General features: G+C 71.9%; 829 protein-coding genes, 6 tRNA genes, 3 rRNA genes, 8 pseudogenes and 4 riboswitches (2 of these 850 cut by a window edge). Of the genes and pseudogenes, 329 read left to right on the top strand and 517 right to left on the bottom strand.

Translation table 11 applies throughout. The features are described from left to right. The 4 genes from NI25_RS13070 to NI25_RS13085 form a co-directional block, all read right to left on the bottom strand. Window positions 1–280: the 5' portion of a glycoside hydrolase family 3 protein gene (locus NI25_RS13070; RefSeq protein WP_061442615.1), read on the bottom strand. It extends 1211 nt beyond the left edge of the window; the window shows 280 of its 1491 coding nt (coding positions 1–280); the start codon lies at window positions 278–280; its stop codon lies beyond the left edge, outside the window. 7 nt (window positions 281–287) lie between these two features. Continuing rightward, window positions 288–1163 (bottom strand): carbohydrate ABC transporter permease, encoded by an 876-nt coding sequence (locus NI25_RS13075; protein WP_061442616.1) that lies wholly within the window; start codon window positions 1161–1163, stop codon window positions 288–290. Continuing rightward, window positions 1160–2152: a carbohydrate ABC transporter permease gene (locus NI25_RS13080; protein ID WP_061442617.1), complete on the bottom strand. Its 993-nt coding sequence runs from the start codon at window positions 2150–2152 to the stop codon at window positions 1160–1162. Before NI25_RS13080 ends, NI25_RS13075 begins: the two co-directional genes overlap by 4 nt. A 139-nt stretch (window positions 2153–2291) precedes the next feature. Then, window positions 2292–3593, bottom strand: coding sequence for a sugar ABC transporter substrate-binding protein (locus NI25_RS13085; protein ID WP_061442618.1), 1302 nt, complete (start codon window positions 3591–3593; stop codon window positions 2292–2294). A 452-nt stretch (window positions 3594–4045) separates the two neighbouring features. Here NI25_RS13085 and NI25_RS13090 point away from each other — a divergent pair, with 452 nt between their 5' ends. The 6 genes from NI25_RS13090 (at window position 4046) to NI25_RS13115 (ending at window position 11195) form a co-directional block, all read left to right on the top strand. After that, window positions 4046–4810, top strand: coding sequence for a GntR family transcriptional regulator (locus tag NI25_RS13090; protein ID WP_003973740.1), 765 nt, complete (start codon window positions 4046–4048; stop codon window positions 4808–4810). A gap of 135 nt (window positions 4811–4945) precedes the next feature. Then, entirely contained in the window at window positions 4946–5233 is a 288-nt protein-coding gene (locus NI25_RS13095; RefSeq protein ID WP_061442619.1) for a DUF3311 domain-containing protein, read from the top strand. After that, window positions 5230–6840, top strand: a complete 1611-nt coding sequence (gene mctP / locus NI25_RS13100) for a monocarboxylate uptake permease MctP (protein ID WP_061442620.1) — start codon at window positions 5230–5232, stop codon at window positions 6838–6840. The genes NI25_RS13095 and mctP overlap by 4 nt, the downstream gene beginning before the upstream one ends. A 73-nt stretch (window positions 6841–6913) precedes the next feature. Continuing rightward, entirely contained in the window at window positions 6914–7420 is a 507-nt protein-coding gene (locus NI25_RS13105; protein WP_061446903.1) for a GNAT family N-acetyltransferase, read from the top strand. A 92-nt stretch (window positions 7421–7512) separates the two neighbouring features. Then, window positions 7513–7610, top strand: a riboswitch (cobalamin riboswitch). A gap of 145 nt (window positions 7611–7755) precedes the next feature. Then, window positions 7756–10164, top strand: a complete 2409-nt coding sequence (locus NI25_RS13110) for a ribonucleoside-diphosphate reductase subunit alpha (RefSeq protein WP_061442621.1) — start codon at window positions 7756–7758, stop codon at window positions 10162–10164. Beyond that, window positions 10164–11195: a ribonucleotide-diphosphate reductase subunit beta gene (locus NI25_RS13115; protein WP_061442622.1), complete on the top strand. Its 1032-nt coding sequence runs from the start codon at window positions 10164–10166 to the stop codon at window positions 11193–11195. The genes NI25_RS13110 and NI25_RS13115 overlap by 1 nt, the downstream gene beginning before the upstream one ends. Here NI25_RS13115 and NI25_RS40165 read toward each other — a convergent pair. Beyond that, window positions 11108–11368: a hypothetical protein gene (locus NI25_RS40165; protein ID WP_078884607.1), complete on the bottom strand. Its 261-nt coding sequence runs from the start codon at window positions 11366–11368 to the stop codon at window positions 11108–11110. The two genes, NI25_RS13115 and NI25_RS40165, sit on opposite strands and share 88 nt — an antisense overlap. 92 nt (window positions 11369–11460) lie before the next feature. Here NI25_RS40165 and NI25_RS13120 point away from each other — a divergent pair, with 92 nt between their 5' ends. Then, on the top strand, window positions 11461–12429 hold the full coding sequence (locus tag NI25_RS13120; RefSeq protein WP_061442623.1) for a GlxA family transcriptional regulator: 969 nt from the start codon (window positions 11461–11463) through the stop codon (window positions 12427–12429). Window positions 12430–12444: 15 nt separating this feature from the next. On the opposite strand, the gene NI25_RS13125 is transcribed toward NI25_RS13120, so the two are convergent. The 10 genes from NI25_RS13125 to NI25_RS13170 all read right to left on the bottom strand — a co-directional run bounded on the left by NI25_RS13125 (window position 12445) and on the right by NI25_RS13170 (window position 23250). Continuing rightward, window positions 12445–13821, bottom strand: a complete 1377-nt coding sequence (locus NI25_RS13125; protein WP_061442624.1) for a cytochrome P450 — start codon at window positions 13819–13821, stop codon at window positions 12445–12447. Continuing rightward, on the bottom strand, window positions 13818–14903 hold the full coding sequence (gene cyc1 / locus NI25_RS13130) for an epi-isozizaene synthase (RefSeq protein WP_061446904.1): 1086 nt from the start codon (window positions 14901–14903) through the stop codon (window positions 13818–13820). The genes NI25_RS13125 and cyc1 overlap by 4 nt, the downstream gene beginning before the upstream one ends. Window positions 14904–15161: 258 nt before the next feature. After that, window positions 15162–15812 (bottom strand): peptide deformylase, encoded by a 651-nt coding sequence (gene def / locus NI25_RS13135; RefSeq protein WP_061442625.1) that lies wholly within the window; start codon window positions 15810–15812, stop codon window positions 15162–15164. Window positions 15813–15892: 80 nt separating this feature from the next. Continuing rightward, window positions 15893–16873, bottom strand: a complete 981-nt coding sequence (locus tag NI25_RS13140) for a tetratricopeptide repeat protein (protein ID WP_061442626.1) — start codon at window positions 16871–16873, stop codon at window positions 15893–15895. Between the two features lie 113 nt (window positions 16874–16986). Continuing rightward, window positions 16987–18207 carry an HD-GYP domain-containing protein gene (locus NI25_RS13145; protein WP_061446905.1) on the bottom strand — a complete coding sequence of 407 codons (1221 nt, stop codon included), beginning with the start codon at window positions 18205–18207 and terminating at the stop codon, window positions 16987–16989. A gap of 838 nt (window positions 18208–19045) precedes the next feature. Beyond that, a complete protein-coding gene (locus NI25_RS13150) occupies window positions 19046–20368 on the bottom strand; it encodes an HD-GYP domain-containing protein (protein ID WP_061442627.1) in 1323 nt (440 codons plus the stop codon). A 138-nt stretch (window positions 20369–20506) separates the two neighbouring features. Next, window positions 20507–20818 carry a mycothiol system anti-sigma-R factor gene (gene rsrA, locus NI25_RS13155; protein ID WP_061442628.1) on the bottom strand — a complete coding sequence of 104 codons (312 nt, stop codon included), beginning with the start codon at window positions 20816–20818 and terminating at the stop codon, window positions 20507–20509. Then, window positions 20815–21498 carry an RNA polymerase sigma factor SigR gene (gene sigR, locus NI25_RS13160; RefSeq protein ID WP_061442629.1) on the bottom strand — a complete coding sequence of 228 codons (684 nt, stop codon included), beginning with the start codon at window positions 21496–21498 and terminating at the stop codon, window positions 20815–20817. The genes rsrA and sigR overlap by 4 nt, the downstream gene beginning before the upstream one ends. 278 nt (window positions 21499–21776) lie before the next feature. After that, window positions 21777–22412, bottom strand: coding sequence for an alpha/beta family hydrolase (locus NI25_RS13165; RefSeq protein ID WP_061442630.1), 636 nt, complete (start codon window positions 22410–22412; stop codon window positions 21777–21779). 22 nt (window positions 22413–22434) lie between these two features. Then, complete coding sequence (locus NI25_RS13170; RefSeq protein WP_061442631.1) at window positions 22435–23250, bottom strand: SOS response-associated peptidase; 816 nt, start codon at window positions 23248–23250, stop codon at window positions 22435–22437. Window positions 23251–23354: 104 nt separating this feature from the next. Between NI25_RS13170 and NI25_RS13175 the strand changes: the two genes are divergently transcribed. The 4 genes from NI25_RS13175 (at window position 23355) to NI25_RS13190 (ending at window position 27096) form a co-directional block, all read left to right on the top strand. Then, window positions 23355–24077 (top strand): M50 family metallopeptidase, encoded by a 723-nt coding sequence (locus NI25_RS13175; RefSeq protein WP_061442632.1) that lies wholly within the window; start codon window positions 23355–23357, stop codon window positions 24075–24077. 142 nt (window positions 24078–24219) lie between these two features. Then, the gene (gene aroA / locus NI25_RS13180; RefSeq protein ID WP_061442633.1) at window positions 24220–25536 is read left to right on the top strand and encodes a 3-phosphoshikimate 1-carboxyvinyltransferase; all 1317 of its coding nucleotides are present in this window, start codon (window positions 24220–24222) and stop codon (window positions 25534–25536) included. Between the two features lie 12 nt (window positions 25537–25548). After that, window positions 25549–26562, top strand: coding sequence for a ribosome small subunit-dependent GTPase A (gene rsgA, locus NI25_RS13185; protein ID WP_061442634.1), 1014 nt, complete (start codon window positions 25549–25551; stop codon window positions 26560–26562). Window positions 26563–26772: 210 nt separating this feature from the next. Then, window positions 26773–27096 carry a DMT family transporter gene (locus tag NI25_RS13190; protein WP_030400671.1) on the top strand — a complete coding sequence of 108 codons (324 nt, stop codon included), beginning with the start codon at window positions 26773–26775 and terminating at the stop codon, window positions 27094–27096. 11 nt (window positions 27097–27107) lie between these two features. On the opposite strand, the gene NI25_RS13195 is transcribed toward NI25_RS13190, so the two are convergent. Then, entirely contained in the window at window positions 27108–27713 is a 606-nt protein-coding gene (locus NI25_RS13195; RefSeq protein ID WP_061442635.1) for a TetR/AcrR family transcriptional regulator, read from the bottom strand. Window positions 27714–27906: 193 nt separating this feature from the next. Here NI25_RS13195 and hisN point away from each other — a divergent pair, with 193 nt between their 5' ends. Both hisN and NI25_RS13205 read left to right on the top strand, forming a co-directional pair. Further along, window positions 27907–28707, top strand: a complete 801-nt coding sequence (hisN, locus tag NI25_RS13200) for a histidinol-phosphatase (RefSeq protein ID WP_061442636.1) — start codon at window positions 27907–27909, stop codon at window positions 28705–28707. A 132-nt stretch (window positions 28708–28839) separates the two neighbouring features. Continuing rightward, entirely contained in the window at window positions 28840–29247 is a 408-nt protein-coding gene (locus tag NI25_RS13205; protein ID WP_061442637.1) for a cyclic nucleotide-binding/CBS domain-containing protein, read from the top strand. 134 nt (window positions 29248–29381) lie between these two features. On the opposite strand, the gene NI25_RS13210 is transcribed toward NI25_RS13205, so the two are convergent. Beyond that, the gene (locus tag NI25_RS13210) at window positions 29382–30833 is read right to left on the bottom strand and encodes a catalase (protein ID WP_061442638.1); all 1452 of its coding nucleotides are present in this window, start codon (window positions 30831–30833) and stop codon (window positions 29382–29384) included. Window positions 30834–30986: 153 nt separating this feature from the next. On the opposite strand from NI25_RS13210, the gene NI25_RS13215 reads away from it, so the two are divergent. Both NI25_RS13215 and NI25_RS13220 read left to right on the top strand, forming a co-directional pair. Next, a complete protein-coding gene (locus tag NI25_RS13215; protein WP_061442639.1) occupies window positions 30987–31403 on the top strand; it encodes a Fur family transcriptional regulator in 417 nt (138 codons plus the stop codon). 50 nt (window positions 31404–31453) lie between these two features. Next, window positions 31454–31527, top strand: a tRNA-Met gene (locus tag NI25_RS13220). A 163-nt stretch (window positions 31528–31690) separates the two neighbouring features. Here NI25_RS13220 and NI25_RS13225 read toward each other — a convergent pair. The 3 genes from NI25_RS13225 to NI25_RS13235 form a co-directional block, all read right to left on the bottom strand. Continuing rightward, on the bottom strand, window positions 31691–33529 hold the full coding sequence (locus NI25_RS13225) for a sel1 repeat family protein (protein ID WP_420710715.1): 1839 nt from the start codon (window positions 33527–33529) through the stop codon (window positions 31691–31693). A 231-nt stretch (window positions 33530–33760) separates the two neighbouring features. Further along, window positions 33761–33834 (bottom strand) — tRNA-Met (locus NI25_RS13230). A gap of 87 nt (window positions 33835–33921) precedes the next feature. Further along, a complete protein-coding gene (locus tag NI25_RS13235) occupies window positions 33922–36927 on the bottom strand; it encodes a UPF0182 family protein (RefSeq protein WP_061442641.1) in 3006 nt (1001 codons plus the stop codon). 164 nt (window positions 36928–37091) lie between these two features. Here NI25_RS13235 and NI25_RS13240 point away from each other — a divergent pair, with 164 nt between their 5' ends. Then, window positions 37092–37634: a PPA1309 family protein gene (locus tag NI25_RS13240; RefSeq protein ID WP_061442642.1), complete on the top strand. Its 543-nt coding sequence runs from the start codon at window positions 37092–37094 to the stop codon at window positions 37632–37634. 42 nt (window positions 37635–37676) lie between these two features. On the opposite strand, the gene NI25_RS13245 is transcribed toward NI25_RS13240, so the two are convergent. From NI25_RS13245 to NI25_RS13255, 4 genes are all read right to left on the bottom strand, one after another. Then, entirely contained in the window at window positions 37677–38771 is a 1095-nt protein-coding gene (locus NI25_RS13245) for a PDZ domain-containing protein (RefSeq protein ID WP_061442643.1), read from the bottom strand. Window positions 38772–38844: 73 nt separating this feature from the next. Then, complete coding sequence (locus NI25_RS39680) at window positions 38845–39009, bottom strand: hypothetical protein (protein WP_007444545.1); 165 nt, start codon at window positions 39007–39009, stop codon at window positions 38845–38847. Window positions 39010–39185: 176 nt separating this feature from the next. Then, window positions 39186–39644, bottom strand: a complete 459-nt coding sequence (locus tag NI25_RS13250) for a molybdenum cofactor biosynthesis protein MoaE (RefSeq protein ID WP_061442644.1) — start codon at window positions 39642–39644, stop codon at window positions 39186–39188. Window positions 39645–39766: 122 nt separating this feature from the next. Next, window positions 39767–40888, bottom strand: coding sequence for an SDR family oxidoreductase (locus NI25_RS13255; RefSeq protein ID WP_061442645.1), 1122 nt, complete (start codon window positions 40886–40888; stop codon window positions 39767–39769). Window positions 40889–41080: 192 nt separating this feature from the next. On the opposite strand from NI25_RS13255, the gene NI25_RS13260 reads away from it, so the two are divergent. Further along, window positions 41081–42538, top strand: coding sequence for a zinc-dependent metalloprotease (locus NI25_RS13260; RefSeq protein WP_061442646.1), 1458 nt, complete (start codon window positions 41081–41083; stop codon window positions 42536–42538). After that, window positions 42535–43050 (top strand): NUDIX hydrolase, encoded by a 516-nt coding sequence (locus NI25_RS13265; RefSeq protein ID WP_061442647.1) that lies wholly within the window; start codon window positions 42535–42537, stop codon window positions 43048–43050. The genes NI25_RS13260 and NI25_RS13265 overlap by 4 nt, the downstream gene beginning before the upstream one ends. Before the next feature lie 60 nt (window positions 43051–43110). On the opposite strand, the gene NI25_RS13270 is transcribed toward NI25_RS13265, so the two are convergent. From NI25_RS13270 to NI25_RS13285, 4 genes are all read right to left on the bottom strand, one after another. Continuing rightward, window positions 43111–43866, bottom strand: coding sequence for an AIM24 family protein (locus NI25_RS13270; protein ID WP_061442648.1), 756 nt, complete (start codon window positions 43864–43866; stop codon window positions 43111–43113). Between the two features lie 17 nt (window positions 43867–43883). Next, entirely contained in the window at window positions 43884–44564 is a 681-nt protein-coding gene (locus NI25_RS13275; protein WP_031044293.1) for an AIM24 family protein, read from the bottom strand. Window positions 44565–44577: 13 nt separating this feature from the next. Continuing rightward, window positions 44578–46326 carry a TerD family protein gene (locus NI25_RS13280; protein WP_061442649.1) on the bottom strand — a complete coding sequence of 583 codons (1749 nt, stop codon included), beginning with the start codon at window positions 46324–46326 and terminating at the stop codon, window positions 44578–44580. A gap of 138 nt (window positions 46327–46464) precedes the next feature. Next, on the bottom strand, window positions 46465–47061 hold the full coding sequence (locus NI25_RS13285) for a M48 family metallopeptidase (RefSeq protein ID WP_061442650.1): 597 nt from the start codon (window positions 47059–47061) through the stop codon (window positions 46465–46467). 230 nt (window positions 47062–47291) lie between these two features. Between NI25_RS13285 and NI25_RS13290 the strand changes: the two genes are divergently transcribed. Beyond that, the gene (locus tag NI25_RS13290; protein WP_061442651.1) at window positions 47292–48506 is read left to right on the top strand and encodes a TOMM precursor leader peptide-binding protein; all 1215 of its coding nucleotides are present in this window, start codon (window positions 47292–47294) and stop codon (window positions 48504–48506) included. After that, the gene (locus NI25_RS13295) at window positions 48499–49914 is read left to right on the top strand and encodes an ABC1 kinase family protein (protein WP_061442652.1); all 1416 of its coding nucleotides are present in this window, start codon (window positions 48499–48501) and stop codon (window positions 49912–49914) included. The genes NI25_RS13290 and NI25_RS13295 overlap by 8 nt, the downstream gene beginning before the upstream one ends. A gap of 126 nt (window positions 49915–50040) precedes the next feature. Here the strand turns inward: NI25_RS13295 and NI25_RS13300 are convergent, their stop codons facing one another. The 4 genes from NI25_RS13300 to NI25_RS13315 all read right to left on the bottom strand — a co-directional run bounded on the left by NI25_RS13300 (window position 50041) and on the right by NI25_RS13315 (window position 53609). Next, window positions 50041–50364 (bottom strand): hypothetical protein, encoded by a 324-nt coding sequence (locus NI25_RS13300; RefSeq protein WP_061442653.1) that lies wholly within the window; start codon window positions 50362–50364, stop codon window positions 50041–50043. Next, a complete protein-coding gene (locus NI25_RS13305; RefSeq protein ID WP_003973786.1) occupies window positions 50361–50729 on the bottom strand; it encodes a WhiB family transcriptional regulator in 369 nt (122 codons plus the stop codon). The genes NI25_RS13300 and NI25_RS13305 overlap by 4 nt, the downstream gene beginning before the upstream one ends. A gap of 175 nt (window positions 50730–50904) precedes the next feature. Next, on the bottom strand, window positions 50905–51237 hold the full coding sequence (locus tag NI25_RS13310) for a hypothetical protein (protein ID WP_061442654.1): 333 nt from the start codon (window positions 51235–51237) through the stop codon (window positions 50905–50907). A gap of 164 nt (window positions 51238–51401) precedes the next feature. Continuing rightward, a complete protein-coding gene (locus NI25_RS13315) occupies window positions 51402–53609 on the bottom strand; it encodes an ATP-dependent DNA helicase UvrD2 (RefSeq protein ID WP_078884609.1) in 2208 nt (735 codons plus the stop codon). A 192-nt stretch (window positions 53610–53801) separates the two neighbouring features. Here NI25_RS13315 and NI25_RS13320 point away from each other — a divergent pair, with 192 nt between their 5' ends. Then, window positions 53802–54044, top strand: a complete 243-nt coding sequence (locus NI25_RS13320) for a mycoredoxin (protein WP_030400692.1) — start codon at window positions 53802–53804, stop codon at window positions 54042–54044. 88 nt (window positions 54045–54132) lie between these two features. Here NI25_RS13320 and nudC read toward each other — a convergent pair whose 3' ends face one another. From nudC to NI25_RS13345, 5 genes are all read right to left on the bottom strand, one after another. Beyond that, on the bottom strand, window positions 54133–55077 hold the full coding sequence (gene nudC, locus NI25_RS13325; protein WP_061442656.1) for an NAD(+) diphosphatase: 945 nt from the start codon (window positions 55075–55077) through the stop codon (window positions 54133–54135). A 159-nt stretch (window positions 55078–55236) separates the two neighbouring features. Beyond that, on the bottom strand, window positions 55237–56649 hold the full coding sequence (locus NI25_RS13330; protein WP_061442657.1) for a dipeptidase: 1413 nt from the start codon (window positions 56647–56649) through the stop codon (window positions 55237–55239). A gap of 10 nt (window positions 56650–56659) precedes the next feature. Next, complete coding sequence (locus tag NI25_RS13335; protein ID WP_061442658.1) at window positions 56660–60175, bottom strand: ATP-dependent DNA helicase; 3516 nt, start codon at window positions 60173–60175, stop codon at window positions 56660–56662. Window positions 60176–60342: 167 nt separating this feature from the next. Continuing rightward, window positions 60343–63942, bottom strand: coding sequence for an ATP-dependent DNA helicase (locus NI25_RS13340; protein ID WP_061442659.1), 3600 nt, complete (start codon window positions 63940–63942; stop codon window positions 60343–60345). Between the two features lie 266 nt (window positions 63943–64208). After that, window positions 64209–64637, bottom strand: coding sequence for an MGMT family protein (locus NI25_RS13345; RefSeq protein WP_061446906.1), 429 nt, complete (start codon window positions 64635–64637; stop codon window positions 64209–64211). A gap of 185 nt (window positions 64638–64822) precedes the next feature. Here NI25_RS13345 and NI25_RS13350 point away from each other — a divergent pair, with 185 nt between their 5' ends. From NI25_RS13350 to NI25_RS13360, 3 genes are all read left to right on the top strand, one after another. Next, entirely contained in the window at window positions 64823–67594 is a 2772-nt protein-coding gene (locus tag NI25_RS13350) for a lysylphosphatidylglycerol synthase transmembrane domain-containing protein (RefSeq protein WP_061442660.1), read from the top strand. A gap of 92 nt (window positions 67595–67686) precedes the next feature. Next, the gene (locus NI25_RS13355; protein WP_061442661.1) at window positions 67687–69237 is read left to right on the top strand and encodes an alpha/beta hydrolase; all 1551 of its coding nucleotides are present in this window, start codon (window positions 67687–67689) and stop codon (window positions 69235–69237) included. A gap of 141 nt (window positions 69238–69378) precedes the next feature. Further along, window positions 69379–70920, top strand: coding sequence for an alpha/beta hydrolase (locus NI25_RS13360; RefSeq protein ID WP_061442662.1), 1542 nt, complete (start codon window positions 69379–69381; stop codon window positions 70918–70920). 71 nt (window positions 70921–70991) lie between these two features. Here NI25_RS13360 and moeZ read toward each other — a convergent pair whose 3' ends face one another. The 7 genes from moeZ to NI25_RS13395 form a co-directional block, all read right to left on the bottom strand. Beyond that, window positions 70992–72170, bottom strand: coding sequence for an adenylyltransferase/sulfurtransferase MoeZ (moeZ, locus tag NI25_RS13365; RefSeq protein ID WP_061442663.1), 1179 nt, complete (start codon window positions 72168–72170; stop codon window positions 70992–70994). A 63-nt stretch (window positions 72171–72233) separates the two neighbouring features. Continuing rightward, window positions 72234–73007 (bottom strand): spherulation-specific family 4 protein, encoded by a 774-nt coding sequence (locus tag NI25_RS13370; protein WP_061442664.1) that lies wholly within the window; start codon window positions 73005–73007, stop codon window positions 72234–72236. After that, window positions 72995–74053 carry an NAD-dependent epimerase/dehydratase family protein gene (locus tag NI25_RS13375; protein WP_061442665.1) on the bottom strand — a complete coding sequence of 353 codons (1059 nt, stop codon included), beginning with the start codon at window positions 74051–74053 and terminating at the stop codon, window positions 72995–72997. The genes NI25_RS13370 and NI25_RS13375 overlap by 13 nt, the downstream gene beginning before the upstream one ends. A gap of 111 nt (window positions 74054–74164) precedes the next feature. Further along, window positions 74165–75229 (bottom strand): hypothetical protein, encoded by a 1065-nt coding sequence (locus tag NI25_RS13380; protein WP_061442666.1) that lies wholly within the window; start codon window positions 75227–75229, stop codon window positions 74165–74167. Between the two features lie 389 nt (window positions 75230–75618). Continuing rightward, window positions 75619–77430, bottom strand: coding sequence for a DUF3492 domain-containing protein (locus tag NI25_RS13385; protein ID WP_061446907.1), 1812 nt, complete (start codon window positions 77428–77430; stop codon window positions 75619–75621). 284 nt (window positions 77431–77714) lie between these two features. Then, window positions 77715–79250: a DUF3152 domain-containing protein gene (locus NI25_RS13390; protein WP_061442667.1), complete on the bottom strand. Its 1536-nt coding sequence runs from the start codon at window positions 79248–79250 to the stop codon at window positions 77715–77717. 8 nt (window positions 79251–79258) lie between these two features. Beyond that, the gene (locus NI25_RS13395; RefSeq protein ID WP_061442668.1) at window positions 79259–80335 is read right to left on the bottom strand and encodes an alpha/beta fold hydrolase; all 1077 of its coding nucleotides are present in this window, start codon (window positions 80333–80335) and stop codon (window positions 79259–79261) included. 271 nt (window positions 80336–80606) lie between these two features. Here NI25_RS13395 and NI25_RS13400 point away from each other — a divergent pair, with 271 nt between their 5' ends. From NI25_RS13400 to NI25_RS13415, 4 genes are all read left to right on the top strand, one after another. After that, window positions 80607–80828, top strand: coding sequence for a hypothetical protein (locus tag NI25_RS13400; protein ID WP_061442669.1), 222 nt, complete (start codon window positions 80607–80609; stop codon window positions 80826–80828). A gap of 198 nt (window positions 80829–81026) precedes the next feature. Next, window positions 81027–81668: a TetR/AcrR family transcriptional regulator gene (locus NI25_RS13405; RefSeq protein ID WP_061446908.1), complete on the top strand. Its 642-nt coding sequence runs from the start codon at window positions 81027–81029 to the stop codon at window positions 81666–81668. Between the two features lie 141 nt (window positions 81669–81809). Continuing rightward, on the top strand, window positions 81810–82037 hold the full coding sequence (locus NI25_RS13410) for a DUF3107 domain-containing protein (protein WP_007444428.1): 228 nt from the start codon (window positions 81810–81812) through the stop codon (window positions 82035–82037). A gap of 205 nt (window positions 82038–82242) precedes the next feature. Then, the gene (locus NI25_RS13415) at window positions 82243–82512 is read left to right on the top strand and encodes a hypothetical protein (protein ID WP_061442670.1); all 270 of its coding nucleotides are present in this window, start codon (window positions 82243–82245) and stop codon (window positions 82510–82512) included. A 43-nt stretch (window positions 82513–82555) separates the two neighbouring features. Here NI25_RS13415 and NI25_RS13420 read toward each other — a convergent pair whose 3' ends face one another. Continuing rightward, window positions 82556–83329 carry a ferritin-like domain-containing protein gene (locus NI25_RS13420; protein WP_061442671.1) on the bottom strand — a complete coding sequence of 258 codons (774 nt, stop codon included), beginning with the start codon at window positions 83327–83329 and terminating at the stop codon, window positions 82556–82558. 299 nt (window positions 83330–83628) lie between these two features. Between NI25_RS13420 and NI25_RS13425 the strand changes: the two genes are divergently transcribed. Both NI25_RS13425 and NI25_RS13430 read left to right on the top strand, forming a co-directional pair. Continuing rightward, a complete protein-coding gene (locus NI25_RS13425; RefSeq protein ID WP_420710717.1) occupies window positions 83629–86430 on the top strand; it encodes a DEAD/DEAH box helicase in 2802 nt (933 codons plus the stop codon). A 121-nt stretch (window positions 86431–86551) separates the two neighbouring features. Beyond that, a complete protein-coding gene (locus NI25_RS13430) occupies window positions 86552–87451 on the top strand; it encodes an alpha/beta fold hydrolase (RefSeq protein WP_061442672.1) in 900 nt (299 codons plus the stop codon). Window positions 87452–87518: 67 nt separating this feature from the next. Here the strand turns inward: NI25_RS13430 and NI25_RS13435 are convergent, their stop codons facing one another. Further along, a complete protein-coding gene (locus tag NI25_RS13435) occupies window positions 87519–88415 on the bottom strand; it encodes an NYN domain-containing protein (RefSeq protein ID WP_061442673.1) in 897 nt (298 codons plus the stop codon). 294 nt (window positions 88416–88709) lie between these two features. Between NI25_RS13435 and NI25_RS38480 the strand changes: the two genes are divergently transcribed. Further along, a complete protein-coding gene (locus NI25_RS38480; protein WP_007444413.1) occupies window positions 88710–88862 on the top strand; it encodes a hypothetical protein in 153 nt (50 codons plus the stop codon). A gap of 68 nt (window positions 88863–88930) precedes the next feature. On the opposite strand, the gene NI25_RS13445 is transcribed toward NI25_RS38480, so the two are convergent. From NI25_RS13445 to NI25_RS13455, 3 genes are all read right to left on the bottom strand, one after another. After that, entirely contained in the window at window positions 88931–89536 is a 606-nt protein-coding gene (locus tag NI25_RS13445; RefSeq protein WP_061442674.1) for a MarC family protein, read from the bottom strand. 87 nt (window positions 89537–89623) lie between these two features. Further along, on the bottom strand, window positions 89624–90481 hold the full coding sequence (locus tag NI25_RS13450; RefSeq protein WP_061442675.1) for a PHP domain-containing protein: 858 nt from the start codon (window positions 90479–90481) through the stop codon (window positions 89624–89626). A gap of 241 nt (window positions 90482–90722) precedes the next feature. Beyond that, window positions 90723–91373: a DUF6758 family protein gene (locus NI25_RS13455; protein WP_061442676.1), complete on the bottom strand. Its 651-nt coding sequence runs from the start codon at window positions 91371–91373 to the stop codon at window positions 90723–90725. Between the two features lie 152 nt (window positions 91374–91525). On the opposite strand from NI25_RS13455, the gene NI25_RS13460 reads away from it, so the two are divergent. Continuing rightward, the gene (locus tag NI25_RS13460) at window positions 91526–92749 is read left to right on the top strand and encodes an MFS transporter (protein WP_061442677.1); all 1224 of its coding nucleotides are present in this window, start codon (window positions 91526–91528) and stop codon (window positions 92747–92749) included. An 89-nt stretch (window positions 92750–92838) separates the two neighbouring features. Here NI25_RS13460 and NI25_RS13465 read toward each other — a convergent pair whose 3' ends face one another. Continuing rightward, window positions 92839–93435: a suppressor of fused domain protein gene (locus tag NI25_RS13465; RefSeq protein WP_061442678.1), complete on the bottom strand. Its 597-nt coding sequence runs from the start codon at window positions 93433–93435 to the stop codon at window positions 92839–92841. A 520-nt stretch (window positions 93436–93955) separates the two neighbouring features. Here NI25_RS13465 and NI25_RS13470 point away from each other — a divergent pair. After that, on the top strand, window positions 93956–95071 hold the full coding sequence (locus NI25_RS13470; protein ID WP_061442679.1) for a magnesium and cobalt transport protein CorA: 1116 nt from the start codon (window positions 93956–93958) through the stop codon (window positions 95069–95071). Window positions 95072–95104: 33 nt separating this feature from the next. Beyond that, window positions 95105–95617 carry a hypothetical protein gene (locus NI25_RS13475; RefSeq protein ID WP_061442680.1) on the top strand — a complete coding sequence of 171 codons (513 nt, stop codon included), beginning with the start codon at window positions 95105–95107 and terminating at the stop codon, window positions 95615–95617. 28 nt (window positions 95618–95645) lie between these two features. On the opposite strand, the gene NI25_RS13480 is transcribed toward NI25_RS13475, so the two are convergent. Next, window positions 95646–96380 carry a hypothetical protein gene (locus tag NI25_RS13480; RefSeq protein ID WP_061442681.1) on the bottom strand — a complete coding sequence of 245 codons (735 nt, stop codon included), beginning with the start codon at window positions 96378–96380 and terminating at the stop codon, window positions 95646–95648. Window positions 96381–96671: 291 nt separating this feature from the next. Between NI25_RS13480 and NI25_RS13485 the strand changes: the two genes are divergently transcribed. The 3 genes from NI25_RS13485 to NI25_RS13495 are packed head-to-tail and all read left to right on the top strand — an operon-like array spanning window position 96672 to window position 99740. Then, complete coding sequence (locus tag NI25_RS13485) at window positions 96672–97973, top strand: magnesium transporter MgtE N-terminal domain-containing protein (RefSeq protein ID WP_061442682.1); 1302 nt, start codon at window positions 96672–96674, stop codon at window positions 97971–97973. After that, window positions 97963–98562 (top strand): DUF1003 domain-containing protein, encoded by a 600-nt coding sequence (locus NI25_RS13490; protein ID WP_061442683.1) that lies wholly within the window; start codon window positions 97963–97965, stop codon window positions 98560–98562. The genes NI25_RS13485 and NI25_RS13490 overlap by 11 nt, the downstream gene beginning before the upstream one ends. Window positions 98563–98606: 44 nt before the next feature. Next, window positions 98607–99740, top strand: coding sequence for an Mrp/NBP35 family ATP-binding protein (locus NI25_RS13495; RefSeq protein WP_061442684.1), 1134 nt, complete (start codon window positions 98607–98609; stop codon window positions 99738–99740). An 84-nt stretch (window positions 99741–99824) separates the two neighbouring features. On the opposite strand, the gene NI25_RS13500 is transcribed toward NI25_RS13495, so the two are convergent. From NI25_RS13500 to sigE, 5 genes are all read right to left on the bottom strand, one after another. Continuing rightward, complete coding sequence (locus NI25_RS13500; RefSeq protein ID WP_061442685.1) at window positions 99825–100496, bottom strand: hypothetical protein; 672 nt, start codon at window positions 100494–100496, stop codon at window positions 99825–99827. A gap of 268 nt (window positions 100497–100764) precedes the next feature. Next, window positions 100765–101226 carry a sec-independent translocase gene (locus NI25_RS13505; protein WP_061442686.1) on the bottom strand — a complete coding sequence of 154 codons (462 nt, stop codon included), beginning with the start codon at window positions 101224–101226 and terminating at the stop codon, window positions 100765–100767. A gap of 147 nt (window positions 101227–101373) precedes the next feature. Then, the gene (locus tag NI25_RS13510; RefSeq protein ID WP_061442687.1) at window positions 101374–103452 is read right to left on the bottom strand and encodes a trypsin-like peptidase domain-containing protein; all 2079 of its coding nucleotides are present in this window, start codon (window positions 103450–103452) and stop codon (window positions 101374–101376) included. 109 nt (window positions 103453–103561) lie between these two features. Further along, a complete protein-coding gene (locus tag NI25_RS13515; RefSeq protein WP_061442688.1) occupies window positions 103562–104554 on the bottom strand; it encodes an anti-sigma factor family protein in 993 nt (330 codons plus the stop codon). Then, complete coding sequence (gene sigE, locus NI25_RS13520; protein WP_199560901.1) at window positions 104551–105261, bottom strand: RNA polymerase sigma factor SigE; 711 nt, start codon at window positions 105259–105261, stop codon at window positions 104551–104553. Before sigE ends, NI25_RS13515 begins: the two co-directional genes overlap by 4 nt. Before the next feature lie 260 nt (window positions 105262–105521). Between sigE and NI25_RS13525 the strand changes: the two genes are divergently transcribed. After that, entirely contained in the window at window positions 105522–106220 is a 699-nt protein-coding gene (locus tag NI25_RS13525) for an O-methyltransferase (RefSeq protein WP_078884611.1), read from the top strand. A 116-nt stretch (window positions 106221–106336) separates the two neighbouring features. Here the strand turns inward: NI25_RS13525 and NI25_RS37585 are convergent, their stop codons facing one another. Further along, window positions 106337–106504: a DUF3117 domain-containing protein gene (locus NI25_RS37585; RefSeq protein ID WP_003966491.1), complete on the bottom strand. Its 168-nt coding sequence runs from the start codon at window positions 106502–106504 to the stop codon at window positions 106337–106339. 371 nt (window positions 106505–106875) lie between these two features. Between NI25_RS37585 and NI25_RS13530 the strand changes: the two genes are divergently transcribed. Further along, window positions 106876–107679, top strand: coding sequence for an enoyl-CoA hydratase/isomerase family protein (locus tag NI25_RS13530; RefSeq protein WP_061442690.1), 804 nt, complete (start codon window positions 106876–106878; stop codon window positions 107677–107679). Window positions 107680–107834: 155 nt separating this feature from the next. Here the strand turns inward: NI25_RS13530 and NI25_RS13535 are convergent, their stop codons facing one another. Then, on the bottom strand, window positions 107835–108419 hold the full coding sequence (locus NI25_RS13535) for a DNA-3-methyladenine glycosylase I (protein WP_061442691.1): 585 nt from the start codon (window positions 108417–108419) through the stop codon (window positions 107835–107837). Next, the gene (locus tag NI25_RS13540; RefSeq protein WP_061442692.1) at window positions 108416–108775 is read right to left on the bottom strand and encodes a DivIVA domain-containing protein; all 360 of its coding nucleotides are present in this window, start codon (window positions 108773–108775) and stop codon (window positions 108416–108418) included. Before NI25_RS13540 ends, NI25_RS13535 begins: the two co-directional genes overlap by 4 nt. A gap of 192 nt (window positions 108776–108967) precedes the next feature. Between NI25_RS13540 and folP (NI25_RS13545) the strand changes: the two genes are divergently transcribed. Continuing rightward, window positions 108968–109840, top strand: coding sequence for a dihydropteroate synthase (gene folP / locus NI25_RS13545; RefSeq protein WP_061446910.1), 873 nt, complete (start codon window positions 108968–108970; stop codon window positions 109838–109840). 243 nt (window positions 109841–110083) lie between these two features. Here folP (NI25_RS13545) and NI25_RS13550 read toward each other — a convergent pair whose 3' ends face one another. Together NI25_RS13550 and dapE are read right to left on the bottom strand one after the other, a co-directional pair. Beyond that, window positions 110084–110842, bottom strand: coding sequence for a TIGR00730 family Rossman fold protein (locus NI25_RS13550; RefSeq protein ID WP_061442693.1), 759 nt, complete (start codon window positions 110840–110842; stop codon window positions 110084–110086). Between the two features lie 117 nt (window positions 110843–110959). Next, complete coding sequence (dapE, locus tag NI25_RS13555) at window positions 110960–112039, bottom strand: succinyl-diaminopimelate desuccinylase (protein ID WP_061442694.1); 1080 nt, start codon at window positions 112037–112039, stop codon at window positions 110960–110962. 83 nt (window positions 112040–112122) lie between these two features. Between dapE and NI25_RS13560 the strand changes: the two genes are divergently transcribed. Together NI25_RS13560 and NI25_RS13565 are read left to right on the top strand one after the other, a co-directional pair. Then, window positions 112123–113103: a heavy metal transporter gene (locus NI25_RS13560; RefSeq protein ID WP_078884612.1), complete on the top strand. Its 981-nt coding sequence runs from the start codon at window positions 112123–112125 to the stop codon at window positions 113101–113103. 330 nt (window positions 113104–113433) lie between these two features. Further along, on the top strand, window positions 113434–113865 hold the full coding sequence (locus NI25_RS13565; protein WP_061442696.1) for a hypothetical protein: 432 nt from the start codon (window positions 113434–113436) through the stop codon (window positions 113863–113865). Between the two features lie 310 nt (window positions 113866–114175). On the opposite strand, the gene NI25_RS13570 is transcribed toward NI25_RS13565, so the two are convergent. After that, window positions 114176–115273, bottom strand: coding sequence for a bifunctional succinyldiaminopimelate transaminase/glutamate-prephenate aminotransferase (locus tag NI25_RS13570; RefSeq protein ID WP_061442697.1), 1098 nt, complete (start codon window positions 115271–115273; stop codon window positions 114176–114178). Window positions 115274–115393: 120 nt separating this feature from the next. Next, window positions 115394–115714: a ferredoxin gene (gene fdxA / locus NI25_RS13575; RefSeq protein ID WP_003973842.1), complete on the bottom strand. Its 321-nt coding sequence runs from the start codon at window positions 115712–115714 to the stop codon at window positions 115394–115396. A gap of 140 nt (window positions 115715–115854) precedes the next feature. Between fdxA and NI25_RS13580 the strand changes: the two genes are divergently transcribed. Then, window positions 115855–116877: a GNAT family N-acetyltransferase gene (locus NI25_RS13580; RefSeq protein WP_061442698.1), complete on the top strand. Its 1023-nt coding sequence runs from the start codon at window positions 115855–115857 to the stop codon at window positions 116875–116877. 66 nt (window positions 116878–116943) lie between these two features. Further along, a complete protein-coding gene (locus tag NI25_RS13585) occupies window positions 116944–117816 on the top strand; it encodes a transglutaminase-like domain-containing protein (RefSeq protein ID WP_061442699.1) in 873 nt (290 codons plus the stop codon). 122 nt (window positions 117817–117938) lie between these two features. Here the strand turns inward: NI25_RS13585 and NI25_RS13590 are convergent, their stop codons facing one another. The 3 genes from NI25_RS13590 to mshB form a co-directional block, all read right to left on the bottom strand. Beyond that, entirely contained in the window at window positions 117939–120215 is a 2277-nt protein-coding gene (locus NI25_RS13590; protein ID WP_107071723.1) for a hypothetical protein, read from the bottom strand. Between the two features lie 155 nt (window positions 120216–120370). Continuing rightward, the gene (locus NI25_RS13595) at window positions 120371–120793 is read right to left on the bottom strand and encodes a DUF6113 family protein (RefSeq protein ID WP_061442701.1); all 423 of its coding nucleotides are present in this window, start codon (window positions 120791–120793) and stop codon (window positions 120371–120373) included. Next, window positions 120790–121677, bottom strand: coding sequence for an N-acetyl-1-D-myo-inositol-2-amino-2-deoxy-alpha-D-glucopyranoside deacetylase (mshB, locus tag NI25_RS13600; protein WP_061442702.1), 888 nt, complete (start codon window positions 121675–121677; stop codon window positions 120790–120792). The genes NI25_RS13595 and mshB overlap by 4 nt, the downstream gene beginning before the upstream one ends. A 150-nt stretch (window positions 121678–121827) precedes the next feature. Between mshB and NI25_RS13605 the strand changes: the two are divergent. Further along, a pseudogene (locus tag NI25_RS13605) lies at window positions 121828–122004 on the top strand (transcriptional regulator); the annotation flags it as partial. Window positions 122005–122047: 43 nt separating this feature from the next. On the opposite strand, the gene NI25_RS13610 reads toward NI25_RS13605, so the two are convergent. Beyond that, on the bottom strand, window positions 122048–122242 hold the full coding sequence (locus tag NI25_RS13610; RefSeq protein ID WP_030145837.1) for a hypothetical protein: 195 nt from the start codon (window positions 122240–122242) through the stop codon (window positions 122048–122050). A 186-nt stretch (window positions 122243–122428) separates the two neighbouring features. Between NI25_RS13610 and NI25_RS13615 the strand changes: the two genes are divergently transcribed. Next, the gene (locus NI25_RS13615; protein WP_061442704.1) at window positions 122429–124552 is read left to right on the top strand and encodes a S9 family peptidase; all 2124 of its coding nucleotides are present in this window, start codon (window positions 122429–122431) and stop codon (window positions 124550–124552) included. A 1-nt stretch (window position 124553) separates the two neighbouring features. Here the strand turns inward: NI25_RS13615 and NI25_RS13620 are convergent, their stop codons facing one another. Genes NI25_RS13620 through NI25_RS13640 form a run of 5 tightly spaced genes read right to left on the bottom strand, consistent with a single transcriptional unit; the run spans window position 124554 to window position 130201 of the window. Continuing rightward, window positions 124554–125672 carry an ABC transporter ATP-binding protein gene (locus NI25_RS13620; RefSeq protein WP_061442705.1) on the bottom strand — a complete coding sequence of 373 codons (1119 nt, stop codon included), beginning with the start codon at window positions 125670–125672 and terminating at the stop codon, window positions 124554–124556. Continuing rightward, a complete protein-coding gene (locus NI25_RS13625) occupies window positions 125665–126648 on the bottom strand; it encodes an ABC transporter ATP-binding protein (RefSeq protein ID WP_061446911.1) in 984 nt (327 codons plus the stop codon). Before NI25_RS13625 ends, NI25_RS13620 begins: the two co-directional genes overlap by 8 nt. Before the next feature lie 8 nt (window positions 126649–126656). Continuing rightward, window positions 126657–127637 (bottom strand): ABC transporter permease, encoded by a 981-nt coding sequence (locus tag NI25_RS13630; RefSeq protein WP_061442706.1) that lies wholly within the window; start codon window positions 127635–127637, stop codon window positions 126657–126659. After that, window positions 127630–128553, bottom strand: coding sequence for an ABC transporter permease (locus NI25_RS13635; RefSeq protein WP_061442707.1), 924 nt, complete (start codon window positions 128551–128553; stop codon window positions 127630–127632). The genes NI25_RS13630 and NI25_RS13635 overlap by 8 nt, the downstream gene beginning before the upstream one ends. Window positions 128554–128566: 13 nt before the next feature. Continuing rightward, complete coding sequence (locus NI25_RS13640) at window positions 128567–130201, bottom strand: peptide ABC transporter substrate-binding protein (protein WP_061442708.1); 1635 nt, start codon at window positions 130199–130201, stop codon at window positions 128567–128569. Between the two features lie 514 nt (window positions 130202–130715). Between NI25_RS13640 and NI25_RS13645 the strand changes: the two genes are divergently transcribed. From NI25_RS13645 to NI25_RS13665, 5 genes are all read left to right on the top strand, one after another. Further along, entirely contained in the window at window positions 130716–131744 is a 1029-nt protein-coding gene (locus NI25_RS13645) for an ABC transporter permease (protein ID WP_206209713.1), read from the top strand. Between the two features lie 78 nt (window positions 131745–131822). Continuing rightward, complete coding sequence (locus NI25_RS13650) at window positions 131823–133586, top strand: ABC transporter substrate-binding protein (RefSeq protein ID WP_061446912.1); 1764 nt, start codon at window positions 131823–131825, stop codon at window positions 133584–133586. Between the two features lie 105 nt (window positions 133587–133691). Beyond that, on the top strand, window positions 133692–134672 hold the full coding sequence (locus NI25_RS13655; RefSeq protein WP_061442710.1) for an ABC transporter permease: 981 nt from the start codon (window positions 133692–133694) through the stop codon (window positions 134670–134672). A gap of 70 nt (window positions 134673–134742) precedes the next feature. Next, a complete protein-coding gene (locus tag NI25_RS13660) occupies window positions 134743–135780 on the top strand; it encodes an ABC transporter ATP-binding protein (protein WP_061442711.1) in 1038 nt (345 codons plus the stop codon). A gap of 26 nt (window positions 135781–135806) precedes the next feature. Next, a complete protein-coding gene (locus NI25_RS13665) occupies window positions 135807–136847 on the top strand; it encodes an ABC transporter ATP-binding protein (RefSeq protein ID WP_061442712.1) in 1041 nt (346 codons plus the stop codon). 141 nt (window positions 136848–136988) lie between these two features. On the opposite strand, the gene NI25_RS13670 is transcribed toward NI25_RS13665, so the two are convergent. The 7 genes from NI25_RS13670 to NI25_RS13700 all read right to left on the bottom strand — a co-directional run bounded on the left by NI25_RS13670 (window position 136989) and on the right by NI25_RS13700 (window position 148192). Next, window positions 136989–138104 carry an ABC transporter ATP-binding protein gene (locus tag NI25_RS13670; protein ID WP_061442713.1) on the bottom strand — a complete coding sequence of 372 codons (1116 nt, stop codon included), beginning with the start codon at window positions 138102–138104 and terminating at the stop codon, window positions 136989–136991. Window positions 138105–138116: 12 nt separating this feature from the next. After that, the gene (locus NI25_RS13675) at window positions 138117–139178 is read right to left on the bottom strand and encodes an ABC transporter ATP-binding protein (protein ID WP_061442714.1); all 1062 of its coding nucleotides are present in this window, start codon (window positions 139176–139178) and stop codon (window positions 138117–138119) included. A 9-nt stretch (window positions 139179–139187) separates the two neighbouring features. Beyond that, complete coding sequence (locus NI25_RS13680; RefSeq protein ID WP_061442715.1) at window positions 139188–140165, bottom strand: ABC transporter permease; 978 nt, start codon at window positions 140163–140165, stop codon at window positions 139188–139190. A 104-nt stretch (window positions 140166–140269) separates the two neighbouring features. After that, entirely contained in the window at window positions 140270–142081 is a 1812-nt protein-coding gene (locus NI25_RS13685) for an ABC transporter substrate-binding protein (protein WP_061442716.1), read from the bottom strand. A gap of 101 nt (window positions 142082–142182) precedes the next feature. Next, window positions 142183–143217 (bottom strand): ABC transporter permease, encoded by a 1035-nt coding sequence (locus NI25_RS13690; RefSeq protein ID WP_061442717.1) that lies wholly within the window; start codon window positions 143215–143217, stop codon window positions 142183–142185. Between the two features lie 691 nt (window positions 143218–143908). Continuing rightward, window positions 143909–145825 carry a translational GTPase TypA gene (gene typA, locus NI25_RS13695; RefSeq protein ID WP_061442718.1) on the bottom strand — a complete coding sequence of 639 codons (1917 nt, stop codon included), beginning with the start codon at window positions 145823–145825 and terminating at the stop codon, window positions 143909–143911. A 132-nt stretch (window positions 145826–145957) separates the two neighbouring features. After that, complete coding sequence (locus NI25_RS13700; protein ID WP_061442719.1) at window positions 145958–148192, bottom strand: ABC transporter family substrate-binding protein; 2235 nt, start codon at window positions 148190–148192, stop codon at window positions 145958–145960. Between the two features lie 326 nt (window positions 148193–148518). Between NI25_RS13700 and NI25_RS13705 the strand changes: the two genes are divergently transcribed. The 4 genes from NI25_RS13705 to NI25_RS13720 are packed head-to-tail and all read left to right on the top strand — an operon-like array spanning window position 148519 to window position 152413. Beyond that, window positions 148519–148809, top strand: coding sequence for a hypothetical protein (locus NI25_RS13705; RefSeq protein ID WP_061442720.1), 291 nt, complete (start codon window positions 148519–148521; stop codon window positions 148807–148809). Window positions 148810–148837: 28 nt separating this feature from the next. Beyond that, window positions 148838–149671: a hypothetical protein gene (locus NI25_RS13710; protein ID WP_061442721.1), complete on the top strand. Its 834-nt coding sequence runs from the start codon at window positions 148838–148840 to the stop codon at window positions 149669–149671. 16 nt (window positions 149672–149687) lie between these two features. Continuing rightward, window positions 149688–151637, top strand: a complete 1950-nt coding sequence (locus NI25_RS13715) for a fumarate reductase/succinate dehydrogenase flavoprotein subunit (RefSeq protein WP_061442722.1) — start codon at window positions 149688–149690, stop codon at window positions 151635–151637. Then, window positions 151634–152413, top strand: coding sequence for a succinate dehydrogenase/fumarate reductase iron-sulfur subunit (locus NI25_RS13720; RefSeq protein ID WP_061442723.1), 780 nt, complete (start codon window positions 151634–151636; stop codon window positions 152411–152413). The genes NI25_RS13715 and NI25_RS13720 overlap by 4 nt, the downstream gene beginning before the upstream one ends. On the opposite strand, the gene NI25_RS13725 is transcribed toward NI25_RS13720, so the two are convergent. The 8 genes from NI25_RS13725 to NI25_RS39080 all read right to left on the bottom strand — a co-directional run bounded on the left by NI25_RS13725 (window position 152410) and on the right by NI25_RS39080 (window position 160702). Next, entirely contained in the window at window positions 152410–153564 is a 1155-nt protein-coding gene (locus NI25_RS13725; RefSeq protein ID WP_061442724.1) for a glycosyl hydrolase family 18 protein, read from the bottom strand. The genes NI25_RS13720 and NI25_RS13725 overlap by 4 nt on opposite strands. Window positions 153565–153806: 242 nt before the next feature. Further along, window positions 153807–156458 (bottom strand): SpoIIE family protein phosphatase, encoded by a 2652-nt coding sequence (locus NI25_RS13730; protein ID WP_061442725.1) that lies wholly within the window; start codon window positions 156456–156458, stop codon window positions 153807–153809. Between the two features lie 298 nt (window positions 156459–156756). Further along, window positions 156757–157167, bottom strand: coding sequence for an ATP-binding protein (locus NI25_RS13735; protein WP_061442726.1), 411 nt, complete (start codon window positions 157165–157167; stop codon window positions 156757–156759). A gap of 60 nt (window positions 157168–157227) precedes the next feature. Then, a complete protein-coding gene (locus tag NI25_RS13740; protein WP_061442727.1) occupies window positions 157228–157662 on the bottom strand; it encodes a (deoxy)nucleoside triphosphate pyrophosphohydrolase in 435 nt (144 codons plus the stop codon). Window positions 157663–157705: 43 nt separating this feature from the next. Further along, complete coding sequence (locus NI25_RS13745; protein WP_061442728.1) at window positions 157706–157897, bottom strand: SPOR domain-containing protein; 192 nt, start codon at window positions 157895–157897, stop codon at window positions 157706–157708. Window positions 157898–158299: 402 nt separating this feature from the next. Then, entirely contained in the window at window positions 158300–159052 is a 753-nt protein-coding gene (locus NI25_RS13750) for a GntR family transcriptional regulator (RefSeq protein WP_007444326.1), read from the bottom strand. A gap of 147 nt (window positions 159053–159199) precedes the next feature. Beyond that, on the bottom strand, window positions 159200–160336 hold the full coding sequence (locus NI25_RS13755; RefSeq protein WP_061442729.1) for a DUF4190 domain-containing protein: 1137 nt from the start codon (window positions 160334–160336) through the stop codon (window positions 159200–159202). A 171-nt stretch (window positions 160337–160507) separates the two neighbouring features. Next, window positions 160508–160702, bottom strand: coding sequence for a hypothetical protein (locus NI25_RS39080; RefSeq protein ID WP_199560906.1), 195 nt, complete (start codon window positions 160700–160702; stop codon window positions 160508–160510). On the opposite strand from NI25_RS39080, the pseudogene NI25_RS40175 reads away from it, so the two are divergent. Further along, a pseudogene (locus tag NI25_RS40175) lies at window positions 160671–160826 on the top strand (LysR family transcriptional regulator); the annotation flags it as partial. The gene NI25_RS39080 and the pseudogene NI25_RS40175 overlap by 32 nt on opposite strands. A gap of 8 nt (window positions 160827–160834) precedes the next feature. Here NI25_RS40175 and NI25_RS13760 read toward each other — a convergent pair. Beyond that, complete coding sequence (locus tag NI25_RS13760; protein WP_061442730.1) at window positions 160835–161422, bottom strand: helix-turn-helix domain-containing protein; 588 nt, start codon at window positions 161420–161422, stop codon at window positions 160835–160837. Between the two features lie 113 nt (window positions 161423–161535). On the opposite strand from NI25_RS13760, the gene NI25_RS13765 reads away from it, so the two are divergent. Continuing rightward, complete coding sequence (locus NI25_RS13765) at window positions 161536–162162, top strand: class I SAM-dependent methyltransferase (RefSeq protein WP_061442731.1); 627 nt, start codon at window positions 161536–161538, stop codon at window positions 162160–162162. 26 nt (window positions 162163–162188) lie between these two features. Then, window positions 162189–162677, top strand: a complete 489-nt coding sequence (locus NI25_RS13770) for a DinB family protein (RefSeq protein ID WP_061442732.1) — start codon at window positions 162189–162191, stop codon at window positions 162675–162677. Between the two features lie 29 nt (window positions 162678–162706). On the opposite strand, the gene NI25_RS13775 is transcribed toward NI25_RS13770, so the two are convergent. Continuing rightward, window positions 162707–163957, bottom strand: coding sequence for a hypothetical protein (locus NI25_RS13775; protein WP_061442733.1), 1251 nt, complete (start codon window positions 163955–163957; stop codon window positions 162707–162709). Next, window positions 163954–165195: a HesA/MoeB/ThiF family protein gene (locus NI25_RS13780; RefSeq protein ID WP_061442734.1), complete on the bottom strand. Its 1242-nt coding sequence runs from the start codon at window positions 165193–165195 to the stop codon at window positions 163954–163956. The genes NI25_RS13775 and NI25_RS13780 overlap by 4 nt, the downstream gene beginning before the upstream one ends. 273 nt (window positions 165196–165468) lie before the next feature. Here NI25_RS13780 and NI25_RS13785 point away from each other — a divergent pair, with 273 nt between their 5' ends. Then, window positions 165469–166857 (top strand): M14 family zinc carboxypeptidase, encoded by a 1389-nt coding sequence (locus tag NI25_RS13785; protein ID WP_078884615.1) that lies wholly within the window; start codon window positions 165469–165471, stop codon window positions 166855–166857. On the opposite strand, the gene NI25_RS13790 is transcribed toward NI25_RS13785, so the two are convergent. The 3 genes from NI25_RS13790 to NI25_RS13800 all read right to left on the bottom strand — a co-directional run bounded on the left by NI25_RS13790 (window position 166766) and on the right by NI25_RS13800 (window position 169985). After that, window positions 166766–167383, bottom strand: coding sequence for a class I SAM-dependent methyltransferase (locus NI25_RS13790; protein WP_228952047.1), 618 nt, complete (start codon window positions 167381–167383; stop codon window positions 166766–166768). The two genes, NI25_RS13785 and NI25_RS13790, sit on opposite strands and share 92 nt — an antisense overlap. Before the next feature lie 77 nt (window positions 167384–167460). Beyond that, window positions 167461–168951 (bottom strand): carboxylesterase/lipase family protein, encoded by a 1491-nt coding sequence (locus NI25_RS13795; protein ID WP_061442736.1) that lies wholly within the window; start codon window positions 168949–168951, stop codon window positions 167461–167463. A gap of 113 nt (window positions 168952–169064) precedes the next feature. Further along, the gene (locus tag NI25_RS13800; protein ID WP_061446913.1) at window positions 169065–169985 is read right to left on the bottom strand and encodes an MBL fold metallo-hydrolase; all 921 of its coding nucleotides are present in this window, start codon (window positions 169983–169985) and stop codon (window positions 169065–169067) included. Window positions 169986–170204: 219 nt separating this feature from the next. Here NI25_RS13800 and NI25_RS13805 point away from each other — a divergent pair, with 219 nt between their 5' ends. Beyond that, window positions 170205–173018, top strand: coding sequence for a helix-turn-helix transcriptional regulator (locus NI25_RS13805; RefSeq protein WP_061442737.1), 2814 nt, complete (start codon window positions 170205–170207; stop codon window positions 173016–173018). 209 nt (window positions 173019–173227) lie between these two features. Here the strand turns inward: NI25_RS13805 and ychF are convergent, their stop codons facing one another. Beyond that, the gene (gene ychF / locus NI25_RS13810) at window positions 173228–174316 is read right to left on the bottom strand and encodes a redox-regulated ATPase YchF (protein ID WP_061442738.1); all 1089 of its coding nucleotides are present in this window, start codon (window positions 174314–174316) and stop codon (window positions 173228–173230) included. Window positions 174317–174511: 195 nt separating this feature from the next. Between ychF and NI25_RS13815 the strand changes: the two genes are divergently transcribed. Then, window positions 174512–175114, top strand: coding sequence for a DUF6542 domain-containing protein (locus tag NI25_RS13815; RefSeq protein WP_061442739.1), 603 nt, complete (start codon window positions 174512–174514; stop codon window positions 175112–175114). A 36-nt stretch (window positions 175115–175150) separates the two neighbouring features. On the opposite strand, the gene ppgK is transcribed toward NI25_RS13815, so the two are convergent. Continuing rightward, a complete protein-coding gene (gene ppgK, locus NI25_RS13820) occupies window positions 175151–175891 on the bottom strand; it encodes a polyphosphate--glucose phosphotransferase (RefSeq protein ID WP_061442740.1) in 741 nt (246 codons plus the stop codon). Between the two features lie 29 nt (window positions 175892–175920). Further along, on the bottom strand, window positions 175921–176937 hold the full coding sequence (locus NI25_RS13825; protein ID WP_107071725.1) for a 4-hydroxy-3-methylbut-2-enyl diphosphate reductase: 1017 nt from the start codon (window positions 176935–176937) through the stop codon (window positions 175921–175923). A 104-nt stretch (window positions 176938–177041) separates the two neighbouring features. Between NI25_RS13825 and NI25_RS13830 the strand changes: the two genes are divergently transcribed. The 3 genes from NI25_RS13830 (at window position 177042) to NI25_RS13840 (ending at window position 179992) form a co-directional block, all read left to right on the top strand. Continuing rightward, entirely contained in the window at window positions 177042–178439 is a 1398-nt protein-coding gene (locus NI25_RS13830; RefSeq protein WP_061442741.1) for an APC family permease, read from the top strand. An 80-nt stretch (window positions 178440–178519) separates the two neighbouring features. Beyond that, on the top strand, window positions 178520–179728 hold the full coding sequence (gene xseA / locus NI25_RS13835) for an exodeoxyribonuclease VII large subunit (RefSeq protein ID WP_061442742.1): 1209 nt from the start codon (window positions 178520–178522) through the stop codon (window positions 179726–179728). Between the two features lie 9 nt (window positions 179729–179737). Continuing rightward, a complete protein-coding gene (locus tag NI25_RS13840; protein WP_061442743.1) occupies window positions 179738–179992 on the top strand; it encodes an exodeoxyribonuclease VII small subunit in 255 nt (84 codons plus the stop codon). A gap of 14 nt (window positions 179993–180006) precedes the next feature. Here the strand turns inward: NI25_RS13840 and NI25_RS13845 are convergent, their stop codons facing one another. Further along, window positions 180007–180228: a DUF4287 domain-containing protein gene (locus NI25_RS13845; protein WP_061442744.1), complete on the bottom strand. Its 222-nt coding sequence runs from the start codon at window positions 180226–180228 to the stop codon at window positions 180007–180009. A gap of 235 nt (window positions 180229–180463) precedes the next feature. Here NI25_RS13845 and NI25_RS13850 point away from each other — a divergent pair, with 235 nt between their 5' ends. Continuing rightward, complete coding sequence (locus NI25_RS13850; RefSeq protein ID WP_061442745.1) at window positions 180464–181054, top strand: malonic semialdehyde reductase; 591 nt, start codon at window positions 180464–180466, stop codon at window positions 181052–181054. 97 nt (window positions 181055–181151) lie between these two features. Here the strand turns inward: NI25_RS13850 and NI25_RS13855 are convergent, their stop codons facing one another. After that, window positions 181152–181688: a DUF4245 domain-containing protein gene (locus NI25_RS13855; protein ID WP_061442746.1), complete on the bottom strand. Its 537-nt coding sequence runs from the start codon at window positions 181686–181688 to the stop codon at window positions 181152–181154. A 126-nt stretch (window positions 181689–181814) separates the two neighbouring features. Between NI25_RS13855 and glpX the strand changes: the two genes are divergently transcribed. After that, window positions 181815–182846 (top strand): class II fructose-bisphosphatase, encoded by a 1032-nt coding sequence (gene glpX / locus NI25_RS13860; protein ID WP_061442747.1) that lies wholly within the window; start codon window positions 181815–181817, stop codon window positions 182844–182846. A 240-nt stretch (window positions 182847–183086) separates the two neighbouring features. On the opposite strand, the gene NI25_RS13865 is transcribed toward glpX, so the two are convergent. Together NI25_RS13865 and NI25_RS13870 are read right to left on the bottom strand one after the other, a co-directional pair. Continuing rightward, entirely contained in the window at window positions 183087–183464 is a 378-nt protein-coding gene (locus NI25_RS13865; RefSeq protein WP_061442748.1) for a WhiB family transcriptional regulator, read from the bottom strand. A gap of 105 nt (window positions 183465–183569) precedes the next feature. After that, a pseudogene (locus tag NI25_RS13870) lies at window positions 183570–184249 on the bottom strand (DUF1707 SHOCT-like domain-containing protein). A gap of 244 nt (window positions 184250–184493) precedes the next feature. On the opposite strand from NI25_RS13870, the gene NI25_RS13875 reads away from it, so the two are divergent. The 5 genes from NI25_RS13875 to NI25_RS13895 all read left to right on the top strand — a co-directional run bounded on the left by NI25_RS13875 (window position 184494) and on the right by NI25_RS13895 (window position 192741). Next, the gene (locus tag NI25_RS13875) at window positions 184494–186161 is read left to right on the top strand and encodes a fumarate hydratase (RefSeq protein WP_061442749.1); all 1668 of its coding nucleotides are present in this window, start codon (window positions 184494–184496) and stop codon (window positions 186159–186161) included. Between the two features lie 261 nt (window positions 186162–186422). Next, on the top strand, window positions 186423–187832 hold the full coding sequence (locus NI25_RS13880) for a M28 family peptidase (RefSeq protein ID WP_061442750.1): 1410 nt from the start codon (window positions 186423–186425) through the stop codon (window positions 187830–187832). 165 nt (window positions 187833–187997) lie between these two features. Further along, window positions 187998–189383 carry a class II fumarate hydratase gene (locus NI25_RS13885; protein ID WP_061442751.1) on the top strand — a complete coding sequence of 462 codons (1386 nt, stop codon included), beginning with the start codon at window positions 187998–188000 and terminating at the stop codon, window positions 189381–189383. Window positions 189384–189471: 88 nt separating this feature from the next. After that, a complete protein-coding gene (locus tag NI25_RS13890) occupies window positions 189472–190185 on the top strand; it encodes a DUF402 domain-containing protein (protein WP_061442752.1) in 714 nt (237 codons plus the stop codon). Window positions 190186–190467: 282 nt separating this feature from the next. Continuing rightward, the gene (locus NI25_RS13895; RefSeq protein WP_061442753.1) at window positions 190468–192741 is read left to right on the top strand and encodes a SpoIIE family protein phosphatase; all 2274 of its coding nucleotides are present in this window, start codon (window positions 190468–190470) and stop codon (window positions 192739–192741) included. Window positions 192742–192826: 85 nt separating this feature from the next. Here NI25_RS13895 and NI25_RS13900 read toward each other — a convergent pair whose 3' ends face one another. Beyond that, window positions 192827–195163, bottom strand: a complete 2337-nt coding sequence (locus NI25_RS13900) for a transglycosylase domain-containing protein (RefSeq protein ID WP_061446915.1) — start codon at window positions 195161–195163, stop codon at window positions 192827–192829. A gap of 259 nt (window positions 195164–195422) precedes the next feature. Between NI25_RS13900 and NI25_RS13905 the strand changes: the two genes are divergently transcribed. The 5 genes from NI25_RS13905 to NI25_RS13925 all read left to right on the top strand — a co-directional run bounded on the left by NI25_RS13905 (window position 195423) and on the right by NI25_RS13925 (window position 200477). After that, complete coding sequence (locus tag NI25_RS13905) at window positions 195423–196361, top strand: SPFH domain-containing protein (protein ID WP_061442754.1); 939 nt, start codon at window positions 195423–195425, stop codon at window positions 196359–196361. Continuing rightward, window positions 196358–196636 carry a hypothetical protein gene (locus tag NI25_RS13910; RefSeq protein ID WP_061442755.1) on the top strand — a complete coding sequence of 93 codons (279 nt, stop codon included), beginning with the start codon at window positions 196358–196360 and terminating at the stop codon, window positions 196634–196636. Before NI25_RS13905 ends, NI25_RS13910 begins: the two co-directional genes overlap by 4 nt. Window positions 196637–196927: 291 nt before the next feature. Then, complete coding sequence (locus NI25_RS13915) at window positions 196928–197452, top strand: PadR family transcriptional regulator (RefSeq protein ID WP_061442756.1); 525 nt, start codon at window positions 196928–196930, stop codon at window positions 197450–197452. Further along, complete coding sequence (locus tag NI25_RS13920; protein WP_061442757.1) at window positions 197449–198138, top strand: ABC transporter ATP-binding protein; 690 nt, start codon at window positions 197449–197451, stop codon at window positions 198136–198138. The genes NI25_RS13915 and NI25_RS13920 overlap by 4 nt, the downstream gene beginning before the upstream one ends. Next, on the top strand, window positions 198135–200477 hold the full coding sequence (locus NI25_RS13925) for an ABC transporter permease (protein WP_061442758.1): 2343 nt from the start codon (window positions 198135–198137) through the stop codon (window positions 200475–200477). Before NI25_RS13920 ends, NI25_RS13925 begins: the two co-directional genes overlap by 4 nt. 215 nt (window positions 200478–200692) lie before the next feature. Here the strand turns inward: NI25_RS13925 and NI25_RS13930 are convergent, their stop codons facing one another. Then, a complete protein-coding gene (locus tag NI25_RS13930) occupies window positions 200693–201631 on the bottom strand; it encodes a LysR substrate-binding domain-containing protein (protein WP_061442759.1) in 939 nt (312 codons plus the stop codon). A 137-nt stretch (window positions 201632–201768) separates the two neighbouring features. Between NI25_RS13930 and NI25_RS13935 the strand changes: the two genes are divergently transcribed. Further along, on the top strand, window positions 201769–202323 hold the full coding sequence (locus NI25_RS13935; RefSeq protein WP_030145756.1) for a peroxiredoxin: 555 nt from the start codon (window positions 201769–201771) through the stop codon (window positions 202321–202323). Between the two features lie 6 nt (window positions 202324–202329). Then, window positions 202330–202866 carry an alkyl hydroperoxide reductase gene (locus NI25_RS13940; protein ID WP_061442760.1) on the top strand — a complete coding sequence of 179 codons (537 nt, stop codon included), beginning with the start codon at window positions 202330–202332 and terminating at the stop codon, window positions 202864–202866. A 92-nt stretch (window positions 202867–202958) separates the two neighbouring features. On the opposite strand, the gene NI25_RS13945 is transcribed toward NI25_RS13940, so the two are convergent. The 5 genes from NI25_RS13945 to NI25_RS13965 all read right to left on the bottom strand — a co-directional run bounded on the left by NI25_RS13945 (window position 202959) and on the right by NI25_RS13965 (window position 209771). Continuing rightward, the gene (locus NI25_RS13945) at window positions 202959–204416 is read right to left on the bottom strand and encodes an AI-2E family transporter (RefSeq protein WP_078884617.1); all 1458 of its coding nucleotides are present in this window, start codon (window positions 204414–204416) and stop codon (window positions 202959–202961) included. A gap of 152 nt (window positions 204417–204568) precedes the next feature. After that, window positions 204569–205267, bottom strand: a complete 699-nt coding sequence (locus NI25_RS13950) for a transglycosylase SLT domain-containing protein (RefSeq protein WP_228952074.1) — start codon at window positions 205265–205267, stop codon at window positions 204569–204571. 447 nt (window positions 205268–205714) lie between these two features. Next, a complete protein-coding gene (locus NI25_RS13955) occupies window positions 205715–207040 on the bottom strand; it encodes a PhoH family protein (protein ID WP_061442763.1) in 1326 nt (441 codons plus the stop codon). 1070 nt (window positions 207041–208110) lie between these two features. Beyond that, window positions 208111–208890, bottom strand: coding sequence for a methyltransferase domain-containing protein (locus NI25_RS13960; RefSeq protein ID WP_061442764.1), 780 nt, complete (start codon window positions 208888–208890; stop codon window positions 208111–208113). 2 nt (window positions 208891–208892) lie between these two features. Beyond that, window positions 208893–209771: an LLM class flavin-dependent oxidoreductase gene (locus tag NI25_RS13965; RefSeq protein ID WP_061442765.1), complete on the bottom strand. Its 879-nt coding sequence runs from the start codon at window positions 209769–209771 to the stop codon at window positions 208893–208895. Window positions 209772–210155: 384 nt separating this feature from the next. On the opposite strand from NI25_RS13965, the gene NI25_RS13970 reads away from it, so the two are divergent. After that, window positions 210156–210560 carry a DUF192 domain-containing protein gene (locus NI25_RS13970; protein WP_061442766.1) on the top strand — a complete coding sequence of 135 codons (405 nt, stop codon included), beginning with the start codon at window positions 210156–210158 and terminating at the stop codon, window positions 210558–210560. 32 nt (window positions 210561–210592) lie between these two features. Here NI25_RS13970 and NI25_RS13975 read toward each other — a convergent pair whose 3' ends face one another. The 13 genes from NI25_RS13975 to NI25_RS14035 all read right to left on the bottom strand — a co-directional run bounded on the left by NI25_RS13975 (window position 210593) and on the right by NI25_RS14035 (window position 220475). Then, window positions 210593–211120 carry a hypothetical protein gene (locus NI25_RS13975; RefSeq protein ID WP_061442767.1) on the bottom strand — a complete coding sequence of 176 codons (528 nt, stop codon included), beginning with the start codon at window positions 211118–211120 and terminating at the stop codon, window positions 210593–210595. A 6-nt stretch (window positions 211121–211126) separates the two neighbouring features. Next, window positions 211127–211747, bottom strand: coding sequence for an OmpA family protein (locus NI25_RS13980; protein WP_061442768.1), 621 nt, complete (start codon window positions 211745–211747; stop codon window positions 211127–211129). An 8-nt stretch (window positions 211748–211755) separates the two neighbouring features. Further along, the gene (locus NI25_RS13985) at window positions 211756–212340 is read right to left on the bottom strand and encodes a hypothetical protein (RefSeq protein WP_061442769.1); all 585 of its coding nucleotides are present in this window, start codon (window positions 212338–212340) and stop codon (window positions 211756–211758) included. Between the two features lie 33 nt (window positions 212341–212373). Then, the gene (locus NI25_RS13990) at window positions 212374–212970 is read right to left on the bottom strand and encodes a pilus assembly protein TadG-related protein (RefSeq protein WP_061442770.1); all 597 of its coding nucleotides are present in this window, start codon (window positions 212968–212970) and stop codon (window positions 212374–212376) included. Then, the gene (locus NI25_RS13995; RefSeq protein WP_061442771.1) at window positions 212970–213170 is read right to left on the bottom strand and encodes a Flp family type IVb pilin; all 201 of its coding nucleotides are present in this window, start codon (window positions 213168–213170) and stop codon (window positions 212970–212972) included. The genes NI25_RS13990 and NI25_RS13995 overlap by 1 nt, the downstream gene beginning before the upstream one ends. 271 nt (window positions 213171–213441) lie before the next feature. Then, window positions 213442–214344 (bottom strand): DUF5936 domain-containing protein, encoded by a 903-nt coding sequence (locus tag NI25_RS14000; protein ID WP_061442772.1) that lies wholly within the window; start codon window positions 214342–214344, stop codon window positions 213442–213444. A gap of 19 nt (window positions 214345–214363) precedes the next feature. After that, window positions 214364–215308 (bottom strand): type II secretion system F family protein, encoded by a 945-nt coding sequence (locus tag NI25_RS14005; protein WP_061442773.1) that lies wholly within the window; start codon window positions 215306–215308, stop codon window positions 214364–214366. A 9-nt stretch (window positions 215309–215317) separates the two neighbouring features. Then, window positions 215318–216655, bottom strand: coding sequence for a CpaF family protein (locus NI25_RS14010; protein WP_061442774.1), 1338 nt, complete (start codon window positions 216653–216655; stop codon window positions 215318–215320). Between the two features lie 18 nt (window positions 216656–216673). Then, a complete protein-coding gene (locus NI25_RS14015) occupies window positions 216674–217036 on the bottom strand; it encodes a TadE/TadG family type IV pilus assembly protein (protein ID WP_061442775.1) in 363 nt (120 codons plus the stop codon). A 1-nt stretch (window position 217037) separates the two neighbouring features. Further along, a complete protein-coding gene (locus NI25_RS14020) occupies window positions 217038–217439 on the bottom strand; it encodes a TadE/TadG family type IV pilus assembly protein (protein ID WP_061442776.1) in 402 nt (133 codons plus the stop codon). Beyond that, complete coding sequence (locus tag NI25_RS14025; protein WP_061442777.1) at window positions 217436–218692, bottom strand: AAA family ATPase; 1257 nt, start codon at window positions 218690–218692, stop codon at window positions 217436–217438. Before NI25_RS14025 ends, NI25_RS14020 begins: the two co-directional genes overlap by 4 nt. 7 nt (window positions 218693–218699) lie before the next feature. Next, the gene (gene cpaB / locus NI25_RS14030) at window positions 218700–219407 is read right to left on the bottom strand and encodes a Flp pilus assembly protein CpaB (RefSeq protein ID WP_061442778.1); all 708 of its coding nucleotides are present in this window, start codon (window positions 219405–219407) and stop codon (window positions 218700–218702) included. Between the two features lie 120 nt (window positions 219408–219527). Continuing rightward, entirely contained in the window at window positions 219528–220475 is a 948-nt protein-coding gene (locus tag NI25_RS14035) for a hypothetical protein (RefSeq protein ID WP_061442779.1), read from the bottom strand. 304 nt (window positions 220476–220779) lie between these two features. Between NI25_RS14035 and NI25_RS14040 the strand changes: the two genes are divergently transcribed. The 3 genes from NI25_RS14040 (at window position 220780) to NI25_RS14050 (ending at window position 224782) form a co-directional block, all read left to right on the top strand. After that, window positions 220780–222495 carry a chitinase gene (locus NI25_RS14040; RefSeq protein ID WP_061442780.1) on the top strand — a complete coding sequence of 572 codons (1716 nt, stop codon included), beginning with the start codon at window positions 220780–220782 and terminating at the stop codon, window positions 222493–222495. Window positions 222496–222841: 346 nt separating this feature from the next. Further along, a complete protein-coding gene (locus tag NI25_RS14045; RefSeq protein ID WP_061442781.1) occupies window positions 222842–223354 on the top strand; it encodes a SigE family RNA polymerase sigma factor in 513 nt (170 codons plus the stop codon). Window positions 223355–223507: 153 nt separating this feature from the next. After that, window positions 223508–224782, top strand: coding sequence for a hypothetical protein (locus NI25_RS14050; protein WP_061442782.1), 1275 nt, complete (start codon window positions 223508–223510; stop codon window positions 224780–224782). A 15-nt stretch (window positions 224783–224797) separates the two neighbouring features. On the opposite strand, the gene NI25_RS14055 is transcribed toward NI25_RS14050, so the two are convergent. The 6 genes from NI25_RS14055 to NI25_RS14080 all read right to left on the bottom strand — a co-directional run bounded on the left by NI25_RS14055 (window position 224798) and on the right by NI25_RS14080 (window position 230822). Beyond that, window positions 224798–226120 carry an Nramp family divalent metal transporter gene (locus NI25_RS14055; RefSeq protein WP_061442783.1) on the bottom strand — a complete coding sequence of 441 codons (1323 nt, stop codon included), beginning with the start codon at window positions 226118–226120 and terminating at the stop codon, window positions 224798–224800. Window positions 226121–226187: 67 nt separating this feature from the next. Continuing rightward, complete coding sequence (locus tag NI25_RS14060) at window positions 226188–226874, bottom strand: hypothetical protein (protein ID WP_061442784.1); 687 nt, start codon at window positions 226872–226874, stop codon at window positions 226188–226190. 121 nt (window positions 226875–226995) lie between these two features. After that, window positions 226996–228477: a GntP family permease gene (locus NI25_RS14065; protein ID WP_061442785.1), complete on the bottom strand. Its 1482-nt coding sequence runs from the start codon at window positions 228475–228477 to the stop codon at window positions 226996–226998. 121 nt (window positions 228478–228598) lie between these two features. Further along, a complete protein-coding gene (locus NI25_RS14070) occupies window positions 228599–229009 on the bottom strand; it encodes a RidA family protein (protein WP_061442786.1) in 411 nt (136 codons plus the stop codon). Beyond that, window positions 229006–229770 (bottom strand): IclR family transcriptional regulator, encoded by a 765-nt coding sequence (locus tag NI25_RS14075; protein ID WP_061442787.1) that lies wholly within the window; start codon window positions 229768–229770, stop codon window positions 229006–229008. The genes NI25_RS14070 and NI25_RS14075 overlap by 4 nt, the downstream gene beginning before the upstream one ends. Next, window positions 229767–230822, bottom strand: coding sequence for a sugar kinase (locus NI25_RS14080; RefSeq protein ID WP_061442788.1), 1056 nt, complete (start codon window positions 230820–230822; stop codon window positions 229767–229769). Before NI25_RS14080 ends, NI25_RS14075 begins: the two co-directional genes overlap by 4 nt. Window positions 230823–230956: 134 nt before the next feature. Between NI25_RS14080 and NI25_RS14085 the strand changes: the two genes are divergently transcribed. From NI25_RS14085 to NI25_RS14100, 4 genes are all read left to right on the top strand, one after another. Further along, window positions 230957–232258 carry an alanine racemase gene (locus NI25_RS14085; RefSeq protein ID WP_061442789.1) on the top strand — a complete coding sequence of 434 codons (1302 nt, stop codon included), beginning with the start codon at window positions 230957–230959 and terminating at the stop codon, window positions 232256–232258. A gap of 37 nt (window positions 232259–232295) precedes the next feature. Further along, window positions 232296–233906, top strand: a complete 1611-nt coding sequence (locus NI25_RS14090; RefSeq protein ID WP_061442790.1) for an N-acyl-D-amino-acid deacylase family protein — start codon at window positions 232296–232298, stop codon at window positions 233904–233906. Window positions 233907–234000: 94 nt separating this feature from the next. Beyond that, complete coding sequence (locus NI25_RS14095; RefSeq protein WP_061442791.1) at window positions 234001–235212, top strand: pyridoxal phosphate-dependent aminotransferase; 1212 nt, start codon at window positions 234001–234003, stop codon at window positions 235210–235212. Between the two features lie 89 nt (window positions 235213–235301). Next, a complete protein-coding gene (locus NI25_RS14100) occupies window positions 235302–235724 on the top strand; it encodes a hypothetical protein (RefSeq protein ID WP_061442792.1) in 423 nt (140 codons plus the stop codon). A gap of 478 nt (window positions 235725–236202) precedes the next feature. On the opposite strand, the gene NI25_RS14105 is transcribed toward NI25_RS14100, so the two are convergent. Next, the gene (locus tag NI25_RS14105) at window positions 236203–238023 is read right to left on the bottom strand and encodes a phosphoenolpyruvate carboxykinase (GTP) (RefSeq protein WP_061442793.1); all 1821 of its coding nucleotides are present in this window, start codon (window positions 238021–238023) and stop codon (window positions 236203–236205) included. A 287-nt stretch (window positions 238024–238310) separates the two neighbouring features. On the opposite strand from NI25_RS14105, the gene trhA reads away from it, so the two are divergent. The 3 genes from trhA to NI25_RS14120 are packed head-to-tail and all read left to right on the top strand — an operon-like array spanning window position 238311 to window position 240205. Continuing rightward, complete coding sequence (gene trhA / locus NI25_RS14110) at window positions 238311–239015, top strand: PAQR family membrane homeostasis protein TrhA (RefSeq protein ID WP_061442794.1); 705 nt, start codon at window positions 238311–238313, stop codon at window positions 239013–239015. Window positions 239016–239073: 58 nt separating this feature from the next. Further along, window positions 239074–239805, top strand: coding sequence for a Mut7-C RNAse domain-containing protein (locus tag NI25_RS14115; RefSeq protein WP_061442795.1), 732 nt, complete (start codon window positions 239074–239076; stop codon window positions 239803–239805). Between the two features lie 49 nt (window positions 239806–239854). Then, the gene (locus NI25_RS14120; RefSeq protein WP_148315125.1) at window positions 239855–240205 is read left to right on the top strand and encodes a hypothetical protein; all 351 of its coding nucleotides are present in this window, start codon (window positions 239855–239857) and stop codon (window positions 240203–240205) included. 17 nt (window positions 240206–240222) lie between these two features. On the opposite strand, the gene NI25_RS14125 is transcribed toward NI25_RS14120, so the two are convergent. The 5 genes from NI25_RS14125 to NI25_RS14145 all read right to left on the bottom strand — a co-directional run bounded on the left by NI25_RS14125 (window position 240223) and on the right by NI25_RS14145 (window position 247767). Next, the gene (locus NI25_RS14125; protein ID WP_061442797.1) at window positions 240223–242253 is read right to left on the bottom strand and encodes a thioredoxin domain-containing protein; all 2031 of its coding nucleotides are present in this window, start codon (window positions 242251–242253) and stop codon (window positions 240223–240225) included. Window positions 242254–242359: 106 nt separating this feature from the next. Continuing rightward, window positions 242360–242863: a nucleoside deaminase gene (locus NI25_RS14130; RefSeq protein ID WP_061442798.1), complete on the bottom strand. Its 504-nt coding sequence runs from the start codon at window positions 242861–242863 to the stop codon at window positions 242360–242362. A gap of 194 nt (window positions 242864–243057) precedes the next feature. Next, complete coding sequence (gene xdhC, locus NI25_RS14135; RefSeq protein ID WP_107071729.1) at window positions 243058–243867, bottom strand: xanthine dehydrogenase accessory protein XdhC; 810 nt, start codon at window positions 243865–243867, stop codon at window positions 243058–243060. A gap of 1 nt (window position 243868) precedes the next feature. Further along, window positions 243869–246286 (bottom strand): xanthine dehydrogenase molybdopterin binding subunit, encoded by a 2418-nt coding sequence (xdhB, locus tag NI25_RS14140; RefSeq protein ID WP_061442800.1) that lies wholly within the window; start codon window positions 246284–246286, stop codon window positions 243869–243871. Next, window positions 246283–247767: a xanthine dehydrogenase small subunit gene (locus tag NI25_RS14145; RefSeq protein ID WP_061442801.1), complete on the bottom strand. Its 1485-nt coding sequence runs from the start codon at window positions 247765–247767 to the stop codon at window positions 246283–246285. The genes xdhB and NI25_RS14145 overlap by 4 nt, the downstream gene beginning before the upstream one ends. Window positions 247768–248370: 603 nt before the next feature. On the opposite strand from NI25_RS14145, the gene NI25_RS14150 reads away from it, so the two are divergent. Continuing rightward, the gene (locus NI25_RS14150; protein ID WP_061442802.1) at window positions 248371–251604 is read left to right on the top strand and encodes a tetratricopeptide repeat protein; all 3234 of its coding nucleotides are present in this window, start codon (window positions 248371–248373) and stop codon (window positions 251602–251604) included. A 36-nt stretch (window positions 251605–251640) separates the two neighbouring features. Here NI25_RS14150 and NI25_RS14155 read toward each other — a convergent pair whose 3' ends face one another. Both NI25_RS14155 and mca read right to left on the bottom strand, forming a co-directional pair. Beyond that, entirely contained in the window at window positions 251641–251877 is a 237-nt protein-coding gene (locus tag NI25_RS14155; RefSeq protein ID WP_061442803.1) for a hypothetical protein, read from the bottom strand. Then, window positions 251870–252730 carry a mycothiol conjugate amidase Mca gene (gene mca, locus NI25_RS14160; protein WP_061442804.1) on the bottom strand — a complete coding sequence of 287 codons (861 nt, stop codon included), beginning with the start codon at window positions 252728–252730 and terminating at the stop codon, window positions 251870–251872. Before mca ends, NI25_RS14155 begins: the two co-directional genes overlap by 8 nt. Window positions 252731–252881: 151 nt before the next feature. Between mca and NI25_RS14165 the strand changes: the two genes are divergently transcribed. Both NI25_RS14165 and greA read left to right on the top strand, forming a co-directional pair. Next, entirely contained in the window at window positions 252882–253280 is a 399-nt protein-coding gene (locus NI25_RS14165; RefSeq protein ID WP_061442805.1) for a DUF4307 domain-containing protein, read from the top strand. 179 nt (window positions 253281–253459) lie between these two features. Beyond that, window positions 253460–253957, top strand: coding sequence for a transcription elongation factor GreA (gene greA / locus NI25_RS14170; RefSeq protein ID WP_061442806.1), 498 nt, complete (start codon window positions 253460–253462; stop codon window positions 253955–253957). A gap of 67 nt (window positions 253958–254024) precedes the next feature. On the opposite strand, the gene NI25_RS14175 is transcribed toward greA, so the two are convergent. The 3 genes from NI25_RS14175 to ilvA form a co-directional block, all read right to left on the bottom strand. After that, entirely contained in the window at window positions 254025–254882 is an 858-nt protein-coding gene (locus tag NI25_RS14175; protein WP_061442807.1) for an ABC transporter permease, read from the bottom strand. Next, complete coding sequence (locus NI25_RS14180; protein WP_061442808.1) at window positions 254879–255886, bottom strand: ATP-binding cassette domain-containing protein; 1008 nt, start codon at window positions 255884–255886, stop codon at window positions 254879–254881. Before NI25_RS14180 ends, NI25_RS14175 begins: the two co-directional genes overlap by 4 nt. 180 nt (window positions 255887–256066) lie before the next feature. Further along, window positions 256067–257296 (bottom strand): threonine ammonia-lyase, encoded by a 1230-nt coding sequence (gene ilvA / locus NI25_RS14185; RefSeq protein ID WP_061442809.1) that lies wholly within the window; start codon window positions 257294–257296, stop codon window positions 256067–256069. A 168-nt stretch (window positions 257297–257464) separates the two neighbouring features. Here ilvA and NI25_RS14190 point away from each other — a divergent pair, with 168 nt between their 5' ends. The 3 genes from NI25_RS14190 to NI25_RS14200 all read left to right on the top strand — a co-directional run bounded on the left by NI25_RS14190 (window position 257465) and on the right by NI25_RS14200 (window position 258969). Beyond that, complete coding sequence (locus NI25_RS14190) at window positions 257465–257965, top strand: MarR family winged helix-turn-helix transcriptional regulator (RefSeq protein ID WP_061446916.1); 501 nt, start codon at window positions 257465–257467, stop codon at window positions 257963–257965. Window positions 257966–258098: 133 nt separating this feature from the next. Continuing rightward, window positions 258099–258605 (top strand): hypothetical protein, encoded by a 507-nt coding sequence (locus NI25_RS14195; RefSeq protein WP_061442810.1) that lies wholly within the window; start codon window positions 258099–258101, stop codon window positions 258603–258605. 106 nt (window positions 258606–258711) lie between these two features. Next, complete coding sequence (locus NI25_RS14200; protein WP_061446917.1) at window positions 258712–258969, top strand: hypothetical protein; 258 nt, start codon at window positions 258712–258714, stop codon at window positions 258967–258969. A 10-nt stretch (window positions 258970–258979) separates the two neighbouring features. On the opposite strand, the gene NI25_RS14205 is transcribed toward NI25_RS14200, so the two are convergent. Next, window positions 258980–260134: a cystathionine gamma-synthase gene (locus tag NI25_RS14205; protein WP_061442811.1), complete on the bottom strand. Its 1155-nt coding sequence runs from the start codon at window positions 260132–260134 to the stop codon at window positions 258980–258982. Window positions 260135–260230: 96 nt separating this feature from the next. Between NI25_RS14205 and NI25_RS14210 the strand changes: the two genes are divergently transcribed. Further along, window positions 260231–261349, top strand: a complete 1119-nt coding sequence (locus NI25_RS14210) for a hypothetical protein (RefSeq protein ID WP_061442812.1) — start codon at window positions 260231–260233, stop codon at window positions 261347–261349. A 64-nt stretch (window positions 261350–261413) separates the two neighbouring features. Here the strand turns inward: NI25_RS14210 and msrA are convergent, their stop codons facing one another. Continuing rightward, window positions 261414–261926 (bottom strand): peptide-methionine (S)-S-oxide reductase MsrA, encoded by a 513-nt coding sequence (msrA, locus tag NI25_RS14215; protein ID WP_061442813.1) that lies wholly within the window; start codon window positions 261924–261926, stop codon window positions 261414–261416. Window positions 261927–262147: 221 nt separating this feature from the next. Here msrA and NI25_RS14220 point away from each other — a divergent pair, with 221 nt between their 5' ends. From NI25_RS14220 to NI25_RS14240, 4 genes are all read left to right on the top strand, one after another. Next, on the top strand, window positions 262148–262501 hold the full coding sequence (locus tag NI25_RS14220; RefSeq protein ID WP_061442814.1) for a DUF6247 family protein: 354 nt from the start codon (window positions 262148–262150) through the stop codon (window positions 262499–262501). Between the two features lie 325 nt (window positions 262502–262826). Next, window positions 262827–263420 (top strand): DUF4291 domain-containing protein, encoded by a 594-nt coding sequence (locus NI25_RS14230; protein WP_061442815.1) that lies wholly within the window; start codon window positions 262827–262829, stop codon window positions 263418–263420. After that, window positions 263417–264010: a DUF3885 domain-containing protein gene (locus tag NI25_RS14235; RefSeq protein ID WP_061442816.1), complete on the top strand. Its 594-nt coding sequence runs from the start codon at window positions 263417–263419 to the stop codon at window positions 264008–264010. Before NI25_RS14230 ends, NI25_RS14235 begins: the two co-directional genes overlap by 4 nt. 10 nt (window positions 264011–264020) lie before the next feature. Then, window positions 264021–264641, top strand: a complete 621-nt coding sequence (locus NI25_RS14240) for a hypothetical protein (RefSeq protein WP_061442817.1) — start codon at window positions 264021–264023, stop codon at window positions 264639–264641. Window positions 264642–264679: 38 nt separating this feature from the next. Here the strand turns inward: NI25_RS14240 and NI25_RS14245 are convergent, their stop codons facing one another. Beyond that, window positions 264680–265276, bottom strand: a complete 597-nt coding sequence (locus tag NI25_RS14245) for a TetR/AcrR family transcriptional regulator (protein ID WP_061442818.1) — start codon at window positions 265274–265276, stop codon at window positions 264680–264682. Window positions 265277–265434: 158 nt separating this feature from the next. Here NI25_RS14245 and NI25_RS14250 point away from each other — a divergent pair, with 158 nt between their 5' ends. Beyond that, a complete protein-coding gene (locus tag NI25_RS14250; RefSeq protein WP_061442819.1) occupies window positions 265435–266472 on the top strand; it encodes an aldo/keto reductase in 1038 nt (345 codons plus the stop codon). 18 nt (window positions 266473–266490) lie between these two features. On the opposite strand, the gene narI is transcribed toward NI25_RS14250, so the two are convergent. The 6 genes from narI to NI25_RS14280 all read right to left on the bottom strand — a co-directional run bounded on the left by narI (window position 266491) and on the right by NI25_RS14280 (window position 275575). After that, window positions 266491–267204 carry a respiratory nitrate reductase subunit gamma gene (gene narI / locus NI25_RS14255; protein ID WP_061442820.1) on the bottom strand — a complete coding sequence of 238 codons (714 nt, stop codon included), beginning with the start codon at window positions 267202–267204 and terminating at the stop codon, window positions 266491–266493. Next, on the bottom strand, window positions 267201–267920 hold the full coding sequence (narJ, locus tag NI25_RS14260; RefSeq protein WP_061442821.1) for a nitrate reductase molybdenum cofactor assembly chaperone: 720 nt from the start codon (window positions 267918–267920) through the stop codon (window positions 267201–267203). Before narJ ends, narI begins: the two co-directional genes overlap by 4 nt. Further along, on the bottom strand, window positions 267917–269605 hold the full coding sequence (gene narH, locus NI25_RS14265; protein WP_061442822.1) for a nitrate reductase subunit beta: 1689 nt from the start codon (window positions 269603–269605) through the stop codon (window positions 267917–267919). The genes narJ and narH overlap by 4 nt, the downstream gene beginning before the upstream one ends. Continuing rightward, complete coding sequence (locus tag NI25_RS14270) at window positions 269605–273348, bottom strand: nitrate reductase subunit alpha (protein ID WP_061442823.1); 3744 nt, start codon at window positions 273346–273348, stop codon at window positions 269605–269607. The genes narH and NI25_RS14270 overlap by 1 nt, the downstream gene beginning before the upstream one ends. A 216-nt stretch (window positions 273349–273564) precedes the next feature. Continuing rightward, window positions 273565–274356, bottom strand: a complete 792-nt coding sequence (locus NI25_RS14275; RefSeq protein ID WP_061442824.1) for an SDR family oxidoreductase — start codon at window positions 274354–274356, stop codon at window positions 273565–273567. 178 nt (window positions 274357–274534) lie between these two features. Further along, window positions 274535–275575, bottom strand: coding sequence for an NAD(P)-dependent alcohol dehydrogenase (locus NI25_RS14280; RefSeq protein ID WP_061442825.1), 1041 nt, complete (start codon window positions 275573–275575; stop codon window positions 274535–274537). Between the two features lie 168 nt (window positions 275576–275743). On the opposite strand from NI25_RS14280, the gene NI25_RS14285 reads away from it, so the two are divergent. Further along, window positions 275744–276622 carry a helix-turn-helix domain-containing protein gene (locus NI25_RS14285; RefSeq protein ID WP_061446918.1) on the top strand — a complete coding sequence of 293 codons (879 nt, stop codon included), beginning with the start codon at window positions 275744–275746 and terminating at the stop codon, window positions 276620–276622. Here NI25_RS14285 and NI25_RS14290 read toward each other — a convergent pair. The 3 genes from NI25_RS14290 to NI25_RS14300 all read right to left on the bottom strand — a co-directional run bounded on the left by NI25_RS14290 (window position 276608) and on the right by NI25_RS14300 (window position 279955). Further along, window positions 276608–277294 carry an ABC transporter ATP-binding protein gene (locus tag NI25_RS14290; protein WP_061442826.1) on the bottom strand — a complete coding sequence of 229 codons (687 nt, stop codon included), beginning with the start codon at window positions 277292–277294 and terminating at the stop codon, window positions 276608–276610. The genes NI25_RS14285 and NI25_RS14290 overlap by 15 nt on opposite strands. Before the next feature lie 33 nt (window positions 277295–277327). After that, window positions 277328–278815 carry an ABC transporter permease gene (locus NI25_RS14295; protein WP_061442827.1) on the bottom strand — a complete coding sequence of 496 codons (1488 nt, stop codon included), beginning with the start codon at window positions 278813–278815 and terminating at the stop codon, window positions 277328–277330. Window positions 278816–278971: 156 nt separating this feature from the next. Continuing rightward, window positions 278972–279955, bottom strand: coding sequence for an SDR family NAD(P)-dependent oxidoreductase (locus NI25_RS14300; RefSeq protein WP_061442828.1), 984 nt, complete (start codon window positions 279953–279955; stop codon window positions 278972–278974). A gap of 63 nt (window positions 279956–280018) precedes the next feature. Here NI25_RS14300 and NI25_RS14305 point away from each other — a divergent pair, with 63 nt between their 5' ends. Next, complete coding sequence (locus tag NI25_RS14305; protein WP_078884620.1) at window positions 280019–280591, top strand: TetR/AcrR family transcriptional regulator; 573 nt, start codon at window positions 280019–280021, stop codon at window positions 280589–280591. Window positions 280592–280651: 60 nt separating this feature from the next. Here the strand turns inward: NI25_RS14305 and NI25_RS14310 are convergent, their stop codons facing one another. The 3 genes from NI25_RS14310 to NI25_RS39685 form a co-directional block, all read right to left on the bottom strand. Next, the gene (locus NI25_RS14310; RefSeq protein WP_061442829.1) at window positions 280652–281530 is read right to left on the bottom strand and encodes a GNAT family N-acetyltransferase; all 879 of its coding nucleotides are present in this window, start codon (window positions 281528–281530) and stop codon (window positions 280652–280654) included. Window positions 281531–281659: 129 nt separating this feature from the next. Beyond that, window positions 281660–282907 carry a L,D-transpeptidase gene (locus tag NI25_RS14315; RefSeq protein ID WP_061446920.1) on the bottom strand — a complete coding sequence of 416 codons (1248 nt, stop codon included), beginning with the start codon at window positions 282905–282907 and terminating at the stop codon, window positions 281660–281662. Between the two features lie 231 nt (window positions 282908–283138). Continuing rightward, the gene (locus NI25_RS39685; protein ID WP_061442830.1) at window positions 283139–283492 is read right to left on the bottom strand and encodes a hypothetical protein; all 354 of its coding nucleotides are present in this window, start codon (window positions 283490–283492) and stop codon (window positions 283139–283141) included. Between the two features lie 109 nt (window positions 283493–283601). Between NI25_RS39685 and NI25_RS39690 the strand changes: the two genes are divergently transcribed. Further along, the gene (locus tag NI25_RS39690) at window positions 283602–283931 is read left to right on the top strand and encodes a hypothetical protein (RefSeq protein WP_199560907.1); all 330 of its coding nucleotides are present in this window, start codon (window positions 283602–283604) and stop codon (window positions 283929–283931) included. A gap of 89 nt (window positions 283932–284020) precedes the next feature. Here NI25_RS39690 and hutH read toward each other — a convergent pair whose 3' ends face one another. The 3 genes from hutH to NI25_RS14340 all read right to left on the bottom strand — a co-directional run bounded on the left by hutH (window position 284021) and on the right by NI25_RS14340 (window position 288007). After that, window positions 284021–285589: a histidine ammonia-lyase gene (gene hutH / locus NI25_RS14330; protein ID WP_061442832.1), complete on the bottom strand. Its 1569-nt coding sequence runs from the start codon at window positions 285587–285589 to the stop codon at window positions 284021–284023. A gap of 127 nt (window positions 285590–285716) precedes the next feature. Beyond that, entirely contained in the window at window positions 285717–286865 is a 1149-nt protein-coding gene (locus NI25_RS14335) for a diguanylate cyclase domain-containing protein (RefSeq protein ID WP_061442833.1), read from the bottom strand. Between the two features lie 341 nt (window positions 286866–287206). Further along, a complete protein-coding gene (locus tag NI25_RS14340) occupies window positions 287207–288007 on the bottom strand; it encodes an enoyl-CoA hydratase/isomerase family protein (RefSeq protein WP_061442834.1) in 801 nt (266 codons plus the stop codon). Between the two features lie 211 nt (window positions 288008–288218). Here NI25_RS14340 and NI25_RS14345 point away from each other — a divergent pair, with 211 nt between their 5' ends. Continuing rightward, window positions 288219–288938 (top strand): hypothetical protein, encoded by a 720-nt coding sequence (locus NI25_RS14345; protein ID WP_061442835.1) that lies wholly within the window; start codon window positions 288219–288221, stop codon window positions 288936–288938. Between the two features lie 25 nt (window positions 288939–288963). On the opposite strand, the gene NI25_RS14350 is transcribed toward NI25_RS14345, so the two are convergent. Together NI25_RS14350 and NI25_RS14355 are read right to left on the bottom strand one after the other, a co-directional pair. Then, entirely contained in the window at window positions 288964–290109 is a 1146-nt protein-coding gene (locus NI25_RS14350; RefSeq protein WP_061442836.1) for an adenylate/guanylate cyclase domain-containing protein, read from the bottom strand. Between the two features lie 156 nt (window positions 290110–290265). Next, on the bottom strand, window positions 290266–291156 hold the full coding sequence (locus NI25_RS14355) for a biotin--[acetyl-CoA-carboxylase] ligase (protein WP_061442837.1): 891 nt from the start codon (window positions 291154–291156) through the stop codon (window positions 290266–290268). Window positions 291157–291266: 110 nt separating this feature from the next. On the opposite strand from NI25_RS14355, the gene NI25_RS14360 reads away from it, so the two are divergent. From NI25_RS14360 to NI25_RS14375, 4 genes are all read left to right on the top strand, one after another. Continuing rightward, the gene (locus NI25_RS14360) at window positions 291267–292859 is read left to right on the top strand and encodes an acyl-CoA carboxylase subunit beta (protein ID WP_061442838.1); all 1593 of its coding nucleotides are present in this window, start codon (window positions 291267–291269) and stop codon (window positions 292857–292859) included. A gap of 9 nt (window positions 292860–292868) precedes the next feature. Continuing rightward, the gene (locus NI25_RS14365) at window positions 292869–293078 is read left to right on the top strand and encodes an acyl-CoA carboxylase subunit epsilon (RefSeq protein WP_061442839.1); all 210 of its coding nucleotides are present in this window, start codon (window positions 292869–292871) and stop codon (window positions 293076–293078) included. Window positions 293079–293217: 139 nt separating this feature from the next. Beyond that, window positions 293218–293346 carry a morphogenic membrane protein MmpB gene (mmpB, locus tag NI25_RS40490; protein WP_061442840.1) on the top strand — a complete coding sequence of 43 codons (129 nt, stop codon included), beginning with the start codon at window positions 293218–293220 and terminating at the stop codon, window positions 293344–293346. Window positions 293347–293378: 32 nt separating this feature from the next. Beyond that, window positions 293379–294002 (top strand): nucleoside triphosphate pyrophosphatase, encoded by a 624-nt coding sequence (locus tag NI25_RS14375; RefSeq protein WP_061442841.1) that lies wholly within the window; start codon window positions 293379–293381, stop codon window positions 294000–294002. On the opposite strand, the gene NI25_RS14380 is transcribed toward NI25_RS14375, so the two are convergent. Next, window positions 293971–294465, bottom strand: coding sequence for a hypothetical protein (locus NI25_RS14380; RefSeq protein ID WP_061442842.1), 495 nt, complete (start codon window positions 294463–294465; stop codon window positions 293971–293973). The two genes, NI25_RS14375 and NI25_RS14380, sit on opposite strands and share 32 nt — an antisense overlap. A 374-nt stretch (window positions 294466–294839) precedes the next feature. On the opposite strand from NI25_RS14380, the gene NI25_RS14385 reads away from it, so the two are divergent. Then, window positions 294840–296612, top strand: coding sequence for an acetyl/propionyl/methylcrotonyl-CoA carboxylase subunit alpha (locus tag NI25_RS14385; protein ID WP_061442843.1), 1773 nt, complete (start codon window positions 294840–294842; stop codon window positions 296610–296612). Between the two features lie 109 nt (window positions 296613–296721). Here the strand turns inward: NI25_RS14385 and NI25_RS14390 are convergent, their stop codons facing one another. Both NI25_RS14390 and NI25_RS14395 read right to left on the bottom strand, forming a co-directional pair. Further along, complete coding sequence (locus tag NI25_RS14390; RefSeq protein ID WP_061442844.1) at window positions 296722–297708, bottom strand: DeoR/GlpR family DNA-binding transcription regulator; 987 nt, start codon at window positions 297706–297708, stop codon at window positions 296722–296724. A 178-nt stretch (window positions 297709–297886) separates the two neighbouring features. Then, entirely contained in the window at window positions 297887–299335 is a 1449-nt protein-coding gene (locus NI25_RS14395) for an NAD(P)H-quinone dehydrogenase (protein WP_061442845.1), read from the bottom strand. Between the two features lie 72 nt (window positions 299336–299407). Between NI25_RS14395 and NI25_RS14400 the strand changes: the two genes are divergently transcribed. The 3 genes from NI25_RS14400 (at window position 299408) to NI25_RS14410 (ending at window position 302934) form a co-directional block, all read left to right on the top strand. Then, window positions 299408–299845: a gamma-glutamylcyclotransferase gene (locus NI25_RS14400; RefSeq protein ID WP_061442846.1), complete on the top strand. Its 438-nt coding sequence runs from the start codon at window positions 299408–299410 to the stop codon at window positions 299843–299845. Window positions 299846–299938: 93 nt separating this feature from the next. Then, the gene (locus tag NI25_RS14405) at window positions 299939–300763 is read left to right on the top strand and encodes a purine-nucleoside phosphorylase (protein ID WP_061446921.1); all 825 of its coding nucleotides are present in this window, start codon (window positions 299939–299941) and stop codon (window positions 300761–300763) included. Window positions 300764–301275: 512 nt separating this feature from the next. Then, on the top strand, window positions 301276–302934 hold the full coding sequence (locus tag NI25_RS14410) for a phospho-sugar mutase (RefSeq protein WP_107071733.1): 1659 nt from the start codon (window positions 301276–301278) through the stop codon (window positions 302932–302934). A 191-nt stretch (window positions 302935–303125) separates the two neighbouring features. On the opposite strand, the gene NI25_RS14415 is transcribed toward NI25_RS14410, so the two are convergent. Continuing rightward, complete coding sequence (locus NI25_RS14415; RefSeq protein ID WP_107071734.1) at window positions 303126–303836, bottom strand: PH domain-containing protein; 711 nt, start codon at window positions 303834–303836, stop codon at window positions 303126–303128. 114 nt (window positions 303837–303950) lie between these two features. Here NI25_RS14415 and deoC point away from each other — a divergent pair, with 114 nt between their 5' ends. The 3 genes from deoC to NI25_RS14430 are packed head-to-tail and all read left to right on the top strand — an operon-like array spanning window position 303951 to window position 307262. After that, window positions 303951–304934 (top strand): deoxyribose-phosphate aldolase, encoded by a 984-nt coding sequence (gene deoC / locus NI25_RS14420; protein WP_061442848.1) that lies wholly within the window; start codon window positions 303951–303953, stop codon window positions 304932–304934. 5 nt (window positions 304935–304939) lie between these two features. Then, entirely contained in the window at window positions 304940–306376 is a 1437-nt protein-coding gene (locus tag NI25_RS14425) for an aldehyde dehydrogenase family protein (protein WP_061442849.1), read from the top strand. After that, entirely contained in the window at window positions 306369–307262 is an 894-nt protein-coding gene (locus NI25_RS14430) for an aldehyde dehydrogenase family protein (RefSeq protein WP_061442850.1), read from the top strand. The genes NI25_RS14425 and NI25_RS14430 overlap by 8 nt, the downstream gene beginning before the upstream one ends. A 61-nt stretch (window positions 307263–307323) precedes the next feature. On the opposite strand, the gene NI25_RS14435 is transcribed toward NI25_RS14430, so the two are convergent. The 7 genes from NI25_RS14435 to NI25_RS14465 all read right to left on the bottom strand — a co-directional run bounded on the left by NI25_RS14435 (window position 307324) and on the right by NI25_RS14465 (window position 322278). Beyond that, window positions 307324–309387 carry a bifunctional serine/threonine-protein kinase/glutamate ABC transporter substrate-binding protein gene (locus NI25_RS14435; RefSeq protein ID WP_061442851.1) on the bottom strand — a complete coding sequence of 688 codons (2064 nt, stop codon included), beginning with the start codon at window positions 309385–309387 and terminating at the stop codon, window positions 307324–307326. A gap of 253 nt (window positions 309388–309640) precedes the next feature. Continuing rightward, window positions 309641–315259, bottom strand: a complete 5619-nt coding sequence (mads8, locus tag NI25_RS40180; protein ID WP_061442852.1) for a methylation-associated defense system ATP-binding protein MAD8 — start codon at window positions 315257–315259, stop codon at window positions 309641–309643. Window positions 315260–315333: 74 nt separating this feature from the next. Continuing rightward, complete coding sequence (mads7, locus tag NI25_RS14445) at window positions 315334–317028, bottom strand: methylation-associated defense system protein MAD7 (protein WP_061442853.1); 1695 nt, start codon at window positions 317026–317028, stop codon at window positions 315334–315336. Then, window positions 317028–321356: a methylation-associated defense system protein kinase MAD6 gene (gene mads6, locus NI25_RS14450; protein ID WP_061442854.1), complete on the bottom strand. Its 4329-nt coding sequence runs from the start codon at window positions 321354–321356 to the stop codon at window positions 317028–317030. The genes mads7 and mads6 overlap by 1 nt, the downstream gene beginning before the upstream one ends. 129 nt (window positions 321357–321485) lie before the next feature. Continuing rightward, the gene (locus tag NI25_RS14455; protein ID WP_233520728.1) at window positions 321486–321764 is read right to left on the bottom strand and encodes a hypothetical protein; all 279 of its coding nucleotides are present in this window, start codon (window positions 321762–321764) and stop codon (window positions 321486–321488) included. Continuing rightward, window positions 321761–321982, bottom strand: a complete 222-nt coding sequence (locus NI25_RS14460) for a hypothetical protein (protein WP_061442855.1) — start codon at window positions 321980–321982, stop codon at window positions 321761–321763. The genes NI25_RS14455 and NI25_RS14460 overlap by 4 nt, the downstream gene beginning before the upstream one ends. Then, entirely contained in the window at window positions 321982–322278 is a 297-nt protein-coding gene (locus tag NI25_RS14465; RefSeq protein WP_061442856.1) for a hypothetical protein, read from the bottom strand. The genes NI25_RS14460 and NI25_RS14465 overlap by 1 nt, the downstream gene beginning before the upstream one ends. A gap of 210 nt (window positions 322279–322488) precedes the next feature. On the opposite strand from NI25_RS14465, the gene NI25_RS14470 reads away from it, so the two are divergent. Together NI25_RS14470 and NI25_RS14475 are read left to right on the top strand one after the other, a co-directional pair. After that, entirely contained in the window at window positions 322489–323337 is an 849-nt protein-coding gene (locus tag NI25_RS14470; protein WP_061442857.1) for a helix-turn-helix domain-containing protein, read from the top strand. After that, window positions 323316–323525, top strand: coding sequence for a DUF397 domain-containing protein (locus NI25_RS14475; RefSeq protein WP_061442858.1), 210 nt, complete (start codon window positions 323316–323318; stop codon window positions 323523–323525). Before NI25_RS14470 ends, NI25_RS14475 begins: the two co-directional genes overlap by 22 nt. Window positions 323526–323595: 70 nt before the next feature. On the opposite strand, the gene mads5 is transcribed toward NI25_RS14475, so the two are convergent. The 3 genes from mads5 to NI25_RS14490 form a co-directional block, all read right to left on the bottom strand. Further along, window positions 323596–325017, bottom strand: coding sequence for a methylation-associated defense system restriction endonuclease subunit S MAD5 (gene mads5, locus NI25_RS14480; protein WP_061446923.1), 1422 nt, complete (start codon window positions 325015–325017; stop codon window positions 323596–323598). After that, the gene (mads2, locus tag NI25_RS14485) at window positions 325014–327302 is read right to left on the bottom strand and encodes a methylation-associated defense system DNA methyltransferase MAD2 (protein WP_061442859.1); all 2289 of its coding nucleotides are present in this window, start codon (window positions 327300–327302) and stop codon (window positions 325014–325016) included. Before mads2 ends, mads5 begins: the two co-directional genes overlap by 4 nt. Window positions 327303–327440: 138 nt before the next feature. Beyond that, the gene (locus tag NI25_RS14490; RefSeq protein ID WP_148315127.1) at window positions 327441–329540 is read right to left on the bottom strand and encodes an AIPR family protein; all 2100 of its coding nucleotides are present in this window, start codon (window positions 329538–329540) and stop codon (window positions 327441–327443) included. A 195-nt stretch (window positions 329541–329735) separates the two neighbouring features. Between NI25_RS14490 and NI25_RS14495 the strand changes: the two genes are divergently transcribed. Then, on the top strand, window positions 329736–329990 hold the full coding sequence (locus NI25_RS14495; protein WP_061442861.1) for a type II toxin-antitoxin system Phd/YefM family antitoxin: 255 nt from the start codon (window positions 329736–329738) through the stop codon (window positions 329988–329990). Then, entirely contained in the window at window positions 329987–330238 is a 252-nt protein-coding gene (locus NI25_RS14500; RefSeq protein WP_061442862.1) for a type II toxin-antitoxin system RelE family toxin, read from the top strand. Before NI25_RS14495 ends, NI25_RS14500 begins: the two co-directional genes overlap by 4 nt. A gap of 19 nt (window positions 330239–330257) precedes the next feature. Here NI25_RS14500 and NI25_RS14505 read toward each other — a convergent pair whose 3' ends face one another. Next, entirely contained in the window at window positions 330258–330668 is a 411-nt protein-coding gene (locus NI25_RS14505; RefSeq protein ID WP_061442863.1) for a hypothetical protein, read from the bottom strand. A gap of 191 nt (window positions 330669–330859) precedes the next feature. Here NI25_RS14505 and NI25_RS14510 point away from each other — a divergent pair, with 191 nt between their 5' ends. Continuing rightward, window positions 330860–331462, top strand: a complete 603-nt coding sequence (locus tag NI25_RS14510) for a hypothetical protein (protein ID WP_061442864.1) — start codon at window positions 330860–330862, stop codon at window positions 331460–331462. Between the two features lie 226 nt (window positions 331463–331688). On the opposite strand, the gene NI25_RS14515 is transcribed toward NI25_RS14510, so the two are convergent. Further along, window positions 331689–332420 (bottom strand): SigE family RNA polymerase sigma factor, encoded by a 732-nt coding sequence (locus tag NI25_RS14515; RefSeq protein WP_061442865.1) that lies wholly within the window; start codon window positions 332418–332420, stop codon window positions 331689–331691. Between the two features lie 208 nt (window positions 332421–332628). Between NI25_RS14515 and afsQ1 the strand changes: the two genes are divergently transcribed. The 5 genes from afsQ1 (at window position 332629) to NI25_RS14540 (ending at window position 336524) form a co-directional block, all read left to right on the top strand. Beyond that, window positions 332629–333306, top strand: a complete 678-nt coding sequence (gene afsQ1 / locus NI25_RS14520) for a two-component system response regulator AfsQ1 (protein WP_003974066.1) — start codon at window positions 332629–332631, stop codon at window positions 333304–333306. Then, on the top strand, window positions 333303–334901 hold the full coding sequence (afsQ2, locus tag NI25_RS14525) for a two-component system sensor histidine kinase AfsQ2 (RefSeq protein ID WP_061442866.1): 1599 nt from the start codon (window positions 333303–333305) through the stop codon (window positions 334899–334901). The genes afsQ1 and afsQ2 overlap by 4 nt, the downstream gene beginning before the upstream one ends. Then, window positions 334901–335512 carry a hypothetical protein gene (locus tag NI25_RS14530; RefSeq protein WP_061442867.1) on the top strand — a complete coding sequence of 204 codons (612 nt, stop codon included), beginning with the start codon at window positions 334901–334903 and terminating at the stop codon, window positions 335510–335512. The genes afsQ2 and NI25_RS14530 overlap by 1 nt, the downstream gene beginning before the upstream one ends. 161 nt (window positions 335513–335673) lie before the next feature. Next, on the top strand, window positions 335674–336225 hold the full coding sequence (locus tag NI25_RS14535; protein ID WP_061442868.1) for a VanZ family protein: 552 nt from the start codon (window positions 335674–335676) through the stop codon (window positions 336223–336225). Between the two features lie 95 nt (window positions 336226–336320). After that, entirely contained in the window at window positions 336321–336524 is a 204-nt protein-coding gene (locus tag NI25_RS14540) for a PspC domain-containing protein (protein WP_061442869.1), read from the top strand. 85 nt (window positions 336525–336609) lie between these two features. Here NI25_RS14540 and NI25_RS14545 read toward each other — a convergent pair whose 3' ends face one another. Beyond that, window positions 336610–336978: a hypothetical protein gene (locus NI25_RS14545; protein WP_061442870.1), complete on the bottom strand. Its 369-nt coding sequence runs from the start codon at window positions 336976–336978 to the stop codon at window positions 336610–336612. Between the two features lie 140 nt (window positions 336979–337118). Then, window positions 337119–338309, bottom strand: coding sequence for an adenosine deaminase (locus NI25_RS14550; protein ID WP_061442871.1), 1191 nt, complete (start codon window positions 338307–338309; stop codon window positions 337119–337121). Window positions 338310–338578: 269 nt separating this feature from the next. Here NI25_RS14550 and NI25_RS14555 point away from each other — a divergent pair, with 269 nt between their 5' ends. Further along, window positions 338579–339340: an alpha/beta hydrolase gene (locus NI25_RS14555; RefSeq protein ID WP_061442872.1), complete on the top strand. Its 762-nt coding sequence runs from the start codon at window positions 338579–338581 to the stop codon at window positions 339338–339340. 26 nt (window positions 339341–339366) lie between these two features. Here the strand turns inward: NI25_RS14555 and NI25_RS14560 are convergent, their stop codons facing one another. Then, window positions 339367–340320 carry a LysR family transcriptional regulator gene (locus NI25_RS14560; RefSeq protein ID WP_061442873.1) on the bottom strand — a complete coding sequence of 318 codons (954 nt, stop codon included), beginning with the start codon at window positions 340318–340320 and terminating at the stop codon, window positions 339367–339369. A gap of 63 nt (window positions 340321–340383) precedes the next feature. Here NI25_RS14560 and NI25_RS14565 point away from each other — a divergent pair, with 63 nt between their 5' ends. Together NI25_RS14565 and NI25_RS14570 are read left to right on the top strand one after the other, a co-directional pair. Next, the gene (locus NI25_RS14565) at window positions 340384–341691 is read left to right on the top strand and encodes an MFS transporter (RefSeq protein ID WP_061442874.1); all 1308 of its coding nucleotides are present in this window, start codon (window positions 340384–340386) and stop codon (window positions 341689–341691) included. Between the two features lie 111 nt (window positions 341692–341802). Then, window positions 341803–342807 carry a sigma-70 family RNA polymerase sigma factor gene (locus tag NI25_RS14570; protein ID WP_061442875.1) on the top strand — a complete coding sequence of 335 codons (1005 nt, stop codon included), beginning with the start codon at window positions 341803–341805 and terminating at the stop codon, window positions 342805–342807. Here the strand turns inward: NI25_RS14570 and NI25_RS37605 are convergent. Next, complete coding sequence (locus NI25_RS37605) at window positions 342700–343086, bottom strand: STAS domain-containing protein (RefSeq protein WP_078884623.1); 387 nt, start codon at window positions 343084–343086, stop codon at window positions 342700–342702. The genes NI25_RS14570 and NI25_RS37605 overlap by 108 nt on opposite strands. Before the next feature lie 134 nt (window positions 343087–343220). Here NI25_RS37605 and NI25_RS14580 point away from each other — a divergent pair, with 134 nt between their 5' ends. After that, entirely contained in the window at window positions 343221–344144 is a 924-nt protein-coding gene (locus NI25_RS14580) for an AEC family transporter (protein ID WP_061442877.1), read from the top strand. 1 nt (window position 344145) lies between these two features. On the opposite strand, the gene NI25_RS14585 is transcribed toward NI25_RS14580, so the two are convergent. The 13 genes from NI25_RS14585 to NI25_RS14645 form a co-directional block, all read right to left on the bottom strand. After that, entirely contained in the window at window positions 344146–344730 is a 585-nt protein-coding gene (locus NI25_RS14585; protein ID WP_061442878.1) for a Uma2 family endonuclease, read from the bottom strand. 96 nt (window positions 344731–344826) lie between these two features. Beyond that, window positions 344827–346104 (bottom strand): thymidine phosphorylase, encoded by a 1278-nt coding sequence (locus tag NI25_RS14590; protein WP_199561101.1) that lies wholly within the window; start codon window positions 346102–346104, stop codon window positions 344827–344829. A 30-nt stretch (window positions 346105–346134) separates the two neighbouring features. Beyond that, window positions 346135–346527, bottom strand: a complete 393-nt coding sequence (locus tag NI25_RS14595; RefSeq protein ID WP_061442880.1) for a cytidine deaminase — start codon at window positions 346525–346527, stop codon at window positions 346135–346137. Then, on the bottom strand, window positions 346524–347798 hold the full coding sequence (locus NI25_RS14600) for an ABC transporter permease (RefSeq protein WP_061442881.1): 1275 nt from the start codon (window positions 347796–347798) through the stop codon (window positions 346524–346526). Before NI25_RS14600 ends, NI25_RS14595 begins: the two co-directional genes overlap by 4 nt. After that, window positions 347795–348919: an ABC transporter permease gene (locus NI25_RS14605; protein ID WP_061442882.1), complete on the bottom strand. Its 1125-nt coding sequence runs from the start codon at window positions 348917–348919 to the stop codon at window positions 347795–347797. Before NI25_RS14605 ends, NI25_RS14600 begins: the two co-directional genes overlap by 4 nt. Then, a complete protein-coding gene (locus NI25_RS14610; protein WP_061442883.1) occupies window positions 348919–350541 on the bottom strand; it encodes an ABC transporter ATP-binding protein in 1623 nt (540 codons plus the stop codon). Before NI25_RS14610 ends, NI25_RS14605 begins: the two co-directional genes overlap by 1 nt. A 245-nt stretch (window positions 350542–350786) precedes the next feature. Further along, a complete protein-coding gene (locus NI25_RS14615; RefSeq protein ID WP_061442884.1) occupies window positions 350787–351833 on the bottom strand; it encodes a BMP family lipoprotein in 1047 nt (348 codons plus the stop codon). 310 nt (window positions 351834–352143) lie between these two features. Beyond that, the gene (locus NI25_RS14620) at window positions 352144–353187 is read right to left on the bottom strand and encodes a BMP family lipoprotein (RefSeq protein ID WP_061442885.1); all 1044 of its coding nucleotides are present in this window, start codon (window positions 353185–353187) and stop codon (window positions 352144–352146) included. Between the two features lie 158 nt (window positions 353188–353345). Next, the gene (locus tag NI25_RS14625; RefSeq protein ID WP_061442886.1) at window positions 353346–354584 is read right to left on the bottom strand and encodes a M20 family metallopeptidase; all 1239 of its coding nucleotides are present in this window, start codon (window positions 354582–354584) and stop codon (window positions 353346–353348) included. A 647-nt stretch (window positions 354585–355231) separates the two neighbouring features. Next, entirely contained in the window at window positions 355232–356302 is a 1071-nt protein-coding gene (locus NI25_RS14630; protein ID WP_061442887.1) for a hypothetical protein, read from the bottom strand. Window positions 356303–356345: 43 nt separating this feature from the next. Next, window positions 356346–357284: an N-acetylneuraminate synthase family protein gene (locus tag NI25_RS14635; protein ID WP_061442888.1), complete on the bottom strand. Its 939-nt coding sequence runs from the start codon at window positions 357282–357284 to the stop codon at window positions 356346–356348. 13 nt (window positions 357285–357297) lie between these two features. Further along, complete coding sequence (locus tag NI25_RS14640; protein ID WP_061442889.1) at window positions 357298–358578, bottom strand: N-acylneuraminate cytidylyltransferase; 1281 nt, start codon at window positions 358576–358578, stop codon at window positions 357298–357300. 50 nt (window positions 358579–358628) lie between these two features. Then, window positions 358629–359954, bottom strand: a complete 1326-nt coding sequence (locus NI25_RS14645; protein WP_061442890.1) for a DUF6716 putative glycosyltransferase — start codon at window positions 359952–359954, stop codon at window positions 358629–358631. 198 nt (window positions 359955–360152) lie between these two features. Here NI25_RS14645 and NI25_RS14650 point away from each other — a divergent pair, with 198 nt between their 5' ends. Both NI25_RS14650 and NI25_RS14655 read left to right on the top strand, forming a co-directional pair. Continuing rightward, the gene (locus NI25_RS14650) at window positions 360153–361133 is read left to right on the top strand and encodes a glycosyltransferase family 2 protein (protein WP_061442891.1); all 981 of its coding nucleotides are present in this window, start codon (window positions 360153–360155) and stop codon (window positions 361131–361133) included. Then, window positions 361130–362464: a polysialyltransferase family glycosyltransferase gene (locus NI25_RS14655; protein ID WP_061442892.1), complete on the top strand. Its 1335-nt coding sequence runs from the start codon at window positions 361130–361132 to the stop codon at window positions 362462–362464. The genes NI25_RS14650 and NI25_RS14655 overlap by 4 nt, the downstream gene beginning before the upstream one ends. An 18-nt stretch (window positions 362465–362482) precedes the next feature. On the opposite strand, the gene NI25_RS14660 is transcribed toward NI25_RS14655, so the two are convergent. Genes NI25_RS14660 through NI25_RS14670 form a run of 3 tightly spaced genes read right to left on the bottom strand, consistent with a single transcriptional unit; the run spans window position 362483 to window position 366802 of the window. Next, window positions 362483–362932, bottom strand: a complete 450-nt coding sequence (locus tag NI25_RS14660) for a GtrA family protein (RefSeq protein WP_061442893.1) — start codon at window positions 362930–362932, stop codon at window positions 362483–362485. Further along, window positions 362932–363897, bottom strand: a complete 966-nt coding sequence (locus NI25_RS14665; protein WP_061442894.1) for a glycosyltransferase family 2 protein — start codon at window positions 363895–363897, stop codon at window positions 362932–362934. The genes NI25_RS14660 and NI25_RS14665 overlap by 1 nt, the downstream gene beginning before the upstream one ends. 19 nt (window positions 363898–363916) lie before the next feature. After that, window positions 363917–366802 (bottom strand): YfhO family protein, encoded by a 2886-nt coding sequence (locus NI25_RS14670; RefSeq protein WP_061442895.1) that lies wholly within the window; start codon window positions 366800–366802, stop codon window positions 363917–363919. Window positions 366803–367174: 372 nt separating this feature from the next. On the opposite strand from NI25_RS14670, the gene NI25_RS14675 reads away from it, so the two are divergent. Both NI25_RS14675 and NI25_RS14680 read left to right on the top strand, forming a co-directional pair. Then, window positions 367175–368122 (top strand): class I SAM-dependent methyltransferase, encoded by a 948-nt coding sequence (locus tag NI25_RS14675; protein WP_061442896.1) that lies wholly within the window; start codon window positions 367175–367177, stop codon window positions 368120–368122. 112 nt (window positions 368123–368234) lie between these two features. Continuing rightward, window positions 368235–369272, top strand: coding sequence for a class I SAM-dependent methyltransferase (locus tag NI25_RS14680; protein WP_061442897.1), 1038 nt, complete (start codon window positions 368235–368237; stop codon window positions 369270–369272). On the opposite strand, the gene NI25_RS14685 is transcribed toward NI25_RS14680, so the two are convergent. Then, window positions 369257–369907 carry a TetR/AcrR family transcriptional regulator gene (locus tag NI25_RS14685; protein WP_061442898.1) on the bottom strand — a complete coding sequence of 217 codons (651 nt, stop codon included), beginning with the start codon at window positions 369905–369907 and terminating at the stop codon, window positions 369257–369259. The two genes, NI25_RS14680 and NI25_RS14685, sit on opposite strands and share 16 nt — an antisense overlap. An 81-nt stretch (window positions 369908–369988) precedes the next feature. On the opposite strand from NI25_RS14685, the gene NI25_RS14690 reads away from it, so the two are divergent. Continuing rightward, window positions 369989–371431, top strand: a complete 1443-nt coding sequence (locus NI25_RS14690; RefSeq protein WP_107071736.1) for an FAD-dependent oxidoreductase — start codon at window positions 369989–369991, stop codon at window positions 371429–371431. A gap of 351 nt (window positions 371432–371782) precedes the next feature. Here the strand turns inward: NI25_RS14690 and NI25_RS14695 are convergent, their stop codons facing one another. Further along, window positions 371783–373363, bottom strand: a complete 1581-nt coding sequence (locus NI25_RS14695; protein WP_061442899.1) for an acyl-CoA mutase large subunit family protein — start codon at window positions 373361–373363, stop codon at window positions 371783–371785. A gap of 277 nt (window positions 373364–373640) precedes the next feature. Between NI25_RS14695 and NI25_RS14700 the strand changes: the two genes are divergently transcribed. Beyond that, a complete protein-coding gene (locus NI25_RS14700; protein ID WP_061442900.1) occupies window positions 373641–374519 on the top strand; it encodes a L,D-transpeptidase family protein in 879 nt (292 codons plus the stop codon). 219 nt (window positions 374520–374738) lie between these two features. On the opposite strand, the gene NI25_RS14705 is transcribed toward NI25_RS14700, so the two are convergent. The 8 genes from NI25_RS14705 to NI25_RS14740 all read right to left on the bottom strand — a co-directional run bounded on the left by NI25_RS14705 (window position 374739) and on the right by NI25_RS14740 (window position 382096). Next, the gene (locus NI25_RS14705; protein WP_061442901.1) at window positions 374739–375896 is read right to left on the bottom strand and encodes a hypothetical protein; all 1158 of its coding nucleotides are present in this window, start codon (window positions 375894–375896) and stop codon (window positions 374739–374741) included. Beyond that, window positions 375896–376558: an RNA polymerase sigma factor gene (locus tag NI25_RS14710; RefSeq protein WP_061442902.1), complete on the bottom strand. Its 663-nt coding sequence runs from the start codon at window positions 376556–376558 to the stop codon at window positions 375896–375898. The genes NI25_RS14705 and NI25_RS14710 overlap by 1 nt, the downstream gene beginning before the upstream one ends. A gap of 359 nt (window positions 376559–376917) precedes the next feature. Beyond that, on the bottom strand, window positions 376918–377829 hold the full coding sequence (locus NI25_RS14715) for a hypothetical protein (protein WP_061442903.1): 912 nt from the start codon (window positions 377827–377829) through the stop codon (window positions 376918–376920). Further along, window positions 377826–378443: an RNA polymerase sigma factor gene (locus NI25_RS14720; RefSeq protein ID WP_061442904.1), complete on the bottom strand. Its 618-nt coding sequence runs from the start codon at window positions 378441–378443 to the stop codon at window positions 377826–377828. Before NI25_RS14720 ends, NI25_RS14715 begins: the two co-directional genes overlap by 4 nt. A 123-nt stretch (window positions 378444–378566) precedes the next feature. Further along, window positions 378567–378977, bottom strand: a complete 411-nt coding sequence (locus NI25_RS14725; protein WP_199560908.1) for a hypothetical protein — start codon at window positions 378975–378977, stop codon at window positions 378567–378569. Window positions 378978–379152: 175 nt separating this feature from the next. Next, entirely contained in the window at window positions 379153–379722 is a 570-nt protein-coding gene (locus NI25_RS14730) for a hypothetical protein (protein ID WP_061442906.1), read from the bottom strand. Between the two features lie 87 nt (window positions 379723–379809). After that, window positions 379810–380409 carry a hypothetical protein gene (locus NI25_RS14735; protein WP_061442907.1) on the bottom strand — a complete coding sequence of 200 codons (600 nt, stop codon included), beginning with the start codon at window positions 380407–380409 and terminating at the stop codon, window positions 379810–379812. Between the two features lie 121 nt (window positions 380410–380530). After that, window positions 380531–382096, bottom strand: coding sequence for a beta-N-acetylhexosaminidase (locus NI25_RS14740; RefSeq protein ID WP_061442908.1), 1566 nt, complete (start codon window positions 382094–382096; stop codon window positions 380531–380533). 281 nt (window positions 382097–382377) lie between these two features. Between NI25_RS14740 and NI25_RS14745 the strand changes: the two genes are divergently transcribed. From NI25_RS14745 to NI25_RS14785, 9 genes are all read left to right on the top strand, one after another. Continuing rightward, on the top strand, window positions 382378–382872 hold the full coding sequence (locus NI25_RS14745) for a 2-oxo-4-hydroxy-4-carboxy-5-ureidoimidazoline decarboxylase (RefSeq protein ID WP_061442909.1): 495 nt from the start codon (window positions 382378–382380) through the stop codon (window positions 382870–382872). Window positions 382873–383132: 260 nt separating this feature from the next. Continuing rightward, a complete protein-coding gene (sdhC, locus tag NI25_RS14750; protein WP_003974113.1) occupies window positions 383133–383513 on the top strand; it encodes a succinate dehydrogenase, cytochrome b556 subunit in 381 nt (126 codons plus the stop codon). 5 nt (window positions 383514–383518) lie between these two features. Beyond that, window positions 383519–384007 carry a succinate dehydrogenase hydrophobic membrane anchor subunit gene (locus tag NI25_RS14755; protein WP_061442910.1) on the top strand — a complete coding sequence of 163 codons (489 nt, stop codon included), beginning with the start codon at window positions 383519–383521 and terminating at the stop codon, window positions 384005–384007. A gap of 19 nt (window positions 384008–384026) precedes the next feature. Further along, window positions 384027–385781 (top strand): succinate dehydrogenase flavoprotein subunit, encoded by a 1755-nt coding sequence (gene sdhA, locus NI25_RS14760; RefSeq protein WP_061442911.1) that lies wholly within the window; start codon window positions 384027–384029, stop codon window positions 385779–385781. After that, on the top strand, window positions 385781–386554 hold the full coding sequence (locus tag NI25_RS14765) for a succinate dehydrogenase iron-sulfur subunit (protein WP_061442912.1): 774 nt from the start codon (window positions 385781–385783) through the stop codon (window positions 386552–386554). Before sdhA ends, NI25_RS14765 begins: the two co-directional genes overlap by 1 nt. 284 nt (window positions 386555–386838) lie before the next feature. Further along, a complete protein-coding gene (locus tag NI25_RS14770; protein WP_061442913.1) occupies window positions 386839–387249 on the top strand; it encodes a VOC family protein in 411 nt (136 codons plus the stop codon). Between the two features lie 97 nt (window positions 387250–387346). Further along, the gene (locus NI25_RS14775; RefSeq protein ID WP_061442914.1) at window positions 387347–387754 is read left to right on the top strand and encodes a hypothetical protein; all 408 of its coding nucleotides are present in this window, start codon (window positions 387347–387349) and stop codon (window positions 387752–387754) included. 4 nt (window positions 387755–387758) lie between these two features. After that, complete coding sequence (locus NI25_RS14780) at window positions 387759–388247, top strand: thiol-disulfide oxidoreductase DCC family protein (protein WP_061442915.1); 489 nt, start codon at window positions 387759–387761, stop codon at window positions 388245–388247. Window positions 388248–388258: 11 nt separating this feature from the next. Beyond that, window positions 388259–389014 (top strand): TetR/AcrR family transcriptional regulator, encoded by a 756-nt coding sequence (locus tag NI25_RS14785; protein ID WP_061442916.1) that lies wholly within the window; start codon window positions 388259–388261, stop codon window positions 389012–389014. On the opposite strand, the gene NI25_RS14790 is transcribed toward NI25_RS14785, so the two are convergent. After that, window positions 389005–390321, bottom strand: a complete 1317-nt coding sequence (locus tag NI25_RS14790; RefSeq protein WP_061442917.1) for a metallophosphoesterase — start codon at window positions 390319–390321, stop codon at window positions 389005–389007. The two genes, NI25_RS14785 and NI25_RS14790, sit on opposite strands and share 10 nt — an antisense overlap. Window positions 390322–390357: 36 nt before the next feature. After that, window positions 390358–390597 (bottom strand): SCO4848 family membrane protein, encoded by a 240-nt coding sequence (locus tag NI25_RS40190; protein WP_003974124.1) that lies wholly within the window; start codon window positions 390595–390597, stop codon window positions 390358–390360. 91 nt (window positions 390598–390688) lie between these two features. Between NI25_RS40190 and NI25_RS14800 the strand changes: the two genes are divergently transcribed. Then, window positions 390689–391975 carry a D-alanyl-D-alanine carboxypeptidase family protein gene (locus tag NI25_RS14800; RefSeq protein ID WP_061442918.1) on the top strand — a complete coding sequence of 429 codons (1287 nt, stop codon included), beginning with the start codon at window positions 390689–390691 and terminating at the stop codon, window positions 391973–391975. Here the strand turns inward: NI25_RS14800 and NI25_RS14805 are convergent. From NI25_RS14805 to NI25_RS14820, 4 genes are read right to left on the bottom strand one after another with little or no spacing between them, the layout of a single operon-like run. Beyond that, complete coding sequence (locus tag NI25_RS14805) at window positions 391923–392879, bottom strand: YihY/virulence factor BrkB family protein (RefSeq protein WP_233520730.1); 957 nt, start codon at window positions 392877–392879, stop codon at window positions 391923–391925. The genes NI25_RS14800 and NI25_RS14805 overlap by 53 nt on opposite strands. Further along, window positions 392867–393340, bottom strand: coding sequence for a GtrA family protein (locus NI25_RS14810; RefSeq protein WP_061442920.1), 474 nt, complete (start codon window positions 393338–393340; stop codon window positions 392867–392869). Before NI25_RS14810 ends, NI25_RS14805 begins: the two co-directional genes overlap by 13 nt. Next, entirely contained in the window at window positions 393334–394299 is a 966-nt protein-coding gene (locus NI25_RS14815) for a decaprenyl-phosphate phosphoribosyltransferase (protein WP_061442921.1), read from the bottom strand. Before NI25_RS14815 ends, NI25_RS14810 begins: the two co-directional genes overlap by 7 nt. Next, window positions 394296–394802, bottom strand: a complete 507-nt coding sequence (locus tag NI25_RS14820; protein WP_061442922.1) for a phosphatase PAP2 family protein — start codon at window positions 394800–394802, stop codon at window positions 394296–394298. Before NI25_RS14820 ends, NI25_RS14815 begins: the two co-directional genes overlap by 4 nt. 142 nt (window positions 394803–394944) lie before the next feature. On the opposite strand from NI25_RS14820, the gene NI25_RS14825 reads away from it, so the two are divergent. Together NI25_RS14825 and NI25_RS14830 are read left to right on the top strand one after the other, a co-directional pair. After that, a complete protein-coding gene (locus NI25_RS14825; protein WP_061442923.1) occupies window positions 394945–396336 on the top strand; it encodes an FAD-binding oxidoreductase in 1392 nt (463 codons plus the stop codon). Window positions 396337–396370: 34 nt separating this feature from the next. Continuing rightward, window positions 396371–397126, top strand: coding sequence for a decaprenylphospho-beta-D-erythro-pentofuranosid-2-ulose 2-reductase (locus tag NI25_RS14830; protein WP_061442924.1), 756 nt, complete (start codon window positions 396371–396373; stop codon window positions 397124–397126). A gap of 92 nt (window positions 397127–397218) precedes the next feature. Here NI25_RS14830 and NI25_RS14835 read toward each other — a convergent pair whose 3' ends face one another. Beyond that, entirely contained in the window at window positions 397219–397797 is a 579-nt protein-coding gene (locus NI25_RS14835; RefSeq protein WP_061442925.1) for a 2'-5' RNA ligase family protein, read from the bottom strand. A 188-nt stretch (window positions 397798–397985) separates the two neighbouring features. Continuing rightward, complete coding sequence (gene trpS, locus NI25_RS14840) at window positions 397986–399005, bottom strand: tryptophan--tRNA ligase (protein WP_107072059.1); 1020 nt, start codon at window positions 399003–399005, stop codon at window positions 397986–397988. A gap of 105 nt (window positions 399006–399110) precedes the next feature. Here trpS (NI25_RS14840) and NI25_RS14845 point away from each other — a divergent pair, with 105 nt between their 5' ends. After that, a complete protein-coding gene (locus NI25_RS14845; RefSeq protein ID WP_061442926.1) occupies window positions 399111–399773 on the top strand; it encodes a hypothetical protein in 663 nt (220 codons plus the stop codon). Between the two features lie 13 nt (window positions 399774–399786). Here NI25_RS14845 and NI25_RS14850 read toward each other — a convergent pair whose 3' ends face one another. The 4 genes from NI25_RS14850 to NI25_RS14865 form a co-directional block, all read right to left on the bottom strand. Beyond that, a complete protein-coding gene (locus NI25_RS14850; protein WP_061446926.1) occupies window positions 399787–401232 on the bottom strand; it encodes a glycine hydroxymethyltransferase in 1446 nt (481 codons plus the stop codon). Window positions 401233–401262: 30 nt separating this feature from the next. Next, window positions 401263–401351: riboswitch (ZMP/ZTP riboswitch) on the bottom strand. Window positions 401352–401412: 61 nt separating this feature from the next. Then, the gene (locus NI25_RS14855; protein ID WP_061442927.1) at window positions 401413–402597 is read right to left on the bottom strand and encodes a glutathionylspermidine synthase family protein; all 1185 of its coding nucleotides are present in this window, start codon (window positions 402595–402597) and stop codon (window positions 401413–401415) included. A gap of 8 nt (window positions 402598–402605) precedes the next feature. Then, window positions 402606–402983, bottom strand: coding sequence for a hypothetical protein (locus tag NI25_RS14860; RefSeq protein ID WP_061442928.1), 378 nt, complete (start codon window positions 402981–402983; stop codon window positions 402606–402608). Window positions 402984–403069: 86 nt separating this feature from the next. Continuing rightward, on the bottom strand, window positions 403070–404455 hold the full coding sequence (locus tag NI25_RS14865; RefSeq protein WP_061442929.1) for a PLP-dependent aminotransferase family protein: 1386 nt from the start codon (window positions 404453–404455) through the stop codon (window positions 403070–403072). 47 nt (window positions 404456–404502) lie between these two features. On the opposite strand from NI25_RS14865, the gene NI25_RS14870 reads away from it, so the two are divergent. From NI25_RS14870 to NI25_RS14880, 3 genes are read left to right on the top strand one after another with little or no spacing between them, the layout of a single operon-like run. Then, a complete protein-coding gene (locus NI25_RS14870; protein WP_061442930.1) occupies window positions 404503–405012 on the top strand; it encodes a carboxymuconolactone decarboxylase family protein in 510 nt (169 codons plus the stop codon). Further along, window positions 405009–405491, top strand: a complete 483-nt coding sequence (locus NI25_RS14875; RefSeq protein WP_061442931.1) for a carboxymuconolactone decarboxylase family protein — start codon at window positions 405009–405011, stop codon at window positions 405489–405491. Before NI25_RS14870 ends, NI25_RS14875 begins: the two co-directional genes overlap by 4 nt. Continuing rightward, on the top strand, window positions 405488–406228 hold the full coding sequence (locus NI25_RS14880; RefSeq protein ID WP_061446927.1) for an isocitrate lyase/PEP mutase family protein: 741 nt from the start codon (window positions 405488–405490) through the stop codon (window positions 406226–406228). The genes NI25_RS14875 and NI25_RS14880 overlap by 4 nt, the downstream gene beginning before the upstream one ends. Window positions 406229–406231: 3 nt before the next feature. On the opposite strand, the gene NI25_RS14885 is transcribed toward NI25_RS14880, so the two are convergent. From NI25_RS14885 to NI25_RS14925, 9 genes are all read right to left on the bottom strand, one after another. After that, window positions 406232–407188, bottom strand: a complete 957-nt coding sequence (locus NI25_RS14885; RefSeq protein ID WP_061442932.1) for an ABC transporter substrate-binding protein — start codon at window positions 407186–407188, stop codon at window positions 406232–406234. A 1-nt stretch (window position 407189) separates the two neighbouring features. Further along, window positions 407190–409139, bottom strand: a complete 1950-nt coding sequence (locus NI25_RS14890; RefSeq protein ID WP_061442933.1) for an ABC transporter permease — start codon at window positions 409137–409139, stop codon at window positions 407190–407192. Beyond that, a complete protein-coding gene (locus NI25_RS14895) occupies window positions 409139–410329 on the bottom strand; it encodes a quaternary amine ABC transporter ATP-binding protein (RefSeq protein WP_061442934.1) in 1191 nt (396 codons plus the stop codon). Before NI25_RS14895 ends, NI25_RS14890 begins: the two co-directional genes overlap by 1 nt. Next, a complete protein-coding gene (locus NI25_RS14900; RefSeq protein ID WP_061442935.1) occupies window positions 410326–411858 on the bottom strand; it encodes a GMC family oxidoreductase in 1533 nt (510 codons plus the stop codon). The genes NI25_RS14895 and NI25_RS14900 overlap by 4 nt, the downstream gene beginning before the upstream one ends. A gap of 60 nt (window positions 411859–411918) precedes the next feature. Beyond that, the gene (locus tag NI25_RS14905) at window positions 411919–413448 is read right to left on the bottom strand and encodes an aldehyde dehydrogenase family protein (RefSeq protein WP_061442936.1); all 1530 of its coding nucleotides are present in this window, start codon (window positions 413446–413448) and stop codon (window positions 411919–411921) included. 230 nt (window positions 413449–413678) lie between these two features. Further along, window positions 413679–414668, bottom strand: a complete 990-nt coding sequence (locus tag NI25_RS14910; protein ID WP_061442937.1) for a malate dehydrogenase — start codon at window positions 414666–414668, stop codon at window positions 413679–413681. Between the two features lie 481 nt (window positions 414669–415149). Continuing rightward, the gene (locus NI25_RS14915; protein WP_061442938.1) at window positions 415150–416463 is read right to left on the bottom strand and encodes a helix-turn-helix domain-containing protein; all 1314 of its coding nucleotides are present in this window, start codon (window positions 416461–416463) and stop codon (window positions 415150–415152) included. A 415-nt stretch (window positions 416464–416878) separates the two neighbouring features. Next, the gene (locus tag NI25_RS14920; protein WP_061442939.1) at window positions 416879–417463 is read right to left on the bottom strand and encodes a DUF3017 domain-containing protein; all 585 of its coding nucleotides are present in this window, start codon (window positions 417461–417463) and stop codon (window positions 416879–416881) included. Further along, window positions 417453–418307 (bottom strand): bifunctional methylenetetrahydrofolate dehydrogenase/methenyltetrahydrofolate cyclohydrolase, encoded by an 855-nt coding sequence (locus NI25_RS14925; protein ID WP_061442940.1) that lies wholly within the window; start codon window positions 418305–418307, stop codon window positions 417453–417455. Before NI25_RS14925 ends, NI25_RS14920 begins: the two co-directional genes overlap by 11 nt. A 294-nt stretch (window positions 418308–418601) precedes the next feature. On the opposite strand from NI25_RS14925, the gene NI25_RS14930 reads away from it, so the two are divergent. The 4 genes from NI25_RS14930 (at window position 418602) to NI25_RS14945 (ending at window position 422161) form a co-directional block, all read left to right on the top strand. Beyond that, the gene (locus NI25_RS14930) at window positions 418602–419150 is read left to right on the top strand and encodes a proline-rich domain-containing protein (RefSeq protein WP_061442941.1); all 549 of its coding nucleotides are present in this window, start codon (window positions 418602–418604) and stop codon (window positions 419148–419150) included. 125 nt (window positions 419151–419275) lie between these two features. Then, complete coding sequence (locus NI25_RS14935; protein ID WP_061442942.1) at window positions 419276–420022, top strand: FHA domain-containing protein; 747 nt, start codon at window positions 419276–419278, stop codon at window positions 420020–420022. After that, the gene (locus NI25_RS14940; protein WP_061442943.1) at window positions 420019–421584 is read left to right on the top strand and encodes a serine/threonine protein kinase; all 1566 of its coding nucleotides are present in this window, start codon (window positions 420019–420021) and stop codon (window positions 421582–421584) included. The genes NI25_RS14935 and NI25_RS14940 overlap by 4 nt, the downstream gene beginning before the upstream one ends. Before the next feature lie 106 nt (window positions 421585–421690). Next, window positions 421691–422161 (top strand): hypothetical protein, encoded by a 471-nt coding sequence (locus tag NI25_RS14945; RefSeq protein ID WP_061442944.1) that lies wholly within the window; start codon window positions 421691–421693, stop codon window positions 422159–422161. Window positions 422162–422541: 380 nt separating this feature from the next. Here NI25_RS14945 and purH read toward each other — a convergent pair whose 3' ends face one another. Further along, on the bottom strand, window positions 422542–424119 hold the full coding sequence (purH, locus tag NI25_RS14950) for a bifunctional phosphoribosylaminoimidazolecarboxamide formyltransferase/IMP cyclohydrolase (RefSeq protein ID WP_061442945.1): 1578 nt from the start codon (window positions 424117–424119) through the stop codon (window positions 422542–422544). Further along, complete coding sequence (gene purN / locus NI25_RS14955; protein ID WP_061442946.1) at window positions 424116–424763, bottom strand: phosphoribosylglycinamide formyltransferase; 648 nt, start codon at window positions 424761–424763, stop codon at window positions 424116–424118. The genes purH and purN overlap by 4 nt, the downstream gene beginning before the upstream one ends. Before the next feature lie 315 nt (window positions 424764–425078). On the opposite strand from purN, the gene NI25_RS14960 reads away from it, so the two are divergent. Then, window positions 425079–425858 (top strand): hypothetical protein, encoded by a 780-nt coding sequence (locus NI25_RS14960; protein WP_061442947.1) that lies wholly within the window; start codon window positions 425079–425081, stop codon window positions 425856–425858. 142 nt (window positions 425859–426000) lie between these two features. Here the strand turns inward: NI25_RS14960 and NI25_RS14965 are convergent, their stop codons facing one another. Beyond that, window positions 426001–427686: a DUF6350 family protein gene (locus tag NI25_RS14965; protein ID WP_061442948.1), complete on the bottom strand. Its 1686-nt coding sequence runs from the start codon at window positions 427684–427686 to the stop codon at window positions 426001–426003. A gap of 96 nt (window positions 427687–427782) precedes the next feature. Here NI25_RS14965 and NI25_RS14970 point away from each other — a divergent pair, with 96 nt between their 5' ends. After that, window positions 427783–429009, top strand: a complete 1227-nt coding sequence (locus NI25_RS14970) for a helix-turn-helix domain-containing protein (RefSeq protein WP_061442949.1) — start codon at window positions 427783–427785, stop codon at window positions 429007–429009. 104 nt (window positions 429010–429113) lie between these two features. On the opposite strand, the gene sucD is transcribed toward NI25_RS14970, so the two are convergent. The 3 genes from sucD to NI25_RS39380 form a co-directional block, all read right to left on the bottom strand. Continuing rightward, the gene (gene sucD / locus NI25_RS14975; protein ID WP_061442950.1) at window positions 429114–429998 is read right to left on the bottom strand and encodes a succinate--CoA ligase subunit alpha; all 885 of its coding nucleotides are present in this window, start codon (window positions 429996–429998) and stop codon (window positions 429114–429116) included. Window positions 429999–430026: 28 nt separating this feature from the next. Then, entirely contained in the window at window positions 430027–431211 is a 1185-nt protein-coding gene (gene sucC / locus NI25_RS14980; protein ID WP_061442951.1) for an ADP-forming succinate--CoA ligase subunit beta, read from the bottom strand. A 688-nt stretch (window positions 431212–431899) separates the two neighbouring features. Further along, on the bottom strand, window positions 431900–432511 hold the full coding sequence (locus NI25_RS39380) for a hypothetical protein (protein WP_158508443.1): 612 nt from the start codon (window positions 432509–432511) through the stop codon (window positions 431900–431902). A 108-nt stretch (window positions 432512–432619) separates the two neighbouring features. Between NI25_RS39380 and NI25_RS39385 the strand changes: the two genes are divergently transcribed. Continuing rightward, window positions 432620–433051, top strand: coding sequence for a hypothetical protein (locus NI25_RS39385; RefSeq protein ID WP_158508444.1), 432 nt, complete (start codon window positions 432620–432622; stop codon window positions 433049–433051). Between the two features lie 179 nt (window positions 433052–433230). Here the strand turns inward: NI25_RS39385 and NI25_RS14990 are convergent, their stop codons facing one another. The 3 genes and pseudogenes from NI25_RS14990 to NI25_RS15000 form a co-directional block, all read right to left on the bottom strand. Continuing rightward, window positions 433231–434466: a vWA domain-containing protein gene (locus tag NI25_RS14990; RefSeq protein ID WP_228952230.1), complete on the bottom strand. Its 1236-nt coding sequence runs from the start codon at window positions 434464–434466 to the stop codon at window positions 433231–433233. A gap of 275 nt (window positions 434467–434741) precedes the next feature. Next, window positions 434742–437150, bottom strand: a pseudogene (locus NI25_RS14995) (DUF5682 family protein); the annotation flags it as partial. Between the two features lie 96 nt (window positions 437151–437246). Next, the gene (locus tag NI25_RS15000) at window positions 437247–438356 is read right to left on the bottom strand and encodes an ATP-binding protein (RefSeq protein WP_061442952.1); all 1110 of its coding nucleotides are present in this window, start codon (window positions 438354–438356) and stop codon (window positions 437247–437249) included. Window positions 438357–438482: 126 nt separating this feature from the next. Here NI25_RS15000 and NI25_RS15005 point away from each other — a divergent pair, with 126 nt between their 5' ends. Both NI25_RS15005 and NI25_RS15010 read left to right on the top strand, forming a co-directional pair. Further along, a complete protein-coding gene (locus tag NI25_RS15005) occupies window positions 438483–439724 on the top strand; it encodes a hypothetical protein (RefSeq protein ID WP_061442953.1) in 1242 nt (413 codons plus the stop codon). Between the two features lie 572 nt (window positions 439725–440296). After that, a complete protein-coding gene (locus NI25_RS15010) occupies window positions 440297–441877 on the top strand; it encodes a DUF5691 domain-containing protein (RefSeq protein WP_061442954.1) in 1581 nt (526 codons plus the stop codon). Between the two features lie 341 nt (window positions 441878–442218). On the opposite strand, the gene NI25_RS15015 is transcribed toward NI25_RS15010, so the two are convergent. After that, window positions 442219–442635, bottom strand: a complete 417-nt coding sequence (locus tag NI25_RS15015; RefSeq protein WP_007444094.1) for a cobalamin B12-binding domain-containing protein — start codon at window positions 442633–442635, stop codon at window positions 442219–442221. 477 nt (window positions 442636–443112) lie between these two features. On the opposite strand from NI25_RS15015, the gene NI25_RS15020 reads away from it, so the two are divergent. Continuing rightward, window positions 443113–444111 (top strand): esterase/lipase family protein, encoded by a 999-nt coding sequence (locus NI25_RS15020; RefSeq protein WP_061442955.1) that lies wholly within the window; start codon window positions 443113–443115, stop codon window positions 444109–444111. A gap of 256 nt (window positions 444112–444367) precedes the next feature. Continuing rightward, window positions 444368–446062, top strand: coding sequence for a peptidoglycan DD-metalloendopeptidase family protein (locus tag NI25_RS15025; protein ID WP_061442956.1), 1695 nt, complete (start codon window positions 444368–444370; stop codon window positions 446060–446062). Between the two features lie 88 nt (window positions 446063–446150). On the opposite strand, the gene pcrA is transcribed toward NI25_RS15025, so the two are convergent. After that, window positions 446151–448640 carry a DNA helicase PcrA gene (gene pcrA, locus NI25_RS15030; protein WP_061442957.1) on the bottom strand — a complete coding sequence of 830 codons (2490 nt, stop codon included), beginning with the start codon at window positions 448638–448640 and terminating at the stop codon, window positions 446151–446153. Window positions 448641–448894: 254 nt separating this feature from the next. Then, window positions 448895–449082: riboswitch (cyclic di-AMP (ydaO/yuaA leader) on the top strand. Window positions 449083–449088: 6 nt separating this feature from the next. On the opposite strand from pcrA, the gene NI25_RS15035 reads away from it, so the two are divergent. Both NI25_RS15035 and NI25_RS15040 read left to right on the top strand, forming a co-directional pair. Beyond that, window positions 449089–450282 carry a C40 family peptidase gene (locus NI25_RS15035; protein ID WP_061442958.1) on the top strand — a complete coding sequence of 398 codons (1194 nt, stop codon included), beginning with the start codon at window positions 449089–449091 and terminating at the stop codon, window positions 450280–450282. Between the two features lie 27 nt (window positions 450283–450309). Then, the gene (locus NI25_RS15040; protein WP_061442959.1) at window positions 450310–451329 is read left to right on the top strand and encodes a tellurite resistance/C4-dicarboxylate transporter family protein; all 1020 of its coding nucleotides are present in this window, start codon (window positions 450310–450312) and stop codon (window positions 451327–451329) included. Here the strand turns inward: NI25_RS15040 and NI25_RS15045 are convergent. Then, window positions 451307–451660, bottom strand: a complete 354-nt coding sequence (locus tag NI25_RS15045; RefSeq protein WP_061442960.1) for a hypothetical protein — start codon at window positions 451658–451660, stop codon at window positions 451307–451309. The two genes, NI25_RS15040 and NI25_RS15045, sit on opposite strands and share 23 nt — an antisense overlap. Window positions 451661–451975: 315 nt before the next feature. Here NI25_RS15045 and NI25_RS15050 point away from each other — a divergent pair, with 315 nt between their 5' ends. Continuing rightward, window positions 451976–453034, top strand: a complete 1059-nt coding sequence (locus tag NI25_RS15050; protein WP_061442961.1) for a C40 family peptidase — start codon at window positions 451976–451978, stop codon at window positions 453032–453034. A 20-nt stretch (window positions 453035–453054) separates the two neighbouring features. On the opposite strand, the gene NI25_RS15055 is transcribed toward NI25_RS15050, so the two are convergent. Together NI25_RS15055 and NI25_RS15060 are read right to left on the bottom strand one after the other, a co-directional pair. After that, entirely contained in the window at window positions 453055–453804 is a 750-nt protein-coding gene (locus NI25_RS15055) for a LuxR C-terminal-related transcriptional regulator (protein WP_061442962.1), read from the bottom strand. Further along, entirely contained in the window at window positions 453801–455093 is a 1293-nt protein-coding gene (locus NI25_RS15060) for an ATP-binding protein (protein WP_061442963.1), read from the bottom strand. The genes NI25_RS15055 and NI25_RS15060 overlap by 4 nt, the downstream gene beginning before the upstream one ends. A gap of 190 nt (window positions 455094–455283) precedes the next feature. Here NI25_RS15060 and NI25_RS15065 point away from each other — a divergent pair, with 190 nt between their 5' ends. Together NI25_RS15065 and NI25_RS15070 are read left to right on the top strand one after the other, a co-directional pair. Continuing rightward, the gene (locus NI25_RS15065; protein ID WP_061442964.1) at window positions 455284–456747 is read left to right on the top strand and encodes a PspC domain-containing protein; all 1464 of its coding nucleotides are present in this window, start codon (window positions 455284–455286) and stop codon (window positions 456745–456747) included. Continuing rightward, window positions 456734–456979 (top strand): hypothetical protein, encoded by a 246-nt coding sequence (locus tag NI25_RS15070; RefSeq protein ID WP_061442965.1) that lies wholly within the window; start codon window positions 456734–456736, stop codon window positions 456977–456979. The genes NI25_RS15065 and NI25_RS15070 overlap by 14 nt, the downstream gene beginning before the upstream one ends. Before the next feature lie 9 nt (window positions 456980–456988). Here the strand turns inward: NI25_RS15070 and NI25_RS15075 are convergent, their stop codons facing one another. Further along, complete coding sequence (locus NI25_RS15075; RefSeq protein WP_199560909.1) at window positions 456989–457525, bottom strand: DoxX family protein; 537 nt, start codon at window positions 457523–457525, stop codon at window positions 456989–456991. Between the two features lie 181 nt (window positions 457526–457706). Then, window positions 457707–459005, bottom strand: a complete 1299-nt coding sequence (locus NI25_RS15080; RefSeq protein WP_061442967.1) for a hypothetical protein — start codon at window positions 459003–459005, stop codon at window positions 457707–457709. 262 nt (window positions 459006–459267) lie between these two features. On the opposite strand from NI25_RS15080, the gene NI25_RS15085 reads away from it, so the two are divergent. Next, window positions 459268–459777, top strand: a complete 510-nt coding sequence (locus tag NI25_RS15085) for a pyridoxamine 5'-phosphate oxidase family protein (RefSeq protein WP_061442968.1) — start codon at window positions 459268–459270, stop codon at window positions 459775–459777. Window positions 459778–459802: 25 nt separating this feature from the next. On the opposite strand, the gene guaA is transcribed toward NI25_RS15085, so the two are convergent. After that, window positions 459803–461383, bottom strand: coding sequence for a glutamine-hydrolyzing GMP synthase (gene guaA / locus NI25_RS15090; RefSeq protein WP_061442969.1), 1581 nt, complete (start codon window positions 461381–461383; stop codon window positions 459803–459805). Between the two features lie 330 nt (window positions 461384–461713). Between guaA and NI25_RS15095 the strand changes: the two genes are divergently transcribed. Together NI25_RS15095 and NI25_RS39700 are read left to right on the top strand one after the other, a co-directional pair. Then, entirely contained in the window at window positions 461714–462022 is a 309-nt protein-coding gene (locus NI25_RS15095; protein ID WP_061442970.1) for a chorismate mutase, read from the top strand. 540 nt (window positions 462023–462562) lie between these two features. Further along, the gene (locus tag NI25_RS39700; protein ID WP_061442971.1) at window positions 462563–463645 is read left to right on the top strand and encodes an LPXTG cell wall anchor domain-containing protein; all 1083 of its coding nucleotides are present in this window, start codon (window positions 462563–462565) and stop codon (window positions 463643–463645) included. An 87-nt stretch (window positions 463646–463732) separates the two neighbouring features. Here the strand turns inward: NI25_RS39700 and NI25_RS15105 are convergent, their stop codons facing one another. From NI25_RS15105 to NI25_RS15140, 8 genes are all read right to left on the bottom strand, one after another. Then, window positions 463733–465568, bottom strand: a complete 1836-nt coding sequence (locus NI25_RS15105; RefSeq protein WP_061442972.1) for a GMC oxidoreductase — start codon at window positions 465566–465568, stop codon at window positions 463733–463735. 38 nt (window positions 465569–465606) lie between these two features. After that, window positions 465607–467220 (bottom strand): succinic semialdehyde dehydrogenase, encoded by a 1614-nt coding sequence (locus tag NI25_RS15110; RefSeq protein WP_061442973.1) that lies wholly within the window; start codon window positions 467218–467220, stop codon window positions 465607–465609. Window positions 467221–467342: 122 nt separating this feature from the next. Next, entirely contained in the window at window positions 467343–469106 is a 1764-nt protein-coding gene (locus tag NI25_RS15115) for a serine/threonine-protein kinase (RefSeq protein WP_078884627.1), read from the bottom strand. A gap of 101 nt (window positions 469107–469207) precedes the next feature. Then, on the bottom strand, window positions 469208–470335 hold the full coding sequence (locus NI25_RS15120; protein WP_061446930.1) for a serine/threonine-protein kinase: 1128 nt from the start codon (window positions 470333–470335) through the stop codon (window positions 469208–469210). A 91-nt stretch (window positions 470336–470426) separates the two neighbouring features. Beyond that, window positions 470427–472217: a serine/threonine-protein kinase gene (locus tag NI25_RS15125; protein WP_061442975.1), complete on the bottom strand. Its 1791-nt coding sequence runs from the start codon at window positions 472215–472217 to the stop codon at window positions 470427–470429. A 145-nt stretch (window positions 472218–472362) separates the two neighbouring features. Beyond that, entirely contained in the window at window positions 472363–475008 is a 2646-nt protein-coding gene (locus tag NI25_RS15130) for a protein kinase (protein WP_061442976.1), read from the bottom strand. 173 nt (window positions 475009–475181) lie between these two features. Then, window positions 475182–477251: a serine/threonine-protein kinase gene (locus NI25_RS15135; protein ID WP_061442977.1), complete on the bottom strand. Its 2070-nt coding sequence runs from the start codon at window positions 477249–477251 to the stop codon at window positions 475182–475184. Window positions 477252–477350: 99 nt separating this feature from the next. Beyond that, window positions 477351–479057 carry a glycerol-3-phosphate dehydrogenase/oxidase gene (locus tag NI25_RS15140; RefSeq protein ID WP_061442978.1) on the bottom strand — a complete coding sequence of 569 codons (1707 nt, stop codon included), beginning with the start codon at window positions 479055–479057 and terminating at the stop codon, window positions 477351–477353. Between the two features lie 302 nt (window positions 479058–479359). On the opposite strand from NI25_RS15140, the gene NI25_RS15145 reads away from it, so the two are divergent. After that, window positions 479360–480577 (top strand): nucleotide sugar dehydrogenase, encoded by a 1218-nt coding sequence (locus NI25_RS15145; protein WP_061442979.1) that lies wholly within the window; start codon window positions 479360–479362, stop codon window positions 480575–480577. A gap of 69 nt (window positions 480578–480646) precedes the next feature. Here NI25_RS15145 and NI25_RS15150 read toward each other — a convergent pair whose 3' ends face one another. From NI25_RS15150 to NI25_RS15165, 4 genes are all read right to left on the bottom strand, one after another. Beyond that, a complete protein-coding gene (locus NI25_RS15150; protein WP_052839813.1) occupies window positions 480647–481771 on the bottom strand; it encodes a GuaB3 family IMP dehydrogenase-related protein in 1125 nt (374 codons plus the stop codon). Between the two features lie 124 nt (window positions 481772–481895). Further along, window positions 481896–483401 carry an IMP dehydrogenase gene (gene guaB, locus NI25_RS15155; protein WP_061442980.1) on the bottom strand — a complete coding sequence of 502 codons (1506 nt, stop codon included), beginning with the start codon at window positions 483399–483401 and terminating at the stop codon, window positions 481896–481898. A gap of 150 nt (window positions 483402–483551) precedes the next feature. Beyond that, window positions 483552–484139, bottom strand: coding sequence for a sigma-70 family RNA polymerase sigma factor (locus tag NI25_RS15160; protein WP_031034860.1), 588 nt, complete (start codon window positions 484137–484139; stop codon window positions 483552–483554). Window positions 484140–484419: 280 nt separating this feature from the next. Next, window positions 484420–485031, bottom strand: a complete 612-nt coding sequence (locus NI25_RS15165) for a response regulator transcription factor (RefSeq protein WP_003948568.1) — start codon at window positions 485029–485031, stop codon at window positions 484420–484422. A gap of 381 nt (window positions 485032–485412) precedes the next feature. Between NI25_RS15165 and NI25_RS15170 the strand changes: the two genes are divergently transcribed. Beyond that, window positions 485413–485751 (top strand): WhiB family transcriptional regulator, encoded by a 339-nt coding sequence (locus NI25_RS15170; RefSeq protein WP_061442981.1) that lies wholly within the window; start codon window positions 485413–485415, stop codon window positions 485749–485751. A gap of 133 nt (window positions 485752–485884) precedes the next feature. On the opposite strand, the gene NI25_RS15175 is transcribed toward NI25_RS15170, so the two are convergent. Next, window positions 485885–486799 carry a LysR family transcriptional regulator gene (locus NI25_RS15175; protein ID WP_061442982.1) on the bottom strand — a complete coding sequence of 305 codons (915 nt, stop codon included), beginning with the start codon at window positions 486797–486799 and terminating at the stop codon, window positions 485885–485887. Window positions 486800–486895: 96 nt separating this feature from the next. Here NI25_RS15175 and NI25_RS15180 point away from each other — a divergent pair, with 96 nt between their 5' ends. Beyond that, complete coding sequence (locus NI25_RS15180) at window positions 486896–487564, top strand: MOSC domain-containing protein (protein WP_199560910.1); 669 nt, start codon at window positions 486896–486898, stop codon at window positions 487562–487564. A gap of 54 nt (window positions 487565–487618) precedes the next feature. After that, window positions 487619–488392 carry an SDR family NAD(P)-dependent oxidoreductase gene (locus NI25_RS15185; RefSeq protein ID WP_061442984.1) on the top strand — a complete coding sequence of 258 codons (774 nt, stop codon included), beginning with the start codon at window positions 487619–487621 and terminating at the stop codon, window positions 488390–488392. A gap of 73 nt (window positions 488393–488465) precedes the next feature. On the opposite strand, the gene NI25_RS15190 is transcribed toward NI25_RS15185, so the two are convergent. Genes NI25_RS15190 through NI25_RS40195 form a run of 3 tightly spaced genes read right to left on the bottom strand, consistent with a single transcriptional unit; the run spans window position 488466 to window position 491262 of the window. Further along, on the bottom strand, window positions 488466–489122 hold the full coding sequence (locus NI25_RS15190) for a contact-dependent growth inhibition system immunity protein (RefSeq protein ID WP_061442985.1): 657 nt from the start codon (window positions 489120–489122) through the stop codon (window positions 488466–488468). 21 nt (window positions 489123–489143) lie between these two features. Beyond that, window positions 489144–490610 (bottom strand): RNase A-like domain-containing protein, encoded by a 1467-nt coding sequence (locus NI25_RS15195; protein WP_233520732.1) that lies wholly within the window; start codon window positions 490608–490610, stop codon window positions 489144–489146. Beyond that, a complete protein-coding gene (locus NI25_RS40195; RefSeq protein WP_324610081.1) occupies window positions 490576–491262 on the bottom strand; it encodes a PrsW family glutamic-type intramembrane protease in 687 nt (228 codons plus the stop codon). The genes NI25_RS15195 and NI25_RS40195 overlap by 35 nt, the downstream gene beginning before the upstream one ends. 748 nt (window positions 491263–492010) lie before the next feature. Here NI25_RS40195 and NI25_RS15200 point away from each other — a divergent pair. Continuing rightward, a complete protein-coding gene (locus NI25_RS15200; RefSeq protein WP_061442987.1) occupies window positions 492011–493300 on the top strand; it encodes a hypothetical protein in 1290 nt (429 codons plus the stop codon). A 156-nt stretch (window positions 493301–493456) separates the two neighbouring features. On the opposite strand, the gene groL is transcribed toward NI25_RS15200, so the two are convergent. From groL to NI25_RS15220, 4 genes are all read right to left on the bottom strand, one after another. Beyond that, complete coding sequence (gene groL, locus NI25_RS15205) at window positions 493457–495082, bottom strand: chaperonin GroEL (RefSeq protein WP_061442988.1); 1626 nt, start codon at window positions 495080–495082, stop codon at window positions 493457–493459. A 130-nt stretch (window positions 495083–495212) separates the two neighbouring features. Beyond that, window positions 495213–495521 carry a co-chaperone GroES gene (groES, locus tag NI25_RS15210; protein WP_010986397.1) on the bottom strand — a complete coding sequence of 103 codons (309 nt, stop codon included), beginning with the start codon at window positions 495519–495521 and terminating at the stop codon, window positions 495213–495215. A 321-nt stretch (window positions 495522–495842) separates the two neighbouring features. After that, window positions 495843–496589, bottom strand: a complete 747-nt coding sequence (locus tag NI25_RS15215) for a polysaccharide deacetylase family protein (protein WP_061442989.1) — start codon at window positions 496587–496589, stop codon at window positions 495843–495845. After that, on the bottom strand, window positions 496586–497566 hold the full coding sequence (locus NI25_RS15220; protein ID WP_233520733.1) for a polysaccharide deacetylase family protein: 981 nt from the start codon (window positions 497564–497566) through the stop codon (window positions 496586–496588). Before NI25_RS15220 ends, NI25_RS15215 begins: the two co-directional genes overlap by 4 nt. A 90-nt stretch (window positions 497567–497656) precedes the next feature. On the opposite strand from NI25_RS15220, the gene NI25_RS15225 reads away from it, so the two are divergent. Further along, on the top strand, window positions 497657–498847 hold the full coding sequence (locus NI25_RS15225; RefSeq protein WP_061442990.1) for a class I SAM-dependent methyltransferase: 1191 nt from the start codon (window positions 497657–497659) through the stop codon (window positions 498845–498847). Here NI25_RS15225 and NI25_RS15230 read toward each other — a convergent pair. From NI25_RS15230 to tsaB, 12 genes are all read right to left on the bottom strand, one after another. Further along, window positions 498844–500100: an RNA polymerase sigma factor gene (locus NI25_RS15230; RefSeq protein WP_061442991.1), complete on the bottom strand. Its 1257-nt coding sequence runs from the start codon at window positions 500098–500100 to the stop codon at window positions 498844–498846. The genes NI25_RS15225 and NI25_RS15230 overlap by 4 nt on opposite strands. 63 nt (window positions 500101–500163) lie before the next feature. Continuing rightward, on the bottom strand, window positions 500164–500520 hold the full coding sequence (locus tag NI25_RS15235) for a YciI family protein (RefSeq protein WP_061442992.1): 357 nt from the start codon (window positions 500518–500520) through the stop codon (window positions 500164–500166). A 113-nt stretch (window positions 500521–500633) separates the two neighbouring features. Next, window positions 500634–501671 (bottom strand): LCP family protein, encoded by a 1038-nt coding sequence (locus tag NI25_RS15240; protein ID WP_061442993.1) that lies wholly within the window; start codon window positions 501669–501671, stop codon window positions 500634–500636. A 169-nt stretch (window positions 501672–501840) separates the two neighbouring features. Beyond that, window positions 501841–502893 (bottom strand): LacI family DNA-binding transcriptional regulator, encoded by a 1053-nt coding sequence (locus NI25_RS15245; protein ID WP_061442994.1) that lies wholly within the window; start codon window positions 502891–502893, stop codon window positions 501841–501843. A gap of 95 nt (window positions 502894–502988) precedes the next feature. Further along, the gene (locus tag NI25_RS15250) at window positions 502989–506333 is read right to left on the bottom strand and encodes an SAV_2336 N-terminal domain-related protein (protein WP_148315128.1); all 3345 of its coding nucleotides are present in this window, start codon (window positions 506331–506333) and stop codon (window positions 502989–502991) included. A gap of 2 nt (window positions 506334–506335) precedes the next feature. Continuing rightward, complete coding sequence (locus tag NI25_RS15255; protein ID WP_061442996.1) at window positions 506336–507286, bottom strand: AAA family ATPase; 951 nt, start codon at window positions 507284–507286, stop codon at window positions 506336–506338. Continuing rightward, on the bottom strand, window positions 507283–509424 hold the full coding sequence (locus NI25_RS15260) for a trypsin-like peptidase domain-containing protein (protein WP_061442997.1): 2142 nt from the start codon (window positions 509422–509424) through the stop codon (window positions 507283–507285). The genes NI25_RS15255 and NI25_RS15260 overlap by 4 nt, the downstream gene beginning before the upstream one ends. 3 nt (window positions 509425–509427) lie before the next feature. Next, window positions 509428–509826: a CU044_2847 family protein gene (locus tag NI25_RS15265; RefSeq protein WP_061442998.1), complete on the bottom strand. Its 399-nt coding sequence runs from the start codon at window positions 509824–509826 to the stop codon at window positions 509428–509430. A 111-nt stretch (window positions 509827–509937) separates the two neighbouring features. Next, window positions 509938–510192 carry a hypothetical protein gene (locus NI25_RS15270; RefSeq protein WP_061442999.1) on the bottom strand — a complete coding sequence of 85 codons (255 nt, stop codon included), beginning with the start codon at window positions 510190–510192 and terminating at the stop codon, window positions 509938–509940. Beyond that, window positions 510189–511307: a tRNA (adenosine(37)-N6)-threonylcarbamoyltransferase complex transferase subunit TsaD gene (gene tsaD, locus NI25_RS15275; protein WP_061443000.1), complete on the bottom strand. Its 1119-nt coding sequence runs from the start codon at window positions 511305–511307 to the stop codon at window positions 510189–510191. The genes NI25_RS15270 and tsaD overlap by 4 nt, the downstream gene beginning before the upstream one ends. Next, the gene (gene rimI, locus NI25_RS15280) at window positions 511300–511785 is read right to left on the bottom strand and encodes a ribosomal protein S18-alanine N-acetyltransferase (RefSeq protein ID WP_061446932.1); all 486 of its coding nucleotides are present in this window, start codon (window positions 511783–511785) and stop codon (window positions 511300–511302) included. Before rimI ends, tsaD begins: the two co-directional genes overlap by 8 nt. Before the next feature lie 44 nt (window positions 511786–511829). Continuing rightward, window positions 511830–512483: a tRNA (adenosine(37)-N6)-threonylcarbamoyltransferase complex dimerization subunit type 1 TsaB gene (tsaB, locus tag NI25_RS15285; protein ID WP_061443001.1), complete on the bottom strand. Its 654-nt coding sequence runs from the start codon at window positions 512481–512483 to the stop codon at window positions 511830–511832. 183 nt (window positions 512484–512666) lie between these two features. Between tsaB and NI25_RS15290 the strand changes: the two genes are divergently transcribed. Continuing rightward, window positions 512667–513221 (top strand): hypothetical protein, encoded by a 555-nt coding sequence (locus NI25_RS15290; RefSeq protein ID WP_061443002.1) that lies wholly within the window; start codon window positions 512667–512669, stop codon window positions 513219–513221. A 126-nt stretch (window positions 513222–513347) separates the two neighbouring features. On the opposite strand, the gene NI25_RS15295 is transcribed toward NI25_RS15290, so the two are convergent. The 4 genes from NI25_RS15295 to alr all read right to left on the bottom strand — a co-directional run bounded on the left by NI25_RS15295 (window position 513348) and on the right by alr (window position 516934). Continuing rightward, window positions 513348–513566, bottom strand: coding sequence for a hypothetical protein (locus tag NI25_RS15295; RefSeq protein ID WP_061443003.1), 219 nt, complete (start codon window positions 513564–513566; stop codon window positions 513348–513350). Between the two features lie 253 nt (window positions 513567–513819). Beyond that, the gene (tsaE, locus tag NI25_RS15300; protein ID WP_061443004.1) at window positions 513820–514362 is read right to left on the bottom strand and encodes a tRNA (adenosine(37)-N6)-threonylcarbamoyltransferase complex ATPase subunit type 1 TsaE; all 543 of its coding nucleotides are present in this window, start codon (window positions 514360–514362) and stop codon (window positions 513820–513822) included. Continuing rightward, entirely contained in the window at window positions 514331–515593 is a 1263-nt protein-coding gene (locus tag NI25_RS15305) for an alpha/beta fold hydrolase (RefSeq protein WP_061443005.1), read from the bottom strand. Before NI25_RS15305 ends, tsaE begins: the two co-directional genes overlap by 32 nt. Window positions 515594–515764: 171 nt before the next feature. Further along, a complete protein-coding gene (gene alr / locus NI25_RS15310) occupies window positions 515765–516934 on the bottom strand; it encodes an alanine racemase (protein ID WP_061443006.1) in 1170 nt (389 codons plus the stop codon). A gap of 72 nt (window positions 516935–517006) precedes the next feature. Between alr and NI25_RS15315 the strand changes: the two genes are divergently transcribed. Then, window positions 517007–517378 (top strand): holo-ACP synthase, encoded by a 372-nt coding sequence (locus NI25_RS15315; protein ID WP_061443007.1) that lies wholly within the window; start codon window positions 517007–517009, stop codon window positions 517376–517378. Window positions 517379–517797: 419 nt separating this feature from the next. Here the strand turns inward: NI25_RS15315 and NI25_RS15320 are convergent, their stop codons facing one another. Continuing rightward, window positions 517798–518406, bottom strand: coding sequence for a helix-turn-helix domain-containing protein (locus tag NI25_RS15320; protein WP_061443008.1), 609 nt, complete (start codon window positions 518404–518406; stop codon window positions 517798–517800). Window positions 518407–518494: 88 nt separating this feature from the next. Between NI25_RS15320 and NI25_RS15325 the strand changes: the two genes are divergently transcribed. Together NI25_RS15325 and NI25_RS15330 are read left to right on the top strand one after the other, a co-directional pair. After that, the gene (locus NI25_RS15325; protein ID WP_061443009.1) at window positions 518495–519964 is read left to right on the top strand and encodes a bifunctional ADP-dependent NAD(P)H-hydrate dehydratase/NAD(P)H-hydrate epimerase; all 1470 of its coding nucleotides are present in this window, start codon (window positions 518495–518497) and stop codon (window positions 519962–519964) included. Window positions 519965–520006: 42 nt separating this feature from the next. Further along, window positions 520007–520474 (top strand): ASCH domain-containing protein, encoded by a 468-nt coding sequence (locus NI25_RS15330; RefSeq protein WP_061443010.1) that lies wholly within the window; start codon window positions 520007–520009, stop codon window positions 520472–520474. Window positions 520475–520488: 14 nt separating this feature from the next. Here the strand turns inward: NI25_RS15330 and glmS are convergent, their stop codons facing one another. After that, complete coding sequence (glmS, locus tag NI25_RS15335; protein ID WP_061443011.1) at window positions 520489–522336, bottom strand: glutamine--fructose-6-phosphate transaminase (isomerizing); 1848 nt, start codon at window positions 522334–522336, stop codon at window positions 520489–520491. A 114-nt stretch (window positions 522337–522450) separates the two neighbouring features. Beyond that, the gene (locus NI25_RS15340) at window positions 522451–523257 is read right to left on the bottom strand and encodes a hypothetical protein (protein ID WP_061443012.1); all 807 of its coding nucleotides are present in this window, start codon (window positions 523255–523257) and stop codon (window positions 522451–522453) included. Window positions 523258–523495: 238 nt separating this feature from the next. Here NI25_RS15340 and coaA point away from each other — a divergent pair, with 238 nt between their 5' ends. Both coaA and NI25_RS15350 read left to right on the top strand, forming a co-directional pair. Then, complete coding sequence (gene coaA, locus NI25_RS15345) at window positions 523496–524485, top strand: type I pantothenate kinase (protein ID WP_061443013.1); 990 nt, start codon at window positions 523496–523498, stop codon at window positions 524483–524485. A gap of 238 nt (window positions 524486–524723) precedes the next feature. Beyond that, on the top strand, window positions 524724–525674 hold the full coding sequence (locus tag NI25_RS15350) for a DUF389 domain-containing protein (protein WP_061443014.1): 951 nt from the start codon (window positions 524724–524726) through the stop codon (window positions 525672–525674). Window positions 525675–525798: 124 nt separating this feature from the next. On the opposite strand, the gene glmM is transcribed toward NI25_RS15350, so the two are convergent. From glmM to NI25_RS15370, 4 genes are all read right to left on the bottom strand, one after another. Continuing rightward, complete coding sequence (gene glmM / locus NI25_RS15355) at window positions 525799–527157, bottom strand: phosphoglucosamine mutase (protein WP_061443015.1); 1359 nt, start codon at window positions 527155–527157, stop codon at window positions 525799–525801. A gap of 236 nt (window positions 527158–527393) precedes the next feature. Next, complete coding sequence (rpsI, locus tag NI25_RS15360; RefSeq protein ID WP_061443016.1) at window positions 527394–527906, bottom strand: 30S ribosomal protein S9; 513 nt, start codon at window positions 527904–527906, stop codon at window positions 527394–527396. 42 nt (window positions 527907–527948) lie between these two features. Further along, complete coding sequence (rplM, locus tag NI25_RS15365) at window positions 527949–528392, bottom strand: 50S ribosomal protein L13 (protein ID WP_019329618.1); 444 nt, start codon at window positions 528390–528392, stop codon at window positions 527949–527951. 207 nt (window positions 528393–528599) lie between these two features. Beyond that, window positions 528600–529805 carry a glycosyltransferase 87 family protein gene (locus NI25_RS15370; protein ID WP_199560917.1) on the bottom strand — a complete coding sequence of 402 codons (1206 nt, stop codon included), beginning with the start codon at window positions 529803–529805 and terminating at the stop codon, window positions 528600–528602. A 74-nt stretch (window positions 529806–529879) separates the two neighbouring features. On the opposite strand from NI25_RS15370, the gene NI25_RS15375 reads away from it, so the two are divergent. Beyond that, window positions 529880–530788 carry a hypothetical protein gene (locus tag NI25_RS15375; RefSeq protein ID WP_061443018.1) on the top strand — a complete coding sequence of 303 codons (909 nt, stop codon included), beginning with the start codon at window positions 529880–529882 and terminating at the stop codon, window positions 530786–530788. A 9-nt stretch (window positions 530789–530797) separates the two neighbouring features. Here the strand turns inward: NI25_RS15375 and truA are convergent, their stop codons facing one another. From truA to NI25_RS15555, 36 genes are all read right to left on the bottom strand, one after another. Then, window positions 530798–531652 carry a tRNA pseudouridine(38-40) synthase TruA gene (gene truA, locus NI25_RS15380; protein ID WP_061443019.1) on the bottom strand — a complete coding sequence of 285 codons (855 nt, stop codon included), beginning with the start codon at window positions 531650–531652 and terminating at the stop codon, window positions 530798–530800. Between the two features lie 145 nt (window positions 531653–531797). Next, window positions 531798–532304 carry a 50S ribosomal protein L17 gene (gene rplQ / locus NI25_RS15385; RefSeq protein WP_061443020.1) on the bottom strand — a complete coding sequence of 169 codons (507 nt, stop codon included), beginning with the start codon at window positions 532302–532304 and terminating at the stop codon, window positions 531798–531800. Window positions 532305–532497: 193 nt separating this feature from the next. Next, window positions 532498–533520 carry a DNA-directed RNA polymerase subunit alpha gene (locus NI25_RS15390; RefSeq protein ID WP_004946635.1) on the bottom strand — a complete coding sequence of 341 codons (1023 nt, stop codon included), beginning with the start codon at window positions 533518–533520 and terminating at the stop codon, window positions 532498–532500. A 123-nt stretch (window positions 533521–533643) separates the two neighbouring features. Then, window positions 533644–534048, bottom strand: coding sequence for a 30S ribosomal protein S11 (gene rpsK, locus NI25_RS15395; RefSeq protein ID WP_007443997.1), 405 nt, complete (start codon window positions 534046–534048; stop codon window positions 533644–533646). Between the two features lie 66 nt (window positions 534049–534114). Continuing rightward, the gene (gene rpsM / locus NI25_RS15400; protein ID WP_004984507.1) at window positions 534115–534495 is read right to left on the bottom strand and encodes a 30S ribosomal protein S13; all 381 of its coding nucleotides are present in this window, start codon (window positions 534493–534495) and stop codon (window positions 534115–534117) included. A gap of 188 nt (window positions 534496–534683) precedes the next feature. Then, on the bottom strand, window positions 534684–534797 hold the full coding sequence (rpmJ, locus tag NI25_RS15405; protein ID WP_003974245.1) for a 50S ribosomal protein L36: 114 nt from the start codon (window positions 534795–534797) through the stop codon (window positions 534684–534686). A gap of 68 nt (window positions 534798–534865) precedes the next feature. Further along, entirely contained in the window at window positions 534866–535087 is a 222-nt protein-coding gene (infA, locus tag NI25_RS15410; protein ID WP_003948620.1) for a translation initiation factor IF-1, read from the bottom strand. Between the two features lie 158 nt (window positions 535088–535245). Next, window positions 535246–536082 (bottom strand): type I methionyl aminopeptidase, encoded by an 837-nt coding sequence (gene map, locus NI25_RS15415; RefSeq protein ID WP_061443021.1) that lies wholly within the window; start codon window positions 536080–536082, stop codon window positions 535246–535248. Window positions 536083–536212: 130 nt separating this feature from the next. Next, window positions 536213–536866, bottom strand: a complete 654-nt coding sequence (locus NI25_RS15420) for an adenylate kinase (protein WP_061443022.1) — start codon at window positions 536864–536866, stop codon at window positions 536213–536215. Next, window positions 536866–538179 (bottom strand): preprotein translocase subunit SecY, encoded by a 1314-nt coding sequence (secY, locus tag NI25_RS15425; RefSeq protein WP_061443023.1) that lies wholly within the window; start codon window positions 538177–538179, stop codon window positions 536866–536868. Before secY ends, NI25_RS15420 begins: the two co-directional genes overlap by 1 nt. 256 nt (window positions 538180–538435) lie before the next feature. Further along, window positions 538436–538891, bottom strand: a complete 456-nt coding sequence (gene rplO, locus NI25_RS15430) for a 50S ribosomal protein L15 (RefSeq protein ID WP_030400229.1) — start codon at window positions 538889–538891, stop codon at window positions 538436–538438. A 2-nt stretch (window positions 538892–538893) separates the two neighbouring features. Continuing rightward, window positions 538894–539076, bottom strand: coding sequence for a 50S ribosomal protein L30 (rpmD, locus tag NI25_RS15435; protein WP_003974250.1), 183 nt, complete (start codon window positions 539074–539076; stop codon window positions 538894–538896). A gap of 2 nt (window positions 539077–539078) precedes the next feature. Continuing rightward, the gene (gene rpsE / locus NI25_RS15440; RefSeq protein ID WP_003974251.1) at window positions 539079–539684 is read right to left on the bottom strand and encodes a 30S ribosomal protein S5; all 606 of its coding nucleotides are present in this window, start codon (window positions 539682–539684) and stop codon (window positions 539079–539081) included. Window positions 539685–539727: 43 nt separating this feature from the next. Next, window positions 539728–540111 (bottom strand): 50S ribosomal protein L18, encoded by a 384-nt coding sequence (rplR, locus tag NI25_RS15445; protein WP_003974252.1) that lies wholly within the window; start codon window positions 540109–540111, stop codon window positions 539728–539730. Between the two features lie 3 nt (window positions 540112–540114). Further along, entirely contained in the window at window positions 540115–540654 is a 540-nt protein-coding gene (gene rplF, locus NI25_RS15450) for a 50S ribosomal protein L6 (protein WP_031034780.1), read from the bottom strand. A 24-nt stretch (window positions 540655–540678) separates the two neighbouring features. Then, a complete protein-coding gene (gene rpsH, locus NI25_RS15455) occupies window positions 540679–541077 on the bottom strand; it encodes a 30S ribosomal protein S8 (RefSeq protein ID WP_026248232.1) in 399 nt (132 codons plus the stop codon). Window positions 541078–541286: 209 nt separating this feature from the next. Beyond that, a complete protein-coding gene (locus NI25_RS15460; protein WP_003948630.1) occupies window positions 541287–541472 on the bottom strand; it encodes a type Z 30S ribosomal protein S14 in 186 nt (61 codons plus the stop codon). 5 nt (window positions 541473–541477) lie between these two features. Next, complete coding sequence (gene rplE / locus NI25_RS15465; protein WP_003974255.1) at window positions 541478–542035, bottom strand: 50S ribosomal protein L5; 558 nt, start codon at window positions 542033–542035, stop codon at window positions 541478–541480. Continuing rightward, window positions 542035–542358 (bottom strand): 50S ribosomal protein L24, encoded by a 324-nt coding sequence (gene rplX / locus NI25_RS15470; RefSeq protein ID WP_003992365.1) that lies wholly within the window; start codon window positions 542356–542358, stop codon window positions 542035–542037. The genes rplE and rplX overlap by 1 nt, the downstream gene beginning before the upstream one ends. A 2-nt stretch (window positions 542359–542360) precedes the next feature. Then, window positions 542361–542729, bottom strand: coding sequence for a 50S ribosomal protein L14 (rplN, locus tag NI25_RS15475; protein ID WP_003974257.1), 369 nt, complete (start codon window positions 542727–542729; stop codon window positions 542361–542363). Between the two features lie 107 nt (window positions 542730–542836). After that, complete coding sequence (gene rpsQ, locus NI25_RS15480) at window positions 542837–543124, bottom strand: 30S ribosomal protein S17 (protein ID WP_019329634.1); 288 nt, start codon at window positions 543122–543124, stop codon at window positions 542837–542839. Continuing rightward, a complete protein-coding gene (rpmC, locus tag NI25_RS15485) occupies window positions 543124–543348 on the bottom strand; it encodes a 50S ribosomal protein L29 (RefSeq protein WP_007494763.1) in 225 nt (74 codons plus the stop codon). The genes rpsQ and rpmC overlap by 1 nt, the downstream gene beginning before the upstream one ends. Next, on the bottom strand, window positions 543348–543767 hold the full coding sequence (gene rplP, locus NI25_RS15490) for a 50S ribosomal protein L16 (RefSeq protein ID WP_003974260.1): 420 nt from the start codon (window positions 543765–543767) through the stop codon (window positions 543348–543350). Before rplP ends, rpmC begins: the two co-directional genes overlap by 1 nt. A gap of 5 nt (window positions 543768–543772) precedes the next feature. Then, entirely contained in the window at window positions 543773–544603 is an 831-nt protein-coding gene (rpsC, locus tag NI25_RS15495; protein ID WP_061443024.1) for a 30S ribosomal protein S3, read from the bottom strand. Beyond that, entirely contained in the window at window positions 544603–544950 is a 348-nt protein-coding gene (rplV, locus tag NI25_RS15500; protein WP_019329637.1) for a 50S ribosomal protein L22, read from the bottom strand. The genes rpsC and rplV overlap by 1 nt, the downstream gene beginning before the upstream one ends. A gap of 42 nt (window positions 544951–544992) precedes the next feature. Next, the gene (gene rpsS, locus NI25_RS15505) at window positions 544993–545274 is read right to left on the bottom strand and encodes a 30S ribosomal protein S19 (protein ID WP_010036728.1); all 282 of its coding nucleotides are present in this window, start codon (window positions 545272–545274) and stop codon (window positions 544993–544995) included. Between the two features lie 12 nt (window positions 545275–545286). Next, a complete protein-coding gene (rplB, locus tag NI25_RS15510) occupies window positions 545287–546123 on the bottom strand; it encodes a 50S ribosomal protein L2 (RefSeq protein WP_030400225.1) in 837 nt (278 codons plus the stop codon). Between the two features lie 40 nt (window positions 546124–546163). Then, window positions 546164–546583 carry a 50S ribosomal protein L23 gene (gene rplW / locus NI25_RS15515; RefSeq protein ID WP_007443985.1) on the bottom strand — a complete coding sequence of 140 codons (420 nt, stop codon included), beginning with the start codon at window positions 546581–546583 and terminating at the stop codon, window positions 546164–546166. Beyond that, entirely contained in the window at window positions 546583–547239 is a 657-nt protein-coding gene (gene rplD, locus NI25_RS15520; protein WP_061443025.1) for a 50S ribosomal protein L4, read from the bottom strand. The genes rplW and rplD overlap by 1 nt, the downstream gene beginning before the upstream one ends. Window positions 547240–547247: 8 nt before the next feature. Next, window positions 547248–547892 carry a 50S ribosomal protein L3 gene (rplC, locus tag NI25_RS15525; RefSeq protein WP_031034776.1) on the bottom strand — a complete coding sequence of 215 codons (645 nt, stop codon included), beginning with the start codon at window positions 547890–547892 and terminating at the stop codon, window positions 547248–547250. 17 nt (window positions 547893–547909) lie between these two features. After that, window positions 547910–548218: a 30S ribosomal protein S10 gene (gene rpsJ, locus NI25_RS15530; protein ID WP_003948644.1), complete on the bottom strand. Its 309-nt coding sequence runs from the start codon at window positions 548216–548218 to the stop codon at window positions 547910–547912. 516 nt (window positions 548219–548734) lie between these two features. Continuing rightward, entirely contained in the window at window positions 548735–549049 is a 315-nt protein-coding gene (locus tag NI25_RS15535) for a hypothetical protein (protein ID WP_061443026.1), read from the bottom strand. Further along, window positions 549046–549477: a contact-dependent growth inhibition system immunity protein gene (locus NI25_RS15540; RefSeq protein WP_061443027.1), complete on the bottom strand. Its 432-nt coding sequence runs from the start codon at window positions 549475–549477 to the stop codon at window positions 549046–549048. The genes NI25_RS15535 and NI25_RS15540 overlap by 4 nt, the downstream gene beginning before the upstream one ends. A gap of 152 nt (window positions 549478–549629) precedes the next feature. Then, window positions 549630–550070 (bottom strand): SMI1/KNR4 family protein, encoded by a 441-nt coding sequence (locus NI25_RS15545; protein WP_061443028.1) that lies wholly within the window; start codon window positions 550068–550070, stop codon window positions 549630–549632. Next, window positions 550067–550399 carry a hypothetical protein gene (locus NI25_RS15550; RefSeq protein WP_061443029.1) on the bottom strand — a complete coding sequence of 111 codons (333 nt, stop codon included), beginning with the start codon at window positions 550397–550399 and terminating at the stop codon, window positions 550067–550069. Before NI25_RS15550 ends, NI25_RS15545 begins: the two co-directional genes overlap by 4 nt. Before the next feature lie 16 nt (window positions 550400–550415). Continuing rightward, window positions 550416–551063 (bottom strand): hypothetical protein, encoded by a 648-nt coding sequence (locus NI25_RS15555; protein ID WP_061443030.1) that lies wholly within the window; start codon window positions 551061–551063, stop codon window positions 550416–550418. Between the two features lie 485 nt (window positions 551064–551548). Here NI25_RS15555 and NI25_RS15560 point away from each other — a divergent pair, with 485 nt between their 5' ends. Together NI25_RS15560 and NI25_RS15565 are read left to right on the top strand one after the other, a co-directional pair. Further along, on the top strand, window positions 551549–551908 hold the full coding sequence (locus tag NI25_RS15560) for a MerR family transcriptional regulator (protein ID WP_061443031.1): 360 nt from the start codon (window positions 551549–551551) through the stop codon (window positions 551906–551908). A 53-nt stretch (window positions 551909–551961) separates the two neighbouring features. Next, window positions 551962–552321: a hypothetical protein gene (locus tag NI25_RS15565; protein WP_061443032.1), complete on the top strand. Its 360-nt coding sequence runs from the start codon at window positions 551962–551964 to the stop codon at window positions 552319–552321. On the opposite strand, the gene NI25_RS15570 is transcribed toward NI25_RS15565, so the two are convergent. The 5 genes from NI25_RS15570 to NI25_RS15590 all read right to left on the bottom strand — a co-directional run bounded on the left by NI25_RS15570 (window position 552302) and on the right by NI25_RS15590 (window position 556169). Beyond that, window positions 552302–552724, bottom strand: a complete 423-nt coding sequence (locus NI25_RS15570; RefSeq protein ID WP_061443033.1) for a CBS domain-containing protein — start codon at window positions 552722–552724, stop codon at window positions 552302–552304. The genes NI25_RS15565 and NI25_RS15570 overlap by 20 nt on opposite strands. A gap of 236 nt (window positions 552725–552960) precedes the next feature. Continuing rightward, a complete protein-coding gene (locus NI25_RS15575) occupies window positions 552961–553164 on the bottom strand; it encodes a cold-shock protein (protein WP_003974279.1) in 204 nt (67 codons plus the stop codon). A gap of 378 nt (window positions 553165–553542) precedes the next feature. Further along, window positions 553543–554901, bottom strand: coding sequence for an NADP-specific glutamate dehydrogenase (gene gdhA / locus NI25_RS15580; RefSeq protein ID WP_061443034.1), 1359 nt, complete (start codon window positions 554899–554901; stop codon window positions 553543–553545). 292 nt (window positions 554902–555193) lie between these two features. Continuing rightward, the gene (locus tag NI25_RS15585) at window positions 555194–555406 is read right to left on the bottom strand and encodes a 4-oxalocrotonate tautomerase family protein (protein WP_061443035.1); all 213 of its coding nucleotides are present in this window, start codon (window positions 555404–555406) and stop codon (window positions 555194–555196) included. A 1-nt stretch (window position 555407) separates the two neighbouring features. After that, window positions 555408–556169 carry an SDR family oxidoreductase gene (locus tag NI25_RS15590; protein ID WP_061443036.1) on the bottom strand — a complete coding sequence of 254 codons (762 nt, stop codon included), beginning with the start codon at window positions 556167–556169 and terminating at the stop codon, window positions 555408–555410. A gap of 95 nt (window positions 556170–556264) precedes the next feature. On the opposite strand from NI25_RS15590, the gene NI25_RS15595 reads away from it, so the two are divergent. Further along, window positions 556265–557164, top strand: coding sequence for a helix-turn-helix transcriptional regulator (locus tag NI25_RS15595; RefSeq protein ID WP_061443037.1), 900 nt, complete (start codon window positions 556265–556267; stop codon window positions 557162–557164). On the opposite strand, the gene NI25_RS15600 is transcribed toward NI25_RS15595, so the two are convergent. After that, window positions 557115–557306, bottom strand: coding sequence for a DUF397 domain-containing protein (locus tag NI25_RS15600; protein ID WP_061443038.1), 192 nt, complete (start codon window positions 557304–557306; stop codon window positions 557115–557117). The two genes, NI25_RS15595 and NI25_RS15600, sit on opposite strands and share 50 nt — an antisense overlap. Continuing rightward, window positions 557303–558151: a helix-turn-helix domain-containing protein gene (locus NI25_RS15605; RefSeq protein WP_061446933.1), complete on the bottom strand. Its 849-nt coding sequence runs from the start codon at window positions 558149–558151 to the stop codon at window positions 557303–557305. Before NI25_RS15605 ends, NI25_RS15600 begins: the two co-directional genes overlap by 4 nt. A 112-nt stretch (window positions 558152–558263) precedes the next feature. On the opposite strand from NI25_RS15605, the gene NI25_RS15610 reads away from it, so the two are divergent. The 4 genes and pseudogenes from NI25_RS15610 to NI25_RS15625 all read left to right on the top strand — a co-directional run bounded on the left by NI25_RS15610 (window position 558264) and on the right by NI25_RS15625 (window position 560551). Next, window positions 558264–558698 (top strand): ATP-binding protein, encoded by a 435-nt coding sequence (locus tag NI25_RS15610; protein WP_061443039.1) that lies wholly within the window; start codon window positions 558264–558266, stop codon window positions 558696–558698. Window positions 558699–558945: 247 nt separating this feature from the next. Further along, window positions 558946–559861, top strand: a pseudogene (locus NI25_RS15615) (helix-turn-helix domain-containing protein). A gap of 88 nt (window positions 559862–559949) precedes the next feature. Beyond that, on the top strand, window positions 559950–560297 hold the full coding sequence (locus tag NI25_RS15620) for a hypothetical protein (protein ID WP_061446934.1): 348 nt from the start codon (window positions 559950–559952) through the stop codon (window positions 560295–560297). Beyond that, window positions 560294–560551: a hypothetical protein gene (locus NI25_RS15625; RefSeq protein WP_061443040.1), complete on the top strand. Its 258-nt coding sequence runs from the start codon at window positions 560294–560296 to the stop codon at window positions 560549–560551. The genes NI25_RS15620 and NI25_RS15625 overlap by 4 nt, the downstream gene beginning before the upstream one ends. A 69-nt stretch (window positions 560552–560620) precedes the next feature. Here the strand turns inward: NI25_RS15625 and NI25_RS15630 are convergent, their stop codons facing one another. After that, window positions 560621–560941: an orotate phosphoribosyltransferase gene (locus NI25_RS15630; RefSeq protein WP_233520734.1), complete on the bottom strand. Its 321-nt coding sequence runs from the start codon at window positions 560939–560941 to the stop codon at window positions 560621–560623. A gap of 16 nt (window positions 560942–560957) precedes the next feature. On the opposite strand from NI25_RS15630, the gene NI25_RS15635 reads away from it, so the two are divergent. Together NI25_RS15635 and NI25_RS15640 are read left to right on the top strand one after the other, a co-directional pair. Beyond that, window positions 560958–561317, top strand: coding sequence for a hypothetical protein (locus NI25_RS15635; RefSeq protein WP_061443041.1), 360 nt, complete (start codon window positions 560958–560960; stop codon window positions 561315–561317). A 644-nt stretch (window positions 561318–561961) separates the two neighbouring features. Further along, on the top strand, window positions 561962–562255 hold the full coding sequence (locus NI25_RS15640) for a hypothetical protein (protein ID WP_148315129.1): 294 nt from the start codon (window positions 561962–561964) through the stop codon (window positions 562253–562255). 18 nt (window positions 562256–562273) lie between these two features. Here the strand turns inward: NI25_RS15640 and NI25_RS15645 are convergent, their stop codons facing one another. Then, entirely contained in the window at window positions 562274–562675 is a 402-nt protein-coding gene (locus NI25_RS15645; RefSeq protein WP_061443043.1) for a VOC family protein, read from the bottom strand. A gap of 74 nt (window positions 562676–562749) precedes the next feature. Here NI25_RS15645 and NI25_RS15650 point away from each other — a divergent pair, with 74 nt between their 5' ends. The 8 genes from NI25_RS15650 (at window position 562750) to NI25_RS15685 (ending at window position 570886) form a co-directional block, all read left to right on the top strand. Next, entirely contained in the window at window positions 562750–563718 is a 969-nt protein-coding gene (locus NI25_RS15650) for a helix-turn-helix transcriptional regulator (RefSeq protein WP_061446935.1), read from the top strand. A gap of 273 nt (window positions 563719–563991) precedes the next feature. After that, window positions 563992–564366: an SseB family protein gene (locus tag NI25_RS40200; protein ID WP_233520735.1), complete on the top strand. Its 375-nt coding sequence runs from the start codon at window positions 563992–563994 to the stop codon at window positions 564364–564366. Continuing rightward, window positions 564363–565025: a hypothetical protein gene (locus NI25_RS15660; RefSeq protein WP_061446937.1), complete on the top strand. Its 663-nt coding sequence runs from the start codon at window positions 564363–564365 to the stop codon at window positions 565023–565025. Before NI25_RS40200 ends, NI25_RS15660 begins: the two co-directional genes overlap by 4 nt. After that, window positions 565025–566767: a putative T7SS-secreted protein gene (locus tag NI25_RS39390; RefSeq protein WP_061443044.1), complete on the top strand. Its 1743-nt coding sequence runs from the start codon at window positions 565025–565027 to the stop codon at window positions 566765–566767. The genes NI25_RS15660 and NI25_RS39390 overlap by 1 nt, the downstream gene beginning before the upstream one ends. After that, window positions 566768–567073 carry a YrhB domain-containing protein gene (locus tag NI25_RS15670; protein ID WP_061443045.1) on the top strand — a complete coding sequence of 102 codons (306 nt, stop codon included), beginning with the start codon at window positions 566768–566770 and terminating at the stop codon, window positions 567071–567073. 1 nt (window position 567074) lies between these two features. Then, window positions 567075–568373: a YrhB domain-containing protein gene (locus NI25_RS37620; protein WP_078884631.1), complete on the top strand. Its 1299-nt coding sequence runs from the start codon at window positions 567075–567077 to the stop codon at window positions 568371–568373. A gap of 69 nt (window positions 568374–568442) precedes the next feature. Next, window positions 568443–569390, top strand: coding sequence for a LysR family transcriptional regulator (locus tag NI25_RS15680; protein ID WP_061443046.1), 948 nt, complete (start codon window positions 568443–568445; stop codon window positions 569388–569390). 116 nt (window positions 569391–569506) lie between these two features. Next, the gene (locus NI25_RS15685) at window positions 569507–570886 is read left to right on the top strand and encodes an alpha-lytic protease prodomain-containing protein (protein WP_061443047.1); all 1380 of its coding nucleotides are present in this window, start codon (window positions 569507–569509) and stop codon (window positions 570884–570886) included. 130 nt (window positions 570887–571016) lie between these two features. On the opposite strand, the gene NI25_RS15690 is transcribed toward NI25_RS15685, so the two are convergent. The 3 genes from NI25_RS15690 to NI25_RS15700 all read right to left on the bottom strand — a co-directional run bounded on the left by NI25_RS15690 (window position 571017) and on the right by NI25_RS15700 (window position 574245). Further along, window positions 571017–572135, bottom strand: a complete 1119-nt coding sequence (locus tag NI25_RS15690; protein ID WP_061443048.1) for a hypothetical protein — start codon at window positions 572133–572135, stop codon at window positions 571017–571019. A 149-nt stretch (window positions 572136–572284) separates the two neighbouring features. Then, window positions 572285–572917 (bottom strand): response regulator, encoded by a 633-nt coding sequence (locus NI25_RS15695; RefSeq protein WP_061443049.1) that lies wholly within the window; start codon window positions 572915–572917, stop codon window positions 572285–572287. After that, on the bottom strand, window positions 572917–574245 hold the full coding sequence (locus tag NI25_RS15700) for a sensor histidine kinase (RefSeq protein ID WP_061443050.1): 1329 nt from the start codon (window positions 574243–574245) through the stop codon (window positions 572917–572919). The genes NI25_RS15695 and NI25_RS15700 overlap by 1 nt, the downstream gene beginning before the upstream one ends. 172 nt (window positions 574246–574417) lie before the next feature. Between NI25_RS15700 and NI25_RS15705 the strand changes: the two genes are divergently transcribed. Together NI25_RS15705 and NI25_RS15710 are read left to right on the top strand one after the other, a co-directional pair. Beyond that, window positions 574418–575161: an ABC transporter ATP-binding protein gene (locus NI25_RS15705; protein ID WP_078884632.1), complete on the top strand. Its 744-nt coding sequence runs from the start codon at window positions 574418–574420 to the stop codon at window positions 575159–575161. Between the two features lie 163 nt (window positions 575162–575324). After that, entirely contained in the window at window positions 575325–577799 is a 2475-nt protein-coding gene (locus NI25_RS15710) for an ABC transporter permease (protein ID WP_061443052.1), read from the top strand. Between the two features lie 332 nt (window positions 577800–578131). Here NI25_RS15710 and tuf read toward each other — a convergent pair whose 3' ends face one another. The 6 genes from tuf to NI25_RS15740 all read right to left on the bottom strand — a co-directional run bounded on the left by tuf (window position 578132) and on the right by NI25_RS15740 (window position 584125). Continuing rightward, complete coding sequence (gene tuf, locus NI25_RS15715) at window positions 578132–579325, bottom strand: elongation factor Tu (protein WP_007443930.1); 1194 nt, start codon at window positions 579323–579325, stop codon at window positions 578132–578134. Between the two features lie 171 nt (window positions 579326–579496). Beyond that, the gene (gene fusA, locus NI25_RS15720; RefSeq protein WP_061443053.1) at window positions 579497–581623 is read right to left on the bottom strand and encodes an elongation factor G; all 2127 of its coding nucleotides are present in this window, start codon (window positions 581621–581623) and stop codon (window positions 579497–579499) included. A gap of 39 nt (window positions 581624–581662) precedes the next feature. Beyond that, window positions 581663–582133, bottom strand: coding sequence for a 30S ribosomal protein S7 (gene rpsG, locus NI25_RS15725; protein WP_003974303.1), 471 nt, complete (start codon window positions 582131–582133; stop codon window positions 581663–581665). 2 nt (window positions 582134–582135) lie between these two features. Further along, window positions 582136–582507, bottom strand: a complete 372-nt coding sequence (rpsL, locus tag NI25_RS15730) for a 30S ribosomal protein S12 (RefSeq protein WP_003948652.1) — start codon at window positions 582505–582507, stop codon at window positions 582136–582138. 290 nt (window positions 582508–582797) lie between these two features. Further along, a complete protein-coding gene (locus NI25_RS15735) occupies window positions 582798–583457 on the bottom strand; it encodes a hypothetical protein (protein WP_061443054.1) in 660 nt (219 codons plus the stop codon). Between the two features lie 224 nt (window positions 583458–583681). After that, window positions 583682–584125: a helix-turn-helix domain-containing protein gene (locus NI25_RS15740; protein ID WP_061443055.1), complete on the bottom strand. Its 444-nt coding sequence runs from the start codon at window positions 584123–584125 to the stop codon at window positions 583682–583684. 238 nt (window positions 584126–584363) lie between these two features. Between NI25_RS15740 and NI25_RS15745 the strand changes: the two genes are divergently transcribed. Together NI25_RS15745 and NI25_RS15750 are read left to right on the top strand one after the other, a co-directional pair. After that, window positions 584364–585116, top strand: a complete 753-nt coding sequence (locus NI25_RS15745) for a hypothetical protein (protein ID WP_061443056.1) — start codon at window positions 584364–584366, stop codon at window positions 585114–585116. Next, window positions 585113–585337 (top strand): hypothetical protein, encoded by a 225-nt coding sequence (locus tag NI25_RS15750; RefSeq protein WP_061443057.1) that lies wholly within the window; start codon window positions 585113–585115, stop codon window positions 585335–585337. The genes NI25_RS15745 and NI25_RS15750 overlap by 4 nt, the downstream gene beginning before the upstream one ends. A gap of 76 nt (window positions 585338–585413) precedes the next feature. On the opposite strand, the gene NI25_RS15755 is transcribed toward NI25_RS15750, so the two are convergent. Continuing rightward, on the bottom strand, window positions 585414–585677 hold the full coding sequence (locus NI25_RS15755) for a hypothetical protein (RefSeq protein WP_061443058.1): 264 nt from the start codon (window positions 585675–585677) through the stop codon (window positions 585414–585416). A gap of 356 nt (window positions 585678–586033) precedes the next feature. On the opposite strand from NI25_RS15755, the gene NI25_RS15760 reads away from it, so the two are divergent. The 4 genes from NI25_RS15760 (at window position 586034) to NI25_RS15775 (ending at window position 587983) form a co-directional block, all read left to right on the top strand. Continuing rightward, the gene (locus NI25_RS15760; RefSeq protein ID WP_061443059.1) at window positions 586034–586444 is read left to right on the top strand and encodes a hypothetical protein; all 411 of its coding nucleotides are present in this window, start codon (window positions 586034–586036) and stop codon (window positions 586442–586444) included. Window positions 586445–586600: 156 nt separating this feature from the next. Then, window positions 586601–587209: a hypothetical protein gene (locus tag NI25_RS15765; protein WP_061443060.1), complete on the top strand. Its 609-nt coding sequence runs from the start codon at window positions 586601–586603 to the stop codon at window positions 587207–587209. 91 nt (window positions 587210–587300) lie between these two features. After that, window positions 587301–587591: a hypothetical protein gene (locus NI25_RS15770; protein ID WP_061443061.1), complete on the top strand. Its 291-nt coding sequence runs from the start codon at window positions 587301–587303 to the stop codon at window positions 587589–587591. 65 nt (window positions 587592–587656) lie between these two features. Then, complete coding sequence (locus tag NI25_RS15775) at window positions 587657–587983, top strand: hypothetical protein (protein WP_061443062.1); 327 nt, start codon at window positions 587657–587659, stop codon at window positions 587981–587983. A gap of 129 nt (window positions 587984–588112) precedes the next feature. Here NI25_RS15775 and NI25_RS15780 read toward each other — a convergent pair whose 3' ends face one another. Beyond that, window positions 588113–588655 carry a hypothetical protein gene (locus NI25_RS15780; RefSeq protein ID WP_061443063.1) on the bottom strand — a complete coding sequence of 181 codons (543 nt, stop codon included), beginning with the start codon at window positions 588653–588655 and terminating at the stop codon, window positions 588113–588115. A gap of 153 nt (window positions 588656–588808) precedes the next feature. Between NI25_RS15780 and NI25_RS15785 the strand changes: the two genes are divergently transcribed. The 11 genes from NI25_RS15785 (at window position 588809) to NI25_RS15835 (ending at window position 599124) form a co-directional block, all read left to right on the top strand. Next, window positions 588809–589450 carry a hypothetical protein gene (locus NI25_RS15785; protein ID WP_061443064.1) on the top strand — a complete coding sequence of 214 codons (642 nt, stop codon included), beginning with the start codon at window positions 588809–588811 and terminating at the stop codon, window positions 589448–589450. A gap of 29 nt (window positions 589451–589479) precedes the next feature. Continuing rightward, the gene (locus tag NI25_RS15790) at window positions 589480–590679 is read left to right on the top strand and encodes a phage tail protein (protein ID WP_061443065.1); all 1200 of its coding nucleotides are present in this window, start codon (window positions 589480–589482) and stop codon (window positions 590677–590679) included. Beyond that, window positions 590676–591959: a hypothetical protein gene (locus tag NI25_RS15795; protein WP_061443066.1), complete on the top strand. Its 1284-nt coding sequence runs from the start codon at window positions 590676–590678 to the stop codon at window positions 591957–591959. The genes NI25_RS15790 and NI25_RS15795 overlap by 4 nt, the downstream gene beginning before the upstream one ends. 42 nt (window positions 591960–592001) lie before the next feature. Then, window positions 592002–592946, top strand: coding sequence for a phage distal tail protein (locus NI25_RS15800; protein WP_061443067.1), 945 nt, complete (start codon window positions 592002–592004; stop codon window positions 592944–592946). 49 nt (window positions 592947–592995) lie between these two features. Continuing rightward, on the top strand, window positions 592996–594195 hold the full coding sequence (locus NI25_RS15805) for a hypothetical protein (protein WP_061443068.1): 1200 nt from the start codon (window positions 592996–592998) through the stop codon (window positions 594193–594195). A 17-nt stretch (window positions 594196–594212) separates the two neighbouring features. Then, window positions 594213–595319 (top strand): hypothetical protein, encoded by a 1107-nt coding sequence (locus NI25_RS15810; RefSeq protein WP_061443069.1) that lies wholly within the window; start codon window positions 594213–594215, stop codon window positions 595317–595319. Between the two features lie 3 nt (window positions 595320–595322). Then, on the top strand, window positions 595323–596039 hold the full coding sequence (locus NI25_RS15815; protein ID WP_061443070.1) for a hypothetical protein: 717 nt from the start codon (window positions 595323–595325) through the stop codon (window positions 596037–596039). 108 nt (window positions 596040–596147) lie between these two features. Then, window positions 596148–597608: a hypothetical protein gene (locus NI25_RS15820; protein WP_061446939.1), complete on the top strand. Its 1461-nt coding sequence runs from the start codon at window positions 596148–596150 to the stop codon at window positions 597606–597608. 74 nt (window positions 597609–597682) lie between these two features. Beyond that, entirely contained in the window at window positions 597683–598615 is a 933-nt protein-coding gene (locus tag NI25_RS15825; RefSeq protein ID WP_061443071.1) for a peptidoglycan-binding protein, read from the top strand. A gap of 10 nt (window positions 598616–598625) precedes the next feature. Next, window positions 598626–598877, top strand: a complete 252-nt coding sequence (locus tag NI25_RS15830) for a hypothetical protein (RefSeq protein WP_061443072.1) — start codon at window positions 598626–598628, stop codon at window positions 598875–598877. Next, window positions 598864–599124, top strand: coding sequence for a hypothetical protein (locus NI25_RS15835; RefSeq protein WP_061443073.1), 261 nt, complete (start codon window positions 598864–598866; stop codon window positions 599122–599124). Before NI25_RS15830 ends, NI25_RS15835 begins: the two co-directional genes overlap by 14 nt. A 58-nt stretch (window positions 599125–599182) precedes the next feature. On the opposite strand, the gene NI25_RS15840 is transcribed toward NI25_RS15835, so the two are convergent. The 11 genes from NI25_RS15840 to NI25_RS15890 form a co-directional block, all read right to left on the bottom strand. Continuing rightward, on the bottom strand, window positions 599183–603082 hold the full coding sequence (locus tag NI25_RS15840; protein WP_061443074.1) for a DNA-directed RNA polymerase subunit beta': 3900 nt from the start codon (window positions 603080–603082) through the stop codon (window positions 599183–599185). A 97-nt stretch (window positions 603083–603179) separates the two neighbouring features. After that, window positions 603180–606665: a DNA-directed RNA polymerase subunit beta gene (rpoB, locus tag NI25_RS15845; RefSeq protein WP_061443075.1), complete on the bottom strand. Its 3486-nt coding sequence runs from the start codon at window positions 606663–606665 to the stop codon at window positions 603180–603182. A 588-nt stretch (window positions 606666–607253) separates the two neighbouring features. After that, complete coding sequence (gene rplL / locus NI25_RS15850) at window positions 607254–607643, bottom strand: 50S ribosomal protein L7/L12 (RefSeq protein ID WP_061443076.1); 390 nt, start codon at window positions 607641–607643, stop codon at window positions 607254–607256. A gap of 117 nt (window positions 607644–607760) precedes the next feature. Beyond that, window positions 607761–608291, bottom strand: a complete 531-nt coding sequence (rplJ, locus tag NI25_RS15855; protein WP_061443077.1) for a 50S ribosomal protein L10 — start codon at window positions 608289–608291, stop codon at window positions 607761–607763. Window positions 608292–608609: 318 nt separating this feature from the next. Next, complete coding sequence (locus NI25_RS15860; RefSeq protein WP_061443078.1) at window positions 608610–609452, bottom strand: hypothetical protein; 843 nt, start codon at window positions 609450–609452, stop codon at window positions 608610–608612. A gap of 151 nt (window positions 609453–609603) precedes the next feature. Next, entirely contained in the window at window positions 609604–610443 is an 840-nt protein-coding gene (locus NI25_RS15865) for a hypothetical protein (protein WP_061443079.1), read from the bottom strand. A gap of 173 nt (window positions 610444–610616) precedes the next feature. Next, window positions 610617–611342 (bottom strand): 50S ribosomal protein L1, encoded by a 726-nt coding sequence (rplA, locus tag NI25_RS15870; RefSeq protein WP_030145437.1) that lies wholly within the window; start codon window positions 611340–611342, stop codon window positions 610617–610619. Between the two features lie 80 nt (window positions 611343–611422). Continuing rightward, a complete protein-coding gene (rplK, locus tag NI25_RS15875; protein WP_003974315.1) occupies window positions 611423–611857 on the bottom strand; it encodes a 50S ribosomal protein L11 in 435 nt (144 codons plus the stop codon). 180 nt (window positions 611858–612037) lie between these two features. Beyond that, window positions 612038–612907 (bottom strand): transcription termination/antitermination protein NusG, encoded by an 870-nt coding sequence (gene nusG, locus NI25_RS15880; protein ID WP_061443080.1) that lies wholly within the window; start codon window positions 612905–612907, stop codon window positions 612038–612040. A gap of 80 nt (window positions 612908–612987) precedes the next feature. Further along, window positions 612988–613275 (bottom strand): preprotein translocase subunit SecE, encoded by a 288-nt coding sequence (gene secE, locus NI25_RS15885; RefSeq protein ID WP_007443916.1) that lies wholly within the window; start codon window positions 613273–613275, stop codon window positions 612988–612990. A gap of 108 nt (window positions 613276–613383) precedes the next feature. Then, window positions 613384–613456, bottom strand: a tRNA-Trp gene (locus NI25_RS15890). A 238-nt stretch (window positions 613457–613694) separates the two neighbouring features. Here NI25_RS15890 and NI25_RS15895 point away from each other — a divergent pair. Further along, the gene (locus NI25_RS15895; RefSeq protein ID WP_061443081.1) at window positions 613695–614921 is read left to right on the top strand and encodes a pyridoxal phosphate-dependent aminotransferase; all 1227 of its coding nucleotides are present in this window, start codon (window positions 613695–613697) and stop codon (window positions 614919–614921) included. 127 nt (window positions 614922–615048) lie between these two features. Next, complete coding sequence (locus NI25_RS15900) at window positions 615049–616080, top strand: adenosine deaminase (RefSeq protein WP_061443082.1); 1032 nt, start codon at window positions 615049–615051, stop codon at window positions 616078–616080. Window positions 616081–616144: 64 nt separating this feature from the next. Here the strand turns inward: NI25_RS15900 and NI25_RS15905 are convergent, their stop codons facing one another. After that, window positions 616145–616741 (bottom strand): TetR/AcrR family transcriptional regulator, encoded by a 597-nt coding sequence (locus NI25_RS15905; RefSeq protein WP_061446940.1) that lies wholly within the window; start codon window positions 616739–616741, stop codon window positions 616145–616147. A gap of 112 nt (window positions 616742–616853) precedes the next feature. Here NI25_RS15905 and NI25_RS15910 point away from each other — a divergent pair, with 112 nt between their 5' ends. After that, entirely contained in the window at window positions 616854–617486 is a 633-nt protein-coding gene (locus tag NI25_RS15910; RefSeq protein ID WP_061443083.1) for an NAD(P)-dependent oxidoreductase, read from the top strand. Window positions 617487–617559: 73 nt separating this feature from the next. On the opposite strand, the gene NI25_RS15915 is transcribed toward NI25_RS15910, so the two are convergent. From NI25_RS15915 to NI25_RS15935, 5 genes are all read right to left on the bottom strand, one after another. Next, a complete protein-coding gene (locus tag NI25_RS15915) occupies window positions 617560–618615 on the bottom strand; it encodes a UDP-N-acetylmuramate dehydrogenase (protein WP_061443084.1) in 1056 nt (351 codons plus the stop codon). A 113-nt stretch (window positions 618616–618728) separates the two neighbouring features. Then, a complete protein-coding gene (locus tag NI25_RS15920; protein WP_061443085.1) occupies window positions 618729–619109 on the bottom strand; it encodes a DUF3291 domain-containing protein in 381 nt (126 codons plus the stop codon). Window positions 619110–619159: 50 nt separating this feature from the next. Beyond that, a complete protein-coding gene (locus NI25_RS15925) occupies window positions 619160–620659 on the bottom strand; it encodes an MFS transporter (protein ID WP_061443086.1) in 1500 nt (499 codons plus the stop codon). A gap of 114 nt (window positions 620660–620773) precedes the next feature. Next, complete coding sequence (locus NI25_RS15930; protein WP_061443087.1) at window positions 620774–621346, bottom strand: TetR/AcrR family transcriptional regulator; 573 nt, start codon at window positions 621344–621346, stop codon at window positions 620774–620776. Between the two features lie 88 nt (window positions 621347–621434). Then, entirely contained in the window at window positions 621435–622037 is a 603-nt protein-coding gene (locus NI25_RS15935; protein ID WP_061443088.1) for a TetR/AcrR family transcriptional regulator, read from the bottom strand. Between the two features lie 98 nt (window positions 622038–622135). Here NI25_RS15935 and NI25_RS15940 point away from each other — a divergent pair, with 98 nt between their 5' ends. Next, window positions 622136–622993 carry a class I SAM-dependent methyltransferase gene (locus NI25_RS15940; RefSeq protein WP_061443089.1) on the top strand — a complete coding sequence of 286 codons (858 nt, stop codon included), beginning with the start codon at window positions 622136–622138 and terminating at the stop codon, window positions 622991–622993. 70 nt (window positions 622994–623063) lie between these two features. On the opposite strand, the gene NI25_RS15945 is transcribed toward NI25_RS15940, so the two are convergent. The 5 genes from NI25_RS15945 to NI25_RS15965 form a co-directional block, all read right to left on the bottom strand. Further along, window positions 623064–623489, bottom strand: coding sequence for a MaoC family dehydratase (locus tag NI25_RS15945; RefSeq protein WP_061443090.1), 426 nt, complete (start codon window positions 623487–623489; stop codon window positions 623064–623066). Between the two features lie 6 nt (window positions 623490–623495). Then, on the bottom strand, window positions 623496–623948 hold the full coding sequence (locus tag NI25_RS15950) for a MaoC family dehydratase N-terminal domain-containing protein (protein WP_061443091.1): 453 nt from the start codon (window positions 623946–623948) through the stop codon (window positions 623496–623498). A gap of 156 nt (window positions 623949–624104) precedes the next feature. Further along, complete coding sequence (gene rpmG, locus NI25_RS15955) at window positions 624105–624269, bottom strand: 50S ribosomal protein L33 (protein ID WP_003948671.1); 165 nt, start codon at window positions 624267–624269, stop codon at window positions 624105–624107. 89 nt (window positions 624270–624358) lie between these two features. Then, window positions 624359–624431 (bottom strand) — tRNA-Met (locus NI25_RS15960). A gap of 46 nt (window positions 624432–624477) precedes the next feature. Continuing rightward, window positions 624478–624550 (bottom strand) — tRNA-Thr (locus NI25_RS15965). 223 nt (window positions 624551–624773) lie between these two features. Between NI25_RS15965 and NI25_RS15970 the strand changes: the two genes are divergently transcribed. Next, a complete protein-coding gene (locus NI25_RS15970; protein WP_061443092.1) occupies window positions 624774–626177 on the top strand; it encodes a hydrolase in 1404 nt (467 codons plus the stop codon). Window positions 626178–626272: 95 nt separating this feature from the next. Next, entirely contained in the window at window positions 626273–626929 is a 657-nt protein-coding gene (locus NI25_RS15975; RefSeq protein WP_061443093.1) for an NAD(P)H-binding protein, read from the top strand. Window positions 626930–626980: 51 nt separating this feature from the next. On the opposite strand, the gene NI25_RS40205 is transcribed toward NI25_RS15975, so the two are convergent. Together NI25_RS40205 and NI25_RS15980 are read right to left on the bottom strand one after the other, a co-directional pair. Then, a complete protein-coding gene (locus NI25_RS40205) occupies window positions 626981–627199 on the bottom strand; it encodes a hypothetical protein (protein WP_031034672.1) in 219 nt (72 codons plus the stop codon). Window positions 627200–627325: 126 nt separating this feature from the next. Next, window positions 627326–627407: transfer RNA gene (locus NI25_RS15980), tRNA-Tyr, on the bottom strand. Window positions 627408–627642: 235 nt separating this feature from the next. Here NI25_RS15980 and NI25_RS15985 point away from each other — a divergent pair. Continuing rightward, complete coding sequence (locus tag NI25_RS15985) at window positions 627643–628131, top strand: YajQ family cyclic di-GMP-binding protein (protein ID WP_061443094.1); 489 nt, start codon at window positions 627643–627645, stop codon at window positions 628129–628131. A 72-nt stretch (window positions 628132–628203) separates the two neighbouring features. Here the strand turns inward: NI25_RS15985 and NI25_RS15990 are convergent, their stop codons facing one another. Further along, the gene (locus NI25_RS15990) at window positions 628204–628470 is read right to left on the bottom strand and encodes a GlsB/YeaQ/YmgE family stress response membrane protein (protein WP_059299985.1); all 267 of its coding nucleotides are present in this window, start codon (window positions 628468–628470) and stop codon (window positions 628204–628206) included. 139 nt (window positions 628471–628609) lie between these two features. On the opposite strand from NI25_RS15990, the gene NI25_RS15995 reads away from it, so the two are divergent. After that, window positions 628610–629854 (top strand): APC family permease, encoded by a 1245-nt coding sequence (locus NI25_RS15995; protein ID WP_061443095.1) that lies wholly within the window; start codon window positions 628610–628612, stop codon window positions 629852–629854. 192 nt (window positions 629855–630046) lie between these two features. Here the strand turns inward: NI25_RS15995 and NI25_RS16000 are convergent, their stop codons facing one another. The 12 genes from NI25_RS16000 to NI25_RS16055 form a co-directional block, all read right to left on the bottom strand. Next, a complete protein-coding gene (locus NI25_RS16000; RefSeq protein ID WP_061443096.1) occupies window positions 630047–630466 on the bottom strand; it encodes a YccF domain-containing protein in 420 nt (139 codons plus the stop codon). Then, window positions 630463–631326, bottom strand: coding sequence for a zinc metalloprotease HtpX (gene htpX / locus NI25_RS16005; protein ID WP_030145418.1), 864 nt, complete (start codon window positions 631324–631326; stop codon window positions 630463–630465). The genes NI25_RS16000 and htpX overlap by 4 nt, the downstream gene beginning before the upstream one ends. 262 nt (window positions 631327–631588) lie before the next feature. Next, the gene (locus NI25_RS16010; RefSeq protein ID WP_061443097.1) at window positions 631589–633151 is read right to left on the bottom strand and encodes an NADH-quinone oxidoreductase subunit N; all 1563 of its coding nucleotides are present in this window, start codon (window positions 633149–633151) and stop codon (window positions 631589–631591) included. After that, window positions 633148–634728 carry an NADH-quinone oxidoreductase subunit M gene (locus NI25_RS16015; protein WP_061443098.1) on the bottom strand — a complete coding sequence of 527 codons (1581 nt, stop codon included), beginning with the start codon at window positions 634726–634728 and terminating at the stop codon, window positions 633148–633150. The genes NI25_RS16010 and NI25_RS16015 overlap by 4 nt, the downstream gene beginning before the upstream one ends. A gap of 6 nt (window positions 634729–634734) precedes the next feature. Continuing rightward, the gene (locus NI25_RS16020; RefSeq protein ID WP_061443099.1) at window positions 634735–636729 is read right to left on the bottom strand and encodes an NADH-quinone oxidoreductase subunit L; all 1995 of its coding nucleotides are present in this window, start codon (window positions 636727–636729) and stop codon (window positions 634735–634737) included. Then, entirely contained in the window at window positions 636726–637118 is a 393-nt protein-coding gene (gene nuoK, locus NI25_RS16025; protein WP_061443100.1) for an NADH-quinone oxidoreductase subunit NuoK, read from the bottom strand. The genes NI25_RS16020 and nuoK (NI25_RS16025) overlap by 4 nt, the downstream gene beginning before the upstream one ends. Continuing rightward, window positions 637118–637741, bottom strand: a complete 624-nt coding sequence (locus NI25_RS16030; protein ID WP_061443101.1) for an NADH-quinone oxidoreductase subunit J — start codon at window positions 637739–637741, stop codon at window positions 637118–637120. Before NI25_RS16030 ends, nuoK (NI25_RS16025) begins: the two co-directional genes overlap by 1 nt. Next, window positions 637738–638313, bottom strand: coding sequence for a NuoI/complex I 23 kDa subunit family protein (locus NI25_RS16035; RefSeq protein ID WP_061443102.1), 576 nt, complete (start codon window positions 638311–638313; stop codon window positions 637738–637740). Before NI25_RS16035 ends, NI25_RS16030 begins: the two co-directional genes overlap by 4 nt. Next, complete coding sequence (locus NI25_RS16040) at window positions 638313–639281, bottom strand: complex I subunit 1/NuoH family protein (RefSeq protein ID WP_061443103.1); 969 nt, start codon at window positions 639279–639281, stop codon at window positions 638313–638315. Before NI25_RS16040 ends, NI25_RS16035 begins: the two co-directional genes overlap by 1 nt. Next, window positions 639278–640789 (bottom strand): NADH-quinone oxidoreductase subunit C, encoded by a 1512-nt coding sequence (locus NI25_RS16045; protein WP_078884634.1) that lies wholly within the window; start codon window positions 640787–640789, stop codon window positions 639278–639280. Before NI25_RS16045 ends, NI25_RS16040 begins: the two co-directional genes overlap by 4 nt. Beyond that, window positions 640786–641433 carry an NADH-quinone oxidoreductase subunit B gene (locus tag NI25_RS16050; protein ID WP_061443104.1) on the bottom strand — a complete coding sequence of 216 codons (648 nt, stop codon included), beginning with the start codon at window positions 641431–641433 and terminating at the stop codon, window positions 640786–640788. The genes NI25_RS16045 and NI25_RS16050 overlap by 4 nt, the downstream gene beginning before the upstream one ends. Next, window positions 641424–641864, bottom strand: coding sequence for an NADH-quinone oxidoreductase subunit A (locus NI25_RS16055; RefSeq protein WP_061443105.1), 441 nt, complete (start codon window positions 641862–641864; stop codon window positions 641424–641426). Before NI25_RS16055 ends, NI25_RS16050 begins: the two co-directional genes overlap by 10 nt. A gap of 231 nt (window positions 641865–642095) precedes the next feature. On the opposite strand from NI25_RS16055, the gene NI25_RS16060 reads away from it, so the two are divergent. From NI25_RS16060 to rarD, 7 genes are all read left to right on the top strand, one after another. Then, window positions 642096–643322: a sensor histidine kinase gene (locus tag NI25_RS16060; protein WP_061443106.1), complete on the top strand. Its 1227-nt coding sequence runs from the start codon at window positions 642096–642098 to the stop codon at window positions 643320–643322. Window positions 643323–643435: 113 nt separating this feature from the next. After that, window positions 643436–644803 carry a sensor histidine kinase gene (locus NI25_RS16065; protein ID WP_061443107.1) on the top strand — a complete coding sequence of 456 codons (1368 nt, stop codon included), beginning with the start codon at window positions 643436–643438 and terminating at the stop codon, window positions 644801–644803. A gap of 511 nt (window positions 644804–645314) precedes the next feature. Continuing rightward, window positions 645315–645974, top strand: a complete 660-nt coding sequence (locus NI25_RS16070) for a response regulator transcription factor (protein WP_007443820.1) — start codon at window positions 645315–645317, stop codon at window positions 645972–645974. Window positions 645975–646242: 268 nt separating this feature from the next. Continuing rightward, on the top strand, window positions 646243–648180 hold the full coding sequence (locus tag NI25_RS16075) for a 2-oxoacid:acceptor oxidoreductase subunit alpha (protein ID WP_061443108.1): 1938 nt from the start codon (window positions 646243–646245) through the stop codon (window positions 648178–648180). Further along, window positions 648173–649231, top strand: a complete 1059-nt coding sequence (locus tag NI25_RS16080; protein ID WP_061443109.1) for a 2-oxoacid:ferredoxin oxidoreductase subunit beta — start codon at window positions 648173–648175, stop codon at window positions 649229–649231. Before NI25_RS16075 ends, NI25_RS16080 begins: the two co-directional genes overlap by 8 nt. A 160-nt stretch (window positions 649232–649391) precedes the next feature. Then, window positions 649392–650246, top strand: coding sequence for an SDR family oxidoreductase (locus NI25_RS16085; protein WP_061443110.1), 855 nt, complete (start codon window positions 649392–649394; stop codon window positions 650244–650246). A 140-nt stretch (window positions 650247–650386) separates the two neighbouring features. Next, window positions 650387–651493, top strand: coding sequence for an EamA family transporter RarD (gene rarD, locus NI25_RS16090; RefSeq protein ID WP_233520736.1), 1107 nt, complete (start codon window positions 650387–650389; stop codon window positions 651491–651493). Between the two features lie 19 nt (window positions 651494–651512). Here the strand turns inward: rarD and NI25_RS16095 are convergent, their stop codons facing one another. Then, entirely contained in the window at window positions 651513–652085 is a 573-nt protein-coding gene (locus tag NI25_RS16095; protein WP_061443112.1) for a CGNR zinc finger domain-containing protein, read from the bottom strand. A 144-nt stretch (window positions 652086–652229) separates the two neighbouring features. On the opposite strand from NI25_RS16095, the gene NI25_RS16100 reads away from it, so the two are divergent. Together NI25_RS16100 and NI25_RS16105 are read left to right on the top strand one after the other, a co-directional pair. After that, entirely contained in the window at window positions 652230–652700 is a 471-nt protein-coding gene (locus tag NI25_RS16100; protein ID WP_061443113.1) for a VOC family protein, read from the top strand. A 162-nt stretch (window positions 652701–652862) separates the two neighbouring features. Continuing rightward, window positions 652863–653816: a M28 family metallopeptidase gene (locus tag NI25_RS16105; RefSeq protein WP_061443114.1), complete on the top strand. Its 954-nt coding sequence runs from the start codon at window positions 652863–652865 to the stop codon at window positions 653814–653816. 26 nt (window positions 653817–653842) lie between these two features. Here NI25_RS16105 and NI25_RS16110 read toward each other — a convergent pair whose 3' ends face one another. The 5 genes from NI25_RS16110 to NI25_RS16130 form a co-directional block, all read right to left on the bottom strand. Next, window positions 653843–655243, bottom strand: a complete 1401-nt coding sequence (locus tag NI25_RS16110; protein ID WP_061443115.1) for a tetratricopeptide repeat protein — start codon at window positions 655241–655243, stop codon at window positions 653843–653845. A 197-nt stretch (window positions 655244–655440) separates the two neighbouring features. Continuing rightward, entirely contained in the window at window positions 655441–655926 is a 486-nt protein-coding gene (locus NI25_RS40495) for a hypothetical protein (protein ID WP_061443116.1), read from the bottom strand. Between the two features lie 175 nt (window positions 655927–656101). Further along, window positions 656102–657364, bottom strand: coding sequence for a hypothetical protein (locus NI25_RS16120; protein ID WP_061443117.1), 1263 nt, complete (start codon window positions 657362–657364; stop codon window positions 656102–656104). 8 nt (window positions 657365–657372) lie between these two features. Beyond that, window positions 657373–658074, bottom strand: coding sequence for a hypothetical protein (locus tag NI25_RS16125; RefSeq protein ID WP_199560927.1), 702 nt, complete (start codon window positions 658072–658074; stop codon window positions 657373–657375). 22 nt (window positions 658075–658096) lie between these two features. Beyond that, window positions 658097–659137, bottom strand: a complete 1041-nt coding sequence (locus NI25_RS16130) for a peptidoglycan DD-metalloendopeptidase family protein (protein ID WP_061443119.1) — start codon at window positions 659135–659137, stop codon at window positions 658097–658099. A 185-nt stretch (window positions 659138–659322) separates the two neighbouring features. Here NI25_RS16130 and NI25_RS16135 point away from each other — a divergent pair, with 185 nt between their 5' ends. The 10 genes from NI25_RS16135 (at window position 659323) to NI25_RS16180 (ending at window position 668627) form a co-directional block, all read left to right on the top strand. Continuing rightward, window positions 659323–659853, top strand: a complete 531-nt coding sequence (locus NI25_RS16135; RefSeq protein WP_061443120.1) for a DUF6668 family protein — start codon at window positions 659323–659325, stop codon at window positions 659851–659853. A gap of 10 nt (window positions 659854–659863) precedes the next feature. Then, entirely contained in the window at window positions 659864–660118 is a 255-nt protein-coding gene (locus NI25_RS16140; RefSeq protein WP_061443121.1) for a hypothetical protein, read from the top strand. Between the two features lie 297 nt (window positions 660119–660415). Continuing rightward, window positions 660416–660715 (top strand): hypothetical protein, encoded by a 300-nt coding sequence (locus NI25_RS16145; RefSeq protein ID WP_061443122.1) that lies wholly within the window; start codon window positions 660416–660418, stop codon window positions 660713–660715. A 34-nt stretch (window positions 660716–660749) separates the two neighbouring features. Further along, on the top strand, window positions 660750–661514 hold the full coding sequence (locus NI25_RS16150) for a hypothetical protein (protein ID WP_061443123.1): 765 nt from the start codon (window positions 660750–660752) through the stop codon (window positions 661512–661514). A 1-nt stretch (window position 661515) separates the two neighbouring features. Next, on the top strand, window positions 661516–662736 hold the full coding sequence (locus tag NI25_RS16155; protein ID WP_061443124.1) for a hypothetical protein: 1221 nt from the start codon (window positions 661516–661518) through the stop codon (window positions 662734–662736). Between the two features lie 156 nt (window positions 662737–662892). After that, window positions 662893–664386: an SCO6880 family protein gene (locus NI25_RS16160; RefSeq protein ID WP_061443125.1), complete on the top strand. Its 1494-nt coding sequence runs from the start codon at window positions 662893–662895 to the stop codon at window positions 664384–664386. A gap of 95 nt (window positions 664387–664481) precedes the next feature. After that, the gene (locus tag NI25_RS16165; RefSeq protein ID WP_061446941.1) at window positions 664482–665879 is read left to right on the top strand and encodes an ATP/GTP-binding protein; all 1398 of its coding nucleotides are present in this window, start codon (window positions 664482–664484) and stop codon (window positions 665877–665879) included. Then, window positions 665876–667633 carry a type IV secretory system conjugative DNA transfer family protein gene (locus NI25_RS16170; protein WP_061443126.1) on the top strand — a complete coding sequence of 586 codons (1758 nt, stop codon included), beginning with the start codon at window positions 665876–665878 and terminating at the stop codon, window positions 667631–667633. Before NI25_RS16165 ends, NI25_RS16170 begins: the two co-directional genes overlap by 4 nt. Window positions 667634–667638: 5 nt before the next feature. Then, the gene (locus NI25_RS16175; RefSeq protein WP_061446942.1) at window positions 667639–668043 is read left to right on the top strand and encodes a DUF4913 domain-containing protein; all 405 of its coding nucleotides are present in this window, start codon (window positions 667639–667641) and stop codon (window positions 668041–668043) included. 44 nt (window positions 668044–668087) lie between these two features. After that, window positions 668088–668627: an NUDIX hydrolase gene (locus NI25_RS16180; protein WP_061443127.1), complete on the top strand. Its 540-nt coding sequence runs from the start codon at window positions 668088–668090 to the stop codon at window positions 668625–668627. Here NI25_RS16180 and NI25_RS16185 read toward each other — a convergent pair. Beyond that, entirely contained in the window at window positions 668608–669162 is a 555-nt protein-coding gene (locus NI25_RS16185) for a hypothetical protein (protein WP_061443128.1), read from the bottom strand. The genes NI25_RS16180 and NI25_RS16185 overlap by 20 nt on opposite strands. A gap of 43 nt (window positions 669163–669205) precedes the next feature. Between NI25_RS16185 and NI25_RS16190 the strand changes: the two genes are divergently transcribed. After that, window positions 669206–671806 carry a hypothetical protein gene (locus NI25_RS16190; RefSeq protein ID WP_061443129.1) on the top strand — a complete coding sequence of 867 codons (2601 nt, stop codon included), beginning with the start codon at window positions 669206–669208 and terminating at the stop codon, window positions 671804–671806. Between the two features lie 74 nt (window positions 671807–671880). Further along, on the top strand, window positions 671881–673206 hold the full coding sequence (locus NI25_RS16195) for a hypothetical protein (RefSeq protein ID WP_061443130.1): 1326 nt from the start codon (window positions 671881–671883) through the stop codon (window positions 673204–673206). Between the two features lie 12 nt (window positions 673207–673218). Here the strand turns inward: NI25_RS16195 and NI25_RS16200 are convergent, their stop codons facing one another. From NI25_RS16200 to NI25_RS16215, 4 genes are all read right to left on the bottom strand, one after another. Beyond that, window positions 673219–674157, bottom strand: a complete 939-nt coding sequence (locus NI25_RS16200) for an ABC transporter permease (protein ID WP_078884636.1) — start codon at window positions 674155–674157, stop codon at window positions 673219–673221. Next, window positions 674144–675142: an ABC transporter ATP-binding protein gene (locus NI25_RS16205; protein ID WP_061443131.1), complete on the bottom strand. Its 999-nt coding sequence runs from the start codon at window positions 675140–675142 to the stop codon at window positions 674144–674146. The genes NI25_RS16200 and NI25_RS16205 overlap by 14 nt, the downstream gene beginning before the upstream one ends. A 62-nt stretch (window positions 675143–675204) precedes the next feature. Further along, window positions 675205–676443, bottom strand: a complete 1239-nt coding sequence (locus NI25_RS16210) for a LolA family protein (protein WP_061443132.1) — start codon at window positions 676441–676443, stop codon at window positions 675205–675207. A 348-nt stretch (window positions 676444–676791) separates the two neighbouring features. Continuing rightward, complete coding sequence (locus NI25_RS16215; RefSeq protein WP_061443133.1) at window positions 676792–677802, bottom strand: polyprenyl synthetase family protein; 1011 nt, start codon at window positions 677800–677802, stop codon at window positions 676792–676794. Window positions 677803–678525: 723 nt separating this feature from the next. Continuing rightward, window positions 678526–678681: riboswitch (cyclic di-AMP (ydaO/yuaA leader) on the top strand. Window positions 678682–678685: 4 nt separating this feature from the next. On the opposite strand from NI25_RS16215, the gene NI25_RS16220 reads away from it, so the two are divergent. Beyond that, window positions 678686–679177, top strand: a complete 492-nt coding sequence (locus tag NI25_RS16220; RefSeq protein WP_061443134.1) for a transglycosylase SLT domain-containing protein — start codon at window positions 678686–678688, stop codon at window positions 679175–679177. A 45-nt stretch (window positions 679178–679222) separates the two neighbouring features. Here the strand turns inward: NI25_RS16220 and NI25_RS16225 are convergent, their stop codons facing one another. Further along, complete coding sequence (locus NI25_RS16225; protein WP_061443135.1) at window positions 679223–680047, bottom strand: HAD family hydrolase; 825 nt, start codon at window positions 680045–680047, stop codon at window positions 679223–679225. 299 nt (window positions 680048–680346) lie between these two features. On the opposite strand from NI25_RS16225, the gene fahA reads away from it, so the two are divergent. The 8 genes from fahA to NI25_RS16265 all read left to right on the top strand — a co-directional run bounded on the left by fahA (window position 680347) and on the right by NI25_RS16265 (window position 689821). Continuing rightward, a complete protein-coding gene (gene fahA, locus NI25_RS16230; protein WP_061443136.1) occupies window positions 680347–681582 on the top strand; it encodes a fumarylacetoacetase in 1236 nt (411 codons plus the stop codon). Window positions 681583–681849: 267 nt separating this feature from the next. Continuing rightward, on the top strand, window positions 681850–682788 hold the full coding sequence (locus tag NI25_RS16235; protein WP_061443137.1) for a M56 family metallopeptidase: 939 nt from the start codon (window positions 681850–681852) through the stop codon (window positions 682786–682788). Window positions 682789–682979: 191 nt separating this feature from the next. Further along, window positions 682980–683768 carry a GntR family transcriptional regulator gene (locus NI25_RS16240; protein WP_061443138.1) on the top strand — a complete coding sequence of 263 codons (789 nt, stop codon included), beginning with the start codon at window positions 682980–682982 and terminating at the stop codon, window positions 683766–683768. A gap of 40 nt (window positions 683769–683808) precedes the next feature. After that, window positions 683809–684036: a 4Fe-4S dicluster domain-containing protein gene (locus tag NI25_RS16245; protein WP_030145386.1), complete on the top strand. Its 228-nt coding sequence runs from the start codon at window positions 683809–683811 to the stop codon at window positions 684034–684036. A 14-nt stretch (window positions 684037–684050) separates the two neighbouring features. After that, the gene (locus tag NI25_RS16250; RefSeq protein ID WP_061443139.1) at window positions 684051–685424 is read left to right on the top strand and encodes an ABC transporter substrate-binding protein; all 1374 of its coding nucleotides are present in this window, start codon (window positions 684051–684053) and stop codon (window positions 685422–685424) included. Beyond that, entirely contained in the window at window positions 685421–686323 is a 903-nt protein-coding gene (locus tag NI25_RS16255; RefSeq protein ID WP_061443140.1) for an ABC transporter permease, read from the top strand. The genes NI25_RS16250 and NI25_RS16255 overlap by 4 nt, the downstream gene beginning before the upstream one ends. Then, complete coding sequence (locus tag NI25_RS16260) at window positions 686301–687089, top strand: ABC transporter ATP-binding protein (protein ID WP_061443141.1); 789 nt, start codon at window positions 686301–686303, stop codon at window positions 687087–687089. The genes NI25_RS16255 and NI25_RS16260 overlap by 23 nt, the downstream gene beginning before the upstream one ends. An 11-nt stretch (window positions 687090–687100) precedes the next feature. After that, window positions 687101–689821 (top strand): fumarate reductase/succinate dehydrogenase flavoprotein subunit, encoded by a 2721-nt coding sequence (locus tag NI25_RS16265; RefSeq protein WP_061443142.1) that lies wholly within the window; start codon window positions 687101–687103, stop codon window positions 689819–689821. A 38-nt stretch (window positions 689822–689859) separates the two neighbouring features. Here NI25_RS16265 and recQ read toward each other — a convergent pair whose 3' ends face one another. Further along, window positions 689860–691884 (bottom strand): DNA helicase RecQ, encoded by a 2025-nt coding sequence (gene recQ, locus NI25_RS16270; RefSeq protein ID WP_061443143.1) that lies wholly within the window; start codon window positions 691882–691884, stop codon window positions 689860–689862. A 126-nt stretch (window positions 691885–692010) separates the two neighbouring features. Here recQ and NI25_RS16275 point away from each other — a divergent pair. After that, a pseudogene (locus NI25_RS16275) lies at window positions 692011–692526 on the top strand (Uma2 family endonuclease); the annotation flags it as partial. Window positions 692527–692575: 49 nt separating this feature from the next. Here the strand turns inward: NI25_RS16275 and nuoN are convergent. From nuoN to NI25_RS16345, 14 genes are read right to left on the bottom strand one after another with little or no spacing between them, the layout of a single operon-like run. Continuing rightward, window positions 692576–694234 (bottom strand): NADH-quinone oxidoreductase subunit NuoN, encoded by a 1659-nt coding sequence (nuoN, locus tag NI25_RS16280; protein WP_061443144.1) that lies wholly within the window; start codon window positions 694232–694234, stop codon window positions 692576–692578. Next, window positions 694231–695802, bottom strand: coding sequence for an NADH-quinone oxidoreductase subunit M (locus tag NI25_RS16285; protein WP_061443145.1), 1572 nt, complete (start codon window positions 695800–695802; stop codon window positions 694231–694233). Before NI25_RS16285 ends, nuoN begins: the two co-directional genes overlap by 4 nt. Before the next feature lie 5 nt (window positions 695803–695807). After that, window positions 695808–697772: an NADH-quinone oxidoreductase subunit L gene (gene nuoL, locus NI25_RS16290; RefSeq protein WP_061443146.1), complete on the bottom strand. Its 1965-nt coding sequence runs from the start codon at window positions 697770–697772 to the stop codon at window positions 695808–695810. Between the two features lie 9 nt (window positions 697773–697781). After that, on the bottom strand, window positions 697782–698081 hold the full coding sequence (gene nuoK / locus NI25_RS16295) for an NADH-quinone oxidoreductase subunit NuoK (RefSeq protein WP_059299944.1): 300 nt from the start codon (window positions 698079–698081) through the stop codon (window positions 697782–697784). Then, window positions 698078–698947, bottom strand: a complete 870-nt coding sequence (locus tag NI25_RS16300) for an NADH-quinone oxidoreductase subunit J (RefSeq protein WP_061443147.1) — start codon at window positions 698945–698947, stop codon at window positions 698078–698080. The genes nuoK (NI25_RS16295) and NI25_RS16300 overlap by 4 nt, the downstream gene beginning before the upstream one ends. Then, window positions 698944–699639, bottom strand: a complete 696-nt coding sequence (nuoI, locus tag NI25_RS16305; protein ID WP_061443148.1) for an NADH-quinone oxidoreductase subunit NuoI — start codon at window positions 699637–699639, stop codon at window positions 698944–698946. Before nuoI ends, NI25_RS16300 begins: the two co-directional genes overlap by 4 nt. Next, the gene (gene nuoH, locus NI25_RS16310) at window positions 699632–701008 is read right to left on the bottom strand and encodes an NADH-quinone oxidoreductase subunit NuoH (protein WP_061443149.1); all 1377 of its coding nucleotides are present in this window, start codon (window positions 701006–701008) and stop codon (window positions 699632–699634) included. The genes nuoI and nuoH overlap by 8 nt, the downstream gene beginning before the upstream one ends. Further along, window positions 701005–703509 carry an NADH-quinone oxidoreductase subunit G gene (locus NI25_RS16315; protein ID WP_061443150.1) on the bottom strand — a complete coding sequence of 835 codons (2505 nt, stop codon included), beginning with the start codon at window positions 703507–703509 and terminating at the stop codon, window positions 701005–701007. Before NI25_RS16315 ends, nuoH begins: the two co-directional genes overlap by 4 nt. Continuing rightward, the gene (nuoF, locus tag NI25_RS16320) at window positions 703506–704855 is read right to left on the bottom strand and encodes an NADH-quinone oxidoreductase subunit NuoF (RefSeq protein ID WP_199560931.1); all 1350 of its coding nucleotides are present in this window, start codon (window positions 704853–704855) and stop codon (window positions 703506–703508) included. Before nuoF ends, NI25_RS16315 begins: the two co-directional genes overlap by 4 nt. Beyond that, window positions 704852–705718: an NADH-quinone oxidoreductase subunit NuoE gene (nuoE, locus tag NI25_RS16325; RefSeq protein WP_061443152.1), complete on the bottom strand. Its 867-nt coding sequence runs from the start codon at window positions 705716–705718 to the stop codon at window positions 704852–704854. The genes nuoF and nuoE overlap by 4 nt, the downstream gene beginning before the upstream one ends. Continuing rightward, window positions 705715–707037, bottom strand: a complete 1323-nt coding sequence (locus NI25_RS16330) for an NADH-quinone oxidoreductase subunit D (protein WP_061443153.1) — start codon at window positions 707035–707037, stop codon at window positions 705715–705717. Before NI25_RS16330 ends, nuoE begins: the two co-directional genes overlap by 4 nt. Next, window positions 707034–707789 carry an NADH-quinone oxidoreductase subunit C gene (locus tag NI25_RS16335; protein WP_061443154.1) on the bottom strand — a complete coding sequence of 252 codons (756 nt, stop codon included), beginning with the start codon at window positions 707787–707789 and terminating at the stop codon, window positions 707034–707036. Before NI25_RS16335 ends, NI25_RS16330 begins: the two co-directional genes overlap by 4 nt. After that, the gene (locus tag NI25_RS16340) at window positions 707786–708340 is read right to left on the bottom strand and encodes a NuoB/complex I 20 kDa subunit family protein (RefSeq protein WP_031035164.1); all 555 of its coding nucleotides are present in this window, start codon (window positions 708338–708340) and stop codon (window positions 707786–707788) included. Before NI25_RS16340 ends, NI25_RS16335 begins: the two co-directional genes overlap by 4 nt. 12 nt (window positions 708341–708352) lie before the next feature. Then, window positions 708353–708712, bottom strand: coding sequence for an NADH-quinone oxidoreductase subunit A (locus NI25_RS16345; protein WP_003974383.1), 360 nt, complete (start codon window positions 708710–708712; stop codon window positions 708353–708355). A 777-nt stretch (window positions 708713–709489) separates the two neighbouring features. Here NI25_RS16345 and NI25_RS16350 point away from each other — a divergent pair. After that, on the top strand, window positions 709490–710326 hold the full coding sequence (locus tag NI25_RS16350; RefSeq protein WP_107071746.1) for a C40 family peptidase: 837 nt from the start codon (window positions 709490–709492) through the stop codon (window positions 710324–710326). A 136-nt stretch (window positions 710327–710462) separates the two neighbouring features. Beyond that, on the top strand, window positions 710463–711095 hold the full coding sequence (def, locus tag NI25_RS16355; protein ID WP_061443155.1) for a peptide deformylase: 633 nt from the start codon (window positions 710463–710465) through the stop codon (window positions 711093–711095). A gap of 68 nt (window positions 711096–711163) precedes the next feature. Here the strand turns inward: def (NI25_RS16355) and NI25_RS16360 are convergent, their stop codons facing one another. Further along, complete coding sequence (locus NI25_RS16360) at window positions 711164–712456, bottom strand: geranylgeranyl reductase family protein (protein WP_061443156.1); 1293 nt, start codon at window positions 712454–712456, stop codon at window positions 711164–711166. Between the two features lie 97 nt (window positions 712457–712553). On the opposite strand from NI25_RS16360, the gene NI25_RS16365 reads away from it, so the two are divergent. Together NI25_RS16365 and NI25_RS16370 are read left to right on the top strand one after the other, a co-directional pair. Then, entirely contained in the window at window positions 712554–713066 is a 513-nt protein-coding gene (locus NI25_RS16365) for a GNAT family N-acetyltransferase (protein WP_061443157.1), read from the top strand. 109 nt (window positions 713067–713175) lie between these two features. Next, a complete protein-coding gene (locus NI25_RS16370; RefSeq protein ID WP_061446945.1) occupies window positions 713176–713523 on the top strand; it encodes a PASTA domain-containing protein in 348 nt (115 codons plus the stop codon). A 21-nt stretch (window positions 713524–713544) separates the two neighbouring features. Here the strand turns inward: NI25_RS16370 and NI25_RS16375 are convergent, their stop codons facing one another. The 4 genes from NI25_RS16375 to NI25_RS16390 are packed head-to-tail and all read right to left on the bottom strand — an operon-like array spanning window position 713545 to window position 718082. Continuing rightward, the gene (locus tag NI25_RS16375; protein ID WP_061443158.1) at window positions 713545–714240 is read right to left on the bottom strand and encodes a demethylmenaquinone methyltransferase; all 696 of its coding nucleotides are present in this window, start codon (window positions 714238–714240) and stop codon (window positions 713545–713547) included. Between the two features lie 43 nt (window positions 714241–714283). After that, entirely contained in the window at window positions 714284–715387 is a 1104-nt protein-coding gene (locus tag NI25_RS16380) for an acyltransferase family protein (RefSeq protein WP_061443159.1), read from the bottom strand. Beyond that, a complete protein-coding gene (locus tag NI25_RS16385) occupies window positions 715387–717642 on the bottom strand; it encodes a bifunctional polysaccharide deacetylase/glycosyltransferase family 2 protein (protein WP_061443160.1) in 2256 nt (751 codons plus the stop codon). Before NI25_RS16385 ends, NI25_RS16380 begins: the two co-directional genes overlap by 1 nt. Beyond that, entirely contained in the window at window positions 717639–718082 is a 444-nt protein-coding gene (locus NI25_RS16390) for a hypothetical protein (protein ID WP_061443161.1), read from the bottom strand. The genes NI25_RS16385 and NI25_RS16390 overlap by 4 nt, the downstream gene beginning before the upstream one ends. 204 nt (window positions 718083–718286) lie before the next feature. Between NI25_RS16390 and NI25_RS16395 the strand changes: the two genes are divergently transcribed. Continuing rightward, entirely contained in the window at window positions 718287–719294 is a 1008-nt protein-coding gene (locus NI25_RS16395) for a chitinase (RefSeq protein ID WP_061443162.1), read from the top strand. Window positions 719295–719325: 31 nt separating this feature from the next. On the opposite strand, the gene NI25_RS16400 is transcribed toward NI25_RS16395, so the two are convergent. The 3 genes from NI25_RS16400 to NI25_RS16410 form a co-directional block, all read right to left on the bottom strand. Next, window positions 719326–719925: a hypothetical protein gene (locus NI25_RS16400; RefSeq protein WP_061443163.1), complete on the bottom strand. Its 600-nt coding sequence runs from the start codon at window positions 719923–719925 to the stop codon at window positions 719326–719328. 7 nt (window positions 719926–719932) lie between these two features. After that, a complete protein-coding gene (gene mqnC, locus NI25_RS16405) occupies window positions 719933–721132 on the bottom strand; it encodes a cyclic dehypoxanthinyl futalosine synthase (protein ID WP_061443164.1) in 1200 nt (399 codons plus the stop codon). Between the two features lie 78 nt (window positions 721133–721210). Then, the gene (locus tag NI25_RS16410) at window positions 721211–721966 is read right to left on the bottom strand and encodes a prepilin peptidase (RefSeq protein WP_061443165.1); all 756 of its coding nucleotides are present in this window, start codon (window positions 721964–721966) and stop codon (window positions 721211–721213) included. Window positions 721967–722549: 583 nt separating this feature from the next. Between NI25_RS16410 and NI25_RS16415 the strand changes: the two genes are divergently transcribed. Then, a complete protein-coding gene (locus tag NI25_RS16415) occupies window positions 722550–723830 on the top strand; it encodes an MFS transporter (protein ID WP_061443166.1) in 1281 nt (426 codons plus the stop codon). 293 nt (window positions 723831–724123) lie between these two features. On the opposite strand, the gene NI25_RS16420 is transcribed toward NI25_RS16415, so the two are convergent. The 3 genes from NI25_RS16420 to NI25_RS16430 all read right to left on the bottom strand — a co-directional run bounded on the left by NI25_RS16420 (window position 724124) and on the right by NI25_RS16430 (window position 729320). After that, on the bottom strand, window positions 724124–726430 hold the full coding sequence (locus NI25_RS16420; protein WP_061443167.1) for a PQQ-binding-like beta-propeller repeat protein: 2307 nt from the start codon (window positions 726428–726430) through the stop codon (window positions 724124–724126). 144 nt (window positions 726431–726574) lie between these two features. Continuing rightward, a complete protein-coding gene (locus tag NI25_RS16425; RefSeq protein WP_061443168.1) occupies window positions 726575–728392 on the bottom strand; it encodes a serine/threonine-protein kinase in 1818 nt (605 codons plus the stop codon). 79 nt (window positions 728393–728471) lie between these two features. Beyond that, window positions 728472–729320, bottom strand: coding sequence for a menaquinone biosynthetic enzyme MqnA/MqnD family protein (locus NI25_RS16430; protein ID WP_061443169.1), 849 nt, complete (start codon window positions 729318–729320; stop codon window positions 728472–728474). 292 nt (window positions 729321–729612) lie between these two features. On the opposite strand from NI25_RS16430, the gene NI25_RS16435 reads away from it, so the two are divergent. Both NI25_RS16435 and NI25_RS16440 read left to right on the top strand, forming a co-directional pair. Further along, window positions 729613–729816, top strand: coding sequence for a cold-shock protein (locus NI25_RS16435; protein ID WP_004984723.1), 204 nt, complete (start codon window positions 729613–729615; stop codon window positions 729814–729816). A 284-nt stretch (window positions 729817–730100) separates the two neighbouring features. Continuing rightward, a complete protein-coding gene (locus NI25_RS16440) occupies window positions 730101–730745 on the top strand; it encodes a class I SAM-dependent DNA methyltransferase (RefSeq protein WP_061443170.1) in 645 nt (214 codons plus the stop codon). On the opposite strand, the gene NI25_RS16445 is transcribed toward NI25_RS16440, so the two are convergent. Beyond that, window positions 730729–732687, bottom strand: coding sequence for an AMP-dependent synthetase/ligase (locus tag NI25_RS16445; RefSeq protein WP_061443171.1), 1959 nt, complete (start codon window positions 732685–732687; stop codon window positions 730729–730731). The two genes, NI25_RS16440 and NI25_RS16445, sit on opposite strands and share 17 nt — an antisense overlap. Window positions 732688–732946: 259 nt before the next feature. Further along, window positions 732947–734233: an acetyl-CoA C-acetyltransferase gene (locus tag NI25_RS16450; protein WP_061443172.1), complete on the bottom strand. Its 1287-nt coding sequence runs from the start codon at window positions 734231–734233 to the stop codon at window positions 732947–732949. Between the two features lie 126 nt (window positions 734234–734359). Between NI25_RS16450 and NI25_RS16455 the strand changes: the two genes are divergently transcribed. Continuing rightward, complete coding sequence (locus tag NI25_RS16455; RefSeq protein WP_061443173.1) at window positions 734360–735652, top strand: 3-oxoacyl-ACP reductase; 1293 nt, start codon at window positions 734360–734362, stop codon at window positions 735650–735652. Next, entirely contained in the window at window positions 735652–736563 is a 912-nt protein-coding gene (locus NI25_RS16460) for a MaoC family dehydratase (RefSeq protein ID WP_061443174.1), read from the top strand. The genes NI25_RS16455 and NI25_RS16460 overlap by 1 nt, the downstream gene beginning before the upstream one ends. Here the strand turns inward: NI25_RS16460 and NI25_RS16465 are convergent. From NI25_RS16465 to NI25_RS16510, 11 genes are all read right to left on the bottom strand, one after another. Beyond that, window positions 736548–737243, bottom strand: a complete 696-nt coding sequence (locus tag NI25_RS16465; RefSeq protein WP_061443175.1) for a TetR/AcrR family transcriptional regulator — start codon at window positions 737241–737243, stop codon at window positions 736548–736550. The genes NI25_RS16460 and NI25_RS16465 overlap by 16 nt on opposite strands. 60 nt (window positions 737244–737303) lie before the next feature. After that, window positions 737304–738626 (bottom strand): dicarboxylate/amino acid:cation symporter, encoded by a 1323-nt coding sequence (locus tag NI25_RS16470; RefSeq protein WP_061443176.1) that lies wholly within the window; start codon window positions 738624–738626, stop codon window positions 737304–737306. Window positions 738627–738699: 73 nt separating this feature from the next. Continuing rightward, window positions 738700–738801: a putative leader peptide gene (locus NI25_RS40765; RefSeq protein WP_315978814.1), complete on the bottom strand. Its 102-nt coding sequence runs from the start codon at window positions 738799–738801 to the stop codon at window positions 738700–738702. 140 nt (window positions 738802–738941) lie between these two features. Then, a complete protein-coding gene (locus NI25_RS16475; RefSeq protein ID WP_061443177.1) occupies window positions 738942–739241 on the bottom strand; it encodes a DUF4229 domain-containing protein in 300 nt (99 codons plus the stop codon). Window positions 739242–739335: 94 nt separating this feature from the next. After that, on the bottom strand, window positions 739336–739860 hold the full coding sequence (locus NI25_RS16480) for a GNAT family N-acetyltransferase (RefSeq protein WP_061443178.1): 525 nt from the start codon (window positions 739858–739860) through the stop codon (window positions 739336–739338). A 16-nt stretch (window positions 739861–739876) separates the two neighbouring features. Next, complete coding sequence (locus tag NI25_RS16485; RefSeq protein WP_061443179.1) at window positions 739877–740515, bottom strand: UdgX family uracil-DNA binding protein; 639 nt, start codon at window positions 740513–740515, stop codon at window positions 739877–739879. Window positions 740516–740699: 184 nt separating this feature from the next. After that, the gene (gene mqnE, locus NI25_RS16490) at window positions 740700–741863 is read right to left on the bottom strand and encodes an aminofutalosine synthase MqnE (RefSeq protein ID WP_061443180.1); all 1164 of its coding nucleotides are present in this window, start codon (window positions 741861–741863) and stop codon (window positions 740700–740702) included. 44 nt (window positions 741864–741907) lie between these two features. Beyond that, window positions 741908–742366: an Lrp/AsnC family transcriptional regulator gene (locus tag NI25_RS16495; protein WP_003974456.1), complete on the bottom strand. Its 459-nt coding sequence runs from the start codon at window positions 742364–742366 to the stop codon at window positions 741908–741910. Window positions 742367–742433: 67 nt separating this feature from the next. Then, the gene (locus NI25_RS16500) at window positions 742434–743084 is read right to left on the bottom strand and encodes a UbiX family flavin prenyltransferase (protein WP_061443181.1); all 651 of its coding nucleotides are present in this window, start codon (window positions 743082–743084) and stop codon (window positions 742434–742436) included. A gap of 55 nt (window positions 743085–743139) precedes the next feature. Beyond that, window positions 743140–744045, bottom strand: a complete 906-nt coding sequence (gene mqnP, locus NI25_RS16505; protein WP_061443182.1) for a menaquinone biosynthesis prenyltransferase MqnP — start codon at window positions 744043–744045, stop codon at window positions 743140–743142. Next, a complete protein-coding gene (locus NI25_RS16510) occupies window positions 744042–745499 on the bottom strand; it encodes a menaquinone biosynthesis decarboxylase (protein WP_061443183.1) in 1458 nt (485 codons plus the stop codon). Before NI25_RS16510 ends, mqnP begins: the two co-directional genes overlap by 4 nt. Window positions 745500–745588: 89 nt before the next feature. Between NI25_RS16510 and NI25_RS16515 the strand changes: the two genes are divergently transcribed. Continuing rightward, window positions 745589–745921 carry a PLD nuclease N-terminal domain-containing protein gene (locus NI25_RS16515; RefSeq protein ID WP_061443184.1) on the top strand — a complete coding sequence of 111 codons (333 nt, stop codon included), beginning with the start codon at window positions 745589–745591 and terminating at the stop codon, window positions 745919–745921. Between the two features lie 12 nt (window positions 745922–745933). Here NI25_RS16515 and NI25_RS16520 read toward each other — a convergent pair whose 3' ends face one another. The 3 genes from NI25_RS16520 to NI25_RS16530 all read right to left on the bottom strand — a co-directional run bounded on the left by NI25_RS16520 (window position 745934) and on the right by NI25_RS16530 (window position 750211). Further along, entirely contained in the window at window positions 745934–747859 is a 1926-nt protein-coding gene (locus NI25_RS16520; RefSeq protein WP_061443185.1) for a serine/threonine protein kinase, read from the bottom strand. A gap of 119 nt (window positions 747860–747978) precedes the next feature. Continuing rightward, complete coding sequence (locus NI25_RS16525) at window positions 747979–749745, bottom strand: protein kinase domain-containing protein (RefSeq protein ID WP_061443186.1); 1767 nt, start codon at window positions 749743–749745, stop codon at window positions 747979–747981. Between the two features lie 58 nt (window positions 749746–749803). Then, window positions 749804–750211, bottom strand: coding sequence for a VOC family protein (locus NI25_RS16530; RefSeq protein WP_061443187.1), 408 nt, complete (start codon window positions 750209–750211; stop codon window positions 749804–749806). Window positions 750212–750301: 90 nt separating this feature from the next. Here NI25_RS16530 and NI25_RS40220 point away from each other — a divergent pair, with 90 nt between their 5' ends. Next, window positions 750302–751585, top strand: coding sequence for a WYL domain-containing protein (locus NI25_RS40220; protein ID WP_228952467.1), 1284 nt, complete (start codon window positions 750302–750304; stop codon window positions 751583–751585). 60 nt (window positions 751586–751645) lie between these two features. Here NI25_RS40220 and NI25_RS39395 read toward each other — a convergent pair whose 3' ends face one another. Next, a complete protein-coding gene (locus NI25_RS39395; protein ID WP_158508445.1) occupies window positions 751646–751819 on the bottom strand; it encodes a hypothetical protein in 174 nt (57 codons plus the stop codon). 214 nt (window positions 751820–752033) lie between these two features. Between NI25_RS39395 and NI25_RS16540 the strand changes: the two genes are divergently transcribed. Further along, window positions 752034–752786, top strand: a complete 753-nt coding sequence (locus NI25_RS16540; RefSeq protein WP_061443188.1) for a MerR family transcriptional regulator — start codon at window positions 752034–752036, stop codon at window positions 752784–752786. A gap of 169 nt (window positions 752787–752955) precedes the next feature. After that, entirely contained in the window at window positions 752956–754359 is a 1404-nt protein-coding gene (locus NI25_RS16545) for a condensation domain-containing protein (protein ID WP_061443189.1), read from the top strand. On the opposite strand, the gene ccsB is transcribed toward NI25_RS16545, so the two are convergent. The 7 genes from ccsB to hemL all read right to left on the bottom strand — a co-directional run bounded on the left by ccsB (window position 754341) and on the right by hemL (window position 762463). After that, complete coding sequence (gene ccsB, locus NI25_RS16550; protein WP_061443190.1) at window positions 754341–755465, bottom strand: c-type cytochrome biogenesis protein CcsB; 1125 nt, start codon at window positions 755463–755465, stop codon at window positions 754341–754343. The genes NI25_RS16545 and ccsB overlap by 19 nt on opposite strands. A 188-nt stretch (window positions 755466–755653) precedes the next feature. Further along, window positions 755654–757405, bottom strand: coding sequence for a cytochrome c biogenesis protein ResB (resB, locus tag NI25_RS16555; protein ID WP_061443191.1), 1752 nt, complete (start codon window positions 757403–757405; stop codon window positions 755654–755656). Between the two features lie 3 nt (window positions 757406–757408). After that, entirely contained in the window at window positions 757409–758182 is a 774-nt protein-coding gene (locus NI25_RS16560; protein WP_061443192.1) for a cytochrome c biogenesis CcdA family protein, read from the bottom strand. Between the two features lies 1 nt (window position 758183). Continuing rightward, window positions 758184–758885 carry a TlpA family protein disulfide reductase gene (locus NI25_RS16565; RefSeq protein ID WP_061443193.1) on the bottom strand — a complete coding sequence of 234 codons (702 nt, stop codon included), beginning with the start codon at window positions 758883–758885 and terminating at the stop codon, window positions 758184–758186. Window positions 758886–758951: 66 nt separating this feature from the next. Beyond that, window positions 758952–760262, bottom strand: a complete 1311-nt coding sequence (locus NI25_RS16570) for a hypothetical protein (protein WP_061443194.1) — start codon at window positions 760260–760262, stop codon at window positions 758952–758954. Between the two features lie 189 nt (window positions 760263–760451). Continuing rightward, window positions 760452–761150, bottom strand: a complete 699-nt coding sequence (locus NI25_RS16575; protein WP_061443195.1) for a histidine phosphatase family protein — start codon at window positions 761148–761150, stop codon at window positions 760452–760454. Further along, window positions 761147–762463 carry a glutamate-1-semialdehyde 2,1-aminomutase gene (gene hemL / locus NI25_RS16580; RefSeq protein WP_061443196.1) on the bottom strand — a complete coding sequence of 439 codons (1317 nt, stop codon included), beginning with the start codon at window positions 762461–762463 and terminating at the stop codon, window positions 761147–761149. Before hemL ends, NI25_RS16575 begins: the two co-directional genes overlap by 4 nt. A gap of 329 nt (window positions 762464–762792) precedes the next feature. On the opposite strand from hemL, the gene NI25_RS16590 reads away from it, so the two are divergent. From NI25_RS16590 to NI25_RS16600, 3 genes are all read left to right on the top strand, one after another. Beyond that, entirely contained in the window at window positions 762793–763419 is a 627-nt protein-coding gene (locus NI25_RS16590; protein ID WP_199560933.1) for a hypothetical protein, read from the top strand. A 307-nt stretch (window positions 763420–763726) separates the two neighbouring features. After that, entirely contained in the window at window positions 763727–764926 is a 1200-nt protein-coding gene (locus tag NI25_RS16595; RefSeq protein WP_061443198.1) for a hypothetical protein, read from the top strand. An 11-nt stretch (window positions 764927–764937) separates the two neighbouring features. Further along, a complete protein-coding gene (locus NI25_RS16600) occupies window positions 764938–765525 on the top strand; it encodes a hemerythrin domain-containing protein (RefSeq protein ID WP_061443199.1) in 588 nt (195 codons plus the stop codon). A 230-nt stretch (window positions 765526–765755) separates the two neighbouring features. Here the strand turns inward: NI25_RS16600 and NI25_RS16605 are convergent, their stop codons facing one another. Beyond that, window positions 765756–766133, bottom strand: coding sequence for an STAS domain-containing protein (locus NI25_RS16605; protein ID WP_078884637.1), 378 nt, complete (start codon window positions 766131–766133; stop codon window positions 765756–765758). Between the two features lie 228 nt (window positions 766134–766361). Between NI25_RS16605 and NI25_RS16610 the strand changes: the two genes are divergently transcribed. After that, window positions 766362–766766: an ATP-binding protein gene (locus NI25_RS16610; protein WP_078884638.1), complete on the top strand. Its 405-nt coding sequence runs from the start codon at window positions 766362–766364 to the stop codon at window positions 766764–766766. 207 nt (window positions 766767–766973) lie between these two features. On the opposite strand, the gene NI25_RS16615 is transcribed toward NI25_RS16610, so the two are convergent. Then, window positions 766974–768359 (bottom strand): NAD(P)-binding domain-containing protein, encoded by a 1386-nt coding sequence (locus tag NI25_RS16615; RefSeq protein WP_061443201.1) that lies wholly within the window; start codon window positions 768357–768359, stop codon window positions 766974–766976. 219 nt (window positions 768360–768578) lie between these two features. On the opposite strand from NI25_RS16615, the gene NI25_RS16620 reads away from it, so the two are divergent. After that, window positions 768579–768944, top strand: coding sequence for an ArsR/SmtB family transcription factor (locus NI25_RS16620; protein ID WP_061443202.1), 366 nt, complete (start codon window positions 768579–768581; stop codon window positions 768942–768944). A 31-nt stretch (window positions 768945–768975) separates the two neighbouring features. Here NI25_RS16620 and arsB read toward each other — a convergent pair whose 3' ends face one another. Further along, window positions 768976–770082: an ACR3 family arsenite efflux transporter gene (gene arsB, locus NI25_RS16625; protein WP_061443203.1), complete on the bottom strand. Its 1107-nt coding sequence runs from the start codon at window positions 770080–770082 to the stop codon at window positions 768976–768978. Continuing rightward, window positions 770079–770387, bottom strand: coding sequence for an ArsR/SmtB family transcription factor (locus tag NI25_RS16630; RefSeq protein ID WP_061443204.1), 309 nt, complete (start codon window positions 770385–770387; stop codon window positions 770079–770081). Before NI25_RS16630 ends, arsB begins: the two co-directional genes overlap by 4 nt. A gap of 95 nt (window positions 770388–770482) precedes the next feature. Between NI25_RS16630 and NI25_RS16635 the strand changes: the two genes are divergently transcribed. The 5 genes from NI25_RS16635 (at window position 770483) to NI25_RS16655 (ending at window position 773704) form a co-directional block, all read left to right on the top strand. Continuing rightward, entirely contained in the window at window positions 770483–770905 is a 423-nt protein-coding gene (locus NI25_RS16635) for an arsenate reductase ArsC (protein WP_061443205.1), read from the top strand. Between the two features lie 124 nt (window positions 770906–771029). Then, window positions 771030–771635, top strand: a complete 606-nt coding sequence (locus NI25_RS16640; protein WP_061443206.1) for a dihydrofolate reductase family protein — start codon at window positions 771030–771032, stop codon at window positions 771633–771635. A 205-nt stretch (window positions 771636–771840) separates the two neighbouring features. Next, window positions 771841–772242 carry a DUF6153 family protein gene (locus NI25_RS16645; RefSeq protein WP_061443207.1) on the top strand — a complete coding sequence of 134 codons (402 nt, stop codon included), beginning with the start codon at window positions 771841–771843 and terminating at the stop codon, window positions 772240–772242. A gap of 127 nt (window positions 772243–772369) precedes the next feature. After that, complete coding sequence (locus NI25_RS16650; RefSeq protein ID WP_061443208.1) at window positions 772370–773023, top strand: DUF305 domain-containing protein; 654 nt, start codon at window positions 772370–772372, stop codon at window positions 773021–773023. A gap of 204 nt (window positions 773024–773227) precedes the next feature. Then, window positions 773228–773704 (top strand): DUF4396 domain-containing protein, encoded by a 477-nt coding sequence (locus NI25_RS16655; protein WP_061443209.1) that lies wholly within the window; start codon window positions 773228–773230, stop codon window positions 773702–773704. 4 nt (window positions 773705–773708) lie between these two features. Here NI25_RS16655 and NI25_RS16660 read toward each other — a convergent pair whose 3' ends face one another. Beyond that, window positions 773709–774059 carry an ANTAR domain-containing protein gene (locus NI25_RS16660; RefSeq protein WP_233520737.1) on the bottom strand — a complete coding sequence of 117 codons (351 nt, stop codon included), beginning with the start codon at window positions 774057–774059 and terminating at the stop codon, window positions 773709–773711. Between the two features lie 99 nt (window positions 774060–774158). On the opposite strand from NI25_RS16660, the gene NI25_RS16665 reads away from it, so the two are divergent. From NI25_RS16665 to NI25_RS16675, 3 genes are all read left to right on the top strand, one after another. Beyond that, the gene (locus NI25_RS16665) at window positions 774159–775052 is read left to right on the top strand and encodes a phosphorothioated DNA-binding restriction endonuclease (RefSeq protein WP_061443210.1); all 894 of its coding nucleotides are present in this window, start codon (window positions 774159–774161) and stop codon (window positions 775050–775052) included. Between the two features lie 59 nt (window positions 775053–775111). Then, on the top strand, window positions 775112–775360 hold the full coding sequence (locus NI25_RS16670) for a hypothetical protein (RefSeq protein ID WP_061443211.1): 249 nt from the start codon (window positions 775112–775114) through the stop codon (window positions 775358–775360). A gap of 64 nt (window positions 775361–775424) precedes the next feature. Next, complete coding sequence (locus NI25_RS16675; RefSeq protein WP_061443212.1) at window positions 775425–776081, top strand: precorrin-8X methylmutase; 657 nt, start codon at window positions 775425–775427, stop codon at window positions 776079–776081. Here the strand turns inward: NI25_RS16675 and NI25_RS16680 are convergent. Beyond that, window positions 776053–776877 carry a cobalt-precorrin-6A reductase gene (locus NI25_RS16680; RefSeq protein WP_078884639.1) on the bottom strand — a complete coding sequence of 275 codons (825 nt, stop codon included), beginning with the start codon at window positions 776875–776877 and terminating at the stop codon, window positions 776053–776055. The two genes, NI25_RS16675 and NI25_RS16680, sit on opposite strands and share 29 nt — an antisense overlap. Window positions 776878–777067: 190 nt before the next feature. Between NI25_RS16680 and NI25_RS40225 the strand changes: the two are divergent. Further along, window positions 777068–777298 (top strand): annotated as a pseudogene (locus tag NI25_RS40225) (PAS domain-containing protein); the annotation flags it as partial. A 97-nt stretch (window positions 777299–777395) separates the two neighbouring features. Beyond that, on the top strand, window positions 777396–779135 hold the full coding sequence (locus tag NI25_RS16685; RefSeq protein WP_233520738.1) for an ATP-binding SpoIIE family protein phosphatase: 1740 nt from the start codon (window positions 777396–777398) through the stop codon (window positions 779133–779135). Window positions 779136–779151: 16 nt separating this feature from the next. Here NI25_RS16685 and NI25_RS16690 read toward each other — a convergent pair whose 3' ends face one another. The 4 genes from NI25_RS16690 to NI25_RS16705 form a co-directional block, all read right to left on the bottom strand. After that, window positions 779152–784107 carry a DNA repair ATPase gene (locus NI25_RS16690; RefSeq protein ID WP_061443213.1) on the bottom strand — a complete coding sequence of 1652 codons (4956 nt, stop codon included), beginning with the start codon at window positions 784105–784107 and terminating at the stop codon, window positions 779152–779154. A 100-nt stretch (window positions 784108–784207) separates the two neighbouring features. After that, window positions 784208–786241, bottom strand: coding sequence for an SPFH domain-containing protein (locus NI25_RS16695; RefSeq protein ID WP_061443214.1), 2034 nt, complete (start codon window positions 786239–786241; stop codon window positions 784208–784210). 541 nt (window positions 786242–786782) lie between these two features. Further along, entirely contained in the window at window positions 786783–787442 is a 660-nt protein-coding gene (locus NI25_RS16700) for an FMN reductase (protein WP_061443215.1), read from the bottom strand. Beyond that, window positions 787439–788557, bottom strand: coding sequence for an LLM class flavin-dependent oxidoreductase (locus NI25_RS16705; RefSeq protein ID WP_061443216.1), 1119 nt, complete (start codon window positions 788555–788557; stop codon window positions 787439–787441). The genes NI25_RS16700 and NI25_RS16705 overlap by 4 nt, the downstream gene beginning before the upstream one ends. A gap of 118 nt (window positions 788558–788675) precedes the next feature. Here NI25_RS16705 and NI25_RS16710 point away from each other — a divergent pair, with 118 nt between their 5' ends. From NI25_RS16710 to NI25_RS16720, 3 genes are all read left to right on the top strand, one after another. After that, on the top strand, window positions 788676–789014 hold the full coding sequence (locus tag NI25_RS16710) for a YnfA family protein (protein ID WP_030145264.1): 339 nt from the start codon (window positions 788676–788678) through the stop codon (window positions 789012–789014). Between the two features lie 73 nt (window positions 789015–789087). Beyond that, window positions 789088–789867 (top strand): SDR family NAD(P)-dependent oxidoreductase, encoded by a 780-nt coding sequence (locus NI25_RS16715; RefSeq protein WP_061443217.1) that lies wholly within the window; start codon window positions 789088–789090, stop codon window positions 789865–789867. A 100-nt stretch (window positions 789868–789967) separates the two neighbouring features. Further along, window positions 789968–790774: an SAM-dependent methyltransferase gene (locus NI25_RS16720; protein ID WP_061443218.1), complete on the top strand. Its 807-nt coding sequence runs from the start codon at window positions 789968–789970 to the stop codon at window positions 790772–790774. Here NI25_RS16720 and NI25_RS16725 read toward each other — a convergent pair. Both NI25_RS16725 and NI25_RS16730 read right to left on the bottom strand, forming a co-directional pair. Continuing rightward, window positions 790771–790995: pseudogene (locus NI25_RS16725) on the bottom strand (integrase core domain-containing protein); the annotation flags it as partial. The gene NI25_RS16720 and the pseudogene NI25_RS16725 overlap by 4 nt on opposite strands. An 11-nt stretch (window positions 790996–791006) precedes the next feature. Further along, window positions 791007–792200: an RtcB family protein gene (locus NI25_RS16730; RefSeq protein ID WP_061443220.1), complete on the bottom strand. Its 1194-nt coding sequence runs from the start codon at window positions 792198–792200 to the stop codon at window positions 791007–791009. Window positions 792201–792415: 215 nt separating this feature from the next. On the opposite strand from NI25_RS16730, the gene NI25_RS16735 reads away from it, so the two are divergent. The 3 genes from NI25_RS16735 (at window position 792416) to NI25_RS16745 (ending at window position 795696) form a co-directional block, all read left to right on the top strand. After that, a complete protein-coding gene (locus NI25_RS16735) occupies window positions 792416–793294 on the top strand; it encodes a hypothetical protein (RefSeq protein WP_061443221.1) in 879 nt (292 codons plus the stop codon). 133 nt (window positions 793295–793427) lie between these two features. Further along, complete coding sequence (locus NI25_RS16740; RefSeq protein ID WP_078884640.1) at window positions 793428–794291, top strand: DUF3558 family protein; 864 nt, start codon at window positions 793428–793430, stop codon at window positions 794289–794291. An 88-nt stretch (window positions 794292–794379) separates the two neighbouring features. Then, window positions 794380–795696, top strand: coding sequence for a DUF2637 domain-containing protein (locus NI25_RS16745; protein WP_061443223.1), 1317 nt, complete (start codon window positions 794380–794382; stop codon window positions 795694–795696). Between the two features lie 89 nt (window positions 795697–795785). Here NI25_RS16745 and lysS read toward each other — a convergent pair whose 3' ends face one another. Next, on the bottom strand, window positions 795786–797534 hold the full coding sequence (lysS, locus tag NI25_RS16750) for a lysine--tRNA ligase (RefSeq protein ID WP_061443224.1): 1749 nt from the start codon (window positions 797532–797534) through the stop codon (window positions 795786–795788). A 175-nt stretch (window positions 797535–797709) separates the two neighbouring features. Here lysS and argS point away from each other — a divergent pair, with 175 nt between their 5' ends. Then, window positions 797710–799470 carry an arginine--tRNA ligase gene (gene argS / locus NI25_RS16755; protein ID WP_061443225.1) on the top strand — a complete coding sequence of 587 codons (1761 nt, stop codon included), beginning with the start codon at window positions 797710–797712 and terminating at the stop codon, window positions 799468–799470. Between the two features lie 33 nt (window positions 799471–799503). Here the strand turns inward: argS and NI25_RS16760 are convergent, their stop codons facing one another. The 4 genes from NI25_RS16760 to NI25_RS16775 form a co-directional block, all read right to left on the bottom strand. Further along, complete coding sequence (locus NI25_RS16760; protein ID WP_061443226.1) at window positions 799504–800346, bottom strand: arylamine N-acetyltransferase family protein; 843 nt, start codon at window positions 800344–800346, stop codon at window positions 799504–799506. Window positions 800347–800394: 48 nt separating this feature from the next. After that, on the bottom strand, window positions 800395–801633 hold the full coding sequence (locus NI25_RS16765; protein WP_061443227.1) for a PLP-dependent aminotransferase family protein: 1239 nt from the start codon (window positions 801631–801633) through the stop codon (window positions 800395–800397). 88 nt (window positions 801634–801721) lie between these two features. Beyond that, on the bottom strand, window positions 801722–802624 hold the full coding sequence (locus NI25_RS16770; protein WP_061443228.1) for an SAM-dependent methyltransferase: 903 nt from the start codon (window positions 802622–802624) through the stop codon (window positions 801722–801724). A gap of 92 nt (window positions 802625–802716) precedes the next feature. After that, on the bottom strand, window positions 802717–804108 hold the full coding sequence (locus tag NI25_RS16775) for a helix-turn-helix domain-containing protein (protein ID WP_061443229.1): 1392 nt from the start codon (window positions 804106–804108) through the stop codon (window positions 802717–802719). Between the two features lie 211 nt (window positions 804109–804319). Here NI25_RS16775 and NI25_RS16780 point away from each other — a divergent pair, with 211 nt between their 5' ends. After that, on the top strand, window positions 804320–805075 hold the full coding sequence (locus NI25_RS16780; RefSeq protein WP_061443230.1) for a DUF4232 domain-containing protein: 756 nt from the start codon (window positions 804320–804322) through the stop codon (window positions 805073–805075). A 49-nt stretch (window positions 805076–805124) separates the two neighbouring features. Here NI25_RS16780 and hemB read toward each other — a convergent pair whose 3' ends face one another. Continuing rightward, complete coding sequence (gene hemB / locus NI25_RS16785) at window positions 805125–806117, bottom strand: porphobilinogen synthase (RefSeq protein ID WP_061443231.1); 993 nt, start codon at window positions 806115–806117, stop codon at window positions 805125–805127. Window positions 806118–806230: 113 nt separating this feature from the next. On the opposite strand from hemB, the gene NI25_RS16790 reads away from it, so the two are divergent. Next, entirely contained in the window at window positions 806231–806692 is a 462-nt protein-coding gene (locus NI25_RS16790) for a MarR family winged helix-turn-helix transcriptional regulator (RefSeq protein ID WP_061443232.1), read from the top strand. Between the two features lie 70 nt (window positions 806693–806762). After that, window positions 806763–807173, top strand: coding sequence for a polyketide cyclase (locus NI25_RS16795; RefSeq protein ID WP_061443233.1), 411 nt, complete (start codon window positions 806763–806765; stop codon window positions 807171–807173). Here the strand turns inward: NI25_RS16795 and NI25_RS16800 are convergent. Together NI25_RS16800 and NI25_RS16805 are read right to left on the bottom strand one after the other, a co-directional pair. After that, window positions 807170–808087: a nitroreductase/quinone reductase family protein gene (locus NI25_RS16800; RefSeq protein WP_061443234.1), complete on the bottom strand. Its 918-nt coding sequence runs from the start codon at window positions 808085–808087 to the stop codon at window positions 807170–807172. The genes NI25_RS16795 and NI25_RS16800 overlap by 4 nt on opposite strands. Window positions 808088–808380: 293 nt before the next feature. Continuing rightward, the gene (locus NI25_RS16805; protein ID WP_078884641.1) at window positions 808381–809340 is read right to left on the bottom strand and encodes an NAD(P)-dependent alcohol dehydrogenase; all 960 of its coding nucleotides are present in this window, start codon (window positions 809338–809340) and stop codon (window positions 808381–808383) included. 116 nt (window positions 809341–809456) lie between these two features. Between NI25_RS16805 and NI25_RS16810 the strand changes: the two genes are divergently transcribed. Next, the gene (locus NI25_RS16810) at window positions 809457–810146 is read left to right on the top strand and encodes a TetR/AcrR family transcriptional regulator (protein WP_061443235.1); all 690 of its coding nucleotides are present in this window, start codon (window positions 809457–809459) and stop codon (window positions 810144–810146) included. 191 nt (window positions 810147–810337) lie between these two features. Here NI25_RS16810 and NI25_RS16815 read toward each other — a convergent pair whose 3' ends face one another. From NI25_RS16815 to NI25_RS16835, 5 genes are all read right to left on the bottom strand, one after another. After that, window positions 810338–812035, bottom strand: coding sequence for a uroporphyrinogen-III synthase (locus NI25_RS16815; protein WP_061443236.1), 1698 nt, complete (start codon window positions 812033–812035; stop codon window positions 810338–810340). Further along, window positions 812032–812991, bottom strand: a complete 960-nt coding sequence (gene hemC / locus NI25_RS16820; protein ID WP_061443237.1) for a hydroxymethylbilane synthase — start codon at window positions 812989–812991, stop codon at window positions 812032–812034. Before hemC ends, NI25_RS16815 begins: the two co-directional genes overlap by 4 nt. Further along, window positions 812988–814724, bottom strand: a complete 1737-nt coding sequence (locus NI25_RS16825; RefSeq protein WP_061443238.1) for a glutamyl-tRNA reductase — start codon at window positions 814722–814724, stop codon at window positions 812988–812990. Before NI25_RS16825 ends, hemC begins: the two co-directional genes overlap by 4 nt. Then, entirely contained in the window at window positions 814721–815500 is a 780-nt protein-coding gene (locus NI25_RS16830; protein WP_061443239.1) for a redox-sensing transcriptional repressor Rex, read from the bottom strand. The genes NI25_RS16825 and NI25_RS16830 overlap by 4 nt, the downstream gene beginning before the upstream one ends. 274 nt (window positions 815501–815774) lie before the next feature. Next, complete coding sequence (locus NI25_RS16835) at window positions 815775–816086, bottom strand: glutaredoxin family protein (RefSeq protein WP_061446949.1); 312 nt, start codon at window positions 816084–816086, stop codon at window positions 815775–815777. Window positions 816087–816227: 141 nt separating this feature from the next. On the opposite strand from NI25_RS16835, the gene NI25_RS16840 reads away from it, so the two are divergent. The 3 genes from NI25_RS16840 to NI25_RS16850 all read left to right on the top strand — a co-directional run bounded on the left by NI25_RS16840 (window position 816228) and on the right by NI25_RS16850 (window position 819802). Next, entirely contained in the window at window positions 816228–817172 is a 945-nt protein-coding gene (locus tag NI25_RS16840; RefSeq protein WP_061446950.1) for an HAD family hydrolase, read from the top strand. A gap of 353 nt (window positions 817173–817525) precedes the next feature. Further along, window positions 817526–818320, top strand: coding sequence for an ECF subfamily RNA polymerase sigma factor, BldN family (locus NI25_RS16845; protein WP_059299812.1), 795 nt, complete (start codon window positions 817526–817528; stop codon window positions 818318–818320). A gap of 234 nt (window positions 818321–818554) precedes the next feature. Next, window positions 818555–819802, top strand: coding sequence for a DUF5667 domain-containing protein (locus NI25_RS16850; protein ID WP_061443240.1), 1248 nt, complete (start codon window positions 818555–818557; stop codon window positions 819800–819802). A 121-nt stretch (window positions 819803–819923) separates the two neighbouring features. Here the strand turns inward: NI25_RS16850 and NI25_RS16855 are convergent, their stop codons facing one another. The 11 genes from NI25_RS16855 to NI25_RS16905 all read right to left on the bottom strand — a co-directional run bounded on the left by NI25_RS16855 (window position 819924) and on the right by NI25_RS16905 (window position 832220). Next, a complete protein-coding gene (locus NI25_RS16855) occupies window positions 819924–820994 on the bottom strand; it encodes a lysophospholipid acyltransferase family protein (protein WP_061443241.1) in 1071 nt (356 codons plus the stop codon). Between the two features lie 14 nt (window positions 820995–821008). Next, a complete protein-coding gene (locus tag NI25_RS16860) occupies window positions 821009–822070 on the bottom strand; it encodes an NAD-dependent epimerase/dehydratase family protein (protein WP_061443242.1) in 1062 nt (353 codons plus the stop codon). Window positions 822071–822254: 184 nt separating this feature from the next. Beyond that, window positions 822255–822353, bottom strand: a complete 99-nt coding sequence (locus tag NI25_RS16865) for a 30S ribosomal protein bS22 (protein WP_003948845.1) — start codon at window positions 822351–822353, stop codon at window positions 822255–822257. 109 nt (window positions 822354–822462) lie between these two features. Further along, window positions 822463–822675: a helix-turn-helix domain-containing protein gene (locus tag NI25_RS16870; protein WP_007443703.1), complete on the bottom strand. Its 213-nt coding sequence runs from the start codon at window positions 822673–822675 to the stop codon at window positions 822463–822465. A gap of 129 nt (window positions 822676–822804) precedes the next feature. After that, window positions 822805–823620, bottom strand: a complete 816-nt coding sequence (locus tag NI25_RS16875) for a phosphatase (protein WP_061443243.1) — start codon at window positions 823618–823620, stop codon at window positions 822805–822807. A 271-nt stretch (window positions 823621–823891) separates the two neighbouring features. Then, window positions 823892–825064 carry an acetoin utilization protein AcuC gene (locus NI25_RS16880; protein ID WP_061446951.1) on the bottom strand — a complete coding sequence of 391 codons (1173 nt, stop codon included), beginning with the start codon at window positions 825062–825064 and terminating at the stop codon, window positions 823892–823894. After that, complete coding sequence (locus tag NI25_RS16885) at window positions 825015–826262, bottom strand: MFS transporter (protein WP_107071750.1); 1248 nt, start codon at window positions 826260–826262, stop codon at window positions 825015–825017. Before NI25_RS16885 ends, NI25_RS16880 begins: the two co-directional genes overlap by 50 nt. 97 nt (window positions 826263–826359) lie before the next feature. Beyond that, complete coding sequence (locus NI25_RS16890; RefSeq protein ID WP_061443245.1) at window positions 826360–827007, bottom strand: HAD family hydrolase; 648 nt, start codon at window positions 827005–827007, stop codon at window positions 826360–826362. A 63-nt stretch (window positions 827008–827070) separates the two neighbouring features. Beyond that, window positions 827071–827187 (bottom strand): 5S ribosomal RNA (gene rrf / locus NI25_RS16895). An 85-nt stretch (window positions 827188–827272) separates the two neighbouring features. Continuing rightward, window positions 827273–830395: ribosomal RNA gene (locus tag NI25_RS16900) — 23S ribosomal RNA — on the bottom strand. A gap of 298 nt (window positions 830396–830693) precedes the next feature. Beyond that, a 16S ribosomal RNA gene (locus NI25_RS16905) occupies window positions 830694–832220 on the bottom strand. Together the 16S, 23S and 5S rRNA genes form the textbook arrangement of a ribosomal RNA operon. A gap of 830 nt (window positions 832221–833050) precedes the next feature. On the opposite strand from NI25_RS16905, the gene trpS (NI25_RS16910) reads away from it, so the two are divergent. Further along, the gene (trpS, locus tag NI25_RS16910) at window positions 833051–834061 is read left to right on the top strand and encodes a tryptophan--tRNA ligase (RefSeq protein WP_061443246.1); all 1011 of its coding nucleotides are present in this window, start codon (window positions 833051–833053) and stop codon (window positions 834059–834061) included. On the opposite strand, the gene NI25_RS16915 is transcribed toward trpS (NI25_RS16910), so the two are convergent. After that, window positions 834016–835056 carry a GlxA family transcriptional regulator gene (locus tag NI25_RS16915; protein ID WP_061443247.1) on the bottom strand — a complete coding sequence of 347 codons (1041 nt, stop codon included), beginning with the start codon at window positions 835054–835056 and terminating at the stop codon, window positions 834016–834018. The genes trpS (NI25_RS16910) and NI25_RS16915 overlap by 46 nt on opposite strands. Window positions 835057–835130: 74 nt before the next feature. On the opposite strand from NI25_RS16915, the gene NI25_RS16920 reads away from it, so the two are divergent. After that, entirely contained in the window at window positions 835131–835715 is a 585-nt protein-coding gene (locus NI25_RS16920) for a cysteine hydrolase family protein (RefSeq protein WP_061443248.1), read from the top strand. 46 nt (window positions 835716–835761) lie between these two features. Here NI25_RS16920 and proC read toward each other — a convergent pair whose 3' ends face one another. From proC to NI25_RS16955, 7 genes are all read right to left on the bottom strand, one after another. Further along, the gene (proC, locus tag NI25_RS16925; protein WP_061446952.1) at window positions 835762–836574 is read right to left on the bottom strand and encodes a pyrroline-5-carboxylate reductase; all 813 of its coding nucleotides are present in this window, start codon (window positions 836572–836574) and stop codon (window positions 835762–835764) included. Between the two features lie 226 nt (window positions 836575–836800). Next, window positions 836801–837601 (bottom strand): ABC transporter permease, encoded by an 801-nt coding sequence (locus tag NI25_RS16930; protein WP_061443249.1) that lies wholly within the window; start codon window positions 837599–837601, stop codon window positions 836801–836803. Then, window positions 837598–838428: an ABC transporter ATP-binding protein gene (locus NI25_RS16935; RefSeq protein WP_061443250.1), complete on the bottom strand. Its 831-nt coding sequence runs from the start codon at window positions 838426–838428 to the stop codon at window positions 837598–837600. The genes NI25_RS16930 and NI25_RS16935 overlap by 4 nt, the downstream gene beginning before the upstream one ends. A gap of 87 nt (window positions 838429–838515) precedes the next feature. Beyond that, complete coding sequence (locus NI25_RS16940; protein WP_061443251.1) at window positions 838516–839334, bottom strand: class I SAM-dependent methyltransferase; 819 nt, start codon at window positions 839332–839334, stop codon at window positions 838516–838518. A 372-nt stretch (window positions 839335–839706) separates the two neighbouring features. Then, on the bottom strand, window positions 839707–840210 hold the full coding sequence (locus NI25_RS16945) for a hypothetical protein (RefSeq protein ID WP_061443252.1): 504 nt from the start codon (window positions 840208–840210) through the stop codon (window positions 839707–839709). A 41-nt stretch (window positions 840211–840251) separates the two neighbouring features. Then, window positions 840252–840911 (bottom strand): DUF4232 domain-containing protein, encoded by a 660-nt coding sequence (locus NI25_RS16950; protein ID WP_061443253.1) that lies wholly within the window; start codon window positions 840909–840911, stop codon window positions 840252–840254. A 164-nt stretch (window positions 840912–841075) separates the two neighbouring features. After that, on the bottom strand, window positions 841076–841408 hold the full coding sequence (locus NI25_RS16955) for an SH3 domain-containing protein (protein WP_061443254.1): 333 nt from the start codon (window positions 841406–841408) through the stop codon (window positions 841076–841078). 183 nt (window positions 841409–841591) lie between these two features. Here NI25_RS16955 and NI25_RS16960 point away from each other — a divergent pair, with 183 nt between their 5' ends. Further along, complete coding sequence (locus NI25_RS16960; protein ID WP_061443255.1) at window positions 841592–843742, top strand: serine/threonine-protein kinase; 2151 nt, start codon at window positions 841592–841594, stop codon at window positions 843740–843742. A 42-nt stretch (window positions 843743–843784) separates the two neighbouring features. Here the strand turns inward: NI25_RS16960 and ilvD are convergent, their stop codons facing one another. The 4 genes from ilvD to NI25_RS16980 all read right to left on the bottom strand — a co-directional run bounded on the left by ilvD (window position 843785) and on the right by NI25_RS16980 (window position 848305). After that, the gene (gene ilvD, locus NI25_RS16965; RefSeq protein WP_061443256.1) at window positions 843785–845638 is read right to left on the bottom strand and encodes a dihydroxy-acid dehydratase; all 1854 of its coding nucleotides are present in this window, start codon (window positions 845636–845638) and stop codon (window positions 843785–843787) included. 122 nt (window positions 845639–845760) lie between these two features. Then, the gene (locus NI25_RS16970) at window positions 845761–846375 is read right to left on the bottom strand and encodes a TetR/AcrR family transcriptional regulator (protein WP_061443257.1); all 615 of its coding nucleotides are present in this window, start codon (window positions 846373–846375) and stop codon (window positions 845761–845763) included. Beyond that, the gene (locus tag NI25_RS16975) at window positions 846372–847229 is read right to left on the bottom strand and encodes a sugar phosphate isomerase/epimerase family protein (RefSeq protein ID WP_199560935.1); all 858 of its coding nucleotides are present in this window, start codon (window positions 847227–847229) and stop codon (window positions 846372–846374) included. Before NI25_RS16975 ends, NI25_RS16970 begins: the two co-directional genes overlap by 4 nt. A gap of 143 nt (window positions 847230–847372) precedes the next feature. Continuing rightward, window positions 847373–848305 (bottom strand): Ppx/GppA phosphatase family protein, encoded by a 933-nt coding sequence (locus tag NI25_RS16980; protein WP_061443259.1) that lies wholly within the window; start codon window positions 848303–848305, stop codon window positions 847373–847375. Between the two features lie 71 nt (window positions 848306–848376). On the opposite strand from NI25_RS16980, the gene NI25_RS16985 reads away from it, so the two are divergent. Continuing rightward, window positions 848377–849189, top strand: a complete 813-nt coding sequence (locus NI25_RS16985) for a hypothetical protein (protein ID WP_061443260.1) — start codon at window positions 848377–848379, stop codon at window positions 849187–849189. A gap of 148 nt (window positions 849190–849337) precedes the next feature. Here NI25_RS16985 and NI25_RS16990 read toward each other — a convergent pair whose 3' ends face one another. After that, window positions 849338–851122 carry a BACON domain-containing protein gene (locus NI25_RS16990; RefSeq protein WP_061443261.1) on the bottom strand — a complete coding sequence of 595 codons (1785 nt, stop codon included), beginning with the start codon at window positions 851120–851122 and terminating at the stop codon, window positions 849338–849340. Between the two features lie 600 nt (window positions 851123–851722). Here NI25_RS16990 and radA point away from each other — a divergent pair. Together radA and disA are read left to right on the top strand one after the other, a co-directional pair. After that, on the top strand, window positions 851723–853132 hold the full coding sequence (gene radA / locus NI25_RS16995; protein ID WP_061443262.1) for a DNA repair protein RadA: 1410 nt from the start codon (window positions 851723–851725) through the stop codon (window positions 853130–853132). Window positions 853133–853213: 81 nt separating this feature from the next. Then, on the top strand, window positions 853214–854338 hold the full coding sequence (disA, locus tag NI25_RS17000; protein WP_030404779.1) for a DNA integrity scanning diadenylate cyclase DisA: 1125 nt from the start codon (window positions 853214–853216) through the stop codon (window positions 854336–854338). Between the two features lie 20 nt (window positions 854339–854358). On the opposite strand, the gene NI25_RS39705 is transcribed toward disA, so the two are convergent. Next, entirely contained in the window at window positions 854359–855201 is an 843-nt protein-coding gene (locus tag NI25_RS39705; protein ID WP_078884643.1) for a hypothetical protein, read from the bottom strand. Window positions 855202–855358: 157 nt separating this feature from the next. Between NI25_RS39705 and NI25_RS17010 the strand changes: the two genes are divergently transcribed. From NI25_RS17010 to cseC, 5 genes are all read left to right on the top strand, one after another. After that, window positions 855359–856285 carry an A/G-specific adenine glycosylase gene (locus tag NI25_RS17010; RefSeq protein WP_061443263.1) on the top strand — a complete coding sequence of 309 codons (927 nt, stop codon included), beginning with the start codon at window positions 855359–855361 and terminating at the stop codon, window positions 856283–856285. 277 nt (window positions 856286–856562) lie between these two features. Continuing rightward, entirely contained in the window at window positions 856563–857096 is a 534-nt protein-coding gene (locus tag NI25_RS17015; RefSeq protein ID WP_003975479.1) for a SigE family RNA polymerase sigma factor, read from the top strand. Next, window positions 857084–857782 carry a hypothetical protein gene (locus NI25_RS17020; protein WP_199560937.1) on the top strand — a complete coding sequence of 233 codons (699 nt, stop codon included), beginning with the start codon at window positions 857084–857086 and terminating at the stop codon, window positions 857780–857782. Before NI25_RS17015 ends, NI25_RS17020 begins: the two co-directional genes overlap by 13 nt. Before the next feature lie 134 nt (window positions 857783–857916). After that, entirely contained in the window at window positions 857917–858618 is a 702-nt protein-coding gene (gene cseB / locus NI25_RS17025; protein ID WP_061443265.1) for a two-component system response regulator CseB, read from the top strand. 16 nt (window positions 858619–858634) lie between these two features. Beyond that, a complete protein-coding gene (gene cseC, locus NI25_RS17030) occupies window positions 858635–860224 on the top strand; it encodes a two-component system sensor histidine kinase CseC (RefSeq protein WP_061443266.1) in 1590 nt (529 codons plus the stop codon). A gap of 15 nt (window positions 860225–860239) precedes the next feature. Here the strand turns inward: cseC and NI25_RS17035 are convergent, their stop codons facing one another. The 4 genes from NI25_RS17035 to NI25_RS17050 all read right to left on the bottom strand — a co-directional run bounded on the left by NI25_RS17035 (window position 860240) and on the right by NI25_RS17050 (window position 862571). Next, on the bottom strand, window positions 860240–861073 hold the full coding sequence (locus NI25_RS17035; RefSeq protein WP_061443267.1) for a phosphotransferase: 834 nt from the start codon (window positions 861071–861073) through the stop codon (window positions 860240–860242). A 71-nt stretch (window positions 861074–861144) separates the two neighbouring features. Beyond that, window positions 861145–861591, bottom strand: coding sequence for a VOC family protein (locus tag NI25_RS17040; protein WP_061443268.1), 447 nt, complete (start codon window positions 861589–861591; stop codon window positions 861145–861147). A gap of 70 nt (window positions 861592–861661) precedes the next feature. Then, on the bottom strand, window positions 861662–862072 hold the full coding sequence (locus tag NI25_RS17045; protein ID WP_061443269.1) for a helix-turn-helix transcriptional regulator: 411 nt from the start codon (window positions 862070–862072) through the stop codon (window positions 861662–861664). A gap of 46 nt (window positions 862073–862118) precedes the next feature. Beyond that, window positions 862119–862571 (bottom strand): Lrp/AsnC family transcriptional regulator, encoded by a 453-nt coding sequence (locus NI25_RS17050; protein ID WP_061443270.1) that lies wholly within the window; start codon window positions 862569–862571, stop codon window positions 862119–862121. 116 nt (window positions 862572–862687) lie between these two features. Here NI25_RS17050 and NI25_RS17055 point away from each other — a divergent pair, with 116 nt between their 5' ends. Beyond that, window positions 862688–863305, top strand: coding sequence for a LysE family translocator (locus NI25_RS17055; protein ID WP_061446954.1), 618 nt, complete (start codon window positions 862688–862690; stop codon window positions 863303–863305). A gap of 270 nt (window positions 863306–863575) precedes the next feature. On the opposite strand, the gene NI25_RS17060 is transcribed toward NI25_RS17055, so the two are convergent. After that, entirely contained in the window at window positions 863576–865177 is a 1602-nt protein-coding gene (locus NI25_RS17060; protein ID WP_061443271.1) for an MDR family MFS transporter, read from the bottom strand. A 147-nt stretch (window positions 865178–865324) separates the two neighbouring features. Here NI25_RS17060 and NI25_RS17065 point away from each other — a divergent pair, with 147 nt between their 5' ends. Beyond that, window positions 865325–865936, top strand: coding sequence for a TetR/AcrR family transcriptional regulator (locus NI25_RS17065; RefSeq protein WP_228951861.1), 612 nt, complete (start codon window positions 865325–865327; stop codon window positions 865934–865936). Here the strand turns inward: NI25_RS17065 and NI25_RS17070 are convergent. Beyond that, entirely contained in the window at window positions 865933–866619 is a 687-nt protein-coding gene (locus NI25_RS17070; protein WP_061443273.1) for a M23 family metallopeptidase, read from the bottom strand. The two genes, NI25_RS17065 and NI25_RS17070, sit on opposite strands and share 4 nt — an antisense overlap. Window positions 866620–867205: 586 nt before the next feature. Here NI25_RS17070 and NI25_RS17075 point away from each other — a divergent pair. Beyond that, window positions 867206–867853: an HAD family acid phosphatase gene (locus NI25_RS17075; RefSeq protein ID WP_061443274.1), complete on the top strand. Its 648-nt coding sequence runs from the start codon at window positions 867206–867208 to the stop codon at window positions 867851–867853. A 60-nt stretch (window positions 867854–867913) separates the two neighbouring features. After that, complete coding sequence (locus NI25_RS17080) at window positions 867914–870976, top strand: NACHT domain-containing protein (protein ID WP_061443275.1); 3063 nt, start codon at window positions 867914–867916, stop codon at window positions 870974–870976. Window positions 870977–871049: 73 nt separating this feature from the next. On the opposite strand, the gene NI25_RS17085 is transcribed toward NI25_RS17080, so the two are convergent. Beyond that, complete coding sequence (locus NI25_RS17085) at window positions 871050–873578, bottom strand: ATP-dependent Clp protease ATP-binding subunit (RefSeq protein WP_061443276.1); 2529 nt, start codon at window positions 873576–873578, stop codon at window positions 871050–871052. A 441-nt stretch (window positions 873579–874019) separates the two neighbouring features. Here NI25_RS17085 and NI25_RS17090 point away from each other — a divergent pair, with 441 nt between their 5' ends. Next, window positions 874020–874781 carry an SCO3374 family protein gene (locus NI25_RS17090; RefSeq protein ID WP_061443277.1) on the top strand — a complete coding sequence of 254 codons (762 nt, stop codon included), beginning with the start codon at window positions 874020–874022 and terminating at the stop codon, window positions 874779–874781. Here the strand turns inward: NI25_RS17090 and NI25_RS17095 are convergent, their stop codons facing one another. The 10 genes from NI25_RS17095 to NI25_RS17140 form a co-directional block, all read right to left on the bottom strand. Continuing rightward, on the bottom strand, window positions 874782–875117 hold the full coding sequence (locus NI25_RS17095) for a histone-like nucleoid-structuring protein Lsr2 (protein WP_030404797.1): 336 nt from the start codon (window positions 875115–875117) through the stop codon (window positions 874782–874784). It abuts the gene before it with no gap. A gap of 252 nt (window positions 875118–875369) precedes the next feature. Further along, window positions 875370–875879, bottom strand: coding sequence for an amino-acid N-acetyltransferase (locus tag NI25_RS17100; protein ID WP_061443278.1), 510 nt, complete (start codon window positions 875877–875879; stop codon window positions 875370–875372). Window positions 875880–875888: 9 nt separating this feature from the next. Then, complete coding sequence (locus NI25_RS17105; protein WP_061443279.1) at window positions 875889–876365, bottom strand: BlaI/MecI/CopY family transcriptional regulator; 477 nt, start codon at window positions 876363–876365, stop codon at window positions 875889–875891. Between the two features lie 159 nt (window positions 876366–876524). Next, on the bottom strand, window positions 876525–876704 hold the full coding sequence (locus tag NI25_RS17110; RefSeq protein WP_061443280.1) for a hypothetical protein: 180 nt from the start codon (window positions 876702–876704) through the stop codon (window positions 876525–876527). Between the two features lie 23 nt (window positions 876705–876727). After that, complete coding sequence (locus NI25_RS17115; RefSeq protein WP_107071754.1) at window positions 876728–877366, bottom strand: hypothetical protein; 639 nt, start codon at window positions 877364–877366, stop codon at window positions 876728–876730. A 659-nt stretch (window positions 877367–878025) separates the two neighbouring features. Next, the gene (locus NI25_RS17120) at window positions 878026–878823 is read right to left on the bottom strand and encodes a type III pantothenate kinase (RefSeq protein ID WP_003975453.1); all 798 of its coding nucleotides are present in this window, start codon (window positions 878821–878823) and stop codon (window positions 878026–878028) included. Between the two features lie 5 nt (window positions 878824–878828). Then, window positions 878829–879818 (bottom strand): carboxylating nicotinate-nucleotide diphosphorylase, encoded by a 990-nt coding sequence (nadC, locus tag NI25_RS17125; protein ID WP_061443282.1) that lies wholly within the window; start codon window positions 879816–879818, stop codon window positions 878829–878831. 2 nt (window positions 879819–879820) lie between these two features. Next, a complete protein-coding gene (locus NI25_RS17130; RefSeq protein WP_061443283.1) occupies window positions 879821–881554 on the bottom strand; it encodes an L-aspartate oxidase in 1734 nt (577 codons plus the stop codon). Continuing rightward, window positions 881551–882561 (bottom strand): pantoate--beta-alanine ligase, encoded by a 1011-nt coding sequence (gene panC, locus NI25_RS17135; RefSeq protein WP_061443284.1) that lies wholly within the window; start codon window positions 882559–882561, stop codon window positions 881551–881553. Before panC ends, NI25_RS17130 begins: the two co-directional genes overlap by 4 nt. Beyond that, complete coding sequence (locus NI25_RS17140; RefSeq protein ID WP_061443285.1) at window positions 882558–883532, bottom strand: Rossmann-like and DUF2520 domain-containing protein; 975 nt, start codon at window positions 883530–883532, stop codon at window positions 882558–882560. Before NI25_RS17140 ends, panC begins: the two co-directional genes overlap by 4 nt. A gap of 201 nt (window positions 883533–883733) precedes the next feature. Between NI25_RS17140 and NI25_RS17145 the strand changes: the two genes are divergently transcribed. Further along, window positions 883734–884918: a threonine aldolase family protein gene (locus NI25_RS17145; RefSeq protein ID WP_061443286.1), complete on the top strand. Its 1185-nt coding sequence runs from the start codon at window positions 883734–883736 to the stop codon at window positions 884916–884918. A gap of 52 nt (window positions 884919–884970) precedes the next feature. On the opposite strand, the gene NI25_RS39710 is transcribed toward NI25_RS17145, so the two are convergent. Next, window positions 884971–885186: a hypothetical protein gene (locus NI25_RS39710; protein ID WP_199560939.1), complete on the bottom strand. Its 216-nt coding sequence runs from the start codon at window positions 885184–885186 to the stop codon at window positions 884971–884973. A gap of 171 nt (window positions 885187–885357) precedes the next feature. On the opposite strand from NI25_RS39710, the gene NI25_RS17155 reads away from it, so the two are divergent. Next, window positions 885358–886464 (top strand): DUF5937 family protein, encoded by a 1107-nt coding sequence (locus NI25_RS17155; RefSeq protein WP_061443287.1) that lies wholly within the window; start codon window positions 885358–885360, stop codon window positions 886462–886464. Window positions 886465–886518: 54 nt separating this feature from the next. On the opposite strand, the gene NI25_RS17160 is transcribed toward NI25_RS17155, so the two are convergent. From NI25_RS17160 to NI25_RS17170, 3 genes are all read right to left on the bottom strand, one after another. Further along, window positions 886519–887151, bottom strand: coding sequence for an AAA family ATPase (locus NI25_RS17160; RefSeq protein ID WP_061443288.1), 633 nt, complete (start codon window positions 887149–887151; stop codon window positions 886519–886521). A gap of 39 nt (window positions 887152–887190) precedes the next feature. Further along, window positions 887191–887865 (bottom strand): response regulator, encoded by a 675-nt coding sequence (locus tag NI25_RS17165; RefSeq protein ID WP_061443289.1) that lies wholly within the window; start codon window positions 887863–887865, stop codon window positions 887191–887193. 109 nt (window positions 887866–887974) lie between these two features. Continuing rightward, the gene (locus NI25_RS17170) at window positions 887975–889180 is read right to left on the bottom strand and encodes a sensor histidine kinase (RefSeq protein WP_061443290.1); all 1206 of its coding nucleotides are present in this window, start codon (window positions 889178–889180) and stop codon (window positions 887975–887977) included. A gap of 118 nt (window positions 889181–889298) precedes the next feature. Between NI25_RS17170 and NI25_RS17175 the strand changes: the two genes are divergently transcribed. Next, the gene (locus NI25_RS17175) at window positions 889299–890387 is read left to right on the top strand and encodes an SAM-dependent methyltransferase (RefSeq protein WP_061443291.1); all 1089 of its coding nucleotides are present in this window, start codon (window positions 889299–889301) and stop codon (window positions 890385–890387) included. Here NI25_RS17175 and NI25_RS17180 read toward each other — a convergent pair. Continuing rightward, window positions 890352–891503 carry an NADH-quinone oxidoreductase subunit D gene (locus tag NI25_RS17180; protein ID WP_061443292.1) on the bottom strand — a complete coding sequence of 384 codons (1152 nt, stop codon included), beginning with the start codon at window positions 891501–891503 and terminating at the stop codon, window positions 890352–890354. The genes NI25_RS17175 and NI25_RS17180 overlap by 36 nt on opposite strands. A 31-nt stretch (window positions 891504–891534) precedes the next feature. Between NI25_RS17180 and NI25_RS17185 the strand changes: the two genes are divergently transcribed. Together NI25_RS17185 and NI25_RS17190 are read left to right on the top strand one after the other, a co-directional pair. Further along, a complete protein-coding gene (locus NI25_RS17185; protein ID WP_061443293.1) occupies window positions 891535–892092 on the top strand; it encodes a PH domain-containing protein in 558 nt (185 codons plus the stop codon). A gap of 233 nt (window positions 892093–892325) precedes the next feature. Further along, on the top strand, window positions 892326–893594 hold the full coding sequence (locus NI25_RS17190; protein ID WP_061446955.1) for a PH domain-containing protein: 1269 nt from the start codon (window positions 892326–892328) through the stop codon (window positions 893592–893594). A 37-nt stretch (window positions 893595–893631) separates the two neighbouring features. Here NI25_RS17190 and NI25_RS17195 read toward each other — a convergent pair whose 3' ends face one another. After that, on the bottom strand, window positions 893632–894900 hold the full coding sequence (locus tag NI25_RS17195; protein WP_061443294.1) for a hypothetical protein: 1269 nt from the start codon (window positions 894898–894900) through the stop codon (window positions 893632–893634). A gap of 136 nt (window positions 894901–895036) precedes the next feature. After that, window positions 895037–896170 carry an alpha/beta hydrolase gene (locus NI25_RS17200; RefSeq protein WP_061443295.1) on the bottom strand — a complete coding sequence of 378 codons (1134 nt, stop codon included), beginning with the start codon at window positions 896168–896170 and terminating at the stop codon, window positions 895037–895039. 189 nt (window positions 896171–896359) lie between these two features. Here NI25_RS17200 and NI25_RS17205 point away from each other — a divergent pair, with 189 nt between their 5' ends. From NI25_RS17205 to NI25_RS17230, 6 genes are all read left to right on the top strand, one after another. Further along, a complete protein-coding gene (locus NI25_RS17205) occupies window positions 896360–898156 on the top strand; it encodes a phosphatidylglycerol lysyltransferase domain-containing protein (RefSeq protein ID WP_061443296.1) in 1797 nt (598 codons plus the stop codon). Window positions 898157–898887: 731 nt separating this feature from the next. Further along, entirely contained in the window at window positions 898888–899751 is an 864-nt protein-coding gene (folP, locus tag NI25_RS17210; protein ID WP_061443297.1) for a dihydropteroate synthase, read from the top strand. Then, the gene (locus NI25_RS17215; RefSeq protein WP_061443298.1) at window positions 899748–900251 is read left to right on the top strand and encodes a nuclear transport factor 2 family protein; all 504 of its coding nucleotides are present in this window, start codon (window positions 899748–899750) and stop codon (window positions 900249–900251) included. The genes folP (NI25_RS17210) and NI25_RS17215 overlap by 4 nt, the downstream gene beginning before the upstream one ends. A 261-nt stretch (window positions 900252–900512) precedes the next feature. Continuing rightward, the gene (folB, locus tag NI25_RS17220) at window positions 900513–900872 is read left to right on the top strand and encodes a dihydroneopterin aldolase (RefSeq protein WP_061443299.1); all 360 of its coding nucleotides are present in this window, start codon (window positions 900513–900515) and stop codon (window positions 900870–900872) included. After that, on the top strand, window positions 900869–901480 hold the full coding sequence (gene folK, locus NI25_RS17225) for a 2-amino-4-hydroxy-6-hydroxymethyldihydropteridine diphosphokinase (protein WP_061443300.1): 612 nt from the start codon (window positions 900869–900871) through the stop codon (window positions 901478–901480). The genes folB and folK overlap by 4 nt, the downstream gene beginning before the upstream one ends. 97 nt (window positions 901481–901577) lie before the next feature. Continuing rightward, entirely contained in the window at window positions 901578–902066 is a 489-nt protein-coding gene (locus NI25_RS17230) for a DUF3180 domain-containing protein (RefSeq protein ID WP_061443301.1), read from the top strand. 872 nt (window positions 902067–902938) lie between these two features. Here the strand turns inward: NI25_RS17230 and folE are convergent. From folE to tilS, 4 genes are all read right to left on the bottom strand, one after another. Continuing rightward, window positions 902939–903544, bottom strand: coding sequence for a GTP cyclohydrolase I FolE (gene folE / locus NI25_RS17240; RefSeq protein WP_061443302.1), 606 nt, complete (start codon window positions 903542–903544; stop codon window positions 902939–902941). Window positions 903545–903675: 131 nt separating this feature from the next. After that, entirely contained in the window at window positions 903676–905715 is a 2040-nt protein-coding gene (ftsH, locus tag NI25_RS17245) for an ATP-dependent zinc metalloprotease FtsH (protein WP_061443303.1), read from the bottom strand. 195 nt (window positions 905716–905910) lie between these two features. Then, window positions 905911–906471: a hypoxanthine phosphoribosyltransferase gene (gene hpt / locus NI25_RS17250; protein WP_007452004.1), complete on the bottom strand. Its 561-nt coding sequence runs from the start codon at window positions 906469–906471 to the stop codon at window positions 905911–905913. A gap of 74 nt (window positions 906472–906545) precedes the next feature. Beyond that, window positions 906546–906761 carry the final stretch of a tRNA lysidine(34) synthetase TilS gene (gene tilS, locus NI25_RS17255; protein WP_061443304.1) on the bottom strand. 843 nt of this gene lie beyond the right edge of the window, so the window shows 216 of its 1059 coding nt (coding positions 844–1059); its start codon lies beyond the right edge, outside the window; its stop codon occupies window positions 906546–906548.

The raw sequence follows: 906761 nt of genomic DNA on the forward strand, positions 1-906761 counted from the left end.
CGGGGAAGGAGGAGCCGGTGCGCACCTCCAGTCGGGTGACGTCACCGCCTTCCTCGTCGATCGCGACCAGCACGTCCTCGCGCTCGGCGCGCAGCTGTGCGGTCAGCGCCGCCACCTGCTCGGGCGAGGTGACGTTCCGCCCGAACAGCGCGACGGACGCCAGGCCCTCGCCGAGCCGGCGCAGCAGCCAGTCGGGGGCGGTGGTCCCGGCGAAGCCGGGCTGGAGGACGGTGAGCGCGTCGCGCGTGAGGGTGTCGGTGGCCCTGGCGAGGGTCGTCATGGGTGGGCTATCCCTTCACGGCGCCGGAGGTGAGGCCGGCGGCCATCTTCTTCTGCACGATCATGAAGAAGGCGACGACGGGTATCGCGATCATCGTCGAGGCGGCCATCAGGGCGCCGTAGTCGGTGCCGTGCGAGGTGGTGAAATTCATGAGCCAGACGTTGAGCGTGTACTTGTCGTTGTCCTGCAGCACGATGTAGGCGAGCAGGTATTCGTTCCAGGCGTTGATCAGGGAGAAGATCGACGCGGCGGCGAGGCCGGGGGCGAGCAGCGGGAAGATCACGCGCCAGAACGCGCCCATCCGGGAGCAGCCGTCGACCATCGCGGCCTCCTCCAGCTCCAGCGGGATGTTCACGACGAAGCCGCGGATCATCCAGGTGGCGAAGGGCAGCGTGCTCACCAGGTAGATGATGATGACGCCCCAGTACTCGTTGATCGCCCCCAGGTCGTTCAGCTGGATGTAGAGGGGGATCAGCATGGCCGTGGGCGGCAGCAGCTGCACCACGAGCAGCACGATCATGAAGACCTTGCGGCCGGCGAACCGGAACCGGCCGATCGCGAAGGCCGCGATCGTGGAGAGCACCATGGCGCCGAGGACGGCGGTCACGCAGATGATGAGGCTGGACTGGATGGCGGTGCCGAAGTTCGGCGCGTCGATCGCCCGGCTGAAGTTGTCGAAGGTGATCGAGTTCGGCCAGAGCTTCTGGTCGTAGGACCGGATCTCGTTGTTGGGGCGCAGAGCGCTGACCACGAGCCAGTAGACCGGGAAGGCCATCACCACGAAGGTGACGAGACCCACGAGGTTGTAGACGTGCCGGCTGCGCTTCTTGCGGTCGGGGCGGAACTCGGGCGCCGTGGCGCCGGGGGCTGTCGTGTCGCTCACTCGACCTCTCCGATCTTGAGCAGCTGGCGCAGGTAGTAGACGGCCACGCCGGAGAGGAGCAGCACGGTGATCAGGGCGATGGCGGCGCCCTGGCTGAAGCTGTTCGACTCGAAGGCCTTCTCGTACGAGTAGAGGCCGAGCAGGTTGTACTCCTCCTCCGGCTTGTTGCCGCGCATCAGGAAGACCTGGCCGAAGACGTTGAAGTCCCAGATCACCGAGAGGGTGGCCACCATCTGGAAGACGGGCTTGATCACCGGCCAGGTCACGTAGCGGAACACGCCGACGCGCCCGGCGCCGTCCAGCTCCGCCGCCTCCTCCAGCTCGCTCGGCACCTGGGTGAGGGCGGCGTACAGGGTGACGGTGACGAACGGCACGGCGCCCCAGACCACCACGGCGCCGATCATGAGGAAGCCCTGCTTCGGGTCGAGCCACCAGTTGTGGCCCTGGAAGTCGAGGCCCAGGTACTCGGTGAGCACCATGTTGGCGACGCCGTAGTCGGAGTCGGCGAACCAGCGGAAGATCGAGGTGGCGACCAGCAGGGGCAGCGACCAGGCCGCGATCAGGGCGCCGGTCAGCAGCAGGCGCACCGCCTTGGTCATGCGCTGCATGGAGTGGGCGAGGAAGAGGCCGATGGCCAGCGTGCTGACGACACACACCACCATGAACAGCACGGTGCGCCAGACGACGTCGTAGAACTCGCTGTCACCGAGGATGTTGGTGAACTGCTCGAAGCCGACCCATTCGGCGGCCTGGCCGGTCCACAGCTCCCGTCGGCCGACGTCCTGGAAGGACATGATCACGGTCTTGATCAGCGGCCAGACGAAGACCGCGGCGAGGGCCACGACAGCCGGCGCGATCAGCAGATAGGGCAGCAACGGCCCGTTCGTCCACCGGCTCCGCCGGGGTGCGGACGGCGCCGGGCCGTCACCGCGAGGCGGCCGCGAGGCGGACACCTCCGGGCCGGCTGTCTTGATGTCGGCGGCACTCACTGTGCTGGCCTTCCGTTCGAAGGGTTCTGCATCGAGTCGGCGGCCGGCACGCCCGCGGCGGCCGGCCGCCCAACCGGCCCTGCCCGGCCGAGCGGCCGGACAAGGCACCGGAGGTCAACGAGGTTTCGAGCGGGGAGGCTCAGGAGGCCTCGTTGATCAGGGAGTTGATCTCCGCGTCGGCGGCCTTCGTGGCTTCGGCGACCGACTTGCCCTTGAGGATGTCGAGGAGCATCGTCTCGAGCGTTTCCTTCTTCTCGATCGCGGACCAGCCCGGCGCGATCGGGGTGAACCAGGCGTCCGGGACCGCGTTGGCGATCGGCGCCGTCTCGGGCTTGGCCTTCAGCGGCTCGAGCTGCTTGGTGTTGTTCGGCAGGATGTTCTTCTCGGCCAGGGCGGCCTGGGACTTCTCGTTGGTGAACAGCGAGATCCATTCCTGGCCCAGGTCCTGCTGGTCGGACTTGGAGATGGTCGCGAGGTCGGAACCGCCGATGAAGGACGGAAGCGCCTTGCCCTCCGGACCGGGCATGCCGGCCGTGGCGATCTTGTCCTTCAGCTTGGGGTTGCCGTTCGTCTTGGAGTCGACGACGCTGCCGGCTTCCCAGGCGTTGCCGTAGAGAAGGGCGGTCTTCTCGTTGGCCATGACGTTGGCGTGGTCCTGCTCGTCCTTCGTCTGGTCACCGTGGTTGTACTTCTTGACCAGGTCGATGAAGTGCTGGATGCCCTTCTGCGCCTCGGGCGTGGACAGGGCGGCCTTCCACTCCTTGCTGCCCTCGTCGTAGGTGGCGATCTCACCGCCGTAGGCGGCCACGTAGGACATGGCGGCGTACCAGTAGCGGCCCGGCAGGTACAGCGCGGAGAACGCGTTGTCCTTCTTGTACTTGTCCTGGACCTTGTCGAGCGCCTTGAGCAGCTCGTCCTCGGTCTTCGGCAGCTGGTCGGAGCCCGTGCCGGCCTTGAACATGTCCTTGTTGTAGATCGCCACGCGGGCACCCGCGTAGTACGGGACGCAGTAGAGCTTGCCCTCGTAGGAGCAGGTGTCCTTGAGGCCCTCGATCCAGGTGTCCGAGTTGTCGTACTTCTTGGCGTCGATCTCGCCGAGGGCGCCGTTGAGGATGTACGTCATGGTCTCGGTGTTGCCGAGTTCGACCACGTCGGGGAAGGAGTCGCCGGAGAGGGCGGCGTCGAGCTTCTTGGTCTTGTCGCCCCACTGCTGGTACTGGACGTTGACCTTGACCCCGGGGTACTTCTTGTTGAACTCGGTGTTCGCCTGCTTGACCAGCTCGGGCCAGCTACTCTGGGCGTCCACCATCAGCCAGACGGTGAGTTCGCCCTTGCGGTCCTTCGGGTCCTGCTTGGACGCGTCGTCGTCCGAGCCTCCGCACGCCGCGATGCTTGCCATCATGCCCGCGATACCGATCGCGGCTATCAGCTTGCGCTTCACGCCACCCTCCTCAGGGATGCCACAAACCCCCCTGCCTCCCTGCGGTTCAAGCGTGAACGCGTACCGCTCCTGGGGCCGGGACCTGGACCAATGGTGTAGACCAGTAGGGGGAGCTTGGCCCAGACCAATAGGCCTGTCAAGGGTGTTCAAACCCAGTCGGTCCGTCCGTGATGCGACCGAGATATGCAGGGACCTTTCATTGCGCAAGCGACAGAACGGGCGCACCGGGACCGGGTGTACCACCCCCCACCGAATGGCGTGCCGACCGGCCCCCGAACGCGCGTACCAGCGACCTCCGGCCCTGCTGTGGACTAGACCAAGGGTGTTCCCACGGGTATACAGAAGGGATCACGGAGCGTGCGGGGCCATCCCCGCACGAAGCCGTGCCACGATGTGAGCCGTGGCCGACAGGGAAGCGGTCGCTTCGGCACCCGGAGCCGGGAAGGCAGAGCATGAGCACCGACGTCAGCAGTGCGGAGAACGAGGGTGGGGCGACCGTCCGTACCGCGCGCGTGCCCAAGTACTACCGTCTGAAGAAGCATCTGCTGGACATGACCCGGACCCAGACGCCGGGCACGCCGGTCCCGCCCGAGCGCACGCTGGCCGCCGAGTTCGACACCTCGCGCACGACGGTGCGCCAGGCCCTGCAGGAGCTGGTCGTCGAGGGCCGCCTGGAGCGCATCCAGGGCAAGGGCACCTTCGTCGCCAAGCCCAAGGTGTCGCAGGCACTGCAACTCACCTCGTACACCGAGGACATGCGGGCCCAGGGCCTCGAACCCACCTCGCAGCTGCTGGACATCGGCTACATCACCGCCGACGACCGGCTCGCCGGGCTGCTGGACATCACCGCCGGCGGCCGGGTGCTGCGCATCGAGCGGCTGCGCATGGCCAACGGCGAGCCGATGGCGATCGAGACCACCCACCTCAGTGCGAAGCGGTTCCCGGCGCTGCGCCGCTCCCTGGTGAAGTACACGTCCCTGTACACCGCGCTCGCCGAGGTCTACGACGTCCACCTCGCCGAGGCCGAGGAGACCATCGAGACCTCCCTGGCCACCCCGCGCGAGGCAGGCCTGCTCGGCACCGACGTCGGCCTGCCGATGCTGATGCTCTCCCGGCACTCGCAGGACCGCACCGGCCAGCCGGTGGAATGGGTGCGCTCGGTCTACCGGGGCGACCGCTACAAGTTCGTGGCCCGCCTCAAGCGGCCCCAGGACTAGACCAGAGCCCGCTCACTCGGGCCCCAGATTGCGGTTGAGGACCGATATACGGACGAGGTCTTCCGCTGTCTTGACGCCGTCACCTACATTTCGTGCGCACTGCACGAGGTGATCAGCGAGGGGACGGAGCCGCGCATGCCGGAAGACACAGAAGTGAGCAGAGAGCCGGTGGTGACGCCGGTGCGCGTCGTCATCGGGCTCTGTCTCGTCGCACCGTTCGTGGCCATGCTCTGGGTCGGTTCGTACGCGAAGACGGACCCGACCTTCATCGGCATCCCGTTCTTCTACTGGTACCAGATGGCCTGGGTGCTGATCTCCACCCTGCTCACGGTCACCGCGTACAAGCTGTGGCAGCGCGACCAGCGCGGACGTGCCGCCGCCCACTCCGCTCCCGCTGCTTCGAAGGGCGGTGAGCCGCGATGAACGACGGCGTGAACGGCGTCGCACTCGGCGTCTTCATCTTCTTCTTCGTCCTCGTCACCGCCATGGGCTTCATGGCCGCCCGCTGGCGCAAGGCGGAGAACGAGCACAGCCTCGACGAGTGGGGCCTGGGCGGCCGCTCGTTCGGCACCTGGGTCACCTGGTTCCTGCTGGGCGGCGACCTGTACACCGCGTACACCTTCGTGGCCGTCCCGGCGGCGATCTACGCGGCGGGCGCGTCCGGCTTCTTCGCGGTGCCGTACACGATCCTGGTCTACCCGCTGATCTTCACCTTCCTGCCCCGCCTGTGGTCGGTCTCCCACAAGCACGGGTACGTGACGACCTCGGACTTCGTGCGCGGCCGGTTCGGCTCCAAGGGCCTGTCGCTGGCGGTGGCCGTCACCGGCATCCTGGCGACCATGCCGTACATCGCGCTCCAGCTGGTCGGCATCCAGGCCGTCCTCGACGTGATGGGCGTCGGCGGCGGCGAGGACACCAACTGGTTCGTCAAGGACCTGCCGCTGCTGATCGCCTTCGGCGTGCTGGCGGCGTACACGTACTCGTCGGGGCTGCGGGCGCCCGCGCTGATCGCGTTCGTGAAGGACACGCTGATCTACATCGTCATCGCGGTGGCGATCATCTACATCCCGATCAAGCTGGGCGGCTTCGACGACATCTTCGCGTCGGCGAGCGACAAGTTCACCGAGTCGGGCAAGGGTGGAGTGGTGCCCGACTCCGGGGGCCAGTGGACGTACGCGACGCTCGCGCTCGGCTCGGCCCTCGCGCTCTTCATGTACCCGCACTCGATCACCGCCACGCTGTCCTCGCGCAGCCGTGAGGTGATCCGCCGCAACACCACGATCCTGCCGCTGTACTCGCTGATGCTGGGCCTGCTGGCGCTGCTCGGGTTCATGGCGATCGCGGCCGGGGTCAAGGTGGAGAACGGCCAGCTGGCGATCCCTCAGCTTTTCGAGAACATGTTCCCGGACTGGTTCGCGGGCGTGGCCTTCGCCGCGATCGGCATCGGCGCCCTGGTCCCGGCGGCGATCATGTCCATCGCGGCCGCGAACCTCTTCACCCGCAACATCTACAAGGACTTCATCAAGCCGGACGCCACGCCGCAGCAGGAGACCAAGGTCTCCAAGCTGGTGTCGCTGCTGGTGAAGGTGGGCGCGCTGATCTTCGTCCTGGGCATGGACAAGACCGTCGCGATCAACTTCCAGCTGCTGGGCGGCATCTGGATCCTGCAGACCTTCCCGGCCCTGGTCGGCGGCCTGTTCACCCGCTGGTTCCACCGCTGGGCACTGCTCGCCGGCTGGGCGGTCGGCATGGTCTACGGCACGGTCGCCGCCTACGGTGTGGCCTCGCCGACGCAGAAGCACTTCGGCGGCTCCTCCGACGAGATCCCCGGCATCGGCGAGATCGGCTACATCGGCCTCACCGCCTTCGTGCTCAACGTCCTGGTCACCGTGGTCCTGACCTTCGTCCTGAGGGCGGTCAAGGCGCCCGACGGCGTCGACGAGACCCGGCCGGGCGACTACACGGCGGACGCCGGCGACCCCGGCGTCCAGGTGGAACTGCCGCCGGCCACGGCGGGCAGCTCGCACTAGCGGCGCTCTCTTCAGCGGGCCGTCGGAGGAATCCGGCGGCCCGTTGTCGTACCCGTGGGGCACACTCGGCGGCATGGACTTCGTGATCCGGCGGGCGACGGCCGAGGAGTACGACACCCTCGGCGAGATCACCGCGCAGGCCTACCTGCGCGACGGGCTCCTCGACTTCGGGGAGAGCGACGCGTACCTGTACGAGCTGCGCGACGTGGCCAAGCGGGCGGCGGCCGCGGAGGTGCTGGTCGCCGCGGCGGACGGCCGGGTGCTCGGCGGCGTGACCTTCGTGCCGTCCGGCGGCCCCATGGCGGACATCGCGCGCCCCGGCGAGGCCGAGATACGCATGCTCGCCGTCGCCCGGGAGGCACGCGGCCGCGGGGCCGGCGAGGCCCTCGTGCGGGCCTGCGTGGACCGCGCCCGGACCGTGCCGGGGTGTACGGGCGTCGTGCTGTCCACGCAGACCGCCATGCGCACCGCGCACCGCCTCTACGAGCGCCTGGGCTTCGTCCGCACGCCCGGCCGCGACTGGAACCCCCTGCCGGAGCTGGACGACATCATGCTGCTCGCCTATGAGCTGACGCTGTGAGCCCCAGCGGTGAACTGACGCGCTGACACAACATCTGGGGGTGCTGGCGAAGCCCGGCACAAGATGTATGCTCATGCTCGCTGTCGCCGCAGGGGAATCCGGTGCGAATCCGGAACTGTCCCGCAACGGTGTACTTGCGTGCATCCGTACGTCTTCGCACGTGCGCGCACGCCTGTCCAGTCCGAGGACCTGCCGACAGTGCGCCCGGCCGCCTTGGCCCGGGTGCCATGACGTCCGGGCCTCGTGGAGTGGGCCGGTGGACGCGACGCCGTGCGCGCTCGTGAGCTGCCCCCTGCCCTCCCCCAGGCCCCGTGCCGAGCGAGGGAGTGCTCCACATGACCATCGCGCCAGCGGACCCGGCTTCAGCGAAACCGGCGACGGCTCCAGCCACCCCGGGATCCACGGACCCCGCCACCGGGGAACCCGACGGCCCCGGTGCCGCCCTGCTGCGGACCCTGACCGAGCTGACCGCCGACCTTCCCGACGCCGACCCCGGCCGGGTGGCCGCCGCCGCGCTGCGCGGCCGGTCCGCGCACGCCGACGAGGCCGAGCTGCGCGAGCTGGCCACCGAGGCGGCCGCCGGTCTGATCTCCGAGGACCCGGTCTACTCCCGGCTGGCCGCCCGGCTGCTGACCATCGGCATCCGCGCCGAGGCCGCCTCCCAGGGCGTCGTGACCTTCACCGACTCGGTCGCCACCGGCCACCGCGAGGGCCTGATCGCCGACCGCACGGCCGCCTTCGTGCGGCAGCACGCGGCCCGCCTGGACGCGCTGATCGACCCGGACGCCGACGACCGCTTCGGCTACTTCGGGCTGCGCACCCTGTACAGCCGCTACCTGCTCCGCCACCCGATCACCCGCAAGGCCGTCGAGACTCCCCAGCACTTCCTGCTCCGGGTCGCCGCCGGACTCGCCGAGGACGACACCGCGCGGTCCGTGGACGAGGTCGCCGCCCTGTACGGTCTGATGAGCCGCCTCGACTACCTCCCCTCCTCCCCCACCCTCTTCAACTCCGGCACCCGGCACGCCCAGATGTCGTCCTGCTACCTCCTGGACTCCCCCAAGGACGAGCTGGACTCCCTCTACGACCGCCTCCACCAGGTCGCCCGCCTCTCCAAGCACGCCGGCGGCATCGGCATCGCCTACTCCCGCGTCCGCGCCCGGGGTTCGCTGATCCGCGGCACCAACGGGCACTCCAACGGCATCGTCCCGTTCCTGAAGACGCTGGACGCCTCGGTGGCCGCCGTGAACCAGGGCGGCCGGCGCAAGGGCGCGGCGGCGGTCTACCTGGAGACCTGGCACGCGGACGTCGAGGAGTTCCTGGAGCTGCGGGACAACACCGGCGAGGACGCCCGCCGCACGCACAACCTGAACCTCGCGCACTGGGTGCCGGACGAGTTCATGCGCCGCGTGGACGCCGACGGGACCTGGTCGCTGTTCTCCCCCGCCGACGTGCCGGAACTGACCGACCTGTGGGGCGAGGAGTTCGACGCCGCCTACCGCAGGGCCGAGGAGGCCGGGCTCGCCCGCAAGACGCTGCCCGCCCGCGAGCTGTACGGCCGCATGATGCGCACCCTCGCGCAGACCGGCAACGGCTGGATGACCTTCAAGGACACCGCCAACCGCACCGCGAACCAGACGGCGACCCCGGGCCACGTCGTCCACTCCTCCAACCTCTGCACGGAGATCCTGGAGGTCACCGACGACGGGGAGACGGCGGTCTGCAACCTGGGCTCGGTCAACCTCGGCGCCTTCGTCGACCCCGCGAGCGGCGACATGGACTGGGAGCGCCTCGACGCCACCGTCCGCACCGCGGTGACCTTCCTGGACCGGGTCGTCGACATCAACTTCTATCCGACCGAGCAGGCCGGTCGCTCCAACGCCCGCTGGCGCCCGGTCGGCCTCGGCGCGATGGGTCTCCAGGACGTCTTCTTCCGGCTGCGCCTGCCCTTCGACTCCGCCGAGGCGAAGGCCCTGTCGACCCGCATCGCCGAGCGGATCATGCTCGCGGCGTACGAGACCTCCGCCGACCTCGCCGAGCGGGGCGGCCCCGCGCCGGCCTGGGAGAAGACCCGTACGGCCCAGGGTGTGCTGCACCCCGACCACTACGACGTGGCGCCCGCCTGGCCGGAGCGCTGGGCCGCGCTGCGCGAGCGCATGGCGAGGACCGGGCTGCGCAACTCCCTGCTCCTGGCCATCGCGCCGACCGCGACCATCGCCTCGATCGCCGGTGTCTACGAGTGCATCGAGCCGCAGGTCTCCAACCTGTTCAAGCGCGAGACGCTGTCGGGCGAGTTCCTCCAGGTCAACTCCTACCTGGTGGACGACCTCAAGCGGCTCGGCGTGTGGGACGCCCGCACTCGTGAGGCGCTGCGCGAGGCGGGCGGCTCGGTGCAGGGCTTCTCCTGGATTCCCGAGGACGTGCGTGCGCTGTACCGCACCGCCTGGGAGATCCCGCAGCGCGGCCTGATCGACATGGCCGCCGCCCGCACCCCGTACCTCGACCAGGCGCAGTCGCTGAACCTGTTCCTGGAGACGCCGACCATCGGGAAGCTCTCCTCGATGTACGCGTACGCATGGAAGCAGGGCCTGAAGACCACGTACTACCTGCGCTCGCGCCCGGCGACCCGGATCGCCCGCGCCGCGGCCCGAGCCACCGCTCCCGTCCCCGTGCAGGCCGGCCCGGACCCCGAAGCGGTCGCCTGCTCCCTGGAAAACCCCGAGTCCTGCGAGGCCTGCCAGTGATGACCACCGAGACCCCCGCCGACCCCGCCACCAAGAACCTGCTCGACCCGGGCTTCGAGCTGACCCTGCGCCCCATGCGCTACCCGGACTTCTACGAGCGCTACCGGGACGCCATCAAGAACACCTGGCACGTGGAGGAGGTCGACCTCCACTCGGACGTCGCCGACCTGGCGAAGCTCAGCCCCGAGGAGCAGCACCTGATCGGCCGGCTGGTGGCCTTCTTCGCCACCGGCGACTCGATCGTCGCGAACAACCTGGTGCTCACCCTCTACAAGCACATCAACTCCCCCGAGGCGCGGCTGTACCTGTCCCGCCAGCTCTTCGAGGAGGCCGTCCACGTCCAGTTCTACCTGACCCTGCTGGACACCTACCTGCCCGACCCGGACGACCGGGCCGCCGCCTTCGCGGCCGTGGAGAACATCCCGTCCATCCGGGAGAAGGCCGAGTTCTGCTTCAAGTGGATGGACTCGGTGGAGTCGATCGACCGCCTGGAGACCAAGGCCGACCGGCGCCGGTTCCTGCTGAACCTGATCTGCTTCGCCGCGTGCATCGAGGGCCTGTTCTTCTACGGCGCCTTCGCCTACGTCTACTGGTTCCGCAGCCGCGGCCTGCTGCACGGTCTGGCCACCGGCACCAACTGGGTGTTCCGGGACGAGACGATGCACATGTCCTTCGCGTTCGACGTCGTCGACACCGTGCGCAAGGAGGAGCCGGAGCTGTTCGACGACGCGCTCCGGCAGGAGGTCACCGACATGCTGAGGGAGGCCGTCGAGGCCGAGCTGCAGTTCGCGCGCGACCTGTGCGGCGACGGCCTCCCGGGGATGAATACCGACTCGATGCGGCAGTACCTGGAGTGCGTGGCCGATCAGCGTCTGACGCGGCTCGGCTTCGCTCCGGTGTACGGCTCCGAGAACCCCTTCTCCTTCATGGAGCTGCAGGGTGTTCAGGAGTTGACCAACTTCTTCGAGCGGCGTCCCTCGGCGTACCAGGTGGCGGTGGAGGGCACCGTCGACCTGGACGAGGACTTCTGAGCCTCCTTCTCCCGGCTCCTCCCCTCCTGGATCCTCCCCTCCCGGGCCTCCCTGATCTGGCGGTCGATGCGCCTGTCGCGCACGATGCCGATCACCGAGGGGAGGACCATGAGGACGAGGAGTCCGAAGGTCGCGAGCATTCCGACAAGGCCTTCTATCTGGTTTCCGGTCATGACACCACTGTCGCGCCGGAGACTCCTTACCGTCAGTGGCAGGACTGCCGTAAGACCTCGATTTCCTGCCATCGACGAGGCACACTGGCGGCATGCTGCAGAACGTGGCCGCCGTCCTGCTGGACGGCGCACACCCCTTCGAACTCGGCGTGATCTGCGAGGTCTTCGGCATCGACCGGAGCGACGAGGGCCTGCCGGGGTACGACTTCGCGGTGGTCTCCGCGGAGGGCCCCACGCTGGGCACCCACGTCGGCGGGCTGACCGTCTCCACGCCGTACGGTCTGGAGCGGCTGGAGGAGGCCGACCTGATCGCGGTGCCGGCGGGCAGCGACTTCGTCCGCCGGGAGTACCCGCCCGAGCTGCTGGACGCCCTGCGCAGGGCGACGGCCCGGGGCACACGCGTGCTGAGCGTGTGCTCCGGCGTCTTCGTACTGGCCGCCGCCGGTCTGCTGGACGGGCGGCGGTGCGCGGTGCACTGGCACCACGCGGCCGAGCTGGCCCGGCAGTACCCGCGGGCCGAGGTCGCGCCGGACGTGCTCTACGTCGACGAGGACCCGGTGATCACCTCCGCCGGAACGGCCGCCGGCATCGACGCCTGCCTGCACATCGTGCGCAAGGAGCAGGGGCCGGAGGTCGCCAACCGCATCGCCCGGCGCATGGTGGTGCCGCCCCACCGGGACGGCGGGCAGGCGCAGTACATCGAACGGCCGCTGCCGCGCTCCTCCTGCGACACCGTCGGCGAGGTGCTGGCCTGGATGGAGCAGCACCTCGACGAGGAGGTCACCGTCGAGCAGTTGGCGGCACGGGCCCACATGTCCCCGCGCACCTTCGCCCGCCGCTTCCAGCAGGAGACGGGAACGACTCCCTACCGCTGGATACTGCGCCAGCGCGTGCTGCTGGCCCAGCGGCTGCTGGAGGCGACGGACGAGACGATGGACTCGATCGCCTGGCGCGCCGGCTTCGGCACGGCGGCGGCCCTGAGGCACCAGTTCGTCCGGACCCTGGGCACCACCCCGCACGCCTACCGGCGCACCTTCCGGGGCCCGGAGGCCGCCGCCTGATCCGTCACGGTCGCGTCATCGCGCCACGGGCCTGACCAGCAGGTCGTGCGGGCGCAGCGTGATGCCGACGCGGACCGCGTCGTTGGAGCCCGCCACCTGCTCGAAGCGGTACTTCGTGGCGAGCGCGGCCGTGATCAGCGTGAGCTGGGCCATCGAGAAGTGGTCACTGGGGCACTTCCGCTTGCCCGCGCTGAAAGGCTTCATGGCGTATTTCGGCACATTCTTCGCGCGTTCCGGGAGCCATCGGTCCGGGTCGAACTCCAGGTTGCGGTCGTACGACTTCGGATCGCGTTGGATTGCGTACGGACTGTAGATGATGTCGGCACCGGCCGGAATGCGATAGCCACCGAGTTCGCTCTCGGCCACCGCGCGCCGCGTCAATACCCATACGGCGGGGCGCAAACGCATGGCCTCCACGATGACATTGCCGGTGTGCGTGAGCTTCCGGACGTCCTCGAATGCCACGGGACGCCCGCCGGTGACCGCTTCGACTTCGTCGCGTATGCGGTCGGCATGTTCCGGATGGTCGGCAAGTGCCTGGAGCAACCACATGATCGTGGACGCGATGGTTTCACTGCCGGGGGTGAGTATCGCGACCACCTGGTCGTGGATCTCCTGTTCCCCGATCGGGTCGCCATTGTCGTCCTTCGCCTCCAGCAATGCCGTGAGCAAATCGTCCGGCTTTTGACCGGATGCGCGGCGCTCGGCGATGATCTCGTCGACCAGCAGATGCAGATCGGCCAATGCGTCGTTGAATCGGCGGTTGGCCGGAATCGGCAGCCGGTACAGGGGCCCGAGCGGGACCACCATGCGCCGGTACATGCCCCTGAAGACGGTGGCGAGCGCGACGCAGAGCCGCTCGGCCCGCTCGTCCATGTACTGCCCGCGCAGCAGGCAGCGGGCCGCGACGCGCACGGCGACCCGGAAGGACTCGGAGGTGGCGTCGATCGTCCGGCCGGCCTGCCAGCGCTCGGTGAGCGCGTGGGCCTCCTCCTCCATGATCGGCCCGTAGGCGGGGATGGCGTCGAGCCGGAAGGCCGGCTGGATGGTGCGCCGCTGGCGGCGGTGGAGCGGGCCGTTGGCGGTGGCCACGCCCTCCTTGCCGAGCAGCCCCTCCAGCGACTCCCACAGCGGGCCGGCTATGTGGTAGTCGGGGTTCAGGGCGAGGGCGCCGGTCAGCTCCGGGTTGGTGACCGCGTAGACGGTCTTGGGGCCGAGCTTGATGCGCACGATGTCGCCGTGGTCGCGCAGCTGGGACATGAAGGCGAGCGGGTCGCGGGCCAGCCGCCAGCCGTGGCCGAGCAGCGGCACGCCGCCGCCCGCGACGGGCGGTTCGCGCAGCTCCGTTGCCTCCGGGGCGCGGGTTTCGGGGTTGACGGACTCGACGGTCATTTCTCACCTGCCGCTTCGTTGTTGACGTACGGGGGCGTGGACCGGTCGTCCCAGCTGTCGACCATGTACCGGCCGGACTCGTGGTGGAACCAGTAGACGGAACTGAACCAGTTCCGCATATTGCCGACGTTGGTCCGCACGGCGCCGCTGAGTTCCTTTCCGCGTACGGTTCCGTCGGCGAGCGAGTCGGCGAACCGTAAAGCGTCCTGCTCCACGGCGAGGAACTCGGTGATGCATTCCTCGACGCGTCGCCGGACTTCTCCGATTGCTTCTTCGAGCGTGAGTGAATGATGGGTGATGAGACTGATTCCGAGATTGTGGACCTCGTCTCCCGCTATTTCCTTCGGCAACGAGCAGAGGTCGTTGTACCAGGCGGCGAATTCCTGACTCAGCAGCGCCGCCCGGCGATATGCCGGGTGTTTCCGTACGGCGTCGGGGAGTTCGCAGCCCGAGCTCGGTTCCAGCAGGTCGGTCCAGATCCAGTGCGCGAAGGTGAGCCGGCGCAGTTCGAGGTACTCCTCGACGCCGGGCACGATTCCGCGGGTGCGGTTGTGGAATTCACGGTCGTACGCCTCGATCACCGCATGGAAGTGCCGGGCGAACCGGGCGTTCCAGGTGGCCGGCAGGAAGGCGTAGAGCCGCCGCACGCTGTCGGCGAACCCGGCCACCAGGGTGTCCTCGTGGTGCAGGTGGTCCCCGGGTGAGTCGAGTGCCGTGTGCAGCCGGGCGCGCAGCCGCCGCCAGGCGCCGGGACGGCCGTGGACGATGTCGCGGTCGTGCCGGTCGTCCCAGACGAAGAACCACGCGCTGTAGTCCGCTATCGCCTGCATGACCTCGTCGGGAGCGCCCAGGTAGTAGCCCGCCATGAGGTCCGTGTAGCACAGACCGTCGGCATATTCCTCGACCTTGTCCGCCGGCATGAGCCGCTTTTCGAGCAGCCAGGCGCGGGTGGTCTCCTGGAGCCTGGGCCAATACGGGTGCAGTTGCCGGGGAAATGCCGCCTCGATCACCGGAAGACGAAGTGATGACGGTACTGCGATCGCGGTCGGTGTCGCTGTGGTGCCGTGTGAGAAAGCATGCACGAACAAACCCCTCTCAGCCGCCGGTGGCGCACCCCTCTCCCTGAGCGGGGCGTGCGCCGTTGCGTATCCCCGCACTTCCCATTCAGCACCACAACTGACCGTTCTGGGAACGGATTTGCTTCATTCACTACCCCCGGTGCCGGAATTCTCCTGTTGTGTGGCGGCTTTCCGTGCGCGCGCACAGACGAACGGCGCCTGCTCGGGGAAGACCCGAACAGACGCCGTACGCAAGGGAGATGTGGGGCGGGTGGAGCGGTGTCAGTCGTTCGCGACCACGGGGTAGCGGGGCTCGTTCTCGGCCATCTGCCGCAGCGCGTCCTTGCGTTCACGCTTGGAGAGCCGGTCGATGTACAGGTACCCGTACAGGTGGTCCGTCTCGTGCTGCAAACACCGGGCGAAGTACCCGGTGCCGCGCACCTTGACGGGGTTGCCCTTCTCGTCCTGCCCGGTCACCTCGGCGTAGTCGGGGCGGGCGAGCGGCGCGTAGGCGGTCGGCACGGACAGGCAGCCCTCGTTGCTGTCGTCCAGGCGGCGGCGGTCGGCGGGCAGTTCGACCAGCTTGGGGTTGCAGACCACGCCGACGTGGCGGACGCCCTCGTCGTCGGGGCAGTCGTAGACGAAGACCTTCTTGGAGACGCCGATCTGGTTGGCTGCCAGGCCCACGCCCTCGGCGGTGCGCTGGCTGGCGAACATGTCGGCCACCAGCTGCTGGAACTCCTCGCCGAAGTCGGTGACGTCCTCGCACTCCTTGTGCAGCACCGGGTTGCCGACCACCGTGATCGGGCGCGAGGTGCCGCGCCCGCGCCAGCCGGCCTCACGCTCCTCGCAGTCCTGGGTGTCGACGACGAACCCCTCGTCGTCCACGGGGAGCACGCCCGGGTGCTGCTGATCGGTGTCCTGCTGGGCCATGACCGACGTATGCCTTCCTCGTACAACCAAGGGTGATGCCGACTACTGCTGGAGTGTCCTGACAAAGACTACGGGGCCGCTCAGCAGACCTCTTCCAGGTCCCGCCAGTCACGCGAGTCCGGGCTGTCCGCCACCCACCCGTCCAGCAACCCCTTCACCAGCCCCGCCGGCGCGGCCACCCCGCACTCCCGCTCCGGCACCCACAGCTGCCCGTCGGTGCGGTGCCCCAGGGGCCCGGGGTGTCCAGGCTCACTGTGGTCGTGCGGGTCGAGGTGCTCGCCCTCGCCCTCGTCGGACGGCATCCGGGACTCCGAGCACATCCGGCACAGCAGCCGGACGGAGGAGGACCAGTCCTCGGCGGCGAACCCGGCGTCGGCGGCCAGCTGCTCGAGGGCGTCGCGGTCGGCCTCGGTGGCGGCCTCCAGGAGGACCACCCAGGTGGGCACGGGCGAGGGCGCCCACAGCTCGATCTCGTCGAAGACGGGGTAGGAGTGCCCGGCGCCGGTCGTCCGCTCCCCGTGCGGTACGCCGTCGTGCAGGACGACCTCGCCCCAGCGCCGCCCCGAGGACGGCAGCGGGATGGACAGCACCTCGACGCGGGCGGGGTCGAGCCGCCGCCCCCACACCACCTCGGCCTCGCCCTCCGGGGACAGCCGTACGGCCGCGCTGCCGAGGTCCATGCCGAGCGGCTCACCGGCGTCCGTGGCGTCCCCCGGGGTGCGCAGCCCGTAGGCCTGCCAGGCCCGGCGGGCCAGCGGCCAGTCCTGCAGGGCGGTGGCGGCGATGCCGACGTTCCACCAGTCGGGGGCGCCGGCGTCCCGGTCGAGCAGCGCGACCGCCCTGAGGCCGGCCGCCCTGGCCTGCTCCCAGTCGTGCCGGAACTTGTGCAGCAGCGCGAGGTTGAACCAGGACTCCGACAGCCAGGGCTCCAGGTCCGCCGCCCGCGTCAGCAGCGCACCCGCGTCGTCGTAGCGACCGTCGCCGATCAGCGTGAACGCCCGGTCGGTGGCCTGCCGCCAGGAGGCGGAGGGCCGGTGCCGTGCCTTGCCGAAGATCCTCACGATTCCCGCCTGCCAGTTCCGTTCAGTGGGCTGGCTGTGCCTTTCGCGCCCCCGGACACCCTCTCCCGGGCATCAAACCACGTACGGCTGCGGAGGCGCTCATTACCCATGGGTTACCCAGCCGCGGGCCCGGTATGGCTGCTCCGGGAAAGGACCCGGGCCAGCGCTTCCACCACTTCGGGAGCGTAGTCACCGGCGGTGGCCAGGCGCAGCTCCTCCAGCGCCGTCAGGGCGCCGCCGGGGCCCGCGTCCCGCGCCTTCTCCTCGTAGGCGTTCACGACCCGCACGATCCGCGCGGCGACCGGCTGCTCCCGGCACGGGTCGGCCTGCCGCTCCACCACCACCGCGACCGCCGCGTCGACGCCGGTCTGGCGGACGACGGCCCCGCCGAGCAGCGCGATCCGCCGCTGCTCGGTGACGGGCAGGTCCGCGGTGGCTCCCGCCGGGACCGGGTCGACCAGGCTGAGCTGGCCGATGTCGTGCATGAGGGCCGCGTACTCCAGCACGGTCAGCTCGGCCCCCGACAGTCCCAGGTCCCGTCCGACGGCCACCCCGAGTCCGGCGACGCGGCGGGCGTGCCCGGCCGGGGTGTACCCGGCGATCTCGGTGGCGCGGGCCAGGGAGGCGATGGTCTGCCGGTAGGTGGCCCGGACGGCCGCGTACCGGCGGTAGGAGAGCTGGGCGAGCAGCAGGGGCACGGAGAAGACGGGGAGCGCCCACAGTCCCGCGACGCTCACCGCGAGCGCCATCACCGCGCCGGTCGCGCACACCGCGGAGGTGATCCCGACCATGCCGCGCAGCTCTTCGCGCAGCAGCGGACCGAAGGGCCAGCCGGTGCGCGCGTGCGCGGGTGCGGCGGCGAGCACGGCGTCGCACAGCGTGGTCAGGGCGAGCAGCGCGATCAGGAGCAGCGCGTAGGCGGGGCCGCTCCAGTAGTCGAAGACGCCCTGGTTGGACAGCGGCCGGAAGCACACCGCGGCGAACGCGACGGTGAGGACGCGCCGCGCCAGGTGGTCGAGGACGGGACCGCTGCCGCGGGCGACGTAGGGCACGCTGCCCAGCAGCGAGGCGGCGAGCACGACGGTGACGGTCTGCGCGACACCGTGGTGCGCGGGCTGCCCGGCGACGTCCCCGAGCAGCGCGTACGCCAGCGCGCCCGCGGCCCCGAGCGGCGCCGCCTCCCTGGCCTCGGCGCCGGTCCGCCGGGTCAGCTCGCCGAGGGCGACGAGGCCCCCGAAGACGAGCGCCACGGGACGCTGCACGGGCCCCGAGACCAGCACGGAGGCCAGACACCCCAGCGCGAGGAGCCCGGCACAGCCGGGTACGAGAAGCAGCGCCGCCGGAGCCGGGGAACGGTGTCTTCCTCCTCTCCCGGGCCCCGGGAGCGCGACCGGGCGCCCCCGCCGCGGCGGTGACGACGGGGCGGAGGAGGTGGCCCGCGGCCGGAAGGACGTCACGGCGCACCCCCGCCCACGGGCTCCCCGCGCTCCGTGCCGCGCCCCGGCGCCGGGAACCGCCGGCCCGTGGGCCCCGTGTGCGCGCGGACGCCCCGCGCCGCTGCACCCACCGGGCCCGGCCCCCGGCCGTGTGCGGCCGGTGCCGCCCTCCGGTCACGGGGCGCCGGGAACCGCCGGCCCGTGGGCCCCGTGCGCGCGCGGACGCCCCGCGCCGCTGCACACACCGGGCCCGGCCCCCGGCCGTGTGCGGCTGGTGCCGCCCTCCGGTCACGCCCCGGGCGCCGGGCGCACCCGAGTAGGCCGACGGCACGCGTACGACGGGCGCGGCCCGGGTGACCGGGCCGGCGAGGACGGCGGCCTTCGGGGCGGCGGGCGCGCCGGAGGCGGTCCGGAGGGCGCCCGAGACCCTCCGCAGGACAGGGACTCAGGACCGGACCGAGACGCCCGACGAGCCGCGGACGCCAGACCCGGCGCGGGCGGCAGACCAGAAGCAGGCGCCAGACCCGACACGGGCGGCAGACCCGGCACGGGCGGCAGCCCAGGCGCAGGCGGCAGACCCCACGCGGACGCCGGGCCCGGCGCAGGCGGCAGGCCCCCCGGAAGTGCCCGGCAGCGCACGGCCGGAGAACCGGGCCAAGGCGCCCGGCAGGCCGCACGCGGCGGACGCGACGCGGGTGGGAGGACCGGCGGAGGCGCGCCGAGAGCCCCTCCTTCGTCATGACGCCCCCCTGCCGACCCGGTCCCGCGCGCTCCGGCCGCCGCCCGGTATCGGGTCGGCAGGGGCCCGTGTGCCGTCCGCCGTCACCGAAGGGCGCCAGCCGTGGCGTCCGAGGGCGTGGACCAGCGCCCGCACCATCCGCGGATCGAACTGCGTCCCGGCGCACCGCTGGAGCTCCTCCAGCGCCACCGCGACGGGCCTGGCCCTGCTGTAGGAGCGCGTGGAGGTCATCGCGTCGAAGGCGTCGGCCACGGCCACCACCCGGGCCGACTCGGGGATCCGGTCGCCGGCCAGCCCGTAGGGGTAGCCGCTGCCGTCCAGCCGTTCGTGGTGGTGGAGGACGGCGGCACGGGCCTCTCCGAGGAAGCGGATGCCGCGCACCATCTCGTGCCCGTACTCGGGGTGCAGTTCGATCACCCGCCGCTCCTCGGGCGTCAGCGGCCCGTCCTTGCGCAACAGCCGGGTGGGGACGCCGAGCTTGCCCACGTCGTGCAGGATCCCGGCGAAGCGGAGGGTCTCGACTCGTTCGTCGTCCATGCCCAGCTCGCGGGCGATCATCATGGAGGCCTGGCCGACGCGTTCACTGTGGCCGCGGGTGTAGCCGTCCTTGATGTCGACGGCCTGCACCAGCGCCCGGATGGTCGCCTGGTGCGCGGCCCGCTCGCGGTGGTACTGGGCGAAGGCCCACCACGCCACGCACATCGGCAGCAGCACGAGCAGCGCGGCCACCGGGCCGTACGGGCTGCGCCACAGGACCGCCATCATCAGCCCGGCGAGCCCGTGCACGGCGATCGGCGCGAGCGACCGGGAGAACAGCCCCCGCCAGGCCCGGCTCGGCGGCACCCGGTCGGCCAGGGTGAGGATCCCGCCGTCCAGGACGGTGAGCACCAGGCAGAACGCGAGGACGGCGGCCCCGGCCGGCACGAGGGCGTACGGGAAGGCGGGCTCCACGACCGCGTCCCGGCCGCCGAGCCGCCAGTGGACGCAGGCGGCGGCCCACACGGCGAGGGTCAGCTGCGCGGCCCGCCACACACGCCGCAGGCCGAACGGCCGCCGGGGCACCTGGGACAGCAGGGCCCCGGGCAGCGCCACGAGCGCGGCGGCGGGCGGCGGCAGCAGGAAGGCGCCGGCGAGCAGGACGGGGTAGCAGGTCCCGACGAAGCGGGACCGCGCGACCAGCTCGGAGCCCGCGTACAGCCCGGCCAGCAGCAGCACCGCCCACCAGGGCGCGTGCACCGACGGCAGGGGCCGCAGACAGAGCAGGGCGACGAGGGCGACGCAAACGACGTACGCACGCGCGCGTGCGGGTACCGCGTCCATGAGCCCCTCCCCGGCCACGCCTGTAAGGCTCGGAGCCTAGGGCGGCGACGGGGAGGCCGCGGGCAGATAACCCGCGGATTAGCACGTACGAGTGACGTATGCGTGACGTACGAAAGACTCGCAGCGGCTGGGGACGGCTCAGGACTCCTGCGGTGCCGAAGGCGTGGCCGTGACGTCGTGTTCGGGCACGGACTGCCCGGACCGGATCAGGTCCAGCCGTCCCATGACCTTGGCACGCAGGTCACCCGGCACGTCGTCCTGGCCGCAGCACCGCTTGACCAGCTTCTTCACGGCCTGCTCCAGCCCGTACTTCTCCAGGCAGGGCGAGCACTCCTCGAAGTGGTGCTCGAACTTCACGCAGTCCGAGTCCGGCATCTCTTTGTCGAGGAACTCGTAGAGATGATCGAGGATTTCGCTGCAATCCGTCTCGTGCGGCTCTCCGCAGCTCATGACCCCGAGCCTTTCGCTTCGTTCGACTCTCCGGCGCCGGCGGGGACCAGTCCGCGCTCGCGCGCGTAGTCCTCCAGCATGCCGCGCAGCTGACGGCGTCCACGGTGCAGCCGGGACATCACCGTACCGATGGGTGTCCCCATGATGTCCGCGATCTCCTTGTAGGCAAAGCCCTCGACGTCCGCCAAATACACGGCGATGCGGAATTCCTCGGGGATCGCCTGGAGCGCCTGCTTCACGTCCGAGTCCGGCAGGTGGTCGAGCGCCTGCGACTCCGCGGAGCGCAGACCCGTCGACATGTGCGACTCGGCACGCGCGAGCTGCCAGTCCTCGATCTCCTCGGCCGCGCTGCGCTGGGGTTCGCGCTGCTTCTTGCGGTACGAGTTGATGAAGGTGTTCGTGAGGATGCGGTACAGCCACGCCTTGAGGTTGGTGCCCTCGCGGAACTGGTGGAAGGACGCGTACGCCTTGGCGTAGGTCTCCTGCACCAGGTCCTCGGCGTCGGCCGGATTACGCGTCATGCGCAGCGCGGCCGAGTACATCTGGTCGAGGAACTCCAGCGCGTCCCGCTCGAAGCGCGCACTGCGCTCGACGGCCGACTCCGCGCCCGTACCCCGGCCCTCGGGCTGCTCCGCCTGGCCGTGTTCGGTCCCTGCGTCGGTCCCAGTGACCGGACCCACCTCCTCCAGTGTCGTCGTGAAACCGAGAGCGGTCTCACTCGAATCGGAGGATAGACGACCTGCGGTCCGGGGCGCTTGCCGATCCGGTCCGCCCGCCGTCCGAATAGGCGCGGTCTTGGCAGCATGCAGCACGGTCCAGTCCAGGTCGGCGCGGCTGCTGCGACTCGGGCAGAAGGCTGAACCCATGCGGCGGACTTCCTCTCCTACGGCGTCGGTGCTGATTCTCAGCAACGTATGCACCGCACAACAGCGGCCGTCCGCCGGTCATTCCCGGGCGTTCAGCCGAGTGAGCCGGTCCACTTCAGGACGCCGTCGGTGATCAGCTCCAGCGCCTCGTCCTGGCCGGTCTCCGCCCGCTTGGGCACGGCGAAGCCGTGGTCGGCGTACGGCACCTCGACCAGGTCGTAGGTTCCTTCGGGCGCCTCGGGGAACTCCGCCGGTCTGCCGAAGGGGTCGTTGCCGCCCTGGACGACGAGGGTGGGCACCCCGGCCCCCAGCAGTTCGTCGGCGCGCGACTTCTCCGGCTTGCCCGGCGGGTGCAGCGGGAAGCTGAGGGCGAGGACGGCACGGGCGCCCAGTTCGGCGGCGGTGCGGCAGGCGACCCGGGCCCCTGCGCTGCGGCCGCCGGAGATCACCGGCAGGCCGGGCGCCGCGAGCGCGGGCCAGACGCCCCGCCATCCGGTGTCCAGCGTCTTCGGCGCGGGCGCCAGCTTCTTGCCGGCCACCCGCCAGGGCTGCTCGACGAGGGCGACGCTCACCCCGTGGGCCGGCAGTGCGGCCGCCAGCGCCTGCAGGTCGCGCGCCTCGATGCCACCGCCGGCGCCGTGGCTCACGGCGAGGACGAGCCGGGGCTTGTTCGCCCGGTGCCAGGTGATGCGGGCGGGACCCGCGTCCGTCTCGACCGCCTCTGTCACAACCTCTGTCGCATCCGTCACGTCAGAAGAGTGTGCCCTCTTCCGGTGCCTCCAGCTCCTTGAGCAGTTCCGGCCCGTTGTTGCGGACGTTGCTCACGGCCGTGGAGACGGGGAACGCCCGCATCAGCCCGGCGGGCGGGGGCGCCAGCAGGGAGGTCAGCTCGTCGGGGTCGGTGCGCTTCGGGTCGAGCCAGTCGTCCCAGCGGTCCGGCGTCAGCATCAGGGGCATCCGCGGGTGGATGTCGGCCAGGGCGTGCGGGCCGTCGGCCGGGGCGACCGCGAGCGGCGTGGTCTCGGCCTCGGTGGTGATCACCGAGCACGTCACCCACCAGGCCTGCGGGTGGTCGTCCGGGAGCGTCCGGTCCCGCCAGAACTCGTAGAGCCCGGCCATCGCGAACACGGAGCCGTCGGCGGGGGTGACGAAGTAGGGCTGCTTGCGGGGCCGCTTCTTGCGCCCTTCGACCTCCAGGTCCCGCTCCTGCTTGCCGGTGACCCACTCGTAGTAGCCGTCGGCGGGCAGGATGCAGCGCCGGGTGCTGAAGGCCCGGCGGTAGGAGGGCTTCTCGTGGACGGTCTCCGCGCGGGCGTTGATCATCCGGGCACCGCCCTCGGGCGTCTTGGACCAGGAGGGGACGAGGCCCCACTTCAGCTTCCGCAGCTGGCGAACCGGCTTCGGGTCCTCGACGTCTTTCAGGGGGCGGTCCAGGACCGCGTAGACCTCCTTGGTGGGGGCCACGTTGTAGTCGGGCTCCAGGCTCTCCTCGGGTTCCCACTTCTCGATCTCGAAGATTCCCGCGAGATCCTCGGGTCGACGACTCGCCGCATACCGTCCGCACATACGTGCCACACTGCCAGGCCCGCCCGTCTCCCGGCCACCACCCCTCGACGAGGCGCTTCGCGCCGCACCCGCTCAACCGTTTCCACGAGGAGCTCTCCCCGAACATGGACCACCTCGCAACGGCCTCGCTCACCTCCCTGTGGGACGAGGTCTCCGGCACGCAGCCCGATCCCGACCTGTGGGTGGTGATCGCGACCCTGGTGGCCGCGCTCGCCGTCGTCGCGACCCGCGGGCCGTGGCGCATGGCCCGCAACGCGATCACCATCGCCCACGAGGGCGGTCACGGACTGGTGGCCCTGCTGACCGGGCGCACCCTGACCGGGATCACCCTGCACTCCGACACCAGCGGCCTGACCGTGAGCCGGGGCAAGCCGCACGGCCTCGGGATGATCCTCACCGCCCTCGCGGGCTACACCGCTCCCCCGCTGCTCGGGCTCGGCGGCGCCGCGCTGCTGGCCGCGGGGCGCATCACGCTGCTGCTGTGGCTGGCGACGGCGCTGCTCGTGGCCCTGCTGGTGATGGTCCGCAACGCGTACGGGGTGCTCACCGTGGTGGTCACCGGGGGCACGTTCGTCCTGGTGTCCTGGCTGGCCGGGCCGCAGGTGCAGGCGGCGTTCGCGTACGCGGTGGTCTGGTTCCTGCTGCTCGGCGGGGTGCGCCCGGCGTTCGAGCTGCAGGCCAAGCGGGCGCGGGGCGGGGCCGGGGATTCGGACGCGGACCAGCTGGCGCGGCTGACACACGCGCCGGCGGGGGTGTGGTTCTTCCTCTTCCACGCGGTGTCCCTGTGCTCGCTGATCGGCGGCGGCCGCTGGCTGCTGGAGCTCTGAGGCGCGCACACCTCACGGCACCCGAGAGGAAACGTCCCGGCGCCCGCATATATGCAGGGCAAGTGCACCGTTGCGGTTCCGGTCGTGTTCGGCCGCTTCTGATCAAGATCTCCGGCCGTCCCCAGCGATTAAAGTGGGGCCCATGACCGTGAACCCCGCGCACACCACCCTCTGGCCCGCCCCGCACGCGAGCGGAGCCGTCGACGCGACCGTCCACGTGCCCGGGTCCAAGTCGGTCACCAACCGCGCCCTGGTACTGGCCGCCCTCGCCTCCGAACCCGGCTGGCTGCGCCGCCCGCTGCGCTCCCGCGACACCGTGCTGATGGCCGGGGCGCTGCGCGCGATGGGCGTCGAGATCGAGGAGGGCGTCGGCCCGGACGGCACGGGCGAGTTCTGGCGGGTCATCCCGGCGGGCCTGCGCGGCCCGGCCACGGTCGACGTCGGCAACGCCGGCACGGTGATGCGCTTCCTGCCGCCGGTCGCCACGCTCGCCGACGGTCCCGTCCGCTTCGACGGCGACCCGCGTTCGTACGAGCGTCCGCTGCACGGCGTGATCGACGCGCTGCGCGTGCTGGGCGCCCGGATCGACGACGACGGACGGGGCTCCCTGCCGCTGACCGTGCAGGGCGGCGGCGCCCTGGAGGGCGGACCGGTCGAGATCGACGCGTCGTCCTCCTCGCAGTTCGTCAGTGCCCTGCTGCTGTCCGGGCCGCGCTTCAACCAGGGCGTCGAAGTGCGCCACACCGGCTCCGCGCTGCCGTCCATGCCGCACATCCGGATGACCGTCGACATGCTGCGCGCGGTCGGCGCCCAGGTCGACACCCCGGAGTCCGGCGGCGAGCCGAACGTCTGGCGGGTCACGCCGGGCGCGCTGCTCGGCCGGGACCTCACCATCGAACCGGACCTGTCGAACGCCCAGCCCTTCCTCGCGGCGGCGCTGGTGACCGGCGGCAAGGTGGTGATCCCCGACTGGCCGTCCCGCACCACGCAGCCCGGTGACCGGCTGCGCGAGATCTTCACCGAGATGGGCGGTTCCTGCGAACTGACGGACTTCGGGCTCGTGTTCACGGGATCGGGAGCGATCCACGGCATCGACGTCGACCTGAGCGAGGTGGGCGAGCTGACCCCGGGGATCGCGGCCGTCGCCGCCCTCGCGGACTCCCCCTCCACCCTGCGGGGCGTGGCCCACCTGCGGCTGCACGAGACGGACCGGCTGGCCGCGCTCACCAAGGAGATCAACGAACTCGGCGGTGACGTCACCGAGACCGCCGACGGCCTGCACATCCGCCCGCGCCGGCTGCACGGCGGCGTGTTCCACACCTACGAGGACCACCGCATGGCCACCGCCGGCGCCGTCATCGGCCTCGCGGTCGAGGGCGTGGAGATCGAGAACGTGGCGACCACCGCCAAGACCCTGCCCGACTTCCCCGACCTGTGGACCGGGATGCTCGGGGCATAGGGACGGTCCGCCATGCGCCGCTACGGCAAGCACACCGACGAGGACGACATCCGCACCCGCCCGAACCGCAAGGGCAACCGGCCGCGCACCCACATCCGGCCCAAGCACGAGGACGCCGCGGCGGGCCTGGTCCTCACGGTGGACCGCGGCCGGCTGACCTGCCTGGTCGAGGACCGGGTCGTCATGGCGATGAAGGCCCGTGAACTGGGCCGCAAGGCCGCGGTGGTCGGCGACCGGGTGGCTCTGGTCGGCGACCTGTCCGGCAAGAAGGACACCCTCGCGCGCATCGTCCGCATCGAGGAGCGCACGTCGGTACTGCGCCGTACGGCGGACGACGACGACCCGTACGAGCGCGTCGTCGTCGCCAACGCCGACCAGCTCGCCATCGTCACCGCTCTCGCCGATCCGGAGCCGCGCCCCCGCCTCATCGACCGCTGCCTGGTCGCGGCGTTCGACGGCGGCCTCACCCCGCTGCTGGTGATGACCAAGTCGGACCTGGCCCCGCCGGACGAACTCCTGGAGCTGTACGGCGCCTTGGACATCCCGTACGTCGTCACCAGCCGCGAGGGCCTGGAGAACGGCGCCGCCGCGGACCTTGTGCGCGAGCACCTGGACGGCAGGATCACCGCCTTCGTCGGCCACTCCGGCGTCGGCAAGACGACCCTCGTCAACACCCTGGTGCCCGAGGACCGCCGCCGGGTGACGGGCCACGTCAACGCGGTGACGGGGCGCGGCCGGCACACCACGACCTCGGCGCTCGCCCTGCCGCTGTCCTCGGCCGAGGGCGGCTGGGTCGTCGACACCCCGGGCGTACGGTCGTTCGGGCTGGCCCACATCGACCCGTCCCGGGTGATCAACGCCTTCCCCGACCTGGTGCCGGGCACCGAGGGCTGCCCGCGCGCGTGCAGTCACGACGAGCCCGACTGCGCGCTGGACGCCTGGGTCGCCGAGGGGCACGCCGACCCGGCGCGGCTGTACTCCCTGCGCCGGCTGTTGTCGACACGGGAACGCAAGGAAGGCGACTGACCACCGCGTTGTTTGCCGTGCGGTGCGGCCGGTAAGTGCATAATCGCACCAAGCCGGAACCAAGCCCGAGCAAAACCCGGCGAAGTCGTCGCCGGGCGAGGTCGCTTGCCGGGCGGGGTCATTGCCGGACGAAGCCACTGACCGACACGGACGCCTGCTCGGCACCGGCCGACGCAGCGGTCACGGTACGGGACTACGGGAGGACGAGACATGGCGTGGCTGCTGGTCATAGTGGCCGGAGTGCTCGAGACCGGCTTCGCCGTCTGTCTGAAGCTGTCGCACGGATTCACCCGGCTCTGGCCCACCATCGCCTTCTGCGCCTTCGCGCTGGGCAGTTTCGGGCTGCTGACCATGTCCCTGAAGAAGCTCGACGTCGGTCCCGCCTACGCGGTGTGGACCGGCATCGGCGCGGCGGGCACCGCCATCTACGGCATGGTCTTCCTCGGCGACCTGGTCTCGACCCTGAAGATCGTCTCGATCAGCCTCGTCATCATCGGTGTGATCGGGCTGCAACTGTCGGGCTCGGCCCACTGACCCGCGCGCCGCTACGCCGTCAGCCGGGAGGGCAGGGCGCTGCGCAGCAGGTCGGCCACTCCTCCCTGGGCCGGCGGTGCCGCGACGCAGGAGAGGGCGAGCCGGACGGCCAGTTCGCAGGAGCGGGCCAGTTCGGCGACGTCCGGCGGCGGGCCCGCTCCGTGGAGCACGGCCACGGCACGGTCGCGGACGAGGCTCACCAGGTCGCCGGGCGAGGGCAGCGGACCGTCGGCCCGCCGCTGGGCCGGCACGGCGGAGGAGGAGGGCACCGCCGTCAGGGCCGGTGAGGGCAGCCGCTCGCTCCAGCAACCGGTGAGCATGGCCCGGACCAGCGCGTTGTCGTGAGCCGCCGACATCATCCACTCGGCGGTCGCGGCGAGCCGCTCGCAGGGGTCGCCGGCCCCGGACAGTGCCCGGTCCACTCCCGCGAGATAGCCGTCGGCCTCGCGCCTCACCAGTGCCCGGGCGAGGCCCTCCTTGCTGCCGAACTCGTTGTAGAGCGTCTGCCGGGACACCCCGGCGGAGGCCGCCACGTCCACCATCCGCACGGCGGACCACGGCCGGCGCGCCAGCGCCGTGTACGCGGCGTCGAGCAGGGACTCCCGGGCTGCAGGCACCCTCGCCTCCCTCGGGCCGAGCGACTCGCTGCCAGTCGTGCCGAGCGACTCGCTGCCAGATTTGACGGGTATGCGGGCACTGTCAAGGGTTCTCGCACCCGCCGGGCGGGGCCTCGCACCGCATTCCCGCGCTCCGCCACGCCCGCCAAACCCCTGGTGGCCCCGGCCCGCCCGGGACAGATAGCGTGACGGCATGCCCGACTACCTCGACGACCTCCGCCTCGCCCACGTGCTCGCCGACGCCGCCGACGCCGCGACGATGGACCGCTTCAAGGCACTCGACCTGAAGGTCGAGACGAAGCCGGACATGACCCCGGTGAGCGAGGCGGACAAGGCCGCCGAGGAACTCATCCGCGGTCACCTCGCCCGCGCCCGCCCCCGTGACTCGGTCCACGGCGAGGAGTTCGGCGTGGCGGGCACCGGCCCGCGCCGCTGGGTGATCGACCCGATCGACGGCACCAAGAACTACGTGCGGGGCGTCCCCGTCTGGGCCACCCTCATCGCGCTGATGGAGGCGAAGGAGGGCGGCTACCAGCCGGTCGTCGGGCTCGTCTCGGCGCCCGCCCTCGGCCGGCGCTGGTGGGCGGTGCAGGACCACGGCGCGTTCACCGGCCGCAGCCTGACCTCCGCCTCCCGGCTCCACGTCTCCCAGGTCTCCACGCTCTCCGACGCCTCATTCGCGTACTCCTCGCTGAGCGGCTGGGAGGAGCAGGGCCGCCTCGACGGCTTCCTCGACCTGACCCGCGAGGTGTGGCGCACGCGCGCGTACGGCGACTTCTGGCCGTACATGATGGTCGCCGAGGGCTCCGTCGACATCTGCGCCGAACCCGAGCTCTCCCTCTGGGACATGGCGGCGAACGCGATCATCGTCACGGAGGCCGGCGGCACCTTCACCGGTCTCGACGGCCGCCCCGGCCCGCACGGCGGCAACGCGGCGGCGTCGAACGGCCGGCTCCACGACGAGTTGCTCGGTTACCTCAACCAGCGCTACTGAGCGCCCGCCGACTCGCCCTCCGCGCCCCCTTGTTGACCCCCGCTTTACCTGCCACTCTGAGAGTTCCCCCACTTGTGAACTTGTGAATCCATGAACTAACTCATGGATCACCGGCAGGAGGTGGCTCCACCCATGCTCGTCCGCGAAGTCATGAGCACGGTCGTCCTCACCATCGGTCCCGCCCACACGCTCCGCCAGGCCGCCGCCCTGATGTCCGCCCGCCGCGTCGGGGCGGCGGTGGTCTACGACCCCGACGCCGACGGCATCGGCATCCTCACCGAACGCGACGTCCTGGTCTCCGTGGGCCGGGGCCAGGACCCGGACGCCGAGCGCGCCCACGGCCACACCACCACCGACGTCGTCTTCGCCGCACCGACCTGGACCGTGGAGGAGGCGGCGGCCGCGATGGCACACGGCGGCTTCCGCCACCTCATCGTCCTGGACGGCGGTGAGCCCGTCGGCATCGTCTCGGTGCGCGACATCATCCGCCGCTGGGCGCCGGCCCGCGCCCCGCATCCCGCACCGGTGGTGACCGCCTGACGGAACGGAGCGACGTACGCACGGCCGACCGGGACGCACAGTGGACCGGGACACACGATTCGTACGACAAACGGGCCGGACCCCCTTCCCGGGGATCCGGCCCGCCGCTACGGCAAGCGGTCCAGTGCTGGATGTCAGCCGCGCAGGGCCTGGACCGCGGCCTCCAGCCGCTTGCCGAAGTCACCGTCGGCCTGACGGAAGTTGTCGATCGCACGCGCGACGATGTCGTCGCGCGAGACACCGGACAGGGCGCCGGCCAGGTTGCCGATCAGCCGTTCCTTCTCCGCCTCGGTCATCAGCCGGTAGAGGTTGCCCGCCTGGACGAAGTCGTCGTCCTCGGCGTGGGAGGGCGCCTCGGTCTCGCCGGTGACGCCGGAGACCGGGACCGGCTGCCACAGGGCCCGGTCCGTCTGGAAGGGGCCGCCGAAGCTGTTCGGCTCGTAGTTCTTCGCGCCCTTGTGGCGGCCGTCGTACAGGTGGCCGTCGCGGGAGTTGGTGCGCGCCACGGTGGCGTGCGGGCGGTTCACCGGCAGCTGGTCGGCGTTGATGCCGACGCGGTAGCGGTGGGCGTCGCCGTACGCGAAGAGGCGGCCCTGGAGCATCTTGTCCGGGGACGGGCCGATGCCGGGCACGAAGTGCGCGGGGGAGAAGATCGACTGCTCGACCTCGGCGAAGATGTTCTCCGGGTTGCGGTTGAGCTCCAGCTTGCCGAACCAGACGATCGGGTAGTCCGCGTGCGGCCACACCTTGGTCAGGTCGAACGGGTTGAAGCGGTACGTCGCCGCCTCGGCCACGGGCATGATCTGCACGCCGACGGTCCAGGACGGGAAGTCGCCGCGCTCGATGGCCTCGCGCAGGTCGCGCTGGTGGGAGTCGGGGTCCTCACCGGCGAGCCTGTCGGCCTCCGCCTGGGTGAGGTTCTTGATGCCCTGGTCGGTCTTGAAGTGGTACTTGACCCAGAAGGCCTCGCCCGCCTCGTTGTTCCACTGGAAGGTGTGGGAGCCGAAGCCGTCCATGTGGCGGTACGACGCCGGAATGCCGCGGTCGCCGAACAGCCAGGTCACCTGGTGCGTCGACTCCGGCGACAGGCTCCAGAAGTCCCAGACGTTGTCCATCTCGGTCGAGCCCGTGTAGGGGTCGCGCTTCTGGGTGTGGATGAAGTCGGGGAACTTGATGGCGTCCTTGATGAAGAACACCGGGGTGTTGTTGCCGACGAGGTCGTAGTTGCCCTCCTCGGTGTAGAACTTCAGCGAGAAACCGCGCGGGTCGCGGACGGCGTCCGCGGCGCCCAGGTTGCCGGCCACCGTGGAGAAGCGGAGGAAGGTCTCCGTCTCCTTGCCGACCTCGGAGAGGAAGGCCGCGCGGGTGTACGGGGTGACGTCGGCGGTGACCGTGAAGGTGCCGTAGGCGCCGGCACCCCGGGCGTGCACGACGCGCTCCGGGATGCGCTCACGGTTGAAGCGGGCCAGCTTCTCCAGAAGGAGCTGGTCCTGGACGAGCACGGGGCCGCCGACGCCCGCCGTCTCACTGTTCTGGTTGTCGGCTACGGGAGCACCTGTCTCCGTAGTGAGCGGTCCCTGAGTCACGAGCTCCTCCTGTGCCAGTCCTGGCAGTACTGCACGTTCTGTTCCTTGGCCAATGCCGGTCTCGATCCTACAATAGACAATGTCTAAGTCAAGCAAGTCTCCAAAGTCACACCTGTTCGGGACCTGGTCCCCCTTGCTGTTAGGCTGGTCGGTATGAGTGACCTTCTGGAACGGCTGCGCGGTCGCGGTTGGCGCATGACCGCACAGCGGCGCGTGGTGGCCGAGGTCCTCGACGGCGAACACGTCCATCTGACGGCCGACGAGGTGCACTCCCGCGCCGTGGACAAGCTCCCCGAGATCTCCCGGGCGACGGTCTACAACACCCTGGGCGAGCTGGTCTCGCTCGGCGAGGTGCTGGAGGTCGCGACGGACAAGCGCGCCAAGCGCTACGACCCGAACGCCCACCGGCCGCACCACCACCTGGTCTGCGCCCAGTGCGGCGCGATCCGCGACGTCCACCCGACCGGAAACCCGCTGGCCGACCTCCCCGACTCCGAGCGCTTCGGCTTCACGGTGTCGGAGGTCGAGGTGACGTACCGCGGCACCTGCCCGAACTGCGCGGCGGCGTGAGCGCGGATTTGCTTCTCGTCTTCGCCTTGACGTAGTGTTCCATTCATCGACGCGGGGTGGAGCAGCTCGGTAGCTCGCTGGGCTCATAACCCAGAGGTCGCAGGTTCAAATCCTGTCCCCGCTACTGAAGCCCTAGGGCCGGAATCCACAAGGATTCCGGCCCTAGGTGTAGCTGCGGGCAGTCGTGCCGCTGGGGCGGCACGGGCGGGCCCGGCAAGACCGGCCCGCTCACCCCAGTCCCCCCAGCGCCACGACACCTTCGAGAGGCGCCCCAGCTCAGCGCAGCATCACGCCGACAGCTCCTGCCGCAGCGCGTCCCGCAACCGCGCCGCCCGCTCCCCCACCTCCGCCGGCCCCAGCGACACCGCGAGGTCCGCCCACCGCTGCCCCTCCGCCAGCTCCCCCCGCCGCGCGAACACCAGCGCCAGCCGCAGCGCCGCCCGCCCGTGCCCGGCATCGGCCGCCCGGCGCCACCACACCACGGCCTCGGGCTCGCTGCCCTCACGGGCCAGCAGCAGCCCCAGGTTGAACGCCCCGTTCCGCGACCCGGCCTCCGCCGCCTCCCGGTACCACCGCGCGGCCTCCACCACGTCGCCCCGCGCCGCGCAGAGCATCCCGACCCGCACCTGGGCCCGCCGGTGCCCCTGGGAGGCCGCCCGCTCGTACCACTCCTCGCACTCGGACTTCTCCTGCGCCGGCTCACCCAGCTCGTGGGCGGGCGCGGGCGGCCGGCGCGCGTCCAGCACCGTCGCCAGCCGGTACGCGGCCTCCGCGCTGCCGCCCCCCGCCGCACAGCGCAGGAACCGCTCCGCCTCGCGCTCGTCCCCGCCGCGCAGCCGGGCCATCCCGACCTGGAGCGCGGCCTCGGTGTGCCCGGCCGCCGCCGCCCGCTCGTACCAGCGCAGCGCCGCCCGCTCCTCGCCCCGCCCGGCGTGCAGGATCCCGAGGTTGAAGGCGGCGTCGACGCTGCCCGCCTCGGCGGCCTTGGAGAACCACGGCTCCGCACCGGCCTCGTCGCCGGCCCGCAGCAGCAGGATGGCCAGCGCGTTGGAGGCCTCCCGGTGTCCGGCGTACGCGGCCCGCCGGTACCACTGCTCGGCCTGCGTGGTGCGCCCCTGCTCGGCACAGAGCAGGCCGAGGTTGTAGGCGCCGTTGTCGTCGCCGGCGTCCATCGCGGCGCGGTACCAGCGCTCGGCGGTCTGGGTCTCGCCGCGCTCGGCGTGCAGCGCGCCGAGGGCGTTGGCGGCGTTGCCGTCGCCGTCCTGGGCGGCACGCAGCCACCACACGGCGGCGCTCTCCGTGTCCCCGGCGTCGCGCAGCAGGAAGCCCAGCGCACAGGCGGCGCGGGCCTCGCCGTCCTTGGCGGACGCGAGGTACCAGCGACCGGCCTCCTTGAGCTCGCCGCGCTTCTCCAGGATCGTGCCCAGGTGCAGTGCGCCCCGCCGGTGCCCGCGCGCGGCGGCCTGCCGGTACCACTGCTCGGCCTCGTCGGCGGCCAGAGCGGCCGCCTCGTCGTCACCGCCATCGCGCCGCCCGGCCCGCCGGTCCAGCGTCCGCGCCAGCCGGTACGCCGCTTCCCGGTGCCCGCGCTCGGCGGCGGCCCGCATCCACCGCTCGGACCCGGTGTCGTCGCCGCGGTGCTCCAGCAGGTCGGCGAGCGCGTAGGCGCCGAGCACATGGCCCTGCTCGGCCGACTGGCACAGCCAGTACTCGGCGGCGGGCTCGTCCCCCCGTTCGCGGAAGTGCCGGCCCAGCGCATGCGCGGCGGCGGCGGATCCGGCGACGGCGGCGATGCGCCACCATCCGGCGGCCTCGTCGGCGTACCCCCGCTGGTGCAGCAGGACGCCCAGGTTGTTGGCGGCGGCCCGGTCGCCGGCCGCGGTGGCGGCACGCAGGTGGGACTCGGCCCCGTCGAAGTCCCCGCGGCGCAGCAGCAGTGCGCCGAGCACGCTCATGGCCTCGACGTCACCGCCCTCGACGGCGAGCCGCAGACGCACTTCCTCGGCGGCCTCGTCGGCTGCTTCCTGAGCCTCGTCCGCGGCTTCCTCCTGATCCGACGGCTGACCGGACGGCTGCGCAAAACGCCCTGTCCCGAACAGATTTGCCATGTCCCCCATAACGTTCATCGTCGCACCACCCGCAACCTCGGTACATCCGGTATACCGCAGTCAGTGAGGTCACTTCAGCGTTTTGTCGACATGCCCACAGGGAGACAAGTCAAACACAGATCTGCCCAACTCCCCTTGGCGGCGCGGCCGTCGTGTCCCCCGGTACATGCGTTCGCACATCACGAAGGCCCGGACTCCTTGTGGGAATCCGGGCCTTCGTGGTCGTTCGCAACCAGCTCACGACGTCAGTAGCGGGGACAGGATTTGAACCTGCGACCTCTGGGTTATGAGCCCAGCGAGCTACCGAGCTGCTCCACCCCGCGCCGTTGTGTGTACAACCCTAGCACGGCGCGGAATGGGCCTTGACCAGCCTGAACGCCTGACGCGAACGCCCGGCGCGAGGCGGGCGGTCAGCCGGTGTCCGACCCTCCGCCGGCGTCACCGGTCGGGGTCGCGTCCGGACTGGCCTTGTCGTCCCCGGCCTTGTCGCCGCCGTTCTTGTCGCCGGTGTTCTTGTCGCCGTTCTTGTCCCCGGCGCTCTGGTCGGCCCTGGCCTGTGCGTCCTCGGCCCGCTGGAGCGCCTCCTCCAGGTCCTTCTGCGCCTCGGCGTACGCGGCCAGGTCCTTCTGCTCGAGGGCCTTCTGCCCCGCGTCGAAGGCCTTCTGCGCATCGCTCAGCGCTTCCCGGACCGTCGGGTTGGTGGACGACGGCGGCGGCTGGGTGGTGTCGTCGTCTCCCTCGTCCGCCGGTGGCTGTTCGTTCTCGGCGGCCTGGGCTCCGAAGACCTTGTTGAGGGCTTCGTCGAGCGTGTTCTCGAAGGCGGTGTTGCCCCCGTAACTCACCAGGACCTTGCGCAGCAAGGGGTACTTGAGGTCACCACCGCGCACGTAGACGGGTTCGACGTACAACAGCCCGCCGTCGAGCGGCACCGTCAGCAGGTTGCCGTACTCCACCTCCGAGTCGCCGCCTCTCAGCAGCCTGATGGACTCGGCGATGTCCTGTTCGGAGTTGAACTGGCTCTGTACCTGTTTGGGCCCGTCGACGGTCGTGCTCGTCGGCAGTTTCAGGATTCTGATCTTGCCGTAGTCACTGGTGCCCGCCTCGGCGTCGACCGCCATGAACGCACTGAGGTTGTCACGCCCGTTGGGTGTGAACGTCGTCGTCAACGAGAAGGCCTGGGCCTTCTGGTCGGGCATCTTCATGCTCAGGTAGTACGGCGGCACGGCGTCGCCCGACTTGTTGGTCGGGTCGTCCGGCACCTGCCACACCTCGCTGCCGCTGAGGAACGTGTTGGCGTCCTTCACGTGGTAGCGGGTGAGCAGCTCGCGCTGGACCTTGAAGAGATCCTGCGGATAGCGCAGGTGCGCCATCAGCTCCTGGGAGATCTCGCTCTTGTCCTGCACGGTGCCCGGGAAGGCCTTCTTCCAGGTCTTCAGGACCGGGTCCTGGGTGTCCCACTCGTAGAGCTTCACGTCACCGCTGTACGCGTCGACGGTCGCCTTCACGGAGTTGCGGATGTAGTTGACCTGGTTCTGCTGGGCCACCACCGCGCGCGAGTTGTTGTTCGCGGTCAGCGAGTCGGCCGTGGTGTCGCCGAGCGTCGTACGGCTGGCGTACGGATAGCCGTTCGTCGTGGTGTACGCGTCGACGATCCACTGGATGCGGCCGTCCACCACCGCCGGGTAGGCGTCGCCGTCGATGGTCAGCCACGGGGCGACCGCCTCGACGCGCTCCTTGGGCGTGCGGTTGTACAGGATCCGCGAACCGTCGCCGATCGCACCGGAGTAGAGGATCTGCGGCTCGCTGAACGCCGCCGCGTACGCCGCCCGGTTGATCGGGTTGGACAGGTCGACACCACCGTCGCCCTTGTAGCTGAACGTCTTCTCCCCGGTGTCGTCGGAGTAGTCGATCTCCTTCTGGGGACCGCCGACGATCGAGTAGGTGGTGGTCTTCTCGCCGTAGTAGATGCGCTGCTCGTACTTACCGAGGTCGCCCTCCGACGGCAGGTTGGACTCGGTGAAGACCGGGCGGCCCTCGGAGTCGACCTGGGTGCCCTTGGCCGCGACCACGCCGTAGCCGTGGGTGTAGCGGAAGTGGTTGTTGATCCAGTTCTTCTTCGGGATGCCCGCCAGGTTCAGCTCGCGCAGACCGATGACCGTGTCCTGGTCCTTGCCGTCCTTGGCGTACCGGTCGACGTCCAGGTTGGTCGGGAACGCGTAGTAGTTGCGCATCTGCTGGAGCTGCTGGAAGGTCGGCGAGATGACGTTCGGGTCCATGATGCGGATGGACGCCGCGGCGTCCACGTCGTCACGGAGCTTCGTCTTGTCCTTGGTCTCGCTCTTGCCCGGGTACTCGGTGACCTGGGTGCCCTGGATGTCGTAGGCCTCGCGCGTGGCCGCGAGGTTCTTCTCGACGTACGGCGCCTCCTTGGCCTGCTCGTTCGGCTGGACCTGGAACTTCTGGACCAGCGCCGGGTACAGGCCGCCGATGAGGATCGCCGAGAGCACCATCAGGCCGAAGCCGATCACGGGCAGCTGCCAGGTGCGCCGCCACAGGGTGGCGAAGAACAGCAGCGCGCAGATGACCGCGATGCAGAACAGGATCGTCTTGGCCGGCAGGTAGGCGTTGGCGTCGACGTACCTGAGGCCCGTCCAGTTGTCGGTCGCCTTGAAGTCGCTGGACTTCACGGCGAGGCCGTACCGGTCGAGCCAGTAGGCGACTGCCTTGAGGGCGACGAAGACGCCGATGAGCACCGACAGGTGGCCGGTGGCGGCGGCCGTGGCGCGCGCACCCGGACTCGTGACGCGGAGCCCGCCGTACAGGTAGTGGGTGAGCGCGGCGGCGATCACGGAGATGATCACGGCTGCGAAGCCGAAGCCGAGCAGGAAGCGGTACCAGGGCAGGTCGAAGGCGTAGAAGGCGACGTCCAGCTTGAACTGGGGGTCCTTCTGGCCGAAGGGCACGCCGTTGACCCACATCAGCCAGGTCCGCCACTGCCCCGAGGCCGAGGCGCCGGCGATCAGGCCGACCAGGGCGGTGATGCCGAGCAGCAGCCACTTCTTGTACGGGGCGATGCCCATCCGGTACCGGTCGAGGTTCTGCTGCTCCATCGACATGGCGCTCAGCGGCGGCCGCAGGCGGTGGGCCAACCAGATGTTGAACCCCACGGCGAGCGCCATCAGCAGGCCGAAGACGAAGAAGAGACCGATCTTGGTCCACAGGGTCGTCGTGAAGACCGACGAGTAGTTGACCGACCGGTACCAGAGCCAGTCCGTCCAGAATCCCGCGAACATGGTGAACGCCATGAGGAGCACGGCGAGGACACCAAGTGTCAGCAGCAGGGTTCGGACACGCCGGGACGGGCGGCCCACTCTGATCCGCGGCCCCGTCGGGGGGCCTCCGCCGCGGTCCGGCATCTGGAAAGCCAAGGTGCGCACCTCGAAGTTCGCTGTTGATCCGTCAGGCCCTCGGGTTCGCGGGCCCCCCGTGCGCCCCCGTGATCGTGGGCCCACACTTATGCAACTTACTCATCGTTTACTCGGTTCCCGATTCCGGCCATGAACGAGGCAGGATTGTGACCATGTCCAACACCCCCATGGCAGCGAGCCCCCTCACCCGGGCCGTACTCGAGATCGACGAGTACGTCTCCGGCCTCGGCTGGGACCAGCCCGCACGCCTCTTCGCACTTGTCGACACCGCACGTCTGAGGGCCGACCAGCCCTCCCTCGCGGACCGGCTCGGTCTGCAGGACGAGGCGGAGTCCTCCGGCCTCACCCCGATCGAGCAGGACGAGATTCCAACGGACCAGGCGCTCGACGAGTTCCTGGGCACCATCGCCTGGCCCGATGCCGTGGTCGGCTGTGCGCTCGCCGTGGAGCGCCTGATGCTGCCGCCCTCGGCCGAGGCCCAGGTGCCCGAGGGCCTGAACGAGAAGAAGCTCGCCCAGTGGGTGGCGGAGCACCCGGACCGTCAGGAAGTCCGCATGACGGTCGCGGTCCTGCGGGACGGCGCCCGCGACTCGGCCCTGCGGCTGCGGGAGAAGGACACCGCGACGGAGGTCCTGACGGGCTCCGACCTGGTGCCGGGACTGGCCGACGCCCTGACGGCGACCTTCGCGGAGTAGGTCCCCCAGTCGCCGGGCTGCCGGAGGCCTGTGCCGGGAGGCCTACCCCTCGGTGCACTTCGGCAGGTCGGCGGTCTTCCCGGAGCGGATGTCCTTCAGTGCGCCGAGGGCGTCGTCGATGGTGTCGACCTTCACGAGGGTGAGCCCGTCGGGGGTGTCCTCGGCCGCCGCCGCGCAGTTGTCCGCGGGGGTCAGGAAGTACTGGGCGCCCTTGTCGTGCGCGCCGATGGTCTTCATGCCGATGCCGCCGATCGGGCCGACCTCGCCGTTGTCGTCGATCGTCCCGGTGCCGGCGACGAACTTGCCGCCGGTGAGGTCGCCCGGGGTGAGCTTGTCGTAGATGCCGAGCGCGAACATGAGGCCGGCGCTCGGACCGCCGACGTCGGCCAGCTTGATGTCGATCTCGAACGGGAAGGTGTGATCGGTCCCGGCGGAGATCCCGACGACGGCACGCTTCTCGCCGGCGTCGTCGGAGGTCTCGGTGGTGATCGTGACCTTCTGCGTCTTGGTCGCCGTCCGGCCCTCCTTCTCCGCGGCGGCCTGCTCCTTGGCGGGCACGATCGTGAAGACGGTGTCCTCGCCCGGCTTGTGCTTGGTCACCAGCTCGGCGACGTCCGCGGGCTTCTTGACGGCCGTGCCGTCCACGGCCTTGATCACGTCCCCGGCGTGCAGCCTGCCCTGCGCCGGTGAGTCCTTGACCACGGTGGAGACGACCACCCAGGACTTCACCGGGATGTCGAGGGCCTTCAGGGCGGCGACCTTCGCGGTCTCCTGGGAGTGGCTGAACTCCTCCGCGTTCTCCTGGGTGGCCTCTTCCTCGGTCTTGCCGTCCGGGTAGAGGGTCTCGTGCGGCACCACGCTGTTGTCGTGCGAGAGCCAGCCGTAGACGGCCTCCACGAGGTTCATCTTGTACTCGGCGCTGGTGACCCGGACGGTGGTCATGTTCAGATGGCCGCTCGCCTCATAGGTCTTGTGACCGGAGATCTGCAGCACCGGCTCGCCGTCGTGGTCCCCGAGCGTGTTCACCGTCGGCCCGGGGGACATCTCCGAGTAGGGCACGGGGATGAAAACACCCGCGCACAGGAGCGCGATCAGCATCAGGGTGGAGGCGAGCATCGTCGCGGTGCGGCGTGGCATGGCACGACAGTACGGGACGTGGCTGTCGGAACACCGTCAGGGCTGCGGTCGTCAGGCGCTCGTCGGACGGGCGTCAGGCACCCGTGCGGGGCTTCTCCATCGCCTCACGGAAGCGGGCGTACCCGTCCAGCTCGGGACCGTCGCTCCGTGCCTTGCGGGTCCGGTTGGCCCAACTGCCCCACAGGCCCGCACCGACAGCGGCCACCAGCGGAATCAGCAACCAGGCAAGCGCCGCCATGCCGACCTCCCAACCCCATGAGCGTCCGCGACTGACTGATCAGAAGATTAACCATTCGCAGTGACAACGCTCACGCCGGGGGGCGGGTTACGCAACCGGATCCGCGCAGGTGACACCCGTGATCAGCAGGCCCCACCCGCCCTCCCGTCGCCCGACCACGACCACCACCGAGGGCGCTACGCGCCCACCCACTCCTCGGTGCCGTCGGAGAACGTCTGGTGCTTCCAGATCGGCACCTCGTGCTTGAGGTCGTCGATCAGCTTCCGGCAGGCGTCGAAGGCCTCGCCCCGGTGCGGACAGGACACGGCGACGACCACCGCGAGGTCCCCGATCTCCAGGTCCCCCACACGGTGCAGCGCAGCGAGCGCCCGTACGGGGTACTCCGCGACCACTTTCTCGGCGATCCGGCGCATCTCGGCCTCGGCGCTCGGGTGGCACGAGTACCCGAGCCGGTCGACGTCGGTGCCGCCGTCGTGGTTGCGCACGGTTCCCACGAACAGCGCGGTACCGCCCGACGCGTCGTCTCCGACCGCGCCGAAGACCTCGTCCACGGACAGGGGCGTCTCACGGATGCCGATCAGCTTGACGGGGTCGGCTGCGGCCCGCTCACCGGGGTGGTCGTTCGTGGTTGCCATGCGTCCATCGTGCCCCACGCCGCGGACGGCGCGGAATAGCGTGATCGCCCGGCACGCGCGCGTGCGGCGTTGGAGCCTCCTACAGCGGCCTCCCGCACGGGGCGCCGACGGGGCGGACCGCCTCAGATACGGCGCCGGGCCTTCCGCGCGCGGCGCACCACCGCGGCGGCACCCAGCAGTGCCACCGTCGCGCCCGCGGCTCCCGCAGCCGTGGCGTCCTTGCGCCCGAGGCGCCGGCCGGCGACCGTGTGCCGCCCCGAGACCTCCTCGAGCAGCTCCGCCAGGACCTCCTCGTTCGTGTGCTTCGGCCGCCAGCCGGCATCGTGGAGGCGGCTGCCGCTCACCACCCAGGGGTACATCGTGTAGGCCAGGTCCCCGGCCGGGGAGGGCGTCAGTCCGATCCGGTGCAGTCGGGCCGCCGCGCCGAGAGCGACCGCCGAGGGCAGCTCCATGCGCCGGATGCCGCTGAGCTCCTCGACCTCCTCCTGCTCCAGCCAGCCGTCGCACCCGACGGCCAGCTCGCCGTCGGCCTTCTCCAGGACGGCGTACTCCAGGGCGCTGCACAGGTCGTCGACGTGGCAGAACTGCCAGGCCGGCCGCGACCCGGCCACGACCAGCAGCCGGGGCGACTCGAAGTACCTGGTCAGCGCGGTGTCCATGCCGCCGACCAGCACGGCGGGCCGGACCACCGTCACGTTGAGGCCGGGATGCGCCCGCGGTGCGCGCCGCGCGAGCCGCTCGATCTCCAGCAGGTCCCCGACGCCCGTGGCCTCGGCCGTGGCGCGCAGCTCGGCGTCCTCGGACAGCGGCAGCTCGTTGTCCAAGAGAGCGCCGTAGACCATCGCGGAGGTGCACAGCACGACCCGGTGCACACCGGCGGCCGCCGCGGCGGTCAGAACGGTCTGGGTCCCCCGGACGTTGTAAGCCGTACGGGCGGCCGCGTCGGTCTCCAGGTCGAGGTCGAGCGCCAGGTGCACCACAACGTCCGCACCTCGGAGTTTCTCGGCGATGGCAGGGTCCCGTACGTCCAGGATCTGCCACTCGGCCGCCTCGCACCCACCGCGTCGTTCGTCTATGGCCACAACCTGTCTGACCTCGTCGGACGCGGCGAGCCGCTCGGTGAGCAGCGCCCCGACCCCGGACGCGGCACCGGTGACCGCTACGACGGGTCCGCGCGCGCCGGGGCGGGCGGAACTGGTTGACTGGTTTCGCGCTGCGCGAACCTGCGGATCTGGGGAACTCACCGGGCGTCTCCAGAGGTTGTCTTCAGTACGAGCGCGAGCGACGCGTGCGTACCAGGTGGCATCCATCCTGCCGCAGGCCGTCAGTCGGCGAAGCACCGAGGCCCGATCGGCTTCGGGTGTCTACGCTGGGTGGTGAAGTCGGGCAGCCGTGCCGCCGGAAAGAACCGGCGGCCCTACCAGCCGAGGAACCCCGTGAGTGACACCCCATTCGGATTCGGCCTTCCGCCGGAGGAGCCGGACGACGGCGACGAGGGCAAGAAGAAGGACCAGCAGAGCGGCGGTGGTCAGGGACCGGCCAACCCGTTCGGTTTCGGGATGTCCGGAGCCGGAGGCCTGGGCGGCCCCGGCGCGGACAACCCGTTCGCTGCCATGTTCGGTTCCATGAACCCCAACGACCTGGGCGCCGCGTTCCAGCAGCTGGGCCAGATGCTCTCCTACGAGGGCGGCCCGGTGAACTGGGACATGGCCAAGCAGATCGCCCGCCAGACGGTCTCCCAGGGCACCCCGGACGGCCGCAAGGACGCCAGCGTCGGTCCCGCCGAGCGCAATGCCGTCCAGGAGGCCGTGCGCCTGGCCGACCTGTGGCTGGACGACGCGACCGCCCTGCCCTCGGGCGCGGGCACCGCCGTGGCGTGGAGCCGCGCGGAGTGGGTCGAGGCGACCCTGCCCGCCTGGCGCGAGCTGGTCGACCCGGTCGCCGAGCGCGTCGGCAACGCCATGGGCGACGTGCTGCCGGAGGAGATGCAGGCCATGGCCGGCCCGCTCATCGGCATGATGCGGTCCATGGGCGGCGCCATGTTCGGCACCCAGATCGGACAGGCCGTCGGCGTGCTCGCCGGCGAGGTCGTCGGCTCGACCGACGTGGGCCTGCCGCTGGGCCCGGCGGGCAAGGCCGCGCTGCTGCCGGCGAACATCGAGTCGTTCGGCAAGGACCTCGGCGTGCCGCAGGAGGAGGTCCGGCTGTATCTCGCCCTGCGCGAGGCGGCCCACCAGCGCCTCTTCGCGCACGTGCCGTGGCTGCGTTCGCACCTGTCCGGCGCCGTCGACGGCTACGCCCGGGGCATCAAGGTGGACACGGCCAAGCTGGAGGACGTGGTCGGCCAGTTCGACCCGCAGAATCCGGAGCAGCTGCAGGAGGCTCTCCAGCAGGGCATGTTCCAGCCCGAGGACACCCCGGAGCAGAAGGCGGCCCTGGCCCGTCTGGAGACGGCCCTGGCGCTGGTCGAGGGCTGGGTGGACGCGGTGGTGCACGCGGCCGCCAAGCCGCGCCTGTCCTCCGCCGACGCGCTGCGCGAGACGCTGCGCCGCCGTCGCGCCTCAGGCGGCCCCGCGGAGCAGACCTTCGCCACGCTGATCGGCCTGGAGCTGCGCCCGCGCCGGCTGCGCGACGCCTCCCGCCTGTGGGCGTCCCTGACGGACGCGCACGGTGTCGACGGCCGGGACGGTCTGTGGGCGCACCCGGACATGCTGCCGACCGCGACCGACCTGGACGACCCGGACGGCTTCGTGCACCGTGAGCAGCTCGACTTCTCCGAGCTGGACAAGATGCTCGGCGAGGCGGCGGGCAAGCCCGACCTGAAGAAGAAGGACGAGGGCGGCGAGGACGGCCGGGGCGAGGCCAAGGGCGACAAGGGCGACAAGGGCGAGTGAGCCTCCACGACGACGCGGTCCTGGTCCTGAAGGGACACGAGGGCCAGGAGGAGCTGCGCCAGGTCTACCTGGACCATCTCGCGACGCACCCGGACGGCATGTGGAAGGCCTGCGCGGACGGGCACATCACCGCGAGCGCCCTGGTGATCGACCCCTCGCGGGGGCGGGTCCTGCTGACCCTGCACAAGAAGCTGCGCATGTGGCTGCAGATGGGCGGTCACTGCGAGCCGATCGACGAGACGCTCGCCCGGGCGGCCCTGCGCGAGGGCACGGAGGAGTCGGGCATCGCCGGCCTGACGCTGCTTCCGGGCGGTCCCGTGCGCCTGGACCGCCACCACACGCCCTGCGCCTGGCATCTGGACGTGCAGTACGCGGCCGTGGCCCCCGAGGGGGCCGTGGAGGCGATCAGTGACGAGTCCCTCGATCTGCGCTGGTTCCCGTACGCCGAGGTCGCGGACGTGGCCGACGAGTCGGTCGTACGTCTGCTGGAGGCGACCCGCGCCCGGCTGTGACCGGTAAGGGGTGACCGCCCTTGCGATCACCCCTTGCGGAACTGCGGCCGTGTCCCGCGTTCAGCTCCAGACGTTGCCCTGGTTCTGGCCGCGGGCGCCCTGCTGGCCCATGCCGTACTGGGCGGCGAGCCCCGAGCCGACCTGCGCGTTCTGCGGCGGCAGCAGCTCGCTGGGCTGGACGAGCGCGAAGCCGCTGCCCATGAAGCTCAGCTCCCAGCCCTCGCCGGTGTTCCCGCGGCGCCGCCAGACACCGGAGGAGTGCGTCTGGGCCTGCATCTGCACGCGCAGACCGGTGGACCAGGCGACGATCGCGTCGGCGTCGCAGTTGACGTACTTGTCGGGCGTCACCTGCAGGAACAGGGGGGAACCGGAGGTCATCAGGGCGACCTTGCCCCGGCCGGTGATGTTGAGCTGGTACTTCCCCGAGCCGGAGATGCCGTAGAGGCTGTCCACCGCGATGACCTCGTGGTGCAGGTTCGAGTCCATCGCGAGCACGTAGCTGCTGTCGACGGTGAGACCGTCCTGGTCGACGTCGACCACGTGGACGCACTGGGCGAGGTTGGAGAAGTAGACCGTGCCCTGCCCGTGGCAGCGCATCAGGTCCAGGCCCTCACCGGTGTGCGCACGCGCGCGTGACTGGCTGTTGCTCTGGTACTCGGCGTCGAACTCGACGAGCCCCTGGTAGGCGACCATCGTGCCCTTGCGGGCGAGCACGTCGTCGTGGCCCGTCAGGGCGACGCGGAGCATGTGCTTGTTCTGCAGGCTCCAGGCTTCCTGGGTCTGCTGGTCGTTGTAGGCGAAAATCGGGCTCTGCATGATGTTCTGGCTCCCCCTCAGCCCCGGACCCGGAGGCGGTCGGTGCTGTCCTCGCTGGGCTGGACGACGACGATGCCCTGACCGGAGAAGGCCATCTGGAAGGCCTCGCCGCTGCCGCGGCCGATCAGCGACTGCGCCTTGAAGCTGCGCTTGCCCTTCACCTTCAGGTTCGGGGACCAGGCGACGAGCGCGTCCGGGTCGACGTAGGTCTCGTCCTCGCCACCGCCGCAGTCGACCACGATCGGCTTGCCCCGGGAGGTGAGCGCGACCCAGCCCTGGCCGGAGATCCTGGTGTTCCACAGGCCCTGCCCGGCGAACTTCGCCAGCCCCTTGACCCGCTCCACACCCCAGGTGAGGTGGGCGTCGAAGGCGAGCAGGTTGGTGGCGTTGACGGAGATCCCGTCGCCGTTGAGGTTGATGACCACGACGTTGGCGCCGTAGTCGGCAAGATAGAGCAGGCCGTCGCCGGAGCACTTCATCAGGGGTGCGCCCTCGCCGGTCATCCAGTCCTTGGCGATCTGGCGGACGGCCGGCGGGTTGGGCTCGTACTGGACGAAGCCCTCGTAGGCGACCATCGAGCCCACGCGCGCGAGGAGGTCGTTTCCGGTCTGCATGGCGACCTTCAGCATGTGGTTGCCGTGGTTCTCCATGCGGGCGGCGACGGGTGCGGGAGCGTAGCCCGCGAGCGGCTGGTTCATGTCAGGCTCTCCCTCAGATCTCGTACGGCTGGACGACGACGAAGCTGCCGGGCGCGGCCCGGAACTGCAGGTTGACGCTCTCGCCGGTGTCGCCCGCGTAGGAGTTGCGACGCATCCGCACCTGGCTGGAGACGACCACCTGTGCGGCGGCGGACCAGGCGACCACGGCGTTGCAGTCGGCGAACGTCGTGGGCGTGACCGGCAGCACCACGGGCACGCCGCGCGTCTTGACGACGATCGTGCCGGTGCCCTGGAACTGCATCGTGAACAGCGCGCCACCCGGGATGCCGTGTCCCTCGATGCGGCGGACCTCGTACTGGAGGCTCTCGTCGAAGGCGAGGACGTTCTCCGCGGAGACGCAGACGGCGTCGCCCTGGAGCTCGATGGGGTGGAGCATCGCGGAGTTGTCCGCGAGGAACACCTGTCCCTTGCCGGTGCAGCGCATCAGCTGCATCTCCTGGCCGGTGGCGTTGCCCACGACCCGGCCGGCGAACCCGGCGCCCTTGTAACTGAAGTCGACCTTGCCCTGGTAGAGGACCATGCTGCCCTGGCGGGCGAGGACGGGCTGGCCCTCGGCGCCCAGGTCGACGCGGACCAGCTTCTTGTTCTGCTGCGTCCAGCGCTGCCCGGTCGCGGTCTCCCGGAACTGCTGGAGCGCCGCGGTCACACCGGCGCCCTGCGGCGCGCCCTGAGGCATGCCCTGCGGTGCGCCCTGGGGCGGCTGCTGGCCGTAGCCGGGCGGTGGCGTCGGCTGGCCGTAGCCCGGGGGCGGGGCGGGCTGCCCGTAACCGCCGGGCGCGGGCGGCTGGCCGTAACCGGGCGGCGGGGCCGGCGCCTGGGGTGCCTGGGGCTGGCCGTATCCGGGGGGCGGCGGCGCGGTCTGGCCGGGAACCTGGCCGTACGGCGGCTGCTGACCGGGCTGGCCCGGCTGGCCGTACGGCGCGGGCGCCGGGGCGGGGGGCGGGACCGGGGCGCCGCCGGGCGGCGTGTTCATGGGCGCGACGACGGTCTGCGCGGCGTGTACGTCCGGCGCGGGCTGCGGCGCGGGCGCCGGTGGCGGCGGGGCGGCGGGCGGCGGCGCGAAGCCCTGCTGGGCGGGCTGCGGCGCGGGGGCCGGTGCGGAGGCGGCGGGTGCGCCGAAGGCCGGGGGCGCCGAGGCCTGGGCGGGCGGGGCGAAGCCCGGGGCGGCGCCGGACTGCGGCTGCTGCGCCTGCTGCGGCGCGGGTGCCTCGTCCTCGGCCACCTCACCGCCGAAGTTCCTCAGCAGCGCGTCGAGACCGCCGTCGAAACCCTGCCCGACGGCGGCGAACCGCCACACGTCCTTCAGATAGAAGTCGCCCAGCATCACGGCGCGCTCGGTGGAGAACTCCGAACCGCTGAACGGATACCGTGCCACCTCCTCGCCGCCCGCGACGATCCGGATGTACCCGGGGCCGACCTGCGACATCTGTCCCGCGCCGTCGATGGTCGCGGTGAAGGAGAGCTTCCGGATCTGCGGCGGGATGCTGTCGAGGGTGACCCGGAAGGACTCCGTGTCACCCGCCTGCGCACCCAGGAGCTGGATGGACTCCTCGGGGGTCTTCGGCTGGTTGAAGAACACGAAGTACCGGTCGTCCGACAACCGCTCGTCGGCGTCGAGACCGAAGCAGCTGATGTCGAAGCTCAGCCCGGGCCCGGAGATCTGCACGCCTACGTACAGATCCGTGCCCGCGGTGAGATCACTGATCCTGGCCTTGTGGCCGCGTTGAAATTCCCTGGCCATGCGTTACGACCGTCCCCCATCCGAATGTGAGTGCGTCGCGACAGGCTAACGGCAAACACCGACACCGGAGGAAGCCGGTACAGACCCGGTACGAAACCCGTGCGGGGCCGTGGCGGACGCCCGCCCCGCTCGCGCGCGCTACTCGCCGCGGGCGCCGGGCACGTGCGGCAGCCGGTCCGCGGCGACCACACCCTCGAGGTAGCCCCGGGCGCGCTCGGTGCGCGGGTAGGCCTCGAGGAGCCGCCAGAACCGGGGTCCGTGCCCGGGGACCAGCAGGTGGGCCAGTTCGTGCAGGAGGACGTAGTCGACGACGTACTCGGGCATCCCCTGAAGGCGGTGCGACAGCCGGATGCTTCCCTCGGACGGGGTGCACGAGCCCCAGCGGGTGTTCTGGTTGGTGACCCAGCGGACCGAGGCGGGCCGGGCCCGGCCGTCGAAGTACTGACCCGACAGGCGTTCCGCGCGCTCGGCCAGCTCGGCGTCGCCGAGGACGCGTTTGCTCTCCTGCGCGGCCAGCTTGTCGAGCATGACGCTCACCCAGCGTTGCTCCTCGGCCTCGGACATACGGGCGGGGATCAGCACGACGGTGCGGTCGCCCTCGCGGTACGCGGAGACCGTCCGGCGTCGCCGGGTGCTCCTGCGCACCTCGATCGGGCTCGTACCCGGGCCGCTCGGCGGCGGATTCGTCGGTGTGCGCGGGGGCGCCCCGGCACGGTGCAGTGGGTCGGCGGACACGCCACGACGTTACCCGCTGCACAGGGGGAAGTCCCGGCTCCGGGACGCTTCGGTGCCGATCCGCCACCCGTCCTGGGAGGTGCGCGGCTGATTCGTACGACGAACACCCACCCCCTGTGGACAACTTTCGACGCCTTTCCGCGCATCCGGGCATGCTGGCACTCGCCGGCGGATTCGCGACCGACCGCGGGACCGCACACGGACACCGGAAGAGGTACGGGGGACCTGGAATGCATCCGATGGTGAAGCCCGCGCTCAAGCGCGGCTGGCGGGACCTGAACACCGTGCAGTTCGGGATGACACCGGCGCACGCGCTGACGCTGGCACCGGTGGACACCGCGACGGGCAGCTTCCTGGAACTGCTCAACGGCACCCGCGGCCCGGCGCTCCTGCGCGAGGAGGGGCACCGCATGGACCTGCCGGACGGGCATGTGGACCGCGTGGTGGAACGGCTGGCGCGGGCCGGTCTCCTCGACGACTCCCGGGGCGGCGGGCCGGCCGCAGACGCCCTGCGGGAGAAGAAGGAGGTCCTCGACCGGCTCCGCCCCGACCTCGCCTCGCTGTCCCTGACCACCTCCGCACCGGGCGACGCCATGAGACACCTGGCCGCCCGACGCGCTCTGCGGGTGGGCGTGCGGGGTGCCGGACGGGTGGGTGCGGTACTGGCGGGCCTGCTGTCGGGCTCGGGTGTTGGGGAGGTCGACGTGCGCGACAGCGGACGCGTCGAGCCCTGGGACGTCGCTCCGGGCGGTCTGCCGCCCGAATCGATCGGCGACCGCCGGGACGAGGCGGCCCGTCGTGTCGTGCGCCGGGCCTCCCCCGACCGGCCACCGCGCCGAAGTCCGACGACTCCGCACGAGGAGGCCGTTCCGGGCTTCTCCCTGGTGATCGTCGCCCCACGCGACGACGTAGCGGTGCACACGCCCGACCCCGCCACCGCGGAGTCCCTCATGGCCTCCGGCACGCCCCATCTGTACGCCGGAGTCGTGGAGGGAACCGGCGTCGTCGGCCCCCTCGTGCTGCCCGGCGAGACGGGCTGTGCCGGCTGCCTGCACGCCGGGCGCACCGACCGCGACCCGGTCTGGCCGCGGCTGGTGGCGCAGTGGCGCTCCGGCCGCCGGCGCCAAGTCCCTCCCTGCGACCTCACGCTCGCGGCGGCCGTCGCCGGGCTCGCGGCGGCTCACGCACTCGCCTTCCTGGACGGCCGGACGCCTGCGAGCACCGGTGCGCGCTGGGAGGTATCGCTCCCCGCGCTGCACTGGCGCGCCCGGCCGGTGCGAGCACACCCGGCGTGCCCCTGCGGGGCGGCCGGAAAAGGTAAGCAGGAACACATCCCCGAGGACGGGGGGTGGCGCGCGACAATGGCTGGGCAAGGGCCGTCAGCGGAAGTACGCCAGGAGGCGGAACCGGCGCGGCCGGCTGGGACTTGGAGGGCGCATGTCTGATCTTCCGCGCAAGGCGGTCACCCGGACCGCCAAGCTCGCCGCGCTGCCGCTCGGCTTCGCCGGGCGGGCCACCTGGGGGCTGGGCAAGCGAATCGTGGGCGAGTCCGCGGAGATCGTCGGCCAGCAGCTGCAGCAGCGCACCGCGGACCAGCTGTTCAAGGTGCTGGGCGAGCTCAAGGGCGGAGCGATGAAGTTCGGGCAGGCCCTGTCCGTCTTCGAGTCGGCTCTGCCCGAGGAGGTCGCGGGCCCCTACCGGGCGGCACTGACCAAGCTGCAGGAGGCGGCACCGCCGATGCCGACGCGCACGGTGCACGCCGTGCTGACCGAGCGGCTCGGAGAGGGCTGGCAGGACCTGTTCCTGGAGTTCGAGGACAAGCCCGCCGCTGCCGCCTCGATCGGCCAGGTGCACCGGGGGGTGTGGCACGACGGCCGCGAGGTGGCGGTCAAGGTGCAGTACCCGGGCGCCGGCGAGGCGCTGCTCTCCGACCTGAACCAGCTCAGCCGCTTCGCCCGTCTGCTCGGCCCGCTGGTCCCCGGCATGGACATCAAGCCGCTGATCACGGAGTTGAAGGACCGGGTCTCGGAGGAGCTCGACTACGACCTGGAGGCCGAGGCCCAGCGGACCCACGCCGAGGTGTTCGCCGACGACCCGGACATCGTGGTGCCGGACGTCGTCCATCAGTGCGAGCAGGTGCTGATCACCGAGTGGATCGACGGCATCCCCCTGTCGGAGATCATCTCGGACGGCACGCAGGAGCAGCGGGACCGGGCCGGCCAGTTGCTGGCCCACTTCCTCTTCTCCGGTCCCGCGCGCACCGGACTGCTGCACGCCGACCCGCACCCCGGCAACTTCCGTCTGCTGCCCGGCGGGCCTCAGGGCGAGGACGACTGGCGCCTGGGGGTGCTGGACTTCGGCACGGTCGACCGCCTCCCGGGCGGCCTGCCCGAGCCCATCGGGGAAGCCCTGCGCATGACGCTGGACGGCGAGGCGGAGGCCGTCTACGAGATGCTCTGCGCGGAGGGGTTCGTCAAGGAGTCGATAGAGCTGGACCCCGACGCCGTTCTCGACTACCTCCTGCCCATCATCGAGCCGGCCCGCGTCGACGCGTTCACCTTCACCCGCGGCTGGATGCGGAGCCAGGCCGCCCGCATCGGTGATCCCCGCTCCCCCGCGTACCGGCTGGCCAAGCAGCTCAACCTGCCGCCGGCCTATCTGCTGATCCATCGCGTGACCCTGAGCACCATCGGGGTGCTGTGCCAGCTGGGGGCGACGGTTCGGCTGCGCGACGAGCTGGAGGAGTGGCTGGTCGGGTTCGTCGCCGAGGACGCGGCAGAAGAAGCGGCCGAGGACGACGCCGGGGAGGCCGAAGCCGTGTACGAGGCGGAGGAGGCCGCCGCGGAGGCCTGAGCCGCGACGACCGAACGTGCCCTGTGGCTGGCGAACGCGCCGTGGGGGCCGGTCCGTTCGGCCGGACCGGCCCCCACGCGCGAAGCCTCGTCTCCCGTCGGAAGACCACCGCTTCAGGTGTGTCGGTTACTGCATGACGGCCATGGCCAGCGCACGCCGGGCACGCATCGAGGCGCGCTCCGCCCGGCGCTGCATCCGGCGAGCGGTCGCCAGGCGCAGCGCCCGGCGTTCCCGCTCGGCCTCATGCAGGCGGTCGCGCATATGCGCACGCGCCAGGGCTTCTGGGATGAGTTGCATTTCACGGGTCCTGTTCTGACGCGAGTCCTTCGCGCCGCTGGTGGTGAAGTCTTCAGGCACGGTGCCTGCGATGTCGTGGGTGAACGGCTTCATCGGGGCCTGCTTCTGGGGGTCGTACGTGAGGGGACGGTCGATCGTTCCTGCGGTGTTCATGCCGAAACCGGGTTCTTGCGCGGGCGGCCGCGGGGCCGCTTCCGGGCGACGACGACACCCTGGACGAACAGCTCGCCACCCCAGACGCCCCAGGGCTCACGCCGCTCCTTGGCGCCGGCGAGGCAGGCCTCGATCAGCGGGCAGGTGCGGCAGAGGGACTTGGCGTACTCGACGTCCGCCGGCGACTCGGCGAAGAAGACCTCCGGGTCGTAGGAGCGGCAGGGGACGGGCACGCCGAGGTTCTCGATGGCGTCGTCGAGCGCGGTGAGCGCGGTCAGCGGGGTCAAGGTGGAGTCCTCCGTGGAACAGGGCTTGGGGATCGTGTCGGAAGGCGGTACGGACGGGGCGTGCGCTTCGAGTTGCACGGGTGGTCTTCCTCGTCTGTTCGTTCCGGCCGGTTGACCGGGTGGCGGCTTGGTACCGGGTTCTTTTCTTGTCCCGAGGCTCCTTCGTGCTGTCGCCCCCGTTCGGGGACAAACAGAAGGGCCGCGGATCCCGGGTGGGGTTCCGCGGCCCTGAAGGCGCCGGCCTGATCGGCGATCAGGCTGGATCACTCCAGGGTTCTGGCCCACGGAAGGCCCACATCAGGTGGTGCTGCGTCGTCTGCTTCCGGAATCCGGCACCGGTCGCCGTAAAGGCATAGGCCTGCGCCTGTGCCGCTACTGCTGCTTCCAGTGCCTTGGTCGGTCGCTCATTGCGCTCGCGGACGGGAAGGCCCGCGGGGGCAACGGAGGCGGCAGCCGGACGCACGGCACGAATGCCGGACAGACCGGTGCCCGAGTGAGAAGCGCCGAGGATGCACAGGGAGACGGCCGAGCGATCGGTCATTTTCGCGGTGGAGCTGGCGACGGAGCTGCTGTTGATGCTGATCACTGGACTCGCCTCCTCTCGGCGTCTCGGGGGACTGGGGTGAACCAGTCCGCGGATATGCAAGTACAACACGGATTCAGGGCCTCCGGGAAGGCCGCTGTTCCCGTGACCAAGAACCTATGGGGATTCCCGGGGCATGCGCAAACTATTTTTTCGACGAGTTCGTATCAGTCGCCCTCGTCAAGCCCCACGCCTTCCTGGCCTGCGCAGATGGCCAGAACGTCGGAGCCGTAGCGGTTGAGCTTGCGCATCCCGACCCCGGGGATCCGGGCCAGCTCCCGCTCGTCCTCCGGGACGGACTCGGCGATCGCCATCAGTGTCTTGTCCGTGAAGACGCAGAACGCGGGCTGTCCGCTGCGTTCCGCCTGCACCGCCCGCCACTCGCGCAGCCGCTCGTAGACCCCCTCGTCCATGTCGGACGGACAGCCCTCGCAGCGCATCAGCTTCATCTCCCCGGCCTCGGTGAGCGTGCGCCCGCAGACCCGGCAGCGGGCCGGTGTCCGCCGGGCCCGTCTCGGTGCGGGGGCCGCGACACCGCCACCGCCGCCCCGGGTCCCGCGCTCCACGCCCCCGGCGCCGGTGGCGGCCCCCCGCCCGCCCGCCGTGCCCGAGCCGGGCCGCAGCCCCTTGAGGAAGCGGCTGGGCCTGCGGTTCGGCCGGCCGCCGGGCGACCGGGCCAGCGCCCAGGACAGGTGCAGGCGTTGCCGCGCACGGGTGACCCCGACGTAGAGGAGGCGCCGTTCCTCCTCGATCTGCTCGTCGGTCTTTGCGTAGGTGATCGGCATCATGCCCTCGGCGACACCGACCAGGAACACGACGTCCCATTCCAGGCCCTTGGCCGAGTGCAGGGAGGCGAGGGTGACGCCCTGCACCGTCGGGGCGTGCTGGGCGCCCGCCCGCTCGTCGAGTTCCACGACGAGGTCGCTCAGCGTGGCTCCCGGTCTGGCGGCGGCGAAGTCCTGGGCCAGGCCGACCAGGGCGGCCAGCGACTCCCAGCGCTCCCGGACGGCCCCCGACCCGGCCGGGGGCTCAGTCGTCCAGCCTTCTCCGGACAGCACCGCGCGTACCTGCGAGGGCAGGTCGACGGCGTCGTCGAGGAGGGAGTCGTTGCCGCCGAAGCGCGCCGCGGCCCGCAGGGCGCTGCCGGCCCTGCGCACCTCGGGCCGGTCGAAGAAGCGCTCCGCGCCCCGCAGCTGGTAGGGAACCCCGGCGTCGGCGAGCGCCTGCTCATAGGTCTCGGACTGGGAATTGGTGCGGAACAGGACCGCGATCTCGGCGGCCGGAACGCCCGAGTCGAGGAGCTCACGGATGCGGCGGGCGGCACCCTCGGCCTCGGCCGGTTCGTCGGCGTACTCGGTGTAGACGGGCTCGGGGCCCGCGGGGCGCTGGGAGACCAGCTCGAGACGGTGATCGGCCGCCCGCCCCCGGGCCTGTGCGAGCAGGCCGTTGGCGAGGTGGACGACCTGGGGGGTGGATCGGTAGTCGCGGACCAGCTTGACGACGGTGGCGCCGGGGTGGCGGACACGGAAGTCGAGCAGATGGTCGGGGGTTGCTCCCGTGAACGAATAGATCGTCTGACTGGCGTCGCCGACCACGCACAGGTCGTCCCGGTCCCCGAGCCACAGCTCCAGCAGCCGCTGCTGGAGGGGGCTGACGTCCTGGTACTCGTCGACGACGAAGTGCTGGTACTGGGCGCGGACCTGCTCGGCGACGTCGTGCCGGTCCTGGAGGACGGCCACGGTCAACAGCAGCACGTCCTCGAAGTCGATGACGGAGCGCGTGCGCTTGAGGTCCTCGTAGGCGGCGTACAGCTGCGCGATCTCCGCCGGGTCGCGAGGAGTCTCGCGGCCTGCCTTGGCCGCCGCCAGGGCGTAGTCGGCGGGGACGGTCTGGGTCACCTTGGACCACTCGATCTCCGCGGTGGCGTCGCGCAGCTCGCCCCGGTCGAGGCGGAGGCGGCAGGCGGCGGCCGCGTCGGCGACGAGCTGGATCTTGCGGTCGACGAGCCGGGGCAGCGAGCCACCGATCGCTTTCGGCCAGAAGTACTGGAGCTGCCGCAGTGCCGCCGAGTGGAAGGTGCGGGCCTGCACACCGGACGCACCGAGCTGGCGCAGCCGGCCGCGCATCTCCCCGGCGGCACGGTTGGTGAAGGTGACGGCGAGCACGCTGGAGGGCTGGAGGATCCCGGCGCGCACCCCGTAGGCGATGCGGTGGGTGATCGCCCGGGTCTTGCCCGTACCGGCTCCCGCCAGCACGCACACCGGACCGCGCAGGGCGGTCGCCACCTCGCGCTGCTCGGGGTCGAGCCCTTCGAGCACCGCGTCGGCCGAGTCCGGTACCTGCGGGAAGAGGGTGGAGTGCGTTGCTGCTGTCACACCGCCATGCTGCCAGGTCTCACGAGACGGCTGAGCCGGTTGTCCACAGGCACGCACCGATAGTCGTACCGATGCGACAGGCGTCACGCGGCATGGGCGAGGCGGGAATGGTGGCGCCGCCGCGGACGTTCTCCTGCTGCGACCTCATCCCGAGCCGCCGCTTCCCCGAGTCGCCGAAGGAGCACGAGAGACATGCCGGGCACTGTGACGATGTACAGCACCACGTGGTGCGGCTACTGCCGTCGGCTGAAGAGCCAGATGGACCGCGAGGGCATCGCGTACACCGAGGTCAACATCGAGCAGGACCCGGAGTCCGCCGCGTTCGTGGAGAAGGCGAATGGCGGAAACCAGACGGTGCCGACCGTGCTCTTCCCCGACGGCTCGACGCTGACGAACCCGTCGCTGGCCCAGGTGAAGCAGAAGATCGGCGCGTAGCCCAGCAGGCCACGGCCCGGTCGGCCACGGCACTCGCAGAGGGGCGGCCCTCCCCGCAACGGGGGGGCCGCCCTTCGTGCTGCCGGGTTCAGAAGGCGCCGCGGGTCGGCAGGGGCTTGCCGTACCAGAGCTCGATGAGGCGGGCCGCGATCGAGATGCCGTAGGGCGGCAGCACCTCGCCGGACTCGAAGGCGGCGCCCAGCTCGTCGCGGGAGAACCAGCGGGCCTCGTGGATCTCGTCGCCGTCGACGTTGATCTCGGTGGAGGTGGCGTGGGCCATGAAGCCCAGCATCAGGCTGGACGGGAAGGGCCACGGCTGGCTCGCGACGTACTCGACCGGGCCGACGGTGACGCCGACCTCCTCCTGGACCTCGCGGCGCACCGACTGTTCGATGGACTCCCCGGGCTCCACGAACCCGGCGAGGGTCGAGAAGCGGCCCTCGGGCCAGTGCACCTGGCGGCCGAGCAGGATGCGGTCCTCGCCGTCCGTTACCGCCATGATCACCGCGGGATCGGTCCGCGGGTAGTGCTCGGCGCCGCAGGCGGGGCAACGGCGGATGTGACCGGCCGCGGCGATGACGGTGCGCTCGCCGCAGCGGGAGCAGAACCGGTGCAGGCGCTGCCAGTTCTCCAGGGCGACCGCGTGGGCCATCAGCCCGGCGTCGCGGTCCGACAGGAGCAGGCCGGCCTCGCGCAGGCCCGCCGGGCGGGCGGACTGGTCCATGCGGCCGGGCAGGGAGTCCTTCTGGAGGGCGAAGTAGCTGGTCCCGTCCTCGTCGATGCCGAGGAAGTACCGGTGCGCCTCGGTGAGCGGGGCCTCGAAGGAGGGGGTCATGACGAGTTCGGTGGCCCCGTCGGGCGTCTCGTCGATGAGGACCTGGCCGCCGGAGACCACGAAACAGCGCGTGGAGGGGTGACTCCACGCCGCCGCGAGCCAGGCCTCGTCGAGGCGGTGGTGGGCGGCGCGGTCGATGCCGCTCGGGGCGGTGAGCGAGATGGGACGGTCGGCGGTGTGGTCGGTCCAGGTGGTCACGAGTGGTTCCAACTCCCCCGGTGAGCGGTTCGGTTCGACAGGCGGTTCAGCGGTTCGTACGGCGGGTGGTGACCGGGTCCGGGAGGGCTCGGCGGCGCGCGGCGGTCTTTCCAGTGTGCCGCGCGCGCTGCCGGTCCGGTCCCGGACCGTGCGCGGTGCTCAGGGCGCGTGACGCCAGTACTCCGCCAGGTCGCCCCAGAGGTGGGCGGAGGTTTCGACGCCCTTGAGGAGCAGGTCCAGTTCCACCTTCTCGTCGGGGGCGTGCCAGCCGTCGGACGGGACGGAGATGCCGAGGAACAGCACCGGGGCGCCGAGGACCTCCTGGAGGTCGGCCGCCGGACCGGAACCGCCCTCGCGGGTGAAGCGGACCGGTGTGCCGAAGGCCCGGCCCATCGCGCGGGCCACGGACTGCAGAGCCGGGTGGTCCAGCGGCGTCAGGCACGGGCGGGTGGCCGAGCCGAAGGTGATCTCGCAGCGGATGCCCGCGGGCACCTGCTCGGCGGCCCAGGCGCGGACGGCCTTCTCCACGTGGTCCGGGTCCTGGCCCGCGACGAGGCGGAAGGAGAGCTTCACCATGGCGGACGACGGAATGATCGTCTTGCTGCCGGGGCCCTGGTAGCCGCCTCCGATGCCGTTGACCTCGGCGGTGGGGCGGGCCCAGACGCGCTCCAGGGTGGTGTGTCCGGCTTCTCCCTGGGCGGCGTACGACTTGGCCGTGCGCAGCCACTGTTGTTCGTCGAAGGGCAGCTCGGCGAAGAGTTCGCGTTCGCGGTCGGTGAGTTCGATCACGCCGTCGTAGAAGCCCGGGATCGCCACGCGCGCGTGCTCGTCGTGCAGGGCGGCCACGAGGCGGGCGACGGCGGTGGCGGGGTTGGGGACCGCGCCGCCGAAGGAGCCCGAGTGGATGTCCTGGTCGGGGCCGTGCAGCCGGATCTCGCACTCGGCGAGGCCCCGCATGCCGGTGCAGACCGTGGGGGTGTCCTCGGACCACATGCCGGTGTCGGAGACGATCACCGCGTCGGCGGTGAGCCGCTCGGCGCGCTCCTCGACGAGCGCGCGGAAGTGCGGGGAACCGGACTCCTCCTCGCCCTCGATCAGCAGCTTGAGGTTGACCGCGGGGGCGGTGCGGCCGGTGACCGCGAGGTGGGCGCGGACTCCGAGTGTGTGGAAGAACACCTGCCCCTTGTCGTCGGCCGCCCCGCGCGCGTAGAGACGGTTCTCGCGGACGACGGGCTCGAAGGGCTCGCTGTGCCAGCCGTCCTCGCGGGCGGCGGGCTGTACGTCGTGGTGGCCGTAGACGAGGACCGTCGGTGCCTGCGGGTCGCCGGAGGGCCACTCGGCGAAGACCGCGGGGGCGCCGGGGGTGGGCCAGACCTCGGCGGTCGGGAAGCCGGTCTCCTTCAGTTTGGCGGCGAGCCAGTCGGCGCTGCGGCGTACATCGGTCGCGTGGTCGGGCTGCGCCGACACGGACGGAATCCGCAGCCAGTCGACGAGGTCGTCGAGGAAGGCGGCGCGGTGCTGTTCGATGTACGTGCGGACAGCGCTGACAGCATTGTCAACGGGGTGGCTCATGCTTACGAGCCTATCGGCCCGCGCGGGCACCCCGGTCGTGCGGTTCGTCACCGACCGGCTCGGCCAGCAGCAGCTTCTCGAGCGCCGTACGGTCCGGCAGCCCCTCGGGCCGTACGACCTCTCCGGTGCGTACGTACAGGAAGGCGGCCGTCACCGAGGTGGGCGGCACGCCCTGCTGCTCGGCCCAGGCGATGCGGTAGAGCGCGAGCTGGAGCGGGTCGGCGGTGGCGGCGCGGTTCGTCTTCCAGTCGACGATCTCGTACGTCGCGGACTCCCCGTCGCCCTCCTTGTAGACGGCGTCGATGCGGCCGCGTACGACCCGGCCGGCCAGCGAGAGCTGGAAGGGCGCCTCGACGCGGAACGGTGTGCGGCGGGCGTACTCGGTGCGTTCGAAGGCGTCCTTCAGGAACTCCAGGTCCTGTTCGTCGGCGATCTCCGCGTCGCCGCCCGGCAGCTCCTCCGGTTCCAGCAGGGGCAGCTTCAGTGCTTCGAACCGGGCCTCCACCCAGGCGTGGAAACGGGTGCCCCGGCGGGCCGCGGGCTGGGGCGGGCGGGGCATGGGCCGGGCCAGCTCCTGGGCGAACCCGTCCGGGTCGGCGGCCAGACTCAGCAGCTGGGAGGCGGTCAGCGAGGCCGGAAGGGGCACCTCGGTGACGCTCTCGCGGGCGCGCAGGAGCTCCCCGGTGAGCGCGTCGAGGTCGCGGTCCCAGGAGGCGACGGTACGGGCCTCCTCCGGGGTGAGGCGCGCGGGGGCGGGAACGGGGGCGCCGCCTTGATGCCGCTCGGCGGGTGTCGCCTGGCGCGGGACGGCGGGGCCGCCCATGCGGTCGGCGGTACGGTCCGCGGCCACGGGTCGATCCGGGTCGGCGGTGGGGCGGCCCGTGGTCCAGGTGTTCCAGTCGGCGGGGTCCCCGGCCCCGTCGGGATCCGCTTCCTCCGGGGGCGCCTCGTCGTCCTCCGGGGGCGGCGGCCAGTCCGGGTCGTCGCAGGTGTCGGGGGCCGCGGAAGGGCCTTCCCGCCTGGTGGCGAGGGCGTCCAGGTGGGCGAGGACCGTCTCCGCGGCGGCCCGGCGCCGGGCGAGTGCCTCGTCGTCCAGGGGCAGGGGCCAGACCTCGTCGGCGGTCGCCCGGTGCAGGGCCGGGTTCTCCTCGTCCTCGGCCGGTTCGTCCGCCCAGGCCTCGATCTCGCCGTGTCCGGCGGCGCAGTGCTCGTACAGGGCCGTGAGGAAGTCGGACGGTCCGCGGGGCTTCTTCTGGCTGGGTCCCCACCAGTGGCCGGAGCCGAGGAGCAGGGAGCGGGGGCGGGTGAAGGTGACGTAGCCGAGGCGGAGCTCCTCGGTGTGCTGGTGGTCCTTCATGGCCTCGTGAAAGGCCTTCAGGCCGCGGGAGTCCCAGGAGGCGACGTCGGGCAGGGTCTCGGCGTCGCCGCGCAGGCCGTGCGGCAGCACCTTGCCCTGGGCGGTCCACTTCTCGCGGCCCTGGCCGCTGGGGAAGGTGCCGGTGACGAGGCCGGGCACGGCGACCACGTCCCACTCGAGGCCCTTGGACTTGTGCGCGGTGAGCACCTTGACGGTGTTCTCCCCGCCGGGCAGCGCGTTGTCCAGCCCCTTCTCGTACTGCGCCGCGGTGCGCAGGAAGCCCAGGAAGGCCAGCAGGGTGGCCTCGTTGTCGCCGGCGGCGAAGGAGGCGGCGACGTCGAGGAAGTTGGACAGGGTCTCGCGGCGGCGGGCGGCCAGGGCGTGCGGGGAGGCCGACAGCTCCACCTCCAGACCGGTGACGGCGAGGACGCGGTGCAGGACGTCCATGAGCGGATCGGACAGGGCCCGGCGCAGCTCGCGCAGCTCGGTGGCCAGCCGCGCGAACCGCACGCGCGCGTCCGGTGAGAAGGGCAGCCCGTCGTCGTCCCCGGTGCCGTCCAGCGGCGTCTCCAGGAAGGTGTCGAGGGCGTCCGCGAGCGATATCACCTCGGACGGGTCGACTCCTTCCACGGCCTCGGCGAGCCTGCGGTCGGGGTCGTCGTCGCCCGCCACGCGCGCGTGGCTCACGAGCAGCCGGGCGCGACGGCCCAGGAGGGCGAGGTCGCGCGGGCCGATGCGCCAGCGCGGGCCGGAGAGCAGCCGGACCAGGGAGGCGTTGGCACCCGGGTCCTGGAGGACCTCGCAGACGGCGACCAGGTCGGCGACCTCGGGCAGGTGCAGCAGCCCGGACAGGCCGACGACCTCGACGGGGACGTCGCGCGCCACCAGCGCGCCCTGGATCTCGGCGAAGTCGGTCGCGGTGCGGCACAGGACGGCGATCTCGCCGGGCGCCGTGCCGGTGCGTACGAGGTGGGCGACGGAGTCGGCGATCCAGTCGATCTCCTCGGCGTGGGTGCGCAGCAGGGCGCAGCGGACCGTGCCGTCGCGTTCGGCGCCCGGGGCGGGCCGCAGGGCCTCCACACCCGCGTGCATGGCGCGCAGGGGCTCGGCGAGGCCGTTGGCCAGCTCGAGGAGGCGGCCGCCGCTGCGGCGGTTCTCGCTGAGCGCCTGACGGGCCGCGGGCCGTCCGTCGGCGTGGGCGAAGTGTTCGGGGAAGTCGTCGAGGTTGGCGACGGAGGCGCCGCGCCAGCCGTAGATCGCCTGGCAGGGGTCGCCCACGGCGGTCACGGGATGGCCGGTGCCGCCGCCGAACAGGCCCGCCAGGAGGATGCGCTGGGCCACCGAGGTGTCCTGGTACTCGTCGAGCAGCACCACCCGGTACTCGTCGCGCAGGATGCGGCCGACCTCGGGGAGCCCGGCGAGCCGTGCGGACAGGGCGATCTGGTCGCCGAAGTCCAGCAGGTCCTGCCGGCGTTTGGCGGCCCGGTAGCGGATCACCAGGTCGGCCAGTGCGCGGCGGGCGGCGGCGGCCTCGGGGACCTTGCGCAGGTCGGCGTTGCTGAGCCGGACGCCCTCCAGGGTGTCCAGGAGGCGGGCGTCCCAGGTGAGCAGGTCCTCGGGGTGTACGAGGTGCTCGGCGAGTTCGGCGTCGAGGGCGAGGAGGTCGCTGACCAGGTCGGCGAAGGACCGGGTGAGCGCGGGGTAGGGGCCGGGAGCCTCGCGCAGGACCCTCGCGGCGAGCTGGTAGCGGGTGGCGTCGGCGAGCAGGCGGGAGGTCGGTTCCAGCCCGAGGCGCAGGCCGTGGTCGGTGAGGAGGCGGCCGGCGAAGGCGTGGTAGGTCGAGATCGCCGGCTCGCCCGGCGGGTGGTCCGGGTCGATCGCGTCCGGATCGGTCACGCCGGCCCGGATCAGGGCCTTGCGGACGCGTTCGGCGAGTTCGCCGGCCGCCTTGTTGGTGAAGGTGAGGCCGAGGACCTGTTCCGGTGCGACCTGGCCGGTGCCGACCAGCCAGACCACGCGTGCCGCCATCACCGTCGTCTTGCCCGATCCGGCTCCGGCCACGATCACCTGCGGGGCGGGCGGCGCGACGATGCAGGCCGTCTGCTCCGGGGTGAAGGGGATGCCGAGGAGCTCCTTGAGCTGCTCGGGATCGGTGAGGTGGGCGGGCACGTCACAGAGGCTAGCGGCGGTCACCGACAGCGGATGCCGGATGTCCTCGGGGAGCGAGAGAAGCGCAGGTCAGCCCGTGTGGTGCGACGTGTCACACCGGCCACTCGGCTCCGCTGCCCGCCCGGGCCCACCGGCGTCGCACGCCGGCTGCTCCCGGTTGCCGGCGCTCACTCCACGACGTGCCGCCCCTCGGGCCGTGCGCTGCACGACGCGCGGAAGGCGCAGTGGGTGCAGTGCTGGCCCGTGGTCGGGGTGAACCGTTCGTCGAGGACCTTGCCGGCGGCCGTGGCCAGCAGGTCGCCGACCCACTCGCCCTCCGGCCCCTCCTGCGACTCCTGTACCTGGACCTTGGGCAGGGTCTCGCCGCCGTCCCGCTTGGGCGCGCCCTGGCGCAGGTGGACGAGTTCGGCGCCGCCCGGCCGGGGGCGTACGCCGCCGAAGGCCTCGTCGACGGCGCCCTCGCGGACGGCGAGCTGGTAGACGGCGAGCTGGGGGTGGCGGGCCACCTCCGCGGACGTAGGCGCCTGTTTGCCGGTCTTGAAGTCGACGACGTAGGCGCGGCCGTCGCCGTCGCTCTCCACGCGGTCCAGCTGGCCGCGGATGCGGACCTCGTAGTCGCCCGCCGCCAGGGTCACGTCGAAGTCGTGCTCGCTCGCCACCGGAGTGCGCCCGGCGCGGTCCATGACGTGCCACTTGAGGAAGCGTTCGAGCGCCACGCGCGCGTTGGCCTTCTCCTGTTCCGACTTCCACGGCGCGTCGAAGGCGAGCGCGTTCCACACGGAGTCGAGTCGCTCCATGAGGACGGCGAGGTCGGCCGGCGTGTGTCCGGAGGCCACCTCGTCGGCGAGTACGTGCACCACGTTGCCGAAGCCCTGGGCGGTGGTCGCCGGCGCGTCGGCCTTCACCTCACGGCCCAGGAACCACTGCAGGGCACAGGTGTTGGCCAGCTGGTCCAGGGCGCTGCCGGAGAGCGTGACGGGCTGATCGCGGTCGCGCAGCGGGACCTTGCTCTCGGTCGGGTCCCACATGCCCCACCAGCGGTAGGGGTGGGCGGACGGCACCAGGGGCCGTCCGTCGTCGTCCGCCAGGGCGGCGAGGCGGGCCAGACGGCGGGCGGCCGCCTCCCTCAAGGGTGCGGAGACACGGGGGTCGACGGTGGTGGCGCGCAACTCGGCGACGAGCGCCGCGACGGCGAGGGGGCGGCGCGGGCGGCCCGTGACGTCGGCGGGTTCGACGCCGAGTTCGGTCAGGAACCGGGAGGGCTGGTCGCCGTCGTCGGCCGGTGCCTTCACCGCGGTGACGACGAGCCGCTCCCGCGCGCGCGTGGCGGCCACGTAGAACAGGCGGCGCTCCTCGGCGAGCAGGGCTCCTGGCGTGAGGGGCTCGGCGAGTCCGTCACGGCCGATCCGGTCGGCCTCGAGCAGCGAGCCGCGGCGGCGCAGATCAGGCCACAGTCCTTCCTGGACACCCGCCACGACGACCAGCCGCCACTCCAGCCCCTTGGCACGGTGCGCGGTCATCAGGCGGACGGCGTCGGGGCGGACGGCGCGCCGTGCGAGGGTGTCGGCCGCGATGTCCTCGGCGTCGATCTGCTCCAGGAAGTTCAGGGCGCCCCGGCCGCCGGTGCGCTCCTCCGCGCGGGCGGCCGTCGCGAACAGCGCGCACACGGCGTCCAGGTCCCGGTCGGCGTTACGTCCGGCCGCACCGCCGCGCCGGGCGGAGCGTTCCAGGCGGCTGGGCCACGGGGTGCCGTTCCACAGGTCCCACAGCGCCTCCTCGGCGCTGCCGCCTCCCGCCAGGCGCTCACGGGCCTTGCGGAGCAGAGCGCCGAGCCGCTGGGCACCGCGCGCGTACGCGGGGTCGTGCACGGCGAGCCGCTCCGGCTCGGCCAGCGCCCGGGCGAGCAGTTCGTCCGAGGGCGGCGGCAGCGGGTTGCCGGCGGCGCGCTGCTCGTCGCGCAGGGCACGGCCGAGGCGGCGCAGGTCAGCGGCGTCCATGCCGGCGAGGGGCGAGGCGAGCAGGGTGAGGGCGGTCTCGGTGGGGAGCCAGCACGGATCGTCCGCGGGGTGTTCGCGTTCACCGCGCGGGGGGTTCGCCTCCGTGCCGGCGTCGGTGTCGGGGGCGGCTTCTGCCTTCGCGACCGTGTCGGGGGTGGCATCGGCGTCCGTCGTGCCCGGCGCGTCGGCGTCCGTCGTGCCCGGCGCGTCGGCGTCCGTCGTGCCCGGCGCGTCGGCGTCCGTCGTGCCCGGCGCGTCGGCGGCATGCTCCGCGGGCACGGCCTCGCCGAGGTCGCGCGTGCCCGTAGCCGGGTCGGGCAGCGCGTCCCGCGCCGGGCCCGCGCCCGCCCCGGGCTGCTCCCCCGGCCCTGCCCCCGTCTCCGCCTCCGCCACGGCTCGCAGCGCCGTCAGCAGGGGTGCCACCGCGGGTTCGTGGCGCAGCGGGAGGTCGTCGCCGTCGATGTCGAGGGGGACGCCGGCCGCGGTGAGGGCGCGGCGGAGCGTGGGGATGGTGCGTGCGCCGGCGCGCACCAGGACGGCCATGTCGCGCCACGGGACGCCGTCCTCCAGGTGCGCCCGGCGCAGGATGTCGGCGATGTTGTCCAGCTCGGTGCCGGACGTCGGGTACGTGTACGCCTCGACGCGCCCGCCGTCCCGTACCGGGGTCAGCTCGCGGTGGGCGCGGACCTTGTCGGCGGGGAGGCGGGTCAGCGGCATGCGCTGCGTCAGGAGCCGGGTGGCGGCCAGCAGGGCGGCCCCGGACCGGCGTGAGGTCCGCAGCACCGCGACCGGCGCCGGGCTGCCGTCCGCGCGCGGGAAGGCGGTCGGGAAGTTCAGGATGCCGTTCACGTCGGCGCCCCGGAAGGCGTAGATCGACTGGTCGGGGTCGCCGAAGGCGACGAGGGTGCGCCCGCCGCCCGCCAGGGCGTGCAGCAGCCTGACCTGGGCCGGGTCGGTGTCCTGGTACTCGTCGACGTACACCGCGTCGTACTGGGCGGTCAGGTGCGCGGCGACCTCGGGGCGGCCGGCGAGGAGCACCGCGCGGTGAACCAGTTCCGCGTAGTCGAGCACGCCCTGGAGGTCGAGCACGTCGAGGTACTCGGCGAGGAAGACGGCGGCGGCGCGCCAGTCGGGGCGGCCGATGCGACGGGCGAAGGCCCCGAGCGCGTCCGGGCCCAGTCCCAGTTCGCGGCTGCGGGCGAGTACCGCGCGGACCTCGTCGGCGAAGCCTCGGGTGGTCAGGCAGGCGCGCAGTTCGTCGGGCCAGCGCACGTGGGCGAGCCCGAGCCGCTCCAGGTCGGCCTGCCCGGCGAGCAGCTCGCGCACCGTCACGTCCTGCTCCGGGCCCGAGAGCAGCCGCAGGGGTTCCACGAACAGGTCGCTGTCCTGGTGGGCGCGGACCAGGGCGTAACCGAAGGAGTGAAAGGTCGTCGCCCGGGGGGCCCGCGCGGCGCCGACGCGCACTGCCATCCGGTCGCGCAGTTCGACGGCCGCCTTGCGGCTGAAGGTCAGCACCAGGATGCGCTCCGGGTCGCCGCCCTTGGCGATCCGGTCGGCCACCGACTCGACCAGGGTGGTGGTCTTGCCGGTGCCCGGCCCCGCCAGGACGAGCAGCGGTCCGGTCCGGTGGTCAACCACGGCACGCTGTGCGGCGTCCAGACGAGGGGGATCCACGCGCGTCGGCGGGGTACGCACCAGTCGGTAAGCGCCACGGCTCCCCCGCCGCACCTGGGGGTGCGGCGGGTGTCCGCTGGAGGAAGAGGAGCTCACGTGGTTCGCCGGTCCTGGTGGGTGTGCTGGTGGGCCGTCCGCGCCGCGGGCGGGGCGGTGGCCGCGGGATGAGGGGGACGCGCGCGGCCGACGCTACGCCGACGGAAGAGGCGGAAGGAGCCCTTCCTCTTCTTCCCTCTCGTCACTCGTGGCACGGACGTCCCCTGCCCCACGAACGTACGTCATGCCACGGACATGCCCGAAGCGCCCGCTTTACCTCGTACGGATCACAGGGCACACACCGGCCGGTCGCATGGCGGAAGCTGTCAGGTGTGACCCTGTGCGCGTCCGCTGCTCCCCGGTGCACGTCCACCGTGCCCCTGGGCGCCCGTGCCGCCGTCCCACCGCGCCCGCTTCAGGTCGAGGCGCGGCAGGTGCCCCTCGGCGGCCCTGCTCGCCTCCTTCAAAGGCGTGCCCTCCTCGCGGTACCGGTCGATCGCCTCCAGTTCGTGCCCCGCGAGCAGGACCCCGTCCGCCCGGACGACTCGCCACCAGGGCACGCCTCCCCCGTAGAGGGACATCACCCGGCCGACCTGGCGGGGTCCCCCCTCCTCGAGGTACTCGGCCACGTCTCCGTAGGTCATGACGCGGCCCGGCGGGATCAGTTCGGTCACGTCGAGGACCCGCTCGGCGTACTCGGGCAGCGCGTCCGCGTTCTCCGGACGGACGCCGTCCGGAAGGCTCTGCTCGCTCATCCGCCCCATGGTGCCGCACTCCGCCGACAGCGCGACGCACTCCCGAGGGCCCGCCTCCCTCGCCCGGAAGCGGCGCTTCGGGCAGACTGTGCGGCCCGCACGGGCACCCTGATGCCTGCCGAGGCCGAAGCGGCATGCCACCATCGTGCGGGCAGTGACCAGTGATACGAGAGCAAGAAGAGGCGATGAAACAGCAGGGTGTGCACCCCGAGGACGCCGAGGGCACCTCTGACTCTTCGTCGCGCCCGGACACCGCGGAGGCGGACGGCGGAAAGATCGGCGAGCGGGCGGCCGAAGGCCCTTCGGCGACGGCCGCCGATCCCGACGACGTGGCCCACATCGACGAGGTCGAAGGCGACGAACCGCTGCTCCCCGCGCGCGTGCACCGCCCCTCCGACCTGGTGCGCCTCCTGGTGGGCGTGCTCGCCGTCGCCGTGCTCCTCGCCATCGCCGCCTTCGCGCACGGCACCACCTCGGGCCTCGAACAGGACATCAACAAGGGCACCGGGCAGGCTCCCGACCTGCTCATCAAGATCGCGGGGCTGGCCTCCAGCATCGCGATCCTCCTGGTGCCCGTCGCGTTCGCGATCGAGCGGCTGATCAAACGGGACGGACTGCGGATCGCCGACGGCGTGCTGGCGGCGGTCCTCGCGCACGGAGTGACCCTCGCCACCGACCTGTGGGTCGCCAGGGCCGCCCCCGGCTCGATCCAGGAGGCGCTCACCCAGCCGTCGCCGGGCGACGTCCACGCGCTGACCGACCCCGTGCACGGCTACCTCGCCCCGGTCATCGCGTACATGACGGCGGTCGGCATGTCCCGCAGACCCCGCTGGCGCGCGGTGCTGTGGATCGTGCTGCTCCTCGACGCCTTCTCGATGCTCGTCACCGGGTACACGACGCCGTTCTCGATCATCCTGACCGTCCTCATCGGCTGGACCGTCGCCTACGGCACCCTGTACGCGGTCGGTTCCCCCAACGTCCGCCCCACCGGCCGGACGCTGATGGCGGGCCTGCGTCACGTCGGCTTCCGGCCGGTGACCGCCGCCCGGCAGGAGGCGCCGTCGGACAGCGTCGAGACCGGTGACCGCGGCCGCCGCTATTTCGTCACCCTGGAGGACGGCCGGCCGCTCGACGTGACGGTGGTGGACCGGGAACAGCAGGCGCAGGGTTTCTTCTACCGGGCGTGGCGCAATCTGACCCTGCGCGGTTTCGCCACCCGCAGCAGCCTTCCCTCCCTGCGGCAGGCCCTGGAGCAGGAGGCGCTGCTCGCCTACGCGGCCATCGCGGCGGGCGCCAACGCCCCCAAGCTGATCGCGACGTCGGAGCTGGGTCCGGACGCCGTGATGCTGGTCTACGAGCACACCGGCGGGCGCTCCCTGGACTCGCTGGCGGACGAGGAGATCACCGACGACCTGCTGCGCGACACCTGGGAGCAGGTACGGGCCCTGCAGTCCCGGCGCATCGCGCACCGCAGGCTGGTGGGCGACGCGATCCTGGTGGATCGTTCCGGCACGGTGATCCTCACCGATCTGCGCATCGGCGAGATCGCCGCCGGCGACCTGCTGCTGCGTATGGACGTCTCCCAGCTCCTGGTGACACTCGGCCTGCGGGTCGGTGCCGAACGGGCGGTCGCGTCGGCGGTGGGTGTGCTCGGTCCCGACACCGTGGCGGACTGCCTGCCCATGCTCCAGCCCATCGCGCTCAGCCGTTCCACGCGCGCGACCCTGCGCAAGCTGGCGCGGGAACGGGCCCAGCGCGAGCGCGAGGCGGTCCTGGAGTCCTCCCGCCAGGCGAAGCTGGCCCGCGCGGAGGCGGCCGACGCCGCAGGCCCCGCGTCCGGGAAAACCGACAGGCCGAATCAGGCCGACAAGCCGGACAAGAAGGCCGTACGCGCCGAGCAGCGGGCCGAGAAGCGGGCCGTGGACGAGGCCATCGAGGAGGCGCGCGAGGAGGATCTGCTCACCCTGATCCGCCACGCGGTGCTGCGCATCAGGCCGCAGGCCCCCGTCGAACCGGCCCGCCTGGAGCGGGTGCGACCGCGCACGCTGATCAGCTTCATCGCCGGCGCGATCGGCGCCTACTTCCTGCTGACGCAGCTCACGCACATCGAGTTCGGCCCGCTGGTCTCGAACGCCCAGTGGGGCTGGGTCGCCGCGGCCGTGCTGTTCTCGGCGGCGAGTTACGTCGCGGCGGCGATGGCACTGCTGGGCTTCGTACCCGAGCGGGTGCCTTTCCTGCGGACCGTGGCGGCGCAGGTCGCCGGGTCGTTCGTGAAGATCGTCGCCCCCGCGGCGGTCGGAGGCGTCGCCCTGAACACCCGCTTCCTGCAGCGCGCGGGCGTGCGCCCCGGGCTCGCGGTGGCCAGCGTCGGCGCGTCCCAGCTGTTCGGGCTCGGCTGCCACATCCTGATGCTGCTGTCCTTCGGCTATCTGACCGGTACCGAGAAGACGCCGTCGCTGTCGCCGTCCCGGACGGTCATCGCGGGCCTGCTGACCGTGGCGGTGCTGGTACTCGTGGTGACCTCCGTGCCGTTCCTGCGCAAATTCGTCGTCACGCGCGTGCGGTCGCTCTTCGCCGGGGTCGTGCCGCGCATGCTGGACGTGCTGCAGCGACCGCAGAAGCTGATCACCGGCATCGGCGGCATGCTGCTGCTCACCGCGTGCTTCGTGATGTGCCTGGACGCCTCGATCCGCGCCTTCGGCGACGACTCCTCGTCGATCAGTCTGGCGAGCGTCGCGGTCGTCTTCCTCGCGGGCAACGCGCTGGGATCCGCCGCGCCGACGCCGGGAGGTGTGGGTGCGGTGGAGGCGACGCTGACGGTCGGTCTGATCGCCGTCGGCCTCCCCAAGGAGGTCGCCGCGCCCGCGGTGCTGCTCTACCGGTTGCTCACCCTGTGGCTGCCGGTACTGCCGGGCTGGCTGTTCTTCAACCACCTCACACGCAAAGAGGCGCTGTAACCGGGCACGGCCGCGCTCGTCCGGCTCGTCGCCCGTCCCTCGTACGGCCCTGGTCCCGAGCGTGTGCTCCCGCGCGACCGCACGATGGACGCATGCCGAATCCCTCCCGGCTGCGCGCCGCCGCCCTGACCGCCACCGCCGTCACGCTCTCCGTCCTGCTGGCGGGCTGCGGCGGAGGAACCCAGGAGGACGACGCTGACCTGACGGGCCAGAAGCTCGACTGGAAGGACTGCCCGGCGCCGTCCGAGGCCGAGGGCGGCGGCGCCGCCCCCTCCCCGCTGCCGGACGGTGACGAGTGGCAGTGCGCCACCATGAAGGCACCGCTCGACTGGGACGATCCCGAGGGCGACACCATCGGCCTCGCGCTGATCCGGGCCGGGGCCAGCGGCGAGGCGGACCGGCGGATCGGCTCGCTCGTCTTCAACTTCGGCGGGCCTGGCGGATCGGGCGTCACCACACTGCCCGCGTTCGGCCAGGATTACGCGAAACTGCGCACCCGCTACGACCTGGTCAGCTTCGATCCGCGCGGCGTCGGCCGCAGCGACCCCGTGGAGTGCCTGGACGACGAACAGCTCGACACCTACTTCCAGCAGGACGCCACCCCCGACGACCGGGCCGAGCGCACCGAGTTCGTGGACAACACGGAGAAGTTCAACGCCGCCTGCGAGAAGAACTCGAAGAAGATCCTTCCGCATGTGCGCACGACCGACGCCGCCCGCGACATGGACCTGATGCGCCAGGTACTGGGCGACGAGAAGCTGTACTACTTCGGCATCTCCTACGGCACCGAACTCGGCGGCGTCTACGCCCACCTGTTCCCGAAGCACGTGGGCCGTGCCGTCTTCGACGCGGTGGTCGACCCGACGCAGACCGCGGAACAGAGTTCGCTGGGCCAGGCGAAGGGATTCCAGCTCGCGCTCGACAACTTCGCCGAGGACTGTGTGTCGAAGGCGGAGAACTGCCCCATCGGGGACACGGCGGACGACGTCAAGGCACGCATCGCGCGGCTGCTGAAGGACCTCGACCGCAAGCCGATCCCGGGCGTCTTCCCCCGCGAACTCACCGAGACCGCCGCGACCGGCGGCATCGCGCAGGCGCTCTACTCGAAGGACTTCTGGGAGTACCTCACCGAGGGTCTGGAGCAGGCGTACGACGGGGACGGGCGGGTGCTCATGGTCCTGTCGGACGCGCTGAACGGGCGCAACGAGGACGGCCAGTACAGCAACATCACCGCGGCCAACGTCGCCGTCAACTGCGCCGACGACAAGCCGCGATACGACACCGCGTACGTGGAACGCAAGCTGCCCGAGTTCCGGGACGCGTCACCGCTGTTCGGCGACTACCTCGCCTGGTCCATGCTCGGCTGCACCGACTGGCCGGTCGCCGGAGCCGCCGACCATCCCGACGTCGGCGCGCCCGGTGCGCCGCCGATCCTGGTGATCGGCAACACCGGCGACCCCGCGACGCCCTACGAGGGCGCGGGCAGGATGGTGGACGCGCTGGGCAAGGGCGTCGGCGTGGAACTGACCTACAGGGGCCAGGGGCACGGAGCCTACGACAGCAAGAACCGGTGCGTGCAGGACGCGGTGCACGGCTATCTGCTCGACGGCAAGGTGCCGGCGGCCGGGACCGTGTGCTCCTGACCGCGGACGGCGTCGGCAGAGTGTCGAATCGGCAGGTCAGAACGTTGTCCACAGGCTTCGGCGGACGCCGTCGGCTCCACCTACCATGGCATCGATGCCGTCCGCCGCACGGTGCGGACGGCTTGCCAGGGGGGAGAGGACATGGCGCGTCTCACGAGGTGGACGGCTCTGACGGCCGCAGCAGCACTGCTGACAGCGGGCTGCAGCGCAGGTTCGTCCGACGAGGACAAGGACGACGGGGGCAGGAGCAGCGCGGGACCCACGGCGGCGGCGCCCTCCGGAGTGCCGAAGGCGCTGGCGTCCCAGACGCTCGACTGGGCTCGCTGCAAGGGCACGGACGACGCGCCGGCACCGGACGGCGACTGGCGGTGCGCCACACTCAAGGCGCCGCTGGACTGGTCCGATCCGGATGGCGAGACCATCGATCTCGCGCTGATCCGGTCCAGGGCGAGCGGCAACGACCGCATCGGCTCCCTGCTGTTCAACTTCGGCGGCCCCGGGGGCTCCGGCATCTCGATGATGCCGTCCTACGCCGACACCGTCTCCTCCCTGCACGAGCGGTACGACCTGGTGAGCTGGGACCCGCGTGGGGTGGCGGCCAGCGAGGGCGTCCGCTGCCGCTCCGACGAGGCGATCGAGGCCGCCGAGTCGGTGGACTCCACGCCGGACACCCCGTCCGAGGAACAGGCGTATCTGAAGGACGCCGCCGACTTCGGCAAGGGCTGCGAGAAGGCCGCCGGCAAGCTCATGAAGCACGTCTCGACCACGGACACCGCCCGCGACATGGACCTGATGCGCTACGTCCTGGGCGACGAGAAGATGCACTACTTCGGCATCTCCTACGGCACCGAACTCGGCGGCGTCTACGCCCACCTGTTCCCGAAGCACGTGGGACGCGTGGTCCTCGACGCCGTGGTGGACCCCAGCGCCGACACGATGGGCCACGCCGAGAACCAGGCCAGGGGCTTCCAGCGCGCGCTGGACGACTACCTGAAGTCGACCGGCCAGGACCCGGAGCAGGGATCGCGAAAGATCGCCGACCTGCTGAAGCGGCTGGACGCAGAGCCGCTGCCCACGTCCTCACCGGGGCGCGAGCTGACCCAGACGCTCGCGCTCACCGGCATCGTGCTGCCGCTGTACAGCGAGAGCGGCTGGCCGGCGCTGACCAGTGCGCTGGAGGCGGCCGAGGAGGGCGACGGCTCCGAACTGCTGGCGCTCGCCGACGGCTACAACGAGCGCGATCCCTCGGGGCGCTACGGCACGACGACCCACTCACAGCGGGTCATATCGTGCCTGGACGACAAGCAGCGGCCGACCGCGGCGGAGACGAAGAGGCTGCTCCCGAGATTCGAGGAGGTCTCGCCGGTCTTCGGCGCCTTCCTCGGCTGGGACACGGCCGGATGGTGCCACGACTGGCCGGTGGCCGGTCAGCACGAGACCCCGGAGGTGAGCGCGCCCGGCGCGGCCCCGATCCTGGTGGTCGGCAACACGGGCGACCCGGCCACGCCCTACGAGGGCGCCCAGCGGATGGCGGACGAGCTGGGCAAGAACGTCGGAGTGGTGCTGACCTGGGAGGGCGAGGGCCACGGCGCGTACGGGAGCGGGAGCGACTGTGTCGACTCGACGGTGGACGCCTACCTGCTGAAGGGGGCGGTGCCGAAGGACGGCAAGGTCTGCTCATGACGGCGGCGGGGGCTTCGGGCACCTGCGGTGCGCGAAACCCCCGCCGTCCGGGAAGCGGATCCGGGAGCCGGTTAGTAGACGGGCTTCTCCGGCTCGATCTGGTTGACCCAGCCGATCACGCCGCCGCCGACGTGGACGGCGTCCGAGAAGCCGGCGGACTTGAGCACCGCGAGGACTTCCGCACTGCGGACACCCGTCTTGCAGTTCAAGACAATCTTCTTGTCCTGCGGAAGGCTCTCGAGGGCGGAGCCCATGAGGAACTCGTTCTTCGGGATCAGGCGGGCGCCCGGGATGGAGACGATCTCGAACTCGTTCGGCTCACGGACGTCGATGAGCTCGATGTTCTCGCCGTCGTCGATCCACTCCTTGAGCTGCTTGGGAGTGATCGTGGAGTCGGCGGCCGCCGCCTGGGCCTCCTCGGACACGACGCCGCAGAAGGCCTCGTAGTCGATGAGTTCGGTGACGGTCGGGTTCTCGCCGCAGACCGCGCAGTTGGGGTCCTTGCGGACCTTGACCTGGCGGTAGGTCATCTCCAGGGCGTCGTAGATCATGAGGCGGCCGACCAGCGGCTCGCCGATGCCCGCCAGGAGCTTGATGGCCTCGTTGGTCTGGATGGACCCGATGGACGCGCACAGCACGCCCAGCACGCCGCCCTCGGCGCAGGAGGGGACCATGCCGGGGGGCGGGGGCTCGGGGTACAGGCAGCGGTAGCAGGGCCCGTGCTCGGACCAGAAGACGGAGGCCTGGCCGTCGAAGCGGTAGATCGAGCCCCAGACGTAGGGCTTGTTCAGCAGCACGCAGGCGTCGTTGACCAGGTAGCGGGTCGCGAAGTTGTCCGTACCGTCGACGATCAGGTCGTACTGGCTGAAGATGTCCATCACGTTGTCGGCCTCGAGCCGCTCCTGGTGAAGGACCACGTCCACCAGCGGGTTGATGCCCTTGATGGTGTCACGGGCGGACTCGGCCTTGGGCCGGCCGATGTCGGCCTGACTGTGGATGACCTGACGCTGCAGGTTCGACTCGTCGACCTCGTCGAACTCGATGATGCCGAGCGTGCCGACACCGGCTGCCGCCAGGTACATCAGGGTCGGCGAGCCGAGGCCGCCCGCGCCCACGGCGAGCACCTTGGCGTTCTTCAGCCGCTTCTGCCCGTCCATCCCCACATCGGGAATGATCAGGTGGCGGGAGTACCTGCGGACCTCGTCTACGGTGAGCTCGGCAGCCGGCTCGACCAGGGGTGGCAGCGACACGGGGACTCCGTTGATCGGTCAGTAATTACGGTTGTTCTGCCAGTAACACTGCCACGGCCTTTTTCATTCCGAGACACCCGTCCCGACTCGCGAGACGATTTCGTCCCAGTAGCCGGGCATCGTCTCCCAGGGGTCCGCGCGGCCGCCGCGATCCGTGCGGTCGGTGAAGTAGATCGTTGCGGCTCCCTGCCAGCGGGCGATGCGCAGCGCTTCCTCCAGGTGCCCGCGCGGCACCCCGTGGACCAAGTGGCAGAAGCGGTCGGGCGGATAGTCCGCGCTCCACTCGGCCGCCTGGGACCAGCGGTAGTCGGCCCAGGAACCGGAGAAGGTGACGAGCTGGTCGGCGTTCTCGGCGTAGCCGGGGTGGGGGTGAGTGCCGTGGCCGAGGACGATGTGGGCATCGTCACGGATCGCCCGGAGGGTGCCGACCGTGCGGCGGACCTCGGGGAGGGCGGCCCGTTCCGACGGGCAGCGGTCGAGGAGGAAGCCGTCGACCTGGTACCAGTCGAGATACCGGCGGGCGTCGGAGACCTGTTCACCGAGGCTGCGGGCTCCGTACACGGCGTCGAGATGGCCGAGGACGCGTACGCCCGCGTTGCGCAGGCGGCCGGCGGCCTCCAGGCAGCGCGGATCGGGGTGGGCGCCGGGACCGCCGGCGACGTTGAGGACGACCCAGTGCAGCGGGGTGCCCGGGCGGGTGAGACCGATCCACTCGTCGGGGGCGACGAGGGGGTGGGCCAGTCCCGGCACACCGAAGCCGGTGCGGAGGCCGGTGTTCGCGACGCCTGTTCTTGTGCTGCCGGTGGTGCTCGTGTTGGTGCTGGTCAGATGCGGCATGCCGCCTCCATCCAGATGTCGGCGAGGGACTCTTCGAGGGCGATCCGGGGCCGCCAGCCGAGCCGGTCGCGTGCGGTGCGCACATCGGCCTGCTGCCAGCTGCCGCAGCCGTCGGGGTACGGGTGGGGTGCCGGGGCCGCGTGCTCGGGGTCGCTGCGCTCGCCGCGGCCCCCGAGGGGGTCCGGGCGGTGGTGGCCGAGGGCCTCGGCCCGGTGGTGGCCGAGGGCGTCGACGCGGTGGGCGACGGACTCGGCGCGGGGGTGGCCGATGGTGGGCCGCAGGGCACCGGGAGGTCCGTCGAGTTCGTGCAGGGCGCCGCCGTAGCCGGCGACCCGGGCGAGGGTGGCGGCGGCGTCGCGCAGGCGGACGGCTCGGCCGGAGCCGATGTTGATGACGCCCTGGGCGGCGGAGAGCGAAGCGGCGTGCACCGCGCGGGCGACGTCTCGGACGTCGATGAAGTCGCGTTGGGCGCCGAGGCCGCCGAGGCGGAGTTCTCCGTCGCCGGACTGCATCGCACGCCGCATGGCCTCGGCGAGGCGGCCGAGTGGGGAGCCGGCGGGCGTGCCGGGCCCCGCGGGCGAGAAGACACGGAGGACGACGGCATCCAGGCCGGAGCCGAGGACGAGTTCGGTCGCGGCGAGTTTGCTGACGCCGTAGGGGCCGCCCGGGCGGGGCACTGCGTCCTCCGCGGTGGAGGAGCCGGGCTGGCTGGGGCCGTACTCCGCGCTGCAGCCGACCTGGACGAGGCGAGCGCCGCAGCCGCTGCGGCGCAGGGCCTCGCACACGGTGGCGACGGCGACGGTGTTGTGCCGGGTGAGTTCGCGGGCTCCGCCGCGGGTGGTGCCCGCGCAGTTGACGACCACCCCGGGATGGACCGCGTCGAGGAACCGGGTGAGGGCGCCGGGGCTGCCGGTGGCGAGGTCGAAGCGGACGTCGGCGTCGTCGCCGCGGCCGAGCGCGGTGAGCTGGACGGCGGGGTCGGCGAGGAGACGGTCGGCGACGAAGCGGCCGATGTAGCCGTTGGCTCCGATCAGCAGGACTCTCATCGGGCGGCTCCCGGTGCCGAGGCGTCGGGTCGGGAGGTGGTCATCTGGGGGCTCCTTCAAGGGGTGATGCGAGGGTTTCGAGGACGTGTGAGTGGCTGTCCGTGCGCGCGCTCACGGCGTTCGCTCCGTCGGCGCGTGGGCCGAAGCCCTGGTCAGCCGACGGGACGCGTGCACCAGCAGGGTCACGGCGCCGATCCCGCAGGCGGCCGTCGGGACACCGGCGGGTCCGCAGACGGCGACCAGCGCCTCCACGGGGGCGCTGAGGAGGCCGAAACCGGGGAGGCGGCCGGCGAAGAGTGTGGCCAGGGCGGCCGCCTCGGCGGTGGCCGTGGCGGCGAGGACGAGCGTGGCGGCGTGGGTGTGACCGTGCACGGTGAGCAGCCGGGCGAGCAGCAGCAGGGCGCCCAGGGTGAGGGCCTGGGGATGGGCGGCAGGCTCGCCGAGCGCGGCGCCGGTCAGCGCGAGCAGCGCCGCGAGGGCCCCCATGTACAGGGCGAACGTGCCGAGCAGCAGGGGCCGTACGGAGGCCGAGAAGTCGGCCAGTCCCCGGCTGGAGGACAGCTTGCGGCGTGCGCCGGCGACGAAGAGGTGGGCGCATCCGACCGCGGGCGCGTAGGACAGCGCAAGGGCCAGGACGGGAACGACGGTGACGGGCCACGGGCCGGCGGCGGAGCCGTCGGGGAGGCCGTCGGGTCCGCCGGTGACGGCGTCGCGGAGGAGTCCGTCGCCGAGGAGGGCGTAGCCGACGAGCCAGCAGGTCCAGGCGCTGGTGCTGCGCGTCGCGGAGCTCAGGGGCCCGCGCCGCAGTGCCGCGCCGAGGGCCAGGATCACCGCGAGGACACCGACGGCGGCGACGATCAGGCGCGGTCGGCCGTCGCTGAGGCGCAGGCCGACCACGGCGGCGGCACACAGCACGCCGGGCAGCACGGCGAGGACGACCCCGGCCGCGCGTGGCCCGCCCGGTCGGGGTGCCGGTGCGTCCTCGGTGCGGGCCGGGGTGTCGCCACCGCGCGGGACACGGGCGTACATCTCTTCGGCGAGAGAGAAGACGTCCCGGTGGCGGAAGCGTGCGGCGGTGCGGTCGGTGAGACCGTGCGCCTCCAGACCCGCCGCGATCTCGAGCGGGTCCACGGCGCGCTCGCACAGGTCGCGGTGCCGGTGCAGCAGCCCCTTCACGGGGTCCGCGGCGGAGCGGCGCCCTGCGGACGGGGACGGCGACCGCCTGCCGTCGCGGATCTCTCCGCCGGCGACGCCCCCTTCGCGGGCCCCGGTACCTTCGCGACCGGCACCGTCACGGCTGCCGCCCGCATGACCGTGACCGTCGCACCCAAGACCGACGCCGTCGCGGCCGGCTCCTGCGCGAGGTCGTCCGCTGCGCTCCGGACGCCGGTCCTCCGCCGGAGGCACGCCCCGTCCACGATCCGTCTCGGCGACGCCGGGGTGCGAGGCATCGCCGTCGGACGACTCGGCCGTGACGGTCCCGTCGCTCGGACAGGTCCGTGAGCGTGGGTCCCAGGCGCCCGGGCTGCGCGGCGTCTCGGGCCGGTCCAGTTCACCGATGCCGCTCATCGGGCCGCTCCCTCGGTCGCCGACACCGGTGCCGTGGCGCGGACCGGACCGTCCGTGGCCCAGCCCGGAGGACCGCTCCGGGGCTCACCGGGACCGCCCCTGGCCGCGACACGGGCCACGGGGTCGCTCCAGCGGCCGGGGACGTGAGCCTCGGCGGGTACGCCGAAGGGAAGGGGTTCACCGGTGTCGTCCAGGAGGACGCGGCGTACCGGGGTCCGCGCGAGGATCTCCAGGTAAATGCCGTGAAATGCCGCGACGTTCTGCTCGACGGTGAACAGTTCCAGTGCGCGGGCACGCGCGGCGGCGCCCAGTCGTTCCCGGCGCTCGGGGTCGCGCAACAGCGCGACACACGCCTCGGCGAGCGCCCGCGGATTGCGCGGGGGCACGACGAGTCCGGTGCCGCCGATGGCCTCCACCACCGCGCCGACGTCCGTCGACACCGTGGCGCGGCCGCAGAGCATGGCCTCGACGAGCCCGGACGGAAACCCTTCGACGACGCTGGAGAGCACCACCAGGGCGCCCGCGGCGTACGCGTCGGCGCGGGACGGCAGTTCGGGTCCGCCGATCTCCTCGAAGGAGACGGGGTTGCGGCCGACGGCGTGCGGGCCGTCGGCCTCGTCGGGGAAGAGCTGCGCGGCCAGCCCCTTGCAGTGGGCGAGGTAGGCGGCGCCTTCCGGCCCGGAGGGGGTGCCGACGATCCTGAGACGCGCCGCGGGCTCCGCCCTGCGGACCTCCGCGAAGGCGTGCAGCAGCGAGACCAGGTCCTTGGCCGGCTCGACGCGTCCGACCCAGACGAGGGTCTGCGGGTCGGCGCAGTCCGGGAACTCCCCCGCCTCCGCGAAGGGGGTCGCGTCCATGCCCGGGTGGACCGTGCGGAGCTTGGCGCGGTCGGCACCACAGCGCTCCTGCCAGCGGCGTGCGTGCGTGTTGCCGGGCGTGATCACTGCCGCGCGGCGGTAGGTCTCGGTGGCCAGCCGGCCGTGGAAGGCGGCGAGCAGGGCCCGTATCGCGGGCGAGGAGTCGGGTTCCGTCAGGTAGTGCGTCCGCAGCCGCACGCCGTACTCGGTCACGAGCAGGGGGACGTCGCAGAAGTGCCGGGCGAGCAGGCCGGGCAGGGCGGCCGTGCCGCCGGAGGTGGCGTGGCACAGGTCCACCGAACCGAGGTCGTCGTCCTCGTACCAGTCCAGCGACAGGGGGCGCAGGGCGCGTTCGAGGCGCGCGGCGACGGTCAGCAGGTCGGGAACGCGCGCCTCGCGTGCCGCGCGGTGGGCGCCGGGCGCGCGACAGGCGCGCTCCAGGGCGCGTACGGCGGTCTCCGAGCGGAGCGCGGCGGGCAGTCCGCCCTCGTCGCGGGCGAGTTCGGCAAGGCCGTACAGCGCACTGGCGAAACGGTCCGCCTCAAGGGCCGACCGACCTTCCGACGCCTCCGCCGACTCCCGCCCCGGACCCTCGCCGGGACCTTCGGCCGGGCCGGCGCCCGGCTCTCCGGCCAGACTTGCGGACGGGTCACCGGGGGCACCGGTGCACAGGGCCATGGCCAGATCGCCGTAGGACTCGGCGAAGCGCCGACGCGCGCGCCGTCCGTGGACGATTCCGTCGTCCACGGTCTCCCACAGCGGAGCGGTGCGTACCCGGCCGACCTGCGACGGCAGCGGAACCCAGCCTTCGGCCTCCTCCCGCTCGGTGCGGCTGAGGGCGTAGACGTCGAACTCGTGCTGCTCCAGCCCGCGCACGAGCCGGTCGCACCAGAGCCCGGCCTCACCGCTCACATACGGATAGCCACCCTCCGTAAGCAGTCCGATGCGCACGCGCGCACCCCCGATCTCCCGTTTGGTGAGCCGCCGTTGGCCCGGCGGCTCGCAGCGGGACGAACGTATGCGGACAAGGAGGTGGCGCGACGGACGGTTGTCCATCGCGCCACCAAAAGGGGTGAACGGTCGTAACTTTCCCGTGCGACACGCGTTCGGTCGCGCTAAGAGATCAGTCAGTCACCAGGTGTGATGCATAGGCCCGACCTGTCCTGTCGCCGGGGCACCTGCCGCCTCTCACCTGTCAGCTGTCAGCTGTCAGCTGTCAGCTGTCAGCTGTCCGGTCACCCGTTCGGGAAGGCCCAGGGGTTCGGGCGGCAGTCGATTCCGTCGTGGTCGATGAATTTCGTCTGCTGCTGCATGACCGGGGCGAGTTCGCCGTCCTTGTCGCAGGTGACATGGTTGAAGCCGATCCGGTGACCGACCTCGTGGTTGATCAGCATCTGGCGGTACGCGTGGATCGCGTCACCGTAGGGCTTGGCGCCCTGCGCCCACCGGTAGGCGTTGATCATCACCCGCTCGGTGGCGGCCGAGTCGCAGGACACGTTGTCCACGGTGGTGTCCAGGCCGGACTTGGCGCACCACTCGGCGGTGGTTCCGGGGCTGGCCAGCGTGATGACGAAGTCGGGCTGCCCCGACTCGATGCGCTCGAAGGTGCGGGCGCCGTTGTGGGACCAGCTCCGGTCGTCGTTGAGCGTCTTGCGCACCGCCTCGGCGAAGAGTTCGCCGTCGAGGCCGAGCCCCTGCTCCACGTCCACGCGATAGGTGTACTTCTGCCCCTTCCCGGTCCCCTTGGCTATGCCCGGGATCGCGTCGAACTTCCCCGAGCCCTTGAGCGTGGCGCCGAGCGGGTACGTCCGGCCCATCTTCTGTTCGTACGTCAGCGGCTTCGCCGACGCGGACGCGGAGGGCGTCGGCCGTTCGTCGTCCCGTGACGCGGGGTCGTGGGCGCCCCGGGCCTGTTCGGCGGCGGAGTGTGAGCGCGCGTCGTCCCCGTCCGACCCGTCGGCCACCTGGCCGGCCACGACGACGGCCAGCACGGTGGTGACGGCGGCCGCCGCGATACCGGTGAAGGTCCGGCCCTTGGCGCCCTTGGCCGGTGCGGGCTCACCCGCGGGCGACGGGTCGTCGGCACCGTCGGGGACACCGCCGCCCCCGCCACCGAGCCCGACGGCGCCCGCGTCGGCAGCGCTCCAGTCGGTGACGGAGGCATACGGGTCGGCGGGCGGCTCGGGGGTACGACGCGCGGGGCGGGCCGCGAAGACGTCGTCGCCCTCGTCGAAGGCGTCGAGGTAGTCCTGCCGGGGCCCTGCCTGGGGCGCCTGCCGCTGCCGCGGGAAGGGAGCCGGCGGTACGGACGGCCCTTGCGGCGACGACGGCGCGAAGGAGCCGGGGGCGGCGGTGTGCGGTCCCGTCCCGGTTCCGGGTCCCGGACCGGTCCGGCCGCCCAACTCGCCCCAGCCTCCCCCCGGTTCACGCTGCTCGGGGTGGCCACCCCGGACCCGAGGCACGCCCTGCGCCGGGGTGCCGTCGGGGTACCTGGGTACGCCGCGGGCGGGCGTACCGTCGGGAAACCTCGCATGCGGTTCCTGCGCCCCGCGGGGCCCGTGGGACGCATACGGCTCTTGGGCCCCGTAAGGCTCGTGCGCCCCATACGGCTCGTGCGCCCCATAAGGCTCCCGCGGCCCGCGCGGTTGCTGCGGAGTCCCGTCCGCCGGGCGCCGCGGGTCAGCTGCCCGCGCGGCCCGGTCCGGGCGTGTTGCGGCGTCGTCCGCGGCGTCGGCCTTGGGGGCGGGCCCGCGACGGCTGTGGCGTCCCACGTCGCGCCTCAGCCTCCTGTGGTCTGGTTGGCGGGCTCGCCGTCGACGGCCCCGTCGGTCCTCTCGTCACCCGTCGGATTCCCGCTGTCCACGGCACCCGGGCCATCCGTGGCGTCCACGGTGGGCGCGGCGGCCTCGGTGTCCGCGAGGAGTTCACGGAACGCCGTGGCCACGGCCTCCGGATACTCCATCATCGCCACGTGTCCCGCGTCCGGCAGGGTCAGCAGCCGGGAGTCGCGGAAGGCGCGGGCAGCCCGCTGGGCCATGCGGTAGCCGACGAGTTGGTCGCGTCCACCGTAGACCAGGAGCGTGGGTGCGAGAACCCGCTCGGCCTGTCGCCACAGTCCTTGCTGGCCGCCGACCGTGTACGCGTTGACGATCCCGCGTGCGGAACGCGCCATCGCGTCCCAGAAGTACGGCAGCCGCAGCCGCCGCTCCATTTCCTCCACGGCGTTGCGGAAGCCTTCCGGCGTCACCCGCCCCGGGTCGCCGTAGCAGAGCGCCGTCACACCGCGGACCCGCTGCTCGGCCGTCCACTCGCGGGTGAGCCGGTTGAACAGCCGCACCACCCCCGGCAGTGCCAGCAGCCCCGTCGGCACGGCGCTGCGCTGCACCCGGATCTCCGGCAGGGCGGGCGAGACGAGCGTCAGCGTCCGCACCAGGTCGGGCCGTGCCGCGGCGACGCGGGTGGCCACGGCGCCGCCGAGCGAGTTCCCGAAGAGGTGCACGGGGCCGCGTCCGGCCGCGTCGAGATGGCGGACGACCGCGCGCGCGTGGCCGGTGATCGAGTAGTCGCCGTCGTCCGGTGGCGGGGAGTCGCCGAATCCGGGCAGGTCGAGGGCCTCGCTGTCGACGACGCCGTCCAGCAGCGGCATGAGCGCGGACCAGTTCTGCGAGGAGCCGCCGAGACCGTGGACGTAGAGGGCCGGCGGCAGCCCTTCCCGAGCGGGCGGTCTCGACCGCACCGTCAGGGTGATCCCGGGAAGGCGGACCGACCTGAGCCGCTCCCCGTCCGCGACCCTGACGGCCGCGACCTTCGGCAGCACGTTGGCGGGCGGCACGGGCGGCGGCTCGGTCGAAGGCATGCGGCAATGTTACGAGACGATCACGCAGTGGCTCATGTGTTCGCCGTCACAGGCGGCACCGCGACGGCGCACAGACCGGGCACGGACGCGGTACGGACCGGGCACGGACGCGGTACGGACGGGTACGGACGGGTACGCACCCCGGGCGACGCACGACGTCCGGACACCGGGCGACGCATGGCGTCCGGATCGGGTGTCTCCTACGCTCGTGAAGTGGGCACCCGCGTGTGGCCCCTGCACCCCAGGGACGTTCATAGGAAGGGAGCCCAGGATGACCGTCGACCCGACCGACCCCGAGACCTTCGACGACGAGGCACCGGAAGCGGAGGAACGCGGCGTGGAGGCACCCGACGCCGACACGGCCGAGCAGCGGGCAGCCGTCGGACACGAGCGCGACGAACCGCTGACGGGCGTCGAGCCTGACCGCGCCAACGAGGCCGACCTGGCCGAGCAGGCCCGGGTCGTCTCGCAGGACGAGGACGACTACCGCTGAGAGGAGCCTCGCCGGACGGTCGTCGGACAGCGAGGGAGGCCGATCTTTGCCCGGCCTGAGCCCTTTTGAAACCTGTTGTGCGGCTTTCGCCACCGTCCGGTCCGTGAAATTCTGCGCTCGCAGCACCCACACCACGGTTACCGAAAAGTACGATGTCGACGCGGCGCACACCGCACGAGGACGACTATGGGAGGCGGCGTGACAGCCATCGAGCAGACAGAGGCGGTACGCCCGCGGGGCACACGCCTTCCCCGCCGAGCCCGACGCAACCAGCTGCTGGGCGCCGCACAGGAAGTGTTCGTCGCCCAGGGTTACCACGCGGCCGCGATGGACGACATCGCCGAGCGCGCAGGCGTCAGCAAGCCGGTGCTCTACCAGCACTTCCCCGGCAAGCTGGACCTCTACCTCGCCCTGCTGGACCAGCACTGCGAGGCGCTGATCCAGTCCGTGCGCGGCGCGCTCGCGTCGACCTCCGACAACAAGCAGCGCGTCCGGGCGACGATGGACGCGTACTTCGCGTACGTCGAGGACGACGGCGGCGCCTTCCGCCTGGTCTTCGAGTCGGACCTGACCAACGAGCCCGCCGTGCGCGAGCGCGTGGACAAGGTCACCAACGAGTGCGCCGAGGCGATCTGCGACGTCATCGCCGAGGACACCGGTCTCTCGCGCGCGGAGTCGATGCTGCTCGCCTCGGGGCTGGGCGGCCTCGCGCAGGTGGTGGCGCGTTCCTGGCTGCACAGCGACCGCAGTGTCCCCCGCGACCAGGCGGTCCAGCTGCTGACCTCGCTGGCCTGGCGGGGCATCGCGGGCTTCCCGCTGCACGGCACCGAGCAGCACTGAGCGCGGGGGACGGGTCCTGTTCCCGTCGGCTGTTCGCTCCTGGCGTTCTCCGGCGCAGCGTGTACGTCCCCTCACCGGGCTAATGTGTGCTGGTACGGCGCGGAAGATCGCGCACTCACTGACCGTCGGAGGGACATAGCCGTGGAGGTCAAGATCGGCGTGCAGCACGCGCCCCGCGAGATCGTTCTGGAGAGCGGTCAGAGCGCCGAGGAGGTCGAGCGCGTGGTGGGCGAGGCGCTGGCCGGCAAGTCGCAGCTGCTGAGCCTGGTGGACGAGCACGGCCGCAAGGTCCTGGTGCCGGCCGACCGTCTCGCCTACGTCGAGATCGGTGAGCCGGCTCCGCGCAAGGTGGGCTTCGGCGCGCTGTAGTCGGCGAGGCGGACGACGAACGCGAACGCGGGCGGGGCCCGGCGGAGATCTCCGCCGGGCCCCGCCCGCGTTCGCGTTCCCGTACCCACTCCGGTTCACGGACCGGGCACAGTTCACCCACAGGGGGAGGATTGTGTTCCGCAGGTCAGGGGTAAGTCGGCTGTGACCGTTTGGGGCAGGCCGGCCATGTGGGAGGGACCCCGACATGCTCTTGGAAGCGCTCAGCGCCGCAATCCTCGGCCTCGCCCTGGCATGGGCCGCCGCGCACCGTCTGCCCCACCGCCTGCCCGCCCGCCTCCTGGTCCTGCCGACCGGCGTCGCCGGGGCCCTCTTCGGGGCGTTCGTGACGCACACCGCCCTGGGCGCCGGAGGCTTCCTGCTGGTCCTCCTGGGTTCGGCGACGCTCTGCGCGGCCTCGCTGTCTTTGCTGCTGCGCCCGGCGGGCAGACTCCGCCGCAGCTCGGCGACCGTCTGACGCAGCCGCCGCGGCGAATCGAGGCCCCCGGCTCGACAGAGGGTCAGGCGGCCAGCCCCAGCGCCGCCATCCGCTTCGTGTGCGCCTCGGTGATCCGGGAGAACATCTTGCCGACCTCCGCCAGGTCGAAGCCGTCCGCGACGCCGCCCACGAGCATCGTCGACAGCGCGTCCCGGTCGGCCACCACCCGCTGGGACTGCGAGAGCGCCTCCCCCATCAGCCGCCGTGCCCACAGCGCGAGCCGCCCGCCCACGCGCGGGTCGGCGTCGATCGCCGCGCGCACCTTCTCCACGGCGAAACCGGCGTGCCCGGTGTCGTCGAGCACGGCGAGGACCAGCTCGCGGGTGTCCGTGTCGAGGCGGGCGGCGACCTCGCGGTAGAAGTCGCTGGCGATGGAGTCGCCGACGTAGGCCTTGACGAGCCCCTCGAGCCAGTCGGAGGGGTCGGTCTGCTTGTGGAAGCCGTCGTAGGCTGCCACGAACGGCTCCATGGCTCCCGTCGGCTCCTCGCCGATCTCGGCCAGCCGGTCGCGCAGCCGCTCGAAGTGGTGGAACTCCGCGGACGCCATCTTCGCCAGCTCCGCCTTGTCCGCCAGCGTGGGCGCCAGCTTGGCGTCCTCCGCGAGCCGCTCGAACGCCGCCAGCTCGCCGTACGCGAGCGCGCCGAGCAGGTCCACGACCGCGGCGCGGTACTGCGGGTCGGCCGCGGCCGACTCCCAGTCGCGGGTGGCGACCGGGGCGGTTCCGGCCGTACCGGCGGTTGCAGCGGTCTCGGTGGGTGCGTCTGCGGCGGTGCCAGGCTTGTCAGAGCTCGTCATGCAGCGCACAATAGCCCGCTCCTCGGCGATGGTAAGGCCCTGGTCAGTCAGTGTGACGACGACTACGTGAGCAAATCGGCCATCGCATGTGCGGGAATCCGGGGTATGGTGGTAATGCGCCTGCCGAGTATGTGACGTACGGGTACGTGACATCGTCGTCGGGCCGCACGCATGAGGATGCCCGGTCGGTGGCCCGATCGGCTCCGACCCGACAGCCCTCCTGCCGTACGACGAACTGCGTACGGAGCCCGGAGGGGGACCCTCAGTGGTACGAGCGCTGGAGCGTCGACAGAGGTCCCGTGTCCTACGGCTCACCCGTAAGGCAGCCGACGTCCCCGACACGGTCCGGCACGACCCGCGCGCTCGCCTCGCACCACGTACACAGAAGAGGCAGCACCCTGACTACGACGTTCCGATCCCTCGGGATCCTCCCCGAGACCGCCGAAGCCCTCGAAGCCGTCGGCATCACCACCCCGTTCCCGATCCAGGAGCTGACGCTCCCCGTGGCCCTGTCGGGCACGGACGTGATCGGCCAGGCCAAGACCGGCACCGGCAAGACGCTGGGCTTCGGCCTTCCGCTCCTCGAGCGCGTCACCGTCCCCGCCGACGTCGAGGCGGGCCGCGCGGCGCCCGAGGCCCTGACCGACTCCCCGCAGGCCCTCGTCGTCGTCCCGACGCGCGAGCTGTGCCAGCAGGTCACCAACGACCTCCTGACCGCCGGCAAGGTGCGCAACGTCCGCGTCACCGCGATCTACGGCGGCCGGGCCTACGAACCGCAGGTGGAGGCCCTGAAGAAGGGCGTCGACGTGATCGTCGGCACCCCGGGCCGCCTGCTGGACCTCGCCGGCCAGAAGAAGCTGAGCCTCAAGCACGTCAAGTGCCTGGTCCTCGACGAGGCCGACGAAATGCTCGACCTGGGCTTCCTGCCCGACGTCGAGAAGATCATCAACATGCTGCCGGCCCGGCGCCAGACCATGCTCTTCTCGGCGACCATGCCGGGCGCGGTCATCGGACTCGCCCGCCGCTACATGTCGCAGCCCACGCACATCCGCGCCACCTCGCCGGACGACGCGGGCGCCACGGTGGCGAACACCAAGCAGTTCGTCTACCGCGCGCACAACATGGACAAGCCCGAGATGGTGGCCCGCATACTGCAGGCCGAGGGCCGCGGTCTGGCCATGGTCTTCTGCCGCACCAAGCGCACCGCCGCCGACCTCGCCGACCAGCTCAAGCAGCGCGGTTTCGCCTCCGGCGCCGTCCACGGCGACCTCGGCCAGGGCGCCCGCGAGCAGGCCCTGCGCGCCTTCCGCAACGGCAAGGTGGACGTGCTCGTCTGCACCGACGTCGCCGCCCGCGGCATCGACGTCGAGGGCGTGACACACGTCATCAACTACCAGTCGCCGGAAGAGGAGAAGACGTACCTGCACCGCATCGGCCGCACCGGCCGCGCGGGCGCGAAGGGTACGGCGATCACGCTGGTCGACTGGGACGACATCCCGCGCTGGCAGCTGATCAACAAGGCGCTGGACCTGGGCTTCAACGACCCGGCGGAGACCTACTCCACCTCCCCGCACCTGTACACCGACCTCGGCATCCCCGAGGGCACCAAGGGCGTCCTGCCGCGCTCCGCGCGCACCCGCGCCGGGCTCGACGCGGAGGAGCTCGAGGACCTGGGCGAGCCGGGCGGACGCGGTGGCCGCGGGCGCGGCGACCGTGGTGGCCGGGGCGGGCGCGACGACGCGCGTTCCAGCGACCGCGAGCGCGACCGTTCGTCCCGTACGCCGCGCCGCCGCCGTCGGATGCGCGGCGGTGCGCCGGTGGACGCGGAGGCCGCCGCGAGCCCCGCGACCGCCGAGGTCGTGACCGGCGGTACGGACGGGGCCGCCGACGCGGGCGCCGACGCCGCCAAGGGTCCCCGCACGCTGCGCCGCCGGCGCCGTACGCGCGGCGGCGAGCCGTCGCGCCACCCGGAGTCGGCCGCGACGACCGACGTGCCCGCGCCGCAGGCCGCCGAGGACAGCGCGCCGGCGCCTGCCGAGGCCGCGGTCGACGTGGTCACGGAGGCGGCCGAGGTCGCGAAGCCGCGCCGCCGCCGCACCCGCAAGGCCGCGGAGGCTCCGGCGGCCACTGAGGCGACGGCCGTGGAGACCCAGGCCGTCGTCGAGGCCCCGGCGGTTGCGGAGGCATCGGTGGTCGTCGAGGCGCCTGCTGCCGAGGCTCCCGCCGCGAAGCCCCGCCGCCGCACCCGCAAGGCCACGACCGCCGAGACGGCGGTCGACACGGCCGAGGGCGCCACCGAGCCCGCGGCGGAGCCGGCCGAGACCAAGCCGAGGACCCGCCGCACCCGCAAGACCGCCGCGGCCGCCGAGGCCGCCGTACCGGCTCCGGAGGCAGAGGCGACGACCGAGGCCGAGGCCAAGCCCCGCCGTACCCGGAAGACCGCCGCCGCCAAGGCCGAAGCCCCCGCGGAAGGCGCCGCCGACACCGCCGAAGGCACCGAGGCCAAGCCCAAGGCACGCCGCACCCGCAAGACCGCTGCGGCCGCCGAGGCCGCCGTGCCGGCTCCGGAGGCAGAGGCAGAGGCAACGGCCGAGGCCAAGCCCCGCCGCACCCGGAAGACCGCCGCCGCCAAGGCCGAAGCCCCCGCGGAAGGCGCCGCCGACACCGCCGAAGGCACCGAGGCCAAGCCCAAGGCACGCCGCACCCGCAAGACCGCTGCGGCCGCCGAGGCCGCCGTGCCGGCTCCGGAGGCAGAGGCAGAGGCAACGGCCGAGGCCAAGCCCCGCCGCACCCGGAAGACCGCCGCCGCCAAGGCCGAAGCCCCCGCGGAAGGCGCCGCCGACACCGCCGAAGGCACCGAGGCCAAGCCCAAGGCACGCCGCACCCGCAAGACCGCCGCCGCGGCCGAGACCGCCGCCGAGATTCCGGCGCAGGCCTCGCAGGAGCCGGAGGCCGCACCGCGGCGTCGGACCCGTAAGGCCGCGGCCGCCGTCGCGGCGCCCGCCGAGGCCGGCGACACGGCGGAGGCGAAGCCGAAGGCCCGCCGCACCCGCAAGGCGGCCACGGCCGTCACGCAGTCCGCGGAGGCCGGCGAGAGCTGATCCACGCCGCTCGTCCCGCGCCGTCGGCCCGGTCCCGCGCTCCACGCGGGGCCGGGCCGACGGCGTCGTCGGGCCGCACCCGTGCCTCCGTCCGCCGGTCTCCGCCCGATAACCTCTGCCCGTGAGCAGGAACGCCTCCTTCAGCCCGCCCCCGGACGCACGCGCGTACCGGCTGCGCACCGCGCGCGGTGAATTCGCCGTCGTCGACTCGCCGGTGGCCGACGGGGTCGCGCCGAAGGGCGTGGTCGTGATGCTGCCCGGTTTCACGGGGAGCAAGGAGGACTTCACGCTGCTGCACCGGCCGCTGGGTGCGCGCGGGTACCGCACGGTCGCCGTGGACGGCCGGGGGCAGTACGAGTCGGCCGGGCCCGAGCACGACGAGGCCGCGTACGCCCGGCCCGAACTGGCCCGGGACGTGCTGGCACAGGTCGCCGCCCTCGGGACGCGCGTGCATCTCGTCGGGCACTCGCTGGGCGGCCAGATCGCGCGGGCCGCCGTCCTGCTCGACCACGCGCCGTTCCTGTCCCTCACGCTGATGTCCTCGGGCCCGGCGCGGATCTCCGAGTCCCAGCGGCAGCGGGTGAAGCTGCTGCGCGACGCGCTGGCCACGATGACGATGGCCGAGGTCTGGGACGTGATGCAGGCCATGGGGCCGCCGGAGGAGGCGGGCGCCCCGGCCCCCGCCCACGGCCCGGAGGACCCGGTACGGCTGCGCGACCGCTGGCTGGGCACCAGGCCGGCGCAACTGCTCGCCACCGGACACCAGTTGTGCACCGAGCCGGACCGTGTCGCCGAACTCGCCGCAGTGCCGCTGCCGATCCACGTGCTGTCGGGCGCCTACGACGACACCTGGCCCGTACCGCTCCTGGACGAGATGGCCGTACGGCTGGACGCGCGCCGGACGGTCGTCGCGGGCGCCGAGCACTCCCCCAACACCGACCAGCCCCTGCCGACCGCCCGCGCCCTCGCCGGCTTCTGGAACGACCACCCCGCGTCAGACCGGCCGACGCACACCCCCTGAGCCGCTTACCGGCCGGGGCCCGTCCGACCGTGGACCGGACCCGCCCGCCCCGCGGCGCCCGGCACGCCTAGTACTGCGCCCGCAGGTGCTCCCAGAAGCCGTCGCGCAGCGCCCGTCGCAGGTCGGCCTGGCCGCGCAGCGAGTACTGGAGCAGCCCCTCGGCCTCCACCAGCAGGTCCTGGTCCACGGAGCCGGGGAGGTAGGGATGACCGGGGAGCAGTTCCAGCAGGGCGTCGCGGCCCCGCGCCGCCAGCCACTTCGCCGCGATCTGCGCGCCCACGAAGCGGACGTCCTCGCGGGCGGGGCGCAGGGCGACCGTCCCCTCGACGGAGTGGGTCGTGCGCCGGGAGACGTACGGCTTGAAGAAGTCGAGGTCGAGGGTGCGCTGGCTGTCGACCTCCCAGAGCAGCGGGTCGGCCTGGTTGCGTCCCTCGGGGGCCTCGATGCCCCACAGGTGGACGCGGGCGCCGTATCCCTGGGCGGCCTCGACCGCCGACACCAGGTCCTCGTCGCCGCCGAGCAGGGCCGCGTCACTGATGGCCCGGTGCCGGGCGAGGGACTCCAGGTCCGAGCGGATGAGGGAGTCGACGCCCTTCTGCTGGTTGTTCGCGTTCAGATTGCCCAGGCGGACCTTGACGTCCGGCAGCTCGGCGATGGACTGCTGCTCCGCGGTGTGGATGCGGCGCCGGGCGCCGTCGTACCAGTACACGCGCAGCAGGCGGCTGTCCGCGAAGACGCTGCGGGCCTTGTCGATGAGCGCCTCGATCAGGGCCTCGGCGTCCAGGTCGAAGGCCCTGCGGTCCTCGGTCCCGGCCACCAGTCGCCCCGCCGCCGCGTACAGGTAGCCGGCGTCGACGAAGATCGCGTGGGTCGAGGGAGTCTTCGCCACCTCGGCGAGCATGCGCTGGAGCAGCTCGTTCGTGCGATCGATGCGAGCGTGGAGGGGCGCGAGGTCGTCGTTCATCGCCACCCATTGTCCCGGCCGTCACGCTACGAACACAACCGGTCCCGGTCAGTCTTGCATCAGACACCTATCGGGCGGGACCGCCCCCTGCCCCGACCCTCATCTCGTACAAGCACCCCTCACCTTGTAACAAGCGACTTACCTGTCAGTAATTAGTCGTGCGAAAAATTTCCTTAGCGTAGGGAATGTTTGCAGAGGGCATCCCGTTGACCACTACGGAAGCCCGGGCACCGACGACCCAGGAGCCACACCAGTAGTTCTCCGCAGGAGGATGACCAGATCAAGGGAGAGGCCATGCGCTTTGAAGTCATGCGACTCGACGACGTCGACGGGACCCCCGTGGACACGACTGTCGTGGACGCCGCCTCCGTGAACCGCATTGTTCAGCAGGCCGCCGCCATCGGGCAGCGCCTGTGGATCCGCCCCGCCGACACCTCGGCCTTGTAGCGCGGACCCTTCGCACATGCGCAGGGCCCCCGTACGGAACGACACCGTGCGGGGGCCCTGCGGTCGTTTCAGGCGCCCTGGATCACCTGCGTGACGCCGTTGATGATCTGCTGCACGGCGATCGCGGAGAGCATCATGCCGGCCAGGCGGGTCACCAGGACCACGCCGCCGTCCTTGATGACCCGGATGATCAGCAGCGAGTAGCGCATCACCAGCCACAGCACCACGTGGATCGCGAGGATCGCCGCCCACACCGAGACCTGCGTGGTCACGCTGTCCGCCTTCTGCACGGCCAGGATGACCGACACGATCGCCCCGGGCCCGGCGAGCAGCGGCATGCCCAGCGGTACGAGGGCGACGTTGACGTCCTTGGTCTGCTTCGGCTCGTCCGTCTTGCCGGTGAGCAGGTCGAGGGCGATCAGCAGAAGCAGCAGTCCCCCCGCGATCATCAGGGCGGGCACGGAGACGTGCAGGTAGTCCAGGATCTGGTGCCCGAGCAGTCCGAACACCGTGATCACGCCACCGGCGACGCAGACGGCCTGGAAGGCCATCCGGCGCTGCACCTTGGCGGGTCGGCCCGCGGTCAGCGCGAGGAAGATCGGGGTGATCCCGGGGGGATCCATGATGACGAAAAGGGTCAGGAAGAGAGAGCCGAAGACGGCGACGTCGAACATGGGTGTGCTACTGGCCTTGCGGAAGAGGGAGAAGAGTGGAAGGAAGCCCGCCCGAGGGAAGGGCGACGCAGGCGCGCGGGGGTGAGGTCAGGCCCCGCCGGCCCCCGGCACGGGGAACGCCCCGAACGCCCGGCGCGTGATCTCCCCGTACACCTCGGGGTCGGTCGTGTACTCGCCGAGCACACAGGTCTTCCGGCTGCCGTGGTAGTCGCTCGAGCCGGTGACCAGGAGCCCCAGCTCCTTCGCCGTGCCGCGCAGCCGGGCCCGGGTCTCGGCGTCGTGGTCCATGTGGTCGACCTCGATGCCGTCGAGCCCGGCGGCCGCAAGGTCGGCGATCGCGGCCTCGGGCACGGTGCGGCCGCGCTTGGCGGCGGCCGGGTGCGCGAACACGGCGACGCCGCCCGCACCCTTGATCAGCCGGAGCGCCTCGAAGGGGTCTGTCTCGTGCTTCTCCACGTGGGCCCGGCCGCCGTCGGCCAGCCAGTCCCGGGTGAAGGCGTCGTTCACGGTCGGGACGACGCCCAGTTCCACCAGGGCGGAGGCCACGTGCGGCCGGCCGACCGAGCCGTCACCGGCGATCCTGGCGACCTGCTCCCAGGTGACGGGCACGCCGAGCTCGTTGAGCTTGGCGACCATGGCCCGGGCCCGGGGCACCCGGTCGTCCCGGACCAGCTCGCGTTCGGCGAGCAGGGCGGGCTCCTCGGGGTCGAAGAGGTAGGCCAGCATGTGCATGCTGACGCCGTCGAGGCGGCAGGAGAGCTCGGCGCCGGTGACGAGGGTGAGCCCCTCGGGCAGCGCGGCGACCGCCTCGGCGTGGCCCCGGGTGGTGTCGTGGTCGGTCAGCGCGACGACGTCGAGGCCGGTCGCGGCGGCCTTGCGCACCAGCTGGGCCGGGGTGTCCGTGCCGTCGGACGCGGTGGAGTGGGTGTGCAGATCGATGCGCACGACGCTGACTCCAAGCGGTGACGGGACGGAAGGGGACGCTCAAGGATAACCGGAACCAGACCCCCCACCGTCACACCCGCAGGACCCCTGCACCCCCTACGCGCCCCGCTCACCCACGACACCGCGACGGCGCCAGGCACCGCGATAGCGCCACGGCACCACGGAATCACGACATCACGGCATCACGGCAGCGCCACGGCATCACGGCATCACCGCAGAGCGCCACGGCATCACGGCAGCGCTACGCCACCGTCGGCTCGATCAGCCGCGGCGACAGCGCCCCGCACGGCACCAGGTCCACCTCGGCGCCCGCGTCCCGCAGGTCGGTCAGCACCAGCTCCTCGTACATCAGCAGCCCCGACCGCTCGGGCCACACGACGGCCCACAGCCACATCCCGAGGGCCTCCCCGGCGAAGACGGCACGGTCGACGGGACCGCCGGAGACGTGCCACAGGGGGGTGGGCCGGCCCGCGGCCAGGACCTTGACCTGGGGCGGCTTCTCGACGTCCAGGTACGGGCCGGGGTCCGGGGCGTCCAGGCCCGCGTACCGCGCGCCGAGGCCGACGCCGATCTCCTCGGCGACCAGGATCAGCTCACCGATGCCACCCAGCGGGCCGGGTCCGGAACAGGCCACGGCGGTCGCCCGCCCCCCGCTGCGGTCGTCGCCCGCACACGCGACGCCGGTGAACAGCCAGCCGACCGGCAGCGGCCAGGGCATCCAGACCGGGACCTGCGTGCGGTGCACCACGACGCCGAGCGCCTCGACGCTGGGCGGGAGTACGGGCTGCACCGGGTGCACCGTGCCGTGCAGGTCGCACTGCCAGGAATCGGCGAAGAGGCCGGGAGCCCTGACCCGGCCACCACACTTCGGGCAACTGGGTTCGCCCCTCATAGAGCCCCACGGTCCTACCCTCACCCGCCCACGTCAAGGACGATCACCCGTCCGCAGAACTAGCTGCATGTTGCATTAATTAGCTCAGCTAACTTACTATGTGTATACGCCAACCATTTGGCACCCATCTCGTCGGCATTGGAGAGCAAGCAATGGATCCCTTCGACGCGGGTGCGGGCGGCATCCTGCGGCAGCCCAAGGCCGTGTGGGCGACCGCGGGAGCGTCGGTCGTGGCCTTCATGGGCATCGGCCTCGTGGACCCGATCCTCCCGTCCATCGCCAAGGGCCTGGACGCGAGCGCCGGGCAGGTCTCGCTCCTGTTCACCTCGTACTTCCTCATCACCGCCCTGGCGATGCTGGTCACCGGCTTCGTCTCCAGCCGCATCGGCGGCCGCAAGACCCTGCTGCTCGGCCTGGCCTTCGTCGTGGTCTTCGCGGGCCTGGCCGGCACCTCCGACACCGTCGGCCAGCTCGTCGGCTACCGGGCCGGCTGGGGACTGGGCAACGCCCTGTTCGTCTCGACGGCCCTGGCGGTGATCGTCGGTGCGGCGGCCGGCGGCAGCGCCGCCGCGATCCTGCTCTACGAGTCCGCCCTGGGCCTCGGCATGGCCTGCGGTCCACTGCTGGGAGCGCTGCTCGGCGACGCCAGCTGGCGCTACCCGTTCTTCGGCACGGCCTTCCTGATGGCGATCGGCTTCCTGTGCATCTCGGTGTTCCTGAAGGAACAGCCGAAGCCGGCCCGCAAGACCTCGCTGCTCGACCCGATCAGGGCCCTGGGCCACGGCGGCCTCGCCTCCGCGGCGGTATCGGCGTTCTTCTACAACTACACGTTCTTCACCGTGCTGGCCTTCACCCCCTTCGTGCTGAACATGACGCCGTACAAGTCCGGCGCCGTGTTCTTCGCCTGGGGTGTGCTGCTCGCCGTCTTCTCGGTGCTGGTGGCCCCGCGCATGCAGAAGCGCTTCGGCTCGCTCAAGGTGCTCGGCGGCTCACTGGTGCTGCTCGCGGCCGACGTGCTCGTCCTCGGATACGGCAACCACACCGCGGCCATCGTCTGCACGATCCTGTCCGGCGCGTTCATCGGCGTGAACAACACCGTCTACACCGAGCTGGCTCTCGGGGTCTCGGACGCGCCGCGCCCGGTGGCCAGCGCGGGCTACAACTTCGTGCGCTGGTTCGCCGCGGCGGCCGCGCCCTACTTCGCGCCGAAGATCGAGGAGTGGACCGACGTCCACATCCCGTTCGTGGTGGCGGCGGTGACCGCCGTGCTCGGCGCGGCCGTGGTCGTCGTACGCCGCCGGGCGCTCACCCACGAGGCGCAGGAGCTGGAGCCCGTGCACGCCACCGAGGACTCGGTCACGGTCTTCGCCGACTGACCGGCTTCGCCGGCCGACCACCTTCGCCGACCACCCGGCGCCGCGCCAACTCACGAGAGGGGACCCGTGAGTTGCGTCACCCGGCCGGATCAGTCCAGGGGAACGGACCTGCGCGACGGATCGCGCAGGTCCGTTCCGTGGCTGAGCCAGCGTTCCTGGAGGGCCGGCGCGCCGTGCACGCGCTTCCAGGCGGCCTCGTTCGGCGTCATGGGCAACAGCGGCAGGAACCGCACGGGGTCCAGCGGGGCGTCCAGCTCCAGGTCCTCCACCAGGCCACCCGGCTCGGCGACCAGGACGGAGGTGAACGGGGCCCCGGGCCACAGCGGCTCACCGACGTCCAGCGAGGCTCCCGGCGCCACGATCACGCCCTCGACCTGCGGGGACGCGGCCAGCACGGCGAGCGGGCGCAGCACCTTGTCGGTGTCGGCCACCCCGGCCCGCACGGAGAGGACCAGCTCGGCGCGGGGGCCCTTGACCGGGTCGGCGAGCACGGCCGTGGGGTCCGCCATGGGCTGAGCCGACATGCCGAGGGTGGCGTAGCGGACGACGTCGCCCTCTTGGCCGGCGGCGGGGAAACGCAGCACCTCGATGCGGTCGGTGCCGAGGAAGGTGACCGCCGCGCGCGCGTCCGGCTCGCCCAGCGCACTGTGCAACCGGGCCTCGACCAGAGGAAGAACATCAGCCATGCGGCGAGCATAGAACTCGTCGCAAAGAGGCAAAGCGGCGCCTTGACACGTCGGGCGACTGGTACTCTGGGCCAGCGGTTCGGGGCAGCACGCAGCGCGTCGCGATCAAGTCCCCGACGCTGTGGAATCTCCCCTACGGGGAACCCCTCTAAACAAGGGGAATGGATCGTCCCTCACGAGGGACCGGCCGGAGGAGGTGGGGCTGGCATGGACCGAAGTCGACCGTGCAGTACCACCCGCTCTTCCGGCCGCTGACGCAGCCTCGCCGGTTTTCTTTCCGTCGCCGCTTTTCGTCCGCGCGCCCCCACGGAAGAGCACTTCGTCTCGTTTTGCCTGACCCGGCCGTCGGTCCGCCGCCGGTCCGGATCAGCCGCTGAATCAGCAGCGAAGCCGGCCACCGCGACGGTGCGGTGCCCCCCGCTTTGTGGACGCGCCGAGCACGCGTGGTCAGGACGTCCTCATTCCGGGCGGTTCCATCCGTCACCGGCCTCCTTCGCTGCCCGCCGCGAAGGAGCCTGCCATGTCGATGATCCGTGACCTGCGCGCCGTGGTCCGCCCGTCCCGCGTCTCCCTGCGCAAGGACGGCGGCGCCTACGACACCACCCGTGACCCGGCGACCGCCTCCGCCGTCGTCGACTGCGCCGTCTACCGCGACGGCACCCGCGTCGAGACCGACGTGCCGCTGACCCCGCACACGGCGATGCGCCAGGTGCGCCGCGACGGCGGCTTCGTGTGGATCGGTCTGCACGAGCCCACCGAGGCCGAGTTCGCCGGTATCGCCCGGGAGTTCGGGCTGCACCCGCTGGCCGTGGAGGACGCCGTCCAGGCCCACCAGCGGCCCAAGCTGGAGCGCTACGACGACTCCCTGTTCACGGTCTTCAAGACCGTCCACTACGTCGACCACGACCAGCTCACCGCCAACAGCGAGGTCGTCGAGACCGGCGAGGTCATGTGCTTCACCGGGCGGGACTTCTTCATCACCGTCCGGCACGGCGGCCAGGGCTCGCTGCGCGCCCTGCGGTGCCGGCTCCAGGAGGACCCCGAGCTGCTGCTCAAGGGCCCCTCGGCGGTGCTGCACGCCATCGCCGACCACGTCGTCGACGGTTACATCGCGGTCGCCGACGCGGTGCAGGACGACATCGACGAGGTCGAGACCGAGGTGTTCTCGCCGGGCCGCAAGGGCACCCCGCGCGGCACGGACGCCGGCCGGATCTACCAACTCAAGCGCGAGGTGCTGGAGTTCAAGCGGGCGGTGGCGCCGCTGCTGCGCCCCATGCAGCTGCTCAGCGAGCGGCCGATGCGGCTGGTCGACCCGGAGATCCAGAAGTACTTCCGGGACGTCGCCGACCACGTGGCGCGGGTCCAGGAGCAGGTCATCGGCTTCGACGAACTGCTGAACTCCATCCTCCAGGCCAACCTCGCCCAGGCGTCCGTCGCGCAGAACGAGGACATGCGCAAGATCACCTCCTGGGCCGCGATCATCGCCGTGCCGACGATGGTGTGCGGGGTCTACGGCATGAACTTCGACTACATGCCGGAGACCCACTGGAAGTTCGGCTACCCGCTGGTCCTGTCGATCACGGTCGGCATCTGTCTGGGCATCCACCGCACGCTCAAGCGCAACGGCTGGCTCTGAGCCCGGCCGCGGGCCGCTGGATAGGCTGACCGCATGACAAGCGAGCTGCTCGACAAGGCCCTCGTCGAGGAGGCCACGAAGAAGTCCGGCCTCATCTGGGTCAAGGGCCCCGGGATGCCCGCACGGGCACTGTGGCACGTCTGGCACGAGGGCGCGGCCTGCGTCGTCGGCGACGGGCCGGGCGAGCAGCCGCTGCCCGGGCTTGCCGACGGAGCCGCGGCCGAGGTCACGGTGCGCAGCAAGGACAAGGGCGGCCGGCTGGTCTCCTGGGCCGCGCGCGTCGTCGAGCTGCCGTCCGGTTCCGAGGCGTGGCAGGCGGCCGTCGGCGACCTCAAGGGCAAGCGGCTGAACGCCCCGGACGGCGAGGCGATGACCGGCCGCTGGGCCCGTGAGTGCCGGGTACTGCGCCTGGAGCCGACGGGGAGCACGGCGCCGCTGCCCGACACCTCGCTGGCCGAGGCACCGCTGCCGAGCCCGGCGACGACCCGGCTGCCGGTGCCGGCGGGGCTGCCCCGGCTGCTGCTGAAGCGACGCAAGCGACGCTGACGGCGCCGGGTCCTTGAAGGGAGGCCCCTCAGGAGGACGGCAGTTGCCTGCCGTAGTCCAGGGTGTCCTCCTTCGCCGGCGGCTCCAGCGCGAAGTCCTTGTTCCAGTCCGAGAAGCCGATCGTGCCCGCGCTGCCCGCCCGCACCAGCCGCAGCGGGTAGGGCTTGCCCTCCAGCGAGACGTCCAGCGAGCCGCCCGCGCCGTCGTCGCCGGTGATCCGGATGGTGCGCACGCCCGCCTGCTCGTGGCGGCCGTCCGTCTTGACCGTGCCGTGCAGGGTCAGCAGACCGTCGAGGAGGACGTCCTTGTCCGTGAAGCCGCTGAACTTCTTGTACACGGGGTCGCTCTGCGGCACCTTCACGTACTTGCCGGCCAGCTTGTCGGCCGCCTTGGCGTCGCCGTCGTCGTGGCTCCAGAACTCGGCGTCGGCCTTGAGGAAGAGCTGCTCGCCGACGCGCAGCAGTCCGAACGTCGTCCCCTCGGCGGCGACCGACCCGGTCCCCCCGTCGGCCTTCAGCCGCATGTCCAGGGTGTACTTGCTGCCGCCGGCGTCCACGGTGCCGTGCAGCCGTACCGTCTCGGCGGCCTCGGCGGCCGTGGTGGCCTTCGCGTGGATCTTGTCCGGCGTGAGCTTCCCGAGGCCGTTGGTGCCCGCGTCGGGGTCCTCGCTGCCGCATCCCGTCAGCCCGGCTCCCGTCACGGCCAGGGCACACACGCCCAGCCAGGCGGCCCTGCTGATTCGGCGCCGGGGAGTCACAGACACAGGTGGAACTGCCTTTCTGACAGGGCTGACACGAGTCCGACGGGCATCGGCGGCGAGCCGACGGAGCCTGGGCCGCAGCGTACCGGGGCGGTGCGGGGCCGACGGAGCCAGTCCGTCCGGACCGGCCACCAGGGCGAGGCCGATCGGGACGGGCTAGCCTGAAGCGCGTCCGAGCGGGCAATTCGGAAAAGAGACACCGTACGAATCAGCTTTCACGCACTCACTCGACTCTCTCGACCTGCACGAACTCTCGCTCGGCTCCACGGAGCGTGCGGAAAGGAGGCCGCGGCCATGGCAGCGGGCGCCCCCCGGATCTTCGTCTCCCACCTCTCCGGCATCGCCGTCTTCGACCCGGCGGGTGACCAGGTGGGACGCGTGCGCGATCTGGTCGTCATGCTCCGCGTCGGCCGCAAACCCCCGCGTGTCCTCGGGCTGGTCGTCGAACTCACCACGCGCCGCCGGATCTTCCTGCCCATGACCCGGGTCACCGGCATCGAGTCCGGCCAGGTCATCACCACCGGCGTCCTGAACGTCCGGCGCTTCGAGCAGCGGCCCACCGAACGCCTCGTCTTCGGCGAGCTGCTCGACCGGCGGGTCACGCTCACCGAGACGGGTGAGGAGGTCACGGTGCTGGACCTGTCGGTGCAGCAGCTGCCCGCCCGCCGGAACTGGGAGATCGACAAGGTCTTCGTCCGCAAGGGCAGGAAGGGCGGTGCCTTCCGGCGCAACAAGGGCGAGACCCTCACCGTCGAGTGGTCCGGCGTGACCGGCTTCTCCGTCGAGGAGCAGGGGCAGGGTGCCGAGAACCTGCTGGCGACCTTCGAGCAGCTGCGCCCCGCGGACCTCGCCAACGTCCTGCACCACCTGTCCGCCAAGCGCCGCGCCGAGGTCGCCGCCGCCCTCGACGACGACCGGTTGGCCGACGTGCTGGAGGAGCTGCCCGAGGACGACCAGATCGAGATCCTCGGCAAGCTCAAGGAGGAGCGCGCCGCGGACGTCCTGGAGGCCATGGACCCCGATGACGCCGCCGACCTTCTCGGCGAGCTGCCCGAGGCGGACAAGGAGCGGCTGCTGAGCCTGATGCAGCCCGGCGACGCGGCCGACATGCGACGCCTGATGGCCTACGAGGAGCACACGGCCGGCGGTCTGATGACGACCGAGCCGATCGTGCTGCGGCCCGACGCGACCGTCGCCGACGCCCTGGCCCGCATCCGCAACCCCGACCTCTCCCCGGCCCACGCCGCCCAGGTCTACGTCTGCCGGCCGCCCGAGGAGACCCCGACCGGCAAGTACCTGGGCACGGTCCATTTCCAGCGCCTGCTGCGGGACCCCCCGTACACGCTGGTCGGCTCGATCCTCGACGACGACCTGCAGCCCCTGGAACCGGACGCCGCGCTGCCCGTGGTCGCCGGGTTCTTCGCGGCGTACGACATGGTCGCGGCGCCCGTGGTCGACGACTCGGGGGCGCTGCTGGGCGCGGTCACCGTGGACGACGTACTGGACCACATGCTGCCCGACGACTGGCGGGAGACCGAGTACCACCTGGGCGACTCGGCCGGGACGACGGGGGAGGTGGGCGCCGGTGGTGCCTGAGCGCGAGACGACGACCCGGGAGCGCGCAGCGTCGGGGGCGACGGCGTCCTCCCGGGCGCGGGCCCGCCTCGACCAGCCCCGCCCGCCGCGCCGCAGGCTGCTGCCCGAGTGGGATCCGGAGGCGTTCGGCAGGCTCTCCGAGCGCATCGCGCGGTTCCTGGGCACCGGGCGGTTCATCGTCTGGATGACGGTCGTCATCATCGTGTGGGTGGTGTGGAACGTGTCCGCGCCGAGCGGGCTGCGCTTCGACGAGTACCCGTTCATCTTCCTGACGCTGATGCTGTCCCTGCAGGCCTCCTACGCGGCCCCCCTCATCCTGCTCGCGCAGAACCGGCAGGACGACCGGGACCGGGTCAACCTCGAGCAGGACCGCAAGCAGAACGAGCGGTCGATCGCCGACACCGAGTACCTGACCCGGGAGATCGCCGCCCTGCGCATCGGGCTCGGCGAGGTCGCCACGCGGGACTGGATCCGCTCGGAGCTGCAGGACCTGGTCAAGGACCTGGAGGAGCGGCAGAACGGCCATCACCCCGACCGCGGGGTATTCCCGGCGGATCGGTCCGCGGGGCGTGACGTACACGACCGCTGACGGGGCTTTCCGCGCCCCGTGGGCAGCGCCGTACCATCGTGTCTATGGCTACGGAAGACGCGGTGCGCGAAGCACTGGCGACGGTGAACGACCCCGAGATCAACCGGCCCATCACCGAGCTGGGGATGGTCAAGTCGGTGGAGATCGGCGCGGACGGAGCGGTCGCGGTCGCCGTGTACCTGACGGTCTCCGGCTGTCCCATGCGGGACACCATCACGCAGCGCGTGAGCGACGCGGTGTCGCGGGTCGAGGGCGTCACGCGCGTCGACGTCGAGCTGGACGTGATGAGCGACGAGCAGCGCAAGGAGCTGGCCGCCGCGCTGCGCGGCGGGCAGACCGAGCGCGAGGTGCCCTTCGCCAAGCCGGGCAGCCTGACCCGGGTGTACGCGGTGGCGTCCGGCAAGGGCGGCGTCGGCAAGTCCTCGGTGACGGTGAACCTGGCGGCCTCGATGGCGGCCGACGGCCTGAAGGTTGGTGTCGTGGACGCCGACATCTACGGCCACTCGGTGCCGCGCATGCTGGGCGCCGACGGGCGTCCCACCCAGGTCGAGAACATGATCATGCCGCCTTCGGCCAACGGCGTGAAGGTCATCTCGATCGGCATGTTCACCCCGGGCAACGCGCCGGTGGTCTGGCGCGGCCCGATGCTGCACCGCGCGCTCCAGCAGTTCCTCGCGGACGTGTACTGGGGCGACCTGGACGTGCTGCTGCTCGACCTGCCGCCCGGCACCGGCGACATCGCGATCTCGGTGGCGCAGCTCGTGCCGAACGCCGAGATCCTGGTCGTGACGACCCCTCAGCAGGCCGCCGCCGAGGTGGCGGAGCGGGCCGGTGCCATCGCGGTGCAGACCCACCAGAAGATCGTCGGCGTCGTGGAGAACATGTCCGGGCTGCCCTGCCCGCACTGCGGCGAGATGGTCGACGTCTTCGGCACCGGCGGCGGGCAGGCGGTCGCCGACGGCCTGACCCGCACGACCGGTGCGTCGGTGCCGGTCCTCGGCGCCATCCCGATCGACGTCCGGCTGCGCGAGGGCGGCGACGAGGGCAAGCCCGTCGTCCTGTCCGACCCGGACTCCCCGGCGGGCGCGGCCCTGCGCTCGATCGCGGGCAAGCTCGGGGGCCGTCAGCGGGGCCTTTCGGGGCTGTCGCTGGGGATCACGCCGAAGAACAAGTTCTGACGTTCCGTACGGGACACGGGAACGGGGCGCTGTCCGCCGGGACGGCGCCCCTCGTCGTACGTACGGCTGTGGGGCGGGCCCCGGTCAGGCGTACGCGGCGATGTCCTTGACGACGGCGAAGGCCAGCCCGTAGGCGCTCATGCCCCGCCCGTACGCGCCGAGGTGGACGCCCTGATCGGTGGAGCCGGCCAGCACCCAGCCGAACTCGGACTCCCGGTAGTGGAAGGGCGTCGGCACGCCGTCCACCGGGAGGGAGAGCGTCGTCCAGGCCTCGCCGTCCAGGTCGTCCGCGAGGACCCACGCGGTCTCGGTCTGCTGCTCCAGCCAGTCGTCGCGCAGGGAGTGGTCCATCTGGCCGGGCCAGGTGAAGGACAGCAGCCCCACTCCGGCGAGCCAGGCCGCCGTGGACACCGAGGTGGCCTCCAGCAGGCCGGTGCCGTCGGCGCTGCGCCGGTCGGGGTTGGCCGCGACGGTCACGACGACCGCGAACTTCTCCTTGGCGTCCTGCTCGTCGCCCGCCACGTGCTCGTTGCGCACCGACGGCTCGTCGCCGTGCCCGATCGAACCGTGTTCCACCGCCCCGTCGGCCGCCGTACCGATCTGCATCAGCCGCCGCGGTCCCGTGAAGGCCTCGTCGAGGCCGTACCAGGGGAAGGGCGCACGCAGGTAGCCGTCGACCGTCTGCCGGCCCGCGGAGGACTGCGGTCCGCCCTCCGCGGCCGGCGTCTGCGCGACTGCCCGACTCGTCGTCTCCATGTGCCCGGACGCCTCCTCGCTCTCGTCGGACCGTGCCCGCCCCCCTTCGGGCGCACTCGTCCGGTCCGCACAACAACTCGGGCAGCATAGCCACACCGCTGGCGGCAACCGGGGAATCGCCCGGCGCGTGGGCCGCGCGGGCGTCGCCTTCAGGTCTTGTGCGCCCCGTCCGGAGTATGAGACACGTCACGTTCGCTGGGTGCGGGCCGGACGCGGAGGCCGGACGCGCGGGCGGCGGGACGCGGAGGAGTGGATCGGGTGGAGTGGATCAGGTGGCGTCCGCGTCGAAGGGCGGGCGGTCGTCGGCGGGCTTGTCGAGCTTCGCGGGAGTCTCGGGCTTCTTCGACATGTCGATACGGCCGCTGCCGGAGCCGGAGGACGACGAACCGGAGGACGAGGCCTCGGTGTCACGGCCGTGGACCGCGTCCGCGACCTCGGCCATCTCCTTCTTCAGGTCGAAGCCGTTGCGGATCTCCTTGAGCCCCAGCTCGTCGTTGTCCAGCTGCTTGCGGATGAACGTCTTGGGGTTCAGGTCCTCGAACTCGAAGTCCTTGAACTCGGGGCCCAGCTCCTGGCGGATGTCCTGCTTGGCGCTGTCCGAGAACTCCCGGATCTTCCGGATGGTGCGCGTCACGTCCTGGATGACCTTGGGGAGCTTGTCCGGACCGAAGACGAGCACGGCGAGGACGACGAGCGTCACCAGCTCTAGTGCGCCTATGTCATTGAACACCTGAAGCTCCTTGGAATGTCCGGGCCGCCACCACGGTACCCGCCGACCCCGTCCGACCGGTACCGTCCCGGGGGCCCCGAGCGGGTGTACGTGACCGCTTTCCGAATTGTTTGCCTTCCTGGCGCCTTGTCGGGACCTGCGCGACGGTCAGTCGCCGTCGGCCGAGCCGAGCACCAGTGAGACCTTCGTCTCCTCGCCCTCGCGTTCCAGGGTCAGCTCCAGACGGTCGCCGGGGCGGTGGGCGCGGGTCTTGACGATGAGTTCCTCGCCGGAGTGCACACGCTGTCCGTCGACCGCGGTGATGACGTCCCCCGGCTCGATGCCGGCCTTGGCGCCGGGGCCGCCCGGGGTGACGGCCGGTCCCCCGTCGCTGCCCTTGGCGCCGACGCGGGCGCCGTCACCGGCGTAGCCCATGTCGAGGGTGATGCCGATGACCGGGTGGGTGGCCCTGCCGGTGTTGATCAGTTCCTCGGCGACGCGCTTGCCCTGGTTGATGGGGATGGCGAAGCCGAGGCCTATGGAACCGGCCTGGCCGCCGTCCGACTCGGCGCTGCCGCTGTCGGCGGAGCGGATGGCGGAGTTGATGCCGATGGCCCGGCCCTGGCCGTCCAGGAGGGGGCCGCCGGAGTTGCCGGGGTTGATGGGCGCGTCGGTCTGGAGCGCGTCGACGTAGGAGACGTCGCTGCCGTCGCCCTCCTCGCCGCCGGCGGTGATGGGCCGTTCCTTCGCGCTGATGATGCCGGAGGTGACCGTGCCGGCCAGGTCGAAGGGGGCGCCGATGGCGACGACGGGGTCGCCGACCCGTACGTTGTCGGAGTTGCCGAGGGGCATCGGAGTGAGGCCGCTGACGCCCTTGACCTTCACCACGGCGAGGTCGTACCCGCTGTCCCGGCCGACGACCGTGGCCTCGGCGGTGTCGCCGCTGTTGAAGGTCACGGTTATCTCGCCGCCGGAGCCGGCGGGCTCCACGACGTGGTTGTTGGTGAGGATGTGGCCGCGGTCGTCGAGGACGAACCCGGTGCCGGTGCCGGCCGCCTCGCTGCCGCTCACGTGCAGGGTCACCACGCTGGGCAGGGCCCGCGCGGCGATGCCCGCGACGCTGTCCGGAGCCCGCTCCGCCGCCTCGGGAGCGGCCTGCGGCAGCTCCACCGTGCCCATGCCGCCGTTGCGTTCCAGGTACGCGCCCACGGCGCCGCCGAGGCCGCCGGAGACCAGGGCGATGAGCAGGGCCCCGCCGACCAGCGTCCTCGTCGCCCGCCGGCCCCTCCGCCTCGGCGGCTGGCCGGCCGCTTCCTGGTGCCGGGCCGCGGAGGCGGCCCAGGGGTCGTAACGCCCCCACGGATCGGCGGAGGGCTCGACCCCGGGTGCCGGGGTCGCCGGACCCGCCCACGGGTCGGGGGCCGACGGCGGGTCCGCGAACGCCGGGTCGGGAGCCACGCCCGGAGGCGCAGACGGCGCCGGTACGGCCGGTGCGGGTACGGCCTGTGCCGGTACGGCCGGGGCGGGCGCCACGCCCGGAGGCGCAGACGGCGCCGGTACGGCCGGTGCGGGTACGACCGGTGCGGGTACGGCCTGTGCCGGTACGGCCTGTGCCGGTACGGCCGGTGCGGGTACGGCCGGTGTGTGCGGGGCGGGTTCGTGCGGAGCCGCCGTGACCGTGCCGTGCGCCGGTGTGGCCGCCGCCGGGTGCTGGACCGGCGGAGCGGGGGCCCAGGGGCCCGGCTCACCGTACGGCGGGGTGCTGTACGGGTCGGGCTCGTGGAGCGGCTTGGGACGCTCGGCGGCCGACGCTCCGTCGACGCCCGGCGCGGGGCCGCTCTCCGCCGGTGCCTGCGAGCCGGTGTCCACCACCGGACCGGCGTCGGCGTCCGCCTGCCGGTGTACGCCCGCGTCCACCGCCTCCGCAGCCGTGCCGGCGACGGCATGGCTGTCGTCGTCGCGGTCGTGGTCGGTGCGCTGACGCGGCCGGGCGTCCGTCGGTTCGTTCCGGTCGGACAGGGGACGGTCCAGCTCGTAGTCCCCCTCGTCGGTCGCGCGGGGCGGCATCGGGCGTTCCGGCTCGAAGTCGCCGGCCTCGGCGTCCCCGTCGTCGGGGACCGCACCCGCGGCCGTTCCCTCGGGGGCGGCCGGGCGGGGGCGTTCCAGTTCGAAGTCGCCGTCGGGTGCGTCTTCGGACGCGCGGGGACGACTCCACCACTTCGCCTTCGTGGGCTTCCCCTCGTTCATGTTCTCCCCCGCAGCTGACCGCAGATCGTCGGCACCCAGGTCCTGTCGGCCCAGGGCTCTGGCGCCACCCCGGATTCAATCAGGTTCGCGGACCGGCGCGCAGATCCCTTCAGCGAACCGGAGGGTAGGACGCGGCGGGGGAAGCCGCCGGGTAGGGGGAGGGCACCGCGTCGGGCGCGGCGAGCAAGCGCGGCGGCCTGACCTCGTCGGCCGCCGCCCAGGAGCTCAGGGAGAGCGGCGGGACCGCCTCCAGCGGGCGTATCAGCGGGGACATGGCGGCGGCGCCGGCCGTCACCGGAGTGGTCAGTGCCCGCACGGCCTGCTGTCGTGCGTCGCCTGCGGCGGGGGCGGGCATCCCGGGCAGCAGCGGTGCGGCGGCCTCGGTGGGGGCTACGGGGGTGTCGCCCAGAGTCCGCTGGCCCTGCCCGAGCAGGGGGCCGCCCGTGCGGCGGCGCTGGCTCTCGGACCCGGTGGCCGCCGCCGAGCCCGGGGTCCGCATCGGCGTCACGTTGCTGCCGCTGCCCGAGCCGCGGGCCTCGGTGGTGGTGTCCGGAGTACCGAGGGTGACGCCGCCGAGTGCGATCGCGGCCAGCGACACCGCCCCGGCGGCGGCGAAGGCGAACCGCAGACCGCGCGAGGCCGAGCGTTCGGACTCCTGCCTGTGCACGTCGTGGATCCGGAAGCCGCCACGTCCCTGGGAGGAGGCCGGCAGAACCGAGGCGTGCGACCCGGCGGGGACGTAGTCGAACTCGAACCGCTCGCCCCGCCGCGTGCCGAAGACGCCGGAGTCCGCGGAGGCCCCGAACCCACCGGGCAGCCCGGCGAACGGCGAGCCGCCGCCGTCCGTGTCACCGCCGCCGGGGAGCCCCTGGAGGCGGGCCAGGAAGCTCTCGGACGGGGCCGGCGGGGCCGCTTCGGCGAAGACGTTCTTCAACCGGCGCTGCGCGTCGACCTCCGCCTTGCACTTCGGGCAGGTCGCCACGTGCGCCAGCACGCGCTCACGCGCGTCATGACCGAGCTCTCCGTCCACCAGGGCGGAGAGTCGGTCTCCCAGATGCTGCTCTGCGAGGTGTCCCTCGGACTGAGGCCGTGATCCACTCACGCGCTCGTGCCCCCTCCTCCCAGTGCGGGAACGCCGACCGCGAACGAGCGACGGTCGGCGCGCGCCTTCGGCGAACGGTGGGCGAGCGCCTTGCGCAGCTGGGAACGGCCGCGGTGGATGCGGGAGCGGACCGTGCCGAGCTTGACGCCGAGGGTCGCGGCGATCTCCTCGTACGACAGGCCCTCGATGTCGCACAGGACGACGGCGGCACGGAACTCGGGCGCGAGGGTGTCCAGGGCCTGCTGGACGTCCGCGTCGAAGTGGGCGTCGTGGAAGAGCTGCTGGGGGGTGGGCTCCCTGCTCGGCAGCCGCTCGGCCGCGTCGTCGCCGAGCGCGTCGAACCGGATGCGCTGCTTGCGGCGGACCATGTCGAGGAAGAGGTTGGTGGTGATGCGGTGCAGCCAGCCCTCGAAGGTGCCCGGCGTGTAGGTCGACAGCGAGCGGAAGACGCGGACGAAGACCTCCTGGGTGAGGTCCTCGGCGTCGTGCTGGTTGCCCGTGAGGCGGTAGGCGAGGCGGTAGACCCGGCCGCTGTGGGTGCTGACGATCTCCTCCCAGGAGGGCGGAGTCCACGCAGGCCCGTCCGCGTCGCCTGCGAAGGTCGCGGTCTGGCCGTGTCCCGTGGGACCGTCGGCGTGGCGGTGGTCAGCAGCGGTGTCGTTCACGGATTTCGGCCTGCCTGCCGATCCGAGGAAGCGCCTCAGCACTCCGCCCCGATCCGCGGGTGCGGCCGCACCTCCCCTGTCGGCTCTGGTGGTGTCCAGTGGAGCCCCTACCATAGCCACCTCGCCCGTTAGCTCCGGATAAGCGGTTTTACGAGAATTTGATCTGGGCCGGTACGGCTCGTCCGCCCGCGTCGCCGCGTGCCCGGCGCTCTGCTCCATCGCCGTCCTCCCCCGTCGCGGCCGCGGCCGCTCGCCCGCCTCTTCGCCCGTCTGCTGCTTCCCCCCTTTAAACGACTGGTCCCATCTGCGGGTTCCCGACGCCAACGGATACAGTCACGCCGAGGCAACGACGGGGACAGGAGAGGGTCATTACCGGCAACCGGCAGACGAGCTGGGCGTTCGCCGACGCCTATGTCGCCGAGGACGACGCGCTGCTCTGGGCACGCGACCGGGCCCGCGAGGCGGGCCTGCGCTCGGTGACCCCGGGCACGGGCTCCGCCCTGGGGTTGCTCGCCGCCGCCGTGGACGCCAAGGCGGTCGCGGAGATCGGCACCGGCTGCGGCGTCTCCGGGATCCATCTGCTGCACGGCATGCGGCCGGACGGCGTACTGACCACGGTCGATCCGGAGCCGGAGCACCAGCAGTTCGCCCGCCAGGCCTTCCGGGCCGCGGGCTTCGCCAGCAACCGGGCCCGGTTCATCCCCGGCCGCGCCCTGGACGTGCTGCCCCGCCTCGCGGACGCCGGGTACGACCTCGTCTTCTGCGACGGCGACCGCCTGGAGTACCTGGACTACCTCGCTGAATCGTTGCGCCTGCTGCGTCCGGGGGGCCTCGTCGCCTTCGAGGGCGTCTTCGGCGCCGGCCGCACGATCGACTCGGGACCGCAGCCCACCGAGGTGCTGAGGGTACGGGAACTGCTGCGTGCGGTGCGGGAGAGCCAGGAACTGGTGCCGTCCCTGCTGCCGGTCGGCGACGGGCTGCTGTGCGCCGTGAAGCGCTGAGGAATTGCGCGGAGCGCCGGGGAATGCCCGGGGCTCCGGAGAATGCCGTCACAAAACAATCACCCCGGCACCAGGTGCGGTACCGGGGCGACTGAACGGGTATGGTCGCTCGCGCGTCAGCCGACGACCTTCTTGAGGGCGTCGCCGAGCGCGTCGGCCTCATCGGGGGTCAGCTCGACGACGAGCCGCCCGCCGCCTTCGAGCGGAACGCGCATGACGATGCCCCGCCCCTCCTTGGTCACCTCGAGCGGGCCGTCGCCCGTCCGCGGCTTCATGGCCGCCATGCTCGTTCCCCTTCCTGATACCAGCTCACCGTCACCGCCGACGGCCCCTGAGGGCACGCGCAATCCGGCTTGGACGCGCGACACCGGCATCGAACACATTGCTTCCCAGCCATTATCCCGCATCCCAGGACCCGATGACCAACATCAGTCGGCATCGCTTGGGCAACGCGCGCGAGCAAAACCACTCAATTCGGCGATGTGACTGCGATACTGCGCGCCCTCGCCCACTTCCGCCGAATGGATACGGACCGGAATTCTTTGACGCAGGTCACATCGCCCGGGCGATCCGTTCCCGGTGATCTCCGTCATGCTGTCTCACGGACACACGCCGGACGCAGACCACTGCATGCCACTACGCGGAGGGGATCTCCATGGCCGACACCGTGCTCTACGAGGTGAGCGACGGGCTCGCGACGATCACGCTGAACCGCCCCGAGGCGATGAACGCGCTGAACATCGAGACCAAGGTCGCGCTCCGGGAGGCGGTGCGCTCCGCGGCGGCGGACGACGCCGTACGGGCGGTGCTGCTGACCGCGGCGGGCGAGCGGGCGTTCTGCGTCGGCCAGGACCTGAAGGAGCACATCGGGCTGCTGGCCGCCGACCGGGAGAGCGGCTCGGGCCGGACGATGAGCACGGTGAGTGAGCACTACAACCCGATCGTGCGGGCGCTCGCCGGGGCCCCGAAGCCGGTGGTCGCGGCCGTGAACGGCGTGGCGGCCGGGGCGGGCCTCGGTTTCGCGCTGGCGGCGGACTACCGGATCGTCGCGGACACGGCGGCGTTCAACACCTCCTTCGCCGGGGTGGCGCTCACCGCGGACTCCGGCATCTCCTGGACGCTGCCGCGCGTCGTCGGTCCCGGGCGCGCCGCCGACCTGCTGCTCTTCCCGCGCAGCATCAAGGCGCGGGAGGCGTACGAACTGGGCATCGCCAGCCGGGTCGTCCCCGCCGCCGACCTGCGCGCCGAGGCCGAGAAGACGGCGCGGACGCTGGCCGAGGGTCCGACGGTGGCGTACGCGGCGATGAAGGAGGCGGTGGGGTACGGGCTGACGCACTCCCTCTCCGAGACGCTCGACAAGGAGGACGAGCTGCAATCGCGGGCGGGGTCCTCCGAGGACCACGCGATCGCGGTGCGGGCGTTCGTGGAGAAGGCGAAGCCGACATACCTGGGCCGGTAGGCCGCCGACGGAGGCGGCCGGCCGTCACGGGCGACCGGGCGGGGAAGGCACGCCGGTGCGGCATACGCCCCCGCGCCTGGCCGGCAGCGGGCGTCCGGGGGCCGGTTTGCGGGCGACCGGCAGCGGCGTACCGCCAAAGGCGGGCGACCGGTGGCTCAGGCGCGGCGGGCCACGCACGTCGCCAGGTGGTCGTCGACCAGTCCGCACGCCTGCATCAGCGCGTACGCCGTCGTCGGGCCGACGAAGCGCAGGCCCCGCTTCTTCAGGGCCTTGGACAGCGCCGTCGATTCCGGTGTGACGGCCGGGACGTCGGCGAGGGTCTTCGGGACCGGCCGGCCGGCCGGGTCCGGGGCGTGCGACCAGATCAGCTCGTCCAGGTCGCCCGCGGCCCAGTCGGCCAGTACGCGCGCGTTGGCGAGGGTCGCGTCGATCTTGGCGCGGTTGCGGATGATGCCGGCGTCGGCGAGCAGGCGCTCGCGGTCGGCGTCGGTGAAGGCGGCGACCCTGGCGATCTCGAAGCCGGCGAAGGCGCTGCGGAAGCCGGGGCGGCGGCGCAGGATGGTGATCCAGGACAGGCCCGACTGGAAGGCCTCCAGGCTGAGCCGCTCGTACAGGGCGTCGTCGCCGTGGACCGGGCGGCCCCACTCCTCGTCGTGGTACGCGACGTAGTCCGCGGTGGACAGCGCCCAGGGGCAGCGCAGCGCGCCGTCGGGGCCCGCGACGGCCTCCCCGGCGCTCACTGCTGGTCCTCCGGGGCCGGCTTGTCCATGACGACGTGGCGCTGGGCGGCCGCGGCCCGGGCACCGGCCAGCGCGGACTCCAGGTCGGCGATCCGGGCGTCGCGCTCGGCCAGCTCGGCGCCGAGGCGGCCGAGGGCGTCGTCGACGTCCGCCATGCGGTAGCCGCGGACGACGAGCGGGAAGCGCAGCCGCTCCACGTCGCCGCGCCCCACCGGGCGGTCCGGGGGCAGCGCGTCCCGTACCCGCTCGGGCGCGGCCTCGGGCAGCGGCCCGCTGTCGCCGCCGCCCACCACGGCGAGCGTCACCGCGGCCACGACGACGGCCAGCGCGATGACGAGGAACAGGAACATGACCATCGCTGGGCCCCCATGGTCGGGTCGGAGTCCGCACCGAGTCGGAGTCGGCCGAGTCGGTGGAATCGGTTGTGTCGGAGTCGGTTGTGTCGGGTCCGATCGTGCCATGCGAGTCTGACAGTCCGGGCCGCGGCCGTCGAAGGACCGCGCACCCGGGGTCGAGAGCGGGACGAGAGAACGGGTATGGACGAGAAGATGTCACAGGGGACGCTCAGGCTGGGCAGGCGTGAGTTCACGGCGCACGAGCCGGTGATCATGGCGATCGTGAACCGGACCCCCGACTCCTTCTACGACCAGGGGGCGACCTTCCGCGACGAGCCCGCACTCGCGCGCGTGGAGCAGGCGGTGGCCGAGGGCGCCGCGATCATCGACATCGGCGGGGTGAAGGCCGGCCCCGGGGACGAGGTGTCGGCCGCGGAGGAGGCGCGGCGGACGGTGGGCTTCGTCGCGGAGGTGCGGCGGCGCTTCCCGGACGTCGTGATCAGCGTGGACACCTGGCGGCACGAGGTCGGCGAGGCCGTGTGCGAGGCCGGGGCGGACCTGCTGAACGACGCGTGGGGCGGCGTCGACCCGAAGCTCGCGGAGGTCGCGGCCCGGTACGGCGTGGGGCTGGTGTGCACGCACGCGGGCGGCGCGGAGCCGCGGACCCGGCCGCACCGGGTGACGTACGACGACGTCGTGGCCGACATCCTGCAGGTGACGCTGGGGCTGGCCGAGCGGGCGGTCGGGCTCGGGGTACCGCGGGAGTCGGTGCTGATCGACCCCGGGCACGACTTCGGGAAGAACACGCGGCACAGCCTGGAGGCGACGCGGCGGCTCGGGGAGATGGTGGAGACGGGGTGGCCGGTGCTGGTGTCCCTGTCGAACAAGGACTTCGTCGGAGAGACGCTGGACCGGCCCGTGAAGGAGCGGGTGATCGGCACGCTGGCGACGACGGCGGTCTCGGCGTGGCTGGGTGCGCGGGTGTACCGGGTCCACGAGGTGGCGGAGACCCGGCAGGTCCTGGACATGGTGGCGACGATCGCCGGGCACCGGGAGCCCGCGGTGGCCCGGCGGGGGCTGGCGTAGGACCTCGCCCCCGCCCGTGACGGGCCTGGGTGTGTCAACCCTGCGGGTCAATACACCTAGGGCCTGTCCGGCGGATCATGCCCCAGACGCGGGGCCCGGCACGCGCGTCCGTGGCGTTGTCGTCGGTCGCCGACGCTCCGCGTCGACGCCCTCCTCCGCCTTGCGGCTGCACGCACCAGACCCCGCTCACCAGCGTCGACGAGCTGCCGTGCCTGTCCTGCGACCTGACCCGCCGGACAGGCCCTAGCGGCCCGCCTCCTTGGAGACCAGGGCCACCGCCTCGTCCACGTCGTCCGTGACGTGGAAGAGGAGGAGGTCCTTCTCGGCGGCCTTGCCCTGGGCGACCAGGGTGCCCCGGAGCCAGTCGACCAGGCCGCCCCAGTACTCGGAGCCGAACAGGACGATGGGGAAGCGGGTCACCTTCTGGGTCTGCACCAGGGTGAGGGCTTCGAACAGTTCGTCCAGGGTCCCCAGGCCGCCGGGCAGGACCACGAAGCCCTGCGCGTACTTCACGAACATCATCTTGCGGACGAAGAAGTAGCGGAAGTTCAGGCCGATGTCGACGTAGGGGTTGAGCCCCTGCTCGAAGGGCAGCTCGATGCCCAGGCCGACCGAGATGCCCTTCGCCTCCAGGGCGCCCTTGTTGGCCGCCTCCATGGCGCCGGGCCCACCGCCGGTGATGACGGCGAAGCCGGCCTCCACCAGGCCGCGGCCCAGCCGCACGCCCGCCTCGTACTCCGGTGAGTCCACCGGCGTGCGCGCGGAGCCGAAGACGCTGATGGCGGGCGGCAGTTCGGCCAGCGTGCCGAAGCCCTCGATGAACTCCGACTGGATGCGCAGCACCCGCCAGGGGTCGGTGTGGACCCAGTCCGTCGGGGCACGCTCGTCCAGCAGGCGCTGGTCCGTGGTGCTCTCCTGCACCTGGTCCCGCCGCCGGAGGACGGGGCCCATGCGCTGCTCCTCCGGTGGCCGCTTCTTGCCCTCGGGGTTGCCGGTAGCCATGCGCGCTCCCTCCAGTTGCAGATTCATCCACCTCAGCGTAGATCTACGCGGGTTACGTGCGAGGGACCTCAGCATGTCCGCCACGCTGCGGCATAAACCCGTCGCCACCGCCGTGGATCATGCCGTCAGCCAGGAGCGCAGGCGCTCCTCGCCCGCGAGGATCTTCGCCACCTCGACCCGCTCGTCGCGCTTGTGCGCCAAGTGCGGGTTGCCGGGGCCGTAGTTGACCGCGGGCACGCCGAGCGCCGAGAAGCGGGAGACGTCCGTCCAGCCGTACTTGGGCTGCGGGGTGCCGCCCACCGCCTCGATGAAGGCCGCCGCGGCCGGGTGGGACAGGCCGGGCAGGGCGGCGCCGCTGTGGTCGTCGACCACGAAGTCCGTCACCCCGCAGTCCGCGAAGACCTCGCGCACGTGGGCGAGGGCGTCCTCCGGGCTGCGGTCGGGGGCGTAGCGGAAGTTGACGGTGACCACGCACTCGTCGGGGATGACGTTGCCCGCCACCCCGCCCGTGATGCCGACCGCGTTGAGTCCCTCGCGGTACTCCAGGCCGTCGATAACCGGATACCGGGGCTTGTACTCCGCCAGGCGCGCGAGGATCGGGGCGGCGGCGTGGATGGCGTTGGAGCCCATCCAGGAACGCGCCGAGTGCGCCCGCTCCCCCGCCGTCTTGAGCAGCACCCGCAGGGTGCCCTGGCAGCCGCCCTCCACCTGGCCGTCGGAGGGTTCGAGGAGCACCGCGAAGTCGCCCTCCAGCCACTCGGGACGGGCCTCGGCGACGTGACCCAGGCCGTTCAGCTCCGCGGCGACCTCCTCGTTGTCGTAGAAGACGAACGTCAGGTCGCGGTTGGGGGCGGGGACGGTGGCCGCGATGCGCAGCTGGACCGCGACGCCCGCCTTCATGTCGCAGGTCCCGCAGCCCCACAGGACCCCGTCCTCGTCCAGCCGGGAGGGGACGTTGCCGGCGATCGGCACGGTGTCGATGTGGCCGGCCAGGATCACGCGCTCCGCGCGGCCCAGTTCCGTACGGGCGACGACGTTGTTGCCGTACCGCTCGACCGACAGGTGGGGCAGGGCCCGCAGGGCGCTCTCGATCGCGTCCGCCAGCGGCTCCTCGGTGCCGCTCTCGGACGGGAAGTCGACGAGCCGCGCGGTAAGCTCCGCGGCGTTCAGCGTGAGGTCAAGCGGGGTATCGGCCATGGCCCCGACCCTAGCGCCCTGCCCTTTCGGGCAGTGTGCGTACCCGGCGGACACCGGACCCTACCCTCCAGTACCTTGTACGCGTGCTTCAGCCGTCCCCATCCCGCAAACGCCGTGGCCGCCTCGCCCGTTCGGGCGCCGCCTCCGTGGCCCTCCTCGCGGTCGCCGGTTACCTGGCAGTGCAGTACGTCACCGGAGGCGCGGGCGCTCCGGGCTGCAAGGTGGCCGCCGGCGAGGACGGCCGTACGACCTACGAGTTCACGCCGGAGCAGGCCGTGAACGCGGCGACGATCACCGCCGTGGGCACCGCGCGGGGGCTGCCGGAGCGGGCCGTGACGATCGCTCTGGCGACCGCGCTGCAGGAGTCGGCGCTGCGCAACCTGGACTACGGCGACAAGGACTCGCTCGGCCTGTTCCAGCAGCGGCCCTCGTGGGGCTGGGGCACGCCGGAGGAGATCATGGACCCCGCGTACGCGGCGGGCGAGTTCTACGACCACCTGGTCAAGGTGCCGGATTATCAGGACCTGCCGTTGACCGTCGCCGCCCAGCGCGTGCAGCGCAGCGGCTTCCCGGACGCGTACGCCAAGCACGAACCGGACGCCGAGCTGCTCGCCGCCGCGCTCACCGGACGGTCCGCGGCGACGCTGACCTGCGACGGGCGCCCCGGCTCGGCCCCTCGGAAGGGGCCGGACGCGGTACGCGCGGCGCTGGTGCGGGAGTTCGGGCACGCCGTGCTCGAACCGGCGGGGGCGGAGGTGTCCGACGACAGCACCGCCGACCCGGGCGCCGCCCGTTCCGCGGGCGCCTCCGACGAGCGGACCGTGACGGTGCCCGTGACCGGCGGCACCGGTGCGGGCGGGCAGCGGGAGACCGAGCGGCGCGGCTGGCAGGTGGCGCACTGGGCGGTGGCCAACGCCTCCTCGCTGCACATCCAGCGGGTCAGCTACGCGGGCCGGGAGTGGACCGCGGGCAACACCGACAGCAAGTGGTCACCGGCGGGCGGCGAAGGCACCAAGGGTGCGGAGCGGGCGGCCGGGCCGGTGCGGATCACGTCCGGCTGGTAGCGCGCCCGTACGAAACCGTCACCTCCGCGAGTGACCCGCGTCGGCACGAGGTCGACGCGGGTCACGGGTTTGCGCACCCTCACCCCCGGATGCGTCAGGGCCCAGGAAAATCAAGGGCCGTAAGGATTCAGCAGACTTTCCGACCGGCGCCCTTTTGCCCGTTTTTCTGTGCACCTGATAATGCGACGCATTACCAACTCTTTACGTTGGGCCGCCGCAACCTTCGTGGCTCTCGAGCGGTAGTCACTGCGTCCGAGCCCGGTCGATCACTCTCCGATCGCTCCCGGGCACGGTCGATTCCCCATCGTTGACTTCCGTCGAAGGAGCATCATGTCCCTCCCCCTGACCCGCCGGATCGCCCGTGCCGCGCTGCTCGTCGCTGCGGGAGCGGCTGCCGGGGTCGGTGCGGCCGGCTCCGCCAGCGCGGCTCCCGAACTGCCGGCCACCCCGAACCTCGGGGGACTGACCGCCCTGGACGGGGCGAACGTCGGCAACACCGCCGCCTCCGCGGCCCAGAACGTCACCGAGACCGCGGGCGACACCGGCGGCAAGGCCGTGAAGAAGGCCGTGCCGGCCGCGGGCAAGACCGGTGGCTCGGCCGTCAAGAAGGCCACGCCGGCCGCGCAGAACGCCGCGGGGGACGCGGCGGGTGCCGCCGGGGACATCGTGGGTGACACGGCTTCGACGGCGACGCAGGGCGGGCTGCCGACGGACGCGCTGGGTAAGGGCGGGCTGCCGGTCCAGGGTCTGCCGGTCGGCTGAGCGCCGGGCTTGAGCGGCGCGGCGCCGGGGTCTGGGGTTCCCAGGCCCCGGCGTTTTGCTTGCCTACGTCGGTGCGGTGGGCGTGTCTTGGCCGTGGCCCGGCGTCGGGGGCTGTGCCCACCCGTTCCGCCCTGCGGAACGACTGCCCACAGCCAGGGCGGAACGACTGCCCACAGCCAGGGCGGAGCGAGTGCCCACAGCCGGGGCGGAACGACTGCCCACAGCCGGGGCGGAGCGAGTGGCCACAGCCAGGGCGGGGCGAGTGGCCACAGCCGGGGCGGGCGGGGCGGAACGACTGCCTACAGCCAGGTCAGGCCTTCAGGCGGTCTGCCGCTGTTCGGATGCGTTCGTCCGTGGCCGTCAGGGCCACGCGGACGAAGTTCTCGCCCGCCGGGCCGTAGAAGTCGCCCGGGGCCACCAGGATGCCTCGGTCGGCCAGGCGGGCGACCGTGGTCCAGCAGGACTCGTCGCGGGTGGCCCAGAGGTAGAGGCTGGCCTCGCTGTGCTCGATGCGGAAGCCGTGGCCGAGCAGGGCCTCGCGCAGGACGGTGCGGCGGGCCGCGTAGCGCTCGCGCTGGACGCGGACGTGCTCGTCGTCGCCGAGAGCCGCCACCACGGCCGCCTGGGTGGGCGCCGAGGTCATCATGCCGCCGTGCTTGCGGATCTCCAGGAGCGGGCCGAGGACGGCCGGATCGCCGGCGAGGAAGGCCGCGCGGTAGCCGGCGAGGTTGGAGCGCTTGGAGAGGGAGTGGACGGCGACCAGGCCGTCGTACGAGCCGCCGTTGACGTCCGGGTGGAGGACCGAGACCGGGTCGGCCTCCCAGCCCAGTTCCAGGTAGCACTCGTCGGAGACGACGAGGACGCCGTGCTCGCGGGCCCAGGCCACGATCCGGGTCAGGTCGGCCTTGGAGAGGACCTTGCCGGTCGGGTTGGACGGGGAGTTGAGCCAGAGGAGCTTCAGGCCCGCCGGGTCCAGCTCGGTGGGGTCCTCGTACGCCTCGTACTCCGCGCGGGCCAGGCGGGCGCCGACCTCGTACGTCGGGTAGGCCAGGCGCGGGAAGGCCACCTTGTCGCCGGGGCCGAGGCCCAACTGGGTCGGGAGCCAGGCGACGAGTTCCTTGGAGCCGACGACGGGGAGTACGTGGCGGTGGGTGACGCCGCGGGCGCCGAGGCGGCGTTCGACCCAGCCGGTGATCGCGTCGCGCAGTGCCGGGGTGCCCCAGACGGTCGGGTAGCCCGGGGAGTCCGCGGCGTCGACCAGGGCCTTTTGGATCAGCTCGGGTACCGGGTCGACCGGGGTGCCGACCGAGAGGTCGACGATGCCACCGGGGTGGGCCGTCGCCGTCTTCTTGTACGGCTCCAGCTTGTCCCAGGGGAAGGTGGGAAGTCGGTCGGAGACTGCGGACACGGTGGGTGGCTCCCTTTGCTCGTCGGCGCGCGGTGCTGCGGCAAACGCCTCGGTCCCGTGCGGCGCCGATCGGGGGGACCGGGCCGTACGGGACCGAGGCGGCGCGTGTGCGGGCCGCTCTTACTGGTTCTGCGGCGGCAGCGCGGCGACGAACGGGTGGTCGCGCTCGATCAGCCCCAGCTTGCTGGCGCCGCCGGGCGAGCCGAGCTCGTCGAAGAACTCGACGTTCGCCTTGTAGTAGTCCTTCCACTCCTCGGGAGTGTCGTCCTCGTAGAAGATCGCCTCGACCGGGCAGACCGGCTCACAGGCACCACAGTCGACGCATTCGTCCGGGTGGATGTACAAGGACCGCTGGCCCTCGTAGATGCAGTCGACCGGGCACTCCTCGATGCACGCCTTGTCCTTCACGTCGACACAAGGCTGCGCGATGACGTAGGTCACGCTGTCGTTCCTCCTCGATAGGGCGCTGGCGGGCCTCCGTAGGCTCCGCCGCCTGGCGCGCGGGAGCGCGGCGTCGTCGATGCCCGCCCCTAGTATCTCCGTTCCTGGGCATGATCCGAACAGGAGGGGTGGACAGACCCGTGGAAATCTCTGCCGCAGGGCGACTTGAGGTCCGTATCACCGCTGCTGACGTGGGCAAACGAGTCTCCGTAAGGCGCTTGAGCGACACTGGTGTCGCAGGTGAGAGGTTCACCGACACGGTCGGTGTTCTCACATCATGGACCGATGGTGTGCTGCTGATCACACGAAAGAGTGGCGAGAGTGTCCGTGTCGCCGAGTCCGACCTGGTCGCCGGGAAGGTCGTGCCGGCCGCGCCCGCCCGCCGGCGCGGGCCCGCCGCGTCCTACGAGGAGCTGGCGCGGGTCGCCGCGCGGGCCTGGCCCCCGGTGGAGAGCGAGCGGCTCGGGGCGTGGGAGCTGCGGGCGGCCGGCGGCTTCACCCGACGGGCCAACTCCGCGCTGCCGCTCGGCGATCCGGGACTGCCGCTGGACGAGGCGCTGACGGCCGTACGACGCTGGTACGGCGAGCGCGGGCTGCCCGCGTACGTGCAGACCGCCACCGGCGCCGCCGGCACGCAGGAGCCGCTGTGCGCGGAACTGGAGCGGCGGGGCTGGGTCCGGGAGGTGACGGCGGAGGTGTGGACCGGCGGGCTCGCACCGGTCGCCGACCTGGCCGAGGGCACCGGTGTGGTCCTGTCCCGGGAGGCGGACGAGGCGTGGCTGGCCCGGTACCAGCGCAAGGGCGTGAGCGACGTGGCCCTGCGGGTGCTGGGCGGGGGGCCGTCGGTGTGGTTCGCCGCCGTGCCCGGCTCGGACGCGGACGGCCCGGGTGTCCCGGCGGCGATCGGGCGGTGTGTCGTGGACGGGCGCTGGGCGTCCTTCGCGGCCGTCGAGGTCGACCCCGCGCAGCGGCGGCGGGGGCTGGCGACCGCCGTGATGGCCGCGCTGGCCCGGCGGGCGCTGGACGAGGGCGCGTCGGCGGCGTGGCTCCAGGTGGAGACGGACAACGCCGGGGCCAGGGCGCTGTACGCCGGAATGGGCTTCGCCGCGCACCACGCCTACCACCACTACCGGGAGCCCGGAGCCACCGGGACGGACCGGTAACCGACTGTCCCTCCCCACCTCGCCCCACCTCGTCTCGACAGCACTGTGAAAGGGCACGAGCCGGCCATGCGTCATCCTCATCCCCTCCAGCCCCCGTCGCCGGAACGTTCGGCCGAAGTGCGGCGTCGGTTCGCCGAGGAGGCGCGGTCCGAGCGGCCCGACCTGGCCACGCTGTGCCTGCTGATGGGCGCGGAGGCGGACGGGGCGCTGGACGAGGCGGGGCTGGACGCCGCGCAGGTGGAGCTGGACCGGCTGGCCGGTGAGCTGCCGTTCCGGCCGGGTACGCCGCGGGCCTGGGCCGAGGCGCTGCGGGACCTGCTCGGCGAGCGGTACGGGTTCCACGGGGTCGCCGCGGACTACCAGCGGCTGGAGTCGTCGTTGCTGCACGAGGTGCTGCGGCGGCGGCGCGGGCTGCCGATCCTGCTGTCGGTGGTGTGGCTGGAGGTGGCCCGGCGGGCGGGGGCACCGGTGTACGGGGTGGCGCTTCCGGGGCACTTCGTGGTCGGGCTCGGGGCGGAGCACGCGGCGGCCGGGGAGCGGGTGCTCGTCGATCCGTTCGACGGAGGGCGGCTGCTCGACGGGAAGGACGCGGAGGTGCTGGTCGCCGGGGCGACGGGGGCGGAGCTGCGGCCTTCGATGCTGGAACCCGCCGCGCCGTTGGAGGTGGTGTCCCGCGTGCTGAACAACGTCCGGGCGTGGGCGGCGGGGCGGCCGGAGCAGTCGGCGGTGGGGCTGTGGGCGATCGACCTGGCGCTGCTGTTGCCGGCGCATGCGGCCCGGTTGCGGTACGAGCGGGCGCGGTTGCTGGTGCAGCGGGGGGAGTTCCTGGCGGGGGCCGGGGAGCTGGAGGCGTACGCGGAGGTGGTGTCGGCGGTGGACGAGGCGGTCGCGGAGGAGCTGCGGGGCGAGGCGCGGGCGGCCCGGGCGATGCTGAACTGACCGTCGGTGGGGGTGCGGGCGGGGGCGGGGGCGCTTGCCCGCGCCGACAGTGCGCCGCACGGCCGTCGTACGACGGCGGGGGCGCCCGGCGGATCGCCGGGCGCCCCCGCCGTGGCGTGACGTCAGCTCGGGTTGGTGTCGATGACCGCCACCCGGTCGGTCTTGCTCTTCAGGGCCTGGCGCATGGCGCCGTAGACGTCCTGCGGGGTGACGGGCGTCTTGTCACCGTTGGCGCGGGTGATGAGCACGCCGTCGAAGGTCTGGCCGTACAGCTCCTTGAGGGCGTTCAGGTCGGGCTTGTCGACCAGCTTGCCGTCGACGGCCGTGACCCTGAGGAACTTCCACAGCGACTTCTCGGGGCTGAGCGGAATCGAGTGGGCCGGGTCCGTCTGCACGGTCACGCGGGCCGACATCGCCGGCTCGGCGAACTCCTTCATCATCCGGTCGACCTCGGCCTTGGAGACCGTGGGCTGCTTGGTGGTCGTCGGCACGTTCACCGCGGTGGCGGTGCCGGTCTCCACCTGGGTGCGGTACGCCGCCTGCACGGCCTCGGTCGACTTGGCGACGTCTATGCCCTTGCCGGCCTTGCCGTACACGGGGACGGCCTTGCCGGACTCGAACTTGATCGTGCCCTCGGTCACCGAACCGGCCCCGCCGGCGGCGTCCTCCAGGGCGGCGTGCAGTTTCTCCTCGTCGACGGGCATGACCGGTTCGACGACCCGCTTCTGGCCGAACAGGGAGCCGATCACGGACATCGGGTTGTAGTCGCTCGTCGCCGCGTCGCTGGCCGTGGCCTGGGTGTCGAGCTGGAGCCCCGCCTGGTCGGGCTTGAGGGAGACGGTGTCGCCGCCCACGGTGAGCTTCAGCGGCTTGGCCGCGCGGGCGCCGAGGGCCTTGTCCAGCTTCTCGACGGCGTCGTCCCGGGTGCCGCCGCCGATGTCGACGCCGAGCACGGTGGTGCCCTTGGGCACGTCGGAACGGTTCATGAGCAGGCCGGCGCCGTAGGTGACACCGGCGACGACGACCAGGCCGCCGACGAGCAGCGGGAGCTTCTTGCGCCCCTTCTTCTTGGCGGGCTTGGCGGAGCTCGCCGGGGGCGCGGAGACCGGCTCGGGCAGCTTGGGCGGTGTGTGCGGGAGCGGTCCGTCCCCGGACGCGGCCCGGAACGGCTCGTTGCGCCCGCCCGGTACGACGGGGATGCCGCTGGTGACGGTGTTGCCGGAGACGTTGTCCGGGTTGCCCATGCCGGGGGGAGCCGGCCGCTGCGGGGTGAGGATCGCGGTGTCGTCGCTGAGCCCGCCGCCGGGGCCGGGGCGGGTGGCGTCGGGACCCACCGGCCTGCCGGGACCGCCCGGACCGCCGGGACCGCCCGGACCGCCGAGGTTCCCGGGGCCGTGCAGGCCGTTCGGGGCGGCCTCTCGCTGCCCGCCCGGAGCTCCGGGGCGGCCGAGGTCGCCGGCCGGGGGCGGCGTCAGCCGGCTGTCGCCGGTGGCCGGGCCGCTCGTCGGACCGGCGGGGCCCTGGGGGCCGGTGCCGTACGGGGACTGCCCGTTCAGGCCGTTGTGCTGCCCGCCGGGGGCGCCGGGCCCCTGGTCGGTGCCGCGCTCCCCCGCGAAGTCCGGCAGGTCGTCGCGGCCCGGTTCGCTCCCGGCGCCGGCGCCCGGCCGGGGACCGTTGCCATTGCCGTTGCCGCCCAGCGGGCCGGCCGCCAGCGCCTCGGTCACGTCGAAGGAACCGGTGCCGCCACCGTGGCCGGGCGCCACGGGCCCGCCGGTCGCACCGGCGCGGGAGCCGCCGGGTGCGCTCATGGAGCCGACGACACCACCGGGACGGCCACTCCCGCCGCCCGGTCGCGCGCCGGCACCGGAAGCACCCGCGCCTCCCGCACCCCGGGTGCCCGGCGCACCCGGAGCCGCGGCGGGCGCCTGCGAACCGCCCGGCAGACCGGCCCCGTTGGTGGAGCCGCCGCCCTGAGTGCCCTTGCCCTGACCCGACTTGCGGGGCGCGAACCAGTCGCTGGTCGGCTTCTCCTCGGCGGACTGAGCGGGCTCGGCGGGAGCCTCGGGGGCGCCGCCCGCGGGCGCGGCGGCGCTCGATGCCGGCGCGGGCCGCTCACCCGTCGTGGTGGCCTCCGCGCCGTCGGCAGCGGCGTCATCGCCGTCCGCGACGGGCTTGCGCACGACGACCGGCGGAATGGGCCGCGACCCGGGGATGTTGATCCGGATCCGGGTCGTCAGCGTCGTCTCGGTCTTGCGCTCCTCCGGTCGCGTGGCCGAACGGCCCGCGTCCGCACCGGTGTCGGAAGCCGTGGGTGTCCCGTAGGGCGGGGTACCCGAGGGGTATGCGGCTCCGCCGCGCCCGTGGGGCCCGGAGGACGAACTGTCAGTTTCACGACTCAAGGCAGGTTCTCCCGATTGGCTCCGCCGCCCGTCACACCATCAGCGGGCGGCTCGGCGGCGCGCACCACCATACTGGCCACTTCTCACGCGTATCCCGGGACCGCCGGGGAAACCCACACGGGACTCGCACGCCCGCGGCACGGCGAAGCGGTACGTCACTTGCGAAGTCGGGCGGAGTCGCCGTCCGGTTGCCGTACCGGCGCGAGGGTGGCGCAGATCACAGCGACGGCGATCCCGCCGAGCAGGAAGAAGTAGGACCCGATGCCGGCGGCGAAGAGGAAGTCGCCCTCCGGCCGGCTGGTGGTGAGCAGCACCGCGGCGAGGGCCCAGCCGAGAGCGGGTGCGACGGCCCCGCCCCGGCGCCCCACGGCACGGCCCGCCCCGAGGCACAGTCCCGCCTCGGCGGCCAGGGCGAGCAGCAGCCCGCCCGGGAACCAGGCCGGCTGCAGCAGCGCGCCCGCGGCACCGATGACGGCACCGAGCACGAAGAGCCCCACGTACAGGAGGGCCCGGCCGGGCGAGGGCGGGCGCAGCGGCTGGGCGAGTGCGGAGCCCGCGGGCTCGTCGCGGCCGCTCACGGGGCCACCCCGCTCTCGGAGGTCGCGGTGATCCCGGCGAACAGGTCGCTCTCGCGTCCGTCGCCGGCGCCCCGTTCACCGCGCACCAGTTCGTAGTACTCGGTGGTGAGAAGGGGCTGGGCCAGGTCGTTGGAGAGGACGAAGTACGGTTCGGCGACCGTGATCTGGGTGGCGTGCGCGCGCATCGCGGCGGCCTTGGCGGCGGCGTACACGGTGCCGTCGCCATGGATCTCCGTGGTGACCAGGGCGTCGTCGACGACGCCCGGTACGTCCTCGATCTCGGCCGCCTTGTCGAACGGCAGTCCGGGCAGCTCGTCCCGGAGCCGGGCGAAGGCGTCCTCGAGGTGGGAGCGCGGCACGCGGTTCCAGTAGACCTTGGCGACGGGGCACCCGGCCCCGGCCGCCAGTTCCACCGCGCGCATGGCGATGCGGTGGGCCTGGATGTGGTCGGGGTGGCCGTAGCCGCCGTTCGGGTCGTAGGTGACGAGCACCTGGGGGCGCACCTCGCGGATGACGTCCACGAGCAGGGCGGCGGCCGCGTCGACGTCGGCCTGCCACAGGCAGCCGGGGTCGTCGTTGTCGGACAGGCCCATCATCCCGGAGTCGGCGAACCGCCCCGGCCCGCCGAGCAGGCGGAAGTCGTCGACGCCGAGCGCGCGCATCGCGTCCGCCAGCTCACCCCTGCGGTGCCCGCCCAGGGCGGCGCCGGACAGATGGGCGAGCTCGGGCGGAATGACCTCGCCCCGCTCACCGAGGGTGCAGGTCACCAGCGTCACGTGCGCGCCCTCGGCCGCGTACCGGGCCATGGTGACGCCGTTGTTGATCGACTCGTCGTCCGGGTGCGCGTGCACCAGCAGCAGACGCCGGCCGGGGAGATCCGTCATGCCCCCACCCTATGAGGCCCGGATCCCGTCCTCACGCCCGCACGGGCCGTACGGAACCGTCCAGGCCTTGTCCGGTGCCGGTCGGCACCGTCGTCGGCGTCGTCCCGGGTGGGGCACGCCGTGCGACGCGGGGGCGAGGAGGGGTGCGCCATGTCGGTGGACGCCGGGACGGGCCAGGTCGACGAGCCGGGCCGGGAGGTGGACCGGGACGACGACTGGGCCCCGGCCGTGATCACCACGGCGGGCCGGCGGCTCCGGCTGCGCCGGGAGGCGGCGGGGATGCGGGCTCCCGGCCTCGCGGCGGCGATCGGGTACGGGAAGGACCTCGCGCCGGCGCCCGAGGCCCGGGTCCGCTTCGTGGCCGGCACGGTCAGAAGTTGATGCTTCCGATCATCCCCGCGATGTTGGTCGTCAGCTCGCTGATCGTGGGTGCGATCGTCGAGGAGGCCAGATAGAAGCCGAGAAGCATGCACACCACCGCATGCCCCGCCTTCAAGCCTGACTTCTTGACGAGCAGGAAGACGATGATCGCCAGCAGCACAACCGCCGAAATCGAGAGTGCCACGGCGGCTCACCTCCAATGGGCCCAGGGTCACGGGGGGTCGGTCGCAGTCGGAGCTCGGGGCAGATAAATCCACGCAGCGGGCACCTGGTTGATACCCACTATGTGCTAGTGATCATAACTATCCGTACGCGCGCATCTCTCGGCGCACGGCCGCACAAGGGGGCGCATGGCCAATATGGTCAAGGCATGACGACCGAGTCCGACTCCTTCCCCAAACGGCACGCCCGCACCCAGCGGTTCACGCTCGGCGCGCCGCGTTCGTTCACCGTGGCACCCGATGGCTCACGGGTCACCTTCCTGCGCTCCGGCACCGGTACGGACCGGGCCAACGCCCTGTGGATCCTCGACGTCGAGAAGGGCGGGGAGCGCGTCGCCGCCGACCCGCGCGCCCTGCTCGGCGGCGCCCGGGAGCGTCTGTCGCCCGAGGAACGGGCCCGGCGTGAGCGCAGCCGCGAGGGCGGCGCCGGGATCGTCGGCTATGCCACCGACGCGGCGGTCGAGCTGGCCTCCTTCGCGCTGTCGGGGCGGCTTTTCGCGGCCGAGCTGCGGGTCGGCACCGCACGCGAACTGCCCGTCCCCGGGCCGGTGATCGACCCCCGCCCCTCCCCCGACGGCCGGCACGTCGCCTACGTCGCCGGGGGCGCCCTGCGCGTCGTGGGCGCCGAGGGGGACGGCGACAGGGCGCTGGCCGAGGCGGACGGCGAGGGCGTCACGTACGGGCTCGCCGAGTTCATCGCGGCCGAGGAGATGTCCCGCAGCCGGGGCTTCTGGTGGAGCCCGGAGTCGGACCGGCTGCTGGTGGCACGCGTGGACGACACGCCGGTGCAACGCTGGTGGATCTCCGACCCGGCCCACCCCGAACGTGATCCACACCACGTGCGGTATCCGGCGGCGGGCACCCCGAACGCGGACGTACGGCTGTTCGTCGTCGGTCTCGACGGGGGGCGCACGGAGGTTCTCTGGGACCGGGCCCGGTATCCGTATCTGGCGCGAGTGCACTGGTCAGCGGCTGGCGCACCGCTGCTTCTCGTACAGGCGCGCGACCAGCGCAGCCAGCTCTACCTGGCGGTGGACACCGAGTCCGGCACGACGCGGATGGTGCACGCCGACGAAGATCCAACTTGGCTGGAACTCTTCCCCGGCGTGCCCTGCTGGAGCCCCTCGGGGCAGCTGGTGCGGATCGCCGACGAGGGCGGGGCGCGGGTGCTGGCCGTCGGTGAACGTCCGCTCACCGGCGCCCAGTTGCATCTGCGGGCGGTGCTGGACGTCGGCGCCGACGACGTGCTGGTCTCCGCCTCGGCGGGCGAGGAGGCGGCCGAGGCGGAGATCGGCGAGGTGCACGTGTACCGGGTGAACGAACTCGGTGTGGAGCGCCTGTCGCAGGAGCCCGGCGTGCACTCGGCGGTACGCGCGGGGGGCGTGACCGTCCTCGTGTCCGCCACCCTCGACCGGCCCGGGGCACGGGTCCAGGTGCTGCGGGACGGGAAGCCGGCGGCGACCGTCGCCTCCTATGCGGAAGACCCCGGTTTGTCCCCGCGCGTGACCCTCACCCATGGGGGCGCACGGCGTGTCCCGTGCGCCGTGCTTATGCCAACGGACTACCACGGTGACACCCCCCTCCCCGTCCTCCTCGACCCCTACGGTGGTCCGCACGGCCAGCGCGTCGTCGCCGCGCACAACGCCCACCTCACCTCCCAGTGGTTCGCCGACCAGGGGTTCGCGGTGGTCGTCGCCGACGGGCGGGGCACTCCGGGGCGCTCGCCCGCCTGGGAGAAGGCCGTCAGGGACGACGTGGCCGCCGTCGTGCTCCAGGACCAGGTGGACGCCCTCCAGGCCCTCGCCGCCGACTTTCCGCTGGACCTGGACCGCGTCGCCATCCGGGGGTGGTCCTTCGGCGGCTATCTGGCCGCGCTCGCGGCGCTGCGACGGCCGGACGTCTTCCACGCCGCCGTGGTGGGCGCCCCGGTCACCGACCTCAGGCTCTACGACACCCACTACGAGGAGCGCTACCTCGGCGACCCCCGCGAGCAGCCGGACGTCTACCGCCGCAACTCGGTGATCGACGACGCCGGACTGGTCGACGCCGCCGAGCCGCACCGGCCCATGATGGTCATCCACGGGCTGGCGGACGACAACGTGGTGGTCGCCCACTCGCTGCGCCTGTCCTCGGCGCTGCTGGCCGCCGGGCGGCCGCACGAGGTGCTGCCGCTGTCCGGTGTCACGCACATGACCCCGCAGGAGTCCGTCGCCGAGAACCTGCTGCTGCTCCAGGTGGACTTCCTCAAGCGGTCGTTGCCCGGACCGGCGTAGGTCACGCGTCCTCGGCGTCCTCCCGGTGCGAACCGCCCGGGCCGCGGCCTCCGGGCGGCCCGGGCGGCCCGGCCGTTCCGGTCTCCTCCGGCGGCACCACCCGCTTCTCCTCCGCGAAGTGGCACGCCGAGTCGTGGGCCGCGGGTCCGGAGACGCCCCGGAACTCGGCGGGCACCGCGAGCGCCGGCACCTCCAGCGCGCACCGCTCCCGCGCCTTCCAGCAGCGGGTGCGGAAGCGGCAGCCGGAGGGGATGTTGGTCGGGGACGGCACGTCGCCGGACAGGATGATCCGCTCCCGGTGTTCCCGGGCCTCCGGGTCGGGCACCGGCACGGCGGACAGCAGCGCCTGGGTGTAGGGGTGGGTCGGGTGGTCGTAGATCTCCGCGTCCCGGCCCGTCTCCACGATGCGGCCCAGGTACATCACGCCGACCCGGTCGGAGATGTGCCGGACGATCGACAGGTCGTGGGCGATGAAGATGTAGGACAGGTCGAACTCGTCCTGGAGGCGGCCCATCAGGTTGATCACCTGGGCCTGCACGGACACGTCGAGGGCCGAGACCGGCTCGTCGGCGACGATGATCTCCGGCCGCAGCGCCAGGCCGCGGGCGATGCCGATGCGCTGGCGCTGGCCGCCGGAGAACTGGTGGGGATAGCGGTTGATGTACTCCGGGTTCAGGCCGACCACGTCCAGCAGGTCCCGGACCCGCTTCCGCCGGTCGCCCTTGGGCGCCACCTCGGGGTGGATGTCGTACGCCTCGCCGATGATGTCGCCCACCGTCATGCGGGGGTTGAGGGAGGTGTACGGGTCCTGGAAGACCATCTGGATGTTCCGGCGTACGGACTTCAGGGCCTTGCCGGACAGGCGGGTGATGTCCTCGCCCTTGTAGCGGATCTCGCCGGCCGTCGGCCGTTCCAGGTTGACCAGCATCTTGGCGACCGTGGACTTGCCGCAGCCGGACTCGCCGACGATGCCGAGGGTCTCGCCGCGGGCCAGCTCGAAGTCCACGCCGTCGACGGCCTTGACCGCGCCGACCTGCTTCTTGAAGAGGATGCCGGAGGTCAGCGGGTAGTGCTTGACCAGGCCGCGGACTTCGAGGATCGGCTCGGTGGTCTCAGCCATGCAGGCACTCCCTCCAGAAGTGGCAGGCGCTGCCCCGCCCGGCGTCGGACTCCGTCACGTCGTACAGGGGCGGTACGTCGGTGCGGCAGACGTCCCGGGCCATCGGGCAGCGGGGGTGGAAGGCGCAGCCGGGCGGGATGCGGGTGAGGTTGGGCGGCAGGCCCTTGATGGCGTAGAGCTCCTGGCCCTTCTGGTCGAGGCGGGGGATGGATTCCAGGAGGCCGCGGGTGTAGGGGTGGGCGGGGGCCTTGTAGATGTCGTGGACCGGGGCCGTCTCCACGATGCGGCCCGCGTACATGACGGCGATCTTGTCGGCGACGTCGGCGACCACGCCGAGGTCGTGGGTGATGAGGATCAGCCCCATGTGCAGCTCGCGCTGGAGTTCCGCGAGCAGGTCCATGACCTGGGCCTGGACGGTGACGTCGAGGGCGGTGGTCGGTTCGTCGGCGATGATGAGCTTGGGTTCCAGGGCCATCGCCATCGCGATCATGATGCGCTGGCGCATGCCGCCGGAGAACTGGTGCGGGTACTGCTTGACCCGCTCCCCGGCGGCCGGGATGCGCACCCGGTCCATCAGCTCGACGGCCTTGGCGTGGGCGTCCTTGCGGGACATGCCGCGGTGCACGGTGAACATCTCGGCGAGCTGGGCGCCGACGGTCAGGACGGGGTTCAGCGAGGACAGCGCGTCCTGGAAGATCATCGCCATTTCGGCGCCGCGGACCTTCCGGCGTTCCTCCTCCTTCAGCTTCAGCAGGTCCCGGCCCTCGAAGAGGATCTCCCCCGCGGTGACCCTGCCCGGCGGGATGTCGAGGATGCCCATGACCGTCTGGGCGGTGACGGACTTGCCGGAGCCGGACTCGCCGAGCACCGCGAGGGTCTCGCCGGCGTCCACGCCGTAGCTGACGCCGTTGACGGCCTTGGCGACGCCGTCGCGGGTGTGGAACTCCACGTGCAGGTCGCGCACTTCGAGCAGCATGCGGTCGCTCACCTCAGCTTCGGGTCGAGGGCGTCGCGCACCGCGTCGCCGAGCATGATGAACGCGAGGACGGTGATGGCGAGGGCTCCGGAGGGCCAGAGCAGGGCGTGCGGGGCGTTGCGCACGTAGGGGGCGGCGGAGGAGATGTCGATGCCCCAGGAGACGCTGGGCGGCTTGAGGCCGACGCCGAGGAAGGACAGGGTCGCCTCCAGGGAGATGTAGGTGCCGAGCGCGATGGTCGCGACGACGATGACGGGGGCGACGGCGTTGGGCGCGATGTGGCGCAGCAGGAGGCGGGAGTTGGAGGCGCCCAGCGCCCGGGCCGCCTGGACGTAGTCGTTCTGCTTGGCGGTGATGACGGAGCCGCGGGCGATGCGGGAGATCTGCGGCCAGCCGAGCAGCACGATGAAGCCGATGACGGGCCAGACGGTGTTGCTGGTGATGACGGAGAGCAGCACGAGACCGCCGAGGACGACCGGGATCGCGAAGAAGATGTCGGTGATGCGGGACAGGACGGCGTCCCCGGCGCCGCCGAAGAATCCGGCGAGGCCGCCGAGGACGCTGCCGAGGACGGCGACGCCGAGGGTGGCGAGGATGCCGACCGCCACCGAGGTGCGGGCGCCGTAGACGGTGCGGGTGTAGACGTCGCAGCCCTGGCCGTTGAAGCCGAACGGGTGGCCGGGCTGGGAGCCCTCCTGGGCCTTGGCCAGGTCGCACTTGAGCGGGCTGCCGGAGGCGATCAGGGACGGCCACAGGGAGATGACGATCAGGAAGAGGATCACCAGGGCCGAGATGATGAAGACGGGGTTGCGGCGCAGGTCGTGCCAGGCGTCGGACCACAGGCTCCGCGGCTTCTCGCGCGGGTCGGCGCCGTCGGGGCCCGGCGGCTGCTCCAGCGTGACCGCCTCGCTGGCGCCGAGGTCCATCGTGCCGCCCATGCCGGTGCCGGCGACGGCGCGTTCGGGCTCGTAGGGTTCCTGATCAGGCATAGCGGATCCTCGGGTCGAGTACGGCGTACAGGAGGTCGACGACGAGGTTGGCGACGAGGAAGACGAGGACCAGGACGGTGACGAAGCCGACCACGGTCTGGGTGTTCTGGCGCAGGATGCCCTGGTAGAGCTGGTAGCCGACGCCGTGGATGTTGAAGATCCGCTCGGTGACGATGGCGCCGCCCATCAGGGCGCCGATGTCGGTGCCGATGAAGGTGACGACGGGGATGAGGGAGTTGCGCAGCAGGTGCCGGGTGATGACCCGGTGCCGGGGCAGGCCCTTGGCGATGGCGGTGCGGACGTAGTCGGAGCGCCGGTTCTCCGCGATGGAGGTGCGGGTCAGCCGGGTGACGTACGCCAGCGAGACCGAGGCGAGGACCAGGCCGGGGACGATCAGCTCGCCGAAGGCCGCCTCGGAGGAGACGGCCGGGTCGATCCAGCCCCACTTGACGCCGAGCAGCAGCTGGAGCAGCAGGCCGGTGACGAAGGTGGGGACGGAGATGACGACGAGGGTGAGGAGGAGTACGCCGGTGTCGACGGGGCGGCCGCGGCGCAGGCCGGTGACGACGCCGAGGACGATCCCCACGATGATCTCGAAGAGGATCGCGACGATGGTCAGCCGGATGGTGACCGGGAACGCCGTGCCCATCAGCTCGGTGACCGGCTGGCCGTTGAAGGCGGTGCCGAAGTCGCCGGTGAAGACGTTGCCCATGTAGGTGGCGTACTGCTGCCACACGGGCTGGTCGAGGCCGAACTCGTGCCGCAGCTGCGCGGCCGTCGCCGGATCGCACTCCCGGTCGCCGCACAGCCCCGCGATGGGGTCGCCCATCACGTTGACCATCAGGAAGATCAGCAGCGTGGCCCCGATGAAGACCGGGATCATCTGGAGCAGCCGCCGGACGACGTAGCGTCCCATGGAGCCCGCCCCCTCAGCCGACCTTGATCTCGTTGTAGACCGGGACGCTGAACGGGTTGAGCTTGACGTTGGAGAGCCGGTCCGAGTAGCCGGCGCTGCCGTTCTGGTACCAGAGCGGGATGGCGGCCATGTTGTCCCGGACGACCTCCTCGGCCTGCTGGAAGGTCTTGACGGCCTCGGCGGTGTCGGTCTGGCCGTTGGCCTTGTCGACCAGGTCGTCGAACTTCTGGTTGGACCACTTGCCGTCGTTGGAGGAGGCGTTGGTGTAGTAGAGCGGCTGGAGGAAGTTCTGGATGAGGGGGTAGTCCATCTGCCAGCCGGCGCGGAAGGGGCCGCTCATCTTCTGGTCGGTGATCTGGTTGCGGAAGTCCGCGAAGGTGCCGACCGGGTTGCCGGCGCAGGCGCGGTCGTTGTCCAGGGCGTTGTTGATGGAGTTGCAGACCGCGTCCACCCACTGCTTGTGGGAGCCGGTGTCCGCGTTGTACGTGATCTTGACCTGGCCGCCGGGGAGTCCGCCGCCCTCCTTGACCAGCTTCTTGGCCTCTTCGGGGTTGTACTCGCAGGCGTCGCCGCACAGGCCCGGCTTGTAGCCGCCGTCCTTGCCGAGGACCGGCGAGGTCCAGTCGGTGGCCGGGGTGCGGGTCTGCTGGAAGATCGTGTCGGTGATCTGTTTGCGGTCGATGGCCATGGACAGGCCCTTGCGGACCTTCTCGGAGCCCGACTTGTTCCAGTCGTCGTCGTAGAACGGGAAGGCGAGGGTCTGGATGATGCCGGCGGGCGTGTTGATGTACCGGTCGCCGAGGTCGTTCTTGACGTTCTTGAGCTGGGAGGCGGGCACGTCGTCGACGAGGTCGAGGTTGCCCGCGATCAGGTCGGTGTAGGCGGTGTTGTTGTCCGTGTAGACCTTGAGGTCCACGCCGCCGTTCTGCGCCTTGTCCGGGCCGGGGTAGTCGTCCCACTTGCGCAGGGACATCTGCGAGCCTCGGGTGTAGTTGTCGACCTGGTACGGGCCGTTGCCGACGGGCTTCTTCAGCCAGGCGTCGTGGTCGTCGAAGAACGCCTTGGGCAGCGGTGCGAAGGCCGGGTAGCCGAGGGTGTCGGGGAACGTGGAGAACTTCTGGCTGAGCTTGATGGTGAAGGTGCGGGGGCCGGTCACCTTCAGCCCGGAGAGCGTGTCGGCGCTCTGCGAGCCGCTCTCGGGGTGCACCTTGTCGTAGCCGTCGATGTAGGCGAAGAAGTAGGCGTTGCGCTGGTTGTTCTTCAGGCTCGCGCCGTAGTTCCAGGCGTCCACGAAGGACTGGGCGGTGACCTTCTCGCCGTTGCTGAAGGTCCAGCCGTCCTTGACGGTGACGGTGAAGTTCTGCGAGTCGGAGGTCTCGATCTTCTCGGCGAGCATGTTCTGGGCCTCGCCGCTCTCGGGGTCGTACTTCTTCAGCCCCCGGAAGATCATGTCGAGGACCTTGCCGCCCTGCACCTCGTTGGTGTTGGCCGGCTCCAGCGGGTTCTGGGGGTCGCCCCAGGAGGAGCTGAGCACTCCGCCGCCGTCCCCGCCGCTGCCGCCGTCCCCGCCCCCGCCGCCGCAGGCCGTCGCCGCGAGGACTACCGCCGCCGCGCAAGCGGCCCATTTGGCGTGCGTGGCTCCGCGCATGGAGTGCCTCCTCGTGCCCTGACTCGTCCGGCTCGTTCGCTGACTCGTCCGCTGATCCATTACCGGTCAGCATCAGGGCAAAAGGTGCACCTCGCACACGCATACCTCCCTTTGGAGGAACCCGACACCCGCGGTGCGGCGGTCGGGGCGCCGACGAAAGCCGGTCCGCTCCGCCGCCGTAAAGGATCTTGAACGGTCGACGCAACGGATCTTCACCTTCCGATACGAAACCGTTGGATTACGAACCTCCGGTGTACGCATTCCGACCACTCCACGTCCGCATAACGAACGCCTTGCCCGATTTGCGAATTTAGCCCGATGTAAAGCACGGATCGATCACGAGGCGCTACACGCGTAACTACGGAATGACCAAGGCAGGGTAAAGAAGGTAAAGAGAAAGTCAACTCGAGTCAGTTTTTATTGACCTTGAACGAATTGCGTTGAAAAAGTCCGGCGTAGCCCGTAGGGGGACGCCCTGCGGAGTCATCAGACCCTCCTCTGGGCCAGGAGCACCATGACCCCCCCAACTCCATCAGCGGCCGCCCCGCTCGAGGTGACCGACGAAACCGTCGACAAGTCACCCACGCCCGCCACCCCCAAGGGCAGCGAGAGCCGTTCGCCGGGCCGACTGGCCTGGAAGCGCTTCAAGCGCGACCGCACGGGCGTCATATCGGCGTGCATCGTGATCTTCTTCTTCGTGATCGCGCTCGCGGCGCCCCTCATCGCCAAGCTGTACGGCAAGGACCCGTACACCACGTACGCCAGCCAGCGACCCGAACTGCTCGACGCCTTCTCCTACCCGGCCGGCCCCAACGGCGGTATGAGCTCGGAGTTCTGGTTCGGCATCGAGCCGCAGCTCGGCCGGGACGTGTTCACCTTCCTGCTCTACGGCATCCGGACCTCGCTGGGTCTCGCGCTGGCCGCCACGGTGGTCACGGCCATCCTCGGCGTCGTCATCGGCACCACGGCGGGCTACCTCGGCGGCAAGACGGACTACTTCGTCGGCCGGGTCATCGACATTCTGCTGTCGTTCCCGTCCACGCTGTTCTTCATCGCGTTCATGCCGGTCATCTACGGCCTGTTCGTCGCACCGGACGAGAACATTCCGACCTCTCTGCGCGCCATCTCCCTCATCATCGTGCTGTCCGGCTTCGGCTGGGCCTCCCTCGCCCGACTGCTGCGCGGTCAGGTACTCGGGCTGCGCGAGCGGGAGTTCGTGGAGGCCGCGAAGGTCACGGGAGCGTCTCCTTGGCGCATCGTCTTCAAGGAACTGCTGCCGAACCTCTGGACTCCGATCATCATCCAGACCACGCTGATGCTGCCGATGTTCGTCACCGCGGAGGCGGGACTGGCATTCCTCGGCGTCGGCATGATCGACCCGACGCCGGACTGGGGCGTCATGATCCAGCGCGGCGCCCAGTTCTACACCGAGGACCTCACCTTCATGCTCTTCCCGGGCCTTTCCATGGTGATCTTCGTCCTCGCCTTCAACCTGCTCGGCGACTCGGTGCGCGACGCGCTCGACCCGAAGACCAAGCGCTGATCCGTTCTGTCCCCGGTCCGTACACAGGAGTCCGGCCGGCCATCTCCGTCCCGTATGACCACCCTTGGTAGGTTCACCATGGCTTTCTCCCGCAGAAACTTCCTCATAGCGACCGGTGTCGTCGCGGCCTCCTCCTCGGTCCTGACCGCCTGTGGCGGCAGTGACAACAAGGGTGGCGGCGGCAAGAGCGAGGCCCCGAAGGTCTCCGGCTCCAAGGCCGTCGAGATCCTGGTCGGCACGAAGGCCGACTCCACCGGTCCGGCGCCCGAGGTCAAGGGCGCGGTGAAGGGCGGGATCGTCCACTCGCTCGACCAGTTCGACATGGACCACATGGACCCGGCGCAGATCTACGTCTCCACCGAGGGCGCCATCACCGTGCCGATCATGCGCGGTCTGACCGGCTACAAGCTCGACGACAAGGGCGGCTGCACCCTGGTCGGCGACGTCGCCACCGACGCCGGCACGGTGAAGGACGGCGGCAAGACCTGGTCGTTCACCATCAAGGACGGCGTGAAGTGGGAGGACGGCTCCGACCTCTCCATGGACGACGTCCGCCACACCTTCGAGCGCCTCTTCGCCGACTTCGTCACCGAGGGCCCGCGCTACGTGCAGCAGTTCCTCGTCGGCGGCGACAAGTACAAGGGCCCGTACGAGGGCAAGCACCTCGACTCCATCGAGATCGACGGCAAGACCATCACCTTCCGCCTCAACGAGCCCCGCGCCGACTTCAACTTCACGCTGGCCATGCGCGGCTTCTCCCTCGTGCCCAAGGCGAAGGACACCAAGCAGAAGTACGACCAGCGCCCGTTCTCCTGCGGTCCCTACAAGATCAAGGAGCGCAGCGTCGGCAAGTCCCTGACCTACGTGCGCAACGAGCACTGGGACCCGAAGACGGACGCGATCCGCAACGCCTACCCGGACGAGTACCGCTTCCGGTTCGGCTACCAGCCGCTGGCCGCCACCGACCGCTTCATCGCCGACTCGGGCGAGGACCAGCAGGCCATGGCGATCTTCAACGAGGTCGCGCCGGAGCGCATCGCCAAGGTGCTCACCGACCCGAACCTGAAGAAGCGCGTCCTCACCGCGGTCGACACGGTCACCTACTACTGGCCGATCAACACCACCCGCATCAAGGACGTCAAGGTCCGTCAGGCCATCAACTGGGCCTGGCCGCACCAGCAGCTGCAGACGATCCGCGGCGGCGCCTCCTCCAGCGAGCTCGCCACCACGATCCTCAGCCCGGTGACCCCCGGCTACCAGGACTTCGACCTGTACGGCGTCGAGAAGAAGCCCGGCGGCGACCCGGAGAAGGCCAAGGCGCTGCTGAAGGAGGCCGGCAAGGTCGGCCAGAAGCTGGTCATCGCGTACCAGACCTCGGACAACGCGCTGAAGCAGGCCGTCGCGATCAAGAACGCCCTGGAGGCGGCGGGCTTCAAGGTCGTCAACAAGCAGCTCGACAAGTCGACCTTCTACACGCAGATCGGCAAGATCGACAACGGCTACGACCTGTTCGCGGCCGGCTGGAGCCCGGACTGGCCGAACGGCTACTCGGTCTTCTACCCGTGCTGGAGCGGCGAGAACATCGGCAACGGCCGCAGCAACTACGCCCAGCTGGACGACCCCAGCGTGAACAAGGCGATCAACGCCGCGTCCAAGATCGAGGACGCGGAGGAGGCCAACAAGGCCTGGGGCGCCATCGACCGCCAGATCATGGAGCTCGCGGCGGTCGTGCCGGACTACCACTCGATCCGCAACTGGATGTACGGATCGAAGATCGGCAACGTCGTGTTCGACTACGGCAACACCTGCATCGCGCTCTGCAAGCTCTACGTCAAGAAGTAAGCGCGCAGACGCACAGGGGGGCGGCCACCACCCTTATGGCCGCCCCCCTGAGGCCCACCCCCCTCTCACCCCGGCGACGGCGCCCCGTCCGGAAAGTCACGCCCCATGTTCCGCTTCCTAGTCCGCCGAGTCTTCGGTGCGTTGGTCATCCTGCTGATCATCAGCGCCATCACCTTCTGGCTCTTCTACGCCGTACCGCGCGACCCCGCCATGATGTCCTGCGGCAAGAACTGCACGCCGGAGAACCTTGAGCAGATCCGGAAGAACCTGGGCATCGACGAGTCGATCGTCATGCAGTACTGGCACTGGCTCTCCGGCATCTTCGCGGGCCGCGACTACGCCGGCTACGGCTACTGCGACGCGCCGTGCCTCGGCTACTCGTTCGCCAACAGCCAGCCCGTCTACGGCACGATCATGGACCGGCTGCCGCTGACCCTCTCGCTCGCCTTCGGTGCGGCCGTCTTCTTCCTGATCATCGGCATCGGCGCCGGCATGCTCGCGGCCTCGAAGCAGGGCAAGTTCCTGGACAAGTTCGCCAGCTCCGTGTCGCTGCTCGGCTCCTCGCTGCAGATCTACTTCGTCGGCTACATCGCGATGTTCTTCCTGGTCGGTGAGCTCGGCATCCTCAGCCAGCCGTCGTACACGCCGCTGACCGACGACCCGGTCGCCTGGGTGTCCGGCCTGCTGCTGCCCTGGCTGGTGCTGTCGATCATCTTCACCGCCAACTACACCCGTATGACGCGCTCCCAGATGGTGGAGCAGCTCAGCGAGGACTACGTGCGCACCGCGCGGGCCAAGGGCCTGTCGAAGCGCAACGTCTTCTTCCGCTTCGCCTGGCGCGGCGCGATGGGCCCGATCGTCACCATCTTCGGCGTCGACCTCGGTGTCCTGATCGGCGGCGCCATCATCACCGAGACGACCTTCAGCCTCCAGGGCATCGGCCGGCTCGCGATCGAGTCCGTGTTCAAGAGCGACCTGCCCATGCTGCTCGGCGTCACCGTGCTGGCGGCCGGCGCCATCGTGATCTTCAACATCATCGTCGACGCGGTCTACGCCCTCATCGACCCGCGGATCCGGCTCGCCTGACCTCCGCCGTAGTCGCCACCTCCCACCGCCCCACCCGGCTACCCCCCGCATCACCTCCTGGAGCGTCCCCGTGACGAGCACCGAACAGCAGCCCTTCCTCTCCGTCAGGGACCTGAAGGTCCACTTCTCCACCGAGGACGGCATCGTCAAGGCCGTCGACGGGCTCTCCTTCGACCTCGCCAAGGGCAAGACGCTCGGCATCGTCGGCGAATCGGGCTCCGGCAAGTCGGTCACCAACCTGACGATCCTGGGCCTGCACGACCGGGACCACACCTCGATCGAGGGCGAGATCCTCCTCGACGACAAGGACCTCCTCACCGCCACCGAGCGGGAGCTGGAGCGGTTGCGCGGCAACAAGATGGCCATGATCTTCCAGGACGCGCTGGCCTCGCTGTCGCCGTACCACACCATCGGCAAGCAGATCGGCGAGACGTACCGCAAGCACACCGGCGCCTCCAAGAAGGAGGCCCGGGCGCGGGCGATCGAGATGCTGCGCCGGGTGGGCATCCCGCAGCCGGAGGTCCGGGTGGACGACTACCCGCACCAGTTCTCCGGCGGTATGCGCCAGCGCGCGATGATCGCCATGGCCCTGGTCTGCGACCCCGAGCTGCTCATCGCGGACGAGCCGACCACGGCCCTCGACGTGACGGTCCAGGCGCAGATCATGGACCTGCTCAAGGACCTCCAGCAGGAGTTCGGCACCGCCATCGTCTTCATCACCCACGACCTCGGCGTCATCGCCGACATCGCGGACGACGTCCTGGTGATGTACGGCGGCCGGTGCGTGGAGCGCGGGACGAAGGAAGAGGTGCTGCGCGACCCGCAGCACCCCTACACACTGGGGCTGATGAGCTCCATGCCGAGCCTGGACGGACCGGTCGACGTGCCGCTGGAGCCGATTCCCGGCTCGCCGCCCTCGCTGCTCAACCCGCCCACCGGTTGCCGGTTCCACCCGCGGTGCGCCTTCGTCGAGAAGGTCGGGGGCGGGCTGTGCTCCTCGGAGCAGCCGGTGCTCGCGGTCCTCGACGGCCGCGGGTCCGCCTGCCACCTGCCCAAGGAGCAGCGCAAGGAGCTGTTCGCCGAATCTGCCGCAATCCGGCACAACTGACGTACAAGAGACAGGACTTCACCATCATGAGCAACGCGGAAACGCTCCTGGACGTCAGCGGCCTGACCAAGCACTTCCCGATCAAGGGCGGCTTCCCGATCTCCCGCACGGTCGGTGCGGTCCGGGCCGTGGACGGCCTCGACTTCACGGTGGGCGCGGGCGAGAGCCTGGGTCTGGTCGGCGAGTCCGGGTGCGGCAAGTCGACAACCGGCCGGCTGATCACGCGCCTGCTGGAGCCCACCGGCGGCAAGGTTCTCTACAAGGGCCAGGACATCACGCACGCGGGGCGCCGGGCGCTCGCGCCGATCCGGTCCGAGATCCAGATGATCTTCCAGGACCCGTACGCGTCCCTCAACCCGCGCCAGACGGTCGGCAAGATCATCTCCGGTCCGATGGAGATCAACAACATCAACCCGGCCGGCGGCCGCGAGAAGCGCGTGCGCGAGCTGCTGGAGATCGTGGGTCTCAACCCCGAGCACTTCAACCGCTTCCCGCACGAGTTCTCCGGCGGCCAGCGCCAGCGCATCGGTGTGGCCCGGGCCCTGGCCCTCGACCCGAAGCTGATCGTGGCCGACGAGCCGGTCTCCGCGCTCGACGTGTCCATCCAGGCCCAGGTCGTCAACCTGCTGCAGAAGGTGCAGCGGGAACTGGGCATCGCGTTCGTCTTCATCGCCCACGACCTCGCGGTCGTACGCCACTTCTCGCAGCGCGTCGCGGTCATGTACCTGGGTAAGATCATGGAGATCGCCGATCGCGACGACCTCTACGACAACCCGCGTCACCCCTACACGCGCGCCCTGCTCTCCGCCGTGCCCGAGGCCACGGTGGAGGACACGCCCCGCGAGCGCATCCGGCTCGTCGGCGACGTGCCCTCGCCGATCAACCCGCCGTCGGGCTGCCGCTTCCGCACCCGCTGCTGGAAGGCGACGGAGAAGTGTGCGTCCGAGGCTCCGCCGCTGGTCCAGGTGGAGGGCAACAAGGCCGGGCACCTGACCGCGTGTCACTACCCCGAGACGGATGACGTACCCTCTCCCCGTCTCACCAAGAGCCCCGGGGCGGCCGCCTGACAACACCCCTTTTCTGTCGGCACCGCCCCCGGAAGGGATCGTCCAAGGCCCATTGACCCGAGCCCGGACCGTCCGCTTCCAGGGAACCGAGGGCCCGCGCCTCCCCGGCGCGGGCCCTCGGTCTGTCCCGCTGCGGCGGTGTCAGTCCTTGCCCGGGTCCTCCAGCGCGGTGAGCGCCGGGTCCAGGACGATGTCCTCGTCGCGGGCCGCGGTCGTCGGCTCCTCCGGGAAGTGGCAGGCGGTCAGGTGGCCCTCGTGGTTGCCTTCGAGGCGGACCAGGGGAGGCACCTCGTTCGCGCACTTGTCCTGCGCCTTCCAGCAGCGGGTGCGGAAGCGGCAGCCGGAGGGCGGCATGATCGGTGAGGGGACGTCGCCGGCGAGGCGGATGCGCTCGCGGTCCTCCGGCTCGTCGACCGTCGACACCTCGGGCACCGCCGACAGCAGGGCGTGGGTGTAGGGGTGCCGGGGCCTGCTGTAGATGGAGACCCGGTCGCCGACCTCGACCACCTTGCCGAGGTACATGACGGCGACGCGCTGCGAGAAGTGCCGTACGACGGCCAGGTCGTGGGCGATGAAGAGGAAGGCGATGCCGAGTTCCTGCTGCACCTTCTGCAGCAGGTTGACGACCTGGGCCTGGATGGACACGTCGAGCGCGGAGACCGGCTCGTCGGCCACGATCAGCTTCGGGTTGAGGGCCAGGGCCCGGGCCACACCGATGCGCTGGCGCTGGCCGCCGGAGAACTCGTGCGGGAAGCGGTTGAAGTGCTCGGGGTTGAGACCGACGAGTTCGAGCAGCTCGCGGACCTTCTTGTCCCGCCCGCCCTTCGGGTCGATCCCGTTGACCTCCATGGGCGACTTGATGATCGTTCCGACGGTCTGCCGGGGGTTCAGCGAGGAGTACGGGTCCTGGAAGATCATCTGGATCTCGGACCGGACGGGCGCCAGCTGCCTGCGCGAGGCGTGGCTGATGTCCCGGCCGGCGTACTCGATCTTCCCGCCGGTCGGTTCCAGGAGCCGGGTGATGAGCCGGCCCGTGGTGGACTTGCCGCAGCCCGACTCGCCCACCAGGCCGACGCTCTCGCCCGCGCCGACGGTCAGGTCGACGTCGTCCACGGCCTGGACGGCGCCGACCTTGCGTTTGATCGGGAAGCCCCCGTAGACCGGGAAGTGCTTGGTCAGACCCTGGACCTTCAGCAGTACCTCGGGCGACGCGGAGGCCGGGCCCTGCTGTGCGGGAAGGGTGAGTTCGTCGCTCATGTCTCGGTCTCCCTAGCGCAGCCGGGGCTGGATCTTGTCGATGAAGATGGTCTGCTTCTGCTGCGCCGTCAGGTGGCAGGCCGCGGCGCGTCCCTCGCCGAGTGGGGGGCGCACCGTGGCGCACCGGTCGCCGCCCACCTCGCCCGAGAACGCGCAGCGCGGGTGGAAGGGGCAGCCGGACGGCGGGGTGAGCATGCTGGGCGGCGATCCCGGGATCGGGCTGAGCGGTTGGTCGAGGCTGCCGCCCAGGCGCGGCATCGAACTCAGCAGGCCCCAGGTGTAGGGGTGCCGCGGGCTGCGCAGCACCTCGGCGGCGCTGCCGCGCTCCACGGCCCGTCCCGCGTACATCACGAGCAGGTCGTCGGCCATGTCGGAGATGACGCCGAGGTCGTGGGTGATGAAGACGATGGCCGAGCCGAACTCCTGTTGCAGGTCCTTGAGCAGGTCCAGGATCTGCGCCTGGACGGTCACGTCCAGGGCGGTGGTCGGCTCGTCGGCGATCAACAGGTCGGGGTCGCAGACCAGGGCCATGGCGATCATGGCGCGCTGGCGCATACCGCCGGAGAACTGGTGCGGGTAGTCGTCCACCCGGGACCGCGGCTGCGGGATGCCGACCTTGGTCAGCATCTCGATCGCCCGTGCCCGCGCTTCCTTCTTGGAGGCGCCGGTGTGCTTCATGTACGGCTCGGCGATCTGCCGGCCCACCGTGTAGTACGGCGACAGCGCGGTCAGGGGGTCCTGGAAGATCATGGCGACCTTGTTGCCGCGGAGCTTCTCCAGCTCCTTCTCGGTCGCCGTGACCAGTTCCTTGCCGTCGAGGACGATCTCGCCGTCGACCGTGGTCGTCTTGGGGTTGTGCAGGCCGAGCACGGTGAGGTTGGTGACGGACTTGCCGGAGCCCGACTCCCCCACGATGCCGAGGGTCCGGCCGCGCTCGACGTCGAAGGACAGGCCGTCGACCGCCTTGACGATGCCGTCCTCGGTGGAGAACCGCACCCGGAGGTCGCGGACCGAGAAGAAGGACTCCGGCCCGGTGGGGGCCGGCGTGCCTTCGGTCCTGGTCGAAGTGGTCACGGATTTCTCCTAGCTGAGCCGCACGCGCGGGTCGATGTAGGCGTAGGCGAGGTCCACGACGATGTTCAGGATCAGGATGAAGAAGGCCCCGAACAGCATGACGCCCATCGTCACCGGCAGGTCCTTGGTCAGCGACGAGTCGACCGCGAGCCGGCCGATGCCGGCGAGGTCGAAGGTGAACTCCGTGACCACCGCCCCGGACAGCAGCGCGCTGAGGTCCACGCCGAGAATGGTGACGATCGGGATCAGCGAACCGCGCCAGGCGTAGCGGAAGAAGACGTAGCGCTGCTTCATTCCCTTGGCCCGTGCGGTGCGGACGTGCTCCTCCTGAAGCTGTTCGATCATGGTCGAGCGCGCCATACGGGTGTACTGGGCGGTGAAGATGGTGGCCATCACGCACCAGGGGATGATCATGCCGACCATCCAGGCGATCGGGTTCTCCGTGAACGGCTCGTACCTCGGGTTGTCCATGATCCCCGACTGGTAGACGAAGATGCCGAGGACGATCGGGCCGAGGAAGTAGATCTGGAACGAGCTGAGGACGATCGAGGCACCGCTGACGGCCTTGTCCACGACGGTGCCGCGCTTCCAGGCGGCCAGCAGACCCGAGCCGAGGCCCAGGAACAGGAAGATGACCAGTCCGCCGAGCGTCAGGGAGAGGGTGAGCGGGAACCGGTCCAGGATCGAGTCCCAGACGAACTCTCCGGTGTCGAAGGACACCCCCAGGCACGGCGCGGAGCAGTGCCCCTGGCTGAAGTCCCGGCCGTTCACGATGCCCGCCATGAACTCCCAGAACTGGGAGGTGATGGGCTTGTCGAGACCGAGGTTCTCGCGGATCACTTCGATGTTCTGCGGGGTGCAGTTTCGGCCGCAGGACAGCTCGGCGAAGTCCTGCGGGATCGTATAGAACAGGAAGAAGGTGAAGGCGCCGATCAGGAAGATGATCACACATGCGCCGATCAACCTGCGAACGAGGAACTGAAGCATGGCAGGTGGATGCTCTCTTCGGGAACGCGACGGCGGACGGAGACGACCCCCGTGGGGGTGCGCCCCGGTCGGCGCGCACCCCCGCGGTCAGCCGGGCCGGCGGGCTACGGCTGCTTCAGGTACAGGTCGTTGATGTCGATGTAGCTCGACTCGTTGCTGTACCGGGCACCGCCGATGTTCGATCCGTAGAGCTGGATCTGCTTGGAGTAGTAGACCGGGGCCGCCGGGTTGATCTCCTCCACGATCCGGTGGTGGGCCTCCTCCCAGGTCTTGGCCGCCTCCTCGGGCTCCTGCGTCAGGGCCTTCTTGATCAGCGCGTTGACCTCGGCGTCGTTGATGTGCGAGTAGTTGGACGCGCCGTCGGCGACCAGTTCACCGTCGTAGACCGGGGTGATGACCGTGGAGGCGCTGGGCCAGTCCTGGCCCCATCCGGTCATGTAGAGGTCGTACGGGTTCTTCAGCTTGCCGACCTGCTCGTAGAAGCTGGCCCGGTCGATCTCCTTGGCCTGGACATCGAAGCCGATCTTCGCCAGGGCGTCCTTGATGATGACCATCTGGGCCTGGCCGCGCGGGGTGTTGGAGTAGGCGTAGGTGAGCTTCGTGCCCTCCTGGACACCCGCCTCCTTCAGCAGCTGCTTGGCCTTCTCCGGGTCGCCGTTGGGCTTCTTGAGCTTGCCGAACGGGTCGTACTTCGGGTCGAAGTTCGGCAGGGTCGGCGCGAGCAGGCCGCCGGCGACCTCGCCGCCGTAACGGCCGCCGTCCGCCTGGACCATGGACTCGTTCGGGATCGCGTAGGTGATCGCGTCGCGGACCTTCTTGTCCTTCAGGCGGTCCAGGTTGAAGGTGAGCTGCCACACGTAGACCTGGTAGCCCTGGATGGTACGTTTCTTCGTCGCCGGGTCGCTGATGACCTTCGACATCTGGGCCGGGTCGACCGAGTCCGTGAACTGGATGGCGTTCTTGGCCTCGCCCTGGTCGGCGATGAGCCGCTTGGTCTGGCTGGCCTGGTCGATGGTGCTGGTGAAGTTGTAACCGTCGACGTACTGGTGCCGCACCGAGTCCGTCTTCGGGTCCCACTGGTCGTTCTTGACCAGTTTCATCGACTTGCCGGGTTTGTACTCGGCGATCTTGTAGGGGCCGAGGGACGCGGGGGCGTCGTCGTACTTCTCCTTCGTGTCCCGCTTCTCGGGCACGATGGCGTAACCGGCCATGGCGAGGGCCTGCGGGAGGTCCGGGCGCGGCTGGTCGAAGTGGAAGACGACCGTCTTGTCGTCCGGCGTCTCCAGCACCGAGTCCGGCAGGTGCTTGCCCTTGTAGGGGCCGTCCGGCAGCGCCTTGCGGTAGTCGTTGCCGGAGAGCCAGGACTGGATGTAGGTCGGACCGTCGAAGATCACCTTCGAGTACAGGCGCTCGATGCTGTGCCGGACGTCCGCCGAGGTGATGGCGTTGCCCTGGTCGTCCTTGATGTTGTCCTTGAGCTTGTACGTCCAGGTCTTGCCGCCGTCGGAGGACTGGCCGGAGTCGGTGGCGAGGTCGCCGACGACCGTCAGGTTGCCCTTCTCGTCCTCCTGGTAGTTCGTCAGGCCGCGGTGGATCAGGTTGGCGAACTGGCCGGCGTCGCTGACGTAGATCTGGCCCGGGTCGAGGTGGGTCAGGTCCGACTGCATGTACACGTTGATGAACCCGCCGGGCTTCGCGCCGGGGACGTCCTCGGCCGGACCGTTGGACGCGGCGGCGTCGCCGTAGGACACGGGGTCCTGCTGCTCGGCGGCGTCCTTCTGGTTCTTGGCGTCGCTCTTGCCCTTGCCGCCGCCGTTGTTGTCGCCGGAGCAGCCGGTCAGCACCAGCGCGCCGGCCACGATGGCCACGGCTATGGCGCGCGTCGTGCGCGTGGTGCGGGTTCTGATGGGCTTCATGATGCCGATCCACCTGCCTGTCGATAGTTGTCCACGAGTGCTGCCTGACGGTCCGGAAGCCCGGCACGGGGGTGGCAGCGCCCCCACCCACCAATGGACGGTTAGCGTCCGGTCTTGGGGTCGAATGCGTCCCGGACGGAGTCGCCGAGAAGGTTGAAGGAGAGGACGAAGACGACCAGCGCCACTCCCGGGAAGAACATGAACATCGGGTCCTGCTCGTACACGTCGGCACCGATGGCGAACATGCGGCCCCAGTCCGGGGTCGGTTCGACGAAGCCCACACCGATGTAGGACAGGAAGGCGATGGACAGGATGGTGCTCGGGAGGATGTAGGTGGCCTGCACCAGGATCGGTGTGACGATGTTCGGCAGGATCTCCTTGCGCACGATGCGCCAGGGAGAGGCCCCGGACACCTTGGCCGCCTCCACGAACTCCCGCTCACGCAGGGTCAGTACCGATCCGCGCACCAGCCGGGCGAGCCCCATCCAGCCGAGGAACCACATCACCAGGGTGATGGCCACGGCTCTGAGGTAGGTGGGGGTCTCGTCCTGCGGGGATACGAACATCGCGGTCACGACGGGCATGAAGGCGATGAAGAACAACTGCTGCGGGAAGGCCAGGAAGAAGTCGGTGACGCGCCCCAGCCAGTAGTCCACCCGGCCGCCGAAGAAGCCGCTGACCATCCCGATGAGCACGCCGGTGACGACGCAGAGCGTGGTGACGAGCACGGCCATGTACAGGGAGGTGCGCATGCCGTACAGCAGCATGGTGAACACGTCGCGGCCCAGCTTGGGTTCGACGCCGAACCAGAAGTCGCCCGACATGCCGCCGAACGAGCCCGAGGGCATGGCGAAGTCGTCCAGGAGGAAGGGGTATTCGGGCTCCCGGGAGTACAGCGTGTAGGGGTTCTTCCCGTACGCCTTCGCGATGAGCGGGGCGAGTGCGGCGACGACGAAGTAGAGGAGCACGACGCAGGCGGAGACCACCCCGGTGCGGTCGCGTTTGAACCGGAGCCACATCAACTGCCCTGGTGACCGGCCTTCGTGACCCTTCTCCTCCCCCGTCTTGGCGGGCTTGGGAGCATCGTCGGCGACGGCTGCGGTTCCGCCGTCCTCAATGTCGATTGGACTTGTCACAATTCGTCCGTTTCACAGGTGTGGGTGTGCCGAACCGGCGACTGGCGCGGGGTGTGCGCCATCGCGGTACGGATCATGAAGAAGCGTCGGGACGTTCCGGAGGACACCGGAAACCCGCAGCCGGACGCGCGTAGCCGGATGCCCGGACTTCAGCGGCCGGCCCGCTCCTCAGAGTCGGTCGCCGTCCGACGGTGCGCAGTTGCGGGCGACGGACCGTGTGACCCACCTGGTGTTCGTGACACCGCGCATGGGACTCCTCCTCATGACTCCACGTGTTCACCGACAGGAGGGGGCGTTCATCCGGCTTCCGACACCCCTGACGGAAGCTCAGCCGACCCCTGGTGCTCGTGAGTCGGGCACTGTCCCCACAGCGCTTGACCCATTGACCCGAGCGTTACGCGGCTAACTATCTGCCATGAGCAGAAGAACCGACCACCGTCTTTAAATCTCAATTCAGTCACAGCTCAGGGGTGGATCTTCCAAAATCTGGACAAACCGTTCGGGACGAGAAGACCGCGAAACGGACGTGTTACATGGGTATCGGGCGTCGCTCTCCGCGTTTCGGACACAAGGCGCCTCCCGGAGGGTCATCGCGGGGCCTCCGGCGCTCGGAAAACCAGTTGAAAAAGCCCGGGCACCCCCACGATGGGGGCACCCGGGCTCCGTTGTGTGCCGCCGTGCGGCAGCCGGATCAGCCGTGCTTGGCGCGGCTCGCGGCGCGGGCGCGCTCGCGGGCGTCCAGGTTCACCTTGCGGATGCGAACGGCCTCCGGGGTCACCTCGACGCACTCGTCGTCGCGGCAGAACTCCAGCGACTGCTCCAGCGAGAGCTTGCGCGGCGGGACGATCGACTCGGTCACGTCGGCCGTGGACGACCGCATGTTGGTGAGCTTCTTCTCCTTGGTGATGTTGACGTCCATGTCGTCGGCGCGGGAGTTCTCGCCGACGATCATGCCCTCGTACACCTCGGTGCCGGGCTCGGTGAAGAGCACGCCGCGCTCCTGGAGGTTCGTCATCGCGAACGCGGTGACGGCGCCGGAGCGGTCGGCGACCAGCGAGCCGTTGTTGCGCGTCGTCAGGGTGCCGAACCAGGGCTCGTGACCCTCGTGGATGGAGTGGGCGATGCCGGTGCCGCGGGTCTGGGTGAGGAACTCCGTCCGGAATCCGATCAGACCGCGCGAGGGCACCACGAACTCCATGCGGACCCAGCCCGAGCCGTGGTTGGACATGTTGTCCATCCGGCCCTTGCGGACGCCCATGAGCTGCGTGACCGCGCCCATGTGCTCCTCGGGCACGTCGATCGTCATGCGCTCGACGGGCTCGTGCACCTTGCCGTCGATCTCGCGCGTGACGACCTGCGGCTTGCCGACGGTCAGCTCGTAGCCCTCGCGGCGCATGGTCTCGACCAGGATGGCCAGCGCCAGCTCACCGCGGCCCTGCACCTCCCAGGCGTCCGGCCGGTCGGTGTCCAGGACGCGGAGCGAGACGTTGCCGATCAGCTCGCGGTCCAGGCGGTCCTTGACCTGGCGGGCGGTGACCTTGCGGTCCTTGACGGCCGCCTTGTTGTCCGCGCCCTTGCCGGTGGCGCCGCGGCCGACCAGCGGGGAGGTGTTGGTGCCGATGGTCATGGAGATCGCGGGCTCGTCCACCGTGATCAGCGGCAGCGGGACCGGGTTCTCCTGGTCGGCCAGGGTCTCGCCGATCATGATGTCGGGGATGCCGGCGACCGCGCAGATGTCACCGGGGCCGGCCTTCTCGGCGGGCTTGCGGGTGAGCGCCTCGGTCATCATCAGCTCGGAGATCCGCACGTTCTGCACGGAGCCGTCGCGCTTCATCCAGGCGACGGTCTGGCCCTTCTTCAGCTCGCCCTGGTGCACGCGCAGCAGCGCGATGCGGCCGAGGAAGTTGTCGGCGTCCAGGTTGGTGACGTGCGCCTGGAGCGGGGCCTCGGCGTCGTAGGTCGGCGCCGGGATGTAGTCCAGGATCGTCGAGAAGAACGGCTCCAGGCTGGTGGAGTCGGCGGGGACCGTGCCGTCCTCGGGCTTGGTGAGGGAGGCGACGCCGTCGCGGCCGCAGGCGTAGACGATCGGGAACTCGATCTGCTCCTCGTCGGCGTCCAGGTCGAGGAAGAGGTCGTAGGTCTCGTTGACGACCTCGTCGATCCGGGCGTCCGGGCGGTCCGTCTTGTTGATGCACAGGATGATCGGCAGCCGCTGGGCGAGCGCCTTGCGCAGCACGAAGCGGGTCTGCGGCAGCGGACCCTCGGAGGCGTCCACGAGCAGCACGACACCGTCGACCATCGACAGACCGCGCTCGACCTCGCCGCCGAAGTCGGCGTGGCCGGGGGTGTCGATGATGTTGATCGTGATCGGGTCCCCGCCGTCCTTCGGGTGGTACTTCACCGCGGTGTTCTTGGCGAGGATCGTGATGCCCTTCTCACGCTCCAGGTCGTTCGAGTCCATCATGCGGTCGTCGACGGAGTCGAGCTGGTGCGCGGCGAAGGCACCGGCCTGCTTGAGCATTCCGTCGACGATCGTGGTCTTGCCGTGGTCGACGTGGGCAACGATGGCGACGTTGCGGATGTCGTGACGCGTGGTGGACGCGGTCATATGAGGCGTACTCCCGGAGGGTGTGATGACGGCCCTCGCGGACGTCCGTGTCACGCGGGCCTGCCGGGCGGTACATGCCACGGCCTCACCCAATGGTACGGGGCTCCGGAGACTGCGGCTTGCCGGGAGGGTTCAGGAGGAGGAGGCGGACGAGGAGGACGACGTGGACGGGGCGGAGGGACGGGAGCCCTGGGCGCCCTTCTTGAGGAAGCCCATGTCCTCGTAGACCGGCGTCTCGAAGCCGAAGGCTCCCGCGTTGGCGAGGTTCTTGCGGGCCACCGTCAGCTCGGGGCGCTGGTAGAGCGGGATGGAGCCGGCCGCGGCCCAGATCCGCGAGTCCGCCTTGCGCAGCAGGTCCCGGGCCTCCTTCTGGTCCAGGGTGGTCATGGCCCGGTCGAAGAGCTGGTCGACCTGGTCGGTGCCGACCCGGGTGTAGTTCTGCGCGACGTTCAGGGAGCCGTCGGCGGCCGGGACGGGCTTGGCGTAGATGGGGCGGGCGTCGGTGGCCGGGAAGGCGGAGGCGGGCCAGGAGTAGAGCGCCAGGTCGTACTCGCCGGCGGCGATGTGGTCCTTGAAGTAGCTCTCGTCCGGCACCTTGGTGATCTCGGTGCCGATGCCGATCTCCTTCAGCATGTCCGTGATGCGGTCGGCCACGGTCCGCAGGGTCTCGGAGCCGGGGCCCGAGGGGAGCACGAAGCGCAGGGTGAGTGCCTTGCCGTCCTTGGCGAGCGGGGCCGCCGCCGAGCCGGCGGGGGCCGCGGTGCCCTTGGGCGCGTAGGCGCCGGGGGCGCCGCCCTGAGCGGTGTTCTTGCCGCTGCTGTGCTTCTCGCCACTTTCCAGGTCGGCGCCGTCGTCGCTCTTGCGCTCCGCGTTCTTGTTGTCCTCGCCGACGATGTACGTGCCGTCGTCGTCGCCCTCGGACTTCTTCTTCTCCTCGTCCTTCTCGTCCTTCTCGGCGCCGGCCGCCTTCTCGCCGTCCTTCTTCACCGGGCCGCCGCGCACCCACCCTGCGTCCGCGAGCAGGGCCCGGGCCTCCTTGGCGTTCTGCTCGCCCAGCGCGCCGCTGCCGTCGGCGTAGGCGGGCTGGCCGGACAGGGCGAGGTGGCTGCCGACGGGCTCGGCGGGCAGGCCGAGCGGCTTCAGCACCGCCTCGGCCAGCTTCTCGCGGTCCAGGGCGCGGGCCACGGCCCTGCGGACGCGTTCGTCGGCGAGGGGGCCGCCGGAGCCGTTGAGGGCGAGCTGGGTGTAGGCGGGTTCCAGGGACTTGCGGACCTCGAAGCCGCTCAGCGCCTTCTGCCGGCGTGCGGCCTTCGCCTCGGCCTCGCGCCGCTCCTCGCGGGCGAGGATCTCCTCCTCGGCGGCCTCCTCGTCGGAGCCGTTGGCGACGGCCCAGGAACGCAGCGCCTCGGCGGCGGACCCGCCCGGGGCGCCCGCGGCCGGGGAGCCCTGCGGACCCATCAGCGGGGCGCCGGTGGCCGGGTCCCGGGGTGCCGCGGCCAGGGTGACCTCGTCGGCGGTCTCCGGGTCGATCTCCGCGAGGTCGAGCTTGCCGGCGACCAGTTCGGAGACGCGCTCGTCGCGGGGTACGGCCCGCAGCACGATCTTGTCCAGCTTCGCCGGCTCGCCCCACCAGCGCGGGTTGCCGGTGAGGACGACCTGGTCGGCCTTGGTGTCGACCTTCTTGACCGTGAAGGGCCCGGCGGTGACCTTGAGCGACCGCCGCGCGCCGTCGTTGAAGGCGTCGGGGGTGCCCGTCACGTCCTTCGGGTACAGCGGCGAGAACAGGGCCTTCCAGTCGGCGTAGGGCCGGCTGAAGGTGACCTTGACCTCGAGGTCGTTCGCGCCGCGCTCGATCTTCTCGATGCGGTCGTAGCCGGCGTTGCGGGCGGTCCAGTAGGCGCTGTCCTTGCCGGACAGGGCGCGCCACTGGGCGGCGAAGTCCGCGGCGCCGATCTCCCGGCCGTCGCTCCAGACGGCCTGCTGGTTCAGCTTGTAGACGACGACCTGCTTGGGCTCGGTGTCGACGACCTCGGCCGACTCCAGGTAGTCGGGGTTGCGCACCGGACTGCCGTTCTCGTCCATCCGGTACATCGAGGGCAGCACGGCCTGGGCGACGCGGGTCGTGGTCGCGTCGGCGTCCGACTGGAAGGTGTTCAGCGTGTCCGGTACGGAGTCCACGGCCCAGCGCAGGGTGCCGCCGTCGGAGACGGAGGCGCGGGTCGCGGCGGCGACGTCCTGTGCGGCGAGCGGCTTGCCGGCCGGGTCCTCGGAGGTGCAGCCGGCCAGCGCGGGGACCGCGAGGACACCCGCGGAGAGGAAGGCGACCGAACGCATGACCGCGCGCGGTCCGACGCCGACGTGGGACATCTCTGCTACCTCCGGAAGGCCGCGTTTGCTGCGTGGTGCCGTATTTGCCGTATGTGCGGTATTCAAGTTGATCATTTGTATCCGGACGGGGATGCGGCCACTGAAGGGGAAACGGTTCGGCCACGCCGGGAGACACGGCGACGACGGTGCGTAAGCTCACCCGTGCGGCTCAACACCACCCGCGCTGCGCCGACACGCCCCGGCCAATCGGTGCACGTCCCTTCCCAGCGACCGGTGTGACGCGCGACACTCTCAGGCGCATGCGCGTCGCCCCCGAGCCCGGCCCGGCGACTGTCTGCCGTGTCCGACGGAAGTGAGGTCACGTCTTGTCCGTGCACGACGATCTGTCATCCGTGCAGCGCAGCCTCGACGAACTGGCCCGGACGGTGACCCGGCTGGAACAGCAGCTGGGCAGCGGCGGCCTGGAAGTCCGCCGGGTCCGCACCGACGCCGACCACCTGCGCGAGAGTCTCGCGCTGCTGCGGGCGGCGGCTGCCGCGCCGGACGCGCCGAAGCGTCCGGACCTCGTACCGATCCCCGACACGCCCTACGACGGCTCGCTGTGGACGGACTCGGACGACGAGGGCCTCGGCGCCCGCGACCGCCGCGCCCCCTGAACCCGACCCGACCGACCGGAGTCGCCCAGTGGCCACTGGTACGGAACCCCCAGCCACCGACCCCCGTACGCGTGGCGGCGTGCACACCCCGACGCGCGCCGCCATCCGCGCCCCGCACCTGCGCACCGACCGCTGGTGGCTGGCACCGGCCGCCACCGCGGCGGGCCTGCTGGCCTTCGTCGTCTACTCGACCTGGCGGGCCTTCGCGGGCGCGGACTACTACGCGGCCCCCTACGTCTCGCCCTTCTACTCCCCCTGCCTGGCGGAGAACTGCGAGCCGATGCGCTCGGGGCCCAACTGGGAACTCTTCGGCACCTGGTGGGGCATCTCCCCCGCGATCGTCATCCTGGTCTTCCCGCTCGGCTTCCGCCTGACCTGCTACTACTACCGCAAGGCCTACTACCGGGGCTTCTGGGCGTCCCCGCCCGCCTGCGCGGTGGCCGAGCCGCACAAGAAGTACACCGGCGAGACCCGCTTCCCGCTGATCCTGCAGAACGTCCACCGGTACTTCTTCTACGCGGCGCTCCTGGTCGCGGGCATCCTCACCTACGACACCGTGCTCGCCTTCCGCGACGAGCACTACGCGTGGGGGCACATGGGGCTCGGCACCCTGGTGTTCCTGGCCAACATCGTGCTGATCTGGGCGTACACCCTCTCCTGCCACTCCTGCCGGCACATCGTCGGCGGCAAGCTGAAGCACTTCTCGCGGCACCCCGTGCGCTACCGGATGTGGCAGCTGGCCGGCCGGCTCAACGCCCGGCACATGCAGCTCGCCTGGGCGTCACTGGTGAGCGTGGCGCTCGCCGACTTCTACGTGTACCTCGTCGCGTCCGGTGTCTTCGACGATCCGCGCTTCTTCTGATGAGTGAGGCCTTCTGATGTCCGTGGTCGACCGGCAGGAATGGGACGTCGTCGTGGTGGGCGCGGGCGGCGCCGGGCTGCGCGCCGCCGTCGAGGCCCGCGAGCGGGGCGCGCGTACGGCCGTGATCTGCAAGTCGCTGTTCGGCAAGGCGCACACCGTGATGGCCGAGGGCGGCATCGCCGCCTCCATGGGCAACGTCAACTCCGGCGACAACTGGCAGGTCCACTTCCGCGACACCATGCGCGGCGGCAAGTTCCTCAACCAGTGGCGGATGGCCGAGCTGCACGCCCAGGAGGCCCCGCAGCGGGTGTGGGAGCTGGAGACCTGGGGCGCGCTGTTCGACCGTACGAAGGACGGCCGGATCTCGCAGCGCAACTTCGGCGGCCACGAGTACCCGCGCCTCGCCCACGTCGGCGACCGCACGGGCCTGGAGCTGATCCGCACCCTCCAGCAGAAGATCGTCTCGCTGCAGCAGGAGGACTTCCGCGAGACCGGGGACCACGAGTCCCGGCTGAAGGTCTTCCAGGAGTGCACGGTCACCCGCGTGCTCAAGGAGGACCGCAGGGTCTCCGGGGTCTTCGGCTACGAGCGCGAGAGCGGCCGCTTCTTCGTCCTCCAGGCACCCTCGGTGGTGATCGCCACGGGCGGCATCGGCAAGTCGTTCAAGGTGACCTCGAACTCGTGGGAGTACACGGGTGACGGCCACGCCCTGGCGCTGCTGGCCGGGGCGCCGCTGCTCAACATGGAGTTCGTGCAGTTCCACCCGACGGGCATGGTCTGGCCGCCCTCGGTCAAGGGCATCCTCGTCACCGAGTCGGTGCGCGGCGACGGCGGGGTGCTGCGCAACTCCGAGGGCAAGCGGTTCATGTTCGACTACATCCCCGACGTCTTCAAGGAGAAGTACGCCGAGTCGGAGGAGGAGGGCGACCGCTGGTACGACGACCCGGACCACAACCGCCGCCCTCCGGAGCTGCTCCCCCGCGACGAGGTCGCCCGCGCGATCAACGCCGAGGTGAAGGAGGGCCGCGGTTCACCGCACGGCGGGGTCTTCCTGGACGTGTCGACCCGGATGTCCGCCGACGTGATCCGGCGCCGGCTGCCGTCGATGTACCACCAGTTCAAGGAGCTGGCGGACGTGGACATCACGGCGGAGGCGATGGAGGTCGGGCCCACCTGCCACTACGTGATGGGCGGGATCGCCGTCGACTCCGACACCGCCGCCGCCCGCGGAGTGCCGGGGCTGTTCGCGGCCGGTGAGGTGGCCGGCGGGATGCACGGCTCCAACCGGCTGGGCGGCAACTCGCTCTCCGACCTGCTGGTGTTCGGCCGCCGGGCGGGCCGGTACGCGGCCGAGTACGCGGCGGGGCAGACGGACGAGGGCACGCGCGCCCGGGTCGACGACGCGCAGGTCGACGCCGCCGCCGCGGAGGCGCTGCGGCCGTTCTCCGCCGAGGCGCACGAGCCCGCCGACGGCCCGCCGGAGAACCCGTACACCCTCCACCAGGAACTCCAGCAGACGATGAACGACCTGGTCGGCATCATCCGCCGCGAGGCGGAGATGAAGCAGGCCCTGGAGAAGCTGGCGGAGCTGCGGACGCGGGCCCGCCGGGCCGGGGTGGAGGGGCACCGGCAGTTCAACCCGGGCTGGCACCTGGCCCTGGACCTGCGCAACATGCTGCTGGTCAGCGAGTGCGTGGCGCGGGCCGCGCTGGAGCGCACCGAGTCGCGCGGCGGGCACACCCGCGAGGACCATCCGTCGATGGACCGGCGCTGGCGCCCGGCCAACCTGGTCTGCTCGCTGGCCGACCCGTCGGGCGGGCTCGCGGCGACGGACCCGGAGCGCGGCCGGATCGCCCTGGAGCGGCAGACCACCGAGCCGATCCGGCCCGACCTGCTCGCCCTCTTCGAGAAGGAGGAGCTGGTGAAGTACCTCGCCGACGAGGAACTGGAGGGCCTGTCCGAATGAGCGGCTACGAGGCCCGCTTCAAGGTGTGGCGCGGTGACGTGGAGGGCGGCGGCCTCGAGGACTTCACGGTCGAGGTGAACGAGGGCGAGGTGGTCCTCGACATCATCCACCGCCTCCAGGCCACCCAGGCCCCCGACCTCGCGGTGCGCTGGAACTGCAAGGCGGGCAAGTGCGGGTCGTGTTCGGCGGAGATCAACGGACGGCCGCGACTGCTGTGCATGACCCGCATGTCCGTCTTCACCCGCGAGGAGACGGTCACCGTCACTCCGCTGCGCGCCTTCCCGGTGATCCGGGACCTGGTGACGGACGTCGGCTTCAACTACACCAAGGCACGCGAGGTCCCGGCCTTCGTGCCGCCCGCCGACCTGGGGCCGGGCGAGTACCGGATGATGCAGGAGGACGTGGACCGCTCGCAGGAGTTCCGCAAGTGCATCGAGTGCTTCCTGTGCCAGGACACCTGCCATGTCGTGCGGGACCACGAGGAGAACAAGCCCGCCTTCGCCGGCCCGCGCTTCCTCATGCGCGTCGCCGAGCTGGACATGCACCCGCTCGACGCCGCCGCCGACACCGGCCTGGACCGGTCGCGCACCGCCCAGGACGACCACGGCCTCGGCTACTGCAACATCACCAAGTGCTGCACGGAGGTCTGTCCCGAGGGGATCAGGATCACGGACAACGCGCTGATCCCCCTGAAGGAGCGGGCCGTCGACCGCAAGTACGACCCGTTGGTGTGGCTGGGGTCGAAGATCGGACGGCGCCGGTCCGACCGGGCTTAGCGCACCCAGCCGTCCCGGTACTCCTTCCAGTTCGCGTCCGTGGCCGCGAAGTCGATGTACGGGGCGACGCCGAAGAGCTCGCGGTCGGCGTCGGTCCGGGACAGTCCGAGGCGGACGCCGCGTACGGCGGCGGCGACGGTCTCGGCGTGGCCCCAGTGGTCGAAGTTGCTCTCGTGGTAGAAGGGCAGGCCCATCAGCAGGTGGGTCGTGGGCGGGGTGACCTCGAGGGCGAGTGAGGTCTGCTGGGCCACGTAACCGCCGTAGGTGCCCTCCAGCGGCTGTGCGGTGTCGTAGGACATCACCGCGATCTGGTCGACGCGCCGGGCGACCTGGCCGAAGAACTCCTGCGACCACCACTTGGGGTGCTTGGTGAACAGCCCGAAGACGGAGTGGAGGGCCGGCAGCGGGTCGATCTGGTGGGCGGCCACGGAGAGTTGCGCGTCGCGGGCACGGGTGACGGCGCGTACGTCGTCCAGGAGGGAGAGGTAGTTCCGGTCGCCCGAGTGCAGCGGCTCCAGGTCCAGGTGGACTCCGTCGTAGCCCACGTCCAGGACCTGGCGGGCGGAGTCGACGACGGCGGCGCGGGTGGCGGCCTTGTCCAGGCGCATGCCGTCGGGGCCCTCGGTGGCCAGGACGTCGCCGAGGAAGGCCTGGACGCGGACGCCGGGCAGCTCGCGGTGCACGCCGTCGATCAGCCAGCGGGCCCTGGGGTAGAGGGACTCGGGCAACGTGCCGTCGTGTTCCATCGGGCCGGTGTGGACGTACAGGTCGCGGATTCCGGTGGTCCTGAGGCTGCGGGCCAGCGCGGTGAGGTCCGCGTCCTTCTTGCGGCCGTCGACCCAGGCGTGGCCGAGCCACATCGCGTCGCGGTCGCGGGTGTGGGTGCCGTCGGCCGGGTCGCCCATGTAGTTGATGCGAAGGGCGGTCTCGGCGGTGAGGAGGGGGAGGAGCAGGACGAGGAGGACGGTGAGGGCCGTCCGGCGGGTCCTGCGGAGCCGCTTCTTCTTCTCTGGTTTCCCGCCCGCACCGCCGGTGCCGCTTTCCTTGTCGCGTGCGGGTGGCCCTTGCGGGGGCTGATCGCCGTCGGCGGCCGTCGCCTCGGTCGTCGGATCGGGCTTCGGTTCGGCGTCTGTGCGGTCCGTGCCCTCCACGGTGTCCCCTCCCTGTGGTCCGGCCCCGGCTCGCACCGGCCGGAAATCGTGCATACGCTGCGAGCGTGTTGCCTGCGGGGACGACTCGAACCGGCGTTCCGGTTGCGGTCAGGGGTGTGCGGGGATGATCTCCGCCGATCTGGTGCCGCCCCTGGTCACGGCCGGGGCGGCCCTGCTGCTGGCCGGGTACGGGCATGTGCGCCGCACCCGGCGGACCCGTACCCGGACGACTCCGGGCCGGGTCAGAACAGGCTCAGCAGGGCCTCCGCCGGGTCGGTGAGCTGGGTGTCGGCGCCCGGCAGGGGCAGCTCGAACCAGACCGTCTTGCCGCGCGGCGTACGGCGTGAGCCCCAGGCCGCGCTGAGCAGGCCGACCAGTTGCAGGCCGCGACCGCCCTCGTCGGTGTCGCGGGCCCGGCGCCGGCGCGGCTGGACCAGGCCGGAGTCCCAGACCTCGCAGACCAGGGTGCGGTCGAGGAGGAGGCGGAGTCTGATCTCGCCCTCGCCGTAGCGGAGCGCGTTGGTGACCAGTTCGCTGACGAGGAGTTCGGTGGTGTCGACCAGGGACTCCATGTCCCAGGCGAGCAGCTGGGCGCGGGCGTACTCACGGGCGCGGCCGACGCTGCGCGGCTCGCGCGGCAGGGTCCAGTCGCCGACGGAGTCGCCGGGCAGGCCCTGGACGCGGGCCATCAGCAGGGCGATGTCGTCCTCGCCGTGGTGGCTGTCGAGGGTGTTGAGGACCTGGTCGCAGACGTCCTCCAAGGGCTGTGCGGGGTCGGTGAGGGCGCCCACGAAGGCTTGGAGCCCCTCGTCCAGGGGGTGGTCGCGGCTCTCGACGAGGCCGTCGGTGTAGAGGGCCAGCAGGGCGCCCTCGGGCAGTTCGACCTCCACCTCCTCGAAGGGCTCTCCGCCGACGCCGAGCGGCAGGCCGGGCGGCACGTCCAGCATCAGCGCGGACTCGCCGGGCTCGACCAGGACCGGCGGCAGGTGGCCGGCGTTGGCGAAGGTGCAGCGCCGGGTCACCGAGTCGTAGACGGCGTACACGCAGGTCGCCAGGTAGACCTCGGACAGGTCGGCCTCGCGGGGGCGGCGGGCGGCGCGGGTGGCCTGCTGGACTCCTCCGGGTGCGCCGAGGCCGCGGGCGATCTCGTCCAGGTGGCCGAGCACCTCGGCCGGTTCGAGGTCGAGCTGGGCCAGGGTGCGTACGGCGGTGCGCAGTTCGCCCATCGCGACGGCGGCGCGCAGGCCGCGGCCCATGACGTCGCCGACGACCAGCGCGGTGCGGTGCCCGGGGAGTTCGATCACGTCGAACCAGTCGCCGCCGACCTCGCTGGCCCGGCCGGTGGCCGCGTTGCCGGGCAGGTAGCGGCAGGCGATGTCGAGTCCGGAGGCCTCGGGATCGCCGGGCGGGAGCAGGGAGCGCTGCAGGATCAGCGCGCGTTCGTGTTCGCGGCGGTAGAGGCGGGCGTTGTCGATGCAGACGGCGGCGCGCGCGGCCAGTTCCACGGCGAGGTTGCGGTCCCGGTCGCCGAACGGCTCGCTGCCCTTGGTGCGGGCGAACTGGACGAGTCCGACGACCGTGTCGTGGGCCACCATCGGCACGGCGAGTGTGGACTGCACGAGGCCGCCGTCCTCGGCGGGGACGGTGCGCGGCCGGGCGGTGCGCAGGGCGTCCGCGCAGGGCGAGTTGAACGGGTAGTGGTGGACGGCGCCGAGTTTGACGCGTTCGCCCGTGCCGAGGAACGGGGCGTCGGACACGGCGCTGGAGAAGGCGACGCGGCGCAGTTCCGCGCTGCCGTCGGCGAGGCCGGGCGGGGTCTCGTCGCCCACCAGCAGGCCCTGGTAGAGGTCGACGGTGGCCAGGTCGCAGAAGCCGGGGACGACGACGTCGAGGAGTTCGCGGGCGGTGGTCTCCAGGTCGAGGGAGTTGCCGATGCGGGCGCCGGCCTCGTTGAGGAGGGCGAGGTTGCGCCGGGCGGCCGCGGCCTCGCGGGCGGCCTGGCGGCGTGCGGTGATGTCGGTGCCGAGCCAGGCGACGCCGATGGGCCGGCCGGAACCGCTGTGCACGCGGTAGAGGTTGACGGACCAGTGGCGGTGTTCCTCCGAGCCCGGCACGAAGCCCGTGACGTGCATGTCCGTGATGGACTCGCCGGTCTCCAGGACCCGGCGCAGGGTCGCGGAGACCCGGTCGGCCTCGGCGCGCGGCAGGTAGTCGTGGACGCCCTTGCCGCGGTGGTCGTCGGGGGTGCCGCCGAAGGTGGAGGCGAACCGCTGGTTGGCGCGGCGCACCCTCAGGTCGGGGTCGATCAGCAGGAACCCGAAGGGAGACTGGCCGAATATGGCCTGCGAGGCGGCGAGGTCGGTCTCGATGCTGCGCAGGACGCGGACGTCGACGACGATGCAGACGGCGGCCTTCTCCCCGTCCTCGGTGCGCGTCGGCATGACGTACACCTCGGCCAGCCCTCGCTGTCCGCGCCGGCCGCCCGCACGCGGCCCGGTCGTCCCCGCCGCGTCGTCCGGCGTCCGGGAACCGCCGGGTGTCCGGATGTCGTCCGGCGTCCGGAAGGGGACCACGCCGGTCCACTCCCGGCCGTCGAGGATCTCGGTCATCTTGCGCTGGCCGCGCTCGCGCAGGTCGGGGTCGATGAAGGTCTCGATCGGGTCGGTGCCCACGGCGTCTTCCGCCCGGATGCCGAGCAGTTGTTCGGCGCGCAGGCTCCACTGGTCGACGAGCCCGTCGGGGCCGATGGAGAAGGAGGCGACCTTGATGTAGTCGTAGATGGAGCCGGGCGGGCTGCTCTGCCACACCGCGTCACCGAGTGGCGCCTGGTACGACGGGCCCTCGGGCTCCGTGGACTCCGTGGGCGTCTCGGCCCTCGCTGGTATCTCGCTCACGCGAACCGTCCCCTCCAGCTCACCGCGTCCGGCACCGGTCACCGGAGGCGGCTGCCCGCAGTATCCAGCACTACGGCGCCGCACGACACGGTGTTCACGATCACAGCACGGTCCCGATGGTTTTCGGTCCGGACCGTGACAACACTTCCAGTCTTCTAACCAGCGGACACGGCATCGAATCACGCAGTTCCAAACTGCCAGTGGCCTGAACCGCTTGACGGTCCGAGCGTTGGGAGGAACGGGGTCATTTCGGACATCGACCGAGACGACGGCCACGGTGTGTCACGAAACCGTGGCGTCAGTGCGGCAGGGCGAGTTCGAACCACACCGTCTTGCCCGCCTCACCGGGGCGGGTGCCCCAGCGCCGCGTGGCGGAGGCCACCAGCTGCAGACCCCGGCCGTCCTCGTCGTCGGGGCGGGCGACGCGCTCGCGGGGCGGGTCGGGCAGCGGGTCGGACACCTCCACCAGCAGGACCCCGGCGGCTCCGGCGGGCCCGCGCACCACGCGGACGCCGATGGGCCCGGTGGCGTGCCGCAGGGCGTTGGTGACCAGCTCGCTGACGAGCAGGGCGGCGACGTCCACGACGCTGTCGAGTTCCCACTCGCGCAGGGTGTGCCGGACCAGGGAGCGGGCGGTCCGCACGGCGTCCGGTGCCGCGGGGAAGACCCACTCGGCGCAGTCACCCTCGTTGTCGCTCACGCCGATCACTTCCCCGGCCGACGACCCCCACCGGTGTCCCTTTTCATGGGGTTAATGGGCACATACCCCTTATCCGGGCCCGGTACCGCGCGTCGCGCCCCTCGTCTGGAGTCGCAGGTGTGCGAGCACCCGCTCGACGGCCGGCACGTCCTGCTCGAGCCACGGCACGTCCCAGACCTGTGCGGGGGTCAGCCAGCGCAGGGCGTCGTGGTCCTCGAGGGGTTCGGGGGCGGCGGATGAGGGGAGCAGGCGGGCGGTCCACACCTGGAGGACGAACGGCGCCCTGAGGGGCCACTGTCCCGGGACGCGCTCACCGGTCTCGGCCGCCACCCCGAGTTCCTCGCGCAGTTCCCGCACGAGCGCCGCCTCGGGCGTCTCACCGGCCTCGACCTTGCCGCCGGGCAGCTCCCACCGTCCGGCCAGTTCGGCGGGTGCGCTGCGGCGTGCGGCGAGCAGGCGCCCGCCGTCGACCAGGGCGGCGCCCACCACGATCCGTTCCGTCATGCGCCGGAGCCTACGGCCTGACCGGCCGACGGGCCCCGGTGGATCAGTCCGCCGTGCCCGTGCCCGCCGCACCGAGCCTTTCGATCCAGTAGAGCTGCTTGTGTCCGCGACCGTCGAGGGTGTCCGCGATCTTCTGGGCCTCGGCCCGGGTCGCGTACCTGCCCACGCGGTAGCGATTGCCGTTGTCGTCCTGCCGGAAGACCAGCCAGGGAAGAGTGACCCCGCTGTCGTTCATGGCGCCCCTCCGCCTCCCGTTCCCGCCGTCCACGGCATCCGCCGCGCCCCGCCCGCCAAGGAAACCGCAATCCGCATATGCCCGAGCCTACGCCCAACCTTCACGGAGCGAATACGACTTTGCACAAAGAGGTACGCAACCAGCCAGAAACGCAGGGGGCGCACGATGCGGAACGCGCCGTCTCCGCACGCCGATGCCTCCGGTCACAGGCATGCCGGGGTCGGGCCGAGCGACCTGCGGGAACGGCCGGATTCCGGCGCCGTGCGGAGGGCACCTGAGAGGCGACGGGCGTGCGAACGGATGTGCGTCCGGAGGAAAGAGGCGCGGGAGGCGCACGACGGGCGTGCGCCATCTCACACAGCGGGGCGGCGAACTCCCCCAGGTGGTGCGCGACTTGATGAACTACCTGACGGGCAGGTGGTAGGCCACCCGGTACCGGTCGGCCGGGACGACCACGTCAGCGGTCTCCACCGCGCGCCCCGAGGCGTAGAACGTGCGCTGGACGACCAGCACCACGTGTCCCGGTACGCCGCCCAGCGCGAGCAGCTCCTCGGCGAGGCCGGGGCGGGCGCCGACCTCCTCGGTGACGTTGTCGACGACGACGTCGATGGCGGCCATCCGCTCCACGACGCCCATGCCGCCGAGCGGCCCCTCCTCGGGCAGCATCACCGGCGTGCGCCCGGTCAGGTCCAGCGGCTCCCAGGAGGTGGAGAGCATGACGGCCTCACCGGCCTCCCGGAAGACGTACCGGGTGCACATCACCCGGTCACCGGGCTTGATGCCGAGCCGCTCGGCCACGGCGCCGCTCGCCTCGGCCTGCTCGCTGCGCGACTCCCAGGTGCCGCGCGCGTCGGCGTCGGCCTGCTCCTGCCTGAAGGGTGTGGCGCCACCGGCGGGCCGGTACCCGGAGCGGGCGACGCGCCTCGGGACGGGCCGCTCGCGCACATAGGTGCCGGAGCCGGAGCGTCCCTCGACGAGGCCCTCGGCCATCAGCACCTTGCGGGCCTCCAGGGCGACGGTGTCCGAGACGCCGTACTCCTCGCGGATCCGCGCCTGCGACGGGAGGCGCGTATGGGGCGGCAGCAGGCCGTCGGCGATCTTCTTGCGGAGATCACCCGCGACACGCAGGTACGCCGGCTGCTCACCGAATGTCACTGGCCGCTCCCATCAGGTTGTACAGACAGCAACAGCGTGGCAACCGTAGGTTCGGCCGGGCAAGCAAAGGCCAGAGAATCACTCGAAGTGATGACTTGTGCTGCCCGGGGGCTTTACGCAGGCACTTTCTCCCCGCTATGGCCGCCGTCACACCTCCTTGCCGGGGCTCTCTCCTCCGCCGTCACCGGGCTCCCCGTACTCCGGCGGCGTGGAGTCGAGGCCGAGGGACTCGCGGGCGGTCACCGTGGTGTCGCCGTCGATGAGCGCGTAGCCCTGGTAGAGGTGCTCGTAGAACGCGTCGGCGTCGGGGGTCACCTCCGCCGCGCCGAACTCCTCGCGTGCCGCCTCCAGGTCGGCGACCAGCTCGGTGACCTGCCGCTCGCTCGCGGACGGCCAGGTGTGCGCGCCCAGCATCCCGATCTCCTCGGTCAGCGCGTTCTCCACCCGGCCCGCCCAGGCCTGCTGCGCGACCGGGTCGTCCTCGAAGTACTCGTTCTCCGGCGTCGACTGCAGGGCCCCGTCCAGGACCCGGGCCGCCTCCAGGTACGCGAGCTGGTGTGCGTCGAGCGTCGTGCCGTCGCTGCGCAGCGAACCCGTCAGGCTCGCCCCCTCGTCCGTGCTGCCGAACAGGCAGGTGACCTCCCGGTCGCCCGACCGCCAGCTGCGCGCGGTCGGCGTCAGGTAGTACACGTCGACGTCGGCGGGCAGGGCCCAGGTGTCCATGGCGTACCCGCCCACCAGGCCGTAGCAGCGCGCGTCGGCCGCCGTGGTGACCGCGTGGTCGCCCGGGTAGGAGCCGCTGCCCGGCATGTCGAACACGGCGAACACCTCGCCGTCGTGCGGGCCTTGACAGGGCACCACGTCGACGTCGTACGTCACCCCCTCGAGGGAGCCGCCCGGCGTGGTGAAGCACTGGCCCTTCTCGAGGGAGTAGGCGGTCCCCTCGCCGCGTGCGGCGTCGCGGAAGCCGTCCCAGAAGTCGGCGGCGGCGCCCGTGGAGAGCGTGAGCACCCACAGGGCCAGCCCGACGGAGGACAGCACACAGCCGGCCACCGCGAATCCCTTGCCCCGTTCGCCGCGCTTGCGGATCCCGGCCAGCGCGATCAGTCCCAGCACGAGCCCGACCGCCGGCACGAAGCACAGGACCCCGAGCACGAACGCGGCGACGGCGAACCCGTTCACGGGGGCCGGCCGGGGGTACGGCCCGAGCGGATGACCCCACTGCGGGACGTACGGGCCCTGGGGGTACGGCCCTTGCGGACCCGGCGGAGGCGGTATCGACACGGGTGCCCTGCTCCTGTTCACGAGGGTGGTGCGGCGGCGGATGCGGCCTCGCGCATCGTAAGCGCGGCCGGAAGGGAGGGCGGGGCACGGACGCGGACTTGCAGGGCGCGGTCGTGCCGGGCGCGGACTTGCAAGGCGCGGTCGTACCGGGCGCGGTCGTGCCGGGCGCCGTCACTGCTTCCACAGCGGTCCGAGCGCCGCGTTGACCAGGTGGACACCTCCGAAGGCCACCGCCCGGCCCGCTCTCCCGGACGCGGCCAGAGCGGCGGCCCCGGCACCGAACCACAGCACCTCCAGGGCGACCCGCCGGCTCCCCCCGCGCCGGGTGTGCCGCAACGCCCCGCCGGTCACCCCGGGCGGCGTCACCACCCGCCCGGTACGCGGCCTGACGCCCAGCCGTTACGCGCTGGCCCGGCGCCGTGAGGACGAGGGCCGGGCACCGGTCCGGGACTACGCCGAAGCCTGCCGCCGGGCGGCGGCCGGGGGCTGAACGGGCCGTCAGTCGCCACGGTCGCGCACGTGTGCGCGCACTCCTTGCAGACCGAACAGCACGAGCAGTTCCACCGCGCCGCCGTCGGCGCTGCCCAGCCAGTGCGGCAGGGACGTGTCGAACTCGGCCGCCTCACCGGGGGTCAGCGTCAGGTCGCGCTCGCCGACCAGCAGCCGCAGCCGGCCGCTGAGCACGTACAGCCACTCGGAGCCCTCGTGGGTCTGCGGGGTCGGTTCGAGCGGTGCGGGACGGCTCGGGATGATCATCTTGAAGGCCTGGGTGCCGCCCGGTCGCCGGGAGAGCGGTACGAAGACCATCCCGAAGCGCTTGACCGGCTTCAGGTGGATGCGCGGGTCGCCCGTGCGCGGGGCGCCGACGAGGTCGTCCAGGGGGACGCCGTAGATCCGGGCGAGCGGCAGCAGCAGTTCCAGGGTCGCCCTGCGCCGTCCGCTCTCCAGCCGGGACAGGGTGCTCTCCGACACCCCGGTCGCCGCCGAGAGGCGGGCGAGGGTGATGCCGCGCTCGCGGCGCAGCGCGCGCAGACGGGGGCCCACGGCGCCGAGTACGTCGTCCACGTCGTCCGTTGCGGCGTCCATCGGGCCACCTTGCCACAACGGCAAGATTCCGTGCCGGACCGTGCGGCCGCTGCCGAGACTGGCCGCATCCGTTGCGCTCGGCCGGCCGGCCGAGCCCGACCGAAGGAGTTCCGATGAGCGCCACCGACGCGGTCACGTTCTGGGACGGCGTGTACGCGGCCCGACCGGCGTCCGACGCCCCGCGGCCGAACGTCCGTCTCGTCGAGACGGTCTCCGACCTGTCTCCAGGCGACGCGCTGGACCTGGGGTCCGGCAGCGGCGGCGACGCGCTGTGGCTCGCCCGGCGGGGCTGGCGGGTCACGGCCGTGGACGTCTCCGGCGTGGCGGCCGGCCGGCTCGCGGGGCACGCCCGCGCCCACGGCCTCGGCGACCGGGTGGACGCCGTACGGCTCGATCTGCGCGCGTCGTTCCCCGAGGGCCGGTTCGACCTGGTCTGCGCGCACTACCTCCACACGCCCTTCGACCTGGACCGGGCGGCGGTGCTGCGTACGGCCGCGCACGCGCTGCGACCGGACGGGCGGCTGCTGGTCGTCGACCACGGCTCGACCGCGCCGTGGTCGTGGGACCAGGACCCCGAGGTCCGGTACCCGGCCCCCGGGGAGGTGGCGGCAGGCCTCGCCCTCGACCCGGCGACGTGGCGGGTCGAACGGGCCGAGGCCGCGCGCCGGACCGCGACCGGCCCGGACGGGCGTACCGCCGAGGTCGTCGACCACGTCCTGCTCGTCCGGCGCGCGAGCTGAGGGCGCACGCCCGCAAGGAGGCCACCATGTCCCCCACCCGCCGTCGGGACACCCCGCCGCCCCGCACCGGAGACAGTGAGGCCGGGACCCTGCGCGGATTCCTCGACTACGTGCGGACCTCGCTCGCCGGCAAGGTCGAGGGTGCCCCGGAGCCACAGGTCCGCACGGCCGCGGTGCCGTCCGGCACCAACCTGCTCGGGCTGCTCAACCACCTGACCCACGTCGAACGAGCCGTCTTCCTCGGGGAGGAGGTGCGGAGCTGGCCGGCGACGTTCCGCGCCGCGCCGCAGGACGGCGTGGCCGAGGTCGTCGCTCGCTACCGCGAGGCCGTCGACGCTGCGAACCGCGTCCTCGACACCTGCACCGACCTCGGCGCACCGCTCCCCGGGCCCCGTCCGGGCCGCCCCGCCCCGAGCGTCCGCTGGGCCCTCACCCACATGATCGAGGAGACCGGTCGCCACGCCGGTCACGCGGACATCCTCCGCGAGCTGATCGACGGCACGACGGGACGCTGACCCGCACGGCCCCGTGCCGTGGCCCTCGTTCAGCCCGCGCTCGCGGACCGGCGTGAGCGGCGGTTGCGCCACCAGGTGACCAGCCAGAGGACGTTGACGCCGCCCAGGACCACCAGCACCGTCACCGCGTCGGCGTTGCCGGCCAGGCCGTGTTCCGGCCCCAGGCCGCGCACGGCGCGGACGAGGAGGGCGAGGTCGACGGGCAGGGTGACCGCGGCCATGAACGTCAGACAGGCCGCCGTGCCGACCACGAGGACGACGCTGTAGATCCGGACGGCCCGCCGCTCGTGCGCGGGCAGCCGGGTACTGGGGTCCTCCCGTGCCGCCTCGGTACGCGGGCCACGCCGCACCGGCCGCACGGCGCGCCGGAACCTGTACCGCGCGTACGCCAGACCGTCCCCGTACAGGTCACGGCAGCCGGTGAGGTCCTGGAGGACGAAGTACAGGTCGGTGCGGGTGAAGACCATGCACTGGAAGGGCAGCGGCAGCAGGGCGAGGAGCAGGGCCGCGGCCAGCAGGCGGTGGGCCGTCGTCCCGGTCTCCGTCGCGGCGAGGACCAGGACGAGGGAGGACGCGACGGACAGGTTGAGGGCGATACCGGCCAGATAGGCCGTCAGCCGGTGGCGGCGGGGCGCGAGTTCGATGCCGCTGATGTCGGTCTGCATGACGAGGAACTGCAGCCGGGTGCCCAGCCGCATCTTCCCCGGCACACCCGCCGCCCGGGCGGTGACCAGGTGTGCCAGTTCGTGGGCCAGCAGCAGCGCCCACCCGGCCGCAGCCCCGCTCAGGAGCACCACGCTGCCGTGGCGGCTCCACAACAGGTCGCGGTAGCCGGGCAGCAGGTCGGGACGGCGCACCAGCACGGCGAGGGCGGCCGCGAGCAGTGCTCCGACGAGCAGCGGAAGCACCGGGTGCAGGGCGAGGCGGACGTGGCGGGGGCGCAGCCACGGCAGGGACGCCCGGGGCGGTTCGGCATCCGGGACCGGGCGGTCGCCGATCCGCGCCACGAAGCCCAGCGCGGCCAGGTCCCCGACGAAGTCCGCGATGTCGAACTCCTCCCCGGTCTCGGCACGCAGCGTCTCTTCGGTGCGTGCCACGCTCCGCCCCGCGCGCAGGAGTTCCACCGCGCGTGCCCCGGCCGCCGGGAGGGCGACGAAGGTCCGGGTGGCCATGCGGCCCACGATCCACTCGTCGCGGTCCGGTCGTACCGCCAGGTCGTGCAGGACGACGCGGGTCGTCGGCCCGATCCGGGGAGGGACGTCGGCGGCGGTGTCCGTCACGACGGGTCCCGGTCGCCGGAGCCGGAACGCGCGGCCGGTACCGGGTCCGGAACCGGGTCCGATACCGGGACGGGCTCCGCCCGGCGGCAGGCCGGGCAGTCGGGGCGCCGCCGTGCGCGCTGCATGACGGGGTCGCCCGGCATCATGAGGTTGAGGCCGAACCGGCATCCGGGTTCGACGGGCGGTACGCCGCACAGGAGCATCAGGGCGGCGTGGGCCAGCAGCCCGCCCGACAGGCCGGCGGTCACGGCGTTGGCCGGGTTCCACGGCATGCGGGGCGAGGCCGCGTCCTCGTCCTGGCCGGGGCCGAGCCGCAGGTCGCGCCGTTCGACCTCGGCGTCGCGCAGGCACTGCCAGCACGCGCCCCGGCCGGGCGTGAAGACGCCGACGCTGACCAGCGGCCCGCGGTAGCCCGCCTCGGCCCACGGCGTGCCCGTGGACAGGCAGACCTGGTTGGCCCACCTGCGGATCGCGGCGGGACGGTCGGCGGCGAGCAGCAGCGCGTCGTAACCGGGCGCGCGAGCGGGGCCGTCGGGGCTTCCGCTGTTGGCGCCGGTCAGCAGGTCTTCGAGGTCCGCCGGGCCGCGCACCTCGCGCCGCTCGCCGGTGACCTCGGTGTCCGGATTCAGCGCGCGCAGGGCGGTGAGCGCCGCGTCGAGCTTCGGCTTGCCGAGGTCGTCCTCGCGGAAGAGCGTCTGCCGGTTGAGGTTGGACAGTTCGACCACGTCCGGTTCGACGCAGTGCAGCCGCCCCACGCCGGACGCCACCAGGTCCCGGGCGGCGGCCGAGCCGGTGCCGCCGACCCCGATCAGCAGGACCCGTGCCCTGCGCAGCAGCAGTTGCGGCTCCCAGGCGCTGCTCCTGGGCCGCAGGTCCATCCAGCGCAGCAGGGTCATGCCCCTGCTGTACCTCTCGCGTTCCCGCTCGGACAGTTCCGCGGGCGGCTCGGCGCCGGCGTCCTCGACGTACCCGGCGTCGGTGAGGTCCGTCATCGCCTGGGCGATGTCCGGCTCCGGCAGCCGCAGTTCCGGATGGCGTCGGGACACCTCCGCGACGACGTCCGTGGCACTCCGCGTCCCGTCCATGGCCTGCACCAGGGACCAGACCCAGCCGTCGGCGTCCCGCACCTCGGCTCCGATGCCGTGGACCACACTGCCGATCCGCACGTGACCGTCCACGGTCCGGTAGGCGCGGTGCTCCGGTTTGATCCGGGGCCGCCGCATCGCGTGCACCGTCATTTTCGCGCCAACCTCGCCATCCCCACCTACGCGCCCCACAACGGACATTGACAACAGTGACCGGGCGAGCGAACGCTGACAAGAGCACAACGTGCCCCTCAGGCCACAGCACGACCGCCCAGCGGCACGACGGCACATCGGCACATCGGTCATCACCAGGGTCACCACCGGAAGGAGACGACATGGCGAACAAGATCGAGATCCGTCCGCTGGACAAGAAGGAGACCACCGGCGACAGCGGCGGCAACGGCGGCTCCTGACCGGACGCGCCCGATGCACCGCTACCCCACGGTCGCGGAAGTCACCGAGGCGGCGCGGCGGCTGGTCTTCCGGTTCCCCGGGGCCTGCCGCCTGCGCCGTATCGGCACGTCCCGGGCGGGACGGCCGATCCCGATGCTGTCGGTGGGGCACGGGCCGCGCCACGTCCTGGTGGTGGCCCGGCCGCACCCGGACGAACCGGTGGGCGGCGCGACGGCGCTGGCACTGGCGGAGCGGGCCGCGGCCGGCGACCGGCACTCCCCGGCGACCGACCCCGACACCGTCACCTGGGACATCGTCCTGTGCCTCGACCCGGACGGCGCCGCGCTCAGCGAGGGCATCGAGGCGGCCACGGCCGGCCCCGACCCCGCCCTGGCCCGCTACTACCGAGCCGCCTTCCGCCCGGTCGCGGCGGAGCAGCCGGAGTGGGCACCGATCGTCGGACGCCGACTGCCCGAGAGCCGCGCCCTGTTCGCGGTGATCGACGAGCTCCGCCCGGTCCTCCAGTGCTCCCTGCACAATGTCGACGCGGGCGGCACCTGGGTCCAGCTGACCGGCGACCTCCCCGGCCTCGCCACCCCCTACGCGACGTCCGCCTCGGCCCTGGACATCCCGGTCCAGCACGGCACGTACGACGCCCTCTACTGGGAGAACCCGGCCCCCGGCGTCCACGTCCTGCCGCCGCCGGACAGCACCGCCCGCCTGGCGGCCGGCTCCGAGAACATCGCCCTGTCCACCTGGTGCGCACCCCAGCGGTACGGCGGCGTCACGGCGATCGTCGAGGTCCCCCTGTGGGCCACCGCCCCGGCCGACGACCGGACCCCGCACCCGGACCCCGCCCGTGCCCTGCGCGACCTGTCCGCGCTGGTACGCGAAGGCGGCCGTCAGGTCACCGCCGTCTTCGACAAGGCCCGCGGCTTCCTGCCCCCGGCCGAGCACAGCCCGCCCAGACGCGTACTGGAGTGGATGGCCGACGACCTGTACGACCTGGTCGCCGACGCCTGGCAACCCCTCGCCGACCAGGCACACTCGGCCCCCGGCTCCCCCGCGCTAACGACGGCCGGAATCAGCGCCCTGGAGGTCGTCGCCCGCCGACAGCCGCTGCGCGCGGCGGGGCTCCTGCTACGCCTCCTGGACGCGGCCGACGACCCGGCGTCCGCCGCCCTCCACCACGAACTCGACGGCCTCTTCACCACCTGGTGCACGGACTTCGAGCAGTCCCTACGCCTGCGCCCGGTCCCCGTGCACGCCCAGGTGGAACTCCAGACCCGTACGGTGCTGGCGGCGGCGGAGTGCGCGCTGGGGCACACCGTCACAGCGGACGTCGCGCCCAGAACAGCGCATGCCCGCCGTTCCCCTCGGGGACGAATTCCTCCTGCTCGACCGTCAGGCCCGACCGGGTGAGCCAGGCTCGGTTGGTGTCGGCATCCGCGTGGCTCCACCACATGGCGACACCGCTGTCCAGCCAGTTCTCGTCCGTGCCGGTCCACTCGTGCTGACCGGTGCTGCAGAGAAACCAGCCACCAGGCCGCAGCCACGACGCAATCCTCTCCAGCAACGGAGGCTGTTCCTCCAGCGGGATATGGATCAGGGCATAGAGGGACACCACGGCATCGAAGGAACCGTCCGGGAAGTCCACCGCCGTGGCGTCTGCCGTGATGAAGTCGGCGTCGGGCACGAGTTCCCGAGCCCGGCGGATCTGCACCTCGCTGATGTCGATGCCGGTGACGTGGTGTCCCGCCCTCACAAGGTCACGCGCGACCGGTACTCCGCTGCCACAGCCCAGGTCCAGCACCCTGCTGCCGTCCACGAGGCGCGCGTTCAGGCTCGCGATCCACGACGGGTACTTCGTATCGGACCGGTACGCCTCGTCGTAACGCAGCGAAAGCGCGTCGTACCCGCGCCGCACCAGATCCTTGGGATTCTCCACAGCCACAGCCAAGAACGCTAGCGCCCTCGTTCTGCGTCCGACGACCCCTTTTTGCCCGGGAAGCAAAACTGCCGCGTTCAGCTCCAGGCCCGCCGTTCCCGGCCGCGGGGGTCGTCGACCCGCGTCCACTCGGCGTCGATGCGCATGGTGGCCCGGCGGTCGGTGTCGTACGGGTCCCAGCCGGGGTCGCCGGTCCGGGCGAACCGGATCCAGGTCTCGTGGACGCGGCCGGCGAGATCCGCGGGGGCCTCGTCGGGGCCGAGCAGGGCGCCCGGGCCGTGGAGTTCCGGCCGGTCCGCGAGGTCGAACACGAAGGGCAGTTCGACCGCGTGGGTGGCGCCCAGTTCTCCGTCCAGGGCGTGGGAGCGCCAGGCGAACTCGTAGGCATAGGTGCCGGACCGCGGGTGGGCGGCGTGGGCGTCGGCCAGCGCGCGGCTGCCCGCGCCGAACAGGGCGTCGGCCATGATGGCGGAGCGCAGTTCCGCGAAGGACGCTCCGGGACGTGCCGCGCGGTAGGTCTCGACGAGCCGCGCGGGATCGGGGTGCGAGCGTGCGGCGGCCTCCTCGACGTCGGCGGCGGTCGAGGAGGCGTACGTGCCCACCGGGACCAGGTAGAGGTTGCCCTCCTCGGCGTTGGTGCCGACGAGCAGGTCGACGTCGGCGGCGCGACCGGCGGCGACGGAAGCGGCGGGCTGGGTGTCCAGGACCAGGCTGAAGGGGCTGAGGCCGATCAGCGGGTCGCCGTGGGTCCCGGTCCGCAGGTCGATGCCCGTCAGCTCGGCGGCCGCCTCGACGAGCCGCTCGTCCGGGATGCCGCCGAAGGCGTCCACGCGGGGCTCGATGCCCAGGACCCCGGCCGCGGCGCGGGTGACACGGGCGGCCTGCTCGGGCGTGAACGCGCCCAGGCCGCTGCCGCTCTGCACGATCGCCCGGCGGAACAGCCCGGCGGCCTCCGGGGTGGCGAGGACGCCGCCGACGATGGTCGCCCCGGCCGACTGGCCGAAGAGGGTGACGTTGCGCGGGTCGCCGCCGAAGGCGGAGATGTTCTCCCGGACCCAGCGCAGCGCGGCGACGACGTCGAGCAGACCGCGGTTGGCGGGCGCTCCGGGAACGTCGAGGAACCCGGCCATCCCGAGCCGGTAGTTGAGGGTGACGAGGACGACACCGTCACGGGCGAACGCGGTGCCGTCGTACAGGGCGGCCCGCGTCGATCCGGCGACGAAACCGCCGCCGTGGACGAACACCATGACCGGCAGGGCGTCGCCTCCGGCGGCGGGCGCGAAGACGTTGACGGTGAGGTAGTCCTCGCCGCGGCTCCAGCCGGTGCCGAAGTAGGGGGTCATGTCGATGTCGCCGAGCCTGCGCGCGGACTGCGGGGCGTTGGGCCCCGGGACGGTGGCGTCCCGTACGCCGTCCCACGGCTCGTGCGGCTGCGGCGGGGCGAACCTGCCCGTGCCGCGGGGCGGGGCGGCGTACGGGATGTTCAGGAAGGTGCGGGTGTCGCCCTGGCGCAGGCCGCGGACGGCGCCCTGCGCGGTGGTGACGACGGGTCCGGGGTGCTGGTTCATGCCGCGTGTCTTTCTCACTGGTCGGTCTCGCGTGTCCGTGTCACTGGTCCGTCTCGCATGTCCGTGTCACTGGTCCGTCTCGCGTGGCTGTCTCGCCATGCCTTCCGTTGGCATCACGCCTGCTCGGCCTCGGTGTACTTGGCGAAGGGCGCCCAGCCCTTGATGGCGAACTTGCTCCCCGCACGGACGACTTCGGCGGCGCCGTGGCCACCGAGGTGGGCGGGGAAGACGAGGGCGTTGGTGTCGACCGCCGTACCCAGGAGCTTGCGACGGGTGGCGCGGGCTTCGGCGGGGTCCTCGCAGAAGCAGCTGTTGGCGTCGGGTTCGTGGATCTGGATCGGGCTGTGCATCAGGTCGCCGACGAACAGGGCCCGGTCGGATCCGGACTCCAGCCGCAGCACCGACGAGCCCGGGGTGTGGCCGGGGGCGAGGTCGAGACGCAGGTGGGAGTCAATCCGGTGGCTGTCCTCCCACAGCAGGGTGAGACCGGCCTCGTGCACGGGGGCGACGCTGTCCTCGAAGACGTTCTGGTTGCCGCGGCCGAGCAGGGTCTTGATCTCGTTGGCCGGGTTCCAGTAGTCGAAGTCCGCCTTGGCCATCAGGTAGGTGGCGTTGGGGAAGGTCGGGACCCAGGTCCGCCCGTCGAGGTAGGTGTTCCAGCCGACGTGGTCGACGTGCAGGTGGGTGTTGATCACGATGTCGACGTCCTCGGGGCGCACCCCGGCGCGGGCGAGATTGCCCAGGAAGTCGGTCTCCAGGCGGCTCCACACCGGTGCGTACGGCCGGTCCTTGTGGTTGCCGACGCCGGTGTCGACCAGGATGGTCCGGCCCTCGCTGCGCAGGACCCAGGTCTGGATCGCGGTGTTGACGATACGGGTCTCGGCGTCCAGGAAGTCCGGCACCAGCCAGGAACGGTGCGCGTCCCACGCCTGAGCCGGGCTGTCCGGGACGAACGCCTCGGGCGTCAGGTCGACGGGACCGTAGTACTCCCGGACCCGGGTCACGGTGACGTCGCCCAGGGTGATGGTGTCCATGGTGCGCTCCAGTTCGATCAGTTCTTCCGCAAGGGTGCGTCGCGGTGCCGGGGCGGCGGTATGCGTCACGTGACTGCACCTGACCGCGGCGGCCCGGCGTGCCGGCCCGGCCCGTGCCGTGTGGAACCGGGGCCGGGCGGAACCGCCGCCCCCGCCCCCGCCCCACGGCCGCGGCACCGTCCCGCTACTGTCGGAGAAATCCCAGTTTCTGGAGCATCTGTGGCGAACGGTGGAAGCGCTCGAGCGGCCCGGTATCCGGCCGAGGACCTCGGTCCGACCGTGGTGGGCCGGGAAACCGAGACCGCGGACCTCATGCAGCGCGTCGCCGCCGACCGGACCCGCAGCGCGGTGCTGGTCGTCGAGGGCGAACCGGGTGTCGGCAAGAGCACCCTGCTCGACCTCGCCGTACGGCGGACGCGCGGTGCCGGCCACCGGGTGCTGCGAGCGGTGGGCAGCGAGTCCGAGCAGCATCTCGCCTTCGCCGGTCTGCACCAGTTGCTCCGCCCGGTCCTCGGCGACCTGGACGCACTGCCCGCACGGCAGCGTTCCTCGCTCCGGGCCGCGCTGGGTCTGGCCGACCGTGCCGCGCCTCCCGACGCACTGCTCGTCGGCCTGGCGGTGCTGACCCTGGTGTCGGATCTCGCGGAACCGGCGCCGCTGCTGGTGGTGGTCGACGACGCCCAGTGGATCGACCGTGCGTCACTGGACGCTCTCTCCTTCGTGGCCCGGCGCATGGACAGCGAACCCGTGACGCTGCTGATGGGCGTGCGCGCCGACGCCGCGCTGCCCGGATTCGACAAGGAGCACGAGCACCTGGTGGTCGGTCCCCTGAGCGGGGAGGCGGCGAACCGACTGCTCGACGAGCAGCCGGGACCGCCCACCGGCCGCATCCGGGCCCGGATCCTCCAGGAGGCGGCGGGCAACCCGCTGGCCCTGGTCGAGCTGGCCCGCGCCGCCGCGAGCGGACAGCCGGGGGACGCCGGGCGGGAGGGCCCGCTGCCCGTCACCGACCGGCTGGAAGGGATCTTCGCGCGGCACCTGCGGCACCTGCCCGACACCACCCGCCGCGCCCTGCTGCTGCTCGCCGCCACCGACGCGGCGGACGCCCCGGCGGCCGCACGAGGCCTGCCCGAGGCGCCCGACACGGTGTGGGTGCCCGCCGAACGGGCCGGTCTCGTACGACGGGACAGCGGCGGGGTCGTCTTCCGCCACCCGCTCGTCCGCTCGGCGGTCTACCACGCCGCGCCCTTCGAGGAGCGCAGACGTGCCCACCTGGCCCTGGCCCGGCTGCTGGGCGAGGAGCCCGACCGGCGCGCCTGGCACCTCGCCGCCGCGACCGTGCGGCCCGACGCGCAGGTGTCGGCGGCCCTCCTGGAAACCGCCGGCCGGGCCCGGCGCCGGGGCGGCCACGCGGCCGCGGCCGCCGCCTTGGAGCGCGCCGCGCGCCTCAGCCCGCGCCGCGCGGACCAGGCGCGGCTGCTGGCCGACGCCGCGGGCACGGCCGTCCTCACCGGCCAGCTCGGCTGGGTGGAGCACCTGGCCGCCGAGGTGCGCAAGCGCACCGACGACCCGGCGCTGCTCAGCCGGGCCGCGCTGGCGACGGGGCAGCTCATGACCGTGGGGGCGCACCACACGGCCGCCTTCGCGCTGTTGTCGCGCATCGCCGGGGAGGCGGCGGACGCCCGGGCGCCCCACCTGCTGGACGCCCTCGCCGCGGCGGCGGTGGTCCGCTACTACTCGGGCGAGGAGTCCCAGCGGCAGCGCATCGAGGCGCTGCTCTCCCAGGTGCCGGACTCCCCCGCGGGTGGTGCGCTGCGCGCCTGGACCCTGGCCGTCTCCGATCCCACCGGCGCGGGAGCGTCCCTGGGACCGGCGCTGCCCCGGCTGATCGCCGCGGCCGGGGACGACGCCGGATCCCTGACCGCCCTCGCCGTCGCGGCCTGGCTCCTCGACCGGACCACGCTGGCCACCAGGACCTTCGACGAGGCGTTCGGCCGCTGGCAGGCCCTCGGTCCGCTGCCGGCCGGTCTGGCCTGCGCCGCGGGCTGGGCCTATCTGGAGCAGGGCCGCTGGGCCGAGGCCCGCACGGTGGCCGCCGAGATCACGGAGGTGGCCTCGCAGGCCGGACTGGTTCACGCCGAGGCGTGCGCACGGGCCCTCGACGCGACCGTGCTGGCGCTGCTCGGTGACCTGGCCGAGGCACGCCGGAACGCCGAACGGGCACTGGCCCTCGTCGATCCCTTGGAGAGCCGCTCCGTCGCGGTCTTCGCCCACCGCGCCCTGGGCCTGGCCGCGGTGGCCGACGGAGACTACGACACCGCGTACGCGCAGTTCCGCTCAACCTTCACCGAGGACGGCGACCCGGTCCACTACCACGTCTCCCACACCGTCCTGGCCGAACTCGCCGCGGCGGCCGTCCGCCGGGACCAACGCGAATCCGCCGCGGTCCTACTGGAGCGATCGGCACGGCGCCTGGGCACCGGTCTGTCGGCACGTGCCTCCGCGCTGGTCGAACGAAGCCGCGCCCTGCTCGCCGAACCGGAGGAGGCCGAACGGCACTTCCGGGCGGCGCTGGCGGGCGAAACGGGCGAGCAGTGGCCCTTCGAACGGGCACAGACCCGGCTGGACTACGGAGAATGGCTGCGCCGCCGACGCCGTATCGCGGAGGCCCGCCCGCTGCTGACCGGGGCCCTCGACACGTTCCGCCGGCTCGGCGCCCGCCCGTGGATCGAACGCGCGAAGGCGGAACTCCGGGCCGCCGGCGTCGAGGCGAACGGCGTCACACCCGGCGCGCTCACCCGACTCACCCCGCAACAGCAACAGATCGTCCGGCTCGCGGCCCGCGGCCTGACGAACCGCGAGATCGGGGAGAAGCTGTTCCTCTCCCCCCGCACGGTCGGCTCCCACCTCTACCGCGTCTTCCCCAAGCTCGGCATCACCGCCCGCTCCCAACTGCGCGACGTGGTCGACAACGCCCTGCCGGACCCCGTACCAGCGCACTCGCAGCAGCACGCGCCGCACCGAGCCACATGACGGAGCCGAGGAAGAGAAGCTGCCCGGCGACGGGAGCACGGTCCGCCCGACGACATCGATCTCGACGTCGCCGGTGCGGGTCCGGCAGCCGCCCACCGCGGCGGCCGCGGGGAGCCGGTCGCCGGTCAGCACACCGTCCAGCGCCTCGCGGACCGGCGCCTCGCGGATGAGCGGCTCCCTGGTTCCCCGGGTCAGCGAAGTGGTGGAGCTCAGACGTTGAAGCGGAACTCCACCACGTCCCCGTCCTGCATCACGTAGTCCTTGCCCTCCATGCGGGCCTTGCCCTTGGCGCGGGCCTCCGTGACCGAGCCCGTGGCGACCAGGTCGTCGAAGGAGATGACCTCGGCCTTGATGAAGCCCTTCTGGAAGTCGGTGTGGATGACACCGGCGGCCTCGGGGGCGGTGGCGCCCTTCTTGATGGTCCAGGCGCGGGATTCCTTGGGGCCGGCCGTCAGGTAGGTCTGGAGGCCCAGGGTGCGGAAGCCGACGTGGGCGAGGGTGGCGAGGCCGGGCTCGTCCTGGCCGACGGACTGGAGGAGTTCGAGGGCCTCGTCCTCGTCCAGTTCGGCGAGGTCGGCCTCCAGCTTGGCGTTGAGGAAGATCGCCTCGGCGGGGGCGACCAGGGCGCGCTGCTCGTTCTTGAACTCGTCGTCGGTGAGCTCGTCCTCGTCGACGTTGAAGACGTAGAGGAAGGGCTTCGTCGTGAGGAGGTGCAGGTCGTGGAGGAGTTCCGCCCGCTCGGTGCCCTGGAGGATGCCCTGGGAGAAGAGGGTGTCGCCCTTCTCCAGGATCTCCTTGGCCTCCTCGACCGCCTTGACCTTGGGAGCCACGTCCTTCTTGATGCGCGACTCCTTCTGGAGGCGCGGGAGGACCTTCTCGATGGTCTGGAGGTCGGCGAGGATCAGCTCGGTGTTGATCGTCTCGATGTCGTCCTTCGGCGAGACCTTGCCGTCGACGTGCACGACGTTCTCGTCCTTGAAGGCACGGATGACCTGGCAGATCGCGTCGGACTCGCGGATGTTGGCCAGGAACTTGTTGCCCAGGCCCTCGCCCTCGCTCGCGCCGCGCACGATGCCCGCGATGTCGACGAAGTCGACCGTGGCCGGGAGGATCTTCTCGGAGGAGAAGATCTCGGCCAGTTTCGCCAGTCGGGGGTCGGGGACGCCCACGACGCCGACGTTCGGCTCGATCGTGGCGAACGGGTAGTTGGCCGCGAGCACGTCGTTCTTGGTCAGGGCGTTGAACAGGGTCGACTTGCCGACATTCGGCAGACCGACGATTCCGATCGTGAGCGACACGTTGCGACTTCCCGTACGTGAGATGCGGAGGGATGGGTGGGATGGGGCCGGGTGGGGCAGGGCAGGCATGGGCCGATCCACCAGTCTACGGGGTGTGCCGTACCGGACCCGCGCGGAGTCGAACGCTTGGCCAAGGCGCGCCCGACGGCGTGTCTGTCGGGCTATTCGGCACATAAACCGACCTAAGTTGGTCCAGTGGAGCAATACAGGACGCGACCTGCGCAGTACGGACCGCGACGAAACCGGTCGCCGCTGCCCGCCCAGGGGCGGGGCGGCGCCGCTGCCGCACAGCCTCCGGCGGGGCGGATCGGGCGGCCGGTGCGCCAGCGACCGGCACCGGTGCGGGCGGATTCCGGGCCGCCCGGTTCGCGGGTGGCCCGGGTGGTGCGTGCCCTGCGCGGGATGCCCAATCCGCGGTTGACGGGGCTGGGCAGCGGTCTGTTCTGCGCGGCCGTGATGACCTTGCTGGGCTTCCTCGACGAGCTGTTGTTCGGGGCGTCCCTGACCGTGTACGGGGTGTTGTTCGTGCCGGTGAGCCTGCTCACCGCGCTCTGGGTGCGCCGGGGCGACCTGCTGACCGCGCCCGTGGTCGTGCCGATCGCCTTCGCCGTGGGGCTGGTCCCCGTGGCCGAGAGCGGGGACGGTCTCGGCGGGCGGCTGATGGGGCTCGTGACCGCCTTGGCCACGGAGGCGGGGTGGCTGTACGGCGGGACGCTGGTCGCCGGGACGGCCGTGATCGTCCGCCGGATCCGGCTGGTGCGGCGACGGGCCGCCGCCCGGAACCGGCCCCCGGCCTGAGCCTCCCCGCGCTCGCGCGCCGACACGGGCTGACGCTCAGCCCGCCGCGCGCATCGCCGCGCCCACGATCCCCGCGTTGTTCTGAAGCTGAGCGGGGACGATCTCCGCCCGGATGCCCTCGATGCGGGGCAGGAACTTGTGGGACTTGCGGCTGACCCCGCCGCCGATGATGAACAGCTCCGGCGAGAAGAGCATCTCGACGTGCGCGAGGTACTTCTGGACACGGCGGGCCCAGTGCTCCCACGACATGTCGTTGTCGTCCTTGACCTTGCTGGAGGCGCGCTTCTCCGCGTCGTGGCCGTCCAGCTCCAGGTGGCCCAGCTCCGTGTTGGGGACGAGGACCCCGTCGGTGAACACCGCGCTGCCGATGCCGGTGCCGAAGGTGAGCAGGACGACCGTGCCCTTGCGGCCGCGGCCGGCCCCGAAGTGCATCTCGGCGACGCCCGCCGCGTCCGCGTCGTTGACCACCGTCACGTCCAGTCCGCCCAGCCGCTCGCTGAACAGGGCGCGGGCGTCGGTGTCGACCCAGCTCTTGTCGACGTTGGCCGCGGTGCGCACCGTCGCGCCGCCCGTCACGACGCCCGGGAAGGTGAGGCCGACCCGCCCGGTCCAGCCGAAGTGCTCGACGACCTGCCGGACCCCCTCGGCCACCCCGTCCGGAGTCGCCGGGTGCGGGGTCAGCACCTTGCAGCGCTCCTGGGCGAGGTCGCCCCTGTCGAGGTCCACAGGGGCGCCCTTGATCCCGGATCCGCCGATGTCCACGCCGAAGATCTGCATGGCCCTACGTTACGACGGACGACTGACAGTCACGCTCCCGCGGTACCCGAACCGCCCCGCTCCGCCACCAGGGACGCCGCCTCCTCGCGCAGGTCGCGGCGCAGCTCCTTGGGCAGCGAGAAGGTGATCGACTCCTCGGCGGCCTTGACGATCTCCACGTCCTCGAAGCCGCGCCGCGAGAGCCACTCCAGGACCTGCTCGACCAGGACGTCGGGGACGGACGCGCCGGAGGTCACGCCGACCGTGGTGACGCCCTCCAGCCAGGCCTCGTCGATCTCGTCGGCGAAGTCCACCAGGTACGCCTCGCGGGAGCCGGCCTGCTTGGCGACCTCGACGAGGCGCTTGGAGTTGGACGAGTTGCGGGAACCGACGACGATCACCAGCTCGGCCTCGGCACCCATCTGCTTGACGGCGAGCTGACGGTTCTGCGTGGCGTAGCAGATGTCGTCGCTCGGCGGGGAGATCAGCTGCGGGAACTTGTCCTTGAGGGCGTCGACGGTCTCCATGGTCTCGTCGACGGAGAGCGTGGTCTGGGAGAGCCAGACGACCTTCGACGGGTCGCGGACCTCGACCTTGGCCACGTCCTCGGGCCCGTCGACGAGCTGGATGTGGTCGGGGGCCTCGCCGGAGGTGCCGATGACCTCCTCGTGGCCCTCGTGGCCGATCAGCAGGATGTCGTAGTCGTCGTTCGCGAAGCGGACGGCTTCCTTGTGGACCTTGGTGACCAGCGGGCAGGTGGCGTCGATGGTGGCGAGCTTCCCGCGCTCGGCCTCCTCGTGGACGACGGGGGCCACGCCGTGCGCGGAGAACATCACGATGTTCCCCGGGGGAACCTCCTCCGTCCGCTCGACGAAGATCGCGCCCTTCTTCTCCAGGGTCTGCACGACGTACTTGTTGTGGACGATCTCGTGCCGGACGTACACCGGAGCCCCGTACTGCTCCAGGGCTTTCTCGACGGCGATCACGGCGCGGTCCACACCCGCGCAGTAGCCACGGGGGGCGGCGAGCAGGACACGGCGGCCAGGCGAAGCAGTCATGGCACCCATCGTAAGGCCGCGTTCGGCGGGTCAAAGATCGCGGCGGCGCGGCGTTGCCGGGGAGACTGGCGGGAACGTGTGGAGACGGAGTCCGAGGCGCCGGCGGAGGAACGATGTCGCAGAGCGGACAGAACGGTACGACGGCCGCCCCGGGGGACGGCGAGGAACACCGGCTGAGGCGCAGTCTGGGCTTCAGGGACCTGGTCGTCTACGGGCTGCTGTTCATCGCGCCCATGGCGCCGGTCGGTGTGTTCGGCACGCTGGACGCCAAGTCGCACGGTGCGGTGGCCCTCGTCTACATCGTCGCCACGATCGCGATGGCGTTCACCGCATTCAGCTACGCGCAGATGGTGCGGGTGGTCCCCCAGGCGGGCTCGGTGTTCGCGTACGCGCGCGCGGGGCTCGGAAACGGGGCCGGGTTCATCGCCGGGTGGATGGCGATGCTGGACTACGTCCTCATCCCGGCGGTGGCGTACCTGTTCTCCGGCATCGCGATGGAGGCCCTGGTCCCCGAGGTGTCGCGGTGGGTGTGGACGGCGATCGCGGTGGTCGTGACGACGCTGCTGAACCTGTGGGGGGTGCGGACGGCGGCCCGGGTGGGCTTCCTGGTGCTCGCCATGGAGATCGTCGTGCTCGTCGTCTTCGTGGTCACCGCGATCGTGGTGCTGGCGCAGGACGGGACCGAGCGCGACTGGCTGTCGCCGCTGTCCGGGGACGGCACGCAGGGGGCGTTCGCGCTGTCGGCCGTGGTCGGGGCGGTGTCGGTGGCGGTGCTGTCGTACCTGGGCTTCGACGCGATCGCCACCTTCGCGGAGGAGGTCACCGGCGGATCGGCGAAGGTCGCGCGGGCGCTGCTGTTCTGTCTGGCGCTGGCCGGTGTGCTGTTCGTGGCGCAGACGTACCTGGTGGCGCTGCTCGAGCCCGTGTCGTCGGCGCAACTGGCGGCGGAGCCGGAGCGGCAGGGGTCGGCGTTCTACGACGCCGTGGACGCGTCGGTGGGCACGTGGCTGCACGACCTGGTGGCGGTGAGCAAGGCGATCGGCGCGGCGTTCGCGGCGCTGGCCGGGCAGGCGGCGGCCGGGCGGCTGCTGTTCGCGATGGGCCGCGACCGGCGGTTGCCGGGAGTGCTGTCGCGGACGGACTCCGGGGTGCCGCGTGTGGCCCTGCTGGTGTCGGCCGTGATCACGATGGCGGCGGCGGTGTGGGCGGCGCGCCGGGACGACGGTCTCGACCACCTGGTCTCGGTGGTCGACGTCGGTGCGCTGACCGCGTTCACGCTGCTGCACGCGAGCGTGGTGGGCTGGTTCGTGGTCCGGCGCCGCGGGGGCGGTGCGGTGAGCTGGTGGCGGCATCTGCTGGTGCCGGTGCTGGGTGCGGCGATCACGATCGCGGTGATCGTGGAGGCGTCCGGGACCGCGCAGGTGGTCGGGGCGATCTGGCTGGCGGTGGGCCTGGTGGTGCTGGCGGCGCAGTGGGGGCGGCGCGGGGACGCGAAGGCGGCGGGGGCGTGACAGGGGAGGGGCCGGGCGACGGACGACGGGGGCGGACGCGAAGGGCGTGATTGTCCGACCCGGCCGTTACGCTCGGGCGCATGGCTGCCAACTCGACTCCCGAAAGCCCGCTGCCCGTGGGCGAGGTGTCCCGGCTGATCGGGGGCTGGATCGACCGGCTCGGCGCGGTGTGGGTCGAGGGGCAGATCACGCAGCTGTCGCGGCGGCCGGGCGCCGGTGTGGTGTTCCTGACGCTGCGCGACCCGTCGTACGACATCTCCGTGAGCGTCACCTGTTACCGGCAGGTGTTCGACGCCGTGGCGGACGTGGTCGGCGAGGGTGCGCGGGTGGTGGTGCACGCCAAGCCGGAGTGGTATGCGCCGCGCGGGCAGTTGTCCCTGCGGGCGGCCGAGATCAAGCCGGTGGGCGTCGGGGAGCTGCTGGCGCGGCTGGAGCAGCTGAAGAAGGCACTCGCGCGTGAGGGACTGTTCGCGGCCGAGCGGAAGAAGCCGCTGCCGTTCCTGCCGCAGTTGATCGGCCTGGTGTGCGGGCGGGCGTCGGCGGCGGAGCGGGACGTCCTGGAGAACGCCAGGCACCGCTGGCCCGCCGTCCGCTTCGAGGTGCGCAACGTCCCGGTGCAGGGCGTCCACGCGGTGCCGCAGGTGGTGCAGGCGGTGAAGGAGCTGGACGCGCTGGACGACGTGGACGTGATCGTCGTCGCGCGGGGCGGCGGCAGCGTGGAGGACCTGCTGCCGTTCTCCGACGAGCAGCTGGTACGGGCGGTCGCCGCCTGCCGTACGCCGGTCGTCTCGGCGATCGGCCACGAGCCGGACAGTCCGCTGCTCGATCTGGTCGCCGACCTGCGTGCCTCGACCCCGACCGACGCCGCGAAGAAGGTCGTGCCGGACGTCGGCGAGGAGTACGAGCGGGTACGGCTGCTGCGGGACCGCGCCCGGCGGTGCGTGGCGGCGTTCGTCGACCGCGAGGAGCGGGGGCTGGCGCACGCGCTGGCCCGACCGTCGATACAGGATCCGCACCGGATGATCGAGGAGCGGGCCGAGCAGGTGACGGCTCTGCTGGAGCGGGGCCGCCGTGCCCTGCGGCACCACCTCGACCGGGCCGACTCCGAGCTGACGCACACGCACGCGCGCGTGGTGGCCCTCTCCCCCGCCGCGACCCTCAAGCGCGGGTACGCCGTACTCCAGCGGGCCGACGGCCACGCGGTGCGCGATCCCGGTGAGGTGGAGCCGGGCGAGACGCTGCGCGCCCGGGTGTCCGAGGGCGATTTCTCCGTACGAGTCGACGCATAGGGTGGGTGGATGACCAGCGAGGTGGAGCAGCCGACGGCCATGTCCGAGGCGCTCGGGTACGAGCAGGCGCGGGACGAGCTGATCGAGGTCGTCAGGCGGCTGGAGGCCGGCGGTACGACGCTTGAGGAGTCCCTCGCCCTGTGGGAGCGGGGCGAGGAGCTGGCGAAGGTCTGCCGGCGCCGGCTGGACGGCGCCCGGGCCCGCCTGGACGCGGCCCTGGCCGAGGAGGAGGCGGACCCGGAGGACGAGGGCGCGGCCTCCTAGCCGCCCCTCCTCCGTCAGCCCTCCTTCGCCGTGTCCTCGGCCAGCGTGTGGGCGACGAGCGCGTTGGCGTGCCCGTGGCCCAGGCCGTGTTCGGTCTTGAGCCAGGTGACCAGTTCCATGTGCTTGGTGAGCGGCGAGGAGCGGATGAGGTCCTTCCACTCCGCGATCGGGCGGCCGTACTTCTTCTCGATGGACGGGAAGTAGGAAGCGGGGCCCTTCACTGTGCTGCTGCTCATGTCGGTGATCTCCCTGGGTCGGCGAGGGTGCACTGCCGTGTAGGACCGTCGGCGGCCCGGAAAGCGATCGCCCGGCGATGGTGATCCACATCACCATGAAGATGATCATGTGAAGCGGATCACCGCGGTCCCGTTTTGATTGAAGGTTGAACTTCTTTGCCGTAGTGTCGTCGTCGTCAACGGCTCCGGCCCCCACGTCACGCGGAGCCGACGCACCCCGCAAGGAAGATCACGTATGTCTCTCGTTCTTGACCCCGCCGCCCAGGACCTGCTGTTCCGCGAGGCCCGCACCGCGAACACCTTCACCGACGAGCCGGTGACCGACGAGCAGGTGCAGGCGATCTACGACCTGGTCAAGTACGGCCCGACCGCCTTCAACCAGTCGCCGCTGCGCATCACGCTGGTCCGCTCCCCCGAGGCCCGCGAGCGCCTGGTGAAGCACATGGCCGAGGGCAACCAGCCCAAGACGGCGGCCGCCCCGCTGGTCGCGATCCTGTCGGCGGACAACGAGTTCCACGAGGAGCTGCCGCAGCTCTTCCCGCACTTCCCGCAGGCCAAGGACGCGTTCTTCAGCGAGCGCCCGGTGCGTGAGGGCGCCGCCGCTCTGAACGCCGCCATGCAGGCCGCGTACTTCATCGTCGGCGTCCGCGCCGCCGGGCTGGCCGCCGGCCCGATGACGGGCCTCGACTTCGAGGGCGTCCGCAAGGAGTTCCTGGACGACGACCACACCCCGCTGATGGTCGTCAACATCGGCCGTCCGGGCCCGGACGCCTGGTTCCCGCGCTCCCCGCGCCTGGCCTACGACCAGGTCGTCACCACGGTCTGAGACCGACGAGCGTCACGAAGCCCCCGGTGCACTCCACCGGGGGCTTCGTCGTGTGCGCGGGGGCTCGCGCGAGGAGCCGTGCGGGTACGGCGCCGGGTCAGGCCAGCTTCAGCGCCGCCGCCATCTTGCCCAGCTGCTCGAACGACCCGGTGCCGGCCACGACCGTCGTCGCGCCCTTGACGCCGCCGGTGTCCTGCAGCACCAGGGCCTCGTACCGGCCGCCCGTGTAACGGGTCCACGTCCGGCCGCCGATCTCCTCGGTGGTCCCGGTCTTCCGCCCGCCCTGGCTGGCCTCCTCGATGAACTCGGCCGGCTTGCCCGTCGACTGCTCGACCGCCACGTACTCCCCGTCGGGGGCGTGGTAGCCCAGGTGCCAGGCGTTGTCCTCGGCGCCGCGGTAGCGGACGGAGGTCGGCTTCCACTCCTTGGCCAGCCCCTCGGGCGCCGCCACCGGATACGGTGCGGCGCGGCGCGCGGTGGTCAGCTCGACCGTGTAGTCCACCCGCTTGATGTCCGGCCCGTCGCCGTCGTCGTGCGGGATGAAGAGCCACATGACCAGTCCCGCGAGAAGGATGACCCCCAGGGACAGCACCATGTCCCGGGCTGTCTTCTGCTTGCCTTTCGTACCTGCCACGCGTCCTATCGTCGCAGGTCCCCCATGTGCTCATACGTGGGGTCCCCTGCTCATTTTGTCGGACTGACGATAGAGTCGTGGCCACACCCTCATCCGGCCGTCGTCGTATCAGAAAGGTGCGTTCCGATGACCGAGCATCATCTGCCCTCCGAGCTGGACGTCCCCTCGGAGGCCCCCGACCGCAACCTCGCCATGGAACTCGTGCGGGTCACCGAGGCCGCGGCGATGGCCGCCGGCCGCTGGGTAGGGCGCGGTGACAAGAACGGCGCCGACGGTGCCGCGGTGCGCGCCATGCGCACCCTCGTCCACACCGTCTCGATGAACGGCGTCGTCGTCATCGGCGAGGGCGAGAAGGACGAGGCGCCGATGCTCTTCAACGGGGAGCGGGTCGGCGACGGCACCGGGGCGGAGGTCGACATCGCCGTCGACCCGATCGACGGCACCACGCTGACCGCCAACGGCATGACCAACGCGATCGCCGTGCTGGCCGCCGCCGAGCGCGGGTCCATGTTCGACCCGTCCGCGGTCTTCTACATGGACAAGCTGGTCACCGGTCCCGAGGCCGCCGACTTCGTCGACATCAACGCGCCCGTGTCGGTGAACATCCGCCGGATCGCCAAGGCCAAGCGCCGCACGCCCGAGGACGTCACCGTCGTGATCCTCGACCGGCCCCGGCATCAGGGCCTCATCAAGGAGGTCCGGGAGACGGGCGCCCGGATCAAGCTGATCTCCGACGGCGACGTGGCGGGCTCCATCCTGGCCCTGCGCGAGGGCACCGGCATCGACCTGCTGCTCGGCATCGGGGGCACGCCGGAGGGCATCATCTCGGCCTGCGCCGTGAAGTGCCTGGGCGGCACCATCCAGGGCAAGCTGTGGCCCAAGGACGACGAGGAGCGGCAGCGGGCCGTGGACGCCGGGCACGACCTGGACCGGGTGCTGACCACCGACGACCTGGTCTCCGGGGACAACGTCTTCTTCGTCGCCACCGGCATCACCGACGGGGAGCTGCTGCGCGGGGTGCGGTACCGGTCGGAGACGGCCACGACCGACTCGATCGTGATGCGGTCCAAGTCGGGGACGGTGCGGCGGATCGACTCCGAGCACCGGCTGAGCAAGCTGCGGGCGTACAGCGCGATTGACTTCGACCGGGCGAAGTGACTCCGTCGGTTTCGCGGGGCGCCCACTGAGTCGGGCGTGCCTGTCGGGTGGCGGGTGCGGCGCCGTCGTGGCTGGTCGCGCAGTTCCCCGCGCCCCTGGGGCCTGTCCCGCCCGACGCCGGAAAGGTGACCGCCGGTCGCGCTCCGGGGCGGGAAGTGCCGTAGGCCTGGCGTGAAGCGTTTTTCGTGTTGAAAGGGCACCCTCTGTGCGGAGAGGGTGCCCTTTCGTTCGTCTGGGTCTTCAGCCGGCCGCGGGTATGCGGCCCGTGGTGCGGGCGGCGTTCTTGAGTTCCACGTCGCGGCGGCGGCGCCGGGCCAGGACGACGCGGCGTTCGGCGGCGGTGAGGCCGCCCCAGACGCCGTAGGGCTCGGGTTGCAGGAGGGCGTGCTCGCGGCATTCGACCATGACCGGGCAGCGCGCGCACACGCGCTTGGCGGCCTCTTCCCGGGAGAGCCGGGCGGCGGTCGGTTCCTTGGAGGGGGCGAAGAACAGTCCGGCCTCGTCGCGCCGGCACACCGCCTCGGTGTGCCAGGGAGCGTCTTGGTCCCTGTCCCGCACGGGCACCCGCTGGGCCGGAACGGCAGCTACCTGCAGGGACGAATGCGGCGGTTGCAGCACGGGTCTACTCCTGACGACGGCTTCGCTAGCGAGAGACGATGCGTCAAGGCTTACCCGTTGTACGCGTGCCTATGCACTGGGTTCCCAACCGCTGCCGGGGCCGCGCTACAGGTGCTTGCGCAAGCCCTTCTCGACCCGGCGGTGCACCCGGTCCAGGATGTCCGCGACGATCTTGCCGCGCTTGGGCCGCACCTCGACGCTGCCGAGCACGGACCAGCCGTCCACGTAGATCACGGGCGCCTCGGCCTCGTCGGAGTCGTGGGTGTGGACCTCGAAGCTGCCGAGCACGCTGCCGCCCGCGCCGCGCACCGAGACGTTCTCCGGGACGCGCACGTCGACGCTGCCGAAGACCGAGAACGCCTTGATGACGACCTGCTGGTACTCGAAGACCGCCTCGCTGAGGTCTATCTCGACGCTGCCGAAGACCGCGTAGGCGTGGACGCGGCGATTGGCCCGCCAGCGGCCCTTGCGGACGGCGCTGCTGAACACCGCCACCACGTTCTCGTCGGGCTCCGCCGGGATGGCGCCGGCGGTGGGGCGGTGGGGGCCGGGGCGGCGGTGTCCCGGCCGCGGTGGGCGGCGGGCAGGTCCCGCACGAAGACGTCCAGCTCGCCGACGGTCTTGGCGGCCAGCACGCCCTCGACGCGCTCGGCGTGCTCGTCGGCGGTGAGCCGCCCCTCGGCGAGGGCTTCGCGCAGCATGTCGGCCACGCGGTCGCGGTCGGCGTCCGAGGCGCGCAGCTCGGAGGTACGCGGTGCGGCGGGGGCGTGCTTCTGAAGGTCCACGGCCGTAGCGTACCGAAACGCGATAGATCGCGACCAGCCCTGTGGACAACCTTGTCCACCCCGCCGCCACCGCCGGAAGCGACCGACTGAGCCTTACCTCACAGGCTCGGCGTCTCGGGCAGGTTCTACGCTGGTTGACGCTGCCAATGGAGGCCAGCCGTCGTTGCTGGGAGAAGCGCCGAGGGATCCGCCGGAGATCCAGCGAAGCCCAGTCGCGCGTGATGTCTAGTGAGGAATGGGCGAGATGCCTGAGTTCGCGTACACCGATCTGCTCCCCCAGGGTGAGGACACCACTCCGTACCGGCTGGTGACCGCCGAGGGCGTGTCCACCTTCGAGGCCGACGGGCGGACGTTCCTCAAGGTGGAGCCGGAGGCGCTGCGCAAGCTGGCCGAGGAGGCCATTCACGACATCCAGCACTACCTGCGCCCGGCGCACCTGGCGCAGCTGCGCCGCATCATCGACGACCCGGAGGCGTCCGGCAACGACAAGTTCGTCGCCCTGGACCTGCTCAAGAACGCGAACATCGCGGCGGCCGGCGTGCTGCCCATGTGCCAGGACACCGGCACGGCGATCGTCATGGGCAAGCGCGGCCAGAACGTGCTGACCGCGGGCGGCGACGAGGAGGCCCTGAGCCGGGGCATCTACGACGCCTACAAGAACCTGAACCTGCGCTACTCCCAGATGGCTCCGCTCACCATGTGGGAGGAGAAGAACACCGGCTCCAACCTCCCGGCCCAGATCGAGCTGTACGCGACCGACGGCGGCGCCTACAAGTTCCTGTTCATGGCGAAGGGCGGCGGCTCCGCCAACAAGTCCTTCCTCTACCAGGAGACGAAGGCGGTCCTTAACGAGTCCTCCATGATGAAGTTCCTGGAGGAGAAGATCCGCTCGCTGGGCACGGCCGCCTGCCCGCCGTACCACCTGGCGATCGTCGTCGGCGGCACGTCCGCCGAGTACGCGCTGAAGACCGCCAAGTACGCCTCCGCGCACTACCTGGACGAGATTCCGGCCGAGGGCTCCGAGCTCGGGCACGGCTTCCGGGACAAGGAGCTGGAGGAGAAGGTCTTCGAGCTGACCCAGAAGATCGGCATCGGCGCGCAGTTCGGCGGCAAGTACTTCTGCCACGACGTGCGCGTGGTGCGCCTGCCGAGGCACGGGGCGTCCTGCCCGGTCGCCATCGCCGTGTCCTGCTCCGCCGACCGGCAGGCCGTCGCGAAGATCACCGCGGAGGGCGTCTTCCTGGAGCAGCTGGAGACCGACCCGGCGCGGTTCCTGCCGGAGACCACGGACGAGCACCTCGACGCCGACGGTGACGTCGTCAAGGTGGACCTCAACCAGCCCATGGACGACATCCTGGCCGAGCTGACGAAGCACCCGGTCAAGACCCGGCTGTCGCTGACCGGCCCGCTGGTCGTGGCCCGCGACATCGCGCACGCCAAGATCAAGGAGCGGCTGGACGCGGGCGAGGAGATGCCGCAGTACCTGAAGGACCACCCGGTGTACTACGCGGGCCCGGCCAAGACGCCCGAGGGGTACGCCTCCGGGTCCTTCGGTCCGACCACCGCCGGGCGCATGGACTCCTACGTGGAGCAGTTCCAGGCGGCGGGCGGCTCGAAGGTGATGCTGGCCAAGGGCAACCGGAGCAAGCAGGTCACCGACGCGTGCGACACGCACGGCGGCTTCTACCTGGGCTCGATCGGCGGTCCGGCGGCGCGGCTCGCCCAGGACTGCATCAAGAAGGTCGAGGTCGTCGAGTACGAGGAGCTCGGCATGGAGGCGGTCTGGAAGATCGAGGTCGAGGACTTCCCGGCGTTCATCGTGGTGGACGACAAGGGCAACGACTTCTTCCAGGACCCGGCGCCCGCGCCGACCTTCACGACGATCCCCGTGCGGGGGCCGGGGCTCGCGTAACCCGCGTCACGCGTCACGCGTCACGGCAGCAGGCCGGTCCGGATCCGTCCGGGCCGGCCTTTCGCGTGCCCTCCGCCCTCCGTGGGCCGCTCCGGTCCCCGCCCGCCGTCCGGAGAGCGAACGGCGCGTTCTGTTTTCGGACAACCTGCCCTCCCGGGCGTCCGTTCCATTGACTGTCCGTCCTCCCGCTGTGAGTCTTTCGCCGCTCCTGCATGGACATGCCATGCGTGGCCACCCCTCAGCCACTTCCGGAGGACCAAGGTGAAACGAAGATTCGCCGTGGCGAGCCTGTCCCTCGCCGTCGTGCTGGGCCTCGGCACACTCCCCGCCGTCGCCGCCGACTCCGCGCCCGCCGCCGTCCAGTCGCCCGACATCGACGTGACGAAGGTGAAGGCGCACCTGACCGAGCTGAACTCCATAGCCGGACGCAACGGCGGCACCCGCCGCTCGACCGGCCAGGGATACCGCGACTCCGTCGCCTACGTGAAGGGCAAGCTGCAGGCGGCCGGATACACCGTCACCGAGCAGCCGTGCACCTCCGGCTGCACCAGCGGCGCCGGGCCCAACCTGATCGCCGAGTGGCCGCACGGCGACGCGGGCAACGTGTCCATGTTCGGCGCCCACCTCGACAGCGTCTCGGCGGGCCCCGGCATGAACGACAACGGCTCGGGCTCGGCCGCCCTCCTGGAGAACGCCCTGACCCTGGCGCAGCAGAACCCGACGATGAAGGGCCGGGTCCGCTTCGCCTGGTGGACCGACGAGGAACAGGGACTCAACGGCTCCGACTTCTACGTCCGCTCGCTCTCCTCGGCGCAGCGGTCCGCCATCACGGCGTACTACAACTTCGACATGGTCGCCTCCACCAACGGCGGCTATTTCATCAACCACGTCACCTCGGCCGCCGCCGCGCCGATGAAGGCGTACTGGGACTCGCTGGGCCTGCAGCCCGAGGAGAACACCGAGGGCGCCGGGCGCAGCGACGACTACTCCTTCGAGCAGTACGGCATCCCGACCTCCGGCTACGCGATGGGCGCCGGTGCCCGCAAGACCTCCGCGCAGGCGGCCAAGTGGGGCGGCACCGCCGGGGCTTCGTACGACCCGTGCTACCACCGGTCGTGCGACAACCTCGACAACATCAACACCACCGGCCTGAACCGCGCGTCGGACGGGATCGCGTACACCATCTGGCAGCGCGCCGTGGACACCGGCGGCGGCGACGGCGGTGGCTGCGACACCGACCCCGTCGTCAACGGCGGTTTCGAGAGCGGCACTTCGCCGTGGTCCGGGGACACCGGCACGATCGGAGCCCACTCCGGCCAGGCGGCGCACTCCGGAACGCGCTTCTCGTGGCTCGCCGGTTACGGTTCCACGCACACCGAGTCGGTCGGCCAGACGGTGACCGTGCCGACCGGGTGCACCCGGCTGACGTACTGGCTGCACATCGACACCGACGAGTCGGGGTCGACGGCGTACGACACCTTCAGGGTGAAGGCCGACGGCACCACGCTCGCCACGCTGTCCAACGCCGACGCCCGCAGCGGCTATGTGCAGCGCACGGTCGATCTCGGCGCGTACGCCGGCCGGCAGGTGGCCCTCAGCTTCACCGGCAGCGAGGACGGCAGTCTGCAGACCAGCTTCGTCCTGGACGACGTGAGCCTGCGGGAAGGCTGACCCGCGTCCAGGAAGGCCGACCCGTGACGGCCGGCCCATCCGTGGGCCGGCCGTCTCCGAGCCGCGTTCCGGCCCGCTCCGATCCGTCTCCCGGCCGCGCCGCGGACCGGCACCCGTTCGGCCCGGTCCAGGAACATCCGTCCCGCCCCGCACGCTGTACCCGTTATGAGCGACTACCGCATCGAGCACGACTCCATGGGCGAGGTCCGCGTCCCCGCCCACGCCAAGTGGCGCGCGCAGACCCAGCGTGCCGTCGAGAACTTCCCCGTCTCCGGGCAGCGCATCGAGCGCGCGCACATCGAGGCGCTCGCGCGGATCAAGGGCGCGGCGGCGAAGGTCAACGCCGAGCTGGGCGTGCTCGACGAGGACGTCGCGGGCGCGATCCAGGAGGCGGCCGCCGAGGTCGCCGAGGGGAAGTGGGACGAGCACTTCCCCGTGGACGTGTTCCAGACGGGTTCCGGCACCTCGTCCAACATGAACACCAACGAGGTCCTCGCCACGCTGGCCACCGAGCGGCTCGGCCGCGACGTGCACCCCAACGACCACGTCAACGCCTCCCAGTCCTCCAACGACGTCTTCCCGTCCTCGATCCACATCGCCGCCACCGCCGCCGTCACCCGTGACCTGATCCCGGCCCTCGACCACCTCGCCGGCGCCCTGGAGCGCAAGGCGGAGGAGTTCGCCGACGTGGTGAAGTCCGGGCGTACGCACCTCATGGACGCCACGCCCGTCACGCTGGGCCAGGAGTTCGGCGGGTACGCGGCGCAGGTGCGGTACGGCGTCGAGCGGCTCCAGGCGTCGCTCCCCCGGCTCGCCGAGCTGCCGCTGGGCGGCACCGCCGTCGGCACCGGTATCAACACGCCGCCCGGCTTCTCCGCCGCCGTCATCGCCGAGGTGGCCCGCGTCACGGGGCTGCCGCTGACCGAGGCGCGCGACCACTTCGAGGCACAGGGCGCGCGGGACGGCATCGTCGAGACGAGCGGGCAGCTGCGGACCATCGGCGTCGGACTGACGAAGATCGCCAACGACCTGCGGTGGATGGCGTCCGGGCCGCGCACCGGGCTCGCCGAGATCGCGCTCCCCGACCTCCAGCCGGGCTCGTCCATCATGCCCGGCAAGGTCAACCCGGTGATCCCCGAGGCGGTCCTCATGGTCGCCGCCCAGGTCACCGGCAACGACGCGACGGTCGCCGCCGCCGGAGCGGCCGGCAACTTCGAGCTGAACGTGATGCTGCCGGTCATCGCCAAGAACGTGCTGGAGTCGGTGCGGCTGCTGGCCAACGTCTCCCGGCTGCTCGCCGACCGGACCGTGGACGGGATCGTCGCGCACCGGGAGCGGGCCCGCGAGTACGCCGAGTCGTCCCCCTCCGTCGTCACGCCGCTCAACAAGTACATCGGGTACGAGGAGGCCGCCAAGGTCGCCAAGAAGGCGCTGGCGGAGCGGAAGACGATCCGCCAGGTGGTGCTGGAGGGCGGGTACGTCGAACGCGGCGACCTGACCGGGGAGCAGCTGGACGAGGCGCTCGACGTGCTGCGGATGACCCGTCCGTGAGAGGTGCCGGAGATCCCGGGGGCGCACGCCGGCGTGCGCTCGCGCGATCTTCGGCGCGTCGATTGGCCACGGCACCTAATATCTGTCCATGGCAGACGGTGAAGCGGTGAGCGCGGCGACGACGGGGCCGGGAACGGACGGCCCGGCGGGCCCGGCGGACTACTGGGCGCCCGGCAGTCACATCCTGTGGCGGTACCGGGAGAACGGCGGTCCGCACGTGCACATCGCGCGCCCCGTCACCGTCGTACGGGACGACGCCGAGCTGCTCGCCGTGTGGCTGGCGCCCGGCACCGAGTGTGTGAAGCCGGTCCTCGCGGACGGTACGCCCGTGCACCTGGAACCGCTGTCCTCGCGCTACACCAAGCCGCGCACGGTGCAGCGCGACCGGTGGTTCGGCACGGGGGTGCTGAAGCTGGCGCGGCCGGGCGAGGCCTGGTCGGTGTGGCTGTTCTGGGACCCGGGCTGGCGGTTCAAGAACTGGTACGTGAACCTGGAGGAGCCGCTGACCCGTTGGGAGGGCGGGGTCGACTCCGAGGACCACTTTCTGGACATCTCCGTCCACCCGGACCGCACCTGGCACTGGCGGGACGAGGACGAGTTCGCGCAGGCCCAGCGGGACCGGCTGATGGACCCGGCACAGGCCGAACGGGTGCGCCGGGCCGGCCGGGCCGCGGTCGCGGAGATCCGTGCCTGGGGGTCCCCGTTCACCGACGGCTGGGAGGACTGGCGGCCCGATCCGGCGTGGCCGGTACCCGCCCTGCCGGGGAACTGGGATCGCACGCCCGCGCACGTGTCCTCATGAGACCCTTGATGTGCCCCCCGGCAGCAAACGTAGGATCGTCCTCCGCAAAGACCGCGGCAGCGGCAACCGGCACAGTGTGCACTGGGCCTGACCGATCGTCACCGAGGGGCGGCAGGACGTGAGCGAGGGGTACGAGGGCAACACGCCGACGGGCCGCAGACGGTCCGCCGGTGGCACAGGAACTGCCTCTGACCACGCGGGAATCCCGTTCCTTGGGCCCGGTTTGCGGGTATCGGGATTTCTGCGGGACGAACTGCACGCGCCGCGCGCAGTCCCGGACGGATGGATTCGACACGCGTGACGGAGCACCCGACATCCTGCGACCGCCCCTCGACGGGCGCCGACCCCACGGATCCCCGCGGGGCGCTCCTGCGTACCCCCGTGCCACCGGGGCCCTCCGGGTCGGCGTTACCGGCCCAGGGGTGCGCCGGTCAGACGCCGCCCGACGCGGGCGCGGGCTCCCCGGGGACGTCCGAGCACTCCCAGCCGGGCGCCGAGCAGGCCGCCGGGGCCGACGGACACCGTCCGCGGCCCGGGTCCGAGGGCGTCCCGGTCCAGCCGGACGGCGCGCGGTCGGCGACCGGCGTGCGGTCGGGCGACCTGCCGTCGGCGTGCGCCGCGGCCTCGGGTGAGGCGGCCGCGGGAGCTATGGACTCGGGTGACCTGGCCCCAGGTGACACGGCCCCAGGTGACACGGGCCCGGGTGAGGCGGCCTCGGACGGCGGGCGGCAGGCCGGCCCGGTGCGGCCGGCGTCCGGGGTGCCGGCCGACACCGGGGGCCGGCACGGCGGGACTTTGGGGCCGGACCGGCGAACCGGTCAGCCCACCGCGCCCGGGCAGCCCACGCCCATGCGGCGGGACGGGGACCGGCTGCGGTTCGTCGGGGCCGCGACCCGGCGGATCGCCCGGGGCATGGACCTCGACGAGATCGTGATGGGGCTGTGCCGGGCCACCGTGCCGACGTTCGCGGACGCCATCCTCGTCTATCTGCGCGAGCCGCTGCCGGTCGGCGACGAGCGCCCCACCGGTCCCCTGGTGCTGCGACTGCGGCGCTCCGACCGCATACCGGCCGAGCGGGACACCGAGGGCGGCTTCGCGCCGGCGGCCCAGCCGGAGCCCTCGGAGCTGGAGACGGTCGGCGCCGAACTGTGCGAGGTGCGGCCGGGCAGCGCGCTGGCCGAGGTGCTGCGCGGGGTGCGTCCGGTCTTCACGGACACCCCGTCCGCCTGTGCCGCGCTGCCCGAACTGCTCGGGGAGGAGCGCGACTTCGCCCTGCCCGAGGGACGCCGGGCGATCCTGGCGCCGTTGCGGGGCCGCCGCCGGGTGATCGGCGCGGCGCTGTTCCTGCGCGGCCCGGAGCGCGTCGCCTTCGAGGCCGACGACCTGCTGGTGGCCGCGCAGCTCGCCACGCACAGCGCGCTGGGCATCGACAAGGCGGTGCTGTACGGGCGCGAGGCGTACATCGCCGACGAGCTGCAGCGCACGATGCTCCCGGAGAACCTGCCGCGCTGCACGGGCGTCCGGCTGGCCTCCCGCTACCTGCCGGCGGCCGAGACCGCGCGGGTGGGCGGCGACTGGTACGACGCCATCCCGCTGCCCGGCAGCCGGGTCGCGCTGGTCGTCGGGGACGTGATGGGCCACTCCATGACGTCGGCGGCCATCATGGGCCAGCTTCGGACCACCGCGCAGACCCTGGCCGGGCTCGACCTGCCGCCGCAGGAGGTGCTGCACCACCTGGACGAGCAGGCCCAGCGCCTGGGCACCGACCGCATGGCGACCTGCCTGTACGCCGTGTACGACCCGGTCGCGCACCGCATCACCGTCGCCAACGCCGGCCACCCGCCGCCCGTCCTGCTGCACCTGGGCGGCGAGGCCGAGGTGCTGCGGGTGCCGGCGGGCGCCCCGATCGGCGTGGGCGGCGTGGACTTCGAGGCCGTGGAGCTGGACGCCCCGGCCGGCGCGACCCTGCTCCTGTACACGGACGGGCTGGTCGAGTCCCGGCTGCGGGACGTGTGGACCGGCATAGAGCAGTTGCGGGAGCGGCTGGCCGCGACGGCCCAGCTGACCGGCCCCGACCATCCGCCGCCCCTGGAAGCCCTGTGCGACGAGGTGCTGGACATGCTCGGCCCGGGCGACCGGGACGACGACATCGCGCTGCTCGCCGCCCGCTTCGACGGCATCGCGCCCAGCGACGTGTCGTACTGGTTCCTGGACCCGGAGGACGCGGCCCCCGGCAAGGCCCGCCGCCTGGCCCGGCGGGCGCTGGCCCGCTGGGGGATGGAGGACCTGACGGACGCCGTGGAGCTGCTCGTCAGCGAGGTCGTGACCAACGCGGTGCGGTACGCCTCGAAGCCGGTCACCCTGCGGCTGTTGCGCACGGACGTGCTGCGCTGCGAGGTCGGCGACGACGTGCCGCAGTTGCCCCGGCTGCGGCAGGCGCGGGCGACCGACGAGGGCGGGCGCGGGCTGTACCTGGTGAACCGGCTGGCCCGCCGCTGGGGCGCGACGCGGCTGAGCACCGGCAAGGTGGTGTGGTTCGAGCTGAACCGCGGCTGACCTACGGCTGAGAGGGCACAGCGCGCGAAGGGGCGCCCGGTGAGCACCGGGCGCCCCTTCGCGCGTCTTGGCGACTTCGGCCGGTCTACGGCAGCCGGTCCCCGTCGGGGAAGTCCGGCTTCCCCGACTCGGTGGACCCACCGCCGTCCGGCGGTGGTTCCGTGGACGGGCTGTTCGACGGCGACTGCGTCGGCGACTCGGGCGGTTCCTCGGTCGTCGGGTCGTTCGACGGGGGTGCCTCGCTCGTCGGGTCGTCGGACGGGGGCGGTGCCTCGCTCGTCTCCTCCCGGGACGGCGACTGGCTCGGCGACTCGGAGGTGGTCACCGACTTGCTGGGCTTCACCGCGGCGCCCTGCTTGGTCTCCAGGTCGAACTTGGTGACCTTCTCCATGACGCCGAAGGTGTACGCGGCCCAGATCTCCGCCGGGGGGCCACCGCCGTTGACGCGGTAGTCGACGCCGGCTGCCTTGTACATCGGGACCTGCGGGTGCGGCGGCTTGTCGTCCTCGCCGAACAGGCCGACCGAGGTGACCAGGTTGGGGGTGAAGCCGGTGAACCAGGCCGACTTGTTGTTGTCGGACGTACCGGTCTTGCCGGCCACCTGCTGGCCGTCCCGCAGCGGGTTCTCCCGTACGGACGTCTTGGCCGTACCGTCGTCGACCACGCCGGTCAGCACGGAGGTCACCGTGTCGGCGGCCTCCCGGCTGATGACCCGCTCGCCGATGGGGTCGGGCATCTCGATGTTGCGGTCCTTGTGCTCGACCGACTTCACGATCGCCGGGGTGACCTTCTTGCCGTGGTTGTCGAAGGTGGCGTAGACGCCGGCCATCTCCAGGGGGCTGGCGCCCATACTGCCCAGGGTCTGCGCGGGCACGGCCTGCTCGCCCTCGGTGTCCATGCCGAGTTCGCCCGCGACCTTCATGACCTCGGTCATCCCGACGTCGACGCCCATCTGCGCGAAGACGGAGTTGACCGACTTGTTCATCGCCTCCTGGACGTCGATCTCGCCGTAGTCCCTGTCGTCCTCGTTGGGCGGCGCGAAGCCGACCTCCTGGTCGCCGTCCATCACGGGGCGCTCGCTGTCGCCGTCGTACATGGTGTTGGCCGTGATCGGCACGCCGTCCTGGGTCTCGGCGTCCTGGTCCACGGCGGCGGCGAGGATCACGGGCTTGAAGGTGGAGGCGGGCTGGTAGTCGTCGCGGGTGGCGTTGTTGGTGAAGTGCTTCAGGTAGTTCACCCCGCCGTACATCGCCACGACGGAACCCGTCTTCGGGTCGACGGAGACGGCGCCGGCCTGCACGTCGGCGTCGACCTTGCGCTTGTCCGGGTCCAGCTTGCTGGTGAGCTTCTCCTTGACCGCATCCTCCAGCGCGGCCTGCTTCTTCTTGTCGATGTTGAGGGTGACGGTGTACCCGCCGAGGTCCACCAGGGCCTTGGCCTGCTCCATGTCCTCGGCGGCGCCCTGGGCGACGAGCTGCTTCTTGAGCGCGAAGTTGGCCGCGTCCACCAGGTATCCGGTCTGGCCGTCCATCCCGGCGGCGGCCTTGGGCTCCTTGGGCGTCGGGAACTTCATGCCCTGCCGGTCGCCCGCGTTCAGCCACTTCTGCTCGACCATGTTGTCCAGGACGTAGTTCCAGCGCTCCTGGACGAGCTTCTTGCCGGTCTCGCTCGCGATCGCCCAGTCGTACTGGTTCGGCGCCTGGAGCAGGGCCGCGAGGTACGCGCCCTGTTCGACCGTCAGGTCCTCGGCGTCGACGCGGTAGTAGGCCTGGGCGGCGGCCTGGATGCCGTAGGCGCCGCGGCCGTAGTAGCTGGTGTTGATGTAGCCGGCGAGGATGTAGTCCTTGGACTTCTCCCGGTCCAGCTTCAGAGAGATGACCAGTTCCTTCAGCTTGCGCGAGACCGTCTGTTCCTGGGACAGGTAGTAGTTCTTGACGTACTGCTGGGTGATCGTCGAACCGCCCTGCGCGCCCTTGCCGGAGAGGGTGTTGAGCACACCGCGCGCGGTGCCCTTCAGGTCGACGCCCGCGTCCTTGTAGAAGGTCTTGTTCTCGGCGGCGACGAAGGTGCGCTGGACGTCCTTGGGGATCTTGGCGAGGTCGACGATCTCCCGGTTGCGCTCGCCGGTGCGGGCCATGATGCTGCCGTCGCTGTACTTGTAGACGTTGCTCTGCAGCTCGGCCTCGGGGTTGCCCTCGGGGATGTCGATCATCATGTACAGCACGATGAAGGCGCCCATGCCGAGCAGGCAGAGGCCGAAGAAGGTGCCCAGGATCTTCTTCCAGGTGAACAGCCGGCGTATGCGGCTCTTGCCGCCCGCGGCACCGCCCGCAGCCCTGGCCGCGCCCGACGAACGGCGGCGTTTCGGCGCCGCGCGGCGTCCACCGCGCTGTCGCGCTCTTCTCTCTTCCGCTCGCCCCATGGGTTCGATCCGCTCCGCTTCGGTCATCTGTGGGCACGTCTCGCTCACGTGTCACACAGGTTCGTCGCTCAGGTCAGCTCAGAAAGCTAACACCGGGAGATATGACAAAGGGCAACCGATCCAGCCTTGTACGGACGTGAGAATCAGCACCCGCTCCACAGGAACCGACGTACGAGAGGGGTTCAGGGTTGTGATGGGCGGGTAAAGTGATATCACTTAGTGAGCAGAGTGAGTGCAACGAAAGAACGGGGGACCACCCATGTCCACGCACGATGCCCCGCAGGTCACCGCCGATGTGCCCGAGATGCCGGCACCGCGTGTCCGCGAGAACCAGGCCCACAGCATCGGCGGCGGGTTCGCGCTGCTGCTCGGGCTGGTCGGACTGCTCGTCGGCGCCGGTCTGATCGCGACCGCCACGGCGGTCGACGCGACCGGTGCGAAGGCCGCGCTGATCATCGGGGGCGTTCTGATCGCCCTGGCGGCCTTCCTCGCGATGTGCGGACTGAACATGGTGGCGCCGGGCGAGGCCCGTGTGGTCCAGCTCTTCGGGCGGTACCGGGGGACGATCCGGCAGGACGGTCTGCGCTGGGTCAACCCCTTCACCTCCCGCACCAAGATCTCGACGCGCGTGCGCAACCACGAGACGGCCGTCCTGAAGGTCAACGACGCCTACGGCAACCCGATCGAGCTGGCGGCGGTCGTGGTGTGGCGGGTGGAGGACACCGCGCAGGCCACCTTCGAGGTGGACGACTACGTCGAGTTCGTCTCCACCCAGACCGAGGCGGCCGTGCGGCACATCGCCATCGAGTACCCGTACGACGCCCACGACGAGGACGGCCTCTCCCTGCGCGGCAACGCCGAGGAGATCACCGAGAAGCTCGCCGTCGAGCTGCACGCGCGCGTGGAGGCGGCCGGCGTGCAGATCATCGAGTCCCGCTTCACGCACCTCGCGTACGCGCCGGAGATCGCCTCGGCGATGCTCCAGCGGCAGCAGGCCGGTGCGGTGGTCGCGGCGCGGCGGCAGATCGTGGACGGCGCGGTCGGCATGGTCGAGGCGGCGCTCGCCCGGATCAGCGAGCAGGACATCGTGGAGCTGGACGACGAACGCAAGGCGGCGATGGTCTCCAACCTGATGGTCGTGCTCTGCGGGGACCGCGCCGCCCAGCCGGTCCTGAACACGGGGACCCTCTACCAGTGACGACCCCGTCCGAGGATTCCGAGGCGCCCCGGGGCACGGCTCCGAAGCGCCGGCCGCAGCAGCGCAAGCAGGTGCTGCTGCGGCTGGACCCGCAGGTGTACGAGGCGCTGGCCCGCTGGGCGGGCGACGAACTGCGCTCGGCCAACGCCCAGATCGAGTTCCTGCTCCGCAGGGCGCTGGCGGAGGCCGGCCGGCTGCCCGGCGACACCGGACCGCTGCCGCGCCGGGGCCGCCCGCCGAAGGGCGGCGGCCCGGGGGCCGCGGCACCTTCCTGACCGTACGGCACGGGGCCGGCATCGGTCGTGGCGGAACACCGTCGGCGCCGGACGCGGCCTCCGTCGCAGCCGAACACCGTCGGGGGCCCCGCCTCCGTCGCAGCCGAACACCCTGCGGCGCCGGGCGCCGTCGCAGCCGAACACCCTGCGGCGCCGGGCGCCGCCCGCGCCGTAGCGGAACCGTGACAATCGGCCCCGACCTGGGCTCCCGCACCCCGCCCGCACCCGCCGCCACGACCTCTGCACCGTGCGTATACATAGGGCGTATACACCGTGTGTAGAGTGCTCCGCATGTCCATCGGTCACACCCTCCTGGGACTCCTGGAGTCCGGGCCGCGCCACGGTTACGACCTCAAGCGCGCCTTCGACGAGAAGTTCGGTCACGACCGGCCGCTGCACTACGGTCAGGTCTACTCGACGATGTCCCGCCTGCTGAAGAACGGCCTCGTCGTGGTCGACGGCATCGAGGCGGGCGGCGGTCCCGAGCGCAAGCGGTACGCGATCACCGACGACGGGATCACCGACGTACAGCGGTGGCTCGCCACGCCGGAGAAGCCCGAGCCGTATCTCCAGTCGACGCTGTACACCAAGGTCGTCCTCGCGCTGCTCACCCACCGGGACGCCGCCGACATCCTCGACACCCAGCGCTCGGAGCACCTGCGCAGCATGCGCATCCTGACGGACCGCAAGCGCAAGGGCGACCTCGCGGACCAGCTCATCTGCGACCACGCCCTCTTCCACCTCGAGGCCGACCTGCGCTGGCTGGAACTGACCGCCGCGCGCCTCGACAAGCTCCGTGAGGCGGTAACCCGATGACTCCCCCCGCAGGCTCCCTGCTCTCGGCGGACCAGCTCCGCAAGGCCTACGGCCCCACCCTCGCCCTCGACGGCGCCGAGTTCTCCATCCACCCCGGCGAGGTCGTCGCCGTCATGGGCCCCTCCGGGTCCGGCAAGTCGACGCTGCTGCACTGCCTCGCCGGCATCGTGACGCCCGACTCGGGGACGATCACGTACAACGGGCGCGAGCTGTCCGCCATGTCCGACGCCCAGCGCAGTGCGCTGCGCCGCTCGGACTTCGGGTTCGTCTTCCAGTTCGGCCAGCTGGTGCCGGAGCTGACGTGCGTCGAGAACGTCGCCCTGCCGCTGCGGCTGAACGGCACGTCCCGCAAGGAGGCCGAGCGGGCCGCGCTGACCTGGATGGAGCGGCTGGAGGTCGATGACCTCAGAAAGAAGCGGCCCGGCGAGGTCTCCGGCGGCCAGGGACAGCGGGTCGCGGTGGCGCGGTCGCTGGTCACCAACCCGCGGGTCCTCTTCGCGGACGAGCCGACCGGCGCGCTGGACTCCCTGAACGGGGAGCGCGTGATGGAGCTGCTCACGGACGCCGCCCGTTCCACCAACGCCGCGGTCGTCCTGGTCACGCACGAGGCACGGGTGGCCGCCTACTCCGACCGCGAGATCGTCGTACGGGACGGCAAGTCCCGGGACATGGAGCGGGTCGTATGAGCGTGCGTCAGTGGGCCGCGGACCTGATGCTGGGCGTCCGCTTCGCCTTCACCGGTGGCCGGGAGGGCTGGACGCGGGCCGTGCTGACGGCCGTCGGCGTCGGGCTCGGCGTGGCGCTGCTGCTGCTGACGACGGCGATCCCGAACGCGCTCACCGTCCGGCACGAGCGGGAGGCGGCGCGCTCCGACATCACGTTCGCCCTCGAGCCGATGCCGAAGGCGAACGACACGCTGGTGATCGCCGACACCGACAACAGCTTCCGCGACCAGGACGTCCGGGGCCGCGCCCTGGAGCCGGAGGGTCCGCGGGCGCCGCTGCCGCCCGGGGTGGAGAAGTTCCCGGCGGTGGGCGAGATGGTGGTCTCCCCCGCCCTGAAGGAGCTGCTGGAGTCGGACTCCGGCGCGCTGCTGCGCGAGCGCCTGCCGGACCGGATCGTCGGCACCATCGCGGAGGAGGGGCTGATCGGCTCGGCCGAACTCGCCTACTACCGGGGCGCGGAAGGGCTCGCCGAGCAGATCACTTCGGGCCGGATCGAGCGCATCGACCGGTTCGGCGACCCGGAGCCCGGGGAGGAGAAGTCCGACCCGGTGCTGCTCCTGCTGATCCTCGTCGTCTTCGTGGTGCTGCTGATGCCGGTCGCGGTGTTCATCGCCGCCGCCGTGCGGTTCGGCGGCGAGCGGCGGGACCGGCGGCTCGCGGCGCTGCGTCTGGTGGGCTCCGACAGCCGCATGACCCGGCGCATCGCCGCCGGCGAGGCCATGGCCGGCGCGTTCCTCGGGCTGCTCTTCGGCGCCGGGTTCTTCATGGTCGGACGGCAACTCGCGGGCAGTGCCGAGGTGTTCCGCATCAGCGTGTTCCCCAGCTATCTCAACCCCTCGCCGCTGCTGGCTCTGCTGGTCGCGGTGGCGGTGCCGGCCGCGGCGGTGCTGGTGACGCTGTTCGCGCTGCGCGGGGTGGTCATCGAGCCGCTCGGCGTGGTGCGTGCCGGGCGCCCGGCCCGGCGCCGGCTGTGGTGGCGGCTGCTGCTGCCGCTGGCCGGACTGGCGATGCTCTACCCGATGATCGGCAACGGCCGGGACAACGGCGACTTCAACCAGTACCTGGTGACCGGCGGTGTCGTCCTGCTCCTGGTGGGCGTGACCGCACTGCTGCCGTGGATCGTCGAGAGCGTCGTCGCCCGGCTCGGCTCCGGCGGCGTCGCCTGGCAACTGGCCGTGCGCAGGCTGCAGCTGAGCAGCGGCACGGCGGCCCGCATGGTCAACGGCATCGCGGTGGCCGTGGCCGGGGCGATCGCGCTGCAGATGCTGTTCGCCGGCGTGGACGACGACTACACCAAGTCGACCGGGCAGGACGTCTCGCGGGCGCAGATGGAGGCGATCCTCCCGAGCGGGGTCCCCATGGACCAGGCGGCCGAGAAGTTCCGCGACACGAAGGGTGTGAAGGGGGTCTTCACCTTCTCCGAGGGCTGGCTGGGCGACCGCCGCCAGGACCCGGATCACGGTACGACGGTGACCGTGGGCGACTGCGCGTCGCTCCGGGAGATCGCCGGCCTGCCCTCGTGCGCCGACGGGGACGTGTTCGCCGTGCACGGCGCCCAGTGGGACGCCGGGGAGGACGTCGCGAAGCTGGTCACGCCGGGCCGGAAGCTCTACCTGGACCCGTCCTACGAGGGCGGCCCGAAGAGCCACGAGATCCCCTGGACGGTGCCGGAGGGCGTCAAGGCGGCGAAGCCGCGGACCGGTCTGCTGGCCGGGACCGACCGGGGCGGCGTCCTGATCACGCCGAAGGCGCTGCCGGACGCGCTCGCGCCGGCGCTGGACGGGCACGCCTACCTGCGGCTGGACGAGTCGGTGCCGGACGTGCACGACCTGGTACGGAACACCACGGCGGCCATCGACCCGCTGGCGAACGCCATGACCTGGGCGGCAACGGAGCGCACCGACCGGTTCGACGCCATCCGCACCGGCCTGTTCGTGGGCGCGGCGTGTGTGCTGGCGCTGATCGGCGCCAGTCTGCTGGTCTCGCAGTTGGAGCAGTTGCGCGAGCGGAAGAAGCTGCTGTCGGCCCTGGTCGCCTTCGGCACCCGGCGCCGCACGCTCAGCCTCTCGGTGCTGTGGCAGACGGCGATTCCGATCGTGCTCGGGCTGCTGCTCTCCATGATCGTGGGCCTGACGCTCGGCACGGTGCTGCTGAAGATGACGGGCACCCCGGTCCGCGTCGACTGGGCCGGCGTTCTGTCCATGACCGGCATCGGCGCGGCGGTCGTCCTGGTGGTGACGCTGTGCAGCCTGCCGCCGCTGCTGCGGCTGATGCGGCCGGAGGGGCTGCGCACGGAGTAGCCACGCCGGTACGCCGCGACGGACCGAGCGACGGAGCGGCCGCCCCGCCGGGCGGCCGCTCCGTCGTGCATGTCAGCCGTGCACCTCAGCCGTGCACCTCAGCCGTGGGCCTCGGGCGTGCACCTCAGCCGTGCGCCTCAGCCGTGCGCCTCAGCCGTGCGCCTCAGCCGTGCGCCTCGGGCGTGCACCTCCGTCGGGCCGCTGAGTCACGCGCCTCAGCCGTGCACCGTCCGCACCGGCAGGTCGGCCATCGCCTCCCGCAGGGCCGCCGCCAGTTCCTCGTACTCCGCCGAGCGGGCCGCGCCCGTGCGCATGGCGAGGGCGACGCGGCGGGTGGGGGCCGGGTCGGCGAAGGAGGCGGTGAGGAGCTGGCTGGAACGGGAGGTCTCCACGCGGACGGCGGTGCGCGGCAGCAGCGTCACCCCGAGGCCGCCCGCCACCAGCTGCACCAGCGTCGACAGACCGGCGGCCGTGGTCGTGGCCGGGACGCCCGCGCGGCCCGCCTCCCGGCAGATGTCGAGCGCCTGGTCGCGCAGGCAGTGCCCCTCGTCGAGCAGCAGCAGCTTCAGCTCGCGCAGCACCGAGCGATCGAGGCCCTCCCGGCCGCCGAGCCGGTGGTCGAGCGGCGTGACCAGGACGAAGTCCTCGTCGAAGAGCGGGAGTTCGGTGACGCCGGGGACGCCGAGCGGCACCGCGAGCAGCAGCAGGTCGAGCCGCCCGGTCGTCAGGCCCTCCAGGAGGCTCGCCGTCTGCTCCTCGTGGACCTGGAGGTCGAGGTCGGGGTAGCGCTCGTGGACCAGGCGCAGCACCGTGGGCAGCAGATACGGCGCCACGGTCGGGATGACGCCGAGCCGCAGCGCGCCGGTGAAGGGCGCCCGCACCGCCTCCGCCTCCTCCAACAGCGCGCCGACCTCCGCCAGTACCGCCTTGGTCCGCACCGCGAGCCGTTCACCGGCGGGCGAGAGCAGCACCTTGCGCGTCGTACGCTCCAGCAGAGTGACACCCAGTGCCTCCTCCAGGGCGGAGACGGCTCCGGAGAGCGCCGGCTGGCTCATGCCGATCGCGGCGGCGGCGTCGCGGAAATGCAGGTGCTCGGCGACCGCGTCGAAAGCCCGCAGCTGGGCGAGGCTGGGCTGCCTCTTCTTCCCGGACACTAATAGCCACCTCCGATCAACCCGACCGAGTGTAGCTATTTCCCTAATCAATGCACCCTGTGCCAACATCAACACCGTCCAACCCATGGGAAACACTCGCAAAACGGGTGTTTCTTCGCTGCACTATTGGAGAGCGCGTGCTCACTGTCGGTGACAAGTTCCCCGAGTTCGATCTGACCGCCTGCGTCTCGCTGGAGAAGGGCAAGGAGTTCCAGCAGATCAACCACAAGACCTACGAGGGTCAGTGGAAGGTCGTCTTCGCGTGGCCCAAGGACTTCACCTTCGTGTGCCCGACCGAGATCGCCGCCTTCGGCAAGCTGAACGACGAGTTCGCCGACCGTGACGCCCAGATCCTCGGCTTCTCCGGCGACTCCGAGTTCGTGCACCACGCCTGGCGCAAGGACCACCCGGACCTGACCGACCTGCCGTTCCCGATGATGGCCGACTCGAAGCACGAGCTCATGCGTGACCTCGGCATCGAGGGCGAGGACGGCTTCGCGCAGCGCGCGGTCTTCATCGTGGACCAGAACAACGAGATCCAGTTCACGATGGTCACCGCCGGCTCCGTCGGCCGTAACCCCAAGGAGGTCCTGCGGGTCCTCGACGCCCTGCAGACCGACGAGCTCTGCCCGTGCAACTGGAGCAAGGGCGACGAGACCCTCGACCCGGTCGCGCTGCTGTCGGGGGAGTGAGCTGACGTGTCCCTCGACTCCCTGAAGTCCGCCATACCGGACTACGCCAAGGACCTGAAGCTCAACCTGGGTTCGGTCATCGGCAACTCCGACCTCCCGGCGCAGCAGCTGTGGGGCACCGTGCTGGCAACCGCCATCGCCTCGCGCTCCCCCATCGTCCTGCGCGAGCTGGAGCCGGAGGCGAAGGCCAACCTCACGCCCGAGGCGTACTCGGCCGCCAAGTCGGCCGCCGCCATCATGGCGATGAACAACGTCTTCTACCGCACCCGGCACCTGCTGTCGGACCACGAGTACGGCACCCTGCGCGCCGGGCTGCGGATGAACGTCATCGGCAACCCGGGCGTCGACAAGGTCGACTTCGAGCTGTGGTCCTTCGCGGTGTCCGCCATCAACGGCTGCGGCATGTGCCTGGACTCGCACGAGCAGGTGCTCCGCAAGGCCGGTGTGGACCGCGAGACGATCCAGGAGGCGTTCAAGATCGCCGCCGTGGTCGAGGCCGTCGGCGCCACGCTGGACGCCGAGGCGGTCCTGGCCGACCAGTAGTCGCCCCGCACGACCCGCACGGCACGGGCCCCGCTCACCGGGAGGTGGGCGGGGCCCGTTCGCGTGCCGTTGCCGCCCGAGGGCTTCGCGCGCTACGCCGGGGAGGTGTCCGACGGCGGACCGCTCTCCGAGGGGTCCTGAGAGCCCTGCGAGCCCTGAGCCCCCTGGGGCCCCTGGGGCCCCTGGGGCCCTTGGGGCTCCGCCGCACCCGGCGTCCGGCCGATCGCCGGGGCGGCGTCGCTCGACGTGGCACCGTGCGGCTTCGGTTTCTGCCGCAGGGCGGCCTCACGGGAGTACGCCCGCAGATAGCCCACGACGGTGTTGGTCACCGCCACCAGGGGTACGGCGACCACGGCGCCTCCGATGCCGGCCACCATGCCGCCGGCGGCCACCGACAGCACCACCGCCAGCGGATGGACCCGCACCGCGCGCCCGAGGATGAACGGCTGCAGGATGTGCCCCTCGATCTGCTGCACCGCCAGTACCACGACGAGGGTCATGACCGCCGCGAACACGCCCTGCGTCACCAGCGCCACGACGACCGCGAGCGCGCCCGACACCACGGCGCCGACGAGCGGGATGAAGGCGAACAGGAAGATGAACACGGCCAGCGGGACGGCCATCGGCACGTCCAGGAAGTAGATGCCGAGACCGATGAAGATGGCGTCGATCAGCGCGACGATCACCGTGCCGCGCACATAGGCGGTCAGCGTCCGCCAGGCGCGCGGACCCGCCCCGGCCACGCCCGGCCGGGCGGCGGCGGGCACCAGCTTCAGCGACCACTGCCAGATGCGCTTGCCGTCGTAGAGCAGGAAGAGCGTCGAGAAGGCGGCCAGCAGGATGCCGGTGAGCGCCTCGACGACGACCGTGACACCCTCGAGTCCCGCCGACGTTATCTGGTCGGTGTTGGCGCCGACCGCTTCCCGCAGGTTCTTGGCGATCTCGTTGATCTGCTTGTCGGTGACGTGGAAGGGGCTGTTCAGCAGCCAGTTGCGCAGCTCGTCGATGCCGTCCTGGACCTGGTCGGAGAGGTTGTCGATGTTCTCCATGACCTGCCAGGTGACGAACCAGCCGATCAGTCCCATCACCACGAAGCCCAGGACCGCCGTCAGGGCGGTGGCCGGCCCCCGGGGAACCCCGTGCCGGCGCAGCCAGGCCACGGCCGGCTGCAGCAGCGCGGTGATCAGCAGCGCGGCGACGAACGCCAGCACCACCAACTGCACGGCGCTGATGATGCGCATCAGCACCCACAGCGTGCCCGCGAGCACCAGGAGCCGCCATCCGGCCTCCGCGGCCACCCGTACTCCCCAGGGCACGGCCTGCGCCGGGTCGGGGCGGTCGGCGACGGCGACCGTACGGTGCGCGGCGAGGTGTTCAGCGGCCGCGTCCTCGGCCGAGTGCTCCGCGGTGTGCGGCACGTGGTCGGAGGCCGGCCCCGGTCCGTCGTCGGCGTCGTGCCGACGCGCCTCTTCCCGGCGCTGCTCCAACCGCTCGCTCATCTGGGTCAGTCCGGCGCCGAGCCGACCGAGCCACCCTGGCACTCGTGACATGATCCGTCCTCTTCCCCCGTCCTTCCCCACCACTCCCCCCTGGAGTCGTTCCGGTCCGACCGTACATGGCGGGAGCGCGAAAGCCCCTCACCATAGGACGGTGAGGGGCTCCGCGAGGTTGAGCGCGGGCCGACAGGCCCGGTCGCCGGGGCTCAGTACCAGTGGTTGGCCTGCCAGAAGGCCCAGGCCTCGCACGGGCTGCCGTAGCGGTTGTCCATGTAGCTGAGGCCCCACTTGATCTGGGTGGCCGGGTTGGTGCGCCAGTCGGCGCCCGCCGAGGCGTACTTGCCGGCCGGCAGTGCCTGGAAGAGGCCGTAGGCGCCGGAGGAGGCGTTGACGGCCTGGTAGTTCCAGCTGGACTCGTGGTCCACGATGTTGCTGAAGCACTGGAACTGGCCGCTGGGCACCATCTGCCGGGCCATCGCCTGGATCTGGCTGGTGCTGTAGGAGCTCTGGACGGCGAAGCTGGTGGCGTCGCGCTTGGCGTCGCGGCTGGCCGCTTCCTGCTTCGCCTGGCGCTCCTTGGCATCCTCGGCCGCCTGCCTGGCCTTCTCCTGCTTGGCCACGGCGGTCTTGGCGGCCGCCTTGCGGGCCGCCTCCTCGGCGTCCTTCTTGGCGCTCGCGTCCGCGGCGATGGCCTGCACGTCGGCCTGATGCGTCAGGGACGCGGTCTGCACCTGCGCCTGCTCACCCATGGGGATGTCGGCGAGCAGCGTCGTGCCTGCTGCCGTCGCCTCCGCGTCGTCGTTGTTCTGCGCGACGCTGCCCGAGGCAACTCCGACGACGCTTCCGACGGCGGTGACCGCCGTGGCCGAGGCCACTGCGAATCCCCGGACCGAGATCCGGCTCACACGGTTTCCTTCCAGCATCGCCCGCTTCGGTGACCCTCGCGGACGCAATCGTGCCCCTGGCACTGGCCTCCCCAACTACGGGTCACGGGAGGCACGGGCCCGGTGGACAACTCCCCTGCGGGGAGCGCCGCGTGGTGCTCGGGCGGCATACGACTCGACTATGGAGTTGGACCTGGTGCTTCTGGGGCGCCGTACCGCTGGGGGTACGGCTGTGTCGTATGCGGGGCCTGACAGGAATGAGACTCTGCCGTAACCCGGCGGGGTGAGGCAATTCTGTGTTGCGTGTGAAAGCTCACATCCCGTTTGGCCCAGGGGATTCACGGAAATCCGCACATGCCGAGGCGCCGCCCGGCTAGGCTCTGGGCCTTTCCGGACGGCGCCGAACTGACGGGTAACCGGCTCTCCTGCGGGCAATCGACCCTTCACGGGTCGGACTTCACGGAAGCGTCAGATGTGACCGTCCTCCAGCATTTCGGTCACGAGCGCCGCGATCTGGGACCTCTCGGAGCGCGTCAGGGTGACGTGCGCGAAGAGCGGATGCCCCTTCAGCTTCTCGACGACGGCGACGACCCCGTCGTACCGGCCGACCCGCAGATTGTCCCGTTGGGCCACGTCATGGGTGAGTACGACCCGTGAGTTGGCCCCGATCCGGGACAGCACGGTCAGCAGGACGTTGCGCTCGAGGGACTGCGCCTCGTCCACGATCACGAAGGCGTCGTGCAGCGAGCGCCCCCGGATGTGGGTGAGCGGCAGCACCTCCAGCATCCCGCGCGCGGTCACCTCTTCGATGACCTCCCGGCTGGTGACGGCCGACAGCGTGTCGAAGACGGCCTGCGCCCAGGGGCTCATCTTCTCGGCCTCGGAGCCGGGCAGATAGCCGAGCTCCTGCCCGCCCACCGCGTACAGCGGACGGAAGACCATCACCTTCTGGTGCTGCCGGCGCTCCAGGACCGCCTCCAGCCCCGCGCACAGCGCGAGCGCCGACTTGCCGGTGCCGGCCCGGCCGCCCATCGACACGATCCCGACGTCCGGGTCGAGGAGCAGATCGAGCGCGATCCGCTGCTCGGCGCTGCGGCCCTTGATGCCGAACGCCTCACGGTCGCCGCGCACGAGGCGGACGCCGCCGTCGGGCGTGACCCGCCCGAGGGCCTTGCCGCGCTCGGACTGGATGGTCAGCCCGGTGTGCACGGGCAGCTCGGCGGCCTCGGGGACGTGGACCCGGCCCTCCTCGAAGAGCACGTCCACCTGCTCGCCCGGCAGGGTGAGTTCGGACATTCCGGTCCAGCCGGAGGCGTCCGTGATGGCCAGCTCCGCGCGGTACTCCTCGGCGAGGAGGCCCACGGACGACGCCTTGATCCTGAGCGGGAGGTCCTTCGAGACGACGGTGACGTCGAACCCCTCCGCCTGCAGATTTCGGGCGACCGCGAGGATGCGGGAGTCGTTGTCCCCCAGGCGGTAGCCGGTGGGCAGCACGCTGGGGTCCGAGTGGTTGAGCTCGACGCGGACGGTGCCGCCGAGGTCCCCGATCGGGATGGGGGCGTCGAGGCGACCGTGCCGTACCCGGAACTCGTCGAGCAGGCGCAGGGCCTGCCGGGCGAAGTAGCCGAGTTCGGGATGGTGCCGTTTGGCCTCCAACTCCGTCACCACGACGATGGGGAGCACGACCTCGTGCTCGTCGAAGCGGTTCAGGGCGTTCGGGTCGGCCAGCAGGACGCTGGTGTCGAGAACGTAGGTGCGCCGGTCGGGCTTGTGGCGCTTTGTGCTGGTCACCACGGAAGGACGTACCCCCTCGGAAGAGGTCGGGGAGCGACGGAGTGGAGCTGGACCGGGAGGGCTGGAACGAGCCGGCCGGTCCGGCCGAGCCGGCCGGTCCGGGGCCTGTCGTGCAGACCCTTGGGGCCGCCCTGCACTGGCGCGGGCCGCGGACCGGCCCTCCGCCGCGTCTTCCGTGCCGTGACCGCACGGTGGGGCTGGTGCAAAGGGCCTCCCGGGCGGACGGCCCCGTGCCGCCCGCTGAGATCCGACACCCGTGGATCGGGCGTCGACCTGCTTGGGTTATGCCCTCGAACAAGCACCGCCATGCCACGACACAGGACGGCGCACCGGTGAACTCCTCGTTACGGCTGCACCGCGGACCGAGGACAGAAAAACGGGCCGGTCCGTGGGGGGGGAGACGGACCGGCCCGAGGGGGGGGTTTCCACCATAACCCTTCGTAAGTGATGCTGCGTGCATCGGCGTGCCACAACTACTCTCCGAAGTCGCCCGGCAACGCCCGGATGCCACGGAAGCCCTCATTCCGGCCCGAATCATGGCCAAATCACGGTGAACCCCCGACCGGGCGTCCGATTCACGCGTGAGTCGAGTGAGTGAAGTGACGAAAGATGCGGGCCGGCCCTCCGAGTCCGCCGGCGCCGGGGCACACCGGAACGGGGCCCCGTGTCCCCCATTCGGGCGACGCCACCGACGCACCCGGACTTGACCCGGCACCGCGCAGCCCCCTCCACTGCGCGGTGCCACGCGCGTAGCTTTGCTCACGCGAATTACCTGGTCCGAACCTACGCGACCGAGCGGCTCGGATTCGACCCGAGGAGGACACCGGTGAATAACGATGTGGAAACCCTGTGAGGATCGGTGACTGATTTGGCACCCTGCGGTCGTGGACGCGGATATTTGCGATGGCGTGAGGCTTGCGCCCGGAACTTCCACGATGCGCGGCTCTTTCCCTGACACGGACTCATGCCGAGAACGCGGGGCATCACTTGGCCGGTGGCGAGTACCGGGCACTTCGAACGACAGTTCCCGGTCATCTTCGCCCGAACGGGCAGGCGTACCGGCCGTCGGCCTACGGCTTGCGCACGTCGAAGAGCTGACGGGAGCTGTGAGCAACGAAGGGGCCGTCGGCCTGGATGCGCGCGTGCAGGTCGCGCAGCCGGTCGCGGTACGCCTCGACGGTGAACCCGGGGACCATCCACACCACCTTGCGCAGGAAGTGGACGACGGCACCGATGTCGAAGAACTCCATCCGCAGCCGCTCCGCCCGCAGCTCCACGACCTCGAGCCCGGCCGCCTCGGCGGCGGCACGCTCGTGCTCGGGATGACGGTGCCGACGCGTCTCCTCCGGCAGCGGCCCGAGGAAGTACTCCACGAGCTCGAAGACACTGGCGGGCCCGACGTGCTGGGCGTAGTAGGCGCCGCCGGACGCCAGCACACGGGCGACCTCGTCCCAGTGCGGCTCGACGGGGTGGCGGCTCACGACCAGGTCGAAGGCGCCGTCCGCGAACGGCAGGGGCGCGTCGTCGGCCGAAGCGACCACCGGGACACCGCGCGGGCGCAGCAGCCGGGTGGCCTCGGCGACGTTGGGTGCCCAGCCCTCGGTGGCGACGACGAGCGGGGCCCGGTCGGGCCCGGCGGCCTGGAGGGCGAAGTCCAGCACCTCCCCTCCCCCGGTCTGCACATCCAGTACGGCGGTCGCGCCGGCCAGCCGCCCCGCCATGGACCGCGCGTAACCCCACGACGGCCGCGCCTCGGTGGCCCGCCCCTCGAACCAGGAGAAGTTCCACCCTTCGGTGGGAACGGAGGCGCCTTCGGCCACGAGTGCGTCGAAGGAGCGCACGTCGGCCACCGCTAGACCACCACCAGGGGCCGGACCTGCTCGGCGGCGAACCGCACGAATCCCTCCGGGTCGGGCTCGTCACCGGTCGGCTGCAGGATGACGGTGTCGGCCCCCGCCTCGGCCAACCGCAGTACGGCGTCGGCAACGGCCTGCGCGTCCCCCGCGACGCCGAGGCCGGGCACGTCCGCGACGCCTTCGGCGACGAGTTCGGCACGGAGCCGTTCCCGGGCGCCGGCTCCGGTGGCGGTGAGGAGATACACGACGACCCTGTGCGCGTCGTCGTCCCGTCCGGCCGCCGCGCGCCCCTCGTCGACGAGCCGCCGGGCACGGCGTACCCCGTCGGGTGCGGTGTTCGCGGTGAGCACGGTCCCGTCGGCGGCCTCACCGGCCAGCCGCAGCGAACGGGGCCCGGTGGCACCGGCGAACACCTCGACGGCCTGCTGCGGGGGCCAGTCGAGCGCGACGCCGTCGAGCTGGACGTAGCGCCCTTTCACGGTCACCCTGTCTCCCCTCAGTAGGGAGCGCAGCGCGAGAAGATGCTCCCGCAGCAGGGTGACGGGCGACTCGGCCCGCGCCCCGACCTGCCCCATCCAGTCCTGCACCCCGTGCCCCACGCCGAGGACGGCGCGTCCAGGGAACATCCGGTGCAGCGTGGCGGCCTCCATCGCGGTGAGGGCCACGTTCCGCAACGGCACGGGCAGCAGCCCGACGCCGACCCGCACCCGCTCGGTCCACGCGAGGGCAGCGGCGGCCGTGGAGATCCCGCCTTCACGGAAGCAGTCCTCCCACAGCCACAGCTCATCGAGCCCCACCTCGTCGGCCACCCGCACCACGGCACGCAGCCGCTCGGGGGCCAGCTGAGGACGGAATACGGCACCGAATCCAGTCATGGTGCCTTCCTACCTCCGGCGTCGACCACTGGACAACACCATTACGAGCCCGGCCCCGGCGGGGTCCTCATCGGTGTGGTGGACCGGTGGAAGGGGATGGGCACGGATGAGCTGGACTCGGCGTGCGAGGCATTCAAGGAGGACTGGAGTGCGGCTCCGCAGGAAGATTTAGAAGAACGACGACGCCCTTCCACGTGACCGTGGCCCGCAGCCAGAGCGATCTCGGCGAAGGCGTTGACGTGGGAGTCGGAAGCAGTCACGAGCCGTAGACCTTACCGGCGCAGGCGAGCCGTACGGCGGTCGTGCCACCGCGATGTTCCCCGATGCCGCGTCGGATACCTTCGGCGGGAAGGCGGGGCCGACGGGCTGAGGTGAGGGGATCGTGTGAGGCGGCGGCGCTGGCGGGACGGAGCGGGGGTTTTGGCCGTGGTGGGGCAGGACGGTGGCCGTGTTCGCGTTCCGCTGGAGATCGCGGGCTCCTACCGCGCCCGTACCAGGGGGCTGCTGGGGCGCAGTTCGGTCGAGGGGGCGATGCTGCTGAGCCCCGCCAACAGCGTGCACACCTTCCGGATGCGGATGGCCATCGACGTGGCCTACCTCGACCGGCGGCTCACCGTCATCGCCGTGCGCACCATGCTGCCGGGCAGGCTGGGGCTGCCCAGGCCGCGGGCTCGGCACGTACTGGAGGCGGAGGCCGGGGCGATGGGTGAGTGGGGGGTGCGGGCGGGGACGCGGGTGGAGATCGTGGAGGGCCCGGCAGAGCCGGCCGGCGGTGTCGTTCCTCCGTGACGTCCACGGTGTGGTCGCCGGTGGGCCGTCTCTCAGGGCGAGACGATGTGCAGGAGCGGCGTGCCGTGCGTGCTCGTCGTCGCCTGGATCACCACGGTGTGGGCCCGCGGGCTGGGGCGGGTGTTGTCCAGGGTGCCGCAGGAGTTGCCGCTGCCGTGTGCGCGGAGGTACGTCCGGCAGCCCCGGCCCGGGCCGGTCGCGGCGCCCTGGGAGCTGTTGTCGCCCGACTTCACCTCGTACTCGATCTTGTTCGGGCCGACCTCGGTCACCGACAACGTTGCCCGGCCGCTGCCGCCCGGTGCCGGGAAGTGGAGGGTCACGGGCTTGGTCACCGTGATCTCGCAGTCGCCGTCGGTGCAGGCGTTGGCGTCGGTGCCGTCTGCTGCGGACGGCGGGGGCGGCTCGGGTGTGGCGTGGTGGGAAGTTGTCGGCCTGGTCCGGGGTGCGGAAGGCGCCTCGTCGGTTCCGTGTGTGTTGGTGCTGCTGCACGCGGCCGTGGTGAGCGCCGTCAGTGCCGCCAGGGTCGTCAGTGCGGCGCGGGCTCGGGTGCGCTTGCTCATGGGTGGTCAGGACTCCGTACGAGGGAAGGAGACCTCCACCCTGCGGTTCTTCTTGCGGCCGGCTTCCGTCGCGTTGTCCGCGATGGGGTACTGCTCGCCGTAGCCGCGGACCTCGTAGGTGATGTCGGCGTCGTTGAGGGACTGAGACAGGACGTCGTGTACGGCGTTGGCGCGGCGCTTGGAGAGTACGTCGCCGTGGGCGGAGGAGCCGAGGTTGTCGGTGAACCCGAAGACGCGGACCCTCGTGGCGTTCTGGGTCCTGATCTCGTCGGCGATGCCCCTGATGCGGGCCTTCGCCTCCGCGCCGAGCTTCGAGCTGTCCTTGCCGAACAGCACCTCGGCCTGGAGCGCGAGTGTCACGCTCGTGTTGGTGTCCTCCCGGCGTTCGTCGCCGCTCTGTTCCTCGACCACCGACTTGATGTCCAACACCTTCGCCAGCGCGAGCGTGGCGCCGTCCGGGAGTTTCAGGTCGGGGTCGTTGGCATCGACCTCTACGGGGGCGGAGGCGGACGGTTCCGTGCCAGGGGGGTCGTTGGGGTCGTCGTCGGCATGGGCCGTGGTGGTGCCGTAGACGGTGGTGGCGAGCATGAGGGTGACTGCGGCCAGCAGGCGCGGGGGTGAGGTCATGGCCGGCCTCACCCGGAGATCTCGATCGTGCCGGTCGTGAACATCGGCAGCTGGAGGGTCACCTCGGCCGTGTCGGCGGGGGGCGCGGGGAACTGCATGAAGACCGGGAGGGATTCACCTGCCTTCAGAGCAGGGAAGTTCGTGGTCGTGAGCGGGCGCCCGTCTGTGTCACGCAGTACGTAATAACGCTTCTTGCCCTTGGGATCCACCAGAGTCGCACCACCGAGAGAGCTACCGTTCCGGATGATCTCGGTCTCGTTCCCGCTCAGCTGAGCGGGAACGTTGACGGTCTTGTCACCGTCGTTCTTCAAGTCGCCACTGATCGTGACGAATCCCCCCGCGTCCCGCTCCGACTCGGTGATCTTGAGAAAGAGACCACTGGGCCCTTTCAGCTCGGCCAGCGTCTCTGCCGAGTCTCCCTCCTGGGCGTCCGGCCTGGACTCGCTGCTCTTGGAAGCAGCCGTCGACGCCCCGGGCTTGTCCTCATCGTTTCCGCCTCCACCGCTGCAAGCCACCAGGCCGAAGGCCAGCACGATCGCAACTGGCCATGCGGACAGTCTCCCGCGGGCCCTCGTTGTGAACCGAATGCTCATGACTCAGCTTCCTTCGTCCTCATCGTTCGCTTGTCAGCTGTCGGCCAGATGGACATCGAACAGGTCCTCGGGCTTGGGTAGGTTCGAAAGGTCGTCCGGTTTCAAGTCCCAGTCCTCACCGCCTTTGCAGGTGAGGCTCGGCAGTGTGTCCTCGTCCGCCCCCTCGGCGGGCGGCTTCGGCGAGCAGCGAGCTTCGATGACTGCGGTCGCGTTCTCCGTTGCCTTCTGTTCCTCCGTGCCCGGCACGATCGTGTCCCCGACGGTGTCATTGGTTTCGGCGGAGACTCTGTAGACCATGCGCCCGTCCGGTTCGCACTCCACGCTCGCGTCGTTTCTCGCCGCCAACTCGGTGGCTCGCCAACACGCGTCGGGGACGAACACCTTTCCTTCGAAGATGTGCTGCCATGCTTCCGGCTCCAGAACCTTGTCGACCCACAGGTCCGCGAGGCGGTCCCGGGTTTCCAGAGCCGCCGCGAGTGCCGCGGCGTCCGCTGCCGTCTGCGCCTCGCTGCGAGTCGCAGCGGCCTGACCTACCGCGAAGTACGCGAGCGCCAGAAGAAGGAGGCCTCCCACCACCGTGATGTAGATGGGGAATGCCTGCCCTGCGTCTCTGTACGCACGAGAGGGCATCAACCGCCGGTCACCTCGGTGATCTTGTCCTTGATCGCGTTGTAGATCGTCTGCCCGATATCCGTCCCCGTGATGGCCAGCACGATCGCCACCACCACCGCGATGATCCCCAGGTACTCCACCGCCGTCTGGCCCTTGTCCTTGCGGTTGGCGGTGTGGGTGTGCAGGTATGCGGCGGCGGTGTGGAGCCAGTTGGTCATGGTGTTCCCCTCCAGGGTGGGCGAAGTCGCGTTCCTCGTGCGGAACGTGTGGGTGGGCGGCGGTGATCGGCTGGCTGGTCGTGCCGGACGTCATGGTGTCCACGATCTCCACCTCCCTTGCGCTCGGTTGGGACCTCGACCTGTCGGGAGTACCAGGCAACGACTGTCCCACAGGTGATTGCAAGTGCGAAAGGTGTTCCGGTGAAGTGGGGCGAATGAGTTACTGGAGCCCGCTAGTTGATGTTCTCTGGTCATGTGCGATCGCACTCTCCTACTCGCCCGTGATCGTGCCGAAGTCCGTCCCCGAGCCCAGGATCAGGCCCGCGCCGAGGAGGATCATCGTCGCCGGGACCATGAACGTCGTGATCATCAGCGTGGCCTTGGGGACCGCGCGGGCGGCCTTGCGGCGGGCGTTCTGGGCGTCGGTGCGGCGCATGTCCTTGGCCAGGGAGACCAGGGTCTCGACGATGGGGGCGCCCAGTTCCTCGCCCTGCTGGAGTGCCGTCACGAACATCGCCACCTGTTCCGAGTCGTTGCGCCGGCGCAGCTCCGTGAAGGCCTCCCGGCGGCTCATGCCGAGGTCCATCTGGCGGAGGGTGATGCGCAGTTCGTCGGCCCAGGGGCCCTCGTACCGCGTGGACACCCGGTCCAGGGCCTGGCGGAAGCCGAGGCCCGCGCTGACCACCACCGCCAGGACGTCCAGGAAGTCGGGGAGCGTGCGCTCGATGACGTCCCTGCGGATGCGGATCGCCGACCAGATGCCCACCTCCGTCCAGAACGCGCCGAAGGCGAGGAGGAGGAGGGCCACCAGGTACTGGCCGCGCAGGAGGAAGACGAGGAAGCCGAGGGCGCCCAGGAAGCCGTAGACCGCGCGGCGGGCGGCGTAGCGGTCGATGGTGAGGCCGCCGGGGTTGCCGGCCAGGTCGATCCTGCGGCGGTACCGGGCGACCAGGGCCGGGCCCATCAGCCGCAGTACGGCGGGGGCGTAGCGCATGCCCATGCGGTCGATGAGGGAGTGCGCCGCGCCGGTGCGGGTGGCGCCGACCTCCAGGGCGAGGGCGAGGTCGTCGGGGAGCTTGGCCTCCGCCCGGTACATGCGGATCCCGGCGAAGACGCCCCAGACGCCCAGGGCCATGAGGAGGGCGAGGAGTATTCCGGGGAGTGCGAGGCCCATGTCCTTGTCTTCCCTCCTCTCAGACGTCGATGCGGGACAGGCGGCGGATGAGGACGAAGCCGACGGCGTACAGCGCGAAGGCGGTGATCACCGCGACCTGGCCGGCCGGGGAGCCCGTCATGCGTTCCAGGGCGCCGTCCTTCACCCCGTTCATGAGGAGCAACGAGCCGATGCCCAGGACGGGGACGGCGTACGACGTCATCGTGACCTGGGAGAGCTGGGTGCGGACCTCGCGCCGGGTCTCCTTGCGTTCCTCCAGGGTCTCCGTCAGGTTGCGCAGTGCGCTGACGACCTGGCCGCCCGCGCGGTTGGACAGGACGAGGGTGGTGACCAGGACGACCAGTTCGCGGGAGGGCAGGCGGCCGGCGAGTTCGCCGAGGGCGTCGTCCATGGAGGCGCCGATGGCGAGTTGGTCGGCGACCTTGCCGAGTTCCTCGCCGGCCGGGGCCTCCAGTTCCTCCGCCGCCATGCCGATGGCGGTGCGCAGGGCGAGGCCGGCCTGGGTGGCGTTGGCGAGGATGCGGGCGAGTTCGGGGAGTTGGTTGATGAACTTCTCGATGCGTTTCTGGCGCTGCCAGTTGAGGAACTGGATCGCCACGCCGATGCCGAGGAGGCCGGCCAGGGGGCCGAAGAAGGGGGCCAGGGCCGCCTGGCCGATCAGCCACAGGCCCGCGACGGTCGCCAGCATGTAGGCGAAGAACTCCCCCGGGGTCACGTCCAGGCCGGTCGCCGACAGGCGGCGTTCCAGGTTCCGGCCGAGCTTGGTGCGGCGCAGGCGGCGGTCCAGGGTCGGGAAGCGGCGTCGGCGCCCGGCCGCCGGTGCCTGGCCGGTCGCGGTGAGGCGGTCGACCAGGGCCGCGCGCTGGGCCTTGCCGGCGGCGTAGGAGTGCAGGCCGATGACCGCCAGGACGCAGGTCAGCAACGCGATGCCGGTGGTGAGCGTGACGAGCGTGTCGAGTTCCATCGGGCGGTCCTACCTGGCTTCTCGGGTGGTGAGCTGGTCCGGTGTGTGGGCCACGCCGAAGGCCTGCGGGATGGGCTGGCCCGCCATGTAGAGGCGCTCGGCGGTGCGGTGCGGGAGCGGGTGGTACTCGTACGCGCCGGCGACGCGGCCGTCGGCGGTCATCGGGCGGGCGTTGAAGCGGGCGACCGTGGCCAGGCGGTACGGCTCCCCGCCGTGGCTGGCCAGCAGGGCGATCTCGGTGATGCGGCGGGCGCCGTCGGCGAAGCGGGTGAGCTGGATGATGACGTCGACGGAGCTGTTGATCTGGTCGTGCAGGGCGACGAAGGGGATCTCCACGTCCGACATCGAGGCCAGGGTCTGCAGGCGCATCAGGGCGTCCTCGGCGCTGTTGGCGTGGACGGTGGCCAGCGAGCCGTCGTGGCCCGTGGACATGGCCTGGAGCATGTCCAGGGACTCGCCGCCGCGCACCTCGCCGACGACGATGCGGTCGGGGCGCATGCGCAGCGAGTTGCGGACCAGGTCGCGGATCGTCACCCGGCCCTGGCCCTCGACGTTGGGCGGGCGGGACTCCAGGCGGATGACGTGCGCCTGCTGGAGCTGGAGTTCGGCCGAGTCCTCGATGGTGATGATGCGGTCGGACTCGGGGATCAGGCCGGAGAGGGCGTTGAGGAGGGTGGTCTTCCCGGTGCCCGTGGCGCCCGAGACGATGATGTTGAAGCGGGCCTGCACCAGGCCTGCCAGCAGGTAGAGCATGTTCTCGTCGAGCGAGCCGAGGCCGATCAGCTCGTGGAGGGTGAAGGAGCGCGGGAAGCGGCGGATGGTGAGGGTCGCACCGGTGAGGGAGAGCGGGGGGATGATGACGTTCACGCGTTCGCCGGAGGGCAGGCGTGCGTCGACCATCGGGTTGGACTCGTCCACGCGGCGGTTGACCGTCGAGACGATGCGCTCGATGGTCTGCATCAGCTGGTCGTGGGAGGCGAAGCGGAGCGGCAGTTGTTCGACTCGGCCGGCGCGTTCGACGAAGATCGCGTCGGGGCCGTTGACCATGATCTCCGTGATCGAGGCGTCCTCGAGGAGCGGTTCCAGGATGCCCAGGCCGAGGGCCTCGTCGACGACCCGGCGGATCAGCTGGGAGCGTTCGACCGTCGACAGGACCGGGCCCTCGCGGCTGATGATGTGCCCGAGGACCCGCTCCAGGCGGGCCCGGCGCTCGGCCGTCGCGAGCGCGCTCATCTCGGCGAGGTCGATCTCCTCCAGGAGTTTGGCCCGGTAGGAGGCGACCAGGTGTCCGTCCTCGCCCCGGCTGCCGTGCTCCTCGGGGGAGTGGATGCGTGCGCGCAGGCTCATGCGTCCTTCGCTCCTCGGTCAGTGGTCCAGCGGCATGGTGGCGGTCTTGCGGGCCGGGTCGAAGTCCCAGCCGGGGACGATCGACGGGATGTCGACGGTGGCGGTGACCGTCACCTCGTCGCCGCTGTACGAGGGCGAGCACCGCGTCCCGTCCGCCAGCCGGCCGCTGACGGCCGCCGCGCACGCCGCGCCCGCGCTCTCCCCCAGTGAGGCACTGCGCGCTCCGGCCCTGGCCGCCGTACCGGCCTGCTGGGCGGTGTACGCGATCAGGCCGAGCTGTACGACGGCCATGCCGACGACGACCAGGATCGGCAGGAAGCCGAGGTACTCGATGGCCACCTGGCCCCGGTCCCTCGCCCGTCCCTCGCGGGAGTACGGCATCTCAGTCGTCCTCCTCTTCCACGGCCCCCGCGTGCCCGTGCACGGTGAACGGAACGCTGAGGGTGCCCGGGAAGAGGAGGGGGACCTCGAGGCGCACGTCGGCGGTGACGTAACCGCCCCCGGTGTCGCAGCCCACCTCGGCGCCTCCCTCCCAGGAGCCCGGCAGTTTGTCCAGGCCCGCCTCCCGGCACGCGCCGTCCCGCGCCCCGCGCTCGGCCGCCGTGGCCGCCCGAACCGCCTCGTCCGCAGCATTCCCCGCGAGCGTGTACGTGTATCCCACGAGGACGAGCTGCCACAGCACCACCAGCGTCGCGACGATCACCGGGGTCATGCCGAGGAACTCGATGGTGACCTGGCCGCGTTCCCCGTCCCGGGCCGGTCTCCGGCCGCGTAACCAGTTCACCCCGCACCGTCCTTCCGCCGCCGGAAGCCGGTGGCGCCCCGGTCTCCCCGCAGGCGTCCGTGGCCTTTCCGGCCGCCCTCGGGTGCGCCGGCCAGGCCCAGTTCGCCCGCGAGCGTCCACAGGGCCTGTTTCACGGTGCTCCTGCCGTCCAGTTCGTGCACGCGGCCCGCGTCCACGGCGCCCTGGAGCTCCTTGAAGTTCGCGGGGACGGTCGTGGCGGCGATCGCCGTGCCGGTGATCCGCTGGATCAGCGGGGGCTGGATCTCCGTACCCCGCGTGTGCCGGTTGACGACGACGGTCGTCTCCTCCGCCTTGCGGATCTGCAGCCGGTCCCACATCCGCACCGCCCGCTTGGCGCCCCGCACGGCGACCACGTCCGGGGTGGTGACCAGCAGCGCGGTGTCGGCCGTCTCCACGGCGGCGGCGCCGGCGCCGCCGAGCTGGGCGCCGCAGTCGATGACGACGACCTCGTACCGGGAGCGCAGGGCGCCGACGATCTGGCGGGCGGCGCGGTCGGTGACCTCCTCGCCGCGTTCGCCGTCGCCGGGGGCGAGCAGCAGGGCGAGCCCGCTGTCGTGGCGGAAGACGGCGTCGGCCAGGACCCGCGGGGAGAGGTCGGTGATGGCGGCGAGGTCGGCCACGGAGCGGCGGAACTGGACGTCCAGGTAGGAGGCGACGTCGCCGGTCTGGAGGTCCATGTCGAGCAGTGCGGTGGACCGGCCCGACGCCTGGGCGGCCAGGGCCAGTTGGATGGCGGTGAGCGTGGCGCCCACCCCGCCCTTGGCGCCGCTGACGGTGACGACGGTGCCGCCGGTACCGGTGAACACGTCGACGGCGCCGCCGAGGTGCCGGCGTACGCCCACCGACCACTGGGCGACCGCCTGGACGCGGCTGGCGAGTTCCTCGTAGCCGAGCGGGAGGGCGACCAGGCCGCGGGCGCCGCAGTCCATGGCGGCCTGGAAGAGGCCGGGGCCCGGGTCGGAGGTGACGAGGATGACGCCGACGGCCGGGAAACGCAGGGCGACCTCGCGGATCAGCTCCAGGGCCGGGACCGGGCCGATGCGCTCGTGGACGATCACGACCTCGGGCAGTTCGTCCACCGACTCGGCGGCGAGGCGGGCGAGGGTGTCGACGAGCTGGGTGGAGTCGGTGACCGGGGCTACCGGTTCGGCGTCCGGGAGCTGGCTGAGCAGCGACGTGAGGGACCGTACGGCGTCCGGGTCGCCGACTGCCGGGAGGATCCTCGTGGCCATACGGCTCTCACTTGTCCTTCGCGAGTTCGTACGTCCGGTCCTTGTCGGGGACCGTGGTGTCGCCGCCGGGGGCCACCAGCGCGAGCCGGACGCGCCGCGCGAACGACTCGGCGTAGGTGATGCGCTGGGCGTCGATGGTGGACAGGGCGAAGGTGATGGGGACGGCGTCGGTGGGTTCGCGGTCGCGGCTGTCCTCGTCGGGCTCCAGCGAGGTGAGTTCGCCGACGTCGATGACCTTGGCGTTGGTCACGATGATCTTGGACTGGTCGGGGTCGCCCTCGCGCTGTCCCTCGAAGGTGGCGTACACGTTGACGGTGGCACCCGGGGTGATCTTGCCGGCGACGCCGGTCGCCGCGTCGATCATGATGGCGACCTCCTGCTGCCCGGGCCGTAGGGCGGGCGTGTCGACGATCATGTCGGTCTGGAGCAGCGAGCCCGCCTTCAGCTTGGTCACGGCTATCTTTCCGCGGACCTGGGACAGGTCGGTCACGGCGTTCTCGGACAGCCAGCGCTCGGGCATCTCGATCTTCTCGAACTGCGCCGCGCCGAGCTCCGTGTAGGGCTCGATGTCGGACTTCAGCCGGTACGCGGTCACCTCGGGGCCGACCTTCGACTTCACGTCGTTGATGACGGACAGCACGCCGGCGAAGGCGCCGAGGGCGCAGAGGACCGACAGGATCAGCAGGATGATGCCGCGGCGCTGACGGGAGTTCATGGGCCGGTGCAACCTCATTGGGGGGGTGGTCGGATGGTCCTGACGGACGGATGGCGGCTGACGGGGACTGACGGGAGCTCTCGGGATCGGAACGGGGGCCGACGGCTGGGCGGTACCGACCTACCCAGTCAGGGCGCGTCTCTCACGACGGCGGCCCAGGGCGGGATCACGGCGGTGGCCCAGCGCGCGCTCCGGTGCGCTGCCCGCGGCGCCGCCGCCCCCGCCGTCGTAGACCGGCGGCGTCGCGGAGCAGAACACGCAGCGGTCGCCGATGACGTCGATGCCGCACCAGTGGCAGGCCCTCTGCCGTACGGACGTGACCAGTTGGTAGAGGACCGAGAGATCGGGGAGGTAGGCGCAGAACTCGGTCAGCCGGCCCGTCCCCCACCAGTCGGCGGACTCCGCGGGCAGCGCCGTCTCGCGCAGCCCCTGTACGCGCCAGGACGGGGCGAGGGTGCCGGTGACCCAGTCGGACGGGAGCTGCCCCTTGGCGACCAGCAGCGAAGTGCCGAACTCGGGTCCGGACAGGGCGGCTTCGGGGCCGATCCGCACCAGCTGCGGCTCGGGGTGGGCCACGACGCCGAACTGGCTGCCGGGGACCCAGGACCTGGCGTGCGCCTTGAGGTCCACCGGAACGCGGTCGAGCCGGGCGACGGAGCCGAGCAGGGCGCCGGCGTGGATGTAGTGGGTGAGCAGGCGGCCGGCGGAGGCCAGGACGCCGGCACCGAGGTCGCAGGAGGCCAGCTGACGCAACTGGCGGGCCAGCACGGCGATGCCGAGCGGCGGGAGGGGCGGCCGGAACAGGGCGATGCGGTCGGTTTCCAGGAGGGCGCGGACCGTGTGGAGCCGTCGTTCCACGCTTGCCGGGACGGCCTGGGAGCACACCACGATCACGTGCCCGCACTGGTCGACCAGCGTCTGCAGCTCGGTCAGCACCTGTTCCAGGGGACGCCGGCCGACGTCCTGGAGCACGGCCGCGGGCAGCGTCCGTTCGTCCTGCGGCGGCAGTGCCAGGTCGGCACTGGTCACGGCAATGGCAGTTGGCACGCGCGGCTCCCCGTCTCCCATGCCCGTCGGCCCGCCGGTGTTACTCCGGCACACCCGGATGACTTCACTGCGTGACTACCTGAGCACTGTATCCACGCGTCTGTGACCGGAGAACAGCGTTTCCGCAGCTGTGGAACAACTTGTGTTGCACAAGGTGCGCCAAAACGGGACAGGTTGAGCATTTTCACGGCCGAGCCGACCACCCCGGCCCGGTCGCGAACTTGGTCCGTACCTACCTCTTGACACTCTCAATTGGTCTGGACCACCTTGTACGTCAGCGGTGGCCACCGTCCCCATCCCGCCCCACCCCACACCGGAGGCAGCAGTGGACCCCGTACGCAGACGGCGCGGAAGACGTCTCGGCTCCCTGACGGGCGCCGTCACCGCCGCGCTGGCCCTCGCGTTCACGGCCGTCGGCCCGGCATCGGCCGCCGACGTCAACAACGCCAAGAACGCCGGTTTCGAGTCCGGTCTGAGCAACTGGACGTGCTCGGCGGGGAGCGGCACCACCGTCTCCTCCCCCGCGCACTCGGGCTCCGCCGCGCTGAAGGCCACCCCGGCCGGGCAGGACAACGCGCGCTGTTCGCAGAGCGTCGCGGTGCGGCCCAACTCGACGTACACGCTGAGCGCGTGGGTGCAGGGCGGCTACACATACCTGGGCGTGACGGGCACCGGCACCACGGACGTCTCGACCTGGACCCCGGACTCGACCTCCTGGAAGCAGCTGAAGACCACCTTCAGCACCGGCTCCTCGACGACCTCCGTGACGGTCTACACGCACGGCTGGTACGGGCAGTCCGCGTACTACGTCGACGACCTGTCCGTCTTCGGCCCGGACGGGGGCGGTGGCGACGACGGGAACCCCGACCCCACGGTCCCGTCGGCCCCGGCGGGCCTGAGCGTCTCCGGTACGACCCCGAACTCGGCCTCCCTCACCTGGAACACGGTCTCGGGCGCCACCGGCTACAACGTCTACCGCGACGGCACGAAGGTCACCGCGGTGACCGGCACGTCGGCGACGGTGACCGGCCTCGCGGCCTCCACCTCGTACTCCTTCCAGGTCACGGCGACGAACGCGGCCGGTGAGTCGGCGAAGTCGGCCGCGGTCACGGCCCGCACCACGGCGCCGGACGACGGCGGCGGCAACGGCGGCGACCTGCCCAAGCACGCGGTGACCGGCTACTGGCAGAACTTCAACAACGGTGCGACGGTCCAGAAGATCTCCGACGTGCCGTCGGCGTACGACATCATCGCGGTGGCCTTCGCCGACGCGACCACGACGCCGGGCGCGGTCACCTTCAACCTCGACTCGGCCGGGCTCGGCGGGTACACGGTCGACCAGTTCAAGGCGGACGTGCGGGCCAAGCAGGCCGCGGGCAAGAAGGTCATCATCTCGGTGGGCGGCGAGAAGGGCACCGTCTCGGTGAACAGCTCCGCCTCCGCGACGAACTTCGCCAACTCGGTCTACTCCCTCATGCAGGAGTACGGCTTCGACGGCGTCGACATCGACCTCGAGAACGGCATCAACCCGACCTACATGACCCAGGCCCTGCGCGCCCTGTCGGCGAAGGCCGGCCCGGACATGATCCTGACGATGGCCCCGCAGACCATCGACATGCAGTCGACGCAGGGCGGCTACTTCCAGACCGCGCTGAACGTCAAGGACATCCTCACGGTCGTCAACATGCAGTACTACAACAGCGGCACGATGCTGGGCTGCGACGGCAAGGTGTACGCGCAGGGCACGGTCGACTTCCTCACCGCCCTGGCCTGCATCCAGCTCGAGGGCGGCCTCGACCCGTCCCAGGTGGGCCTGGGCCTGCCGGCCTCCACCCGCGCGGCGGGCGGCGGCTACGTCTCCCCGTCGGTGGTCAACGCCGCCCTGGACTGCCTCACCAAGGCGACCAACTGCGGCTCCTTCAAGCCCTCGAAGACGTACCCCGGCCTGCGGGGCGCGATGACCTGGTCCACCAACTGGGACGCCACGGCGGGCAACGCGTGGTCGAACGCGGTGGGTGCGCACGTGGACGCGATGCCGTAGCCCGGAACCGACCGGTCCGACCCGGCCCCTGCCCGCCGACACGTGCGGGCGGGGGCCTCTCGCGCTCCCGAGGTGCCGTACGCGTCCGGACCGGACTGGACGCAGGGCGTCCCCCGTCTCCGCGGGCGCCCCGCGACTCCGTCCGGGACGTCGCCTCCGGCGACGCCCGCTTCGCCGTGGCACGGTCGGGACGACGCCCCTCGCCGGCAGCCGGGAGGCCCTGCGGCGCCTGATCGCCGACATCGAGGCGGGGAGGCCGGCCACTTTCCGTGGAATCCGTGTGAAACATTTCCCGGGGTCCACCGCATTGACGAGGTGGAGGCTGCAGACATCGGGGGCGCTGGGTATGGCACGGCAGAGACGGTCGGACGAGTACGCCGAGTTCGCGACGGCGCGGGCCGGGCATCTGTACCGGTCCGCCTGTCTGCTCACCGCCGGGGACACGCATCTGGCCGAGGATCTCGTGCAGGAGACCTTCGGGCGGCTGTACGTGCGGTGGGGGCGGGTGTCACGGGTGGAGAACCCGGCCGCCTACGCGCAGACCGTGCTCACCCGCGCCTTCCTCGCCCATCAGCGGCGGCGCAGCAGCGGAGAACGGGCCACCGATGTCTTCCCCGATCTGCCCGGTGCCGGTGACGGGGACGCGCCGCTGCGGCTGACGCTGCTGGACGCACTCGCGCGGCTGCCCGCCAAGGACCGGGCCGTCGTCGTCCTGCGGTACTGGGACGACCGCTCGGTCGAGCAGGCCGCCGACGTGCTCGGCGTCAGTTCGGCGGCGGTGCGGACGCGCTGTTCGCGTGCGCTCGGCCGGCTGCGGGCACTGCTGGGCGAGGATCTCGCCGAGTACGCCAGACCCTGAGGTCCGATCTCCTTCCGTCCCGTCCCGTCCTTCCGTCCCGGCCTTCCTCCCGTCCATCCATCCCGTCGTCTCCTTCTCGTTCATCCATCCCGTCGTTTCCTTCTCGTCGACTTCTCTCATCTCTTTTCACCCATGCGGAAAGGGTGGTTCGCCATGCCCGAAAAGCAGCACCAGGATCCCTTCGAGGAGCGGCTCACCGCCGCGCTGCGCGACACCGGCGGCGCGTTCCGGGCCGTCGACCGCACGGCCCTGGTCGACGCGGGACGCAACCGCGGGCGCCGGGCGCTGACGCGGCGCCGTACCGGCGTGCTGGGCGGGGTGGCCGGGGTCGCCCTGATCGGAGTGGGCGGGGCGATGCTGCTTCCGTCGGGGGGCTCCGACGACGGCGAGCAGTCCTCCGTGGCGTCCCGGGCCACCGCCCGTGCCTCCGCCTCGGCCGCTGCGGAACCGGTGTCCGGCGACACGATCCTCAAGTCACTGAAGGAGCTGCTTCCCGAGGGCGAGGTCAGCGAGGAGGACGCCCGGGGATCCGATGAGAAACCGGGGCCGTACGCGCAGGTCGTGTTCGACGACGGCGAGGGCGCGGCCGCGATCAGTCTGGGCTTCGGGCGGGTCGAGCCCGGGGGTTCGGAGGTGGGGCAGCTCACCCGGTGTCCGGACGAGACCTTCGTCCCCTACGACTCCTGCGACTCCGGCCGGCTGGAGGACGGCTCGACGCTGAGGCTGCTGCAGGGCTACGAGTATCCCGACCGGCGGGTCGACACCAAGCTCTGGTCCGCCGACCTCGTCACGGCCGAGGGGCAGCACGTCAGTGTGAGTGAGTGGAACTCCCCCGCCCAGAAGGGGGCGCCCGTCACGCGGGAGGACCCGCCCTTGTCGACCGAGGCGTTGAAGAAGCTGGTCACGGCCGACGTGTGGCGCGACGTGGTGGCGGCCACGCCGGTGCGGCCGGCGCCCACGGGCTCCGCCCCTTCCTCCGAGCGCGAACGGCCGCCCGCCGTCTCGGGCAAGGACATCACCCAGACGCTCGCCGGGCTGCTCCCCGCCGGGCTGGACGTGGTCAAGAAGGGGGGCCAGGACACCGAGTTCTCCTACGTCGTCGTCGACGACGGGCGTGGCGCGAGTCTCGTCCAGGTCAATGTGCAGCACGGCATGGACGATGTCGCCGGCCAGCTCTACGCCTCCGGTGAGACCCTTCTCGACGGCACCCGCATCGCCACGCATCAAGGGGTCGGCGACGACCGGGTCCCGGGGGTTCTGATGTGGACGGTGGACACCATGCGCGCCGGTGACGACGGGTTCCGCGTCGTGGTCAGCGAGTTCAACAACGGCTCCGCCCATGGCCGGCCCACCCGCGATGCTCCCGCGCTGACCATGGACCGGCTGCGGGAGATCGCGCTCAGCGAGGAGTGGGACAAGCTGCGATAGACGGGAGGGGGACGGCTAGAAGAACTCCGACCACGGCTGGTCCCAGATCTGCTTCACGCACAGGACCAGGAACAGCAGCCCGGCGACGGCCAGCATGCCGTTGCTGAGGCTGCCGTTGCGCCACTCGCGCGGGGTGCGGGAGGAGTTGAGGAGCCACATCAGGGTGAGGGCGAGGAAGGGCATGAAGGCGGCGCCCAGGACGCCGTAGATGATGATCAGACGGAAGGGCTCGTCCTGGAAGAGCAGGATGATGGGCGGGAAGGTGAGCCAGAGCAGGTAGGCGCGGAAGGCCCAGGAGCGTTCGCGGCGGCCCGAGGCCAACTCGTCGCCGCGCGCCTCCCGTTCGCCGCCGCGGCGGGCCAGGAAGTCGGCGAACATCAGGCTCACGCCGTGCCAGACGCCGATCAGCGAGGTGAACGAGGTGGCGAAGAAGCCGATGAGGAAGAGTTTTCCGGTCGCCGTGCCATACTCCTCCTCCAGGATGTCGCCGAGCTGGATCAGGCCCTTGTCGCCGCTCGCGATCGCGATGCCTGCCGAGTGGAGCAGTTCGGCGCCGACGAAGAGCATCGCGACGACGAAGATGCCGGTCGTGGCGTAGGCGACCCGGTTGTCCAGGCGCATGACCTTCATCCAGCCCGTGCTGGTCCAGCCCTTGGCGTTGACCCAGTAGCCGTACGCGGCCAGCGTGATGGTGCCGCCCACGCCGCCGATCAGGCCCAGCGTGTTGAGGACCGAGTCCTTCTCGTCGGGGAGGACCGGGAGGAGTCCGGCGAAGGCGTCGCCCAGGTTGGGCGTGACGCGGATCGCCAGGTACACCGTGACGACGAACATGACGCCCACCAGGACGGTCATGACCTTCTCGAAGACGTTGTACTTGTTGAACCAGACGAAGACCAGGCCCACCAGGCCGCAGGCGATGCCCCACCATTCCAGGCCCATCACGTCCGGGAAGAGGGCCTGGAGGGGCAGGGCGCTGGACGACATCGCCGCGGCGCCGTAGACGAAGCCCCAGATCACGGCGTAGACCGCGAAGAACCACGTGGTCCAGGGGCCGATGCTGGCCCAGCCGTCGAAGAGTGTGCGGCCGGTGGCCAGGTGCCAGCGGCCGCACGCCTCGGCGAGGGAGATCTTCACGAGACAGCCGATGACCGCCGCCCACAGCAGGGTGTAGCCGAAGTTGCTGCCCGCGATGAGGGTGGCCACGAGGTCGCCGGCGCCGACGCCGGTCGCGGCGACGACGATGCCGGGGCCGATGTAGCGCCAACTGGACTTACGGGGAGCCGAGTCGGCACCCACCGTTACGCCCGCGTCTGAGGTGTTGCCCGTGGTGTCCGCCATGGGGGTCAAGAAAGCCCATGGTCGCCGGTGCGACAAGAGGGCGTGCACGGATCTTCACCTGATGCGCCTACTCGGCGCGGGCGGTGGCCTCCTCGGCGTCCTTCGCGTCCTTCGTGTCCTTGGCGTCCTTGGCGTCCTTGGCGTCCTTGGCGTACTTGGCGTCCCGGGAAACGGCTTCGGCTTCCCCGCCCGCTTCGGTCTCCGTCTCGGGCTCGGACTCGGTCTCGGACTCGGGCTCGGTCTCCGCCTCGCCGTCCTCGAAGTACGCGTCGAGGACCTCGTCCAGGGCCGATTCCCACTCCGGGAAGAGGCTGCGCGACGCGGCCTCGATCTCGATCGGGTACCAGCGGCGGTCGGGCGTGTGCACCGTCACCGTGAACCGCTTGCCGAAGCGTCCCGTCTCCGTCTCGACGGCCCCGACCTCGTCCCAGCGGAACTCACAGCTCTGGTCGTCTAGGGAGAGACGTACGCCCTTGTGGTCCGCGACGATCCTGGCGCGGCGGTCGGAGGCCTCGAAGACCGGACCGTCCACGGGGGCCTCGTCCTCCGGTTCCGCGGCGTCCGCGGCGAGCGGTTCGCCGACGGCCGAGGACTCCGAGGGCTGTTCGGACTCCGCGGCGGCGTCGTTCACCGCCTCGTCGCGTCTCGCGTCCTCCGGCTCACCGGACACGGGTGCGGTGAGCCCGGGGATGAATGCCGGGTCGAATCCGGCGCCTTCCAGGGGCTGGCTCGTCGATCCTCTGCGCTGCTCCACGCGGGCAGTATGGTCGACGATCCTGTGTCGGGCACAGCCAGCCCCGACTTCGTTATGAGACGCCTACACGAGCCGCCCGTACGAGTCGTTCGAGTCCGACGAGTCGTACGGGCGCCCCTCCCTACACGAACAGGCTCACCACCGCGGCCACCACGAACCCGGCGACCGACAGCACGCTCTCCAGCACGGTCCACGTCTTGAGCGTGTCCCGCTCGCTGATGCCGAAGTACTTGGCGACCATCCAGAAGCCGCCGTCGTTGACGTGCGAGGCGAAGATGGAGCCCGCGGAGATGGCCATGATGACCAGGGCGACGAACGCCTGCGAGTGGTCGCCCTCGGCGAGCAGCGGCGCCACGATGCCCGCCGTCGTCACGATGGCCACCGTCGCCGAGCCCTGCGCGACCCGCAGCACCAGGGAGATCAGGTAGGCGAGGACGATCACCGGCAGGCCGACGTCGTTGAAGGTGTCGGAGAGGGCCTGTGCGACGCCGCTGGCCTTGAGGACGGCGCCGAAGACACCGCCGGCGCCGACCACCAGCAGGATGTTGCCGACCGGCTTCAGCGAGGCCGTCGAGACGGTCTCCAGGGACTTGCGGGACCAGCCGCGCCGGATGCCGAGGAGGTAGTAGGCGAGGAGCAGGGCGATGGTCAGGGCCACGAACGGGTTGCCGAAGAACTCGATCACCGAGCGGAGGGTGGACGGGTCCAGGGCGATGGAGGAGAAGGTCGCGGCGAGGATCAGGATCAGCGGGGTGCCGATGATGCCGATGACGGTGCCGAGCGCGACCGGGGTCTCGTGCGGCGCGACGCCCGCCTTGCGCTGCTCCTCGACGACGGCCTGCTTGGCCTCCTCGGACGCCTCGACCATGTCCTGCGGCACGGGCACGAAGATGCGGCGGCCGATCCAGGCGGAGAACACCCAGGCGGCGAGGACGGCGGGGACGCCGCAGACGATGCCCATGAGGATGATCCAGCCGAGCTTGACGTTCAGCAGCCCCGCGGCGGCCACCGGCCCGGGGTGCGGCGGCAGGAAGGCGTGGGTCATGGACAGGCCGGCCAGCAGCGGCAGGCAGTAGAGCAGGATCGACTTGCCGGAGCGCTTGGCGGCGGCGTAGACGATGGGCGCGAGGACGAAGATGCCCACGTCGAAGAAGACCGGGATGCCGAAGATCAGGCCGGTGAGGCCCATGGCGAGCGGGGCGCGCTTCTCCCCGAAGAGGCCGAGGAGGCGCGAGGCCAGCACCTGGGCGCCGCCGCTGACTTCGAGGATCGCGCCGAGCATGGTGCCCAGGCCGATGATGATGGCGACGTGGCCGAGGATGCCGCCCATGCCGGACTCGATGGTCGAGACGGCGTCGGACTTCTGGACGGTGCCGAAGAGTTCGGTGACCGACAGGCCGGCGAGCAGGCCGACGGCTATGGAGACGGCGAGCAGCGCGACGAAGGGCTGCAGCCGCACCTTGATGATGAGGAAGAGCAGGAGCGCGATGCCGATGGCGGCGACGGTCAGCAGACCTGCCGTGCCGTCGATCAGGGTGAGCAGGCCGCCGGTGTGCGGTGGGGTCTCGGAGGCGGCGGCGAGGTGGAGGGACGCATAGGACATACGGGGGTCCTCGGGGTAAACACATACTGCTTTCGGGCAGGGCGGGGCGCGGCACGGCGCCTTGAAGGGGGAAGGGCGCCGTGCCGTGCGACAGGCGGAGAGAGGGTGCGGCCGGGGCGGGTCAGCCCAGGACGGCCAGCGCGTCGATCTCGATGAGGAGTCCGGCGGGCAGACCGACGTAGACGGTCGTGCGCGCGGCGGGCGGCTGGGTGAGGCCCTGCTCCTCGAAGTAGGCGTTGTAGATCTCGTTCATCTCGGCGAAGTGGTCCACGTCCGTGAGGTAGACGCGGAGCATCATCACGTCGTCCCAGGAGGCGCCGCCCTCCTCCAGGATCGCCTTGACGTTGGCGAGGGTCTGGAGGGTCTGCTCGCGCAGGGTCGGGCCGGCCGGGGTGGGGGCCTTGCCGTCCTCGTGGGGGAGGAAGCCGACCTGGCCGGCGACCTGGAGGATGTTGCCCTTCTTCACGCCGTGGGAGAACTTCGCCGGGGGGACGGTGTGGGTCGCGGGGACGAGAGCGATCTTGTCGGTCATGCGGTGACTTCCTTGACTGGGGTCCTGCCGGAGTACTCGCCGCTGATGGCGTCCGCCGTACGGCGCACCAGCGGGAGCAGGGTGAGGAGTTCGTCGGCGGTGACGACCACGTTCGGCGCGGAGACCGACATGGCGGCGACCACCCGGCCGTCGGCGCCCCGGATGGGCGCGGCGACGCAGTTGATGGACTCCTCGTGGCCACCGAGGTCGGTGGCCCAGCCCTGTTCGCGCACCTTGGCCAGTTCCTTGAGGAACCCTTCGGCGTTCGGGGTCGAACGGGCTGTGTACATGGGGTAGTCGAGCTTCTCGACCACGGCTCGGCGTTCGTTCTCGGGGAGGTCGGCGAGCAGCAGTTTCGCCACGGCCGCCACCGTGATCGCGACGGGCTTGCCGATCCTGGAGTACATGCGGACCGGGTAGCGGCTTTCGACCTTGTCGATGTAGAGGACCTCGTCCTCCTCGTGGACGGCGAGGTGGACGGTGTGTCCGACCTGCTCGTTGAGGCGTACGAGGTGGGGGTGGGCGATCTCGCGGACGTCGAGGTTCTCCATCGCCTCCTGGGCGAGGGAGATGAGCCGGGCGCCGAGGCGGTAGCGCTGGTCTTCCTGTCGGTAGACGAAGCCGTGGTCGTGGAGGGTGCGCAGCAGGCGCAGGGCCGTGGACTTGTGCACGCCGAGGCGGTCGGCGACCCGGCCCAGGTCGGCGGGGCCCTCGGCGAGCAGCGGCAGGATGCTGAGCGCGCGGTCGACGGTCTGACTCATGGTGTGCGTACCTCCTCGTCGGCCCCTTCCTCGGCGTGTGTCCAGCCGGGGCCGAGTCGCAGTCTCCCCCACGCGGCGTCGTCGAGGGCGGCCAGGCGGTCGGCGTGGTCGCGGGCGGGGGGCGTGGCGAGGTCGCCGGGGACGGTGAGGGCGGCGGCGGCCCAGAGGTGGCCGTGGCGCAGGCGCTCGCGCACGGGCTTCTCGCGCAGGGTGGCGGAGAGGAACCCGGCGGCGAAGGCATCGCCCGCGCCGACGGCGGCGACGACGCCGACGTGCAGGGCGGGCACGGAGGTGACGTGGTCCCCGTGGAACGCGGTGGCGCCGGTCGCGCCCTGTTTGACGACGAGCACCTCCGGCTCGGGCAGCGCCGCGCGTACGGCCTCGGGGCCGTCGAGACCCCAGGCGTCCCGTGCCTCGTCGTCGCCGACGAAGACGAGGTCGGCGCCGCGGGCCAGTTCCAGGAGCACCTCGGGGCCGTGGCCGTGACCGGCGTCGCGCCACAGGCCGGGGCGGTGGTTGACGTCGAAGGAGACGAGGGGGCGGCCGGGGCGGCGGGCGGTCAGCTCGCGCGTCAGGCCCAGGCAGCCGGCGGAGAGCGCGGGCGTGATGCCGGACAGGTGCAGGACGCGGCCGGAGCGGACGGCGTCGAGGTCCATGGTGTCGACGGACATCGCGGAGGCGGCCGAGCCCGCCCGGTAGTACGCGACCTCGTGGGCGTCGGTGGCCCGGTCGCCCGCGGTGCGGAAGTAGACGCCGGTCGGGCGGGCGGGGTCCCGGCGGACGGCGGAGACGTCGACGCCGTAGGCGCCGATCGCCTCGACGAGGTGGTCGCCGAAGCCGTCGGCGCCGACCCGGCCGGCCCAGCGGACGGAGTGTCCGGCGGCGGCGAGCACGCAGGCCACGTTGGACTCGGCGCCGCCGATGGCCCGCTCGAAGGAGGGGACGTCGGCGAGGCGGCCGGGTACGGAGGGGAGGAAGGTGACCATGGACTCGCCGAGCGCGACGACGTCCACGACGTCGGGGGCGGTGCTGCGGGGTCCGTCGACGGTCACGATGGTCCTGGCTCCTCTGCGTCTCGCGGGCGGCGGCTCCGTTGACCCCGCGTTCGCCGAGATGTTAGACAGCAGTAAGCGATATACGCAACGACTGTTGCAAGCTTTGCAACAGATCAGATCAGGGAGGCTCCATGGCCCTCGACAACGGCCCCGTCCATGGCCGCGAAGCCCTCGCCGAGCTGGCCGGGGAACGCGTCGACCACCGCTTCAAGGGCCTCCCGCCGGACGCGTACGGCCTGACCCTGGCCGAACTGGCCGGACAGCGCCGCAACCTCTTCACCGACGGCTTCGCCACCCCCGTGCTCGCACTGTCCGCCGAGCGCCTGGAGCACAACCTGAAGCTGATGGAGACGTACGCCGCCCGGCACGGCCTCGCGTTCGCGCCGCACGGCAAGACCTCCATGGCCCCGCAGCTCTTCCACCGCCAGATCGAGCACGGCGCCTGGGGCATCACCCTCGCGGTGCCGCACCAGGTGTGGGTGGCGCGGGCCTTCGGCATCGGGCGGATCTTCCTGGCCAACGAACTGGTCGACGCCGCCGCCCTGCGCCGCCTCGCGGCCGAACTGGACGCCGATCCGGAGTTCCGCTTCGTCTGCTACGTCGACTCCGTGCGCGGCGTCGAGCTGATGGACGCGGCCCTGACCGCGGCGGGGGCCGCCCGCCCGGTGGACGTCGTGGTCGAGCTGGGCGCCGGTGAGGGCGCGCGGACCGGGGCGCGTACCGAGGCGGACTGCGCGGCGGTCGCCGACGCGGTGGCCGGGACGCGGACGCTGCGGCTGGCGGGCGTCGCCGGGTACGAGGGCGAGGTGCCGGACGCCGACCCGGAGCGCGTGCACGCGTGGCTGCGGCGGCTGGTCGCGCTGGCGGCCGACTTCGACGAGGCGGGCCGGTTCGAGGGCCTGGAGGAGATCCTGCTGAGCGCGGGCGGCAGCGCGTGGTTCGACGCGGTGGCCGACGTGTTCGCCGAGGTGCCCGGCCTCTCCCGGCCCGTGCTCAAGCTGCTGCGCTCCGGCGCGTACGTCTCCCACGACGACGGGCACTACCGGGAGGTGACCCCCTTCAACCGCGTCCCCGCCGAGGGCGCCCTGGAGCCCGCGTTCCGGCTGTGGACGCAGGTGGTCTCCCGCCCCTCCGCCGAGCAGGCCTTCGCCAACGCGGGCAAGCGGGACGCGGCGTACGACCTCGACCTGCCCTTCGCCCAGGTGGTCCGCCCGGCCGACGGCGGCCCCGAGCGCCCCGCGGCCGGCATCGCCGTGAGCGGCCTGTCCGACCAGCACGCCTGGCTGCGCACCGGCCCGGAGGCCGAGCTGGAGGTGGGCGACTGGGTGGGCCTGGGGCTGTCCCACCCCTGCACGTCCTTCGACAAGTGGCAGCTCATCCCGGTCGCCGAGGCGGACGGGACGGTCGTCGACTACGTCCGCACGTTCTTCTGAGACATCCGAGGTCCGAGGGAGAAGAGGGAGCAGAAGCATGGAAGAGCTGGTCATCCGGGACGCCGACGTCGTGGACGGCTCCGGCGCCGACTCCTACCGCGCCGACGTGGTCGTCGACCGCGGCCGGATCGTCTCGATCGTCAAGGAGGCGGCGGCCGCCGGGTGCCAGCGCCCCAAGGCACGCCGCGAGCTGGACGCCGAGGGTTTGGTCCTCTCCCCCGGCTTCGTCGACATGCACGCCCACAGCGACCTGGCGCTGCTGCGGGACCCCGACCACAGCGCCAAGGCCGCGCAGGGCGTCACCCTGGAGGTCATCGGCCAGGACGGGCTGTCGTACGCGCCGGTCGACGACCGCACCCTCGGCGAGGTGCGCCGGGCGATCGCCGGGTGGAACGGCCACGGGGACGACGTCGACTTCGACTGGCGGTCGGTCGGCGAGTACCTGGACCGGCTCGACCGCGGCATCGCCGTGAACGCCGCGTACCTGATCCCGCAGGGCACGGTGCGCGCCCTCGCCGTCGGCTGGGACGACCGGGAGGCGACGGAGGCGGAGCTGGAGCACATGCGGCGCCTGGTCGCCGAGGGCCTGGAGCAGGGCGCGGTCGGCATGTCGTCCGGGCTGACGTACACGCCCGGCATGTACGCCAAGGACGCCGAGCTGACCGAGCTGTGCCGGGTGGTCGCCCGGTACGGCGGCTACTACTGCCCGCACCACCGCTCGTACGGCGCCGGGGCCCTCAAGGCGTACGAGGAGATGGTGCAGCTGACCCGGGAGGCGGACTGCCCCCTCCACCTGGCCCACGCCACCATGAACTTCGGCGTGAACAAGGGCAAGGCGCCCGAGCTGCTGACCCTGCTCGACGAGGCGCTGGCCGACGGCGCCGACATCACGCTCGACACCTACCCCTACACCCCCGGCTGCACCACCCTCGTGGCGCTGCTGCCGAGCTGGGCGAGCGAGGGCGGACCGGAGCGGATCCTGGAGCGGCTGGCGGACGACGACACCGCCGAGCGGATCCGGCACCACATGGAGGAGATCGGCTCCGACGGCTCCCACGGGGTGCCCATGGAGTGGGAGACGATCGAGATCTCCGGAACGGGCGACCCGGCGCTCGCGGAGTACGTCGGCCGGACGGTCCTGGAGTCGGCGCGGCTGCGCGGCGAAAGCCCGTGGCAGGTCGCCCGGCACCTGCTGCTCGCGGACCGGCTGGCGCCGACCATCCTCCAGCACGTCGGCCACGAGGAGAACGTCCGCGCGATCATGCGGCACCGGGTCCACACCGGCGGCTCGGACGGCATCCTCCAGGGCGCCAAGCCGCACCCGCGCGCCTACGGCACCTTCCCGCACTACCTGGGCCACTACGTCCGCGAGCTGGGCGTGCTCTCGCTGGAGGAGTGCGTCGCCCACCTCACCTCGCGCCCGGCGGCCCGGCTGCGGCTGCCGGACCGGGGGCTGGTGCGCGAGGGGTACCGGGCCGACCTGGTGCTCTTCGACCCGGCGACGGTCGCGGCGGGCAGCACCTTCGAGGAGCCGCGGGTGCTGCCGACGGGCATCCCGTACGTGCTGGTCGACGGGCGGTTCGTGATGGAGGACGGGCGGCGCACGGACGTACTGGCGGGCCGGTCGGTGCGGCGGAGCCCCCGGTGAGTGACGGGTGAGCGACGAAATCCGCCCATACCGCACGTCTCAAGTGGCGGATAACACGACCCATGGACCGTAACCGGGTCGTAAGCTCACGGGCATGCAGGTGATCCAGTCGACCAAACTCGCCAACGTCTGTTACGAGATCCGGGGCCCGGTGCTCGAGGAGGCGATGCGGCTGGAAGCGGCCGGGCACCGCATCCTGAAACTGAACACCGGCAACCCGGCCGCCTTCGGCTTCGAGTGCCCTCCGGAGATCCTGGAGGACATCCTCCGCAACGTCTCCACGGCACACGGCTACGGCGACGCGAAGGGCCTGCTGGCGGCGCGCCGGGCGGTCGTCATGCACAACCAGACCCTCGGCATCGAGACGGACGTCGAGCACGTCTTCATCGGCAACGGCGTCTCCGAGCTGATCGTGATGGCGATGCAGGGTCTGCTCGACGACGGCGACGAGGTGCTCGTCCCGGCCCCGGACTACCCGCTGTGGACGGCCGCCGTCTCGCTCTCCGGCGGCACGGCGGTGCACTACCGCTGCGACGAGCAGTCCGACTGGATGCCCGACCTCGCGGACGTCGAGCGGAAGATCACCGACCGCACCAAGGCACTGGTGATCATCAACCCGAACAACCCGACGGGCGCGGTCTACGACGACGCGATGCTGCGCGGGCTGACGGACATCGCCCGCCGTCACAACCTGCTGGTCTGCTCCGACGAGATCTACGACAAGATCCTCTACGACGACGCCACGCACACCCCGACCGCCGCGATCGCCCCCGACCTGCTGACCCTCACCTTCAACGGCATGTCGAAGGCGTACCGGGTGGCCGGCTACCGGGTCGGCTGGATGTCGATCTCGGGACCGCGCGCGCACGCCGAGTCCTACATCGAGGGCCTGACGATCCTGGCGAACATGCGCCTGTGCGCCAACATGCCGGGCCAGCACGGCGTGGTCGCGGCACTCAGCGGGCGGCAGACCATCAACGAGCTGGTGCTGCCCGGCGGGCGGCTTCGCGAGCAGCGGGACGCCGCCCACGAGGCGCTGACCAGCATCCCGGGCGTGACCTGCGTGAAGCCGAAGGGCGCGCTGTACCTCTTCCCGCGGCTCGATCCCAAGGTCTTCAAGATCAAGGACGACCGGCGGATGGTCCTGGACCTGCTGCGCCAGGAGAAGATCATGGTCGTCCAGGGCACCGGCTTCAACTGGCCCGAGCCCGACCACTTCCGGGTGGTGACCCTGCCGACGGCCGCGGACCTGCGCGAGGCGGTGGGCCGTATCGGGAACTTCCTGGACGGGTACGGCCAGCCCTGAGCCCGGTCCGGGGCGGCACCCCGAACGGCGTCAACTTTAGATTGGATCTAATGTAGGATGGCTTCCTGAAGCACTCAGGAGGCCATCCCATGTACGAGCCGATCCGCAACAAGTCGGTCCACAGCACGATGGCCGGCGACACCACGGACTTCCCCCACCGCTCCCGGGGCGAGGAGCTGGACATCCAGCTCGCGGGCCATCTCGCGGCACTGCTCGCCGTCACGGACGAACTGCGCGCGCTGGAGCCCGACCCCGGCCTGGACACCGCCGCCGACCGGCTCGCCGGGCAGGTGGCCCGGCTGCGGGGAGGCCAGGCGCCGGTCCGGCTGCAGGTGGCCGCCGCGGACCCGCGGCCGTGCCCGGCCGCGCTGCACCGGCGGGCGCACACGCTGGCGGCCCGCGCCCTGGTGGTCGCGGCCTCCCGCGCCGACACGGCGGTCGCGATCCTGACCGCCGAGCGCATGGACGCGCACTCCGCGGCCCTGGAGCCGCGCGAACTCGCGTCCCGCTGAGCCCTCCGGGCTCCTTCGACGGCCCCGGCCCGCGCGCACCCGCAGCGACGCGCGGGCCGGGCGCCACTCACCGCGTGGGGCCGGCCAACGGCACGCGTCGGCGCCGTGGGACCTCGCGTCGTACGACGACTGACCCGATCCGTCGGCATCGGGGGCTACGCCCGCCGTCTGGTCTCTCGGCAACGAGTTCTGTCTGCCGGCCCGCCCGAGGCACCGCCCCCCGGTGGCCTTCCTTCCGGTGAACGGGCACCGACGCTCAGCCGCACCGGCCGTGCGGCGGGGCACGTCGCCGGACATGCCGAAGGGCCGGGTCCTCCGCACGCCGTTGTGCGGCGACCCGGCCCGAGCGGGACCTTCCCGCGCCCCGGGCACTGCTGAGCTACTGGAGCGCGGGGAGACCCCCTCGTGGCCGGCCTTCGTGACGACTTCGCGGGTCAGGGCTAGTCGGACCGGCCACGGAGCTTGGTGGTGCGGACGGTCAGCCCAGGCGCTGCACCAGTGCCCGGTACTGGTCCCACAGCTCGGTGGGCGTGTGGTCGCCGAAGGTGTTCAGGTGCTCGGGGACCAGGGCGGCCTCCTCGCGCCAGACCTCCTTGTCGACGCTGAGCAGGAACTCCAGGTCGGCGTCGGCGAGGTCGAGGCCGTCGGTGTCGAGGGACTCCTTGGTCGGCAGGATGCCGATGGGGGTCTCGACGCCGTCGGCCTTGCCCTCCAGGCGTTCCACGATCCACTTCAGGACGCGGCCGTTCTCGCCGAAGCCGGGCCACACGAACCGGCCGTCGTCGTCCTTGCGGAACCAGTTGACGTAGTAGATCTTCGGCAGCTTGGACTGGTCCTTGTCCTTGGCCACGTCGACCCAGTGCCCCATGTAGTCGCCCATGTTGTAGCCGCAGAACGGCAGCATGGCGAAGGGGTCGCGGCGCAGCTCGCCGACCTTGCCCTCGGCGGCGGCGGTCTTCTCGGAGGCCACGTTGGCGCCGAGGAAGACGCCGTGGTTCCAGTCGAAGGACTCGGTGACCAGCGGGACGGCGGTGGCGCGGCGCCCGCCGAAGAGGATCGCCGAGATCGGCACGCCCTTGGGGTCCTCCCACTCCGGCGCGATGATCGGGCACTGCGCGGCGGGCGTGGTGAAGCGGGCGTTGGGGTGCGCGGCGGGCGTACCGGACTCGGGCGTCCAGTCGTTGCCCTTCCAGTCGGTCAGGTGGGCCGGGGTCTCCTCGGTCATGCCCTCCCACCACACGTCGCCGTCGTCGGTCAGGGCGACGTTGGTGAAGACCGAGTTGCCCCACAGGGTCTTCATCGCGTTGGCGTTGGTGTGCTCACCGGTGCCGGGCGCGACGCCGAAGAAGCCGGCCTCGGGGTTGATGGCGTACAGGCGGCCGTCCTCGCCGAAGCGCATCCAGGCGATGTCGTCGCCGATGGTCTCCACGGTCCAGCCGGAGATCGTGGGCTCCAGCATGGCGAGGTTGGTCTTGCCGCAGGCCGACGGGAAGGCGGCGGCGACGTACTTGGGCTCGCCGGTGGGCGGCGTCAGCTTCAGCACCAGCATGTGCTCGGCGAGCCAGCCCTCGTCGCGGGCCATGACGGAGGCGATGCGCAGGGCGTAGCACTTCTTGCCGAGCAGGGCGTTGCCGCCGTACCCGGAGCCGTAGGACCAGATCTCGCGGTCCTCGGGGAAGTGCGAGATGTACTTGGTGCTGTTGCACGGCCAGGGGACGTCCGCCTCGCCCTCGGCGAGCGGGGCGCCGACGGAGTGCACGGCCTTGACGAAGAAGCCGTCGTCGCCCAGCTCGTCCAGGACCGGCTGTCCCATGCGGGTCATCGTGCGCATCGAGGCGGCGACGTACGCGGAGTCGGTGATCTCGACGCCGAGCGCGGAGAGCGGGGAGCCGAGGGGGCCCATGCAGAAGGGCACGACGTACATGGTCCGGCCGCGCATCGCGCCCCGGAAGAGACCCTGTTCACCGGTGAAGATCTCCCGCATCTCGGCGGGGTCCTTCCAGTGGTTGGTCGGGCCGGCGTCCTCCTCCTCGGCGGAGCAGATGAAGGTCCGGTCCTCGACGCGCGCGACGTCGGAGGGGTCGGAGGCCGCGTAGTAGGAGTTGGGGCGCTTGATCGGGTCGAGTTTGCGGAAGGTGCCCTTCTCGACGAGCTCCCCGCACAGGCGCTCGTACTCGGCCTCGGATCCGTCGCACCAGACCACGGAGTCCGGCTGGGTCAGTTCGGCGATCTCGTTGACCCACGAGATCAGTTCCTGGTGGTGGGTGGGGACGGGGGGAGCCGCGATGTCGCGCGCCACGATTGCTCCTAAATGAGGGGTTTTTTGTTGGGAGGCCCCGTGGGGGCTGCGACCCGGATGCGTGACGTTGACCTCGTGGGCGCTCATCCGGTGTCGACCGCACTCATTTGATCATCCGACGCGAGCGCCCATCTGTCCAGAGGGCGTCACACCTGAGCGGCGTGAGGATCGCCACGTGCCCGGACCGGGAGTGCACCGCCGGGTTCCCCGTGAGACGATGGCCACTCGCCGCGCGGCAGCCGTCCGTACTGATGCGTAACTTACGGAACCGTAGGTACGATGCGCCCATGACTGCGTCCGTCCCCGACGCGCCCCAGGACGCCCCGGCCGGCGGCCGCGGCCCTGTCGCGCTCTCCCTCCCGCACCCGGTCAAGCCGAAGCTGCGCGGCTGGCTGCACCTCGGCATGTTCCCGGCGGTCCTGATCGCCGGTCTGGTGCTCACCGCCCTCGCCGAGTCGGCCGAGGCCCGCATAGCCTGCGGCGTCTACGTACTGACGGCCTGCCTCCTGTTCGGCGTCAGCGCCCTCTACCACCGGGGGAACTGGAGCCCGCGCATGGACGGCGTCCTGCGCCGTCTCGACCACGCCAACATCTTCCTGATCATCGCGGGCACCTACACCCCGCTCACGATGCTGCTGCTGCCCGGCGCCAAGGGCGAGTGGCTGCTGTGGGGCATCTGGGCGGCCGCCGCGGCCGGCATCGTCTTCCGCGTCTTCTGGGTGGGCGCCCCGCGCTGGCTCTACACCCCCTGCTACCTCGCCATGGGCTGGGCGGCCGTCTTCTACCTGCCCGAGTTCATGCGGGCCGGCGGCATCGCCGTCCTGGTCCTGGTGATCGTCGGCGGTGTGCTCTACAGCGCGGGCGGCGTGATCTACGGCCTCAAGCGTCCCAACCCGTCACCGCGCTGGTTCGGCTTCCACGAGGTCTTCCACTCCTTCACCCTGGCCGCCTTCATCGCGCACTACGTGGGGATCTCGCTGGTCGCCTACTAGCGGTCCGGCGGCACGAAAACGCCGGGGCCGGAGGCGGCCCCCGTGGCATCCTGACCTGGTGAACGGTCCCGAGATCCACGTCGAGTTCGCCCCCGAGCTGCACCTGTTCGTCCCGCGTGCCCGCACCGCCGGCGCCGTCCGCGCGACCACCGACGGGGTCTCCACCCTCGGCCACCTCGTCGAGTCCCTCGGCGTCCCGCTCACCGAGGTCGGCACCCTGCTCGTCGACGGCCGTGAGGTGCCGCCCGGGCACATCCCGGCGGGCGGCGAGTCGGTGCGCGTACGGCCCGTGCGGTACCCCCAGCACGTCCCCGGCGCTCCCCTGCGGTTCCTGCTCGACGTGCACCTGGGCACGCTGGCCCGGCGGCTGCGGCTGCTCGGCGTGGACACGGCGTACGAGTCGACGGACCTCGGCGACCCGGCGCTCGCCGCGCTGTCGGCGGCCGAGAAGCGGGTCATGCTCAGCCGCGACCGGGGCCTGCTGCGCCGCCGCGAGCTGTGGTCCGGCGCCTACGTCTACAGCACCCGCCCCGACGAACAGCTCCAGGAGGTCCTGGACCGCTTCCGGCCCGGCCTGCGCCCGTGGACGCGGTGCACCGCCTGCAACGGACTGCTCCGGCCGGCCGCCAAGGAAGAGGTGGCACAGCAGCTCAAGGGCGGGACGCAGCGGTCCTACGACGTCTTCGCCCAGTGCACGACGTGCGGACGGGCCTACTGGCGGGGCGCGCACCACGAGCAGCTGGAGGCGATCGTGGAGCGCGCCGTGAGCAGAAGTACTCAGGGCGGTTGAGCGGTTCCGCCGATCACCGGAGGCCGGCCGGCGCGGTGGAATGGACGGCATGACCGCCTCGTCCCGCCTCCCGGCCGCGCAGCTCACTCACGCGCAGCTGTCCGCCCGCGCCTTGACCATCGGCTCCGTGACCGGGCTCGTCCTGCTGCTGCCGACCGTCGTCCTCGCCTGGATCGCCGTGCTCGCCTCCGAGCGCGGCAGCCGCTGCCTGACGTACGGCGAGCAGTGCTCGCACGTTCCCGGCGACGCCCTGTGGGCCTGCTTCTGGGCCTCGGCCGCCCTGGGCGTGCTGGCGCTCGCCTGGCCCCGCACCCGGTGGGCCCCCGCCAGGTGCGCGGCCGTCCTCCTGCAGTGGGGCGCGCAGCTGACGCTGGGCGCGCTGATCCTCGCCGGAGCCTGACGTGCTCGCCGGCCGCCTCAGCCGCCCAGCGCGGCGCGCAGCCGCTCCGGGTCGGTGGTCGGCGCGTCGCAGGTGAAGTTCCGGCAGACGTACGCGGCCGCCGCCCCGCCCACCAGGGGCCGGTCGGCGAGCAGCGGGAACTCGTCGCCGCCCTCCGTGCCGAAGGCGACGACCGCCCCGGGCGCCGTCCCCAGCAGCGCCGTGCGGTGCAGGCCGCGTGCGGCGGGGTCGGCGGGCGTCGGTCCGACGACGGCGACCTCCCGGGGGCCGTCGATCAGCGCCTCGGCGGCGGCCAGGCCCCAGCCGATGAAGCGCGGGACGCGTGGGCCGAGCGCCTTCACCACGCCGAGGGCGTGCTCGGCGGCGGTGCGGTGGGGCTCGGAGCCGGTGTGCGCGGCGTACGTCAGCAGGGCGCCCGCGGCGGCGCTCCAGCCGGACGGCGTGGCGTTGTCGGTGGGGTCCTGCGGGCGGCGGATCAGCTGCTCGGCGTCGGCGGCGGTGTCGTAGAGGGAGCCGGACTCGTCCCGGAAGCGGGTCAGGACGTGGTCGAGCAGGAAGCCGGCGAAGTCCAGCCAGACGCCCTCCCCGGTGACCGACGCCAGCGCGAGGAAGCCCTCGGCCACGTCGGCGTAGTCCTCCAGCACTCCGGCGTTGGCACCCGGCCTGCCGTCCTTGCTGGTGCGGGTGAGCCGGACCTGCTCGTCGAGGTGCAGCCGCACCAGCAGGTCGGCGGCGGCGACGGCGGCCTCGACCAGGTCCGGGCGCTCGAAGTAGGCGCCGGTCTCGGCGAGCGCGGCGATCGCGAGGCCGTTCCAGGCGGCGACCACCTTGTCGTCCCGGCCGGGGGCGGGACGCCCGTCGCGCGCGGCCAGCAGCCGTTCCCGGACCGACGCGATCCGCGCGGCGTCGAAGACGCCCTCCTGCTGCGGCAGTTGCAGTACGGAGGCACCGTGCTCGAAGGTGCCCTCCCGGGTCACGCCGAAGTACTGGGCGGCCAGCTCCGCGTCCTCGGCGCCGAGGACCTCGGTGAGCTGCGCGGGCGTCCACACGTAGTACGCGCCCTCGACGTGCCGGCCCGTGCCGTCGTCGCTGTCGGCGTCCAGCGCGGAGGCGAATCCGCCCTCGGCGGTGCGCAGTTCCCGGACCATGAAGTCGGCGGTCTCCAGGGCGACCCGGCGGGCAAGGTCCGATCCGGTGGCCCGCCACAGGTGGGCGTAGACCCGGCACAGCAGCGCGTTGTCGTACAGCATCTTCTCGAAGTGGGGTACGACCCACTCGCGGTCCACGGAGTAGCGGGCGAATCCGCCGCCCAGCTGGTCGTAGATGCCGCCGCGGGCCATCCGCTCGCAGGTGTCGGCCGCCATCTGGAGGGCGCCCTCGGCACCGGTGCGGGCGTGGTGGCGCAGCAGGAACTCGATCGCCATGGACGGCGGGAACTTCGGCGCCCCGCCGAACCCGCCGCGCTCGGCGTCGTACTCCCGGGTGAGGCCGAGCAGCGCCTGCCCGAGCTGCTCCTCGCCGGGTGCCTCGGCGTCGCCGTAGGAGATCTCCCGCCCGGCGAGGTCCCGCACGATCTTCCCGGCGACCTCGCTCACCTCGCCGCGCCGCTCCGCCCAGGCCTGCTGGACGCCCTGGAGCACCTGGCGGAAGGAGGGCATGCCGTGACGGGGCTCGGGCGGGAAGTAGGTGCCGAAGTAGAAGGGCTCGGCGTCCGGGGTGAGGAAGACGGTCATGGGCCAGCCGCCCTGGCCGGTGGCCGCCTGCACGGCCTCCATGTAGACGGCGTCGACGTCGGGGCGCTCCTCGCGGTCCACCTTGACGCTCACGAAGTGCGAGTTGAGGTACTCGGCGGTGGGCCCGTCCTCGAACGACTCGTGGGCCATGACGTGGCACCAGTGGCAGGCGCTGTAGCCGACGCTCAGCAGCACGGGGACGTCGCGCCGCCGGGCCTCCTCGAACGCCTCGGCTTCCCACGGCCACCAGTCGACCGGGTTCTCCGCGTGCTGGAGGAGGTAGGGGGACGTCGCCTGCGCAAGTCGGTTCGGCATGCCTCCATCCTCGCGCACGCGCCGCCGCCCCGGACGAACGCCACGGTGGGAGTGGCGCACGGACGGGGCGGCGGGAGCCCCGGGAGAGGCTCTTCGCGGGGCCGGTTCAGTAGTCGACGCGGTCGGTCTTGGCGATCCAGGCGTCGAACGGCTGGGTGCGGTGGGGCAGGTCGAGGTGTTCCACGGTCATGGGCCAGTTCGCCTGCGGCCGCTTCTCGAACAGGTCGTAGAACTTGCGGTCGTCGAAGCCGGCCACGGCGGCGTCGTGACGGTCGGCGGAGAAGACGAGGCGGTCGACGCGGGCCCACAGGGCCGAGGAGAGGCACATCGGGCAGGGCTCGCAGGACGTGACGAGGGTGCAGCCCTGCAGGCTGAAGGTGCCAAGCGTCTTGCAGGCGGCACGGATGGCGCTGACCTCGGCGTGGGCGGTGGGGTCGAGGCCGGCGGTGACCTGGTTGTTGCCGAGGGCGATGATCTCGTCGCCCCTGGCGATGAGGGCGCCGAAGGGGCCGCCGCCGTTGTGGACGCTGGTGGTGGCCAGGTCGATGGCCTTCTCCATCCAGGCGCGCTCGAACTCGCGGATGCCGGTCTCGAGGGTGTCGGTGGTCATGCGTGCTCCTTCTTGGGCATGCGGCGTGCGGGAGTACGGCGTGCGGGCCGGGCGCTTCACGGGGGAGGAGGCGTAGGAGCAGTACACCGCTCGGCGGCGAGGCCCGGCCAGGGGCCGAAAACATGAACTACGGACGGGCTGCGACCGGCGGCTCGTAGGTTCCTACAAGGCCCGGCGGCCGGACCCGAGGGGAGTCACTCCCCGTCGGCCTCGAAGGTGCGCAGCAGGTCGGCCGCGACGCTCACGGCTATGGTCGCGGGCTCCTTGCCGGTGATGTCGGCCAGCCCGATCGGCGTCTTGATCCGGTCGATGACGGCGTCGTCGTGGCCGCCCTCGGTGGCGAGCCGCTTGCGGAACCGCGCCCACTTGGCCGCCGAGCCGATCAGGCCGATGGACCCGAGGTGGTCCGTGCGCAGGGCCGCGTCGCACAGGGCGGCGTCCTCGGCGTGGTCGTGGGTCATGATCAGGACGTGGGTGCCGCGCGGCAGCCGCGCCAGCACTTCCTCGGGCAGCAGCGGCGTGTGGTGCGTGTGCACCTGCGCCACCGCGTCCGCCAGCACGCCGAGGCGCTCCTCGGTGAGCATGTCGGAGCGGTTGTCGACCAGGTGGAGGTCGAGGTCCTGGCGGGCCAGGATGCGCGCCAGCTCGAGACCGACGTGGCCGACGCCGAAGATCGCCACCGCCCGGACCACCGGCAGCGGTTCGAGCAGTACCGAGACGGCGCCGCCGCAGCACTGCACGCCGTGCTGGTTGGTCACCTTGTCGTTCAGGGCGAAGTCGAGCAGCTCCGGTTCGGCCCTGGACGTGGTGATCATCTCCCGGGCCCGGTCGATCGCCACGGCCTCGACGTTGCCGCCGCCGATCGAGCCCCACGTCTCGGTGTGTCCCACGACGAGCTTGGCCCCGGCGTCGCGCGGGGCGTGGCCGCGCACGGTCGCGACGGTCACGAGCACGCCGGACTCCCGGCGTGCCCGCAACCGCGCGACCGCGGCGATCCACGTCATGTCAGGCACCGCTCAGCGCTTCCGCGCCGGTGCGGGCCGCGCCGCCGACGGCCGCTTCGTCGCGGGCGCCGCCGTTGTCGGCGGTGCCGGCCTGCCGGGCCGACTCGATCGCCCAGTACACCGCCTCCGGCGTGGCGGGCGAGGCCAGCTCGACGCAGGTCCCCTTCGGCCCGAACGCGGCGGCGGCCTGCCGCAGCGCCTCGCGCACCGAGAACGCCAGCATCAGCGGGGGCTCACCGACCGCCTTGGAGCCGAACACCGCACCCTCCTCGGTGGCGTTCTCCAGGAGGGTGACGTTGAACTCCTCGGGCATCTCCGAGAAGCTCGGCAGCTTGTACGTGCTCGCCGCCTGGGTGAGGAGCCGGCCCCGGTTCGGGCCGTCGCCGGTGTCCCAGCGCAGGTCCTCCAGCGTCAGCCAGCCCGCGCCCTGGACGAAGCCGCCCTCGATCTGACCGATGTCGATCAGCGGGGAGAGGCTGTCGCCGACGTCGTGCACGATGTCGACCCGCCGGATGCGGTAGGCGCCGGTGAAGCCGTCCACCTCCACCTCGGTCGCGGCGGCGCCGATGGCGAAGTACTTGAACGGCGACCCCTGGAACTTCGTGGCGTCCCAGTGCAGCCCCTCGGTCCGGTAGTAGCCGGCCGCGGAGAGCTGGACCCGCTGGAAGTACGCGGTGCGTACGAGGTCGTCCCAGGCCAGCTCCCGGTCGCTGCCCAGGGTGCGCGCGACGCCCTCGACGATGCGCACGTCCGAGGCGTTGGAGCCGAGCTGCGAGGCGGCCACCCGGAGGAGCCGTTCGCGCAGCTGCTCGCAGGCGTTCTTGACCGCCCCGCCGTTGAGGTCGGCGCCGGAACTGGCCGCGGTGGCGGAGGTGTTGGGCACCTTGTCGGTCCGGGTCGGGGCAAGGCGCACCTTGTGCAGCGGGATGCCCAGCGTGGTCGCGGCCACCTGCAGCATCTTGGTGTGCAGGCCCTGGCCCATCTCGGTGCCGCCGTGGTTGATCAGGACGGAGCCGTCCTTGTAGATCAGCACCAGCGCGCCGCCCTGGTTGAAGGCGGTGAGGTTGAACGAGATGCCGAACTTCACGCCGGTGATCGCGAGGGCCCGCTTGGTGTGCGGGTGCGCCGCGTTGAAGGCGGCGATCTCGCGCTCGCGGTCGGCGAAGCCGGCCCGGTCCAGGACCTGCTGCCAGGCGGCGGTGATCCGCTCGGGCTGCGTGACCGGCTGCCCGTACGGCGTCGTCTGGCCCTGGCCCGGGCGGTAGAAGTTGCGTTCCCGCAGCTCCCGGGGGTCGAGACCGAGGCGCGGCGCGCAGCGGCCCAGGATGTCCTCGATCACCAGCATGCCCTGCGGTCCGCCGAAGCCGCGGAAGGCGGTGTTGGAGACCGTGTTGGTCTTGGCGATGCGCCCGGCGACACGGGCGTTGGGGATCCAGTACGTGTTGTCGATGTGGCACAGCGCCCGGGCGAGGACCGGCTCGGACAGGTCCAGGCTCCAGCCGCCGTCGGCGACCAGGGTGGCGTCGAGGGCCTGGATGCGGCCCTCGGCGTCGAAGCCGATCTTCCAGGTGGCGTGGAAGCCGTGCCGCTTGCCGGACATGGTCAGGTCCTGGGTCCGGTTGAGCCGGAACCGGACGGGGCGGCCGGTCAGTTTGGCGCCGAGCGCGGCGACGGCCGCGAAGCCGTGCGGCTGCATCTCCTTGCCGCCGAAGCCGCCGCCCATCCGCAGGCACTGCACGGTCACCTCGTGGGCGGGCACCCCGAGCACGTGCGAGACGATCTCCTGGGTCTCGGACGGGTGCTGGGTGCTGCTCTGGATGAACACCTGCCCGTTCTCGTCGACCTGGGCGAGCGCCGCGTGCGTCTCCAGGTAGAAGTGCTCCTGCCCGGAGAACTGGAACTCGCCGGTGAACACGTGCGCGGAGTCGGCGAAGCCCGCGTCGACGTCGCCGTGCGTCATGACGGGACGGGCGCCGTGGTAGCTGTCGGCCGCGATGGCGTCCTGGAGCGTGATCACGGAGGGCAGTTCGTCGAGGTCCACCTCGACGGCCGCGGCGCCGATCCTGGCGGCCTCCAGCGTCTCGCCGAGCACCCAGGCGACCGCGTGGCCGTGGAACATGACCTCGTCGGGGAAGAGCGGCTCGTCGTGCTTCATGCCGGCGTCGTTGACGCCGGGCACGTCGGCGCCGGTCAGCACCCGTACGACACCCGGCACCGCGAGGGCGGCCTCGGTGCGGACGGCCGTGACCCGGCCGCGGGCCTTCATGACCTGGACCGGATAGGCGTGCAGCACGTCCTTGGTGCGCTGGACCAGGTCGTCGGTGTAGAGCGCGGTGCCCGTGACGTGCTGGACGGCGCTCTCGTGCGGCATGGAGACGCCGACGACGGGCTTCTCGGGACGCTCGGACAGGTGACTCATGACGGCACCGCCTCGGTGGTCTGGGCGTACAGCTTCAGCAGGCTCTGGCCGAGCATCGCGGCGCGGTAGCCGGCGCTGGCCCGGTGGTCGCTCATCGGCGTGCCCTCGCCCCGCAGCACCTCGGCCGCGGCCTCGGCGGTCTCGGCGGTCCAGGGCCGGCCCTCCAGGGCGGCCTCGGTGGCCAGGGCGCGGACCGGGGTGGCGGCCACGCCGCCCAGGCCGATGCGCGCCTTGCGGACGGTGCCGCCCTCGACGTCGAGCGCGAAGGCGACGGCGACGCTGGAGATGTCGTCGAAGCGCCGCTTGGCGATCTTGTGGAAGGCGGTGACCGGCGACAGGGGCAGCGGGAGGCGCACCGCGCGGATCAGCTCGCCGGGACGGCGCACGCTCTGCCGGTACCCGGTGAAGTACTCGGCCAGCGGTACCTCGCGCTCACCGTCGGCGTCGGCGAGCACCAGCGAGGCCTCCAGCGCGAGCAGCACCGGCGGGCTGTCGCCGATGGGCGAGCCGGTGCCCAGGTTGCCGCCGAGGGTGGCGCCGTTGCGGATGAGCCGGGACGCGAACTGCGGGAACAGCTGCGCCAGCAGCGGGACGGTGCCGTCGAGGCGGCGTTCGATCTCGGTGAGCGTGAGCGCCGCGCCGATCTCGACGTGGTCGGACTCGACGCGCAGTTCCCGCAGTTCGGGCAGCCGGTCGACGGCGACCACGCAGTCCGCGCGGCGGGAGCGGATGTTGACCTCGACGCCCCAGTCGGTGCTTCCGGCGACCACCATCGCGTCGGGCCGCTCGCGCAGCAGCCGCAGCGTCTCGGCCAGGGTGCCCTTGCGGACGAAGGCGCTGTCGTCCTGGCGGTACTCGGTGGGGACCGGCGCGGGCGGGGCCTCCTCGCGGCGCCGGGCCAGCGGGTCGTCGTCGGTGGGCGCGCCGACGGCGAAGGCGGCGTCGCGGATGGGCCGGTAGCCGGTGCAGCGGCACAGGTTGCCGCTGAGCGCGTGCAGGTCGAAGCCGTTCGGGCCGTGCTCGGCGTCGGTGCCGGCGGCGCCCTCGGCCGCGTCCGGACCCCGCTCCGCGTGCGCGCAGCGGTCGGGCCGGTAGTACTCGCCCGCCATGCTGCAGACGAAGCCCGGCGTGCAGTAGCCGCACTGGGAGCCGCCGCGGACCGCCATCTCCTCCTGCACCGGGTGCAGGACGGGCGGCGTGCCGGGCGCCTCGACGGTGGCGAGGCCCTCGGAGGTGACGACCTCCTGGCCGTCGAGCGCCGCCACCGGGACCAGGCAGGCGTTGATGGGCACCCAGTCGGTGGGCTTGTTCACCCCGGGGCGGGCCACCAGGATCGAGCAGGCGCCGCACTCGCCCTCGGCGCAGCCCTCCTTGGTGCCGGTCAGGCCGCGCTCACGCAGGAAGTCGAGGACCGTGGTGTGGGGCGCGGCCGGTGCGATCGGCGCTTCTTTTCCGTTGACGGTGATCCGTGCCGCTGTCATGACCGACCTTCATTTCGACTCGGGACACGTCGATTCATCATGTTCGCCAATTTCAGGCAGCTTTCTCTGTTCGGACGCGCCGCGCAAGAAAAGCGAGCGCACATCGGCACGCGACAGGGGCATGCCGTGAAGAGGTTCAGAAGAGGTGCACAGGTGCACAGGTGACAGGTGCGCGGGTGCAGCACTTGTGCGGGGGCAACCCGAGACGTGCCCCGTCAGGGCACAGGGGACGGCGTGTCAGCAGCCGTGCGCGACCCGGCCCGAAACCCACACGGTGCGGCGGGCGAGGCGACTCAGATCGGAGTTGGTGTTCATCCGCCGATCGCCTCCTGTCGGTAGTCATGGGTCTGCTTCTCTGGCAAATTAGTGGCTTCGGTCACCGGGGTCAAGAGAGGAATTCGTCGATTTTCCCCGCCGGGAGAGGCGCGGGCACGAAAGCGGTGCCGGACACTCTCCCCAGGGTCTCCTCGCCGCAGGACACTTGAGCGACGTGCAACCGGGGAAGGACCCGGGAACGGGCCGGGAGGGCCCTGGGACGCCTGGGGCCACCGGGGCGCCCGGGGCGGACCGGCAGGACACCGATGCCGCCGGAGGGGGCGCGACATGCGGGACAGTCATCGGGCGGAGGCCGAAGGGCTGCTCAGGCGGGCCGTGGAGGAGGAGGTACGGCGCTCGGGCGGACGCACGGACGGGAACGTGCTGCTCTCCCGGGCCCGCGCGGCACTGGACGCGATGGCGGGGACGGCCGGCGAGGAGTACGCGGCCTACACGCACGCCCTCGACGAGGCCGCCGCCGGACAGCTCTCCTTCCGCGAGCGCTACGCCCGTGAGGGCGCCGGCACGCCCCTGCTGGTGGCCGGCGTGGCGGCCGTCGCCGCGGTGATCGCCGACGTGGCGCTCGGCACGGGCACCGGCACCGCGGTGGGCGCGGGAGTGGCGGTGGGGGTCGTCGGCTCGGCGGCGACCGTGCTGAAGGTGGCCGGCACCCATGTGCCGGCCGCCCATCACCGCGCCGGGGCGGTCAGCCAGCCCGGCGGGCCCGAGCAGCTGCGGCTGCAGTGGCTCACCGCGCTGGAGGTGCGCGGCATCCGTCCGTTCCTGGACCAGCAGCGGATGCTCGCCGCGTCCACCGGACCGGCCAAGACCGGGCCGAAGCTGCGGGGTGCCGACAAGAGCGCGGCCGCACGGGGGCGCAGCGCGCTGGAGCAGTCGTTCGCGCAGCTTCCCGTGGCGGAGGGGCCGTTCGCGGGACGGCGGCAGGAGATGGCGCGGCTGCGGCAGTGGGTGCAGGCGGCCCGCGCGAGCACGGAGACCAAGCCGACGGTGGTGGTCCTGCACGGACCGCCGGGCAGCGGCCGTACGACGCTGGCCGTGCGGGCCGTCCACGAGCTGCGGGACTACTTCCGCGGCGCCTGCCTGGTAGACCTGCGCGGGACCGGGTCCGGGGCGGGCGGCTCCGGAGCGGGCGGTTCGGGGACGGGCGGTGGGTCGCCGCTGAGTACCCGGGACGCGCTGCTGCACCTGCTGAACCGGCTCGGGGCGCCGCGCGAGCAGCTGCTGTTCCGGGAGCGGTCCTCCGCGGACCAGCAGGTCAAGCGGCTCGGCGAGTTGTACCACCAGCATCTGACGGGCGTCCCGGTCACCGTCGTCCTCGACGACGCCTCGGACCCCGAGCAGGTGCGGGCGCTGGTCCCGGAGCGCTCGGACAGCCTGGTGCTGGTCACCGCGCGGGAGCCGCTGCGGCTCCCGCCCGACCTTCCCGCCCGGGTGTACGACCTGCCCGTCGAGGCGCTGGACGCGGCGGGCGCGGAGGAGCTGCTGGGCGCCGCCGCGGAGGACGCGTCGGGGCCGTACGACGCCGAGTCGAGCGAGCTGATCCGGCAGCTGTGCGGCGGGCTGCCGCTGGCGCTCAGGATCGCCGGGTCGGCGCTGGGCCCGCGCTCACCGCGCGCGCTGGCGACCGACCTGGGCGCCTACGGTCCCGTGGAGCCGGTCGAGCGGGCACTGTGGCTGCGCTACACCGACCAGTCGGAGCCGGCCCGGCGGCTGCTGCGCCGGCTGGCGCTGGCGGGGCGCACCTCGCTGGGTGCCGCGGCCGCCGCCGCCCTGCTGGCCACGGACGAGGCGGAGGCGTCCCGGCAGCTGGCGGCGCTGTCGCGGGCCGGGCTGATCGACCACGTGCGGGGCAGCCGCTACCGCCTGCACGACGTGGTGCGCGGCTTCGCCCGCGCCCGGCTCGCCGACGAGGAGGAACCCGGCGAGCGGACGGCCGCGCAGGAACGGCTCATCGCGAACTACGCCGAGCTGGCCGACTCCGTGCTGCGCCTGGTCGACGGCAACATGTCGACCCGCTCCAACCAGTTCGGGCAGTACGGCTTCACGTCCCTGGACGAGGCGCTGCGCTGGCTGGACGACGAGTCGAGCTTCATCACGGCGGCGCTCCGGCACGCGGAGGGCGTCGACCAGGGCGCGGTGCTGAACCTGCTGGGCGCGCTGTGCGACTACTGCCTGCTGCGCGGCGACCTCTACCGGCTCGGTGAGATCAGCGAGCTGGCGCAGTCCGTGGACCAGGGGCTGCTGGTGCGCTCGGTGCAGTGGCGCACCGGTATCGCGGCCCGGCAGCTGGGCGAGCTGGACAAGGCGCGTACGACGCTGGCCTCCGTGGTCGATCTGTACCGGGACGCCCACCACGACGCCGGTGCGGCACGCGCCCTGTGCTCGCTGGGGATCACGCTGCACCACCAGGGCAACCTGACCGACGCGGCGGCCAAGCTCCAGGAGGCGCTGGACCTGCAGGCCGCGCCGGAGCTGGCCACGGACCGGGCGTGGACGCTGCACGCGCTGGCGGCGGTGCAGCGCGACCGGGCCCGGCTGGCCGAGGCCCTGGAGCTGCTCACCGAGTCGCTGGTGCTGCACCGCGCGGGCGAGTCGGTGCACGGTCAGGCGTGGGCCCACTTCCAGCTCGGTCAGCTGCACCTGCGCAGGGGCGACGTGCCGGGCGCCGAGTCGGATCTGCGGGCGGCCCTGGACCTGTACGGCCGCACCCAGGACGCCCGCGGCGAGGCGTGGGCGCTGACCCAGCTGGCGCGGGCCCGCCTGGTGGACGGCGACGCCCTGGAGGCGGTCGAGGAACTGCGGCGCGCGGCGGCCCGGCACCGCGAGAACGAGGACGCCCGTGGCGAGGCCTGGACGGTCTACTACCTGGGCCAGGCGCTGGAGGAGACCGGCGACCTGGACCAGTCGGTGCGCGAGCTGGAACGCTCCCGCACGATGTTCTCCCGCATGCGGGACGTGTACGGCCTGGCCTGCGCCCGGCACCACTCGGCGCGCGTCACCCGCGACCAGCGGGCCGCCCAGACCGGTTCGCTGCGCAACTCCGGCTTCGCCCGGCAGCTCCTGGTCGACGCCCGCGCCGACTTCCAGCGCATCGGCGTCGGGCACGGCGAGGCGTGGACGTGCCTGGAGCTGGCCGTCGTGGACGCGGGCAACGCCCGTACGCCGCAGGCCCTGGCCCTGTGCGACGAGGCGGCCGCCCTCTTCGCGGGGTACGGCGACCGGCGGGGCGAGGACTGGGCCCGCTTCCTGCGCTGCACGCTGCTGCCGTACGCCGCCCCCGGCGGGGTGGAGGTCGGCACGGCGGTGGCGCAGGAGGAGCTGGCCCAGCTGGCCCGCGCCCGGCACAGCGCCCGCGACACCAAGCTGGACGACTACGTGGACGCCTACCAGCTCCTCCTGGAGCGCGGCGTACAGCTGGAGGCCGGCTGGCAGGCCTGGCGCCTGGGGATGGTCCCGGGCCGCCAGGCGAGGGAGGTGATGGGCGTGGCGGTCACGGCCTGAGACCGTGCCCGCCCGCCCTCGGGACGGCTCGCGGGGTCAGCCCCGCTGGGGCTTCGCCTCCGGGCCGCCGGAGACGTCCGGCTCGGCCGGCTCCTTGAAGTCCACCTTGCCCATGTGGCGGTTCATGGACTTCATCAGTCCCCACACCGCCAGGGCCATCACCGCGAACACGATGAACCCGAGGACGCCGGGGGTGACCTTGTCCTCGTCGAGCTCGGCGAGAGTGACGAGGTGCGTCATTGCCAGGCTTGCGCTTGCACTCATGTCAGGCATTGTCCCGGATGCCCGCGAAGAGGTCGTCCTCGGGGAGGGAGGTTTCCACGAGGGACTTGGCCAGCTCGTACTCCTCGGTGGGCCAGACCTCCTTCTGGATCTCCATCGGCACCCGGAACCAGCCCCCGTCGGGGTCGATCTGCGTGGCGTGCGCGATCAGCGCCTTGTCGCGGATCTCGAAGAAGTCCGCGCAGGGCACGTGCGTGGTGAGGGTGCGCTCCTTGCGCTCGGACTCCGCCCAGCGCTTGAGCCAGTCCTCGTAGGGGGACTCCAGGCCGCGCTCCAGCAGCGCGTTGTGCAGCGCCTCGGTGCGGGGCCGGTTGAAGCCCTGGTTGTAGTAGACCTTCTGCGGCTGGTACGCCGGTCCGTACTCGCTCTCCGGGTACTTCTCGGTGTCGGCCGCGCCCTCGAAGGCCACCATCGTGATCTTGTGGGTCATGATGTGGTCGGGGTGCGGGTAACCGCCGTTCTCGTCGTAGGTGGTGATCACCTGGGGCCGGAAGGAGCGGATCTTCCGCACCAGCTCACCGGCCGCCTTGTCGACGTCCTCCAGGGCGAAGCAGCCCTCCGGCAGCGGCGGCAGCGGGTCGCCCTCGGGCAGGCCCGAGTCGACGAAGCCGAGCCACTCCTGCTTCACGCCCAGGATCTCCCGGGCCTCGTCCATCTCCTTCTTGCGCACCTCGTGGATGTTCTCCTCGATGTACGCGTCTCCCTGGAGCTTGGGGTTGAGGATGGAGCCGCGTTCCCCGCCCGTGCAGGTCACCACCAGCACGTCCACCCCCTCGGACACGTACTTCGCCATGGTGGCCGCGCCCTTGCTCGACTCGTCGTCGGGGTGGGCGTGGACGGCCATCAGTCGCAGCTGGTCAGTCAAGACTCAATCCTCGGTCAGTCGGCGCCCCGGCGTGCAGCGGCGCAATCGCAGGCTTCTATAGTGACCGAATCGGGAGCGGAATAATTCCGGGGCCCGGGAACCCGGACCCGCTCGCGCGGAGAGGACGATCATGAGCACGGCGAGCACGCGGACTCCTCAGGGCCGCTACGGCCGCTCCTCGGACGAGCAGGCCGACCGCACGCTCAAGGTCGTCGGCGCCGTGCTCGGCGCGCTCCTGCTCGCCCTGATCGGCTGGTTCGGCTACCACTACGTCGGCCAGAACAAGATCAGCGGTGAGCTGATCGGGTTCGAGCTCGCCGAGGACTCGGTGCAGGTGCACCTGGAAGTCCGCAAGGACGCCGGTGTCACCGGCTACTGCACGGTGCGCTCCCAGGCGGAGGACGGCGACGAGGTGGGCCGGGCCGACTTCCGCTTCGCCGGGGACGAGACCCGCATCGACAAGGTCGTCACCCTCAGGACCAAGGCCGCGGGGACGTCGGCCGAGCTGCTCGGCTGCCATCCGGAGTGATCCGGCGGGGCCCCGGGCGCCAATACCTCTCACCTGACCTGCGGTGACATGAATCTGGTGGCTTATGTCCTCCCCCTTTGGCCACTCAATTGTTAGGCTCGTGGTTTCGCCCTTCCGTGAAGGAACATCCTTCTGGGTAGGGCGTTGATTTGTATTCCCAGTACCAACGAGGAGCACCCGTGACCCAGACCAGCGAGAACGTCACCTGGCTGACCCAGGAGGCGTACAACAAGCTCAAGGAGGAGCTTGAATACCTTACTGGTCCTGCGCGCACCGAGATCTCTGCCAAGATCGCCGCGGCTCGCGAGGAGGGGGACCTGCGTGAGAACGGCGGGTACCACGCGGCGAAGGAAGAGCAGGGCAAGCAGGAGCTCCGCGTGCGCCAGCTGACCCAGCTGCTCGAGAGCGCCAAGGTCGGTGAGGCCCCGGCAGCCGGCGGCGAGGTGGCGCCCGGCATGGTCGTCACGATCGCCTTCGACGGTGACGAGGACGACACGCTGACCTTCCTGCTCGCCTCGCGCGAGTACGCGAGCTCGGACATCGAGACCTACTCTCCGCAGTCCCCGCTGGGCTCGGGCGTCATCGGCCACAAGGTCGGCGACGACGCCGAGTACGAGCTGCCGAACGGCAAGATGGCCTCGGTGAAGATCCTCAAGGCGGACCCGTACAACGGCTGACCCCCCGCCCACCGCCGACGAGCCCCCGGTGTCTCCGTGACACCGGGGGCTCGTCGTCGTCCGGTCGTCAGCCGGCCGCTCTGCGGTACTTGCGCACCGCCAGTGTCCTGAAGATCAGGACGATGACGATCGAGTAGGTGAGCGTCGCCCAGACCGGGTGTTGCATGGGCCAGGCGTCCGACTGCACGACGCCCGGGTTACCGAACAGCTCACGGCAGGCCTGGACGACCGCGCTGAACGGATTCCACTCGGCGACGTGGCGGAGCCACGGCGTCATCTGGGTGGGGTCCACGAAGGCGTTGGACACGAAGGTGACGGGGAACAGCCAGATGATCCCTCCGGAGGTCGCCGCCTCCGGTGTCCGGACGGACAGTCCGATCAGGGCGCCGATCCATGTGAAGGCGTACCCCAGGAGCAGAAGCAGCCCGAAGCCCGCGAGCACCCTCCCGATGTTGGTCGGCTCCGCGGACCCGGTGCGCCAGCCCACGAGCAGCGCGACGATCGCCAGGACGAGCAGGGTGATCGACGTCTGCACCAGATCCGCGACCGTCCGCCCGGTCAGCACCGCGCCTCGTGCCATCGGCAGGGACCGGAAGCGGTCGACGAGCCCCTTCTGCATGTCGTCGGCGATGCCGGCCGCCGATCCGGCGGTGGCGAAGGTGACGGTCTGCGCGAAGATGCCCGCCATCAGGAAGTCCTTGTAGACGTCCGAGTCGGTGGTGCTGCCGACCTTGATGGAACCGCCGAAGACGTATGTGAACAGGATGACGAACATCACCGGCTGGATGATCCCGAACAGGACCATCTCCGGGATGCGGGTCATCCGGATCAGGTTCCTGCGGGCGATGACCAGCGAGTCGCGCAGGGACTGGCCGATGGGGTTGGCGGGCGCCGTGGCCGGCGGCGCGTCGGTGGCGGCGCTCACTTGGCGGTCTCCTTCTGCTGCTCGTGGCCGGCGTCGCCCGCCGGGCCGTTCGACTCGCCCTCCGCCTCGGCCACGTGGCCGGTGAGGGAGAGGAAGACGTCGTCGAGGGTGGGGCGGCGCAGGCCGATGTCGTCGATCTCGATGCCGCGGGTGTCGAGTTCGCGGATGACCTCGGCGAGCAGCTTCGCACCGCCGGTGACGGGGACGGTCAGCTTGCGGGTGTGCTCCTCGACGGTGGTCGGGCCCTTGCCGAATCCGGCGAGCACTTCGGAGGCCGTCCCGATGTGGTCGCGCTCGTGGACCACGACCTCGACGCGCTCTCCCCCGGTGCGGGCCTTGAGCTGGTCGGAGGTGCCACGGGCGATGACGCGACCGTGGTCGACCACGGCGATGTCGTGCGCGAGGTGGTCCGCCTCCTCCAGATACTGCGTGGTCAGCAGCAGGGTCGTGCCGCCGGCGACCAGCTGCTTGATGACCTCCCACAGCTCCTGCCGGTTGCGGGGGTCGAGGCCGGTGGTGGGCTCGTCCATGAACATGACGGGCGGGGAGACCACCAGGGCGGCCGCCAGGTCGAGCCGGCGGCGCATGCCTCCCGAGTAGGTCTTCGTCGGGCGGTCGCCGGCGTCGGAGAGGTGGAACTGGTCGAGCAGCTCGCCGGCCCGGGCCTTCGCGGCCCTGCTCTTCATCTGGTAGAGCTGCCCGACCATCTGCAGGTTCTCCCGGCCGGTCAGGTATTCGTCGACCGCCGCGAACTGGCCGGACAGGCCGATGGAACGCCGTACCTCGTTGGGTTGCCTGAGGACGTCGATGCCCGCGACGACCGCCTTGCCGCTGTCGGGGCGCAGCAGGGTCGTGAGGCAGCGGACGGCGGTGGTCTTGCCCGCGCCGTTCGGCCCGAGCAGGCCGAGGACCGTGCCCTCGGGCACGTCGAGGTCGACGCCGTCCAGAGCCCTTACATCACCGAAGGTCTTCACCAAGCCTTCGGCATAGATGGCGCCTGGCATATGAGTCTCCACGTCGTCGGGGATTCTTCGGAAAGCCTAGGTTTGTGCGTTTCGCCGCGCTCAGCGAGCGATTTACGACACACCATAACGCGATGTATCGCGTCTCACAATGCAGTTGCTCGAACGAGTGACGAAGTTTCTGCCGCCCCCTGCTCGGGGGCACAGTCGGCCCGAAGGCGGCTAGTCGATGACCGTGTAGCCCGCCTCGCGCAGGGCCCGGCCGACCTCGGCGCAGTGCTCCGGTCCCTTCGTCTCCAGGTGCAGTTCGACCTCCGCCTCCGTGAGCCCGAGCCGCGGGTGGGTTCGGACGTGGCTCACATCGAGGACGTTAGCGTCGACCACTGACAACACCCCCAGAAGCGTGGCGAGGGCCCCCGGCCGGTCCGTCAGCCGCAGCCGGACCGCCAGGTAGCGGCCCTGTGCGGCCATGCCGTGCCGCAGCACACCCTGCATCAGCACCGGGTCCACATTGCCGCCGGACAGGACCGCCACCACCGGCCCCGCGAAGGCGTCCGGCGCGCTCAGCAGCGCGGCCACCGGGCTCGCCCCGGCCGGTTCCACGACCAGCTTGGCCCGCTCCAGGCACAACAGCAGGGCGGTCGACAGCTCGTCCTCGGAGACCGTGCGGACCTCGTCCACCAGCTCGCCGACGATCCCGAACGGCACGTCACCGGGCCGCCCGACCTTGATGCCGTCGGCCATCGTCGCCGGGTTCTGGACGGCCACCGGGCGCCCCGCGGCCAGCGAGGGCGGGTACGCCGCCGCGCCCTCCGCCTGCACGCCCACGATCCGCACGTCCGGCCGCAGCGCCTTCACCGCGACCGCGATGCCGGCCGCCAGCCCGCCGCCGCCGACGCCGACCACGACGGTCCGCACCTCGGGGCACTGCTCCAGGATCTCCAGCCCGACCGTGCCCTGCCCGGCGATCACGTCGGGGTGGTCGAAGGGGTGGATGAACACCGCGCCGGTCCGCTCGGCGTACTCCTCGGCGGCGGCCAGCGTCTCGTCCACCACCTGGCCGTGCAGCCGCACCTCGGCGCCGTACTCGCGGGTCGCGCTGATCTTCGGCAGCGGCGCCCCCTTCGGCATGAACACCGTCGACCGCACGCCCAGCAGCGACGACGCCAGCGCCACGCCCTGCGCGTGGTTGCCCGCGCTCGCCGCGACCACGCCCGCGGCCCGCTGCTCGGGCAGCAGTCCGGCGATCCGCACGTAGGCGCCGCGCAGCTTGAAGGAGCCGGTCCGCTGGAGGTTCTCGCACTTGAAGTGCACCGGCGAGCCGACCAGCTGCGACAGGTGCCGGCTGCCCTCCATCGCCGTCACCCGCGCCACGCCCGAGAGCATCTTCTGGGCTCCGCGCACGTCGTCGAGGGTGACGGGAGCGACGCGGGGCGCCGTGCTGTAGCTCATACCTCCAGCATCGCAGTTCCGGGCCGCCGCGCGGCGTTGTGACCAACCTCCGAGACCCGCTTTGTCCCGCGCAGGTACGCCCTGCCGTCCGGCCGCGTACCCTGTCCCCCAATTAGCAGCCCTCCACGAAGTGAGCCCCCGGCCATGCCCACAACGCCTGAAATGTCGATGGACATGACGACCGCCGGTGACACCGGTCTTCTCGAGACGCTCCAGCACGAGGTCGCGCTCTTCGCCCGCCGGGCCGAACAGACCCGGCTCGGCGGGGTCGGGCAGGTGCGCAACTCCATGGACCGCGCCGCCTACCTGCTGCTCAACCGCCTCGACACAGAGGGCCCGATGGGTGTGAAGGCGCTCGCCGCGAGCATGGGCATCGACTCCTCGACGGTCACCCGGCAGGTGGCCCCGCTGGTCGACACCGGACTCGTCAAGCGCACCTCTCACCCCGAGGACGGACGCGCGGTGGTCCTCCAGCTGTCCCCGCGCGGCGTGGCACGGCTCGAGGAGGTCCGCTCCTCCCGCCGTCAGCTCATGGCCGAGCTGACGCGCGACTGGGCCCCGGAGGAGCGCGAGGCGTTCTGCACGCTCCTGTCTCGCTTCAACGGCGCCCTGTCCGCCCGTATGGCCCCCTCCGGCGCGGCGGCCACGGATGCGGCCTCGGGCTCCTGAACGACCTTCCGGGGACGGGGTGCCAGGTTCCGGGAGCTTTCGACGGCGGGGTTCGACCGAACCCTTGACCGGCGGGCCGCTGCTGGCCTGATATGAGACCTCAGGGGTCGTCGCCGTCTGGGCGGGAGGCGCGGTGCGAGACCGGCATGCGTCCCACGGTGCCCGTCGGGCCCGCGAGTTCGAGGCGTTCGTCGCGGGCGCGGCAGGGCGGCTGCTGCATGCCGCCACCCTGCTCACCGCCGAGGCCCCGGACGCCAACCCGCGCGCCCGGCGCCTGCTGGCGCTGAGTCTGGCCCACACCTACGCGGGCTGGGACCGGCTGCACGGGGAGGACCCGTACGACCGTGCCCGCCAGTACCTGGCCACCCGTTTCGCCCGCGAGATCTGGCACCGGTACGGCGTGCTCGACCGGATCCGCCGGCGCCCCGAGGGCACGCTGGGCGTACTCGCCCCGCACGAACGGCTGATCCTGGTGCTCAGGCTGTACGAGGGCGTCGCCGAGGAACAGACGTCCGCGCTGCTGGGCCTGCCGGTGGACCGCATCCGCACGATCTGCGACCGGGCGACGGCCACCCTGCTGCACCCGCCGCCCGCAGCGCCCCGGCCGGTGGCGGCGAAGACGAAGGCGGCGACGCCGTGACGGGTGGGAGGGGCGGCCGCCGTACGGGCACGGCCACGACGACGTACGCGAAGGGCACCGGCCCCGCCAGGACCGCCACGCACGCGTGGCGCGGGCGGGGGTGCCGGTGAACCGCGCCGGGCGCGAGGCCGCCGCACGACGGATCATGGAGCAGTCGCCGCCGAGGGTGCCGCCCGACCTGTGTGCGGAGGCCGTCCGCCGGGGCGGCCGCATACTGCGGCGCAGGAGGGCCGTCCGGCGGCTGGCGTGGCTGCTCCTGGGCGCCGCGGCCGTGGCGTTCGCGGTGTGGGCGCTGACCGTGCAGCCGTGGGTGGAGCCGCCCTCGGAGACGACCCCACCCGTGACCGGCTGGGAGGGCTGGTGAGCCCCGCCTCCTAGCCGAGCGCCTGCTGGAGGTCGGCCAGCAGGTCGTCGGCGTTCTCGATGCCGACCGACAGCCGCACCAGGTCGGCGGGCACCTCAAGGGCCGAGCCCGCCGCGGAGGCGTGCGTCATCCGGCCCGGGTGCTCGATCAGCGACTCGACGCCGCCCAGGGACTCGCCGAGCGTGAAGACCTTCGCGCGGTTGCACACCTCGACGGCCGCCTGCTCGCCGCCCTCGACGCGGAAGGAGACCATGCCGCCGAACGCCTTCATCTGCTTGGCGGCGACCTCGTGCCCCGGGTGGTCGGGCAGCCCCGGGTAGAGCACGCTCGTCACGCGCGCGTGGCGCGAGAGCATCTCGGCGACCTTGGTCGCGTTCTCGCTGTGCCGGTCCATGCGCACGGCGAGGGTCTTGGTGCCGCGCAGCACCAGCCAGGAGTCGAAGGGCCCGGCGACCGCGCCCATCGCGTTCTGGTGGAAGGCCAGCTCCTCGCCCAGCTCCTGGTCGTTCACGATCAGCGCGCCGCCGACGACGTCGGAGTGACCGCCCATGTACTTGGTCAGGGAGTGCACGACGACGTCCGCGCCCAGCGCCAGCGGCTGCTGGAGGTACGGGGTGGCGAAGGTGTTGTCGACGACGAGCCGGGCGCCGGCGTCGCGGGCGACCTGCGCGATCTGCGCGATGTCGGTGATGCCGAGCAGCGGGTTGGAGGGCGTCTCCACCCACACCGCCTTGGTCTTCGGGGTGAGGGCGGCCCGCACGGCGGCGGGGTCGCTCGTGTCGGCCACCGACCACTCCACGCCCCACCGGGTGGCGACCTTGGCGAAGAGGCGGAAGGTGCCGCCGTACGCGTCGTTCGGGATCACCACGTGGTCGCCGGGACGCAGCAGCGTACGCAACAGGCAGTCCTCGGCCGCCAGTCCGGACGCGAACGCGAGACCGCGACGGCCGCCCTCCAGGGCGGCGAGGTTCTCCTCCAGCGCCGTGCGGGTCGGGTTGGCGCTGCGGCTGTACTCGTAGCCGCCGCGCAGTCCGCCGACGCCGTCCTGCTTGTAGGTCGACACCTGGTAGATGGGCGGGACGACCGCGCCCGTCAGGGGGTCGGCGGTGTTGCCCGCGTGAATCGCGAGCGTCTCGAAGTGCTGACTGATGTGCCTGTCGCTCATGGGCACCGAGGGTAGCCGTGCGGAACGCCTCGCGCGTTTTCCACAGGGCGCGGGACAGGTTGGCCAATTGTCGGCGGCGTCTGGTTCGCTTGAGACATGGAGATTCTCTGGGTCCTGATGGCACTGGTCATGCTCGGCTTCGTGCTGCTCCAACTCTCGCGGCGCCGGCGCGGTGCGGTCGGCCTGGTCGAGCCCGGCCACCCGGACGCCGCCGACCCCGCGAACTACGGCTTCGCCCGCGAGGAGGAGCTGGACGTCCGCATGCCCGGTCCCGACCAGGACTTCCTGGACGTCCTCGACCTGGTGCAGCGCACCCAGGACTACCGGGGGGCGCAGCAGCTGCTGGCCGGCACGGAGGCGGAGGGCGAGCGGCGCTGGCAGCGCGTGCAGGCCTTCGCGGGCGCCGCGTCGCTGGAGCTGCGGCAGCGGCCCGGCGGCGTGGGTGAGACGCCGGGCGGGCAGTGGCTGCGGGTGTGGCGGGCGGAGGCGCCCAAGGACGCGGGCGGCGCGGCGGTGCACGCCGAGTTCCTGGTGCAGCAGGCGTGGCGGACGGCGACGCCGGGCACGGACGAGTTCCGGATCATCATGGAGGAGGCGAAGGCCGCCTGCGGCGAGGCGGCCCTCCTCGCGCCCGGTGACCCGATCCCGTACATCGTCGAGCTGTCGGTGGCCCGCGGTCTCGGCTACCCGCGCGAGGAGTTCGAGCAGCTCTGGCTGAAGATCCTGGACCGCGCCCCCCACCACATGGGCGCGCACCTGGCCGCCCTTCAGTACTGGTGCGAGAAGTGGCACGGCTCGCGCGCGCTGGCGTACTCCTTCGCGGAGGCGGCGGCCGCGCGCGCCCCGCGGGGCTCGCTCCTGGCGGCGATGCCGCTCTTCGCGGTCTTCGAGCACCTGCCGGAGGTCAACCTGGTCAGCGGCTTCTACCAGAGCGAGGTCGTCACCAAGGCCGTCCACGGCGCGCTGCACGCGGTGCACTCGGCCCGCCCGGACGACCCGATGCAGGCGCACGTCCGCCATCTCCTGGTCTTCTTCCTGGTCCGCGGCGAGCGCTGGGCCGAGGCCATGAACCAGCTGACGGTCATAGACGGGCACGTCGGCGCGCTGCCCTGGACCCTGTCGGCCGACCCGGCGGCGGAGTTCGCGGTCTACCGCGCGCTGGCGGTGGCGGGGTACGAGGCGAACGGCGGAAGCCCGGCCACGCTGCCGCACTGAGCGCCGGGCGCGCTCACGCGGACGGCCCGGCCGATCCCGGCCGGGCCGCCGCTCCGCGAGTCCCTCAGCCCTCGGTACGGGCGGGCAGCCGCCATCCCGGGCGCGGGAAGTGGCAGGTGTACCCGTCCGGGTAGCGCTGCAGGTAGTCCTGGTGCTCGGGCTCGGCCTCCCAGAAGGGGCCGACCGGCTCCACCTCGGTGACGACCTTGCCGGGCCACAGCCCGGAGGCGTCCACGTCGGCGATGGTGTCCTCGGCGATCCGCTTCTGCTCGTCGTCCACGTAGTAGATCGCCGAGCGGTAGCTGAGGCCGATGTCGTTGCCCTGGCGGTTCTTGGTGCTCGGGTCGTGGATCTGGAAGAAGAACTCCAGGAGCGCGCGGTAGTCGGTCACCTCGGGGTCGAAGAGGATCTCGATGGCCTCCGCGTGCGTGCCGTGGTTGCGGTACGTCGCGTTCGGCACGTCGCCCCCGGTGTAACCGACCCGAGTCGCGGTCACGCCCGGGAGCCGGCGGATCAGCTCCTCCATGCCCCAGAAACATCCGCCCGCCAGCACGGCCCTCTGCGTCTGCGCAGCCATCGCGGCACCCTCCAAAATCTCTCGGCTCGGTCGTCCGGGCCACTCGGCCCGTACGTCACCGGCCTGCATGCCCACGTTGCGTGCAACGCTCGGGGCGCCCCGACGATTCCGCGCCGCCGGACGGGGCGTATCGGTTATGCCTCACCTGTTCGAGCGGTGCCTCGGCGCCCCTGCCGGACAGCCCGAGGCGCGGGACCAGAATCGCGCCCATGGGAGCAGCGATGACCATCTCCGCCGCCGGGCAACCACTCATTCCCCAGCCCTCCGCAACGGTGGCCGCCCTGCGTCAGGCCGTCGGGCAGATCACACCGGCGGCGCTGCCCGCGTTCACACGCGAGCTGGACCAGGCGGCAGACCAGTCCCGGCAGGGCTCGGATCTGGCACCCCTGCAACGGTTCGTCGCCCAGTGGGCGGCCTACGTCTACATCCAACGCCAGCCGGGCCTGGCAGCAGACCTGCGCGCCTGGGAGGACCGCGCCGCATCCGGCGACGCTGCCCAGGCGCGCCAAGCCGCGTCCGAGATCGGACGCATCCTCGACCAGGCGCACGCAGCCGTCGGTCTTCACTCCCGATGACTGTGGAGCGGCGATGAGAGTACGACCCCGACTACGACCACGTGGCAGGCGGTCTCCCGGCCACCTCGTGACGGAAGGGGAACGCCTGGCCGGACAACTGATCGACCTGGCCAGTACGGGTGTCGACATCAGCGATCTCGGCAACGGCCCGTGCTCGGGCGGACTGCGAAGGATGGATGCGGCCGGCGGGTGGTTCTACTTCCTGGTTGCACCGCGGGGTCCCTTGGTCATCGTCGTCCGATTCATCCCCCCGTTCGACGCGCTGTAGCCGTCCCCGTCGAAAACCGATGGCCCGGGGCGTGGCCTCCGGTCGAAGCTGTACGGCATGTACGAAGCGCAGCGCGAGATCCGGGCGGTTCACACGGCGTCCACCGTCACCGTCTACCAGGCGTACTCCCCGGAGATCGGCCTCCCCGCCGCCCGGGAGGGACGTTTTCCGGCGGCCTGGAAGCGGGACAGGATGACGTGGATCAAGCCGTCGTTCCTGTGGATGATGTACCGCTGCGGATGGGCCACCAAGGAGGGCCAGGAGACCGTCCTGGCCGTCGAGATCGGCCGCGACGGCTTCGACTGGGCCCTGCGCAACGCGTGCCTGTCGAGCTACGCGCCCGGCGTGCACCCCGACCGGGAGACCTGGCAACGCGAGTTGAAGCGCTCGCCCACCCGCGTCCAGTGGGACCCGGAGCGCGACCTGCGTCTGCGGCCCCTGCCGTACCGCTCCCTGCAACTGGGGCTCTCCGGCGAGGCCGCACGCGGTTACGCCGACGAGTGGACGGTCGCCATCCGGGACGTGACCCCGCTCGCCCACGAGATCCACGCCCTCGTGCGGAAGGACGACCTCGACGCGGCGCGAGCCCTGCTGCCCCGGGAGCAGCCGTACCCCGCCGCGGAAGAACTGCTGAGTAACCTACGACCGTGACGGACCACTCCCCCGGCGCGCTCGCCGCCCTGTGGCGCGCCCGGCGCCCGTCGGGGCCGCCCGTCGCGCACACGTTCCGCAGTGCGTACGCCGACCGCTGGGTCCGATTCCACAGCCTCCCCGGCTCGAAGCGCTATCCGGAGTCCGAGGACGAGTACGCGGTCGTGCTGCACCGGTACAACACGGTGCTCGACGAGTTGTTCGCAGACCGCCACGTGTACGTCGTGACCTCGGAGTGGTCCGGTGCGCCCGACGGACCGGCCGCGTTCCCGACGCCACGGCGGGAGCTGCACCCCAATGGCGTCCCTTGGTGGACCGACTCGGACGAGGACGACCCCGACCCCGCCTTTCACACCCACACCCGCTTCTACGCGGACCTGCGTCCCTGGCGGCACGGCTGCGTCGACGCCCTGCTGCGCGCGGTGGCCGACGAGGCGCTCGTCGACGTGTTCGTCACGGACACGGAACTCCGCCGCATCCACCACCCGTACGACGGCGGTGCGGACGTCGTTCTCGCCACGCCCGGCGAGCGCGACCGGCTTCGCGGCCGTCACGCGGACTGGCTGTCCAGCCGGCCTTCCGGACTCTGAGGGAGTCACCATGTCCAGGGCGAAGAAGTCGCCCCTCACCGAGCCGTCGGTGCACGAGCCGCAGCTTTCGGCGTACCAGCGAGCCATGCGGGACCGGCTGCTCGCGGCGCCCGTGGTGGCCGCGCCCGAGCCCTGGCGATCCGTCGCCTTCGTAGCGGTCGGCGGGTTGCTCGGCATCGGTTTCGCCTCGCATCCCGAGAGCGGACGCGACCTGGTCATGGTCGTCTCGCACGACGGTCACGGCCTCTTCGACGCCGTCACCGGGGAGAAGATCGCCAGGGACCGGGACCCCGATCCCGAGAGCAGCACACCGGACGAGGCGGCCGATCTCTCCTGTCCCGGGCTGGGGCCGGTCGAAGGCAGCAGGGTGCACATCGCGGGCCTCTTCGGTGGCGGCCTGCACACCGGCACCCGGGACGGATGGGAGCTGGAGGTCGTCACCCCCGCCTGGCCGAACGAGCGCGTCCTGCTGTCCCGCGACGGCGGACTCCCGCACGCCGGTCCGCACGGGGAGGGCTGGTGGCACATTTTCCACGCCGACTACTCGACCTTCCGGGCGGCCGGCTTCTCGCCCTCCGGCCGGACCATCGCCGTGGCGACGAGCAGCGACCTGTCGCTGTGGACGCGCTGAGCGGACGAACCTGACCCGGAACGCCCGCCGGGCCCGGATCACCCCACCCCGCGCAACCCCGCGACCAGGACCCGCACCAGCTCCCGCGCGTCGTACTGCGGGCTGGGGGTCTCCGCGCCGATGCAGAGGTTGCCGACGCCGCGCATGAGGGCGTAGGCCCCGACGTCGGTGTGGATCTCGCCGGAGGCGGTCGCGGCGGTGAGGAGGTCGGTGCAGACGGGGACGAGGCGGTCGAGGAAGTAGGCGTGGAGGGTCTCGAAGCCGGCGTTGTCGGACTGGAGGACCGCGGCGAGGCCGTGCTTGGTGACCAGGAAGTCGACGAAGAGGTCGATCCAGCTCGCGAGCGCGGCGTACGGGGTCGGGCTGCTCGCCAGCAGGGCGGGGCCGGCCTCGGCGCAGGCCTCCACCTGGTGGCGGTAGACGCCGATGATGAGGTCCGCGCGGGTCGGGAAGTGGCGGTAGATCGTGGCCGTGCCGACGCCGGCCTCGGCCGCGATGTCGCGTACGGGGGCCTCCACGCCCGATCTGACGAACACCGCGGCGGCCGCGTCGAGCAGGGTCTCCTCGTTGCGCCGGGCGTCCGCGCGCTTGGGCCGCGAGGCCGCCCGCCCCGTCGCCGCTTCGCCGTCCTTCACCGTGCTCTTCCCTTCACCGCTTGATAAACGGGACAGCGTTCCGTATCGTCGGACGAGTAAACGGGACGGTGTTCCGCTTGGGCTCTCCATGATGCCAGAGCGTCGAGCCCGCCACCAAGCCATGCCACGTCACGCCACCCGCAGTGGAGGAACACGTCATGCAGTACCGCACCTTGGGCCGCACCGGAGTGCAGGTCAGCTCGCTCGCGCTCGGCGCCATGAACTTCGGCAGCATCGGGCGCACCACCCAGGACGAGGCCACCGCCATCGTCGACGCCGCCCTGGAGGCGGGGATCAACCTCATCGACACCGCCGACATGTACGGCGCCGGCGAGTCCGAGGAGATGGTCGGCAAGGCGATCGCCGGGCGTCGCGAGGACATCGTGCTGGCCACGAAGGCGAACATGCCGATGGGCGACGACCCCAACCACCAGGGCTCTTCGCGCCGTTGGCTGGTCACCGAGCTGGACAACAGCCTGCGGCGGCTCGGCGTCGACCACGTCGACCTGTACCAGATCCACCGGTGGGACCCGAACACCAGCGACGAGGAGACGCTGTCCGCGCTCACCGACCTGCAACGCGCCGGGAAGATCCGGTACTTCGGGTCCTCCACCTTCCCCGCGTACCGGATCGTCGAGGCGCAGTGGGCCGCCCGCGAGCACCGGCTGAGCCGGTACGTCACCGAGCAGCCCAGCTACTCCATGCTCCAGCGCGGGATCGAGAGCCACGTGCTGCCCGTGACCGAGCAGTACGGACTCGGCGTGCTGGTGTGGAGCCCGCTGGCCTCGGGGTGGCTGTCGGGCGCGGTGCGCGCGGGCCGGGAGGTCACCACGCACCGGTCCGGGTTCATGCCCGAGCGCTTCGACCCCTCGGTGCCCGCCAACCAGGCCCGGCTCGACGCCGTCGAGAAGCTGGCCGCCGTCGCCGACGAGGCCGGGCTCACGCTGATCCAGCTCGCGCTCGGCTTCGTGACCGCCCACCCGGCCGTGACCGGCGCGCTCGTCGGGCCCCGCACCCTGGACCACCTGCGCTCCCAGCTCGCCGCCGCCGACACCGTGCTCTCCGACGACGTCCTCGACGCGATCGACGCCGTCGTCGCGCCGGGTACGGACCTGGCTGCGCACGAGAAGTTCGACGCCACGCCCGCGCTGCTCGACCCAGCGCTGCGCCGCCGGCGTCGGCCGGCGACCCGCTGAGCGGCGCCCGCCGAGCGGTCAGCGTCCCGGCCGGCCCGCCGCCACCCCGCCGCGCCCCCGGGAGCGGTACACGACGTACGGCCGCACCAGATAGCCCAGCGGTGCCGTGAAGGCGTGGACCAGGCGGGTGAAGGGCCACAGGGCGAAGAGGGCCATGGCGAGGAGCGCGTGCAGGCGGTAGACCAGCGGCGCCCCGGCCATCGCGGTCACGTCCGGGTCCAGGACAAACAGGCTGCGGAACCAGACCGAGACGCCGAGCCGGTAGTCGTACGTCGAGGCCGCGGTCGCCCCGGACGCGGTGGCCGTCAGTCCGGCGAGGACGACCGTGATCAGCAGGGGGTAGACCACCCGGTCGCCGCGGCTGGTCGCGGCCCGGACCGCCGGGGTGCGCAGGCGGCGGTACAGGAGGAGGGCGAGGCCCGCCAGGGTGGCCAAACCCGCCGTGCCGCCCGCGAGGAGGGCGTTGGTGTGGTACAGCTCCTCGCTGATGCGCAGGCGGTCGGTCAGCGCCTCGGGGACCAGGAGACCGGCCGCGTGGCCCGCGATCACGAACAGCAGGCCGTAGTGGAAGAGCGGGCCGGCGACGCGCAGCAGCCGGCTCTCGTGCAGCTGGCTGGAGCGGGTGGTGAAGCCGAAGCGGTCGTAGCGATAGCGCCAGGCCGTGCCCGCCACCAGCACCACCAGGCTCAGGTAGGGCAGGACGCCCCACAGGGCGGTGTGCAGGTGCCTCATCGGCGGACTCCTTCGTCGTGCGGCCCGGACTGCCCGTACGGCCCCGACTGCGCGTACGGCTCCGACCGCCCGTACGGCCCCGGCTGCCCGGACCGGGCGGGGAAGGCGCCCGGCACGTCCAGGCCCACCGCCTCCGCGGGCGGGCCGGTACGGGCCAGGCGCAGGGCCTCCTCACGGCTGGCCGGTGCCTGGCCCGGCAGGCACCGGGAGACTGCCTGGAGGAGGGCGGCGTAGGGGCTGTGGTACGCCTCCAGGGCGTAGCGCAGGACCTCGATCGCCGCGCGGTGCTCGGTCAGCAGCGCGGTGCCCGCGTCGGGGGTGCGGGCGGCGAACTCCAGCAACAACGGCAGGAAGTCGGGCAGTTCGTCGTCCGGGGGCAGCCAGCCGTGGGCGCGGTACGCGGACTTGATACGGGCGAGTGCAGCGCCCCGGCGGCGGGTGTCACCGTCGGTGTAGTAGGTGAGGTAGAGGCAGCGGCGCCGGCTGCGGTCGAAGGTGGCGACGTAGCGGGCGGCCAGGGCCAGGGGGTCTTCCCGCTCCGCCTGGTCGCAGAAGGAGAGGAGGAGGGGGATCTCGGGGCCGGGGAGGGCGGCGACCGTCTCGCGGACGGTGCGCGGGCGGCGGGGCCAGTCGCGGTCCGGGTAGGCCAGCAGCAGGGAGGCCGCCTGGAAGACGACCGGGGCGACGGGGGCGCTTGCGGCACGGCCGCGGCTCACAGCTCGGGCTCCGTCCGCACGGAGCGGCGGGCGCGCGGGAAGAGGCCGTCCGGGCGTCCCTTCCCGTTCCAGTTCAGGAGGTTGACCCGGCCGCGCAGGGACGTGGATCCGCGCAGGGACGTGAACGTGCCGGAGGTGTCGGCGGTCGGCGGCGCGTGGAAGGCCTCCGGGTCGAACCCCCGGGCCTGCGACATCGCGCCCGCTCCAGCACCCGCACCGTCCGGCATCATCCCCGGTCCGCCCTCGCCGTCCAGGCTGCAGCCCGCGCCGGTCCCGTCGGGGTCGGGGACGGAGCCGGTGTAGGTGGTCGGGATGACGTACCGCTCGTCGTACTTGGCGAGGGCGAGCAGGCGGTACAGCTCCAGGATGCCGGGCTCGTCCAGGCCGACCGCCTCGGCGATCCGCGGGTCCTGTGCCTCTCCGAGGTTCACGCGCCGCATGTGGGAGCGCATCGCCGCCAGCCGGCACAGGGCGGCCTCGACCGGCCCCGGGTCGCCCGCGGTGAAGAGTTCGGCGAGGTAGCCGAGGGGGATGCGGAGGGTGTCGATCGCGCCGAAGAGGGCGGCCGGGTCCTCCCCGTCGTGGCCGGTGCCCGTGAGGGCGTCGACGACCGGGGAGAGCGGCGGGACGTACCAGACCATGGGCATGGTGCGGTACTCCGGGTGCAGCGGGAGCGCGACGCGGTAGCGGCTGATCAGGGCGCGCACCGGGGAGCGGCGCGCGGCCTCGATCCAGTCGTGCGGGATGCCGGACGCCTGGGCCGCGCGGGCCACCTCGGGGTCGTCGGGGTCGAGGAAGCAGCCGAGCTGGGCCTCGTACAGGTCCTTCTCGTCGGTGACGGAGGCTGCGGCGCCGACCTTGTCGGGGTCGTAGAGCATGACGCCGAGGTAGCGGAGGCGGCCGACGCAGGTCTCGGAGCAGACGGTCGGGTCGCCGGCCTCGATGCGCGGGTAGCAGAAGGTGCACTTCTCGGCCTTGCCGGTGGCGTGGTTGAAGTAGACCTTCTTGTACGGGCAGCCGCTGACGCACATCCGCCAGCCCCGGCAGCGGTCCTGGTCGACGAGGACGATGCCGTCCTCGAGGCGCTTGTAGAGGGCGCCGGAGGGGCAGACGGCGACGCAGGACGGGTTGAGGCAGTGCTCGCAGATGCGGGGCAGGTAGAACATGAACGCCCGCTCGTAGTCGAGGCGGACCTGCTCGCTCATCCGGGCGAGGAGGGGGTCCGCGGCGAGCTGTGCGGGGCCGCCGCCCAGGTCGTCGTCCCAGTTGGGGCCCCAGATGATGGCGGTGGGGTGGCCGTCGATCGCCGAGCGGGGCGGGGCGGTGGGGATGTCGTCGCCGAGGGGGGCGGTGGTGAGGTTCTCGTAGTCGTAGGTCCAGGGCTGGTAGTAGTCGTCCAGGGTGGGGAGTTCGGGGTTGGCGAAGAGCCGGGCCAGGCGGCGGGCTCGGCCGCCGCTGCGCGGGACGAGGCGCCCGCCCTTGAGCCGCCAGCCGCCCTTCCACTTCTCCTGGTCCTCGTGGCCCCGGGGGTAGCCCTGGCCGGGGCGGGTCTCGACGTTGTTGAACCAGGCGTACTCGGTGCCGGTGCGGTTGGTCCAGGTCTGTTTGCAGGTGACCGAGCAGGTGTGGCAGCCGATGCACTTGTCGAGGTTCATGACCATCGCCACCTGTGCCATGACGCGCATCAGTAGGTGACCTCCTGGGAACGGCGCCGGATCGTGGTGACGGCGTCGCGCTGGTTGCCGGTCGGGCCGTAGTAGTTGGGGGCGAAGGAGAGCTGGCCGTAGCCGCCGATCAGGTGGGTGGGCTTGACGAGCAGCTTGGTCAGGGAGTTGTGCACGCCGCCCCGGCGGCCGTTCGCCTCCGACTTGGGCACGTTCACCAGGCGTTCCTGCACGTGGTACATCAGCACGGTGCCGTCGGGGATGCGGTGGGAGACGATCGCGCGGGCGACGACGACGCCGTGCGCGTTGACGGCCTCGACCCAGTCGTTGTCGGCGGCGCCGATCGCGTCGGCGTCGGCGGGGCTCATCCAGATGACGGGGCCGCCGCGGGCCAGGGTCTGCATCAGCAGGTTCTCCTGGTACTCGCTGTGGGTGGACCACTTGGCGTGCGGGGTGAGGTAGCGGACGGTGACCGCACGGCCCTCGCCCGCCGACGTCGGCGCGTCGCCCAGTTCGGCGAGATCCAGCGGGGGCCGGTAGACCGGGAGTTGCTCGCCCAGCTCGGCCATCCAGTCGTGGTCGACGTAGAAGTGCTGGCGGCCGGTGAGGGTGTGCCAGGGCTTCTTGTGCTCCGTGTTGACGGTGAACGGCGAGTAGCGCCGGTCGGGTCCCTCCTTGCCGGACCACTCGAAGCTCGCGCCGACCTGCACGGGCCGTTCCTGGGTGTCGGAGAAGACCACGCGCCGTTCCGCCACCGACGCGGCCAGCTCCGCGAGCCCGGCGCCGGGGCCGACGCGGTCGGCGAGCCGGTCGAAGCCCTCGGCGGCCAGGCGGCCGTTGGTGGTGCCGGACAGGGCGAGGATGGCCTCGCAGAACTTGACGTCGGTGTCGAGCAGGGGGCGCCCCCGGGCCGGTCCGGCGGGTGCGGTGCCGCAGCGGGCGGCGAGCCAACGGGCCTCGTCGTGCGGGTTGACGGTGACGCCCTTGACGGTCATGCCGTGTTCCTCGGCCAGCGGGCCGAAGGCGGCGAGCCGGTCGGCGACGGCCGTGTAGTCCCGTTCCACCAGGGTCACCCGAGGGGCGTTGCGGCCCGGCTCGATGGGGGTGCGGCCGTCGCGCCAGTCGGTGACCCGGCCGCCCGGCTGGGCGGTCTCGCCGGGGGTGTCGTGCTGGAGGGCGGTGGCGAGAAGGTCGTACGCCGTGTCGAGGCGGCCGGCGGCGAGTTCGCTCAGGCGGCGGGCGAGGGAGTGGAAGATTTCGAAGTCGGTGCGGGCCTGCCAGGGAGGGTTGATCGCGGGGCTGAAGGCGTGCACGAAGGGGTGCATGTCCGTGGAGGACAGGTCGTGCTTCTCGTACCAGGTGGCGGCGGGCAGCACGAGGTCGGAGAAGAGCGTCGTGGAGGTCATCCGGAAGTCGAGGCTGAGCAGCAGGTCGAGCTTGCCCTGCGGGGCGTCGTCCCGCCAGGCCACCGAGCGCGGCCGGTGCTCGGGCGGCGCCTCGTCGGCGGTGGCGCCGTCGCGGGCGCCGAGCAGGTGGCGCAGGAAGTACTCGTTGCCCTTGGCGGAGGAGCCGATCAGGTTGGCCCGCCACACGGTGAGCACGCGCGGCCAGTTGCGGGGCGCGTCGGGGTCCTCGCACGCGAAGTCGACGGCGCCCGAGGCCAGTTGCTCCGCGATCCACTCCCCCGGCTCCTGACCGCTCTCTCGGGCGCGGCGGCCCAGGTCGAGCGGGTTGGCGTCGAAGGTCGGGTACGACGGCATCCAGCCGAGCCGGGCCGACTGGGCGACCAGGTCGGCGGTGTGCAGCCCGGCGAGGGAGCCGGGCGCGGTGGGCGCGGCGAGGGCGTCGGCGGCGTGGGACTCGTACCGCCACTGGCCGCTGTGCAGGTACCAGTACGGGGTGCCCGCCATCTGCCGCGAGGGCCGGACCCAGTCGGCGGCCGTGGACAGCTGCTGCCAGCCGGTGTACGGGCGGACCTTCTCCTGGCCGACGTAGTGCGCCCAGCCGCCGCCGTTGACGCCCTGGCAGCCGGTGAGGATGAGCAGGGAGAGGAAGGAACGGTAGATGGTGTCGGAGTGGAACCAGTGGTTGGTGCCGGCGCCCATGACGATCACGCAGCGGCCGCGGGTCTGCTCGGCGGTGCGCGCGAACTCCCGGGCCGCGCGGACCGCCGCCCCGGCCGGGACGGAGGTGAGGCGCTCCTGCCAGGCGGGGGTGCAGGGCTGCTCGGCGTCGTCGTAGCCGGTGGGCCAGTGGCCGGCGAGGCCGGGGCGGGCGACGGCGTACTGGGCGAGGAGGAGGTCGTAGACGGTGGTGACGAGCCGGCCGCCGATCTCCCGGGCCGGTACGCCGCGCACGACGGTGGCGCCGGGTTCGTCGAAGCGGGGCAGCACCACCTCGACGCCGTCGTCGCCGCGGCCGCCCGTGTGCCCGTGCAGGGTGAGGAGCGGGTCGGTGCCGCCCAGGTCGAGGTTCCAGCGCCCTTCGCCGCCCTTGCCCCACCGGTCGCCGAGGGTGCCGTTCGGGACGACCACGTCGTCGGTGTCGGCGTCGATCAGCACCGGCATCCAGGCCCGCGCCGCGGCGTCGGCGTGCCGGCCGAGCCCGAGGTCGGCCGCGGTGACGAACTTGCCGGGCGTGTAGCGGTCCGCCGTGCGCCCCTCGCGGGGCCCGTCCGCGTGCCCGTCCGCGTGCTCGTCGAGGGCGACGAGGAAGGGCAGGTCGGTGAAGCGCTTGACGTAGTCGGTGAAGTACGGAACTTGACGGCGCACGAAGAACTCGGTGAGCAGGACGTGTCCCATGGCCATGGCGAGCGCCCCGTCGGTGCCGGGGTGCGGGTGCAGCCACTCGTCGGCGAACTTGGTGGCGTCCGCGTAGTCCGGCGAGACGACGACGACCTTCTGGCCCCGGTAGCGCGCCTCCGCCATCCAGTGCGCGTCGGGGGTGCGGGTGACGGGGACGTTGGAGCCCCACAGCATCAGATAGGCCGCGTCCCACCAGTCGCCCGACTCCGGTACGTCGGTCTGGTCGCCGAAGACCTGCGGGGAGGCGATCGGCAGGTCGGCGTACCAGTCGTAGAAGGAGATCATCGGGGCGCCGATGAGGGAGTGGTAGCGGGCGCCGACCGCGTGCGAGGCCATGGACATGGCGGGGATCGGGGAGAACCCGGCGACCCGGTCGGGGCCGTATTCGGCGATGGTGTGCACCTGGGCGGCGGCGGCGATCTCCAGCGCCTCGTCCCAGTCGACGCGGACGAAGCCGCCGCGACCGCGGGCCGACTGGTAGCGGCGGCGCTTTTCGGGGTCGGAGGTCAGCTCGGCCCAGGCGGCCACGGGATCGCCGCCGTGCCGGCGTTTTGCGTCCCGGTACATTTCCACGAGGACGCCGCGGGCCAACGGATGGCGAACACGGGTGGGCGAGTAGGTGTACCAGGAAAAGGAGGCGCCGCGCGGGCATCCGCGCGGCTCGTACTCGGGCCGGTCGGGGCCGACGCTCGGATAATCCGTCTGCTGGGTCTCCCAGGTGATCAGACCGTCCTTGACGTACACCTTCCACGAACACGATCCCGTGCAGTTGACGCCGTGAGTGGAGCGCACGACTTTGTCATGCGCCCACCGCTCACGATAAGGACGGTCGTTGACGTTCTGGTCCGTGCGGTACACGGCCCTCAGATCGAGGGTGGTCGGGGACCTCCGCAGCAGCCGACCTGCCTTCAGAAGCCGGTCGGCGGCGTCGGCCGCGGCCTTCGCCCTGCTTCGCACCACGCTGCCATCTCCTTGCGGACGCGACGGAGCAATGCCCGCCGGAATACGGCGGGCACGCTGTGTGCCGCATTCAGCATCTCGCCGGAATCCACTGCAGAAACGGTATTTCTTCAGCCTTTGCGGAGGAGGGGGGGAAGGTTTTGGTCCACTTTGCAATTGTTGTCATGCGCATATTCTTCAGCTGCGCCGAGTTTCGGCCAGAAAGGCCCGGACAACTCATACGGCCACTCTCTCCGCCAGGAATTCCGTCCACGTCACCTTGCCGACCAGCGCGTCTTCCAGAGTGAGATTCTGGCCAGAACGGTACGCGCGCCCCGCTTTCCCGGGAATGCGCACCGGCAGCTTCGGGCGCCGGCGCCCGCCGCGCAGGTCCAGATAGGAATGGGCCAGCGTGGCCAGATCGAGGACCTCGGGACCGGTCATGTCGGGCACCCGGCCGGACGGCTCGGCAAGCGTCAGCTCGGCCAGGCGTACGGCGACCTCGCGGGCGGCGACCGGTTGCAGACGCAGCCCGCCGGGCACCGGGAGCACCGGCAGCCGGGTCATCTTCTCGATCATCGTCAGGGTCAGCTCGTGGAACTGGGCCGCCCGCAGCACCGTCCAGCCGAGGCCCGAGTCGGCGATCGCCCGCTCCGAGTCCAGCTTGGTGCGCAGCCAGGCGAGGGGAACGCGGTCGGCTCCGACGACCGAGATGTACGCGAGGTGCCGTACGTCCGCGCGGGCGGCGGCGCGGACCAGGGTGCGGGTCGCCTCGTCGTCGCCCTTGGGACCGCCCGCCAGGTGCAGCACGGTGTGCACGCCGTCGACGGCGGCCTCGACGCCCTCGCCGGTACGCAGGTCGCCGGTGACGTACGTGACGCCGTCACCGGTGGCGGGGCGGGTCTGCCGGGTGAGGACGCGGACGTCGCGGCCGGCCTCCCGCAGCAGCGGGACGACGTGGCCGCCGAGGGTGCCGGTGCCTCCGGTGACCAGGAGGGGGGTGCTGGGGGTCGAGGCGTGGTGCGTCATGGCTGCTGCTCCCGGTGTCCGTGGCGTCCGGGGAACGGGGGCCGGTGCCGATGCACCGCCGCCCCGCCCGGACGTCCGCCGTGTGTGTCGTGGCGGTATGACCCGGGGCGGGGCGGCTGTGTGACAGGGATCGGGGAAGAATCCGGGGAAATTTTTTCTCCGGGCTCTCCCGGGAGGATCAGATCGTCGCGGTGTCGATCACGAAGCGGTAGCGCACGTCGCTGGACAGGACGCGCTCGTAGGCCTCGTTGATCTCGGAGGCGGCGATCAGCTCGATCTCGGCGCCGATGCCGTGCTCCGCGCAGAAGTCCAGCATCTCCTGGGTCTCGGCGATGCCGCCGATCATGGAGCCGGAGAGGGACTTGCCGCCGCCCAGCAGCGCGAAGAGGTTGAGGGAGACCGGCTCCTCGGGAGCGCCGACGTTGGCCAGCGTGCCCTCCGTCTTGAGCAGCCCCAGGTAGGCACCGAGGTCGAGCGGGGCCGAGACCGTGGAGACGATCAGGTCGAAGGTGCCGGACAGTTCCTCGAAGGTGGCCGGGTCGCTGGTGGCGTAGTAGTGGTCGGCGCCCAGCTTCAGGCCGTCGTCCTTCTTGCGCAGGGACTGCGACAGCACGGTCACCTCGGCGCCCAGGGCGTGCGCGAGCTTGACGGCCATGTGACCGAGGCCGCCCAGGCCGACGACGGCGACCTTCTTGCCGGGACCGGCGTTCCAGCGCCTGAGCGGGGAGTACGTGGTGATGCCGGCGCACAGCAGGGGCGCGGCCTCGTCCAGGGAGATGCCCTCGGGGATGCGGAGGACGAAGTTCTCGTCGACGACGACCTTCTCGGAGTAGCCGCCGTAGGTGACCTCGCCGTCCCTGCCGACGGCGTTGTAGGTGCCGGTGTTGCCGCTGGTGCAGTACTGCTCCCGGCCGGCCCGGCAGTTCTCGCACTCGCGGCAGGAGTCGACCATGCAGCCGACGCCCACCCGGTCGCCGACCTTGAACTTGGTGACGCCGGGGCCGACCTCGGAGACGACGCCCGCGATCTCGTGGCCGGGGACCATCGGGAAGATGGCCTCGCCCCAGCCCTCACGGGCCTGGTGGATGTCGGAGTGGCAGATGCCGGCGAACTTGATGTCGATCAGGACGTCGTGTTCACGCACCTCGCGCCGCTCGATGGTGGTGCGCTCCAGCGGCGCCTTGGCGGCGGGTGCTGCGTACGCGGCGACAGTGGTCATGCCGGGTTCTCCGGGATTCTCTTGACGTGACTGGGTGATGCTTCCACCCTGCCCGGTGCCCGCTGATCCACCCAGACCACGGCTTTGCGTACGACCGGCGTGCGTACCACTGGCGGGGACAGGCTCGTGTGCGTACGACCGGGAATACGTCCGGTGATACTGGAGAGCATGGATGGACAGCTTGACCGGCGGGCCGAACTGAGCGAGTTCCTGCGCACCCGGCGGGCCCGGCTCAAGCCGGAGGACGTGGGCCTGGAGTCCTACGGACGCCAGCGCAGGGTGCCCGGGCTGCGGCGGGAGGAGCTGGCGCAGCTCGCCGGGGTGTCGGTGGCGTACTACACCCGTCTCGAGCAGGGCAACGGGCAGAACGTGTCGGCGGAGGTCCTGGACGCCATCGCCCGGGCGCTGCGGCTGACCGACGCCGAGCAGGCGCACCTGACCCACCTGGCGCGGCCGAAGCAGCAGCGCAGGCGGGCGTCGGCGGGTCGGAGCCAGCAGCGACCGGTGCGGGTGGCGCTGCTCCAGCTGCTGGAGTCGATCGACACGGTGCCCGCGTACGTGACGGGCCGCCGTTCGGAGATCCTCGCCTGGAACCGGATGGCCGCGGCCCTCTTCGGCGACTGGGGCAAGCTGCCGGCCGCCGAGCGCAACTGGGCGCGGCTGGTCTTCCTGAACCCGGACTACCGCGAGCTGTTCGTCGACTGGGACCAGAAGGCGTACGACATGGTCAGCTTCCTGCGCATGGACGCGGGCCGCCATCCGGACGACCCGCGCCTGTCCGCGCTGGTCGGCGAGCTCTCGGTGAAGAGCGAGGAGTTCCGCCGCCTGTGGGCCACGCACGACGTCAAGGAGAAGAGCTACGGCGTCAAGCGGATGCGGCATCCGCTGGTCGGTGACCTGACCCTGTCCTTCGAGACGTTCCGCCTGGTCGACGACGACGAGCAGGCCTTCGTCACGTACCACGCGGAGCCCGGCTCCCCGTCGGCGGACGCGCTGCGCCTGCTGGCGAGCTGGGGGACGGACGCGGCGGCCTCACTGCCTACATGAGCTCTCCTTGACCGTGATGCGGCCCTTGCGGATGGTGGCCACGCGGGGGGCCTTCCTGGCGATCGCCGAGTCGTGGGTGACCATGACGAAGGTGAGGCCCAGCTCCTTCCACATGCGGTCGAGCACGTCCATGATCTCGTCGCGGGTCGACTCGTCGAGGTTTCCGGTGGGTTCGTCGGCGAGGAGCACCTTGGGCTGCTTCACCAGGGCGCGGGCGATGGCGACGCGCTGCTGCTGGCCGCCGGACATCTCGCCGGGGAGGTGGCCGAGGCGTTCGCCCAGGCCGACGGAGGCCAGGGCCTCGGCTGCCTTCTCGCGCCGCTCCTTCGCCTTGACGCCGAGCGGGACCAGGGCGGTCTCGACGTTCTCCTGGGCGGTCAGGGTCGGGATCAGGTTGAAGGACTGGAAGACGAAGCCGATGCTCTCGCTGCGCACCCGGGTCAGCCTGGCCTCGGGGAGCGTGGCGAGGTCGGTGCCGTCGAGGACGATCCGGCCCGAGCTGGGCCGGTCGAGGGCGCCCAGCATCTGGAGCAGGGTGGACTTGCCGCCGCCGGTGGGGCCCTGGATGACGAGCCGGTCGCCGTCGGCGATGGTCAGGTCGACGCCGTCGAGGGCGTGCACGGTGGCCTTGCCGCGGGTGTAGTGCTTGGTGACGCCGCTGAGTTCGTACATGGTGCTACTCCTGGAGTACGGGGAAAGGGGGCGCTACTCGACGCGGCGCAGGGCGTCCGCCGGACGCAGTCGCGAGGCGCGCCAGCCGCCGAAGCCACCGGCGACGAGTCCGCCGGCCACGGCGAGGCCCACCGCGAGGGCGACGGTGGTGAGGCTGACGGGTGCGGTCAGCGCGATGTCCAGGGTCTTGGCGGCGGCCTGCCGACCAGGGCCGCCCATGCCGCCCCCAGTGAGGCCGCCGGGCCCGCCCGCGCCCCCGCCGCCGCCCGTGCCGCCGCCCAGTTGGGCCTGCAGCGTCGGGCTGACGGCGGTGACGGCGCAGGCGCCCGCGAGGCCCAGTGCGATGCCGAGGACGCCGCCGACCAGGCCGTTGACGACGGCCTCGCCGATCACCTGTCGGGTGACCCGGCCCGAGCGCCAGCCGAGCGCCTTGAGCGTGCCGAACTCGCGCACCCGACGGGAGACGGCGGAGGAGGTGAGCAGACCGGCGACCAGGAAGGCCGCCGCCAGGACGACGACCGACAGCCACTTGCCGACGCCGGTCGCGAGCGAGGAGGCGGTGGACAGGGAGCCGGAGACGGTGTCGGCGAGGTCGGCGGAGGTGGTGACCGTCGTACCCGAGATGTTCTTCTGGATCGCGGACTTGACGCCCTCGATCCGCTGCGAGTCGGTCGCCTTGACGTAGATCGTGGTGACCTTGTCCTTCGCGTCGCCCAGCGTCTGGGCCTGCTTCAGCGGCACGTAGAGGTTGGCCGCCGCGTCACCGCTGTCGGCCGTGGCGATGCCGACGATCTCGAACTCCGTGTCCTTGACGGTGACCGTGCTGCCGGTCTTGAGCTTCTTCTCCTTGGCGTACGCCGAGTCGGCGACGGCGACCTTGGCGTCGGTCTCCGACTCCTTGAAGGTGCGTCCGCTGGTGATGGTGGACGTGGTCAGCGGGCCGAGGGCGGGCTCGGTGACGTCGGTGCCGTAGACGGAGTAGCTGTTGACGTCGAAGTCGGCGCCACCGCCCTGGACGCGGCCCTGCGGGGACTGGCCGCCGCCCGGGCCACCGCCCTGGCCCGCGCCGCCCGCGCCGCCGCCGGAGGCGTCCTGCTTGAACTGGCCGCGCGAGAACTCGCCGCTGACCTTGACGACCTGGAGGCTCAGACCGCCCACCGCGTCGGCGACACCGCTCTGCCCGGCGACCTTGCCGACGGTGGAACTCGCCAGCGTCTGGAAGCCCTGCACCATGACGCGGTCGGTGCTCTGCTCCTCCTCGGAGCCGTCGTCCTGCGCGTCGAAGCGGAAGCGCGGCCGTTCGGCGGTGCTTCCGGAGGAGGCCTGGGCGGCCTTGGTGACCGTCATGTCCGTGCCGAGCCCGTACAGGGACTGCAGGACCTTGTCCTGGGCCCGGCCCATGCCGGAGGAGACCGAGTCGACGACGATGACCAGCGCGATGCCCAGGGCCAGTCCGGAGGCGACGACGAGGGCCGCCTTTCTGCGGCGGCGCAGCTCGCGCCTCAGGTAGGTGAAGAACATGGGCGCAAGCTAGGTACGGCCCGTGATGGCGGGATAAGGGCCGCGTAAGAGGAGGATGAGAAGCCCGGGCAGCGGCGGACGCGCTGCGCCTGCTGGCGAGCCGGGGAACGGACGCGGCGGCCTCACTGCCGACGTGAGCGGCCGGCGCCCCCCGGGTCAGCCGGCAGGCGGGAGGCGGAGCAGGCCGGTGGACACGGTCCAGAGGCGCTCGGCGGCGGCGGGGTCGAGCGCCCATTGCTTGACGCCGTGCGGGTGCTGCCCGAGGTCGGCGTCGTTCGGCACCGTGTAGGCCTCCTGCCCGTCGTCGAGATAGTGGCCGCCGGAACGGGCGAACTCGGGGGCGGCCGCCGCGACGACCGTGGTGGCGGCCCCCTGCTCGACCGTCTTGTACGTGAAGACTCCGGCGGCCTCCGCAGCGTCGAGCGACGCCTTCTGTTCCGGCGTGAAGTTGCGCTGCAGTCCCGTCGCGACACCGCCGGGGTTCACCGCGTTGGCGACGATTCCGTCGGGCGCCCACAGACGGCTTGCCTCGACGGCGAAGAGGGAGTTGGCCGTCTTGGACTGGGCGTAGGCGATCTGCGGGTCGTAGCCGCGGCGCTCGAAGTGGAGGTCGTCGAAGTCGATGCCGGAGCGCATGTGCGCCGTCGAGCTGACCGAGACGATCCGTGCTCCACCACGGTCGGCCGCGCCCCGGGCCAGGGCGCGGTGCAGGCCGGTGGCCAGCGCGAAGTGGCCGAGGTGGTTCGTCGCGAATTGCAGCTCCCAGCCCTCGCGGGTCCGTTCGAGGCCACCGGTGACGACCCCGGCGTTGTTGACGAGCAGGTGGAGCGGGCCGTCCCACGCGTCGACGAACCGCGTGACGGTGGCCCGGTCGGCGAGGTCGAGCCGGACGACGCGGGGCCGGATCCCTCCGGTCGTCCTCCCGATCGTCTCCGCGACGGCGTCCCCCGCAGCCGTGTTCCGGACGGCGAGCGTCAGCTCCGCCCCGGCCGCGGTCAGCGCACGAGCCGTCTCGACGCCGAGTCCGGAGGAAGCCCCCGTCACGATCGCGCGGACGCCGGTGAGGTCGATGCCTGCCAGCACCTCGTCCGCGGTGCTGGAGGAGCTGAAGGGCGTGGAGACGAGCCGGCGAGCACTCATGACGGCAACTATACGCACTTGACTTGATTTGTATAGCGCGTATCAGGCTCATACGCTCGCTCCATGAGCAGCCCCGACGGCGGCCACGCGCCGTCGACCGTCGCCGACACCGGCCGCCGCGCCATGGTCCTGGAGTCCGCCATGGCCACGTTCGCGCGCTTCGGTTACCGCAAGACCACGATGGAGGAGGTGGCGCGGGCCGCACGCATCTCCCGCCCCGGGCTCTACTTCCTCTTCTCCTCGAAGGAGGCTCTGTTCCGCGCCGCGGTCACCCAGGCCCTGGAACGGGACATCACCGCGGTCGAACGGGTCCTGGCCGACCGCGGCCGCCCCCTCGCGGAGCGCCTCGTCGAGGCGTTCGACCAGTGGGCGGGCCGCTACATCGGCCCGCTGGCACGCGACGTCACGACGGTCGTCGAGGACAATCCCGACGTCCTCGGAGAGGTCGTCGAGACCGCGCCGCGGCGTTTCGAGGAACTGATCACGGAGGCCCTCTCCGCCGAGTCGGGACGAGAGGGGGCGCTCCCCCTCGCCCAGACGATGATCAGCACGTCGATCGGACTCAAGCACCAGGCCGCGTCGCGCGAGTTCTACCTCGAACGCATGACGACCGCCGTCGGCCTCCTGCTGCACTGAGCACGCTCCACCGGGGCTCGCCGTGACCGCCGCGCCGGCCGGCCCTGCGTCATTGCGTCCTCAATGGGCCTCCGGCACACCGCGCGAGAAGTCGTACACCGCGAAGTCGGCGACGGGGCGGTACCCGATCCGCCGGTAGAGGCCGTTGCTCGTCGGGTTGGCCAGGTCGGCGAAGAGCAGCACTTCCGCCGCGCCCGCTTCGAGCGCCGCCCGGCTCGCCTCGACCGTCGCGGCACCCCCGTAACCGCGGCCGCGCAGGTGGAGCGGGGTGTAGACGGGCGCCACCCGGATCTGACCGGCGACCATCGGCGTCACACCGGCCATGGACACGGGCGTGCCGTCCGGGGTCTCCCAGAACGTGACGCGTCCCTCGGCGATGCGCGTGTCCGCCCACGCGCCGTCGTCCGCGTCGGGAGACCCTCCGATGTCGTCGACGAACTCCCGGTGCCAGCGCACGAGTCGCTCCCGGTCCTCCGCGCCCGCGACTCGGCCCCGGCCCTCGGGGGACGGCTCCGGCGGTGTGAGCGTGCCCAGCCGGTACAGGCGCATGCGTTCGTGTGGCGTCGACACGTCACCCGTGTGCCGCCGCCAGGCCCCGGCGAAGGAGGCGGCGGTGTCACGGTCCGCGTTGACGCCGGGAAGCGGATGACCGAGCCCGGCCAGGCGGGCGGCGAGGCAGTCGGCCTCTTCGGGGGTGAGGGGGGTGACCGTCAGGCGGCGCGGCGGGGTGCGGAAGAAGGTCGCCCGGACCTCTCCCGACCGCTGCAGCACGCCGAAGACGGGGGCGTCGGAACCGTACGCGTCCGCCCCGTAGGCGCGCAGCGCCTCGGTCACCGTCAGCGGGACGGTGTGCAGGGCGGGACGCGAGTGCAGGAAGTCTGTGGCGCGGGCGAGGAAGTCGTCGACGTCTTCGGTGAGGTACCAGTCATCCGGACTCATGCCGCATGATCCCTCATGACCGTCTGCCCGCGCCCGCGCGTTTTCATACGGCGCGGGCGCCCGCCGCTCCCCCGGCGGGAAGTGGCGGGCGCCCGTGCGAAGTGCCGTCGGCTCTGGGAGAGTTCGGCGTCAGACCGCCGAACCCGCCTTCCACTGGGCCCAGTCCATGTTCCAGCCGTTGAGGCCGTTGTCCGGGGCGATGGTCTTGTCGCCGGTGTTCTGGACGACGACCACGTCACCGATGATCGAGTTGTTGTAGAACCAGGCGCCCGGCGTGTTCGGGTCGTTGGCGCCCTTGGCGTCCTGCAGGCCGACGCAGCCGTGGCTGGTGTTGACGCTGCCGAAGATGCCCTTGCCCCAGTAGTTGCCGTGGATGAAGGTGCCGGAGGTGCTCAGGCGCATGGCGTGCGGCACGTCCTTGATGTCGTACTCGCCCTTGCCGTCGTCGTCGGTGAAGCCGACGGTCGAGCCGTCCATCCGGGTCTCCTTGAACTTCTCGGAGATCACCATCTGGCCTTCGTAGGTCTTGTTCTCCGGGGAGCCCGCGGAGATCGGGATGGTCTTGATGGTCTTGCCGTCCTGCGTGACCTTCATCTGCTTGGTCTTCGCGTCGACGTAGGAGACCTGGTTGCGGCCGATCTTGAAGGTGACCGACTTCTGCTGGACGCCGTAGACGCCGTCGGCGCCCTCGACCCCGTCGAGCGCCAGCTTGAGGGTGACGGTCGAGCCCTCCTGCCAGTAGTCCTTGGGACGGCAGTCCATGCGCTGGGTGGAGAACCAGTGGCAGGCGACCTCCTGGCCGCTGCTGCTGTTGACCGTGATGCCCTTCTGGACGGCGGCCTTGTCGGTGATCTCCTTGTCGAAGTTGATCGACACGGGCATGCCGACGCCGACGGTCTTCCCGTCGTCCGGGGTGAAGGTCCCGATGAAGCTGTTCTGGGGCGAGACCGTGGTGAACGAGGTGTTCTCGTGGGCGGCGCGGCCCTCGGAGTCCTGTGCGGTCGCCGAGATCGAGTACTTGGTGGCTCGCTCCAGCTGCCCGCTGGGCTTCCAGCTGGTCTTGTCGGCGGATATCTCGCCCTTGACCACGGTGCCGTCCGACGCGGTCATCTTCACCTCGGTGAGCGTGCCCTTGCTCACCGTGACGCCGGCGGAGTTGTTGATGGAGGCGTTGTCCGAGCCGCCCTTGGGCGTGATCTTGATCTGGGCCTCGGACGTCTTCTTGGCCGCCGCTTCGTCGACCTCGGCCTGCGAGGTCTTGCCGTCCCCACCCCCGGAGGTGTCGGCGTCGCTACTGGAACATGCCGAGAGCACCAGCACACCGCCGAGCAGTGCGGACGCGGCCGCCAGGCCCTTGCGCCGCTTACCGTCCGTCATCACACGCTTCTCCATCGTTGCCGATTCCCGAAACCCCGAGATACCCCGTCAATAACTTTCAACGCTACGACCGGTTCGTCCCGTTCCACATCGCTCACCGGTGTGGGGCATGCCACGTTTCGCCGCCGAGGGCGGGGGCGGTGCGGGGAGGTGTCGGTCTGTGCGCACCGTGAGACGACGAAACCCCGGGCGGCGGTTGCCGTCCGGGGTCAGGAATTTCCCCACACCGCGTCAGCCGACCGTCATTTCATCGTCTTCCGGGTCGTTCTCGTCGCCATCATCCTCGTCGAGGTCCCACTCGGGCGAGTCGGGGTCGTAGTCGATCTGCTCACTGCTCCACGAGGCCTGCCGGAGCTCGACCCCGGGCACCGCGCCGACCAGGTCGAACGGGTCCACCAGGTGCGCCAGGGCCTCGGCGGTGTCCTCCGTCACAGCGCGCTCGGAGTCGGTCCGTTCCGCGTCGGACAGGTCGGTGTCGTCGGCGAGGGCCTGCAGCGCGGCCCCGGTGACGGCTTCTTCGTCGTCGATCTCGAGGACCAGCTCGACGCGAATCCGTACAAACCGTGATGTCTCTGGAGTGCTCATGCCCGGAGCGTAAGGCCGGCCCCTCCCGTGACTTTCCTGTGACCCGCGCCTTTCACTAACATCTGCCCACACGGCCAATTCGCCAGCGCCACAAGGGGATCGATATTCCGTGTCATCCGCTCGCCGTTCCTTGCTGACCGCCACCGCCGCGGGCGGTCTGCTGTGTGCCCTGTGGTTCGTCCCGTCGGCCAACGCGACACCCGAGGCACCGGTCCTCGAGTCCGCGGCCGCGACGCCGTCTCCGCAGGTCACAGCCCAGGCGAGAGCGGCGTCCACGGACGCCTCCACGGACACGGCGGCGACCGGCGAGGGCACGACCCGGCTGGCCGACACCGGCAGCTTCGACAGCACGCCGTACGTCGTCGGAGGCGCCCTCTGCCTCGGCCTCGGCGCCGGCTTCGTGGGCTACTCGGTCCGCCGGGAACGCGTCGGGCTTTAACAAGACTTGACGTTCCGTCCGGTGCGCCCGGAGGCGGCCCGAGGGGCCCGGCGGCGCGCCGGGCCCCTCGGTCATGTCCCCGTCGGCCGCTAGCGCAGCGGCCCCGTGACCGTCTCCGCGGCCGCCACCAGGTGCCCGGCGCGCACGAACGCGTCCGCCGCGGCGAGGTCGGGCGCCAGGTAGCGGTCCGGGCCGGGGCCCTCGACGCCGGCCGCCCGCACGGCGTCGATGACGGCCTGCGAGGCCGGGGCCGGGGTCAGTCCCTCGCGGAGCTGGATCGCGCGCGTGGCGGCGTACAGCTCGACGGCGATCACGCGGGTGAGGTTGTCGACGGCCGTGCGCAGCTTGCGCGCCGCCGACCAGCCCATCGACACGTGGTCCTCCTGCATGGCGGAGGACGGGATGGAGTCCGCCGAGGCCGGCACGGCGAGCCGCTTCAGCTCGCTGACCAGGGCGGCCTGCGTGTACTGGGCGATCATCAGGCCGGAGTCGACGCCCGCGTCGTCGGCGAGGAACGGCGGCAGGCCGTGGCTGCGGTTCTTGTCGAGGAGCCGGTCGGTGCGGCGCTCGGCGATGGAGCCGAGGTCGGCGACGGCGACGGCGAGGAAGTCGAGGACGTAGGCGACGGGGGCGCCGTGGAAGTTGCCGTTGGACTCCACGCGCCCTCCCCCAGTGCCGAAAGCCTGGGAGGTACCCCCGGGCAGGACGACCGGGTTGTCCACCGCCGCGGCCAGCTCGCGCTCGGCGACGAGTGCGGCGTGGGCCATGGTGTCGCGTCCGGCGCCCGCGACCTGCGGGGCGCAGCGCACCGAGTAGGCGTCCTGGACGCGGGGGGCGTCGTCCTGGTGGTGTCCGGTCAGGCCCGAGCCCTTGAGCACGGCGGCCATGTTGGCGGCGCTGGCGGCCTGCCCCGGGTGCGGACGGATGGCGTGCAGCTCGGGGGCGAGCACCTTGTCGGTGCCGAGCAGGGCCTCCAGGGTCAGGGCGGCGGTGATGTCCGCGGACTTGTAGAGGGTGTCGAGGTCGGCGAGGGCCATGACCAGCATGCCGAGCATGCCGTCGGTGCCGTTGAGGAGGGCGAGGCCCTCCTTCTCGCGCAGTTCCACCGGGGTGATCCCGTGCTCGGCGAGCAGCTCGCCGGCCGGGCGCACGGTCCCGTCGGGGCCCTCGGCGTCGCCCTCGCCCATCAGGGTGAGCGCGCAGTGGGAGAGCGGGGCGAGGTCGCCGGAGCAGCCGAGGGAGCCGTACTCGTGCACCACCGGGGTGATCCCGGCGTTGAGCACGTCGGCCATGGTCTGCGCGACCTCGGGGCGCACCCCGGTGTGTCCGGAGCAGACGGTCTTCAGCCGCAGGAACATCAGCGCGCGCACCACTTCGCGTTCGACGCGCGGGCCCATCCCGGCGGCGTGCGAGCGGACGATGTTGCGCTGGAGCTGCGCCCGCAGGTCGGGGCTGATGTGCCGGGTCGCCAGGGCACCGAAGCCGGTGCTGACGCCGTAGACGGGGTCCGGCTTGGCGGCCAGCGCGTCCACGATGCCGCGGGCCGCGGTCAGGGCGGCGACCGCGTCGCCGGAGAGCTCGATCCGGGCGCCGCCGCGCGCCACGGCGAGGACGTCGGACGCGGTGACCCCGGCCGTCCCCACCACCACAGTGTGCATATCCATATTCAGGAGCGTACGCAGTGAATTCGATGATGTCACGAGGGGGTACGTCACGGATGCGCGCGGCCTGCGCCCCTTACCGGCCGGGCGCCACGGCGAGTGCCGCCCCAGAACCGGCTCGACGTCACGGCGAGTGCCGCCCCCGGAACCGCCTGCGCTCCCCGTCCTCCTCCCGGGAGGGCTCGTCCGCGAGCCGTACGACGGGGTCGTCGGGGCCTTCGCGTCCCGCGACGACCGGCCCGGCCGCCCGCTCCGCCTTGGCGCGGTACTGGGCGGCGTCCGCGAGCCGGAACAGCCGACGGGCGGAGCGGACCGGCCCCACCGGGTCCTCCGTGGACGCGACCCCGCAGGCCACGCCGTCGCCCAGCTCCAGTTCGGCCGCCCGGCGGCACAGCTCCTCGGCCGCCTTGACCACCGCGTCGGCGGGCGGCCCGACCGCGAGCAGACAGAACTCGTCCCCGCCGAGCCGCGCGGCGAGCGCCCCGGGCAGCATCGCCCCGCACAGCGACAGCACCGACCCGAACCGCTCCAGGAGCCGGTCGCCGACGGCGTGACCGTGCGTGTCGTTCACCCGCTTGAGGCCGTTCAGGTCGCAGACGACGAGGCTGACGACGACGCCCTCGACGCGGTGCCGCTCCACGGCCTCGTCCAGCGCGGAGTCGACGGCGCGGCGGTTGGCCAGCCCGGTGAGCGCGTCGGTGTACGCGAGGCGCCGGACCTCCTCGAGACGCTCGGTCTGCGCGATCCCGGCGGCGACGACGGAGGCCAGTACGGTGGCGAAGTCGGCGTCGGCCCGCTCGAAGACCCGCTCCCCCACCGGCCGGGCCACGTACAGCTCGCCCCACGCCCTGCCGTGCAGCACGATCGGTGCGACGACGCAGCAGCCGCGGCCCCGGCGGCGCAGGGCGGCGACGCGCTGGTGGACGTACCCGGGGCGCCCGGCGGCGGGCCCCTCGGCCGTCTCGACCCAGGCGTCGGGCTCACCGCCGCCGGCCCAGCGCTCGTGCAGGAACTCGGTGATCTCCGCGAACTGGTGCACGGGGTAGGACTCGTCCTCGGGGAACTCCTCCTCGTCCTCGGCGCGCCGCCCGACGTTCACGAGGACCCGCAGCCGGCCCAGCTCCCGCTCCCACACCGACAGCGCGGCGAAGCTGCCGCCCAGCGCCAGGCACCCGCCCACGGCCGCCGCCCGCCACGCCTCACGCGCGCTGTGCGCGGCGGCCATCCCCTGCGCAAGCGCCACCACGGCCGCGAGCCGCCTGTCGTCACCCATCACTCCAGGCTAGGGAGATTCACGAAGAAACGTTACTCAAACGGGGCGAACCGGGCGAGTGTCGACCGTGGCGGGCGCCCGGCCGGGGTTGCGGCACAGGGCGGGCACACGACGGCTCAGGCCGCACGACGGCGAGCCGCACCGACCACGGCGGGCGAACGACGCCCACGACAGCCGGCGCGGAACCGCGCCGGAAGCCGCGCCCGGGCGCCGGCAGCGCGGGACGAGGGCCGACGGGCGCCGCAGCACACGGCGCGGGCGGCCGACGGCGCACCCGGGCACGCGGCCCCACGGGAACCGGTGGCGCCGGACGGCGGTGACCGCGACCGGGGGGGGTTGCTTCACTCGCCCGGCCAGCGGGGCGCGCGCTTCTCGTTGAACGCCGCCACGCCCTCCGCGCGGTCCCCCGAGAACGCCACCGACCGCCACGCCGCGTCCTCGACCTCCAGGCCCGCCCGCAGGTCGAGCCCGTGCCCGAGGCGCAGCGCCCGCTTGGCCGCGCGCAGGCCCACGGGGGAGTTCGCGGCCATCCGGGAGGCCAGCTCCAGGGCGTCCTCCCGGTCCCGGCCCTCCTCCGCCAACTGGTCCACGAGCCCCAGCCCGCGCGCCTCCTCGGCCGGCACCCGCCGCGCCGTGAACACCAGCTCGGCCGCTCGCGCCGCCCCCACCCGGCGCGGCAGCAGCTGCGTGCCGCCGCCGCCCGGGATCACGCCCACCGACACCTCCGGCAGCCCCACCACGGCCGTACGGTCGGCCACGATCACGTCGCAGGACAGCGCCAGCTCGAACCCGCCGCCCAGCGCGAACCCGTGCACGGCCGCGACCGTGGGCTGCGGCAGCTCCAGCACCGCCGTGTACGCCCCCCGCGTCACCGGTCGCTGGCGCAGCAGGTCGGCGTCGGAGAAGGAGTTGCGCTCCTTCAGGTCCGCCCCGACACAGAACGCCCGCTCGTGGGTCGAGGTCAGCACCACCACCCGGACGTTCCGGTCCTCGCCCAGCGCCGCACAGGCCGCGCTCAGGGACTGGGCCATGGCGGTCGAGACGGCGTTCATGGCCTTCGGCCGGTCGAGCGCGAGCTCCGCGACATGCCCGTCCCCGTGCCGCCGCACCAGGACGAACTCTCCGAACCGCTCCTCGCTCATGACACCCTCCGGTTAACGTGTGTTAACAAGTCGACCGCTCGATCATCGCAGGCGGGCCCGCGCGGGGGAAGCCCGGACGCGCCGCTCCCCGCACCGACCCCGCCCACCCGTTCGAGTGACATACGGCCGACCGCCCCACCCCGGCCGACGGCAGACCGTAGCCTCGCTCCGCCACGGCGCAGCGGGGGCGCGTGCGCACCGGGGAGGGACCATGACGAAGAGCAGCACACCGGCGACCGGCGGTCCGGCCACCGGCACGGCCACCGACGTGCGGACCGAGCCGCGGTACGCGTGGTGGCGCCGCGGCCGGCACCGCAGGCCCCGCCCCCGCAAGGTGCTGCTGGTCGCGGGCGGCCTCGCCCTCGCGGCCGCCGCCCTGAGCGTCGTACGCCTGCTGCCCGAGCCGGGCGGTGACGGGGGCGTCGGCTTCGGCGCCGAGGCGGCACCGCGTGGGGACGGCGGAGGCCGGGACACCGCCTCGGACGACCGGGAGACGGCGTCCGCCTCCACGGGCGCCGACGGCGGGACGCCCGGGGCGAGCCCTTCGGCGACGTCCGGCATGGGCGGCCTGAGCGGCTCCCCCGAACCGGGTCTCATACCCGATCTCGCACCCGGCCCCTCAGCGAGCGGCCCACCGGCCCCGCTCCCGGCCCCGACGACCGCGCCGGTCGCTCAGGGCGCTCCGGACGCCTCCGAGGGCGGGCGGCCGGGGGAAAGGCAGGAACAGGAGCAGGAAGGGGAGGGAGAGCGGGACCGCGCCCCGGGCACGCCGCAGCCGTCGCATTCCGACCGGCCCGCGCCGCGCCCCACGCCGCCGACCCCGCCGCCGGGCCACAGCACGCCGTCGGCACCCGCACCGGCGCCGGAACCCGACGACCCGGGCCTGTGCGTGCCGGTCATCGGCCTCTGCGTCGACCTGCTCGGCGACTGAACACCCGGCTCCCGCGTCCGGCGTTCTACGACTCCCCGCCGCCGTCGCCCCGGCGCGTGAGCAGCCACGGCTCGACCACGCCCAGACCGCGCACCGGACGCTGCCACATCGGCTGGAGCGCGAAGCGGTACACCGGCGGCTCCTCGCCCTCCTTCTCCGCGGCGGCCGCCGCCTCGGCGGCCGCGGCCTCCGAGGCGGGGGCGTCCCCGGTGCGGATCAGCTCCTCCGCGAAGGCGGAGTCGACGAGGACGGCGTCCTTCGGCGCTATCGAGGTGAGCCGGGAGGCCAGGTTGACGGTCGTGCCGAAGACATCACCCATCCGGGTGGTGACCGTGCCGAAGGCGATGCCGACGCGCAGTTCCGGCATGGTCTCGTCGTGGGCCATCGTCTCGACGAGGAGCAGCGCGATCTCGGCGGCCGTACCGGCGTCGTCGGCGGCGTAGAGCACCTCGTCGCCGAGGGTCTTGACCAGCCGTCCGCCGCGCGCGGCCACCAGGTCGGCGGAGGTGGTCTCGAAGGCCTCGACCAGCTCGCCGAGCTCCTCCTCCTCCATCCGCCGGGTCAGCCGCGTGAAGCCGACCAGGTCCGCGAAGCCGACCGCGAGCCGCCGGTCCACCATCTCCTCGTCGTCCCCGGCCTGGATGACCCGGCCGGCCGAGGCGGCGAGCTGGCGCCGCCAGACGTAGACGAGGAACTCCTGCAGCTCGGGCAGGAGCAGTTCGACGATGGGATACGTCACCTCGGTGCGCGTCATCCCGGGCTCGGGGGGCTCGGTCAGACCCTCCAGGAAGGAGTCGATCTGCCACTCGGCCAACCGGGCGGTGGTCTGCCCCGTGGACCGGGCGACCTGGACGGCCATCGCCTCGCTGAGCAGCCCCGCCTCCACCAGACCGGCCAGCCGCCTGAGGGCGAGGACGTCGGCCTCGGTGAGCGCCTTGGCCTGGCCGATGTCGGCGAAGCCCATGGCCCGCCAGAAACGGGAGGCCAGCTCCATGGAGACGCCCGCGCTGCGGGCGGCCTGGAAGGGCGTGTAGCGGCGCTCGGCGCCCAGGATGAGCCCCTCCAGGCGTAGCGCGAGCGGGTCCTCGCCGGGGTCGGCGGAGTCCGGGGCGGGCTCGGGGTCCACCCGGCCGTCCCCGTCCGCGCCGGAGCCGGTGTCGTCGACGGTCACGCCTGTTGCCTTTCCGATCTGCCGCGGTCAGGTTCGACCGGCCCCAACTTTACGTCAGGTGTGCCCCAGCTCACTCCCGTGCGTCCAGCTCCGCACGGGCCCTGGGGCCACGGTCCTCGCGCGGCCCGTGCCCTTGGCCCTCCCCCGGGTCGTGGCTCACGCCAACCGCAAGTGCACGATGTCGCCCGCGCCCACCGGCTCCTGCACCCCCGCCTCCGTCGCCAGCACCAGCCGCCCGTCGCCGTCCACGGCCACCGCCTCTCCCACGAGCGACCGGTCGCCGGGCAGCTCCGCCCGCACCGTGCGCCCGAGGGTCGCGCACCCCGCCGCGTACGTCTCCTGGAGCCCGCTGGCCGCCGGGTCGCCGCCGGCCTCGCGCCAGCGCCCGTACCAGTCCTCCAGCGACCGCAGCACCCCGCGCAGCAGCGGGTCCCGGTCGGTGTTCGCGGCCCCGGCCAGCGCCAGCGACCCGGCCCGTGCGACCGGCAGCTCCTCGGCGCGGAGCGAGACGTTGATGCCGACGCCGATGACGACGCCGTCGGGGCCGGCCCGCTCGGCCAGGATGCCGCCGGCCTTGCGCTCCTCGTCGCCGACGGTCACCAGCAGGTCGTTGGGCCACTTCAGAGCCGTGTCGACCCCGGCCACGCGGGACAGCCCGGTCGCCACGGCGACGCCGGTGAGCAGGGGCAGCCAGCCCCAGCGGTCCACGGGGATCTCGGCGGGCCGCAGCAGTACGGAGAAGAACAGCCCGGAGCGCGGCGGCGCCGTCCACTGCCGGTCCAGGCGCCCCCGTGCGGCGCTCTGCTCCTCGGCGACGAGGACGACACCCTCCGCCAGGTCTCCCCCGGCGGCCCGGGCCACGAGGTCGGAGTTGGTGGACCCGGTGCGCTGCACGACGTCCACCTGCCGCCACAGGCCTCCCTCCCGCACCAGGCCCCGGCGCAGGGACATGCCGCTGAGGGGCGGCCGGTCCAGGTCGGACCACCGGCCGTTCGAGGCGTCGTTCGAGGCGTCGTGCGGAGAGTCGGAAGGATCTCGGGGCGTCATGCAACCCACCCTAGGTGTGGGAAAGACCGCACTGCCGATCGGAAGGGCCCCTACTACTCTACGAACGAGTAACCGTCCCCCCTTTTGAGCAGGCAGGGAGCCGCATCCCGATGTCCGAGCCGGAAGAGCAGCAGCCCGACATCCACACGACCGCGGGCAAGCTCGCGGATCTCAGGCGCCGTATCGAGGAGGCGACGCACGCCGGTTCCGCACGCGCCGTCGAAAAGCAGCACGCCAAGGGCAAGCTGACGGCTCGTGAACGCATCGACCTCCTCCTCGACGAGGGTTCCTTCGTCGAGCTGGACGAGTTCGCCCGGCACCGCTCCACCAACTTCGGCCTGGACGCCAACCGCCCCTACGGCGACGGCGTCGTCACCGGCTACGGGACCGTCGACGGCCGCCCCGTCGCCGTCTTCTCCCAGGACTTCACCGTCTTCGGCGGCGCGCTGGGCGAGGTCTACGGCCAGAAGATCGTCAAGGTGATGGACTTCGCGCTGAAGACCGGCTGCCCGGTCATCGGCATCAACGACTCGGGCGGCGCCCGCATCCAGGAGGGCGTGGCCTCCCTCGGCGCGTACGGCGAGATCTTCCGCCGCAACACCCACGCCTCCGGCGTCATCCCGCAGATCAGCCTGGTCGTCGGCCCGTGCGCGGGCGGCGCGGTCTACTCCCCCGCGATCACCGACTTCACGGTCATGGTCGACCAGACCAGCCACATGTTCATCACCGGCCCCGACGTCATCAAGACCGTCACCGGCGAGGACGTCGGCTTCGAGGAGCTGGGCGGCGCCCGCACCCACAACTCGACCTCGGGCGTGGCCCACCACATGGCCGGCGACGAGAAGGACGCAGTCGAGTACGTCAAGCAGCTCCTGTCGTACCTGCCGTCCAACAACCTCTCCGAGCCTCCCGCCTTCCCGGAGGAGGCGGACCTCGCGGTCACGGACGAGGACGCCGAGCTGGACACGATCGTCCCGGACTCGGCGAACCAGCCCTACGACATGCACACCGTCATCGAGCACGTCCTCGACGACGGCGAGTTCTTCGAGACCCAGCCCCTGTTCGCGCCGAACATCCTCACGGGCTTCGGCCGGGTCGAGGGCCGCCCCGTGGGCATCGTCGCCAACCAGCCGATGCAGTTCGCCGGCTGCCTGGACATCACCGCCTCCGAGAAGGCGGCCCGGTTCGTGCGCACCTGCGACGCCTTCAACGTCCCCGTCCTCACCTTCGTGGACGTCCCCGGCTTCCTGCCGGGCGTGGACCAGGAGCACGACGGCATCATCCGCCGCGGCGCCAAGCTGATCTTCGCCTACGCCGAGGCCACGGTCCCGCTGATCACGGTCATCACCCGCAAGGCCTTCGGCGGCGCCTACGACGTCATGGGCTCCAAGCACCTGGGCGCCGACCTCAACCTGGCCTGGCCCACCGCCCAGATCGCCGTCATGGGCGCCCAGGGCGCGGTCAACATCCTGCACCGCCGCACCATCGCCGACGCAGGTGACGACGCCGAGGCGACCCGGGCCCGCCTGATCCAGGAGTACGAGGACACCCTCCTCAACCCCTACACGGCGGCCGAGCGCGGCTACGTCGACGCGGTGATCATGCCGTCCGACACCCGCCGCCACATCGTCCGCGGCCTGCGCCAGCTGCGCACCAAGCGGGAGAACCTGCCCCCGAAGAAGCACGGCAACATCCCCCTGTAAGGAGCCGCTGTGACCATCAAGGTCGTACGGGGCAACCCCACCCCGGAAGAACTCGCCGCCGCCCTGACGGTGGTCAGGGCCCGCGCGGCAGCGACGGAAGCCGAGCCGTCCGCGCCCGACCGGCCCCGCGACGCGTGGTCCGACCCCTCCCGCATCGCGGCAGCACACCTGCCCCAGCCCGGCCCGACCTCATGGAGCCGCACCTACTGGCCGAGCTGAGAACAACCCGCTCACAGGGGCGCGGGGCTGTATCGATGTGCGGCTCCGCCGCGTGAGCGCACTCCAGCGGCAACCCCGCGCCCCGATATAGGTACCCGTACTCAAGCGCCCTCCAGCGGCCAAGCCGCACGCTAGGGGCATGCTGTGGTCCGACCCCGAGAACGAGCCGCCCAAGGAACTGCGCGACACGCAGGCCATGCTGCGGCGGCTGAGCCTCTTCCTGGCGTTGGCCATGGTCCTGGCGATGATCGTCCTCGGCCTGGGGTGAGCCGCCCCGGCCCCGGTGGCTAATCTGACTCCATGACTGCTGCCCGGCCCCGCCGCCGCCTCGTCCTCGCCTCCCAGTCCCCGGCCCGGCTCGGCCTGCTGCGTCAGGCCGGCCTCGCCCCCGAGGTGCTGGTGAGCGGCGTGGACGAGGAGGCCGTCACCGCCCCCACCCCCGCCGAGCTGGCCCTCGCCCTGGCCGAGGCCAAGGCGTCCGTGGTGGCCGCCCGGCCCGAGGTGCACGGCGCCCTGGTGATCGGCTGCGACTCGGTGCTCGACCTGGACGGCCGGGCGCTCGGCAAGCCGGCCGACGCCGAGGAGGCCACCGCCCGCTGGAAGGCGATGCGCGGCCGCGCGGGCACGCTGCAGACCGGCCACTGCGTCTGGGACACCGCCTCAGGCCGCCACGTCTCGGCGACCGCGTCCACCGTCGTCCGCTTCGGCGAGCCGACCGACGACGAGATCGCCGCCTACGTGGCCTCCGGGGAGCCCCTGTACGTCGCGGGGGCGTTCACCCTGGACGGCCGCTCGGCGCCGTTCATCGACGGCATCGACGGCGACCACGGCAACGTGATCGGCCTCAGCCTGCCCCTGCTGCGGCGGCTCCTCGCCGAGCTCGGGACCGGCATCACGGAGTTGTGGGCGCCGGCGGAGAGCTGACCGGGGAGCCGTCGCCGCCCTTGCCGCCGTCGCCGCCCCCGGGTCGCGGCCCGGGTGCGGCGGGCTCCTCGCGTGCGTCGTACGTCATCAGGAGCAGCACGATGAGCCCGAGTACGACGATCATGAAGACGAAGGCGCCGGGTCCCACCAGCCCCCAGGTGAAGGCGCCGAGCAGCCCGTGCACCACGGCGGCGCTGATCAGCAGGACCCGGCCGAGCCCCGCGGGGGCGCGGTCGCGCACCGCCACGAGCAGCGCGACCAGGCCGCACAGCGCGAAGTACAGCCCGAAGACGACCCCGCCGATCTTCGAGGAGACGGACATCATGTCCGGGTCGAGACCGGCGAGGGACATGTCCTGCCGGTCGACGACGATCGCCAGGAACCAGTTCAGCGCAGCGACGCCGACCGCCTCCACGAAGAGCACGACCGCCACGATCCACGCCACCGGCCTGCGCACTGACACCGGTCCCCACCCACTTTCGACCGCTGCCGCACAGGACAGCTGTTACCCCAAGTACGTTCGAGACCCGAGGAACGCTACTAACGGGTAATGCGCACCACAAGGGTTCGGGCACGAGCAAAGAATCATTGGGCCATTAGTAGGGACTCCACAAAGAAACCGAGTGGCCCGCAGCACGCCCTTACAGAGACCTTGACCACACAGGAGGGCTAGGGTTTCCCCCAGGAGTCCTGCGCAGGGCGGTACTACAAGGGCCTTCGTGGCTCGAGCGAGCCTCGGATCACGCTCCGTGTGGGCAAGCTCACCATTGGGGACGGGTCGAAGTGCCGTGTCGGCAGTCCCTAAACTCGGCTTGTTTCAAGGAGGGAGCCTCAATCGTGCGCAAGGTGCTCATCGCCAATCGTGGCGAAATCGCTGTCCGCGTGGCCCGGGCCTGCCGGGACGCCGGGATCGCGAGCGTGGCCGTCTACGCGGACCCGGACCGGGACGCATTGCATGTCCGCGCCGCTGATGAGGCGTTCGCCCTGGGTGGTGACACCCCCGCGACCAGCTATCTGGACATCGCCAAGGTCCTGAAAGCCGCGCGTGAGTCGGGCGCGGACGCCATCCACCCCGGCTACGGATTCCTCTCCGAGAACGCGGAGTTCGCGCAGGCGGTCCTGGACGCCGGACTGATCTGGATCGGCCCGCCCCCGCACGCCATCCGCGACCTGGGCGACAAGGTCGCGGCCCGCCACATCGCCCAGCGGGCCGGCGCCCCCCTGGTCGCCGGCACCCCCGACCCCGTCTCCGGCGCGGACGAGGTCGTCGCCTTCGCGAAGGAACACGGCCTGCCCATCGCGATCAAGGCCGCCTTCGGCGGCGGCGGCCGCGGCCTGAAGGTCGCCCGCACCCTCGAAGAGGTCCCCGAGCTGTACGACTCCGCGGTCCGCGAGGCCGTGGCGGCCTTCGGCCGCGGAGAGTGCTTCGTCGAGCGCTACCTCGACAAGCCCCGCCACGTGGAGACCCAGTGCCTGGCCGACACCCACGGCAACGTGGTCGTCGTCTCCACCCGCGACTGCTCCCTGCAGCGCCGCCACCAGAAACTCGTCGAGGAAGCCCCCGCCCCCTTCCTCTCCGAGGCCCAGCTGGCGGAGCTGTACGCCTCCTCCAAGGCCATCCTGAAGGAGGCCGGCTACGTCGGCGCCGGCACGGTGGAGTTCCTCGTCGGAGCGGACGGCACGATCTCCTTCCTGGAGGTCAACACCCGCCTGCAGGTCGAACACCCCGTCACCGAGGAAGTCGCCGGCATCGACCTGGTCCGCGAGATGTTCCGCATCGCCGACGGCGAGGAACTCGGCTACGACGACCCCGCCCTGCGCGGCCACTCCTTCGAGTTCCGCATCAACGGCGAGGACCCCGGCCGCGGCTTCCTGCCCGCCCCCGGCACCGTCACCCGCTTCGAGGCCCCCACCGGCCCCGGCGTCCGCCTGGACGCCGGCGTCGAATCCGGCAGCGTGATCGGCCCGGCCTGGGACTCCCTGCTCGCCAAACTCATCGTCACCGGCCGCACCCGCAAGGAAGCCCTCCAGCGCGCCGCCCGCGCCCTGGACGAATTCACCGTCGAGGGCATGGCCACCGCCATCCCCTTCCACCGCACCGTCGTCCGCGATGCCGCGTTCGCCCCCGAGCTGACCGGCTCCACCGACCCCTTCACGGTCCACACCCGCTGGATCGAGACGGAGTTCGTCAACGACATCAAACCCTTCACCGCACCCGCCGACACCGAGACGGACGAGGACAACGGCCGCGAGACCGTCGTCGTCGAGGTCGGCGGCAAACGCCTGGAGGTCTCCCTCCCCTCCAGCCTGGGCATGTCCCTGGCCCGCACCGGCCTCGCCGCCGGCGCCCGCCCCAAACGCCGCGCGGCGAAGAAGTCCGGCCCCGCGGCCTCCGGCGACACCCTCGCCTCCCCCATGCAGGGCACCATCGTCAAACTCGCCGTCGAGGAAGGCCAGGAAGTCGCCGAGGGCGACCTGATCGTCGTCCTCGAAGCCATGAAGATGGAACAGCCCATCAACGCCCACAAGTCCGGCACCGTCAAGGGCCTGAGCGCCGAAGTCGGCGCCTCCCTCACCTCCGGCGCCCCCATCTGCGAAATCAAGGACTGAGCGGCACCCGCACCACACAGGGGCGCCCGGCGGACCACCTCACACGGCCCGCCGGGCGCCCCTGTCACTGCCCGGCGGACGGGGACCGCCGGACGCTTCCGTGCCCGTCCTACCGGCGACGCAGGTCGGCGACGCGTGCCCGTTCCGCCCCGCCGCCCTGGTCTCCGAGGGCGCCGGCCGACCGCAGGCCCGCCGCCGCGCCCGGAACCTGTCGGCGTGGCCCCGGAAGCGGCACGTCCCGGCGCTGCTGACGGGCCACGGCTTCACCTCCCGAGGCCCCCGGTGTCCCGCTGCCGTTCACCGCACCACCCCCCGGGGACCCGGCCACGGCGATCTGCACGCCCTGGTCGGCCAGGGCCTGGAGCTCGGTGGCGGCGCGGTCGTCGTGGGCCGGCGACTCGTCGGTGACCAGACGGGTGATGACGTCGGTGGGCACGGTCTGGAACATGGTGTCCGTACCCAGCTTGGAGTGGTCGGCGAGGACGACCACCTCGGCCGCGGCCTGCACCAGCGCCCGGTCGACGGAGGCCGACAGCATGTTGGACGTGGACAGCCCCCGCTCGGCGGTCAGCCCGCTCCCGGACAGGAAGGCCTTGGAGACCCGCAGCCCCTGCAGGGACTGCTCGGCCCCGGACCCCACCAGGGCGTAGTTCGACCCCCTGAGCGTGCCTCCGGTCATCACCACCTCGACCCGGTTGGCATGGGCGAGGGCCTGGGCCACCAGCAACGAATTGGTGACGACGGTCAGCCCGGGCACCCGCGCGAGCCGGCGGGCCAGCTCCTGCGTCGTGGTACCCGCGCCCACCACGATGGCTTCGCCCTCTTCGACGAGGCCCGCGGCGAGATCGGCGATGGCCGTCTTCTCGGCGGTCGCGAGATGGGACTTCTGCGGAAAGCCGGACTCTCGCGTGAACCCGCCCGGCAGTACCGCACCGCCGTGCCGGCGGTCGAGGAGTCCTTCTGCCTCCAGTGCGCGCACGTCCCGCCGTACGGTCACTTCGGAGGTCTGGACGACGCGGGCGAGCTCACGGAGCGACACGGCCCCGTTCGCTCGCACCATTTCGAGGATCAATTGGCGACGTTCTGCAGCGAACACGAAACTGACAGTAACCCCAACGACCGTCTGCTTTCAGCAGTATGCGCCGAATAACAGAAGTTGTTCGCATGCCACCACCGGAAGTGGTATACGCGCCTACCCCGGCCGCCTATGCCGCCCGCAAGCGCCGCGACTCCCCGTGACCGGCGGGGAGTCGATTCCGGCCGCGCCCGCCGGACTACTGCTCCCCGCCGGCCTTCCGGGTGTGCAACTGCCGTGCCACCTCCGCGATCGACCCCGAAAGCGAGGGATACACGGTGAAGGCGTTGGCGATCTGCTCGACCGTCAGATTGTTGTCGACGGCGATCGAGATCGGATGAATGAGTTCCGAGGCCCGCGGCGCCACGACGACGCCACCCACCACGATCTCGGTACCGGGCCGGCAGAAGATCTTGACGAAGCCGTCCCGGATGCCCTGCATCTTGGCGCGCGGGTTGCGCAGCAGCGGCAGCTTCACCACGCGGGCGTCGATCTTGCCGGCGTCCACGTCGGCCTGCGAGTACCCGACGGTGGCGATCTCGGGATCGGTGAAGACGTTCGCGGACACGGTCTTCAGATTCAGCGGAGTGACGGCGTCGCCGAGGAAGTGGTACATGGCGATGCGCCCCTGCATGGCCGCCACCGAGGCCAGCGCGAAGACGCCGGTGACGTCACCTGCGGCGTACACGCCGGGCGCCGAGGTCCGCGAGACCCGGTCGGTCTTGATGTGTCCGGAGTCCTTGAGCCGGACTCCGGCCTCCTCGAGCCCCATCCCCTCCGTGTTGGGAATGGCGCCGACGGCCATCAGACAGTGCGTCCCGCCGATGACCCGCCCGTCCGACAGCGTCACCTCGACCCGGTCCCCCACCCGCTTGACGGACTGGGCCCGCGACCGCGACATGACGTTCATCCCGCGCCGCCGGAAGACGTCCTCCAGCACGGCCGCCGCGTCCGGGTCCTCACCGGGCAGCACCCGGTCCCGCGACGACACGAGCGTGACCCGCGACCCGAGCGCCTGGTAGGCCCCGGCAAACTCGGCACCGGTCACACCGGAGCCGACCACGATGAGCTCTTCGGGCAGCTCGTCCAGGTCGTACACCTGGGTCCAGTTCAGGATCCGCTCCCCGTCGGGCCGCGCGTCCGGCAGCTCCCGCGGATGCCCACCCGTGGCAATGAGCACCGCATCGGCGGTCAGCGTCTCCTCGCTCCCGTCGGCGGCCCGCACCACGACCTTGCGCGACCCGTCGAGGGCCTGCATGCCCTCCAGCCGCCCGCGCCCCCGCACGACCCGCGCACCGGCGCGGGTCACCGAGGCGGTGATGTCGTGCGACTGTGCCAGCGCGAGCCGCTTCACCCGCCGGTTGACCTTGCCCAGGTCGACGCCGACCACCCGGGCGGCCTGCTCCATGGGCGGGGTGTCGTCGGCGACGATGATCCCCAGCTCCTCGTAGGAGGAATCGAAGGTGGTCATCACCTCAGCCGTGGCGATGAGGGTCTTGGACGGCACGCAGTCGGTCAGCACCGACGCCCCGCCCAGACCGTCGCAGTCGACGACGGTCACCTCCGCGCCGAGCTGAGCGGCCACCAGCGCCGCTTCGTATCCGCCGGGTCCGCCACCAATGATCACGATCCGAGTCACGTACTCCATTGTCCCGCACCCTTCAACGACCGGCCGCCCGGGGCCACCACCGTTACCGGAACGGCGCGTACCCTTCCCCCCATGTCGCTCTACGCCGCCTACGCCGGCAACCTCGACGCGCGGCTGATGACCCGCCGCGCCCCCCACTCGCCGCTGCGTGCCACCGGCTGGCTGAACGGGTGGCGGCTGACCTTCGGGGGCGAGCACATGGGCTGGGAGGGAGCACTCGCCACCCTCGTGGAGGACCCGATCTCCCAGGTCTTCGTGTCCCTCTACGACATCGCCCCGATGGACGAGGACTCCCTCGACCGCTGGGAGGGCGTGGGCCTGGACATCTACCGCCGCACCCGCGTACGCGTCCACACCCTCGACGGCGAGGAGGGGGCCTGGACCTACGTCCTGAACGCCTACGAGGGCGGCCTGCCCTCGGCCCGCTACCTCGGCGAGATCGCCGACGCCGCCGAATCGGCCGGCGCCCCCCACGACTACGTCATGGAACTCCGCAAACGCCCCTGCTGAGCACCGCCCCGTCAAAACCTCCAACCCAAAAACCACCATCCCGTGACCTCCGCCATCTACGCGCGTAGCCGCAAACCGGCTACCCTCTTCGGCGTGAACGCATCTCTTCTTCCGGACGACATCCAGGGCGACCCGTACGCCGCCGCCGACGCCGCCGCGGCCCGCCTGCGCGAACTCACCGGCGCCGAGACCCACGACGTCGCCCTCGTGATGGGCTCCGGCTGGGCACCGGCCGTGGACGCTCTGGGCGCCCCCGAGGCCGAGCTCAAGGTCACCGACCTGCCGGGCTTCCCCAAGCCCGCAGTGGAGGGGCACGGCGGCAAGATCCGCTCGTACTCCATCGGCGACAAGCGCGCGCTGGTCTTCCTGGGCCGCACCCACTACTACGAGGGCCACGGCGTGGCCGCCGTCTCCCACGGCGTCCGCACCGCCGTCGCCGCCGGCGCCAAGACGGTCATCCTGACCAACGGCTGCGGCGGCCTGCGCGAGGGCATGCGCCCGGGCCAGCCGGTCCTGATCAGCGACCACATCAACCTCACCGCCACCTCCCCCATCATCGGCGCCAACTTCGTCGACCTCACGGACCTCTACTCGCCCCGCCTGCGGGCGCTGTGCAAGGAGGTCGACGCCACGCTGGAGGAGGGCGTCTACGCCCAGTTCCCCGGCCCGCACTACGAGACCCCGGCCGAGATCCGCATGGCCCGCGTCATCGGCGCCGACCTGGTCGGCATGTCCACGGTCCTCGAGGCGATCGCGGCCCGCGAGGCCGGCGCGGAGGTGCTGGGCATCTCCCTGGTCACCAACCTCGCCGCCGGCATGACGGGCGAGCCCCTCAACCACGAGGAGGTCCTCCAGGCGGGCCGCGACTCCGCCGCGCGCATGGGAACACTGCTGACGCAGGTCCTGGGCCGCCTGTAAGGGACCCGGGGCCCGCTGCCCCTCCCGGCGCGGGTGCGGGGTGGGCCCAGAGGCCCGGGGCTACCCGGTCACCCGGCGTGGGTGCGGGGGTGGGGAGCGCGCCCGGCGCCGACGGGGTGCCTCCCCCAGTGCCCGAACGGCCTGGGCGGTACCCCCACCGCCCACCCGTGCCGCCCCAGCGGCACGACTGCCCGCAGCTGGGGCGGCGGAGAGCCGCGTACGGCGGGGACGGGGCAGCGGCGTGGGGCGGCCGGCAGCCGCGTACGGCGAGGAGGGGGCGGGTCGGGGGGTGTCCGCCCGCAGCGGTTGGCGCGTCAACGCCGCACAGATCTGTGGCCCACCGATTCCGCGCCGTTCCGAGGACGGACACCCCCCGGCCCGACCCCGACCCACAACGCGCCCCAAGGCGCTACGCGCACCCCCACCGAACCCGCACCGGCGCCGCAGGCATCCCGCGCCACCGCCGGAGGCACCCGCACCACCCACCACCCACACCCGAGAGGCTGACCGACGTGCAAGACGCGAACGACGACGACCTCCTCGCACGAGCCAAGGCATGGCTGGCCGAGGACCCCGACGCGGACACCCGCGCGGAACTCGCCGGCCTCATCGACGCCGAGGACCGCGCCGAGCTCACCGCACGCTTCTCCGGCACCCTCCAGTTCGGCACCGCGGGCCTCCGCGGCGAACTCGGCGCCGGCCCGATGCGCATGAACCGCTCGGTCGTCATCCGCGCCGCCGCCGGCCTCGCCGCGTACCTGAAGAAGCAGGGCCACCCCAACGGCCTGGTCGTCGTCGGCTACGACGCCCGCCACAAATCGGCGGACTTCGCCCGCGACACCGCAGCCGTCATGACCGGCGCCGGCCTCAGGGCGGCCGTACTCCCCCGCCCCCTGCCCACCCCCGTCCTCGCCTTCGCGATCCGCCACCTCGGCGCCGTCGCCGGCGTGGAGGTCACCGCCAGCCACAACCCGCCCCGCGACAACGGCTACAAGGTGTACCTCGGCGACGGCTCCCAGATCGTGCCCCCGGCCGACGCCGAGATCGCCGCGGAGATCGACGCCGTACGCTCCCTCCACGACGTCCCCCGCCCCACCACCGGCTGGCAGACGCTCACCGACGACGTCCTCGACGCCTACCTCACCCGCACGGACGCCGTCCTGGCCCCCGGCTCCCCCCGCACCGCACGCACGGTCTACACCGCGATGCACGGCGTGGGCAGGGACACCCTCCTCGCCGCCTTCGACCGAGCCGGCTTCCCGCGGCCCGCCCTCGTCACCGAGCAGGCCGACCCCGACCCGGACTTCCCCACCGTCGCCTTCCCCAACCCGGAAGAGCCCGGCGCGATGGACCTCGCCTTCGCGACGGCCCGCGCAACGAGCCCCGCCCCCGACCTGGTCATCGCCAACGACCCCGACGCGGACCGCCTGGCGGTGGCCGTACCCGACCCCACGACCGCCGCAGGATGGCGCATGCTGCGGGGCGACGAGGTCGGCGCCCTCCTCGCCGCCCACCTGGTCACCCGCGGAGCGACCGGCACGTTCGCGGAGTCGATCGTGTCGTCCTCCCTCCTCGCCCGCATCGCCGCGAAGGCGAACGTCCCCCACGCCGAGACCCTGACCGGCTTCAAGTGGATCGCCCGCGTGGAGAACATCCGCTACGGCTACGAGGAGGCCCTCGGCTACTGCGTCGACCCGGAGGGCGTCCGCGACAAGGACGGCATCACCGCGGCCCTACTGATCACGGAACTGGCCTCGACCCTCAAGAACCGGAACCGCACCCTCCTGGACCTCCTCGACGACATCGCCGTGGAGCACGGCCTGCACGCCACCGACCAGCTCTCGGTCCGCGTGGACGACCTGTCCCTGATCGCCGCCGCGATGCACCGCCTGCGCGAAGAGCCCCCGACGACTCTCGCGGGCCTGCCCGTCACCGAGGCCGAGGACCTCACCCGCGGCACGGACACGCTGCCGCCGACGGACGGCCTGCGCTACACGCTCGACGGCGCCCGGGTGATCGTCCGCCCGAGCGGCACGGAGCCCAAGCTGAAGTGCTACCTGGAGGTGGTCGTCCCGGTCGCCACGCACGCCGACCTCCCGACGGCCCGGGCGAAGGCGACGGACCTGCTGACCGCACTCAAGCGCGACCTGTCGACGGCAGCCGGCATCTGACGAAACCGGGGGCCCTCAGGGGCTGCCCTCAGGGCCCCCGGACCACACTCACCAGACCCGTCGGACTCACACCCAGCCGTCGGGCTCACGCCCAACCGTCGGACTAGCACCCAGCCGTCGGACTCACGCCCAACCGTCGGACTCGCCCCACCCCCGCCGGAGGACTCTCACCCAACCCCGCGGGAGGACCCTCACCCCATCCCGAGCAGCACCGCCAGCGCGACCGCCCCGACCACCACCGGCACGACGATCTCGTAGGCCCACCGCACCGTGACCTCACCCTTGGAGCTCGCAGCGTCCTTGCGGGCCTCCCACAGCTCGCGCAGCTCGTCCATGATCTTGTCGCCCTGCGCCCGCACCGGCCCGTCCGCCTCCACGGCGGTGGCCCCCGATCCGTCGGTCCGCGCACCGAACTGCAGCTGACCCATGCCGCCGAGCATGCCGCGCCCGCGACCACCACCGGCAGCACCGGCCGCCCGCCGGTCCTCTCGTCGCGCGGCCTTCTTGCGCCCCCGCAGCGAGACGGGAATGGACCACAGCTGGTACTTGTCGCCGCCCTCGGCGAAGACCTCGTTGGAGTAGGCGGACCGGAAGGATCCGACCTCCCCCCACGGGAGCACGATCACGCGGAACGGGTTGCGCACCCGCAGCCGGTCGTCGTTCGCGAAGACGGCGGGCCGCACGGTGTAGGCGGCGACGAGCGGCACGAGGAAGAGCAGCGCCGCCAGTGCCTTCCAGCGGGTGTTCCCCTCGCCCACGACCAGGGCGTCGATGCCGAGCCACAGCGCGAGGGCGAGGACCAGCACGCCTCCGGCCATGCCTGCGGGCGAGCGGTAGACCCGGTCCTTGGACACGGGTGCCGACGGCTGCGGCGAGGGCGACTGGGGCTCCGGGGTCGTCATGCAGCCGATTGTGCCCGACAGCCCGGCGGACGCTCACATGTGGTGCCGTACCACCGAACCCGTCTACGGGGCTGTACAGACCGCTACGCGCGTAGATATGCTCACCTGGTGACCATGCCCACCACCGCACCCGCCGCACAGGGCCCCGTGAACGGCCCCGCACACGGACTCGCCGACGTCACCGCGTCCGACAGCACGCTGCGCCGCTTCCTCCACGGGTTGCCCGGCGTCGACACGGTCGGCCTGGAGGCGCGCGCCGCCTCCCTCGGCACCCGTTCCATCAAGACCACCGCGAAGGCGTACGCCCTCGACCTGGCCATCTCGATGGTCGACCTGACGACGCTGGAAGGCGCGGACACCCCGGGCAAGGTCCGGGCGCTCGGCGCGAAGGCGGTCCGTCCCGACCCGGCCGACCGCACGGCCCCCGCCACCGCCGCCGTCTGCGTGTATCCCGACATGGTGCCCACCGCGAAGGAGGCCGTCGCCGGCTCCGGCGTGAAGGTCGCCTCGGTGGCCACGGCCTTCCCGGCCGGCCGCGCCTCGCTGGCCGTCAAGCTGGCCGACGTGCGCGAGGCCGTCACGGCGGGCGCGGACGAGGTCGACATGGTCATCGACCGCGGCGCCTTCCTCGCCGGGCACTACATGAAGGTGTACGACGAGATCACCGCCGTGCGCGAGGCGTGCGGCACGTCGGCCCGCCTCAAGGTGATCTTCGAGACCGGCGAGCTGTCGACGTACGACAACATCCGCCGCGCGAGCTGGCTCGGCATGCTGGCCGGGGCGGACTTCATCAAGACGTCCACCGGCAAGGTCGCCGTCAACGCGACGCCCGCCAACACGCTCCTCATGCTGGAGGCGGTCCGCGACTTCCGCGCGCAGACCGGCGTCCAGGTCGGGGTGAAGCCGGCCGGCGGCATCCGCACCGCGAAGGACGCGATCAAGTTCCTGGTCCTGGTCAACGAGACCGCGGGCGAGGACTGGCTGGACAACCACTGGTTCCGCTTCGGCGCCTCCTCCCTCCTCAACGACCTGCTGATGCAGCGCCAGAAGCTGGCCACAGGCCGTTACTCCGGCCCCGACTACGTGACGGTGGACTGATCACCATGGCATCCGCATTCGAGTACGCACCGGCACCCGAGTCCCGCGCGATCGTCGACATCGCGCCGTCGTACGGCCTGTTCATCGACGGCGAGTTCGCCGACGCGGCCGACGGCAAGGTCTTCAAGACGGTCTCCCCCGCCACCGAGGAGGTCCTCTCCGAGGTCGCCGAGGCCGGCGAGGCGGACGTCGACCGCGCCGTGAAGGCCGCCCGCAAGGCCTTCGAGAAGTGGTCGGCACTGCCCGGCGCGGAGCGCGCGAAGTACCTCTTCCGCATCGCCCGCATCATCCAGGAACGCAGCCGCGAGCTCGCCGTCCTGGAGACCCTGGACAACGGCAAGCCCATCAAGGAGACCCGCGACGCCGACCTGCCCCTGGTGGCGGCGCACTTCTTCTACTACGCGGGCTGGGCCGACAAGCTCGACCACGCCGGCTACGGCGCGAACCCGCGCCCGCTGGGTGTCGCGGGCCAGGTCATCCCGTGGAACTTCCCGCTCCTGATGCTGGCGTGGAAGATCGCCCCGGCCCTGGCGACCGGCAACACGGTGGTCCTGAAGCCCGCCGAGACGACCCCCCTCTCCGCCCTGTTCTTCGCGGACGTCTGCCGCCAGGCCGGCCTCCCGAAGGGCGTCGTCAACATCATCACCGGCGACGGCCGCGCCGGTGCGGCCCTGACCGCGCACCCGGACGTGAACAAGGTCGCCTTCACCGGCTCCACGGCGGTCGGCAAGCAGATCGCGCGCACCGTCGCGGGCACCCGCAAGAAGCTCACCCTGGAACTGGGCGGCAAGGGCGCCAACATCGTCTTCGACGACGCCCCGATCGACCAGGCCGTCGAGGGCATCGTCAACGGCATCTTCTTCAACCAGGGCCAGGTCTGCTGCGCGGGCAGCCGCCTCCTGGTCCAGGAGTCGATCCACGACGAGCTGCTCGACTCCCTCAAGCGCAGGCTCACCACCCTCCGCCTGGGCGACCCGCTGGACAAGAACACCGACATCGGCGCGATCAACTCCGCCGAGCAGCTGGCCCGGATCACCGCGCTCGCGGACCAGGGCGAGGCGGAGGGTGCGGAGCGCTGGTCCCCGGCCTGTGAACTCCCCTCCTCCGGCTACTGGTTCGCCCCGACGCTCTTCACGAACGTCACCCAGGCGCACACGATCGCCCGCGACGAGATCTTCGGCCCGGTGCTGTCCGTCCTCACCTTCCGCACGCCGGACGAGGCGGTCGCCAAGGCCAACAACACCCCGTACGGCCTGTCGGCGGGCATCTGGACGGAGAAGGGTTCGCGCATCCTGGCGGTCGCGAACAAGCTCCGCGCGGGTGTGATCTGGTCCAACACGTTCAACAAGTTCGACCCGACGTCGCCGTTCGGCGGCTACAAGGAGTCGGGCTTCGGCCGCGAGGGCGGCCGCCACGGCCTGGAGGCGTACCTCGATGTCTGAGCGACTCAGTGTCTTCAAGACCTACAAGCTGTACGTCGGCGGGAAGTTCCCGCGTTCCGAGAGCGGCCGGGTGTACGAGGTGACCGACGCAAAGGGCAAGTGGCTGGCGAACGCCCCCCTCTCCTCCCGCAAGGACGCCCGTGACGCGGTGGTCGCCGCGCGCAAGGCCTTCGGCGGCTGGTCCGGCGCGACGGCGTACAACCGCGGTCAGATCCTCTACCGCGTCGCCGAGATGCTGGAGGGCCGCCGCGACCAGTACGTCGCGGAGGTCGCCGACGCGGAGGGCCTGTCGAAGTCGAAGGCGGCGACCCAGGTGGACGCCGCGATCGACCGCTGGGTGTGGTACGCGGGCTGGACCGACAAGATCGCCCAGGTGGTCGGCGGCGGCAACCCGGTCGCGGGCCCGTTCTTCAACCTCTCCTCCCCGGAGCCGACCGGCGTCGTCGCCGTCCTGGCCCCGCAGGAGTCGTCCTTCCTGGGTCTGGTGTCCGTCGTCGCCCCGGTCGTCGCGACCGGCAACACGACGGTCGTGGTGGCGTCGGAGAAGTCCCCCCTCCCCGCGCTCTCCCTCGGCGAGGTGCTGGCCACGTCCGACCTCCCCGGCGGCGTGGTCAACGTCCTCTCCGGCCGTACCGCGGAGATCGCGACGCCGCTCGCCGCACACCAGGACGTGAACGCGATCGACCTCACGGGCGCCGACGAGGCGCTGGCGAAGGAGCTGGAGATCGCGGCGGCGGACAACCTGAAGCGCGTCCTGCGTCCACAGCCTGTGGACGAGGTCGACTGGTCGGCGACCCCGGGCACCGAGCGCATGACGGCGTTCCTGGAAACGAAGACGGTCTGGCACCCGACGGGCGCGCTGGGCGCGTCGGGTTCGTCGTACTGACCGGCACCGACTGGGCCGCGGTTCCTCCCCGTCCGGAGGAGCCGCGGCCCGCCGGCGTCACTCACTCACCCGAGCACGGCATCAGTTCCGGTTTCCTCGGCGCGGTCTTCCGGCCCGTCAGCGGAGCCAGATCCTTCATATACATGTTCGACCACTCCGTTCCGGCCAGGATCTCCTTCAGCCCCGAGCACACCTTGCTCTTCAGGAGAGGATCGCCCTGCCGCATCGCCACCCCGTAGGGCTCCGTGCCCGCGCCGCTGGGCAGCAGTTTCAGATGCTTCGGATCGTTCCGGGCGTACCCGGCGAGGAGTACGTCGTCCGAGGCGACCGCGTACACGCTCGAGTGCTTGTCCAGCAGCCTTTCCACGCACTCCTTGTAGGTGTCGGGCTGCCACTTCCCGGTGGTGTACCCCTCCTGCTGCAGCCTGCCCGCGTACGTGGAATCCCGCGCCGTGCATACCTCGACCTGGTTCTTCTCCACGTCGGCGGCTTCGTTGAGTTCGTATTTCGCGGAGTTCTTGCGCACGAGGAGGCTGCTGCCCGCCTTGTAGTAGGGGCCGACGAAGGTGATGCCGTCCTTCTTCTCGCGCTCGGGCGTCATGCTGTACGAGGCGATGACCAGGTCCACTTCGCCGTTCTTCAGCTTGCTCGCCCGGTTGGCCGTGGTCACGCCGTAGAAGTCGACCTGCTTCTTGCCGTAACCCAGTTCGGCGGCGAGGGCGTAGGCGATGTCGATGTCGAAGCCGGTCCACTCGTCGGTCTTCTTGTTGTGGAGGCTCAGGCCGGGCTGGTCCTCCTTGGCGCCGATCGTCAGCCTCTTCTTGGCGGCCCGCCACTGCTCCCACGCCTGCTCCGCGTCCCCCTTGCCGGTACCCGCACCCTGCGCGGCGGAGGCGTCGTCCTGCTCGCCCCCGGATCCGCCGCCGCGCGAGACGAGCCAGCCGCCCCCGGCCAGCAGCACGACGCACGCGGCAGCCGCCGCCACCTTCCAGCCGCGGCGCGACGCCGCCGGTGGGGCTTGGGCCGGAACATCTCCGAAAGGACCGCCTGTGGACAGGGCGGCTTCGGGATCGCCTCCTTCGGCGGGCGAAGCAGCGGAGACCGCGGAGGAGGAGACCTCGGGCGCCGGCGTCGTCACCGCCGGCCGGGGCTCTGACGCGGGCTCAGAGGGCGGCGGCGTGGGTCCGGCCATGGGCGGGTGTTCGGGGGTGGCGGCCTGGGCGCGGGCCGGCGTGTCCGGGTCCGCGAGGACGTCCCGGAGCATCTCCTCCGCCGCAGCCGCGTCCAGGCGCCGGTCGGGGTCCGTGATCAGCAACCGCTGGATGACCGGGCCGAGGGGACCGGCGTACCGGAGGAGCGGGTCGGGCGACTGCTGGATGTTCGCCTGTACCTCCCAGACCTCGTTGCCGCCGAAGGGCAGGCGTCCCTCGACCATCTCGTACAGGGTGACGCCCAGCGCCCACAGGTCGGAGGCGGGCGTGGGGCCGGGGGAGGCGGCGGCGAAGAGTTCGGGCGCCAGGTAGGGCGGCGTGCCGATGATGCCGCCGTGTCGGGTGACCCGGTCCGCGCCCTCGAAGGTGGCGATGCCGAAGTCCACCAGAACCACCTGGCCGCCGTCCCGTACCAGGACGTTGCCCGGCTTGACGTCACGGTGCAGGACCGACGCCTCGTGGACGGCCCGAAGGCCCTGGGCCATCTGGAGGCCGATCTCCGCGGCTCTGGGCACGCCGAGGACTCCGTCACGTTTCAACAGGTCGGCCAGCGACCGCCCTTCGAGCAGCTTCATGACGATCCAGACCTGGTCGGCGGTCTCGATCTGGTCGTGGACCGTCACCACGTTCTGGTGCTCGATCTTGGCGAGGGCCTCCGCCTCCCGGCGGGCCCGCTGCATCGCGTCCTTCTGCGTGTCCGGGGTCATGGCCCTGCGGTCGAGAAGCCCCTTCACGGCGACGAACCGGCGCAGCCGCCGGTCGTGGGCCTTCCAAACCTCGCCCATTCCACCGCTGCCGATCGGCTCCAGCAGCTCGTAGCGGCCCTCGATCACCATGTGGGGGGCCGAAGCACGCTCCTCGGGACGCCCGCCGGCACTGCCACCGGTCCCTTTGATTCCGTCGTCGTTGTGCACCCGGCCCCCTGGCACCTCTTGCGCGAAACGTGGATCACCACAGATTAGACGGCAGCCCTGGCAGCCCGGAGAATCCGCACGAGGACAAGCAAGGCCAACCGGCACAACAGGCCCGATCCGGAAGCACAGAGTCCCGCTTCCCGGCGTGGAACGGGGCCCAGCCGGGCACCGGACTCTCCGAACACGTCCTGCGGGGCTGCGGACTCCCGTCCTGCCGCAGGAGCCACAGCCTTTCCCTACAAGGTGCCGTCGATCACCGTCCCAGTGCGGTCCGGGTCGCACCTCCGTGCCGGGAGACCCTCGGCCGACAGTCGATCTTGACTGCCCCCCTGGTGAACGCCTCGTCCGTTGCCTTCCCCGACCACACGTACGCTTCCCCGGGCCTGAGCGCCGCCAGCTTCTCGGGGTTGAGGCCCGACAACGCCGCGTTGACCTTCTGCAAATGCTTCAGCCATGCGGGAGAAGTGAACCTGTGCAGCACCATGTGTGTGGAGAGCTCGATGAGCTCGGAGGGCACAGAGGGTGGGTCCTGGCTGGCGACCAGTACCGACATCCCCTTGTGCCGCATTTCGCGCACGCTGGAGACGAGTCCTGTCACCAGTTCACCGCTGTTCGCGTATTTGTGCGCCTCGTCGAAGACCACCAGTTTGTTGAAGGAACGCCCGTCGTGCGTGGCTTCCGAGAAGAGATGCATCAGAACGACGAAGAGACTGAGCGCGTCGCTCTTCTCGATGTCGTCGGACCGCAGGTCCACGATGATCAGACGCCCCGGACGCGCCAGATCCTTGATCCGCACTGTGTCGTTGATGAAGTCGCCCGCAAGATCGAGCCGTTCCCTGGCCCGCCTCTTCAGGTGCTCGTCGAGAGTCGAGTCCTCGACCCCCCGGCGCACCGCGTCCAACGTGAGGGCGGCGCGGTTCGCCTTGATGATCCTTCCAATCTGCCGGATGTACCCGGACTGGTTACCGACGGCACCCATGAGGAACTTCCAGTGAGCGATCTTCAGCTCGGCTGCTGCGAAGGCCAGGGGGCGTACAAGGACACCGGGGTACCGGGCCTGACGCTCCTCTACGTATTCCTCGGGAACCAGCAGTACGACATCGGAGAGACCGGCAGGCAGTGCCCCGAACCGGCGGTGCAGCGCGTCTCGCTGTCCCTCGTCGTCATTGGGATGGATCATGCTCAGGAACTCGGGCTGGTACGTCGAGTCCTCGCTGTAGTGGAAGACGATGCTTCCCAACGGGCTCGCCAGCCGATTGACACCGGGCACCGGCAGGCTCGCCATTTCCAGCACCGAGCCCAGGGTGTAGCTCTTGCCGCCCCCCTGAACGCCGAACAGGCTGATGGCGTGGGTCTCGTTGAGGTCCAGGGCGACGGTACGGCCCGCGCTCGTCCCCAGGAGACCGAACTGCGCAGACGCTCCCGAGACACCGAGGTGAATGTCCGGGTTCCCGGTCTCGGGGCCGCCGGTCTTGGGATCGCCCACCCCAGGATGATCCCCTGCCCCTAGGGCCTCCGCCGGGCCGGCGGGCCCTTCGGCGAGGTCGGGCTCCCCGTTTCCCCGGCCGGGCTCTTCGGCGGCGCTTGCCGGCACGCCTGCGGGCTCGTGTTCCACTGGGTCGGGGGTGTCGTTCGCTCCGGGCCGGCTCGTCACGGTCGTGCGGGGCTCGGTGGGGGACGGTCGGTCCGGAGCCCCGACGGGATCCGACTCGGCCTCTTCCGGATCGCCGGTCAAGGGGGCGAGCTCCTCCGGAATCACTCGGGCGCGTGCACGCGGACGCAGTTGGACGGTGGCGGTGAGCGGCACCGCGTGCCCGTCGTCGGCGCTGAGGTCCTCCAGCCCCGGCAGGACCGGCTCCGGTGCCCCGGCACTCCCTTCCGGGCCCTCCGGGGTGGTCCGGTATTCCGTCTCGATGTCGTCAAACAACCGCACGGCCTGATCGCGGCCGATCCGGTGGAACGCCACCCCCTCCTCGTCGTCGGTGTCGAACCCGTCTTTGGAAAGGTCGAAAACCAGGCCGGTACGGGTGAAGGAAAGGCGGTAGCCGTGATCGAGGCGATCCAGCAACCAGCGAGCCTCGGCCAGCGCGCGCTCGCCGAAGAGCCCGTACCGGTCCGCCCGGGAAAGGTACTTCTCCAGCAGCATGCGCAGGGCCATGTTCTGCAGCGCACCGTCGGTGCGTCCCCGGCCCGGGTCGAAACGGTCGGCGATGATTCGCTCGGTGTTCCGCGTCTGTCGGATGATCTGCTGGCGTCTGCCCTGGTAGGCGCCGAGACCTCCACCCGTGTGGCACTTGATCTCCAGGAGACGGCAGACGACGGTCCGCCGCTCGGCGTCGAGATCGAAGAGAGCCAGGTCAGTGCGCTGGAGCCGTACTTCGGTGTCTCCTGCCGCAAGCCGTCCGCGTTCCTCCTCGTAGAGCTCCGGATGCGCGTCGAGGGGGACGAGGATCTGATCGCGCAGCGCGCCCCGGGCACCGAGATACCGGCGCGCGAGGGCTAAGCCGAGGACCTCGGTGCGCTGGCTCTCGCCGAGCGCCGCCAGCTTGAACACCAGGCTGCCCGACAGTTCCCGCAGCTGGTCGAAGAAGGTACGGATGTGCCGTTCGGGGATGTCGAGCGACCGGTCGGCGAGCACCGGAGTGAGCAGGGCTCGCATCTCGTCCAGCGACCGGGAGGAAACCACGATCTGGTGACCGAGCCCGTGGGACGTGTCGGTGTGGTCGATGACGTACTCGGTACGCCCGCGCCGCCCGTGGTCGAAGTACTCCGCTCCGAGCGTGCGATCCACGGTGACGACCCAGTCGCTCATACCGTGCACGTCGTGCAGGAGCGCCCGGTCCTCCGGTGTGAGGCGGACCGTTATCTGCGGCAGCATGCCCGGCCGGTGTTCGCCCACGCCGACCGCGACCAGGGCTGCAGAGAGAGTCCGGGGCAGGGCCGCGAGCAGATCACCAGTCGTTTCCGCGCCGGCCACAGGGTCGGTGACGCCGTGCCGGGGCCTGCGGGTCCACTCGACGCTGTCGTCGTCCTCCTGGTAGTCGCCGCTCATCTCCTGGACCAGACCGTGCACCGCGACCCGGCCGGTGCCGTCACGGCCTGGTGCAATGTCGTGGCTCTCTCCGCCAAAGGGGTTGAACAGGAAGGTGAGGTGAGCGGAGAAGTCCTCCGCGGCTCCCGATAGTTCCCGGGCGTCGCGGATCACGACGGAGAGCTTGGGCCGCAGGGGGTCCCCGGGAGTGGCGAACGCCTCCGCAGCGGCCGAACGCGGGCCGCTCGCCGGGACCATCAGGTCGGTCAGCGCCGCACCTGTCCACGGGTCGTCCGGTGCGGTGGCGAAGAGCCGCACGGTGTAGTGGAGGTGGGACAGGTGGCGGCGTTCCTGAAGGGCGACCAGCATGTCGGCGAGCAGTTCGCCCTGCCCCGCGCCGAGTGCATTCAGCACAAGGCTGTCCGCGTAGGGATGCAGGCGGACGTACTTCTCCACCCGGTCGGCGAGTTCCGTACCGGTCACCCCGCCCGACGCGGCCGCAACGTCGGCGCCGAGTGCGTCCGCGACCCGGGCCAGGACTTCACGGGGGTCGTGCGCCTCACTGGGCAGGCACACCTGCCAGTAGTCCGTCAGCGGGCTGCTGGCGAAAGCGAGTTCTCCGGAATCCAGCGGTACGGCCAGCGGATAGCCCAGGGGCGCCAGCCTGCGTTCCAGACTGTCCAGCCGGGCCTTGACCACTCCCGCCGCAGCGTGCTGGAGCTGTTCGAGCCAGTGGTCGGCGAGGGCTGCCTGCCCGCTCCACCACAGCATGCGCAGCGGATGTGTGGGGGCGACCAGGACGACGGTGCGTCCGCTGCCGTCCGTGTCGCGGAGGCGGACGGTCAGGGTGTCGGTGCGCAGCAGTCCGTACAGGCGGGCCCGCCACTGGTCCGCGTGCGGCACCCCGGGACGGTCCAGGGCCCGCAGGCAGGCGGTGACGGCGGTTAGGTACGCCTCCCCGTACGCTTCGACGGCGCCCCGCAGTACACGCGGGTCCGCCGCCTCCACGACCAGGACATCCGACGTGGCGTCCCCGGCCTCGGGCACTGCGAGGCGGCCGAAGAGCTCCGCTCGTGCGCGTAGGTAGTCGAGGACAGCGTCCGCGCCCACCGCTCCGGGTTCCGGTTCCTCGGCGTGTGGCACCACATCCTGCGCCGGGGTGAGCCGGGCGGCTCCGGCCGGGTCCACCTCGATTGCCGGACCGTGAAGGCTGCGGGGGCTGCGCAGGATGTGCTGCTCGGCCTCCGCCAGGAGCCGCGGCAGGTCGATGGTGACCAGGCCGGCGGGCCCGAACGAGGCGCGCACGGATCGGTACTTCACGCTGGTGCCTCGGGGCCCCCAGCCGGTCTCGCGGCACTGCACACGTGCCGGGTCGCGGCCCTCGGCCAGTGCGGAGAAGCGCAGCCGGTTGATCGCCTGGGCGAGGCCGGGTGCGTGGTGACCGCGCGGGGTGGGCGGCTCGTCGAACTCTCCGTCGGGGACGACGTAGAAGCGGTCGCTCTCGTAGGGGCGGCGGCCTGTCGTCTGCCCGCTGCCCGCCGCGTGCATCGGGTCGTCGTTCCCGTCCAGTGGGGTGACGCGGACGAAGTGCCATCCCTCTTCCCAGTCCGGCGCACGGCGCCCCTTGCGGAGCTTGATGCTCGCCTTGTACTGGGGCTTGAAACGGACGCCGACCGGGACGGTTACCACCAGCCCGGTCGGGCTGGCCAGCGGGGCGGCCGGGTCTCCGCTGTCCTCGTCTCCCGACTCCTCGCCGGTCTCGGCGAGGATCTCGACCTTGAAGCGCTTCAGGCCTGTCACGCCCCGCTGGTCGCGGTCCACGGAGAAGGTGACCGGGAGTGAGGGGAGTCCTCCGGGCAGCAGGTACGGCTGGCCGAAGAGCCGGTCGAGGGCGGGATGGTTGCGTTGGTCCTCCGCGTTCTCCCCGGCCTTGGGCAGCGCGGTCAGGTCGTCAACCTCGATGCGCACGGTCTGGTCGGCGGGATCGTGCTCCTGCGGCCAGTGATGGAAGGCGAGCGGCCAGTTGTCCGGGTCCGCAGCGATCGCCCGGCACCAGTGCCGGGGGTCGGACAGGCCGGTGGCAGCGGCGAAGGCGACGAGACGGCGCAGAAAGCGCTGGTGCTCGTCCGAGTTGCGGGGCAGTCCGAGGGCGAGGACGCGCTGGCGGTCGGTGGCGGGACCGTCGGTGAGCCGGTCGACGGTGCGGCGGTTGCGCTGAATCTTGGTGACGAGGAGGGAAGGGTCGGTGAAGAGGTGGAAGTCCGGGATGAGCCCCAGCAGGTGGATCGCGGCTCCGGCGGCCTGCGGGTCGTGCTGGTTCTCGCGCAGGGTGAGCAGGTAGCGTGCCGCGTCCCGGTCCGATGCGGCAGAGCTCTCGGCGAGAAGCCGTTCGACGCCCGCGCGCAGCGGTTCGGGTACCCCTTTGAGGAGATTCCGCCTGAGTCGGGCGTGCACTTCGTGGAGAGAGACCTCCTCGAAGGTCGCTACCGAGAAGGAGTCCTCCGCGCTGGCCCTGGTCCCTGGCGGCACGAACACCAGGAGTGGGGGTCGCAGGCGTCCGCGTTCGTCGGGGTTGCGGAGTTCGACCAGTTTGGTGCTGCTGACTGTCGTGTCGTCACCGCCGACCGCGGGGCCCGCCGCGAGTACATGAACCTGCGCGTCCGGGACGGCCTCGCGCAGACCGCGGGTGAGCCGGGCGGCGAGCTCGGCGTCGAGGCCGCCGACCCTCATGCAGTGCCCGGCCTGCCTGCCGCGCAGGAGATCCGCGAGGCCCGGGAGCGCGACGTGCTCGAGCGCACGCCGCCAGTCGGTCTCGGTGATCTCCACCAGTCCGCGTGTCATAGTCCTTCGACCCCCGTCTCTCTCATGCCCGACCTCATGCCTGACCGGTTTCCTTCCGCCCCGTGCGGTTTCCTCTACCGTCCGCCCGCTGACACCGTGCCGTCCTCCGTGAGGGCGAACCTCGGTGTGATCACCTGGGTGAGATATGCGTCCGACAGGTCGTCGTAACAGCCGATCTCCCGCATGCGTGTGGTGAGCGCCTCGGCGTTGGCCCTGAGGGCGGACTCCTCGTCCAGGCCCGCGGGGCCGAAGCCGTCCGCAGCGGGCAGGCGGTCCACGTACAGCCCGTACCGGTCGCGCAGCACGGCGAGGAACTCGTCCAGCCGGAGCGAGACGGTGTGATGGCTGTACGGGGAGGCGCTGCCTTGGGGGTTCAGGCGCAGCAGCGCCACCTGCACCAGTACTTCGAGCAGCGCGCTGTCGAGGACGAAGCGGCGGCGCCCCCCGTGGGGCTGCGTTATGGCGGCGCCCGAGCGGTTCTTGAGCAGGAGGGAGTCGATAGTGTCGATGACGTACTTGTGGTGGTAGGGCCCCCGGTAGGCCATCAGTACTTCGAGGTACTTCTCGAACGGGGCGAGACCCATGGACTCGTCCAGCAGGGGGCGGACCTCTTCAGGCTGCTCGGCGACCGGGGTGTCGTCCAGGATCGCCGTCAGCCTGGAGCCGAAGAACTCGTCCCGGGCCCGGCCGTAGGCGTCGGTGCCGAAGCGGAGCAGTTCGGGGACGGTGAAGTGCCCGGCCGAAGGGCGACTCTCCTTGCCCTGGCCGACCAGGTGTTCGGCGAACTCGTCCAGTTTCCGCACCGTGTATCCGGCGCGTACGAAGTCGGGGATGCGGCGCAGCCAGTGCTCGGCGCTCCGCTCTGCGAGCGCGGCGACGGGGGTGCCGGGCACCCCGGCCACGTCCACGAAGAGCCCGACCCGGAAGGGGCAACCCGCCAACGGGTCCTGTGCGGCGGTGGATGCCGGGCAGCGGTCGTGGCCGCAGGCGGGGTCGGCGGCCGACCGGGCCACGGCGACGGGCAGCAGCTTCATGGTCTTGAACAGGCCGAGGGCGAGGTGGAAGGCGAAGAGGATCTTCAGATACTCAACCATGGTGATGCGGGGCAGCAGGTCCTTCAGGGACAGCAGCCGTACGACGTCGTCGGCTAGGAGGTCGGCCTGCCCCACGCAGAGCGGGGGTGCCGAGTACCAGCCCTTGATGTTGTGCGGGCTGTCCGCCTTGACCTGGCTGTTGAGGTGCAGTACCGCCTGGGTCTCGATGTCCACCGGCACCCGCTGTGCGGGAGCGGGCCCCGCGCCGCCGAGGCCGGTGAAGAAGAACGCCCGCAGTTGCTCCAGTGCGAGGGCGCCCAGAGGGCCCCGCGCGTGTCGCAGCATTTCGTAGAGCTGTGCGTCGGCGCCGTAGGGCCGGGAGTGGTAGCTGCTGCGGAACCGGTAGGTGAGTCCGTGCAGCGGTCGCAGACCGGCCACCGCCTGGGTCGGCCTGCCCCGGTTGACCACATCCAGGAGCTGGGTCTCCACCCAGCGCCTGGCCATGTCGGAGTGGTCGGCGAAGCCTTGGAACCGGTCGGCGTTGGTGGCGTCGGTGAACTCGGCGGCGAACTCCTTGGCGGACAGAGCGTTGCGTCGCACGAGGCGGCTGGTGAGGCCCTTGTGGTTCAGCCGCATGAGAAAGCCGGTCAGGACCCGGTCCATCTGCACACGTTTGAAATCCAGGTAGGAGACGCCGAGGTGTTTGAACTCGGTGTCACGGCGGCGCAGCGCCATCAGCGTGCTCCTTCCGGGTCCGTCCCGGGCTCCGGGTCCGAGTCCGGGTTCGGGTTCGGGTTCGAGGGATTTTCGGGTCGGGTGGCGGGGGCCAGGCACAGTGCTCCGTCCGGCAGCCGACGCAGCCGGTAGGGGGGTGAACCGGGTGCGTTGAGGAGTACTTCCTGGTAGGAGGTGGCGGCGAGGGCGTTCTTGAAGACGGCCAGGGCGAGGTTCTGTCCCTGTCGGTCCTCGACTCCCGGCTGATGTCCGCGATGCAGCCGGTCGAGCAGTTCGTACAGGTCCAGGCGGACCGTCAGTTGGGCGCGGTGAGCGCGGCCGTCCTCGGGACGGTGGCGTACGACGAGTTCGCGGGGGCCGGTCTCGACGTACCGGGAGGCGGGCGGACCCGCGACACCGATGGTGAACTGCCCGGCGGGGAACAGCCGGTGGCTGCGTACGGTGCCGCCCGGGACGGCACGCACCTGGAGCGCGAGGTCCTGGCCGCTGTCCGGGTCGAGTCCCCGGGGCATGCCCTCGCCACGGCTGACGGCCTCGACGAGCCGGGTCAGCTCCTCGGGGCCAGGCTGCCCGCCTGCGAGCAGACGCAGGAAGCGGTCGGCCGCCTGGTACGGCAGCAGTCGGCGCCAGCGGGTGTCGTCGAGGCTTTCGAAATAGAAGCGGCGCCGGGCGGCGGCCAGATAGGCGCGGTGGGCGGAGATCTGGGCGCGGTCGGCCTGGTGGGTGCGGGGCAGTGCCGTGAAGGCGTCGGTGAGGAGCCGTTCGTCGAGGTCGCCGCGCTGGTCGAAGGAGACGAGGGCATGGCCGGCGGCGGGGCCGGTGTAGTCGAGCTTCCGGTCCAGCTGCGGGTCGGGGACGGCGGCGACGTCGAGGTCGCGCAGCTGGGTGAGGAGGCGGTCGCGTTCGTCCGGACGCGGCGCGTCCGCGGGGCCCGGGCCGCTCCGGGAGCCGGAGGCGCCGGTGGCCGCATCCCGCGGCGTGTCCACTCCGCCGCCTGTGTGGGTTCCGGTCCAGCTGGTGAAGTACAGGCTGTCGAGGATCTCCTGTGCCGCCCCAGGGTCCTCGCGTCCGTAGAGGGTGTGGATCTGGGCGCAGTCGCGCCCCGAGGTGAGGGTGTAGGCGAGAGCGGAGCGCAGGTCCCGGAGCGTGATGTGGAGGCGTCCGCGCAGGTGGGCCATACGGAAGAGGGTGGCGAGGCGTTCGGTGACCTGGGGGCCCGCCGTGGGGTGGGAGAAGGTGCGGGCGTTGTGCGGGGCGTAGCAGCGTGGGGCGAGCGCGCAGGAGCCGCACGCCTGCCAGTGCCGTTCGTCGGTGAGGGCGGCGACCATCCGGTGCATGATCGATCCCGTGCCGTCGGGGTCGGCGAGGACGTCCCTGGCGTTGAGGTTGACGACGGCCACTCCGTGGGCGGTGCTCCCGGTGGTCAGCGCCTCGCCGACGGTGGCCGCGAGCAGCGGGTAGTGCTCCTGGTGCCGGGTGACGAAGTCGACGAGGCGGCCCTCGTTGACGGCGACGAGCCGGCTGACGTCGTCGGGCCAGGCTGCGGCGTCGGCGCCCCGGTAGGACGCGAGGAAGGTGTCGAGGACGGTGTCGTTGTCGGTGTCGCCCTCGTCCTGGCTGCCGTCGTGGTTGGTGTGGAAGGACCGGCCGTCGAGAGTGAAGTCGTCGCCGTTGGCCCGCGCCTCACCGAACAGGGCACCCCGCCGGCGTGCCTCGTCGGCGAGGTGCTGGAGGAACGCGGTCTTGCCGTCCCCGGCGTTTCCTGTGATGAGGACGAGGCGGTGGCGGCCCGCGAGGACGTCCGGGCGCAACCGGTCGTCGAGGGCGGTGGCGACGTAGAGGGGGTAGGCGTCCGGGTCGAGGCCGCGGGTGCCCGCGTTGGTACGGGCGTTCTGGCTGTAGAGCGTCTGGAGGTGGCCGACGAACGGGTTGGCGCCCGCTCGGTCCGCACCGGTCTCGGCGGACGTGACTGGTGCGGCTTCCTCCGGGTCGGGGGCGGGTGGCACGAGACGCACCTCGCGGACCGCGCTGAGGGCCGCGCGGAAGGCGTCCGCGTCGCGGTAGCGCTCGTGCCGGCGCGGGGCGACGGCGCGAAGCAGAACAGCGGTGAAGTCCGGGTCCAGGTCGGCGAGGCCGGGCAGCCGCCGCGGGTCGAGCGGCTGCCCGCCGCGTGGCGGGGTGCCCCGGCCCGGCCACGGGTAGCCGCCTGTAAGGGCCTCGTAGGCGGAGACGCCGAGGGCGAACAGGTCGAGGTCGGTGAGTTCTTCGCGTCCGGGCCGGGTGAGGGCGGTGGCCTCGGGCGCCAGATAGCGGGGTGAGCCGAGGGTGGGGGTGAGGGTGGAGTCGGTGGAGACTGCCGCGTTGAAGTCGAGGATGCGGGCGCCGTCGGCGGTCCACAGCAGGTTGCTGGGCTTGATGTCACAGTGGAAGACACCGCCCGCGTGCAGATGGGCTAGGCCGGCCAGACAGTCGTCGAGGAGCTTGCGCACGTCCGCGGGGCCGAGGGGCCGCCCCTGGTCAAGGACCCGTTTGAGGTCCTGTCCCTCGACGTATTCCATGCGCAGGTAGGGGAATTCGCCCCGGGGCAGGAACTCGGCGTCGATCAGCCGCACCAGGTTGGGGTGCGGGGCGATCCGGCGGAGGACGCGGTACTCGCTCTCCAGGCGGGCCCGCACCGACTCCCGGTCCCGCGTGATGATCTTCACGACCTCGTCGGTGTCGTCGAGGGTGTTGAACACCCGGTACACGACGCCGAACTGTCCGTGTCCGAGCGGGGCCCGCACCCGGAACTTCTCGGTGAGGCGGAACCCCTCGGGCAGGTCGGTGTAGCTGTGCGGGTCGTCCCAGTCGAAGGCACCAGACTCCTCGTGCCGCCCGCGCCGTGACTGTGTGCGTGCCCGCCCTCTGTCGGCACCCGCGAGACGACGGATGACCTCACCCGCCGACGGCCGTGCGGCCGGGTCCGCGGCGAGCAGGTCGCGGACGACCGATTTGAGGGTGGGGTCCATCCGGTCCACGTCGTCGAGGCTGTCGAGCGGGACGCCGCCCGCACCGAGCGCCGGCTCCTCTCCGGCGTACAGCTCGTGGAAGAGGACTCCGGCCGCGTACAGGTCGGTGGCCCGGGAGAAGGTCCCTGGCCGCACGTGACACTCCGGAGCGAGGTAGGAGGGCGACTGGTGGGCGTACGCCTCGATGCCCCGGGACTCGTCGCGCGGGCGCGGCGGCCCGGGGTGCGCGTAGTCGAAGCCGGTGAGCATGGCGGTCCCGTTGCGCCCCACTAGCACCGTGTCCGGACCAAGGTGGCGGTGCACCACGTTGTGGGCGTGGGCGACGGCGAGGCCACCGAGCACTCCGTCGACCACCCGCCGCCGGGCGTCCGCGCCGAGCGCGCCCGGCCCCCGGGCGTCGAGCCTGACCCGCAGCGCCTCCGCAGGCACGTCCTTGAGGACGACGGCGTACCCGTCGTCCTCGTCCAGCGGGAATGACGTCTCGCACGGCACGATGTACGGGCTGGACGGCAGCTTGCTGAGCGCCTGGACCGGGTTGCCGATCCTCGCGTAGGCCGTGGACCGCGCGGCCTCGGGCAGCAGCGGGTCGACGGCGTGGGCCTGGAGGATTCGGGTCCCCGACCGCGGCTGGTCCGCCAGCCGCACCCGGTACACGGACACCCTGCGGGCCGGGTCCCCGTTCTGGTCGGCCAGGTCGGCGGGGGACGCCTCGTACAGTGTCTCGACGACCTCGTAATGCCCGAACCGGCGCGGCCCGGACGGGGGCCGGGTCTCCGCCTGGAACACCCTGGCGATGTTCTCGCGCAGCGCGGAGATGTCGCCGCCACCGGGACGCCGCTCGTGCCCCGGTGGCCGGTGCCGTCGCAGGAAGGCGATCAGGTCGTCGAGGTGATGGGTGCTCACCTCGTCGCGACCGTCCGGGTCGGACAGTGTGGCGCCCTGGTACGGCAGGATCACCAGCCCCTCGCACCACACCGACCCGAGCCGGGCGCCCGCCGCCCGGGAGCGCGCCAGCAGGTCACCGGCGACCCGGGCGTGGTTGCGGATCTTGCGCGCCGGGCTGGGGAACGGCGCACCCCGGGGATACCAGCGTCCGCCGCGAACCTGAACCCTGCCGTGCACCCCTTTGGTGTCGGCCAGGTACACGGCGTGGTCCGCGACGATCGCCAGGTCCACCTCGAACACTGGACGCCCCGGCCCGTACGGCAGCTCGAAGTTGGACACCACGATCCAGTCGTCCGGCGCCTGCTCCCGCAGGTGACGCAGCACCATGCGCTCGGCCTCGTTGGCCGGCTCCCCGATCGGGATGATCCGCGCCATCGCCCCGCTCCCCCATCCTCGCCCCGTGCCCCGCATACGCGATCGCACGGGTATTCCGGCGGCACATGCGCTGACAACTCTGTCGTGAATCACTCTAGGACGCCCCACTGACAACGCGCACAAATCCCGTCACAGAGGGTACGGACGAGAGGGCCGGGCGGCGACGCGGTCCCGTTGACGCGACTGCACGCGCACCATGTGGTCGAGCTCCGCGACGCACGGGCCGCACGCGTACACGTCACCCGTCGCACCGGGCGTGGTCACGGACCCGATCCACAGCACGGCCACACCTTCACGCCGGCAGTACAGCCAGCACGCGCCCGTCACCCAGGCGTTGCCGTCACCGGCCTGTGCCGCCACCGGCCACACGTCCCGCCACGGGCGCTCGACGGACGGGGCGAACATCACGCCGTGGCCCCCTCCTCCCGGCCGGACCGGAGCGCGGCGGCGAGCGCTCGCGCCGCGGCCACGTTGCAGCGCCCCAGATCGATCAGCGCGAGCGGAGCAGACCCGGCACACGAGACGGCGTCGAGTCCGAGGGACGGCAGCGTGACCCCGGCCGCCTTGAGCGCGTCGCGCAACTCCTCACACGCCCGTTCGGCGTCTCGCACGTTGTCCGTGACCATCAGAGAACCTCCCCTCTGCTGCGGGCGTTCGCCCTGGTCAGCCTCGTCCGCATCAGCTCCTCCGCCCGTTCGTGGACGTTCAGCGGCTGTACCTCGCCCGGCACCGCCGTCCACTCCGTACCTCCGCGCTCCGGGCGCAGCCACACCAGTCCGTCCTGGTGGTCCATGACGATTCCGCACCTCTCCTGCCGCACGTCGCGGGCGAGTTCACCGACCGGAAGCCGGGTCGCCTCCAGGTCGGGACGCCCGGCGCGGGAGGAGGCGGGGGCGGCTTCGCGCCGCTTCTCACTGTTCACGCCGTCCAGCGTTCCGGCAGGGCGGCGGTGCGGGCCAGGGTGACGGCGTTCCGAACCGGGCTACGGAACGGCCACCACCTGGCATGTTCTACGTTTCGCGGTCACCATGTCACCGTCCGCGACTACGTTGGTTCGCGGTGCCTATTCCTCCCGGCAGGGCGGAACGGAACGCCGCCACGGCACACAGCGCACGGCAAGGGAGCACCGACCATGACCCAGCCCGCCCGGGACCTCGAACCCGCCCACTCCGCCCGCGACCTGTACGGCGTCGAGCTACGCCGCCAGCGCCAGGCCGCCGGTCTGTCGCTGGACCGGCTGTCCGACATCGTCAACTACAGCAAGACGCACCTGCACGGTGTGGAGACGGGGGAACGGCTTCCCCTGCCGCCGCTCTCGGAAAAGCTGGACGTGGCCTTCGGGACGGGGGAGTTGTTCCAGGGGCTGTGGGGGGTGGTGAAGCGGGAGCACACGCCGAGGCGGTTCGACCATTGTTTGGAGCTGGAGGCGAAGGCGGTGCGGATTCAGGAGTTCTGCGCGGGTGTCGTCCCTGGACTGCTGCAGACCCCGGCATACATGCGGGCACTGTTCACCGAGGGCAACCCCGAGATGCCCCCTACGGAGATCGACGGCTTGGTGGAAGCCCGCCTGGGCCGTCAAGAGATCCTACGGCGCGACAGCCCACCGGACTTCTGGTGGATCCTCGGCGAAGCAGCCCTGCGACAGGCCGTCGGCGGCTCGGCGGTGATGTACGGCCAGCTCGCGGCACTACTCCCCTTGGTACGGTCGCACTGCTCGACGATCCAGATCGCCCCGTTCGAGGTGGGAGCGATGGCCTTGATGAACGGCACCCTCATCCTGCTCACGCTCCCGGACAGCTCCACCACCGTGTACCAAGAAGGACTCGGGTACGGAGAGACATTTGACGACCGGAAAATCGTCCTGCGCCGTGTGCGAGGGTACGATCACATGAAAGCGTGCGCGCTCTCACCGAGGGGGTCCGCGAGGCTTATCGAAGCGACGATGGAGAAGTACCAGCCATGTCAGTCACCTCACCCCTGAGCACCGCCCGCTGGCGCAAGTCCTCCTACAGCGGGAACGAACAGGGGGATGCCTGTGTGGAGGTTTGTGACGACCTCCCCGGTGCTGTACCTGTCCGTGACAGCAAGGCCACGACCGGCCCTGTCCTGTTGCTGAACGCCACCGCTTGGGTACCGTTCGTCGACGGCATCAAGGGTGGTTCCTTGTAGGACGGTTACACGGAGCAGGTCCTGGTGGTGTTCCAGAACCCGCTCCGGAACAAGGAGCACGGCTGGCCGCTCAGCCCGACACAGCCTCCTCCAGCTTCACCAACGCCAGGTCCTCCTTGCGGTCGGCTTCGTCACGCTTCTTGTACGCGGCGCGGACGGTGGTGGCGATGCGCTCGCGGTCCGGCTGAGTGAGGACAGGGACGGGGACGCTCTTGCGCAGCTCCTCGTGAAGGTCCTGCTGTTTGCCGCCGACGGACATGGACCTGAGGAGCCGGAACACCGGCTCCGACCGGAGCAACGCAAACAAATAGGCTCCTGAGAAACGCGGATCACCGGGCAGGACACGCAGGAAGTGCTGACTGTACGCGTGGTCGAGCCAGGAACCGGTCACCAGGAACGGCCGGCAGAACACCTCATTCTCGCCGAGCGTTCCCTGCGCCGCGATCATCACTGTTTCGTCCGAAGCGAAGATGCCCGGCGGTGCCTGATCCGGGCTGATCCAGCGTCCCTCCGGTCGCAGCCAGAACGCCTGACGCTGACCAATAAGTCGAACGGCTCCGTGACCGGGCTCCGCGTCAATGCGCTTGAACCGCACCCCTGACCCCAGCACGCCGCCCTCACAAACCTCCCCCAACGACACACACTCCCGCTCCCTCAACCGGTCCAGAATCCGCCTCGCCCTCGGCTGGAAGTTGAGTGCCCGCAAACTGGTCGCCGTGACACCTCGGTGATCGAATCCCAGGTCACGCCCCTGCTCGTGCCACCGAAGATCCAGCAGCTCCTCGATCCCGGCCGTACGGAAGAGGTCCCGCGTCGCTGCCTCCAGTCCCGCCTGGAATTCCGCCCTCAAGTCGGCCGCACCCTGGACAAGTTCGTGGATCTCGTTCTCCACGGCGTCCCCGAAGCGCGGCACCGGCAGGTTCTGGATGTGGTGCGGCTCGATGTGCTTGACGGCCGACCCGTACACCTTGCCCTTGACGAGTGCCTCTCCGAACCGGCTCGCCAGGAAGGCGTACAGGTACCCCGACTGGATCCGGTCAGCGTCCGGCACGACCTTGAGCACGTCCTGCGACGACCAGTAGCCGTCCATGTCCGGGCGGACGTACGACCGCCGACCGGCGTTGAACCCCGAGCAGGAGATCAACGTCATGCCCGGTTCCAGCTTCAAATAGCTCAGCTGCCGCGACAGTGCGTCGCTCTTCCGCAGCCGGGGCAGCGCACCGAAGTCGGCGATCAGCATGTCTTTGCTGCCGACGAACGGCACGCTGTGATCGGGGTCGGTGAGATACACCCGTTTGAACTGCGGCCCGTTATAGAGACCCCCGGCATGCCCCGCCGTGACGTCCTTCAACGGAACCGTCTCTCCAGGCAGACGCTCCAACAAGCGCTGTGTGGCAAAGGCCCCAGACAGATAGGGCCTGGCGTCGAGTCGGAGCCCTTGCCGATCGAACCACCCCCGCCGCGCCGGATTCCCGGTTTCGGCGACCTTCACGCCGTCTCCCCCTTCCGCCACGGAAGCTCGTGCCCGTACTCCTTGAGGAACCTCTGGTACTCGTCGTGGACGTTGGGCCGGTCGTAGTCCTCAGGCCGCTCCCGCAGGTCCATCAGGTCGTTGTCGACGACCTTGTTCCGCACCTTGATCCGTCGCGGGATGACGACGCTCTTGACGTAGATGTCGTCGTCCTCGTACTCGTCGCGCCACTCGTACTCGCCGCGGGCATTGCGTACATGGAGCTGGTTCCCGCGCCGGTCCATGCCGGCCTTCTCTACGACTGCCATGAAAACCGGGTAGTTCCCGCTTCCGTGCAACCGCTCCTCGGCCTTCTCCCGTTCGGTCTTCTTCCGCAGGAAGAGCATGGTCGTGAGGATGTTGACGCCGGCACCCACCACGAACGGCTCGATGGGCAGTTCGACGCTGGCCATGACCCAGCACTCGTCGAGGATGTACCGCCGTACGGCCTCGTCGTCGGGGCCCGGGTTGGAGAGGATGCCGTTGGGCAGGACGATGCCCATCCGGCCCCCCTCCTTGAGCCACTCCACGCACTTCTGCACAAACAGCCGCTCGGGCGGGAGAGAGGAGGCGTCCTTGCCCTGCTTGAGCGAGCCGTCCACCTTGTCCCGGCTCCAGTCGTAGGCGACGCTCTTGGGCTTCCTTACGCCGGACTCGTCTACCCGGAACAGCTCCAGCGTCGGACCGGTGACCGGGATGTCGGTACCGAAGGGCGGGTTGGTGAGAAGGACATCGACCTGGCCGGGGTGGATGCGGTCGCGGTGCTTCATCGCCGCCTGGTAGCCGGGCTGGTGCTGTCCCATGCGAGGGAACTGAAGGGAGTCCACCTGGAAGGTGTTGCCCTTCTCCTCAGTCAGCATCATGACGCCGAAGGAGGCGGCCCGTGTCAGGAACGGGTCGAAGTCAAGGCCGAAGACCCGGTCGCGCGCATACCGGGCGAGGTCCGGGCGGTGCTCGGTCTCCAGCTCGGCCTTCCGCTTCGCGGACAGGCCGCGCCCGAAGTTCGGCATCCACTCGCGGTGGAGCACATGCAGCAGGGTCTCCCGCAGGAAGCCGCCGGTACCGCAACAGGGGTCGAGAACGGTCTCGTCGAGTTGCGGATCGAGCAGTTCGACCATGAAGCGGGTGGCGACGTTCGGGGTGAAGTACTGTCCGCGGTCGCCGCGCAGGTTCTCGCCGACGAGTTCCTGATAGGCGGTGCCCAGTGCGTCGAGCGAGGTGCCGTGCAGGGTGTAGGTGGACAGTTCACCAGTGATAAAGGTGAGCGCGGCGTCGTTGAGGGTGAGCCGGTCGTACTCGGTGAACTGGTCCGGATGCGCCCGCTTGACCTCCGTGAAGAGATCCTTCACGCGCTGAGCCACGGCAGGGCTTCCCGCGTCTTCCTTGGCGAGGGCGGCCAGCTCCGACGTGTCGACGTAGAACTTCGGGTCGTTTCCCTGCTCGCGCATGAGCTTCTCGTCGTGCAGCTTGGCGAACAGGACGTAGAGGAATTGCCAGAATGCGGCGTCCTTGGGCAGACCCTCGTTACCGTGGATGAAGTCGTGGCAGCGGCGGAACGCGAACCGCAGCATCGTCTCGTCGGCGCTGCGCATGATGCCGAGCGACGAGAGGTTGCCCTGGACGTCGAAGAGGGTGGCGTCGCCGCGCGGCCAGTTGGCCAGCGGAAGGTACTCGTCCTCGAAGCGGTTCGGGTCCCGGCGGATGAAGTAGAGGTCCTTGTCGTCCGTCCACATCCCGTACAGGCACTCGGGGCCGGCCGCGTGCATCAGGTCGGCGACCTCGTCGACCTGCTCCTTGGCCCGTGCGAAGGTGCGGATCTTGGATACGGTACGGCTGTCGCTGGGACGCGGCTTGATGACCACGATCCGGCGGATGTCCTCCCGCTTCGGCTCCTCGCCCTCCGGGATCGAGCCGTGCTCGAAGATCGCGATACTCACGCGCTTGCGCGACTTGCGGCCCGTCTTCCGGTTCTCCACCTGGAGCGGGAAGTCGGCCCGCATGTCGCGCGGGTCGATACCGTACTGGTAGACGAGCGCGCGGGCGATGCGCTGCCGCACCTCCTCCATCGGGGTGTGCTTGACGACCTTGTCGCCGCCGGAGATGTAGTCGAAGATCTCGTCGTCCTGGAGCTTGCGCGGCTCCGCGCCCTCCTCCGGCGCCGACTGCGCGCGCCCCTTGTCGGGCGTCTTCCGTGTCGCCTTGGCCGACGGCGCCAGCCTTCGCTGCCCCTCTCCGGGGATGTCGAAGCCCAGCTGTTCCTCACCCATTGTCTCCGCGCCCACCTTGTTCCGTATTGCCACGTTTCACACAACCCGCTACACGCGGGCGGCACCGCCCAAGAGTAGGACAGCGCGGAACCGGTTCCTCACCGCTCCGCGCCGACCACCCGCCGTCACCGCGGCCGATCAGTCACCGGTCTCTGCCGCGACCCGCGCACCGCGCGCGATCTCGACCAGCGAACCGACCTCCGGAACGTGCCAGTGCAAGGTGCCCTGGACCTGCTGATCATTGCCCATTGCCATCCGGCGCATCTGGCGCACCAGGGTCGAGGGGGCGTATGCCTTGCCGTCCACACTCCACACGAGCGGCTTGGTCTTGTTGTCCTGCCAGGTGGCCCGCGCCCTTCGCGGATCCTCCTCGATCCACCGCGGCAACTGCCGACGCTCCGGACCGGTGACCGGACGGAACTCCAGGACGGTCCCGGCCTGGATCCGGCCCGCATCGACAATCACACGCACCGCGTTGGTCAGCCGGCCAGCGCCGGACTCCTGGTCCAGCCTGGAGCCAGCGTCACTGGGCGGTTCCTCATCGCCCAGTACTCGGCCGTACAGACCGTCGGCCACGAGCGTGGCACGGTCCTCCGCCTTGACCGCCGTACCCAATTGGCTGTTCCGGCCGTAGGCGCCATCGATGACGATCACCATCCAGGCGAGGGCCCGCCGCACCCGGTCCGGCACCCCGGCCAGGCGAGCTTCCCACGCCACGTTCGCCTCGTCGCTCTCGTCGTCGATGTCCGCGGTGTCCGTCGCGCGGTAGAGAACGTGAGTGAGCAGTAGGTCACCGTAGGAGGCGGCCCCCGCCAGTCGGCCCACGGCACTCTCCTTCTCCCGTTCCAGGGACTCCCGCACCTTGCGCAGCAGCCGGACACACCGCCACACCCGGTGGGCGGTCGGCCGCTGCCCGAAGAGCTGCCGGTAGTAGCGGTCCCCCCAAAGAGTTGAGGCGTCCCGCTTGGCCTGAGCTGCGAGCTCGGGAGAGTGGACAGCAGCGAGGGCGATCGCTGCCTCCTCCATGGTGCAGCCCTCCTCGGACGCGGGGTCGGGCTCTCCTCGCTTGATCACATATTGGAGACCCAGTGAGAGCGCGAAGTCATGCCGGAGGTCGAACTGCTCCGGTCTGCGCGACCGGAAGTCCCGCTCCTGGGTGGGGTTCTGCGTATTGGCGGCCACCGTGACACGGTCGCCGAAGTCCTCGGGGCAGTCCTCCAGGGAGATGATCCGCACCAGGAGCCGCCCGAGGGAGGCCTTGCCTGGCTTCTGGCGCATGGCCCGGTGCACCGCACTCACCGTCTGCGCACCGTTGATGAGGCTGGCGCCCTCCAGCCTGAAGCCGGCACCGGCCCCTGCAACCGGGGCACCCTTGCCATGCTTCCGAATCCGGTCGCACAGCAGCGTGATCCCGTTGCTCAGGTACCAGAAGTGCTCGGGCTCCTTGACCAGGGTGGCGCGAATTTTGTCGTTGACGTCGCTGAGGTCGAGGGCATCGCGGATGTTGCGCGCAGTGAGATGGCGTCCGTGCTCGTCGTACCACCCGGCAATCGCCTCCGCCGAAACCGTCCCGTAGTAGGCGGTGTACGGAGACTCGATCTTGCCGACGCCGTCGACCTGCATGTCCAGGTCGACCTTACGCTCGGCGTGCTCGCCCAGAATCTCCCGGTGCAGGTCGCGAAGGTTGACGACCTTGTACTCCACGAGGTCGTCATCCAGGTTGTGCTTGTCCACCACCTCATTGAGGAAGCTCTTTGTGTTCTGGTGCAGATCGGTGCCGGTCACGAGGGCCAGCACCACGGTCACCTTGGGGGAGGGGCTGTTGAGGGCGGCGTCTATGGCGGCCGAATGCCGGTCGATCTTGCTGCCGAAGCGGTGGAACTCCAGTTCCAGCAGATAGTCGAGCCCCCGCATCACCGCGGCGGCGTCATGCTCGCCGAAGCCGGCTTCGCCCTTGTCACTCCACTTCGCCTGCACCAGCGTGACGTGCTGCCGGTCGCCCCGCTGCTGCACGGCGACCGCATCGACACCTTTGTCCGTGGAGCTGTCGATCACGGAACGGGCGGCCTCTTCGTCGGAGCACGCTGCCTCGATCTTGACCGCCAGGGCGGCCACCGCCCTGCTGAGGAACATCTGCTCCTCGTCCGGGCGCCCTGCGACATCATCCATGTCGACCAACGGCCGGAAACGCTCTATCAGCTTTTTCCGCAGATTCCGGACCTGGACCGGGTACGCCACGGACTCCCCCTGGATTCTCGGGTTCGGCAGACAACGCTTCGTTCCGAGAAGCGCCGCGACGAGGCTATCCCGACAGTCCACCCATGTTCCTTCCGGTTCTACGGAACGACTTGGGCCTCCAACCGGCAGCACAGGGAGCCTGACCACTTCATAGATGAATCACTCACAAGTGAAATCTTGTGACACCATGCATGCATGACTCAGATCGCCATCAGCGCCGCCCGTTCTCAACTCGGCGACCTCGTGCGCCGCGCCGCCCACGGCCGCGAGACCATCGCCCTCACCGACCACGGGCACGTGGCTGCCCTTCTGGTATCGCCGCAGGTGATAGAGGATCTGGAGGACGCGCTGGCAGTGGCGGACTATCAGCGACGCAAGGCGGAGGGGACGCTCGGAGAAGGCATCCCCATGGCCGAGGTGCGCAGGCGGCTGGGGCTCGAGCAGAAGTGACCTACGAGATCAACTTCGAGCCACAGGCTCTCAACGCCGCCGCTCGGTTCCTTGAGGACGACCCGAGCGGTCTCACCGTGGTACTGGACACCATCGACAAATTGGCGGAGGACCCCCGACCCGTCGGTTCGGTTCCGTACGGATCAGGCGACATTCGGCGGCTGCGTATCGGCGAGTACCGGGTTCTCTACGCCATCGACGTCGCCGTCATTCGCATCCTGGTGACCCACCTCGGTCGAACCGCCTGACCCCGCCGGGCCGGTACCGTCAGCGCAGCAGTTCCGTCACCTGCCCCAGCACCGGCACGCTGCCGAGGGACTGGGCCTGGGCGACCGGTCCCGTCAGGGCCGTCGAGGTCAGGGGCTGGAAGTCGGCGACCTTGGTGCCGACGCCGTTGTCCAGCGGGTCGACGCCGGTGCCGGCCAGGGGGTTGGGCTTGAGGTCGGCGACCGGGCCGGTTACGTAACCGACGATGCCGGTCACGGCCTGGACGCCCGCCTGCGGGTCGATGTCGCCCAGCGAGGTGGGGCGGGTGTGGGCCAGGCCGGCGATCGTGTCGCCGCCGCCGTCCGCCGCGGAGGCCGACGCCGCTCCTGCGGCCAGGGCGGCCCCGGCGGTCGCGAGGGCGACCAGGGCGCGCTGTGCGTGCGGGGTGCGGGGGGACGCGTGTCGGGCCATCGCTGCTGCCACCTCTTGGTGTGGATTGCTACGGACTGCCCTGTTAACAGCGCACACCGTGATCAGGTCACCGCACAGCGCCATCGAGATGTGACGCCCGCTGCAAAGTCCACCCGCGGGGTCTACGACAGCCGTTCGATGCCTCAGACTGGTGTCCCGTGAGCTCCCATCCGCCCATACCGACGCGAGTCGTGCTGCTCTGCGGCCCCTCCGGCTCCGGCAAGTCCCTCCTCGCCGCGCACTCCGGCCTCCCGGTGCTGCGTCTCGACGACTTCTACAAGGAGGGCACCGACCCGACGCTGCCGACGGTGCCCCAGAGTTCCGACATCGACTGGGACCACCCGGCGTCCTGGGACGCGGACGCGGCCCTCGCCGCCATCGGGGAGCTGTGCCGCACGGGACGCGCCGACGTGCCCGTCTACGACATCTCGATGAGCGCCCGCACCGGCGAGGAGTCCGTCGACATCGGGCGGACGCCGCTGTTCCTCGCGGAGGGCATCTTCGCCGCGGAACTGGTGGACCGCTGCCGGGAACTGGGCGTGCTGGCCGACGCGCTGTGCCTGAGCCGGGGCCCGCTGACGACCTTCCGCCGCCGGTTCCTGCGGGACCTGCGCGAGAGCCGCAAGTCGGTGCCGTTCCTGCTGCGCAGGGGCTGGCGGCTGATGCGGCAGGAACGGTCGGTCATCGCCCGGCAGTCCGCCCTCGGCGCCCACGTGTGCGACCGGGACGAGGCGATGGGCCGCCTGGCCGCCGCGGCGGCGGGCCGGTGCGCCACCAGCCGTACGACCGTGTAACGCCGGCCGTACTCGTACCCGCACGCAGACGCGGAAGCGGGACTGGACGGACCCCCCGGCCCTCCAGTCCCGCTCCCTTTCCACTCCCCCGTGGATCCCCCGTGATCCCCGTCCCCCGTTGTTCCCCCGTGTCCCCCGTGGTGCTTCCCCGTGAGTAAGAGTCCGGGTCCCGCCCCCTGATACACCCCGGCTCGAACTTTTTTCACGGGGCCCCCGCCCCCTGCCCTCAGGCGACCAGTTCGCCGAAGGCGTCCTCACGGTCACGGCCGAAGCTGAGGACCTCGTCCTCGCGCAGCCGGCGGAGCGACCGCCAGATGCTGGACTTCACCGTGCCGACGCTGATGTCGAGGATGTCCGCGATCTCCGGGTCCGTACGGCCCTCGTAGTAGCGCAGGACCAGCATGGTGCGCTGGAGTTCGGGGAGCCGGGCCAGCGCCTGCCACAGGACCGTGCGCAGTTCGGTGCCGCGCATGGCGTCCGTGTCGCCGGGCGTCTCCGGCAGTTCCTCGGTCGGGTACTCGTTGAGCTTGCGGCGCCGCCAGGCGCTGATGTGCAGGTTGGTCATGGTGCGGCGGAGGTATCCCCCGACCGCCGCCTTGTCGCTGATGCGGTCCCACGCCCGGTAGGTCGAGAACAGCGCGCTCTGCAGCAGGTCCTCGGCCTCGAAGCGGTCGCCGGTCAGGTGGTAGGCGGTCGCGTACAGGGAGGAGCGGCGCTCCTGGACGTAGGCGGTGAACTCCGCCTCCGACAGGGAACGTCGCTCCCCCCGGTCCCCCGTGCTCCCCGTTTCCCCCGTGTTCGCGTCAACCACCGTCATGTACGCGGTGTGCTGACGCCCGGTGCCGCGAGCGCACCCCCGCCCGCTCACGGCACCGGACTTCTCGGAACCCCGGTGTGCGTGCACGTCGTGCAGACGCGTGAGCACTGCGCTGGTGTTGGTGCCCTTCAGCGTGTTCATCTCGCGCCCCCCGTCGTGGACTGCCGGTTGCTTGTGACGAAAAGCTTGCCCCGGTCACTTCATGGCCGTGTCCGCCGACTGTCACAGAGCTGTCACAGGGGTTCGTCACCGTCGCGGCACCATTCCTTCACAGGGTCCGGCGGCGTGGTCGGGCCCCAACCGCACCCACAGGTCGAACACGCACCCCCTCATGGGCCAGAATGAGCGCGTGCCTTCCCTGTTGCTGATCGAGGACGACGACGCCATCCGCACGGCCCTGGAGCTCTCCCTGACCCGCCAGGGCCACCGGGTGGCCACCGCTGCCAGTGGTGAGGACGGTCTGAAGCTGCTGCGCGAGCAGCGGCCGGACCTGATCGTGCTGGACGTGATGCTGCCCGGCATCGACGGCTTCGAGGTGTGCCGTCGCATCCGGCGCACCGACCAGCTGCCGATCATCCTGCTGACCGCGCGCAACGACGACATCGACGTGGTCGTCGGTCTCGAGTCGGGCGCCGACGACTACGTCGTCAAACCCGTCCAGGGCCGGGTCCTGGACGCCCGGATCCGGGCCGTACTGCGGCGCGGGGAACGGGAGTCCACCGACTCGGCGAGCTTCGGCAGCCTGGTCATCGACCGTTCGGCGATGACCGTGACGAAGAACGGCGAGGACCTCCAGCTGACGCCGACCGAGCTGCGGCTGCTGCTCGAACTGAGCCGGCGGCCCGGACAGGCGCTGTCCCGGCAGCAGTTGCTGCGGCTGGTGTGGGAACACGACTACCTCGGCGACTCCCGGCTGGTGGACGCGTGCGTCCAGCGGCTGCGCGCCAAGGTCGAGGACGTGCCGTCGTCCCCGACCCTGATCCGTACCGTCCGGGGTGTCGGCTACCGGCTGGATCCGCCTCAGTGACCAAGGAACACCCAGGGGGTAACCGCGGCCTGGCCGCGGCTCGCAAGGGAGTCTGGTCCGGGCTGCGCTTCACCAGCCTGCGCCTCAGGCTCGTCCTCGTCTTCGGTCTGGTCGCGCTCACCGCCGCCGTGTCCGCGTCCGGCATCGCGTACTGGCTCAACCGCGAGGCGGTGCTCACCCGCACCCAGGACGCCGTACTGCGCGACTTCGAGCAGGAGATGCAGAGCCGGGCGGGGGCGTTGCCCGAGCACCCCACGCAGGACGAGTTGCAGCACACCGCGGGGCAGATGGCCAACAGCAGCCAGCGGTTCACGGTGCTGCTGGTCGCCGAGAGCGCCGACGGCGGGGCCGTGTACGGCAGTTCGGGGGGCCTGGGCGGCTTCGCGCTGGCCGACGTGCCCGAGTCGTTGCGCGCCGCGGTGAACAAGGAGCAGAAACTCACCTCCGCCAACAAGCACCCGTACCACCTGTACTGGCAGCGCATCACCGACGACGGCACCCCGTACCTGGTGGCCGGGACGAAGGTGATCGGCGGCGGACCGACCGGCTACATGCTCAAGTCCCTGGAGCCGGAGGCCAAGGACCTGAACTCGCTCGCCTGGTCGCTGGGGATCGCCACCGGGCTGGCCCTGCTCGGTTCCGCCCTGCTCGCGCAGGCCCTGGCGACGACCGTGCTGAAGCCGGTGCACCGGCTCGGGGTCGCGGCGCGGCGCCTGGGCGAGGGGAAGCTGGACACCCGGCTGCGCGTGTCCGGCACCGACGAACTGGCGGACCTGTCCCGTACGTTCAACAACGCCGCCGAGAACCTGGAGAAGCGGGTCGCGGACATGGCGGACCGGGAGCAGGCCTCGCGGCGCTTCGTCGCGGACATGAGTCACGAACTGCGCACGCCGCTGACGGCGCTCACCGCGGTGACGGAGGTGCTGGAGGAGGAGCTGGAGTACGCGGGTGAGGGCGACGGCGAGGGCGGGAGCTTCGACCCGATGGTCGAGCCCGCCGTACGGCTGGTGGTGAGCGAGACGCGGCGGCTGAACGACCTGGTGGAGAACCTGATGGAGGTCACCCGCTTCGACGCGGGCACCGCCCGGCTGGTCCTGGACGACGTGGACGTCGCCGACCAGATCACCGCGTGCATCGACGCCCGGGCCTGGCTGGACGCCGTCGACCTGGACGCCGAGCGGGGCATCCACGCCCGCCTGGACCCGCGCCGCCTGGACGTCATCCTCGCCAACCTGATCGGCAACGCGCTCAAGCACGGCGGGTCGCCGGTCAGGGTGTCGGTGACGCGGGCGGACGACGAGATCGTCATCCGGGTGCGGGACAACGGTCCCGGCATCCCCGAGGACGTCCTGCCGCACGTCTTCGACCGCTTCTACAAGGCGAGCGCCTCCCGGCCGCGCTCCGAGGGCAGCGGGCTCGGCCTGTCCATCGCCCTGGAGAACGCGCACATCCACGGCGGCGAGATATCCGCCGAGAACGCCCCGGAGGGCGGGGCGGTCTTCACGCTGCGGCTGCCGCAGGACCCGTCCCCGCCCGCCGGGGAGGACCGCGAGGGCACCGAGGACCAGGGCAAGGACGCGAAGGGACAGGTCTGATGACCGTACGCCGGCTGCCGGCCCTGACCGGGCTCGGAGTACTGGCCGTGCTGCTGACCGGGTGCGGCATCCGCGCCACCGAGGTGCCCACGGACTACGGTCCCGCGCCCTCCCGGGTGCGCTGCTCGCTCGCCGAGTCGGACGTGTCGACGCGGACCACCCCCGGGCTGCCGGCGCGGGTGTTCCTGCTGTGCGGCTCCTCGCTGGTGGCCGTGGACCGCACGGTGCGGGTGCCGGACGGCGCGTCGGACTCCGGCCGGCGCGTGCTGGTGGCCCAGGGGCTGCTGAACGAGCTGGCGGAGCAGCCGTCGGCCGCGGAGAAGGAGGCCGGGTACACGTCGGACGTACGCCGCGGGATCACCGTGACGGGACCGCGCTCCGGCGACCCGGAGGACACGCTGCGGCTGAGCACCGATCCCGACGACCTCACCTCGTACGCCCTCGCGCAGGTCGTGTGCACCTTCTCCGACTCCGCCGCGGCCGAGGGCGACGGCTCGGTGGTGCTGGCCGGCCCGGCCGACCGGTCCGCCCGCCGCTACACCTGCACGGACGAGGTCCGGGCCCGTCCCGGCAGCAACGAACCACCGGCCGACGGGGTCACGACCGGCTGACGTCCGGCCGGGCGGGCGGTGCCCGCACGAGGGACGGGAAGAGGGCCGTGCGGGACCGGATCGGGGCCGGGTAGCCCGTACGAGGGGCGTGTGGCGCAAGCCTCACCCTTGCGGAGCAGGGGGCCGGAACCGTGCGCGGTGCGGGCCGCGTCTAGGGGGACGTGCAGCGTCATGGGTTCCTCGGCGGCAGCGCCGCGCTCCGCATCCGTGTGACGGGAGGCGTTCTCCTCGTCGCGCATCTCGCGTTCGTCGCCTGGTACGCGCTGCGGCCGCTCGACGTTCCCTGGGTGCTGCCTCCCAATCTCGAACCCCTCGCCGGCATCCGTGCCGACCTGACGCTGGGCGGAGTCCAGGCCGTGCGCTCGCTCGCCGGAGGGCTGGCGCTGCTGGCCCCGCTGGGGGTACTGCTGCCGATGGCCGGCGGCCGGCTGACCGTCTCACCGCTGGCGTCCGTGCTGCGCACCACGGCCGCGGCCGCCCTGCTGTCGGTGGGCATCGAGCTGCTGCAGACCGGGGTGCCCGGTCAGGTCGTGGACATCGACTCGGTGCTGCTGAACACGGTGGGCGTGGCCCTCGCGCACCTCGTCGTCGTCCCCGCGGGCCGGGCCCGGCTCCGTCGCCGGTACCGGCGGGACGGGCGGGAGGACGTACCTCAGGAGGAGCCCGCTCAGGGTCGGACCCCGACGATTCCCAGGGTCGGTATCGCCCCGTAGAGCGACGCTTTGTTCCGTTCGTCTCCGTAGCGTGGAGGGCAGATGAAGGGGAAGCCGGAGGGCAGCCCCACCCAGACGCTCACGAAGGAGCCGCGATGTCCCGCCTCGCCCGCCCCACCCACGGCCGCATGATCGGCGGAGTGTGCGCCGCGCTGGCCCGGCGCTTCGGCACCTCGGCCGGCACGATGCGGGTGATCTTCCTGGTCTCCTGCCTGCTGCCCGGCCCGCAGTTCCTGCTCTACCTGGCCCTGTGGATCCTGCTCCCGTCCGAGGAGAAGGCCGCCCGCACGGCCTGGTGAAAGACGTACCTCCCCTCTGGTACGCCGAAGGGGCGCACCCGGCGACACCGGGCGCGCCCCTTCGGCGCATGGGGGAGGCGCGGGGTCAGCCGCCGATCGGCAGACCGTTGACCGGCAGGCCCTGGGTGGGCAGGCCCTTCAGCGGCACTCCGCCGAGCAGCTTGGCGACCGGCTCGGTCGGGCCCTCGGCGAGCTGCTCGGCGACGACCTGCTCGACGACCGGCTGCGCGACGGTCAGACCGGTGCCGGCGATCCTGCGGCCCTGCTCCAGCGCGTTGCCCGCGCCGGGCGCCACCTGGGAGACGGTCTCCGCGGGGAGGGTGCGGGCGACGGAGTCCACCGTCTGCGCGGTGTCCGGGAGCTCGGGGGCCGCGGTGGCCGCGCCGGCGCCGGCGGCGGCGAAGGCGGCACCGAGGGCGGCGACACCGAGGGTCTTGGCAGCAGACTGCTTCATGGAAATGCGTCCTCGTAATGGGGTGACGGGGATGTGAGCGGTGCTCGACCGTAAACACGCTTCACCCCCCGCGGCAAACATCGAAATGCGGACGGATTGTGAACGCCTGTCCGCGTTTCCGTATTACCGTCGCCTCCTGGTCACCCCTCCCTGTCCGCATTTCCGCTGGTGGAGGCCGTCTGCTGGAACAGCCATTCGGATTTCAGCTCCGCGTATCCGGGCTTGATGACGTCATTGATCATGGCCAGTCGTTCATCGAAAGGAATGAACGCTGATTTCATCGCATTGACGGAGAACCACTGCATGTCGTCGAGCGTGTAACCGAAGGCCTCGACAAGGTGCTCGAATTCGCGGCTCATGCCGGTGTGGGACATCAGCCGGTTGTCGGTGTTGACGGTGGCCCGGAAGTGCAGCCGGCGCAGCAGCCCGATGGGGTGCTCGGCATAGGAGTCGGCGGCGCCGGTCTGGAGGTTGGAGCTGGGGCACAGCTCCAGCGGGATCCGCTTGTCCCGGACGTAGGAGGCGAGCCGTCCGAGCTTGACCGAGCCGTCCTCGTGGACCTGGATGTCGTCGATGATGCGCACCCCGTGTCCGAGCCGGTCGGCGCCGCACCACTGCAGGGCCTGCCAGATGGACGGCAGCCCGAAGGCCTCGCCGGCGTGGATGGTGAAGTGGTTGTTCTCCCGCTTCAGGTACTCGAAGGCGTCCAGGTGCCGGGTGGGCGGGTAGCCGGCCTCGGCGCCCGCGATGTCGAAGCCGACGACGCCGAGATCGCGGTAGCGGTTGGCGAGTTCGGCGATCTCCAGGGAGCGGGCGGCGTGCCGCATGGCGGTGAGCAGGGCGCCGACCCGGATGCGGTGGCCGTTCTCCCGGGCGCGCCGCTCCCCTTGCCGGAAGCCCTCGTTGACGGCCTCGACGACCTCTTCGAGCGTCAGCCCCTTCTCCAGGTGCTGCTCGGGCGCGTACCGCACCTCGGCGTAGACGACGCCGTCCTCGGCGAGGTCCTCGGCGCACTCGGCGGCGACCCGGGCCAGGGCGTCGCGGGTCTGCATGACGCCGACGGTGTGGGAGAAGGTCTCCAGGTACCGCTCGAGGGACCCGGAGTCGGCGGCCTGCCGGAACCAGGTGCCGAGCCGGTCGGCGTCGGTTTCCGGGAGGTCCGGGTAACCGGTCTCGCGGGCGAGTTCGACGACCGTGCCGGGACGCAGCCCGCCGTCGAGATGGTCGTGCAGCAGAACCTTGGGCGCCCGGCGGATGCGGTCCGGCGACGGTGTCTTGGAGACCGTCGCGGTCTTCGCCGCGGCGCTCTTCTCGGTGCTCTGGCTCGTCATTTCCGCACTCTAACTCCTACGCGCGTAGAACACCGGGCGAATGCACGGACCCGCACGGATCCTGATGGGTCTCGACGGATCCGGACGGCCCCTCATGGATCCCGATGGATCCGGGCGCCCCCTCATGGATCCGCACGGCCCCGAGGGACGCGACGCGTTCCGGCCAGGCGGCCGGATTCGATGCCGCGGGCGGTGTACGGACTCCCCGATATGTAACGGTGACTGCGCGGACGGGTTCCGTACACCCGGTCTTCTGAGAATCTGCTCCCATGGCACAGCAAGCGACGCCGGTCCGTCGGGCCCGGCTGGGGCGGACGCTCGGTCCGGAGGGGACGGCGGTGAGCGGTGTGGTGCTGCTGCTCCCCGGGGGCGAGGAGGTCTCCGACCGCAGGCCCTCCGCGCTGCTCGCGGCCGCGTCCGTACGCGCGTTGGGGCGCCGGCTGGCACGCGCGGGCCGGGAGGAGGGGCTGGCCACGCACGTCGTGCACTACCGCTACCGCGGCTGGAACGGCGCCGAGGCGCACCTCGCCCGGGACGCCGAATGGGCCGCCGACGAGGCGGTCCGGCGCTACGGCGACGTGCCCCTGTGCCTGCTCGGCACCGGTATGGGCGGCCGGGCGGCGCTGCGTGCGGCCGGGCACGAGGCCGTCAACTCGGTGCTGGCGGTCGCCCCTTGGCTGCCGGAGGACGACGTCGCCGCGCCACCCGAACCGGTGAAACAGCTCGCCGGGCGGCAGGTGCTGATCGTGCACGGCACGAACGACGGGCACAGCGACCCGGAGCTGTCGTTCCGGCTCGCCTCGCGGGCGAAGAAGGCGAACCGTGCCGTGTGCCGGTTCGAGGTGCACTCCGACGGCCACGGGCTGCGCCAGTACCGGGACGAGGTCGCCGCGCTGGCGGAGGACTTCGTGATGGGCGTGCTCTTCGGGAGGTCCTTCTCGCGCCCGGTGGAGGACGCCCTGGCCGCTCCCCCGCCGCTGGGACTGCGGATGCCGTTGGCGGCGGGGTTCGGCAAGTCGCTGCGACGGTAGCGCGCGTCCGCCCCGGCGCGGGAGGCTCAGGACGGCAGCAGGCTGCCCCGCCGGGACAGCAGGAACTTCTTGAACGCCGCCACGGGTGGCGTGTCCGTGCGCCCCGCCAGCCAGGCCACGCCGATCTCGCGGGCGGCGCGCGGGGCCGTGACCGTCAGTTCGACCACGCCGGGGCGGGGCACGGCGGGCGGCGGCAGCAGGGCGACGCCGAGTCCTGCCGCGACCAGGCCGCGCAGCGTCTCCGCCTCCTCGCCCTCGAAGGCGACCCTGGGCCGGAAACCGGCCTCCTTGCACAGGGCGTCGGTGATGCGGCGCAGGCCGTAGCCGGGCTCCAGGGTCACGAAGTTCTCGTCGGCGGCCTCGGCGAGGCGGATGCGCCTGCGGCCGGCCAGGGCGTGGTCGGCCGGGACGACCAGGCGCAGTTTCTGCTCGTCGAGGCGGCGGGCGACCAGGTCGGGGGCGTCGGGCACCGGGGAGGTCAGGCACAGGTCCAACTCGCCGGCGCGCAGCCGCTCCAGCATGGCCTCGCCGTAGTTCTGCACCAGGCTGAAGCGGACGCGGGGGTGGTCGGCGCGGAAGGCGTGCAGCAGACCGGGGACGGTCTCGGCGCCCATGGTGTGCAGGAAGCCGAAGGCGACCTTGCCGGTGGCCGGGTCGGCATCGGCGCGGACCTCGTCGGCGGCGCGCTCGACCTCGGCGAGGGCGCGTTCCACGGAGCCGAGGAAGGTGCGCCCGGCGACGGTCAGCGCGAGGGTGCGGCCGCGGCGCACGAACAGGTCGACGCCGAGGTCCTCCTCCAGGCGGACGAGGGCGCGCGAGAGGGTCGACTGGGGGACGTTCATCTCCTGCGCGGCCCGGGTGACGTGCTCGGTGCGGGCCACGCCGGCGAAGTGCGCGAGGCGGGGCGCGAGCAGCGCCACGATGTCTTCCGTGTCACCGGAGGGTGACAGGCGGGGCCGTGAGCTTTGCTGATGCAGCATGGGAACGATTATGGCCATTCCATGCATTGGACGGATGAGTGAGGGCCTTCGTATCGTCGTGTCATGACTCCCGCCGATACCGGGGCGTCCACGGACGTGGACGCCGCATCCGCCGCCTCCGCCGTCCCCGACCCCGTCGAATCCCCCGACTCGCGCATGGCCCCGGGCGGCCCCGGCTACCGCCGGATGAGTTTCGCGCTGTTCCTGGCGGGCGTCGCGACCTTCGCGCTCCTCTACTCCACCCAGGCCCTGCTGCCGCTGATCTCCGGCGATCTGGGCGTCACGGCGAGCGACGCGAGCTGGACGGTGGCCGCCGCGACCGGGGGCCTCGCGCTCTTCGTGCTGCCGATGAGCGCGCTGTCGGAGCGGTTCGGACGCCGTACGGTGATGACCGCCTCGCTGGCGGTCGCCGTGACCGTCGGGCTGCTGGTCCCCTTCGCCCCGTCGCTGCCGGCGCTGGTCGCGCTGCGGGCGGTGCAGGGCGCGGCGCTGGCCGGGCTGCCGGCCTCGGCGACGGCGTACCTCGCGGAGGAGGTGCGGCCGCGGGCGCTGGTCAGCGCGATCGGCCTGTTCGTGGCGGGCAACAGCGTGGGCGGGATGAGCGGCCGGGTCATCACCGGCTGGGTCGCCCAGGAGTGGGGCTGGCGGGTGGCCGTCGGGGTCATCGGCCTGGTGGCGGTGGCGTGCGCGGTGGCCTTCCGGCTGCTGCTGCCGGCGCCCAGGCACTTCACGCCGGGCTCGCTGCGCCCGCGGGTCCTCGTCCGCACGGTCCGCGACCACCTCGCCAACCCGCTGCTGCGCCGCCTGTACGCGATCGGCGCGCTGTTCATGACGGTGTTCGGCGGCGTCTACACGGTGATCGGCTACCGCCTGACCGAGGCGCCCTTCTCCCTCCCGCAGGGCCTGATCGGCTCGATCTTCCTGGTCTACCTGGTCGGCACGGTCTCGGCGTCGACGGCGGGCCGGCTGGTGAGCCGCCTGGGCCGCCGCGGCGCGCTCTACCTGGGCGCCGGTACGACGGCGGCGGGCCTGCTGCTGTCCCTGGCGCCGTTCCTTCCGCTGGTCCTGCTCGGCCTGGTGCTGATCACGGCGGGCTTCTTCGCCGGGCACGCGGTGGCCTCCTCGGCGGTCGGCAAGACCGCCCGGCACGGCCGCGCCCAGGCCTCGGCGCTGTACCAGTCCGCCTACTACGTGGGGTCCAGCGCGGGCAGCACGGTCGGCGCGGTGGCCTTCCACTCCGGCGGCTGGGCCGGGACGGTCGGGGTCGGTGTCCTCGCGGTGCTGGGCGTCGTGGTGATCACGGTGTCCGGGTCGCTGGCGGCGCGCCGGGCCGCCGGCGCGCCGGTGAGGGCGTTGAGCCTGCCTCGCTGACCTGCGCCTTTCTTGACTGCGCAGGCCATTGTCAGTCCCCTGCGGTAGCTTCCGAAGTGCGAGGCGCGAAGACGCGCACTACGGGACGCCACAGGGGTGGGTGGACGGACGATGACCAACGGCACCGTGACGCCGGAGCTGGACTCGGCGCTGGAGAAGCACCGGCCCGAGCTGACGGGGTACTGCTACCGGATGCTCGGCTCCTCCTTCGAGGCCGAGGACGCCGTGCAGGACACCCTGGTGCGCGCCTGGCGGAGCTACGACAAGTTCGAGGGCCGCTCCAGCCTGCGCTCCTGGCTGTACCGGATCGCGACCAACGTCTGCCTGGACATGCTCAGCGCGGGCAACAAGCGGGCGCGCCCCATGGACCTGACGGAGTCGACGCCGCTCGCCCAAGCGGCCCTGTCGCCCCGCCCGGACCACACCTGGCTGGAGCCGATGCCGGACGCCCGTGTGCTGCCGCAGACCGCGGACCCGGCGGAGGCCGCGGTCGCCAAGGAGTCCGTGCGGCTCGCCTTCATGGCCGCCCTGCAGCAGCTGCCGCCCAAGCAGCGGGCGGTGCTGATCCTGCGCGAGGTGCTGGCGTGGCGGGCGAGCGAGGTCGCCGAGCTGCTCGGCACGTCGGTCGCCTCCGTCAACAGCGCCCTGCAGCGGGCCCGCGCGACGCTCGCCGAGCGGGAGGACCGGGGCGCCGACGCGGCGGTGTCCGACCCGCTGGACGAGGAGCAGCAGAAGCTCCTGGAGCGCTATGTCGCGGCCTTCGAGGGCTATGACATGACGGCGCTGACGGCGCTGTTGCACGAGGACGCGGTCATGACGATGCCGCCGTTCGACCTGTGGCTGGCCGGCCCGGCGGACATCACCGGCTTCATGACGACGCTCGGCGCCGCGTGCGCGGGCTCCCGGCTGCTGCGGGTGGAGGCCAACGGGCTGCCGGCCTTCGCGCACTACAAGCCGGACCCGGAGGCGGGCGGCTTCGCGCCGTGGGCGGTGCAGGTCCTGGAGATCTCAGACGGCCGCATCACCGGGTTCCACTGCTTCCTCGACACCAAGCGGTGGTTCCCGCTGTTCGACCTGCCCCTCCGTCTCGAAGCGGAGGCCGACGAGGTCCAGTAGGGCGTGCAGGGCCGGATCGGGGTCGCGCAGCCGGATCCGGCCCCCGGCCCGCCGGGCGGTGAGCTCCAGGCGCGCCAGCAGGTCGACCACGGCGAGCCCCGGCGGCCCGAGGCCGCCGACGTCGCAGACGACCACCCCGGCCCGGGTGCTTTCCAGCAGCGCGCGCACCTCGTCGCAGAACCGAGGCGCCTCCCCACGGGAGACGGGCCCCGGCAGCACGAGTACGGCGGGTGTCACGGCGTCCACGTGCGGTAGACCCGGCACGGGCCGGGAAATCATCGGTGCCGGGGCCGTCGGGGATCACATTGACCTGGGCGGGCCCTCCACCAGAGGGTTCGCTGTATGCCCCACATATCCTCTCCCGCCCCCGCCGCGCCGCCCGGTACCCGCCTCTCCGTCCGCGAGGGGGTGCCGTGCAGGGGGTGCTGACCGGGTTCGCGGTCATCGCGGTGGTGATCGCGGTCGGCTATGTGCTCGGCCTGCGCGGCCACCTCGGCCCCCAGGGCCGGGAGGTGCTGACCAAGCTGGCCTTCCACGTGGCGTCACCGGCCCTGCTGTTCACGACCCTGGCCACGGCCGACCTGTCGGTGGTCTTCTCCGCCCGGCTGCTGGTGACGGCCCTGTCCACGCTGGCGGTGGCCGGCGCGTTCGTCGCGGTGGGCGTCGTACGCGGCTGGGGTGTGGGCCGTACGACGATCGGCGCGCTCTGCTCCGGTTACGTCAACTCCGGCAACCTCGGCATCCCGATCGCCGTGTACGTGCTGGGCGACGCCTCGCTGGTGGCGCCGGTGCTGCTGTTCCAACTGGTGCTGGTGACGCCGGTGGCGGTGACGATCCTGGACCTGTCGTCGGGCGGGGGTGCCAAGGGCCCGCTGTGGCGGCGGCTGCTGACGCCGCTGCGCAATCCGATCGCGCTGGGCTCGCTCGCCGGGGTCGCGGTGGCCGCGAGCGGGTTGCGGGTGCCGGACGCGGTCATGGACCCGGTGACACTGATCGGCAACATGTCGGTCCCGGCGGTGCTGCTGGCCTTCGGCATCGGCCTGTGCGGCTCCACGATGCCGCTGCGGGGCGTGGAACGGCGGCCGGTGCTGCTCGCCGTCGCCCTGAAGGCGGTGGGGCAGCCGGCGGTGGCATGGGCGCTGGCGTCGGGGGTCTTCGGTCTGCGGGGCCCCCAACTGCTCGACGTGGTGGTGACGTCGGCGCTGCCTGCCGCGCAGAACCTGTACACCTACGCGTCCACCTACGGGGTGGGCGAGCGCCTGGCCCGCGACGCGATCCTGGTGTCGACGGTGGTGTCGGTGCCGGTGCTGGTGGGGGTGGCGACGGTTTTGGGGTGAGTCAGGCCTCGGGGAACTCGCCGGTGTCGATGGTCAGGTCGAAGGGTGCGGGGAGCGTGAGGGGGTCGCCGAACTTCGCGGCGCTCAGCACCCGGTAGACGTCACCCTTCGGTTCGCCGTACAGCGTCGCGGTGGGGCCGCCGGGTGCCCAGCGGTCGACGAGGAGGTAGAGGGGGATCCCCGCGGTGGCGTAGGCGGCGGGCTTGCTGACGCGGTCGTGCCGGGCGTTGGACTTGGAGGTGACCTCGACGACCAGTTCCGCGAGCGCGGCGGGAATGTGGGTGTCGGACTCCGTGTGGTCCGGCAGCGGCGCGACCACGAGGTCTGGGATGAGCATTCCGAGGCGGGACGGAACGGCGATCGCCAGTGTCTGGAAGATCTCCCAGTCCTCCGGGATCACCGGATACAAACGTCGCTGAATGCGTGCAGCGATCACATTGTGAGGCAGTCCCGGAGCTGGTGACACGGTGATGATCCCCTCGATGATCTCCACCTTGCTGCCCTCGGGCCGATCCATCTCCTCCCAGAACCGGACGAGGTCGTCCCAGTTCTGGTCGGGCTCCTGGCTCACGGTGAGTGCGCTCATGGCGGTTCTCCTATCGGTGCGTCACCGGTCCCAGCATGCCGAACGGGACCGGCACTGGTCTACCGATCCCGTTCACCCGACTGAGGAAACCGCAGGTCAGGCGATACGTTCCCGCACCACCGGCGAGGCGCTGAAGTCCGTGCCCGCCGGGGCGACGTCGTACGCGCCCTCCACCGCCGCCAGCGCGTACGCGAAGCGGTCCGGGGTGTCCGTGTGGAGGGTGAGGAGGGGCTGGCCCTCGGTGACCGTGTCGCCGGGCTTGGCGTGGAGTTCGACGCCCGCGGCGGCCTGCACCGGGTCCTCCTTGCGGGCGCGGCCCGCGCCCAGGCGCCAGGCGGCGACGCCGATGTCGTAGGCGTCAAGGCGGGTCAGGACGCCGGAGGCGCCCGCCTTCACCACGTGCTGCTCCTTCGACGTGGGCAGCGGCGCGTCCGGGTCGCCTCCCTGGGCCGCGATCATGCGGCGCCAGACGTCCATCGCGGAGCCGTCGGCCAGCGCCTTCGCCGGGTCGGCGTCCTTCAGGCCCGCCGCGTCGAGCATCTCGCGGGCCAGGGCCAGCGTCAGCTCGACCACGTCGGAGGGGCCGCCGCCGGCCAGGACCTCGACCGACTCGCGGACCTCCAGGGCGTTGCCCGCGGTCAGGCCGAGGGGTGTCGCCATGTCGGTGAGCAGCGCGACGGTCTTCACGCCGTGGTCGGTGCCGAGGCCGACCATGGTGGAGGCCAGCTCGCGGGCGTCCTCGATCGTCTTCATGAAGGCGCCGGAGCCGACCTTCACGTCCAGGACCAGCGAGCCGGTGCCCTCGGCGATCTTCTTCGACATGATGGAGGAGGCGATGAGCGGGATCGCCTCGACCGTGCCCGTCACGTCGCGCAGCGCGTACAGCTTCTTGTCGGCGGGCGCGAGACCGTCGCCCGCCGCGCAGATCACCGCGCCGGTGGTGTCCAGGACGTCCAGCATCTCCTCGTTGGAGAGCAGGGCGCGCCAGCCGGGGATCGACTCCAGCTTGTCCAGGGTGCCGCCGGTGTGGCCGAGGCCGCGGCCGGAGAGCTGCGGGACGGCCGCGCCGCACGCCGCCACCAGGGGCGCCAGCGGCAGCGTGATCTTGTCGCCGACGCCGCCCGTGGAGTGCTTGTCGGCGGTCGGGCGGGACAGGGACGAGAAGTCCATGCGCTCGCCCGAGGCGATCATCGCGGCCGTCCAGCGGGCGATCTCGCCGCGGTTCATGCCGTTGAGCAGGATCGCCATCGCGAGCGAGGACATCTGCTCGTCGGCCACCTCACCGCGCGTGTAGGCGTCGATGACCCAGTCGATCTGCTCACCGGTCAGCTCGCCGCGGTCCCGCTTGGTGCGGATGACTGAGATGACGTCCATGGCCATGTCTGGCTTTCCTAACGCGAGTTGCTACTTGGTGAGGTGGTCGGGGCCGAAGGCCTGCGGGAGCATCCGGGACAGGGGCAGGATCCCCTCCGGAGTCTCGAGGAGCAGCTCCGGGCCGCCGAACTCGTACAGGAGCTGCCGGCAGCGGCCGCAGGGGACGAGGACGTCGCCCGCGCCGTCGACGCAGACGAAGTGCGTCAGCCGGCCGCCGCCGGTCAGCTGCAGCTGGGAGACGAGCCCGCACTCGGCGCACAGGCCGATGCCGTAACTGGCGTTCTCCACGTTGCAGCCGGTGACGGTGCGGCCGTCGTCGACCAGGGCGGCGGCGCCCACGGCGTACCCGGAGTAGGGGGCGTAGGCACGGGCCATCGCCTCCCGTGCCGTCGTGCGCAGCGCGCCCCAGTCGACGTCGGTCATTTGCCCTGTCCCTTCCGATACTGCATGCCGTCCGCCTTGGGCATCCGCAGCCGTTGCGCGGACAGGGCGAGGACGACGAGGGTGACGACGTACGGCGTGGCGGAGACGACCTGGTTGGGGACCTCGTTGGTGCCGGCGTACCAGGCGAAGACCAGGGCGCCGACGACGAAGGTGATCGCGGCCTTGACGTACTTCTTGCGGATCGCCAGCCAGATGGCGCCGGCGACCAGCAGCAGCGCGCCGAGCAGCAGCAGGGCGTGCACGTTGGCGGAGCCGCCGCGCAGGTTGAGGCTGTCGGTGTAGCCGAAGAGGCCGGCGCCGATGGCGAGGCCGCCCGGCATCCAGTTGCCGAAGATCATCGCGGCGAGGCCGATGTAGCCGCGGCCGCTGGTCTGCCCCTCCAGGTAGAAGGGGTTGGCCACGATGGACAGGAAGACGCCGCCGAGGCCGGCCAGGCCGCCGGAGATGATCACGGCGAGGTACTTGTACTTGTAGACGTTGACGCCGAGGGACTCGGCCGCGATCGGGTTCTCGCCGCAGGAGCGCAGGCGCAGGCCGAACGGGGTGCGCCACAGGATCCACCAGGTGGCGGGGATCAGGGCGACCGCGAGCAGGGTGAGCCAGGAGACGTCGGTGACCAGGCCGCCGAGCAGCCCCGCGATGTCCGAGACGAAGAACCAGTGCTGGTCGTTGAGGCTCTCCAGCCAGTCCGACAGCCCCGGGATCGAGAAGTGGCCGAGGGAGTCGACCGGCGGGGACTGCTTGGCCGAGCCGCCCTGGTGGCCCTCGAAGGCGAGCGGCGCGAGGTAGCGGGTGGCGCCGAGGGCGAGGATGTTGATGGCCACGCCGGAGACGATGTGGTTGACGTTGAAGGTGATCGTCACGATGGCGTGCAGCAGGCCGCCGAGGCAGCCGCCGACGATGCCGACGAGCACGCCGGTCCACGGACCCCACTGGAAGCCGGCCCAGGCACCGAACCAGGTGCCGAGGATCATCATGCCCTCGAGGCCGATGTTGACGACGCCCGCCCGCTCGGCCCACAGACCGCCGAGACCGGCGAGGCCGATCGGTACGGCGAGCTGGAGCGCGGTGGACATCTGGCTGACGTTGGTGATGCCGTTGGCGCCGGTGATCAGGCGCACGATCGAGGTCAGCGCCAGGGCTCCGGCGATGACCAGGAGCAGCACGGGCCACGACATCCGGCGGCCGGTGCGTGGTGCGTGCTCCAGCGAGGGCTGGTTGACGTCGGTCGCTGTGGTCGGAGCGGTCATCGGCCGGCCACCTCCTTCTTCGGGTTGTCGGTGGCGCCGAGGACGTGACCGGCGGCCAGCTCCGCGCCGACGCGGCGCTGCTGGCGGCGCAGGCCCCACTCACGGACGGCCTCGTAGGAGACGACGACCGAGAGGACGATCAGGCCCTGCATGATGACCGCGATCTCCTTGTCGAAGCCGTGGTAGTCGAGCTCGGGCGAGGCCTTGTCGAGCCAGGCCCACAGCAGGGCGGCGAAGGCGATGCCGACCGGGCTGTTGCGGCCGAGGAGGGCGATGCCGATGCCGAGGAAGCCGACCCCGGTGGGGAAGTTGAGGCTGTAGGTGTGGGTGTCGCCCATCAGGATGGGCAGGCCCGCGAGACCGGCGAGGCCGCCGGAGATGAGCATCGCGGTGAGCACCATGCGCTTGGGGTCGACGCCGCTGGCCGCCGCGGCGGACTCGGAGGCACCGGAGGCGCGCAGGTCGAAGCCGAAGCGGGTGCGGTTGAGGACGACCCAGTAGCCGACGCCGAGGAGCGCGGCGAGGATCACCAGGCCGTAGATCTCGCCGGCCGCGCCCATGTCGATGCCGGGGATCCAGCCGGACTCGTGCATCTCGCCGGTGGTGCTGTTGTTGCCGACCTTGACGCCGAAGACGTCCGGCTTCCACATGTAGACGATGAGCGAGGTGGCGATCGCGTTGAGCATGATCGTCGCGACGACCTCGCTGACCCCGCGGGTGACCTTGAGGACACCGGCGATGCCGGACCAGAAGGCGCCGGTGAGGACGGCGGTCAGGAGCAGCAGCGGGACCTGGAGGAACGCCGGCAGGTTCGCGTGGGCACCGACGACGGCGGCCATGAAGGCACCGAGCTGGTACTGGCCGTCGACGCCGATGTTGAACAGGTTCATCCGGAAGCCGATGGCCACCGCGAGGGCCGCGATGTAGTACAGCGAGGCCTGGTTGACGATCAGGACCTGGATGTCGGAGAACCCGGCCTGCTCGAGCATGAGGGCGAACGGTTCGACCGGGTTCTTGCCCGAGGCGATCAGGACGATCGCGCTGAGCACGAAGGCCACGGCGAGCGCGATGACCGGTCCGGCCACCGCGAGGAGCACGCGCTCCTTGTCGAACTTCTTCATCAGCGGGCCTCGTCTTCCGGAGACTCGGGGGACGCGGGCGGCGCGGGGGGCGCCGCGGACTTCGGGGAGCCGGTCGCGCCCTCGGGGTTCTCAGGGGGCGCGGGGTTCTCTTCGTCTTCCAGGTGACCGGAGGCGGCGCCGGTCATCGCCGAGCCGAGCGCCTCGGGGGTGATGGTGGCCGGGTCGGCGTCCGCGACCAGCTTGCCGTCGTAGATCACGCGGAGGGTGTCGGACAGGCCGATCAGCTCGTCCAGGTCGGCGGAGATCAGCAGCACGGCCAGGCCCTCGCGGCGGGCCTCGCGGATGTGGTCCCAGATCGCGGCCTGTGCGCCGACGTCCACGCCGCGGGTGGGGTGGGCGGCGATGAGGAAGCGCGGGTTGTGGCTCATCTCGCGGCCGACGATCAGCTTCTGCTGGTTGCCGCCGGACAGGGAGGCGGCGGTGACGTCGATGCCGGGGGTGCGCACGTCGTACGTCTCGACGATGCGGCGGGTGTCCTGCTGGGCGCTCTTCAGGTCCAGCCAGACGCCCTTGTTGTTGGGCTTCTCGGTGACGTGGCCGAGGATGCGGTTCTCCCAGAGGGGGGCTTCCAGGAGCAGGCCGTGGCGGTGGCGGTCCTCGGGGATGTAGCCGACGCCCTGTTCGCGGCGCTTGCGGGTGGGCAGCGCGGTGATGTCCTGGTCGAGGAAGCGGATGGTGCCGGAGTCGGCGTGGCGCAGGCCGATGAGCGCGTCGACCAGCTCGGTCTGGCCGTTGCCCTCGACACCGGCGATGCCCAGCACTTCACCGGCGTGGATGGTGAAGGAGATGTCGTCGAGGAGGGCCTTGCCGCTCGGGGCGGCCAGACGCAGCGCGTCGACGGTGAGGACCGGGCGGTCGGTGACCGTGGACTCGGCCGTCTCGGGGGTGGGCAGTTCGCTGCCGACCATCAGCTCGGCGAGCTGGCGGGGCGTGGTCTCGGCGGGGACGGCCGTGCCGACGGTGGTGCCGCGGCGGATGACGGTGATCTCGTCGGCGACCGAGAGGACCTCGCCCAGCTTGTGGGAGATGAAGATGACCGAGAGGCCCTCGGCCTTCAGCTCGCGCAGGTTGTCGAAGAGGGCGTCCACCTCCTGCGGCACCAGAACGGCCGTGGGCTCGTCGAGGATCAGCGTGCGGGCTCCGCGGTAGAGGACCTTGAGGATCTCCACGCGCTGCCGGGCGGCGACCCCGAGCTCCTCGACCAGGACGTCGGGGTGCACACCGAGGCCGTAGCGGTCGGAGAGTTCCTTGATCTTGCGGCGGGCCTTGGCGCCGATGCCGTACAGCTTCTCGCTGCCGAGGACCACGTTCTCCAGGACCGTGAGGTTGTCGGCGAGCATGAAGTGCTGGTGGACCATGCCGATGCCGCGCACGATGGCGTCGGCGGGCGAGGAGAAGGAGACCTTCTCGCCGTCGACCGCGATGGTGCCCTCGTCCGGCTTCTGCATGCCGTAGAGGATCTTCATCAGCGTCGACTTGCCGGCGCCGTTCTCGCCGACGAGGGCGTGGACGGTGCCCTTGCGGACGGTGAGGTGGATGTCGTGGTTGGCCACGACTCCGGGGAAACGCTTGGTGATTCCGGCGAGTTCGACGGCGGTCACCGGTTCGTTGACCTTGACCGCCGCTCCGGCCGGAGGGCTGCTGGACGCGTTGATGGCGCACTCTCCTGGGGACGGGGGCCGTCTACGCGCGTAGCGCCCCTACGGCATCTAAAAGCGGCGGCGGCGCATCGACGCGACGGGGTACGGGGAGGGCGCCTTCCGGGCCGCTCTTCCCGTACCCCGCCGCGCGGCGCAACCGGCGCGGTTACACGCTGTTCGAGGTGTTGCAGGTGCTACTCAGCCGTTCAGCTGCTCTTGACCTTGATCTCGCCGCTGATGATCTTCTCCTTGGCCGTCTTGATGGCTGCCTGGAGCTCGGCGTCGTCCGCGAACTTCGGGTTGGAGTCCGAGAGACCGACCTCGCCGGACTTCAGATCGCCCCGAACGATACCGGTCTCCGGCTTGCCGTCCTCGACCGACTTCGCGAGGCTGTAGACCGCCTTGGCGACGTCCTTGGTGGCCGACGTCAGGATGAAGTCCTTGTACTTGGCGAGGGCTTCCTGCTTGTACTGGTCGGAGTCGACGCCGATCGCCCAGACCTTGTTGGCGGCGGCGGCCTCGATCACGCCCTGGCCGGAGAGACCGGCCGCCGCGTACACGACGTCGGCCTTCTTCTCGATCTGGCCCTCGGCGGCGGTCTTGCCCTTGTCGGGGCTGGAGAAGCCGCCCTCCTCCGCGGTCTGCGTCAGGTACTGCGAGATGACCTTGACCTTGGGGTTGGTGTCCTTGACGCCCTGCTCGTAACCGGCCTGGAACTTGTGGATCAGCGGGACGTTCACACCGCCCACGAAGCCGACCGTGTTGGTCTTGGTGGACTTGGCGGCGGCGACACCGGCCAGGTAGGACGCCTCCTGCTCGTTGAAGACCAGGTCCGCGACGTTGTCCGCCTCGATGGTGGCGTCGTCCACGATGCCGAAGGTGGTGTCCGGGTACTTCTCCGCCACGTTCTTCATGGCGTTGGCGTACGCGTAGCCGATGCCGACGACCGGGTTGTAGCCCTGCTTCGCCAGCGAGGAGAGCCGCTGCTCCTTGTCGGCGTCGGTCTCGCCGTCGGTGGGCTCGACGTCGGCCGTCTCGTAGCCGAACTCCTTCTTGGCCTTCTCCAGACCGGCGTACGCGGCGTCGTTGAAGGACTGGTCGCCCTTGCCGCCGACGTCGTACGCGATGGCGAGGCCCTTGTCCCCCTTGGACTCCGAACCGGAGTCGGTCGAGGTACCACCGCAGGCGGCGAGGGCGAGGGCCAGGGAGGCGGTCGCTGCGCCTGCGACCGTGATCCGGGAAATCCGGCGCATGTCTGGTGCTCCTGTCGTACAAGCGCCGGGGACGGTTCGGCTGCGGCGCTGGCTTTCGCCGCAGATTAACGCGCGTAGACCTGCCTGAAAACCCCTTCTGTCCACCTTGTTATCCGGCCGTGAGCAAGGCGGCCCGAATGGGGGTACCGGGCTTGCCGGACGCAAACAAGGGGTGGCGGAGGGTGACGCCCGGGCCTCGGAGGCGCGGCATGCGCAGGGGGGCGCGCGGGCTCCGGCGCCGCCGGCACGCCGAAGCGGACGGGCACCCGGAAGGCGCCCGTCCGCTTCGTCGGGTCCTGTGCCGTCGCGACTACTCCGCGGCGACCTTGATGGAGCCGTCGACGATGCCCGCCTTGGCCTTCTCCACGGCCTCCTTGGCGCCCGAGACCTCGGCGAACTTCGGGTTGCTGTCGGACAGGCCCACGCCGTCGGACTTCAGGTCGAAGGTGTGGGTGCCGGAGAGCGGCTTGCCGTCCTCGACGGACTTGGCCAGGGCGAAGACCGCGCCCTCGATGTCCTTGAGGGCGGAGGTCAGGATGGAGTCCTTGTAGGCCGCGAGGGCCTCCTGCTTGTACTGGTCGGAGTCGACGCCGATCGCCCAGATCTTGGCCTTGGCGGCGGCCTCGATCACGCCCTGCCCGGAGAGACCGGCCGCCGCGTACACGACGTCGGCCTTCTTCTCGATCTGCCCCTCGGCGGCGGCCTTGCCCTTGTCGGGGCTGGAGAAGCCGCCCTCCTCCGCGGTCTGCGTCAGGTACTGCGAGATGACCTTGATCTTCGGGTCGGTGTCCTTGACGCCCTGCTCGTAACCGGCCTGGAACTTGTGGATCAGCGGGACGTTCACACCGCCCACGAAGCCGACGGTCTTGGTCTTGGTGGCCTTGGCGGCGGCGACACCGGCCAGGTAGGACGCCTCGTTCTCGGCGAAGACGAGGGAGGCCACGTTCTTGCCCTCGACCACGGAGTCGACGATGCCGAAGGTGGTGTCCGGGTACTTGGCGGCGACGGCCTTCATCGCCGGGCCGTAGGCGAAGCCGACGCCGATCACGGGGTTGTAGCCCTGCTTGGCCAGGGAGGTCAGGCGCTGCTCCTTGTCGGCGTCGGTCTCGCCGTCGGTGGGCTCGATGTCGGCGGTCTTGTAGCCGAACTCCTTCTTGGCCTTCTCCAGACCGGCGTACGCGGCGTCGTTGAAGGACTGGTCGCCCTTGCCGCCGACGTCGTACGCGATGGCGAGGCCCTTGTCGTCACCGCCGCCGTCGCCGCTGCCGCCGCTGGTGCCGCCGCAGGCCGTGGCCGCGAGTGCGAGCGACGCGACCCCCACCGCGACGCGGATCAGTCTTGATGTCCGACGCATCTGAAGTTCCCCATTCTCCAAAGCCCCGCAGCGGGCGCTCGGTTCGGCGCACATTAACGCGCGTAGAAACTCCTGGGAACGGGGTTGCGCGGCGCCGTTATCCATTCGTGCCGCTGGCCGGACGACGGCGCCGTGACGGCCTCACGGCCGCCGCGCGGCTACTGCACCGCGTCGATGAGCGCCGCCGCGGTGAACATCTCCACGCCGACCGTGATGGCGTGCTCGTCCACGTCGAAGTCGCCCTGGTGGAGGTCGCGGATCGTGCGCTCGCCGGGCGGGCGGACGCCGAGGCGGGCCATGGCGCCGGGCACGTGTTCCAGGTACCAGGAGAAGTCCTCGCCGCCGAGGCTCTGCTCGGTGCCCTCGACGGCGTCGGTGCCGCGCCGGGCGACCATGGCGGCCTGGAGCAGCTCGGTGCTGGTGACCTCGTTGACGACCGGGGGGACGCCGCGGACGTAGGTGATCTCGGACTTGGCCCGGTACAGGTTCGCGATCTCGTCGATGGCGCCCATCACCAGGTCCGGTGCCTGCCGCCAGGCGTCGAGGTCGAGGCAGCGCACGGTGCCGGCGAGTTCGGCGTGCTGCGGGATGACGTTCGGCGCGTGACCGGACTCGATGCGTCCCCAGGTCAGGGCGAGCCCGCTGCGGCTGTCCACGCGCCGGGCGACGAGCGCGGGCACGTCGGTGGCCACGCGGGCGGCGGCGGTGACCAGGTCGGTGGTGAGGTGCGGGCGGGCGGTGTGGCCGCCGGGGCCGTTCAGGGCGATTTCCATGCGGTCGCAGGCGGAGGTGATGGGACCGACCCTCAGCCCGATCTTCCCGGCGTCCACCCTGGGGTCGCAGTGCACGGCCAGGATGCGGCGCACCCCGTCGAGCGCGCCGCCCTCGATGGCGTCGGCGGCACCGCCGGGCAGCACCTCCTCGGCGGGCTGGAAGACCAGCCGTACGGGGCGGGGCAGCAGGCCCTGCTCGTGCAGGGCGGCGAGCACGAGCCCGGTGCCCAGGACGACGGTGGTGTGCACGTCGTGGCCGCAGGCGTGGGCGCGGTCGGGCACCTGCGAACGGTACGCGCACTCGCTCTTCGTGTCCGGGATGGGCAGCGCGTCGATGTCGGCCCGCAGGGCGAGCATGCGCGGCCCGCCGGACCACTGTCCCGACGGGGTGCCGGTGCCGATGTCGCAGACGAGCCCGGTGCCGATGGGCAGCACACGCGGCTTGAGGCCGGCCCGCTCCAGCCGTTCCTTGATCGCGGCGGTGGTGCGGAACTCCTGGTTGCCCAGCTCGGGGTGCATGTGCAGGTCGCGGCGGAAGGCCACGAGCTCCGCGCGCAGCGCGTCCGGCAGGGTGCCGGGCAGCACGGCTTCGCCGGAAGTACCGGCCTCGGACTCTGGGGACATCAACACGTTCACCCTTTGCAGCGTAGGGCGCCCGAGCGGCCGGTGGACCCACGATCAACAAAAATTCAGCCCGTTAGGGGAAGAAACGTCGGCCGCCCTACGCATAGCCACTGTCTCGCCTGGGTAAAATCCTCCGCCTTTCGGGCCGGGTCGATCATGGGAGATCCACCGGAATCGGCACACACCGCCCGGTGGCATCCGTTCGGTGTACAGGTACCACGCAACGACCTCCCCACGCGCCACCCGGTCGTGAGGGCGCTCGGCAACGAAGGACCCGTGAAGCCTGCGCGGTTCCCGCAGTGATCACGCCCGCCGATCCCTGGAACGATGCGACCACGGCACAACACGTCCACGGCACAAGGTGGTTGACTCCGCGCGACCGACGAGACCGACTCGCGCGACGCTCGCTCTGTCCGCCGGCGCCCTCGCACCTGCCCTGCTGCTCTCCACGCCCTCCTTCGCCGCCGACGCGGCGCCGGTGGCGTCGGACGCGGGCTCCCGCTACGACGGGACGGACGTCGACGACCCGCGCGTGGCCATCGGATCCTCGCCGGCCCCGGTACCAGCGACGCCCTGCGCGCGGCGGCGAGCGCGGGATCTTGCCGGGGTCGCGGGGCCCGGCACGGCGCAGGCCCGTCCGGCTCAGCTCACGGCGCGCCGCCCGCCACCGCCGGCAGCCGGTGCACGTCCCGCGCGGAGCCCGTGACTCCGTTCAGGAAGCCGCGGGCCCGCGGTGAGGCCGATTCGGTGAGCCAGGCGGGGTCGATGTCGCAGACGGCGACGCGGACCTCGGTGCCGGCGAGGGCCAGCGGCAGGGTGTGGACGACGGTGGAGGGGAAGCTGAGGACGGTACGGCCGATGGGGCCGCGGCGGGCGATCAGCTCCAGGGGGAGGTCGGGGCGGACGATCTGCAGGCCGGTCTCCACGGACAGCCGGTGCAGCTTCTCGGCGCTCTCGCGGCGGTGGGCGAAGTAGCGGGCCGCGCCGTGGGTCTTCGCCAGGGCGTGTACGGCGGCCACGTAGCGGTCGGCGTCGACGACGCCGGTCTCCACCAGGGACGTGCCGACCATGTCCGCGCCCTTGGTGACGCGGGGCGGGCCGAAGCGGTCCCGGGTCCAGGCGAAGTCGTTCGCGGTGACGGTGACCCCTTCGGGGACGTCCGCCATGGGCATGGAGGAGAAGACCGAGACCTGCCGGTCGGGGGTCGGGGTGAGGCGGTGGCGGGCGGACCGGGAGACGGGGGCGAAGAGCAGGTCGCGCGGGCCGGGGCGGCTGCCCTTGCGGTGCCAGCGCACCAGCCGTTCGCCGTGGGCCAGCTGGGTGACGAACTCCATGGTGGCCGTGCCGTCGTCGACGACGACGAGGTCGTGGGCGCGGGTGATGGTGAGGAGCAGTTGCACGTAGCGGGAGAAGGGGTCGCCCAGCACGATCCGCTCCGCCTGCCGCAGCAGGGTCGTCAGGCCGCCGATCGTGCGGAAGGGTGCCGTGGCGCCGCCGCGTGCCTCCTCCCAGCGGATGTCGTGGCCCTCCTTGCGGGCCAGCTCCGCCATGCGGCGCAGCTGGCCGCGGGTCATCGGGTCGACGGGCGAGAGGACCACGAGGGTGAGCTCCGCGCCGGGTGCGCGGGTGTGCGCCCACTCCAGCACGTTCAGCAGTTGTACCGGGCTCTCGACGAAGGCGAGAGTGCGGGGGCCGGCGTTCCCGGCGCGGGGGCTCATCGGTGGGGGACCGTCCCGTGGTGAGTGACTCGGTGGCCGGCGGTCAGACGGTGACGGGCTCGCCCGCGGCGGCGGCGATCTCGGCCTCGGCGACGACGCCGGGGACGCGGCGCAGCTTCTTCATCGGGCCCAGCTCGGAGTCGTAGACCTTCTTGACGCCGTCGCCGAGGGAGGCCTCGATGGTGCGGATGTCGCGGACCAGACGGGTCAGGCCCTGCGGCTCGACGGAGGCGGCCTGGTCGGAGCCCCACATGGCGCGGTCGAGGGTGATGTGGCGCTCGACGAAGGTGGCGCCGAGGGCGACGGCGGCCAGCGTGGTCTGCAGGCCGGTCTCGTGGCCGGAGTAGCCGATCGGGACGTTCGGGTACTCCTGCTGGAGGGTGTTGATGACCCGGAGGTTCAGCTCCTCGGCCTGCGCCGGGTAGGTGGAGGTGGCGTGGCACATGAGGATGTTGTCGCTGCCCAGGACCTCGACCGCGTGGCGGATCTGCTTCGGCGTCGACATGCCGGTGGACAGGATGACCGTCCGGCCGGTGGCGCGCAGGGCGCGCAGCAGCTCGTCGTCGGTGAGCGAGGCGGAGGCGACCTTGTGGGCGGGGACGTCGAACTTCTCCAGGAAGGCGACGGCCTCGGTGTCCCACGGGGAGGCGAACCAGTCGATGTTCTTGGTCTTGCAGTAGTCGTCGATCTGCCGGTACTCGTCCTCGCCGAACTCCACGCGGTGGCGGTAGTCGATGTACGTCATCCGGCCCCAGGGGGTGTCCCGCTCGATGTCCCACTGGTCGCGGGGGGTGCAGATCTCCGGGGTGCGCTTCTGGAACTTGACGGCGTCGCAGCCCGCCTCGGCGGCCACGTCGATCAGCTTGAAGGCGTTGTCGAGGTCGCCGTTGTGGTTGATGCCGATCTCGCCGGTGATGTAGACGGGGCGGCCGGGGCCGGCCTCGCGCGTACCGAAGGTGCGGATGCGGGAGTTGGTGCTCATGGCAGGGGGTTCCTTACTTGGACTGGGTGAGCGTGGGGGTTTCGAGGGAGGTGTCGAGGGGGTCGAGGGCGTCCAGTGACGGGCCCAGGAGCCAGGTCGCGATCTCCCGTACGGCGCCTTCGCCGCCGGGGACGGTGGTGACCGCGCGGGCCGCGCCGCGTACGGCGTCGTGGGCGCTCGCGACCGCCACGGGCCAGCCGACGAGGGCGAAGCACGGGAGGTCGTTGACGTCGTTGCCGACGTAGAGCACGCGGTCGGGCGCGATGCCCTGTTCCTCGCACCACTGCTTGAGGGCGAGGTCCTTGCGGTCGATGCCGTGCAGCACGGGCAGCTTGAGCTTGCGTGCGCGGGCGGCGACGACCGGGTTCACCTCCGTGGACAGGATCAGCATCGTCAGGCCGCTGCGGCGCAGGGCGGCGATGCCGAGTCCGTCGCCGCGGTGCACGGAGACGAACTCCCGTCCGTCGGAGTCGATCAGCACCCGGTCGTCGGTCTGGGTGCCGTCGAAGTCGAGGACCACGGCGTCGATGTCGGCCGCCGTGGGAAGGGCGCCGGGCCGGGCCGCGTCGAAGAGCGGCGCGAGGGCGCGGGCGCGGGCCAGGTCGTGCGGGTCGTCGATCTCCAGGACGCGGGCCGGGTCGGTGCGGACCAGTTCGGTGCGGCCGAAGAAGCGGTGCCGGTGCTCGCGGAAGCCGGGGGCGGCCATGGCGTAGGCGGCGCCGGTCTCCAGCAGGTCCTGGGGGCGGTCCTGGCGGCGGGGGCGGTGAGCCTTGTCGTGGTTGACGCCGTGACCGCCGTCGGTCCCGTCCGGCTCGTCGCTGCCGTCCCGCCAGACGAAGCCGTGGAAGGGGGCGACGGTGACGGCCGTGTCCGCACCGCCCCCGGCGACCGCGCCGGCCACCCCGTCGACGTCCTCGCGGACCAGGAACGGGCTGGTGCACTGGACGAGCAGGACCACGTCGACGGCGGCGCCGTGCAGGGCCTCGTGGGCGTCCATCGCGTGCAGTACGGCGGCCTCGGAGGTGGCCGTGTCCCCGGCGATGGCGGCGGGCCGCAGGACGACCTCGGCGCCGGCCTCGCGGGCCGCGGCGGCGATGGCGTGGTCGTCGGTGGAGACGACGACGTCCGTCACGAGACGGGCGGCCCGGCATTCGCGCACCGCGCGGACCACCAGGGGGACGCCGCCGACGGCGGCGAGGTTCTTCGCGGGCACTCCCTTGGAGCCGCCGCGCGCGGGGATCACGGCGAGCACCCGGCGCACCGAAGCGCCGTGGCCCGCTGGGCGGTTGGACATGGGGTCTGCTCCTTGCGCAGGTGTCGGGGCGGTTCCCCGTATCGGGCCGGTCACAGCTCCCCCATCCGCCGGATCACCGGGGCGACGCGCTGGACGCCGTGCCGGTACGCGCCGCGGGCCGCGCGGCGCACGACCTGGCGGACGGGCCCGGGGGGCCGGTCGGCGGCCGGGGCGCCGGGCAGCGGCGTGCCGTCGGGGGCGAGGTGGTGGCGGGCGAGGATGCCGGGGAGGTAGCCGGGGGCGGTGGCCGGTGTGTAGTAGGGGGCGAGGGGCGGCAGTTCGGCGGGCCGGGCGAGGAGGGCGGCGATGCGCTTCCTGGCCTCGTCGAAGGCGGTGTCGTAGCCGCCGTCCGCCGCCACGCCCTGCCGGGCGACCCACTCGGGGTCGGGCACCGGGCGGTGCCCCGCGTCGAGCTGGTCCCAGGAGGCGAGGCAGCCGGAGCCCACGAAGTGGTGGTTGCCGAGCGCCTCGCGGACCCCCAGGTCGGTCAGGACGACCGTGGGGATACGGCGGTGCAGGGATTCGAGGGCCGCCGTGGAGCTGACGGTGACCAGCAGGTCGGTGCGGTCGAGGACGTCGCCCATGTGCCCGTAGACCAGGCGGAAGTTGGGCGGCGGGTCGGCCCGCTGCACCAGCTTCTGGTAGGGCAGCTCCTCGATGTGCGTGGTGTGCTCGCCGGGCTTGGAGCGCAGCTTGAGCAGCACCTCGCGCCCGGGGTGCAGGCGGGCGTGCCGGATCAGGCGGTCCAGCAGGTACGTACGGTCCTTGCGGCTGTCCGGCACGGAGGGCTGCGCCGCGAAGACGACCGTGTACGGGTCGCGCTCGCCGGCGTAGGCGGCTCCGCCGAGGAAGGGCAGGGCGACCTCGGTCACCGCGGCGGGATCGGCGCCGACCCCCTCGTACACGGCGCGGAAACGTTCGGCGTCCTGGCGGGAGTTGGCGAGGACGAGGTCGGCGCCGTGGCGCAGCAGCAGGCCGTCGGCGAGCTTCTCGTAGACGACGCCGACGTAGCCGGTGACGACCACGGGCCGCTCGGCGCGGTCCCGCCAGACGTGGCCGAGTCCGTGCAGCATGGCCTGGACGCCGCCGCCGACCAGGGCGAGGACCAGGACGTCGTAGGGCTCCTCGCCCGGCGCTCCGTCCATGGCGCGCAGGAACTCGAGGGCGGTCACCTCGCGGAGCGAGTCCGCACCGACGCCGACCTCCCGCAGCTGGCGGGCGGTGGGGGTGGCGCGGCCGCGCAGGAGGTATCCGTCGAGGTGGATCTCCGTGTCCCCGGGGCAGACGCGGCTCGCGGTGAGCGCGCCCCATTTCCACCGGGTGTCGGAGTCCGCCAGGACGGCGACTCGCAGGGCCTTCGTTGCACTTGCTGGCACGTCGTAGACGCTAAAAAGGCATTTCTAGGAACCGCCCAACCGGAATCCAACAAACGGTGAACAGCACATCGCCGAATGGCGAATCGAGCCGCCGGGAGAACCGGACAGTGCGCGCTTCACCGCTTCGCCACGCCTCGTTCACCGCGTGTCAAGGTTCAAGTAAAGCCCGGTGCCGGGCCGGCACCTAACGTCATTCACGTGCCAAAGCTCTCCGTCATCGTGCCGTTCTACAACGTGCGGCAATACGCTCCCGACACTCTGCGGAGTCTGCGCGCGAACGCGCGCGACGACTTCGAATTCATTCTCGTCGACGACTGCTCGTCCGACGGGACCGCGGACCTTCTCGCGCGGGCCGAGTCCGAGCTGCCGGGGGCGGTGCTGGTCCGACACGAGAAGAACGGCGGTCTGGCCACCGCCCGCAACACCGGCATCGACCGGGCGCGCGGCGAGTACCTGACGTTCCTGGACGGCGACGACTGGCTGGCCCCGGGCCACTACGAGCGGCTCGTCGCCGCCATCGAGGGGCTGGGCTGCGACTTCGTGCGCACCGACCACGTCCAGTGCACGGTACGGGCCCGGGTCGTGCACCGGGTGCCGCACGGCCGGCGAAACGTCGTCATGCGCCCGCGCGACGCGATACTCCCCGCCCACCGGTCGACCTCGGTCGACTACGCCTACGCGTGGGCCGGCGTCTACCACCGCCGGCTGGCCGAGCGGGGGCTGCTGCACTTCACCGACGGGCTGCGCACGGCCGAGGACCGGCCCTGGATCTGGAAGCTGCACCGGGAGGCGGAGTCCTTCGCGGTGACCGGGCTGCTCGGCGTCTTCTACCGGCGCGGGGTGGCGTCCTCGCTCACCCAGATCGGCGATGTCCGCCAGCTCGACTTCATCCGCGCCTTCGACGAGGTCGTCGCGGGGGCGGCCGGCGACGCCGACGCCGCGCGGCTGCTGCCGAAGGCCGTGCGCACGTACTGCGCGATCATCTCCCACCATCTCGGTTCCGTCGAAAGGTTCGAGCCTGCCGTGGCCCGCAAACTGAAGGCGATGAGCGCCGCCGCTCTGCGGCGGATGCCGCAGGACGCGCTCGACGAGGTGCTCGGCTCGATGGACACCGAGCGCGCCACGCTGCTGCGCCGGCTGCGCCGCCGTGCGGTGCCGGGTGCGGAGGTGGCGGCGTGAGCACGCAGATCTTCCTGGCGTCGACGCTGTACGGCACGGCCACGCTCGCCGCGGCCCTGGACGCGGGCTGTTTCCCCCCGGCCGACCGGCGGATCCTGCTGGTCTCCAACAACGCGGCGACGCCCGAGACGACGCCCGCCCTGGACGAGATGCCCGGGTTCGAGCGGCTGCGGCCGCGCTTCGACGAGGTGCTGTCCTGGAACGAGACGATCTTCCCCTTCCATCCCGGCGGCTGGCAGCCGCGGGTGGAGGACGCGCCCCTGTGGGAGCGGCATCTGCGGCTGCTGTGGAACCTGGGCGAGGACGACGTGTCGCTCGCCGTGGAGTCGATCCAGGTGCACCCCGCGCTCGGCGTGGCGCAGATCTTCACCGACGCGCCCCTGACGGTGTACGCCGACGGTCTGATGAGTTACGGCCCCACCCGCAACAAGCTCGACCCGCTGGTCGGCACCCGCGTGGAACGGCTGCTCCACCTCGACCTGGTCCCGGGGCTGGCGCCCCTGCTGCTGACCGAGTTCGACGTCCCCGCTCAGGTCGTGCCGACCCCGGCGTTCACCAAGGTGCTGGCCGAGCTGGCGGACACGGACGCCGGGCTGCCCGGGGACGAGGGGGCGGCGCTGCTGCTCGGCCAGTACCTGTCGGCACTGGGCATCCTCTCCGCCGAGGAGGAGGAGGACCTGCACGTCCAGATGCTGACGGGCGCGGTCGGCCTCGGTCACTCCCGGGTGGTGTTCAAGCCGCATCCCACGGCCCCGGCCCGTTTCGCCCGCACCCTGGAGCAGGAGGCGGAGAAGCTCGGCGTCGAGCTGACCGTCCTCGACACGCCGGTCCTGGCGGAGGTGCTGTACGAGCGGACGCGCCCGGCGCTGGTCGTCGGCTGCTTCTCCACGGCCCTGCTGACCGCGTCCGCGCTGTACGGGCTGCCGGTCGCCCGGGTCGGCACGGAGACCCTGCTGGACCGGCTGACGCCGTACGAGAACAGCAACCGCGTCCCGGTCACCATCGTGGACGCGCTGCTGCCCGCGCCGGCCGACCGGGACGCCGTAGCCGAGGGACGGCGGGGCCTGGACACCGAGGCCCTCACCGCCCTGGTGCGGGCCGTCGGGTTCGCGATGCAGCCCAAGATCGTCCCCGAGCTGCGCCCGGCGGCCGAGGAGTACCTGCGGGGCAACCTGAACGCCCGCACCCGCCGGTACTTCAAGAAGCGGCGGCTGACGTCGCTGGGCCTGCCCGGCGGGGTTCCGGAGCGGCTGGCCTTCCTGCCGCGCAACGCCGCGGCCCGCAGGGTGGTGCGGCGGGCGCGGGCCATCCGGCGCTCGATCAAGCGGTGAGGTGAGGGCCGGTACCGGTCACCGGAGGGCGTCCGCCTCGGCGGACGCCCTCGTCGTTTCGGGCGCGGGCGCGCTGCCCGCGTTCGGCAGCATGATCCAGCGGGAGACCACGAAGGTCACCGGGATCGCCGCGGCGGAGGCCAGCAGGGGGGCGAACCGGCTGCCGGCCCGCAGCACGTCGACGATCACGTACACACCGACCGTGGTGATGACGAAGTTGGCGGCGTTCGTCAGCGGGAACAGCAGGAACTTCCGCCAGGTGGGCCGGGTCCGGTAGGTGAAGCGGGCGTTGAGGAAGAAGGACCCGACCATGCTGAGCAGGAACGCGAGGACGTGCGCGAGGAGATAGGGCAGGCGCGTGAGGAACAGCAGGTAGAGGCCGTAGTACATGCCGGTGTTGACGACGCCGACCACGGCGAAGACCGCGATCTGCCGCGCCATCGGGCGGGTCGTGGCGAGAGGGGGCATCAGCGGATGAGGTCCTTCGTCGCGGGCCTCGGCTCCCGTTCCACGTTGGTCGCCTTCACCAGGAAGTGCGGGCGTCCCTTGACCTCGTAGTAGATCCGTCCGGTGTACTCCCCGACGACGCCCAGCATGACCATCTGCACCCCCGCGAGCGCGGTGACGACGGTGATGATGGTGACGTAGCCGGGTGTCTCCACGCCGTTGACGAGGGCGGCGCCCACGATCCACGCCGTGTAGAGCCCGGCGCAGGTCAGCAGGGTCATACCGAGGTGGAGGGCGGCGCGCAGCGGCCGGTTGTTGAACGACAGCAGTCCGTCGAGGCCGTAGTTGAGCAGGGACTTCAGGGTCCAGGAGCTGCGGCCGTGCTCGCGTACGGCGTTCTCGTACTCGAAGGTGGTGCTGGGGAACCCGACCCACGCGAACAGGCCCTTGGAGAAGCGGTTGTACTCGGTCAGGGCCAGCACCGCGTCCACCACCCGCCGCGACAGCAGCCGGAAGTCACCGACGCCGTCGACGAGTTCGACGTCCACGAGCCGGTTGACCAGCCGGTAGTAGAGGCGGGCGGTGAGGGTGCGGGTGAACCGGTCGCCGCGCCGGCTGCGCCGGGCGAGGACCTGGTCGTAGCCCTGGCCGCGCAGCTCGACCATCTGCCCGATCAGCTCCGGCGGGTGCTGGAGGTCGGCGTCCATGACCACCACCGAGTCGCCGGAGGCGTGGCGCAGACCCGCGAGGAGGGCGGCCTCCTTGCCGAAGTTGCGGCTGAAGGAGACGTAGCGGACGCGCGGGTCGCGCTCGGCTAGCTGTTCCAGGAGGGTGAGCGTCCGGTCGCGGCTGCCGTCGTCGACGTAGACGAACTCCATGTCGTGGCCGAGCGGCAGCAGGTCGTCGGCGACCTTCTGCACGGCGGCGTGGAAGCGTTCGATGACGTCTTCCTCGTTGTAGCAGGGGGCGACGATCGATATCAGCATCAGGGTCTCCGGGGCGCGGTCAGAGGGCGCTGGTGGTGCGCTCGCGCGGGCGGGCGCCGGTGGCGCCGGCCGTGCGGAGCGCGGGGTGGTGTGCGGAGCGCCGTCGGCGGACGGCGGTGAGGGTGCCGAGCAGGACGAGGGTCAGGAGCGAGGCGCCCCCGACGGCCGCGCCCAGCCGCAGGCCGGGCGGGTGGAAGGTGCAGGTGACGCTGGTCGCGGAGCCGTCCAGGGGGACGGCGACGAGGCCGTAGTAGGTCTCGGCGGGCTTGGCCTCGGCCCCGTCGGCGGCGCACCGCCAGCCGGCGATGCGGGGGGCGGCGAGCACTGCGGTGCCCGTGCTGCCGGCCGGCAGCTGGGCGCGGACGGTGCCGTCGGAGACGGTCACCTCGTCGGCGCCCGTGGTCTTGAGCCGCTGGACGGCGGTGCGCAGCCGCGCGGTGTCCAGGCAGCCGACCGCTCCGTCCGGGACGGTGCCGGTCCGGGTGGGCGACAGCTCGATCCGCACCCGGCCCGACGCCGGGGCGGTGCCCAGCCGCTGCATCGCGGCGATCTTGGCGGCGTCGGAGGTGAAACGGCCGGTCAGCGGGCGGGCCGGGGTGTCGGTGAGGCGGGCGGTGCCGGAGAAGTGGGGTGCCCAGAGGTAGACCTCGCTGCCGGCCGGGCACCGGGCCGCGACCGACGGCCGGGAAGCGGCGGCCGTGCCGCGGGCGCCCTTCGCGCCGGAGTCCTTCCCGCGGGGCACCTCGATCACCGTGCTCGCCCGGTCGTCGGCCGTCCGTTCGGGCTGCTCGCCGTCGGCGGTGCGTACGGTCAGGGCGGGCACGGTGTAGACGTGGGTGCCCAGCAGCAGTTCCTGGTTGCGGTAGGGCGACGGGCCGAAGGCCGAGACGCCGGTGCGGGCGCCGGGCCCGGCGGCCGGACGGACGGTGACGAGTGGCGGTACGTCCTGCCGGGACACGGTCACCGGGGTGCTGTCGCGAGGGTTCCACTTCTGGTGCTGGTCCGGCGGGGAGTGCACCCGGGCGCCCACGGAGAAGATCGCGTCGGTGACGGCGTTGTCCAGGCTCTGCAGGTTCCGCCCGCGCGAGGTCCAGCCGCCGCCGAGGGCGGTGAGGGTACGGCTGAGGACGTCGGCGGTGAGGCTGCTGTAGTACTGGGCGCCCTGGCCGCCCACCGTCATCGGGTCGTTGCCCACGGTCTGTTCCCGGCCGGGGTCGGTGCGGTAGGCGGGCCAGCCGTCGGCCTCGGCCACGGCCTCCGACTGACTCCGCTGCCGGTCCCCCCAGGGCGCGTAGTCGTCCAGGTGGTCCAGGCGCAGCCGGGTGGCGGCGGCGGAGGTGGCGGCGGCCTCGCCGACCTGGGCACCGACCAGGAGAACGACGGCAAGCCCGACGAGCACGCCGCGCCTGCGCCCACCCGGCCCACCGCCCCCGGCGGCGATGTCCGTCCTGGTGCCGGGGTCGCTCCCCGGCACGGTGTCGCCCGTCCCGGCGGCGGAGCCGCTCCCCGTGCCCGCGGGATCTTCCCCTGCGGCGGAGCCGCTCCCGGCTGCGGCGGGCCCGTTCCCGGCGGCCTCGGAGCCCTCCCCTGCGCCGGGACGGTCCGCGGGCGCGGTGGACCGGGCCGCTTCCGTGTGGCGCAGCAGGAGCAGGCCGCCGAGGGCTCCGGTGACGGCCAGGAGCAGCACCGGCCAGGCGTAGGAGTGCACCAGGCCGCTGCGGCTCGCGACGGCGGCCGCGAGGGCGAGCAGCGCGGTGGCCGCGGCCAGCGCGCGCCGGGCGGGTACGCCGTACGACAGCGTGTGCCAGGCCGCGATCACCAGCAGCGCGCACAGCACGAACGTCTGGCGGTAGGGGCTGCCGTTGGGGGTGGCGAAGGCGTGCCAGGCGAGGTGGGTCGGCGTCCACTGCATCGAGAGCGCGACCGCGGCCACCAGCACGCTCCAGCCGGCGCGCACCCGCACGGGGGCGGCCCGGTGGAAGGGCAGGGCGAGGGCCAGCAGCAGCGCGGTCGTGCCGACGAAGAGCGCCGGGCTGCCGAACCCGTACGTCGTCGGCAGCAGCCGGGCCAGCACGTCCTCCGTCGCGACCGGCGAGAAGTGCGTGACCCGCCCCGGGTAGGCGTGCTTGGTGCCGAAGTAGACGACCGTGACCAGCGGGGCGGCCAGACCGACGCCCAGGGCGACGGTGGCGGTGGCCCGGCCGGCCACCGCCAGGGCCCGGCGCCGCGGGAGGCCGGAGAGCCACAGCCGGAGCAGCAGGAGGAGTCCGGCGCCGAGGGTGGCCATGTACGCGGTGTAGAAGTTGGCGATCCAGGCGAGCGCCACGATCAGCACGCCGGGCAGCCGGTGCCGTCCGGCGAGCGCCCATTCGCCGACCAGGCACAGCAGCGGCAGGGCGACGAGGCCGTCGAGCCACATCGGGTTGTAGGAGGCGTCGGCGAGCGACCAGCCGCACAGCGCGTACGCGGAGCCCAGCAGCCCCGCCGCCCACCAGCGGCCGGGGCGCAGCCGGAGCAGCAGCCAGGCCATGGCGGCGCCGGCGCAGGCGGTCTTCAGCACGGTGACCACGTAGACGGCGAGGTCGATCTCGTCCCTCGGGAACAGGGCCACGAGCAGGGCGAACGGGCTGCTCAGATACGTCCCGAGGTCGGGCAGGAAGCTGGACCCGAACCCGGACTGCCAGTTGACGAGCAGGCCGCCGTCGGCCCGGCCGTGCAGCAGGTCCCACAGGTGGGCGTGGAACGGCACGTACTGGTTGCCCAGATCGTTGACCGCGCGGGTGCGCGGGCCGAAGGGGTAGCTGCGCGCGACGGCGTCGGCCGCGCAGAACGCGGTGACGGTGATGGCCGCCGCGAGCAGCGCGGCTGCCGGTCGCGGTCTGCCGCGCAGGGTTGAGCGATTCATTCTCGGCGGGCCCCAAGCAAAATTCGTCGCGTTCAGCGCCTCGTACGGGGACGTCAACTCCCTGTGCGCTTGTCCGATCGATTAGACCGGGGGTATTCCCCCCTAGTTGTGCAATCGCCGGTGAACAGTGGACGAATGATTAATGACCGAATGCGCGCGAAGCCCACAGAAATGATCAATTCCAGGCGCACACCGACGCACCGGAGGAAGACGGCACGCGTACGGGAAATGACGCGGGGGTTAATTCCGTCTTTCCTGACGGTCTGACCGATGAAATTCGGCGGCGTTTTCCTAGGCTAGCCTCTGCGCCACCTCCCACGTGCTCCACGCACTTCGTGCGCCCCCCCCATGACGGATAGAGGCTCTTGCTCCATGAACAGCCGTTCCCTGCTCCACAGCTCGGTTTCCCGGCGTCTGCTGCGCCCCGTCGCCGACCTCATAGACCAGCGCATCGAACGGCAGGTCCGTTCGGCGGTCCGCCGCACCGGGGTCCGGGCGACGCCGGCCGCACGGGACGCCGAGCGGCTGGTCCGTGACGTCGAGGCGCTCCGGCATCGGCAGCTCACCTTCGAACTGCTGCTCGGCCCCGGCGGGCGCGGTGTCTCCCGCATGGTCGGCGAGGCTTCGCTGGAGCACCTCTACTCCGAGGTCGCGGCCCTGTCCGGCGACCGCGGCGCGGCGGAGCGCAACGTCGCCGCCGCCTTCCGGCTGCTGGTGGCGCTGGAGTCGCTGGGCGTCGGCCGGATCGCGGGCGGCACCATGAACATCTGCGGCAAGCTCGGCACGATCCCCCTGCTGGACCCGCCGAACGACGAGATCCTGGAGATCGGCACGCTGTACGGCATGTTCTCCGCCGGGCTCGTCCGGATGATGGAGCGCGACGGCCGCAGCCCGAGCCTGACCATCGTCGACCCCTTCGCCGGGGTGCAGCTCCAGCCCGGCACCGACCAGCGCACGGACCCCACGGGGGCACCGGTCGACGAGCACGCCGTGCGCACCAATCTCGCCCTCGCCGGTCCGGCGGGCGCGGCGGCGCGCATCCGGCGGGGATTCTCCGAGGACCCCGAGACCCGGGCGGCCGTCTCGGACCGCGGCTACGGCGTGATCGTCGTGGACGGCGACCACTCGGCCAAGGGCGTCGCCCGGGATCTCGAGTGGGCCGAGGAGATAGCCGTGCCCGGCGCGATCGTCGTCCTGGACGACTACGACGACCCCGGCTGGCCGGGCATCAAGGACGCCCTGGACGAGCGCCTGAGGGGGAAGACGCGTTTCACCTTCCTGGGCAAGGCGGCCCGCTCGGCGTTTCTGCGAGCGGCGTGAGGGGGCTGCGCAGGGTGTGGGGCCGCACACATTGGGCAATACGTGCGATTTTCTGACCGTCGGATCGCGCGTACCCCCTCCATTTCGGCCAACGAGGAGGCATCCTCCCCTCATGGCCACTGCGCAAGAGACGCACGAGTACCCCGGTGAGCTGAACGACGTCCCCGGCTGGTTCTGGCCGCTCGACCAGGTGCTGTTCTCCTGGTTCCTGGAGCGGCAGGAGCGGCTGGACACCCGCGGCGACCTGCTGGAACTGGGCGCCTACCTGGGCAAGAGCGCGATCCTGCTCGGGCACCGACTGCGGGACGGCGAGAAGCTCACCGTCTGCGACCTGTTCGGGGCCGAGCCGCCGGACGCGGCCAACCGGGCGGAGGCGGCCAAGTCGTACTCCTCCCTCACCCGCCAGGCCTTCGAACGGAACTACCTCTCCTTCCACGACACCCTGCCGACGATCATCCAGGCGCCCAGTTCCGCGGTCGTCGACGAGGTGGCGCCCGGCAGCTGCCGTTTCGTGCACGTCGACGCCTCGCACCTGTACGAGCACGTCGCGGGCGACATCGGCGCGGCCAAGCGGCTGCTGGGGCCGGACGGCATCGTCGTCCTGGACGACTTCCGCAGCGAGCACACACCGGGCGTCGCCGTCGCGGCCTGGGAGGCGGTGCTCAACCGCGGGCTGCGCCCCGTCTGCCTGAGCAGCCAGAAGCTGTACGGCACCTGGGGCGACCCGGAGCCCGTGCGGGAGGAGCTGATCGCCGCGCTGCGCGGCCGCGACGACATCGCGGTGACCGTGGAGCAGGCCGCCGGGCACCGGCTGGTGCGGACCCGCGCCAAGGGCAAGCGGCTGCGGCCGCCCTCGCTGCCGTCCTCGCGCCACCCGGCGCCCGCCCCCGTGCCCACCCCGGCGCCGGGCGCGGGCCGGCCGGACGGCGCACCGGTGCCGGGGCAGACCGCGCCGGCCCGACCGGCGGCGCGCGCCGTCCGTGCGGCCCGCGCGTCGGTCCCGCGGGAGCGCACCCGGCGGCTCGCCCTGGACCTGCTGCCGCCGGTCGTCACGCGGGCGGTGCGCCGGTACCGGGCGGCGCAGCGGGCGAAGGCGAGCGGCGCGGGCGGTGCGGGCAGGGCGGCGGGTGCGGCTCAGTCGCGGCGGTAGGTCGCCGCGACACCCTCGATCACCAGGGCCAGCGACTCCTCGTAGTGCCGGTCGTAGTCCGTGAAGATCTCCGCGCCCGCCGCGGCCGTCAGGGGGTAGTCGGCCAGCAGGCGGGCGCGTTCGTCCACGTCGAAGCCCTCCCGGCGCTCGCCGGGCAGGGGCTCGACGCCCTGTTCCTCGGTGACGAAGCCGAGCGTGAACAGGTACGTCGTCGTGGTCGCCCGCACCGCCTGCGCGAGGGTGAACCCGGCGGCGGTGAACAGCCGCAGCGTGCCCTCCATGTACTCGGCGTGCACCGCGCCCGTGAAGCGTGAACCGCTGAACACCTTGGCACCGTCGCGGTAGGCGAGCAGGGCCGCGCGCAGGCCGCGGTTGGCCTTGAGCAGCCGTTCCCGCCAGGTGTCGGCCGGGTCGAGCGGGGTCCCGGCGACCATCCGCCGGTACATCTCGGTGGCCATCTCGTCGAGCAGGGCCTGCTTGTCCTTGAAGTGCCAGTACAGCGCGGGCGCCTTGACGTCCAGCTCCCTGGCGATGGTGCGCAGGGTCAGGCCGTCCAGACCGACCTCGTTCAGCAGCTTCAGCGCCGTGTCCGCGACCCGTCGGCGGTCGAGGGGAGCGCGTCGTTCCGTACTCACGCTTGACACCTTAACGGCGTTAGGGCCATCCTCGGACACGCACGGGACTTAACGACGTTAAGGAGAGTTGCCGTGAATGTCATGGATACGCATGCCCTGGACCGGGATGCGCTGGACACGGACGTACTGATCGTCGGCGCGGGCCCCACCGGTCTCGCCCTGGGGATCGACCTGGCCCGGCGCGGGGTGGACGCGCTGGTCCTGGAGGCCGCCGGGGAGCTGTTCCCGGGCTCTCGGGGCAAGGGCTTCCAGCCCCGCACGATGGAGGTCTTCGACGATCTCGGCGTCGTCGACGCGATCCACGCGGCGGGCGGCACGTACCCGGTCGGCATGGTCTGGAAGAACGGCGCGCGGGTCGGGGAGCACCACATGTTCGACCCGGCCGAGCCGAGCGAGGACTCGCCGTACAACCGGGCGTGGATGGTGCCGCAGTGGCGCACCCAGGAGATCCTGGCGGCACGGCTCGGGGAGCTGGGCGGGAAGGTCGCCTTCCACCACGAGGTCGCCGGTGTCGAGCAGGACGAGAGCACTGTCACCGCACACCTCGCCTCGGGCGGGACGGTGCGCGCACGCTACCTGGTCGCCGCGGACGGCGGCCGCTCCGCGGTACGCCGCGCGCTGGGCATCGGCATGACCGGCGAGACCGTCGACCCGAGCCCGACGCTGGTGGCGGACGTCCGGATCAACGGCCTGGACCGCGACAACTGGCACATCTTTCCGCCGGGCGACGGCGCCGAGCTCCTCGCCATATGCCCCCTGGCCGGCACCGAGGACTTCCAGGTGATGGCGCGGTTCCCGGAGGGCGCCGACGTGGACACCTCCCCGGACGGCGTCCGCAAGGTCGTCGCGGAGCGCTCGCACCTCGCCGCCGAGGACGTGACCGAGGTCCGCTGGGTCTCGGACTTCCGGCCGCGGGCGGCCCTGGCCGACCGTTTCCACGCGGGCCGGGTCTTCCTCGCGGGCGACGCGGCGCACGTCCACTCGCCCGCGGGCGGCCAGGGGCTGAACACCAGCGTCCAGGACGCCTACAACCTGGGCTGGAAGCTGGGCGCGGTGCTGTCGGGCAGCGCTCCGGACTCGCTCCTGGACAGCTACGAGGAGGAGCGGCGCCCGATCGCCGCGCAGATGCTGGACCTGTCGACCGCCGTCCACCGCGGCGAGGTGCGGCGCGGCGGGGCGACCCGGCAGCTGGGCATCGGCTACCGGGACTCGTCGCTGACGGCGGAGACGCGGGGCGCGGTCGGCGAGGACGCGGTACGGGCCGGCGACCGCGCGCCCGACGGCCGGGTGGACGGCGTACGGCTCTTCGACGCCTTCCGGGGACCGCACTGGACGCTGCTGGCGCTGGGCGTCGACGCGCCCGACGGCGCGGTGGGGCCGGCGGTACCGGTGGTGCGCGGGGGCGCGCACGGGGCGTACGGGACGGGGCTGTTCCTCGTGCGGCCGGACGGGTACGTGGGCTGGGCCGGGGACACGCCGGAGGGGCTGGCCGGGTACGCGGGCCGGTTCGGGCTGGGGGGCTGAGGCCCGGACCGGGCCCCGTCCGGGTCAGCCGTCGCCGTCGAGGATCCCTGAACGTATTCGTACCCGGCGGCCGCGATACCGGCACGATCGAACGCCCGGCCGATCTTGGTCAACGCCAGTTGATGCGAACCATCCGGCGGCGGTGTCACAGTGAGCCTCCCCTGGAGAATTTCCACGCGGTGGCCAGGGAGTGCACGGGCGAGCTGGTCGGCAGCCTCGCCCAGAGTCAGCTCCTGCTGCAGTACGGCCATAGCGTCCTCCTCCAAGGCCCGCTCGCCACGAGAGTAACCGGGAACGTCGGACTCCCGCCTTCGATCACCCATACGAGGTAACGCCCCGGCTCAGCCGCCCTCAGAACGCGTCCGAGGGCACATACGTCCCCCACACCTCCCGCAGCGCGTTGCACACCTCGCCCACCGTCGCGCGGGCACGTAGCGCGTCCTTCATCGGGTAGAGGACGTTGTCCTCGCCCTCGGCCGCCTTCTTCAGGGCCGCCAGCGCCGAGTCCACCGCCGCCTGGTCGCGCTCCGCGCGGAGCCGGGCCAGGCGGTCGGCCTGCTGGGCCTCGATGGCGGGGTCGACGCGCAGCGGCTCGTAGGGCTCCTCCTCGTCGAGCTGGAAGCGGTTGACGCCGACCACGACCCGCTCGCCGGAGTCGGTCTCCTGGGCGATGCGGTAGGCGGAGCGCTCGATCTCGCTCTTCTGGAAGCCGTGCTCGATGGCGTTGACCGCGCCGCCGAGGTCCTCGACCTTGCCCATCAGCTCCAGGGCCGCCGCCTCCACGTCGTCGGTCATCTTCTCGACGACGTAGGACCCGGCGAACGGGTCGACGGTCGCCGTCACGTCCGTCTCGTAGGCGAGGACCTGCTGGGTGCGCAGGGCCAGGCGCGCGCTCTTGTCGGTGGGCAGCGCGATGGCCTCGTCGAAGGAGTTGGTGTGCAGCGACTGCGTGCCCCCGAGGACCGCGCCCAGGCCCTGCACCGCGACGCGGACCAGGTTCACCTCGGGCTGCTGGGCGGTCAGCTGCACGCCGGCGGTCTGGGTGTGGAAGCGCAGCATCAGCGACTTGGGGTTCTTGGCGCCGAACTCCTCCTTCATCACCCGCGCCCAGATCCGGCGGGCCGCGCGGAACTTGGCGACCTCCTCCAGGATCGTCGTGCGGGCCACGAAGAAGAAGGACAGGCGGGGCGCGAAGTCGTCCACGTCCATGCCGGCCGCGACCGCCGTGCGCACGTACTCGATGCCGTCCGCGAGGGTGAACGCGATCTCCTGCGCGGGCGAGGCACCCGCCTCGGCCATGTGGTAGCCGGAGATCGAGATGGTGTTCCACTTCGGGATCTCGGCCTTGCAGTACTTGAAGATGTCCGCGATCAGGCGGAGGGAGGGCTTGGGCGGGAAGATGTACGTCCCGCGCGCGATGTACTCCTTCAGCACGTCGTTCTGGATCGTGCCGGTGAGCTTGTCCGCGCTCACGCCCTGCTCCTCGGCGACGAGTTGGTAGAGCAGGAGCAGCAGGGAGGCCGGGGCGTTGATCGTCATCGACGTCGAGACCTTGTCCAGCGGGATCCCGCCGAACAGCACGCGCATGTCGTCGATGGAGTCGACGGCGACGCCGACCTTGCCGACCTCGCCGCTCGCGATCGGGGCGTCCGAGTCGTGGCCCATCTGGGTGGGCAGGTCGAAGGCGACGGACAGGCCCATGGTGCCGTTGGCGATCAGCTGCTTGTAGCGGGCGTTGGACTCGGTCGCCGTGCCGAAACCGGCGTACTGGCGCATCGTCCACGGCCGGCCCGTGTACATCGACGGGTAGACGCCCCGGGTGAAGGGGTACTTCCCGGGCTCGCCCAGCTTCTCGGCCGCGTCCCAGTCCGTCAGGGCGTCGGGCCCGTAGACCGGTTCGATGGGCAGCCCGGACTCGGACTCGCGCGTCATGGTGTGATGCCTCCCGCTGAGCACATGTTCGTACTGCTTCGTCCTGCGTGCTGCTTCGTACTGCTCGAACTGCCCGCCGTTTACCCGCCGGTACAGTCCGGCACTTCGACGGACTGTATCCGCGCGCGTGCACCCGGTGGAGTGGCCCACGCTGGGACCTTCCTCACAACCTCGGTGCGGTCCCGGTCACAACGATGCCGCGCCGTTCGCGGCGCGTCATCCGCGGGAACAACTCAAGGGACGTCGGTGCGGGGCCGTGAGACGACGGGGGGCCGTGATGCGGATGACGGGCATGGGGAACACGGAACGGGCGGTCGCCGTCGCCCTGGGGGCGGTCCTGGTGGCGGGCGGCTGCACCGTGCGGACCACCGGACCGGACGGCGAGGGGCAGGCGCCGGTGCGCATAGACGTCACCACCGGGGCCCCGGCGAAGAGCACGCCGAGCGGGAAACGGCGGTCGCCGGGCGCGCCGTCCCGGGGCCGGGAGTCGCCGGGCGCGCCGTCCACCGGCACGACGAAGGCGGCCAGGGTGCTGTGGAAGCGGGGTGACACGGGCCGGGACGTCCGTGAGCTGCAGGCCCGGCTGCGGCAGGTCGAGTGGCTCGTGGACGGGCCGACCGGGACGTACGACGATCTGACCGAGCGCGCCGTCAGCGGCTTCCAGGGCAAGCGCGGGCTGCCGCGGACTGGCCGGACGGACACCGTCACCTGGCAGCGGCTGCTCGGGATGTCGCACGAGCCGGGCAAGTGGGAGCTGTACCTGATGGGCGGCCAGCCCGCCGCCGCGCCCGACCCGCGCTGCACGAGGGGCCGGGTGCTGTGCATCAGCAAGTCGAGCCGGACGCTGCGCTGGATGATCGACGGGCGGACGGTGTCCACGATGTCCGTGCGCTTCGGCTCGCAGCGCACACCGACCCGGGAGGGCGTCTTCCAGGTCTACTGGAAATCCCGCCACCACGTCTCGACGCTCTACGACTCGGCCATGCCGTACGCCATGTTCTTCAGCGGCGGCCAGGCCGTGCACTACTCCTACGACTTCGCGGCCCGCGGTTACGCGGGTGCCTCGCACGGCTGCGTCAACGTGCGGGACGAGGGGGCGATCGCCGATCTGTACGCGCAGGTGAGGAACGGCGACAAGGTCGTCGTGTACCGGTGAGGCGGCGGGGCGGTGAGCACGCCGTGCGGTGAATGGGGCGCGGGCGGGACCGGGGGAACGTGTCCCGCCCGCGCCGAGGTGCACGAGCCGCAGGTACGGGGGGAACCCCGGCTCGGTGCAAGAAGCCGATGACCAGTCGGCTCACTCACTACTGCGTCCCGGCGTCCGAAAGTGTCACACCCTCGGCGAGGGAATCTTCGTCGGACACGAAAGCGCAGGTCAGACGGGGGTCGCGGAGTGCGCGGCGTGGGGTGCGTAGGCGGGCGGCCGCTGCGGCCGGGGCTCGTAGGCCGACGGGGCGTGGGGGCGGTGGGGACCGTGGGCGGGCGGGGCTATGCCGGCGTCGTCGTCATCGCCGTTGCCGCCGTTTCCGCCCGTGCCGCCGTCGTCACCGTCCTCGTCCCGGTTCCCGTGGCCGCCCTCGCCCTTCTTTCCGCCGTCGCCCTTGCTCCCCTTGCTCCCCTTGTCGTCCTTGCCGCCCTTGCCGCCCTTGCCGCTCCGGTCGTCGCCGGTGTCCCCGCGGAGCTCGCCCTCGTGGGGCGCCTCTGCGGCATCACCGTGCTCTCCGCCGTCCCGGCCGCCGCCGGTGCCGGCGAGGAGGTTGCCGCAGTACTTCGCGACCCGGGACGCTCCCCCGGCCGCCTCCTTCAGCGCGTGCCGTTGCGCGGCGTCGAGCCGCCCGCCGTCGCGGGCCTTGCGGCAGGACGCGGCGAGGTCCGGCCGACGCCCGTCCAAGCCGCCGTTCGGGTCCCGGTCGTCGGCGTCACGGTTCCCGGCCCCGCGGCCGTCCCGGGCGGTGCCCCCGCCGGGCGTGCCCGAGGCGGTGCCCGGGTCCGACCCGCCCTGCACGCCGTCCAGCGGTGAGGGCGGGACGGGCGGACGGTCGGGGGAAGCGGCGGCCGAGACGGTCGCGGCAGGTTCCGGTTCGGTGCCGTCGAACGGCGTCGGCAGCACTCCGGTTCCGGCCGCCACCGCCACACCGCCGACCATGCCGACGGTCAGCGCGGCGGCCAGCCCGAGGCGCAGGGGACGGCTCCAGCGCGCCCGCCGGGCGCCGTCACCGCGCGGGCCGATGCGGACGAGACCGGCGTCCAAGGGCCCGGGGGCGGTGCCGTGCCCGCGGGTACCCGGCGCATCCGCCGCCGCGTCGGCCCGCTCCGCGCGTACCTTGCGGAAGGCGGCCAACGCCGCGGCCTCGCCGGGGAGTTCCTCGCCGGGCGGCGCCGGCGGGGCGGACAGCGCGCCGAGGGCCGCCGCCAGTCGTCCGGCCCGGTCGCGCGTCGCCGGGTCGGCGCTCTCCAGCCCCTCCAGTGGCTCTCCGCGCAGCAAGAGTTCCGCCGTTTCGCGGTCCAGCCACTTGTCCTGCTCGTCGGCCATCACATGTCCTTCTGCGTCCGCGCACGCGTATGCGTCACACTCGCGGACGTCACCGCGCGGTCGCGCGGTTCTCGCTGCGGCGGCAGGGCGTCGAGCCCGCCGTCCGATTCCGGATCGCCGCCGAGCAGCTCGGCCAGGCGCTTCAGGCCACGGTGCGCCGCCGTACGGACGGCACCGGGCCGCTTGCCCAGCGTCTCGGCGGCGCTCTTGGCGTCGAGGCCCACGACCACGCGCAGGACGACCGCCTCGGCCTGGTCCTGGGGCAGCCGGGCGATGAGGGAGAGGGTGCTGCCGGTGGCCAGGGCCTCCATGGCCTCACCGGCGGTGTCGGACTCGGCCGGCTTGCCGGTCAGCTCCGTCTCGTCGCCGCCGATCACCGGCCGGCGGCCGCGCATGCGGATGTGGTCGAGCGCGCGGTTGCGGGCGATGCGGGCGGCCCAGCCGCGGAACCGGTCGGCGTCCCCGTCGAACCGTTCCAGGTCGCGGGCTATCTGCAGCCAGGCCTCGGAGGCGACGTCCTCGGCGTCGTGATCGCCGACGAGCGTGCGCACGTATCCCAGCAGTCGCGGATGCACGGAGCGGTAGACGGTCCGGAACGCGGTCTCGTCCCCGGTCTGTGCCGCACGCACCGCGGTGGTCAGCTCCGCGTCGTCCCCCAGCACCGAGAAGCCTTTCTGCGCCTGAACCGGCGCCGCTCTCGCGGACGTGGTCCTCGCCCTCGTGGTTTCTCCATTGATGGCCGCGGCGGTCTCCCGCAACCCGTCGCGGGAGCGAGCCCCCGCTGATCGGCGCGAATGGCACGTTACGTCGTGAAACCGCCACTCGTCCATGTCCGCCTCGCATTGCCGTACAAGATGCAACTAACCCGTGACGCGGTGAGGTGTGACAGAAAACGCAGTCGCGGCGCTGAAGGGAGTACGGGCCGCCGCGCGGCCCGTGCCGCGCGACGGCCGGGGCCTCTCCTGTGGGGGGTGGCGGCCCCGGCCGTTGCCTTGGCCGCCGCGATCGTCCCTGGTGGGGGCTACGGGAGGTCCTGGTCCGGGACCCGCACCGCGGCACTGCCGCCGGTCTCCACCTCGACGCCTCCTTCGCCGACGGTCCCGTCGGCGCCGATTCCCGCGCCGGTGTCGCCCGCACGGCCGTTCCCGGCGTCGTTCCCGGCGGCGCCGTTCCCGGTGTCGGCCGACGCCCCCTGCCCGGTCGGCCGGGCGAGCAGCTCGGTGCAGTAGGCCTCGACGTGGTCCGCACCGCCCGCCGCCGCGACGAGCCGCTGCCAGGCCGTGGCCCCGAGCGCCTTTCCGCTGCCCGTCACTCGCGCGTAGGCGCGGCACTGGGCCTCGGGGTCCCGGCCGGCGGCCGGGCGGTCCGGCGGCGGGGAGGCACCGGGGGGCGCGGAGGCTCCCGGGGAGGCGGTGCCGCCGGGGGGTGTGGTCGCGTGGCCCGGGGCGGCGGGGACCCGCGTGGCGGCCGGCGGGGTCGCGGCCGGCCGGGCCGAGGCGTCGTCGGTGGCGGCGGGCGGGCGGGTGCGGTCCGGGCCGCCGCCGTCGTCGTCGCCGGAGCCGCCCCCGCCGATGGCCGCGTAGGCGACGCCGCCCAGGGTGAGACTCGCCAGCAGGACGGAGAGCGCGGTCTTCAGCGAGCGTCCCGGGTCTCGCCCGGTCCGCGGCCGCCAGTCGTCCCGCCGCCGGGTGCGCGCGGCCCGGCCGGGTTCCGCGTCCCGTGCGGCCCGGAATGCGGCCACGGCGCGCCGCTCGCCCTCGACGTCGGTACCCTCGCCGCGCAACGCCGCGGCGAGCAGCGCCTCGGTGCCGGGGGCGTCGCCGGGGGCGGGCCGGGGGCCGGCGTCGCGGCCGCGGCCCTCCCCGTGCCGTGCGCCCATGTCCGTCTCCGCTCCCGCTCGCTCCGCCGGGCCGCCGTCCTCGGCGCCCCTCATGTCGACTCCCCCAGCGTCCTGGGACCGTCATCCGTCACACCGTCGGCGCCCAGCTGCCGTGCCAGCCGCTTCAGCCCCCGGTACGTCGCCGTGCGCACCGCGCCGGGCCGCTTGCCGAGCACGCGGGCGGCGGACGGCCCGTCGAGACCGACGACGACCCGCAGCAGTACGGCCTCGGCCTGGTCCGGCGGCAGCCCCGCGACCAGGTTCAGCGCGGTGCGCGTGGAGAGCGTCTCCAGGGCCTGGTCGTGCGTCGAGTGCGGGCCGGGCAGGTCCAGTACGTCCTGTTCGAGCCCGGTCGGTCGGGGCCGCACCTTCTGGCGGCGCAGGTGGTCCAGTGCCCGGTGTCGCGCGATCGTCGCCGTCCAGCCCCGGAAACCGGCCCCGTCGCCCCGGAAGCGCCGCAGGTCACGGGCTATCTCCAGCCACGCGTCCGCCGCCACGTCCTCCGCGTCGTCCCCGACCAGCCCGCGCAGGTAGCCCAGCAGGCCCGGCTGCACGAACCGGTAGGCGACCGCGAAGGCGGCCTCGTCACCGTGCTGGGCCCGCGCGACCGCCGCGCCCAGTTCCCCGTCGTGCGCCTGCACGCGGCGGGGTTCCCCTCGCTGGCCCAAGAACCGTCCTCGTCCGTACCGAGTCCTCCGCGCGCTCGGGTGAGCCCGCCCCCCAAGGTCATCAGCGTCCGCGCGCACAGAAGTGTCACAGGGTGCCGGGAGCCCGTCGGTCCCGGCCCGGCGTCACGGGCCCGCCGTCGCGTCCCGGCACAGCAGGCGCAGCGACCCGTCTCCGGCGAAGCAGCGGCGTGCCTCGTCCATCGGGTCCCACAGGCGGCCGTCCGGCGTACGGACCCAGTGGTCCCCGCCGGTCGTCCACCACTCGCCGCCCGACTGGCGCACGATCACCTCACCCGCGTAGGCACCGAGGCCGCGCAGCGCCGTCTCCACGGCGGCGTACGGCGGCCCCTCGCGCCGGATGCCGTCGATCACCCGGTCGACGCGCCACAGGCTCTCGGCCGAGTAGTCCAGGCGCAGCCGGGCGCCCTCGCGCATCGTGGCCACCGCGTCCGCCGCCCACCGCACCGGCCTCGCGGCGGCCGCCGGGCGGGTCTGCTGCGCGCTCGCCGGCCCGCTCGTCGATCCGCTGGTCATTCCCCTGGTCACAGTCGTCACATGGGCTAAAGCGTCGCGGGACGGGGTTGCGTCACACGCGGGAACCGGCCGTTCCGCAACCGGTACAGGACCGCCCCACCTCCCCCACGTCCGCCGCACCGCCACCGCGCGTTCCCCGCAGGACGGTCACAGGAAACCGGCGTCTGGCCCGGGGTCAGCCTCGCCCCCGTGCCCGGCGGGAGACCACCGCGCGCAGTACCCGGCGCCCCTCCGTGGAGACCTCCAGGGCCGGGCGCAGCCCGGCCGCGCCCCGCTCGGCGAGCAGTTCCAGGACGCCGGCCTGGCGCCGCAGTTCGGCGGCGACGAGCGGGGGCAGTCCCCGCGTACCGCCGTCGCGGGGGACGTCGGCCTCCGGGGCGGTGCCCGCCGCGGGGTCGAGGAGCCGGTGGATCCGGAGCGAGGCGACGGAACATGCGTCGGCCCACGTCCGCATCGCCGGGCCGGAACACTCGGCCGGCGCGGCCTGCAGCATGCGGCGGGCCAGGACCACGGCCTCGTCCTCACCGGTGGCGTCGGGGCCGGCGAGCTTGTCCCGCACCTGTGTCAGGCTCGCGGCCCAGTCGGGGCCGGCCTCGTCGCCGGTGTCGTCTGCGAGGGTCGCCCACAGGGGTCTGAGGGCCTCGTCGTCGCCGTCGAGGAGCGGGACGCAGCGGTCCAAACAAGCCAGCCCGCTCGCGGCGAGTGCGCGTGCGTCGGCCCGCGCGATCAGTTCCACCAGGCTCATCGGGTGCCTCCCTGTTCCTGCCGCTTCGCCCCGCTCAGCGCCACGGGGCCCGCACTGCCCCTTACTGCGTGCGGCGGACCGGGAGTGTCACAGCGGCACGACGCCCAGCCGGTCGAGGAACCGGAAGAAGAGGTTTTCGGCCACCGGACCGGAGTCGGCCCCGGGGCCCAGGGCCCCACCCGCCCCCGCCGGTGCCCCTGCCCCGGCACCCCCACCCGCCCCCGCCTCCACACCCGCGCCGGGACCCGGATCGTCCGCCAGCACCTCGGCCAGCTCCCCGGCGTTCGCGGCGCACCCCGCCTCCGCGGCCCAGGCGACGGCGCGCTCGGCGGCGTCGCGGGGCTCCAGGAAGTAGTCCTCCAGGGTGAGCCCGTCCCGCTCGGCGCCCAGGTACCCGGCCATGGCGGTCCGCGCCAGGCAGGTCGTCCACGCCCCGCTCTCGGGCGCCGCCGCCTCCACGACCACGCAGTCGCTGTCCATCACGTACCCGAACAGCGCGGGCGCGCCGGTCTGCCCGGCCAGGTCGTTCATGTTCCCGACGTCTCCGTCGCCGCCCGGGAACTCCCACACCTGCCACCCGCCCGGCGCGCTCTGGCGCAGCGTCATGTCCCCGGCGCCGGCCAGCGCCTCCAGCTCCGCGAGCGGCCGCTCGGCGCGGCCGACGACGAAGTACCCCCAGTAGCCCATGTCCCGGTCCCCCCGGCGTGTCGGTTCGGCTCGGCAAAAGACCACCACAGCCGTACCGGCGTTCGCAGCAGGATCGGGCAATCGGCGTGCCGCCCCGGCGGCAGGCCCGGGGCGGCAGGCGTCAGCCGAGGCGGCCCGCCAGCGCCTTGAACTCCGCCCAGGACAGCTCGGGCTTGCCGTCGTCCCACAGCTTCTGGACCGTCGCGGCCAGCGGCAGCCGGATGCCCTCGGCGACCTGGGCCTGGGTCTGGGCGCTCGGGATGTCGCCCCAGACCGCGAAGCTGCCGCCGAGGATCTGGTCGTCGTACTTGGCGTCGACGGCCGTGGTGCCGCGCAGGACGCGCGGCGTCCACTGCTCGTAGATGCGCTCGCCGGTCGGGTAGACGAAGGTCTGCGGCTGGCCGAGCACGTAGTAGAGGAACTCGTCGTTGTAGTTGAGGACCTGGCGGCCCTCGCTCAGGTACTCCGTCGGCGGCCGGGCGCCGATCTCCTTGCCCGTCCAGTACGCGACCTTGATCTCCTCGAGCGGCTCGACGGACGTGTCCTTGAAGAAGCCGTCGTTCCACGCGCGCGGAGTGCGGTCGTGGGCCATGACCGTCTTGGCCCGGCCGTTGAGCCAGCCGGTGGTGAGGTCGGCGACGGTGCCGTCGGAGCCGTAGGCCTTGCGGGCGGCGGCGGCCAGGGTCGGGTAGGACGCCTCCGGGTCCGGCACCACGAGGGCCTGGTACTCGTCGGCGCCCAGGTGGAACTGGGAGCCGGGGAAGAGGTCGGCGTACTCGTTCAGCAGGTCGTCGACGATCCGCGCGGCCTCCGGCTTGGAGATGTCGATGGCGCCGCGGGTGGGCGTGCCCTGGGCGTTGCGCAACTGGAGGTCGGGGTGGGCGGCGATCACGGCGCCGAGGTGGCCGGGCGAGTCGATCTCGGGCACGACGGTGATGTGGCGCGAGGAGGCGAGATCGATGATCTCCTTCATCTCGGCCTTGGTCAGGTGCTCGTCGGAGACGATCTCGGGGTGCGAGTCGGACTCGATGCGGAAGGCTTGGTCGTCGGAGAAGTGCAGGCCCAGTTCGTTGAACTTGAGGTCGCCCAGCTCGCGTATCCGGTCCTTGATCCAGTCGGCGCTGTAGTGCTTGCGGGCGATGTCGAGGGAGAAGCCCCGCTTCGGTTTGGCCGGCGCGTCCTTCACCACGCCCTCCGGCGCGGTGCCGCCGCCGGCCACCTCCTGCTTCAGGGTGCGGGTGCCGTAGTAGACGCCGGCCTCGGCGGGGCCGGTGACGGTGACACGGCCGTCGCGCACGGTCATGGTGTACGACTCCGGGTTCGCGCCCTTGTCGGCCTTGACGTCGAGCAGCAGGTCCCCTGCCCGTTCGTCGTCCTTCTCCCCCGCGTACGTCATCCCCAGCTCGCCGGCGACCTGTTTGCCCTCGTCGGCGAGGCCGGCGTCGGCGACGACGACCCGGTTCCCCTTTTCGGGCTGCCAGCCGGGGCCGCGGGCCGCGGTGTGCTCGCGCACGGAGGGTATGGTGCGTGGCTCCTCGGAGAGCGGATAGGACCGGCTGGGACTGGGCGCGGCCGCCTCGCCCGAGCGGGTGGCGGAACCCTCCCGGCCGCCGTCACCGTCGCCGCCGTCCGTGGCCCACAGGCCGACTCCCACGCCGAGCGCGGCGACCACCGCGCCGGCGATCACGGCCCGCTGTCTCACCTGGTGTGCCGGTGTCCGGCCTCCGTGCTGGCTCACAGCGCCAACCTAGGGCCGCCGTTGCCGTCATGCGTCCACCACATGTTCTGAAACTCTCCCGTTCGGGTGAAATTCGGGCAGCGGACGGACACGTGTTGCCGTCACTCGATAACGTGACGCCACATCTTTCGCACAATCCCCTGCCGACACACACGTGAAGCCCACGAGGACACACGCTGCCTGCGCACCGTCTCCCAGACCTCCCCCGCCGAGTGGCCATACCGGTACCGGTGCAAACACGCGCCACACCGGCAACCGCCGCCCCGCTGGAGCGCTTCAACACGGCCCCCGCCGACGAGGCCGCCCGGACCCTCCTCGCCTGCCTGCACAGTCACGCCTGGGCCCGCCGCCTCACCGCCCACCGCCCCTACCCGGACCTCCCCGCCCTCCTCGCGGCGGCGGACGAGGCGTCCTACGACCTCTCCCCGGCCGACCTGACCGAGGCCCTGACCGCGGAGACGCTGCCCGCCCTCCCCGAGGACACCTACGCGGCGGCCCACACGGCCCTGAGCGCGGCCACCGCGGCCTACGAGTCCCGCTTCGGACACGTGTTCGTCATCAGCCTGGACGGTCTGTCCCCGGACGAGACCCTCAACCACGTCCTGGCAGCCATCCGGTCACGTTTGAGCAACGACCCGGACGAAGAACGCCTGGTGGCGGCGGAAGAACTCCGGCACCTGGCGAGAACACGGCTGACCAACACCCTTGGGGATGCGGGGTTGTGACACCAGCGGCTCCGCCCCGGGCGCGAGCCACCCCTGACCACCCGCACCCGGCAAACCGCACCAAACCCCCACCTCGGTGGCCACCCCGCGGCACCACCGCTGCTCCTTTGAGTGCAACTTTGATCACACCGGCAGGCCCCCTGTAAGCGCCGCAGGCAACCGTCGCTACCATGCTGGGGGCCGGTGGACCGTACCCGGCCGGGCCCGACCGACAAGGAAAGCCGGCGCGGCCCCAATCCCCGCTCCCGGAGGAAATTTCCGTGCCGGCTGGAACGCTGTACCGCGGCCGGGAAGGAATGTGGTCCTGGGTGGCTCACCGAGTCACCGGCGTCCTCATCTTCTTCTTCCTGTTCGTTCACGTGCTGGACACCGCTCTCGTACGGGTGTCCCCCGAGGCCTACGACACCGTCGTGGCCACGTACAAGACGCCGATCGTCGCGCTGCTGGAGTACGGCCTCGTGGCCGCCATCCTCTTCCACGCGCTCAACGGCCTGCGTGTCATCGCCGTCGACTTCTGGGTCAAGGGCGCCCGCTACCAGAAGCAGATGCTCTGGACCGTCGTCGCCCTGTGGGTCGTGCTGATGCTCGGGGCGATCTACCCCGTCCTCGGCCACGCCGCTCGTGAACTGTTCGGGAGCTGACGCGCATGTCGACCACTGAAACCACCGCCTCCGGCATCGGCCCCGTCGAGGGCGCCGGCGCCTCCGTCTACTCCGTGGACAACCCGGCGCCGCTGATCGAGCCGCCCCGCAAGCGGACCAAGAAGTCCCCGAAGTCCACGCGCGGCAACTTCGAGATGGCCGCCTGGCTCTTCATGCGCCTGTCCGGCGTCGTGCTGGTCGTCCTGGTCCTCGGCCACCTGCTGATCCAGCTGGTCCTGGACGGCGGCGTGTCCAAGATCGGCTTCGCCTTCGTGGCCGGCCGCTGGGCCTCGCCGTTCTGGCAGGTCTGGGACCTGCTGATGCTCTGGCTCGCGATGCTGCACGGCGCGAACGGCCTGCGCACGGTCATCAACGACTACGCGGAGCGCCCGAACACCCGCCTGTGGCTCAAGGGCCTGCTCTACACCGCCACGGTGTTCACCATCCTGCTGGGCACGCTGGTGATCTTCACCTTCGACCCGAACATCCGCTAGGCACGGGGCTGCGAAAATCATGAAGGTACACAAGTACGACACCGTCATCGTCGGCGCCGGTGGCGCCGGCATGCGCGCGGCCATCGAGTCGACCAAGCGCAGCCGCACCGCCGTGCTGACGAAGCTCTACCCCACCCGCTCCCACACGGGCGCCGCGCAGGGCGGCATGGCCGCCGCGCTGGCCAACGTGGAGGAGGACAACTGGGAGTGGCACACCTTCGACACGGTCAAGGGCGGTGACTACCTGGTCGACCAGGACGCCGCCGAGATCCTGGCGAAGGAGGCCATCGACTCCGTCCTCGACCTGGAGAAGATGGGCCTGCCGTTCAACCGGACGCCGAACGGCACCATCGACCAGCGCCGCTTCGGCGGTCACAGCCGCAACCACGGCGAGGCCCCGGTCCGCCGCTCCTGCTACGCGGCCGACCGCACCGGTCACATGATCCTCCAGACGCTCTATCAGAACTGCGTCAAGGAGGGCGTGGAGTTCTTCAACGAGTTCTACGTCCTGGACCAGCTGATCACCGAGGTCGACGGCGTCAAGAAGTCCGCCGGCGTGGTGGCCTACGAGCTGGCGACCGGCGAGATCCACGTCTTCCAGGCGAAGTCCGTGATCTACGCCTCCGGCGGCACCGGCAAGTTCTTCAAGGTGACGTCCAACGCGCACACGCTCACCGGTGACGGCCAGGCCGCCGTGTACCGGCGCGGGCTGCCGCTGGAGGACATGGAGTTCTTCCAGTTCCACCCGACCGGCATCTGGCGCATGGGCATCCTGCTGACGGAGGGCGCCCGTGGTGAGGGCGGCATCCTCCGCAACAAGGACGGCGAGCGCTTCATGGAGAAGTACGCGCCGGTCATGAAGGACCTCGCCTCGCGCGACGTCGTCTCCCGCTCCATCTACACGGAGATCCGCGAGGGCCGCGGCTGCGGTCCCGAGGGCGACCACGTCTACCTCGACCTCACCCACCTCCCGCCGGAGCAGCTGGACGCCAAGCTGCCCGACATCACGGAGTTCGCGCGGACCTACCTCGGCATCGAGCCCTACACGGACCCGATCCCGATCCAGCCGACCGCGCACTACGCCATGGGCGGCATCCCGACCAACGTCGAGGGCGAGGTCCTGGCGGACAACACCACCGTCGTCCCGGGCCTGTACGCGGCCGGCGAGGTCGCCTGCGTGTCCGTGCACGGCGCCAACCGCCTGGGCACCAACTCGCTGCTCGACATCAACGTCTTCGGCCGCCGCGCGGGCATCGCCGCCGCGGAGTACGCGCAGAAGGCGGACTTCGTCGAGCTGCCGGAGAACCCCGAGTCCCTGGTCGTCGAGCAGATCGAGCGGCTGCGCTCCTCCACCGGCACCGAGCGGGTGGCGACGATCCGCCGCGAGCTGCAGGAGACCATGGACGCCAACGTCATGGTGTTCCGCACCGAGCAGACGATCAAGACGGCCGTCGAGAAGATCGCCGAACTGCGCGCCCGGTACAAGAACGTGTCGATCCAGGACAAGGGCCGGCGCTTCAACACCGACCTGCTGGAGGCCGTCGAGCTGGGCAACCTGCTCGACCTGGCCGAGGTCATGGCGGTCTCCGCGCTCGCCCGCAAGGAGTCGCGCGGCGGTCACTACCGCGAGGACTTCCCCAACCGCGACGACGTCAACTTCATGCGCCACACCATGGCGTACCGCGAGGTGGGCGACGACGGCACCGAGTCCATCCGGCTCGACTACAAGCCGGTCGTCCAGACCCGCTACCAGCCGATGGAGCGTAAGTACTGATGGCTACCCCTGTCATGGAGAAGAGCGACCAGGCCCCCGAGCCGGGCTTCGCCGACTCCCCCTACATCACGGTCACCTTCCGCGTCCGGCGGTTCAACCCGGAGGTCTCGGCCGAGGCGACCTGGGAAGACTTCCAGCTGGAGATCGACCCGAAGGAGCGCGTCCTCGACGCGCTGCACAAGATCAAGTGGGACCTGGACGGAAGTCTGACCTTCCGCCGTTCCTGCGCGCACGGCATCTGCGGCTCGGACGCCATGCGGATCAACGGCAAGAACCGCCTCGCCTGCAAGACGCTGATCAAGGACATCAGCCCCGAGAAGCCGATCACGGTCGAGCCCATCAAGGGCCTGACGGTCCTCAAGGACCTGGTCGTCGACATGGAGCCGTTCTTCCAGGCGTACCGGGACGTGATGCCCTTCCTGATCACGAAGGACACCAACGAGCCGACGCGTGAGCGCCTTCAGTCCGCCGAGGACCGCGAGCGCTTCGACGACACGACCAAGTGCATCCTGTGCGCCGCCTGCACGTCCTCGTGCCCGGTGTTCTGGAACGACGGCCAGTACTTCGGCCCGGCCGCGATCGTCAACGCCCACCGCTTCATCTTCGACTCGCGCGACGAGGCCGGCGAGCAGCGGCTGGAGATCCTGAACGACCGCGACGGCGTCTGGCGCTGCCGCACGACCTTCAACTGCACGGACGCCTGCCCGCGCGGCATCGAGGTCACCAAGGCCATCGCGGAGGTGAAGCGAGCGCTGATCACGCGCCGCTTCTGAGACTCCGTCGGCGCACGCCGTCTCACGGCTGTGAGGGCCCCGTTTCCCCTGGAAGCGGGGCCCTCACGCATGTGCCACACCATCGGGTCGGCGGCGGCGCAGGTGCGCCGACCACTGCGCCCGCCGCGTCCACTCCCCCGGCGAGACCGTCACCCTCCCCGGCTCCCCGGCGCCGAGGTCACCCTGGACGTCGGCGAGATCCGTGCCGCCGGACGGACGAAGAGCACGCCCGACGAGGGCTGACAATCAGCTGTTCCGGGCGATGACCGTCCTAGCCTGACGCCATGTCAGATGACGAGTCGTACGAACTGCTCGGGTTCGACAACGTACTGCTGCCCGTCGGGGACCTCGGTGAGGCCGTCGGGTTCTACGAGCGGGCCGGGTTCCCGGTCGCCTACCGGCTCGACGAGGCCGGGATCGCGCTGCTGAAGGTCGGCGCCGAGACGCCGGGGCTGCTGCTGCGGGTGGAGGAGGAGTTCGGCCGGCAGCCGCCGATGTGGCCCTCCGCGCGGGTGTGGCTGGAGGTCACCGACGCCCGTCTGGCCGCCCGGACGCTGCGAGAGGCCGGGGTGCCGCCGCTCGACGAGCCGTTCCCCGTGGCCACCGGCTGGACCGTCGAGTTCGCCGACCCGTGGGGAAACGTCATCGGCCTCACGGACTACTCCAAACGCCCGGAGCTGGGCCGTCGCCCCTGAGCCGCCGACTGCCGCCGGATCCGGCTTGAACGTGTTCAAAAACAGGTCTACAGTCACCCCTGTCAGCGTTTTGAACGCGTTCAAGAAGGGGTGGGGCATGGACCGCACCGTCATCGCCTACGTCATCTACCTGGTCGTCAGCATCGGTCTGACCGTCTGGGTGGCCCGCACGCTCAGCCGCAACGGACGGGTCTTCCTCGCCGACGTCCTGCACGGCAACGAGAAGCTCGCCGACGCCGTCAACCACCTCCTGGTGGTCGGCTTCTACCTCGTCAACCTCGGCTTCGTCGCCCTGTACCTCAGCGGCGACGAGACCATCGCCGACACCCGGGGCATCTTCGAGGCGCTCTCGACCAAGCTCGGCGTGGTGCTGCTGGTGCTCGGCGTGATGCACCTGGGCAACGTGTACGTCCTCAACAAGATCCGGCGCCGCGGCATGATGGAGCGGGAGCAGCTGCCCCCGGTCCCGCCGCAGGGCTGGGTGGCCCCCACGACCGGGGCCTGAGCCGATGGCTCCCGCTCCCGGGACGACGGCCGGCGCCCCCGTGCGCCGGCTCACCGTCCTCTACGACGCCGAATGCGCCCTGTGCACCCATGTACGGGACTGGCTGCTGCGCCAGCCCCGGCTGGTGCCGCTGGAGCTGGTCCCGGCCGCGTCCCAGGAGGCGCGCCGGCGCTTCCCCGGCCTCGACCACCGGGCCACCCTCGACGAGGTCACCGTCGTGGGCGACGCCGGACAGGTCTACCGGGGCGCCGCCGCCTGGGTCGTCGTCCTGTGGGCGCTGCGCCGGTACCGCAGGCTCGCCCACCGGCTCAGCACGCCCAAGGGCGCCCTGCTGGCCCGCGGGGCCGTCCTGGCCGCCGCCAAGTGGCGCGCCGGGCAGCGCCAGTGGGGCGGCAACGGGTACCGCCGCGCCGACGGCTGGGTCTACGAGCCGGGCCTCGGGTGGATCTACGCGGGGCCGGGCTGTGACGACGGCGCCTGCGCCACTGGATAGGCTCTGGACCCGTGCCTGCGACCCACGACGGCGCCGACGACGGTGCCCACCTCAGCAAGTCCGAGCAGACCCGCGCGCTGATCCTGGAGACGGCCATGCGGCTGTTCCAGGAACGCGGCTACGACCGGACCACGATGCGGGCCATCGCCCAGGAGGCCGGGGTCTCCGTCGGCAACGCGTACTACTACTTCGCCGGCAAGGAACACCTGATCCAGGGCTTCTACGACCGGATCGCCGCCGAGCACCAGGCGGCGGTCCGCGATGTCCTGGCCCGGGAGACCGACCTGGAGGCGCGGCTGGCGGGCGTGCTGAAGGTCTGGCTGGACATCGCCACGCCGTACCACGAGTTCGCGGTGCAGTTCTTCAAGAACGCCGCCGACCCGGACAGCCCGCTCAGCCCCTTCTCCCCGGAGTCGGAGCACGCGCGCGTGGAGGCCATCAGCATCCACCGCGCGGTGCTCGCCGGGGCGAAGACCAAGGTGCCCGAGGAGCTGCGGGACATCCTGCCGGAGCTGATGTGGCTCTCCCAGATGGGCCTCGTCCTGTACTGGATCTTCGACCGCACCGAGGGCCGCGAGCGCAGCTACCGCCTCGCCGAACGCGGCGCCCGGCTCACCGCGCGGGGCGTCGTGCTGGCCCGCTTCCGGGTGCTGCGCCCGCTGGTGCGCGAGGTGCACGAGCTGTTCACGGACTTCCTGCCGGGTATGACGAGGATGATGCCGGACCCCGCGAAGAAGCCGTCGCGGGATCCCGGTCCTCAGGCCTGACGGGACGCCAGCTCGATCACCGTGATGTCCGAGGGCGCCCCCACGCGCGTGGGCGGGCCCCAGGCGCCCGCGCCGCGGCTGACGTACAGCTGGGTGTCGCCGTAGCGCTCCAGGCCGGCCAGCGTCGGGTTGGCGGCGCCGGCGATGAGGTTGCCGGGCCAGAGCTGGCCGCCGTGGGTGTGGCCGGAGAGCTGGAGGTCGACGCCGTGGTCGACGGCGTCGTGGATCTGCACCGGCTGGTGGGCGAGGAGCACGCAGGCGCGGGAGCGGTCCCGGTCGCCGAGGGCCCTGTCGTAGTCGGGGCCCTGGCCCTCGTCCTCGCCCGCCACGTCGTTGACGCCGGCGAGGTCGAAGTGGGGCAGCTCGGTGCGGGCGTTCTCCAGCGGGAGCAGCCCGAGCCGCCGCACCTCGGCGACCCACTGCTCGGCGCCGGAGAAGTACTCGTGGTTGCCGGTGACGAAGTACGCGCCGTGCCGTGCCCTCAGCCCGGCCAGCGGGGCGGCGGCCGGGCCGAGGTCCTTCACGCTGCCGTCGACCAGGTCGCCGACGACGGCGATCAGGTCGGGCTGCGTGGAGTTGACGGTGTCGACGACCTTCTGGGCGAAGCCCCGGCCGAGCACCGGGCCCAGGTGGATGTCGCTGACGACGGCGATGCGGAATCCGTGTGCGGCGCGCGGGAGCTTGGCCAGCGGCACGGTGACGCGCTTCACGCCCGGGCCGTTCAGCACGCCGTACGTGCCGTAGCCGACCGTGCCGACGGCCGCCGCGGCGGCGGCACCGGCGACGACGCGGGAGACGAAGAGGCGGCGGGAGGGAAGGGCGAGGGGGCTCGGGGGCGCGTTCCCGGGTCCCGGGTCCGGTGCCCCGGGCTCCTCGGGCTCCTCGGGCTGCTCCTTCGGCGGGGCCGTCCCGGCCGGTATGCGCTCCGTGTCCGCGGCCGGGGACGCCGCCGGCTGTTCGGCCCCCTGCGTCCGCCGCGCGGCCGCCCGGCGCTCCACGAACATCCGCAGCAGCGGGCGGACGACCTCGCCCGCGAGCACCGCGAGCAGGAGGTAGATCGACAGGGCCAGCCACAGGAAGCCGGGCCACGCCAGCACCCGCTGGAGCCAGAACGGGGCGCCCGTGCGCTCGGCGACCAGCGCGCCGACGGCCAGCAGCCAGCCTCCGGCGATCACCGCCGCGCCGATCCGGCGCACCGGGCCCGGGGCGCCGGTCGTGTCGCGGAACAGACGCCGCCACACGTACCAGTTGGCCGTCACGATGACGCCCACCATCAGCAACGCGACCAGCACGAAGACGACCACCATGCCGTCGTATCCCCTCGGTTGTGACGTCCTCGACGCCTATGACGTTCGGCGCAGTGCGCGCACGCCGCGCAACCCGATGACCCCGACGACCGTCCCCAATACGAAGGAGACGATCGCGAGCAGCAGGTGCACCCAGAAGTACGCCGTGGGGTCGCCGTCCTCGAAGGCGAGCCCGCTGCCGTCCTTGACCAGGTTTTTGACGAAAGTGATCCAGATGATCCAGCTCCACACCCCGAAAGCGAGCAGGAACCAGGAGACGGGGCGGCTGAGCTTCATGCGTTCAGTATCGCCGCACCGTGTCCGGATCCGTGCGCGGGGTGGGGAGGGGGGTGGGAACGACGCGATCACTGGGGGTACGTTTCCGCTCGTGCCCGCTCCCAAGAAGGCCCTCAGGCGATCCCTGACGGTCACCTCCGCCGCCCTGACCGCTCTCGCCCTCCTCTCCCCCGCCGCGCTCGCCGCCCCGAGCCCGTCGGCGAGTCCGTCGGCGAGCCCGTCGGCCACTCCGCCGGCGTCGATGTCGACGGTCGGCGGCGCGCGGCTCGGGAAGCCCGTGACGCAGGTGGAGCTGGCCGGCGGGGCGCCCGTACTGCCGAAGGACGTCACCGCCCGGTCGTGGATCGTGGCGGACGCGGAGTCGGGCGACGTGCTGGCCGCGCACAACGCGCACTGGCGGCTGGCCCCGGCGAGCACCCTGAAGATGCTGTTCGCCGACACGCTGCTGCCGAAGTGGCCGAAGACCACGAAGCACAAGGTGGAGGTGTCCGACCTCGCGGGCATCGGCTCCGGGTCCAGCCTGGTCGGCGTCAAGGAGGAGGAGACCTACACCGTCCACGACCTGTGGCTCGGGGTCTTCCTGCGCTCCGGCAACGACGCGGTGCACGTGCTGTCCGCCATGAACGGCGGCGTCGAGAAGACCGTGGCGGACATGAACGCGCACGCCGAGGAGCTGCAGGCGCTCGACACGCACGCGGTCAGCCCCGACGGCTACGACATGCCGGGGCAGGTCTCCTCGGCCTACGACCTGACGCTGTTCGCGCGTTCGGGGCTGCAGAAGAAGGACTTCCGCGAGTACGCCTCGACCGTCCGGGCGAAGTTCCCGGGCGAGACGAAGAAGGACAAGAAGGGCAAGACGACCCGCAAGCCCTTCGAGATCCAGAACACCAACCGGCTCCTGGCCGGCGACTACGACGTCGACGTCTACCCGGGCATCGCCGGCGTGAAGAACGGCAACACCACCAACGCGGGCGCCACCTTCACGGGCGTGGCCGAGCGCGACGGCCGGGTGCTGCTCGTCACCGTGATGAACCCGGCGAAGGACGAGCACAACGAGGTCTACAAGGAGACCGCCCGCCTGTTCGACTGGGGGTTCAAGGCGGCCGGCAAGGTGCGTCCGGTGGGGCAGCTGGTGGCCCCGAGGAGCGCCGCTCAGGCGAGCCCGTCGGCGGAGGCCTCCGGTGAGGCCGGCGGTACCGGGAAGGGTGCGGGAGGCACGGAGCCGGTGGCGGGTGCCCCGGTCGCGGACGGCTCCGGCGGGGTCGGGGTCGCGGCCGGCATCGCCGCCGGGGTGCTGGTGCTGCTCGCGGGCGGCGCGTTCCTGATCAACCGGAAGTGGCCGCTGCCGGACCTGGTCCGCCGCCGGACCCGTCCTTGACGTCCGGACCGCCGGTGCCGCCGTCGTTTCCGGCGCCCTCCCCGCCCAGCTCCTGCTCCTTGCTGCCCGTCGCCGTCCAGGCGGCGCAGAACAGCACCAGCTTGGCGGTGAAGTTGATCCACAGCAGCAGCGCGACGGGCACGCCGAAGGCGCCGTACATGCTCTTCGCGGCGACACCCTGGATGTAGCCGCTGAGCAGCAGCTTGAGCAGTTCGAAGCCGACCGCGCCGATCAGCGCCGCCACCACCAGGCGGCGGCGGGCGGGCTGGACGCCGGGGAGCAGGGTCAGGACGTACAGCAGCAGGAGGAAGTCGGCGAGGACGGCGACGGCGAAGGCGGCGACGTAGAGCAGGACGCCGCCGACACCGCCCTGGGCGAGGCCGATGGTGCGGATGATCCAGCCGACCAGCGCCGAGGCGACGGTGGAGATGCCGACGGTGATCAGCAGCGCCCCGCCGAGACCGACGAGGACACCCGCGTCCTTGGCCCGGTGCAGGATCGGGTTCTCCTCCTCGTCGGGCAGTTCCCAGACGGCCCGCAGGCAGCCCCGGGTGGCCTCGATCCAGCCCATGCCGGTGAACAGCAGCAGGAGTGCGGAGATCACGCCGACGGTGCCGGCGTTGTCGACGAGGCCCTGGATGTTCAGCTGGTCGGAGATGCCCGGGATCTGCTCGGCGAGCGTGTCCTGGAGCTTGTCCTGCTGCTCCTTGCTCAGCGTGGCGGCGGCGACGGCGGCGGCGAGGCTCAGCAGCGGGAAGAGCGCGACGAAGCTGGTGAACGTCATGGCGGCGGCCAGCCGGGACCACTTCACCCGGTCGAGGCGTTCGTACGAGCGCCACGCGTGCGTGATCATCAGGCGCGCGATCCAGGGGCCCACGACGGGGAGCTTCTTCAGCCAGTCCATGATCCGACCCTGCCCCCGCTCGTCCCGTTCCATGATCTCGTCCGGCCTTCCGGCGCGTCGCCGGGCCGGAAGACCAGTGTTCTCGTGCCCCAGAAGCGCAGGATCGTGCCCAGGGCCATGCCGACCCCGGCGCCGGAGACCGTGTCGGCGCGTTGCGAGGTGAGGCCGAGGCCGTAGTGGCTGACGGCCAGGCAGAGCAGCTGTACGGCGGCACCGGCGGCGTTCACGGCGAAGAACACCGCGCAGGGGCGCAGGCCCCGGGGGCGGTGGAGGTGGCGGTAGGTGCCCAGCGCGTTGCCCGCGTAGGCGACGGAGCAGCCGGCGACGAAGGAGAGCGCCTTGGCGGTGAGCGGGTCGAGGCCGGCCGGGCCGCGCAGGCAGGTGAAGAGGGCGAGGTCGACGGCGTAGGCGAGCAGCCCGGCCGAGGCGAAGCCCAGCAGTTCGCGCCGGCCGGCTACCAATTGGCCACCGCCAGGCCGTACATCGCGAGCCAGACCACGCCGATCAGCGCGAGGGCGCGGTCGCGCAGGACGACGTCCTCGGGTTCGCCCGCGGTGCCGCGGTCGGCGAAGACGGCGTAGCGCAGGACGGCGAGGACGAAGGCGATCATGGAGAGCTGGCGCCAGGGCAGCACGCTGGTGTGCGGGACGCCGCCCTCCTCCATGGCCCACAGGCAGTAGCCGAGGACGGCGACGCCGGCGGCGAGCTGCCAGACGAAGCGGAGGTAGCCGGTGGTGTACTCGGTGAGCAACGCGCGCGTGGCGCCCTCCTTTCCCGCCATCTGCACGGCTTCGGAATAGCGCTTGGCGGCGACCATGAACAGGGCGCCGAAGCCGGTGGTGATGAGGAACCACCGCGACAGCGGGATGCCGAGCGCGAGTCCGCCGATCATGGCCCGCATCAGGAAGCCGGTGGTGACGACGGCGAGGTCGACGACCAGGACGTGCTTGAGGCTGACGCAGTACGCCAGTTGCATCACCAGGTAGGCGGTGAGCAGACCCGCGACGGGCGGGGGGCACAGCCAGGCGGCGGCGACGGGCGCGAGGACGCCGAGGACGCCGCCGACGGCGTAGGCGAGCGGGACGGGGACCTGTCCGGCGGCGACGGGGCGGTGCCGTTTGACGGGGTGGGCGCGGTCGGCCTCGGCGTCGCGGGCGTCGTTGACGAGGTAGACGGCGGCGGCGCAGGCGGTGAACAGGACGAAGACCAGCGCGAGCCGGCCGAGGGCGGGGACGGAGAACAGCTCGCCGGCGGCGGCCGGGGCGGCGGCGACCAGGACGTTCTTGATCCACTGCCGGGGGCGGGCGGTGCGCAGCAGCCCGGCGAGGACACCTCCCGCGCGGGGCGGTACGGGTTCCCGCTCCTGTTCCGGGGGGCGCTGGCGCAGGACGGCGGTGTCGGTGACGGCCGTGTCGGTCAACGGGTGCCTCCGCGCATCCAGTCCGCGCCGAGGCGGGCCGTGAGCGCGCCCAGGGCGGCGCCCGCCGCGACGTCGGAGGGGTAGTGGACGCCGACGACCAGCCGGGAGGCGCACACGGCGGCGGCGAGCGGCCAGACGGCCCGCACCCCGAGCGCCCCGAAGACGACGGCGGCCGCGGCGGCCGAGGTGGCGTGGGAGCTGGGGAAGGAGTGCCGGCCCGCGGTGCGCACCAGGGGGACGACGTGGGCGGGGCGGGGGCGGCGTACGACCCGCTTGACGCCCATGCTGACGACGTGGGCGCCGGCGGTGAGCGCGGTGCCGCGCAGCCATGCGGTGCGCCGGGGCGCGTCCACGGCGGCCGCGGCGAGGCCGGCCGCGAGCCACAGCGCGCCGTGCTCCCCCGCCCAGGACAGGGCGCGCGCCGCGCCCGCGACGCGCGGGTCGGTGCCGCAGGCCCTGAGCACGGTGACGATCCGGTGGTCCATGTCGTCGAGGTCGTCCATGTGGACTCACTGTCCACGCCCGCGGCACGGGAAGTCGGGCACGCCGGGGCGACATACCATTAATCACCCGTTTCAGGGATGCTCAGAATGTTTTGGAACTAATCATTCACTCAGGGACGGGCGGGGCGATACGGTCACCGCCATGTCTGCCGACACCGTTCGCGACACCGACCGGGGCCCCGACGCCGACTGGGACACCGTTACCGGCTGGGGCCGTACGGCGCCCACCGGTGCGCTCGTCGTACGTCCGCGGACGTACGAGGAGGCCGCCGTCGCCGTCCGGGACTGCGGGGTGCGCGGCGGCATCGCGCGGGGGCTGGGACGGGCGTACGGGGACGCGGCGCAGAACGCGGGGGGTGCCGTGCTCGACATGACGGCCCTGGACCGCGTGCACGCCGTCGACGTCGCCGGCGGCACCGTGCTGTGCGACGCGGGGGTCTCGCTGCACCGGCTGATGGAGGTCCTGCTGCCGCTGGGCTGGTTCGTGCCGGTGACGCCCGGCACCCGCTACGTGACGGTGGGCGGGGCGATCGGCGCGGACATCCACGGCAAGAACCACCACGTGTCGGGGTCCTTCACGCGGCACGTGCTCTCCCTGGAACTGCTCACCGCCGACGGCCGGGTCCGCACCGTCGCCCCGGGCACGCCGCTGTTCGACGCGACCGCGGGCGGCATGGGGCTGACCGGGGTGATCCTCACCGCGACGCTGCGGCTCCAGCCGGTCGAGACGGCGCTGATGTCCGTGGACACCGAGCGGGCCGGCGACCTGGACGACCTGATGGCCCGGCTGACCGCCACCGACCACCGCTACCGCTACTCGGTCGCCTGGATCGACCTCCTCGCGCGCGGCCGGGCGACCGGGCGCGCGGTGCTCACCCGCGGCGACCACGCACCGCTGGACGCGGTGCCCGCCCGCTCGCGCGCCCGGCGCGAGCCGCTGGCCTTCCGCACCTCGCGCCTGCCCGCCACCCCCGACTTCCTGCCGGGCGGGCTGCTCAGCCGGACGACGGTGGGCCTGTTCAACGAGCTCTGGTACCGCAAGGCCCCCCGGGTGAGCCGGGGCCGGCTCCAGCGGATCTCCACCTTCTTCCACCCGCTGGACGGCGTCCCGCACTGGAACCGGGTCTACGGCCGGGGCGGCTTCGTGCAGTACCAGTTCGTCGTCGGGCACGGCCGGGAGGAGGCGCTGCGCTCGATCGTGCGGCGCATCTCCGCGCGCCGCTGCCCGTCGTTCCTGGCCGTCCTCAAGCGCTTCGGCGCGGCCGACCCGGGCTGGCTCTCCTTCCCCGTGCCCGGCTGGACCCTCGCGCTGGACATCCCGGCGGGACTGCCGGGGCTCGGGGCCTTCCTGGACGAGCTGGACGAGGAGGTCGCGCGGGCGGGCGGCCGGGTCTACCTCGCCAAGGACTCCCGGCTGCGGCCGGAGATGCTCGCCGCGATGTACCCCCGCCTGGACGACTTCCGCGCCCTGCGCGCGGAGCTGGACCCGCGCGGGGTGTTCGTCTCCGACCTGGCCCGCCGCCTCGCGCTGTGACGCCCCTGCCCCCACCGACCTGTCTGGAGCAGCCGTGAAGGACGCCTTCGGCCTCCCCCAGTCCCTCCTCGTCCTCGGCGGTACGTCCGAGATCGCGCTCGCCACCGCGCGCCGCCTGGTGGCCCGCCGCACCCGCACGGTGTGGCTGGCCGGGCGCCCCTCCCCCGCCCTGGACGCGGCCGCCGAGCAGCTGCGGGGCCTCGGCGCCGAGGTGCGCACCGTCGCCTTCGACGCCCTGGACCCCGAGTCCCACGAGGCGGCGCTCGGCAAGGTGTTCGCCGAGGGCGACATCGACCTGGTGCTGCTGGCCTTCGGCATCCTGGGCGACCAGGCGCACGACGAGCGCGAGCCGCTGAACGCCGTACGGGTCGCGCAGACCAACTACACGGGCGCGGTCTCGGCGGGGCTGGTCGCCGCCCGTTCGCTGCAGGCGCAGGGGCACGGCTCGCTGGTGGTGCTCTCCTCCGTCGCCGGGGAGCGGGCCCGCCGCGCCAACTTCATCTACGGCTCCAGCAAGGCCGGCCTGGACGCCTTCGCGCAGGGCCTGGGCGACGCGCTGCACGGCACCGGCGTGCACGTCATGGTCGTACGCCCCGGGTTCGTGCGGTCGCGGATGACCGAGGGGATGGAGGAGGCGCCGCTCGCCACGACGCCGGAGGCGGTGGCCACGGCGATCGAGCTGGGGCTGCGGCGGCGCTCGGAGACGGTGTGGGTGCCGGGGGCGCTGCGGATGGTGATGTCGGCGGTGCGGCACCTGCCGCGGTCGGTGTTCCGGCGGCTGCCCGTGTGAGGCGCGGCCCCGGCCCTTCCCGGCCACCGGTGTGAGGCGGGGACCCGGCCCTTCCCGGCTGCCGGATTGAGGCGGGGACCCGGCCCTACCGGCTACCGGCTCGGCAGGGAGCCGGTCTCCACGCGGCCGGCCTGCGGGGGCACGGTGGCGCTGCCGAAGGGGAACTCGCGCAGCTTGCGCCACACCGCGTCGGCGCCCTGCTCGTACAGCGCGAAGCCGGTGCAGGGCCACTGGGCCTCGTAGTCGGACAGCTCCTCGTAGGCGCGGTCCATCGCCGCCTCGTCGATCCCGTGCGCGACGGTGACGTGCGGGTGGTACGGGAACTGCAGTTCGCGCGGGACCGGGCCGGAGGCGTCCCGCACCCGCTTCTGCAGCCAGGAACAGGCCGCGGCGCCCTCGACCACCTGGACGTAGACGACGGGCGAGAGGGGGCGGAAGGTCCCGGTGCCGGACAGCCGCATCGGGAAGGGCCGGCCGCGGGCCGCCACCTCCGCGAGGTGCGCCTCGATCGCGGGCAGCGCGGCGCCGTCGACCTCGGTCGGCGGCAGCAGGGTGACGTGCGTGGGGATGCCGTGAGCAGCGGCGTCGCCGAAGCCCGCGCGCAGCTGCTGGAGCTTGCTGCCGTGAGGCTCCGGGACCGCGATCGACACGCCGATCGTTACGGTCCCCACTTCGTCTCCTGTCGTTGTGTGTCCTTCGGCCGGACACCCGGATATCGACTGTACGGCCACGGCCGTGCCCTGGGCAGGCGCAACCGGAGTGATGTGCAGCGCTACGGCGGCATGCCGGGGCGCACGGACGGTGCCCGGTCGGGCGCCCCGGGCGAGGTCGCGGGCGGTGCGGCGGGCGGCGGCGCGGGTCAGTGCTTGGCGGGCAGGAAGCCCACCGCGTCGTACGCCCGGGCGAGGGTCTCCGCGGCGACGGCCCTGGCCTTCTCCGCGCCCTTGGCGAGGATCGCGTCCAGCGTCTCCGGGTCGTCCAGGTACTGCTGGGTGCGCTCGCGGAAGGGCGTGACGAACTCCACGACGACGTCGGCGAGGTCCGTCTTCAGCGCGCCGTAGCCCTTGCCCTCGTACTTGCGTTCCAGCTCGGCGATCTCGGCGCCGGTGAGGGTGGAGTAGATCGTCAGCAGGTTGCTGACGCCGGGCTTGGTCTCGCGGTCGAAGCGGACGACGGTGTCGGTGTCGGTGACCGCGCTCTTCACCTTCTTCGCGGTGGCCTTCGGCTCGTCGAGGAGGTTGATCAGGCCCTTCGGGGTGGCCGCCGACTTGCTCATCTTGGCGGTCGGGTCCTGAAGGTCGTAGATCTTCGCCGTCTCCTTGAGGATGTAGGCGCTCGGGACGGTGAAGGCGTCGCCGTAGGTCTGGTTGAAGCGGTCCGCGAGGTCGCGGGTCAGCTCCAGGTGCTGGCGCTGGTCCTCGCCGACGGGGACCTGGTCGGCCTGGTAGAGCAGGATGTCGGCGACCATCAGCATCGGGTAGGTGAACAGGCCGACGGTGGTGCGGTCGTTGCCCTGCTTGGCGGACTTGTCCTTGAACTGCGTCATCCGGGACGCCTCGCCGAAACCGGTGATGCAGTTCATCAGCCAGCCGAGCTGGGCGTGCTCGGGGACGTGGCTCTGCACGAACAGGGTGCAGCGGTCCGGGTCGAGACCGGCCGCCAGGAGCTGGGCGGCGGCGACGCGGGTGTTCTGCCGCAGTTCCTTCGGGTCCTGCGGGACCGTGATCGCGTGCAGGTCGACGACCATGTAGAACGCGTCGTGGGTGTCCTGCATGTCGACCCACTGGCGGACGGCGCCGAGGTAGTTGCCGAGGTGGAACGAGCCGGAGGTCGGCTGGATACCGGAGAGCACGCGGGGACGTTCGTTGGCCATGCTCACCATTCTCTCAGGCTCGGCGGGGCGGTCGGGCACTGGTTCGGCACAGGGGGGCTCCATTCCGTTCCCGGGGGTGTAACAAGGGGGGAGCGGGCGGGAGGGGGTCCTGTGCGACGACGGTGGGTGCGCGCGGTGGCGGCGGCTGCGGCGGTGTGGTGGGCGGGTCCGACGGGGGCGGCAGCGGCGGACGGGGGCCGCGCCGTCGACGAGCCGGACGTGGCCGTGGTCGTCTGGGCGGACACCGGGCGGACCGCGTCCTGGCACGCGGGCGAGTCCGGCTTCGACCGGCTGCGGTGGCTGCTCGACCCGGTCCGCACGGGCACCGAGCGGGTCCCGGAGGCCTGGACGGAGGACCGGCGGCCCCCGGTGCGGTTCACGGTGATGTGGGGGCTGACCGGCGTCGGGGGCTGGCCGCAGACCCGGCGGGCACCGGGCGGCGACGTGGCGATGCTGCGTCAGGACCAGTTCTTCCTGGCCGAGGACGGCACCCCGTGGGTGCGCTCGGACCCGGCGCCGGACCTGACCGACGACGACATCCGCTGGCACCGCGCGCCGCGGCGCGCCTACGAGCTGATGGCCGACGAGGGCTTCTTCGCGGCGGGCGGCACGGGCGCCGAGGGGGACGACGGCGGGCGGCACGCGGTGTGGTGGGCCGCCGCTGCCGGGCTCGGGGCGGGGGCCGCGGGGACGCTGCTGATACGCCGCGCGGCGGGCCGGTACCGTGCCGGCCCGCCGCGCGGGGAGCCTCGTCAGGAGCTGATCGACCTCTAGAGCCCGACGGCCGTCAGCCGAGGTCGATCTCCGGGTACAGCGGGAAGCCTGCCACCAGGTCGGTCGCGCGCTGCGCGATCTCGTCGGCGACCTTCGCGTCGAGGACGTGGGAGGCCTTGGAGGGGGCGCCGGACTTGGTGGTGCCGGGCTCGGTGGTGGTGAGGACGCGGTCGATCAGGCCCGCGACCTCGTCCATCTCGGCGGTGCCCAGACCGCGCGTGGTCAGGGCCGGGGTGCCGATGCGGATGCCCGAGGTGTACCAGGCGCCGTTCGGGTCGGCCGGGATGGCGTTGCGGTTGGTGACGATGCCGGAGTCGAGCAGGGCGGCCTCGGCCTGGCGGCCGGTGAGGCCGTAGGAGGACGCCACGTCGATCAGGTTGAGGTGGTTGTCCGTGCCGCCGGTCACCAGGGTGGCGCCGCGCCTCGTCAGGCCCTCGGCGAGCGCGCGGGCGTTGTCGACGATGCGCCGGGCGTAGTCCTGGAAGGCGGGCTGCCGGGCCTCGGCGAGGGCGACGGCCTTGGCGGCCATGACGTGCGGGAGCGGGCCGCCGAGGACCATCGGGCAGCCGCGGTCGACCTGGTCCTTGAGGGAGTCGTCGCACAGGACCATGCCGCCGCGCGGGCCGCGCAGCGACTTGTGGGTGGTGGTCGTCACGATCTGGGCGTGCGGGACCGGGTCGAAGTCGCCGGTGAGCACCTTGCCCGCCACGAGGCCCGCGAAGTGCGCCATGTCCACCATGAGGGTCGCGCCGACCTCGTCGGCGATCTCGCGCATGATCCGGAAGTTCACCAGCCGGGGGTACGCGGAGTAGCCCGCGACGATGATCAGCGGCTTGAACTCGCGGGCGGAGGCGCGCAGGGCCTCGTAGTCGATCAGGCCGGTGGCGGGGTCGGTGCCGTAGGAGCGCTGGTCGAACATCTTCCCCGAGATGTTCGGCCGGAAGCCGTGGGTGAGGTGGCCGCCGGCGTCCAGGGACATGCCGAGCATCCGCTGGTTGCCGAAGGCCCGGCGCAGCTCGGCCCAGTCGGCGTCGGTCAGGTCGTTGACCTGGCGGGCACCGGCCTGCTCCAGGAAGGGCACCTCGACGCGGGCGCCGAGGACGGCCCAGAAGGCGACCAGGTTGGCGTCGATGCCCGAGTGCGGCTGGACGTAGGCGTGGCGGGCGCCGAACAGCTCGCGGGCGTGCTCGGCGGCGAGGGACTCGACGGTGTCGACGTTGCGGCAGCCGGCGTAGAAGCGGCGGCCGACGGTGCCCTCGGCGTACTTGTCGCTGAACCAGTTGCCCATCGCGAGGAGGGTGGCCGGGGAGGCGTAGTTCTCCGAGGCGATCAGCTTCAGCATCTCGCGCTGGTCGGCGACCTCCTGGCCGATGGCGTCCGCGACGCGGGGCTCGACGGTTCGGATGACGTCCAGCGCGGCTCGGTAGGCGGTGGACTCGGGGGAGATCTCTGCGGGCACGGGGGTCCTCCGGACGTTGCAGGCAGCGTTCAGGTCGGCCCAGGCGCACGGCACGTGTTCTCGTCGGGCCGCTCCCCGATGGTTGGACCCATCCCTGCGCGCCAGTCACGGCCCGCGGGCCAGGTTACCGGGTGGGGTGGGGACGTGCCGTGGGTGTCCGTGATGCGGAAGGGTCCGTCCTCAGAGGATCACGTGCGGCAGGAAGCGGGCGTACTCGTCCGTGACCAGGCCCGACGACTCCCTGATGCCCAGGCCCGCCGACTCGTTCTCCACCACCCAGGCGCCCAGGACGACGCGGTTGCCGTCGAAGTCGGGCAACGGGGCCAGTTCCTGGTAGCAGCAGGGTTCGGGGCGGGGGGCCGGGTCGGAGCCCGGTTCGTGGACCGTGACGCCGGCGCCCTCCCGGCCGAGGAGGGGCTTGGCGACCCAGCCCGTGGTCGTGGCGAGGTCGCGCGGGCCGTCCAGGAAGGCGGGGAGGAGGTTCGGGTGGCCGGGATACAGCTCCCAGAGGACGGCCAGCAGGGCCTTGTTGCTGAGCAGCATCTTCCAAGCGGGCTCGATCCACAGGGTGCTGCCGGTGCCGCCGCCGTTGTCGAGGGTGTCCAGGACGTGGCCGGCGAAGCGGTCGGTGGTGAGCCACTCCCAGGGGTAGAGCTTGAAGAGGCTGCGGATGAAGCGCAGCCTGTTGTCGACGAAGCGGCCGGAGAGGCGGTCCCAGCCGATCTCCTCCATGGAGATCCAGTCGGTCTCCAGGCCGGCCTGCTCGGCGGTCTCCTTGAGGTAGGCGACCGTCATCAGGTCCTCGCCGAGTTCGTCGTCCGAGGAGTGCGCGAAGTACAGGGGGTTGCCGGGCGGCAGCAGCGCGGCCTGCTTCCGCCAGGCGTCGACGAGACGCTCGTGGAGGCTGTTCCACTGGTCGGCGCCGGGGAAGCGCTCCTCCATCCAGAACCACTGCGGGGACGCCGCCTCGACGAGGGAGGTCGGGGTGTCCGCGTTGTACTCCAGGAGCTTGGCGGGGCCGGTGCCGTCGTAGCGCAGGTCGAAGCGGGCGTAGACGGAGGGGAGTTCGGCACGGCGGTGCCAGGCCTCGGTCACGGCGCGGACGACGCGCGGGTCGGTGATGCCGAGGTCGGCGAAGCGGTCCGCGGTGACGATGTGCTCGGCGGCCGCCAGGCACATGCGGTGCAGTTCCTCGACGACCTCCTCCAGCGCCTCGACCTCGGGCAGGGAGAAGACGTAGTAGGCGCTCTCGTCCCAGTAGGGGCGCAGGGAACCGTCGGGGTAGCGGGTCAGGGGGTAGATCAGCCCCTGTTCCTCGACGGTCTGCTGCCAGCCGGGGCGGGGGTCGGTGGTGCGGCGTTCCACGGCCGGGCTCAGCCGCCGCCGCTGCCGGAGCCGGAGCAGCCGAAGCCGCCCCGGTCGACGGCCTCGGACCGGCTGAAGGTGCCGTAGTCGGCCCAGCCGTTGCTGACGTCGGCGTCGTAGTACCAGTCGGCGTCGCCCACGGACTTCGACGAGCCCGTCTTCTGGCCGCCCTTGCCGTACGAACCGCCGGACGAACCGCTGCCGGAGGAGCCCGACTTGCAGTTCTTGTCGGCGACGACCTTGTAGCCGTTGAGGTAGTCGTAGCTGTCGCGGTCCACGCAGCGGCGGTCCGGGTCCGAACCGCAGGCACTGAGGGCCGCCGCGAGCACTCCCATGCCGCCGAGCACCACGGTGCTCGACCGCAGCCGTCGCCGGGTCTCCGCCATGTCCGCAACTCCCCCGTTGTGCGTTCTTCTGCTTTCCGTACGTCAGTTGGACTGATCGAGTGTACGGCCGACACCGGGGACGGACTCTACGGCAGGGTGCGGCCCAGCGCTTCGAGGGCCCCCGCCCAGGCGTGGTCGGGCGGGGTGCCGTAGCCGACGACGACGGCGTCCATGGGGTCGGCGGTGGCGTCGGGATGGCGGAAGACCGACAGGCCGTGCAGGCCCAGGCTCTGCCAGGCCGCCGCGCGGACGACCGACTGCTCGGTGCCGGGCGGCAGGCGCAGTACGGCGTGCAGGCCGGCCGCGATGCCGGTCACCCGCACCTCCGGGTTGCGGGCGGCGACGTGGGCGACCAGGGCGTCGCGGCGGCGCCGGTAGCGCAGGCGGGCGGAGCGGACGTGGCGGTCGTAGGCACCGGAGGTCAGGAACTCGGCCAGGGTCAGCTGGTCCAGGACCCCGCTGGTGTCCATGCCACCGCGGGTGGCCGTGATGTCGTCGGCGAGGCCGGGCGGCAGCACCATCCAGGCCAGCCGCAGGCCGGGGGCGAGGGACTTGCTCGCGGTGCCGAGGTGGACGACGCGGTCGGGGTCGAGGCCCTGGAGGGCGCCGACGGGCTGACGGTCGTAGCGGAACTCGCCGTCGTAGTCGTCCTCCAGGACCAGGCCGCCGGTGCGCCGCGCCCAGTCGACGACGGCCGCCCGCCGGTCGGGGTGCAGGGGCATGCCGAGCGGGAACTGGTGGGCCGGGGTGAGCAGCACGGCGCCCGTGCCCGGCGGGACGTCGGGGTCGGTGCCGTGCGCGTCCAGCGGCAGCGGGACGGTGCGCAGTCCGGCGGCGGTCAGCAGGTCGCGGTGGACGTGCAGTCCGTACGACTCGACGGCGACGGTGTGCACGCCGCGGGCCCGCAGCACGGCGGCGAGCAGGGTCAGGCCGTGGGCGAAGCCGCCGCAGATCAGCACGCGTTCGGCGTCGGCGCGGACGCCGCGGGCCCGGGCGAGGTAGTCGGCCAGGGCGCCGCGCAGTTCGGGGCGGCCGCGCGGGTCGCCGTAGCCGAGGGCGTCGTTGGGGGCGGCGGTGAGGGCGCGGCGGGCGGCCCTGAGCCACTCGGCGCGCGGGAAGGAGGCCAGGTCGGGGGAGCCCGGGCGCAGGTCGTAGGCGGGGCGGGCCGGTGCACGGGGGCGGGGGGCGGTGTCGGCGGGCGGCACGACCGCGCGGTCGGCGACGCGGGTGCCGGAGCCCTGGCGTGCGGTGAGCCAGCCCTCGGCGACCAGGTCCGCGTAGGCCTCGGCGACGGTGTTGCGGGCGATGCCGAGGTCGGCGGCGAGGGTGCGGGAGGAGGGCAGGCGGGTGCCGGGGGTCAGGCGGCCGGTGCGGACGGCCTCGCGCAGGGCGTCGGTCAGGCCGCGCCGCAGGCCGGGCCCGGCCGGTTCCAGGTGGAGGTCGATGCCGAGAGTGGCCCAGGGATTCGCCATGGGAATGGACCATACCGGTGGGCTGCTTCGTTCCTAGGCTCGACGGCATGACGACGACCACTGATGACACGAAGACCACGGCCTACGCCGCCGAGCCGCCCGTCCGGCTGAACTGGTCCGAGCACGCCCCCGAGGTCTACAAGGCGATGCTCCGGCTCGACACCGCCGCCAGGCGGGGGCTGGACCCGAAGCTGTACGAGCTGGTGAAGATCCGCGCCTCGCAGCTCAACCACTGCGCCTTCTGCCTCGACATGCACACCAAGGACGCGCTCGCGGCCGGCGAGAGCGTGGAACGGATCGTGCAGCTCGGCGCGTGGGAGGAGTCGCGGCACTTCTACACGGAGAAGGAGCTGGCGGCGATCGAGCTGACCGAGGCGGTCACCGTCCTGACGGACGGCTTCGTGCCGGACGAGGTGTACGCGAAGGCCGCGGCCCACTTCGAGGAGGCGGAGCTGGCCCAGTTGATCTCCGCCATCGCGGTGATCAACACCTGGAACCGGTTCGGCGTGACCTGCCGCATGGCGCCGGGCCACTACCGCCCGGGGCAGCACGGATGACAGCCCGTACGACCCGTCTGGACGACCGCGTCCGCTCCGCGCTGCGGACGGTGGGCGCCGCCGCCAAGCGGGGGCTGGGGGACGCGGACCTGGCCGAGCTGGTGCAGATCCGGGCCTCGCAGCTCAACCACTGCGCCTTCTGCCTGGACATGCATCTCGGACTCGCGCGCGAGCAGGGGGTGGGCATGGGGGTCCCCCCGGCCGAGCGCAGCCGGGACTGGGGGAGGCGGCTGGACCTGCTCGCCGCCTGGGAGGAGGCCGGTGAGGTCTTCGACGCCAGGGAGCGGGCCGCGCTGGCGCTGACCGAGGCGGTGACGGTGCTGACGGAGGGCTTCGTGCCCGACGAGGTGTACGAGCAGGCCGCGGCCCACTTCGAGGAGGCGGAACTGGCCCACCTGCTGGCGCTGATCGCGACGATCAACGCCTGGAACCGTCTGATGGTGGCCCGCCGGATTCCCGCCGGGAGCACGCAGTGGTGACCGGGGCGGACGGCGCCGAGCGGTTCCGTGCGCTGCACCACGGGCGGGCCGCGGACGACCCCCTGGTGCTGCCCGGCCCCTGGGACGCGGCGAGCGCCCGGGTGTTCGCGGCGGCCGGCTTCCCGGCGCTCGCGACGCCGAGCGCCGGGGTGGCGGCCTCGCTCGGGTACGAGGACGGGGCGACCCCGGCCGACGAGATGTTCGCTGCGGTCGCCCGGATCGTGCGCGCCGTGGACGTCCCCGTGTCGGCGGATGTCGAGGGCGGGTACGGGCTGGCGCCGGAGGAGCTGGTGGAACGCCTCCTCGAGGCGGGCGCCGTCGGCTGCAACCTGGAGGACTCCACCCGCGCGGGGCTCAGGGACCCGGCGGAGCACGCCGAGTGGCTGGCCGGGGTGCGGGAGGCGGCCGGCGGCCGGCTGTTCCTGAACGCCCGGATCGACACCTTCATCCGGGGCGTCGACGCTCCGGAGGCGGCGATCGAGCGGGCGGCGGCGTACGTCGCCGCGGGCGCGGACTGCGTGTACCCGATCGCCGCCCCCGTCGCCGTACTGCCGCGGCTGCGGGCCGGGATCCGGGGGCCGATGAACGTGCTGGCGCGTCCCGGCCAGGGCCCCTCGCCCGCCGAACTCGGCGGACTCGGGGCCACCCGGATCACGTTCGGCCCGGGCCTCCAGCGGCAGGCCGAGCAGGCGGTGCGGGAGCACGCGGACCGGCTCGCCGGCCGGCCGCCGGGGTGATGCTCAGGGGAGCCATTTCTTCCAGACGGACTTGTGGCTCTCCACCCACTTCTCCGCCGCGACCTGGGGCCGCATCTTCTTCTCGGCGATCATCAGGGAGACCTCGTTCTGGTCCTCGGTCGTCCACGTGAAGTTCTTCAGGAACTCGGCCGCGTCGCCGCCGTTCTTCGCGAAGTCGGCGTTGAGGTACTTCTGCAGCGGGGTGACCGGGTAGGCGCAGTCGACCTCGGCCGGGTCGGCGTCGCAGCCCTCCTCGTACGGCGGCAGCTTCACCTCGGTCATCGGCACCTTCTCCATCAGCCACTGGGGGGTGTACCAGTAGCTCAGGAAGGGCTTCTTCTCCTTGGCGAACTGCTGCATCTGGGTGATCTGCGCGGCCTCGGAGCCGGCGAAGACGACCTGGTAGTCCAGGTTCAGGTTCTTCACCAGGGCCTTGTCGTTGGTGACGTAGGACGGGGAGCCGTCCAGGAGCTGGCCCTTGCCGCCGCTCTCCGCGGTGCGCAGCAGGTCGGCGTACTTGTTGAGGTTCTTCCAGTCGGTGACGTCCGGGTGCTTCTTCGCGAAGTACGTCGGGACGAACCAGCCGATGTGCCCGGTGACGCCGAGGCCGCCGCCGGCGGCGATGGTCTTCTTGTCCTCGACGTAGCGCTGTTCCTGCTCGGGGTGGCCCCAGTCCTCCAGGATCGCGTCCACCCGGCCCTGGCTGAGCGCGTCCCAGGCGGGGACCTCGTCGACCTGGACGGTGTCGACGCGGTAGCCCAGCTCGTGCTCCAGCAGGTACTGGGCGACGGCCACGTTGGCCTGGGCGCCGACCCAGGACTGCACGGACAGGGTGACCGTCCTGGCGCCCTGGGCGTTGGCGAACGGGGACGCCTGCTTGGTCATGTCGGCGGCGCCGCAGCCGGTGAGCAGGGTCAGAGCGGCGGCCGAGGCCACGGCGGTGGTGACGCGTACACGCATCTCAGGCTCCCTTCTTCGTCGTACGGCGTTGGGTGGGCTGGGTGACCCGGTCGAGCATCAGGCCGAGGCAGACGATCGCGGCGCCCGCGACCAGGCCGGTCGCCAGGTCGCCCTGGGCGAGGCCGAAGACGACCTGGTAGCCGAGGGCGCCACCGCCGACCAGACCTCCGATGATGACGACGGCGAGGACCAGGACGACGCCCTGGTTGACGGCGAGCAGCAGGGCCGGGCGGGCCAGCGGAAGCTGGACCTGGCGAAGCTGCTGGCCGCTGGTCGCACCGAGCGAGCGGGCCGACTCCATGGCGGCCGGGTCGACCTGGCGCAGCCCCTGGGCGGTGATGCGGACGACGGCAGGGAGGGCGTAGACGACCGCGGCGGCCACGGCGGGCGCGCGGCCCACGCCGAACAGGGCGACGACCGGGATCAGGTACACGAACTGCGGCATCGTCTGGAAGACGTCGAGCACGGGCCGCAGCAGGCGCTCGAAGCGGTCGCTGCGGGCGGCGGCGACACCGGTGGCGAAGCCGATGACCAGGGTCACGGCGACGGCGGCGAGGACCTGCGAGAGCGTGTCCAGGGACGGCTTCCACACGCCGAGCACGCCGATCGCGGCCATCGCGAGGACGGCGGTGAGCGCGGTGCGCCAGGTGCCGATCAGCCAGGCCAGGGCGGCGACGATCAGGAGCACGGACCACCAGGGCAGCCACTGGAGGCCGTCGCGGAGCGGGTTGAGCACCCAGCTGGTGAAGTGCGCGGCCCAGTCGGCGGTGCCGCCGACGACGGGGACGCCGGAGTACAGGTGGGCGGTCATCCAGTCGACGGCCCGGTTGACGGGCTCGGCGATGTTCAGCTCCCAGCCGTCGGGCCAGTCGAGGAAGCCCGCAAGGCGTCCGGCGAGCGCGACGGCCGCGGCGACGACGAGCGCGTACAGCCAGGTCACCGGGGACTTCCCGGACTCGCCGAGGCGCTCCCCGGCCGCGCCGGTGACGCGGTCCAGGACGACGGCGAGCAGCACGATCGGGATGCCGGCCGCGAGGGCCGCGCCGACGTCGACCGAGGCGAGTGCCTGGTAGACCCGGTCGCCGAGGCCGCCGGCGCCGATGACGGAGGCGATGACGGCCATCGACAGCGCCATCATGATCGTCTGGTTGACGCCGAGGAGGAGTTCCTTGCGGGCCAGCGGGATGCGGGCGGTCAGCAGGCGCTGGCGGCTCGTGGTGCCGAGGGACTCGACGGCCTCCAGGACCTCCTTGTCCGCGCCGCGCAGGCCCAGCGAGGTGAGCCGGGCCATGGGCGGGGCGGCGTAGACGACGGTGGCCAGGACGGCGGCGGGGACGCCGATGCCGAAGACCAGGACGACGGGGAGGAGGTAGGCGAAGGCGGGCAGCACCTGCATGGTGTCCAGCACGGGGCGCAGGACGCGGTCCATCCGGTCGGAGAGACCGGCGGCCAGGCCCAGCAGGGCGCCGACCGCGACGGACGCGAGGACGGCCACCACCATGAGGGCGAGGGTCTGCATCGTCGGCACCCACATGCCGAGCAGGCCGCAGGCCAGGAACGCGGCGGCGGTGCCCGCCGCGAGCTTCACGCCGGCCACCCGCCAGGCGACCAGGGCGCCGATCGCGGTGACCCCGGCCCAGCCGACGGCGAGGAGGGCGAGGTACACGGCGCGTACGGCGATGACGACGATGTTGCTGACGTGGCCGAAGAAGTAGAGGAACAGGGGGTGGCTGTCCCGGTTGTCGATGATCCAGTCGCTGGCCTTGCCGAGGGGTTCGGAGACGTCGACGGTCAGCGCGCTCGGCCAGGTGGTGCCGGGCCACTGCGTGACGGCTATGGGGATGAGGATCGCGGCCAGCGCCGCCAGGGTGAGCAGCTTGCGGGTCGCGGGATGGGTGAGGATGCCTGGCGGGGCGGCCTTCCGCGACGTCGGTGCGGTGATCGTTGCCATTACGCCGGCTCCTCGGTGGTGGGCTCGGCGGGGGCGGGCGGCTCACGGTGCTGGGCCGGTGCCGCTTTCTGTGGGACGGGAGCCGCCCCGGCGGCACGACTGCCCGCAGCCGGGTCTGTACCTGCCACCACCGAAAGGAGGTCGGACGCGTCGACCACGCCCAGGCAGCGGCCGTCGGTCATCACTCGGGCCGGGGAGCCCGCCCTCGCCACCGCCTCGATGGCCTCCGAGACCGTGGCCTCGGGTCGGATCGCCGGCCCCGTGCCCGCCTCGTCGGCGGAGCTGGCGGGGCGCATCGCCGTGCGGACGGTGAGGACCTGTTCGCGCGGGACGTCGCGGACGAACTCGCGGACGTAGTCGTCGGCGGGCGAGCCGACGATCTCCTCCGGCGTGCCGAGCTGCACCACGCGGCCGTCGCGCATCAGGGCGATGCGGTCGCCGAGCTTGAGGGCTTCCTGGAGGTCGTGGGTGATGAAGACCATCGTGCGGCCCTCCTCGCGGTGCAGCCGGACGACCTCCTCCTGCATGTCCCGCCGGATCAGCGGGTCGAGCGCGCTGAACGGCTCGTCGAAGAGCAGCACCTCGGGGTCGACGGCGAGGGCGCGGGCGAGGCCGACGCGCTGGCGCTGGCCGCCGGAGAGCTGGCCGGGGCGGCGGTGTTCGAGGCCCTCCAGGCCGACCTTGGCGACGACGGCGGCGGCGCGTTCCCGGCGCTCGGCCCGGCCCATGCCCTGGACCTCGAGGCCGTAGGCGACGTTGTCCAGGACCGTGCGGTGCGGAAGCAGGCCGAAGTGCTGGAAGACCATGGCGGCGCGGTGGCGGCGCAGTTCGCGCAGCCGGGACTTGTCCATGGCGCGGACGTCCTCGCCGTCGATGGCGATGGACCCGGCGGTCGGCTCGATGAGGCGGGTCAGACAGCGTACGAGGGTGGACTTGCCGGAGCCGGACAGGCCCATGACGACGAAGACCTCGCCCCTGCGCACGTCGAAGGAGACGTCCGCGACGGCGGCGGTGCAGCCGGTGCGGGAGCGCAGCTCGGCCGGGGTCAGGGCGGTGAGGCCGGGGTCGGCGGGGATCCGGGCGGCCTTGGGGCCGAAGACCTTCCACAGGCCGTCGACGGAGAAGACCGGGGGTCGCTCGGCCACGGTGTCGGTGGCGGCGGCGGTGGTGCCCTTGGCGGTCGTGCTCATCGGGCGTCACCGCCGATCAGCTCGACGGCGCGCTCGCCGACCATGAGGACGCCGATCATCGGGTTGACGGCGGGCATGGTCGGGAAGACGGAGGCGTCGGCGATGCGGATGCCCTGCAGGCCGCGGATGCGCAGTTCGGGGTCGACGACGGCGCTCTCGTCGGTGGCGGCGCCCATCTTGCAGGTGCCCGCCGGGTGGTAGACGGTGTGGGCGACCTTGCGGGCGTACTCGCTCAGCTCCTCGTCGCCGGTGACGTCCGGGCCGGGGCAGACCTCGCGCTTGAGCCAGCCGGCCAGCGGCTCGGACTCGGCGATCTGACGGGCGATCCTGATGCCGTCGACGAGGGTGCGGCCGTCGTAGTCGTCCTCGTCGGTGAAGTAGCGGAAGTCCAGGGCGGGCTTGACGGACGGGTCGGCGCTGGTGAGGTAGAGGCGGCCGCGGGACTTGGGCTTGGGGATGTTCGGGGTCATGGAGACGCCGAACTCGGGGCGCTCGTAGCCCAGTCGCTCCGGATTGTCCGTGAAGGGGATCTGGTAGAAGTGGAACATCAGGTCCGGGCCCGCGTGTTCGGGGTCGCGGCGCACGAACAGGCCGGCGTCGGAGTCCATCGCGGAGTTGTCCGGGATGGGGCCGTTGGTCTCCCACACGATCACCGACTCGGGGTGGTCGAGCAGGTTCTCGCCGACGCCGGGCAGGTCGAGCACCACGGGTATGCCGAGGGCCTCCAGCTGCTCCTTGGGGCCGATGCCGGAGTGCAGCAGCAGGCGCGGGGAGTCGACCGCGCCGGCGCTGAGGACGACCTCGTTACGGGCCTTGACCAGGATCTCCTCGCCGTCCTTGGTGCGGACGCGGACGCCCTCGGCGCGGGTGCCGTCGAGTTCGAGCTTGTACGCCCAGGTCTCCAGCATGAGCGTGAGGTTGGCGCGCTCGTCCATCACGGGGTGAAGGTAGGCCACGGACGCGGAGGAACGCTTGTTGTTCTCCGGGTGGTAGGCGAGGTCGAAGAAGCCGACGCCCTCGGTGAACGGCTTCTTGTTGAAGCCCTCGATCCGGGGGACCTCCAGCGTCTTCTGCGCGGAGTCGACGAAGTCGCGGGCGATGGCGTTCCGGTCCTTCTCGTCGACCGGGACGATGTTGTTCTTCAGCCGGGCGAAGTACGCCTCCATCGGCACCGCGCCCCAGCCCTCGGCGCCGGCGGCCTCCCACTCGTCCCAGTCGGACGGCAGCGGCTTGAAGGCGATGAGGGTGTTGTGCGAGGAGCAGCCGCCCAGGACGCGGGCGCGGCTGTGCCGGATGTGCGAATTGCCGCGCGGCTGCTCGGTGGTGGGGTAGTCGTAGTCCAGCTCGCCGCCGAGCAGGCCCATCCAGCGGCGCAGGGTCAGCACGTCGTCGCGGCCGACGTCGCTCGGCCCGCCTTCGATGACGGCGACGGTGACGTCCGGGTTCTCGGTGAGCCGGGAGGCGATCACGGAGCCTGCCGTGCCGCCGCCGACGACGACGTAGTCGTAGACCTGGGTGGTTTCGGACATGGGGGTACTCCAGAAGGGGCTGGGGACGGGATGCGACGGGTGTGAACGGATGCGGGAGGGTCAGCCTGAGAACCAGCGGACGGGCTTCGGCGCGAGGTTCTGGTAGACGTGCTTGCTCTCGCGGTACTCGGCGAGGCCCGCGGGGCCGAGTTCGCGGCCGACGCCGCTCTTGCCGAAGCCGCCCCACTCCGCCTGCGGGAGGTAGGGGTGGAAGTCGTTGATCCACACGGTGCCGTGCCGCAGCCGGCCCGCGACCCGGCGGGCCCGTCCCGCGTCGGCGGTCCAGACGGCACCGGCCAGACCGTACTCGGTGTCGTTGGCGAGGGCTACGGCCTCGTCCTCGGTACGGAAGGTCTCGACGGTGAGGACCGGCCCGAAGACCTCCTCCCGCACCACCCGCATCTCGCGGTGACAGTGGTCGAGGACGGTCGGCTCGTAGAAGTAGCCGGACTCGGGCCGCTGGGGCGACGGCTCGGGGCGCTTGCCGCCGCAGCGGAGTTCGGCGCCCTCGGCGAGCGCCGAGGCGACGTAGTCCTCGGTCTTGGCGCGCTGCTGCTCGGAGACGAGCGGGCCGCACTCGACGCCGTCCTCGGTGCCGCGGCCGAGGCGGATCTTCTGGGCGCGACGGGCCAGTTCGGCGACGAAGCGTTCGCGGACCGACTCCTCGACGATGAGGCGGCCGCCCGCGGAGCAGACCTGGCCGCTGTGGATGAAGGCGGCGTTGAGGGCCTGGTCGACGGCGGTGTCGAAGCCCTCCTCGGTCTCGCAGGCGTCGGCGAAGACGACGTTGGGGTTCTTGCCGCCGAGTTCGAGGGCGACCTTCTTGACGGTGACGGCGGCGGCCCGGGCGACCTTGGTGCCGCTGACCAGGCCGCCGGTGAAGGAGACCAGGTCGACGTCGGGGTGCTCGGCGAGGCGGGCGCCGACGGTGTGGCCGGGGCCGGTGACGATGTTGGCTACGCCGGTGGGGAGGCCGGCCTCGACGAGCAGGTCGATCAGGGCGACGGTCGTCATCGGCGTGATCTCGCTGGGCTTGATCACGAAGGTGTTGCCGGCGGCGAGCGCCGGGGCGATCTTCCAGCTGGCCTGGAGGAGCGGGTAGTTCCAGGGCGTGATCATCGCGCAGACGCCGACCGGCTCGTGCACGACGACGCTGTGGATGTCGGGCGAGCCCGCGTCGACGACCCGGCCCGGGGCCTCACCGGCGACGAGGTCGGCGAAGTAGCGGAAGGCGTCGGCGACGCAGTCGATGTCGACGCGGCCCTCCTCGACGGTCTTGCCCGCGTCGCGGCTCTCCAGCAGACCGAGCTTCTCGCGGTCGCGCACGAGCAGGTCGGCGACGCGGCGCAGCAGGGCGGCGCGCTCGGTGACCGGCGTGTGCGGCCAGTCCCCCGCGTCGAAGGCGCGGCGGGCGGCGGCCACCGCGAGGTCGGTGTCCTTCTCGTCGCCCTCCGCGACCACGGCGAACGGCAGGGCGTCCGCGGGGTCGAGGATCTCGCGCGTGGCGCCGGAGGACGCCGCGAGCCACTCGCCTCCCGCGTGAATGGTCCGGTGCGCCTGCTCCGCCGGGGTGTGCGTGCTGTTCGCCATGGTCGGTGTTGCCTTCCGTTCCTGATCGATCCCCCTGCGTCACCCACGTGCCGCTCTCGGGGACCGGGAGCCCCTGCCCCGCGGCCCCGTTTGCATGCCGAATCGGCGGCCGAAAGTGCGGCGCATCACGAAGGAAAGGGACGGAACGGGATGTCATGGGCGTCCGGAAACGGGCGCGGGCCCCGTCCCGGTCTGAACCGGAGCGGGGCCCGTGCGGGCGCGGAGGCGACTCAGATGAGACCGAGACCGCGGACCGCCTCGCGCTCCTCCGACAGCTCCTTGACGGAGGCGTCGATGCGGGCGCGGGAGAACTCGTTGATCTCCAGACCCTGGACGATCTCGTACGAGCCGTCCTTCGTGGTGACCGGGAAGGAGGAGATGATGCCCTCGGGGACGCCGTAGGAGCCGTCCGACGGGATGCCCATGGAGGTCCAGTCGCCCTCGGCGGTGCCGTTGACCCACGTGTACACGTGGTCGACGGCGGCGTTGGCGGCGGAGGCGGCCGAGGAGGCGCCGCGGGCCTCGATGATGGCGGCGCCGCGCTTGGCGACCGTCGGGATGAACTCGTCGGCCAGCCACTTCTCGTCGTTGACGGTCTCGGCGGCGTTCTTGCCGGCGATGGTGGCGTGGAAGATGTCCGGGTACTGGGTGGCGGAGTGGTTGCCCCAGATCGTCAGACGCTTGATGTCGGCGACCGTCGAGCCCGTCTTCTTCGCGAGCTGGGTCAGCGCGCGGTTGTGGTCCAGACGGGTCATGGCGGTGAAGCGCTCGGCCGGTACGTCCGGGGCGGCGGCCTGGGCGATCAGGGCGTTGGTGTTGGCCGGGTTGCCGACGACGAGGACCTTGATGTCGTCCGCGGCGTGGTCGTTGATGGCCTTGCCCTGCGGCTTGAAGATGCCGCCGTTGGCCTCGAGGAGGTCGCCGCGCTCCATGCCCTTGGTGCGGGGACGGGCGCCGACGAGGAGGGCGACGTTGGCGCCGTCGAAGGCGACGTTCGGGTCGTCGGTGATCTCGATGCCCTGGAGGAGCGGGAACGCGCAGTCGTCCAGCTCCATCGCGGTGCCCTCGGCGGCCTTGAGCGCCGGAGTGATCTCCAGGAGGCGCAGCTTGACCGGCACGTCCGCGCCGAGCAGCTGGCCGGAGGCGATGCGGAAGAGCAGGGCGTAACCGATCTGGCCGGCCGCGCCGGTGACGGTGACGTTCACGGGAGTGCGGGTCATGGCGTTCTCCGTATGACAGCTGGCGGGTGGGGCGTCCCGGCCCCGGGCGTTTGATCGATCTCTTGGTATCAAGAGATCCATCCAGCCGTCAGGCTATCGCGCCCGTGGTGTCCGGCACGTCCGGGTCGGTGTGGCCCGGCCCACAGGGCGGCCGGTTCAGGACGGAGTGCCCGGGCGCGGAACCTGGACGGAGCACCCGGACGCGGAACCCGCAGGCGTGTCCCGGGCCAGGACTCATACGAAAAGAGGCGGCCGCCTGTCCGGGAGAGGGGGGACGAAGGCGACCGCCGCTCGGGGATACCGTTGCCGGACTCCCGTGGGGGTACTTCTCGCGTGCCCGTGACACCGCGGGGCATGCCTGCCGAGGGCGAAGTTTTCTCGGTCCGCCCCCTCGCGGCCCCCTTGCGGCCCCTCGCGGCCCTGCTTCGTGCCGCTGGGGTGCCCGGCCGCTGCGCCTCCCGCCTGCGGCCGGGGTGCCCGGCTACTTCGTGCAGCCCTGCGTGCCCGACGCCAGCGTCGCGCAGGCGGTGGCGTCGGCCGCGGAGTCCACGGCGACCATCGGGGTGTACGCGACGGTGTCCCCGGCGTTGCCGACCGTCGCCCGCTGCTCGTTCGCACCGCCGGCGTTCACCCGGATCTCGTCGCCCTGCGCGGCCTGGGTGACACGGGCCCACGCGGCGCCGCACACCTTGCTGTACCGCACCTCGACGGAGGCCGTGCCGACGACGGCGGTCGCGCCGGTGGTCACCAGGTCGCCGCCGCAGCCCATGACCTCCGGGTCCTTGCCGGTGCAGGCGTCGCCGCCGCACTTCACGCCCGGCGGCAGCTTCGGTTCGCTGCGCACGGTGGGCGACGGGGAGGGCTTGGTGCCCTCGTTCTTCTTGTCGCCGCCGTCGTTCAGGAGGAAGAAGGCGCCCGCGATCACGACGAGCACGCCGACGACGCCCGCGACGAGCGTCGTCATCCGCTTGTTGCCGCCGCCCGGGGGCCGGCCGGACGAACGGGGGCTGCCGCCGCGCGGAGGCTCGCCGTAGGTGCCCGACGGGCCGGTGCCCGGGGGGCCGGCGACCGGGCCGAGCACGCTGGTCTCGTCGGGCCCGGCCGGCCTCGCCGCCGCTCCGGTACCGGTCCGGTGCCGGGCCGTGCGATCGCCGGTCGGCGCGGGCCCCCGGTATCCGGCGAGCCCCCACGAGTTGCCCTCGGTCGCTCCGCCGGTGGACGGGGCGGGGGCGCCGGGGCCACCGCCGCCCCGGACCGCGCCGAGGACCGAGTCGGGGCTGTCGGCGGCGGTCGGCTGTGCCGGCACCGTCGGCGGCAGCGTGGGCGACACCCCGGCGGGACCGGCGATCCCGGAGGCGGCCGGGGCTCCACCGCCGTGGCGGCCGGTCCGGCTTCCCCTGCCGGCCGTGCCGCCGCTCCGGTCGCCGCCGCCCGCCTTGGCCGCGGAGTTGCCGGACTTGGCCGCGGGCGTGCCGAGTTCGCCGAGCGCGGCACGCGCCTGGGAGATCCGGATGGCCTCCATGGTCATGTCGTGGCGCATCTCCGAGCGGCTCCAGGCACGCTCGGCCAGCTCCCACATGGTGGTCAGGTGGACCGGATTGGTCCGCGTCACCTCGGCCAGCGCCACGATGGCACCCTTGGGCGCCAGCAGGCGGCCGTTCAGATAGCGCTCCCAGGACGTCTTGCTGTAGCCCGTGGCGTCGGCCACCGAGGCGACGCTCAGCTCGCTGCGGTCCACGAGCCGACGCAACTGGCTGGTGAACTCCCTGATCTGCGGATCGAGTTCATCCGGCAAGGCCTTCCAACGAGGCACTGCTTCCCCCTCTTCCCCCGGTGACGTGCTGGTCGTTCCCCCGCTGGTTGCCGCGCGCGGAGTCCTGCGCGCGGCACCTGGTTCTGGCTACCCACAGGGATGCGCCCGGTCAGGATCTCAGTTCCCGGGGTGGGGGCGCACAGGAGCACAGAGGCCGTGAGCGTGCACAGTCGCACGCCCACCGACCCGTGGTCCAGTGTCCCACCGGCGTCGCCCCGCCCGGTACGGAACCCCGGGAACGAGCCGCGTAGCGGAGTAGCGGAACGGTCACTTCCGTGCCACAGCGCCCTGACAGGCGTTGAACAGGGCGTTCCCCGTGCAGGAGGGTTGGTCCCGGCGACGGCCCGTCCTTCCACGGGGGTGAGGACGGGCCGTCGTACGGAGAAGCGCTCCGGCGCTAGCTGACCGTGAAGTGCAGGGTGTCCTTGAGGAACGGGATCTCCAGCACCGGCTTCGGCTGGGCCATCAGCGCCAGCAGGACGATGGAGAGGCCGAGGACGCCGTAGGTCGTGATGTCCGTGAAGCGGGAGCGCACGGCGAGCATGCCGACGTCGGGCACCACCCAGCGCAGCGCGGCGCCCGCCAGCAGCGCGGCGCCGATGAGCAGCGTGCCCCAGCGGAAGACGTCCAGCGCGGTCAGCAGCAGGCCGATTCCGACCAGCAGCACCACCGCGAGCACCGGCCACTGCCGGGCGGGCGCCGGGGCGTCGCGGGCCGCGGCCCGGCCGCCGCCCTCGGGGCGCGCGGTGTCACGCGTGAAGAGCGGGAAGCGGCGCGTGACCCGCCGCGGCCGCCCTTCGGCGTCGGGCGCGCTGACGGGATCGCGGACGGTGAGGCCGTCCTCGCGCGTGGCACCCGAGGTGGCTCCCGCGCCCCCGGCGTCGTCCGAGTCGGCCGAGGTCCGCTCGGGCCCCGCTTCCTCCGGCGCCGGGGTCCCCGTGCCGCCCTGCCGTTCGGGGGAGTTGATGTCCTCAGCCGGCACTGCGCTCCGCCGCCTCCACCACGTTGACGAGCAGCTGTGCCCGCGTCATGGGGCCGACGCCGCCGGGGTTCGGGGAGATCCAGGCCGCCACCTCGGCCACGCCCGGGTGGACGTCGCCCATGATCTTGCCCTCGGCGTTGCGGGAGACGCCGACGTCGAGGACCGCCGCGCCGGGCTTGACGTCCTCGGGCCGGACCAGGTGCGGGGAGCCGGCCGCGGCGATGACGATGTCCGCGCGCTTGAGGTGGGCGGCCAGGTCCCGGGTGCCGGTGTGGCACTGGGTCACCGTGGCGTTCTCGCTGCGCCGGGTGAGCAACAGCGGCATCGGGCGGCCGATGGTGACGCCGCGGCCGACGACCACGACCTCGGCGCCCTTGATCTCGACGCCGAAGCGGCGCAGGAGGGTGAGGATGCCGTTGGGGGTGCAGGGCAGCGGCGCCGGCTCGTTCAGGACGAGGCGGCCCAGGTTCATCGGGTGCAGGCCGTCCGCGTCCTTGTCCGGGTCCATCAGTTCGAGGATGCGGTTCTCGTCGATGCCCCGGGGCAGCGGCAGCTGGACGATGTAGCCGGTGCAGGCCGGGTCCTCGTTCAGCTCGCGGACGACCGCCTCGATCTCCTCCTGCGTCGCCGTGGCCGGCAGTTCGCGCTGGATGGAGGCGATGCCGACCTGGGCGCAGTCGCGGTGCTTGCCGGCGACGTACTTCTGGCTGCCCGGGTCTTCGCCGACCAGGACGGTGCCGAGACCGGGTGTGACACCCCTCTCCTTCAGCGCCGCCACGCGGGCGGTCAGTTCGGACTTGATCGCGGCTGCGGTGGCCTTGCCATCGAGAATCTGGGCGGTCATACCCCCCATCCTCCCGGATGACCGGCCCCGGGTTCCAATCAGGTCGGCATGCGGGCACCGCGCGGGGACCTTCGGGACACCACGGGACACGTCCCGCCCTGTCCGCTCATGATCGACGTTGTTGCACTTGCACAACGCCTTGCGAACGGGCTGGACAAGTAAGAGTTCGGTCAAGAACGATTGGGCAGCACAGTGCCGCGGGGCCGTACCGGGGGGACGAACCGCTTCGAAGCATCTCCTCCGAGCCAGCCGCGCGTCGTCCCCGCACTTGACAGCGACGGAGGAAGACCCGCCATGAGTTTCGGCGATCCGAACAACCCCTACGGCCCGCCGCAGGGCGGCCAGCAGCCGAACTACGGCTACCCGCAGCAGCAGGGCCAGCCCGGCTACGGCTACCCGCAGGCCCCGCCGGTGCAGCAGCCGTACGGTGCCGCTCCCACGACCATGCCCGGTACGGTCAACACCGCGCGAGTGCTGCTCTGGATCATGGTGGGCTTCCAGGTCATCGGCACGGCGCTGTTCGGCATCTCGGCGGCGGCCGTCGACCAGGCCAAGGACGACGCCGCCTTCGAGGAGTTGGCCGATTACCCGACGGGTGTCCTGTGGGGCTTCATGGTCCTGGCGCTGATATGGGGCGTCTGGGCGGCGTTCCTGGCCGCCAAGTTCAACTCGGGCGGCAACGGCCTGCGCGTGACCGCCCTGGTCTTCGGCATCCTCACCGCGATCCTCGCCCTGTACCCGTTCACCATCGCGGGCATCGTCCACCTCGTGTTCGGCATCCTGATCGCCGTGTTCGTGGGCAACGCGAAGGGCGCTGCCTGGTTCAAGCGCCCCCGTTACTGACCGGCGCGGAGCGCTTTCGCGCCAATCACCACGCAGGGCCGTGTCTCACCCGTACGAGGGGGGCACGGCCCTGGTGCGTCGCCCTAGTCTGGCCTGGGTAGCCGTCAGGCACGGGGAGACGCACCTTGTACAGCATCATCGTGGTACCTCCGCCGACCACGGAGGACGACAACACCAGCACCCAGTACCGGCTCGCGCCCGGCGAACGGCTCGCCTTCGGGCGGTCCGTGCCCGAGGGCGGGCTCCTGATCGGGCACGACGGGGTCTCCCGCAGAGCCGGTGAGATCACGGCGCACGGCACCTTCTGGACCGTGAGCAACCTCTCCGCCCACCAGACCTACGTGGTGGAGAACCCGGAGGGCGCCGGCGAGCACATCAAGGTGGCGCCGGGACGCCTCGACGCCCCGGTGCCGTTCGAGTTCTCGCGGATCGTGCTGCCCGCCGCCGGCGACCTGCTGCCTCTCGAGGTGTGGGCGCCGCGCCACGACTATCTGCGCGGCGAGGACGGCACCGACGGCGAGCCGACCGCCCCGGCGTTCTCCGTCGACCGCACCAAGCGGTACTTCGCGGTGCTGGCCGCGCTGTGCGAGCCGAGGCTGCGCGGGGCGCCGCACGCGCCGCTGCCGACCGTGGACCAGGTCGTCGAGCGGCTCCGCCCGGCCTGGCCGGCCGCCTCGCGTACGTCGGTGCAGTGGAACATCGACTACCTCGCCGTGAAGTTACGGCTGAAGCCGGGCCCGGAGACCGCCGAGCCCGGTCCCCGGCTGAACGGCAAGAAGGAGTCACTGGTCTCCCTGGCGCTCCGCTTCGACCTGGTCCGCGAGGACGACCTGGTGGTCCTCGCGGCGCCGTCCGGACAGGCGCTGCGATGACCGAGCCGTACGCCGTCCCGGTGCCCCGGGGGTACCGGGTGGGCGGCTGGGAGGTGCGCGAGCCGATCGCGACCGGCGCCTTCGCCAGCGTGTACGCGGCGCGCCGGGTGGACGCCGGGCCGGGCCCGCCGGAGACGGCCGCCCTGAAGTTCCTGCCCACGGGTACCGGCACCCCGCGGCAGCTGTCGCACCTGCGGGACCTGGTCGAGCGCGAGGTCGGGCTGCTCCGCCGGCTGCGGCGGCCCCGGCTGATCCGGATGTACGAGACCCTCACCGTCAACGCCCCCGGCCGCCCCCGGCTCGACGGCGCCACCGTGCTCGTCCTGGAGCGGGCCGAGGGTTCGCTGTCCGCGCTGCTCGCCGCCACACCCCGCCCGCCGGCCGGGCCCGCCCTGCTCTCGCAGGTCTGCGAGGGCCTGGACCAGCTGCACCGGGCGGGCTGGGTGCACGGCGACCTGAAACCGGCCAACGTCCTGCTGATGAAGGACGGTTCGGTACGGCTCGCCGACTTCAACATGGCCGCCGAACTGGAGGGCACCCACGCCTACACGCCCGCCTTCTCCACCCCGGACTACACCCCGCCCGAGCTCCTGTGGTCCGAGATCGGTGAACGGGGCCGCCGGATCCGTCCCTCGGCCGACGTGTGGGCCTTCGGCGTCCTGGCCCACCTGGTGCTCACCGGGTCCTTCCCGCTGCCCGGCGGCACCCCGACGGCCCGCCGCGACGCCGCCGTCGCGTACTCCCGCGGCGCCCACGAGCTGCGCCTGTCCCCCGAACTGCCGTCGCCGTGGCGGGAGACCGTACGGGCGTGCCTGACCCGTACGCACGCCGACCGGATCGGCACCGACGACCTGCTGCGCCGGGTGACGGACGCGACGGGGGACGCGGGCGGCCCGGCCGGGTGGCCGCTGCGGGCCCGGGCCCGCCCCCGGCGCCGGGTCCTGGCCGGCGCGGCGGCGGGACTGCTCGCCGTCGCCGCGCTCGGGTACGGCCTCTCCCGCTGGGCCGGCGACGGCCGGGAGCCCGGCGCGGGCGCGCGTCCCGGCGGCACCGCGAGCGCCGTGGCCGCCGCCTCCTACGGGGCGGCCGAGCTGCGCACCGACCGGGACGTGCCGCCCGCCTACCGGCTGCTGATCGTGGAGACGGCGCACGACTGCGGACACGAGGAGGTCAGCGCGGCCCTGATCGCGGCCATGCTGAAGGTCGAGAGCGGCTTCGACCCGGACCTCGCCGACCCGGCCAAGGACGAGTACGGCATCGCCCGCTGGACCCCGAGCGTGCTGCGCTGGTGGATGAACGAGGACGGCACCCCGGGCGAGACCGTGCCCGAGCCGCCGTTCCCGCCCGCCGAGTCCATCCCGGCGATGGGCCGCTACCTGTGCTGGATCACGCCCCGCCTCGACGCCGGCCTGCCGGGCGACCGCCGGGTGCTGGTCGCCGTCGCGTACCGGACGTCGTACCGGAAGGTGAACGACGCGGGCGGGGTTCCCCCGAAGTACCGCGACTACGCCGACCGCGTCGCTCACCACCTCAAGGAGTACACGCCCCGGGGCGGGAAGTGACCCTGAGAATTCCGAGGTACCGCGCGGCGGGCGTCCGGGGGACGGTGTGAGCACACCGCTTCGGCGGTGCGACCGGTACGACTCCGACGTTCACGGGGGAACAACCATGAACATCGTCAAGCCCGCAGCTCTCCTCTTCGCGGCCACGGCCCTGGCCGCGAGCTCCACGGTGGCGGCCACGGCCGCCGACAGCCCGGACGGCACCCGCGTGACCGGCCTCCAGCAGAAGGCCGGCCAGGTGCTGGCCGACAGCCCGAAGCCCCTGCGCGTGACCGCCGACGCGGTCGAGTACGAGGGCCTGACCGTGACGGACGCGCCCAAGACCCTGGGCGCCCGCGACCTGGCCTGCGGCTACGGCCACCTCTGCATGATCGTGAACGGCACGAAGTTCGACTTCTACAAGTGCCAGACGTGGAACCTGACCAACTGGACCGGCGACGGCCCGTTCACCAACAACCAGACGCCGGGCACGGTCGCCAAGTTCTTCAACCGGGACGGCAGCGTCCGCTGGACGTCGACGGCCTACGAGGCGGGCCGGGCGACCTGGGACCCGATCTGGTCGCTGCGCCCCTGCTGACCCGCTCACCCGGGCCCGCTCGTCCGGCGTGACCCGCTCACCGGGTCCGCTCCCCGGCGGCCTCCGGTTCCCTCCTCGGAGGGGCCGGAGGCCGCCGTTTCGCCGTCCCGCCGGGGTGTCCGAATGCCTGGGCCGCCCTCACCCGCCCCCCGTACGCTGCCCCTTGTTGGACTGGGGAATGGTGGGCGGTGTCCGGCCCGAGGTGGTCGTCGCCAGAGCCACGGCGGCCCGGGCACTCACCGGGTGCTGGGCCGACGCGAAAGTCGCCATGGCCGTGCCCGCGGCCGCCGGGGCGCCGGCCGTGCCGAGCCCCCGGACGCACGGCGCGGCCCGCCGGTGTACGGGGGTGTACCGCCGGCGGGCCGCCCTGTGCGTGCCGCTCAGTGGAAGAAGTGCCGCGTGCCCGTGAAGTACATCGTCACGCCGGCCTTCTTCGCCGCCTCGACGACCAGCTCGTCGCGGACCGAACCGCCGGGCTGGACCACGGCCTTCACGCCGGCCGCGGTGAGGATCTCCAGGCCGTCCGGGAAGGGGAAGAACGCGTCGGAGGCGGCGTAGGCGCCCTGCGCGCGCTCGGCGCCCGCCCGCTCCACCGCGAGCTTCGCGGAGTCGACACGGTTGACCTGGCCCATGCCGACGCCCACGGAGGCGCCGTCCTTGGCGAGGAGGATCGCGTTGGACTTGACGGCCCGGCACGCCTTCCAGGCGAAGGCCAGCTCGGCCAGCTCCGCCTCGGACAGGGCCTCGCCGGTCGCGAGGGTCCAGGTGGCCGGGTCGTCGCCCTCGGCCTGGAGGCGGTCGGTGACCTGGAGGAGGGCGCCGCCGTCGACGGGCTTGACCTCGACCGGGGCGGCGGGGGCCTCGGGGGCACGGAGCACGCGGATGTTCTTCTTCTTGGTGAGGGCTTCGAGGGCACCGTCCTCGTAGTCCGGCGCAACGATGACCTCGGTGAAGATCTCGGCGACCTGCTCGGCCATCTCCTTGGAGACCGGGCGGTTGACCGCGATCACGCCGCCGAACGCGGACAGCGGGTCGCAGGCGTGCGCCTTGCGGTGCGCCTCGGCGACGTCCGCGCCGACCGCGATGCCGCACGGGTTGGCGTGCTTGATGATCGCGACGCAGGGCTCGGCGTGGTCGTACGCGGCACGGCGGGCGGCGTCCGTGTCCGTGTAGTTGTTGTACGACATCTCCTTGCCGTGCAACTGCTCGGCCTGCGCGAGGCCGCCGCCCTGGGGGGAGGTGTAGAGCGCGGCGGGCTGGTGCGGGTTCTCGCCGTAGCGCAGGGTGTGGGCGCGCTCGTAGGTGGCGCCGAGGAAGTCGGGGAACGAGGAGTCGTCCACGGGGGCGTACTCGCTCGCGAACCAGGAGGCGACGGCCACGTCGTACGCGGCGGTGTGCTGGAAGGCCTCGGCGGCCAGCCGCTTGCGGGCGGCCAGGTCGAAGCCGCCGTCCTTGACCGCGGAGAGCACGTCGGCGTACCGGGCGGGGCTGGTGACGACGGCGACCGAGGGGTGGTTCTTGGCGGCGGCGCGCACCATCGAGGGGCCGCCGATGTCGATCTGCTCGACGCACTCGTCGGCGGTGGCGCCCGAGGCGACGGTCTCGCGGAACGGGTAGAGGTTGACCACGACCAGGTCGAAGGGCGCCACGCCCAGCTCGTCGAGCTGCTGCCGGTGACTCTCCAGGCGGAGGTCGGCGAGGATGCCGGCGTGCACCTTGGGGTGCAGGGTCTTGACCCGGCCGTCCAGGCACTCGGGGAAGCCGGTCAGCTCCTCGACCTTGGTGACGGGGACGCCGGCGGCGGCGATCCGCCCGGCGGTCGACCCGGTGGAGACCAGCTCGACGCCGGCCTCGTGCAGCCCGCGGGCGAGGTCCTCGAGCCCGGTCTTGTCGTAGACGCTGACGAGCGCGCGACGGATGGCCCGCTTGTTGCTCCCGGCGGTGGCGGTGGCGGTCACTGGATAACTACCTTTCGTCCCTCAATGCGATAGCCGTTGCGGGCGAGCCGCCCCACGACATCGACGAGCAGCCTTCGCTCGACTTCCTTGATGCGCTCGTGCAGAGCGACACCTTCGTCTTCGTAGTCCTCGTCCCGGACCTCCACCACGCCCTGCGCGATGATCGGCCCGGTGTCGACGCCGTCGTCGACGAAGTGGACGGTGCAGCCGGTGACCCTGGCGCCGTACGCGAGCGCGTCGCGCACACCGTGGGCTCCCGGGAAACTGGGGAGGAGTGCTGGGTGGGTGTTGACGAACCGCCCGCCGAACCGCGCGAGGAACTCCTTCCCCACGATCTTCATGAACCCGGCCGAGACGACGAGGTCCGGTTCGTGGGCGGCGACGGCCTCGGCGAGCGCCGCGTCCCACTCCTCGCGGGTCCCGTAGTCCCTGACCTTGCGGACGAAGGTCGGCACCCCGGCACGCTCGGCGCGGACGAGTCCCTCGATGCCGTCGCGGTCGGCGCCGACGGCCACGATCTCGGCCCCGTAGGTCTCGGCGCCGGTGGCGGCGATCTCGTCGAGGAGCGCCTGGAGGTTGGTGCCGGATCCGGAGACCAGCACGACGAGGCGCCTGGCTCGCCGGTCCACTGGCTTGGCGGCCACGGTGGGGGCCTTTCTCGGGAAAGCGATCTCTTTGTACGGTCGTACGAATGCTTCGCGTCCCGGGATACGGGGAAGTCTACGAAGCGGCCGACCGTCAGCAACGATACCGGCACACCGGACGGCCCCCTCGGGACGGGGGCGTGACCGGAAGGTAGCGTCTGCGTGGAGCGGGGGCGGGAACGCCGCCCGTGGGTCACGCGTTCACCGGGTGTACCGACCGGTTCGCGCGCTCCACAGCACGTCCGTTCCGCCCGCCCGCCCGCCAGTCCACCCGTTCCAGCCGCCCACCGTCGCCAAGGGGAAGACGCTCAGTTGATGCCGGACCGCAGCCTGCGACTGCTCACCCTCCCCCAGCAGTCGGCGCAGCCAGGGGAGCGCAGCACCGTGTTGCTGCGGGAGCGCCCCTCGTCACCGCCCGACTCGTCCTCGGACCGGCAGAACGGCGGCGGGCAGGACGGCGCCCCCGACCAGGACAACCCGTTCGCACCGCCCCCGGAGGGCACGCCGGACCGCCCCTGGCAGCCGCGGCACCCCTCGGGTGACGGCGGCTCCGAGGGCGACGGCGAGCGGTCTCCCTGGGGCGGCCGGTGGAGCGACCGGCAGCCCGGCCGGTCCTCCGGCGGCTTCGGCGAGCGGCCCGGCGGATCGGGCGGCCCCGAGGCTCCGGGCGGCGGCCAGGGCCCGCGCTGGGACCCGACGGACCCCGCCCAGCGGCGTGCCCGCTACGCCCTGCTGAGCGGCATGTGGGCCCTCTTCTTCGCCCTCTTCACCTGGCCGTACGTCGCCCTGCTGCTCGGCGCCCTGGCCCTGTACTGGGGCATCAGCGCCCTGCGCACCAAGCCCCGCGCCGCCTCCGACCCGAACACCCCGGCCCCGCCCGCCGAGCAGACCGGCCGTCCGCAGCGCACCGCAGCGATCAGCGGCCTGGTCACGTCGTCCCTGGCCATCGTCCTGGTCGCCGCGTCCTTCGGTGCCCAGTTGGTCTACAGCGACTACTACACCTGCCGCGAGGACGCCCTGACCCACGCGGCGGAACAGTCCTGCGAACGCCACCTGCCGGAACAGCTGCGGGACCTGCTGGGCTCGGGCGACTGAGATCTCTCAGCCCGTCCGGCGTTCGAGGACGAGGCACGTCCAGGACCGAAAGCGGGGGTCTGGGGGGCGGCAGCCCTCAGGGACGGGAGAGGGAAGGGGCGGCGGGGGCGAAGAAAACCCTCCGCACCGCCCTCACCCACCGTCACTCCCCACCGCGAGCCGCCCCCTCGGCACCGTCGACGGGCAGCAGGTCGTACGCGACCCCACCGTCGTCATCGACGTCGTACAACCCGAACGACCCCGGTTCCCGCCCCGCCCCACCACCACCCTCCCCGTCCTTCGCCCTCCGCCTCCACCACCGCCCCGGGGAAAGCCCTGAGAACACGGAGCGCACGGAGCGCACGGAGCGCACGGAGAACCTGGCGGACGCAGAGGGCGGGTACCGCCGGGAGGGCAAGGAAGCCTCACCGTCCCCGTCCCCCCGCGCCGCGGCACCCCGGCACCGCCATGCCCGCGCCACCACCGCCACCGGCACCGCCACCGCACCGATCCACACCGCCGTCGCGCCCCCGGCCTGCCACCACACCGGCCCGAACCTGGCGAGCGCGGCGCTCCCGAGCGGTCCGCCGGCGAACGCGGCCAGCAGGGCGACGAGGACCGCGCACAGAACGGCGGCCACGACCGCGGCTCCGGCGGTCCGCCGCCACGACCAGGCCACGGCCGCCCCCTCGGCCGGCCCGGCCTCCCGGCCCGCCGCATCCGTCGTGGCCGCCCGCGCCGTGAACCACCCCACCACCGCCCCCGCGACCAGCGGCACCGCCCCGGCCGCCCAGTGCAGCGGCGTCCCGGGCCCCGCGTCCGGCACCGCCGCCAGCAGCGGGAACGGCGGCAGCAGCGGGGCCGGAGCGGAGGAGGCGGGGGCCACGACATGCCCGGCACCCAGCATGAAGCCGGGACCGAGGGCGTAGACCGCCGCCCACACCGCCGCGTTGGGCACCAGCGTCAGACAGAGCAGCAGCACGGCGAACCGCCCCGACCAGCCCTCGGTCAGCCGCAGGAAGGCCTCCCCCGCGGCGGCCCCGTGCCACACCAGCGACACCGCGAGCAGCAGCGCGCCGCCCCCGACGAGCACCGCCGCACCCGCGCCCGCGGCGCGCGTCGAGGCGCCCAGGCGCGCATCCGGCTCCACCATGAGCTCCCGCAGCTTCCGGGGCAGCACCCGCAGCGCCCGCCCCACCGGCCCGCCCGGCCGGCCGAACGCCGTCCACACACCGGCGCCCGCCGCCCCCATGGCGACCAGCGGCAGACACACCAGCGCCCACCACAACGAGGGCCGCAGGGCGCCCCCCTGCCCGTACAGGACGACGGGCGCGGCGACGCCGAGGTAGCCGAGGACGACCCCGGTCCAGGCCAGTCGCGCGGAGACGGGCGGCGGCCCGGAGTCCGCGGCGCCCGCCATCCACGCCGGGCGCACACCGGCTCCCGCCTTCGGAGCCGCACCGACGGCCACGCCCACACCGTCCCCGGGGTCCGTGGCGTCCCGGGCGGCGCGATGCAGCAGCCACACCGGCAGCAGGACGAACAGCAAGGGGGTGACGCCGACGGGCGCGGGGGTGCCGGAGAGCGTGTCGGCACGCACCAGTTCGGCCCCGTGTGCCAGCACCCACAGCGCGGCGGCGACGTGGAGGGCGCCGCCCGGCCCACTGTCGGGGTACGGCGAACTGATCCACAGCAGCGTCACGAGCGCGGCACACGCCGCCAGTCCCAGCAGCGCCGCGAACACGCCTCCCAGGAGCCCGGCGGCCAGCCCGGGCGCACGGTCGCGCCACCGGGTGCGCAGGCGGGAGAACGGGGCCGGGCGGGCGGTCGTCTGGATCACGCCCGACATGCTCCCAACGACACGCGCTTTCCCGGCGTAACGAGCGAAGCCCCGTTGTGTCGCTCAATATATGTTTATGTACTTTTTCGTACGAAGGGGCGTCCTGTGACCCGCAGCCCCGCGACTCCGCTTCCCTCCCCCAAGGCGCGCCGACGCCTGCGGGAGACCGCGGCGCTGACACAGACTCAGCTGGCGGAACGGGTGGGCGTCGCTCCCGGGACGGTCCGCGCGTGGGAGAGCGGCCGTACGACTCCGCGAGGCCGCAAGCGCGAGGCGTACGCGAAGCTGCTGAAGACGCTGGCCGAGGAAGAGGCGGCACGGCAGGCGACGCAGACGCCGGAGCCGGCACCACCGCACGAGACGGAACCGGCACCTGACCAGGCATCAGGACCGGGAGCCGGCCCGGGAGCTGAAGCAGGCCCGGAGCCGGTGCCGAAGCAGGAGCCGGCGCCCGAGCCGCAACCCGAATCGGCTTCCGAACCGGCCCGCGATTCGGCCCCCGGCCCCGTCCCCGAGCCGCGCCCCGCGCCCACCCCGCTGACGCCCGCTCAGGCCTTCGACGCGCTGTACGAGTTCAGTGCGCCCGCCCTTCTGCGCCAGACCTTCCTGCTGACGGGCCGTCGGGAGCAGGCGCGCGAGTCGGTGGAGCGGGCGTTCCAGACGGCCTGGGAGCGCTGGCCCGAGGTGGCCCGCGACCGGGACCCGGTGGGCTGGGTGCGGGCGACGGCGTACGAGTACGCGCTCTCGCCCTGGCAACGCTTCCGCCCGCGCCACCGGCACCCGGAGCCGCCGCCCGCCGACCCCGGCGACCGCACCCTGCTGAACACCCTGCTCAGACTTCCCCCGAGACACCGCCGCACGCTCGTGCTGTACGACGGTGTGGGCCTGGACCTGCCCGAGACGGCGGCGGAGACGGAGGCGAGCACCCCGGCGGCGGCCCACCGGCTGCTGCGCGCCCGCGAGGCCGTCGCCGACCGCCTCCCCGCACTGGCCGACCCGCAGGTGCTGCACCAGCGGCTGGCCGAACTGGCGTCGAACGAGCGGCTGGGCGCGGCACGGCCGCCGTCGGTGCGCAGGGGCGGCGAACGCCGGGCGAGGTTCCGGACCCGGGCGGCCATCGCCTTCACGGTCGCCCTCATCGGGACCACGGCCCTGACCGTACGTACCGCGCCCACGCACTACGAACCACCCGTGTCCCCCGGGCAGGCGGTACGCGGGGTGCCGCCCAGGGTGGCGCCGGGCTCCCTGTCGGACGAGGAGCTGGAGCTGCGGCAGAAGCTGCGGGACCAGTTGCAGGACGGGCCGGAGCGGCTGAGCCCTCGGCTCGAATGACGTGGCCCGCCCGGCGGCCGGAAGCACCGAGTGGCCCGCCCCTGCGGACAGAGGGCGGGCCACTCGGTGCGGCACGGGCGCTCGGCCCGCGTGCCTGGCAGGTGTCAGCCGGCCAGGATGGCGCGGGCGAGCTTCGCCGTCTCGGTCGGCGTCTTGCCGACCTTGACGCCGGCGGCCTCCAGGGCCTCCTTCTTCGCCTGGGCGGTGCCGGACGAACCGGAGACGATGGCGCCGGCGTGGCCCATGGTCTTGCCCTCGGGCGCGGTGAAGCCGGCGACGTAGCCGACGACCGGCTTGGTCACGTTGGCCTTGATGAAGTCGGCCGCGCGCTCCTCGGCGTCACCGCCGATCTCGCCGATCATGACGATCAGGTCGGTCTCGGGGTCGGCCTCGAACGCGGCGAGCGCGTCGATGTGCGTGGTGCCGATGATCGGGTCGCCACCGATGCCGACGGCGGTCGAGAAGCCGATGTCACGCAGCTCGTACATCATCTGGTACGTCAGCGTGCCGGACTTCGAGACCAGGCCGATGCGGCCCGGCTTGGTGATGTCGCCCGGGATGATGCCGACGTTGGACTGGCCCGGCGTGATGATGCCGGGGCAGTTCGGGCCGATGATCCGGGTCTTGTTGCCCTTCTTGCCGGCGTACGACCAGAAGGCGGCCGAGTCGTGCACGGCGATGCCCTCGGTGATGACGACGGCCAGCGGGATCTCGGCGTCGATGGCCTCGACGACGGCGTCCTTGGTGAACTTCTCCGGCACGAAGATGACGGAGACGTTGGCGCCGGTCTTCTCGATGGCCTCCTTGACGGTGCCGAAGACCGGTACCTCGGTGCCGTCGAAGTCCACGGTGGTGCCCGCCTTGCGCGGGTTCACGCCGCCCACGACCTCGGTGCCGTCACCCAGCATGAGCTTGGTGTGCTTCATGCCGGTGGCGCCGGTCATGCCCTGGACGATGACCTTGCTGTCCTTGTTGAGCCAGATAGCCATGGTGTGTTGGTGTCCTCGTCCTGAGTGCTTACTTGGCGGCGGCGTGAGCCAGCTCGGCGGCCTTGTCGGCCGCGCCGTCCATGGTGTCGACGCGCTGGACCAGCGGGTGGTTGGCGTCGGTGAGGATCTTGCGGCCCAGCTCGGCATTGTTGCCGTCGAGGCGGACGACGAGCGGCTTCTCGACCTTCTCGCCGCGGTCCTCGAGGAGCTTCAGCGCCTGGACGATGCCGTTGGCGACCTCGTCGCAGGCGGTGATGCCGCCGAAGACGTTGACGAACACGGAGCGGACGTCCGGGTCGCCGAGGATGATCTCCAGGCCGTTCGCCATGACCTGGGCGGAGGCGCCGCCACCGATGTCCAGGAAGTTGGCGGGCTTGACGTTGCCGTGCGCCTCACCGGCGTAGGCGACGACGTCCAGGGTGCTCATGACGAGACCCGCGCCGTTGCCGATGATGCCGACCTCGCCGTCGAGCTTGACGTAGTTGAGGTTCTTCTCCTTGGCGGCGGCCTCGAGCGGGTTGGCCGCGGCCTTGTCGTGGAGGGCCTCGAAGTCGGGGTGACGGAACTCGGCGTTGTCGTCCAGCGACACCTTGCCGTCGAGGGCGATGACGTCGCCGGAGGCGACCTTGGCCAGCGGGTTGACCTCGACCAGGAGGGCGTCCTCCTTGATGAAGGTGTCCCACAGCTTGACCAGGATGTCGGCGACCTTGTCGGCGACCTCGGCCGGGAACTTCGCGGCCTCGACGATCTCACGCGCCTTCTCGGGCGTCACACCGTCGATCGCGTCGATCGGGGTCTTGGCGACGGCCTCCGGACGGGTGGCCGCCACCTCCTCGATCTCCATGCCGCCCTCGACGGAGGCGATGGAGAGGAAGGTGCGGTTGGCACGGTCGAGGAGGAAGGAGACGTAGTACTCCTCGACGATCTCGGGGGCGGTCTCGGCGATCATCACCTTGTGGACCGTGTGGCCCTTGATGTCCATGCCGAGGATGTCCGTCGCACGGGCGACGGCCTCGTCCGCCGAGGCGGCCAGCTTCACGCCACCGGCCTTGCCGCGGCCACCGACCTTCACCTGGGCCTTGACGACGGACTTGCCGCCCAGACGCTCGGTGATCTCGCGCGCCGCCTCAGGCGTGTCGATGACTTCACCGGCCAGCACCGGTACATCGTGCTTGGCGAAGAGGTCCCTCGCCTGGTACTCGAACAGGTCCACGCGCTTCCGTCCCTATCAGTGATCTCGCGGTTCGTTGGATGCGTGGGCGTGCCGCGAAGGGCAACGTGACGTCCGCTGTGAGTCACAAGGGGGGCGCACACGGTGTCCGAGCGCGCGGCATGTCCGTCTCGCAGGTTATCGCCGCTTGCGGGGGGTCTCTAAATCGTGGGTCACACCTGAGCGGTGATGCCTGTCACATGATGCCGCCCTCACTGGCACGGGGTGCCGGGAGTGAGCGGCGAGCGGGGGTGCTCTGGCCCCCGGTGAGGGGCCTCACCGGGCTGGGGTTGGCCCGGTGAGGCCCGTGGCTCCCCCGGGCGCCGCGTGAGTGCGGCCCTCCGGGGTGGGGTCGGCCGGTCCCCACCCCAATGGGGACCGGCCGCCCCGGGCCGCGGGGGTTGCGGCCGTCCGGCGGCCGACGGCTTTCGGCCGTCCGGGGCCGGCGCCCCCGCGGGGTCGGTGTGTGCCGCGGGAACGGGGCCACGAGGGTGCCGATGGCGTGCGCCGGACACCGGGCGGGGTGTCCGGCGCGCCGGGCGGGGACGTCGAACCGTGGAGCCGGACGCGGGACGTCCGCGCCCTGTGTCCCCCGCTGCGGCGGGTTCCGGTGGGCACGTCGGGCGTCAGGTGCGTCGGATCGGCGGATACGGCGGCCTGCGTGACGGGCGCGGCGGCGAAGCGACCGTTTCTAGGCGGGAGAGACGGGGATGTCCCGGTACGGTTCCCGGACCCCGGCCGCGTCGGCTCGCTCCGGGGCGCCGGGCACGAGCCGGAACGTGATCCGGGGCTGCGGGGCGACCGCGCGTGCGTCCCCGTGGCGCGGCGTCCCCTGGTCGGCGCCGGACGCGGTGCCGAGGGCGCCGTCGGGGTCGCCGGTGGGTCCGGGGCGGGCGGGGGCGTACTCGGTGGGCGAGATCCCGGCCGGATGAGTGCGCGCGGGCGCGGCGGGGGCCGCCCCGAGGCCGGGCCCGGGGCCGTGGCCGACAGTGTGTGCCGGGCTTCCGCCTCCCCCGACGACCGGGGAGCCGACGGCACCGGACCGGTCCTCGGCGCCCGAGGTGTCCGTCCTCGCCCCCGGCGCGGGCTCGGTCCGCGACGCCCGGACGTCCGGCGCCGCAGAGGTGGAGGGGGTGGTGAGGTCGGTGAGGTCGGTGACGTCGGCGAGGTCGGACCCACCGGTGAGGTCCGGCGCGTCGATCGGGCCGGGCGCGTCGATCAGGCCCGACGGGGCGGGAAGGAGCCGCGACGGCGGCACGTCGGTCCGTACCGCTGACTCGATGCCCTCCAAGCCCTCTGTCACCGTCTGCACCACCACGTCACCGACCGGTCGCACGACCCGGTCCCGCACGGCCCGGACGGCTCCGGAAGAGACGAGTTCCTCGGAGACGGGACGCAGGCCGGAGAGGGCATGGAGACCGGCGTCGGTACGGGGGCCAGCGTGGGCACGAAGGCCCGAGTCGGTGCGGGGGCCAGCGTCGGCACGAAGACCCGAACCGGTACGGAGGCCAGCGTCGGCACGAAGACCCGCACCGGTACGGAGGCCGGCGTCGGCACGAAGACCCGAACCGGTACGGAGGCCAGCGTCGGCACGGAGGCCCGAGTGACTCCGTGTCCGGGGCAGGCTCCGTGTCCCGGGCCGGCTTCCCGTCTGCGCGGGGGCGTCGAGGACCCGCCCGACCGTGTCCGACAAGGCTCCCGGCGCTCCTTCGGCCGCCTGCGCCCGCCCTCCGCAGAGCAGGCCGAGCACGCACAGCCCGCCCACCAGCAGCGCCACGTGCAGCGCACGCCGCCCGGCCGCCGTGCGCAGGACGCGCAGGGCGGCACCGGGCAGGACTGCTGACCAGATCAAGAGGGGGAGGTACCTCCCGTGCGGCGGAACGGGCCACGCGTCGAACGTCGCATCGACACGCCGCGCGATACTCGCACGGGGATCCGCGGGTTGCGCAAGCGCCCTCCCGCCGATGGGCCGTCATATCCGTTTTGACCGCGGGAATCGGGTCGCCCCGGATCGACAAATCGTCACCCGGCGTCGGGGGTCGGCAGGGGGCGCCTCTCGAGCGCCGCCGCCATCACCTCGGGGAAGAGGTCGGGCGTGCAGCCGAAGGCCGGTGCGCCGAGCGCGGCGAGCGACGCCGCGTGGTCCCGGTCGTACGCGGGCGTCCCCTCGTCGGACAGGGCCAGCAGCGCCACGAACTCCACGCCCGCCGACTTCATCGCCGCGACCCGCCTGAGCATCTCGTCGCGTATGCCTCCCTCGTACAGGTCGCTGATCAGCACGACCACCGTGTCCGCGGGCCGGGTGATCCGCGACTGGCAGTACGCCAGGGCGCGGTTGATGTCCGTACCGCCGCCCAGCCGGGTGCCGAAGAGCACGTCGACCGGGTCGTCGAGCTGGTCGGTGAGGTCGACGACGGCCGTGTCGAAGACGACGAGCCGGGTGTCGATCGAGCGCATGGACGCCAGCACCGCGCCGAACACGGACGCGTACACGACGGACGCCGCCATCGACCCGGACTGGTCGACGCAGAGCACGACCTCCTTCTTCACCGAGCGGGCCGCCCGGCCGTAACCGACGAGCCGCTCCGGCACGATCGTCCGGTGCTCCGGCAGGTAGTGCTTGAGGTTGGCCGCGATCGTGCGGTTCCAGTCGATGTCGTGGTGACGGGGCCGGCCGGTGCGGGCGCTGCGGTCCAGCGCGCCGGTCACCGTGGCACGGGTGCGGGTGGCGAGCCGCTTCTCCAGGTCCTCGACGACCTTGCGCACGACGGAACGCGCCGTCTCCTTCGTCGTGTCGGGCATCGCCTGGTGCAGGGAGAGCAGGGTGCCTACCAGGTGCACGTCGGCCTCAACCGCCTCGAGCATCTCCGGCTCCAGCAGGAGGGTGGCGAGCCCGAGCCGGTCGATCGCGTCCCGCTGCATGACCTGGACGACGGAGGAGGGGAAGTAGCTCCGGATGTCCCCCAGCCAGCGCGCCACGGCCGGTGCGGAGGCTCCGAGGCCCGCCGCCCGGTCCCTCCCGGGCCGGGGTGTGCCGCCGCCCTTCCCGTAGAGCGCGGTGAGCGCGCCGTCCATCGCGGCGTCCCGTCCGGAGAGCGCGTGGCCGGTCCCGTCGGCCGGGTCGCCGCCGAGGACGAGACGCCATCGCCGCAGCCGCTCCTGGGCCGCGCCGCCGTCCTCCGGCCCGGTCGAGGTCGTGCGTGCGGCCGTGCGCGCGCTCAGGTGTCCGGTCGCCTGCCGAGGCACGTGGCCCGTCATGTCTCCACCCCCACCGGGTCGTCGTCCCTCGCCGGCTCGTCGTTCCTGACCGGGTCGTCGCTCCTGGCCGCGTCTTCGTTCCGGGCTGAGTCGGCGCCCCTGGCCGAGTCTTCCTTCCCGGCCGGGTCATCGCCCCTGGCCGAGTCTTCGCCCCTGGCCGAGTCTTCGTTCCCGGCCGAGCCGTCGCTCCCGGCCGAGTCGTCGCCCCCGGCCGAGTCTTCGTTCCCGGCCGAGCCGTCGCCCCCGGCCGCGTCTTCGTTCCCGGCCGGGTCATCGCCCCTGGCCGAGCCGTCGCCCCCGGCCGGGTCCCGGCCCAGCAGCAGCCGGACCACCGGCAGCACCGCGTCGGCCCGCGCGGTGTCGAGGACGGCCGCGAAGCCCGGTATGCCGGAACCGGCCGCCGTCACGCTCCCCCGCGCCGCCGGTCCGCGTCCGACCAGCTCGCCGAGGCTGCGGCGCACCCCTGGCTCGTAGGCGGAGAAGGTGCGGCGCAGCAGGGGCAGTACGTTGGTGAACGCGTCCGCCGGCACGCCGGTCAGCCAGGCGTCGATCAGGGCCAGCAGCCGCTCGTCGTGCAGGAGGAGCATGCCGCCGCCCGAGCCGCCGCCGACGAAGCCCTCGATCCAGGCCGCCGCGTCCGCCGGCGGCGTCCCCGGGGACAGCGCCAGGCCCATGAGCCGCCCCGCCTCGTCCGGGGCCAGCTCGCCGTCGTCCAGCAGGAGCCGTACGGCGCGCCCGCGGACGACGCCTGGCACGGTGTCCCGCGCGGAGAGGGTCCGCAGCACGGCTCGCCAGCGGGACCGCAGGTCGCCGTGGCGGGGCGTGGGGGCGTCGCCGAGCAGGCCCACGGCGGTGTGTACGGCGTCCACGTGGCGGCGCATCTCCTCGGCCGCGTCGGTGTCCAGGGCCGCGCAGGCCGCGGGCAGCCCGACGAAGACGCGCTCGGCGAGGCCTGCGGCGACCTCGGCCAGCGCTCCGGTGTCCGTGCCGCGCACATCGCCGTAGCGCAGCGCACGGACGAGGGCGGGCAGGGCCTCGGCGAGGTGGCCCACGTCCGTGTCGAGTGCCGCCCGGTCGGCGAGTATCCGCATCACCGGCGAGAGCGCGTCCGGCAGTTCGGCCAGCAGGCAGCGTTCGGCCAGCGCGGTGACCTCGGCGAGGCCCTGCGCGGTGACGGCGTCCGCCTCTGCCCTGGCGGTGGCGGCGGAGAGCACGGTCGTGCCCCACACCCCCGCCTCGGCGACCCGCACCGACAGCTCGGGCTCCCACCGCAGCCGCCACGTCTCCCGGAACGTGCCCGTGCTGCGGGACGCGACCGGCTCGCCCCAGCCGACGCCGAGCAGCCTCAACCGGTGTAGGAGTCTGCTGCGGGCGGCGTCGGTCTCCTTGCGCAGGTCGAGTTCCAGCTCGCGCTCCGGCGCCTCGGGCTTGAGCCGCAGCCGCCGCTGGGTGCGGGTCAGATCCCGCTGCAGGGGCACCGCCGGGGCCCCTGCCGGGACCTCGCCCAGCACGTCCCCCACCACCAGCCGGTCGTGCACCAGCGCCAGCGGCACGTCCGAGCCGTCGCACAGCACCGCCCGTACGGCGTCCGTCGTCTCGCTCAGTCCGGGCAACGGCCGTCCACGGAGCACCGCGAGCGCTTCGGCCAGCCGCGCCGCCTCTATCACGTGCGCCGGTGAGACGACCCTGTCCTCCTCGCGCAGCAGTCCGGCCACCCTGGTCAGCCATCGCTCGACGGGCCGGTCGGCCGCGGCGAACAGGTGCCCGTACCAGCCCGGCGACTCGATGCCCGCCCCGTACCCGCCCGCCCGGGACAGTCTGCGGTGGGTCCAGGGCACCCAGGTCATGTCCACCTTGGTCCTGGGCAGCCCCTTCAGCAGGGCCCGGTCGGCCGCGACGGCCGCCTTGCGTCTCAGCGCGGGCACGTGCCAGGCCCCGCAGACCACGGCCACGCCCCGGTCGAACTCCCGCCGCGCCGCACGGACCTGGAGCCGCATGTGGGCCTCCCGCACGAGGTCCCGGTCCAACGCGCCGCCCTCCTCGCCGTCCGCCTCGGTCTCGCGCAGCGCCGCCATGGCCTCCTCGAGCGCCGTGAACGGAGCGAACACGTCCCCCCGTCCCGCGCCCCGGTGCTCGATCACGTCCTCCCACCAGCGCTCGGGGTCGTCGTGCCCGGCGGCCGCGGCGAGGACGGCGAGCGGGTCGTCCCGGACGTCCGGGGGAGCCGAACCGGACTCGCCCTGCGGGTTCCGGCCGTCCGCCCGGCCCTTCGCGTCCTCGTCCGCCGCCCGCAACGCCAGCGTGTGCGCGGCGGGGAGGTCGATGAAGCGGGCCGGGACGTCGTGTTCCAGGGCCCAGCGGAGGGCCGCCCATTCGGGGGAGAACTCGGCCAGCGGCCAGAACGCCGAGCGGCCGGGCTCGTCCACGGCGTGGGCGAGGAGTGCGACCGGCGGCCGCATGTCCTCGTGGGCGGCCAGCGGGATCAGGGCGTCGGCCTCCGGCGGCCCTTCGACCAGCACGACCCCCGGCCGGGCCGCCTCGAGCGCGGCTCGCACCGCCCGGGCCGATCCCGGCCCGTGGTGACGGACGCCCAGCAGCAGCGGGCGGCCCTCTGGTCCACCGGTACCGTCCGGCCCGCCTGATGCGCCGCTCAGGCGTCCCCCGGCCCGGTCAGTGCCCGCCATGCCGTCCCCCTCGCCTACGGGTCCAGCTCGAGTCCCCGTCGTCCCCCGTCACAGCGGCCGCCGCTGCCCCACGTCCCGTCCACGGCCCGGTGCCCTTCACGCGGACACCTCCCGGCAGGCCCGGTAGAAGTCCTGCCAGCCGTCGCGTTCGCGCACGACCGTCTCGAGGTACTCCTGCCAGACGACACGGTCGGTCCCCGGGTCGCGGACCACCGCGCCGAGGACGCCCGCCGCGACGTCGCCCGGCCGCAGCACCCCGTCGCCGAAGTGGGCGGACAGCGCCAGCCCGCCGGTGACGACGGAGATCGCCTCGGCCGTGGACAGCGTGCCGCTGGGCGACTTGACCTTCGTACGGCCGTCGCCGGTCAGCCCGTCGCGCAGCTCGCGGAAGACGGTGACGACACGGCGGATCTCGTCGGTGCCGTCGGGCGCCGACGGCAGGTCGAGGGAGCGGCCGATCTGGTCGACGCGGCGGGTGACGATGTCGATCTCGGCCTCGGCGCTCTCCGGCAGTGGCAACACGACGGTGTTGAAGCGGCGGCGCAGGGCGCTGGACAGGTCGTTGACCCCGCGGTCGCGGTCGTTGGCGGTGGCGATCAGGTTGAAGCCGTGGACCGCCTGCACCTCCTGGCCCAGCTCCGGTATCGGGAGGGTCTTCTCCGACAGGATGGTGATCAGGGTGTCCTGGACGTCGGCCGGGATGCGGGTCAATTCCTCCACCCGGACGGTCATGCCCTCCGCCATCGCCCGCATCACCGGGCTGGGCACGAGGGCGTCCCGGCCCGGGCCGTGGGCGAGGAGCTGCGCGTAGTTCCAGCCGTAGCGGATCGCTTCCTCCGGGGTGCCGGCCGTCCCCTGCACCAGCAGGGTGGAGTCGCCGCTGACGGCCGCGGCGAGGTGCTCGGACACCCAGGTCTTCGCGGTGCCGGGCAGGCCGAGCAGGAGCAGGGCGCGGTCGGTGGCGAGCGTGGTGACGGCGACCTCGACGATGCGGCGCGGGCCGACGTACTTCGGGGTGATCACCGTGCCGTCGGGCAGGGTGCCGCCGAGCAGGTAGGTGGCGACCGCCCACGGCGACAGCTTCCAGCGGTCCGGACGCGGACGGTCGTCCTGCGCGGCGAGCGCGGCCAGTTCGGTCGCGAAGGCGTGCTCGGCGTGCGGCCGCAACACCTCGGCCCCGGACGTCTGCTCCACGTGTGCGGGCATGGCTGATTCCCCCTCCAGCTGAGCCGGTTCGATCTGCCGTCCACGGTGCACCACGCCACTGACAATCGCTCTGACCTGCACAAATGCTGCCGATCAGGCCATTGTCAGTGGCGGGATCTACCTTCGATGGCATGGCTCGGCGACGGGTGCCGCCGGACCACGACCCGGGTGCCGGCACCGGCATCTGACACGGCGCCACGCAGGCTGGGCGGCGAGCTCGGCACGGCGAACGCCGCGGTCCGAGGCGGGGACACGACGAGGGGAGGTGCGAGGGCCGTGCAGAAACCGGACGGGGAGGGTGCGGTGCCAAAGGCGGAGGTGCCGGTCGGAGGGGAGCGGCGCGTCGGCGGACGGCACGAGCACGCGGAGGAGACGACGTCCGCGGGCCCGCCCGCTGCCGCGTCCACGGCCGTGACCGGGGACCCCGAGGCGGCGCGGCGCCGGGCGGAGCGGCGGGCCGAGCGGATCACCGCGGGCGCGACGGAGCTGGAGCAGCGCCTCGTGGATCTCCTGCGCGGCGGTCTGGCCGGCGCCGAACAGGCGGGGCACGGGCTGTGGGAGGAGACGGCGGCCCGCATGGTCGACGCCCAGGCGCCCGGCCTGGCCTCGCGTGTACGGGAGCTGGGGTCCATACCGTCGTCGGGGCCCGGCTGGCCGGTGCGGCTGCTCGAGGAGTGCGCTCTGCTCCACCTTCTCGGCCAGGGCTGGTTGCGCCGCGAGCGACTGCCGGACGGCCTGGCGGCGACGGTCCGTTCACGCGTAGGCCTGAAGGCGGCCGCGGACGGCCCGCCGGTGCGGGACCACTGGCTGGTCCTCGCCCAGTACGACACCGCGGACGCCCGGCTGACGACCCGTCGCGTCTGGCTGCACGGCGCGGAGTCGGACCGCACGGCGCTGCTCCTCTCCTACGGAGCGGCGGGCCGGGCGCCGGAGCTGACGCTGCCGGTGGGGCTGGCCCTGGACGCGGAGCTTTCGGCGTATCCGGGTGCGGGACGGCAGCGGGCGGCCCTCGGCCGGTGTTTCGCACCGCCCGAGCCCACGCCGGTACGCCCGAGAGGGCTCACGACCGCGCAGGCGGCCGTCCGTTACGGCGAGGCTCTCCGCGCCGACCCGTGGCTGGACTCGGTGCCGGTGGCCCTGGACCGGGTGGTTCCCGTACCGGACGGCGACGGCTGGCAACTGGCGGACGCCGACGGGGACACGGCGCTGCCGCTCACTCGGACCGCCGCGAACCAGTCGGGTCTGTGGCGGCTGGTCGCCCTGTCGGGCGGTGCGCCCGTCACGGTCTTCGGCGAGTGCGGACACCGCGGCTTCAGACCGCTGACGGCCTGGCCGGCCGGGCCGGGCCCGGCAGTACCGCTGAGCTGACCCGCCCCGGGCGACGGGACGGGAACGGAACGGAGGGGAACCACTTGACCAGGACGCCCACCCCCACGGACACGTCCGCACCGACGGCCACCGTGCCGGGGTCAGCCGTCGAACCCACGGCCTCGACACCGGCCGACGGGGCCGTGGGGTCCCTCGCGCCCGAGGCAGGCATCGCGCGACGGGCAGGAGCCACACCCACGGTTGACGCCACACCCATGGTTGGCGCCACCCCCCGGACCGCCGCCGTCCAGGCAACGGCGGCGAAAGAACCCGCGGCCGAATCGAGCCGCGATCCGGCGTCCGGCCCCGGGCCCCTTCCGGCACAAGGACCGGTGCCGGTGTCGGCACCGCCACCCGTATCTGCACCCGGCATCCGCTCTGCGACCTCCCCGGCGCCAGGAGCCGCCGCGCCCGCTCCCGGCACGCCGCCGGAGGGTGTCTCCGTACGTGTCTCCGTACGGGGGGCGGGGGCCGAGGCGTTCACCCGGTCGGCGTCGGGCCGCCCACCGGCGGCGGCCTCGGCCCCGCCCGCGGAGGGTGGCGCCCCACCCGCGCAGGCTTCCGGGCCCGGCGTGTGGGAGGGGCTGGTCACCTCGGCACTGCTGGGTACGGACCGGCGTACCCCACCGGGCGGCGAACGCGGGCCGGGTGCCGCCGCGGCGCTGCTGGACGCCGCGGCCGCGGAAACCGTTCGCCGGCGCGCAGGACTGCGCCCGGCCCGCGCGGCCCGGCGCCTCGAAACCGCACCCGAGGACCCCCGTCCGCCGCTGCCCGCCGCGGCTGCCCGACGGCTCACGACGCTGCTCACCGACCGCCCCGGCACGGCGGGCGGCGGCCGCAGAGGCAGCACGCCCGACCTGATGGAGCTGCTGCCCCAGTGGCTGGCGACGGCGAACGCCCGCGGTTTCGCGGCGCCGCCCCAGGCCCTTCCGGCGCTGCTGGACGCGGCGCGAGGCCGTACGGACCTGCGGCCGGCGGCGCTGACCTTCGCGGGGCCCCGTGCCCTGTGGCTGGCCCGGCTGAATCCGGACTGGCGGTTCGCCCTGCGCGCGACACACGGTGGCGTTGCCGCGCTGTCCGGTGCCGGTGCCACGGAGCGGGTGCGGCGGCTGTGGGACGAGGGCTTGTTCGCCGAGCGGGTCGCCGTCCTGGCGTCCCTGCGCGCCCGCGACCCCGCCGGCGCACGCGAGTTGCTCGCGTCGACCTGGGCGACGGAACGGGCCGAGGACCGCCTGATGTTCCTGGACTCGCTGCGGACGGGGCTGGAAGCGGCGGACGAACCGTTCCTGGAGCAGGCGCTGGCCGACCGCAGCCGCAACGTTCGGGCCACGGCTGCGGAGTTGCTGTCGGCACTGCCGCATTCGGCACTGGCCGCGCGGATGGGGGCGCGAGCCGCGTCGTGCGTGTCCCTCGACCGCACCCTCGCCCCGCCGGCGATCGTCGTCGAGGCGCCCCACGAGTGCGACGCGGGCATGGAGCGGGACGGCGTGGTGGCCAGGCCGCCCGCCGGCCGGGGTGAACGGTCCTGGTGGTTCGGCCAGTTGATGGAGGCGGCCCCGCTCGGCACCTGGCCGGACCGGCTCGGGGGGCGCACCCCCGAGGAGATCGTCGCTCTGCCGGTGTCGGAGGGATGGCAGAGCGAGCTGCACGCCGCGTGGTGCCGCGCGGCGGTACGACAGCGCGACGGCGCCTGGGCGAGGGCCCTGCTGGGAGCGCCCACGGCACCCGAGGCCGGTGGTCCGGGGGCGGTGTCGCTGGCCGAGCGGGCCAAGCTGCTCGGCACGCTGGACGCCGGTGAACGCGCCGAGTGGGTGGCGGGGTTCATCGCGACGCACGGGCTGTCCGAGGCGTTCCAGCTGCTCGGCATGTGCGCGGTGCCGTGGGCCGCGCCGCTCGGCCGGGCAGTGGTCGACGCCCTCAACATCGCCCGGGACGCCGGGAGCTATCCGTGGAGTTTCAGCGGTGTCATGGGCCTGGCCGAGCGCTGCCTCGACCCCTCGGAGGCGGGCCGCCTCGACGGCCTGCTGGCGATACCGGACGAGCCGGAGGACGCGTCGCCGGGGGCCGGGGGGTACTGGGCGGAGGCGTTCCAACGACTGGTCAGGACGTTGCGGTTGCGGGCGACGATGGCCGAAGAGCTCCGGGCGGGGTAGAGGGAGGGCGCCGCGATCGGCGCGGGACGTGCCGTCGCACAGGGCCCGGCAGCGACGGAGCGGGGCCGGCGAGCCAGGCACCGCGACGCCCACCGACGGCTCCCGACGCCTTCCGCGCCCGGTAGCCGATGCCCACCGGCACGCGGCTCCACACCCACCGGAGCGCGGTTCCGCAGCCGTGGCACACGGTTCCGCACCCGTCGGCGCACGGGCCCGCCGTTGTTCCCTCCCGGGCGCGCTCTCCACAGGGACGCCACCGCGGGCCACGGCGGTCCGAGACGGCGCACCCCGGCGGCACCGGTGCGGGATGCACCGGCCCGGCGGGTCGGCGGCGGCCGGGGCTACGCCCCCGCGTGCTCCCGCACGTTCGCCCGCACCCAGTCCACGATGGACGCCGTGGTCGCACCGGGCGTGAAGATCTCCGCGACGCCCTTCTCCTTCAGCGGAGCGATGTCCGCCTCCGGGATGATCCCGCCGCCGAAGACCAGGATGTCGGCCGCGTCCCGCTCCCGGAGAAGCTCGATCACGGCGGCGAACAGCGTGTTGTGCGCACCGGAGAGGATGGACAGCCCGATCGCGTCGGCGTCCTCCTGGATCGCGGTGTCGACGATCTGCTCGGGAGTCTGGTGGAGCCCGGTGTAGATGACCTCCATACCGGCGTCGCGCAGGGCCCGCGCGATCACCTTGGCCCCGCGATCGTGGCCGTCGAGCCCCGGCTTGGCCACCACCACGCGGATCGGACCGGCTGCCACACCCATCACTGCCTCCATGAAGCGACTACATCCATCCGTACCGACAAGTACCGCACACTTCGCGTCTCGCGGCGCGGAGACCCCGCACCACGGTGTCCGGGGAAGTGAACGAACGTTATCGCCAGCATCCCGCAACCGGCAGTTTCGCGGTGGATACAGAGGGGGAAATCACACGGTGGGACACGTTCGCCACGCACCGCTCAGCGGGCGCGGCGGCACTTGCGCACGGAGCGCCACAGCGAGGACGGCACAGCACAGCGGCGAGCGAGCCTCGTCGCCGTTTCAGCTCACCACACGGACCCAGCAGACGACCCACCCCACACACACCATGCACCCCATGCGATCCACAGGTCTCGCGTGACCCACTGGGCTCTGAGACCTGCCTGAACCTCGCGAACATCACCCATCACTGGTGTCACGGCGCTCCACGAGGGCACACGGAGGACAGAGGCGTCCCTGCGCGTGCCGACAGGAGGTCGGCCCATGAAGGTCACCACGGCAGCACTGCCCCTTCTCCCGCTTTTCCAGCGTCTCCTGCCCGATCTGCCGGGGATTCCAGGGCTCCCCGCGATCCCCGGGCTCCCTTCGATTCCGGGACTGTCCGACGTGGCAGCGCTTCCAGGACGACTGACCGGGCTTTCCCTGACCCTCCTGAAGGCGAGCGCCCTGGAGGCGGCGATCCTCGCCGGGCACCTTCTCCTGTATCCGTCCGGGATCATCCAGGAGCGCCGTCCGTCCCAGGCGGTCCGTCCGACGGACGCCCACGCCCCGCAGCCTTCGCCCCCGGCCCCCAGACTCCCGGCCCCCGCCAGTCCCCCGGTCGTCCTGCTGCACGGTTTCATCGACAACCGCTCGGTTTTCCTGCTGCTGCGCCGCAGCCTGGCCCAGCACGGCAGGCGCGAGATCGAGTCACTGAACTACTCCCCCCTGACCTGCGACATCCGCACCGCCGCCGAGCTGCTCGACCGGCACGTCGAGGAGATCTGCGAGCGGACGGGCAGCGAGCGCGTCGACGTCGTCGGGCACAGCCTCGGCGGCCTGATCGCGCGCTACTACGTGCAGCGTCTCGGCGGAGACCGGCGGGTGCGCACCCTCGTGACGCTCGGTACTCCGCACGCCGGCACCAAGGTGGTCCCCCTGGCGAACGCGCACCCGATCGTGCGCCAGATGCGCCCCGGGTCGCCGGTGATCGAGGAGCTGACCCGGCCGGCGCCCGGTTGCCGTACGCGGTTCGTCAGCTTCTGGAGCGACCTGGACCACGTGATGGACCCGCTGGAGACGGCCTGCCTCGACCACCCCGACCTGACCGTGGAGAACGTACGGGTGAGCGGCATCGGACACCTCGCGCTGCCCGTGCACCCCGCCGTGGCCACCGGGATACGGCAGGCGCTCGACACCGCCGAACCGGAAACGGGAACCGAGACGGCAACCGGAACGGGCACGGGACCGGGCAAGCCCGCCGGCGGGCTCACCGTCGCCTGAGGCCGGGCACCAGGGGAAGCAACAGGAGAGGCGGGAGACGGAGCAAGAGGGCGGAGCAGAACGCGAAACAACCCGTTCGGACTCGAACAAGGGTCGAACACAAACCCAAACCCGTGCCCGCCCTCCCCCAAAACACGGCCGATTGCCCGTTTCCTTCGCGCGCGAAACCTGCGGAAGATTGTCGTGCCCGTATACCGCCGGGTACAGTCGCCGCACTGCTCTCGCAGCCCCTGTTGTCGAGGCGAAAGAGAAGTTGGTGAACGACCGTCACCCGTCGGGGACCAGGAACACCCCGGCTTCGGCCTCCGACGCCGATTCGGCGCAGTACGCGTCGTACGGCACAGGGGAGGCCCAGTACGGCGACCTCACCACGTACGGCGGATACGACGCCACCGGTTTCGCCACCGGCGGTTCCGACACCTCGGCCTTCGACGCGGACCCCCTGTTCGGCAGCATGCCGGGCCACTATGCCGGAACCCACGAGGCCACAGGCTCGTACGACGCCACCCAGTGGTCCACCGGCGGGGCGCAGACCCTCCACTACGACGCGTACGCGGCCCAGCACCAAGCCGCCTACGACACCGGCGCCTACGACACGACGACCTGGACGGCCGGGTACCAGCAGCCGGGCTCCGTGTCGCCGCAGGCGACGGGCACCGAGGCCACCGGGCAGTGGGACACCGGCGCCTGGAGCCCGCCGGACCAGTCGGCGGACCCGGCCGACGGGACCCAGCAGTGGCACTGGGGCACGCAGACCTTCGAAACCGGCACTTTCGAGACCGCCGCGTTCGAGACCGCCGCATTCGAGACCGGCACATTCGAAACCGGCTCCTTCGCGACCGGCACACACGACACCGGCGCCTTCGAGACGAGCGCCTTCGCGGTCGGCACGCTCCACACCGGCGCGTTCGCGGGCGGCCCGGTGGACACCGGCGCCTACGACGCCACGCAGTGGAACGCGGACGGCACCGTCACCGACGCGGTCGACGAGCCGGCGCGACCGGCCGAGCACCCCGCACCCGACGCCACGCCGGACGACGCTCCCGCATCCGGGGACACCCGACCCCCCTCGTACGACGGCGAGCTGGCCGCCACCGGCGAACTCCCCACCGTGACCGCGCTCCTGGACGACCAGGAAGAGGTCACGTCGGCCCCACGGATCCCTGCCGCACGCACCGGCCCCTCCCGCGCCGGGACGCGTTCCCGTCGCCGCCAGCCCGCCAAGCGCTCCGCGCTGCTGACCATCGCGGTGCCCTCGGCCTGCGTGATGAGCGTCGCCGGTATCGCGGCCGCCTCAGTCGGCAGCCTGACCGGCGACGAGGGCACGGACACCGCGGCTTCCGCACCGGACCCCGGCAACGCGAAGGCCGCGCCGGTGAAACCGTCCGCCGCCAACAACAAACTGGACACCCAGCTCACGAGCCTCGCCGCCGGAGCCGACGACTTCGCGGACCGCGCCAGCCGTACGCAGGAGCGCATCGACCTCAAGGCCGAGCAGGCCGCCGAGAAGAGGCGCGCGGCGGAGGAGGCGGCCCGCAAGGAGCGGCTGCGCCCCAAGTTCGCGCTTCCGGTGGCGCAGCACGGCCTCAGTGCGTATTACGGACAGGCTGGCATCAACTGGATGTCCGTCCACACCGGCATCGACTTCCCCGTGTCGTACGGGACGAAGGTGATGGCGGCGACCGACGGCACCGTGCGGACGCAGTACAACAGCGCGTACGGCAACATGATGATCGTGACCGCGAAGGACGGCACGGAGACGTGGTACTGCCACCTCTCCAGCTACCAGGTCCCCTCCGGCACCACCGTGAAGGCGGGCGACGCGATCGCGTTCTCCGGCAACTCGGGCAACTCCACCGGCCCGCACCTGCACTTCGAGGTGCGCCCCGCGGGCGGCTCGTCGATCGACCCGCTTCCGTGGCTGCGCAGCCACGGCCTCAACCCGTCGTGACGCCGTAACGTCTCAGCAGCCGGCCGGGCGGTGACGGGCGGCCCGGGCCGGCGCCCGGGACCTCACCGCACCGCCCCGCAACACGTCCTCAGAGCTTCTCCACCGGCGCGTACCGCAGCAGCAGCCGCTTCGGCTTGGTGTCCCCGAAGTCGATCGTCGCCTCGGCGTTGGACCCGGTGCCCTTGACCCCGACCACCGTGCCGAGCCCGAACTGGTCGTGCGTGACGCGGTCGCCGACCGCCAGCGAGACCGTCGGCTGCTCGGCGCCGGCCGACCGGCGGGTGGCGAAGCCGGACACGCCCGACGCCGAGGAACGGGAACGGGACGAGGACAGCGAGGCCGCCACGCCCGAGACCGGCGCGGAGGGCGCGGGGCCGTTCGCCCCGGTGCGCTTCCACTCCAGGTGGGGCGCCGGAATCTCCTCCAGGAACCGCGAGGGCGGGTTGTACGACGGCTGGCCCCAGGCGCTGCGCAGCGTCGACCGGGTCAGGTAGAGGCGTTCGCGGGCGCGGGTGATGCCGACGTAGGCGAGGCGGCGCTCCTCCTCCAGCTCCTTGGCCTGGCCGAGGGCGCGCATGTGCGGGAACACGCCGTCCTCCATGCCGGTGAGGAAGACGACCGGGAACTCCAGGCCCTTGGCGGTGTGCAGGGTCATCAGGGTGACGACGCCGTCGCCGTCCTCCTCGTCGGGGATCTGGTCGGAGTCCGCGACGAGCGCGACCTTCTCCAGGAAGTCGGCCAGTGTCCCGGCCTCCTCGCCCTCGGCACGCTCCTGTTCGAACTCCAGGGCGACGGCCGCGAGTTCCTGGAGGTTCTCGATGCGGGTCTCGTCCTGCGGGTCGGTGGAGGCCTGCAACTCCGCCAGGTACCCGGTGCGTTCGAGGATCGCCTCGAGGACCGTCGCCGGTCCGGCGCCGGACTCGACGACGGTGCGGAGATCCTCCATGAGGGTGTTGAACCGCTTGACGGCGTTCGCCGAACGCGCGGCCATGCCGTACGCCTCGTCGACGCGCCTCAGCGCCTGCGGGAAGCTGATCTTCTCGCGCTGGGAGAGGGCGTCGATCATCGCCTCCGCGCGGTCACCGATGCCGCGCTTGGGGACGTTGAGGATGCGGCGCAGCGGCACCGAGTCCTCCGGGTTGGCCAGCACCCGCAGGTAGGCCAGGACGTCCCGGACCTCCTTGCGCTCGTAGAAGCGGACGCCGCCGACGACCTTGTAGGGCAGGCCGGTGCGGATGAAGACCTCTTCGAAGACACGGGACTGGGCGTTGGTCCGGTAGAACACCGCGACGTCGCCCGCCTTGGCCTCGCCCGCGTCGGTGAGGCGGTCTATCTCGTCGGCGACGAACTGCGCCTCGTCGTGCTCGGTGTCGGCGACGTATCCGGTGATCCGCGCGCCGCTGCCCTGGTTGGTCCACAGGTTCTTGGGACGGCGTGACTCGTTGCGCTCGATGACCGCGTTGGCGGCGCTGAGGATGGTCTGCGTGGAGCGGTAGTTCTGCTCGAGCAGGATCGTCGTCGCGTCCGGGTAGTCCTCCTCGAACTGGAGGATGTTGCGGATGGTGGCGCCGCGGAAGGCGTAGATCGACTGGTCGGCGTCGCCCACCACGCACAGCTCGGCGGGCGGCACCTCGGCCTCGGGCGGCACGTCGACGGGGTGCTCCGAGGCCCCGCCGACCAGCTCGCGCACCAGGGCGTACTGGGCGTGGTTGGTGTCCTGGTACTCGTCGACCAGGACGTGGCGGAAGCGGCGGCGGTAGTGCTCGGCGACGTCCGGGAAGGCGCGGAGCAGGTTGACCGTCGTCATGATCAGGTCGTCGAAGTCGAGGGCGTTGGCCTCGCGCAGCCGTGCCTGGTACATGGCGTAGGCCTGGGCGAGGGTCTTCTCGAAGCCGTCGGCGGCCTGGGCGGCGAAGTCCTCCTCGTCGATCAGCTCGTTCTTCAGGTTGCTGATCTTCGCACTGAACGACTTGGGTGGGAAGCGCTTGGGGTCCAGGTCCAGGTCGCGGCAGACCAGTGCCATGAGCCGCTTGGAGTCGGCGGCGTCGTAGATCGAGAACGACGAGGTGAAGCCGAGCTTCTTCGACTCGCGGCGCAGGATGCGCACGCACGCGCTGTGGAAGGTCATCACCCACATCGCGTTGGCGCGCGGGCCGACGAGCTGCTCCACGCGCTCCTTCATCTCGCCCGCGGCCTTGTTGGTGAAGGTGATCGCGAGGATCTGGCCCGGGTGGACGCCGCGCTCGGCCAGCAGGTGGGCGATGCGGTGGGTGAGCACGCGGGTCTTGCCGGAGCCGGCACCGGCCACGATGAGCAGCGGGGAGCCGGAGTGGACGACGGCGGCCCGCTGGTTCTCGTTCAGCCCTTCCAGGAGGGCGGCCGGGTCCAGGGCCGGGCGCGGGGCGCCGTCCCGGTAGTGGGTGTCCCGGTCCGGAGGCACGTCGAACTTCCCGCCGAACAGATCGTGCGGAACCGGCTCCGGTCCGTGATCGCCCTCGGGCGGCGGCGGAGGTTCCTCCTCGTGACCCCGGGGGGTCTGGAGGCTCGCCAGGAAGCTGTCGTCAAAGAGGCTGCTCATCGCTCTCCGAGTCTAGGGCGCCCCACCGACATCCCGGTGCCACCCCGGAAAACGCCCACCGCCACCCGGCGCGGACACGCCCTGCGACCAGCGGAACCACGAAGAGTGACGCCCACCACCGCCCCGGAGGCACCCCCGCGAAAGGTCACGAAAATGTATCGGGCATATCACCCGCCAACCTTCACAGCGGCCACACGAGTTGGCTACGGTGCGGGGCAGGCCGCTCGACCCCCTCCGGCGAACCTCGCCGGGCCGCGCGGCCTCCGCCGAGTCCGGCCTGCCCGCACGGCATCCGGAGCCGGGGACCCACCGAGACCTTGGGGTGAATCGGCCGCACCGCCCTCGCCGAGACCATGAGGGCGGCCCGCCGTAGGGCAACCCTTCCGCGCCACACCGCCCGAACCCGACAGCTAACCCGGTAGGCGGAGCACTGGAAGGAGTCGCCTCCTTGGCGTCGCACCGCAAGTCGCGTCCCACCGGCACCCGCGTCGGGGGGATACGGACCCCGGCCCTGGCCACCGCGGCCCTCACCTCCGTCGCCCTGCTGTCCCAGACGGCCAACGCCACGCCTTCGGACGACCGGCCGACCCTCGAAGAGGTCGAGAAGAAGGTCGACGACCTCTACCGCCAGGCCGGGTCGGCGACCGAGAAGTACAACGCGGCCAAGGAGAAGACCTCCAAGCAGCGCAAGAAGGTCGACGGTCTCCTCGACGACGTCGCCAAGCGCACCCAGAAGCTCAACGACGCGCGCGAGGAGCTGGGCTCCTTCGCCTCCGCCCAGTACCGCACGGGTGCCGCGGTCCCGGAGACCGCGACCCTGCTGCTCGCGGACTCGCCGCAGGACTACTTCGACCAGAACCAGCTGATGGACCGGCTCACCGGCCGGCAGAAGAGTGCCGTAGACGACTACGTCACCCAGCAGTCCGAGACGATGAAGAAGCGCCGGGAGGCCACCGAGAGCCTCGAGACGCTCACCGAGTCGCAGAACGACCTCAAGACGGCCAAGTCGACCGTCCAGAAGAAGCTCGCCACCGCGCGGAAGCTGCTCTCCGAGCTGACCGCCGAGGAGAAGGCCCGGCTGGCGGCGATCGAGAAGAAGAAGCAGCAGGAGGCCGCCCGCAAGGCCGCCGAGCTGGCGAAGCAGCAGGCGGAGGAGGCAGCCGAGCGCAAGCGGCAGGAGGAGGCCGCCCAGCAGCAGGAGAGCGGCTCCGGATCCGCGGATACCTCCGGCGGCGCCGGTTCCTCGGACTCCTCGGGCTCGTCGACGCCGGGCACCTCGGCCGGCACCAAGGCCGGCAAGGCGATCGCCTTCGCCCGCGCCCAGATCGGCAAGCCGTACGTCTGGGGCGCCACGGGCCCCGACTCCTACGACTGCTCGGGCCTCACCCAGGCCGCCTGGAAGGCCGCGGGCGTGACGCTGCCGCGCGTCACCTACGACCAGGTCAACGCCGGCACGACCGTCCCCGTCTCCCAGGCACAACCCGGTGACCTGGTCTTCTTCTACGACGACATCAGCCACGTCGGCCTGTACATCGGCGACGGCATGATGATCCACGCCCCGAAGCCGGGCGCGTACGTCCGCGAGGAGTCCATCTTCTACGACGGCGAGTCGTCGATCTACAGCGTGGTGCGCCCCGCCTGACCAGCACTGTTCTCTACCATCGTGGCCATGTCATCGGCCACCCACCACCCCTCCGCGCTGCGCACCTGGCTGGCGCGGCGTCCACCGGCGGCCGGGGCCGCGGTGATGGCGACCGGCATCGTGTCGGTCGCCCTGCATCTGACGGGCCGCGAGGTCCTGTCCCGGATCGCCCTGGTCCTGGCCTGTGTCGCCTGGCTGATACTGGCCGCGAACTTCGTCTACCTGCTGTTCGCGGACCGGCCGCAGTGGATCGAGCGGGCGGGGACGCCGGGCGCGCTGACGGCCGTCGCCGCGACGACCGTGGTCGGCACCCGTTTCGCGCTGCTGGGCTGGTCGCTCCTGGCCTCGGTGCTGCTGGCGCTGGCGGCCGTGCTGTGGCCGTGGCTGCTGCTCCTGGTGGTGCGGCACTGGGGGCGGCGGATGCCCGGGGCGGTGTTCCTGGGCTGCGTGGCCACGGAGGGACTCGCCGTGCTCGCCGCGACGCTGTCCGCGGCCACCTCGACGCCCTGGCTGGCGCACGCGGCGCTGGTGCCGTTCTGGCTCGGGATCGTGCTCTATCTGATCGCGCTGTTCCGCTTCGACCTGCGGCAGGTGGCCCGGGGCGCCGGGGACCACTGGGTGGCGGGCGGCGCGCTCGCCATCTCGGCCCTCGCCGGGGCCAAGCTGCTCGCGGCGGCCGGGACCGGCATGTACCTGTGGAACGCCGACGACCAGGCCGTCCTGCACGACCTGACCGTCTTCCTGCTCGCCCTGGACCTCGCCTGGTACGCCGTGCTGCTGACCGCCGAGATCGCCTGGCCGCGTCTCGGCTACGACGTACGCCGCTGGTCGACGGTCTTCCCGCTCGGCATGACGGCGGCGGCGACGCTGTCGGTGTCCGCCGTCGTCGACGTCCCGTGGCTGGACGCGCCGGGCCGGGCGCTGCTGTGGATCGCGGTGGCCGGTTGGCTGGCGGTCGCCACGGGGGCGGTCGTCCGGGCCCGCTCCGGGCTGCGGTCCGCGGCAGCGGGCTCCGGGGCGGCGGTCAGGTCCACAGCACCGCGATGAAGACGTTCACCAGGGTCAGCCCGCCCACCAGGCCGAACAGCGGCTTCTCCACCTTCTCCTCGTCGCGCTTCACGTAGACCAGGCCGAGGATCACGATCAGCACGGCGAGCTTCACGCCCATCTTGACGTTGTCGACGGAGTAGTCCTGGGCCTGGTTGAGGCCGATCAGGACGGCACCGGTGACCAGCATCGTCAGCGCGCCGTGCAGCATCGCGGGGGTGAACCGGGCCGCGCCCCGGCCCATCGCCTTCATCTGGGTCAGGAAGCCGCCGAGGAGCGCGGCGATACCGATGATGTGCAGGCCGACGAAGATGTGGATGAGTACGTCCATGAGGCCGGAGCCTAATGAGCGCCCGGACGCGCCCGGACACCGGCCCGCCCCGCCCGCCCGGGCGCCCATAACAGCTCCCGTCCCCCGCCCGCCTCCGGATCCGGCCTATCGGTCATCACCCAGCGTGAAGGAGACGGCCTCTGGAGCGAAGGGTGATCACATACGGTCGCCGGCCGATCCCCTCGCGCCACTTCCGCGCATCCCGTCACCGGACCGTTACCGACGCGCCTAGCGTCCTGGCCCAGGCGACCGGAGTGAACCGGAGCCGACCCGGCGCGGGCCGGAGTCGAGTCGTGGGAAGGACGTGGATCGCAGGTGGGAACGCACCGCAGGCCGCGGCAGCGCGCGAAGGGCGGCGGCAGGGCCCGTACGGCGGCCACGATCACCCTCGCGGGGGCGGCCACCGCGACGGGCCTGGGCGGGACGACCGTGCACGCCGATCCGCAGCCGACGGCGGCGCAGGTCAGGGCCAAGGTGGACAAGCTCTACCAGGAGGCCGAGGTGGCCACGGAGAAGTACAACGGCGCCAAGGAGAAGGCGGACGCCGCCGAACAGCGCCTGGAGGACCTGCGGGACGAGGCCGCCCGCAAGGAGGACCGGCTGAACTCGGCACGGGAGGCGCTGGGTTCGGTCGCGGCGGCGCAGTACCGCAGCGGCGGCCTGGACCCGGCGCTGCAACTGGCGCTCTCCTCCGACCCGGACCGGTATCTCGACGGCGCCGCCTTCGCCGAGCGTGCGGGCAGCCGGCAGCAGGCCGAGGTGGGCCGCGTGCGCAAGGAACTCCGCGACATCGAGCAACTGCGCGGCGCCGCCCGCATCGAGGTGACCTCGCTGAAGTCACGCCGGGCCGAGCTGAAACGTCACCGCGAGACCGTCACCGGCAAGCTGGCGGAGGCCCGCCGCCTGCTCTCCCGCCTGACCGCCGAGGAACGCGCCGGCGTCGGCGCGGGAACGGGGCAACGCGCCTCCCGCGCCTCTTCTTCCGGCCCCAGGGAGGGCCTGTCGGCCTCCGCCCAGGCACCCAACTCCCGCGCGGCGGCGGCCGTCGCCTACGCCTACCAGAAGCTCGGCAGCCCTTACGTGTGGGGGGCGACCGGCCCGAACGCCTTCGACTGCTCGGGCCTCACCCAGGCCGCCTACCGCGCCGCAGGGGTCTCCCTGCCCCGCACGACCTACGCCCAGATCGACGCGGGCCGCCGCGTCTCACGGTCCGAACTGCTCCCGGGTGACCTGGTCTTCTTCTACTCGGGCATCAGCCACGTCGGCATCTACGTCGGCAACGGCCGGATGATCCACGCCCCGAACCCGTCGGCCCCGGTCCGCGTCGCCCCGGTCGACGAGATGCCGTTCGCGGGGGCTGCGCGGGTGGTGTGAGACGCCGCGCCGCAGGACCGTCACACCAGCCGGCGTGCCGTCGCCCAGCGGGTCAGCTCGTGGCGGTTGGAGAGCTGGAGTTTGCGGAGGACCGCGGAGACGTGGGACTCGACGGTCTTGACCGAGATGTAGAGCTGCTTGGCGATCTCCTTGTACGCGTAGCCGCGGGCGATCAGGCGCAGTACCTCGCGCTCGCGCTGGGTGAGGCGGTCGAGGTCCTCGTCGACCGGAGGGGCGTCGGTGGAGGCGAAGGCGTCGAGGACGAAGCCGGCCAGGCGCGGGGAGAAGACGGCGTCGCCCTCCTGGACGCGGAAGACGGAGTTGACCAGGTCCGTGCCGGTGATGGTCTTCGTGACGTAGCCGCGGGCGCCGCCGCGGATGACCCCGATCACGTCCTCCGCCGCGTCCGAGACGGACAGGGCGAGGAAGCGGACGGGCCGCTCGGTGTCGCTCATCAGGGGGGCGCAGCGGCGCAGTACCTCGACTCCGCCGCCGCCGGGGAGGTGGACGTCGAGGAGGACGACCTCGGGGCGGGTCGCGGTGATGACCGTGACCGCCTGGTCGACGTCGGCGGCCTCGCCGACGACCTCGACGCCGGTCTCGGCGGTCTGGCCGATCTCGGCCTGGACTCCGGTGCGGAACATGCGGTGGTCGTCGACGAGCACCACGCGTACGCGGCGCTCCCCCGCACCGCTGCCCGCGGCCGGTTGCGCGGCCTCGCCCGCCCCCGCCGTACCCGCGGTTCCGTTCGCCTCGGTCGGGTCGCTCATGACGTCTTCTCCGCCCTCTCCATTTCCAGTTCGACCTCCGTGCCGCCGTCCGGCACCGCGCGCAGCCGCGCCGTGCCGCCGTTGCGCTCCATACGGCCGATGATCGATTCTCTGACGCCCATGCGGTCGGCGGGTATCGAGTCGAGGTCGAAGCCGGGGCCGCGGTCCCGGACGGACACGAAGACCGTCCTGCCCTCGACTTCGGCGAAGACCTGTACGGCGCCGCCCTCGCCACCGTACTTGGCCGCGTTCACCATCGCTTCGCGCGCGGCCTGCATCTGTGCGCTGGTCCTCTCGTCGAGCGGGCAGTCGCCGACGACGACCACCTCGATGGGGACGCCGTGCTTGTCCTCGACCTCCGCGGCATTGCGCTTGACGGCGTCGGCGAGGGTGGTGGGCTCGTCGTCCTCGTCCTTTCCGTTGCCCTCCGGCTTGTAGAGCCAGGCGCGCAGGTCGCGTTCCTGGGCGCGGGCCAGCCGGCGCACCTCGCCCGCGTTCTCCGCGTTGCGCTGGATCAGGGTCAGGGTGTGCAGCACCGAGTCGTGGACGTGGGCGGCGACCTCGGCGCGCTCCTGCGCGCGGATGCGCATCAGCCGCTCCTCGGAGAGGTCCTGGGTCATCCGGACCAGGTAGGGGCCGGCGAGGAGCGTTATGCCGACGAGGACCGCGAGGGCCGCCTGGAGGACGGAGCCGAGGTGGGCGGCGGAGCCCTGGAGGACGAAGATGCCCGTGACACCCGCCGTCACCAGCAGGACGCCGGCCACGGAGCGCAGCAGGGTGACGGTACGGCGGTGGCGCCCCACCTCGGCCCAGCGGGCCCGGCGCGCGTTGTCCGCCTGGCGCCAGACGAGGGCGACGCCGGCGCCGACGAGCACGGTCGGCCAGAGGTAGGCCTTGGCTCCGCCGCCGAGGTCGACGTTGCCCACGAAGACCAGGGCCACGACGACCATGAGGAGCAGGGCGACTATCTGGCCCTTGTCCGGCTTGCGCGTGACGAGTCTGCGGCGGCCGTCGGGGCCCGTCTCGGAGGTGACGAGCGACGGCGGCTTCTGCGCCTCCACTCCCCCGACGCCCAGCGGCACGAAGAACCAGAAGGCCGCGTACAGCAGCGCGCCCAGGCCGTCGGCCATGAAGAGGCCGACGAAGGCGAACCGGACCCAGATGACGGGCAGCCCGAGATGCCCGGCGAGCCCCCGCGCCACACCACCGAGCCAGCGTCCGTCGCTGCTTCGGTAGAGCTTGCGCGGCGGCCGCGGTTCGACGACGGGTGCTGCTGCGGCTTCCGGCATGACACCGATATTCACACGGGTGCGGGAGCCGGGGCATCAGGGTCGTTCCCCCACTCGCCCCTGATCTTCGGGCCGTGGAGGACGGCGCGGGGCTCGAACGCTCCCCGGGCACGGAGTCAGGGCCGATATCAGGGTCCGACCAGGGTCGAACCGGCTGCCGTCAGGGCGCCGCGCCCGTCACCATGGACTCATGACAGATCACGAGCACGCCGCGACGGGTCCGGGACCCGGCTCCGGCCCGCGCCGCCCGCAGGGCGCCGGGCCGCAGGATGCCGCGCCCGCCGCGGATGCCGGTGCGGGCGCGGGGGGCGGTGCGGGCGGCGCCGGCGCCGTCGGTGGCGCGGACGCCCCCGGAGGCCCCGGGCAGGCCGCGGCGGGACCGCCGCACCGTTTCCGGCGCGACCGGCGGCACAAGTCGCTCGCCGGTGTGTGCGCCGGCCTCGGGCGGCAGTGCGACCTGGATCCGGTGATCTTCCGGATCACGCTCGCGGTGCTCTCCGCGACCGGCGGCATCGGCCTGATCTTCTACGGCTTCGCCTGGCTCTTCGTCCCCTACGACGACGAGGAGGAGAACGAGGTGCGCAAGCTGCTGACCGGCCGGGTCGACGGCCAGGCACTGGCGGCCGTGCTCTTCGCCCTGGTCGGCTGCGGGGTCTTCCTCACCATGCTGAACAACGGCGGCGTGCTCACCTTCGCCGTCGTCCTCTCCCTGCTCCTCGCGGGCGCGGGCTACTGGTCCCGGCAGCGCAGAACGCCCGAACCGGACCCGCTCTCGGCCCAGACCGTCGCCGACGCCCCGCCGGAGGCCAAGGCGCCCCCGATCATGTACACCTGGCCCTCCTGGTGGCGCGACCCCATCGTCAAGGACGGCACCCACGACGGCGGGACGGGATACATGTGGGGCCCGCCCGACTCCGTGGAGCGGGACATCGCGGCGGCCGTCACCATCGGTCGCGGCATTCCGGGACGCCGCGACCACGCCCTCGCGGGCGACCGGCGCTCCCGGGTCGTGCAGACGCGCGGGCCCCGCGGCATCGGCGGCTGGGTGTTCCTCCTCGCCCTGCTCGCCGGCTTCCTCGGGACCCGGCTCACCTGGGACGACCATCCGCTCGGCACCAGTCTGCAGACCGGCCTGGCGTGCGCGCTCGCCGTCTTCGGCCTCGGTATCGCGGTCAGTGCCTTCCTCGGGCGCACGGGGGCCGGTTCGGTCTTCCTGGCGATCATCACGGCCGGCCTGCTCGCCGGGACGGCCGCGATTCCCGCGAACGTGGGCACCGAGTGGGTGCGGACCACCTGGGAGCCCACGGCGGTGACCGACGTGCGCGATCAGTACGACATCGGTGCGGGCAGCGGCACCCTCGACCTGTCCGGCCTCGACCTGGCCGAGGGGCAGACGGTGAGCACGCGGGCCGACGTGGGCATGGGCCGAATACGGGTCGTCGTGCCGCAGGACGTGACCGTGCGGCTGAGCGTCGACGTGGGCGTGGGCGACATCCAGCTGCCCGGCGACGACGAGAAGGACGTGGACGTGGCACCCGGCAAGCACAAGGAGATCACCCTGTCCCCCACCAAGGGCGGCAAGGACGCCGGCACCGTCGACCTCGACCTCCAGGTCGGCGTCGGCCAGGCGGAGGTGACCCGTGCTGCGTCATGAATTCCAGCCGGGACGGCTGGTCGCCGGTGTCTTCCTGATGCTGGCCGGGGTCATCTACGCCGGCGACGCGGGCGGCCTCTGGGAGACGCCGTGGTTCGTGCTGGTCCCCGTCGTCACGGGCGGGCTCTGCCTCGCGGGTGCGGTCGGGGTCGTGGCCCGGTCCGCGCACCGGCGCCGCGGAGCGCCGAGCGCGGCGAAGCCCGACGATCCCCGGGCGGACCTCCCCGGGTGACGGCCCGGGCTACCGGAACCCGCCGCCGGTCCGTCCCCGCCGCCGGGAGCGCAGTACGGCGTCCAGCGACAGCAGCGGGGCGCCCGCCAGGACGAGGGGGAGCCAGGCCATGAGGTAGGGAAGATCGTTGCCGTAGTAATACGGATCGGCGGCCCAGCTGACGGTCAGCCACAGACTCAGTGAGATCAGCGCACCGCCGAGCGCCGCGAGGCGGGTGAGAAGGCCGAGCAGGGCGCCGATGCCCACGGCCAGCTCGCCCAGGGCGATGGCGTAGCCGAAGCCCACCGGGCTCTTGAGGGCCAGGTCGATCAGGGCGGGGACGGCCGAGGAGTCGCGGACGGCGCGCATCATGTCGCCGACGGAACCGGCGCCCGCGTCCTTCATGAAGGCGCCGTCGGTGAGCTTGTCCAGACCGGCGTAGACGAAGGTGACGCCGAGAAAGATCCGCAGGGGAAGGAGGGCGTACCGGGCGGCGTTGTCCCGCCAGTCTCCCCTGCCCCCGCTCTCGGGTGAGCTGTAGACATCCGTACGCATCCCGTGAGTCATCACTGCCAGCCGCCTCTCGCCGCCCATGCCCAGACCCCCCACCAGACCATACGTAGGGCACAGGGGCCCTGCTCAACCCTCGGCAACCGGTTTCTTGCTGTCGGTTTCGACAGGTTGCCGATCGGATTCCGGCCCGGCCGTCCGGCCGTCCGGACCGGGGGCGCGGCGAGGCCGCGAGGTGTCAGTCCGTGACGTCGATCGGGTACCGGTTGGTCTCCACGCCCGCGCCCGTGACCACCTGGACCTCCACCCGGCCCGGTTCGACGTCCGCCGGGACGGGGACCGTCAGCAGGTCGTCCGACGGGTTGCTGAAGCCGCCCGTCACCGGGACCAGGGGGACGTGGACGTTGACCGCGCCGATGCGGACGACCATCCGGGAGAGCCGGTCCGCCCGCTGGGCGCCCGGCGGCACGAAGCCCGCGCCGCGGATCTCGATGTCGTCGCCGGTGCGGATCGGCGCGTCCAGGTCGCCGGCCTCCCGGGCCCGGACCACGGAGAGGATCACCGGCCGGCCGCCCTCGGCGTACTTCCCGGCCACGTAGGTCGCCGCCGACACCAGCACCACGACCGCCAGTCCCCACGGCAGGTCGGGCAGTTGCTCCGGGCGCCGGGCCAGCCGTACCGCCGCGAACACCAGGGCCACGGCGCTGATCACGACGTACTGGATGTCGGCGAAGGCCCCGCGGCCCGCGTCGTCCGTCAGCAGGTCGGACGCGCGCGGCCGGTCGGCGCGTACCTTCTGCAGCCGTTGGCCCAGCACCCGCAGTCCGACTACCCTCCGCACCAGGACGGCGATTCCGCAGACCACCGCGAGGACGGTCACGGCGCCGGCGCCCCGGCCGAGTTCGAGACCGGAGATCAGCGCGTCCCGCCGGCCGTGGCCGGATGCGACGGCCAGTTGTCCGGCCAGCACGAGGACCGCGTAGGCGACGAAGAGCACCCAGGCCGCGGCCACGGCGCGTGAGGTGGACAGCCGGTTGTCCTCGCCGATGACCGGGGCCAGCGCCCCGCCCCGCGCCCGGTGGAACCACGACGCCGCCGTCAGCGCGCCGGCCACCACCACGGCCGCCGCGAGGCCCGCGGTGCGCGCCGCCGACCAGCCCGCGCCGACGGCGGTGAGGCACTGCCCGAGCAGCAGCAGGACGACCGCCGCCCACACGGCGACCGCCGTACGCCGGCCCAGCCCCGCGAGCCAGGCGTCGCCCTCGGCGCGGCCGCGTTCGGCGACGGCCTCCGCGGACTGGGTCAGCTCCTCCGAGACCCACTGGCGGGAGGCGGAGGCCGAGTGGGCCACCGCGGCCGGCAGGCCCTGCCCGGCCGCGAACTCGTCCCGCCGCAGCAGAAACGCGGCGACCGCCCTGCGGTGCCCCTCGCGGGCGCCGTGCGGACAGTCCCCGCAGGTACAGCCACCACCGTGCGCGGCCGCCTCGTACGCGCCCCTGTCCGAGCCGCTCGCGCCTCTCGCCTCCTGCACCGCCACGCCCGACGCCCGCCTTCCGCTCCCTGTGCCCGCACCCGTGAAAGAACCCGTCACAAGCGACCGTGGGAAGAAGCCATGGGAGCCTCTAAGTCCCTTGGGACGACAGCGAATTGTGCCGCACGCCGGCCCCCTCCCGCCCGTCGCCCCGCCTTACGTCTGCTCAGCGCGGGTGAAGCGCGCATCGTCGTGTTGACCGGCCCCCGGCACGAGATGCCGGCGTATCCCGACAGGAGGTGTCGGCATTCGGGTCCACACTCGGCGTATGACGTCAGGAACACCTGTGCCCGAACCCGTGACCACACCCGTGAACTGGGCCCGTTTCACCGCCGCCGAACCCGCGCTGGCCCGCACCGCGGAGGCGCGCTTCGGCGCGTACACGCACCACGTCCTCGCCACCCTGCGCAAGGACGGCTCGCCCCGCACCACCGGCCTGGAGGTGCGATTCCTGAACGGCGAGCTGTGGTTCGGCATGATGCCGGGCTCGCTCAAGGCACTCGACCTGCGCCGCGACCCGCGCTTCGCACTCCAGGCGAACCCGGGGGACGGCACCGGCATGGGCGGCGGAGACGTACGGATCGCCGGGCGGGCGATCGAGGTGGAGGACCCGGCGACGAAGGCCGGGTACGTGAAAGAGGTGGAACCGCCGGAGCCGTTCCACCTCTTCCGAACCGAGCTGACGGAGGTCGTGCGGACCTCCGTCGAGGACGACGAGTACCTCGTCGTGGAGATCTGGCAGCCCGGTCAGCCCGTGCGCACGATCAGGCGCACGTAGGCAGCGCCCTCCCGGGGCTCTGGGGTCACTCCCACTCGATCGTCCCCGGCGGCTTCGAGGTCACGTCGAGCACGACGCGGTTGACGTCCTTGACCTCGTTGGTGATCCGGGTCGAGATCCTGGAGAGCACGTCGTACGGCAGCCGGGACCAGTCCGCCGTCATGGCGTCCTCGGAGGAGACCGGGCGCAGGACGATCGGGTGGCCGTAGGTGCGGCCGTCGCCCTGGACGCCGACGGAGCGGACGTCGGCCAGCAGCACCACGGGGCACTGCCAGATGTCGCGGTCGAGGCCGGCCGCGGTCAGCTCCTCGCGGGCGATGGCGTCGGCCTCGCGGAGCAGGTCCAGTCGCTCCTTGGTGACCTCGCCGACGATGCGGATGCCGAGACCCGGGCCGGGGAAGGGCTGGCGCTGGACGATCTCGTCCGGCAGGCCCAGCTCCTGGCCGACCATCCGGACCTCGTCCTTGAACAGCTGGCGCAGCGGCTCGACCAGCTCGAACTCGATGTCGTCGGGAAGACCGCCCACGTTGTGGTGCGACTTGATGTTGGCGGTGCCGGTGCCGCCGCCGGACTCGACGACGTCCGGGTAGAGCGTGCCCTGCACGAGGAAGGCGACCTCCGGGCCCTCCTCCTGCATGATCTCCAGCTGCGCCTGCTCGAAGACCCGGATGAACTCGCGGCCGATGATCTTCCGCTTCTCCTCGGGGTCGGACACTCCGGCCAGCGCCTTGAGGAACCGCTCCTCGGCGTCCACGACCTTCAGCTGCACGCCGGTCGCGGCCACGAAGTCCTTCTCGACCTGCTCGGTCTCGCCCTTGCGCATCAGGCCGTGGTCGACGTAGACGCAGGTGAGCTGGGAGCCGATGGCCTTCTGGACGAGGGCGGCCGCGACGGCGGAGTCCACGCCGCCGGACAGGCCGCAGATGGCGCGCTTGTCGCCGACCTGCTCGCGGATGGCCGCGACCTGCTCCTCGATCACGTTGCCCGTGGTCCAGTCCGGGCTCAGGCCCGCGCCCCGGTACAGGAAGTGCTCGAGCACCTGCTGTCCGTGCGTGGAGTGCATGACCTCGGGGTGGTACTGGACGCCGTAGAGCTTCTTCTCGTCGTTCTCGAAGGCGGCGACCGGGACGACGTCCGTGGAGCCGGTGACGGTGAAGCCCTCGGGGGCGGCGGAGCAGGCGTCGCCGTGCGACATCCACACGGCCTGCTCGGCCGGGGTGCCCTCGAAGAGGGTGGAGGACGGCTTGGACACCGAGAGGTCGGTGCGGCCGTACTCACGGGCGCCGGAGTTGTCGACGGTGCCGCCGAGGGTCTGCGCCATGAGCTGGAAGCCGTAGCACATGCCGAAGACGGGGACGCCGGCCTCGAACAGGGAGCGGTCGAGGGTCGGGGCGCCCGGCTCGTACACCGAGGAGGGGCCGCCCGAGAGGATGATGGCCGCCGGGTTCTTGGCGAGCATCTCCTCGACCGGCATGGAGCTCGGCACGATCTCGCTGTAGACCCGCGCCTCGCGGACACGGCGGGCGATGAGCTGGGCGTACTGCGCGCCGAAGTCGACGACCAGGACGGTGTCGGGGGCGGCGGCAGCGGGAGTCGCTGATGACACGGGGTGCCTTCCGGCGGTCGGGCGGGGTTTGTACCCCCGATTCTACCGAGGTGGGCGGGTGCCCCGGCCCGCCGCCGGGTGCCGGGGACGGTCTCACCATGCGAACCGGCTTGGACACCGATCGTCGCCGGGGCATACTGGGCCCATGCGCAAGCACCAGACCTTCCTGTTTACCTATGGCAACCGGCCCACCGGCTGCCATGGTCGTGCTGCTTGAGCAACTGACAAGCGACTTCCCAGGCGCCCCGGGCCGACAAGGTCCGGGGCGCCTGGCGTTTGCGGACCGTGCCGGTCCCGGGTGCCGCCAGTCTTCGGCGAGGAGCCACCGACATGACCGTCACCGCAGCGAACAAGACCGTCACCGCAGCCGACAAGACCGGCGCCCACACCCCCGAGGCCGCCGACGTGATCACCGGCGCCCGGGAGCGCATCGACGCCCTGGACGACCGCATCATCGGACTGATCCAGGAACGGATGGCCGTCTCCGCCGTCATCCAGGAGGCACGGATCACCTCCGGGGGGCGGCGCGTGAACCTCTCGCGCGAGATGGAGGTGCTCGACCACTACCGGCAGGCGCTGGGCAAGCCGGGCACGACGCTGGCGATGACGATGCTGGAGCTGTGCCGCGGGCGGGTGTGACCCCCCGGGGCGTGGCCGTGCCCCGGCGGGGGTCGTATCTGAGTTCGGGCGGATTCTCACCCGTACGGCGCGTGACCGGCGGGCGAGCGGCTTCGTTGGTCCCGGTGTCCGTGTCAGCCAGGGGCGGGCCCGAAAGAACCACGCGTGGCTCGCTGGAGCGATGAGACGTACGGATCGTGCCGTACGTCGTGGGACCTCGCTCCAGGAAGTGACCGGACGGCAGGGGACAGCAGCCCGGTCACCCAAGAGAACGGCCGGCTCCGGGGACGCCCGGGGCCGGCCGACGGAACGGGTCCCACGTTCGAGCAAACGACAAAGGCGACAAGCATCCGAGGCAAGCGGCGCAACCCCCCGGCGCCGCTCCCGAGGCACCGGCGCTGCCCTGACGCCGGTGCCGGCTGAGAGGGAGGGCCCTGCGGCCGCAGTTCCGCGGGGCCCTTCGTCGTGCCGCCCGCCATCGCCGCCTAAGTGACGCAGGCCACATAAGGATTCTGTGAATGTGAGGACAACCATTCACAGGTTTCGTTGATCACACCGGGCATGAAGCTTCGTCGCGCTCTGGCCGCAGCCGCCGTCACGGCGGTGGTCGCCCCCGCCGCGCTCCTCGCGGCCCCGTGCGCCCATGCGACCGGTGACACGTCGGCATCCCCGTCCGCCTCCACGTCTGCCTCACCGGAGACGGACGAGACGGACGTGACCGACGTGACCGACGAGACGGCGGGCGAGACCGCGACCGACCCCGCTCCCGGCGACGCGACCGGCAGCCCGACGGGCTCCCCGGGCGCGACGGAGGACACGGACGGGGAGGAGAAGGGCGAGGAGGGGTCCGGCGAGGAGGGGACTCCCGCCCCCGGCGCCTCGGAGTCGACCACGTCCGCCCCCGCGGTCCCGTCCCCGGGCGCCTCCGCTCCGGAGGAATCGGAGGAATCGCAGGCCCCGGACCCCGAGCCGTCCGTGTGCGAGGACACCAAGGTCGACGTCGACATCGAGGGCCTGCCCGGCGAGATCGCGGCGGGCAGCGGCTGGCACGAGTTCTCGCTGAACGTGGCCAACACCTCCGGTTCGACGCTGCAGAACCTCGAGTACCTGGCCGGCGCCTCCGCCGACCTCGACGGCGAGGAGCTGTTCGAGAGCGAGAAGGTCGGCCTCCAGGCCTGGAACCCCCAGGACGAGTCCTGGGAGGACCTCGACGAACTCGGCTACGCGGTCGGATACATCGGGTACACCGACGAGCTGGCCCCCGACTACGAGGTCGCCATCCCGATGCGGATCAACGTGCGGGCCGACGCTCCGGTCGGTGCGGGCTTCACGCTCGGCGCGACCATCTACGGCGACGCGGACGGCGAGTGCACCGGCTTCGGTGACGTCGCCTACAAGTTCCGGATCGTGGCCCCCGGCACGGACACGGAGGGCACCCGGCCGCAGGAGGGCGGCAAGGCACCCCTCGCGCCCGTCACCGTCGAGAAGGCGCCCGCGAACGTCCCGGAGGTCACCGGGAGCCTCGCCTCGACCGGCGCCGGCTCGGCGCTCCCGATGATCGGCCTCGTCGGCGGACTCGCCGTGGTGGCCGGCGGCGGTGCGGTGTTCGTGGTGCGGCGGCGCAAGGCCGGCTCGGACACGTGACGCCCGCGCCGGTGGCGTGACACAGGCCGGGTGAGTGGAACCCGCGCTCGGAGGGGGGTGCGGGTCCCACTCACCTTTTCGTTTCTCCTACTTCCTCGGCGGTACGGCGGGAACGTCCAGGAACGGCAGCCGCAGCGCGCCGAAGGCCTTCTCGGGGACGGCCGGGGCGTGGGGCTCGACGGGGGCGAGTCGTTCGTACGCGGCGCCCTGCGCGGGTCGCGGGTCCTCCTCGCCCTTGTTCGGCCAGTACGACATCGCCCGCTCGGCCTGCGCCGTGATGGTGAGGGACGGGTTGACCCCCAGGTTCGCCGAGACGGCGGCGCCGTCGACGACCGAGATGCCGGGGTGGCCGTAGAGCCGGTGGTACGGGTCTATGACACCGGTCTCCCGGGACGCGCCGATGGGGCAGCCGCCGAGGAAGTGGGCGGTGAGCGGGGTGCCCATCAGCTCACCGACGTTGGAGCCGGCGAAGCCGTTGATCTCGGCGGCGAGTGCGGAGGCGCCCTCGGTGGCGGCCTTGATCTGCTTGGGGTTGGGCGAGCCGTGGCCCTGGCGGGCGGTGAGCAGGCCCTTGCCGACACCCGTCGGTTTCAGGTGTGTGGTGAGTGAGTTGTCCAGGGACTGCATGACCAGGCCGATGATGGTCCGCTCGGACCACTTGCGGTTGGAGAGCGAACGCAGGACCAGCAGCGGGTGCTTGGCCGCGTGCCCCAGGAAGCCCAGGACGCGGGAGGCCCCGGAGGCGGTCTGCCCGGCGTAGGGGACCTGGAGGATGGACAGGCCGCCCATCGAGTTGGAGCCCTTGCCGTAACGCACCGGCTCGATGTGGGTGTTGGCGTCCGGGTGGATCGAGGACGTGATGGCGACGCCGCGCGTGAAGTCGGCCCGGGGCTCGCCGGTGGCGCCGCGGTAGCGCCGGTCGTCGGTCTGGGCGCCGACGAGTGCCTCGGAGTTGGTGCGGGTCAGCTCGCCGAGCCTGTCGGACAGGTGGGGCAGCTGTCCGCCCGCCTTCATGCGGTGCAGCAGGGTCTGGGTGCCGTAGGTGCCGGCGGCTATGACCACGCGGCGTGCGGTGAAGGTGCGGCCCGCGTCCGTCCTCCCGCGCTCCCCGCGCTGCTTGCGGTCGGTGGGCAGCGTGGCGATCGCGAAGCCGCCGCGCGAGTCGTCCGTGACGGAGACGACCGTCGTCATCGGGTGCACGACCGCGCCGGCCTTCTCGGCGAGGTACAGGTAGTTCTCGTTGAGGGTGTTCTTCGCGCCGTGCCGGCAGCCGGTCATGCACTCGCCGCACTCGTTGCACGCCCTGCGGTCGGGGCCCGCCCCGCCGAAGTACGGGTCGGGCACCTGCTCGCCCGGTTCGGCCTTCGCCTTGCCGTCGGCGTCCTCGCCGTCGCCGAAGAAGACGCCGACGGGGGCCATGTGGAAGGTGTCGCCGCAGCCCATCTTCTCGGCGGCGGCCTTCAGGTGCACGTCGGAGGGGGTCATCGTCGGGTTGAGGCGGACTCCGAGCATGCGCCGGGCCTGGTCGTAGTACGGCGCGAGCTCGTCCTGCCAGTCGGTGATGTCACGCCACTGGGGGTCGTCGAAGAACGGCTTCGGCGGCACGTAGAGGGTGTTGGCGTAGTTGAGGGAGCCGCCGCCGACGCCCGCGCCTGCCAGGACCATGACATTCCCGAGCAGGTGGATGCGCTGGATGCCGAACATGCCGAGTTTCGGCGCCCAGAGGTAGTTCTTCAGGTCCCACGAGTTCCGGGGCAGGGTCTCGCGGGTGAAGCGGCGGCCGGCTTCCAGGACGCCGACGCGGTAGCCCTTCTCGGTGAGGCGTAGGGCGGAGACGGAGCCGCCGAAGCCGGAGCCGACTATGAGGACGTCGTAGTCGTACCCGTTCTCGTCCCGGGTCTGGACAGAGTTCTCCTGCGACACGTGCTCTCCTCGTTGAGAACGGGCGGTGGTTGGGTGGGTCAGCGGAGGCGGAACGCCTTCATCAGGCGCAGGCTGCGGCTCATGAACGCCGCGTACTTCTCGTCGTCCATCCCCAGCGACGGTGCCATCGGCAGCAGGCGCTGGTGGGCGACCGTCTGGGCCTCGGTGTACTTGAGGATGCCCTCGGAGCCGTGCCGGCGGCCGAGGCCGGAGTCCTTCATGCCGCCCATCGGGGACTGGACGCTGCCGTAGGCGGGCGCGTACCCCTCGTTGATGTTGACGGTGCCGGTGCGCAGCCGGGCGGCGACGTCGCGGCCGCGCCGGGCGTCCTTCGTCCAGACCGAGGAGTTCAGGCCGTACGGCGTGGAGTTGGCGTGCTCGACGGCCTCGTCCTCGGTCGTGAAGCGGTAGACGGAGACGACCGGGCCGAAGGTCTCCTCGGTGCACACGGCCATGGGGGCGGTGACGCCGTCGAGGATGGTCGGCTCGTAGAAGTACGGGCCGATGTCCGGGCGGGCGACGCCGCCGGCGACGAGCTTGGCGCCCCGCTCCACGGCGTCCGCCACGTGGGCCTTCACGGTTTCCAGCTGCCGCTCCCCCACCAGCGAGCCCATGTCGGCGCCGTAGGAGAGGGAGGCGCCGAGCCGCATGGCCCTGGTGCGGGCGGCGAAGCGCTCCAGGAAGGCGTCGGCGACGGACTCGTGGACGTAGAGCCGCTCGATGGAGATGCAGAGCTGGCCGGCCGAGGAGAAGCAGGCGCGGACGGCGCCCGCCGCGGCCTTCTCGATGTCGGCGTCCTGGAGGACGAGCATGGCGTTCTTTCCGCCGAGTTCGAGGGAGACGCCGACCAGGCGGGCGGCGGCGCCCCGGGCGACCTCGCGGCCGGTGCGGGTGGAGCCGGTGAAGGAGACGTAGTCGGCGTGCTTGACGACCTCGGGGCCGACGACCGGGCCCTCGCCGAGGACGACCTGGAAGACCTCGGCGGGCAGCCCGGCCTCGATGAGCAGGTCACGGGCCCACAGGGCGGTCAGGCAGGTCTCGGTGTCCGGCTTCATGACGACCGCGTTGCCCGCGACGAACGCGGGGAGCGCGTCGCCGACGGACAGCTCCAGTGGGTAGTTCCAGGGGGCGATCTGGCCGACGACGCCGCGCGGGTGGCGCAGCTCGGTCACCTTCGTGAGGGTCGGTACGGCGCCGGTGTGCCGCTTGGGCCGCAGGTACGCGGGGGCCTTGCGGCCGTAGTGGCGGGCCGCGACGGCGACGGCCTGGACCTCCTCGTGGGCGTGCAGACGGGCCTTGCCGGTCTCCAGCTGGATGAGGTCGAGGACCTCGGCCTGGCGCGCCAGGACCAGGTCGTGGAAGCGCAGCAGGACGGCGGCGCGCTGCCGCACCGGGGTGCGGGCCCAGACGGCCTGGGCGGCGCGGGCCCGTTCGAAGGCGGCGGCCACGTCCTCGGGCGTCGACTCGGGCAGGTCGGCCAGCTTGTCGCCGGTGAACGGCGTGTGGTTGGCGGTGCGGCCGGACCCGGCCACGCCCTTGGTGAGCTGGGCGACCAGCTCGGGCGTGACCACGTCGGCCGCGGTGCGGGCGCCCTTCGGGGCGGGGGCGAGGGGATTCGTGCCGGTGAGTTCCGTGGCCTGCGCGTCCGTCATGAGCCGCAGGGTATGACGCCGGGCGGGCTTTGTGTACCCGTCGGTAACGGTGATTCACCGTGATTCACCGAGTGCTCACATGACGCCAGTGATCGCTGGCAACAAACCCGCTGATCAGGGCGTTACGTCGCGGGACCGCCGGTCTTCCCGACCTCCCAGTTCGCGATCACCGCCCGGGCGATCTCCCGGCCCTCGTCGGCGAAGTAGCCCTCGCGGGGGTAGTCGACCGACACCTTGCACATGTCGCCGTTGCCGGCCCGGTAGTACAGGATGCGGAACTCGCGGGCGCGTGGGTTCTGGGTGTCCGCGGTCGTGTACGCGATGGTGTTCTCGGCGGCCTTCTCGCCCCGGTACTCCGTCTCGCTCGGTTCCCCCCTGGGGGCGGGGTCGGAGGCGAAGTTCCAGGAGTACTCGCCGTCCTTGAGCATCTCCCAGTCCGCCCAGGCGTTGGCGCCGGCGGTGTCCGGGATCTTGCCGTCCTCGTCGTCGGCCTTGACGTCCCGGTCCACGAAGACGGTGACGGCGCCGCTCGGGTCGGCGAACGTCTCGTTCGTGCCGTCCCAGTCGTCCGGGTGCTTCGCCTTCACGAACTCGGCGGGCACACCGACGCTCATGCCCACCTTGCCGTCGAGCTCGTGCTGCTTCCAGCCCTCCGGCAGGGTGCCCGCGAAGGGGTCGGCGACCACGAGGTACGACGCCACCGCCGCCGCGACGACGGCCGCGCCGAGGGTGATCCACGCGTTGCGGCCCAGCCGGACGCTCCACCGGGACACGGGCGCCGGGGCCGGCTGCCGGGGAGCGTCGACCCGGACCACCTGGGTGGGTGGCGGCGCGGGCGGGTTCGCGGCGGCGTCCAGCAGGGCGCGGACCCCGGCGGCGTCCGGGCGGCGCGCCGGGTCCTTCTCCAGCAGGCCGGTGATCACCTCGGCCAGCGGGCCCTGCGCGGAGGCGGGCGGCGCCGGCGTGGCGTTCAGCACCGACTGGAGCGTGGCGGGGGTGTTGCTGCGGCGGAACGGCGAGACGCCCTCCGTCGCCGCGTACAGCACGACGCCCAGCGACCACAGGTCGCTCGCCGGTCCCGGACGCTGGCCGAGGACCCGCTCCGGAGCGATGTACTCGGGGGATCCGACGAAGCCGCCGGTGTCGGTCAGGCTGGTCTCGCCCTCGATCTGGGCGATGCCGAAGTCGGTGAGGACGACCCGGTCGTGCCGGCCGAGCAGGACGTTGTCCGGCTTCACGTCCCGGTGCAGGACTCCGGCGGCGTGTGCGGCCTCCAGCGCGCCGAGCACCTCCAGGCCGATCCGGGCGGCCTCGCGCGCGCCCAGCGTGCCCTCCTGGAGGACGTCGCCCAGCGAACGCCCGCGCACGAGTTCCATCACGATCCACGGCTGCTCGTCCACGACCGCCACGTCGTGCACGTCGACCACCGCGGGGTGGTCGAGCCGGGCCGCGGCGCGCGCCTCGCGGCGCATCCGCTCGTAGGCGTTGTCCCGTTCGCGTTCGGGAAGGTGATCGGGGACGCGCGGCTCCTTGACGGCGACCTCGCGGTCGACGGTCTCGTCCTTCGCGCGCCACACCGTGCCCATGCCGCCGTGCCCGAGCTTGGCGATCAGCCGGTAGCGTCCGGCGATGAGCCGCCCGGCGCCCGGGTCCTGCGCGGCGGCGGAGGCAGCCGCCGGTGCGGGCGCAGGACGGGGCGACGGACGCTCCGGCGACGGGGCCCCGGCGGCGTTCACGGCCGGGGGCTGCGACGGCGACGGTACGACCTGGGTCTCAACCGCGTACGGATTGCCCGGATGCGGCACGGCGGCCGGCCGGTTCGGCGGTTGCAGCCCAAAACTCGTCGGCTCGTCCGGCCTGCCGCGTGATCCCCCGTTGTCGCTCATGGGTCCATCCATACCGCGCCGGGCCCGCCCCTTTCCACCGCCGGTGGACGGCGGTCACAGACCCGTGACGCGGGGTGCCGCTTATCTCCCTTTTGGGTCTTTCAGGTATCGGAGCCGGTCACGGAGGGCGGCGGCTGCGTCCCCGACGGCTCGGACGGGGCCGACGTCGGCCGATCCGTCGGCGCCGTCCGGGTCGTCGGCGTCGCGGGCACCGAGGTCGCCGGCGTACCGCTCCCGTCGTCGCCTCCGTCCACGAGCAGTACGGCGGCCGAGACCCCGGCGCCCGCCGCGGCGACGACCAGCAGCACCGCCATGAGCACGCTCCGCTTCACGCTCCGTCGCGCACGCGGGGGCCCGCCGGTCGCGGCCGCCGCCGCGGTCGCGGGCGTACGGCCCGTGCTGAGGTAGGCGCGCAGCATCCGCTGCGCCGACGCCGCGTCCAGCCGCCGTCGCGGATCACGCTCCAGCAGTCCCCGTACGACCGGCAGGAGCGGTCCGGCCTGCGCGGGCGGGCGGATCTCCTCGGTGACCACGGCGTGCAGCACCCCGCCCAGCGAGTCGCGGTGGAAGGGGGACGCGCCGCTGAGGACCGCGCACAGCAGCACGCCCAGCGACCACAGGTCGGACTCCGGCCCGGTCCCGGCACCGGACATCCGCTCCGGGGCGGTGTACTCGGGGGAACCGACGAAGGAGCCGTTCTCGGTGAGTGTGGTGGAGCCCGCTACCTGGGCCACGCCGAAGTCGGTGAGGACGACCCGGCCGTCCTCGGCGAGCAGCACGTTCGACGGCTTCACGTCCCGGTGCAGGATCCCCGCCGCGTGGGCAGTGTCCAGGGCGTCGAGCAGGGCGATGCCGATGCGGGCGGCCTCGGCGGCGTCGACGGGGCCGCGGCCGACGACCCGGTCGGCGAGCGAGCCGCCGTCGACCAGTTCCATGACCATGTAGGCGCGTTCGTCGTCCTCGACCACGTCGTGCACGACGATGACGTGCGGATGCCGCAACTGCGCGACCGCGCGGGCCTCGCGCAGGGTGCGTTCACGGCGCCGTCGAGCCTCGGCAGCGGAGAGGGTCTCGTCGAGGGGAAGCGCCTTCACGGCCACTTCGCGGGCGAGCAGTTGGTCGGTGGCCCGCCACACGATGCCCATGCCGCCGCTGCCGAGCCGCTCATGGAGCCGGTAACGGCCCGCGATGACACGCCCGCCCGCCCCCTCGGTCACCATGCGTCCCATCATGCCCCACCGGACGCACCGGCTCCGGACCGCTGTCACACGGGTGGCCGACAACCGACGGGTGCGTGGGTGTGCCGTCGCCGCCGCGGGCTCAGCCGGTCTTCTCCTGCCAGCTCTGCAGCACCGCCTTGAACCGCCGCTGCGTGGTCGCCCAGTCGCCGGCCGGTCCCGTCATGTTGAGGGCGTACTCGACGCCGTCGCGGGACATGTACGACTGCGACACGGCCCGGCGCGGGCCGGGGAACTCGGTGTCCTTGGCCAGCGCGGTCCAGCCGTACTCCCACCGGGAGCCGTCGCGGTCGCGGTAGGTGGCGCGTTCCAGGGCGATGCGCCGGTAGCCGACCAGCCGCCCGGCGAGTTGCGCGTCCAGGTCCTGCTGGTGCGCGTACGGGTCGCTGTAGTCGGGCGCGGTGTCCACGGAGATGCGGATGACGTGCTCGCCGCCGTCGGGGGTGTAGTCGATCTGCCGGAGTTCGCCGCTGTCGCCGTCGAAGTCCCTGCGCTGCCAGTTCGCGGGCAGGTAGAGGCTGAAACCCAGCGGGTCGTCGCGGCGCACCCAGTCGGCCGGGACGGCTCCGCCGGGACCCTGGCCCGCCTTGCCGGAGGCGGACGGGGAAGCGGAGCCGGACGGCGCGTGGGTGGGGTCGGAGCCGGCCGACGCGCCGCCGCCGTCCCGCTGTTGCAGCACCACGGCGGTGCCCGCGCCGATGAGCGCGGCGACGGCGACGACCAGGGCGAGCGTGCGTATCCGCGCCCGCCGGGGGCGTCGGGGAGCGACGCCGCCCGCCGTTGCGGCCATGGCTCCGGTGGCCGCGTAACCGGGCACCGTGTGCCCCGTCGCCGCGGGTCCGACCGCGGTGGGGCCGGTCACCGGCGGGTACGGCGTGGCGGTGCTTGCGCCCATCGGGCCCGGGGCTCCCGGCACGCCCGGTGCACCGGGTGTGGTCGTTCCGTGCGTCCCCGCGGTCCCCGGCGCCCCGGGTATCCCCTGGTGGACCGTGTCGCCGGCCCGCGGCGGGGGTCCCGTGTGGCGGGTGGTCGGCACGTAGGCCTGGGCCTCGTTCGGGCGCCGACCCTCGGCCGCCTGGGCGAGCAGGTGCTCGGCCTCGGTCGCGTCGGGCCGGTCGGCCGGATCCTTGCGCAGCAGGGCGCTGATGACGGGCGCGAGCGCCCCGGCGTACCGGGGCTCGCCCGCCTCCTCCTCGACGACCGCCTGCATGGTGGTGAGCGGGGAGGTGCGGCGGAACGGCGACCTGCCCTCCACCGCCGTGTACAGCGTCGCGCCGAGCGCCCACAGGTCGGAGGACGGGCCGGGGTCGTGGCCGCGGACGCGTTCGGGCGCGAGGTAGTCGACGGAGCCGACGACCTCTCCGGTCCGGGTGATGGTGGAGTCGCCCTCGATCTGCGCGATGCCGAAGTCGGTGAGCAGGACGCGTCCGTCGTCGGCGAGCAGCACGTTGCCCGGCTTGACGTCGCGGTGCAGGACCCCGGCGGTGTGCGCGGCACGCAGGGCGCGCAGCACCCACAGGCCGATCCGGGCCGCCTCCCGCGGTTCGACCCGCTCCTCCTCCTTGACCGCGTCGGCCAGCGAGCGCCCCTCGACCAGCTCCATCACGATCCACGGCCGGCCGTCGTGTTCGAGGACGTCGTGCACCGTGACGACGGCCGAGTGGTTGATCCGTGCCGCCGCGCGCGCCTCGCCCCGGGTGCGCGCCAGGAGGATGGCCTGGTCGCTCTCCGAGACGTAGAGCGCGGCGGTCAACTCCTTGATGGCGACGGTCCGGTGCAGCACCTCGTCGTGTGCGCGCCACACCCGGCCCATGCCGCCGCTGCCGATGGCTTCCCCGAGCCGGTAGCGATCCGCGACGAGCCGGCCCTGCATCTGATTCACGTTGCCCCGCAATGGTCTTGTCAGGGTCAGACTAGGGACCGGCCACCGTCCGGGGAACGGGTGGGGTGGTATGGAAACCGCTCTGTGACGGTTGTCGCTTTCCGTGACGGCAGGCAACCATCGGGCCGAACTGCCGTCAGCGTGTGTACTGGTAGGTCGTCGAGGCCTGTTCGAACAGCCGGGTCACCTCGTCACGCTCCGCCGCCGGGCCGCGGACCTGGAGCACGTGGTAACGCCCGTCGATGAGCATGGCGACGTTGCGCACGTACAGCTCGCCGTCGGCGCCGGTCCAGGTGAACTGCCCCTCCGCCATGGTCCGTCCGCCGACCTCGATCGTCCTCAGGCCGCTGGAGGTGGCCCAGCTGGAGGCGCGGTACGACGCCAACTCGGGCTCGCTGTCGCGCTGGTAGGTCATCGGGTCGTCGCCGAACTCGGAGGCGCGGTCACGGCCGGGCACGACGATCAGCTCGAAGTCGCCCTTGCCGTAGACGACCTGGCCGCTGCCGTTGCGCGGGGTCCGGTTCCAGCCCTCGGCGACGGCGATGCGGAAACCCTCCGCGTCCTTGCGCAGGGTGAACCCGTCGGCGACGTTGGACTGGGTCTCGGGGCCGCCCGCCGTCCGCGAGGCCTCGGGGTCGGGCGCCGGTGACGTCCGGTCCGGCCGGGATTCGCCGTCGGCCTCCGGCGACTTGGCGGGCGGCGCCTGGCTCGCCTCGCCGGCGGCACCCGTCCGGTCGGCACCTCCGGCTCCGCTCGTGTCGTTCTCGGGCATGAAGAACATGGCGTACGCGACGGCACCGGCCAGCGCGAGCAGTATCAGCAGGAGCAGTGTCCGGCCGAGACTGCGGGGGGAGCGGCCGGTCTCCTCCCTGCCCCGCTTGTGACGTCCGTGGTGCGCGGGCAGCCCGGCGCGGCGCCTGCGCACCAGCTCGCCGCGACGGCGCACGATGGGCAGCCGGCCGGTCTCGACGGGCGGTGCGGAGATGACGTGCAGGCCGGCCTCCGGCTCGGGCGCGGACCGTACGAGCGAACGCAGCCAGCCACTCAGCTCCTCGAACTCGATGCGCTCGGTGGGGTCCTGACGCAGCAGCGACTCCACGACCGGTCGCAGCGGCCCGCACTCCTCGGCGAACGCGGGCGGCTCCGCGCACACGATCTGCACCAGCTCGGCGGTCGACTCCTCCGGGTACGGCGCGTGGCCCTGTACGGCGCGGAAGAGCAGCGCGCCCAGGGCCCACAGGTCGGTGGCGGGGCCGATGGGCGCGGCGAGCTGCCAGTTCTCGTGCACGGGCCCGGCCTGCTCCGGCGCCCAGCGCTCGGTCACGGGCCCGACCACGGCCATCCGCGTCTGCCGGGACCGCTCGGCGGCGAGCGCGGTGGCCGGACCGCGCGCCACCGGGGTGCGCGCCACCAGGTCGTCCCAGCGCGCGGCGGACGCGGCCCCACCGTCCTGCGCCGGCACGCCCGGCCCGCCGACGCCCTCCCGAGGGGCGACGACCGGCCCGGAAGCGGCTGCCGGTTCACCGTCCGGGCGGGGGGCGGGGAACGCCGGGGCGCCGGGGCGCCGGGCTGCGGGGGGCGCCGGGTCCCCGGGCGTTCGGGGGGCGGCGCCGTGCCAGGAGGTGGTGCGTACGCCGTAGGGGTCGGCGATCCGCCCGGGCGGGACCGGGTCGTCGGACGACGCGGGGTCAGCGGCCGCCCCGGCGCCCTCCCGGCCGTCGGCGTCGTCGTACGAGGGGCGGGGACCGGCGGTGAGTCCCGGTCGTCCGCTGTCCGTGCCGGGGCCGTCGGCCCGCGCGGCGGCGTCGGGGGCGGGGCGGGCGCCCGGCAGGGCCGCGCGCCCGTTCTGGGCCTCCTGGACGCGGGCCGCGGCCCTGGCACCCGCGCGGTAGGCGGCGATCGCACCGGCGCGGGCGGCGCGGACGTCCTCGCCGGCGTCGAGCGACGCGGGTGCGAGCGGGGCGGGGGGCCCGCCGGGCCCCGGGCCCCCGGTCACCGGGAGCCCGCCGACGCCCCGCGCCTCGATGGCGGCCCGCCGCGCTGCCTCGGGGTCGGCGTCGCCCGGGCCGAAGACCGCGGTCCGGGCGACGCCGCCGCCCGGGCCGAAGGTCCCGTTCGGGTCGGCCGCGGGGACCGGCTCCTCGTCGGGCGGCCGGGGCACCGGGTCGTACCCGCACAGCGCCTCCTCCGCCGCGCCGACGGCCAGGCCGGTCAGCATGACGCGCCCGTCGTCGCAGACGAGCACGGTGCGTGCGGTGATGTTGCGGTGCACCCAGCCGTACGAGTGCAGCACCCGCAGCGCCAGCAGGACGTCGGAGGCGACCTCGGCCGCCCGGTACGGCGTCAGGGTCTGTTCGGCGAGCAGCGCGGCCAGCGGCCTCGCGGCCACCAGCTCGCTGACGATCCACAGCGAGCCGCCCTCGGCGAACACGTCGAAGACCTGGTCCAGGCGCGGATGGTCGGGCACCGCCGCCGCGGCCTGGGCGGCCTCGACCGCACGCCGAACCACCGGATCGGCCGGCCGCCCGGGGCCGCCGCGCGCGGCCGGTGACCGCCGGCCGGTGCCGCGGACGCCGCCGTCCCGGGCCGTGAAGCCGTCGGGCAGGCCGTCCGCGTCGAGCACCTCGGCCTCGACGACTTCCGGCAACGGCACCTGGCGGACCAGGACTTCCTGTCCGCTGTAGGTGTCGAAGGCCCGGCTCTCGGTGAGTTCGTACTCGTCGGAGGGCGGCAGCGGCAGGCGGTAGCGGTCGGCGAGTACCCGTCCCGCGTAGTCGTCCACGTCGCCACCCCCGGCAGCCGTCGGTCAAATCCGTTCGCCCGGCGGGCCGTTCCGGCTGCGTACGGTCCGCAACCACTCACGATACGTGCCGGAGGCAACCCGCAATGAGCTGATGCCAGATATCGGGCGGGTCAAACCCGGAACCCGGTGCCCGGGCACCGGGTCCCCTCCGCTCAGGACTTGGGTTCGAAGGTCTTCGACAGGGTCCGCCAGGTGTCCCGGCGCAGATCCTCGCCCCAGTCCGCGGCCTTCGCGGTGTACATGAGCGCGTAGCCCTGGTGGTCGTTGACGACGAACCCCCGGTCCACGGTCCGGTACTTGGTGCCGCCGTCGGTGTAGGTGAACTCCCAGTCGGCCGCGTTCCAGCCCCGGTAACCCACCTTCTCTATGCGGATCTTCTCGTAGTTGGAGCGGACCATGTACCGCTCCTGGTTCTTCCAGTCCGCGACGGGGTCCCCCTTGGGCGTGGAGGTCCAGGCGACCAGCAGCTTCTGTCCCCGGGGCCCGGTGAAGCGGTCGCCCGCGGAGCCCGTGGAGGCGAACTTCCAGCCGTCGGGGAGTCCGATGCGGTAGCCCTGGTCTCCCTGGTGGGTGGCGGCCACGTTCTCGTCGTCGTCGGACTTCCCGGCGTCGTCCGACTCGCCCCCGTCCTCACCGGAGGCGCTCGCTCCGGTGTCCGGGGCGCCGCTCGCGTGCCCGTCGGTCGTGGGGTCGGAGGCGGAGCCGTCCGTGCTGGTGCCGCTCCCCTCGTCCTGCTTGGTGTCGCCGCTCGCTCCGGCGGAGGCCACGGCCTTGCCGCCGCTGCCGCCCTCGGCGCCCTGGTCTTCGTCGCCCCCGCCGAGCGTGAGGGCCAGCACCGTGCCGAGCACGGCCAGGGCCACGACCACCGCGATGATGATCAGCGTCCGGCGCGGCACCACGTCGGTGAGCGGCGCCCGGGGCACGGACCGGGCCGGCAGGTCCGGCGGCGGCACGACGGGCCACCCGGAACTCTTCGCACCCGGTGCGCCGGCCGACGCACCGGCCCCCGAACCGGCCGTGCCGCCGGCGGCACCGGCACCCGGGCCCACCCGGGGCGCGGGCACGGCACCAGTCGCCCGCGCCGGACCCGCGGCACCAGCAGCACCCGAGGCACCCGTCGCGCGCGTGGCACCCGCCGTCGTCCCGCCGCTTTCGCCCGGCCGGGCCCGCGAGGCGGCCGCCGCACCGGCGGCACCGGCCCCGACGGCGGCCTTGCGCACGGAACGCAGCGCTCCGCGCAGCTTCTCCCCGGCCTCCTCGGCCCGCTTGGCAGTGCCCGCGGAGCCGCCCCGACGCCCGCGCCCTTCCGGCTGCGGGGGCAGCGGCACCACCTTGGTGGCATCCACCGGTTCGCCCCCGGCCGTCTGTTCCTGGGCGTGGATGACCTTGTTGAGCATCGCGCGGGCGCCCGCGTCGTCGAGCCGCTGGTCGGGGTCCTTGGTGAGCAGCCCGTAGATGACGTCCCGCAGCGGGCCGGCGTTCTTCGGCTCCTCCAGGTTCTCCGTCATCACCGCGGTGAGCGTCGCGATCGCCGAGCCCCGGTCGTAGGGCGGGATGCCCTCGACGGCGGCGTACAGCAGCCCGCCCAGCGACCACAGGTCCGCGGCCGGGCCGGGCTTGTGGCCTCGGGCGCGCTCCGGGGAGATGTAGGAGGGGGCCCCGACGAGCATGCCGGTGGAGGTGATGGAAGGGTCGCCCTCGACCTGGGCGATGCCGAAGTCGGTGAGCACGACCCGGCCGTCCTCGGCGATCAGTACGTTCGACGGCTTCACGTCGCGGTGCAGGATGCCCTCGCGGTGCGCGGAGCGCAGCACGTCCAGGATGGCCAGCCCGACCTCGGCGGCCCGCTTCGGCTCCAGCAGACCGTCCTCACGGATGGCCTCGGCGAGCGACTTGCCCTCGACGAGTTCCATCACGATCCACGGCCGGTCGTCCTCCTCGACGACGTCGTAGACCGTGACGGCGCTGTTGTTGCGGATCCGCGCGATCGCCTTGGCCTCGCGCAGCGTACGCGTGATCAGGCGCCGCTTCTCCTCCTCGTCGATATTCCCCGGGAACCGCAGCTCCTTGACGGCGACCGTGCGTCCGAGGGTCTCGTCCTCCGCGCGCCACACCGTCCCCATGCCGCCGCGGCCGAGCACGTCTCCCAGCCGGTACCGCCCGGCGAGGAGACGTGCGCTCTTGTCCGTACGGGATGTCCCCGCCCGCTCCGCCTCCGACATGCGTCCCCTCATGCAACCCGCCCTGACAGAGCCTTCATTGTCCCTCACCCGACAAGTGCTCTACGCCCAGGGTGCCCGCAGGGTTCCCGCCCGCCCTCCTTACCGCGCCACGATGTCCGGCGCCCCCAGCCGGGCCGCGTCGGCCGTCAGGTCGTCGGGCTGGCGCTGCGACTCGCGCTCGGCCTCGACCCGCTTCTCGTAGTGCTGGATCTCCCGTTCGACCTGGCCCTTGTCCCAGCCGAGGACCGGTGCCATCAGCTCGGCGACCTCGCGGGCGCACTGCGTTCCCCGGTCGAAGGTCTCGATGGAGATGCGGGTGCGCCGGGTGAGTACGTCGTCGAGGTGCCGCGCGCCCTCGTGGGATGCGGCGTAGACGACCTCGGCGCGCAGGTAGTCGTCGGCGCCGGTGAGGGGCTCGCCCAGGGAGGGATCGGCGGCGACGAGTTCGAGCAGCTCCTCCGTCAACGCGCCGTAACGGTTCAGCAGATGCTCCACGCGTACGACGTGCAGTCCGGTGCGGGCGGCGATCCGGGCCCGCGCGTTCCACAGCGCGTGGTAGCCCTCGGCGCCCAGCAGCGGGGTCTCCTCGGTGACGCAGTCGGCGACCCGCAGGTCGAGTCCGTGCACGGCCTCGTCCACGGCGTCCTTGGCCATCACCCGGTACGTCGTGTACTTGCCGCCCGCCACGACGACCAGGCCGGGCACGGGATGGGCGACGGTGTGCTCGCGCGACAGCTTGCTGGTGGCGTCCGACTCGCCGGCCAGCAGCGGGCGCAGCCCGGCGTACACGCCCTCGACGTCGTCGCGCGTGAGAGGCACCGACAGCACCGAGTTGACGTGTTCCAGCAGGTAGTCGATGTCGGCGCTGGAGGCGGCCGGGTGGGCCTTGTCGAGGTCCCAGTCGGTGTCCGTGGTGCCGATGATCCAGTGCCGGCCCCAGGGGATGACGAACAGCACGGACTTCTCGGTGCGCAGGATCAGCCCGGTGCTGGAGTGGATGCGGTCCTTGGGCACGACCAGGTGGATGCCCTTGGAGGCCCGGACGTGGAACTGGCCGCGCTCGCCCACCATCGCCTGGGTGTCGTCGGTCCACACCCCGGTCGCGTTGACCACCTGCTTGGCGCGGACCTCGTACTCGCCGCCCGCCTCGACGTCCCGCACCCGCGCGCCGACCACCCGTTCGCCCTCGCGCAGGAAGGAGGTGACCCGGGCCCGGTTGGCGGCCTTGGCGCCGTACGCCGCCGCGGTGCGCACCAGCGTGGCCACGAAGCGGGCGTCGTCCATCTGGGCGTCGTAGTACTGCAGCGCGCCGACCAGCGCGTCCTTCTTCAGCGCGGGTGCCACGCGCAGGGCGTGACGCCGGGTCAGGTGCCGGTGCAGCGGCAGCCCCCGGCCGTGGCCGCGGGCCATGGACATGGCGTCGTAGAGCGCGACGCCGGAGCCCGCGTACAGCCGCTCCCAGCCCTTGTGCTGGAGCGGGTACAGGAAGGGCACCGGCTTCACCAGGTGCGGCGCCAGCCGTTCGAGCAGCAGTCCGCGCTCCTTCAGCGCCTCCCGCACGAGCACGAAGTCGAGCATCTCCAGATAGCGCAGCCCGCCGTGGATCAGCTTGCTGGACCTGCTGGAGGTGCCCGAGGCCCAGTCCCGCGCCTCGACCAGGCCGACGGACAGGCCGCGCGTCACGGCGTCGAGTGCGGTGCCCGCACCGACCACGCCGGCGCCCACCACCAGTACGTCGAGCTCGCGCTCGGCCATGGCGGCGAGCGACTCGGCGCGCTGCGCCGGCCCAAGGGTCGCTGTCCTCACTGCTGCCTCCCGCTGTCGGTCGCGTCGGCCGCACCCGTCGGGCGAGCCCGGTTCCTGGTACCCACCATGCCCAGATTCTGACCTTCCTGCCCGACTTCGGCAGACGCAGGCCCGAACCTGTGGACAACTTCCCCCCGGGCCCGTACCGGCAGGCGGCGCGCCGTCGACACTCGCCGAAACTCCGCAGATCAATCCCGCAAATCGGTCATATTTACTCCTAGTCTGACGTTGTGCTCGCCCATCCTGTCCACCGGGCTTGCGCACCTGCCCCGCTTCGGTTACTGGGAAGGACGGCCCACGCCATGCCCGCAGATCTCGCCGTCATCGGACTCGGCCCGTACGGCCTGCCCCTGGCCCAGGCCGCCGTCGCCGCCGGCATCCCCACCCTCGGCTACCGCACCGGCCCCGAGGCCGACCCGCTCACGCCCGCCGAGGTCCGCCGGATGCTCGCCACGGGCTTCCGCACCCCGAGCGGGCCGTCCGGGCCGGCCGAGCTGGGCCGCGTCCGCACCGCCGTCATCTGCGCGCCCACCCCGCCGGGAGCGGACGGCGGCCTGGACCTCACCCAGGTGGAGGCCGCGGCGCACACCCTGGCCGCCCACATGCGCCCGCACACCACGGTGATCCTGGAGTCCCCGGTGCGCCCCGGGACGACGGAGGACTTCCTGCGCCCGCTCCTGGAGCGGGGCTCCGGGCTGCGCGCCGGCCGCGACTTCCACCTCGCCTACTCCCCCAGTCGCGTGGACCCCGGCAACCGCGACTTCACCCCGGCCAACACGCCGAAGGTCATCGGCGGCCTCACTCCGGCCTGCACCGAGTCGGCCGCCGCCTTCTACAGCCGGCTCACCGACAAGGTGGTCCGGGCGCGCGGACCGCGGGAGGCGGAGACGGTCCAGCTCCTGGAGACCAACTTCCGGCACGTGAACATCGCCCTGGTCAACGAGATGGCCGTGCTCTGCGACGACCTCGGCGTCGACCTGTGGGACGTCCTGCGCTGCGCGGAGACCAAGCCGTTCGGCTTCCAGGCCTTCCGCCCCGGCCCCGGCGTCGGCGGCCACTCCGTCCCCCAGGACCTGACCGGCCGGGCCCCGCACAGCCTGCGCATGGTGGAGCTGGCCCAGCAGGTCAACGCCCAGATGCCCCGCTACGTCGTCCAGCGCGCCGCCGCCCTGCTCAACGAGCACGGCAAGTCCGCGCGCGCCGCCCGGATCCTCCTCCTCGGTGTCACCTACAAGGCCGACCTCGCGGACCAGCAGGCCACCCCGGCCGAGGAGATCGCGACCCGCCTGATGTCCATGGGCGCCGCCGTGAGCTACCACGACCCGCACATCCCGTCCTGGAACGTCGCCGACCGCCCCGTCCCGCGCGCCGACTCCCTCTACGAGGCCGCCGCCGACGCCGACCTCACGATCCTGCTCCAGCAGCACCGCACGTACGACCTCCAGGGCCTGTCGGTCAAGGCCCAGCTCCTCCTGGACACGCGGGGGGCCACGCCGACGGGGGCGGCGCACCGGCTCTGACCGCGCCGTGCGGACACACGAGGGGCCCGGAGCGTCGGCTCCGGGCCCCTGGGTACGGCGTTCGGGTGACTACCGCCGGTGCTGCGAGTCCGCGACCGTGACCTCGACGCGCTGGAACTCCTTCAGCTCGCTGTAGCCGGTGGTGGCCATGGCGCGGCGCAGGGCGCCGAAGAAGTTCATCGAGCCGTCGGGGTTGCGGGACGGGCCGGTGAGGATCTCCTCGATGGTGCCGACCGTGCCGAGGTCGACCTTCTTGCCGCGCGGCAGCTCCTCGTTGACGGCCTCCATGCCCCAGTGGTTGCCCTTGCCCGGCGCGTCGGTCGCGCGGGCCAGCGGGGAGCCCATCATCACGGAGTCGGCGCCGCAGGCGATGGCCTTGGGCAGATCGCCGGACCAGCCGACGCCGCCGTCGGCGATGACGTGCACGTACCGGCCGCCGGACTCGTCCATGTAGTCCCGGCGGGCCGCGGCCACGTCGGCGACCGCGGTGGCCATGGGCACCTGGATGCCCAGCACGTTGCGCGTGGTGTGGGCGGCGCCGCCGCCGAAGCCGACGAGGACGCCCGCGGCGCCGGTGCGCATCAGGTGCAGGGCGGCGGTGTAGGTGGCGCAGCCGCCGACGATCACCGGCACGTCGAGCTCGTAGATGAACTGCTTCAGGTTCAGCGGCTCGTGCGAGCCGGACACGTGCTCCGCGGAGACGGTGGTGCCGCGGATGACGAAGATGTCGACGCCCGCGTCCACGACGGCCTTGGAGAACTGGGCGGTGCGCTGCGGGGAGAGCGCGGCGGCGGTGACCACGCCCGAGTCGCGCACCTCCTTGATGCGCTGCCCGATCAGCTCCTCCTTGATGGGAGCGGCGTAGATCTCCTGGAGGCGGCGGGTCGCGTTGTCGGTGTCCAGCTCGGCGATCTCGTCGAGCAGCGGCTGCGGGTCCTCGTGCCGGGTCCAGAGCCCTTCCAGGTTGAGGACGCCGAGGCCGCCCAGCTCGCCGATGCGGATGGCGGTGGCCGGGGAGACGACCGAGTCCATGGGAGCGGCCAGGAACGGCAGCTCGAAGCGGTAGGCGTCGATCTGCCAGGCGATCGAGACCTCCTTCGGGTCCCGCGTACGGCGGCTGGGGACGACGGCGATGTCGTCGAAGGCGTACGCCCGGCGGCCGCGCTTGCCGCGCCCGATCTCGATCTCAGTCACGTCTGTGGCCTTTCCCTGATGCGTTGCAGCGCCTTCCAGTATCCCCGACGGGTGCGCCGGGGCACCGCAGAGGGCGGCCCCGGCTGCTCCGGAGCCGCCCTCGGAAGGCCGCTGCCCGCTGTGCTTACTTGCTGCGGCTGTAGTTCGGCGCCTCGACCGTCATCTGGATGTCGTGCGGGTGGCTCTCCTTGAGGCCCGCGGAGGTGATCCGGACGAAGCGGCCCTTGGACTCCATCTCGGCGATGGTGGCGGCACCGACGTAGCCCATGGTCTGGCGCAGGCCGCCGACGAGCTGGTGCAGGACGTTGGCGAGCGGGCCCCGGTAGGGCACCTGGCCCTCGATGCCCTCGGGCACGAGCTTGTCGTCGGAGGCGACCTCGGCCTGGAAGTAGCGGTCCTTCGAGTACGACTTGGCCTGGCCGCGGGACTGCATGGCGCCCAGCGAGCCCATGCCGCGGTAGGACTTGAACTGCTTGCCGTTGATGAACTGCAGCTCGCCCGGCGACTCCTCGCAGCCCGCCAGCAGGCTGCCCAGCATCACGGTGTCGGCACCGGCGGCCAGCGCCTTGCCGATGTCGCCGGAGTACTGGAGGCCGCCGTCGCCGATCAGGGGCACCCCGGCGGCGCGGGCGGCGAGGGACGCCTCGTAGATGGCGGTGACCTGCGGCACGCCGATGCCGGCGACGACGCGGGTCGTGCAGATGGAACCGGGGCCGACACCGACCTTGATGCCGTCGACACCGGCGTCGATCAGGGCCTGGGCGCCGTCGCGGGTGGCGACGTTGCCGCCGACGACGTCGACGCCGACGCTCGACTTGATCTTCGACATCCAGCTCAGCGCGTTGCTGTTGTGGCCGTGCGAGGTGTCGACGACGAGGAAGTCCACCCCGGCCTCGGCGAGGGCCTGGGCGCGGTCGAGGGCCTCGGGGCTGGCGCCGACGGCGGCGCCGACGAGCAGGCGGCCCTCCGCGTCCTTGGCGGCGTGCGGGTACTGCTCGGCCTTGACGAAGTCCTTGACCGTGATGAGGCCCTTGAGGACGCCGTCGCCGTCGACCAGCGGCAGCTTCTCGATCTTGTGGCGGCGCAGCAGCTCCATGGCGTCCACGCCGGAGATGCCGACCTGGCCGGTGACCAGCGGCATCGGCGTCATGACCTCGCGCACCTGCCGGCTGCGGTCGGTCTCGAAAGCCATGTCGCGGTTGGTGACGATGCCGAGCAGCTTGCCCGCGCCGTCGGTGACCGGGACGCCGCTGATGCGGAACTTGGCGCACAGGGCGTCGGCCTCGCCCAGGGTGGCGTCCGGGTGGATGGTGATGGGGTTGGCCACCATGCCGGACTCGGAGCGCTTCACCAGGTCGACCTGGTTGGTCTGGTCCTCGATGGACAGGTTGCGGTGCAGGACGCCGACGCCGCCCTGGCGGGCCATGGCGATGGCCATCCGGGACTCGGTGACCTTGTCCATGGCCGCGGAGAGCAGCGGGATGTTGACCCGCACGTTGCGGGAGATGCGGGACGAGGTGTCGACCGCGTTCGGAAGCACCGCGGAGGCGCCCGGCAGCAGCAGCACGTCGTCGTAGGTCAGCCCGAGTGTCGCGAATTTCTCGGGCACTCCGTCGACGTTGGCAGTCATGACACCTTCCCCAAATGGCCTTGATCGGTGCGGATGTCCATGCTAACGGGAAGTGGACGTGGGTCATTCCACGATCAAGGAAGCGTGCGACCTTCGTGCGTTTGTACGAGAGGGGTCGCCGCGCGGGTCGGACGCGGGGCGTCGCCCGAACTACTGCTCCGCCAGCGCCCGCAGCCGGCTCAGCGCCCGGTGCTGGGCGACCCGTACGGCCCCCGGTGACATTCCCAACATCTGCCCGGTCTCCTCGGCGGTGAGCCCGACCGCGATGCGCAGCAGGAGGAGCTCGCGCTGGTTCTCCGGCAGGTTGGCCAGCAGTTTCTTGGCCCAGGCGGCGTCGCTGTTGAGCAGTGCCCGCTCCTCGGGGCCCAGCGAGTCGTCCGGCCGCTCGGGCATCTCGTCGGAGGGGACGGCCGTCGAGCCGGGGTGGCGCATCGCGGCGCGCTGGAGGTCGGCGACCTTGTGGGCGGCGATGGCGAAGACGAACGCCTCGAAGGGGCGTCCGGTGTCCTTGTAACGGGGCAGCGCGAGCAGTACCGCCACGCAGACCTCCTGCGCGAGGTCCTCGACGAAGTGCCGGGCGTCGCCGGGCAGCCGGGACAGCCGCGTGCGGCAGTAGCGCAGCGCCAGCGGGTGAACATGGGCGAGCAGGTCGTGCGTGGCCTGCTCGTCCCCGTCCACGGCGCGGTGGACGAGCCCACCCACCGTCCCCTGGTCCGGGGGCGCCTCGTCGTCACGCATCGGTCCATGGTGCCTTGCGGCCGTCCGATCCGTGGCTCCGTGCCCGTTGTTGTGCACCGAAGCGTTATGAGCAGGTGCGCCGGAACTCATCCCCTGCGCCCTCCCCTTCCGCTCGACCGACTCGTCCCCGAGGAACTCCACACCTCAAGGATGCGTCATCCGCGCCGAAACGAGCAGCGGGCACCCGGCGGGTCGCCTTGTCACCCCCGCTCACCTCGCGATAAGCGGGGATCGTCACGTCCCCGACGGGCCCTTTCGGACTCCATCGCACGGGGAGCCCCTAGCGGACCAGGCCCCACCGGAAGCCGAGCGCCACGGCGTGTGCCCGGTCCGAGGCGCCGAGTTTCTTGAAGAGCCGGCGGGCGTGGGTCTTGACGGTGTCCTCGGAGAGGAACAGCTCGCGGCCGATCTCCGCGTTGGAACGGCCGTGGCTCATGCCCTCCAGGACCTGGATCTCCCGCGCGGTGAGCGTGGGCGCCGCACCCATCTCGGCCGAGCGCAGCCGGCGCGGGGCGAGCCGCCAGGTCGGGTCGGCCAGGGCCTGGGTCACGGTGGCGCGCAGCTCGGCGCGCGAGGCGTCCTTGTGCAGATAGCCACGGGCACCGGCGGCCACCGCGAGGGCCACGCCGTCCAGGTCCTCGGCGACGGTGAGCATGATGATGCGCGCGCCGGGGTCGGCGGACAGCAGCCGCCGGACGGTCTCGACGCCGCCCAGGCCGGGCATGCGCACGTCCATCAGAATCAGGTCCGAGCGGTCGGCTCCCCAGCGGCGGAGGACTTCCTCGCCGTTGGCGGCCGTCGTCACGCGCTCGACGCCGGGCACGGTCGCGACCGCGCGGCGGAGCGCCTCTCGGGCAAGCGGGGAGTCGTCGCAGACGAGGACGGAAGTCATGGCCGTCCTCCGCAGCTCTTGCGCGTCACGTTGAGCCTCCAGGCTGGTACGAAATCGTCACCTGTGCGGTCGACCGTCCCGGACGCCCGCCCGAGCACTTGTTCCTTCAACCGCCTCCGCACTCTCAACGATGGTCACTCGAAAGAGTTACGGGGCTGTGTGTCGTCTTCGGCACTCTACGTGAGGGGGCGGCCACGCAGCAGACATGCGCGGGGGACCCGCGCCGTTTCATCACAAGCGGTGCCCCATTCAGCCGCTTTTCTTCCGCTTCGGCGGTGTCTGCGGCTAGATTCGCAATGAGTCATATTTTCATCTCCTTAGATCGTAGTTGTACGGTCGTGGACACCGTATCCACCCAGAACGGCTACAAGGGGTCACGCAATGGCAGATTTCTCCCGCCTTCCCGGACCGAACGCGGACCTGTGGGACTGGCAGCTCCTGGCTGCGTGCCGAGGGGTGGACAGCTCGCTCTTCTTCCATCCGGAAGGCGAACGCGGTGCGGCACGGAGCGCTCGCGAGAACTCGGCCAAGGAGGTCTGCATGAGGTGCCCGGTCCGCGCCGAGTGCGCGGCGCACGCGCTGGCGGTGCGTGAGCCGTACGGCGTGTGGGGCGGGCTGACCGAGGACGAGCGCGAGGAACTCATGGGCCGGGCCCGCAACCGCCTGGTGGCGGCGACGGCCTCGGCGTCGTCCGGCGGGGAGGCGGCCGCACCTCACTGAAGGAACGTTTCTCTGAAGCGGCTCGAGGAACGGCTCGAGGAAGGATTCGACGGAGAACCCGAAGCAGGACCCGGAGAAACCCGGACATACGCGCAGACGCCCCGAGAGCCCCGGCGCCGGAGTCCCGACGCGGTCAGCGCGCCGCCGGCTGGCGCTCGCCCGCCCGGGCCAGCTCGTCGAGGGTCGCCGTCACCGCGGGCACCTGCGCCAGGTCGGGCAGCGTGAGCGCGACGATCTCCCGCCGCACGGCCGGCTCCAGCGTGACCGTCCGTACGCCCCGGGGCCGCACGGACTCGACGGCGAGCTGGGGCAGTACGGCCACCCCGAGCCCCGCGCCGACCAGGCCGACCACCGCCGGGTAGTCGTCGGTCGCGAAATCGATGCGGGGCGAGAACCCGGCCCCCTCGCACACCTCGACCAGCTGGCCGCGACAGCGCGGGCAGCCCGCGATCCAGGACTCCCGGGCCAGCTCGCCGATGGCCACGGCCCCTCGGGTACGGGCGAGCCGGTGCTCCTCGGGGACCAGCGCCACCAGCCGGTCGGTCAGCAGCGGCCGTACGACGAGGTCGTCCCACTCCTCCGCACCGGCCGCACCCTCGTAGCGGAAGGCGAGCGCCACGTCGCAGTCGCCCTCGCGCAGCAGCTCGACGGACTTCGGCGGCTCGGCCTCCTCCAGGAAGACCCGGGTGCCGGGGTGGGCGGCGCGCAGGGCGGCCAGGGCGGTCGGTACGAGGGTGGAGCTGCCACTGGGGAAGGAGACCAGCCGGACCCGCCCGGCGCGCAGCCCGGCGATCGCGGCGACCTCCTCCTCGGCCGCCGTGAGCCCGGCGATGATCCCGGCGGCGTGCCGCACCAGCGCCTCTCCGGCCTGGGTCAGCCGCATCTCGCGTCCGGTGCGCACGAGCAGGGGCGTGCCGACGGAGGCCTCCAGGGCCTTCATCTGCTGGCTGACGGCGGGCTGGGTGCAGCCCAGCTCGCGCCCGGCGGCGGAGAAGGAACCGGTCGACGCCACGGCGCGCAGGACACGGAGATGACGAGCCTCGATCACACCCCCGAGGATAAGCGACCCTTTGACCGGACGCCGAATAATGGGTCGCCGCTTTGAGCGCGCATGGCCTACCGTTCTCGCATGCACCTTCCCGCCATGAGGCTTCTGTCCGTCAACCTGGGCCGCGCGAGGGCGGTGCCCTACACGGACCAGCCCGAGGGCGTCACGGGCATCGACAAGCGGCCCGCGGACGGGCCCGTACGGGTGGCGGCGCCCGGGGCGAAGGGCTTCGGGGCGAGCGGACTCGCCGGCGACGCCGTCTGCGACACGCGGCACCACGGCGGCGACGACCAGGCGGTGTACGCGATGGCGCGCGAGGACATGGACGTCTGGGAGCGCGAGCTGGGCCGCGAACTGCCGAACGGTTCGTTCGGCGAGAACCTCACCACCACGGGCCTGGACCTCGCCGGCGCCCTCATCGGCGAGCACTGGCGGATCGGTCCCGAGCTGCTCCTGGAGGTGACGTCCGGGCGCATCCCCTGCCGCACCTTCCAGGGTCACCTGGGCGAGCCGCGCTGGGTGAAGCGCTTCACGGAGAAGGGTGCGCCGGGCGCCTACTTCCGCGTGCTCGAACCCGGTGAGATCCGTGCGGGCGACCCGGTGCGCATCGTGCACCGGCCCGCCCACGAGGTGACGGTGGCCCTGCAGTTCCGCGCGGTGACGACCCAGCGGGAGCTGCTCCCCCGGCTGCTCGCGGCGGGTGACGCGCTGCACCCGGAGGCGCTGGCGTCGGCGCGGAAGTACGTGGCGGAGTACGGGGCCTGAGCAAAGCGGACGTGCTCGGTCCGCACTCGTGATCCCGCCCCCTAACCTTGCGCCATGACAACGGCATTGATTACGGGATCGACGGCGGGCCTCGGCGCCGCGTTCGCGCGCCGGCTGGCGGCCGACGGGCACGACCTGGTGCTGGTGGCCCGCGACACCGAGCGGCTGCGCGAACAGGCCACCGAACTGCACGACCGGCACGGCATCGAGGCGGAGGTGCTGACCGCGGACCTGTCGACGGACGCCGGCATCGACGCGGTGGCCACTCGGCTGTCGGACCGCAGGAGCCCCGTCGACCTGCTGATCAACAACGCCGGGTTCGGCAACAAGGGCCGTTTCCTGGAGGTCCCCATGGCCGACGAGCTGACCATGCTCAAGGTGCACTGCGAGGCGGTGCTCCGGCTGACCTCGGCGGCGGTGGAGGCGATGCGGGAGCGGGGCCGCGGCGGCGTCGTCAACGTCGCCTCGGTCGCCGCCTTCGTGCCGCGCGGCACCTACGGCGCCTCCAAGGCGTGGGTCGTGCAGTTCACCCAGGGCGTGGCGAAGGACCTGTCCGGCAGCGGCGTACGGCTGATGGCCCTGGCCCCCGGCTTCGTGCGCACCGAGTTCCACGAGCGGGCCGGCATGGGCACGGACAACATCCCGAACTGGATGTGGCTCGACGCGGACAACGTCGTCGCGGCGGCCCTCGCCGACCTGTCCCGCGGCAAGTCCCTGTCGATCCCCGACCCGCGCTACAAGACCCTGATGGGCGCGGCGAAGCTGGTGCCACGGGGCCTGCTGGGCGGGATCACGTCGCGGACGGGGCGCAAGTACGGGCCGCAGTGAGGACGCGGGCCGGCGAGGGGAGCAGCCGTGGCGCCTGTCGCGAGGCAGAGAGCTGACACGACGACAGCGGCCACTACGCTGCCGTGACCCTTCGGCGGATCGCTTCGAGCCACTTCCGCAGGGACATCCCTCCAGGCGGCAGGAGCTCGAGGCCCAACGCACTGGTCGCGGCTCGGAGCTCCCGATCCGACGACACCATTTCCAGCAGCTCGCCGATTTCCTGAGCCGCTCGTGCGCGGTCCTCCGAATCGGTCTCGCCGACGTACTCGTCGAGGGCCTCTTCGCGGGACGCGTAGAGGTAGGAGAAGTCCTGGTGGAAGTAGGCGCCGAGCAACTGGCCCAGGGAAGGGAAGCGCTCGTTCCATTCCCAGGACGTTCGCGGGGTCGCCTGCGGAACGCGTGACGGATCGTGCAGGAGGCGGTCAAGGTGGCCTCTCACCACGCGCAGACAGTCCTCAACGGTCGTACCCCTTGGTGGTTGAATGTGCGGAAGGTACTCCACTTCGTCCGCGATCTCGTCGGAGAACAGGCCGACGGAGAGAAGGTCGTCGATCTGCCGGATCGCCGTCGCCGCACGCGCGGGGTCCCGTGCGGCGATCCGGAGATAGGCGGAGAGAGCCGGCCCGGGGACTTCCGCGGTGTCGGAGAATGCGAAGTCCACGTTGGCGTACGACTCCAGCAGGTCGCTGAGCTCGTAAAAACGCTGTCCTGGCGGCAGGGAATGACTCATCAGCTGCTCCGATTGCGGGTGCTAGGGCTGTGGGAACGAGGTGAGGACGCGATATCCGGACGGCGCCGACGGGTCGGCCTTGAGGATCACCCGTACCCCCTTCACCCACTTCGTCGGCTGCCCGTGCGTGAAGTCGTAGCGAGTGAGATGCAGCCCCGTGTACTCGTCGAACTTCGCTTCCAGCCGCAGTGGCCCCTTCGCCCCCTTGGCCAGCCAGCCCGAGATCTTCCGTTGGTTGCTTGCAATGGTGAGAGTCCTGTCGGTGAAACGCTGTGCGGCGTCGACGTCCACGTAGCGTGAGTCGGCGGCGAGGTCGGCATCTTCCCGCAGTCGCTTGCGCATGCCGTCAATGGTCTTGTCCACGTGCTTGTCGATGGTGTGGGCCTTGCTCCTGCCCCCAAGGCTCTTGCCCTCGTCACCGCGGACATCCGCTCGATGCTCGGGTTTCGTACGGCCCTTCCGTTTGCTTCTGGGCCACGCGTTGTAGTCACCGTCGGAGCCGTTCGTGGCCCCCAGCCCCATGAGGACGAGCCCGGCCGAGCCCAGGACACCGGCGCTGAGGGCGGCCTCAGCGGTGAGCGCTCCGGCCGCTCCGCCTCCCGCCAGCGCAAACCCTCCGGGAGGGAAGAGCGCCAGCAGCGAGAGCAGGAGAAGAGCGAACCCGAGGTACACCAGAAACGTGTTCAGCGCGTCGAGCAGATGCACCGTCCGTATCGACTTGCCGTCGGGGCCCACCTCGCCCAGTCCCTGCCACAGCAGGAACGTCCCCGTAGTGGCCGCCCCCAGTGCGGTTCCGAGGCGGAATCGGTGCGCGACCAGCAGTTCCGCCACGGGTTGTGCCGTCACGGCCCGCCAGGTACGCAGCAGCACAGTGAGCTGGTAGGCGATCCAGACGAGGGCGGCGATGCCGAACCCCATCATGATCTTCGGGCCCGGCCCGGTGGTGAAGAACTCCTGGAGACCGGCCGTGTCCTTGAAGGAGCCGACACCCAGGAACAGCAGTGCCGGCACCGCGAGCAGGCACGGCACGAGCAGCAGCCAACGGTCGCGGGGGCGGCGGGCTCTCCGGGCTGCCTTCAGCCACGTTCGGAGGTTGACCGTCTGCCAGGCCTGCTGGTTGTCGGATGCGTCCATCCGCACGGTGATCCCGGCGACGACACGGCGGAGTTCTTCGGATTCGACGGTCGGCGCCGATGTGGCCGCGTACAGCAGGGAACGCCGAAGCCTGATGTAGCGCAGCCCGACCAGCAGGCTCCAGGGCGCCCGCCAGGTCGTATAGCGGAGCAGCGCTGCCACGCTGTCTCCGTCGGCGCGTTCGGTGGCAAGCAGTACGCCGGGCACGGACCGCTTGCCCCTGTGGAGGCGGCCCAGATCGACGATCAGGGCGATGGCCAGACACACGAGTGGCGCAGCCCATGCGTGCGCGTTCAGGTTCTCGAGCCACTGTTCGGCCTTACTGCCCGGCTCCCGCGCCGCGTAGTTGTTCACCGTGTGGTGAAAGACAGCCGCAGCGAAGGGGGCCACCGACAACAGGCGCACCCACCCGCACGTACCCCACAGCAGTCCGACCCCGAACCCCGCGAGGGTCGACAGCACCAGATGCTGAAACGTCTCTGTGGCCGGAGGTCCGGCCGTGCCCAGTTGGCTGAACGGTGCGGGCAGCCAGGCGGTAAGCACCTGGCCCAAGCCGGGGACATAGGGAAGGAGACAAGCTGTCAGGGATGATCCAGCCCTCACCACGAGCTATCGCCCGGTCCGCGTCCAGACCGAAACGGAGCACCGCCTCCAGCAGTCCGAATCCAGCGCCCAGCGCCCCGCCCAGCACCGTGAAGTCGCTCAGCCCCCACTGCCGGCGGACCCGGCGGCTGCATCCCACCAGCAGCAGCGGGGCGATTTTGATCAGTTCCTCTGCCCACGGCGCCACCGTGTAGCTGGTGGTGTTCACCACCGTGATCAGCGACTGCCCCGACTGGTCCGCGTAGAGGCGCGTGTAGGCGAGTTCCACCACCGCCGTGGCCACTCCACACCCGTACACCCCCACCGCGACGGCCAGCAGCACAGTGGAAAGACGCACGGACCGCGTCGGCCATGAAACGGCGTAGAGCTGTAAAACACCCCAGACAGCCGCTACCGCCATCATCAACGTCACGCCAGCCCCCCGCCGGAACGACCATCAATTCGCAGTTGTGAAGGTGATGTTATGGAGTCGATCGTCGCCACAGCAAGGGACTTGAGACGTCAGGGCGCGCAGAACGCCACCGCGTGGATGCCGACGTGCGCCGCAGAGGTCAGTCGGCAGGCTCCTGGAAGTTCTCCCAGTGCTTCTTGGCCTCGGACATGGACTCACGCAGTGAGGGCTCTGCTGCCTCAACCGGTCCCAGTTCCTCGCCGTCGACCGTGTACAACCGCTCGCCCGAGACAACGAAGTAGGAGTCCTCACCGGCGGGGACGCCTGTGAACTACGTATAGGCGAAGCAGTGTCCGGCGAGGCCTCCGTACTCGGACGAGAGGATCTCTCCGCCCTGAGAGCTGCCCGTTGCCAGCACTCGTTTGTCCGCTCCGAGCAGCTTCTCGCGGCCTGTCCCAGTCCGAGTACGGCTACTGCGGCAGCCGCGCTCCGTCCATCAGGAAGACGGCGTCCTGGTAGTGGCGCAGTGCTGCGTGGGCGAAGTGGTGTTCTTCTGAATTCACCGGCACGGCACGGCACGGATCTTAGGGCGCGCTTCACCCGGATGGCCCAGTTCCGGATCTTGAACCGGGGCGTCACCCGAACGTGTGGTCCATCCCCGTCTGCTCCTGGCGAGGTACCGGTGCGACTTAGCGTCGGGTGGCTGCGCCCGCAGCAGGCGGGAGGTCGCAGGTTTCGGCGAGGGAGAGGGCGGCATCGCGTGAACGCGGGCACTGGTGACGGGGACGAGCTGTACGTCGACGGTTCCGACGGGGGGCGCACGGGCGGGGCGAAGGCGGGCCGAGGTTCCGTGACCGGCGGGGGGACGGTGATGTTCTCCGACGCTCCCGGCGGTGGGAGTGGACCGGCGCCGGCGGTCCCGGCCCCGGGCCACCGTCCCGGTGCCGCCCCCGACGCCGCCGGTGCCCGGGCCGCCTCCGTCCCTCGCGCTCGGCCCGCCCCGCGCCCCGGGCCCGACGGCGTCCCTGCCAAGTCCCGGAAGGCCGGGAAGGCGGGGAAGGCCCGGAAGACGGGGCGGTGGGCGAAGGTCGGGCAGCGGATCGTGCCGGACGACCTCCAGCCCGAGGTGTTGCGCGTGGAGCTGACCGAGCTCGGGGACGCGTTCCGCGCGTACCAGCGGCACCCCGAGCCGGACCTCGCCGCCCTCGCCGAACTCCACGACCGCAAGGCCCGCGCCTTCGCCCTGTGGGCCGACGTCACCGGCGACGCATCCCTGCGCGAGGAGGCGGACCGGGCTGCGGCGGCCGCGCGGACCACCCGAGAGATGGACGCCAACCGGCACGGCGTCCCGGTGGGTGAAGACGGACCGCTGGTCGAGCGGTTGCTGACCCGGGGCCAGGGCGTCCACGCCCGCAATGTGCTGGAGCACCTCCGGGTCACCTCACCGCTCCCCGAGGCCGAGGCGCGGCTCGCGGTGCTGATGATCACCCTGCGGGCCGCGCGTGCGGGTACCGGGAACGTCACCGGGCAGGACCTCAGCGGCTGGTTGCAGGGCGACGCCGAGCGGGTGCTCCAGGCGCTGGCCGACATGGGGTGGCTGCTCCTGCCGGAGGACGTCGCCCCCGACGACGCGCTGATGTCCCGGCCCGAGGAGCCCACGCAGGTCACGGTGCCCACTCTGATTCCCACCCAGCCCCGCCCGTTCTTCTTCGGCAAGGTCACCCGGGCGCGGCTGTCGGGGTGGGCGCAGAAGGTGGTGGGCGACCGGAAGCTGCGGAAGAAGAAGGCGGGGCCGGCCACTCGGCTCCTCGCGGTGTACACCGCGGCCCACAGCCGTCCCGACGGGTGTCTGGGAGAGGCCGTCGAGGACGGTGACGGGCTCGCGCTGGAGACAGTGGCCTCCTTCTGCGGCCTGCGGCCCGAGGACGTCGCCGAGCACGCCGGACTGCTGGCCGCCGCGGGCTGGCTCGAGGAGGACGCCGACACGGCCGGGGGACGGCTGCGGGGACGGCTCGCCGAGCGCGTACTGCCGCTGAGCGGACTGCTGTGACGGCACCTTCCTGAGGTTCGTCAGGGCAACGCCCCAAGGGGCGCGGGGAATTGCGCGACCCGCCGCAACGGCCCCGACCCTGCGGTACCAGGAAACGGTGCCCGGCCCCCCGCAGGGGACCGGGCACCGTTCGCTCAGCTCAACTCAGCGCAGCGCTCAGTGGGCGTGGCCGTGGCCGTGGCCCGCGGCGGCCGGCTCTTCCTCTTCCTTCTTCTCGACGACCAGGGTCTCGGTCGTCAGCAGGAGGGAGGCGATGGAGGCGGCGTTCTCCAGGGCGGAACGGGTGACCTTCACCGGGTCGATGACGCCGGCCTTGACCAGGTCGCCGTACTCGCCCGTGGCGGCGTTGAAGCCCTGGCCCTTGTCGAGCTCGGCGACCTTGGAGGTGATGACGTAGCCCTCCAGGCCGGCGTTCTCGGCGATCCAGCGCAGCGGCTCGACGGCGGCGCGGCGGACGACCGCGACACCGGTGGCCTCGTCGCCGGTCTTGTCGAGGTTGCCCTCGAGGACCTTGACGGCGTGGACCAGCGCGGAGCCACCACCGGAGACGATGCCCTCCTCGACCGCGGCGCGGGTCGCGGAGATGGCGTCCTCCAGACGGTGCTTGCGCTCCTTCAGCTCCACCTCGGTGGCGGCGCCGACCTTGATCACGCACACGCCGCCGGCCAGCTTCGCGAGGCGCTCCTGGAGCTTCTCGCGGTCCCAGTCGGAGTCCGTGGACTCGATCTCGGCCTTGATCTGGGCGATGCGGCCCTCGACCTCGTCGCGCTTGCCGGCACCGTCGACGATGGTGGTGTCGTCCTTGGTGACGGTGATGCGGCGGGCGGTGCCGAGCACGTCCAGGCCGACCTGGTCGAGCTTGAGGCCGACCTCCTCGGAGATGACCGTGGCGCCGGTCAGGACGGCCATGTCCTGCAGCATCGCCTTGCGGCGGTCGCCGAAGCCCGGGGCCTTGACGGCCACCGCGTTGAAGGTGCCGCGGATCTTGTTGACGACGAGGGTGGAGAGCGCCTCGCCCTCCAGGTCCTCGGCGATGATCAGCAGCGGCTTGGAGGCGTTGGCCTGGATGACCTTCTCCAGCAGCGGCAGCAGGTCCGCGATGGAGGAGATCTTGCCCTGGTTGATCAGGATGTACGGGTCGTCGAGGACGGCCTCCATGCGCTCCTGGTCCGTCACGAAGTACGGCGACAGGTAGCCCTTGTCGAAGGCCATGCCCTCGGTGAAGTCCAGCTCCAGACCGAAGGTGTTGGACTCCTCGACGGTGATGACACCGTCCTTGCCGACCTTGTCCATCGCCTCGGCGATCAGCTCGCCGACCTGCTGGTCCTGGGCGGACAGCGCGGCCACGGCGGCGATGTCGGACTTCTCGTCGATCGGGCGGGCGGTGGCGAGGAGGTCCTCGGAGACGGCCTTGACGGCGGCGTCGATGCCCTTCTTGAGCAGCGCCGGGGAGGCACCCGCGGCGACGTTCTTCAGGCCCTCGCGCACGAGCGCCTGGGCGAGCACGGTGGCGGTGGTGGTGCCGTCACCCGCGATGTCGTTGGTCTTGGTCGCCACCTCCTTCACCAGCTGGGCGCCGAGGTTCTCGTACGGGTCCTCGACCTCGACCTCGCGGGCGATGGTGACGCCGTCGTTGGTGATGGTGGGGGCGCCGAACTTCTTGTCGATGACGACGTTGCGGCCCTTGGGGCCGATCGTCACCTTCACCGTGTCGGCAAGCTTGTTGACGCCGCGCTCGAGGGCGCGACGGGCGTCCTCGTCGAACTTCAGGATCTTCGCCATGGGAGCGTGAGCCCTCTTCCGGAAATCTTGGGGTTATACGGCAACTGCGCCCCCGACGCCCGGCTTTTTATGGTCGCGGGAGCCAGGGGCGCAGCTGGAAAGCAAGGTGCTTCGAGATGAAGTGCTACTTCTACTTCTCGACGATCGCGAGCACGTCGCGGGCCGAGAGGACGAGGTACTCCTCGCCGTTGTACTTCACCTCGGTGCCGCCGTACTTGCTGTAGAGCACGACGTCGCCGACGGTGACGTCGAGCGGAAGACGGTTGCCGTCCTCGAAGCGGCCCGGGCCCACGGCCAGGACGACGCCCTCCTGGGGCTTCTCCTTGGCGGTGTCCGGAATGACCAGGCCCGAAGCCGTGGTCTGCTCGGCGTCGAGCGGCTGGACCACGATGCGGTCCTCGAGCGGCTTGATGGCAACCTTGGAGCTGGCGGTCGTCACGATCCGACCTCCCCCTTCGGAGATCTCACGGGGTTAACTGTCTGAGGTGGCGACCAGGTCGATCCGTCGTCGCGGGTGCCGGACCTGCCCGTCGCTTTGTTGGCACTCTCCGGTGGGGAGTGCCAGACCCGAGACTATGACCGCGATTAGCACTCGGTCAAGCGGAGTGCCAATGCCGGCGGCGCGTCGGCGGGGATTTCTGGTGAACGCCGGTTTGTGGAGGCACCCTGCGTGGGTGTGGGCGTCGCTGGGGGCTGCCGCCCCCAGGCCCCCGCTTCGGCCCTGAACGGGCCTTGTCCTCAAACGCCGGACCGGCTGTGACTAGAGGTACTTTTCCAGGTCGCCCACCCTCAGCCCCTGCTCCTCGATCGTGTCCAGCAAACGTTCCGTGCGGGCCGTCAGGTTCGTGGCCGTCGGGTGGTCCGGGTCCACGGCGATGATGTCGCCGGGGTGGAGGCGGGGCTCGCCCCGGGTGTAGGTGAGGTCGCCGGCGGCGTCGAGGGTGGCGCGCCACAGGATCAGGGCCGTGATGCCGCAGTCGGCGGCGGCGCGCAGGGTCGTGGTGTCGTACGTGCCGTGCGGCGGCCGGAAGAGGTGGGCGCGGACGCCGAAGCGGGACTTGAGCTTGGTCTGCTGGCCGCAGATCTCGGCGCGCTGGCCGGCGTAGGGCAGGCCGCGCAGAAAGCGGTGGTCCAGGGTGTGGTTCTGCAGGCTCGCGCCGAACGGGCGCAGCCGGGCGAAGTCGCCGTACGCCGGTCCGGCGACCGTGTCGGTGAGGAACAGGGTGACCGGGAGCCGCCGCTCGCGGATCAGGCCGGCGAAGGCGGGGTCGCGCTCGGCGCTGTCGTCGTAGGTGAGGAAGACGACCGGGTCGTCGGTGCGGACGTGGTCCACGACGGGTGGCAGCCGGCGCCCCCGGTCGGCGTCCTGGGCGGGGTCCCCGGCCGCCGCCGCCCGTTCGGCGGGTGCGGCGAGCCGGTCGCAGGCGGTGAGCGGGAGCAGCAGGATCAACGGGAGCAGGAGGGCGGCCGGGGCGGTGCCTGCCGGGCGGGACCGCCCTCGCCTCACAGGTAGTCCTCCAGGCGGGCCACCGCGTATCCGTCGGCGGTGATCCGGTCCAGGAAGCGGCGCGCCATGTCGGTCATGGTGCCGTCCCAGTCGTTCTCGCCCCGGAAGTGGGTGAGGACGATGTCACCGGGGTGCAGGTCCTGGTCCCACTCGCGGTACTCCCAGTGGTCGACGTACACCTCCTCGCTCCAGATCGGGGCGTACTCGATGCCGCAGGACTTGGCGGCGCGCAGGGTGTCGCGGTTGTAGTTGCCGAAGGGCGGGCGGAAGAGGACGGGGCGCTTGCCGTAGTGCTTCTCCATCACGTCCTGCATGCCGCAGATCTCCTGCTTCTGCTCCTCGTAGGAGAGCGCGGGGAGGTAGGGGTGGCTCAGGGTGTGGTTGTTGAGGGTGACGCCCCGGGCCTGCATCTTCTTGAAGTAGCCGTAGTCGTCCTTGATCTCCTCGTCGGTGAGGAAGACGGTGTACGGGATCTTCAGCTCGCTCATCATCTTCAGGAACGCCGGGTCCTTCTCGGCGCCGTCGTCGATGGTGAGGAAGACGACCTTCTCCTTGGTGGGGACCGTGGTGAAGACCGGCGGGAGGCCGTCCTCCTCCTGGCCGTCGACCTCGAAGCCCTCGCGGGCCTTGATCACCGGCTTCTTCTCGGGCGGCGCGGGGGCCGTCAGCGGGACCTTCTCGAGGTTCCAGCGCTTGGCGGCGGCGACCAGGGCGGCCCGGGCCTCGCGCGCCTTGGCCGCGGCGTCGGCCGCGCGGGCCTGGGCAGCCTCCGGGCCCTGCCGGCCGGCGGCGCCCCGCTCGCCGCGGCCGTCGCCCTGCGCACAGCCGCCGGCGAGGGCGGCGACGGCGAGGACGGCGGCGGCCGCCGTCCCGCGCCGGCGCAGTGCTCTGCGGCGGACCCCCCGGAGTGCGGGACGGGATGCCCGGGACACGCGACGCGACGCCCGACTTTTGTCATTTTGTACGACTGCTCGCATGGTGCCGGATCCTCGCAGGACCCGGACGCCGAACCCGGTCCGACACCGCGCCGGAGGCACACCGTCCACCGACTGGCCCACAATGTCCCGGTGAACGACCTCGATTCCCTCCACGCCCTGCTCACCCCCGAGGGCCGCGCGCTGCTCGACGAGGTGCGCGACACCGACCCCGCGCGGGAGTTGGCGGTCGCCACCCGGCTGCGGCGCACGCACCCCGCCGGGCTGGTCTCGGCGGCGCTCGGGCAGGCGCGGCTGCGGCAGCGGGCGGTGGCGAAGTTCGGCGCCGAGGACGCCCGGCGGATGTTCTTCACACCGAACGGGGTGGAGCAGTCGACGCGGGCGAGTGTGGCGACGTATCGCGCGGAGAGCCTCCAGGCACTCGGGGTGCGGTCCGTCGCCGACCTGTGCTGCGGGATCGGCGGCGACGCGATCGCCTTCGCCCGCGCCGGGATCCGGGTCCTGGCCGTCGACCGGGACCCGCTGACCTGCGCGGCGGCCCGTGCCAACGCCGACGCGCTCGGTCTCGCCGACCTGATCGAGGTGCGCGAGGCCGATGTGACGGAGGTGGACACCGCCGGATACGACGCCGTGTTCGTGGATCCCGCCCGGCGTTCCTCCGGGCGCGGCCGGATCTTCGATCCGGAGGCCTACTCCCCGCCCCTGTCCTGGGCCGTGTCCGCCGCGCTCGGGGCGCCGATCGGCCTGCTGAAGATCGCGCCGGGCGTTCCGCACGAGGCGATCCCCCCGCAGGCGACGGCCGAGTGGGTCTCGGACGGCGGGGACGTCAAGGAGGCCATGCTGTGGTTCGGCCCGGACGTGACGCCGGGCGCGCGGCGGGCGACGCTGCTGCCCGCCGAGGCGGCTGTCTACGCGACGCCCGAGACCATGCTCCCGGACCCCGCGGTCCGGCCGGTCGGGCGGTACCTGTACGAGCCGGACGGCGCCGTCATCCGCGCCCACCTGGTCGCCGAGGTGGCCGACGACCTCGACGGCGGGCTGATCGACCCGACCATCGCCTACGTCACCGCCGACGAGCCGCACCGCACGCCGTACGCCACCGTCTACGAGATCACCGATCAACTCCCGTTCAACGTCAAGAAGCTGAAGGCGCTGCTGCGGGAGCGCGGGGTGGGCACGCTGACCGTGAAGAAGCGGGGCTCGGCGGTCGAGCCGGAGGAACTGCGCAGGAAGGTCAAGCCGCAGGGGCCGAACGCCGCGACCGTGTTCCTGACGCGGGTCGCGGGGGCGCCGACGATGCTGATCGGGCACCCGGCGCGTTAACCGGCCGCCTCCTGTGCCCGGCGCCGCAGCAGCGCGCGTTCGCGGGCGTTGCGGGCCAGGGACGCGGCCCGTTCGAACTCCTCGCGGGCCTCGGCCGTGCGGCCCAGACGGAGCAGGAGGTCGCCCCGGACGCTGGGCAGCAGGTGGTAGTCGCGCAGCGCGGGTTCCGCGGCGAGGGTGTCGACGAGGGCCAGGGCGGGCGCCGGCCCCTCGGCCATCGAGACGGCGACCGCGCGGTTGAGTTCGACGACCGGGGACGGGGCCCGGGCCGCGAGCAGGCCGTAGAGCGCGGCGATGCGCGGCCAGTCGGTCTCCTCGTAGGTGTGGGCCGTCGCGTGGCAGGCGGCGATCGCGGCCTGGAGGGTGTACGGGCCCGGGGCGGCGGAGCCGGTGGTGGCGTGAGCATGGCCGAGGGCGGTGACGCCGCGGGCGATGAGCATGCGGTTCCAGCGGTGGCGGTTCTGGTCCTTCAGCAGCACCGGCTCGCCGTCGGGGGCGGTACGGGCGGCGGTGCGGGAGGACTGGAACTCCAGCAGTGCGGCCAGCCCGTGGACCTCGGGCTCCTTCGGCATCAGGGCGGACAGGACGCGGGCCAGCCGCAGGGCGTCCTCGCACAGGGCGGGGCGGAGCCAGTCGTCGCCTGCGGTGGCCGCGTAGCCCTCGTTGAAGATCAGGTAGATGACCTCCAGGACCGAGCCGAGCCGGGCCTCGCGGTCCGGTCCGTACGGCACCTCGAAGGCGACGTTCTTCCTGGCCAGCGTGCGTTTGGCGCGGACGATCCGCTGGGCGACGGTCGGTTCGGGCACGAGGCGGGCGCGGGCGATCTCGGGCGTGGTCAGGCCGCCGAGCAGGCGGAGGGTGAGGGCGATGCGGGCCTCGGCGGACAGCACCGGGTGGCAGGCGGTGAAGACCAGCCGCAGCAGGTCGTCGTCGATGTCCTCGGGGTCGGCGGGCTCCTCGGGCGGGGGCGCGGAGGCGGGCAGCTCCCGGCCGATCTCCGCGAGCTTGCGGGCGTAGGTCTCCCGGCGCCGGATCAGGTCGACGGCGCGGCGGCGGGCGGTGGCCATGAGCCAGGCGCCCGGGTTGTCGGGCACGCCGTCCCCGGGCCACTGCTCCAGGGCGGCGACCAGGGCGTCCTGCGTGAGCTCCTCGGCGATGCCGACGTCCCGGACGAGCCGGGCGACACCGGCGATCACGCGGGGCGACTCCAGCCGGAAGACGGTTTCGAGGGCGGCGGTGGGCTGCGCTTCCACAGCCCACCATGGAACACCCTCGAACCGCCGGGGCAAAACGGCGCTCGGGCCCGGTCCGCCGGCTCAGCCCTCCATCAGCTCCCGGACCTCGCAGGTCACCGTCCAGTGCTCCTCGTGCACCTTCAGGAACCGCTTGGTCCACTCGACCGCCTCGGCCCGGTCCTTCGCCTGGAGGAGGGAGTAGCCGCCGATGACCTCCTTGGACTCGGTGAAGGGCCCGTCGGTGACGGAGATCCGGCCGCCCTCGTAGTGAACGCGGGTGCCCTGGGCGGTCGGGGTGAGCCCGGCCGTGTCGAGCAGGACGCCGGCCTTGGTCATCTCGTCCATCAGCTTCTCCATCCGCTGGATTAGCTCGGGGCTGGGGCCGCCGGCGGGGGTGTCGGACTCCTCGATGCGGATCAGGGACAGGTAGCGGGGCATGGTGACTCCTCGGGGTGGTGGTGCGGCGGCCGGGTGTCCCCGGCCTCTCACCCCTTGCGTCGAACGGGCGGGCCCCGGATCGACACCGGCCGCGGGATTTCCCGAAGGATTTCTCAGCGCAGCGATTCCCACAGCTCGGCCGCGTCCGGCTGGTCCGCCACCACCCGGTTGGGGTCGGAGGGCGCGGGCAGCACCGGCATCGTCAGCGTGCGTACGTCGTCCGCGTCCAGGTCGCCGAGGCTGCGGCCCAGGTTCGTCAGCTCGCCCAGCGAGTCCAGGCCGGTGTCGGTGGTGAGGCTGCCGGTGAGGGCGTCGGCGACCTGGTAGAGGCGCGCGGGGTCGGCGAGCAGGTCGGTGGCGGAGATCTGCTCGAGGAGCGCCTTGACCAGCTTGTGCTGGAGCTCTATCCGGGCGAGGTCGCTGCCGCCCTCCAGTCCGTACCGGGTGCGGGCCAGGCCGAGGGCCTCGGTGCCGTCGAGGTGGTGGGTGCCGGCGTCCAGGTGCAGGTGGCTCTTGTCGTCGTCGATGTCCACGTCCGTGGTGACGGTGACCCCGCCGAGCGCGTCGACCAGGTCGGCGAAGCCGGAGAAGTCGACCTCGACGTAGTGGTCCATGCGGACGCCGGTGAGCGACTCGACGGTCTTGACGGCGCAGACGGGACCGCCCAGTTCGTAGGCGGTGTTGAACATCGCGCCGCTCGCCGCCCTGGTCGTACCGCCCGACGGCAGCGGGCAGGCGGGCCGCTCGACGAGCGTGTCGCGCGGGATGCTGACGACGGTGGCGGCGGTGCGGCCCGCGTCGAGGTGGACGACCATCGCCGTGTCCGAACGGGCGCCGCCGCTGTCGCCGCCGCCGAGTTCCCGGTTCTCCTCGCCGCTGCGCGAGTCGGAGCCGAGGACGAGGAGGTTCAGGGCGCCGGTGGGCACCGGGGACGCGGAGGGCGAGGCGGGGGGCACGGCGACGGGGCGGGCGGGGCGGTCGTCGCCTAGCGCGCCGTCGATGTCGACGCTCTTGATGTTGCCGTTGAGGTGCCAGTAGGCCCAGCCCGCCGCCCCGGCGCCGAGCAGCAGGGCGCCGGTCAGGGCCAGGCCGGCCACCTTGAACCCCCGCCGGCGGCCGTCCCGGCCCTCCTGCACGCCCCGCGCCGCCATGCGTCAGCCCCCGCCCCGCCCGTCTCGTTCGCGTCCCCACTCGGATGCCCCGCCGGGAGGAACATAAGTCCGAATTATTGAAACTGGAACAGGTGGGCCGGGCTTCTGCGGAAATTCTCAGACTTCGCAGGCCGCCGAGCACCCCCGGGCCCGGGGCGCGTGCGGCGGGCTACGCCTCCCGGGGCGGCGCCGTACTGCTGCGCACCTCCAGGCTGGTGGCCAGCTCCACACGGGTCGCCGTCGGGGAACCGTCGTCCCGCCCGAGGTCCAGGACCAGCCGGGCCGCCGCCTCGGCCATCTCCATCAGCGGCTGCCGTACGGTCGTCAGCGGCGGGCCCACCCAGCGGGCCACCGGCAGGTCGTCGAAGCCGACCACGCTCAGGTCCTGCGGGATGCGCAGCCCCAGCTCGCGCGCGGCCTCGTACAGTCCGAGCGCCTGGAGGTCGTTGCCGGCGAAGACGGCGGTCGGCCGGTCCGGGCGGCGCAGCAGTTCCAGGCCCTGCCGGTAACCGGCCTCGTGGTGGAAGTCGCCGGTCACGATCAGGCCGGGGTCGACGGGCAGCCCGGCCGTCTCCAGGGCGGCCCGGTAGCCGTCGACGCGGGCGCGGCTGCACATCATGCGGGTGGGGCCGCTGATCGCGCCGATGCGGGTGTGGCCGAGGTCGACCAGGTGCCGGGTGGCGGCGAGTCCGCCCTGCCAGTTGGTGGCGCCGATGGACGGCACGTCGGCGCCCGGGTCGCCGGCCGGGTCCATCACCACGAACGGGATGGACCGGCTGGTGAGCAGGGCCCGCTGCGACTCGTCGAGGCCGGACAGGACGAGGATCACGCCGTGCGGACGGCGGGCGGCGACCTGGTCGGCCCAGGTCCGGCCGGGAGTGAGGCGGCCCGCGCTCTCGGAGAGTACGACGCTGAGCCCGGTGTCCCGGGCCACGTTCTCCACCCCCCGGATGACCTCCATCGCCCAGGCGCTCTCCAGTTCGTGGAAGACCAGGTCGATCAGGGGCGAGCGGGTCGACTCGGCCCGCCTGCGCCGGTAGCCGTGCACGCGCAGCAGCTCCTCGACGCGGGCCCTGGTCGACGGGGCGACGTCGGCGCGGCCGTTGAGCACCTTCGAAACAGTCGGCGCCGACACACCGGCCTCACGCGCGATCTCGGCGAGGGTCGCGGTCTGCGCGGACCGCTTTCGCGTCGGAGTCTCAGCAGGCTGCGGGGATGTCATGGCGGCGATCGTAACCCCACGCGCTCCCAGGGCGAAGACGTCGGCCACTCAGGGCCGCCAAAACTTTAGGCGTTGAATTCGAAACATTCGACGGCTCAGTCGTCACGCATCGCCAGGTCGGCGAGGTTCAGGAACGCCTCCGTGGTGGCCCGACGCAGCCTGCGCAGCTCCCAGCCCGGGGACTGCAGGGCGCCGTCGAAGGGCACGCGGACCACCTGCTCGGGCCCGACGCGCAGCCGTGGGACGAAGGACTCCGGCAGCTCCCGTACGGACGGCCCGTCGGTGTCGGTGACCACGACGAGGGCGGTGCGCGCGAGCCGCTCCCGGCCGGCGCCCCGGACGAGGGCGAGGACGCGCACGGCCGCGTCCAGGAACCAGTCGGCGGTGCCGCAGCACAGGATCAGCCGGTCGGTGTGGTCGAGGACGGCGGCGGCCGACCCGTCGAGCCGCAGCGGGGCCCAGTCGGTGAGGACGAAGGGGTAGTAGTGCGCCGTCTGCGCCAGGACGCGCACGTACTCCTGCTGGTGCGCCGGGTTGGGGCTGAAGTGCCCGCTGCGGTGGGCGACCACCTCCAGGCCGGAGGGCAGCCGGGTGGTACGGGCGCGGATCTCCTCGTAGGGAACGTCGGCGGGCAGCGCCGCCAGATCCCGTACGACGGCCGGGTTGCGACGGGTGAGGAAGGCGTCCAGTGAACCCTCGGAGGGGGACCCGTCGAGGGCCAGGACCGGCTCTCCCCGCGCGGCGGCCAGGAGGGAGCCGAGCACCATCGTGGTGGTGGCGCGTCCGCTGTAGTGGTAGGCGCCGATCAGAGTCAGCCGCCTGCTGCGCGGCAGGGGCGCCCGCAGCCGGTCCAGGCGGTGCAGGGCCTGCCTGTGGGCGGCGCCGAAGCGCGGCAGCCGCAGCTCCGGGCGCGGGGCGTGGGCGTCCGGGGCGGGCGGGGCGAGCGGACCGCGCGGGGCCCGGCTCTCCCACTCGGCGGCGGGGCCGGCCCCGGCCAGCTGGAGCCGGGTGCGGGCCACGTACCGGGCGAGGACCTCGGCGACCTCGCTCGCGGTGGGCCGCTCGGCGGGATCCGGGTCCACGCAGCGCAGCACCAGCCGCCGCAACTGCTCCCAGGTGTCGCCCTGCCACAGGTGCATGCCCTCCGGCAGCGACGGCAGGTCCCAGCCTGCCTTGCTGCTGATGACCTGGAGCAGCTCCCCCAGCGCGCGTACGTTGTCCTCCCGGGTGGGCGCCGGGCCCGAGCCCAGGTACACGCCGTCGACGGCGCAGTCCGACAGGTCGCCCAGGACGACGGTGCGCCGCAGGACGTACACGCTGTCGGCGTCCAGGGCGGCGGGCACGAGGTTGTTGAGGTGGCACAGGGCCACCGCGTTGGCGAGGTAGCAGGAGACCAGCAGGCCCCGCAGGGTGTCGAAGGGGGCGGTGCCGTCGGTCAGGGCCCGGTCGAAGAGTTCCGTGAGCCGGGTGGGCTGGACGTCGGGGTCCCCCTCGTCCGCGATCGGGGTCATGGCGAGCCAGGGCGGGGAGTCCTGGAGCCCGGCGGCGAGCAGTACCGGCGCGTACTGTCCCTGGAGGCGGCGCAGCGCCTCGGCCTCCACCGTGACGAGCTGCGCGTTGACGGCGGGCAGGTCGGGGCGCGGCACCCTCAGGACGGCCGCGTTGCCGCGGCCGTCGACGCCCTGGTAGAGCAGGGTGCGCCGGCCGCGCCGGCGGCCGCGCAGCTCGTAGCCGCCGAGGCGGGCCGGGTCGTCGTCGGCGAGCGGCTCCCAGAGTCCGCCGCCGGTCCGGGCTCCGGTACCGGCCGTGCTCGGCCCGCGGCCGAGGGCGGGTGAGGCCCTGCCGACCGACACTCCGAACCGGGCGAGCAGCCTGCGTTCGACGCTGGTGAACGGCTGCTGGGAGCCGGGCAGGGTGTCGGAGCCGTCGGGGTGGAGCAGCCAGGCCGGGAAGTCGGGGGAGTTGCCGGCGAGTTCCTCCAGCCGTCGTCCGATCCGGCGGCCGGTGCGCAGCAGTTCGGCCTGCGGGACCGCGTCGAGCAGTACGGCCTTGGCGGTGTCGGAGAAGTCGAAGACCCGGTGCTTGGCGGGCAGCGGACCCGACACGGGCGCCGGGTGGGGCCGGACCAGGCCGCCGAGGAACACCTCCGCGAGGTGGGAGGTCGTGGCGGCCCAGGGAACGGCGCTCTGCACCAGCCGCATCACGGGGACGGACAGCGGGGCGACCGCCGCGAGGTGGGCGGCCAGACGGTACGCCTCGGGGGTCGCGGCGTCCCGGAAGTGCTGGGCTCCGCCGGGGTCCCGGGCGGGGGCGACGGCCGCGTGCCGGTCGGGGCTGGCCAGCAGCGGAAGCTCCACGGTGGCACCCGGCGAGGCGAGCAGCCGGGCCCACACGCCGAGGGAGCCGACGGTGGGTTCCAGGACGGGGACCGGGATGTCGTCGAAGCGGCTCAGCTCCGGGGGCAGTACGGGGTCGACGACCTTCCAGGAGGTGTTGGCCCCGCCCACGCGGCGGGTCGTGGCCCGCCAGCGTTCGGCGGCGATCCCGGAGGCCTCCCACATGTCGGGCGGCAGGGTGTGCAGGACCGCGACGGGACCGCGCGCCGCCCGTTCGGCCAGCAGCGCGTGTACGGCGCCCGAGCGCCAGGCCGGGCCCATGCCGTCGCTGACGACCAGCAGCAGGGTGCGGCCGGAGGGGTCGTTGACGGTGGTCAGCGGCAGCTCGGTACCGGCCTGGGCGAACGGCCGTGCGTGCAGGCGTGGTCCTGCCGCGTTGCCCGTGTCCAGGCCGAGGACGCGGGTGACCGCGAAGGCCCCCAGGCGTTCCAGGAGGGTGCGCAGCTCGGTGGCGAGCCGGTGCCAGAGCAGCATCGACAGGCCGTCGTCGACGAGCAGCGTGAGGTCAAGCCAGCGTTCCCGCACCGGCCGTTCCACGACGTCGGGCAGGTCGGTCTCGGCGAGCTGGGCGGCCGTGCGGTCCTCGTCGATCTCCGTGCGGTGGCGGCTGTCGTGGCGGCGCCGCAACGGCCTCAGCGACCGTCCGAGCGCCAGCTCGCCGTCGAGTGCCTTCTCCTCGGGGACGCGCACCGGCAGCGCCCTGCGGGGCTCGTGGCCGGTGGCCGTGAACCGGGGCGCGGGCTCGGGAGCGGTCCGGGCGCCCGCGTGCAGGGTGGCCGGGCTGGTCAGGTCGGGCAGGTCCGGGTCGCCGGGCTCGGGCGGCGGACGTCGCGGCACGGGCCGCTCGCAGACTCCGGAGCCGTCCGACGACGCGGGCTGCTCCGGAGCGCGGTCGGGTGCCTGCCGGTGGAGGGGCGCTTCGGGGCCCGCGGGCAGTTGCCGGGCCAGCCACAGCACGTCGAGGACCTGGTCGGCGTCCAGGTCCACCCGGCAGGCGCCGAGGAGCCGCAGCACCTCGGCGAGCCGCTCTCCCCCGGCGGGCACGGTCACATCGCCCCGGTGAGCTGGTGCAGGACGGCGTCCAGCAGGCCCTCCGCGTCCAGGTCGACGCCGCCGGCGCGCAGGAACACCGCGTTGAGCAGCTGGTCGGTGGCGAGTTCCCCGAGGGCGCGGCGGCGCAGGAACGCCTCGATCAGGTCGTCCGCCTCACGCATGGCCTCCTCGCCGAGGTGCGCGACGACGATGGTGCGCAGCCGCTCCTCGTCGGGCAGCGGCAGGTCGAGGCGCAGGCAGCGGCGCAGGAACGCCGGCGGGAAGTCCCGCTCGCCGTTGCTGGTGATGACGACGACGGGGAACTCGGCGCACTGCACCAGCCCCTGGTGCACCCGTACGGTGCCCCGGTGGTCGTGGGTCTGCACCTCCACGTCGGCCATGTCCTCGGGCAGCCGGGTGAGTTCGGGGATGTCGAAGAATCCCTCCTCGAAGACGGTGAGCAGGTCGTTGGGGAGGTCGACGTCGCCCTTGTCCATCTCGTCGATGAGCAGGCAGCGCGGCACGGCCGACGGCACCAGCGCGGTGCCGAGCGGGCCGAGCCGGATGAACGTGCCGATGGACGGCTCTCCTTCGCCGCGGTCCCGGCTGAGGGTGGTCTCGCGCAGCCGGCCGATCGCGTCGTACTGGTACAGCGCGTCCTTGACGGTGGAGCGGCTGTTGACGGGCCAGCGCAGCAGTTCGCCCAGGCTCAGTTCATGGGCGACGGCCCGGGCCAGGGAGGACTTGCCGGTACCCGCCGGCCCGGTCACCAGCAGCGGACGGCGCAGGTGCAGCGCGGCGTTGACGACGTCGGCGTGCTGCGGGGCGATCACGTAGGGCAGTTCGGGGCGCGTCGTGCGGAGGGGGACGAAGCGCCGCCACGGAGGTGCCTGGGGCAGGGCGACGGGCCGGGGCTCGCCGTCGCCGCGGAAGAGGCGCCACTCGGCGTCGGCAGCGGACGTCATGTGCTCTCCTGGGGTTCGGTCAGGCGCAGACGGGGCACGGTGCGGTCGGCGTCCGCCCAGGCGAGGACCGGGCGGCCGGGGTAGTCGGGCGGGCTGGCCTTGGCACCCGCGCGGTAGTCGCGCACACCGTCGGGCAGTTCGCGGGTGGCCACCTCCGCCATGTAGCGGACGGTGTGCGCGGCGCCGTCCCGGCCCCGGTCCCACACCACTACCGGTATGCCCAGGGCGAGGCAGGTCTGCACGATGCCGTCCCGCGGGCCGGGCGGTACGTCCACACAGACGCGCACGGTGTCGAGTTGGTTGACCAGCCGGGAGTAGATGGTCTCCCGGTCCATGGCCTCGGAGACCACGAAGGTCTTGCCCGAGTCGAGCCGGTTCCAGCGGCTGCGCCAGTGGGACATGAACCGCCCGTGCCTGCGCAGGAGTTCGGGGCAGTGCACGACCAGCGGGAACTCCACGCCGAGCACCCCGGGCACCAGCGCGTCCGGGTCCCGGACGGTCCACTCGTCGACGGGCAGGTTGAGCCCGGCGCGGTCCACCAGCACCTCGACGAGGGGAGGCCGTTCGTCCTCGGCGGGCGGGGTGAGGGAGTCCAGGACGCGCAGGACCTCGCGGGCCGCCTCCGGCGCGGAATAGGAGCGCACGCTGTCGGTGGAGACCTGGCGCGGTCCCGCGCCCTCGTCGCACCAGATGCGCAGCCGGTGGCGGCCCTGCCCGGCGGGGTTCACCTGGACCAGGACGCGGACGCGGAAGACGCGGGCGCGCAGGGAACGCGCCCACTCCTGGGCGTCGAAGCGGCGTTCGCCGAGGGCGGCGCGCTCGATGCCGAGCCGGGCCGCCACTCCGTCCGACCACAGCCGCAGCGCGGCCCGCCGGGGGCCGCACAGGGCGGCGACGTACTCCATCACCCGCAGCAGCGCGGGGACCCGGCGTTCGCCGCTGAGTGCGCGGCCGTCGCCGGGCAGCGCCTCCAGGTGGTCGAGCAGTGCCTCCGCGCCGTCCCCGTCGGGCAGCGCCGCCAGATGCGGGAGGGCGGCGCGGACCGCCTCCGGGAACCGGGCGAGCACCTCGGGCGGCAACGTGCGCAGGTGTCCGCGCAGGGCGGTGTGCTCCTGCGGGGACAGCAGCTTGGGGGTGTGCGAGAGTCCGCCGGCGGCCAGTACGCGGTCGGCGTCCTGGGGGGCGCCGCGCCGCAGGGTGCCGGACAGCGCCGCCAGGGCCCGCGGGTGGCTGAGCAGGAACACCGCGAACTCCTGCGGCGTGGGCGGGACCACGTCGCTGCCGGGCGTGACGCCGCAGGCCCGGGCCAGCCGCTGCGCACCCGCCACGAGGCTGCTCGACGAGGGGAAGGCGTCCTCGATCGCCTCCGTCAGCAGCAGGAGGGCGGGATCGTCGGGGTCGGGTGCCCCGGGTGCCGCGTCGTCCAGCACGCCCAGAGGATGCAGTTCGTCCTGGACGCGCTGCCAGGGCACGCACCAACTGCGCCGCACCATGTGCTGGGGGCTGTGCGGGAGCGCGGCGCCGGTGGCCCGGTCGCGCGGCGGCATGAAGTGGGCGACGACCAGTCCGACCACGGCCTGCTCCGTGCGGCACCACAGCGGGCCGCCGCTGTATCCGGGGCCCACCGCCATGCCCGTGGGGGCGCCGTCCAGGTAGGCGCGGGCATCGACGGGTCCGTGGACCGTCAGCCAGGCGTACGTGGCCGGCTCGCCGCTGCCGTGCCAGGCCGTCACCCGCTGACCGGGCGCCATGGCCGTCAGCCGGGGCACGGGCAGACCGCCGGGGGAGCCCGCGATCCGGAGCACGGCGAGGTCACCGAGCCACTCGTCGGCTCCCGCCGGCACCGGCCCGCCGTCCCGGGTGCGCGGGGCGATCCAGTGGGCCACGCTCGCGTGGAAGCGCCGTGCGCCGCCGGCGTCGTCGCGGATCTCGACGGCGACCTCTCCCAGGCCGGGCGACCGCGGCTCCAGCATCGGCCTGTCCAGCGCCGCGTTGACGACGTGGGCGCAGGTCAGCACGGTCGCGGGGCCGAGCAGGAAGCCCCCGCCCACGATCTTGCCGGTCTCGGCCCCGCGTACGGACACCACGTGGCGGACGGGGTCTTCGACATCGCTCGCCGCGGTCCCGAACCACCCCACGCCTCACTCCCCCGTGGCTGCCGGACCGGTCGCGGGCGCCGTCGGGCTCCAGCTCGCGGTGACGGTGAGGTGGGCCGTTCCCGTGCCGCCCACGATCCCGAGCTTGAGGTCCTGGCCGACCTGGACGCCGAAGGTGACGCTCAGTTCGGTGGGCGGGTCGGGCACGGCCGTGGCCGCGTCGTGGACCTCCTGGAGCAGCGGTCCCAGCGGGCTCAGCGCACCGCGCAGGGCCCCGGCCGCGAACCGGGCCACGGTGCCCGTTCCGCGCGCCACGGGCACCGCCCGCCCCATGCCCTCCGGCAGGTCGTCGTCGGACGGCGCCGCAGGCGTGCCGTCGGCGGGCGCGAGCAGGAACCGGACCGGGCTGCCGTCGTCGAGCGTGAGGTCAGGTGTAGTGGACACGCCTCATATTGTCGTCGCCGACGGTGACTTCGGTGGCGATCTTTCCCAACTCGGTTACGGGATCGATGCATTGCGTAAGGAATCAGTCACCGCACCGGTGCGGCGCGACGGTCACTCACCCACCGACTCGAACCGCCACCGGTGCACCGCGCGCGTCACCAGGCCCTCGTCCGGCTCGGGCAGTTCCGGGAGTTCGGCGTCGTAGGCGGCGTCCCACCAGGTGATGACGAGGACGCGGTCCTGCGGGGCGCGCAGGGTCTCCCGGCGCAGCGGCCGCAGCGGCAGCTCCTGCCGCCGCGCCCAGTCCAGCAGCTCTGCGCCCCCGCCGGGCACGGCCCGCGCCTCCCACATCAGCGCGACGGTCACGAGTACAGGTTCTCCTTGCTGACCTCGTGCACGTGGTCGTGCGTATGCGTGTGGCCGTGGCCCTGCCCCGGCACGTGCGGGTCCGTCACGGGGAGGGAGGAGTCGGCCGAGAGGTCCCAGTCCGAGGCGGCCCGGTTGCGGGCGACCATCTCGGCGCCGAGCGCGGCCACCATCGCCCCGTTGTCCGTGCACAGCTTGGGGCGCGGCACCCGCAGCCGGATGCCGGCCGCCTCGCAGCGCTCCTGGGCCAGGGCGCGCAGCCGGGAGTTGGCGGCCACGCCGCCGCCGATCATCAGGTGGTCGACGCCCTCGTCCTTGCAGGCCCGCACCGCCTTGCGGGTCAGCACGTCCACGACCGCCTCCTGGAAGGAGGCCGACACGTCGCGCACCGGCACCTCCTCCCCCGCCGCCCGCTTCGCCTCGATCCAGCGGGCCACGGCCGTCTTCAGGCCGGAGAAGGAGAAGTCGTACGCCGCGTCGCGCGGGCCGGTCAGTCCGCGCGGGAAGGCGATCGCGTTCGGGTCGCCCTCGCGCGCGTACCGGTCGATGACCGGGCCGCCGGGGAAGCCCAGGTCGAGCACGCGGGCGATCTTGTCGAAGGCCTCGCCGGCCGCGTCGTCGATGGTGGCGCCCAGCGGACGGACGTCGGAGGTGATGTCCGTGGAGAGCAGCAGCGAGGAGTGTCCGCCCGAGACCAGCAGGGCCATCGTCGGCTCGGGCAGCGCGCCGTGTTCGAGCTGGTCGACGCAGATGTGCGAGGCGAGGTGGTTGACGCCGTAGAGCGGCTTGCCCAGTGCGTAGGCGTACGCCTTGGCCGCCGAGACGCCGACCAGCAGGGCGCCCGCGAGGCCGGGTCCCGCGGTGACGGCGATGCCGTCGAGGTCGCGGGCGCTCACCCCCGCCTCCTTGAGGGCTCGGTCGATGGTGGGGACCATCGCCTCCAGGTGGGCGCGGCTCGCCACCTCCGGCACGACCCCGCCGAAGCGGGCGTGCTCGTCGACGCTGGACGCGACGGCGTCGGCCAGCAGGGTGGTGCCGCGCACGACACCGACGCCGGTCTCGTCGCAGGAGGTCTCGATCCCGAGGACGAGAGGCTCGTCGCGTGAGTCAGCCATGGTTGTCGGTTCCTCGTTCGGTTCCCGGTACGGAGGTGGAAGGGTCGGTCAGGCGCATCACCAGGGCGTCCACGTTGCCCGGCTGGTAGTAGCCGCGTCTGAAGCCGATGGGCTCGAAGCCGAAGCGCTCGTACAGCCGCTGGGCGCGGGTGTTGTCCACCCGGCACTCGAGGAGCACCTCGGTGCACTCGAAGGCGGTCGCCGCGCGCAGCAGCTCCGTGAGCAGCCGGGCGCCGAGCCCGGTGCCCCAGTGGTCGCGGGCGACGGCGATGGTCTGCACGTCGGCCTGCTCGCCGGAGGTGACCAGGCCCGCGTAGCCGACGACGTGGCCGTCCTCCTCGGCGACGAGGTAGCGCCGGGTCGCCCCGGGGCCGCGCGCGTGCGCCAGTTCGGACCAGAACATCCCCCGGGACCAGGCGTCCTCCGGGAACAGCTCGCGCTCCATGCGGAGCACGGGGTCGATGTCCCACCAGCGCATCTCGCGCAGCACGGCGGGTGCGGGCTCGGCGGTGGCTGGCTCGGTCACTTCGGGGTGACCACCTTGTAGTTCTTGGGGACCTGGGCGTCGGGCCGGCGCAGGTACAGCGGCCGGGGCGCGGGCAGTTCCTCCCCCGCGGCCAGCTTCTCGGCGGTCAGCCGGGCCAGGGCGGCGGCGGACACGTGCTCCGGCTCGTGCGCCCGGGGGAAGGTGTCCGGGTAGAGCAGCGCGCCCGCGCCGACGGCCGGGAGCCCGGCCACCTGCTCGGCGATGTCGGCGGGCCGGTCGACGGCCGGGTCGGTGAGGCGGGTGCGGGAGTCGGCGTACCGCGCCCAGTAGACCTCTTTGCGGCGGGCGTCGGTGGCCACCACGAAGGGGCCCTCCAGGTCGGCGGCGAAGGCGAGGCCGTCCAGCGTGCACACGCCGTGCACGGGCACGCCGAGCGCGAGCCCGAAGGCGTCCGCGGTCATCAGGCCGACGCGCAGCCCCGTGTACGGGCCGGGGCCGGTGCCGGCGACGATGCCGGTGACGGAGTCGAGCCGCAGGCCGGTCTCGGCGAGCACCCGGTCGACGGCGGGCAGCAGCAGCTCACCGTGGCGGCGGGCGTCGACCTGGCTCGACGAGGCGATGACGTCCGTACCGTCGTGCAGTGCGACGGTCACGGCGGGCGTGGCGGTATCCAGAGCGAGCAAGAGCACGCAAACAGCCTACGGCGCCGCACGGCCCCCGTCGGACGCCCTGTGGACAACTCCGGAGACGCCCGTCCCGCACGACCCGTCCGCTCCGTGTCGCACACCGCGTTCACCCGCTCACGTACTGCTACCGTCGCCCGGGGGGGACGGCACGCAGGACGCACAAGTACGACGACGAGGTGGTCGCCCGTGGCAAGCAGCAGCGCCGGTATCGTCACCGGCCTCGTCACGGCCGCCCTCGTGACGATCGGCGTCCTCGCCCACCAGGCGTCCGTCAGCGCCCCTGCCGACCTCGGCCCCGCCCGCGCGACCACCAGTCCCGCCCCGGGCGCCGTCAAGGCACCGCGCGACCGGCGGCACCCGGACGCCCTGCCCGCGGGGTCCGGAACGGGTGAACGGGTGGTGTACTCGGTGGACGACGACCGCGTGTGGCTGGTCGGCCCCGGGAACGAGGTGCGGCGCACCTTCGAGGTCACGCCCAGCACGGTCGATCCGGCGCCGGGCGCCTACACGGTCACCTCCCGGTCCAACCGGGTCACCGGGTCCGACGGCGTCCCGGTCGAGCACGTGGTGCGCTTCACCAGCGCCCAGGGCGTGGCCGTCGGGTTCAGCGCGGCGGTCGACGGCTCGACCGCGAAGCCCGACCCGGACCGGCGCACGGGCGGCATCCGCGAGTCGCGAGCGGACGGCGACGCGATGTGGGAGTTCGCGACGATCGGACGGCCGGTCGTCGTCGTCCGCTGACGGCGCGCGGAACGCACGGGACCGCGAAACGCACGGGACCGCCGAACGCACGGGACCGCGAGACAACACGGGACACGCGGGATCGACGCCCCGCGGGACCCACCGGACCCACGGGGCACGCAGGCGTCAGGCCGCCTCGCGGTGGTCGTGACCGCCGTGCTGTTCGCGGCCGCCGGGACGGTCGCGGACCGGGCGGCGCGTCTCCGGCTCGGGGGCGCTCGGCGGTGTCGAGACCGCCGCCGCGGCGGCACAGGAGGCGAGCAGGTCGCGCATCGACACCCCGGCGGGCGCGGACGCCTGGGGCCCGGGGCGGCCCTGCGGCTGGGCCTGGGACAAGGACGACATGGACGCCTCCTGAAGCTCGGGGGCGGGCGCAGTAAGGCATGCCTAACTACGAGCTGAGTACCATGTGACCACGTGCAAGACCCCCAACGCAATCTTTTGCCGACGCTTTGTCGGAAAATCCGGCGCGGGGGTCCGGTCCGGGAGTCCGGTCCGGGGCTCTGGTCCGGAGTTGCCGTCCGGGACTCTGGTCGGGAGTGGCCGTCCGGGGAGTCCGGTCCGGGGAGTCCGGCCCGGGGGGCGCGCCTGGCGCGGCTCAGCCCGCGAGGACGCTCACGTCGGCCGTGGCCCACCGCTCGCCGAGTCCGGTCACCGTCACGTGCCGCACCTCGTCGGTGGTGTCGCCGACGGCCCGGTCGATGCGGACCCGCAGCCGGTCCTCGGTCAGTTCCTCGACCTTGCCCTCGCCCCACTCGACCACGATGACCGAGTCGGGCAGGGAGACGTCGAGGTCGAGGTCCTCCATCTCGTCCAGGCCGCCGGACAGCCGGTAGGCGTCCACGTGGACGAGCGGCGGTCCGTCCCCGAGCGAGGGGTGCACGCGGGCGATCACGAAGGTCGGGGAGGTGACGGCACCGCGCACGCCGAGGCCCTCGCCGAGGCCGCGCGTCAGGGTCGTCTTGCCCGCGCCCAGCTCCCCGCTGAGCATCACCAGGTCACCGGCGCGCAGCAGTTTGGCGAGCCTGCGGCCCAGTTCCCGCATCTGCTCGGGGGAGGTGACGGTGATCTCGACGTCGGCGGACGGGCCGGAGGAGTGACCGGAGGGCTCAGCCGGGCCCTGCGCTGCTGGTGCTTCCATAACCGTCCACGTTAGCCGCTGCCGGCACCGCGCCCGCGCGGGCGAGCAGATCGGCGAGGCGGTCGGTGACCAGCTCCGGGTGCTCCAGCATCACCAGGTGCCCCGCGTCGGGGACGAGCACCAGTTCCGCGTCCGGCAGCAGGTCGGCGATCGCCTCGCTGTGCTCGCTCGGCGTCACCAGGTCCCGCACCCCGGCCAGGACGAGCACGGGCAGGTCCGCGAAGCGGGCGAGGGCCTCGGTCTTGTCGTGGTCGTTGAAGGCCGGGTAGTACTCGGCGACGACGTCGATCGGGGTCGACTCGATCATCCGCTCGGCGAACCGGGCCACGGCCGGGTCGACGTCCCGGGACGCGAACGAGTACCGCTTGATGATCCCGGCGAACAGGTCGGCCGTCGCCCGCCGCCCCTTCTCCACCAGCTCGGCCCGCTGCCCCAGCGCCTTGAGTACGCCCGGCAGCACCCGCCGCACCGCGTTGACGCCGGCCACCGGCAGTCCGAAGTTGACCTCGCCGAGCCGTCCGGACGACGTGCCGACGAGGGCGACGCCGACGACGCGCTCGCCGATCAGGTCGGGGAAGGCGTCGGCCAGGGCCATCACGGTCATGCCGCCCATGGAGTGCCCGACGAGCACGAGCGGGCCCTCGGGCGCGGCCGCGTCGATGACGGCCTTCAGGTCGCGGCCCAGTTCCTCGATGCTGACCGGCCGGCCGTCCCGCGTCTGGGCCACGCCCCGCCCGGACCGTCCGTGGCTGCGCTGGTCCCAGTGGACGGTGCGGACGACGCCCCTGAGGGCCGCCCGCTGGAAGTGCCAGGAGTCCTGGTTGAGGCAGTAGCCGTGGCTGAAGACGACGGTGACGGGCGCGGGCGCCTTGCGGCCGAACAGCCGCCTGCGGCGCGGGGCGCGGTGGACCTCGGCGTCGATCTCCGGATCGAGGTCGTCGACCTCGTAGTACAGCTCGGTGCCGTCCTCGGCGTACGCGGTGCCGGGGGTGCCGCGCAGTCCGCCGTACGGGCCCGCCGAGTCGAGGGCGAGGCGGGCCTTCCGGCGCATTCCGCGGCCGACGGTGAGCCGCTCTATCGCCACGCCGGCCGCGGCGCCCGCCGCGACCACGCCTATCGCGGCCCCGGCGATGCCGGTCGCCCGGCGCCAGCCGCCCGCGGCGGCCTCGGTGGCGGCCTCCGTGGCGGAGGCGACGGCCGCCGCGACGGCCTCCCCGCTGCTCTCGCTCACGTGCACCGCTCCTCTTCGCCGGGTTCACCGGGCCGCTGTGCGCCACCCGCTGCTCGTCGCCGTTCCACCTGGCCGCGCGCCGGTACGGCCTGTCGCTCGTTCCTGTCACACGGTCTTGTCACGCGGTCTTGTCGCGCGTTCGTGTCACGCGTGCCTGTCGCTTCGTTCCCGTCACTCGTTGACGTAGACGCGCGGAACGCGGGTTCCGATCCGGGTGATGATCTCGTACGCGATGGTGCCCGCCGCCTGGGCCCAGTCCTCGGCGGTGGGTTCGCCCCGGTCGCCGGGACCGAACAGCACGGCCTCGGCGCCCGGTTCGGGCCGGTCACCGCCCAGGTCGACGACGAACTGGTCCATCGCGATCCGCCCCGCGACCGTGCGCCACTTGCCGTCGACCAGGACGGGACCGGTGGAGGAGGCGTGGCGCGGGATGCCGTCCGCGTAGCCGAGCGGGACGAGGCCGAGGGTGGTGTCGCCGGGGGTGGTGTAGTGGTGCCCGTAGCTGACCCCGTGGCCCCCGGGGACCTGCTTGACCAGGGCCAGGGAGGCGGACAGCGTCATCACGGGGCGCAGCCCGAAGTCGGCCGGGGCGCCGATCTCGGGGCTGGGCGAGACGCCGTACATCGCGATGCCGGGGCGTACGAGGTCGAAGTGGGCGTCGGGAAGGGTGAGGGTGGCGGGCGAGTTGGCGATGTGCCGCACCTCGGGGCGCAGGCCCTGCCGCTCGGCGTACGCCGTCATCTCCCGGAAACGGGTGAGCTGGGCGGCGATGGAGGGGTGGCCGGGCTCGTCGGCGCAGGCGAAGTGGGACCAGAGCCCGGTGACCCGCAGCAGCCCCTCCTCCTCGGCCCGCAGTGCGGCCCCGACCAGCTCTTCCCAGTCCGCGCCGGGCTGGCAGCCGTTCCGGCCGAGGCCGGTGTCGGCCTTCAGCTGTACACGGGCGGGGGCCCCGGCCGCCCGGGCGGCCGCGAGGACCTCCCGCATGGCCCACATCCCGCTGACGGACACGTCGAGACGGGCCTCCACCGCCTCCCGCCAGGGCCCGCCGGGCGTCCACAGCCAGCACATGATCCGTACGTCGTCCGGCAGTCCGGCCTCCGCCGACCGCAGGGCGAGGGCCTCCTGCGGGGTGGCGGTGCCGAGCCAGGTGGCCCCGGCCTCGACGGCGGCGCGGGCGCAGGGAAGGGCGCCGTGGCCGTAGGCGTCCGCCTTGACGACGGCCATGAGAGCCGCCCCGGGGGCCCGTTCGCGCAGGGCGCGGACGTTGGCCCGCAGGGCGGCCAGGTCGATCTCGGCCCGGGCGCGCAGTACCGCGTCCGGCCGAGCAGGTGTCTCGCTCATCTTGCCCCCAGTCTCTCAGAGCACCCGGCGGCCGCCGTCCGACGCCGCCCGGCAATGGCTAGGGTTCCCGGCATGAGCATCATCGGGGTCGGGATCGACGTGGCCGAGGTCGAGCGGTTCGGGGCGTCGCTGGAGCGCACACCGGCCCTGGCGGGGCGGCTCTTCCTGGAGAGCGAGTTGCTGCTGCCCAGCGGTGAGCGCAGGGGCGTCGCCTCGCTGGCCGCCCGCTTCGCGGCGAAGGAGGCGCTGGCCAAGGCGCTAGGGGCACCGGCGGGACTGCTGTGGACGGACGCCGAGGTGTACGTCGAGGACAGCGGGCAGCCCCGGCTGCGGGTGACGGGGACGGTGGCGGCGCGGGCGGCGGAGCTGGGCGTGGCGTCGTGGCACGTGTCCCTGAGCCACGACGCGGGGATCGCGTCGGCGGTGGTGATCGCGGAGGGGTAGGGGCGTTCGGCGGACCGGGCCGCGGCGGGCCCGTCGTCGGCGTCGAGGGGGATCGCGGCCCGGAGCCGTCCACGGGCACGGCGGACGAGGGCGGCGGAGAGGCGCGACGGCCGTGGCGCGGAAGGCCCGGCGGCGGGGAGGCGCGACGGACACGGCACCGGAAACCCGGCAGCGAAGAAGCACGGGAGGCGGGAGCGGCGGAGGCGCGGCGGTAATCCCGTGGCCGGACGGGTCGGTCCCATGGCGCCAGGCGCCCCGGCCCCGTGGCGGCCAGGCACCCGGGCCCGTGGCCGGGCGAGCCGGGCCTGTGACCGCGGTGCGGGCACGGCCAGGCACCCGGGCGCGCGGCCGGGCGAGCCGGGCCCGTGACCGCGGTGTGGGCCGCCGTACCGTGGCCCGGTCCCGCAGCCTCGGTGCGGTCAGTCGGCGGTCGGGCGGACCCGGATGTGCATGTGTTCGCCCTGGGCGCCGTAGAGGGCGATCCACTCCACGGGCTGGTCCCCGGCGTTGGCGATGCCGTGCGGGACGCGGGTGTCGAACTCCGCCGTCTCCCCCGCCGTCAGGACGAGGTCGTGCTCGCCGAGGGCGAGGAGGAGGCGGCCGGAGAGGACGTAGAGCCACTCGTGGCCCTCGTGCGAGCCCTGCGCCGGGCGAGGGGTCCACTCGTTCCGCGGGGTGGCCGGGGCGGGGAGGATCTGCTTGTAGGCGTGCAGACCGTCGTTCGGGTTGCGGGTGAGCGGGACCCACGTCTGTCCGTGCCGGGTGAAGGGGCGGGGATGGACACGGGGGTCGCCGGTCCGCGAGCCGACGAGTTCGTCCAGGGGCAGCCGGTGCGCCCGGGCCAGCGGCAGCAGGTGCCGCAGCCCCGGCTCGCGCTGCCCCGACTCCAGCCGGGACAGGGTGCTCACGGAGATGCCGGTGACGGCGGCGAGCTGGGCCAGGGTGAGCCCGCGGGCCCGCCGGATGGCGCGCAGGCGGGCCCCGAGCGAGGTCATCACCTGTGCCGTCTCGTCGTCACCGCCGGTCATGGGACCACTGTCCCCCATCGCGCACCCCGGAGGGGACTGCGGGCCGGGGACCGTGCGTGTTCCCGGCGTACGGGGAAGACTCGACGGCATGCGGACTGCGTACAGCGTGGAAACGGTCAGGAACGCCGAACGGGAGCTGATGGCACGGCTGCCGGAGGGGGCGCTGATGCAACGGGCCGCGGCCGGGCTGGCCGCCGCCTGCGCCGAGGTGCTGGGCCGGGTGGCCGGACGGGTCTACGGCAGCCGGGTGGTGCTGCTGGTCGGCAGCGGCGACAACGGCGGCGACGCCCTGTACGCGGGCGCGCGGCTGGCCCGGCGGGGCGCGGGCGTGACGGCGGTGCTGCTCGCGCCGGAGCGGGCGCACGGCGGCGGGCTGGCGGCACTGCGCCGGGCGGGCGGGCGGACGCTGGACGCCGGGGCGGCCTCGGCCGCGGTGACGGAACGGATCGCGCGGGCCGACCTGGTCCTCGACGGCATCGTCGGGATCGGCGGGATCGGCGGCAAGGGCGGCCTGCGGAAGGAGGCCGTACCGCTGGCGGACGCGGCCGCGCGCTCCCGGGCCGCCGTGGTCGCCGTCGACCTGCCGAGCGGCGTCGACGCGGACACCGGCCGGGTCCCGGGGGACGTGGTGCGGGCCGACCTGACGGTGACGTTCGGGGCGCACAAGCCGGGGCTGCTGATCGACCCGGCGCGGGAGTACGCCGGGTCGGTGCGGCTGGTGGACATCGGCCTGCCCCTGCCCCGGGAAGGGGCGGAACTGGAGGCGTTGCAGCACGCGGACGTGGCCCGGCTGCTGCCGGTGCCGACGGCCGAGAGCGACAAGTACCGGCGCGGGGTCGTGGGCATCGCGGCCGGCTCGGCCCGCTATCCGGGGGCGGCCGTGCTCGCCGTCGCGGGCGCGCTGCGGGGCGGGGCCGGGGCGGTGCGGTACGTCGGGCCGGCGGGGGACGCGGTGATCGCCCGTTTCCCGGAGACGCTCGTGTCCGACCGGGGGCCGCAGCGGGCGGGGCGGGTGCAGGCGTGGGTGGTCGGACCGGGCGCCGGTGACGACGCGGCGACGGTGGCCCAGGTGCTGGCGGCCGAGGTGCCGGTGCTGATCGACGCGGACGGGCTGCGGCTGGCCGAGGCGGACGCAGTGCGGGCGCGCAGGGCACCGACGCTGATGACCCCGCACGCCGGGGAGGCGGCGGCGCTGCTCGGGGTGGCCCGTGCGGAGGTCGAGGGGGACCGGCTGGCCTCGGTGCGCGAACTGGCGGCGCGGTACGGCGCGACGGTGCTGCTGAAGGGCTCGACGACGCTGGTGGCCAGTGCGCGGGGCGGTCCCGTCCGGGTCAACGCGACGGGGACCTCGTGGCTCGCCACGGCCGGCAGCGGGGACGTGCTGTCCGGCCTGGCGGGCTCACTGCTGGCGGCGGGCCTGTCGGCGGTGGACGCGGGGAGCGCGGGCGCCTACCTCCACGGCCTCGCGGGCCGCTTCGCGGCACAGGGCGCACCGGCGGGGGCGCATGACGTGGCGGAGGCGATCCCACGGGCCTGGCGGGACGTGCGGGGGGAGTGAAACCGCGGGCCCGGGTGCGGGTCTCGCCGGTACGGTGAGCCCATGACCGCCGCACCGGCCCCGGAGCCGGCCCTCCCGGACCTCGACGCGCTCCCCAGGGCGGAGTTCGCGTTCCCCGGTCCGCTGCGCGACCGGCTGGTCGCCGCGGTCCTCGACGGTTCGAAGACCTCGACGACGGGCCTGGTCGCCGACTACGAGCACGCCGGCGACCCGCTGCCCCGGCCCGGGCACCGTGAGGTGGTCGTCGACTCCTCCGGCCGCCCGGTCGCCGTCATCGAGGTGACGCAGGTGCGCGTCGTCCCGCTGGCCGAGGTGGACCTCGCCCACGCGGTCGACGAGGGCGAGGGACACACGAGCGTGGCCGAGTGGCGCGCCGACCACGAGCGGTTCTGGCACGGCGAGGAGATGCGCGCGGCGCTGGGCGACCCGGACTTCACGGTGGACGACACGACACCGGCGGTCCTGGAACGCTTCCGGGTCGTCACCGTGCTGCCCGGCACCGTCGGCTGACGGCCCCTCCGGGGCTACTCCACCGTCACCGACTTCGCCAGGTTGCGCGGCTGGTCCACCTCGTTGCCGCGGGCCGTCGCCAGCTCGCAGGCGAAGACCTGCAACGGCACCGTCGCCACCAGGGGCTGGAGCAGCGTCGGGGTGACCGGGACGCGGACGAGGTGGTCGGCGTAGGGGACGACCGCCTCGTCGCCCTCCTCGGCGATGACGATGGTGCGGGCGCCGCGGGCGCGGATCTCCTGGATGTTGGACACGATCTTGTCGTGCAGGACCGAGCGGCCGCGCGGGGACGGCACCACGACCACGACCGGCAGGTCCTCCTCGATGAGCGCGATCGGTCCGTGCTTCAGCTCGCCCGCCGCGAAGCCCTCGGCGTGCATGTACGCCAGCTCCTTCAGCTTGAGGGCACCTTCGAGGGCGACGGGGTGGCCGACGTGCCGGCCGAGGAAGAGCACCGTGTCCTTGCCGGCGAGGGAGCGGGCCAGCTCCCGTACGGGGTCCATGGTGTCCAGCACCCGTTCGACGGCGCCGGAGATGCCGGACAGGTCGCGGACGACGTCGCGGATCTCGTCGCCGTACTTCGTGCCGCGCACCTGGGCCAGGTAGAGGGCGACCAGGTAGCAGGCGACGAGCTGGGTGAGGAAGGCCTTGGTGGAGGCGACGGCGACCTCGGGGCCCGCGTGGGTGTAGAGCACGGCGTCGGACTCGCGGGGGATGGTCGAGCCGTTGGTGTTGCAGATGGCGAGGACCCGGGCGCCCTGTTCGCGGGCGTGGCGCAGGGCCATCAGGGTGTCCATGGTCTCGCCGGACTGGGAGATGGCGACGACCAGGGTCTGCTGGTCGAGGATCGGGTCGCGGTAGCGGAACTCGCTGGCCAGCTCCACCTCGCAGGGGATCCGCGTCCAGTGCTCGATGGCGTACTTGGCGATCAGCCCGGCGTGGAAGGCGGTGCCGCAGGCGACGACGACGACCTTGCCGACCTCCCGGAGCACCTCGGCGGGGATGCGCACCTCGTCCAGGCTCAGCGTGCCGGAGGCGTCGATGCGGCCGAGGAGGGTGTCGGCGACGGCCTTCGGCTGCTCGGCGATCTCCTTGAGCATGAAGGAGGCGTAACCGGCCTTCTCGGCGGCCGAGGCGTCCCAGTCGACGTGGTAGGAGCGGACGTCGGCCGGGGTGCCGTCGAAGGCGGTGACGGTGACGCCGTCCCGGCGCAGTTCGACGACCTGGTCCTGGCCCAGTTCGACGGCGTCCCGGGTGTGGGCGATGAAGGCCGCGACGTCCGAGGCGAGGAAGTACTCGCCCTCCCCCACACCCACCACGAGAGGCGAGTTGCGGCGGGCGCCCACCACCACGTCCGGAGCGTCCGCGTGCACCGCGACCAGTGTGAACGCGCCTTCCAGCCGCCCGCAGACCAGCCGCATCGCCTCGGCGAGATCGGCGCAGGCGGAGTACTCCTCGGCGAGCAGATGGGCGACGACCTCGGTGTCGGTCTCCGAGCCCAGCACGTGACCGCGCTCCGCCAGCTCGGCCCGCAGCGGCGCGAAGTTCTCGATGATGCCGTTGTGGACCACGGCGACCCGGCCCGCGTTGTCGAGGTGCGGGTGGGCGTTGGCGTCGGTGGGGCCGCCGTGGGTGGCCCAGCGGGTGTGGCCGATGCCGGTGGCGGCGGACGGCAGCGGGTGCTCGGACAGTTCCTTGTCGAGGTTGACGAGCTTGCCGGCCCGCTTGGCGGTGGCGAGGCCCCCGTCCGCGAGCACGGCGACGCCCGCCGAGTCGTATCCCCGGTACTCGAGCCGCTTCAGGCCGGCCATGACGACGTCGAGTGCCGACTGAGGCCCTACGTATCCCACGATTCCGCACATACGCGGCAGCCTACGAGCAAGATCGGCGGTAAAGCGATCCAGAAGGGGCCATTCTGTGCCCGAAATCGGAAATTCCCACCGGGGTACGAACACCGCCCGCCCGACTCCGGTGTCTCAGCCGAGCTTGGCGACCTGGGCGTCGACGACGTCCGAGGGGACCTCGAAGTCCGCGCCGGTCATCATCGCGGAGAGGTTGACCACGCTGAAGGTGGCGAGGCTGGAGCCCTTGCGGACCGCGACCAGCTTCATGAGCCCGCTGCCGTCCCCACCGGTGGCCACTCCGACGTTGACGGTGAGCCCCTCGTCACCGGCCTTGAGGCGGTCCACGCCCCTCACCTCGGTGATCCGCATCCTGTCGCCGCCCACGGTGGTCTCGAAGCCGCCCGCGCACTTCTCGACGGCCGTCTTCAGCCCCGCCATCGCCTGCTCGGCGCCGCCGTCCGCGTAGGAGGCGACGTTCAGCAGGATCTTGTTCACGTCGACGTCGGTCATGTCCTGACCGTCCGGGCCCTTGCTCTCGGAGGGCGACTCCGTCTGCCCCTGCCAGGAGCGCTGCACGTCCGCCGCCGGCTCGCCCTGGGCCAGGGCACCCTGGACGTGGACGAGCGGCAGACAGGCCTTGTCGTCCGTCGAGATCTCGCTCTTGGCCACCTTGTCGTCCGCCGACAGCTCGGTGGCGACCTCGCCGTTCTTCACGTCGGCCTGGGCGAGGGCGACCTTCTCCAGCTCGGCGGCGGTCAGCGCCTTGCCCGCGGGGGCGGACTGGCCGGCGCCGCCCGCCGGGGCGGACTGCTCCGCCTTCGCCTTGCCGTCACCGGCCGCGCCGTCGTCGTCGGAGGAGCCGCCGCAGGCGGTGGCGAGCAGGGCCAGGGCGGCGGCGGACGCCGCGAGGGCGGTACGGCGGACAGCGGTCGAACTCACGTCGGCACTCTTTCGTGGATGCGCGCGAGGACGTGGCCGAGTCGGGCCACGTCCGATCGCGTCGGAGTCTGGGGAGTCGCGTCGACAACGGCGTTCGGATCCGGTCGACTTTGCCCGCACCTTACCTACGGCAATCGCACGTACGATCGAAACAGGCCACCCGAGACCCGACCGTGATCTCGCCGGGGCGTGACACACCCCACCTGCCGCCCCGTTCGTACTCCGTTAACAATGGACTGTGATCTCTCCGGTCCCCTCGATATCCCGGAGCGCCCACCGGCAGCGGCCGGAGGCGACTCCCTACGTCGACCTCACCCGCCCCGAGTGGAGCGCGCTGCGCGACAAGACGCCGCTGCCGCTGACCGCCGAGGAGGTCGAGAAGCTGCGCGGCCTCGGCGACGTCATCGACCTCGACGAGGTGCGGGACATCTACCTCCCGCTCTCCCGGCTGCTCAACCTCTACGTCGGCGCCACCGACGGCCTGCGCGGTGCGCTCAACACCTTCCTCGGCGAGCAGGGCTCCCAGTCCGGCACCCCCTTCGTCATAGGGGTCGCCGGCTCGGTCGCGGTCGGCAAGTCCACCGTCGCCCGCCTGCTCCAGGCGCTGTTGTCGCGCTGGCCCGAGCACCCGCGCGTGGAGCTGGTCACCACGGACGGCTTCCTGCTGCCGACGCGGGAGCTGGAGGCACGCGGCCTGATGTCGCGGAAAGGTTTCCCCGAGTCGTACGACCGCCGGGCGCTGACCCGGTTCGTCGCCGACATCAAGGCGGGCAAGGCGGAGGTGACCGCGCCGGTCTACTCCCACCTCATCTACGACATCGTCCCGGACCAGCGGCTCGTGGTGCGCCGCCCCGACATCCTGATCGTCGAGGGCCTGAACGTGCTCCAGCCCGCGCTGCCCGGCAAGGACGGCCGCACCAGGGTCGGACTCGCCGACTACTTCGACTTCAGCGTGTACGTCGACGCGCGCACCGAGGACATCGAGCGCTGGTACCTCAACCGCTTCCGCAAGCTGCGCGCCACCGCCTTCCAGAACCCGTCCTCGTACTTCCGCAAGTACACGCAGGTGTCGGAGGAGGAGGCCCTCGACTACGCCCGCACCACCTGGCGGACCATCAACAAGCCCAACCTGGTGGAGAACGTGGCGCCCACCCGGGGCCGGGCCACCCTGGTGCTGCGCAAGGGCCCCGACCACAAGGTGCAGCGCCTGAGCCTGCGCAAGCTGTGAGCCCGGCCGTCCGCGCCGGTCGGGGAGCGGGGCCGCAGGTGAGTTCCCCGACCGGGTCGGTGAACGAGTCCTCGACGGCCTGCCGGAGCTCCGGATCCGCTCCGGGCGTGCTCTCGGGGCGCGGGCGGGGCGTGTCGAGCGCCTCCGGTGGGGAGACCGATGATCACGGACCGGTGGCGGTGAGGCCGCTGCCGTCGCACCGATCGGACGCGCCGCCCCGCATCGCTACGCTGCCGCCATGCTGCATCTGCGCCTGATCACCCCGGCCGACCGCACCGACGAGGTGGTCCGCATGATCGACCGTACGGTCGGCACCACCCACCTCGTCGTCCTGCCGGGCGCCGCCCGCGAACCCGAGGGCGACGTCGTCATGTGCGACGTGGCCCGCGAGGCCGGTGACGAACTCATCAACCGCCTGCGGGCGTTGGACCTCGAAAGCTGCGGCGCCATCACCGCCGAGAACATCGACCTGTCGCTGTCCGAGCGCGCCGACCGGGCGGAGCGGGACGCGCCCGGCGAGGCCGCCGACGCCGTGCTGTGGGAGCAGTTGGAGGAGGCGACCCACGAGGAGTCGACGCTCTCCATCACCTACGTCGCCTTCATCACGCTGGCCACGATGATCGCGGCCTGCGGTGTGGTCCTCGACAACGCGATCCTGATCGTGGGCGCGATGGCGGTCGGCCCCGAGTTCGGCCCCCTCGCCGGGATCTGCACGGCGATCGTCCAGAAGGCGCCGCGCCTCGCCCTGCGCTCCCTGATCGCCCTGCTGGTGGGCTTCGCGGTGGCGATGGCGGTGACGGTGGGCTTCAGCTGGATCATGGACGCGTTCGGCCTGTTCAGCGAGGGCCGGCTGGAGGGCGACCGGCCCAACACCGGTTTCGTCTACGCCCCGGACGCCTTCTCCTTCGTGGTGGCGATCCTCGCCGGTATCGCGGGCACGCTGTCCCTCACCTCGGCGAAGTCCGGCGCCCTGGTGGGCGTGGCCATCTCGGTCACCACGGTCCCGGCCGCCGCGAACGCGGCCGTGGCCCTGAGCTTCGGCGACACGAAGCAGACGGTGGGCTCCACCGAACAACTCCTGCTCAACCTGGCAGGGATCGTGGTCGCCGGAACCCTCACGTTGCTGACCCAGAAGGCTTTGTGGTCAACCCAACGCAACCGACTGACCAAACCCGACAACGCCGGGTGAGGTCACCGGCCCAGGGGCGCGGGGCTGTGTCGGTTTGCGGCTCCGCCGCGCGGGCGCGACCAGCCACGACGGCGCCGCACCCCGCATCACGCAGAACCCCCCACCCCGAACCCGGCACCGAGAACTAACCGAGCGCAGACTTCACCGAATCGGCCAGCCGCCCCGCCACAGCCCGAGCCTGCTCGATATCCGCCGCCTCCACCATCACCCGCACAAGAGGCTCCGTCCCCGAGGGACGCAGCAGCACCCGCCCGGTGCTGCCGAGCTCCCGCTCCGCCTCGGCCACCGCTGCGGCCAGCTCGGCAGAGGTGCTCACCCGCGACTTGTCCACGTCCGGCACATTGACCAGCACCTGCGGCAGCCGCTCCATCACGGACGCGAGGTCCCGCAGCGTACGGCCGGTCTGCGCGACCCGCGCCGCCAGCATCAGGCCGGTCAGCGTGCCGTCGCCGGTCGTGGCGTGGTCGAGGATGATGACGTGGCCGGACTGCTCGCCGCCCAGGGCGTAGCCGTGCTCCTTCATCTCCTCCAGGACGTACCGGTCGCCGACCGACGTCGCCACGAACCGGATGCCCTCGCGCTCCATGGCGAGCTTGAAGCCCAGGTTGGACATGACGGTCGCGACGACGGTGTCCGAGCGCAGCGCCTCCCGCTCCCGCATCGCGAGCGCGAGCACGGCGAGGATCTGGTCGCCGTCGACCTCCGCACCGGTGTGGTCCACGGCCAGGCAGCGGTCCGCGTCGCCGTCGTGGGCGATGCCGAGGTCGGCGCCGTGCTCGACGACGGCGGCCTTGAGCAGGTCGAGGTGGGTGGAGCCGCAGCCGTCGTTGATGTTGAGGCCGTCGGGCACCGCGCCGATGGTGACCAGTTCGGCGCCGGCCCGCGCGAACGCCTCCGGGGAGACCCGGGAGGCCGCGCCGTGCGCCTCGTCGAGGACGATCTTCAGTCCGTCGAGGCGGTTCGGCAGGACGCCGACGAGGTGGGCGACGTACTGGTCGAGCCCCTCGTCGTAGTCGCGGACGCGGCCGACGCCGGCGCCGGTCGGGCGGTCCCAGGGGGCGCCGGTGCGGTGCTCGGCGTAGACGGCCTCGATGCGGTCCTCCAGCTCGTCGGCGAGCTTGTGGCCGCCGCGGGCGAAGAACTTGATGCCGTTGTCGGGCATGGCGTTGTGGCTGGCGGAGAGCATCACGCCGAGGTCGGCGCCGAGCGCGCCGGTGAGGTGGGCGACCGCGGGCGTCGGCAGCACACCGACCCGCAGCACGTCCACGCCGGCGCTGGCCAGGCCCGCGACCACGGCGGCCTCCAGGAACTCCCCGGAGGCGCGCGGGTCCCGGCCGACCACCGCGGTCGCGCGGTGCCCGGCGAAGGTGCCCGCCTCGGCCAGTACGTGCGCCGCGGCGACGGAGAGGCCGAGCGCCAGCTCGGCCGTCAGATCCGCGTTGGCGACACCGCGCACACCGTCCGTGCCGAAGAGTCGTCCCACTTGTCCTCCTGAGGAAACGTCAATTCCGGAAGCGGCTGGCGATGAGTGCGGCCCACGCAGCGGCCCACGCAGTCGGCTCCCGAAGGCCCGGGCGCGCGGCGCCCGACCATCGATCACATAAGCCTTAGAACGTCTTGTGCCGTTATACGCCCAACGGCAGGGATAAACGAATGCCCCGGCAGCACAGTGGCGTGCCGCCGGGGCGTTCGGAGTACAGCCGGACCAGCCGGTACGACTTAGCGCTTGCTGTACTGCGGAGCCTTGCGGGCCTTCTTCAGACCGGCCTTCTTCCGCTCGACCGCACGGTCGTCACGGGTCAGGTAACCGGCCTTCTTGAGGGGGCCGCGGTTGTTGTCGACGTCGGCCTCGTTCAGCGCACGCGCGACACCGAGACGGAGCGCACCGGCCTGGCCGGAGACGCCGCCGCCCGAGATGCGGGCGATGACGTCGTAACGGTTGTCCAGCTCGAGCACCTTGAAGGGCTCGTTGACTTCCTGCTGGTGCACCTTGTTCGGGAAGTAGTCCTCGAGCGTACGCCCGTTGACCTTCCACTTGCCGGTGCCCGGGACGATCCGGACACGGGCGATGGCGTTCTTGCGGCGGCCCAGGCCGGCGGCCGGCTGGGGCTCGCCGAACGCGGAGGCCAGGGACTCCGAGGTGTACTCGCCCTCGACGGGGACCTCGGACTCGGTGGTGTAGCTGTCGATGTCAAGCTCTTCGAGCGGCTGCTCGGCAGTGGTCTCGGCCACGATGCTCCTCAGATTCTCTTCAGTCTTAGGGGGTGGCCGGACTTACTGCGCGACCTGGGTGATCTCGAACGGCTGCGGCTGCTGCGCGCCGTGCGGGTGCTGGTCACCCTTGTAGACCTTCAGCTTCGAGAGCATCTGACGGCCCAGGGAGTTCTTCGGGAGCATGCCCTTGACGGCCTTCTCGATGGCCTTCTCCGGGTTCTTGTCGAGCAGCTCGTCGTAGCGCACGGAGCGCAGACCGCCCGGGTAGCCGGAGTGGCGGTACGCCATCTTCTGGGTCCGCTTGTTGCCGGAGAGGTGCACCTTGTCGGCGTTGATGATGATGACGAAGTCACCAGCGTCGACGTGCGGCGCGTAGATCGGCTTGTGCTTGCCGCGCAGCAGCGTGGCAGCGGTGGTGGCGAGACGACCCAGGACGACGTCCTGAGCGTCGATGACGTGCCACTGGCGCGTCACATCGCCGGGCTTGGGGCTGTACGTACGCACGGTTCGTAGCCTTCGCTTCTTCAGTGAGTGGTCCTGACATGGTCACCGAAGACGATCACGACAGCCCTGACCGCACCGCGGTGACGCAAACCGCGTGCAGGTCGCTGGTCATCGGTCCCGGTGGACCGGTGTAAGGGCCCCTCACGTGAGAATGAGCAAGCCAATACACATACAGCTGTGCAGAATACCCGGGCCCCGGCGGCCCGGTCAAAACGGGGCCGCGGGGGCGCGCTCGGGCTCCGGCGCCCGGCCCGGCGGCACCCGTCCCCCGGCCCCCGCCGCGGCGGCCCCGGCCTGCCGGGCGACCGTCACCGCCAGCACACAGAGCGTGAACGCGTCCCGGAAGGCCCGCCGCCGCTCCCCCTCCAGCCAGGGCCAGGTCAGCCCCGGCACCTGGGGCACCAGGGCGATCCAGAACCACACCCCGCGGGCCACCGACCCGGCGTACGGCAGCCCGGCGAGCAGCAGCGGCAGGGCGACCAGGAGGTAGTGGTCGTAGGACGGCCGGGAGACCAGGAACGCCGAGAGCATCAGCCCCGCGCCGGTCTCCGCCAGCCGCAGCGGCCCGGGGTCGGCGCGCCGCCAGCGCCGGTACGCGCAGAGCACTCCGGCGCACGCGGCGGCCACCGCGAGCCCCTGCGCGAGCGCCGACGGCACCCCGAGCCGGGGCAGCACGGCCGCCGGGGAGGCCTCGTAAAGACGGACGAAGCCGTCGTCGCCGTGCAGCAGGAAGGGCAGGGTGCGGGTGAAGAAGCCCGCCGGGTCGGGCATCGCCAGCGCCGCCGCGGCGGAGGCCAGCGCGGGCACCAGAACGGCGGCGGCCAGTGCCCGCCACCGCCCGGCGAAGAGGAAGAGCAGGACGACCGGCGCGAGCAGCGGCTTGAGCGCCACGGCCGCGCCGATGACGGCCCCCGCCCCGGTCCAGCGCCCCCGGCTCGCCAGCAGCAGGGCCAGCGGCAGCGCCACCGCCGCCGTCACCGTCCAGTTGCCGAGCCGCACCAGGTGACCGAAGGGCGCGAAGCCCAGCGCGAGCCCGGTCAGCCCGAGGGCCGCGAGCCGGCTGCCCAGCGGCACCCGGTGCAGCAGCAGCGCGCAGGCCCAGGCCAGCGCCAGCAAGGCCGTCACCGCGCATGGCACCAGCACCCGCAGGACGGCCCCGGGCAGCAGCGCCTGCGGGACGGCGGCCAGGACGGCACTCGGCAGATAGAGGAAGTGCGGATCGTCGTACGGGGAGCCGCCGGCCAGCCAGGTCCGGGCGGCCCGCACGACGATCGCGTTGTCCATCCCGCCGTCCGGGGCCGCCCGCGCCGCGTGCGCGGCGGACGCCGCCAGCACCGTCGCGAGCACCGCCCACAGATGCCCTCGCGCCGGCCGTACCAACCACCCGGAGATGTCGCTTTTGCCCGTCCGCATGGACGGAACGCTAGGCCCTGCGGCCCCCAAGTCCCGGCACCAGCACGCCCATAGGCCCGTCTAAGATGCCGCCCATGAGCTTTGGGCAGGGGGGACCTCAGTCGCAGTGGGATCCCTGGACACCGCAATCGCAGCAGCGGCCGCAGCAACCGCAGGCGCAGCAGCCCTGGAACAGCGGGAACAGTGACAACACCCCGGACTGGGCCGCCCTCGCCGAGGCCTCCGAGGCCCGTGCCAAGCGGCGCCGGCTGCTCTTCATCGGCGGCGGCGCGCTGGCCACCGTGGTGATAGCCGGGGCCGTCGCGGTGGCCGTCGTCTCGGCGAACGGCTCCGGCCAGGCCTCCGACGGCCCGTCCTCGCAGCTCCCCTCGACGGCGGACATACCCAGCGCCACGGCCACCCAGCCGTCCTTCGCCCCGACCAGCGCCCCGCCGCCGCTGGACCCGAAGGACTTCGTCTCCAGCGCCAAGAAGGACAAGGCCCCGCTCAGCCCGGACCTGCTCTTCCCCGGCACCCAACTGACCATGGGCGAGACGGTGTACAAGAAGGGCCCGACGGCCGACACCCGCACCTGCGGCTCCGCCGCCCAGGGCACCCTGCCGAAGGTCCTCGACGCCAACAAGTGCACGCGCCTGCTCCGCGTCACCTACACCAAGGGCGACACCGCCGTGACGGTCGGCGTGGCCGTCTTCGACACGGAGGCACAGGCGTCGAAGGCGAAGAAGGACGCCGACAAGGAGAGCATCGTGCGCTCCCTGTCCGGCGGCGGCGTCAAGTCCTTCTGCACCGGCGCCATCTGCCGTTCCACCACCAACTCCTACGGCCGCTACGCCTACTTCACCGTCGCCGGTTTCACCAGCGGCGAGAACGTCACGGAGAAGTCCACCGGCGTGTTCCGGGCCGGTGACGACCTGGCCGAGTTCGCCTTCCGGCAGATCCGCCGGCGCGGCGAGGCCCAGGCATCGGCGGCGGCGGAGGGCTGACGGCCGGCCTCAGCAGCAGCCGGCCCCCGGCAGCGACCGCTTGTTGCGCGCCTCCTTGTTCCGGGCCGCCAGCAGCTCGTCGGCCGGGTAGCCGACCTCCTCCAGGGTCAGCCCGTGCGGCCGCACGACGTGCACGGCGGAATCCCGTACGCCCGCGGCGAGCACCTTCGCCGGCCAGTCGGGCGTGCGGTGCCCGTCGCCGACGAACAGCAGCGCCCCGATGAGGGAGCGCACCATGTTGTGGCAGAAGGCGTCGGCCCGCACGGTCGCGGTGACGATCCCGTCCTCGCCCCGCACGAGACTCAGTTCCTGCAGCGTCCGGATCGTGGTGGCCCCCTCCCGCTTCTTGCAGTAGGCGGCGAAGTCGTGCTCCCCCAGCAGTCCGCGGGCGGCCTCGTTCATGGCGTCCACGTCGAGGGGCCAGTCGTGCCACAGCACGTGCCCGCGCAGCAGCGGGTCGACACCGCCGGGGTTGTCGGTGACCCGGTAGGCGTAGCGCCGCCAGATCGCCGAGAACCGCGCGTTGAAGCCGCTCGGTGCCTCCCTGAGCGCCCACACCCGCACGTCCCTGGGCAGCCTCCCGGCGAGCCGCTTGAGCAGCTTCACGTGGTGCTCGGCCCACACCTCGCGCGGCAGATCGACGTGCGCGACCTGCCCCCGCGCGTGCACCCCGGCGTCGGTCCGCCCCGCCACGGTCAGCTCGTACGTCTCCCGCGACCGGGTGACCGTCCGCAACGCGTCCTCGATCTCCCCCTGCACGGTCCGCCGCCCCCCGGCCTGCTTGGCCCACCCGGAGAACTCGGCCCCGTCATAGGAGAGATCGAGACGGACACGGACATGACCGGGCTGCACTTCGTCACTCACCCAGAAATCCTCTCACCCACACGAAAGCGGGCCCGCCCCTCGAAAGGAACGGACCCGCCAACGCCCTGCTTTCAAGGGGCGCGGGGAACTGCGCGACAAGCCACGACGAACCCGCAGCCGCCGACGCACAGCCCCCGGCAGACGCTTACGCGTCCTTGGACTCCTCGGCCGCAGCCTCGTCGTCACCCTTGGTCGTGTCGACCTTGGCCTCGGCAGCCTCGGCGGAGCCCTCGGCGTCCTTGGCGGCACGCTTCGTCGCGGCCTCGGCCTCACCGGTGGCCTGCTGCGCCACGGTCAGCGCCTCGACCAGCTCGATGACGGCCATGGGCGCGTTGTCGCCACGGCGGTTACCGATCTTGGTGATCCGGGTGTAGCCACCGGGACGGTTCTCGTAGCGCGGGCCGATCTCGGTGAAGAGCGTGTGGACGACGCTCTTGTCCGTGATCACCTGGAGCACCTGACGGCGGTTGTGAAGGTCGCCCTTCTTCGCCTTGGTGACCAGACGCTCGGCGTACGGACGCAGCTTGCGCGCCTTCGCCTCGGTGGTCGTGATCTTGCCGTGCTCGAAGAGCGACTTCGCGAGGTTCGCGAGGAGCAGCTTCTCGTGCGCGGCGCTGCCGCCCAGACGGGCACCCTTGGTGGGCTTCGGCATGATGTTTCTCCTAGGTGTCTGCCCCGGCCGTATCAGGTACCGGAGTCAGTATCCGAGCAGGCGGCCGCCTGTCGGAGATCCGGGGCGCCTTTTCCCGCGCCCCGGAAGGCCCGCGCCCCAAAAGGGGCGCGGGGAACTGCACGACCGGCCGCAGCCGGCCGGCAGCCGATAACGAACCGTCGAACCCGAGTACTCAGTACTGCTCGGTCTCGACGAAGCCCGCGTCCGCGTCGTCGTCCGCGCCGAACGCGTCCGCCGCGGCGGTCGGGTCGAACCCGGGAGGCGAGTCCTTGAGCGCCAGGCCCATGCCCGCGAGCTTGGCCTTGACCTCGTCGATCGACTTCGCGCCGAAGTTGCGGATGTCGAGCAGGTCCGCCTCGGAACGGGCCACGAGCTCACCCACGGAGTGGATGCCCTCGCGCTTGAGGCAGTTGTACGACCGAACGGTGAGCTCCAGCTCCTCGATCGGCAGCGCCAGGTCGGCGGCCAGCGCGGCGTCCGTCGGGGACGGACCCATGTCGATGCCCTCGGCGTCGATGTTCAGCTCGCGGGCGAGACCGAACAGCTCGACCAGGGTCTTGCCGGCGGAAGCCATGGCGTCGCGGGGACGCATGGCCTGCTTGGTCTCGACGTCGACGATCAGCTTGTCGAAGTCGGTGCGCTGCTCGACACGCGTGGCCTCGACCTTGTACGTGACCTTGAGAACCGGCGAGTAGATCGAGTCGACCGGGATACGGCCGATCTCCTGGCCCACCTGCTTGTTCTGCACGGCGGAGACGTAGCCGCGACCGCGCTCGACGGTCAGCTCCATCTCCAGCTTGCCCTTGGCGTTGAGCGTGGCCAGGACGAGGTCGGGGTTGTGCACCTCGACACCGGCCGGGGGCGCGATGTCGGCGGCGGTGACCAGACCCGGGCCCTGCTTGCGCAGGTACATCACGACGGGCTCGTCGTGCTCCGAGGAGACGACCAGCTGCTTGATGTTGAGGATCAGGTCGGTGACGTCCTCCTTGACGCCCGGCACGGTGGTGAACTCGTGCAGGACACCGTCGATGCGGATGCTGGTGACAGCAGCGCCGGGGATCGACGAGAGGAGGGTGCGGCGGAGGGAGTTGCCGAGGGTGTAGCCGAAGCCCGGCTCCAGCGGCTCGATGACGAACCGGGAGCGGAACTCGTCGACGACCTCTTCGGTCAACGAGGGACGCTGAGCGATCAGCATGTGGTGATCCTTCAGTCAGGGGCGCCCGCTATTTGACGCCCGACTAGTACTGCAAGGGTACGGGCGATACGACCCGAAAGAGCCGTACCGCCCGGAAAACCCTGGTGAAGCGCTGAAGCGAGATCAGACGCGACGACGCTTCGGCGGACGGCAGCCGTTGTGCGGGGTGGGCGTGACGTCCTGGATGGAGCCGACCTCGAGGCCGGTCGCCTGCAGGGAGCGGATGGCGGTCTCACGACCGGAACCCGGGCCCTTGACGAAGACGTCGACCTTGCGCATGCCGTGCTCCTGCGCGCGACGGGCGGCCGACTCGGCGGCCATCTGCGCGGCGAACGGCGTGGACTTCCGGGAGCCCTTGAAGCCGACGTGGCCGGCGGAGGCCCAGGAGATCACGTTGCCGGTCGGGTCCGTGATGGACACGATCGTGTTGTTGAACGTGCTCTTGATGTGCGCGTGGCCGTGAGCGACGTTCTTCTTTTCCTTGCGGCGCACCTTCTTGGTCGCGCCCTGACGTCCCTTGGGGGGCATGTCGTTCTCCTACGGGAGGTGGTCGGTCCTACAGCGAAGACCGCTGGACGGCGAGTCCGCTGCGGACTACTTCTTGCCCGGCTTCTTCTTGCCGGCGATGGCGCGACGCGGGCCCTTGCGGGTGCGGGCGTTCGTGCTGGTGCGCTGACCGCGGACGGGCAGACCGCGACGGTGACGGAGACCCTGGTAGGTACCGATCTCGACCTTGCGGCGGATGTCGGCCTGGATCTCGCGACGGAGGTCACCCTCGGTCTTGATGTTGTTGTCGACGTACTCGCGGATCGCGACGAGCTGCTCCTCGGAGAGGTCCCGGACACGGGTGTTCGGGTCCACGCCGGTGGCGGCGAGCGTCTGCTGCGAGAGGGTCCGGCCGATGCCGAACACGTAGGTGAGGGCGATCTCCACGCGCTTTTCGCGCGGGATGTCAACACCGGAAACGCGTGCCATTCAATGGCTCCAGTTGATTGTCGGAGGTCTTCCACAGAACCGGATCCCAGCCGCCGTATGAGGTACGAACCGGGTCCCCGGCCTCCGAACCGGGGGTGTCGGGCGATCACTCGCCCGGGTCCTGCGTATGAACATGTTCAGCTCGCGTCGCGCGAAGTCATGCGAATCGCGGAGGGAACGGTCAGGCGTCAGCCCTGGCGCTGCTTGTGGCGCGGGTTGTCGCAGATGACCATGACCCGACCGTGACGGCGGATCACCCTGCACTTGTCGCAGATCTTCTTGACGCTCGGCTTGACCTTCATGGGTGTGAGGTTCTCCGGGTCAGTTGCCGGCGGAACCGCGCGCGGGGCACGCGGGACGTGGGCAAGATCTACTTGTACCGGTAGACGATCCGGCCACGCGTCAGGTCGTACGGAGACAGCTCCACCACGACCCGGTCGTCAGGGAGGATGCGGATGTAGTGCATGCGCATCTTGCCGCTGATGTGTGCCAGGACCTGGTGGCCGTTCTGGAGCTCCACCTTGAACATGGCGTTCGGAAGAGACTCGACGACAGTGCCTTCGATCTCGATGGCACCTTGCTTCTTGGCCACGCTTCGCCCTTCGAATCGACTACCTTGATCGGCTCCTGCGGGCCGTGCATCCCCGGGGCGAACCACCAGGCATGCGGGCACACGTGAGCCGACGAGTCAGTCTACGTCAGCGGACCCGGAAAGGCGAAACGAGGAAGTCTGCCCCGGATGCGAGATCGTTATGCAAGGGGGTCCGGGGCCGCCGTGATCCCCAGCTCCGCCAGCTTGGCCTTGCCACCGTCCGGGGCCGTCAGTACCAGGGGGCCCTGCTCCGTCAGGGCCACCGAGTGCTCCCAGTGGGAGGACCAGGTGCCGTCCGTCGTGATGACGGTCCAGTCGTCGGAGAGCACCTCGGTGCGGGGGGTGCCGAGGGAGACCATCGGCTCGATGGCGAGGCAGAAGCCGGGGACGAGCTTCGGGCCCTTGCCGCGCTTGCGGTCCACGTAGTTCAGCAGGTGCGGGTCCATGTGCATCTCGGTGCCGATGCCGTGGCCGCCGTAGTCCTCGATGATCCCGTACTTGCCGCCGCCGGGCTTGGGCTGGCGGCGGATGTAGGTCTCGATGGCGCGGGAGACGTCCACCAGGCGGTTGCCCTGCTTCATGGCCGCGATGCCGGCCCACATGGACTCCTCGGTCACCCGGGAGAGCTCGATCAGCTCCGGGGAGTGACCGGAGCCGACGAAGGCCGTGTACGCGGCGTCGCCGTGCCAGCCGTCGATGATCGCGCCGCAGTCGATGGAGATGACGTCGCCGTCCTTGAGGACCACGTCGTCGGACGGGATGCCGTGGACGACGACCTCGTTCACCGAGGTGCAGATGGTGGCGGGGAAGCCGCCGTACCCGAGGAAGTTCGGCTTGGCGTCGTGCTCCGCGAGGACCTTGCGGGCGACCTGGTCCAGGTCCCTCGTCGTCGCACCGGGTACGGCGGCCTCGCGGGTGGCCGCGTGGATGGCGGCGACGACCAGCCCCGCCTCGCGCATCTTGGCGATCTGCTCGGGGTTCTTGATCTGCACCATGGGGGCTGCGGCCTTTCTGGACCGGAGGGTCTGGGGAACGCTTCCAACGATACGGGGCGGGGGCCACCCCCACCGCACAGCACAGCCGCGGGCCCCGGACGGGGACCGCGGCTGCAGCCGGAGTCGAGAACTACTGGTCGCGCTTGAGCGCCTCCAGCGCGCGGCGGGTGACCTCGTCCACGGGACCCGTCGCCGCGATGGTGGCGACCAGGCCCTGCGACTTGTAGTAGTCGATGATCGGCTCGGTCTGCGTGTGGTAGACCTCCAGCCGCTTGCGGACCGTCTCCTCGGAGTCGTCGTCCCGCTGGTACAGCTCGCCGCCGCAGACGTCGCAGACGCCTTCCTTCTTCGGCGGGGTGTACGTCACGTGGAAGACGTGGGCCGAGTCGTTGCGGCAGACGCGCCGGCCGGCGATCCGCTTGACGACCTCGTCCTCCGGGGCCTCCAGGTCCAGCACCGCGTCGAGCTTCATGTCCTCGGTCTCGAGCAGCTCGTCCAGTGCCTCGGCCTGGGAGACGTTGCGCGGGAAACCGTCCAGCAGGAAGCCGCCCTCGGCGTCGGGCTGCTCCATGCGGTCCTTCGCCATGGCGATGGTGACCTCGTCCGGGACGAGATTGCCGGCGTCCATGTAGGACTTCGCGAGCTTGCCCAGTTCGGTCTGCTGGCTGATGTTCGCGCGGAACAGGTCGCCCGTGGAGATGTGCGGGATCTGCAGCGTCTCGGCAAGGCGGGTGGCCTGCGTTCCCTTTCCGGCACCCGGAGGCCCGACGAGGACGATTCGCATCAGCGGAGGAACCCTTCGTAATTGCGCTGCTGGAGCTGGCTCTCAATCTGCTTCACCGTCTCGAGACCGACACCCACGATGATCAGGATGCTGGTGCCGCCGAACGGGAAGTTCTGGTTTGCCCCGAAACCAGCCAACGCCATTGTCGGGACGAGAGCGATCAGACCCAAGTACAGCGAACCCGGCCAGGTGATCCGGTTGAGTACGTAGCTCAGATACTCAGCGGTCGGTCGGCCAGCCCGGATGCCCGGGATGAAGCCACCATACTTCTTCATGTTGTCCGCGACTTCCTCGGGGTTGAACGAGATGGCCACGTAGAAGAAGGCGAAGAAGACGATCAGGAAGAAGTACAGGATGATGTGCGGCGTCGCCGCGGTGTCCGCGAGGTTCTTCTGGATCCAGACGGCCCAGCCCGAGGTCGAGCCGGAGAACTGGACGATCAGCGCCGGGATGTAGAGCAGCGACGAGGCGAAGATGACGGGGATGACGCCCGCCTGGTTCACCTTGAGCGGGATGTACGTCGAGGTACCGCCGTAGGAGCGGCGGCCGATCATGCGCTTCGCGTACTGCACCGGGATGCGGCGCTGGGCCTGCTCCACGAAGACGACCAGGCCGACCATGACGAAGCCGACCAGCATGACGGTGCCGAACTCGATCCAGCCGCCCGCGAGGTCACCCGAGGTCTTGATGGCCCACAGGGCCGAGGGGAAGGTCGCGGCGATCGAGATGAACATCAGGATCGACATGCCGTTGCCGATGCCGCGGTCGGTGATCAGCTCGCCGAGCCACATGACGACGGCCGTACCGGCGGTCATGCAGATCACCATGACGATGGTGGTGAAGATCGCCTGGTCGGGAACGATCTGGCCGGCGACGGTGCAGCCGGAGAACAGCGCGCCGCTGCGGGCGGTCGCCACCAGGCCGGTGCCCTGGAGGATGGCGAGCGCGACGGTCAGGTAGCGGGTGTACTGCGTGATCTTCGCCGTGCCGGCCTGGCCCTCCTTCTTGAGGGCTTCGAGGCGCGGGATCACGACGGTCAGCAGCTGAAGAATGATGCTCGCCGTGATGTACGGCATGATGCCGAGCGCGAAGACCGTGATCTGCAGCAGGGCGCCACCGCTGAACATGTTGACCAGGCCGAAGAGGCCCTGGTTGCCGGACGCCTGGTCCACACACTCCTGGACGTTCTTGTAGTCGACGCCTGGAATGGGGATGTGGGTACCGAGCCGGTACACCACGATGATGCCGAGCGTGAAGAACAGCTTCTTGCGCAGGTCGGGCGTCTTGAACGCCCGGGCGAACGCGGTGAGCACGGTGCCTCCTGCGACCCCCGCGCTACTGCGTCAAGGGTGACGGTCTTGAGGTTCGACTGACGACTGATAAGTGGACGGCTAAGTGGGTAACGCTGAACCGCCGCCCAGAGTGCCTCATGTGAGGCACCCGTGAAAGAGGGCAGCGCAGGCCACCTTACCGGCGGGACCTATGCCCTTGGAACGACCAACCGGGGATACCCCTTTTGTGGGGCATCCCCGGTCGGGATCGCTCAAGTCATCGAGACGCCTGATGGGTTCAGACGAGCTCGGTGACGGTACCGCCCGCGGCGGTGATCTTCTCCTTGGCGGAGCCGGAGACGGCGTCGACCGTCACCTGCAGCGCCACGGAGACCTCGCCCTGGCCGAGGACCTTGACGAGGCTGTTCTTGCGAACGGCACCCTTGGCCACCAGGCCCTCGACGGTGACCTCGCCACCCTCGGGGTACAGCGCGGCCAGCTTGTCGAGGTTCACGACCTGGAACTCGGTCTTGAACGGGTTCTTGAAGCCCTTCAGCTTCGGAAGGCGCATGTGGAGGGGCATCTGGCCACCCTCGAAGCGCTCCGGAACCTGGTAACGGGCCTTCGTGCCCTTCGTACCACGACCGGCCGTCTTACCCTTCGACGCCTCACCACGACCGACACGGGTCTTGGCGGTCTTGGCGCCGGGGGCCGGACGGAGGTTGTGGATCTTGAGCGGGTTCTGCTCCGCCATGATCAGTCGACCTCCTCGACCGTCACGAGGTGGCGGACGGTGTGCACCATGCCGCGGAACTCGGGGCGGTCCTCCTTGACGACCTGCGTGTTGATCCCCTTGAGACCAAGGGAGCGCAGGGTGTCACGGTGGTTCTGCTTGCTGCCGATGTAGGACTTGACCTGCGTAATCTTGAGCTGCGCCATGATTACGCACCCGCCCCGGCACGCGCACGGAGAAGAGCCGCGGGAGCGACGTCCTCGAGCGGCAGACCGCGGCGGGCCGCGATCTCCTCGGGACGCTGCAGGCCCTTGAGGGCCTCCACGGTCGCGTGCACGATGTTGATCTGGTTGTCGGAGCCGAGCGACTTCGACAGCACGTCGTGGATACCGGCGCACTCGAGCACGGCGCGCACCGGACCACCGGCGATAACACCGGTACCGGGGGACGCGGGCTTGAGCAGCACGACGCCGGCAGCCTTCTCACCCTGGATGGGGTGCGGGATGGTGCCCTGGATGCGGGGGACCTTGAAGAAGTGCTTCTTGGCCTCCTCAACGCCCTTGGCGATGGCGGCCGGCACCTCCTTGGCCTTGCCGTATCCGACACCCACGGTGCCGTCACCGTCGCCCACCACGACCAGCGCGGTGAAGCTGAAGCGACGACCACCCTTCACAACCTTGGCGACGCGGTTGATCGCGACGACGCGCTCAACGTAAGCGGTCTTCTCGGCGGCACCTGCGCCACCGTCACGGCCCTTCCGGTCCCGCCGCTCGCCGCCACCGGCACCGCTGCCGCGGCGCTGGGGTCCAGCCATTGGAATTACCTCTCTCTGTTTCCGCTAGCGTTACGGAACCGGCTCAGAACTTCAGACCGGCTTCGCGGGCGGCGTCCGCCAGGGCTGCGATGCGCCCGGCGTACTGGTTGCCACCACGGTCGAACACGACGGCCTCGACACCGGCGGCCTTGGCGCGCTCGGCGACCAGGGCGCCGACCTGCTTGGCCTGCGCGGACTTGTCGGCCTCGCCGCCGCGGATCGACGTGTCCAGGGTGGACGCCGACGCAAGGGTGTGACCCTTGATGTCGTCGATCACCTGGGCGACGATGTGGCGGTTCGAGCGGGTAACGACCAGACGGGGACGCTCCGCCGTACCCGAGAGATTCTTGCGAATCCGGATGTGGCGGCGCTTGATCGCGGCGCGCTTGTAGGCGTCGCCCTTGAGGATCTTCTGTCCGTATGCCATGGCTTACTTACCCGCCTTTCCGACCTTGCGGCGGATGACTTCGCCCTCGTACTTGACGCCCTTGGCCTTGTACGGGTCGGGCTTGCGCAGCTTGCGGATGTTGGCCGCAACCTCGCCGACCTTCTGCTTGTCGATGCCCTCGACCGAGAAGTGGGTCGGGTTCTCCACCTTGAAGGTGATGCCCTCGGGGGCCTCGACCGTGATCGGGTGGCTGTAGCCCAGGGAGAACTCCAGGTTCGAACCCTTGGCGACAACGCGGTAACCGACACCGCTGATCTCGAGCTTCTTCACGTAACCCTGGGTCACGCCGGTGATCATGTTCGCCACCAGCGTGCGGGACAGGCCGTGCAGGGCCTTGCTCTGACGCTCGTCGTTGGGGCGGGTGACGTTCAGAACGCCGTCCTCACCCTTGGCGATGTCGATCGGCGCCACGACGGTGTGGGTCAGCGTGCCCTTGGGGCCCTTGACCGAGACCGTACGGCCGTCGATGGTGACGTCCACGCCGGCGGGAACCGCGATGGGGAGCTTGCCGATGCGCGACATAGCTGTTTCCTCCGTTCCCTTCCGTTACCAGACGTAGGCGAGGACTTCTCCGCCTACGCCCTTCTTGCCGGCCTGCTTGTCGGTGAGGAGCCCGTGGGACGTGGAGATGATCGCCACGCCGAGGCCGCCCAGCACCTTGGGCAGGTTGGTGGACTTCGCGTACACCCGGAGACCGGGCTTGGAGATCCGCTTGATGCCCGCGATGGAGCGCTCACGGTTCGGGCCGAACTTCAGCTCGAGGACGAGGTTCTTGCCGACCTCGGCGTCCTCGGTCTTCCAGCCCGTGATGAAGCCCTCCTGCTGGAGGATCTCCGCGATGTGAGACTTGATCTTGGACGCCGGCATCGTCACGGAGTCGTGGTACGCCGAGTTCGCGTTCCGCAGACGCGTAAGCATGTCTGCGATCGGATCAGTCATGGTCATGAATTGGCCTTCGGCCTCTCTCGCCGGGGTTTCCTGGTGCGCCATCCCTCTCCCCGATCCGAGACGGGACGGGTGCGGCGCGGTGGACCTACGGCGTAGTAAGTCGTACGGGCGGCAGACGCCCAACCCCGCAAGCCTAAGGCATGCGCGGGCGGGCTTCTGCCGACCCAGATGCTTACCGAGAGTCTGAATAACCCGGGATTACCGGATTACCAGGAGCTCTTGGTCACGCCCGGCAGCTCGCCACGGTGAGCCATCTCACGAAGGCACACGCGGCACAGGCCGAACTTGCGGTAGACGGAGTGCGGACGGCCGCAGCGCTGGCAGCGCGTGTAGCCGCGGACACCGAACTTGGGCTTACGAGCAGCCTTGGCAATCAGAGCCTTCTTCGCCATCTCGCTCACGCCTCCTTGAAGGGGAAGCCGAGGTGACGGAGGAGCGCACGGCCCTCAGCGTCGTTGGTCGCCGTGGTCACCACGGTGATGTCCATACCCCGGGTGCGGTCGATCTTGTCCTGGTCGATCTCGTGGAACATGACCTGCTCGGTGAGACCGAAGGTGTAGTTGCCACGGCCGTCGAACTGCTTGGGGGACAGGCCGCGGAAGTCGCGGATGCGCGGCAGCGCGAGCGACAGGGTGCGGTCCAGGAACTCCCACATGCGGTCGCCACGGAGCGTGACGTGGGCACCGATCGGCTGACCCTCACGCAGCTTGAACTGCGCGATGGACTTGCGGGCCTTGGTGACGGCCGGCTTCTGACCGGTGATGGTGGTCAGGTCGCGGATCGCGCCCTCGATCAGCTTCGAGTCACGGGCGGCGTCGCCGACACCCATGTTGACCACGATCTTCACGAGGCCGGGGATCTGCATGACGTTCTCGTAGGAGAACTCCTCACGCAGCTTGCCCGCGATCTCCTCGCGGTACTTCGTCTTCAGACGCGGAGTGGTGGTGGTAGCCATCAGATGTCCTCACCCGTCCGCTTGGCAACGCGGATCTTGTTGCCCTCGTCGTCGAAGCGGTAACCGACGCGCGTGACGACCTTGTTGCCGTCCTTCTCCACGACCAGCTGGACGTTGGAGACGTGGATCGGGGCCTCGGTGGTCACGATGCCGCCGGCCTGCGAACCGCGAGCGGTCGGACCGGCCTTGGTGTGCTTCTTGACCCGGTTGACACCCTCGACCAGGACGCGGTCCTCGCGGGGGAAGGCCGCGATGACCTTGCCCTGCTTGCCCTTGTCCTTGCCGGTGATGACCTGGACCAGGTCGCCCTTCTTGATCTTCATGCTCACAGCACCTCCGGCGCGAGGGAGATGATCTTCATGAACTTCTTCTCGCGCAGCTCACGGCCGACCGGGCCGAAGATACGGGTGCCGCGAGGGTCGCCGTCGTTCTTCAGAATGACGGCGGCGTTCTCGTCGAAGCGGATGTACGAGCCGTCCGGACGGCGGCGCTCCTTGACGGTGCGAACGATGACCGCCTTGACGACGTCACCCTTCTTCACGTTGCCACCGGGGATCGCGTCCTTGACGGTGGCGACGATGACGTCACCGATACCCGCGTAGCGGCGACCGGAGCCACCGAGCACACGGATGGTGAGGATTTCCTTCGCACCCGTGTTGTCGGCGACGCGCAGTCGCGACTCCTGCTGGATCACGTCTATCTCCTGAATGTCTGCCGGTTCCCCGGGAGCCGATCACCTGGGTGAGCGGCTCCCGGAGCCTGGCGGAACTGTCCTGTGGGGAATGCCCCGCAGGAGATCTCTTACTTGGCCTTCTCGAGGATCTCGACGACGCGCCAGCGCTTCGTCGCGGACAGCGGCCGGGTCTCCATGAGGAGGACGCGGTCGCCGACGCCCGCGGCGTTCTGCTCGTCGTGCGCCTTCAGCTTCTCGGTACGGCGGATGACCTTGCCGTACAGCGCGTGCTTGACGCGGTCCTCGACGGCGACGACGACGGTCTTGTCCATCTTGTCGCTGACGACCAGACCCTCACGGGTCTTGCGGAAGCCGCGGGCGGCCTTCGTCTCTTCAGTCACGTTGCTCTCGCTCATCAGGCGTTCTCCACCGTCTCGATGCCGAGCTCACGCTCACGCATGAGGGTGTAGATCCGGGCGATGTCCTTGCGGACCGCCTTGAGACGGCCATGGTTCTCGAGCTGACCCGTGGCCGCCTGGAAGCGGAGGTTGAACAGCTCTTCCTTGGCCTCGCGGAGCTTCGCCAGAAGCTCCTCGTTGCCCAGCTCGCGCAGCTCGGACGCCTTGGTACCGGCCGACATCACGCTTCACCTGCCTCGCGCTTGACGATCCGGCACTTCATCGGCAGCTTGTGGGCCGCACGGGTCAGCGCCTCACGGGCGATCTTCTCGTTGGGGTAGGACAGCTCGAACATGACCCGACCCGGGTGCACGTTCGCGATCCACCACTCCGGAGAACCCTTACCGGAACCCATGCGGGTCTCGGCCGGCTTCTTCGTGAGCGGGCGGTCCGGGTAGATGTTGATCCAGACCTTGCCGCCACGCTTGATGTGGCGGGTCATCGCGATACGGGCCGCCTCGATCTGGCGGTTGGTCACGTACGCCGGCGTGAGGGCCTGGATGCCGTACTCGCCGAACGCAACCTGCGTACCGCCCTTGGCCATACCACGGCGCTTGGGGTGGTGCTGCTTGCGGTGCTTGACCCTACGGGGGATCAGCATGACGGTCAGGCCTCCGTTCCGGTGCTCTCAGCCGGAGCGGCAGCGGCGGGCGCGTCGGCCTTGGGGGCCTCGGCGGCCGGAGCCTGCTGCTGCTGCGGCTTGCGCCCACGACGCTCGCCACCGCGGCCACCGCGGGCCGGGCGGTCGCTGCCGCCACGGGCCGGACGGTTGCCGGCGCGGGCGGCGGCGTTCTCGGCGCGGACCTCGGCGATGTTCTTGACGTCGCCCTTGTAGATCCAGACCTTCACACCGATGCGGCCGAAGGTCGTCTTGGCCTCGAAGAAGCCGTAGTCCACGTTCGCGCGGAGCGTGTGCAGGGGCACACGGCCCTCGCGGTAGAACTCCGAGCGGGACATCTCGGCGCCACCGAGGCGGCCACCGCACTGGATCTTGATGCCCTTGGCGCCGGCCTTCATCGTGCCCTGCATGCTCTTGCGCATGGCGCGACGGAAGGAGACGCGGGAGGAGAGCTGCTCGGCGACGGCCTGGGCAACCAGCTGAGCGTCGGTCTCGGGGCTCTTGACCTCGAGGATGTTCAGCTGGACCTGCTTGCCGGTGAGCTTCTCGAGCTGACCGCGGATCTTGTCGGCCTCCGCACCGCGGCGGCCGATGACGATGCCCGGACGAGCCGTGTGGATGTCCACGCGGACGCGGTCACGGGTGCGCTCGATCTCGACCTTGGAGATGCCGGCGCGCTCCATGCCGGACGTCAGCATCCGACGGATGGCGACGTCTTCCTTGACGTAGTCCTTGTACAGCTTGTCGGCGTACCAACGCGACTTGAAGTCGGTCGTGACACCGAGCCGGAACCCGTGCGGGTTTACCTTCTGGCCCATTACCGGGTTCCTTCCTTGCTGCTGACGACCACGGTGATGTGGCTGGTCCGCTTGCGGATCCGGTAGGCGCGGCCCTGGGCGCGCGGACGGAACCGCTTCAGGGTCGGGCCCTCGTCGACGTACGCCTCGGAGATGTAGAGGCTGTCGGCGTCGGTGTGGTCGTAGTTGTGCGCGGCGTTGGCGATGGCGCTGTCCAGCACCTTGCCGACCGGCACGCTCGCGGCCTGCGGGGCGAAACGCAGGACCGCCTGAGCCTCCGTGGCATCCATGCCACGGATGAGGTCCACCACGCGGCGGGCCTTCATGGGCGTGACGCGGATGTACCGCGCCTGGGCCCTGGCTTCCATGGTTGTCCCTTCAGTGTTTGTCATGGTCATTCCACCCCGCTGTTAGCGGCGCTTCGACTTCCGGTCGTCCTTGACGTGACCCCGGAAGGTGCGCGTCGGCGAGAACTCGCCGAGCTTGTGGCCGACCATGGACTCGGTGACAAACACCGGGATGTGGGTCTTGCCGTTGTGCACCGCGATCGTGTGGCCGAGCATCGCCGGGACGATCATCGAGCGACGGGACCAGGTCTTGATGACGTTCTTGGTGCCCGCTTCGTTCTGGGCGTCCACCTTCTTGATCAGGTGGTCGTCGACGAAGGGCCCCTTCTTCAAGCTACGAGGCATCTCAACCCGTCCTTAGCGCTTCTTGTTCGTCTTGCGGCGGCGGACGATGTACTTGTTCGACGCCTTCTTGGGCGAACGAGTACGGCCTTCCTTCTTGCCCCACGGGGACACGGGGTGACGACCACCGGAGGTCCGGCCCTCACCACCACCGTGCGGGTGGTCCACCGGGTTCATGACCACACCACGGACGGTCGGGCGAACGCCCAGCCACCGCTTGCGGCCCGCCTTGCCCCAGTTGATGTTGCTCTGCTCGGCGTTGCCGACCTCGCCGACCGTGGCGCGGCAGCGCTGGTCGACCAGGCGGATCTCTCCGGACGGCATGCGCAGGTGGGCCATCGAGCCCTCCTTCGCGAGCAGCTGCACGGAGGCACCGGCGGAGCGGGCGAACTTGGCGCCGCCACCGGGACGGAGCTCGATCGCGTGGATCGTGGTACCGACCGGGATGTTGCGGAGCGCCAGGTTGTTGCCCGGCTTGATGTCGGCCCCGGGACCGTTCTCGACGCGGTCGCCCTGCTGCAGGTTGCGCGGGGCGAGGATGTAGCGCTTCTCGCCGTCGGCGTAGTGCAGCAGCGCGATGCGCGCGGTGCGGTTGGGGTCGTACTCGATGTGCGCGACCTTCGCCGGCACGCCGTCCTTGTCGTGCCGACGGAAGTCGATGACGCGGTAGGCGCGCTTGTGTCCGCCACCCTGGTGGCGAACGGTCACACGACCGGCGTTGTTACGGCCGCCCTTGCTGTGCAGCGGGCGGACCAGCGACTTCTCCGGCGTGGACCGCGTGACCTCGACGAAGTCGGCGACGGAGGAGCCACGGCGGCCCGGCGTCGTCGGCTTGTACTTGCGGATTCCCATTTCTCAGTCCTCGTCCGATTCCGGACGATCCGGACCTCCGTCAGGAGGTCGGACCGCCGAAGATGTCGATACGGTCGCCCTCGGCGAGGGTCACGATCGCGCGCTTGCTGTCGGCACGCTTGCCGAAGCCCGTGCGGGTCCGCTTCCGCTTGCCCTGGCGGTTGATCGTGTTGACCCCGGTGACCTTGACCGAGAAGACCGCCTGGACGGCCTCCTTGATCTGGGTCTTGTTGGAGCCCGGCGCGACGATGAACGTGTACTTGTTCTCGTCGAGGAGCGCGTAGCTCTTCTCGGACACGACCGGCTTCAGCAGCACGTCACGGGGGTCCGTGAACGCCTTGCTGGCCGGGGTGACGACGGTGTTCTTGCCCTCGGCCTCGTGGCGGCGCGCCTTGGCGACGCGCGCGGCCTTGGCGGCCTTGGCCGCCTTGGAGGCGATGCTCGGGTGACGCGTAGCCATCAGGCCTCGCTCCCTTCGGTGTCATTGGCCTTCGGGCCGGACACGAAGGACTCGAAGGCGGCCTGGGTGAAGACCACGTCGTCCGAGACGAGAACGTCGTACGTGTTCAGCTGGCCCGGCTCCAGGATGTGGATCTGGGGCAGGTTGCGGGCGGACAGCCACGCGGCCTCGTCGCTGCGGTCGGCGACCAGGAGCAGGTTCTTGCGCTCCGAGATCTTGCCGAACAGCGTCCGGGCGGCCTTCGTGGACGGGGTCTCGCCCTCGATGACGCCGGAGACGACGTGGATGCGGTTGTGACGGGCCCGGTCGGTGAGGGCGTGGCGCAGGGCCGCGGCCTTCATCTTCTTCGGGGTCCGCTGCGAGTAGTCACGCGGCACGGGACCGTGGACGACGCCACCGCCGGCGAACTGCGGCGCACGGGTCGAACCCTGACGGGCGCGGCCGGTGCCCTTCTGGCGGTACGGCTTCTTGCCGCCACCACGGACCTCGCCGCGGGTCTTGGTCTTGTGCGTGCCCTGGCGGGCAGCGGCCAGCTGGGCGACGACGACCTGGTGGATCAGCGGAATGCTGACCTTCTCCACGCCGAAGATGCCCTCGGGCAGCTCGACGCTTCCGGTCTTCTCGCCGGCCGGCGAAAGGATGTCAACAGTGCTCATCGGTTACCTCAGGCCCCCTTGGCCGCGGTGCGGACCAGGACGAGGCCGCCGTTCGGACCGGGAACCGCGCCCTTGATGAGCAGCAGACCCTTCTCCGCGTCAACGGCGTGGACGGTCAGGTTCTGGGTGGTGACCCGCTCGTTGCCCATGCGGCCGGCCATGCGGAGGCCCTTGAACACGCGGCCCGGGGTGGCGCAGCCACCGATGGAACCGGGCGAGCGGTGCTTGCGCTGGGTGCCGTGTCCGGCGCCGAGGCCCTTGAAGTTGTGACGCTTCATGACACCGGCGAAGCCCTTGCCCTTGCTCTTGCCGGTCACGTCGACCTTGACACCGGCCTCGAAGACCTCGGCGGTGACTTCCTGACCGAGGGTGTACTCGGAGGCGTCGGCCGTGCGGATCTCGACGAGGTGGCGGCGGGGGGTGACGTCGGCCTTGGCGAAGTGGCCCTTGAGGGGCTTGTTCACCTTGCGCGGGTCGATCTCGCCGAACGCGATCTGGACGGACTCGTAGCCGTCGACGTCGTTCGTGCGGACCTGGGTGACGACGTTGGGGCCGGCCTTGACGACGGTGACCGGAACGACGCGGTTGTTCGCGTCCCACACCTGCGTCATGCCGAGCTTCTCGCCCAGGATGCCCTTGATCTGCTTCGTCATCTCTCAGATCACCGGCCTCAGAGCTTGATCTCGATGTCGACACCGGCCGGGAGGTCGAGTCGCATCAGAGAGTCAACGGTCTTGGGGGTCGGGTCGAGGATGTCGATCAGGCGCTTGTGCGTGCGCATCTCGAAGTGCTCGCGCGAGTCCTTGTACTTGTGCGGCGACTTGATGACGCAGTACACGTTCTTCTCAGTGGGCAGCGGCACCGGGCCCGCGACCGACGCACCAGTGCGGGTCACCGTCTCGACGATCTTCTTCGCCGAGGAGTCGATGACCTCGTGGTCGTAGGCCTTGAGCCGGATGCGGATCTTCTGTCCCGCCATGGCTACTCAGTAGTCCTGTCTCTCGTAACGCTCTGGACCCGGTGGTCCTTGTCCATTCCGCTCCCCCTCCGACCCACGCGGTCGGGCGTGTCGCGCTCCCGCTGACATGGATGTCCCTTTTCGGGACTTCCCTGCAATGGGAGTGCGGGCCCTTCCGGAACCGCGGACCGGGGGCGAGAGGCCCACCGGGTGCCTGGCCGGCACCCCGCTGACGCTTCCCGGAAGATTCCCGTACGTCCGCCCCTGAGCAGGGACGACGAGTACTGTGGGACTCGCTTCCGGTCCCCCCGGCGGGAGGCGCGCAGCATCGGCACTCGACCGAGCAACCCCGCTAGTCTGCCATACGGGGCGCGGGGCTGGCCAATCGGGCCGGAGAGAATACCCCGGGGGTGACGGAGATCAAACCCGGGAGACGCAGCACCCTGAGCCAGGGGCGCCGGCTCGACCGATCCGTGACAGACGGCGTCGTGGTCACCACCCTGCGAAGGCACCGGGCAGGAACGGGACGGGCGTACCTCATCGCGACGAGTGGTCCGCGGCGGACGGACACTCCGCGGCAAGACGGACATCGCGGAAGCGGCGGGTCGGCATTGCGGCGTGGTCCACCAGACGGACCGTGCACGCTCGCGCGTACCGCATGTGTGTCTCACCGAGGTCAATGGCCTCGTGGGCCGCTGCGACGAACCCGAGGCAGGCATCCAGCACCGGCTCCGCCGTCTCGGCCCGTTCGAGGTCGAGCACATGCTGAGTGAAGTCCAGCGCGTGATGTGCGGCACGGGAGGGGGCGGTCTGGTCCAGCAGGTCGCTCAGGAGCCTGGGAAAGACGATCATCCTTGCCACCCCCGTGCTTCCCCGGGCAGCGAGGTGAGGAAGCTCTCCACCTCGTCACGCAGGTGGCGTGAGAGGTCGACCAGCATGGCGACGGCCGTCCGCAGTTCGTGGGCCAACTCCGGGGACTTCGCCCACACCTGCGGCCCCCGGGTCACGACGGCATACAGCAGGTCGTCGTCGTACCAACCGCCGGCGGCCTGCCGAGGCGCGGTGTCCCTGAGGTGCCGGACGGCGAGCGGCAGCAACCAGGTCAGTCCGACGTCCTGGGTGATCAGCCGGGCGAGATCCTCGGGCCTGAGGTCACCAATCGGGCGACGGCGCAGTTCGTGGACCGCGTTGACCAGGGCGGTAGTGTCCTGCGGCGGGCCGGGCCAGCGGACATCCTCAAGCTGTTCGAGGGACTGGGTGAGATCAACGGGTTGGGGCACCGGTCAGTCCCTTCGTGGTGGTCGCCGAGCACGGAACCAGGTCCGGGCCCGAGTTGCTCGGGCATCTGCACGCCGCGCGTGTGTCCCGAACACCGGGCGTCCCGCAGTCGTCCCACCGTCAGCACGGCGAGGTCGCTGGACATCGTCGGGGGTCACCGGTACCAGTCCTCTCCGTCACTTGTGAGAGCGCTGCGAACGAACGATTCGAGGCTCGGCGACACCAGGGCCCGCTCGTCCGTCTCGTGGTCCCAGACGAGCACCTCGTCACGAGGAGGCCGGCAAGTGAAGGCGAACTGGTCGCCGCCGCCGTTGTCGCCGAAGAACAGGAGGGAGTCGAAGGGCCGGTACAGCGACCGGTACTGGTCGTCGTTGCGGAAGGCAAGGTTGTCGCCGAGGATCCGTTCCGCCGGCCAGACGACCTCGGTGCCGTACTCGTCCAGCAACCCGTCGCTCTCCGAGAGGAACGCTCTGAGTGCGGCCGGGAGGGCGATCTCCAGCAGCCGCTCGACGCGATTCAGGTCGTGTGGCTCGGCGGGCCGGCGCGACAGCGCTGACGGGAACTTCTCGATGAACTCGCCCCACGCCGGAGTCACTGCGGCAGCGTCCAGAAGCGCGAGTCCCGGGCCGGGGCCGGATGGACCGGCAACCGGGAGAAGTCGATGTGGGCGTCGGCGTCCGGGTCGCCGGTCGGGGGGAGCAGGTGGTCGCCGCGGCCGTAGTAGGCGGACAGGGCCCAGAACTCCGGGGCCTCGTGGCACATGAGGTCCGGGTACGGGGCGATCTCCAGATCCGCGTACTGGCGGTTGATCCTCGCCACCGCCTCGGGGCGGGAGATGCCGCAGCGGTCCACGAGGACGTCCGCCATCTCGCGGAAGTACTCCAGCATGCCCTCGTCCAGGTCGAGGACGAACTCCGCGGTCACCGCTCTCCCGCTCCCCTCAGCCCACGAACCGGAACGTGGACGTGATCGCGTCGAAGATGTCGAAGAAGGAGTCCGCGAGGTCGAGGACCTGGCTGCTGCCCGCGACCAGGGCGACCTTGCCCTCCTGTCCGGGGACCGGGATGTACGTCTGCATGAGGACCGCGCGGACCGTGCGGTTCAGGGCGTCGTCCGGGACCGGGATGTCCTCGACGCCCCGGGTGCGGGCGGCGGGGCCGACGCCGGGGATGTCCACCGTGGTGACCTTGCGCCAGGAGTCGCCGGGCTTCCTGGCTTCCTTGACGGCCAACTGGCCGGCGATGGCGGCCGGGTCGGTGGGGAGGGGGTCGCCGGAGGACGTGCGGCCGCCGACCAGGGAGACGGTGACCGAGCCGGTGATGGGGGTGTCGCCGCCGAAGCTCTCGGCCATGCAACCGCAGTACAGCGCACCCGACTTCCACGCGTCGGACGCCGCCTTCTGGAGGAAGGTGACGTACGCGGACCGGGAGGGCTTCAGTTCCGGGTGCTGGCGTATTCGGTCGTCGACCATGCGGCGGATCGAGTCGTCCCGGGACTCCGGGCGTACGTCGAACTCCCACCAGGACTCCGGGACCTTGATGCGGAAACCGCCCCGTTCGACGGTCAGTGCCTCGGTGTAACGGGCCATGTCGTGCCCGGCCTCCCCGCGCGTCGCTCGATCGGCTGAAGCGTCATCGTCCCACCGATCGGTGGCCCGGCGGCGCGCGATGTCCGGTACGGAGGCCCCGGCAGGCGCCACATGCTCCCCCGGTACAGAAAGTCGCTCACCCGCTTGGGGGAAAATCTGTAGTGGCCGATGTAGACATGCGGCTGTCGCTGTGGTTAGTCTTCTGTCGTAGCCAAGAAAGTCCGTAGGGCGCGGCAGAGACGAACTGCCCGCATGCGAACAGAGGAGAAGAAGGAGGAGGACGCCATCAGGATCGCCCGGCGAGCACGTTCTCACCGGGTACCGCAGACCCCGGAACGGAAGGTGGTCTCACGGTCACGCATCCGCGATCCCGCAACAGAAGGCCGGCCGTGCAGTAGGCCGGCAGATGGTGTTACAAATCCCTCGGGGCCTTGGTGCCGTACGGCGCCAAGGCCCCTCGACGCGTTCCGCAAACAGAGGTGCAGATGACCGCAGACACACCGCTCGACCCGATCGACGACGACGACTACCCCGCGTACACCATGGGGCGGGCGGCCGAGATGCTGGGCACCACGCCCGCCTTCCTGCGCGCCCTCGGCGAGGCCCGGCTGATCACGCCCCTGCGCTCGGAGGGCGGACATCGTCGCTACTCCCGCTACCAGCTGCGCATCGCCGCTCGCGCCCGAGAGATGGTGGACCAGGGAACGTCCATCGACGCGGCCTGCCGCATCATCATCCTGGAAGACCAGCTCGAAGAGGCTCAGCGCATCAACGAGGAGCTGCGCCGCGGTGGCGCCGGAGCGTCCGGGGGCGAGCCGGGAAGTACCGCCCGCCCTGCCCGGTAGTGCCACCGGCCGGCCGTTTCGGACGGACGGGCCTGCGGATAAAATCCGCACCCATGTCGAAGCCTGATGAGCTGCTCCTGGACATTGCCGCCCGTGTGGAGTCCGCGCAGAGCAGTCGGATGTCCTTGACCGTGGTCACCCACGGCGCTGTCATCACCGGTCGTCTGGCCCCCGAGTCCGTGTGGCGTCAGAGGGTGTCGGAGGTACTGACCGGCTCCACGGACCTGGGTGCCTTCTCCGCCGTGTTCGACGCTCCGACGGATACGGCGGCGGCACCCACACACCTGCACTTCCACGTCGCCCGGATCCTCCAGGGCACGATGGGGATCCCGGAGACGGGCGGGATGTACCGCGTGGCGATCGAGGATGTCAGCGCCTGGACCGTGGGCGACTTCAGCTACTCCGACCACTGAGGCAGGAGCGGGCGAGGACGCCCAGGGCGTTGCCGTGTGCGTCGACGACGGGCAGGGCTCCGAGCTGCCGGTCCCTCATCGCCTCCTCGGCTTCGGCCACCGTGGCCGTCGGCGAGGCGAAGGGCCCGTCGTCGGCGGCGACGTCGCGCAGGCGGACCCGGTCCGTGTACGCGGAGCCGTTCCGTACGTCCGTCAGCCGACCGCGGGTGACCAGGGCGGTGCACCGGCCGTCCTCGTCGCAGACGACGAGGTGACCCGTGCGGGCGGCGACCATGACGGACAGCGCCACCTCGACGGTCATGTCGTCCCAGACCTGCGGTCCGGCCGCGTCCATGGCGTCGGCAACCGTCCTGTGCACGGAATGGGCGCCCGCCGGGCGGGGATGTGTCTGGAGCAGCGTCAAGAAGTGCCTCCTGCTGGGATGGGCCGGCTTTCCGGTCAGGACGGTTCCAGGCCGCCGCGACGAAGCACGTGTCGATGAATTTCCGCAGCGGATGAGCTCGGGGAATCGCAGAACAGACCGAGTGGCGTACGGAACTCCGCGTACGTGAATTCACGGATTTCACAGATACAGCTGGGGCCCGCACCCCGAAGGATGCGGGCCCCAGCTGCGAGTGCGCGCCCGTGGGCGCGCCGGCGTCAGGCGAGGACGATGTTCTCGGCCGTCGGGCCCTTCTGGCCCTGCGCGATGTCGAAGTTCACCTTCTGGCCTTCGAGCAGCTCGCGGAAGCCCTGGGCGGCGATGTTCGAGTAGTGGGCGAACACGTCCGCGCCGCCACCGTCCTGCTCGATGAAGCCGAATCCCTTTTCCGCGTTGAACCACTTCACGGTGCCAGTAGCCATGTCTTGTCTCCTTCGGGGCAGTGCACCGGCGCCCGCACTGTACGGACGCCGTGTCGCCGCGATGATCACCCCGACCGGAGAAGACCGGTGTCAAAGTGCACTTCCAACGGTACGGAGACCGCTGGAAAGAGCTTTAAATTCGGGAACCACAACTGCAACTGATAACGACAGTAGCACGCTGTGGAGCCCCGCGTACCTCCAGCAATTCCACCGCGTGCGCCGCCCCAGAGAAACTGTCCGCATGTTCCGTAAAACCCTGGTACCGCGGATACAGATTTAAGGGTGCGCATTCCGCAGGGATTGTTTGGCGAAGGAGGCGGCGGCGCGTTCGAGGTGTTCGCCGGCGAGCCGCCGCCCCTGTCCTCCCGGACGCGTCCGTCAGATGACGCCCTGGGCCAGCATCGCGTCGGCCACCCGCTCGAAGCCGGCGATGTTCGCGCCGGTGACGTAGTCGCCGGGGGCGCCGTAGCGCTCGGCGGTGTCGTGGCAGGTGGAGTGGATGCTGGTCATGATCGACGCCAGCTCCTCCTCCACTCGCTGGGCCGTCCACGCCGTACGGGCGTGGTTCTGCGCCATCTCCAGGGCGCTGACCGCGACGCCGCCCGCGTTGGCCGCCTTGCCGGGGCCGAAGGCGACGCCGGCCTTCTGGAGGAGGTGGACGGCCTCGGGGGTCGTCGGCATGTTCGCGCCCTCGGAGACCGCCTTCACGCCGTTGCGGATCAGGGTCTCGGCGTCGGCCTCGTTCAGCTCGTTCTGCGTGGCCGACGGCAGGGCCAGGTCGGCCGGGACGTCCCAGACGCTGCCGCCGGCGACGAAGCGGGCCGAGGCGCCCCGGCGCTCGGCGTACGCGTCGACGCGGCCGCGCTCGATCTCCTTGATCTGCTTGAGCAGGTCGAGGTCGATGCCCTTCTCGTCGACGACGTAGCCCGAGGAGTCCGAGCAGGTGATCGCGTTGGCACCGAGGGCGGCCAGCTTCTCGATGGTGTAGATCGCCACGTTGCCGGAGCCGGACACGACCGCGGTCTGGCCCTCCAGGTCCTCGCCGCGCTCGCGCATCATCGCCGCCGCGAAGAGCACGTTGCCGTAGCCCGTCGCCTCCGGGCGGATCAGCGAGCCGCCCCAGCCCTGGCCCTTGCCGGTGAGGACGCCGGCCTCCCAGCGGTTGGTGATCCGGCGGTACTGGCCGAAGAGGTAGCCGATCTCGCGGCCGCCGACGCCGATATCACCGGCGGGGACGTCGGTGTGCTCGCCGATGTGCCGGTACAGCTCCGTCATGAACGACTGGCAGAACCGCATGACCTCGGCGTCGCTGCGCCCGTGCGGGTCGAAGTCGCTGCCGCCCTTGCCGCCGCCGATGCCGAGGCCGGTCAGCGCGTTCTTGAAGATCTGCTCGAAGCCCAGGAACTTGATGACGCCCAGGTTGACGGAGGGGTGGAAGCGCAGACCGCCCTTGTAGGGGCCGAGCGCGCTGTTGAACTCGACGCGGAAGCCCCGGTTGACGTGGACGCGCCCCTGGTCGTCCTGCCACGGCACCCGGAAGATCACCTGGCGCTCCGGCTCCACCAGCCGCTCGATCAGGCCCGGCTCGGCGTATTCGGGGCGGGCCGCGACGACCGGGGCCAGGGTCTCCAGGACCTCGTGGGCGGCCTGGTGGAACTCGGGCTGGGCCGGGTTGCGGTGCTCGATCTCGGTGAGCAGGTGGGTGAGGGTGGTCTGCGTCTCGCTTCGCGTCGTCACGTGGGCCCTTTCTGGCACGGCTGGACACCGGAGACCGGGCAGGGGGCACGGGGCACACGTCCACGTGATGCGCCGGCGCACACGCGTGGTGCACGGGATGGCACGCCTGTCCGGTCGGGTCCGGTGGTGGGCGCTCGGCGCCGTTGCCGCGCGCGGGACACTTAAGTGTTACGCGCATGTAAACATCCACGCCAGCACCCGGCGCAGAGTGCGACCACTATGTGAGACACAGTTTTCGCATAACGGGTGATAGCGAGCACGGAGCGCCACGGTCCGGGGGCTCGCCGGCCCGTCAGTCTCCCCCGCCGTTGAGCATCTCGGCGGTGAGTACGTTGCCCGCGACGCCCCAGCCGCCGTCGGGCACCTCGTCGACGAGGACGACGGTCGTGGGGCGGGCCCGTTCGCCGTAGATCTCGGCGTAGAGGTCGGTGGTGCGCTCGATGATTTTCTTCTTGTCCTCGGCCGTGAGCGTGTCCGCGGGGACCTTGAAGTGTGCGAAGGGCATCTCAGATCATTCCTCCGTTGGCGCGCAGGATCTGGCCGTTCACCCAGTGACCGGCGGGGCTGGACAGGAAGGCGACCACCTCGGCGATGTCCTCCGGGGTGCCCAGCCGTTCCAGGGGCGGGGTCTTCGCGAGCCGGTCGATCTGTTCCTCGGTCTTGCCGGTGAGGAACAGGTCCGTGGCCGTCGGGCCGGGGGCGACCGTGTTCACGGTGACGTCCCGGCCGCGCAGCTCGCGCGCCAGGATCATCGTCATCGTCTCCACGGCGCCCTTGCTCGCCGCGTACGCGCCGTAGGTCGGGAACTGCGTGCCGACGACGGAGGTCGAGAAGCCCACGAAGGAGCCCCCGGCCCGCAGGCGCCGGGCCGCCTCCCTCGCGACGACGAAGGTGCCGCGGATGTTGGTGCGGTGCATGGCGTCCAGGTCGGCCAGGTCCAGGTCGGCGATGGTCGACAGGCTCATGCGGCCGGCCGAGTTCACGACGACGTCGACGCCGCCGTACTCCTGCTCCGCCCGGTCGAACAGCGCGGCGGTCTCCTTCTCCTCCGCCACGTCGGCCCGTACGGCGACGGCGCGTCCGCCGGCCGCGGTGATCGCCGCCACGGTCTCGTCGGCGGCCGAGGCGTCCCGGGCGTAGTTCACGACGACGGCCAGGCCGTCCTCGGCGAGCTTCTGCGACACGGCCCGGCCGATGCCGCGCGAGCCGCCGGTGACGATCGCCACGCGGGTGACCGCCGCCGTTTCTTGGTTCGTGTTCGTGGTCATGCGTCCACGATGCGCCCGGCCCGCCCGCGCAGCCAGGGGATGCCATCCCCTGGGTCACCGGCCCGGCCCGGCGCAGAATGGACGGCATGAGCGCTGTGAAGTACGCCGAGCTGGGAGCGTTCCTGCGGTCGCGGCGGGAGCGGATCCGCCCGGCCGACGTCGGGCTTCCGGCGGGGCCGCGCCGCCGGGTGCCGGGGCTGCGCCGCGAGGAGGTCGCCCACCTCGCGGGAGCGTCCGTGGACTACTACAACGAGCTGGAGCGCGGCGCCGGGTCTCAGCCGTCCGAGCAGATGCTGGCCGCGCTGGCGCGTGCGCTGCGGCTGTCCGGCGACGAGCGGGACTACCTGTACCGGATCGCGGACCGGCCGGTGCCCGTGCAGGGCGGGGCCGCGTCGCACGTCCACCCCGGCATGCTGGACCTGCTGGGGCGACTGGACTCGACCCCGGCGCAGGTGATCACCGACCTGCACGTCACCCTCGTACAGAATCCGCTGGCGGTGGCGCTGCTCGGGGACCACTCCGGCTTCCGGGGGCCCAGGGCCAGCTTCGTCCACCGGTGGTTCACCGAGCCCGAAGCCCGGCGCCTGTACCCGGAGGACGACCACGAGGAGAAGTCCCGCTCGTTCGTCGCCGACCTGCGGGCCGCGGCCGGGCGCCGGGACGCGGACGACGCGGAGGTCGGCTCGCTGGTCCGCACGCTGCTCCGCGTCTCCCCCGAGTTCGCCGCGCTGTGGGCCGACCACGACGTGGCCTTCCGACGGCGGGAGGACCGCAAACGCCTCGTCCATCCCACGCTGGGCCTGATCGAGGTCAACTGCCTCCACCTCTTCAGCGAGGACGGGCGCCAGCGGCTTCTCTGGTTCACCCCGGCCGTCGGGACCGACAGCGCGGGGCTGCTGGAGCTGCTGTCGGTGGTCGGCACGCAGGAGGTCGTCGAGCCGACGGTCAGCGCCGCGACGCGTACGGCAGGAACGTCGCCCAGGCAGCGGGGGTGAGCGTCAGGCGGGGACCGTCGGCGGTCTTGGAGTCACGGACGTGGACGGTGCCGGGGGTGAGGGCCAGTTCGACGCAGGAGTTGCCGTCCGTACCGCTGCTGTAGCTGCTCTTGAACCACACCAGTTCGGTCTCGCGGATCATGTTTCTCCCAGCAGTTCTTCGATGAAGGCGCGTGACTCTCTCGGTGGGAGAGCCTGCGCCCGGATGGTGCCATACCGCAGCTCGAGGATGCGCAGTTCCCTGGGCTCGGCAGTCGGTCGACCGTTGAACGCACCGTCGCTACGCCCCACTGCCGTGCCGTCCGGAAACTTCAGCAGCTCGATCTTGCCGTCCACGCCCGGGTGGGCATCAGTGTCTGTCGGCATCACCTGAAGCGAGACGTGGTTCAACGATCCCACCTCCAACAGGCGTTCGAGCTGCTGCTGCCACACCATTGTGCCGCCAACCGGCCGTCGCAGCGGCGCCTCTTCCAGGACGAAGTGGATCGACGGCGCCGGATCGCGTTCGAAGACCGACTGTCGCGCCAGGCGGGCAGCCACCATGCGCTGTACGTCGTCCGCGGAGTACGGCGGTTGGGCCGCCTCCATCAGCGCGCGAGCGTGTTCCGGCGTCTGCAGGAGCCCGTGGACGCTGTTGCACTCGTAGATGCCGATCTCGACCGCCTTGCCCTCCAACTTCCCCAGCTCCCGAACCTTCTTCGGGTACCGGACCTTCTTCACGTCCTCCCAGGCCGCCGAGATGAGCCCATCGGCGCCCAGCACCTCGTCGGCCCTGTCCAGATACTCCTGCCGGGGAATCCGCTTGCCGCCCTCGACCTTGTAGACCAGGTCCTCGCCGTACCCGACCGCCACGCCGAAGTCGCCGGCCCGCATGCCCGCCGCCTCGCGGCGGAGCTTCAACTGCCGTCCCACCGTGGTGATGACCGCGACGCCCCACTCGTCGTCGGGGTCGACCTCCCACCCCGACTCGTCCGTCTCGACCGCCATCCCCTGCCCCTTCCCCGACAGCTCCGACACCACTGGACAAGCGCCGGACAGTCACCGTACGTACCCGCTGAGTCACTTCTCACGGTACGCACACACCGCCACGCTGAGTGACGTGAATCAGGAATCCACCACCGAACTCACCGCGTCCGTCCGCAACTTCAGCGTGCAACTGTCCCCCACCCCACGCGGCGCCCGACTCGCCCGCCTGCTCGCGACCGAGCAGCTGCGTTCCTGGGGCCTGCCCCTGGACCCGGCCCGCCTGCTCGTCGCCGAGCTGGCCAACAACGCGGCGGACCACGGACGCGTCCCCGGTCGCGACTTCCGGCTCACGCTCTACGTGGTCGGCGACATCCTCCGCATCGAGGTCACCGACACCCGGGGCCGGCACCTCCCGGCCCCGCAGAAGCCGTCCCCCGACGCGGAATCGGGACGCGGCCTGTTGCTGGTGGAGGCGTTGGCGCACCGCTGGGGAGTGACCGAGGGCCGGTTCCCGCGCAAGACGGTCTGGGCGGAACTGCGCTGTACGCCACCGGAACCCACGTTCTGAGGTTCCGGTGCCGTCGGCGCCCTACCAAGACAAGAAACCGGGGGAAATGACCCCAACCAAGCCCCACCCCTCCCGCCCGAGGCGCGTCGTCACTCGGGTGGGTGAACATCACCGGTTGAGCTGGATTCCCGGGTCCCCAACTCCCCTGCTCTCAGCGCGAACAACCGAAAAGACATCGGCCCCCGCTGGGACTGGCATCCCGGTGCGAGGGCCTACCACCCAGGAAGCAAAGCAAAGGACCTTCCCGATGGATGTCCAAAACCCTAGCGCGCCCCCGCACGCCCAGTCAGCCCCCGCCGACAATCCGACCCGTACGCGTCGCCTCGGCGGCGGCATCACCCACGACAACACCCGCCACACCACCCGCTTCGTGGTGATCGGCAACCACCTGGTCCAGCCCAAGGAGCTGTCGCTCCTCGCGATCGGCCTGAGCTGCCACCTCCAGTCGCTGCCCACCGGCGCGGGCGCCGACATCAAGTCGCTCGCCGCCCGCTTTCCGGAGGGCCCGACCCGTATCGCCGCCGCCCTGCGCGAGCTGGAGGCCCACGGCTACCTGCGCCGCGAACGCCACCGCACGCAGACCGGCCGGATCATCACCCGCACGGTCTCCTGCAACCAGCCCCACGCGAGCCGCCGCGAACCGGCCGACACGGGCTGCCCGCCCGCGAAGCGCACGCCTCCGCCGCCACGCCGTGCGGGACCCAAGGCGCTCCCCGCCGTACCGCGGCCGAGCAGCACCGCCCCAGCCCTCCTTCAGACGGCCCTCGACCTCCTGGCCGACCTGCGACGACGCGACGCCCGGCTGCTGCTCTCCGCGACGGACACGGCTCACCTGGTCCCAGGGGTCACGGCCTGGCTGGAGCGGGACGTCGCCCCCCGGCGCCGTACGGGACGCCCTGACCACCGGCCTCCCTGACGAGCCCCTGCGCCGCCCGGCCGCCCTCCTGGCTCACCGCCTCGCCGACCGGCTGCCACCACCGCCGCCGTTCCGCACGCCGTCGGCCGCCGTACCGCCGCCGCGCCACCCACTCCAGAACTGCGAGGGCTGCGAGCGCGGCTTCCGGGCGCCCGCCCCCGAGAGCCGCTGCTGCGACTGCCGCACGACCACAGGCGACGCACCACCCGGGACGCCCCCTGGGCATGTCCCTTCACCCGCTCGTTGACCAGGAAAAACACGCCTCGATGTTCGCGTCCCGATTCCCCAGCCCTCCCGGGCGACTACCCTGGCCAGTGCACTCCCGGGAGGACTTCATGAGCACTCAGGCCGACCACGGACACGAGCTGGTCCCCCGCCCCGAACAGACGCCGGACGCGCTGCGCGCCGCCCTTGCCGTCGTCGCGCCCGGACGTCTGCCGGAGATGCAGCAGACCAAGGAAGAAGCGTTCGCCAAGGCTTTGGAATGGCAGTCCCTCAGCCCGGTACGCAGCTGGGCCCTGGCGTGGGCCCGTGACATCGAGATCGCCCGTCGACCCGACCTCGCGGCCCGCCACACCCGGGCCAAGGACAACCTGGAACACGAGGACGCGGACGTGGCCCGTGAAGCCCTGCGAGAGCTCAGTGCGGTCCTGGACGAGGCGATGAAGGCTGTACACGCTTGAGCTGGGCCTGGGAGTACGCCTTCGGCGCGGAGGAAGCCGCCCGCACCGCCCCGCCCGTCTTTCTCACCGCTGTGGAACGCAAGGCCGCCGAGCTGGTCAGAGCGGCGGAAGCCCAGTACCTGCACGGCCGTGCGTACAGCGAAGGCGATCCGAGGGGCGGCGACATCGCGGTCCCCGGCGGGATGTTCACCTACCAGATCGTCGTGCGGGACGAACGCGTCTACGTCGTCCAGATCACCTACCTGGGCTTCTGAGCCGGTACACGCCCAGGCACGGAACGTGGCGTCCCTTGTCCCCCACTACGGCCCCAGCCGTACCGCCGGTCAGGCGGCAGCGGCCCGCAGGTCCGCTGCCGTCAGCAGCGACAACAGTGCGATGCCCTCGGCCGCGAGAGCATCGGCATTGCCTTGCTCCCGGTCGATCACGCACAGAGCCTCATGCACCACAGCCCCCAGGCCACGCAGGTCCGCGGTCGACAGCACGATCTGTCCTCCGCTGGTGACCACATCCTCAACGACCGGCACCCGGCGTCCCTTGATGTCGGCGCCTTCGGCGAGACGGCAGGTGCCATATGGCTTGGCCTGCTTGCGCACGACCGCGCCCGGCGGACACGTCGGCACCGACAGCGCGGGGTGGCGAATCACGAGGGGGATACCACCCATGGAAGCCGAACTGCTGACTCTCGCGTCGGTGGCGGGCACGGCTCTGGTGAACGTGCTGGCCTCCGAGACCTGGGAACGCGGCCGGGACGCCGTTGTCGGCCTGTGGCGTCGGGTCCAGCCGGGCCGAACCGCCGATGTCGAGTCGGACCTGGCCGAGGACCGCGAACTGCTGCGCACGGAGACCGGACAGCAGCGGGGCTCCCGGCAGGGTTCCGATTCCGAGGGCCCGGCCTCCGACGCGGACGTGGACCCCCTGCGAGCGGCCGCAGTCGACGCGTGGCGGGCCCGCTTCGTACGGCTCCTGGCCCGTCATCCGGAACTCGCACCGGAGCTGCGCCGCATGATCGACGAGAGCTGACCGTGCCCACGCGGCCCTCGGACCACCAGCCGTCGGTCGTGTTCAACGCCAGCCCGTCGGGCAACGCCTGCGTCTACCAGTCTGCTCGCGACCAGCACATCACCGAGCGATGAGCGACACCCCTCCCGACCCCAAGTCGGTGACGTACGAGGCGACGCCCGAGGACCAGGCCCGGACCTGCCAGACGGGCGGGGCTCAGCACATCACCGAGTACCACTACCACGGCACGCCACCCGGCACGCCGAAGCCCGCCATGTCCCTGCCGAAGCGGGTGCTGCTCGCCGCGGGACTGGCCGTCGTACTCGGTGGCGGCGGCGCGGCTCTGTGGGCCTTCGGTCCATGGCAGCCGGCGACGACCAAGCACCGCCGCCGCGAAGGTCTCCTCGTCGGCGAGCCCCAGCGCCGGCCCTTCCGTCTCGGCTCAGCCCACCGTTGCGGCGAAGGACTCCGCGGCGCCGCCCGCCGTCCAGTCGGAACCGGCCCCGAAATCCTCCGCCTCCGGCGTCGCCGCCCCACCGGCGGAAGCCCCCTCGTCGTCCGCCCCGTCTCCGAAGGAGGAACAGACGGAGAACTGCCGCGGTCGGACGGCTGTCGAGGGCGTGACCGTCGACGTGTGTGTCCGGCAAGAGGGCGAAGACGTATACATGATCTACGAGCTGGCCGGGACGGAGACGCCACGGCTGGTCGATGTGTACATGTGGCTGGAGGACTCGGCGACGAAGAGGGTCGTCGACTACGTGGCGGCCAGGAACAAGCCGTACGCGTACTACAAGATGCGGGCCGACCCCACCCCTCGGCGGAGAGAACACGTCGTGGAGGTGAAGCTGGTGCGCGGGACCTCGTACGAGGTCTGTGTCGGGGTGGTCCCCGCCGATGCCGCCACTCCGGACTTCCGCTCCCCCAACGTGACCGGCATCATGCGTGGCTTCGTCTACTGATCGTCCTCCGGTGTGCTCTCAGGCCACCGTGGACACGCAGAACGGATGCCCCGCCGGGTCCAGCAGGACCCGCCAGCGGTCCGGTGACGGCTGGAAGTCGGGCTTCGTCGCGCCCAGGGCCAGCAGGCGGGCCTCCCCTTCGTCCAGGTCGTCGGCGCCGACGTCGATGTGGGCCTGCTTCTCCTGGCCGGTGCCGGGCCAGGCCGGCGGGCGGTAGTCGGGGAGGCGGTTGAAGCCGAGGCCGGGGGCGCCGTCCTTGCCGCCGAGGAAGTAGAAGTCGTCCGTGTTGAAGGTGACGGTGAGGCCGAGGGCCTCGCCCCAGAAGCGGGCCATCTCGGCGGGGTCGGAGCAGTCGAAGGTGACGGCCGAGTAGCGGAAGGCCGGGGCGGAAGGCGCGGGAGTGTTCTCCGTTGTCGTCATGGGAGGAACCGTAGGACGTGACCAGGACGGGTTCGGTCCTGGTCACTCGCCGTTCGGTGGCAGACTTCACCACCGTGCTCAGTACTTCCGCCCGGCTGCTGCGGCTGGTCTCCCTGCTCGCCGTCCGTCCCGCCTGGACCTGCGGTGAGCTGGCCGAGCGGATGGAGGTCACGGACCGGACCGTGCGGCGGGACGTCGCCCGGCTGCGGGAGCTGGGGTACGCCGTCGACTCCGACCCCGGCCCGTGGGGCGGGTACCGGCTGCGGCCGGGGACGCGGACACCGCCGTTGATCCTGGACGACGAGGAGGCCCTCGCCGTGGCCGTCGGGCTGCGGGAGGCCGCGCTGAGCGGGGCGCTCGGCGGGGACCAGGCCGCGCTGTCGGCGCTGCTGAAGCTGCGGCAGGTGCTGCCCCGACGGGTCGCGGAGCGGCTCGGGGACATGGACGACGCGTTCGTGCAGACGCCGAGGGCGGCCGGGGAACCGCAGGTCGCGGCCGGGACGCTGCTGGAGCTGGCGGCCGCGTGCCGGCGGGGCGAGCGGGCGCGGATGGCGTACCGGGACTGGGAGGGACGGGCCAGTGTGCGGGACGTCGATCCGTACCGGCTCGTGCACACCGGGCGGCGCTGGTACTTCGTGGCGCTCGACGTCGCGCGGGGTGAGTGGCGGACCTTCCGGGCCGACCGGGTCGAGCGGCTGCAACCGACCGGACGGGCGGTCGAGTTCACCGAACCGCTGCCCGATCCGGCGCTCCTCGTGTCCCGCGCGAGCGCGACCGGGCCGTACGCGGTGCTGGCCACCGTCCGGCTGCCGGTGCCCATGGAGCACGCTCTGCGGCTGATTCCCGCCACGGTCGGGCTGCACCGGGCCGACGGTCCGGACGCCACCGTCGTCGAGGTCGGCGGGTCCAGCGCGGAGGGGCTGGCCGGGTATCTGGCGAGTCTCGGCACGCCGTTGCGCGTCCTGGCACCCGACTCCGTACGGGAGACGCTGCTGCGCCGGACGCGGGAGCTGCTCGCCGCGCACGAGGACGCAGGTACATGAGAGTGCCTCCGCGTGTGAGGGCCGTATTCAGTCCACACCCCGTGAAATACCAGGCAAGCGATGTGCCAGGCTGGGTCCGTGAGTGATTCCGGGGGTGGCGCTGGGACGCCGGTACGGCGTTCTCGGCTCGCCGACTATGCAGATACGCCCCGTCCGTCCAGCCGGCCGCAGACGGCCGCTCGGCCGCCCGGAGCGGCTGCCGCCGAGCGGCCGCCTCGGGCGCTGGACCGTCCGGCGGAGAAGGAACGGCGTCCCGAGCCCTCCGATGAGGAAGTGACGGCTCGCCGACAGGAGTTCGCCGAACTGCTGGAGACGTTCCGGGACACGGCGGTACTCGTCCCGTTGCGCAATGGCGGTTGGCTGACCGTTGACTTCGGCGGCGTGCGCTGGATCCTCGCCTTCTCCAACGAGTCGGCGATGGCCCGCTATGCCATCGCCCGCGACGAGGCGCACTTGGAGTGGCCGTACCGGGCGGTACTTGGAGCGAAGCTGCTCGACGCGGCCGTGCCAGGGGCCGGTATGCCGTGTGGTGTGGCACTGGACGCGGCTGACGGCACAGAACATGCGGTGCTGCTGCCGCCGGTCACCGGAGTGGTGCCCGACGCGTTCGCCGTGGACCGGATGCGGCCGGAGGGTGCCTCGTGGTGACCGGGGGTGGCGTGGGCAAGGACCTGGCCGCGATCGGCCTCGACGACATCGCCAAAGGGCTGACGCTCGCACTGGGCGAGCTGAAAGAACTCGGCATGGTCGGGGAGGCCGGCGCGGGCCGCGGCTTCGGCGACCTCGCCCTCTCCGGGCTCGATCTGGGCGCGGAGGGTCTGACCAGTGCCTTCGGCTCCTTCTGCGAGCGGTGGGAGTGGGGCGTACGGTCGCTGATCTACGAAGGCAACGGCTTCGCGCTCAAGACCGGGCTGGCGGCCGGCACGTACTACGAGACCGACCAGTACGTAGAAGGCGCCATGAAGGTCGGCGTGAACTCCCTGATGGGCAACCCGTACGCCTCGGAGGACGAGATCACCGGCAAGGGCTGGAACGAGGTCCTGTCGAACAACGTGGTCACCCAGGTCAGGGATGCCGACTACAGCAAGGAGTCCTTCGAGCAGGCCTGGGACAACAGTGTCCAGGGCTGGCGGGACGCGGGCCGGGACGTCATGACCTCCGAGACCGTAGGCCTGCCCGGCCTGGGACCGCAGGCGGCGCGCGAAAAATTCGGTGTCACGGATGCCCAGTACGAGCAGTTCCTCGACGCGTCGTTCGGCCCATCGCCCGAGGAACGCGCTCGCGCCCAGAGCGGGGGTGAGGGCTGATGGGCGTCCTCGACGACATCGGCAGCGGCCTCGGAAAGCTCAAGGATGGTGTCAATCACGGTCTGACGATCGTGGAGGACGGCGTCGACGCCGGTAAGAAGGCCCTCGGTGAGGGAATCGACTGGGGCACCGACCGGCTCGGCGACGGCCTCGACAAGGTCGGCCTGGAGGGCGCCGCGGACGCGGTGGAGGACTGGGGCGACGGTGTCGCGTCCGACCTGGGCGCCACACCCGGCGAGCAGCAGCTCGGCGAGACCGAGGAGGCCAACGAGCTCGTCCACGGCAACGCGGAGAAGATCCGGGCGAGCGCGAAGCACCTGCGGGACTTCTCGACCGCTTTCGAGAAGGTCGGCTCCGGGATGAAGAAGGTGGACTCCAGCAGCTGGCGTGGCAAGGGCGGTGACACCTTCCGCGAGAAGTTCGGTGTTCACCCCACCAAGTGGCTGCACGCGGCCGACGCCTGCGAGACTGCGGCGACAGCGTTGGAGAGCTACGCGGGCACCGTGACGTGGGCCCAGCAGCAGGCTCGTGAGGCGGCCGAGCTGTACAAGCGGGGCAAGCAGGCATCCCAGCGGGCCGTCGAGGAGTACAACAGGCAGATCGACGCCTACAACGCCAAGATCAAGGCCGACCAGGATCCCGGCCCGGTTCCCTCTCCCTTCCAGGACCCCGGCAAGGCGACCATCCAGCGGGCCCGCGAGAAACTCGCCGAGGCGCGCAGGCAACGCAACACCGCCGCCTCCGACGCCGAGGCCGGCATCAGGAAGGCCCTGGCCCACGCCCCCGCAGAGCCACCGCCGCTGGACCGCATCGGCAACAACGTCGTCGACGGCTTCGTCGCGACCGGCGTCGAACTCACCCACTTCGCGGGTGGCGTCGTCAAGGGGACGGCCGGTCTGGTCAACTTCGCCCGGGGCCTCAACCCCGTGGATCCCTACAACCTGACCCACCCGGCCGAGTACCTCCAGAACGTCTCGATGACGCTGTCCGGTCTGGTCTCGACCGCCGCCCACCCCGAGCGAGCGCTGAACGCCGCGGTGGAGGGCTTCAAGAAAGACCCCTCCGAGTTCATCGGCCGCCTGGTGCCTGAGCTGATCGGCACCAAGGGTGCGGGCCTGGTCCGCGGCGGAGTTCGGATGGCGGCGAAGGAAGGGCTGGAGGCCGGTACCGCGAAGGCCGCGGCCGGCGGGGCCAAGTACGCGGACGAGGCCGCCGGCGCGGCTCCCAAGGACTGGAGCGACCTCGCACGGTCCACGGACCATGTGAGCAAGAAGGCAATTCATTACGAATCCGTCGACCCGCACAAGGCCCAGGAATTCCTGGACAGCGAGTATCCATGGCTCAAAGACGTCAACAACACCAACGTACCGGGATACAGAGACAACTGCAGCCACAATGTGGTGACCGTGGACCGCAGACTCGATGACATCGAGGTCAGCGCGGCCCCCAAGAAGACTCCCGACCACATTCCCCCGGAGCAGCTCGGACTGCCGAACCGGGCCAAGGGCCACTACGACATGGTCAACAGTTACGATGACATCATCGCGGATCTGGAGAAGCGGGGCGAAGGGTCCAGAAGCGCTGTATACATCAGCAGGCCCGATGGCAGCGCCCACGTCTTCAACGCCGTGAACACCAAAAACGGAGTGGTCTTCCTCGACGGCCAGAGCGGCACACTCGGAATTCTGGAGAACAACGTGTCCTCCATAGGGCACATCCCTTACCGAAATGGGAGTCAATAAATGCTCAGCCGGAACGGAGCAGTGTCAGCGGCTTTGGATTTCCTCCAGAAGGAGGCTTACCCGGACCGCGCGGAGTCCGTTGTGATGCTTCCTGAGCTGGGGATCGATTATCCGTATGGTTGGGCGGTGCGTTTCGACTTCAAGGAGCACATCGAGACGGGCGACAGGACCCAGGCGCCTTTCACATCGGTCGTCGTCGTCCCCCACGACGGATCGGACCCCCACTTCCCGCCGACCAACCTGCCGGTGGAGAAGTACATGGGGCTACGGGTGTCGGGTGACTGGCCAACGCAGAAGGGGCAGTGAGATGCCGGGGCCCGATCAAGCGGCTACGGCCTGGCTGAACGCCACCTACGGCGGCCTGGTCCAGCTGACCGTGCCTCATCCCGTGCACGAGACCTCCTCTGCGTGGCTGATGGCGTGTCGTCCCCTGCCGCAACCCGGTTACCCCGAGACACCGATGATGACGGCGTCGGTCGTGGTACCCAAGGACGGAAGCGCCCCCTTCCACCCGGCGCCGAGCGCTCCGCTCGCCGACCTCGAGCCGGCACCACCCCGGGAGGCCGCCGCCCGGGCCGAGCACCAGGCCAGGCGGGTCAACGCCCGGGGCTGCGTGATCGCACTGCACTCCGCCATAGGCGGCGCCCCGTCGGTGGCGCTGCCCTGGAAGCCCGCGGACGAGGCTCCCGGCTGGTGGGACCGGCTGACCCGCAGGTATTTCCCCGAGTTCGCCCGGGTGCCCGTCAACGGCTGGGACGACGTGGTTCAGGCGGTCGCGGAGCCGGGTCCGGACACCCGTGGCGTGGTGTGGGTACGGCGGGCGGTCGCGGGTCACGAAGCGACGGGCCACCTGCTGTACGCGCACAACAACAAGGGCCAGGTGGTGCTGCTGGACCCCCTGACCTCCGCTCTCGCCCGGCTCGACGACCCGCTGGTCCGCGAGCTGGTGCTGGTCCGCGCTCTCCCGGGGGCGCTCACGCCGCGGCGCGCCGGATGGGAACGGGCAGCTCCCGACTTCGCGGCCGCTGTCGACAAGGCCCGCCACTGGTTGCGCGGCGCCTACGGCGGTGCCGTGGAGCTGCACGCCCCGACGGCCGAGGACGAGACCACGCGGGGCTGGGTCTTCTCCTGCAACACCACGCGTTTCCTGCGGGACGGCAACTGGTCGGACGCCATGCTCGACGCGACGGTGGTCGTCCCGAAGGACGAGTCGGCGCCATTCGGTCTGCCCAACACCGACCCCTGGACGTGGCTGGCACGCTGGGACGCCGGCACCGAGCCGGGAACAGCGGGACTCGAGCAGCCGCCGGCCCCGGCGCACGCGGCGTGGTTCGAGCCGACGCTCGCCGAACTCGGGCCCGTTCTGTCGGTGTCCGAGCATCAGGACTTCGCGGCGGTGATGGAGGCCGCCGACGCGCTGCCGGTCGCAGCGCGGGCGCTGATCTGGGCGCGGCGCACGGATGGCCGGGGCCGCGAGGCGGTCGGCCGCCTGCTGAACGTCCTCCGTCTGGAGAGCGGCGTGATGGTGGTCGACGGATCGTCGGGCGACCCGGTCTCCTTCGACCCCACGGGAGTCCATCGCCTGCACCTGATTCGGTACCGCTGAGCACTCCTCGCCCAGACTGGTCTGTACCAACCCCTTGCCCCCGTCCTCTCCGCGTCGCAAGCTCCCCTCATGGAGCTGGAGTTGCGGCATCTCAAGACGGTCCGGGCCATCGCCGACGCCGGCAGTCTCACCAGGGCGGCGACGGCTCTCGGGCTCGCGCAGCCCGCGTTGAGCGCACAGCTCAAGCGGATCGAACGAGCCCTGGGCGGCGCGCTGTTCGTCCGGGGACGGCACGGCGTACGGGCCACCGCCCTGGGCGAACTGGTGCTGGAGCGGAGCCGGATCGTGCTGCCCGCGGTGACCGAGCTGCAGCAGGAGGCGGCCCGGTTCGCCCGGGCGCCGCGTACGACGGAGCGGCTGCGGATCGGCGGCACCCACGGGCCCTTACTGGGCGCCCTCCTCGACCGGCTGGCCGGTGTGGCGCCCGACGCCCGGATGACGACCTGCACGTCCTGGTCCGAGCGTGAGCTGGCCGGGCAGCTCGCCGAGGGGCGGCTGGACTTCGCGCTGGCCGGGACCTGCGGCACCGCCGCGCCGCCCGCGGGCGAGGGGCTGGTGTGGCGGGAGGTCGCCGTGGACCCGGTGTTCGTCATGGTGCCCGAGGGGCATCCGCTCGCCGACCGCGCCGAGGTGGACCTGACCGAGCTGGCGGACGAGGAGTGGGCCTGCGTGCCGGGCGACGGCTGCTTCGGCGACTGCTTCACCGCGTCCTGCGCCCGCGCCGGTTTCACGCCGCGTCGCATGTACGAGACGGACACGGCGTCGCTCGTGCACCTGGTGCAGGTGGGGCGGGCGGTCGGGCTGTGCCGGGCGACCTTCCCGACCACACCCGGGATCGCGACCCGGCCGCTCACCGGCACCCCGCTGACCTGGCGGCACCTGCTGGGCTGGCACGCGGCGACGCAGCGGCAGGACACCGCCGGTGCCGTGCTCTCGCAGGCGCGCATGGCGCACGCGAGCGTGGCGGCGAACAGCGACAGCTACACGGAGTGGATGTCGGCGCACCGGGTTCCGTGAAACCGCTGCGCCGGCGTTCCATAACGCCGGGGAGAGGGACGACTGAGCTCTTATGACGGCCGGGCGTCCCTCCCTACGGTTTCGGCACCTCCCCACCGAGACCGAGGAGATCCCCCATGCACCACCGACACCGACCCCGCAGAGCCGTGGGTGCCGCCGTCGCCGCGACCGCGGCCCTGCTCGTGGCCGGGCTCAGCGGCTCCGCGAGCGCCGGGACGGCACCCGCCGACGCCGCCCCCACCGCGGCCGAGACGCTGCGCACCGACGCCGCGCCGCCCGCTCTGCTGAAGGCCATGCAGCGGGACCTCGGCCTCGACCGCCGGCAGGCCGAGCACCGCCTGTCCAACGAGGCCGAGGCGGGGGCCACCGCGGCCCGGCTGCGCGCCTCGCTCGGCGGCGACTTCGCGGGGGCGTGGGTGACCGGTGCCGAGTCCGGCACCCTGACCGTCGCGACGACCGACGCGGGCGACGTCTCCGCCATCGAGGCCCGGGGCGCCGAGGCGAAGGTCGTACGGCACTCGCTCGCCGACCTGGACGCGGCCAAGGCCCGCCTGGACAGGGCGGCGGCCAAGCACGACACCGCCGACGCGCCCGTCTGGTACGTCGACACGCGCACCAACACCGTCGTCGTGGAGGCGATACGCCCGGCGGCGGCGCGTTCGCTGCTGGCGGCGGCCGGTGTGGACCGTTCCCTGGCCCGGGTCGAGAGCCGCACCGAGCGGCCCCGCACCTTCTACGACCTGCGCGGCGGCGAGGCGTACTACATCAACAACAGCAGCCGCTGCTCGATCGGCTTCCCGATCACCAAGGGCACCCAGCAGGGCTTCGCCACCGCGGGCCACTGCGGCCGGGCCGGCGCCGGCACGACGGGCGCCAACCGGGTGGCCCAGGGCACCTTCCAGGGCTCGATCTTCCCCGGGCGCGACATGGCGTGGGTGGCCACCAACTCCAGTTGGACGGCGACCCCGTACGTCCTGGGCGCCGGCGGGCAGAACGTCCAGGTCACCGGGTCCACGGCGGCTCCGGTCGGCGCGTCCGTGTGCCGTTCCGGCTCGACGACCGGCTGGCACTGCGGCACCATCACGCAGCTCAACACCAGCGTCACCTACCAGGAAGGCACCATCTCGCCGGTCACCAAGACCACGGTGTGCGCCGAGCCCGGTGACTCCGGCGGCTCCTACATCTCCGGCAGCCAGGCGCAGGGCGTCACCTCGGGCGGCTCGGGCGACTGCCGGAGTGGCGGCGAGACCTTCTTCCAGCCGATCAACGCGCTGCTGCAGAACTACGGGCTCACGCTCAAGACGACCGGCGGCGGTGACGACGGCGGCGGTGACGACGGCGGTGAGGAGCCCGGCGGCACCTGGGCGGCCGGCACGGTCTACCAGCCGGGCGACACCGTGACGTACGGCGGCGCCACCTACCGCTGCCTGCAGGGCCACCAGGCCCAGCCGGGCTGGGAGCCGTCCAACGTTCCCGCGCTGTGGCAGCGGGTGTGACGTGTGCGGTGCGACGGTTGTGACGGCGTGAAGCCCCACTGACCCCCACAGGGGACAACGGGGGACGGGTCCGGGCGTGCGTGAGGGAGAGCGCCCGGGCCCGGTCGCGTCGTCGTACGGGTCCCGGGGTTCAGGTGCGGCTGACCGTGCCGCACTCCTCGCCCTGCGTGTCCCTCAGCTCCCCGCTGCGGTCGTACGGGTCGACGGTGGGCCCGGTCGCCCGCTCCCGGTCCTCGGGGAAGACGGGGTGCAGGTAGCCGTCGTACACCGCGCACGCGGTGTTGAACGTGTTGACCTTGTACTCCCGGATCGCCAGCTTGCCCGGCGTGGCGTACCAGCGGTCGGGGTCCAGCAGCAGCGTCGTGATCTCACGGCGCACGATGGTGCGCTCGACGTGGTCGCCGCCGGCGGCCTTCACCAGCGGATACACGAACGTGTAGTCGGCGTGCACCTCGATCTCGCCCGGCTTCCCCCCGGACAGCGTCATGCGGCCGCGCACCTTGACGACGTCGCCCGCGAGCCGCACCTCGTCCGGGTCGAACCGGCTGAACAGCCCGACGGGGTCGTGTTCGCGCGACGGTTCGCGCAGCCCCCGCCGCTGGTCCGGCAGCAGGTCCTTCTGCGCCTCGGGGTCGAGCAGGCCGAGCGCCTCGTCGGGCCGCCCGCCCGCGATCACGTCCGGGTCGAGGTTGGCCGCGACCAGGAGCTCCTTGGTGCGCCGCAGGGCCAGCTCAGCGTCGGCCTCGCTCATCCCGGCCACCGCCTTGGCCTCCGGCAGCTCGATGGCGTCGGCGCCCTCGGCCCAGCGCAGGGCGGGCGAGCCCCGGAACGGCTCGTCGAGCGTGGCCTGTTCGGACCCGGCGGGGTCCCCGGGAGCACCGGTCGGCCGCACCGTCTCGGCGGGCAGCGGCGCAGGCGACGCGGCGGCCTCCGCCTCTCCGCCGGGGAAGCGGTCCGTGACCAGGGAGGGCCGCAGGGCGATCACCGCGACCGCCGCCAGCGCCACCACGCCGACGACCGCGCCCCAGCGGCGCCGGGGCTTCGGGGCGGGTTGCGGGCCGCGCCAGGGCGCGGGCTCCTCCTGCTCGCGCAGCCGGGCCGCCACCATCCGCGCCCGCGCCGACGGCTCCTTGGGCGCGGGGGCCCCACCGCCTTCGGCGGACTCCCGCAGGAACGACTCCAACTCCTCGTCGGAGAGGGAGGGGGCCGGTTCGTCGTCGGAACGGTCGGGAGGCGGGACGGAACTCACGGGCTCACTTTCCTGGTGACGCGGTGCGATGCGATCGAGGGCTTGCGGTGCTCCATCGTGCCGCCGCGTGGAGACGAGGTGCCGTTCCGTGCGGTACTTGTGACCGAACCCGTACACCTTCCTCCGCCGCCGCCCGACGAAACGGGGGGTCAGGCCCGCAGGTAGGTCAGCACCGCCAGCACCCTGCGGTGGGTCTCGGTCGCCGGGGGCAGGTCGAGCTTGGTGAGGATGCTGCCGATGTGTTTGCCCACGGCCGCCTCGGAGACGACGAGTTCGCGGGCGATGGCCGCGTTGGACCGGCCCTCCGCGATCAGGGCAAGCACCTCGCGCTCGCGCGGGCTCAGCCGCTCCAGCGGGTCACGACGGCGGCGCAGCAACTGGCGTACGACCTCGGGGTCGACGACCGTGCCGCCGCCGGCCACCTCGGCCAGCGCGTCGACGAACTCCTCGACCTGGCCGACGCGGTCCTTGAGCAGGTAGCCGACGCCGGTGCCGTCGCCGGAGTCCAGCAGGTCGGCGGCGTACGTCCGTTGCACGTACTGGCTGAGGACGAGGACGGGCAGCGTGGGCCGCTCCTCGCGCAGGCGCACGGCCGCGTGCAGGCCCTCGTCCTGGAAGCCGGGCGGCATGCGGACGTCGGTGACGACGACGTCCGGGGCGTGTTCCGTCACGGCGGTGACGAGCGCGTCCGCGTCGCCGACGGCCGCCACGACCTCGTGACCGAAGCGGGCGAGCAGGCCGGTCAGGCCGTCCCGCAGCAGCACGCTGTCCTCGGCCAGCACTACGCGCAGGGATCGGTCCGCGTGCGGGGGTCGCGGGGATCGCAGGGCTCGCACGGAATCTCCACGCTCAGCAGGGTCGGTCCGCCCGGCGGGCTGGACAGGGAGAGTCTGCCATCCAGGACCGACACCCGGTCGGCGAGTCCGGTCAGCCCGCTGCCCGCCGCGGCGTCCGCCCCGCCCCGGCCGTCGTCCCGGACCCGCAGCACGAGCCGTCCGTCACGGTGGCCGCCGGTCACCGCCGCGCGGGTGGCGCCGCTGTGCCTGCCGATGTTGGCGAGGGCCTCGCAGACCACGAAGTAGGCGGCGGCCTCCACGGCCTGGGGCAGCCGTCCGGGCAGTTCCAGGGTGACGTCGACGGGGACGGCGGAACGGTCGGCGGCGTCGGCGACGGCCGCGGGCAGGCCGTAGTCGGCGAGAACCTTCGGGTGGATGCCGTGGATCAGCTCGCGCAGCTCCTCCAGCGCCTTTCCCGCCTCGCCGTGCGCCTTGGCGAGCTGGTCGGCGAGCGGTCCCGGCGGCGCGTCCAGGCGGGCCAGGCCGAGGGCCATGGTCAGGGCGACCAGGCGCTGCTGGGCGCCGTCGTGCAGGTCGCGTTCGATGCGGCGGCGCTCGGCCTCGAAGGCGTCCACCAACCGCACGCGGGAGCGGGCGAGTTCGACGACCCTGGCCTCCTGGTCTTCCTCGCGCGGGGCGCCCACGAGCACGCGCGTCAGCTCGGCCCGCGCGCCCGCCGCCAGGCCCAGCGCGTAGCCGCCGAGGGCGAGGAGCAGCAGCCCCAGCACCGCGATGCCGGACACGGCCGGCCAGGTGGTGACCGTCCACTGCTTGAGTACCTTCGCCTCCTCGCCGCCGCCGGCCGTGGCCATCAACAGCGGGGTGACGGCGAGATGGAGGGGCGCGGCGAGCGCGAACGCGACGACCAGGGCGTCCAACGGCCACAGGACGAGGGCGAAGAGGAGGGCGTGGCCGAGTTCCCGCCAGGTCGCCGGCTCGCGCAGCCGTGTGATCAGCCAGGGCCACGGGCCGGTGGCGGGCGGCTGCCGCACGGGCCGGGCGGGGGCGGGGGCGCGGTCGATCAGGCGCAGCCGGTGCCGTTCCAGGCGGGCCACGGGGATGCCGACGAGGGCGGTGAGCACCAGCAGCGGCAGCCCCACCAGGACGACGGCGAGTACGCCCCCTACGGCGACCGCGGTCACGACGACCACCAGGGTCGCGGCTCCGGCCACCGCTCCGGTCACCAGGTAGGCGAGGGCGCGCCAGGGCCACGGCGAGAGCAGGTAGCCGCGGGCGGGCAGGGCCTGCCACACGGTGCGGGGGCGGGGACGCATGCGGATCACCGTAGAACCGGTGCGCGCGCCGGGGCCATCGGCCCCGTGGGCGTCTCGGGGGTATGGCCTGCCCTACCCCTCTTCTCTCCCCTGCCGCACTGCGCCGACGTGGTCGCGAACGGTTGTGTGGGGCCGGTCAGCGAGCGATACGGCACCGGTGAGTGGGGACCACATGAACGGCAACGACGACGCGGTACGGCTGTGCTCCGTCACCCGGCGGTACGGGGCGGGCGACGGCGCGGTGACGGCCCTCGACGACGTCTCCCTCACCTTCCCGCGAGGCACGTTCACCGCGGTGATGGGACCGTCCGGCTCGGGCAAGTCGACCCTGCTGCAGTGCGCGGCCGGTCTGGACCGGCCCACGTCGGGATCGGTCGTGGTCGGCGGCACGGAGCTGACGGGGCTGAGCGAGCGGCGGCTGACCCTGCTGCGCCGGGAGCGCGTCGGCTTCGTCTTCCAGGCGTTCAACCTGCTGCCGTCCCTGACCGCCGCGCAGAACGTGGCGCTCCCGCTGCGGCTGTCCGGCCGTCGCCCTCCGCGGGGCCGGGTGCGCGAGGCACTGCGCCAGGTCGGCCTCGCCGACCGCGCCCGGCACCGGCCGACCGAACTGTCCGGCGGCCAGCAGCAACGCGTCGCCCTCGCCCGCGCGCTGATCACCCGCCCGGAGGTGCTGTTCGCCGACGAGCCGACGGGGGCGCTGGACTCCCGGACCGGCCGGGAGGTGCTGGCCCTGCTGCGCGGCATGGTCGACGACACCGGCCAGACGGTCGTCATGGTCACCCACGACCCGGTGGCCGCGTCCTGCGCCGACCGCGTGGTCTTCCTGGCCGACGGCCACGTACACGGCGACCTCGCCGCCCCGGCCGCCGCCACCATCGCCACCCACCTGACCGGGCTGGAGGCACTGCGGTCGTAGCTGCAGGCAGTCGCCGTGCCGCCGTCGCTGCGGGCAGTCGTGCCGCTGGGGCGGCACGGGCGGGCGCTGGGGGCGCCTCCCAGGCCGTTCAGGCACTGGGGAGGCACCCCGTGACGCCCGCTCACACCGGCACCATCCACCCCACCCCGGCCGGAGGCCACCCTTGCTGATCACCGCCCTGCGCACCCTGCGCACCCGCTGGCCCGCCTTCACCGGGAGCTTCGTCGCCCTCGCGCTCGGAGTAGCGCTCCTGACGGTGATGGGCCTGGCACTGACCGCCACACTGGACGCGCCAGACCGCGCACCCGAGCGGTTCGCCACCGCACCGGTGGTGGTACGGGGACAGGACACCCTGCGGGTGCCGACGCCCTCCGGTGAGAAGACGGAGAAACTGGCGCGACCGCACCCCGTACCGGCGCCGCTCGTGACCCGCCTGAAAAGGCTCGGCACCGTCGTCGAGGACCGTTCCTTCCCGGTCCGCCTCCACGGCGGCCACAGCCGCCACGCCCCCGCCGACCTGGTCGGCCACCCGTGGTCCACCGCCGCGTTCGCCCCGTACCGCCTCGACGCCGGCCGCGCGCCCCGCACCGCCGACGAGGTCGTCGTCACCGGCGACTGGACCGCTCCGGGCGAGCGGTTGCGCACGGACCGGGGCGCGCTGCGCGTGGTGGGTACCGTGCCCGGCCTCGGGTTCGAGGACGCCGTCTTCTTCACCGACGTACGGGCCTCCCGGCTCGCGCCCGTCAGCGCGCAGCTGGTGGTCGACGCGGAGGCGCCCGCGGTTCGGAGGGCCGTACGGGACTCGGCGCCGGCCGGCGCGGGCGTCCGCGTGCTCACCGGAGACGAACGCCGGTACGCGGACGCCGATCCCGACCGGGACCGTGCGGCGCTGACCGCCCTGAACGCTCTGTTCGGCACCGCCGGCGGCGTCACCGCGTTCGTGTCGGTGTTCGTCGTGGCGTCCGCGTTCGCCTTCGCGGTGGCACAGCGGCGCCGGGAGTTCGGGCTGCTGCGCACGGCCGGGGCGGCGCCGGGGCAGCTGCGCCGGATGGTGCTGACCGAGGCGCTCGGAGTCGGCGCCCTCGCGTCCGGAGCCGGCTGCGTGCTCGGCGCGTACGCCGCGCCGCTTCTGGCGGCACACGTGGTGGACAGCGGCCTCGCACCGGCCTGGTTCACCATCGGCGAGTCCAGCCGGCCGTACCACCTGGCCTTCTGGACGGGGCTCGTCGTCGCCCTGTGCGGCGCGACGGCGGCGGCGTGGCGGGCGGGACGCACCGGCCCCGTCGAGGCCCTGCGCGAGGCGTCCGTGGACACCGGGACGATGACCCGGGGCCGGTGGGTGTGCGGGGCGGGGCTGCTGCTGACCGCGCTCGTGACGCTGGGTGTCTCGCTGGCCGGCGACCCGGGCGACCTGCTGCACCGCAAGACGTACGTGACCCGCCCGATGCTGCTGATCAGCGCGGCCGCGCTGCTCGCACCGGTCGTGGTGCGCCCGGCGACGCGTCTGCTCACCTGGCTGCCGGCCCGCCTGCCCGGCGCCACGGGCCTGCTGGTCCGGGAGAACACGGCGGCCGGTGTACGCCGTACCGCGGCCGTCGCGGCGCCGGTGCTGGTCACGGTGGCGCTCACGGGCTCCCTGCTCGGCGCCGTCGCGACCCTGAACGAGGCGAAGGCCGCAGAGGTCCGTGAGCGTACCGCCGCCGCCTTCGTGGTCACGGCGCCGTCCGGTACGGGCTTCGACGCGGCGGCCTTGGACCGCCTGCGCGCGGTGACCGGGACGGAGATCTCTCCGACCTCGTCGGGCGCGGTGTACACCCTGGAGGACGGCGTGGCCCTCCTCAGGTCCGACATGCGTGCCGTCACCGACCCCGAGGCCTTCAGCGCCACGACCCGGCTCCCGCTCGCCGCGGGCAAGGTGTCCGACCTGGACGACCACTCGATCATCGTGAACGAGGAGTGGGAGGAGCACAGGGTCGGCCGCAGTGTCCGCGTGTGGCTCGGGGACGGCACACGGAGGACCCTGCGCATCGCCGCCGTGATGCACACCGGCACCGGCGACAACGGCGTCTACGTCACCGAGGCCAACGCCGCCGGCGCCCCCGTCGACCGGGTGGACGTCGCCCTCGCCGACGGCACCGACGCCGACGCGGTGGCGGCGGGGCTGCGCGAGGCGGTGACGCCGGTGGGCGGACGGGTGGCGAGCGGGGACGAGTGGGCCGCGGCCGCCTCCCCCGGCTCGAAGGACACGACGCGGGCCGGTCTGTTCCTGGTCCTGGGCATCGCCCTGCTCTACACGGGGATCTCCCTGGTCAACACGATGCTGACGGCGACGTCCGACCGGGTCCGCGAGCTGACGGTCCTGCGGCTCGCGGGCGCCACCGACGGGCAGGTGTTTCGGCTGCTGGCCGCCGAGTCACTGACGGTCACCGCGGTGGGCACCCTGCTGGGGCTGCTGGTCGCCGGAATCAACCTCGCGGGCATGGGGGCGGCCCTGAACCTGCTCGCCGTACCCGTCGCCCCGGTCCTCCCGTGGGCGGCCGTCGCGACGGTCGCGGGTGCCTGCGCGACGCTCACCGTGGCGGCGACGCTCACATCCGCCGCCCTGCTGGCGCGCCGCCACGCGCTCGTCCGCGAATGACCGGGAGTTGTGCCGCCGCCGGACGCCCCGACACCTCGGACACCTCGCCCCCCGATCCTCCAGCAGAAGCAGAATGTCCTCGGCGGAAGATCCGGTGCAGCCTCTCGTGGGATGAACCGACCGTGCGTCGGAACCTGGAGCCGCCGAGGCACTGGCCGCAGAGATACGCCGAGGACCCCGCGGACGAGTGACTTCCCGCCCGTGACCGCCGACGCCATCGGGTCGCGGCCACCACCACGACACGACGGAAGGGCCCGTACGACCGAAGTCGTACGGGCCCTTCCTCAGGCATCAGCCCATGTCAGGTCAGGTGACCGACAAGCAAGCGGAACTTACTTGTTGATCTTGGTGACCTGGCCGGCGCCCACGGTCCGGCCACCCTCGCGGATGGCGAACTTCAGGCCCTCTTCCATGGCGACGGGCTGGATGAGCTCCACCTTCATCTCGGTGTTGTCACCCGGCATGACCATCTCGGTGCCCTCGGGGAGGGTCACGACGCCGGTCACGTCCGTCGTACGGAAGTAGAACTGCGGACGGTAGTTGTTGAAGAAGGGGGTGTGACGGCCACCCTCGTCCTTCGACAGGATGTAGGCCTGGGCCTCGAACTCGGTGTGCGGGGTGACCGAGCCCGGCTTGATGATGACCTGGCCGCGCTCGACGTCCTCGCGCTTGATGCCGCGGAGCAGCAGACCGACGTTCTCACCGGCCTGGCCCTCGTCGAGGAGCTTCCGGAACATCTCGATGCCGGTGACCGTGGTGGTGGTCTTCTCCTGCTTGATGCCGATGATGTCGACGGTCTCGTTGACCTTGAGGACACCACGCTCGATGCGGCCGGTGACGACCGTACCGCGACCGGTGATGGTGAAGACGTCCTCGATCGGCATCAGGAACGGCTTGTCGACGTCGCGCTCGGGCTCCGGGATGGCCTCGTCCACGGCCTTCATGAGCTCGAGGACCGAGTTGCCCCACTCCTTGTCGCCCTCGAGGGCCTTCAGAGCGGAGACCTTGACGACCGGAACGTCGTCGCCCGGGAACTCGTACTCGGAGAGGAGCTCACGCACCTCGAGCTCGACGAGCTCCAGGATCTCCTCGTCGTCCACCATGTCGGCCTTGTTCAGGGCGACCACGATGTACGGAACGCCGACCTGGCGGGCCAGGAGCACGTGCTCCTTGGTCTGCGGCATCGGGCCGTCGGTGGCGGCGACCACGAGGATGGCGCCGTCCATCTGCGCCGCACCCGTGATCATGTTCTTGATGTAGTCCGCGTGACCGGGGCAGTCGACGTGGGCGTAGTGACGCGCCTCGGTCTGGTACTCGACGTGCGCGATGGAGATGGTGATACCGCGCTGGCGCTCTTCGGGAGCCTTGTCGATCTGGTCGAAGGCCGAGGCCTCGTTCAGGTCCGGGTACGCGTCGTGCAGCACCTTGGTAATGGCGGCCGTGAGGGTCGTCTTACCGTGGTCGATGTGACCGATGGTGCCGATGTTGACGTGCGGCTTAGTCCGCTCGAACTTCGCCTTCGCCACTGGGGTCCTCCTGTGGAGTGGTTCTGTACGCCTTACTCATCGGCGCCAGGTGATCTTTGCTGGGAAACCCGGGCCCGGGGCATTCCACCGGGTTGGCGGCGGAATGCCCCTTGCAGGCTCCGGGGTCAAGCCTAAAGCGTGAGAACGGGGTCCGTTAAACGGAGTAGCCCGTTACTCGCCCTTGGCCTTCGCGATGATCTCCTCGGCGACGTTCCGGGGAACCTCGGCGTAGGAGTCGAACTGCATCGAGTAGCTTGCGCGGCCCGACGTCTTGCTGCGGAGGTCGCCGACGTAGCCGAACATCTCCGACAGGGGCACGAGGCCCTTGACGACGCGGGCGCCCGCACGCTCCTCCATGGCCTGGATCTGGCCACGGCGGGAGTTGATGTCGCCGATGACCTCACCCATGTAGTCCTCGGGCGTGGTGACCTCGACGGCCATCATCGGCTCCAGGAGCACGGGCGAAGCCTTGCGCGCGGCCTCCTTGAAGGCCTGCGAACCGGCGATCTTGAAGGCGAGCTCGGAGGAGTCGACCTCGTGGTAGCCACCGTCGATGAGCGTGACGCGGACGCCCGTCATCTCGTAGCCGGCCAGGATGCCGAACTGCATGGCCTCCTGCGCACCGGCGTCCACCGAAGGGATGTACTCCTTCGGGATGCGGCCACCGGTCACCTTGTTCACGAACTCGTACGAGGCGTCGCCGCCCTCGATCGGCTCGATCGCGATCTGCACCTTGGCGAACTGACCGGTACCACCGGTCTGCTTCTTGTGGGTGTAGTCCACGCGCTCGACGGTCTTGCGGATCGTCTCGCGGTACGCGACCTGCGGCTTGCCGACGTTGGCCTCGACCTTGAACTCGCGCTTCATCCGGTCGACCAGCACCTCGAGGTGAAGCTCGCCCATACCGCCGATGACGGTCTGGCCGGTCTCCTCGTTGGTGTGCACCTGGAAGGAGGGGTCCTCCTCCGCGAGACGCTGGATGGCGACACCCAGCTTCTCCTGGTCGCCCTTGGACTTGGGCTCGATCGCGACCTCGATGACCGGCGCCGGGAAGTCCATGGACTCCAGGATGACCGGGTTCTTGTCGTCGGACAGCGTCTCACCGGTGGTGGTCTGCTTCAGGCCCATGACGGCGACGATGTCGCCGGCGCCCACCGACTCGATCTCCTCACGCTTGTTGGCGTGCATGCGGTAGATCTTGCCGATGCGCTCCTTCTTGCCCTTGACGGAGTTCAGCACCGCGGTGCCGGACTCCAGGCGGCCCGAGTAGACCCGGACGAAGGTGAGCTTGCCGAGGTGCGGGTCGCTCATGATCTTGAACGCGAGCGCGGCCAGCGGCTCGTCCTCGGACGGCTTGCGCTTGACGACGACCTCGGGGTCCTTGACGTCGTGGCCCTCGATGGCCTCGACGTCGAGCGGGGTCGGCAGGTAGCGCACGACCGCGTCGAGCAGGGGCTGGACGCCCTTGTTCTTGAACGCGGTGCCGCAGAACACGGGGGTGACCGTGGTCTCGTCGGACTTGCCGGACGCGATGGTGATACGACGGATCGCGGCGTAGAGCTGCTCCTCGGTGGGCTCCTGGCCCTCCAGGAAGAGCTCCATGATCTCTTCGTCGTTCTCCGCGACGGCCTCGACCAGCTTGCCGCGCCACTCCTCGGCGGCCTCGGTGTGCGTGGCCGGGATGTCGACGGTGTCGTACATCTCGCCCTTGGCCGCGTCGGCGGACCACACGAGCGCCTTCATGCGGACGAGGTCCACGACGCCCTGGAAGTCGGCCTCGGCGCCGATCGGGAGCTGCATGACGAGCGGCTGGGCGCCCAGACGGTCCGAGATCATGTCCACGCAGCGGTGGAACTCGGCGCCGGTGCGGTCCAGCTTGTTGACGAAGCAGATACGCGGCACGCCGTAACGGTCGGCCTGACGCCACACCGTCTCGGACTGCGGCTCGACACCGGCGACACCGTCGAACACGGTCACGGCACCGTCGAGCACACGCAGGGAACGCTCCACCTCGACGGTGAAGTCGACGTGCCCCGGGGTGTCGATGATGTTGATCGTGTAGTCGTTGTCCTCGAGCGGCCAGTGGCAGGTGGTGGCAGCGGACGTGATCGTGATGCCACGCTCCTGCTCCTGCTCCATCCAGTCCATCGTGGCGGCGCCGTCGTGGACCTCACCGATCTTGTACGACACACCCGTGTAGAACAGGATCCGCTCGGTGGTCGTCGTCTTGCCCGCGTCGATGTGGGCCATGATCCCGATGTTGCGGACCTTGGCCAGGTCAAGTGAAGTGGTAGCCATAAGGCTTCAGTCTTCTCTCGGTCTCGATGTGGGTAGCGACTACCAGCGGTAGTGCGCGAAGGCCTTGTTGGACTCGGCCATCTTGTGCGTGTCCTCGCGCTTCTTCACAGCGGCACCCAGGCCGTTGGAGGCGTCGAGGAGCTCGTTGAGCAGACGCTCGGTCATGGTCTTCTCGCGACGGGCGCGGGAGTAACCGACGAGCCAGCGCAGGGCGAGCGTGTTCGCACGGCCCGGCTTGACCTCGATCGGGACCTGGTAGGTCGCACCACCGACACGGCGGGACTTGACCTCGAGGGTCGGCTTGATGTTCTCGAGAGCGCGCTTGAGCGTGATGACCGGGTCGTTGCCGGTCTTCTCGCGCAGACCCTCCATGGCACCGTAGACGATGCGCTCGGCGGTGGAGCGCTTGCCGTTCAGCAGCACCTTGTTGATCAGGGAGGTCACCAGAGGAGAACCGTAGACCGGGTCGATGATGACCGGGCGCTTCGGGGCGGGGCCCTTACGAGGCATTCTTACTTCTCCTTCTTGGCGCCGTAGCGGCTGCGAGCCTGCTTGCGGTTCTTCACACCCTGGGTGTCAAGCGAACCGCGGATGATCTTGTAGCGAACACCCGGCAGGTCCTTCACACGGCCGCCGCGCACGAGCACGATGGAGTGCTCCTGCAGGTTGTGCCCCTCACCCGGAATGTAAGCGGTGACCTCGATCCCGCTGGTCAGACGCACACGCGCGACCTTACGCAGGGCCGAGTTCGGCTTCTTCGGGGTGGTCGTGAACACACGCGTGCAGACGCCGCGACGCTGAGGGGAACCCTCGAGTGCGGGCGTCTTGTTCTTCTCGACCTTGTCCTGCCGGCCCTTGCGGACCAGCTGCTGGATCGTAGGCACTACTTCTCCGGTTTCTGTGTGCCGAATGGTGAAGCTAACCTGGAACGTCACCGACCCACGCGGTCGGGTGTGTCGAAACCGCGAGCCCCGCCCGCGAGGCGGTGGGAGACGCGAAATGCGGTGGCCACATACGGCCCCGGTGCGGTCGTAGGCACGCACGAGGCCAGGGCACACCCCAGGCACAAGGTCTGAGCGTACCTAGCGCATTCGCTGCGGTCAAAACAAATGGGCGACACCGGCGGCCCCGCCCGGTGCGGCGGGTTTTGCCCCGATCGGCAGGAGGCTCACGCTCACAACGCGTCGCCGTCCGGCGCGCCGGCGCGTCCGTCGTCGTCCGGCCGGCGGCGGTTGGTGCGCAGCCGGGGAATGGTGGGCGCACGGGAGCCGGGGCTCTTGGGGACCAGTGCGGGCGGTGCGGCGGACCGCCGGCCGTCTGCCGCGCTCCCCTGTCGCGCCGGTCCGCCGGGCCCGCCGGGGCCACTCCGCTTCCGTGGCTTCCCGGCGTCGGTGTTCGCACGCGTTCCGTCGCCGTTCGCGCGGGCTTCGTCGGTGTCGCGGCCCACCGCTCCCACCGCTTCGGGCCCCTCCTGGCGCAGCGGGATCACGACCGCCTGGCCCGGTGCGCGCCGTACCAGCCGTAAGGCACGTCCGTTCGCGGCCCTCGCCTCGGCCAGTACGGGTTCGTACCGGGCCGCGGCGTCCCGCCAGCCGCTGGCGTACGCCGCCGTCTCGCGGCGGTCCAGCTCCGCCCGGAGCAGCACGACCACCTCGTCGGGCGCATGCCGGTCGAGGTAGTGGCCGAGCATGGCGAGGAGCCCCGTGTAGTCGTCGGGGCCGGGGGCGCCCGCGAGGGGGGCCGTCGGGTCGCCGGCGGAGGGGGGCGGGGCGTCGCCGGGCGCGGGGGCCGGGTCGCCGGAGGGCGGGAGGGGCGGGTCGCCCTGCTCGGCCATGAGGAGTCCCCCCGTCCCACGCGAAGTGCCGACGTTGCGTTCGCGGCAGATCCGAGTCAGGACGGCGCGCGCACCCCGTCGCCCGAAGGGCGTGCGCCGACGCTGATGCTTGCGCCTGCCGGGGTGGGGGGACAGGCCCGCACAGTTTACGGGCAGCCCTTTCGGCCCCCTCGGCCAGGCACGCGGCAAGATCCACACGCGGGAGGCGCGGGCCGCCGGGCGGGTCAGTCGGAGGCCAGCGGGGTCCGCTCCTCGCGCGCCGACGCCGACGCGTCGGGGAGGAACTGGCCGGCGATCCTGATGAACATCTCCCGTTGCTCGGCGGCGACACCGAGCCCGTCGGCGGCCTCCTCCAGCGTGAGGCGCCGCTCGTGGGCGGCACCGGCCGCGGGTGCCGCCGGCAGGGGGAGGTCGTCCTCGGTGAGGCGGCCGGAGCGGATGAGCATGTCGCGCACCGGCACCTGAAGGACGTGCGCCAGCCTGCGCGTCGTCTCCAGGTCGGGCATGCTCTGCCGCTGGAGCAGCCGGGTGATGGCCGCGCGGTGCACCCCGGCCTCGTCGGCGAGGCGGGATTTCCCGCCACCACGCGGGTTGTCGATGTCGAAGCCGCGTCGGCGGATCAGCTCCTCGATCCAGGCCGCGAAGCGGTCGAGTTCTCCTGTGCTCACGTGCGGTCGCCTCCCTCCAGAGCGGATATCAGCGTATCGCGCTTGCGCGCAAGGAATTACCGGCTTACGTCGTCTCGTTTGTGAGGGTTTTGTCGAGTCGGGCCGTGCCGAGCAGGGGCCCCTGCGGCGGGGATTGGCCGGATCCGGCCGGATCGGCATATGCCCCTTGCGCGCGAGAGCGCAACATGTAAGTGTGCGGGCTCGCAACACCACGTTGCCCGGGGAGAAAGGACCACCGATGTCCGCACCGAACGACGACGCGAAGACGGCCCAGCCGGCCCGTGACGCCCTGCTCTGGATCGAACTGCTGCTGCGGCAGTTCCCCGAGCTGCTGGCGGAGCTGGCGCCCGCCCACCACTCCCCCTCGGCTCCGCCGCCGGCCGCGGTGCCTCCGACCGCCCCGGCCCCGGGCCGCACCCGCGCCGAACGGGAGGAGGCGCTGCGAGCCGAGCAACTGCACGGCATCACCCCGTCGGGACCCTCCACCGCACCCCTGCGTCTGCACGTCTCCGACGCCGTCCGCGACATCACCGACGGCGTGGTGGAGCTCGACGAGGCCGTGCACGACCGGCTCCGGCTGCCCCGCCCCCGCCGGGCCCGGGTGGCCGGGCGGCTGCTGCGCGTCGCCGCGCTGCTCGGCCGGGCCGCCGACGACACACTGCTGATCGAGCACGTCCGCGACGAGGCCCGCCGGATGGCCCGGCGCTGCACCCGCGCACTGGGCGCCGCGGAACCGGTGGTCCGGGTGAGCGGCCGCTGCCCGTGGTGCGACTCCGTCTCCCTGCGGGCCCTGCCGGCCCGGCGCGCGGTGCTCTGCGTCAACCCCGCCTGCCGATGCGCCGACCAGGACTGCGACTGCCGCACGGACCCGGCGCACCGGCACGCCTGGGGCGTCGGCGAGTGGGCCCGGCTGGCGGCCGAGTCCGGTGCCGACCTCGCGGAACTGACCGGCTCGGCGACCGACACCGCGGACCGGGAGGTACGCCGATGACGACGCCGACCCTGCTCACGGGGGCGCTGGCCGCGGCCGAGGCGGGCGTGTCCCCGGCGACCATCCGCAAGTGGGTCCAGCTGGGACGCCTCTCCCCCGCCGGCAAGCAGGGGCGGGCCCAGCTGTTCCGGCTGGAGGACGTCTTCGCCGCCGAGCGCGACGCCCGGGGCGGGCGGGGCGGTCGGGGCGGGCGGCCCTGCACGTCCGGCCGGGACGCGTAGGGCACACGCGCGTAAGACATGCAAAGGGAAAGAGGGGGCGGTCCACCCGGACCGCCCCCTCTTCATGTGCGCGCTGCTAATTCCCCGGCCCGGCGGGCATCCGGAAGACCCGGGCCCCGTCCTGCGCTCCGTCCGCCGACAGGACCACCGCCTCGCGCCAGCCGCAGCGGAACCCCCGCGTCTCCGCCTCGGCGGCGATCCGCGCCCCGACCTTGCCGACGACGGCGGCGAGTGTGCGGGCGACGTCGGCGGTGTACGTACCCGACTCCCCCGCCTCCGCGGCCACTTCGACCACCGCGACCACGACGTCGTCCAGCCGTTCCTGGGCACTGATCACCATCACGCTCCGTTCACCCCGCCGCAGCTCCTTCGTGCTCGCGCCGCGTCACGGCGCTCCCCGCTTCAGAACCGCCACCTTCCGAATCGCCTCACTCGAATACCTGTTCGATAGGGGCAGACTAACAAACGGGGCACCGTGATGCGGGAGTTACGGACGCGGTGCGCCGACCCCTCTCACCGGCGATTGATTGCGCGGGCGCGCTAGTTAGTTGCGCACACGCACAGACTGCGTCACAATAGATGCAGCGGCGGAGCTGTGCCCATCCCTCCCTTCCGGGCACCGCTCCGCCGTTCGCGTTCCCGCCCTCGCCCCACCCGCTGCGGGCACCCCACCACCGACAGGAGTGATGCCCTCTCATGAGTTCCTCTCCGAGCACCTTCCCCGACGTGGAGGCCATCGTCGTGGAACTCCTCTCCGACCGCCCGGACCTCGCGGAGGCGGTCGTGGACGAGACTCCGCCGCCGGGCTTCGACGGCACCCAGCCGGCGGTGATCGTCTCCCGGCGCGGCGGCGCGTGGATCGACGACCTCCACCTGGACCAGCCGCTCATCGAGCTGGAGGCCTACGGGCCTGACAAGCCGACGGCCCACCGCCTGGCGAACGCCGCCCGCGCCGAACTGCTCGCGGCGGCCGGCCGGACGTACGGGACGAACGTCGTGATCAGCGACGTGGTCGAGGCCGACGGCCCGCGCTGGCTGCCGGAGTACCTGTACCCGGCGGCCAACCGCTACCTCTGCGTGCTGCGCGTCTCGCTGCGCATCGGCTGACACCGGCAGCACCGGACCACCCGGGCGCGGGCCGGACCCCGCGTTCCCCAGTGACGAGGCCCCGCCGACCGGCGGGGCCTTCGCCGTACCCACGGCGGGCACCACCCAGGCGCCACCCATGCACCACCCACGGAAACCCATCCCAAGGAGACATTCATGGCAGGCAACAACTCGTCCGAGATCCGCGTCGCCGGCACGGGCCGCGTCCTCATCGCGGACGTGGGCGCGGCCCTCCCGGCCGCCTTCTCCGACAACCCGGCGGCCGACTGGGGGTCGGGGTGGATCGACCTCGGCTACACCTCCACCGACGGCGTGACCTTCTCCAAGAAGGACAAGCTGGACCCGGTCGAGACGTGGCAGTCGATCAGCCCGGCCCGGTTCGTCTACGCGGACCGGGACCTGACGCTGAAGTTCTCGATGCTGCAGTTCAACGAGGACACGCTGCCCTTCTTCCTGGGCGGCAAGTCGGCGGACTTCCGCCGGGACGCCACCTCCGGCGCGGTCCAGTTCGACGTGCCGGACGGCCCGACCTTCGACGAGCGCGCGCTCGGCCTGGAGTTCACCGACGGCTCGGCGGTCACCTACCGCTTCGTCATCCCGCGCGGCCAGGTGACGGCCACCGACGACATCAAGCTCGCCCGCAAGGCGGCCGCGCTGCTCGGGGTCACCTTCACCGCGCTGTCCCCGGGTGACGGCCAGGCCCTGGCGACCTTCGTCATGAAGGACGCCGCCTACGCGGTCCCGGCCTCGACGCCGACCACCTGATCCCCGCCGGGCGGGGGCCGGCCCGCACCCCCGGCCCCCGCCCGGCCGGGCCCCGCACACCCCACCCCACCACGGACGGAGAAAGACACCCATGGCCTCATTCGACGTGAACGCCGCCCGCGCCCAGCGCATGGAGGCGGTCGGCCGCTCCTGGTCGTTCGCCCTGGACGGCGACGCCTTCGAACTGCCCACCGAGCTGAGCCGCGCCACCGCCAGGGCGCTGCGCGGCCTCGACGACAACGACGTCGACGGGCTGCTGAAACTGCTGCTGGGCGACGAGCAGTTCGCCCGCTTCGAGCGGCACGACGTCACCATGCAGGACATCGCCGCGATCCTGGAGGCGTACGGCAAGGAGACCGGGCTCGGCCTGGGGGAAGGCTGAGCCTCGACGCGTTCGTCGAAGAACACGCCGAGGCTCTGGAAGCCGACCTGCTGCGGCACTTCGGTGTGGACCTGCTCGACTGGCACCGCGGCCGGCTCTCCTCCCGCCGGCTCGCGGTGCTGGTCAAGCACATGCCACGCGACAGCGCCGTCAACCGGGAACTCCACGGCGACGGTGCCGAGTGGACGGTCACCGACTATCTCCTGGCCGCCGCCGTCGACCACCTGGCCGCCGCCAACTGGATGTTCGCCTCCGTCAACACCGACGAGGACTCCGAACCGCCCGAGCCGCCGGTGCCGGTGCCCCGGCCGGGAGACAACGCCGTGGCCGCCACAGCCGACGAAACAGCCGGGCAACCGACCCCGGCCGACCTGTTGCGCTTTTTCGGCTGAGGCCGTCGCGAACCGGTGACGCTCTCACCGCGGCTCACACGCGAAGGCCGGCCCCAGCCCGAGGAGAGCCGCACCCACCGCTCCCGCGACCGCCGCCCGCCCTTCGCCACCGCCCGAGGGACAACCCCCTCATCCGATGAGATCGCTGACGTACCAGGCCAGCGCGACCCCCGAGGCTGCTCCCACGGAGTTGGCCGCCAGGAACATCACGTTCTGCGTCGTCGACAAAGTCCGCACCGCCGGATCCGCTCCCAGCGCCGTGATCCTCTCCGGCTTCATCAACCAGAACGACCCGCGAAGTCCCACCGTCCGAACCGTCCATGTCCCGACGACCGCGAGCAGAGCAAGACAAAGGGCTGTGGCCGGCAGCGTCCAGAAACCGAAGTCGGAACGCACGAAGAGATCGGCAAGAGCTACGACCGGAAGAACGGCCAGAACCATTCGGTAGAACTCGTGCCCCAATCGCTCCGGCCGGTAGATGCCGTTGTTCAGAACGGATATGGAGATGCAAATCACCGGAAAGAGAAGGGTGACGATCCAGATGTTCCAGCCAGTCCCGGACCCGCATGCCGTCCCATATCTGCTCCCGCATGAGCCACCTGCGAACAGTGCCCGTAGAGCGAAGTACCAGAAGTAGAGAATCCAGGCGAAGAACGCTGTGATGACCAGCACGGCGACGTATCCCAGACATCCCGGGTCTGTTCTTCCGGGAGTTCCCGCCATGGCCTTCCCCTGCCTTCTCATATGTTGTCGCCCTTCCGCAGCATCAGCCGCCCTATGAGAGGGCTGCCGCGCGGCACCCGCGTTGTCACGAAGGAGTGAACCATGACCGCGACGCCACAGGAACTCGAAGCAAGAATTCAAGCACTCGAAGCCAAGGGCGACCCTCCGGGGGATAAGAAGGACAAACCGGAAAAAAGTTCTGTCGAGGCGGATATATCGGCCCTGAAGGACCAAGTCGCGGCCCTCAAGGCGGACGCCGACGACAAGACCAAGCTGCACGAGGAAGCGGGCATCACCGCCAAGTCCGAAGCCGTCGCGCTGGCCGCGGCGACGGGGGCGCTGTCGGCGGGAGTCGTCGGTGCCACCCTCGCCTGGTCGCCGATCAAGATCGAAGCAAAACCCTTGCTGCGTTTCGAACCACAGCTGTTCTCGACGAACAAGGACCTGACTTCTCGCTACGACAACTGGCGAGCCCGGCGCAGCGGAGGCCGTTTCATCACGGAGTCGCTCCAGTCAGAGCGCCGGCTCGAAGCGATCGAACTCAAAATCGGTCTCCACGCGAACCGGCTGGTCCGGCTGGAGAAGTTCACCAACAAGGCCGCGCGCGGTCTGACGTCCGCGCATCACCGCGCGGCGCGGCTGGAGACCCGCACCGGGGACTTGGAAAGCGGCGCCATCGGTGCGGGTCAGTCCATCCAACGCCTCCGGACAGAAGTCGATCGTCTCGCCTCCAGAATTGGATAGCCGACTCCTGACACCACGATGGGTTTCCCATGACACTGGTTAATTCACTCAAACGCGGGTCGAGCGCACTCCAGAGTCTTCACCGCGCGTCCGACACCGCAGCCCGCTCGGCCTCCGGGCTGGGCCGGCAAGTGGCGACCGCCGACAAGGGCGTCGCGAAACTCAAGACCTCCGCCCAGGGTTCCGCCCGCGAGTTCCAGAACATCCAGCGCGCCGCCGACAAGGCCGAGCGGTCGATGGCGAAGGCCGGAAAGACCGGGCAGAAGAGCGGTGGCCAGGTCGGGAAGTTCAAGTCCGGGGCCGACAAGGCGTCCAAGGGCATGAAAGGGCTCAACAAGTCGATGAAGGGCAACCTCGTCGGCCAGTTGCTGTCGCTGCTCGCGCCGCTCGTCCAGAAGGTGGTCGAGATGGCCGCCCGCTCGAAGACCATGCAGAAGGTCCTCAAGGTCGCCTTCGCCGCGATCAAGAAGGTCATCAGCGCGGCCATGAAGGTCATCGGCCCGATCATGAAAAAGGGCGCCGCGCTGATCAAGAAGGTCTGGGACGGCATCAAGAAGGCGATCACCGTCGTCGTCAAGGCCGTCGCCAAGGTCATCAAGACCTACTTCAACGCCTGGAAGAAGATCATCACGACGGTGATGAACGCCGTCAAGAAGGTCGTCTCCAGCGTCTGGAACGGCATCAAGAAGATCATCACACCCGTCGTCAACTGGATCCGCACCGTCATCCCGAAGGCCTTCAGCCGGGTCAAGGAGAAGCTGTCCAGCATCTGGGGCGGTCTCAAGGGCATCGCGAGCCGCGCCTTCGGCAAGATCAAGGACGCGGTGAAGGGCCCGGTCAACTCCGTGATCGGCATCATCAACTCCGCCATCGGCAGGCTCAACCGCATCAAGGTCAAGATCCCCGGCTGGGTCCCGGGCGTCGGCGGCAAGTCCTTCGGCATCAGCCTGCCGCAGATCCCGCGGCTCGCCGCGGGCGGCATCGTCCAGCCCCGCAGCGGCGGCGTGCACACCATCGTCGCCGAGGCCGGGGAGGCAGAGGCCGTACTGCCGCTGTCCAAGCTGGACCGGCTGCTGCGGCACACCGCCCGCCGCAGCCGCGCCGACACCGTCAACGCGACGGCCGGCGCCGTCTCCGGCTTCCAGATCGAGAACTACTACGAGGCGTCCTCGGCCGACCTCCAGGAGACCGCCGCCGCCCTGCTGTTCCTGTCCAAGGCCCGCGGATGAGCGCCGCCGCGATCGGTGCCGGTGCGAATCCGCTCGCGGGAGCCGCCGGGGCGCTGAACTCCTTCCGCGGTCGCGTCACCGGCGCCGCCCGCTCCGTGCGGTCCGTCGCGCAGGGCGTCGGCCGGGCCGGGGCCGCCGCCGACCGGATCAGGGGTTCCGCCGCCTCGGCCGGCACCGCGGTCAAGCGGGTCAAGACCCGCGCGGACGCCGCCGGCCGGTCCCTCACCAAGACGGGCCGCACATCCGGCCGTACGGCGACCCAGCTCCGTACCGGCCGGGGCAAGGCCCGCGCCACCCTCGCGCCGCTGAACTCCATCGCCTCCGAGGGCGCCGCCTTCAGCAGGCTCGTCGGCGCACTCGGCAAGGGCTCGGGCACCGTCTCCCAGCTCATGGGGCTCTTCGGCGGTGCGCTCACCGTCGCCTCCGGCGCGATGACCGCCGTCAACGTCGCCATGCGCGCCAACCCGCTCGGGTTCCTGCTCGGCCTGGTCGCCCCGCTGGTCGGCTACCTGATCGACTACGCGGTCAACTCCGAGACCGGGCAACGGATCATCAAGAAGGTCTTCGACCAGGTCCTGAAGGTGTTCCGGGACATCGTGAAGTTCCTCGGTCCCGTCCTCAAGGCGTACGCCACCGTGATCTCGGCCGGCTTCAAGGCCTACGTCAAGATCGTCACGACGGTCCTGAAGGTCGTGGGCGCCGCCCTGTCCAAGGGCTTCAACGGCACCCGCAACGCCGCCACCTCGGCCACCCGTGCCCTGTCCGGCCTGGTCCGCCGCGCCTTCGGCGGCTTCCGCACGGCCGTCCAGCCCGTCCTGGACTGGATCACGAGGAAGATCCCCGACAAGTTCAAGCGGGTCAAGGACGCCGTGTCCAGGACCCTCGGCGGCATGGGCCGGTTCCTCAGCACCGGCATGCAGGGCGTCATGGCCGCCGTCACCGGGCCGGTCAAGGCCCTGATCTCGTTCGCCAACTGGGTGATCGACGGCCTGAACAAGCTCAGCTTCAGCTTCTTCGGCAAGAAGTTCGGCGTCGACCTGCCCAAGATCCCCCAGCTCGCCGAGGGCGGCGTCGTCCAGCCCGCGGGCACCGGCGGCGCCCCCTCCGTGCTGCCGCTCTCCGCGCTCAGCCGGCTGCGCCCCGCCGAGGCCGCCGCACCGAGGACCCGGGGCACCGTCGCCGCACCGGACCGTGCCCGGCTGCGCAGTTACCGGGCGGCCGAGGGCAACGGTCCGCTCGCCGTCGCCGCCGACCTGCTGTTCCTGCACGCGGCGGCATGAGCCCGTGCCCGCCCCACCGATGAAGCGAGGTGACGGCCCTCCATGGCCGAGACGACAAACCCATACCCGCAGGAGACCCAACCCGGCTCACTGATCACCCGCGACGGGCAGATCCAGTGGGCCGGACTGCTGATGGGCCCCGGCACGCCCTACGAGATCGACCGCACCGGCATCACCGGCTGGGACGACCTGCCGGTGCTCGACACCGGCGACATCGTCCGCCCCGACCAGCACGGCGCCTGGCCCGGTGCCCGCTGGGCACAGCCCCGGCTGGTCGGTGCCTCCGTCTGGCTGCTGCCCCCGGCCGCCGCGCGGGCCCGCGACGTCGTCGGCGCCTTCCGGGCCGCCACCGGCGTCGGCGGCGGCGAACAGTGGCTCGCCGTGCGGCTGCACGGCGAGACCCTCGCCGTACGGGCCCGGGTGAGCCGCCGGGTCGTACCGCAGGACCGTTCCTTCGTGGTGCACGGCGCGTCCCGGACCAGTCTCCAGTGGACCGCCACCGACCCGCGCCGCTTCGGTACCGTCCTGCGGGAGGCCCGGACCACCCTGCCCCGCGCGGAACCGGGCCTGGACTGGCCCGCAGAGCCCGGCGCCACCCCGGCGGGGCTCGCCTGGCCGCTGGAATGGGGCGTCACCGGCGCCGCCGGCACCTGCACCGCCGTCAACGGCGGCGAGGCGGCGGCCCACCCGGTGATCGAGTTCCGCGGCCCGGTGCTGCGGCCCACCCTGTCCCGGCTCGACGACGGGCGACGGCTGCGGTACGACATCGTGCTCGGCCCGCAGGACGTGCTGACCGTCGACACCGAGTCCGGCACCGTCCTGCTCAACGGGACCGCGTCCCGGCTCTACACCGCGAGCCCCGACTCCGCGCCCGAGCAGCTGTTCCAGCTGCCGCCCGGCACCACGGAACTGGCCTTCCGCTCCAGCGACACCACCCCGGACCCGAGGGCCTCCGCCACCCTGCGCTGGCGCGACGCCCACTGGTGAACCGGGCTCCGGTCCGGCTTCCCGTTCCCACACCACTCAGGAGGACACCATGCCCGTACGCAGCGCCTGGCTGATCAACCGCACCGAGACCGATTCCGGCCAGTCCCGGGCCGACACCCGCCTCGCCCCCGTCGGCACCATGAGCCCGAACGGCGCCCTGACCAGCCTCGGCGGCGTACTTCCCGGGTCCCAGACCGGCCAGCACCTGATGTCGGGGCTGTACGTGTTCGGCGAGAGCGCCGGCATGCGGGCCACCGTCGCGCCGGGCCGTGCGGTGATCCAGGGCCAGGGGCCGGCCGGGGCCTACCCGGTCGTCCTCACCGACTACACCAGCCTGCTCCTGGAGGACGGCGACGCCTCCAACCCGCGCATCGACCTCGTCGTACTGCGCGTCCACGACGCCCAGTTCGACGGCGGCGACCGCACCGAGGCCGCCCTGGAGGTCGTCAAGGGCAAGGCCTCCGCCACCCCCGAGCCGCCGCAGACGCCGCCGGCCTCGCTGCCGCTGGCCCGGATCACCGTGCCCGCCGGCGCCTCGGCCGGCACCGACGGCATCGACTGGGACACGGACGTCTACGACCTGCGCACCCCGACCGTGGCCGCCGGCGGCATCCAGCCGGAGTCCTGGAACCGCGAGGTGCCGGGCGGTTACCCGGGCCAGTACCGCGACACCGTCGCCACCCTGCAGCGCTGGGACGGCACCCGCTGGGCCGACTACCCCCGCCAGGTGGGCGGCATCGCCCCGCAGGGCGCGCTCGCCGCCGGCGAGTACACCGGCCAGTACCGCGACGAGGCCGGCGCACTGCAGCGCTGGGACGGCACCGTGTGGCGGCCCGCCGTCCCGTCCACCGCCTGGGCCTACAACAACGACGGCGGCTACTGCACCTCCACCGCCTGGGTGGAGGCGGTCCAGGACACCAAGGGCCCCACGGTCACCGCCACGTTCACCGTCCCGGTCACCGGCGCGGTCCTGGTGACGGTGGGCTTCATGGGCAACAACGGCGTCGAGGGCCAGTGGTGCCGGATGAGCGTCAACATCCGCAAGGACGGCGTCCTGGTGCTCGGCGCGGACGAGGTCCGGTCGGCGTCGGCCGGCTCCAAGACCCTGACGTCCGTGTCCGACACCTTCCGCGTCACCGGCCTCAAGGCGGGCGAGGTCTACACCGCCGTCTCCGCCTACTGCTCCTCCGCGACCAGCAACCGGGGCTGGTTCGACAACCGCTACATCCGCGTCGACCCGCTCGTGTGAGGACGGTGAGGACACCCATGACCGCATCCGTCACCACACCCGTCTACCGGGCGCTCTTCTGCGACCTGCGCACCGACCGGCTCCTGGACGTACTGCCGCTCACGGAGACCAAGTTCGACGACTACATAGGAAAGCCCGGCTCGCTCAGCGCCACCGTCCCCCTGCCCGAGGGCTCCCTGGCCGCCCGGGCGCGGGCCGCGCTCCAGCCGGGCCGTACCGCGGTCTGGCTGGAGCGCGACGGGGACATCTGGTGGGGCGGCGTCCTGTGGACCTGCACGCCGGTCTCCGACGAGCAGGGCAGGCTGAAGGTGGAGTTCCAGGCCGGCACCTTCGACTCCTACCTGGACCACCGCATCCTCGGCCAGGACCTGGCGGGCACCGGCCTGGACCAGTTCGACATCGCCCGGGCCCTGATCGCCCACGCCCAGGAGCAGGCCGGCGGCGACATCGGGATCAGCCTCGGCCACGAGCGTTCCGGGGTGGTGCGGGACTACGCGTACGCCTACTCCGCGCTGGCCCGGGTCCGGGAACTGCTCGACAAGCTCGGCCAGTTGAGCGACGGCTTCGAATGGCGCATCCGCTGCTACCGGGACGCGGAGGGCCGCCGGGTCAAACGGCTCCAGCTCGGCCACCCGCGGATCCGCACCGGGCACACGGACATCGTCCTGGACCACCCCGGGCCCGTGCTCACCTACAGCCTGCCGACGGACTCCACCGTGCAGGCGAACGTGTGGGTGGCGCGCGGCGAGTCGGCCAACACCGACCAGTCCCAGGACTCCCAGCCGCTGACCGCGCGCGAGGAGTTCCCCGGCGACCTGGCGGGCGGCTGGCCGCGCCTGGAGGCCACCTCCGACCACGGCGGGGTCGCGGACGAGGCCACCCTGCGCTCGCTGGCCCGCGCCGAACTCGCCCGGCAGAACCGCCCGGAGGTCATCCCCGAGCTCACCGTGCTGCTGGACGGGCGGATCACGCCCGCGCTGCTGGGGGCCGGCATCCGGCTGCGCATCCACGACCTGTGGCACCACGAGGGGCTCGACACCACGTACCGGATCGTCGGCATCGCGGTGACCCCGCCCCAGCGCACCAAGGCCGAGACCGCCGTCCTCTACCTGGAAGGAGTGTGACCCGTGGCGATCATCCCCACCGACCTGCTGGACCGTATCCGCGCGCTGGAGCGCCAGGTCAGGGAGTTGATGGGCAGCGCCAACACCACGCCGGCGCAGAACCGGATCATGGGCGGCGAGGTGGTCATCGGCGAGCAGGGACGGCTGCGGGTGCGCACCTCCGGTGACCAGGACCTCCTCTATCTGGGGCGGGTCCAGCCGGACCGGGGCGAGGACGAGCCCCAGCAGGGGTTCGTCGTGCGCCGTGACGACGGGTCCCTTGCGCTGACCGTGTGGACGGCGGCGCCCGACACCCTGCCGGTGCAGCCGGTGCAGGTCATCGACCGCCGGGGCAACGTCGTCCTCGCCGACGACGCGGCGCTCGGCGGCCTGGCCCGCCCCTACGTCCCGTACCCGCTGCCCGGCCCCGCCGCCGCGGACCGGTGGGAGTCCACCGGCGCGACCGACTGGACGACGCTCCACCGCGGCCCCGGCATCGTCCAGCACCCCAGGCTGTACTGCGCGGTCGCCGCCGAGGGCGGTGCGGGCGCCGAGGTGCGCCTGCTCGTCGACGGCGTCCAGCTCGGCCCGGTGGGCGGCCCGGGCGACGGCCTGGTCCTCACCGAGCGGATGCGCGCCGCGTACGGCGCCACCGTCACCTTCGAGATCCAGGCCAGGGTCGCCACCGCGGGCGACACCGTCCGCTGCCGCCCCCTCGCCCTGTACGGCGTCCAGTCCTGACCCGGCCACCCGCCCGCCCCCGCGGACGGTGCCGTGCCCCACACCACGTCCGGCGCCCCGTCCCGCCCCGCGGACGGCACCCCATCCACCACCGAGGAGGGCACCCGCGTGCTGCCTGAGAACATCCCCACCGTCACCCTCACCGCCCGCTACCTGACCCCCGACGGCCGCCCGATGAGCGGCACCGTCGAGTTCCGGCCCCCGGCGCTGCTCACCCACGCCGAGGCGGACCTCTTCCTGGGCGGCCCGACCCGCGCCACCCTCGACGCCGACGGCAGGATCAGCGTCGTCCTGCCGGCCACCGACGCGCCCGGCTGGAACCCCGTGGCCTGGACGTACACCGTCACCGAGAAGCTCGCCGGGCTCGCCCGCGGCGGACGCACGTACCAGATCGCGCTGGCGGCGTCGGTCCCCGCGGTCGACCTCGCCGACATCGCGCCGGCCGATCCGAGCACCCCGCAGTACGTGGCCGTGCCGGGGCCGCCGGGACCCGCCGGGGAGCTCGGCCCGCAGGGTCCGGCGGGCCCGGCCGGCGCGGTGCACTCGGTCAACGGTCACACCGAGGCCGACATCGTGCTCGGCGCCGCCGACGTGTCCGCCCTCGCCGCCGCGTCGGCCGGCGCGCCCGGCGGTGTGGCCACCCTCGGCGCGGACGGGCTGGTGCCGGCCGCGCAGCTCCCGGCCGGCGGCGGCGCCGTCGCCTCCGTCAACGGCATGACCGGGGACGTCCGGCTGACGGCGGACGGCCTGGGCGCGCTGACCCCGGCGGCGGGCGACGCCCGCTACGTGGCGCTGGGCGCCGCCCCGGTACGGTCCGTGAACGGCCTCACCGGCGAGGTCGTCCTCACCGCGGCCGACGTCACGGCGGTGCCCGCGGGCGAGGCGGTCCTGCTGGCCGGCGACCAGACCGTCGAGGGCACCAAGACCTTCGCCGTCCCACCGGCCACCGCGGCCGCCCCCGCCACGGACGACGCGCTGACCCGGCGCGGCTACGTGGACGCGGTGTCCGCCGCCGGCACCTGGTCCCCGTCGGCGATGGGCTTCCACGGCTGGTCCTTCGACCCGGCGGCGAGTTCCGCCAACTCGGTGCAGTACTGCATCAACGGCTGGGTGTACCTCATCGGCATCCCGCTGCACGCCCCCGCCCTGGTGAAGAACGTGGTGTTCTACGTCCCGGGCTACGCGGGCAACAACGCCCTCAGCTCCTCCTCGTACGCGGGCCTGTACACCGCGGCGGGCAAGCGGGTCGGCCTCACCGCGTCGCTGACCACGCTGATCCCGGCCACCGAGGGCCGGACCGTGATCTGCCCGCTGTCCGCCCAGTACGACGCGCAGCCCGGCCTGTACTGGGTCGCCCTCGTCGTCAACGGGCCCAGCCCGAACACCAACGGCCCGGCCTTCATGCGGGGCGCCAGCATGGGCGAGGCCCCGGGCGGCAGCGCCCGGATGCCGGGGAAGTTCATCCGCCACGGCCGGCTGGGCGTCACCGGCCAGACGTCGCTGCCCACCGCCTTCGACCCGGGGACCGTGGTGGCCGACTCCAACGCCATCTGGGCCGCCCTGTCCTGACCCGCCGCCCGTGCCCGGGCCCCGTACCCGAGCGGTGCGGGGCCTTCGCGCATCCGAAACGAGAGGAATCCCTCGTGGCCACTCCCCTGAGCGCCGACCGGCTGCTCGCCGCACTGCGCGCCGAAGGCCTCGACGTCGTCGAACACGGCTCCTGGCGCACCCACAACCGCAACCACAAGGGCGCCTGGGGCCCCGTGCACGGCGTGATGATCCACCACACCGTCAGCAGCGGCACCGAGTCCTCCGTCGCCCTGTGCTACAACGGCCACTCCGCCCTCCCCGGCCCGCTCTGCCACGGCGTCGTCGACAAGGCCGGCACCGTCCACCTGGTCGGCAACGGCCGCGCCAACCACGCCGGCGGCGGCGACCCCGACGTGCTCGACCGGGTGATCGCCGAGGACTACGGCGACCGGCCGCCCGCCCCGCGCGAACACGAGGGCAGCGCGGGTTCCGTCGACGGCAACGCCCGCTTCTACGGCTTCGAGTGCGTCAACCTCGGCGACGGCGAGGACCCGTGGCCGGCCGCCCAGCTGGACGCGATCGAGCGGGTCTCGGCGGCGATCTGCCGGGCCCACGGCTGGAGCGCCCGCAGCGTCGTCGGACACCTGGAGTGGTCCGACTGGAAGGTCGATCCGCGCGGCTTCACCATGCCGTCCCTGCGGGACCGGGTCGCCGCCCGGCTCGGCTCCCCGGCGAGCGGGGCGGGCAAGGGCGGCACATCCCAGACCCGCCCGTCCGGCGGGCCGGCCGCACCGCGCCACCAGCCCTTCCCCGGCGCCGGCTTCTTCACCGGCCGGACCAGTTCCCCCGTCATCACCGCCATGGGCCGCCGGCTCGTCGCCGAGGGCTGCTCCGAGTACGCCGTCGGACCCGGCCCCCGCTGGACCGACGCCGACCGCCGCTCCTACGCCGCCTGGCAGCGCAAGCTCGGCTTCCGGGGCGCCGACGCCGACGGCATTCCGGGCCGTACCTCCTGGAACGCCCTCAAGGTCCCGTACACGAAGTGAGGAGCCTGCCATGTCCGACGCCGCCAGGCGTACCGCCCGCACCGTCGTCCAGACCGCCGTCGCCCTTGCCCTGCTTCTGCCCGCGCTTGTCGACGCGGCCGGACTCCCGGCGTCCCTGCCCTGGATCGCCGGGGCCCTGGCCGTCGCGGGGGCGCTGACCCGGGTCATGGCCGTGCCCGGGGTGCAGGCCCTGCTCCCGGCGTGGCTGCGCACCGGGCCGCCCGGAGCCGAATCGTCGGGAGCCGCCCATGACGGAGACTGACCCGAACAATCCGGTCGCCGTCGCGCTGGAACTGGAGCGTCTGCGCGGCAGCCTGGAGGCCGGGTTCGCCCGCGCCGACGGCCAGCTCGCCCTCCTGGTGCAGCGCAGCGACCAGACCGACAAGCAGCTCGCCGACCACGAGGCCCGGCTCGACACGCTGGAACGCTCCCGCTGGCCCCTCGCGAGCATCACCGCGCTCGCCGCGACGGCCGGCGTCGCCGTCGCCCTGTGGGAGGTCCTGCACTGACCCACGCCGAAGGGCGGCCACCCCCACGGGGTGACCGCCCTTCGTTCGAACTGCCCGCTTACTGGTTGTACGGACCGTAGTCGTAGTCCTCCAGCGGAACGGCCTGGCCGGAGCCCGTGCCGAACGGCGAGTAGTCGATGTCGTCGTAGCCGACGGCCGAGTACATCGCGGCCTTGGCCTCCTCGGTCGGCTCCACCCGGATGTTGCGGTAGCGGGACAGACCCGTACCGGCCGGGATGAGCTTACCGATGATGACGTTCTCCTTGAGGCCGATGAGGCTGTCGGACTTGGCGTTGATCGCCGCGTCCGTCAGGACCCTGGTCGTCTCCTGGAAGGAGGCGGCCGACAGCCAGGACTCCGTCGCCAGCGAGGCCTTGGTGATACCCATCAGCTGCGGACGACCGGAGGCCGGGTGACCGCCCTCCTGGACCACACGACGGTTCTCGGTCTCGAACTTGGTCCGCTCGACCAGCTCGCCGGGCAGCAGCTCGGCGTCGCCGGACTCGATGATCGTCACACGGCGCAGCATCTGCCGGATGATGATCTCGATGTGCTTGTCGTGGATCGACACGCCCTGCGAGTTGTAGACCTTCTGGACCTCGCCGACCAGGTGGACCTGGACGGCACGCTGACCCAGGATGCGCAGCACGTCGTGCGGGTTGGTGGCACCCACGGTGAGCTTCTGGCCCACCTCGACGTGGTCGCCCTCGCCCACCAGCAGACGGGCACGCTTCGAGATCGGGAACGCCGTCTCGTCGCTGCCGTCGTCGGGGGTGACGACGATCTTCTTGGTCTTCTCGGTCTCCTCGATCCGGACGCGGCCGGAGGCCTCGGAGATCGGGGCGACACCCTTCGGGGTACGGGCCTCGAAGAGCTCGACGACACGCGGCAGACCCTGCGTGATGTCGTCACCGGCCACACCACCGGTGTGGAAGGTACGCATCGTCAGCTGGGTGCCGGGCTCACCGATGGACTGGGCGGCGATGATGCCGACCGCCTCACCGATGTCGACCAGCTTGCCGGTGGCCAGCGAGCGGCCGTAGCACATGGCGCAGGTGCCGACCTGGGACTCGCAGGTCAGGATCGAGCGGGTCTTGACCTCCTCGACGCCGTGGGCGACCAGGGCGTCGATGAGCACGTCACCGAGGTCGACGTTGGCCGGCGCGATGACCTTGCCGTCGATGACGACGTCCTCGGCGAGCATGCGGGCGTAGACGCTGGTCTCGACGTCCTCCGCCTTGCGCAGCACGCCGTCGGCGCCGCGCTCGGCGATCCGCAGGCGCAGGCCGCGCTCGGTGCCGCAGTCCTCCTCGCGAATGATGACGTCCTGGGAGACGTCGACCAGACGACGCGTGAGGTAACCCGAGTCGGCGGTACGCAGAGCGGTGTCCGCCAGACCCTTACGGGCACCGTGCGTGGAGATGAAGTACTCCAGCACGGACAGGCCCTCACGGAAGGACGCCTTGATGGGACGCGGGATCGTCTCGTTCTTCGCGTTCGACACCAGACCACGCATACCGGCGATCTGACGCATCTGCATCATGTTGCCTCGTGCACCCGAGTTCACCATCATGAAGATCGGGTTGGTCTTCGGGAAGTTGTCGTTCATCGCCTCGGCGACCTCGTTGGTCGCCTTGGTCCAGATCGCGATGAGCTCCTGCGTGCGCTCGTCCTTGGTGATCAGACCGCGCTCGTACTGCTTCTGGACCTTCTCGTCCTGCGCCTCGTAGCCGCGGACGATCTCCTTCTTCGCCTCGGGAACGACGACGTCGGAGATGGCCACGGTGACGCCGGAACGGGTCGCCCAGTAGAAGCCGGCCGCCTTCAGGTTGTCGAGCGTCGCCGCCACGATGACCTTCGGGTAGCGCTCGGCGAGGTCGTTGACGATCTCGGAGAGCTGCTTCTTGCCGACCTCGTAGTCGACGAAGGGGTAGTCCTCGGGCAGCAGCTCGTTGAAGAGCGCGCGGCCCAGCGTGGTCTTCAGGGTGAAGGTGTCGCCCTGCTGCCACTCCGGCTCACCCTCCTCGCGGGCCGGGGGCTCCCAGCCGCGGGGCGGGATGGTGCCCACCGGGAAGCGGATGTCGACCTTCGACTGGAGCGACAGGTCGCCCGCGTCGAACGCCATGATCGCCTCGGCGGCGGAACCGAAGGAACGGCCCTCGCCCTTGAGGTCGCGGCCCTCGCCGTCGGTGGTGAGGAAGAACAGACCGAGGACCATGTCCTGGGTCGGCATCGTCACCGGACGGCCGTCGGCCGGCTTGAGGATGTTGTTCGAGGACAGCATCAGGATGCGGGCCTCGGCCTGCGCCTCCGCGGACAGCGGCAGGTGGACGGCCATCTGGTCACCGTCGAAGTCCGCGTTGAACGCGGTGCAGACGAGCGGGTGGATCTGGATGGCCTTGCCCTCGACCAGCTGCGGCTCGAAGGCCTGGATGCCGAGGCGGTGCAGGGTGGGCGCACGGTTCAGCAGAACCGGGTGCTCCGCGATGACCTCTTCGAGGACGTCGTACACGACCGTGCGGCCGCGCTCGACCATGCGCTTGGCGCTCTTGATGTTCTGCGCGTGGTTCAGGTCGACCAGGCGCTTCATCACGAACGGCTTGAAGAGCTCCAGCGCCATGGCCTTGGGCAGACCGCACTGGTGCAGCTTCAGCTGCGGGCCGACGACGATGACGGAACGCGCCGAGTAGTCGACTCGCTTGCCGAGCAGGTTCTGACGGAAGCGGCCCTGCTTGCCCTTGAGCATGTCGGACAGCGACTTCAGCGGACGGTTGCCGGGGCCCGTGACCGGGCGGCCGCGGCGGCCGTTGTCGAAGAGCGCGTCGACGGCCTCCTGGAGCATGCGCTTCTCGTTGTTCACGATGATCTCGGGCGCGCCGAGGTCGAGAAGCCGCTTCAGGCGGTTGTTGCGGTTGATCACACGGCGGTACAGGTCGTTCAGGTCGGAGGTCGCGAAGCGGCCACCGTCCAGCTGCACCATCGGACGCAGGTCCGGCGGGATGACCGGCACGCAGTCCAGCACCATGCCCTTGGGGCTGTTGCTGGTCTGCAGGAACGCGGAGACGACCTTGAGGCGCTTGAGCGCGCGGGTCTTCTTCTGGCCCTTGCCGGTGCGGATGATCTCGCGGAGGCGCTCGGCCTCCTCCTCCAGGTCGAAGGACTCCAGGCGCTTCTGCAGCGCGGCGGCGCCCATCGAGCCGTCGAAGTAGGTGCCGAAGCGGTCGCGCAGCTCGCGGTAGAGCAGCTCGTCGCCCTCGAGGTCCTGGACCTTGAGGTTCTTGAACCGGTTCCACACCTCGTCGAGGCGGTCGATCTCGCGCTGCGCACGGTCGCGCAGCTGCTTCATCTCGCGCTCGGCACCCTCGCGCACCTTGCGGCGCACGTCGGCCTTGGCGCCCTCGGCCTCCAGCTCGGCCAGGTCGGTCTCGAGCTTCTTGGCGCGGGCCTCCAGGTCGGAGTCGCGGCGCTGCTCGATCTGCTGGCGCTCGACGGAGACGTGGGCCTCCAGCGAGGGCAGGTCGCGCGTGCGGCGCTCCTCGTCCACGAAGGTGATCATGTACGCGGCGAAGTAGATGACCTTCTCGAGGTCCTTCGGCGCCAGGTCCAGCAGGTAGCCCAGGCGCGACGGGACGCCCTTGAAGTACCAGATGTGGGTGACGGGCGCGGCCAGCTCGATGTGGCCCATCCGCTCACGGCGCACCTTGGCGCGAGTGACCTCGACGCCGCAGCGCTCACAGATGATGCCCTTGAAGCGGACGCGCTTGTACTTGCCGCAGTAGCACTCCCAGTCCCGGGTCGGACCGAAGATCTTCTCGCAGAAGAGTCCGTCCTTCTCGGGCTTGAGGGTGCGGTAGTTGATGGTCTCGGGCTTCTTGACCTCGCCGTGGCTCCACTGACGGATGTCGTCAGCGGTGGCCAGACCGATCCGGAGCTCGTCGAAGAAGTTGACGTCGAGCACTATGCGTCAATCCCTCTCAGGGTTGTAAGTCTGTGGTCTGAAACGGGGGTCGCGGGATCGGCGGGGCCTCCGGGTGGGAGACCCCGCCTGACTCCCGTCAGACCTCTTCGACGCTGCTCGGCTCGCGCCGTGACAGGTCGATGCCGAGCTCCTCCGCAGCGCGGAAGACGTCCTCGTCGGTGTCACGCATCTCGATGGACATGCCGTCCGAGGACAGCACCTCCACGTTGAGGCACAGGGACTGCATCTCCTTGATGAGCACCTTGAAGGACTCGGGGATGCCGGGCTCAGGGATGTTCTCGCCCTTGACGATGGCCTCGTAGACCTTCACGCGGCCGGTCACGTCGTCGGACTTGATCGTCAGCAGCTCCTGGAGGGCGTACGCGGCGCCGTAAGCCTCCAGCGCCCACACCTCCATCTCACCGAAGCGCTGACCACCGAACTGGGCCTTACCACCCAGCGGCTGCTGGGTGATCATCGAGTACGGGCCGGTCGACCGGGCGTGCAGCTTGTCGTCGACCAGGTGGTGGAGCTTGAGGATGTACATGTACCCGACCGAGATCGGGTCCGGGAACGGCTCACCGCTGCGGCCGTCGAACAGCCGCGCCTTGCCGGACGGGAGCACCATGCGCTCGCCGTCCCGGTTCGGGATGGTGTGCTGGAGCAGGCCGGCCAGCTCGTCCTCGCGCGCACCGTCGAAGACCGGGGTGGCGACGTTGGTGCCGGGCTCGACCTTGTCGGCGCCGATCGCCTGGAGGCGCTGCGCCCACTCCTCCGCGAGGCCGGAGACGTCCCAGCCGCGGCTGGCGAGCCAGCCGAGGTGGATCTCCAGTACCTGTCCCGGGTTCATTCGGGACGGGACACCCAGCGGGTTCAGGATGATGTCGACGGGCGTGCCGTCCTCCAGGAACGGCATGTCCTCGATCGGGTTGATCTTGGAGATGACGCCCTTGTTGCCGTGGCGGCCGGCGAGCTTGTCACCGTCGGTGATCTTGCGCTTCTGCGCGACGTACACGCGCACCAGCTGGTTCACACCGGGGGGAAGCTCGTCGCCCTCCTCGCGGTCGAAGACGCGGACGCCGATGACCTTGCCGATCTCGCCGTGCGGGACCTTCAGCGAGGTGTCGCGGACCTCACGGGCCTTCTCACCGAAGATCGCGCGGAGCAGGCGCTCCTCCGGCGTCAGCTCGGTCTCGCCCTTGGGCGTGACCTTGCCGACCAGGATGTCACCGGCGACGACCTCGGCACCGATGCGGATGATGCCGCGCTCGTCGAGGTCGGCGAGGACCTCCTCGGAGACGTTCGGGATGTCCCGGGTGATCTCCTCGGGGCCGAGCTTGGTGTCACGGGCGTCGACCTCGTGCTCCTCGATGTGGATCGAGGAGAGGACGTCGTCCTGCACGAGGCGCTGCGACAGGATGATCGCGTCCTCGTAGTTGTGGCCCTCCCACGGCATGAACGCGACCAGCAGGTTCTTGCCGAGCGCCATCTCGCCGTTCTCGGTGGCCGGACCGTCGGCGAGGACCTGGCCCTCGATGACGCGGTCGCCCTCGGAGACGATGACCTTCTGGTTGACCGAGGTGCCCTGGTTGGACCGGGAGAACTTGGCCAGGCGGTACGTGATGTACGTGCCGTCGTCGTTGGTCGTGGTGATGTAGTCCGCGGAGACCTCCTGGACCACACCCGGCTTCTCGGCCTTGACCACGTCGCCGGCGTCGGCGGCGGAGCGGTACTCCATGCCGGTGCCGACCAGCGGGGACTCGCTCTTGATGAGCGGCACCGCCTGACGCATCATGTTCGCGCCCATGAGGGCGCGGTTGGCGTCGTCGTGCTCGAGGAACGGGATCATGGCGGTCGCGACCGACACCATCTGGCGCGGCGAGACGTCCATGTAGTCGACGTCGTCACCCGGGACGTAGTCGACCTCGCCGCCGCGGCGGCGGACCAGGACGCGGGCCTCGGCGAACCGCATGTCGTCGTTGAGCGTGGCGTTGGCCTGCGCGATGACGAAGCGGTCCTCCTCGTCGGCGGTCAGGTAGTCCACCTCGTCGGTGACCTGGCCGTCGACGACCTTGCGGTACGGCGTCTCGATGAAGCCGAACGGGTTGATCCGGCCGTACGAGGCGAGCGAGCCGATCAGACCGATGTTCGGGCCTTCGGGCGTCTCGATCGGGCACATGCGGCCGTAGTGCGACGGGTGCACGTCGCGGACCTCGAAGCCGGCCCGCTCACGGGAGAGACCACCCGGGCCGAGGGCGTTCAGACGACGCTTGTGCGTCAGCCCCGACAGCGGGTTGTTCTGGTCCATGAACTGGGACAGCTGGCTGGTGCCGAAGAACTCCTTGATGGAGGCGACGACCGGCCGGATGTTGATCAGGGTCTGCGGCGTGATCGCCTCGACGTCCTGGGTGGTCATGCGCTCGCGCACGACGCGCTCCATACGGGCGAGACCCGTACGGACCTGGTTCTGGATCAGCTCGCCGACGTTGCGGATGCGGCGGTTGCCGAAGTGGTCGATGTCGTCGGTCTCGACGACGATCTCCCGGCCCGACTCGCCGACCGTCTCGGTCTCACCGGCGTGCAGCTTCACCAGGTACTTGATCGTGGCGATGATGTCGTCGGTGGTGAGCACGCCGGCGTCCAGCGGCTCGTCCGCGCCGAGCTTCTTGTTCACCTTGTAGCGGCCGACCTTGGCGAGGTCGTAGCGCTTCGGGTTGAAGTAGAGGTTCTCGAGCAGCGTCTGCGCGGCCTCGCGCGTGGGGGGCTCGCCCGGACGCAGCTTGCGGTAGATGTCGAGCAGCGCGTCGTCCTGGCCCTGGGTGTGGTCCTTCTCCAGGGTGGCGCGCATGGACTCGTACTCGCCGAACTCCTCGAGGATCTGCTCGGTGGTCCAGCCGAGGGCCTTGAGGAGGACGGTCACGGACTGCTTGCGCTTGCGGTCGATGCGCACACCGACCATGTCGCGCTTGTCGATCTCCATCTCCAGCCAGGCACCCCGGGACGGGATGATCTTGGCGGAGAAGATGTCCTTGTCGGACGTCTTGTCGATGGAGGAGTCGAAGTAGACGCCGGGCGAACGGACCAGCTGCGAGACGACGACACGCTCGGTGCCGTTGATGACGAAGGTGCCCTTGTTCGTCATGAGCGGGAAGTCGCCCATGAAGACCGTCTGGGACTTGATCTCGCCGGTCTCGTTGTTGGTGAACTCGGCGGTGACGAAGAGCGGGGCCGCGTACGTGAAGTCGCGGTCCTTGCACTCGTCGATGCTGTTCTTCGGGGGCTCGAAGCGGTGGTCGCGGAACGTCAGCGACATCGACCCGGAGAAGTCCTCGATCGGGGAGATCTCCTCGAAGATCTCCTCCAGACCGGACTTGGTGGGGACGTCCTGACCGGACTCCAGAGCCGACTCGACGCGAGCCTTCCAGGCGTCGTTGCCGAGGAGCCAGTCGAAGCTCTCGGTTTGCAGCGCCAGGAGGTTCGGAACCTCGAGGGGCTCCTTGATCTTTGCAAAGGAGATGCGCAGCGGGGCGGTGCTGGCAGCGTTGTTCGTATTCGCGGTCGAGGCATTGCGCGAGGCGGCCAAGAGGGGGTCCTTCCGAGGGCTCGGACTCACTACGCGCGTACCGGCCCCTCTTCCTCGCACGGAGACAGGGGGTGCCTGATGTGGCTAAAGAGCCAGGTCAGGCATGCTCTGGTCGTCAGTGCTCGGGCGAGGGCAGACCCCTGGTGACGGGCAGGGGGCAGCTAACAGGCAGCGCAAAGGGTCAGTGTAGCCACTTGGCCCACTGATGTCCAGTGCGGTTCTCGGGGACCGTGTTCGCTCCTCGTTGTTCTCACCACCTGTGCGGCAAGGCCTCGCCCTCAACGCACCCAGATACTGCCCTCTTCGCCGTCGATCCATGCCTCGGATTCGGATCCTTTGACGACGCCCTGAGAATTGCGCGCTGCGTGCGGTTCGTCAAGGCCCCCCTTGGCCCGAACCGGTTGCCTCCAGCGGCTCTCAGGGCCCCGGAGACGGCACGACGATGATCACCCTACTCTTCACCGTCACAGGTGCAAGGCAGCCGCCGCCGGACCCCGGATACGCCGAAGAGCGACCACCCGGATGGATGATCGCTCTTCGGTGCTACGGCGTTACAGACCCTGACGGATCCGTGGTGCCGGTGCGGTCTTACTTGACCTCGACGGTGGCGCCGGCGCCCTCGAGGGACTCCTTGGCCTTGTCCGCGGCGTCCTTGGCGACCTTCTCGAGGACCGGCTTCGGGGCGCCGTCCACGAGGTCCTTGGCCTCCTTCAGACCCAGGGAGGTCAGCTCGCGCACGACCTTGATGACCTGGATCTTCTTGTCGCCGGCACCGGTGAGGATGACGTCGAACTCGTCCTTCTCCTCGGCGGCCTCGGCGCCACCGGCGGCGGCACCGCCACCGGCGACGACGACCGGGGCGGCCGCGGCGGCGGTGACGTCGAACTTCTCCTCGAAGGCCTTCACGAACTCGGAGAGCTCGATGAGGGTCATCTCCTCGAACTGGGCGAGCAGGTCGTCCTGGCTGAGCTTCGCCATGATGGCGGTCCTTCCACTAATTCGGCAGGTGCCGGATGTACGGGGTGTGGCGGGCGTACGTCGGCCCGCTGCGACCCGCGCCGCGCTCAGGCGGCCCGGATCAGAAAGCGAGCCGAGTTACTCGGCACCGCCCTGCTCGCCCTGCTTGGCACGGAGCGCGTCCACGGTGCGGACGAGCTTCGAGGGCAGCGCCTGGAAGACGGAGGCAGCCTGGGACTGCTTCGCCTTGAAGGCACCGGCCAGCTTGGAGAGCAGAACCTCGCGGGACTCGAGGTCCGCAAGCTTCTTGATCTCGTCGGCGGTCATCGCCTTGCCGTCAAGGACACCGCCCTTGATGACGAGATTCGGGTTGTCCTTGGCGAAGTCGCGCAGACCCTTCGCCGACTCCACCGGGTCACCGGTGACGAAGGCGACGGCCGTCGGACCAGCGAAGAGCTGGTCGTCGAGCGTGATCCCGGCCTCGTTGGCCGCAATCTTGGTCAGCGTGTTCTTCACCACGGCGTACTGGGCGTTCTCACCGAGCGACCGGCGCAGCGTCTTGAGCTGCGCCACGGTGAGACCGCGGTACTCGGTCAGCACGGCGGCGTTGGAGCTGCGGAACTTGTCCGTCAGCTCGGCAACCGCGGCAGCCTTTTCGGGCGTCGCCATAGAGCCTCGGCCTCCTTCCGGGTGATTCTGACCGCGCGGACCCGAAGGAGGACTGGGGAAAACGAAACGCCCCGGCGCAGGCGCTCGGGGCGTGGCTCGACCGTTCGCCATCCGCACGGGGCGGGGACTTCCGGGAGCTCATCCACAGTCACCTGCGCGGGTCGTCCGCAGTTCAGCGGATCCTTCGGCCACCGTGTCCTCCTTCGAACACACGGCAACGACCAGCGGTCTTTGGCTTCCGTGGCAGCGTACGTGAACGGGGCAGTGTCAGGCAAATCCGCCCCAGCGGCGACCCGGGCGGGCCGGGCGCGCGGCGCCTCAGCCCTGCTGGGCCTCCTCCATCATCTCGGCCAGGTCGGCGACCTCCCCGGCCGGCGGGGCGGTGACCTTCACGGGCTCGTTGACGCCGAGGAAGGTGAAGGTCATGTCCAGCGGACCCTTGTCCGCGTCGGCCCGCATGCGGAACTGCTTGGTCTGGTCGTCGCCGTCGACCCACATGTCCATGGTGAGCTTGTCGACGCCCATCTTCTCGTACTGGTCGAGGCTCTTCTGGCGCTTCTCCCGGGTGGCCTCTCCCTCGTCCCCGATGGTCTTCTCCAGGTCGGCGAGGGTGACGGTGCCCTTGTAGTGGGTGGTCTTCACGCCTTCGACGGTCTCGGTGCCGACCTTCTCGACGTCCTTGGCCCCGGTGAGGAAGGTGGACTCGGTCGCCGGGTTCTTGTCGGCCTGGGAGGCGCTGCCCAGCTCGTTCATCTGCTCGTCGACGCCCGTCCCGGACAGGTCGAACTTGATCCAGCGCTTGCCGTCCATCTCCTTGGCCGCCTCGGGGCCGCCGCCGATGTACATGGCCTTGTCGACGAGCCGGATCTCCGCGGTCCCATCGGCACCCTGGTCGAGGGCCGTCATCTTCATGCTCATCGCGAGCGTCGGCTTGATCTGCATCTCGGCCTCGGCCTTGACGCGGCCTTCCTCGGGCGTCTTGCCGGTCAGGCGGTAGCGGAGGGAGTTGATCTCCTCCGAGTTCTTCGCCGCCTTGGCGACGGCGGCCGCGGGCGTCATCTCCGGGGACTCGGAGTCGTCCTTGGCACAGCCCACCGCCCCGGCGGCGAGCAGCAGCGCGGTGAGGCCGGCGCCCACGGGCACACGTACGGAAGTCTTCATCGGTATCCCCCCACGGGATTCAGGGAGCACAAGGGGCGCGGCCGTCACAGGAAACACACCGCTGCTCCACAGGAGTTCTCCATGACAAGGACGCGAGAGTATCCGAATCGGTTCGAACGATCTTGTGAATTCCCACGCCGCCGGACGAACCTCAACCCGTCTGTGACCTGAGCAGCTCCTTGAAGTCCGCCGTGTCCGCGGCCGGCGGGCGCTCGGCGGAGACCGTGACGCCGTAGTCGCTGTAGTAGGCGGTCTGGGTCAGCTCGCCGGTCTTCGTGCGTCCGCGCTCGACCTTCTTGACCAGCAGGTCCCGGTCGTCGACCCAGATGTCGACGGTCTGGGCGGTCTCCCCGCCCACCGTGCCGGACCAGTGCGTGGTGCGCCGGCCGCGCGTCGTCTCCTCGCCCACCTTGCGCGCGTCCCGGGCCGTCAGCAGCAGCTTCACCGCCTGGTTGGGCGTCGTGTTGCGCATCTGCTCGGCGAACCCGGCGCCCGCACCACCGAGGTCTTCCAGGTCCTCGTACACGTACTTGATCCAGTGCCTTCCGCCCACCCGGTCGGCGAACTCGTCGCCCATCCTGGCGTAGTAGGCGTCCGGCAGATACCGGGCCTCCATCGCGGTGGTGCCGAGGCCGCGCATGGTCTCGGCGGTCGTGCCGCCGGTGTACGTGATCGTCAGGGTGCCGGTGAGGCCGTCGTCGCGCCAGCCGAGGGCGCCCTCGGCCTCCAGGGACAGTTCCCGGCCCATCACGGTCCTGGACTCCACCCGTGCCGACCCGGCCCGCCCGGTGGCCCGCTCGACGGACCGCAGGGCGTCCGCCGCGGGGCCGGGGAGGGCGGACGGCCGAGAGGACGGGTCGGTCGGCCGCGGCGGAGCGGAGGTGGGCGGGGCGGGTGCGGGCGGTTCGCCGGCGGTGCACGCGCTGCCGCACGCCAGCGCGGCGGACACCGCGATCGAGACGACCGTACGGCGTGTCCTCGTACCCGTCATCCGCCCACCCCTTGCGCCCCGTACGGCTCCTGCGCCCCATGCGCGGGTCCGGTGCCCGCACGCTAACCCAGGGCGGCGGAAAAGGGGACGGGGCGAAAGGGACGCGCCAAAGGGGACGGGCCCCGCACCTCGGAAGGTGCGGGGCCCGTGAACCGGTGGGGCGAGCTGCTCGCTCAGACCGCGGCCGGGTCCTCCTCGACGAGGAGGTTGCGGGTGCGGTTGGAGTCGAGCGGAATGCCGGGGCCCATCGTGGTGCTGATGGCGGCCTTCTTGATGTAGCGGCCCTTGGCGGCGGACGGCTTCAGACGGAGGATCTCCTCCAGCGCCGCGCCGTAGTTCTCCACCAGCTTGGTGTCGTCGAACGACGTCTTGCCGATGATGAAGTGCAGGTTCGAGTGCTTGTCGACGCGGAACTCGATCTTGCCGCCCTTGATGTCGTTGACAGCCTTGGCGACGTCCGGGGTCACGGTGCCGGTCTTGGGGTTCGGCATGAGACCACGGGGACCGAGCACGCGGCCGAGGCGGCCGACCTTGCCCATGAGGTCCGGGGTGGCGACGACGGCGTCGAAGTCCAGACGCCCCTTCGACACCTCGTCGATCAGCTCGTCGGCGCCGACGATGTCGGCGCCCGCGGCACGCGCGGCCTCGGCACGGTCACCGGTCGCGAAGACCAGGACCCGGGCGGTCTTACCGGTGCCGTGCGGGAGGTTCACGGTGCCACGGACCATCTGGTCCGCCTTGCGCGGGTCGACACCCAGACGGAAGGCGACCTCGACGGTGCCGTCGAACTTGGAGGTGGAGGTCTCCTTGGCGAGACGGACGGCCTCGAGCGGGGCGTAGAGCTTGTCCCGGTCGATCTTGGCGTCCGCAGCGCGGAGAGACTTGCTGCGCTTGCTCACTACTGCTCCTGTGGCTTCTTAGGAGTCGTGGTCCGGGCCGAGCAGGCCCTGCCACTTCTGCTTGCTTACGGGGGTGGAGGTCAGCCCTCGACCGTGACGCCCATGGAACGGGCGGTACCGGCGATGATCTTCTCCGCCTGGTCCAGGTCGTTGGCGTTGAGGTCGGGCATCTTGGTGGTGGCGATCTCACGGACCTGGTCACGCGTGATCTTCGCGACCTTGGTCTTGTGCGGCTCGCCGGAGCCCTTCTCCACGCCCGCGGCCTTGAGGATCATCTTGGCGGCCGGCGGCGTCTTGGTGATGAAGGTGAAGGAGCGGTCCTCGTAGACCGTGATCTCCACCGGGATGACCCAGCCGCGCTGCGACTCGGTCGCGGCGTTGTAGGCCTTGCAGAACTCCATGATGTTGACGCCGTGCTGACCCAGCGCGGGGCCGACCGGCGGGGCCGGGTTCGCGGCACCGGCCTGGATCTGGAGCTTGATGAGCCCCGTGACCTTCTTCTTCTTGGGAGGCATAGCTCTCCGGGTCCTTTCGATTCGGGTCCTGCCCGCGTTCGGGAGCTACCCGGACACAGGCATACCGCACAACGATAACGGGTATAGATGCGCGGCCAAAAACCGAGCAGGTCAGACGCCGCACGAGCGGGCGCCTGACCTGGTCGGAAGCAGTACGTCCAGAGGAGTACCGGTGGGGTACTAGTTCTTCTGGATCTGGTCGAAGCTCAGCTCGACCGGGGTCTCGCGGCCGAAGATCTCGACGAGGCCCTTGACCTTCTTCGAGTCGGCGTTGATCTCGTTGATCGTGGCCTGGAGGGTGGCGAAGGGGCCGTCGGTGACGGTGACCGAGTCGCCGACCTCGAAGTCCAGCACCTGGACCTCGACCTTGCGCTGCGGCGCCGGCTTGCCCTCGGCCTCGGCGGCCTCGCGGGCGGCCTTCTCCTCGGCCTCCGGGGCGAGCATCTTGACGATCTCGTCCAGCGTGAGCGGGTACGGGTCGTAGGCGTTGCCGACGAAACCGGTGACGCCGGGGGTGTTGCGGACGACGCCCCAGGACTCGTTGGTGAGGTCCATGCGGACCAGCACGTAGCCGGGGAGCTTGTTCTGGCGGATCGTCTTGCGGTCGCCGTTCTTGATCTGGACGACCTCTTCCTGCGGCACCTCGGCCTGGAAGATGTAGTCCTCGACGTTGAGCGAGACGGCGCGCTGCTCGAGGTTGGTCTTCACGCGGTTCTCGTAACCGGCGTAGGTGTGGATGACGTACCACTCGCCGGGCAGGACGCGCAGCTCCTGGCGGAGCTTCTCGATCGGGTCGACGTCGGGCTCGTCGGCCCCGGCTTCGGCCTCGTCGGCAGCCTCGGTCCCGGCTTCGCCGGCCGTCTCGGCGGTCTCGTCCGCTTCGGCGTCCGTCTCGTCCGCCTGGTCCGTCTCCGCGACGACCTTGTCGTCGGCAGCCTCGGCCTCGGCGGAGGCCTCGGTGTCCTCGTTGTCGGCGCCCTCGACGGTGCCGAGCTCGTCCTCGACGGACTCGACCGGCTCGATGGCGTCGTTCACGTTCGGGTCAGACACTGTGGCTGCTTCTTCCTGGATACATAGGGGTGGAACACGCGAAAGGGGCGCCGGGTACCTCGGCGCCCTTCGCTCTCGACTCAGCCGAAGACGTACTTGGCGGCGTGAGAGAAGCCATAGTCAATCAGAGTCACCAGGCCGATCATGATGACCACGAAGATGATCACCACGGTGGTGTACGTCGTCAGCTGGTTGCGGCTGGGCCAGACGACCTTGCGCAGTTCCGCGACGATCTGGCGGTAGAAGAGCGCGAGCCGCTTCAGCGGGCCCTTCTTGCCTCGCTTGCCGCCCTTGCGGGACTTCTTCTTGGAGTCCGGCGCCTCGTCCTGGGCATCAGGCATGTCGATGGAGCCCACGGCGTCCGTCACTCGTCCTCACCTGATTCCGGGTCGTGGCCGTGCCGCGCCCGGTTGGAGCCGCACGGCGGTGCATTGCTGTACGTACATGCGCACACATCCTGGCGATGGTGTGTGTAGCAGGGCCGGAGGGACTTGAACCCCCAACCGCTGGTTTTGGAGACCAGTGCTCTACCAATTGAGCTACGACCCTTTGTTCGTCCCCCAACGTACCGCATCCGCCCGGATGCTTGGAGTGCACCGGGTGATCGCCGCCGCTGAAGGCCAACGAGGTGAGAGTGTACGTGTTCCCGGGCCGGGCGTCGAACAGAAAGCACGTCCGGACTGATGTTCAGGCCCTGGACCGGACTGGAGTTCAGGGCGTGGACCGGTCCGGTTCAGTCCGTGAAACCCGTGTGCCCGTGAGGTTTCCGGTCTGGAACGATGGGCCCATGAGCGCTGCAACCCCTCCCACCGAGCGCCGGGTCTCCGCCCGAGTCGGCGCGATCTCCGAGTCCGCGACCCTCGCCGTGGACGCCAAGGCGAAGGCCCTCAAGGCCGCCGGACGTCCCGTGATCGGCTTCGGCGCGGGTGAGCCCGACTTCCCGACGCCGGACTACATCGTCGAGGCCGCCGTCGAGGCGTGCAAGAACCCGAAGTTCCACCGCTACACCCCCGCAGGCGGGCTGCCCGAGCTGAAGGCCGCCATCGCCGCGAAGACGCTGCGCGACTCCGGCTACGAGGTGGACCCGTCGCAGATCCTCGTCACCAACGGCGGCAAGCAGGCCATCTACGAGGCCTTCGCCGCGATCCTCGACCCGGGCGACGAGGTCATCGTCCCGGCGCCGTACTGGACGACGTACCCGGAGTCGATCCGGCTGGCCGGCGGTGTCCCGGTCGAGGTGGTCGCCGACGAGACGACCGGCTACCGGGTGACGGTGGAGCAGTTGGAGGCCGCGCGCACCGAGAAGACCAAGGTCGTCCTGTTCGTGTCGCCGTCGAACCCGACGGGTGCCGTGTACGGCGAGGCCGAGACCAAGGCGATCGGCGAGTGGGCCGTGGAGCACGGCCTGTGGGTGCTGACCGACGAGATCTACGAACACCTCGTCTACGGCGACGCCGTCTCGGTCTCCCTGCCGGCGCTCCTGCCCGAGCTGCGCGACAAGTGCATCGTGGTCAACGGCGTGGCGAAGACGTACGCGATGACCGGCTGGCGGGTCGGGTGGGTCATCGGCCCGAAGGACGTGGTCAAGGCCGCGACCAACCTCCAGTCGCACGCCACGTCCAACGTCTCCAACGTCTCCCAGGCGGCGGCGCTGGCCGCGGTCTCCGGCGACCTGGACGCCGTGGCGAAGATGCGGGAGGCCTTCGACCGGCGCCGGCAGACCATCGTGCGGATGCTCAACGAGATCGACGGCGTCCTCTGCCCGGAGCCCGAGGGCGCGTTCTACGCCTACCCGTCGGTGAAGGCGCTGCTCGGCAAGGAGATCCGCGGCAAGCGTCCGCAGGACTCGGTCGAGCTGGCCGCGCTCATCCTGGAGGAGGCCGAGGTCGCGGTGGTGCCCGGCGAGGCGTTCGGCACGCCGGGGTACCTGCGGCTGTCCTACGCGCTCGGGGACGAGGACCTCGTCGAGGGCGTGAGCCGGATCCAGAAGCTGCTGGCGGAGGCGCGGGACTGACCGTCCCCCGCCCGCGCAAAGGGGCCACACCGGAACGTTCCGGTGTGGCCCTGTTTGTTTGTGCGAGCAAGACCACGTACGGGGAAAGTGCTGTCGGGCCGGGCGTGTCGTACGGCAGGATCACGGAATGGAGCGTGTACGTGATGTCTCTGAACTGCCCAAGGCCCATCTCCACCTGCACTTCACCGGGTCGATGCGGCCCACCACCCTGCTGGAACTGGCCGACAAGCACGGCGTGCGGCTGCCCGAGACGCTGACCGAGGCGCTGGGCCGCGGGGAGTCGCCGAAGCTGAGGGCGACGGACGAGCGGGGCTGGTTCCGCTTCCAGCGGCTGTACGACGCGGCGCGGTCGTGCCTCCAGGAGCCGGAGGACATCCAGCGGCTGGTCCGGGAGGCCGCCGAGGAGGATCTGAAGGACGGGTCGGGCTGGCTGGAGATCCAGGTCGACCCGACGTCGTACGCGCCGCGGCTGGGCGGACTGATCCCGGCGCTGGAGATCATCCTGGACGCGGTGGAGACGACCGTGCGGGACACCGGGATCGGGATGCGGGTGCTGGTGGCCGCGAACCGGATGAAGCATCCGCTGGACGCGCGGACGCTGGCACGGCTCGCGGTGCGGTACGCGGAGCGGGGCGTCGTCGGCTTCGGGCTGTCGAACGACGAGCGGCGGGGCATGGCCCGGGACTTCGACCGGGCGTTCGCGATCGCGCGGGACGGCGGGTTGCTGAGCGCGCCGCACGGGGGTGAGCTGACCGGTCCGGCGTCGGTGCGGGACTGCCTGGACGACCTGGAGGCGGACCGGATCGGGCACGGTGTGCGGGCGGCGGAGGACCCCCGGCTGCTGAAGCGGCTGGCCGACCGGCAGGTGACGTGCGAGGTGTGCCCGGCGTCGAACGTCGCGCTGGGCGTGTACGAGAAGCCGGAGGACGTGCCGCTGCGGACGTTGTTCGAGGCGGGGGTGCCAATGGCGCTGGGCGCGGACGACCCGCTGCTGTTCGGGGCGCGGCTGGCCGCCCAGTACGAGATCGCGCGCGAGCACCACGGGTTCACGGACGCGGAGCTGGCGGAGCTGGCGCGCCAGTCGGTGCGGGGGTCGGCGGCGCCGGAGGAGGTCAAGGGGAAGCTGCTGGCGGGGGTGGACGAATGGCTGGCGGCTTAGGGGAGAACACCGGCGGCCGGACGGCGGCTGTCGGCTGTGGCTTCGGGTGTGGCTTCGGGTGTGGTCAGACGAGCCCGCCGAGCAGGGTCCGGGACAGGCGGCGTGCGAACTCGTCCACCGGCGGGCGGGCGCCGGCCGGCGCCGCCTCGTACGCGAAGGCCCGTTGCGCACAGGCCCCCAGCAGAAGCGACGCGGCCGCGAACGTGTCCGCGTCGGCCCTGACCCGCCCCGCCGCCTGCTCGGCCCGCAGGTAGGCGGCGAGTCCCTCGATCGGCAGGTGCGGCCCGGTGCCGAGGTCACGCATCGCGTCGTCGTGCCGCCGTTTGAGCTGCGTCTGGGCGTACAGCGACGCGGCGATCGGGAAGCTCTGTTCGTAGAAGAGCGCTGCCTGGCGGGCGACCTCCGTGAGGTTGTCCTCGAGCGGGGCCCGGCCGGGCTCGGCCGCGAGGCCCCGGAGCAGCGGGGTCAGGCGGGGCATCCGTTCGGACAGGACCCGGATGAAGAGCTCCTCCTTGCTCGCGTAGTGCTTGTACAGCGCTGCCTCGGAGCAGCCCGCCACTCTGGCGATCTCCTTCGTGGTGGCGCGGGTGAGCCCGACGGTCAGCATCAGCTCGTGGGCGGCGTCCAGGATGCGTTCCCTCGCCGGCTTGGCCGAGGACATGGCCGACATGACTGCTCCAGTCGGGGGTTGACTCCGGGGTGAGTACTTGCTCACTCTAGAGGGCGCAGGGGTGAGTGAGTACTCACCCACCACGCTGTCGATGGGGTATGTCATGAAACTCACCGTCTTCGGTGCCACCGGAGGAATCGGCCGGGAGATCGTCCGGCAGGCGCTCGACGCGGGACATCGGGTGACCGCCGTCGTACGGGATCCCGCGCGGCTGACCGTGACCGGCGAGGGCCTGGAGGTGTTCCGCGCGGAGCTGTCCGACCCCGCGGCGGTGCGTCCCGCGGTGGCCGGGCGGGACGCCGTGCTGTCGGGGCTCGGCGCCCGCAGCCGGAAGGACGCGGGGGACGCCACCCGGCTGACCCGGACGGTGCTCGACGCGATGCGGGCCGAGGACGTGGGGAGGTTGCTGGTCGTCAGTGCCGCCCCGGTGGGTCCCGCACCGCGCGAGGACGGGTTCCTGGACCGCACCGTGCGCGGCATGGTCTCCGCCCTGCTGAAGGACATGTACGTCGATCTGCGCGCCATGGAGGAGGAGGTGGCGCGCAGCGGGCTGGAGTGGACGGTCGTCCGTCCGCCGCGGCTGCAGAACAAGCCGCTGACCGGCCGGTACCGGTCGGTGACCGACGGCTTCCCCGAGAAGGGGCGTTACATCGGACGCGCCGACGTGGCCCACGCGATGCTCTCGATGACCGAGGACGCGGGGACCGTGAAGCGGGGGGTGGGTGTCGCCTACTGAGGACGGCCGGCCGGGTGCCGGGTTCCGGCCGGGCGGCCGGCGGCAGCTTTCGCCGCCGGAACCGCGCGGGCCGTCAGAGGCTGACGCCGACCGTCACCGGTTCGTTGACCAGCGTCACGCCGAAGGCCTCGTGGACTCCGGCGACGACCTCGCGGGCCAGCGCCAGCAGGTCCTCGGTGGTCGCCTCGCCGCGGTTGGTGAGGGCGAGGGTGTGCTTGGTGGAGATGCGGGCGGGCCCGGCGCCGTAGCCCTTGGTGAAGCCCGCCTTGTCGATCAGCCAGGCCGCGGAGGTCTTGACGTGCCCCTCACCGGCCGGGAAGGCGGGCGGCTCCACGGTGTCGCCCAGGCGTTCGGCGACGCGGGAGCGGAACGCGGCGAACGCCTCGTCCGTGAGGATCGGGTTGGTGAAGAACGACCCGGCCGACCAGGTGTCGTGGTCCTCGGGGTCCAGCACCATGCCCTTCCCCGCCCGCAGCTTCAGCACCGTTTCCCGGGCGGCCGCCAGCGGCACCCGGTCGCCCGCCTCGACGCCGAGGGCGCGGGCCGTCTCGGCGTAGCGCAGCGGCGCGGAGAGTCCGCCGGCGTCCTCCAGCTCGAAGCGGACCCGCAGGACGACGTAACGCTCGGGCTCGGCCTTGAAGCGGCTGTGGCGGTAGGAGAAGGCGCAGTCGGCGTTGGAGAGGGCGACCGTCCGGCGGCTGCGGCGGTCGTAGGCGGTGACCTCGGTGATCGTGGCGGAGACCTCCTGGCCGTACGCGCCGACGTTCTGGATCGGGGTCGCGCCCGCCGAGCCGGGGATGCCGGCCAGGCACTCGACGCCCGCCAGACCGGCCTCGACGGTGCGGGCGACCGCGTCGGTCCAGATCTCGCCGGCCGCCAGCTCGAGCGTCGTGCCGTCGAGACGGAAGCCGCGCGTGGCGATGTGCAGGGCGGTGCCGTCGAATCCCTTGTCGCCGATGACCAGGTTGGATCCGCCGCCGATGAGCAGCAGCGGGGTACCGGTGTCGTCGGCCTCGCGGACGGCGGCGATCACCTCGGCGTCGGTCGTGGCCGTGACCAGCCGGGTCGCGGGCCCGCCCAGTCGGAAGGTGGTCAGCGGGGCGAGGGCGGCGTCGTGGAGTTCCTGCACGCGCTCAAGACTACGAGACGACCGGCAGCACCCACGGCACCGAGCAGCGGGGAACGCGGGAACGCCCCGGCCGGCCGGCCGGGGCGTCGGCGGGCGGGTGCCCGGGCCCGTCCTCACGTCAGGCGCCTGCGCACCTCCGCCCAGCTCACCGGGAGTTCGTCGCTCAAGGCCGGCCAGGAGGCGAACTTCGCGTCCCGCATCTGCGCCGACAGCCTGCGGGAGGTCGGCGCGTGGGTGCCGGAGTGGGCGAAGGCCTTGAGGGCCTCGGGCGACTCCCAGGCGGAGAGTGTCCAGAAGGTCCGCTTGAACGGTTCCGCCTTCAGGGAGGCTCCGTACGCGCCGGGTGCGCTCCCGACCTGCCGCCACACGGCCGGGGTGCGCACCAGGAACTTCAGTGCTTCCCACAGGGTGCGGGTCTCGAAGCGGGAGGCGAAGACGTGGACCTCGGTGGCCCGGGGAGGCTGGTTCGGCACGGTCCAGGGAAGGGTGGGCATGTCGTGCTCCTCTCGTGTCCCGTTGTGCTCGGGCTTCTGATGTCGCGCGGTCAGCGGGGGGTCGTCGGACTTGTCGTGGCGAGGGCCGGTTCCGCTGCCGCGGCCGGCTCCGTCCCCGGTGCCGCCGAGGCGCCCCGTCCCCCGTCGCCGGTCCGGCGGCGCGCCGGGATCGCCAGGGCGGCGAGACCGCCGAGGGCCACCACCACGGCGCCCACGGCGACCGCGGGCCGCAGTCCGTCGACGAAGGTCTGCGCCGACTCGTAGCCGCCCTGCGCCGCGAAGATCGACGACATGACCGCGATGCCCAGCGCACCGCCCACCTCGCGCAGTGCGTTGTTGGCGCCGGAGGCGATGCCCTGCTCCTTCGCGGCGACGCTGGACATCACCAGCGCGGAGGCGGGGGCGAAGTAGAGGGCCATGCCGATTCCGCTGACGATCAGACCGGGCAGCTGGATCGCGTAGGAGGCGTCGGCCGTGATCACGGAGGCCAGATAGCCGAGCCCGGCCGCCTGGAGGACGAGTCCGGCGGCGACGACCGGGCGGCCTCCGATGCGGTCCGAGAGGATGCCGGCAATCGGCGCGACCAGCATCGGCATGCCGGTCCAGGGCAGCATGCGCAGGCCCGCCTCGGTGGGCGAGTAGCCGAGCACGAGCTGCATGTACTGGCTGAGCAGGAAGATCGAGCCGAACATCCCCAGGAACATCAGCAGGCTCGCCGCGTTGACGCCGGAGAAGGCGCGGGAGCGGAACAGCCGCATGGGGAGCATGGGGTTCTTGGCGCGGGTGCTGTAGAGGACGAAACCGACCAGCAGCGCGACCCCGGCGAAGAGGGCGGTCAGCACCACCGCGCCGGTCCAGCCGTCGACGGGTCCGCGGACCAGGCCGTAGACGATGCCGAACAGTCCGCCGCTGGCGAGCAGGGTGCCGGGGATGTCGAGCGGGGCGCCGGTGCCGTGCGACTCGGCGAGGCGGAGGCGGGCGAGGGGCAGCAGGGCCAGGCCGAGCGGAACGTTCAGCCAGAAGATCCACTGCCACGAGATGTGCTCGGTGAGGCTGCCGCCGACCAGCGGCCCGGAGGCCACCGCGAGCCCGTTGACCGCGCCCCAGATGCCGTACGCCATGCCGCGGCGCTCGGCGGGTACCGCGGCCGTGAGCAGGGTCAACGTCAGCGGCATCATGATCGCCGCGCCGACGCCCTGCACCGCGCGGGCCGCGATGAGCGAGTCGATGCCGGGTGCCACGGCCGCGGCGGCGGAGGCCCCGGTGAAGACGGTGAGGCCGACGAGGAAGAGCCTGCGGCGGCCGAAGCGGTCCCCGAGTGCCGCGCCGAACATCAGGAGGACGGCGAAAGTGAGCGTGTAGGCGCTCACGGTCCATTCCAGGTCGTGCAGCGCGCCGCCGAGGTCCTCGCGGATGGAGGGCAGGGCGGTGGTGACGACGAGGTTGTCCAGGGCCGCCATGAAGCCGGCCACGCTGGTGATGAGGAGGGCCCAGACGACTCCCCCGCGCCGGGTGTGGTGTGTGGTCCGACGTGCTCCGTGCTGTGACATCTCTCCCCCAGAGGGTGTGCACTTGCCGTGGCGTGATTGATTAGTAATTGATGACTAACTTTTACGGGCGTGCGTGAGCGGCGAACACCCGTCCCGGCACCCGTTCGCCCGCCCCTACGCGCCTTCCCGGCCGGACTTGGCCTGCCCGGATTCGTAGATGCCGCCGTAGACGCGGTGCCCCGGCGGGAACCCCATGCCGACCAGGGTGTTGATCAGCATGCCGTAGGCCAGGAAGGTCGTCGTCTGCTCGATGTCCGCCCCCAGCGGCAGGTGCACGGTGTCCCAGATCTCGAGCCAGCCCTTGCGCACCATCTCGCCGAACTCGTGGTCCCCGGCCGCCTCGGCGGCGGCGACGGTGACGTACACCTGCAACTGCATCTGGAGCTTCTCGGGCTGGTCCGCGATCAGCTGCGAGTAGGCCTCGGCCATGGCGTGCAGGGCCTCTTCACCGTGCAGGCCCTCGGACGCCTTCTCGAACACCTCGCGCGTGTCGCGCAGGCAGCGCTCCGCCACCGCGAGGAAGATCGCCTTCTTTCCCGGGAAGAGACGGAAGAGGTACGGCTGGGAGACGCCCACGCGCTTGGCGATGACCTCCGTGGACGTGCCGTGGTAGCCGCCCCGGGCGAACTCGCTCGTCGCCGCGCGAATGACGCTCTCGCGCCGTTCCTCTGCGCTCATCCTGACCATGAAGCTAAGTTAGTACTCAATCACTAACTAGGTCAAGCGGTTACGCCCAAGGGGGCGGCGGGAGGAGGCGGCGAAAAGCTGCGGCGAGTCAGCGCGGGCGCCGTTGCACCACGTCGGCGAGCACCGTGTTCACCAGTTTGCCGACGGTCGCCGCGGCCGGGGGGCCGGGATCGCGGTCCGCGAACAGGAGGTGCCCTCCTCCGACCAGGGAGAGGGTGAGCGAGTCGATGTCGGCGTCGGCCGAGATGCGCCCCCTCGCGCGCTCGTCGGCCAGGTAGGCGGAGACGGCGGCCGTGACCTGCGAGAGGATCGCGATGCCGCCTCCGGGCATGGCCTCCCGCAGCCGTACGCGCAGCTCGTCCCGGAAAGTGATGAGCGGGATGATCGCCACCGGAACCGGCCCGAACAAAGTGGTCAGCGCATCGGTGAGGTTGGCGGCCACGGTGCCGGTCCCCACGGCCTCGCGCAGCCCCAGCGCCTGGGTCTCGAGCTGCGCGGCCCGGTCGAGCACCAGCTCGGCGAGGAATGCGTCGAAGTCGGCGAAGTGCCGGTGCAGGACACCCTTGGCACAGCCCGCCTCGTCGGTGACGGCCCGGCTGGTCAGCCCGTTCGGGCCGTCCCGCAGGAGTACGCGTTCGGCGGCGTCGAAAAGCTGCTGCCGCGCGTCGCGAAGATGCACTCCGGTCGGCACTCGCGGAACCTCCCTCACGCCAGGTGCTCCTGGCACTCTCAGCACTTGCCGCTTGCCCGCCCATTGGCGCGTGGGCGCTTGCCCACTAAAGTGAACGCATGCCCATTCTACCGTCGCCCGAGCAGCCAGAGCCCATGCCTTCGCAGCCGGAACCCGACCCGCAGCCCGTGCCACTGCATCAGGCCCGGCACACGGCCGAGTCCTTCGGCACGGACGCGCAACGCTACGACCGGGCCCGGCCACGCTACCCCGACGACCTGGTGGCGCGGGTCGTCGCCGGGAGCCCGGGACCCGACGTCCTCGACGTCGGCTGCGGCACGGGCATAGCGGCCCGTCAGTTCACAGCCGCCGGTTGCACCGTGCTCGGTGTCGAGCCGGACGCGCGGATGGCCGGGTTCGCGCGGGCCACCGGCCTGCCGGTGGAGGTGGCGACCTTCGAGGCCTGGGAGCCCGCCGGCCGCACCTTCGACGCGGTGATCGCCGCTCAGTCGTGGCACTGGGTGGACCCGGTCGCCGGCGCCGAGAAGGCCGCCCGGGTGCTGCGCCCGGGCGGGCGCCTGACCGTCTTCGGGCACGTCTTCGAGCCGCCGGCCGAGGTGGCCGAGCCGTTCGCGGCCGCCTACCGCCGGGCGGCGCCCGACTCGCCGTTCAGCGGTCAGCCGGCGCGCCGCCCGCTGGAGACGTATCAGGCGGGGTACGCGAAGATCGCCGACCGGATCCGCGAGACCGGGCACTTCGGGGACCCGGAGCAGTGGCGATTCGACTGGGAGCGGTCCTACACGCGCGAGGAGTGGCTGGAACTGCTTCCCACCACCGGCGGTCTCACCCGGCTGCGCCCCGATCAGCTGGCCGCGATTCTGGGCGCGGTCGGCCACGCCGTCGACGCCCTGGGCGGCCGCTTCACGATGCGCTACACGACGCTGGCGACCACGGCGGTACGCGCCGCCGTCGACTGATGCCGGTCCGTCCGCCCGGGCCGGCCGCACCGTGTGACGAGACCGGCCCGGGCGGGACCGGACGGGCCCGTCAGCCCAGTCGTACGACCGCCCGGGACATGCCGAGGACCTTCTGGCCGGCGCTGGTGGCCGTGAGGTCGACGCGGACGGTGTTGCCGTCGAGCTTGGCCGCCACCTTGCCGCTGACCTCGATCACCGCACCCCGGTCGTCGTTCGGGACGACGACGGGCCTGGTGAAGCGGACGCCGTACTCCACGACCGAACCCGGGTCGCCGGTCCAGTCGGTGACCACGCGGATCGCCTCGGCCATGGTGAACATGCCGTGCGCGATGACGTCCGGCAGGCCCACCTCCTTGGCGAACTTCTCGTTCCAGTGGATCGGGTTGAAGTCGCCGGAGGCGCCCGCGTACCGGACGAGCGTGGCGCGATCCACGGGGAAACTCTGCGCGGGCAGTTCGGTGCCGACCTCGACGTCGCTGTACGCGATCTTCGTCATGCGTGCTCACGCCTCCTCGGCCGCGCGGGCCACGAGCTTGGTCCAGGCGGTCACGACGTGCTCGCCGGCCTCGTCGTGCACCTCGCCGCGGATGTCCAGGACGTCGTTGCCGGCCAGCGACTTGATCGCCTCGATGGTCGAGGTGACGGTGAGCCGGTCACCGGCCCGCACCGGGCGGACGTAGGAGAACTTCTGGTCGCCGTGCACCACCCGGCTGTAGTCCAGCCCGAGCTGCGGGTCCTCGATGACCTGACCGGCCGCCTTGAACGTGATGGAGAACACGAAGGTCGGCGGAGCGATCACATCCGGATGACCGAGCGCCTTCGCGGCCTCCACATCGGTGTACGCCGGATTGGCGTCGCCCACCGCCTCCGCGAACTCACGGATCTTCTCCCGGCCCACCTCATAAGGCGCGGTCGGCGGATAATTCCGCCCCACGAACGACTGGTCGAGCGCCATGGGCTCGCAACCTCCTGCTGCTGCTCTTCGTTTCTGTGACAACGACGACTGTGGCACCGGCCGACTGCGCCAACGGCCGACCGTGGCAACGGCCGACCGTACCAACGACACGAGGCCGCCCCCAGCTTCGGGGACGGCCTCGTGTACGAGCCTGATTTATCGCGTCTCGCGGTGCGCGGTGTGCGCGTTGCAACGCGGGCAGTGCTTCTTCATCTCCAGTCGGTCCGGGTTGTTACGCCGGTTCTTCTTGGTGATGTAGTTCCGCTCCTTGCACTCCACGCAGGCCAGCGTGATCTTCGGGCGGACGTCGGTGGCAGCCACGTGAGTGCTCCTTGACGAACGGATTGATGTTATTAACGCAGGAAAGAGTAGCCGATTGAAGGACCGACCCCGCAATCGGCTACTGAGAGTAGCGGTGACCGGACTTGAACCGGTGACACAGCGATTATGAGCCGCTTGCTCTACCGACTGAGCTACACCGCTGTGATGCGATCGGGCCCCGCCTCGCGACGGGAACCTCTCACACCAGAGCCCCAAAACGGAATCGAACCGTTGACCTTCTCCTTACCATGGAGACGCTCTGCCGACTGAGCTATTGGGGCGAGCGATGAAGACATTACACGGTCGCCCGCCGTTCGCCCAAATCCGTTTCGCCGACCCTGCCCCGTCCCGTCCGGACCACTGCGGGGCGGCCCCGACCGCGCGGACGGCACCGGTACGACTATTGCGCTCCTCCGCACCACGGGCTGACCACCGTCCTAGGCTCGACTCACTCTGCGTGATCTTGCGTCCCCCACTGCGCAGCCCCGAGCCCAGAGGAGCGCGATGCCCGACAGCCAGCCGCAGCCGCCCCACTCGCCCTCCCCCTCGGACTCCGCCGGCCCCGGCTCCCTCCTGCTCACCGGCGCCCGGCTCGCCGACGGCCGGACCGTGGACGTACGGCTCCACGGCGGGCGTATCGAGGCCGTCGGCACGGCCGGCAGCCTGACCCCACGACGCGCTCCCGGTCCCGGCGGCCGGCCGTATCCGGGCGGCCACCGGGACCCGGACGGCCACCCGGACCCGGACGGTCGCCGGGACCCCGGTGGCCACCCCGGCCCGGGCGGTCGGCTGGATCTGGGCGGATACCTGCTCCTCCCCGCCCCCGCCGATCCGCACGTCCACGCCGACACGGCCCTCACGGCCGACGTCCCGGGCCCGGTCTCCTACGACCCCGAGGACGTCCAGCGCCGGGCCACCGAGGCCGCTCTGCTCCAGCTGGGACACGGTGCCACCGCGTCGCGGGCGCACGTACGGGTGGGCGACGTCGCGGGGCTGGGCGCGCTGACCGCCGTACTGCGGACCCGGCGTTCACTGCGCGGGCTCGCCGAACTGACCGCGGTGGCGATGCCCAGGGTGCTGACCGGCGTGGCCGGTGCCGACGGACTGGCGATCCTGCGGGACGCGGTCAAGATGGGCGCGGACGTGGTGGGCGGGTGTCCGGATCTGGACCCCGATCCGACGGGGTACGTGGAGGCCGTCCTGGAGGTCGCCGCCGAGCACGGCTGCCCGGTCGACCTGCACACGGACGCCGCCGACCCGGCGCGGCTGGCCCGCCTCGCCGCCATGGCGGGCGGGCTGCGTCCCGGGGTGGCCGTCGGTCCCTGCGACGGTCTGGGCCGGCTCCCCGCCGAGGTGGTCTCCCGGGCCGCGGACGGGCTCGCGGCGGCCGGAGTGACGGTGGTCTGCCTGCCGCAGGGCGCCTGCGGGGCGTCGGACCACCCCGGCGGCACGGCTCCGGTACGGCTGCTGCGGGCGGCCGGGGTGCGCGTCACCGCGGGGAGCGGTGCGCTGCGGGACGTGTCCAACCCGGTGGGGCGGGGCGACCCCCTGGAGGCCGCGTACCTGCTGGCCTCGCGTCACGGGCTGCGCCCCGAGGAGGCGTACGACGCGGTGAGCGCCGCGGCACGGGCGGCCCTCGGGCTGCCCGAGGTCCGGGTGGAGGCGGGCTTCCCGGCCGAACTCGTCGCCGTACGCGGCGACCGCCTGGCGGGCGCGCTGTCGCTGTCCTACAGCCGGATCGTGGTGCACCGGGGACGCGTGGTGGCACGCACCAGCGCGGTACGGGAGTACGGCGACTCGACCGGCGCGACCGACCTGGGACTGCCCCGGCAGGGGCGTGGCGGGCGCGGGCGACGCGACGGGCACGGCGGACCCGACGGGCACCGCGGGCCGGGAGACATGCCCTGAAGGCTGAGGGCCGCGCACGGCCCCGGGGCGAAGTCGTGGGGCGGGGGCGGCCGTCGGGGCGGCGGGGGCGGTCGTCGGGGCGTACGGTCGAAGACATGCGCATTGTCATCGCTGGTGGTCATGGTCAGATCGCGCTGCGGCTGGAGCGGTTGCTCGCCGCGCGCGGTGACGAGGTGGCGGGCATCGTCCGCAAGGCCGAGCAGGCCGACGATCTGCGTGCGGCGGGCGCCGAACCGGTCGTGCTGGACCTGGAGTCGGCCTCGGTCGACGAGGTGGCGGAGCGGCTGCGGGGCGCGGACGCGGCGGTCTTCGCGGCAGGGGCGGGCCCGGGGAGCGGGGCGGCCCGCAAGGACACGGTGGACAAGGCGGCCGCGGTCCTCTTCGCGGACGCGGCGGTCCGCGCGGGCGTACGACGCTTCCTCATCGTGTCGTCCATGGGCGCCGACCCCCGGCACCAGGGGGACGAGATCTTCGACGTCTACCTGCGTGCCAAGGGCGAGGCAGACGCGTACGTCAGTTCCCTGGAGGCCCTGGACTGGACGATCCTGCGCCCCGGCGCCCTGACGGACGACGCGGGCACGAACCTCGTGCGCCTGGAGGCGCACACCGGCCGCGGCCCCGTTCCGCGCGACGACGTCGCCGCCGTCCTGGCGGAACTGGTCGACACCCCGGCCACCAACGGCCTGACCCTGGAGCTGATCAGCGGTTCGACGCCCGTGTCGGTGGCGGTGAAGTCGGTGGCCGGGAACTGAGGGCGGCGGCTCGGGGCGGGCGCGGTACTCCGGGGGGCGTGTGACGAGCGGTCAGAAGAGGGGCAGCTGCCCCGGGAAATCAGGGACGACGTAGCCGTCCAAGGACGGCTGCGCCGCCCCCAGTTGCGCCGGTCGGCGCGAACCGGGACAGGAGACGAGTTCGCCGCTCCCCCGTGCGCCGGGCGGATCATGGCGCGCGTATCGCCCCGCGACCACGGCGATCTCGCGACGGCACTCGGGGCAGGTTCTGCGACGGGAGGACGAGGCCATGACCCCAGTCTGCCCGCCAGGCGCGGCCCCAGAGCCGCCCCACGGGCCACCCTCCCGGATCCGCCCATGACGAAGGGCCCCGTGACCTGCTATTCGGGCAGGTCACGGGGCCCTTTCGTTCCCGTGTGGCGGCGCCAGGATTCGAACCTGGGAAGGCTGAGCCGGCAGATTTACAGTCTGCTCCCTTTGGCCGCTCGGGCACACCGCCGGGGTTTGCTGCCCGTCGAACCGCTTTGGGGCGGTGCTCCGTGGCAACGACGTAAACAATACCCGATGCGGAGGGGTGCTTCGCCACCCGATTGATCGCCGCTCGGACCGCGGCGGGTGGCTAGGCTTGTCCGGATGCGGCCGAGGACCCTGCCGGGCCCGGTGGCCGCCCACGTATGCCGGTACGGACCCGATACGCGGCCCGACACGCACCCAGATACAAGGAGCCACAGGACATGGCCGACTCCAGTTTCGACATCGTCTCGAAGGTCGAGCGGCAGGAGGTCGACAACGCCCTCAACCAGGCCGCCAAGGAGATCTCGCAGCGCTACGACTTCAAGGGCGTGGGCGCCTCGATCTCGTGGTCCGGGGAGAAGATCCTCATGGAGGCCAACTCCGAGGACCGGGTGAACGCAATCCTCGACGTCTTCCAGTCCAAGCTGATCAAGCGCGGCATCTCGCTGAAGGCTCTGGACGCGGGCGAGCCCCAGCTCTCCGGCAAGGAGTACAAGATCTTCGCGTCGATCCAAGAGGGCATCTCCCAGGAGAACGCGAAGAAGGTGGCCAAGCTCATCCGCGACGAGGGGCCCAAGGGTGTGAAGGCCCAGGTGCAGGGCGAGGAGCTGCGGGTCTCCTCCAAGAGCCGGGACGACCTGCAGACGGTGATCGCCCTCCTCAAGGGCCAGGACTTCGACTTCGCGCTGCAGTTCGTGAACTACCGGTGATGTGCTGAGCCGGCGACGAGAGAGGGTGGGCACCGCGGGGTGCCCACCCTCTCTCGTCCGGTCCGCGCGTGTTCAGTCGCGCGAGTTGCCGAACAGGAGCCGGTAGGCGACCAGGAGCACCAGCGAACCGCCGATCGCCGCGGCCCAGGTCGTGCCGTCGTAGAAGTCCTTGCTGATCGGGTGGTCCAGCCAGCGGGCCGATATCCAGCCGCCGATGAAGGCGCCGGCGATTCCGATGAGCGTGGTACCGATGAGCCCGCCGGGGTCGCGGCCCGGCAGCAGGAACTTGGCGATGGCTCCGGCCAACAGTCCGAGGATGATCCAGCTGATGACGGTCATGCCGTGACCCTGCCCTTTCTCGCTGCGCCCACACTGTGCCCGTGGTGCGGGCCAGTTCCTCCGCGGTGTTCATGTCGTCTTGGTGGAGAGGACGTTCCGGCCGTGCCGGGTGGTTGCGCCGGTCAGTAGGGTGCGACCCATGACACCTGCGGGTTCGGGGCTGCGTCGCACCCTTGGTCTGGGCGATGCCGTCGTCGTGGGACTCGGTTCCATGATCGGCGCCGGGATCTTCGCCGCCCTGGCTCCGGCGGCGCGCGCCGCCGGTTCGGGGCTGCTCCTCGCCCTCGCCGTGGCAGCGGTCGTCGCCTACTGCAACGCCATGTCGTCGGCGAGGCTGGCCGTGCGGTATCCGGCCTCGGGTGGCACGTACGTGTACGGACGTGAGCGGCTCGGGGAGTTCTGGGGGTTCCTCGCGGGCTGGTCGTTCGTCGTCGGGAAGACGGCCTCCTGTGCTGCCATGGCGCTCACCGTGGGCGTGTACGTCTGGCCCGAACAGTCGCACGTGGTGGCGGTCGCGGCGGTGGTGGCGCTGACCGCGGTGAACTACGGCGGAATCCAGAAGTCCGCCTGGCTGACGCGGGTGATCGTGGCGGTGGTCCTCGCTGTCCTCGCTTCCGTGGTGGTGGTGTGCCTGGGATCGGGGCCGGCCGACGCCGGGCGGCTGGGCATCGGGCTCTCGGGCGGCACCGGCGGGGTGTTGCAGGCGGCCGGCCTGCTGTTCTTCGCGTTCGCGGGGTACGCGCGCATCGCGACCCTCGGCGAGGAGGTGCGGGACCCGCGACGCACCATCGCGCGGGCGATCCCGCTGGCGCTGGGCCTCACGCTGGTCGTCTACGGGTGTGTGGCGGTGGCCGTCCTTTCCGTGCTGGGCTCCGTCGGTCTGGGGCAGGCGACGGCACCCCTGGCCGACGCGGTACGGGCGGCCGGCCTGCCGGGGCTGGCGCCGGTCGTACGGGTGGGCGCCGCCGTGGCCGCGCTGGGTTCGCTGCTGGCGCTGATCCTGGGCGTGTCACGGACGACGCTGGCCATGGCCCGGGACGGTCATCTGCCCCGCGCACTGGCCGCGGTGCACCCGCGTTTCCAGGTGCCGCACCGGGCGGAGCTGGCCGTGGGCGCGGTGGTCGCCGTCGTGGCGGCCACGGTGGACGTACGTGGGGCGATCGGATTCTCCTCCTTCGGTGTACTGGCGTACTACGCCGTGGCCAATGCTTCGGCCTGGACGCTCGGCCCATCGAGGATGTCCCGCGTCGTACCCGCGCTGGGCCTGACCGGCTGTGCGGTGCTCGCCTTCTCGCTGCCGGCCGTCTCGGTCGTCGTGGGCGTGGGTGTCCTGGCGGTGGGCGTGGTGACGTACGGCGTGCGGGGGCAGCAGGTGTCGCGGTAAGCCGCCGTGGGCAAGCGTCTCGCGGGCAGGGAGCGGGCGCCCCGGTCTCTGCACGTGTTCCTCGCCTTGCTGGCCACCCGGCCCGGCGACTGCTCGGTCTCGGTCATGGATTCATGATGCGGGCCGCCACGGACATCGGGGCGGGCCTGTGGACAATCCGGTGGCTGTGGACAACCAAGGCGGCGGAGGCCGTTACCAGCCGGTCCGCTGTGTGGTTCCCGCCGCCGCTGTGAAGGGCTGGTCGGTGCGCACGATCTCGCGTCCCATCGGGAGCAGCGAGACGGGGATCAACTTGAAGTTGGCGATGCCGAGCGGGATTCCGATGATCGTGACGCACAGCATGACGCCGGTGACGACATGGCCGAGCGCCAGCCACCAGCCCGCGAGGACGAGCCACAGCACGTTTCCGATGCAGGAGGGCGCCCCGGCGTCGCGGCGCTCGACGGCCGCGTACCCGAAGGGCCACAGGGCGTAGACACCGATACGGAAGGCCGCGATGCCGAACGGGATTCCGATGACCGTGATGCAGAGCAGCGCGCCCGCGAACAGGTAGCCGAGGAACAGCCAGAAGCCGCTGAGCACGAGCCAAATGACGTTGAGGATGGTCTTCACTGCTGACGACCTGCCATCTTTTCGAGTCGGGCGATTCGCTCCGCCATCGGCGGGTGGGTGGAGAACATCTTCGAGAGCCCCTGCCCCGGCCGGAAGGGGTTGGCGATCATCATGTGGCTGGCGGTCTCGAGCCGGGGCTCCGGGGGGAGCGGGAGCTGCTTGGTGCCGAGTTCCAGTTTGCGCAGGGCGCCGGCCAGGGCGAGGGGGTCGCCGGTCAGCTGGGCGCCGGAGGCGTCGGCCTCGTACTCCCGGGAGCGGCTGATCGCCAGCTGGATGACGGTGGCGGCGAGCGGTCCGAGCAGCATGATGAGGAGCATGCCGAGCAGACCGGGTCCGTCGTCGTCGTTGGACCGGCCCACGGGGATCAGCCAGGCGAAGTTGACCAGGAACATGATCACCGAGGCGAGGGCGCCGGCGACGGAGGAGATGAGGATGTCGCGGTTGTAGACGTGGCTGAGTTCGTGCCCGATGACGCCGCGCAGCTCGCGCTCGTCGAGCAGGCGCATGATGCCCTCGGTGCAGCACACGGCCGCGTTGCGCGGGTTGCGGCCGGTCGCGAAGGCGTTCGGTGCCTCCGTCGGTGAGATGTACAGACGGGGCATCGGCTGGCGGGCCTGGGTGGAGAGCTCGCGGACCATGCGGTAGAGCGCCGGGGCCTCGAACTCGCTGACCGGGCGGGCGCGCATCGCACGCAGTGCGAGCTTGTCGCTGTTCCAGTACGCGTACGCGTTGGTGCCCAGGGCGACGAGGACGGCGACGACGAGCCCCGCTCGGCCGAAGAAGCTGCCGATGACGATGATGAGCGCGGACAGTCCCCCGAGGAGTACTGCGGTCCTGAGCCCGTTGTGCCGGCGGTGCACGGTACGCCCTCCAAGTCGTGCAGCAGGGGAACCCTTTGCTTGCTGGTCTCGCTCGCTGTGGTTGCTTCCCGGTCTCCGGTTGCCACCGGTGCCGTGGGTGACACGTCCAGTGGACCCTTCCGTACTGGTCAACGCCAGGCGAGGGCCACCAGTTCCCCGGCGCCCGGCGCGACGCGTGTGGACCGTTCGGGTGACCGCCGTCGTCGGCGGCACGCACGCGTGGAAGGCGAAGGTCGCACGCGCGTGTGCGCGGCGCCCGCGCTCAGAAGAGCCCGGTGTCGGCGAAACGCAGGATCAGCTGGGGTGCCCCGGAGAGGGCGACGGCGAGGACCGCGGTCACGGTGATCGCGGCCGTGAGGGGAGCCGGGACCCGGTGGCCGGCGGTCGCCTCCTCGGGCGCCCGGAACAGCAGTGCCGTCCATTGGAGGTAGTAGAAGAGCGCGATCACGACGTTGACGGCCATGACGACGGCCAGCCAGCCGAGTCCGGCGTCGACGGCCGCGGAGAACACCGTCACCTTGGCGAAGAGGCCGATGATGCCGGGCGGCAGTCCGGCGAGGCAGAGCAGGAAGAAGGCCAGGAGCAGGGCGGTGAGGGGGTTGGAGGCGTACAGGCCGCGGTAGTCCGCGACGCGGTTCAGGGCTCTCGCGCGGCCCACGAGCGCGGCCACCGCGAAGGCTCCGAGGTTCACCGCGGCGTACATGAGCGCGTAGGCGACCGTGGAGCCGATCGAGCGTTCCGGGTCGTCGGAGTACGCGGCGGCGGCGATCGGCACCAGGAGGTAGCCGGCCTGGCCGACGGACGACCAGGCGAGCAGCCGGACCGCGCTGTACGCGCGCGTGGCCTGCTGTCGGAGGGCGCCGACGTTGCCGGCGGTCATGGTGAGGGCGGCCAGCGCCGCGAGGGCGGGACCCCAGACGTCGGCGTAGGACGGCAGGGCGACGACCGTCACGAGGATGAGGCCGGAGAAGCCGACCGCCTTGCCGATCACGGACAGGTAGGCGGCGATCGGCAGCGGTGCGCCGACGTAGGTGTCGGGCACCCAGAAGTGGAAGGGGACGGCGGCCGTCTTGAAGGCGAAGCCGACGAGGGTGAGGACGACGCCGGTCTGGGCGAGGGTGGTGAACTGCCCGTCGACGTGCTGGATGCGGTCGGCCACCTCGGTGAGGTAGAGGGTGCCGGTGGTGGCGTACACGAAGCTGATGCCCATGAGGCTGACCGCGGTCGCGGTGACCGAGGACAGGAAGAACTTCAGGGCCGCTTCGGAGGACCTGCGGTCGCCCTGGCGGAGGCCGACCAGGGCGAAGGCGGGCAGGGACGCGACTTCCAGGGCGACGATCAGGGTTGCGAGGTCGCGGGAGGCGGGCAGGAGAGCGGCTCCGGCGGCGGAGGAGAGCAGCAGGAACCAGAACTCGCCCTCGGGCAGTCCCCGGTCGGCGTCCTTCACGGCGGTGACCGACAGGAGGGCGGTGAGCAGGGCGCCGCCGAGGACCAGGAACTGGATGGCGAGGGTGAAGGTGTCCGCGGTGTAGCTGCAGACGCCGGGTTCGCCGTTCCGGCAGAACGTCGAGCGGTCGTCGTTCACCAGGGGCAGCAGCATGACGGCGGAGGCGGCGAGTCCGGCGACCGAGATCCAGCCGAGCAGGCTCTTGCGGGCGTCCTTGACGAACAGGTCGGTGACGAGGACGACCAGGCCCACGACGGCCGTGATGGTGGGCGGCGCGATGGCGAGCCAGTCGACGGACTGGACGAGGTTCTGGGCCAGCGGCTGCAGTGGCTGCTGTGCGAGGGCCGCCTCGGCGAGGGGCTGGGCCGGGGAGCTCATCGGGTGCCTCCTGAGAGGAGCTGCTGCACGGCCGGGTCGGTCAGCCCGAGGAGGGTCCTGGGCCACAGTCCGGCGACGACGGTGAGGACGACGAGCGGGGTCCAGGCGGCGAACTCGTACGTGCGCACGTCGGCGAGTCGCGGCTGGGGGGCGTCCTGCGGTACGGCGCCCATGCAGACGCGGCGCACCACGATCAGCATGTACGCGGCCGTGAGCAGGGTGCCGAAGGCGGCGATCGCCATGAAGGTGAGGAAGGCGGGACGGCTGAGGTCCTGGGCGGGGTCGAAGGCGCCGAACAGCGCGAGCATCTCGCCCCAGAACCCGGCCAGGCCCGGCAGACCCAGCGAGGCGACCGCGGCGAAGGCGAGCAGACCGCCGAGGCGGGGCGCCTTGCCGTACAGGGCGTGACCGGACTCCTCGGCGAGGGTGTCGAGGTCGGTGGTTCCGGTGCGGTCCTTGAGCGCGCCGACCACGAAGAAGAGCAGGCCGGTGATCAGGCCGTGGGCGATGTTGGCGAACAGGGCACCGTTCACCCCGGTCGGGGTCATGGTCGCGACGCCGAGCAGGACGAAGCCCATGTGGCCGACGGAGGAGTAGGCGATGAGGCGTTTGAGGTCGCCCTTCGCGCCTCTCCTGGCGAGGGCCAGGCAGGCCAGGGAGCCGTAGACGATGCCGACCACGGCGAAGGCCGCGAGGTAGGGCGCGAAGGTGCGGAAGCCGTCAGGCGCGATTGGGAGCAGGATCCGGACGAACCCGTACGTGCCCATCTTCAGCAGGACGCCGGCCAGCAGGACCGAGCCGACGGTCGGCGCGGCGGTGTGGGCGTCGGGCAGCCAGCTGTGCAGCGGCCACATCGGGGTCTTGACCGCGAGCCCGATCCCGATCGCCAGTACGGCGATGACCTGCACGGACGCGGTCAGTGACCGGCCGTTGTCAGTGGCGAGTGCCACCATGTCGAATGTGCCCGCCGTGATTCCGATCAGGAGCAGGCCGAGCAGCATGACGACGGAGCCGAGGAGCGTGAAGAGGATGAACTTCCAGGCGGCCCCGGCCCGTCCCTCGCCGCCCCAGCGGGCGATGAGGAAGTACATCGGGATGAGGACCGTCTCGAAGGCGAGGAAGAACAGGACCAGGTCGAGGACGGCGAAGGTCGCGAGGGTGCCGGACTCCAGGACGAGCAGCAGCGCGACGAAGGCCTTCGGGCTCGGGCCGGAAGGCATCTTGAAGTACGAGTAGAGCGCGCAGAGGAAGGTCAGCAGCGCGGTCAGGACCAGCAGGGGGAGGGAAATGCCGTCGATGCCGAGGTGGATGCGCACGTCGAGTGCGGGGATCCAGCTGATGTCCGTTCCGGCCTGCATCTTCGACGGGTGGTCGTGGTCGAAGCCGAGCACGAGGACGACGGCCGCGAGGAGGACGGCGCCGGTGACGGTGACGCCGTGCCGGAGCACGGCCTGTTCGGGTGACTTGCCCTTCAGTCCGGGCGGGGCCGGCAGCAGGGCGGCGGCGGCGCCGAGGAGCGGGCCGACGACGACGAACGCGAGAAGGACCCGCATCACGGACTCGTTGATATCGATCACGCCTGCTCACGCTCCCGTGGCGACGAGGACGGCGGCGACCGCGAGGACGACGGTGCCGGCGAGCAGCGCGCTCACATAGGTCTGCACATTGCCGGTCTGGGCACGTCGTACGGCGGACCCGAGCAAGCGGGGCAGGGCGCCCGCCGCGCGTACGTAGGTGTCGACGACCTCGCGGTCGAGGAACCGGACGAGGCTCGCTCCGGCCCGGACCGGGCGGACGAAGAGGGCCGTGTACACGGCGTCCAGGTGGAAGCCGGCCGCCGCGTGCCGGTGCACCGGGCCCAGCAGGAGTCGCCCCGGGTCGGACGGGTCGGGCGCGGAGGCGAGGTCTCCGTAGGCGGGCCGGTGGCTGGCGATGGCCTCGGCCTCCACCAGGGCGGCGTCGCCCTCGGGGTGGGCCGCGACCGCGCCCAGCGGGGTGCGGGCGGCGAGCGCCGTGGTGTGGCGCCAGGCGGCGTAGGTGACGATGCCGCCCACCAGGGCCACTCCCGTGCCGAGCACGGAGGTGGTGAGGGTCGGGGTGAGGTCGTGGCCGTCGAACCAGTCGGGCAGCAGGCGGAAGGCGAGTCCGCCCAGCGCGAGGGAGGGGATGGCGAGCACCCAGAGCACGGCGTTCATGACCAGCGGCTGCCTGCCGTGGTCGGGGGCCTCGGCGCCTCGGCCGCGGAAGGCCAGCAGCCACAGTCGGGTCGCGTAGGCGGCGGTCAGCAGCGCCGTGACCAGGCCGGCGACGAGGACGGTCCAGCCCGCGGCGCCGGGCGCGTGTTCGGTGTGGCCGGTGGCCACGTGCTCCGCGGCGCCGAGGACGGACTCCTTGGAGAAGAAGCCGCTGAAGGGCGGGATCGCGGCGAGGGCGAGCAGGGCCACGGTCATCGTCCAGTAGGCGTCCGGGACACGGTCGCGCAGGTTCCGCATGCGGGACATGGCGGCCAGCGAGTTGGTGCCGGCGGCGTGGATGATCACGCCCGCGGCGAGGAAGAGGAGCGCCTTGAAGGCGCCGTGGGACAGGAGGTGGAAGACGGCGGCACCCCGGTCGCCCGTGGCGAGGGCACCGGTCATGTAACCGAGCTGTCCGATGGTCGAGTAGGCCAGGACGCGTTTGATGTCGTCCTGGGCGAGGGCGGCGAGCGCGGAGCCGGCCATCGTGACGGCGGCCATGACGGCGAGGACGACCATCGCGGCCCGTGAGGCCTCGAAGAGCGGAAGGAGCCGGGCGACGAAGTACACACCGGCGGCGACCATCGTCGCGGCGTGGATCAGCGCGGAGACGGGCGTCGGGCCCGCCATCGCGTCGGGAAGCCAGGTGTGCAGCGGGAACTGCGCCGACTTGCCCGCGACACCGGCCAGGAGCAGCAGCGCGATCAGCGTCGGGTGGTCGAGCGAGCCGCTCGCGACCGCTCCGAGGATCTCGGTGATACGGAAGGAGCCGGCCTCGGTGGCCAGTGCCAGCAGACCGATCAGGAAGGGGACGTCGCCGAGCTTGGTGACCAGGAAGGCCTTGAGGGAGGCGGCGCGCGCCTCCGGGGTCTCCCAGTAGTGGCCGACCAGGAAGTACGAGCAGATGCCCATGACTTCCCAGCCGACCAGCAGCACCATCAGGTCGCCGGAGTAGACGACGAGGAACATGGCGGAGGTGAACAGGGAGACGAGAGCGGCGTACGAGGCGTAGCGCGGGTCGTCGCGCAGGTAGCCCGTCGAGTAGAGCTGCACGCAGGTGGCGACGGTGCCGACCAGGACGGCGACGAGGGCGGCGAAGCCGTCGATGTGCAGGGCGAGTTCGACGGGGACCGAACCGGTGGGGGTCAGCTCCGTGACGGCGTCGACGGCCCCGCCGCCGCCCTGGCGGGCCGCGACGAGTACGGCGAGGACGAGTGCCGCCGTCGTCGGCAGGACCGCGAGGGGGCGGACGAACCCGGGCGCCGTCCGGCTCAGCAGGAGGCCGGCGACTGCCCCGAGGAAGGGGAGGAGGGGGACGAGTACGGCGAGGGTGGTCGTGGTCACGCGGTGGCCTCAGCCTTCTCGGCGGCCGTCCCGGTCGCGGGGGTGTCGGTGTCGGGGCCGTCCGGCTCGTGGCCCTCGGCGGTGTCGCGGAGCTTGTCGATGTCCGAGGTGCCGCGGTTGCGGTGGACGGCGAGGACGATCGCCAGGCCGATGCCGATCTCGGCGGCCGCGATGGCGATGGTGAACAGGGTCAGGGCCTGGCCGGAGTGCAGGCGCTCTTCCGCGGCCCTGCTGAGCCAGACGTCGAAGGCGACCAGGTTGAGGTTGACGGCGTTGAGCATCAGCTCGACCGACATCAGGACCAGGATCGCGTTGCGGCGGGCGAGGACGCCGTAGAGGCCCGTGCAGAAGAGGAGGACCGAGAGGACGGCGGGATAGGCGAGGTGCATCAGCGGGCACCGCCCGTCTGGGAGGTGCCGGAGCGGGAAGCGCCGGACGGGGAGGCCCCGCCCGGGGACGCTTCGCCGGCGCGGGCCGGCCTGGCCTTGCGGGAGAGGACGATGGCGCCGACCAGGGCGGCGAGGAGGAGGACGGACAGGGCCTCGAAGGGGAGGACCCAGTTCTGGAACAGGCTCGCTCCGGTCACGGCGGTGGAACCGGCGGCGGGGCCGTCCAGGTCGATCCAGGTGGTGCGGAACGCGTCGACGACGACCCACACCAGGGCCGCCGCGGAGGCCACGGCCACGGTGAGAGCGGCCCAGCGGTTGGCGGAGTCGGCCTCCGGGGACCGGCCGATGGGCGCCCTGGTGAGCATCAGCCCGAACAGGATGAGGACGACGACGGCACCGACATAGATGAGGACCTGTACCCAGGCGATGAACTCGGCCGTGAGCAACAGGTATTCGACGGCCAGGCCGCCGAGGGCCACCACGAGCCAGAGCGCCGCGTGGACGAGCTGACGGGTGGTCACGGTGACGACGGCGGCGCCGAAGGTGACCAGGCCGACGAGGAGAAAGGCGATCTCGACACCGGTCGGGGAGAGGAATCCGTGTGATGCGGCGGCAAGGGTCATGTCCGGTCCTCCTGGCCGGGCCCGTCCGTCTCCTGCTCCTGCGGCTGCTGCTGCGCGGCCAGCTTGTCGGCGGCCTTGCGGGCGGCGGCGAGTTCCTTGGGCTCCTCCGCGCCGGGGTCGAGTGCGGGCGGGGCCGGCACGGTCCACATCCACTCGCGCAGCTTGTCGCGCTCGTGGGTGAGGTCGCGGATGTCGGTCTCGGCGTACTCGAACTCCGGGGACCAGAACAGGGCGTCGAAAGGACAGACCTCGATGCAGATACCGCAGTACATGCACAGGGCGAAGTCGATGGCGAAGCGGTCGAGGACGTTGCGGCTGCGGTCGCGTCCGCCGGGGGTGGCCGCCGGGACCGTCTCCTTGTGGGAGTCGATGTAGATGCACCAGTCGGGACACTCGCGGGCGCACAGCATGCAGACCGTGCAGTTCTCCTCGAACAGGCCGATCACGCCGCGGGTACGGGGCGGCAGCTCCGGCTGGGCGTCCGGGTACTGCTCGGTGACGGTCTTCTTCGTCATCGTGCGCAGGGTGACGGCCAGGCCCTTGGCCAGGCCGCTGCCGGGGACGGGGGCCATTACGCGATCACCACCTTGACGATGCCGGTGAGGGCGATCTGGGCGAGGGAGAGGGGGACGAGGAGGGTCCAGGACAGCTTCTGGAGCTGGTCCTCGCGCAGCCGCGGGTAGGTCACGCGCAGCCAGATCACGACGAAGGCGAGGACGGCCGCCTTCAGCAGGGTCCAGACCCAGCCGAGGCCGTCGGCCCCCCAGGGTCCGTGCCAGCCGCCCAGGAAGAGGACGGTGGTCAGTCCGCACAGGACGACGATCCCGGCGTACTCGGCGAGGAGGAACAGGGCGAAGCGCAGACCGGTGTACTCGGTGTACGCCCCGAAGATGATCTCCGAGTCGGCCACCGGCATGTCGAACGGGGGGCGCTGCAGTTCGGCCAGCCCGGCGACGAAGAAGACGACTGCGCCGACGATCTGCCAGGGCAGCCACCACCACTCGAAGGCGTCGAGGATGCCGACGAGCGAGACGGTGCCGGCCGCCATCGCCACGGAGGCGGCGGTGAGCAGCATCGGCAGTTCGTACGCGAGGAGCTGGGCGGCGGTGCGCAGGCCGCCGAGGAGGGAGAACTTGTTGGCGGAGGACCAGCCGGCCATGAGCGAGCCGAGGACGCCCACGCCCATGACGGCCAGGACGAAGAAGACGCCCGCGTCGACGACCTGACCGACCGCGCCCTCTCCGGGCCCGACCGGGATCGCCAGGAGCACCAGGAGATACGGCAGCAGGGCCACGGCCGGGGCGAGCTGGAAGATGCGCCGGTCCGCGTCGGCGGGGACCACGTCCTCCTTCTGCGCGAACTTCACGCCGTCCGCGACGAGCTGGGCCCAGCCGTGGAAGCCACCCGCGTACATCGGGCCCAGGCGGCCCTGCATGTGGGCCATGACCTTGTGTTCGGTCTGGCCGACGATCAGGGGGAACGCGAGGAAGACGACGAAGACGACCAGGAGGCGCAGGGTGACGTCGAGCGCGTCGTTCACTGCTGGCCTCCTGGAGGGTTCGGCGGGGTGCGGGGCGCGTTGGGCTCACCGGCGTTGTCGGACGCTCCGGAAGCGTCCGGGCCTGCGGAAGCGTCCGGACCTGCGGATGTGTCCGGTCCTTCGGATGTGTCCGGACCTTCGGATGCGTCCGGCTCTTCGGATGTGTCCGGACCTGCGGATGCATCCGGCTCTTCGGAGGTGTCCGGCTCTTCGGAGGTGTCCGACCCTTCGGAGGTGTCCGATCCTTCGGAGGTGTCCGGTCCTTCGGGTCCGGGATCCCCCTCCACCGCCTCAGGCTCGTCGAACGCCGGGCGGGCGTGGTGCCAGGGGGCGTCCGGACTGCGCGGCGTCGAGGGCGCCGGCTTGCGGGCCGGTTCCTCGGTGGACGAGGAGTCGGCGCCGGTCCCGTCGCCGCCCCGGGGAGCACTGCGGGAGCCGGCGTCGTCGTCCGGCCGTCCGACGTCCGGGGCTTCCCGCTGGCTCGCCGAGCCCTGCGAGGCGCTCCGGGTACGCCGGGGACGGACGTTCCCGGCTGCGCCCCTCTGCTCGGCAGCGGTGCCGGCGATGGGGCCAGCCGTGGGTCCGGCCGTCGACCCGTCCGTCGGGCTGCCCGCCGGAGTGTCCGTCGAGCTGCTCGTCGTACTGCCCGCCGAGCTGTCCGACGCGCCGCCGGCCGGGCCGGCCGCTCGCTGGGACGCGGAGCCCTGGCTCGCGCTGCGCGACCGCCGGGGCGCCGGTGCGGCCGTCGGCCCGCCCGCCGGGGAGGCCTGGCTGACCGAGCCCTCGGCCGCCGTACGGGAGCGGCGCGGTGCGGCCGGCGTCTCGGTACCGGGCGTCTGCCGGCCGACCGAGCCCTCGGCGGCCGTACGGGTACGACGGGCCGGGCGCTCCCCCGCCGCCCGTCCCGCGCCTCGTGCCGGGCGTGCCGGGGCGGGCGGCAGCTGGCCCTTCAGCGGGCCCCATTCGTTGGGGTCGGGGACACCCGGCGGCAGCATCTGACGCCGGCGCGGACCACCGTGGTCGGACTCGCCGGGCTCCTTGGCCCCGGGCCAGGCCTTGGCCACGCGCGCCGCGAGGACGAAGTCCTTGCGCAGCGGGTGGCCCTCGAAGCCCTCCGGCAGGAGCAGGTGGTCGAGTGCGGGGTGGTCCTCGAAGGCGACGCCGAACATTTCGTGGGTCTCGCGTTCGTGCCAGGCGGCGCCCGCGTACACCCCCACGGCGGTGGGCAGGACCGGTGCCTCGTGCGGGACGGTCGTACGCAGCAGCAGTCGGCGTACCGGTCCCAGCGCGGCGACGTGTGCCGCGACGCGGAAGCCGGTGCCCGGCTCGTCGACCGCGCTCAGCCAGTCGAAGTACGTGCAGCCCAGCCGGTCACGCGCCGTCTCCAGGGCGGTGATCCAGGAGCTGGGCGGCACGTCGACGGTGAGGAGGTCGTACGACTCCTCCGCCGCGGCGTCCGTACCGAAGAGTTCCTCGGCGTCGGCGGGCAGCCAGCCGACCGCGGTCATCGTCCCTCCCCCGCGTCGGAGGGCGGGGCGGGCGGTCGCACCAGGCCGCTCCGGAGCGCGGCCGTGGACGGCCGGGGCGAAGCGCCGTACCGCTCCCCCAGGGACTCCCGCGCGATCTTCTCCTGGAGCTTGAGGATTCCCTGGAGCAGCGCCTCGGGGCGCGGCGGGCAGCCGGGAACGTAGACGTCGACGGGGATGATCTGGTCGACGCCCTTCGTCACGGAGTAGGAGTCCCAGTAGGGGCCGCCGCAGTTGGAGCAGGCGCCGAAGGAGATGACGTACTTCGGCTCGGGCATCTGCTCGTAGAGGCGTTTGACGGCGGGCGCCATCTTGTCGGTCACCGTGCCGGAGACGACCATCAGGTCGGCCTGGCGGGGGCCCGGCGCGAACGGGATGACGCCGAGCCGGATGAAGTCGTGCCGGGCCATCGACGCGGCGATGAACTCGATCGCGCAGCAGGCGAGACCGAAGTTGAAGACCCAGAGGGAATACCGGCGGCCCCAGTTCAGGACGACCTTCATCGGCTCCGGGGCGAGGCGTGCGAGCGTGCCCAGCCGTTTGGGCTCGGGCAGCGGCACGGGCCCGGGCGCGGTGGCGGGCACCGGTCCGGCGGCAGGTGCGGAAGCTGAGGGGTTCACGTCCACGACAGGACGCCCTTCTTGTATGCGTACAACAGGCCCACGGCGAGGAATCCCAGGAAGACGAACATCTCCACGAGGGTCGTGGCGCCATAACCAGGGTCGGCGAAGACCGTCGCCCAGGGGAAGAGGAAGATCGAGTCGACGGCGAAGATGACGTAGAGGAACGCGTAGACGTAGTAGCGGACCTGGGTGTGCGCCCAGCCCTCTCCGACGGGGTCGACGCCGCACTCGTAGGTGAGCAGCTTCTCGGGCGTCGGGACCACGGGGCGCAGCAGGCGCCCGGCGCCGAAGGCGACGGCGACGAAGAGCACGCCGACGACGGCGAGCAGGCCGACGACCGAGTAGGACCGGAAGTAGTCCGCGGCGAGCCCGACGGTCGCATCGGCGGTGGTCACGGCACCGGCGGTCGCCTCGCCGACGGTCGGTTCCGGCACGTGCGCCCCTCGCTCCCTGTCGTGCACGTCGTGAAACGTGGTGAAACGTCGTGAAGCCGCTGTTCCTCGTGGTGCTGCCGTTCGACGATCTGTACGCACGGGAGTCTAGAGCCTGATAAAGAGACGGTAAGCAGCCCGTCGTACGTTGAGACGCGGGGTGGGGTTTTCCTCAGTGCGTCCCGGCGGTCCACCTCATGGCGCCGCGCCGCGCCGCACGGCACGCTGACGTGTATGACCGAACGCCTCTCGACATCGAGCCTCGCCCGGGCCACCGGCGCGGCGGCCGACGACCGCCTGCCGCCGGCCCGTTTCGCCTACGACCGGCACACCTGGAAGGAGATCGCCCACCTGCTGGCGAACTTCCCGGCGGCGCTGCTCGGCTTTGTCTACGCCGTGACGATGCTGTCCGTCGGTATGGGGCTGACGGTCACGGTGATCGGGCTCCCGCTGCTGGCGGCCGGTCTGCTGGGCGCGCGGCAGTTGGGCAAGCTGGAGCGGGCGCGGGCCCGGGCGCTGCTCGGAGTGCGGGTGGACGAACCGAGTCCGCTGCCGTGGCGGGGCAGACGCGGCTTCTTCGCCCAGTTGTGGATGTCCTTGAAGGACCCGGTGGGCTGGCGCACGGTCCTGTACGACGTCATCCGGTTTCCCTGGGGCGTTCTCACCTTCGTCACCACCCTGACGTCGTTGTTCGTGCTGTGGCCGGTGCTCCCCTTCATCGCGCGGGCCCTCACCAACGTCGACCGGGCGATGGTGCGCGGGCTGCTGTCGCCGTCCGACGAGCTGGAGCGGCGGATCGCCGAGCTGGAGTCGGACCGGGGGGTGGTGGTCGACACGGCCGCGGCCGACCTGCGGCGCATCGAGCGCGACCTGCACGACGGGGCACAGGCCCGCCTGGTCAACCTCGCCATGGGGCTCGGCCTGGCGAAGGAGAAGCTCCTGGAGGACCCCGACGCGGCGGCGGCCATGGTGGACGAGGCGCACGGCGAGGTGAAGCTGGCCCTGCAGGAGTTGCGGGACCTGGCCCGGGGCATCCATCCCGCCGTCCTGACCGACCGGGGTCTGGACGCGGCGCTCTCCTCGGTCGCCTCCCGCTGCACCGTACCGGTCGAGGTGACCGTCGATCTGACGGAGCGCCCGGCGGCCGCCATCGAGGGCATCGCCTACTTCACGGTCTCGGAGCTGCTCCAGAACATCAGCAAGCACAGCGGGGCGAGGTCGGCCTCCGTGGAGGTGTGGCGGTCGTCCAACCGACTGCTCATACAGGTGGGGGACGACGGCCGCGGCGGCGCGCGCCTCGACGGCGGGACGGGGATGAAGGGCCTCGCCGACCGGCTGTCCGCCGTCGACGGTCTCTTCGTCGTCGACTCGCCGGAAGGCGGCCCGACGACGATCACGGCCGAGCTGCCGTGGCGCGACCGTACGCGGGCCGACACGGCCGGCTCCGCGCCCGGAAGGTAGGGAAAACCCCCCTCCCCAGACGCCGACGGGCTCCATTGGCCGGGGCGGCGGGGTCCAGGAGGGTGGAGGTACGACAGCTCAGCCGTAGGGCGACGAGGAGAGGGACGGCACCGATGGCCACGGATTACGGACAGAGTTACGGACTCGGACACGGGTCCGGCTTCCCCGGGGACACCGGTGCGCGGCGTCACCGGCTGCCGGTGGGGCTGCGGGCGCCGTTCGAGGCTCGCAGCTGGCGAGAGTTCGGCTATGTGCTGGCGGGTCTGCCGGTCGGCATCCTGCTCTTCACCTACGCGGTCACGATGGTGTCGCTGGGGGCGGGCCTGCTCGTGACGTTCCTGGGCGTGCCGGTGCTGGCGGCCGCGCTCGCCGGGTGCAGGGGCTTCGGGGCGATGGAGCGGGCGCGGGCCCGGGCCCTGCTGGGGCTGCGGGTGTCCGACCCGGAACCGCTGCGGCTGAGGAAGCAGGGTGCGATGGGCTGGATGGGGGCCGTACTCAAGAGCGGCGTTTCATGGCGGAGCCTGCTGTACGCGCTGGTGCAGTTCCCGTGGTCGGTGTTCTCGTTCGTCGTCGCCGTGAACTTCTGGGCGGTGGGGTGGGCGATGCTGACGTACCCGCTGTGGTTCTGGGTGTTCCCGATGTACGCCGGCCAGGACGGGCTTCAGCTGTACGGCGACGAGACGCACCGGGTCTACCTCGACAACCCGTTCGAGATCACCGTGACGGCGCTGATCGGGCTGCTGGTCACGCTGGCGACGCCGTGGCTGGTACGGGCGTTGACGACCGTGGACCGGGTCATGGTGCACGGGCTGCTCGGGCCGTCCCGGCTGGCGACGCGGGTCGTGGAACTGGAGTCGGACCGGGGGGTCGTGGTCGACACGGCCGCGGCCGACCTGCGGCGCATCGAGCGCGACCTGCACGACGGGGCACAGGCCCGCCTGGTCAACCTCGCCATGGATCTGGGGCTGGCCAAGGAGAAGCTGAAGGAGGACCCCCGGGCCGCGGCCGTCATGGTGGACGAGGCGCACGGCGAGGTGAAGACGGCACTCCAGGAACTGCGGGACCTCGCTCGGGGCATCCACCCCGCGGTGCTGACCGACCGCGGTCTGGACGCGGCGCTGTCGGCGGTCGCCTCGCGCTGCACCGTGCCGGTGCGGGTGGAGGTCGACCTGGCCGAGCGCCCGGCGTCGGCGATCGAGGGCATCGCCTACTTCACGGTCTCGGAGCTGCTCCAGAACATCAGCAAGCACGCGCGGGCCACGTCGGCCGCGGTCGAGGTGTGGCGGGTGGAGAACCGGCTGCTGCTCCAGGTCGTGGACAACGGCGTGGGCGGCGCGCACGCGTCCGCCGGCTCCGGGCTGGCCGGCCTGGCGGAGCGGCTCGACGCGGTGGACGGGATCCTCGTGGTGGACTCACCGGCCGGAGGGCCGACGCGGGTCACGGCGGAGCTGCCGTGGCGGACCGAGCCGACCACCGTCTGAGCCGCCCGAGGCCCGACATCGGGCCTCGGTGGGGTACCGGCCCCGGCACCCCGCCCGCCCCGGCCCCGGCTCCCGTCCCGGCTCAGGCACCCGCGCCGGGCCGGGCGCTGGCCGGTGACCCCGGCCCGGCGCCGCCGCTCGGCCCCGGCGCGACCCGGGCCGCGCGCAGGCGGAGGCCGCCACCGGGCGCCAACCGCTGCCGATCGGCTCGCCCCAGCATCTCCTCCTCCCCCCCCTTCCCCCCCCGCCTCCCCTCCCCGGCTTCTCCCCGTCGGCCTACACCCCCGGGCCGTCCCGGCTGGTTCGGCGTGGTCGAGAACCGGCCATTGTGCGGCCGAACCCGGACCGGCGCCCAGGGCTTCCCGTTCCCTTTCCGTTGCCTGAAGGCGGGCATCCCGCCTCGGATGCTGGGATGCTGGACCTGTCGCACGGACGGTTCGTGGACGCGGCGCGGGCCGCGCGGACCGTGGGGTGCACGGGCTGTGGGGGGCCGAGGATCGTGGAGGACAGGGTGCGGGTGGTCATCGCCGAGGATTCAGTACTGCTCCGAGAGGGGCTGACCCGGTTGCTGACCGACCGCGGGCACGAGGTCGTGGCCGGTGTCGGCGACGGTGAGGCACTGATCAAGACCATCACCGAGCTGGACGCGCAGGGCGAGCTGCCGGATGTCGTGGTGGCGGACGTACGGATGCCGCCGACGCACACCGACGAAGGGGTACGGGCCTCGGTGCGGCTGCGCAAGGCGCATCCCGGTCTCGGCGTGCTGGTGCTGTCGCAGTACGTGGAGGAGCGGTACGCGACGGAGCTGCTGGCCGGTTCCAGCCGGGGCGTCGGCTATCTGCTCAAGGACCGGGTGGCCGAGGTGCGGGAGTTCGTGGACGCGGTCGTGCGGGTGGCACAGGGCGGCACGGCACTGGACCCGGAGGTGGTCGCGCAGCTGCTCGGGCGCAGCCGCAAGCAGGACGTGCTGGCGGGGCTCACCCCGCGCGAGCGGGAGGTGCTGGGGCTCATGGCCGAGGGCCGGACGAACTCGGCGATCGCCCGGCAGCTCGTCGTGAGCGACGGGGCCGTCGAGAAGCACGTCAGCAACATCTTCATGAAACTGGGTCTGTCCCCCAGCGACGGTGATCACCGCAGGGTGCTCGCCGTACTCACGTATCTCAATTCCTGACATCGGCGGCCCACGCCTCGGAAGCACCGGCCCTGCCCGGTCCCCCGGTGCTCATCCGGACGAATGAGAAACCGGAGGACGGCAGGGGTGCGTCCTCGCCGGTGCCGGGGGCGGGAAGCCTTGGAAACACAGGGCTGCGGGCCGTCTCGAAGTCGTGTCCATCATGCGAATGTCCACCGGAAGTCATGGCGTGCGGACGTAGTGTTGATCCCGGGACGGTCGGTGGGAGACCAGTCCCCGGACAGCCGTCCCGAGGGAGGTCCAGTAAGTGACCAGCCAGGTCAGCAGCCCAGCGGAGCAGACCGACGGAGCCGACGAGACCGTCGTGGGAGCGCAGCGCAAACCGGCCGGGGCGAAGGACGTCCGCCGGCTCGACCGGGTGATCATCCGGTTCGCGGGGGACTCGGGCGACGGGATGCAGCTCACCGGCGACCGTTTCACCTCGGAGACGGCGTCGTTCGGCAACGATCTGTCGACGCTGCCGAACTTCCCGGCCGAGATCCGGGCACCCGCCGGCACCCTGCCGGGTGTCTCGTCCTTCCAGCTGCACTTCGCCGACCACGACATCCTCACGCCGGGCGACGCGCCCAACGTGCTGGTGGCGATGAATCCCGCCGCGCTGAAGGCGAACGTCGGCGACCTCCCGCGCGGCGCGGAGATCATCGTCAACACGGACGAGTTCACCAAGCGGGCGATGCAGAAGGTCGGCTACGACACCTCTCCGCTGGAGGACGGTTCCCTCGACGGCTACCGGTTGCATCCGGTGCCGTTGACGACACTGACCGTCGAGGCGCTCACGGAGTTCGACCTCAGCCGCAAGGAGGCCGAGCGCTCCAAGAACATGTTCGCGCTCGGGCTGCTGAGCTGGATGTACCACCGGCCCACCGAGGGCACGGAGAAGTTCCTGAAGTCGAAGTTCGCGAAGAAGCCCGACATCGCCGCCGCCAACATCGCGGCCTACCGCGCGGGCTGGAACTTCGGTGAGACCACGGAGGACTTCGCGGTCTCGTACGAGGTGGCACCGGCGGCGACGGCGTTCCCGCCCGGCACCTACCGCAACATCTCGGGGAACCTGTCCCTGGCCTACGGACTGATCGCCGCGTCCCGGCAGGCGGACCTGCCGCTGTTCCTGGGCTCGTACCCGATCACCCCGGCCTCGGACATCCTCCACGAGCTGAGCAGGCACAAGAACTTCGGCGTGCGCACCTTCCAGGCGGAGGACGAGATCGCCGGGATCGGCGCGGCGCTCGGCGCGGCCTTCGGCGGCTCGCTGGCGGTGACGACGACGAGCGGTCCGGGTGTGGCGCTCAAGAGCGAGACGATCGGGCTCGCGGTGAGCCTGGAGCTGCCGCTGCTGGTCGTGGACATCCAGCGCGGCGGCCCCTCCACCGGGCTGCCGACCAAGACGGAGCAGGCCGACCTGCTGCAGGCGATGTACGGGCGCAACGGCGAGGCGCCGGTGCCGGTGGTGGCCCCGCGCACCCCGGCCGACTGCTTCGACGCCGCCCTGGAGGCGGCCCGCATCGCCCTGACCTACCGCACACCCGTCTTCCTCCTCTCCGACGGCTACCTGGCCAACGGCTCCGAGCCCTGGCGGATCCCCGAGCCGGACGAACTTCCGGACCTGGCGGTGCGGTTCGCGCAGGGCCCCAACCACACCCTGGACGACGGCACCGAGGTGTTCTGGCCGTACAAACGCGACCCGCAGACCCTCGCCCGGCCCTGGGCGGTGCCGGGCACCCCGGGTCTCGAGCACCGGATCGGCGGCATCGAGAAGCAGGACGGCACCGGCAACATCTCGTACGACCCGGCCAACCACGACTTCATGGTCCGTACCCGGCAGGCCAAGGTCGACGGCATCGAGGTCCCCGACCTGGAGGTCGACGACCCGGACGGCGCGCGGACGCTCGTGCTGGGGTGGGGCTCGACGTACGGCCCCATCACCGCGGCCGTGCGCCGGCTGCGCACCGCCGGTGAGGAGATCGCCCAGGCCCACCTGCGTCACCTCAACCCCTTCCCCGCCAATCTCGGCGCGGTGCTGCGGCGGTACGACAAGGTGGTGGTCCCGGAGATGAACCTGGGTCAGCTCGCCACCCTGATCCGGGCGAAGTACCTGGTCGACGCGCAGTCCTACAACCAGGTCAACGGCATGCCGTTCAAGGCGGAACAGCTCGCCACCGTCCTGAAGGAGACCATCGATGGCTGACACCAACGCACTGCTCCAGCTCGTGCCGAAGGCCGAGGGCAAGCAGTCCATGAAGGACTTCAAGTCCGATCAGGAAGTGCGCTGGTGCCCCGGCTGCGGCGACTACGCCATCCTCGCCGCTGTGCAGGGCTTCATGCCCCAGCTCGGCCTGGCGAAGGAGAACATCGTCTTCGTCTCCGGCATCGGCTGCTCCTCCCGCTTCCCGTACTACATGAACACCTACGGGATGCACTCCATCCACGGCCGCGCCCCCGCCATCGCCACCGGGCTCGCCGCCTCGCGCCGCGATTTGAGCGTGTGGGTCGTCACCGGCGACGGCGACGCGCTCTCCATCGGCGGCAACCACCTGGTCCACGCCCTGCGCCGCAACGTCAACCTCAAGATCCTGCTGTTCAACAACCGGATCTACGGCCTGACGAAGGGCCAGTACTCCCCGACCTCCGAGGTCGGCAAGATCACCAAGTCGACGCCGATGGGGTCGCTGGACGCGCCGTTCAACCCGGTCTCCCTCGCCCTCGGCGCGGAGGCGTCCTTCGTCGCCCGGACCGTCGACTCGGACCGCAAGCACCTCACCGAGGTCCTGCGGCAGGCCGCCGAGCACCCGGGCACGGCCCTGATCGAGATCTACCAGAACTGCAACATCTTCAACGACGGTGCCTTCGAGGCCCTCAAGGACAAGGAGCAGGCCGAGGAGGCGGTGATCCGCCTGGAGCACGGGCAGCCGATCCGCTTCGGCACCGACGGGGCCAAGGGCGTCGTACGGAATCCGCGCACGGGTGACCTGGAGGTCGTCACCGTCACCGCGGACAACGAGGCGGACGTCCTGGTCCACGACGCCCACGCCGCGTCCCCGACCACGGCTTTCGCGCTCTCCCGCCTCGCCGACCCGGACACCCTGCACCACACGCCGATCGGTGTGCTGCGCTCGGTCGAGCGCCCGGTCTACGACACGCTCATGTCCGAGCAGCTCGACACCGCCGTCGAGCAGAACGGCAAGGGCGACCTCGCCGCGCTGCTCGCCGGCAACGACACCTGGACGGTCGTCGGCTGACGCGGCCAGCACGGCACGAGGGAGGGGCCCGGACGGTAATCGTCCGGGCCCCTCCGGCTTACGTAAGGGTAAGTACCTTACTTCAAAGTGGGCACTTTCCTGTGGTTAGCGCTTCCCTTAGGGTTAGTGGCAACGCACCCCCACTAGGAGCACTGAAACCATGAGCATCGTCGTCACCGGAGCCACCGGACACCTCGGCCGCCACGTCGTGCGGCAACTGCTGGAGAAGGTGCCGGCCGACCGGGTCACCGCGGTCGTCCGGGACCGCGACCGGGCCGCCGACCTCGCCGCCCTCGGGGTACGGCTCGCGGTCGCCGACTACAACGCCCCCGAGACCTTCGACGGCCTGTTCACCGCCGGCGACCGGGTCCTGCTGATCTCCGGCAACGAGTTCGACAAGGGCCGCGTGCGGCAGCACACGGTCGTGATCGACGCGGCGAAGAAGGCCGGCGTGGCCCTGCTCGCCTACACCAGCGCCCCCGAGAGCCTCAAGGCGGCGCTCGCCGACGACCACCGCGCCACCGAGGAGGTGCTGGTCGGCTCCGGCGTGCCGTACGTGCTGCTGCGCAACGGCTGGTACCACGAGAACTACACCGAGCAGCTCGCCCCGGTCCTGGAGCACGGCGCCGTCGTCCAGGCGGCCGGCGAGGGCCGGGTCTCCTCCGCCTCCCGCGCCGACTACGCGGCCGCCGCCGTCGCGGTGCTGACCGGCGAGGGACACGAGAACACCGCTTACGAGCTGGGCGGCGACGAGGCGTGGAGCTTCGCCGAGTACGCCGCCGAGCTCAGCCGGCAGACGGGCAGGGAGATCGTCTACAACCCCGTCTCCGTCGAGGCCTACACCGGCATCCTGACCGGCGCCGGGGTGCCCGGACCGCTCGCGGACGTCTTCGCGGGCGTGGACGCCGCCATCGCCAAGGGCGAGCTGGTCGTCTCCACCGGCGACCTGTCCCGGCTGACCGGCCGCCCGACGACGCCGCTCGCCGAGGCCGTCGCCGCCGCACTCAAGGGCTGACCCCCGGACCCCGAGGGCCGCCCACCCGCCTGTCATGACCGTATCGCGGTACGGACATGACAGACGGCCGGGTGCGGCGCTACCTTCGTCCTGGCATGCCTCCCCGTCTCCGGCATGCCGTGTGCGAGAAGGAGGTGCCCGTGGCCGGGTCGTCCAGGAGTGAGCAGCGCATAGGCCTGCTGAACGGCATCGCGGCGTACGGGATGTGGGGGCTCGTCCCCCTGTTCTGGCCGCTGCTCAAGCCCGCCGGGGCCGGTGAGATCCTCGCCCACCGGATGGTGTGGTCCCTCGCCTTCGTCGCCGTCGCCCTGATCTTCGTACGGCGCTGGGCCTGGGCCGGCGAGCTGCTGCGCCGGCCCCGCAGGCTCGCCCTGGTCGCGGTGGCCGCCGGGGTCATCACCGTCAACTGGGGCGTCTACATCTGGGCCGTGAACAGCGGCCACGTCGTCGAGGCCTCGCTCGGGTACTTCATCAACCCGCTGGTCACCATCGCGATGGGCGTGCTGCTGCTCAAGGAGCGGCTGCGGCCCGTGCAGTGGGCGGCGGTGGGCACCGGATTCGCGGCCGTGCTCGTCCTCACCATCGGCTACGGGCAGCCGCCGTGGATCTCCCTCTGCCTCGCCTTCTCCTTCGCCACGTACGGCCTGGTGAAGAAGAAGGTCAACCTCGGCGGCGTCGAGTCGCTCGCCGCCGAGACGGCGATCCAGTTCCTGCCGGCGCTCGGCTACCTGCTGTGGCTGGGCTCGCAGGGCGAGTCGACCTTCACCACGGAAGGTCTCGGGCACTCGGCCCTGCTCGCCGCGACCGGCATCGTCACGGCGATCCCGCTGGTCTGCTTCGGCGCGTCGGCGATCCGCGTGCCGCTGTCCACGCTGGGGCTGCTGCAGTACCTGGCGCCGGTCTTCCAGTTCCTGCTCGGCGTGCTGTACTTCGGCGAGGCCATGCCGCCCGAACGCTGGGCCGGCTTCGGACTGGTCTGGCTGGCGCTGACGCTGCTCACCTGGGACGCGCTGCGCACGGCTCGCCGGACCGCGCGGGCTCTGCGGGAGCAGCTGGACCGGGCGGGCGCGGGCGTCGCGCCGGTCAAGGGGGACGCCGCCGCGCGGGAGCAGGGCGTCGTGGCCTCCGGAACGCCGGCCCCCGCTTCCAGCGTCTCCCCCGCCGGCCCCGCCGCCCCGGCTGCCGCACATGCGTCGGACTCGTCGGACGCGTCCGAGCAGCACGACGTCGGGGCGGCCAAGCCGTAGCTCCCTGCGGGGTGCCGGGTCAGCGCCGCTCCGGTGGCTGCCGCGCGCGGTGCGCCCGTACCTTCTCCCGGTTGCCGCAGTGTTCCATCGCGCACCAGCGGCGGCGTCCGGGGCGTGAGGTGTCGACGAACAGCAGATAGCAGTCGTGGGCGCCGCACTCGCGGATGCGGTCCGCGTACGGACCGGTGAACAGCTCGATCGCGTCGCGCGCCACCGTCGACAGCAGGCGGGCGCCCGTGGCACCCGGGGCCCAGCCGCGGGTGCCGTCGGGTTCGAGGCGGCTGACGAGCGGGGGCTCGGCCGCCGCGGCGTTGACGGAAGCGAGGTGGCCGGGGTGGAGCGGCTGTCCGTGGGCGCGGTCGGCGGTGAGGAGGAAGAGGGCGTCGCGCAGGGTCCTGGCCCGTGCCACGTCCGTCCGGTCCACGGTCAGGTCCAGCCCGTCCGGCAGCCGACTGCGGTCGGCCCAGGTCACCAGGTCGGCGGGCTCGTGCAGCACCTCCCAGCGCGCGAAGGCGCCGGGTCCTCCGGTCGTCAGCAGTTCGAGGCAGAGCGCACCCGGGTCGAAGCGGTACGGCTTGCCCTCGTGGGACACGAGCGTCAGTCCGGGTGGACGCCCCGGGGACGGCCTCGCGGCTTCCCGCCGATCCGTTCCCGGTCGTGCCGCCCCCGCCCGCCGTTCCGGCGGTTTCGGCGATTCCCCCACGCGCTCCCTCATGAAACCAGTATAAGTGGTTACATGACATCGACCTCGAGGCCCGCCCCTCTGCATTTCAAGATCGTCGTCGACGCGGCCGCCCCGCACGCACAGGCGGACTTCTGGGCCGCGGCCCTCCACTACGAGGTGGAGGACAACAGCGCGCTCATCGAGAAACTGCTGGGCTTCGGGGCGGTACCGGCGGAGCTGACCGTCGAGTCCCACGGGCGGCGCGCCTGGCGGGACCTGGCCGCCGTACGGCACCCCGACGACCCGGTCCAGGAGGAGAGCGGCACCGGGCTGGGGCGGCGGCTGCTGTTCCAGCGCGTGCCGGAGACCAAGACCGGCAAGAACCGGCTCCACCTCGACGTGCACGCGGCGGACGGGCGGCGCGAGGAGGAGGTCGCCCGACTGCAGGCACTGGGGGCGAGTGTGCAGCGCCAGGTGAAGGAACCGGGCGGGGAGTGGGTGGTGATGACGGACCCTGAGGGGAACGAGTTCTGCGTCCACTAGGGACCGGTGCCGTCCGAGGCGGGTCCGGAGGACTCCGGTATGCGCGACTCCGTGGCCGGATAGCGGTCTTGACGGCGGGTCAGTCACGCCCGCACCATCCAGGCACCCCATTCACTGCGGAGTCCTCCCCCAGGGACCCCCTAGGAATCCGGAGCCCCCCACATGAAGCTCCTCCTTTCCGGACGCACGCTGACGGCCGCCGCCGTCGCCGTCGCCACACTGGTGACCGGCGGTTCCGCCGCCGGCGCGGCGTCCGCGCCGGCGCACCCGGCGGCCGCCGCGGCGCCCGACATACCGCTCGCCAACGTCAAGGCCCACCTGGCGCAACTGCAGTCGATCGCCACGGCGAACGGCGGGAACCGCGCCCACGGCCGCGCCGGCTACCAGGCCTCGCTCGACTACGTGAAGGCCAAGCTGGACGCCGCCGGGTTCACCACCCGCGTCCAGCGGTTCACCGCCTCCGGCCGCACCGGCTACAACCTGATAGCCGACTGGCCCGGCGGCGACGCGGATCAGGTTGTCATGTCCGGGTCACATCTGGACAGCGTCACCTCCGGGCCCGGCATCAACGACAACGGTTCCGGCTCGTCCGCGGTCCTGGAGACCGCGCTCGCCGTCGCCCGGTCCGGCTACCAGCCCGGCAAGCACCTGCGTTTCGCCTGGTGGGGCGCGGAGGAGCTGGGGCTCGTCGGCTCCCGCTCCTACGTCAACAGCCTCGGCTCGGCCGAACGCGCGAAGATCAGCGGCTATCTGAACTTCGACATGATCGGCTCCCCCAACCCCGGCTACTTCGTCTACGACGACGACCCCGCGATCGAGCAGACGTTCAAGGACTACTTCACCGGCCTCGGCATCGCCACGGAGATCGAGACCGAGGGCGACGGCCGCTCCGACCACGCGCCCTTCAAGAACGCGGGCGTCCCCGTGGGCGGCCTCTTCAGCGGCGCCGACTACCGCAAGACGTCCGCGCAGGCGGCCAAGTGGGGCGGCACCGTGGGCCAGCCCTTCGACCGCTGCTACCACTCGTCCTGCGACACGACCGCCAACATCGACGACACGGCCCTGGACCACAACAGCGACGCCATCGCGTACGCGGTCTGGGAACTGTCGCGGTAGGAACCGGCGGCCCGCCCGGGTCCGGGTCAGCCCACCTGGGCACGGGCGCGGGCGCGTTCGGTGAGGCGGCCCATACGGGTGCGGGCGGACTCCAGTTCCTCGGCGTCCTCGGCGGCCGGGCCGTCCTCGGCGGCGAGTTCGCCCCACAGGCCGACCAGGTCGTGCCCCAGCTCCAGGCCCCGTGCGGGGTCGCGTACGCCGCGCCAGGCGGTCGCCGCGCTCTGCACATTGCCGTACGCGGCCTCGGCGTCGCCCGACCGCCGGTGTATCCGGGCCAGCTCCAGGGAGAGCTCGAAGGCACGGTCCGGGTCGCCCGACAGGTAGGCGATGTACGCGGTGAGTTCGCGGAGCCGGAGTACCTCGGGGTGCTCCGGCCCCAGCGTGGCCGAGGCCTCCGCCACCGTCCGCTCCGCCAGCCGCGCCGCGGCCTCCGTACGGCCCTCCTTGACGGCCTCGTTGATTCGGGCCGTCGGCTCCGCGAGCAGCGCGGGGGCGGTGGCGTCGCCCGGCGCGGTGAGCGGCGCGTCCCCGAGCACGGCCTCGGCCACGGCGTCGAACCCGCGGGCGGGGGTGGGCTTCGGGTCCGGGTCGGACCAGGGGTCGGGGCGGGGGCCGGGATCCGGGGCGGGGGCGGCCCCCGTGGACACGGGTGCGGGTGTGGGTGTGGGTGCCGCGGGTGCGGGGTCGGCGGGTGGCTTCGGTTCGGCGGATGCCTTCCGTTCGTCGCCCTTCCGTTCGTCGCCCTGCCGGGCTCCGACGACCGGGCCGGGTACCGGCAGCGGCTCGGCGTCTTCCGGGGCGCCGGTCGTGGCTGCACCGTCCATGCGGGGCGGCGGACCGAAGACACCCGTCGGCGGTGCCACCGTGCCGGGCGGCGTGCCCCCGGCCGGTTCCGGCAGGGCACGGAGCGTGAAGGTCGGCGCGCTGTCCCCGGCCGGTTCCGGCAGGGCGCGAAGCGTGAAGGTCGGCGCGCTGTCCGCGGCCGGTTCCGGCAGGGCGCGAAGCGTGAAGGTCGGCGCGCTGTCCCCGGCCGGCGCCACCGAGCGCAGGACGCGCGTGCGCCGGTCCTGCCGTACGGAAGCCTCCTCGGGTTCCTCCAGGGCCGGGTCCGTCGGCATCGGGTCCGCCGCGAGGTGGCTGGAGCCGTCCGGATCGACCCGGAGGGGGACGGAGTAGCCGACGCGCCGGTCGTGGATGGTGGCGAGGACGGGACGGCCGGCGGCGAGGGCGAGGCGGTGGAGGCGGTTCAGGACGGCGTTCTGGATCTCCTCGCCCGGGGCCGCGACGACCAGTGCACCGTCGACCGAGGCGCCGCGCACGCCGGGGCCCCCTTCCGGTACGCGGACGTCGATCGGCGTCGCCGCGGAATCGGGCGAGCGCTCGGCGTGCTCGTGCTCCCACTGGTTGTCGCTGCCGAGTCGAGACATCGCTCCCCCACTCATCGGCGGCTTCCGTCGGCGGTGTGCGTTCCCTGCCGTCCAGAGCCTGTCATGCCTGTCGTGCACCTACCGTCGAGTCTCTCCGCTCGCTCCCGGTTCTCACGTCACCGGGGTGTCACAGGCTCGTTCCAGGTGCGGGGAAGCCGTCGGCGGGCAGGCACGCCCGTCGGCGGCTTCCCGGCGGATCAGCGGCCGGACGGGCCTCGGCGGGCTGGGGACGGGGGCGCCGGTGAGGCCGGGCGAGGGGTTCCGGCGGCCGTGCGGAGGGTGTTCGCACGGGCCGCGGAGAGGGCCGTGAGGTGGGCGGGCACGGTGGTGCCGAGACGGGCCGCCACGGCCCGCGGCATGCGCGCGGCCCGGGACAGGTCGCCCTGGACCTGCGACCGGAGCAGGGCGGTCTGCGCCAGCCGCGCGCCCTGCCGGTCCCCCGAGGCGGACACCCCCGCCGTGCTCACGACCGCGCGTACGGTCGCGGGCCGCACGGGGATCGGTGCGGCGCCCCGGGCGGGTGCTCCCGGCGGGCCGCCGCCCGGCGAGCGCAGTGCCGCCGCCCGCGACGCACCGGGGTACGCCTCACTGCCGCCCGCCCCCGCACGTCCGTGCCGGGACGGGCCGCCGCCAGGTGTGACGGTGCGCCAGCTCGCGGTGCCGGTCAGTTCGTTGAACGTCACCTCGACGCGCGGGCGCGGCGAGCGCCTCAGGGCGGCCTCCCGCCGAGGGCTCCGGTTCCGCTGCTCGACGGGAGAAGCGGCGGCCGGGCCGGACCGCCCCGGTGGGCCCGGACGAGTGAAGGGGCCACGCGGGGACGGCGTGCGGGGGCGGCCCCCGCCCGGGCCCGGGGCGGCGTCACCGGTCCTGCGCACGCGGTCCCTCCGTTTCCCTCGGGCCTTCGCCCACGCCGCGCGCCCGCTCGGCGAGGCGTCCCATCCGGGCCCGGGCTGCCTCCAGTTGGGAGGGGTCGGCCGCCGCGGCACCGCCCGCCGCGGCCATCGCGTCCCACAGCGCGATCAGTTCGTGTCCGAGGGCCAGCCCCAGCGCGGGATCCCGCAGCGCCCGCCAGGCGGCCGCCGCGCTCATCACGTTGCCGAAGGCGCCCTGGTCGTCGCTGCCCCGGCGCACCCGGGCGAGCGCCATGGACAGCACGAAGGAGCGGTGTGCGTCGCCGGCCAGGTAGGCGATGTAGGCCGCGAGTTCCCGCAGCTGCAGCACCTCCGGGTGCTCGGCGCCCAGCCGCTGCACCGCGGAGGCGATGGTCTGCTCCGCCATGGCGGCGGCCGACTCGATCCGGCCCATGCGCACGGCCTCGTTGATCCGCTGGACGGGCTCCGCCAGCAGGGACGGACTCCTGGCATCCGCCGGCGCCGGGTCCACCGGCGCCGCCCGCCCGGACGACGGCGCCTCGGACCGCTCCTCCGGCCGAGCCTCCGGCCGGGTCTCGCCCCGTGCCCCGGGACGCGGGTCGGGATTCGCCTCCGCCGCCGGGACCGGTGCCGTCGCCGTGCCCCGTTCGGGCTCCCGCACCGCGGGAAGCGGTTCGCCGGGAGCAGGGTCCGGCACCGCGCGCAGGGCCCTCGTCGACTTGTCCCGGACGGGCTGCGCCGAGGCCGCGACGGCCCTGAGCGGCATGGTGGACGGCTGCTCGCGCACCACCGGCTGCTCGCGCACCACCGGCTGCTCGCGCACCACCGGGTGCTCGTCCGGCACGGCTGCGGCCGCCGGCCCGCCGACCGCCTGGGCGCGCTCGGAGACGTGCTCCTCGGCCACGGCCCGCGCGGCCGCCACCACGTCCCGGGGCAGGGGGACGGGCTCCCCGGCGAAGGCACTGGACCCGTCCGCCTCGACGCGGACGGGCGTGAGGTAGCCGATCCGCTCGTCGTGCACGGCGGCCGCGACGGCGTGACCGGTGGCGAGCACCAGGCGGTGGAGGTAGTCCAGCACGGCGCTCTGGACGCTCTCACCCGCACCGGCGACGACCGGCAGGCCGCCCACGGTGGCTCTCCCGTCGGCCGTGACGCGCACCTCGATGGGCTTGAGTCCGGAGGCGGGCGCCTGTTCCCGTGCGGCCTGGCTCTTCCGCCGCTTGTTCTCGCTGCGACTGAATCTGGGCATCGGTTCCCTCACTGCCTGGGATCGTCGGACGGTGAACCGGCGGTCGCCGACATGCTCGGCGAGGGTGGTCTCGCCGCCTCGACGACCGTCACGTCGTCCACGCGCCACGGCTTGCCGACCGCCGCGCGCACCAGCTTGACGTAGGCGTTGAGGCGGGGCCCGGTTCCCTCCCAGCCGTCCCGGCCGTGCGCGGTGCCGGACACGACCAGGGACCGGTAGGCGATCCGTTCCCCGTCCGGCGGGGCGTCGTCCTCGAGCTCGCTGGTCACGTCCACGGTGGTCCAGGCCCGGTGGCGGGCCCAGGTGATCCACTCGTTCCCGGGGCCGCCGGCGGGCCGGTACCCGCGCTCGGCCGCCGCCTTGCGCTCCGTGCACCACCGGACGCCGCGCAGCACCGCGTCCTGGGGGCTCGTGTCGTACTCGGTGTCGTAGCCGTAGGTCGTCTCGGCCCAGGCCGTGGAGACCGCCGTGGCGTCGTTCTCGTCGACGACCCCGGTGTCGGGCACGTGCGCGTCGGGTCCCAGCGGCTTTCCGGGCGGCACCGGTGCCTTCGGGGCGATGGACGGCTGCACCGATCCGGTACCGGCACCGCCGGCGCCGGTTTCGCGGTGGTCGGACAGGCCGCACCCGGAGAGCAGGGCGAGGCCGGTGGCCACCGTGAGCGCGGTGGCCGCGGACCTTCGTAGGGCCCGTGCGGAGTGTTTTCTCATCGTGTCCCCCTGGCCTGTGCCGTCACTTCAACCCCAGCCATGGTGCGGGATCGACGTAGTCGCCGTTCTGTATCACCTCGAAGTGCGCGTGCGGACCGGTCGAGTAGCCCGTGGAGCCCACCGCGCCGACCTGCTGGCCCACCTTGACGCGCTGCCCCACCGAGACGCTGAAGGCCGACATGTGGTTGTACGTGGTCGACACCTCCTTGCCGTCGATGGTTCCGTGCGAGATGACCACCCGGTTGCCGTAGCCGTTGGACCAGCCGGCGAAGGTGACCTTGCCGTCCCGTGCGGCCAGGAACGGCGTGCCCTGTGTCGCGCCGAAGTCGATGCCGGTGTGCAGCTTGTTGACGTGCAGGATCGGGTGGAAGCGCATGCCGTAGGGCGAGGTGACGGGCGGGTTGCCGCGCAGCGGCATGGCCATCCGCTGCCCCGGCGGCACCTTGCCCGGCGGGTCGTCGACCGACTCGTACTTGGGTATCAGGGACTTGATGCGGGCGACGTAGTTGCGCGTCTCGGTGTACGGCGGGATGCCGTGGTACTGCTGGACCGCTCCGGGGCCCGCGTTGTAGGCGGCCAGGGCCAGGTCCAGCGTCTCGCCGGAGGCCTCACCCCGCTTCTTGTAGCCCTCCACCTGTTCGGCGAGCGCGCAGTCGTAGCGGCCCTGCGCCATGATCGCGTCGCCGGGGTCGTAGGGCGACACACGCCCGTTGCCGTCGTCGTCGCGGCCCCACGTCTTCCACGTGCCGGGCATGAACTGGGACAGGCCCTCGGCGCCCACCGGGGACACCGCGTTCGGATTCCAGCCGGACTCGGCCTCGATCTGCGCGGCCACGACGGCCGGCTTGATCACGTCGCACAGGGCACCGGCCTTGAGCACCCACGGAACGTACTGCGCGGGCACGGCACCGCCCTTCAGGCCCCCGCCGACCCCGCTGCCGGCGCCGCCGCCCGCGGCACTCGAGCCGCCGCTGACCGCGACCATCATGATCACGGGTGTCAGCACCAGGGCGACCGAACCGCCGATCACCCAGGCCGCCGCGCTTCCCCCGTTCTGCGACATCAACCCCCCTCGGGTCCAACTCCGGTCGTGAAAAGACTGCTTGAGTCTCCCCGCAGGCGATGCCCCGGCAGGTCACCGCTTCGTCACAGACTCGTCCCAGAGCCTCACAGGGTGTTATCAGCCACCCGGTCATCAGTGATGATCACACGGTGTTCCGCTGAACCGACACGGGGGGAGATTTGGCGGTGAGCAGCAACGCGCTGACGGGACCGGAGATTTGGACTCGCGGTCCCCTCGACGGGGGCGCCCCGTCGCAGGACGCCGGCCCGGACCCCCGAGCGGCGCCGCCGGCCCGGCAGTTGGCCTGGGTCGGCGCGCACGGAGGCGCGGGCACGTCCACCCTGGCGACCGTCCTCGGCGGCGTCGACGGCGGACGCACCTGGCCCCGGCCCGAGCAGGGGGAGCCCGACGGCGTACTGCTGGTCGGCCGTACACACGCCGCCGGCCTGCAGGCGGTCTCCCGCGCCCTGGACGTGTTCCGGCGCGGGGAGCAGCCGCCGGGCCTGGAGCTCGTCGCCGTGGTCCTGGTCGCGGACGCGCCGGGGCGCCTGCCCCGGCCGCTGCACCAGCGCATCAAGGTCATCGGCTCGGTGGCGGACGTGTACCGCGTGCCCTGGACGCCGGCGTGGCGCACCGGGGACCTGAACGTTCCGGCGCCCAAGGAGACGGCCGCGCTGGCCGCCCTGCTGGCCGCCCCACCCGTACGCATGTCATGAGGAGTATCCGATGAGCACTGGAACGACGGCCGTACTCGCCGTCGGTGCGGACGTCACCCGTGAACTCGACACGGTGCTGGGCTGGATGGCCTGGCTGGTCACCTGTGCCGGCGTCGCGGGGCTGATCATCGTCGGGACCCGCATGGCGCTCGCCGTGAAGACGGGCGACGTGGAGGAGCACCTGCGGGAGTTCCTGACGGTGATGGGCGCCTGCGTCATCGGCGCCTCCGCGGGGCCGCTGGTGTCGTTCCTCCTGAACGGATGACGGGACAACGGGCCGCACGACGGCACTGACACTGACACCAGCACCAGCACCAGCACCAGCACCAGCACCAGCACCAAGAACGAGTCGGCACCAGGTCGGCAGGCGGACGGGCACCTTCCCGTCTCGAATGCCACGTACATGTCACAGCGTGGTGCTGATTCGTCACACGACATGGCGCGACGCCACGGGGATCACAAGACTCACGTCGACGCCGCCGGCCGGCACCAGTACCGGCCGAATCACAGGAAACAGCGTTCATCTGATCGGCCGTCAGGCCGACCGCATCGGGGAGAGACCATGTTGGACACGCTCGTCACCAAGGCACACCGGACCATAGTCCTGGCGGACGGTGACGTACCGAACCCCACCCGCGACGCTCCGGGCGCGCTCACCGGCAAGGTCGACACCGTGCTCGGCATCCTGGCCTGGGCCGGTACCGCGGCCGGCGTCGCCGGCGTGCTGATCACCGGCGCCATGATGGCCATCTCCATGCGCCGCGGCGAGGGTTCCGAGCACATGGGCCGCCTCGGCATGGTGCTGGGCGGCTGTGTCCTGGTGGCCACCGCCGGCCCCGTCGTCACCTTCGTCTTCGGCTGACGCGCCCCGCGTCCCAACAGAGAGAAGTACCGACATGGTGAACCCCGGTCGATCCCGAGGGGGCAGCGGGGAGTGGGAGAAACCCTTCTGGCAGCAGCGGGGCTGGATCCTGTCGGCCGGGTTCCTGGCGACGCTGCTGGTCATCGGCCTGATCGCGCTGATGAGCAGCGGCGGCACGTCGGACCGCGCCGACGGCGGTCCGACGCCGCCGCCGGCCACACCCACGCCGAGCGGCAGCGGGAAGCCGGATGCCCGGCCCGCGGGCTGCCGCACCGACGACAGCGACCAGACCAGGCCGACGGCCGTTCCCGAGGACTTCGAGTGGAAGGCCAACGGAACGGGCCTCGTGCCGGTCTCCGAGACCGCCGGTCCGCGCACCTACGACGGCCCGGTCTGGTCCTGCTACGCGCACACCCCGACGGGTGCGGTGCTCGCCGCCCAGGCCATCACGGACCACTTCAGCTATCCGGGCTGGCGTGAGGTGATGGAACGGCAGGTCGTCCCCGGCCCGGGCCGCGACGCGCTGGTCTCCAGCCGCTCGCAGGAAGAGGACAAGCCCACCTCGGGCAAGGCCGACGCCGGTGGTTACGCGGGCTTCTCGATCCTGGCGTACGACAAGGAAGAGGCGACAGTGATGCTCCTGCTCCGCGGACCCAACGCGGGTGTGTACGGCACGGCCTCTGTCACCGTGCGGTGGCACGAGGGCGACTGGAAGATCGTGCCCGGTGCCGACGGTTCGGTGTACTCCGGCATGGCGCAGGTGAGTGGCACCCAGGGCTTCGTCACCTGGGAGGCCTGACATGGCCTGTACCTGGAAGGTCTACGACTGTGTGGGCGAGGGCCTGGAGTGGGGCCTCGGCGAGATCGGCGAGGGCGTCACCAGCGGAGCCGTCGAGGTGTTCGCCAAGGCCATCGGCGAGGCCGCGTCCGAAGTGCTCAAGTCGCTCAACGGCGTGTGGCTGGGCATCAAGGCCGGCGAGACCGGCGGCCCCATCAACACCATTCAGGGCGAGCTCAACTGGCTGGTCGGCTACGTGGCCGTGGCCTCGCTGCTGATGGCGGCGATACGGATGGCCCTGGACCGCCGGGGCCAGTCCATGAAGGTGGCCTTCATGGGCATGTGGAAGGTACTCCTCGCCGGGGCCATCGCGGTCCCGGCGGCCGGGGCGCTGATGCGGGCCTCGGACGCCTATGCCGAGGAGGTCTACGCCAAGTCCGACCTGGGCGGCCAGGCCTCCGAGCTGCTCGGCGTGATGACCCTGGGCCAGCCCGGTCTCGTGCTGGTCTTCGGTCTGCTGGTGATGTTGTCGGCGTTCGTCCAGATCGTGCTCATGTACATCCGCATCGGCGTCATGATCATGCTGATCGGCACCCTTCCGCTGGCCGCGTCCGCCTCCATGACCGGATGGGGTGAGGGCTGGTGGAAGAAGCACGTCGGCTGGCTGGCCGCCTGGCTGCTCTACAAACCCGCCGCCGCGCTCATCATCTTCTCGGCGACGGCGATGACCGAGGACGCCAGGGGCACCAAGGACCTCACCCGGACCATCGCCGGCATGGGCATGCTGATCCTGGCGGTCTTCGCCCTGCCCGCGCTGCTCAAGCTCATCGTCCCGGCCACCGCGGCACTCGGCGGCACCTCCGGCGGCACGGTCACCCTCAACGCCGTCAACAACCTCGCCAGCGGCGCCGTGAGCATCGCGGGCGGATCCGCCGGCGGGGGCGGCGGGGGCGGGGGTGGCGGCGGAGGCTCGTCCGCGGCCCCGCAGGGCTCCCCGTCCGCCGGGGCCGGAGCGGGCGGTGGCGGAGCCGGAGCAGGCGGCGGCGCCGGAGCCGGGGGCGCGGGGGGCGCCGCGGGAGGTGCGGGAGGCGCCGCGGGAGGTGCGGCTGCCGGAGCGGCCACCGGCGGAGTGGCACTGGCCGCACAGGCCGCCGCGGTCGTCGTGCAGACCCAGGTCGCCGCAGCCTCGGAGGTCGCCAACTCCCTGGACGACAACGACGGGATGAAGGGCCACAACCAGTAGCCGGCCGGGGCGCGGGGACGGGGCCGGGGCCGGGACGCCCTCCCGGCCCGGCTCCCGCCCCGCCTCCCGGCCCGTGTCCCACCGCCGCGTTCCAACGCCGCGTCCCACCCGCCCGACCACGCCGCTCACCAAGCAGAAGCCGGAAGAAGGAAAACCATGTCCACCGACGCCATGACGCGTCCCACCTACGGGAACTGGCGGCGGCCGCGCCGCCCCGGTCTTGGCCCGCTGGGCCTGCTCGGCACCGTCGTCGCCTTCGGCGGGCTCCTGCTGGCGCTGCTGGCCTCGCTGGTCTCCCTGATGCTCGCCGTCGCCGTGCTCGTCCCGGTCGGGATCTTCCTGGCCCCGCTGGCGCTGCGCACCGCCGACGGCCGCAACGTCTACCAGGTCCTCGCCGTCCGCATCGGCTGGATGAGGCGCAAGGCCAACGGCTCGACCACCTACGTCTCCGGCCCGCTCTCGCGGCGTCCCGGCGGACGCTTCCAGCCCCCCGGCCTCCTCGCCCGCACCAAGATGCACGAGGGCCGGGACGCCTACGACCGTCCGTTCGCCGTGCTCCACCACCCGGGCCGCAACCTCTACACGCTCGTCATCGGCTGCGATCCGGACGGCGGCTCGCTCGTCGACCCCGAGCAGGTCGACATCTGGGTGGCGTCCTGGGGCGACTGGCTGGCCCGGCTCTCCCACGAGCCCGGTCTGCGCGGCGCCCAGGTCGTGGTCGAGACCGCCCCGGACACCGGCACCCGGCTCGCGGCCGAGGTCCTGCCGCGCATCACGCCCGACGCCCCGGCCGCGGCCCGTGCCGTCATGGAGGAGGTCGTCGAGCGCTATCCCGCCGCCTCGTCGGAGATGCACACGTACGTCGCCCTCACCTACGGTCCGACCACCGGGCCCAAGCGCAGCACCGACGACGTCGTCACCGACCTGTCCATGCGGCTGCCGGGCCTGCTGTCCGGCCTGATCGCCGCCGGTGGCGGCTCCGCCTACCCGCTGTCGGCGGAACGCCTCGCCGAGATCGTGCGCGTCGCCTACGACCCCGCGGTCGCCCCCGACGTCCTCAGCACCCGCGCCGAACACACCTCGACCGGCATCGAGTGGGACGACGCGGGGCCGGCCGCCGCCGTCGAGACCGTGAACGCCTACAAGCACGACTCCGGCGTCTCCCGCACCTGGATGCTGACGCTCGCGCCGCGCGGCACCGTCCGCTCCAGCGTGCTGCGCGGCCTGCTGGAACCCGCGGCGGGCACCCGCCGCAAGCGGATCTCGCTGATCTACCGGCCGATCGACCCGGCGACCTCCGCCCGCATCGTCGAGTCCGACCGCCGCTCCGCCCACTTCATGGCCGGCTCGCGCGGCGGGCTGGTACAGGCCCGCGCCAGCTCCGAGGTGCGGGCGGCCGAGCAGACGGCGGCCGAGGAGGCGTCCGGTGCCGGACTGGTGGAGTTCTCGCTGATGGCCACGGTCACCGTCGACTCCGAGCAGGACCTGGAGGACGCGGCGGTCACCATGCGCAACCTCCAGGCGTCCTCCCGCATCGTGCTGCGTCCCGCCGACCGGATGCAGGCCTCGGCGTTCACCTGCACGCTGCCCGTCGGGCTGCTGCCGTGGGAGCACACCCTCGTTCCGTACCAGATCCGGGAGGCCCTGTGAGCAAGCAGAAGCAACCGCCCCGCGCGCCCACCGTGCCCGCGCGCGGCTGGCCCGGCCCCGGCGGCGGCCAGGTCGCCCATGTGGACCCGCCCGCGATGTGGCGGGCGACCACCGTGCAGGCCTGCGGTCTGTGGCCGTTCGCGGCCGGGTCGGGCGCCCCCATGACCGGCGTGCCGCTCGGCCAGCACCTGCAGACCGGTGCGACGGTCTGCGGCGACCCCATCTCCTGGTTCACCCGGGCCCGTTACATCTCCAACCCCTCCCTGTTCATGCTGGGCATGCCGGGCCTGGGCAAGTCGACGCTGATCAACCGGATGCTGATCGGCCTCACGGCGACCGGCGTCACCCCGCTGGTGCTCGGCGACCTCAAGCCCGACTACGCGGACACCGTGCGCGCCCTCGGCGGCCAGGTCATCTCCATCGGGCGCGGCGTCGGCGGCATCAACGTCCTCGACCCCGGCGCCATGGGCGAGGCGGCGGTGCGGCTCGGCGGCGAACGCGGCCGGGTCCTGGCCGCCGAGGCCCACGGCCGGGTGCTCAACATGGTCGCCGCGCTCATCACCATCGTCCGCGGCCGGCCCATGGACGACCACGAGCAGTCGGTGCTCTCCGCCTGCCTGCACCACCTCGTGGACCGCACCGAGCGCGGCCGCGCCCCGCTCCTGCCCGACCTGCTGCGGGTCCTGGACGAGGGCCCCGACCGGGTGCGCGCCGTCACGCTCGACCGGGGCGACATCGGCCGCTACCAGGAGGCCGTCGACCCGCTGCACCGCTCGCTGCTCGGCATCCTGGACGGTCCGCTCGGCGACACCTTCGCCACCGAGACCTCGACGCGGATCGACCCCGCGTCACCGGCCGTCTGCGTGGACATCTCCCGCATCGGCGAGGCCGACACCCAGCTCACCGCGGCGGCGATGCTCGCCGCCTGGTCCGACGGGCTCGGCACGGTGGCCGCCGCGCACGCGCTCGCGGACGCCGGACTCGCCCCGCAGCGCTGGTTCTTCACGGTCCTGGACGAGCTGTGGCGACCGCTGCGCGCCGCCTCCGGCATCGTCGAGCGGATCGACGCCCTGACCCGTCTCAACCGCTCCCTCGGACTCGGCGACGCCAAGATCACCCACACCCTCAAGGACGCCGAGGCGCTGGGCAGCGAGGCCGACCGGGCCAAGGCGCGGGGCTTCGTGGAGAGGGCCGGCATGGTCGTGTGCGCGGGGCTGCCGCGCACGGAGATGCGGGAGCTGGGCGAGATCGTCGGCATGTCGGAACGCGAGATCGAACTGGTCTCCTCCTGGTCGTCCCCGCCGGGCTGGGCGGGCACCGGCATCAACGAGGAGCCGCCGGGCCGGGGCCGCTTCCTGATCAAGGTCGGCGGACGCCCCGGCATCCCCATCAAGGTGTCGATCACCGACACCGAGCGCGCCCTGCACGACACCAACACCCGCTGGACCGGCAACGAGCTGAACCTCGCCAAGCAAGGGGAGGGAGCGAGATGAGCACGCGCCCCACGCGCAAGGGCCACGGCACCGGGGACGACCTGCTGGCGTGGATCATCCCGGCCGTGGCCGTCCTCGTCGGCGGCGTCTTCGCCGGCGCCTGGCTGGGCGGCACGCTCGGCGCGGCGCTGGCCGGCGGCGGCTGGCACCCGCCGCCGTTCACCCTGTCCAGCCTGGCCACCCTGGTCCAGGACGGCCCGGGGGCACTGTGGCCCGACGCGTCGAGCGGTGCGGTGACGGCCGGCATCGCCGTGCTCTTCGGCGTGTTCCTCGCCCTCGTGGTCACCGTGGTGGTCCTGGTGCGCGGCCGCGGCCGGCGCCCCGACGGTCTCGCCGGCCGCAGGGAACTGGCCGCACTGCTGCCCAAGGGCGCCGGGGCCCGGGCCAGGGAACTGCGCCCGTCCCTGTCCAAGGCCGCCAGGCTGGAACCCGACGAGACCGGCAACCTGCTGGGCGACCTGGAGCCGAACGGCCCCGAACTGCGGTCCAGTTTCGAGGACGTCGAACTGGACCTGATGGCCCCGCGTGCGGGCAAGTCCACCGGCATCGCCGTCCCCCGCGTCCTGCGCGCCCAGGGCAGCGTCCTGCTGACCTCCAACAAGTCCGACGTCTACAGCGTCACCCGGGCCGAACGCGAACGCACCGGCCGGGTCTGGGTGTTCGATCCGCAGGGCATCGCGCACACCCACCGCGGCATGTGGTGGGACATGCTGGCCGACGCCGCCACCATCGAGGGCGCCCGGCGCCTGGCCGGCCACTTCGTCGGCGCGGTCAACGACGACGCCTCCAAGCGCGACTTCTGGATCTCGGCGGCGCAGAACACGCTCACCGCGCTCTTCCACGCCGCCAACCGCGGCGGGCGCGGGGTGACCGACGTCCTGTCCTGGCTGGCCGACCCGGCCGACCGCACCCCCGTCGACCTGCTGCGCGACGCCGCCATGCCGGCCCTCGCCGACCAGTTGCAGGGCACCGTGCAGGGCGCCGTCGAGACCCGGGACGGCATCTACGAGACGGCCCGCCAGTGCGTGGCCTGCCTCCTCGACCCGGCCATCGCCGCCTGGGTGACGCCGGACGCGGCGGTGCCGCAGTTCCGTCCGGAGCAGCACGCGCTGTCCCGCGACACGCTGTACCTGCTCTCGAAGGACGGCGGCGGCTCGGCGGCGGGCGTCATCGCGGCGGCGGCGGACTCGGTGCTGCGCGCGGGTGTGGTCGCCGCCGAGCGGCTGGGCGGCCGCCTCGACCCGCCGATGACGGCCGTGCTGGACGAGGCCGCCAACGTCTGCCGCATCTCCGACCTGCCCGACCTCTACTCCCACCTCGGCTCGCGCGGCATCAACATCGTCACGCTGCTGCAGAGTTACCGGCAGGGCGTACGGGTCTGGGGCGAGGCCGGGATGGACGCGCTGTGGGGCGCCGCCACCATCAAACTGCTGGGCGCCGGACTGGACGACGCCGACTTCGTCGAGAAGGTCTCCCGGCTGGTCGGCGAACACGACGTGTCGACGGTCAGCGTCTCCCGCAGCAGGGACGGCCGGTCGCGCTCCACCTCCTACCGCCTGGAGCGCATCATGCCCGCCGACCGCATCCGCGCCCTGCCCAAGGGCACCGCGCTGCTGCTGGCCACCGGTGTCCGGCCGGCCCTGGTCCGGCTCCGCCCCTGGTACGCCGAGCCCGGTGCCGACCGCATCCAGGCCGCCGCCCAGGCCGAAGTGAAGGCCATCACCGCCCGAGCCGCAGAAAAGGCGTTCCCGTGACCACCATGACCCCCGCCCACGACGCGGACCCCACGCCGGAGCAGCCGCAGGCTCCGGCCTTCATCCTCTACCTCGACGGCGAGGAGTACGCCGAGGAGATGCGGAACCTGGCCCTGTGGGTCTCCGACCTGCTGCTCCCCGTCTACGGCCGGGAGGTCACCTCCGCGCAGCCCTGGTGCCCGCGCTGGTGGGAGCACCTGGAGGCCGTCGCCCGGCTGCACGCGCTGTGGCTGGCCTGGCAGGAGTACACGGACCCGGAGGCGGGCGCCTCGGGCCCGGCCGTCTGGCACCGGGACCACCTCGGCCCGGTGATGACCGAACTCCGCGCCCCCAACGGCCCGTTCGCCGGGTGCCGGCCCGGCGGCCACCGGCCCAAAGAGGCACCGTCGGTCGAGGCGTACGACGGCTGACGCACCCGCGGCACCCATCCGGCGAACAGACCAGGGAGGACCTCATGCGCTGGACCGTCCACACCGAACGCGTCGTCCACGACACCCCGTGGGTGCGTCTGCGCGCGCTGGACGTGGAGCAGCCGGACGGCACCCGCACCGACTACCACGTGGTCAGGCTGCGCGACGTCGCCGTGACTGCGGCGGTGGACGGCGAGCGGCGGGTGCTGATGATGTGGCGCCACCGCTTCGTCACGGACACCTGGGCGTGGGAGCTGCCCATGGGGCTGGTCGAGGACGGCGAGAAGCCCGCGCGGGCGGCCGCGCGCGAGCTCGAGGAGGAGACGGGATGGCGTGCGGGGACCGTGCGCGAGCTGGTCTACGCGGAGCCCGCGGCCGGCATCACCGACGCCCGGCACTTCGTCTTCCGCACGGACGACGCCGTGCGGATCGGCGAACCGACCGAGCGCAACGAGTCGGACCGGCTGGAGTGGATCCCGCTCTCCCGGATCGGCGCCATGATCGCCCGCCGGGAGATCGTCAGCAGTGCCACGCTGGCCGGCGTCATGGCGCTGCTGCTGGACCTCAGCCCCGCGGCGGACTGAAGTGGTCGATGCCGGCGAGGATGGACCGCTTCAGCTCGAGGGCCGCCCCGATCTCCTCCCGGGTGAACCGCTCGGGGTCCTTGGCGTACAGGGCCCGGCCGCGCTCCGAGACGAAGCGGTCCTCGGGGACCCGGTCCCGGCCCGGGGGAAGGAACTTGGCGACCTCCTCCAACGCGGCGATCGCGTACGCCGTCGCCGGGCGCATCGCCCGGTGCTCGGCCGGCGCGGTGTTGAGCAGGCGCAGGCCGGATTCGGTGGAGATCTCGTCGCTGACCCACATGAACTCGCCCGGGTCGACGATGCTCGAGGGCTCCTCGCCCCCGAACGCGGGCGGTGCGGGCGGGAGTTCGTCCGCCATGCGGAACTCGAAGGACCGGGTGCGCCCGCACTGGGGGCACGTGCCCTCGAAGACCGCGGTGAGGGCGCCGTCGTGATCCTCCAGCCGGTGCTCGCGCGCGAACTGCTCGGCGCCGCACGCACAGGGGTGGAGGTCGATGTAGAGGTGCGCCTCTTGCAACGAACGAGCGATCAACATGGCAGGATTCTACGGGGCTCATAGGCGCAGGGGGGAGACGTCAGTGAACCAGCGCGACGAGAGGGAACGTCCCGAGGAGACGGTCATCACGGCCACGGACGTCCTCGGCACCGGCTTCCGGGCGGACAGCGGCACCCGCCTTCCGCACGAGCGCGTCCTCGCCGAGGCCGAGGCGGCGCTGCCCGTGGTGGTCCAGGCGCTGTACGCCGACCGGCTGCGGGTGAACGGCATCGTCGAGGAGGACGGACGCCGCTTCTTCTCGCTGTCCGACGACAACGCCCGGACCCTCACCGTCCGGCTGGAGTCCGCGTCGCTGCCCGAGCGCACCGTGGCGCGCAGCTTCGTGAACACCGCCTCCGACAACCACGTCGTCCAGCTCTCCGACCGCATCGCGCCCGAGCAGATCGGCCGCGCGCTGAGCCACGAGGTCAACGAGCTGCTCTCCGTGCGGGACCGCGCCGAGCGCGCCGAGGCGCCCGCCGCCGCCGACATGCTGGGCCGCGGTGCCGCACTGCCGGAGCGGCCGCGGCTGTCCGACGAGGACCTGGGCCGGGTCGGCGAGTTGAACTACCTCGCGGAACGCATGAACGACGGGGCGCTGTCCGCGGCACAACGCCTCGAGGCACGCGGCGAGCTGTCCCAGTTGATCGACCACACCGGCCTGCGGGTCGGCGCGCCGGCCGACGACGCGGCCGCCCGGACGCTGGAGCAGTACGCGGTCGCGATCCGCACCGACACGGTGGGGCGGCACCTGACGACCGACGCCCGGCGGGCCCTGCGGGAGCTGGGCAGGCCGATCGACCAGTTGGCCCCCGCCGACGCGCAGGTGCTCCAGGAGCACCGGGCCCGGGTCGCGGAGGGCCGGGCGAACAGCGCCCCGCTGGGTTCCGCCCCCGCCTTCCCGCTGCCGGGCCTCGGCCCCGACGGCACGCCGATCCCACGGGAGCAGCTCGGCGCCGCCCGGGACGAGGCGGCCCGGCAGCGCACCGACACCGGGCTGCGGACGCTGGAGGAGCTGCGCGCCGAGGCGGCCACCCTGCCCGAGGGCCGGTACCCGCAGCGGGAGGTCATGATCGGCGGCGGGGCCGCGCTCGCGGGCCGCGACCCCGACGTCCTGCTGGTCGACTCGCGGGGCCGCTGGCACGTGGACCCCATCAAGGGCATCGTGCAGTCCGCCGACCAGGTGCGGCACCTGCGCGAAGTGGGCTGGGACCCGTACCAGTTCGGGGACCCGAAGGACCGGGTCTCGCTGGCGGCGCTCCAGTTGTGGGAGGACACCGCGGCCGCCCGCGGGCCGCTGGTCGACGGGCGTGCCTCGCTGAACCTCGCCGACGACGGGCGGCTGCTCGCCGAGATCTCCCCGGCCGACGGCTCGCCCCCGGTCACCGTCGAGGTGGTGGGCACCCCGCTGGTGGCCACGGGTGTTCCCCCCGAGGTCATACCGGGCGTGAACCGGCAGGTGCCGACGATGGACGAGGCCGCCCGGGCGATCGGGGACCACCTCGGCACGGTCGCCACCCCCGAGGCGCTTCAGGCCCGGGACCGGCTGGCCGCGCTGCCGGAGGGACCGGGCCGGGCCGCCGCCGCCCTGGACATCCTGGCCGAACCGGCGGTGGCCGACGCGTTGCGGGCGGCCGGCGACGACTCGGTGGCCGTCCGGGCCAGGGAGACCGTCGAGGCGACCGCGAAGTGGGAGCAGGCGACCGCCGAGGCTCCCGGGCGGGTCCTGCTCGGGGACGAGGTCGGCGACGGGGCCTACGACCCGACGGTCGCCGACAACTGGGTGATCGCCGGCATCGGCGGCGGAGCCATCGCCAACACGGAGATCATCCTGGAGGGCAACCCGAACGCCCGGGTGACCATGGTGGGCACCGCGGCGCCCTGGGTCCTCCACAACGACTCCCAGTACCTGGCGATGCGCCGGCAGTACGACGCCGAACTCGGCGGCAACGGACGTCTGGTCACCGTGCCCAACCAGCGGCTGGGCGCCGTCGAGACGGTCCGCACCCCGGACGGCGGCGTCCGGCTCAAGGCCCGCGACGTCGAAGGGGACGCCTACGTTGCCTGCCTCGGCCGGGTGGCCCGGCTGCCGCAGGCCGCCGACACCCTCGACGCCTGGGCCCGGCGGCAGGGCGGCCAGGTCAAGGGCGAGCTGCTCTTCGACAAGAGCGAGCAGTACCTCGGCTACCGGCTGCACTTCCAGGCGGGTGACCGGCAGCACACCGTCGACGTGACGGGGGCCGCCTCCCGGATGCTGCCCGGCAACGTCTTCAGCGAGAAGGACATGGCCAGGCTGGCCGTCGTCGACCGCAGGACGGCGCCGCCGGAGAGCGGCAACGTGGCGGCCGGCTTCATGGCCACCGCACTCCAGGGCTCCCACCTGGCCAAGCACCGCGCGGAGCAGTCCGGCAACGCGCCGGCGGCCAGGACCGGCACCACTCCCCCGGCCGCCGGAACGGGAAGCAACCCGGTCGCCGGCGCGGGCACCAACCCGGTCGCGGGCGCGGCCCGCCTCCAGTCCGGGCGCAGACCGTCCGGTCCGGGCACCGCGCCCGGGGCCGGGCCGGCCGCCGGTGGTCCGGCCACACCGCCCCGGCTTCCGAAACCGCCGCAGCCGGGCGGGGGCGGCGGACCCGCCCGGTGACGGCCGACGGCCGCGCCGCCCGGCGCATCCGCGTCCGGGGTACCTGACGACGAGCCAGCACGGAGGAACGGAAGATGCGCACCACGAGGACCGCACTGGCGGCCGCCCTGGCCGCGGTACTGCTCGCCGGGTGCGGCTCGGGCGACGACGGAGAGCGGGACGGCGCGGGGAAGGGACCGGACGGCGGCCACACCACGCCCCGGCTCTCCGTTCCCCCCGCCTTCGACGGGGGGAAGGGCTGGGACGAGGAAGCGGGCCGGGTGCCCTCGGACGCCGGAGCCGAGCCGGTCGTCGCGGTCGGCGGCACGGTCGCCCACGTCGAGCCCTCCGGCGACGGCTACACGGTCCGGGTCCGGGACGCGGCGACGGGCGAGGTGCGCTGGACCAGCGCCGCCTACCGGGTCCCGGCGACGGACCCGGACGCCCCGGGCGGCCCCGCCGCGCCCCGGCTGACCGCCGTACGCCAGGGTGACCGCACGTACCTGGCCGCGTGGGCGGTCGGCGAGCGGACCGACGGCGCCCTGAGCAAGGAGAAGGAGACCGTCCGGATCGGGGTCTACCCGCTGGACGCCTCCGGCGGCTCCGTCGCCCCGCTCCACGAGGTCCAGATCCCGGTGAACACGCAGGAGGGCTCGGTCCAGGCCCGGGACGGCGGCGCCGGGCTGCTGCTCTCCTGGCGGTCGGCCGGCGACCACCGGGCCGCCGTGGACCTGGGCACCGGCCGCGTGACGCGGTACGACGATGCCGCCGGGCTGATCCCCGACTGCGACTCGGCGATGTGCGCCGGCAGCACCGTGGTGGCCGTCACCCCCGACGGGCCCGTGGTGGGCGGCGCGTCGGGCGGTATCCGGGTGCCGGGCGGCTGGAGCGGTGAGGACATCGCGCCCGAGGGCGTCGAGACGGGCCGGACGTTCGTCAGCGGGGAGCAGAACGGCACCCTCGCCGGCGTCCGCGACGGCATGTTCGTCGCCCGCTGGCGGGCGGCCGGCTCTGCGGGCTCCTACGTGTGGTCGGCGCACGACCTGGCGAGCGGCCGGCTGCTGGCCAGCACCGTCTGCGACGACGACGGTCCGGACACCCCGAGCGCGCCGGTGGCCTCGCCGAACGGGACCCGGCTGGGCCTCGGCGCGGTCCTGTTCGACGTCCGGGCGGGCACGGGCCGGTGCCTGGCCGCCGAGGGCGACCGACCGGGCGTCACGGTCAGCGCCGTCGCCGACGACGGCACCGCGTACGGCACCACGGGCCCGGGGACGGGCGTGGTGGTGCCGAAGGGCACCGGGACGCCCGAGGCGCTGCCCGGGGACACCCTGGTGCCGGCGGCCGCGCTGGACAAGGGGGCGCTGTTCGTCCGGCGGGGGGACGACGACGCCCTGCTCCTGTCGGTGCGCCAGGCCCGCTGAGGCCGCCGCGCCTCACGCCGTGATGTCGCGGGTGGTGAACCGGGCCCAGGCCGCCGAGCCGAAGACCGCCGCGTAGAGGGCCTGGAGGCCCAGGTTCTTGACCAGGTCGTCCCAGTAGACCGGCTCCCGCATCAGGTCGGCGAAGGACAGCCAGTAGTGCGAGAAGAAGTACGGCTGGAGGGCGTCGAGCTGCGGGATCTGGTCGAGGATCTGGACGGTGATCAGCAGCCCCACCGTGGTCGCCATCGCCGCGATGCCGCTGCCCGTCAGGGTGGAGACGAACAGGCCGAGGGCCGCGACGCCGACGAGCGAGGCGGCCACCACCAGGGCGATCAGCAGCGCCCGCCCCAGGCCCTCGGCGTAGGTGATCCGGGTGCCGGAGATGGTGACCAGGTCGCCCACCGGGAACAGCAGCGCGCCGACCGCGAGCGCCGAGACCGCGACCACCAGGGTGGCGGCCAGGCAGAAGGCGAGGACCGTCGCGTACTTGGTGAGCAGCAGCCGGGAGCGGCCGGCCGGGGCGACCAGGAGGTAGCGGAGCGTGCCCGCGCTCGACTCGCCCGCGATCGCGTCGCCCGCGACGACGCCGATGGCCATCGGCAGGAAGAACGGGAGGGTCGCGGCGAGCGCGGTGAAGACCAGGAACAGCCCGTTGTTGCTGATCTGCGAGATGAACGCCGGTCCCTCGCCGCCACCGCCGCCGCCACCGAGCGAGGACCCGTCGCTCGTCTCGATCTTCACGGCGATGCCGACCAGGATCGGCACGGCGGCGAGCACGGCCAGCAGGGCGAGGGTGCGCCAGCGCCGGAACGTGATCAGCAGTTCGCTGCGGAGCAGCCCGAGCGACCACAGCGGGCTCGGGCGCCGCACGGCACCCGGGACCGCCACCGTACCGGGCGCGGTGGCCTCGGCCTCCCTCACCGGCTCGCCCCGCACGTCAGCCCGCGACATCGAATCCCTCTCCCGTCAGCGCCACGAACGCGTCCTCCAACGAGGCGCGTTCCAGGGCGAAGCCCCTGACCCGGACCCCGGCCGCGACCAGCGCCGCGTTCACCTCGGCGAGGTCGCGCTCCGGTGGCTCGGCCGTCACCCGGTCCCCGTCGACGACCACGTCGGACGCCCCCTGTTCCTTCAGCACCCGGGCCGCGTCGCCCGGGTCCGGCGTGGTCACCGCCAGCCGGCCGCGCGCCCCGGCCGACAGGTCGGCGACCGCGCCCTGGGTGATCAGCCGCCCCTGTGCCATCACGGCGGCGTGGGTGCACACCTGCTCGATCTCGTCCAGCAGGTGGGAGGAGAGGAAGACGGTGGTGCCGTCGGAGGCCAGTTCGCGCACGAGGGTGCGGATCTCGCGCATGCCCTGGGGGTCGAGGCCGTTGGTCGGCTCGTCCAGGACGAGCAGCCGGCGTGGCTGGAGCAGCGCCGCGGCGAGGCCGAGCCGCTGCTTCATGCCGAGTGAGTACGCCTTCGCCTTCTTGCCGCCGGCGGCCGCCAGGCCGACCCGGTCGAGCGCCGCGGCGACGCGTTCGCGCCGGGTGCGCGGGTCGGCGGTCGGGTCGGCGGCGTCGTAGCGCAGCAGGTTGTCCCGCCCGGTGAGGAAGCCGTACAGGGCCGGGCCCTCGATGAGGGCGCCGACCCGGGGCAGTACGGTGCGGGACGCCCGCGGCATGGGCAGGCCGAGGACCCGGGCGCTGCCCGAGGTGGGTTCGATCAGCCCCATCAGCATGCGGATGGTGGTGGTCTTGCCGGAGCCGTTGGGTCCGAGGAAGCCGAAGACGCTGCCCGCCGGGACGGTCAGGTCCAGACCGTCGACGGCGAGTTGCCCGCCGCGGTAGCGCTTGGTGAGCCCGCGGGTGGCGATGACGGCGCCGTCCGCACTCTCCCCCCGGTCCGGCTCCCGGCCCGGGCGCTCCGGCTCCATGGCGGACGGTTCGGCCATCGGCTCCCTCGTTTCCCTCGCTTCGTCCTCCGCACGCTACGCGTGGTCGTGCCGCGTACGTCCTACCGCGCGGCCTCGGCCGCCTTCACCAGCGCGTCCTTGGTGACCGCACCGGCGTAGACCTTGCCGTCGTCCGTGATCAGGGCGTTGACGAGGCGGGTCTTGAAAACCGTGCCCGAGCCGAAGTCGCCCTTGACCTGGTCGCCGAAGGAGCCGAGGAAGCCGCCGAGAGCGCCGAGGTCGCCGTCCGGTGATGCCGTGGGCAGGCCGCCCCGGGCGCCGGTGTCGAAGGTGGCGATCGCGTTCCAGCCCTCGCCGATGACCTCGAGGCCGTCCAGCCCCTCGGCGGGCCCGCCCTCGGCCGGGCGCCCGTGCTCGGGAGCCTCGGCGCTCGCGTCGCCCTCGGTGACCTTCGCCCCCGCGGGCGGCGTGAAGTCGAACGTCGACGCGTCCGGCTTGGCGAAGCTGACCTCGGTGAAGCCCACGTCCACCACGGCGGCGCCGCCGCTCGCCGGAGTCAGCGTGAACTTCAGCGGCGTGCCGGTCTCGGCGTCCACGGCCACGGTGATCGCACCGACCGTGGAACCGTCCTGCTTGGGCTCGACGACCAGGCGGTACGCGTCCCGGCCGGCCACCTGGGCGGTGCCGCCGACGGTCACGGAGGTGGTGTCGTCGACCGCCTTGAGCGCCTGCTCGGCGAAGTCCTTCGGCGTGGCCGGCACGTCCTTCTCCGGCGCGTCCTTCTCCGGCCGCCCGTCGCCGCCGGAGGCGGTGGAGTGGTAGACCTCGTTTGACTCGCTGTCGTAGCCCCAGAGGTCGTCGCCGTTGTGGATCAGGCTGTACTCGGCGGCGTTCTCCAGCAGGGAGAGCTTCTGCCGGTCGGGACCGTCGGCCGCGACACGGAGCGTGTGACTGCCGGACACCAGCTCGGTGAGCTTGGCCGACGGGTCGGCGGCGGATCCCTCGCCGTCCCCGCCCGCGCCCGGACCTGCGGACATGCCGGACATCAAGCCGCTCTCCAGCCCGCCGAGGTCCGGCAGCCCCAGATCCGTGTTGATCCGCACCGTGCCCGACATCTGCTGGACGTCCGACTTGGCGATCTTCTCGATGAGCTGCTCCGCCGTGACCTTCGGCAGGTCGGGGTCCCCGGAGTCGGCGAGCGCGGGAACCAGCCCGATCGTCGCGGCCGCCACTCCCATCACCGCGACCGGGACGACGTACCGCGCGGCCTTGCGCCGCCCGGCGCGCAGCTCCTCGCCCTCCCCGGCGGTCCTGTTGTCGTCGGAATCGATCGGTGCCATGTGTGCCCTACCTCCGTCGTCGGCGGCGGCTGTCTCGCGACCTCGCACGTGTTCACCCGTGAGCCGCCATTCTCACCCGAATCGGTGAGGATTGGTGTGTGTCCGTAGTGTCCATCTGACCAAATCACCGGAGCACAGGCGTCAGACCGCGGACTCAACTCCGCCTACTCCTGCGGGATGACACGGAGGGGCGACGGCTCCCCCGGCCCGTAGGGGCCCGCGTACGGCACCCGGCGGACGGCACGTGTCAGTCGGGGCAGGGCGGACGGCCGTGAGACGCGGGGCAGGGCGGACGGCCGTGAGACGCGGGCGGGGCGGACGGCCGTGAGACGCGGGGCAGGGCGGCGGTCACCCGGCGCGGTGCACCACCGCGTCGCACAGCTCCACCAGCGCGGCCTTCGCGTCGCACTCCCGCAGCGGGGCCAGCGCGGCCCGGGCCTCCTTGGCGTACCGGACCGTGTCCGCACGCGCCTGCTCCAGCGCGGGGTGGGCGCGCAGCAGACGCAGCGCCTCGGCGTGCCGCGCGTCGTCGCTCAGGTCGGAGTCGAGCAGCTCGCACAGCGCGAGGTCCTCGGCGAGCCCGAGCCGGGCCGCCCGCTCGCGCAGCCGCAGCACGGGCAGGGTGGGGATGCCCTCGCGCAGGTCCGTGCCGGGCGTCTTGCCGGACTCGTCGGAGTCGGAGGCGATGTCCAGGACGTCGTCCGCGAGCTGGAAGGCGACGCCGAGCCGCTCGCCGTACTGGGTGAGCACGTCGACCACCGTCTCGTCGGCGCCGGACATCATCGCGCCGAACCGGCAGGAGACCGCCACCAGCGAGCCCGTCTTGCCGCCCAGCACGTCCAGGTAGTGGTCGACGGGGTCGCGGCCGTCCTGCGGGCCGGCGGTCTCCAGGATCTGGCCGGTGACCAGCCGCTCGAACGCGAGGGCCTGGACGCGGACCGCCTCGGGGCCGAGGTCGGCCAGGATCTGCGAGGCGCGGGCGAAGAGGAAGTCGCCGGTGAGGACCGCGACCGAGTTGCCCCAGCGAGTGTTGGCGCTGGGCACCCCGCGCCGCACGGCGGCCTCGTCCATCACGTCGTCGTGGTACAGCGTGGCGAGGTGGGTCAGCTCCACGACCACGGCCGAGGGCACGATTCCGGGGGCGTAGGGGTCGCCGAACTGGGCCGAGAGCATCACCAGCAGCGGCCGGAACCGTTTCCCGCCGGCCCGCACCAGGTGCTGGGCGGCCTCCGTGATGAACGGCACCTCGCTTTTGGTTGCCTCAAGCAACCCTTCCTCGACAGCAACCAATCCGGCCTGGACATCGGCTTCCAGAGCCTGGTCCCGCACGCTCAGCCCGAACGGCCCGACGACGGTCACGAGGGGTCTCCTGTCTGCTGGTGTCTACTGGCGATTACCTGGTTTGTCGATAGGTCGCTGCCACCACTCAAGTCAGCGTATCCGGTCACGTTTCGATCACCGCTAGCGCCCACCGTTACAGGCCGGTCGGTATCAGATCATGAACGGTATGTTTTTGATCAGGTGATATGAGCAGATTTTGATCGATATCGCCAGAGGGTGAACCGGGCCCCGGAGGGCGAGCGGGCCGGAAGCCGCCGTCCAAGATCCCACCACTCCTCACAACGGCCCGCACTTCGAGAACGTCACCCGATCGGCGCGCACGCCCGTCCCGCAGGCCGGAGGCGCCCGTCGCGCCGACCCGCCCCGCCGGCCCCGCCTCGCAGGCCACCCTTCCCCGCTTCCCCCTCACCCTCCCTCGACACCCGAAGCCGTCCCGATCGAGGGCCGGTTGGCTAACGATTGAGGCTAATGCCCGTTTTGCCGTGCTTGTTGAGGCCAGTGAGTTGGCTCACTCGGACCGCCCCGCGGGCAACCTCGCCGGAACCTGTGCCCTCCCTTTGCCCCGCAGGCCAGTTGAGGGTTGGCGGCCGCAAAGGATCAAGAGCCACAAACACCCCAGACCAAGGTCAACAGGCGCGTTGGGTGATTCCTGCACTTGTTCCGGACATGTGCTCTCGCATACGTTCCCGGCCTGTCGGGCGGACGCCGAATCCTGCCACCGCCCGTCGCACAGTCATCCACCCAACACACTCGCCGGCAGGAGCGGGGGACCCAGGTAAGTCGCCGCACCGGTCACCACCGGAGCGGCTAGGGGTGAAGCCGTACCCGTCAGGGCACGGCCGGGCACCTCCCCGCCCGAACCCGACAGCTCACCTCGTAGGCGTAAGGAGAGGGACACAGCATGTCTGCCAACGGTCAGATCCGTCACGCCTTCACCGGCCGCCTCGCCCGCAAGCTCGCCGTGGCCGGCACCGGTGCCGCGGTGCTCGCGCTGCCGCTCATCGGCGCCACCACCGCCTCCGCGGCCACCCCGGCCGCCGCCACGACCGCCACCACGGCGGCGACGACGTACCCGAACAACCTCGACGGCTGGATCCGCGAGTCGCTCGACATCATGGCCCAGCACGGCATCCCCGGGACCTACGACGGCATTTACCGCAACATCATGCGGGAGTCCTCCGGCAACCCGAACGCCATCAACAACTGGGACATCAACGCCATCAACGGCACCCCGTCCAAGGGCCTGCTCCAGGTGATCGACCCGACCTTCCAGGCGTACCACGTTCCCGGCACCTCCTGGGACCCGTACGACCCGGTCGCCAACATCACCGCCGCCTGCAACTACGCGGCCGACCGCTACGGCTCGATGGACAACGTCTTCAGCGCGTACTGAGCCGCACCGCGCCACCAGAACGGCGCGCACCAAGGCGGGGCGCCCCTAGACGGCGCGCCCCTGAGACGCAGGGAAGATCCGCTCGAGGACGACGGCCACGCCGTCGTCCTCGTTCGTCGCGGTGACCTCGTCGGCCACCGCCTTGAGTTCGGGGTGGGCTCCGGACATGGCGACGCCGTGGGCCGCCCACTGGAACATGGGGATGTCGTTGGGCATGTCCCCGAAGGCGATCGTGTGGCGCCGCCGCAGGCCCAGGTGCTCGGCGGCCAGCGCCAGGCCGGTCGCCTTCGTGATGCCGCACGGCTGGAGTTCCACCGTGCCCGGCCCCGACATGGTGACCGTCGCGAGGGAACCGACCACCGCACGCGCCGTCGCCGCCAACTCGTCGTCCGTCAGCTCGGGATGGCGCAGCAGCACCTTGGTGATCGGCGTGCGCCACAACTCCTCGCGCCGTTCGACGCGCACCGCGGGCAGGGCGGGGTGGGGCATCAGATAGCCCGGCTCGATGAGCGTCAGCCCGTCGACACCGTCCTGGTCGACGGCGGCGTGCACCTGGCCCACCTCGGCCTCGATCTTGCCGAGCGCGGTCTCGGCCAGCTCCCGGTCCAGGGTGACCGACCACAGCATGCGGTGCGCGCCCGCGTCGTACACCTGCGCGCCCTGTCCGCACACCGCGAGCCCCGTGCAGCCGAGGCGGTCGAGCAGAGAGCGCACCCGGGGGGCCGGCCGTCCCGTCACCACCAGGTGCCGCGCCCCCGCCGCCTCGGCCCGCGCCAGCGCGGCCAGCGACCGTTCGGAGACGGTGTCGTCGCCGCGGAGCAGCGTGCCGTCCAGGTCGGTGGCGACGAGTGAATATGCGGTGCGGTCCATGATCAGAGAATACGGACACCGCACCCGTCCGACTCACCCGCGACCGCTTCCGAACGAGGACGTAGCGAGTGCGTTCGGACCCGGCCGCGGATGCACACCGACGCCCGATCGTGCTCACTACCTGATAGATCATCAGCCGAGGCCGGTCCGGGCCCCGTGCACCGGTCGACGACGGCACGACCTGCCGGACGCCGCCTTTGGCCGCACTGCCCAAGACCGGTGGGTCACCCGTAACGTGGCCCGCACGGCACACAGCGCGCACGGCGCACATGGCGAGCACGAAAGCGAGGCAGCACCCGATGCCCCCCTTCGATGTCCCCGAGGGCGACCCCTTCGGCCCGCACAACCTTCCGTACGGCGTGTTCTCGATCCCCGGCTCACAGGAGCGGACGGAACCGACGGTGGGCGTCCGGCTCGGCGACCACGTCCTCGACGCGGGCGCGGCGGCCCACGCGCTCGGCTCGCCGTACGCGTCCCTGCTCGCGCGGCCCACCCTCAACCCGCTGCTGGCCGCCGGGCGTACCGCCTGGTCGGACGTGCGGCGGGCGCTGACGGCGTGGGTGACGGTCCCCTCCCACCGCGAGGCCCTCGAACCCTTCTTCCACCCGCTGTCGTCGGTGACCCTGCACCTGCCCTTCGAGGTCGCCGACTACGTCGACTTCTACGCCTCCGAGAACCACGCCCGCAACGTCGGCCAGATCTTCCGTCCCGACGCCGCCGACTCCCTCACCCCGAACTGGAAACACCTGCCGATCGGCTACCACGGCCGCTCCGGCACGGTCGTCGTCTCCGGCACGGACGTCGTACGCCCGTCAGGGCAGCGCAAGGCCCCGGCCGACGCCGCTCCGGTCTTCGGCCCGTCCGTCCGTCTCGACATCGAGGCCGAGGTCGGCTTCGTGGTGGGCGCGCCGTCCGCACTGGGCAGCCCGGTGGGGCTGGGCGACTTCCGCGAGCACGTCTTCGGGCTCTGCCTGCTCAACGACTGGTCGGCGCGGGACATCCAGGCCTGGGAATACGTCCCGCTCGGCCCGTTCCTCGGCAAGTCCTTCGCCACGTCCGTGTCGGCGTGGATCACGCCGCTGGACGCTCTGGAGGAGGCCCGGGTGGCGCCGCCCGAGCGTACGCACCAGTTGCTGCCCTACCTGGACGACACGAACGACGACCAGGACGGCCCCGGCGGGTACGACCTGCGGATCTCCGTCGCCGTCAACGGGCACGTCGTCTCCGAGCCCCCGTTCTCCACCATGTACTGGACGGCCGCCCAGCAGTTGGCCCACATGACGGTCAACGGTGCCTCGCTGCGCACCGGCGACCTCTACGGCTCGGGCACGGTGAGCGGGCCCACCGAACGGGAGCGGGGATCGCTGCTGGAACTGACCTGGAACGGCCGCGACCCGCTGGAACTCCCCGACGGCAAAAGGACGTTCCTGGAGGACGGCGACGTGGTGACCCTGTCGGCCTGGGCTCCGGGGCCGGACGGCGTCCGGGTGGGGCTGGGCGAGGTCACCGGACGGGTGGTCGGGCGGGAGGCCTGACGGACGTCCGGCCGGGAGGCCTGACCGGCGTCCGACGGGGCTCTCCCTCTCCGTGCGCCCGCACGTGCCCGCACGGCCTGCGCCCGGATTCCGCATCCGGTGCCCGCCGACACCTGACTCACACCGCCCGGCCCCGTCATACTGGCGTCGGGCGGTGTGCGCCCGGGGTCCGGAACGACCCGGGCCCGGCACCACCCGACTCAGCACAGCACAGCCCCTGTACAGCCAGAGCCGCCCATCCTTCGACCAGGATCCGGAGCCAGTGGCATGACCGTCTGCCTGCTCCTGCTGTTCGTCGTCGCCGTGACCGCCGCGGTGCCGGTGCCCCGCGCGCTGACCCGCTCCGCGTGGCCCGAGCGGGATCCCGTGGTCGCGCTGTGGGTGTGGCAGTGCCTGGTCGCCACCGTGCTGCTGTGCTGCCTGACGGCTCTCGTCCTCGGCGCCACCGCCGTCTTCGGCACCGTGCGCGCCCAGCTCTTCGCTCCGGCGCCGCCCGCGGTGACCGCGGCGTACAACCTCTCCGCCGGACCGGTCTGGGCGGCCGTCCTCACCCTCCTTCTGGCGGGCGGTGCCGCCTGGACGACCGCGATGCTCGCCCGCGAACTGGTCGAGGCCCGCCGACGGCGCGCCCGCTCACGCGCCCACCTGCGCGAGCGCGCCCCCGACCTGCCCGCCGGGCTCCCCGCCGCCCGCGGTCCCCTGCTGGTCCTGGAGGACGAGTACCCGGACGCCTGGTGGATGCCCGGCAACCCGCCGCAGCTGATCGTCACCACCGGCGCCCTGCACCGGCTCACCGACCATCAGCTGGACGCCGTCCTGACCCACGAGCGCGGCCACGCCCGGGCCCGCCACGACTGGCTGCTGCACCTGTCCACCGCCCTGGCCACCGGGTTCCCCAGCGTGCCGCTCTTCACCCACTTCTGCGACCAGACCCACCGCCTGGTCGAGCTCTCGGCCGACGACACCGCCTCCCGCCGCTGCGGCCATCTGACCACCGCCCTGGCCCTGATCGAGCTGAACCAGCACCGCGGCGTCCTCTCCTGCGCGTCCAGCCACCGCCTGCTCGGTGAACGGGTCGACCGCCTCCTGGAGCCCCGGCCCCGCCTGCCCCGCCGCCACCGCGCGCTGACCACGGCGACTGCGGCCCTGGTCCCCCTTCTTCCTCTCCTGATCACCTTCGCCCCGGGGCTGACGGCCCTGGCCTAGACACATTCGCGGCCGCCGCGCCCCACCCGCCGCGCGCGCCCCCTGCCCGGCGAGGGCGCCCCGCGAGCAGCGGTGGCAGATCTTCCCCGTTCAGCGAAAAAGCCCAGCTCAGCACCGTCACCGGCGGAGTTCCAGGTGGCGCAACATTGCGGCAACACCACTGTCGGCACCGCCTCTGTATGGTTCCAGCCATGCCGCCCACCGACCGCTTCCGAGACCACGCCGGCCAGGGCGCGACCACCGTCACCGCCCACCGCACGCGGCGTCGGCTGCGCGCGGACCGGGCCCGTCAACTGGCCGACCTGCTCCGCTGTCAGCTCCTCGGTGACGCCTTCCCCGGCGGCGCGCTGCCCCACGAGGACACCCTCGCCGCCGACTACGACACCACCCGCAACACCGTCCGTCAGGCGCTCGACCTGCTGCGCGCCGAAGGCCTCGTGGCACGTCAGCCCGGGATCGGCACCGTGGTCGTGGCCCGCAAGTACGCCCACGGGCTCGACCGGCTGATGGGCCTCGCGGAAACCCTGCACGAACACGGCCGCGTCACCAACGAGGTCCGCACGGCCGTCCCCGTCCCGGCCCCCGCCCCGGTCGCCGAACGCCTCCGCGTCCCGTCCGGCGCCGACGTGCTCTACATCGAGCGCCTGCGCCGCCTGAACGGCGTCCCCCTCTCCCTGGACCTCACCTACCTCCCCCTCGACATCGGCACCGCCCTGCTCGGCGCCGACCTGGAGAACACCGACGTCTTCCGCCTCCTGGAGACCGTCACCGGCCGGCCACTCGGCCACGCCGGGATCACCCTGGAGGCCGTCACCGCCGACGCGCACTCCGCCGCCGTACTGGAGGCCCCGCGCGGCGCGGCGGTCCTCATGCTCGAACGGCTCACCCACCTCGCCGACGGCCGCCCGGTCGACCTGGAGTTCATCCGCTTCCGCGGCGACCGCATCACGATGAGCGGCCTGCTGCACCGGTCCCTGTGACCCGCTGACCCCCTTTCGCGCACCCTCCCTGGAGACAGCCATGCCCTTGGCGCCCCAGCGGGCCGACGTGCCCGTGACCATCGACGAGTCGAAGTGCATCGAAGGCTGCACGCTCTGCGTGGACATGTGCCCCCTGGACTCCCTGGCCATCGACGAGCGCAACGGCAAGGCGTACATGCACGTCGACGAGTGCTGGTACTGCGGCCCGTGCGCCGCCCGCTGCCCCACCGGGGCGGTCACGGTCAACATGCCCTACCTGCTCCGGTGAGAGGCCGACTCCCCATGAAACCCCGACGCACCGCGCTTCCCGTCACTCCTGCCGCGGCAGCGGCCGCCCTGGTCCTGCTCCTCCCCCTCACCGCGTGCGGCGGCGACGCGACGGCCGGCGGGAACGGCTCCACGGTCACCGTGACGGTCGGCTACCAGTCCAGGACGATCAACACGGTCACCGCCGGCACCCTCCTGCGCTCCCTCGGCTACTTCGAGAAGCAGCTCGACTCCCTCGGCGACGGCGTCACCTACAAGGTCGAATGGCAGGACTACGCGACCGGCGCGCCCATCACCGCCCAGATGACCGCCGGGAAGATCGACATCGGTTCGATGGGCGACTTCCCCCTGCTCATCAACGCTGCCCGCGGCAAGCAGCTCGGCAAGCCGACCCGCCTGGTCTCGGTCACCGGCTACAACCTCCGCGGCGGCCTCAACACCATCGTCGTCGCCCCCGGTTCCTCCCTCACTTCCCTGAAGGACCTCAAGGGCAGGAAGGTCTCGACGAGCGTCGGCTCGGCCGCCGACGGCACCCTCGTACGCGCCCTGCAACGTGCCGGCCTCGACCCCGCGAAGGACATCGAGAAGCTCAACCAGCAGCCCGCGGTGGGCGCCTCGGCGCTGGACGCGGGAAGCACGGACGCCCTGTCGCAGTTCGTCGCCTGGCCCGGCCTGCTCGCCCACCAGGGCAAGGCGAAGGTCCTGTACGACGGAGCGCGGCTGAACCTGCCCACCTTCCACGGCGTCACCGCCGTCGAGGACTTCGCGAAGAAGCGCCCCGCCGTCCTGGAGGCGTTCCTGAAGGCCCAGGCACAGGCGACCGGCTATCTGAGGGACCGTCCCGTGGATGCCGCCGAGAAGGTCGCGAAGGCCACCGGTCTGCCCGCCGAGGCCGTCTACCTCTACAACGGCGCCCAGGGCATCGCCACCTTCGACCCCGCGGTCAAGCCACAGCTGGTCGCGGCCCTCAAAGAGGACGTCTCGATCCTCAAGGACGCGAAACTCACCGGCGACGTGGACGTGGACGCCTTCGTCGACGACCGGTACGTGAAGAAGGCCCTCGGCCCGGCCGAGTACGCCGAGCGGCTCGCCGCCGCGCCCCCGAAGCCGGCCGGTGAGGTCTGGCCGGAGGGCGCGCGCAAGACGCTGACCTTCTCCTCCCCCACAGCGCTGCTGCGGCACGTCGCCGGACACCGCGACGAGGTCCGCGCCGCCTACGTCCCCGACACCACCACCGGCACCCCGTGGTTCGCCGACCAGGCGGTGTGGGTGGCCGACGGCACGGCCCTGCTGCCGTTCGTCGCGTCGGAGACCGCACGGGCGTACGTCGCCGGGCACGGCGGAGCACGCGTCGTCACGTACGACGAGGCACTGGAGCGTGCCGCGTGACCCGCCCCGTCCGGTATGCGCTGCGGCTCGTCTCGCTCGCCGTCGCGCTCGGTCTGTGGCAGCTGCTGACCAGCCGGGACATCGACGTGTGGCTGCGCTTCTCGCAGTTCCCCACCGTCACCGACGTGGCCCGCACCTTCGCCGACCGGCTGGCGGGGCCCGACTACTGGACCGACCTCACCGACAGCCTGACCCGCATCCTCAGCGGCTTCCTGCTCGCGGCCGTCCTGGGCGTGGCCACGGGCGTGCTCGTGGCGCGCTCCCGGCTCGCCGAGGACCTGCTGGGCCCGGTCCTCGAAGTGGTCCGGCCCATTCCCGCCATCGCCCTCGTCCCCGTGGCGATCCTCCTCTTCCCCTCCAACGAGCAGGGCATCGTCTTCATCACCTGCGCCGCCGCCTTCTTCCCCGTCCTGGTCTCCACCCGGCACGCGGTACGGGCACTGGCCCCCGTGTGGGAGGAGGCGGTCCGCACCATGGGCGGCGGCCGGTGGCGGGTGCTCGGCTCGGTGGTCCTGCCGGGCGCGCTGCCCGGTGTGTTCGGCGGTCTGTCGGTCGGCATCGGCGTCTCGTGGATCTGTGTGATCTCCGCCGAGATGATCTCCGGCCAGTACGGCGTGGGCTACCGCACCTGGCAGGACTACACGGTCGTCGACTACCCGGGCGTCTTCGTCGGCATGGTCACCATCGGCGCGCTCGGCTGGCTGACCTCCACGACCGTGGAACTGCTGGGCCGCCGTCTGACCCACTGGCTGCCGCGCACGTCGTACGTCCCCACCGCCGCCCGTCCGAAGCCCGCGCGGGCAGCCGGTGCGGCGGTGTCGCCCGCCGGCGCCGCCGTGCCCGAGGACACCCGCGCCCAGCCCGAGGAGGCACGCGATGAGCACCTCGTCCGCGACTGAGACCAGGACCACGGGAGGCTCCGGGGCGTCTCCCCGCGGCACCCGGCTCACCCTGCGCGGCGCCACCCTGGGCCGGCCGGACGCCGCCGCGGTGAGCGACGTGGACCTCGACGTCGCCCCGGGCGAGATCCTCACGGTGGTCGGCCCCTCGGGCTGCGGCAAGTCGACGCTGCTGCGCACGCTGGCCGGTCTGCTGCCGCCGCTGGCCGGAACGGCGGAACAGGACGGGCATCCGATCGAAGGTCCGGGCGCGGACCGGGCCCTGGTCTTCCAGGAGGACGCCCTCCTGCCCTGGCGCACCTTGCGTGCCAACGTCGAACTGCCCCTCGCCGTCCAGGGCCTGCCCCGCACCGAACGCCGGTCGCAGGCGACGGCCTGGCTGGAGCGGGTCGGACTCGCCGCGCAGGCCGGACAGTTGCCGCACCGGGTCTCCGGGGGACAGCGCCAGCGCGCCCAGCTGGCCCGTGCGCTGGCCGGGCGTCCCCGCGCCGTCCTGATGGACGAACCCTTCGGTGCCCTCGACGCCCAGACCCGCACCGGCATGCAGAACCTGTTGGTGGAGGTACTGCGCGGTACGGGAGCCACCGTCGTCTTCGTCACCCACGACGTGGACGAGGCCCTGTTCCTCGGCGACCGCGTCGCCCTGCTCGGTGCCGGCCGCGCCACCGCCGTCCGCGCCGTGCCCCGCCCCCGGGACCGCACCGCGTACGGCGACCCCGCGCACGTGGCGCTGCGGCGCGACGTCCTCACATCCCTCGGCACCTGAAAGGCCCCCTGGTGGAGATTCCCGCCCTCACCGACGCCGAAGAACTCTCCTGCGACGTCCTCGTCGTCGGCGGCGGCACCGCCGGCACCATGGCCGCGCTGACCGCCGCCGAGCACGGCGCGAACGTACTGCTGCTGGAGAAGGCCCACGTCCGCCACTCCGGCGCCCTCGCCATGGGCATGGACGGCGTGAACAACGCCGTCGTCCCGGGCCGCGCCGAACCCGACGACTACGTCGCCGAGATCACCCGCGCCAACGACGGCATCGTCGACCAGTCCACCGTCCGCCAGACCGCCACCCGCGGCTTCGCCATGGTCCAGCGGCTGGAGTCGTACGGGGTCAAGTTCGAGAAGGACGAGCACGGCGACTACGCGGTCCGCCAGGTGCACCGGTCCGGTTCCTACGTGCTGCCGATGCCGGAGGGCAAAGACGTCAAGAAGGTCCTGTACCGGCAGCTGCGGCGGCGCGAGATGCGGGAGCGGATCCGCATCGAGAACCGCGTCATGCCGGTGCGGATCCTGACGGCCGGGGGCCGGGCGGTGGGCGCGGCCGGCTTCAACACCCGCACCGGACGGTTCGTGACCGTCCGCGCGGGCGCGGTGGTCCTCGCCACCGGCGCCGCCGGCCGGCTCGGGCTGCCCGCCTCCGGCTACCTCTACGGCACCTACGAGAACCCCACCAACGCCGGTGACGGCTACGCCATGGCCTACCACGCGGGCGCCGAACTGACCGGCATCGAGTGCTTCCAGATCAACCCGTTGATCAAGGACTACAACGGACCGGCCTGCGCCTACGTCGCCAACCCCTTCGGCGGCTACCAGGTCAACCGGCACGGTGAGCGCTTCGTCGACTCCGACTACTGGTCGGGCCAGATGATGGCCGAGTTCGCGGCGGAGGTCGCCAGCGACCGCGGTCCGGTGTACCTGAAGCTCAGCCACCTCCCGGAGGAGTCCGTCTCCGCCCTGGAGTCGATCCTGCACTCGACCGAACGCCCGACGCGCGGCACCTTCCACGCGGGCCGCGGGCACGACTACCGCACCCACGACGTCGAGATGCACATCTCGGAGATCGGTCTGTGCGGCGGTCACTCCGCCTCGGGCGTCCGTGTCGACGACCACGCCCGCACCACCGTGCCCCGCCTCTACGCGGCCGGCGACCTGGCCTGCGTACCGCACAACTACATGATCGGCGCGTTCGTCTTCGGCGACCTGGCGGGCGCGGACGCCGCCCAGTACACGGCCTACGCGGGTCAGCTGCCGCCGGAACAGCTGCGCGAGGCGCACGAGCTGGTCTACCGCCCGCTGCGCAACCCCGACGGCCCCCCGCAGCCCCAGGTCGAGTACAAGCTGCGGCGCTTCGTCAACGACTACGTGGCCCCGCCGAAGTCCGGCGCCCGGCTGTCGCTGGCGCTGGAGTCCTTCGAGCGGATGCGCGCGGACATCGCGGCCATGGGCGCCCGCACCCCGCACGAACTGATGCGGTGCGCCGAGGTCACCTTCATCCGCGACTGCGCGGAGATGGCCGCCCGGGCCTCCCTGGCCCGCACGGAGTCCCGCTGGGGCCTCTACCACGAGCGCGTCGACATCCCCGAGCGCGACGACGCCTCCTGGTTCCACCACCTCGATCTCCACAAGTCCCCCTCCGGTGCGATGGAGTTCACGGCACGTCCCGTGGCTCCCTATCTGGTGCCGGTCGACGAGTTCACGCCGGTCGGCGGCCCCTCCCGGCACCTCGGCGAGGTGCACCCGGAGCAGGTCGCGACGGCCGGGGACCGTGACACCGCGCCCCTCGCCGGCGGAGCCCACCCGACGGCCCCGGCGGTCGCCGCGCCCCCTGAGCCCGGCGCCGTCGGCTCCCCCAGGCTCCTCGAGCTGCTCGCGCTGGCCGAGGACGAGCCCGAACTCCCCGCCCTCCGCCCCTACCTCTCCGATCCCGAGCCGGCCGTCCGGCGCACGGCGGTCGCCGTGCTCACCGAGACCGTCCCGGCCGGTACCGGTCCGGCGCTCGCCGCCGCCCTGTCCGACGCCGACGGCGAGGTGCGCGCCGCCGCGGCCGCGTCCCTGCGTGAACTGGCCGAGACCCTGACGCCCGAGGCCGCCCTGCGCGGCCTCCTCGGCGAGGCCCTGGCCCAGACCGACCCCGTCGTCCGCGCCACCGCCCTCGACCTGCTGCGCGTCCTGCGGCTGGGCAGCACCGGCACGTTCGCCACGGCCCTTGGCGATCCCGACGCCCCGGTGCGCATCGAGGCGGTGCGCGGGCTGGTCTCCCTGGACGCCGCGGAGTCGCTCTCCCCGGCCGCCGGGGATCCCTCCCGGGAGGTGCGGGTCGCGGTCGCCAAGGCGCTCGGGACCCTGCGGGCGACGCCCCGGGCCGGCGGTGCCCTGGACCGGCTCACCGAGGATCCCGACGTCCTGGTCCGCGGCGCCGCCCTGGCGGCGCTGGCGGACACGGGCTGCCCCGCACGCCTTGCGGTCCGTGCGGTCACCGCGCTGTCCGACCCCGCCTGGCAGGTGCGGGCGGGCGCGGCCACCGCGCTGTCCGCCGCCGACGCCGACCGCGCGGTCCCCGTCCTCGCCAAGGCCCTCGCCGACCGTAACGCCGACGTCCGCAAGGCCGCCGTCCTCGCCCTGACCCGGCACACGGCCGCGACCGAGGACGCCCGTACGGCGCTGGCGACCGTCACCGGCGACACGGACGCCGACGTCAGGGCGTACGCGGCCCGGGCGCTGTAGTCCCGGGGACGGGCACCGGAGACTCCCCGGGCGAGTCCCTATATCCAGTCCTCCGGCTCGTGGTCGGGCCAGTCGTCCGCACCGTCGTACGCACGGGAGCCGGTGCCCGATCCGTCCGCCGGGGCCGGCTCGTGCGCCGGGGCGGGCGTGGGCGCCGGGGCGGAGTCCGGTCCCTCCAGCCCGGCCAGCACGCCGACCACGCCTTCCCCGTACGTCGCCAGCTTCTTCTCACCCACCCCGCTGATGCCGCCGAGCTGCGCCACCGAGGTGGGCCAGACGGTGGCGATCTCCCGGAGGGTGGCGTCGTGGAAGATGACGTACGCCGGGACGCCCTGCTCGCGGGCCTGTTCCGCACGCCAGGCACGCAGCGCCTCGAAGGCGGGGACCAGCTCCGCGGGCAGCTCGGCCGCGGCCGCCTTCGCCTTGCGCTCCCCTCGTCCGCCACCCGCCGACCTGGCCGCGGCGGGCTTCTTCGGCTCCTTGCGCAGCGGCACCTCCCGCTCCCGCCGCAGGACCTCGCCGCTGGCCTCGGTCAGCACGAGCGTGCCGTACTCCCCCTCGACCGCGAGCAGGCCCTGGGCCAGCAGCTGCCGGGCGACGCCCCGCCACTCGCCCTCGGTCAGCTCCTCGCCGATGCCGAACACGGAGAGCTGGTCGTGGTCGAACTGGATCACCTTGGCGGTGCGCTTGCCCAGCAGGATGTCGATGATCTGCCCGGCGCCGAACTTCTGCCCGCGCTCGCGCTTCAGCCGCACCACCGTCGACAGCACCTTCTGCGCCGCCACCGTGCCGTCCCAGGTCTCGGGCGGGGTCAGGCAGGTGTCGCAGTTGCCGCAGCCGGCCCCGTCCGGCTCCTGTCCGAAGTAGGCGAGGAGCTGGCCGCGACGGCAGCGGGCGGTCTCGCACAGGGCGAGCATGGCGTCCAGGTGGGACTGGGCGCGGCGGCGGAAGACCTCGTCGCCCTCGCCGGACTGGATCAGCTTGCGCTGCTGTATGACGTCGTTGAGGCCGTACGCCATCCATGCCGTGGAGGGCAGGCCGTCCCGCCCCGCGCGGCCGGTCTCCTGGTAGTAGCCCTCGACCGACTTGGGCAGGTCCAGGTGGGCGACGAACCGCACGTCCGGCTTGTCGATGCCCATGCCGAAGGCGATGGTCGCCACGACCACCAGGCCCTCCTCGCGCAGGAACCTCGACTGGTGCGCGGCGCGGGTCCCCGCGTCCAGGCCCGCGTGGTACGGCACCGCCTCGACCCCGTTGCGCGAGAGGAACTCGGCGGTCTTCTCGACCGAGTTGCGCGAGAGGCAGTACACGATGCCGGCGTCCCCGGGGTGCTCCTGCCGCAGGAAGCTCAGGAGCTGCTTCTTGGGGTCGGACTTCGGCACGATCCGGTACTGGATGTTGGGCCGGTCGAAGCTGGCCACGAAGTGGCGCGCCGCCGGCATGTCCAGCCGCTCGGTGATCTCGCGGTGGGTGGCGTCGGTGGCCGTCGCCGTGAGCGCGAGGCGGGGCACGTCCGGCCAGCGCTCGCCGAGCAGGGACAGGGCGAGGTAGTCGGGCCGGAAGTCGTGGCCCCACTGCGACACGCAGTGCGCCTCGTCGATGGCGAAGAGGGAGATCTTGCCGCGGGAGAGCAGGTCGAGGGTGCTGTCCAGGCGCAGCCGCTCGGGCGCCAGGTACAGCAGGTCCAGCTCGCCGGCGAGGAACTCGGCCTCGGTCACGCGCCGCTCGTCGAAGTCCTGCGTGGAGTTCATGAACCCGGCCCGCACGCCGAGCGCCCGCAGCGCGTCGACCTGGTCCTGCATCAGCGCGATCAGCGGCGAGACCACTATGCCGGTGCCGGGCCTGACCAGGGACGGGATCTGGTAGCACAAGGACTTTCCGCCACCGGTCGGCATGAGCACGACGGCGTCACCGCCGGCGATCACGTGCTCGACGATCGCCTCCTGCTCGCCGCGGAAGGCGTCGTACCCGAAGACCCGGTGCAGGGTGGCCAGCGCCTCGCTGTCCCCGTCCCTCACCGGCTCCGTCCCTGTCATCTCGCCGATCACGCCCGTCCCGCCCATCGTCTCGTCCCCCGTACGTACTGCCTCGCCCGTCCGGTCCGTCTGGTCCGTCCTGCCCCGACCACTGCCTCCACGATAGGGGTCCGCGCCGACAGCCCCGGAGTTGTCCACAGGCTGCCCGGCGCAGCCTTCGTCAAGGTGAGTCCGCGGACTCTTTTCCACTCACGCGCTGTGAGCTTCTTCGAATGGCAGCTCCAGTCCCTCGCACCGGCGGAGTTCGAGGTCATCCGCGAGTTCACCATCGACATCGACCGGCAGAACCGGCGCGAGCCGGACGTGATCGTCGTGCGGGGCGACGTGGTGGACGACCCGGAGCAGACCCGCTACCCCGCCGAGGCCGTCACTCTGGCCGTCGAGGTCGTCTCCCCCGAATCGGTGTCCCGCGACCGCGAGACCAAGTTCCTGAAGCACGCCCGGGCGGGCATCGCCCACTACTGGCGGGTGGAGAACGAGAAGGGCCTCGCCGTCGTCCACGCCTTCGAGCTGGAGCCCACGACCGGCGCCTACACCAGCGTCGGCATCTTCCGCGAACGCATGAAGACGAGCGCGCCCTTCCCTGTGGATCTGGACCTGACCGCCATCAAGCCGCGCCGCGCCGGCGAGTGGTCCGGCACACACGGTTGTGGTCCGGCGCCCCTGTGAACGGGGCGCCGGACCACAGCCGTGAAACCACGAAGCCGCGAGCGCGGCGTCAGCGCACGAACACCCCCGCCTGGCCCGCCAGGTCCAGGAAGTACTGCGGCGCCACACCGAGCACCACCGTGACCGCCACGCCCACGGCGATCGCCGTCATCGTCAGCGGGGACGGCACCGCGACCGTCGGGCCCTCCGGGCGCGGCTCGCTGAAGAACATGAGCACGATCACCCGGATGTAGAAGAACGCCGCGATCGCCGAGGAGATCACACCGATCACGACCAGCGGGGCGGCGCCGCCCTCCGCCGCCGCCTTGAACACGGCGAACTTCCCCGAGAACCCGGAGGTCAGCGGGATACCGGCGAAGGCCAGCAGGAACACCGCGAACACCGCCGCCACCAGCGGCGACCTGCGGCCGAGCCCCGCCCACTTCGACAGGTGCGTCGCCTCGCCGCCCGCGTCGCGCACCAGCGTGACGACCGCGAAGGCGCCGATCGTGACGAAGGAGTACGCGGCCAGGTAGAAGAGGACGGACGAGATGCCCTCCGGCGTGGTCGCGATGACACCGGCGAGGATGAAGCCCGCGTGCGCGATCGACGAGTACGCCAGCAGCCGCTTGATGTCGGTCTGCGTGATCGCGACGATCGCACCGGCCAGCATCGTGACGATCGCCACGCCCCACATCACCGGCCGCCAGTCCCAGCGCAGGCCGGGCAGGACGACGTAGAGGATGCGGAGCAGGGCGCCGAAGGCGGCCACCTTGGTCGCCGCCGCCATGAAACCGGTCACCGGCGTCGGCGCACCCTGGTACACGTCCGGCGTCCACATGTGGAACGGCACGGCGCCCACCTTGAACAGCAGGCCCATGACGATGAGCGCGGAGCCGACGAGCAGCAGCGCGTCGTTGCCCATGGTGTTCGCGAGCGCCGGGGTGACGTTCTGGACGGTGCCGTCGACGACCTGGGCGATCGTGCCGTACGACATCGAGCCCGCGTAGCCGTAGAGGAGCGCGATGCCGAACAGGGTGAACGCGGAGGCGAAGGCACCGAGCAGGAAGTACTTGACCGCGGCCTCCTGCGACATGAGCCGCTTGCGGCGGGCCAGCGCGCACAGCAGGTACAGCGGGAGGGAGAAGACCTCCAGTGCCACGAAGAGCGTCAGCAGGTCGTTGGCCGCCGGGAAGACCAGCATGCCGACGACGGCGAAGAGCAGGAGCGGGAAGACCTCCGTGGTGGTGAAGCCCGCCTTGACCGCCTTCTGCTCGCTCTCGCTGCCCGGTACGGCGGCCGCCTGCGCGGCGAAGGAGTCGACGCGGTTGCCGTGCTGCTCCGGGTCGAGGCGCCGCTCGGCGAAGGTGAACAGGCCGACCAGGCTCGTCAGCAGGATGGTGCCCTGAAGGAACAGGGCGGGTCCGTCGACGGCCACGGCGCCCATCGCCGTGATGCCGGCCTTGGTCGTGCCGTACCCGCGCGCCGCGAGCGCGACGACCGCCGCGAACGCCGCGATCAGGGCGACGGCCGACACGAACATCTGGGCGTAGTACCGGGACCTGCGCGGCACGAAGGCCTCGACCAGGATTCCGACGATCGCCGCGCCGATGACGATGAGGACGGGCGACAGCTGCCCGTACTCGATCTTCGGCGCGTCGATCTTGGCGATCGGGTCGGCCGCCGTCGCCGCCGTTGTCCACAGGCTGTGGACGGCTGTTGCGCTCACTTGGCCGCCTCCACCTCAGGCTGGGGGTCCGTCTTGTGTACGTCGGACATGGTCTGCTCCACCGCGGGGTTGACGATGTCCGTCACGGGCTTCGGGAAGACGCCCAGGAAGATCAGCAGCGCCACCAGCGGTGCCACGACCACCAGCTCGCGCACCCGGAGGTCGGGCATGCCGTTCACCTCGGCCTTCACCGGGCCCGTCATCGTCCGCTGGTAGAGGACGAGGGTGTAGAGGGCGGCGAGGACGATGCCGAGGGTGGCGATGATGCCGATCACGGGGTAGCGCGTGAACGTGCCGACCAGGACGAGGAACTCACTGACGAAGGGCGCGAGGCCCGGCAGGGAGAGGGTCGCCAGGCCGCCGATCAGGAAGGTCCCGGCCAGGATCGGGGCGACCTTCTGCACACCGCCGAAGTCGGCGATGAGCCGCGAGCCGCGCCGCGAGATCAGGAATCCGGCGATCAGCATCAGCACCGCGGTCGAGATGCCGTGGTTGACCATGTACAGCGTGGCACCGGACTGGCCCTGGCTGGTCATCGCGAAGATGCCCATGATGATGAAGCCGAAGTGCGAGATCGACGCGTAGGCGATCAGCCGCTTGATGTCGCGCTGGCCGACCGCGAGCAGCGCGCCGTAGATGATGCTGATGACCGCCAGGACCAGGATGACCGGGGTCGCCCACTTGCTGGCCTCCGGGAAGAGCTGGAGGCAGAAGCGGAGCATCGCGAAGGTGCCGACCTTGTCGACGACCGCCGTGATGAGCACGGCGACCGGCGCCGTCGACTCCCCCATGGCGTTGGGCAGCCAGGTGTGCAGCGGGAACAGCGGCGCCTTCACCGCGAAGGCGAAGAAGAAGCCGAGGAAGAGCCAGCGTTCCGTGCTGGTCGCCATGTCCAGCGAACCGTTGGCCCGCGCCTCGGCGATCTCCGTGAGGGAGAAGTTCCCGGCGACCACGTAGAGGCCGATCACCGCGGCCAGCATGATCAGACCGCCGGCCAGGTTGTAGAGGAGGAACTTCACCGCGGCGTACGACCGCTGGGTCGCCGCCGTCTTCTCGCCGTGCTCGTGTGCCCGGTCCCCGAAGCCGCCGATCAGGAAGTACAGCGGGATCAGCATGGCTTCGAAGAAGATGTAGAAGAGGAAGACGTCGGTGGCCTCGAACGAGATGATCACCATCGCCTCGACGGCCAGGATCAGGGCGAAGAAGCCCTGAGTCGGCCGCCACCGGCTGCTGCCGGTCTCCAGCGGGTCGGCGTCGTGCCAGCCAGCGAGGATGATGAACGGGATCAGCAGGGCGGTCAGCGCGATCAGCGCCACCGCGATGCCGTCCACGCCCAGTTCGTACCGGACGCCGAAGTCGGCGATCCAGGCGTGGGACTCGGTGAGCTGGTAGCGGTCGCCGTCGGGGTCGAAGCGGACCAGCACCGTGATCGCCAGCGCGAGCGTGGCCAGCGAGACCAGCAGCGCCAGCCACTTGGCCGCGGTGCGTCGCGCGGCCGGCACGGCTGCCGTGGCGATCGCCCCGACGGCCGGGAGGGCCGCCGTGACTGTCAGCAGGGGAAAGGACATCGGTATCAGACCGCCCTCATCAGCAGGGTCGCGGCGACCAGGAGTGCCGCACCGCCGAACATCGAGACCGCGTACGAGCGCGCGAAGCCGTTCTGCAGCTTGCGCATCCGCCCGGACAGGCCGCCGAACGAGGCCGCCGTGCCGTTGACGACTCCGTCGACCAGGGTGTGGTCGACGTAGACCAGGGAGCGCGTGAGGTGCTCGCCGCCGCGGACCAGGACGACGTGGTTGAAGTCGTCCTGGAGCAGGTCGCGCCGGGCGGCCCGGGTGAGCAGCGATCCGCGCGGGGCGACGGCCGGGACCGGACGGCGCCCGTACTGCGCCCAGGCGAGGGCGACGCCGACGACCATGCAGGCCACCGTCGCCCCGGTGACCGTGCCGGCGCTGATCGGCGCGTCGCCGTGGCTGTGCCCGGTGATGGGCTCCAGCCAGTGCAGGAAGCGGTCGCCGATGCTGAAGAAGGCACCGCCCGCGACGGACCCGACGGCCAGCACGATCATCGGGATCGTCATCAGCCCCGGCGACTCGTGCGGGTGCGGCGGCTCGTACGCGCCGCGGGTCTCGGCGGCGGGCTCCACGTCGGGCTTGGCCGGCGACGGGGTCGGGGCGTTGCGCCAGCGCTCCTCGCCGAAGAACGTCATCAGCATCACGCGCGTCATGTAGTACGCGGTGATGGCCGCGCCCAGCAGGGCGCAGGCGCCGAGGATCCAGCCCTCGGTGCCGCCCTTGGCGAACGCCGCCTCGATGATCTTGTCCTTGGAGAAGAAGCCGGACAGGCCCGGGAAGCCGATGATGGCGAGGTAGCCGAGGCCGAAGGTGACGAAGGTGACCGGCATGTACTTGCGCAGTCCGCCGTAGCGGCGCATGTCGACCTCGTCGTTCATGCCGTGCATGACGGAGCCGGCGCCGAGGAACAGCCCGGCCTTGAAGAAGCCGTGCGTCACCAGGTGCATGATCGCGAAGACGTAGCCGATGGGGCCGAGGCCCGCGGCCAGCACCATGTAGCCGATCTGCGACATGGTCGAACCCGCCAGCGCCTTCTTGATGTCGTCCTTGGCGCAACCGACGATCGCACCGAAGAGCAGCGTGACCGCGCCGACGATGGTGACCACCAACTGCGCGTCGGGCGCGCCGTTGAAGATGGCGCCGGACCGGACGATCAGGTACACGCCCGCCGTCACCATGGTCGCGGCGTGGATGAGGGCGGAGACCGGGGTCGGGCCCTCCATCGCGTCACCGAGCCAGGACTGCAGCGGCACCTGGGCGGACTTGCCGCACGCGGCGAGCAGCAGCATCAGCGCGATCGCGGTGAGCTTGCCCTCGTCCGCCCCGGCCGCGAGTCCGGCTTCCCCGTGGCCGCCGAGCACCGGCCCGAAGGCGAAGGTGCCGAACCACAGGAACATCAGCATGATGCCGATGGACAGGCCCATGTCGCCGACGCGGTTGACCAGGAAGGCCTTCTTCGCGGCCGTGGCGGCGCTGGGCTTGTGCTGCCAGAAGCCGATCAGCAGGTAGGAGGCGAGACCGACGCCCTCCCAGCCGACGTACAGCAGCAGGTAGTTGTCGGCGAGGACCAGGATCAGCATCGCCGCGAGGAACAGGTTCAGGTAGCCGAAGAAGCGGCGGCGGCGCTCGTCGTGCTCCATGTACGCGACGGAGTACATGTGGATGAGCGAGCCGACGCCGGTGATCAGCAGGACGAACGTCATCGACAGCTGGTCGAGCCGGAAGGCGACGTCGGCCTGGAAGCCCTCCACCGGGATCCAGCTGAACAGGTGCTGTGTCAGGGTGCGGTCCTCGGCGCCGTTGCCGAGCAGGTCGGCGAAGAGCACGAGGCCGATCACGAAGGACACGGCGGCCAGCAGCGTGCCGATCCAGTGGCCGACACGGTCCAGCCGGCGTCCGCCGCACAGCAGGACGGCCGCTCCGAGCAGGGGCGCCGCCACCAGCAGCGCAATCAGGTTCTCCACTTCAGCCCCTCACAGCTTCATCAGGCTGGCGTCGTCGACCGAGGCCGAGTGGCGGGAACGGAACAGGGACACGATGATCGCGAGCCCGACCACGACCTCCGCGGCGGCGACGACCATCGTGAAGAAGGCGATGATCTGGCCGTCCAGGTTTCCGTGCATCCGGGAGAACGCGACGAACGCGAGGTTGCAGGCGTTGAGCATCAGCTCGATGCACATGAAGACCACGATCGCGTTGCGCCGGACCAGCACGCCGGTGGCGCCGATCGTGAACAGCAGGGCCGCGAGATAGAGATAGTTGACGGGGTTCACTTCGACGCCTCCTCGGACCGCTTGGAGTCGGGCCGCGTGTCGGGCCGTCCGGAGCCCGCCGGGCCGACGGCCTTGCGTTCCAGCCGTTCCTCGGCCCGCTGCTCCAGTGCCTTCAGGTCGTTCAGCGCCTCCATCGACACGTCGCGGATCTGGCCGCGCTCCCGCAGCGTCTTGCTGACGGTCAGCTCGGAGGGAGTGCCGTCGGGCAGCAGGCCCGCGATGTCGACCGCGTTGTGCCGGGCGTACACGCCGGGGGCGGGCAGCGGCGGCAGGTACTTGCCGTCGCGGACCCGCTGCTCGGACAGCTCGCGCTGGGTGCGTGCGCGCTCGGTGCGTTCGCGGTGGGTGAGCACCATGGCCCCGACGGCGGCCGTGATGAGCAGCGCGCCGGTGATCTCGAAGGCGAAGACGTACTTGGTGAAGATGAGGGACGCGATGCCCTCCACGTTGCCGTTCGCGTTGGCCTGGGCGAGGCCGGTGAACTCGGTGACGGAGGCGTTGCCGATGCCCGCGATCAGCAGGATGCCGAAGCCGAGCCCGGACAGCAGGGCGAGCCAGCGCTGCCCCTTGATGGTCTCCTTCAGGGAGTCCGCCGCCGTGACGCCGACGAGCATCACCACGAACAGGAACAGCATCATGATGGCGCCGGTGTAGACGACGATCTGCACGATGCCGAGGAAGTAGGCGCCGTTGGCGAGGTAGAACACCGCCAGGACGATCATGGTCCCGGCGAGGCACAGCGCGCTGTGCACGGCCTTCTTCATGAAGACGGTGCACAGGGCGCCAATCACCGCGACGGTGCCGAGGATCCAGAACTGGACGGCCTCTCCGGTGGACGTCGCGTAAGCGGCGAGCTGCGCGCTCATCGGCGGATCACCTCCTCCGACGCCGGCTCGGTCCCGCCGAAGGTCGAGTCGCCCTCCTGGACCACCTCGCCCTTGGAGTGGGCGACCTGCTGGACCGTGCCGGGAGCGGCCTCCGTGACCAGGCCCCGGTAGTAGTCCTGTTCGTCGGTGCCCGGGTAGATGGCGTGGGGCGAGTCGACCATGCCCTCCTCCAGACCGGCGAGCAGCTGGTCCTTGGTGAAGATGAGGTTGGCGCGACTGGAGTCGGCCAGCTCGAACTCGTTGGTCATCGTCAGCGCGCGCGTGGGGCACGCCTCGATGCACAGGCCGCACAGGATGCAGCGGGCGTAGTTGATCTGGTAGACGCGGCCGTACCGCTCGCCCGGCGAGTAGCGCTCCTCGTCGGTGTTGTCCGCGCCCTCCACGTAGATGGCGTCGGCGGGGCAGGCCCATGCGCACAGCTCGCAGCCGACGCACTTCTCCAGGCCGTCCGGATGGCGGTTGAGCTGGTGCCGTCCGTGGAAGCGCGGAGCGGTGGTCTTCTTCTGCTCCGGGTACTGCTCGGTCAGCCGCTTCTTGAACATGGCCTTGAAGGTCACGCCGAAGCCGGCCACCGGGTTCAGGAAACCGGGGTCGGTTCCCTTGTGTTCACCGTGTTCCGCGTTGTCCCGGTGTTGCGCGTTCTCTTCGTGTCCCTTGCGTTCCTCAGCCATCGGACGCCTCCTTTCCATCCGTAGATCCGCCCACGGGTCCGTCACTGTGAGTATCGGGCCCGCCACTGACAATCAGCTCCCGCTCCCGGCGGGGACGGCGCCTGGGCACCGGCGGCACCTGCTGTCCGGGCATCGGCGGCACGGGGAATCCGCCGGCCATCGGGTCGAACGCGGTCTCGTCCTCGGCCGGTTGCTCGGCCTTCGCGCCCTTGTCGCGGTACATGTCCGCGAGGAAGGACAACAGCAGCAGGACCAGGACGCCGCCGCCGATGTAGAGGGCGATGTCGCTGAAGCCGTAGTTCTCGTTCCTGAGGGCCCGCACGGTCGCGACGAGCATCAGCCAGACCAGGGAGACCGGGATGAGGACCTTCCAGCCGAGCTTCATCAACTGGTCGTAGCGGACCCGGGGAAGGGTGCCGCGCAGCCAGATGAAGAAGAACAGCAGCAACTGGACCTTGACCACGAACCAGAGCAGCGGCCACCAGCCGTGGTTGGCACCCTCCCAGAAGGTGCTGATCGGCCAGGGAGCCCGCCAGCCGCCGAGGAACAGCGTGGTGGCGACCGCGGAGACCGTCACCATGTTCACGTACTCGGCGAGCATGAACATCGCGAACTTGATCGACGAGTACTCGGTGTTGAAGCCGCCCACCAGGTCGCCCTCGGACTCGGGCATGTCGAAGGGGGCGCGGTTGGTCTCGCCGACCATCGTGACGATGTAGAGGATGAAGGAGACCGGCAGCAGCACGATGTACCAGCGGTCGCTCTGCTGGGCGACGATCTCCGAGGTGGACATGGACCCGGAGTAGAGGAACACCGAGGCGAACGCGGCGCCCATCGCGATCTCGTAGGAGATCATCTGCGCGCAGGAACGCAGTCCGCCGAGCAGCGGGTAGGTCGAGCCGGAGCTCCAGCCGGCGAGCACGATGCCGTAGATGCCGACCGAGGCGACCGCCAGGATGAACAGCATGGCGATCGGCAGGTCGGTGAGCTGCATGGCGGTGCGGTGGCCGAAGATCGAGATCTCGTTGCCGGCCGGTCCGAAGGGGATCACCGCGATCGCCATGAAGGCGGGGATGGCGGCGACGATCGGCGCGAGGACGTAGACCGCCTTGTCGGCGCGCTTGACGACGACGTCTTCCTTGAGCATCAGCTTGATGCCGTCGGCGAGCGACTGGAGCATGCCCCAGGGGCCGTGCCGGTTCGGGCCGATGCGCAGCTGCATCCAGGCGACGACCTTGCGCTCCCACACGATGGAGAACAGCACGGTCACCATCAGGAAGGCGAAGCAGAACACCGCCTTGACGACCACCAGCCACCAGGGGTCGGTGCCGAACATCGACAGGTCTTCAGCGGCGAGGTACGGGCTCATGCCTCCACCTCCTTGCGGGCGGCGCCCTCGGGCGTCGCCGGACCGATGCGGACGAGGGTTCCGGGCAGCGCACCGGCGTCGGAGGCGACGCCGGTGCCGGCCGAGTTCAGCGGGAGCCAGACCACCCGGTCGGGCATCTCGGTGATCTGCAGCGGGAACGAGACGGCTCCGGCGGGACCGGTCACGGCGAGGACGTCGCCGTCCTTGACGCCCGCCTCGGCGGCCGTGGCGGCCGACACGCGCGCGCGTGCGGCGTGCCGGGTGCCGGCGAGTGCCTCGTCTCCCTGCTGCAACAGCCCCTGGTCGAGGAGCAGCCGGTGCCCGGCCAGTACGGCCTCTCCGGCGGCCGGCCGCGGCAGCGCGCCCGCGGTCTGCAGCGGCTCACCGGCCCGCGGCCCGTCCCAGGCACCGAGCCGGTCGATCTCCGCGCGCGTGGTGCGCAGATCCGGCAGACCCAGGTGTACGTCCATGGCGTCGGCCAGCATCTGCAGGACGCGGGCGTCGGTGGGAGCGAGCCGGCGGGTCATCTGGTCGGGCTTGAGCGCGGCCTCGAAGAAGCGCACCCTGCCCTCCCAGTTGAGGAAGGTACCGGGCTTCTCGGCGACCGCGGCGACGGGCAGGACGACGTCGGCGCGTTCGGTGACCTCGCTGGGCCGCAGCTCCAGCGACACCACGAACCCGGCCTCGTCGAGTGCCGCACGCGCGCGCGTGGGGTCGGGCAGGTCGGCGACCTCCACGCCCGCCACCAGCAGGGCCTGGAGTTCGCCCCGGGCCGCGGCCTCGACGATCTCGCCGGTGTCGCGGCCGTAGCGGTGCGGGAGGTCGGCCAGGCCCCACAGGGCGGCGACCTCCTCACGCGCGCGCGGGTCGGTCGCCGGGCGTCCGCCGGGCAGCAGCGACGGCAGCGCGCCCGCCTCGATCGCGCCCCGCTCACCGGCCCGGCGCGGGATCCACACCAGCCGGGCGCCGGTCGCGGCGGCGGTCCGTACGGCGGAGGTGAGGCCGCCGGCCACGGACGCCAGCCGTTCGCCGACGACGATCACGGCGCCCTCGGCGCGCAGGGCCTCGGCCGCCTGTGCGCCGCCCTCCTCCAGGCCGACACCGCTCGCGAGGGCGTCCAGCCACTCGGTCTCGGTGCCGGGCGCGGCGGGGAGCAGGGTGCCGCCCGCCTTCTCCAGTCCCCGCGTGGCGTGGGTGGCCAGCGAGAAGACCTTCTGGCCGTGCTTGCGCCAGGCCTTGCGCAGCCGCAGGAAGACGCCGGGCGCCTCCTCCTCGGCCTCGAAGCCGACCAGCAGGACGGCGGGCGCCTTCTCCAGCGACGTGTAGGTGACCCCCGCGCCGTCGAGGTCACGGCCGCGCCCGGCGACGTAGGAGGCCAGGAAGTCGGCCTCCTCGGTGCTGTGCACGCGCGCGCGGAAGTCGATGTCGTTGGTGTCGAGCGCCACGCGCGCGAACTTGCTGTACGCGTAGGCGTCCTCGACGGTGAGCCGCCCGCCGGTCAGGACGCCGGTGCGGCCCCTGGAGGCGAGCAGTCCCTGCGCGGCGATCTGCAGCGCCTCCGGCCAGGAGGCCGGCTCCAGCTCGCCCTCGGCGTTGCGCACCAGGGGCGTGGTGAGCCGGTCCCGCTGCTGCGCGTACCGGAAGCCGAAGCGGCCCTTGTCGCAGATCCACTCCTCGTTGACCTCGGGCTCGTTGGCCGCGAGGCGCCGCATGACCTTGCCGCGCCGGTGGTCGGTGCGGGTCGCGCAGCCGCCGGAGCAGTGCTCGCACACGGACGGCGAGGAGATCAGGTCGAAGGGGCGGGAGCGGAACCGGTAGGCCGCCGAGGTGAGTGCGCCGACCGGGCAGATCTGGATGGTGTTGCCGGAGAAGTACGACTCGAAGGGGTCGCCCTCGCCGGTGCCGACCTGCTGGAGCGCGCCCCGCTCGATCAGCTCGATCATCGGGTCGCCCGCGACCTGGTTGGAGAACCGGGTGCAGCGGGCGCACAGCACGCAGCGCTCGCGGTCGAGCAGGACCTGCGTGGAGATCGGCACGGGCTTCTCGTAGGTCCGCTTCTTGCCGTCGAAGCGCGAGTCGGCCTGGCCGTGCGACATGGCCTGGTTCTGCAGCGGGCACTCACCGCCCTTGTCGCAGACCGGGCAGTCCAGCGGGTGGTTGATGAGCAGCAGCTCCATCACACCGTGCTGGGCCTTCTCCGCGACGGGCGAGGTGAGCTGCGTCTTCACCACCATGCCGTCGGTGCAGGTGATGGTGCAGGACGCCATGGGCTTGCGCTGGCCCTCGACCTCGACGATGCACTGGCGGCAGGCGCCGGCCGGGTCGAGGAGGGGATGGTCGCAGAACCGGGGGATCTCGATGCCGAGCTGCTCGGCGGCCCGGATGACCAGGGTGCCCTTGGGCACGCTGATCTCGGCGCCGTCGATGGTCAGCGTGACGAGGTCCTCCGGCGGGACCGCCGCCTCTCCCCCTCCCGAGGGAGCATTGGTGGTCACTGTCATGCCTTCACCTCCGTGCGGTCGGCCCAGGCCGTCGACTTGGCCGGGTCGAAGGGGCAGCCGCGGCCCGTGATGTGCTGCTCGTACTCCTCGCGGAAGTACTTGAGCGAGGAGAAGATCGGCGAGGCGGCACCGTCGCCGAGGGCGCAGAAGGACTTGCCGTTGATGTTGTCGGCGATGTCGTTCAGCTTGTCGAGGTCGGACATCTGTCCCTTGCCGGCCTCGATGTCGCGCAGCAGCTGGACCAGCCAGTACGTGCCTTCGCGGCAGGGCGTGCACTTGCCGCAGGACTCGTGGGCGTAGAACTCGGTCCAGCGGGTGACGGCCCGCACGACGCAGGTCGTCTCGTCGAAGCACTGGAGCGCCTTGGTGCCGAGCATGGATCCGGCGGCGCCCACTCCTTCGTAGTCGAGGGGGACGTCGAGGTGCTCGTCGGTGAACATCGGCGTCGAGGAGCCGCCGGGCGTCCAGAACTTCAGGCGGTGGCCGGGCCGCATGCCGCCGCTCATGTCGAGGAGCTGGCGCAGCGTGATGCCGAGCGGGGCCTCGTACTGACCGGGGCCCGCGACGTGGCCGCTGAGCGAGTAGAGCGTGAAGCCCGGGGACTTCTCGCTGCCCATCGACCTGAACCAGTCCTTGCCCTTGTTCAGGATCGCGGGAACCGAAGCGATCGATTCGACGTTGTTCACCACAGTCGGGCACGCGTAGAGGCCCGCGACGGCAGGGAAGGGGGGACGGAGCCGCGGTTGACCCCGGCGGCCTTCGAGCGAGTCGAGCAGTGCGGTCTCCTCACCGCAGATGTACGCGCCCGCGCCCGCGTGCACGGTGAGTTCGAGATCGAGTCCGCTGCCCAGGATGTTCTCGCCGAGGAAGCCGGCCGCGTAGGCCTCGCGCACGGCCTCGTGCAACCGCCGCAGCACTGGGACGACTTCACCACGCAGGTAGATGAAGGCATGCGAAGACCTGATGGCGTAACACGCGATGACGATGCCCTCGATGAGGCTGTGCGGGTTCGCGAAGAGGAGCGGGATGTCCTTGCAGGTCCCCGGCTCCGATTCGTCGGCGTTGACAACTAGATAGTGAGGCTTGCCGTCCCCCTGAGGAATGAACTGCCACTTCATCCCCGTCGGGAACCCGGCACCGCCGCGTCCGCGCAGACCGGACTCCTTGACGTAGGCGATCAGGTCGTCCGGCGCCATGGCCAGCGCCTTGCGGAGCCCCTCGTACCCCTCGTGCCTCCGGTAGACGTCGAGAGTCCACGACTCGTCCTCGTCCCAGAAGGCCGACAGCACGGGTGCGAGCAGCTTCTCCGGGCTGCTGCCCCTGATCTCGGCTGCCACGGTCATCACTCCCCCTCCTCGGCGGTAGGCCCTGCCGGGTGGGAAGGGTCGGATGCCGATGTGTCCTGCGGCGCGTCGTGCGAGCTGAGGTGTTCCGTGGGGGACGGGTCGTGTACGTCCCGGGGCGCGTCGTGCGGTCCGCCGTCCCGCGGGTGCACCACGCGCGCCGCGGAGGCCTCGCCCTTGGCGAGCTTGAGTCCGGCCAGGGAGGCGGGACCCGCGCTGCCGCCGGCCGCGACGGCGCCGTCCCGCTCGTCGGGGAAGCCCGCCAGGATCCGGGCGGTCTCCTTGAAGGTGCACAGCGGCGCACCGCGCGTGGGCGTCACCGGCCGTCCCGCGCGCAGGTCGTCGACCAGGCCGCGGGCGCTTTCCGGCGTCTGGTTGTCGAAGAACTCCCAGTTGACCATCACGACCGGGGCGAAGTCGCAGGCCGCGTTGCACTCGATGTGCTCCAGGGTGACCTTGCCGTCCTCGGTCGTCCCGCCGTTGCCGACGCCCAGGTGCTCCTGGAGGGACTCGAAGATGGCGTCGCCGCCCATCACCGCGCACAGCGTGTTGGTGCACACGCCGACCTGGTAGTCGCCGCTCGGCCGACGCCGGTACATGGTGTAGAAGGTGGCGACCGCGGTGACCTCGGCGGTGGTGAGGTCCAGCATGTCCGCGCAGAACTGCATCCCGGTGCGCGTGACGTGTCCCTCCTCCGACTGCACGAGGTGCAGCAGCGGCAGGAGGGCGGACCGGGAGTCCGGGTAGCGGGCGATGACCTCGCGCGCGTCGGCCTCCAGCCGGGCCCGGACGTCGTCCGGGTAGGCGGGCGCGGGCAGTTCCGGCATGCCCAGGCTGACGCCCCGCTCGGAAGAAGAGGTGGTCACCGGTCGACGCCTCCCATCACGGGGTCGATGGACGCCACGGCCACGATGACGTCGGCGACCTGGCCGCCCTCGCACATCGCGGCCATGGCCTGCAGGTTGGTGAAGGACGGGTCGCGGAAGTGGACCCGGAAGGGGCGGGTGCCGCCGTCGGAGACGACGTGCACCCCGAGCTCGCCCTTGGGCGACTCGACCGCCGTGTACGCCTGTCCCGGCGGCACCCGGAAGCCCTCGGTGACCAGCTTGAAGTGGTGGATCAGGGCCTCCATGGAGGTGCCCATGATCTTCTTGATGTGGTCGAGGGAGTTGCCCAGTCCGTCCGGTCCCAGGGCGAGCTGGGCGGGCCAGGCGATCTTCTTGTCGGCGACCATGACCGGGCCGGGCTGGAGCCGGTCCAGGCACTGCTCGACGATCCTGAGCGACTGGCGCATCTCCTCCAGCCGGATCAGGAAGCGGCCGTAGGAGTCGCAGGTGTCGGCGGTCGGGACGTCGAAGTCGTACGTCTCGTAGCCGCAGTACGGCTGGGTCTTGCGCAGGTCGTGCGGGAGGCCGGTGGACCTAAGGACGGGGCCGGTGGCGCCGAGGGCCATGCAGCCGGCGAGGTCGAGGTAGCCGACGTCCTGCATGCGGGCCTTGAAGATGGGGTTCCCGGTGGCGAGCTTGTCGTACTCCGGGAGGTTCTTCTTCATCTTCTTCACGAACTCGCGGATCTGGTCCACCGCGCCCGGCGGCAGGTCCTGGGCGAGTCCGCCCGGGCGGATGTACGCGTGGTTCATCCTCAGGCCGGTGATCAGCTCGTAGATGTCGAGAATGAGTTCACGATCACGGAAGCCGTAGATCATGATCGTGGTGGCGCCCAGCTCCATGCCGCCGGTGGCGATGGCCACCAGGTGGGAGGAGAGCCGGTTCAGCTCCATGAGCATGACCCGGATGATCGAGGCCCGGTCCGGGATCTGGTCCTCGATGCCGAGGAGTTTCTCGACGCCCAGGCAGTACGCCGCCTCGTTGAAGAACGGCGTCAGGTAGTCCATGCGCGTCACGAACGTGGTGCCCTGCGTCCAGGTCCGGTACTCGAGGTTCTTCTCGATGCCGGTGTGCAGGTAGCCGATGCCGCAGCGGGCCTCGGTGACCGTCTCGCCGTCGATCTCCAGGATGAGGCGGAGCACGCCGTGGGTGGACGGGTGCTGCGGGCCCATGTTGACGACGATGCGCTCGTCGTCGGCACGGGCCGCGGACTGGACCACCTCGTCCCAGTCGCCGCCGGTGACCGTGTAGACGGTGCCTTCGGTCGTCTCCCTCGGGGAGGCGTGGGAAGTGCTCACGAGTACGACCTCCGCTGGTCCGGAGCCGGGATCTGGGCGCCCTTGTACTCGACGGGGATGCCGCCGAGGGGATAGTCCTTGCGCTGCGGAAAGCCCTGCCAGTCGTCCGGCATCATGATCCGCGTCAGGGCCGGGTGACCGTCGAAGACGATGCCGAAGAAGTCGTACGTCTCTCGCTCGTGCCAGTCGTTCGTCGGGTACACCGCGAAGAGCGACGGGATGTGCGGGTCGGCGTCGGGCGCGCTGACTTCGAGGCGGATCAGCCGGTTGTGGGTGATCGAGCGCAGGTGGTAGACGGCGTGCAGCTCGCGGCCCTTGTCGTGCGGGTAGTGGACACCGCTGACGCCGGTGCACAGCTCGAAGCGCAGGGCCGGGTCGTCGCGCAGGGTGCGGGCGACGCGGACCAGGTGCTCGCGCTCGATGTGGAAGGTCAGCTCGCCGCGGTCGACGACCGTCTTCTCGATGGCGTTGTCGGGCAGGAGCCCCTGCTCCTCCAGCGCGCCCTCGAGTTCGTCGGCGACCTCGTCGAACCACCCCCCGTAGGGCCGGGTCGCCGGTCCGGGGAGCCGGACGGAGCGGACCAGGCCGCCGTAGCCGGAGGTGTCGCCGCCGTTGTTGGCGCCGAACATGCCGCGCTGGACGCGGATCTCCTCGCCGCCCTGGCCGCGCTGGCCCGGGAGGTTCTCGGCGGACAGTTCCTTCTCGGGATTGACGTCGCCCGCGTCACCCGCGGTGCTGTTCGCGTCGCTCACCGCAGCAGCCCCTTCATCTCGATCGTGGGCAGGGCCTTGAGCGCCGCCTCCTCCGCCTCGCGGGCCGCTTCCTCCGCGTTCACCCCGAGCTTGGAGCCCTGGATCTTCTGGTGGAGCTTGAGGATGGCGTCCATCAGCATCTCGGGCCGCGGCGGGCAGCCGGGGAGGTAGATGTCGACCGGGACGACGTGGTCGACGCCCTGGACGATGGCGTAGTTGTTGAACATGCCGCCGGAGGAGGCGCAGACCCCCATGGAGATGACCCACTTCGGGTTCGGCATCTGGTCGTAGACCTGCCGCAGCACCGGCGCCATCTTCTGGCTGACCCGGCCCGCGACGATCATCAGGTCCGCCTGCCGCGGCGAGCCGCGGAAGACCTCCATGCCGAAGCGCGCCAGGTCGTAGCGGCCGGCACCGGTGGTCATCATCTCGATGGCGCAGCAGGCGAGGCCGAACGTGGCCGGGAAGACGGACGACTTGCGCACCCAGCCCGCGGCCTGCTCGACGGTGGTCAGCAGGAAGCCGCTCGGCAGTTTTTCTTCGAGTCCCATGTCAAAGGCCCCTCAGTCCCATTCCAGGCCGCCGCGCCGCCATACGTACGCGTACGCGACGAAGACGGTGAGCACGAAGAGCAGCATCTCCACGAGCCCGAAAATCCCCAGGGCGTCGAACGTGACGGCCCAGGGGTAGAGGAAGACGATCTCGATATCGAAGATGATGAAGAGCATCGCCGTCAGGTAGTACTTGATGGGGAAGCGCCCGCCGCCGGCCGGCGTGGGGGTCGGCTCGATGCCGCACTCGTAGGCCTCGAGCTTCGCCCGGTTGTACCGCTTCGGACCGATCAGCGTGGCCATCACCACGGAGAAGATCGCAAAGCCTGCCCCGAGGGCTCCCAGTACGAGGATGGGCGCATACGCGTTCACCGCTCCTCGCTCCTCTCAGTCGGCACTGACTGCTGGCGGTTGCACTGGACTCACAGCCGCCCCAACAGCCCCGCGAGCCACGCCCGTCCCGACGAAGATCGCGAACATGTGAAGCAGGTCACAAGCCCAACTGCCTCGCATCCTATGCCCGACACTCTGTGATCTGCGACACGGGGTATTGCACAAGCTTTGTGATCTCCACCACCTGACGAACGATCATGAAGTCGGATGAGCAGTGATCTTCACACAAGAAGCGTTCACCTGATCACCAGAGGTGACAATTTCGCTCGTCACCGCTGGCCAGAGGGGCCGAGCAAGGGGCGTCTCAATATCAAGATGGTTCCCTTGCATGCAAATTGGCGCTGGGCGCCGACCCTTGATAGAGGAGGCGTTCACACGTCAGAGGGAGGGCCGGGGGGCGATGTGGACACGTGCACGCGTTCACGAGCGCGCGACCGTTCGCAGGCGGCGGGCCGGGGGCGACCTCGCACGCGACGGACGCGTGCGCCGGGGTAACCGTTCCGTGACCTGTGCCACATTCATGAGAGGCGTCTGAGAACCGGGCTTGGCCAAGTGTCCCAACAAGTGGTAAGCGCGGGGCAATTCGGGCGTAACGATCAAAGACCGTGATCACAGGCCGGTTACGGCCCGTCCGCAATGTCCGTTACGGCGTCAATAAAGAGCGACACGCCCGGGATTCGGTGGCCCGATTGAACAACTGTGGCGCAGCACACGTTTCTTGAAGGTATGGAGGAGCTACTGATACCGGTTGTCCCTATGTCCCACACCGCTCACATACGCAGCCACCGGAAGCCCCGCCGCAGCGCGTCGACGATCGCGATGCGGACCGGAGTTGCCGGTGGCGTCCTCAGCACCCTGGCAGTGGCCGGTGCGTCGGGGGCGGCCCACGCGGCCGAACCGGTGACGCAGACCCTCGAACTGCCCACCCTGACGGCCGACCTGGCCGCTCAGGTCGCCCAGTCCGCGGACGTCACGCAGCAGGCGGCCGCGAGCTACCAGCTGCAGGCCGAGCGTGACGCGGCGGCCGCCAAGGCCGCCAAGCAGGCCAAGGCGGACCTCGCCGAGGCCAAGAAGAAGGCCGCCGAGGCCAAGAAGAAGGCCGAGGAGGCCGCGCGCAAGGAGGCCGCCGAGCGCGCCTCGCGTGCCGCCGAGCGCACCACCCTGAGCGCCTCCGCGGACACGGGCTCCTCCTCCACCGGCACGGGCAGCAGCACCAGCACCAGCACCTCCACGGCCACCGGTTCGGCCGCCGCCGTCGTCTCCTTCGTGCAGGCGCAGGTCGGCAAGGCGTACGTCTCCGGCGCCACCGGCCCGTCCGCCTACGACTGCTCCGGCCTGGTGCAGGCCGCCTTCAAGCAGGTCGGCATCAGCCTGCCCCGCGTCTCCCAGGCGCAGTCGACGGCCGGCACCCAGGTCGGCCTGGACAACCTCCAGCCGGGCGACATCCTCTACTGGGGCGGCGCGGGCAGCGCCTACCACGTGGGCGTCTACGTCGGCGGCGGCATGTTCGTCGGCGCGCAGAACTCCTCCACCGGTGTCGTCGAGAGGCCGCTGTCCTACGACCCGCCGAGCGGCGCGGTGCGCGTGCTGTAACCCGCACCCACCCGTACACACGCGTACACGCGAAGGGCCGCAGCCGCTCGGGGGCTGCGGCCCTTCGCGGGCTCCTGGCATGCTCGGGCGCGGGCCGGTCGCCTCCGGCCCGTCCACGAGCCAAGGAGAGAACGTCATGCCGAGTGTGTTCGTACAGGGGCGGCCCACCGCCTCCTACCCCCCGTTCGCGCCCGAGGCCCGGCGCGGATCGGTGCGGCGCGTCACGGAGGTCGGTGAGGGGGTGCTGCACCGGCCGTGCCGCGACGTCACGGAGTTCGGGCCGGACCTCGCCGCGCTCATCGACGACATGTTCCGCACGATGTACGTCGCGGAGGGGGCCGGGCTGGCGGCCAATCAGGTCGGGGTCGACTTGCGCCTGTTCGTCTACGACTGCCCGGACGACGACGGTGTCCGACATGTCGGGCACATCGTCAACCCGGTGCTGGAACCCCTCGACCCGGCCGCGCGCCGGCTGCTGGACGAGGGCGAGGGGTGCCTGTCGGTGCCGGGCGCCGTCATGGCCGTACCGCGGCCCGACCGGGCCGTCGTACGGGGTCTGGACAAGGACGGCGCACCGCTCGTCGTCGAGGGCACCGGCTACTTCGCGCGCTGCCTCGCCCACGAGACCGACCACGTGAACGGGCAGGTCTACCTGGACCGGCTCTCCGGCCGGGAACGGAAGGCGGCCCTGCGGCAGTCGGCGGACCGGCGCGAGGAGGTCTTCGCGCGCCGGACCGCCAACGCGGCGGCCTTCACCGCCTCGGCCTGAGCAGCCCCCACGGCCCGGCCGGCGGCCGGGCCGTGAGCTCGGACCGCGGATTCAGACCGTGGGTTCAGTCATGCCTTCGGCGCGACCTTGCTCAGTCCGTTGATGATGCGGTCCATCGCGTCGCCGCCCGTCGGGTCCGTCAGGTTGGCGAGCATCTTCAGGGTGAACTTCATCAGGACCGGGTGGGTGAGGCCGCGCTGGGTCGCGATCTGCATGACCTTCGGGTTGCCGATGAGCTTCACGAAGGCCCGGCCCAGCGTGTAGTAGCCGCCGTAGGTGTCCTTCAGGACGCGCGGGTAGCGCCGGAGGGCGATTTCCCGCTGGGCCGGTGTGGCCCGTGCGTGGGCCTGGACGATGACGTCGGCGGCGATCTGGCCGGACTCCATGGCGTAGGCGATGCCCTCGCCGTTGAAGGGGTTCACCAGGCCGCCGGCGTCGCCGACCAGCAGCAGGCCCTTGGTGTAGTGCGGCTGGCGGTTGAAGGCCATGGGCAGGGCGGCGCCGCGGATCGGGCCGGTCATGTTGTCCGGCGTGTAGCCCCAGTCCTCCGGCATGGACGCGCACCAGGCCTTGAGGATCTCGCGCCAGTCCAGCTCCTTGAAGGCGGCGGAGGTGTTGAGGACGCCGAGCCCGACGTTCGAGGTGCCGTCGCCCATGCCGAAGATCCAGCCGTACCCCGGCAGCAGACGGTCCTGCGGGCCGCGCCGGTCCCACAGCTCCAGCCAGGACTCGAGATAGTCGTCGTCGTGGCGGGGCGAGGTGAAGTACGTGCGCACGGCGACACCCATGGGCCGGTCCTCGCGGCGGTGCAGGCCCATCGCCAGGGAAAGCCGCGTGGAGTTGCCGTCGGCGGCCACGACCAGCGGGGCGTGGAAGGTGACCTCGCGCTTGTCCTCGCCCAGCTTGGCCTTCACGCCGGTGATGCGGCCGGTGCGGTCGTCGACGATCGGCGCTCCGACGTTGCAGCGCTCGTACAGCCGGGCGCCCGCCTTCTCGGCCTGCCGGGCGAGCTGCTCGTCGAAGTCGTCGCGCTTGCGGACGAGTCCGTAGTCGGGGAAGGAGGCCAGATCCGGCCAGTCAAGCTGGAGGCGGGAGCCGCCGCCGATGATGCGCAGGCCCTTGTTGCGCAGCCAGCCGGCCTCCTCGGAGATGTCGATGCCCATGGCGACGAGCTGTTTGACCGCGCGCGGGGTGAGGCCGTCGCCGCAGACCTTCTCCCTGGGAAAGGCGGTCTTCTCCAGCAGCAGGACGTCGAGTCCCGACTTGGCCAGGTGGTACGCGGTGGTGGAGCCTGCCGGCCCCGCGCCCACGACGATGACGTCGGCGGTGTTCTCGGAGAGCGGCTCAGTCTCGACGGTCACGGCGGGATCTCCCCAAGTTCGGAATCTGCGTGCCGACCGGCACTGGTCATGGGCAGTCTATTCAGCGTCACCGATCACCCGGCTGAAGGGCTGCCCAGTGAAGCGACCTCTCCCCGCCGTACGGTTGCGCGTTCCCACCGACGAGGACGCCGTCGTCTGGCACCGGATCTTCGACGACCCCGACGTCATGGAGTTCCACGGTGGGCGGCCCGCGGAACTGTCCGTCTACGAGGAGCTGACCGCCCGTCAGCGCCGGCACGACGCCGAGTACGGCTTCTGCCTGTGGACCGTGGTGGACGAGTCCGGGCAGGTCATGGGCTTCACCGGCGCCCAGCCGTGGCCCGGGGACTGGGGCCCCAAGGGCGAGATCGAGATCGGCTGGCGGCTCGGGCGGGCACATTGGGGCAGGGGCTACGTCACGGCGGCGGCCCGGGAGACCCTCCAACGGGTTCGGGCGGCCGGGGTGGCGGAGGTGGTCGCGATGGTCGACGCGCGCAACGCCCGGTCCATCGCGGTCACGGAACGCCTGGGCATGCGGCTCGGCGAGGTCTTCACGATCCCGTCCTCCGAGCGGCGGGGGCACTGCTACCGCCTCTCCCTGCACCCGTAACCGGGCCCCCTCGTGACGCAGCGCAACCGACTGTCACGGTCAGCCACTTGACGCTTCCGGGTGGTGCCCGGCGGCGCTACTCTGCCGGGTACCGCTGGGGGTGACGTCCGTGCGCCTGGTATCCGAGAAGCCCGATGTCCGCGTCCCGCGCCTGGTCGGCCTCATGGCCGTGGACGCGTACGAGACCGCCCGCGTGCGGGGCCTGTCCCTGCACGCACCGGACCGGCCCGACCTCCGGGTCGCCGTCGTCGACCACGTCGTACGGCAGTATCCGCGGCCCGGGGCGCAGGTGCCGCGGGAGTCGACGGTGTACGTGTGGTTCGACTTCGGGGAGGGCGAGGGCGACGGGGGCATCCGCGAGCCGCGCCTGCCGCGTCCGCCGCTGGGCGGGCCGCGCCGGGAGCTGGCGGAGCCGGGGGAGGCACCGCCGTACTGCGCCGCCGCCGGCCTGCCGTGAGGCCCCCGGGGCGGGCCTCGCTCAGCTCGTCTTGAACCCGCGGTGCAGCGTCACCACGCCGCCCGTCAGGTTGCGCCAGGCCACCTTCGACCAGCCGGCCTTGCCGAGCCGCCCGGCGAGCGCCGCCTGGTCGGGCCAGGCCCGGATGGACTCGGCGAGGTAGACGTACGCGTCGGGGTTGGACGACACCGCACGGGCGACCGGCGGCAGGGCGCGCATCAGGTACTCGGTGTAGACGGTGCGGAACGGCGCCCAGGTCGGGTGCGAGAACTCGCAGATGACGACCCGGCCGCCGGGCCGCGTCACCCGGTACATCTCGCGCAGCGCGGCGTCGGTGTCCTGCACGTTGCGCAGCCCGAAGGAGATGGTGACGGCGTCGAAGACGTCGTCCTTGAACGGCAGCCGGGTCGCGTCGCCCGCGGTGAACGGCAGCCAGGAGTGCCGTTCCTTGCCGACCCGGAGCATGCCCTGGGAGAAGTCGCAGGGGACGACGTAGGCACCGGTGCGGGCGAAGGGCAGCGAGGAGGTCGCGGTGCCGGCCGCGAGGTCGAGGACCTTCTGCGCGGGGCGGGCGTCGACGGCCTGGGCGACCGCCTTGCGCCACGCCCGGTCCTGGCCGAGCGAGAGCACGGCGTTCGTCAGGTCGTACCGTTGCGCGACGTGGTCGAACATCGAGGCGACTTCGTGCGGCTGCTTGTTCAGGGAAGCGCGGGTCACGCGCCCATTGTTGCAGCACCTCCCCCGGCCGCCGCGGACGGGCTCACGGCAGCAGCCGGGCCCTCTTCCGCGCGGCGACGTCCTCCACCCACCCGAAGAGCAGCACGAACACCGCGATCAAAACCCACCCGACGCCCAGCAGGAACCACTGGCTCTCCAGCGGCAGGTACGCCTCGAAGGCGGGCACGTCCCAGAGCCGGTCGATCAGCGGCACGGCCAGGACGAGGGCCAGCTCGTGCCAGAGGTAGAGCGTCACGGCGCGGGCGTTGAACACGGTCACCAGCCGGTGCAGCCGCCGCAGCCGGGCCAGTCCCGAGAAGTCCACCCCGAGCCGCGCCCTGGAGTACATCAGCAGCGTCACGAACCCGGCCGACCAGAGGGCCTGGGCGAAGGGGATGTCGTCGAGGTCGTAGGTGCCGTACTCGGCCCGGTGCGCGAACGCGTACCAGGCACCGCAGGCGAGCGCCGCGAGCGACGGGACGACGACGGCGACCGGCTTCAGCCGGTCCAGGACACCGTCGCGGTGCGCGAAGCCCAGCATCCAGCAGAAGAGGTACGTCGCCAGGTCGAGCAGCCCGGTGCCGAAGCGGTCGTCCGGCGGCTGCCAGAGGAACTGGAGGACGGCGATCGGGGCGAGGGACAGCAGCAGCACCGCCACGGGCGCGAGCCGGAAGAGCCTCAGCAGCAGCGGCGAGAGCAGGACGAACCACAGGTAGGTCCGCAGGTACCAGAGGATCTCCCAGGCCTGCTCGCCCCAGGCGCTGCCCGGGGGGTCGCCGAGCGGCACCACCCAGTAGACGAGCTGCCACCCCGGCATCCAGCCGCGCACCAGCATCGCGCCCGCCACGAACAGGCCCCAGCACCAGAACGGCGGCAGCAGGCGGCGCAGCCGGCTCCGGACCACCACGCCCGCGGGCCGCCGCCGCAGCGACCGGGCCATCAGGGTGCCGGCCAGCCCGAACATGACCCCCATGGAGGGGAAGACCAGCCCCGCCCAGGGCCAGCCGAAGGCGTGGTACGCGACGACGCGGACGAGGGCGAGGGCGCGCAGGGTGTCGAAGTACCGGTCCCGCGCCGCCGGGGCGGCGTCCCCCTCGGCCCGCACGGTGTGCACCGCCCGCACGGCGCCCTTGCTGTGCGCCCCCATCACCCGGCCCCCGCCCCGGTCCCCACCTCTCCCGTCCGTTTCAGCTTCTGCCAGCGCAGTCGCCCGCCGGTCAGCGCGGTGACGCAGGAGTGGATGAGGACGAGGTACATCATCTGCCGGTAGGCCAGCTGCTGGAGCGGCATCATCAGCAGGTACCGGTACTTCTCCCGGTCGAGCCGGAAGGCGTACGCCGCGCACACCAGCTGCACGCCCAGCACCGCGAGCCACGCCAGGAGCGCCGCGCGGAAGTCGACGAAGAGCATCGAGTAGAGGGTGAACACGTCGATGAGCGGGGCGAAGAGTGGCGTGACCACCTGGAAGAGCACCACCAGCGGCATCCCGACCCGCCCGAAGCGGCCCGAGGGCCCCTTGTCCGTCAGGGACCGGCGGTGCTTCCACAGCGCCTGCATCGTGCCGTAGGACCAGCGGTAGCGCTGCGACCAGAGCTGACCGAGCGACCCGGGCGCCTCCGTCCAGGCACGGGCGTGCTCCTCGTAGACCACCCGCCAGCCCGCGCGGTGCAGGGCGATCGTGATGTCGGTGTCCTCGGCGAGGGTGTCGTCGCTCATGCCGCCGGCCTGGAGGACGGCCTCGCGCCGGAAGGCGCCGATCGCGCCGGGGATGGTGGGCATGCAGCGCAGCAGGTCGTACATGCGCCGGTCGAGGTTGAAGCCCATGACGTACTCGATGTGCTGCCAGGCGCCGATGAGGGTGCGCCGGTTGCCGACCTTGGCGTTGCCCGCGACCGCGCCGACGGAGGGGTCGGCGAAGGGCTGCACCAGGTGCCGCACGGTGTCCGGCTCGAAGACGGTGTCGCCGTCCATCATCACGACGATGTCGTAGCGGGCGTGCCGGACGCCGTTGTTGAGGGCGGCGGGCTTGCCCGCGTTGGCCTGCCGCACGACGCGGACGCCGGGCAGTCCGAGGGACTCGGCGATGTCCGCCGTGCCGTCCGTCGAACCGTCGTCCACGACGATGATCTCGATCGGGTGCGTACTGCGCGCCAGGGATCTCAGCGTGGCCTCGATGCACTCCTTCTCGTTGTACGCCGGGACGATCACGCTGACCGGCCCGGTGACGGGCGGGCCCCAGCCGAAGCGGCGTCCGTTGCGCCGCCGGTGGTGGCGACGGGCGAGGACCAGCATCAACGCGAACCGGCCCATGACGGCCACGCCCACGATCACCAGCCCGGCCGACAGCGCCGGCACTGTCCACTCGGCGACGGCGACGGCCGCGATCAGCGCCTTGCCCTCGTAGAGGGTGGCGCCGGTGGCCTCGTGGTGGGCGGCCTGGAGACCGTCGCCGGAACCCGTGGAGTCCGCGGCGCCGGAGGCAGGCCGCTGCTCGGCCGTGGCGCCGCTGACGGTGGTGAAGGTGTAGCCCTTCGCCTTCATCTTCTCGATGTACTTCGGCAGCGCCTCGATCGTCTGCGACCGCTCGCCGCCGGCGTCGTGGAAGAGGACGGAGGCGCCCTCGCCGTCCTCCGGCGTGGCCCACTCGACGATCTTCGATACGCCGGGCCGTTTCCAGTCGTCGCTGTCGGTGTCGATGAAGACGCTCGTATAGCCGTCCTGACCGAGGCTCTCGTAGACGGGCCAGCTGTAGTCGTCGATGGCGTCCGTCTGGGAGGAGTACGGCGCCCGGAAGAGTGTGGTGGTGATGCCGGCCGCGCCCGCCAGGGCCAGCTGGGTCTGCTCGATCTCGCGGGTGACGCGGGCCTGGCTCTGGTAGGAGAGGTCGACGTGGGTGAAGGTGTGGACGCCCACCTCGTTGCCCTGTTCGACCATGTCCCGCACGATGCCCGGGTGGCGCGAGACCATCGAGCCGACCAGGAAGAACGTGCCGGGCACGTCGTACTTCTGGAGGATGTCCAGCACCTGCGGCGTCCAGGTGGGGTCCGGACCGTCGTCGAAGGTCAGCACGATCGTCTTGTCCGGGACGGAGACGGTGGTGGCCTGCCCGCCGGGGAAGGACAGGATGGGCCCGCCGTCGAGTACGTCCTCGGGGACGTCGCTCGCCGAGGCACCGGTGCGCACGCGCTGGTCGCCGCCGACCTCCGCGCGCAGATAGCCGTCGAGGAGCATCACGCAGGTCAGCGCGAGAAGGAGCAGCAGGGCGAGGAGGACGCGCGGGCGTTGCAGCGCGGCGGCCCGGCCGGCGGCCCGTTCCATGCGTGAGGGAGCACGGCGGCGGCCCCGCGCGGGCGGGCCGGCGGGAGGCGTGGTGGGCGTGGTGGGCGTGGTGGGCGTGGTCATGGGGTGGGGGCGTCCGGTCGGTCGGTGAGTGCGGAGGTGGGATCGGCACTGGGAGCGGCACTGGGAGCGGTGCTGGGTACCGCGCTCGAGGAGGCGGAGGGTGCGGGGGTCGGCGGGACATCCGTGGGAGCGGCGCCGCCGCCCTGTGGACGCGTGCCGCCGCCGGGGCCCGGACCGCCCTCCGGTCCACCGCCTCCACCGGCGCCGAAGGGCAGCAGCGAGGACGGGTTGACCGAGATGCCGACGCCCATGAAGGCCAGGCCGAGGACGGCCGTGTAGCCGAGGCACACGGCCCCGAGCAGGAGCCCGAGCCGGCGCAGCAGCCGGGCCCGTCGTCCGGTGCTGTCGACGAACACGGGCCCCTCGGCGGACCCTTTGTCGGGTTTGCGACGGCGACCGCGCACGGCGGCGCGGGAGGCGGAGACAGGCTCGGAGTGCATGCCCCGGGACGTTAGGGAGCCTTTCCTGTCCTCGACTGGCAAGTTCTTGAGAGGTCCCGGTGAAAAGCGCCCCGTCCTGTCCGTTTCCTGGGAGAGGGCAGGGAATCGTGTCCTTTCCTCAGCGAGGACCCAGGAACGCGTGCCACCTTCACTTGTCCGACGACGACAACGGACGACAACGGACGACAACGGGAGAGTGCGCTCATGAGGGTCCACCGGAACGCGGCAGCCGGGTGCGCCCTGTTGCTCGCCCTGGCCACCGCGGGCTGCGCCGGACCGGACGGCACCGGCGACGCGGCCCCCGCCGCACCGTCGGAGTCGTCGTCGCCGGCGACCGCCTACGCCCCCTACGTCAGCGCCGGCACGGCCTCCGCCACCGACACGGCGGGCTCCCCGGCGACGTACAACCTGGCGTTCGTCATAGCGTCCGGCGAGGACGACGGCTGCACCCCCCGCTGGAACGGCGTCCAGGACATCGACGACACCTCCGTCGCCGCCCGCGTCGAAAAGCTCAAGTCGTCCGGCGCCACCGTCCGCGTCTCCTTCGGCGGCGCCTCCGGTACGGAGCTGGCGGCGGCCTGCGACAACGCCCCGGCCCTCGCGGCGGCGTACGGCGCGGCCCTGGACGCGGCCGGTTCGACGCAGGCGGACTTCGACATTGAGGGCGACGAGCTGGCCGACGCCGACTCCCGCGCCCTGCGCTCGCAGGCGATCGCGCTGCTCCAGGAGCAACGGAGCGATCTGGAGGTCTCGTTCACCCTCCCCGTGATGCCCGCCGGACTGGACACCGACGGCCTGGCACTGCTGGCGTCCGCCAACGACCACGGCGTACGGGTCGCAACGGTCAACCTCATGACCATGAACTACGGCGAGTCGTACACCGACGACATGGGCGACTACGCCCTGGCCTCGGCGAAGGCCGCCCACACCCAGCTCCGGGACGTCTTCGGCACCTCCGACACGGACGCCTGGCGGGGCATCGCCCTCACCTCGATGCTCGGCGTCAACGACGTCGCCGGGGAGACCTTCACGCTCGACGACGCGGCCGAGGTCCGCACGTTCGCCGAGGAGAAGGGCATCGCCTGGGTGTCGGTGTGGGCGGCCTTCCGGGACAAGCGTTGCGGCGGGGACGCGACCGCCGCCGACGCGCTCACCACGTGCAGCGGCGTGGAGCAGGAGGACGGGGCGTTCGGGGCGGCGTTCGGTGCGTAGGACCGTCGGACGAGCCCCGCGGGCCGCGCGCTCAGCGCCCCCGGTAGACCAGCCGGCCGCCCACGACGGTGGCCACGCACGTGGACGCACCGTCCCGCACGAGCGCGGAGCGGTCGGGTACGTCGAACACCGCGAACCGCGCCGGCTTCCCGGGAGCGAGCCCGGGCAGCAGCACCAGCGGCACCGGTGAGAACGACGCCGGACCGGGCAGGCCGGCCGGACGCCCCGCCAGGGCGAGCCCCGCTCCGCGCACCGCGTCCAGGGCCGCGCGGCTGCGCAGCTCGCCGGCGACGGCGACCGTGCCGTGCGCCAGCAGACGTTGTACCCCTCGGCGCGCGCTGGCGCCCCGCGCGGACGCGTTCGCGGCAAGGAGTGCCCGCGCGCGCTCCCCGAAGACCGGCTCGGTGCCCAGCCGGTCCGCTTCACGCGGGTCGGGGTGGTACGCCTGCTCCAGCAGTTCCGGGCCGTACGGGTTGAGCAGTCCGGGCGTCAGGATGCCGGGCCACCGGCGCACCCGCGCCCGCGGGTGGTCGGCGGCCAGTGTCTCGAACGGGCCGACGGCGGCGAGTTGCGCGCCGTCGGCCAGGACGGCCGTCTCGGGAGAGGCCTCGGCGACGTGGATCGTCAGCACGGCGGCGTCAGTTGGAGGCCAGCAGCTTCAGCTCGGGGTGGGCCGTGCCGCCCTCGATGGCCGTCGAGGAGATGTGGGAGACGACCCGCTCGTCGACGGGGTCGTTCGCCGGGTCGTCGTGCACGACCAGGTGCTCGTACGTGGTGGCCCGCTGGGCGGGCACCCGCCCCGCCTTGCGGATGAGGTCGATGATCTCCATCCGGTTGGAGCGGTGCTTGGCGCCGGCGGAGGAGACGACGTTCTCCTCCAGCATGATCGAGCCGAGGTCGTCCGCGCCGTAGTGCAGGGAGAGCTGGCCGACCTCCTTGCCGGTGGTCAGCCAGGAGCCCTGGATGTGGGCGACGTTGTCCAGGAACACGCGGGCGATGGCGATCATCCGCAGGTACTCGAAGAGCGTGGCCTGGGTGCGGCCCTTCAGGTGGTTGTTCTCGGGCTGGTAGGTGTACGGGATGAAGGCGCGGAAGCCGCCGGTGCGGTCCTGCACGTCCCGGATCATCCGCAGGTGCTCGATGCGCTCGGCGTTGGTCTCGCCGGTGCCCATGAGCATGGTGGAGGTCGACTCGACGCCCAGGTTGTGCGCGATCTCCATGATCTCCAGCCAGCGCTCGCCGGACTCCTTGAGCGGCGCGATGGCCTTGCGCGGGCGCTCGGGCAGCAGCTCCGCACCGGCACCGGCGAAGGAGTCGAGACCCGCGGCGTGGATACGGGTGATGGCCTCCTCGACCGAGACACCCGAGATCCGCGCCATGTGCTCGACCTCGCTCGCCCCCAGGCTGTGGATGACGAGTTCGGGGAACTCCTTCTTGATGGCGGCGAAGTGCTTCTCGTAGTACTCGACGCCGTAGTCCGGGTGGTGGCCGCCCTGGAACATGATCTGGGTGCCGCCCAGCTCGATCGTCTCCGCGCACCGGCGCAGGATGTCGTCGAGGTCGCGGCTCCAGCCCTTCTTGGTGTCCTTGGGGGCCGCGTAGAACGCGCAGAACTTGCACGCCGTGACGCACACGTTCGTGTAGTTGATGTTGCGCTCGATGATGTACGTCGCGATGTGCTCCGTACCGGCGTACCTGCGCCGGCGTACGGCGTCGGCGGCGGCGCCCAGCGCGTGCAGCGGGGCGTCGCGGTACAGGTCGAGCGCCTCTTCGGGAGTGATCCGCCCACCGGCGGCGGCGCGGTCGAGGATGGGCTGAAGGTCGGCCTTCTCGGTCACCGGCGTCCCTTTCGCAAGGTTCGTAAGGGTTGTGGACGGACCTGCCCAGCGTACGCCAGGCCTTTCGCCCGCTCGTGGTCAGGCCGCGTACGCCCCGGCCAGGACGCCGAGGAAGGCGCCGGCGATCAGGAACGGGCCGAAGGGGATGGCCGTCTTGCGGTCCGCGCGCCGGACGGCGAGGAGGGCGCCGCCGTACAACGCCCCGAGCAGGAACCCGGCGAAGGTGCCCAGCATCAGCGTGGGCCAGCCGTACCAGCCGAGGGCGGCACCGGCCGTGAGGGCGAGCTTGACGTCGCCGAAGCCCATGCCGGCCGGGTTGATGAGGAACAGCACGAGGTAGCCGGCGCCGAGGGCGAGGGCGCCCAGCAGGGCGGTGGTCCACTCCCCCGCGTGCTCGGGCACGAGCGCGGTGAGCCCGAGCAGGGCGAGTGCGGCGCCGGCGAGCGGCAGGGTGAGCGGGTCGGGCAGCCGCCGTACCTTCAGGTCGACGACGGTGAGCAGTACGCCGACGGGGGCGAGCAGCAGCCAGACGGCGGCCTCGGGCCGGGTGCCGGTGGCGGCGGCGAGGGCGGCGCAGACGAGGGCGGTGACGGTGGCGAGGGAGGCGGTGCGGGGGCCGTAAGAGGTCTGGCCGGCCGCGCACTGCCCGCACCTGGCCGGGCCGAGCCACCCCCGGACGGGGTGCTCCCGTGGACACAGCTCCCGCCACGCCTCCCCGGAGGGCGCCGAGAAGCGATAGGCGGCACGCGGCAGCACCGCGCCCGTCGCCACGCCCCAGAGCGCGGCGACGAGGACGACCACGAGATCGATGTCGATGACGGTGTCGATGCTCATCCGGCAGCGGCCGACCGCCGCCCCCGCATGGGCGGGGGGGTGCGGTTCCTCGAAGCGGAGGACGCCGAGGGGGCCGTCGAGCTCGGGGAGCTGGATGTGCGGCGTCGCGGCATGGGCGGAGTCCTGGGTCGTGGTCGTGATCGCGGGCCGAGAAGGTCGCGAGGGCGTCCGGCAAGAGGGGTGCGCTGAGCCTACCGAGATCTTATGGACTCCCACCGACGGCGGCGAAGGGGGCGAGGAAGGCCCACCCCACAACGTCCGTCCGCTTCACGACCTTTGCCCGCCGTTGCGGCAAGAGGCCGCGTACGCACCCCTGACAGCTTCGTTCCCCGTCGTACGCGCCGTACCTCCCGGGGGAAACCAGTGGGCCGCAGCGTACTCACCATGGCCGCCGCCACCTTCGCCGCGACGTGAGCCTGCCCGACGGCCTGAAGCTGGTCTTCGGCTTCTAGAGGCCACTTCGAGATCCAGTCCATCAACCGCTGAAGGGATCCTCTGCCTGACCGGTATCCGACCCGGATAAGCCGAGTAACGGGCGGTCGGAGCCACTACGCTGAGCGCCTTCACACCCCGGGAGGTTCGGTTGGCAGGGCGGAGCGCGCTGGGACAGGACTTCCGGCGGCTGTGGGGCGCCTACACGGTCAGCGCGGTCGGCAGTGCCGTCGGGATGGGGGCGTTGCCGCTGATCGCTCTGCTGGTGCTGGACTGCTCCGCGTTCCAGGTCTCCGCGCTCGCCGCATTGTCCGCGCTGGCCAGTGGGGTGATCGCTCTGCCGCTCGGTGTGCGCATCGAGCACCGGTACAAGCGCCCGGTCATGATCACCGCCGACCTGGTCCGCTGCGCGGTGCTGGCGAGCGTTCCCGCCGCCATGGCATTCGACGGGCTCACTTTCACCCACCTGTGCGTCGTCGGCGTTCTCCAGACGGCGGCGTCCGTCGCGTTCGACGCGGCGAGTGGGGCGCACCTGAAGACACTCGTCCTGCCCCAGCACCGCATCCACGCCAACAGCCTGTTCGAGACGACCAGATGGATCAGCGTCAGCGCCGGCCCGCCCGTCGGAGGACTGCTGATCGGGGCACTGGGCGCGGCCGCCACGTTGGTGGTCGACGCGCTGTCCTTCCTCGGGTCGGCCTTGGGCATCCGCCTCATCCGGCAGCCCGAGCCCGCGCCGCCGGCACGCGCCACCGCTCCTCACCTGCGCCGCGACATCGCCGCCGGCTGGCGGTATCTCCTCCGGCATCCGGGGCTGCGACCGCTGTTCTTCAACTCGCTGCTCTTCGGCGGGTCCGTCATGATGACGTCGCCGCTGATGGCCGTCCTCATGCTGGACGACCTCGGCCTGGCGGCGTGGCAGTACGGACTCGCCCTGGGACTGCCGTGCCTGGGCGGCGTGCTCGGCGCCCGCCTGACTCCGCAGCTCACCCGGCGATTCGGAGAGCGTCGGGTTCTGCTGCTGTCCGGTGTCGCACGCACCGTGTGGACGGTCCTGCTGCCGCTGACGCCCTCGGGAGCACTGGGCGTGTTCGTCATCGTGGCGGCCGACTTCGGCCTGCTCTTCTCGGCTGGCGTCTTCAACCCGTCGTTCACCACGTATCGCATGGCGGCCACACCGGACGCCTTCATGTCCCGCGTCGGCACGTCCTGGTCCGTCGGCTCGAAGGCGTCCCAGGCCGCCTTCGTGATCGCCGGCGGTCTCCTCGCCGCCGCGGCGGGGGTACGCGGCACCCTGCTCATCGCCGGCCTGCTCTGCCTGGGGAGCGCGCTGCTTCTGCCCTGGCGAAGGGCGCGGTACTCCACCGGGCACGTTCCGGGCCCCGCGACGGAGGCGGCCCCGGCCCCGGCTGCGGACAGTCCGTCCGCCTAGGGGGTGCCCCGGACTGCGGTGACGTGACTGTGTCGGGGGCGGGAGGGCAATGCCCGCAGTGAGGACTTCGAGCCATGAGCCGGCGGACTCGCATGTACTCGGCCTGGACACGGGCCCGAGGCCCGGCGATCCGGGCCACATCCGCGAACTTGCCCACACGCTGCGCGACGTCGCCCGGTCGACGCCGTCCCGCACACCGCGCACCGCGCCCCCCGCGGATCCCAAGACGAGCACCCCTCCCGTGCCCACACGGGCCGCAGGGGGCGAAGCGCCGCTGCGGCCCGTCGTCCTCGCTACACCGCCGGGAGCGCGTAGATCTCGTGGCCGTGCGTCGCCAGAAGTCGGTTGCCCGCGAGGGCGACCTGCCACGGCTCGCCGGCGGCCTTGCTGTCGGTGTACGTCCAGCGGAGCTTGCCCGTGCGTGTCTCCAGGGCGACGATGCCGCCGTCGACGGCGCCGGTTGCTCCATAGAGGGTCGAACCCACGCGGCGGAACGACTCCGGGCCGTCGACGTCCAGTTCGTCGCAGAGCCACTTCCGCTTGCCGGTCTTGACGTTGACGGCCCACACGCCGTCGTCGTGGTCGCTGACGTAGAGCACGCCGTCGGCGACCGTTGGGTTGTCGAAGCCGCGTCGTCCGGCAGGGTCGAGTGTCCAGACCGTCGTGCCCTTCTCCACGTCGACGGCCGTGAGTTCATCGCCCGGGAGGAAGACCAGGCCGTTCGCGACCGTGGGCTGCCAGGACCACTCGTCACCGATCTTCCTGGTCCACACCTGACCGCCGGTGGCGGTGTCCCGGACGGTGAGGTTGAGGTTGGAGTCGGCGTAGACCAGGTACTTGCCCGAGGCGGTGCCCTGGACGTCGTAGTCCTTCGTGCCCCAGTCCCGGTGCTCGACCCACGCCGTCTTTCCCGTGGTGTGGCTGACGGCCGCGACGGCCGTACGGTACTCGGTGGCGCTCTTCGCCTGACCGTGGTCGGTCGCAGTGACGTAGACGTTCTTGTCGTCGATGGCGATCGTGTCCTCGACGGACAACTGCTTGCCGAGGCGGCTGCGCCAGGCCTCATCGCCGGTCTTGACGTCGTAGGCGACCAGGGCACCCTCGTAGTCGCCGTCGGCGAGGAACACCTTGCCGTCGTGAAAGAGGAGTTGGGCTCCGGGTCGGCAGATGCCCGCCTTGGTCCAGCGGGCCTTGCCGGTCCGGACGTCGTAGGCCACGAGCGGGTCGCCGCTGATCAGGAGCAGTCCTTCGTGGGTAAGGAGTGGTACGCGCGGACTGGTGCTGTCCTCCTCGGCCGACTCGTGCCACAGCGGCTGCGGGGCCACCCCGGCGGGCGGTGTCGTGAAATTCTCCTCCACCGGCTCGGCCTCAGCACGGCTGCCCGAAGCCCCCGTCGCGTCCTCGGACCCGTCGCCGGAGGTGAGGGCCCACGCGACGCCGCCGCCGACCACCGCAACGGCTGCCGCGCCTCCCACGGCCATGCCGAGTACCCGACGACGGGACCGGGCAGGAGCGGATGGTGGGGCCTCGCCGAGTCGGACGGTGCCGGGCAGGGGCGTCCCGTACGCGGGTACCGGGGTCCCGCCGGGCGCCGGGCCATGACCGGTCGTTCCGGTCGACGGCGAGCCGTCGAGCATGGTGGGTGCCGGGCCGAATCCCGTTGTCGCCCGCTCCTGTGACTGGGGAACGGTTCGCGGCGTCTCGGGTGCCTCCAGGTCCAGGATCCCTGCGGCGTGGGTCGCGATGGTCGAGGCCACGGCCGACGGCAGCCAGTCGTGGAGGGCGGCGTCGATGCCCTGCCCGGCCAACGCGGCGACGATCTCACCTGGCGCCGGACGCTGGGTCGGGTCCTTCATCAGGCAGGCGCGGACGAGCCCCAGCAAGGACGGGGGCACGCCCGTCAGGTCGGCTTCTCCGTGCACGACCTGGTAGAGGAGCCCCGCGTGGGAGGTCGTGCCGTCGCCGAAGGCACCCCGCCCGGTGGCCGCGAACGCGAGTACGGAGCCGAGGGAGAAGACATCGCCCGCGACACCGACGTCCTTGCCCATCGCTTGCTCCGGCGACATGTAACCGGGCGAGCCGACCACCACTCCCGTCTGGGTCATGCGGCTGCCGTCCACCGCCCGTGCGATGCCGAAGTCGATGAGCCGAGGTCCGTCGGCGGCCAGCAGGACGTTGGAAGGCTTGAGATCCCGGTGCATCAGGCCTGCCGCGTGAATGTCCTGCAGGGCGGCGGCCAGACCGGCGGCCAACGCGCGTACCGTGCGCTCGGGCAACGCCCCGTGAGCCCCGACCACGTCGGTCAGATCGGGGCCGAGGACGTACGACGTGGCAAGCCACGGCAGAGGCGCGTCCGGGTCGGCATCCACGACGGGGGCGGTGAACCGACCGGAGACCGCCTTCGCGATCTCGACCTCGTGCCGGAAGCGCTCGCGGAAGTCGTGGTCCGCCGCGAGATCGGGACGGACCACCTTGACCGCGACGGTACGGCCACCAGGCGATCGGGCGAGGTAGACGCGGCCCATTCCACCGGCGCCAAGCCTTCGCAGGAGGCGGTAACTGCCCAGCTCCTGCGGATCGTCCGATTGCAGTGTCTCCATAGCGGGCCTTCCCCGTCGCGAAACCTTGACGAACAGTCATCCCATGGCCGGATGTTCGTGTCGCAGACACAGTAGTAAGTAGGGGGTGGAGACATCGCAGGGGCTTGTCGCGGCGAGGCAGTGGGTGGGCGGGGCCCCGACCCGCTACCTGACCTTCGACAGCCGTGCCTTCGGGCGCCCCGACTCCTCGCTCTTCGACGCGTAGTCGAGGTCGTCGCCGACCGGGGTGAAGGTGACGGTGGTGGGCGCGGGGTTGCAGCCGTCGTGGTTGCCCTCGGCGCCGACGGAAGCGGCGACGATCTGCTTCTCCGTGACCTTCTTGAGGGTGATCACGTCGACGCAGACGCCGCCCAGCGCGTCGGTCTGGCGGAGCCTGCCCAGTTCCTCCCCGACGTCGGCCTGCTCGATGGTGATGCGGAAGGTGCCCAGCGGCAGTTTGCCGTTCAGGGCGGCAGCCTGGCCCTCCCAGGTGCCGAGGTAACGCCCGGGCAGGGTGCCGGCGGTGGCGGCGGGCGGTTCGTGGGAGCCGTCGTCGCCGCCCGCGTTGCTCGCGTCGCCGCCCGGGCCCGGCAGCAGGTCCAGGACGAACACCGTCCCGACCGTCACCGCCGCCAGCGCGCCCGCCACCGCGAGCGCCACCGTGCAGCTGAGCCGTCGGCCCCGTCCGCCGGCGCCCTGCGTGGAGGTCGCCGCGACGGAGAGGGCGAGCCTGCCCGGAGGGTGCGTCGGGCCCGGGTCGGCGCCGGGCTCGGGATCCCTCGGGCCGGGGACGGACGAGGGCGAGGGCGAGGGCACGGGCCCAGGCGACGCGAAGGAAGGCGGGGCGGGCGTCGGCATCACCGGCGGGGGACCGAAGGTTCCGGGGGAGGCGTCCGTCCCTGGCCCGTCGCCCACCGGCCCCGGGGAGTCCCCCGGCCCGGTCCCGCCGCCCACCGGCCCCGGGGACGCCTCCGCCGCGGTCCCGCCAGCCGCCGTGATCGACGGGCGGCTGAAGCCCACGGGTCCCGATGCCCCGGGCTCCCCCGCGCCCGCCCCCGCCCCCGACGCCGCCGCCTCCAGGTTCAGCAGCTGTACGGCGCTGCGGCTGACCCGCTCCACCAGCGCCCCCGGCAGCCAGCCGCCGGTCACCAGGCTGGCCGCGCCCTCGGGGGCCAGGCGGCGGGCCACCTCCCCGGGGGCCGGGCGGGCGGACGGGTCCTTGGCCAGGCAGGACGCGACCACCTCGCGCAGGTCTCCGTCGGGACCGGCGAGGCCGTCGAGGCCGTCCAGCCGGGGCTCCTCGTGGACGACCTTGTAGAGCAGCGCGGCCGAGGAGTCCCCGGGGAAGGGTGGCTGCCCCGTCGCCGCGTACGCCAGTACCGCGCCCAGTGAGAAGACGTCCGCCGCCCCCGTCACGCCCTTGCCGAGGATCTGCTCGGGCGACATGTAGCCGGGGGAGCCGATCGACACGCCGGTGGAGGTGAGCGAGGCCGTCCCGTCCGTGGCGCGGGCGATGCCGAAGTCGATCAGGAGGGGGCCGTCGAGGGTGAGGAGGACGTTGGAGGGCTTGACGTCGCGGTGGACGAGGCCCAGGCCGTGCACCGCCGCCAGCGCCTCGCCGAGGCCGGCGCCGAGCGCTCGTACCGAGTGGGCGGGCAGCGGGCCGCCGTCCGCGACGGCCGCCGTGAGGGAGGGACCGGCCGCGTACGCCGTGGCGACCCACGGCACGCGCGCCTCGGGGTCCGCGTCCAGTACCGGCGCGGTCCAGGCGCCGCCGACCCGCCGCGCGGCATCCACCTCGCGCCGGAACCGGGCCCGGAACTCCTCGTCCAGCGCGAAGTGCGGGTGCACGATCTTCACCGCGACCGTGCGGCCCCCGGCGCTGCGGCCCAGGTAGACCCGGCCCATGCCGCCGGAGCCCAGCCGGCCCAGCAGCCGGTAGGGCCCCACGACGGTGGGTTCGTCGTCGTCGAGCGGCCGCATGGCGCCACCCCTCCCCCGTACGCCGGCCGGTACCTGCCAGCAGGGTAGTGGGCCGCCCGGGCCGGGTAACCCGGGCGTGTCAGGGCTGGAGCAGCTCGACCTTCACGTCCGCCGGGAAGCCCGTGGTGGGGCCGACGCGGCGGGCGAACTCGGTGACCGCCTCCAGCTGCGGGCCGCCGAAGCGGAAGTCGAGCGTGGTGAAGTACTTCGCGAGGGTGTCCTCGTCGAAGGCCTCCCAGCGGGCGGCCTGCTCCGCGACCTTCTCCACCTCTTCCAGGGAGAGGTCCCGGGAGGCGAGGAACGCCTCGTGCACCTTGCGGGCGATGACCGGCTCGCGCTCCACGTAGTCCCGCCGGGCCGCCCAGACCGCGAAGACGAACGGCAGGCCCGTCCACTCCTTCCACAGGGCGCCCAGATCGTGCACGTCGAGGCCGTAGCGCGGTCCGTCGATCATGTTGGCGCGCAGGGCCGCGTCCCCGATGAGGACGGCCGCGTCGGCCTCCTGCATCATCAGGCTCAGGTCCGGCGGGCAGGTGTAGTAGTCCGGCTGGACGCCGAACCGTTCCGCCAGGAGGAGCTGGGCCAGCCGTACGGAGGTGCGCGAGGTCGAGCCCAGGGCGACCCGGGCGCCGTCGAGGCGCTCCAGCGGGACCTGCGAGACGATCACGCACGACATCACCGGGCCGTCGCAGCCGACGGCGATGTCGGGAAGCGCGACGAGGTCGTCGGCGTTCTTCAGGAATTCGACCAGGGTGACGGGACCGATGTCGAGATCACCGCGCACCAGCTGCTCGCTGAGCTTCTCCGGGGTGTCCTTCGTCAGCTCGAAGTCGAGAAGCGTGCCTGTTCTCGCGAGCCCCCAGTAGAGGGGCAGGCAGTTCAGGAACTGGATGTGGCCGACGCGCGGCCGGGTGCGAGAATTGTCCACATCGCGAGGCTAGCCCTCCCCCCGGATCCGTCGGTCGCCGACCCCCGGCGTCAGCCGAACGGCGCAGGGGTTCAAACGTTCGGGTGAAGTGATCTTGACCTCTGTTGCGCCGGGGTCCCTGCGTGCTAGGCTCACAGCAAGTTGCAGTTTGGTTTCCCTTGCAGTACAGAGCCTGCGGAGCATGTGACCGCGGGCTCTCGTCGTTCCTAGACGTATGCAGTTGTGCGGCATTCACAGTCTTCACACTTGCTGGTTCTGGAGCAGGGCAACCCTTTGAGCCCAAGGAGGGCTTATGGCTACCGGAACCGTGAAGTGGTTCAACGCCGAAAAGGGCTTTGGTTTCATCGCCCAGGAAGGCGGCGGCCCCGACGTCTTCGTCCACTACTCCGCGATCAACGCGACCGGCTTCCGGTCCCTCGAGGAGAACCAGCAGGTGTCCTTCGACGTCACGCAGGGCCCCAAGGGTCCGCAGGCGGAGAATGTCACTCCTGTCTGATTGACAGCAGTACCCAAGGAGCCCCGCGCCGTTTCGGTGACGGGGCTCCTGCCCTTTCTGAATTCTCCGTGAATTTCCCGCCGGAGCCGGGCTGGCCATCGCTGTGTCAGTGGCCGCCAGTGGTTGTGGTGGTGCCTGCCAGTGGTTGTGGCGGTGCCCCAGTGGCTGTGGCGGTGCCTCCCAGTGGTTGTGGCGGTGCCTCCCAGTGGTTGTGGCGGTGAGCGCCAGTGGTTGCGTCGGCGGCTGCCAGCGGCTGTGTCAGTGGCCGCCACTAGGGTCCGCCCATGACCATCGACCCCGCCTTCGTGGCCACCACCCGGACCTTCTACGACGCCGTCGCCGAGGACTACCACGCCCGCTTCCGCACCGCGCTCGACGACTCCCCACTGGACCGGGCGCTGATGGGCGCCTTCGCCGAGCTGGTGGGACCGGAGGGGGAGGTGGCCGACCTCGGCTGCGGGCCCGGGCTGGTCACCGCGCACCTCGCCTCGCTGGGGCTCAGGGTCTTCGGCCTCGACCTGTCCGCGTCGATGCTCGCGATCGCGCACCGGGAGAATCCGGGCCTGCGGTTCGAGCAGGGGTCCATGCTGGAGCTGGACCTGCCCGACGGCGCTCTCGCGGGGGCCGTCTCCTGGTACTCGTCGATCCACACTCCGTGGGAGCGGCTGCCCGGCCTCTTCGCGGAGATCGGGCGCGTGCTGGCCCCGGGCGGGCACCTGCTGCTCGGCTTCCAGGTCGGCGACGAGCCCCTCCACCACGACCGGCCCTGGGGGCACCCGGTCGCCCTGGGCTTCGAACGGCGGCAGCCCGAGCCGATGGCTCGGCTGCTGGAGCAGGCCGGCTTCACCGTGCTGTCCCGGACGGTGCGCCTTCAGGAGGCGGGCGCGTCCTCACGGGTCCCGCAGGCCTGCCTCATCGCCCGCCGCTGATCCCCCGGCCGTCCCGCCCCTCGTACAGCCCCTCCACCGCCCCCGCGAAGTCCCGCATGATCACGTCGCGGCGCAGTTTCATGGAGGGGGTCAGATGGCCCTCCCACTCGGTGAAGTCCCTGGGCAGGATCGCGAAGCGGCGGATGGACTCCGGGCGGGAGACCAGCTTGTTGGCCTCGTCGACCGCGCGCTGGAGGACGGCGTGGACCTCCTCGTCGTCCACCAGCAGCTCCGGCGGCACCGGGTGCTTGCCGTTCATGCGTCGCCAGTGGGTGAGGCCGTCGGGGTCGAGGGTGAACAGGGCGGAGACGTAGGGACGGCGGTCGCCCAGCACGATGCACTGGGAGACCAGGGGGTGGGAACGCAGCCAGTTCTCCAGCGGGGCCGGGGCGACGCTCTTGCCGCCCGCGGTGATCAGCAGCTCCTTCTTGCGGCCGGTGATCGTCAGGTACCCCTCGTCGTCCAGGCTGCCGATGTCCCCGGTGGCGAACCAGCCGTCGGGGGCGGCCGGGACGACGCCGCCCGCCTGCGGGTCCCAGTAGCCGTGGAGGACCTGCTCGCCGGCGACGAGGATCTCGCCGTCGGCGGCGATGCGGACGCGGGTGCCGGGCAGGGGCCAGCCGACGGTGCCGAGGCGCGGCTTGAGCGGCGGGGTGACGGTGGCCGCGGCCGTGGTCTCGGTGAGGCCGTAGCCCTCGAAGATCTCGATGCCGGCCCCGGCGTAGAAGGCGGCCAGGCGGCGGCCGAGCGGGGAGCCGCCGCAGATGGCGTACTTGACCCGGCCGCCCATGGCGTTGCGGATCTTGCGGTAGACGAGGGGGTCGTAGAAGGAGCGGGAGGTCTTCAGACCGCGGCCGGGGCCGCCGCCGGTGCCGCTCTGGCGGGCCTCCTTGGCCTCGCCGTAGCGCACCGCCACCGAGACGGCGCGGTCGAAGACCGTGGCCCGGCCGCCGGACTCGGCCTTGGCGCGGGCGCTGTTGAAGACCTTCTCCAGCATGTACGGGATGGTCAACAGGCAGGTCGGGCGGAAGGCGGCCAGGTCGGGGAGCAGGTCCTCCGGCTTCAGGCTCGGTGCGTGGCCGAGGCGGACCCGGGCGCGGACGCAGGCCACGGCGACCATGCGGCCGAAGACGTGGGACATCGGAAGGAAGAGCAGGATCGAGGGCTCCTCGCCGGTCTCCGCCTTGAAGACGGGGTAGAGCAGCTCGATCGCGTTGTCGACCTCGGCGAAGAAGTTGCCGTGGGTGAGCGCGCAGCCCTTGGGGCGGCCGGTCGTCCCCGAGGTGTAGATCAGGGTGGCCAGGGTGCTCGGGCTCAGCATGCCGCGGCGCACCTCCACCTCAGCGTCCGGCACCCGTGCGCCCAGCTCCGCGAGCCGCTCCACGTGCCCCTTCTCCATGACCCACAGGTGCCCCAGGTCGGGGATGCGGTCCAGCTCGGGGCCGAGGGCGGCGGCCTGCGCGGTGGTCTCGGTGACCAGGGTGACGGCGCCGGAGTCCTGGAGGATCCAGCGGGTCTGGAAGAGGGAGGAGGTCGGGTAGATCGGGACGGTGACCAGGCCGGCCGCCCACGCGGCGAAGTCCAGCAGGGTCCACTCGTACGTCGTCCGCGCCATGATCGCGATGCGGTCGCCCGGCGTCAGACCCTCGGCGATCATGCCCTTGGCCACCGCCAGCACCTGCCCGGCGAACTCGGCCGCCGTCACCTCGGACCAGTCGCCGTCCGGCGAGCGGCGGCTGAGGACGACCTGACCCGGGACCGCCGCCGCGTTGTCGAAGGGCAGGTCGGCGAGGGACCCGCGGCGCACCGGGGGCGCGAAGGGCGGTACGTACGCCTCCCTTACGGCCCCGTCCAGCGTCCGCGTCTCGGGCGCCACCAGGGTGGGGCCGGGCGAGTCGGCGTAGGCGGCGGACGCGGCGAAGGAGGGAAGCGGGGTGGACACGGGCGGCTCCTGGGACGTGCGGCAAAGCCACGGCTTCTGCTTCTGCGGTCGCTGCTTGCGCGGTCACTGCTTCCGCGGTCGCCGCTCTGCTGCATGAGGTACGTGCCTCGCGCGCCGAGGCGTTCATCGCCGGTCCCGTGGACAGGGGTTACCGGCGGTCAGTTCCGGGATCGTACGGTGCTCACGTGGGGACTTGGTGCGCGTTTCACGATCTTCCCGCGCCGGGCGTGTGCAGTGTTGGGGGTTACCTGAGGGTAAGTCACGTTCGTTCCAATATCGCCGTCACGCCCTGACCGCCCGCCGCGCAGACGGAGATCAGGCCGCGCCCCGGGCCTTCCCGCTCGGCGAGCAGCGTGGCCAGGGTCGCCACGATCCGGGCGCCGGTGGCGGCGAAGGGGTGGCCGGTGGCGAGGGAGGAGCCCGCCACGTTCAGGCGGGCCCGGTCCACCGGCTCCAGGCCCCGCTGCTCCCAGGCGGCCAGCGTGGCCAGCACCTGGGACGCGAACGCCTCGTGGATCTCGACCAGGTCGAAGTCCCCGATCCCGAGCCCGGCCCGCTCCAGCATCCTCGGGACCGCGTACGCCGGGGCCATCAGCAGTCCGTCCTCCCCGCCGGCCACGTCCCCGCCCGCGAAGTCCACGGCCGCCGTCTCGTACGCCGTGAGGTACGCGAGGGGTTCGACGCCCCGGGCCTCGGCCCACTCCTCGCTCGCGAGCAGTACCGTCGCGGCGCCGTCCGTCAGGGGCGTGGAGTTGCCCGCCGTCATCGTGGGGCCGGGGGCGTCGAGACCGAACACGGGCTTCAGCGCGGCCAGTTTCTCCACCGTCGAGCCGGGGCGCAGGTTCTGGTCGCGGGCCAGGCCGCGGAAGGGGATCACCAGGTCCCGGAAGAAGCCGCGTTCGTAGGCGGCCGCCAGCCGTTGGTGGCTGGTCGCGGCCAGCGCGTCCTGTTCCTCACGGGTGATGCCCCACCGGCGTGCGGTGACCGCGGCGTGCTCGCCCATCGACAGGCCGGTGCGCGGCTCGGCGTTGCGCGGGATGTCGGGGACCAGGTGACCCGGGCGGACCTTCGCCAGCGCCTTCAGTCTGCCGCCGGTGGACTTGGCCCGGCGGGCCTCGAGCAGGATGCGGCGCAGGCGGTCGTTGACACCGAGCGGGGCGTCGCTCGCGGTGTCGGCGCCGCCCGCGATCGCCGACTCGGTCTGGCCGAGGGCGATCTTGTTGGCGGCCGCGATCACGGCCTGGAGGCCGGTGCCGCAGGCCTGCTGGATGTCGTAGGCGGGGGTGCGCGGGTCGAGGGCCGAGCCGAGGACCGTCTCGCGGGCGAGGTTGAAGTCGCGGCTGTGCTTGAGGACCGCGCCGGCCACGAACTCGCCGACCGAGCCGGGCTCCTGGAGTCCGTGCCGCTCGACCAGTCCGTTCAGGGCCGCGGTCAGCATCTCCTGGTTGGAGGCGGTGGCGTACGGCCCGTCGGAGCGGGCGAAGGGGACGCGTGCGCCGCCGAGGACCGCGACGCGGCGCGTGGGCTGCGCTGCCAGAGGGCTCATCTCGACCTGCTCCTCACCCGTGACATAGGCTTACCTCCGGTAACCTTACTCCAGAGTAAGCAGTTGTGTGCGCCGCGAGCCCGACCGCCGCCCTCTGGACACGTCGCAGCCGCCTGGGAGACAGACATGGCCGACCGCTATCTCAGCTTCACCGGCACCGCGCCCGGCCGATTCCTCACCCGCAGACTGGGACTGCCGCAGCCCGCCCCGCTGCGGCGCGACGCGTTCGACGGCGGCCTGCTCCACCTCACGGCCGGCAAGTCGGACCTCGGCCTCGCGCCGGTCCTGGCCCGCACGGGCCTCGCCGCCGACGACGACGGCCGCCCCGCCGCCGTCGTCCTCGACGCCACCGGCGTCCGGGACGTCGACGCCCTCGCCGAGGTGCACGCCGCCCTGCACCCCGTCGTACGGTCCGTCGCCGCGAGCGGACGCGTGGTCGTGCTCGGCGCCCCGCTCGACGCCGCCGACCATCACCAGGCCGCCGTGCAGCAGGCGTTGGAGGGCTTCACCCGCTCGCTCGGCAAGGAGATCGGCCGGGGCAGGACGGTCAACCTCGTACGGCTCACCGACGCCGCCCCGGCCGAGTCCACCCTGCGCTTCCTCCTCTCCCCCGCCTCCGCCTACGTCAGCGGCCAGGTGATCGAGGTCGGGACGTCCGGCGCGGGCGTGGAACCCGACGACTGGGACCTGCCGCTCGCGGGGCGTACCGCCCTGGTCACCGGCGCCGCCCGGGGCATCGGCGCCGCGGTCGCCGAGACGCTGGCCGGGCAGGGCGCCCAGGTCGTCGTCCTCGACGTACCGCAGGCCGAGGACGCGGCACGCCGGGCCGCCGAACGCCTCGGCGGCACCGCCCTAGCGCTCGACATCACCGCCGCGGACGCGGGCGAGCGCATCGCCGCCGCGCTGCCCGGCGGCCTCGACGTCCTCATCCACAACGCGGGCGTCACCCGCGACCGGCGCCTGGTCAACATGCCCGCCGAACGCTGGAGTTCCGTGCTCGACGTCAACCTCGCGAGCGTCCTGCGCACCACGGACGCGCTGCTCGCGGCGGGCGCCGTCAACCGGGGCGGCCGAATCGTGGCGACGGCCTCCATCGCCGGGCTCGCGGGCAACGCGGGCCAGACCAACTACGGCGCGAGCAAGGCGGGCGTCGTCGGCCTGGTCCGCTCGCTCGCGCCACGCGCGCTCGCCGAGCACGGGGTGACGGTGAACGCGGTGGCGCCCGGATTCATCGAGACCAGGATGACGGCGGCGGTCCCGCTCTTCATCCGCGAGGCCGGCCGCCGCATGAACTCCCTCGCCCAGGGCGGCCTGCCCGTCGACGTCGCCCAGACCACGGCCTGGCTCGCCCACCCGGCCTCCGGCGCCGTCAACGGCCAGGTCGTACGGGTCTGCGGCCAGAGCCTGCTGGGGGCCTGATGACGACCGCGCCACCGACCACCAGCACCCTGAACGGCGTCCCCGCCCTCGCACCGCTCCTCGCGCGAGGCGCCCTTCTGTCCCCGCTGAAGCGCCCCCGTCCGGACGCGGGCTTCCCCCGCACCCGGCTGGTGCTGCCCGGTCTGCGCGTGGACCTCGCGCGGCTGGCGGCTTACGAGCGGGTGTGCGGCTTCGCGACCGGCGCGGACGCGCTTCCGGTGACGTATCCGCACGTGCTGGGCTTCCCGCTGGCCATGCGCCTGATGAGCGGCCGGGACTTCCCGCTGCCCCTGCTCGGGCTCGTCCACACCTCGATCGCCATCACCCGGCGGACCGCGATGCCCGCGACGGCGGAGTACGAACTCTGCGTGTACGTCGAGGGGCTGGCCTCGCACCGGCGCGGCACCGAGGCGTCGGTGGTCACGGAGGTGCGGGACGGCACGGACGTCGTATGGGAGTCCCGCAGCACGTACCTGGCCCGGCACCGGACCGCCACGGCTGCCGCCGCCCGCCCGTCCGAGGCCCCGCCCGAAGTCTCTCCCGGCCCGCCTGAGCCCCTCCCCGCCCGGGCCGAGTGGCGGCTCGCCGGTGACGTCGGACGCCGCTACGGCGCCGCGTCCGGGGACCGCAACCCGATCCACCTGCACCCGTTCACCGCGCGCCTGTTCGGCTTCCCCCGGGCCATCGCGCACGGCATGTGGACCGTGGCCCGCTGCCTCGCCGAGCACGGGACGCCGGACGCGGCCGTGGTGCGGGCGGAGTTCCGGGCCCCGGTGCTGCTGCCGGGGACGGTGGCCTACGGCGCCGAGGGCGACGAGGGTGGCGGCGCGGGCGGCCGGTTCGAGCTGCGCGGTGCCCGCGACGGGCGGCTGCACCTGTCCGGCGAGGCCGGGCCCTACCCGGTGGCCTGAGCCGCGGGCTCGGCATCCGGATCCGGCACCGGCTCGGAATCCTCCGGCGGGGACCAGGGCCGTCCGGTCATCAGGTCGCCCAGGCCGGCCCAGGCGAAGTTCATCAGGGTCGCCGCCGCCTGCTTGGCGGTGACGCCCTCGGTGGCGCCCGCCCAGTCGGCGAGCGACTCGGCGGCGCCGACCAGCGCCTCGGCCAGCCCGGCGACCTCGCCCTCCGGCAGGTGCGGGTCCCGGTGCGCGTCCCGCGCCGCGGCGGCGATCAGCTGCGTCACGAACGCGACGATCTCCTCGCGCATCGCCGCGACCTCGGCGGCGAACCGCTCGCCGTGCGTACGGGCGTGCAGGTGCAGCACCCGCCAGGCGTCCGGGTGCCGCGCGGTGTGGGTGAAGAACGCCCGCAGTCCCGACCAGAGTTGTCCGTCGGCCGACAGCCCCGGACGCACGCCGGCCCGCACCGCCTCGGTGAGGGCGCGGGCCTCGCGGCTGATGCAGGCGCTGAAGAGGTCGTCCTTCGAGTTCAGGTACAGGTACACCAACGGCTTGGACACGCCCGCCAGCTCGGCGATCTCGTCCATCGACGCCGCCATGTACCCGCGCCGGCCGAAGACGCTCACGGCGGCGTCCAGCATCTGCTGCTCACGGACCGCACGCGGCATCCGCTTGGTCTTCCCTGCACCCATGCGAATCAGCGTACGGTCCGTGCGGCGGTGTCCCGGACGCCGACGCCCGGGACGGGACGGTCAGGCGGCGACCGGAACCGGCTCCGCGTCCTGCTTCTCGCGCTCGGGCTCGTCGATCGGCGAGGCGTGCGCCTCGTCGTACGCCTTGCGGTCGAGCAGCCCCTCACGGGCCGAGACGATCACCGGGACGAGGGCCTGGCCGGCGACGTTCGTGGCCGTCCGCATCATGTCCAGGATCGGGTCGATGGCGAGGAGGAGGCCGACGCCCTCCATGGGCAGGCCCAGGGTGGAGAGGGTCAGGGTGAGCATGACCGTGGCGCCGGTGAGGCCGGCCGTGGCGGCGGAGCCGACCACCGAGACGAACGCGATCAGCAGGTAGTCGCCGACCCCGAGGTCGATGCCGAAGATCTGCGCGACGAAGATCGCGGCGATCGCCGGGTAGACCGCGGCGCAGCCGTCCATCTTGGTCGTCGCGCCGAACGGCACGGCGAAGGACGCGTACTCCTTCGGCACGCCGAGGCGCTCGGTGACCTTCTGGGTGAGCGGCATGGTGCCGACCGAGGAGCGGGAGACGAAGGCCAGCTGGATGGCGGGCCAGGCGCCCTTGAAGAACTGGAGCGGGCTGGCCTTGGCGACGGTGGCGAGCAGCGTCGGGTAGACCACGAACATCACGAGGGCGCAGCCGACGTAGATGTCGGCGGTGAAGGTGGCGTACTTGCCGATGAGGTCCCAGCCGTAGGTGGCGATGGCCTTGCCGATGAGGCCGACGGTGCCGAGCGGGGCGAGGCGGATGACCCACCACAGGGCCTTCTGGAGGAGTTCGAGGACGGACTCGCTCAGGGTGAGGATCGGCTGGGCCTTCTCGCCGAGCTGGAGGGCGGCGATGCCGGCGACGGCGGCCATGAAGACGATCTGCAAGACGTTCAGCTCGGTGAACGGCGTGATGACGTCGGTCGGCACGATGCCGGTCAGGAAGTCGATCCAGGACCCGGTGTGGTCGGGCTTCGCGCCGTCGGCCGGGGTGAGACCGGTGCCGGCGCCGGGGTTGGTGACCAGGCCGATGACGAGGCCGATGGCCACCGCGATCAGCGACGTGATCATGAACCAGAGGAGGGTGCGGGACGCCAGGCGGGCCGCGTTGTTGACCTTCCGCAGGTTGGTGATCGAGACCAGGATCGCGAAGAAGACCAGCGGGGCGACGGCCAGCTTCAGCAGGCCGATGAAGGTGTCACCGACCTTCTCCAGGGTGGTGACCAGCCACGATATGTCCTGGCTGCGGGCCAGCCAGCCCAGCAGGACGCCGAGGACGAGACCGGCGAGTATCTGGGCCCAGAAGGGCACCTTGAGGTACTTCGCGAAAGACGTGGGTGAAGACACGGACATGCTCCGTAGGGGGACGGGACGCGGGATGGGATGCGCTGAGCTGACGTGGGGACGACTGGATGAGGGGGGAACGTCAGGGGCGACAGTTCGCGGACGCGTTCCGGCAGAGGTCCACGTGCAGGCGCGCCACGAGCGCGAGGCGCTGTGGTGTGGTGGGCGCGGCTGCTTGCTTCATGCACACGACTTTAACACCCGTGCTTTGAGACACTCAAAGCCATACTTTGAGAGGTGGGAGCGAGCTCCCGCCCGTAGAACGCAAAGTGCCCCGGTTTCCGCTGTTTTCGGAAGCCGGGGCGTACGAGTGCGTGACGGACGTTACGAGGTCTGGCCCTGGGCCCGCGCCGTGTCGTCGGCGATGTCCTCCTGGCCGCGGTTGACCTCCAGGTTGGCCTTCATGCGGGTGACGCGGCCGGCGACCTGCTCCGAGGCCCGGTCCCGCTCCTTGCGCAGCGCGACGTAGCTGATGGGGGCGGAGATCACCAGGGAGAGCAGGAGGATCCACATGCCGTTGGAGTCGCCGAGGCCGCGCGGGAACACTCCGGCGTAGACGAGCCCCCAGACGACCACGAGGCAGCCTGCGAAGATCCCGAGGCGCATCAGCGTGTAGCGGAGCATCTCAATCCACTCTTCCGTTTCTGGCACAAAGAGGCACTGTCCAGTGAAACATGCCGGTCCGTCGATCTTGCAGGGGGGTGGACCGGGGCAGCGGTCAGCCCAGGGGCAGCAGCATGAAGACGTCGTCCCGGTCGTCACCCGGGGCGACGCGGATCGCGCCGGGGACCCGGCCGACCTCCTTGTAGCCGCAGGACTCGTAGAACCGCTCCAGGCCGAGCCCGCCCCGGCAGGTGAGCCGTATCGCCTCGATGCCGTCGCAGGAGCGGGCGGCGTCCGCGGCGGCGGACATCAGGTCCCGGCCGTAGCCGCGGCCCTGGTGGCGCGGGTGGACCATGACGGTGTAGAGCCACAGCCAGTGCCGCATCAGCCGGTGCGTGTTGAGGGCGAGGAACGCGGTGGCGGCCACCCGCCCCTCCTCGTCGTGACCGACGAGCAGACGGGTACGCCCTTCGGCCATGCCCACCATGTGCTTGACCAGCTCGGGCCGGACGTCCTCCCGGGTCACGGGCGGCACGAAGCCCACGGAGCCGCCGGCGTTGGTGACGTCGGTCCACAGGTCGAGGACGCCGTCGCGGAGGTCGGGGGTGACGGCCGGATCGAAGGTGAAAGTAAGGGACACGGGGCCATAGTAGCTATTACCCGAGTTCCCGTGCCGCGATTTCAAGGTCTGAGACGAGTCCCCGGTAGGCCCCGTCCCGGTCGTCGGCCCGCAGCACCGCCGACGGGTGCACGGTCGGCACCAGCCGTTCCGGACGCCCGTGGATCTCCTCCTCCAGCACCGTGCCGCGCACCTGTGTGACCCGGAAGGACGAGCCGAGCAGCGCCTTGCCGGCCGTGGCACCCAGCACCACGATCAGCTCGGGCGCCACCCGGTCCAGCTCGGCGGCCAGCCAGGGACCGCAGGCGGTCGTTTCGCGCAGGGTGGGCGCCTTGTGGATACGGCGTTTGCGGGGTTCGGCCCGCGTGAACTTGAAGTGCTTGACGGCGTTGGTGACGTAGGCGTCGGCCGGGTCGATGCCGGCGTCCGTCAGCGCCCGGTCGAGGAGCTTGCCGGCGGGGCCGACGAAGGGTTTGCCCCGGCGGTCCTCCTGGTCACCGGGCTGCTCACCGACGAGCATGAGGCGGGCGGTCGCCTTCCCGGCGCCGAAGACGGTCTGGGTGGCGTCGCGGTGCAGGGGGCAGCCGCGGCAGTCGGCGGCTGCCTTGCGCAGGGCGGGGAGGCCGCCGTGTGCGGGAACGAAGGGTCGTGCCGTGTAGTCGTCCTCGGTGGCCATGGGGGTGCGGGTACCCGCCGTGGACGATTCGGATCCGATGCCGGGTGCGGGTGGTCCGTGGCTGGTCGCGCGGTTCCCCTCCCCCCTTTTCAGGCGCGTGCAGTGCACGCACCTCGAGGGGCGCGGGGAACCGCGCGAACGGCCCCCACCGGCCCGCACCCGGCGAACAACCGAACCGCCCGTGTCAGACCCGCATCGGCTGCGGCGACTCCCGACGCGCCGGGTCGGGACCCTCGTACTCCCGGAGGATCTCGTACCGCGTGTTCCGCTCCACCGGCCGGAACCCGGCGTCGCGGATGAGGTCCAGCAGATCCTGACGCGTCAGCTTGTTCGGCGTGCCGAAGTCGTCCGCGTCGTGGGTGATCTTGTACTCGACCACCGAGCCGTCCATGTCGTCCGCGCCGTGCTGGAGGGCCAGCTGGGCCGTCTGGACGCCGTGCATGACCCAGAAGACCTTCACGTGGGGCACGTTGTCGAAGAGCAGGCGCGAGACCGCGAAGGTCTTCAGGGCCTCCGCGCCGGTCGCCATCTGCGTACGCGCCTGGAGGCGGTTCCGGACCTTGCCGTCCTTCATGTCCACGAAGTCGTGCTGGTAGCGCAGCGGGATGAAGACCTGGAAGCCGCCCGTCTCGTCCTGCAGCTCACGCAGGCGCAGCACGTGGTCCACGCGGTGGCGGGGCTCCTCGATGTGGCCGTAGAGCATGGTGCACGGGGTCTTCAGGCCCTTCTCGTGGGCCAGGCGGTGGATGCGGGACCAGTCCTCCCAGTGGGTGCGGTGGTCGACGATGTGCTGCCGCACCTCCCAGTCGAAGATCTCCGCGCCGCCGCCGGTGAGGGACTCCAGACCGGCGTCGATCAGTTCGTCGAGGATGTCGGAGGCGGACATCCCGGAAATGGTCTCGAAGTGGTGGATCTCGGTCGCCGTGAAGGCCTTGAGCGCGACGTCCGGCAGCGCGGCCTTCAGTTCGCGCAGCGAGCGCGGGTAGTAGCGCCACGGCAGGTTGGGGTGCAGGCCGTTGACGATGTGCAGCTCGGTGAGGTTCTCGCCCTCCATTTCCTTGGCGAGCTTCACCGCCTCCTCGATGCGCATCGTGTAGGCGTCCTTCTCCCCCGGCTTGCGCTGGAAGGAGCAGTACGCGCAGGAGGCGGTGCACACGTTGGTCATGTTGAGGTGGCGGTTGACGTTGAAGTGGACGACGTCGCCGTTCTTCCGCGTCCGCACCTCGTGCGCGAGGCCGCCGAGCCAGGCGAGATCGTCCGACTCGTACAGCGCGATGCCGTCCTCGCGGGTCAGCCGCTCACCGGAGCGGACCTTCTGCTCCAGCTCGCGCTTGAGCCCGGCGTCCATGCGATACCTCTTTCTGAGACAGACGGGACAACCGTACGCCCCGGTTACTGGACCTCTTCGGGCAGCTCACCCACCCGGTTCTCCCACTTGGTGGAGAGAACGATGGTGGTACGGGTCCGGGACACGCCCTTGGTGCCCGACAGCCGCCGGATGATGCTCTCCAGGCCGTCGACGTCGGCGGCGCGCACCTTGAGCATGTAGGAGTCGTCGCCGGCGATGAACCAGCAGTCCTCGATCTCCCGCAGCTCCTTCAGGCGCTGGGCCACGTCCTCGTGGTCGGCGGCGTCGGAGAGCGAGACGCCGATCAGGGCGGTGACGCCGAGGCCGAGCGAGGCGGAGTCGACGGTGGCCCGGTAGCCGGTGATGACACCGGCCGCCTCCAGCCGGTTGATGCGGTCGGTGACGCTGGGGCCCGAGAGTCCGACGAGGCGCCCCAGCTCGGCGTAGGAGGCCCGGCCGTTCTCCCTCAGGGCCTGGATGAGCTGCCTGTCCACCGCGTCCATGCGATCGAAGCCTTCCACTGAAGAATTCTGAAGATGTGGGTAACAAACGTGTGGGGGGAGGTGGTGCTCAGGTGGTGGGGCGGGCCCCGCCGAGGTCGCCGCGCCAGCGGCGGTAGAGGTCGTGTCCGACGCCCGCCGCGTCGAGGACGCGTCCGGCGACGAAGTCCACCAGGTCCTGGATGTGCGTCGCCCCCGCGTAGAAGGCCGGGGAGGCCGGCACCACGCTCGCGCCGGCGTCGTCCAGGGTCACCAGGTGCCGCAGCGTCCGGCCGTCCAACGGGGTCTCCCGTACGGCCACGACGAGCCTGCGGCGTTCCTTGAGCGTCACGCTCGCGGTGCGCTGGAGCAGGTCCTTGGACAGCCCGAGCGCGACGCCCGCGACGCAGGCCGTCGAGGCGGGCACGATCAGCATGCCCTTCGTCGGGTACGACCCCGAGGACGGCCCGGCCGCGAGGTCGCCCGCGCTCCAGTGCCGTACGCCGGAGACGTCCACGTCGAACGTGTCCGGCTTGCCGTCGGCTCCGCGGGCCAGCCACTCGCGCAGGTCCTGCTGCCAGTGGGCGTCGCGGAAGGAGATGCCGGTCTCGTCGAGCAGGGTGAGCCGCGAGGCCCGGCTGACCACCAGGTCGACACTCTCGCCGGCGGCGAGCAGCGCACGCAGCACGGCGGCGGCGTACGGGGTGCCGGACGCCCCGGACACCCCCACGATCCAAGGCACGCGCTGCGTCTGTCCTGGCTTCATGATGCCGAGCCTAGTCGCAGGCTCAGGGTTTTCAGACCGTGAGGCCCCTTACGAGCAGATCCAGCAGCGCGCACACGAACAGCGCGATGCCGATGAAGCCGTTGACGCTGAAGAACGCCCTGTTGAGGCGGGTCAGGTCGGTGGGGCGGACGATGGTGTGCTCGTAGAGGAACGCGCCCGCGACGATGACCAGGCCGAGCCAGAAGAACGCGCCGGCGTCGGTGGCGAGGGCGTACCAGACGAACAGGGCGGTGGTGACCGTGTGGCAGGCGCGGGCGCCCCAGATGGCGGCGGGGACGCCGAAGCGGGCCGGGACGGACTTGACGCCGACCTGCCGGTCGGTCTCGACGTCCTGGCAGGCGTAGATCAGGTCGAAGCCGCCGATCCAGATGCCGACCGCGAGACCCAGGATCACGGCCTCCCAGGACCACTCGCCGGTGATCGCGAGCCAGCCGCCGATCGGGCCCATGGCCTGCGCGAGACCGAGGATGGCCTGGGGGAAGTTCGTGAACCGCTTGCCGTACGGGTAGACCACCATCGGCACGACGGCCACCGGGGCGAGGGCCAGGCAGAGGGGGTTGAGCAGGGCCGCCGCGCCCAGGAAGACGACGAGGGCGATCAGCGCGCCGGTCCAGGCGTGCCTGACCGACATGGCGCCGGTGACCAGCTCGCGGTGGGCGGTGCGCGGGTTCCGGGCGTCGATCTCGCGGTCGATGATCCGGTTGACCGCCATGGCGAAGGTGCGCAGGCCGACCATGGCGACGGTGACCAGGAGCAGCCGGCCCCAGTGGATGTTCTCGTCCCACTCGTACATCGCGGTCAGCGCGGCGATGTAGGCGAAGGGCAGCGCGAAGACCGAGTGCTCGATCATCACCAGGCGCAGGAACGCCTTGGTGCGCCCCGGCTGCTGCGGTAGCGCGGCGGAAGCCGACGTCACAGTCCGTACTCCTTCCAGCGGCGGTCGACCTTCGCCGCCGTATCCGGGTCGGACAGCACCATGTCCGGCCAGCCCCCGTCGCGCGTGTACCCCTCCTCGGGCAGCTTCTTCGTCGCGTCGATGCCCGCCTTGCCGCCCCAGAACTGCTGGTAGGAGGCGTGGTCGAGGTGGTCGACCGGGCCCTCGACGACGGTGAGGTCCCGGCCGTAGTCGGTGTTGCCGAGCGCCCGCCAGGCGACCTCGTGCAGGTCGTGGACGTCGCAGTCGGCGTCGACGACCACGATCAGCTTGGTCAGGGACATCATGTGCGCGCCCCAGATGGCGTGCATGACCTTCTGGGCGTGCTTCGGGTACTTCTTGTCGATCGAGACGATCGCGCAGTTGTGGAAGCCGCCGGCCTCGGGTAGGTGGTAGTCCACGATGTCCGGGACGATGATCTTGAGGAGCGGGAGGAAGAAACGTTCGGTCGCCCTCCCCAGTGGCCCGTCCTCCGTCGGGGGCCGCCCGACCACGATCGACTGGAGCAGCGGACGCCTGCGCATCGTCACGCAGTCGATCTTCAGGGCGGGGAAGGGCTCCTGCGGGGTGTAGAAGCCGGTGTGGTCGCCGAAGGGGCCCTCGGGGAGCATTTCGCCGGGCTCGAGCCAGCCTTCCAGGACCACCTCCGCGTGCGCGGGGACCTGGAGCGGGACCGTCTTGCAGTCGACCATCTCCATCCGCTTGCCCTGCAGGAACCCGGCGAATAGGTACTCGTCGATGTCGCCGGGGAGCGGGGCCGTGGAGGCGTAGGTGACGGCGGGCGGGCAGCCGAAGGCGATCGCGACGGGCAGGCGCTCACCGCGGCGGGCGGCGACCTGGTAGTGGTTGCGGCTGTCCTTGTGGATCTGCCAGTGCATGCCGATGGTGCGCCTGTCGTGGCGCTGGAGCCGGTACAGGCCGAGGTTGCGGATGCCCGTCTCGGGGTCCTTGGTGTGGGTCAGGCCCAGGTTGAAGAAGGAGCCGCCGTCGTCCGGCCAGGTGAAGAGCGCGGGGAGGCGGTCGAGGTCCACGTCGTCCCCGTGCAGGACGACCTCCTGGACGGGCGCGGTGCCCGGCTTCACCTTCTTCGGCGGCACGTGCGTCATCGTGCCGAGCTTCCCGAAGGCCTCGCGCATGCCGACGAAGCCCTGGGGCAGCTCGGGCTTGAGCAGCCCGCCGATCTTGTCCGAGATCTCGGAGTACGACTTGAGGCCGAGCGCCTTGAGCAGGCGGCGGTCGGTGCCGAAGACGTTCATCGCGAGGGGCATGTCGGAGCCCTTCACGTTCTCGAAGAGCAACGCCGGACCGCCTGCCTTGTTCACCCGGTCGACGATCTCCCCGACCTCCAGGTACGGGTCCACCTCGGCCTTGATGCGCTTGAGGTCGCCCTCGCGCTCCAGCGCCCTGAGCAGGGAGCGAAGATCGTCGTAAGCCATGCCGTCCAGTATCCCCGAGCGGCTACCCTGGCCCTGTACCTGGGGGCCATGACGCGTCCCCACCCCTAGCTTCCCGCTGGAGAGGCCCCATGCTCCGGGTGCTGATGTTCCTCGTCCCCCTGGCCCTGAGCGTCTACGCGTTCATCGACTGCATCAGCACGAAGGACGCCGACATCCGCCACATGCCCAAGCCGCTGTGGGCGATCCTCGTCCTGCTCTTCCCGCTGGTCGGATCGATCTCGTGGATCATCGCCGGCAAGAAGCGGCAGCCCGCCGGCTCCTCGCCCTGGCAGGGCGGCGGCGGGCGGCGGCAGTGGGTGGCGCCGGACGACAACCCCGACTTCCTGAAGTCCCTGGGCAAGGACGGTGAGAAGGACAAGGACGACGAGGACCGCAGCGGCGGCAGGCGGGACGAGCCCTGACGCTCCGCTCCGTCAGACCCTGGTCCAGCGCTGGGAGGCGGAGCCGGTGCAGGTCGTGGTGGTCAGACCGATCCTGGACGCCCGGCGGTTGAGGTCGAGGCAGCCACCGGTGTTGAGGTTCCTGAGCGAGCCGTTGGCCCCCTGCTTCCACTCTCCGCCGAACGAGCCGCAGGCGTCCTTGACGAGCCAGGCGTTCGCGGACCTGGAGTGGATGCACTGGGCCGTGCCCACGTTGAGGATCCGGAAGGCCCCGCCCGAGGTGTCCTGGAAGCGGAAGACGGCGACGTCGCCCGCGCAGTCGCCGTCGTCGACGGGGGTGCCGACGTACATGCACTTCCCGCTCGATCCGTTCTTCAGCATGAAGCTGCCCGACGCGGCCCCGCCGCCGTCCGGTCCGTCACCGCCGGACCCGCTCTCCCCCGGCCCGCTTCCGGAACCGGCGGACGTGTCCGAGCCGGACGATCCGCCCGCGTCGGACGCCCCGCCCGCGCCGGCGGATCCCCCCGGGCCGGAGTCGCCGCCGGACGCGCCCTGCGCGGCGGCGGCCGCGTCCCCGCTGCCGCCTCCGCCGGACGCACCGCCGTCGCCGTCCTTCCCGCTCTCCGAGTCCTTGCCCCTGCCCTCGTCCCCGTCCTTGTCCCGACCGTCCTTCTTCCCGTCGTCGCCGCGGGAGGCCGAGGCGCTCGGACTGCCCGTGCCGGTGGCGGAGCCGGTGGGGGCCGGGGCGGCCGTCCGGCCGGCCGCGGGCGGCCCGGCCGCGTTCCCGTCCCGGTCCGCGTCGTCCATCACGTACGGCAGCAGCGTGAATCCGAGCGTCGCCCCGGTCACGACGACGGGGATCACGAACGCCAGCACCTTCGTACGCGCCCGCCGTTCACGCTTCTCCGGCCGTCCGCCGGTGACCACGGGGACGGACGGGGCTGCGGGCGCCGCCTTTTCGGCCTCGTCCGGCCCGCCCGCCCGGCCCTGCCCGCCCGCCTCGTCGGGCTCGGGCGGGGGCACGTGCTCCGGGGCCCGGGCGGCGAAGGCGGCCCGCTCGGTCAGCCGCTCGGTGATGTCCTGCGGCCACGGCGTGGCGGCCGACGGGCCGTGCGCGGCGGCGCGTTCGACGAGTTCGGCGGCCGTGGGACGGCCCTCGTGGTTCTTGTCCAGGCAGGATGCGACGACGTCGGCGAGTTCGGGGTCCAGGTCCCCGAGCGGCCCGAGATCGGGCTCCTCGTGGACGATGCGGTACAGCACGGCGTGTCCGGACTCGTCGCCGAAGGGCGGACGGCCCGACGCCGCGTACGCGAGCACCGAGCCCAGCGCGAAGACGTCGACGACGCCGCTGGACGCCCGCTTGCCGGAGGCCTGTTCGGGCGACATGTAGGCGGGCGTGCCCACCACCATGCCGGTCCGGGTCAACTGGCTCTGGTCGGCGGCCCGGGCGACGCCGAAGTCGATGAGGGTGAGTCCGTCGAGGGTCAGCATGACGTTCGACGGCTTCAGGTCCCGGTGCACCATGTCCAGCGCGTGCACGGCCGCGAGTCCGGTGGCGGCCTCCCGCAGGATGAGCCACAGGGCCTCGGCGGGCAGGGGGCCGTGCAGGTCGACGGCCTCGCGCAGGGTGATGCCGGGGACGTACGCGGTGGCGAACCACGGCGGCCGGGCGTCCCGGTCCCCCGCGAGCAGCGGCGCGGTGGCCTCGTCGGGCAGCCGGGCGAGGTTGTCCAGTTCGTGTCCGAAGCGGCGCAGGAACTCCTCGTCCTCTCCGGCGACCGACGGCAGCACCTGTTTGACGGCCGCGTACCGGCCCTCGTGGACGCCGAGATAGACGCGGCCCATGCCGCCGGCCCCGAGCCGGCCCAGCAGCGGGATCGGTCCGATCCGGCGCGGGTCGTCGTCCTCCAACGGCTCGGCGCCACTGCCCGTGAGGCCCGATCCGGCTTCCCCGTTCAACTCTCTCCCCGTTCGCCGGCGCCGCGCGCTCCGTGCGGGAGTCGCGGCCACTCCTCGGAAGCTACATCTTTAGCACGGACGCCCCAACTGCCGTACCGAGGAACACGGATGACTCCGCGTCAGTCGGGTCGCACGAGCCTCGCGATCCGCGCCGGAGCAAGCGCCCGGTCGAAGGCCCGTACGTCGCGGATGGCGCCGGGGAAGAAGTCGCGGGGCTCTCCGGCGAAGGAGGCCCGGCCGATGATGAAGGCGCCGGTGGCGGGGGCGGGGGCGGTGTCCTCGACGACGGCTTCCTGGACGCCGTCGACGTACAGGCGCAGCTTGCGGGCCGGGCCGTCGCAGACGCCGGTCAGGTGGGTCCAGACGTGCGCGGCGGGTGCGCTGCGGCCGACGGCGCGCAGGCCGGGGCGGGCGAAGGCCCAGCCGTGGTCCTCGCTGGAGTACTGGAGGTAGAAGCCGCTGGCGTCGCCGCTGTCCTGGCTGACGGCGGTGGCGAAGAGGTCCGGTACCCGGGAGAGGCGGACCCAGGCGGCGACGGTGAAGCTGTGGCCCGCGCCGGTCTGCAGCACCGGGCCGTCGGTCACGATCTGGCTGCCGGTGCCGTCGAAGAGGGCGCCTCCCCCGGCGTCCTGCCAGGCGACGCCGGTCGCGGTGCCGTCGTGGCCGCCCGCGGCGTCCCGCGCGATCCGGCCGGAGGCCTCGTCGAGGTGCCACAGCCCGGCCGGTACCAAGGGCGGCGGGGTCGCGGAGGAGGGTGAGGGCTCGGGCGCGGAGTCGTCCGACGTGTCCGGGCCGGCCGGGCGGTTGAGCCAGAACCCGGTTCCGGCACCGAGGGCGGCGAGCGCGCCCGCGCCGGAGAGCAGGAAGGCCCGCCGGCTGCGGCGGCCGTCGGTCCCGGCCGAAGTCGGGCGTGCCTCCGGCGCTGCGGGCACCGGCGGGCGTGCGGGCTCGACCCGGGTCCGCGGAGGGGCCGCGGGCGCGGCGGGCGGCGGGACGACCTGGGTGGGCACGGCGTCCGCGCGGGTCGGGCGGACGGCCGGAGTCCACTGCTGGGCGTGCGGCAGGGCCGTCGCGCTCTCGCCGCCCAGCGGTCCGATGCGGGCGAGGATCTCGCGCGGGGCGGGACGGCGGGCCGGGTCCTTGGCGAGGCAGTCGGCGATCAGGGAGCGCAGCGCCGGATCGGTGACTGCGTCCACGTCGGGGGCGTTGTGCACGACGCGGTAGAGCAGCGCGGGCGTCGGTCCGGCGCCGAAGGGATTGGCGCCGGTCGCCGCGAAGGCCAGTACCGCACCCAGGCAGAACACGTCGCTGGCCCAGGTGACCTCGTCCCCGTTGACCTGCTCCGGGGACATGAAGCCCGGGGAGCCCGCCATGTGCCCGGTGCCGGTGAGGGAGTCGGCGTCGACGCTGCGGACGATGCCGAAGTCGATGACGCGCGGTCCGTCCTCGGCGAGCAGCACGTTGGACGGCTTGAGGTCGCGGTGAACGAGGTGCGCGGCGTGGATCGACACCAGCGCCTCGGCGAGCCCGGCGGCCAGCGTGAGCACCGCCTGCGGTTCGAACGGCCCCCGCTCGGCCACCGCCTGCTCCAGCGACGGCCCGGCGATGTAGCTGGTGACCAGCCAGGGCAGGGGCGCGTCCGGGTCGGCGTCGACGACCGGGGCGGTGAAGGCGCCACTGACCGCACGGGCCGCCCGGACCTCGCGCCGGAAGCGGTCGCGGAACTCCGGTCTGCGCAGCAGCTCGGCGTGCACCACCTTGACCGCGACGAGCCGTCCGCCCGGGGACCGGCCGAGGAAGACCCGGCCCATGCCGCCCACGCCCAGCCGGCCCAGCAGCCGGTACTCCCCGACGGAGCGCGGGTCGTCCGGCTCCAGCGCTGACACAGATCCCTCCCGGCATGCGGTTCTCGCCCCTGCGGGCGGATCCAGCATAGGGGGGTGGTCAGCGGGCGGCGTCGGCGAACTTCTCGACGGCGGCCGGGGTGACCGGCGTGAAGAAGTTGACCAGGTTGCCGTCGGGGTCGCGCACGAGGAGCGCCCGGTTGCCCCAGGGCATGGTCGTGGGCTCCTTGACGAAGTCCGTGACCCATCCGGTGAGGTTGCGGTGCACGGCGTCCACGTCGTCCACCAGGAACTCGACGATCACGCTGCGGTTGTCGGCGGGGCGGGCGGAGCCGGGGGCGAAGAGCGGCACGGTGCGGGTGCTGCCGATCGCGAGGGTGCCCGAGGGACTGCGCAGTTCCGCGAAGTCCTCGGTGGCCCAGGCCGCGCGCAGGCCGGTGGCGCGTTCGTAGAAGCCGACCAGGCGGGCGACGTCGTCCGTGATGACGCGGATCGATACGAGATTCATGGGTTCACTCCAGTTCGGCCGGTGCTGTCCTTCACACGCTAGGAGGGATACCGGTCACTTTCCGGCCGGTATCGGCGGCAGACTTGGGGCATGTCCCGTCCCGTGTCCCGAGTGCTCACCCTGCTCGAACTGCTCCAGGCGGGCGGCGTGCGGACCGTGGCCGAACTCGCCGACCGGCTCGGCGTCGGCGAGCGCACGGTGCGCCGGTACGTCGACCACCTCGTTGACCTCGACGTCCCCGTGGAGTCGGTGCGCGGCCGCTACGGCGGCTACCGGCTCGCCCCCGGCCACCGCATGCCCCCGCTGATGCTGACCGACGACGAGGCGCTGGCCGTCCTGCTGGGCCTGGTCGCCGGCCGGCGGACCGGGATCACGGCGGCGGCGGGTACGGCGGGCGAGACGGCGGCGGCGAAGGTCCGCCGGGTGCTGCCGGACCGGCTCCGCCGGCGTCTGGACGCGGTGCTCGACTCCGTCACCTTCACGACCGCGCCGGCCGAGTCGGCCGCCCCTCGGGCCGCCGTGCTGCTCCCGATCGCCGACGCCGTACGGCATCACCGGCCGGTGTCGGTGCGGTACACCGGCGGCAGCGGCCGGGGCGGCGAACGGACCCTGTACCCGTACGGGCTCGTCGCGCACGGGGGCCGGTGGTACGTGACGGGCCGGGACCTCTCGGTCGCCGCAGACCGGACGTTCCGCCTCGACCGCATCGCCGGCGCGAGGGTGCTGCCGGGCACCTTCGAACCGCCGCCCGGCCCGGACCCGGCGGAGCGGGTGCTGACGGCACTGGCCACCGCGCCCTACCGGCACGAGGTGACGGTACGGGTGCGGGGGACGGCCGAGGAGGTCCGCGGCCTGCTGCCGGCGAGCGTGGCGACCGTCACCGCGGAGACGGGCGGGGGCGAGGCCCCGCCGGGGTCCGGGGGCGGTGGTTCCCCCGGGTCCCGGGGGAATGACTCACCCGGGTGCGGGGGCGGTGATTCACCCGGGTCCCGGTACGGCGGCTCACCGGAGCCCGGAGCCGAGGCCTCCCCCGAGCCCGGGGACGACGGCTCACCCGAGTCCGGGGGCGGTGGCTTCCCCGCATCCTGGGACGCCGACTGCCCCGAGCCCAAGCCCGATACCGGTGCCGCTCCCCGGGCCGGGACCGAGACCGCTCCCGGGTCCGGCGGCGGCGCGGAGCCCTGGTGCCAGGTCGAGATTCGGGCCGAGCGGCTCGACTGGCTGCCAGGGCTGCTCGCCTCGCTGGACCGCCCGTTCGTCGTGGAGCGGCCGGACGAGCTGCGCGCTCTCGTCGCGGACCTCGCGGACCGGCTCAGGGACGCGGCGCGGCACCGGCCGGCCGGGGAAGGACCGCCCCGGTCGCGCCAGGCGTGACGGAACCTCCCGCACGTCCCCCGCCCGACGGGAAGGTGCCCGCCGAGCGGGGGACGCCCCCTAGATCCGCGTCCAGCGCTGGGCGGCCGTTCCCGGTCGGCAGTGTTGCGAGGACGTCTCGCCGCCGAAGCCCGGGGCGAGACAGCCGTGGTTGAAGACGCTCTTCAGGGTGGATCCGGAGCCGGGGATCCACTCCGTGACGAACGCGGCTCGTTCGGCCAGGGACTCGGCCACGGCCCTCGGCCACGGCGGCGGCTCGTACGGTCCGTGCCGCTCGGCGGTGGCGAGCAGCTCGACCGCGGTCGGCCGTCCCTCGTGGTCCTTGTCCAGGACGCGACGACGTCGGCGAGTTCGCCGTCCAGGTCCCTGAGGGGCTGGAGGTCGGGCTCGTCCGTCAGGATGCGGTTCAGCATGATGGGCTCGCCGGTCCCCGCCTAGGCTGCGCACGGTGAAGAACGGCGAGCGGCGGCTGCGCACCGTCGATCTGGCCCGCGCCGTCGGGCTGTCGACGCAGCAGGTCCGCAACTACGAGGACGCCGGTGTGCTGCCCCCGGCAGCACGGACCGAGGCCGGCTACCGGATGTTCGGCGAGCGGCACCGGGACGCGCTGCTGACGTACCGGGCGCTGCAGCCCGGGTACGGCGCGGTGACGGCCACGCGGATCATGCGGGCCGTGCACGACGGGGACGTGGCCGGGGCACTCGCGCTGGTGGACGCCGCGCATGCCGCGCTGCACGAGGAGCGGGACGCGCTGCGGACGGCGAGCGAGGCACTGGAGGCCCTGGCCGGCCGGGAGGCGTCCGCGCAACCGGCTCGTTCCGGCGACGGGCAGTACGGACGGCACGGGGCGCCCGAACCGCACGGGCTGCGCATCGGTGAGGTGGCCGCGCTGATCGGTGTACGGACGTCGGCGCTGCGGGTGTGGGAGGCGGCGGGGCTGCTCGTGCCCGGACGGGAACGCGGCACCGGGTACCGCGTGTACGGGCCCGCCGACGTGCGGGACGCGCGCGTGGTGCGCACCCTGCGCCGCAGTCACCACCTCTTCGACCGGATCCGGCCCGTCCTCGACGACCTGCGGCGCGAGGGGAGCAGCGAGGCGCTGCGGGCGGCGATCGAGACCCGCGGGCACGCGCTCACCGCACGGACCCGGGCGATGCTGGCGGGCGCGGCCGCCCTCGACGCCTACCTGGAGCAGGGGTGAAGGCCGCACAGAGAAGGCACGGGGGAAGCGTGAAGGGGCCCCGCCCCGGGGCCGGATCGGCGTTCGAGAGGCCATCCGTTCCGTTGAACAGTGTCGACACACCCGGTGCGTGGTCGCGGAGACGGCATTCCCTTGGTCGGGTCTGTACATCTGCGAACGGAGACCCCTCGTGCGAATGACCGACATCCAGCGCTGCGAGATCCGTCCCGGGCGCCTCGTCGAGTGGACGCTCAGCCCCGGCACGCTCGACATCGCGGCGGCGTTGCCCGAGGACACGCGACCGCCCGCGTACATCCAGGAGTCGCACATCCGCACGGCACGGTCGGTGCGCGAGGACGGCCTGTTCGTGCCGACCTGGCTCGGCGCGGCCTTCGACCTCCCCGGCCCGGTCGACCTCGACGTGCTCCAGGAGGCGTTGCGCGCCTGGACCCTGCGGCACGAGACGCTGCGCAGCGGATTCCGGTGGAGCGGCGGGAGCGGTGACGCGATGCGCCGGTTCACGCTCGACGCGGACGCCGTGGCCCTGCACCGCGAGGACGTCGGCGACTTCCCCGACGCGGAGGTACTGGCCCGGCACCTCCAGGACCGCTTCGACCGGGTCGCCGACGCGCTGCGCTGGCCCAACCTCATCTACACGGCGGTCGTCCGCGACGACGGCGTCAGCGTCTACATGGCCTTCGACCACAGCAACGTCGACGCCTACTCCATCTACCGCATCCCCGCCGAGGTCGGCGAGCTGTACACCGCCGGTCTGGCGGGGCGGACCGTGCCGCAGCCCCGGGTCGGCTCCTACGTCGACTTCTGCGAGGCGGAGCGGGCGGACGCGGACCGGATCGACGGCGACCACGACATCGTCGCCCGCTGGCGGGAGTTCATCCGGCGCTGCGACGGGCGGCTGCCGTCCTTCCCCGTCGACCTGGGCCTCACGCCCGGCGGGGCGCTGCCCGAACAGCGGATGCTGCGCGAGCCGTTGGTGGACGCGGCCGACGCCGCCGCGTTCGAGGCGTACTGCCGTCCCTACGGCGGCAGCCTCGTCGGCGTGCTGGCCGCGACCGCGCTGATCGTCCACGAGATCGGCGGCGAGCCCGTCTACCGCACCGTCGTGCCCTTCCACACCCGGTCGCGGTCCCAGTGGACGGAGTCCGTCGGCTGGTACGTGGGCGGCGCGCCGATCGAGGTCCCGGTGGACCGGGCCCGCGACTTCCCCGCCGCCCTGCGCACGGTCCGCGCCGAACTCCAGGCCAACCGGCGGATGTCCCGGATGCCGATCGACCGGGTGCTGCGCCTGCTCGGCACGGACTTCCGGCCGACCTCACCCGACCTGTACTCGATCGTGTCGTACGTCGACGCCCGCGGCGTCCCCGGCGCCGACAGCTGGCCGGACCGGACGGCGTACGCGCTGCTCCGGGTCTCCTACGGCGACCAGGTGTGCGCCTGGGTCACCCGGCTCCCGGAGGGCCTGTGGTTCGCCAGCCGCTACCCGGACACCGACGTCGCCCACAAGAACCTGCGGCTGTACGTCGAGCGGCTGCGGGACGTCGTCACCTCGGTCGGTCAGAAGCCCACCGACTGAAGGGCACCGAGACCGACGTCGGCGTAGGAGTGCTTGCCGGAGACGAAGATGTTGACGCCGTAGTAGTTGAAGATCCAGCAGGCGAAGGCGACCAGGGCCAGGTAGGCGGCCTTGCGGCCCTTCCAGCCGGCGGTGGCGCGGGCGTGCAGGTAGCAGGCGTAGGCGACCCAGGTGATGAAGGACCAGGTCTCCTTGGGGTCCCAGCCCCAGTACCGGCCCCAGGCGTCGCCCGCCCAGATGGCGCCCGCGATGATCGTGAACGTCCACAGCGGGAAGACGGCGGCGTTGACGCGGTAGGCGAACTTGTCGAGGGAGGCGGCGGCGGGCAGCCGGTCCAGGACGGAGCTGGCGAAGCGGCCGGGGGTGCCGCCGGAGGCCAGCTTGCTCTCGAAGTTGTCCTTGAAGAGGTACAGGATCGTGCCGACCGCGCCGACGTAGAAGACCGCGCCGCAGAGGATGGCGGTCGAGACGTGGATGTAGAGCCAGTACGAGTGGAGGGCGGGGACCAGCTGGTCGCTCGCCGTGTACAGGACCGTGACGGCGAGGCCGAGGTCGAGCAGGACCGTGGTGGCCAGCGGCAGGCCGAGCCAGCGGACGTTCTTCTTCAGCAGGAGCAGCACGAGGTACACGCCGACGGCGACCGTCGTGAAGGTGATGTTGAACTCGTACATGTTGCCCCACGGCGCCCGCTTCACGGACAGCGCGCGGGTGAGGACGCCGCCGGCCTCGATGGCGAAGGCGAGCACGGTGAGCGAGACGGCGATCCGCCCGTAGAGGTCGCCCTTCTCGGTGCCGCCGTGCGCGCCCGGCCCGTCGGGCACGTCGCGGGTGCCGGAGGCGGCGCGTACGACGACCTCGGGGCGCTCCAGTACGGCGGTGCCGCCGGCCTTCTTCACGGTCACGGCCGGGCCGGTCTTGGCGGCGCCCGCCTTGGCCTGGCTCGTGGCGGTGAGCGCGGCGGCGGTGCGGCCGACCTTGCTGCGGCTACCGAAGAGCCACTCGGCGATGTGCGCGAAGAAGGCCAGGGTGTAGACGGCCATCGCGGAGTAGATCAGCGTGTTGCTGACGTTCGCGAGATGCTCGTTGGTTGCGGCGGCGAGAGTCACTTCTCAGCACTCCTTCGGGTGAACGTCCCGGCACCAGGTGGTCGGGCGGTGGAGTCTGCAGCAGGATGGCGTGCGTGTTACCGGGCTGGTTTCAACCCGGCCGGCGTTGATCGTGGAAGACCTTGAGGGCCGCTGGCCCGCTGGGCGGCGAGAGCCGGGAATCTCCCTTGTTCCGCGGGGGAGAGGATTCAATTCTTCTCAGCCCCTTCAGACGCGGAGTCGGAGCCGGACGCATCGTCCGGCTCCGGGGCTGTCCCGGGGCCGGACGCGCCGGGTGCCTGGTCGTACAGGACCCCGGCGAGGTCGCCGAGCTCCTCGGGGACCTTCGCGGACTCGCTGCGGCCGAGGCCGGCCATCTCCACGACGGTCACGCCGTCGGCACCGCGCACCGCCCGCACCCAGACGCGGCGGCGCTGGATGAACAGCGAGCCGGCCAGGCCCAAGATGGCGACGATCGCGCCGCCGAGCGCCCAGCCGCTGCCGGGCTGCTGCGTGACCTGGAAGCCGGCCCACTCCTGGACGCCGTCGAAGGTGACCGAGCCGGCGCCGTTCGGGAGGGTCATGGTCTCGCCGACCTTGAGCTGCTTCTTGAACAGCTCGCCGTCGGAGTCCTTGAACTCCTTCAGGTTGGTCTTGTCGAGCTGGTAGATGCTCTGCGGGATGCCCGCGTCCACGCCGAGGTCGCCGTGGTAGGCGGAGAGGGCGAGCATCGGGTTGATCAGCGCCGGGAAGGTGGAGCGCATGCCGCTGCCCTCGCCGCCGTAGGTCGGCAGGAAGAAGGCGTTGAAGCCGAGCTGTTCCTTCTCGCCCTTGGCGTTGCGGTAGCCGTCCATGACCTTGACGGCGCCGGAGGAGGTGACGTTGCCGTCCAGCGGCAGCAGGGCCACCGCCTGCTTGTCCATCACCACGTCGCCCTTGGCGTCCTTGACGGTGAGGATGGGCGCGTAGCCGTGGCTGACGAGGTACACCTTGGAGCCGTCGATGTTCAGCGGCTTGTTGACCTCGATGGTCTTCGGCTTCTCGGCGCCGTCGGCACCCTCGCTGTAGGTGACCTTGGCCTCGTAGACGCGCGGGGTTCCGCGGTTGGGGCCGGTCGCCTCGTAGGTGCCGTGGAAGTCCTTCAGGGTGAAGCTGAAGGGGGCCAGGTCGTGGTCCGGGTCGAAGAGGTTGCCGGACTTGAAGTCGTCGTACTGGGTGAGGGTGTTGGCGAAGCCGTCGCCCTCCAGGATCAGCTTGTTGCCCTCGTACTTGAACAGCTGGCCCCACGCGAAGGCGACCAGCAGCACGATCAGCGCGATGTGGAAGGCGAGGTTGCCGACCTCCCGCAGGTAGCCCTTCTCGGCGGCGACCGCGTCACCGGCGGCGTCCGCGCGGAAGCGGCGCTTCTTCAGCAGCTTCAGCGCGGCCTCGCGGACCTCCTCGGGCTCGGCCGCGGTGCGCCAGGTGGTGTAGGCGGGCAGCCGGTCCAGGCGGCGGGGGGCGCGGGGCGGGCGGCCGCGGAGCTGGCCGACGAACTGCCAGGTGCGCGGGACGATGCACCCGATGAGGGAGACGAACAGCAGGATGTAGATCGCGGAGAACCACACCGAGCTGTAGACGTGGAAGAGGCCGAGCTTGTCGTAGACCGGCGCCAGGATGTCGTGGTTCTGGCGGAACTCCTCGACCTTCACGGCGTCGATACCGTCCTGCGGGATCAGCGACCCCGGGATGGCACCCAGCGACACCAGCAGGAGCAGGATCAGCGCGACGCGCATCGAGGTGAGCTGGCGCCAGAACCAGCGGGCCCAGCCGATCACGCCGAGCGAGGGGAGGTTCGGGGCCTCCTCGGCGGGGGCGGTGGAGAGCTGGGAGCCGGCGGCGCCGAGATCCTGGTCGCCGCCTTCGGCCTTCGGCTGCTTGCCGGGGTCGGTACCGGGGGTGGTTTTCGAAGTGGTGCTCATCGGTCAGATCCCCACAGTGAAGCCGTTGGACCAGGTCTGCATGTCCTGCACGAGGGTGTCCCACACGCCGGTCAGCAGCAGGAGGCCGGTCGCGATCATCATGACGCCGCCGACGCGCATCACCCAGACATAGTGCCGCTTGACCCAGCCGAAGGCGCCGAGCGCCTTGCGGAAGGCGACCGCGGCGAGGACGAAGGGGACGCCGAGACCGAGGCAGTAGGCGACGGTCAGTACGGCGCCGCGGCCGGCGGTGCCCTGGTCGGCGGAGAGTGCCAGCACGGAGGCGAGGGTCGGGCCGATGCAGGGCGTCCAGCCGATGCCGAACAGGGCGCCGAGTATCGGGGCGCCGACCAGGCCGTTCACCGGCTTCTTGTGGAAGCGGAACTCGCGCTGGGTGAGCCAGGGCATCAGGCCCATGAAGAACACGCCCATGAGGATCATGAACGCGCCCAGGATGTCGGTCAGCACGCTCCGGTTCTCCTGGAGCGTCTGGCCGAAGTAGCCGAACAGCGCGCCGCTGGAGACGAAGACCGCGGTGAAGCCGAGGACGAAGAGGGAGGCTCCGGCGACCATGCGGCCGCGCCGGGCCTCGCCGAGGTCGGTTCCGGTGACCCCGGTCACGTAGGAGAGGTAGCCGGGGACGAGGGGCAGGACGCAGGGGGAGAAGAAGGAGACGAGACCGCCGAGCACGGCGATGGGGAGGGCCACCAGCAGGGCGCCGCTGAACACCGTGCTGTTGTAGCCCGCCGTCTCGGCGAGGGTGATCGCTGCGGACACGTCACTTCTCCGGCTTGGCGGAGTCGGCGGACCCGTCGGACTCGTCGCCGAGGTACGGGTCGAGCATTTTGCGCAGCTTCTCCTCGCTGAGTGCCTGGAGGGTGCGCGCGGCGACCTTGCCCTCCCGGTCGATGATGAGCGTGGAGGGGACGGCCTGCGGGTTGAGGGTGCCCTTCTCGAAGCGGAGCAGGAGCTTGCCGCTCGGGTCGTAGAGGCTCGGGTAGGTGACCCCGTAGTCCTTCTCGAAGGCGCGGGCCGGGCCGGTGGAGGTGTCTCGGGTGTTGATGCCGACGAACTGGACGCCCTGGTCCTTGACGTCCTGGTAGACCTTCTCGAAGTTCTTGGCCTCGGCGCGACAGGGCGGGCACCAGGAGCCCCAGACGTTGAGGACGACGACCTTGCCCTCGTAGTCGGCGACGTCGAGCTGTCCCCCGTCGACGGTCTCGCCGGACAGCTCGGGGGCGTCGGCGCGCTCGCCCTCCTTCGCGGTCGCGATGCCGTCGGAGCCGGTGATGAAGCCCGTCTGGCCGCCGCCGCCCGAGGTGCCGCCGGAGCTGCACGCGGACACGAGGAGCGCCGCGGCGGCTGCGCCGACGGCGAGGGCGGCCCGGCTGCGGACGCGGGCCCGGACACGGCCGGACGCGCGGCCGGCGGTGCGGTTCGTGCGGTTCGAGCGCAGGGGGGCGCGGCTGGCGGCACTCATGTGAAAAGTTTCGCATGTCCGTTCCGGGGATCTTTCGCACCCCCCTCACGGGCGGAAACCCGCATCTCAGGCGGCGTTCCCGGAGGGTGTGGAGCCCGCGGAGGACGTGTCCTTGAGGAAGGCGTTCCAGCCCCCGGCGGGCCGCTGCCCCACCTCGACCGTACGGAGCTTGGCGAGCACCTCGGGCTTCTGCACGTCCAGCCAGTCCGTGAACTGCCGGAAGGAGACGAGCCGGATGTCCCCGCCCTTCTCCTTCTCCCGCGCGATGTGCTTGAGGGCGTTCTCGACGGCGTCCATGTAGATGCCGCCGTTCCACTCCTCGAAGTGGTTGCCGATGAAGAAGGGTGCCCGGTTCGTCTCGTACGCCCGCTTGAAGCCGGATATGTACGCCTTGGTGGCCTGTTCGCGCCAGCCCGGGTAGTTGTACGCCGGGGCCTTGGTCGAGTTCACCGACTGGTTGGCGAGGATGTTGTAGTCCATCGAGAGGACCTCGAAGGAGTGGCCGGGGAACGGTATCTGCTGCAACGGCAGGTCCCAGATCCCGTCCTTCTTCACCGGCCACACCTGGCGGCCGCCGGGCGAGGAGGCGTCGTAGCGCCAGCCCAGCTCGCGGGCGGTGGGCAGCAGGTTGTCCTGGCCGAGCAGACAGGGCGTGCGGCCGCCGACGAGTTCCTTGTCGTAGTCGAACGGCAGGGCGGGCAGGTCGGTCCAGCCGCTGTTGGTCTTCCACTCCTTGACGAAGGATTTCGCCTGGTCGATCTCGCTGCGCCACTGCGCGGGCGTCCAGTTGCCGACGCTGCCGCCGCCCCCGCAGAAGTGGCCGTTGAAGTGGGTGCCGATCTCGTGCCCGTCCAGCCAGGCCCGGCGGACGTTCTTCAGCGTCGCCTTGATGTGCTCGTCGGTGAGGTATCCGATGTCGGAGGCGCCGCGCGGGTTGTTCGGCGGGTCGTAGAGGCGCTTCTTCGACTCGGGCAGCAGGTACAGGCCCGAGAGGAAGAAGGTCATGTGCGCGCCGTGTTCCCGGGCGAGGTCCAGGAAACGCGGGAAGAGCCCGTTGCCGACCTCGCCTGCCCCGTCCCAGGAGAAGACGACGAACTGCGGCGGCGTCTGGCCGGGTTCCAGCGGCACGGGTGCGCCGGGCTGGTGCGGCTGCTTGCCGGTGTACGACGTGGAGCCGTCGCCGATGGGCTTCGCCGGGGCCTTGCCGCTGCCGGAGGGCGACGGCTTCCCGGCGTCCCCGGAGCCACCGGCCTGGTGCGAGCCGTCCGTCGAGGGGTGGGAGCCGGTGCCGCAGGCCGAGAGCCCGACCGCCGCCGCGGCCCCCGCGCCGAGTCCGAGTATCCCCCTGCGGGTGAGAGTGCGGTTGGTAGTGCGCATCGCAACCTCGTTCGTCGCGTCCTTGGGTGGTCACTGGGTGAGAGGACGCGACGAACGTGCGGGTTCCGGAAATATGTGCGGGTTGGGTAACAGCGACCCCACAGAAACGGTTCCGCGGCGGCGAACCGGCTGGAGCCCCGGGACCGGACCGGAGACCGAACCGGCGGGTGCCCGGGACCGGGGCGACCGTCAGGCCCCGTAGGCCTTCCCCTGCCCCTTCACGGGCTTGGCGCCCGCGAGCAGGTGGGCCGGGACGAGGTCGCGGGCCGGCTCGGTGTAGCCGACGGAGACGATCCGGTCGCCCCGGTACGTGAACGTCGTCAGGGACGCCAGCGTGCACTGCCGCTTGCGCGGGTCGTGCCACAGCCGCCGCCGCTCGACGTACGACCGAAGGATCCAGATCGGCAGCTGGTGGCTGACGACCACGGCCTCGTGCCCGCGTGCCCGGTCCCGGGCGGCGTCGATCGCGCCCTTCATCCGCACCACCTGGTCGACGTACGGCTCGCCCCAGGACGGCTTGAACGGGTTGACCACGTGCTTCCAGTTGGCCGGCCGGCGCAGCGCTCCGTCGCCGATGCCGAAGGTCTTGCCCTGGAAGACGTTCTCGGCCTCGATGAGGCGCGCGTCGGTGTCGAGGTCGAGCCCGTGCGTCTTGGCGATCGGCGTCGCGGTCTCCTGCGCCCGCTCCAGCGGGGAGGCGACGACGTACGTCACGTCGCGGGGCGCGAGGTGCTCGGCGACCCGCTCCGCCATGCGCCGGCCCAGCTCGGAGAGGTGGTAGCCGGGCAGCCGCCCGTACAGGACACCGGTGGGGTTCTCGACCTCGCCGTGCCGCATGACGTGGACGACGGTCAGCTCTTCGCCGTTCTCGTGGTTCCCGTTGCTCATGCCGTCGCCTCCGCGGCCGCGCGGGCCGCCGCCGGGAGGGCGTCGGCGATGCGCTGGACGGCCCGCTCGTCGTGGGCGGTGGAGACGAACCAGGACTCGAAGGAGGACGGCGGCAGATAGACGCCGTTGGAGAGGAGGGAGTGGAAGAAGGCGGTGAACCGGAAGGACTCCTGCGCCTTGGCGTCCTCGTAGTTGCGCACCGGCCGGTCGGTGAAGAACACGGAGAACATGTTGGAGGCGGTCTGCAGCGTGTGCGCGACGCCCTCCTTGGCCAGCGCCTCGGTCACGAGCGACTGGATCCGCGCGGACACCGCGTCGACCTTCTCGTACGCGGCGTCGTCGAGGAGCCTCAGCTGGGCGAGCCCGGCGGCGGTGGCGACCGGGTTCCCGGAGAGGGTGCCGGCCTGGTAGACGGGCCCGGCCGGCGCCAGGTGCGCCATGACGTCCGCCCGTCCTCCGAACGCGGCGGCGGGGAACCCGCCCCCCATCACCTTCCCGAAGGTCATGAGGTCGGGCACGACCCCCTCGACCCCGAACCACCCGGCGCGGCTGGTCCGGAACCCGGTCATGACCTCGTCGGACACGAACAGCGCGCCGTTCGCGGCGCAGGCGTCCTTGAGTCCCTGGTTGAACCCGGGCAGCGGCGGCACGACGCCCATGTTGCCGGGCGACGCCTCCGTGATCACGCAGGCGATCTCGCCGGGGTGGGCGGCGAAGGCGGCGTACACGGCCTCCAGGTCGTTGTACGGCAGCACGATCGTGTCGCTCGCCTGGGCGCCGGTGACACCGGGGGTGTCGGGCAGTGCGAAGGTGGCGACGCCGGAACCGGCCGCGGCGAGCAGCGAGTCGACGTGGCCGTGGTAGCACCCGGCGAACTTGATCACCTTGGTGCGCTGCGTGAACCCGCGGGCGAGCCGGATGGCCGACATGGTGGCCTCGGTCCCGCTCGACACGAGCCGCACCTCCTCCAGCGGCGCCACCCGCTCCACCATCGCCTCGGCGAGCGCGACCTCGCCCTCGGCCGGCGTGCCGAACGAGGTCCCGCGCGCGACCGCCTCCTGCACGGCGGCGATCACCTCGGGGTGCGCGTGCCCGAGGATCATCGGCCCCCAGGAGCACACGAGGTCGACGTACTCACGGCCGTCCGCGTCCGTCAGATACGGCCCGCTGCCGGACACCATGAACCGGGGCGTGCCGCCGACGGCGCGGAAGGCGCGCACCGGGGAGTTCACGCCGCCGGGCGTGACGGCCGCCGCGCGGTCGAACAGAGCCTGCGAGGCCGGTGCTTCGTATGGATATGCCAGTTCGCTCATGACCTGCGACTTCTCCGACCTTCTCGACCTTCTCCGACGTATCGGACCCTGCGCGGGTCCCGCTCGGCCGCTGGTTGCCCAGGGTGACTTCGACAAGGGTAGACAACCGCCCCGAATGCCGTGCCGTCTGCCAGACTGGAGCCCATCCACGCAGCTCACCGGGGCGGCACGGGCGCGGCTGTCGGCCGCCCCGCGAACGCACGGCCGACATATGACGTACATATGTTTCACCGCACGTTTCGGCGAGCGGCCGTGGGGGAGGTCACTGACACGATGATCGGGTTGCGCGGCGGGGGCCACGCGTCCTAGAAAAGCAGTCGGGTGGAGATATGCATCGCGGTGGCGGACTGGGCGAGGGGACCGACGACCTGGGTCCTCGACGTGCCCGGCGGGGAAGGCACCGACGCGAGGCGGAGGAAGCGTCCGAAGCACGTCAGGCACACGGCACTCCCGGCGAGCCCGACCGGCTCTCCGGGCGGGCCGACCGGCTGGGGGCGGGGAGCAGGAATGGTGGTCGGGTGGGGGTGACCTACAAGTACTTCGGCGCGCCCGACGGCGCGACCGCGGCCCGCGTCCCGATCTCGATGCGCCCCGAGGAACTGGGCGGCGACGAGCTCGGCATGAACGGCATGTTCACCAAGATCAAGCCGGAGACCATGGCCGCCATGGTCCTCACCGGCATCGAGGGCGTCCCCCTGCACAAGGTGCCCCCGCTGGAACTGGTCGTCCTGCACCCCGACTACGCGGTCGTGAAGCTCCCGATGACCGTCGTCGACCCGCTGCGCGGCATCGGCGAGGAGGCGGTCGGCGCCGCGGCCTTCATATGGTCGACGGTCCCCGACCGGGGCGGGCCGCGGGACGCGTTCAACGTGTACCAGTTGCTGCACGAGTGGCAGGACTTCAGCCACCGGCTGCACGAGGCGGGGCATCAGCCGTACTGCCTGGTGTGGCCCTGATCCGGGGTTTTGTAGCGGTCGGGCGGGGCCTTCGGGTCTCGCCCTTCTGCTTGCCGGGGAGGGGCCGTCAGGCGGCCAGGGCACATGGACGGCACAGCGGTTTCGCCGGGGGCGGAGCTGTGCCCCGGCCGGCGGCCGGTCCGCTCGCTCGGTTGACCCACCAGAGGGAACCGTGCGGCGTGCGGGCGTGAGCGGTGGCTGGAAAGCACCGATGCTGAACAGACTGGGAGCCACGTCTGCGCTCGTCGCCCGAGAACGGGGTACCCCGGCGGCGCGAGTCCCCCCTCGGCCCCAGGAGGCACGCCCCATGACGTTCAATCCGCTGGAACAACGGGGTATCCCGTTGGACCGCCAGGTACGCAACTGGCGTGAGCTGAACGTGGCTCCGATCGACCCGGACCACTGTGACCCGTACACCCGGTGCCGGATCATCACGATGAACGGGATCGAGGTGGAGGCGATCATGTTCAGCCACCAGCTCGCCCGCCACACGGTCGATCCCGAGATCAAGCGGCAGCTGGCACGGGTGCGCTACATCGAGGCGCAGCAGCAGAAGGTCGTGAACTGGCTGCTCCCGGGCGTTTCCTCCGTGCTGGAGACGACGATCGCGTACGAGCAGGTGGCGGTGGACCTGACGGCGTGGGTGGCGCGGATGGAGCCGGACCCGTACCTGAAGCAGGCGTACCAGTTCGGTGTGCTGGAGGACTTCGACCACCTGTACCGGTACGCGAACCTGTACGAGATGATCGAGCACCGCAAGGCGGAGTCGATCGTGGACGGCCTGACCGAGGTCATGCCCGGCCGGCCCACGCGGTACCACCACCGGGACGCCTACGACAACGTCCGCGACCCGTACGCCAAGGACCAGGCGAACCCGCTGTCGAAGCTGCACGCGCTGACGATCATGTCGGCGGAGCAGCAGACCATGAACTTCTACATGAACACCGGCCCGACCTACATGGAGCCGATCGCGCGTCAGCTCTACCAGGAGATCGGGCTGATCGAGGAGGAGCACGTCACGCACTACGAGTCCCTGGTGGACCCGGGTGAGACGTGGTGGGAGCAGCTCGTCAACCACGAGTACAACGAGTGCTACCTGTACTACTCCTTCATGGAGCAGGAGAGCGATCCCAGGGTCAAGGCGATCTGGGAGCTGCACCTGAACATGGAGCTGGAGCACCTGCACGCCGCCTGCGACCTGATGCGCCGCCACGACGGCCGCGACCCCGCCTCGGTGCTGGCTCCCGAGCTGCCCAACGTGCTCACCTTCGAGCCGAACAAGGGCTACCTGCGCGAGCTGCTGGACACGCAGATGGACCTCACGACGCTCGGCGCCGGCTATGTGCGGGAGGCGCACGAGCGGTTCGAGCAGATGCAGGAGCAGATCCACGGTGGCGAGGCGCCTCCCAGCGACCGGGTCATGACCGAGCACGACGAGATGTTCGGCCGCGAGTACCGCGTCCAGTCCGAGGGCGAGCACCCCGACCCGACGCAGCGCGAGAAGTAGGGGAGGCCGAGATGTCCGGACTGCACACCCCGCACGCCGGGGACGACATGGCCGAGGACGACGACGTCGTCTCCCTGCTGATGCGCCAGCACGGTGACATCCGCAACCTCTTCGACGAGGTCGAGGCGGCCACGGGCGAGGAGCGCCGGGACGCCTTCCGCCGCCTGGTGCGCCTGCTCGCGGTGCACGAGACCGCCGAGGAGGAGGTCGTCCACCCCTTCGCCCGCAAGGGCTTCCCCGGCGGCGAGCAGGTGGTGAAGGACCGTCTCGCCGAGGAGAAGGCGGCCAAGGAGACGCTGGCCGCCCTCGACGAACTGGACACCGACGACCCGAAGTTCATGCCGCGGCTGCTCAAGCTGCGCAAGGACGTCCAGGCCCACGCGCGGGCCGAGGAACGCTACGAGTTCACCCACATCCGCCGCAGCACCGACGTCACCAACCTCGCCTCGATGGCCAAGGCCATCAAGGCCGCCGAGGCCATGGCACCCACCCGCCCCCACCCGGGCGTCGAGTCCGGGGCGAAGAACATGGCCCTCGGACCGGTCGCCGCCCTGATGGACCGCACCAAGGACACCGTCCGCAAAGCCATGGGCAAGTAGGTCCGAAGCAGCCGCGTCCCGGGCCGGGAGGCCCACAGGCCCGGGACGCTCGGTCCGCGGACCGCACCGGCAGGGGGGATCGTCCGAAGAGGGACGAGACCCCTGGTCAGACAGCTCTCTGACGCTCCGTCGGACGGCACCGTTGCGGTGCTCCCGGCGTGCCCGTCACCTTGCCACCGCGACGGAGGTGCACCCCTGAGTCGAACGTGGGGCGCTCCGGCCCGACGGTGTCAGTCGCCGAGCGCCTGGCGGAGCGTGTCGCGGCAATCGATCACGGCGTCGACACCGACGAGGCTCAGCGTGCGCCGCACCGTCTCGCCGGGTGCGGCCAGACGCAACCAGCCGCCGGCCTCACTGACCGCACGGTGAGCGGCGATGAAGATGTTGATGCCGCTGGAGTCCATGAAGGTGACCTGGCGCATGTCGACCACGATCCGGGGACGGGGATCGTCACGGGCGTCCAACGCCCGGCGGAGGGCGTCGCCGGAGTCGTGATCGATCTCCCCGGCCGGCGCCACCACACGGATGCCTTCGGTGGCCGTGGCCACAACCGACAACCGGCCGGTCTGGTCGGCGCGTTCGATGCCCGTCTTCTTCCCCTCCGTCATGCCTGTGATCCTGGCACACCGAGTCCCTGCCCAAGGGCCACCCGGCACGACCGAGGCCGCTTTGCGACGTGGCGAAGACGACAGACCTCGGAAGGCATGGCCTGCGGCGACCGGGGTATGGGGCGAGCACTGTGAACGGGGGAGCGAATGAGGGAAGAGGCGGCAGGACCGCACTCGGCGGAGGAAGGCGGGACGACACGGGACGGCCGAGCGGCACACACCACCGTGATGCTGGCCGGCGACGGACCGTGCATCGCCCAAGCCCGTCACAAGGCCGCGGCCTTCCTCGTCCAGGCACGGGCCGAGCACGATCTGCCGGTGTCGCGACGGGCCATAGACCTGACGCAGTTGGTGGTCAGCGAACTCGTGACCAACGCCCGCAAATACGCACCGGGCCCGATACTGATGGCCCTGCGCATCACGGGGAAGACGGTGGAGATCTCGGTGTGGGACTCCGATCCGGTACTGCCGGTGGCCCGCGCCGCGGACGCCGGCCGGGTGGGACAGCACGGGCTGGAAATCGTCATGGCCGTCGCCCAGAGTTTCGAGGCGCGGCGCGAGCCGGTCGGCAAACGCATCAGCGTCGGCGTAGCCCTCCTGGACGCACCCGGCCTGGGAAGCGCCGCCGCCTGACACACACCGCCCCTCGCACGGGACGCAGCCGGCCGCCTGCGCTCGGGGACGGGCGCGTGGGCCGGCGTGACGGGCCAGGACCGCGTGCGGCTCTTGGAGCGGAACGGCGGGCAAAGCCGCACCCTGCGCGTGTTCGAGGAGATACTCAGCCACGACGGAGAGCCCGATGTCGGCGTGCTGGGAGATCTCCCGTAGGACCTGAAACCGTCACTGGGGCTGATCCGGGGCCTCGGCAGCCGTGCCTGCCGCCGTGGGTGCGTCGAGCTGCACGAGCTGCGGTTCCGGGGCGGCGCAGCATCCGCCGCCGTCGGCCTGCCGGGTGTCCGGGGTGTCGAAGAGGCCCGCGCCACCGCACACTCCGGTCTCGGGGAGGGTGAGTTCGACCCGGTCCGCGGAGTCGAGGTCGCCGGCGATCGCGGCGGCGACGGAGCGGACCTGCTCGTAGCCGGTCATGGCCAGGAAGGTGGGGGCGCGGCCGTAGGACTTCATGCCGACCAGGTGGACGCCCTGTTCGGGGTGGGACAGCTCGCGGTGGCCGTGCGGGTAGACGGTGCCGCAGGAGTGCTGGTTGGGGTCGATCAGCGGGGCCAGGGCGAGCGGGGCCTGGAGGCGTTCGTCCAGGCCCAGGCGCAGCTCGTTCAGGAAGGACAGGTCGGGGCGGAAGCCGGTCAGCACGATGACCTCGTCCACCGGGTCGAGACGGCGGCCGTCCTCACCCACCAGGACGAGGCGGCCGTCGGCGTCGCGTTCGAAGGCTTCGGTGCGGAAGCCGGTGACCGCGTCCGCGTACCCCTCGTCGACGGCGGCCTTCGCGGCGAGGCCGAGGGCGCCGCGGGCGGGCAGCTGATCGGCGGTGCCGCCGCCGAAGGTGGACCCGGAGATGCCCCGGCGCAGGATCCACACGCCCTTCGTCCCCGCGCCGTCGGCGGACTCCGCCAGCTCGGCGAGGTACGCGAGCGCGGTGAAGGCGGAGGCGCCCGAGCCGACGACGGCCGTGCGCTTACCCGCGTAACGGGCGCGGACGGCCGGGTTCTTCAGGTCCGGTACGCGGTAGGTGATCCGGTCGGCCGCCGCCTTCTCGCCGAGCGCGGGCAGGCCGCTGCCGCCGGCCGGAGCGGGTGTGGTCCAGGTGCCGGAGGCGTCGATCACGGCGCGGGCGAGGATGCGCTCCTCGCGGCCGTCGGTGTACTCGACGTGCACGACGAACGGCTGCCGCTCCCGGTCGGCGTCGACGATCCGGTCGCGGCCGGCGCGAGAGACACCGGTGACCGCGGCACCGGTGCGGACCCTGTCGCCGAGGGCGTCCGCGAGCGGCCGCAGGTACCGCTCGGCCCACTCTCCGCCGGAGGGATACGCCGCCGGGTCGGGGCGCGCCCAGCCGGTGGGGGCGAGGAGCTTCTCGGCGACCGGGTCGACGACCTCGCCCCAGGTGGAGAACAGGCGCACGTGGCTCCACTCACGCACGGCCGCGCCGGCCCGGGCGCCCGCTTCCAGGACGAGGGGCTCGATGCCTCGCTCGACGAGGTGAGCGGCGGCGGCGAGCCCGACGGGGCCGGCCCCGATGACGACGACGGGGAGCTGCTGGGTGCTCATGATGCTCGGTCTCCTCCAGGGGCGAAGGGGGTCAGCGGGCGTGGGCGGAAGCTGTCGACCGGGTGCGCTGCCGCCGTTGGGCGGCCGCGTGGCTCTCGCCGGCCCGAGCGCAGCCGTCGCAGAAGCGGACGCCGGCGACGACCTCTTGCTTCGATGTCTGTCGATACCGTCCACACCTCGGAGCTTGCCTCTCATATCGACGAGTGTCAACATAGACGCATGTCGAATTCAGAGGTCGTGGAGCTCTCCGCCCCGCGGGACGGTGACGTCGTACCGTGCTGCCCGCCGATCACCGCCGGAGAGCTGTCCCGGGCGGACGCGGAGAAGATGGCCGCCATGTTCAAGGCGCTGTCGGACCCGGTGCGCCTGCGGCTGTTCTCCAAGATCGCCTCACACCCGGGCGGGGAGGCGTGCGTGTGCGACATCGCGGACGTCGGCGTGTCCCAGCCGACCGTCTCCCACCACCTGAAGAAGTTGCGCGAGGCCGGTCTGCTGACCTCCGAGCGGCGCGGCACGTGGGTCTACTACCGGGTCGCGCCGTCCGTGGTGGCGGCCATGGCCGCGATGCTCGAGCTGCGCGGCTGACCGCCGGCCACCACCACGTCCGTGCACCGCGTCACGGCGCCGTCGCCGCCCCGGCGGCGAACCTCCGGCGCCAGGCCAGCGCGACGTGGACCAGACCGATCAGCACCGGGACTTCGATGAGGGGGCCGACCACGCCGGACAGGGCCTGGCCGGAGGTGACGCCGAAGGTGGCGATGGCGACCGCGATGGCCAGCTCGAAGTTGTTGCCCGCCGCGGTGAACGCCAGCGTGGCGGTGCGGTCGTAGGCGAGCCCCAGGCCCTTGCCGAGCAGGAAGGTGCCGAAGAACATGACCGCGAAGTAGACCAGCAGCGGCAGCGCGATGCGGGCGACGTCCAGGGGCTGGGAGGTGATGGTCCTGCCCTGCAGGGCGAAGAGGACGACGATCGTGAACAGCAGCCCGTACAGCGCCCACGGCCCGATCTTCGGCAGGAAGCGCTGTTCGTAGCCCTCGCGGCCCATCCTCCGCTCACCGATCCGGCGGGTCAGGAAGCCGGCCAGCAGCGGGACTCCGAGGAAGACGACCACGTTCAGGGCGATCTTCCACATCGAGACGTCCAGGTGCTCTCCGTCACCGAGGCCGAGCAGGCCGGGCAGCAGGTCGAGGTAGAACCAGCCGAGCAGGCCGAACGCCAGGACCTGGAAGACCGAGTTCAGCGCGACCAGTACGGCCGCGGCCTCGCGGTCGCCGCAGGCGAGGTCGTTCCAGATGATCACCATGGCGATGCAGCGGGCCAGGCCGACGACGATCAGGCCGGTGCGGTACTCGGGCAGGTCCGGCAGGAAGATCCACGCCAGGGCGAACATCACCGCGGGTCCGATGATCCAGTTGACGACCAGGGAGGTGATCATCAGCTTCCGGTCGCCGGTGACGGCGTCCAGCCGGTCGTAGCGGACCTTGGCGAGGACCGGGTACATCATCACGAGCAGGCCGAGCGCGATCGGCAGGGAGACACCGTCGGCCTCCACCTTCGCCAGCGCGCCGTTCAGCCCCGGAACGGCCCGTCCGAGCCCGAGGCCGACGGCCATGGCGAGGAGGATCCAGACCGCGAGGTAGCGGTCGAGGGTGGAGAGCTTACCGACGACCGAGTCGTCGCCGCCCCCGGTCCGTGCGGAGGCGGCGGGCTCGGCGGAGGTCACGGGCAGGCCCTCTTGTTCTCGGCGGCGGCGCGGGCGGAGGCGGCGAGTTCGGCGAACTGCTCGGACAGACCGGTCAGGATTTCGGGCTTGAGCCTGTAGTAGGTGTAGCGACCGCAGGGCTCGGTCTCCACGATCCCGGCCTCGCGCAGCACCTTCATGTGGTTGGAGAGGTTGGTCTGCCTGGCTCCGGTCTCCTCGACCAGGTGCGTCGTGCAGAGCGTCTCGCGCGCCAGGAGGGTCACGATCCGAAGGCGGAGCGGATCGCCCAGCACCCGGATCACGTCAGGATCGACTGAAGTCAGCATGCGCTGATACTTTCACATCATCGCTCGCTGATACCAGCGAGGGCTGAAGTCATCGGCGGCCCGGTGCCGCCGTGCGACGGGAGAGAACCACCTTCATGGCCGACAAGCCGTCCGTCCTGTTCGTCTGCGTCCACAACGCCGGCCGCTCCCAGATGGCCGCCGCGTGGCTGACCCACCTGGCCGGCGACCGCGTCGAGGTCCGCTCCGCCGGTTCCGCCCCCGGCGACCGGGTCAACCCGGCCGCCGTCGAGGCCATGGCCGAGGCCGGCATCGACATCTCCGAGGAGATACCGAAGATGCTCACCGTCGACGCGGTCCGCGAGTCGGACGTGTGCGTCACCATGGGCTGCGGCGACACCTGCCCGGTCTTCCCCGGCAAGCGCTACCTGGACTGGGAGCTGGAGGATCCGGCCGGCCAGGGCATCGAGGCCGTCCGCCCTATCCGCGACGCGATCAGGGCCCGCGTCGAATCCCTCATCGCCGAAATCACCGAAATCGACGAGAAGCGGGAGGCGTGACCCCGCGCCGGGGGGGCCGATCGACTGGAGTGGCACGGGTCTTCCCGTTGCTCCGCAGCGCGGCCGATGAGTTTGCGGCGCCCGGGCGGTCCAAGCTCGTGACACCCGAGGAAAGGACGCCGCCATGTCGGAGCTTCTCGTCGACTTCATCACCTCCCTCGACGGCTTCGCGTCGGGGCGGGGATGGCCGGGCTTCTGGGGCCTCGAGAGCCCGGAGTACCTCGCGTGGCTCGGTGAGCAGCCCGAGGTCACCTATCTGATGGGAGCGAACACCTACCGCCTGATGTCGGGCTTCGCCGCGGGCAGCGTCCCGAGCGGCCAGGACGAGTTCAGGCCCGAGGAGGAGACATCCGTCGACGAACTCACGCGGGCGTCCAAGGTGGTGTTCTCCTCCTCCCTCGAGGCGCCGCTGACGTGGGCCAACTCCACGCTCGTCCGCGACGACGCCGTCGAGGCGGTCCGGGCCATGAAGTCGAGCGGCTCGGGGCTCCTCAGCACGATCGGCAGCCTCAGCCTGTGCCGGTCACTGCTGCGGGCCGGACTCGTCGACCGCTTCCGGGTCGTGATGTTCCCGGTGATCACCGGCGCCACGGGCGAGGAACGCATCTACGACGGCTATCCGGACGTCGCCCTCACGATGACCGGGCACCGCACCTTCGACGGCGGCATCCAGTTGGTCGAGTACAAGCCGCGCGTGCTCGAGCACCCGCCGCTCGACGTCCCCGCGTGAGGTCGCCGGACGACGGGGCGGGCGACGAGGCCCATGACGACGCCGGTGGACACGGTCATGAGCAGCGGGACGTCATCGCCGGGCGGGTGCGCGGCTTCGGCGGTTCGGTAGTGCGACCGGTGCGGCGCGCGAGGGCGGCAGCGCTCGCTTCCCTGGCCTCGGGCAACCGCAGGGCGCCTCCGCGGGGGGCCCGTACGATGGGCGCGTGACCAGCCGCAACCGATCAAGCAGCCGCCCCGCCGGGCGGCTGTTCCTGCTGCTGGTGATGGCGGTGCTGGCCGGCGTGCTGGGCATGCACGGCCTCGCCCCCGGGGCGGCGCCGGCCGTGCGGGCGGGCGCGGGCCACGAGATGGCGACGGCCGCGGCGGAGGGTGTTCCGCATGCGGGCGGGGGATGTGGGCACACGGATGGCGGATCGGGTCACCTGGATCACGCCGACGGGACGTGCGCGGCCGCCGGAATCGGGTCGGCGTACGCGCCGCCCGCGCTGACCGGCGCCCTGCTGGACGCGCCGCCCGCGCCTGCGCCCGCCGCGGCGATGCCGGGGGCGCCGCATGACGGCCGGGCCCCACCCGACCTGTCCGAGCTGCAACTCCTGCGGATATAGAGCGGCCCGCTCGGTACCCCGGTAGCCGGTGTCTCCCCTCCCGGTGACGGGTGCCGCGCCTTCGCCTGCCCTCACATCCCTTCCCACCGCGCGCCGCGAACGGCGCGCCGCCAAGGAGTTGCACCACATGTCCCGCAAGCGTTCCCTCGTCCGCCGTACCGCCACCCTCGCCGCCGCCGGCGCGGCGACACTCGTCCTGGCCGCCTGCGGCGGCAGCGGCGACGGCGACAACACGGCCGGACACAACGGCCACGGCGCCACCGCTTCGCCCTCCCCCTCGACGTCGGCGTCGGCGTCGGCGTCGGCATCGCAGGGGCAGCACAACGCCGCCGACGTCGCCTTCGCGAAGGGGATGATCCCCCACCACCGCCAGGCCGTCGAGATGGCCGGCCTCGCGCCCGACCGTGCGCAGTCGGCCGAGGTGAAGAAGCTCGCCGCAGCCATCGAGAAGGCCCAGGACCCGGAGATCAAGACGCTCTCCGGGTGGCTGACCTCCTGGGGCGAGGAAGTGCCCGCCGAGGGTGCCATGGACCACTCCACCCATGACATGGGCGGCATGATGACGGCCGACGAGATGACCGGGCTCGAGAACTCCTCGGGCAAGGCGTTCGACACCGCCTTCCTGGAGATGATGATCAGGCATCACGAGGGCGCGGTCGAGATGGCGAAGACCGAGCAGGCCGACGGTGCCCACGGACCGGCCACCAGGATGGCCGGGGAGATCATCAGCTCGCAGAGCGCGGAGATCGAGCAGATGAACGAGCTGCTCGGCAAGGGCTGACAGCCCCACGCCGGTGCGGGGTGCACGCCGAGCCGTCCACCCCGCACCGGCCCGGCCGCCGACGGCCGGCGAACGTGGATGCTCCTCCTCGCCCGACAGCGAGTCCGGGTCACTCTCCGACCCCTCATACCCCCCAGGGGTATATACTTCCCGTGGTGGGGCTGCCAGAGGCCTTGCGGAACGCTCGAATGGAGAGGGGACGCCATGGACCACAGCACGCACCACTCCGCTGCCGCGCACGGCCACGGCACCACATGGGCGACGGCCATGAAGGCGACGCTGCACTGCCTCACCGGGTGCGCCATCGGGGAGATCCTCGGCATGGTCGTCGGCACCGCGCTGATGTGGGGAAACGTACCGACCATGGTGCTGGCCATCGCCCTGGCCTTCGTCTTCGGCTACTCCCTCACCCTCTTCGCGGTCGTGCGCGCCGGGGTGTCCGTGAAGGCCGCGGTCAAGGTGGCGCTGGCCGCCGACACCGTCTCCATCGCGGTGATGGAGCTCGTCGACAACGGCATCGTCGCCCTCGTGCCGGGCGCGATGGACGCGCACCTGTCGGACGGACTGTTCTGGTACGCCCTGCTGGGCGGCTTCGCCGTGGCGTTCCTGATCACCACGCCGGTCAACAAGTGGATGATCGGCCGCGGCAAGGGCCACGCCGTCGTCCACGCCTACCACTGACGGATCAAGGACGGGCGCGTGGGTCGGCGTGGCGGGCCAGGGCCGCGTGCAGTTCCCCGAGCAGGACGTCGGGCAGCGCCGCGCCCCGCGCGTGCGCGAGGAGGTGTTCGGCCACGGCGGAGAGCCTGATGTTGGTGTGCTGGGAGATCTCCCGCAGGACCGTGAACCCGTCGTCGGGGCTGATCCGGCCCAGGACGGTCAGGACGCCGATGGCCCGGTCGACGGTGGCGTGGGAGACGAGTGCCCGCTCGAGCTGTCTGTTCTCCGCCCGTACTCGCTCCAGTTCCCTCACCAGCTCGTCGGTCATTGCCGGCACGGACGGGGGGTGGTCGCCGGGACGTATGGACGAGGTCATGGCATCACCGGGTGGCAGCGGGCGGAGGCATCGTCCTTCGCCTGCCCCCGTTCCCGGTCGGCATCCGTACGACCGGGCACGGCATTACGATCTGCCGCCATGGACTGGCTGGAGCGGATCGCGAACCTGCGGCAGTGGACGAGGAGCGGCACCCGGGCGCCGCACAAACCGCTGCTGCTCTTGTACGCCCTCGGCCGGTTCCAGGACGATGCCGACGGCGGCCTGCGCTACACCGCGGTGGAGCACGACCTGCAGCGGCTGCTGACCGAGTACGGGCCGCCCCACAGGACGACGCCCGCCTACCCGTTCCACCACCTCGTCAACGACGACGTGTGGGAGGTGCGCACCGATCGCGGGCCCGGCAGCCCCGGAAGCGGGGTGGGGGACCTCCGCGCGACGGGCGCCACCGGTCGGCTCGCACCCGGCCTGAGAGCGGCGCTGCGCCGCGAACCGGAACTGCTCGGCAGAATCGCTCGGCTGCTGCTCGACCGGCACTTCCCGCCCTCGCTGCACGGCGAACTGTGCGAGGCGGTCGGTCTGGAGCCGGAGCCGGCGAAGGCGCAGCGGCTCTCGGCGGTACGCGGGCAGCGGGACCGGCGGATGCGGGAGTTGGTGCTGACCGCCTACGAGTACCGGTGCGCCTTCTGCGGTTACGACGGCAGGATCGGTGCCGTACCGGTCGGGCTGGAGGCGGCCCACGTCCGCTGGTGGGCGTTCGGCGGGCCCGACGTCGTCGAGAACGGGCTCTGCCTGTGCTCCTTGCACCACAAGCTCTTCGACAAGGGCGTCCTCGGCGTGGGCGACGATCTGCGCATCCTGGTCTCACAGCGCTTCGTCGGCCACAGCCCCGCCGCCCGCGCACACGTCACCGCTCTCGCGGGCCGGCCGCTCGGCGGCCCCCAGCCCGGTGCGCGCCCCGTGGCCGCCGTCCACCGCGACTGGCACGCCCGCCAGGTCTTCCACGGCGAACCGCGTCCCGCGCCGGCCGCCTGACCGCTGCTCGCCGGGGAAGGCCCGCCGGAGTCTGCGCTCCTGCGTCCGGCGTACGCCGGGTGGTCCGGGCCCGCCCGGCGGGTGACGCCGTCGGCACGCTCGCCGTCCTCGGGCTGTCCATGCCGGTCTTCCTGGCCGGCTACGAGATCGACGTCGTCGCCGTCCGCGGCGACACGCCGCGCCGCGTGGTCCCGGCCCTTCGCCCTCGTCGCCGGCATCGCGCCGGCGGTGTCCGCCTCGACCTGCCCGCCCCTGGTCGTCGCGGGGCCGCTCCGGCGGAGGAGGCCAGGGACTCGGAAGCCCGGTGATCGGTACTCGGTATGCTCTCCCGGCCGTGGCCGTCAGCCGACCGAGAGCAGCGAGAAGAGCACTGTGACCCCGTACGACCGCGAGTACGAGCACGAGTACGCCTACGAGAAGGACGGCGCGGCCATCTACCGCCAGTCCTTCGCGACCATCCGCGCGGAGGCCGACCTCTCCGGGCTGCCCGCGGACGTCGGCCGGGTCGCGGTCCGGATGATCCACGCCTGCGGGATGGTCGACCTGGTCCGCGACCTGTCCTGGACGCCCGGCGTCGTCTCCCGGGCCCGCGAGGCGCTGCGGGCCGGTGCGCCCGTCCTGTGCGACGTGCGGATGGTGGCCAGCGGCGTGACCCGCAAGCGGCTGCCCGCGGACAACGACGTGCTGTGCACGCTGTCCGACCCGGCCGTCCCGGAACTGGCGGCGAGACTCGGCACCACGCGCAGCGCCGCCGCCCTCGAGCTGTGGCGCGACCGGCTGGAGGGGGCCGTCGTCGCCGTCGGCAACGCGCCCACCGCGCTCTTCAGGCTCCTGGAGATGATCGACGCGGGGGCGCCCCGCCCGGCCGCCGTCATCGGTGTCCCCGTCGGCTTCGTCGGCGCCGCCGAGTCCAAGGACGCGCTGGCCGCCCACCCCTCGGGCGTGGAGCACCTCGTCGTACGGGGCCGTCGCGGGGGCAGTGCGATGGCCGCCGCCGCGATCAACGCGATCGCCAGCGAGGAGGAGTGAGCGGCGGGGTTCTGGGCTCGTACGTGAGCTGACAGCCCCGCGCGTGCCTCGCCCGGGCCTCGCCGACCCACCGGGCCGCCTCTTCCGGCTCGGCCACGACCGGTACTCCCTCCGGCACCGGCGGTCTGCGCACCACGATCACGGGCAGCCCCGCCTCGCGGGCGGCCGTCAGTTTCGGGGCGGTGGCCGCTCCCCCGCTGTCCTTGGTGACCAGGACGTCGATGCGGTGCCGGCGCAGCAGCTCGCGCTCGCCGTCGAGGCCGAAGGGGCCGCGGGCCCGCAGTACCTCCATGCGGGGCGGGCAGGGGCCCTCGGGCGCGTCGACGGACCGTACGAGGAACCACGGGCCGGACAGCGGGGCGAAGGCGGCCAGGCCCATGCGTCCGGTGGTCAGGAAGACCCGGCGGGCGGTGAGGGCGGGCAGCAGCTCGGCGGCTTCCGCCAGGGAACCGGCGTCGTGCCAGACGTCCCCCTCGGCCCGCCGCCAGTTGGGGCGGCGCAGGGCGAGGAGGGGGACGCGGGCCGTGGCGGCGGCGTGGGCCGCGTTGCGGGTGATGGTGTCGGCGAAGGGGTGCGTGGCGTCGACGAGGAGGTCCACCGCGTGCTCGCGGAGCCAGGCGGCGAGTCCCTCGGCACCGCCGAAGCCGCCGACGCGGGTCTCGCCCGGCGGGGTTCTGGGCGCGGAGACCCGTCCTGCCAGGGAGTTCGTCACACGAAGCCCGGCCGGGTGCCCGGCCGCCAGCAGTTCGGCCAGGCGGCGGGCCTCCGTGGTCCCGCCGAGGATCAGCACGTGCACGGCAGGCCTCCCACCTTCCCCGGGTTCCCCGGCTTCTCGCGGTCCCGCCACGGTTGTCGCGGCCGCCTCGACTCAAGCACACCCGCCGGCCGAGTTGCCGGGCGGTGCCGATGCGAGAAGGTGAGGAAGGTGAGGGGCACGGCCTCGAAGGGAGCGTGTGGTGAGCGGCGACCCCATCAGCGACACCGCGGTGCTCAACGCGCTGTTCGCCAACTCGCCCCAGGGGTTGTTCGTCTTCGACTCCGAGCAGAGGGTGGCCCGCTACAACCCGGCCGGCCGGGGCGTGCGGGGGCTGTCCGCCGAGGACGTCGTCGGGCAGGGCATCGAGGACTTCGCCCCCGGGTTCGAGGCGGCCGAGCTCCGGGGCCTGATCGACGAGGTCCTGGCGACGGGCGAGCCGTTGCGGGGCCGGCTGGTCCGGGGCAGGTCGCCGTCCGAGCCGCAGCGCACCCTCGCCGTCGAGGTGTCCCTCTTCCCCCCTGCGCGACCTCGGCGACGGCGGCCCCGGCCTGGTGGGCGTGGTCGAGGACGTCACCGAGCGGCAGGCCGCGGCGGACCGGCTCGCCGTGCTCAGCGAGGTGCACGCGGCCGTCGGCACCACACTGGACGCGCTGACCACGGCCCGCGAGCTGGTGGGGGCGCTGGTGCCCGCCTTCGCCGACGCGGCCACCGTCGACCTGCTGGACGACGGGGTCGCCGCGGCCGAACGCCCGGCCGGTCCCCCGCCGACGGAGGTCCCGCTGCGCCGGGTGTCCTTCGCCCCGCCGACCGCCGAGGTGAGCAGGAAGGAGGGCGAGAGCCGTCCGCTGCCCTTCCCCACCCCGTACACGCAGGTCCTCAACGACCTGCGGGCCCGCCTGGTCCGGGTCTCGGCCGACGACCCGTGGCTGGCCACCGACCCGGACGGCTTCGCGCCGCTGATCAGGGCGGGCGTGCACTCCATGCTCGTCGTCCCGCTGACGGCCCGGGACACCGTGCTCGGGCTGCTGACCCTGTACCGGCACCGGACCGACCCCTTCGAGGAGGCCGATCTGGACGTGGCCCGGCAGGCGGCGTTCACCGCGTCCGTGCACATGGACAACGCGCACAGCTACCGGCGCGAGCACACCGTGGCCGCCGCGCTCCAGCGCAGGTTGCAGCCCGGTGCGATCCCCCGGCTCTCGGCGGTGGAGACCGCCCACGTCTACCTGCCCGAGAGCGCCGGCGGCGACTGGTTCGACGTCGTCCCGCTTTCCGGCACGCGCGTCGCCCTGGTCGTCGGTGACGTGTCGGGGCACGGCATCGAGGCGGCGGCCACGATGGGCCAGCTCCGGCTGGCGGTGCGCACCCTCGCGATGCAGGACCTGGAGACGGACGAGCTGCTGACCCACCTGGACGAGGTCGCCGCCCAGCTGGCGGACGCCTCCGGGCCGGGTGCGAGCGAGCCGGTGGCGACCTGCGCGGTCACCGTCTACAACCCGGTCTCCCGGCACTGCACCATGGTGCGCGCGGGACACCCCGCCCCCGTCGTCATCGACCCCGACGGCGCCCCCCGCACCGTGGAGGTGCCGCAGGGGCCACCGCTCGGGACGGGCGGCGGGCACGTCTTCACCCCGGCCGTGCTCGAACTGGCGCCGGGCACCCTGCTGGCCCTGCACACCAACGGCCTCACCAAGGGAAACGGTGAGCACGGGGACGCCGCCAGGCGCCGTCTGGAGCACATCCTCGCCTCCACGACACGGCCGCTGCAGGAGCTGTGCGACACCGCCGTGTACCACATGGCGCCCTCCCGCCACGACGACGCCGTCCTGCTGCTCGCGCGCACCCGTGCCCTGCCGCCGGAGCACGTCGCGGACTGGACGCTGCCCGCCGACGCCTCCGTGGTGGGCACGGCACGCCGGCTCGTCGACCGGCAGCTCGCCGCCTGGGAGCTGGACGACGCGTCCTACACCACCGGACTCGTCGTCAGCGAACTCGTCACCAACGCCATCCGCTACGGCAGGGGCCCGGTGCGGCTGCGGCTCATCCGCGACCAGGGGCGGCTGCTGACCGAGGTGACGGACGCGAGCAGCGCGAGCCCCCACCTGCGCCGGGCGCGGGAGAGCGACGAGGGCGGCCGCGGGCTGTTCATCGTGATGCGGCTCAGCACCCACTGGGGCGTACGGCACAGCCGCCACGACAAGACCATCTGGTCCGAGCAGCGGCTCGACGGAGGCCCGTCGGCGGACGCGGCGGACCTGATGAACGTGTTCGACGTGACGGAGGCCGCGGAACTGTGAGCGGCGCCCGACGCCCTCACCGCTCCGTATCGCCGGCCGCGTGCCGCGCGTGCGGGTTGGCCAGGAGGTGGCGGGGGTCGGCGGCGCGGGTGATGGCGGACTCCACGGCGGCGACGCGGTCCGCGAGCAGGCCCAGGGCCGCGACGGCACGGACGAGGGGGTCGTCGTCGGGGCCGCCGAGGGTGCGGGCGCGGACGTGGGCGGCGCACACCTCGGCCCAGCGGGCGGCCTGCTCAGGGGTGAGCGTGCCGCGCAGCTCGGCGAGCTTGAGGAGGTTGGCCTCGGCCCCGTGGGTGAGGGTCTGCGCCTCGGCGGTGTAGTGGTCGTCGAGGACGGCGTCGCGTTCGGCGTCGTTCATGACGGGGCGGATACGCTGGGCGATCTTGTTCATGTTGCGGTAGGAGCCCTGGAGCCGGAACGGGGGCTCGGTGCGGGTGTCGTCCGACTGGGCCGCGGAGGCGATGTAGGCGGCGTTGACGGCCAGGACCGTCTCGCGGGCGGCGACGAGGTGGCGCAGGACGGACAGGACGCGTTCCAGCTCGGCCGGCGGGTAGGCGTGGGCGAGGCGGTCGGCGCGGGCGGTGGGGTCCCCGGCGGCGAGGCGGACGAGCAGCTCCAGGTCGGCCCGGTCGCGGCCGGCCAGCGGGGCCAGGACGGGGTTCGCGGTGAGCGCGTTCTCCAGAAAGCTCAGCGCGAAGGCCTCCTCCTTGCCGGTCAGGACGTCGCCCAGGTTCCACACGTCGGCCCGGTTGGCGAGCATGTCGGGGACCTGGAAGCGGGCGCCGGACTCGGTGTAGGGGTTGCCGGCCATGCAGACGGCGAAGCGCTTGCCGCGCAGGTCGTAGGTGCGCGGGCGGCCGTCCCACACGCCGTCCACGCGGCGGGTGGCGTCGCACAGCGGGATGAACTTCTGGAGCAGCTCGGGGGACGTGTGCTGGATGTCGTCCAGGTAGAGCAGCGTGTTGTTCGCGGACGCCAGCGCGAAGTTGATCTTCTCGACCTCCTGGCGCGCGGTGGCGTTGGGCGCGTCGGCCGGGTCGAACGAGGTGACGGCGTGGCCGAGCGCGGGGCCGCTCACCTTCACCAGCATCAGACCGAGGCGCTCGGCGACGTACTCGACCAGCGTGGTCTTGCCGTAGCCGGGCGGGGACAGGAGCAGCAGGAGGCCGCCCGTGTCGGTGCGCCTGCCGTCGCCGGTGGTGCCGAGCTGCTTGGCGAGGCTGTCCCCGACGAGCGGGAGGTAGACCTCGTCCACGAGCCGGTTGCGGACGAAGGCGGACATGACGCGCGGGCGGTGGTCGTCCAGCCGCAGCCGCTCGCGTTCGGCGCCCACCAGGGCGGTGCGGCGCCGCTGGTAGGCGCGGAACGCCGGGACGTCCTCGTCCGCGAAGCGGGCGGTACGGGCCAGGAACTCGTCCAGGCGCAGCGGCAGCCGGCCGCCCGTGACGCGCGGGTGGGTGCCCAGCAGCCCCTCCGCGGTGGCCGTCGGAGCGGTGTCGCCGTCGTAGCGGGGCAGGTCCGGGCAGAGCTCCGCGGCGACCGCCTCGGCCAGGTCGCCGGGGGCGAGTTCGGTGCCGGAGGCCGCGGCGTACGACGAGATCCACGCCTCGGCGAGCTGGGCGCGGGCGGCCGGGTCGTCGAGGGCGGCGAGGTCCTCGTCGTAGGCCGGGCCGCCCACCGTGCGGCGGAACTTCTCCAGCAGCGTGCGCGTGCCCGCGCCGAGGACGAAGCCGTCGGGGGCGGTGGTCAGTTCGTGGAAGAGGTACGCGGCGGCGGCGCGGCCGGTGTCCTCGCCGGTCTCCGGACGTGTCCGCGCGGCCCACGCGTCGACGGCTCCCGCCAGCTCCTCCTCCAGGTCCGCGATCGCCCCGGAGAGGCCGAAGGTGTCCCGGGCCCGGGCCAGGGAGCGGGCGCGCCGGGTCCACGCCTCGCGCGCTTCCGGCGTGGTGCCGTGGGTCCAGAACAGCTGGGCGGCGGCGCGGGCGGCCGGCTCGTGGACGAGAGTCCCCGCGCTCTCGTACAGGGGCAGCAGTGCGGTCAGGACGACCGTCGCGTCGTGGTCGTGCACGCCCCGCTCGTAGCCCTCGTCGTACGCCTCCCGCGCGGCCTCGCGGACGAGGGCGGGCAGGTCGTCGGCCTCGGCGAGGGCGCTCGCGCCGTGCTCGCGGAGCAGGCGGGCGGCGAGGTGCTCGGCGCGGTAGACCTCGGGGGACTCGGACGGGAGGGTGCGGTCCCAGTGGGCGCGGGTGGCCGCGAAGTCCGGGTCGGCGACCGGGGAGCGGTAGTCGGTGCCGGTGAGGGCGAAGGCGAGTCCGTCGCCGTCGGGGACGAGGGTGAGGTCGAGGGGCTGGGTGTTGACGGCGAAGCGGTGGGTGCCCAGGCGCAGGGTGCGGCCGTCGTCGGCGTACAGGTCGGTGCGGTCGCGCAGGGCGCGGGCGGCCTCCTGCCGGGCCGACTTGAGGCGACCGTCCAGTTCCTCGGCGCGGACGGTGTCGCCGAGGGCGCGCAGTTCGTCGGCGGTGCGGCGGACCTTGGCCGGCATGGGGTCGGAGGCGAAGTACGTGCTGACCGCGTCGGCGTCGGCGAGACCGGCGCACCGCCGGGTGATCGTCTCCAGGATGCGGGCGGCGGACGCGGCGAGCTGTTCGGCGCGGCGGGCGCGGGAGTCGGACAGGGCCTGCTTGCGGGCGGCGAGCGCGTCGTAGATCTCGGTGCGCTTGTCGGCGAGTTCGGCGAGGAAGCCGTCGAACTCCGCGAAGCGGGACTCCAGGTCCTCCAGCCGGGCCAGCAGCCGCGCCAGCTGGTCGTCGCAGTGCTCGGGGGTGTCGGCGGCGGCGAGCGCGGCGGTGACGGCCTGGCCGAGCAGGGCCGTCTCGGCGGTGAACTCGGCGCGTCCCTCGTGGTCGAGGAGGGTCCGGCGGCGGGCGTCGAGAGTGGCTCGGGCGCGGTTGACGCCGCCCAGGACGCCGGCGACGCGCTCCAGCAGGGCGGTGCGGACGGTGGCGTCGCCCATGTCGAGTTCGGCGACGACGTCGGTGACCGTGCGCAGCCCGTCGGCGAGTTCGTCGAGCCGGGCGGCGACGGGGCCCGCCTCGGCGACGGTGGCGATGGACTCCGCGTCGGCGACGAGCGCTTCGACGTCCGCGCGCTGCGCGTCGAAGGCGTCCTCGCGGGCGAGGAAGGCGACGGCCCGCCGCCCCAGCTCGGCCAGGGACGCCTCGGCCTCCTCGGCGAGGGCGTCGATGCCGGGGAGGTCGGCGTAGCGCATCTCCTTGACGTTCAGCAGGTGCCCGTGGGCGTGCCGCAGTTCGGTCAGGCCCCGCACCCAGGCGGCGGCCTCCTTGGGCGCCTCGCCGCGCAGCCGCCGCACCACCGCCGCGACCCGCTCGGCGGCCTCGTCGCGGGCCTCGGCCGCCCGCCGGGTCAGGTCCCGTACGCTCTCGAACTCGGCCAGCACCTGCTCGGCGGTCTCCCGGACGGCGGCCAGCGCGCCGGCCAGGTCGCCCAGCTCCTCCTCGTCGAGCCAGTGGTGGGCGTCGGCGGCGCGCACGCAGGACGCGGCGAGCGCCCGGTAGCCCTCGGCGGTGGAGATGCCCTCGCCGACGGCCGCGGCGACGGACAGGCAGGCGGAGATGCCGCGCACGAGGTCGGCGTTGCCGACCCGGGCCAGCGGACCGCTCCCGGTGGGCGAGGCGGCGGCGTACGTGTCGGAGACGTACGGCGAGTGCCACAGCTGCACCGGGTGCACCTGGGCCGGTTCGTCGCCGTCCGCGCGCAGCACGGTGAAGGTGCCGTCGCCGGTGAGGGCCCAGCCCCGGCAGGGCAGCGGGTTGGCGACCTCCTTGCGGATGGTGTTGTACGACAGCAGCAGGCGCCGGCTCTCGCCGCGCGCGTGGAAGGCGTACAGCACGTCCTCGCCGTTGGGCGAGCGCACCTCTCGCTCGAACTCCAGCCCCGTCGCGTCGAGTTCGTACGTCTTGTGGGCGCCGGTGGCCAGGCAGTAGCCGCCGGGGAAGACGATGCCCTGGTCGTCGGGCAGCCGACGGCAGGCCGCGCCGATGCCGTCCAGGCGGACCACCGACTTGGTGAGGGTGTTGAACACCAGGTGCCGGTCGGTGTCCTCCTTGTAGGGGCGTACGCGCAGCAGGATCAGGGCGCCGACCCGGGCGTGCGCGATGTCGGCGTCGGCCAGGGACTGGAGGGGTTCGTCGACGGGCTCGGAGTGGATGCCCTCGGCCGTCTCGGTGTCGTCCTCCAGCTTGACGGTGAGGGTGCCGCCCACCGCGCTGACGTAGAACTCGCCGCGCACGGACACGTGCGGGTGGCGGCCCAGGACGTGGTCCTCGCGGGTGGCCGCGGTCCACTCGACGTCGTGGGCCGGGGGGAACACGTCGTCGCGTTCGCCGCGCGCGTCGAGGAAGGCGGCCCGCCCGTCCTCGGTCAGCTCCCAGCGCAGGACGCGGATGTCGTCGGCCTTCTCGCCGGTGCGGAAGACGGCGAGCAGCCGGCCGTCGACGGGGCGCAGCCGCAGCAGCCGGGCCTGCCGGTAGTAGCGGTGCAGGTCGGTGAACTCCCGCACGAAGGACGGGTCGTCGAGCAGGCCGGGCACGGCCGACTCGGACAGCGGGTTCAGGTCGCGGTCGTAGAGGGTGAAGACGTCGCCCACGGCGACCCGTTCGCGGTGGCCCGGGCGGCCGGTGGAGCCCAGCAGCAGGATGTCGCCGACGGCGGCGACGTCGCAGGGCACGACGGGGTGCTCGGTGCGCAGCCGCTCGGTGGAGGCGAGTTCCAGCCGGGCCGACCCGAACTCCTCGACGCGGCGGGCGTTGAGGAGTTCGGCCCGGTGGGCGAGGTCCGCGGTCTGCGCGGCGAGGCGGTCGCGCAGCACCTCGTACGCGCCGGCGTCGGCGGTGTCGTACGCGCCCGTACCCGTGACGGGCGTCGTCGTGCCCGTCTCCACAGCGGTGCCCATGAGCGGTTGGTCCCTTCCAGGATGCGAGGGGTGCCGAAGCCGCCGACCCCCGTACGGCGGCCTCGGCACCCGGTCTGTGGTGGCCGGTCGTGGTGGCCGGTCAGACCCTGGTCTTGCCGTTCAGCGCGGTGAGCGGCGTGTCGGCGAGGCCCAGTTCGCCCGCGCGGTCCAGGAGGCGCTGCACCTGCCCGGCGTCCGTGCCGCCCGACTTCATCAGCTTCATCAGCAGCGCGGACACCGTCAGGTTCTGCACGTCGGACGTGGAGACCGAGCCCAGCACCCGGGTCAGGTCGTCGGTGAAGCTCGACGAGCCGTCCAGCCAGGGCCCGGCGAGGGCCTGCGCGGTCTCGGAGTGCTTGACGAACCCGTCGACGCCCTTGCCGAGCGCCACCGAGGACATCAGGCGGTCGAAGAAGACCGAGTCGCCGCCCACGATGTCGATGTCCGCGTTCTCCAGACCGGTCGCGAGCACCGTGGCCTGGGCCTCGGCGACCTGCCGCTGCACGTCGAGGCCGGCCAGCCGGATGTCCTTCTCCGCCTCCAGCCGCAGCCGGTACTCCTCGTGACCGCGCGAGGCGTCGTCCAGGGCGGCCATCGCCGCGGCCTTCTCGGTGAGTCCGGCGGCCTCCGCCTTGAGCTTGCCGCTGATGGCCTCGGCCTCGGCGAGCGCCTTGGCCCGCGCGCCCTCGGCCTCGGCCCGCATCCGGGCCTCGGTGGCCTGCGCCTCGGCGCGGCCGGCCTTCTCGATGACGTCGGCCTCCTTGTCGCGGACCTGGACCGCCGCGAGGCCCGCCGCGGCCGCCTCGGCCTGGATTCCCTCGGCCATCCGCAGCTTGGCCTGCGCCTCCAGGTCGGCACTCTTCAACCGGGCCTCGGCCATGGTGAGTTCCTCGGCGGCGCGGTGGGTGGCCGCCGCCTCCGCGGCCTCGGCCGCCTTGATGTCCTTGACCAGCTGCTCCTGCGCCTGAGCCTCGGCGGCGATGATGACGGCCTGCCGCTCCCGCTCGGCCTCCTCCACGGCGCGCAGCTTCTTGATGGACTCCTCCTGCTCGGCGACCGTGCGGTCCACGGCGACGCGCTCGCGGACGACCTCGGCGATGTTGCGCTTCTCCGCCTCGACCTCCTTCTCGGCGGCGATCCGGGTCAGTTCCGTCTCCCGCTCGCGGCCGATCGCCTCGAGCATGCGGTCCTTCTCGATGCGCTCGTTCTCCACGGCGATGACCCGCTCGCGGTTCTTCGCGGCCACCGCGACCTCACGGGCCTGGTTCTCGCGCTGCACGCCGAGCTGCTCCTCGGTGCGCAGGAAGGCCGTCTGCGCCCGCAGCCGCTCCTCCTCCACCACGCGTGCCGTCTCGGCCTCCTCGCGGGCCCGGGTCGTGTCGATCTCGCGCTTCTGCTTGATCTCGGCGTCCGCCTGCCGGCGCTCCAGCTCCAGTACGGCCTCGCGCGCGTCCACGTTCTGCCGGGTGATCTCCTTCTCCTCCGTGCGCCGCGCCTCGTTGGTGCGCACGTGCTCCACGGCCGTCAGCTCGGTGATCTTCCGGATGCCCTGGGCGTCGAGGACGTTGGCCGGGTCGAGCTGGGTCAGCGGCGTCTGCTCCAGGTAGTCGATCGCCGCGTCCTCCAGGTGGTATCCGCTGAGGTCGACGCCGATGACCTCGATGATCCGGTACCGCAGTTCCTCGCGCTTGGTGTAGAGGTCGGTGAAGTCCATCTGCTTGCCGACGGTCTTCAGCGCCTCGGAGAACTTCGCGTGGAACAGCTCCTGCAGCGTGTCCCGGTCGCTGGCGCGGGCGGTGCCGACCGCCTGGGCGACCTTGACGACGTCCTCGACGGTCTTGTTGACCTTGACGAAGAACGAGATGCGGATGTCCGCGCGGATGTTGTCCCGGCAGATCAGCCCTTCCTTGCCGGCCCGGGTGATCTCGATCGTCTTCACCGAGATGTCCATCACCTCGGCCTTGTGCAGCACCGGCAGCACCACCTGACCCGTGAAGGTCACGTCCACCTTGCGCATCTTGGAGACGATCAGCGCCTTGCCCTGCTCCACCTTGCGGAAGAGCCGCGAGACGCCGAACAGCACGATGACGATCAGGAGCACGCAGACGACGGCGAGGACACCGATGACTTCCATGGGACACGTCCTTACGGCAAGTGACGGCTGTCGGGCGGCCGGCCGAGCGCGGCCGGCCGCCGCGGCTGTTGGTGTGGTGACGCCCGTGCGGACGGGCGTGGTTCCGGGAGGGCGGGCCTTCGCCATGCCCGAGCCGGGCCCCGGCAGGGGCGCGAGAAACGGCTGTCAGACGGCGCGGCGGTCCTGTGCCGCGGCACCGGCGACGCGAGAGGCGTGGCCGGGTTCGTCCGGTCGGAGCCGGTCGAGCGGGTGGGGCGAACGGACGCAGGGACTGTGTTTCGTCACCCTTGTCGTCATCGTCCGCCCCCTTCCGCAGTGCTCCCCGTGCACTCATGATGCGTGAGCGTGCCACCTGTGCGCATTGCCGGTTTCCGGAAGCGTTCACCGGGGCTTGAATGCCGGTGAGCCGCCGACGGGCTCGGTGGAACCCGGTCGACGGCTCACGGTGCGACACGGCGGTGCGGCGGTGCGGCGGTGCCGCGGTGCCGCGGTGCGGCGGTGCGGCGACGTCGGTGATACGGCGATGCCGACGGTTCGGCGGCTACCGCGCTCGGGACGCCGGGCTCGGGCCCGGAACGCTCAGCGCGGCGAGCCGCTGCTCGAAGGGCGTGACCTCCTCGAAGGAGTCCCGCTTCGGCAGCGAGCGGCCCGTCGGGCGCCCGGACGGCCCCGCCATCAGCGCGGCCAGCTCGGACGCGGCCCGCCCGATGCGGGCGTCGAGCCCCTCCGCGCCCCAGTCCTCGGAGGCGGCGTACACGCCGGTGGGGACGACGACCGCCTTCAGGTAGGAGAAGAGCGGCCGCAGCGCGTGGTCGAGGACCAGGGAGTGCCGGGCGGTGCCGCCGGTCGCGCCGATCAGCACCGGCTTCCCGGTGAGGGCTTCCTCGTCGGTGACGCTGAGCGCGTCGAAGAACGACTTGAACAGCCCGCTGTACGACGCCGAGAACACCGGCGTGACGACGATCAGCCCGTCGGCCGCCGCGACCTCGGCGAACGCGTCCGCGAGCGCCGGTGCCGGGAAGCCGTTGGTGAAGGTGTGCGCGATCTCCACGGCGAGGTCGCGCAGCTCGATCACCCGGACGTCGGCCGGGGCGGGCTCGGGCGCGGTGGCGGCCGGGGCGGCGGCCGCGGCGAGGCGGTCGGCGAGCAGCCGGGTGGACGACGGGACGCTCAGCCCCGCGGAGACGACGACGAGCTTCATGCGCGTACTCCTTCCTCGTCCCCGGCCTGCTGGGACGGGGCGTTCTTCCGGGCGGCCAGCAGGGACGCGTGGGTCGGCGCGTCCGGCACGTTCGCCGGGCGGTCCTTGGCGAACTCCTCGCGCAGCACCGGGACGACCTCCTCGCCGAGCAGGTCGAGCTGCTCCAGGACGGTCTTCAGCGGCAGCCCGGCGTGGTCCATCAGGAACAGCTGGCGCTGGTAGTCGCCGGCGTAGTCGCGGAAGGCGAGCGTCTTCTCGATCACCTGCTGCGGGGAGCCGACGGTGAGCGGCGTCTGCGCGGTGAAGTCCTCCAGCGACGGCCCGTGCCCGTAGACCGGGGCGACGTCGAAGTACGGCCGGAACTCGCGGACCGCGTCCTGGCTGTTCCTCCGCATGAACACCTGGCCGCCGAGGCCGACGATCGCCTGCTCGGGCGTGCCGTGCCCGTAGTGGGCGTAGCGGTTGCGGTAGAGCTCGATCATCCGCTTGGTGTGGTCGGCGGGCCAGAAGATGTTGTTGTGGAAGAAGCCGTCGCCGTAGTAGGCCGCCTGCTCGGCGATCTCCGGCGAGCGGATGGAGCCGTGCCAGACGAAGGGCGCGACGCCGTCCAGCGGGCGCGGGGTGGAGGTGAAGCCCTGGAGGGGGGTGCGGAACTTGCCCTCCCAGTTCACGACGTCCTCGCGCCACAGGCGGTGCAGCAGGTTGTAGTTCTCGACGGCGAGGTTGATGCCCTCGCGGATGTCCTTGCCGAACCAGGGGTAGACCGGCCCGGTGTTGCCGCGCCCCATCATCAGGTCCACCCGGCCGTCGGCCAGGTGCTGGAGCATCGCGAAGTCCTCGGCGATCTTCACCGGGTCGTTCGTGGTGATCAGGGTGGTGGAGGTGGACAGGATCAGCCGCTCGGTGCGGGCCGCGACGTAGCCGAGCATGGTCGTCGGCGACGACGGCACGAAGGGCGGATTGTGGTGCTCACCGGTCGCGAAGACGTCGAGTCCGACCTCCTCGGCCTTGAGCGCGATGGCGACCATGGCCTTGATGCGCTCACGCTCGGTCGGCGTACGGCCCGTGGTCGGGTCGGGCGTGACGTCGCCGACGGTGAAGATGCCGAACTGCATGATCGCTCAACCTCCAGGTTGTTGACGCTTCAACTATACCCGTGGAACGGAGCACCTCCGGCCGATATTCCGCAGGTCCGCCGCCCGGCACCGAGGCGGTGCGTGGGAAGCTGCCCGCATGCTCGTCCTGCGCTCCGCCGCCCTCTTCGTCGTCGCCGCCCTGTTCGAGATCGGCGGCGCCTGGCTGGTGTGGCAGGGGGTGCGCGAGCAGCGCGGCTGGCTGTGGGCGGCGGGCGGGGTCCTCGCCCTCGGGGCCTACGGCTTCGTCGCCACCTTCCAGCCCGACGCCCACTTCGGCCGCATCCTCGCCGCGTACGGGGGGATCTTCGTGGCCGGCTCGATCCTGTGGGGCGTGGTCGCCGACGGCTACCGCCCGGACCGCTGGGACATCGCCGGGGCACTGGTCTGCCTCGCCGGGATGGCCCTGATCATGTGGGCCCCGCGCAACGGCGGCTGACCACGGGGGCCGGCCGGCACGCTGACTACCCTGGTCGGCGACCGGCACCGCCGCACGAACACAGGAGCAGCCCATGGCCACCGCAGCCGCCCCGTCCGCCGCCTCCCGCATCGCCGTCGTCACCGGCGCGAGCAGCGGCATCGGCGCCGCCACGGCCCGGCAGCTCGCCGCCGCCGGTTACCGGGTGGTCCTCACCGCGCGCCGCAAGGACCGCATCGAGGCGCTGGCGGAGGAGATCCGGGCGGCCGGCCACAAGGCGACCGCGTACCCCCTGGACGTCACGGACCGAGCCGCGGTCGACGAGTTCGCGACCGCGTTCAAGACGGTCGGCGTCCTGGTCAACAACGCGGGCGGCGCGCTCGGCGCCGACCCGGTGGCCACCGGCGACCCGGACGACTGGCGCCGCATGTACGAGACGAACGTCATCGGCACCCTCAACCTCACCCAGGCCCTGCTCCCCAAGCTGGAGGCGAGCGGCGACGGCACGGTCGTGGTCGTCTCCTCGACGGCCGGCCTGTCCACCTACGAGGGCGGCGCGGGCTACGTCGCCGCCAAGCACGGCGAGCACGTCCTCGCCGAGACCCTGCGCCTGGAGATCGTCGGCCGCCCGGTCCGCGTCGTCGAGATCGCGCCCGGCATGGTCAAGACCGACGAGTTCGCCCTGACCCGCTTCGGCGGCGACCGGGACAAGGCCGCCAAGGTCTACCAGGGCGTCGCCGACCCGCTGACCGCCGACGACGTCGCCGACACCATCGCCTGGGCGGTCACCCGCCCCGCCCACGTGAACATCGACCTGCTGGTCGTCCGCCCCCGCGCCCAGGCCTCGAACACGAAGGTGCACCGGGAGGGCTGACGGAGGCGAGCGACTCGGGGGATTGCGGCGATACGAGGGCAACTCCCCTGCGTATCATGCGGGTTCCATCGGTTTTCTCGTGGGACAGGAGTCAAGCGACATGGTGATGCCCTCCTCGGGGCCGGTCCCGCCGACGCCGGAGATCAACACCTCGGTACCGCACTCGGCGCGGATGTGGAACTACTGGCTGGGCGGCAAGGACAACTACCTGGCCGACCAGGAGGCCGCCGAACAGTTCCAGGCGTCCTTCCCCCAGATCGCCGAGAACGCCCGCGCCTTCCGGGCGTTCCTGGGCCGCGGTGTCACCTACCTCGCGGCGGAGGCGGGGATACGGCAGTTCGTGGACGTCGGCACCGGCCTGCCCACCGAGAACAACACCCACGAGCTCGCCCAGCGGGTGGCGCCGGAGTGCCGCATCGTCTACGTCGACAACGATCCGCTGGTCCTGGCCCACGCCCGGGCCCTCCTGGTCGGCGCCCCCGAGGGTGCCACCGACTACCTCCACGCGGACCTGCGCGAACCCGAGGCCATCATGGAGGCCGCCCGCCGGACCCTCGACTTCGAGCAGCCGGTCGCGCTCATCCTCAGCGGCATCCTCGGCCACGTGCTCGACGACGACGAGGCCCGCGACCTGGTCCGCCGCCTGCTCGCCCCGCTCCCGTCCGGCAGCCACCTGCTGGTCTGCGACGGCACCGACACCAACGAGGAGCTGCGCTCCGCCCAGCAGGAGCACAACGACCGCACCCCGGTCCAGTACCGCCTCCGCACCCCCGAGGGCATCGCCTCCTTCTTCGACGGCCTCGACCTCGTCGCCCCCGGCGTCGCCTCGTGCACCCAGTGGCGCCCGGAACCCGGCGCCCCGGCCCAGCACGTCGACTCCTACGGGGCCGTCGGACGCAAGCCCTAGGTGTATTGACCCGCAGGGTTGTTCACGCGGCTGATCGGTGGGTGGCCGCCGAGTGCGATGTGGCAGCGGCGGTGGTTGTAGGCGTGCAGGAAGTCTGCCAGGGCTGCCGTTCGTTCGGTGTTGCTGGTGCAGGGCCGTAGGTAGGCCCATTCGTCGAGCAGGGTCCGGTGGAAGCGTTCGACCTTGCCGTTGGTCTGCGGACGGTAGGCGCGGGTGAGCTTGCCGTCGTCGGTCAGCCCTTCACACACACGACCTGCTTCAGCTTCGCCACGACCTCCACGAGGTCGCGCTGCTGGTCGATGACCTGCTCGATCGGCTTGTACGCGCCCGGGATCTCGTCCACCACGCCGGAGTCCTTGCGGCACTCCACGCCCCGCGTCTGCTCCTCCAGGTCCTTGGTGGAGAAGCGGCGCTTGGCGGCGTTCCGGCTCATGCGCCGGCCGGCTCCGTGGGACGCGGAGTTGAAGGACTTGGCGTTGCCGAGGCCCTTCACGATGTACGACCCCGTACCCATGGAGCCGGGGATGATCCCGTAGTCACCGGAACCCGCGCGGATCGCGCCCTTGCGGGTCACCAGCAGGTCCATCCCGTCGTACCGCTCCTCGGCGACGTAGTTGTGGTGTGCGCTGATCTCCGGCTCGAAGACCGGCTTGGCCTTCTTGAACTCCTTGCGGACCACGTCCTTGAAGAGCGCCATCATCAGGGTGCGGTTGTACTTCGCGTACTCCTGCGCCCAGAACAGGTCGTTGCGGTACGCCGCCATCTGGGGTGTGTCCGCGACGAACACCGCGAGGTCTCGGTCGATCAGGCCCTGGTTGTGCGGGAGCTTCTGGGCGACGCCGATGTGGTGCTCGGCCAGCTCCTTGCCGATGTTGCGGGAACCGGAGTGCAGCATCAGCCACACAGAACCGGTCGTATCCGTGCACAACTCGACGAAGTGATTGCCGCTTCCCAGCGTCCCCATCTGCTTTCCGGCACGCTCGTGCCGGAACTTGACCGCTTCGGCGACTCCGTCGAACCGCGCCCAGAAGTCGTCCCACTCCGCCGTGGCCAGCCCGTGGAACCGCCCCGGCTCGAGGGGGCTGTCATGCATCCCGCGCCCCACCGGGATCGCCTGCTCGATCTTCGAGCGCAGCCGGGAGAGGTCGCCCGGAAGGTCGTTCGCCGTCAGGGACGTCTTCACCGCCGACATGCCGCAGCCGATGTCGACGCCGACCGCCGCCGGACACACGGCGCCCTGCATCGCGATCACCGAGCCGACCGTGGCGCCCTTGCCGTAGTGGACGTCCGGCATGACCGCGAGGCCCTTGATCCACGGCAGGGTCGCGACGTTGCGCAGCTGCTGGAGCGCGCCCTCCTCGACGGTCGCCGGGTCGGTCCACATCCGGATCGGCACCTTCGCGCCCGGTATCTCCACGTACGACATATCGTCCTCATTCCCCCGGAAAACATACAGAAGTCTCAAAGCGCAGAACCGGCGCCAAGGTCGGCCAAAGGGACGATCGACCGGCGTTCACGGCAGCGCGTGCGATACACATTGTCTGCAGGGGCCGCCCCCGTGCGGCAAGCGAATAACCGGCGGGGACACTGGAGTCCCGTACCCTCCCGAACCACAGCCACCCCGGCGAGAGGAGCCGCACCGTGCAGCGGAAGGCCTACGTACCCGGCGTCGCCGCCCTTCTCGCGGCGTTGCTGGCCGGCTGCACCGGCGGCTCGGAGGGCGGTGCCACGGCGGACGACTCGAACCCGGGGCAGCCCGGCGTCGCGACCGAGGCGGCCGAACCGGGCAAGTACCGCACCCTTCCGGATCCGTGTGGCGCGGTCGGCGACAAGGCGCTCGACTCCCTCCTGCCCGGCATCGAGGAGATCACCGACGAGGAGCAGCGGGAGAAGGCGTACGCGGGTGAGCCGACGCTCGCGTACGACACCGACCGCAAGGTGGGCTGCCGCTGGAAGGTGGAGTCGGCACAGGCCACCAACCACCTCTTCGTCGACTTCGAGCGGGTGGTGTCGTACGACGGTGCCGTGAGCGACGACAGCGAGGCCGAGCAGCTGTTCGCGAAGCAGGTGGAGGCGGCCGACCTGCCCGAACCGGTGGTCTCGGAGTCCGAGGACTCCGGGGAGTCCGGGGAGTCCGGGTCCGCGCCGGACTCCCCGTCGGGCGCCCCGTCCTCCGGCGAGCCGGCCTCCGGCGCGGGCGGCACCCCCTCGGCCTCCGCTTCCTCGTCCTCCTCCCCCTCCGCCTCGTCGAGCGCGTCCCCCGACGCGACGCCCGCAGAGGTCCAGCCCCGGCTCCTGGACGACCTGGGCGACGAGGCGTTCGTCGACGACGCGCTCAGCAGCTCCGGTTCGACGGCGAAGCGGCGCACCGTGACTGTGGCGTTCCGCACGTCGAACGTCATGGTGACCATCGAGTACGCCGAGCAGTCGGCGACGCTCGGCGTCGTGCCGGACAGCGAGGAAATGCAGGACAAGGCGCGGAAACTGGCGTCCCAGCTGGCGGATTCCCTGGGCGGCTGAGCCCGCCCCGGCCCTCCCCGCGCCCGCGCGAGGTGGTCCGGAACCGGGACCGCGTGATTTCCTCACCGCGTACCGTGGCCCCTCGGACCCGTTCCGAACGCAGGAACCCCCGAGTGCCATGAGTGAAGGAACCATGCAGCTACGAGCCCAGCGTGACCAGCGAGACCCGCAAGCGAAGCGAGCGAAGCGACTCACCCGCGTCCTTGTCGGCGCGGCCGCCGTACCCGTGATGCTGGTGGCGGCCGGCTGCTCCTCGGACTCCGGCTCCGGCGACGGCAAGGACAAGGCCGCGGAGGAGTCCGCGGCGTCCAAGTCCGCGAGTCCGTCCCCCACGGTGCAGGCGGCGGCGTTCCGCAAGCTTCCGGAGCCGTGCTCGGTGGTGACGAAGAAGACGCTGGACGACCTGGTGCCGAAGGGCGACTCCGGCAAGGAGGGCTCGTCCAACGACACGGCGGTGCGGGCCAGTTGCTCCTGGGACAGCCTCGACGACAACGGCGTGAAGGGCTCTCAGTTCCGCTGGCTGAGCGTGTCGATGCTGCGTTTCGAGTCGGACGTGACGCGCGGCGAGGGCGACAAGCTGGCGCATGACTACTACCAGAAGCAGCTGAAGGACGCGCAGGGCGTCGAGGGCGCGAAGAGCGTCAAGACGGCGGCGGTGAGCGGCACGGGCGACGAGGCGTCGCTGGTGCGCTACGACCTGAAGAAGAAGGAAGGCACCTTCAAGCAGCAGACGGTCGTGACACGCGTCGAGAACGTCGTCGTCACCGTCGACTACAACGGCGCGGGCCTGGCGGGCGACAAGACCCCGGACGCCGACGGCCTGGCGAAGGACGCGCAGAAGGCGGCCAAGGAGGCCGTGGCCGCGGTGACGAAGGCCAACGGCGGCGCCGACGGCGGCAAGTCGAGCGGCACGCCCAGCGGTTCGCCGTCGGCTTCGAAGTCCCCCTCCGACGCGGCCTCCCAGTCGGCCTCCGCGTCGCCCGAGAAGTCGGGCTGACGGTCTCTTCGACCCACCGGCCACCCGTTCCCCGTACACATGTGCCACTCTGTTGCGCGCAACAACAGGCACTGGGAGGGGAGTACGGGTGGCCGCGCCACTTCAGCTGACACGGGCGCATCGCGTTCTCATCGGCATGGTCGTCTTCGGCGCCGTCATCATCGCCGGGATCGGCTTCGCGGGTTCCTACGCGGCGGTGCGGGAGCTGGCCCTGCAGAAGGGCTTCGGGAACTTCAGCTACGTCTTCCCGATCGGCATCGACGCGGGCATCTGCGTACTGCTGGCCCTGGACCTGCTGCTGACCTGGATCCGCATCCCCTTCCCGCTGCTGCGGCAGACGGCGTGGCTGCTGACGGCGGCGACGATCGCGTTCAACGGCGCGGCGGCCTGGCCGGACCCGCTGGGCGTGGGCATGCACGGCGTGATCCCGATCCTGTTCGTGGTGTCGGTGGAGGCCGCCCGGCACGCGATCGGCCGGATCGCCGACATCACCGCCGACAAGCACATGGAGGGCGTCCGCCTCACCCGCTGGCTGCTGTCGCCGGTGCCGACGTTCCTGCTGTGGCGCCGCATGAAGCTGTGGGAGCTGCGCTCCTACGAGCAGGTGATCAAGCTGGAGCAGGAGCGGCTGGTCTACCAGGCCCGGCTGCGTTCCCGCTTCGGCCGCGCGTGGCGGCGCAAGGCCCCCGTGGAGTCCCTGATGCCGCTGCGGCTGGCCCGCTACGGCGTTCCGCTGGCGCAGACGGCCCCCTCCGGGCTGGCGGCCGCGGGCATCGAACCGGCCCTGCTCCCGCCGGCGCCCGAGTCGGAGGCGGTCGCGGACGGTCGTGCCGCCGACGCGGCGCAGGTGGGTGCCGGGGCACCGCACGCCGAGCAGCGGCCGGAGCTCGAAGCCCGGCAGCGGCAGGCCGGACCGCAGCCCGCCGAACAGCAGCCCCCCGAGGAGCAACCCGTCCCGGACGACCCCGAGCAGAGCCCCTGGTTCAACACCCGCCAGGTCGCCTACCAGGGCGGTTACGACCCCACGTACGACCCGGCCGAGCAGTACGCCCAGTGGTACGAGGAGCAGCAGCGGGCCGACCAGTACCGGGACCAGTACGAGGAGGAGCCGCCGCTCCAGGAGCCCTCGCCGGAGGAGACGGGCAGCTTCCCGATCCCGGTCGCTCCGGGCCGCACCCGCGAGCTGGGTGAGGGCGGTGGCACGGCCGAGCCGGCACCGACGGAGGAGGACTACTACACGGTCTTCCGGAAGTCGATCGACGGCAGCTACCCCACGCTCGCCCAGTTCCGCAACGACGTGGAGGCGACCTTCGGAGTGCCGCTGGCTCCGCGCGAGGCCGATCGCATGGTGAAGGCGTTCACCGAGCGCCACATGCGCGAGCTTCAGGAGGAGCACATCGCCTGACGGCGACCACGGCGAGGACGGCCCGTACGGCGAAGGGGGCACCCGGCGAGTACCGGGCGCCCCCTTCGCCGTAGGACCGGCGGCCGGGCCTACCCCCCGAGCAGGGTCCGCACCCGGTCCTGCCCCACCGCGAGCAGCAGCGTGGGCAGGCGCGGGCCGGTGTCGCGGCCGACGAGCAGGTGGTAGAGCAGGGCGAAGAAGGTCCGCTGGGCGGTCTTGATCTCCGGCGGCAGCTCCTTGGGCGTGGCGTCGGCGGGGAAGCCCGCCTGGACCTTGGGGACGCCGTAGACGTGGTGGGTGAGGCCGTCCAGGGACCAGTGGTCGGCCAGCCCGTCGAGCAGCAGCCGCAGCGACTGCCGGCTCTGCTCGTCGAGGGACTTGAGCAGTTCGGCGTCGGGCTCCTGGCGGACGATGGTGCGCTGGTCGGCGGGGACGTGGGTGTTGATCCACGCCTCGGCCTTGTCGTAGCGCGGCCGGGCCTCGTCCAGCGAGGCGATCGGGTTCGCCGGGTCCAGCTCGCCGAGGATGCGCAGCGCCTGGTCCTCGTGGCCGGCGGTGATGTCGGCCACGGAGGCGAGCGTGCGGTACGGCAGCGGCCTGGGCGTGCGCGGCAGCTCGCCGGCGGCCGTGCGGACGGCGCGGGAGTGCGCGGCGGCGTCGGCGGGGAGGGCCGAGCCGTCGGCGACCTTGGCGTCGAGGCGGTCCCACTCGTCGTAGAGCCGCTGGATCTCCTGGTCGAAGGCGATCTTGAAGGACTGGTTGGGGCGGCGGCGGGCGTACAGCCAGCGCAGCAGCTGCGGCTCCATGATCCGGAGCGCGTCGGCCGGGGTGGGCACCCCGCCCTTGGAGGAGGACATCTTCGCCATGCCGCTGATGCCGACGAAGGCGTACATCGGCCCGATCGGCTGCTTGCCGCCGAAGATGCCGACGATCTGCCCGCCGACCTGGAACGACGACCCCGGCGACGAGTGGTCCACGCCGCTGGGCTCGAAGACCACGCCCTCGTAGGCCCAGCGCATCGGCCAGTCGACCTTCCAGACCAGCTTGCCGCGGTTGAACTCGCTCAGCCGCACCGTCTCCGAGAAGCCGCAGGCGGTGCAGGCGTAGGTCAGCTCGGTCGAGTCGTCGTCGTACGCGGTGACCGTCGTCAGGTCCTTCTCGCAGTTGCCGCAGTACGGCTTGTACGGGAAGTACCCGGCGGAGCCGGAGCTGCCGTCGTCCTCGGCGGCGGCGCCGGAGCCCTCGGCGGCCTCCAGCTCGGCCTCGTCGACGGGCTTCTGCGACTTCTGCGGCTTCTTCGCGGGCGCCTTCTTCGTCCGGTACTGGTCGAGGATGGCGTCGATGTCCCGCCGGTGCTTCATGGCGTGCAGGATCTGCTCGCGGTAGACGCCCGAGGTGTACTGCTCGGTCTGGCTGATGCCGTCGAACTCCACGCCCAGCTCGGCGAGGGAGGCGGTCATCGCGGCCTTGAAGTGCTCGGCCCAGTTCGGGTAGGAGGAGCCCTTCGGGGCGGGGACCGAGGTCAGGGGCTTGCCGATGTGCTCCGCCCAGGACTCGTCGACGCCGGGGACACCGGCCGGCACCTTGCGGTAGCGGTCGTAGTCGTCCCAGGAGATCAGGTGCCGGACCTGGTGGCCGCGCCGGCGGACCTCGTCGGCGACGAGGTGGGGGGTCATGACCTCGCGGAGGTTGCCCAGGTGGATCGGGCCGGAGGGCGACAGCCCGGACGCGACGACCACAGGTTTGCCCGGGGCCCGACGCTCCGACTCCTCGATGACCTCATCCGCGAAACGGGAGACCCAGTCGGTGGTCTCGGTGCTCTGAGCCACGATCGGCACGTCCTCTTTCCTGGAACTTCCCCCCGGAACCGCTCCGGGGACAGCCGGTACGGTCGCACGGCTGACCGCTCCATTCTCCCAGCCCGGCCCGCATCCGCGAAAACCGCTTTTCACCGCATGGGATACTCGGTTTCTGTACTACTTCCACGAACCCGAGCAGAACGGCAGCCACTCCATGGCCTCGGTCACGTCCCTCACCGACTCCGTCCAGCAGCAGCTCGCGTCCGCCCTCACGGCCACCCGGCCGGAGGCCGCCGGCGCAGACCCGCTGCTGCGACGCAGTGACCGGGCGGACTACCAGGCCAACGGCATCCTCGCGCTGGCCAAGAAGGCGAAGGCCAACCCGCGGGAGCTGGCGACCGAGGTCGTCGCCCACATCACCACCGGCGACGAGCTGATCAAGGACGTCGAGGTCTCGGGCCCCGGCTTCCTCAACATCACGGTCGCCGACCGGGCGATCACCGAGAACCTCGCCGCGCGCCTCGCGGACGGCGAGCGCCTCGGCGTGCCCCCGAAGGCGGACGCGGGCGTCACGGTCGTCGACTACGCCCAGCCGAACGTGGCGAAGGAGATGCACGTCGGCCACCTGCGCTCGGCGGTGATCGGCGACGCCCTGCGCGCCATGCTCGACTTCACCGGCGAGAAGACGATCGGCCGGCACCACATCGGCGACTGGGGCACCCAGTTCGGCATGCTCATCCAGTACCTGTTCGAGCACCCCGGCGAGCTGGCCCCGGCCGGCGACGTCGACGGCGAGCAGGCCATGTCGAACCTGAACCGGGTGTACAAGGCCTCGCGCGCGGTCTTCGACGCGGACGAGGAGTTCAAGGAGCGGGCCCGCAAGCGGGTCGTCGCCCTGCAGTCCGGCGACAAGGAGACGCTGGAGCTGTGGCAGCAGTTCGTGGACGAGTCGAAGGTCTACTTCTACTCCGTCTTCGACAAGCTCGACATGGAGATCCGCGACGAGGAGATCGTCGGCGAGTCCGCGTACAACGAGGGCATGCCGGAGACCGCCCGCCTCCTGGAGGAGATGGGCGTCGCGGTGCGCTCCGAGGGCGCGCTCGTGGTGTTCTTCGACGAGATCCGCGGCAAGGACGACCAGCCGGTCCCGCTGATCGTGCAGAAGGCCGACGGCGGCTTCGGCTACGCGGCCTCCGACCTGACGGCGATCCGCAACCGGGTCACCGACCTGCACGCCAGCACGCTGCTGTACGTCGTGGACGTGCGCCAGTCGCTGCACTTCAAGATGGTCTTCGAGGCGGCCCGCCGGGCCGGCTGGCTGAACGACGACGTCACCGCGCACAACATGGCCTACGGCACGGTGCTCGGCGCCGACGGCAAGCCCTTCAAGACGCGTGCGGGCGAAACCGTGCGCCTGGAGGACCTGCTGGACGAGGCCGTGCAGCGGGCCGCCGAGGTCGTGCGGGAGAAGGCGCGGGACCTCACCGAGGAGGAGATCCGGGAGCGGGCCGCGCAGGTCGGCATCGGCGCCGTGAAGTACGCGGACCTGTCGACCTCGCCCAGCCGCGACTACAAGTTCGACCTGGACCAGATGGTCTCGCTCAACGGCGACACCAGCGTCTACCTCCAGTACGCCTACGCCCGGATCCGGTCCATCCTCCGCAAGGCCGGCGAGGTCCGCCCCGCCGCCCACCCGGAGCTGGAGCTGCACGAGGCGGAGCGCGCGCTGGGCCTGCACCTGGACGCGTTCGGGGACACGGTCTTCGAGGCGGCCGCGGAGTACGCCCCGCACAAGCTGGCGGCGTACCTGTACCAGCTGGCGTCGCTGTACACGACGTTCTACGACAAGTGCCCGGTCCTGAAGGCCGAGACTCCGGCGCAGGTCGAGAACCGCCTGTTCCTGTGCGACCTCACGGCCCGCACCCTGCACCGGGGCATGTCCCTGCTGGGCATCCGGACGCCCGAGCGGCTCTGAGCCCGAGGTGGGGGCGGGGCTCGGTTCCCGTCCTCACCGCAGCAGCGTCAGCCCCTCCGGGGCGTCGATGCCGAACTCCTCCGCCAGCACCCGGCGGGCCTGCGCCTCGTCGGACAGCTTCCGTTCGGTGACCGTGCCGTCGCCGGTGCGCGTCACGGTGAGGCGGTCGCCGTCCAGGAGCAGATGGGCGTCCGGGGTGAGGCGCTGCACGTAGGGGCGCCGGGAGAACGGCGAGCGCGGGTTGGTGGCGATGTGCCAGTTGATCACCTCGTAGTCGGACGGCTCGAACGGCTCCACGGTGAAGGCGTACTGCCCCTCCCAGCCGCCCGCGGCGCAGGCCTGGAGCACCCACGTCTCCAGCGGCCCCCGCTGCGGTGCGTGCACCAGCCGGTGCCGGCGTCCGGCGTCGTGGAACTCGGTGTCCGCGACCAGCGGCACCGGTTCCAGCAGGGAGCCGAGGGCGCCGAAGCCGACGTCGGCCAGGTACGGCCGCGGGTCGCCGGGCAGCTCGGCGAGGAGGGCCATGTGGGTGCGCGGGCGGTCCTCGAAACGGTCCGCGCCGACGACGACCCGCGCGGTCAGCCGGGTCACCAGGACGCCGAGCGCCTCCAGGGCCGCCGCGAAGAGGGTGTTGTGCTCGTAGCAGTACCCGCCGCGCCGGCGGCCGTGCACCAGCTTGGCCGTCAGGTCGGCGAGGTCGAGGGAGGGGGCCCGGCCGCCCAGCGCGTCGAGGTTCTCGAACGGGATGGCCCTCAGGTGGGCGAGTTGCACGCCGCGGAGTGTGGCCGCGTCGGGGCGCCGCCCGCCCGCCCAGCCGATGCGTTCGAGGTAGGCGTCCAGGGAGAAGGGTGTCGTCGTCCGGGCACTGTCAGACATGGCATCACCGTACGTGCGGCGACGACACCCCCGCCTCCGCCCTTGGTCCTAGACCTCCGGACGCGCCTCGGCCAGCCCCTCTCCCAGCCGCCGCAGCCCCTCCGCGATCTCGTCCGGCGTCTGGGTGACGAAGCAGAGCCGCAGCGTGGCGCGGTCGGGCTCGTCGGCGTAGAAGGGGGCGCCGGGGACGTACGCCACGTCGTGCCGGACGACCTCGGGAAGCAGGGCCGTGGTGTCGTACGCGTCCGGCAGCCGGACCCACAGGAACATGCCTCCCTCGGGGCGGGTCCACGTGGCGCCCGCCGGGAGCGCGTCCGGGAGGCCCGCGAGCATGGCGTCCCGGCGTGCGCCGTAGGCGGCGGCGACGCGGGCGACGTGGGCGTCCAGGTCCCGGTCGGCGAGGTAGCGGGCGGCGGCGAGCTGGTTGACGGTGGGGGTGTGCAGGTCGGCGGCCTGCTTGGCGACCGCGCAGGCCCGGCGCAGTGCGGCGGGTGCCCGCAGCCAGCCCAGCCGCAGACCGGGCGCCATGACCTTGGAGAAGGAGCCCAGCAGCACGGTCCGGTCCCGGGCACCCTCGTAGGAGGCGATCCACGGCACCCGCTCGCCCTCGAAGCGCAGTTCGCCGTACGGGTCGTCCTCGACGATCCACAGGCCGCACCGCCCGGCGACCTCGGCGACGGCGGCGCGGCGGGCGGCGGGCATGGTGCGGCCGGTGGGGTTGGAGAAGGTGGGGACCGTGTAGAGCAGCTTGGGACGCTCGCGCACCACCAGCTCCTCCAGCGCCCGGGGATCGATGCCGTCCTCGTCCCCGGGGACGGGCACCACCCGGGCGCCCGCGAAGCCGAAGGCCTGGAGCGCGGCGAGGTAGCAGGGGCGCTCGACCAGGACGGTGTCGCCGGGTTCGAGCAGGGCGGTGGCGAGGAGCGACAGGGCCTGCTGGGAGCCGGTGGTGACGAGGATGTCGTCGGCGTCCGTGGCCAGTCCGCGTGCCGAGGTGCGGGCGGCGAGCGCGGCCCGCAGGCCGGGCTCGCCCTCGGTCGTGGAGTACTGGAGGGCGCGGGCGGGCTGCTCCGCGAGAACGTCCCGGTACGCGGCGGCGATGCCGTCGGCGTCGAAGAGTGCGGGGGCCGGCAGCCCGCCCGCGAAGTTGATCACCTCGGGGCGGGCGGTGACGGCGAGGATGTCCCGTACGGGCGAACCGCCGATCGCCCGGGCCCGCGCGGCCAGCGGCGGCGTCGGAGCGGTCACGGTGGCGGTGGCGGCGGGCGCGTTCTCAGTCACGGTCATGCGCGCAGCGTAAAGAAGTACGTGCCGTCTACAAGCGCCTTTCCGCGATCCGGACACCCGTGCGACGCGACACACGGCAGCCGGGGCGTCAGGACTTGGCGCCCAGCCCGCCGTACACGTTGATGTCCGCGTCCGTGACGTCGTTGATGTCGCTGTACCGGACCTTCTCGATGTCGTCGAGCCCGGCGAGGTACGACTCCTCCGGCTGCTCGGGCACCGGCGCCGCGTGGTCCGGTCGCCAGTGGTGCACCGGCACGACCCCCGGCTCGGCGATCTCGAGACCGGACTCGGTGAAGAAGCGGCCGACGTCGTCGCGGGAGCGCAGCACGAAGGTGAACCCCCGCTCCGTGTACGTCCGCTGCACCGCGCGGATGTTCTCCGGGTTGAGGTCCTCCGTGAGGTGGCTGAGCACGAGCCGGCTCCCGGCGGGCAGCGCGTCGACCAGTTCGCGGACGATCGGGTAGGCCTCGGCGTCCTCCACGAAGTGCAGGACGGCGACGAGGCAGAGCGCCACGGGCCGGTCGAAGTCGAGGGTCTCGGCAGCCTGTTCGAGGATCCGCGCCGGGCTTTTCAGGTCGGCGTCGATGTAGTCCGTACGCCCTTCGGGACCGCTGGTGAGCAGGGCGCGGGCGTGGGCGAGGACGACCGGGTCGTTGTCGACGTAGACGACCCGCGACTCGGGGGCGATGCGCTGGGCGATCTGGTGCACGTTCTCGGCGGTCGGCAGCCCCGTGCCGATGTCGAGGAACTGCCGGATGCCGTCCTCGCGGGCGAGCGCGGTCACCGCCCGCCGAAGGAAGTCCCGGTTGTGCCGTACGTCGAGATAGCCGCGCGGGTTGGCGGCGAGGCCGGCGGCGGCCGCGTCGAGGTCGGCGGGGTAGTGGTCCTTGCCGCCGAGGAAGACGTCGTAGACGCGCGCCGGATGCGCCTTGCTGCTGTCGATCCTCCTCCGCAGCTCCGCGGGGTCCTGGCTGAGGGCGTCACCGGGCACGGGTGTCCCACCTTTCGCATGTCGCCTGACGAAGCGAACGTCCGATGGTCAACAACCTATCCCCCGACCGGACTTGCCGCGCCCGGCACGCCTCACTCGCCCTCGACCAGCTCCCAGCCGCCGTCGCCGCCGAGCGGGTACGCGTAGTAGGAGGCGTCCCGGGAGGCACTGGTGCGGAACGGCCGCCCGTGGTCGTCGACGCGCGTGACCCCGTGCCGGCCGCCGCTGGACCACTCCAGCTCCAGGTACCAGCGCACGTCCTGCCCGCCGGTGTGCGCGGTGACGTGGAAGACCTCCGCGTCGGACTCGCTGACGCTGTACGGGAAGTCCCGCTGGCCCCCGATGGGCGTCGCGGTCGGGGTGCCCAGGTCGAGCGAGACGTCGAAGGACTTGGTGTCCACCTCGCCGCCGCAGCCGTTGCCCATCACGTACTGGTTCCAGTCCAGCGCCGGCCCGCTGCTCACCACCCGGACGTGCAGGTCCTGCAGGATCACCGTCTCCTGACCGGTGCCCTGCACGGTGAGGACGACCTCCTGCCGGTTCGCGGAGACCGCCTTGAGGGGTTCCGCCCAGCCGACGGCGCCCTGCTGCGGTGGCGGCTTCGGCACGTTCTCCGGGCTGCGGTCGACCAGGAAGGCGTGGTCGCAGGGCAGGTACCAGTAGTAGGGGTTGGTCGACACGGTGAAGGGGGTCCCGGTGGACGGCGCCCGACGGCTCGGTGCGGCGGCGCCCGTCCGCGTCGGCGACCCCGAGGGGGGCCGGGACGGGGAGCTGGAGACGGACGGCGAGGGCGACGTGGAGGGGCTCGCGCTCGGGGACGCCGTCGCGGTGGCGGACGACGACGCGGAGGAGTGCGCGACGGCCCCGGCGGGGCGGCGGTGTCCTTCGGTGCCGTCCGGGGACGACACGAGGTTGGCCACGAGCGCCACGGCGGCACTGACGGCGACGACACCGGTCGCGGCGTAGAGCGCGGCACGCGGGACGCGACGGCGGGGCGGAGCGGCCGGGACGGGCACGGCCGGGGTGCTGTCCGCGACCGCGGGCTCCGCACTCTCGGCAGTCCCGGGGCCCTCGGAACCTGCGGAGCCCGCGGTGCCCTCGGAGTTCCCGGGGCCCTGGGGGCCTTCCGAGTCCTCGGGCCTCTCGGCCCCCTTGCCGGCCTCGGAGCCCCCGGAGCCCTCAGAGTCCTTGGCACCCCCTGCGCCCGGGCCGCCGTCCCCGCCCTCGGTCTCCTCCTTCTTCACGCCCCGCAGCGCGTCCGCGCGGATCCAGCGGCGGTGGAGTTCGAGCAGTTCCTCGGGTGTCGCCCGGCACACCCGGGCGAGGCGTTCGACGGGCGCGAACTCGACCGGGACCACCTCCCCGCTGACGTACCTGTGCAGGGTCGAGCCGCTCATGTGCAGCCGCTTGCCGAGTGCCCCGTAGCTGAGTCCGGACCGCTCCTTCAGCTCCCGAAGCAGTCCCGCGAAGTCGTCCCCCGCCACCGTTCCTCCCTCTCCTCGCATCCCCGTACCGCATCCCAGAGGGACCCCGTTCCCGCAGGTCAGGGCGTTCCCGGTGTCCCACCGTCCCGCATCTTCCCCCGTCGCTGGCGGCCGGGACGAGCACGACCGCAAGCTGTGGTCATCAAAGCAGCCGCTCCCGCCGAACGGTCGAGCGGCTCGCCCCAACTCCCACGGTCGAAGGAGAACTTCCATGTCCGCACGCCGCATCACCCGTACCCGCCTGTTCGCCGCCACCACGGTCGCGCTGGCCGCGCTCTCCCTGACGGCCTGCGAGGGCGACGAACTCACGGGCTCCCCGGCGCCCGAGTCCTCCGCCTCCGCGTCGGCGGACGGCAACAGCGCCCGGCCGGCGGGCGGCGCGAAGGAGGACGCGGGTGACACCGGCTCGGCCGGCTCCACGGGCTCGGCCGGCTCCACGGGCTCCTCGGGCTCGGCCGGCTCCACGGGGTCCACGGGCTCGGCCGGCTCCGCCGGAAACGACAAGGCGTCGGGTTCCGGCACCGGAGCCGACAACGCCTCCGACGGCTCCGGCTCGGAAGCCCCCGGCGCGTGCTCCGCGGCCGACGTCCGCATCACCGCGGCGAACGCTCCCCGCCCGATCAACCACCTGCTGCTGACCGCTACGAACACCGGCTCGAAGACGTGCGCGCTGCCGCCGTACCCGGCGGCGCGGTTCGGCGAGGCCCAGGCGGTGCCGCCCGTCGCCGAGTCCAGCAAGCCGCAGTCGCTGACCACGCTGGCCCCCGGCGAGTCCGGCTACGCCGGGGTGCGCCTGTCGTCGGGCGACGGCAGCGGCGGGAACGGGTACGAGACGACCGCCCTCACCATCCCCTTCGAGGACGGCTCCATCGCCCGGGTCAAGCTCCCGTCGGGCGGCGTGTACGTCGACACCGCGCTGACGGTGACGTACTGGCAGACCAGCGCGTCCAACGCCCTCGAGTACTGAAGGGGTGAGCGCACCGGCTCGCCCTGCCGGAAGGGCCGGCACAGGTCGCTCAGCGCAGCGTGCGGGCGACCTCGGTCGCCCAGTACGTCAGGATGTTGCGCGCGCCCGCCCGCTTGATCCCGGTGAGGGACTCCAGGATGGCCCGGTCGCGGTCGATCCAGCCCTTCTCGGCGGCGGCCTCGATCATCGAGTACTCGCCGGAGATCTGGTAGGCGGCGACGGGCACGTCGGAGGCCTCGGCGACCTTGGCGAGGATGTCGAGGTAGGGCCCGGCCGGCTTGACCATCACCATGTCGGCCCCCTCCTCCAGGTCCAGCGCCAGCTCGCGCATCGCGTCGCGCGCGTTGGCGGCGTCCTGCTGGTAGGTCTTCCGGTCGCCCTTGAGCGACGACCCGACGGCCTCGCGGAAGGGCCCGTAGAACGCGGAGGTGTACTTGGCGGTGTACGCGAGGATCGCGACGTCCTCCCGACCGATCTGGTCGAGGGCATCACGGATGACCCCGATCTGCCCGTCCATCATCCCGCTGGGCCCGACGACGTGGGCGCCCGCGTCCGCCTGGACCTGCGCCATCTCGGCGTACCGCTCGAGCGTGGCGTCGTTGTCGACCCGCCCCTGGTCGTCCAGCACCCCGCAGTGCCCGTGGTCGGTGAACTCGTCAAGACAGAGGTCGGACATGACGAGCAGCTCGTCCCCGACCTCGGCCCGTACGTCACGCAGCGCGACCTGGAGAATTCCGTCGGGATCGGTCCCGGTCGTCCCGACGGCGTCCTTCTTCTCCTCCTCCGGCACCCCGAAGAGCATGATCCCGGAGATCCCGGCCTCGACCGCCTCCACGGCGGCCTTCTTCAGCGTGTCCCGGGTGTGCTGCACGACACCGGGCATCGCCGCGATCGGCACCGGCTCGCCCACGCCCTCGCGGACGAAGGCGGGAAGGATGAAGTCGGCGGGGTGCAGCCGGGTCTCGGCGACCATCCGACGCATCACGGGGGTGGTCCGCAGCCGCCGGGGCCGGGCGCCGGGAAAGGATCCGTACGTCGTCATACCACCTACGCTACGCCCGCCCCACCCGTGCCTTTGCCGACGGTGAGTCGGCCCGCGCCGGCCCCGGGCGACCGCTTGACCTCAACCAGACTTCAGTTTCTACGGTCGGCGCCATGGACTACTCGCACACCGACGCCGAACTGATCCGCCAGCCCGTCGGCTACTGGAGCTGGGCGGCGTACAAGGCCGTCGTCACCCGGACCCGGGCGGCCCTCGCCGGACTCGGCACGACCCAGCCCCAGTGGTGGGTACTCGCCCAGGTCGCCCGTGCCGGCACCCCGAGGACCCGCGCCGAGGTCTCCGGCCTCCTGCGGGACTACCTCGACACGGGTCCGGAGGCGATGGAGTCGGAGATCGACGCGACGATCACAGCGGGCTGGATCGCCCAGACCGCCCCCGACGACCGGCTCTCCCTGACTCCGGAGGGCAGGACGTTCTTCGAGAGGGCCGCCGCCGTCCAGGACGACCTGTGGAAGGAACGCCACGCCGGAATCTCCGACGAGGAGTACCTGACCACGTTGCAGGTGCTCCAGCGCTTCATCCGCAACACGGGCGGCCGGGCCTGGCACCACTAGGGCCCCTGCGGCCCGGACCTGTCCGATTCCTTCAAGAGAACGGCGACGACGACCCGCTACCGTCGGCCCCATGAACGGCACCGGCAGCGAGTCCCGCCACCTGAGCGTCCGCGTCGACCGCCCCGTCGACGACGTCTACGCCTACGCCTCTGACCCGGCCAACCTGCCCGCGTGGGCCCACGGCCTCGGCGGGTCGATCGAGAAGGTCGCGGACGGATGGATCGCGGACTCCTCACCCCTGGGCCGGGTCCAGGTCGCCTTCGTCCCGCGCAACGACCTCGGCGTACTCGACCACCACGTCACGCTCCCCTCCGGCGAGACCGTCTACAACCCGGTCCGCGTCATCGCCGACGGCACGGCGAGCGAGGTGGTGTTCACCCTGCGCCGGCAGCCGGGGACGACCGACGCCGACTTCGAGCGCGACGCGGGCATGGTGGCCGCCGACCTGGCCCGGCTCAAGGAGCTGCTGGAGTCCGCCTAACGTGTGGCCGGGGGCCCTGCCGGAGGCGCGACCGGCGGCCAGGGCACGTCGGCCAGCAGCGGAAGCAGCATCTCCTCCTCGTAGTCGAGGTGCGCGTTCAGCTCCGCGGACATCGCCGCGAGTTCGCGCCGGAAGCGCCCCGGCTCGGCGACGGTGACACCCGCCAGCAGTGCCGCCAGTTCTCCCTGGACACGGGCGACCGTGCGGTGCTCCTCGGCGAGCCGGTCGAAGACGTCCGCCAGCCGGGGGTGGTGCCGGGCGGTCCCGGGAAACAAGTGCCCGTCCTCGCTGTCGTGATGGAACTCCAGCACCTGGCAGAACGCCAGGCACCGCTGCCGGATCTGCAGCCCGAGACCCGGCGGCGCGCCGGCCGCCCCGGGCGCCGTGAAGTGGGCCTCGGCCTCGGCCCGCACCTGCCTCAACTGCCCCCGCAACCAGGTGTGCACCTCCAGCAGCTTGTCGGCGAGAGTGCGGACCTCGCGGGGTCGCCCCACCCACTCCTCGGGCTCGGCCCGCTCCAGCACCACGACCGGCAGGGGCCTGCTGGTGCCGGCCTGGTAGTCGCCGTACCCGGGCGCCTCCCGTACGACGTGCGCGAACAGCTCCTCGCGCCGCTCCCCCTCTGCGGGCACCGCGAGCGCCTCGAAGCTCGCCGTGCCCACCTCCACCCGGACCAGGGGATGGGCGAGCAGGTTGTAGTACCAGCCGGGATGCCGCGGGCCCCCGAGGTTGGACCCCACCACGAGCAGGGAGTCCCCGTGACGGACGTAACCGAGCGGCGTGGTCCGCGAGGCCCCCGACCGGGCGCCGGTGGTGGTCAGCAGAAGCAGCTCCCCGCCTTCGAAGGGACCGCCGACCTTCCCCTCGTTGGCGCGGAATTCGTCAATGACGTTCTGATGGAACGACGTGGGCATACGGTTCTGAGTCTCCAGGACGGCAGGCCACGGCAACGGCGACGTCACGCGCCGCGGCATGCGAGGAATGAGGGGGCAAGCACGAGACCGACGCGCGGAAGCGCTGCGTCGGACACCTCGGAATCAGGGCGCGGAGTATGAACGCATCACGTACCCCTTGCATGAAGGGCGCTCGCCCGGTCGCCGACCGGCCCACTGCTCTTTGACCGACGCCACGCGGCACCACCCTCATTACACGCACCGGCCCGCCGGACTGTCAACGCGGGCCCGGACCGGCCCGCACCCCTGCCCGCCTACGCGATCCGGACGACGTGCTTGCCCCGAACACCCCCGGCCTCCAGGGCCCGTTGGGCGTCGGCGACCCGGTCGAGCGGGTGGACGGTGTCGACGACGGGGACGAGGTCTCCGTGCTCGGCGAGCCGGGCGACCTCGGCGAGCAGCGCGCTGTCCGGATTCCCGCTGAAGAAGCGGATCCGCCCCCTGCCGTGCACGACGGAGCCGAGCACGGTGCCCATCGACGCGAGTGGCCGTTCGAGGTCGAGGGCGACGGCGACCATCCGTCCGCCCGGCGCCAGCAGCCGCCGCAGCCGGGCCTGCTCGGTGCCGACGGTGTCGAGGACGACGTCGAAGCGGCCGAGCGCGGCGGACAGCGGAGTCGTCCGGTGGTCCAGCGCCTCCTCGGCCCCCAGCCCTCGGACGAAGTCCAGGTTCTTCCCACCCGCAAGCGCGACGACACGCGCCCCGAGCAATCTGCCGACCTGCACGGCAACGCTGCCCACGCCCCCGCTCCCGCCCCGCACGAGCAGCCGCTCACCGGGCTGCAGGGCGGCCTTGTCGCGCAACGCGGTCACCGCCGTGGTGGCACCCGCGAGCAGCGAGACGGCCTCCTCCGGGGTGAGGTTCCCGGGCGCGGGCGCGATCCGCCCGGGGCTGACGGCGACGTACTCGGCCATGCTGCCGGTACGGCGCCCCAGCAGCCCCCACACCCGCTCCCCCTCCCGCACCCCGCGCACCGAGGACCCGACCCGGGCCACCTCCCCCGCGAAGTCGAGGCCGCACCCCTTGGGGAAGGTCCGTCCGGTCACCAGGCGCACCTTCCCCGTCCGGTCGTGCAGGTCGCCCCCGTTGACCGCGGCGGCACGCACCCGCACCAGCACCTCGCCGGGCCCGATGGCCGGCACCGGCCGCCGCCCGACGTAGAGCACCTCCGGAGGCCCGAAACGGTCGAAAAGAACCGCTTTCATCTCACCCATGACCCACCATCCACTTCGCGTTCGGAAAGCACGGAGACGAGGCCCGCATCCGCTGCTAATCTCACGCTAGACCCATAAGTGGAAGACCCCCTCCACTTACCTCGGAAGTGAGAAACATGCCTGCCCAGCCCTCTCACAACCCCCCGGAGCACACCCCCGAAACCCCACCGCCGGACGCCCTGCGCGCCGACGCCCGCCGCAACCGCGAACGCGTCCTGGAGGCCGCGCGCGAGGTCTTCTCCTCCCAGGGCGTGGACGCCCCGATGAGCGCGGTCGCCCGCCGGGCCGGCGTCGGCGTGGCCACCCTCTACCGCCGCTTCCCCACCCGGTCCGCCCTCGTCACCGCCGCCTTCGAGGACCAGCTGGCCGTGTGCGCGACCGCGTTCGAGGAGGCCCTGGCCGACCCCGACCCGGGCCACGGCCTGTACGCGCTCCTGGAAAAGGTGTGCACCACCCTGGTCACCGACCGCGGCTTCGAGACCGTCTTCCTGGCCGGCTTCCCCGAGGCCCTGGACTACGACCGGGAACGCGCCATCGCCGAGGACCGCCTGTCCCTCCTGATCCGGCGCGCCCGCGACGCCGGCCGACTCCGCGAGGACTTCGCCCCGGCCGACATCCCTCTCCTCCTCCTGGCGGTGAGCGGCCTGGCGGCCCAACCCCCCGAAACCGCCCTGCCCGCCGCCCGCCGCCTCCTCACCTACCTCTTCCAGTCCTTCCAGGCCCACCCGCCGTCCCGCCCGGGACCCCTTCCCCCGGCGCCACCACTGGACCTGACCGGACTGCACGGCCCGGCGGGGCGCCCGTAACCCCGCTCAGGCCGCCGGCGGCGCGTGGCCGGTCGGCCGGCCCGACCGGCCGTCACGGCAGCGACCGGGGCGCGGGACGCGGAGGGCACGCTCGCCGCCGTCGCAGGTCTGGAAGGGCTCCGGCCGCCTGCACGGCGTTCCCGGCAACGACGACGGGGCGCCCCTGAAACCAGGGACGCCCCGCATTCACCTCAGGTCGAAGACCGCCGTCTCCGCGACCCCGGCCGCCGTTCGCTCGGCCGGGTCACCGGGTCCCCCGCCTCCAGGGCCGCAGCCCGGCGGCGCAGGCCGAAGTCGGCCAGGGCCTCCGCCAGCTTGTGGACGGACGGTTCGGGGGCCATCACGTCGACGCGCAGGCCGTGTTCCTCGGCCGTCTTCGCCGTGGCCGGGCCGATGCAGGCGATCACCGTGACGTTGTGCGGCTTGCCCGCGATGCCGACCAGGTTGCGGACCGTGGACGACGACGTGAAGAGCACCGCGTCGAAGCCGCCGCCCTTGATGGCCTCCCGGGTCGTGGCCGGGGGCGGCGAGGCGCGCACCGTGCGGTACGCGGTGACGTCGTCGACCTCCCAGCCCAGCTCGATCAGGCCGGCGACCAGGGTCTCGGTGGCGATGTCGGCGCGGGGGAGGAAGACGCGGTCGATCGGGTCGAAGACCGGGTCGTAGGGGGGCCAGTCCTCCAGGAGGCCCGCCGCCGACTGCTCGCCGCTCGGGACCAGGTCCGGCTTCACGCCGAAGGCGATGAGGGCGTTGGCCGTCTGCTCGCCGACCGCCGCGACCTTGATGCCCGCGAAGGCGCGGGCGTCCAGGCCGTACTCCTCGAACTTCTCGCGGACCGCCTTCACCGCGTTGACCGACGTGAAAGCGATCCACTCGTAGCGGCCCGTGACCAGGCCCTTGACCGCGCGCTCCATCTGCTGCGGGGTGCGGGGCGGCTCCACCGCGATGGTCGGGACCTCGTGCGGGACCGCGCCGTAGGACCTCAACTGGTCGGAGAGCGACGCCGCCTGCTCCTTCGTACGCGGGACGAGGACCTTCCAGCCGAACAGCGGCTTGGACTCGAACCACGACAGCTGGTCGCGCCGGGCGGTCGCGCTGCGCTCGCCGACCACGGCTATCACCGGGCGGCCGCCGTCCGGGGACGGCAGCACCTTCGCCTGCTTCAGGGTCTGGGCGACCGTGCCCAGCGTCGCCGTCCAGGTGCGCTGCCGCGTCGTCGTACCGGCGATCGTCACCGTCAGCGGGGTGTCCGGCTTGCGGCCCGCCGAGACCAGCTCGCCGGCCGCCGCGGCCACCGAGTCCAGCGTCGTCGACACCACCACCGTGCCGTCGGAGGCGCCCACCTCGGTCCAGCAGCGGTCCGACGCTGTACGGGCGTCCACGAACCGCACGTCCGCGCCCTCCGCGTCCCGCAGCGGCACACCGGCGTACGCGGGCACGCCGACGGCGTTCGCGATGCCCGGGACGACCTCGAACGGCACCCCGGCCGCGGCGCACGCCAGCATCTCCTCGGCGGCGTACGCGTCGAGCCCGGGGTCACCGGTCACCGCACGCACCACCCGCCTGCCGCCCCGCGCGGCCTCCATGACAAGATGTGCGGCATCCCGCACAGCGGGGGCGCCGAGGGTCGTTGACGCACCGTCAACAACCGTCAGCTGGGGCGCGCCTGTGCCCGGATCCGCCGGATCGGCATCCGTGTGCACCTCCGACACGCCCTGCCTCGCGTGCGTACGCACGACGTCGAGCACCTCGTGCTCGGCGACGAGGACGTCCGCGTGGGCCAGCGCCTCCACGGCGCGCAGAGTCAGCAGTCCCGGATCTCCGGGTCCGGCACCGAGGAAGGTGACGTGCCCGTGTTCCGGACCGGCGGGAAGGGTGGTGGGGCTCAATGTGCTCGCTCCCCCATCAGACCGGCCGCGCCCTGGGCGAGCATCTCGGTGGCCATGTCGCGACCGAGTGCCATTGCCGCCTCGTGCGTCTCGGGCACGGGACCGGTGGTGGACAGCTGCACCAGCGTCGAGCCGTCGGTCGTGCCGACGACGCCGCGCAGGCGCATTTCCTTGACAGTCTGCCCGTCGGCCAGAAGGTCGGCCAGCGCTCCGACGGGTGCGCTGCAGCCGGCCTCCAGGGCGGCGAGCAGTGAACGCTCGGCCGTTACGGCGGCCCGCGTGAACGGGTCGTCGAGCTCGGCGAGCGCGGCGATCAGCGAGGCGTCGTCCGCCGCGCACTCGACCGCCAGTGCCCCCTGGCCGGGGGCCGGCAAAACCGTGTCGACCGACAGGAAGTCGGTCACCTCGTCGATGCGGCCGACCCGGTTGAGCCCGGCGGCGGCCAGTACGACGGCGTCCAGTTCCCCGCTGCGGACGTATCCGATGCGGGTGTCGACGTTGCCCCGGATCGGGACCGTCTCGATCTCCATGCCGTGGGTGCGGGCGTACGCGTTCAGCTGCGCCATGCGGCGCGGCGCGCCCGTGCCGATCCGCGCCCCGCGCGGGAGGTCGGTCAGCTTGCGCGCGTCCCGGGCGACGACCACGTCCCGCGGGTCCTCGCGCTCCGGGATCGCGGCCACGACCAGGTCGTCGTGGGGCGTGGTGGGGAGGTCCTTGAGCGAGTGAACCGCGAAGTCCACCTCTCCCCGCAGCAGCGCGTCGCGCAGCGCGGCGACGAACACGCCCGTGCCGCCGATCTGCGCCAGGTGCTCACGCGACGTGTCGCCGTACGTGGTGATCTCGACCAGCTCAACGGGCCGACCGGTCACCTGGCTCACGGCGTCCGCCACCTGCCCGGACTGGGCCATGGCGAGCTTGCTGCGCCTGGTCCCCAGCCTCAGTGCCTTCTCAGTCATGCCGGCCCTCGGTTCTTCTCAGTGGTGGTGCTGTTCCCGGCCCGGGAGACGGAGGCCACCGTCTCCTGGTCGAGGTCGAACAGGGTGCGCAGCGCGTCCGCGTACCCGGCGCCGCCGGGTTCGGCGGCAAGCTGCTTGACCCGTACCGTCGGCGCGTGCAGCAGCTTGTCGACCACACGCTTGACGGTCTGGGTGATCTCGGCGCGGTGCTTGTCGTCGAGCCCCGGCAGCCGCCCCTCCAGTCGGGCGATCTCGCCGGCCACGACCTCGGCGGCCATGCTGCGCAGCGCGACCACGGTGGGCGTGATGCGCGCGGCACGCTGGGCGGCGCCGAAGGCGGCGACCTCGTCGGCGACGATCCGGCGGACCATGTCGACGTCGGCGGCCATCGGCGCGTCGGCGGAGGCGTCGGCGAGCGACTCGATGTCCACCAGGCGCGCCCCGGCCAGCCGGTGCACGGCGGCGTCGACGTCGCGCGGCATCGCCAGGTCGAGGACGAAGAGCACCGGCTCGGGACGCGGCACCTCGGCGACCGGCTCCGGGCGGCGGCGCTCGGGGACGCGGCCGACGCGGGTCGCCGTCGCGGCGAGCGCGCCGATCAGCTCGGCGTCCGCCTCCGGTCCCGGCCGGCCCGTCTCGCGCGGCCGGTCGACGGCCGTACCGCCCGCGGCCCAGGCCCCGTGCTGCTCCAGCGTCGCCGCGTCCATGCCGGCCACGGCGGCCTCACCCATGACGGAGAAACCGGAGGGGACGGCGGACAGGTCCAGGGGGCAGTTCTCGTCGCCGGCGGTCGCGGCCCCGGCACCCGGCAGGGGCGTTTCAGCGGCCGCCCGTACGGCGGTGTCCTCGGCGGGCCGCCCGGTCGCGGCCGGTTCGACGGCCGGCGCGCCGGTGCGCCCCTCCACCGCCGCCGCCACGTCGTCCGCCGTGAGGACGAGCCCGGTCGCACCCGTGCAGGAGACGGCCACGTCGGCACGTGTCAGCTCGACCGGCACCGAGTCCATCGGTACCGCGCGGGCCAGCACGTCCGTGTCGTCGCCCTCGGAAAGGATCTGGGCGAGCCGCTCGGCCCGCTCGAAGGTGCGGTTGGCGACCACGATCTCGGCGACCCCGGACCGCGCCAGCGTGGCGGCGGCCAGCGAGGACATCGAACCGGCGCCGATCACCAGGGCCTTCTTGCCCCGCGCCCACCGCTGGACGTCGGCCCCGGCGGAGAGCTGCTCCAGGCCGAAGGTGACCAGGGACTGTCCGGCGCGGTCGATGCCGGTCTCGGAGTGGGCGCGCTTGCCGACCCTGAGCGCCTGCTGGAACAGGTCGTTCAGGAGCCGTCCGGCGGTGTGCAGGTCCTGGGCGCGGGCCAGGGAGTCCTTTATCTGGCCGAGGATCTGGCCCTCGCCGACCACCATCGAGTCCAGTCCGCAGGCCACCGAGAACAGGTGGTGGACGGCCCGGTCCTCGTAGTGCACGTAGAGGTGCGGAGTGAGCTCCTCCAGGCCGACCCCGCTGTGCTGGGCGAGCAGCGTGGACAGCTCGGCGACACCGGCGTGGAACTTGTCCACGTCGGCGTAGAGCTCGATGCGGTTGCAGGTGGCCAGGACCGCGGCCTCGGCGGCCGGTTCGGCGGCGACCGTGTCCTGGAGCAGCTTGAGCTGCGCGTCCGCGTTCAGGGAGGCCCGCTCCAGCACGCTGACCGGCGCGCTGCGGTGGCTCAGCCCGACGACGAGGAGGCTCATGCCGGCATCACGGCGGGTACGTCCCCGTCGGGTCCCTGGTCGGCGGAGCCGGTGGCGTGCTGCTGCTTGCGGGCGGCGACGGGCGGCACGACGCCGGCGTCGCCCGCGGCCTCCTCACCCGCCTTGCGCTGCTCGTGGAAGGCGAGGATCTGCAGCTCGATGGAGAGGTCGACCTTGCGCACGTCGACGCCCTCGGGAACGTTCAGCACGGTCGGCGCGAAGTTGAGGATGGACGTGACACCGGCGGCCACGAGGCGGTCGCAGACCTGCTGGGCGGCACCGGCGGGGGTGGCGATCACACCGATGGAGACACCGTCGTCCTGGATGATCTTCTCCAGCTCGTCGGTGTGCTGCACCGGGATGCCTGCCACGGGCTTTCCGGCCATCCCCGGATCGGCGTCGATGAGCGCGGCGACCCGGAAACCGCGGGAGGCGAACCCGCCGTAGTTGGCGAGCGCGGCGCCGAGGTTACCGATTCCTACGATCACAACCGGCCAGTCCTGGGTGAGGCCGAGTTCACGGGAGATCTGGTAGACGAGATACTCGACGTCGTAGCCGACGCCACGCGTCCCGTAGGAGCCGAGGTAGGAGAAGTCCTTGCGCAGCTTCGCGGAGTTGACCCCCGCGGCGGCGGCCAGCTCCTCGGAGGAGACCGTGGGCACCGAGCGCTCGGAGAGCGCGGTCAGCGCGCGGAGGTACAGCGGAAGCCTGGCGACGGTGGCCTCGGGAATCCCTCGGCTGCGGGTCGCCGGTCGGTGTGTTCGGCCAGTTGCCACGGTGCTCCTGCGGGTAGAGCGGGGCTGTAGGCGGTCATACGTCCCTACATGACCGCCCCGTCGAATGCAGGCTATGTCTTTGTGAACGCGTGCACAAAGATGGTGTCCGATTTGCCCGGCCAACGTGACCGGGGTCACGCGCCCCCGGCGCACGGAACGGGAACCGGCGCATACAGACCCTCGTCCCTCACTCATCGGGGGCAAAGCCGCACACGCTCCTCACGATCAACGCCCCCGAGACCTGGTCACCATCGATCCTAAGCGACCATACGGACTACTTGTACTGATCGGTCAGTGCCTTGCGCAGCCGTTCCTCGTTCACACGCCAGAAGGTGTGCTGCCGTCCGTCGACCAGCACGACCGGAATCTGCTCCCAGTACTGGTCGTGGAGTTGGCGGTCCTCGGTGATGTCCTTCCCCTCCCAGGGGACGCCGAGTTCGGCACAGACCTTCTCGACGACGGACTGTGCGTCATCACACAGATGACAGCCGGGTTTGCGGATGAGGGTGACGAGATGGTTCTCGGAGTGCTCAGGGGGCTCGGGCTGCGCGGGCCGCGCGGGCTTCCGGCGGAAGAGGGGACTCATGCCGGTCATTCTCGCGCGCGCGGACGCCCCCTCGGCGGGAGACCGCCCGCCGGCGGGGTCGCCCGGAGTTCACAGCCCGGTCCCCGGTCCGCAAACCTCTCGGCTCCGAAGCACCCGAACAAACTGGCTATGCTCACGGGCATGGCCGTTCTTCGATGGCTCACTCCCCGTAGGCGCTCCGCCACGGCGCGGAGCGTGTTGGCAGGCGAGGCCTCGGCGGAGGCGGCGCGCAAGTCCGCGGAGGCCGCCGAGGCCGCAGAGCCTGCCCAGGAAACCGACTCCGGCGTCGCGGAGCCGGAGTTCCCGGTGCACGGCGACGAAAGAGCGGCCGCCTTCTTCGACCTCGACAACACCGTCATGCAGGGCGCCGCGATCTTCCACTTCGGCCGGGGCCTGTACAAGCGGAAGTTCTTCGAGACCCGTGACCTCGCCCGCTTCGCCTGGCAGCAGGCGTGGTTCCGGCTGGCCGGGTTCGAGGACCCGGAGCACATGCAGGACGCCCGCGACTCGGCGCTCTCCATCGTCAAGGGCCACCGCGTCTCCGAGCTGAAGTCCATCGGCGAGGAGATCTACGACGAGTACATGGCCGAGCGGATCTGGCCCGGCACCCGCGCCCTCGCCCAGGCCCACCTGGACGCCGGGCAGAAGGTCTGGCTGGTCACGGCGGCCCCGGTGGAGATCGCCCAGGTGATCGCCCGCCGCCTGGGCCTGACCGGTGCGCTCGGCACGGTGGCGGAGTCGATCGGCGGCGTCTACACGGGCAAGCTGGTCGGCGAACCCCTGCACGGCCCCGCGAAGGCCGAGGCGGTGCGCGCCCTCGCGGCGGCGGAGAACCTGGACCTGTCGCGCTGCGCCGCCTACAGCGACTCCCACAACGACATCCCGATGCTGTCCCTGGTCGGACACCCGTACGCGATCAACCCGGACTCCAAGCTGCGCAAGCACGCCCGCGAGCTGGAGTGGCGGCTGCGCGACTACCGCACCGGCCGCAAGGCGGCCAAGGTCGGCATCCCCGCGGCCGCGGGCGTCGGCGCGGTGGCGGGCGGCACCGCGGCGGCCATCGCGCTGCACCGCCGCCGCCGTTGACCCCGGCCGGCCCCGGCGATCCGGCCGTCGGCCCGACGCCCCCGCCGCCGGCCCAATCGGGATGACGTACCCCCGGGGCGGGCTCTCCAGTCCCCTTTACTCACATCGACCACAACACGCTCTGTAGTCACCAGGAATTCGAACCGTTCCGGTCATCAAGCGATCAATCTGATGCATCTGACCGGGCGTCAATCGGGCACGGAAGCGACGTAATCGATGATTTGAGCAACTGGGCGTAGCAGTGCCTGCACGAAGCGTTATTCTCCTCAGACGCATTCCGGTGCCCCACCTTCGCTACGACGGGTGAATGGTTCCGTACTGCACGTGATGGAAGCTCTGCCTCTGGGAGTCCCGTGTACCCACACGTCGGGGTTGACGCCTCGGGCCTGGCTACGCTGCGCGCAACGGTCAAATCAGCCCAAGACCTGTTGCGCGGCTTCGTCCCCACCGCGTATGCCGTCCCCGCCCTCGCCGCGGCCGCCGCGCCCGCCGGTCCGTGCTACGCGCTGGCCGAAGGAAGCGCCGCCGTCGGCAGACGAGCGCGGTCGTCCTCGTCCGGGGCCGCCGCCACCACCCACCGCCGCCCCGCCGCGGACAGCGACAGCGCCCGCATGATGGAGCTGGTCGAGCGGGCCCAGGCCGGCGAGGCCGACGCCTTCGGCCGGCTCTACGACCAGTACAGCGACACCGTGTACCGCTACATCTACTACCGCGTGGGCGGCAAGGCCACCGCCGAGGATCTCACCAGCGAGACCTTTCTGCGGGCCCTCAGGCGCATCGGCACCTTCACCTGGCAGGGACGCGACTTCGGCGCCTGGCTCGTGACCATCGCCCGCAACCTGGTCGCCGACCACTTCAAGTCCAGCCGCTTCCGCCTCGAGGTCACCACCGGGGAGATGCTCGACGCCAACGAGGTCGAGCGGTCCCCCGAGGACTCCGTCCTCGAGTCGCTCTCCAACGCCGCCCTGCTGGAGGCCGTACGCCGGCTCAACCCTCAGCAGCAGGAGTGCGTCACCCTGCGTTTCCTCCAGGGCCTCTCGGTCGCCGAGACCGCCCGTGTGATGGGCAAGAACGAGGGCGCGATCAAGACGCTCCAGTACCGGGCCGTGCGCACCCTCGCCCGGCTGCTCCCGGACGACGCCCGCTGAGGGCGTCACTTCCCGCATTCCCCAAGTCACCTTCGGTGAGAGTCTGTTGAGTCCGCGGTCCGATCATCCGCCGTCCGTAACCCAAGTGCCGCGCCGCTCGTTGTGCGGGATGCAGGCTCCCTGTGGTCACTCCTTGGCCGACTCCGATCACCCGATCGGATGGTTTCGATCAGGGGGTGCAACCCTCAGGACCCCCTGGGGAGTCGACCGTGATGACGAGAGGAGGTGCCGCCAGTGATCGCGAACGTATCGGCACACCGGCGGGCGAACGCCTTCGCCCAGGCTCTGGAGGAGCAGTCCGATCCCGGGGCGGCGGCCGAGCAGTCCGGAGGACCGGCACCCGCCGGGGCCACCGCGGAACCGACCGAGCAGGGTCGGTTGACGACCCTCGCCCGTGGTCTGGAGTCGCTGCCCCGGCCCGAGCTGGATCCCGAGGTCAAGGTCGTCCAGCGGGCCCAGCTCGTGGCCGCCTTCGAGGCCATGCTGCAGGAGGGCACCGCGAGCGGCGGGGCGGCGGACACGTCGGTTCCCGAGCAGCGCCGGGCGCGCGGCACCCATCGCGCGGCCCCGCTGAGCAGGTTGCGGCCCCGCTCGCGGCTGGCCAAGGGCCTCACCGCCGGCGGACTGAGCGTGAGCGTGGCGGCGGGAGCCTTCGGCGGAGTCGCCGCCGCCAGTTCCGACGCCCTGCCCGGCGACTCGCTCTACGGCCTCAAGCGCGGCATAGAGGACTTCCGCCTCGGCCTCGCCGACGGCAACGACGAGCGGGGCCGGGCCTACCTGGACCTCGCCTCGACCCGGCTCAGCGAGGCACGCCGGCTGATGGAGCGCGACCGCGGCGGCCCCCTCGACCACGAGTCCCTCGGCGAGATCCGGCGTGCCCTGTCCGGCATGCGGCACGACGCCTCCGAGGGCCACCGCCTGCTCAGCGCGGCCTACGCCCACGATCCCGACTCGCTGGCCCCCATGCAGGCCCTGTCGGCCTTCTCCCAGTCCCACCGGGAGACCTGGGGCGCGCTGCGCGACCGGCTGCCCGTGCAGCTCGGGGACGTCAGTGAGCAGGTGTCGTCGGTGTTCGACGCCATAGACGACGACGTGGCCCCGCTGGAGTCCATGCTGCCGTCGTCACCGGCTCAGGACGACGACGGGGACGGCGGCCGGCCGGGCGGTTCCGGCTCGACGACCACCGATGCTCCCGGCTCCGGTCACCCGTCGGCGCCCCGCACCGGCGACGACGGCACGTCCGAGCGCGGGCGTTCCCACTCCGACCGGCCCAGCGAGTCCGCCGACTCCGGCGACGAGAACGACGGCCTGCTCGGCGGCGGCACCGGCGGTCTGTTCGACCCGCCCAAGGACGACACCGGCACCTCCTCCCCGCCCGCGGGAGGCGGCGACACCCCGGCTCCCAAGCCGGACGTCACCCTCCCGCCGCTCCTCCCTGGTCTCCTGCCCGGCCTGGGCATCGAGGCGGAGGACGCGGACTGAGGACACAGGACAGACGGCTGAGAACAGACGGCTGAGAACAGAGGGCTGAGCACGATGGGGCGCCCCCGGCACCGGGAGCGCCCCATCGCCACCTCAGACGGCTCAGAAGAACTCAGAAGGCTCAGAAGAACACCGACCGGCGCTGCACCAGCAGCTTGTAGAGCGTGTGCTGGATCTGCTCCCGCACCTGGTCGGTCAGATTGAACATCAGCACCGGATCCTCCGCCGCCTCGGGCGCGTAGCCGTCCGTCGGGATCGGCTCACCGAACTGGATCGTCCACTTCGTCGGCAGCGGCACCGCGCCCAGCGGCCCCAGCCACGGGAAGGTCGGCGTGAGCGGGAAGTACGGGAAGCCCAGCAGCCGCGCCAGGGTCTTGGAGTTTCCGATCATCGGGTAGATCTCCTCCGCCCCGACGATCGAGCACGGCACGATCGGCGCCCTCTGCCGCAGCGCCGTGGACACGAAGCCGCCCCGCCCGAACCGCTGGAGCTTGTAGCGTTCGCCGAACGGCTTCCCGATGCCCTTGAAGCCCTCCGGCATCACCCCGACCAGCTCGCCCTGGGCGAGCAGCCGTTCGGCGTCCTCCGCGCAGGCCAGCGTGTGCCCGAGTTTGCGCGCCAGCTCGTTGACCACCGGCAGCACGAACACCAGGTCCGCCGCCAGCAGCCGCAGGTGCCGGTCGGCCGGGTGGTGGTCGTGCACGGCGACCTGCATCATCAGCCCGTCCAGCGGCAGCGTCCCGGAGTGGTTGGCGACGATCAGCGCACCGCCCTCGGCGGGGATGTTCTCCACGCCCTTCACCTCGACCCGGAAGTACTTCTCGTACACCGGGCGCAGCAGGGACATCAGCACCTGGTCGGTCAGCTCGGCGTCGTAACCGAAGTCGTCGACCTCGTAGTCCCCGGTGAGCCGGCGGCGCAGGAAGGACAGCCCGGCCGCGACGCGCCGCTCCAGCCCGCCGTCCCCGTCGCCGTCGCCTCCCGCCGACGACCGCACCGACTCCTGCGGTCCGGGCGGCGTCACGGGATCGTCCTCCCGGTCGTCCCGGCGCTCGTCCTCGGCCGCGGCCGCTTCCCGCAGGGGCAGCGGCTGCACCTCACCCGCCCGCGCCGGCTCCGACTCCGGCTTCGCCCTGCGCCGGTTCCCCCGCGAACGGTCGTCGTCGAACGGAATGACCTTGGCGTCCGCCATCGTTGCTGCGCTCCTCAGTTGGCGCTCTGCGTCGGGAGGTGACCGCTGCCCCGCAGGGACAGCTCAGCGATCCGGTCGACGGCCCCCGCGAGGGCCTCGGGCGGCAGCAGCCCGGCACCCCGGCCGCGCGCGAAGTCCGCGAACGCCCCGGCCGTCGAGTGCTTCGGCCGGAACCCCAGCGTCTCGCGCATCTGCGTGGTGTCCACCACCCGGCCGTGGGTGAGCAGCCGGATCTGCTCGGGGGAGAAGTCCGTCATCCCCAGCGTACGCACGAGCGATCCCGCCCAGGTGACCGCCGGCAGCAGCAACGGCACGGTGGGCCGGCCGAGCCGCCGCGAACACTGGGAGAGCAGCAGCACACCGTCCCCGGCGATGTTGAACGTCCCGCTGTTCAGCGTGCCCCGCCGCGCCTCGTGCGAGCAGACCCGCAGCACCTCGACCACGTCGTCCTCGTGCACGAACTGCAGCCGGGGGTCGTAGCCGAACACCGTCGGCAGCACCGGCAGTCCGAAGTACGAGGCGAGCGGCGTGTCCGCGGCCGGACCGAGGATGTTGGCGAACCGCAGCACGGTCACCGACACGTCCGGCCGACGGCGCGCGAAGCCCCGCACATACCCCTCGACTTCGACCGCGTCCTTGGCGAAGCCGCCGCTGGGCAGGGACTTGGGTGCCGTCGTCTCGGTGCAGACGGCGGGATCGCGCGGCGCGGAGCCGTAGACGTTCGTACTGGACTTCACCACCAGCCGCCGCACGGTCGGCGACTTCTGGCAGGCGCCGAGCAGCTGCATCGTGCCGATGACGTTGGTCTCCTTCACCGACGTGCGGCTGCCGCTGCCCAGCGGCGTGCCCGTCACGTCCAGGTGGACGACCGTGTCCGCCCGCGTCTCGGCGAGCACCCGTCCGATGGCCGACTGCCGGATGTCCGCCTGGACGAAGTCCGCGCCGCCCAGATGGTGCTCGGGCGCGACGGCGTCCACCCCGACGACCCGGTCCACGTCGGGATCACGCTGGACGCGCCGGACGAACCGGCCGCCCAGCTGCCGGGCCACTCCGGTCACGAGCACGACCTTGCCCAAGATCAGCGCCTTCCTTCCGCCTGCTCCGGCCTGTTCCAGCCCTGCTCCGGCCAACTTAGCCGGTAGGTGTTGCGCGGTGATGACCGACGGACACGGCGAATGACGAAAAAGAACCGCCGTACGACTGTGGCCCCCCACCGGATGCGGTGGGGGGCCACAGACCACGCTGACGGCGCAGCGTCGCTTACTTCTTGTTGCGACGCTGAACGCGCGTGCGCTTCAGCAGCTTGCGGTGCTTCTTCTTGGCCATCCGCTTGCGCCGCTTCTTGATAACAGAGCCCACGACTATCCTCGCTCACTTCTCATCACTCGGTTGGTGAGCGCCATGGGCCCACACGACCTACGAGGGGCCAGCCTACCGGTCCGAGCGCTGAGGTTGTAATCGAGGGCCGTCAGGCCGTTTCCACCCCCACGTAGCTCTCGCGGAGGTACTCGTGAACCGCTTGCTCCGGGACACGGAACGACCGTCCGACCCGGATCGCGGGCAGATGACCGCTGTGCACCAGCCGGTACACGGTCATCTTGGACACGCGCATCACCGCGGCGACCTCCGCCACGGTAAGGAACTGAACCTCGTTCAGAGGCCTTTCGCCAGCTGCAGCCATGACACACCTGAACCTTCCGCACTCGACGGCCACCGGCTTCCCCTTCCGGTGACTCTTCGTCGCTGCGTGCTCACTCCCCAATGTAGGGGCGGGTGATGCGAGTGGGGAAGAGGTGCACCCATCGCTTCCCTACCGTGACAGACACGCCCGATTGAGTACGTAGCGGGTAAGCGGCCGGTAGTACTCGGACCGCACAGCGTCATCAAGCGGAACGGCGACGGACACGAGCCCCTCGGCCTCCCCCACGAAGAGCGCGGGATCGTCCGTATCGGCCGGCCCGATGGCCTCGAACCCCAGCTGACCTGCACCGCAGACCCACCCGTGATCCCCGATCACCAACTCGGGCAGCGATCCGCCGCCCTCGGCCGCTGCCGCCAGCGCCGTACGAACCGGCAGCGGCGAATGCGTGTGCGCGCCCGGCTCACCACCGGCGCGCCCGGCAGCGGGTTCCCGCACCAACGCGACTCCGCGAACGTAGTCGAGGTTGTACGTGCGTAGACCGAACCGGGTCGTTATGTCGACAGAGCGACCCTGCGCGGGGGTGAGGACAGTACATCCCGCCGCCGACAGCGCCTCGGCCAAGGCGACGTAGAAACCGAGCAGTCGATGCGGGTGCCCGGTGCCGAGCAGTACCGGAGCACGCCGCTCGGCGACCGCCGCGAGCCGGCCGGCGAAAGCGTCCAGGGCCGCGAGGGTCCGGTCGGGGTCGATCACGTCCTGCCCGGCGGTGTCGCGCGGATCGGCCGAAACACCGCACCTCTCCGCCATCAGCCCCAGCAGCTCCCGCTGCCCCCACTCCCGCTCCGGATCGATCCCGATCAGCACCCGGGGATCCCGCGCGGCGAACAACCGGTAACTCCGCAGACTCACCTCCCTAGAGGTCGCCACCACCCCGGCCAGCCGAGCATCGAGAAGATGAGCCCGAAGAGCTCCACGGGTCAGCACCCAACCGATGCTGCCGGTTCCCCCCGCCCCCGACCCAGGAAACGGAAGAATCTACGCACGGTCGGCGTAACGCCTCCGAGCGACTGCGGGCAGTCGTGCCGCTGGGGCGGCACGGATGGGCGCTGGGGGTACCTCCCAGGCCGTTCAGGCACTGGGGGAGGCACCCGGCCGGCGCCGGGCCCGCGTCCCCATCCCACCCCGCATCACATCGCACCGCACCGCACCGCACCGACGCCGGGCAACCATCAAGCCGCCCGCACAGAAGCCACCCCTACGGCAGAAGCCCCCGCACCGGAAACACCGCCCGCCGAGCCGCCCGCACCGCCTGGTCCACCCGGTCCGCGGGGTCGTACCCCGCCTCCCACGAGGCCCACGCCACCGGCCACCGCCCGTCGGTCATCCGCATCGGCCCCAGCTGCCGCGTCCGCGCGTACACCTCCTGCCGCCACCCTTCCGGAATCACCGTCTCCGGCTCCACCGGCCGCCCCGCCGCGATCCCGACCAGATGCGCCCACGACCGCGGCACCACGTCCACCACGGCGTAACCGCCACCTCCCAGCGCCACCCACCGCCCCCCGGCGTACTCGTGCGCGAGGTCGTGACACGCCACCTGCACCGCCCGCTGCGCGTCCAACGACACCGCGAGATGCGCCAGCGGATCCTCGAAGTGCGTGTCGGCCCCGTGCTGCGTCACCAGCACCTGCGGCCGGAAGTCGGCCAGCACCTCCGGCACCACCGCGTGGAACGCCCGCACCCACCCCGCGTCCCCGGTCCCCGCGGGCAATGCGACGTTCACCGCCGACCCCTCCGCGCAGTCCGCGCCCGTCTCCTCCGGCCACCCGGTCTGCGGGAACAGCGTCCGCGGATGCTCGTGCAGGGACACCGTCAGCACCCGCGGATCCTCCCAGAACGCCGCCTGCACCCCGTCACCGTGATGCACGTCCACATCGACGTATGCGACCCGCTCGGCCCCCAGCTCGAGGAGCCGTGCGATCGCCAGCGCCGCGTCGTTGTACACGCAGAACCCGGACGCCGCGCCCGGCATGGCGTGGTGCAGCCCGCCCGCGAAGTTCACCGCGTGCAGCGCGTCCCCGCGCCACACCGCCTCCGCCGCCCCCACCGACTGCCCGGCGATCAGCGCGGACACCTCGTGCATCCCGGCGAAGGCCGGGTCGTCCACCGTTCCGAGACCGTACGACACGTCCGCCGCTCCCGGGTCCGCCGACGCCGCCTTCACCGCGTCGATGTAGTCCTCCCGGTGGACCAGGCGCAACGTCGAATCCCCGGCCGGCCGCGCCGCGACGACCTCCACCTCCCGGTCGAGCCCGAGGGCGCCGACCAGGCTTCGCGTCAGGGCGAGCCGGACCGGATCCATCGGATGCTCGGGACCGAAGTCATAGCCCGTTACTGCCTCGTCCCACATCAGCTGTGCGCGGCCGCTCATGCCCGCCACCGTATCGGTCCGGCTGATCCCCGAACGACCTGGCGTACACGACCGTCACCAGCACCAACACCATGGGCACGAGCATCGCCCCGCGATAGCTCCACGCGTCCCCGAGCGCGCCCACCAGCGGCGAACCGATCAGGAAACCGACGTAGTTGAACACGTTGAGCCGAGCCACCGCCGCGTCGGACGCCCCCGGACGACCGTCCCGCTCCGCCGCCAGCCGCCCCGCCGCCGCGAACGTCTGCGGCACCAGCACACACAGTCCCAGCCCCAGCAGCGTGAACCCGAGCATCCCCACCCAGGCCCCCGGCGCGGACGCCACCACGGCGAACCCGCCCGCCGCGACACCGGCCCCGCACCGCACCACCGCCACGGCCCCGAACCGCCGCACCCCGAAATCCCCGAGGGCCCGGCCCACCAGCGTGGTCACCATGTAGACGTTGTACGGAACGGTGGCCAGCTGCTCCGAACTCCCCAGCACGTCCTGCAGGTACTTGGCGCTCCAGTTGGAGACGGTCGAGTCCCCGATGTACGCGAACGTCATCACCAGACACAGCGGCAGCAGCACCTTGAAGCCGACCCCGGCCCCGGCCCCGCCCGACCCCTTCTCCACCGTCTCCTCAGCCGTGCCACCGCCGTCCCCGTCGACGTACCACCGGCTCCCGACCAACGCGGCCGGCAACAGCACGACGACCACGGGCAGATAGGACACCCACAGCGCCAGGTCCCAGTGCGCCCCCGCCCACGCCAGCGAGGCCCCCAGGATCCCGCCGAGGCTGTACGTCGCGTGGAACCCGAGCATGATGCTGCGCCCGTACGCCCGTTGCAGGCTCACCCCGAGCATGTTCATCGACGCGTCCAGCGCGCCGACGGACAGCCCGAAGACGGCGAGGGCCACGGCCAGCACCGCCACCCGGTCCCCCGCGCCGACGCCGAGCAGCGCCAGCAGCACCACCGGCTGCGACCAACGCAGCAGCCGGCTCGGCCGCACCCGCCGCACCAGGCGCTCGCTCACCACACTGCCGACCCCGGCCAGCACCGGCACGGCCGCGAGGAAGACCGGCAGCAGCGCGTCGGAGACGCCGTACCGGTCCTGGATGGCCGGGATGCGCGTCACCAGCAGCGCGAAGGCGACGCCCTGGGCGAAGAAGCCGAACGCGAGCGAAGCCCTGCCGCGCCGCAGCACATCAGTCATGGCGGCGAGCGTAAGGCCCCGGCTTACCCGTGGGTAGATCCAGCCAAAGGTGAATTCTGCTCAGCTTCGACGGGCGCGTCGACCGGTCCGACGGTCGTCAGCGCACGAGCAGGTCGGCCAACTCCCCCATGTGCCCGAAGAGCCGGGTGGCTCCGGCCAGCTTCCCGGCCGACGTCATGGCGGTGAACCCGTACACGTCCATCCCGGCGGCGACCGCGGCCTGCACGCCGAGGGGGCTGTCCTCCACCACGGCACAACGCTCCGGTGCCACCCCCATCCGCGCGGCCGCGTGCAGGAACAGATCCGGGGCCGGTTTCCCACGGCCCACGTCCTGGGAGCTGAAGATCCGCTCGTCGTCGAACCATCGGTCGAGCCCGGCCTTCCGATGCCCCACCCGAATCCGCTCATGGCTCCCGGAGGACGCCACACAGTACGCCACCCCGTCCGCGGCGAGCTTCTCCAGCACACCGACGGCCCCCGGAACGGGCTCCAGCTCCCGTTCGAAGGCCGCGAACACCCGCCCGTGGAAGACGTCGTCGAAGTCCTCGGGCAGTCGCTGCCCCGTCCGTTCCCACACGAGGTCGTGCACGCGGTGCATGGCGCCCCCCATGTAGTCCCGCAACGAGTCCTCGTACGACGTCGGGTGCCCCAGCTCCGTGAGATAGCCGGCGAGCAACCGATTGGAAATCGGCTCACTGTCGACGAGAACACCGTCGTTGTCGAAGATAACCAGGTCGTAGCGCATACACCGACCCTAAACGCAGAAAGCCCCGCACCGTTCCCGGTGCGGGGCTTTCTCGCAATAATTGTTCGGCGGCGTCCTACTCTCCCACAGGGTCCCCCCTGCAGTACCATCGGCGCTGTAAGGCTTAGCTTCCGGGTTCGGAATGTAACCGGGCGTTTCCCCTACGCTATGACCACCGAAACACTATGAAACAGACAACCAACCGGTAACCAACACGGTCTGATTGTTCGTGGTTTCAGAACCAACACAGTGGACGCGAGCAACTGAGGACAAGCCCTCGGCCTATTAGTACCGGTCACCTCCACACCTCACGGTGCTTCCAGATCCGGCCTATCAACCCAGTCGTCTACTGGGAGCCTTACCCCATCAAGTGGGTGGGAGTCCTCATCTCGAAGCAGGCTTCCCGCTTAGATGCTTTCAGCGGTTATCCCTCCCGAACGTAGCCAACCAGCCATGCCCTTGGCAGAACAACTGGCACACCAGAGGTTCGTCCGTCCCGGTCCTCTCGTACTAGGGACAGCCCTTCTCAAGACTCCTACGCGCACAGCGGATAGGGACCGAACTGTCTCACGACGTTCTAAACCCAGCTCGCGTACCGCTTTAATGGGCGAACAGCCCAACCCTTGGGACCGACTCCAGCCCCAGGATGCGACGAGCCGACATCGAGGTGCCAAACCATCCCGTCGATATGGACTCTTGGGGAAGATCAGCCTGTTATCCCCGGGGTACCTTTTATCCGTTGAGCGACGGCGCTTCCACAAGCCACCGCCGGATCACTAGTCCCGACTTTCGTCCCTGCTCGACCCGTCGGTCTCACAGTCAAGCTCCCTTGTGCACTTACACTCAACACCTGATTGCCAACCAGGCTGAGGGAACCTTTGGGCGCCTCCGTTACTCTTTAGGAGGCAACCGCCCCAGTTAAACTACCCATCAGACACTGTCCCTGATCCGGATCACGGACCCAGGTTAGACATCCAGCACGACCAGACTGGTATTTCAACGACGACTCCACCCACACTGGCGTGCGAGCTTCACAGTCTCCCAGCTATCCTACACAAGCCGAACCGAACACCAATATCAAACTGTAGTAAAGGTCCCGGGGTCTTTCCGTCCTGCTGCGCGAAACGAGCATCTTTACTCGTAGTGCAATTTCACCGGGCCTATGGTTGAGACAGTCGAGAAGTCGTTACGCCATTCGTGCAGGTCGGAACTTACCCGACAAGGAATTTCGCTACCTTAGGATGGTTATAGTTACCACCGCCGTTTACTGGCGCTTAAGTTCTCAGCTTCGCCCAGACGAATCTGAGCTAACCGGTCCCCTTAACGTTCCAGCACCGGGCAGGCGTCAGTCCGTATACATCGCCTTACGGCTTCGCACGGACCTGTGTTTTTAGTAAACAGTCGCTTCTCGCTGGTCTCTGCGGCCACCCCCAGCTCAGAGTGCAAGACTCATCACCAGGCGTGGCCCCCCTTCTCCCGAAGTTACGGGGGCATTTTGCCGAGTTCCTTAACCATAGTTCACCCGAACGCCTCGGTATTCTCTACCTGACCACCTGAGTCGGTTTAGGGTACGGGCCGCCATGAAACTCGCTAGAGGCTTTTCTCGACAGCATAGGATCATCCACTTCACCACAATCGGCTCGGCATCAGGTCTCAGCCACAAGGTGTGCGGATTTACCTACACACCGGCCTACACCCTTACCCCGGGACAACCACCGCCCGGGATGGACTACCTTCCTGCGTCACCCCATCACTCACCTACTAACCGCTTGGGTCGGCGGCTCCACCACTCCCACTGACGGCAAAGCCGGCAGCGGACGGTTTCACGGCCTTAGCATCACGATGCTCGATGTTTGACGCTTCACAGCGGGTACCGGAATATCAACCGGTTATCCATCGACTACGCCTGTCGGCCTCGCCTTAGGTCCCGACTTACCCTGGGCAGATCAGCTTGACCCAGGAACCCTTAGTCAATCGGCGCAAACGTTTCTCACGTTTGTATCGCTACTCATGCCTGCATTCTCACTCGTCAACCGTCCACAACTACCTTCCGGTGCTGCTTCACCCGGCAGACGACGCTCCCCTACCCATCCATACAGGCGTTGGCCCTATTGTATGAATGACACGACTTCGGCGGTACGCTTGAGCCCCGCTACATTGTCGGCGCGGAATCACTAGACCAGTGAGCTATTACGCACTCTTTCAAGGGTGGCTGCTTCTAAGCCAACCTCCTGGTTGTCTGTGCGACTCCACATCCTTTCCCACTTAGCGTACGCTTAGGGGCCTTAGTCGATGCTCTGGGCTGTTTCCCTCTCGACCATGGAGCTTATCCCCCACAGTCTCACTGCCGCGCTCTCACTTACCGGCATTCGGAGTTTGGCTAAGGTCAGTAACCCGGTAGGGCCCATCGCCTATCCAGTGCTCTACCTCCGGCAAGAAACACACGACGCTGCACCTAAATGCATTTCGGGGAGAACCAGCTATCACGGAGTTTGATTGGCCTTTCACCCCTAACCACAGGTCATCCCCCAGGTTTTCAACCCTGGTGGGTTCGGTCCTCCACGACCTCTTACAGCCGCTTCAACCTGCCCATGGCTAGATCACTCCGCTTCGGGTCTTGAGCGTGCTACTGAAACGCCCTATTCGGACTCGCTTTCGCTACGGCTTCCCCACCCGGGTTAACCTCGCAACACACCGCAAACTCGCAGGCTCATTCTTCAAAAGGCACGCAGTCACGAGACACGTGCAAGCACGTATCCGACGCTCCCACGGCTTGTAGGCACACGGTTTCAGGTACTATTTCACTCCGCTCCCGCGGTACTTTTCACCATTCCCTCACGGTACTATCCGCTATCGGTCACCAGGGAATATTTAGGCTTAGCGGGTGGTCCCGCCAGATTCACACGGGATTTCTCGGGCCCCGTGCTACTTGGGTGTCTCACAAGCAAGCCGCTGACATTTCGACTACGGGGGTCTTACCCTCTACGCCGGACCTTTCGCATGTCCTTCGCCTACATCAACGGTTTCTGACTCGCCCTGTTGCCGGCAGACAACAGAAGTGAGATCCCACAACCCCGCACACGCAACCCCTGCCGGGTCTCACACGTGAACGGTTTAGCCTCATCCGGTTTCGCTCGCCACTACTCCCGGAATCACGGTTGTTTTCTCTTCCTGCGGGTACTGAGATGTTTCACTTCCCCGCGTTCCCTCCACACTGCCTATGTGTTCAGCAGCGGGTGACAGCCCATGACGACTGCCGGGTTTCCCCATTCGGACACCCCCGGATCAAAGCCTGGTTGACGACTCCCCGGGGCCTATCGTGGCCTCCCACGTCCTTCATCGGTTCCTGGTGCCAAGGCATCCACCGTGCGCCCTTAAAAACTTGGCCACAGATGCTCGCGTCCACTGTGCAGTTCTCAAACAACGACCAACCACCCATCACCCCGGAAAAACTCCCGAGTGCACTGGGGCCGGCAACTGAAGGAAATTCATTCCCTCAGACACCCAACAGCGTGCCCGACCCGGTCCCCGTCCGGACTCACGTTCCACGCCGAAGCAGTACTAGTGATCCATCAAAGGAAACCGTGCCGAGTAGTCAACGTTCCACCCATGAGCAACCAGTGCGAGACGTTCGCTCGCATGCTGGCCTCTGACCAGTCCGAAGACCGGTAAGAAGTGCTCCTTAGAAAGGAGGTGATCCAGCCGCACCTTCCGGTACGGCTACCTTGTTACGACTTCGTCCCAATCGCCAGTCCCACCTTCGACAGCTCCCTCCCACAAGGGGTTGGGCCACCGGCTTCGGGTGTTACCGACTTTCGTGACGTGACGGGCGGTGTGTACAAGGCCCGGGAACGTATTCACCGCAGCAATGCTGATCTGCGATTACTAGCGACTCCGACTTCATGGGGTCGAGTTGCAGACCCCAATCCGAACTGAGACCGGCTTTTTGAGATTCGCTCCACCTTGCGGTATCGCAGCTCATTGTACCGGCCATTGTAGCACGTGTGCAGCCCAAGACATAAGGGGCATGATGACTTGACGTCGTCCCCACCTTCCTCCGAGTTGACCCCGGCGGTCTCCCGTGAGTCCCCAACCTCCGAAGAGTTGCTGGCAACACGGGACAAGGGTTGCGCTCGTTGCGGGACTTAACCCAACATCTCACGACACGAGCTGACGACAGCCATGCACCACCTGTACACCGACCACAAGGGGGGCACCATCTCTGATGCTTTCCGGTGTATGTCAAGCCTTGGTAAGGTTCTTCGCGTTGCGTCGAATTAAGCCACATGCTCCGCCGCTTGTGCGGGCCCCCGTCAATTCCTTTGAGTTTTAGCCTTGCGGCCGTACTCCCCAGGCGGGGCACTTAATGCGTTAGCTGCGGCACGGACAACGTGGAATGTTGCCCACACCTAGTGCCCACCGTTTACGGCGTGGACTACCAGGGTATCTAATCCTGTTCGCTCCCCACGCTTTCGCTCCTCAGCGTCAGTATCGGCCCAGAGATCCGCCTTCGCCACCGGTGTTCCTCCTGATATCTGCGCATTTCACCGCTACACCAGGAATTCCGATCTCCCCTACCGAACTCTAGCCTGCCCGTATCGACTGCAGACCCGGGGTTAAGCCCCGGGCTTTCACAACCGACGCGACAAGCCGCCTACGAGCTCTTTACGCCCAATAATTCCGGACAACGCTTGCGCCCTACGTATTACCGCGGCTGCTGGCACGTAGTTAGCCGGCGCTTCTTCTGCAGGTACCGTCACTTTCGCTTCTTCCCTGCTGAAAGAGGTTTACAACCCGAAGGCCGTCATCCCTCACGCGGCGTCGCTGCATCAGGCTTGCGCCCATTGTGCAATATTCCCCACTGCTGCCTCCCGTAGGAGTCTGGGCCGTGTCTCAGTCCCAGTGTGGCCGGTCGCCCTCTCAGGCCGGCTACCCGTCGTCGCCTTGGTGAGCCATTACCTCACCAACAAGCTGATAGGCCGCGGGCTCATCCTGCACCGCCGGAGCTTTCGACCCGCCAAGATGCCTTGGCAGGTCAGTATCCGGTATTAGACCCCGTTTCCAGGGCTTGTCCCAGAGTGCAGGGCAGATTGCCCACGTGTTACTCACCCGTTCGCCACTAATCCCCACCCGAAGGTGGTTCATCGTTCGACTTGCATGTGTTAAGCACGCCGCCAGCGTTCGTCCTGAGCCAGGATCAAACTCTCCGTGAATGTTTACCCGTAATCGGGTGACACCACGAGAGCGGAACATCGGGAGGAATAATCCCGACGTTCACAGCGTCCTCGCTGTGTGTTTCAAAGGAACCTCAACCCGATCGAACCGATCAGGTCGGGGTATCAACATATCTGGCGTTGACTTTTGGCACGCTGTTGAGTTCTCAAGGAACGGACGCTTCCTTTGTACTCACCCTATCGGGCTTTCCTCCGGGCGCTTCCCTTCGGTCTTGCGTTTCCGACTCTATCAGATCTTTCCGATCCGATTTCCTCGGTGCTTTCCAGGTTCCCGCTTTCGCGTTTCCCTTTCCGGCGGTTCCGACTCTATCAGATCCTTTCGGGCTCTGATTCCCCGTCAGAAGGGGTTGCCGTCCCGGCCGTTGGGCCGTTTCAACGAGGTGAGACTCTAGCGGACTCCCGGCTCCCAAGCTAATCGGGGGCCGCGTTCTTTCGAACGTGGATTCCTCATTCCGTAAATACACGCGCCGACAGGACGACGACGTCGACAACGCGACTGTTCGTCGAAGAGTGGTTGGTACTTGCGGAATCGCCGTCCGGGGACCGACCGAGGTCGGCGCTCACGTCGGACAACTCGGAGAACACTAGGAGTGCGCGGCAGCCGTGTCAAATCCCGGGCGGGACGGGCCGCACGAGCGTACTGTGGGGCTCGTGACGACGCGTACGTGTACTCAGCTCTGGTGGGCCGCCTGACGGCGGCCGTACACACGTATGCACTCGACGGCCGCCGCTTCGGCGGCCGTTCTCGTATCTCCCTCCAGGAGGGGCGGCCGGCGGAAGGCGGCGGCCCCTGACCAGGAGGTGGAGAGATGACGCGGGTCTTCAGTGGGGTCAAGCCGACCGGGCACCTGACGCTGGGGAACTACCTGGGAGCCATGCGGCAGTGGGCCGCGGTGGACCAGCACCGGTCGGACGCGTTGTTCTGCGTCGTCGACCTGCACGCGCTGACCGTGGACCACGACCCGGCGCGGGTGCGCAGACTCAGTCGGCAGGCGGCGTCGCTGTTGCTTGCGGCGGGGCTGGATCCCGAGCTGTGCACCGTGTTCGTGCAGAGTCACGTGGACGAGCACGCCCGGCTGTCGTACGTACTGGAGTGCGTCGCGACGGACGGGGAGATGCGGCGGATGATCCAGTACAAGGAGAAGGCGGCGCGCGAAAGGGGGCGCGGCGGCAGCGTGCGGCTGTCGCTGCTCACGTATCCCGTGCTGATGGCGGCGGACATCCTGGCCTACGGGACGGACGAGGTGCCGGTCGGGGACGACCAGACGCAGCACGTCGAGCTGGCTCGGGATCTCGCGGTGCGGTTCAACCAGCGGTACGGGCACACCTTCGTGGTACCGCGGGCCACGAATCCGGCGGTGGCCGCCCGGGTCATGAATCTGCAGGAGCCCGCGTCGAAGATGGGCAAGAGCGACGACGTCGGGCCGGGGATCGTCTATCTGCTCGACGAACCGGACGTGGTGCGGAAGAAGGTCATGCGGGCCGTGACCGACAGCGGACGTGACGTCGTCTACGACCGGGAGGAGCGGGCGGGGCTCGCCAATCTGCTGGAGATCCTCGCCGCCTGTACGGGTGGGGACCCGGCGGAGCTGGCGGGTGGGTACGACTCGTACGGCGCGTTGAAGAAGGACACCGCGGAGGCGGTCGTCGAGGTGCTGCGGCCGGTGCGGGAGCGGCACCAGGCGCTGTGTGCCGATCCCGGGTATGTGGAGGGCGTGCTCCGGGAGGGGGCCGAGAGGGCCCGGGCGATGGCGCGGCCGACCGTGGACGCGGCCTACCGGGGGATCGGGCTGCTGCCTCCGGTGAACGCGGCCCGGTAGGCGCGGGGGCTGGTGGCGAGGCGCGCCGCGAAGTGCTGGCGCATCGTGACCTCGCTGCCGAAGCCGGCCCGGCGGGCTACCTCGGGCATGGGCAGGTCGGTGCGTTCGAGGAGCTTCTGGGCGGCGGCGATGCGCTGGTCCAGGAGCCAGCGCAGCGGTGTGGTGCCGGTGGCCGCCAGGAAGTGGCGGGCGAAGGAGCGCGGGGACATGCCGGCATGGGCGGCCAGGTCGGCGACCGTGAGGGGTTCGTCGAGGTGACGCAGAGCGTGTTCGCGGACGCCGGCGAGGGCGTCGGCGTCCCGGTCCGCGTGCTGGGTGGGGTGCTCGATGAACTGGGCCTGGGTGCCGGTGCGGAAGGGCGCGGTCACCATCGAGCGGGCGATGGTGGCGGCGGCCTCGGCGCCGTGGGCCAGGCGGACCAGGTGGAGGCAGAGGTCGATGCCGGCCGCGGTGCCCGCGGCGGTCCAGAGGTTGTCGTCCTCGACGAAGAGGGCGTCCGGGACGACGGTGACCCGGGGGTGGTGGGTCCGCAGGAGGTCCAGGAGCCGCCAATGGGTGATGGCGCGGCGGCCGTCCAGCAGGCCGGCCTGGGCGAGGGTGAAGGCGCCCCCGCACAGGGCGGCGACCGTGGTGCCGCGGGCGTGGGCGCGGCGGAGGGCGGCGAGGACCGGGGCGGGTGCCGGGGTGAGGTGGTCGTCGAGGCCGGGGACGACGACGAGGTCGGCGGTGTCCAGCCAGTCGAGCCCGCGGTCGGGGTGGAGCGCGAGGCCGCCGCGCATCGGGACGGTGGTGGTGCCGTCGGCGGCGACGCGGCGCAGGTCGAAGGCGGGGGCGCCGCGGTCGGTGCGGTCGGTGCCCCAGACCTCGGTGATGACGGCGACGTCGAAGGAGCGGATGCCGGGGAAGGCCAGGAGGGCGACTCGGTGAGGGGTCGCGGGCGTTCGTGCGGCTCGTGCGGCTCCTGTGGCTCCTGTGGCTCCTGTGGCTCCTGCCATGAGTGGCAGTAAACCATCGATCGGTGGCTTTCGGACCCCTGGGGCGCCTGCTCTGCGGGCGGCACGATCGGGGCATGGACATCGCGGAGAACGCAGCACTGGTGGTCGTGGACGTGCAGAAGGGCTTCGAGGAGGCCGGTTTCTGGGGTACGCGCAACCACCCGGAGGCGGACGACAACATCGCCGCGCTCATCGACGTGTGGCAGTCGACCGGACGGCCGGTCGTCTTCGTACGGCACGACTCGGTGAAGGCCGGGTCGCCGTTGCGGACAGGGCACGAGGGGAACGGGTTCAAGGAGTACGTCGAGCAGCGGCGCGGGAAGGGCGGCGGGGCCGAGCTGCTGGTGACGAAGAGCGTGAACTCGGCGTTCCTCGGCACGCCCGACCTCGGCGCCTGGCTGCGCGAGGCGGGGATCTCGCAGCTCGTGCTCGCCGGGATCCAGACGAACATGTGCGTCGAGACGACGGCACGGATGGGCGGGAACCTCGGCTACGAGGTCGTGGTCGCCTTCGACGCGACGTACACCTTCGACCTGGAGGGGCCCTTCGGCTGGCGGCAGGGCGCGGACGAGCTGGCGAGGGCGTCGGCGGTGTCGTTGCACGGGGGCGGGTTCGCCCGGGTGGTGATGACGGAGGAGGTGCTCACCGGCGTGCGGTGAGCTCTCCTGCGGGCTTTTCGGGGAGCCCGGTCGCCGGCTCGGTGCGTCAGTCCTTGGTGCCGGAGGCCAGTTCGCGGCTGCGGTCGCGGGCGGCCTCCAGGGCGGCGATGAGGGCGGCGCGGACGCCGTGGTTCTCCAGTTCCCGGATGGCGTTGATGGTGGTGCCGGCGGGGGACGTGACGTTCTCGCGGAGCTTGACCGGGTGTTCGCCGCTGTCGCGGAGCATCTTCGCGGCGCCGATCGCGGACTGCACGATGAGGTCGTGGGCCTTGTCGCGGGGCAGGCCGAGCAGGATACCGGCGTCGGTCATGGCCTCGACCAGGTAGAAGAAGTACGCGGGGCCCGAGCCGGAGAGGGCGGTGCAGGCGTCCTGCTGGGACTCCGGGACGCGGAGGGTCTTGCCCACGGCGCCGAAGATCTCCTCGGTGTGCGTCAGGTGGTCGGCGGTCGCGTGGGTGCCGGCGGAGATGACGGACATGGCCTCGTCGACGAGGGCCGGGGTGTTCGTCATGACGCGGACGACCGGGGTGCCGGGGGCGAGGCGCTCCTCGAAGAAGGCGGTCGGGATGCCGGCCGCGCCGCTGATGACCAGGCGGTCGGCCGGGACGTGTGGGGCGAGTTCTTCGAGGAGCGCGCCCATGTCCTGGGGCTTGACCGTGAGGATCAGGGTGTCGGCGGTCTTGGCGGCCTCGGCGTTGGTGACCGGGGTGACTCCGTGGCGGGCGCGGAGTTCGTCGGCGCGTTCCCGGCGGCGGGCGGTGACCAGGAGGTCGGCGGGGGCCCAGCCGGATCCGATCATGCCGCTGAGGAGGGCTTCGCCGATCTTGCCGGTGCCGAGGACTGCGACTTTCTGGGTCATGGGTGTGGTGCCCTCCGGGGTGTGCGCGTCGTCCGGGGTCATCCTCGCATTGCGTACGCGGGCGGGGGCGGTGCGTCCAGTCCGCGGGACGGTGCGGGGGCGGGTGGTCGGGTCGGGTTTTCACGCCCCCGCCGCCCCTTCCCTTTCCCGTCCCTGGGGCTGCCGCCCCCGGGCCCCCGCCTTCGGCCCTCCACGGGCCTCGTCCTCAAGCGCCGGACGGGCTGGTTCATGCCGTTCGGCGTTTCAATGTCGCCGCGCCCAGGGCGAGGACCAGCAGTGCGCAGCCGGCGACGATCAGGGCGTCCCGTACGAAGGCGGCGGTCACGTCGGTGTGGCGCAGGACCTCGTTCATGCCGTCCACCGCGTAGGACATGGGCAGGACGTCGGAGATGGCCTCCAGGGCGGGGTGCATGTTGTCGCGCGGGGTGAAGAGGCCGCAGAGGAGGAGCTGGGGGAAGATCACCGCCGGCATGAACTGCACCGCCTGGAACTCGGAGGCCGCGAAGGCCGAGACGAAGAGGCCGAGCGCGGTGCCCAGGAGGGCGTCGAGCAGCGCGACCAGGAGGAGCAGCCAGGGGCTGCCGGTGACGTCGAGGCCCAGGAACCAGACGGCGAGGCCCGTCGCGAGGGCGGACTGGACGATGGCGAGGGCGCCGAAGGCGAGGGCGTAGCCCGCGATGAGGTCGCCTTTGCCGAGCGGCATGGCGAGGAGGCGTTCGAGGGTGCCGGAGGTGCGCTCGCGCAGCGTCGCGATGGACGTGACCAGGAACATCGTGATCAGCGGGAAGATGCCGAGGAGCGAGGCGCCGATGTTGTCGAAGGTGCGCGGGCTGCCGTCGAAGACGTAGCGCAGCAGGAGCAGCATCACGCAGGGGATCAGCATCAGGAGCGCGATGGTGCGGGGGTCGTGGCTCAGCTGGCGCAGGACGCGGGTCGCGGTGGCCGTGGTGCGGGGGAGGCTCAGGGCACGGGTGGGAGCCGGGGCGAGGGTGGGCGCGGGGGACGTGGAAGTCGTCGGAGTGGTCATCGGGTGGTCTCCTCGGTGCGGCCCTCCGCCTTGCCCTTCGCCTCGTCGACCAGGTGGAGGAAGGCTTCCTCGACCGTCTCGGAGCCGGTACGGGCGCGCAGGGCGTCGGGGGTGTCGTCGGCGAGGACTTCGCCCTCGCGCATCAGGAGCAGCCGGTGGCAGCGCTCGGCCTCGTCCATGACGTGGGAGGAGACGAGGATCGTGGCGCCGCGGTCGGCGGCGATGGAGTGGAAGAGGGCCCACAGGTCGCGGCGGAGTACGGGGTCGAGGCCCACCGTCGGTTCGTCGAGGACGAGGAGTTCGGGGGCGCCCAGGAGGGCCACGGCGAGGGAGACGCGGCTGCGCTGGCCGCCGGAGAGGTTGCCGGCCAAGGAGTCGGCGTGGGTGGTGAGGTCGACGTCGGTGATGACCCTGGTGACGTCGGCGCGACGGTGGGCCGAGGCCGCCCGGCCGGGGTGGAGGATCTCGGCGAAGTAGTCCAGGTTCTGGCGGACGGTCAGGTCGTCGAAGACGGACGGGGCCTGGGTGACGTAGCCGATGCGGGTGCGCAGGGCCGGGTGGCCGGCCGGGCGGCCGAGGACGTCCAGGGTGCCGGCGACCTTGGCCTGCGTGCCGACGATCGCCCGCATCAGAGTCGACTTGCCGCAGCCGGAGGGGCCGAGGAGGCCGGTGATCCTGCCCCGCGGGACGGTGAAGCCGAGGCCGCGCAGGACGGTGCGGGTGCCGCGGACGACGGTGAGGTCTTCGGCGTGGACGGCCGGTGGGGCAGGGGTGTCGCCCTGCCCTTCAGGGGGCCGGGAGGAGTGCTCCGTCGAGTAATTCATCATGTGATGAATACTCCTCCCGGGCGTCCCGCGGCGTCAAGCGGTCGCGTCTGGCCGCTTCGCGTCGAGCCATCACTCCGGGCCGCCGCGTCAGCCCGTCGGTGTCGTCGCGAGGAGGAGGTGGACGTCGTACGTCTCCTCGACGGCTCCGTCCGGGAAGACCGACAGCAGGTGCCGGCGCTCCTCGGCGAAGAAGGCCGCCGCGCGTTCCTCGGTGTCGGTCAGGAACACCGAGTGGCTGCCGAGGTTGGCCAGGTGGGTGTCGAGGGGGACGCGCCGGCTCCAGCGGATCTCGCGGTGGACGAAGTCGAGGCTGCCGGTGGGGTCGGCGAAGCGGGCGTCGATGTTCCGCTTCTCGGCGGAGAGGTTCAGGCCCGCGAAGTGCCGGTCGAGGCGCCGGCCCGCGTCCGCGATCCACCGCACGTCGTGGGCGTCGGTGTTCCACCACAGCGCCAGCGCGCCGCCCGGACGCAGCACGCGCAGCGCCTCCGGGACCGCGAGGGCGGGGTCGGTCCAGTGCCAGGCCTGGGCGTAGGTGAGCAGGTCGGCGCTGTGGCCGGCGAAGGGGAGGGCGTTGCCGCTGCCGCGGACCAGGGGCACGCCGGTGAGGGTGCGGCGGAACTCGGCGGCCATGCCGGCGCCGGGTTCCACGGCGATGACGTCGGCGCCGCGCTCGTGCAGGCGGGCGGTGGCGAGGCCCGTGCCGGCGCCGACGTCCACGACGCGGGCGCCCTCGAGGGGTCGGCCGGTGAGCTCTTCCAGCGCGTCGAAGAGGGCGGGCGGGTAGGAGGGGCGGTTGGCGGCGTACTGGGCCGCGGCGGCGTTGAAGGAGTGGGCGCGGGCGCTGTGGCGGGCCTGCGCGGAGGTGGTGGGAGCGGGCGAGTCGTCCGGGGTCGGCGGTGTCGTCATACGGCCATGGTGGCCGTGGGCCTCGGGCGGGGCAGGGGGTTTTCGGGGCCGCCACGGGCAGGGGCACGCCGGCAGAAGATTCTCGACGCCACCACGGGCAGAAGCTCGCCGACAGAAGATTCTCGACGCCACCACGGGCAGAAGCTCGCCGACAGAAGATTCTCGACGCCACCACGGGCAGAAGCTCGCCGACAGAAGATTCTCGACGCCACCACGGGCAGAAGCTCGCCGACAGAAGATTCTCGACGCCACCACGGGCAGAAGCTCGCCGACAGAAGATTCTCGACGCCACCACGGGCAGGGGCACGCCGGCAGGAGATTTTCGACGCCACCACGGGCAGGGGCACGCCGACGGGAGCTCCCGGGCAGGGGCTACTTCCGGCGGCGCTTCTTCGACGGGTTGCCCGTGCGGCGGGTGGCGCGCTTTTCGTAGTCCTCGCGGGCCTTCTCGTACTCCGCGCGGTGCAGCTTTTCGCCCGGGGCCTCGGTGAAGGTGCGGAAGAAGTAGGCGAGGAGGGTGCCGACGAAACCGATGGCCAGGAGGCCGCGCAGGGAGGCCTGGCGGTCGGCGTCGGGGCGGCTGGTGAAGCCGGACCAGGTGTGGCGGAAGGCCAGGGCGCTGCAGACCGCGAACATCACGATCATCAGCAACGAGACGAAACTGCCGATGTCGGCGATCTGGAGGCCCTGGTAGGCGACGCGGAGCACGAAGCAGGCGGCGGCCGCCACGGCGAGCGAGCCGACGGCGAGACCCACCCGGCGGGCGGTGTAGCCGTTGTCGTGGTGCACCCAGGTCGTGCCGTAGAACCGGAGGGGTTCGGGGCGGGGGCCGGCCTGGGTGTCCGGGGTGCCGTTCTTGCCGTTCTCTGCGCTCACGGGTCGATTATGGCGCGCGCCCGTTGCGGGGTGCCGTGCGGTCAGCCGCCCTGGCCCGCGCTGCCCATCGGGCCGACCTTCACCGGGGAGCCCGGGCTGTCCGAGGCGGGCAGCGAGGCGCCGCCCGGCCAGTCGAGGGTGACCGACTCGGTCTCGTTCGGCGGGGTCACCACCAGGCCCGTGACGCGGACGCCGGAGCCACCGGTGTCGTTGATCGGGTAGGTGATGCCGAAGGTCACGTTCTCGCCGTCCTGGAGGACGATCGGCGGGGCCTGCTCGCCGGTGCGCTCCGCGGACAGGGTTCCCGCGTTGGTCGTCAGGTCGACGCCCGCGTAGCCCGCGAGCGTGCAGGCCCGGCCGCCGCCGTTCTTCAGATCGACCGCGACGGTGCCCTCGGTGTCGCCGCCGACGGTGGCGTCCGTCGCCGTGATCTCCAGCTCGCCGGTGCGGCACTTGGCGGCCGCCTCGCCCGTACCGCCGGATCCGTCGGCGCCGCCGGTTCCGTTGGGGGTCTTCCCCGCGGAGTCGTTGCCGCCCTCCTGGTCCGGGCCGGCCGATCCGGCGCCGCCGTCCGAGGAGGACGGAGCCGAGGCGGCGGGCGGGGCGCTGGTCTCGTCCGTGCCGTCGTCGTTCTGGCAGGCCGTGAGCGAGAGACCGGCGGCGAGCGCCATGGCGGCGAGGGTCAGCTTGCGAACGCGCATCGTTGTCCACCTCAGGGTCGGTTGGCGAGCCGGGCCGCCCGTACCCATCGGTGCGAGCGGTGCTTACGATCACCAAGAGCCGCTCGGCCCGGCACGCCGTTCCCCCCGGGAACCCCCTGGTACGCCCCCAGGACAACGCTGTTACAAGGTCATCGGCGGCACACTCAGCAGCGAGGAGCCACGTAGCCGTCGCTGCCGGTGCGGATGTACGCGTCGGAGACGTACTGTCCGCCGCCGATGTTGTCCCAGACGTTCGAGGTGCCGTAGGGGCCCGAGACCCACTCCCCCGGGCGCTGGCAGTTGATCGAGACCCTGGAGCCCACGGGCAGGACCCGGACCAGGGAGTAGTTGGTGCCCGGGCCGCTGCGGACGTTCAGGCGGTAGCCCGGAGCGACCGGGTACGAGCTCAGGGCCGCGGCCGCCGCGACGGCTTCCGCGCCCGCTTGGCCCGCCGTCTCTTCCCCGCCGCCGGTGTTCTGGACCTGCTCGAGCGACATGTGAGAACTCCCCCCGTTGAACCCCACGACCTTCGTGGGGGACCGTTGATACCCCAAGAACAGGCCATAAAACACCAGTTCGCAACTCGCACACGGAGGGCGGCAGGCCGCCTCTGTCCCGTACGCCCCATCGACTAGGCTCCGAGCGTCGCTCGCGCGAACGAACAGCACGGGGGTGGTTCCATGGCGCCGCAGCGGGATGCCGGGGCGGACGCGGAAGCGGAACTTCCGGAGTACGCCGGTCACTACCGTCTGGAGTCCCGGCTGGGCTCGGGCGGCATGGGCGTCGTACACCTGGCCCGCAGCGGCTCCGGGATGCGCGTCGCGGTGAAGGTCGTGCACGCGACGTATGCCAGGGACCCGGAGTTCAGGGGACGTTTCCGGCAGGAGGTGGCCGCGGCTCGGCGAGTGAGCGGGGCCTTCACGGCGCCGGTCGTGGACGCCGATCCGGAGGCCGGGCGGCCCTGGATGGCCACGCTGTTCATCCCCGGCCCGACGCTCTCGGAGTACGTGAAGCGGAACGGGCCGATGGACGAGCCCCAGTTGCGCCGGCTGATGGCCGGGCTCGCCGAGGCGCTGCGCGACATCCATCGCGTGGGCGTCGTGCACCGGGACCTGAAACCGAGCAACGTCCTGCTCGCCGAGGACGGTCCGAAGGTCATCGACTTCGGCATCTCCCGGCCGAAGGACAGCGAACTGCGCACCGAGACCGGGAAGTTGATCGGTACGCCGCCGTACATGGCTCCCGAGCAGTTCCGGCGGCCCCGGGAGGTGGGTCCGGCGGCCGACGTATTCACCCTCGGATCGCTGATGGTGCACGCGGCGACCGGGCGCGGGCCCTTCGACTCCGACAGCCCGTACGTCGTCGCCTACCAGGTCGTGCACGACGAGCCCGATCTGACCGGCGTACCGGAGTCGCTCGCTCCGCTGGTGCTGCGGTGTCTCGCCAAGGAGCCCGAGGACCGGCCGACGCCGGACGAGTTGATGCGCGAGCTGCGGTCCGTGGCGGCGGCCTACGACACCCAGGTGTTCGTGTCGGCACCGCGGGAGCCCGTCGGTACGGAGTCCGCCCCCGGGGCTCCCGCCGAGCCGTCCGGGAAGACCGGGGCACCCGGGAAGCCCGGGAAGCCGGTGACGTCCGGGCGGGTCGTGCGGCGGCTGGGAAAGCGGTCGGCACTCGTCGCCGGGGCGCTGGGACTCGCCGTGACCGGGAGCCTCGTGGCCGTGCAGGCGTTCGGCGGCGCCGAGCCCGCGCGCACACCTGCCGCGCAGAGTGCGCCGGGCGGGTTCGGGGCGTGGGAGGCGGCGCCCGCGGCGAAGGACGGCGGGGTGCCGCAGTGCTCGTACGCGGCGCGGCGGTTGTTGTGCGCGCGGCCCGGACTGGTCTTCGCCCTCGATCCGGCCGACGGCGGCACGCTGTGGCGGCACCCGGTCGAGGAGGCCGTGCGCAGCGCACCGCCGGTCGTGTCGGGCGGGCTCGTGCAGCCCGAGGTCGGCCTGCTGGGCCCGCTGGAGGCGCTCGACCCCGCGACCGGTGAGCCCGAGTGGCAGGAGGAGATGCCGGCGTACGACGGGCTGCGCACCGTCGGCGACATGCTGCTGCTCACCCGCGCCGACGGGACGGTCACCGGCGTGGACAGCGCTACGGGGCGGACGGAGTGGGCGCACCGGATCCCGGGGCTGTCCGTGCCGTACTTCACCTCGTTCGCCGGGGAGCGGCATCCGGCGGCGTACACGACGAGCCCGGGCGCGGACGGGAAGCGGACCCGGGTCACCGCGGTGGACCCGGCGAGCGGGGACGTGCGCTGGGACGCGGAGCTGGCGGGGGCGCTGACGCCGGTGGGGGCGGCGGGCGGGTCGGTCTTCCTCGTCGCCGAGGGGGCGGCCTACGGCGACGTCGTGGCCGTGGTCCGCTACACGCCCGCCACCGGGGCGACCCGCCGGGTGACGCTGCCGATCCCGGTCGCACAGGCGTCGGCGTCGGCGGGCGTGCGCGGGGACACCGTGTACCTCATGGGCGCGGGCGGCTCGCTGGTCGCCGTCGACATGGCGGCGGGGAAGCAGGCGTGGCGGCTGGAGACGGGCGTGAGCCGGGGCTCGAAGCCGGTCTCCGACGGGCGGCACGTGTACGTCACGGCTCCCGACGGGCGGCTGTTGGGTGTCGACGCCCGCAGGGGCAAGCTCCTCGGGCAGACCCGGCCCCGGCTCGGCGCCGAGTCCGACACCGTGCCCGCCTCCCTGCCGACGCCGGTGCTCGCGGGCGGGCACGTGTACGCCGGGGCGCCGGACGGCACGGTGTTCGGGGTGTCGGGGCGGGACCCGGGGGCCTGGTGAGCCGAGGCCGTACCGGGTCCCCCCACCGGGGTTCCGGAGGTGTCAGCCCAGCTTGCTGACGTCGCGGACGGCGCCCTTGTCGGCGCTGGTGGCCATCGCGGCGTACGCCTTCAGGGCCGCGGAGACCTTGCGGTCGCGGTTCTTGGGGGCGTACACGCCGTTCAGGGCCTGCTCGCGGCGGGTCAGCTCCGCGTCGTCCACGAGCAGCTCGATGGAGCGGTTCGGGATGTCGATGCGGATCCGGTCGCCGTCCTCGACCAGGGCGATGGTGCCGCCGGCCGCCGCCTCCGGGGAGGCGTGGCCGATGGACAGGCCCGAGGTGCCGCCGGAGAAGCGGCCGTCGGTGACCAGGGCGCAGGCCTTTCCGAGACCGCGGCCCTTCAGGTACGAGGTCGGGTAGAGCATCTCCTGCATGCCGGGGCCGCCCTTGGGGCCCTCGTAGCGGATGACGACGACGTCGCCCTCCTTGACCTGCTGGGTGAGGATCTTCTGGACCGCCTCCTCCTGCGACTCGCAGACGACCGCCGGGCCCTCGAAGGTCCAGATCGACTCGTCGACGCCGGCCGTCTTGACGACGCAGCCGTCCACGGCCAGGTTGCCGCGCAGGACCGCGAGGCCGCCGTCCTTGGAGTAGGCGTGCTCCACGGAGCGGATGCAGCCGTTCTCGGCGTCGTCGTCCAGGGAGTCCCAGCGCTCGGACTGGGAGAAGGCCTCGGCGGAGCGGACGCAGCCGGGGGCCGCGTGCCACAGCTCGACGGCCTCCTGGGAGGGCGAGCCGCCGCGGACGTCCCAGGTCTTCAGCCAGTCGGCCAGGGAGGGGCTGTGCACGGAGTGCACGTCCTCGTTGAGCAGGCCGCCGCGGTGCAGTTCGCCGAGGAGGGCGGGGATGCCGCCCGCGCGGTGCACGTCCTCCATGTAGTACGTGCGGTCCTTGGCGACGTTCGGCGCGACCTTGGCGAGGCACGGGACGCGACGCGAGAGGGCGTCCATCTCGGTGAGGCCGTAGGCGACCTCCGCCTCCTGGGCGGCGGCCAGCAGGTGCAGGATCGTGTTGGTGGAGCCGCCCATCGCGATGTCGAGCGCCATGGCGTTCTCGAAGGCCGCGGGGGTGGCGATGTTGCGGGGCAGGACCGACTCGTCGTCCTGCTCGTAGTAGCGGCGGGTCAGGTCCAGCACCGTGCGGGCGGCGTTCTCGTAGAGCGCCTTGCGGGCGGTGTGGGTGGCGAGGACCGAGCCGTTGCCGGGCAGGGAGAGGCCGATGGCCTCGGTGAGGCAGTTCATCGAGTTGGCGGTGAACATGCCGGAACAGGAGCCGCAGGTGGGGCAGGCGTTCTCCTCGATGCGGAGGATGTCCGCGTCGGAGATCTTCTCGTTGACCGCCTCCGACATCGCGTCGACCAGGTCGAGCGTGCGGACCGTGCCGTCGACCAGGGTGGCGCGGCCGGACTCCATCGGGCCGCCGGAGACGAAGACCGTGGGGATGTTCAGCCGCAGGGCCGCGTTGAGCATGCCCGGGGTGATCTTGTCGCAGTTGGAGATGCAGATCAGGGCGTCGGCGCAGTGCGCCTCGACCATGTACTCCACGCTGTCCGCGATCAGGTCGCGGGAGGGCAGGCTGTAGAGCATGCCGCCGTGGCCCATCGCGATGCCGTCGTCCACGGCGATCGTGTTGAACTCGCGCGGGATGCCGCCGGCCGCGGCGACCGCCTCGCTGACGATCCGGCCGACCGGGGCCAGGTGCGTGTGGCCCGGCACGAACTCCGTGAAGCTGTTGGCGACGGCGACGATCGGCTTCCGCCCGATGTCCGCGCCGGGTACACCGGAGGCACGCATAAGGGCGCGGGCGCCCGCCATGTTGCGGCCGTGGGTGACTGTGCGGGACCTCAGCTCGGGCATCGTCGCTCGCTCCTTCGGAGAGTTATGACTGTCGTCGAGCGTACGCCGGTCATCCAGGGGTCGGGACGGGGTGTCCGGAATGCGGGACAGCCGTCTCGCCGTACGCCGCCGGGAGGGCGCCCTCAGGGGCCGGTGAGGTGGCCCTGTACGACCGGCGCCAGGCGGGCGATGATCTGCTCCGGGTCCGCCGAGGCGAGCGGCTCCACCTTCATCACGTAGCGGAGCATCGCGCAGCCCACCAGCTGCGCCGCCGCCAGTTCTACGCGCAGCTCCGCGTCCGGCAGGCCCACCTGGGCGGCGACCCGGCGCAGCAGCTGGGCGGCGATGAGGCGGCGGAAGACGGCGGCGGCGGTCTCGTTGTTCACGGCGGAGCGGACGATGGCCAGCAGGGGGGTCCGGGTGGCGGGGTTCTCCCAGAGGCCGAGGATGAAGCGGGTGAGCCGCTCGCCGACCTCGTCGAGGGGGGCGTCGCCGATCGCCTCGGGGGCCCTCAGGGCCGGTGCGAAGGCGACCTCGATGGCCGCCTCGAAGACCTGCTCCTTGGTGCCGAAGTAGTGGTGGACCAGCGCGGGGTCCACGCCCGCCGCCTTGGCGATGCCGCGCACGGACGTCTTCTCGTAGCCGCGCTCGGAGAACTCCTCGCGGGCGGTGACCAGGATGCGGTCGCGGGTGTCCCCGGACTCCGTACGGGGCGGTCGGCCACGGCGCCGGGCGGTTCCGTCGGCGTCGCCGCTCACCGGCGGTCCGTCCTCGCCGCCGGGCCGCCCGGCACCGGGGACGCCGACCGCGCCAGGTGCTCGCGGGTGAAGGCGAGCGCCTCGGCGAGGTCGGCCTCACGTTCGGCGCCGGACATCGCGCGCCTCGTGTTGACCTCGATGACGACGTGGCCGTCGAAGCCGGTGCGCGTGAGGTGCTCGAGGACCTCGGCGCAGGGCTGGTTGCCGCGGCCGGGGACGAGGTGTTCGTCCTTGGCGGAGCCCTTGCCGTCGGCCAGGTGGACGTGGCCGAGGCGGTCGCTCATGCGGTCGATCATGCCGAGGGCGTCGGTGCGCGAGGTCGCGGCGTGGCTGAGGTCGATCGTGAAGTGCCGGTAGTCGTCCTTGGTCACGTCCCAGTCGGGGGCGTACGCCTGCATCTCGCGGTCGCGGTAGCGCCAGGGGTACATGTTCTCGACGGCGAAGCGGACGTCCGTCTCGTTCGCCATCCGCCAGATGCCGTTGACGAAGTCCCGCGCGTACTGGCGCTGCCAGCGGAACGGGGGGTGCACCACGACGGTGGACGCGCCGAGCTTCTCGGCGGCGGCGCGGGCGCGCTGGAGCTTGACCCAGGGGTCGGTGGACCACACGCGCTGGGTGATGAGCAGGCACGGTGCGTGCACGGCGAGTATCGGCATGCGGTGGTAGTCGCTGAGCCTGCGCAGCGCCTCGATGTCCTGGCTGACCGGGTCCGTCCAGACCATCACCTCGACGCCGTCGTAACCGAGGCGCGCGGCGATCTCGAAGGCCGTCGCCGTCGACTCCGGGTAGACGGAAGCCGTCGACAGGGCGACCTTCGCGTCCGGGGTTCGGATCACGTCCCTGGGATTTGCCACGGGGGTCAGGGTACGGGGTGCCCGCTGGGCGGCGCGGGGTGCCTGATCGCCGTTGTGGTGAGCGCCATAGGTGGCGGGTGCGGGTGCGGGTGCGGGTGCGTTGTGGTCGTTCGCGCCGTTCCCCGCGTCCCTTTCGGGGCGCGTTATCCCTGGCCCATGTGGTCCAGGCGCCGCAGGATCACGCCCTCTCTGAGGGCCCACGGGCAGATTTCCAGGTTCTCCACGTGGAACAGGTCCATCGCGGCCTCGGCCACCAGGGCGCCGGCCAGGAGCTGGTTCGCGCGGCCCTCGGATACGCCGGGGAGTTCGGCGCGTTCGGCGCTGGTCATGGCGGCCAGGCGGGGCACCCAGGCCTCCAGGGAGGCGCGCTTCAGCTCGCGCTGCACGTAGAGGCCCTCGGCCGAGCGGGCGGCGCCGGCGATGCGGGCCAGCTGCCGGAAGGTCTTCGAGGTGGCGACCACGTGGTCGGGGGCGCCCAGGCGGCTGAACTCGCCGACCGTCCGGGCGATCTCCGTACGGACGTGGCGGCGCAGCGCCCTGACGTCGTCCGGGTGGGGCGGGTCGCCGGGAAGCCGGGCGGCGGTCAGCCGGCCCGCGCCGAGCGGCAGCGACACGGCGGCGTCGGGTTCCTCGTCGATGCCGAAGGCGATCTCCAGGGAGCCGCCGCCGATGTCGAGGACCAGCAGTCTGCCCGCGGACCAGCCGAACCAGCGGCGGGCGGCGAGGAAGGTGAGCCGGGCCTCCTCCGCGCCGGTGAGGACGGTCAGCTCGACGCCGGTGTCGTCCCGCACGCGCTCGAGGACGTCGTCGGCGTTGGTCGCCTCGCGCACGGCCGAGGTGGCGAACGGCAGGAGGTCCTCCACGCCCTTGTCCTCGGCGGCCTGGAGGGCCTCCCTGATGACCGCGACCAGCCGGTCGACGCCGTCGGGGCCGATCGCCCCGCCCTCGTCGAGGAGCTGGGCGAGGCGCAGTTCCACCTTGTGCGAGTGCGCGGGCAGCGGGCGGGCGCCGGGGTGCGCGTCCACCACCAGCAGATGCACCGTGTTCGAACCCACGTCGAGGACACCGAGTCTCATGTACGGAACGCTACTGCGGGCGGGTCCCACCGTGGTCCCGTCCTTGCGCTCCGGCGACTTACCCTGGACCCGTGCCAAAGACGAAAAAGGCGAAGGACGAAAAGTCGGCCAAGAAGGACAAGAAGCACATCGCGGGCGACGAGAAGGGGCTCGACTTCGCGCGCGCGTGGGTGGAGTTCCCGGATCCGGCGGACGACGAGCAGGTCTTCCGGTGCGACCTGACATGGCTGACCTCTCGTTGGAACTGCATCTTCGGCAGCGGCTGCCAGGGCATCCAGGCGGGCCGCGCGGACGACGGGTGCTGCTCGCTGGGCGCGCACTTCTCCGACGAGGACGACGAGCAGCGGGTCGCCGAGCATGTGGCGAGGCTCACGCCGGACATCTGGCAGCACCACGCCGAGGGCACGCGGAACGGCTGGATCTCCGAGGACGACGAGGGTTCCCGGCAGACCCGGCCCTTCCAGGGCTCCTGCATCTTCCAGAACCGGCCGGGCTTCTCCGGGGGCGCGGGCTGCTCGCTGCACATCCTGGCGCTGAAGGAGGGCCGGGAGCCGCTGGAGACCAAGCCGGACGTGTGCTGGCAGCTGCCGGTCCGGCGGACGTACGAGTGGATCGACCGGCCCGACGACACGCGCGTCCTCCAGGTGTCGATCGGTGAGTACGACCGGCGGGGGTGGGGTCCGGGCGGGCACGACCTGCACTGGTGGTGCACGTCGGCGACCTCGGCGCACGGCGCGGGCGAGCCCGTGTACGTGTCCTACCGGCCGGAGCTGATCGAGCTGATGGGCAAGGCGGGGTACGACCGGCTGGTCGAGCTGTGCGAGGAGCGGCTGGCCTCGCAACTGCCGTTGCTGGCGCCGCATCCGGCGGACCCGGCCCGCTGAGGGCGGGCACGGGGTCCCTGCCGGGGCCGGTCGCGGCGCTGGATCCGGGCCGGGACCGGTCGCGGCGCTGGATCCGGGCCGGGTGCGGGCCGCTTGCCGCGTGCCGGGGCCGGTTGCGCGGGTCCCGGTTGCGGGCTCCGTGCCGGTGTTACGAGCCGGACGGGCCCGGGGTGCCGCTGTCGGCGTCGCCCGGCGGGGGTGACGAGCCGTCCGGGCCGCCGGTCGGGGACGGGTCGCCGGTCGTCGGGTCCGGGTCGGGCGAGGTCGGCGGCGGGTCCTCGGTGGGCGTCGGGTCCGGATCGGCGGGCTGCGACGTGGAGGGGTCCGGGTCCGGGGTCTGGCCCGGGTGGGACGGGGACGTGGTGTCGTCGGGGGTGCCGGGGCGCGGGTCCGGGCGGGACGGGGTGGGCGCGGGGCCGTAGCCCTCGATGGTCACGACGGCGTCGGCGGGCGAGACGGCCACCCGTGCGCTCCAGTGGCCGGCCGGTTCGCGCAGGTGGTCGACGTACACCCGGACCGTCACGGACTCGCCGGGGCGCAGGGTGCCCGAGGACCGGCTCACGTAGAGCCAGGAGGCGTTGGGGGACACGGACCAGCGCACGGGGGCGTCGCCGGTCGCGGTCAGGGTGACCAGCGTGGTGTCGCCGTCGTGGCCGGCCGTCACCTTCAGGTGGCCGGTTCCCTTCTCTCCGGCGCCGGAGACACCGACCACCTCCACGGAGACGTCGGCCTCGCCGTTCTCGCCGAAACCGGCGCCGGGGGTGGTGCTCGCGTTGCCCGCGTTCTCGTAGCCGCCGTAGCCGCCGCCCGCCGACTCGCCCTCCAGGCCGTCCGGGTCCTGCGCCTCGCTGGCGCTGGCCGAGCGGCCCTCCTCGCCCTCGACGACGGGCGTGCCCCGGTAGGCCGCCCACAGGGCGAGCACCGGGGCCGCCACGACGGTGGCGACGACGGTGGTGGTGACGGCACGCGCGCGCAGACGGTCGCGGCGGGCCGCGCGATCCTTGGGATCCATCGGGAAGCCGCGCCGGTCGAAGCGGGGGGTGCTCCCCCGCGCGCGCGTGGTGTGGCCCGGGGGTCCGTGCAGGGCGGTGCGGGGGGCCTCCAGGACGGGCAGTTCGGCGGGGGTGACGCTGGTGCCGGGCCAGCGGCCGGGGATCGCGCGCTCGGCGGTACGGCGGCAGCGCGGGCAGTCGTCGACGTGCCGGACCAGCTCGCGGCGCAGGGCGCTGCTGAGGACGTAGCGGTTGTCGCCGGTGAGGCGGGACACGCCCGCGCAGGTGCCGGTCTCGACGACGGCCAGGGCGGCGCGGGTGCGTTCCACCTCGCAGGCGGCGGAGGCGAGCAGTTCGCGGGCGGCGGCGAGGTCCATGCCGAGGACGGCGGCGACCTCGTGGGGGGCCAGGTGGTGGCGCACGGCGAGTTCGAGTGCCTCGCGCTGCTCGGGGGTGGTGCCGGCGGCCTCCGGCCAGGCGAGGAGGGCGAGTTCGCTGCGGTGCCGCCGGGTGACCTCGTCGTTGGCGGCGGTGGCCGGCATGGTGGGGGACGTGGGTGTGGTGGGAGCGCTGGGGCGGCCTGCCGCGTGGCTGCCCGGACGTTTCTGCTTGGCCTCGGCCAGCTTGCGCAGGCACGCCCAGCGGGCCAGCGCGTACAGCCAGGCCCGGCGGTCGGCGGCGGACGGGGGGCCGCGGTGGCCACGGCGCTCGGCGAGCGCGAGGACCTCGGCCAGGGCGGTGGTCGCGGCGTCGTGGTCGCAGAGCACGGACAGGCAGTACGTGAACAGGCCGTCCAGATACGTGTCGTACGCGGCGTGTCGCGCGGGCGGACGCTGCGCCGGCGGCTGTGCCAGCGCCCTCGCCGCGGTGCGGTCACGCGCTTCCCGGTGCGCCCGGTGTGCGCCGGTCGTGCGGGTCGTGGTTTCCGTACTGCTCCTCATCACTCGGCGACCGTAGGGGGCTATGGGTGGCGCGAACTGGCGCGTTGGGCACTTTTAATCCGTACGGGTGAAACGATCCCTCATAAGGGGACAGGAACCTGCCCTTCCGTGGCCGGGGCGGGGTCGCCGTCGTCCGTTCGTGGTGCCGGATGCGGGTGCCTCCGGCGGTGGGGGTGCGGGGTGCCTGCGGCGCCGGTGCGGGTTCGGTGGGGGTGCGGGGTGCCTGCGGCGCCGGTGCGGGTTCGGTGGGGGTGCGCGTAGCGCCTTGGGTTCGGTGGGTGGGTCGGGGTCGGGCCGGGGGGTGTCCGTCCTCGGAACGGCGCGGAATCGGTCGGCCACAGACCTGACCGGCGCGGACGCGCCAACCGCTGCGGGCGGACACCCCCCGACCCGCCCCCTCCTCGCCGTACGCGGCTCTCCCCGCCGCCGTCGTCGTAGCTGCGGGCAGTCGTGCCGCTGGGGCGGCACGGGTGGGCGCAGCGGCACCCCGGCAGCGCCGGGCCGCGTCACCCACCCCCGCACCCACGCCGGGCACCCTGCGGGCGCCGGGCCCGCACCCGCGCCGGGTTCGTTGTCAGTGGGGGCGGTTACCGTTCGTGCATGGCTGCCCGTACGAAGTCCGCCAAGGAACGGCCGTCCTACCGCTGCACAGAGTGCGGCTGGCAGACGGCCAAGTGGCTCGGCCGCTGCCCCGAATGCCAGGCATGGGGCACGGTCGAGGAGTACGGTGCGCCCGCCGTGCGTACGACCACGCCGGGGCGCGTCACGACCTCCGCGGTGCCCATCGGCCAGGTGGACGGCCGGCAGGCGACCGCCCGCTCCACCGGCGTGCCCGAGCTGGACCGGGTGCTCGGCGGCGGGCTGGTGCCCGGGGCCGTGGTGCTCGTCGCGGGAGAGCCCGGCGTCGGCAAGTCCACGCTGCTCCTCGACGTCGCGGCCAAGTCCGCGAGCGACGAGCACCGGACGCTGTACGTCACCGGTGAGGAGTCGGCCAGCCAGGTGCGGCTGCGGGCCGACCGGATCCACGCCATCGACGACCATCTGTATCTCGCCGCCGAGACCGACCTCGCGGCCGTGCTCGGGCATCTGGACGCCGTCAAGCCGTCGCTGCTGATCCTGGACTCCGTACAGACCGTCGCCTCGCCCGAGATCGACGGCGCCCCGGGCGGCATGGCGCAGGTGCGGGAGGTGGCGGGGGCCCTGATCCGGGCTTCCAAGGAGCGCGGCATGTCCACGCTGCTGGTGGGCCACGTCACCAAGGACGGGGCCATCGCGGGGCCGCGGCTCCTTGAGCACCTCGTGGACGTCGTCCTGCATTTCGAGGGTGACCGGCATGCGCGGCTGAGGCTGGTGCGAGGCGTCAAGAACCGGTACGGGACGACGGACGAGGTCGGCTGTTTCGAGCTGCACGACGAAGGGATCACGGGGCTCGCCGATCCCAGCGGGCTGTTCCTCACGCGGCGGGCCGAGCCGGTGCCCGGTACCTGTCTGACCGTCACCCTGGAGGGCCGGCGGCCGCTGGTCGCCGAGGTGCAGGCGCTGACCGTCGACTCGCAGATTCCCTCGCCCCGGCGCACCACCTCGGGGCTCGAGACCTCGCGGGTGTCGATGATGCTGGCCGTGCTGGAGCAGCGCGGGCGCATCAGCGCCTTGGGCAAGAGGGACATCTACAGTGCGACCGTGGGCGGGGTGAAGCTCTCCGAGCCGGCCGCCGACCTCGCCGTCGCGCTCGCGCTGGCCAGCGCGGCCAGTGACACTCCGCTGCCCAAGAACCTCGTGGCGATCGGCGAGGTCGGGCTCGCCGGAGAGGTGAGACGGGTCACGGGGGTGCAGCGCAGGCTCTCCGAGGCGCACCGGCTGGGCTTCACGCACGCCCTGGTGCCGGCCGATCCGGGGAAGGTCCCTGACGGCATGAAGGTCCTGGAAGTCGCGGACATGGGGGACGCCCTGCGGGTGCTTCCGCGCTCGCGTCGCCGAGAGGCCCCACGGGAGGAGGGAGACCGCCGGTAGACTTTGCCCTGGTCTCGCCCGTCCGTACGACCGAATGTGCGACACGGGAGCGCCAGAAGAACCTGCGACCGGAGGAGTGCAGTGGCAGCCAACGACCGGGCAGCAGCTCCCGGAAAGTCCGGTGGGAGTGCCGGTGCCGATGGCCTGATGCGCGCCTCACTGAGCGCCGTGGCGCCCGGCACGTCCCTGCGCGACGGCCTGGAGCGGGTCCTGCGCGGCAACACGGGCGGTCTGATCGTGCTGGGCTCCGACAAGACCGTCGAGCAGATGTGCACGGGCGGTTTCGTGCTGGACGTCGAGTTCACCGCGACCCGGCTGCGCGAGCTGTGCAAGCTCGACGGCGGCATCGTGCTCTCGTCCGACCTGTCGAAGATCCTGCGGGCCGGGGTGCAGCTGCTTCCCGATCCGACCATCCCCACGGAGGAGACCGGCACGCGGCACCGCACGGCGGACCGGGTCAGCAAGCAGGTCGGGTTCCCCGTCGTGTCGGTGTCGCAGTCGATGCGGCTGATCGCGCTGTACGTGGACGGGCAGCGGCGGGTGCTGGAGGATTCGGCGGCGATCCTGTCGCGGGCCAATCAGGCGCTGGCGACGCTGGAGCGGTACAAGCTGCGCCTCGACGAGGTCGCGGGCACGCTGTCGGCGCTGGAGATCGAGGACCTGGTGACGGTGCGGGACGTCTCCGCGGTCGCGCAGCGGCTGGAGATGGTGCGCCGGATCGCCACCGAGATCGCCGAGTACGTGGTGGAGCTGGGGACGGACGGGCGGCTGCTCGCGCTGCAGTTGGACGAGCTGATCGCCGGGGTGGAGCCGGAGCGCGAGCTGGTGGTGCGGGACTACGTGCCCGAGCCGACCGCCAAGCGGTCCCGCACGGTCGACGAGGCGCTCGCCGAGCTGGACAAGCTCAGCCATGCGGAACTGCTGGAACTGTCCACGGTGGCCCGGGCGTTGGGTTACACCGGGTCGCCGGAGACGCTGGACTCGGCGGTGTCGCCGCGCGGCTTCCGGCTGCTGGCCAAGGTGCCGCGGCTGCCCGGCGCGATCATCGACCGGCTGGTGGAGCACTTCGGCGGCCTGCAGAAGCTGCTCGCCGCCAGTGTCGACGACCTGCAGACCGTGGACGGCGTCGGCGAGGCGCGGGCGCGCAGCGTGCGCGAGGGGCTGTCGCGGCTGGCGGAGTCGTCGATCCTGGAGCGCTACGTCTGAGTCCTCGGGCCCGCCCGTGATCAGTCGCTCTTGAGGACGAACGACGTGCGCACCTTCTCGAACCCGGCCGCCTTGGCCTCCACCAGGTAGGTGCCCGCCTTGGCCGAACCCGCGGGCGGCGTACCGCACTCGGGGGCGCTCGGCTTGCGGTCCCACTTCACGGTGTAGGTGATTCCGCTGCCGGCGGCCACCCGGTACCGCAGGCTGCCCTCGCCCTCGACGCAGTCGTCCGAGGCCCAGTAGGCGTCGTCACCGCTGGCCGGGGTGATCGTGAACACCGCGTGCTCCGGGCCGAGATCGACCTCGCAGTCGGTGCCGGAGGTGTTCCGCGCGGTCAGTTCGAAGGCCGGAGTCTGGCCGGGCGAGTAGCTGTTGCGGACGCTGCGCAGGCTCAACTTCACCGCGCCCGGCGTGCAGTCGGGCAGCGCCGACCCGGCCGGCAGCGCGTCACCCGCGCCGACGCCCGTCACCGCACCGCCGCCCGAGGCGCTTCCCGAACCGCCCGACCCGTCACCGCCGCCGGACTCACCGCCGCCGGACCCGGACCCGGCGCCCGGCCCGTCACCGCTTCCGGAACTCGCCCCGGAACCCGAGCCGTTGGAGTCCCCGCTCCCCGACTCGTCGCGTCCGCCGGGGGCCTGGCTGATCGCCGGGCCGGAACCCGAGGGGCCCGGAGTGATGGAGGGCGCCGGGTTCTTGCCGTCGGCCCCGGCCTTGCCGCCGTTGCCGCCGTCCCCGCCGCCGGAGACCACGATCCAGGCGATCAGTAGCGCCAACAGGGCGAAAAGAGACAGCAGTACGGCCCTCCGTCGCCAGTAGATGGAGGAGGGAAGCGGCCCGACCGGATTGCGCAGAGATCCCACGGCCCAAACTGTACGAGAGATCGGCGCGTTCCCTTGTCCCACCCGCCGTTCGGCTCGCATCTTTTACGGATCATCATTCCGACAGACCGGCCCGCCGGCCGCCACCGGGTGGCGGTGTTCCCGTGCGGAGGCCCTCACGTGGCAGGATCGGAGGGTCATGACTGCGCCCACGAAGCCCTCGCCAGGCGGACCCTCCGACCCCGCCGCGTCCGGTGTGCCGCTGCACGCCCCCGTCATCGACTGGTTCGACGAGCACGCCCGCGATCTGCCGTGGCGGCGTCCCGAGGCCGGTGCCTGGGGCGTGATGGTCAGCGAGTTCATGCTCCAGCAGACGCCGGTCAGCCGCGTCCTGCCCGTGTACGAGCAGTGGCTGGCCCGCTGGCCGCGCCCCGCCGACCTCGCCGCCGAGGCACCCGGCGAGGCCGTCCGCGCCTGGGGCCGCCTCGGCTACCCGCGCCGCGCCCTGCGCCTGCACGGCGCCGCCGCGGCCATAACGGAACGGCACGGCGGCGACGTACCCGCCGACCACGCCCAGCTGCTGGCGCTGCCCGGCATCGGCGAGTACACGGCCGCCGCGGTCGCCTCCTTCGCCTACGGCCAGCGGCACGCCGTACTGGACACCAACGTCCGCCGGGTCTTCGCCCGCGCGGTCACCGGCGTGCAGTACCCGCCGAACGCCACCACCGCCGCCGAGCGGAAGCTGGCGCGGGCGCTGCTGCCCGACGAGGAGGCGAGCGCCGCCCGCTGGGCCGCCGCGTCGATGGAGCTGGGCGCCCTGGTCTGCACGGCGAAGAACGAGGCGTGCCACCGCTGTCCGATCGCGGCCCGGTGCGCCTGGCGACTGGCCGGCAAGCCCGCGCACGACGGGCCGCCGCGGCGCGGCCAGACGTACGCGGGCACCGACCGGCAGGTGCGCGGGCGGCTGCTCGCGGTGCTGCGGGAGGCGACCGCGCCGGTGCCGCAGGCGGTCCTCGACCAGGTGTGGCAGGAACCGGTCCAGCGTGCCCGCGCCCTGGACGGCCTCGTGGCCGACGGTCTGGTGGAGCCGCTCGCGGACGGGCTGTACCGGCTGCCGCTGAGCTGACGTACGGCGGCGGTCGGCACCTTTGTGACGGCTCCCCCCGTCGGGCAAATCACCCCATGTCCCCATCAAGTGGGCTGTCGTTTTAACCGGTTCCTACTTCCGTTACACAACCGACGGACAGCCGAGGGTTTGCCGCAGGCTGCTTCGCACAGCGCCGTGACAACGCTTCCCTACCTTCGTTTGCGTGCCCGGAGGGGCACGGCAACGACCAAGGACCACAGGCAGTGGGCCGGCGGATGACCAACGCCGGGATACGGGGAATCGGAAGGCGGTTGACATGGGCGAGGTGCTCGAGTTCGAGGAGTACGTCCGCACCCGGCAGGACGCGCTGCTGCGCAGTGCCCGGCGTCTGGTCCCCGACCCCGTCGACGCCCAGGACCTGCTGCAGACGGCGCTGGCGCGGACGTACGGGCGCTGGGAGACGATCGAGGACAAGCGGCTCGCGGACGCCTACCTGCGCCGGGTGATGATCAACACCCGGACCGAGTGGTGGCGGGCGCGGAAGCTGGAGGAGGTGCCGACCGAGCAGCTCCCCGAGTCCCCCATGGACGACGCCACCGAGCAGCACGCGGACCGCGCCCTGCTGATGGACGTCCTCAAGGTGCTCGCCCCGAAGCAGCGCAGCGTCGTGGTGCTGCGACACTGGGAGCAGATGTCAACGGAGGAGACCGCCGCCGCCCTCGGCATGTCGGCGGGAACGGTCAAGAGCACGCTGCACCGGGCGCTCGCCCGGCTCCGGGAGGAGCTGGTCGCCCGCGATCTGGACGCACGGGCGCTGGAGCGTGAGGAGCGGGAGCGTTGCGCGGCCTGACCGACGGTCGGACACCCGGGGAGACCCGGAGGACATCCGGGGAGCCCCGGAGAACCACGCAGGCGGCGAGTACGGCGGTGGCCGTGTTCGTCGCCCTCGGCGTTTCCCTGTCCGGCTGCGGGACCGGCGGCACCGGCGCCCGGGACGAGGGGCCGGCCCACGCGGACGCGGTGGGCGGCGCCGCCTCCCCGTCCCCCGAGCCCGCGGCGAAGGCGTCGCCCTCGAAGGCCCCCGACCGCGTGGACGCGGTGCGGCTCGTCAAGGCCGACCCCAGGGTCTCCGCGGAGGTCAAGCGCGAGCTGAAGCCGTGCGTCGCCGACGAGTACCCCGTCGACGTGTCGTACGGCAAGCTGACCGGCGGCTCGGCGGAGGACGTCGTCGTCAACGTGCTGACGTGCGGTGACGCGGTGGGCGTGGGCAGTTACGTGTACCGCGAGGAGGACGGCGGGTACCAGAACGTCTTCAAGGCGGAGGCGCCTCCGGTCTACGCGGAGATAGACCGCGGCGACCTGGTGGTGACCAAGCAGGTGTACGACAAGGGGGACCCGGTGTCGAGTCCGTCCGGCGAGAACGTGATCACGTACCGCTGGGCGTCCAACCGGTTCACCGAGGAGTACCGCACCCACAACGACTACAGCAACTCCGCGGGGAACGCGCCCACTCCGGCTCCCGAGCCGGACGGCTGACCCGCCCGTCGCGCCGACCGACGCGAACCGATCGGACCGCTCGCACCGATGACCGGGTGAACGTGGTGCGCGGTCGGTGCACGGTCCGGCACCCCTGTTCGACCCGACCACACATGAGGACTGAGAGCACCGGGATGGCAGACCAGACCCACGTCCTGTTCGTCGAGGACGACGACGTCATCCGCGAGGCCACCCAGCTCGCCCTGGAGCGGGACGGCTTCGCGGTCACCGCGATGCCCGACGGACTCTCGGGCCTGGAGTCCTTCCGGGCCGACCGTCCCGACATCGCCCTCCTGGACGTCATGCTTCCCGGCCTCGACGGCGTCAGCCTGTGCCGCCGCATCCGGGACGAGTCGACGGTGCCGGTGATCATGCTGTCGGCGCGGGCGGACTCCATCGACGTGGTGCTCGGCCTGGAGGCCGGCGCCGACGACTACGTGACCAAGCCGTTCGACGGTGCCGTCCTGGTCGCCCGGATCCGGGCGGTGCTGCGCCGCTTCGGGCACGCCGGGGGCGACGGCCGGGCGGAGCCGGGCGGCGCCGGGACGGGGGGCGTGCTCACCTTCGGCGACCTGGAGGTGGACACCGACGGCATGGAGGTGCGCCGGGCCGGGCGGCCGGTGGCGCTCACCCCGACCGAGATGCGGCTGCTGCTGGAGTTCTCCTCGGCGCCGGGCACCGTGCTCTCGCGCGACAAGCTGCTGGAACGCGTGTGGGACTACGGCTGGGGCGGTGACACCCGGGTCGTCGACGTCCATGTGCAGCGGCTGCGCACCAAGGTCGGCCAGGACCGGATCGAGACGGTCCGCGGCTTCGGCTACAAGTTGAAGGCCTGAGCGGGGACAGAGGGATATGCGGGGGTTCTTCCGACGACGCCGGGCCGACTCGCCATCGGACCGGCCCTACGACCGCGCCGCGCCGGGCGGGCAGGCGGGGCCGGGCGAGCGCACGGCGCCGTCCGGACGGCCGGGCGGCCGTACACACGTCCTGAGCTCGGGCGGCGCCGACGAAGGCGACCCGCGTCCGCGGGGTTCCGGTGGGCTCCTCGCCGGGGGGCTCCGTGCCCGCGGTATCCGCACCGGGCTGCGCTGGAAGCTGAGCGCGGCCATCGCGCTGGTCGGCGCGCTGGTGGCGATCGTGCTGAGCCTGGTCGTGCACAACGCGGCCCGGGTGTCGATGCTCGACAACGCCCGCGACCTCGCCGACGACCGGGTCCTGATCGCCCAGCGCAACTACGAGCTGTCCGGGCGGCAGAACTTCCCCAACGCGCAGATCGACGACCCCGACCTGCCGCCGGAGCTGCGCCGCAAGGTCGAGGCGGGGCGGCGGGCCACGTACGTATCCGAGCAGGCGAACGGCGTGACGGACATCTGGGCGGCCGTGCCGCTCAAGGACGGGCACGTGATGTCGCTGCACTCCGGTTTCACCGACCGCAGCGCGGACATCCTCGGCGACCTGGACCAGGCCCTGGTCATCGGCTCGATCGCGGTCGTGCTGGGCGGCAGCGCGCTCGGTGTGCTCATCGGCGGTCAGCTCTCGCGCCGGCTGCGCAAGGCCGCGGCCGCCGCGAACCGGGTCGCGGGCGGCGAGGCGGACGTCCGGGTGCGGGACGCCATCGGCGGTGTCGTGCGGGACGAGACGGACGACGTCGCGCGTGCCGTGGACGCGATGGCGGACGCGTTGCAGCAGCGGATCGAGGCCGAGCGCCGGGTCACCGCGGACATCGCGCACGAGCTGCGCACCCCGGTGACCGGGCTGCTCACGGCCGCCGAGCTGCTGCCGCCGGGCCGGCCGACCGAGCTGGTCCTCGACCGGGCGAAGGCGATGCGCACGCTCGTCGAGGACGTCCTGGAGGTGGCCCGGCTCGACGGTGCCTCGGAGCGGGCAGAACTGCAGGACATCATGCTCGGCCACTTCGTCTCCCGACGGGTCGCCGCCAAGGACCCGTCCGTCGAGGTGCGGGTGATCCACGAGTCGGAGGTCACCACCGACCCGCGCCGCCTGGAGCGCGTGCTGTTCAACCTGCTCGCCAACGCCGCCCGGCACGGCCGCGCGCCGGTCGAGGTCAGCGTCGAGGGCCGGGTGATCCGGGTCCGCGACCACGGGCCGGGCTTCCCCGAGGACCTGCTGGCCGAGGGCCCGAGCCGGTTCCGCACCGGCAGCACGGACCGGGCGGGCCGCGGACACGGCCTCGGCCTGACCATCGCGGCCGGTCAGGCCCGGGTCCTGGGCGCCCGCCTCACCTTCCGCAACGTCCGCCCGGCCGGCGCCCCCGCGCACATACCGGCCGAGGGCGCGGTCGCCGTCCTGTGGCTCCCGGAACACGCGCCGACCAACACGGGGAGCTACCCGATGCTGCCGGACCGGGCCGACGGTGGCCCGTCTCCCTCAGGGAACAGGTCCCGGGAAGCCGCCCGGGGGGCGTCGTCCCGGAGGCGGTGACGCCGGGCCCGGCGATCAGAGCCGGTCGAGCGCGGCACGGACCCGGCGGAGCCCCTCCGCCCTCCAGCGGTCCCGGTCGGGCATCTGGTCGTCCCGGCGCCAGCGCCATGCGGAGAACAGCGCCCAGTTCAGCGCGCGGTACCGGTCCACCAGTGAGGGGTCCGCGCCCTCGTAGTGCTCCGCGACTCCTTCGGGCCCATGGGCGAGGTCGAACTCGACCGGACCGCGGCAGCACGTGGCGAGGTCGATGAAGAGCGGGCCCCTGCGTGTGTTCAGGAGGTTCCCGGGGTGCGGCTCCCCGTGCAGCAACTGGTCGCGTGCCCTGTCGGCGCTGGTCCGGGCGCTCAGACCGACCAGTGCGTCGTGGAGGAGTTCCCGGTCGGAGTCGGACAGCTCGGGCGACCGCTCCCGGTCGTCCACCCCGGCCAGTGCCACGGCCACCCGGTCGGTGAAGTGCGGTGCGTCGACGTCGATCCGGCGCAGGGCGGCATGGTGCCGCATGAACACGTCCGCGTAGTCGGCCGGCGTGATGTCCCGTCCCACCGGCTCGTAGTAGGTCCAGAGCGAGAGGGCGAAGGCGTCCCGCTCATGGACCCGGGGGGCGACCCGGGGGTCCAGCTCCCCCACCGGGGCCCCGACCCCGGCGAGCCGATGGGCGACCTCCACTTCGAACGCGGCCTCGGCCAGGTGCCGGGAGGGCGCGACCCGGGCCAGGACGTCGCACGGGAGCAGGCGCAGCGCGACGCGGTCCGAGTTGTGGACGACTCGCACGTCGTCCACCTCCAGGCCCAGCTCCGACGCGGTCGTCCGGGCGGTCTCCAGCGCGCGGCGCAGTACCGGTGGCTCCACACCGTCCCCTTCCGTGGGTCCGGTGCTCATGATCGGGGCGCGGGTCCGTCCCGGTCGAGCGGTTTTCGCTCCTAGCAGGCGAAGTCCCGGTCCATGTCGAGGCCGCCCTCGCGGGGCTGGGTGAAGGAGAACCAGTTCCCGGAGTCGTCGCGGAAGAGTGCCTCCGTGCCGTACGGGCGCTCCTGCGGCTCCTGGAGGAACTCGACGCCGCGGTCCTTGAGCTTCTTGTAGTCGCCGTGAATGTCGTCGGTGGTCAGGACACCGGCGCCGAGGGCTCCCTTGGCCACCAGCTTCCTGATCATCTCCGCGGACTCGGGGTCCATCGCGGGGCCGCTCGGGAGCATCAGCGTCAGCTCGACGTCGGGCTGGTTCGGGGAGCCGACGGTGAGCCAGCGCATGCCGCCCTCGCCCATGGTCATGTCGGTGCGGACTTCCAGGCCCAGCTTCTGGGTGTAGAACTCCTTGGCCCGGTCCTGGTCGAGGACCCAGACGGTCGAGATGGCGAGACCCTTGATCATGGCGTGCTCCTGTGTTTCCGCGGTTCCGCGGTGGTTTCCGCGTGCTCTGTCACGGTAGGCAGCGGCAGCGTCACTCCGCTTCTCCGGAATTGCGGTGCACCCCGCCCGCCCAGTGCATGACGTAACACCCCGGGATGAGGGCGGTGCCCCGGCCCACGTGCTTGGTCCGGTACTCGCTGGGGGTCAGACCGGTGCGGGCCTTGAACCGGGTGGAGAAGGTGCCCAGGCTGCTGAAGCCGACCAGGTGGCAGATCTCGGTGACGGTCAGGCCGGCGGTGCGCAGCATGTCCTCGGCGCGCTCGATGCGGCGGCGGGTGAGGTACTGGCCGGGTGTCTCGCCGTACGTCTCCTTGAAGGCGCGCAGGAAGTGATAGCGGGAGTACCCCGCGTGCGCGGCCACCGCGTCCAGATCGAGCGCCGGGTCGGCCCAGTCGCGGTCCATGGCGTCCTTCGCGAGCCGCAACTGCCGCAGCTTGTCCATACGCCGATGGTGGCACCCGGCACTGACACCGGCCCGACGCCGGACGTCACAGGGGCAGGGGGCGGGCCTCGACCAGGTTGGCCATGACGAGGGTGGAGCTGAGGCGCTGGACGCCGGGGAGGGAGGCCAGGCGGTCGTCGTAGAGGCGCCGGTAGGCCTCCAGGTCGCGGGTGACGACGCGCAGGAGGTAGTCGGGATCGCCGAAGAGCCGCTGGGCCTGCACGACGTGGGGGATCTCGGCGACGGCCTCCTCGAAGGCGGCGACCGTCTGGCGGTCCTCGTAGCGCATGGTGACGAAGACCAGCGCCTCGAAGCCCAGTCCGAGCGCGGGGGCGTTCAGGGTCGCGTGGTAGCCGGTGATCGCCCCGGAGCGTTCCAGGGCGCGCAGGCGCCGGTGACAGGGCGAGACGCTGAGGCGGACCCGCTCGGCGAGTTCCGTCAGGGTCTGCCGACCGTCCCTCTGCAGCTCGGCAAGGATCTTCCGGTCCACGTCGTCCATGGGGCAAATCTTTCCACGTACGGCAATGCAGCGGAGAATTCTTGAAAGCACCTTTCCGGCAGTCTTCCCTAATCTTCCCAGATGAGTCGGAAGAGTGTGAGGTGGAGACGGTGGAGATGGCCGGCGTCGGGGCGTTCTGGTCGGTGTCCTTCCTGCTGGTGCTCGTCCCCGGGGCGGACTGGGCCTACGCGATCACGGCGGGACTGCGTCACCGGTCGGTGCTGCCCGCGGTCGGCGGCATGCTCAGCGGATACGTCCTGCTGACCGCCGTGGTCGCCGCGGGTCTGGCGACGGCGGTCGCCGGTTCACCGACGGTGCTGACCGTGCTGACCGGCGCCGGGGCGGCGTATCTGATCTGGCTCGGCGCCACGACCCTGGCCCGCCCCGCGGCGCCCCGGGCCGAAGCGGGAGGCGAGGCGGACACGTCCGGCTCCTGGGTGGGGCGTGCGGTCCGTGGGCTGGGCATCAGCGGCCTCAACCCCAAGGCGCTGCTGCTGTTCCTCGCCCTGCTGCCGCAGTTCGCCGCGCGGGACGCGGACTGGCCCTTCGCCGCGCAGATCGCCGCCCTCGGCCTGGTGCACACGGCCAACTGCGCCGTGGTCTACACGGGCGTCGGCACCACCGCACGCCGGATCCTGGGCGCCCGCCCGGCCGTCGCCACGGCGGTGTCCCGCTTCTCGGGCGCGGCGATGATCCTCGTCGGCGCGCTGCTGCTGGTGGAACGGCTGGTCTAGCCCCGCCGGGATCGCCCACCACGGCAACGCGGCCTCGACGCCCGCCAGGACGACCGTGGCGACCGGGAGGGCCGCGGTTCCGGCGGCGCCGGTCAGCGCCGAGCGCCGACGTGATGCGGTCCTGCCGTTCCGGTCCCTGCTCATGCCCTGCGCCCTCCCTCGCACTCCCCCGGAGCCTCGCGGCCCAGCCTGTGCCGGACGAGGAAGGCCCCCGGGTGGCCGGAGCCGCCCGGAGGCCTGGTGAGGGGAAGGCGGCGGGCCGCCGCGGTGTCAGACCGCCTCGGTCACCGGCGTCTTCGCGGCGGCCGGGCCGCCGTCGCCGTCGGCCGGGGTCTCGGCGGCCTTCGGGCCGGCGCCCTTCAGCGGGACCTCCTTCACGAACACCGCCGCGACCAGGGCGAGGACCGCCACCGCGGAGCCGAGCAGGAACGCGCCGTGCGTGCCGGAGGACACCGCGTGCTGGTAGGCGTCACGGACCGCCGCCGGCAGGGCCTTCAGCGCCTCCGCGGTCAGGGTCGCCGACTGCTCCGTCGCCTTGGAGCCGCCCGCCGGCGCCCGCTCGGCCATGACGTCCTGCACCCGGTTGTTGAACAGCGCACCCATGATCGCGACGCCGAAGGAGGAGCCGAGGGTGCGGAAGAGGGTGGTGGAGGAGGACGCGACGCCCATGTCCTTCATCTCCACGCTGTTCTGCGCCACCAGCATGGTGATCTGCATCAGGCAGCCCATGCCGAGACCGACGACCGCCATGTACAGGCCGGACGTGAAGCGCGTGGTGTCGGTGTCCATGGTCGACAGCAGGAACAGGCCGACCGTCATCAGCGCGCCGCCCGCCACCGGGAAGATCTTGTAGCGGCCGGTGCTGGTGGTGACCCGGCCCGCGACCATCGACGTGACCAGCATCGCGCCCAGCATGGGCAGGAGCAGCAGGCCCGAGTTGGTGGCGGACGCGCCCTGCACCGACTGCTGGTACAGCGGCAGGAAGAGGGTGGCGCCGAACATCACGAACCCCACGATGAAACCGATGATCGACATCAGCGTGAAGTTGCGGCTGCGGAAGATGTGCAGCGGCAGGATGGGCTCCGCGGCCCTGGTCTGCCAGAACACGAACCCGATCAGCGCGGCGACGCCGATGCCGGTCAGCTCCATGATCCGCGCGGAGGTCCAGGCGTACTCGGTGCCGCCCCAGGTGGTGACGAGCACGATGGCGGTGATGCCGATGGTCAGCAGCGCCGCGCCCAGGTAGTCGATCCGGGCCTCGCTGCGCTTCTTCGGCAGGTGCAGCACGGCGCTGATCGCGATCAGCGCGATCACGCCGAGCGGGATGTTGATGTAGAAGGACCAGCGCCAGCCCCAGTTGTCGGTGATGGTGCCGCCGACCAGCGGTCCGCCGATCATCGAGAGCGCCATGACACCGGCGATCATGCCCTGGTACTTGCCGCGTTCCCGGGGCGGTATCAGGTCACCGATGATCGCCATGACGCCGACCATCAGACCGCCGGCGCCCAGACCCTGGATCGCGCGGAAGCCGATGAGCTGGCCCATGTCCTGGGCCATGCCGCTGAGCGCCGAGCCGGCCAGGAAGATCACGATCGACGTCATGAACGAGCCCTTGCGCCCGTACATGTCGCCGAGCTTGCCCCACAGCGGGGTGGCGGCCGCGGTGGCGAGAGTGTAGGCGGTGACGACCCAGGAGAGGTGCTCCAGGCCGCCCAGTTCGCCCACGATCGTCGGCATCGCGGTACCGATGATCATGTTGTCGAGCATCGCGAGCATCATCGCGATCATGAGGGCGAGCAGGACGACCCGCACGCTCCTCGGCTGTTTCACGGCACCGGCGTCGCCGGTCGCCGCCTCCGTCTTGTCCGCCATCTCTCCTACTCCCCCAGCTACCGCTGCGCCACTCTCACTTACTTGCCGCCCGGCAAGTTGTCTACACTGGGGAAAGGTAGGCGCGTAACTAGCCGGGCGTCAAGTAAGTTTTTCGGAAAGTGCGCGGGGCAGGAGGTGCGTAGGAGGATGGGCGGCACAATGAACGGCACCAAGCAGCAGCGACGCCGCGGGGACACCCGCCAGCGCATCCAGGACGTGGCGCTCGGACTCTTCGCGGAGCAGGGGTACGAGAAGACCTCCCTGCGCGAGATCGCCGAGCGTCTGGACGTGACCAAGGCCGCGCTCTACTACCACTTCAAGACCAAGGAAGAGATCCTCGTCAGCATCTTCGAGGATCTCTCCCGGCCGTTGGAGGACCTGATCGAGTGGGGGCGGGAGCAGCCGCACACCCTGGAGACGAAGCAGGAGATCGTCCGCCGCTACAGCGAGGCGCTGGCCGGCGCGGCGCCGCTGTTCCGCTTCATGCAGGAGAACCAGGCGACGGTGCGGGACCTGCGCATCGGCGAGCTGTTCAAGAACCGGATGTTCGGTCTGCGCGACATCCTCATGGACCCCGAGGCGGACCTGGTCGACCAGGTCCGCTGCATCAGCGCGCTGTTCACCCTGCACGCCGGGATGTTCGTGCTCCGGGACCTCGAAGGCGACCCCGAGGAACAGCGTGCTGCCGTTCTCGAGGTCGCCACCGATCTGATCACCCAGGCCCACCGGGGAGCCGAGGGAGCTCCGTCCCGCTCTTAGACGGTCACGCCCTTGGACTTCAGGAAGGCGACCGGGTCGACGGCCGAGCCGTAGTTCGGCGTCGTGCGGATCTCGAAGTGCAGGTGCGGACCGCTGGAGTTGCCGGTGTTGCCGGACTTGGCGATCGACTGGCCGGTCTTCACGACCTGGCCGATCTTCACGTTGATCTTGGACAGGTGCGCGTACTGGGAGTACGTGCCGTTGCCGTGCTTGATGACGATGGCGTTGCCGTAGGCGGGGCCGTCACCGGCGCCGTTGCCGCCGGCCTTGACGACGGTGCCGCCGTGGGCGGCGACCACGTTGGTGCCGATCGGCACGGCGAAGTCCTGGCCGCTGTGCTTGTGCGCCCACATGCCGCCGTTCTGGGCGAAGCTGGCGCTCAGCGTGTACTTCTTGACCGGGTCGACCCAGGAGGCGGCCTTCTTCTTGGTGGCCGTCTTCTTGGCGGTCGTGGTCTTTTTGGCGCTCGCGGCGGCCTTCTCGGCCTTCGCCGCCTTGGCCTGCGCCGCTGCCTGGGCCTCTACGGCGCTCGCGGCGGCAGTGGTGCTGGAGGCCGCCGTGGTGCCGGTGGCGGCCGCGACCCCGGCTCCCAGTGCGACCGAGGCTCCGAGGCCGGCGGCCATCACCGCGGCGCGGGTGCGGATGGTCGTACGGGAAGAACGGGACGTGACACGCGGGAACATTCGAACCTCATGGGGACGGGTGCAGAGGAATGCCCACCGGCGGGACGCACAAGGCGCTCACCGGGCGGGCTCAACCTTGGTAACCCGGGGACCCCGAACCGCACAAAGGTGTGACCTACGACCGTATTTAGTACTTCAGTCTGAAACTTCCCGACCCATACCAGAGCCGTCATTCTGGACAGAACCAGGTCAGAAACCCGGAAAACCCTCCTCCACCTGCTCCGGTATGTCCGTTTTCTTAGTTCTTGCGACTGCCACTATTCCCCGTAGTACAGGGCAATCGGCCTGTGCGGCACATCACCGGCGACCATGATCGAAGGGCCGGCGAATGTGACCGGGGCTACTCCCGTCCCCGGTTAACCCGCCCCCCTCGCAAGGGCGTTCACCAGGCTCGGAGCATGGCCGACGTCACAGCACTCGGGGCCCTGTGCGGACATCGGCCGACTTCCTGCGCGCGACCGGCCGGGCGGATGGCTACTGCTCAGTAACCCAATCGTTGCCGTCCGGCCACTTGCTGGGGCGAGCATGCACGCGACAACTTTGTGCCGTCAGGCATCCGCGCAGGCATGAGAGGACCCCACCCCCCATGACCGACCAGACCGGACAGACCAGACCTCTGTGGTGGCGTGCCGCGGGCACGGCCGCCGTCGTCGTGGCGGCGCTCACCGCGACGGTCACGCCGTCCGTCGCCGCCCCGGCCGAGACGCCGCCCGCGTCGGCGCCCGCGGCCGCCGCGGCCGACGTCGACTACGACACCTGGCAGCGCGACTGCCGGACCGTGATGGACGCGGCGCTGCCGTACCTGAAGGAGCGGATCGCCGACACCCGGCCCGGCGAGAAGCAGGCGATCGTCCTCGACATCGACAACACCTCCCTGGAGACCGACTTCGGCTTCAGTTACCCCCAGCCCGCCAACCGGCCGGTGCTGGAGGCCGCCCAGTACGCCCAGGAGCACGGCGTCGCCCTGTTCTTCGTGACCGCCCGCCCGGGCATCATCGAGGCGCCCACCGAGTGGAACCTCGCCCACGCCGGGTACGAGTCGTCCGGGCTGTACGTCCGCGGGTTTCTCGACCTGTTCAAGGACGTCGCCGTGTACAAGACCGAACAGCGCGCGGAGATCGAGTCGAAGGGCTACACGATCATCGCGAACATCGGCAACAGCGCCACCGACCTGTCGGGCGGCCACGCCGAGCGGACGTTCAAGCTCCCCGACTACGACGGCCAGTTGTCCTGACGGAGGTGCCCTGACGCCGGATAGGCTCCCGTGGACGACGACCGACCACGGGGGTGGCGCATGGAACCGGCGGTGCTCGGCGGGAAGTTGGCGTCCAGTCTGGTCGCCCCGCTGGTGAAGAAGCTGTTCGTGACGGGCGGCCCCGGTGCCGGGCTGGTCGACCGGCCGGTCCGGCTGGCCCGCCTGGTGTCCTTCCGGGGCGAGCAGCGCACGCTGGGCGCGAGGGAGGTGCGGGGGCTCGCCGGGCGGCTGGTCGGGGCGGCCCTGGACACAACCGGCGAGCCGCCCTTCCCGACGGACGAGGCGGAGGCCGTCGCCGACGCCCTGACGGCCCGTCTGCTGGCCCTCGGTGACCTGGACATGGACGACGTCCAGGCGGTGCGGCTCGGGCACCGGGAGCTGGCCGAGCAGCTGCGGCGCCGTACGCCGTCGGCCACCGGGGGCCTGTCCACCGACGCCCGCTACTTCCTCGACTCCGCGACCGAGTGGGCCTGCCTGCACATCCTGGAGTTCTTCACCCGGCGCTCGACCTTCGTGGCACGGACCCTGGTGGAGCAGACCCGCGGCCAGAGCGAACTGATCGCGAAGGTCGACGCGCTGATCGCCCGCGTCCCCCGCCCCGACGCCCGCGACACCGCCTTCGAACGCCGCTACCTCCCCTACGTCGCCGAGCGCCACAACCACCTCACCATCTACGGCCTCGACCTGCGCGACTCCCCCGACCGCTGGCCCCTCGAAGTCGCCTATCTGAGCCTGGAGGCGACCACCGACGCGGAACCCGGCCGGGACACGGCGACCGGCGAGAGCGCACCGGCCCGCACGGGGCGGATGCCCGCCGAAGCGGCGCTGGACAGGGAATCCCGTGTGCTGCTGCGCGGCGACGCGGGCTCCGGCAAGACGACCCTGGTCCAGTGGCTGGCGGTGACCGCGGCCCAGGAGGGCACGCGCGTCCCGTTCGTCCTCCCCCTGCGCACCCTGGTCCGTACCGGCCCGCTGCCCGCCCCGGCCGCCTTCCTCGGCGCGGTCGGCTGTCCCCTGACGCCGCCGGACGGCTGGGCGGAACGCGTCCTGGCCGACGGCCGCGCGCTGGTCCTGGTCGACGGCCTGGACGAGATTCCGCAGGCCGACCGTCACGCCACCCGGGACTGGCTGAGCGGCCTTCTCCACGCCTACCCCGGCAACCACTGGCTGCTGACCAGCCGCCCTACCGCCGTACGCGCCGACTGGCTCGCCCGGGAACGCTTCACGGAACTCTCCCTCGCGCCGATGGGCCGGGCGGAGGTCGCCACCTTCGTCCACCGCTGGCACGAGGCCGCCCGCTCCCCCGAGTACGAGCAGCGGCTGCTGGACTCCCTGCGCACCAAGCGCGACCTGGCCCGCCTCGTCACCAACCCGTTGATGTGCGGCCTGATCTGCGCCCTGCACCGCGAACGCCGCGGCTACCTGCCCACCGGCCGCAAGGAGCTGTACGACGCGGCCCTCACCATGCTCCTCGCCCGCCGGGACCGGGAACGGGGCACGGTCGCCGTGGACGGCCCGGAGCTGGGCGAGGAGGCACAGCTCGAACTGCTCCAGCGCCTCGCCTACGCCCTCGTCCTCAGCGGTCGGCAGGAGATGACGCTGGAGACGGCCGAGGGCATCGTGGACCGAGTCCTGCCCTCCCTCGGCCCGGCTTCCGGGCAGGGGGGCGCCCCCGAGGTGCTGCGGAACCTGCTGCTGCGCAGCGGCGTCCTGCGCCGCCCGGCCCAGGACGTCCTGGACTTCGTCCACCGCACCTTCCAGGACTACCTGGCAGCCCGCTACGCGGTCGAGGAGGGCCACCTCGGTGTCCTCGCCGGCCATGCCGAGGACACCGAGTGGGAGGACGTGATCCGCATGGCCGTGGCCCACGCCCGGCCACGCGAACGCGTCTCCCTGCTCAGGGAGCTGCTGGGCGGGAACGACCCGCGACTCACCCTGCTGGCCCTGGCCGCCCTGGAGCACGTCGCCGCCCTGGATCCGGAGGTACGGGCGGAGGTGGAGCAGCGGGCCGCCGAGCTGATCCCCCCGCGTACGGCCGAGGCCGCCCGGGTGCTGGCGGGCGCGGGGCCGCTGGTACTGGAACTGCTGCCGGGCCCGGAGGGACTGTCGGCCGAGGAGGCGCAGGGCGTCACGGTCACCGCCTCGATCCTCGGCGGCGAGGAACCCGACGGCGCCCTCGCCGTCCTCCGCCGGTTCCGGGACCACCCCGACCTGGACGTCCGCCGCCAGCTCGCGGGCACGTGGCACCGCTTCGACGCGGAGGAGTACGCGAGCGAGGTGCTGGACCACCTGGACCGGACGGAACTCATCCTCGACTGCAAGACACCCGAGCAGTTCGCGGCGCTCGCCGGAATGCGGCCGTGGCACAGGCTGACCGTCTCGGGGCGGTACTCCGCCGATTCGCTCGCCGCCCGGATCCCCGAGCCCTCGACGGTCACCGAGCTGACCATCGCCGACAACCCGCTGCTCACCGACCTGTCCGCCCTGCGCCGTTTCACCTCGTTGAAGCGGCTGGCGTACTACCGGTGCCCGAACGCGCACGGCCTGGACCGACTCGCGGGGGTCGGCCTGACCGAACTCGCCCTCGGTTCCGGCACCGACCTGACGGGGCTCCGGTCGCTCACGACCCTGACCCTCCTGTCTCTGGTCCAGGAACTGCCGGGAGCCGATCTCACCGAGGCGCTGCCCGCCGACGCCCCACTGGACTTCCTCTACCTGGGGGACGAGTGCACCGCGTCGACCGGGTTGCGGGGACTCGGGCAGTGGCGGACGTTGCGCATCCTCAGCCTCGGTGCGCTGACCACGGAGCTGACGGAGGACGACTGGCGGGAGGTCGCCGCCCTGCCCGCCCTCACCCACCTGTACCTGAACGCGGCGATCCTCCGTGAGGTGCCGGCCTCCGTCGGCCGGATGCCCGAGCTGCCGGGCGTCGAGGAGCTGGCGGTCGTCGGCCTGGAGGGCACCGAGCACCTGGCGGCGCTCGCGGCCCGGCTGCCGGAGGTGCACCGAGTGACCCTCATCAACCGCGTCGGCCACTCCCTCGCTCTGGCCGACTTCCGTCCCCTCTTCCCGGGCGCCGAGGTGGTCCTGGAGGAACACTGACCCGGCATGCGAAAGGGGGCCGGCCCGGGACCGAAGTCCCGGGCCGACCCCCTTTCAGGCTCACCCCGGAGGGCTACGCCTCCTTGCTCAGGTTCGGACCCGCGCCGCCACCGGCCGCCTGCTCGATCGGCGGGACGTCGGGGAGGGCCGACTTCTCCTCACCCCGGAAGGTGAAGGTCTTGGCGTCGCCCTCGCCCTCGGTGTCCACGACGACGATGTGGCCGGGACGCAGCTCGCCGAAGAGGATCTTCTCCGACAGCGTGTCCTCGACCTCGCGCTGGATCGTGCGGCGCAGCGGACGCGCGCCCAGCACCGGGTCGTAGCCCTTCTTGGACAGCAGCTCCTTGGCGGACTGGGAGAGCTCGATGCCCATGTCCCGGTCCTTGAGGCGCTCGTCCACCTTGTCGATCATCAGGTCGACGATCCGCAGGATGTCGTCCTGGCTGAGCTGCGGGAAGACGACCACGTCGTCGACACGGTTGAGGAACTCGGGCCGGAAGTGCTGCTTGAGCTCGTCCTGGACCTTGTTCTTCATGCGCTCGTAGTTGGTCTTCGTGTCACCCGCGGCGGCGAAGCCGAGGTTGAAGCCCTTGGAGATGTCCCGGGTGCCGAGGTTGGTCGTCATGATGATGACCGTGTTCTTGAAGTCCACGACCCGGCCCTGGGAGTCGGTCAGGCGACCGTCCTCCAGGATCTGCAGCAGGGAGTTGAAAATGTCCGGGTGGGCCTTCTCGACCTCGTCGAAGAGGACGACCGAGAACGGCTTGCGGCGGACCTTCTCCGTCAGCTGGCCGCCCTCCTCGTAGCCCACGTAGCCGGGGGGCGAACCGAAGAGGCGCGAGACCGTGTGCTTCTCGCTGAACTCCGACATGTCGAGGGAGATCAGCGCGTCCTCGTCGCCGAAGAGGAACTCGGCGAGCGCCTTGGACAGCTCGGTCTTACCGACACCGGACGGACCGGCGAAGATGAACGAGCCACCCGGACGCTTCGGGTCCTTCAGGCCGGCACGGGTGCGGCGGATCGCCTTGGACAGCGCCTTGACGGCGTCGACCTGCCCGATGACCCGCTTGTGGAGCTCGTCCTCCATGCGCAGCAGGCGGGACGACTCCTCCTCCGTGAGCTTGAAGACCGGGATGCCGGTGGCGGTCGCGAGGACCTCGGCGATCAGCTCGCCGTCGACCTCGGCGACGACGTCCATGTCGCCGGCCTTCCACTCCTTCTCGCGCTTGGCCTTGGCGGCCAGGAGCTGCTTCTCCTTGTCGCGCAGGGAGGCGGCCTTCTCGAAGTCCTGCGAGTCGATCGCGGACTCCTTGTCGCGCCGGACGCCGGCGATCTTCTCGTCGAACTCGCGGAGGTCCGGCGGCGCGGTCATCCGGCGGATGCGCATCCGGGAACCGGCCTCGTCGATCAGGTCGATCGCCTTGTCCGGCAGGAAGCGGTCCGAGATGTAGCGGTCGGCGAGCGTCGCCGCCTGGACCAGGGCCTCGTCCGTGATGGAGACGCGGTGGTGCGCCTCGTACCGGTCGCGCAGCCCCTTGAGGATCTCGATCGTGTGCGGCAGCGACGGCTCCGCGACCTGGATGGGCTGGAAGCGGCGCTCGAGGGCCGCGTCCTTCTCCAGGTGCTTGCGGTACTCGTCCAGCGTGGTCGCACCGATGGTCTGCAGCTCACCACGGGCCAGCATCGGCTTGAGGATGCTCGCGGCGTCGATGGCGCCCTCGGCGGCACCCGCACCGACCAGCGTGTGCAGCTCGTCGATGAACAGGATGATGTCGCCGCGGGTGCGGATCTCCTTGAGCACCTTCTTCAGGCGCTCCTCGAAGTCACCGCGGTAACGGGAGCCGGCGACCAGGGCGCCGAGGTCCAGGGTGTAGAGGTGCTTGTCCTTGAGGGTCTCGGGCACCTCGCCCTTGACGATGGCCTGCGCGAGGCCCTCGACGACGGCGGTCTTGCCGACGCCGGGCTCACCGATGAGCACCGGGTTGTTCTTCGTACGGCGGGACAGCACCTGCATGACCCGCTCGATCTCCTTCTCGCGCCCGATGACCGGGTCGAGCTTGGACTCACGAGCGGCCTGGGTGAGGTTCCGGCCGAACTGGTCGAGGACCAGGGACGTGGAAGGCGTGCCCTCCGCAGGACCGCCGGCGGTGGCGGTCTCCTTGCCCTGGTAGCCGGAGAGCAGCTGGATGACCTGCTGCCGCACCCGGTTGAGATCGGCGCCCAGCTTGACCAGGACCTGGGCGGCGACGCCCTCGCCCTCGCGGATCAGGCCGAGCAGGATGTGCTCCGTGCCGATGTAGTTGTGACCCAGCTGGAGGGCCTCGCGGAGCGACAGCTCCAGGACCTTCTTGGCACGGGGGGTGAAGGGGATGTGGCCGGACGGGGCCTGCTGGCCCTGGCCGATGATCTCCTCCACCTGCTGGCGGACCGCCTCGAGCGAAATCCCGAGGCTCTCAAGGGCCTTGGCGGCGACACCCTCACCCTCGTGGATCAGGCCCAGGAGGATGTGCTCGGTGCCGATGTAGTTGTGGTTGAGCATCCGGGCTTCTTCCTGAGCCAGGACGACAACCCGCCGCGCGCGGTCGGTGAACCTCTCGAACATCGTTAATCGCTCCTCAGAGCGGTCAGGCAGTGGGGGGAACTTCCCCTCCCTGTCCTTCCGCAGCTTAGTCCCGCAAGCGGGGACCGCTCATTCCAACTGCCGACACCGTCGATGGCCTCCTGACCCCTGACGCCGACATCTGCCACAACCCGATGGTGCGAGACGATGTTCCCGCAGGCCAGGCACTTACCCCACTCGCCAGTACGCCGATGGCGAACGCGAGACGGCCCGATCCGCAAGTCGCCCCCTCCCACTAGGGATGTCTTACCCGCGGGGACTGACAGTCCATGCCGCGCGCACCGGTTCCCTCCGCTATGGGCGAACAACCTTGCACCACCCCGCACCCCCGCACGCCCCCTCTTGCCACCCTTCTTCAGTACTCTGTGCGTCCGAATCGCCACCCAGCGTAACTTGAGGACTCTCCGGACGGTTGCACTTGGCATGGTTGGCGCCTCGCACCCGGTCCCCGTCGCTCCCGCGTCCCCCGTTGTGCCGGCGCCCCGCCGGCCCACCGGGAACGGCGGCTCGGCGTGGGAGCGGACGCGCCGGTGGTACGAGACCGCGCTCGGGTGGCCGACGGCACCCGGGGAGCCGGTGCGGTTGCGCACGGGCGTGCGCTTCGACGTCCTCGGCGTGCCGGCCGACGCGGGGTACGCGACGCTGGAGCGGCTGGACCGGATGGAGCGGCAGGACCGGATGGAGCGGCGGCACGGGATGGACCGGCGCCACGGGACGGACCGGCCGGTGTACGCCGGTCCGGCCGGACGGGCCGACGGGGGTTCGCCGACACCGGGGTTCCCGGTGGCCGTCCAGGGCGGGCGGATGCTGCTGCTCGTGGCGGCGGGTGCCGCGGAGGAGCTGCCCGGGCTGCTGGAATGGCTGGAGTGGGGTTCGCTGGCGCTCGGCCTGACGGCGCTCGGGGCGGGCGGCACCGTGGACGCGCCCCTTGCCCCGCCCGGCCCGGCCGGGCTGCCGCCGCGTCCCCCGGAGCGCGACGGCCTGCACGGGGCCGCCGTATGGCTGCGGCCCCCGGAGCCGGGGTGCGAGGTGGAGTCCTCGCTGCCGGCGCTGTCGGTCCCCGGACATACCGGGACCGCCCTCGATCTGGCCCGGCTGGTCCACACGCTGGCCACGCAGTGCCACCGCTCCCGGCTCACCGCGAGCGGCCCGCCGCGGGCACGGCCCGTGGCGCGGATCGGATGATCAGCCGTTGGCCTGCTCGTACGCCTCGCGGACCTTCGCGGGGACACGGCCGCGGTCGTTGACGTCCCAGCCGTTCTCCTTGGCCCAGGCGCGGATCGCCGCGGTGTCCTGGCTGCCGCCGGAAGCGGCGCGCGCCTTGCCGCGACCGCCCGAGGCGCGGCCCCCGGTACGACGGCCACCCTTCAGGTACGGGTCGAGAAGACTGCGGAGCTTGTCCGCGTTGGCGGTGGTGAGGTCGATCTCGTAGGTCTTGCCGTCCAGTGCGAACGTCACGGTCTCGTCTGCCTCGCCGCCGTCGAGGTCGTCGACAAGAAGGACCTGAACCTTCTGTGCCACCGGATTTCCTTTCATCGATAACTTGAGGGCCGGGGTCCGTCGGCGTCCGCCGTATCGCCGCCCCTTGTTATATGCAGTACTGCAGTACGCCGGAAAGCAAACCGCTTTTGCCGGAAAAACACAAACCCCCGGCGGAGACCGGTAGCCCGACTCCGGGCCGGAAACATGCGCGTTTCGGACATAGGGAACCCATGAAGGGCACGTCGGTGGAATAAACCTCGAAGGGCCGTGGCGTCCGGGGCTGCCCGGCGATCACAGATGCAGAAGCATCCGGCTGTTGCCCAAGGTGTTCGGTTTCACTCGTTCGAGACCCAGGAACTCCGCAACGCCCTCGTCATAGGAACGCAGCAGCTCCGCGTACACATCGGTGTCGACGGGTGTCTCCCCGATCTCCACGAAGCCGTGCTTGCCGAAGAAGTCCACTTCGAAGGTCAGACAGAAAACGCGGCGAACACCGAGCCAGCGGGCCGTGTCCAGCAACTTCTCCAGCAGCTTGTGGCCGACGCCGGCGCCCTTCAGACCGGGCTTCACCGCGAGAGTCCGCACTTCCGCGAGGTCTTCCCACATCACGTGCAGGGCACCGCAGCCGACCACCTCGGCGTTGTCGTCCCGTTCCGCGACCCAGAACTCCTGGATGCTCTCGTAAAGCGTCACCATCGCTTTGTCGAGCAGGATGCGGTCACGGACGTACGCGTCGAGCAGCCGGCGCACGTCCGGGACATCCCTGGTGCGGGCCCGCCGGACGCTGATGGCATTTGGCATGGGGGGACGCTATCGCTCGCCGCCGTCCGATGCCGCGCCGGGTCCCGGCGGCGGGGTTTCCCCTTCCGGCGCGGGCGTTTCTTCCCGGCCCCGTGCGGGGGTTTCCGGTGCCTGCGCGGGCGTTTCCGGTCCCTGCACGATGCGGATGGCGTCCCTGAGGGCGTGGCGCTGTTCCTCGCTCATCATGCCGAAGAAGGCGACGAGGGCCGCGGCGGGGTTGTCGCTCTGCGACCAGGCGTCGTTCATGAGGGCGGCGGCGTAGGCGGCGCGAGTGGAGACCGCCTCATATCGATAGGCGCGGCCTTCGGACTCGCGGCGCACCCAGCCCTTCTGATGGAGATTGTCCAAAACGGTCATCACGGTGGTGTACGCGATGGACCGTTCCTGTTGCAGGTCTTCCAGGACTTCCCGAACGGTCACGGGGCGGTTCCACTTCCACACCCTCGTCATGACCGCGTCTTCGAGTTCTCCCAATGGGCGAGGCACGCTTCGAACGATAGTGGGAGATCGGGACGACCGCGTGCCGGACGTGCGCTGTCGCGGGCGAACGCGCGCAAAAGGGGGCGTACGGCTCCGCGGAAGGGGTCCGAGAGGGATCCGGGAGCCGTACGCCGCCGTGTCGCGGTGGGTGTCCTCGTGCGTCGGTCAGGACTCGGGGTGCGGGGACGCCTGCCGGGCGCCCTCCGCACGGGCGAGGGCCGCGTCGACGACCGCGTCCTCCTTGGCCTTGTTGGCGCCGCCCTGGGTCTTCACGATCACCCGGATCAGGCCGATGAAGAAGACGGCCATGACGACCGGGGGCAGGAGCGCGGAGACGTAGTCCATGGATCCAGGGTAGCCAGGCGCCGTCAGCCGGCGGCGAGGTGGTGCCGCGAGCCCGGCGCGGGCGGGGCGGGCGGGGTGGCGGGCGGGGCGGGCTTGCGGCGCGGGAAGACCTCGCCGGGGGTGGGGACGGGGCGCTTGGGGGCGGCCGGGGCGGGGCCGGGGCGGGGGGCCGGCTTCGGGGCGGGCTTCTGCGCGGGGTCCTCACCGGGGCGGCGGCCGCCGGGCACGGCGTGGAGGCGGGTGCGGGTGCGGGTGCGCGCCGCGGGGAGTGTGGCCCTGGCCGGGGTGGACGCCGTGGCGGGCGCGCAGCGGGCCAGGAGTTCGGCCGCGGCGGGGTTGCCCCGCAGGGCGCCCAGGGCGGCGAGGTCGTCCGCCCCGGGGCGGTGACCGGCGTTCAGCGCCTCGTCCAGGAGCGCGAGGTAGCCGGTGGCGGTGCCGGGGAGAGCGGCGCGGTACCGGGCGAGGTCGGCCACGAGGAAGGCGCGGAACCTGGCGCCCTCCCGCATGGCCTCGTCGAGCGACTCTGCGAGGTGGAGGCAGTCCTGGGCCTCCTGGGCCGAGACCGGGCTGGGGTTCAGGGCGAGGGCGAGGGCTCGCCGGAGCACACGCAGCTCCTGAGCACCGAACGCCATGCCGCCGCGGGGTCCGTAGGGCGTGGGCATGCGGCGACGATACGCGCTAATCAGACAAACTCGGCATAGGGGGCACGCGTGTGGCGTGCGGGGCCACCCGGATGCGGGTGCCTCCGGCGGTGGCGCGGGTGCCTCCGGCGGTGGCGCGGGATGCCTGCGGCGCCTGTGCGGGTTCGGTGGGGGTGCGGGGTGCCTGCGGCGCCGGTGCGGGTTCGGTGGGGGTGCGGGTAGCGCCTTGGGTTCGGTGGGTGGGTCGGGGTCGGGCCGGGGGGTGTCCGTCCTCGGAACGGCGCGGAATCGGTCGGCCACAGACCTGACCGGCGCGGACGCGCCACCCGCTGCGGGCGGACACCCCCCGACCCGCCCCCTCCTCGCCGTACGCGGCTCCCGGACGCCCCACGCCGGCGCCCGGTCCCCGCCGTACGCGGCTTGCCGCCCCAGCTGCGGGCAGTCGTGCCGCTGGGGCGGCACGGGTGGGCGCAGCGGCACCCCGTCGGCGCCGGGCCGCGTCACCCACCCCCCGCCCGCACCCACGCCGGGTGACCGGGCAACGCCGGGCCGGTGGGCCCACCCCGCCCACACCCCTGCCGGGTGACCGGGCAACCCCGGGCCGGTGGGCCCGCCCCCGCCGGGTGACCGGGCAACCCCGGGCCGGGTGGGCCGTCCCGCGTCGGGGGCGAGGGGGGCACCTACATGCGGGACACGTTTCGTTCGTACACCAGTCGCAACCCCATCAGCGTCAGCCACGGCTCGTGCTCGTCGATGACCGACGACTCGCCCAGCACCATCGGTGCCAGTCCGCCCGTCGCGATGACGGTGACGTCGTCCGGGTCGTCGGCCAGCTCGCGGGCCATGCGGTTGACGACGCCGTCGACCTGGCCCGCGAAGCCGTAGACGATCCCGGACTGCATCGCCTCGACCGTGTTCTTGCCGATCACGCTCCGGGGCCGGGCCACCTCGATCTTGCGGAGCTGGGCGCCCTTCACGCCGAGTGCCTCGACCGAGATCTCGATGCCGGGGGCGATGACGCCGCCGATGTACTCCCCGCGCGCGCTCACCGCGTCGAACGTCGTCGCCGTGCCGAAGTCCACGACGATCGCCGGGCCGCCGTAGAGCTCGACGGCCGCGACCGCGTTGATGATGCGGTCGGCGCCGACCTCCTTGGGGTGGTCGGTGAGGATCGGGACGCCGGTCTTGACGCCCGGTTCGACCAGCACCGCGGGGACGTCGCCGTAGTAGCGGCGGGTGACCTCACGCAGTTCGTGCAGGACGGAGGGGACCGTCGCGCAGATGGCGATGCCGTCGATGCCGTCGCCCAGCTCGTCGCCCAGCAGCGGGTGCATGCCCATCAGGCCCTGGAGGAGGACCGCCAGTTCGTCGGCCGTGCGGCGCGAGTCCGTGGAGATGCGCCAGTGCTCGACGATGTCCTCGCCGTCGAAGAGGCCGAGGACGGTGTGCGTGTTGCCTACGTCGATCGTCAGCAGCATGGGTTCTACTCCGCCGCTCGCAGGTCCAGGCCGATGTCCAGGATCGGGGAGCTGTGGGTGAGCGCGCCCACCGCCAGGTAGTCGACGCCCGTGTCGGCGTACGCCTTGGCGTTGGTGAGGGTGAGGCGGCCCGAGGCCTCCAGCGCGGCGCGGCCGGCGACCAGGGTCACCGCCTCCGCGCACTCGTCGGGGGTGAAGTTGTCCAGCAGGATCAGGTCGGCGCCCGCGTCCACGACCTCGCGCAGCTGGTGCAGGGTGTCGACCTCGACCTCGATGGGCACGTCCGGGAAGCGTTCGCGCACGGCGTTGAAGGCCTCGGCGACGCCGCCCGCGGCGACCACGTGGTTGTCCTTGACCAGCGCCGCGTCCGAGAGGGACATGCGGTGGTTGACGCCGCTGCCGCAGCGGACCGCGAACTTCTCCAGGCTCCGCAGCCCGGGGGTGGTCTTGCGGGTGTCGCGGACCTTGGTCTTCGTGCCGTCCAGAACGTCCGCCCACGCGCGCGTGGCCGTCGCGATGCCCGACATGCGGCACAGCAGGTTCAGCGCGCTGCGTTCGGCGGTCAGGATGTCGCGGGTGCGGGTGGTGACGGAGAGGAGTTTCTGGCCCTCCCGCACCCGGTCGCCGTCCTCCACGTGGCGCTCCACCTCGAACTCGTCCGTGCAGACGATCGACAGGACCGCCTCGGCGACCCGGAGCCCCGCCACGACGCCCCCCTCGCGCGCGGTGAAGTCGGCCGTGGCCACGGCGTCCTCGGGGATGGTCGCGACGGTCGTCACGTCCACGCCGCCCGCCAGGTCCTCCTGGATGGCGACGTTCGCGATGTCCTCGACCTCGACGGGGTCGAGGCCGGAGTCCAGCAGGAGCGCGGCGAGGGACGGGTCGAGACCGCACTCCATGTAGGTGTCTTCTTCGGTGTCCGCGCCGCAGGCACAGCCGTCGCCGCAGCCTCCGGAGGAGGCGAGGGGGAGTTCGTTGGGGTCGGAGGGGTTCACTGTCACTGCTCCTGGGGACGGTGCGTCGGCTGGGCGCCGTGGACGGTCGGGGGGAATTCTGGCGTGTCCGTGGTGTGCACGGCGAGGGTGCGGTCCGGGTTCAGGCGTACGACGATGTGGCGGCGCCACGCCGCGTCGTCGCGCTCCGCGTGGTCCTCGCGCCAGTGGCAGCCGCGGGTCTCCTCGCGCCGGGCGGCCGCGGCGACCAGGACGCGGGCCACGCACAGGAGGTTGGTGGCCTCCCAGGTGTCGACGCCCGGTTCGGACGTCTTGCCGTGCTCGTGCAGCGCCTCGCGGGCCTCGGTGTGGAGGGCGTGCAGCCGGTCCGCCGCGCGGGTGAGGGAGTCGGCCGAGCGCAGGACTCCGGCGCCCTCCGCCATGATCCGCTGGATCGTGAGGCGGGTCTCGGGCGGGAGGAGGGGGTGCACCGGGTGGTCGGGGCGCGGGAGGGGGGCCGGTACGCGCGCGTGCAGGGTGCCGGCCGTGTGACCCGCCGCGATGTCGGCCGCGATGCGTTCGGCGTAGACCAGGCCCTCCAGGAGGGAGTTGGAGGCCAGGCGGTTGGCGCCGTGCACGCCGGTGCAGGCGACCTCGCCGCACGCGTACAGGCCGGGGACCGTCGTACGGCCGTGCGCGTCGGTGCGGACGCCGCCCGAGGCGTAGTGGGCGGCCGGCGCGACGGGGATCGGCTCGGTGACCGGGTCGATGCCGTGGGCCCGGCAGGCGGCGAGGATCGTGGGGAAGCGGTGCTCCCACATGTCGGCGCCGAAGTGGCGGGCGTCCAGGTACATGTGCTCGGCGCCCTGCTCCTGCATGCGGCGCGTGATGGCCTTGGCGACGATGTCGCGGGGGGCCAGTTCCGCGAGTTCGTGCTGCCCGAGCATGAAGCGCACGCCGTCCGCGTCCACCAGGTGGGCGCCCTCGCCGCGGACCGCCTCGGAGACCAGGGGCTGCTGGCCCTCGGCGTCCGGGCCCAGGAAGAGGACGGTGGGGTGGAACTGGACGAATTCGAGGTCGCTGACCTCGGCGCCCGCACGGAGGGCCAGGGCCACTCCGTCGCCCGTGGAGACGGAGGGGTTCGTGGTCGCCGAGAAGACCTGGCCCATGCCGCCGGTGGCGAGGACGACCGCGGGGGCGTGGACCGCCCCGACGCCGTCGTGCTGGCCCTCGCCCATGACGTGCAGGGTGACGCCGGCGGTGTGGCCGTCGGCGTCCGTGAGGAGGTCGAGGACGAGGGCGTTCTCGACGGTGCGCAGGCCACGCGCGCGTACCGCCTCGACCAGGGCGCGGGAGATCTCGGCGCCCGTCGCGTCGCCGCCCGCGTGGGCGATGCGGCGGCGGTGGTGGCCGCCCTCGCGGGTGAGGGCCAGGCCGCCCTCGGTGGACTCGTCGAAGTGCGCGCCGGTCGCGATGAGGCGGCGTACGGCACCGGGGCCCTCGGTGACCAGGGTGCGGACCGCCTCCCGGTCGCACAGGCCGACGCCGGCGACCAGGGTGTCGTCCAGGTGCTGCTCGGGGGTGTCGCCCTCGCCGAGGGCCGCGGCGACGCCGCCCTGGGCCCAGCGGGTGGAGCCGTCGTCCAGGCGCGCCTTGGTGACGACGACGGTCCGCAGGCCGGCGGCCTCGCAGCGCAGGGCCGCGGTGAGGCCCGCCACGCCGGAGCCGACGACCACCACGTCGGCGGCGACGGCCCAGCCGGGTGCAGGGGCGTGCAGTCGTATGCCTGTGCTGGTCACGAGGCGGCTCCGAGGGGTCCGAAGGTGAGGTGGACGTTGTCGATCAGGCGGGTCGCGCCGACCCGGGCCGCGACGGCGAGGACGGCCTCGCCGGTGTGGTCGTCGCCGATCTCGGTGAAGTCGGCGGGGTCGACCAGGGCGAGGTAGTCCAGTTCCAGGGGCGGGGTGGCGCGGGCGGCGTCGTCCAGGACCAGGCGGGCGGCGTCCCGGACGGCCGTGGCGCTGCCGGGGGCGGAGGTGGCGACGGCGTGGGCGTCGGCCGCCGCACGGGACTCGCCCAGGGCGCCCAGCGCCTCGGCGCGCGCCCGGGTGGCGGGTACTTCGCGGGCCCGCGCGCAGAGCGCCTCCTGGGCGGCGTGCCGGTCCTGACCGGCGAAGAGCGCCTGGGAGAGGGCGAGGGCGGTGCGGCGTTCCTCCGTCGAGAGGTAGCGGTTGCGGCTGGACAGGGCCAGGCCGTCCTCCTCGCGCACGGTGGGGACGCCGACGATCTCCACGCCGAAGTTCAGGTCGCGGACCATGCGGCGGATCAGCGCGAGCTGCTGGGCGTCCTTCTGGCCGTAGAGGGCGAGGTCGGGGCGGGTGAGGTGGAGCAGCTTGGCGACGACGGTGAGCATGCCGTCGAAGTGGCCGGGGCGGGAGGCACCCTCCAGGCGTTCCCCCATGGGGCCGGCGGTGATGCGCACCTGGGGTTCGCCGCCCGGGTAGACCTCGTCGACGGCGGGGGCGAAGACGGCGTCGGCGCCCGCCCGTCCGGCGATCTCCAGGTCGGAGTCCAGGGTGCGCGGGTAGCGGTCGAGGTCCTCGCCCGCGCCGAACTGGAGCGGGTTCACGAAGACCGTGACGACGACCTCGCCGTCGGGGCCCGCGAGGTCGCGCGCCGCGCGGATCAGGGTGGCGTGCCCCTCGTGCAGGGCGCCCATGGTCATCACGACGGCCCGGCGGCCGTGGCGTGCGCGCGCGTGCAGCTCGTCGGCGGTGCGCAGCAGGGCGGGCGGGGTGGGGGTCATCGGGCGCCTCCGTCGGTGCCTTCGGGGCCTTGAGTTCCGTCGGAGCCGGGGTGCTCGTCCGCGCCGGTGGCCCCGTCGGCGAGTACGCCGAGCAGGTCCTCGGCGAGTTCCGCCCTGAGCAGACCGTGGTCCAGGGCGCGGTCGGCGGTCGCGCGGGCCATCGCCACGTAACCGGCGACGGCCTGCGGGGCGTGTTCGCGCAGCTCCGTGATGTGCGCGGCGACCGTGCCCGCGTCCCCGCGCGCGACGGGGCCGGTGAGGGCCGCGTCGCCGGAGCGCAGGGCGTTGTCGAGGGAGGCGCCGAGAAGCGGGCCGAGCATCCGGTCGGGGGCCGTCACACCGGCCGTGCGCAGCAGCTCCATGGACTGGGCGACCAGGGTGATCAGGTGGTTGGAGCCCAGCGCGAGCGCCGCGTGATACAGCGGGCGCCGGTCCTCGGCGATCCACTCCGGCTCGCCGCCCATCTCGATGACCAGGGCCTCGGCCGCCAGCCGCAGCTCCTCGGGTGCGGTGACGCCGAAGGAGCAGCCGGCCAGACGCTGGACGTCCACCGGGGTGCCGGTGAAGGTCATCGCGGGGTGCAGGGCCAGCGGCAGGGCACCGGCCCGCAGCGCGGGGTCCAGGACCCGGGCGCCGTACCGCCCCGAGGTGTGCACGAGCAGCTGGCCCGGGCGCACCGCCCCGGTCTCCGCGAGCCCGGTCACCAGGCCGGGCAGGGCGTCGTCGGGGACCGTCAGCAGGACCAGCTCGGCGTGCTGGAGGACCTCGGCCGGCGTCATGAGCGGCACGTCGGGGAGGAGGGCGGCGGCTCGCCTGCGGGAGGCTTCGGAGACCCCCGAGACGGCTACCGGGCGGTGCCCGGCGAGCTGGAGGGACGCGGCCAGCGCGGGGCCCACCCGTCCGGCGCCGACAACGCCTACGGTGAGCCGCGCTGGGCGGTCCTTGGGGTCTGGCTGTGGGGTTGTGTTCACGCGACGGCGGCCTTCCCGTTCCAGTCCGCTCGGGGTACCGGACGATTTCTCGTCATGTTAACGCGATCGGTCCGGGCGACGTCCGGTTGTCCACAGGCTGTGGGTTTCCGCGCGATGCGGGGACACACCCCCGCGCACGCGTGTCGGAACCTGTGGGGAAACGGGGTGCCCGGCGGGCGGTCCGCGCGACATGATCGCGGCATGAGTGACACGGCAGAGCGAATCGAGCGGGCGGAACCGGACGAACCGGAGGAGCGGCGGAACGAACGCCGGCGGGAACGACGCGCGGCCGCCCTCCGCGGCGCGCGGCGCGTGCTCGCCCGCCCGGGCTTCATGACGTCCCTGCGGGAGCGCATCGCCCTGCTGGAGGGGGCCGGCGAGCTGTACGACCTCGACGAGCCCTCCGACATGTACGGCAACGGCGTCGTGACGGCCCTGGAGGAGCGGACCGCCGCCCTGCTCGGCACGGAGGCCGCCGCCTTCTTCCCGACCGGGACCATGGCCCAGCAGGTGGCCCTGCGCTGCTGGGCGGGCCGCACCGGCAACCCGGTCGTCGCCCTGCACGGGCTCGGCCACCCCGAGCGGCACGAGCGCAGCGCCTTCAGCCGGGTCGGCGGGCTGCGCCCGGTACGGCTGACCGACGCGCCCCGGCAGCCGACCGCCGACGAGGTGCGCGGCTTCGAGGAGCCGTTCGGGGCGCTCATGCTGGAGCTGCCGCTCAGGGAGGCCGGCTATCTGCTGCCCACCTGGGAGGAGCTCACCGAGCTCGTCGAGGCCGCCCGGGAGCGCGACGCGGTGGTGCACTTCGACGGGGCCCGCCTGTGGGAGTGCACCACCCACTTCGACCGCCCCCTGGCGGACATCGCGGGCCTGGCGGACAGCGTGTACGTCTCGTTCTACAAGTCCCTCCAGGGCTACGGCGGCGCCGCCCTGGCCGGTCCGCGGACCCTGGTCGAGGAGGCGAAGGCCTGGCGGCACCGGTACGGCGGCCAGGTGTTCCAGCAGTTCCCCACGGCGCTGTCCGCCCTGGCGGGCCTGGAGCGCGAGCTGCCCCGGCTGCCCGCGTACGTGGCCCACGCGCGCGTGGTGGCCGCCGCGCTGCGCGAGGGCCTCGCGGCGGCCGGGCTGCCGTGGGCGCGGGTGCACCCCGAGGTGCCGCACACGCACGAGTTCCAGGTCTGGCTGCCGTACGACGCGGAGATCGCGGGCGAGGCCGCGCTGCGGCAGGCCGAGGAGAGCGGGACCATGCTGTTCTCCCACCCCTGGGACCCGGCCGGCCCCGGCATCGCCCTGACCGAGGTCTCGGTGGGCGAGCCGGGCCTGGAGTGGACGGCCGACGACGTACGGGCGGCGGTCGCCGACTTCACGGCCCGGCTGAAGGGCTGACGGCCCGGCGGCGGCATCGGCCCGGCGGGCCGCCCCGGTCGTATGCCGGGTGTCAGCCCAGGGCGCGCGGCCACAGGGACCACCACCGGCGCAGGGCGCGCCGCAGACGGCCGTGCGCGGGGCGGCCGGCGAGCACGGCGCGGAACCGCCGGCGGTCGTGCCACTCGCGCACGGCCTGCCAGTCGTGTGCGCCGGGCGCGGGCGGCGCGGGCTCGCCGAGCTGCCGGGCACGGTGGATGTCGAGGAGGTACTGCTGCGTGATGCTCATGGCGGACGCCTTCTCAAGGAGACACGAAGGTGGACGTGGGGGGTGGGGTACGGGCTCCGCGGCTGCCCCGGTGCCCCCAGGCTGCTCCGGCCGGCGCCCCGCGGTCGCGCCGATTGACGGCGGCGGTCAATCGGCGGCGGTGTTGTCGGTGGCGGCGTGCACCATGGGGGCATGAGCGTGCGCATCGACATCGCGGGGCTGCGGCCGGAGAGGATCGCCGTCGTGCCCTCCCCCCTGGCCGAGCTGGGCATGGCGCTGCACGCGCTCTCCGAGCCGGGGCACCACCCGGGGCTGCAGGGCTGGGCGACGGGTGTGACCGCCCGGCTCGACTCGCACCTGGCCGACCGGATGTGCGAGGCCGACTTCCTGTGGCGGACGACCTTCTCGGACCTGTTCATGCCGTTCGCCGGAGTGCCGGGCCGCAGCACCCTGCCCGGCGCCGCCCTCGCCGACGACCTGGACCTGCTCGACAAGCTGTCCGACGAGCAGTTCGTCGACGCGGCCCTGGAGTTCACCTGCGCGCTGCCCTACAGCACCGCCGGGGCCTCGGCGCTCGACGACGCCGAGGTGCGCCGGCGCGCTCTGGACCTGGCCGCCGCGCGGGGACCGCAGCAGCTGCGCTTCAGCGAGCGGCTGCTGGCCGACCCCCCGCGGATCCGGGACTGGCTGCGGCAGTTCGCGCGCGACTGCGACGAGGCGTTCTTCGCCGAGACCTGGTCCCGGGTGCGCCACCAGCTCGCGGCGGACGCCCGGCACAAGACGGACCTGCTGCGCCACAAGGGCCTCGCCGAGGCGCTGGCCGCGGTGTCCCCGGCGGTGACCCTGGACGAGGACGCCGCCCGGATCACCGTCGACAAGCTGGGCGACGGCCGCTCCGCGACCGCGGACGGCGGCCTGCTGCTCGTCCCGACCAGCCTGGGCTGGCCGCACCTGATGGTCCTGCACCGGCACGCCTGGCAGCCGGTGCTGCACTACCCGGTCGGCTCCCCCGAGCTCGCGTCACCGCCCTCGGTCGAGCAGCTCACGATGCGGATGTCGGCCCTGTCCCACCCCGTGCGGATGCGGATCTGCCGGTATCTGGCCCGCAGCGCGTACACCACGGGCGAGCTGGCCCAGGTGCACGGCATGACGGCCCCCGAGATATCCCGGCACCTGGGCGTGCTGAAGAAGGCCGGACTGATCACCACCCGCCGGCGCGGCAGGTACGTCCTGCACCAGCTGGACGTCGCCGTCGTGGCCCGGCTGGGCAGCGACTTCCTGGAGGGGACCCTGCGCTGAGCCCGCGGCGGGTCGCGCCGTCCCGGCCGTCGCGAGGCAGACCGGTCCGGCCGGTCAGTCGACCCGGACGTGCCGGAGCCCGACCCGCGCCTGCCGCAACCGGGTGCGGAGCGCGCCCTCGCGGTTGGGCTTCAGGGTGAGCCCCGCGAGGACGGCTATGCGGTCGGCGGTCTTGGGGACGGTCGTGCGGTCGGTCCACAGGTGCTCGGCGAACTCCGGCTCGGCCAGCCGCTCCAGACAGTGGTCGAGCTGCCGTACGGCCCAGCTGTCCCCGCGCGGTCCGGCGCCCTTCCCGGACACGTACCGCAGGGCGTGGCCGAGGCCGCGCTCGCGCAGCCGCCGCAGGACGGTCTCGCGTTCGGCGAGGAGCGTGAAGTGGTGGACGTCGTGGCCCAGTTCGCGCAGCCGTCCGACGGTCTCGGCGAAGTACCCGGAATCGGTGACCGTCATGGGCGCGATCACCACGCCGTCGTGCTTGGTGAGGGCCAGGTCCAGCACCTCCACGACGCCCTGCCGCCAGGCCGCCAACTCCTGGAAGTCGCCCCGCAGCTCGGGCGGCAGCATGCGGCGCAGGCCGAAGCCGACGTGCTCCGGGTCGCAGACGACGCTGCCGGACAGCCGGCGCCGTATCTCGTACGCGGTCTGTGTTTTTCCGCCCCCGAAGGGCCCGTTGATCCACAGGAGCATGCGCAGACCCTACCGACGCGAGGCTGTCCGCACAGGCCGTCAGCCGTGTCCGCCGCCGGCCCGCACCAGCCCGGTCTCGTAGGCCAGGACCACCACCTGCACGCGGTCGCGCAGGCCGAGCTTGGTCAGGATGCGGCCCACGTGCGTCTTCACGGTCGCCTCCGACAGCACGAGCCGCGCCGCGATCTCGCCGTTGGACATGCCCTGCGCCACCAGCACCATCACCTCGCGCTCCCGCTCGGTGAGCCGCTGCAGTTCCTTCTGCCGGGGCTCCTGTCCGGTGGCCGGCAGCATCGGAGCGAACCGGTCCAGGAGCCGCCGGGTGGTGGAGGGGGCGACCACCGCGTCGCCGCTGTGCACGGAGCGGATCGCGGCGAGCAGCTCGCCGGGCGGCACGTCCTTGAGCATGAAGCCGGAGGCGCCCGCCTTCAGCGCCGAGAACGCGTACTCGTCGAGGTCGAAGGTGGTCAGGATCAGCACCTTCGGCGCGCTCGGGTCCACGCAGATCCGGCTGGTGGTCTCCACTCCGTCGAGCTTGGGCATGCGGACGTCCATCAGGACGACGTCCACGGCGGTCGAGCGGAGCACCTGGAGAGCCTCGACGCCGTCGCCCGCCTCCGCGACGACCTCCATGTCCGGCTGGGCCGCCAGGACCATCCGGAACCCGGTGCGCAGCAGCACCTGGTCGTCGACGAGCATCACGCGGATCGCCATCGGGCCTCTTCTTCCTTCGCCTTACCGGTGTCGTGCCTTACCGGTGTCGTGCCTTACCGGTGTCGTGCCTTACAGGTGTCAACGCCGTACACGCGTACGGGCGCGGTGGTCAGTGCGCGGGCTTCAGCGGCAGCAGCGCGCTGATGCGGAATCCTCCGCCGGGGCGCGGGCCGGCGTCCAGGGTTCCGCCGACCATGCCGATCCGCTCCCGCATGCCGATCAGGCCGTGGCCCTGCCCGTCGAAACCGCCCTCCTCGTACAGCTCGTGCGGGGCGCCCTTGCCGTCGTCCTCGATCAGCAGACCGAGACCGTCGTCGAAGTAGACCAGGCGGACGCTCGCGCCCGCGTTCTCCCCGCCGTGCTTGCGGGTGTTGGTCAGCGCCTCCTGCACGATGCGGTACGCGGTCAGCTCCACGCCGCTGGGCAGCTGCCTGGGGGTGCCCTCGACCTTGAAGTCGACGGGCAGCCCCGAGCTGCGGCACTGCTCGACGAGGTCCTCGATCTGCTGGACGTCGGGCTGCGGGACGTACTCCCCGGCCTCCTTGTGCTCACCGGTGCGCAGCACGCCGAGCAGGCGGCGCATCTCCGCGAGCGCCTGCCGGCCGGTGGAGGAGATGGTCTCCAGGGCCTTCTTCGCCTGGTCGGGGGCGGCGTCCAGGACGTAGGCGGCGCCGTCGGCCTGCACCACCATCACGGAGACGTTGTGGGCGACGACGTCGTGCAGCTCGCGCGCGATCCGGGCGCGTTCGGCGGCGACCGCGACCTTGGCCTGCGCCTCGCGCTCCTTCTCCAGCCGGGTCGCCCGCTCCTCCAGCTGCGCGAAGTAGGCGCGCCGGGTGCGGACGGAGTCGCCCAGCACCCAGGCGAGGGCGAAGGGGACCGCCTGGAAGACCGTCACGGCGATGGTGGTCCCCATGCCCAGTTCGCTGTCGGACCAGCGCAGCTGGGCGAGGGGCGCCGCGCACAGGCCGGTGGCCAGAGCGGTCCGGGAGGCCCAGCGGGCGCCGGTCGCCGCCACGGTGTAGATGATCACCAGGAAGGCGAAGTCGGCGGGCATCGTCGAGACGTCGAGTGCGAGCTGCCCCACGCCCAGGGCGACGGCCAGCAGCAGCATCCACTCCGGCTTCCGCTGGCGCAGCGCGATCACGACGCTGAGCAGCACCACGAAGGGGACGATCAGCGCCGGACTGTCCGTCCCGTCCGCCCGCGTCCCCGGGTTCGCCGCAGAGACCAGGGAGATTCCGAGCACGACGAGGGCCCAGAAGGAGTCGACACCTGTCGGGTGTCTGCGGAGGAAGTCGTAGAGGCGCTGCACGTAACCCAGCGTAGGGAAGCGGAATAGGTGCAGGGGTCAACCGGAGGGTCGATCCGCATACCCCGCGCATACTCCGCAAGGTGGAGGCTCCGCTCTGGTGTGCCCCTAGCCTGGGTCTGTGACACCAGGAACCACAGGGCTCAGTGGGGCTGAGGAGACGCAGGAGGAGTGGCGGGGCTGGCGGCAGGCCATGCGGGACGCCCTGTACGGACCGGAGGGCTTCTACCGGACGAGGCCCGAGGGACCGGCCGGGCACTTCCGGACGTCCGTGCACGCCTCACCGCTGTTCGCGGGCGCCGTGGCCCGGCTGCTGTGCCGGGTCGACGCGGCCCTGGGGCACCCCGACCCGCTGGACTTCGTGGACATGGCGGCCGGGCGGGGCGAGCTGGTCACCGGGGTCCTCGCGGCCCTTCCCGCCGAGACGGCCGCCCGCACGCGCGCGTACGCCGTCGAGGTCGCCGCCCGCCCCGAAGGCCTCGACCGGCGGGTCCGGTGGCTCGCGGAGCCGCCGGCCGGCGTCACCGGGCTGCTGTTCGCCAACGAGTGGCTGGACAACGTGCCGGTGGAGGTGGCCGAGGTGGACGCCGCGGGCGTGGCACGGCGGGTGCTCGTCCGCGCCGACGGGGCCGAACGGCTCGGGGAGCCGGTGGCGGGGGCGGAGGCCGCGTGGCTCGCCCGGTGGTGGCCGCCGGCCGGCGGGGAGGGGCGGCGGGCGGAGATCGGGCTCCCCCGGGACGAGGCCTGGGCGTCCGCCGTGGCGACGCTGGACGCCGGGCTCGCGGTGGCCGCCGACTACGCGCACACCGCGGCCGCCCGCCCGCCCTTCGGGACGCTCACGGGCTTCCGGGAGGGGCGGGAGACGGAGCCGGTGCCGGACGGGTCGTGCGACATCACCGCCCACGTGGCGCTGGACGCGTGCGCCGCAGCCCACGCCGCGAGGTGCGCTCCGGAGCACGCGCCCCCGGATGCGCTCCTGCGCCCCCAGCGCGAGGCTCTCCACGCTCTCGGCGTCACCGGCGCGCGCCCCCCGCTCGCGCTGGCCTCCACCGACCCGGCGGCGTACGTACGCGCCCTCGCGAGCGCCTCCCAGGCCGCCGAGCTGACCGCGCCGGGCGGGCTGGGCGACTTCCTGTGGCTGCTCCAGCCGGTGGGCGCGGTGGACGCCGCCGCGCTACTTGTCGATGTCGCCGACCACGAAGAACAGTGATCCCAGGATCGCCACCATGTCCGCGACCAGCGTCCCGGGCAGCAGGTCCGCCAGCGCCTGGATGTTGTTGTACGAGGCCGAGCGCAGCTTCAGCCGGTACGGGGTCTTCTCGCCCTTGCTGACCAGGTAGTAGCCGTTGATGCCGAGCGGGTTCTCGGTCCAGGCGTAGGTGTGGCCCTCGGGCGCCTTCAGCACCTTCGGGAGCCGCTGGTTGACCGGCCCCGGCGCGAGCTCGGCCAGGCGGTCCAGGCAGGCGTCGGCGAGGTCGAGGGCGTTGTGCGTCTGCTCCAGGAGGCACTCGAAGCGGGCCAGGCAGTCGCCCTCGGTGCGCGTGACGACCTTGAGCGTGTCCTGGAGCTCGCCGTAGGCGAGGTACGGCTCGTCGCGGCGCAGGTCGAAGTCGACGCCGGAGGCGCGGGCGATGGGCCCGCTGACGCCGTAGGCGTGCACGGCCTCCGGGGAAAGGGCACCGACGCCTCGGGTGCGCCCCCGGAAGATCTCGTTGCCGAGCACCAGGTCGTCGAAGACGTCCATGCGCGAGCGCACGGCGGCGACGGCGGCACGCGCGCGCGTGGACCAGCCCGCGGGAAGGTCCTCCTTGAGGCCGCCGACGCGGTTGAACATGTAGTGCATGCGCCCGCCGGAGACCTCCTCCATCACGTTCTGGAGGACCTCGCGCTCCCGGAAGGCGTAGAACACCGGGGTGATGCCGCCCAGCTCGAGCGGGTACGACCCGAGGAACATCAGGTGGTTGAGCACCCGGTTCAGCTCGGCGAGCAGCGTGCGCGTCCACACCGCGCGCGTGGGGACCTCCATGCCGAGCATCCGCTCGACGGCGAGGACGACGCCCAGCTCGTTGGAGAACGCCGACAGCCAGTCGTGACGGTTGGCGAGCATGATGATCTGACGGTAGTCACGGGCCTCGAACAGCTTCTCCGCGCCGCGGTGCATGTAGCCGATCACCGGCTCGGCGCTGGTGATGCGCTCGCCGTCCAGAACCAGTCTGAGCCGCAGCACGCCGTGGGTGGACGGGTGCTGCGGGCCGATGTTGAGCACCATGTCGGTGCTCTCCGCGGCGCCGCCGATTCCGACCGTGGTCTCCGTCGTAGGAGTCATGAACACAGTCTCCCCTACGTACGCTGGCCCCATGGAGACGGGGAGCCCGGACGACACGGGCACGGCGGGGGCGACCGAGGCGGCTGCTCCGCGGGAGGCGGCGGGCCCGTCGGGCCCGGCGCGGCGGGAACCGGTGTGGACCGGCCTGCCGCCGGGGCTGCTGCGCATGCGGCGGCTGTTGCTGGTGGTGTGGCTGGGCCTGCTGGCGGTTGCCGCGGGCCTGCTGCCCGCGCTGTTCCTGGAGCCCGTCTGGGCCGCCCTGGCGTTCCTGCCGCTGGCCCTGCTGGGCTGGGGCTGGGTGATGCTGGAGCGCAACTGGCGCTCCTGGCGGTACGCCGAGCGCGCCGACGACCTGCTGATCAGCCGGGGCGTGCTGTGGCGGGAGGAGACCGTCGTCCCGTACGGACGGATGCAGCTGGTCGAGGTGACCTCCGGCCCGGTCGAGCGGCACTTCGGCCTGGCCAGCGTGCAGCTGCACACGGCGGCCGCCGCGACCGACGCGACCATCCCCGGCCTCGACCCGGCCGAGGCGGAACGCCTGCGCGACCGCCTCACCGAGCTGGGCGAGGCCCGATCGGCGGGACTGTGAGCGGGCCCGGGTCCGAGGAGGGCACGACCGGGGGCGGTACGACGGGCCACGCGCCCGGGGCGACCGGACCGGCCGACCGGGCCCGCACCCCGGACGGCCACGCACCGAACGGCGCCCCGCGGCAACCGGGGCGGACCACGTCCGGTACCCCGGACCACGCCCCGGAGCCGGCCGGCCCCGCGGCGGACAGCGCGCCCGGCACCTCAGGGACCGACCGCGCCGTCGAGCGGCGACTGCACCCCGTCACGCCCCTGCGGCGGGCGTGGGCGCCGGTCGCGGTGCTCGTCGGGTGGGCCGTGCACGATCCCGACCAGGCGCAGCGCCAGCTGACCCGGCTGACGACGACCCACCTGCTGATCGGCCTGGCGGTACTGATCCCGGCCGCCGCCCTGTACGGCTTCCTCACCTGGTGGTTCACCCACTACGCGGTGACCGACACGGAGCTGCGGATCCGTACCGGACTGCTGTTCCGCCGCACCGCGCACATCCGCCTGGAACGCATCCAGGCCATCGACGTCACCCAGCCCCTGCTGGCCCGGGTCGCGGGGGTCGCCAAGCTCAAGCTCGACGTCATAGGCACCGGCAAGAAGGACGAACTGGCCTTCCTGGGCGCCGACGAGGCCCGTGCGCTGCGGGCCGAGCTGCTCGCGCGCGCGGCGGGGTTCGCGCCCGAGACCGCGCACGAGGTCGGCGAGGCCCCCGCACGGCAGCTGCTGCGGGTGCCGCCGGGCGTCCTCGCCGTCTCCCTCCTGCTGACCGGCGCGACCTGGGGCACGCTGCTCGCCGCCGTCGTCGTACCGACGCTGCTGTGGCTGGCCACCCACAACCTGTGGACGGTGCTGGCGACCGCCCTGCCGCTGGTGGGCGCCGCGGGCGCGAGCAGCGCGGGCCGGTTCGTCGGGGAGTACGACTGGACGGTGGCGGAGTCCCCGGACGGGCTCCGCATCGACCACGGCCTGCTGGACCGCGCCCACGAGACGGTGCCGCCGGGCCGGGTGCAGACCGTGCGCATCGTGGAACCGCTGCTGTGGCGGCGGCGCCGCTGGGTGCGGGTGGAGCTGGACGTGGCCGGGTCGTCGAACTCGGTGCTGCTGCCGGTCGCCCCGCGCGAGATCGCGGAGTCGGTCGTCGCGCGGGTGCTGCCGGGGGTGACCGTGCCGACGGAGCTGTCCCGCCCGCCTCGGCGGGCGGCGCGGTGCCGCCCGCTGTGGTGGCGCGGCCACGGACTGGCCGTCACCGACGCCGTCTTCGCCGCCCGGCACGGCCTGCTGCGCCGCAGCCTGGCGCTCGTGCCGCACGCCAAGGTCCAGAGCGTCCGCCTCACCCAGGGGCCCTGGCGGCGCGCCCTGCGGCTGGCCGACGTCCACGTGGACACGGGGGCGAACAAGACGGTGGCCGCACGGCTGCGCGACGCCGGCGAGGCCGCGGAGCTGCTGCGGAGCCAGGCGGAACGCTCCCGGACCGGCCGCCGGGACGCCCCGCCGGACCGCTGGATGGCCTGAGCCCGCGGGGTTGGGCCCCGCGCCGGGGCCCGGGCCGTCAGGAGACCGCGCTGCGCAGCCCCTGAACGTCGATCTGCTCGGTCTCGTCGTGGGCCGTCAGGTCGATCACCTGGCTGACGTCCCGGGACTCCTCGCCCGCCTGCTTGAAGGAGACCTCGGCCTCGGCCTTGTGCAGGGCGAGCGCCTCCTGGCCGACCACGTCGGCGAGGTCCTCGTTCTGGACGGTTTCCAGGGCGGCGTCGGAGGCGGCCGCCGTGTCCGTGGCGTCCGCCCTGTCCGCCGGGCCCTCGGGGGCCTTGGTGCCGAAGAAGTCGAAGCCGCCCTCGACCACCGGACGCCGCGCCGGAGCCGCCGGTACGACGGCCACCGCGGTCGGCACCGTGAAGTGCCCGTCGGCCCGCCGGGTGGGCTGTGCGGACTGGGTGGGCCGGGTGGACTCGGTGGGCTGCGCGGGCCGCTCGTCGGACGGGCTCGTCGGGGAGGCGGCGGCGGTGCGCTCGTGGCCGTCGGCCGCCTCGGACTGCCCCTGCGCCTCGTCCTCCTGCGCCGCCTCGGGCGCCGCCGGGCTCTCGCCACCGCCGTCACCGCCGCCGTCACCACCGGAGTCGTCGGCGGCCTCGGCCCGGTCGCCGCCGTCCGGGCCGGCGGGCGCCCCGGCGTCGAAGCGGGCCAGTGCGGCGTTCGCGCGCAGGAACAGCCGGGAGCCCTCGGGCGAGAAGACGGCGGGGACGGCGGCCTCTTCGGCGCCCCCGCTCTCCTCAACCGGTGCCTTCTCGGCCTTCTCGGCCACCGTCTCCGGCGTCTCCTGGGCCGGGGCGGTGCGGGCCGCCGGCAGCGCGGGTGCCTGCGGCGCGGCCTCTATCTCCAGCAGGCGGCGGCCCTCCAGCGCGCTGGCCCGCTCGGTCTCCGCCGTGGCGTAACGCCGCAACAGGGAGGCGTGCTCGTTGCGCAGCCCCGCCAGCTCGGTGCGCTTGGCCCGCAGCCGGTGCTCCAGCTTCTGCCGCAGCTCGCGCGACTCCTCCAGGTCGGACTCCAGTTCGGCGAGCCGCTCCTCGAACCGCCACTCGTCGCTGGCCCGCGCGCGCGTGAGGTCGGCCACCTGCCGGCCCGCCTGGGCGTCCCAGTGCCGCATGACGACCGCGCCGACCACAGCCGTCACCGCGGCGGCGGCAGCCAGGGCGCGCAGGATCAGGGTCTCGCTGAACAACCAGGGCCCGACGGCGCAAACGACCGAAACGCCTGCGATCGCCGACGGAGGAAGCAGTCTGTGCAGAGGCGGGGAATGGCGGTGACGTCCACGTGGCATGGCCAGAAACTTACCGCGCGTAGGCGAATCTTGGCGCCCCGCCCCGTAAAAACACGGCCATCTCCGGCGTGTTCACAGGGCACAGGTAATCCACATCCCCGGAGACGGGAGAATTACCCCGGCATTTCAAGATCATTTATGAGTCGCGTCCGGCGCTCAGCCGCTCGTCCAGCCACCGCAGCGTCGCGGGAATCTCCCGCCGCCAGGTATTGAAGTTGTGCCCGCCGCTTTCCAGGATGATCGACGAGATCCGGGTCGGCCTCTTGCCCTTCACCAGATCGATGAACTTCAACGTGTCCCGGTAGTTCGTCTCGCCGGTCCTGCTGCTGGTGACGAGCAGTGAAGTGTCCGGTGCGGGCGCGTTCTTGAGGCACCACCACAGACTGGCCCGGTTCTCAAGCCCTTTGTCCCCGTGGAAGAGGTCGCCCGTGGTGGGGTCGTTCGGCGCGTCGTAGTACGGGGACAGCCCGGCCCCGGCGGCGAACACGTCCGGATGGTGCGCGGCGAGCTTCAGGGCGCAGTAGCCGCCGGTCGAGTTGCCGACGACACCCCAGCTCCGCGGCCCCTTGTCCACCCGGTAGTGGGCGCCCACCGCCTCGGGCAGGTCCTTGGCGAAGAACGTCTCCGTCTGCGGCCCGCCCGGTACGTCCACGCACTCCGTGTCCCGCGGCGGCGCCACCGTGGGCCGCAGCATCACCAGGATCATCGGCCGCATCCGGCCGGCCTTCGCCAGCTCCAGTGCCGTACGCGGGTAGTGGAGCTTTTCCACCAACGCCTCGGCGGTACCCGGATAACCGGTCAGGACGACGGCCGCGGGAAACGTACGGCCACGGTGGCGCGCCTGGAAGTACTCCGGCGGCAGGTACACGAACGCCGGCGACGCGATCCGCGACGTGCGCCCGGCGACCCGTATCTCCTCCACCCGCCCCGAGACCTCGGGCCGCGACCCGCCCGCGGGCGTCACCCGCCGCTTCCCGACGACCTGCAGCGGCCCACCGCCCGCACCGGCCGAGTGGTCCACGACCACGCCCTGCCCGTCCTCCCGCCCGAACAGGTCGGCCCAGCTGCCGTAGAAGCCGAAGGACTGATTGGCGACCAGCCCCACCGCCGCGAAGACCGCCACCTGGGTGGCGAGCAGCAGCCCGACCCTCCCGAGTACGGCCCGCACGCTCCGCCGCGCCAGCCGCGGCCACAGCCACACCGTCCCGGCGAACAGCAGCGCACCGGCCACCACCGCCAGAGCCAGTACCTTGTCGCTCGTCAGCCCCATGCCTCGTCTACCGCCCGCGTTTTCCGTGCGCCCGGCCGTCCGTCCGGGCTTCGTGATCAGGGGGAGTGAACCTCTCCCTCCGAGACACCGTCCTAGAGGGCGCAATGTCGCCGGATGCCCGAAACGGGCCCGGATCCACGGTCTCTCGCAGAACAAACAGGTGCGATGTCTGTCAGGACAGATGAGGAAATGTCGGGCGGGGTTCCGACAAGGCCCACCCGCATGCGCCGCGCACTGCGCGGCCCCCGCCCGGAGAACGTCCCTCTCCTCGTCGGCCGCGCCTGCGTGGTCGTCGGCCTGCTGGACATCGCGGCCGGCTCCTTCCCGCGCTTCCGGCACAGCCGGATGCACGCCCTCGCCGAGGTGCTGCCCGGCGCCTTCGGCCCCTTCGCCGCCGCCCTCTCCCTCAGCGCGGGCGTCCTGCTCCTCCTGCTCGCCCACGGCCTCAAGCGCCGCAAGCGCCGGGCCTGGCGGGCGGCCGTGGCCCTGCTCCCGCTCGGCGCCGTCGCACAGTTCACGTACCGCCACTCCCTCCTCGGCGTACTGATCTCCCTCGTCCTGCTGGCCCTCCTCCTGCGCCACCGCGCCGAGTTCGCCGCCCTCCCCGACCCCCGCAGCCGCTGGCGTGCCCTGGCCAACTTCGTCCTCATGAGCGCGGGTTCCGTGCTGCTCGGCCTGCTCGTCGTCAACGCCCACCCGCACCGCATGCTCGGCGACCCGAGCCTGGCCGACCGCCTCACCCACGTCCTGTACGGCCTGCTCGGCGTCGAGGGCCCGGTCGACTACCGGGGCAACACCTCCTGGACGGTCGCCTTCTCCCTGGGCGCGCTCGGCCTGCTGACCGCCATCACCACGATCTACCTGGCCTTCCGCCCCGAACACCCGGCGGCCCGCCTCACCGAGGACGACGAGAGCCGCCTGCGCGACCTCCTCGCCCGGCACGGCGGCCGCGACTCCCTCGGCCACTTCGCGCTGCGCCGCGACAAGGCCGTCGTCTTCTCCCCCAGCGGCAAGGCCGCCGTCACCTACCGCGTCGTCTCCGGCGTGATGCTGGCCAGCGGCGACCCGATCGGCGACGTCGAGGCCTGGCCCGGCGCCATCGAACGCTTCATGGACGAGGCCCGCGCCCACTCCTGGACTCCCGCCGTCATGGGCTGCTCCGAGACCGGCGGCGAGGTCTGGACCCGCGAGACCGGCCTCGACGCCCTCGAACTCGGCGACGAGGCGGTGGTGGACGTGGCGGATTTCTCCCTCGCCGGCCGCGCGATGCGCAACGTGCGCCAGATGGTCAAGCGCATCGAGCGCGCCGGTTACGAGACCCGCGTACGGCGCGTGGCTGACCTCTCCGAGGCCGAACTGGACCGCGTCCGCCGCGCCGCCGACGCGTGGCGCGGCACCGACACCGAACGCGGCTTCTCCATGGCCCTGGGCCGCATCGGCGACCCGTCCGACGGCGACTGCCTGATAGCGACCGCGCACAAGCAGGACCCGGAGCCCGGCGAGTACGGCGACCTCAAGGCGATCCTGCACTTCGTGCCGTGGGGCCCGGACGGGGCGTCCCTGGACCTCATGCGCCGCGACCGCGCGGCCGATCCCGGCATGAACGAGCTCCTGATCGTGGCCGCGCTCCAGGCCGCCCCGAGACTGGGCGTCGCGCGGGTGTCGCTGAACTTCGCGATGTTCCGCGCGGCACTCGCACGCGGCGAGAAGATCGGCGCGGGTCCGGTCCTCCGGGCATGGCGGGGCCTGCTGGTGTTCCTCTCCCGCTGGTTCCAGATCGAGTCCCTGTACAAGTTCAACGCGAAGTTCCGGCCCCGGTGGGAGCCGCGCTTCGTCGTCTACCGCCGCTCCGCCGACCTGCCCCGCATCGGCTTCGCCGCGATGCAGGCGGAGGGCTTCGTGACGGTGCCGCTGCCGCGCTTCCTGCGCCACCGGACGCCCGCGCGACGCCCCTGCCCCCACCAGACACCGGCGCGGGCGGCTTGAGCGGGCCCACCGGCCCGGGGTTCCCCCGTCACCCAGCGCGGGTGCGGGCCGGGGGCCCACCGACCCGGGGTTGCCCGGTCACCCGGCAGGGGTGTGGGCGGGGTGGGCCCACCGGCCTGGGGGTGCGGGGTGCCCCGGCGTGGGTGCGGGCGCGGGGTGGGCCCACCGGCCCGGCGTTGCCCGGTCACCCGGCGTGGGTGCGGTCGCGCGGCCCGGGGGTTGCGGGGTGCCCCGGCGCGGGTGCGGGCGGGGGGTGGGTGACGCGGCCCGGCGTCGGCGGGGTGCCGCTGCGCCCACCCGTGCCGCCCCAGCGGCACGACTGCCCGCAGCTGGGGCGGCAAGCCGCGTACGGCGGGGACGGGGCAGCGGCGTGGGGCGGCGGGCAGCCGCGTACGGCGAGGAGGGGGCGGGTCGGGGGGTGTCCGCCCGCAGCGGTTGGCGCGTCAACGCCCCGCGCCTCTGTAAGTGACCGATTCCGCGCCGTTCCGAGGACGGACACCCCCCGGCCCGACCCCGACCCACCCACCGAACCCAAGGCGCTACCCGCACCCCCACCGCCGAAGGCACCCGCACCGGCGCCGCAGGCACCCCGCACCCCCACCGAACCCGCACCGGCGCCGCAGGCACCCCGCACCCCCACCGCCGAAGGCACCCGCACCGGCGCCGCAGGCATCCCGCGCTACCGCCGGAGGCAAACGCACACGCCCCAGCCCACCACCTACGCTGAACACATGAGCAAGCAGACCGGCCGCCGGCACCATCTCGCGGGACTGACCGCCTGGGACCGCTGCGCGGTCATGGGCGTCGTCAACGTGACCCCCGACTCCTTCTCCGACGGCGGCCGCTTCTTCGACACCACGGCCGCCATCAAGCACGGCCTCGACCTGGTCGCCCAGGGCGCCGACCTCGTGGACGTCGGCGGTGAGTCCACCCGCCCCGGCGCGACCCGCGTCGACGAGGACGAGGAACTCAGGCGCGTGGTCCCCGTCGTGCGCGGCCTCGCCTCCGAGGGTGTCACGATCTCCGTCGACACCATGCGCGCCTCCGTCGCCGAGCAGGCCCTCGCCGCCGGCGCCGCCCTGGTCAACGACGTCAGCGGCGGCCTCGCCGACCCCCGCATGATCCCGGTCGTCGCCGACGCGGGCGCCCCGTTCGTCGTCATGCACTGGCGCGGCCTCCTGGAGGGCGGCAACGTCAGGGGCACGTACACCGACGTCGTCACCGAGGTCGTCGACGAACTGCACGCACGCGTGGAGGCCGTCCTCGACGGCGGCATCTCCCCCGACCGCATCGTCGTCGACCCCGGCCTCGGCTTCTCCAAGGACGCCGAGCACGACCTCGTCCTCCTGGCCCACCTCGACCGCCTCCTCGCCCTCGGTCACCCCCTCCTCGTCGCCGCCTCCCGCAAGCGCTTCCTCGGCCGCGTCCTCGCCGGCCCGGAGGCAGCCCCGCCCCCCGCCCGCGAACGCGACGCCGCCACCGCCGCGGTCTCCGCGCTCGCGGCACACGCCGGCGCCTGGGCCGTACGCGTCCACGAGGTCCGCGCCACCGCCGACGCCGTACGCGTCGCCCGCGCCGTCGAAGGAGCCCGGTGAACACGCCGCACCTCGACGTCGAACAGGTCGAGGCCGCGAACACCGCCTTCTACGAGGCACTGGAGGAGGGCGACTTCGAGAAGGTCTCCGACTTCTGGCTCACCCCCTCCGACCTGGGCATCGACGAGTCGTACCACGACCCGGCCGACGCCGGCGTGGTCTCCTGCGTGCACCCGGGCTGGCCGGTGCTCACCGGCCGCGGCGAGGTGCTTCGCTCGTACGCCCTGATCATGGCGAACACGGACTACATCCAGTTCTTCCTCACCGACGTGCACGTCTCCGTCACCGGCGACACCGCCCTGGTCACCTGCACGGAGAACATCCTCAGCGGCGGCCCGGCCCCCGACGGAGGCGAGGAGCTCGGCCCGCTCGTCGGCCAGCTGGTGGTGGCCACCAACACCTTCCGCCGCACCCCCGACGGCTGGAAGCTCTGGTCCCACCACGCCTCCCCGGTGCTCGCCGAGAGCGCGGAGGAAGAGGGCGACGAGACCCCGCCCTGACCCGGCGCCACGCCCCGGTGCCCCGGCCCGGCGTCAAACGGGGTGGTTGGAAAGACGGACCACGGGGTAGGGGCGGCTACCAACCCGTGATCCACCGGAACCGCCAGGGAGAACGCGGGGTGAAAACCACCCGGCGCCCCGCCCCGCCCCGCACCCCGCGGCCCGGCGCTGTCGGTCCCCACGGGTAGATTCGAGTGGGGCCGCCGTACCACCCGCACGTGGTGCGCCCGGCCGAGACCGACGACTGCAGGAGTGATTCGCGTGGATCGTGTCGCGCTGCGCGGCCTGAAGGCCCGTGGGCACCACGGTGTGTTCCCCAAGGAGCGCGAGGACGGCCAGACCTTCCTCGTGGACATCGTCCTTGGTCTGGACACCCGCCCGGCCGCGGCCGACGACGACCTGGCGAAGACGGTGCACTACGGCATCGTGGCCGAGGAGGTCGTGGCCGTCGTCGAGGGCGAGCCGGTCGACCTCGTCGAAACCCTCGCCGAGCGCATCGCCCAGGTCTGTCTGAAGCACGAAGGGGTCGAGGAGGTCGAGGTCTGCGTCCACAAGCCGGACGCACCGATCACCGTCCCCTTCGACGACGTGACCGTCACCATCATCCGGAGCCGTGTATGAGCGCCCCCTTCGCCAAGGGTCCGAGCGACCCGACCGTACAGCCCGTGCCCGCCTCCGTCATCGAGCAGGTCGACGCCGCGGACACCACCCTCTCCAACCCCAAACGCGCGGTGATCGCCCTCGGCGCCAACCTGGGCAACCGCCTGGAGACCCTCCAGGGCGCCATCGACGCGCTGGAGGACACCCCGGGTGTGCGTGTCAAAGGCGTCTCGCCCGTGTACGAGACGGAGCCGTGGGGCGTCGCACCCGACAGCCAGCCCTCCTACTTCAACGCGGTCGTGATCGTGAAGACGACCCTGCCCCCGTCCTCGCTCCTGGAGCGGGCGCACGCGGTCGAGGAGGCCTTCCACCGGGTCCGCGACGAGCGCTGGGGTCCGCGCACCCTGGACGTCGACATCGTCGCCTACGCCGAGGTCGTCTCCGACGACCCGCAGCTCACCCTCCCCCACCCCCGCGCCCACGAACGCGCCTTCGTGCTGGCCCCCTGGCTCGACGTGGACCCCGAGGCCGCCCTGCCCGGCCGGGGCAGCGTCGCCGACCTCCTGGCCGCCGTCACCCGCGACGGCGTCGCGCCCCGCGCCGACCTGGAACTCCGGCTGCCCGAGTAGTCGTTAAGGTCGACGAGGACGACGCACACGACTGGGACGACGTGGACGGCGCGGTCGGGACGACCGCGCCGGAAAGCCGAAGGGACACCGGAACACCGTGAAAGAGCTGCGCATCAGGGTGCTGGCCGGCGTGTTCGTCGTCGCGGGGGTGCTGTCCTGGGCCGGTGCCCGCCTGTGGAACTCGGTGGGGACCCTCCCGAGCGTCCCCCTGGCCGCCCCCGTCGTCCTGGCCCTGATCGCGGTGATCCTGCTGGCCACGGCGCTCTCGATCCGCGCCCGTCTGAAGGCCCAGCGGGAGCGGGAGCCCGGCGCCAAGGGCGTCGACCCGATGATGGCGGCCCGCGCCGTCGTCTTCGGCCAGGCCAGCGCCCTGGTGGCCGCCCTCGTCGCCGGCATGTACGGCGGCACGGGCGTCTTCCTGCTGGAGTACCTCGACATCCCGGCCCGCCGCGACCAGGCCATCTACGCCGGTTCCTCGGTCGTGGCGGGCATCGCCGTCATAGCGGCCGCCCTCTTCCTGGAGCGGGTCTGCAAGCTCCCGGAGGACGAGGACGACGACCACCCGGGCGCCGCGTCGGCGGCATGAAACGCCCGTGGGAGGCGAGTCCATCGGTCCGTGGAGTGAACCGCGCGCCCGCTACCTGCGCCAGGTCCGAGAGAAACGGGACGTTCGCACTGACGAGCAGACGGCCGGCCCAAGCCTTGGCACGCCACCCGTCGCCATCCGCGTAGCCGTCCGGAAAGCCTTCGAACGTTTCCCTGTCCCGGAGAACGACCGGAGAACGACCCGGGGAAATCCCTGGCGCATGTGGTGCGCGTCACCACCGACGTACTGCCTCAGCAAGTCGGCGAGGTACGACGACACCACACGCACACGAAAGCCTGGGACGTCCCGCTGGAGGTAACCGGACGGTCGGCTCACTGCCTCCAGACGGGCGGGCAACCCGGTGGCGGCGGTGAGACAGGCCGCGTAGCGCTCGGCGAACGACTCGTCGTTGACCACCAGGGACACGTAGTTCCTGCCGACGGTCCCGTCCGCGCAGTCGGCTCCGATCAGGTGGCCCAGTTCGTAACCCGGCTTGACGGTCAACCGTGTGCGACACAGTTTTCGCGCCTGGGTCCAGGCGACCACGGCCCCCGTGGCATCCCTCGCATGGACCCAGCCGTCGGGCGTACCCAGCATCTGGTCAGGTGCCACGGTGGAGCTGACGCGGTCGGTCACGACGTCCACGACTTCGCGAGCTCGGGTCGTGGCGACGGCCGTCACCGTGGTCGGGACCGTGCGCTCCCCGTCCAACATCCACAGACGGCAGCCCACTCGCACATCCCGCGCCCGCAGGCGCCCCTCGACCGCGTTCACCGTCTGTTCGCTGGGCAGCCCGCACCCCACGGCGATCCCCCTTGATCAGTGACCAACCCACTGATCAAGGACGGTATCGGGCACCACTGACAATCGGGTCAGCGCGCCAGTATCAAGCTCATTGCCTCGGCACGCGTCGTAGCGTCCCGAAGCTGACCTCGCACCGCCGACGTCGTGGTCTTGGCACCCGGCTTACGCACCCCGCGTACCGACATGCACATGTGCTCGGCCTCGATGACGACGATCACGCCCCGTGCCTCGAGAATCCGCATGAGCGAGTCGGCGACCTGCGTGGTGAGACGTTCCTGCACCTGCAGGCGCCGCGCGAAGACCTCGACCAGGCGCGCGAGCTTCGACAGGCCGGTGATCTTGCCGCTCGCCGCCGGGATGTAGCCGATGTGCGCCACACCGTGGAACGGCAGCATGTGGTGCTCGCACAGGCTGACGATCTCAATGTCCTTCACCAGGACCATTTCGTCATGCCCGATGTCGAACGTCGTCGTCAGCACGTCCTCGGGCTCCTGCGTATGTCCCGCCAGAAGCTCCCGATACGCCCTCGCCACGCGCGCCGGGGTCTCCCGCAGGCCCTCGCGGTCCGGGTCCTCGCCGACCGCGATGAGCAGCTCGCGTACGGCGTTCTCGGCCCGCTTCTCGTCGAACTCGCCGATCTGGCCCTCGCCGTCCAGCGTCACGGGGTCGGTCATCTGCTGCCTCGTTCCTGATCCGTCCTGCGACGGCATACCGAAATGCCGCACCCCCCAAGGCTAGAACCTGGGGGGTGCGGCTTACATTCCGGGCCGGTTCGGACCGCCGGAGCGGTCAGAGGTGACCGGGGTCAGCTCTCCGGCCGGTCCTCCGGTGCCCGCTCGGGCGCCGGGGCGGGATCCACCGTGGTGCTCTTGGTGGTGGAGATCGCCGCCGTCGCGCCGTTCGCCCCGTTGGTCAGGGCGAGCTCCTTCGGGGAGAGCACCGGCGGCCGGGTCGAGGGCGTGCGGCGGGAGGAGCCGGTCCACGCGGGCCGGGAGGGGCGCTTGACGATCTGGGAGAAGATCTCGGCGATCTCCTCCTTGCCCAGCGTCTCCTTCTCCAGCAGCGCGAGGACGAGGTTGTCGAGGACGTCGCGGTTCTCGACCAGGATCTCCCAGGCCTCGTTGTGCGCCGTCTCGATGAGCTTCTTGACCTCTTCGTCGACCAGCGCGGCGACCTCTTCCGAGTAGTCGCGCTGGTGGGCCATCTCACGGCCGAGGAACGGCTCGCTGTTGTCGCCGCCGAACTTGATCGCGCCGAGGCGCTCGGTCATGCCGTACTGGGTGACCATCGCGCGGGCCAGGCCGGTGGCCTTCTCGATGTCGTTGGCCGCGCCCGTCGTCGGGTCGTGGAAGACGAGCTCCTCGGCCGCGCGGCCGCCCAGCATGTAGGCGAGCTGGTCGAGCATCTCGTTGCGCGTGGTCGAGTACTTGTCCTCGTCCGGGAGCACCATCGTGTAGCCGAGGGCGCGGCCCCTGGAGAGGATCGTGATCTTGTGGACGGGGTCGGAGTTCGGCGAGGCCGCCGCGACCAGGGCGTGTCCGCCCTCGTGGTACGCGGTGATCTTCTTCTCCTTGTCCGACATGATCCGGGTCCGCTTCTGCGGGCCCGCGACCACGCGGTCGATCGCCTCGTCCAGCATGTGGTTGTCGATCAGCTTCTGGTCGCTGCGGGCCGTCAGCAGCGCGGCCTCGTTCAGCACGTTGGCGAGGTCGGCACCGGTCATGCCGGGGGTGCGGCGGGCGACGGCCGACAGGTCGACGTCCGGGGCGACCGGCTTGCCCTTCTGGTGGACCTTGAGGATCTCCAGACGGCCCTGCATGTCCGGACGGTCGACGGCGATCTGCCGGTCGAAGCGGCCGGGGCGCAGCAGCGCGGGGTCGAGGATGTCGGGCCGGTTGGTCGCGGCGATGAGGATCACGCCGCCCTTGACGTCGAAGCCGTCCATCTCGACGAGGAGCTGGTTCAGGGTCTGCTCGCGCTCGTCGTGACCGCCGCCGAGGCCTGCGCCGCGGTGGCGGCCGACCGCGTCGATCTCGTCGACGAAGACGATGGCCGGCGCGTTCGCCTTGGCCTGCTCGAAGAGGTCGCGCACTCGGGAGGCACCGACGCCGACGAACATCTCGACGAAGTCGGAACCGGAGATCGAGTAGAACGGCACGCCCGCCTCACCGGCGACGGCACGCGCGAGCAGGGTCTTGCCGGTACCGGGCGGGCCGTACAGCAGCACGCCCTTGGGGATCTTGGCGCCGACGGCCTGGAACTTGGCCGGCTCCTGGAGGAACTCCTTGATCTCGTGGAGCTCCTCGACGGCCTCGTCCGAACCGGCGACGTCGGAGAACGTCGTCTTCGGGGTGTCCTTGGTGATGAGCTTCGCCTTGGACTTGCCGAAGTTCATGACCCGGGAGCCGCCGCCCTGCATCTGGTTCATCAGGAACAGGAAGATGACCACGATGAGGACGAAGGGAAGCAGGGTGATCAGCAGCCCGACGAACGGGTTCTGCTTCGACGGCGAGACCGTGTAGCCGTCGGGGATCTGCTTGTCCTGGTACTTGTTCTGAAGGGTGTTGGCGAGGGTCACGCCCTGGTCGCCGATGTAGCTCGCCTGGATCTTCGAGCTGCCTTCGACCTTCTGGCCGTCCTTGAGCTGAACCTTGATGTTCTGCTCGTCACCGGTGGTCAGCTTGGCCGACTCGACCCTGTTGTCGTTGATCGCCTGGACGACCTGGCCCGTGTCCACCGTCTTGTAGCCGCCGGACGAGCCCACGACCTGCATCAACACGACCACGGCAAGGACGGCCAGCACGATCCACATGATTGGCCCACGGAAGTATCGCTTCACGTCCATCCACACGGAGCGGTGTCGCCCCGTCCCTCCTGCCATAGTGAGTTTGATAAGACAGTTCTTCTGACGGTACCCCAGCGTGGCGGCCCTCAGCCGCACGGGCGGGCCGACGTCCCGTCTGCATGCTCCAACGGCGCGGGGGCCCCAGGGGTTCCCGGTGGCCCGCCGAAACGCCGCTGAACCGGCTGCGGGGGCGCGTCAGCCGCCGTACACGTGGGGCGCGAGCGTACCGACGAACGGGAGGTTGCGGTACTTCTCGGCGTAGTCGAGGCCGTAGCCGACGACGAACTCGTTGGGGATGTCGAAGCCGACCCACTCCACGTCGATGGCGACCTTCGCGGCGTCGGGCTTGCGCAGCAGCGTGCACACCTTGAGGGAGGCGGGCTCGCGCGAGCCGAGGTTGGAGATCAGCCAGGACAGGGTCAGGCCGGAGTCGATGATGTCCTCGACGATCAGGACGTGGCGGCCCTTGATGTCGGTGTCGAGGTCCTTGAGGATCCGCACCACGCCGGAGGACTGGGTGCCCGCGCCGTACGAGGACACCGCCATCCAGTCCATCGTGACGGGGGTGGACAGCGTGCGCGCCAGGTCGGCCATGACCATGACGGCGCCCTTGAGCACGCCGACGATGAGCAGGTCCTTGCCCGCGTACTCCGCGTCGATCTTCGCGGCCAGCTCGGCCAGCTTCGCGTCGATCTCTTCCTTGGTGATGAGCACCTTCTCGAGGTCGGCACCCATGTCGTTCGCGTCCACCCGCATCACTTTCGGTCGTCCCACCGGCCACTCCGGAACGTCCCGGCGATCCGTGCGCGGATCGGTGGGAGGGTCCGGATTCAGCCTTGCCGAATCACCAGTCTGCCACCCTGCCGCCGGGCGACGACTTTGCCGGGGAGGTTGATGGCACCCTGACCGCGCCAGCCGGTGATCAGCCGGTCGACTTCCTCGATGTGGCGGGCGAACAGGGCACCGCCGGGGGCACCGGCGTCGAGGGCGGCGCGACGCAGGATCCGGCGGCGTACGGCGGGCGGCAGGGCGTACAGCTTGGCGCA

Source organism: Streptomyces sp. CCM_MD2014 (assembly GCF_000772045.1).
Classification (GTDB): Bacteria; Actinomycetota; Actinomycetes; order Streptomycetales; family Streptomycetaceae; genus Streptomyces; species Streptomyces salinarius.

Bases quoted from the DNA above. Each gene is read 5' to 3' on its own strand.
- NI25_RS13090 (WP_003973740.1), top strand. From the start codon at position 4,046: ATGAGCACCGACGTCAGCAGTGCGGAGAACGAGGGTGGGGCGACCGTC.
- NI25_RS13095 (WP_061442619.1), top strand. From the start codon at position 4,946: ATGCCGGAAGACACAGAAGTGAGCAGAGAGCCGGTGGTGACGCCGGTG.
- mctP (WP_061442620.1), top strand. From the start codon at position 5,230: ATGAACGACGGCGTGAACGGCGTCGCACTCGGCGTCTTCATCTTCTTC.
- NI25_RS13105 (WP_061446903.1), top strand. From the start codon at position 6,914: ATGGACTTCGTGATCCGGCGGGCGACGGCCGAGGAGTACGACACCCTC.
- NI25_RS13110 (WP_061442621.1), top strand. From the start codon at position 7,756: ATGACCATCGCGCCAGCGGACCCGGCTTCAGCGAAACCGGCGACGGCT.
- NI25_RS13115 (WP_061442622.1), top strand. From the start codon at position 10,164: ATGACCACCGAGACCCCCGCCGACCCCGCCACCAAGAACCTGCTCGAC.
- NI25_RS40165 (WP_078884607.1), bottom strand. From the start codon at position 11,368: ATGACCGGAAACCAGATAGAAGGCCTTGTCGGAATGCTCGCGACCTTC.
- NI25_RS13120 (WP_061442623.1), top strand. From the start codon at position 11,461: ATGCTGCAGAACGTGGCCGCCGTCCTGCTGGACGGCGCACACCCCTTC.
- NI25_RS13125 (WP_061442624.1), bottom strand. From the start codon at position 13,821: ATGACCGTCGAGTCCGTCAACCCCGAAACCCGCGCCCCGGAGGCAACG.
- def (WP_061442625.1), bottom strand. From the start codon at position 15,812: ATGGCCCAGCAGGACACCGATCAGCAGCACCCGGGCGTGCTCCCCGTG.
- NI25_RS13150 (WP_061442627.1), bottom strand. From the start codon at position 20,368: ATGGACGCGGTACCCGCACGCGCGCGTGCGTACGTCGTTTGCGTCGCC.
- rsrA (WP_061442628.1), bottom strand. From the start codon at position 20,818: ATGAGCTGCGGAGAGCCGCACGAGACGGATTGCAGCGAAATCCTCGAT.
- NI25_RS13170 (WP_061442631.1), bottom strand. From the start codon at position 23,250: ATGTGCGGACGGTATGCGGCGAGTCGTCGACCCGAGGATCTCGCGGGA.
- NI25_RS13175 (WP_061442632.1), top strand. From the start codon at position 23,355: ATGGACCACCTCGCAACGGCCTCGCTCACCTCCCTGTGGGACGAGGTC.
- aroA (WP_061442633.1), top strand. From the start codon at position 24,220: ATGACCGTGAACCCCGCGCACACCACCCTCTGGCCCGCCCCGCACGCG.
- rsgA (WP_061442634.1), top strand. From the start codon at position 25,549: ATGCGCCGCTACGGCAAGCACACCGACGAGGACGACATCCGCACCCGC.
- NI25_RS13190 (WP_030400671.1), top strand. From the start codon at position 26,773: ATGGCGTGGCTGCTGGTCATAGTGGCCGGAGTGCTCGAGACCGGCTTC.
- hisN (WP_061442636.1), top strand. From the start codon at position 27,907: ATGCCCGACTACCTCGACGACCTCCGCCTCGCCCACGTGCTCGCCGAC.
- NI25_RS13205 (WP_061442637.1), top strand. From the start codon at position 28,840: ATGCTCGTCCGCGAAGTCATGAGCACGGTCGTCCTCACCATCGGTCCC.
- NI25_RS13215 (WP_061442639.1), top strand. From the start codon at position 30,987: ATGAGTGACCTTCTGGAACGGCTGCGCGGTCGCGGTTGGCGCATGACC.
- NI25_RS13225 (WP_420710715.1), bottom strand. From the start codon at position 33,529: ATGAACGTTATGGGGGACATGGCAAATCTGTTCGGGACAGGGCGTTTT.
- NI25_RS13235 (WP_061442641.1), bottom strand. From the start codon at position 36,927: ATGCCGGACCGCGGCGGAGGCCCCCCGACGGGGCCGCGGATCAGAGTG.
- NI25_RS13240 (WP_061442642.1), top strand. From the start codon at position 37,092: ATGTCCAACACCCCCATGGCAGCGAGCCCCCTCACCCGGGCCGTACTC.
- NI25_RS13245 (WP_061442643.1), bottom strand. From the start codon at position 38,771: ATGCCACGCCGCACCGCGACGATGCTCGCCTCCACCCTGATGCTGATC.
- NI25_RS39680 (WP_007444545.1), bottom strand. From the start codon at position 39,009: ATGGCGGCGCTTGCCTGGTTGCTGATTCCGCTGGTGGCCGCTGTCGGT.
- NI25_RS13250 (WP_061442644.1), bottom strand. From the start codon at position 39,644: ATGGCAACCACGAACGACCACCCCGGTGAGCGGGCCGCAGCCGACCCC.
- NI25_RS13270 (WP_061442648.1), bottom strand. From the start codon at position 43,866: ATGCAGAGCCCGATTTTCGCCTACAACGACCAGCAGACCCAGGAAGCC.
- NI25_RS13275 (WP_031044293.1), bottom strand. From the start codon at position 44,564: ATGAACCAGCCGCTCGCGGGCTACGCTCCCGCACCCGTCGCCGCCCGC.
- NI25_RS13280 (WP_061442649.1), bottom strand. From the start codon at position 46,326: ATGGCCAGGGAATTTCAACGCGGCCACAAGGCCAGGATCAGTGATCTC.
- NI25_RS13290 (WP_061442651.1), top strand. From the start codon at position 47,292: ATGCATCCGATGGTGAAGCCCGCGCTCAAGCGCGGCTGGCGGGACCTG.
- NI25_RS13295 (WP_061442652.1), top strand. From the start codon at position 48,499: ATGTCTGATCTTCCGCGCAAGGCGGTCACCCGGACCGCCAAGCTCGCC.
- NI25_RS13300 (WP_061442653.1), bottom strand. From the start codon at position 50,364: ATGAACACCGCAGGAACGATCGACCGTCCCCTCACGTACGACCCCCAG.
- NI25_RS13320 (WP_030400692.1), top strand. From the start codon at position 53,802: ATGCCGGGCACTGTGACGATGTACAGCACCACGTGGTGCGGCTACTGC.
- NI25_RS13330 (WP_061442657.1), bottom strand. From the start codon at position 56,649: ATGAGCCACCCCGTTGACAATGCTGTCAGCGCTGTCCGCACGTACATC.
- NI25_RS13345 (WP_061446906.1), bottom strand. From the start codon at position 64,637: ATGAGCGAGCAGAGCCTTCCGGACGGCGTCCGTCCGGAGAACGCGGAC.
- NI25_RS13350 (WP_061442660.1), top strand. From the start codon at position 64,823: ATGAAACAGCAGGGTGTGCACCCCGAGGACGCCGAGGGCACCTCTGAC.
- NI25_RS13355 (WP_061442661.1), top strand. From the start codon at position 67,687: ATGCCGAATCCCTCCCGGCTGCGCGCCGCCGCCCTGACCGCCACCGCC.
- NI25_RS13360 (WP_061442662.1), top strand. From the start codon at position 69,379: ATGGCGCGTCTCACGAGGTGGACGGCTCTGACGGCCGCAGCAGCACTG.
- NI25_RS13370 (WP_061442664.1), bottom strand. From the start codon at position 73,007: ATGCCGCATCTGACCAGCACCAACACGAGCACCACCGGCAGCACAAGA.
- NI25_RS13375 (WP_061442665.1), bottom strand. From the start codon at position 74,053: ATGAGAGTCCTGCTGATCGGAGCCAACGGCTACATCGGCCGCTTCGTC.
- NI25_RS13395 (WP_061442668.1), bottom strand. From the start codon at position 80,335: ATGCCTTCGACCGAGCCGCCGCCCGTGCCGCCCGCCAACGTGCTGCCG.
- NI25_RS13400 (WP_061442669.1), top strand. From the start codon at position 80,607: ATGACCGTCGACCCGACCGACCCCGAGACCTTCGACGACGAGGCACCG.
- NI25_RS13415 (WP_061442670.1), top strand. From the start codon at position 82,243: ATGCTCTTGGAAGCGCTCAGCGCCGCAATCCTCGGCCTCGCCCTGGCA.
- NI25_RS13420 (WP_061442671.1), bottom strand. From the start codon at position 83,329: ATGACGAGCTCTGACAAGCCTGGCACCGCCGCAGACGCACCCACCGAG.
- NI25_RS13435 (WP_061442673.1), bottom strand. From the start codon at position 88,415: ATGAACGACGACCTCGCGCCCCTCCACGCTCGCATCGATCGCACGAAC.
- NI25_RS38480 (WP_007444413.1), top strand. From the start codon at position 88,710: ATGCGCTTTGAAGTCATGCGACTCGACGACGTCGACGGGACCCCCGTG.
- NI25_RS13445 (WP_061442674.1), bottom strand. From the start codon at position 89,536: ATGTTCGACGTCGCCGTCTTCGGCTCTCTCTTCCTGACCCTTTTCGTC.
- NI25_RS13455 (WP_061442676.1), bottom strand. From the start codon at position 91,373: ATGAGGGGCGAACCCAGTTGCCCGAAGTGTGGTGGCCGGGTCAGGGCT.
- NI25_RS13460 (WP_061442677.1), top strand. From the start codon at position 91,526: ATGGATCCCTTCGACGCGGGTGCGGGCGGCATCCTGCGGCAGCCCAAG.
- NI25_RS13465 (WP_061442678.1), bottom strand. From the start codon at position 93,435: ATGGCTGATGTTCTTCCTCTGGTCGAGGCCCGGTTGCACAGTGCGCTG.
- NI25_RS13470 (WP_061442679.1), top strand. From the start codon at position 93,956: ATGTCGATGATCCGTGACCTGCGCGCCGTGGTCCGCCCGTCCCGCGTC.
- NI25_RS13475 (WP_061442680.1), top strand. From the start codon at position 95,105: ATGACAAGCGAGCTGCTCGACAAGGCCCTCGTCGAGGAGGCCACGAAG.
- NI25_RS13485 (WP_061442682.1), top strand. From the start codon at position 96,672: ATGGCAGCGGGCGCCCCCCGGATCTTCGTCTCCCACCTCTCCGGCATC.
- NI25_RS13495 (WP_061442684.1), top strand. From the start codon at position 98,607: ATGGCTACGGAAGACGCGGTGCGCGAAGCACTGGCGACGGTGAACGAC.
- NI25_RS13500 (WP_061442685.1), bottom strand. From the start codon at position 100,496: ATGGAGACGACGAGTCGGGCAGTCGCGCAGACGCCGGCCGCGGAGGGC.
- NI25_RS13510 (WP_061442687.1), bottom strand. From the start codon at position 103,452: ATGAACGAGGGGAAGCCCACGAAGGCGAAGTGGTGGAGTCGTCCCCGC.
- NI25_RS37585 (WP_003966491.1), bottom strand. From the start codon at position 106,504: ATGGCGGCCATGAAGCCGCGGACGGGCGACGGCCCGCTCGAGGTGACC.
- NI25_RS13530 (WP_061442690.1), top strand. From the start codon at position 106,876: ATGGCCGACACCGTGCTCTACGAGGTGAGCGACGGGCTCGCGACGATC.
- NI25_RS13540 (WP_061442692.1), bottom strand. From the start codon at position 108,775: ATGGTCATGTTCCTGTTCCTCGTCATCGCGCTGGCCGTCGTCGTGGCC.
- folP (WP_061446910.1), top strand. From the start codon at position 108,968: ATGTCACAGGGGACGCTCAGGCTGGGCAGGCGTGAGTTCACGGCGCAC.
- NI25_RS13550 (WP_061442693.1), bottom strand. From the start codon at position 110,842: ATGGCTACCGGCAACCCCGAGGGCAAGAAGCGGCCACCGGAGGAGCAG.
- dapE (WP_061442694.1), bottom strand. From the start codon at position 112,039: ATGGCCGATACCCCGCTTGACCTCACGCTGAACGCCGCGGAGCTTACC.
- NI25_RS13565 (WP_061442696.1), top strand. From the start codon at position 113,434: ATGTCCCTCCCCCTGACCCGCCGGATCGCCCGTGCCGCGCTGCTCGTC.
- NI25_RS13585 (WP_061442699.1), top strand. From the start codon at position 116,944: ATGCGTCATCCTCATCCCCTCCAGCCCCCGTCGCCGGAACGTTCGGCC.
- mshB (WP_061442702.1), bottom strand. From the start codon at position 121,677: ATGACGGATCTCCCCGGCCGGCGTCTGCTGCTGGTGCACGCGCACCCG.
- NI25_RS13615 (WP_061442704.1), top strand. From the start codon at position 122,429: ATGACGACCGAGTCCGACTCCTTCCCCAAACGGCACGCCCGCACCCAG.
- NI25_RS13620 (WP_061442705.1), bottom strand. From the start codon at position 125,672: ATGGCTGAGACCACCGAGCCGATCCTCGAAGTCCGCGGCCTGGTCAAG.
- NI25_RS13625 (WP_061446911.1), bottom strand. From the start codon at position 126,648: ATGCTGCTCGAAGTGCGCGACCTGCACGTGGAGTTCCACACCCGCGAC.
- NI25_RS13630 (WP_061442706.1), bottom strand. From the start codon at position 127,637: ATGCCTGATCAGGAACCCTACGAGCCCGAACGCGCCGTCGCCGGCACC.
- NI25_RS13635 (WP_061442707.1), bottom strand. From the start codon at position 128,553: ATGGGACGCTACGTCGTCCGGCGGCTGCTCCAGATGATCCCGGTCTTC.
- NI25_RS13640 (WP_061442708.1), bottom strand. From the start codon at position 130,201: ATGCGCGGAGCCACGCACGCCAAATGGGCCGCTTGCGCGGCGGCGGTA.
- NI25_RS13645 (WP_206209713.1), top strand. From the start codon at position 130,716: ATGACCCCCCCAACTCCATCAGCGGCCGCCCCGCTCGAGGTGACCGAC.
- NI25_RS13650 (WP_061446912.1), top strand. From the start codon at position 131,823: ATGGCTTTCTCCCGCAGAAACTTCCTCATAGCGACCGGTGTCGTCGCG.
- NI25_RS13655 (WP_061442710.1), top strand. From the start codon at position 133,692: ATGTTCCGCTTCCTAGTCCGCCGAGTCTTCGGTGCGTTGGTCATCCTG.
- NI25_RS13665 (WP_061442712.1), top strand. From the start codon at position 135,807: ATGAGCAACGCGGAAACGCTCCTGGACGTCAGCGGCCTGACCAAGCAC.
- NI25_RS13670 (WP_061442713.1), bottom strand. From the start codon at position 138,104: ATGAGCGACGAACTCACCCTTCCCGCACAGCAGGGCCCGGCCTCCGCG.
- NI25_RS13680 (WP_061442715.1), bottom strand. From the start codon at position 140,165: ATGCTTCAGTTCCTCGTTCGCAGGTTGATCGGCGCATGTGTGATCATC.
- NI25_RS13685 (WP_061442716.1), bottom strand. From the start codon at position 142,081: ATGAAGCCCATCAGAACCCGCACCACGCGCACGACGCGCGCCATAGCC.
- typA (WP_061442718.1), bottom strand. From the start codon at position 145,825: ATGACCGCGTCCACCACGCGTCACGACATCCGCAACGTCGCCATCGTT.
- NI25_RS13700 (WP_061442719.1), bottom strand. From the start codon at position 148,192: ATGTCCCACGTCGGCGTCGGACCGCGCGCGGTCATGCGTTCGGTCGCC.
- NI25_RS13715 (WP_061442722.1), top strand. From the start codon at position 149,688: ATGTCCGTGGTCGACCGGCAGGAATGGGACGTCGTCGTGGTGGGCGCG.
- NI25_RS13720 (WP_061442723.1), top strand. From the start codon at position 151,634: ATGAGCGGCTACGAGGCCCGCTTCAAGGTGTGGCGCGGTGACGTGGAG.
- NI25_RS13740 (WP_061442727.1), bottom strand. From the start codon at position 157,662: ATGACGGAACGGATCGTGGTGGGCGCCGCCCTGGTCGACGGCGGGCGC.
- NI25_RS13745 (WP_061442728.1), bottom strand. From the start codon at position 157,897: ATGAACGACAGCGGGGTCACTCTTCCCTGGCTGGTCTTCCGGCAGGAC.
- NI25_RS13760 (WP_061442730.1), bottom strand. From the start codon at position 161,422: ATGGACGCCGCAACGGACGACGTGGACGACGTACTCGGCGCCGTGGGC.
- NI25_RS13765 (WP_061442731.1), top strand. From the start codon at position 161,536: ATGAGCGCCACCGACGCGGTCACGTTCTGGGACGGCGTGTACGCGGCC.
- NI25_RS13770 (WP_061442732.1), top strand. From the start codon at position 162,189: ATGTCCCCCACCCGCCGTCGGGACACCCCGCCGCCCCGCACCGGAGAC.
- NI25_RS13780 (WP_061442734.1), bottom strand. From the start codon at position 165,195: ATGACGGTGCACGCGATGCGGCGGCCCCGGATCAAACCGGAGCACCGC.
- NI25_RS13785 (WP_078884615.1), top strand. From the start codon at position 165,469: ATGCACCGCTACCCCACGGTCGCGGAAGTCACCGAGGCGGCGCGGCGG.
- NI25_RS13795 (WP_061442736.1), bottom strand. From the start codon at position 168,951: ATGAACCAGCACCCCGGACCCGTCGTCACCACCGCGCAGGGCGCCGTC.
- NI25_RS13800 (WP_061446913.1), bottom strand. From the start codon at position 169,985: ATGGACACCATCACCCTGGGCGACGTCACCGTGACCCGGGTCCGGGAG.
- ppgK (WP_061442740.1), bottom strand. From the start codon at position 175,891: ATGCAGATCTTCGGCGTGGACATCGGCGGATCCGGGATCAAGGGCGCC.
- NI25_RS13825 (WP_107071725.1), bottom strand. From the start codon at position 176,937: ATGGGTGCCATGACTGCTTCGCCTGGCCGCCGTGTCCTGCTCGCCGCC.
- NI25_RS13830 (WP_061442741.1), top strand. From the start codon at position 177,042: ATGTCGCAGAGCGGACAGAACGGTACGACGGCCGCCCCGGGGGACGGC.
- xseA (WP_061442742.1), top strand. From the start codon at position 178,520: ATGGCTGCCAACTCGACTCCCGAAAGCCCGCTGCCCGTGGGCGAGGTG.
- NI25_RS13840 (WP_061442743.1), top strand. From the start codon at position 179,738: ATGACCAGCGAGGTGGAGCAGCCGACGGCCATGTCCGAGGCGCTCGGG.
- NI25_RS13845 (WP_061442744.1), bottom strand. From the start codon at position 180,228: ATGAGCAGCAGCACAGTGAAGGGCCCCGCTTCCTACTTCCCGTCCATC.
- NI25_RS13850 (WP_061442745.1), top strand. From the start codon at position 180,464: ATGTCTCTCGTTCTTGACCCCGCCGCCCAGGACCTGCTGTTCCGCGAG.
- glpX (WP_061442747.1), top strand. From the start codon at position 181,815: ATGACCGAGCATCATCTGCCCTCCGAGCTGGACGTCCCCTCGGAGGCC.
- NI25_RS13875 (WP_061442749.1), top strand. From the start codon at position 184,494: ATGCCTGAGTTCGCGTACACCGATCTGCTCCCCCAGGGTGAGGACACC.
- NI25_RS13885 (WP_061442751.1), top strand. From the start codon at position 187,998: ATGAGCGACTACCGCATCGAGCACGACTCCATGGGCGAGGTCCGCGTC.
- NI25_RS13890 (WP_061442752.1), top strand. From the start codon at position 189,472: ATGGCAGACGGTGAAGCGGTGAGCGCGGCGACGACGGGGCCGGGAACG.
- NI25_RS13895 (WP_061442753.1), top strand. From the start codon at position 190,468: ATGGATTCGACACGCGTGACGGAGCACCCGACATCCTGCGACCGCCCC.
- NI25_RS13900 (WP_061446915.1), bottom strand. From the start codon at position 195,163: ATGGGGCGAGCGGAAGAGAGAAGAGCGCGACAGCGCGGTGGACGCCGC.
- NI25_RS13905 (WP_061442754.1), top strand. From the start codon at position 195,423: ATGTCCACGCACGATGCCCCGCAGGTCACCGCCGATGTGCCCGAGATG.
- NI25_RS13915 (WP_061442756.1), top strand. From the start codon at position 196,928: ATGTCCATCGGTCACACCCTCCTGGGACTCCTGGAGTCCGGGCCGCGC.
- NI25_RS13920 (WP_061442757.1), top strand. From the start codon at position 197,449: ATGACTCCCCCCGCAGGCTCCCTGCTCTCGGCGGACCAGCTCCGCAAG.
- NI25_RS13925 (WP_061442758.1), top strand. From the start codon at position 198,135: ATGAGCGTGCGTCAGTGGGCCGCGGACCTGATGCTGGGCGTCCGCTTC.
- NI25_RS13945 (WP_078884617.1), bottom strand. From the start codon at position 204,416: ATGTCACGAGTGCCAGGGTGGCTCGGTCGGCTCGGCGCCGGACTGACC.
- NI25_RS13965 (WP_061442765.1), bottom strand. From the start codon at position 209,771: ATGACTGGATTCGGTGCCGTATTCCGTCCTCAGCTGGCCCCCGAGCGG.
- NI25_RS13975 (WP_061442767.1), bottom strand. From the start codon at position 211,120: ATGAGCAAGCGCACCCGAGCCCGCGCCGCACTGACGACCCTGGCGGCA.
- NI25_RS13980 (WP_061442768.1), bottom strand. From the start codon at position 211,747: ATGACCTCACCCCCGCGCCTGCTGGCCGCAGTCACCCTCATGCTCGCC.
- NI25_RS13985 (WP_061442769.1), bottom strand. From the start codon at position 212,340: ATGAGCATTCGGTTCACAACGAGGGCCCGCGGGAGACTGTCCGCATGG.
- NI25_RS13990 (WP_061442770.1), bottom strand. From the start codon at position 212,970: ATGCCCTCTCGTGCGTACAGAGACGCAGGGCAGGCATTCCCCATCTAC.
- NI25_RS13995 (WP_061442771.1), bottom strand. From the start codon at position 213,170: ATGACCAACTGGCTCCACACCGCCGCCGCATACCTGCACACCCACACC.
- NI25_RS14000 (WP_061442772.1), bottom strand. From the start codon at position 214,344: ATGGGCCTCGCACTCCCCGGAATACTCCTCGCCCTCCTCATGGCCCTG.
- NI25_RS14005 (WP_061442773.1), bottom strand. From the start codon at position 215,308: ATGGAACTCGACACGCTCGTCACGCTCACCACCGGCATCGCGTTGCTG.
- NI25_RS14010 (WP_061442774.1), bottom strand. From the start codon at position 216,655: ATGAGCCTGCGCGCACGCATCCACTCCCCCGAGGAGCACGGCAGCCGG.
- NI25_RS14015 (WP_061442775.1), bottom strand. From the start codon at position 217,036: ATGCCGTACTCCCGCGAGGGACGGGCGAGGGACCGGGGCCAGGTGGCC.
- NI25_RS14025 (WP_061442777.1), bottom strand. From the start codon at position 218,692: ATGGCCACGAGGATCCTCCCGGCAGTCGGCGACCCGGACGCCGTACGG.
- cpaB (WP_061442778.1), bottom strand. From the start codon at position 219,407: ATGAACTCCCGTCAGCGCCGCGGCATCATCCTGCTGATCCTGTCGGTC.
- NI25_RS14035 (WP_061442779.1), bottom strand. From the start codon at position 220,475: ATGGGAGACGGGGAGCCGCGCGTGCCAACTGCCATTGCCGTGACCAGT.
- NI25_RS14045 (WP_061442781.1), top strand. From the start codon at position 222,842: ATGGCACGGCAGAGACGGTCGGACGAGTACGCCGAGTTCGCGACGGCG.
- NI25_RS14050 (WP_061442782.1), top strand. From the start codon at position 223,508: ATGCCCGAAAAGCAGCACCAGGATCCCTTCGAGGAGCGGCTCACCGCC.
- NI25_RS14055 (WP_061442783.1), bottom strand. From the start codon at position 226,120: ATGGCGGACACCACGGGCAACACCTCAGACGCGGGCGTAACGGTGGGT.
- NI25_RS14065 (WP_061442785.1), bottom strand. From the start codon at position 228,477: ATGTCCTATGCGTCCCTCCACCTCGCCGCCGCCTCCGAGACCCCACCG.
- NI25_RS14070 (WP_061442786.1), bottom strand. From the start codon at position 229,009: ATGACCGACAAGATCGCTCTCGTCCCCGCGACCCACACCGTCCCCCCG.
- NI25_RS14075 (WP_061442787.1), bottom strand. From the start codon at position 229,770: ATGAGTCAGACCGTCGACCGCGCGCTCAGCATCCTGCCGCTGCTCGCC.
- NI25_RS14085 (WP_061442789.1), top strand. From the start codon at position 230,957: ATGGCCCTCGACAACGGCCCCGTCCATGGCCGCGAAGCCCTCGCCGAG.
- NI25_RS14090 (WP_061442790.1), top strand. From the start codon at position 232,296: ATGGAAGAGCTGGTCATCCGGGACGCCGACGTCGTGGACGGCTCCGGC.
- NI25_RS14095 (WP_061442791.1), top strand. From the start codon at position 234,001: ATGCAGGTGATCCAGTCGACCAAACTCGCCAACGTCTGTTACGAGATC.
- NI25_RS14100 (WP_061442792.1), top strand. From the start codon at position 235,302: ATGTACGAGCCGATCCGCAACAAGTCGGTCCACAGCACGATGGCCGGC.
- trhA (WP_061442794.1), top strand. From the start codon at position 238,311: ATGACTGCGTCCGTCCCCGACGCGCCCCAGGACGCCCCGGCCGGCGGC.
- NI25_RS14120 (WP_148315125.1), top strand. From the start codon at position 239,855: ATGACCGCCTCGTCCCGCCTCCCGGCCGCGCAGCTCACTCACGCGCAG.
- NI25_RS14125 (WP_061442797.1), bottom strand. From the start codon at position 242,253: ATGCCGAACCGACTTGCGCAGGCGACGTCCCCCTACCTCCTCCAGCAC.
- NI25_RS14130 (WP_061442798.1), bottom strand. From the start codon at position 242,863: ATGACCACCGACACCCTCGAGACCGGCATCCGCGAGTTCGAGCGCGCC.
- xdhC (WP_107071729.1), bottom strand. From the start codon at position 243,867: ATGACGTGGATCGCCGCGGTCGCGCGGTTGCGGGCACGCCGGGAGTCC.
- xdhB (WP_061442800.1), bottom strand. From the start codon at position 246,286: ATGAGTCACCTGTCCGAGCGTCCCGAGAAGCCCGTCGTCGGCGTCTCC.
- NI25_RS14145 (WP_061442801.1), bottom strand. From the start codon at position 247,767: ATGACAGCGGCACGGATCACCGTCAACGGAAAAGAAGCGCCGATCGCA.
- NI25_RS14150 (WP_061442802.1), top strand. From the start codon at position 248,371: ATGCGGGACAGTCATCGGGCGGAGGCCGAAGGGCTGCTCAGGCGGGCC.
- NI25_RS14155 (WP_061442803.1), bottom strand. From the start codon at position 251,877: ATGCCTGACATGAGTGCAAGCGCAAGCCTGGCAATGACGCACCTCGTC.
- mca (WP_061442804.1), bottom strand. From the start codon at position 252,730: ATGGCCGTCCACGCCCACCCCGACGACGAGTCGAGCAAGGGCGCGGCC.
- NI25_RS14165 (WP_061442805.1), top strand. From the start codon at position 252,882: ATGAGCACGGCGAGCACGCGGACTCCTCAGGGCCGCTACGGCCGCTCC.
- NI25_RS14180 (WP_061442808.1), bottom strand. From the start codon at position 255,886: ATGCCAGGCGCCATCTATGCCGAAGGCTTGGTGAAGACCTTCGGTGAT.
- ilvA (WP_061442809.1), bottom strand. From the start codon at position 257,296: ATGAGCTACAGCACGGCGCCCCGCGTCGCTCCCGTCACCCTCGACGAC.
- NI25_RS14190 (WP_061446916.1), top strand. From the start codon at position 257,465: ATGGACATGACGACCGCCGGTGACACCGGTCTTCTCGAGACGCTCCAG.
- NI25_RS14205 (WP_061442811.1), bottom strand. From the start codon at position 260,134: ATGAGCGACAGGCACATCAGTCAGCACTTCGAGACGCTCGCGATTCAC.
- NI25_RS14210 (WP_061442812.1), top strand. From the start codon at position 260,231: ATGGAGATTCTCTGGGTCCTGATGGCACTGGTCATGCTCGGCTTCGTG.
- msrA (WP_061442813.1), bottom strand. From the start codon at position 261,926: ATGGCTGCGCAGACGCAGAGGGCCGTGCTGGCGGGCGGATGTTTCTGG.
- NI25_RS14220 (WP_061442814.1), top strand. From the start codon at position 262,148: ATGACCATCTCCGCCGCCGGGCAACCACTCATTCCCCAGCCCTCCGCA.
- NI25_RS14230 (WP_061442815.1), top strand. From the start codon at position 262,827: ATGTACGAAGCGCAGCGCGAGATCCGGGCGGTTCACACGGCGTCCACC.
- NI25_RS14240 (WP_061442817.1), top strand. From the start codon at position 264,021: ATGTCCAGGGCGAAGAAGTCGCCCCTCACCGAGCCGTCGGTGCACGAG.
- NI25_RS14250 (WP_061442819.1), top strand. From the start codon at position 265,435: ATGCAGTACCGCACCTTGGGCCGCACCGGAGTGCAGGTCAGCTCGCTC.
- narI (WP_061442820.1), bottom strand. From the start codon at position 267,204: ATGAGGCACCTGCACACCGCCCTGTGGGGCGTCCTGCCCTACCTGAGC.
- narH (WP_061442822.1), bottom strand. From the start codon at position 269,605: ATGCGCGTCATGGCACAGGTGGCGATGGTCATGAACCTCGACAAGTGC.
- NI25_RS14275 (WP_061442824.1), bottom strand. From the start codon at position 274,356: ATGACGCACCACGCCTCGACCCCCAGCACCCCCCTCCTGGTCACCGGA.
- NI25_RS14280 (WP_061442825.1), bottom strand. From the start codon at position 275,575: ATGACCACTGTCGCCGCGTACGCAGCACCCGCCGCCAAGGCGCCGCTG.
- NI25_RS14285 (WP_061446918.1), top strand. From the start codon at position 275,744: ATGGATGGACAGCTTGACCGGCGGGCCGAACTGAGCGAGTTCCTGCGC.
- NI25_RS14290 (WP_061442826.1), bottom strand. From the start codon at position 277,294: ATGTACGAACTCAGCGGCGTCACCAAGCACTACACCCGCGGCAAGGCC.
- NI25_RS14295 (WP_061442827.1), bottom strand. From the start codon at position 278,815: ATGTTCTTCACCTACCTGAGGCGCGAGCTGCGCCGCCGCAGAAAGGCG.
- NI25_RS14300 (WP_061442828.1), bottom strand. From the start codon at position 279,955: ATGAGTGCTCGCCGGCTCGTCTCCACGCCCTTCAGCTCCTCCAGCACC.
- NI25_RS14305 (WP_078884620.1), top strand. From the start codon at position 280,019: ATGAGCAGCCCCGACGGCGGCCACGCGCCGTCGACCGTCGCCGACACC.
- NI25_RS14310 (WP_061442829.1), bottom strand. From the start codon at position 281,530: ATGAGTCCGGATGACTGGTACCTCACCGAAGACGTCGACGACTTCCTC.
- NI25_RS14315 (WP_061446920.1), bottom strand. From the start codon at position 282,907: ATGACGGACGGTAAGCGGCGCAAGGGCCTGGCGGCCGCGTCCGCACTG.
- NI25_RS39685 (WP_061442830.1), bottom strand. From the start codon at position 283,492: ATGAGCACTCCAGAGACATCACGGTTTGTACGGATTCGCGTCGAGCTG.
- hutH (WP_061442832.1), bottom strand. From the start codon at position 285,589: ATGCACACTGTGGTGGTGGGGACGGCCGGGGTCACCGCGTCCGACGTC.
- NI25_RS14335 (WP_061442833.1), bottom strand. From the start codon at position 286,865: ATGGGTGACGACAGGCGGCTCGCGGCCGTGGTGGCGCTTGCGCAGGGG.
- NI25_RS14340 (WP_061442834.1), bottom strand. From the start codon at position 288,007: ATGAGCGAGGAGCGGTTCGGAGAGTTCGTCCTGGTGCGGCGGCACGGG.
- NI25_RS14345 (WP_061442835.1), top strand. From the start codon at position 288,219: ATGACGAAGAGCAGCACACCGGCGACCGGCGGTCCGGCCACCGGCACG.
- NI25_RS14355 (WP_061442837.1), bottom strand. From the start codon at position 291,156: ATGACGCCCCGAGATCCTTCCGACTCTCCGCACGACGCCTCGAACGAC.
- NI25_RS14360 (WP_061442838.1), top strand. From the start codon at position 291,267: ATGTCCGAGCCGGAAGAGCAGCAGCCCGACATCCACACGACCGCGGGC.
- mmpB (WP_061442840.1), top strand. From the start codon at position 293,218: ATGCTGTGGTCCGACCCCGAGAACGAGCCGCCCAAGGAACTGCGCGAC.
- NI25_RS14375 (WP_061442841.1), top strand. From the start codon at position 293,379: ATGACTGCTGCCCGGCCCCGCCGCCGCCTCGTCCTCGCCTCCCAGTCC.
- NI25_RS14395 (WP_061442845.1), bottom strand. From the start codon at position 299,335: ATGGAGTACGTGACTCGGATCGTGATCATTGGTGGCGGACCCGGCGGA.
- NI25_RS14400 (WP_061442846.1), top strand. From the start codon at position 299,408: ATGTCGCTCTACGCCGCCTACGCCGGCAACCTCGACGCGCGGCTGATG.
- NI25_RS14415 (WP_107071734.1), bottom strand. From the start codon at position 303,836: ATGACGACCCCGGAGCCCCAGTCGCCCTCGCCGCAGCCGTCGGCACCC.
- deoC (WP_061442848.1), top strand. From the start codon at position 303,951: ATGCCCACCACCGCACCCGCCGCACAGGGCCCCGTGAACGGCCCCGCA.
- NI25_RS14425 (WP_061442849.1), top strand. From the start codon at position 304,940: ATGGCATCCGCATTCGAGTACGCACCGGCACCCGAGTCCCGCGCGATC.
- NI25_RS14430 (WP_061442850.1), top strand. From the start codon at position 306,369: ATGTCTGAGCGACTCAGTGTCTTCAAGACCTACAAGCTGTACGTCGGC.
- mads8 (WP_061442852.1), bottom strand. From the start codon at position 315,259: ATGACACGCGGACTGGTGGAGATCACCGAGACCGACTGGCGGCGTGCG.
- mads7 (WP_061442853.1), bottom strand. From the start codon at position 317,028: ATGGCGCTGCGCCGCCGTGACACCGAGTTCAAACACCTCGGCGTCTCC.
- mads6 (WP_061442854.1), bottom strand. From the start codon at position 321,356: ATGGCGCGGATCATCCCGATCGGGGAGCCGGCCAACGAGGCCGAGCGC.
- NI25_RS14460 (WP_061442855.1), bottom strand. From the start codon at position 321,982: ATGGTCACGGACAACGTGCGAGACGCCGAACGGGCGTGTGAGGAGTTG.
- NI25_RS14470 (WP_061442857.1), top strand. From the start codon at position 322,489: ATGACCCAGCCCGCCCGGGACCTCGAACCCGCCCACTCCGCCCGCGAC.
- NI25_RS14475 (WP_061442858.1), top strand. From the start codon at position 323,316: ATGTCAGTCACCTCACCCCTGAGCACCGCCCGCTGGCGCAAGTCCTCC.
- mads2 (WP_061442859.1), bottom strand. From the start codon at position 327,302: ATGGGTGAGGAACAGCTGGGCTTCGACATCCCCGGAGAGGGGCAGCGA.
- NI25_RS14495 (WP_061442861.1), top strand. From the start codon at position 329,736: ATGACTCAGATCGCCATCAGCGCCGCCCGTTCTCAACTCGGCGACCTC.
- NI25_RS14505 (WP_061442863.1), bottom strand. From the start codon at position 330,668: ATGGCCCGACACGCGTCCCCCCGCACCCCGCACGCACAGCGCGCCCTG.
- NI25_RS14515 (WP_061442865.1), bottom strand. From the start codon at position 332,420: ATGAACACGCTGAAGGGCACCAACACCAGCGCAGTGCTCACGCGTCTG.
- NI25_RS14530 (WP_061442867.1), top strand. From the start codon at position 334,901: ATGACCGTACGCCGGCTGCCGGCCCTGACCGGGCTCGGAGTACTGGCC.
- NI25_RS14540 (WP_061442869.1), top strand. From the start codon at position 336,321: ATGTCCCGCCTCGCCCGCCCCACCCACGGCCGCATGATCGGCGGAGTG.
- NI25_RS14545 (WP_061442870.1), bottom strand. From the start codon at position 336,978: ATGAAGCAGTCTGCTGCCAAGACCCTCGGTGTCGCCGCCCTCGGTGCC.
- NI25_RS14550 (WP_061442871.1), bottom strand. From the start codon at position 338,309: ATGACGAGCCAGAGCACCGAGAAGAGCGCCGCGGCGAAGACCGCGACG.
- NI25_RS14555 (WP_061442872.1), top strand. From the start codon at position 338,579: ATGGCACAGCAAGCGACGCCGGTCCGTCGGGCCCGGCTGGGGCGGACG.
- NI25_RS14560 (WP_061442873.1), bottom strand. From the start codon at position 340,320: ATGCTGCATCAGCAAAGCTCACGGCCCCGCCTGTCACCCTCCGGTGAC.
- NI25_RS14565 (WP_061442874.1), top strand. From the start codon at position 340,384: ATGACTCCCGCCGATACCGGGGCGTCCACGGACGTGGACGCCGCATCC.
- NI25_RS14570 (WP_061442875.1), top strand. From the start codon at position 341,803: ATGACCAACGGCACCGTGACGCCGGAGCTGGACTCGGCGCTGGAGAAG.
- NI25_RS37605 (WP_078884623.1), bottom strand. From the start codon at position 343,086: ATGATTTCCCGGCCCGTGCCGGGTCTACCGCACGTGGACGCCGTGACA.
- NI25_RS14585 (WP_061442878.1), bottom strand. From the start codon at position 344,730: ATGAGCGCACTCACCGTGAGCCAGGAGCCCGACCAGAACTGGGACGAC.
- NI25_RS14590 (WP_199561101.1), bottom strand. From the start codon at position 346,104: ATGGACGTCATCTCAGTCATCCGCACCAAGCGGGACCGCGGCGAGCTG.
- NI25_RS14595 (WP_061442880.1), bottom strand. From the start codon at position 346,527: ATGACCGACGTCGACTGGGGCGCGCTGCGCACGACGGCACGGGAGGCG.
- NI25_RS14600 (WP_061442881.1), bottom strand. From the start codon at position 347,798: ATGACCGCTCCGACCACAGCGACCGACGTCAACCAGCCCTCGCTGGAG.
- NI25_RS14605 (WP_061442882.1), bottom strand. From the start codon at position 348,919: ATGAAGAAGTTCGACAAGGAGCGCGTGCTCCTCGCGGTGGCCGGACCG.
- NI25_RS14615 (WP_061442884.1), bottom strand. From the start codon at position 351,833: ATGCGCCGGATTTCCCGGATCACGGTCGCAGGCGCAGCGACCGCCTCC.
- NI25_RS14620 (WP_061442885.1), bottom strand. From the start codon at position 353,187: ATGCGTCGGACATCAAGACTGATCCGCGTCGCGGTGGGGGTCGCGTCG.
- NI25_RS14625 (WP_061442886.1), bottom strand. From the start codon at position 354,584: ATGTCCCCAGAGTCCGAGGCCGGTACTTCCGGCGAAGCCGTGCTGCCC.
- NI25_RS14630 (WP_061442887.1), bottom strand. From the start codon at position 356,302: ATGAGCCCCCGCGCCGGGAACGCCGGCCCCCGCACTCTCGCCTTCGTC.
- NI25_RS14635 (WP_061442888.1), bottom strand. From the start codon at position 357,284: ATGAGCACCAACTCCCGCATCCGCACCTTCGGTACGCGCGAGGCCGGC.
- NI25_RS14640 (WP_061442889.1), bottom strand. From the start codon at position 358,578: ATGTCCAACCGCCCAGCGGGCCACGGCGCTTCGGTGCGCCGGGTGCTC.
- NI25_RS14660 (WP_061442893.1), bottom strand. From the start codon at position 362,932: ATGCCCCCTCTCGCCACGACCCGCCCGATGGCGCGGCAGATCGCGGTC.
- NI25_RS14665 (WP_061442894.1), bottom strand. From the start codon at position 363,897: ATGCTGATATCGATCGTCGCCCCCTGCTACAACGAGGAAGACGTCATC.
- NI25_RS14670 (WP_061442895.1), bottom strand. From the start codon at position 366,802: ATGAATCGCTCAACCCTGCGCGGCAGACCGCGACCGGCAGCCGCGCTG.
- NI25_RS14675 (WP_061442896.1), top strand. From the start codon at position 367,175: ATGAACAGCCGTTCCCTGCTCCACAGCTCGGTTTCCCGGCGTCTGCTG.
- NI25_RS14680 (WP_061442897.1), top strand. From the start codon at position 368,235: ATGGCCACTGCGCAAGAGACGCACGAGTACCCCGGTGAGCTGAACGAC.
- NI25_RS14690 (WP_107071736.1), top strand. From the start codon at position 369,989: ATGGATACGCATGCCCTGGACCGGGATGCGCTGGACACGGACGTACTG.
- NI25_RS14695 (WP_061442899.1), bottom strand. From the start codon at position 373,363: ATGACGCGCGAGTCCGAGTCCGGGCTGCCCATCGAACCGGTCTACGGG.
- NI25_RS14700 (WP_061442900.1), top strand. From the start codon at position 373,641: ATGCGGATGACGGGCATGGGGAACACGGAACGGGCGGTCGCCGTCGCC.
- NI25_RS14705 (WP_061442901.1), bottom strand. From the start codon at position 375,896: ATGGCCGACGAGCAGGACAAGTGGCTGGACCGCGAAACGGCGGAACTC.
- NI25_RS14715 (WP_061442903.1), bottom strand. From the start codon at position 377,829: ATGAGGGGCGCCGAGGACGGCGGCCCGGCGGAGCGAGCGGGAGCGGAG.
- NI25_RS14725 (WP_199560908.1), bottom strand. From the start codon at position 378,977: ATGACCAGCGGATCGACGAGCGGGCCGGCGAGCGCGCAGCAGACCCGC.
- NI25_RS14730 (WP_061442906.1), bottom strand. From the start codon at position 379,722: ATGAGCCTGGTGGAACTGATCGCGCGGGCCGACGCACGCGCACTCGCC.
- NI25_RS14735 (WP_061442907.1), bottom strand. From the start codon at position 380,409: ATGGGCTACTGGGGGTACTTCGTCGTCGGCCGCGCCGAGCGGCCGCTC.
- NI25_RS14755 (WP_061442910.1), top strand. From the start codon at position 383,519: ATGTCGACCACTGAAACCACCGCCTCCGGCATCGGCCCCGTCGAGGGC.
- sdhA (WP_061442911.1), top strand. From the start codon at position 384,027: ATGAAGGTACACAAGTACGACACCGTCATCGTCGGCGCCGGTGGCGCC.
- NI25_RS14765 (WP_061442912.1), top strand. From the start codon at position 385,781: ATGGCTACCCCTGTCATGGAGAAGAGCGACCAGGCCCCCGAGCCGGGC.
- NI25_RS14770 (WP_061442913.1), top strand. From the start codon at position 386,839: ATGTCAGATGACGAGTCGTACGAACTGCTCGGGTTCGACAACGTACTG.
- NI25_RS14775 (WP_061442914.1), top strand. From the start codon at position 387,347: ATGGACCGCACCGTCATCGCCTACGTCATCTACCTGGTCGTCAGCATC.
- NI25_RS14780 (WP_061442915.1), top strand. From the start codon at position 387,759: ATGGCTCCCGCTCCCGGGACGACGGCCGGCGCCCCCGTGCGCCGGCTC.
- NI25_RS14790 (WP_061442917.1), bottom strand. From the start codon at position 390,321: ATGGTGGTCGTCTTCGTGCTGGTCGCGTTGCTGATGGTGGGCGTCATC.
- NI25_RS40190 (WP_003974124.1), bottom strand. From the start codon at position 390,597: ATGAAGCTCAGCCGCCCCGTCTCCTGGTTCCTGCTCGCTTTCGGGGTG.
- NI25_RS14805 (WP_233520730.1), bottom strand. From the start codon at position 392,879: ATGGACTGGCTGAAGAAGCTCCCCGTCGTGGGCCCCTGGATCGCGCGC.
- NI25_RS14820 (WP_061442922.1), bottom strand. From the start codon at position 394,802: ATGGACGACCTCGACGACATGGACCACCGGATCGTCACCGTGCTCAGG.
- NI25_RS14825 (WP_061442923.1), top strand. From the start codon at position 394,945: ATGTCTGCCGACACCGTTCGCGACACCGACCGGGGCCCCGACGCCGAC.
- NI25_RS14860 (WP_061442928.1), bottom strand. From the start codon at position 402,983: ATGGCGGAGACCCGGCGACGGCTGCGGTCGAGCACCGTGGTGCTCGGC.
- NI25_RS14865 (WP_061442929.1), bottom strand. From the start codon at position 404,455: ATGGCGAATCCCTGGGCCACTCTCGGCATCGACCTCCACCTGGAACCG.
- NI25_RS14870 (WP_061442930.1), top strand. From the start codon at position 404,503: ATGACGACGACCACTGATGACACGAAGACCACGGCCTACGCCGCCGAG.
- NI25_RS14875 (WP_061442931.1), top strand. From the start codon at position 405,009: ATGACAGCCCGTACGACCCGTCTGGACGACCGCGTCCGCTCCGCGCTG.
- NI25_RS14885 (WP_061442932.1), bottom strand. From the start codon at position 407,188: ATGCGTGTACGCGTCACCACCGCCGTGGCCTCGGCCGCCGCTCTGACC.
- NI25_RS14890 (WP_061442933.1), bottom strand. From the start codon at position 409,139: ATGGCAACGATCACCGCACCGACGTCGCGGAAGGCCGCCCCGCCAGGC.
- NI25_RS14895 (WP_061442934.1), bottom strand. From the start codon at position 410,329: ATGAGCACGACCGCCAAGGGCACCACCGCCGCCGCCACCGACACCGTG.
- NI25_RS14900 (WP_061442935.1), bottom strand. From the start codon at position 411,858: ATGTCCGAAACCACCCAGGTCTACGACTACGTCGTCGTCGGCGGCGGC.
- NI25_RS14905 (WP_061442936.1), bottom strand. From the start codon at position 413,448: ATGGCGAACAGCACGCACACCCCGGCGGAGCAGGCGCACCGGACCATT.
- NI25_RS14910 (WP_061442937.1), bottom strand. From the start codon at position 414,668: ATGACCCGCACTCCCGTGAACGTCACCGTCACCGGCGCGGCCGGCCAG.
- NI25_RS14925 (WP_061442940.1), bottom strand. From the start codon at position 418,307: ATGACCGCCCAGATTCTCGATGGCAAGGCCACCGCAGCCGCGATCAAG.
- NI25_RS14930 (WP_061442941.1), top strand. From the start codon at position 418,602: ATGAGTTTCGGCGATCCGAACAACCCCTACGGCCCGCCGCAGGGCGGC.
- NI25_RS14940 (WP_061442943.1), top strand. From the start codon at position 420,019: ATGACCGAGCCGTACGCCGTCCCGGTGCCCCGGGGGTACCGGGTGGGC.
- NI25_RS14945 (WP_061442944.1), top strand. From the start codon at position 421,691: ATGAACATCGTCAAGCCCGCAGCTCTCCTCTTCGCGGCCACGGCCCTG.
- NI25_RS14960 (WP_061442947.1), top strand. From the start codon at position 425,079: ATGCCGGACCGCAGCCTGCGACTGCTCACCCTCCCCCAGCAGTCGGCG.
- NI25_RS14965 (WP_061442948.1), bottom strand. From the start codon at position 427,686: ATGTCGGGCGTGATCCAGACGACCGCCCGCCCGGCCCCGTTCTCCCGC.
- sucD (WP_061442950.1), bottom strand. From the start codon at position 429,998: ATGGCTATCTGGCTCAACAAGGACAGCAAGGTCATCGTCCAGGGCATG.
- NI25_RS39385 (WP_158508444.1), top strand. From the start codon at position 432,620: ATGGAGACCGGCGTCGGTACGGGGGCCAGCGTGGGCACGAAGGCCCGA.
- NI25_RS14990 (WP_228952230.1), bottom strand. From the start codon at position 434,466: ATGACGGGCCACGTGCCTCGGCAGGCGACCGGACACCTGAGCGCGCGC.
- NI25_RS15000 (WP_061442952.1), bottom strand. From the start codon at position 438,356: ATGCCCGCACACGTGGAGCAGACGTCCGGGGCCGAGGTGTTGCGGCCG.
- NI25_RS15005 (WP_061442953.1), top strand. From the start codon at position 438,483: ATGGCATGGCTCGGCGACGGGTGCCGCCGGACCACGACCCGGGTGCCG.
- NI25_RS15015 (WP_007444094.1), bottom strand. From the start codon at position 442,635: ATGGGTGTGGCAGCCGGTCCGATCCGCGTGGTGGTGGCCAAGCCGGGG.
- NI25_RS15020 (WP_061442955.1), top strand. From the start codon at position 443,113: ATGAAGGTCACCACGGCAGCACTGCCCCTTCTCCCGCTTTTCCAGCGT.
- pcrA (WP_061442957.1), bottom strand. From the start codon at position 448,640: ATGAGCAGCCTCTTTGACGACAGCTTCCTGGCGAGCCTCCAGACCCCC.
- NI25_RS15040 (WP_061442959.1), top strand. From the start codon at position 450,310: ATGTCATCGGCCACCCACCACCCCTCCGCGCTGCGCACCTGGCTGGCG.
- NI25_RS15045 (WP_061442960.1), bottom strand. From the start codon at position 451,660: ATGGACGTACTCATCCACATCTTCGTCGGCCTGCACATCATCGGTATC.
- NI25_RS15055 (WP_061442962.1), bottom strand. From the start codon at position 453,804: ATGAGCGACCCGACCGAGGCGAACGGAACCGCGGGTACGGCGGGGGCG.
- NI25_RS15060 (WP_061442963.1), bottom strand. From the start codon at position 455,093: ATGCCGGAAGCCGCAGCAGCACCCGTCGTCGAACCGCGGCCGCCGCGC.
- NI25_RS15065 (WP_061442964.1), top strand. From the start codon at position 455,284: ATGACAGATCACGAGCACGCCGCGACGGGTCCGGGACCCGGCTCCGGC.
- NI25_RS15075 (WP_199560909.1), bottom strand. From the start codon at position 457,525: ATGACTCACGGGATGCGTACGGATGTCTACAGCTCACCCGAGAGCGGG.
- NI25_RS15085 (WP_061442968.1), top strand. From the start codon at position 459,268: ATGACGTCAGGAACACCTGTGCCCGAACCCGTGACCACACCCGTGAAC.
- NI25_RS15095 (WP_061442970.1), top strand. From the start codon at position 461,714: ATGACCGTCACCGCAGCGAACAAGACCGTCACCGCAGCCGACAAGACC.
- NI25_RS39700 (WP_061442971.1), top strand. From the start codon at position 462,563: ATGAAGCTTCGTCGCGCTCTGGCCGCAGCCGCCGTCACGGCGGTGGTC.
- NI25_RS15110 (WP_061442973.1), bottom strand. From the start codon at position 467,220: ATGACGGACGCGCAGGCCACGGAACTCACCGGCACGAATCCCCTCGCC.
- NI25_RS15115 (WP_078884627.1), bottom strand. From the start codon at position 469,106: ATGAGCGACAACGGGGGATCACGCGGCAGGCCGGACGAGCCGACGAGT.
- NI25_RS15120 (WP_061446930.1), bottom strand. From the start codon at position 470,335: ATGGGACGCATGGTGACCGAGGGGGCGGGCGGGCGTGTCATCGCGGGC.
- NI25_RS15125 (WP_061442975.1), bottom strand. From the start codon at position 472,217: ATGCAGGGCCGGCTCGTCGCGGATCGCTACCGGCTCGGGGAAGCCATC.
- NI25_RS15135 (WP_061442977.1), bottom strand. From the start codon at position 477,251: ATGTCGGAGGCGGAGCGGGCGGGGACATCCCGTACGGACAAGAGCGCA.
- NI25_RS15145 (WP_061442979.1), top strand. From the start codon at position 479,360: ATGCCCGCAGATCTCGCCGTCATCGGACTCGGCCCGTACGGCCTGCCC.
- guaB (WP_061442980.1), bottom strand. From the start codon at position 483,401: ATGACTGCCAACGTCGACGGAGTGCCCGAGAAATTCGCGACACTCGGG.
- NI25_RS15160 (WP_031034860.1), bottom strand. From the start codon at position 484,139: ATGCGTGACGACGAGGCGCCCCCGGACCAGGGGACGGTGGGTGGGCTC.
- NI25_RS15165 (WP_003948568.1), bottom strand. From the start codon at position 485,031: ATGACTTCCGTCCTCGTCTGCGACGACTCCCCGCTTGCCCGAGAGGCG.
- NI25_RS15170 (WP_061442981.1), top strand. From the start codon at position 485,413: ATGGCAGATTTCTCCCGCCTTCCCGGACCGAACGCGGACCTGTGGGAC.
- NI25_RS15180 (WP_199560910.1), top strand. From the start codon at position 486,896: ATGAGGCTTCTGTCCGTCAACCTGGGCCGCGCGAGGGCGGTGCCCTAC.
- NI25_RS15185 (WP_061442984.1), top strand. From the start codon at position 487,619: ATGACAACGGCATTGATTACGGGATCGACGGCGGGCCTCGGCGCCGCG.
- NI25_RS15190 (WP_061442985.1), bottom strand. From the start codon at position 489,122: ATGAGTCATTCCCTGCCGCCAGGACAGCGTTTTTACGAGCTCAGCGAC.
- NI25_RS40195 (WP_324610081.1), bottom strand. From the start codon at position 491,262: ATGATGGCGGTAGCGGCTGTCTGGGGTGTTTTACAGCTCTACGCCGTT.
- groL (WP_061442988.1), bottom strand. From the start codon at position 495,082: ATGGCGAAGATCCTGAAGTTCGACGAGGACGCCCGTCGCGCCCTCGAG.
- NI25_RS15220 (WP_233520733.1), bottom strand. From the start codon at position 497,566: ATGCGAGCAGTCGTACAAAATGACAAAAGTCGGGCGTCGCGTCGCGTG.
- NI25_RS15235 (WP_061442992.1), bottom strand. From the start codon at position 500,520: ATGCCCCGCTACCTGTCCCTGATCCGCATCGAGGAGTCCGACACCCCC.
- NI25_RS15240 (WP_061442993.1), bottom strand. From the start codon at position 501,671: ATGGCGGCGCGGGGCGTGCAGGAGGGCCGGGACGGCCGCCGGCGGGGG.
- NI25_RS15245 (WP_061442994.1), bottom strand. From the start codon at position 502,893: ATGACATCCCCGCAGCCTGCTGAGACTCCGACGCGAAAGCGGTCCGCG.
- NI25_RS15255 (WP_061442996.1), bottom strand. From the start codon at position 507,286: ATGACGTCCGCTGCCGACGCCGAGTGGCGCCTCTTCCGCGGCGACGGC.
- tsaD (WP_061443000.1), bottom strand. From the start codon at position 511,307: ATGGCTGACTCACGCGACGAGCCTCTCGTCCTCGGGATCGAGACCTCC.
- rimI (WP_061446932.1), bottom strand. From the start codon at position 511,785: ATGCGCTGGTGGGACATCGACCCCGTGCTCCGCATGGAGCGCGAGCTG.
- NI25_RS15295 (WP_061443003.1), bottom strand. From the start codon at position 513,566: ATGTCGTCCTTGTCCCAGGCCCAGCCGCAGGGCCGCCCCGGGCCCCAG.
- tsaE (WP_061443004.1), bottom strand. From the start codon at position 514,362: ATGGAAGCACCAGCAGCGCAGGGCCCGGCTGAGCCCTCCGGTCACTCC.
- alr (WP_061443006.1), bottom strand. From the start codon at position 516,934: ATGAGCGAGACACCTGCTCGGCCGGACGCGGTACTGCGCGCCCGGGCC.
- NI25_RS15315 (WP_061443007.1), top strand. From the start codon at position 517,007: ATGAGCATCATCGGGGTCGGGATCGACGTGGCCGAGGTCGAGCGGTTC.
- NI25_RS15320 (WP_061443008.1), bottom strand. From the start codon at position 518,406: ATGACCGGCGGTGACGACGAGACGGCACAGGTGATGACCTCGCTCGGG.
- NI25_RS15325 (WP_061443009.1), top strand. From the start codon at position 518,495: ATGCGGACTGCGTACAGCGTGGAAACGGTCAGGAACGCCGAACGGGAG.
- NI25_RS15330 (WP_061443010.1), top strand. From the start codon at position 520,007: ATGACCGCCGCACCGGCCCCGGAGCCGGCCCTCCCGGACCTCGACGCG.
- glmS (WP_061443011.1), bottom strand. From the start codon at position 522,336: ATGTGCGGAATCGTGGGATACGTAGGGCCTCAGTCGGCACTCGACGTC.
- NI25_RS15350 (WP_061443014.1), top strand. From the start codon at position 524,724: ATGCTGCATCTGCGCCTGATCACCCCGGCCGACCGCACCGACGAGGTG.
- NI25_RS15370 (WP_199560917.1), bottom strand. From the start codon at position 529,805: ATGCGGACGGGCAAAAGCGACATCTCCGGGTGGTTGGTACGGCCGGCG.
- NI25_RS15375 (WP_061443018.1), top strand. From the start codon at position 529,880: ATGAGCTTTGGGCAGGGGGGACCTCAGTCGCAGTGGGATCCCTGGACA.
- rplQ (WP_061443020.1), bottom strand. From the start codon at position 532,304: ATGCCGAAGCCCACCAAGGGTGCCCGTCTGGGCGGCAGCGCCGCGCAC.
- NI25_RS15390 (WP_004946635.1), bottom strand. From the start codon at position 533,520: ATGCTGATCGCTCAGCGTCCCTCGTTGACCGAAGAGGTCGTCGACGAG.
- rpsK (WP_007443997.1), bottom strand. From the start codon at position 534,048: ATGCCCCCCAAGGGACGTCAGGGCGCGACCAAGAAGGTGCGCCGCAAG.
- rpsM (WP_004984507.1), bottom strand. From the start codon at position 534,495: ATGGCACGCGTTTCCGGTGTTGACATCCCGCGCGAAAAGCGCGTGGAG.
- rpmJ (WP_003974245.1), bottom strand. From the start codon at position 534,797: ATGAAGGTCAAGCCGAGCGTCAAGAAGATCTGCGACAAGTGCAGGGTG.
- map (WP_061443021.1), bottom strand. From the start codon at position 536,082: ATGGTGCAGATCAAGAACCCCGAGCAGATCGCCAAGATGCGCGAGGCG.
- NI25_RS15420 (WP_061443022.1), bottom strand. From the start codon at position 536,866: ATGCGAATCGTCCTCGTCGGGCCTCCGGGTGCCGGAAAGGGAACGCAG.
- rplO (WP_030400229.1), bottom strand. From the start codon at position 538,891: ATGGCGGAGCAGAACCCGCTCAAGATCCACAACCTCCGTCCGGCCCCC.
- rpmD (WP_003974250.1), bottom strand. From the start codon at position 539,076: ATGGCGCAGCTCAAGATTACGCAGGTCAAGTCCTACATCGGCAGCAAG.
- rpsE (WP_003974251.1), bottom strand. From the start codon at position 539,684: ATGGCTGGACCCCAGCGCCGCGGCAGCGGTGCCGGTGGCGGCGAGCGG.
- rplR (WP_003974252.1), bottom strand. From the start codon at position 540,111: ATGGCATACGGACAGAAGATCCTCAAGGGCGACGCCTACAAGCGCGCC.
- rplF (WP_031034780.1), bottom strand. From the start codon at position 540,654: ATGTCGCGCATCGGCAAGCTCCCCATCGCGGTTCCCGCCGGCGTGGAC.
- rpsH (WP_026248232.1), bottom strand. From the start codon at position 541,077: ATGACCATGACTGATCCGATCGCAGACATGCTTACGCGTCTGCGGAAC.
- NI25_RS15460 (WP_003948630.1), bottom strand. From the start codon at position 541,472: ATGGCGAAGAAGGCTCTGATTGCCAAGGCTGCTCGTAAGCCCAAGTTC.
- rplE (WP_003974255.1), bottom strand. From the start codon at position 542,035: ATGGCTACCACCACCACTCCGCGTCTGAAGACGAAGTACCGCGAGGAG.
- rplX (WP_003992365.1), bottom strand. From the start codon at position 542,358: ATGAAGATCAAGAAGGGCGACCTGGTCCAGGTCATCACCGGCAAGGAC.
- rpsQ (WP_019329634.1), bottom strand. From the start codon at position 543,124: ATGAGCGAGAGCAACGTGACTGAAGAGACGAAGGCCGCCCGCGGCTTC.
- rpmC (WP_007494763.1), bottom strand. From the start codon at position 543,348: ATGTCGGCCGGTACCAAGGCGTCCGAGCTGCGCGAGCTGGGCAACGAG.
- rplP (WP_003974260.1), bottom strand. From the start codon at position 543,767: ATGCTGATCCCCCGTAGGGTCAAGCACCGCAAGCAGCACCACCCCAAG.
- rpsC (WP_061443024.1), bottom strand. From the start codon at position 544,603: ATGGGCCAGAAGGTAAACCCGCACGGGTTCCGGCTCGGTGTCACGACC.
- rplV (WP_019329637.1), bottom strand. From the start codon at position 544,950: ATGGAAGCCAGGGCCCAGGCGCGGTACATCCGCGTCACGCCCATGAAG.
- rpsS (WP_010036728.1), bottom strand. From the start codon at position 545,274: ATGCCTCGTAGCTTGAAGAAGGGGCCCTTCGTCGACGACCACCTGATC.
- rplB (WP_030400225.1), bottom strand. From the start codon at position 546,123: ATGGGAATCCGCAAGTACAAGCCGACGACGCCGGGCCGCCGTGGCTCC.
- rplW (WP_007443985.1), bottom strand. From the start codon at position 546,583: ATGGCTACGCGTCACCCGAGCATCGCCTCCAAGGCGGCCAAGGCCGCC.
- rplD (WP_061443025.1), bottom strand. From the start codon at position 547,239: ATGAGCACTGTTGACATCCTTTCGCCGGCCGGCGAGAAGACCGGAAGC.
- rplC (WP_031034776.1), bottom strand. From the start codon at position 547,892: ATGACGAAGCAGATCAAGGGCATCCTGGGCGAGAAGCTCGGCATGACG.
- rpsJ (WP_003948644.1), bottom strand. From the start codon at position 548,218: ATGGCGGGACAGAAGATCCGCATCCGGCTCAAGGCCTACGACCACGAG.
- NI25_RS15535 (WP_061443026.1), bottom strand. From the start codon at position 549,049: ATGATCGTCTTTCCCAGGCTCCTGAGCGACCTGCTGGACCAGACCGCC.
- NI25_RS15555 (WP_061443030.1), bottom strand. From the start codon at position 551,063: ATGGCCCGTTACACCGAGGCACTGACCGTCGAACGGGGCGGTTTCCGC.
- NI25_RS15560 (WP_061443031.1), top strand. From the start codon at position 551,549: ATGACCGCAGACACACCGCTCGACCCGATCGACGACGACGACTACCCC.
- NI25_RS15565 (WP_061443032.1), top strand. From the start codon at position 551,962: ATGTCGAAGCCTGATGAGCTGCTCCTGGACATTGCCGCCCGTGTGGAG.
- NI25_RS15575 (WP_003974279.1), bottom strand. From the start codon at position 553,164: ATGGCTACTGGCACCGTGAAGTGGTTCAACGCGGAAAAGGGATTCGGC.
- NI25_RS15585 (WP_061443035.1), bottom strand. From the start codon at position 555,406: ATGCCCTTCGCACACTTCAAGGTCCCCGCGGACACGCTCACGGCCGAG.
- NI25_RS15590 (WP_061443036.1), bottom strand. From the start codon at position 556,169: ATGACCACGAACACGAACCAAGAAACGGCGGCGGTCACCCGCGTGGCG.
- NI25_RS15600 (WP_061443038.1), bottom strand. From the start codon at position 557,306: ATGATCCGCGAGACCGAACTGGTGTGGTTCAAGAGCAGCTACAGCAGC.
- NI25_RS15605 (WP_061446933.1), bottom strand. From the start codon at position 558,151: ATGGCGGTCGAGACGGACGAGTCGGGGTGGGAGGTCGACCCCGACGAC.
- NI25_RS15620 (WP_061446934.1), top strand. From the start codon at position 559,950: ATGAGCACTCAGGCCGACCACGGACACGAGCTGGTCCCCCGCCCCGAA.
- NI25_RS15635 (WP_061443041.1), top strand. From the start codon at position 560,958: ATGGAAGCCGAACTGCTGACTCTCGCGTCGGTGGCGGGCACGGCTCTG.
- NI25_RS15640 (WP_148315129.1), top strand. From the start codon at position 561,962: ATGATCTACGAGCTGGCCGGGACGGAGACGCCACGGCTGGTCGATGTG.
- NI25_RS15645 (WP_061443043.1), bottom strand. From the start codon at position 562,675: ATGACGACAACGGAGAACACTCCCGCGCCTTCCGCCCCGGCCTTCCGC.
- NI25_RS39390 (WP_061443044.1), top strand. From the start codon at position 565,025: ATGGGCGTCCTCGACGACATCGGCAGCGGCCTCGGAAAGCTCAAGGAT.
- NI25_RS15670 (WP_061443045.1), top strand. From the start codon at position 566,768: ATGCTCAGCCGGAACGGAGCAGTGTCAGCGGCTTTGGATTTCCTCCAG.
- NI25_RS37620 (WP_078884631.1), top strand. From the start codon at position 567,075: ATGCCGGGGCCCGATCAAGCGGCTACGGCCTGGCTGAACGCCACCTAC.
- NI25_RS15680 (WP_061443046.1), top strand. From the start codon at position 568,443: ATGGAGCTGGAGTTGCGGCATCTCAAGACGGTCCGGGCCATCGCCGAC.
- NI25_RS15685 (WP_061443047.1), top strand. From the start codon at position 569,507: ATGCACCACCGACACCGACCCCGCAGAGCCGTGGGTGCCGCCGTCGCC.
- NI25_RS15700 (WP_061443050.1), bottom strand. From the start codon at position 574,245: ATGCGTCCCCGCCCCCGCACCGTGTGGCAGGCCCTGCCCGCCCGCGGC.
- NI25_RS15705 (WP_078884632.1), top strand. From the start codon at position 574,418: ATGAACGGCAACGACGACGCGGTACGGCTGTGCTCCGTCACCCGGCGG.
- fusA (WP_061443053.1), bottom strand. From the start codon at position 581,623: ATGGCTACCACTTCACTTGACCTGGCCAAGGTCCGCAACATCGGGATC.
- rpsG (WP_003974303.1), bottom strand. From the start codon at position 582,133: ATGCCTCGTAAGGGCCCCGCCCCGAAGCGCCCGGTCATCATCGACCCG.
- NI25_RS15735 (WP_061443054.1), bottom strand. From the start codon at position 583,457: ATGGCCGAGCAGGGCGACCCGCCCCTCCCGCCCTCCGGCGACCCGGCC.
- NI25_RS15745 (WP_061443056.1), top strand. From the start codon at position 584,364: ATGTCCGCACCGAACGACGACGCGAAGACGGCCCAGCCGGCCCGTGAC.
- NI25_RS15750 (WP_061443057.1), top strand. From the start codon at position 585,113: ATGACGACGCCGACCCTGCTCACGGGGGCGCTGGCCGCGGCCGAGGCG.
- NI25_RS15755 (WP_061443058.1), bottom strand. From the start codon at position 585,677: ATGGTGATCAGTGCCCAGGAACGGCTGGACGACGTCGTGGTCGCGGTG.
- NI25_RS15760 (WP_061443059.1), top strand. From the start codon at position 586,034: ATGAGTTCCTCTCCGAGCACCTTCCCCGACGTGGAGGCCATCGTCGTG.
- NI25_RS15765 (WP_061443060.1), top strand. From the start codon at position 586,601: ATGGCAGGCAACAACTCGTCCGAGATCCGCGTCGCCGGCACGGGCCGC.
- NI25_RS15770 (WP_061443061.1), top strand. From the start codon at position 587,301: ATGGCCTCATTCGACGTGAACGCCGCCCGCGCCCAGCGCATGGAGGCG.
- NI25_RS15785 (WP_061443064.1), top strand. From the start codon at position 588,809: ATGACCGCGACGCCACAGGAACTCGAAGCAAGAATTCAAGCACTCGAA.
- NI25_RS15790 (WP_061443065.1), top strand. From the start codon at position 589,480: ATGACACTGGTTAATTCACTCAAACGCGGGTCGAGCGCACTCCAGAGT.
- NI25_RS15795 (WP_061443066.1), top strand. From the start codon at position 590,676: ATGAGCGCCGCCGCGATCGGTGCCGGTGCGAATCCGCTCGCGGGAGCC.
- NI25_RS15800 (WP_061443067.1), top strand. From the start codon at position 592,002: ATGGCCGAGACGACAAACCCATACCCGCAGGAGACCCAACCCGGCTCA.
- NI25_RS15805 (WP_061443068.1), top strand. From the start codon at position 592,996: ATGCCCGTACGCAGCGCCTGGCTGATCAACCGCACCGAGACCGATTCC.
- NI25_RS15810 (WP_061443069.1), top strand. From the start codon at position 594,213: ATGACCGCATCCGTCACCACACCCGTCTACCGGGCGCTCTTCTGCGAC.
- NI25_RS15830 (WP_061443072.1), top strand. From the start codon at position 598,626: ATGTCCGACGCCGCCAGGCGTACCGCCCGCACCGTCGTCCAGACCGCC.
- NI25_RS15835 (WP_061443073.1), top strand. From the start codon at position 598,864: ATGACGGAGACTGACCCGAACAATCCGGTCGCCGTCGCGCTGGAACTG.
- rplL (WP_061443076.1), bottom strand. From the start codon at position 607,643: ATGGCGAAGCTCAGCCAGGACGACCTGCTCGCCCAGTTCGAGGAGATG.
- rplJ (WP_061443077.1), bottom strand. From the start codon at position 608,291: ATGGCGACGCCCGAAAAGGCTGCCGCGGTTGCCGAGCTGACGGACAAG.
- NI25_RS15860 (WP_061443078.1), bottom strand. From the start codon at position 609,452: ATGAAGACTTCCGTACGTGTGCCCGTGGGCGCCGGCCTCACCGCGCTG.
- NI25_RS15865 (WP_061443079.1), bottom strand. From the start codon at position 610,443: ATGACGGGTACGAGGACACGCCGTACGGTCGTCTCGATCGCGGTGTCC.
- rplK (WP_003974315.1), bottom strand. From the start codon at position 611,857: ATGCCTCCCAAGAAGAAGAAGGTCACGGGGCTCATCAAGCTCCAGATC.
- NI25_RS15895 (WP_061443081.1), top strand. From the start codon at position 613,695: ATGAGCGCTGCAACCCCTCCCACCGAGCGCCGGGTCTCCGCCCGAGTC.
- NI25_RS15900 (WP_061443082.1), top strand. From the start codon at position 615,049: ATGGAGCGTGTACGTGATGTCTCTGAACTGCCCAAGGCCCATCTCCAC.
- NI25_RS15905 (WP_061446940.1), bottom strand. From the start codon at position 616,741: ATGTCCTCGGCCAAGCCGGCGAGGGAACGCATCCTGGACGCCGCCCAC.
- NI25_RS15910 (WP_061443083.1), top strand. From the start codon at position 616,854: ATGAAACTCACCGTCTTCGGTGCCACCGGAGGAATCGGCCGGGAGATC.
- NI25_RS15920 (WP_061443085.1), bottom strand. From the start codon at position 619,109: ATGCCCACCCTTCCCTGGACCGTGCCGAACCAGCCTCCCCGGGCCACC.
- NI25_RS15925 (WP_061443086.1), bottom strand. From the start codon at position 620,659: ATGTCACAGCACGGAGCACGTCGGACCACACACCACACCCGGCGCGGG.
- NI25_RS15930 (WP_061443087.1), bottom strand. From the start codon at position 621,346: ATGGTCAGGATGAGCGCAGAGGAACGGCGCGAGAGCGTCATTCGCGCG.
- NI25_RS15940 (WP_061443089.1), top strand. From the start codon at position 622,136: ATGCCCATTCTACCGTCGCCCGAGCAGCCAGAGCCCATGCCTTCGCAG.
- NI25_RS15945 (WP_061443090.1), bottom strand. From the start codon at position 623,489: ATGACGAAGATCGCGTACAGCGACGTCGAGGTCGGCACCGAACTGCCC.
- NI25_RS15950 (WP_061443091.1), bottom strand. From the start codon at position 623,948: ATGGCGCTCGACCAGTCGTTCGTGGGGCGGAATTATCCGCCGACCGCG.
- NI25_RS15970 (WP_061443092.1), top strand. From the start codon at position 624,774: ATGCCCGACAGCCAGCCGCAGCCGCCCCACTCGCCCTCCCCCTCGGAC.
- NI25_RS15975 (WP_061443093.1), top strand. From the start codon at position 626,273: ATGCGCATTGTCATCGCTGGTGGTCATGGTCAGATCGCGCTGCGGCTG.
- NI25_RS40205 (WP_031034672.1), bottom strand. From the start codon at position 627,199: ATGGCCTCGTCCTCCCGTCGCAGAACCTGCCCCGAGTGCCGTCGCGAG.
- NI25_RS15985 (WP_061443094.1), top strand. From the start codon at position 627,643: ATGGCCGACTCCAGTTTCGACATCGTCTCGAAGGTCGAGCGGCAGGAG.
- NI25_RS15990 (WP_059299985.1), bottom strand. From the start codon at position 628,470: ATGACCGTCATCAGCTGGATCATCCTCGGACTGTTGGCCGGAGCCATC.
- NI25_RS15995 (WP_061443095.1), top strand. From the start codon at position 628,610: ATGACACCTGCGGGTTCGGGGCTGCGTCGCACCCTTGGTCTGGGCGAT.
- NI25_RS16010 (WP_061443097.1), bottom strand. From the start codon at position 633,151: ATGAGCTCCCCGGCCCAGCCCCTCGCCGAGGCGGCCCTCGCACAGCAG.
- nuoK (WP_061443100.1), bottom strand. From the start codon at position 637,118: ATGCACCTCGCCTATCCCGCCGTCCTCTCGGTCCTCCTCTTCTGCACG.
- NI25_RS16030 (WP_061443101.1), bottom strand. From the start codon at position 637,741: ATGACCCTTGCCGCCGCATCACACGGATTCCTCTCCCCGACCGGTGTC.
- NI25_RS16035 (WP_061443102.1), bottom strand. From the start codon at position 638,313: ATGGCCCCCGTCCCCGGCAGCGGCCTGGCCAAGGGCCTGGCCGTCACC.
- NI25_RS16045 (WP_078884634.1), bottom strand. From the start codon at position 640,789: ATGACCGCGGTCGGCTGGCTGCCCGCCGACGCCGAGGAACTCTTCGGT.
- NI25_RS16060 (WP_061443106.1), top strand. From the start codon at position 642,096: ATGACCGAACGCCTCTCGACATCGAGCCTCGCCCGGGCCACCGGCGCG.
- NI25_RS16065 (WP_061443107.1), top strand. From the start codon at position 643,436: ATGGCCACGGATTACGGACAGAGTTACGGACTCGGACACGGGTCCGGC.
- NI25_RS16080 (WP_061443109.1), top strand. From the start codon at position 648,173: ATGGCTGACACCAACGCACTGCTCCAGCTCGTGCCGAAGGCCGAGGGC.
- NI25_RS16085 (WP_061443110.1), top strand. From the start codon at position 649,392: ATGAGCATCGTCGTCACCGGAGCCACCGGACACCTCGGCCGCCACGTC.
- NI25_RS16100 (WP_061443113.1), top strand. From the start codon at position 652,230: ATGACATCGACCTCGAGGCCCGCCCCTCTGCATTTCAAGATCGTCGTC.
- NI25_RS16105 (WP_061443114.1), top strand. From the start codon at position 652,863: ATGAAGCTCCTCCTTTCCGGACGCACGCTGACGGCCGCCGCCGTCGCC.
- NI25_RS16110 (WP_061443115.1), bottom strand. From the start codon at position 655,243: ATGTCTCGACTCGGCAGCGACAACCAGTGGGAGCACGAGCACGCCGAG.
- NI25_RS16120 (WP_061443117.1), bottom strand. From the start codon at position 657,364: ATGCCCAGATTCAGTCGCAGCGAGAACAAGCGGCGGAAGAGCCAGGCC.
- NI25_RS16125 (WP_199560927.1), bottom strand. From the start codon at position 658,074: ATGAGAAAACACTCCGCACGGGCCCTACGAAGGTCCGCGGCCACCGCG.
- NI25_RS16130 (WP_061443119.1), bottom strand. From the start codon at position 659,137: ATGTCGCAGAACGGGGGAAGCGCGGCGGCCTGGGTGATCGGCGGTTCG.
- NI25_RS16140 (WP_061443121.1), top strand. From the start codon at position 659,864: ATGAGCACTGGAACGACGGCCGTACTCGCCGTCGGTGCGGACGTCACC.
- NI25_RS16145 (WP_061443122.1), top strand. From the start codon at position 660,416: ATGTTGGACACGCTCGTCACCAAGGCACACCGGACCATAGTCCTGGCG.
- NI25_RS16150 (WP_061443123.1), top strand. From the start codon at position 660,750: ATGGTGAACCCCGGTCGATCCCGAGGGGGCAGCGGGGAGTGGGAGAAA.
- NI25_RS16155 (WP_061443124.1), top strand. From the start codon at position 661,516: ATGGCCTGTACCTGGAAGGTCTACGACTGTGTGGGCGAGGGCCTGGAG.
- NI25_RS16160 (WP_061443125.1), top strand. From the start codon at position 662,893: ATGTCCACCGACGCCATGACGCGTCCCACCTACGGGAACTGGCGGCGG.
- NI25_RS16165 (WP_061446941.1), top strand. From the start codon at position 664,482: ATGTGGCGGGCGACCACCGTGCAGGCCTGCGGTCTGTGGCCGTTCGCG.
- NI25_RS16170 (WP_061443126.1), top strand. From the start codon at position 665,876: ATGAGCACGCGCCCCACGCGCAAGGGCCACGGCACCGGGGACGACCTG.
- NI25_RS16175 (WP_061446942.1), top strand. From the start codon at position 667,639: ATGACCCCCGCCCACGACGCGGACCCCACGCCGGAGCAGCCGCAGGCT.
- NI25_RS16180 (WP_061443127.1), top strand. From the start codon at position 668,088: ATGCGCTGGACCGTCCACACCGAACGCGTCGTCCACGACACCCCGTGG.
- NI25_RS16185 (WP_061443128.1), bottom strand. From the start codon at position 669,162: ATGTTGATCGCTCGTTCGTTGCAAGAGGCGCACCTCTACATCGACCTC.
- NI25_RS16195 (WP_061443130.1), top strand. From the start codon at position 671,881: ATGCGCACCACGAGGACCGCACTGGCGGCCGCCCTGGCCGCGGTACTG.
- NI25_RS16200 (WP_078884636.1), bottom strand. From the start codon at position 674,157: ATGTCGCGGGCTGACGTGCGGGGCGAGCCGGTGAGGGAGGCCGAGGCC.
- NI25_RS16205 (WP_061443131.1), bottom strand. From the start codon at position 675,142: ATGGCCGAACCGTCCGCCATGGAGCCGGAGCGCCCGGGCCGGGAGCCG.
- NI25_RS16210 (WP_061443132.1), bottom strand. From the start codon at position 676,443: ATGGCACCGATCGATTCCGACGACAACAGGACCGCCGGGGAGGGCGAG.
- NI25_RS16220 (WP_061443134.1), top strand. From the start codon at position 678,686: ATGTCTGCCAACGGTCAGATCCGTCACGCCTTCACCGGCCGCCTCGCC.
- NI25_RS16225 (WP_061443135.1), bottom strand. From the start codon at position 680,047: ATGGACCGCACCGCATATTCACTCGTCGCCACCGACCTGGACGGCACG.
- fahA (WP_061443136.1), top strand. From the start codon at position 680,347: ATGCCCCCCTTCGATGTCCCCGAGGGCGACCCCTTCGGCCCGCACAAC.
- NI25_RS16235 (WP_061443137.1), top strand. From the start codon at position 681,850: ATGACCGTCTGCCTGCTCCTGCTGTTCGTCGTCGCCGTGACCGCCGCG.
- NI25_RS16240 (WP_061443138.1), top strand. From the start codon at position 682,980: ATGCCGCCCACCGACCGCTTCCGAGACCACGCCGGCCAGGGCGCGACC.
- NI25_RS16245 (WP_030145386.1), top strand. From the start codon at position 683,809: ATGCCCTTGGCGCCCCAGCGGGCCGACGTGCCCGTGACCATCGACGAG.
- NI25_RS16250 (WP_061443139.1), top strand. From the start codon at position 684,051: ATGAAACCCCGACGCACCGCGCTTCCCGTCACTCCTGCCGCGGCAGCG.
- NI25_RS16260 (WP_061443141.1), top strand. From the start codon at position 686,301: ATGAGCACCTCGTCCGCGACTGAGACCAGGACCACGGGAGGCTCCGGG.
- recQ (WP_061443143.1), bottom strand. From the start codon at position 691,884: ATGGGCGGGACGGGCGTGATCGGCGAGATGACAGGGACGGAGCCGGTG.
- NI25_RS16285 (WP_061443145.1), bottom strand. From the start codon at position 695,802: ATGTCCTTTCCCCTGCTGACAGTCACGGCGGCCCTCCCGGCCGTCGGG.
- NI25_RS16300 (WP_061443147.1), bottom strand. From the start codon at position 698,947: ATGAGCGCGCAGCTCGCCGCTTACGCGACGTCCACCGGAGAGGCCGTC.
- nuoI (WP_061443148.1), bottom strand. From the start codon at position 699,639: ATGGCTGAGGAACGCAAGGGACACGAAGAGAACGCGCAACACCGGGAC.
- nuoH (WP_061443149.1), bottom strand. From the start codon at position 701,008: ATGAGCCCGTACCTCGCCGCTGAAGACCTGTCGATGTTCGGCACCGAC.
- NI25_RS16315 (WP_061443150.1), bottom strand. From the start codon at position 703,509: ATGACAGTGACCACCAATGCTCCCTCGGGAGGGGGAGAGGCGGCGGTC.
- NI25_RS16340 (WP_031035164.1), bottom strand. From the start codon at position 708,340: ATGGGACTCGAAGAAAAACTGCCGAGCGGCTTCCTGCTGACCACCGTC.
- NI25_RS16350 (WP_107071746.1), top strand. From the start codon at position 709,490: ATGTCCCACACCGCTCACATACGCAGCCACCGGAAGCCCCGCCGCAGC.
- def (WP_061443155.1), top strand. From the start codon at position 710,463: ATGCCGAGTGTGTTCGTACAGGGGCGGCCCACCGCCTCCTACCCCCCG.
- NI25_RS16380 (WP_061443159.1), bottom strand. From the start codon at position 715,387: ATGGGGGCGCACAGCAAGGGCGCCGTGCGGGCGGTGCACACCGTGCGG.
- NI25_RS16385 (WP_061443160.1), bottom strand. From the start codon at position 717,642: ATGACCACGCCCACCACGCCCACCACGCCCACCACGCCTCCCGCCGGC.
- NI25_RS16390 (WP_061443161.1), bottom strand. From the start codon at position 718,082: ATGCACTCCGAGCCTGTCTCCGCCTCCCGCGCCGCCGTGCGCGGTCGC.
- NI25_RS16395 (WP_061443162.1), top strand. From the start codon at position 718,287: ATGAGGGTCCACCGGAACGCGGCAGCCGGGTGCGCCCTGTTGCTCGCC.
- NI25_RS16410 (WP_061443165.1), bottom strand. From the start codon at position 721,966: ATGAGCATCGACACCGTCATCGACATCGATCTCGTGGTCGTCCTCGTC.
- NI25_RS16420 (WP_061443167.1), bottom strand. From the start codon at position 726,430: ATGGAGACACTGCAATCGGACGATCCGCAGGAGCTGGGCAGTTACCGC.
- NI25_RS16425 (WP_061443168.1), bottom strand. From the start codon at position 728,392: ATGCGGCCGCTCGACGACGACGAACCCACCGTCGTGGGGCCCTACCGG.
- NI25_RS16435 (WP_004984723.1), top strand. From the start codon at position 729,613: ATGGCTACCGGAACCGTGAAGTGGTTCAACGCCGAAAAGGGCTTTGGT.
- NI25_RS16440 (WP_061443170.1), top strand. From the start codon at position 730,101: ATGACCATCGACCCCGCCTTCGTGGCCACCACCCGGACCTTCTACGAC.
- NI25_RS16450 (WP_061443172.1), bottom strand. From the start codon at position 734,233: ATGAGCCCTCTGGCAGCGCAGCCCACGCGCCGCGTCGCGGTCCTCGGC.
- NI25_RS16455 (WP_061443173.1), top strand. From the start codon at position 734,360: ATGGCCGACCGCTATCTCAGCTTCACCGGCACCGCGCCCGGCCGATTC.
- NI25_RS16460 (WP_061443174.1), top strand. From the start codon at position 735,652: ATGACGACCGCGCCACCGACCACCAGCACCCTGAACGGCGTCCCCGCC.
- NI25_RS16465 (WP_061443175.1), bottom strand. From the start codon at position 737,243: ATGGGTGCAGGGAAGACCAAGCGGATGCCGCGTGCGGTCCGTGAGCAG.
- NI25_RS16470 (WP_061443176.1), bottom strand. From the start codon at position 738,626: ATGTCCGTGTCTTCACCCACGTCTTTCGCGAAGTACCTCAAGGTGCCC.
- NI25_RS40765 (WP_315978814.1), bottom strand. From the start codon at position 738,801: ATGAAGCAAGCAGCCGCGCCCACCACACCACAGCGCCTCGCGCTCGTG.
- NI25_RS16475 (WP_061443177.1), bottom strand. From the start codon at position 739,241: ATGCTCCGCTACACGCTGATGCGCCTCGGGATCTTCGCAGGCTGCCTC.
- NI25_RS16485 (WP_061443179.1), bottom strand. From the start codon at position 740,515: ATGGCCACCGAGGACGACTACACGGCACGACCCTTCGTTCCCGCACAC.
- mqnE (WP_061443180.1), bottom strand. From the start codon at position 741,863: ATGGACGCCGGGCTCAAGCGCGAGCTGGAGCAGAAGGTCCGCTCCGGT.
- NI25_RS16495 (WP_003974456.1), bottom strand. From the start codon at position 742,366: ATGGACGCGGTGGACAGGCAGCTCATCCAGGCCCTGAGGGAGAACGGC.
- NI25_RS16510 (WP_061443183.1), bottom strand. From the start codon at position 745,499: ATGGCTTACGACGATCTTCGCTCCCTGCTCAGGGCGCTGGAGCGCGAG.
- NI25_RS16515 (WP_061443184.1), top strand. From the start codon at position 745,589: ATGCTCCGGGTGCTGATGTTCCTCGTCCCCCTGGCCCTGAGCGTCTAC.
- NI25_RS16530 (WP_061443187.1), bottom strand. From the start codon at position 750,211: ATGAATCTCGTATCGATCCGCGTCATCACGGACGACGTCGCCCGCCTG.
- NI25_RS40220 (WP_228952467.1), top strand. From the start codon at position 750,302: ATGTCCCGTCCCGTGTCCCGAGTGCTCACCCTGCTCGAACTGCTCCAG.
- resB (WP_061443191.1), bottom strand. From the start codon at position 757,405: ATGAGCACCACTTCGAAAACCACCCCCGGTACCGACCCCGGCAAGCAG.
- NI25_RS16565 (WP_061443193.1), bottom strand. From the start codon at position 758,885: ATGAGTGCCGCCAGCCGCGCCCCCCTGCGCTCGAACCGCACGAACCGC.
- NI25_RS16570 (WP_061443194.1), bottom strand. From the start codon at position 760,262: ATGCGCACTACCAACCGCACTCTCACCCGCAGGGGGATACTCGGACTC.
- NI25_RS16575 (WP_061443195.1), bottom strand. From the start codon at position 761,150: ATGAGCAACGGGAACCACGAGAACGGCGAAGAGCTGACCGTCGTCCAC.
- hemL (WP_061443196.1), bottom strand. From the start codon at position 762,463: ATGAGCGAACTGGCATATCCATACGAAGCACCGGCCTCGCAGGCTCTG.
- NI25_RS16590 (WP_199560933.1), top strand. From the start codon at position 762,793: ATGCATCGCGGTGGCGGACTGGGCGAGGGGACCGACGACCTGGGTCCT.
- NI25_RS16595 (WP_061443198.1), top strand. From the start codon at position 763,727: ATGACGTTCAATCCGCTGGAACAACGGGGTATCCCGTTGGACCGCCAG.
- NI25_RS16600 (WP_061443199.1), top strand. From the start codon at position 764,938: ATGTCCGGACTGCACACCCCGCACGCCGGGGACGACATGGCCGAGGAC.
- NI25_RS16605 (WP_078884637.1), bottom strand. From the start codon at position 766,133: ATGACGGAGGGGAAGAAGACGGGCATCGAACGCGCCGACCAGACCGGC.
- NI25_RS16610 (WP_078884638.1), top strand. From the start codon at position 766,362: ATGCTGGCCGGCGACGGACCGTGCATCGCCCAAGCCCGTCACAAGGCC.
- NI25_RS16615 (WP_061443201.1), bottom strand. From the start codon at position 768,359: ATGAGCACCCAGCAGCTCCCCGTCGTCGTCATCGGGGCCGGCCCCGTC.
- NI25_RS16620 (WP_061443202.1), top strand. From the start codon at position 768,579: ATGTCGAATTCAGAGGTCGTGGAGCTCTCCGCCCCGCGGGACGGTGAC.
- NI25_RS16630 (WP_061443204.1), bottom strand. From the start codon at position 770,387: ATGCTGACTTCAGTCGATCCTGACGTGATCCGGGTGCTGGGCGATCCG.
- NI25_RS16635 (WP_061443205.1), top strand. From the start codon at position 770,483: ATGGCCGACAAGCCGTCCGTCCTGTTCGTCTGCGTCCACAACGCCGGC.
- NI25_RS16640 (WP_061443206.1), top strand. From the start codon at position 771,030: ATGTCGGAGCTTCTCGTCGACTTCATCACCTCCCTCGACGGCTTCGCG.
- NI25_RS16650 (WP_061443208.1), top strand. From the start codon at position 772,370: ATGTCCCGCAAGCGTTCCCTCGTCCGCCGTACCGCCACCCTCGCCGCC.
- NI25_RS16655 (WP_061443209.1), top strand. From the start codon at position 773,228: ATGGACCACAGCACGCACCACTCCGCTGCCGCGCACGGCCACGGCACC.
- NI25_RS16660 (WP_233520737.1), bottom strand. From the start codon at position 774,059: ATGACCTCGTCCATACGTCCCGGCGACCACCCCCCGTCCGTGCCGGCA.
- NI25_RS16665 (WP_061443210.1), top strand. From the start codon at position 774,159: ATGGACTGGCTGGAGCGGATCGCGAACCTGCGGCAGTGGACGAGGAGC.
- NI25_RS16690 (WP_061443213.1), bottom strand. From the start codon at position 784,107: ATGGGCACCGCTGTGGAGACGGGCACGACGACGCCCGTCACGGGTACG.
- NI25_RS16695 (WP_061443214.1), bottom strand. From the start codon at position 786,241: ATGGAAGTCATCGGTGTCCTCGCCGTCGTCTGCGTGCTCCTGATCGTC.
- NI25_RS16700 (WP_061443215.1), bottom strand. From the start codon at position 787,442: ATGAAGCTCGTCGTCGTCTCCGCGGGGCTGAGCGTCCCGTCGTCCACC.
- NI25_RS16705 (WP_061443216.1), bottom strand. From the start codon at position 788,557: ATGCAGTTCGGCATCTTCACCGTCGGCGACGTCACGCCCGACCCGACC.
- NI25_RS16710 (WP_030145264.1), top strand. From the start codon at position 788,676: ATGCTCGTCCTGCGCTCCGCCGCCCTCTTCGTCGTCGCCGCCCTGTTC.
- NI25_RS16715 (WP_061443217.1), top strand. From the start codon at position 789,088: ATGGCCACCGCAGCCGCCCCGTCCGCCGCCTCCCGCATCGCCGTCGTC.
- NI25_RS16720 (WP_061443218.1), top strand. From the start codon at position 789,968: ATGGTGATGCCCTCCTCGGGGCCGGTCCCGCCGACGCCGGAGATCAAC.
- NI25_RS16730 (WP_061443220.1), bottom strand. From the start codon at position 792,200: ATGTCGTACGTGGAGATACCGGGCGCGAAGGTGCCGATCCGGATGTGG.
- NI25_RS16740 (WP_078884640.1), top strand. From the start codon at position 793,428: ATGCAGCTACGAGCCCAGCGTGACCAGCGAGACCCGCAAGCGAAGCGA.
- argS (WP_061443225.1), top strand. From the start codon at position 797,710: ATGGCCTCGGTCACGTCCCTCACCGACTCCGTCCAGCAGCAGCTCGCG.
- NI25_RS16760 (WP_061443226.1), bottom strand. From the start codon at position 800,346: ATGTCTGACAGTGCCCGGACGACGACACCCTTCTCCCTGGACGCCTAC.
- NI25_RS16765 (WP_061443227.1), bottom strand. From the start codon at position 801,633: ATGACCGTGACTGAGAACGCGCCCGCCGCCACCGCCACCGTGACCGCT.
- NI25_RS16780 (WP_061443230.1), top strand. From the start codon at position 804,320: ATGTCCGCACGCCGCATCACCCGTACCCGCCTGTTCGCCGCCACCACG.
- hemB (WP_061443231.1), bottom strand. From the start codon at position 806,117: ATGACGACGTACGGATCCTTTCCCGGCGCCCGGCCCCGGCGGCTGCGG.
- NI25_RS16790 (WP_061443232.1), top strand. From the start codon at position 806,231: ATGGACTACTCGCACACCGACGCCGAACTGATCCGCCAGCCCGTCGGC.
- NI25_RS16795 (WP_061443233.1), top strand. From the start codon at position 806,763: ATGAACGGCACCGGCAGCGAGTCCCGCCACCTGAGCGTCCGCGTCGAC.
- NI25_RS16800 (WP_061443234.1), bottom strand. From the start codon at position 808,087: ATGCCCACGTCGTTCCATCAGAACGTCATTGACGAATTCCGCGCCAAC.
- NI25_RS16805 (WP_078884641.1), bottom strand. From the start codon at position 809,340: ATGGGTGAGATGAAAGCGGTTCTTTTCGACCGTTTCGGGCCTCCGGAG.
- NI25_RS16810 (WP_061443235.1), top strand. From the start codon at position 809,457: ATGCCTGCCCAGCCCTCTCACAACCCCCCGGAGCACACCCCCGAAACC.
- hemC (WP_061443237.1), bottom strand. From the start codon at position 812,991: ATGACTGAGAAGGCACTGAGGCTGGGGACCAGGCGCAGCAAGCTCGCC.
- NI25_RS16825 (WP_061443238.1), bottom strand. From the start codon at position 814,724: ATGAGCCTCCTCGTCGTCGGGCTGAGCCACCGCAGCGCGCCGGTCAGC.
- NI25_RS16835 (WP_061446949.1), bottom strand. From the start codon at position 816,086: ATGAGTCCCCTCTTCCGCCGGAAGCCCGCGCGGCCCGCGCAGCCCGAG.
- NI25_RS16840 (WP_061446950.1), top strand. From the start codon at position 816,228: ATGGCCGTTCTTCGATGGCTCACTCCCCGTAGGCGCTCCGCCACGGCG.
- NI25_RS16855 (WP_061443241.1), bottom strand. From the start codon at position 820,994: ATGGCGGACGCCAAGGTCATTCCGTTCGACGACGACCGTTCGCGGGGG.
- NI25_RS16870 (WP_007443703.1), bottom strand. From the start codon at position 822,675: ATGGCTGCAGCTGGCGAAAGGCCTCTGAACGAGGTTCAGTTCCTTACC.
- NI25_RS16880 (WP_061446951.1), bottom strand. From the start codon at position 825,064: ATGAGCGGCCGCGCACAGCTGATGTGGGACGAGGCAGTAACGGGCTAT.
- NI25_RS16885 (WP_107071750.1), bottom strand. From the start codon at position 826,262: ATGACTGATGTGCTGCGGCGCGGCAGGGCTTCGCTCGCGTTCGGCTTC.
- NI25_RS16890 (WP_061443245.1), bottom strand. From the start codon at position 827,007: ATGCGCTACGACCTGGTTATCTTCGACAACGACGGTGTTCTCGTCGAC.
- trpS (WP_061443246.1), top strand. From the start codon at position 833,051: ATGACGCGGGTCTTCAGTGGGGTCAAGCCGACCGGGCACCTGACGCTG.
- NI25_RS16915 (WP_061443247.1), bottom strand. From the start codon at position 835,056: ATGGCAGGAGCCACAGGAGCCACAGGAGCCACAGGAGCCGCACGAGCC.
- NI25_RS16920 (WP_061443248.1), top strand. From the start codon at position 835,131: ATGGACATCGCGGAGAACGCAGCACTGGTGGTCGTGGACGTGCAGAAG.
- proC (WP_061446952.1), bottom strand. From the start codon at position 836,574: ATGACCCAGAAAGTCGCAGTCCTCGGCACCGGCAAGATCGGCGAAGCC.
- NI25_RS16930 (WP_061443249.1), bottom strand. From the start codon at position 837,601: ATGACCACTCCGACGACTTCCACGTCCCCCGCGCCCACCCTCGCCCCG.
- NI25_RS16935 (WP_061443250.1), bottom strand. From the start codon at position 838,428: ATGATGAATTACTCGACGGAGCACTCCTCCCGGCCCCCTGAAGGGCAG.
- NI25_RS16940 (WP_061443251.1), bottom strand. From the start codon at position 839,334: ATGACGACACCGCCGACCCCGGACGACTCGCCCGCTCCCACCACCTCC.
- NI25_RS16950 (WP_061443253.1), bottom strand. From the start codon at position 840,911: ATGCGCGTTCGCAAGCTGACCCTCGCCGCCATGGCGCTCGCCGCCGGT.
- NI25_RS16955 (WP_061443254.1), bottom strand. From the start codon at position 841,408: ATGTCGCTCGAGCAGGTCCAGAACACCGGCGGCGGGGAAGAGACGGCG.
- NI25_RS16960 (WP_061443255.1), top strand. From the start codon at position 841,592: ATGGCGCCGCAGCGGGATGCCGGGGCGGACGCGGAAGCGGAACTTCCG.
- ilvD (WP_061443256.1), bottom strand. From the start codon at position 845,638: ATGCCCGAGCTGAGGTCCCGCACAGTCACCCACGGCCGCAACATGGCG.
- NI25_RS16980 (WP_061443259.1), bottom strand. From the start codon at position 848,305: ATGAGACTCGGTGTCCTCGACGTGGGTTCGAACACGGTGCATCTGCTG.
- NI25_RS16990 (WP_061443261.1), bottom strand. From the start codon at position 851,122: ATGAGGAGCAGTACGGAAACCACGACCCGCACGACCGGCGCACACCGG.
- radA (WP_061443262.1), top strand. From the start codon at position 851,723: ATGGCTGCCCGTACGAAGTCCGCCAAGGAACGGCCGTCCTACCGCTGC.
- NI25_RS17010 (WP_061443263.1), top strand. From the start codon at position 855,359: ATGACTGCGCCCACGAAGCCCTCGCCAGGCGGACCCTCCGACCCCGCC.
- NI25_RS17015 (WP_003975479.1), top strand. From the start codon at position 856,563: ATGGGCGAGGTGCTCGAGTTCGAGGAGTACGTCCGCACCCGGCAGGAC.
- cseB (WP_061443265.1), top strand. From the start codon at position 857,917: ATGGCAGACCAGACCCACGTCCTGTTCGTCGAGGACGACGACGTCATC.
- cseC (WP_061443266.1), top strand. From the start codon at position 858,635: ATGCGGGGGTTCTTCCGACGACGCCGGGCCGACTCGCCATCGGACCGG.
- NI25_RS17040 (WP_061443268.1), bottom strand. From the start codon at position 861,591: ATGATCAAGGGTCTCGCCATCTCGACCGTCTGGGTCCTCGACCAGGAC.
- NI25_RS17045 (WP_061443269.1), bottom strand. From the start codon at position 862,072: ATGGACAAGCTGCGGCAGTTGCGGCTCGCGAAGGACGCCATGGACCGC.
- NI25_RS17050 (WP_061443270.1), bottom strand. From the start codon at position 862,571: ATGGACGACGTGGACCGGAAGATCCTTGCCGAGCTGCAGAGGGACGGT.
- NI25_RS17055 (WP_061446954.1), top strand. From the start codon at position 862,688: ATGGCCGGCGTCGGGGCGTTCTGGTCGGTGTCCTTCCTGCTGGTGCTC.
- NI25_RS17060 (WP_061443271.1), bottom strand. From the start codon at position 865,177: ATGGCGGACAAGACGGAGGCGGCGACCGGCGACGCCGGTGCCGTGAAA.
- NI25_RS17065 (WP_228951861.1), top strand. From the start codon at position 865,325: ATGGGCGGCACAATGAACGGCACCAAGCAGCAGCGACGCCGCGGGGAC.
- NI25_RS17070 (WP_061443273.1), bottom strand. From the start codon at position 866,619: ATGTTCCCGCGTGTCACGTCCCGTTCTTCCCGTACGACCATCCGCACC.
- NI25_RS17075 (WP_061443274.1), top strand. From the start codon at position 867,206: ATGACCGACCAGACCGGACAGACCAGACCTCTGTGGTGGCGTGCCGCG.
- NI25_RS17080 (WP_061443275.1), top strand. From the start codon at position 867,914: ATGGAACCGGCGGTGCTCGGCGGGAAGTTGGCGTCCAGTCTGGTCGCC.
- NI25_RS17085 (WP_061443276.1), bottom strand. From the start codon at position 873,578: ATGTTCGAGAGGTTCACCGACCGCGCGCGGCGGGTTGTCGTCCTGGCT.
- NI25_RS17090 (WP_061443277.1), top strand. From the start codon at position 874,020: ATGGTTGGCGCCTCGCACCCGGTCCCCGTCGCTCCCGCGTCCCCCGTT.
- NI25_RS17100 (WP_061443278.1), bottom strand. From the start codon at position 875,879: ATGCCAAATGCCATCAGCGTCCGGCGGGCCCGCACCAGGGATGTCCCG.
- NI25_RS17110 (WP_061443280.1), bottom strand. From the start codon at position 876,704: ATGGACTACGTCTCCGCGCTCCTGCCCCCGGTCGTCATGGCCGTCTTC.
- NI25_RS17115 (WP_107071754.1), bottom strand. From the start codon at position 877,366: ATGCCCACGCCCTACGGACCCCGCGGCGGCATGGCGTTCGGTGCTCAG.
- NI25_RS17120 (WP_003975453.1), bottom strand. From the start codon at position 878,823: ATGCTGCTGACGATCGACGTAGGCAACACGCACACCGTCCTCGGCCTC.
- panC (WP_061443284.1), bottom strand. From the start codon at position 882,561: ATGACCCCCACCCCGCCCGCCCTGCTGCGCACCGCCGACGAGCTGCAC.
- NI25_RS17145 (WP_061443286.1), top strand. From the start codon at position 883,734: ATGAGTGACACGGCAGAGCGAATCGAGCGGGCGGAACCGGACGAACCG.
- NI25_RS39710 (WP_199560939.1), bottom strand. From the start codon at position 885,186: ATGAGCATCACGCAGCAGTACCTCCTCGACATCCACCGTGCCCGGCAG.
- NI25_RS17155 (WP_061443287.1), top strand. From the start codon at position 885,358: ATGAGCGTGCGCATCGACATCGCGGGGCTGCGGCCGGAGAGGATCGCC.
- NI25_RS17160 (WP_061443288.1), bottom strand. From the start codon at position 887,151: ATGCTCCTGTGGATCAACGGGCCCTTCGGGGGCGGAAAAACACAGACC.
- NI25_RS17165 (WP_061443289.1), bottom strand. From the start codon at position 887,865: ATGGCGATCCGCGTGATGCTCGTCGACGACCAGGTGCTGCTGCGCACC.
- NI25_RS17180 (WP_061443292.1), bottom strand. From the start codon at position 891,503: ATGACTCCTACGACGGAGACCACGGTCGGAATCGGCGGCGCCGCGGAG.
- NI25_RS17185 (WP_061443293.1), top strand. From the start codon at position 891,535: ATGGAGACGGGGAGCCCGGACGACACGGGCACGGCGGGGGCGACCGAG.
- NI25_RS17195 (WP_061443294.1), bottom strand. From the start codon at position 894,900: ATGCCACGTGGACGTCACCGCCATTCCCCGCCTCTGCACAGACTGCTT.
- NI25_RS17200 (WP_061443295.1), bottom strand. From the start codon at position 896,170: ATGGGGCTGACGAGCGACAAGGTACTGGCTCTGGCGGTGGTGGCCGGT.
- NI25_RS17205 (WP_061443296.1), top strand. From the start codon at position 896,360: ATGTCGGGCGGGGTTCCGACAAGGCCCACCCGCATGCGCCGCGCACTG.
- folP (WP_061443297.1), top strand. From the start codon at position 898,888: ATGAGCAAGCAGACCGGCCGCCGGCACCATCTCGCGGGACTGACCGCC.
- folK (WP_061443300.1), top strand. From the start codon at position 900,869: ATGAGCGCCCCCTTCGCCAAGGGTCCGAGCGACCCGACCGTACAGCCC.
- folE (WP_061443302.1), bottom strand. From the start codon at position 903,544: ATGACCGACCCCGTGACGCTGGACGGCGAGGGCCAGATCGGCGAGTTC.
- ftsH (WP_061443303.1), bottom strand. From the start codon at position 905,715: ATGGACGTGAAGCGATACTTCCGTGGGCCAATCATGTGGATCGTGCTG.
- hpt (WP_007452004.1), bottom strand. From the start codon at position 906,471: ATGCGGGTGGACGCGAACGACATGGGTGCCGACCTCGAGAAGGTGCTC.